A 922746-nucleotide genomic window follows, 5' to 3' on the forward strand; every position below is an offset into this window, starting at 1 on the left:
TGGCTGTGCGGTTGATTTTGCGCGGCCACTCGCGAAGCCCTTGACTTTTTTGGAGCGGTGGCTACCTTTGCCTGTGAGGAAGGAATGCCTGCTCAACTGTCAGATCAAGTCTTAGCTATTACAGTTTAAAACTATTTTTTCAGTAAAAATTTAATTAGTTCGTCCTGTTTTTTTCTTCTTTCCGGTGTAAATAGGTACTTAAGAAATTTCTTGATTTTTTCTTCATTGGTAAGATTGCAATATGCGGTAATAACTTCTTTAACCTGTTTATAATCGGTAAACTTAAATGATAAAAATTCCACTGTTTTTCCTTCCTTAATTGTTTGTTCAATTTTTTTTAGTTCGCCCACTGGATCTAAAGACTTACAAATATTTTCAGGTACTTTATAGGTTGCCATATATCGGGGGTTTTGGTTCGACAATAATTTATATTTTTTCCAGCCAATTGGGTATTTTTAGGACGTAGTACAATTGCACTATTTTATTAATCCACACGCCAATGCCTTGACTTCGTAGAATCATTGATGAAAATTATATCAATGCCATTATTTTCCTATGGCATAAAGGAGTCCCTAAATGTTGAATTCGAGTCGTAGTACCAATTGTACTAATGGCCGGGTTACCTAGACAAGATAATGATAATTGTACTCCTCTATTGTCTCCGTATGTTGGGGGTACTTTTTCAGAAAATCATTTTTTAAGTTTTTTATTAGATGCTCCTGTCCACCCGACACACTGAAATGTGTATGCGCAGTCTTTTCAATTAATTTTTTTTTGCAAAGCAACTGTCATTTTCAGTTAATTTATTTCTTTTTCTATATCCATATTAATTCGATTTTATTCCACTTTGCTCAATAAGAAAGATGATATTCGTACCAGTAAGATTTAATGCATATCGGGTTAATCCGTCATCAACATCCAGAGGAACTTGTCCTTGACCATGACCACCTACCTTATTTCTAATTGGTGCGACTCCACTTTCGATTAAATTTTGTAACGATGTAAACTGATTCTGAGTGTATGTCGGAACCAAGCCGTTATCGAAGCAAATTTTTATTAACTTCTTTGCAGGATCATTTTGGTCGGAAGGCCCAACCTTTTTCCTTACAAATAATCTTTAAAGTACTTTCAAATGCCTTGAGGCATTCATTAACGCATTCTTTATTCCTTCTATACCTATAATGTTCATGTGCTTTTAAGTATTCTTCATTTGCACCTGCGAAGGTTTTACTGCTTAAAAGGGTTAGGGTAGGTAATACAATTTCAGAGTGTGTATAGGTAGAATCCATCCTAATTATTTTATCCGAAATAAACTGGTATCCAATACCATGTTCCTTGAACCTGATGTTTAGTTCATCAATTGCATTGTCGGCAGTTATAGATGGTTTTCGGTCAAAGTTTGTTCGCCTAGTAACATTATTAATAAATTGGAATGCTAATTCAATTACATCCAAAGCCTGCTCATAGTTGCGCGTTATGCGGAAAAAAGTAGTAACATGCGTAGTACCGTTTCCTGAACCATTGACTAATGCTAAAACGCCATACTCTCGACATAAAACATGATTGACGTTCTGATACAGATGTACGTTTTTGCTTCCACAGCAATCATCTATGATATGCAAAATTTGGATTCTCAATGGTTCAGGAATATAGTCATACTGAAAAATTTCAGGAACCTCTCCTCTCAGCAGTTTTTGTCTTTTAGAATAGATGTCGTGGATGGGCATATTTAAATTTGATTATTAAGTAATCAAATTTATAAATCCGGGCGATGTTATGTTGTGCAAAAATCTGCAACTGACTAACGAGGTGCCTTGAAGTTTACGAAGTTTAGAAATTTTTAACTTTAATTTTTGGCTACAAATAGGCCTCAAATGGTGGGTACAATTTTTAAATACTGCGTTTGCAGAGTATTTTGGCCACATCCTTGGCTACAAAACATCGAAAAAGTAGCCTCGGCAGGGTGGAAAGTTTTTTCCGGCGGTTTCCTATCGTTTCCGTAAATCGTTAGCGTACTTGATTTTTCGTTGCCACGTCTTCCCAACGTTTCCTCCGAATATTGCCACCATTTTGCCACTTAATCATGGCTCGAACTCTCCGCTGCCACAAAATTGCCACACGAGTTGCCACAACTTAGCAAAATGCATTTCTAAATAGCCGTCCTTATATTAACCCTGCCAATAGTCTACAGGTAGAATGATAACCCAACGCCTGTGTGGTCAATGGAAAATTAACGTTGGTTTACACAAAACGCTGAAAATCATTTCCAGTCTGAAAACTTTCATTTGCTTCTGAATTAGGTGTGAGTGGAACGCATCGCTCACCGACTCTGTCCAATTGAGTTGAAGTGCGTCAATCTAAGCAACATTTAAAAGGTGACGCACCGAATTGAAAGTGTCCGGGGATTTGATTATTTTGCATGAATTCGGTTGTGTATCCTATCTTAGCGAATACGCCATATACATGACCGTTGTCCGGTAATATCCTTTGCACAATGACACAATCAAAAGCTACCATACTAATTTCTCTACTAATACTTGTTAGCTGCACAAGACAAGATCATGTATTAACTGTCGATAGTCTCAACAATTTAACGGATTACAATCTTGAACAGACTATAGTTGATGGTATTCGATCAAAAATGGACTCGCAATTCTCGAATGAGGCACACATTGTGAGAAATTTGTCTAAAGGACAACGGGCCATCTATGTGTCATCGATTTTAGAAAGTGAAGTTAGTAATGGAGGATTCAATCAATTTTATTTTAATTCAAGTGGACAATTTGCTGATTTGACAGAAGACGCATTTTCGACAATTGGCGCTCCGCAGTATGCTAACCTTGTAAGACGAGCGAATTTAATTTATGACTCCATAAAAGGCGACCTAAAAAAGTACGACGACGGGACAATAGAGAATTTTAGTAAATCGTATGACAACAACCCATTAAACGCCTTAGACTCTATTTTTTATGCATTGAATAGGAAAGAACCCTTGCATAAAATCAAAATCAAGTACATAAGAAATAACATACAGGAATTTGTAAATGAGTGAAAGTGTCCCAGTGACTATAAAATGTATCAGAAATGACATGAACCACAACATACTATCGGAACACGCACGATGTTGGCCGCGACATACTTACAGACGTCCAACACTTCACTTCAAGTTAAATTTTTATACAAAGGTTGAACAACCTTTGTACACTACCGAAGTAAACTGAACGGACCCTTAAATTCCTTACTCAAACATTTATTCACAAGCATGTAATAATAAGTACCACTTCCCAGACCTTCTCCATTCCAGCTGTTGTCGTACTTTTCGTTAAAGTAAACAAGCGACCCCCAACGGTTGTAAACGGATAGTTTGGATTCAAGCATCATGTCTGGGACTACAAAGAATTCATTCAAACGATCCCCATTTGCTGTAATAACATTTGGAAGTTTTATCTCTTCCTCGGCATACCCTATATTTTTACATCGGTCATATAGGGTGCAGTCTTTAATCGTCACCAATACAGTATCACTTTTAAAGCACTCGTTTTCAGTACCTACCCTTAGCGTATACTCGCCCGTTGTATGCACTTCAATGGTTGGTTCGCTGTCACCTGTGCTCCACTGATAATTATCATAGTCGTGGCCTGCATTTAATGCAACCGGACCCGCGCAGGCAACGGTATCCTTTCCCAGATCTAGGTGATTCATATGACAGCCAAGGGAGTCCATCTTCAAGAGAAATATATTGAAGTTTCCATCATCAAAATGCTCGTTTTCATTAACGATGACTTGGCCCACGGTTATAAAATTTCCATCCTCTGCGTTGATGATGTCCCATCCAGTGCTTTCGATTGGACTAAGGGAATATTTTTTTTGCCATAGCACTTCAACATCTGAAGATAAGCGCCAAAAGTATAACTGATAAAGGGGATAAGGAGGATTGTTCGAGGGTTCTATAGAAAAACCTGTTATCATGTATCCACCGGATGGGATTTCAACCATAGTTCTCGGGTACCCTTCTACGCTACGGCGCAGCATTTTCTCCCAAATTATTCCACCACCCTTATTAATTTTCACAATTCGGTGGTCGACATATTCAAAATCGCTTTCGTAGCACATAAAAATGTAATTCCCATCTTGGGTTTCAATCATATCCGTAGGGTGATCTTGGTGCGCCCAGTCAAAAACCTTCCTCCAAATTTCGTTTCCATTCGAATCGATCTTAAATACTAGAACGTTTTCGTTGTCGGTAAGCCATGAATATTCATTGCCGATTACGATATATCCGCCATCATCCAACTGAAAAATCTTCGTCGGCCGCTCACTTAAATCCATGCTGCCATATAATTTTGCCCACAACACAACGCCGCTAAGATCTGTCTTAATCAAAATGATATCATTTAGCAGGCTTTTATATTGCAGAATTTCTCCGGCCACAATCAGATTTCCATCTAAAGTAAGGTCCATGCTCTCCGCCTTACGCAACGTATCAATATCGATCCGATACGACTCGGCGTTCCCATCGTCATCTAACCTGTACAAGCTTACGTCATCTCCACTTCCTAGAACCAAATAGGAGTTATTTTTTATTTTAGTAATCAAAGTACTGGGTCGAATGTTGAAAGTGGGATTTCCAAGATGCCTCTCCCATATTTTTTCCCCCTTCTCATCAACCTTCATTATTAAGTTGTATGATCCCACAGTGTCAGCATAAACACCTGCTATCAAATAATTATCATCACTAGATTCAATGATATTTTGAACTTTTTCGAAGCTCCACTCAGTATCATATACTTTAAGGAAAGTACCTTGTGCCGATGCAGACCAGTTAAACGAACTGGACATTAAAACAATTATAAGCGGTAGATGCTTCACTATTGGGATATTTTTTCAAACTAAAAAATTTCACCGTGCATCCGAATATTTATCTTATTAAAGTGAAAACGAGCGAGAGATCACTGATTTAATCAGATATGGATGATAGCACTTAATAAAATAGTTTCTACTCTTTCTCGAATTCTGCCAAGTCAGCAAAGGAACTCTCCGCTGTGAATATCCTGCTTCAAAAAAAATTTATTAGCGATAAAGGGCTCAAGTATTTTTTTTCCGTGCAGGATTCTTTTTCACGGGAAATTCAAACCCAAACCTTGCATTGACCACATCAGCGTAGGGACTTTTGCGGTGAGGGTCAAACAATCGGCACATGATCATGGTCGAACCTTTAATCTTTTTCATAAACTTGTATTCCTTCTTAATTCCCGCAAACACTCCCCACACCCATTCGCGATTGCCGAGGTCTTGAGCAGTCCTTCTTAGAGGTGAAGGAACAAATGAGTTCATGGTTTCAACTTCAATTCGCGCAGAGAACCCTCTTGCGACCTTGTATTCACTGAACGCGCGGGGACCATAAATACGTACATCCTTTGAAGTCCAGTTATTCCAGTGGGTGCTATATCCTATCCGTTGGTTCCAGCCTCCTCCGGCCGAAAGGCGCGTTGTAAATCTGTACGCCATGTATGCATTTAAATCAACGAGAAGGTCACCATTCCTTTTTTGAAGCTGAAAGGCAACACCTGGAACTATTCGTTCAGTAAAAGGTTTACTCTTCATTTCATTGGGCCGTTTCTTTGGGAGATCATTCAGACTTGTTACTGTTGGGAACTTGTTTTTGTATTTTGAGATGGACTCCATTGCTCTATTCAATTGTTCTTGCTTGCCGGCAAAATGTTCGACGGCTTGTTCCTTCACCTCGCTCACCACTCGTTGCCTTAGTTGCTCCTGGTCTTGCAGAGTACCTGCCATTTTTGGGACGTCATTTGCCTGGGATATTTCTTTTTCCACATCGGCGATAGCCGAAATATTCGTTGCTTGGGTCTCAGCAAGTTTTCCAACATCATCCGTGTCAGTCGGAAGCCGACCTATCTCCGACTGGACTTGATTGACTTGATCTCCAACATTCGCTAAGCCGTCCACGCCGACAGAAGGTGCATTCACATTGGGCAAATTCAAACCACCTAATTCTTGGCCACTCAAAGGATTCTTGATTGTTGGAACATCGAAGTCCATAGGGTTTTGAAATGATGTTAGTAAATCAGTGTTTGGCAATGATACATTAAGCATATCCACGGTCGATGTAAGTTGCCCAGCTTTTCCTGACAAAGCAGGAGGCAACTGCAGTGAATTCACTTTTTGATAAACGTCTGACCTTAGTTTCTCAACTTGGAATGTTACGGCTGCTATTTTTTCGTTCTTGAATTTTCCAATACTATCGAGCTTGTGCGTAAGTTTCGTTGTTGGTAAGTTAAACGTCCTAAGACTGTCGATTTGGTAATTCAGTCTAATAATTTTATCATCGGCCACCGACACAATAGAATCGTATGAATTTTTTAAAGAGTGGTATCGAATAGCTGCTGACGTGTGAATAGAATCCAGTTTTTCGTTAGCCTTTTTTGTAAGAGTATCTACCGATGAGACAGATGTAATTAAACTATCGATGGACTGGGCGGATACCGGTAAAGTGAGCAAGGTCAGAACGATTAGGGTTAAACGAGACACCATACGGCCAAATTGACTATAATTTGTTATAGAATTCTGAAGTGACTGTTTTCCCTCTACCATCTGGCCAAACCATCTGGCATCCCGTCGTCCTCAAAATAAGCAACGATTTTTTTCCTATCGAAAGAAGTAAACAGCACATCAATTTTCATCAAGAATTTAGTAAAGAATTCATGGATCGAATTTGCCACCACAATATCCGTAGACGTATCCTCATCAATGAACCAAACTTTCCGACTTTTATTTGGATGAATATCTACCATGAACCTTTTGCCAAGGCCCCTCATAAAATTTAACCTATTCTCCTCCAACTCATGTGGAGGAATAAGAAGACCAATTTTTTTGTTCGAAATGCTTACTAAAACATAGTTCAAAAAAGCAAGGCCATCCGAAAAAGAATACAATTCCTTTAGTTCACTATCAATTTCACACTGCAAATAATTCTCAAACTCTGTAAATACATCACTTCGCACCGGACGATAAGTATCTATCAACTGGGGATATCTTTCTTTCAAGTTCTTAATTGCAACAATCACGTCTTGCATAAATCAATATTTTTTTATTCCATCTAGATTATTCGCAATTTCGCTAATAATCTGATCAATCTCCCTAACTAGCTCCGAAACCTGTTTTTGAGTCGGGTTTGGAAATCTTGCTTTGAACGCTGTCCATACATTGCTGACTTTGTAATGAAGCTTAGTTGGTAAAGCCACTAGGTTAGATAAATTATCGACGGCATCATGGCCAAATAGATCGCGATAGTCTCGAGGTATTCGATGATGGACTTGCATTAACCCTGTTCTATAAAATCTGGCAAACTTAGGGTAGGCCTTCACAAATGCCTCTCGCCACATGCCCGGCGCGAATATTGCTGCTTCTGACTGAACATTTGGAGCAGGCATCAAATCTTGGGGCATCATGAACTCTAAATCACCTTTATACAAATCAAAAAGCAAATTAAATAACTCCGTACCGGTAGAGTTTGTCATACCAAAAGATAGAACTCTCACCAAATCATTTTGGACATATATAACGTAGGTGCATGTAGCTAAATCAATCCTGCCAATAAATGAATTGCCAAGGCTCTCCTGAAAATCAAATGCTTTATTGAGATACCCCTTCGCCATAAGATCGTTGTACTTTCTCGCGAACCAGCTCCTAGGACTCTTAAAACCCAATTGCTCATCACGAAGTCGATTGTTCATAAAATCCTCAGCATCTTTGCCCGTATAAATTGTGCTGCTATCGGTTTCTATCACATCCGTTCCAAATATATCTACTAGGTTGACTGGGTTGTTCAACGCATAACTGTATGGTGAATATTCTTGAAATTTTCCCGAAAGTGCATCAACGGCGCCCCACCTGCCAATTTCCGGCATATACATTCTGGCTCCGTAATCGAGCCAATTGAGATTCAACTCGTCTTGCAACTCTTTTCCATTGTAATTATAATCCTGCGCGGTTGTATTTTCTCTCGTGTAGCTATTGAATGTTAGGCCAAACGGATAATAGTCCGCCGTGCTCACAATAGGTGAAGGAGTGTGCGAAAAAGAGACATCATCATAATAAACATCTACATAGAAAGGGTGCTCATTACTCAGAAAAATGTAAGCATAGCCAGGCACCGGGGCGGTTGCTGTAATTGTAAGTTGATCATGAGGTGGCTGCTTTACAGTTGGACTCGTTTGCGCTCCAGGAGGATTATTGACCTGATCCCAGGATGCATTTATTAAATTATAGTTCCTGTCAAAGAACAGTATAGTAACGAATGCCTTGGGCGCCTCTTCAGTATCTCCCGGGTGATCGCCCCCTGGCACTGTGGCAGCGTAGCTATTGAATCCATTGTATAACTTTAACTGGTCACCAACCGAACCAGATGAAACTCCAAACGCTCCAGCCAACGCCGTGAGAAATGAGGTCGCGTTTCCAGTTGACCCGAGGTTCATGTATTTGCACCAGGCACTAGCAGTGATCTGATCTCCTGGCATTACTGCAATAGATTTGGCCAACCCAACACGACCACTAGCCCCTCCGTTCAGCCATTGTACTTTTTGATAGGTGGTTCCGGCATCCGTATGATCCACCAGATCATAGGTCGTACTCGAATAGTTGATAAAATTACTTTGTTCGGATGTCTGTGTACCTGTTTCAAAAGTTGCAGTATAAGATTGAGTTGTTGGTGTCGCTGTTGTAAAAGTGACCCTGATGTTGCCAAGATGGTCTTTAAGATGATATTGATACTCAGCATTTGTGAAGCTGATCAGTTGGGTAATTTCAAATTCATTCAAGTAGAAGATTTCTCCGTTCGCTGCTATCGCATTCCAGGTCAGGCCGACTTGCATGGGCAAATTTGAGCCTCCAGCGGGAATGGTAATGATTTGTTCAACCCAGGATTCCGTTGTTGCACTTTGAGGTAGTGCAGCACCCGGCCAATTGAGGTCTACATTATTTACTTTTATAGAAATATATACTGGATTGGTTGTCCTGTATCCCTTTGCCCTGATTCGGTATCGATAACCAGGCTGAACTGTTACTGTTCCGCCAATTGCGGAAATTCCAGATCGAGCTGTTCCATTTGACGTCACGCTTACGTAATTCTCGCCATTGGACGGACTTGAATAGGTGGCGAGGTTCGCGTTGATGGAGGACATGTTTGAATAACTGTCACCAGCGTCTCTGACAATCAACTTTGTCGTCCCCTTGGTAGCGCGACCTTCCTCATGACTAATAAATTGCTGAAAATCATTCTCATAAACAAATTCGCCTACATAGTCAGTCCGTTTTGACGAAGACCCGGCGTTAGCAATTTGTGCCAACTTATTCCCCAATGCGTCGTAAATGTATCGAATAGAATTTCCTCCTTTCGTCACTGTCTCTGGCAGGTTGAGATGGTTATACGTTATTATATTAATATTATCCGACACGTCAGTTCCAATTCCTTTATTGATGTCCCGTGTCATATTCCCGTTTGCATCGTACGTGTACTCAGTAGCATTTGCCGGGCTACCGTCGTAAAATCCTTTTGATTTGGTTCCCACGGGAGCTGAGTCGGTGATGTACAATAGTCTATTGCTAGAACCCGCACCGTAATCATAAGTGAGGTTATCAATCAGTACTGCACCATCACCATTCCGGAGAAGTTTGGTTATGTTGCCATTCAAGTCATATTGGAGTCCCCCCTCATCAAATTGTCCTATTAACCAGGTACCAATTGTCTGCGCTTGCCTGTGCGTAGCCGTTAGAAGTCGACTCATCTTATCATATCTGTACTTGTAGGCCATTTCCTTGATCGGTCCGAATCCCTGGTTCACACTCCACTTAATTGATGAAATATTTCCATTGTAAAGCAAGTCAGCCGCTAGAACACCTGTTCCTATGTTGTCATTGTATCCTAGATTCATTCCAAAAAAATCACCTGTGTCATCGTTATTTGTGTCTTGGGTCAATTCAGCATTATTAATTGATGAAAGCGCGCCTCGAATGTTGTATCGATAGTCTACACTTTGTTTCGCATCAGTAGCTTGCGATGCAAAACTATGCAGCTTTTTGTCAATAAGTTGACCGAGTTCATTATATACATTATATACAAGTCTGACTTCAGTTTGTGAATTGATTCTATGCCAGGTTTCAAGCAACCTATTACCATGATCATAGATGTACCGCCGAGTAATATTATCGAATGATGTTCGTATTCCTTTTAGTGTCGCCCCAGTTGAATATAGGGACGCGTCGACCATTAGTGCCGTATTTGATGGAACTGTTGACGTATAGATTAATCCACCATTTTTGTAATACTTTACCGCAGTTCCGATTCTCTCTATTTTAAGTGCATCACCAGTAGCGATAGCTACGGCTGTTCCTCGGGCTGTTCCATTTTCATAAGCTCTTGCGTTCGCGCCGTTTAAGTAAATGGCGTAGTCGAGAGAGGTATAGCTCGCATCGGTATCTGCATCCGAAAACCCGATCATCCGATTGGTGGTAGTTTCAGATACTTTGACTTCTACCCAACCGTTAACCCCTTGAGGCAATTGTTGCCTGGAAACTGCGCCAGCATTCCATGTATTGTTTGCCCCGGCGTTTTTTGTCATCGTGTTTCCACTGACAGCAACGTTAACAAAATTTTTCCATGCCAGATGGTTCGTTTTTGCCATTAGCAGTTTCCCTGTAAAGTCATACAAACTTGTAGATCTGTCCTGCCCACCAGTCACATTATCCGTGACATTTTGAATAACGTTATTCTTTTGGTCGTAATAGCTGACGGTGTTTAGCCAGTTTGCACCACCCACTACTCCGCCGTCCAGTACCTTCACCTTAGTCCCTGTTACGTGCCCGGTCACTTGCAAATTTTCCGATACAGGCTGCGTATATGCTCCTGAATTAAGTGATTCATTTGAGTAGTTGTAATTGCCGGACATCAAAGAACGAAATGCATAATTATCATAATAAGTGACGCTCAAATAGTTATTTACATTTGTTTCCTGAGGAAAGGATTTGTTGTCGTAACCATGAATGTTTCCTACGACACTACCGATGTAACTTTCAGACCACGCCTTCGCGCTTGTCAAATTACCATAATACGTATCTACATCCAATTGCATCGTAGAAGGTGAACTGGCGCTAATATAAGTACCGGTCATCACAGGCCTGTTAATGGCATCATATTTTGTAAAACTCCAATACTTAGTTCCGCCAGCCCTTTGATTGGCGTCCTGTGTCATTATCAATCGATCTCTCTTATCATATATCATGTAAACCGCACCAACTCCAGGTACCTGCTTTTCAATCATCCTCTTCCTGCCATCGTATTTATATTGAAAAGCGAAATTGGAAAGGTCTGTTGCCGTTACAACATATGTATCCGCACCAGCATGCAATTTCTTTGACAACTCAGGCTGAAAAACAAACCGAAGATTGTTGAAGTCATCATATATATAATACGTTAATGCCCAATCGGTAATGGTGTTTAAATTGGTCCCCGCGCCCGCTGCCTGTACTTTTTTCAAAATCACCTGGCCTTTTTTATTAGTATACGCCCTTGTAATATTTCCCTGTTCATCAACCATATGCTCAACGGCCAATTGACCGTCCGCATAATATCCTCCTGTAAGAATGTACCCAGAAGTTACGGCAGATCTGACCGGAAGTCCCGAAACATTAACTATCCACGAAATCACTTTCTCTTTACCTGCAACAGGATTTATGTTGGCGTCATGTAGGTTCGTCAGGTATAGATGCTGAACAAATTTATTTTTTTGTGTCGAACTCCAGTCGTAACCGGGTCCGTATTCTTTACTAGGTCGTTTCAGCGGTGAAGCCTCAAATACGGTTTCGGAAAACGGACGGGAGTCATCGGCGATTTCGTAATTGCTGTCTAACTGGTAAAATGGCAAAGCAATACCCTGGTATGCTCCGTTTTGAAAAACGCCACTTATGTTGGCGATGATGTTTTCAACCGGCTTATAATATCCGGTGCTCTCCCCTGTTGCTGTAAACGGTAGATACTTATTTGATTGTCTCCCATACTTATCATAAACGATGGGATAGACAAGATCCAGACTAGAAGGAGAACCCTGCGTGATAACATTTTCCATCGGTCGTCCTAAACCATCAAAATATTTAATGGTTTCATTTCTTTGACCAATGCTAAGAGGCGGAATATCGGTTTCTAATTTCTTACCTGGAGTGTTTACGGTTGTTTCCCTAATGTAATTATAGTTATTGTCTAATGGAGTGACAGTCACTGTAGCATCGGCATACGCCGTTTCGCCGGAGTTATCAGTTACAATAATTCGAAAAATATAGACTCCGGCTACGGTCAAACCTGTAGCGGTCAAGGTGGCTGTTGTTGTATTCGTCAGAACAGCCGTAACAGGTCCGGACAATTGCGACCATAGGTAACTGTCAATCGACCCGTCCGGGTCTGAAGCCGTCGCTAAAATTGACGCACTCGTTGTAGGTAGCGTAATTGTCTGATTAGATACGATAACGGTAGGTGCAGTATTTCTCGTCAATACTAGAGAAGCGCTAGTCTTAGTACAACCGCTCAATGTAACGTCCACGGTATACGTTCCGGAGGTGTTTGTTGTGTATACGGGACCCGTAGCACCAGGCAACGCAACGCCATTCAATTTCCAAACATAGCTGTAGCCAATACCGATTGGGGACGCCTTAATGTTGATAGATTCATTCGAAAAAATCGCTTTTGATCCTGAAGGTGTCAGTCCTACGGTAGTTAACACTGGCCCCACCGTGGTACTGCCATCGGCTGTGGTACTTGTAAGACAGGAGCCGTTTACCGAACAAGTTACTGATACGGTACTTGTTGAATTAATTACTGCAGTGTATGTACTCGAGTTGGTCCCAACGGGAGCGCCATTAAGCTTCCAACTGTAATTGGTTATGCTGTACCCGGATTGTGTTGGGGTGGCTGTAAAAGTTACTGAACTTCCCGCACAAAAGTTAGCAGGTGACGCGTCAACCAACATCGACGGTGTTATCGGATTTGTAACAGAAGATACTGTTATTTCATTTGATGTCGCTGGATTGCCAGAAACGCAGGTCTGATTGGAGGTCACTACACATTTCACTTTTACGCCGTCTGCGAAGGCTGCTGAGGGTGCGTATACACTAGGAAATCCCGACTGATTATCTGTAGCCACGTTTGGTCCTCTATACCACGTATAAGTCGGGTTTGATCCTCCATTTGACACTGAAGCACTAAAACTTCCAACACCATTACAAAACGGCATCGGAGAAGAAATGATATTAACACTAACCGGGCTCGGCGAGGTTAACGACATTGTTATTGCGTTGCTCGTTGCCGCCTGTTGGGTCACACATGGTAGGCTGGTGGTCATTACGCAGGTAACCTGCTGACCGTTCGTCAAGGCACTTGTGACATACGTTGCGCTGTTGGTTGAACCAGGCGCAGGATTTCCATTCACTTTCCAACTGTAGTATGGAGTTCCTCCATTTGTGGGGACAGCTTGAAATGTAATAGCTGTTCCAACACAAACGTTATTTGGATTGCCAGTGATGGATACTGACGGCGTCACTGCATTTGCTATGTTCAAGGACGGGGAATAAGCACTTCCGCTGTAAGGCGGATACATACAATCAGAATAGTTTGCCGTCACGAATGCGTTTGAATATGCGCTGTTCCACTTTACTGTTATTGAACTTGAATTTTGCGTTATGACAGTGTAATTACCTCCGCTGACATTCCAGTATACGGAATTGCATGATGGTCCCGAGAAAACAAAAGTTAATTGCACCCCGACGCATGGGGCACCATTAACATGTTGAACCATTTGAGCATTCCCCCTAAAAAAAACGCAAACGGAAATCGCAACGATTAACATTAAGCACCTCAACAACTTTGTTGTGTGGCGGAGAAGGAAGTTTCTAAAAAAATCGGGAACAACTGTTTTTTTCATGAGAACGATTGGGTAAGGGTTTAGATCACGGCGAATCGGAGAATGAAAATTCTATGGAAAAATAAACTCGACTGGAAAACTTATCTTTTGCTTAATCGCAGCACCCGTTTTGGCGGAACCAGCTTTCCATTTCGGCGCTCTTCGAATTACTCTGAGCGCCTCAGCATCACACGATGGTGTAAGCCCTTTCTGAATTTTTACGGACTCTGAAATTATTGCTCCGTCTTCACCGATTATAAACTCGACATAAACAAAACCACTGACGCTATCTTTTTTAGCATCGGCTGGATACTTCACATTCGTTTTAAGATATTCATAGAATTTGTCGGCTCCAGTCTCAAACTGCGCAAACTTATCAACAACCACGTCTCTCGTTTGAGCGAGGGCATGTGAACAAAATGCGAGTGATATGTAAATGATTAGAATGCTGCGTTTCATAGAAGTATGTTATTTGCAAGAGTCGTCTTAAATTTGTTTTGAGAATAAATGCCACATAAAAACTACGCTGCGTGATAAGATTGCGCTCATTTCTCAATTCGTTCTTTATTATAGCTGCTAGCGCTTCCCAGCAGGATCACGTTAGTAGCATAGTAAAGATGTTGGTGTCGCTAATGAAAATATTCCAACGCGGAGCTCGAATCCTTCCGTGCTCATTTGAATTCTTCTTAGGTACCATTGAGGGTTTCCTTACTGCTTTTTATAGTTGTACTTATACAGCGTTAGGACATCGTTGTTCTGATCGCGAATTAGTTTTAGTCGGTTGAATGAATCGTATTCATAATAAGTTGGCATGCTGTTGAAATCGCTCTTCGATTTGGCTCCCACTAGCGGGTCGTATGTGTAGGTGTTTACTTGCGCATCCGCAGGATGAATCCTTACGTCATCAATCGCCTCACCATCGGTAAGAGTAGTTGGCTGAGTGTAATCACGCAATCCTGAGAAATACCATACAGTACCAATCCTGTACCAGAAGCTTACCTTGTAGGGCTTTGAATTGGGAGGTGTAAAAGGCGCTGCAAAATCTCCGTCTCGATGTCTTACACCTGAGTGAGGGAGGCCCGTGATAGTACCCGTCTCGGACTCAAAGTCGAAAACGGCCGCTTCATTATCTCTTGCATTAGTGATTTGTGCGATGGGCTCTGTACTTGAATATCCCCACTTGTACGATGTCACGTAATCATTGACTTTTTCATTTTCAATAGTATTCCCTACGCTATTGTAATTGAGAATTATCCTGGGTTCAATCTCAGTATTATACTGATAGCCGTTGATTACATCCACGTTGAGATCACACCAACCATAATAGTAGGTGTTCTCATACCCCCCGCTTGGCCGGTACTCCAACGTAATTGTATAACTCCCAGGCAGTAAATTGAGCGGCTTACTAAAATCAATCGAATAGACATCATTGATTGTGCTTCCTACGACTGTAAACGATTCAAAAAACTCCGACGACGGACCGTTAATTGTAATGCGAAAATTCCCGTGATATGGGGACGCGTTTTCCAAGTGCATTGTTAAGGAAGCTTCGATGGTTCCCAAATTCGGAATTGTGAATGGAGTGGTCGCCAATAGTTGGCAACATTCATCAACAACTAAATGTTGAGTTTGCGTTGAAACGACATTACGTCTTTTAAAATAGAAGGTGCTTAGATCCGGTAAGCTGGTTGAGTTGAGTTGGTAAATTTTCCAGGGCTTTGCAATTTTCGTATAAAACTCTTTGAATTCATAATACTCGCCTCCAACTATCCGTTTCGTTGCTCCAAGATCCTGGTAGGTAATCTTTTCAATCATTGGCGCAATAATATTTAGCTCCTTTAATCTTGATATTTCAGACGGACTTTCCGCGGCAGTAAAATCCAAAGGATATTTATACCGATTTACCAATTTGATACCATCGCTACCTGTGGCTTTCTCTTCCTTTAATTGGTTGTTTATTGTATAGGTATAATCTATAACACTTGTAACTGGGTTTGCTCCGCTTTGATTATATTCCTTAACGGTCTTCTTAATTACGTATGGGCAAAAAGTAAAATCGGAGTAGGCCGCCTGAACCCTGTACAAATCGAACCATCTGTAAAACAATGCCCTAGTGTTATTAGCGTCGTATTGGTTGGGTGGCTGATAATTGTACTGGTAAGATATGTCGCTAAGAATGGCTTTTGCCTCATTATACGTCGTCTCGCTGAGTAAATTTCCTCTCGTGTAAGCCAGGCTATTAAAGGGTAGGAAACTCTTCGAGTTATTAGTAAGTAAGGGAGTGTAATATGCGTCTTTGTCGCGGTAATTAGGGTCGTTAGAATTAGTAAATTTTGATACTTTGTAGCCGTTTCCAACTTCAATTTCCGTAACCTCAGAATATGTGATGTGACTTCCATTCGTGTAACTCATAGGTTGTACAATATGATCGTAGAAAGATCCATATTGTTCATTTCCAAAATCCCAAAGTTCCGTATACCGGGGTTCTCCGGCCAATATTCCGCTGGACAAAGTACCTCCGCCAATATAGTTGGTAATGTACTTGTATATTTTTTCAGCTACGATTCTACCATCACTGTCTCTGTTCCTGGTTGATGATATCCGAACGCCCCCTGTAAGCAAGTTTTGTCCTTTATTGTCGATTGCAAATGGACTCTTGGTAACAACCGATGAGTAAGAGTGTGGTTCATAGTCAAACTCAGTGGAGCCGCCGGTGGGGTACGTGATTTTTTTCAAAATACCGGCCTGCATTTTAGGAGCATTCGCAGGTGTAACATTGCGGGTCGTGATGATGTCTGCCGCCGCATTATAATAACTTGTTCCGCCAATGTAGTATCCCCAATGATCGATCATTCCGGAATTATAGGTTGGTAGAGGTTGGGTGTCATAGTAAAACTCGTACCTCTTTACGCCTCCGCTACCGTCGATTTCTTCCAGCTTATCTAAACGAAGTCTTGTCGTAGGACTCCCTGCATAAATAAAATTGAAACGGTTTTTAATCTCATTTTTCAGGTTGTACACCGTTATATTATCCAACTTTTGCCGAATTGAACCGCTGAAACCTGGTCCCATACCGGGAGTCGTGTAAAGATCTAGCTCAATAGCGTCATAATAAAGTTGAGTCGATACGGATCGATTGAATTTAATGCGACCATTGTCTGCTGTTGGGGCCATTGTCGCGTGCCTCATCGTTATCTGATCGAGGTACGACGGGTATATAAGGTTCACATTGTAACCGTTGAGCAAACTGGTAGACGATTGGATCACCTGATAGCAAGGCGGTCCAAAGGGAAACAATGAACTACACGGTGCATAGTTGTAATCGTACCTAGAGGACGTTTTAGTCATGAATTTTGTCATTTGGTAAATTCCTGTGCCCCGCACGTATGTCAAAACAATCTCCCATCCGCTTGGCGAAATGACCTTTGTGAGATTCCACGTTGTCGGAATTAAGTTCATTTGATGATTACCACTTTGGCTCTTGGTTGCATTTACGCTAAATTCAATCGCGGTCGGATCACTGTTAATTGGAGTATTGCCAAAGATGTATTCGACACCATCTTCCGTCGTTATTGAAAAAGTCTCATAGTATCGGGCAATGATATAAGCATTTCCAAAAAAACCCGGCTGAGACTGTGCCGAGGTTTGAGCAATTTTCAGCTTCATGGGCGATTGAGATTGTACAACCCATACCCCATTGTGATTCAAGTAAAATGTACCAGAGTACCCACCAAAATTGAAAGAAAACTGGTCGGCTTCATAATCGTTGTTTAGATGAAAAAGGTCAGTCAACATGTCAATCTTCGAAGCTGACGTCCAATCCGACTGCGCAAAAACCGGCCGCCATGTAAGAAAGGAGGGATTTGGCCCGTTGTTTAAGTTCTCATCGTATAGATTGTTTCCCCTTGAAATCCTTGTAATACTGCCTCCGGTCGCGAGATCCCACCCGAAGCCTATCCAGCCTGGAGGATGATCCGGTTTAACTAAAGAGGTATGATAAGCAAGTGAAATTGGGATGCTGAGGTCTCCGCTTTTCGCCGTGTAAACAGGTATGTTAATATTTGGAACTCCTGTAAACCCACTTACCGGTATTTCACCAAAGGTACCCAGGCTTGCAGCATTCGGAGACGGCATGGCAACCATCGGTGTCTGCGAATAGCCATATAGTGAATACAAACTGACAACCAATGCCACCGAGGCTATCCTCACGCGATACAGATTTCCTTTCATTGTTAAAAGATTAAGAATGGATCGAAAACAAAATTTATTGACTTACAATTTTCACAAGCATTAACACCACAACTGATCAACAAAGCATGGTTTGCACTCCGCCCAACAAACACACAAGGTGCCATCATCATCAATGCGCAAGCTATCAAACATCGCAATGGCTATACGCGAGACACGGCTGCATACATGTATACCAAGTATGCTTGCTGGCAAATCACACAAGTCTACTAGTACACAGCCCCGTTATGGCCGCTGTTAATTTCAGAAAATGGTTGTCAAAAATTTTTAAAGGAATTCGAAAGGAAGAAGTCTAAATCTAACGCACAAAATAATAGCACATAACTTCCGCCTCATCGATGAATCTAATTTAGAAGAATGTTTTTAAGACGCAAATTGAAAGTCAATTTTTTTTTTCAAGTCTCAGTTTCATCACTCAATCACCGAAGAAAATTTGAAAAGGTAAGTGCAATTTGAAAGGGCTACAAGAGCCCTTCATCAGCGAATGAGAAATATGCTTCGCTGGTAATGATGATGTGATCCAAGACTTGAATGTCTAAGAGGTTACCGCCATCTTTTAATTTCTTAGTAAGCTTTATATCAGCATCACTTGCCCGCAATGAACCTGATGGGTGATTATGTACCAAGATAATTCCACTTGCAGCGGCTTTGAGCGCACATCCGAATATTAACTTTGGATCAGCAACAGTGCCAGCAATTCCTCCTTGAGAAACGGTGAAGATTCCAATAACTTTGTTGTAACGGTTAAGGAGCATCATCTTGAATTCTTCCTGAAGTTCAATAACGTCATCATTCCAATATTGCCGAAAAATATTTTCAGCATCTCTTGACGATGAAATCTTTGGACGTAACGAAGATTTAACTTTGGACTTGTACGAGAGCTGAATCTCGGATACTTCGAATAATGTTTTTTCATTTGTGCTTTCCATAATCATAAGAATTAAATTATGGTGTACCTCAAACGAAGGGTGGAAGGGTTGTCAAAAGGAAACGAAATAAATTTGAAAAAACACAAAGCCGAAGGCTCATTGAATTTTATGCCGTAGTCTTTTGACAAGACTCAGCATTTGCCACCCGGAGTAGGTTAGCGCCAGAATTTAAGTCTGATGTGGAAAGCCATGAGTCCAAGTTCGGAAGTCAAGATATTAGCTGGCTTGCTTAGTCAATTCGTCTGAAGCTTCTCGATCGAAGTGAACACCTTTTAAATCTAATTCTTCCATTATGGAGTTCTTAAATTCTAGCTTATCGATCAAGTGTTTATGACGGCTATCAAAAATTTTAAAGAGATCGTCCCATGTCAAAGCATAAATTTCGTAGTTCCGTACAGCTTCGACAAGAAATCGCTTTCCCTTTGCTTTATGAGACTCGTACTTATCACGGATAAAAGAATCAACTTCTTTACCGAGAAGAATGAATTTCCATTTTCTTAATTGGCTATTGAACCCAGGCTCCTCAATAATGAACCTCAAATAGTCCTCCACTTGATTATACTGTTTTTTACCAATAACAACCGAAGGACGCTTTAATTCTACAATTACATTTTCCTCTATTGTGTATTCATTATCAGTTGGGTCCGGTTCGCTAGACTGTCGACAAATAAAAATATCTGGACGTTTGAGCTTATTCTTGCTTTCGAGCTTCTTCGGGATCTTCTCACCTTTTTCTAAGAAATAGAGGTAGTTCTGTAATAGAATTTCGAAATTTTGATCAGCGGACACTAAGTGATACTGCTCTCCGAATAACCAATAATTATTCTCAACGACCTTCTGTATATGATCGCGCTCATTTGTAATGTTTTAATGAGTGTAAACTCATTTACAAATCAGCCTTACTGTGACTTGCCAATTTGTTTCGCGGGATTTATGATTAGACAATTCCCAAATAGTGGAGAATTTATGACCCTATGACTGTTGAAAACAAGTTTGACCTGACAGCAACCACACGAGTTGCAATTCCAATCATTATAGACCTACATGAAAGGAAAGTAATTTGGACAGATCTCTCCCTTAAAGGGAATCCATCAACAAATAACAATGTTCATAATAATCTGTCTTTAACAACAATTATTAATAAATCAATGACAACTTTGATAAAACCAAATCTTTATGACTTATTAAATTTGCACCTCCAAGCCAGGGGGCAAAAAACACTTGACATGAACGAAGCAAACGTTATCTTTGCTGTTAACGATGGTATTAAACCTACCGATATTGATATTTTAGTATCGGAATATTTATAAAAATCTTGAGGGCTATTCAGTTGCTTCCTTCTAACCTGAAACTAGCGATTGAACTTTCCCTCTTTTTTATTTTAAGCCATGTCTCAGTAATATAGGATTCGACCATCAAAATCTTATTAGATTACCTTTCTATACTTACTCTTCAAAACCTTCATATCCTCACTCACTTTGTTGTCCACAATCTTTGCATAATGCTGCGTAGTTTTAAGGCTTTTATAGCCAACATTTTACTCACAGTTTCAATAGGCACTCCGTTGGTCAATGTCACTGTATCAGCAAAGTATGCCGCGCACATCTTAGAAGCTCCTCGCCCTGATTGTAATAATCTTTGAAGATATTCTCCTCTACCATACCTTCGTCTTTCAACACATCCAAAATGGCGATGCATTCAAAAATGGAACTTCGCGCAATGACGTAGAAATTTCTGCGATCTGGTTTACTGAACCGACCAGACCCTTCAGCCAAATTAAGAACAACACTAAACGCCGCTCTCCTAAGTTGATCGTTGGTGGTACTGTCTAGTCTCGTGGCTTTAATAAATGCCCGAATACTTGCATTAAAGATTTTGGCTTTCTTGTAGACGGTGAGTTTTTCGAAATCGAACATAACGGGTGAATTTAAATGAATAAAATTACAACGGATTTCAAGTGGCAGGGTGAGGGAAAAGACCCGCTACACCTTATTCGCTCTCGCTCTCACATTCACGCTGTCTGTAGTGTGAGGGTGAGGGCGAGAGTAGAGTAAGCGTGAGCCGGGGGTGAGAGTGAGTGTGAGAGCGAGGGAAAAACAGAGTGAGTGTGGTCGCTCTCGCTCTCCACACTCACTCTGTTTTTAGTAGCCCCGGCAGGAATCGAACCTGCATCTTCAGAATCGGAATCTGAAATACTATCCATTGTACTACGGAGCCTTCTGAGTGTTTAAGTGTTTACGTGTTCAAGTGTTGATGTGGGTGTGAGCCTGGTGGCTGTTTCGGGTGCAAAAATAGGGAAAGGTTGGAGGGTAAAAAATCTGGCGAGGTACTTCGGCTAAAATATCGTACAAAACAGGATTGTACCCAGGTTTCTAAAGTCTGCTGGGCTCAGACAGAAACAACACAGTTGACCGTCGCTGGCCGCTAAGAGTTTTTTGCCGGGCTGATCCAAAACTGGCGGAAGAAAAAAGTTTGCTCATTCTCTGTAACCCGGCACTCTTTCGAGCGTATATTCATTAGTTATAATTTTGTATATAATCGTAAATGGTATAAAATGAGCAGGGTCATCGGCGAATTGGAAGAACTCATATTACTGGCAGTCTGCATTTTAGACGGCGATGGCTACGGCATTTCTGTGAAAAATGAAGTCGAGCGACATACCGGACGCACCATTTTATTAGGTGCCATACACATTACGCTCTATCGTCTTCAAGACAAAGGGTTGCTTGAATCACAGCTCGGTGGCAGCACGGAAAAGCGAGGCGACCGCCGGAAGCGGCTCTTCAGGATCACTCCAAAAGGAATGGAACAATTGCGGGCTTCGCAGGAAGTCCGGCAAAAAATGTGGAGCCTCATCCCTCAACTCAAGCCTGGTTTATGAGCAACGTCCGAAAATCGTTAGCGCGAAGGATGGCCGTAACACTTATTGAACGACGGGTGGGACGCGCATACGTCGAGGAATTCCTGGGAGACCTCGACGAAATGTATGAAGATCGCCGCTCGGCAAAGGGAAAATTTGTAGCCGAAGCAATGTACTGGGTCGATGCAGTCCACCTGATCGTTGGCTTCTCCTCCACAGCTAAAAAACAACACCACACTATGTTTATGGGCAACATGATTAAGATCGCGTGGCGAAGCGCCGTGCGACAAAAGCAATTCACGATCCTCAACCTGCTCGGCCTGACACTGGGTATCGCCACTTCCCTGGCCATCGGATTATATGTGTACGACGAGAGCACCTACGATACATTTCATGCGAATGGAGATCGGATCTACCGCATCAACCAACCCATGATCTGGAACAATTGGAACGAACAGTTTTCATGCACAGGCCCGGGCGTTGCCGAAGCTATCAAAGCGGATATACCGGACTTCGAGGAGCTGACGAGAATTATGTTTATAGGCGAACAGCTGATGCGCGTAAACAATAACGAGGAGGCTACACACTTTACAGAATCGAAATACTTTGTGGCGGAGGACAATTTTTTCAAGGTGTTTTCTTTTCCCTTCGTGAAGGGCGATCCAGCCACTGCATTAAAGGAGGCCAACAGCATGGTGATCACGGCCTCGACAGCCAAACGCTATTTTGGAGATGCAGACCCAATGGGAAAGTTAATTGAAACGAAATCTGCCGCCGGAACTTACACGCCATTCACTGTCACCGGAGTGCTTGCCGATGTTCCTGCCAAATCACACTTGCAATTCGACATGCTCGGTTCACTCCCTTCCGTACCGGAATTTAAAGAGAGCAGGTCAACGTGGATCTTTACCGTTTTCGCCACGTATGGAATGGTCAATGAGGGAACCGATATCACGGCGTTGACGAAAAAACTCCAGGCCGTTCCTCCCAAGTGGGCAGCACAAACTACCAAGGGAGTGTTCAATCAAACCTTCGAACAATTCACCAAGGGGCAACCCTGGACACTTTATCTCCAACCGTTACAAGATATCTATTTGGCAAAGTCGCCGGATTTCAACCGATTTGGTCCTTCGGGAAATCCATCTTTTGTAATGATCTTCGGAGCTATCGGCGCACTCGTCCTCGCGCTGTCGTCCATCAATTTTATGAACCTCTCCACAGCACGATCGAGCAACAGGGCAAAAGAAGTTGGCGTGAGAAAAGTGCTGGGTTCGGGGAAGAACACACTTGTCCGGCAGTTTATTGTCGAGTCAGTCTTGTTTGTATCCGTAAGCACTGTGGCCGCACTCTTACTTGTTCAGGTTTCCCTGAATACTTTTAATACCGTCGCCGAAAAACAAATCCTGCTTCTGCCACATTTGACCAACCCATACTTCTTCGGAATTTTGGCAGTTTTTATCCTTATCGTTGGACTATCCGCAGGAAGCTATCCCGCATTCTATCTCTCGGCGTTCAAGCCCGCGGAAACGTTGAAAGGAAAACTGCGTGCTGGATTCAAAGGCACTGGCATTCGCAACGGTCTGGTGGTGCTACAGTTCACGGTCTCCATCGCGCTGATCATTTGCACCTTCTTTGTTCAAAAACAATTATCATTTGCGAGTTCAGTAGACGTCGGCATCAGCAAAGACCATGTACTGCAAGTTCACAACATACACCAACTCGGAAAAGGCGCCGATGTATTGAAAGCCAAACTTCAAAACAATAGCGTCTTTAGTATCGTGGCTAAATCAGGCGCGCTGCCTCCCAACGTCTGGGCGGGTGATCGTTATCGCGCAGATGGACCCGATCAAGCAGTCGTAGATCTCAACTACATGCGCTGTGATGAGCATTATCTTCCCTTACTTCAAACGGAATTTATTATCGGTCGGAATTTTGACGCCGGGAATGCCGCCGATAAATATCATGTCATCATCAATGAAGAAGCCGCGAAGGTTCTCGGCTACGGATCGAAGGAAACCTGGAAGGACGACTCACCTATTGGAAAGCATGTAGTACAATCATTCGGATCGGAAGAAAAACTTAAGATCATCGGCGTTGTCAAAAATTTTAACTTCAACAGTGTCAAGCAACGCATCGGACCGTTGCTTATCATGCACAATGAAAATGACAAACATTGGAGTTATACGGCGGGCTTCCCGTCGTATTTATCAATGCGACTCAATTCAGCTTCCATCCAAAACGGGGAAGAACTCCAGCGAATCATCGACGGTGTAAAAGGAGAAGTTACCAAGATTGATCCCGCCGTTACATTCCAATACAGCTTCATGGATGAGGAGTTCGATAATACGTTTCGCGACGAAAGGAAGATGAGTGTTATCCTGAATCTGTTTACCATATTAGCAATCGTCATCGCCTGCCTCGGGCTGTTCGGATTGGCTGCATTTTCTGCCGACCAGCGCAAAAAAGAGCTCGGCATCCGGAAGCTGCATGGCGCCAGTATTTCTCAGTTGGTTTTATTGTTCTCCTCAGAATTCACAAAGCTTGTTGCGCTGAGTATTGTATTGGCGTCACCCATAGCCTACCTGATGACAGACTACTGGCTGAGCAACTTTGCATACAGAACGCCGATCGACATTTGGGTATTCATTGCTGCCGGAACAACGGCCATGTCGATCGCAATCATCACAGTCGGGTTTCAGTCCTTTTCAGCCGCGAATACAAATCCCGTGGAGGTGCTACGGAGTGAGTAAAGTGGTTAAGCATGTTTCAAAGTACAGGTTTATGTACTTAAGACAAATCGGGTTGCTATCGAAACAGCCTTCACGCTATTGTAAATCAATGTGATTAATAGGAATCAGGTTTACGTCAAACTTCTTGACAAACATGTTCATCAATGGGTCGTTTTTGATCTTTTGCATGATTCGCGTGGTTTGTGCAGTATCGTAACCCATTACCATCTGATCGGAAAGTTTGAGGTATTTCACAGCGAAATAAAACCCTGCGATGACATAGGGACCAAATGGCGTTTGAGGGATATCAAAAGAGGTGCCTGTCATATTAAACAAGGTATTAGGCAAATATTCACCGGTATGCTTAATTCCCTTTCTTGTCATGTAATAATTAGCCGCCCGCGACCTTGACGCTTGCCGTGGATCGCTCATGGAAATCAACCCTGCCAACGGGGTCTGCTTCTTCGACTGATTGATCAACAATTCTTTTGACTCCCTTTTATTCTGGGCGAACTTTCTCACCTCGTGTTGAACGGTATCCCAGAAAGGCACTTCTGGGATACCATCATCTACGCGTATTAACGAATGGATGGCATAGTCCTGAATACCACTGGTGATTTGAATTTCCAAAACCTTTAACTCAGGATCTGTAGCAATTGCTTTTTCCAGCATCGTACGTTGATGTCGTGGATGCGTTCGGAGTAAATCGATACTTGTAATCCAGTCGCCGGCCAGATAACCATCGTAGGCATATACTTCGCGCAGCAGTAACTTGATGCTCGTGTCATTGACGATCTTATATGTTTTACCTTTCACCTGGATTTCCGGCTTTTCCGCGACGATCATCTCTTCTATCTCTACCCCTACTGCTGATGCATTTAGCATACCGCAGTTCAATGGCGATCCGTCCACGATGTGTAAGTCATGCACGTGGCTTATATAATGATCGTTGGAATCTTCGGTAAGATGGCCGTGTGTTTGAATGTGAACATAGTAACGCATCGGAACATTCTTTTCATTGTTACGCTGCACTTCTTCGAAAGTCCGTTTGATATCCATGACCACATCGGGTGTTACGAAAGAACCTGCTGCGCGAATAACGTGCATCTCCACTTCGATGCCTTGCTTCAGAAATTCAGCTGTGGTTTTAGATACGGCATCCAGTTGGATCTGACTTAAGTCGCGGGCGTCGGCGCAGCCAATGAGTATATGAATTTGTTTTTCTATGATTGTCATAAGGATTTAAAACGTATTAGCTACTGGAAATGATTTGTATACAAATTTATCAACAATTGAATGTGGGTCTTTACGATCCGGATGATTCAAAAATATACTCGATTTTTTCATTACTTCAGGTTACGTACCACGGTAGAAAATAATATAGCCAAGGTGCGAAAATGCTGGTGGATCCGGAATGATTATAGAGACTTTCGTCATCAAGAACAATTAATAATGATGACCGAAATCGCTGCATATCAGTTGAACTCGATTGCATCGCTACTTGCACTTTTTACATCCGGAGGCAGCACAAAATATTTATAGTCGACATTTAAAATTTAGATAAATTTGACAAATATATACACGGGAAGTCAACCAGCTATCATAAAGGACGGCTTCTTCATAATCTAGCTAAATGATTTTTGAATGGTAACCATTGCTGTAATATTAACATGCTTTAACCGCAAGGCAAAGACCTTACAATGTCTGGACCACTTGTATAAGCAATCGGGAATAGGAACGCAATTTAAGTTTGACGTTTACCTGGTGGATGACGGCTCCACAGATGGAACCGGTGAAGCTGTAAAAAAATCCTTCAGAGAAGTAAACATCATTCAAGGCAACGGCAATCTCTACTGGAACGGTGGTATGCACCTCGCCTGGAAAACAGCTGTAGCAACAAAGCATCACGATTTTTACCTATGGATTAACGACGATACATTCATTTTTCCGAATGCTACACAAGAGGTGCTGGAATGTTATGCAGCGGCGGGGCAAGAAGCCATTATCTGTGGCTCTACCTGTACGGAAAAGACCAGAGAATTTTCGTATGGCGGAAGAACGAAACAAGACAAGATAATTTTACCTAATGGTCAGTTGCAGGAATGCCATATCATGAATGGTAACTTTGTTTTGATCAGTGATGAAATCACAAAAAGCGTAGGCATCATCGATCCAATATTTCCGCACGCTATGGGCGATCACGATTATGGATTGAGAGCCATCAAAAAGGGATTTAAAATTTTTATCACACGTGATTACATTGGGTATTGTGAATTGCATGACAAGATCGCGAATTGGTGCAATCCGGCAGTTCCATTAAAGAAAAGAATCAAAGCTCTTTATTCTCCGCTGGGGAATCACCCCAACCAGTTCTTTATTTATGAAAATCGCCACTATGGATTCTTTCGCGCGGCGTTTCACTACCTAACGATACATCTACGCGTTCTCATACCAGGTCTCTGGAAACAGTAGTTGCGCTTTCGATATGTCAAAAAAGAAACTACTCATTTTTCACCCTGCACTTGCGCCTTACCGGGTTGATCAATTCAATGCGATCGCGAGGCTGTTCGAACTTCATGTGGTATTTATTTTTGACAATGTCTGGAATCACAAGTTTGACCAATCCAAATTACAGGAGAAGCTGATTTTCGAATACTCATTTTTACTGAAAGGTCCCCGGATTAAGGGCAGGGTCTTCAGGTTTGGTATGGTTAAGAAAATACGTCAGGTTAATCCCGAAATAATTATTGGATACGAATATTCGTTTACAACCCTTTATTTGATTCTGCTGAAAAAGTTAGGCATCATCAAACAACAGATTGGTTCGATGATCGACGACAGTCTGGAAATTTCACGGCATATACAAAGTGGCATGCGTGATCGCGTGCGGAGTTTTTCAGTAAAGCATTTGGACTATCTCATTGTACTTTCGGATGAAGTGGCTGATTTCTATCAAACAAAATTCAGTCTTGATAAAAAACGTGTCATCGTTTCCCCTTTGTTTCAAGATCCGCTCAGGTTGAGAAAAGATGCCGGTAAACTTGTACCATTAGCTAAAACACATTTTCAGAAATTCAACTTGAAAAATAAAAAGGTGCTGTTGTTTGTCGGGCGATTCATACCTGAAAAAGGGTTGTTGAATTTTATTGAAATCATAACACCAATTTTGAAAGAAGATCCGGAGGTAAGATTGGTATTGGTAGGTGATGGTACGGAAAGAGAAAAAATTCAGGGTAGTATAGAAAAGCACGGCGTACAAAACTCGGTTGTTTTAGCCGGTCGATATGAAGGGGACGAACTTCTTGCATGGTATCACTGCGCCTCAGCATTTGCACTGCCAAGTTTTTATGAGCCATTCGGTGCCGTGGTGAATGAGGCTTTGATTTTCGGATTGAAGGTTTTCTGTTCACAGTTTGCCGGAAGCAGTTATCTTACAACACCAGGGGAAGACGCACTTTTCAATCCAAATGATATTGATCAAAGCAGGTTAGCATTAAAAATATTCCTTGGTCATATACCGGTTAAGGAAAGCATTGACGAAACCTTGGCGCCGGTGAGAATGCGTATTGATTATAATAAGGTTTTTGACGGTTGGAAAAAAAGCATGTATGACTAAGATATTTCAAATCGTCAGTTCTATCAATTTAGGAGGTGCCGAAAACCTTACTTTCAATCTTATTGATCAATGCTCCCTGCTGCATCCTGGAAAATTCGAATTCATCATGGTGGAGTTGTATGCCACTAAATCTTTTTATGCATATAGAAAAAAAGTAGAACTGCGTTCAAAAGGAATAAGGGTAATTACATTAGGAGGAACCAGTAAACGAACCAGTCTGCCGATTGCTCCTTTTAATCTCCTCTATCACATTCAAAAGGAGAAGCCACAGGTTATTCATTCCCATACCGACCTGCCAGACTTTGTATTGAGCCTTGCGTTGAAAATAAGGTCTTTAAAAAGGGTTAAAATCGTTCGCACCATTCATAATACCGAGCTTTGGAGTGATCATCAAGACGTAGGACGAGTGGTCGAATCATCCTTTAAGGAAGACAAAATTATTGGCGTTTCGCATGCAGCGCTTAACGCATACTTTAAAATCCGCGAAGCTTATAGGTTGCCGATATCTTCCAAGTCAATGGTCATTTATAACGGATGCCCTACTCCAAAAAAAGAATCTCATCATTTTAAACTGGATCCGCAGCGGATCAACATAGCTTTTTGCGGCCGTTTCGTGCGACAAAAAGGTGTGGACATATTGGTAGATGTAATTCAAAAACTCGACAAAAAAATCAAGGATCGGATTCTCTTTCACTTCGTTGGAGACGGTCCTTACAAAGAGCTGGTTGCTAACCTCGCCGCTCAAAACGACAACGTATTGATGTATGGTGCGGTGGGTAATCTCGCAGGAAAAATTTATGATTTTGATTTTTTAATCGTTCCGTCGCGGTTCGAGGGACTTGGATTAATCTCCATTGAAAGCTCATTGTCGGGTGTGCCTGTAATAGCTGCTCGGGCTCCGGGTTTGGACGAAACGCTTCCTCCGGATTGGCCTTTGTTTTTTGACTTGGACAATACTGTGGAACTCGAAAATATTTTTCAGAAAATTATTGATGCTGCCTTTGATAAAGAGCATCTACAAAAAGTGGCCCATGACTATGTTTCTAAAAAATTCTCAATGAAAGAAATGGCCATCGGATATTCCTCCATATATCTTGAATAAGGGATTTTGTGGGGACTGATACATTATCATCTTGGTCAGACCTATATACCCGAAGACGTAAAAAACAGCGTTCCAACACAAATATCCCGTCAGGCATTTAAGAGGCGTCCGAAGGTGAATACCCCTGTTAAAAGCAGTTCTTACAACTTATGGGGTACATGAAGATCCATAAATCTTTTACGACTGGCATCCCAACTCGCCATTATCTTTTCCCGCAATGCGTTTAGGTCGTTATTGGTTTTATTGTAGTCGTTTACGGCTTTGTTGTAATCAGCGATTGCTTTGTTATATGCATCTACGTCCGCCTGAACACGTTTATTTGACGGTTTGGCATCGAACGATTTTTTTATCTTTTCGAAATCCTCCTTCTTGATCAAAAATTCAGTCAGGTAAGACGCTTTGTTTTCTGCTTCATCCTTCTGAAATGTCAATACTTTCCGGCATGCCGTCAACAATGATCCATCACCATTAAAGGGTTTAATGGTATCCAATCGCGCTAACCCTTCAGTAGAAAATTTAGCAAGGCTGTTCTTACTTTGCTCAACACCATTCACATCGTTTTTTTCCATCGCCTTGAACATGAGCCCTTCCTGTACATTGCTTTTGAAATAAAGCAAGAAGAGTTTATTCATATAACTGTTTACACGTCCCGTTTGCTCCAATCGCTTAGTCAGTTTGCTAGCCTGTCCTTCGGTAAGTCGCACGTTATGCTTTGCAGCAAAGGTCTCATATCCCGTTTGAACTTTGCGATAAGCCTCATTCAATCTTTGTCCGGCTTTTTCCTGGATCAGCAGCGTAGCTTCCATGGCGTCGTAGGATTGTTCAGCAACTTCCTCCATGTCAACAATCTTTGCATAATCTTCTTTAAACACCGATAACAAAACGGTCCAATAATCTTTAAATGCATCCCTTAAAGAAACATCACCTTTATAAGGGCGTAACTTTCCTCCCTGGCGGATGGCTTCATTCACAGAATTGATTAATTCCGTTCGGCGTTTTTCCATTTTACGCGCACGACTACCATGCGCTACCTCGCTCATGTATGACAGATATTTTTTAGATAAGTTTTCCTCCAAGGCATTCAACGCATTCATGTGATCGACAGGACTCTCACCGGCTGATTGACCTGAAACATTGATAATCCATAATAACAGCAATGCGGCACTCAATAAAAAACGTTTCATAATCAGGGTTCTTTTATATAATCACAAATAATAGAATAAGCCTCCTCCAAAGAGATATCGGTTAACAAGTTTTTTGACCATACTTCGTTGACCTGCCGAACGTAGTCGTCAGCTTTCATGCGCTCTCGATCAAAAAAGTGATGGCCGATTTTAAAAGTAGAAGTCGGCTTTTCGGTTATCGCTGCTAACGACTCAAATTCTTTTCCTTCATTATTCACTAATTTCTTGTAGTCTGGCCAATTCAATGATACAGAGTCAAATTTTTCATTTAATCCTGCCAGTGAAGCACTGCATCTTATCAGTTGTTGAAATCCACTGTTGTTCTTTACACGTACTTCACTTTTTTGTTTCAGCTTGTCCAACGGCAGTGGACGCAACGGTGTATAATATATTTTTTTGGATATTGAGTCTGAAGACAGTGCGCCTTCTAAATATGCTTCGCCAAAATCAATAGAATCATAAAGATCAGGCAATGCAATATCTGGGTGAATGCCAAGTTGTTGTGCCGTTTTTCCTGTCACTCGATAAATTTTAAAGTTAGTGATGGTAGTATATCCCCAACCTGATTTCTTATTCGAGAGATTATCTTCCAACGCGAACATTTGTTGACCAGTAGCCTTGCCGTAAGTTTTACTTCCCACAATGATACCTCGGTGATAATCCTGCAATGCCGCCGCCAAGAATTCAGAAGCGGATGCACTAAAACCGTTCACCAGAAGAACAAGCGGTCCATCGTAAACCGTTCCCCGGTTCATGTCCTTTTCAGAGATGATGGCACCGGACTTTTCTTTTAATACACCCATCGGGCCTGCATCTATAAAAATACCTGCCATGGCGACAGCTTCTTTTAAAGAGCCTCCTCCGTTATAGCGAACATCCAACATCAGGCCATCGATGTTTTCTTTTTTTAGCTTCAGGATTTCTGTAGCCACGTCGTTGGCACACTGTGATCCATCGTTGTCGCCCCAATCCGAATAAAAACCAGGTAGCGAAACATAACCGATTTTTCTTTCTCCCTCAAGAATAAAACTTTTTACCCTGTTTTCATCTGTTGACATTTTTTCTTTTCGGAGTCGGACCGTGCGCTCAATTCCACCGGCCTTTATCAGCGTAAACTCCAGGCTGTTCTTGACAGATTCGTCGAGTAAAGTACTAAACTCTTGCTTCGTCATTCCATCAACATCAATCCAATCACTTCCTTCCCACCGAATTTGCTGTATAACATCGCCGGTATGAACTTCTCCTGACTTCCATGCCGGTCCTCCGGGGGTTAATTGCGCGATAATAATTTCACCACGATCATTTTCATCTACACTAATTCCGAAATAGTATCCTTCTGTACTCACCGAAGCAAGGAAGTTTTCCATCTGCGCGAAAGAAAGATAGCTGCTATGTGGATCAAACGACAAACTCACCGACTGCAAAAACTGGGAAGCGATATGACTTTCGTAACCGGCGGCGTGATTTAAGATTCGTTGGATCACTCTGACTTTATTACGCTGCGCTTTGAGTCTTGCCTCGGCTTCTTTTTTACTAATAAAATCCTTATCAGGCACTTCAGGTGTTCTTTTCTGAAGGCGGATGAGAACATTCAGTGTTTCAAATTTCAGATTTTTATACCATCGATCTGCAAGAGACTTTTCATTCGGCGCCCAGCTTGTATCAGCAATGAAGACCTCATTCTTAAATACATCGAATGGGGCTTTGGTATTTTGTATGATAATACCTTCCGTCCGCAACAAGCTCTGTTTGAACCGTTGTGTGACTGCAGGTAAAAAATTCCAGGAGGTACCAGTTAAATCATCATCGATTTTATATTTGAATTGGGATAGCGCCGTTATATCCTCCTGCGTAAAGTAAAGCCTCTCAGGGTCGAGTACATTTAAAAAATGATGGAAGACAATGCTTGAGTAGGTATCATTGACAGGCCTTGCATTGAAATGATTTTGCAAAATCAGTTTTTTTAGCTGCAACGCTTCATTCTTAACGGAAGCAGTTTGCTGGGCTATCGCGATGAGGGAATTTAAAAGGAAAAAGGATATTATTATGAAACGCATTGGTATTGACACATCGTCAAATTATAAATGCCCAATATAAAAGATTTCATCAAGATGAAAAGTGCATTTTACCGCGAGATCCTTCATGACATAAAGAAAAATTCAGGCAAACCAGGAATAGATGCATTTCTCAATCCGTATCTGGGGAATAAACATCCTATGTATCCAATTACCTCTCCACAAATGCGAAAAATTGCCAAAGACTGGATCAGGGAGCATAAGGATATGCCTGCCAATGAATTTGCGGCTTTAATTACCGACTTAATTGAAGGCAAAACGTTTACTGAAAAGTACATGGCCGGAATTCTATTGGATTATGCCAAAGCAGATCAAAAAATGTTTAAGCCTGCGTTATTTGATAAATGGTTGAATCACGTAGAAGGATGGGCAGAAGTCGATGGGCTATGTACAAATAAATATTCGCGAACCGAGATTGTAAATCAATGGGCGACGTGGAAACCGTTATTGTTAAAGTTTTCGAGGAGCAAAAACATACAGAAGCGGCGGGCGTCCCTGGTATTATTTTGCTCGCCGTTAAATCAAGTCAGCAACATGGACATGTCACTAACTGCATTACAAAATGTAGATCGTCTTAAAAATGAAAAAGAAGTGCTGATTACAAAAGCAATATCATGGGTACTTCGAAGTATGGTAAAGCTTAACCGCGAAATTCTGGAAGATTATTTAAGGGACAATGCAGATACGATACCGAAAATAGCCTTACGGGAAACTAAAGTAAAACTGGAGACCGGGAGAAAAACTAAAAAGAAACTTCTTTGAATAAATCTTGAACGATATGTTAGCGCCAGACCTACTGACCATTTGATTGTGTTTCAAAAAACTCAATCTCAGCTTTAAAGAGTCCGGGCCTTAGCGCAGGGGACTTTCCCAGTTCCATCATATTTCCGTCCGCTTTGTTGTAAGGTTTCCATTCAGGTAAACCGTTACCATTTGGGTTTCCCGTTTTTACAAAATTCACCCAATACGCCGTCATGTATTTTTCAACCGCATAGTCTTCATCGCGCCACGGCCGGTCCCAATGGCTCAAGGTGTGAAGGGCATAAGGAATTTCTGCACTGTGAAATGCGCCGTAGTTAGGAAAATCTGGTTTATCGACCGGCACATGGGTGAACTGATAAATAAAACTGTTGTTGCTGTTTACAGCTGCCCATCGTGTGTATGGATACGCCAAGCCTTGAACCAAAGCAAGCTTGTGCTGAGACGCTTTTGAAACTTCCTCAGATGTGGCAGGAAATAAAGTGAAAAATTTTTCCTTATTCCTTCCATATGCATCAGCGGAAGTTTTGAATTCATCCATGGGTTTGGGTTCTCTCATGGCATCTCCCGTTACCCATCCCGCCATCAGTGGAACATCATGGTGCATTTTCTTTTTAAAGACGGTATTGACGTCTTCGGTTATCACATACCCATCTATTATCGGAGAAAAGGTTCCGAAAGGCATTGTATTGCCCAGCGTTAAGAGACTATCTGCGGAGAGTTGACGCATCGCATCAATTTTTGGTTCTGGCAACTTTTCGGATAACGTAGTGCCTATTTGCTCTGCATCTTTCAGGGAACGTACAGGTCTTCCGGTGATCGTTCCGCTTTGTGCAATAGCCCCTTGGAAAAGTCCTTTGGATAAAGGTGATGAGACAACAGCCTGAACCGCTGCTGATCCTGCCGATTGCCCTGCGATTGTAATATGATCGGGATCGCCACCAAAGGCTTTGATATTCTTTTTCACCCATTCGATGGCGGCGATCTGATCCATAATACCATAATTGCCCGAGCTTTTATGCGGTGATTCTTTCGTTAGTTCGGGGTGGGCCATGAAGCCGAAAATGTTGAGCCTGTAATTTATGCTCACATAAACAATTCCCTCCCTCGCTATCGCCTCCCCATCGTAAATCGGACATGAACCCGAGCCGTTGATGAAGGCACCACCTGGAATCCAAATCATGACTGGTAATTTGTCTTCCGTTGATTTTGCTGGCGTCCAGACGTTGAGATAAAGACAATCTTCGCTAATCGGTTCAACCGGTGGCTGAAATTCCTCCGTCCACATGCGAAAAGCTTTTGGTTCGTTCTGCATTGGGCTAGCGCGAAATTCGTTGCATGATAATGTATCTGTCCATGAGGTAAGTCGGTGAGGCGCTTTCCAACGTAGCGCTCCAACCGGAGGCGCTGCAAAAGGGACTCCTTTAAATGCATGCACACCTTCCTTTTCCGCTCCGGAAATTAAACCAGCCTCGGTCATTACAACGTCAAGGCTATTGACTGAAGTGTTTTCTTGCGATGAACACGAAAGTAAAAGGATAAGGAACAAAAACAGGATATTATTCATAACCATATTAGTAACAAATCAACCAGGTAAGGAACTACTTTGCGACGACCCGTTCAATTTTTCCTACTAAAAAAATATACGAGAACGCACCGACTATTCCCAATGTTCCTACAAAGACTAGCGCGGGTTTAAAATCACCACCGCTGACTACAAAACCGATAACGATGGGCACCACAATTGAGGCCAGGTTGCCCATAAAATTAAATATCCCGCCGGTCAAGCCAATCAAATGCCGTGGCGACAAGAGAGAAACGAACACCCATGAGATTAAAGCCATGCCCGCACCAAAAAATGCAAGCGACATAAATCCGATGATGAGTGCAGTATCATCCACATAATTGGCGCCTACAATGCTTCCTGATAAAATCAATCCAAAAATAATCGGTGCTTTACGCGCCATGCTCACGGACTTGCCTTTGCTTACGAGGTAGTCAGAAAGAAAACCCGACAGCAGCAGTCCGGCACACGCAGACAGAAAAGGAATAGAAGCGAGATAACCACTTTTCAAAAAATTCAAGCCGCGGTATTGTACGAGGTAAGTTGGAAACCACGTCAGGAAAAACCATAGTGTTGCGTTTACACAAAACTGACCGATATAAACACCCCACAGCGTACGGTTACTAAATACCTGCTTCCAGTCTTCCCATCGCCAGGCAGGTGTCTTAGGAGCATCCTTTTTCTTAAAGACACCACCGCCTTGTTCGATGTATTTAAGTTCGGCGTCATTAACCTTGGGGTGGTCTAACGGATCACGATAAAAGAAATACCATACCAACGCCCAAACAAGGCCCACCGCTCCTGTTACGATGAATAATCCTCTCCACCCGGCATAATATTGCAATGCTACCAATACCGGAGTAAGAAATGCAAGTCCGATAAACTGACCTGAGACGAACAACGCAATGGCTGAAGCTCTTTCATTATCGGGGAACCAACTGGTAACAATCCGGTTGTTTATCGGATAAGACGGCGCTTCGAATGCGCCCGTTGCGAGGCGGAAAGCAAATAAACTGGCAAATCCTTTTACGAATCCCTGTCCTACTGTTGCCAGCGACCAGGTTGCCAGACAGGCCGCATATAAAACGCGAGGTCCTACCCTGTCGGCTAGCAGGCCCCCCGGAATCTGCAATGCTGCATACGACCAGCCAAATGCAGAAAAAATTAAACCCAACTGCACAGAAGATAATTTCAACTCTTCACCGACGCCGGCTGCTGCAACCGAAAGATTGCTGCGGTCCAAATAGTTGATCACAACATTTACAAATACGAGCGCTAACATCCCGTACCGGATCTTGGTTTTTTTAGTATTTTCTAATCCTTCCATGAGCATTTAGATTGTAAGGTGATCAATATTCCCAATGAGGTAAGCAAATCGTGTATTTAACGGGCGGTCCATCCGCCATCGACAGTAATCATTGATCCAACCATGTAGCTGGCGGCATCGCTGGCCAGAAATATGGCTGCACCTTGAATTTCCTGCAGTTTGCCCCATCGTCCCAATGCAGTGGCCCCCACCACGAACTTCTTCCCTTCTTCTGTGTCGGCAATGGGAAGATTCATTTCAGTTAGAAAAGGTCCCGGGCAAAGTGCATTGACATTAATATTAAACGGCGCCAGTTCCAGGGCCAGTGCCCGAGTCATTTGTACAACGGCCCCCTTACTGGAGGCATACGGTGTGCGGTTTGCGAGGCCCACCAAGCCCAATGTGCTCGCCAGGTTAATAATTTTTCCGGCGTTATTTTTTTTCATGAAAGGAACCACAGCTCTTGAGCAAAGCCAGGTACCCGTAACATTTACATGCATTACTTTTGTAAAATCTTCCGGGGTGATCTCATCGATGGGCCCGCGAATGTTAATCCCTGCGCTATTAATCAGAATGTCTATTTTACCAAAAGCATCGATTGCTGCCTTTGCCATAGCTTCCGTCTGTTTGATATCACCCACATCGGCGCTAAATGAAATCGCTTTGATTTTGTAGTCGGCGGCCAGATCTTTTGCTGCCTGGATTCCTTCATTTTCATTTCGGTTAACCAACATGATGTTAGCACCGGCGGAAGCAAGGCCGGCAGCCATGGCTAACCCTAATCCCTTTGATCCCCCTGTAATTAAGGCGACTTTCCCGCTCAGATCAAACTGTTTAACTCCCGGAAGTATTTCTCTACTCATAAACGATTTATAATTGAAGAATAAAAAATTAGAAGATTGGAAATTACATAAACGACTGGAACATTTTCTAAATCTGCTACACCAATCCCAGCTGGTCTCTGCTATAGGCCAGACACTTCACCACGTTCTCCTCCTCCTCAGCAAGCCGTTCTTCTGCAGTCTTTTGCGAAACCCGCGGAAGTGCCGTCGCGTACTTGTTTTGTTTAACCATGCGAAGGGTACGCGCGAGCGCACTGGCCGGAACACCGTCGAATACCGACCAATATTCATTTTTCAGACATGGTATTTCAAGCGGATCACGTGTAATCATTTCCAGGTTAAAAGTAACGTTGGGGTTATGCTTCTTGCACAAGGCAATGATCTTAGGCAGATCAAGAATGCCTTTTCCTAAGGGAACTTCCGACAAAAGAAATCCATCCGAATATTCTTCAACACCCATATCTTTGACGTGAGTGCTGGCAATATAAGGCACCAATGCTTCAATAACTTCCATGGGATCTTCGATGAGGGAAATGCTGTTGCCAAAATCCAACGTAACGCCTATCCACTCACTGCTGAGTTCCTTCAATGCACTTACCAGCTCCGGCGCCAGCCAATCTTTATGATTTTCTACTGCTAGCTTAACCTTATGTTTTCGCAATACGGGTTCCGCTAATTTTAAAGCACTCATTGCATTTTTCTTAAAGTCCTGAACTTCTTGAAGAGAGTGGAAGACTTCATACCGTCGTCCGCCTGAAGTAGCCACCGTGCGTAAGATTGTTGCGCCAGCTTCTTTCGCATGAACAACTTCCTGTTCAAACCTGCCAACATCAGAAGCATCTTTAGGAACCCCAATGGATCCCTCCAGGTAGAGACCAAGTTTTTCCCGCCGGTCACGCATTTTTTTTGCGAAGTCAGGAGTCCAGTCCTTCACGATCACCTGTATCCCGCCAGCGCCGATTTTGTGGCAGTGTTCGAGCATAGCAATGGCGTCATCAAAACCCGGATACTTTTGACTTGGAGTTTTAGAACGCCACCGGCTTCCATAAGAATGAACGACTACGCCCATGCGGGTTTCTTTCAGAAAGTCAGGAAGCTTCATAAAAGGCAGGGCCATGACCCCAAGTCCTTTTGAAGCGGTGTCAAGCAGAAATTCTCTTCGGTCCATTGGAGTAAAGATTGGTTGGTGTTACGTTATTTTTCTTCCTTCGCTTTTATTTCGGCGACATGCTTATCCAGATCGGCGGCGGTCCATGGAACAACCCGTCCTTGTGATGTAACGCGGGTCATACCAACGGTACGTCTACTAACAGCGCCGGCATCATTTCCCCATTCGTTCCTAATATAAGTTAAAATGGAAGCAATTGATCCATCATCCATTGTAGAATGGGATGGCATGACGGGTAGAATTTCGGGTGCATCGTAAAGTTTTCCATTCACTTGAACTGGTCCTTCCATTCCGTGCAACAAGATTAGCGCCAAGCGCTTTTCATCCCCTAACACCCAATCAGACCCAATGAGTGGTGGAGCGAACCGGTTTAATCCTTTGCCGTCAGAGCCATGGCAACCTGCACATGTGGTGAGATAAAGTTGTCGCCCGGAGACGAATTGCATTTGTTCATTCTCATCTAACCGATGCTTTCGTTGAGCACGCGTGGTATCTGCTACATGTCCCGGCCATTCAAAGATTGATCTTAATGTATTGAGTTGCTCGTTCGTCTTATCCGAAGCAGCCAGCAATTTCGGCGCGGACTTCAAACGGATGGGCTTCATTCTACTTTTACCCTGAACCGCCATGGCCGTTAGCACCGCTTTTTCTTTCCAGCCTGAAGATTGAGCATCCCTACCTAGCAAAGACAACAACGACGATAATTCTTCCGGCTGTCGTTTCTTTACAATAGCAGTCGTAAGCATCTCTGTAAAAATTTCCCTGGAGGGACTTTGTGATTGCCAAGCAGGACTGTTCCAGAGACTCATAAGAAAGGTAAACTCCTGGTCTTCCAAGCTGCTCATCACAGCATCGCGGATTAGTGCTGACGTGTCATAACGTTGTATGATCCGGGCCAACAGGAGATGTGACATATCCGAATCCAACACATAGGCAGTCAGTGATATTTGAAGAATTTGCTCGATAGGTGCCTTTTCAGAAACCTTCAACAATACTTCTCCTAATTTTTTTCTTACGGCGTTGTCCGTTTTGGCTAATGGTTCTAATAGCCTTACTGCAGCGGTTCGAACAATTGTACTTCGATCACCCAAAAGCTGAAAAAGTAAATCAGCATCGAGCAATTTCAATCCTTCCAGCACCCACAAAGCATGAAAGCGTCCTTTCTCATCTTTTCCATTTAAGATCAGATCTTTTAATGGAGCCGCTACCTTTCCATCATTGCGTTCAACCAGCAACCGTTGGGCTACATCACGGTGCCATCCGTTGGGGCTGGATAAAGTTGCCACCAATTCTTCAGACGACACCGCCGAAAGTTTCACAACTTTTGGTGGTGTCCAATGCTCAGGGACTATCCGCCAGATGCGTCCGCAGTGTATTGGTTTTACCAGTTTGCGCTGAATTGTTTGTTCCCGCAAATAAGGTGTGACGTACAATCCGTGCTGCACAAGCCCCCTGTACATATCTGCCAAATACAATGCTCCATCAGGTCCGGTGGCTAAAAAAACGGGCCGAAAGCGTTCATCCGTGGAAGCAATAAATTCAGTTCCGGGATTTGGGTCATAAGCCTTTAGAATAAGCCCTTGGTCCTCCACCACATTTCGTTTTACGAGATTACCCGACGGCTCACAAACAAAAGCATTTCCATAATATTCATTTGCTAAGGCCGTCCCTCGATAGAAAAGCGGAGAACATGCTGCCGTGAACTCAAGCAAACGGCCTTTTTCATCCAACGTACCAGGTATGTATCCACGGTTGACAGCGGGGTTGGGGCGGATCGGATAAATGCGACGGTCAATAGTAAGTCCATGATCTATTCCCGTAGTGGGCGTGTGATTTTTGTTCCGCGAAAGATAGTTAGGTGGCACAAGGTCCGCATGCAGTTGAGACCAGTTATAGTTATAAAACAACCTGCCCTCATCGTCATGGCTGATACCCCATTGTCCTCGAAACTCCGTGCTGTCGCGCAACCATTTCCCGTCGACAAGATGATAACGAAAACGAGATTTCGCATTGTAATACCAATTATCGATGCCCCGCCAAAGTCCGTTCCCCGAATGCTCGGGACTGGGATTTCCAGCATAAGCGGAATCAAGCAACGTTTTCGTATCTGCAATCAAATCTCCATTAAGGTCTTCGGTCAGCCATAGCGATTTATTTTCAACCACCAGGGCACCGCCCGAAATCAACGCCAACGCCCTCGGCATCACCAGACTGTCGAGATAGATTTTACTGAGATCCATTATTCCATCACCGTCTGTATCTTCGAGAATGGAAATGCGCCCCACGCGTTCATCTTCACCTTTGCCGTCGATGTCAGGCATGAAGCCCCGCATCTCTACAACCCACAGCCTCCCATCAGGATCAAAAGTAATTACAACAGGATCCTGAACCATCGGCTCCGCGGCCACCAATTGAATTTTAAGTCCAGTTGGCAATTGAAAAGTAGCTGCCTCTTCCGCAGGAGATTTCGCTGGAGATGGGCCTTCATCTGCGTTCTCATGCGTTTTGGAACAACCAGCCAACACAAGGCAAAGCGCCAGGCAGGAAGCCACATAAAGTGTCCTTAAATCTGGCCTATACCTAAGCACGCTTATTAAAATATTATTGCTTTTCAAAAGAGTGTTAAACGTTGTTCGGATCAGGATGCACCCATGGTTTGCGATAAGGACGCTGCAGTAGTGCGTTTGCTTCCGCATCACCAACAATTTGTCGCTTTTTAGGATCATAGACGACAGGTCGACCGGTTTGCATGGATATGTTTGCCAGAATACAGCTAGCCGTAGAGATATGTCCTTCTTCAATGTCTGCAACTGGCCTTCCTCCTTTTTCAATCGCCGCGAGGAAGTCTAACATGTGTAGTCGGGTAGCAGGTGCAGCATTCAGTTCAATACGTTCCTCGGTTAAGTCTTCAGGATATTTTTCTTTTTCATAAACCACATCCTTATGAATTTTCGCGGCATCCTTATCGACGGGAGTGAAATCATATCGCATGGTACTTGCCAGCAAAGTTCCCTTGTCGCCATACAAGGTAAACGACCATGGGTAATCGGGATTATCGGGCGTGCCCCATGTGCGATGCTGCCATATACAGTTCAGTTCAGGATATTCGAAAATAGCTGTTTGTGTATCTGCAATATTTGATTTCGCTTCTTTCTGTACATAAATACCGCCGTTGGAGGTGATGCGTGTAGGCCAGCCGAGTTTTAACATCCAGCGAACGGTGTCGAACATATGGACACACATGTCTCCGGTAATTCCATTACCATATTCCATGAAGGCACGCCACCAACGCAGGTGTGGGATTCCGTCGTAGGGGCGAAGAGGCGCCGGGCCAGTCCACATTTCATAATCCAAAAAATCGGGCACTGGTTCCAAAGGAGGATTGGCACCATTTCTCATGTGCAGGTAACAACACATTTCAACATGTGATACTTTACCTAAGAGACCTGCGTCGACAATATTTTTTTTAGCTTCAATGAGATGCGGTGTACTCTTGCGTTGGGTTCCTACCTGCACTACTTTATTATACTTACGCGCGGCTGCAACCATCGCTTCTCCTTCTACGACATCTACGCTAATCGGTTTTTGAACGTAAACATGTGCACCGGCCTTTACAGCGTCAATGGTTTGAAGGGCATGCCAATGATCCGGCGTTCCGATGACGACGATATCCAATTTATTTTCAGAAAGGAGTTTTTTATAGTCGCCATAGAGCTTCGGCTTTTTACCTGATTTTTGACGCTTGCTTACAAGGTCAGCGGCAGCCGAGAGCATGTTTTTATCAACATCACAAAGGGCAACTACTTCCACTGGTGCAACCTGAATCAATCTGAATAAATCGCTCTTTCCATACCATCCCGTCCCAATCAATGCTACACGTAGTGTTTTACCTTGACTGAGTGCATCCATCCCGTGCGCGCCTAATGCCGAAAATGCCAGAGACGCCGTGGCACCTTTTATAAAATGTCGTCGATTAATAGTAGAGTTTTCCATTTGGTTAGAGGTTGAAGTTTTAAATAATGGGTGAATCGCATTGTGCCCAACCTAAATTAGAAGTAATTAACTTCATGGACAAACTTCGAACACATTCTTATCAGACTTTGCCTGTTGAAATATTTCTGAGGGCAATGGTGGTTATGACAGGCGAAAACTGTACATGAGGCGATTCATCAAAAATATGTGCGATGAATGCTGCACATACAAATTTATTGACTAATGTTTTCGTTTAAGAAATGAACGAAATTGCGTGAGGGAAATTGGTAAGAGCAAATGCCTGTAAAAAATATCTCGTTGCGATACTGAATTAGTTAATACTGAAGCGGTAAAATAATTCCGGGTGAACAACTAACATGATATTTTTTTTAAAATGCCTGGATGAACTACTTACAATCCAGGAATGTCTGCCACCATATAGAACAGGTTGTAGCAATAGCTCTTGCTGACCCTTGCGGACCATAAAATTAAGGGTCGGCCCCAGGCAACTGTTCATTATTGCCATAGCCTCTGCCTTGCACAACAGACTATACTTAATTAATGCATGAAGGTTTCTCCATTTTTTCCCTTTCGTAATACTATAAAACATTTCCTCCGCTTCACTTCCCGAAAAGACTTTCATATAGGAAATATTTTCTTCGAATCCTGAAAAAGCATGGATTAAAAAATCTTCGTATTCTCCCACAACCCAGACACCTATTCGGGTTGGCGTTGACCAAATAATAGCTTCAGAGTAGAAGCACTTAAGATTGACCAGTAGCGTCCTCGTTACGACTTCATTGAGCTCCAATGATGTGGTAGACATCGCTGACTTCTTCAGTTGAATGCTCAGTGCAAAAATTTGTGCGGACATATTCGTTCTTGTAAGTGACTCCCGTTAATCCGAAAGAATTCAAGCTATGTCTTCAATTTTTTGGGCCGATGAAGAAATGCCGAAGTCCAGATCCAGGATATTACCTCAAGAACGACAGAAGCTAATATCTAAACTGCTGAATTAAGGATGGTTTCTTACATAGGAACAATCACTTACACATTTACATATGATACAAGTGTTAGTTCTTACTTTTTTAGCTTAAAAGTAAGGGAGTTCCCTGATATGTGGGGTTATAAATGCAGTGCATTGTGGAAGTCAGTCGTTATTTTTTACTCCTTCTTTTAACGGGTTTCTCCAGATGGACTTCATCCGCTTCCTTGTCAACGCGCAAGCCTTGAAAAACCGGGTGTCGGACACTTCCTTCTTCAGTTATCTCCGTGTACTTTATATTGCATACCAGAACAGGGTCTACCCATGTCATATCAGAAGTTTCTTTTATGGGTATATCGAGAGGAGTTGATTTCCGTATTATTTTTTTCAGCTTGGTATAAAGTTCCTTCAGGCTTTTATCCGTGAACCCTGTACCGACGTTACCGATATATACGAGCTTACTTTTTTTCTTCACTGCAAGAAGCAGGGAGCCGAAAGAACTTCTTGATCCTTTTGGTGCTGTAAAACCAACAATGATAGCTTCCTGCGTTTGAATGTTTTTGATTTTAAGCCACTCGCTCGTTCTTTTTCCGATATAATACTTACTGTCTTTTCGCTTAGCAATCATGCCTTCAAGACCCATCTTTTTCATTTCAAGAAAAAGTGCTTTCCCCTCTCCATCTACATGATCGCAGTAGTGGATAACATCCGATTTTGGCAGAATACTTTTTAGGATTTTTTTTCTTTCAACGACAGACAAGTCAGTAATGCTTTTGCCATTTGCTTCAAGACAATCAAAGGCGTAAAAGTGAATGGGATATTTATCGTTATTCTTATAGTTTTGCAGCTTTTGAAAATTAGGTTTTCCTTGTTCATCAAACACGACAATCTCTCCATCGATAATTGCTTTTTTCTTAAAGGACTTAAGCGCTTCAAAAACTTTTGGATAAGCTTTATCGAATGTCAGCCCATTTCGCGAATACAGCCTATTATTACCTGATGAATTAATTTCTGCAATCGCGCGGTAGCCGTCCCATTTAATTTCAAAAATCCAGTCGGCGTTATCAAACGCCGGTAAATCGGATAACTGGGCCTTCATCGGTTCAATAAAGGATGAAAGTTTTTGTCCTCCTTCTATTCGTACATATTTCATGAGGGTAGTCTGAAGTAAGGTCTGTTAATATTCCTGCGATGTTAAAAATAATTCAACAAAAAAACCCGGACATCTGGCCGGGTAGTTCTTTATCTATGTATATGAAACTTAATACACCATTACTTTGTCGGAACTGATGTCGGGTGTCCTGACGATTTGCATTCCTTTGAAACGATCAGTACCGTTCTTCTTTAAATCTTCCTGATCAATGAATTGAGATAAGTCAAATTGGGAATTGATGAGTAAATAGTTTGGTTTTTTGCTGAAGCTATTAAAATAGTCTTCGACTAACTTGTAAACCGTCTTGTAAAACTTTTCCTTGTCCATATACCAGATGTTTAATTTTTCCGTGATTCTCAGGCGGTAAAAATTATGCCAGCCGTTTTTGGTTTAAAATTCAAGCAAACCATTGCCGCTTTGTGTAAACTGCGCCCCTTCCTTGAGAAATCCATTACCCAAGTCCTGCGACATCAACACTAACGACAACATTCATAAATGCTATTTGACCGTTGTTTGTAACCGTTCATCGCCAAAAAACGCATTTCATCGGTATGAAAAAAGAGCTGGAAACGTTTGAAAATGCTTATTTACATCATTCTTTAACAAAAAATTTTTTTTCTATTACGACCTTCCCGGGGGATAGTGCAGGATTTTTACCGTCTAAATACAAGGCATAAAAAAAGGTGCCATTTAGACACCCATTTTTATAAAGCCTACTGGAATAATTTATTCCTTATCTTTTTCCTTAACTACATTACCATCTGCGTCGAATTTCACCATTTTAGTTTCTGATCCTTTGGTTAATTCAACACTATACATAGTCTTGCCATCTTTTTCTTTCTTGTGTGCGTTTGCTACTGTCCAGCCGCTGTAGTCCTGTCCTTGTAAGGAAGCTTGAATAGATGCAGGTAGCTCACTCGTTGCAATAGCCTGTTTATCTTGGTCGTCACTCTGTACTGCTGAGCTTGATTGAGTTTGTGCAGGAGCTACTGAAGCTGAATCCTGAGCTAACACAGCAACTGAACTAGCTGCTAAAAATGCAATTGCAAAAAATACCTTTTTCATGATTTTAAAATTTTAGTTAAACATTTAGTTTTATAGTGAAGAGTATCTATCGTCTCCTGCTCCTCTATGAGTAAATAATGTACCGAATACTAGGTCGCAGCTAAAACCCTAGATATCAATGCAATGGAACGATAGGCTATTCGACGTGCAGATGATTGGGGCAAGAAAGTATGGAAAAACTCTACAATTCAGGGATAAAATTTTACAGTCGCTAATTTCAATTGTGTTTTAATGGATACATTAAACGTGCCGCCTCGCCAGTTTCGTGTTGCCATGTTTTGCCGATTCAATTCGAAGGAAAAAACATATATTAACATATCAAAAGCAAGAAACCGATATTAACAGGTATTGCCGTTTTTGTTGCGATCACCGTTCTGACGCAATTGTTAACCTATCAGCGATACCTCATCAGTGAAGATGAGGTATTGGAAAAAGTAGCGCGCGAGGCTGACTTTATAAGAGACCGGTTGAAATCTTCATTGAGTTATAGCCTTTCTGCGACAAAAACGTTAGCCTTTATCGTAGCAGAATACGGGGTTCCCACGGATTTCAAAAGCATGGCAAAAGAAATTGTTGAATCCAACAAATATATTGACGCCCTTGAACTCACCAGCGGAGGTACGATAACACATATTTATCCTCTTGAAGGAAATGAAAGTGCTATCGGATATAATATACTTAAAGATTCAGCAACCAGTAAAGAGGCGTTACGGGCAATGAAATCAAAAGAACTTTTCTTTGCAGGACCGTTGGACTTAAAACAAGGCGGCATTGCGGTCGTTGGCCGGCTTCCCATATATAAAGACGAAAATTTTATGGGCTTTTCGGTGGTGTTAATAAAATTAAGCACACTGTTAAAAGCTGCAGGCATAGACTCACTCCAAAATAGAAATTTTACTTATCAGCTTTCAAAAGTTAACCCCATTACTCAAAAAGAAGAATTTTTTTTGCCAGTTTCGATGGCAATAAAAAGCCGGCATGTGGTTTCCATCGAAGTACCCGATGGCGAATGGAAATTATATGTTATCGCTAACGACAGGACTTCAGCCCTTTTTAATGTGTTTGGCTTTGCGATCCTCGGTTTTGGACTCTCCGTAACTGCGGGTCTTTTCGCCTGGTCACTTGTACGCCAGCCGGCTAAATTAAATGAGTTGGTACAAGAGAAAACCCAACAGTTGGTTGCCGAAAAAAATCTTTCGGAGTATATTATTAATGCATTGCCTGGAGTTTTTTATTTGTATGATCGTTCAGGAAGATTTATAAAGTGGAATAAAAACTTCGAAACGGTCTCTGGTTATAGTGCTGAAGAAATGAAGAAGCTGCATCCATTATCACTTTTTCAGGGTGAAGAAAAAAACTTGGTAAAACAAAGAATTGACCAGGTGTTTGAAACGGGTAAATCTGACGTCACGGCTCATTTTTATACCAAGGACCGACAGAAAATACCCTATTACTTTAATGGCCGGCGGGTCAGTTATAATGGATTCGAATACCTTATTGGAATGGGAATAGATATTTCCGACCGGATGGCAGTGGAGAACAAATTACGGGAACGCACTGATGAAATTCAACGCCTTACTGCTCATCTTGAAAAGGCTCAGGAGGAAGAAAGAACTCGAATAGCCCGCGAGATACACGATGAACTTGGTCAACAGCTAACCGGGTTAAAAATGGATGCATCGTGGATAGCAAAAAATCTTTCAGTGAGTGAAAAACCGGTGCAGCAAAAAATTATAACAATGATGTCTCTCATTGATGACACCGTAAAAACCGTTAGGCGCATTTCGTCGGAATTGCGTCCTGGAATCCTTGACGATCTTGGTCTATTGCCAGCGTTGGAATGGCAAAGCCAGGAGTTTGAAAAACGTACCGGCATAAAAACCACTTTTCATGCAGGAGTAGAAGATTTTAATCCGGAAAGAAATCTTTCAACGAACATTTTTCGGGTGTATCAGGAAACGCTTACCAATATTGCACGCCATTCAAAAGCAACCGAGGTAGAAGCGAATATCAGTGCGCACCATGATTATATTGTGCTTGAAGTAAAAGACAATGGGCAAGGGATGGATACAGATGCCACCAATAAAAATACCTTGGGTTTAATTGGAATGCGGGAACGCGCGCTACTATTTCAGGGCGAGCTGACTATACAAAGTGAGAAACAAAAAGGAACCGTTATCAGATTAAAAGTACCGCGCTAAAATTTTAGAACCATGAACTTCCTGGTAGCAGACGATCACGCTGTTGTAAGAAAAGGGCTTGCCCAAATCTTATGTGATGAATTTCCCGCAGCAACTGTTAAGGAAGTTTCCAATAGCCACGAGGTTATGGAAGCCGTGAAAAAAGAGTCGTGGGACGTTATCTTGCTGGACATTTCCATGCCAGGCAGAAACGGTATTGAAACGTTAAAACAATTACGGTCGGAAGGAATCAAAACCCCCGTGCTGATGCTGAGCATGCATTCGGAAGATCAGTATGCTATTCGGGTATTAAAGGCGGGTGCGTCAGGGTTCTTAAATAAAGAAACAGCCACCGAAGAATTATTGTCAGCGGTGAAAAAAGTATTAACAGGTCGAAAATATATCACTCCATCGGTTGCAGAGAAATTAATAGATACTTTGGAAGATGATCAAAAGCCTGCATATGCATCACTCTCGGACCGGGAGCTTCAAGTCCTTCAACATATCGCTTCCGGCAAAACCGTGACCGACATCGCCGATCAATTATCCCTCAGTGTAAATACCATCAGCACTTATCGCTCCCGCATACTTGATAAATTGAAACTTAATAACAATGCGGAGCTTACACGCTATGCAATCGATAACAACCTAGTGTAAGCGGAACTTTTAAATCGTAAGCCTCGCTAAGGCGATGGTGTGTAGTACAAAGTGCTACATGTCTTTCATCAAAACTCCTATCAACCCTGGGCATCTTCATGCCGTTCTTTGTATCAGTAAATATTTCCATGAAGGAAAACCCGATTTCGTCAGACTTGAAAATTATGACTGTGGATGACTCTGTCATCGTCGCAGAAAGACTTGCTTTGATGTTAAATGAGGTGGAGAAAGTAAAGTTTTTAGGTAACGCCACGAACATTGCTACGGCCCTTCATTTGATCGGAGAGCGAGTACCCCATGTTGTCATTCTTGATATCAATCTTAAAGATGATATGCTGGTAGCCAATGGTGTACACTTGCTTATTCAGTTAAGAAGAAAATATCCAACAATGAAAATTATTATGCTTACAAATTTATCGGGACCACAGTATCGTAGCACATGCATGACATTGGGTGCCGACTATTTCTTTGATAAGACAAATGATTTTGAGAAGATACCTGAGACATTAAAAGAGATTCAAGTTCAGTTGGACAAAGCATGATGTATGATAAACGAGAAGATTAGGATACTTCATCTGGAAGATGAGGAAAGTGATTCAGAATTAATAGCACGCCTCTTGAAAAAGAGCAACATTGCCTGCGATGTCAAATTGGTAAATACGAGAAACCAATACAAGACCGCATTGCATGAATTTAAACCTGAAATTATTCTCAGCGACCATGGGCTTCCTGCCTTCAATTCGATTGAAGCCTTGGAAATTTTGAGAAAGTCAAATTTAGACATTCCGTTTATTTTAGTAACCGGCGCGGTAAGTGAAGAATTTGCAGTAGTGGCTGTACAAAAAGGTGTAGACGATTACATTCTAAAAGATCGTTTGCATCGCTTGCCTGTTGCCGTTACGAATGCTTTGGAGAAATACCGAATTGAAGCGGAACGCAAAAAAACCGAGCGTGAAAAAGAGGAAGCAAGAAAACGGATCGAAGAAAGTGAAAAATTATACAACCAGCTAGTACACGATTTACCCGCTGCTGTGTATACCTGTGATTCGCAAGGTAATATTATGATCTATAATAAAGCCGCAGAAACACTGTGGGGAAGAGTACCTGACCGTAGTAAAGAAAAATGGAGCGGTGCGTGGAAATTGTACGACAAGGAGAATGTTCCGGTAACACATGAATCATCTCCTATGGCTCGGGCTATTAAAGAGGGTATTAAGATCGAAGAAGAAATTATTATTGAACGGCCCGACGGCACAAAACGGTATGTGGTCATGCACCCGACGCCTACTTTTAACGGCGAGGGAATTATAATAGGCGCGTCCAACATGATGATCGATATTACAGAAATTAAAAACGCGAACGTTGAAACGCTGATGCTGGTGGACCGTCTGCAATTAAAAAACAAAGAGCTTGGCCAGTTCGGGTACATGATATCTCACAATTTACGCGCTCCGATTGCACGAATACTAGGACTCGCCAGCATTTTCGATGTCGATCCGAAAGAGAACCAATTTATTGTAGATAAAATTGCAGAAGCGGCCAACGATCTTGATAACATCGTAAGGGATATCAATACCGTTGTTTCGGTCCGGAATTCCGAAAAAGGAAAGCGTGAGTTTGTAGCGTTTGAAACGCAACTCAGACTTGTGATGCAAGTGCTGCACCAAGAGATTTCGGAAAGTAAAGCTGTTATCACATCAGACTTCCGCCACGCCAAAGGAGTATTTACTATCAGAAACTATTTTTACAGCATTCTTTATAATGTTCTTTCGAATGCCATCAAATTTAAATTACCTGAAGGACCACTGCACATTCATATTCACTCAACAGAGGAAAAAGACTATATATGCCTGTCTGTACGAGACAATGGATCAGGCATTGACTTGAATAAAAATGGAACAAAACTATTTGGGCTGTTTAAAAAATTGAATCATTCAGTCCCTGGTAAAGGCGTTGGTTTACACCTTGTCAAAACACAAGTGGAATCGCTTGGAGGTAAAGTTGAGGTAAAAAGTAAAGTCAATGAAGGTTCGGAATTTAGCATCTATCTGCCTAAAAATCATGACAGCGTTATCAGCTAAAAATATTTTGCTAATTGATGATGATCCCGTTGCTAACCTCGTGAACCAAAGAATAATTGAATGTCATTTTGATTTTAAAACCGTTGTCTTCACTGATGCGCACATGGCATTGCAACAGCTCAAGCAATGGCTCCTGTTACACACCATGCCGTTACCTGAAATTATTTTCCTCGATATTGATATGCCAGAAATGAATGGCTGGGAATTTCTTGAAGAGCTGCATAAACTCCCGATGTTATACCTCGCCAAATGCAGGATCGTAATACTTACCTCGTCAATTGATCTTGATGACATTGAAAAGTCGAAGTCCTATAAGGCGGTGTTCGACTTTGTTTCCAAGCCATTGACTGTGGAGAAACTAAAAAGCCTCGTTTAACCGAACATGGCTTTCAGAAAAAACTATTGAAGAAAAAACAATTTCCTAACTTTAGTGTGGGCCTTATTTTTTTTGATCTTACAGGATCAAGATGATGAAGCCAGAAGGCGTTGAACGCTCTCTCCAAAATCAACAAAGAAAACGCACACTTTAGCAAATGAAATTAAGATTTTTCTTAACGACAGCTATCTTACTCACTTTTGAGTGGACAGTTGCATCACATGGGTTTCAGAGATCTGCGTCTAACAAAACAACTTCGGGAGAATTTATTATCGAACCACCCACCCTGATTTGCGCCGGGTTTGAATGGAGGATCAGCGATGATGACAATCGTAATGCGCGTGTGCAGGTTTCATTTAGAAAAAAAGGGGCGACCGCCTGGCAAAAAGGATTACCCTTGCTGAGAATTGGTGGGGAAAAGATTTACGGACATGAACAACCCTGGGTACATACTACGGAAAACATGTTCGCCGGAAGTATTTTCAATCTTGAAGAAAATTCAAATTACGAATGTCGATTTCAGTTGACAGATCCGGATGGAGTTACAGGACAAAGTGAACATATTGTTTCAATCAAGACAAAGGCTGAGCCTGTACCCTATACAGGCGGAAAAGTTTTTCACGTGTATCCACCGGGTTATCGTGGTCACAAGGAAGTCCCCGCGTTTACAGGATTAAACGAAGCTTACTATGGAGGAGGGAATACTGGTGATTGGTGGAACGTTCCGGAACCGCGTGTTCAACCCGGCGATGTAATTTTAATGCACGCCGGCAGATATAAAGGTAACCGTCTGAAATATGCAGATTCCCTGGCACTTGATTTCCATGGCGCCTACGTGCTGACTCAAAAGGGTACGCCAGAAAAACCAATTGTTATCAAAGCCGCAGGCGATGGAGAAGTAATATTCGATGGCGATGGGGCATACAGATTGTTTGATGTAATGGCTGCAGACTATCATTATTTCGAAGGCCTGACCATTCGAAACACAGATATCGCTTTTTATGCCGGACTTAAACGTGTCATGGGATGTAGCGGCCTGACAGTGAAGAATTGTAAAATGGAAAACATCGGTATGGGGGTGGTAACTTATAACGCCGACTCAAAAGACTTTTACATTGCCGATAACGTAATGGTTGGACGTCATGATCCGGATACGCTTGTAGGTTGGTATGGACTTGAAAAACCATCTCCTCTAACTTCTTACTATGCCATTAAAGTGTACGGTCAAAGTCATGTGGTTTGCCACAACGCTATATTGTTTTTCCATGATGGCATTTGCGTAGATACACATGGTTTACCCGAGGCCGGTAAACCTAAATGTGTCTCCATTGACTTTTACAGGAATGACATCTTCAATATGGCTGACGATTTCATTGAGGCGGATGGAGGCGTTCACAATATAAGAGTTTTTGAAAACCGTGGTTTTAATTCATATCATTCTGCGTTAAGCGCACAACCTATCTTTGGAGGGCCCGTATATTTTTTCAAGAACATTTGCTACAACGTACCGGGCACTGCATTAAAATACACCGTGCGCCCTTCCGGGATATTTACCTATCAGAATACATTTGTCGCTGATGTAGCCATTACCAATTTCTCAAACGGACATTTCAGAAATAATCTATTTATCGGCCCCGATGATAACCGCCATGCACTGAGTGCTACCACATTTACCCGCTATTCTTCGATGGATTATAATGGCTATCGGAAAAAAAAGCACGGAGGAATGAAATACCGCTGGCGTTATCCGCATTTGGATTCTTTAAACCATGCCGATGAAAAACAACTCACAACCTTCGAGTTCACATCACTGAAAGAATTTAGTAAGAAAACACAACATGAAATACATGGTGTGGAATTGGAAGATGATGTATTTGCCCATGTGCCGCTACCTGACGTTACTAACAAAGGGCATGTCTATCCAGTAAACGGATTTGATTTTAGTTTGAAACCTTCAAGTAAAGCAGTTGACGCCGGTTGTGTTCTCCATAATATAAACGACAATTATTCTGGTAAAGCACCTGACTTAGGAGCGTTGGAATTAGGGGCGACACCACCACAATACGGACCCAGAATGAAAAAATAATTCATCTTCAAAAATTCAACTTATTAGACTTGAGCATGTCGAAAAACTAAAATAAATGAAACGGGTAGGTCAGTTCATTCTAATCATTATCATTTCCATTTCGGTACTTGCAGTCGCCGTCATTGTTCAAACGGTGGATCCTGCACAAAAAGATACTAACGTTTCAACATATGTTTTTAGGGACACTCTTGCAAACCACATCTACAATCTTGACAGCCTAAAAGCAATCATTGGAGAAAATAAAGGGCTTCCCGAAGGATTTGAAGTCGCGGCAGCCATTGCATATTCTGCCTATCCAGAACTAAAAGATGTTAAGATCGACATGATACTCACGCAAGAAGGCGCGCCGATGGAGTCGACTGTAAATGTCTGGACGCTGCTGGGGCCACGGACGGGAAGGCATTATTTAATTTTATTGAACGATGCGCAAGGCTCCTACTTTAATCCCATTCTGCTACGCTCACTTCCCTTTGATGCACAGGTTGGCATTCTCGCGCATGAACTCGGTCATGTCGTTTATTATCACCAATTAAACTTGCTCGCCTTTGGCAAATGGGGACTCAGTTATCTGCGTGATGATGAGTTTCGCGCTATACACGAACGAACCACTGATCTGATGCCGGTGTATCACGGACTTGGCAGCCAGATTTATCAATATGCCTATTTCGTTCGCAACGACCCCAGCTGCAAGGAATTCTATCAGCAGGGAAAAAATTTTATGGACAAGTATTATTTGACTGATAAGGAGTTGTTAGCAGAAATCAAGAATGAAATCTCGGACTAAATTAAAGGTCATTAGGAAAAGTAAATACACTGGACCGTTACTACTAAGACAATTCAAAAAGCAGCAGAATTGCATCATTTGAAAGTGCTTCAAATTCAAGTTCTGACACATTCGACAGGCTGAGTCCATCCCTTTGCTCCAGAAGTCTGTTCTGAAATTCGAACGCGCCTTCCAGTACAAAAGCAAACACATGTCGCCTGCAGAATGCGGTTTTAAAAGTACAATGGTGACGTCCCGAGAATTTTCCGATATGGCAACTTACCGTGGAGATGTAGAAATATTAATTAGTGAATTTTTTGACGCATCCAAGTCAAATGTGGAATATATTGATTGCTCATCAACGGTTCCATGAGTTGAGAACCAGCAACAAATAAAATTGATAGGTTCATTTTGAAACTCGTTGATTATGTTCAGGACTGAAGCCTTTTTCAAATAAAGTAAAACACGCTGTCCGACGTCAACAAAATGTTCCACAGCCTCATTTCCAACTTTATAATTAAAGCCACCAATCACGGGTAACAAAAAGATTAAATGATTATCAGGGAGGAAATAGGTTAAAGTTCCTTGTTGCATTAAAGTCTCGTCATTGCATACGGTCAGATTTCTGAATGGGCGCCTGTAATCGCGATGATACGTTCCGAAATTAAAAGCATGAAGACTCCGATGGGTTGGAGAATGTGTACCTCCCCTTTGGCCAGCAAGATATATTACAGCTTCAGGCTCCATGTTAAAAAGTACGCTAATGTTTCATACCATTAAGCACTTACGATAATCGTATGCGAAAGAACATAACCATCCGCTACATTTCCTGCGATTGTCGACATTTGATTCGCCAATGAATCGGAGAAGACGTTATCTACAGCATTTGAAGTGTCCTGTTTTCCTTTTTTATAAAACTGCGTTGCAGTTGTATATACTGTATCACAAACATCCGTAGGAAAGGCAATTTGAGTTACCAATAAAGACTTGCCCGTTGCATCGTAGACATGGACGTGAATGTGAGGAGCCCTTCCACTGTACCAGCCCGGAAAAATGCTTTTGAATGAAATCAATCCATTGGTGTCACTGCTTTGACGACCTCTTAGAAAATGCACGCCTTGTAAATTAAGGGACTGCATACCGGTTCCTCCATATTCTGAATAATAGCCATCCTTATCACAATGCCATATATCAACAATAGCATCGGAAAGAGCCGCACAATTATTATTTTTATTTTGGATGGTAATATGGATTTGCATTTCTATTCCAGTTCTGTCCGATCGGATATCGGTCATCACCAGACTTGACGGGCTTTTTGTAGGAAACGGTCCTGCAGTTTCAGATGGTGACACGGTACATGATCCTGAGCCTGTGGAACTCGCATCTGTAACAGGAATTGGATCAACATTCTCATTGCCACATGCCGCAACAAAAGGGGCTACGAGACTACTCAAGCCCAATCGTTTAATAAATTCTTTCCTTTGCATAAATAAAATTGATTTCAGAAGATTTACAATGTAACGCATCAAGGAGTGTTACATTTTATAAATGAAAGATTTTGCGACAAACGCCGGTTATTATGCGAGCAATGACCCAAAAAGAATTCTTTCCAAGCCTGGTTGAGTCATTTTATCCCCACCCATCGATGTTACATTGCGGAATTTTCAAAAAGATACAAGCTGTTAGAAATTAGAACTTGTTACTTACTACAACTCTTGACGATGTCGCCGTTTAGAACGGATGAATAAACTGGTATATTGATCTTTGTTTCTTAATGATGGAAATATTTAAATTTTATCCGCAGAAAATAAATGCTGCCCATAGGCAATTACCCATAAAGACGATAAAGCTTAAATTCATTGTCAGTGTATTTTTAAGTGTAGGCATTGCATTCAACTTAACTGCGCAGGTCCAAGAGAAAAAACCAAAAGCTGTCTTTGTAATTCTGGACGGCGTTCCCGCTGATGTCATTGAGAAATTGGCGCTCCCGACCTTCGGCGAAATTGCAAAGACCGGCGGATTTGCGCGCGCTTACGTCGGCGGGGTGAAAGGCACATACAACGAAACGCCTACCATCTCAGCACCCGGCTATATTTCTTTGCTCTCTGGAACATGGGCTCATAAGCACAACGTCTGGGATAATGATATTTCCCAACCTAACTATCACTACTGGAACATTTTTCGCATTGCTGAAACAGTTAATCCAAAAATTCAAACTGCCATTTTTTCTACATGGTTGGATAACCGAACAAAATTAATTGGCGAGGGACTTGAACAGGCAGGATCAGTAACGCTCGATTATAAGTTTGACGGCCTTGAACATGACACGATAAGATATCCACACAATAAAGATGCAAGCCATATCCTTAAAATTGATGAGGCCGTTTGTGATGAGGCCGCACGATTCATCCTAAATAACGCGCCGGATCTTTCGTGGATCTATCTGGAATACACGGACGACATGGGTCACCGTTTTGGAGATAGCCGTCAGTTCTATGATGCCGTAAAAAATGCAGATGCTCAACTAAAAAAGATTTGGGAATCGATTAAAGTCCGCGAAGAAAAATTTAACGAAGATTGGCTCCTAATTATTACTACTGACCACGGACGTGATGCTGTCGAAGGTAAAAATCATGGTGGACAATCAGAACGTGAACGCACAACGTGGATCACCACCAACAGTAAAAAGTTAAATGACCGTTTCAAACAAAATCCTGCTATTGTTGATATACTGCCATCGATATGCAATCATTTACAATTGCCGATACCTGACACCATAAGTCGGGAATTAGACGGTGTTCCATTCATAGGCACAGCTGATTTTTCAAACCTTTCGGCGACGTTGAAAGAGCATGTTATCACTGTCAAATGGAAAAGCTTTAGCGAGCTTAATACTGACAAGGCAGAGATTTTTTTTGCCGATAAAAATAATTTCAAGAGCGGTGGAAGTGATAGTTATAAAAAAGCCGGCGAGGTTTCTATTCACGAAGAAGAATTTACGTTCAGCGTTCCAACCAACTCCGGGTATTTTAAAGTGTTGCTCAAGGGACCTCATCACTATTCCAATGTGTGGATCTCAGCTAGCCCTTAGCAGGCAGTGTTTCTGGTACCAGGAAATAGATCTTGCATAGTAGGATGGTCAAACCAGATCTGATTGGGTTTGACCATCCTTTTATTTCACTTTACTTAAAAAGCAATTGTGCAAAATTATAAAGGTTGTTTCTCCACACGGGCCAGGTGTGACCACCCGGATATTCACTGTAAGTATATTTTATTCCCATCTCATCAAATTTTCCCATCATGACCTTGCAATTATTGTGTGCAATATCTTCTGGTCCACCCATAGCGATCCAAAAGCTTTTCAGATTAGAATTAATAGTCCCGGCGTTGTTTTTCATGAACTCATATTGAGGGTTTGAAAGGTTGGGTTGATTAGCCCACCATCCTGAACTGAATACGCCGAGGTAAGAAAACATATTGGTATTTTTTAATCCCGCGTAGAGTGTCTGCAAGCCACCCATCGATAAGCCGGCAAGCGCTCTGCTGTTCCCATCGGCAGCAGTACGATAGTTCTTTTCTACAAAAGGAATTACAGATTGCTTCAATTCATTTTCAAACATCCGCAATGACTGTTCACCAAAACCTGCGATACCACCACTTCCAAAATTTCCATCCATCATTACCACCAACATCGCCTTAGCTTTCTTTTCCGCAATAAGATTATCAAGGATGAGATCAGTTTTTCCTTGCGTAGCCCAGCCTCTTTCATCTTCTCCCCCACCATGAAGAATGTACAACACTGGATACTTTGTAGCGGCTGTATCATATCCCGGTGGCGTATAGATGTACATGTTTCGCCATGAGTTGGTAATCGACGAATAGTAACGTTTTATCCGAACGTCCCCGTGAGGCACGTTCTTTATCGCGTAATATTCATCGCCTGCAAATGGAATTTCAATACCACTGGCCATCCTTCCCATTCCATAAAAAGTTTCTGATGAAGGATCAGCTATGGCAACACCATCGATCAGCAAGGAATAATAATGAAACCCTTCACTGAGAGAGTCGGTTGTAACTTCCCAGAACCCGTCATTGCCTTTTACCATATCATACTTCTTTCCCAAATCGATTTGCATTTTCTGAGCATCCGGTGCTTTTATTCTAAACAGGGCACGGCTGCCTGAAACAATCCGTGGATACTTTGCTGACCTTACGTTCGTTGCTGCCGCGGATCCAAGCAAATCGTATTTCGGAAAATCGTTCACCTTTACGGGTTTGAATAGCAATTGTGAGAACATATAGAGATCGTTCTTCCATACTTTAAAATCGTGGGCACCTGGCTCAACATAGAAAATGTGCGGGACATCATGTGCTTGCAAATAGTCGTGCGTACGTTTGCTGAATGACATCAAGCCATCATCAACACCGCATGATATCCAAAGCAATTTTAACTGACCTTTCGCCTTTGCCGGATCGGGTAGAAGTACTTCAGGAGCTTTTGTATTGGGTGCTGAAGAAAATCCTCCCACCCATGCAAACTTATCCAGGTTGCCAAGACCGAAGTTGAGAGATTGACCGCCGCCCATAGACAATCCCGCAATGGCACGATGCTCACGATCCTTGTAGACAGAATATTTTTTTTCTACAAATGGGATCAGATCGTTCAATAAATCTTTTTCAAACGTAGAGAACGCCTGAACTTTCACGCTGTCAAAAATATTGCCTGTTGCACGATCATCCTTCATTGCCCGACCGTTGGGTAACACAACAATCATGGGCGCCAATTTTTTCTGTGCATACAGGTTGTCCAGAATAACATGTGGTTGTCCTCCTTTCAACCATTCCTTCTCATCCCCACCGATGCCATGGAGCAGGTATAACACCGGGTATTTAATTTTCTTCGAATAACCAGGTGGCGTATAGACCAACATTTTTCTGGTAACGCCCACCGTCTTTGAAGAATAGGATACCGTATCGATTTTCCCATGGGCAAAGGTTGCCTGCGCCACATCAAAACCTTCCGGGGCATGTTTGATAATTTCCTGAGCGTATCCGGTGAATACCGTGAGAACAGCAATTAAAAAAGAAAATATTTTTTTCATTTGGTTTTAATTATACTCGGTTTGCAAACTTGTTGTTTGTTACGAAGGATCATTTGAATAATTGCGCAAGGCTGTTGGCGAGAAACAATTTGCAATTCATCCAGGTATGGCCGCCAGGTACTATCAAAGTCTCCAGCTTCAGATTCTTTTCTTTGAACATCGCGATATTTTGTTTTACACTTTCGTAGAGAAAATCTTCGGTCCCCACGCTAATGGTAAACAACTTCAATTGTTTATTCATCGCTGCGGCATCAGGTGTCCAATCAGAGAAATTTTTTCGAAACTCGTCGGTCGCCGTATAGGGCGCATACGAACACACATAGGCAAACTTATCTGGATGGGTTAACCCGATATTTAATGTTTGTCCACCTCCTACAGAAAACCCGGCGACCGCTCTGCCTTTACTCTCCCGAATCACCGGATATTTCGATTCAATAAATGGTATAATATCCTGGATAACATCTACCGTAAATTGCTCCATAGGCTTAGGCCGTACGTTGCCGTAGGGCATCACGATGATCATGGGTACTGCTTTTTTTTGCGCGATAAGATTATCAGCAATCAGATTCGCGCGCCCAACTTTAGTCCATGTTTCCTCGGTGTCTGAACCACCATGGATGAGATACAGGACAGGATATTTGGTCTTACCCGCGGGATTAAATCCGGGGGGCGTGTATACCAGTACCGTACGCGTGCTACCGAGCGTTCCTGATTTATAATATTCATAGCTGATTTTTCCGTGAGGCACATTCTGCAATGAATGTATCAGCGGTTTGTCACCAGGGACTTCCAGGATACTTCTCTTGAATCGTTCATTTGCAAAGATGTGGGTGTTATTCGGGTCTGCTGTCTGTACACTATCAACCCAAAAGCTATAAGGGTAAATATCGGGTTTAATAGATTGTATTGTAACGCTCCAAATCCCAGAGGTGTCCTTCTTCATGGGAACCGGGGCAGACAAAAATTCTCCGCTTACGGATACCTTTTGAGCCTGCGGGAAAAGTATCTGAAAGTAACGCTATGATCGGCATGAACATCTGGTGAACTGATGGCTGGAGGTCTTTGTGCGGAAACCGTAATAGTGGTCAGTGCCAACATCATTAATGTGTAAAAAAGTCGGTTCATTGTATTTCAATTATCTTGTTGTCAAAAATTTTTGTGTGCGAGTTGATAAATCAGGCTGCTTGCTCAGTATTGCTTGACGCTATGGTGCTGTGAGTTTTCAAAAGATCCACGCTGTTCAAGTATCCTATTGTCACGTGTCGTTTTTCTTTCGCTCGTGGTTACTAAAGCCGCCAATTATCACCCATGGCAAAAGGGCACTTATTTAAAAAGTAATTGTGCCGTTTCGGAAAGGTATTTTTTTGTATTCATCCAGGTATGTCCGCCTGACGTAATGCGACTTTTGTAGTTTACCCCTTTTGCTTTCAGGAAGTCCATAAATTCTACAGTAGAATTGTACAAGAAGTCTTCATTACCAACCCCTATCCAAAATAATTTTAGTTGTTGATTTGTATTGGCTGCGTTTTCGTAGATGGATCTGTAATCGCGTTCCATTTCATTGGAAGACAAATACGAAGCGTAACAACATATCCATGCAAATTTATCCATGTTACCAAACGCCGATCGCAGTGTTTGCCCTCCTCCACGCGAAAAGCCTCCGATCGCACGACTTTCGCGCGTTTGGATCGCCCGGTAATTTTTTTCGACATAAGGGACAATATTATTGACAAGATCATTTTCGAAGTCCTTTGCCCTCTTAAGGGCATCGGCGCTTTCCCGGCCCATTGGATCGGCTGGTTTAGGCGCGCCTGTTTGTGCTGCAATCCTTGCAGCGACATTTCCGTAAGGCATTACGATGATCATAGGTCTGGCTTTACCTTCGGCGATCAGGTTGTCTAAAATAAAATTTGTGCGACCTACTTTAAACCATGTTTCTTCCGTGTCCGTTGTGCCGCTGATCAGGTAGAAGACAGGATAACTTTTTGATTGGTCTTTATCATAACCTGGAGGTGTATAGATGACGAGCGATCCTGTTGTCTTTTCTGAAGATGGGTAGTACTCGTATGTAACTGTGCCGTGCGGAACATCTTTAACTGCGTGAACTAACGGTGGGTCTGCTGGTACATCCACAAGGCTTGCTTTAAAACGCTCATTTGGAAAAAAGGCGACATTCGCAGGATCCATAACCGTTACACCATCTACGTTGAAACTGTATGGGTAGATGTCAGGGTCAATAGGACCAACAGTTACACTCCAAATACCGGATGTATCTTTAGCCATTGGCAGCTGTTCTTTTAAAAACTGCGCGCTTAATTTAACTTCGTTTGCCCGTGGGGCGAGATAACGAAACACAACCGTTTTGTCAGGATTCACCTGAGGTGAAATCACCAACGGTCCCCTTGGGGGCTGGCCCTTGACTGTTAATACACCGGCAAGCATTATCAAGCTAAGCAGCGCATTGGTCATTGATTTTTTCACATTGAATTCACATTTCATTGGCTTTTTATTTAGTTACGTTAATTGGGTATCCTTTTCATGCGGGGCGGCGTTGACGTCATTTACAACAAAACACGAGTCGTCTGGCCTAACAGTAACTGCGCGGACTGATTCCCTTTGCTAAAAGACGCTAATGTCCCGATATCCGATTTTCGATGCGGAAGAAATCAAAGTCTGCAAAGCCACCAATATTTCTTGATGCGTAGTTAAACAGGCCGAACCTGTACCCCATAAAATGTGGTAACGTGTAAGCCATGTGAAGCTGGGATCCAATGCGCGTCCACGATTTACCGTCATGGCTATAAAAAAAATCGGCTGTGTCCACCAGGTTTCTGAAGTTGCATTCAGTTTTGAGGTACACTGCATTCCTGGCGAGTGCTACACTTTCCACGTCGACAGGTTTTCCAGATTCAGCATTCACCATTACGATGGATTTAATTCCGTTGCTATACCGTACGCCTACCATCCCAAATTTTTTTTGAAGTAGCGCAAGGCCGGCAAAGTCGCCTTCCTTCATATTTGAAACATCCATGAAAGTGATGCCGGTACATTCCGGCCCAATGGTCCGCTGGGTTAATGTATTCCTTGCCAAAAAGAAAGATGTATCTATCCGACCCGTTGTAAGCCGAAGATACCCTTTCCTATCGGTGAGTGACCAAAGGGAGTTGTCTGGATTATGGTTCCACTGCCAAACCAATGGCAACGGACGTTCACCATCCTTCCGATTAAATTCGTCTGATGCAACAATACCAGGGATCAACGTCTTATTTTCAGGTAGATTGAGCGTCTCTGGTACTTTCCCATCTACGCCTAACACAGGCCATCCATCAATCCATTGTACCGGCACCAAATAGGGTATGCGTCCCACGGCACCGTAATCCCGAAATAAATAAGCGTACCAATTACCATCGGGTGTGTCTATAAGACCACCTTGCGCAACCCCCAGATCCTGCAACGCTACTTTACTTTCGTAAGGGCCTGTGATTTTATCAGCACGGTGAATAATAACAGTTCGCATACCACCCTTGGGCCACACGATGTTGAATAAATAATACTTGCCGTTGATTTTAAACAGTTGAGAACCTTCCGAAGGAAGCATGATATTAGTCCCTGCCGCTGCGCTGGCATTTTCGATAATAACTTGCTCAACGGTTCCTGCTTTTATACCGGATGCATCGCTATCGAGTTCAAGCAGCTTTAATTTGCCCGCGCCATAAATCATGTAAACGCGCCCATCATCATCAAAGAATAGTGAGTGATCATGATAGGAGGGTTTAAAAGATAATGCTTTCCATGGGCCTTTCTCAATATCCTTTGTTGTAAAAATGTATGTCTTACCCGTTGTTTGGGCAAATGTAGTAACGTAGTATTGCCCTTTGTGATATCTAAGGCTGCTAGCCCACGAACCTCTCCCGTAAGTACTTTTTCCGTTATTAAGATTTAGTTCATCAACATTTGCTAAAGTATCGTAGGCATAATTAACAAGGTGCCAGTTGACCAGGTCATTTGATTTCATGATCGGCACCCCCGGGCTCATATGCATGGTTGTGCTGCTCATGTAGTAAACATCACCCACACGAATCATAGCCATATCTGGAACATCGGCAAAAATAATTGGGTTGACAGCCTCCTTAACCTGTGCGACAACGCAATAGTGAATCAGAATAAATGTGGCCAGTGTCGCAATGAATTTCATATTCCTTAGTCTATCTTACTCCAGTTGGAAACCTGGCAGCGCTCATTATTTAAACATTGGGTCATTACCAGCATAGCGCAAATATTTAAAGGATGCGCTATTCGATGTTTCTATTCCAGACGAAGTAGCATACATACCAAAGACGCAGCCGATGAATCCGCCGGCGACATGCGTGCTTAAGAATTTGGCATCAACGTTATCTTTCAGAAGTACCCATTTGTTAGGTTTAAGCGCATATCGAAAACTATAGTTTTTACCCTCGGAATCAATACGCAACTGCATCTTTTCAGCGCCCGCTGCCAACAAAACCTGCGTGAGTAAATTCATGTTGTTGCTTTCAGGATTGCTTTTAAAAAGTTGTATAACGTCATTGCCCTTGTCCTTTGACTTGCACAAATAATAGAAGTGCTTTTCATCCTGAAAAATTATCAATCCAGCTTTTTCGTTATCCGACTTTGCTGAAAAGTCCAGGGCTATTTCAGCGCTGCTATTTATATGCTGCTGACGTTTCCCGATGAACGCAGGATTGCCAAGCTCCATGCAGGTTTCCGGCTTGAGTTTTAGTGTCAGTCCGTTTGTCTTGCTTAGGCTAAATGAACTGCTATCACAGGTCCGAAAAAAAATAAGTGCTGGATCAAGTTCCTTTTCAAAAGACAACGTGTATTGAAAATTCCCGCTTTGTGGTAGCGCATTCTTTTGCTTAATCTCTTTGTAATTGGTCTTGTATGTGTATTTTATTTCCTTGCTATCGGGGTTGATAACGGGCCATCCATCTTTCCATTCCACTGGTGCAATAAATGTTTCCCGCCCAGTATTGTAATAATTATCTTCATAAGGTCTAACTGCCAAAAAAATCGCATACATTTTTCCGTCCGGGCCTTCAACAAATTGAGCATGACCCGCAGATGTGATGGGATGCTTGCGATCTGCTGGTAGGTCCTTTTGTGTCAGAATAGGATTATGTTCATACGGAATGAAAGGTCCCCAAATCGATTTGCTTCTAAAAACAACTTCAGAATGATTTACAGATGTTCCACCTTCTGCAGCATATAGAAAATACCATTCCCCTTTCTTTATAAAATGTGGTGCTTCAATCCACACCGGTTTCTTGCTGATGTCAACACCGCCATTAATAAGGATTTTTTCTTCACCAACGACTTTAAGATTTACAGGATCGAATTCATACATCCTAACCGTCCTGTGTCCTGAATACAATGGCTTGTTTTCAGGAGCATCACTGTTGTAAACAATGTATGCTTTCGTGTCATCGAAATAGAGAGACGGATCAATGCCTTTTACTTCTGGTAGCCAAACCGGATCGCTCCACGGTCCGGCTGGATCATTTGCAGTAACAACAAAATTTCCTCCCTTATCGATAAGCGTGCATGTGACATAATAGGTACCATTATGATAGCTGATGGCTGGAGCGAATAATCCTCGCGTCATGCGATGCCCCATAAAATTCATCTGCGAAGGTCTGCTGATCACGTTTCCAATCTGCTTCCAGTTCTTTAAATCTTTACTATGAAAAACCGGAAGTCCGGGGAAATAAGAAAATGTTGAATTGATCAAATAATAATCAGATCCTACCTTGGCTACACTTGGGTCAGGATAGAACCCTGTTAAAATGGGATTGACCAGTGTAGTCGACTGCGCTAAAGTACAAATGCTGGATACCATCCAACCTGCGACGATTATAAGAACGATAATTCTTTTGGTCATCTCAATAAGTGTTAATTCTACAATTATAAATTAAGCTATCGGGAAAAGCAAGCATCGATTGTGACAACGGTTGAAATTTGACGTGGCTAGTCAAACCTTATCTAAACAGCTTCTGCGAAATGGTGGTGAGATACAACTTACAATTCATCCACGTATGTCCTCCATCGGAAATAAGCGTCTCATGTTTGATCCCCTTTTCATCCAAAACTTTGAGATATTCCGAAATGACTGGATACAAGCCATCGTCTTTACCTACCCCGATCCAAAATAATTTCAATTGTTTGTTGGTAAGTTGCGGGTTGGCAAAAGCTACTGCATTATTGCGGTCGAATTCTTCTTTTAACATCCCCGGAGCAAAACCGCACACCCAGCCGAACAATTCCGGATGGTTGAGGCCCAGGTACAACGTCTCTCCACCGCCGCCTGAAAATCCTGCAACGGCACGGCTATCCTTGTCTGTCTTCACCCGGTAGTTTTGTTCTATAAAAGGAAGAAGATTGTCTAAGAAATCTTTTGAGAACGCTTGCAGATTTTCCCAGTTTCGTAGACTACCCGACGATTTACTGATCACCGGATATGCACGACCATAAGGCATCACAATGATCATGGGCTTTGATTTACTCTGTGAAATCAGATTGTCAAGAATAACGTTTGCCCGGCCAACCTTCGTCCATGTTTCTTCTGTGTCGGTTGTTCCATGTAACAAATAGAGCACAGGGTATTTTGTCTTTGTATCTTTTTCATACCCTGGAGGCGTATAGACGACTACAGGCCTGATGCCTAAAACAGGTGATGTATAATAGCGGTAAGCAAGCGTGCCGTGCGGAACATTCTGAAGTGTATGTGGCAATGGCGTATTACCAGTAATTTCAACAATACTGCTTTGAAAACCTTCATTCGGAAAAATCGCCGAGTTCTTTGGATCCGCTACGGATATACCGTCCACAACAAAATGATATGGATACATGTCGGGTTTCACAGGACCAACAGTCACACTCCACACACCCGTTGAATCTTTTGTCATTGGTACCGCTGCTTTCTCAAACTGTGCGCTGAGCTTGACATCTTTGGCATCCGGGGCCAGATAACGAAAAACTACTGCGTTATCAGCGTTGATCTGCGGAGAAACAATTACCGGACCTCTCGATGGCTGAGCCGTGGCTAAACCTGCAGCGCATGATATAATGCTTATCAATATTAATTTTGGGAGATGCTGTTTGATCATATGTACTACTTATAAACGTATCTGGGAAATTAAATCGACGAAATCCGTTTGGCACAACAAAATCGTTGCTATTACTCTCTTCTTCATTATAGACATACCGTTAGAAATCATCCGTGCGGAAGGGAGATGCTGGCAGACCCTCCTGATTGAATAAGTTGGCGCCATCCGGATTATCGGACCAGGCATACCGCACCGCCACTGGGTTCGTTACTTGATCACTCCAAACCTCAACGCGGTTATTCCTTATGACGGTTTTAGCCCAAACAAATTTTTTGTCGGCACCTGCAATTGCAAATTGCTTAAGCGGTTCACCTCCCTTTGCAACGATTCCACTACCGGTATTCCTGAACGAAAGAATTATTCTATTGGCTTTCACCTTCATGGATTCGTATAACGGACCCGAATACACGATTTTATTGTCACCGTAGGCTACATGCTGCGCGGCCAATGCGAGCCGAATACCAATGTCTTTTTTGTTCAACGGGTGGATGTCATTCCATTCACCAACATCAATCGCCACAGCCATTCCTGTACGAGGTTCTGTTAATGTTTTCAATTGTGATTCCCGGAACATCGCCCAACTACTTTCAGAGGGTTCGGCTTGGGTTTCATGATAATTGGGTAATTGTACAAAGAGAAAAGGAAAGTCTCCTATCTGCCATTTATTTCGCCAGTTTCTAATCAATGCTGGAAACAAAGTCCGATGTTCGATTGCGCGACTCACGTTTGATTCTCCCTGGTACCAAATCACTCCTTTTATGGCATAGGATAATAGAGGTGAAATCATTCCGTTATATAATCCACCGGGTTTCCACATGACAAAGGTTGGTCCGATCAACGGTTCCATTTTAACCCCAAGCCTGTATTTCCAGAGGCCACTTAAACGAATAGTGTCCCGACCTGCTGCTATCATGTACGGTTTGTCCGGCACGAATCCTCCCTTTCCTGTATGGTTCACAAGCCGAACAATGATTGTGTTCTTTCCCGGTTTTAAAAGGGTAGCGGGAATATTATATTTTCTGGGTACATACATATTGCCAACGCCTCCAACGAAAATTCCATTGATAAAAGTCGAATCGGCATCCACGATATTCCCCAGGTGCAGTTTGCCTTCTACGCCTACCATTGAATTGGGAACTTCAAAATCTTTTCTGAACCAAATCACTCCGTTAACCGGCCCTAATTTTCCTTTCTCCCAAAATCCAGGCACGTCCATTTCGTCCCAAGTCGCAGTATTAAGATCTGGTTTACGCCAAACTCCTTGCGCATCTTTATACCCTTCATCATTTTCCCGAGCTTGTGTATTCCACGCGGCAATCCTTTTTCGATCCTCTCTTTCTACATTCGCGATAAATGTACTGTCTTTGTACTTTTGATATTCTTCAAAATGGTTTGGGAATTGTTTGAGGGCGTCCTCGCTCATCCACGATTCAGCACGAGATCCTCCAAGGGATGCATTGATCAAACCGATCGGGATCTTATATCTGGCGTACAAGTCTTTAGCAAAAAAATAAGCTACTGCTGAAAACCTAAGAACGGTTTTAGGATCGACACTTTGCCATGAGCCAGATGCTACATCCTCCTGGTCGCCATCGAATGTATACTTTCTCGGGACTGTAAATTGTCGAATGAATTTATTTTCAGCATGGGCAATTTCGTCACCATAAATCGAACTTGATGACATCATAACGAACTCCATATTGGACTGACCGGAACAAACCCAAACATCACCTATCAGTATATCGCGCACTGTTATCTCATTGCTTCCGTCGATTTTCATTTCATGAGGACCGCCGGCTTTCAGTTCCGGCAACATAACGCTCCATGAACCATTGGTTCCTGCAATGGAACTATAGGTTGCCCCGAGAAAATGAACGCGAACTTTTTCGCCCGAAGTTGCCCATCCCCATATTTTTATTTTAGTATCACGCTGCAATACCATACCATCGCTAACCAGTTTGGGCAACCGTATCTGGCTGAACGATGTGAGCGCGATAAGGAAACTAAATAAGAATAATAGAAGTCTTGCAGTGCTACAATTCTTATTACTTGATCGTCGTTGATGTTCAATAAACCTGATCATGATTAATTGGCTTTCAATGTGTAGGTCTTGCCAGGCTGCGTATTGATATCATAAAGCAATGTTTCGTTAAGTTGTGGTGGGGTTACGTTTGCCCTGGATGATATTACGGGTGCAGGTGTTTCTTCCGTCTGAAATAAAGAATTTTGATTCTTTCCAACTGCCTGACTAAGCGCAACACCATTGTCCAGCCTGACTTCATTAGGAACTCGCAGCCGAAGGTTACCGCCTAATGTTGATTTAATAACAACCCTAGTCACCTTTGCATCCTTCCAATATAATTCAACTATTTCAAATCCACCTCTTGCACGCAAGCCTTTAACGCTGCCTGTTGGCCAAACATCAGGTAAGGCTGGAATCAGGCTGACGGCGCCATCGGCACTCTGCATCAGCATTTCGGCAATTCCTGAAGTACAACCGAAGTTGCCATCAATTTGAAAAGGCGGGTGTGCATCAAAAAGGTTGTTGTAGGAGCCCCCTCCCTCACGGTCCGTTCCCACCGGTGAAAGTTGATTTTGAATCAGCTTGTAAGCGTGATTACCATCCAGCAACTTAGCCCACCAATTTACTTTCCAGCCCATACTCCAACCGGTAGAGACATCACCCCTGTGAAGCAGCGTAGTCTTAGCGGCACTGTACAATTCAGGCGTATGATAGGGCGAAATCTGGTTAGAAGGATATAAACCATACAAATGCGAAACATGCCGATGATGATCATTCGGATCATCGATATCTTCCAGCCACTCCTGCAGTTGACCATGCTGTCCGATGTGCATTGGTGCCAGTTGCTTGCGCATTTGCTTCAGGGTGTCAACAAAGGCCGCATCTTTTTTCAAAGTCTCTGCCGCACGTATTGTAGAACTGAATACATCAAAAACAATCTGGTTAGTCATGGTGGTGCCAACATCAAGGGAGGATCCCTGGTGTGCTTGTGGTGCATTCTCTGGTGACATGTCGGGATTAACAACTAACCAGTGATACTTGGGATGCTCAATCAGAAAATCTACATAGAAAGTCGCCGCACCTTTCAGTACAGGGTAAACAGTAGCAAGGAATTCTTTATCGCCGTTGTACAGGTAATGCTCCCACAAATGTTGACTTGTCCAGCCGCCACCTGAAGCCCATGCGCCCCAAAACGCTCCATCGATGGCACCCGTTGCACGCCAGATGTCTGTGTTATGATGCGCCATCCACCCCCTGGCCCCGTACATTACTTTCGCCGTTTCCTGTCCAGTTTCAGAAAGTTCTTTCACCATTTTCAAAAAGGGTTCATGCAACTCCGCCAGATTGGTTTTCTCAGCAGGCCAATAATTCATCTCTGCATTGATGTTGATGGTATATTTGCTGTCCCAGGGTGGCTTTATTTTATGATTCCATATTCCCTGCAGATTTGCCGCCTGGCCACCGGGTTGTGAAGACGAGATCAGCAAGTAGCGGCCATATTGAAAATAAAGCGCAGCAAAGTGCGGATCATGGGAGGAGCTAAATTTCTTCAAACGCTCATCTGTCGGCAGGTTTTCGGCGTTATTACCGCCCAGGTCAAGCTTCACGCGGTCGAAATATTTTTGATAGGCTTTAACATGAGCGTTCAAAATTCTTTCAAAAGATTTTGGATACGCAACGTTCATATATGTAGAAGCTCTTTCGTTTTCATTGCCGCTGATATCCTGATAGTTGTTAAAGTTAGTGGCTATAGAGATATAGAGCGTGGCTGCGTTCGCATCTTTAACAACCAGGGAGGTATCATTCGATGATAAAGTACCTCCTTCCAGTTTAATGCGCGTGATCCCTTTAAACCGTACCTTACCCTCTACTCCTTCGTGGTCAATCGTTGTGCCCGCAATAGTGAGCTCTTTTGTGGAGGATGTTTGAATCACAGCCTTTGGCTGCGGTGTTGAATAACTTGCCGAAAACGATAAGCTTCGCGGCCGGCTTGCTGTCAGCCGGATGACGATGACACGATCAGGGAATGACGCCAGTACTTCCCGAGTGTACACAACATCCCCTACGGTGTAAGAAGTTTTCGCTACGGCCTTTTTAATATCGAGCTCGCGGTAGTATTTCGTAAAACTGTTGTGTCCATTAAAGGTCAGGTGAAGACTGCCAACGGGCTGAAACATCTGGCCATGAGATTTTTTTGTAATAATGGTTTTGTTCGCAAGCTGCTCCGCTTGTTTTTGGTTCCCATCAAATATCAGTTGTCTGATTTCACCGAGGGAAGCCAATGCTTCCGGGTTATCATTTCTGTTGGGACTGCCACTCCAAACCGTGTGTTCATTGAGTTGAATGGTTTCATGAGCAACATTCCCAAAGACCATTGCCCCTAACCTACCATTTCCCACAGGTAAGGCGTTTTCCCAAGTGCTCCCAGAAGGATTTTTGTACCAGAGTTTTAAAACATCGTCATGCTGTGCGAAGCTGAAAGTTGTTGCTATTAACAGCAGCGGAAACGAACACACGACCCTTGTTAAAAAATACATTATATGCTTACGTTAATATTATCAGAATACTTCAATGTTTTGCCTACTAGTCAAAGTCGATCATCGCTTTGATAACACCCGAACCTGGATTCAGCCAACCTTCAAATTCTGTTATCACATTGTTGAACGACGCGCGGTGGGTAATATAAGTAGAAGGGCGGATGGCGCCATTCTTCAGCGATGAAATAACATGCTCGAAGTCTTCGCGGGTCGCATTACGACTGCTCATTAACGTTCCTTCTCTTTTATGAAATTCTGGATGGCTGAAGGAAATATCGCCTCGTTGCAAACCGATCAATACAAACCGTCCGCCATGTGCCATAAATTTAAAAGCGTTATTAATCGCTTTTAAACTGCCAGTAGCATCGATCACAACAGTTGGCATATCGCCGTTTGTAATTTCACGCAAGCGCCCATCGACATCAGGCTCAAGGGCATTAACGGTATGGCTAACACCCAACTTGTTTTTACAGAATTGTAGGCGTCTTTCGTTCAAGTCCAATGCAATTACTTTTCCGCCGGCAATTCTCGCAAACTCGATTGCTCCCATACCTATCGGTCCTGTCCCAACTACCAACACAAACTCGCCTGGTTCAACCGCTGCACGCCGCACCCCATGTGCACCAATTGCCAAAGGTTCAACCAACGCCATTTCATCCAAACTCAACCCTTGAGCATGCAGTAGGGATTTGGATGGAACCAACACATATTCCGCCATACCACCGTCGATATGTACACCACAAACCTGAAGGCGCACGCAACAATTTGATCTTCCCGAACGGCAGGCTATACATTCACCGCAATTGAAATATGGCATAAATGAAACAACTTCATTCAGTTCGAACCCGGGGGCATTTATTCCTGCGATCAGTTCGCCCGACAGCTCATGCCCTAAGATCCGTGGATAGCTGAGGAAGGGTTGGGTGCCTTCAAAAGCGTGTAAGTCTGTGCCACAAACGCCTACGCGTTTAATTTTAATAATGGAATGATCTTTTATGAGCTCCGGTGTTGGTTGATAACGATACTCAAACTTCCGGGGCTGAGCGCATACTAATGTCTTCATCATTTTCTCCATATCATCATCTCGTTGCCGGCGCTTAGTCCAACACCGTTCTATTACAGGTTGAAAAAATTGAATTTGCTAAATAAGTGTTGGTTATACAATTATAACTAACCGGATTGGATTTGCAAGCAACGTTTGCAACAACTATTGAAGAACAAGAAAGCTGCGGGTCGGTGGAGGCAACAACTGTTTTATCGCATTCATTAAATGATGCTGTGCTGGTCTTCCTAGAATTTTGTTGTCGTCTCTAATTCAATATGTGCATGGTAGCCGGGTGTGTTACCACCCGACCTTAACCACTTACTAACCCTAACCAGGGGTTAACTTTAAACCGTAAGGTTTCTATATCTTTAGTCGTTCTTGCCTGCGCCGATTTCATTTTGTGCCGCGCAACACCGAAGAAGCGCCGTGCCGCAGTAGTTTTCCGCACTTATACCTTTCTGCCAAGTATCCCATATTTGAACAAGAAAAACTTCCAATAACAAACAGTGGCGATTATTGTAAAAATTACCTGTCTCTCTAAAGGTGAGAGACAGGTGGATTTGGATGGGTGGTTTCTCATTAAGGTTGGCCTCTTCCAAGCTGCTTATCTTTAAGAAGGCTCAAATGTTTGTAAGGAGGTGTTACTAGGGAACATCCCAAAATACTCGCGTCGTTAACTTATCGCCACCAATCGCCGTAACAGCATCGCCATAATTCTTTGAATTCGCGGAACCTTCAACATCAGGATACGACATCCTTCTGATGAACCCGCCATTCAAATTGTTATTAGCCAGATTAGGAGCTAAAACCGGGTAGCCGCTTCTCCTGAAGTTGGCAAATGCTTCCGACCCATTTCTAAGATTCACAATCCAATACTGCGTATTGATCAACTCAAAAGCTTCCTCATCAGTGGTCGCCTGGTTGAAGTCCACACCCGGATCGGCGAGATAGGTTGCAATATCGGTGGTAGAGATTGCCGTTGTTCCCGGGTAGAGTGCATACACCTCCATGTCAGCTTTAATACCATTTTCGTAATACGTTTTTGCATCACCCGACACCCAACCTCTAACGGCTGCTTCTGCGAGCAACAAAGAAGTTTGCGAATAGGTAACATAGAAATCAGGGGCAGCAGGAGATGCCACTTTCCATACGTTCATCTGTGAATAATTAAGACCAGTTCCCCGAGGGCCTCTATGGACACCGCCGGCCGCGAGAGTTACGTTGTTCACCCCAATAGGAACACCAAACTGACTGGCTAAATCTGTATTAGGATTTGCCTCATTTGAAACAGCACCTGGATCTGTGAAAGTTGCTAAAATAAATTTTCCGCGTGGATCATTGGTTGACTTCAGTTGATCTACGAACGGCTCTGCAGCATAATTGAAGTGAGAGAAGTTTCGCAAGTTATTGTTTTCTGTTTGCGCATTTAGCGTCCCATCGTACTTAACGTATGCGTTATCCGCATTGGATTCCATTACGCCACCGGCAAATGCTTCCGCTACTATAGACTGAGCTTTAGCCGGATCCGCCTTGGAATAGCGCATCCCTAATCTTAACAACAAGGAATTACCCAATTTTTTCCACTTGGCTACCTGATCAGCAGATGTTGTAGTCTTGACAGCGGCTTGCGCATTCGCTCCATAAAAAAGGTCGGCAGAAACATAGTCGGCACCCGGGTTTAATGCAGCGAGTGCTTCCTGAAGCTCCTTATGCAGATCGAGATAAATGGCGGCATCATCGTCATATTTAGGGTAGAAAGATTCATTGGTTCTTTCCAATCCTTTTCCAGCATCAAAGTAAGGAACATCGCCATATTCATCGACCAGGCCCATGAATATTTGAACCTTCCAAATGCGGAGCATGCTCATTAAGTTAACGCGTTCCGTATCGGGTCCTAATAACGTCATCGCTTGTGAAATACTTCTGATCGGTCCAGGATAAGATTGGTCCCACTTCGGCGTACTGATGCCGTCGATATCTGAGTTGAAATTGAAGCCGAGTGTAGCCCCCTGGTTGTAAGGACTTACAAAATGCTGAACAATTGTATGTTCCGCAGCCCAGGTTCCCAGGTGAGAACGTTGCGCTCCGGCAAACAAAAGCGCGGGATCAACTTCCGTTACCGCATAGGGGTTGGTATTAACCTCTACAAAATCCTCATCGCATCCAGCCGCAAAAAGAAGGGCGATGCATATCAGTATATATTGCTTTATGGTCTTCATAGTTTTAGAATCTAACATTTAGGCTTAAGTTGTAATTACGCGTCGTCGGAAGCGAAGAGTTCTCATAGCCGGCTCTAAAATCACCGGAAGACTGGACAGCTTCGGGATCCAAGCCTGGAAGGTCTTTGTAAAGAATAGCTACATTACGGCAAGCTGCGGAAAGGGTCAGGCCCTTCACAAATTTTAAGGCAGGGACTTTTTCTATTACGCTGGTAAAATTGTAAGAGAGTGAAATGTTTCTCAGCTTGATGAAATCTGACTTAAAGGTGAATGGATCTCCGATTTGCGTGTTCCGATAATCCGTATAGTGTGCCTGAAGGTCGGTGACTGGAATTACAGTGGTATTGGTTTCGCCATCGCTTTCTCTGACACTATTAGGAATTACCAGGCCATTTTCTCCTTCACGGCGGCCCTCCAACGATAGCTTACTATGTCCTTGCCTTGTCATGTTCAAGAGCGTAGAAGACAGCACCGTGCCGCCAAACTTGTAGTCAAGGTGTACCCCCAGCGTTAGATTTTTGTATGTAAAAGTATTATTCCAACCGCCGACATGTTTAGGGATGGAACTACCGACAGGAAGAAAACCATTCGTTTTTTCTGCTCCCGGGGTAGCACTTGTCGTTGCCAGTAACCGACCTGAGTTGCTGACAAGAATTTGACCATTATCATTTCTTCGATAGGTTCTCGTATACAACTGGTTCATTGGCATCCCTTCGGTGTACCTTAATTCCCCAAGAAATTCATTACCGGTACCATTAAAATACAATAACAATATGGTCCCGCTCTCATTACCAACATCAAGTACTTTTGTAGCGAGATAGGCGTTGTTCCACGAAGTTGTCCACCTAAAATTGTTAGTCTCGAAAGGTGTAACTTCTATCAAAGTCTCCAGGCCGCGGTTCTGCAGCGACGCTATGTTTTGTTTGAAATTATTGAAGCCAGATGTATTGGAAAGTGCAACATTCAAAATCTGATCTGTTGTTACTTTATCAAACGCTGCAACATCCAGAAGCACCCTGTTGTTGAACAATCTCAACTCGAGGCCAATTTCTTTTTCTGTTACAGTGAAGGGGCGAAGATCGGGGTTAGGAACATTACCACCGCTAACTCCGCCTGAAGTCTGGCCATTAAATGCCGGGTTGATAGAATACGTTAAAACATTTTCATAAACGTTTACACCATTAGCACTGCCTACTTCCGCCCAGGAAGCTCTTACTTTTCCGTAAGAAAGCCAGTTCTGCGCTTCAAACAATTCTGAGAAAATGAAGCTACCCGAAATAGATGGATAGAATACGCTATTATTGTTCGGATTCAAAACTGAGAACCAGTCTTGCCTGCCAGTAAAATTCAAGTAAAACATCCCGTTGTATCCAAATTCAGCTATTCCATAGAGTGAATTAATTCGGCTGCGCGTAAACTGATAAGGTTGGAAGGGAGGATTACCTGTATCATTAGTGCCGAAAGACGTTCCGTTCCTAATGGAATAAAGATCAGGCGCCACGAAAAGCCGTGAATATTGAGCATTTCTTTGCCACTTCGTTCGCCATGTGTTTCCTCCTACGCTCGCATCGATCGAGAATTTACCGAACTCCTTATTGCCACCCACCAGGAAGTCTGCATTTATATCGGTACTTACCGTTTGCTCAATGTCGTAACGACCCCGATAATAACCTGTGCTGCCTTCGAAAAGTGTGGTGGCTCCGGTACCGTTAAGTGCGTTCCACTCCATAAAACTGTTGGCATGATCATAGTTAAACCGGCCTTGCACATAGAGCCAGTTAGTAAGATCATAACGTAACGTGGCAGTTCCAAGAAGACGATTTCTGTCTTCGTTAAAGTATTGTCCTTTTTGCAAGGCGTAGTAAGGATTATTAATTGTGCCTAGGAATCCGTTAGTTTTATATTCGGATCCGCTAACAGGATCGATAGCGTTATCCCTGTAGGCTTCCAGTGGAACGGAAATCGGCATCCTGTTAAAGAAGTTTACAGCACCGTCACCCTGCGTACCTATCTGAGGAGGGTTGCTGTTATCCTCCTTAGCATAATTGAGGTTTAATTGTAGTTTGAGTTTTTGCGTGATGCTATGATTGATCCCAACATTAAAAATCCGCTTCTTATATTCATTGTTGGGCACGATACCCTTAGCATCCGTATTTGAAAATGATGCCCTGAAACTTCCGTTCGCACCACCGCCTGACAATCCAACGGTGTTTGTGAAATTTGTGCCCGTCCGCAAAAAGTCAAAAAGTTGGTTAGGGTAAGCGGAGTAGGGTCTCATAACTCCATCAAAATTGATGGTGGGCTCACCGTCTAACCGCGCACCCCAGCCAAACTGACCATTACCTTGAGCCTGTCCCTGCGTAGTAAATCTGGCGCCCGCTAATCCCTGGCCATATTCAGTTTGGACAATCTCGTCCATGAAATTCAATGCCGTCGACGTAGTATAGCTCGATGTAAAATCGACTCCCATTCCCTGGTTCTTACTCCCGGATTTGGTGGTGATGATGATAGCTCCATTGGCCGCTCTAGCACCATAGATGGCGGCAGCTGTGGCGCCTTTCAATATCGTCATGCTTTCAATGTCATCCGGATTAATATTCTGAAGGTTATCGCCCCGGTCGCGCTGTGCTACTGCACCTGCTCCATTGGCTCCCCTTGCATCCTGATCTATGGGAAGACCATTAATTACAATAAGCGGTGCGTTGTTTGCTCCCGCAAAAGCTGCTTGTCCGCGGAGGCGTATCTGCATACTTGAACCTGCGCCGGCAGCAGGAGGTGTGATATTTAAACCGGCAACCTTACCTTCAAGAGACTCCATTACGTTAGTCGTCCTGTTTTTTATAAGCTCATCGGTTTTAACGCTGGTGACGGCGTAACCTAATTTTTTTGATTCTTTTTGAATCCCTAGCGCTGTAACTACCACTTCCTCCAAAGATCTGACGTCTGGGTTCATGGCCACGTCAATAACGGTTCGACCACTCACGGCGACTTCCTGAACGGAATAGCCAACAAAGGAAAACACAAGAATGCTTGAGGCATCAGGTACATCAATGGAATACCTGCCGTCAGCGTCTGTCGTAGTACCGGTTGTGGTACCTTTTACAACAATGTTGACTCCGGGGAAGCCTTCGCCATTTTCGTCGGAGACTCGGCCTGTGATGCCGAGTGCCTCGCGAGCGGTAACACGCTGCAAATTCGATCCGGAATTTTGATCGGTTCCTGCCTTTGAAGCATATAGCTCATTTGTCTGTGCTATTGCCCCAACATGAAGTAGCAGAACCATACTCAATACGTAGAGATGCTTCATAGTTTTTGGATTGGGTTTAGATAAGGTGTACTGACACTAAACTGCTTTAACATTTTGAGCAGCGGCGTTTAACCGCAGTTCAAACGTTTGAACAGATAATGTAAATATTCTAAACCCCGTGAGAAGTAGCTTCCAATAAAGGCCAACGATGATTTTTACACAAAAAATTCAGCTTATTCAGTGACTTAGACGGGACGTTACGATGAGCATATTGCCTCAGGCATTATGCGTAGTTTTGGAAAAAGAAGCAGCAACATCTTCGAAACAGCCAAACTGCCTCAGCTCATGGGATCATGTTGAAGTTTGGCAATTTCTTCAAACTCATCATACAATTTTGTACTTAGCCGTTCGAAAACAGCGAAGTACTTCTGATATAAAGTGTGGTTTTGCTTTTGAGGTTTATACGTGGTGGGTAACAATACCGTCGCGGCAGCTTCATCAAGATTTTTATAAACACCCATATCTATGGCGCTTAATAAAAACGAGCCTTGTGCAATGCTATCAGGATTTTTACCGACGCTTACAGGCTTGTCAAAAATATCAGCGATCATCTGTGCGCAAAATGGCATGGATGCAAAACTTCCATTAACCGTAAGACTGTTGATCACGCGGTGCTCCTGGAGGATCTTACCGATGCTGTAAATTTCATAAAGAATACCTTCAATAACGGCTCGCACAAAATGTTGCTTTTCGTGCTTGATGTTAATTCCAAAGAAGGTTCCGCGGGCATTGGCATTCCAAATGGGCGCCCTTTCTCCAAGTAAATACGGCAGGAAAATCAATCCATCGGAGCCAGCAGGCACTGCGTTGGCTTCCTGAATAAGATTTGTTAACGTATAGTCTAGATCAAAAGGAGTTTTAAAATCGCCGAAGTGCGTTGCAAACCACTCGAAGATGACTCCGCCATTATTGGTAGGGCCACCAGAGAGATAAAACTTATCGGTTAGGAGGTAGTTAAAAAAACGCTGCTTGCTGTCTTTCAATACTTCTTTACCGACGGTACGAACTGCTCCGCTATCTTCAATTGTAACAATAGCTTTACCCTCGCCCCAAACGCCCCCACCCAGTGTTGCAAGACATCCATCGCTCGACCCGATAATAATTTTCACATCGTCCGTCAATCCCAGTGATCGTTGATATTCTTTTCTCAATTTACCAGGAGAATAAAACACCGGAACAACGTCTGGCAATTTGTCGGCCGTGATACCTGCATAGTGTAGTGCATCCGGTTCCCATGAGAGGTTATAAATATTCAGCAGACCTGTGGCCGACGCCAGGCTATAATCCAAAATGTATCCCCGGGTGAGCTGCTGAATTATATAACTTTTGATGGCGACAAATTTATACGTCTTCTTAAATCTTTCCGGATCATGCCTGCCAAGCCATGTAATTTTAATAAGGGGTGACATGGGGTGAATAGGCGTCCCTGTAGTGTCATAGATTTTTTTTCCCAGCTCGCTGCTCTTCAATTCGCTCGCTTCCTTCTTTCCCCTGTTGTCGGCCCAAGTGATCGCATTCCCTAATGGCACACCATTTTTATCAATGGCCAACACACTATGCATCGATGCACAGAAACACATTGAAATTACCTTGTAGTTTTTGGGATGAACCTTCTCGCTCAACAAATTTTTGAGGACGTATAACATGGTGATAAACATTTGTTCCGGATCCTGCTCGCTGTAATCCGGTTCAATGTGGAAGGTGGGATAAGATCCTTTCGCTGACGCAATAGCATTCCCGTTGAGATCAAAAGCCACCACCCGGACTGCATTAGTTCCAAGTTCAATCGTGATTACGCATTCCATAAGATTGGGGATTGTCTAAAGTGTTTTGGGAGGCATTCCTTTTTCTAAACTGCCCGGGTGTATAACCTGTCAGCTTTTTGAACGTTGTCGAAAAGTGTTGCGACGAATAAAATCCTGTTTCAAGTGCAATGTTAGTGAAATTTGCATCCGCTCGCTTCAATAGTTTAATTGCCTCCGAAATCCTGATATTGATCAAGTAGTTCATTGGCGAAAAACCTGTAAAACTTTTTACTTTTTCTGTAAACGATGTTGTTCCCAGACCGAACAATGCAGCCATTTCCTCTACTGACCACTGATGCGCTAAATTGAGACGTAATGTTCGTTCAAGTTTCATGAATGTTCGCGGAAAATCTCTTCTGGAGTCTGCCTGAAGAGTGGATTGTCGTGCAACTGAAATGAACAATGAATCGATGAGATGATTGACACGCGTGAGATATCCAATTTCCTGGCTCATGATTTCGGAACGGATTTTACAAAGGATGTTTGCAGCTTCCTTTATTTTAAGTACCGGTGTTTTATTAAGAAGCAGGATATTGCCGATGGCGAGTCGCTCGCTCTCTGAAATACTACTCCAGCTTCCGAGCATACCAGCTCCCTGCTTAACATTTTCAACTTGAATGAATAACCTATATAATGTACCTATATCGAGAAAACCTTTTGCGCCGCCAATTTCTTGTCCCGGTAAAACGAAAGCAATGTCTCCAGGGTACAGCGTATGGGGACATTGGTTGAGAATCCATTCAAATTTCCCGTCAATCACGCAGTAAATTTGAATACTGTCAGAAACCCCAATAACAAACGAGTCCAGTTGAATTGTACTGTTTTTCGTCAAAGCAAATTCCTTGATGTGTGGAAACAAATCCAGATCTCTTGATGATTCTTTCAATAGAGTAAACTGGTTCATGCCTTCAATTCCGGGTAGGTAATCTGATCGCTTGTTGTTACGTCGCCTATTTTCCTAACTACACTGATGTTACTAAACCCTATTGCACCGTCCGACTACTGACACATTAAGTGTATTTAATACAATTATAATTTTAGCAACGCAGAAAAACAAGTATCGTTTGTGAAAACGATTGCATTAACCGAAGACAATGATAAATCGAGCAGTCTTATGCCGGCGTAAATGAGGATTTCATGTTGGGTGTGTTACTTGTCAATGCCTGATTTCTTTAATTTTGGCAAGCCTGTATCAGGCTATGATGCAGTGTCATAAGTTGTTCCGGTGAAGTACACTGATGTTGTTTTATCTCAAGGATTGCTGAAATTCCGGGTACGGATATTTACAGAAATTCAACCTGTGATGTAAGCCCAATCGGGGCAACGTGAATTCGTTCGCGTATTCGCGGCAGGTTTTTGAAAAATGAAAAAAATTTGGCTATTTGAGTTTAAAAAACCCCGTTTTTGACCACTGAAGCAGGATAACCGTTTTTATTTTCATCTTACACCGATTGATTTTCACGTTTTACATATTGTACACGTGAAAATACATCTGTGTAGTCAGGCTACACATCTTTGGCACCCCGTTATACATCTGTAACTTCCGGTTATACATATTGTATTTCACGTTATACATATTGTTAGTCAGGTTATACATCTTTGTAGTCACGTTATACATATTGTACACGTGACTATACATATTGAACTTCCGGTTATACATATGTGTAGCCAGACTTACAATATGTGTAGCGTGACTATACATATGTATAACCTGAATATCAATATGTGTAGCCGCGTTATAAAGATGTATAACGTGAAAATGAATCGGTGTAAGATGAAATTTATTTTCCCTTTTTTGGAAAACAAAACATTAAACCGACTAGAAGCCACCCACGGGCATCGATCCCTACACCTGATCCTTAAACTAAAACGGTTTTACTCAGAAAGCTCGCTACAAATTGGTCATCGATGAAGTCGGGGTTGGCTTGAATAACCCTATCAATTTCGTTTAGCTGTCCAGGGGAAAGCTCTTCTTTCGGATTTAAACACCAAAGCCCTTCTAGCAACCCTTGCCTCCTCAATACTTCATGAATTCCGGGAATGCATCCATGAAATGAATTGGCGGCATCGAAGATGGCTGCATTCATGTCGGTGATTTTGATTCCGTCGGCGAGAAGCTTACCGATGTGCTCGTCATTTGTGCGGTTTGATTTTATTTCTTTTAAAAGACTTACTGCAGCCTTTGTCCACACCGCCCAGTGGCCCAGCAAACCACCGACAAATCTTTTTTCAACGGTTACACCTTTGACCATAAAGCGATAAGGCGTAATAAGATCTGCAACAATATTATCATCATTGCCGGTGTATAATGCGATTGCGTCTCTCCTACTCGAATCACAAACAGCCCTGACTACATCAAGCGTCTGATATCTGTTGAAGGCCGCCACTTTGATCGCATATACATTCGGGATTTCAGCAAACTCACGCCAGAATTGATAACTGAGCAATCGTCCTCCCACAGCAGGCTGAAGGTAAAAACCGAAAACAGGAATAACCGAAGCAACGGCCCGGGTACGCTCAATCAGATCGGCTTCCGAATAATCTTTTAAGCCGCCCATGCTAACCAGGCCGAGGTGAAATCCATACTTCCGTGCCAGTTCCGCTTCGTGAATGGCTTGCGCCGTTGGCCCGACAATTCCGGCCACCTTGATGAACGGGCGGTGTACATTTGATCGATCGATTTCTTCGGCAGCAATACGCAACACCGGTTCAAGCAGTTCTACACCAGGATTTCGGATTTCGAATTGCGTGGTATGTACTCCCACTGCCACACCGCCGGCCCCGGCAGCAAGATAATATTGTGTTAGAAGCCGTTGTCTTCTCTCGTCAAGCCTCCGATTTTCATTTAATGCAAGTGGATGTGCAGGAATAACCGTTCCTTCCTGTAAGGCTGCATTAATGGTTAAGTCAAGTTGCGGAAAGTCCATAACGTTATGCTCATTCATGTTTCTTTAAAATTTACCTTCACGTTCCTGAAAGTGTGTTGGTTTGTTCAATGTTTTACCACCCATGACAATCCACGATGCGATCACTTCCATCATTTGGTCAAGCGACACTTTTTGTTTACCAAACAAGCGATACGATTCCGACGCATTGCTCAACAAAGCCGTGTTTTGTTCCTCGTTTACAAAGACAGGTTTCGTTTTAAAAAGTTGTGCGAACTGTTCGGCTATACGCCTGACCGATAACGTATCCGGTCCAGTGATGTTTAATATCTTCGCGGGCACCGCGCAATGGTGAAGCGCGCGTAGCGCCATCTCGTTAGCTTCGCCTTGCCAGATGACATTGACATACCCCATTCGTAAATCAATGGGACGTTTTTCGTATACTGCTTTTGCGATATCCAGCAGTACGCCGTACGTTACATCATTCGCATAGTTCAACCGATAGATCAATGTAGGTGTATTATTCAACGAAGAAAAATATTGAAATACCCGTTCTCTGCCGAGACATGACTGTGCATACTCCCCAATAGGACCAGTTGGTTCTTGTTCTGTTGCACCGTCTGATTGAACCGGCATCAACGGGTATACATTTCCGGTAGAAAAAACCACGATGCGCGAGTCCTTAAATTTCTCTGCCACGCGGCCTGGCAGATAACTGTTCATGGCCCATGTCAATGACTCTTTTCCAGTGGTTCCAAATTTCATTCCGGCGAGGTAAAGAACATTTCTTGTCACTGGCAATTCCTGGAGTTGTTGATCCCGAAGCAGATCGGCTTTGTATGTTCGAATGCCATGCTGTTCAAGCTCTTGCTGCAACCCAGGCTCAGAAAATCGCGCGACCCCAATCACTTCTTTTTTTATCCCTGCCATATCAATAGCGTGCCGGGTAAGTCGGGCAAGATCAGGGCCCATTTTACCACCGACACCGAGAATGGTGATGTCACCGTCAAGCCTGGCCATATCCGATAACAGATCGTTGGAAGGTTCTAATAATTTCTGGTACAAGGAATTGATGTCCATAGGGATTGCTTGTTTTCTTCTAAATTTATAGCGTGAGATTTATTTTCGAGTCCTTTCTCGAAAATTTACTCCGTCACTCTCCTAAGATTTTCTTAGAATTTGTATTATAAATTTTTTGCAATGTGTCGTCACTGAGTCCTAATCCATGCAGGGGCCAATGATGCGAGAAAAAATCATGATAGTAAAAATGCTCATCGCTTGTTTCCAGGATGCGAAACGTAATTTGATACATTTGCTTTGAGAAGCCCATATCCGTACCGTACACAATCCTATCAGAATACTTTTCAAAAAAATCGTGCGCAAAGCGTGGAATCGGTGCAATCTCACTGTACCTGGCTGAATTGTCAGCGTAAAGATTTGGATATTTATCGAGCAATCTTCCCAGCACATTCAGATCCGTACACGAATTTGCCAGATGACAAGCAATGAACGTTGTCTTAGGATTATTCTTCACCGCATTTTCAAGTGTAGAAATCAATTGATCGTGATCCAAGATTCCTTTCTTTGTCATGTCCACCTTCCAAATGGCGGCATTCATAAGGCCATCATTGGTTGAATCAGCTTTCAGATAATTCCATTTGTCTTCCGCGACATGAACATTAACCGGCATTTTAAGTTCTGCGCACTTGTCATACAACGGTTTAAGTTGCGGGTCATCCACGTGCAGCCCCCATCCCGGCGTAGGTGTTGAATAAAATTCACCAAGTCCTTTGTCTCCTAATTCGCCCACACCTTTCGCACCTTTTTTATAACACCGTTCCAGTTCTTTGATCGCGTTCTTTTGCCATCCGGGCTTTCCGTAGCCGGTGTAATCGAAACCACACCAAATATCAAAACGGTTTTTGTAACGTGAATACTTGGTAACCACCGAATCAAACCCAGCGCCTGTTTTATACGAAAGGATAATACTCTTTGTGATGCCCGCTGCATCCATGGTTTTCACCCATTGATCTACTTGTTCATTAGTTTCCGGATAATCGTGGGAATGAAAATCGATGACGGGAAACTTTGCCTTTTCAGGTGTCGTTTGAGGAATGTTATAAATGGAAACCGGGCGAAAATCTTTCAGCTTTAGATTATTTTCATCCTGAGCGTTCAAGATGAAACTAAGGCAAAGAATACCTGATGCAAGTGCAAATGTTTTATATCGTGTCATGTTGTTATCGCTGAAATACTATTTTTCCTTTAATAATTGTTGTTGAAATCGTGACATCATGATCAAAGATTACGATGTCAGCATCTTTTCCAACAACCAATTCCCCTTTTCGATCCGAGACTCCTAAAATACGGGCAGGGGTGATCGTGATCATTTTGATTGCATCTACCAGTGAAATTTCCGCCATTGATATCATCGTTCTTACAAGACGATCGGCTGTGGCAACACTTCCTGCGAAAGAATTCCGGTCAGGCAATTTTGCGACGCCATCTTCGACGATCACTTTCAATCCGGTATTTTTGTTTCCCAAAATACTTTCCTTCACATCAGTCCCAGCCGCGCGCATAGCATCCGTTATCAGTGCCGTCCGATCGGCTCCTTTTATTTTATACACCAACTTCAAGAGTGGCGCAGGAAGATGAACACCGTCGGCAATAATCTCTACGTCCATGCCATCGATGATAAAAGCACTTTCGACAACGCCAGCATACCGGAATGCATTTCGTCTTGTAACCCCTGACATGCCGGAATATAGATGTGTTGCCAACGTATAGCCTACCTCAAAGGCTTTGATGACGTCTTCATAAATGGCATCGGTGTGCGCCACTGAAGGCAATATTCCTTTTGATTTTATATACCGTCCAAACTCAAGCGCGCCCTCCAATTCGGGAGCCGCACTCCAACGCCGAATACAAGCCGTACGGGATAAGATATCGTGATACTCTTCGACATCCGGATTACGGATGTATTTAGGATCTTGCGCACCGCGCTGGCTCATCGCAAAATAAGGTCCCTCCAGGTGCATGCCTAAAAACTGCGAGCCGTTTAGATTTTTTCCATTCGCCTCCTCATATACCTGAAGCGTCTGAATCATTTCTTCCTTCGTGCTGGTCAGTGTTGTAGGTAGCATGGCCGTTGTACCGTACTTGGCATGCGTCTCGGCAATCGTAAGAAAAGCCTTTTCATCCGCATCCATAAAATCGCAACCACCGCCGCCATGGACATGCATGTCAATAAACCCAGCAGAAATGTATTGACCACGGGCATCAATTGCAATGCTGTTATCTACTTCTACATTCTCCTCGCCGACGGATGTAATGATGCCATCTGCAACGATAAGGGTACCAGATACAATCCCCGCCGGTGTTATCAGTTTGCCATTAAATATTTTTAAACGTTGCTGTTCCATTTGTTAAAGTTCTAAAAAGACCATCGCCTGATTTTGTATCCGAAAAACGCATAGAAGACAAGATAGAGATAGCATGGGAACAATACCCAATAGGCAAGCCTGGTGTTATATTCATCAGCGAAATAGCCGTACAATAATGGGAGGATTGCATTTCCACACAGCCCCATGATCATGACCGAAGCACCGAGCTTTGTAAAACGCCCTAAACCATCCAATGCCAGGGGCCACAATCCTGCCCAAACCAAAGAGTTAGCAAGGCCAAGCAGTACAAGGAACCAGATAGAAAGGTCCGCCACGTGGCCAAAAACAGTAACCTCCCCATGAGAAAAAATAATTAACAAAGTGAGCACCGTTCCAAGCAATGTACATATGCGCAATGCGTTCAACTGGCTGATGAACTTTGGAATGGAAATTATTCCAAGAATATAGCCGCACATTGTAGCAGATAATGTATAAGACGGAAATACTTTTGCCTCCATCAGATCTATGTGCATTGAATTGGCGTAGCCTATGACCGTATCGATAGCGATCACCTGCGTTCCAACGTGCAGAAAAATTCCAATGGCACCGAGGATGAGGTGTGGAAATTGAAATATCGTTTTCTTTCCCGAGTTAGACGCTGCCACGTCAACACTTTCCATCTCCGTATTGATCTCGGGCAACGGCGAATAAAGCACCATCAACCCAAGCCCTGCCAGTACTGTACCCACGATGCTGTAGGGCACCACCACTCTCCTTATCAATTCATCCAATGCAGCGCTTCGGGCAACGGCATCCATGGTATCCAGGTCCTGAAACAGATCGGTGTCGGTCGCCTTAAAAATAACTGCGGCAAATACCAAGGGTGCCAGTATGCCAGCTCCTTTATTACAAATCCCCATGATACTGATTCTTTGTGCAGCCCGCTCTTTCGGGCCGAGCACGGTAATGTATGGGTTTGCGGCCGTCTGCAGTATGGACAACCCGGTGCCTATGGTAAAAAGGCCAAGCAGGAATATTTCGTAAGTACGTGTGTACGCAGCGGGCACAAAAATATATGCACCTACAGCCATTAAAAAGAATCCATACATCATCCCTTTCTTGAACCCCACTCTCTTGAGCAGGTAGGATGATGGCACTGACATAACGAAATAAGAAATATAAAACGCAAAGGCTACCAGGTACGATTGAAAATTGGTTAGCTCACATGCAATTTTAAAATACGGAATCAATATCGCATTGACCCATGAAACAAAACCAAAAATAAAAAACAGCAGCCCGATTATCGAGACTGAAATAATAGTTTGCCTTCTGGAGAGGGAAGCGATATCTATTTTTTCTGTCATGTTGCCGCCTGAATTTAAGATAATGGACTACGCTATATATGAACTACTTTTTGAGAGCTGTGCGGCAGAATTTTTATCCAGGTAAAGCCTGCAGTCTGCATGTGATTGCAATATACTGGCTGGGTAAAGGTTACTGATTTTCTGTTCTACTGAATTTTTGACAGCCAACGCTTTACGGCTATCCGGGACGGAACATATAATGATCTTCGATTTCATGATCTGTTTAACCGACATGCTGATTGCACGCGGCGGCACTTCATCCAACGATTTGAACCAGCCTTCACCCAATTGTTGCCGTCGGCACGGTTCGTCGAGATTTACGATGATGTACGGCCTTTCCGTGGTGAAGTCGGCAGGCGGATCATTGAAAGCCAGATGGCCATTTTCGCCGATGCCTACCAGTGCTACATCTATAGGATGGGCGCTAATTAATTTTCCTAAACGGGAACATTCTTCTTCAGGGTCTGCTTCACCATTCACCAAATTTACAGCTTTTAAAGGCGATACATTGGCAATAAATTTTTCCTGTAAATATTTTCTGAAGCTCGCAGGATGGGTTACCGGCAAGTCAATATATTCGTCAAGATGAAACATGACTACTTTACTCCAGTCAATATCTTCCGCGATAAGTTGTTTTAACGTTTCAAACTGGCTTGTGCCGGTAGCAAGAATAATGTTTGCCTTGCCTGTGGAAGCAATTGCCGCTCGTATTGCCTGTGCAGCATCAGCGCCAGCTTTTTTTCCTAACGCCTTTGCATCTTCTTTTATTTGAATATTCATTTCCAGTTTGTTATTAAGTTCGTCAATATTTTAAAAAATCTGTTATTAACAATATTTTTTATATTCTCAGAAAAATCTGCTTTCTATAGAGGAAGTAACACAAGCGCCATTCGAGCGTAAATATGCATAGCGACGCAACAATCGTACTGACTGCAACAGGTATATAAATCATATTCGACAACCCGATCACCAGCGCAAAGACATGATCATTAAACCATCGCGCTCCGACAATCTCGAAAAAAAGATAAATGAAAATGGAATTCATTCCGACAATGATAAAGAACCCGAGATATTTTTGGTGACGCCTAACATCTATCCACCAGTAACAGGCAACGTATGCCAACAAACAAATGCCTAACGAGACCAGTGTAAAGGATGATGTGGCAATGCGTTTAATGACGGGCGTTACTCCAGTTAAGTCCAACCCGATTCCAAGAATGATGCAAGCCAGACCCCAAATAAAAATCGGTTTTAATTTATTTTGGGATGACATCACAAGTTTCCCGGTCAAAGAACCGGCGATCGTATGTACCGCCGTTGGAATACAATTGATAGATGTCCATCCGTCGGGAATCATCTGGCCGGATAAAAGGAAGTCGACATAGTTTCCGAAATTCTGTTGATTGGTAAATGGCTCGTCAAAACCGGGAATATTAGTATACCTGTACAAGATCTCCGTCAGTAAAAGTAAGCCGATACACATTATTATTTGCGCTGCGAACGACCAATAAAAGATAAAGAAGGTGATGAGTAGTGTGATCGACAATTGTGTCAGCACATTGGTAAATCGCAGCAGAAGTCCTTCGGGCTGCACAGCGTAAGTGAGAATACCCAGAAAAAATAACCAGGCACAACGAACCGCTATTTTTTTAAAGGATTGCATCCATTCCATTCCTGCAGACTGCTGTTTCAATAGTGAGAGTGCAAGAGCTACACCGGCAATGTACATGAATCCCGGTTGTATGAGATCCCAGAAGTATAAGCCGTTCCATGGATGATGAAAAAATTGTTGAAGAATTTTTTCCAGGAAACTGCCCTTGGCTACATGAAGTAGTCCTTCGAAAAGTCGCGCGCTTTCCAATGCCAAAAGCACCATAATAAATCCGCGAAGAAAATCGAGCGAGAGCAAACGTTTTGGATTTTCGACGGAGGTTAAAGGAACCGTAGTCGCACTTTTGTTCGCTACCATTAAAGGATCACTTTTGTCGTTCCACCTTTTTGAAGCGAAATATCTACTGGCAGATTCTCTTTCCATGATCCTGACGTGAAGTCGGGAATATCAATTGAGTTGGATCTGTTCGAAACTGACTTCTCACTCAACGGTGCGATGGCGCTCCAGGAGGCTGCATCATAAACGTCCATGTCTACGGGCAATCCATTCCGAAGACAATCAATCGTCCGCCAGTCCATCAGAAAATCCATTCCACCGTGGCCACCCACTTGTTTGGCCATCTCCCCGACCTGCCGTACAATAGGCGCCACAAATTTGTTTTCTAGATTTTTATATTCCTCCTCCTGTACCCAATCTTCATGACCGAATGCAATCTTTCCTGGAAGCGGGTATTTTAAACAAGAACCTTTCGTGCCGCTGATTTTATGGATGCGTGAATACACAACGGATGAGGTAACATCATGCTGCAGCATGATTGTTCTCCCTTTGTTAGTTCGAATAGTAGTCGTATTCATGTTTCCACGAAATTTTTTATTGCTATAAGGCTTGTAAAAATCATCCTTCAACGCCAACTCATTCGCCATCGCAGCCATTTGAAAATCAGCGCTCGCGACCGCGACAAGATATTCCAATTTATCGCCGCGATTGATGTTCATCACTTGCGCGATAGGCCCCAGACCATGCGTTGGATATAAATTGCCGTTTCGTAAATTTTCTTTCAGCCGCCACATGTCATAGTATTTTTCTTTGGAGAAATTTCCTTCGAGCAGCGTATGAATATAAGCACCTTCGCCGTGAACTATTTCTCCAAACATACCCTGGCGAGCCATGTTCAACGTCAGCAGTTCAAAAAAATCATAGCAGCAATTCTCCAGGATGATACAATGTTTCTTTGTTTGTTCTGAAGTCTCGACCAATTGCCAGCACTCTTCTATCGTTCGTGCGCAGGGTACCTCCACACAAACATGTTTACCCTGATTCATAGCATATATTGCCATCGGGGCGTGCAATGCCCACGGTGTGGCTATGTAGACAAGATCGATATCCGTACGGTCACACATTTTTTTCCACGCTTCTGCATGACCCGTATAAACTTCAGGGTGATGACGTTTCGATTCTTCGAGCTTTTTCTTAACGGCATCTACTTTCTCCGGGCGTAGGTCGCACAGTGCTTTTATTTCTGTCCCGTCGATGTGTGTCATCCGTTCGACAGCCTGTGGGCCCCTATTGCCTAAACCGATAAAGCCGATTCGCACGGTTTCTATCTTCGGCGCTGCATAGCCGCTCATGTTGAAATGCTTCGCTTTCCCGCTTCTTCCGGGCATAGCATTACCGCCATTCACGACAGATGGGATGGCAAGCCCGATTCCGGCGAGACTTGAAATTTTTAAGAACTCTCTGCGGCTTGAATCCATTCAAATATAATTTTAGTTTTTTCTACTATAATTTTTCTTCCGTGTAATTGAACAACCGAAATAACTTATGTAAACACGCCCGCTTTAATGGACTTCAAACCATTCCAGACAACAAAAGGCAAATGAAAATAAAGGAGCCTATGCGATCCGTTGTTAATGCTCTAACATGTTGCGACCTTAGTTTTTTAACCAGCGATCAAACCAATCGAACGCATCGGCTTGCATCTCCTTGTCAAACTTATGCGGCCCGGGATAAAACGAACATTTATAGCGATCCTTTGCTCCTGCCTTCACATACACCTCCTCTAATATTTTATCTGCACGCTTCATTTCGTCCAGGGTATAAAGTTCATCGTTGGTATCGTTCATCACCAGGGTTGGAAGAGGAACTCGTAAACCTAAAATTTCCGGAAAATCCATTTCATTTGGTAGTAGCGGAACATAGGTCATCCAAGTATGATTGGGTGCTCTGTTCAAAACAAAATCCCGCCAGGTGGTCATAAAACCAACACACACGGCGCACTTTATTCTATCGTCTTGTCCGGCCATAAAAACCGTGCGCATTCCACCGCCGGAAAGTCCGCCACAGCCAATGTTGTTCGCATCAACATCAGGGCGATTGCAAAGTATATCCAGTGCCTTTTTGTCTTCTGCAAAGAATACACCGGGCCAGGTTGTTCCGGCACTAAACAGCGATTTTGAAATGACATGCTCATGATTGTATGCCCAGTCATTATAAGCTTCTACATATTTCGGGCTATCGTTATCCTGATCCGATAATCCCCCACGCCATTCAACTGGCTGCACATCTTTCAGTAATATCCTCCGACTCGCAAAGGGAAAAGTATCCGATACCAGTACGACATATCCACGTTTAGCCACCTCGTTGGCCCACGCCATATTTCCATAAGCACGCTTCTGATGATCTTCAATGATCGGATGTAGCTTGTCGGCAGTGCGGGTTATTTTTTTTGTTCCGAAATATTTTAATCCGCCGTGATCATGAAAAGCAAGAATACCGGGTAGCTTACCCTTTGCATTGAGAGGCTTTAGTATAATAGCGTCGGTGGCGGGGCCATAGGGTAATTGCCAAGTCAATTCCTCAATGTGCAAGCCATCGTATGAATACTGTTTGTTTACTTTGACTACAGGAAGCGCTCCCAGATCCGGTATCGCCAGCCGGTCCGACAACTGCTTTCGGGCGCGTTCTTTCCACGAAGTGACGTTGGTAAATTCTTTGTTGCGAAAAGAAAGTGACGGTAATTTATTTTCGGTTAAGCTGGCAGCCCACTTTCCATACGCCCCGAGCAGGCTGGATGTGTTATCAGCCATTGCGCCCTTGGCGCCAACCAAATGTGATGCAGCCTGTGCGTTATTGGTCGAAGAGGTTCCTAAACCTGCTGAAAGACCTCCAGCCAGACCAAGGCCGGTTATACCCGTTAATTTCATAAATTCTCTTCTGCTTTTCATTTATGTTATTCTTCTTATTGAGTCGATAAAGCCACCGATTGTTATACACTGATTTATTCCGGCATTCGTTGGACCAACGTTACCACTGGATATCATACTCCGGTTTCCAGGTTTGAAATGCTTCAGTGTCCATTGCTGCATTGCCCATATGAATAGCGATCGACGACAGCCCCGCATTTCCCGCATTCGACAAAGGCTTTTTACCTGTTCGGATACATTCAAAAAAATCGCGCAAGGCGAATGTGGTAGGTTCAACATCTTCTTCGCCGGGCTTTTTAAACACAATTTCCACAGGTTTACCTTGTGTCGTGGCTTTCACCGTTGCGCCAGATACACCGTCCACCGTTCCTTTTAGGTTCTCGGTTGCTTCTGCATAGATGAATGCCTTATCCCGCTGAATTTCAACCGTGGCTTTGTCTCCCAAAATCCGAATACCGTAACCGTTGTATGCGTTGGAAAGAACCGATGTGAAACTTGCTTTTATGCCCTGTGGATATTCATAAATCGTACGGACATTATCATACGTATCACGTCCATCTTTCCAATAATCTATTCCACCAATGCCAGTCACTTTTACCGGGTGACTGTCGAGCAAATAATTCACCATGTCAATTTCGTGTGCGCACAATTCTGAAAGCGGGCCACCACAGTACTCACGGTACATTCTCCAGTTAATGACCCGCTCAAGTTTAGGATCGCTCACGGGATTGCGCCAATTGGAGTTTCTGTTGTACTGGCATTCGAAGTGTGTTATTTTTCCTAGCCAGTTCTGAGAAATAATTTCCTTGACGCGGTGATAAAGTCCATAGTACCGGTACTGATAACCCACTTGAAAAACAAGTTTACTTTCCTTGACTTTCCTGACCAGGGCAAGTGTTTGTGGAATATCATATGCCAATGATTTTTCAAGATAAACATGTTTCCCAGCGTCGATAGCATCCATTGCCATCGCATGGTGCAGGAAGAGCGGGGTGGCGATAATAACGCTGTTGATTGTTTTATCGTCGAGCAGCTTTCTGTAGTCCGAATAACCTTTTGCACCTGGTGAAGCGAGTCTTAGTCCCTCCTTCAAATGCTCTGGTAAAATGTCACAACAGCCCGCAAGCTCCACGCCAGGCATTTCTTTAATAAGACTTGCCAGGCCACAACCCCTGCTTCCCGTACCAATTAACCCAACCCTAATATTTTTTCCTTCTGAAAATTTTTGAGCAAATGAAGACAACCCCAGGGCTGTAATCCCTGCAGCAGCGGTTGCCGAAATAAATTCTCTGCGTGCAATCTTGCCTTCGTTTATTTTCATAAGCCATTGTTAAAAAATTTCAAACTGTTTCTATGTTAAGGAATGTCTGTCAATGGCGGAACATTTCGATCTGCGCCAACATAACCAACATTCTGATTTACAACGCCAAGGGTATTCGCCAAAATTACATTAGCAGGAATAGGCCAAAGCACATGGAACGGAGCGATTTGCGCCACATTTCCCAGCCGCTGCACCTTAAAGGTATACAGGTTATTGTAAGTAATCACTCTATCGTAGTAATAGTTATGTTCGCTAAAATCCGTCAGACTGTAGCCACCAACGTTTAATTTAGCCATGATGTACGATGCTCTGACAAGTTCTGCATGCCGTGGCTCTTCTGCAAACAACTCGCGCGCCCGCTCATCAAAAATAAAATCGATGGTAACGTCTCCAGCCGAGATGGGTAATGCCTGAGCGCGTTCCCGGATTTTATTCAAATCGTCTGCGGCTGCAGTAAAATTGCTTTTCCAGAAGTATGCTTCAGCTCTTAGCAAATACGTTTCAGCGAGACGGAAAACATACCAGTCGCCGTTGCCTCCTACAATTCTCGGGGCTTTGTCATCGTGTGGCACAAACGTGATGTAAAGTGGTGAAGCATACAATCCATAGACAGAATCCTGTGGATCCAACAGATAAGCCTTGTTAACTGGCTTTCCGAAATCAACCGATGCGGGATTGTTGTATACGATTTCATCCATGTCGTACCAGTTCGCATCTATTCTTCGAAGGTCTGTCGTATTCTTCCAATACTGATTTCCATATTTCCATAGTCCATATTGATAATAGGGACTCAGTCGCACATTTGCATTTCCCCGGCCTAATGAATCATACTGCGGGCCACTCAGAACCATACCAGGTTTACCTTCACTGTCGCGAACAAAACTCTGGAACCATGCTGAGTTATACATGCGCATGGTATAAAGACCTTCGGACCTCGCGTCGGCTGGTGCTTCCAACCTGTCGACCGTTGCGAGAATTGTTTCCTTGTTTTCAGGAAGGTTGAAATTTTTGGGTCGATGAAGATCCCACATCAAATTTTTTGAAGCATCGCCTGCTGCAACGCCGAATCTGGATGTCATCAAAGAATACGGTCCATTAATAACGCTTGTCGCAGCAGCAATGGCTTTATCAAATTCTGTGTTCGCGAGATAGACTTTTGCAAGCAAATGATTTCCTGCGCCCTTTGATATCTCGCCTGGAGGAGCAAGATCCGGGAGCCACTGCACTGCATATTCCAAATCCGTCTGGATCTTGCTTAGTATAGCCCACCGGCTATGCGTAGCAAAATCAAGCTTTGCACCTGTTAACTCCTCGCCGACAAATGGAACATCACCATACTCATTCACCAACAGGTAATACCAAAATGCACGATGCCAATAACCTTCTGCTAAAATGATATTTCGATCATTTTCATTTTCCCATTTAATATCGTCGATCCGGGAAATCAGCACGTTCGCGTTTTTGATTGACGCATATACTTCCCCAAACTCCGCCAGAAATTTGTAGTAAGTATCGGTATTCGGAGTAAGTTTATAGAAGTCCAACTGAGACCAAGGGGAACCCAAATCGGAGGCAGCAAAGTCCATGACCAGATAATTCATTTGCCCGCTATTCTGTCGCTTGAGATCCTTTCTTAGCGTGATCAACAAGGATTGAAAGCCGGATTTGTCCAGATAGACATTCTCGGCAGTAAGAAATGAAAGGGGTTTCGGCTCCAGCCATTCTTTGGAGCAAGACGAAGATATTACAAGGAGCAATGCTAAAATGTATGAAGTGCTATATATACGGTTCATTTTTTTAATTATTTGAGGTGTACATTAGTTTTCTTCGGACTATAGAGAAAATGATACTCCTAGGCTATACGTCCGGGGCATGGGCATATCGCCAGATTCAGGATCCCACCCAGGCCATTTATCAAAAGAATATAAATTGCGTATAGCGCCATAAATCCGAACATTGTTCAAATGTGCATTAGACGTGATCTTCGCCGGCAGGTGGTACGATAGCGAAACATCCTGAATTCTCACAAATGACCTTTCCTTGTAGATCATCAGTCCACCGCCAAAAGAGGTAATGTTGGTGTTTAGCCTGGCCCACTCGTTGTTTTGATTGGTGGATGTCCAATAAGGCAGTGCCATTTTGTTCCGCTTGTCGAATGTTTCAGAGCTAGGATTCAACGCCTGGTCGAACGCCCCGACATGACCTAAGTCAGCCCGGATAAACACCGATGCTGAAAAGTTTTTCAAAAATGTAAATTCATTTCTTAATCCCAAGCGGAATCTTGGCTGACGATAACCGATGAACTGCTTATCCTGGATTGCTTCATAGACGCCGTTGTTGTCAACATCCACCGCTTTAAAATCACCAGGTTGCATCAGATAAACGGCAGCATCAGTAGCTTCATTTTCCTGCCATATTCCTTGTACATCATAGTTCCACACGCGATCTAAAGCCTGGCCAGGAAACCATTCATTGGTATAGTCCGGCACTTCTCTCGTTACTTCTTTTCCTTCAATGATCACGGTCTCGTAATCTCCAAACAGTTTTTTGATTTTATTCCTGTTAAAGGAAAAGACGAAATTCGATTTCCATGCGAAAGCGGGCGTGTGGTAGTTCACGGTGTTCACAGATAATTCAAATCCGCGATTACCCAACTCACCAAGATTCGTGGTGATATTGGTGAATCCTGTCAACACGGGAAGCTGGCGGTTCATCAATAGATCAGTAGTGGTCATGTCGTAGTACTCGGCGCTCACTTCTATCCGGTCTTCGAACAACCCCAGGTCTACACCGAAGTTGACTGACTCAGTTTTTTCCCACACCAGGTCGTAATTAGCTAAGGAGTTATTGTAAACACCCATTTGTACGTTGGTGCCATTATAATACAAGTTCGAATTTATTTGCGCCAACGCGGAGTAGGCACCAATCTCCCGGTTCCCATTTACACCCCAGGATAATCTCATCTTCAATTGGCTTATCCAATCGACACTAAAGAAATTCTCATCCGATAATTTCCATGCGATGGCAGCTGCCGGAAATACAGCCCGGGGATTCTTTTTGCCAAAGGCAGAATATCCATCGCGTCGCACGGAGACTGTCAATAAATATTTATCCAGCAACGTATAATTCAGCCGGCCCATCACTGCATCGCCGGTAATTTGCTGATCGTTGTTCGCTAGCGATGGCTTTGCTCCAAACTGCAAACCATTGTATCCCAAATTTTCGTTGGGTAGAAAAGTTTCGTTAGTCATTAAAGAGGACCAGCTGCGATTTTTTTCACCGCTGTATAAAAGCGTTACATCAAAGTTGTGCGCGCCTAAGTCTTTGTTCCAATGCAACAGGTTGTCGAGTATCCAGGCATATTGGGAAAAATCTTCTCGTGTGCCATAACCTTTGGAATGCGTTCCTCCGCCAATAACTGTTGTCGAGGGCCAAAAATTATAATCTTTACGCGACTGCAAACGCGGTTGATATGAAATTTTATATTCGATTCCCCAGGGCAATTGCACTTTTGCATATATGGCGGCAAAAATGGAATTTGTCTTTCTTAATTTATCCTGTCCCGCATAATTAATCAACGGACTTTCTACAGCGGCATAATCGTTGGGAAACCATTTCACACTACCATTGGGTTCATATACAGAACCATAAGGACTATTGACAAACATGGCATACAAATCTGCAGGCACCGCGCTTTCATCGTTGCTTGCCAACTGGGAATTTAAACCAACATTTAGCCAATCGGTAACCTTGACATCCAGGTTTAACCGCGAGCGGAGCGTTGAATATTCGTCACCTAGAATTATCCCTTGATTGTTTGTATAGCCAACGGACCAGTAGTAGGTAAACTTCTCCATCCCGCCGCTTAAGCTCACATCATAATTCTGCCGTACGCCCGAACGCATCACCTCATCATACCAGTTAACTGTGTTTCCAGCGAGATAATTATCCGATTCGATTGGAAAAAACCGCAGTCTGCTTAGCCATTCCGTTGTATTGTCTGCCTGTGCGTTTGGATTTGCGCTTCGCCATTGATCGATGGTTACACCAGAAGGAAGGGCATTAGGATTATAGAAATAATAATCAGGATTTCCTGTTTTGTATGATATCAGTGCGTCCCTTCTGAAGTCAAGATAACCCTCGGCCTCGAAAGGTTTCAGATCGTTGGTGGCCTCTGTTATGCCTACCGTGGTAGAGAAATTTATGACAGGCTTTCCGGTGATTCCTTTCTTTGTGGTGATCATGAGAACACCTGCCGCTGCCCGCGCTCCAAATACCGCTGTCGAACTTGCATCTTTTAAAATATCAATCGTTTCAATATCAGAGGGATTGATATCGCTGATGTTTCCGTTAAATATTGCTCCATCGACTACTACCATTGGCTCCGTTGAAGCATTCAACGATTTCGGCCCCCGGATCTGAAGTGAACTGCCGCCAGCCGCCGTGGTATTTTGATTAGCATTGAATCCCGCCACAGTGCCTGTGAGCATGTCGGTGATTTGGGTCATTGGCTGGTCCTTGTAAATCTTGCTGTTCACCCGTGCAACAGCGCCAGTTAAATCACCCTTTTTTGCTTGTCCATATCCAATTACAACCACATCGTCCAACGTTTGTATATCTGGTATAAGCTGAATGTCTATTACTGTTCGCTCGCCGACTACAATTTCTTCGCTTATGTACCCAATGAAGGATATTACAATCACGGCATTTTGATCAACAACCGTCAACGTAAATTTTCCCTCAGAATCAGTAACAGTTCCATTGGTGGTGCCTTTTTCTAGTACATTTACGCCAGGTAAAGGTTGGTTATTCTCGTCCGTTATTTTTCCCGAAATGCTCCCAACGTCTTGTTGTTGCACATCGGCCTTCCGAAGAACGATGTGCGTTTCAACAGCTTCAAAAATTACCTGGTATGGTGTTAATATTGTCTTCAGTACTTTGTTCAACTCATCATTATGCGCATTGATCGTAACCCGGTCATGCACTGGAATAACCTGGGGGCTGTAGATAAACTTGATTTTTGTTAGTTCTTCAATCCGTTTTAATAAAAGGCTTAATTCTTGGTTTTCGGCGCTGAGGGAAATCTTCTTTTTGAGTATTTCCTGACCACGCGAATCGATGGCCAAGGTTACGCCGGAGAAAACCATTATAGCGATGATGGGAACTACTGCGACTTTCATAAAAATCAAGAAAAAAGGGGAATGGCCATGTAAAGATTTTTCCATACATTTAATTGTTTTAATTGAGACACATATTAAGACACGTGAAGACTGGCGGTGCTCGAACATCACCAGTCTTTTTTTTGATTAGATTTTATATCATAGAGCGTTTTTACCCATAAGCTTAAAATTTACTTTGTGTGCATCCCGCACCGCTAATTGAAACCCTGTCGTTCACAATTTTATATTGCAACCCAATGGATCGGCAAATAAGATCCAGTTTTAATGTAAAAGGCTGGTCGGTAAAAGATGCCGTAATAGAGCATTCTTTAATCTTTGCATTTTCATAATCGAACTTGACGCCATATACTTTCTCCAGTAGGGCAAAGACTTCAATAACTCTTGTGTCCTCGAATTCCATGTAGGTATCTGGCACGGGCAATTTTGTAAGTGACCCTGAATCAAGCCGAATGTGCTGGATTTGGTTTACGTCACTTTTATAGACGAACTGTTCATTCTTTGTTAGAATGACATTCGGTTGACTTTCAAAAGCTGCCTGATTTTTTTGCAGATCGGCATAGACAGAAACGCTACCCGTTTTAACAGTGACGCGGGTCTGGTCATTTGCACCATCCGTAGCAATTTCAAAGCTGGTCCCAAGAACCTTTGCCACAATTTGATCTGCATAAACATAGAATGGTTTTGCAGGATCTTTTGTCACTTCAAAAAACGCATTCCCCTTGAGCACTACCTCTCTCGTCTTGCCGTTAAACTTATTCGCGTATCGTATGACACTGTTTTTTGCAAGAAGGACAGAACTCTTGTCAGGAAGGTTGATCAAAAGAGGTTTGTCACTTTTATTAATACGTTCGATATCGTAAGCAGAAGATATTACCGCCGACTCAACAGGTAACTGATTGCTGTTTGTGTCTTGCACTGTATACCAACCTAAAACACACAGGGCCACACCAATAGATGCCGCTATACTTAAGCGAATGGAAAATTTTTGTGCGCGAGGTTTTACTTCAGCAATTTCAGCACGTTCTAGGTTGCCAAGAATCCCTTGTATTTCAAGATGTATTTCTGCGTCGGTGATATTTTCTTCCTCTACAGGATGAATTGCCAACACAATTGTCCTTGCCTCTTCAATAACATCTCTTTTATCAGGATTCTCATTAATCCATTCTTGCCACGTGGCGTCTTCCTCAGCATGTTTAACCCAGGACCGAAATCGGATGTCTTGAACAAAATCTTCAACTGAAAAAAAATTATAATGCTTCATTTACAACTGGTATATATAGGGGGAGACACAAACATTTTTTTTCTACTCACTATTCCCAAACTTTTTTTATTTCTTCTTTGAAAGTCGTCACTTCATAAATAAAGTTGGACGACATGTTACCCCTTCATTGGTTTTATATTAAAAAAAAATTAATTTCAATTTGCCTTAAATCAAACGAGGTAAACACCACCTTGGAAAAACTACTCTCCCCTACAGCTGATCATGAACTCTGGAAAGAGTTTAAGGCAGGTAATAAACAGAGTTATGAAACATTAATGAAGGCGCATTATCGCAGCTTATTTACTTATGGATTAAAATTTTCAAAAGACGGGGAGTTTGTAAAGGATTGTATTCAAGACCTTTTCCTGGAACTGTGGAAGAACCGCGAAACTATTGGAAACTTGAGTTACGTTCGCTCCTATTTATTTAAGTGCTTGAGAAATAAAATTTGGCGAGTGCTTCACCAGCAAAGGTGGCATCACCAGGCCGAACAACTTGAGGACGATTATTACTTTGATGTGGAATTCTCCATCGAACATCATTTGATCCGCGAAGAGACCCTTCGGGATACAGCTACGAAGTTTGCCGACCTTCTTAACCAATTGCCAAAACGGCAAAAAGAAATTATTTATTTAAGGTTTTATCAGAATTTAGAAATTGACGAGATCGTTCAGATCATGGAGATTAATTCGCAATCAGCATATAATTTACTGCATAAAGCAATTTCAAGTTTGCGAGAGATGCCGCTAGCGCATATCAGGCCTTAGGCGTCCTCCTAATTGATCGCTGATTAAGCAAGTTGTAATATTAATTAGAACCATTTTTCAATTGGACATCGTACACCGGCCAAACGTCGTACCGTGCTTTAACTGTTAATGAGTCAAATAATCTTCTCAAACTCCAGGTCCCTTCATAAAAGGGATATTTATAACAGAATACTTCTTGCTATTGGTATCATACTTTTCGTGTTACTTCTTTCTCCTTTAAGAAATCATGCGCGCGAATTTTCATGGTATTCTATTACTATTGTAGGATCTTTTATACTTGTTGCATGGACAATCGACGCGTTAAGAGAGAAGACGCTTAAGGCAGTTGAGATAAATAGTGGCTCGCAAAAAGTGTTTTTTATTCTGGAGAAACAATTCGGCAAGATCGAGATCATTTCCTTTGACATTAATTCCATTAACTATCAGATAAAAAAGCAGTCTGACAGATTCATCTCACAAAAATATGTTTTGCTTATTCGGGACGAAAAAAACAGACTGGCCATATCTTCCAGATATAAAGGATTATCAATTGAGTGTTGAATAAAATTGCTGATCAGTTGACCGCGTCGGCAGCGTGCGAAGAATGTGGAATTCAGAAGTAGGTTTGAGCAGCGCTATTCACAACGATCACCTTGGGCGCACATAGACTGTTTTAAAACTATTCCAGTTGGTCTTAAACTGTTGTTTATTAGGCTTACCGTTGTTCTTGGCGTGATAGCCCTTCTGTTTCTTGTTTTCCGGCAAAGGGGCTGCAGCGCCTTTTTTATTTTTTCCCATAGTCAACAAATTTATCCACGGTTGAAGGTAACAAAACTCCATGATATGGCATAAAGTTTCGAATCATTTATGCGTTCGATAAACCGGGTGCGTTTTGTTGCTTCGTGTATTTTTTTTCTGCATTTTTGGAATATGAAGAATGTTCTAGTCAAGGATTAATTAATACTCATCTCGGCTAATCTCAGCCAATGTCTCTGTCCCGCTGTTCGCGGCTTTGACTCATATTTCGTTTTCTAAAAAAATTATTTATTGTTTTCCGATCGCGTTTCTAATGAGACCATTTGTGGACTTGGTTGTGGTCGTTCCTATTGGCCCGGCCTGTAAAGTAGAATTTATCCTCGACACTTTAGCAAGTGTTAAACATTATGTCCGTTGCAATTGTAAACTTGTTATTTCGGACGATAGTCAACATCCGACAGTTTACGAAATAATTCACCGTACATACCCGGATGCCATTATTTTAAAAACTAGAAAAAATCATGGAAAAGGATTAGGATTGTATACCACCTTGTCCATGGCCTATCGTTTTGCTCTGGATCATTTTGATTTTAGGGCATTACTTCGCCTTGATACAGATGCATTAATTATTGGCCCGAACGCGGAAGATCATATTTTCGAATATTTCATGCATAACCCAGACGTTGGCCTTGCCGGCAGGTATGTAAAAGGTTTGCGCGCTCTTGATGATTTTGGGAATGTGTGGGAAAATGGCGGACGAGCAATGATCGTTTCCATCGCAAAAATATTTACGCGATTTTATTTGCGGCATCCAGTTACATATTGGAAAATACGGGATTTGATTTTCAAGGCACTTGACAATGGATATGAAATGGGAGACTTGATTTTTGGCGGCACCTACGCTTTTAGTCGGACAGGCCTTGAAAAGCTAAGTGAACATGGATTATTACCGTTGCCGAATGCCTTTGGAACCGAACTAGAAGAAGACCACACCTTCTCAGTTTTAATTTGTGCAGTCGGGCTGCGTCTTGGTGATCTCGCAAGCAATAGTCATCCGTTTGCTTGCACATGGAAAGGTCTGCCTGCGAGACCGGAGGCTTTGCTCGATGCAAATAAAAAAATAATTCATTCAACCCGTTATTGGCAGGAGCTCAATGAAGCAGAGGTTCGGAAATATTTTAAAGAAATTAGAGAATCTTGATTAATACTTTTTTGTTGGTTATGATGACGGCTTCATTCAGATGTAGTTCACTTTATCAAGGGCTTGCCCGGGGGGCAATCCCTGCCTTTTTTTGTTGTTGAATAAATCGGCCAATAGCTGCTTCAAAAAGCTTGTTTTGAATAATGACAGGTAAACTACTTTTGATAAAAGTTTTTAGACGGGACGATCGCGTCGAGTGGAATTTTATAAAGGCTTGTCTGTCCGCCTCTGCATCCACAACCATGTACGGAGGATGTTTCAGAGGAAAAATCATCGGTGCCGATTGTAACCGTGTTGCCGGGTTGTCAACATTGGTAGTATTAGTTGCATCAGTTCCAAAACCAATATTTTCCACCATGTTTATAGACGGCACGATGGTTAGGCCCGTGTTAATCCGCTTGATCAACTCCCATTGATAGTCCCACGTAATGTGAGGAAATAAATACGTTCGTTCAAAAACAAATTTAAAGTAGTCCCTTTCATAGATGGAGTTGAATGTCTTTTCAAGATATCCCTTATTTTTTATCGTAGGATAAATCTTCATTTCATAATCATAATGATTCCACGCTCTTCGCCACGACGCCCATCCCCAAATGCCATTATGGTTGGAAAAAGAATACGAATAAGCGGGAGCTGTAGAAGGAGTTGTCCAAATATTGTTGCCACTAATCTCCATTATTCTTTTATCATTCCGGTAACGGTCCAAAAGCTCTTCACAATAAGGGAAGAAAGTAAGGTCTGGCACGCAATCATCTTCCAGGATGATTCCCTCCGGTTCATGCTCGAAAAACCATGTTATACCACTTGAGACACCTTTGCCGCACCCAAGATTTTCTTCGCGAAACAATTTTTTTACCTGGCAAGGCCAATCTATTGCGGTAATAATTTTTCTGACTTCTTCACATTTCTGCTGCTCGCCGTCCTTGTGTTGTCTTGGCCCATCTGCTGCCAGATACAATTTACTAGGCTTGATTTTCCGGATAGCTTCAAAAACCACTGTTGTTGTAGATGGTCTGTTAAAAACCAGGAAGAGTATCGGGACATTAAACTGCGCTTGCATGTAATAGCATTAAATTAATATTAAATGTTCTTCTTAGATCTCCTCGATCTCCTGTAGTATCGACTCGACCTCATGTTCGAGGTTTGTTAAGTAAACCGTAAAATTACTTGCGATATTGATCGTCATGCGTACGGTGCTCTCAATCGATTCAACCTTGTGGGCTATGTCACTTACAAAGGATTCGTACGCCGTAATCAATATTTTTTTGTCTGGCTTTTTAGTTTTCTGCAAATGAAATATTCTCTCATCCAACTCAGCGCGCTTAGTTATAAAACGTTCCTTTAACTTTTTAACGTGATTTTCAATTAACTGCTTTTGCTCTTCAGAAAACTGATTATAGGCCTGCAATTCTATGTAAAGGTTTTTTTTATCTGCAGACTCAAGCCTGATTTTTGGCAATGGATTTTCATAGTTAACCGTCAAGGTTAAACGTCCAAGTTTACTGCTGTTTGTAATTAATAAGAATTTCCCTCCATAGCTCTCTTGCAAAGAATATTCTACGATTTCCGCAACGGTCTGGCCAACATATTTTTTAATGATTAGGGTTCGCTCGTTAAACACCCATGTATTCAAGTTTTCTTGCCAGGCATTTGTCATTAATATTTGAATTAGGTTATTATAAATATTGTTCATTGCACTATCCCTCAAATCGAACATTTCCACATGAAAACCTAGTATGAATCTACTTTGAATTCTCGGCGAATGACTATAGCTGCGCTCTTTCGAAATTGATTTATAACCTGAATCAAAAACATTCAGTGCTTAAATGATCAAGATAAGAAAGTCATGGCGCCGGATATTTAGCTAGACTGTTTTGCTTTTATGTTGTGAACCAGAAAGATTTTCCCGGCGGGTTTATAAGCGCCAATATCTTCGTAGGTATAATGGCTATTTTCTTTCAGAAATTCATCGAAGGCCTGTTTTTCACCGACGTACTCTTCAGTCCAGTCGTCAAAAAAAACGACAGCTGAATCACGGATCAAAGGCGCGCAAAAATCCAACGCCTCTTTTGCGGATGAATGCAAATCGCAATCAATGTTAATTAGACTTGCCTTTTCTATCTTATATTTAGCCTTTAAATCGGCGGTAAGCGTCTCGGAATACCAACCTTTAATTAAAAAGGTTCTGTTCCAGTCGATACCATTCTTTGACAGATTTTCGGTGGTAAATTCGATGCTGCTTGCAAATTCGCCGGGTTGCCAATTGTTAGTAGGGTCATATGCAGCGCTCGGCGGCAGCCCTTCGAACGAGTCAAAGCCAAATAACCTGATATTATTAATTTGATTTTTCTGCAGAGCTTTATTCATGCAGATTAGTGAAGTGCCATGGCAAACACCAAATTCGAGGTAATCGCCGATGTTAGCCGGACCTACTAAATGTGAAAGTAGGCGAACCGCTTTAACATATTGTGGCTCTAACTCCTGGACAATAACTAGGGGCGTAGGATCGTAATTTGCGGATAATTTGTTAACCCAACTTATCAGCGCTGACGGCAATAATTTTTTGAGCTGCCTGTATAAAAGATTTATTCTTGTTCTTTTAAGAACAAAGTAGATGGACTTTAGCATAGGAAAATAAGAAGATTTAGAAAAAAGTGAACCCTTTGGCCGCGATTTGATACGGCCTTATTCAGAACAGTGAATTGTTCTTATAAAGGGAAGTACTCAGTCCATGACTGACCCTGTATCTCTTTTTCTAACCATCATATAATCCATTGTGCACCAAATTTATTGATTGATCACTAGTTTAAAAAATTTTTCACAGCTTAAAACCTTAATATTTTCCAGGTCAACTTGAAATATGAACGTTATATATGGCACACTTGCATACCTCCATACGAAATCTTGCGCCGAATTGTACAGAATTGCATTAAGTTCAAAGAAAACTGTGGCAGGCAGGCCTCTTCTTTAAAAGCAAATGTTGTGTTTATGGATGGAGCTGCCGTAGCATCGACAAAAATTCCTTTTTATAGCTGATTAATATCAGGACGGAATTAAGAAATATAGCTGATTTTCAGTATTTTATATTTGGTTTCTGAAAAACGATGCAGGGTTCCAGGAGTAAAATTAAACCGTTCATGAAGGAGGAAGGATCCAGTATGCCGTAGATGTTCTGGTATCTGGAGCCACAGTTCGGTAAAGTGCAAAGTCGAGCCACATGGTAAATATGACGAGAAAGAAAAATGAGGATGTTAACAACTAACAAAAAAAAATTTCAAGTTTATGAATAATCTACGACGACATTCATCCGAGCAAGTCAGCGATCATCATAAAGTAAGTAAAGAAACTTCTCGCTAAGCATTCATCATATGGAACATCGCTCCAAAAGAAGAACTGTTGTCATTGGATTCGTTGTGATCGTCATTCTGCTTGCAGGTAATATACTCCTGACGTATAGAAATAGCGTTAATATCAATAGAAACACTGCTTTGCAAAATAGGTCTGAGCGAATCAAAACGATCGTCTCCTACATCGCAATTGATATCATTCACAACCTTGATCTCGGAATAAGAAGCTACGCGCTGTTTAAAGACGAACGATACCTTTATCCCTATCACAAAGCCCTTGACCGGAAGGATTCTATTCTCCAGTTAGCTGAGACCGTTCTCAAGGAGGAAAATTATTCCATGGATGAATTCAATTTGTTGAAAGATTCGATTGAAGCATATGTAGCGCTCAACAAGAATTTAAAATTACTGGTAGATGAAAACAACATAGCAGCGTTCATTGGGTTGGCGGATCGCGATAAGGGGTACCATCTTTGGTTGCAGTACGAACACTTTGCGCGAGCCATAAATGATTTTGAGAATGTAGTTCTCCAAAATGCAAAAGCACGTTATCACGCGGCCCTCAGAAATAATTATGTGCTTCAAATCCTTCTGTTCCTGATTTGTGTTCCTACGTTGATATTTACTATCAGGCGTACTTTCAAAGAATTTGAACTGGAACGGCAACTTCGAGCAGCGGAAATCGAACGTGCCGATCTGCTGAAGTCGCAGAATGAACGGCTTGAACAAATGGTCGCTGATAGAACAAGTGAAATCACCGAAAAAAATCGTGAACTGCAACGACGCCAAGATGAAATCGAGGCACAGAACGAGGAAATGCGATCACAGAACGATCAATTGGTAAGGCAACAAGAAGAAATTGTTGAGCAGCGCGATCTTGTTACTTTACAAAACAACAAGCTTACCCATGCACAGGAAATAATACTTCAGCAACAAGCAGAAATCAGAAACAAAAATGAGTATCTGGAAATTGAAGTGGCCCGAAAAACGAAAGAATTGCTTAACAATAATCAGCAGCTGGAGCAGTTTGCTTTCGCATCTGCGCATAACCTTCGGGGACCGGTGGCCCGTATCCTCGGTTTGGGAAACGTACTTAGCTACTCGCGCCATGATCGGGAAGAAGAGCAGCTCATTATCAAGAACATCATTAAATCAACGGTTGAGCTGGACGTAACTATTAAAGATTTAACCACGATTCTTAATATCAGAAGCAACGTCACTGCCCGTCTGAGCAACATCAACTTCAGCGATGAAATGCAAATCATAAAGTCAAACCTTGCCAAGGATTTATGGGAAACGGGCGGCACAATTGTAGAGAATTTTGATGAGGCTCCAAATATAACTTCTGTAAAGGCATACATCGATAGCATCTTGTTTAACCTCATCAGCAATGCCATTAAATTCCGCTCCCCCGAACGACCGCTTTTCATTACGGTTCGAACATCGAAAGTAAGTGAATTTGTTTGTCTTGAAGTAACGGACAACGGACTGGGTATTGATTTGACAAAATACGGAAATGAAATTTTTTCATTATACAAAAGATTTCATTCACACACGGAAGGAAAAGGGCTTGGATTACATCTGGTAAAAATGCAGGCTGCTGCCGCTGGCGGACATGTTGAAGTTAAAAGTATTCCGGATGAAGGGTCAACTTTTTCGGTCTACTTGAGAGATCACGCTGAAAGTCATGAGAAAGATGATGGAGCACGATGAGGGGCATTTATTATCTTTGACCTTTGTGACAAGACACTATTAATTCAGCAATCAATCAACCTTCATTTTAATTTCTCATGAAATGCACCAAACAATTTTTGACTTTTATTTAGTTTGGTCCGCTAATTTCCAAAAGAAAACTGTTGCAACGTAACCCGCAAAACTTGTCAGTATCAAAATTGTATAGCTCATGGAATTGAGTTGAGCTTTATAGATACCGCCTGCACCGCTAAAAAGCCCGGGTACTGACCATGGGAAATAATAACCAAATCCCGCTGCCGCTATTACCTGGGAAAACACCAAAGCCAGCGCAACAACACCTAAGGGTGCCAAGTAACCCTTTCCCCAAATTGCAAAAAATGCTATGGGCGTTCCAAGAAGTATTGTTAGTACTGTGGTTACGAAGTTATCAAATAAGTATGAAGCGAGAGAAAAGCTTTGTGCGTCGGAAATTTGAAGTAAAGTACCGATTAGCAATCCTAGTAGTAAATTGGAAATTACTAAAGCAAAGCTCCAGCCTCCATAAATAAAAAATTTCGCGTTAATAATTTGTGTCCGTGACGTGGGCAGCGCTAATAAATCTTTTGCAGTGCCTTCAGAATATTCCCTACCGAATATCCAACTAGCAATAAAGCCAAATACGAGTACGCCGCCCACTCCAATCGCCTGTGTTAACAGTTCAAAATAAGATTTCCAATCGGCTGAAAAATGCATCACGTCGGACTTTGCTTTTAGCGGTCCTGCTAATGCGATGGCATCCGGGTTTGTCATGATAAGCATAAATACACCGCCCATCACTGGTGCCAATCCAAATGCAATAAATGTTATCCAAAGTATGTTTGCGTATTGACTCTTAATCAACTCTGCTTTCAATGCTTGTAATTGGCCGCTCATAGATTTACGTTCTGATCGCTCGGAGAAAAAACATCTCCAAATCTTCCGTGTGTACGTACAGTTGTTTGAGATCCATCTCGTGATCGACAAGGAGTTTCGCGATATGCTCCGGATAAAGAACTGCTTTTTCACCCTTTACTTCTACTTCATCGCCTTCTTTTAAAGACGCCTGGTAGCCTCGATCTATTAAGTGTTTTAATGCTTGTCGATTGTCATTCGTCTTAATTAATACACTTTTAATTAGTTTATGCTTGAGTTCTTCGGTAGGCATCTGCTGTAGCAATTTCCCATGATCGATGATTGCAATACGGCTCGCGATTTTAGAAATTTCACCCAGAATATGACTTGATAAAAAGACTGTCGAACCTTTACCTACGAGTTCTTTTAGCAATTCCCTTACCTCTACAATGCCTTCCGGATCCAAGCCATTAATGGGTTCGTCCAAAATAAGAAGTTTCGGTTGATGCATTAATGCTTTGGCAAGACCCAATCGTTGTTGATTTCCCAGCGACAGATTTTTTGATTTAGTATTAGTATAAGCGGTTAGTTTAAGCCTGTCAATGATTGCGGGAATTAATAAACGATTTTTCAAGTGCCTCAATTCGTACATAACTTTCAGATTTTCGTTGACTGAAAGGTTAGGGTAAGCGCAAGGAGTTTCCACTAAATAACCGATATCATTCCAGCTATTAAATTTCGTTCCAACCACTTTTCCGAATAATTTAACCACACCTTCATTAGGTCTAATCATTCCCAGCAAAATTCTAATCAATGTTGTTTTGCCTGCACCATTTAGGCCGAGAAAACCGTAAATTTCACCTTCGTTTACCTGAATGGAGACGTTGTCCAGGACGGAAGTTTTATTAAAAAATTTCGAAACTGATATGGTGCTGATCACCTCCATTAGCCTTTTTTTAATCGATACAGATATCTATAGATGTTCAATTAGTTCTGCAGCATTTTGTACGCCATTCTCTGCCCTAAGTTGTTCGGATAATCTTTCCGCATTATCATAAAGCTGTTTGTTCGTTAATAATTCGTTGACGCGGTCAATAAACAATTGCTCCGTTAATTTTTTCAATGGGACCGGAGGCAATGCAACACCCTTCTTATACCCTATCGTTGCCCAAAAATGCTGATCACCCAACGGATACATTACCGGACAAGCAAAGAAGGGTTTTCCTGCTTGTATACACGCTGCAGCTGTACCAATACCTCCGTGATGGATCACCGCTTTTACCAAAGGGAATAACACATCATACGGTGCTGAAGTAATCACCTTTATCGACTTGTTATTTGAAAGCGCTTTTGTATCGTACAGACCCCACCCTTTGACGATGATAAGTCTTATGTTTAAGACTGTTGTAATGCGTGTTAGCACTGCATGCAAATCGACTCCACTGACAAAGGGCATACTTCCAAATGTCAACAGCAGGGGTGGCTCGCCCTCCGCTATAAAGTCGAGTATTTCTGGGTCTAATGCTACCTGAGATGGACTTGTCCAAAAGCCGGTGAAATAAGAATCGGGCGGATAATCTTTAGGTTTTTCCAAATAGCTAGGACTAATACCATAAATAGAAGGGAGTTGTGGCTTTTCAATTTTTTTTGGTAACCCCTCCTCTTCTCTAAAAGACCTTATTGGCTTAAGCATCATTCTAAGTCCCAAGTCCGATAAACGGTAACTAATTTTATTGAAAAACGCGGGAAGATGAAGTCCACTGAACACTGGATTAACAAATTCTTTCGTTGGTTGAAATGCAGGTATAACGTTAGCCCGGATCATTTTCCTAGGGAATTGATCGGCAAAATAATCGCCGAGTGTTTTGATGTGATATAATACTTTATCACTGTTCACAGCCAGCTTATAAAATGTGCGCATGGAATTATAAATCATGGGATAGACCCATATTTCAAGATTTTTGCGAGCCCTGAATGGATTCTTCATCATCTTTTTTCCCTCATCTGTCTCCAGGAACGCTTGAAAATCTGCATCCACCGGCAAAAAATCAATTCCATACGATCGAACTAATTGCTCAAAATTCTTGGCGGTCGATAGCGTTACCTGATGACCCCGTTGCTTAAGGGCGTGGCCCAAAACCGCGTAAGGTTGAACATCACCTCGGGTACCAAGTGTCAGAAGTGCAATCTTCATTTGTCAGTTCAATATTAATAAAAGCAGCATATAAATGATAAGAATGATCCATGTGTCCACCCCAAGACGCCAGGCCTTTCTTTCAGGACGAATTACCAAACCAATTGCCACCACAGCAGTCATGATAATTGATGCCAGTATCGAAAGCGAGTGCGTACCCGAAATACTTCCAAACAACGGACCCTCTATGTAAAATAGATCAAGTATCGCCAAGATGGCGATGTTAAAAACGTTGCTTCCCAATAAATTTCCCATTGCCATATCCAGTGAGCCCATGCGTAAAGCGGAAACAGAAACCACAAGCTCTGGTAACGACGTAGTAATTGCTAAAAATACTGTCCCGAAAAATGTGTCGCTGAGACCAGTTTGCTGAGCAATCCTTTCGCCAAAATATGGAAGAAACAATGCGGCTATCGTTACCACAAGTGCGTGAATGCTATAAATTGACAGAACATGCTTCAAGTCTTTTTTGTCCCGATCGTCTGAAATTACTTGTTCGTTTTGAGTTACGGTGTTCGACTTTTCAAACAAAAATATTCCACGCATCGCTGCTACGTAAATGGATAAAAGCAATAGACTAAAGGGGCTAAACCACAATATGGCTGGAGTTACCGGCGACAACAGGATTGCAACGCCTACGCAAGCCAATAAAATAATGCTGAATGATCCGGCAACCACATGGCTCGTTTTTACAAGTGACGTGATTGGCTTTTTTAACATTAAATCGAGTAGGGAAAGAACCAGCAAATTAAAAGTGCAACTTCCTACTACGTTTCCGACAGCAAGATCCGGAGCCCTAACTACAACCACTGAACTTAGACCTGTAACAAGTTCCGGCAATGAGGTGACTGTTGCCATAAGAATTAATCCAATCCATGCTTTGCTGAATCCGGTAAGTTCTGCCAGACGGTTACCTTGTTTTGAGAGCTGTGTGCCGCTCAAGGTAATAAGCGCAGCACAAATAAGAAATCCAATAACGCTTGTAATCACTTTCAAAAAGTTAAGATCAATAATATGAAATTTTGCAGTGGGTTCTCAAACGAGAAATCATTTTTGAAACTCTTTTGTGCTGGCACAAAAGAAACTTGCAATAGATGCTGCGTTAATTTGTATTGGATTGACCTCCTAACAAATTTACCTAGTGCGGGCCATCAGAATGTGGTACCGTTAAAGCTGTCACTGGCGGAGGCGCCGGGTGAATATTATGGGTAGAACGCCATTTATAACAGTTAACTCAACGAGCAGCAGCCATGATGTAATGAAAAAAGAAATGGAATGCCCTTATCACTGTGTTTCAAGTTGTGATGAGAGGTTTCTTATTTTGGAATTCCATTCGATCAATTTTTGCTTCAAAAATGTTAGCTTCGTAAAGTTTTCAAAAAAATCATGACCCACCTTTCACCGACGGACACAGAACTCTTGGATCTGTTCAAGAATGGGGATGCTCATGCTTTCAACAGCATATATGATCGATATTGTTCGCTCATATACAATACGTCGATGAAGATTTTAAATGATACCGCTCTCGCCCAGGACGTCGTGCAGGAAACATTTATCAGCTTATTTGAAAAGGGAGGTTTGAAGACCATCAACAATCTCCAGGCCTATCTATTCCAAACCGCTAAATATCAATGTTTCATGCATCTGCGTGCGGGCAAAATATCCGAAAAGCATCTGCATCGAATTAACACAATTTCAGCATCCAATACGTTAGAAGAAGAATTTGATGCAAAAGAACTTCAAGTTGTTTTAGACAAAAGTATTTCAGCATTGCCGGACCGATGCCGGGAGGTATTCTACCTCAGCCGGTTTGAACTGCTCTCCAACAAAAAAATTGCAGAACGTCTTCATATTTCCCACAAGACGGTTGAAAACCAAATCTCAAAGGCATTAAAAATCCTGCATACTTCTGTAGATAAGCTAGGGCTTTTCATTCTTTTAATGGCTTCATAATCATGTCTGCTTCAATTCGCTAGCAGGTTCTAAACTACTCGCTCTCTTTTTCCAGTTTTTTGATCCATTAAAAAAATATGAAGATGGCGATAGGGGTTTATGCAATCGCGTGCAACTAGTAGTTAATGGAAATGAACAAACGTGATTTCGAAGCCCTGTTAGATCGGTATCTGTCGGGGAAGACCTCCTTGAAAGAGAACGAGTTATTGGATCAATTTTTTGAGTCCTATCGCGGAAAGAGGGCTGATATCAATAACATGAGTTCTCATATAAAGGAAGAGATCTTACAAAATATTAAATCGCAGACCGTGTTCAACAGAAACGCGCGACGCTTTTCTCCCGCACGCATGTGGGGAATAGCGGCGACAATTTCTATAATTTTTATAGCCGCCGGATATTTCTTCCTTTCCGGGAACCGCTTCACAGAACAACAAGCGCACATTGTCGCCGCGAAAATGAAAAACGTCTCTGCGTTGAAAGGGCAAAAAAAGGAAATTAAACTTCCGGACGGAACCCGTGTTAAGTTGAACGCAGCCAGTAGCATTTCTTATCATGAAGATTTTATGGGAGATGTTAGAGCGGTGAGCCTGCAGGGAGAGGCATATTTTGATGTTGCCCGTGATGCGACACGTCCTTTTATTGTTAAGACAGACTATGTTACCACCACCGTGTTGGGCACGTCTTTCAACGTTCTAACTACACGTAATTCAGTCGCCGTGACCTTAGTGGAGGGTACCGTAAATGTTTCAACATCTAACGGCAAAACCGTATTGCTCCATCCCAATCAGCAAGCCACCGTTTCGCGGAGTTCCGACATTTCTACAAAGCAAGTCTCGGTAGACCAGTATATCGCATGGAAAGATAATACGCTGCATTTTGATCATATCAAGGTGAAGGACGCCGTGATCATTCTCGAAAATTGGTATAACGTCGACATAGTTCTAAAAAACCCATCCATTGAGAATTGTATTGTTACGGCAAAATATGAAAACGAATCGCTTGAAAATGTATTGAAGAGTTTTAGTTACATTCTTAAAGTCGACTTTGAAATGAATGGCAGGCAGGTAAACATATATGGCAAAGGTTGCTTATAGATAGGTATGAAAACTTTAACACAAATCACACAACAGGATCGGCCCCCGCCACAAGGAAAAATAACAAGGATAGTCCGGAGTTAACATTTGGTCGATGCGCTCCGGACTATAGTCTGAAAATTATTGGATCAATAATTCAAACCCATATAAACTTATGAAAATAGTTTTACTGAAACTACTTATGACTGTTTCTAAGTATACATTACGTTTTTTTCTCATGCAGGCCATATGCATAAACTTCGTACTGGCATACGATTCCGACGGTCAAAACCTCGATGATGTGAAGGTTACCCTGGAGGTGAAGCAGGCGAAAATTACCGATGTGTTTACTGCACTCGAAAAGAAAACAACCTACGTCTTTGCTTACACCGACTTGGTCCGCAAGATTGACCGGCGTTATGATCTCACTTACGAGAATGTCTCCATGAAAAAAATTCTGGAGGAGCTTTCCCGATTAGAAAAACTGCAGTTCAAAAAAATCAACCAAACGATTTCAGTGAGTCCCATGGACATCACCAAAAGCAAAGAACCTCCACCACTGCTAACGCTGTTATCGATCACCGGAAAAATAACTGACGAGGCGAATGCAGCGATTCCAGGCGTTAATGTGGTTTTGAAGGGAACTACCAATGGAACATCAACAGATGCAGAGGGGCGCTATTCATTGAATATTCCAGACGACGCAAGCAGCGGAACTCTTGTCTTTTCATTTATCGGTTATGTAACCATCGAAGAGCCTATCAATAGTAGAACCACCATCGACGTTGTGCTGCGGCCCGATGTTCAGTCCCTTAATGAAGTTGTTGTCATAGGTTATCAGTCCGTTGACAAAAAGGATTTAACTGGTGCGGTATCTGTGATCAGTCCAGACGAAACAAACCGCGTCACGTCGAACTCCCTGGCAGAATCCATTCAAGGGTTGGCACCGGGTGTTACGGTAAGAAATGGTGGGGCGCCAGGCCAGATGGCCAAGATTGAAATACGCGGCGCGGCCAGTTTTACAAATACCGATCCGCTCTATGTCATCGATGGAATGATCGCGGATGCAAATACTACGATCAATACAAATGATATAGAGTCTATTCAAATATTAAAAGATGCATCGGCTGCTGCGATCTATGGGTCGCGGGCTGCGAACGGTGTCATTATTGTTACGAGCAAAAGAGGCAAAGAAGGTCCTGCGCGGATTGCTTTGTCGGCCAAGTATGGTGTGCAGGCAATTCCCAAACGGTGGGATGTCATGAACAGCACTGAGTTTGCCGCAATGCAGCGGACGCAATATGAAAATTCCGGACAAACACCATTGCCTAGCGTAGGAACTGATTTCGATCCTATCGTCAATACAGACTGGCAAGAAGAAATGCTTCAGACAGGAAACATGCAGGATTATAATATTACACTCTCGGGCGGATCTCAAACGAACAGTTATCTTATTTCCGGAAGCTGGTTTAAAAACGAGGGCGTCTTGATCGGACACAATTTCAATAGAGGAAGTCTGCGTATTAATACAAGCACCACCCGGGGACGGGTAACTTTTGGCGAGAACCTGGTTTTCACTAACACAAATATAAAAACCCCTCGGGAAGGCAATCCTTTTTATGATATGCCTCTGATGCTTCCCGTTATCCCCGTAAGGTCGCCCGGGTATGTAACTGATCTAAATCCCGAGGGATGGGGAATCGGAACAACCGAAGCAATTTCATATGCCTTCAATCCTGTAGCGGTAAATAATTTAAGCCTCGGTACCAGCAATTACGCCAAACTCGTGGGCAACGCTTATGTTGATGTAAAACTATTCGATTGGCTTTCTTACCGGTTTAACGCAGGGGCTGAGGTAAGTTTTGATTTCAACAAAACGGTTAGAAAACTTGGGATATGGCAATATAACGCTGCTCCAAAACCAAGCTCTGTCGATGAAGAACGGGCCCGTTTTCTGAGCCTGCTTTTTGAGCATACGGTTAACTTTAAAAAAGTATTTGGAGACCACAACTTAAATGGTGTTTTGGGAATCAGTCAGCAGCATACGACCCGCGAATCAACAACCGGCGGACGAACGAATCTGCAGATATTTAATAATCGATACATGACAACTATCGGGTCGGCTACCGGTGTAGCGACTTCCGGAGGGGGTACGCCAATCGACTATAAGATCCTGGGATATCTGGGCCGGGTGAACTATTCGTTTAAGGATAAATACTTACTTACCCTCACGGGACGGATAGACAAAGATTCACGCTTTGGACCAAACAACCGTACCGGTATATTTCATTCGGAAGCATTAGCATGGCGATTGAGTGAAGAAGATTTCTTCAATGTCGATTGGATCAGTAATTTAAAATTGCATGCATCTTATGGTGAATTAGGAATCGTTCCCCTCAATTCCTGGGACTATACTGTGTACATCAATAATGGACCGCGTGCTGTTTTCGGTGATGATCAAATTCCCTATGTTGGCATCACTCAGGCGCAATTGGCAAATCCTGATTTAAAATGGGAAGAGCGGATCGTGAAGAATGTCGGGATAGATGCCAGCTTCCTGGAGGATAGGATTTCCCTGTCGATAGAGGCATACAATTCTTTATCCGAGGATGCGCTTCTGCAATTGCCGGTTGCAGGCTACCTCGGTAATCTAGGAGGTAATCCATTTATTAACGCAGGATCTATCCGCAATACCGGGATAGAATTCGCAGCGACCTATCGGAATACTAAAAACGAATTAAAATGGGATATCACTGGGAACTTTACCACTATCAACAATACAGTGGAGGACGTTGGTAACCGTGGGGAAGGTATTGACTACATTCAATTTGGCAACACGCGTACAAAAGTCGGGCGATCACTGGGAGAATGGTTTTTAATCCGGTCGGAAGGCTTGTTTCAAAGTCAAGATGAAATTGACAATTATCGCAGCACCAGCGGAACCGTTATTCAGCCTTTTGCAAAACCCGGCGACGTCAAATATCTCGATATGAATGACGATGGTACGATCAATGCGGAAGATCGGGATTTTGTCGGGTCGCCATGGCCAAACCTTCAGACCGGTCTACAGTTCAATGCATCATACAAACAGTTTTCTCTTAACCTGCAACTGGTCGGTATTTTCGGCTACACAATTTACAATGATGTAAAAAGATCGTTAGACAGTTATCAACGCACCAACTTCAGACGCGACATAAGCCCCTGGACAGAAAGTAACACCAATACGGGCGATCCGAGAATTGCGCTGGATACCGAACAAGGCATCATCGATAATAACCGGGGCGACACTGACCGGTGGCTAGAGAATGGTTCCTATGTGCGCCTCAGAAATGTTGAGTTTGCTTATAGACTTCCTGCCACCTTCTTAAGTCGCATGAATATTCAGAACGCGCGGCTCTTCGTCAGTGGCCAGAATCTATTTACCATCACTGGCTACGATGGTCTTGATCCGGACATCGTTGGGAATACAGATCCCAATAATCCTCAGGGACGAATTCTTGAACGCGGCGTTGATTTAGGCAATTGGCCATCCAGCCGCATATTTTCCGTAGGTATTCAATGCGAATTTTAACTAGGTGAGACTATTATGAAAAAAGCAATATTATTATCAATACTCATCATTGGTGGGTTTACCAGCTGCGATGACGATTTGAATATTGAGAATCCAAATCAAGCGACCGTCGAGGCATTTTGGAAAAATCAAAATGATGCCGTTGCCGGTGTAAATGCCATATACAGTACGTTGCACCGTGGTGCGATATCGCGATGGATGCCGTTCTATTATATCATTCGGTCTGACGAAGGTAAGAGCACAAGTCCGGCGACTGATATTGTGAACAACATGGATCAATTTCTTATCACCGACTACAATTATGGAAATGCTTACGGTATATGGAACGATATTTATGTAGGCATCTTTCGTGCCAACCAAGTACTCGACAACGTGCCGGCTATTGAAATGGACGAACAGCTTAAGACGCGAATTCTCGGAGAGGCTAAATTTTTACGCGGACTATTTTACTATAATTTGGTTTCGCTCTGGGGCAACGTTCCATTAATGCTTACGACCTCTAAACCGAGCGATCGGCCAGAAACTTCTTCTGCGGAGGCGGTATGGGCACAAATTGAAAAGGACCTGTCGGAGGCGGCTAATTCCTTACCTGGCAACTACGGAACATCTGACCGTGGCAGAGCAACAAAAGGTGCAGCCTATGCCCTCTTGGCGAAAGCGCTGATGCAACAACAAAAATATGCCGAGGCGTTGACACCGCTAGAATGGCTGGTGGAAGGTGAAGGAAGCTCGTTTTATGACTTAATGCCTGACTACCGTGATAATTTCCTCGTTAACACTGAAAATAATATGGAATCAGTTTTTGAATGGCAATTTGAACTGAACGCTAGTGAAAATCATGATGACGACGTAGATCCAAGAACAGACAATCTCAATTATGGTACTTCCATCGCCCAATTCTTTGGTCCTAGTGGTGTGGGTTGGTCGGATGGTGAAGCGAACCGTTGGGTTGTGGATGAATTTCTGATTGAATCCACTGGGGGCGGCGATCGAGATCCACGGTTAGCAGCCTCTTTTTTGTTTGATTTTACTGATGAAGACGGACCTGATCAAACAATGATTTATGGTCAGACGTTTACACAGCGATATGGTGTAGGCAATAAACGTGTTTGGTTCAGAAAATTTCAAAACGATCATTGGAAAGATTTTGAAGGATATAATTCTCCGAACAATTGGCGGTATATACGATATGCGGATGTGTTGCTGATGTATGCCGAATGTCTCAATGCTGAGAGCGCAACCGCCGAAGCATACGCGCACGTAGATCGCGTACGCGAACGGGCAGGACTGGAAAAGTTATCAGTTTCACAGCCAGGTTTAACACAACAGGGATTTTTAGAACAATTAAAACACGAAAGGTTGTTAGAACTATCCGGGGAAGGTCACCGTTGGAATGATCTGGCGCGGTGGGGTGATCTAGGGCCAGCGTTGGCAGCCCGCGATCCAGGTTTTGCAACATTTGATATTGGAAAAGATGAACGTTTGCCTATCCCACAACAAGAACGTGACGTCAATCCGTTACTAGAACAAAATCCGATGTGGTAGTTATCGAAAGCATTATGTCGTTAGACATAATGCTTTCTCAAATCTCTAATGTGAAAGTGGAAAATAAACTGATTAACATTTTTCGGCACGCTGCGAATATCCTGTTGTTATGCGGGATTTTTGTCGTTGCAGGTTCTTCTTCGTGCAAGGAGGATACCGCCAGTACGCCGGCCCCAACACCTGATAAAAATAAGTTTAGAAATCCAATTCTTACTAAAGGGCCGGATCCCTGGGTCACCGAATATGAAAACGTGTATTATGTTACCCATACAACGGGCACAAATCTGAAATTGTATAAAACCGAGAAGATGTCGACACTAGCGAATGCCTCCAGCAAGACAGTCTGGATGCCTCCAACGGTTGGGATGAACGCAAAGAATATCTGGGCACCCGAAATTCATCATGCAAATGGCGCCTGGTATTTTTATTATGCGGCAGATGATGGCAACAATGCAAATCATCGCATCTGGGTTCTGGAAAATACTTCGCCAGACCCCTTTCAGGGGACTTGGGTGGACAGGGGCGAATTAGATCTTCCCGACGACAAATGGGCCATCGATGGAACGTTGCTTCAGCATAATGGGGAGTTGTACTTTATGTGGTCCGGATGGGAAGGTGACACCGACGTACGGCAAGATATTTACATCGCGAAGATGATTAATCCATGGACCGTGGAAGGTGAGCGCGTTCGTATCTCCAAACCGGAGTTACCGTGGGAATTAATTGGAAGTCCTCCTGGCGTAAATGAAGGACCCCAATTTTTGTTACACGGCGATAAAATCTTTGTCGTGTACTCCGCCAGTGGTTGCTGGACAGATGACTATACGCTGGGGTTAGTTACGGCAAATTCGTCTGCCAACCTTCTGGATCCTGCTGCATGGTCGAAATTAAATCAGCCAGTGTTTTCAAAATTTCCAGACGGGCAGGTATTTGGGCCGGGGCACGCAAGTTTTTTTGCCTCACCGGACTCGACGGAAAGTTGGCTGCTGTATCACGCAAACCCACGCGCTGGCCAAGGGTGTGAAGACGATCGATCCGTTCGCATGCAGAAATTCACTTGGAAGGAGGATGGAACACCGGATTTCGGACGACCTGTTGCGTTGGATGCCGATCAAAATATTCCTTCGGGAGAAATTGAATAAATTCGTGTTATAATAAATGCCGAACCATGATCCGATTGTATTTTATTTTCTGTCTGACAATAATTTCTCAAGTTGCACGGAGCCAAAGCTCGGGAGCGTTGGTTTTGCCTGGCGACTTCCCCGATCCTTCTGTTGTAAAAATTGGTGATGCATACTGGGCAACAGCTACTACCTCTAACTGGGCCCCTGTATTCCCGATTCTCCAGTCAACCGACCTTTTTCATTGGGAATCAAAAGGACAGGTCTTTACCAAGTTGCCTGACTGGGCAGACTATTACTTTTGGGCGCCTGAAATTTCGTATGACAACGGAAGGATATATGTTTACTATTCTGCTCATAAAAAAAATGGAAATTTATGTCTTGCAGTTGCAAGCGCGGATAAGCCGGAAGGCCCTTATACCGACCACGGGCCGTTAATGTGCCAGGCGGCGGGTTCTATCGACGGCTTTCCAATGCGCGATGAAACAGGTAAACTATATTTGATTTGGAAAGAAGATGGCAACAGCGTCAAGCAACCCACGCCGATCTGGGCTATACAAATGAAGGAGGATCGAACAGGTTTTATTGGTGAACCCGTAGAATTGTTTCGTAACGATGCTGATTGGGAAGGAAATCTTGTGGAAGGTGTGTCGATGATCCGCGAAGGAGACTATTATTATGCATTTTATGCAGGTGCTGGTTGCTGCGGGCGCGAATGTACTTACGCCGTAGGGATTGCACGCTCAAAAAAATTATTAGGTCCGTGGGAAAAGTATGATAAAAATCCAGTGCTTGATGAGAGCGGCGATTGGAAATGCCCGGGCCATGGAACACCGGTTAAGCATAACGGGAAAAATTTCTTCTTGTATCATGCTTACAACAAAACAAGTGACGTATATGCAGGCAGGCAGGGTTTGTTGCAGGAATTCAGATTTACATCCGATGGATGGATAGCATTCGTGAATACGGCGCAAGCCGAATCTCCTTTGCCGAAAGAAATCGTCGACGATTTTACAGACGCTGATCTTGGAGCCGAATGGCAATGGTCTGTATTTGATTCTGCGCAACCCGTCGTCAGAAATGGAAAGCTCGACTTGGCGGCAAACAATACAACCGGTGGTGCATTTGTCGGATTCAAATCCCTTACGGATAGTTATCAGGCAGAAGTTAAAATTTTGTTAAAGGGTTCATCGGCGACCGCTGGCTTAGGCCTGATAGGCGATGATAAAAATATGGTGCGCGTACTAATTACAAAAGATAAACTTGTACTTTCAAAAGTAGATAATGGTAAGGACATAATTCTAGGAGAAAATGTCTTCAAGCCATCGGAAACAATCTTTCTGCGTATGGCCGTAAAAAACGGAGCTCAGATTTCTTTTGCTTACAGCGGCGATGGGAAAAACTATCAGCCGTTGAATGATCAACCCATTGACGGAAAATTTCTACCGCCATGGGATCGTGCAGTTCGTATCGGATTAATTTCCAAAGGCAGTTCTGCACAAAAAGCAATTTTTGAAAAATTCGTATTGAGGAATGAGTAAAATGAATGCATGCTATGATCGTTTGATGCGTTTGTAGTTCACACACACTTGAAAGCATCGGTGTGGCTATTTGCACGTGGTCCGGAATTAGTTAAGCCTTAACCTTCCGCAGTTGATACAACGTATAATTCAAATTGAGAGATTGAAAAATCTCAAATCCGAATTTCTGATAAAACGGGATATTTTTTTTGGTCGACGTCTCAAGGTAGATTGGGCGATTTTTACGGTCACATTCTTGTATAACTTCCTGAATGAATGAGCTGCCAATACCTTTATTTTGATTCGAGGGACTCACACCTATGAACCACAGATAAGCAAACGGATTTTTCGGATGGTGATTTTTAATCATAGACTCGCGCTTAAGGACAGCACTGACCCTGTTAAGTCCGATTACGGAAAATGCAAGTTTTAAATCCCAAAGAATTGTTCTTAAAGAGGTTCGTTTCTTATCTTCAAAAAGTATTAAGGCACACGCTTGAAGATCCTCGGACATCCAGACTTCTCCAAAGGCATTACACAAATCAAACGAATATTCCATCAATCTTCTGATTCGATGTTTACGCTTTCGGTCCTGTTTTACAACGTCGTTGACACTCTTGTTGTCATTAAATGACTTTTTTAAAATATCAACTACTAATGGTCTGTCATTAACTGTTGCACGCCTCATAATAAAATCCAGTGTTATCGCTTATGCGGCGCCAGCCGACGCTCTGATATACTGTTTCATCACACCATTCAGTTCAGTAAAAAAATCATCCTACTTTAATTTTCGCCAGGGCTATAGGGTCCGCCTGTTTCTCCCCAACCCCATTTAGGCATGGGTTCGCTTGTGTCGATTGGATTTTCAGTTAATTGAGAATTGATAACAGCAAGTCGTGTTCCCCATTCAATGTAGCCCACAAATGCAGACCGAAATTCAGGATCACTTTTTAAGCCTACTTCGTCTGCCGTTTGAAGTAAAAGCTGTACCCAACGTTGGCGTTTCTCTTCTGTTAGCATTTTGCCAATGTGTTTACCGATCATTATGGAATGGCTGCCTTTGTCTTCTGTGGTATAAAGTTTGTCTCCTCCAAAAACTTCGGCTACAAAATGGGAGACATGTGTAATATGTTCATCTGACATATTTTTAAAAACTTCTCCTAATAAATTATCTTTCAAAACCTTCTCATAGAATTTCGTGAACAAAGTTTCAAAAGTTTTTATATCGCCTGCCCATTCGAAAAGGGTCGGAACTTTTTTCATAATTATAGCTCGTTATGTTATGGTGTTTGGTTTACGAAAGCATCTAACGCTTGGCTAAGCGCAGTGACTGGAACTCAAAGCATGTTAGCGTCGTATATAACCAAACGTAAACTGAAGTAAAACTACAAAATTAAACAGCATGCTGCCGCTGATTAGTGTAGAAGGAACAATAATGCAATGGAATTTCACTTTCTTTCATACTGCATACTAAAAGTAAAATATTAAGCACACCATTTTAGTCGTGGATATCATACTTATCTTTTAGAAACACAAGTAATCGTTTTGAATTTTCCAATTGTGGCTCTAAATAACGCTTTACATACGCATTCGTAATAATCTTAAAGATGACTATTTTATTGAAAAAAGTTGTCAATTTTCCATCCTCCCCGCGTAATTGTGGAAGGGGTTTATTCATCATGTTGCCCTTGATCAAAAGGGTTGTATCTGTAAGAATGGTCATGTCAGTTAACTCATCCAATCCAGATAAAATTTCCTTAAAGTAAACTTCATAATACTCACCTTGTTTGTAAATGCTATGGATATCACGTTCATATTTTGCAAGGCTGTCAGCAACATGATTTTTTCTGATCAACCTGTAATCGCCAGTGCTTTTTAACTGCTGAAGGGTTGCGTCGTTACTTCTAAAAGATGATGAGTTATAACAGTAAGTAATCACATAATGGTAAAAAGATTTGCGGATGGAATCAATAGCCATGTCAGCGTGAGCTAGCATTAGCATGCTGTCTAGTCCCTTTACCTGTTGCCGGTCAGCTTCGATTACATGACTTAAATTAGCCATATCATCTTTTAAATTGCTGATAAAGCCTTCTATATATTGTTTTTCCTTTGCTATGTCATTGATATACTCCCGAAAGTTCTCGGCGATGAATCCCAACGTAACAGCAAGAAATATCATTAGAAATTCAAGGAAGTAATCCTTCCACCTTTTTGGTTTAAAATGAGTGTCTGGCTGATGAAATACTTCTTTATGACCTGAAATATTTTCAGATTTTGCATTTGAATTGCCTGAAGATTCGTCATTTAAGTTGTCCATCGTTTATATAATTATTTGCTGGCCATAATACCGAAAATGCCAATTGGATGCACACAATGCAAGCAATATAGTGGAAGCGCATATCCAATTCGCCTTCGAGGGTCAGATTACCAGTTGGACTTTAAGTCTATATTACTAGTCAATAAGTTACTGGGCAAATAAATACGTATGTACGTAGGCAGAAATCACGAACCGAATTACGCAGTAGGACTTCGGGGATTATGCGCCCAGTTCGATGTTGAATTGGTAAATAGAGCAGGGGAGAATATGAACAGCCATATTTGCAAATCATTGAAAATGTCGTTTTGAAAAAGCTCTTCCAGATCCCGACTTCAAATATTTTTCAAAATTGAAAGCTTTGTATTTATCGTAAAAAGTAATTTCCAGAAGTACAGATACCGGAAGGCGTGATTTAGTCGATTTCACACAGCCAGCACGATGCTTTATTAGGCGATCCGCAAAACTATTGGTACAACCCGTATAAGTATTTCCATCTGCACAATTCAAAATATATACAACCCAAATTTCCATTTGTTGAAACTGTAAAAAAAATATGTTTTTTGTGTAAAGGGGCAACCGGAAATCCTGATGATTTTTCCGTATTGAACAGTACGCTCAATATCGGGTTGAATGGGTGGACTGCGTCCGCCGTAGCCCGCTGAAATGCAAGCGTTCTAAAATAAGGGTGTGTGGCTATGAAAAAGCCCGCCTTCGCGATGAGGCATCGCTTCGGCGGGCGAAGGTGGAGCCGGAGAGAATCGAACTCTCGTCCAGAGAAGATAATCACGCGCTTTCTACATGCTTAGTTGACTTTGAATTGTAGAGAGAAACAAGGCAGGCAACAGCCTAAACTTCTCCTTAGTTACTGATCTTATCCGCGCTTAGCAACATCACGCGTAGCAGTTCTGCAAAACGACACCGCTAACCAGCGCCTGCAAAACGACAGCGCTGAGCGATGATGGCTTTCCCGATCTTATCGGGACGAGGCTAATTTACCCTATCGGATAAATTAAGCAGCCATGGCGTAGTTAGACTCGCCAAGTATGGTTTGGAACTATCTTTCAAGGCTCTCATTCCATGAGCCTGCATGCTTACACACGGAATCACACATCCTGTCAAAACCGGTCGGCCCCAAAAGCTTTCAGCAATCAGCTTTGGTTGCAAAAGGGAGACAAATATAGGAGGAAAAAAGTTTCTTAAAGGGAAAACCTTACAGCGGAAAGCTTATCCCCTCTGCTCCAAAGGATTAAGCCATTTACCAAATTGCTGACTGAGCTTTTTTCTCTTCTTAAATGAAAAACCTTGAACGTCAAACTTTAAACTTTAAACCTCAACGCATATCTTGCAGCGGATGGAAAATTTTGTTGTCTCTGCGCGTAAGTATCGGCCTACAGGGTTTGATGAAGTGGTTGGTCAGGAGCATATCACCACCACACTTAAAAACGCCATCGATAATAATAAGCTTGCCCAGGCGCTTTTGTTTTGTGGCCCACGTGGCGTAGGTAAAACAACCTGTGCCCGCATCGTTGCGCGCCTTATCAATGGTTTTGAAGAGAAGTCTGAAACAAATTCCCTCAATATCTTTGAATTGGACGCAGCCTCTAACAACTCTGTTGAGGATATCCGTAATCTGATTGAACAAGTGCGTTATCCACCGCAGTTCGGAAAATTTAAGGTGTACATCATCGATGAAGTTCACATGCTTTCCAATGCAGCCTTCAATGCATTTTTGAAAACGTTGGAGGAGCCGCCGTCGTATGCAATCTTTATCCTTGCAACAACTGAAAAACATAAAGTAATTCCGACGATTCTTTCGCGGTGTCAAATTTTTGATTTCAACAGGATTCAAATCAGTGATATCAGCAAGCACTTAAAAAAAATTGCTGAACACGAAGGAATCCCGGCAGAAGACGAAGCACTTCACCTGATTTCTCAGAAAGCAGATGGCGCATTGCGGGATGCCCTGTCCATTTTCGATTTGATGGTTACATATGCCGCAGGAAAAGGTGTTTCATTTAAATCAACCCTGAGCAACCTACATATTCTCGACTATGACTATTATTTCGAGATTATCGATGCGCTGCTGAGTCAGAATCATTCTCAACCTTTGGTATTGTTTGATGAGATTCTTCGGAAAGGATTCGATGGGCATAATTTTATTGTAGGATTAAGTGAACATCTACGCAATTTGCTTGTATCGCAGGATGCACGTACAACCAATCTGATGGAAGTTCCCGAAAGCGTCAAGAAAAAATACGCTGTTCAGGCACAATCTTCTCCACCGTCTCTCCTGCTCACCTGGCTTAATCTGGCCAACCAATGCGATATCAATTACAAGAGCTGTAAAAATCAACGACTAGCTGTTGAACTGGCCTTGATGAAGATGGCGAACGTCGGGGCTGTGCTACAACTTCAGGATGTGGGATTACCAACGGAAGCATTAAAAAAAAAAGTGATGTGAATCCTTCTTCGCCTCGCCTTGCCGCTGAAGAAGTATCCTCTCGTTCTGTACCAGATGTAAAAGAAAACGGGCCTTCTGTTGCCGTTGAGTCCATCCCAACGACCCCACCCATCTCCAAAATTAGAAATGGCGATAAGCCCGTTATTAAGTCGTCTTCTAAGACAACCATAAAACTTAATGATCTTTTAAACAGAAAATCTACCAATGAGCAAGCCACTCAAGTTTTAGAAACCAGATCTGAATTAAACGAACCCTTTACTACGGAACAACTGATGCAGGTATGGAAAGATTTTGCAGTACAACGAAAGAACTTGCAGGCAGAATATCAGATGCTTATTCAGCCCGTTGAAATTCGGGGAAATCATGTTATTGTTCACTTGTTGAGTACGGTACAGGAAACGATGCTTAACGGTTTTAAAAGTGACTTGATTGGTTACTTGAGAGAAAACTTAAAAAACAATACCATTACAGTTTCAGGTGAGTTGAGAGAAATAGATGATAAACAATTGCTCTATACCCCCCGTGATAAATTTGAGTACCTGCTTGACAAGAATCCGGTTTTGAAAAAAATGCGCGACCGGCTAGGACTTGATCCGGATTTTTAATTTGAGATTTTGCAGACTTTCTAACAACGAGTCGATATCACGCGAACTTTATAATTTCTTCCCCTTACCATACAGATCGTTTATGGTCAACACACTGTTCTCTGCGATTTTACTTTTAAAAATACCGAGGTGAAACAACAATGCAACAGTGGTCAAAATGAAAATTGTCACATATCCAATATTTAACAAAACGATATTGTAAGGGAACGAGCTCTGATAGGCTGCGATATCGTAACCAAATATTAATACTCCTACCCAAATACTTATCATCAAAAACCATGACCCTTGCTCATCGTTGACGAGTGCGCGAACAATTAATATAACACCATAAAGTATTACAAGAACTGCAACGATAAGGTACAGCGATACCCACCGTGTATAGATTGTAGCTGGCGTTAGCAACGTGAACAATACGAAAAATATGTTTAGCCCGATCGGAAGATAGACGAAAATTCTATTGCTCGTTTCTTTAAAAAGTGCACTAAAAAATAAGGCGGCCCAGATTACGGTAAGATATAGCGTGATATATTCAATTCGCACCAGCCATGCCCATGAGAATTGAGGGAACATCAGCGCTACCGGATAAATGTTTGAAAACACAGACCGTATTGACCACGTAATGCATATCAGTGCAAAATATAATACGACAGGTTTCTGAATCCGTTTGTAAAAAAATAAAAAGAAAATCCCTTCGGCGAAAAGAATAAATGCCTCTACAGCGTTGCTACCGATTGACCAATTAAAGTGTGAATTGATGCTATTGACAGTTCCGAGATAAATTGGGTTTTTTCCGCCGCCTTTATGATGATGAAAATTTGCCAATTGCAGCATAATACGGAGCGTGTCTCCTTTAGCTTTAAACGATACAGTCTGATAAACCCATCTTGGCTCGCTATTTTCTTTATCGCATGCGGGGACACCTGCAGAAATTATGTGCTGACCATCAACCCAAACGTTGTAACTGCTGTATAGTTGAGGGATTTCAAGTGCTAACATGGTGACTGTATCAGGCAACAAAACGTTTAACGCATAAGTAGCGCAACCCGTCCCTTTACCATCGGCGCGATAGTCGTTCCAGAGCGATGGGAAAGTCATTGTGTTAAAATCCCTTGGGTTCATCGCTTTCGGCGACACCAATTTGTTTTCGATATAACTCCAATTTCCTTTAAGCGGAAATCTATTGGTAAAGTCCCATTGACGTGCATCCAGAGTTTCTATTTTCTCAGCGGTTTGGGCTCTGACAATAAACGCGCAACCCATTAGAATTACCGCGCTGATTAGGGTCATCCTCTTCCTCATCCACCAAGTGATCATAGATACAAAATATTTAGTGTGTCCCGGGAGGTTGTGGGAGAATCTGAGAGGATTATTGTATTCTCTTAACCATTTATGGTTTAAATCGAAGGCTAAGGTAGAAATTGTTCATTAGCTTAATGACGTCCGTTGTAAAAAAAAGGGAGACTTTGATCATTGAAACACTGCATTGGTCAATCTATTGAAAGTGTCCGAAAACACGGGAATTACAGCTCATTTTCAGCTACTTTTGGGATCAGTTAGCTGTCCAAACGGCGACGATTATGTACGTTAAACGAATTGAATTCAAAGCATGGTCCGGATCTGGCAACCGAGATTGAAATATTGAATCGCGAGTAATCAAAACATCCCTGGACGCGCACGTAATTGTGATTTACAAAAGGAATTTGAGTCAGCTAAAATAGACTTCTCTTCCTACTTGTTGATCTAATTGACTTACCAAACAATACGCCAAAAACACCTCGTACAATTTCTCTTCCTACCTGCTTAGCTACAGGGGATGATAACACCTGATCAAATGTAGATTTCTCCTTTCGGCTTGATGTGGTTTTCACGACAGATTTTTCTTCTTGTGTTATTGTCTGTGCCTTCATCCGCTCTTCAAGCAATTCAAAGGCGCTTTGCGGGTTAACGGTGTCTTTGTATTTCCGATAGAGGTCAGAATTTTTTAATATCTCCTCATATTCACTTGAGCTGAGCGGTCCCATGACGGATGTAGGAGGTGCCAGATGTGTTACCACGGTGGCGGTCGGAATTCCTTTTTCATTTAAGACGGTAATGAACGCTTGTCCTGTGCCTAACTGCGTGAATTGCTTTTCCATAGAATAAAATTCCGAGCTAGGGAAAGTCTTAACGGTCTCCTTCAAAGCCTTGACATCGTTTGGGGTAAATGCCCGGATAACGTGATGCACACGGTTACCCAGTTGCCCTAATACAACGGGTGGGATATCCTGCGTAAGCTGGGTACAAAAAAACACACCTACACCTTTCGATCTGATTAAGCGAATGACCTGATCAATTTGATCCAGGAAAGCTTTAGGAGCATCCTTGAACAACAGATGCGCTTCATCCAGGAAAAAAACCAGTTTCGGCTTATCAAGGTCGCCAGCTTCAGGAAGGCGTTGATAGAGCTCAGCCAGCAATGCCAGCATAAACGTTGAAAAAATCGCTGGTTGGTTTTGAATATCAGAGACGTTTAATATGCTGATGACGCCACGACCATCCACTTTTTCGAAAAAATCGTCGATATCAAAAGAAGTTTCTCCAAAAATCTGATCAACACCCTGTTGTTCAAGCGAAACAATTTTTCTTAAGATGGTTGAAGATGTGGCTGTAGAAATTTTACCATAATCTCCTTTTATTTCCGCTGCGCCCGGGCCTTCCGTTAGATAATTGAGAACTTTTTTTAAGTCGTTAAAATCAACGATCGGCAGATTTTTATCGTCCGCATATTTAAACAGAATATTAAGTACGCCTGCCTGGGTATCATTTAATTCCAGGATTTTACTCAGGAGTGCGGGACCAAATTCGGTGACCGTAGCGCGCATTTGAGCGCCTAACTTTCCACTCAGTGAATAAAGTTCAACTGGAAAGGCTGAGGGCGTATAGTCGATCCCCAGGGCATCCGCCCTTTCTTTTATTTTATCATTGGCGACACCTTCTTTTGCAATGCCGGATAAATCACCTTTCATGTCGGGCATAAAGACCGGAACTCCAGCCACCGACAGTTGTTCTGCGATAAGTTGCAATGTCCTTGTTTTTCCCGAACCCGTTGCGCCAGTAACAAGTCCATGCCTGTTCATCATGCGCAATGGAAGGTTTACTTTCGCCTCCCCTATAATTTCACCATCTAAAACGCCGGCACCTAAATAAATTGAAGGAAGTGGAGTACTGTATGATTTTTTAATGGCGTCAATAAACTTTTCTTTCGTCATAGCCTACGCTTTAATGCAATTTAGAAACGGTTGGCTAATAACTAATTTTTTCCATGAGAAATCAACAAAGACAGGCGAGCTATGCGGCTATATCAATGAGGCGAATCCCTTAAAACAAAAATGGTCTGATAAATCAGACCATTCCAGGACGGGCTACAATCTATTTAGGATCTTCGTAGTTTTGAAAAGAGTATGCGAATCCAAGATTAAACACCTGGCTTATCTGTGCGCCGGGATCCTGGTCGTAGTCATACAACAGAATTCCTCCCAATCCTACCGTGATAAACCGGTTAACTTTAGCATTAAACATTAGTTCTAAGCGATGATCGATCGTTTTGAGGGCAAACGTCTCATAGTTCGCGAACATAAGGTATCTCCATTTCAAGTTCAGATTGGTAGCGATGTCTTTATCAAACTCAGCCAACAATTGAAATGCTAACCATTCAAACCGAGTTTCGTCGGGCGGCACGACGCCATAAGGAGATACAGGATCAACGGATGGAATAAACCTTGCAGGATCATTTACAATCGTAAGTCGAGGTGCAAAAGGGGAAATTCTAACTCTGAAATATTCAACGGGATGATATTCCGCGCCTAGTGCAAACGTTACAAAGGCCGGTGCCATAATATCTGAAATCATTGTGGCCTGCTCCACGCCGTTTACATCCTTATCGTATTTGTAACCTTTGGCGAATTGCGTTTGAAAGTTAAGGGAGGCAAACAATCCCCAATCATCACTTAATTTATAGCCGTATTTGGTATCCAGAAAAATCCGGTCAACTGTTTTTCTATAGCCTTGGCCTGCGTTATTCACAAAGCCGTACAAAAAGTCAATTTCATTATCCCAGCTATCGCGATTCTTGCTGTAGTTAGCCTTGTAGTTGAACATACCGTTAATGCCAAGGGAATTAACTCCACCAGCTTTCCAGTTAGACGAAAAGGCAGCTTGATTAACATTTATGTTAAACACCAATTTCTTTTTCCAGTTGGAAAGTGTATCGGGCTTGACATTTTGCGCTTGAACGAGAGAAATGTTGAGGGAAAGTCCAAGAAATAATAAGCCAATGGAAGTAAAGACTTTCATGTTGTTAGGGTTTTTTTATTTAAACCACAAAACAACGAAAAATTAGATATTGTTTAGCTTAATTTCGTCTAAAGCTACTTCCGTTAAAGGCTTTGTAATAAATTTTATAACGTGATTGTTGTTGACAATCTTATCAATGTCGCGCTTGTTGTCAGAGCTTGACAAAATAATGACCTTACATTTATTTCTAACGTTCTCATTAAATTTCTCGAATTCATACAGGAAAACGAATCCATCAACTATGGGCATGTTAATATCGAGGAAAATGAGGCTGGGGAGATTTTCTGTACTATCCTGATTTTCCCGTAAGTAATCCAGAGCAGCTTTTCCAGAACCTTTTACTTCTACACGTTTCGCGAACTTTGTGATTTCGATGATACGTTTACTGATAAAGTTATCAGTATCGTTATCATCCACAAGCATTACTAAGTCAATTGTTTTAGTATCTGTATGCATTAATAAAAAGAAATTCTCTGGTTACGGTAAGCACAAAAATATCCTTTTTTGCAATATCCCTCTATAATGCAAACAAATTTACCCCCATTCAAGTAATAAATAGTTTAAAAGGCCATAAAAAACCTGACTACTTGCCTTGTATTTTCAGCTTTTCGCCAATGGCCAGTGAGAAATCCTTTTTATTATTCCATTCCATCAAATCCTTGATGGTGACACCATATTTACGAGCAATGCTGTACAGCGTGTCAGTTGTTTTCACTTCGTGCTCAAGGGTAGAAGTAAATGCCAAATTTTCGCCCTCGGCACTGTTTTCAGAAAGCTTTAACACCTGACCGGGCCGTATGCCGTCCTGTAGATTAAGGTTGTTCCACCGGACGAGATCCATCACGCCAATATTATAGGTGTGCGCTATTCCATATAGCGTTTCCTTCGCTTGAACAACGTGTTCTTTCTTTTTTGACTCCGCGATAACTATTGTTTCTGATTTTTGTGATGCCGAATCAGGCAGCATAGTCACCGCTTTAACCGGTTGTAAGGTTTGAATGGAATCAAGTGGTTTTTCATCAGAATTCTCCTGCATGACAGGTTCGGCAACCGACGCGGGGGTAATTACAGGGACTGTAGTCTCATTTGAGGAAACTGTTGGCTGCAAGGATACGCTCGTTTCACCTGAACTGGATTCGGCCCCCCAGGCAAACGTTGCACCTTCTTTGTCAACCTCTATTACTTCAGCTGGGGATGGTGCTTCGCTATTTGAATTTCTCGGCTTCTTTGCTGCCAACCATAACGTGGTGCCAGGTTGAATATCTTCATTGCTATTCAGCCGGTTATAGCGTCTGAGTTTTTTAAGTTGAACACCATACTTCTGACTCACGGCCCATAAGTTTTCACCTGGTTCTACTTTATGATATGCTTCCTGGGCACGTGCCCGTTTTTTTCCAAGAAGATAATACTGATCCGTTTCAATTCTTGCACTTCGTGGAATATCATTCCAGTTCAAAAAATCAGAGATGGGTACACCAGCCCGGCTTGCAATAGATACAGCAGTTTCTCCAGGTAATGCTTTAATAACTTTGATGCCATTTATTTTGGTCCGATCAGGGCGAACGAAAGGATCTTTTGCAACTGGCTCAGTCGGAGTTGATGCTACGACAGTTTCTGGAAGTTTAATTTCAGGACCATCGCCCACTCTTGGAATAATAACCGTGTAGGTGCGATCATCAGGAATATGGCCGGCCTTTGCCCATTTATTGTATTGTTTTAATTCGTCCTCACTGATGGATACTTCCTTGGCAATCTCTGCCAGCATCTTTTTGCTTTTGTTTTGATAAGCTATGGCCTTGATCTGGCCCTCACCTTTTACAGCATCCTCAAAAGCAATTTTGTGTGCGAGGTATTTTTTTACATACCAATAGGTTGAACTGGTAATTTCCATGTTTTTTGCTCCGCTGAGATTTTTCGGAACACTTTTCATAGCGCCACCTGCACCCATCTGATATGCCTGGAGTGCAAAGATCCAGTTATTAAAATAAAAATTATTCTTTTTGATATAACGCGCTGCCGCACGCGACGAAGAGACAATATTCAAGCGTTCATCTATTTCTTTGTCTACACGCAAACCCATTTCCACCGCGGTGTAATCTTTGAATTGCCAGAAGCCAACAGCGTTTGAAACAGAAACTGCGTCTGCAATCAGCGCGCTTTCCTGAAGCACTAAATATTTAAAGTCATCCGGTATACGTTCTTCTTCGAAGACTTTTTCAATGATAGGGAAATAAGTCTTCGCCCGTTCAACTTTAATATTATGATGCCTTGGAGATTGGGTTAATGCATTTACATCTTTTTGAATTTCCCGGCGTGCATCATCGCGAATGGTAAGCGTCATTCCGGCGAACTCCATCTTATGAGGAACCTGCGGCGGCTGCGCTTGAACAGTGATTACTGCTGTTAAGAAAAGAACAAAAAATAGTCTCATAGTTTAAAAAGTTCTACAAAGATAGTTTTCTTATCATCATAATGCCATCCCTAATCGGAAGAACTACATTTTCTACCTGTGAGTTGCGTTGAATTTTTTCATTGAAGGCAAGAATCACTTTCGTATCTGAATCGGGATTTTTATTTAACACCTTTCCGCTCCATAAAACATTGTCGGCGAGTATAAAACCACCTGGGCGGACTTTATCAATGACAAGATCAAAATAGTTGGTGTAGTTGCTTTTATCGGCATCAATAAAAACAAGATCAAACGTATCGGTCAATGTTGGAATAATTTGAAGGGCATCGCCGATTTTATAATCGATTTTGTCGTGGACAGAGGCAAAATGCGCTCGTACTTTTGGTTCGAGTTCTTCGTTAATATCGATCGTTATAAGCTTTCCATCCGGCGCAAGCCCTTCTGCCAGACACAATGCTGAGTATCCCGTGTAGGTGCCAATCTCCAAAACGCGTTTAGGCCGGATCATATGACTGATCATAGACAAGACGCGCCCTTGAAGATGCCCGGACAGCATGCGGGGCCTAAGCACGTTGGCATGTGTATCGCGATTTATTTTTTTTAATAAATCACTCTCGGGAGATGTATGCTGTTCTGCATACCGTTGAATCTCTTCATTGACAATTTCCATTATTCGTGCTTAATCCCTTTGCTATATTTTCTTTAATAAGAAAGTAAGCAAATAATAAAACGTTTTCAAAAGTTGGCTCTACTGCCATAGAAAATCACCTTGACTTGTCTAGTCTGGACTTTAACGGTGCAGCCAGAAAATCCGTATGTGATTCATCGGATTTCCTGGCGCTACCTAGAATAAAAAAATGTTAGGGATGTTTGGGCTCGATGATGAGTGAACTTAATTTTTCTTCATCAAACATCTCACATGCAATAGCCTGCAGTTGTGCAGCATCAACTTCGTTAATCTTTTCGTAGACTTCTTGCAGTGGCGGCACGCGGTTAAGGTCAATCACGGCGCGTCCCATCATAATCATCAATCCTTGGTTATGTTCTTCGGACATGGCAAGCTGTCCCTTAAGTTGTTCTTTTGCCGATGCAAGCTCACGTGAACTTAAAGGCGAATGACAAAGCCTGTCTAACTCTTTGCGAACTAAGTTGAGGCACTTTCGCACTTGCTTGGGTTCAGTGCCGAAGTAAATGGCGAACATACCGGTGTCGGCATACGCCAGGTATTGCGCATCAATGGCATACACCAGGCCATATTTTTCACGCACTGATAAGCTAAGTCGTGAATTCATTCCTGGTCCGCCAAGAATATTGTTCAGTAGAAAAAAAGGAATTCGGTTCTCGTTCATCAACGGATAGGCATCGCGGCCAAATGCACAGCGGGTTTGTTTAACACCGCGTTGAAGAATGGCCTCGCGCTGTTTGTACGAGTTAAATTTTTTCCGTTTGATATTCGACTTCCAAACGGGTTTGTTCTCCAGGTATATTTTGGCAATACGTTCTACGTGGTCTAGCGAAATATTTCCTACACACGTAAAAACGATCTTTCTGTTATCGGCGTGGTTTTTGAAAAAGGAAATAAAATCGCGTTTCTTAAAAGAATTAACTGTGTTTTCATTTCCCAGAATATTCATTCCAATGGAATGTCCTTTAAAGATTAAAGCTTCCATCTCATCCTGCAATGCATCATCGGGATTATCAAAATACATCGCCATTTCTTCCAGGATCACCCCCCGCTCCTTCTCCAATTCTTTTTCAGGAAAGGTGGATTGGAAAGTTATATCCGTGAGCACGTCTACAGCTCGTTCAAAATACTGATCACGCACCGAGGCATAAAACACGATCTTTTCCTTATCTGTAAAGGCATTCAATTCACCCCCTACGGAGTCAAGACTTTTAATAATATCAAGTGACGTACGTTTTTTCGTTCCCTTAAAAGCCATATGCTCCCAAAAGTGGGCAATGCCTTGCGTTTCAGCTGTTTCATCTCGGCTGCCGATGCCAAGCACAATGCCGCAATGGACAATATTAGTTGTTGGGATATACTGGTGAACCACACGGATGCCGTTGGATAGCTCAAAAATCGTGGGCTTTCTCATAATAGATACACCCCGAAAGTAGGTGTCAGGCGCAATTCTTTTCATACATAACTTAAATTAAATTGTTTCATGCTCGAACACTTTTGCCCGGTCACGGTCAAACCGTTGACCCAAGCATTTGTTTTTAAGTAATTCGTATATAAACCAAATGGCATAACTATTGCAAATTTATTCTACGCTATGGACACACAAAGAGTAAAAACCTGCTTTACCATCACCTTTACTGATGAACAATACAATCGGGCAAAAGGATACATAGATGATATGAAACGGCACAGAAATCGCATTTTCTGGCAAGGAAAAGAAGGAAAATCGGATGATGAACTCATCATCGAACAAATTGCACACCGCATCCTTTCAGGATTTTACAATAATGAGCCTTACGTCGCTGGAAAACACATTATGCGAATGGATAGTTCGAAGAGCGTTTAATCGTTTGTTTTTGCTATATCCTGGTAACTAACTGTAGATCAACATTTTAAATACCATTAGATTCTATCCAGGACTTTGCGGATCAAGGCATCAATGGTGGCCGTTGCATTTAGGGAAAATTTTCGATCGACACGGTTCGCAATAATAGCATTAACGCTTAAAACGTCGTGTCCAAGCAGCCGGCCAAGGGAATAATAGCCAGCAGTCTCCATTTCAAAGTTGGTGAGTTTGAAACCACTGGACTTACTGTGATAATCGGTTAAGGCCTGTAATAATCTTGGATACTTTGGATGCAGTCGAACCGCCCTGCCCTGGGGAGCATAGAAACCCGGTGTCGTTACTGTGTTACCTGCCATCATATCAAACCCAATTTTATCTTTCAAAGTTGAAGATCCCTTTACGACGTAAGGGGTAAAGGGCATATTGACCTTTCGTTGGATGTCAGAGGCTTTTCTTTTCTCAAAAGCATCCATTTTTAAATTATAAAAATGCATCAGGTTGTCGAGGCCAATAGCATAGTCTGTCACCACATGTGAATCAAGCGGAATGCTTTTTTGTAGCGACCCTGAAGTGCCGATGCGTATGACGCGAAGTCTTTTTTGTTCCGGTTTAGGGATTCGTGTTCGTAAATCGACATTTACCAAAGCATCCAATTCGGTAAAAAATATTTCGATATTATCGGTTCCCATCCCCGTGCTGATAACCGTTAACTTTTTGCCTTTGAATTTTCCAACATGCGTGACGAACTCGCGCTTTTGTATTTTAAAATCAATCTGATCAAAATATTTGCTTACGCTTGAAACACGATCGGGATCACCGACAGTAATAACGGTAGGGCTAATGTGTTTAGGTAATAAATTAAGGTGGTAAACACTGCCATCCCTGTTCAGGATAAGATCTGTTTCAGCAATGCGACGTTGCTTAGGCATTTATTTTTTGGGCAGGATTTCCAAAGACAGTTTCGCCTGCCTTTACAGATGCAACTACAACAGAACCTGCTCCAACGCGTGCACCCTTGCCGACAGTAACACCGCCGACGATGGTGACGCCCGATCCAATGAAAACTTCATCCTGAATTTCGCTACCTGCATTGATGATACTACCTGCTCCGACTTGTACAAAATCACCTAACTTGGTCTCAGTGCCAATGATGGCATTTGTTTGTATGATGCAATGGTTACCAATACTTGACCCGGGCCCAAACTTGACGCCATGATCGATAAAGTTACCATGTCCCATATCTGTGGAGGCCGGTATATTCGCAGTTTGCGGAATGACATTTACCGGTTGAACTTTATAGTCTTCGTTCAACATCGCGACCACATTTTTTCGCAACTTGTTTTCGTCGAGGGCGACAAACACATCACATTTTTTTCCGACAAGTTTTAAAAACGCTTCATCGTCCGTACTACCCAACACAGATGCGTTGTCAATTTCGGTGTTATGAAGTTTTTTATTATCGTCGAGGAATCCATACACTACATTGCCATTGGTTTCTAAAATGTCTTTTGCCTGTCGCCCAAGATAATTAGCGCCAAGAATGATTACTGGGTTTTCCATTCTGTTTTTGTAAATAGACGACAAAGTTATATTCCGATGGACTAGCGAACAAGATTACGGATAGGGTTTGATGTCATTAATTTATTAATCCAGGGATTTTCGAGTGTTAAGAGGAAAACCAAGAATGGCAAAAAGCCAACACGATACCGCGAAAGTGTACCAAAGTTAGGTGTTGACAAGGCCAAAAATGTACACAGTAATAACGTATACATAATAATGGAAAACAACAGCATTCGTTGCTTTGAACTTATCAGTTGATTGATGCTTTTTAGCCCGAATAAGAAAAGTACAAGCAGCATTGTATTTTCCAAGGCAATAAAAAATTGTAATGGATTATGAACTTCAGTGAGCAACGGCCGGAACAACCCTGAGAATAACGCCCACGGAATATTTTTCAGGATGCTTATGGCAGATGCTTCAAGTTCATTGTACACGATTAAATCTTCCATATCTGAAATGGATTGAAACTCCTGATTGCTTGTAACAACAACTTCCATAAAACGGCTGGGATAGAAATTGGGGTGAACCGTGCTGATAACAAGCAGTGGTACAATGAAAATAGCAAACCACACTGCTACTTTAAACAGCAAAGATTGCATCTTCATTTTTTGTGTTATTAACTTCGATGCAAGCGTGGTTAACACAACCGGTAAAAAAATGGCGAGGTAATAATACTTCAGGTTCCAGACAATCCACAAGGATAATAGCGCGACAATCCATTCAAGAAGGCGAATAGTATCTCGCTGCCATGCCTTCAGAAAGATGGTGGATAGAAAGAACAATCCAGCCATCGCTATACTTTCCTTTATAATGCCTGAAGTCCAAAAAACAACCGACGGAAAAAACAGAAAGCTTCCTACAGCCGCAACCTCGGCAGGCGGATGTAAAGTAATGATTCTTTTCACGAGCAACCATGCACTATAAAAAGTTATGCCCGAAAAATAACATGAGATGATCCAATAGTTGTCATCTGTAAGAAGGCAAAAAATGCTGGTGATCTTGGCGAGGAATTGTGCCCGGGGCTGCTGATATGTTAGTTCATTCCAAACTGAAAAATTATCATCGCCTGACCATAAAAAACTTAAATAGGACGCGAAATCAGTTCTTCCCAATTGGGCTAAAATTTTACCATCAGCAAGATAAACGAATGTATCTCCGACCGAATAATAGTATGTGTAAACCAATCCCAGGCAAATTCCGGCAAACAGTTTTAACAACAAGGCGGGCCAAAAATAATTTCGTAATGGAAGCTTTTCATTTTTCCATAAACTGTAAAATACCCAGACTAGAAATGCAATGTTAACAACAGCAAGTATAACCTTCATTGCTGACGTGAGTTAATTAATGAGATGCCAATATTACAATCCAAGCAGCGTCTTTTGGAACAATAATTATTTTGCAATTCAATCAATGCCTGTGAATCGAATGCTGATTTACTTTTTAATCCAAGGGATTTCCACTGCGTTATGATTGCATTATTTTCACCTGGCGTTTGTTGCAGGATTACAATAGCCCGGTCGATATAACGCTGATCGTCTTTTGATTTTCCATAGGCTACGAGCAAAGGTACAACAGTATTGATGATAATGTTTGAGATGCTGGCTTCACCTATACAACTTACCGGCTCTTTTGAATTTTTAAAAAATCGGTAATGATGGATCCAGTAAGAGGATTGTTCGATTGAAAAAAGCGCGACAAACGCCTTATATGTTTCTGTTTCCAGCATCATAGAAAACAACATGGGTCGCTCATATATTAACGCGGCAAGTTGCGCCAGCCGTATCGTTGGGAAATTTGCGGGCCTCAATCTTAAGAACTTCCATTGCGCTTTGTTGAGTCTTCTATCGGAAAGCTGATATTTCTGTCTTAGTAAATTGTATTCTCGCTTCAACAGTTGATATTGTTCGTCGTCAGCATTTTCTTCCAGGAAACCAGCTTGCCCGAAAAGCAAAGCTTCCAGGTGCAGTAATTTATCGCCATGTTTTCGAAGTACTTTGTAAGGAAGCAACTGGGCCAGCTGCTGAAACGGATCTGCGTTTACTTTGAAGCCAAAATTCCGGGCGAGCAACTGGTAACACGTTTCCTGCCAGTCATTGTGATTTTTTTGGAGAATATCAAAGACTCTTTTTGATTTAGCCTCGAGGCGACTCATCATCACCTTATCCACCATGGCAAGCTTTGTAATTTCTTTTACCGCAGGTAAGTAAGGAGCACATGGGACGCTTTCAGGGCTGTTGACCAATTTTTGGTAATCGATGAATAACTTCCGGTCTACACGCTGACCCAATTCCAATGTAGGCAGCGGTGATCCATCTCTCCGTCTTATCTCACGATCATTTTTCCAAACAACATGTAACACAACATTTTCGTACGAAGCATCCCGATCATGCTTATGATCCATCCAACCCGAGGCATGAATGTGAATTTCAGCACTGCCCACCCATTCAACATCTGCTATTTTTATTCTCGCATTGCTAAAGTCAGGACCTGCATGCGCATTGCGATAACCTGGGTTAAATATTTGGATTGGGTCGCCAGTAGTAGTTTTCAATTCATTTTTGTCAAAATACTGGAATTGCCATAAATAATGGAGAAAGGCTTCAGACATCGGTTTAAAATTTAACAGTTAACGGTATTGATCTACGATTTACAACTTTGTAGAGGGAAAATCAATAGTTCGTAAACACGGGCTGAAATTTCAAACTTTTATGAGGCTGGATAAAGGAGGGATTAAAGATACCTTGACAGATACTCACCCATCTCCTCCTGTACTTTCAATGCCTCCGCTCCCGCTTTTTCAGCAAAGTCTGTGTCATTGGTGGCATAGATGATTGCACGGGAAGAATTAATTAGAAGACCACATTGCTTATTCGAACCGTGTTTCATTACGAGTTGCAAATCGCCTCCTTGTGCACCCACGCCCGGAACGAGAAAAAAATTTTCCGGCGCAAGCGCGCGAATGCTTTCGATTTTTTCCGGGTGGGTTGCACCCACCACAAACATGAGCTGATCCGGAGTAGCCCATTGTTGTGATTTCAAAATTACTTCTTCATAAAGTCTTCGTTTACTGCTGAGCTCTATTACCTGGAAGTCGTTGCTGCCTGAGTTTGAAGTGTGTGCCAGAAGAATGACCCACTTGTCTTTCAAAAGAAAGGGTTTCACAGAGTCTTCGCCCATATAAGGTGCGACCGTTATCGAATCAAAATTCATCTGCTCGAAAAATGCGCGCGCGTATAAGGCAGAAGTATTGCCGATATCACCACGTTTAGCATCGGCAATCGTAAAAATATCTTTGGGAATATATTCCAGTGTTTTTTGAAGACTCTCCCACCCCTTCGGACCAAGTGCCTCATAGAAGGCAATGTTTGGTTTGTAAGCCACGCAATACGAATGCGTAGCATCAATAATCTGTTTATTGAATTCGAAAATGGGATCGCTGGTGGCCAGCAGGTGTTTTGGAATTTTTAAAAGATCGGTGTCTAATCCGACACAAAGACAAGAGTTTTTCTTTTTGATTTGTTCGAAAAGCTGCGCCCTGTTCATGCGTTATCCCTTAATCTATTAATAGTGGGGTTGAATCGAAATCAGAAAAATTTTTCAGATAAGAGAGTGCTGAATTCATCGTAGGTCAATGACCTCCACTCCTGGATATTTTTTTGGATCGAAAGTGAAGTAATTGTCGTCTACATTCGCTCCAGGATTAAACTTGGTAATGCTGTATTTGTAACGGTTACCACCCTTATCAAACATTACCCAGCTTTGAATATTTTTCGATTTTTTGTTGATGAACATTTTTATTTTAAAAAACTGCGCATCTTTTTTTTCAGGCACCAAATCAATTTCTTCGCACATTACACCACCTTCAACTTTATCCTGTAAGTATAAATATTTAAAGTTCTTTTTGTAGAGCTCATAGATTTTGGATGGATTCACATCTTCGGAGTTTGCATCGTAATTATCGATGTTCACTTCCTTGGCTTCCGGCAAGTAAGTCCAAACCGTAGCACCGTTATTGATCACTTCCTGTTCTGGAAGCTCCATCCTGAATTTATCTCCCTTAACGGTGATTTTTCCTTTGAACTCTTCATTGATTTTTTCGACGTCGTTGGTAAGTACAATGGCAAAGTTGGCTTCAAAGGAAGGAATCGATTTGTATTTTTTACTCATCGCATCGAGAATTTCCAGTGCCTTTGGATCGTATTGAGCGGTGGCTGTGTAGACTAAAGTGAGCGTAAGTAAGGCTAAGAACAAATTTTTCATTGGGGCAATTAACTTAAAAATAGGCTAAAAAATTACAATTGACTGTGTTTTTCTCTCAAAGTAGTCAATAATTGTTCCAAACTTAATTCGTCCTTGATGAGCACTTCGCGGGCCTTACTTCCTTCAAAAGGGCCAACAATACCCGCTGCCTCCAACTGATCAATTAGTCTTCCGGCTCTGTTATAACCTAATTTTAATTTGCGTTGGATCAGCGACGTGCTTCCCTGCTGATGCATTACAATGAGTTTTGCAGCCTCTTCAAACAAGGCATCACGATCGGACAAATCAACGCTAGACGGGCCGCTTTCATCGTCACCCTCATATTCGGGTAGCATGTACGCAGAGTCATATCCACGCTGCGAACCTATAAAATCACAAACTTTTTCGATTTCAGGTGTATCTACAAAAGGACATTGAAGCCGGATAATATCAGACCCTGATGAAAGCAGCATATCACCTTGTCCTACCAGCTGGTCAGCACCTCCGGTATCTAAAATCGTTCGGGAATCTACCTTAGAAGTTACCCTGAAAGATAGCCGTGCTGGAAAGTTTGCCTTAATGACACCAGTGATAACATTCACGGAAGGACGCTGCGTAGCCACCACGAGGTGAATACCGATGGCACGTGCCAATTGTGCTAAACGGGCAATAGGTGTTTCCACTTCTTTTCCGGCGGTCATCATCAGATCCGCCAACTCATCAATCACCAACACGATGTAGGGTAAGAAACGATGGCCTTCTTTTGGGTTTAGTTTACGGGATACAAATTTCGCATTATACTCTTTTAGATTTCTCGCGCCTGCATCTTTCAAAATCTCATACCGATTTTCCATTTCAATACAAAGGGAGTTGAGCGTATGAACAACTTTCCGTGTATCGGTAATAATAGCCTCTTCGCTGTTGGGAAGCTTAGCCAGATAATGCCTTTCAAGTTTCGAGTACAAAGACATTTCAACCTTTTTGGGATCCACCAGCACAAATTTCAATTGTGATGGATGACGCTTATATATCAAAGAGGTGAGAATTACGTTAAGCCCCACCGATTTACCTTGACCTGTAGCACCAGCAACTAACAAGTGAGGCATCTTTGCAAGGTCGATCACTAAAACTTCGTTGGAAATTGTCTTGCCCAAAGCAATGGGTAACTCTTTATCTGTTTTAGCGAAATGTTGCGTGGAAAATACTGACCGGATACTGACCATCTCACGGTTCTTGTTTGGCACCTCAATACCTATTGTACCTTTTCCAGGAATGGGCGCAATGATCCGTATACCCAGAGCGGATAAACTAAGTGCGATATCGTCTTCCAGGTTTTTGATACGGGAGATCTTGATTCCCGCATCAGGCACGATTTCGTATAAGGTTACCGTGGGACCAATGGTCGCTTTAATGCTTTGAATTCCTATCTTAAAATTTACCAGCGTTGCTACGATACGATCCTTATTTTGATTTAGCTCTTCCTGGCTAACGCCGGCCTTACCGGCATCATATTCGTTGAGTAATTCAAGAGGCGGAAATTTATAGCCACTCAAATCGAGTGTTGGATCATATAGTCCCTGCTCTTCTACCAACTGATCCGCGAGTTTATCTGTATCCAAGTTTTCTTCGACCGTAAATAATAATTCTTGTTTCGCTTCTTTCCGAACAGGTTCTATCTTAACTGACAACGGTTTCTGAACCTCAAGTTTTACTTCCTGAGCAGGTTTCACCGGCAAGTCTTTAACAGTCTTGAGTTCCATCTGAGGTTCCAGTTTCACCTCGTTAATTTTTGGTTCTACCTTATCCGGCCAATTGTCCTCATCATCTGTGTAGGTAGAAAATAAAGCATCCTCGTCTGCTTTTTTATCGTCATCAACAATGGCATCATTTCCCATAGGCTTCGGATCGCGAACGAAAAGCGGAATGGATGTGACATTAAAATAAAAGATGATGAAGATAAAGAGCGAGAGTATCAGGATTAAGAAAGTTCCCCAGCCAAACATGCCGTCACACAATATTGCCAGGTTATAGCCAAGGCCTCCGCCCAAAAAACTCCATTCGCTGGTGCCTTCATTAATCATCGTCATGTAACCCAACAAAAGACTTGTCCAAAGTCCTGTGAAAATCGAGAAAATCGTAAATGAAAAAATGCGCAGCAGCTCACGATGGAAAACGATTTTGAATCCCAACAGAAATAGCAACGGTGGAAGAAAAAATGCAGCGATACCAAACCACCTGAAAATCATGTAGTGAGATACAACAGCACCATAGAGACCGAGCCAGTTTTCTGCTTCCTGACCAGATTCCAGCAAAGAAGAATCACTTAGCGCCTGCACAACACTTACATCGGCTCGCCATGTGAACAGATATGAAAGCATGGCAAGCAGCAAGTATATTCCGGCAATCATCAGAAAAAATCCGATGGCCAGTTTGAAACGTGCGTCCTTTAAAAAACCAAGACTGAATTTAAATTTAGAGGATGACTTACTACCCTTCTTTTCCTTTTCTGGCTTTTTGAATGTATTTGACTTGTATGTGTTTTGTGCCATTTATTTCCTCAATGCGCAAAACTAAATAAAACTGCAATCATACCCAATGTTCTTAATGTTCTTCGTAGTCTAACCACTCCTTAATTCAACAAAGTATGTACGAAAGATTTCAAAAGAGCACGACAATCTTTTGATTGATGAGCTCACAACAAATTCAAAAGGAAGTCATGAAATTTTGCGCGTCATCACTATCTTGTAAGGGAAGTGACTGAAATTTACACCTATGCTTATTAAAACTGGAATCAAGTGCGGCACCTTTTTGGGTGTTATGATATTGTTGATCTGTTGTAATACAAAGGAGAAGTCTTCGGTAGCCAAAGAATCCATTGAACCACCGAAGCCCGAAAAAATTCCACATGAACTCACGGCCAACGGGAATACTCGAGTGGATAACTACTATTGGATGAGGCTCAGTGAAGAGCAAAAGAATGCGGAAGTAAAGGATGAGCAGACTACCAATGTGATCAACTATTTGAATGCCGAGAATGATTACCTCACTGCCAACCTTAAACATACCGAAGGTCTTCAAGCCACTTTATATAACGAAATAGTAGGTCGCATCAAACAGAATGATGCGTCGGTGCCTTACAAAGACAATGGCTACTGGTATTACAAACGCTTTAATGAGGGTCAGGAGTATCCGGTTTATTGTCGTAAAAAGGGATCATTAGATGCAACCGAAGAAGTTTTGCTGGATGTAAACACTTTGGCGAAAGGACATAGTTACTATTCCATTCAAGGTTTGAGCGTAAGTGAAGACAATAATTTTTTGGCTTATGCCGAAGACTCCGTTAGCCGCCGCCGATACACCATTTACGTGAAAGATTTGAGAACCGGTACGCTGGCCGAAAAACCTGTTCCAAACACCGAAGGTGATATTACCTGGGCAAATGATAATAAAACATATTTCTATACGCGGAAAGATTCAGTTACTCTGCGGTCGCGATGGATTGTAAAGCACAAATTGGGTACTGAATTTACAAATGATAAAGTTGTCTATGAAGAAAAGGATGAAACATTCTATACGGGTATTGGTAAAACTAAGTCGAAAAAATTTCTGGTCATCTGGTCAAACAGCACGTTAACCAACGACTACCATATCCTAAATGCAAATACACCCGATGATACTTTTAAACCATTTACACCACGTGAACGGGGTCTTGAGTATGAGATCGATCATTATAAAAACAACTTTTATGTGATTACAAACCTTGATGCGCAGAACTTCAGGCTAATGGAAACACCGGACAATCTGACTTCAAGAAAAAATTGGAAAGAAAAAATTCCACATCGAAAGGACACGATGGTCACAGGTATTGAAATCTTTAAGGATTACCTCGTTTTAAGCGAACAGGCGAATGCCAACACGTTGATGCGCGTTATCGATCAAAGAACCGGAAAAAAACATTACCTGGATTTCGGAGAACCCGCGTTTACTGTATATCCTTCCATCAACTTGGAATTTGACACAGAAATTTTACGATATGGATACACATCTTTGACGACTCCTAACTCCATCTATGATTACAATTTGCGGACACGCGAAAAGAAATTGTTAAAGCAAGACGAAATTGTTGGTGGATACAACCCATCCGACTACGTCACCGAAAGACAATGGGCCGAAGCTGACGATGGCACCAAAATACCGATGTCGATTGTTTACAAAAAAGGGTTGAAAAAAGATGGCTCAAACCCAACCCTATTGTATGCGTATGGTTCTTACGGATATAGCACGGATCCGGCATTTGCCATTACCACGTTAAGTTTGCTGGACCGGGGATTTGTTTATGCGATTGCTCACATCCGCGGAGGACAGGAAATGGGTAGACAGTGGTATGATGATGGTAAAATGTTTAAAAAGAAAAACTCCTTTACCGATTTTATTGATTGTGCTGAATACCTTGTCGCGGAAAAATATACAAAGCCACAAAAACTTTTTGCAAATGGAGGAAGTGCAGGAGGATTGCTTATGGGAGCCGTTGTAAACATGCGGCCCGAGCTGTTCAAGGGTGTTATCGCTGAAGTTCCCTTTGTGGACGTTGTGACGACAATGCTTGACGAAAGTATTCCGTTAACAACAAATGAATTTGATGAATGGGGCAATCCGAAAACAATGGAGTCGTACATGTATATGCTCGATTACTCACCTTACGACCAGGTTAAAGCACAAGCCTATCCGAACATGCTGGTAACGACTGGGCTGCACGATTCGCAGGTTCAATATTGGGAGCCTGCGAAATGGGTAGCAAAGCTTCGTGACATGAAAACGGATACAAACAAAATATATCTTCGTACCAATATGGAAACCGGCCACGGAGGAACTACCGGCCGGTTTAAGATTTACAAAGAAATAGCACAGGATTATGCATTCTTGCTTGACCTGGCGAAATAAGTTTGGCTTAAAACTTCAAATTTGGTGGAAGTTCGGCGCTAGCGCTTGACTTTTTACAACGCCAGCCATCGAATTTCTAACGCTGATTTATATCACTCACCGATTCCAGAAACAATTGAGCTATTCTTAGGTTTTACCTTGAATAATTGATTGTATTTTAATTGAGTAAAGTTTCGCACTATTTAAGTCCTCTCATATTTTACCCGCCATACGGCGGCCTGTCCTGTCTGCTGACTAGCAGGCTCAACACTGTAAAACGTTTAAGCCTATGACAGTTAAAATTCTTATCTCCGTTTTATTCTCCGCGTTGTTAGTATTTGGACCTTTTGGATGTGATGAGGATGAAAAGACGGCATCCATTGAAGGCTCGTGGCAAGGCAAAAAAGCAGAAGGCAAGGTACTTGTTTTTGGCGTCCCTTCAGGTTTTGAAGAAGAAGACAATAATTTGAAACCACTTCTTGAATTTGAGGAAGGCGGTGTTGTTACCTTGACACAAGGTGGGGTCCGTTCACATGGTACCTGGGTTCAAGATGGTGAGAAGCTAACGATGTCTTTAACGTTTAATACAAATTTCGTTGACCTTTCCGGCACCTATGACATTCAGACTTTAACAGATTCTAAATTGGTGTTGTATTTAGAGAAAGAAGGTATTTACGAAGACCCTGATACCGGTATTGCCATTGAAGGGATGTTAAAAGCAACCGTAAGTTTTGATAAACAAGACTGAGTTTCCCTTGAAAAATTAGAAGCTCAAAAACCAATGATCAATTTTTGGATTTTAGAATTGCCTTATTAATGCATTTGGCGAAACCCGGACCTTCGTAGATAAATCCCGTATAAATCTGAATTAAGTCTGCGCCTGCTTTAAGTTTCTCAAGTGCGTCTTCTGGGGTCATGATACCTCCTACACCAATGATGGGAAAGGTAGCTCCCAGTTTCTGGCGCAAATAACGGATAACTTGTGTAGATCTTTCTGTTAGTGGCTTTCCGCTTAATCCACCATTGCCAATAGCTTTCACGTCTGCTTGATCTGTTTTCAGACCATCTCTGGAAATGGTGGTATTTGTTGCCACTACGCCATCTAATTTAGTTTCTTTTAAAATCTCAATGATATCATCCAACTGACTGTCTACCAGATCGGGTGCAATTTTTAATAGCACGGGTTTGTATGAAGGTTTCGCAGTGCTCAGTTGTTTGATATGCAACAGCAGTTTTCGCAGCGGTTCTTTATCCTGAAGTTCGCGAAGTCCGGGTGTATTGGGAGAACTTATGTTCAACACGAAATAGTCAACGTATGGAAAGAGCGCATCGAAGCAGATCGCATAGTCATCCAGTGCTTTTTCGTTGGGAGTTACTTTATTTTTACCAATGTTACCTCCAATGATTATATCCGATTTCCTTTTTTTCAAACGCTCAATTGCCGCTTTTACGCCCCCGTTATTAAATCCCATTCGGTTGATCAAGGCTTGATCTTCAGGCAATCGAAACAGTCGTGGTTTCTCATTTCCCGGTTGGGGCAATGGTGTGAGCGTACCAATTTCAATGAATCCAAAACCGAGAGATGCAAGCTCATCAATCAACTTAGCATCCTTGTCAAAACCGGCGGCAAGGCCTACCGGATTTCTGAACGTTATTCCAAATAATGTCTTTTCAAGTTTGGGGTGATGGAAATTAAACATCCCATTAAGCAAAGCCCGGGTTCCGGGAAGTTTACTTTGAAATTTTAAAAGGCTAAAAATAAAGTGATGAATTTTTTCCGCGTCGACCGAAAACAAAAGCGGACGAATGAGCCATTTATACATGCGCCAAAGATAAAGGCATTCGGGTTTATTTTGCTATACGTATTTGTTTGATTTTTTGTCAGAAACGCGGTGAAGCCTGAACCTGGTAACTTTTCTATCAGCTCCTCGGATGAAACTCCTGAACCACCTGTCTCAAATAATCCCGGTCGAGATGCGTGTAGATTTCTGTGGTAGTAATGGATTCATGTCCCAACATTTCTTGTACAGCTCTTAGGTCAGCACCACCTTCAATTAAATGAGTAGCAAACGAATGCCTGAAGGTGTGCGGGCTGATATTTTTTTTCAACCCGATTTGAAGGGCCAATCCTTTAATGATCATAAAAACCATTTCTCGTGTCAGCTTTCTTCCATTTCTATTTAAAAAGGTGTAAGATTCAAATCCTTTTTGGGGTGGTTTGTGGGGAGCTTTCCCCCTGATTTCCTCGATATAAATTTTCAGGTATTTGAGTGCATCGCGTCCGATGGGAACAAGCCGCTCTTTATTGCCCTTTCCAATAACGCGAAGGAAGCCAACGTCAGCGTGAATATTATTAAGTCGCAGATCTACCAACTCACTGACACGCAAACCTGAACTGTAAAGAATTTCCAGCATCGCCCGGTTGCGTCCGCCCTCTGGCTTCGATTGATCAATTGCTTGTAAGAGTTTCTCTATTTCAATGTAACTTAAGGAGTCGGGAAGTTTCCTGCCTAGCTTAGGTCCTTCAATTAAAGTCGTTGGGTCCTTCTCCAATAATTCCTCAAACACCAAATATTTGTAAAAAGCTTTTATGCCCGAAAGAATTCGGGCCTGACTATGTGCGCTCATACCCAGTTCATTAATGTACTGCAGCAATTCTTGAAGATGCTTTGACGTAACTTTTGTTGCCTCTACCTGCGGATGTTTCATTAACATAAACTGATGTAAAAGCTCAACATCATGCACATACGCATCAACTGAATTACCAGACAACGAGCGCTCCAACTTCAGGTAGTTCGAAAAATGTTTGATATGCAACTCCCACATGGTGCGAAGTAACCGGTATGCCTTTTAAAAAACAAGGCAACAGATTTTCTGAATGGCTTTACTTATTAACTTGCTACCAAATAAGTTATGAGTTCAGGAGTTCGGACTGAGAAATTGCATGTCTTCAACACTTCGAACCTCAACACTTCAACACTTCGTAATACATGAAAATACAAATCATTAACGGACCTAATCTAAATTTGCTTGGCAAACGCGAAACATCCATTTACGGAAGTGAGTCGTTCGAAGTCTATTTCGAAACGCTGAAGAAACGCTTCCCTTCAGTAGAGTTGCAATATTATCAATCCAACATTGAAGGTGAACTTGTAAATAAACTCCACGAAGTAGGTTTTTCATTTGATGGCATCATTCTCAATGCGGGCGCCTATACCCATACCTCTGTCGCCATACACGACGCCATTGCAGGAATCAAGACCCCGGTCGTTGAAGTCCACATTTCGAATGTTTATAGCCGGGAAGAATTTCGCCATAAAAGCCTCATTACTTCCAAATGTATTGGCTTAATTACCGGCTTCGGGCTCGAAGGATATGCGATGGCACTCAGTTACCTGACACGGGGCTGAACGTGAGACACAGCCGACAGCTTCTAAGGAAAAACAATTACAACCACAGGCGACTTCTTACCTCAAGACTTTAGCGCTTCCAGCCTTTTTAGCAACGGTGGATGGGAGTAATGAAAAAACACATACCATGGATGCGGATATAAATTACTAAGGCTATCGACCGAGAGTCTTTTCAATGCGTTCACTAAAGCTCCACCGCTGAATGTTTCTTTGGCATAAGCATCGGCTTCAAATTCATTTTTGCGGCTATACATATTCATGAGCAGCCCGGTGATTCCGGATATGGGAGAAAACAATATCCCAAACGCCAACAAGTTCAGATGGATGGCTAACTGAGAACCGCCTAATGCTACGGATACATCTTCATTGAAGACCATGCGTGACAGGACAAATAATGTGAAGACAATTTGAAGCACCGAAAGTATATATCCCCAAATAATATGCTTTTTCTTAAAGTGCCCCACTTCATGTGCTAACACTGCCACCAGTTCCTCCGTTGTGTGACTCGAAATAAGTGTGTCGTATAAGACAATTTTTTTCTTCTTACCAATTCCAGAAAAAAAAGCATTTGCTTTCCTAGATCGTTTCGATCCGTCGATAATAAATATATTGTCGAGCGGAAAGTTTACTTTTCTTGAAAAATTTTCAATTGCTGTTTTAAGTTCACCTTCCGGCAGTGGCGTAAGTTTATTGAACAACGGCAGGATCAAAGAGGTGTAAAACATGTTTACCACCAATATAAATATCGCAGCAATAATTGAGAACCAAATCCAAAAAGACGGGCCTATCAATTCAATGAGATATATAAGCAGTGAAAGTAATCCTCCTCCAACGATAGCACCTAATAAGTATCCTTTGAGCTTGTCAGTTATAAAAGTTTTAATGGTGGTTTTGTTAAATCCGTATTTCTCTTCAATCACAAATGTGCTATACCACTGAAAGGGAATTGTAAGCATATCGGATGTCAGCATCAATATTCCGAAGAATGCAAGCGCCAATAAAATTTCATTCTCAATTTCAACGCGAAGCAGTCCGTCGAGCCAACCAAAGCCGCCTAACAAAAGCATTAATCCCGAAAGTAAAAAACCAAAAGCTGAAGTAAGAAACGAAAATTTTGTTCTCTCCTCGTGATAGGCCAATGCTTTTAAATATTTTTCCTTTTCATAAAAAGATTCGACCTCTTTCGGTATATCCGTGCGCTGTGCTTTAAGGTTGATGTAGTCAAGAATCTGGTCAAATAGGTAGCTTAGAAGGGTAATGATCAATATTATCATCAAAATCGTTTGCGGGTGCATAATAATGTAAGGTTAAAGGCCCTAACGAATGACCAATTACTAATTTCTATAGGACTTTGATCATTGAGTCGGATAAAATTAAACCGTAAAGTTGTATAACTTTTTTATTGTTGGAGATATAAAATAGACTTTTTCAACAAGATGTGTAAACGTTCAGTTCCAAAACCACGACAACCAAATTTTCAATAATTCAATTCTACCATATATGAAATTCACCGAATCTAACCGTTTGCAAAAGAGGTTTAATGATCTTATCCCCGGGGGCGCACATACATATGCAAAAGGAGATGACCAGTTTCCTGAAGGGATGGCTCCTTATATCGCTAAAGGTAAAGGCTGTCGCGTGTGGGATGTAGATGGTAACGAATTTATTGAATATGGCAGCGGACTCCGCAGTGTGACGTTGGGCCATGCTATAGAACCGATTATTAACGCCGCTTGCAATCAAATGAAGCTGGGAACAAATTTCGGGCGTCCTTCTACTATAGAACTTGAATGCGCTGAAGAGTTTCTCAGCATCATTGATGGAGCAGACATGGTTAAGTTCTGTAAGAATGGCTCAGACGCCTCTGACGGTGCTGTTAAACTCGCACGCGCATATACCGGCCGTGACGTGGTAGGTATTTGTGGTAGTCAACCATTTTTATCGGTGAGCGATTGGTTCATTGGCTCCACTCCCATGGACAACGGAATTCCAAATGCCGTAAAGAACCTAACCACCAAATTTTATTACAACGATCTGGCCAGTGCAGAAAGAATGTTTTCTGATTATCCCAATCAAATTGCCTGCGTTGTTTTAGAAGCTGAAAAGATCGATCCACCCGTCGATAATTTTTTACACAAACTCCAAGACCTTTGTCGCAAACATGGTGCTGTTTTCATTCTAGATGAAATGATCACCGGCTTTCGTTGGCATTTAGGTGGAGCACAAAAAAAATTCGGTATTGTTCCAGACCTTTCATCATGGGGTAAGGCACTGGGAAACGGTTTCGCCATTTCAGCGTTAGCTGGTAAAAGAGAAATTATGGAACTCGGGGGATTATATCATGATAAAGAAAGAGTGTTTTTATTATCAACAACACATGGCGCAGAAACTCATGCGATGGCCGCGGCTATTGCTACTATCCGGTTTTACAAAGAACATAACGTCATTGAACGTTTGTATGATCAGGGAAAAAAATTAGAAGATGGTGTCATGAAAGCTTCACGAGATCTGGATCTGCAAGATAAAGTTGCCATCCTTGGACCTCCATGTTGTTCGGTTTATACTTCCCGCGATGAAAATAATCAGCCGTCGCAGCCCTTCCGTACTTTGTTCATTCAGGAAACCATGAAGCGCGGACTATTGATGCCATCAAGCATCGTTTCATTTTCGCATTCCGATGCTGACATTGAAGAAACTGTTCAGAAGATTCATGAAGCGCTCGTTATTTATAAAAAGGCGTTGAACGAGGGAGTTGAAAAGTATGTGAAAGGCAGAAGCATTCAACCTGTATGGCGAAAATACAATGCCGCTTCAGCCAATCATTAAACTTTGACTTCCGTCTGTAAGAAAAACATACCGTTCAGAAACCTGTTTCGTTCTTAAAGTATACGCTTGTTGTCCGTTTGGAAGAGAAAGTCTAAATTTTCACAAATGTGTAATTGAGGACCGACACTTTGCTTACACTGCCTAACCAATAACCTATACCGGAAATGAAAATCAAACACCTTTTACATCGTGGTACGTTTTGTATTATCACATCAATAGCCCTCCTCGTTGCCTGTCAGCCGGCTAAGAAAGATGAAGTCACTCAGGAAAAAAATGACTCTATCCCCGCATCAACAACTGGCTTTAAACCAAATCCACAGCGGGTATCAGAAGTGGAAGTGAAAACGCTCGCCATCGGCACGGTAGCACCTCCATTCAATCTTCCTGATGTAACCGGTAAGTTTTATACATTGGATGATTTTAAGGATGCGAAAGTTTTGGTGATGATCTTCACTTGTAACCATTGTCCAACAGCACAAGCTTATGAAGATCGTATCATCAAATTTACGGATGAATATAAAGACAAAGGCGTAGCAGTAGTAGGGGTGATGCCGAATAGTACAATGGGGCTTCTTCCGGAAGAGTGCGGATACACAGACTTGAATGATTCCTATGAAGAGATGATCATCCGCCATCGTGATAAGAAATACAATTTTCCTTATCTCTATGATGGTGATACCCAAGCTATGGCAATTACTTACGGTCCAGTAGCAACACCACATGCCTATGTGTTTGATGTTGATCGTAAACTAGCTTACATCGGCCGGATAGATAATATCGAAAAACCAGGTAAAGCCAACGCAGAAGATCTCCGTGCTGCTGTAGATGCATTACTTGCCGGAAAACCTGTGGCTAACCCTGAAAATAAAACTTTTGGTTGCTCAGTCAAGTGGGGCTGGAAGGATCAGTACAACAAGAAAGTAGAAGACCAGTGGGCCGCAAAACCTGTCGCGCTTGACAAAGTAAAGGAAAGTCAAATAAAAGATATTGTTAAAAACTCTTCTGATAAACTCCGGCTTATTAACCTGTGGGCTACCTGGTGCGCTCCTTGTGTTGCTGAGTATCCAGACTTAGTTGAATTACAACGTTGGTATGGTGCCCGTAATTTTGAATTTGTTTCTTTATCGGCAGACAAACCTGAAAACAGCGACAAAGCATTGAATTTTCTTAAGAAGGTTCACTCGCCTGTAAAAAACTACCTCTACGATGGAGAGGATAACTACAAACTAATTGAAGCTGTCGATCCAAAGTGGAATGGCGCATTGCCGTATACCTTACTGGTTGAGCCAGGTGGAAAAATTGTATATAGTTATCAAGGCCCGGTAGACCTGCTTGAGCTTAAGCGCGCAATCGTAGAACATCCATTAATGGGCCGGTATTACTGAAGGCAAACAATAAGTTATAGTAACAGCATCTATTTTTAACCCTCTCCCTATGAAAAACTTCTTACTAGCATTCGCAGTCATGGCTATGTGTTTCTCCGGGCTGCACGCTCAAAATTTCCGGAAGGTTGATAAGAGTCCTTTAGACTACGCGTACTTTCCCGATCATTTTGCTCACGACAGGAAAGAAGGTGACAAAGCAATCGCGCGTGTTACCTACAGCAGGCCCGCAAAAAACGATCGTGAGGTTTTTGGTAAACTGGTGCCTTATGGCAAGGTGTGGCGAACAGGGGCGAATGAAAACACCGAAATCAAGTTCTACCAGGATGTTGAATTGGGCGGTAAAAAAGTAAAGGCTGGTACTTATTCACTTTTTACAATTCCTGGCGAGAAGGAATGGACCATCATACTCAACAGTGATCTTGATTATTGGGGTGCATTTAAGTACAACGAGAAAAACGATGTAACAAGATTCACAGTGCCTGTTGCAAGCCTGAGTGAACCATTAGAAAATTTTTCTATTCAATTTGAAGGAAAGGGGGACAAGCAAGCCGTGATGAAGTTAGGTTGGGATAAGACGGCGGTCGAAGTTCCTATGAAATATTAGGTTGGTTTCAGCAAGGTCTCACTGAAATTTAACACAGGTCCAAACTAGCGTCATGCAGGCAACTTCGTCTACATAACCAGTACCGGATTGTTTTATGTATTTATCGGCGATCTTTATATTCGTGATCACCATTTTAAAAACTTGTCCATACGCAACGCCTTTGTAGAAGTTCGCAGTTTCAATGTTTGCAAATCCAAACAGACCATTTGCCAGATTTAGTTTTTTTATACCAGCTCCCCCACATTGAGCCATTGCTTCAATAAGGATTACGCCCGGAACATAATTGAACTCAGGAAAACTACCGGTCAGAAAGTTATCGGTATCCGAAAAAATTCGCGTACCAATAATTTCCTCTCTCGACAAGGATATGATCTTATCCACATACAAAAATGGATGCCGGTGCGGAATTAATGTTTCAATTTCTTTCATAGGCTGGCATAATAAAATACATGAAAAACCCAGTGATTGATTTTCCGGAAGAGGTTTTATTCTAAAAGTTTTAGCAATGCGTTATTTACTTTCTCAAAACCAAAGCGGGTAATGGCGTCATCCATCAATCTCCGAATATCATCCAGACAAAGGTTGCCAATGCTGCCCTCATGGGTATGATGCACGGTAGTAGTTGGACTATAATTCCCCTGTTCAATATCCAAGCCTACTTTTTTATACGCATCCCGGAATGGCATACCAGCAAGAACAAGCTTGTTTACTTCCTCCACACTGAACAAAAACTTGTACTTGTCATCTGTCAAAATATCTTTTTTCACTGAGATATTTGACAGCATAAGATGCGCCATTCGCATGCAATCTTTCAAATTTTGGATAGCGGGAAAAAGCATTTCTTTTAGTAACTGCATGTCGCGATGATACCCTGAAGGAAGATTGGCCATTGCCAATGCGATATCATTCGGGAGTGCTTGCATCTGGTTGCAACGAGCCCTGATCAATTCAAAAACATCGGGATTTTTTTTGTGTGGCATGATGCTCGACCCGGTCGTCAATTCATCCGGAAAGCTTATAAAGGCAAAATTCTGATTCAGGTAAAGACAAGCATCCATGGAAAGCTTAGCTAACGTTGCGCCAATGTTGGCTAACGCACTGGCTACTATACGTTCACTTTTTCCACGGCCCATTTGCGCATACACAACGTTATAGTTAAGATCATCAAACCCTAAAAGCGACGTTGTCATTTTACGATTTAGCGGAAACGAAGAACCATAACCCGCTGCGGAACCCAATGGGTTTTTATTGACAACGCGATAGGCCGCTTCCATCGTAATCAGATCGTCAACAAGACTTTCAGCGTAAGCGCCAAACCACAACCCAAAAGACGACGGCATGGCCAGTTGCAGATGCGTGTATCCGGGCAGCAGGTGATCTTTAAATTTTTCGCTTTGGGCGATGAGTAGTTCAAAAAGATTTTTTACTTCACCAACAACCTGTTCGATTTCATAACGGAGGTAAAGTTTGACATCCAACAAAACCTGGTCATTGCGTGAACGTCCGCTATGAATTTTTTTTCCTACCTCTCCTCTTTTTTTTGTCAACTCTATTTCCACCTGGGAGTGAATATCCTCCACACCGGCCTCGAGATTGAATTCTCCCTGTCTTATTTTATGATAAATGTTTTTCAGCTCGGCAGATAAAACTTCCAGTTCATTTGATTTTAGCAAACCGATGGATTCAAGCATTGTGATGTGAGCCAACGACCCCAGCACATCGAATCGTGCCATGTACATATCCATCTCCTGGTCTCTTCCTATCGTAAATTTTTCTACTTCTTTCGTGTACGTCTTGTCTTTTTGCCAGAGCTTCATTCGATTAGGATTTGTGGATTGTCGTTTTAAATTGATAGTATGATTTCTTCAGTCGTTCTGATGGTTGCATATTCATCATTCAGATTTGCCAAAGATAACTGATGAACTACATCGGAAGGATATTTTGTGCCGTTGATTGTAATTTTGTCGAAACAAGCAGTCGCATCGCTAACTACAGTCGTATTAAAGCCTATGTCCCCGGCATATCGGGCGGTTGCTTCCACCGAATTATTGGTCACAAAGCCAGTGACAACTAAAGATTTGATTTTTTTGTCCTCAAGGTATTCCGACAACCCGGTTTTGATAAATGCATTTGTTGTCGATTTCTTAATCAGCCGTTCATGCGGATTTACTGTTATGAAGTCCATGAGTTTGTGACCTGGGGCACCCGGTCTGAAAGGAGATTGAGGAGAAACTGAGCAATGTTGTACAATTACAACTGGCAGGCTTAGTCTGCGCCAGTGCTTCAATAACTTTACAATGTTATTCTCAGCTTCCGGATTATTCCTGTTTCCGCCCCAATGGGTTTCCTCTTTGATGCCATCTTGTACATCAATCACGATTAAAGCTGGATTGTTTGAAAGAATCATACCGAGATCACATTATTCAGCAATGCGATATATGTCTCAATGCCTTTTTCGATCTCATGAAGGTAAATGAATTCATCAGCAGAATGTGAACGTGCAGAGTCGCCGGGCCCAATTTTCACAGAAGGTGCTGGAATTAATGCTTGGTCAGACGTCGTGGGCGAGCCATATAATTTCAATCCCATTTTTTTTGCTGATAATACCAGTGGGTGATCCATAGCAATGCCTGAAGAGCGAATGCGCAACGAGCGCGGCCTAACGTCGCACTTTACGTGCTGCCTAATAATCTCCAATGCATCCTCAAGGGAGTATGAATCTGTGACACGAACATCCACCGTAAATTTGCATTCAGCTGGCACCACATTATGCTGACTTCCGGCATTAATGATGGTTACTGTCATTTTCATTTCACCCAGCGCTGCAGACCGTTTGGGAAACTTGAAATGTCTGAACCAATCAATATCGGGAAGGGCCTCATAGATTGCATTTATACCCTCTTCCCGTGCAGCATGGCCAGGCTTGCCTTTCGAGGTACAATCGAGAACCATCAGACCTTTCTCGGCCGTGGCCATGTCGCAAAGCGTTGGCTCACCAACGATAGCAAAATCAATCGGCGACAGTGCATTCCAAATGCTCTCAATCCCGCCCGTACCAGATATTTCTTCTTCCGCAGTAGCAGCAAGAACGACGTTGTATTTTAGATCGGAACGATTGTAAAAATGAAGGAAAGTTGCAATCAATGCAACGAGTGGTCCACCCGCATCATTGCTTCCTAATCCAAATAATTTACCATCAATGATTTCAGGCTTGAACGGATCACGTGTATACCCAGAGTTGGGTTTTACGGTATCGTGATGGGAATTTAATAAAACTGTCGGTTTATTAGGGGTAAATAATTTATTCTTCGCCCAAATATTATTTCCGGTGCGATGAACGGTTACACCTTCCTTCTCAAGAAATTCGCGTATGATGGAAGCAGTTCCATCTTCTTCCTTGCTAAAGGATGGTTTAGCAATGAGCCTGCTTAATAAATCCGTTGCCTTTTCGTATAGCCCATTCATAGCAGAACATTCATTAAAATTTGTGAGCCACGTCTATTCAATATAGAATGAAATGCCGTGTACTCTAAACTAAAAATAAACCATTGGTTTCAAGCTACTTTGTTATCAAGGTCCCAGCGGTTTTAGGTCCGGTGTTTTTTATAAGATCGCCGGCTTCACCAATCAATACTTCTTTCACTCCCGCATCTATTGCAGCATATGCATTTTCAAGCTTAGGCAATATTCCATCCGCAAAAATCTTTTGTGGAAGCAAATCTTCATAAACACTTTTTGGTAAATGATGAATGACTGAATCCAGGTTGTTGATATCTTTCAATACGCCTTTTTTCTCAAAACAGAATATCAAACGAACATCGAAATGGTTGCTCAGTCCAACGGCGAGAACAGACGCAATGGTATCGGCATTGGTATTCAGAACTTTCCCGTCAGCGTGTGTGAGCGGAGCAAAAACAGGAACGATATTTTGATTTAATAGAGACGCAAGCAAAGTTTTGTTCACACCCTCTGACGTTATATCGCCTACATAGCCGTAGTCAATGTCTTTGACCGGGCGCTTTCTGGCTTTTAGCATATTACCATCAGCACCCGTCACACCAAGTGCATTACAATTTAATGACTGGAGCTGTGCAACAATTTGCTTGTTAACCAACCCACCATAAACCATGGTTACCAGATCAAGAGTTGCGGCGTCTGTGATTCGGCGGCCGTTGATGTATCTGGATTCAATTCCTAATTGCTCCCCAAGCCGTGTGGCAATTTTACCCCCTCCGTGGATAAGAATCTTCCGTTCGTTGATTGACGCAAAATCTTTTAGAAAAGCTTGCAAAGCAACCTCATTATCCAAGACATTTCCACCAATCTTAATAATGAATAGTTTCTCCATGGAACTTGAGCCTGCGTTATTTAATTTTTTTTACGAAGAGCATAACCTATGTGAAAAGAAACGTACGCGCTCTCTTACGCATACGCATGTTCATTTTTTATCTTGCAATAATTCACTAAGAACAGCTTGCGCGGCCCAAACCCGGTTCGTTGCTTGTTGCGTGACAACGCTATTGGGACCGTCAAGAATTTCATCACTTAACTCCACATTTCTTCTGACTGGCAAACAGTGCATAACCTTTGCGTTGTTTGTCAGTTGCAATTTTTTATTCGATAACATCCATTTAGGATCATTACAATAAATTCTACCGTAGTCTGCGTACGTACTCCAGTTTTTCACATACACAAAGTCAGCATTTTTTAATGCTTCATCTTGATTGTGCAAGATGTCTGCACCCTTAGTAAAGGCCTCATCCAGTTCGTAATCCTCCGGATGCGTAATGGTAAAATCTGCTTCGCCCCATGCATTGATCCATTCAGAAAAACTATTGGCTACACACTGGGGAAGTGCTTTAACGTGCGGTGCCCACGTCAACACTATTTTAGGTTTCCTTTTTTCCTTAAATGTCTCTGTTATCGTAATGATATCCGTAAGACTTTGCAGTGGGTGTAACGTTGCACTCTCTAAACTAACGATAGGTATACCCGCATATTTAATAAATTGCTTAATATATAATTCACTGTAGTCATCTGCTTTGTTTTTAAGGGATGGGAAAGTTCGGATACCGAGAATATCAAAATACCTGCCCAAAATCGGTGCAGCATCTTTCACATGTTCCACCGTGCTTCCACTCATGATCGCTTCATCTTCGAACTCCAGCATCCAGCCATCCTGACCGACATTAAAAACGATAGCCTCCATCCCTAAATTCTGTGCTGCGATCTGTGTGCTTAATCGCGTTCGCATGCTAGGGTTAAGGAAGAGCAATCCGATACGCTTATTAGTACCAAGGGATTTATCTTTTAATGGATTCGCTTTGTAAGCAATGGCCTTTTGTACTAACTGATTAATATTACCAGCGTCCTCTACAGAGATAAAATTCTTCATGGCAGCTCTTTTTTCAGTGCGGAAATAAAAATGTCAATTTCGTTTTTACTTAAAGCCAAAGATGGCAAGAGACGAATCGTATTAGGCTTAGCTTCGCCAACAAAAATATGATGTTTGAAAAGCAGATTGTTTCTGACGTCTTTATCCGCCTCAGGAAGATCGAAACCTATTATCAAGCCTCTACCTCTCAGCCGCTGTACTTTCTCAACAGCAATAAGCTCAGCCATTAAATAGGCGCCCATTTGCGTAGCATTCGCTAAAAGATTTTCTTTTTCCATTACCTCCAGTACAGCAAGGCAGGCTGCGGCTGCTAGATAATTTCCACCGAATGTGGTTCCCAGCATTCCAGACCAGGGCTTAATATCGCCATGAATCAATACCCCGCCTACAGGAAATCCGTTGCCCATACCTTTCGCCATCGTAATCAGAGGAGGTTTTATCCCAGCATACTGGTGCGCAAAAAACTTTCCGGTACGACCATATCCGGATTGGATTTCGTCCAATATCAAAAGTGAATTATTCTTTTGACATTCCCTTTCCAAAAACTGGAGAAACGAATCTTCGGGAAGTTGAATTCCTCCTACGCCCTGGATGCCCTCAATAATAACTGCTGCAACATCGTTGTCTAACGCATCGAGAAACGCGTCTTCATCATTCATTGGTACAAAAACAACGTCATGCCCTGCGTTGAAAGGTGATACGATTTTTGGATTGTCAGTAACTGCGACTGCGCCAGAAGTTCTTCCGTGGAATGCTTTCTTGAATGCAATTACCTTTTTCCTACCCGTAACAAATGAGGCTACTTTCAAAGCATTCTCATTTGCTTCGGCGCCCGAGTTGCAAAGAAAAAGTTGGTAGTCAGGATAACCGGAGAATTGCCCCAGTCGTTCTGCAAGGTTTTCTTGTGAAGGATTGCGAACGCTGTTTGAATAAAACGAAATATTGCTTAATTGATCTGTTAACGATTTTATGTAATGCGGATGAGAATGACCAATTGAAATTACCGCGTGGCCTCCGTAGAGGTCGAGGTACTTAGTTCCTTTATCATCCCATAGCCAGGATCCCTCACCCTTCACCGGATTGATATTGAATAAGGGATACACGTCAAATAGTTTCATTTTATTAAAAGCTTTTAATTGCTAACAGCTAAAGCAGGCAGATGTAAATATTTCAATTTAAAAAACTATGCTTTTCAGTTTCAGGCCGGCATCTTCCTCAAACCCACACATCAAGTTCATGTTTTGCACGGCCTGACCAGAAGCGCCTTTCAGTAAATTATCAATCGCGGAGTGCACAACCAGCTTATCCTCTTCTTTCTCCAGACCAATCAGGCATTTATTGGTGTTAACCACTTGCTTAAGATCCATGCCGTTATCTGCAACAAACGTGAATAAATGACCTTTGTAAAAATTATGATAAAGCTTTTTGATTTCGTCGAGAGGCAGATCAACGGTGACACACGAGCTCACGTAGATACCACGGGCAAAATCTCCACGCCAGGGAATGAAATTTACGTTTCCGGAAAAGCCCGGCTGGAGTTGACGTAATGTCTGATTAATTTCTTTTATATGCTGATGTGTCAGGGTCTTGTAAGCAGAGATATTATTTGCCCTCCAGGTAAAATGAGTGGTTTCCTGAAGTTTTTGACCTGCGCCTGTCGACCCCGTTATTCCGGTAGTATAGGCTTCTTTTAAAATACCAGCGTTCGCCAATGGTAACAAACCTAGCTCAATCGCCGTAGCAAAACATCCCGGGTTGGCAATGTTTTTCGCTTGTTTGATCTGTTCTCTGTTGATTTCAGGCAGGCCATAAATGAAGTTTCTCCCAGGTAAACTTTCACCTAACCTAAAATCCTGGCTTAAGTCGATAATTTTTATGCTACTCGGAATAGGACTGTCTTGCAGGAACTTCTTGCTTTCGCCATGACCCAGACAAAGAAAAAGAACATCTACATCCTCTTGAATGGTATCGGTAAAATACAAAGAAGTATCGCCCAATAAATCAGGATGCGTAGCGTGCAACGGATTGCCAGCGTTGCTTCTGCTGTGTACAAAGGTCAGTGTTGCATACGGATGATTCAACAATAACCGGATGGTCTCCCCTCCTGTATATCCCGCTCCGCCAATAATACCGACGTTAATTTTTTTCATCGTAAAATTTTTAGCTCTTGGCACCATCTTCTCTGACCTGGTGATAGATCATGGTCTGATTGCCAAAGATTTTTGAAAAACCTCTCACATCATCTCCAGTCCATCCCAAATTCATTTCACCGTACTTACCAAACTTGGATGACATCAGGTCATTTGTGGAATCGATTCCCAGTACCTGGAAGCGGTAGGGATACAGTTGGATCTTTACTTCGCCGGTGACTTGTTGCTGTGTGCTGCTTAGATAAGCTTCAATATCCCGCATAACCGGATCTAAGTATTGACCTTCGTGCAGCCAATTACCATAAAATTGTGCGAGCTGATCTTTCCAACTCAACTGCCATTTGGTAAGCACATGTTTCTCTAGGGCATGATGTGCTTTTATCACCACCATTGGTGCCGCAGCTTCAAAGCCCACACGACCCTTTATTCCGATAATGGTGTCTCCAACGTGAATGTCTCTGCCAACACCATAAGGGCCGGCAATTTTCTGTAAAGCCTGAATGGCTTCAACCGGGTGACTAAAATTTTCCTGATTGATTCTTTTAAGTTCTCCCTTCTCAAAATACAACGTGACTTCTTCCGAGTTTGACTTCGTTACTTGCGTGGGCCATGCTGACTCAGGGAGCATACCCATCGACTTCAGTGTCTCTTTTCCACCGACTGACGTTCCCCAAATTCCTTTGTTGATTGAATACATCGCTTTCTCGAAGTTCATCTGAATACCTTTTGCTTTCAGATAATTAATTTCCTCTTCCCTTGAAAGCTTCAGATCTCTTATCGGCGTGATGATTTCCACACCGGGAATCAGGACATGGAAAATCATGTCAAAACGGACTTGATCATTTCCTGCTCCAGTGCTACCGTGGGCAACAGCATCCGCCTTTAATTCTTTGGCGTAATTAGCGGTAGCAAGGGCTTGCGACATTCGTTCAGCGCTAACGCTCAGTGGATACGTATTATTCTTTAATACATTTCCATAGATCAGGTAGCGGATTACCTTATCATAATAGTTCTTCGTCTCGTCTACAGTTTTATGGGAAGCCACGCCGAGGTTTTTAGCGCGCTGCTCAATGGATTTTACCTCGTCTGCATCGAAACCACCAGTATTGACGGTAATGGTATGGACCTCAAATCCCCTGTCGTCACTTAAATATTTGACGCAATAGGATGTGTCCAATCCGCCACTAAAGGCAACTACTACTTTCTTTTTCATTTTAATATTGTCGATTTAATAAATGTTCTAAATGCGCGCATGACGATCCCTTAGGATGTCAGGCGCGCAATTTCAAACATGAATGCTGGATTACCAAAAAAATATGCCAAGTAGAGACCTTCTTTTCTGGGAAGGATCAACGCTGGCAGCTTCTTTCTTACGGAAGGATTTTAGCAGCACAAATTGTTTGAAGCGAAGCCATCGTTCAAACAATTTCTGATTACCCTTAAATTCACGGTGACGGTGTGTCACGCCTTCGTGGTCGGCATGGACAGGCTCGGGTTGTTTTGCTGCCTGAGCTTCTGCTTTCGCGAGCTCCGCTGCTTTAATTTTGGCTTCGGCCTCCGCCGGGTCGAACAGCATAGCAGTACACATACAGTTTTTACGACCTTTACTCATGAGGATTTCATAATTCACACAACTCTGACATCCTTTCCAGAATTCCTCATCTGTTGTGAGTTCCGAATACGTCACCGGTTCATAGCCAAGATCCGAATTGATCTTCATGACGGCTAATCCGGTTGTAAGTCCAAATATTTTAGCGGCAGGATATTTTTCTCTGGAGAGCTTAAAGATTTTCTTCTTTATCTCAGTAGCAACTCCTGTTTTTCGAAAAGCGGGTGCAACAATAAGGCCTGAGTTGGCAACATATTTTTCATGTTCCCACGCTTCGATATAACAAAAACCAACCCAGGTACCGTCCTGCGTGGTGGCAATAACCGCCTTACCTTCCTTCATTTTTTGTTCGAGGTAGGCTGGTGAGCGCTTGGCTATTCCGGTACCGCGCGCTTTTGCTGATTCTTCCATCTCCGTAGTGATGGTTTCAGCGTAATGTGTATCGTCAGCAGTTGCTACTCTGACAATGAGTTTTTGATTTTCCAATTTCTTTTTAAAAGTTGTCGTGAATAATATAACAACCGTGCCAGAAGCACTAGAGCGCAATGTCCTTGACATTACGTCTTTTTAATTTGTGTCGGATGGAGGTATCAGATACGCACAAAGCGCGTAGGGCGAGGTCGCCTGGTCACCGTGCAGGCAATTAGATAGAACGGAAGCGTTCTCTTTGAGTTGTAAGCAGCAATGGCTGCTGAGATTATGGTGAACAATGTTTTCAATTTCTTTTCGGTCGTTTAAGGTTGAACGTTAGAGGTCAGTCATTCAGCTGCTTTTTTTGGTTTGGATACTAAATGCAAAATTAAACGATAAAGTTTGGTAAAAGACAAAGTTTTTGAGCAAAAGACTAAAAAAAAATTTTACTAACGAAAGTTTGTAATGAATTATACGAATGAACGTTATGCTATCCGTATCGTTAATTATCTTTGAGCATCGTTAAACCATTATGCAAACAAAAAAAATAGTTGTAGCTAGTATTTTTCTGCTTTTGATGATCACGTTAGGGATAGTTTTCAGGCCCTTGCCACCCGCAACTCCCGATAATACACTTCGGACACAAGGAACGATTGAACAAGTGCTGGAGACGCAAAACAAAAATGTTGTCTTTAAATTAAAAGATGACGATCGTTTTTATTATATACAGGACGATTTAGAAAAAGAGCGTTCGTTTCGAGAACTTCAACGCGAACTTTCAGGAAAGCCGGTAGAAATTTACTATGTGAAACACTGGACGGCTGTCGATCCGCTCCGGGTCAAACATGTTACCAAGGTACATTTGAATAAACTGACTTTGTATTCAAGTAACTAAGGATACCTGCCGCTTTACGGCCGTCGCATCAAAACAACTTTTCCTTTTTTCTCTATAAAACGGTCCTTGGTGTACAGCATCATTTTGTAGATGTACACACCGTTCGACAATACATTGCCTTGCTGATCCTTTCCATCCCAACTCAACTCATTAGTGCCTATGTGGAAGCCAGGTGCGCTGTAATTTCCATAATGCGCCACAACCTTCCCATTGACGTTGATTACCTGCCAGTCGAACGCATCCGGTAATTCATTGCCGCTGATTACAATTTTGAAATATAGTTCATTGGTAAAAGGGTTAGGGTAAGGATCGGCGATCTTAATAGCGTTCTCACTATTAACGGTGAATTGAATCTCAAAAGGAACGGTTCCGCTGCTGTTATTTCTTCCATCCCTGGCTTCAACACGCAAGGTATATACGCCATTAGACAAGTTCGCCGGTCGCAGTTCTACCCTGAACGGCAAATTCCCGGTCGCGGGAAACCAGGTTATATCCTGGCGATTAAAAAATATTGGTGTCGGTTCGCACACCTGAGATTCACATGGATATGTCAGGTAGATTTTTACACCCGTTGTGTCGGTTATCAGAATGTGTTGGTTTTCATCCCAAACCTTAATTAATATCAACGGATTTGAGGTGACAAATTCCTTGTTTTCAATATAACGGCCATCGATGGAAACATCCAGTACCGGGTGAATCTTCTCTTCCTCGACCAGCAAGTGGTTATGGAGTTGAAGAATGTTGTTGTCGTAATATTGCTCAGGAATAATTTTAGGATTTACGTAGACGTTTAAATCATTCAAACCTCCCTTGTTAATGGTGTTAACTTCGAGATAGAATTTTGTTGTATCGCCTGGCAACGGAGCTTTAATTTTTATCTCACCTAATTGAGAGGTGCGGGCCGTCTGATTAAAAACTTCTGTGTTAACAGTGAGTGAATCTGGGAATGTCTTATCTGTTATGTTAACAAAATCGTATTCACCAATCCAGTTCTCTCCTTCAATAAGCACCTGCTGTTCAATTGCACCTTTAAAACTCAACAAACCATCCGGGACGGGTGTAAAGGCGACAATCCAATTATTAACCTGAGGAGCAGTGAGATTTGCGTCGTCAGTGACTTTAAACATTACTTTTACATAAGGAAATTCATTTGCATCTATCCCACTTAAATCCTGCTCTCCAATTACATCCGAAAGTAAAAATTGTTCTTCTCCATTTAATTTTACGCCAATCAAATCGAAAGCGATAATATCGTCCTGTTCTACCTCAGAAGATCGTGAACTTAGAGACTGCCAGTTCAGAGCGGGGCCTATCAAGCCAGAAATCATTGAGCCCGAAGAATATCTTCCTGTAACGGTTTTAGAAACACTTAGTTCCTGCGCATCAGATGGCGATGCTGAGGTTTTATAAATTCTTGCACCGCCAGGTGCTAATCCTTTTTTGGCAAAAATTACGATGGGTTCGCCTGGTAACAAGCCATCGATTTGTGCTACCGAAATTCCAAGTTCCCCCAGTTTAGTCTTCGCGGCGGCTGGCCACGCACTATATTGCGCGTCGCCGATATTAAATAGCACAACCGAATCGCCTTCCTGAACATTATTCACAAATTGTATGATGTCAAATTCATTTCCGGTCACCATGTCGCCGGGAACATAATTATTAATGACCCACGGCTCTCGACCACACGCCCGATTACCGCGATTATACCATTTGAATTTTACGCCTATGTATGGTGCAGCAGAGTTTTTATCGAAAGCAATCAGGTTAATTGAATTATCGCGACAAATAAACCCTTGTTGAGTTAAGTTATATTCTTCGTTATTGATCTTAATGCTAACATCCGTGTTAAGAGAAGGGTGATTAGCGCCATAAGTTCTAATATTCACATCGGTAATCGTCTCTTTAAACGTAATCCTTCTGGCGTATTCATCGTTCACCAGTCCAACCGTTTGGTCTTGCAAATATTGGGGAAAATGCACTTGGGCCCAACCTTCAGGTCCATTGTTTATGTATGTAAACGAGCTTTGTGTCCACTCAGTACTTTCTTCCGGCAAAGGATCAACAAGTCTTGTACGCCAATAGTAAGCGAGCGTATCGGAAGCTAGCAGGGAGACGGTCTGTCTTACCAATATTGTTCCCTTCACAGGAAACTCCTGCTTCCACGGGCTATCAAAAGTATTGACCGTATCTAACTCCAGTATAAAATTCCTTTCTTCCGAAAGCAAGTTGCTGGTTTGAAAGGACAGCGCAATTTCATTTGCATTGACAATTCCAAAATTGGTTGGGTATAAATTTTTTGTTCCGTTCAATGGAATGACAAAATCTTTGGTAACTGAATTGTTCGACTTAGACAGTTCTGGCAGAACATTATCCGGATCAATTTTAACAGTGAATGAGTTTGTACCAAAACCTTCTTCTCTTCCTTTGTTGATAATAAACATCAACGTATCACTATATTTTGTCACGGGATAAAGTGAATCGTAAACAATAACTGAATTATCATTAAGCAGGCGTGTAACTTCTACACGAATGGTATCCGGTTTTGCCTGCCCGAAGTTTCTTACAATTAACTTTAGTCCAAAAGATTCCGTAAGCGCCGTGATGGGCAGTCCATCAAGTGATTCAACAGAAACATTGTCGTTATTGATTTCAAGATCGGCCTTTGGTGCGCCAAACAGTTTCACTGCAGGATCACCCAATAAAATCATTTGTTGCACCTGTGTGGTATTTGGAGGAGAGTCAACGGTTGTAGACATGTACCTCCTTGCGGCTTCCTTTTGGATGTCGCCAATGCCTTTGTATATAAAAGATGAATCCTGGTAGCCAACTTCATAGAAATGGTCGGCGTACCGTTTCAATAGGTTTGTAAATCCATAGGAGCTATGCGCAATAAAAGCAGTGGCTCCTTTGTCGCGCGCAAGAACCCAGTCTTCTCCAAACGTAGTGTACGTTAAAAAATAAGCTCCTACATTACAGCCATTCATCAGGAGTGTGGGATACTTACCCTTGTTGTTGTATCCCATCACGGGGTTAGTCACATAACCAATATCAAAATCCAGATTAGTGGCAGAAGAGTGACCAAAAAATGTAATCAAGTTTACACCTTCATTCACTTGCTTGGATACATTGACAACTTGAATTTCTTTTGAATATTTCGCCAACGCTGAAACCTTTCCTCCCAAATATTTATCCTCTGCCACACTTTGCAGGTCTGTTAAATAAGATTGCAACAACTCGGGCTCTCCCTCTTCCCTGCCTCCGCTTAAATGCAATAAATTCTTGCGCCATAAATTATCAAAAGGCAAGGCTTCCATTTCCTTGACCTTGTTAAGGTATGCAGCAACTTCTTCGGCTTTTGTGGCTGGTATCCGTCCCGTTGGAATGGCCGGTTCATACTGTGTTCCAGCTAACCCTGCCGAATATGCCATATCGGAACCAGGATATCCAGCGGCCGGAATCAGGTTCTTGAATGTTGGAAAACCCGCGGGGTTTCTGAAATATTTATAGTTTACATCGAGACCCTTACCAACTAGCAGTAAGTATTTTGGAACATTTGCGTTGGTCAAAAATTTCACAAAATGGTAAATCGCCAGCGGAGACGGCTCACCATAATTAAATTGATCGTATAACTGCTGGATATTGACAATCAAAGTATCGTAACCTCCTCCTTCGGCAGACGCCCGGTATTCTGCATAGGCTTTAACCGGATTACTATAACCTAAAGCAGGTTGCTGAAGGAGAGGATGTGCAACAATAATATAGTCGTGTTGACTTGGAATTATCTGCCTGAAATTAACAGCTTTAATTGCCGGCGTAATCGTTGCGCTAGATGCGAATATCCTTCGAACAGTTTCAGTGGACGGAACTATTGCGTCAATGGTCGACCCCACCACGCCATCAATCCGAACAACGGAATTCGGGTCAGTGACATCAAACAGCCGAAGGCCTGCTGCCGGATTTATGATTTTAATGAAGGATTTTCCATTGATATTTTCCTGAAGCAGAAAACTTTTTTCCGTAAAGCCAGTGCCATCAAAATTTTGAGGATACTTAAGCTTAATGTAGCCAATGCTAACCCTATCCGGTTGACCACCTTGTCCATTAACCTTTACCCGAACCGTGAGCTTACCATCGCCGGCGATGTCAGACCATTGCAAGGGCAAGACAATCTTTTGAGGTTCAAAGCCTGAAAAATTATGGGTTGCAACTAACCGAAGTCCAGAGCCTACAAACAATTCCACCTGATGCGCCATCACACCCCGGCCGATCAATAATATTTCAAGTTCAGGTAATGCAGCCGCAGGAACGGTATTTATTATATCCGATAAGGTGTTGTCTAAAAATTGCGTTTGAAAAATGCGGTGACTCATCCATCCCTCACCAACATCAAAGAAAGTGTTTAGAATTTCGCCATAGTCAATGCCAGTAGCATAGTCGTTATTCCATAGCAAAAGCTTTTCATCCCAGTGGTAGGTTTCGGCCGAAAGATTGCCTGTATTTTCTTCATAAAAGGGAGAAATTCGCTTGCCGTTCATTGGCCCCACAGTAAGGAAGTAGCTTGTTGTATCGCTAAAGAGATTGTAATACGAATGGGGTTGGGAAGACGCGGGTTTATATAACCCTGCATCTAATGTCCCATCATTCTTCTGGCCATAAAATTCAATAAAATCGGTGGGATCAAACTGAGTGTCGTCTTCCCCTTCCACAAAAATTGCCTGCTCGATGCCTCGGTGAAAAAGCTGAATTCTTTTCGGGTTAGTATTTACTGGGAAACCGGCAGCTTGTAGGTCGGCAAAATTCAGCCGGTAAATTCCTTCTTTTGCAACTGGAATTTTAAAGTAAACTTGGTTAAAGTCGATCCATTCATTACCAACTTGTGCAACGGATTTTAAACTGACTATTATTAAAATTAAAACGAATAGAGATGGTCTCATGAAAAGGTCTGACTACAACACTGAGGTACATACATGGCTACCGCCAAAAGTAAGCAAACAACCGCGGTGCGCGGATTGTCAAAACCTTGGAAACCTTACAGATGATACATCAACCTGATGTTACGCGTTTATGCATTGATCCACGAGCCTCGTCTCGCCCGTGTCACTGCACAGAATCGTACAATCGGGTGAACAATAATGTACGATTTGGAACATCGGATCCGCTTCAAATTAAGGGCTGAAAAAATTAAAATCCTGTATTTTAGACGAAAAAGGGTGTTTTTGAAATTTTTCACCAGGTACTTGGTCATGCATAGTACGTTTGCGTTAAAGTTGCTAGGAATGATCTAAACGTGATGTATGAATCTTGAAAACACACAAGTACAGATGAGGAAGGGAATATTAGAATACTGCATTCTTCATATTATCTCCCGCGGCGAGGTTTATGCCTCAGATATGCTGGACGAACTTACTGCCGCGAAAATAATCGTAGTTGAAGGCACACTTTACCCCTTGCTGACCCGCCTGAAAAATGCCGGTCTTTTAGAATACAAATGGGTGGAATCAAAATCGGGACCCCCAAGAAAATATTATAAACTAACGGATAAGGGAAGTAAATTTCTGGGAAACCTGACAGCAACGTGGGATGAACTTGTTCACTCTACCCAAATGATTACCTCAAAATCTAATGTTTAATACACGACTTACATTGTTATGAAAAAAAATATAAGCATAAACATAAGCGGCATTATCTTTCATATTGAAGAAGACGGATATGAGAATCTTCGAAAGTATCTCGATTCTATAAATAAATATTTTGCCTCCTTTGAAGACAGTAGCGAAATCCTGGCAGACATTGAAAGTCGTGTAGCAGAAATCTTTCTTTCAAAATTAAATGAAGGCAAACAAGTGATCACTGCGGACGATGTAAACGCATTGATCACGACAATGGGAAGTGTAAGCGATTTTAAAGCTGCTGAAGAACAAGAATTCGCGAAGGCTGAGGCTCCAGGAAGAAATTCATCCGGTCCTTCTTCTTCAAGTTCGTCAAATGAAGGATACAAAACATTTACCACGCCGAAACAACTGTTGCGCGATGAGAAGCGAAAAATCCTTGGGGGTGTTTGTTCAGGAATGGCTACCTATTTCAATGTTGACCCTATATGGATACGGTTGCTTTTTGCGTTGACTGCCTTTGCGTATGGCATAACGATTCTCGTTTATATTGTGATGTGGATTGTGGTGCCTGGGGCCACTGACCTGGAAGAACCGGAGACTGGTAAAAAAATGTTTCGGGATCCGGAAAGGAAGGTGATTGGCGGTGTGTCCGGAGGAATAGCTGCTTATTTTGGTATTGACTTGGTTGTAGTCAGACTGCTGTTTGTCATCTTCACCATTTTCTTTGGAATAGGTTTTATCATTTATATCGTCTTGTGGATTGCGTTACCCGAGGCTAAAACATTGACCGATCGAATGGAGATGCAAGGCGAACCGGTTACACTTTCTAATATAGAATCGAACATAAAAAAAAATCTTAATGTAGATCCAAGCAAAGAAGAAACTACTGCAACCAGAATCCTTCTTCTTCCTTTCCGGATAATTGGAATACTTATCTCCGTGCTCGCCAAAATATTGGTACCGCTACTGGAGGTTTTTAGGGTGGTCATCGGGATCGCTATTATTATGTTCGGCCTTGGTTTGATTTTTACCGCAATAGTAAGCGGTGGTGTACTCATCGGTCTTTTCTCAGACACCGCATTTTCATGGCCGTGGGGTCATCCCAACGAATTTAGCATGCCTTTGGAAGTTTTCATTAATGGCATTTCAGGGTGGCTGGTAGTTGCTGCTTTTATTGCGGCCATTATCCCTGCGATTTTTATAATGATATTAGGAGTGTCTGTGATTGCCCGGAAGTACGTTATCGGACCGACTATGGGCTGGACTATGTTCGTGTTATTTTTTGTCAGTGTCGCTATACTTAGCGTGGGTATTCCAAAAATTGTCTATGCCTTTAAAGAAGACGGAGAATTTAAAGTTGAGCAGACTTATAATCTCAACGGTAAGACTGCAGTTTTTCACATCAATGAAGTTGGCATGGACGACTATGATGCTGCCACACTTACGTTGAAGGGATATAATGGAAAAGATTTCAAATTGGTCCAGACTTTTGAGGCGCAAGGTTCGACACGGCAACAGGCTATTGAAAATGCGAAGATGGTGGATTATAATGTAGCCGTGCAAGATTCGATAATCACTTTTGATTCCAATATCAGGTTCAAAGAAAATGCCGTGTTTCGTGACCAGCATTTAAGAATGATCCTCTATATTCCTTACAATTATCCATTTGTTTTGGATGAAGCAACCAGCCGTTTTATCACACAGTATATTGACTACGATGACTTGGAAGGAAATACGTGGATCATGACAGAGGATGGAATTACTTGCAAGACCTGCCCTAAAAATGAAACAGAAGAGAATGATGATAACGAGGATAATAATAACGAGGAAGATCAGGCTTCAAATGCCGTGTCCGACCAATTTGGATTAAACAGTTTTTATGGATTAGACATAAAGGGCTTATTCGATGTGCATATTATGAAAGGTGATGCGTACGCAGTGGAGCTCATTGGTTCTGCTAAAGAAAAAAGTAAATATGAAGTTTACCGGGAAGGCAGAACACTTGTTATCAAATATGAAGGCAAGGACCGAAAATTCGACTGGAACGATGGCGTCAACGAACACAATGATATCAGAATTAATGTAACGATGCCCTCCCTTGAAAGAATTGAAGCAGAAGGATTTGGCTCTATCAAATTCGACGAATTCACTATGGATGATATGGAGATCGAGCTTCGGGGACCAGTAAAACTTCGCGGCTCGCTAAGTGCGCATAACCTTGCCGTTAATCTTACAGGTACATCTGAAGCAGATCTTTCCGGTGACGTCCAAAACATGGACGCCGATATTCGCTTTGCCTCCAAACTACTTGCTTACGACCTGGAAGCGAATGACGCAACAGTGGAGGTGAACGGCGCCTCTTCAGCCAAAGTCAATGTTAGTCACCATCTCGAAATGGATGAAGGTGTTGCCAGCGACATTGACTACCGTGGAAATCCTGAAGTAATTGATAGAGATTAAAACCCGTTTATATGATTATTTTTCTATTGTTAATTATCGCGTTTATCGCAAGCAAGTTGATTGGATGGTTTTAGTCATGGTGGGATAGGGTTGTCTGTAGTATCTTATTGAAAAAACAAGCTTTTGTGCAAGCTGACCGGCCCGTTTTATGGATAAAGCCAGCACAAAATTGCATTCCCATGCAATGACCATGGGTATCCGTGACTTTATTTTACAATTTTCTTAAGCCCCCACGCAACCTCATTCGTTAAATTAGCATCATCAAAATGAAACGTTTTACATGCAGTTTAAAATTTACCGGGCAAAAGAAGACGAACTGATAAAGGGATGCCTCAGGCGCGATCGTAGCGCCCAGAAGCTTCTTTACGATTCCTATTCTTCAAAAATGTATGGCCTTTGCTATCGATATGTAAAGGATTCTATGGAAGCAGAGGATGTGCTGGTGACTGCATTTATGAAGGTTTTTGAAAAAATTGACCAATTTAAAAATGAGGGAAGCTTTGAGGGATGGATTAGAAGAATTGTGGTGAATGAGGCATTAACCAGCTTACGAAGAAATCGCTCTATGTACATCGAGACGGAATTGGAGCAAGTCGATTATGATCCAAACTACAAAACGGTAAGTGATCATTTGGAGGTCGAAGACCTTATTCAAGTGGTAAATGAACTTCCCACAGGGTACAGAATTGTATTTAACATGTATGCCATCGACGGATATTCTCATAAAGAAATTGCAGAATCTCTGGGGATAAGCGAAAACACATCGAAGTCGCAACTGTGCCGTGCACGCACCTATCTTCAGAAAATATTGAAAGAACAGGAATGGATGGCGAATAAAAATTTTAGCAAATGATGAATCAACAACCGGATAAATATTTTCGTGAGAAACTGAAGGATTATCAAAGACCCGCACCGGCAAGCGCGTGGGATAGAATTGAAAGCGGGCTGCAAAAAAAAACAACAGTAAAATTTGAATGGTGGAAAGTGGCCGCTTCACTCCTTTTGCTGACATCTGTCGGGTATGGCCTTTGGGTTTATCGTACTTCGACAGATAAACAGCCATTGGCAAAAACTGAATTGGAAACTGAAACCCAGAAACCTGGTGAACATAAATCTAAAGACGGGGGCACACCGCTCAATCATAGAGAAAAAGATATTTCCTCTGAGAACGAAGCGGTTGCGCAACCTCTTTCAAAATCAGAGACGAAAGAAAACGTGACTTCTAAGAATGTAATTAAATATAAAACGCAAACCGTCGCTGCGCAAAAATCTCCATTAACGTCTGAACCCATTCAGCCGGCCGAGGTAACCTCCATGCCCGAGCCTGTTGTGGCGTCTGTCGATAGCGTTGTTCCGCCTACAAAAAAGTCTTCGAATATAACTTTGACAATTACAGCTGAAGAAACAAATCAATATTTAGATAAAAATGCATTAGCCCAAGCAACCTCAGAAGAAAAGAAATCATCTACGTTTAAAAAGCTCTTAAGAAAAGCCGGTGATCTGAAAAGTAATCAAGATCCGTTTGGCGATCTAAGAGAGAAAAAGAATGAAATTCTCGCGCTGAATTTTAAGAATGAAAAACGTGGACAAAACAAATAATTGGGTATGACAAAGAAATTTTTACTTACAGCAGTAATAGCCCTGGGCACTATCATGACCAAGGCGCAGCAGGCCGATACAGTCATCGTAGAATTGGCAAAGACAAGCCAGGTAATATTTACTATAAAAGACCGTAACGATCTTGAGATCTTAAAGCACTATGACTTTCAGCAACTTTTCCAGGATGTGCTTTCCAAACTCGAAAAGAACGATACTACCGCCCTGGCTAAGCGCGACTCGACTGAAACAGAAGAGGTAGTAGCAAGAAATGAAAATAGTGAGGACGAAGACGATGATGAAGACGATAACGACTGGCGCAATCACCGGGATGATAACGATGATGATGATGATGATAATGATGACTACGAATGGAGAAACCACTTTCATGGCAACAGGTGGGGACGTACCTGGCAATCGTTCAACTTTGATCTGGGAACAAATAATTATTTAACAGATGGTGAATTTCCGGATAATAATAACGCCCTGTACTCAGTAAGACCATGGGGATCATGGTATGTGGCCGCGTCATCCATTCAACGCACCCGTTTAGGATCAAAATTTTTCATCGAATGGGGAGTTGGTATGAGCTGGTATAATTTCAAATTCCAAAAAGATAATATCACAATCTTAAAAGATGACAACGGCATTGAATTTACAGAAGACCTCCGGGATGTTAACTTTAGAAAAAGCAAACTTACCGTTTCCTACGTCCATGCCTCCCTTGTACCTATTGTCGACTTTGGAGGTAACAGCCGTAAAGCAAGGCTGTGGGATGGACATCATAATTCATTTCGCATCGGTTTAGGACCTTATGTTGGCTACAGAATTTCAAGTCACTCCAAGATCGTGTACAAAGATGGTGATCGTGAAAAAGATAAAGACCGAGACAACTTCTACTTAAACAATTTTCGATACGGCATGCGGCTGCAATTGGGTTACAGGTCAACCGATTTATTCTTCAATTACGATATGAACGAACTTTTCGCTGAAGGTAGAGGGCCAAAATTAAATGCCTTTAGTTTCGGAGTAATTTTCTAAACCGCTAAACCTCCAGAAATCATCTGGAGGTTTTTTCTGTTTCCACCCATCAACATGCTCATAGCAAGTTAGACTCTCATCCTTCCTAACATCTGTTTGTGCAGAACATTCTCTCTGAATCTTTTCGAGTTTGATTTGATGAAGATTTGCGATGTTTTTATTTTCGCTCCGCTGTAACGATTATTTTCTAACTTTATATATTTAAGCGTATGTCGGAAGCAGGAAATTTAACCCGTAAGGAACAAGTAATACGAAAGGCTGCAGAGCTTTTTAAAGAAAAGGGGTATGCAGCTGCCTCCATGCGGGATCTCGCCCAATTGCTTGGTATTGAAGCCGCTAGTTTGTATTCACACATTAAATCGAAGGAGGAAATTTTAAGAAGTCTTTGCTTTGACATGGCTACTGAATTCAGAAAGTCATTGAATGAAGTGGAGAAGCAAAATGTTTCAGCAAGTGAAAAACTCCGCATGGGAATCATTGGTCATATCCAGGTAATGGCAAAAGACCTCACAGCCTCAGCGGTATTCATGAATGAGCATCGGCATCTAAGTGAACCCTATCTGCGTGATTTTTTACTGTTGCGCATCAATTACATCAATCGCTTTAAGACAATTTTGGAAGAAGGTGTTCGCACCGGAGAATTCAAAAACACCATTGATAAAAAATTGGCAGTAATGACCTTATTTTCATCTTTAAACTGGATGCCAATGTGGTATGATCCAGACTCAGCAATCGATCCTGCTGCCTTGGGCGATCAACTGGCTGACATGCTTATAAACGGGTTGAAGAAAACGGCCTGATACCTTTTGGAATTTAATTCTGCCTTACAAAAGGTCCTGCAAGTAATAGAATTTCTTTCCAAACCGCCGACAACGCTTCATACGGTGAACTGAAACAACTTTTTAGGTAAACAAGCGTACTGCTATCTTCCGGCAACTCATTATTTATCCATTTGAAGATATCATCCGCCAAAATCAAAAGCTCATTTGAATGGTACTTGGGATAATGCCGGTACAGAAAGTCTAATGCCCACAAAAAGTCCAGGTATTTCAAAGTCATACAACAAGAACGCAATTTTTTTATCGATAGTTTTTCCTTCTACGTTATATAAATTGCCATGCAAATAATAATACAAGACCTTAAAGAATTAATCCGGGAATTCGGGGATAGGCTCTATGTGATTCCAGATTCAGATTTCTATGCCAAACCCAATCCAGCAAAATGGAGCAAAATTGAAGTGCTTGGACATTTAATTGACTCTGCCCAAAATAATCTTCGACGATTTATTTGCGGCCAATATGAATCTACACCACCCCTGATCGTGTATGATCAGGATTTGTGGGTGGCGGCCAACAACTACCAATTGGCGAAAACTGAGGGTATCATCCAGCTTTGGATTTTGCTAAACGAACGGATTTGCAGCATACTATTGTCAATGGAACAAGCCAGTTACAATAAAAACTGCAATACAGGAAGAGAAATACCCAGGCTTCGTTCCCTTGAATGGCTGGCGGGCGATTATGTAAAACACATGAAACATCATTTGAATCAAATTATCCCCGGCAGTTTTAATATTATTTACCCCGGGTAGCGAACTCGTCTCCTGATCCTGCCTTTACGCCGAAAATCATGCATGCATTACAATTACGAGTAAAACCTGATAACATTTTATCGTAACCAGCCGTATTCATGAGCAGTAAACTAAAACTATGAGATTACGGATTTCAGGTATTTTAATTTCCTGCCTGGGTATACTGATGTTTAACTGTGAAAAAAGAGGCGAGACCGATTCCGCTACCTTCACAAAAGCTGACTCTCTTACTGATGTTTACCTGTCTCTCCAAGACAGTATGTTACGCTCCTGGAATATCATGATCAATGACGATAACCAGAAGATTACAGCTATGCACAATCTTCTGCACGAATTAATGCTAACTACTGCCAATGAAAATGAACTACAAACCTTCGAAGAACAACTGGATCGGTTGGCTGATTTAAGATACGATCAGAAGTCGATGGCTAAAGAAGATTTGATTGAAGAATACGATTTTGCTTCAAACTCTTTAGTAACCGAACTTATTTCCATCGCTGAATCCAGAAGTGAATTTGCTTATAATCCGACGTTGCAAAAATTAGTTGAAGAGATCCGGATCGCGGATCAAAGAGTTGATCTTTACCGCGAAGAATATGACCTTATCACTCAAAAATATAATAACTTCCTGCAGGCAAACAGAAGTTATCTGGATGAAATGAACCTTGGAGATTCATTGATCATAAGACCTCTCTTTCAAATGACTTACGGAGAATAAATTAGTTAATTTTTACCCTTTCTTTTCTCCTCTCGATTTTCCTACATTAGACCAAACTTATCGGGATCGATAAACAACTGCCATAACACGCTGTTTGTAAAAGATAAACTTTATCGGCTAATGCATTTACAATGGCATCTTTAATTAAAACCAGACACTCTTCCGACAATAACTCCGATATAGAATTTGCAAAAGATCTTCGCCTTGCAGTTTTGATCGATGCAGACAATGTTCCTTACTCAAACATAAAAGGTATGTTAGAGGAAATTGCTAAATATGGAAATCCAACGTTTAAGCGCATTTATGCCGACTGGACAAAACCGACCGTGTCGGGCTGGAAGTCTGTATTGCTGGAATATGCGATCACGCCCATTCATCAATACAGTTACACCACTGGCAAGAACGCTACAGATTCTGCGATGATTATTGATGCGATGGACATTTTATATTCAGGAAGAGTCGACGGCTTTTGTATTGTGTCGAGTGACAGTGATTTTACCCGTCTCGCGACCCGTCTTCGGGAGGCCGGCATGAAAGTGTTCGGTTTTGGTGAAAAGAAAACACCTACGGCGTTCATTTCCGCTTGCGATAAATTTATATACATCGAAATCCTGGCAAAGGAAAAAACATCCGATGAGGAATTAGTCAAATCGACCAAGGCTAAACCCCGGACAGCCAACACACCCATCGAAGGCGATGGCAAACAACCCATTAGCCCAATTACCAGAAATTTCGTGAAGCTTGTCAGCGATAGCATCAACGATCTGGCTGATGAAAGCGGCTGGACATTTCTTGGGGATTTGGGTAATCTTCTTTTGAAGAAGCAACCGAACTTCGACCCGCGAAATTATGGGTTTAACAAATTAGTACTGTTGCTAAAAAGTATGAAACAGTTTGAAGTAGAGAAACGTGATACCGGAAAAGGTAACATCAAAAATTTCTACGTTAGAACGAAGTGATCTATTTATAATATGTCACCTCGACTCTAAATCGGGAATCAATCGCACCTAACCTGTCGTATGCCGATTTTGAAATTTTTATGACGAGCTTATCATTCACCGCAGTGTCTGGCAATTTTCCCATAACACGAACAAACACCTCGCGATTGTTCATTTCATTTCTCACTTTCATAATCGTGCCCACGGGGGCATTGCGGTGAAGCGCGAGATATTTTCTGTTCCCATCCGTACCTTCTATCAGTTCAGCAAGTCCTGTTTGTAGAACCTCATCGCTGCTTTTCACAGATTCGGAAATACGAATTGTTTGTTCTTTTACTTCCGGTTTTGTTGATGCCGTCTGAACAGGAGTTTCTTTCTTTGCCTCGGTTGCCGAAGGTGTTGGGGTTACTACCGGCGGAGCCTGTTGAGTAGTTGGCGTGTTTTGTACCGGGCTAGTTTGCGCTGGTGAGGTAGTTTTAGCCACCGGCGTGGTTTGTCGCGACCCTTCTTGTGGGGCCGACACAATCAATTCCTGTCCGATGCTCAATTCATTCCCTTCCAGCTTATTCCAGTCCTTTAATTGTTGAACGGAAACACCATATTGCCTGCTGATCGAGAACATTGTCTCTTTTGGCGCAACGGTATGGACACCCTTTTTATTTGTGGTTGCAGGGCTGGGAACCGTCGAGGAGGTAGTCGCAGTTGAAGATGGAGTGGTAGTTGAAACAGGTGTGCTGCCGCTTTTCCTAATGACAAGCTGTTGCCCGACAGACAGGGCATTATCAGTGATATTATTCCATTGCTTGATCTCATCAATAGTAACACCATACATTTTTGAAATAGAATACATGGTTTCTTTGGCGGCAACGGTATGCGTAGTTCCATTCCCTCCCTGAACTTTTTTTCTAGGCGTATATGGAATTTTCAGAATCTGCCCAATCTCTAATCCGGCATCAGCCGTGGGATTATATTGAAGAATACTTTCAATGGATGCCCCGTAACGCCTGGAGATTGCATATAATGTCTCCTTCTCTCCTACGCTATGGATGACAAAAACTTTCCCGTTGACTGTCTCTGTTCCTATAGAATCGCGATGTACTTGTTGAGCATTAAAAAATAAAACGCTCGAAAAAATTATTTCATTGATCATAAAATCTTGTAACTAACCAGCTCTACTTTATTCTTCACGAAAAATACGCAACCTGATAAGATGAAAAAAGTATCCATTCCGATTCCTTTCAGGTGTTCATCTAATTTTTCTTTCAGCAACAAATTTCCGTCAGCAGAAATAATAAACAAATAGTTCGCCAAATCAATTTCATTAAAATAACATGACACGAAAATAAGTGAGTCATACTCCAGGTATTCCAACGCTGCTATTGGCAATAAATTGAATTTTTGATTAAAAAATGTTTGTACCGTTCTGAAGTATTCATGATCTGCCGGATATTGATGCGGCCGCAATACATTTTCTCTTGCATTCACCTCAGAAACGGCTGATTCAATGATTTTGCCGGTCCTTAGGTCAAGACAAACCTCACGCTTCCCAAACTTTTCTGAAAACCCAAATATTGTTTTTCCTGAAATTGAACTGATAGAAAAATCATTATTCCACCAAACTAAACTTCCGTCATCCACGCGGTGCGCAAGCGTAGCTTTTTTATCTGGATTGTTCGTATCAAGGTAAAGGGTGAACAGCGCTAAATCTCCCGAAACACCACTGAGGCTCATCCACCAAGGCTCATCCAGTAATTTGTCCTTCCACAAAAATTGATTGTTTCTGTAGTTAAATGCCGAAAAACGAACTTCTTTCTTATCGCTGTTACGAATCTCTAACAACATTACCTGATTTTCCTCTGAAATTTTGGTATTCCATACTACTCCAGCGAAAACATGCGAAAAGTTGAAAGCTACACTGGACGCCAACCGTTTTAAAGTTTAATTTTATGTAAAGTAAGTGAGCTTTTTTAATTCTTTAGCCTTTACCCGATGATTCATTTCGAGAACATAATGAGGACTTTAGTGACAATGTTAACGTTGCTGGTTTTTTGTACACTTGCCGTCCCGGTGTTTGCTCAAAAAACCAAGGTGATGGTAATGGAGATAAAAAATGAAATTGATCCACGAATGACACGTTATGTGGATTTGGCACTTAACCACGCCACGACCACAGAGGCCGATATTGTGATCATTGAAATGGATACTTATGGCGGTGTTCTGACAGATGCAAAAGACATTGTTGACAAGATCATGAGTTTTAAAAAACCGACATGGGTTTTCATCAATGCGGATGCAGCCTCAGCTGGAGCTTTGATCTCCATCGCATGCGACAGTATCTATATGGCCCCCGGTGCTAGTATTGGCGCTGCAACTGTAGTTGATGGAAGCGGTGATAGAGCGCCTGACAAATATCAATCCTACATGCGATCGATCATGCGCTCTACTGCAGAAGAAAATAACCGCAACCCCACCATAGCGGAAGGTATGGTGGATGAGCAGGTTGTTTTGGATAGCGTGAAGAAGGTAGGACAAGTCATCACATTCTCAACTTCAGAGGCAATACGGTATGGCTATTGTGAAGGCAAAGTTGAATCTATAGAAGAAATCCTTAAAAAAAATAAGATCGCTGAATACGAAATAGACCGTTTTGAACTAAGCTCAACTGAAAGGATCATCAGTTTTTTTCTGAACCCATTTATCAGTGGTATACTCATACTCGCGATTCTGGGCGGTATATATTTTGAGATGCAAACTCCCGGAATTGGATTTGCCGGTCTTGCAGCTTTAGTTGCTCTAATTCTTTACCTCGTTCCCTACTACTTAAATGGTCTTGCCCAAAATTGGGAGATCATCGCATTCTTTGCCGGGCTTGCCCTGATTGCAGTTGAAATTTTTGTTCTTCCGGGCTTTGGCGTTGCAGGCATTAGTGGAATTATTCTGGTCATCGGTTCGCTGGTGCTCATCATGATCAACAACGAAGCATTTGATTTTGAATTTGTAAGAATGAACGATGTACTCAGCGCGCTGGCTGCGGCTATGGCTGGCTTATTTGGCGCCATGGTCCTGTTCTTTGTAGGAGGATCACGGCTACCGGATACAAGATATTTCAAAAAGATCGCCCTGACCACCACACAAGACAGCGCCCAGGGGTACACATCAAACTTCATCACCAATGTATTAAGCGGAAAAAGAGGGACAGCGCAAACGGTATTGAGACCGAGTGGAAAAGTTGAGATTGATGGATTATTATATGATGCATATACACGCGGCGAGTTTTTGGATAAAGGAACATCCGTTGAAGTGATCAACGTTACAGGATCCAGCCTGTTGGTAAAACGATTAATGGAAAACGCATGAAAATAATTGGAATAATACCATCGCGTTATGCCTCAACACGATTTCCTGCAAAATCATTAGCTGTTATCAATGGCAAATCCATGATCCAGCGTGTCTATGAACAGGTACAACAATCCAGCGCATTAAACGATGTAGTGGTAGCTACCGATCATCGCGAAATTTATGAGCATGTAAAAAAATTTGGGGGCGAAGTATGCCTGACTAAACCGGATCATGTAAGCGGCACGGACCGGTGTTATGAGGCGCTGACACTTCAGCAAAAGAAGTATGATTATGTAATTAATATTCAGGGGGACGAACCATTCATTCAGCCCGATCAAATTGATCTTCTGGCTGGTAAGCTTGATGGCACGACCGAGATTGCTACATTGGTAAAATCGTTACATAATGAAGAGCAGCTTTTTAATCCCAATGTTGTGAAGGTTGTGGTAACCAAATCGATGGATGCAATGTATTTTAGTCGTTCTCCAATACCGCACATACGGAACACCCCAGAAGAAAAGTGGATTACCAACCACAAGTTTTATAAACACATTGGGATGTACGCATATCGCTCGGACGTTCTGGAACGAATTACACGGCTGTCGGTATCATCACTTGAAACTGCCGAATCACTCGAACAGCTGCGGTGGCTCGAACACGGATTTAAAATAAGTGTTGCAGAAACTGATACAGAAACCATGGGAATTGATACGCCCGAAGATCTGCAAAAAGCTATTCAAGGCCTGAGATAAATCAGACGATTTACCATTTAAACGTTTGACGGAAAATTAATTGTTAGCTGGCTTCACTTTAGTCATCTTCGACTTTTCAACTGCGAACTTTTCTATCTCTTGATAAACGCCAGCAACATCTTTTGAAGTTAACGATGAACCTATGACATGGGCGCCAGCATTGGGCATGGCTTTTTGTACTTTTAACTCGTCAGGTGTGCCTAATTGTTCATGCATTTTCAGCATAGCACTTACTTTTACCTGGGGATCCTGCGCCGCTTCATTTTTGTAATAATATAATGTCAGCGAAGGCTGCGTTACCTTGTTAAACAATTTTTTATTCATCGAAGACTCTAAAAGTTCCTCCAGTTCCGTGAGAGACTCCAATCGGTATTTTTTGTTCCAGTACTTAGCATGTTCTTCATTCGCGTCGGTGACCCGATAATCACCTCCCATCACTAACCGCGCAATTTGTAAACCCCAGGGGTCGTTCAATAGAAATGCCGCACCATCATTGATGGCAATGTTTGGAGATAAATTTATCAACGCAAAAACTTCGTCAGGATATTCAGCAGCCAGCTTCAACGCCAGCGTCCCGCCGGTAGAAGTGCTCATCAGAATAACATTTTCTCCAATCTTCTTTCCAACGGCCAACGCTTCCTTTGCACTCTCCCATGCGCGGTCGGCCGTAAAATTGAGTAGCGCCTCCGTTGTATCAATACCATGATCCGCCAAACGAGGTAAAAAAAGGTTGCATCCAAAGGCTTGGGCAAAATTCCGGTGAACCGGATCACCCTCTACCTGACTCGCTGAAAATCCATGCAGATAAACGACAGCATAACGCGTCTTTTGCTTACTGCTATCATACCAAACAATGCGTGCTTCATTATTTGGTTTGATATTATGTTTCGCTTCTTCGTCAGCAATGAATTTTTCTAATGCTGCTGCATCGTCTGGAACGGTAGGCTTTACCGTTTCGTATTTTGGCTTATCCGGCTCAGGACCTAAAAAATAGATTCCTACCAGTAACAAGATCGGAAAACTAATTTTAATAAGACGTTTAGAGGTCATATTGGGAGGTTATCGGAGGAAAGATAATGAATCGTTGTTCAAATTAAAGAGCTTTCAGGCTTCGTCATTGCTCAGCAAAAATAATTACGCTTTTCTTTTATGGAAAACTGTCATGCACAGCATCCTAACACCGTAACAAATAAAATCATCATGAAAAACTGGAAATATTCGATTTTAACATTTATCGCTGTTACGGCCATTTTAATGTTTGGCTTTACGGTCACGAGATTGAACACACCGGTAAAAAAAGCTCATGCCTTCGTGCCACCGAAAGGATGTGTGTTCAGGACTGTTATGGGGGAAGAATCGTCAATGTTTAATGCTGTGCATAAAACGCCGGAAAAAGTGCTGCTCGCAGTGGATCGCGGCCTTGCCTGGATGATTAAAGCACAAAATGAAAAGGGTGGATGGGGCGCCGGCAGCCATAGTCGGCAGGACGTCTTTGACCCGCATGCAGTTCCTGCTGATCCCGCAACAACTGCGATGGTCGCCATGGCGCTGTTGCGAAGTGGTTCGACCTTGACTAACGGTCCATACGCAAATAATTTACAGAAAGGGTTGGAATTTCTAATGAATGCAACCGAAAACTCAGACGTAAATAGTTACAACATTACTGATTTAACGGGAACACAAATTCAAACGAAACTTGGTCAAAACATTGATGTCATCCTTACTGCTCAATTTTTTTCCAACATGCTGGACTATGTCAATCACGATGGAATTTTAAAAAAACGGATACAAAAAAATTTGAATACGTGTGTTTCAAAAATTCAGCGGGCGCAAGATGCCAATGGAAATATGGCTGGCGCAGGCTGGGCGGGTGTTCTCCAATCTTCATTTGCCACTAACGCACTGGAATCAGCACAAGCAAAAGGGGCAGCTGTAGACGACAAGGCCCTGGAAAAATCGCGGGAAGCTCAGAAAAATAATTTCGACGCAAAGACAGGGGAAGTGAATACTGAGATGGGCGCCGGCGTGATGTTATATGCTGTATCGGGATCGGCGCGGGCAAGTGCTAAAGAAGCTCGTCGCGTAGAAGAAGAAATTGAAAAGGCAAAGCGAGGTGGTAGTTTAACCCACGATGCGCCGGCTACTGCAGAAAATCTTCAAAAGATTGGATTTGATAAAACCGATGCGATGAAATACGCTACCGCCTACGAAGTGTATCAATCTGCAAAAGTTCAAGCGCAACGTGACGATGTTATGGATGGCTTTGGAAGTAATGGCGGAGAGGAATTTTTGAGCTACTTACAAACGGGAGAAAGTATGGTTATCGGGAAAGACAACGGATGGCAGCAATGGTATAATAATATCAGTGGCAGAATGTTAAAGATTCAAAATAACGATGGCAGCTGGAATGGGCATCATTGCATTACCAGCCCGGTATTTTGTACGGCAACAAGTTTATTAATACTGTCTATTAATAATGACATTGAGAAACTGACAAAAATCGGTGACTAGTAAACTTCTCATGTATCTCCGCAGGCTCTAGAAAATCTGGTTCAATAGAGTATTTTTTTTTAGCAAGAATATCAATGAAACACAGAAGTCCTTAGGTTGACGAAGGTCCAATCGAAAGGACTTCTGTGCCTACCGATAACTGATTCAATTATCGTCTTCCGGACGACATCGTTTTTCTTAACTCATGTCCGCGCTATTCTTACTAACCTTCCGGTTTTTTCAGGCGATTTTTTTACATTACATATGATAAACCTTTTGATTTTATGATTGTGCATAGGTCTTTAACCGATCTTGAAGTAGGGCTCGAAAACATAAAAAATTCGCCCGTCGATAATGGGACACTCTATATGATCGTTGTTCGCCCTATGAAAAAAGATCGCGCGGTACCATGGTATTGCAGACTAACACCTGAATCAGGACTGGAGGGCGATCATTGGTCACAAGGTTGCTGGAAAACTTTGCCGGACGGACGGCCCGATCCAAATGTTCAGGTAACATTAATGAACAGCCGATGCCTGGACTTGATTGCAACTTCGAAAGAACGGTGGCCTCTGGCGGGTGATAATCTTATCGTCGACATGGACCTAAGTCATCAAAATATAAAACCGGGCCAGCAGCTTGCAATCGGCACAACCATTATAGAAGCAACCGATATTCCCCACACGGGATGCATGAAGTTTCGAGAACGTTTCGGTGTTGAGGCTTTGAAATTTGTCAGTTCAAAACTTGCACGCGAACTTCGTCTCCGTGGCCTGTTTGCCCGTGTGATAAAAGCAGGCGAGGTGCGTATAGGGGATCAGGTAAAAAAAATATAAGCCTTCAGGTCGGGCATCCAGCCCAAAGGTTGGGACATCATCAACAAACGCTCTTTAAGATCAGGGTGCGTTCGCGCCCAAATACTATAGGGCCATGATGTCGTCCCATACTTTTTGAATGACAGGAATACCATGCTTACTGTTGTCTTCTCTGACAGACAAAACCCTTTCTCCGGGATACAATACCTTCGAATTTTTTTCAGGAATGGATTGATGATAATCATCAATTATATGTTGGAGTAAGCCCGGAATCGAACTGGAATTTTTAAGTTTTGAAAGATTAACTACAATAAACACCTGGGAAAGATTGTTCTCAACATTTTGTTTTGAGATATCGACTACCGGGAAACCGCCGGAAAGCATTGCTGCAAGTATATCCAAAAGCAACGATAGGCCTGAGCCTTTCCAGTATCCAATAGGCAATGTTCTTTCGCTATCCCGAATGGATGCAGGATCTGTGGTTAGCGCACCGTGCTTATCATACCCACCGGGTACTGGAAGTTGTTGATTGCGCAACACATGCAAATCAAGTGCGCCATATGAAAATTGCGACATGGCCATATCCAAAACGATCGCTTCATTTTGATAGGGTACCGCAATTACCAGGGGATTATTACCAAGTTTTGCATCCATACCTCCCCAAGCCGGCATGTTTTTAATGGTGTTTGTCCAGCCAATAAAAGCGTAACCTTGCTTTGCTGCTCTCCATCCATAAGTACCGCCACGCATCCAGTGATTTGTGTTAGCGATGGCAACACAACCCATCCCATGCCGGCTAGCAATTTCAATTGCGCGGTCTGTGCAGACTAACGCATTGAGTGGACCTGGGCCCAACTGTCCGTTCCATTGTTCAATTGCTCCACCCTGGTGTATACAAACAGGTTCTTTGTCCGGCTTTATATGTCCGTCAATAACATATTTAATAAACTTTGAAAATCGATTTACGCCATGCGTGTAAACTCCTTCGAGGCTATTGACGGTGTAAATTTCTGCTAGTTTTTTTGCTTTATCTTCCGTGAAATTATACTTCAGTAGAATGCGATTAAATTCAGATTCCATAAGAGAAGCGGGAACCTTTACAGATTGGGTAGTGGATGTTGACATTTTAATAACCTGAAATTCTCGTTAAAAAATAAGTCCGAAGTATAAGAAGTATTTGTCTTAAAAGATTACCTCTCCTGTAAGTTTAACATTTTTTGAAGAATTACCTGTCAAAATCAGGAACCTGCCAGGCTCAAGCACCCACTCCTTCCGGATGTCATCATAATATTTAAAGGCACTTTCGTCCAAGACTAATTCTACAGCTTTTGATTCTTTAGGCTTAAGGAATATTTTCTTAAATGCTTTCAATTCCTTATCGGGCCTCTCTACAGTTGCAGCCTCATCGCGAACATACACTTGTATTACCTCCGCCCCGGCCATAGTACCCGTATTCGTTACTTCAAGACTGACCTTAACCTTAAGGCCTTGCTTTTCTACTTTAAATTTATCAAACGCAAAGTTTGTATACGATAGCCCATAACCAAAAGGATACAACGGTTGAATTTTTTTTGTATCAAAATAGCGATAGCCCACTAGCAATCCTTCTTTGTAATGCACAACATCGCTTCCCGGGTATTCACCTAGTGCATGAGCAGGACTATCTTCAAGTTTTACCGGGAATGTCATGGGCAGTTTTCCTGATGGATTAGTCTCGCCAAAGATAATTTTCGCAATTGCTCTGCCTCCTTCCATACCCGGATACCAAGCTTGCATGATAGCCGTCGATTGATCACTCCACGCTGACATGTCGGTAGGCCCGCCACCATATAACACAATAATTGTATTGTGATTTACTTTCTGAATAGCCTGTATTAACTCATCCTGTCCGAACGGAAGATTCATATTTGGTTTGTCAACCGTTTCAGAGTCAAAGGCGTTGTCTTCCCAGGCATCGCTATATCCGTGTATCCACCCACCTACATAGACAACAACATCTGAAGTTGATGCTAAACGCACGGCTTCATTGATTAAATCAGCATTTGGTTTCCCTTCCTTCTCTATTTTATAACCTGCTGCAATGTTTATGTCCACCTGATCACCCGCCAATTCACGCAATCCGTCAAGCACCGTAAGTTCATATTTCGCATTGACCTGTGAACTTCCCCCAGATGCGGCATGCCTGCGTGAAGCATTTGCACCGATGACCGCAATGGACTTCAGTTCATTTTTGTTTAATGGAAGTATGCCTTGATTTTTCAGCAATACAATTCCCTCCTCGGCCACCGTCCGTGCTATTGACTGATGCCCCGGTGTATTGATAGCGCCAGCGTTTCGTCCTTTCGCTAATTTAGTTTTGTACATCACGCGCAAAATTCGTCTCACCTTATCATCAACCAAACTTTCATTTGCATCGCACGAACTAACCAGTTTAATCACTTCATTACCTAAAAAAAACTTGCCATATTCAGGTTCAGGCTGCATAAAGATATCCGTGCCCATCTCTACATCCGTGCCGTTGTAAATTGCTTCTCTTGTACTGTGTACCGAACCCCAATCACTCATCACCACACCTTGAAATTTCCATTGCTCTTTTAACAGGTTATTCATCAGATAAGCATTATGAGTGCAGTATTGTCCCCTGAATTTATTGTAGGATCCCATAACAGTATTCACATTGCCTTGCTGCACTGCGGCTTGAAACGCGGGCAAATAAATTTCGTACAAAGCACGGTCACTCATTTCTACATTTACGGTTGTGCGATTTGTCTCTTGGTTATTGGCAATAAAATGTTTGACACAGGCAGATACGCCCTGATCCTGAATTCCTTTAATGTAAGGCACAGCTAAGCGTGATGTCAAAAACGGATCTTCGCTGAAATACTCAAAGTTACGGCCGTTTAATGGTGTCCTGATAATATTAACACCAGGTCCCAGAATTACATCCTTGCCACGATATTTCGCTTCATTTCCCAACACAGTACCATACTCATAAGCTAAGTCAGGATTCCATGTTGATGCCAACGCTACACCTACTGGAAGATAAGTGCAGGAATCGTCAACACCTTCGTCAGGAATATAGTCGATGCCATGCTCTTTTCGAATTCCATGTGGGCCATCCGTCATTACCCAATTCGGAATATTGAGGCGTGGAATACTACCTGTGGCGAAAGAAGATTCGGCATGAATTAATCGAACTTTTTCCTCCAGCGTCATCAAACTAATTAGAGAATCGATTTTCTCATCACCAGGATACTTGGCATGGATGTAAGACGGAAGGGCTTTCTCCGAAGTAGTGCAAGAGACAACATGCAAAAAAAATAAAATAACGAAGGCATGAATAAAAGTTTCTTTGAAGGAACGTAACAGGCTGTATAATATGGAAAATATAAGCATCACGGCTTCTAACCATTTAAAAAATTTTCAACACCAAAGGGGCCAACGCCTCAGTTGATCCATTATCATTATCCTTGTCCCACTCATCATTAAAACAGCGTGTTTGATATTTGCAGCTCTCCATGCCATGCGCAGGTTGATCACGTTGCGGATAGGAATGGCTGGGCTAGTCCATTATCTTAAACGCCACCCTCTATAACGTAATACTTTTTCCATCTTGATCATACCAATCTTGGTCTACTCTTAATCTTACAGCTTAACCCGTTCTATTCTCGGCGCTAGCAGATGCAACGTTAACCATGCCAGTAAGTACGCAGAGCCACAAATAATAAACATGATGTAGTATGCTGTTTCAATTTCTCCGATAGCACGATAATGGACGAACAAACTTTTTTGAACCAACAACGAGAGTAAGATACCTCCTATTGATCCAAACATACCTCCAATACCTGTAACCGAGCCAACAGCCTTTTTGGGAAACATATCTGACACCGTTGTAAAGATATTTGCGCTCCATGCCTGGTGTGCCGAAGCGGCAAATCCAATAACCAGCACCGCCAGCCACATGTTCATCTCTCCTAAGATTTGAGCAAATACAATGGGTATCACCATGAAAGCATAGATTAACATAGAAGTCTTTCTTGCTTTAAAGGCGGGCCAATTATTTTTGATGAGGTACATGGGGAGCCAGCCACCACCAACGCTACCTATCGTCGTTAAAATATAAACCGTTGCGACGGGGAGTGCTAACTGAGTTCCTTTGATGCCATACTGGCTTTCCAGAAAGTCGGGAAGCCAAAAAAGATAGAACCACCAGATGGGGTCTGTTAGAAACTTTCCCATCACAAAAGCCCATGTTTGTTTGAAACCCAATAATTTGATCCAGGATACTTTCTCTTCTTTTTTCAGTTCGTCTGCTTTATCATCTGCGTCGTCGTGAATGTAGTCGAATTCTGGTTTTAAAAGTTTTTTATGCTTGGCTGGAGTTTCGTAGTACATCAGCCATAACACCACCCAAATAAACCCGATCGAACCTGTTATGATAAATGCCCACTTCCACCCCCACGCAACCATAATATAGGGTACGGTTAACGGTGCGACTACTGCTCCAATGTTTGTCCCGGAATTAAAAATACCAGTCGCCAATGCCCGCTCTCGTTTGGGAAACCATTCAGCGACGGTTTTTATAGCAGCCGGGAAGTTGGCAGATTCAGTCACACCCAAGGCGCTACGGGCAACGATAAAACCTAACGTGCTGCTAACTAATCCGTGCCCTACCGCGGCCACACTCCACAAAAATGTCGCTAAAAAATATCCTATTTTTGTGCCTACTTTATCGATAACCCGGCCGGAAATCAACATGCCCAACGCATAGGCTATCTTAAATGCAATTTCGATGTCGGCGTAATCGCCGTCGTTCCAGTTAAATTCTGCGGTCAGATCGGACTTTAACAAACTGATCACCTGCCGGTCGATGTAATTTACCGTAGTGGCGAAGAAGACTAATGCACAAATGGTCCATCGATAGGAGCCAATGGCTTGGTTTACATTCTTAAGGTTTTCCACTACACTGGGGTTAGGTTTAGTTGTCATGTTTGTTAAAGAAAATAGTGCACATCAACTCTTTATTTTCCGAATGGTTTGAAGAATATCGGAGACACTTTTTTCCAGTGCCGCCCAATCTTTCTTCTCCAGAATATCTTTTGTGAACAATTGAGAGCCCATACCCACACTCATTGCCCCAGCTTTAAACCATGCCGTCAGATTTTTTTCATTGGGTTCGACCCCACCGGTTATCATCAATTGCAAATCGGGAACAACAGGCATAATAGACGAAACAAAACCCGGACCCAGCACAGAGCCGGGAAAGACTTTAATAACCTGCGCACCATGCTCCTTGGCTGTAACAATTTCTGTTAGTGTAGCACACCCAGGCATCCATAAAATATTATCGGCGCGGCAGACTTCAGCCATTTCCAATTTCAGAATAGGTGAAATAATAAAATGCGCGCCAGCATCAATAAATTTTTTTGTTGTTGCTCCATCCATCACAGTTCCTATTCCCAACATCAAATCAGGAAACTTTTTACAATAGTCGAGCATTGCAACAAATACCTCGAACGAGTTCTTTTTACGATTCGTAAATTCAAAAACTCTAACGCCACCTCTATAGGCCGCTTCAATCACTTGCTGTGCGACGGCAACATCATCGTGGGTAAAGAGCGGCACGAGACCTAACTCTTTCATTTTTGAAACAATCTGCTGATTTGTAAACCCCATGTTTTTTAGCGTAAAAGTTTTCCGATGTTTTCTCCCTTTACCAATGTTTCTATCTCTTCAGCGGAAGCAACATTCACATCGCCTTCCACGGAATGTTTGAAGGCACCCGCCGCAGTTGCGAACTCAATAGTCGATTGATCGTCTTTTTTATTGATCATCCCGTAAATCAGGCCGGCCATGAATGCGTCACCTGCTCCTACCCGATCGACTATGTGTGTAAGATCGTATTCACGCGATTTTAAAAGTTGCTTTCCATTCCATAATAATCCTGTGAGCTTATTATGAGAAGAACTGATTGAAGTACGTTCAGTCGTTAAAATTTTCTTTGTATTTGGGTATGCTTTCTTGAAAGAAGTACAGGCAGCTTCGAACGTCTCTCCAGAAATGCCTACACAATTTTCCATATCAGTAATACCGGCCACAATAACGTCAGTACATTCTATTAATGCAGGCATTATTTCACGAGCGGTCTTCCCGTATTGCCACAAGTTTCGCCTGTAATTGATATCACCTGAGATCGTGACATTATTTTTACGTGCAACCTGGATAGCTTCGTTACAAACATCAGCCGCCCCTTGCGAAATAGCGGGTGTGATTCCAGTCCAATGAAACCAGGAAACATTCTTCAGGACATTTTCCCAATCAATCATACCTGGTTTGATATGAGCAAAGGCAGAATTGAAGCGGTCGTAAACAATCCGCGAGGCACGTTGCATAGCACCATTCTCCAGAAAGTACACTCCCATGCGTTCTTCACCATACACAATATATTGGGTATCTACACCGTATCGTTTTAAGGTTTGGGTAGCGGCCTGGCCCAAATCATTGGACGGAAAACGTGTTACATGCGCGGCTGGGATACCGAAGAGACTTAACGATGATGCTACGTTAGCTTCCGATCCGGCATAAAGCACATTTAAGGTATCGACTTGTGTAAACCTGGCGAAACCAGGGGTCGAAAGCCGCATCATAATTTCTCCAAATGTGATTACTTTCTTCATGTTAATAAATGTTGGAGTGTTGAAGTTCGGGGTGTTGAAGTTAGCACCGCTTTTAATTTCTTACATCAATTACTTCTAAACACCTGCGTATGAACTGAATCCTCCGTCAACTGCTACGACTACTCCGGATACGAACTTCGCGCCGTCCGAACACAACCAAACGAGCGTGCTGGCCAATTCGTCGGGTTTGCCAAAGCGCCCAAAAGGTGTATGGTTAATAACAGCTTTACCCCTGTCAGTTAATCCGCCATCGCTCGTGGTGAGCAGTGTTCTATTTTGTTCTGTTAGAAAAAAACCTGGAGCGATAGCATTGACACGAATGCCTTCACCAAATTTTCTCGCCATCTCCACTGCCATCCATTGCGTGAAATTGCTAATCGCGGCCTTTGCAGCGGAATAACCCACCACTCTTGTGATGGGAAGATAAGCCGCCATTGATGAGATATTGATGATACATCCGTTTTTTGCAGTCATGATGGGCTCTGCTAAAATCTGCGAAGGCAAAACAGAGCCCGTTAAATTTAGCTCTACTACTTTCTGAAAATCATCAATTTTCAAATCGAGAAAAGTTTTGTCTACCGGGATCGTTGCTCCGGGCATATTCCCGCCTGCACCATTTACTAAAATATGGATGGCTCCAAACCGATCGAGTATAGTTTTTTTAGCGTTATTTAATTGTTCAGCATTCAAAACATCGGCAGATACGCCGATTGCCTGGCCTCCTGAATTATTGATTTCTTTTGCAAGTTCATCAGCAACATCCTTTCTTCTTCCCACAATAGCAACTTTAGCACCTGCGTTAGATAATGCCTTTACCATTGAACTGCCCAATACACCTGTCCCACCTGTTATGACCGCAACTTTTTTTTCAAGACTAAAAAGTGAATTCAAATACGACATAGAATAATATGATTTTAAATTTTAATTGCTTTATGGGAACGGCTGCTTTCATAGCATGCTTCAATTAATCGGATACCATCCCTGGATTCTCCGGGTTTCACGGATAACGAATCACCTTTTCGGATGGAATCGTGTACATTTCTGTAGAAGGCAGAATAATTTCCGGGAACTGTTTCTATTAATCCTTCCACATGTAAACCGCTGAGGGAGGTATTTAACTTTCCCCAAAGCTCTTTGGGATCCACACCCCATCCCGGAGAGCCCGGAATTTTTCCATCTTTCAATGCTTGCTCTTGCGGGTCAATTCCATATTTGATAAAAGATCCTTCTGTCCCGTGAAGCATATAGCGAGGCGTTGCTTCACGAACCAAATAACTTGATTTTACGACGGCCTGAAAATCTCTGTATTGCATTCGGATGTCATAAAAATCTTCCACTTTTCCACCCGGACGTTGGACGCCCACACGCGCATCAACCTCTATAGGCATCCCGAATAATACCAACACCTGATCTAGCATATGTGATCCAAGGTTGTAGAGAATTCCCGAACCCGGGCCTTGCTCCTCCTTCCATGTATTGGCTTCAATATAGTTTCGATACCGATCATAGTGTAATTCAAACTCAGCAATTTTTCCCACCCAACCATTTTCAATTACCTTCTTCACCGTGAGGAAGTCGCCATCCCAACGTCTGTTCTGAAATACCGTTAGCAACTTATTTTTCTTTTTCGCCAACGCCATAAGATTGTCGGCTTCCTGCACAGTAACCGTAAATGGTTTTTCAACAATAACATGCTTGCCGGCCTCAAGGGCTTGAGTTGCGTATTGATAATGCCACTCATTAGGTACGTTAACAACAACTAATTCAATCGACTCGTCAGCCATGACATCATTTACCTGCTTTACAATTCTTACGCTTGGATACCGGCGTTTGGCTTTATCCGAATTTCGTTGAACGACCATGCTAAGCGCAAATCCAGGATCAGCAGACAAAAGTGGTGCGTGGAATATTTCACCCGACATACCGTAGGAAAGCAATGCAGTGTTAATGGGATTCATTCAAATTCTAATGAGGGTTTACGGTTTTAATTGCAGATTTTATTTTATCGATATTTTTTAGGTGGGCAAATATACCTTTTTCGATCAACGCCCAATCCTTTAGTGTAATGGCATCCTTGGGGAAAAGTTGTGCACTCAATTTTATACATAATGATCCAGCCTCAAACCATTTGGCAAGAGCCGGCAATTGAAGGTCGACGATTCCTGAGGGAATAAATTCAAGATCGGGATGGTCGCGTTTTACCGTTTGTATAAATTCTACGCCGAGTATGTTTCCTGGCAGTACGCCAATTACCTTGGCACCGAGAGATTTTGCCCAGCCTATATCAGTTGTTGTTGTACAACCAGGAATCCACAAAATATTATTCGCGTCACACACTTTTGCCATCTCCGGACGCAAAAAAGGCGACGCTATAAATTGAGCACCGGCTTGAATATAGCGTTCTGTCATGGTATCATCGAACACCGTTCCAGCCCCTAAAATTAGTCCAGGGTATTTTTGTATGCGTTCATGAATGTAATTGAAAAGGCGTGGGCCTTTATTATCGCGTTGGTGCATGAATTCAAATACCTTCAAGCCACAGCGATACGAAATGTCTACTACCTGCATTAACACATCCACATCAGGATGGTAAAAGACCGGTACAATCCCGATCTGCTTCATTTGAATTATCACATCCTGCTTGGTGAATGACATTCTTTGTGTGAAATTGGCCGTTCTAAAAATTAAAATTTCAAATTAATAAAATTAAAACATAAATTGCGCAATCGATTGCGCAAAATAGCATTTTAAAACAGATTTTCTTATGTCAACGAAATTTTTAAAGATTCATCCGGCGGACAATGTTTACGTGGCCCTAACAGATCTTAAGGCTGGAGAAAAAGTATCTCAAAACGGATTCTCCGTGATGCTTCCCAACGACGTACAAGCCAAACACAAATTTGTCGAAAAGGCGCTTGGCCCGGAAGATGAAATCGTAATGTATGGGTGCCTTGTGGGAAAGGCGCTCACAAGTATTCCGGAAGGTGGCGTCATTGGCACCCACAACGTCAAACATAAATCTTCACAATTTGGCGGCAAAACAGAAACGTTTCAATGGACTCCACCGGATGTGAGCAAGTGGAAGAATAAAACATTTTTAGGATATCATCGTGCCGATGGACAAGTCGGTACTGCAAATTATTGGATAGTATTACCGATGGTGTTTTGCGAAAATCGAAATGTAAATGTGATACGTGAAGCGTTTGAAGAGGAATTAGGTTTTGGCAAGCCGGACATGTACAAAAACTATGTCCATGAACTTGTGAGTTTGTATCGTAATGGTAAAACTCAAAATATTTCCTCAACACCACTGTTGAAAAGTGAGGGTACAGAAAAATCCAAACTCTTCAAGAATATCGATGGCATTAAATTCCTTACACACGAGGGAGGTTGTGGCGGAACGCGGCAAGATTCCGAAGCGCTTTGTGCATTGTTGGCTGGTTATATAAACAATCCCAATGTAGCCGGCGCTACTGTTCTTAGTTTGGGTTGTCAGAATGCACAGGTGGATATTTTGAAGCAAAAATTGAATGCATTAAATCCAAATTTCTCAAAACCGCTTATTATTCTCGAACAGCAAAAAGAAGGAACAGAGCAAGAACTATTGGCAACAGCCATTCGGCAAACGTTTCTGGCACTTATTGAAGCAAACAAGCTTGAAAGAAAACCGGCGCCCCTCAGTAAACTGGTCGTTGGGCTAGAGTGCGGAGGTTCTGATGGTTTTTCCGGAATCTCGGCAAACCCCGCGATTGGACACACATCGGATTTAATTGCAGCACTGGGTGGCTCATCCATACTATCGGAATTTCCCGAATTGTGCGGTGTTGAGCAGGAACTTTTAAATCGATGCGTTGATAACGATACGGCTAATCGCTTTGGTGAACTGATGCGTGCGTATTCTCGTGCAGCCGAAATGGTAGGCTCCGGATTCGATATGAACCCATCGCCAGGAAATATTAAAGATGGTTTGATCACAGATGCCATGAAATCCGCGGGAGCTGCGAAGAAGGGCGGAACTTCACCTGTCAGCGATGTTCTTGATTACACACAGTACGTAACGCGACCAGGGCTTACGTTACTTTGCACACCTGGAAACGATGTTGAAAGCACAACGGCGATGGCTGGTTCTGGCGCAAATGTAATGCTGTTTACCACGGGCTTGGGAACACCGACAGGTAACCCTATCGTGCCCGTTGTAAAACTATCATCGAATACAAAACTAGCGCAAAAAATGCCCGATATTATTGATATTGACTGTGGCCCGATTATTACCGGAGAGAAAACAATTTCTCAGGTTGGCGAGGAAATTTTGGATTACATTATTGAAGTGGCAAGCGGAAAAACCAAACCCAAGGCCGTATTGCTAAACCAGGACGATTTTATACCGTGGAAACGTGGCGTATCATTGTGATGATTAAGTAACACTTATTTTAAAAACTCTTTACGCAGTGGTGTAAAGCTATCGACTAACTTAGCGGTTTTAGTTAACAACTGAATAGTATGTTCTTTGCCGGATGGCACTGAAAACATATCGCCCGGCTTAAGTCGCTGTTCTTGCTCACCTTCGCAAAAGAAAATAATTTCTCCCTCAACGACATAAGTCGTTTGTTCATGAACATGGTGGTGACTCGGATCTGGATCTTTCCAGGGACCGTTATTGAAATCAATAACAGCCATCATCAATTCATCGGTGTGAATGAGACGACGCTGGACACCTTCTTTAACGGCGGTGATTACTGCTTCATCAGCTTTAAGGACTGGCATAGGCAAAAATGTTTTCTTCTCGGCAGATTCAACACAACGTTAAGACATTTGGTGACACACGCAATGTTGATCGAAAGAAATTGTAAGCGATCATCAAAAAAAATCAATGCCATAAAATGTTGTACAATCGATTGCATTTATTTCAAAAATATCAATCTAACAGTTATTAATCTTCCTTCCCCAGTTCCATATCTCGAAACTTTTATTTCTTTCAATCTTTTGATAATCAAATTGTTTACTGTTTCAAACGCGGGTCCCTTGATTTTTTTATATTTTCGGTATATTGCGCAAACGATTACACAAAAATAGATGATTGAGACACGCTACGCTATTCATCCGGACGCTATTAAAAATTTCGATACACAACAGTTACGTGATGCCTTTCTAATTAAAAATATTTTCGAGGATGACCAGGTGACAATCGTCTACACGCATTACGACCGACTCATTATCGGTGGCGTAAAACCTATTTCCCGGAGTATATCTTTGAAAAGTTATGTTTTCCTTAAGGCCGACTTTTTTCTTCAAAGGCGCGAAATCGGAATTATTAACGTGGGCTCAAATGGGATAGTGAGCGTCGATGGGGTTTCGTATCACTTAGATACACGGGATGCTTTATATATCGGTAGGGGTGCCAAGGAAATACACTTCACTTCAACCGGATCTGCGCCAGCATTATTTTACTTCAACTCAGCACCAGCACACGCTGTTTGCCCCACGCGAAAAGTTACGTTACAGGAAGCAGAAACTGTAGAACTCGGATCTGCAGAAACTTCCAACCAGCGGGTTATTAGAAAATTGATGGTGAATAGTGTATTACCCACCTGCCAATTACAAATGGGAATGACTGAATTAAAAACAGGAAGTGTATGGAACACCATGCCCGCCCATGTTCATGACCGGCGAATGGAAGCCTATTTCTATTTTAACATCCCTGATAAGCAGGTCGTGTGTCATTTCATGGGACAACCTCAAGAAACGAGGCACATATTCATCAACAATAATGAAGCTGTAATTTCACCACCCTGGTCTATACACAGTGGCGCGGGCACCAGCAACTATTCTTTCATTTGGGGAATGGCAGGAGAAAATCTTGACTACAGCGACATGGATCCAGTCAGCCCAGGCGAGCTTAGGTAAAACGTGGATTTTATATGGATGGAAAGATTTCCCATGGAAAAAACATAATCTTCGCATTGCCCTTTGAAACATGAAGAAGAAATACACTATACACGATATCGCAAAGAAGTTAAATATTACCGCTTCTACAGTTTCACGGGCGCTAAATGATCACCCACGCATTAGCGATGCTACAAAAAAGGCGGTTCAAAAAGCTGCTTTAAAACTTAATTATCAACCCAACAACATTGCAGCAGCGCTACGGAATGGCAAGAGTAACATTATTGGCATAATAGTCCCGACGGTTGATCGTAATTTTTTTGCGTCCATTGTAAGGGGTATTGAAGAAATAGCAAACGCATCCCGTTACAACGTCATGATATGCCAGACTTATGATAACTATGAAAAGGAAGTCGCAACGGTAGAGGCACTGTTAAATGCCCGTGTGGACGGCATCATCGCGTCCTATGCGAAAGAAACGAAAGACTTCGACCATTTCTTAAAAGTAAAAGAAAAAGGAATTCCCATGATCTTGTTTGATAGATCGAATGATGATCTCGAAGTAAGTCAAGTAGTCGTAGATGATTTTCTTGGAGCGTATAAAGCGACAGAACATCTTATTCAACAAGGTTGCAAACGAATCGCGCATTTTACGAGCTCTTTGAAAATAAGCATCTTCAAAGAACGCTTGCGCGGATATAAGGAAGCACTGTTAGCACATGGTTATCCTTACGACGAATCATTAGTCGTTGAAAGTATGTTACAATTGGAAGATGGCAGAAATAGTATGCTGAAATTACTGACGCTGTCTCAACCTCCCGACGGTGTTTTCTCAGCCAGCGCTTATGGTATAATGGGTGCGTTGCAAGTGCTTAAAGAAAAAGGAATAAAAGTACCCCAGGAAGTTGCCCTCATCGGATTCACAAATGAGCCCTTCACTTCTTTTTCGGAGCCAGCACTGTCCACTGTCGATCAACACAATCTGCGCATGGGTAATGCAGCAGCAGAAATATTTCTGGAAGAAATTTCGGATGACGAAAAAAAATTCATCCCTCAAAAAATTGTACTCAAACCCGAGCTAATAATCCGGCAGTCATCCCTTCGTAAAAAATAATCAGCATGCTTAAGAAACTTAATCGAAAAAATGTCAGCGCGTCTGTAACCCTGCCTGTGAAAATTCTGCAATTCGGAGAAGGAAATTTTTTACGGGCGTTTGTCGACTGGATGGTTGATTTACTAAATGAAAAAGCAAACTTCAATGCAGCGGTGCAAGTTATTCAGCCCATCAGCAAAGGCATGGCGCAAGCCTTAAACGATCAGGATGGTTTGTATCACGTAGTGTTAAAAGGAATTCAACAAGGAAATACTTTTTCCGAAACACGGCTAATCACGTGCATCGCTGGGGCCATCAATCCTTATGAAAACTACGATGCTTTTTTAAAGACTTCCGAAAACCCTGATCTTAAATTCATTATTTCTAACACTACTGAAGCCGGCATTACTTTTAGTTCGAACGATGTTAACGCCACTTTGTTAGCAGAAACTTTTCCGGGTAAAGTAACACAGCTTCTCCATCATCGTTTCAAGTTTTTTAAAGGCGACAAACATAAAGGACTAATCTTTCTTCCTTGTGAACTGATCGAACAAAATGGCAGCACATTAAAGAAAGCCATCCAGAATTATTGCGAACTATGGAAACTTTCAGATGACTTTTTTACTTGGGTAGAAAATGCAAATATATTTTGTAATACACTGGTGGATAGAATTGTTCCTGGATTTCCTAAAGATACCATTGGTGAAATTCAAGCGTCCCTCGGATTTGAAGATAACCTCGTAGTTCAGGCAGAACCGTTTCACCTTTGGGTTATTGAAGGTCCCTCCTCCGTCGAAGAACATTTTCCAACAGCAAAAGCGGGACTCGAAGTAAAATTTGTGAATGAGTTAGCACCATACCGTACCCGAAAAGTAAGGATTTTGAACGGAGCTCATACAACCCTCGTCCCGGTGGCTTACTTCGCCGGGTTCAGAACCGTAAAAGAATCGATCGATGACCCATCCATCGGTACGTATATACGCAATTCCATTTTCAATGAAATAATACCCACACTGGATTTGCCTGCCGATGAACTGAAGCAATTTGCCAATGATGTCATTGAACGCTTCCAAAATCCGTTCATCAGACACGAGCTTTTAAGCATTGCCTTGAATTCAATTTCAAAATATAAAGTGCGCGTACTGCCTTCGGTGTTGGAGTACAAGAAAAGAACAGGTAAGCTGCCTGAAAATCTACTGTACTCGCTCGCGGCCCTTATCCGTTTTTATAAAGGCGAATGGCAAGGTAATATCATACCTTTAAATGACGCTCCAGATATTTTAGAGTTCTTCAAAACGGCATGGCAACATCAGGCCATCGATGCTACCGCGCAAGCCGTTTTGGCAAATGAAGCTTTCTGGGCACAAGATCTAAACCAAATTGATGGCCTGACCGAGCGTGTTGCTCATGCATTGATTCAAATCGAAAAGTTGAATCCTGTAGAATAAAAACAAGGAATTTATTACCTTTTGCTTATGAAAACATAAGCGGGAGTAGCTCAGTTGGTAGAGCATCAGCTTCCCAAGCTGAGGGTCGCGAGTTCGAGCCTCGTTTCCCGCTCATAATCGGTATTGGTAAAGGAATTCTATTTCATGTAACAAATTCCTCCATAAAGAACCCACACATTGATCACTTCTTAAGACTTTTGCTACATCCGCGCTAGATGCTGTGCGGTGTTGTTACTTCATAAAACATGAAGCAGCTACCAGGATGTTGCGCATGCAACTGAAACCAAAACAATCATTAATACGATGAAGGCTATACCTGTTGCTATATTGATTTTGCTTTTCGGAAATGTTTCTTATTCCCAAGCCATCCATGCCGTTACCGACAATGGAGAAGAGGTGATCCTAAATGACAATGGTACCTGGAAATATTTAAATGACAGCACACTGCTTGGCTCAAAAGAAATACCCACGAACGACACAAAATTCGACAAGGCTAAAAATTCAACGTTCCTTGTTAAGAGTACCAAGCTAAAGATTGGCGTTTGGCTTAACACAAAAAAATGGAAATTCGGTAAAGCTGTAAACAACGACGCGGCTGAATATGAATTCAGCAACCTGAACGAGGATATGTATGGAATGATTATCACAGAAAAACTGGAAATCCCCGTTGAGACACTAAAACTTGCCGCAATACAAAACGCAAGAACCGTTGCACCGGATATTCAAATTGCCAAAGAAGAATATCGAAATGTTAACGGGACAAAAGTTTTAATGATGGAAATGCGGGGGACTTTTCAGGGAATCAAAGTAGTATACTTTGGGTACTACCTGACAAACAGTTCAGGGTCGACGCAATTTCTGACCTATACTGCAGCAAACCTCTTCAATGAGTATTCTACTGAGATGGAAGAATTGTTGAATGGGCTTGTTATCTTAAATTAAACGCCAGCTACAAACTTTCTCTTCCCGATCATCAGCCGGGATGTTTTTCAACACATACAACTCGAGAAATACTTGGCGTCAATTAAAATAGCTTGATGATATCATTTGCAAAAATGAATACCATCAGCGCTAGCAAGAATACCATCCCGACTTTTTGTGCGTTTTCTAAAAACTTATCGGAAGGTTTGCGTCTTGAGATAATTTCGTAGCTCAAGAACATCACATGGCCACCATCCAATGCTGGAATCGGTAGTAAATTCATGAATGCTAACATCAGGGAGAGTACACCTGTAAGTGACCAAAACCGCGACCAATCCCATTCATTTCCAAAAACCTGCATGATACCAATAGGTCCTGATAATGATTCTTGCGGAGATATCGCGCCCGTTACAACCCGGCTTAAGGCTTTCACTTGAACCGCTAGCGTTGAAAATGCTTTTTCGGTCCCTTTCGGGATGGATTCACCGAATCCATACGTAATTTTCTTTTCGGCCTTATCTATGAAGGGTTTTGGGTCCGCATAAAAGCCAATACTCTTCTCGTTTCGGAAATATTCTTTGAATGTCAGTACTTCGCCTCCACGTTCAATCTTCAGTAACAAGGAATCCGATTTTGCTGAAGCCGAATCGTTCTTCATTGCTTTCACGGTACTTATTACTTCATCATTGTATTGGATAGGCTGACCGTTAATTTCAACAACTTTATCGCCCACCTTTAGAATCTTGCTAGCGATAGTTCCTTTTTCAATTTCGCCGACGATGGGAGCAAACCTGGGAGCAATAAAACTCCGCGCACTGCTTTTTTTGTTGAATTTCTCTATAAAATCAGCTGGTATAGCAATTTCAATTAATTGACCGTTGCGGTCAACAGTATAGGTGCCGTTGGTGCTTAGCAGTGTAGCCGGAGTTAGAATGTCTTCATAGTATTCAAAATCCTGCCCGTTAATTTTTATGATTTTATCCCCCGTCTTCAGGCCCAGGCTTTCACCCACAGGTCCAACCTGATAACCACCATTTTCATTAACAGCATCTTTAAGGATGTAGCTCTCGCCATAGACATAGGTAATTCCTATAAAAATCAAAATACCGACAATGACGTTTACGAATATCCCACCTAACATCACGATCAATCTTTGCCAAGCCGGTTTCGCCCGAAATTCCCATGGCTGCGGTGCCAACTTCATTGCTTCGGTGTCAAGCGATTCGTCGATCATGCCGGAGATTTTAACATAACCGCCCAAAGGAATGGCGCTCAGCGCATATTCGGTTTCGCCTTTTTTAAAAGAGAACAATTTTGGTGGGAAGCCAATCGAAAATTGTTCGACGCGCATCCCGAAATATTTAGCTGCCAACAAATGACCAAATTCGTGTACCGCTACTAAAAAAGAGAGACTCAGTAAGAGCTGAGCCAACATTACCATCCAATCCATTCCTTGTTTTCCGTTATTCGTTTATTCGTTCAGTGTCTATAAGAGCTATTAGCTTTTAACTTTTATCATTTCCAGTGCTCTAATCCTGGTTTCTTTGTCAGTGTATACGTAATCCTCGTACGAGGGACTCCCTATATAATCCATTTTCTCCAGGCATTGTTCCACCAGCTGCGACATTTCCAAAAATCCGATCCTTTCCTTCAGAAATTCGGCTACTGCGACTTCATTCGCGGCATTTAACACGCAAGGCATATTTCCGCTCCTTTCAAGGGCCTCAAAAGCCAGCGCAAGATTACGAAAAGTTTCTGTATCTGGCTGCTCAAAAGTCAATGCCGGGTAATCCGCGATATTAAACCGAGGAAAGTCAGATTTAAGCCGCTGTGGATAACTCATAGCAAATTGTATGGGCAAACGCATATCGGGCAGACCAAGTTGCGCCTTCATTGACCCATCTTCAAATTGAACAAAAGAGTGGATTATTGACTGAGGGTGGACAACGACCTCTACTTGATCCTTTTTGAGGCCAAACAACCATTTGGCCTCAATCACTTCGAGGCCTTTATTCATGAGCGTGGCGGAGTCAATTGTAATTTTCGCCCCCATGTTCCAATTTGGATGCTTTAAAGCTTGTGCCTTTGTAACATCTCGTAATTCTTCCCTTTTCTTTCCACGGAAGGGTCCCCCCGATGCAGTAAGGATTATTTTTTCAATTTTATTATGGAACTCACCCACAATGCACTGAAAAATCGCGGAGTGCTCTGAATCAACAGGATAAATATTAATTCCTTTTTGTCGGGCTAAGTTTGTAATCAGTTCTCCTGCCACTACCAGCGTCTCTTTATTGGCAAGTGCAATATTTTTTCCGGCTTCAATGGCATTAATCGTTGGCCGCAGGCCGCAGTAGCCTACCAGCGCCGTTAGCACGAGATCTATGGTATCCATCGTGACAATGGAACTTAAGGCATTTTCACCAGCGTAGACTTTTATATCCTCACTAAACAATTCCTTCTTTACAAAATCGTAGTGCGTGTCGTTAGCGATCACAACAGCATTGGGTTTGTGCAGTTTCGCTTGTTCGACCAAGAGGGTGGCGTTATTTTGCGCAGTCAAGACCTCGACTTCAAAAACGTCAGGATGCGAGGTAATGACATCCAGTGCTTGTTGTCCAATGGAGCCCGTTGATCCTAAGATTGCAATTCGTTTTTTCAAGATGTTTGCAGTGCTTTACGATATTATACGCCGGCGTTTGAATTCGAGGAAGGAAAGCCTATGCGTGATGATTAATTTCATCTTTAATAGCAATGTTAAGATTGGGACGTAAAATTAAGTAATTCATCAGCAATTTTTCGGTCGTTTGACAATCGGGGAACCTTATTCTGTCCACCTAGTTTGCCCTTTGATTTCATATAGTCGATAAAAGCGCCTTTCCGCAGCGCATGAATCTTAAGTTTACGCAGTATGTTTCCTTTTATCAAATCGTCGTAATAAACATTCAAGCTACGCAAAGAGTTGTCCAATTCGACGGAAAATGCCTCAAAGTTTGCAGGTGGATTAGCAAACTCAATAAACCATTCGTGATGGGGAAGTCCTTCTTTCGGCGTTACCTTCGGCGCAACTGTAAATTCTACTAAATCCGCTTCGGGGAATTTTTCCCTTGCTGCTTTCATTGCCTTTTCGACTTCTTCACCAATCACGTGTTCGCCAAAAGCTGAAATAAAATGTTTAATTCTTCCCGTAACGATGAGTCTATACGGATCTTTTGAAACGAATTTTACGGTATCACCAATCGAATATCCCCACAAACCAGCATTGCTGTTGATGATTAATGCATAATTTTTATTGAGTTGAACTTCTTCCAAATTAAGGCGTTTCGGACTTGCATTAAAGTATTCTTCCGTTGGAATAAATTCAAAAAATATTCCGCTGTTCACCAGCAGCAGCAACCCTTGGTCTACTTGCGAATCTTGATATGCGATGAACCCTTCGGAGGCGGGATACGTTTCAATCGAATCGATTTTCATCCCAATTGTATCGAACAATTTGGCACGATAAGGTTCAAAGTTGACGCCACCATAAACGAACAAAGAAAAATCCGGAAACACATCTTTAATTTTTTTTCCCGTGCGCGCCTGAATTCGATCGAAATACATTTGCGCCCAGGGAGGAATTCCGGAAATCAATGTCATATTTGATTGCAGCGTCTCATCGATGATTTTTTCTAGTTTCTCTTCCCAATCCTCAATACAATTGGTGGTGTACGAAGGCTTCTGATTGGATCGAAGATACTGTGGGACATGGTGGTTAACAATTCCTGAAAGTCGCCCCGTCTTTATCCCAGCTTTCTCGCTTAACTCCGGACTACCAGAAAGAAAAATCAGCCCTCCATCTAAAAAAGATGCCTTCCCCGTTTCATGAACATAGTTAAGCAAAGCATTTCTTGCACTGTTGATATGGTTAGGAATGGAATCGGGGGTAATGGGAATATATTTTGTGCCTGACGTAGTTCCTGAGGTTTTCGCCAGGTATTCGGGTTTGCCCTTCCATAATACATCGGCTTTACCTTCCAGAACCTGGCTGATATAAGGTTTTAGATCCTCATAATCGCGAACCGGTACATTTTTTTTGAAATCGCTGTAATTTTTGATGGCTTGGAAATCATGATCAAGCCCAAAAATCGTCGACTTTGCCTGTTGGATCAATTCATTAAAAATTCGATCCTGATACCGAAAAGGTTCATGTGACCATTCCCTCGTCTGCGACGAGATATAAGCAGCAAATGGCTTAGCAAGGAAAGAGCGGATACCCATAACATGCAAAACTAAGAAAATTGAATCATTGCAGCCGCTTGGTAAACTTCTTAGTTTTAGGGACGTTTTTAACGCAATACAACTTTTCGGTTTCTAGATACATCAAGGGCTGAGTTCAAAAAATTTATTTTTGCATTATGAAATTTACGTTGAAGATAATTGTTATCGGGTTCATTGCCGGCTTTTGCGGCGCATACACTTTTTATCATTATGTAATTAAGTCCTCATTGAAGGCTTTGGAGCAGGAAAACCAATTTCAACCGGTTAATTATTCTACTGGAGGCAACTTGCCGGCATACTCGAACACATCAACATCATCTAGCGAAGTAGTTGCAGCTGTAGATTTCAGCGAGGCTGCAGCGAAGGCGACCCAAAGTGTGGTTTTCATCAATAGCATTTCGCAAGGGGCAACAATTACCTACTGGGATTGGTTTTTTGGCGAAGGTACAGCAGGCGGCAGAACGCAAGTGAGCAGTGGCTCAGGCGTTATTTTTTCGGATGACGGATACATTATCACCAATAACCATGTGATTGAGTCAGCTGAACGCATTGAAGTAACTTACAATAAACGTATTTATACCGCTGATTTAGTGGGAACCAATCCATCAACGGATTTGGCAGTGATTAAGATTAATGAAACGAATCTACCTGCCATTGCTTTGGGGAGTTCAAAAACCGTTCAAGTTGGTGAGTGGGTTATCGCGGTAGGAAATCCTTTCTCTTTGTCGTCTACCGTTACCGCAGGAATAGTTAGCGCAAAAGGAAGACGTATCGGAATTCTACAAGATAAATTTCCAATTGAATCTTTTATTCAAACTGATGCTGCCATCAACCCTGGTAACTCGGGTGGAGCGCTTGTAAATAAAAGTGGAGAACTTGTGGGAATTAACTCTGCTATATTAAGCCGAACTGGTTCTTATACGGGGTATGCTTTCGCGGTGCCTGTCGATATTGTACGAAAAGTGTTTGAAGACCTAAAGAAATATGGCGTCGTTCAGCAAAGTTTTGTTGGTGGTTCCGTGGTGGAATACAATTATGAGAATGCTAAAAAGTACGATCTTAACACCAACGTTAAAAATTTCAATGGCGTATTGCTTGAAAGTGTTGAGCGAGAAGGGCCGGTTATGAAAGCTGGATTAAAACCTGGCGACGTCATTACAAAAATCAACAACACGGAAGTAAATACGCAAAGCGCCTTCGAAGAAGAATTAAGTTATCACTACCCGGGCGACAAAATTACGATTTCTTATCTGCGTGATGGTAAATTACAGACAGCCCCATTGACGCTGGTGAATCTCAACGGGACGACAGAAATTATCAAAAGAAATATCTATAGCAATGAAGCATTAGGCGCACAATTGGAGGCCACGCAGTATGGCGTTAAAGTTTTCAGAATAAAGGAAAACAGCGTTTTGAAACGAATTGGAGTTCCTGAGAACTTCACGATCATCGCTATTAATCGCGAACGTGTTAAAGAACCCGAAGAAGTTGTCAACTTCTTTTCAAAATTTAAAGGCAGAGGATATCTCTATGGAATTAACAGTTCAAAGCAACAGGTGGAGATACCGTTTATTGTAAGATAAGGTAGGCTTGGCGTTTCCTTGATTAAGGCGAAGCGAGGTGGTACTTCTCTTATAAATGGAGTTTTTATATTCTGACACTGGCTCATTTACCCGCCTGAAGGAATAAATTCAAAAAGCCGAGCTCTAACCCTCTATTAACTCACTCTGAGTTTTAATTTCTTTCCCAAATCATCCACTGTCGCTTTAAAGTTGGGGTCCGTTTTCATCATGTCTTCAACGGATTCAAGCGCATGAATAACAGTGCTATGATCGCGTCCACCAAAATTTTCGCCAATTAGTGCGAGTGTTAATTGGGTATAGCGCTTGCAGAAGTACATGGCAACCTGACGCGGAATAACGATCTCACGTTTTTTTACTTTTCCTTTCATGGCATCCAAATCTACCTTGAAAGAGTCTGCAACAGTCTTTTGAATGAAATCAACGCTAACGTCAGACTGGATTTCCTTAATAATATTTTTAAGCACCTCTTTTGCTAATTCGAGGTCGATTTCTTTTTTAAGAAGCGTCGCATGGAAGATCAAAGAGTTGAGCACACCTTCCATGTCACGTAGATTAGTGTCTACGCTATATGCGAGGTATTCAGACACTTCAGTCGGGATTTGTATGCCATCAGCCAGCATTTTCCTGTTGATGATCGCCAACTTGGTTTCAAAATCTGGTTCTTGCAGATCTGCTGTAAGTCCCCACTTAAAACGAGAAAGCAATCTTTCCTGGAAACCTTTCATATCCCTCGGAGGACAATCACTGGTCATGATAATTTGTTTCCCAGATTGGTGCAGCTGATTGAATATATGAAAAAACATTTCCTGTGTTTTTTCACGACCTGCCAAAAACTGAACATCATCGAGGATCAACAGATCAACTTGCTGATAAAAATTTTGAAAGTCCTGGAGTTTGTGGTTTTGAAGTGCGTTCAAAAATTGATTTGTGAAATCGCTTTGATCTACATATAACACGACCTTATTAGGCATGTTGTTTTTAATTTCATTCCCAATGGCTTGCACAAGATGCGTTTTACCCACACCCACTCCGCCGTACAGCATTAAGGGATTGAACGATGTAACACCAGGTTTCTTCGCTACAGCGACACCTGCTGACCTTGCAAGCCGGTTACAATCTCCTTCTACAAAATTATCGAAACTGTAAGCAGAATTGAGTCTGGAATTAATCGTCTGCGGATTTAATGCGCGAATTGAAAAAGGTGAGTACTCGTCTGCTGTAAAGGCTCCACTTCCAACCCCGCTCCTTCTGTTTCCTGCGCCATTAACAGGATAATTAACAGAAACAGCTGGCGTTTGCTGATTCCCACTATCCACTACAACAGAATATTCAAGTCGGCCTGTAGGCCCTAGTACGGTATGAATGGCACGCTTTAGAACTGGTACGTAATTATCCTCAAGCCATTCGTAGAAAAATTGCGAAGGAACCTGTATAGTAAGAACATCGCCTTCTACGCGTAAAGGGCTGATAGGCTTAAACCAGGTATTATAGTTTTCCTCCCCTACGTTTTCACGAATTACTTCAAGACAATCATTCCATACTGTTCCACAGCTAACTTCCATTTGATCTGTAATCTTTTTTTGATTTTATGCTCCTATTGAGAAAGGGAGACAAAGATGTAAAAAAAGAGATAAAGAAAACAAGCCGGCAGGTCCTTGATTTTTCAGAAAAAAAAATCATAGTGAAATTTTAAAATTAAAACGCAAGCCTGTTGCCAAAACTTGTTTAAAATTGATAGAAATTATTTTTAGACATGCCAGAACCATCAATTCATCACATTCTACGTGAATCTTTTTCTCAGGGAGGCAAGGAAGAGTGGCTTCGCACGGCTTTGCAAGAGCTTACAGAAAAAAAAACAATAGATAATTTAAGTTGGAAAGTTGACGGACTCAACTTTTATCCCTATTACGATGAAGAAGATTTAAAATCTCTGGGATATTTAAAAAACTTCCAGGTCAAATCTCACGACAGCGCTTTAGAAAAAAATGCCTGGGGAAGTGTTTCACGAGTATTTGTGAAAGACGAAGATGAAGCCAATGCGCTCGCATTGAGAAACCTGACAGCTGGAGCTGATGGAATCTTATTTGACGTAACAGGTCACGAGGATTTCGATATCGATGTCTTGTTGAACAAAATACATTGGCCATTTTGTTCATTATCTTTTTCCACATCGAATGGGGCTAAACTTTTTTCGAAACTTACCTCCCATGCCAGAAAAAAAAACTACACCCTGTCAGCGTTGAAAGGATCAATATATCATTCAACAAAAGTTGAAGTGCGAACGATCAATTTTCAAGCGCTGGAAAATTACTACGCGTTAGGAATCGTTATACAACCTTCATCTCCAACTCAGGAAATTTCACAGGGTCTGGAAAAGGCGGCATTATTAATGGATTCATTAACCAACCAGGGTATGGCAAAAGAAAATGTATTCAGCGCGATCAGTTTATCATTAACAAGTGACGACAATTTTTTTGTTACTATCGCTAAACTTAAAGCTATGCGACTTTTATGGTATCAATTGTCGCAGGCTTTTGAAATTTCATCTTATACGCCTGACAAATTACATCTACATGTTACTGCTGAAAAATGGAGTTCAGAAAATTTTCAGCCCCATGGAAACATATTGAAAAATACGGCACATGCGCTGGCGTCAATATTGGGTGGATGTAACTCGCTAACATTATGCCCCGAAGATGATCTTAACGATACCCTAAACAGAATAGGGATAAATGTTAGTAACATCCTTAAAGAGGAGTGCCATCTTGATAAAGTTTTCGATCCGCTGGCAGGCGCTTATGTTATCGAAAATATGGTGCACCAGTTTTCGCAATCCGCGTGGAATGATTTTCAAAATAAAATGCGCGCATGAAGCCAGACTTTTCAACCATACGTTTCAATCAATTTACGCCTCCAATACCGGAGGTACGGAAGAAAAATATATGGACTAGTGCAGAGAAAATTGCTATTCATAGTTTCTACACAAAGGAAGATAATCTCAATTTCAATTTAGGATTCAATGCCGGAACACCGCCCTACCTTCGGGGACCTTATGCTACGATGTATGCTTCCCGGCCTTGGACGATCAGGCAGTACGCGGGTTTTTCAACGGCCAGGGAATCCAATGTCTTTTATAGAAAAAATTTAGCAGCGGGACAACGGGGACTCTCCGTTGCCTTTGATCTACCTACGCATAGGGGCTACGATTCAGATCATCCACGGGTGGCAGGTGATGTTGGAAAAGCTGGTGTTGCGATCGATTCTGTACTTGACATGAAAATGCTTTTCGATCAAATTCCGTTGGATAAAATGTCAGTGTCTATGACCATGAATGGCGCTGTGATTCCTGTCCTAGCATTTTACATTGTTGCTGCTGAAGAGCAAGGCGTGTCTCCTGCACAACTCAGTGGTACAATCCAAAATGATATCCTGAAAGAGTTTATGGTGCGAAACACCTACATCTATCCTCCGGAAGAATCCATGCGAATTGTAGCAGACATTTTCGCATACACTTCGAAGTTCATGCCCAAATTCAACTCCATCAGCATTAGTGGTTATCATATGCATGAGGCTGGGGCACCTGCAGATTTAGAGTTAGCCTATACGTTGGCAGATGGATTGGAGTACATTCGTGCCGGATTAAAAGCAGGAATCGCTATTGATGACTTTGCCCCGCGGCTTTCATTTTTCTGGGGCATTGGGATGAATTTTTTTATGGAGATCGCAAAGATGCGTGCAGCGCGCGTTTTGTGGTCTCAAATGGTTAAGCAATTCAATCCTGGTAATCCCAAGTCAATGGCTTTACGCGTGCACTGCCAAACTTCCGGATGGAGTCTCACTGCGCAGGATCCATATAACAACGTTACCCGTACCTGCATTGAAGCTTTGGCCGCCGTCTTCGGTGGGACTCAATCGCTCCATACCAATTCACTCGATGAGGCAATCGCATTGCCTACTGATTTTTCAGCGCGTATAGCCCGGAATACGCAGCTTTATATTGAGCAGCTTACCGGCATTCCTAAAGTCGTCGATCCGTTCGGAGGTTCTCATTACCTGGAAAATCTAACGGGACAGCTAACAGAAAAATCCTGGGAGTTGATCCAGGAAGTAGAAGTACTTGGCGGCATGACAAAAGCAATTCAAAGTGGTCTTCCTAAACTGCGCATCGAAGCAGCTGCCGCAGCAAAACAAGCTCGAATTGATTCGGGCGAAGATGTAATTGTTGGAGTGAATAAATATAAAGTCAATGAAGCTCCCGACTTCGAAATATTAGAGGTTGATAACTCGATGGTGCGAAACGAACAAATTGAGCGATTAAAAAAGTTAAAGGCAGAACGAAATCGAGAAGACGTTGAACAAGCACTGCATGCATTAACAGAGGCCGCCAAAAATTCTAAAGCCAATTTGCTGGAGGTGGCGATACACGCAGCAAGGAAACGCGCTACCTTAGGAGAAATATCCAGTGCGCTGGAGTCTGTATTTGGGCGGTACAAAGCCACAAGCCAAATCATTTCAGGTATTTATTCGAAAGAAATGAAAGATCAAAACGAAATCGAAGAGGTAAGAAAACTATCAGACCAGTTTGCAAAATTAGATGGACGACGTCCCCGCATCCTTGTAGCCAAAATCGGTCAGGATGGTCATGATCGCGGGGCAAAGGTTATTGCTACAAGTTTTGCGGATTTTGGTTTTGATGTTGATATCGGTCCACTGTTCCAGACACCGGCAGAGGTTGCTATGCAGGCAGCAGAAAATGATGTACACATTGTTGGTATCTCAAGTTTGGCAGGTGGCCATAAAACATTGATACCGGAACTGATTGAATCTCTAAAGCAAATTAAAAGAGAAGATATCATGGTTGTAGCAGGTGGCGTCATTCCGCCGCAAGATTACGATTTTCTTCGCAAGCATGGTGTAGCATTTATATTTGGCCCGGGGACAATCATTACGCATGCTGCAAAAGAAATCTTAATGAAATTGATGGACGTGCCCTAAAAATGAGGAGGTATACAAGTTCCGACGTTGTGACATCCCTGGAAACTGCTATTGCCTCAAATTTCTTACACTTACCATTAGCGATCATTCGGGATAAATCTTTCTAATTCATTAGATTAGTCCTACATCATAAACCCGAAGTCATGAAAACCGCCAGGCCACTTGCCTTAGTGTTGCTTATTATTGCTATTCAGCCTTCATTTTCGCAAAACAAAAAATTTGATAAAAGCCTCAGGAAATTAGACTCATATTATGCTGAAGGAAACTTCCCCAAGGCGCTTGGTGCGCTCGACAAGTTACGGAAGACCATCGTTGCAAAAATGGGTCAAAAAAATCCGTATGTGCCCGCCCTGTACATAAGAGAGGCCCGCATCAATCTTGCCTCAGGTTTGCTGAAAGATTTTGATAAAACCTTGGATAACGCATTGCTGAGCAGTGCTAGTATTTACGGTGACAACAGCACAAGTTATGCATCCACGCTGATCGATGTTGCCGCCATCTATAATGAATTTGGAAATCATCGTGTCAGCCGCGAATATGTAGACCGCGCACGTGATCTTCTCGCTAACACAAATCAATTAACGGAAATTTTAAAATCCCGCATCGCTTTAGTAGAAGCAGACGCGATGACGGGACAAGGCTTTAGCAATGACGCGATCACACTGCTTCGCAGCGTCGAAAGCTATTTCGCAGGCCGGGCAGTCGAGAAAGAAACCTTAGTAGAAGGAGCAAATATCAAAACGCAGCGTGTTCCTTTCGAAGAGCTGGCACCTCGCTTTACTGACTATGCAAAGTTACTCATGCTCATTTCAAATGCCTATGCAAAAAAAGGAAATCTGATCTCAGCAGATTCTGCTTTTAAAGCAACGCAGACATGGATTAGAAAAAATCAACGCTTTATGGGTGAGACAACGCTAACCCTGGTGCAAAACAATTTTCTGTACGCACAAATGCTCGTAGACAATGGAAATGAGGATCGCGAGAAAGAACTTCAGTACGATAACATCTTGAGCGACTATAAGAAAAGAGCAACACCCACCAATACGTTAGGTCATGAAATCTACCTGGCTTATTTACACCAATTGCTGGAAGTTGGCGATAAGAATAAATATCTAAGCGTAAAACAGGAATATGAAAAAATTATCGACAACTATTTTACACGCTCAAGTTTAGTTCATATCAATTTACAGGCTGTTGAATTTGATTCGAAACTCGAAAAAGATAAAACCAAAGATATTGAGAAGGATGCATTGGCAATTCTTAAATCAGAAACGCTGCCTAAAAATTATAGAACCACCGAACGGATTCTGAAATTTTTACATGATATATCTCAAAAACAGAGAAAATATGAAAATGCTGAAAAGTACCTTTCGCAATTGGCTGAAATCAGGAAAGAGTTGTATGGTGAGACATCTCCCGAATATCACCTGGCACGAATACGTTTGGCAGGCTATTACCTTGATTATACAAACAAAATTGAAGAAGCCGGAAAAATATTTGATGAGAGTTACATCAAATTTGTTTCGAAGCAAATAGGGCCTTGGCATAAAGATCATCTCGAAATTCTTAACCATCTCGCTACACTTTATGAGTATACAGATAAGTATGCACTTGCATCTGCGACGCTGGATCAAGCGTCTGATGTTGCCCGATCAAAATTCAGCGATAAAGACCCTGATTATGGAATTGAGCTTGATCGGATTGCACAACTCCAGATTAAACTCGGACAATATGAACGTGCTGAGCAGAATATTGAAAAATCGTTGAAGATTTTAGAAGAGTATCGGAAAGGTGACAAACGTATTGAAGATTATGTACATGTAATTGAGACGCAAGCGAAATTGTTCGGCGTGAAAGGTTTGTTTGACGAGGCACAGGACAACCTTAGCAAATCGGCGAAGTTGATAGCGAAAGCCGAGATATTGGTAGGAAGTGATCTATCGGCAGCGGAGGAACTCACTTCGTTGTTTATCCAGCTTGGCCGTTACTCGGATGCAAGCAAGCTATTGCAAATACAAATTCCGGAATATGAAAAATTATATGGAAAAAATTCACTTCGACTGATAGAGCCGCTTGTTAATAAGGGAAGAATTTTCCTGGCGAAAGGTGACTATACTGAAGCGGAGCGAACTACTTTACGGGCCAATCAAATAGCAACATCCATTTATGGCAGCATTTCTACTAAGACAGCTCCAACGCAAATCCTATTAAGCGATCTTAATTATACGCTTGGAGACTATGATAAAGCAGAATTAAACGCAACGAATGCGATAACGAGTCAGGAAAAACAATTTGGAAGAAATCACATAGAGGTTGCAAAATCACTCGCACAACTTGGACTTATCAAATTCTACAAAGGAGACAGCCGGGCTGAAGTTGAAAAGTTAATGTTGGAAGCGCGTGATATCATTGCTACAAAACTTGGGAAGGATAATCCTCAATATGCAGAAGTACTCAAAAATGTGGCAGTGGTTTATATCTCAGAAAAAAAATTCGAGATCGCATTTAACTCTCTGACCACTGCGGAAAGCATTTGGCGGGCAAAGACCGGTACAAAGTACAATATCAACGCAGCGAGTATTTACACTTTGACAGGCGATGTGTATTATCAGCTAAAAAACTACAAAAAGGCTGAGGAGTTTTACAATCAATCGAAAGATCTGTATGAAAAATTCTTCAGCATTTCACATCCGGAATATGTAAAGGTTCTTTCAAAACTCAGCAAAGTCCATTACATGCAGAAAGATTACAAACGCTCAAAACGTTTGATTGAAGAATCGCTCACTAACTACGAAAGCTTCATTAAACAATTTTTTCCTGCATTAAGCGAACGTGAAAAAGCCAAATACTGGAATACCATTAAAACAGATTTCGAGTTTTACAATACACTTGCCTTTAGCAACCTGGATGACTTCAAGGATCTGGCCGGAAAAATTTACGATTATCAATTACTAACAAAAGCTTTATTGCTCAGTTCGTCAATTAAAATTCGGGAACGAATCCTTAACAGTACGGATGTTGCACTTAAAGAACAGTATAATACCTGGCTTCAAAAGAAAGAGCTGTTAACCGTAGCGCTTTCCATGAGCCCGGCCCAACTTACAGAAAACAATATTGAGCCGGCTTCGCTACAGCAGGAAGTCGAACAACTTGAAAAGAATCTCAGCCAACGGTCAGAACTTTTTGGTCAAAGTTTTGAAACAAAACGCATGACCTTTGAAGATGTTAAAAAATCATTGAAAGAAAATGAGGTTGCCATCGAGATGGTGCGCTACCGACATTTCAATCACGATTTTACCGATTCGGTTATTTATGCAGCGCTCTATTTAAAACCCAAAACAAACAAACCAAAATCGATCCTTTTGAAGGACGGAAAAAAAATGGAAACCCGTTTCTTTAAATATTATCGCAACGCCATTACAGGACGAATACCAGATGACGTTTCATATAACATCTTCTGGAAACCAATTCAGGATGAAATTGGGCAGGCATCTACAATTTATTTATCCGCCGATGGCATCTATAACCAAATTAACCTTGAGGCTATACCAACGCCTGACGGAAGATATGTGATTGATAATGCAAACATTGTGTTGGTGAGTAACACGAAAGACATGTATATCAGAAAGATTTCAACAAGATTAAGTCTTCCTGAAAATACAGCGTCCATGTTTGGCAATCCAACCTTCTATTTAACTGCTTCTGCAAACAAGAGTTTGTCTGCATTGCCAGGAACGGAAAAGGAAGTGAACCAAGTTCAGTTTATGCTGAAACAAAAAGGATGGCTTACGGCTGAGTTCGTTGAAACCTCAGCTTCGGAGGAAAACATAAAAGAAATAAACAGTCCCAAAATTTTCCATATTGCGACACATGGGTTTTATCGCCCAACCGCCCAAATCACTTTGGAAGACGGGTTACGCGCAAATGATGCCACGCTAAATCAAAACCCTTTGATGCGCACAGGACTACTCTTAAAAGGTGCGGGCGATCTGATGGAAAAAACCGAATACAATTACAACATGGAGAACGGGATTCTCACCGCATACGAGGCAATGAATCTGAATCTTGATAAAACAGATCTCGTTGTATTAAGCGCGTGCGAAACGGGCTTAGGAGATCTTGAAGCAGGCGAAGGCGTTTATGGATTACAACGTGCATTTCTTGTTGCAGGAGCAAAAGTTCTCATCATGAGTATGTTTAAAGTAGACGATGAAGCAACTCAAAAATTAATGTTAATCTTCTATCAGAAGTGGTTGAATTCAGGAAATCTCCGTCAAAGTTTTATCGATGCAAAGAAAGAATTAAGAGTAAACTACCCTGATCCAATTTATTGGGGAGCCTTTATCATGATAGGATTGGATTAAAGTTCTTCCTCGTTCAACGGCCAGGGAGAAAATTCATAGCCGCCGTCTTTTAAAAAATTCGGATAAAGCTGGAGGTGCTTTTGTTTTACTTCTTCAAAAATCATCTGCTTCAACGCAATGATATTTTCATTTGAAGTAGCTGAAACAAAGATTACTTTTTCGTACCCCATTTCACGATAATAGCCTTTCATTTCTTCCATATTAAAATCATGTCCCTGCTTTTTATATAGGTCGATTTTATTCAGAATCAATATCGTTGGAATGTTGGCAGCTCCGATTTCCTGTAGCGTTTTAGAAACAACTTCAATTTGATTGTCATGATATGGATGCGCAAGGTCAACCACATGAAGCAAAAGATCAGCTTCGCGTACTTCATCCAGGGTAGATTTAAAAGACTCAATCAAATGATGTGGTAGTTTTCGAATGAATCCGACTGTATCTGAAAGCAAAAAGGGTATGTTTCCAAAAGTCACTTTTCTAACTGTGGCATCGACTGTCGCAAAAAGTTTATTTTCAGCGAGAACACCCGAGCCTGACAGCAAATTCATCAAAGTAGATTTTCCAACGTTGGTATATCCAACAAGTGCCACCCTTACAACGTTGCCCCTAGACTTCCGTTGGGTGATTCGTTGTTTTTCAATTTTCTTTAACTTCTCTTTGAGAATATCGATCTGATTGCGGATGTTTCTTCGGTCAGTTTCCAATTCTCTTTCACCGGAACCACCCCGCGTTCCTGTTCCTCCACGCTGCCTTTCAAGGTGAGTCCACATCCGGGTTAACCTGGGCAGTAAGTATTGATTTCTTGCTAATTCGACTTGCGTTTTCGCTTGGGCAGTTTGCGCGCGCCATAAAAAAATGTCGAGGATCAGCAAGCTTCGGTCATAGATTCGAACTGTTGGTCCTTCGGAATCCTGAGGATTGAATTCTTTTTCAAGATTCCGGAGTTGCGAAGGTGATAAATCATCATCAAAAATTACATTGGTGACTTTATTTGCTGTTACAAAATCAAGTATCTCGCTAAGCTTACCCTTTCCGACAAAAAAGCGTGCATCCGGATGTGTAAGATTTTGTACGAATTGTTCAATAGTGTATATACCAACTGTCTCTGCGAGGAAAGACAGCTCATCTAAATGCTCTTGCGTTTCAGCCGCATCCCGGGGGTTGCCTATGGCGATTAGGATTGCTTTGTTATCTTGTTGACCCATTATGTGACAATGTCTTTAAAGTAGTTTTTTCAAACATAATGCATATTTTTTTAATGTTTTCACATAGTTACATTTTACTACCCATTTGTATCTACACCTGAGAAAAACATAAGAGATTTATACGACTCCGAGGTCAGTATAAGTTTCCCAAAAGTTCTCAACCAGAGCCCATGAGAATTGCTATTGTCCTCAACACATCCTGGAATATTTATAATTTCCGGATGAACTTTATTCAAAGCTTATTGAAGCAAGGGTATGAAGTGCACACCATTGCTCCCGAAGATGCTTACACGCCATTGATACGTCAAGCTGGATGTACGCATCATAAAGTTAAGATGGATAGTCGTGGTGCAAACCCGATAAAAGATTCCGCACTTATTGTTGAGTTATACTCGATCTACCGGAAAGTTAAACCCGACGTAATCCTTCATTACACAATCAAGCCGAATGTTTATGGTACCATAGCAGCAGCGTTACTAGGGATACCCGTTATCAACAATGTCTGCGGTTTAGGTACAGTCTTCCTGAAAGATAATTTAGTATCCGCAATTGCGATCTTTCTCTATAGATTAAGTTTCAGATTTGCAAGCAAGGTTTTTTTTCAGAATCCAGATGATCAAAAGCTTTTCGTTGAAAAGAAATTAGTTCTTCCCAACGCAGTGGATACATTACCGGGTTCTGGTATAGACCTTACAAAGTTCCAACCCACTTCGTTCAAGCGTAACGAAAAATTCACCTTCTTATTAATTTCAAGGTTAATAACCGACAAAGGCGTTATAGAGTTTATAGATGCTGTAAAAAAACTGAAGTCCAACGGCGTCGATGCTCACTTTCAAGTATTGGGTGCAATGGACCCTTTACACAAGCGCGGCATTAAAGTCGATTTGATTGCCGAATGGATTAACACGGGAACCATTGAATACCTGGGTACAACAAACGACGTCCGGGAATTTATTAAAAATGCTGACTGTGTGGTACTCCCTTCTTACCGGGAAGGAACTCCCAGAACATTATTGGAGGCCGCCAGCTCCTCTAAGCCCATTATTGCAACAGATGTGCCCGGATGTAATAATGTTGTAGAGCACAACATTAACGGCTTCCTATGCAAACTCAAGGACGCAGATGACCTTGCAGATAAAATGAAAGCTATGGCGGCACTTTCTGATGAAAAATTACAGCAATTTGGTACAAATGGAAGGGCCAAGATGGAAGCCGAGTATGATGAATCTCTTGTTATTAATAAGTATCTTGCCGCTTTAGTTGAACTAAAGCAAGCCTCTTAACAAGAGCACAAAAAGACCCATGCAAATAAAGACTACAGGCTTCGAAGGCTTGATAGAAATTGTTCCTGTGATTTTTGAAGATAACAGGGGATGGTTTTATGAGTTTTATAAAGACGAAACTTTTCAAAAACATAACATTCACTATACCTTTCGTCAGGAAAATCAATCCTTCTCTAAAAAAGGCGTTGTTCGCGGACTTCACTTTCAGCATGCACCTTATGCGCAGGCTAAGCTTGTTACCGTGGTTTCTGGAAAAGTGCTGGATGTAGTTGTTGACCTTCGTCCTTCATCCAAAACTTTTAAGCAAATATATTATTGCCTGTTGGAGAGCAGTAAACGAAACATGCTTATGATTCCCGAAGGATTTGCACATGGCTTTGCAGCGCTTGAGGATTCCATTTTTTTTTATAAATGTTCAAATGTCTATAATAAACAATCTGAATCAGGAATTAGATGGAATGATCCGGAGTTAAATATTAATTGGGAGGTTAAAAATCCGATTGTGTCATCAAAGGATGAAGAACTCCCATTGTTGGCAGAACTCCTGGAGAATTCAGTACTATCATAAGATTGAATAATTTTTTAATACGTTGAAAAACATTTTTTGTAAGAACAGGATACTGTTACTTTTTTCATCTTTATTATTTTTTTCCTGCGGATATAAGCAAAATATTATGTTCCAGGTGCCCGAAGGTTATGCCCTCAAACAGCAAATTGATGCTGCAGAAAAAAATTATACCATCCAACGGTATGATTACCTGGAGGCAGATGTCTTTTCAAATAAGGGCGAAAAAATAATTGACTCTGAATTTAAGTCGGCTTCCGGACAGGGTGCACAACGTGCAGAAACGACGAAGCCAACTTATTTTGTCGATGCAAGTGGCGTTTCCAAATTTCCAATGATTGGGGAAGTGAAATTGGAAGGTCTAACCATCAGACAGGCTGAAGATGTATTACAACAGGCGTACGCTAAATTTTATACTGATGCTTATGTACTGCTTAAATATATCAACAAGCGCGTTATCGTTTTAGGTGCGCCTGGCGGACAAGTCATTCCTTTGACAAACGAAAACATTCACCTGGTCGAAGTACTTGCACTAGCCAAAGGGTTAAGTAATGATGCTAAATCGCAAAACATTCGAGTACTGCGCGGAGACCAGGTATTCGTTGCCGACTTGAGTACATTTGACGGATATCTAAAAAACAATCTGCTGATTCAGTCAGGAGATATCGTTTATGTAGAACCTATACGAAAGCCATTAACAGAAGGTGTACGTGATTATGCACCCATTCTTAGTATAGTAACAACATTAACAACTTTGATTGTCGTTTTGCTACGCGAATAATAATGACTGTGGAAGATCACAAGCAAATACAAGTTCAATCCAATGCTGTTGAGGGCATCGATTTTAATAAACTTAAAATTGCTGTCCGAAACAACTGGATGTGGATTGTTATTATATTTTTTGTTTTCAACTTCACAGCATATCTTTTTAATCGTTATACTAAAAATTTATACCAGTCGTCGTCGGATCTTAAATTAGATGTAAAACAAGAGGCGACGGAATTTGGTATCAAGAGTGCTATCGAAGATCAAAATTTAAATCTTATTTCAGGAGAAATAGAAATCATTCAGTCCCGCTTATTCCTTAGCCGGGTACTCGACTCAACTAAACTTGACATTAGCTATTACAGTATAGGAAGAGTGCTGAATGAAGAACTTTACCAAAGCCTTCCTTTTTTTGTTTCCTATAATTCAAACCCAAGGTCTCTATTAAATATTCCGCTATATTTTGAAGAAGAACGCAATAATGGATTTACATTAACGATTGGTAATAACGGTGAAGAAGTAAAGGGGACATACAACACCCCGGTAATCGCGCGAGGCGTTACACTTACCATTGTAAAAAACAAAAATTTTTCAAAGGGAGATGAGGTTGGTTATTTCTTCATTATCAACAGCCGCGATCTATTGCTGGATTATTTGTTAACCAATCTCACCGCAGAGCCGCTGAACTTTAATGCCAATACAATACGTATATCATTTAAAGATCACAACCCTTATAAAGCTCAGAACATTCTTCATAAGATTGATACATTATATCTTCAATATAGTAATGAACAAAAAAACCTTGCCAACAAACAAAAGATTGACTGGGTATCGAATGAACTCGTGGCTATTGAAACAAAAATGGAAGATTATGAAAATTATTTTGAAAACTTCACACTCCAAAATAAAACGAATAATCTAGATGACGATCTGAAAAAAACAGTATTAGCTATTAATAGAATTGATTCACAACGCTTCGAGTTATCCCAGAAGTCAAATGAACTTGATCAATTACTTACAAATTTAGAGAAAGAAAATTTTATTATTTCGCTTTCACAACAGCAAGCGCTACCTGCTTCTGTTTCCAGAAACATGGAAACGCTGGAGCAGCTTTACTTGGAAATGAATAAACTTAAACTTTCTCACAGCGAGATAACATTCGCGTTCCGGCAAAAGCAACAGGAGGTCGATGCACTGAGAGAAAAAATAATCAGCCAGTTATCGGAATTAAAAAATGCGACGGTTAAAAATCTTGAAGATGCCAATAAAAGAAAGCAAAGACTCGAATCTGAATTTGCAGGCATACCTGATAAAAGCACTCAGTTCTCAAAAAATTTGCGGTTTTATAAACTCTATGAACAATTCTATTTATCGTTGATGCAATCAAAATCTGAGTTTGAAATTGCCCAGGCAGGAAGCATTCAGGATTTTAAAATTCTTTCTCCTGCAACTTTTCCATCAGCGCCGATTTTTCCGAACAAATTGATGATTGGTGGAATTGGTTTTGTCCTAAGCATTGTTGCAAATCTTATTTTTATCGGACTACTATACCTGCTTAATAATAGAATCTCGGGAGTATCAGAGATTGAGAGGATAACAAATGTGCCGGTATTAGGTGTAGTCCCTTCATCGCGTTACGCAACGGACATCGGGCTTCATGTCATCGATCATCCAAAGTCAATGGTGAGTGAATCGATTAAAACCCTCCGGACGAACCTTGATTTCTTCAAAGTAAATTCCAATAAAAAAATTATTGCAGTGTCTTCAACGGTATCCGGCGAGGGTAAATCCTTTATAGCGATGAACCTGGGCGCGGTGATGGCCGTATCTAGCAAAAAAGTTATCTTACTTGACTTGGACATGAGGAAGCCCAAAATAAATCTTCCCACGGAAATCGGTGACAAATCAAAGGGAATGAGCACCGTATTGATAGGAAAAGACTCCTGGCAGGAATGTTTGGCCCGAACCGGTTTGACTAATTTTGATTATATACCGTCCGGGCCTCATCCTCCAAATCCGTCGGAGTTGTTGTTAAATGGTGAATTTAGCGGGCTTCTGGAGGAACTGAAAAAGACCTATGACTATATAATATTGGATACGCCTCCGGTTGGGCTAGTAACGGATGGTATAATGGCAATGAAGCAAGCTGATATTTCAATCTATATTTTTCGGGCAGATTATTCACGAAAAACCTTTGTTTATAATTTGCAGCGCATTATTAACATTAATAAATTTTCTAATATTACGACCGTGCTCAATGCTTTACCTTCCACCGGAGAACAGCGGTATGGTTATGGTTATTATGAAGAGCCCCAAAACAAAAATTGGTTTCAAAAGTTTATTAAGGCATAGTGTTTAATTGGTCAAAAAAGGAGACGAACAAAGTAGTCAACGCATTAACAGTTGACATACACTCACACCTTCTTCCGGGTCTGGATGATGGCGTTCAAACGTATGAAGAGTCGGAAGATATTATTCTGCATTTTCAAAAAATCGGATATAAAAAACTTATCACCTCTCCTCACGTGATGAGTGATACCTTTAGAAATACGACAGAACGAATTCTCGCCCGCCTGGCCAAACTTCAAACCTATTTAAAAAATCAGCAAGTAGACATGGAGATTCAAGCTGCTGCTGAATATTATCTTGACGAACAAGTATATAAAATGGTTGATGAGAATCAACGCATGTTAACCTTTGGAAAAAACTATCTACTTTTTGAAACGAATTTTTTGAATGAGCCTTTCAACATGAAAGATTTTATTTTCCTGGCAACTACAAAAGGCTACAGACCTATATTAGCACACCCTGAACGTTACGCTTATATTCAAAATAACCTCGACAAAGCAAAGGATTTGCTCGACCGTGGCGTACTTTTTCAAATCAATATAAGTTCAATTACAGGTCACTATTCGAAAATAGTTCAAACAACTGCGCAAAAATTAATTGACAAAGGGTGGGTTCACCTTCTCGGCAGTGACTGCCATCACTTTCAACATGTCAGGCTTGTTGAAGAAGCACAGCAAATGAAGTATTTTCAGAAAGCGCTTGCACTTCCTTTACTGAATAATTCCCTTTGACATTACGATTTTAGCACGTAGGTTTCGCGATTAATTATAACCAGGAACTTATGATTGCTGTAACCGGCGCAAACGGGCTGCTGGGAAGTTTCATTATCAGGAAGCTTATTGAGGAAAAAAGACCGTTTGTAGCGCTCAAACGCGAGGGCAGTGATATATCCCTGCTAAGCGACGTTGCAGAAAAAATCGAATGGCGTAATACTGATATTTTAAATCCACTGTCCCTAACTGAAGCGTTGACTGGTTGTACACATGTTATACATGCTGCTGCAATAGTTTCCTTTAATCCTTATCGGTCAAATGAAGTAATGGACATCAACGTCTATGGTACGCGTAATGTCGTTAATGCATGTCTTGAACATAAAGTTACGAAGCTGGTTCATATCAGTTCTGTGGCAGCACTAGGAAGACAAAAGGACCAGTCGGTCATTGACGAGAATAATAAGTGGGTGGATAACCCGATGAACAGTGTGTACGCTGTCTCAAAATACCGGGCGGAACTCGAAGTTTTTCGGGCCCAGGAAGAAGGATTGAGCACTGTAATTCTTAATCCTTCTGTAATTCTGGCAGCGGCTGATTGGAACCGAAGCAGCGCAAAACTTTTCAAATATGTGTGGGCGCAAAAACCTTTTTATATCGATGCACTTTTAAATTACGTCGATGTCAGAGACGTGGCTTCTTGTGCTGTTCAATTTTTGCAACCCGCTCATCAGGCCCAACGCTTTATTATTAACGCAGGAAACATTTCATTCAAGAATTTTTTCGAAAAAATAGCTGCTGATTTTGAGGTAAAACCGCCCTCAAAAAAACTCTCGAAGACAACTTTAAAACTGTTAGCGCGAATGGAGACCTTGAGGGCTTGGTTTACAAGAACAGAGCCACTGATTACAAGAGAAACAGCGCAATTGTCGGAAACTTGTTTTTTCTATGATAATAAAAAAATCAAAAAAATCCTAAATTTTGAATTTCAAACCATTGATAAAACGCTGGAATGGTGCTGTGACTACTATACGAAAAAATTCGATTCTAAAAAATAGTTCGAAAGCCTTAGCTTTACCCCAGATTTACCTATTTTAGGAAAACGATTTAGTGCATGTCGAAAGAATATCGCAAAAGAGAAGAAGGCAATGAGCTGATCAGAAGATTTGAAGATCATCTGAGGAAAAAGAAAGCAGAATTTTTTGATTTGGATGCCTACGAACAAATCATTGAGCACTACATGTTCCGTGGTAAGCATAATAAGGCACTGCAGGCTGTAAACCAGGCCATAAGTCAATATCCTTTTTCTATAGAGCTTATCACTATCAAAGCACAGATTTTATCAAACCTTGAAGAGTATAGCCAGGCACTTGAGTTATTAGATCAGGCGCATGCCCTTCAACCAAATGATCCGGAAATTTTTTTAACCAAGGGTTCAATTCTTTCGCTACAAGGAAAACATGCAGATGCTATTCAGAATTATGAACAAGCTTTGTTGTTAGCTGACGACAAAGATGAAGTTTATTATAGCATCGGTCTAGCTTACCAAAGCATGGAAGACTATCAAAATGCAATTGATGCATACAAGAAATCGATAGAGCTGAATATCAATCACGATGGTTCTTTGTACGAGCTCGCCTTTTGCCTTGATTTAACCGGTCAGTTGGAGAGCAGCATTGAATACTATCAAAAATTTATCGATGAAGATCCATACTCAACGGCCGCTTGGTACAATTTGGGTATCGTCTACAATAAACTTGAAAAATATCAGGAAGCACTTCAAGCTTACGACTATGCTATTACAATAGATGACACGTTTGCATCCGCACATTTCAACATAGGAAATACCTATATGAACATGGGTGAATACACAAAAGCTCTTGACGCTTTTCGAAAAACGGTGGAGATCGAAGGGCCGAGCCCCGAAGTGTATTGTTGCCTTGGTGCAGCGTATGAAAGTCTTGAGCAATATGAATTAGGTTTAAAATATTTTCAAAAGGCTGCTAAGTTGGATACCCTTTATGACGAGGCGTGGTTTGGTGCGGGTGCCTGTTTAGAAAAACAGGAGAAATGGTATCAGGCGCTGCACTTTTATAACAAAGCATTAAAGATAAATACTGAAAACGCTGAGTATTGGAAATCAGTTGCCCATGCTGAGTTTAAAGTTGGAAATACCATATCGAGTATAGATGCCTATGAGGAAGCTAGTAAACTTGATCCTTCTGATAAAGAAATCTGGCTTAATTGGTCGTTTATATTTTATGAACAAGGCGACTACACAAAAGCCATAGAAACGTTATCGCAGGGATTTGATGAAATTCCCAATGATGCAGAGTTCTTTTATCGCATGACAGTTTACCTCATTGAGGCCGGTCAATTTAAAGAAGCATTTAATTATCTGGAAAATGCATTAATTTTAGACTTTGATGGACATACTGCCTTGTTTGATTTCTTCCCAAAAATTGAAACCCAAAAGGCTTTGTATAAGATCATCGAACAGTTTAGAAAAGATAATAATTAATGAATTTCGATCTTAGTAATCTGCCTGAGCGTACAAGAAAGCCCAGACAATACGGTTTTACCATGGCCATGGATAAAGGCCTGAGCATTCGTGAGGCTGAAGATTTTGCAAGCACATCCGCAGACCATGTTGACATTGTAAAATTAGGATGGGCAACATCCTTTGTCACACCTAACCTTAAAGACAAGCTGAAAGTTTACAAAGAAGCTGGTATCCCAGTGTATTTTGGGGGAACGCTTTTTGAAGCGTTTGTCATTCGGAATCAATTTGAAGATTACCGTAAACTTCTTGACAAATACGACATGTCTTTTGCAGAGGTATCCGATGGTTCAATGGACATTGACCACGACAAAAAATGTGATTACATCACGAAACTTTCTGAGCAGGTGACAGTACTTTCAGAGGTAGGCTCGAAAGACGCCGACAAAATTATTCCGCCGTATATGTGGATAGAACTGATGCAGAAAGAGCTAGAAGCCGGTGCATGGAAAGTTATAGGTGAAGCTAGAGAAGGAGGAAATGTTGGGCTATTCCGTTCCACGGGGGAAGTTCGCTCTGGTTTAGTTCAGGAAATCCTAACAAAGATTCCGTTTGAAAAAATTATCTGGGAAGCGCCACAAAAAGCGCAGCAAGTATGGTTTATTAAGTTGCTTGGCGCCAATGTCAATCTAGGTAATATCGCTCCGGAAGAGGTAATTCCCTTGGAGACAATCAGGTTGGGTTTACGTGGTGATACGTTTCTCCACTTTTTAGGCATCGAAAGAAAAAACACAAATACGGCACCTCCATTTGAGATTGATTAAGCACACGCCATTTTGAGAAAGAAACAAGACTATATTTTCTTGTATGTCAAAGGTATTTGTATGGGGGCGGCAGAAGTTATACCGGGCGTATCAGGTAGTACCGCAGCACTTTTAACAGGTATTTATGAAGAATTGATCAGCTCGCTAAATTCCATTAACCGCGAGTCCATCAAACTTCTCGTGAATAAGAAATTCAATGAATTTTGGAAACTCATCAATGGTAATTTCTTGCTCACCGTACTCGCCGGAATTTTAACAAGTTTTTTAACCATCGCTAGAGTTATCCTTTACGGGCTGAAGCACAATCCCATTCTTATTGGTGCTTTTTTCTTTAGTCTTATTATCATGGCGGCACCTCTTGTTATGCGAGAGGAAATCAAAAAATGGGACAGCGTAGCCATTATTGGTTTTCTAGCTGCAATCATCATAGCGTACGCGCTTTCATTTCTGCCACCGTTTCAAACACCAAGGTCATTATGGATGTTGTTTTTTATGGGATCACTGGCAGGTGCCATAGCATTTATTCCAGGGATATCCTTTACCTTTATTCTAATAGCCTTGGGACAGTTTGGATTCCTTACATCTGCCTTTGCTGAGTTTAATATTACGGTAATTCTGATATTTGCAACGGGATTTGTTTCAGGGCTTATTGGAGTTTCAAAACTTTTGAGTCGTTTCTTTACTAAATTCCGGCGAGTTACCATAGCCATTTTAACCGGAGTTATGTTAGGATTTTTAAATAAAGTATGGCCATGGAGAGAAGTGTTGGAATTTGTAACGAACAGAAAAGGCGAGCAGGTGCCAGCATTTGACAGAAGTATTCTACCTTGGAATTATTTTGAAACCACCGGAAAAGACCCTCAGCTTTTTCAGGCGATATTAATGATGGCGCTTGGAGTTTTTATTGTGATTTTAATAGAAAAGATTGCCTCACGGCGTAAAACAACATTCTGAACATGGAAAAAGTATTTGGACTAATCGGTGCAACTGTTAGTCACTCCTTCTCAAAATCGTATTTTGATGAAAAGTTTTTTAGGGAAGGTCTTCGGGATTACCATTACGAATTGTTCCCTCTTAAAAGTATAACAGACATTGAAACGCTGCTTAAAGATACCAAAGGACTTACTGGACTTAATGTGACCATTCCTTACAAAGAACAGGTAATAAAATATCTGGATGAAGTCGATGGTTTTGCAAAAAAAATTGGCGCTGTCAATGTCATCAAAATTAAAGATGGTAAGCTTAAAGGGTATAACACCGACTCCGAAGCTTTCCTCGAAACAATTGAAAAATGGCTTCCAAAGAATAAAAAATTTAAAGCACTCATCCTCGGTACTGGCGGATCCTCTAAAGCCGTGCAGGAAGCCTTAAAAAAATTAAAGATCGAATACAATCTTGTTTCTCGCGAAGCAAAAAAAGGAATTCTTACTTACGAGTATTTAGAAAAGCATCCGAAGATAATTAGCGAATCGCATCTTATCATCAACACCACGCCTCTCGGTATGAGTCCCAATACGGAGACTATGCCCGCCATTGATTTCGAACAAATTGGACCCGAGCATTATGTTTACGATTTGATCTACAATCCGGCCAGAACCATGTTTTTGCAAAAAGCAGAAATGCGTAGCGCTACCATAAAAAATGGATTGGAGATGCTACACGTTCAGGCGGAAAAATCGTGGTTGATTTGGAATAACTAAGCTCAGGTTTTTCAAAGTTTAACTTGGGTGCGGCCCACCGATGATCTTGAATCTTTTCATTATTATTTAGAGCCTCTCCAACAATCTTGATGAGTTTTGCGTAATGCATCTTAATAAGATAACGCTTGCGTGTACCACATAGTATTCAGTAGATATATCGGCGATCACCAAGCAATGCCTTTTGAAAGTGAACTTTTTTCACTCACTCAACATTATTAACTATCCGGCGCAGGCAATCAGGTTTACGAAGAGGGAAGATGGAATTGAATGATAAAACTAAAAATGTTCGTTTCTTAATTATCAAAAGTGTGATCCATATTATCAAAAGAGTGATCCATGGAATTTAAACTCACAAGTCAATACGAACCAACGGGAGATCAGCCGGAGGCTATTCGCCAACTCACAAAAGGTGTCGAAGAAGGAGAACCTCATCAAACACTATTAGGGGTTACGGGGTCTGGAAAGACATTCACCATGGCAAATGTTATTGCGCGTACGAATCGGCCTACCCTTGTATTGAGTCATAACAAAACACTTGCTGCTCAGTTGTATGGTGAGTTCAAACAGTTCTTTCCTGAGAATGCTGTTGAATACTTTATTTCATACTATGACTATTACCAGCCTGAGGCATTCATTCCTTCGTCTAATCTGTATATTGAAAAGGATCTTTCCATCAATGAAGAAATTGAAAAACTTCGATTAAGTGCCACCTCTTCCCTACTGACTGGTCGGCGCGATGTAATTGTTGTTGCTTCTGTTTCCTGTATATATGGAATTGGAAATCCGGAAGAATTCGGAAAGAACGTGATTAAACTAAAAGTGGGAGAAGTTGTCTCCAGAAACAAACTTTTGTTTGCGTTAGTTGACATACTTTACAATCGAACTGAATTGGATTTCAAACGCGGAACATTTCGGGTAAAGGGTGATACGGTTGACATTTTTCTAGCTTATGCTGATTACGCAGTCCGCATTTATTTTTGGGGCGATGAAATTGAATCGATCCAACGAATCGACCCGGTAAGCGGAAAAAAAATATCGGACGAAACGGTAGTGACAATTTTCCCAGCGAATCTTTTCGTCACGGGAAAATCAACACTCCATCAAGCCATTCGGGAAATTCAGGATGATATGGTAGCGCAAGTCGGCATGTTTGAACATGAACGCCGGCACCTGGAAGCCAAACGCTTGAAAGAAAGAACAGAATTTGATCTGGAGATGATGCGTGAACTTGGATACTGCTCGGGTGTTGAAAATTATTCGCGTTATTTTGACCGGCGGAAACCAGGTGATCGCCCCTTCTGTCTAATTGACTACTTCCCGGATGATTTTCTTTTAGTTGTAGATGAAAGCCATGTAACGATACCCCAGGTAAGAGCGATGTGGGGTGGCGACCGCTCGCGAAAAGTCAATTTAGTAGACTATGGATTTCGTCTACCCTCTGCGTTAGACAATCGCCCTTTAACGTTTAATGAATTTGAGACCTTGGTGAATCAGGCGATTTATGTCAGTGCTACACCGTCGGAATACGAGCTTCGAAAATCCGAAGGCGTGGTAGTTGAACAGATCATCCGGCCCACCGGACTACTCGATCCTGAAATCGATGTTCGTCCCAGCAAGAATCAAATTGACGACTTATTGGAGGAGATTGACGAACGAGTAAAAAAGAATGAACGGGTTTTGGTTACGACATTAACAAAACGCATGGCGGAAGAACTAACCAAGTACATGGATCGCGTAGGAATTAAATGCCGTTACATACACTCGGAGGTTGCGACCCTTGACCGTGTCGAAATACTTCGTGAATTACGACTAGGTATTTTTGATGTATTGGTAGGGGTAAATCTATTGAGAGAAGGTCTTGATCTGCCGGAAGTCTCCCTTGTCGCGATCCTGGATGCGGATAAGGAAGGTTTTCTTAGAAATCAACGGTCGCTGGTACAAACCATCGGCCGGGCCGCACGCAATGAGAATGGCCGCGTGATCATGTATGCGGATACTATTACCGAATCCATGCAAACCGCTATCGATGAAACTAACCGCCGCAGAAAGATTCAGATGGACTATAACCTAGCGCACGGAATCGTTCCAAGAACGATATTGAAGTCAAAGGATGCTATTATGGTTCAAACGAAAGTCGCCGACTCTAAAAAATCAGTTAAAAACTATTACGTTGAAAGTGAAGAAACTACTTTAGCAGCAGATCCCGTTGTAGCATATCTCTCTAAAGAAGAACTGGTGAAAATGGCTGATCGTACGAGAAAGGCTATGGAAAAAGCCGCGAAAGAGCTTGAATTTATGGAAGCTGCCAAACTTCGTGACGAGTATATGGCGCTTCAAAAGATGATAGAGGCAAGATAATTTCGTTTTACTTCACTTGACATTTTGATGATTAAAAACGAAAACCAAGAATCAACGATAGCATATTCTCTGATAAGGGCAGAATTTACAAAGTTCAAGATCTGGTGTTTGATCAAAAGGCACAGCCGGATTGTAAAGATCTTCTACCAATGTTTTTAAGTGTTGACTAAACTCGGGAAGAAGTGGTTCAACATCTTCCACGAAATTTTTCCCAACCTTTAATCCGAATTTAAAATTCTTATCAAACAGGTTCATCCTGTTGATCAGGCCGGGTACAATTTTGTACGAAGTCTGCGAAGTGTTTGACTTGTATAGCAGGGCATAAAGCAGTGTTTGAAATGCTGCCTTATTTCGTTTTGCATCACGGCTAAACAGCGACGCTATGCTCGTAAAATCAAGTTTATCTTTACCGGTTTTATAATCAATGACGCGAATTAAATTATCCTTTCGATCGACCCTGTCGATTTTTCCGCTGATCAAAGCTGTTCCCGGATATTGGTCGATCGATACCTTATAATCCAAGCCACCTTGCTCGAGGATTTCAATATCAAAGGGTGCATAAGCTTTGTCCAAATCGAGAATGCGATGCGCGAAACGCTTGACAACTTCACGCACAACCAATCGTTGTCCTTCATATTCCACTGGTTGGCCCGGCGCAAGTTGATAAGCCTTAATAAATACCTGATCAATAAGACTGTCAACTACAACTTCGGCGTTGTCAAAATCTTTTGCTTCAATGCGCTGCTTATTTTTCTTTTTCTGAATGTTATAATAAAAGCGCTCCATAACTTCATGCAAGAAATTTCCCAACACCCGGGCGTCAAGATCTTCTTCAACTTCATCAGGCTCTCTTACTTTAGCTACATGCCTGAGATAAAACCGAAGCCTGCATTCAATGTATGTGTTTAGCGCAGAAGGTGAAATACCTTTGAATCTTCCGTTGCCTTCGCTTAGTTTCACCAGTGCCTCAATTACCTGAGGGTCCTTTTGGACAACAATCGGGTTGACAATACTGGGTTGGATCGGATCGTGAAGTATTCTTCTTTCAATGGTCAGGCCGCTTTCATACATGAGTTGTTTTAAATAACGGCTGCTTTCACCCTGCCCCAATACATCTGTTTCAGTGTTGTAAAATAAAAAAACATTTTCTGCACGTTGCAACATCCTATAAAACAGATAAGCATACATCGCATCCTGGTGTTCGGCAGTAGGCATACCGTAAGCTTTCCTGATGCTAAAAGGTATGTATGAACTTTTGTTCGTAAAAGATGGAAATGACCCTTCGTTCAAAGAAAGGATAAATACATTTTTAAAATCCAGATTTCTTGTCTCCAAGACGCCCATCACCTGCAAACCTTTTAACGGCTCGCCATTAAATGGAATGCGATGAGACTGAACTAACTGTCTGAATAGGCGCAGAAATGCCCTTAAAGAAGTATTGAATGCTTTCGTTTGTTGTTTTATTGTTGTCTTCGAATGATCGTCGGCCGTTGGAATACGATAAGCATCTCCCATGATATCCTCCATCCGGTTAAGAAGCTTTATAAAATGAAGAATGTATTCTTTATCAAAATCGTTAATTGACTTGAGCGCGCCGATTTCAGTAATAATAGACCGTAAATACGAAAGAATGCTACCCTCCACCGTTATAAAAACCAACCGATGCAAGGGTGTTTCTGAGGCCAGGTATCCGGATGGTATGTACACCCAGTTTCTACTTAATATTTCTTTTCGTTTAGCATTGGAAACGCCCGGATTTTCTGCAATGAAATAAGAGTGACCCATTAACGCCAACACTTGCCTATGGTTGAAATCGCTGCTGTTCCTGTTGATCTGCAATTCAATCAATAGTTCTATCAAATTAAAAACTGGCGTTGCACCAATGGGAAACCCCATGGTAACATTCAGTTTTTCTACACATCCAGAGACGCTATGTAGAACAGGAAGTAAAAGATTTTCGTCGGGCAAAACGATAATGGTGTCTTCCGGATTGGTGCCTTTTTCAAATTCTTCCTGCAGAACCTGCGCCATAACCTTTGTTTGGCCCACGGGTTGTGCCGCACCAAAAACCCGAAGTAATTTGTCACCAAATTTCTTTTGTTGTGCGATTCCCATCGCGCCTTTTTCCTGGGACCCGAAACTAAAATTAGATGGAATATCCTGGGGAAATGTTTTTCCAAAATACGGATGGTCCTGATATTCTCTAAAAAATTTCCCAGCTTCTTGCGTATTGTTATTAACATAATACTCATCAACATCCCAATACACTTCCGATATTCCTTGCTGGATATGATAACTAATTATCTTTTCTTCGGCTTTGGTAAGGGCGTTAAAGCCGGCAAAAATAACGGGGTGGCTATACCCCTTCAACACCTCTTCAATTTTTACGGCTACGCTTCGCTGCAGCATACCTTCGTAAGCGATTCCTTCCAGAAGAAGTTTATTAACATAGGTTTCATAAAGCAAATGAAGCTTATTCCATACATTTAAAAACTTCTTTTTGTTCTCTGTTAGATTATCCTCAAACGTTCCCCAAAAGCTTGTGAGAAATTTGCGTTGTTCTTCGGTGAGATAATCAAAACTGGAATCAAGTTCCTTTTGGTGACGAAGGTCCTTGAACAACAAACCAACCTCTACCAAATACTTATCAGCCTCGTCAAAATCTCTCAGTAACATTTCTCCCCAAAAATAAAACTGGTGAAATGGCTCTGGTGCGGTAGATTTCTGTGCTTGCAAGACTGTCGTATTGTACACATCATAGAGACGATGAATGAGCTCCAGTTTGTCTGGAATTTTCAAGGCCGAAAGGCTCGTCAGATAATCTTCGATAGTCACCAACTTAGGTGCAAAGGTTGGTTTGTTGAGTAAGGCACTTAAGTGTTTTCTGAAATAAAGAATAGCTCTCCTGTTTGGAAATACAATCGTGAGTTTATCGAATGATCGATACTTCGTATAAATGGTCTGTGCTAGTTCGGCGAGAAAAGGCTTCATTTAAATGAATGCGGGCTAATTCTTCAAATAATAAATTGTAAAATAGTCAACCTAACTGGTAAACCCGCAGTGGCATAAAAAAATTCTAACGGAACGTTAAAGGTCCAAAAATACAAATGCCGAACGGTTAAGTTCGGCATTTATACTCTTCGCGCCATTTGCTGAGCTTAATTGCAAATAAAAAATAGGCGCCTCATCACTTTAAAAATTGGCATTCCAGCACCGGCAAAAAATTATTTACCACCAACAACCACTACGAATGGAGTAAACACCAGTCGTGCTAAAAATGCCATGCCTTTTAGATCAATGAACTGTTTTGAAATTGTTCCTTAATCTGAATATTAGTCAACATTGTCATGCAAAAACTTATTGTTGCCCAATATATTATTATCATCATTTAAATTGTACTTCGAAATAAAAGACTGGGATGAATGCGGAACATCCTGCATGTTAACACCTCGGCGCAGGTAGGCAGGCAATGCCCACTTCTCATTAAATTCTTCTTTCGTCATTTCATGCTTCCGCGTTTGCTTAAGGGTTTCTTTTCTGAGTTCCGCTTGTTGTTGCAAACGTTGTTTCGTAGAGCGTAATTCCATCATGCCCTCATCGTTTACGACCTGATCACCGTATCTTTCAGTGACGTTATCAAAATCATCATCGTTGAGCAGGCTGTCCTCACCTTCATCTTCTTCATTAACAGGCTCCTCAACTTTGTTGAACGGTCCGGCGAATATCATCTCACGCTCCACTGGTTTCTCTTCCTTTACTTCCGGTTTGACTTCCGGTTTGATTTCAGGTTTTACCTCAACTTTCCTTCTAACCTCCAGGTCATTATTTTCATTGACTGAGTTATCTGGTGTAAAAAGCCATCCCTGAGAACGATCCAGGTCATGCACTTTTTTTTCCTGAACGCGAGGCATCACCTGAGACTCACTTTGAAAGCCGGTAGCGATGACCGTCACTCGTATACGATCTCCTAAGTCGGGATCGACGCCATGACCAAAAATCATTTCGGCATCATCGCCTGCTTCATCCTGAATGTATTGCGTGATTTCTGAAAGTTCATCCATCTGTAGTTCTGCTTCTTCTCCAGAGATAATCGAGAGCAATATTCTTTTAGCCCCCATAATATCACGATTGTCAAGCAATGGTGAAGCAAGTGCTCCTTCAGCAGCTTTACGTGCGCGATTTTCGCCGCGTGTTTCCGCAGAGCCCATTACAGCCGCGCCTGCGTTGTGCATTACCGTACGAACATCCTGGAAGTCAACGTTAACATATCCGGCAAGCGTAATGATTTCTGCTATGCCTTTCGCCGCAGTTGTTAATATATTGTCCGCTTGGGCAAATGCCTGACCTATCGAAAGGTTTCCAAAAATCTCACGAAGTTTGTCGTTCAGAATCACGATTACTGTATCGCAATTTTGGCGAAGTGATTCCAGTCCAAGATTTGCCTGACCCATTTTTTTCTTTCCTTCAAAAGAAAATGGCGCCGTCACAATACCCACAGTGAGGATATCCATGTCCTTGGCAATTTTAGCAATTACGGGAGCTGCTCCAGTTCCTGTTCCGCCGCCCATCCCGGCCGTTACGAAAAGCATTTTTGTACCAACCAGCATTTCCCGGATCTGTTCTTTACTTTCCAGTGCTGCATTCTTTCCAACTTCAGGATTAGCACCACAACCAAGACCTTCCGTAAGGTTTGCGCCAATTTGAAGTTTATGCGGAATCGGGCTATTGCTTAGCGCCTGATTATCGGTGTTACATACAATAAACTCAACATCTTTAATGCCTTGTTTATACATGTGGTTTACTGCATTGCTTCCTCCCCCACCTACTCCGATCACCTTGATGATGGATTGAAGGTTATTAGCTTTGGGGATCTCAAATTTGTAGGATCCAGTTTCAAACATGATTATTCTTTTTTTTAGTGGTTGTTTTAATGGTTAATCTAAACTCTCCGAATATTTAGAACCAGAAAGTTTTTTGTCTCAATACTCATTCTTTCCATCCAAATCGTCAATCAGCAAACTTTTGGTTTTATTCAAAATTTCGTTGAAGAAATTTTTGGAGGCTCCGACAGGCTTCTTCACTTTCGTAGCTCTTACCATTTCGCGAGCTTCTTTGTAGCGATCTTCTCTTTCATCGAGAGAGCGAAAACCCGCAAGAACTAAACCGACAGCAGTAGCATACATCGGACTTTTTACCGATTCGATTTTACTCTTGCCAAGATGTTCGTTAGGGTACCCGATACGTGTATCCATACCAGTCATATATTCGACTAATTGCTTGAGATTGCTCAACTGAGCACCTCCACCGGTGATGACAATACCGCCAGCCAATCTGTTCTCGAATCCGGAACTGATTATTTCAGCGTGTGCCATCTCTATGACTTCTTCCATTCTTGCCTGTATGATGTTAGAAAGATTTTTTACAGAGATTTCCTTTGCAGCTCTGTTTCGAATACCCGGAATTGAAACAATTTCATTCGGGCTTGCTTCTTCCGCAATAGCCTTTCCAAAACGGGTTTTCAATTGTTCAGCCTGTTGGGGTAGAACCATCAAACCTTGTTTGATGTCATTAGTAACAATGTTACCGCCAAAGGGAATCACCGCCGTGTGACGAATAATGTTGTCGTAAAAAATGGCAATATCTGTTGTGCCTCCTCCGATGTCTATCAAACAAACACCGGCCTCTTTCTCTTCGTCATTTAGTACGGCCAGGCTAGAGGCCAACGGTTCAAGAATAAGATCCTGAATTTCAAGACCACCGCGGCGGACGCATTTGTTTACATTATTGATTGCATTTGTTTGGGCCGTGATGATGTGAAAGTCGGCTTCCAATCGTACACCAGACATTCCCACGGGTTCCTTAATTCCATCTTCATAGTCAACCATGTAATCCTGAGGCATGACGTGAATGATCTGGCTGCCGGGAGGAACAACCATGCGATACATATCCTGTGTAAGACGCTCTACGTCGTCAATTGTAATTTCGTCTTCTTTAGAAGTACGTGTAATGCCACCGTGTTGAATGAAGCTTCGTATGTGCTGACCTGCAATCCCCACATTTACTACAGCAATGTCAATACCCGCTTGATCGCCAGCTTCACGTATAGCTTTCTCAATTGCATATACGGTTTTATCAATATTGAATACAATTCCTTTTACGACACCTTCCGATTCGGCTTTACCCATTCCGAGTACTTCTAATTTGCCAAATTCATTTTTACGGCCGACAATCACACAGATTTTTGTAGTACCTATGTCCAGTCCGACTACTATTTTTTCGTGTTCCATGGTTGTGATGAGATTATTAGTGGTTTCTTAAATGTTTTATTCGGTTACAATCTGACCTTCATATTCTAAGTTGACCCGGTTGTATTTATTCCATCCGGTGCGGGGAAGAATTTCTTTATAGAAGATCATAAGCTTCTTAAATTTAACTTCCATATCATCAGGCTTTCCAAATTCAATTTTCTCATCTCCAACTTGCGGAAATATTGTGATCCGTGATTTGCTGTCAATATCCAACTGGGCGATCTGTGCATTCCAAAATTCATCCTCACGTATCCTGTTAATGAGAGCCATGATTTTTTGAGTTTCCTCTTTATCATGCATATTGTTTTGTTTCAGTATCTGAGAAATATAATTGCCACTGACCAAAACGACGCGTGATGTAAACTTGTCGGACACGGGCATGATGGTTCCGTCCTCTGCGATATATCCATCGGGCCCGTCATTTCTGACAATACGCGCAACGGGTCTGCGTAACTCAGCGCGCACGACCAAATTTCCTTTAAGATCACTGTACAGATCCGCCTTTTTAATAAAGGGTTGTTTTTTAATCTTACTTTCAATTCCCTTAAGATTCACGCGATCAACACTTGTACCGGCTAAGTTTTCTTTTTTTAGCTGCATGAGATCGAGAATGTCCGACTCATCTAAGAAATGATTCTCCTGGACGTTATCTATTTTAATAGTGATATCCTTAATTGACACATCACCCTGCTTTCTTTCCGTAAATGAAATAATAACCACTACAATCAACAGAGCAGCAATAATTTTAAGCTCACGACGCAGGTTAAACTTAAATTTAAACTTCATACTTCTTGTTTAACATCTTTCTAATGGGTTCTACAAATGTATCAATATCGCCTGCCCCCACCGTTACAATCACATCCACTTCCACACCTTCAAGCTTCTTCATCAAGTCTTCTTTTCCACAGCGTACTTTGACGGGACTGGTAATTTTTTCCATCAACATGTCGGAGTCCACACCGGGTATGGGTAATTCTCTGGCCGGATAAATGTCCATGAGAAACAGCTCATCAGCCAAGCTTAAGCTTTTGGAAAATCCTTCAGCAAAATCTCGTGTACGGGAATATAAGTGCGGCTGAAAAATAACCGTTAGTTTTCGTCCTGGGTACAATGATTTCATTGACCTTAGGAAAGCTTCAATTTCAGTGGGATGATGTGCATAGTCATCCACATACACGATGCGTTTTCCTTTTACGATATACTCAAATCTTCTCTTCACCCCTTTGAATGATTCGAGTGCCTGTCGAATAGTTTTGGTAGAAACACCACATAGAGCCGCCGCAATTGATGCTGCAATTGCATTCTCGATGTTATGAAAACCAGGTACACCAAGCCTTACGTGCTCTACCGTTTTGAAGCCTTGCAGGTCAAACTCAAAAAATCCACCCTTCGCCGTAATGTTGCTGGCAAAAAACTGTCCACGACTCATGCTATAATTCTTCTTGCTAACATGATCGGCATCACTTGAAAGTTTTTCAGCAATTGACTCGTGAATAATTAACTCTCCACCCTTATTAATTTGCCCGATAAAATCCTTGAATGATTGGACCAGGCTCTCGTGGTCGCCATAAATATCCAGGTGATCGGCGTCCGCAGATGTCACAACCGCGATCTGCGGATATAATCTAAGAAAGGAACGATCAAACTCATCAGCTTCAACAACCACGAGCGTATCGTTTGATATTTCCCCATGCATTACCAGGTTAGAATTATAATTAGTAGTAATACCACCTAGAAATCCAACCATGCTTTTTCCAGCAACCTTCAGAATATGCGCAATCATGGAAGAAGTGGTGGTTTTTCCATGCGTGCCAGCAACAGCGACCGTTTTATATCCCTTGGTTATTAAGCCAAGAACTTCGGAACGCTTGAGAATCGTATATTCGTTATCCTTCAAGTAGTTATATTCCGCATGGTTCTTAGGAATAGCCGGAGTAAAAATCACAAGTGTTTTATCCTTTTGCTCGATAACCTCTTTAGGAATGTTATTTACGTTATCTTCAAAATGGATAACCATTCCTTCTTTTTGCAGATCACTGGTCAACGTGGTTACTGTACGGTCATACCCGGAAACATTTAATCCTTTTTTCAGGAACCAGCGTCCCAAGGCGCTCATCCCGATTCCGCCGATGCCTAAAAAATAAATATTATGGTAATCCTCTAACTTCACTTTATCTATTTTTGATACTTGCTTCTTACTACTACTGTTTGTAATGTCTTCGTATTGTTATCTTCAAGATCAGAGCTTCTTCCTGAAAATTTATACGACTGCATGTGTCCTTCAACACCTTCGTGACTAATAAGCTTTTCAATCTCATTCACGATCTCGTTCGTTGCATTAGGCTTAGCGAGTTTGGCGATATTCTCTTTTAATTTAGTTATGCGGGCATTGTCGAAGATCAACTTTAATGCAGTATCTATTAGAGATGACTGTGCATCTTTATCAGCGATCATAATGGCTGCATCTTTTTCGGCAAGTGCTTTTGCATTTTTTGTTTGATGATCTTCGGCAACATTTGGCGATGGAACAAGTATCACGGGTTTCTTCGCGACACAAATTTCAGAAACACTTAAAGCACCTGACCGAGAAATAATGACATCGGCGACAGCGTAGGCCAAATCCATTTCACGCATAAAATCCTGAACTCTTATTTTTCGCAAATCATATTTTGACAGTCTTTCTTTATATGCCTGGTAATAGCCCTTACCTGTTTGCCAAAGCACCTGGATCTGTGCCTCCAACAGTTTGTCAATTCCAGCGATGACACTCTCATTGATGGTGCGGGCCCCAAGGCTACCACCAATAATAAGAAGCGTCTTATACTGTGCGCTAAAACCAAAATGCGCAAGAGCCTGATCCCTTTTTGATTCAAGGCTCAATATGTCTTTGCGCACCGGGTTACCGGTGATAACAATTTTTGCTGCTGGGAAATATTTCTCCATTCCTTCATACGCTACACAAACGCGGCTGGCTTTGTTGGCGACTTGTTTGTTGGCCAGACCAGCAAAAGAATTTTGCTCCTGTATAACGGTAGGTATTCCTTTGCGTGTTGCTGCTATCATTATGGGCCCACTTGCATACCCACCCGTTCCAACCACCACATCAGGTTTAAATTGATTTACAATTTGACGTGCACGGAAATAGCTCACGATAAGTTTCACCGGGAACAATAAATTCGAAAAGGTTAGCTTCCGTTGTAGACCACTAATCCATAAGCCAATAATTTTGTAGCCTGCTTCAGGCACGCGTGTCATTTCCATCCGGCCTTGAGCGCCAATAAAAAGAATCTCTGCACTTGGATATCGCGAACGAAATTCGTTTGCAATAGCGACAGCAGGAAAAATATGACCTCCTGTGCCACCACCACTTACTATCAAACGATATGGTTGTGATTTACTCATTCCAATTAAGCTGCCTTTGCAGTCGCCATGTTTCTATTTTCTTTTTCTCCCGCTTTTGGTTTCCATTCCTGATCACGTTCTCCCCGGCTTACGCTGAGAATGATCCCTACTGCTAAACCAGTAAACACCATTGAGGTACCGCCCATGGATACGAGTGGTAAAGGTTGACCAGTGATAGGCCCTAACCCTACGACTACTCCCATGTTGACCAGCGCCTGACACACCAAATCGAAACTCAATCCGGCAGATAGCAGCCCTCCAAATGCTTTGTCACTGTTGTATGCCGCTTTCATTCCGCGATGTAAAAGCACGAGGTATAACATGATCACAATAACACCTCCGGCCATCCCATACTCTTCAATGACAATAGCGTACACAAAATCTGAATATGGATGTGGCAATATATTTCGCTGATCACTGTTTCCAGGCCCTTTGCCTGTTACACCACCAGTAGCCACCGCGATGCGTGCATGCTTCGCCTGAAAAGGTAATTCATTACCATTCATAAAATTGGTAATGCGGTTGCGTGCAGTCTCACCGCGCACACCAAATTTTACCGCCAACGCTCCAAACAGGACGCCAACAAAAACAAGCATGGCCAAGTATTTCGTAGGAACTCTGCCTATGAACATGACCAGCATACACGTAAGAAAAAGAAGCACTGCAGTTGACAAATTCGTTAACGCAATCAATCCACATATCACACCGCACCAAAATAGAATCGGTATCAACGATTCCTTGATGTCATCGATATTTTGCTGGCGCTTTGAAAGCATGCTTGCAAGATTTACGATCAATGCCAAGCTGGCGAAATCAGACGGCTGAAAAGATCCAATAATGGGAACGTGAATCCATCGTGCTGCATCATTGATCGTAACGCCATTTGTGAAAGTATAGATGAGCAACGGTATGCTAATCCATAAAGCGAACTTCGAAAGCTTAGAGTAGTACCTGTAATCTACGCGATGGGCAAACCACATCGCGGCAACGCCAATTAATACCGTTAAAGTGTGTTTGATCAAGAAGCTCTCAGGGCTCTCGGTACGCTTGTAAGCCAATGTCCCTATAGAACTGTAAACAACCAGAATACTAATGAGGGACAGCGCAAATACAACTGCCCAGATCACGCGATCGCCTTGTAAATTTTCATCGGCCCATGTTTTAAACTTATTCATGAATGTTGGCCCTCCACTTCTTTTTTTAAATCCAATACAGCCTTTCTAAACTGATCTCCCCGATCTTCATAATTTTTGAAAAGATCAAAACTCGCACATGCAGGTGAAAGTAAAACTACGTCGCCAGCCTTTGCTACTTGAAGTGCGTGACGAACAAGGTCCGTTACACTCTGTGTTTCATAAATTTCTTTCACCACATCGTCAAATGCCTTTCTGAGCTTAGTGTTATCCTTTCCTAAACAGATCAGCACTTTGACTTTCTTTTTTACTTCATCTTTGATGAGATTGTAGTCATTCCCTTTATCGACTCCACCAGCGATCCAGATTAAAGATTTTTCATAACTACCCAGACCATATACTACCGAGTCTACATTGGTTGCTTTCGAATCGTTCACAAACTCAACTCCGTTTATCGATGCCACCAATTCAAGGCGATGTGGTGCATTCTTAAAAGTCTTCAATCCGGATTGAATCCTATTCAATGGAATCCCCGCAATAAAAACAGCAGATACTGCAGACATGGTGTTGATTAAATTATGCGGACCTTTTAACGTCGTTTCTGATTGCGCAATTCTAAAATTTTCCTTCAGCCGGAAATCCATCTTCTCTCCGTCAAAATGGACAGGTGCCTTTGATGACGGCGACAACGATACAGGTATCTGCTTTGGAATAAGCGTCCGCTTTGTGACTTCACGTTCTATAATGGGATCATTCACATAATAAATAAAATGTTGTTCGGGTCCCATATTCTGGATCAACTGAAACTTTGAATTGATATAATTGTCCAGCAGATATTCGTATCGATCTAGATGATCAGGAGTAATGTTTAACAATATACCGATCTCAGGTTTAAATGTTTTTATTCCGTCAAGTTGAAAGCTGCTCATTTCCAATACATACCAATCAAATTTCTGAGTAGCCACCTGCCGCGCCATGCTGAATCCAACATTACCGGCTAGCGCCACATTAAAGCCAGCCTCCTTCATTAAATGATAGGTCAATAATGTGGTGGTAGTCTTTCCATTGGTTCCCGTAATAGCAATGATTTTAGCATCGGTATAAAGCGACGCAAATTCTATTTCATCAATAATTGAAATTGAAGCAGCCTTCGCTTTTTTTATGATTTCAGTTTTATAAGGAATGCCTGGACTCTTGATGATGAAAGAAGCATTGAGAATTTTCTCCTCCGAATGCAGATTTTCCTCGAATAAAATATTACTGTCCAGAAGTTCAGTCTTGTATTTGTCCTTAATTGGCCCTTGATCGGAAACAAATACGTCAAAACCCTTCTGTTTCGCGAGCAATGCTGCACCCGTTCCGCTTTCTCCTGCGCCCAATATGACTACTCTTTCGCTCATCTAAGTTTTAAAGTTGCCAGCGATATGATTGCCAATAAAATTCCCACGATCCAAAACCTCGTTACAATTTTTGCCTCGTGAATATTTTTCTTTTGATAGTGGTGATGCAAGGGCGACATTAAAAAAATTCTTCTTCCTTCACCATACTTCTTCTTCGTGTATTTGAAATATGAGACCTGGATAATGACCGAAAGATTTTCTACCAAAAAAATTCCACAAAGTATCGGTATCAATAATTCTTTTCGAACCGCGAGGGCTAATACTGCAATTACACCCCCAAGAGTCAAGCTTCCGGTATCTCCCATAAAAACCTGAGCGGGATAAGCGTTATACCATAAGAACCCAAGACATGCACCAACAAAGGCTGTACAAAATACCACTAACTCACCCAGATTAGGAATGTACATAACATTGAGATAGTCGCTGAAGTCGATACGGCCAGACAAATATGCAAGGATGGCAATGGTAAGTCCGATAATCGCCGAAGTTCCAGCAGCCAGCCCATCAATCCCATCAGTTATATTTGCTCCATTGGAAACTGCCGTGATGATTAAGATCACAACAATTACATAAACAATCCAAGTGTAGTCGACAGGAATAAACGGCACTAAGGTGCTGTAATCGAACTCATTATTTTTAAGAAATGGTACTGTAGTTTTCGTGGACTTAACATCTGTGTATTGAATGCTGCTGTCAAGCTCTCCATTGGCGTTTTCAACAACACCTGGAACCCGCGAATCTTGATTTACTTCGCGAACCACCACTTGCGTGTTAAAATAAAGCGTGAAGCCGACGATTAACCCAATGCCTATCTGTCCAATAATTTTGAATCTTCCGGCAAGCCCCTTCTTATTCTTTCTGAATACTTTAATATAGTCGTCTAAGAAACCAATTAAGCCTAGCCAGCAGGTTGCTGCGACTAAAAGAATCACATAGATGTTGTCAAGCCTGGCAAACAGTAGCGTGGGAACAAGAATGGCCGCGATAATAATGATGCCACCCATCGTGGGTGTGCCCTTTTTTTGGACTTGTCCTTCGAGTCCGAGGTCACGAATTTCTTCACCTACTTGTTTTTTCCTAAGAATGTTTATCAGGTTCTTACCAAAGGTGATGGTAATCAATAAGGAGATAAACGCAGCCATACCGGCTCTGAAAGAGATGTACTGAAATACACCAGCACCAGGTACATCCAATTTGTCGAGATAGTCAAATAAGTAATATAGCATGCGTTAATTGCTTGTTAATCTTAACATTCGTTCAACTACTTCCCTATCATCGAAAGGATGTTTTACTCCCTTGATCTCTTGGTATGTTTCATGCCCTTTGCCGGCAATGAGAATAATATCTTTGTCTTGAGCCAACATACATGCCGTCTTAATAGCCTCTTCGCGATCGGGTATTATTAAAGTCTTGCGAGCTTCTGTTGGCATCACACCGGTCTGCATATCCTTGATAATTTCCATCGGGTCTTCATTTCTGGGATTATCTGAGGTCAGTACTACTTTATCACTCAAGCGGCAAGCAATTGACGCCATCATCGGTCGCTTGGTTTTATCACGGTTTCCGCCGCAGCCCACCACAGTTATTACCTTCTCATTTCCAGATCTGAATTGCGCTATTGTCTCAAGCACATTCTTTAACGCATCGGGAGTGTGGGCATAGTCAACAATTGCAACTTTCTTTGAGCCAGGAAGCACCAGCTCGAATCTTCCTACGGCGCCTTTTAAAGAAGACAACTTTACCAGCACATCGTCAGAATCCTCGCCTAACAAAACAGCTGCTCCGTATACAGCCAGTAGGTTATAAGCATTAAAATCGCCAATCAGTTTAAACCAAACTGTTTTTCCGGCGATCTCAAGTTCAAGGCCCTCTATAGAGTTGGTGATGATCTTTGCTTTGAAGTCCACCATCTTTTTCAATCCAAACGAATACTTCGTAGCTTTTGTGTTTTGCAGCATGACCATCCCACGCTTGTCGTCGGCGTTGACTAAAGCAAATGCATCTGTAGTCAGTTCATCAAAATACTTTTTCTTGGCCTTGATGTAATTTTCGAAAGTGTGATGATAATCAAGGTGATCGTGCGTGATATTCGTGAACAAGGCCCCGACAAATTTCAATCCCGCAATACGTTCCTGATCAATGGCGTGAGAACTTACCTCCATGAATACATGGGTACAAGCGCTATCGACCATCCGCTTCAGCAATTCATTTAATTGTATAGGATCAGGTGTCGTATGCGTCGAGGGAATAATTTCATCTACAATTCGGTTCTCTACCGTTGATATGAGTCCGCATTTGTGACCCAATTCGGTGAACAGTTTAAACAACAACGTCGCTACAGTAGTCTTTCCGTTAGTTCCTGTAACACCTGTGAGCTTTAATTTTTCAGATGGGTTTTCGTAATAATTTGACGCAATGATACCTAACGCCTGACTGCTACTCTTTACCGTGACAACAGTAGCTTTGCCCATGATCTCCTCAGTGGATTTCTCACATACAACGGCCACGGCGCCCATCTCAGCAGCTTTTGAGATGTATTGGTGTCCATCAGACTGTGTTCCTTTCACCGCAATAAAAAGAAATCCCGGTTTGACTTGCCGTGAATCAAAGCAAATTCCTTTAATATCCACAGTCATATCACCGTAGCTAGACGTGAGGGATACTTTGTAGAGTATGTCTTTTAATTCAGGCACTGATTGGTTGTAGTCCTTTAGTTATCGTTGTGATTGGTGTGATGTGTGAGAGGAGTGTCGTCTATCCGAGTCTTATAAAAATTCTGCTACCTTTTTCTATTCGCCCCCCTGGATTTAAAGATTGCCTAATCACCCTACCTTTTCCTTCGTAAGAGACACTTAGGCCAGAATTCTCAAGCAGATAAATCGCATCGCGAAACGTCATACCGGTGACGTCCGGAACAATATCCCTACCGTGAATTGCTTTTTTCCACTTTACGCTACCGCCATTGCTGGCAGATTTCACCCACTCCTCCTCAGTTAATGATCTGTTTGATATACCCAATGCGTTGCAGAGCATGGTTAACTCGTGTTGGTTTCCGGCCCGTATGACGGGAAGCTTATCCTGCGCAACAAATTTCTTTGTATCCAAGGGCCGATGCAGGTTAATATCGCGTGCATATATATTGTCGGCAACTTCTTTAAACACCGGTGCAGCAACACTACTTCCATATTGATGCCATCCTCGCGGGTTTTTGATAAGTACAATGGCACTATACTTGGGTTGGTGAGCCGGAAAATACCCCACAAAAGATGTTATGTATTTCCGTGTATAGCGTCCTTTCTCAAGAATTTGTGCCGTACCGGTTTTTCCAGCTATTCGATAATGTGTTCCCTTTATATTTTTTGCTGTTCCATTTTCAACTACGCCTTCCAGCAGAAGTTTCAGTTTGTTAAGGGTCTTGGTAGAGCAAATCTTTTTATTAATGACTTGTGTATCAAAAACGTCTTCCTCTTGGTCGGCATGTTTTACCGACTTGACAAAAACAGGCTTTATCATTTCACCATCATTAGCCACAGCATTATACAACGCGAGGGTGTGTAAGGGAGTAATTTCAAATCCGTAACCATATGCCATCCATGGCAGGCTTATTCCACTCCAACCTTTTTGCCCCGGACGTTTTATTTTCGGAGTTGGTTCACCGATGATCTGAAGACCGAGTGGTTTGGACAGCTTCAACTGATCAATATAGTCTACAAACTTCTGCGGCCTTAATCCAAAATGTTTATCCACTAACTTAGCCATTGCAACGTTCGAGGAATGCTCAAAAGCTTCCTGAATAGAAACTGTTCCCAACCCGCCTTCTTCATGATCGCGAACGGTTTTATTGTAAAAGTCAAACTCACCATTTCCAGTATCAATGCTGTCACTTAACTCTATCGGGCTGTCTTCCAAAAGCGCCATCATCGTGACCAACTTGAATGTAGAGCCCGGTTCAAATAATTGAGCTGCCGCAAAATTGTATTTCTCATGGAAGTTGCCATGTCCGTCGGAGCTTAAATTTGATATTGCCTTAATAGCGCCGGTTTTAACCTCCATCACAACGATAAGTCCATCTGCAGCATCATGTTGCTTCATGGCTTTATACAGCGCAGTTTCTGCTACGTCTTGTAAATTAATGTCCAGCGTAGTTTGTATATCCAGGCCGTTAACAGCTTTGACATTATTCGCATCAAAAATTGGTTTCCAAACACCTCCGGCAATTTTCTGATAATAAGCATAGCCATCCTGTCCACCTAGCTGCTTGTTGAAGCTGTATTCAAGTCCTACTCCTTTGTCATTTTCGTTAACATACCCTATCGTTCGTCCACTCAAATTGGAAAACGGTCTATAACGGATATCGACCTTTTCAAAAATGGTACCGCCACGAAGTCTTCCCTCGCGGAAGATGGGCCATGTCATCATCATCTTTTTCTCCTGGTAATCAATCCGCTTTCGATTAAGAATAATGTATTGCTTTCCCGACTTACGTGCATCAATCAACATTCGACGATAATCGGTCTTGGATTTATCCTTGAAGAAACGCGAGAGATTATATGCAAGTGAATCTACACCTTTGTTAAAAATATCATCGTTAGGAAGCGTTGCATCAAAAGCCACTTTATAAAATGGTAATGATGTGGCTAACAGGCTTCCATTGTCTGAATAAATATTTCCGCGCGTAGCTTTTACTCTTTTGTAGTCAAATGATATTCGCTCACCCATTGCTTCCCACTTCTCCCCTTCTGCAAATTGTATGTGCGCAGTCTTCACGACAATTGCGATCGCAAAGAGTACAGCAAATAAAAATGCTACACGGACTCTGAGTAATATGGACTTCTTAATATTCACCTTCTGGTATTTCGATTTTAAAAGGCGGTGATAAACTTTCTTTTAATTCAAGATCTTTTACTTTTTTTGCTACCTCTGATTGCTTGCTGGCAAACATGAGATCCGATTTCAATGTTGTATAGTCCGCGCGTAAATCTTCAACTTCAGCCTGAATGATATTAATCTTGCGCACGGTCTTTTCAGCGTAATGCGTATTGCTGATGTAAATCAATCCCAGTGCTAACACAAATAAGATCTTAGGCAGATATTTAACCGGGAAACCTTCTTCAAAATAATTTTCAAGTTTTAGCCTCCTTTCAATACCCGCAAAGACGCCACTGGCAAGTCCTTTGCTTTTTGTTTTAGGTTTGATTTTAAACTTATTTCCTGTCATTCTTATTCAAAATGGTTACCGTTTGCTGTTAATGTAAGTGCATCCAGATTAACGGATTAAGGTTATATCTTCTCAGCTACACGCAACTTTGCACTTCGTGCTCTTTTATTATGTTCTACTTCTTCCTCCGAAGCTTCAATCGGTTTTCGATTAATAGCTTTGAACGGTTTTAATTCATTTCCAAAAAAATCTTTATCGACTTCACCAAATACTTTTCCCTTGTTGATGTAGTTCTTCACCATCCGATCTTCAAGCGAATGGTACGACATCACTACCAACCGGCCGCCTTCGGCAATCACATCGCCACATTGGTGCAAAAAATCTTCAAGCGCTTTCATTTCTTCATTGACTTCAATGCGAAGGGCTTGAAACACCTGGGCGAAATATTTATTCTCCTTACCCCTGGGGGCTATGGGCTGAAGCGCTGCTTTTAAATCCTCCGTTCTCTGAAAAGGATTTGTTACCCTCCGTTGAGTAACGAGCTTTGCAGCGGTTTTCGCGTTCTTCAGTTCACCATACATCCCAAAGATCTTGTGGAGTTGATCTTCATGGTATTCATTCAATACTTTAGCAGCCGTGAGTGATATTGTTTTATCCATTCGCATATCCAGCGGACCATCAAATCGTGTTGAAAAACCACGTTCCGGTGAATCGATCTGATGCGAGGATATTCCCAGGTCGGCAAGAATACCATTGACAGCAGTAACTCCGTTTAATTTCAAATACCTTTTCATGTACATGAAATTCGCTTGACAAAATGTAAAAGAACGATCCTTGATTTTTTCAGCTTCGTGTTTAGCATCTTCATCCTGATCAAATGCGATCAAGCGGCCACCTTCCAACTTCTCAAGAATTTTTAAACTGTGTCCACCTCCGCCAAAAGTGACATCTACATACGTCCCTTCCGCCTGTATCTGTAACGCTTCGATGCATTCGTGCAACATAACCGGCTGATGATAATTACTCATAGCCACAAATGATAAGTTTTAAATTTCAATCCGATTATTCTTTCAAAACCTATCATCTTACATTCGAAGCCAGACTTGCCGCTTGACGTTACTTACTTGTCAAGATGCTTTTCAGCCAACTTCGAGTATTCACGCTGGTCTCTGATCAAATGCTTTTCATATGTGGCTGGATCCCAAAGCACTATTTTGGTTCCCATCCCAATGAAGATCACATCTTTCTGAAGTTGCGCGTACGAGAGCATATTCTTGGGGATCAGAAAACGACCATTGTCATCTAATTCAACCATGGTGATGCTGGAAAAGAAATTCAGTTGTAACTGTCGGTTCTCCTCGTTGAAGTCACTCAATCCCGAAACTTTTGACATTACTTTTTTGAACTCCAGCATTGGGTAAATATTTAGATGAGGCTCAAATCCCATTTGGATAACGAGTTCATGACCTTCCTCTCCAGGCAACTGTGCCTTGAATTTGGAAGGCAAAACGAGTCTGCCTTTGGAATCTAGCTTACTATCATATCTACCGGTGAAGAAGGTCATAGACGTAGTGGTTGTCTTTTACTCCTAATAGCAAACTTAGATAATTTTAAACCACTTTCAACCACTTTTTACCACAATTTTACATTTTGATGAATAAAATGCTGGAAAATGCGTATAAAATGCATTTCTAAAGTAGTTTGGAAGAGCTCGATTAGATAATGACGTGGCGCTCGAGCAGGGAGTTTACGTCCTCAATGGGCATTTCAAGCGATTGTAAAAGAATTTCTTTGGTATGTTCTCCGAAATGCGGAGGTGGTAGAAAGTGGGAGGAAGTAGACTGAAAGTTACTGGCAACAAAGGTCTTCACACCAATTCTATCCTCTGAATGGATTAGAAGTGATTGCGCCTCATTCATACTAAAAACCTCTTGCATGTTTCTCAGGATGCCATAAGGAATATTGGCATCGAGAAGTAGCTGTGTAACGTAATTTAGGAGGCGGGTTTTAAAGAGATCACTCAGTATAACATTCAGGCTGATTCGATTTTTCACTCTCGAAGCATTTACCCGAAATTCCGGCTCTGTCGCCAGATCAGCTTTGCCTAATATGGAGCACAACGTCTGAAATTGTCGATCGCTCCCTACAGCCAAAAGAATTTCGTGGCCATCGGCTGTTGTGAAAATATCGCCATAAGGAGCAATGTTAGGATGGGCAGAGCCTTGCTTTTGGGGTATCATTCCGGCGACCAACCAATTCGTGGCTTGGTTCGCTAAAGAAGCAATGGCTGCTTGTAAAAGAGAAACTTCGATAAAATCGCCTTTTCCAGTTTTACCTTTTTGCAGCATCGCTAACAGAATGCCTTCCTTTAAATGGTGCGCCGCAATAACGTCCATAAGCGCAACAGGCATCTTCAATGAACTGCCTTGGGGTTCTCCATTCATAAACATGAAACCCGCCTCTGCCTGAATCACAGCATCGTAACCAACGCGGGGGGTACCCGAACCAAATCCCGTGATTTGACCATAGATGAGTTGGGGATTTAGCGCGGATAACGCGTCATAATCTACTCCAAGTTTTTCGGCGTCTCCAGGTTTGTAACTTGCTACAACAATGTCTGATTTTTTCGCAAGGTCGTAAACGATTGTTCTTCCCTCTGGCGTATTTAAATCTAATGCAATAGATTTTTTGCCCCAGTTTACAGAGCAAAAATAAGATGACCGATCGTCCGTATTTTCGCCCGGCAATTTCCATGTACGTGTTACGTCGCCGCCCGTGTGCAAATTCTCGATCTTGATAACCTCTGCCCCTAATTCGGCAAAAAACTGTCCCACACTTGGTCCCGCAAGAACTGAGGCTAATTCCAATACTTTTAATTCATTGAGCATGATCAGTGACTGTAAACACGACGAAAATGTAAATCATTTCCTGCATTTTTACATTTTGCCAATCATAAAACATTGCAAATGGACAAGGTTTGTTTAGTTACGTGGTGCATCTTATTATTTGGTTGTTCTTCAAAAGAGCAAGCCTCCGTTGATTTGAAGAGTGGTATATGGCGCGCTACTGTTGAAATTCAAGGAAAAGAATTGCCGTTTAATTTTGACGTGCAGCGAGACGGAAACAAAACGGTTGTTTACTTAATAAATGCTGAAGAGCGATTGCTATTAGATGAAGTAAAAGTCGATGGTGATTCGGTAGACATTGTTATGCACATTTTTGATGCGAATATTAAAGCTCGCCTTAAAGGCGACACGTTGGAAGGATTATTCATTAAAAATTTTGCGACCGATTATCGTTTACCTTTTCAGGCTGTTCATGGACAATGGCACCGGTTTAACAAGAGTACCAATCAATTAGAAATACCTGACTTCTCAGGTAAATATGAAGTAAAATTTGTTCACGAGGCGGACACAACTCCGGCGATAGCGATTTTTAAACAGGCGGAGGATAGTGTTACCGGAACCTTTCTTACACCAACCGGAGACTATAGATTTTTACAAGGAAATGTAGTGAACGGAACACTTCACCTAAGCACCTTTGACGGAAACTATGCGTACCTATTTACTGCGGCAAAGCAGTTAGACGGATCGTTAGTTGGAGAATATTATTCAGGTAAAACATGGAAAGAATCCTGGACAGCCCGCCGAAATGACAATGCTTCTTTACCCGATGCCGACAAGCTCACCTACTTGAAAGAAGGATATGAGCGCGTGGAATTTAACTTCCCAGATGTGAATGGAAATAACGTTAGCCTAAATGATGACAAATACAAGAATAAAGTAGTGGTGCTTCAAATTTTTGGGACCTGGTGCCCGAATTGCATGGATGAAACTAAATTCCTGGCTCCCTGGTATCGGGAAAATAAAGGTCGTGGAGTTGAGATTATTGGTTTGGCGTACGAGCGAAAACCTGACTTTACGTATGCCAGTAATCGCGTAAAGAAAATGGTCGATAAGCTTAATGTCTCCTATGACTTCGTTATTGCGGGCACCGACGACAAGGACAAGGCCTCAGAAACTTTACCAATGCTCAATCGTGTGGTTGCCTTTCCTACCACTATTTTCATTGGAAAAGATGGAAAAGTGAAGAAGATTCATACTGGCTTTTCCGGGCCCAGTACTGGTATTTACTATGAACAGTATAAAGAGCAATTCAATCAAACCGTTAATGAACTTTTAGCGCAAGATATAGCGTTGAAATAATTGCTTAGTTTTGCCAATCAAAATCATGGAATTCTCAAATAAATCGATTGCAACCGCTGATACTCTTAAAATAGGAAAGGGGAAGCGCGTTGTTGTCGGGCTCTCAGGGGGTGTGGATTCCAGTGTGGCTGCATACATTCTTAAAGAACAGGGTTATGAAGTCATCGGGATGTTTATGAAGAACTGGCACGACGATTCTGTAACTATCAGCAAAGAATGTCCGTGGCTCGATGATAGCAATGATGCCATGATTGTTGCCCAACATTTAGGTATCCCTTTTCAGGCGATAGATCTTAGCAAAGAATACAAAGAACGAATTGTAGATTACATGTTCGCCGAATATCAGAGGGGCCGAACACCAAACCCGGATGTATTGTGTAATCGTGAAATCAAGTTTGATATTTTCTTAAATGCTGCGTTAAAAATCGGGGCTGATTTTGTTGCAACGGGTCACTATGCGCGAAAATCTGAAATCGAAAAAGAGGGGAAGAAAATCTTTCGCCTACTAAGTGGCAAAGATTCAAATAAAGATCAAAGCTACTTTTTGTGCCAACTCACACAAGCACAACTTTCGAAATCACTCTTTCCTGTGGGCGAGTTGCTTAAGCCAGAGGTTAGAGAGATTGCCCGTAAAATAAATCTGGTAACAGCAGATAAAAAGGATTCGCAAGGGTTATGCTTTGTGGGTAAGGTGCATCTACCTGATTTCTTGCAACAACGTTTGGAGGCTAAGAAAGGAAAAGTGATTGAGGTACCCGCTGATTCACCGGCATTCAAGAATGGTTATGAACCTTCAGATTTGAAAAATCTTTCAGCGAGTTATAGTCTGTCAGCCGACCTGGGTGAAACTATCGGAGAACACAAGGGTGCGCACTATTACACGATTGGGCAGCGCAAAGGTCTCAACCTGGGCGGCTACGAAAAACCCCTTTTTGTAATAGGCACGGATACAAACGAAAACATTATTTACACAGGGATGGGCGAAAATCATCCGGGCCTATATCGTAAAGGGTTGTTCGTTGCAACGACCGATATCCATTGGGTTAGACCAGATCATACTTTGGAAATTGGTAACTCAAGAAAGTATTCTGCACGGGTACGATACAGACAAAGCCTTGTACCCTGCACCCTGAACAGAAGTCCAGAAGGACTTTATATCATTTTTGACAGCCCACAAAAAAGTATTACACCAGGTCAATTTGCCGCCTGGTATGATGGCGACGAATTGATTGGTTCTGGCGTGATCAATTAGTTCTTAGAATTTTCCTTCTGTTATTCCACTTACTCCGCCCGAAACAATATACTTCATTGCCGCAGGTCCAGAAATATTTAATGGCGTGACGCGCTCTTTGGGTATGATATAATGTAGCCCAGAAAAAGCATACGAATGTGGCAGATATACAGACACCATATCTTTCAGCCCGAGTTCTTTGAGATCGGCTTGTGTAATAAATCCAATTTGATATAATTTATTTTCCTGATTGATTTCTACCAGCACTGGTTTGTTGAATTTTTTCTTTTCACCAACAAAAGCATCGAGCAAGTCTTTTATAGCGCCATAAATTAATTTAACCAAAGGGATTTTATTCATCAGTCGGTCAAACCAATGTGTGAATGTCTGGAAAGCAAAGTTGGTCGTGAGATATCCAAACAACGTAATCGCCAGGAAAATAATAGCGAAGCCCAGGCCCGGATAAGGAAGTTCCAACAAGTCATCTAGCTCGCGAAAGGAAATATAAATCACATAGACCGTCGCGAGCAATGGTACGATAAAAAGGGTGCCACTAAAAAAGTAGCGAAGGATACGTTTGAAGATGTGGTCCATAGTTTTGTAATAAAAAAGGCTCCCGGTTTTTCGGAAGCCTTAGTTTTTTAATTTTTTATCTTCTTTATAATGAAAATCCTAAGAAACTAAGGAATCCAAAAGACATTAACCCTACGAGGATAAATGTTATGCCGAGTCCTTTCAGCGGTCCGGGAACATTTGAATATTTCATCTTTTCGCGAACACCAGCTAGTGCCACAATTGCCAATAACCAACCGATACCGGAACCGAACCCATACACAGTAGCCTCAGTAAGATTGTAGGGTCTCCCCACCATGAATAAAGCGCCGCCAAGAATGGAGCAATTAACCGCGATCAGAGGAAGAAAAATTCCTAAAGTTCCATACAGTGCCGGTGAAAATTTTTCCACGGCCATTTCAGTTAATTGAACAACGGCAGCGATAACAGAAATGAATACAATAAATTGAAGAAAGTTGAGATCAATGCTAGCAAAATCTGCACTTACCCATGCCAATGCGCCAGCATTTAAAACGTAATTCTGAATTAACCAATTAATTGGAATCGTAATTCCAAGCACGAACACTACAGCAACACCCAAACCAAATGCAGTGCTAACTTTCTTAGAAATTGCAAGAAATGAACACATTCCAAGAAAATACGCGAAGATCATGTTATCAATAAAGATAGACCTGACCCCGATGTTTATAAGATTTTCCATTCTTTTAGAAAATTAGTGTGTTTCACGATAACCGTTCATACTTCTTTGAATCCAGATAATAATCCCTAGGATTATACACGCGCCTGCGGGTAGCAACATCAGGCCATTTCCCTGATAATGAAGTCCGATCAAATCAAAAACTTTAAATCCAAACAGTGCACCGCTGCCTAAAAATTCGCGAAAAAATGCTATTGTCATTAAAATCAATCCGTAGCCTAACCCATTTCCTAAACCATCCAAAAATGATGGACCCGGCTTGTTACTCATGGCGTAAGCTTCCAATCTACCCATTACAATACAGTTGGTTATAATCAATCCCACAAATACGGAAAGCTGTTTTGATACGTCATATACGTAAGCTTTCAATAATTCATTCACCAATGTGACCCACAGGGATACAACAGCCAATTGCACTATAATTCTAATACGCGAGGGAATTGAGTTACGCATTGCCGAAATAGCGACGTTGGAACAAGCGGTTACAATGGTCAAGCTAACTGCCATTATAAACGCTGGCTTGAGTTGTGTCGTTACTGCTAAGGCCGAGCAAATTCCCAATACCTGAACTGTAATCGGATTATCAATATCCAGGGGGTTCGTGATGAGCTTTTTATTCTTTTTAGTAAAGAGCGGCTCGCTTTTTTTTACTTCTACTTTTTCAACAGTTTCGCTCATATCTTTAGCTATTTGTTTTTTTCTTTTTTAGATACCTCTCGTAACTCTGGAGATAGTCGCTTAACATGTTGTTGACACCCTTTGCAGTAAGTGTTGCTCCAGACATGCCATCTACTTTATGCTTATCGTCGCTGTAGTCATTTCCCTCTCCTTTCATCATGGTAACTGAAACTAGTTTATCCCCTTCATAGATAGATTTACCTTGATATCTTGCCTGAAGTTCCGGGTCGGATTCTATTCGTGCTCCTAAACCAGGTGTTTCTCCTTTGTGATCAAACTTAACGCCTTTTATGGTATTCATATCTGACTCCAGTGCCACAAATCCCCATATATCATTCCATAGTCCATAGCCATAAACCGGGAGAACTACATTGTCCACTTTGCTGGAATCGCTTTCATTCACAAATTCGTAAACGGGTAGGAGACGGTCTTTAGCAGGTTTCTTATATTCAACCGACAGGTTAACATCTTGTGGTTTAACATCACTCCTTACATCCCCGTTGAAATCAACCACAAATTGTTTAACACGCTGCTCGTAAAGACGATTAACATCCTGGCCTTCCTCGATGTTAATAACAGTGGAAAGAATATTCTTTTTTTGCTCAAGCGCTACATTAAACTGTTGCTTTTCTTTCAAGCCTTCAGCAGCCATTGCTAGCAGTCCACCGCATACGATGGTAAGAACCGCAGCATATATTACGATATATGAATTAGACTGTCGCACGTTTTAATCTACGTTTTTTGTTTGCATTTACTACAAAATAATCAATCAGCGGAGCGAATACATTCATCAGAAGTATTGCCAACATAATTCCTTCCGGGTATGCAGGATTGAAGACACGAATAAGCACGGTCATAACACCAATCAATGCTCCATAAATCCATTTACCCGTTTCAGTTTGTGAAGCAGTAACCGGATCTGTGGCCATAAATACTGCACCAAATGCCAATCCACCCATTACCAAATGATAATGAGCAGGTAATTCAACAAAAGGGTTTCCTCCTACCGCATTTAAAAAGAGTCCCATTCCAAATGCTCCTGCGAAAACACTTACAATAATCTTCCAACTACCTACTCCAGTGAAGATTAATATGAAAGCACCAATCAAACACATTAAAGTAGACGTTTCACCAACGCTACCGGGTATCAATCCAAGAAACATATTTTCAAAACTATAGAGGTGGTCTGCCCAGCCAGTACCGAAATGAGTTAAAGCATTTACAGCATTCTCACCTGTAGTTATCGAGTTTGCCGCAATAGCAAGTGGCGTCGCTCCAGAGTAACCCTCCACAGTTTTAACACCTTCGGGCAGATACGTCCAAACTTCACCGGCGATGTCTACCGGGTAAGCAAAATATAAAAAAGCGCGTGCCGTTAATGCAACATTCACCACGTTCATTCCGGTTCCCCCAAAAGCCTCTTTTCCAATAATAACAGCAAATACAGTGGCTATTGCTACTTGCCACAAGGGAACATCCGGCGGCATGACCAAAGGTATGAGCATACCGGTTACGAGGAACCCTTCATTAACCGGGTGTCTTCTAAACGTTGCAAATATAAATTCAACCCCCAGGCCAGCCGCATAAGAAACAATGATGATAGGAACAACCTGCACCAGACCGATCCAAAACATTTCACCAATGCTTCCTTCCTGACCTATTGCCAAAAAATGCTGGTAGCCAATGTTAAAAATTCCAAAGATCAGGCACGGTACCATTGCAATAATGACCGTCATCATAAGCCGTTTCATGTCAACAGCATCTCTGATTTGCGCGCCTTTTGGAGGAGTAGTTGTATTGGGTACAAATGCAAACGTATCGAAGGCCTCGAAAACATAGTAGTATTTCTCCCACTTGCCTCCTTTTTCAAAATTGTGTTTTGCCTTATCCAGGGCGTCGCGTAAAAACTTCATATATACGTTAGCTATTCTGCATTAATTCAATTCCTTCACGTAAAATGGCCTGCACATGATGTTTTGATACATCCACAAATTCACATAGTGCCAGATCCTCTTCAATTACCTCATAGATACCCAGCGCCTCCATGTCATCATAGTCTTCTGCGATGATCGCCTTTAGCAGGTGCGTTGGCAGTATGTCCATGGGTGTCACTTTTTCAAAAACACCAGTCTGTACAAATGCGCGCGGTTCACCCTTTGTATTGCTATCTAAAATATATTCCTTATTGTAATTCAGAAATGAAAAAAGACCCCATGCCCGGCTCAGGCTTAATTTATTTGACGAAGGCGTGATCCACCCAAGAAATTCATATTGATCTCCTTCAGGGATTACAGAAACCAGGTGATCGAAAAATCCCATATGGTCTTCCCTGCCGATTTTTGTTCCGGTCAGAACATTGCCGGATACGATGCGCACATGGTCTTGCTTCAAATTATTTTGAATGAACTTCTTAACTGATGCTCCAGTATAAGTTTTGTAATACTGAGGATCCTTAACTTCAGAACCAGCTACCGCAATAATCTTGGAAGCATCGTAAATTCCGTTTAGAAAAAGTTTACCCATTTGAATTACACCATACGGATTAATCGTCCAGATGACATCACTTTTTCCGAGTGGATCTAAATGATGAATTTGGACACCTACACAACCGGATGGATGTGGGCCGGAGAATTTATTAAGTTCTACTCCATGCGCTTGCGAAAAAATTGCTCCTATCTCTTTCTTAGTGTGGACATTGAGATGAATAGGACCGGTCGTAAGCTTCTTTAAAATTTCAATTCCTGTCTGAAAGTATTGCTCTTGTCCTTTAAATAGGAAGTTATAATCGGGTGCTAAGGGATGCGAATCAAAGCCAGAGATAAAAATGGATTTCGGTGTCTCGGCAGGATCAGCGACTACGCCAAACGGACGTTGTACCAAATTTAACCAAACACCACTTTTTAAAAGCTGTTGTTTGACAACCTCGCGACTAAGGTTTTCAATTTCCGAAACAGAGTATTTGTTAAAAGGTAGATGTTCAACGGTTCTGTCAGCAAGTATTTTAACTTCGAGTAGCTTACGCTTTTCGCCCCGTTTAACCTCTACCACTTCTCCACTAACGGGAGAAGAAAAGATAATGCTTTCATTTTTTTTATCGTGAAAAAGCGGAGCGCCCGCTTTGACGATATCGCCTTCACTTACTACGACTTTTGGCATGTAAATACCGTTAAAATCGGTTGGCTTAATAGCGAAAGTTTCGGGTTGATCAGTTTGCGCTAATTTCGTAGTGGCTTTTCCTGAGAGATTGATATCAAAGCCCTTCTTCAATCGTATAAATTTGCCCATGTACCTGGCGTCTAAATTTAGGACGTGGCAAAATTAGCATTTTTAACAACATACAATAGGAGAATCCCAATTTTTGAAATACTATCGGGACGTAAGTTTTTTGCTATTATTTGGCGTAAAAAAGGTGCCCTTAAGCATTTATGATCATCTTGGCCAAAGCCAATCGGACAACTTCATCCACTTGCTCATCCAGTGATACATGAGTGGTGTCAATCAATATAGCATCATCGGCCTTTCTCAGTGGACTCTCAGCGCGTGTAGTATCAATTTCATCGCGCTGTACGATATTCGTGATCACATCATCGAGGTCTATCATCCTATCTTTTTCCAACAATTCTTTCTGACGCCTAAAAGCACGCACCAACAAATCAGCACTCATAAAGAGTTTCAATTCTGCCTGTGGAAAAACTACCGTACCAATGTCACGACCGTCCATCACCACCGCCTTTTCCTTACCCATTTTGCGCTGTTGTTCCACCATCGCCATTCGTACTTCTTTAATGGCGCTTATTTCACTGACGCGTTCTGATACCCGCATGCTTCGAATAGTCTTTTCGACATTGAGGCCATTAAGAAAAGTTTCTGTAACGTTTTTTGAATTGACTACAAAAGCGATGTTTATTTGTTGAAGCGCGCGTGAAACTTCCTTTGGATTAGTGATTGCAACGTGATGCTCCATAAAATACAACGTAACGGCACGATACATTGCGCCGGTATCAATGTACCTATAGCCCAAAATATTCGCCACGAGTTTGGCTGTGCTACTTTTTCCACATGCTGAGTAACCATCAATGGCTATAACGATTTTACGTAGATTCATCAGCAGTCTTTTAAAGGACAAGGCATTGGTTTTCCTGGTTTGATTTTTTTGTGTTTGTGCGGATGATGGGAAGCACAGGAAGCCAAAAGCAGTATCATCAAGAAGATGGATAAAAGTTTTTGTAATCTTTTCACTACGCAAATGTGGTTATTGATCAACCCAAAAATAGGTATTTGAACCGGCTGTGCAACCTGGCCACAACGGTTATTTTGTTCGTTCACCCTTTACTGCATCCAAATAATACGAATTAGCATTGCGCTCCATGCGGGGTTGTAAAGACCCGCAACAACTCAAATACTTTGTCGGATAATTTTTTGATCGTTCAACGTGTCGTAAATTGATTAAAAAATTAGACGCTATGGAAACGAACAAGGAAGGAAGAACAGAGAAAACTTTTAAAAACTTTGGAAAAAAAGTGGATGAATTTTTGGCAGAGTTGGATGAAGCGAGTGAAAGGATGCAAAAAGAATTCAAAGAAAAATATGATGACCTCAAGCAGACTGCAGAAAAAGTAAAAAATGAATCTGAAAACAAAGAGCGGTGGAAAGAAGTGGAGGATAGCTTAAAAAAAGCTGGCGATGAATTAGCAAACGCGTTTAAAGCGGCATTTAAGAAGAGGGGACCAGAGGGCCCTGTTCAATAACGTAATAAAATGTGGAGACGCATGGCTGCGTCTCTACATTTTCAAAATTAAATTTTAGTTGTCTTCCATTTCCCTTGTCTGAAAATTAGAATAGAAGCAACGGCCATTAGTGATTCAGCAATTGGAATAGCCGAAAATACACCCGTTGTTCCTGCTCCTAACCAATTCGCCAAGGCGTATGCCATTGGAATTTGTATTACCCAGAAGCCAAAGAAGCTGATAACCGTCGGAGTTCGCGTGTCACCCGCACCATTAAATGACTGGCCAACAACCATTCCATAGGCGTAAAATATATAACCGACGGAAACGATTTTAAGACATTGAATACCATTTTTCAACACCAGGGCATCAGTTGAGAATAGTTCTATGATAGGCTCCGCCATGCTGAAAAATATCACTGTAATGAAAGCCAAAAACAGCATGTTGAAAAAAGCTGTTCTCCATACTGATTTTTCCGCTCTTTCAGGATGACCTGCTCCCAAGTTTTGTCCTACCAGTGTAGCCGCAGCGTTGGCCATTCCCCATGCCGGCAAAATGGCAAACACAATCACGCGTATGGCAATGGTATAACCGGCAACTGCTTCACTTCCAAAATCCGATAAAATTCGAACTAGAAAAATCCAACTGGCAGACCCGATCAAAAATTGTCCCGTACCGCCTGCAGAAACCTTGATCAATCGCCAAATGATGTCCCACATCACTGCAATATTGGTACGAAGTTTTATTAACCCTTTGCCGTTGAATAAATGATAAAGTTGAAATAAGACCCCGATTCCTCTCCCGATATTGGTAGCAATTGCAGCTCCCTCTACGCCATAGGCAGGTATAGGACCAATGCCGAAAATAAAAACCGGATCGAGCATAATATTAAGCCCATTGGCGAGCAACAACGCGCGCATAGCAATAGATGCATCACCTGCTCCGCGGAACACCCCATTAATAAGGAACAAAAGCATGATCGTGATGTTGCCTGTAAACATCCAGCGGGTGTAACCTGAATTATTTTGAATAAGCGATTCGCTCGCACCCATCACGCGAAGGATATCTTCAGAAAAGAAAATGCCTACGATGGAAATGAGTAACGATATGCCTACACCAATGTAGATAGCTTGCATCGCAGCAACTTGTGCTGCTTTGATATCCTTCTCTCCTACCCTTCGGGCAACCATGGCCGTAGCACCCATGCTTAATCCCATGGCCAAAGAATATATAAGCGTGAGAACGGATTCGGTTAGCCCTACCGTAGCTACTGCGTCATTGTCATTCAAACGACTTACATAGTAAACGTCCACTACGGCAAACAATGACTCCATGGCCATTTCCAGAATCATCGGAATGGATAACAGCACAATCGCTTTATCAATACTGATCGACGTGTAATCTTGGGTATCGCCTCTCAGCGCTTGTTTAAAAAGGCGAAAAAAAGAATTGAGTTTTTTAGAAACTGACATTCAATAACGATTTAAAATTTTAACAAATGGAAAAATCCTCCGCAGAGGGAGGTGAGAACATTAAAGATGTTTGGACGTACCAAACCTAAAACACAATGACCATAATTCGTTAAAGAATGTACCGAAAACTAAGCTTACGATAAAGATTGCATAAAGTTTGGGTTAGGAAGGAAAAAATGTAATTAATTTTCACAACGCAGGATGCGTTAATACTTAAAAGTAACGGTCATTACTTTAACTATTAACGTTTATCTATTATTTCAATCTTTTTGAACCGTACTTGCGCCGGAGGTATTTGTGGTAAGTGAGGGATTACCGCGGTATAAAACTGAACTGGCCCCGCTTGCTGTTACGCTCAACTCGTCTGTGGCTGTTACCCTTGCTTCGCTGGCACCAGTTACATTCAGCGTAGCTTCTCTGACCGGATAATCGAAAGCTTTAAGAGAGGAAGCTCCGGAAACTTCACCATGCAATTCATCTCCCGATCCAAACAATACCGCTGACGATGCTCCGGAAAGTATTAGATTTATTTCGCGAAAATCTGCATCTAACTGCGACACGGAAGCACCTGACAAATAAAAATCAAAATCATCGTCGCTCGTAAAACCTCTTATTTTTGATACACTTGCGCCTGAAAAATTAACAGATTCCAGCCGTGGCATGGTTATGTCAACATAGGTGCTGTGATGACGATTACTATTATCTTCAAATTTAATCATGAGTGTATTCCCACTCTTGTAAACTTCAAGGTCGTCGATGTTCCTGCGGTCCCCGCGCACTTCTATACTAAATGTATTACCGTGTTCCACTTCGATATTAAAAGCATCTCCCATTTCTAATCGATCGAAATCGGTGATGGCATAGTCCTTACGGACTTCCTGCAGCGGACCCGGGTCCTCACGAAAACAAGCAGTAAGAACTGGCATGATGATAAGCACAAGAATGGTAGAAAAAGCATGAACATGTCGAAACATAGTAGTGTTATTTGCTCATTAGACAATCGAGATTGTCATCACCCCTATATCGCGATTAATAAATTTTCAAGGATGATCAACCTTGCATTATGGAAATGGTTTTGATGTTTACAAATTCCTTGATGCCAAATTCTGACAATTCTCTACCATAGCCGGATTTTTTGATCCCTCCAAAAGGAAGTCTCACATCAGAGCGCATAAGTGCATTTATTAAAACGGACCCCGATTCCAATTCCCGCGCAATACGGACCGCCCGCTCCAAGTCTTGCGACCAGACAGTAGCTCCCAAACCATACCGCGTTTGGTTGGCCAGTGCGATGGCTTCTGTTTCATTTTCAACAGTAATCACGGCTGCTAGTGGGCCAAAAGTTTCTTCCTCAAAAGCAGGCATTCCCGGGCGAACATCGTCTAACAAGGTCGCTTGAAAGTTACATCCCTTTCTTACGCCTCCAGCCAATAACCTGGCACCCTTGGACATTGACAATTGCATTTGGCTTTGTAGCTTCTCTGCCAAATCAATTCGCGCCATGGGACCTAAGGTGGTTTTTTCATCAAACGGATCCCCTTGAACAAGGGATTTTATTTGCGCTGCAAATCGCGACACAAATTGTTCTTTAACAGACTTGAAAACAATAAATCGCTTAGCGGCGATGCACGATTGCCCTACGTTTTGCATCCTTGATTGCGTGGCAATTTTCACGGTACGGTCCAGGTCAGCATCCGGCAACACGATAAAAGCGTCACTCCCGCCAAGTTCAAGCACGCTTCTTTTGATATTCTTACCAGCGATGGACGCTACGTTCGACCCTGCAGCCTCGCTACCTGTAAGCGCCACGCCTTGGACAATGTCAGAAGTGATAACATGCTGAACCAGATCCACTTCTATGACCAGACTTTGAAAAACTCCAAGCGGAAATCCTGCCTCTAAAAATATTTTTTCAATCATTAAAGAGCATTGCGTGACATTTGGCGCATGTTTTAATATTGCAACATTACCGGCCATCAATGCTGGCGCTGCAAACCGGAAGACTTGCCAGAACGGAAAATTCCAAGGCATAATAGCTAACACAGCGCCTATCGGTTGAAAAGCAACAAAGCTTTGCTTCGCTTCCGTAGATATGGACTGATCCTTTAAAAATTCCGCGGCATTTTCCGCAAAGTATTCGCATGCCGTAGCACTCTTTTCTACTTCAGCACGGGCTTCCGTTAACAGCTTTCCCATTTCCAAAGTAATGGTGCGGGCATACGCTTCTTTGTTTTGCCTGATGATTGACGCCGCCTTTAACATCAGATCACTTCGCTGTGCATAAGAAGTTTTTTTCCAGTCGCGGAATACTTTGGCGGCTACGTGAAGCTTTTCATTGACCGTTGAGGCAGTCATAACAGGAAACTCGCCGACTATTGACTGATTGAATGGATGTATCGATTTAAACATGAAATTCAATTTATGTTTTAATAGGGCAAAACGAAAAAAAGAAAAGCCAGGTTCTCAGCCTGGCTTTAGTCATTTATGATTTACAGAAATCTTATCCGATGGATACCCGTTTAAATTCAGCTACTGTTAATCCTTTGGACACACTATCCAGGTATTGGGCCACAGTCTTAGAGTTGTCTTTCACAAAGGCCTGGTGCAATAAGGTACTATCCTTAAAGAATTTATTCAGCTTACCTTGTGCGATCTTTTCAACCATATTTTCAGGTTTGCCTTCAGCAAGAATCTGAGCTTTCGCAATTTCAAGTTCTTTCTCGATCAATGATTTGTCGACAGATTTTTCGTCTACAGCAACCGGGTTCATTGCGGCAATTTGCATCCCTACGTCTTTTCCAGCTTCTGTTACATCCTTTCCATTGATGCCCTTCAAAGAAACCAATACACCGAGTTTGGAACCAGCGTGAATGTAAGGAACTACGGTTTCACCTTTCATGTGAATGTACTCACTCACTTCGATTTTTTCGCCGATTTTACCTACCAGCTCAACGATTTTATCATTTAATGTAAGCGCACCAGCTTTAAGATTTAATAAGCCTTCTTTGTCGGCCGGCTTGCTATTAAAAGCAGTATCGGCAATTAGTTTTCCTAAAGCTTGAAACTCTTCATTTTTAGCAACAAAATCTGTCTCGCAATTAAGCGCAATCAGAACAGCTTCTTTTTTATCATCACTTACCTTAATGAAAACAGAACCCTCTTTTGCATCACGGTCAGAACGAGATGCAGATACTTTCTGTCCTTTTTTTCTTAAGATTTCGATGGCTTTTTCAAAATCTCCACCTGCTTCGGTAAGGGCTTTTTTACAATCCATCATACCGGCACCAGTCATTTGGCGGAGCTTGTTTACATCTTGCGCTGATATAGCTGACATATTATATAGTGATTTTAATTTTTATGATTTGGCCTAAAATAAACCGTCCCACCGGCTTAATTGTTTGCAAGCGGCAGGACGACTAAAAACTTCTATGTTTTAAATATCTACTTCGTTTCTTCTACCGGCTCGTCTACTCGTCTTTTTTCGTCTTCATCCTTTTTATGGGCGGCATCTTCCTTGTCTTTCTTGCGCTCCATCAACGACTCTTCAATTACTTTACCGATGTGCTTGGTAAGGATGGAGATTGACTTAAAGGCATCGTCATTTGCAGGAATTGGGAAATCTACTCCAGAAGGATCAGAATTTGTATCAACCAATGCAAAAACAGGGATGTTCAATTTTTGTGCTTCAGTAACCGCGATATGCTCACGTTTCACATCAATAACAAAAAGTGCTGCTGGAAGCCTATTCAAGTCGGCAATACCTCCTAATAATTTTTCAAGTTTCGCCTTCTCGCGTGTAATCATTAATCTTTCGCGCTTTGCAAGGTTGGTGAAAGCTTCGTCCTTCATCAACTTTTCAATCTGCGCAAGTTTTTTCAATGATTTTCTGATCGTTGCAAAATTGGTTAGCATACCACCAAGCCAGCGCTCAGTTACAAAAGGCATGTTCAATCGTTTCGCTTCATCCGTAACAATATCCTTTGCTTGTTTTTTAGTAGCAACAAACATGATTTTGCGTCCGGAACGAACAATATTTTTTAAGGCAAAAATAGCTTCGTCCAATTGTGACAAAGTTTTGTTCAGGTCAATAATATGGATGCCATTATTTTCCATGAAGATGTACTCAGCCATCTTCGGATTCCATTTACGGGTAAGGTGACCAAAGTGAACACCTGCATCCAATAATTCCTGATATGTTAATTTTTCAGCCATTCTGTTTTTACGTATTGTTCTATCGCTTGCTAAACTGGAATTTCCTTCTTGCCTTTCTACGGCCTGGTTTCTTACGCTCCACCATTCTTGAGTCACGGGTCATGAAGCCCTCTTTCCTCAGGGTTGGTTTATTTTCGGCGCTAATTTCAACCAATGCGCGGGCAATACCTAAACGCACTGCCTCAGCTTGTCCTGTTACACCACCACCTTCAACGTTAACAGTTACGTCATAACTGCCTTCTAACTTAAGAGCAGCTAACGCTTGTTTCGCAAGTGTTTGATGAATCTCCGAAATAAAATATTCTTTTAAATCGCGATCATTTACTAAAATATCTCCTTTACCCGGCTTTACATACACCCGGGCAATGGATGTTTTTCGTCTACCGATGGTGCTTGTAATCTGCATGTATTAGAACTTTAATTCTTTAGGTTGTTGTGCTGTGTGAGGATGTTCTGCGCCGGTGTAAACGTGTAAGCTTCTGTAAAGCTCACTTCCCAATCTGTTTTTGGGTAGCATTCCACGAACAGCATGTTCAATTAAACGCTCAGGGTGTTTTGAACGAATTAATGTAGGAGTATGCTCGCGTTGACCGCCTGGATAGCCTGAATGGGTAAAAATAACCCGGTCGGTCCATTTTTTACCTGTCATTCTTACTTTCTCTGCATTGATAACAATAACATTATCACCGCAATCGACATGCGGGCTATAGCTTGTTTTGTGTTTTCCACGCAAAATACGCGCTATTTCGCTCGCAACGCGGCCTAATACTTGTGAATTTGCATCCACCACAAACCAGCCTTTCTCCACTGTGGCTTTATTGGCGTAGCTTGTTTTGTAGCTATTGTGATCCATTTTTTATCAATTAAATACAGTACCCCCTTCAAAAAGGGACACAAAGGTAATTTGCTGTTCCGGGAAATGCAAGCTGCTTTAACAAATTTGAGAATTTAAGTATTGAACAGTCTCCAGGCGAAAGACAAATATACAAAATCGCCAAAACTATTGATTCCGGCTCTCATGATTCATTCTACCCATTTTCCCCACTCACGGCACAGCTTATAAAAGCAGTCCCTCATTCGTTCATATCTAATTGCTTAATTAGTACCTGAAAATCTTTTGGATAGGGTGCTTCAATTGTCTTGGTGGTGCCTGCCAAGTCGCTAAATTCTAGCGAAAACGCATGCAATGCCATTCTTTTCATGACAGGTTGCTCTTCCGTATCTTTCTTCAGGTTAAAGTTTCTTTTGACCTGTGAAAGGAAAAACGGCTTTCCACCATACAGTTCATCTCCTGTAATAGGTGCTCCTAAATAAGAAAGGTGGAGTCGGATTTGATGCATCCTTCCCGTTATGGGTCTGCACGACAGTAGCGTATGATGACGGTAAGACTTAATAGAGGTAAAGTATGTAACGGCAGGCCTACCCTCGCGCTTACTGATTTTTGCGATGCCATCGTCTTGCTTCAGTATCGGCTGATCAACCATAGTATCATTGAATTGATGTATCTCGTCAACCACGGCATGATACAATTTTGTCACTTGGCGTTTTTCAAATTGAATACTCAGGTGACGATAAGCTTCCGGATTTTTGGCAATCGCTAAAACACCTGACGTATCTTTGTCTAACCGATGACATACCTGCGCATCTGCACAATACGTTCTGGCTAGGCGCAAAAGGTTTACCTTTTCATTTCGATCCTCCAGCGTTGATAAAAAGGGAGGTTTGTTTACGAGAATATAATTATCATCCTCGAAGAGAATGATGTCAGCAAAATTTATTTTAAAATGTTTCAATTTTTTTCCGTCTTAATGGTGTCTGGCGAATCGCTCATTTCCGGTTTCACACGTGGCAATCTAAAACTAAAAGTTGAACCTTTCCCAGGAAGGCTTTCTACATCAGCCTTTGTATTGTGCCCTTCCAATATATGTTTAACGATGGCCAGCCCCAGGCCAGTTCCACCTTTTTCACGACTTCGGCTTTTATCCACCCGGTAAAAGCGTTCGAAAATTCTCGATTGCTGATCGTAGGGAATACCTTCTCCAAAGTCCTTCACTGAAGTGGTTACGTATTTTTTACTGATATCAAAAGATACAATTACTTCGGAGCCATCTTCGGAATGCTTAATAGCATTCGAAATAAGATTTGTCATCACCTGGCTTATCCTTTGCCAGTCTGCCCATGCGCTAACGTTTTGTGAGGAACGCTCTATGCGAAGCGACACATCTTTTTTGTCGGCCTTATCTTCAAATTGTTCGAATACCTCCTCCGTTAACTTATTCAAATCAATATTTTCGAAGTGCATTTTAATCTGGCCCGTTTCAATTTGTGATAACGTAAGAAGATCCTGAACAAGGACATCCAGTCCATCCAGGCTCTTTGCCGCTTTCTTTAAAAATTTTATGCGTACGGTTTTATCATTCACGGCGCCATCTAGCAAAGTATGCACAAACCCTTGCGCTGCAAAAATTGGTGTTTTCAGTTCGTGTGAAACATCGGCAATAAATTCGCGCCGAAACGCTTCCATTTTTTTTAATTCGTCAATTTCTTTCTGCTTAAGATCTGCAAAAGAATATATTTCGTCGTTGATAGTTTTTAGCGGATTGAGTGCCGGCTTTTGCTTGTCGAGATTAGCAAGTTCCTTCTTCTTCAGCTTATTTACCAGCTTATGAATCTTATTGATTTCGCGGAAAATCAAAAATTCAAGCACAACAAAGATGAGTAAATAAGAAATTGAAAAGCTTATAAAAAAAGCAACGGTTAATGCGCTTAAGTCAACACTTTTGACAAGTGATAAAAATAAAGAAGTAATAAGTGCAATGCAGACTGCAAGCAAAAGCGCTAATCCGCGTGAACTATAAACCATGCCGGAAAGATAGTTATCCGTTGTGAGTTAACCGTCATCAGAACAGACTTGACGTCGATTTGACGTAAAAAATGAACGATAAATTCAAGCCACAAGCTTACTGCGTAAATTTGTACCCAACGCCTTTTACAGTTGTTATATAATCTTCTCCAATCTTCTCTCTGACTTTTCGAATATGCACATCAACCGTGCGCGCTAATACATACACGTCGGTACCCCAAATATTTTGAAGAAGGTCCTCGCGGCTAAATACCTTATTTGGATTTTGCGCTAGAAAATAAAGCAATTCAAATTCCTTCTTGGGAAGATTTATTTCTTTGCCCTTTACAGAAATCGTATAGCTCGTTCTGTCGATGGTAAGGTCTCCAATGGTAATGATGTTGGATGGTGACGTCTTCTTTGAATCTCGCCTGAACAGCGCACTGATTCGACTCATTAAAGCCCGTGGTTTAATGGGTTTCGTGATATAATCATCGGCACCAATATCAAAGGCAGCCACTTCGGAGTATTCTTCCGATCTGGCGGTAAGAAAAACAACAAACATCTTTTGCAATTCAGGTAAATCACGCAGTTGCCTGCAGGTTTCTACCCCATCCATTTTTGGCATCATGATATCCAACAGCACGAGATCAGGTATAAATCTCTTTGCAATGTCTACGGCCTTTGCACCATCCAGCGCAGTCTTTACTTCGTAGCCGTTTTTTTCAAGATTGTATTTAAGAAGTTCGAGGATTGGCTCTTCATCGTCAACGACAAGCACTTTGTGCATTGGCTTGTTACCCATAGTTTAATTCTTTACACAAAAATACGCCGGAATTGAGGGTTTTAAAAATGGACAACGCTTTATTAACAATTCCTTAATGACCCGGAAAATGGACTCATCCTTTCTCCATGTTAGCTCCATGATAGCTCCATGTTAGCTCCATGGTGTCCATGCTAAGCCCAATTCAAGCTTTTTGCTTAAAGAAAGGGATACTTTTTACTCATATAGCTTATATAGCCCCTGAGATCGCTTCCAAACCTCATTTTCCATTCTTCTCCGAATACAGTCTGTTTAGCCTGATATTGACGATAACTCAAAAAATAAGCATTGTTTGGGAGGTGTTTTTTAAATCTGGATGAGGGATGCCGGGTTAACGCCAGCGATAAGGTGTCTGTTGCCTCCACAATGTTACGAATCAGCTTTTCCTTCAACGTCTTTTTATAAGGCAACGGGTCGGTCTCTTTCATTTCATTATATAGACTGTCTAACAGTTTTGCACCCCGTAACATGTGGTTAACATACTTTAGGTAATCTTCGTCTTCTTTCAGATAGGTGGTGTATTCCTCAGAGTCGGCGCCGTATTTATAGATCAGAAATTGTTCGGCACCGCGATCACCAATAAACGTAGCAAGGTTTTCATTGAGCTCAACACTGTCTTTAACGAAAATGGTTGCATGAGACATTTCATGAATAATTAAGTTGGCCAGATCTCCTTCACTTCTCATGAGCATTTTGCTGAGAATAGGATCGGTAAACCAACCAAGGGTTGACCATCCGCCGGGATTTCGAATCATTGCATCCCACCCTTCGTTCTCCAACTCCTGCTTTAATTTTTCTGCCCGCTCCTTTTTGAAAAAACCTTTATAAGGAACAGATCCAACAATAGGAAATTCCCACAGCTTTGATTCCAGTTTGAATGGCTGACTCGCCAATACTACCCACATCACTTCCTTACCTTGTTGATCGTACAGTGTTTTATAATTTTCGGTATCCTTTAAACCTAATGAATCAATTGCGTACTTCCGGATTTCCGTGATCAGTTCAAGTCTTGATTTCAATGAGTCGGGGAAAGATGGGTCTCGCAAGTATTCCTCCACAGGCCTGGCGTTCCAGATGATATTCAGTTGACCATAACCCTGCTGGAAACCATAGATGATCAATTCCCAATAGATAAGACCCACTATAAGCAAAGCCGTTAATAAGGCTATTGATAGCCGTTTGATTACACGCCTGATACCCATCTTCATATTTTCAGAAACGAAATTCTATTGCATTAAACATTTCTTGAGGTGATGTCATAACTGCACATTCCATGTACGCGAAGGTTAGTTTAAAAATAGTTTCTACGTGAAAAATTCTGTGACACTCGTTGTCATACTCATTTCGAGGGGTGCCAACTACTTGAATGCAATTTATTTAGACAAGTGATGCTAAAGCAATAAAGCAATAAAATTGATTTTTTGTCAGGATTATCTTACAACAACACATTTTAAAATTACTAGTGAAGTATTAATTTCAACCTCACAAACCGTTGACAGTTAGCAGTAGGTATAAAAAATTTTAGCGGATTCATCCTACCACTTTTCCTATCAAACGGTTTTTAACGAGTAACAAAAAAAACGAAAACACATATGAGCGATGCTAAAGAAAAACTCAAGGCACTTCAACTAACCCTTGATAAACTCGAAAAGACTTACGGAAAGGGAACCGTAATGAAACTCAGCGATGAAAAAGTAATGGATGTACCTGCAATTTCAACAGGGTCATTAGGACTTGATCTGGCGTTGGGTATCGGAGGAATCCCCCGTGGAAGAGTAACCGAAATATACGGCCCTGAGTCTTCCGGAAAAACCACTTTAACCATGCATTGCATTGCCGAAGCTCAAAAGAAAGGTGGCCTTGCGGCTTTCATCGATGCCGAACATGCTTTTGACAAATTATACGCTGAAAAACTTGGGATAGATACCGAAAACCTTTTGATTTCTCAGCCCGACAACGGAGAACAAGCTTTGGAAATTGCAGATCACCTCATTCGTTCGGGTGCTATTGACATCATTGTTATCGACTCCGTTGCTGCTTTGGTTCCAAAAAGCGAATTGGAAGGTGAAATGGGAGAAAGTAAAATGGGTCTTCAAGCAAGGCTCATGTCTCAGGCCCTGCGAAAACTTACAGGTACCATTAACAAGACTGGTTGTGCTTGTATATTCATCAATCAGCTCCGCGAAAAAATTGGTGTTATGTTCGGAAACCCTGAAACCACTACAGGTGGTAATGCTTTGAAGTTTTATGCTTCAGTACGTTTGGACATAAGAAGAATTGGCCAAATCAAAGAAGCGGCCGATGATATTACGGGCAATCGCGTGAAAGTTAAAGTGGTGAAAAACAAAGTAGCACCTCCTTTCAAAGTTGTTGAATTCGATATCATGTATGGAAGAGGAATTTCTAAAGCCGGAGAAATTATCGATTTAGGCGTTGAATTGAATGTGGTTCAAAAATCCGGATCATGGTTCTCCTATGGCGGAAACAAATTAGGCCAGGGTCGCGATGCTGTTAAACAACTGATCGAAGATAATCCTGAGCTGATGGAAGAACTGGAAAGAAAAATTAAAGAGAAAATTTCAACAGACGAAGCAAAAGCTGTTCTCGAAGAAAAAGCGTAGTACTATGCAGACTTTCCGGAAGTTTAAAAAGCTTCCGGAAAGTTTTAATTATTTCAAATTAAGTAGCACGTATAGCAATTACGGGATCAAGTCGAGCAGCCAAAGCAGCGGGTACAATTCCCGACACCAAGCCGATAACAGAAGATACGCCTAATCCTAAGACAATATTTTTAATCGTTAACGTCACGACCAGACTTCCCATAGGAATAAAAGTTATCAGGTAAACCAAAAACAAACCTGCCAACCCACCGATAAGACTTAAGAAAATTGCTTCAAATAAAAATTGAAATAAGATGAAGTAGTTCTTTGCTCCCAGTGATTTTTGTAAACCAATGATGGCGGTTCTTTCTTTGACAGAAACAAACATGATATTGGCGATTCCAAATCCTCCCACCAAGATGGAAAAGCCTCCAATAATCCAGCCTGCTAATCCTACAACATCAAACGCACCACTGATAACATTTGCGATAGCTTCTGGCCTGTTCAAAACAAAGTTGTCTTTTTCTGTTGGCCTCAATCCTCGTCGTGCACGAAGTATTCCACGCACTTCGTTTTCTAATTCTACCAATCCTACATCTGCCTCATGACCCTTCACCCCGATGCGTGATGTTATTTCAAAAGGTTGCCCTGTACCTGTCTGATATAATCTTCTAAAGGATTGATAGGGAATTACAGTGTTGTAGTCATTGCTGGGCGTACCCATGAAACTCTGGCCTTCTTTTTTAATGACACCGATGACAACATACTTGAGATCTTTGATCTTAATCGTTTTCCCAACAGGATCCTCATCGTTAGGAAAGAGCGCTTGCGCCACTTCGTACCCTATTAATGCAACATTTCTTCCAGACTCTATCTCTTCTGAAGTAAAGTATCTGCCTTTTTCAATATTCACCTCAAATACCACATCGTACCCCTGGCTTCCTCCTGTAAGACGAATTTGGCCGATGCTATTGTTATCTCGCTTGATAGTAGAATTTCCTTTACCGGCAAAAATTGCAATGCCATTCTGATTGTTTAAAGTAGCTTGTAAAAATTTATATTCATTATATGATGCATTGGGTCGTTGCCAAAAATCCCACCAGCGATATTCCCCATTGTTGTCTGCCGTGAACGGCCACTTCTCAATATAAATCACTCCCGTGCCCAGAAAGTCGAGACTGTCTTTAATATTCTTTTCGAGTGAGTCCACCATCGTGAGTACGGATATGATAGCGAATATTCCCACAGTTACTCCCAGCAATGAAAGAATAGTCCGCAGCACATTAGATTTTAAGGCTTTCCAGGCAAAGCGGAAACTCTCGTAAATCTGGCTTAAGGTCTTCATGAAACTTTTAAACGCGTTTGTTTTAAATAGGTTAGTAGAACTTTTTTTCTGGAAATTACTTTATAAGACCTAAAAACCCACTTTTTGTTACAGGATTGAAAAACCCACGCCGTTTTGTCGCAAAAGTCAAATATTGCCTTATTTTTGCAACCTCTTAAAAAATTACCCTTTATTGGGCATTCTTTGCGTAAACGAATATGAAGTTATCAGAATTCAAATTTGACCTTCCGAATAATTTAATTGCTCTTGATCCTGCTGAAAACCGGGATGAATCACGTTTGATGGTAGTCCACAAAGACACCGGAAAGATTGAGCATAAGATCTTCAAAGATATCGTCGATTATTTCGGAGATGGCGATGTTATGGTAGGGAATGATACCATGGTATTTCCTGCACGCCTGTATGGACGTAAAGAAAAAACGGGAGCAAAGATTGAAGTCTTCCTGCTGCGTGAGTTAAATGCGGAGATGCATCTTTGGGATGTGTTGGTTGATCCTGCCCGTAAAATTAGAGTAGGTAACAAGCTTTATTTTGGTAATGGAGATCTTGTGGCAGAGGTAATAGATAACACGACATCGCGTGGAAGGACCATCCGGTTTTTATTCGATGGAGATTCTGCTGCTTTTGATAAAGTGGTTGAAACCCTGGGGGAAACACCATTACCGAAGTATATCAAGCGAAAAGTCAAAGTAGAAGATAAAGAACGGTTTCAAACCATCTTCGCAAAAAATAAAGGAGCAGTTTCAGCACCCACAGCAGGGTTGCATTTTACCCGGCAGTTATTAAAACGTCTCCAAATAAAAGGTGTAGATATGGCCTACATCACACTTCATATAGGACTTGGAACATTCCGACCTGTTGACGTCGAAGATTTGACGAAACACAAAATGGATTCTGAAAATTTTATAGTTAGCCCTGAAGCTGTCGCCTTAGTAAATAGAGCGTTAGACAATAAGAATCGTGTTTGTGCCATAGGTACTACTACAATGCGTGCACTGGAATCAGCAGTGTCTGCTACAAACCGATTAAAAGCACGGGAAGGTTGGACGGACAAATTTATTTTTCCGCCTTACGACTTCAAGATTTGCAACGCCATGGTAACGAACTTCCACATGCCCGAATCTACTTTGCTGATGATGGCTGCTGCATTCGCAGGATATGACCTCGCGATGGAAGCCTACTCGGTTGCAAAGAAAGAAAAATATAAATTCCTGACTTACGGAGATGCCATGTTAATCATCTAGGTATAACTAGAGGGTTGCCGTGCTACAATTGTTTTGTAAGGTAGAGAAAGAGCGAAATAGCAACAGGATACACAATGAAGTATTGAAAAGTAGGAGCAAAAATTCCTGCGAACATTCCTAATGGGGCAAGCAGCAACATAACCCCACCAACGACAATCAAAATTTTTTTCGATTTATCCATAGGCTGTTTGGCTATTATAAGCAGTCTGTAAATCAAAAAAGTAACTACTGCTACGTTGAATACCATCAAGAGAAATCGCAGCACCACCATAGTTTTGAGTATTTTAGTAAATCTATGAATTCTAAAGAATATGCGCTTATCGTTGCAGGCGGGAAAGGAACACGTCTAAAAAGCAAGACACCTAAACAATTTTTATTGTTAGATGGGCTTCCTGTTCTCATGCATACAATTTTTGCCTTTTGTCGCTACTCAAAAGATATCGAGGTAATCCTTGTGTTGCCCGAAGGTGATATAGAGACCTGGAAGTCTCTTTGCAATCAACATGATTTTACCCACCCGGTGACACTTGTGGCCGGGGGAGAGACACGTTTTCAGTCCGTAAGGAATGGGTTAAAAAAAATTCAGGGCGACGGGTTAGTGGCTATTCATGACGGTGTACGGCCTTTGGTGAGTGAATCAATTATCGCCGCATCATTTCAGTTTGCTGCAATTCATCAATCAGCTGTTGCTGCCGTGCCTTTGAAAGAATCCATTCGCATGATTAACGACGATGGTACGCAGGCCGTTGATCGCTCAAAATTCAGAATAATTCAAACACCACAAACGTTTAAAGTCTCTGTTATCAAGGACGCGTACGAGTCAAAGGAAGAAGCGACCTTGACTGATGATGCCAGTGTGGTAGAGAAGGCTGGCCACGTAATTTCAATTTTTGAGGGAAGTTATGAGAATATCAAGATAACGACAGCGGAGGACTTGATTGTAGCTGATGCACTGATGAAAGCCAGGCATCAGTAAGCTGTAAATAAAAATCAAAAGCTGACGGCGTCAGCTCTTGTATTCAATTTTCTTTGAATGGATTAATACTCGTCTTCGTTAAAGAAGAAATCTTCCTTGGTAGGATAGTCAGGCCATATTTCTTCAATGCTCTCATAAGGCTGTCCATCGTCTTCCAGTTCCTGGAGGTTTTCCACAACTTCTAAAGGGGCACCTGAGCGAATAGAATAATCAATTAACTCATCTTTTGTAGCCGGCCAAGGCGCATCTTCTAGATAAGAAGCAAGTTCAAGGGTCCAATACATATACTTTAGTCCTCCTTTAATTTTTCGCAAAAATAGAATTTAATTGATCAAAACAAACTTTATTTCCTTTGTTCATTTTATCAACGTCAAAAGCATGAAATTTAATCTGGGTCTTGGAAAAAATGTAACTGCTTAAAACGCGTGAAGGTTACATCTGCAAATAAATTTTTGTCCATATTTGCGGCCGAATTCCAGGTTATTAATAGTGTAGAATGAAATAACACTTTTGAATGTTCATTCTCACAGCCTTTATCCGTAACAGATCAACCAATTTCAAATGGCAGACGAAAAAATTATCTTCTCCATGGCAGGGGTCAACAAAATTTACCCGCCAAGTAAACAGGTATTAAAAAATATTTACCTCTCATTCTTCTATGGCGCCAAAATCGGTGTGCTGGGACTTAATGGGTCGGGAAAATCTTCTCTCCTGCGAATTATAGCAGGGGTTGATAAAGAATTTCAGGGAGAAGTCGTTTCAGATCTAAGCTTCTCTGTAGGATTGCTTGAGCAAGAACCTCAACTCGACAAATCCAAAACTGTTAAAGAGATTGTTGAGGAAGGAGTACAAGAAGTGGTCAGTCTCCTTAAAGAATTTGAAGCCATCAATGAAAAATTCGGCGATCCGGCGATTATGGAAAATCCTGATGCGATGGATAAACTCATTACCAAGCAAGGGGTGATTCAGGAAAAACTAGACGCTGCTAACGCTTGGGAACTGGATAATAAACTGGAACGTGCCATGGATGCCTTACGCTGTCCTCCACCGGAAGCCAAGGTCGAGTACTTATCAGGAGGCGAAAAGAGAAGAGTTGCGTTGTGTAGATTATTGTTGCAAGAACCAGATGTTCTTTTGTTAGACGAGCCAACCAACCACTTAGACGCAGAATCAGTCTATTGGCTTGAGCAGCATTTAAAACTCTATAAAGGAACTGTAATCGCTGTTACCCATGATCGTTACTTTCTGGATAACGTTGCAGGTTGGATTCTTGAACTTGATCGTGGCGAAGGAATTCCCTGGAAAGGAAATTACTCGTCGTGGCTAGAGCAAAAACAAAAGCGGCTTGCCCAGGAAGAAAAATCAGAATCTAAACGACAAAAAGCATTAGCGAGAGAATTGGAATGGGTGCGAATGAACCCCAAAGGCCGACAAGCAAAAGGAAAAGCTCGTTTGAGCGCTTATGAAAAACTATTAAGCCAGGAGACACGCGATAAGGAAGAGAAACTTGAATTATTCATTCCTCCTGGTCCGCGGTTAGGCAATAAAGTGATTGAAGCCAATGGCGTTTCAAAAGCCTATGGTGATAAGTTGCTGTATGAAAATTTAACGTTCTCATTACCGCCGGCGGGTATCGTCGGAATTATCGGTCCGAACGGTGCAGGAAAGACTACGCTCTTTAAAATGATCATCGGGAAAGAGAAGCCAGATGCGGGTACCTTCACGGTTGGAGAAACGGTGAAGATCGCTTATGTTGATCAGGAGCACGATGATCTCAAGCCAGAAGATACTGTATGGCAAGCAATCTCCGATGGGAATGAATTGATGGAACTTGGCGGACGGCAGATTAACTCAAGGATGTATGTTGGCAAATTCAATTTCAACGGGAATGATCAGCAGAAAAAAGTAAAAGAACTCTCAGGCGGAATGCGTAATCGGGTTCACCTGGCAATTGCCTTAAAGCAAGGTGGAAATTTATTATTGCTTGATGAGCCAACCAACGACCTTGATGTAAACACCATGCGCGCGCTGGAAGAAGCCCTCGAAAATTTTGCTGGATGTGCGGTTATCATCTCCCACGATCGCTGGTTCCTTGATCGTGTTTGCACCCACATACTTGCTTTTGAAGGCGATTCGCAAGTGTTTTGGTTTGAAGGCGGGTTTAGTGAATATGAAGAGAACAAGAGAAAACGACTCGGCGATGAGCAACCCCATAGGATCAAGTATAAAAAACTTGTGAAGTAGATAAGGCATTGTAGATTGGCCGCGACCTTTTTTGAACAGATAGCGCTGGATCATATCTAAATCTTTGATCACTATGCGGATAGTTTATACAATCCTTCTCCTGATATTATCCAACACCTTCATGACGTTGGCCTGGTATGGTCACTTGAAATTTAAAGAATTTAAGTGGGGACAAAGCTTGCCACTTTTTACAGTGATCCTCATTAGTTGGGGAATTGCATTCTTTGAATACCTCATCCAGGTACCTGCAAACAGAATTGGTTTTAAAAATTATGGAGGACCATTCTCTTTGGTAGAGTTAAAGGTGATTCAGGAAGTAATAACGCTTGTTGTGTTCGTGATTTTTTCCCTTGTGTTCTTCAAGACCGAAACATTTCGGTGGAATCATTTAATCGGCTTCGTTTTTCTGATCCTTGCTGTCTATTTCATTTTTAAGAAATAGTTTATCATTTCTCGCTCGCATATGGTGTAACAATCAGGCAACTTCTTCTCCGGGCTTCGTCTTCCAACGTTCATGCATCCATACCCATTGTGCAGGATGTTGCCGAATAACATCTTCGATAAAATGGGTGAGTATTTGTGTATTGTATACCATGTCAGCCTCTTCATCACCCGTATTGACGATCGGTATTTCCGGCAAAATATGCATGTGCTGTTTCCAATCTTTTCCCAGATACACATAGGTGGGAACAATCGCTGCACCAGTCTTCATGGCTAATACCGTAGCCCCAACCGGCGTTGCAGCGGGCTTACCAAAGAAATTCACAAAGCGGCTTTTAACTTTTGTATCCTGATCTATAAGCAAGGCAACCGATCCTCCTGACTTTAATACCTTTATTAATCGGAAAGTTTCTCTACCTCTTTCAATAGCAATTGCGCCGTGCATATTGCGATAATCCCACAGCAGTTCGTTTAACCGTTCATCTTTCAACGGAGTCCCAATGATGTTGGGGTTCAGTCCGCGCAACGCCATATTACTTACCTGCAGGTCAAATGCGCCCAGATGACACGTTAAAAATATAACACCTTTACCTTTTTGAATCGCGCGCTCGTAATTCTCCAACCCATCAGTTACCAAAAACTTCTCAAGATCCGCTAGCGTTTTAACACGCGTTGCTCTCAGCATCTCACCAGCGTTTTTCCCTAACATCTCAAACACTTCTTTGGTAAGTTTTTGAATTTCGTCCGGTGTTTTTTCATGGAAGGCCCATGTCAGATGTCGGGCAACCAGCTTGCGTGTCTTCGATGCAAACATGTACGCCACACGTCCTAAAAAACCACAGAATTGAAGCCATCGTACACGTGGTATATGGTTGGAAATGTAGATTAGAAACTGGACGAATCGGTAAACAAACGAGTACCTGATCTTCCTTCGTATTTTTTTTGTCCTGGACATGAACCGCTAAGATAAGCGTTTAAGATTTTTTAGAATTACATTTATCTGTCTATTGCTGACCCCACTTAAAAATTATAGTTATCCATGAAAACACTTTATGTTGTTCGTCATGCCAAATCCAGTTGGGAAGACCCCAATCAACCAGATTTTGAAAGAGGATTAAACAAGCGTGGCAAGCGCGATGTACCGCGCATGGCCAAGCGTTTAAAAGAGAAAAATTTTCATCCGGATCTTATTTTGACTAGTCCTGCAAAACGCGCGTTTTCAACGGCAAAAAAGATGGCCGAAATTTTACTTTTTCCGAAAGAGAAAATAAAAACCGATCGGATATTATATCATGCCGATGAAGAAACCATACTGTCCGTAGTTCAAACGATAAATGATAAACACGACACAATTTTAGTCCTCGGGCACAATCCAGGGCTAACGGAATTTGTAAATGCCCTTGCTGAATCGGACGTATTTATTGACAATGTACCGACTTGCGGGGTCGTTGCCTTTTCTATGCCTGTTGATTCATGGAAAGAGGTAAACTGGAAATCCGGGAAACTATTATTCTACGATTATCCCAAAGCTGCTGAATAGTGACAGCTTCAGGTATAATCAGAATCTTAAATATCTTAAAGAATAAACTCGCTTAGGTCTCTGTTTTTAATTAAGCCGCTTAGTTTTTCTTTCACCATCGTGGCGGTCACTTCAATGTGCGCATTCGAGATTTTATCAGGCACATCAAAAAGAAATTCATTGAGCAATTTGCTCATAACGGTATGCAATCTGCGCGCTCCTATATTTTCAATCTCTGAGTTAATTGTAAAAGCTGTGTTTGCAATTTCGTCGATCGCATCATCAGTAAAAGATACTTCAACCCCCTCTGATTCAAATAACGCTAAGTATTGTTTTGTTAAAGCATTTTTTGGCTCCTTGAGTATTCGTATAAAATCTGCTTTCGTCAGATTATCTAACTCTACCCGGATCGGAAACCTTCCTTGCAATTCAGGGATGAGATCGGATGGTTTTGAAATATGGAATGCGCCGGCGGCTACAAATAAAACGTGATCGGTTTTAATTACACCATACTTCGTATTTACGGAACTACCTTCAACAATGGGAAGTAAATCACGCTGAACACCTTCACGGCTCACGTCGGGTCCGCCGCCTCCCTTCTTACCTCCGCTTGCAATCTTATCGATTTCATCAATAAAAATAATTCCGGCTTCTTCCGCTCTGCGAATGGCTTCCTCTTTTACTTCATCCATATCAATGAGCTTGGCTGCCTCTTCCTCCAACAGAATTTTACGCGCTTCTGATACTGTCACTTTTCTTTTCTTGCTCTTCTTCGGCAGCATGCCATTTATCATTTCTTGTAAATTCATCATGGAGACCTCGTCCATCATACCAGCGCCTACCATCCCAACATTGGCACCGCCTGTTCCTTTGATGTTGATATCGATTTTGCGGTCTTCCATCTCGCCGTTTCGGATTTTGTCGCGAAAATGATTTCGCGTCCTTTCATTTAATTCCAAGTCACTCTCGGGAATATTTGAATCGGTGGCCTCGGTAGACGAAAAACCGGAACTCCTCACAGGCTGCTGACGCAATGGCGGTATCAGTGCATCCAGGATAATGTCTTCTACAGCCTGTGCGGCCTTTTCTTTCACAGCTTCTTTTTTGCTTGCCTTAACCAACGTTACCGATTGTTCGACCAAGTCACGCACCATACTTTCTACATCACGGCCTACATAGCCCACTTCAGTAAATTTGGATGCTTCAACCTTTACAAATGGAGCGTCTGCTATCTTAGCGAGTCTTCTTGCTATTTCAGTTTTTCCAACGCCCGTAGCACCGATCATGAGGATATTGTTCGGCACAATTTCACCTTGGATATCTGACTTGACATGCATTCTTCGCCAGCGGTTTCGTAACGCTATGGCTACATTTCGCTTGGCTTCGTATTGACCGATGATGTATTTATCGAGTTCCTCAACAATTTGTTTCGGCGTCAAATATTTTGAATCAATCATAATTTTTTTATCCTCTTGATAGTAATGTTTTTAAATTCTTTGAAATCGTAAATGATCACCCCGCGTTGCTATATAAGCACCGCGGCGGAATTCAAATTCGAAGTATTTATATTCGCTGAAAAAACAAAAGAAATTCCGGCGATACCTCCTGCATTTTCTAATGCCAATATCTTGTTTAACGTCCCTATCTCAGTGTTGGTGTTTCCAGTGTCGTACATATCCGAAAATTATGGGCTGTTAAAGAGAAACGCAATGGCATGTGCTCTGGTTTAACCATAGTTCCAATTCTCCACCTGAGCAACTTGTTGTTGTAATCATGAAAAACATTGAGAGCAGGCAAATGAAAATTAATTCTCATATCAAGACCTGCAGATTAATAGTTTATGATTACAGCTAGAGTGGCAGCGTTTAAATGTTGTTATGCTGATGCTTTGATTTCTGAAAAGGTAAACTTCATTTGTTGCTTCACCTTGTCTTTCATCAGCGCAACTTTCAACACTTCATCAACGGAATCAACATAATGGAAGATTAAACCTTTGAGGTAATGCTTCTCGATTTCATCGATATCCCGCTTATTTTTCGCACTCAAGATAATTTCTTTTATTCCACTGCGTTTTGCTGCAAGTATTTTTTCTTTAATACCTCCTACGGGAAGTACTTTACCTCGAAGCGTTATCTCGCCGGTCATAGCCAAGTTGGCTTTCACCTTGCGTTGCGTATAGATCGATGCCAAAGAAGTAAACATCGTAATGCCTGCAGACGGGCCATCTTTGGGAACAGCACCCGCGGGAACGTGAATATGCAAATCGTATTGTTGGAATACCCGGTAATCAATACCAAGCACATCAGAATTTGATTTGAGATATGACAATGCAGCCATGGCTGATTCTTTCATCACATCTCCCAACTGTCCTGAAATAGTAAGCGCACCTTTTCCGCGACTTAAGCTTGATTCAACAAATAAGATTTCACCGCCTACCTGAGTCCAGGCCAACCCTGTGACTACACCTGCTATTTCATTTCCCTGATAAAGTTCTTCGTCGAAAACCTCCGCACCTAAAACTTTACGAACCGTTTCTTCCGTCACAAGTTTATCGAACGGTTCTTCCAAAGCAATTGACTTAGCGATATTTCTAACCAATGTTCCGATTTTCCGCTCCAGGCTTCGAACACCGGATTCGCGTGTGTAACTATTGATCAGTTTCGCAATTGCGCCCTTGGTAATTTTTACCTGTGAAGCTTTAAGACCATGTTCTTTAAGTTGCTTTGGTACAAGATGTTTTACCGCGATCTCAACTTTCTCTTCCAGTGTATACCCTGTTACCTCGATGATTTCCATTCTGTCGCGCAACGCCGGGTGGATCGTATCAAGCGAGTTGGCCGTAGCGACGAAAAGCACCTTCGACAAATCGTAATCCACTTCAAGATAATTATCACCAAATGCATTGTTTTGTTCCGGATCCAGCACCTCTAACATTGCTGAAGAGGGATCGCCCCGGAAATCAGATTTGATCTTATCGATCTCATCCAATATAAAAACCGGATTTGATGATTGAGACTTTTTTATGTTTTGTAAAATTTTACCCGGCATTGCACCGACATAGGTTTTCCGATGTCCTCTGATTTCTGCTTCGTCGTGCACGCCGCCCAATGACATGCGCACATATTTACGCTGCAGCGCCTTTGCAATGGATCGGCCTAAGGAAGTTTTACCTACACCAGGAGGTCCGTAAAGACAAAGTATCGGGCCTTTCATGTCGTTTTTTAGCTTGAGTACAGCGAGATACTCGAGAATCCGTGTTTTAACTTTTGTCAGTCCGAAATGATCATGATCCAATATTTTCTTTGCACGTTTCAGATCGAAGTCATCCACTGTATATTCTGCCCATGGAAGATCGAGCATAAACTCGACGTAGTTCATCGCTACCGGGTATTCAGCAGCCATGGGATTAATTCTCAACAGCTTATCTAACTCTTTGCCGAAATGTGCCGCAACAGCTTTGGGCCATTTTTTACCTTCAGCACGCTTGCGAAGTTTTTCAATTTCTTTATCAGGTCCATCATAGCCAAGCTCGTCCTGCAAAACTTTTATTTGCTGACGCAAAAAATAGTCGCGTTGCTGCTGATCAATATCCGTATGGACCTTACGTTGTATCTCATGTTTGATTTCCAACATTTGAATATCCTTCAGCATGTACTGCAACAGCAATGTGCTTCTGTCGATGAGGTTCTGGGTCTCCAGAATCTTTTGTTTATCAGCGACTTCAACATTCAGGTTGGACGATAAAAAATTAACCAGGAATGACATGCTGGAAATATTATCTAACGCAACCTGCGCTTCTAACGGAATTTCAGGATTGAGTTTTAAAATTTTTGTCGCCGCATCTTTAAGAGATTGAACCAAAGCTTTTGCTTCCTTGCCGTTCGCATTGATCATCGGTTCGGGCTGCAGTTCAATGCGCGCAGTTAAGAATGGTTCTTCCTGAACAAATTCTTTGATCGCAAATCTGTTTTTACCCTGAATAATGATGGTCGTATTTCCGTCAGGCAATACCAGCATCTTAATGATTCGTGCTACCGTACCGGTTTTATATAGATCTTCCACCGTAGGTTCTTCGGCGCCAGGATTTTTCTGGGCCACAACGCCAATAATTCTATTTCCCTGGTATGCTTTTTTTACCAGCTTGATAGACTTCTGTCGTCCCACAGTAATTGGTATCACCACACCGGGAAACAATACTGTATTTTTTATTGGTAGAATGGATAATTCACCGGGTAAATCTTCGGGCTTCAGATCGGAATCTTGCTCAGGATTTATCAGTTGAATCAGGTCTTCTGAATCTTCTTGCACAAGTTGAATGGGCTTCGTTTTAAACATATATACACTAGGTGTCAAACTGACACGACCTTACTTAGACGTCTTAAATGGACACTCGCCGTGCTAATGACAATAGTAGTGCCAAGAGAGTTGTAAAAGAAGCAAAATTGTCTCAACTTTAACCACTTGGCCTTATTTTTTACCAAATAATGGTGCGGTGAAAACCTATTTTTTAATCTTAATCTCGGCTTTTTGGCTGTGGTTGCATTCTCCTTCACTGGCACAAAAGCCACAGCGGAATTTTAAGAAGGGAGGAGTCGTGCAACTGAACGATAGCCTGACAAGCTACAGTCAATCTGACATTTTCTTTTTTACCAATGTTAACAAAATCAGCTACTATTCCGACAAAGCAAAGTTGGAGCGAATCAAAGTATTAGGACCTGCGGGAGACTTTGAGCAGGAATACGCTGAGCTTAAAGCTTATGTAAAAAATTTCGGGCCTGAAAATTTCTCAAGGGACATTCAATTGCTGTGGAATCTCGCAAGACTTTCCCAGAAAATGGGACCTCCCGGTGAGGCTGTATTACTTTACAAGCTTGTGTTGAAACATCTCCCTCAGTCCATCGATGGAAAGCAAGTAAAAAGCGAATTTGATACGCTCACAAAAAATCAAACAGATCTCTATGTGCCGTTGGCACAATACTATGAACTCGTAGCGTACAGAAAAGAAATCGATACGCTCAGACCTCCACAAGGCGTATTGCTGAATATGGGTGAAGCCATCAATTCTGACAAGGCAGATTATGGCCCGACCATAGGAAATGTAGACAACGTTATACTATTCACTTCAAAGAGAAATTCAAATACCGACCCATTAAATAAAACTTTTAACGAAGACTTATTCTATTCTCATAAACTTGATACGCTATGGGGATTTGCGGATGAGTTGAAAAACATAAACACACGATACAACGAAGGGTCTGGATGTTTAAGTAAAAATGGAAAAGAACTCTATTTCGCGCGATGCAATTCTCCCGATTCATATGGAAATTGTGATATCTTCGTGGCCCACCTGCGCGCAGACAGCACTTGGGGTGATATTCAGAATTTAGGAACAAATATTAATTCACGTGGATGGGATTCGCATCCGTCATTATCGCATTCGGGTGACACGCTCTTCTTTGCATCGGATCGTATCGGGGGTTTCGGATATTCAGATATTTATTATTCGATAAAAGGCTCAAATGGACTATGGCAAAAAGCCCTGAATATCGGCCCGATCGTTAACACAAGGGGAGCTGAGGTTAGCCCATTCTTTCATCACAGGTTTAATGTTTTATATTTTAGTTCGAATGGTCAGCCGCTTACCTTTGGTGACTTCGACATTTATAAAGTTGATAAAGGAAAACAAACATGGAACGAACCAAAAAATGTCGGCCCTCTGGTTAACGGCCTGGGTAGTGAATATTATTTTACCATTGATTCAGAGTCCGACTACCTTTATTATGCAAGATCATCACAAAATGACATAGCAAATCTCGACCTCCATTCTTTTCCTGTGCCCATGGAGGCTCAACCAAACGCTATTGCTAAGCTCAAAGGATCGCTCATCAATTCAAATACAAAAAAACCTTTTAAGGGAATTGTATCTATTATAGACCTGGACGAAGGTGTTGAGGTTGCACCGAAATTTCTTCGGGAAGATGGCTCTTTTGATTTCAATCTTATCAATAAACGTAACTATCTGTTGATTATTCAGGGAGATGATTTCTTTAGAATAGAAGAATTGTTTTTTATGGACGGGGATACTGAAATGAACCGGGAGGCGGATCCTATAGAAAGCAAGATTGCATTTAAATCACTTGAATTTGAAAACGAGAAAGCGGATATTTTACCGAGCATGCATGAAGACTTGAACCGGTTGGCAAATTTTTTAATCGACCATCCAACATTTAAGCTAAACATTTCCGGACATACCGATTCGCAAGGGAATGAAGATTCAAACTTGCGTCTTTCACAGGCGCGCGCAGATGCCATTAAAGCGTATCTTATTTATGAATTTAAGATTGCCTCTTCGCGAATTGAAGCACATGGTTATGGAAGTTCAAAACCTATCGTAGAAGAAAAAACGGAAGACGAACGAAAACTTAATCGGCGTGTTGAGTTTGGCATAGAGCGGGAATAAAAATAAAAAGTAAAAAGCGTTGGCGCATCTTGCTTCCACCTTTTACTTTCTTTCCGCCTTAGCTTTTCTTTATCGCCTCATTTCTTTCGGAGAAAAATATCGCCGTTGTAATTCTTAAGCGTAAATTCCGGGCCGCCACCATTAATATCCCCACGCTTCCACTCATCGATCACCACTTTATAAACACCACCTTTTGTATCTTTCTTTTGAACAGGGCCACTGTTCTTAAAGTCCACATCAAAACCGGAATAAATATCACCATGTTCGGTTTTCATCTTTAATGTTGCCTTGGTTGCAGCAGGGAATGTAATATCAACGTCGCCGTTATACGTCGTAAAAGACATGGGCGTTCCTTCTTTAACTTTGTCGAAAGTGATTTTGACTTCACCATTGTAGGTTGTGGCGATCACTGCGCCAGAAATGTTGGTAGCCGTAATTTCTCCGTTGTGATTTGTCAGTTCTACTTCACCTTGAATATTATTGACAACCAGATTCCCGTCATTATGAGTCTTCGCTTCGACATCCATTCCCGAGGGCACTTCAATTTCAATATCTAGTCGGTTATTCCAGGATCCCGAGTGCACATTCACGACATTGGCGTTTTCTGTTACCTCAAGGTCCATCCCTCCGCCTCCAATCCGGCGCAGACCGTCCTTTGTTTTATTTCGCTCATTCTCTTCCTCCGGTTTTGCAGCATATTTAACAAGGATGTCTTTTCGTGCAGTGCCCTTTACCGTAACAGATCCATAGTTAATAATCGCTTTCAATTTTCCCCGTTTTGACGGATCACTTAACGGAACTGAAAATTCGTTTGATGTTTGGGCAAAGAGAGGCGCTGCCATCAGCGCAAGCGTTGTAAGAAAAATTGCGTGTATAAGAATATTTTTTTTCATATTTCTAAGTATTGTGAGAAATGAATTGTTGTGTTTGAACTTGTTAGTTTGTTTTTTCTTTGACATATACATTCCCGTTAAACGTTTCAAAGTCCAGGAATGCGCCACCGGCGCCGATCTTATAGCGATTGTTATTTACCTTATACTTTATACCTTTATCATTGTTCTTTTTCTCTACCTGCGTGGGAAGATGCTCGAGTTTATCAATGTTTGTATACAAACTTCCATTGAAGCTTTCGAAACTCATGCTTGCGGTTAATCCCTTTTGAAACAAAGCATTGATGTCGCCGTTGAGAGAATAAAACCGGCAATCGCTTTGAGGATTTTGAGCATACTCCACGTCGACATCTCCATTTATTGTACTGGCCTCGGCCTCCCGCATCAAATTATAGAGTCGAATGCTGCCGTTGATGTTATGAGCAGTGACAACACCCTTCACATTTTCAACGACTATATCACCTTCGTTGATGGTACTAAGCAAGACGTTGAGAGACGAAGGAACTTTGACGAGAAAGTCCATTGCATAATCATAACTTTCATGACAAGATCGCCCATGTTGCTCCCATGAATATCTCCACGTCGTACTCCTTTGAGTGCGGCCTTCTCGTGCATTACTTTTTTCAAAATGATTGCAAGGGCTACTGACATAAAGGATGATTGTATCCGCCAGATCTATCACGCCGAGCTGTATTTCAGTTTTCCCTTTTTCCAGTCGTTCATTCGTTTTTCCCTGGATACGCTTGGTAATCTCTACCTGAATTTTGTCGCCAGGATAGGCCTCAACTTTTATGTTGCCATTAATATTGGCAATCATCAGAGCATTGTGTGAGCCCCGTTTCTCAAATGCAAATTCTTTGTTAATTTTTTCAGTATGGGTTTGTGCACCCAGTTGGGCATACATACCCACGACCAACACCAGCCATAAATTTCGTTTCATAATTTTAAAGGTTTGTACTGCCTAACAATTCGTTAGATTATCTGAATGCTTTCTTGAATCTTCTTTTTGATATCAGAGGGTGTTTCATTGTCGTCCAGGATTTTCTGCAGTTCGTTAATAGCACCCTTTTCTTGTAAAGCAGCCATTAACTCCGCCAACGCTACCTGAACCAATGGTGACTTTTGATGAGCTATGGATCGGATCAATGCTTCTCGTATTTGACCATCTTTACTGTAGGGCCTTAATGCATCGAGCGCTGCTAACCGGACGTTGACATTTTCATCACTATTTAATGTTTGTAACAATGCGGCTGTGACTTTCTTGCTAGCCTGGTCCATATCCTGGGTTAAGTTGACAGCCTTCAAACGATCTGTTGCTGATTCCTTTTCAAGGAGGGACAACATCATCATTTCTTTCAAGCCACTGATCTCCTGACCCAACGCCACTATCTTTTCGTCCTCCTTTTGGGGTGACCAAATAACATAGCCTACTATCAATCCGATAAGAAGTGTTACAGAAGCGAAAGCAAGTCGGGGAGCAAAATCTTTCCAAGTAAAAAAGCTTTTCCAATCAAAAGTCTTCGTTGCCTGTGTTTCCTTTAAAAGCATTTGATGGAACCGATCATCGAGGGATATGGAAGGTTCGGGGGTCTCCAGGTTTAAAATCCGTTCATTGAGTTTTTCAAACCCCTCAATATCTTCCATATGAATCGCTCCTTGTACAATCAGATTTTCGATTTGTTTTATTTCTGCTGGCTCAGCAACCCCTGAATTAAACCTAATTAGTAACTGATGAATTTTTTTCGCCTCCATAATCAAAATTGTTTTTCCAATTCAGCATAAACTGCTTTTAATTCCTGTAATGCTCTGAAAACTTTAACTTTTACCGCACCTTCGGAGCAACCCAATATTTCGCCGATCTCCTTATACTTTTTATCCTGGTACTTGCTCAGTAAAAGTATCTCCCGCTTGTCCTCCGGAAGCCGATGCATGGCCAGCTCCAGGAGTTGCCGTTCTTCATCTTTTTGGTATTCAGTCACCCGATTCTCGTCTGTACCTAATCGCTCCTGCCAATTTTCTATTGATTCTTTATGCCGGAACTTGTTCTTGCGGAAATTGTCGTGGTTCACATTACGCGCAATGTGAAACATCCACGTTCTGAAATCGCCGTCTCCACGAAACAGGTATCGGTATTTCAGAATCCGGTAAAAAACATTTTGTACCAAATCCTCACTTAGTTCTTCATCTCTGTTCATTCCATAAAAAAAACCAAACAACGGTTTTTTATAGCGCGCGAACAGCAAGCCCAGGGTATCCAGATGGCCATCTCTCACCTTAATCATCAAGGCGTTGTCTGTTAATGATTCCAAATGCTGCAATGAAGTTTTCAAAACGGGAAACTGAAGGTTTTATGAATGGTTACAACGAAAGTTAATGTTTCCAGGAAACTTTGGGTGAAACAGCTATAATTGATGTATTGCAGGCATTAATTTTTTACAAAAAAAAGACATCCCGGTATGGAATGTCTTTTTGCTTGCTATAAAGATCTTTTAGAAAGAGAACCGTTATGGGTTTCTTGAGTGTAACTTATTGCGTTCATCCTGAAGCTCACGCGACAATTTAGTCTGTCTTTCCATTGCCCGTTGTTTATATTCCTCGAACTCATGCGTTAAGGCACTAACTGCAAGATTTCTTTCGCTAAGGGAATTGCTTTGTAATTTCATTCGGCCGATGACCAGCCCCAGCATTACTAAAAGAGCTGCAATAATAACAGCAACTGTTGTGATGAAAGTACTTTTATTAAAGTCGATACCGATCACTGTGATGTGGGTACTGGCGTGCATGATTTCGTCCATCGATTTTTCTTTCGCCTTGAACGCTTCGATCGATTGGTTTAACTCACCTTTAAGTTTGTTGATATTGGCCTCCGCCTTTTTTATAGACGCCTCTTTTGCGGCTATAGTGTCCTGTGCTATTTTCCAAACACCATCTAAAACGGATTCCTTTACAACTTTATATGCTCCATACGATTGGGACTTTGATTTCATGAACAGAAACCGCTCGTGCAACGAGGGATTTTCCTGAAGTGTTTCGGGCTCAGATTGAGAAAATGAAACGTGAAAAGCCATCAACCCAACCAACAGAACAAATAGGATTCTCATATCAAACAATTTTTTTAGTAAAACAAATAAAATTACGCCACCAGATAAACACAGTTAAAGTTTAACTGTTCCAACAACTTAATAAATCGACCAAAGCCGTTGATTAGCGATTAAAGGTAGTAAAATTATTTTTTCTTCTTGAAAACGAGTTCAGTCTGCTGGGCAGCAATGACATTGTTGAAGAGTTCCTTGAGGTAATGATATTCCTGGGGTGCGAAGATGGGTCTGGCGATCAGCAATGAATTGTTCATCGACAACTTGTTCATACTATTTGTAATTTCAAAAAGGTAGCGGCCCCCATTCTGGGGCAGGGTGAGACCGATTTTGGCAGGAATTTCTTCTACGCTATAATCTGCAGGATAATCCAGGTTTAAGATTAGCACTTCTTCCAGGGGCACACCGAAGTCGACGGGATACAGTCGTTCCGAGGACCTGAATGGATTTTTGTCCCATTGTTCAACGATAAATGGATTGAATAAAAAATCACCGTCATTAAATTGATTAGCCAATTCAACCTCAACATCTAGCTTAACTACAAAAGGTTTTGAAAATTCTTCTGCATTCTCAATTGTAAAATTCTTGATGCTTATATGTTGCAGATTATTCCTTAAGTCATCTATGTATTCCTTTTGACTGCTGAAACTGCTCAACTTTTTGCGTTGAGTCACAGCTTTGTAACCAGAATAAGCATATTGGATCGACCCGCTAATGACGTTGTCTTTTAAACCCAGGTTAAGAATGGAAACAATTTTTGATTTTCCAGTCGGCTTCAAATCATACCAATAAGATTCTTTATCGCCCAAAACGCGGCCTTTGCCATTCAAGCATCGCTCCGGAAGTAAACCAAAGGGATGAAAATAGTCGGACGCATCAAGCAAATAGACTTTCTCGCCAATGTTGACCTTGGCAATGACATAATTAAATTCACTTAAAACCGGGTAGAGTTCTGTTGGCCGGCCATTTCGGCGCGTGGATAGCACCATCGGTTCGACCGGCACGTTGGCGTATTTTAATGCGGCAATAAGGGATAAATTGATGTCACCGATATTCCCGGTTTTCGACTCAAATGCTTTTTTGATACCCAGGTCACTGTATTTGCCGTAAACATCGTTCCAGTGATACCATTCCTTGATGAAATTGTAAATTTTTTCCGCTTTGGCATGAACATCCGTCTCACCTGAAATCAGCTGCTCTACTTTATTATCAACGATATCTTTCCCCCGCTTTATCTGCACGCCAAACGATGTACTTTGACGCAATTCCTGATCTGCATCCTTCCATTCCGTGGTGATCATGTCTTTACGACCATCAAAATAATTTACTTGTGAAAGCTCAAAACATACCGCTGACAAGAAATTAGATTTTGCCGTCATGTAATCCTCTTCCTTAAAAGCAGGAATATTTTTAATACCATATTTTAACCTGGAGCAGTCGGCCTTTGCTCCCCCACCCGGCGTAAAGCATTCCTTGATTTGCCCGCTTTCATTGGTAGTAAGATTCAAAAATCCTTTTAAGGAAATATTGTATATGTAATTTCCTGGAATAAGACACCAGAATTCACTCTGCATTTTAGGGATCTCACATTGAAATTCCCACGAACGAAAATTATAAACGAATGGTGACTCGAGGATATAAAAGACTTCAATGACACTCCCAACTTTAACATTGGGTATCGCAAACTTTTTTATGTCATACGATTTATTATAGTTTTCGGTAAATATACTTTTAGGGTCCACCTTAGTTTCTCGCATGGAACCATTTTCAACGCTAAAAGAAGATGCTTTTATAGAAATTATTTTTTCGGCACGCCCATCGGATTTCCTGAGTGGAATTTCATAAGTACCGTACGAAACACCGGCTTGTTTTAATATTTTGATCTTGGCGTGGTATTCGAAAAGAATATTATTGTCGTTATAATTATCAATATATGCCTCTCCGAATTCATCAAGGAAAACGGCAACGGCGGAGGTATCCGCCGGATATTCTTTTAAATCTAATTCGCGATAGGTAACCTGACCGTACGGGAACCCATTTCCTTGTGAATAAGTAATGGATGATAAACAGGTGCAGAAAAGGAATGCTAAAAAATGACGCATATAACTTAAAACAGGAAAATAGATAATAGCGGAGATTTATACTATTTCAAAGTGAAGTGTAACCTTAACGATTTAAAGCATAATGACTTTTTCATTTTATTGCATGATTACCGTGGCTATTTTATAATTCAAGTACGCCAACGTTAGATCGTGAGCTTTTCGCGGAAGCTATTTTGAAAAGGAATCGACCTTCGCTCCGTTTTAAAAATATTTACACGTAAACTTTGAAATCACATCATCAACGCACTCCTTTAGTAAATGATAAGAGTCGGATTACTTTCTGATACCCATGGATATCTTGATGAAAAAGTCTATCATCATTTTAAGGATTGTGATGAAATTTGGCATGCGGGCGATATTGGAAATTCGATGATTGCTGATGCACTAGAAAATTTCAAGCCACTTCGTGCTGTGTTTGGAAACATTGATGATATCAACCTGCAAACCAGATTTCCAGAGGACCAATTTTTTAAGTGTGAACAGGTGAACGTTTGGATGACACACATTGGCGGAGTGCCTCCTAATTATAATCCACGCGTAAAAAAAATATTAAAAGAAAATCCGCCAGATATTTTTATTTGTGGCCATTCTCACATTTTAAGAGTCAAACGCGATGTACAATACAACAACATGTTATACGTAAATCCGGGCGCAGCGGGAAATCAGGGTTTTCATGCCATGAAAACGATCTTGCGCTTTTCAATAACGCAGCACAAAATTGAAAACATGGAGGTGATTGAATTAGGAAAAAGGGGTGCCTTAATTTAAGAACCTCTTAAAACCGAGAACAATAACTGTTCTATCCCATGAACCATAATCCATGAGTTATCAAAAGACGAAAATTGATTTCTGAAAATGTTTTTAGACGTATTGATTTAACATTACCGGCATCACCAACATCAGAATGTCTTCGCTTGAATCTTTTTCATAAGGCAAAATTACACCTGCTTTATTCGGCGCTGACATGGTAAGTTTAATCTTACTTGAATCCATGTTCGTCAGCATTTCGATCAGGAATTTCGCATTAAATCCAATCTCGATATCTTCACCATCATGCTCACATGAAAGTCGTTCGTTGGCTTCGTTCGAGAAGTCAAGATCTTCGGCGGAAATTTGAAGTTCACTTCCGGTTATTTTCAAACGAACCTGGTGTGTGGTTTTATTAGCATAAATGGAAATACGTTTTAGTGCTCCTAATAAATCACTACGCTCAATCGACATAGTGATATTATTCTGCGAAGGAATTACGTTGTCGTAGTCCGGGAAACGCTCATCAATCAGGCGGCATATCATCTTGATATTACCAAACTTGAAAAAAGCATTTGACATATTGAAGCTCAGACTCACATCGGTGTTCTCGCTTGGAAGCGTAGCCTTCAGCAGGTTTAGAGCCTTTCTGGGAATGATAATAGAATTTCCGTTAGCGGATTTGACGTCAGCCCTTCTGTATCGCACCAAACGATGACCATCGGTAGCAACGAACGTGGAATTTTTCTCACCTAGATTTACATATACGCCGGTCATGGCAGGGCGAAGTTCGTCGTTGCTGGTCGCAAAAATGGTGTTATTGATCGCGCGCGCTAAAACTTCTGTTGATATTTCTGCTGTAAAGTCGTTTGAAACCGAAGGGACCTTGGGAAAATCGGTGGCATTTTCGCCAGACAATTTATACCTACCGTTATCCGATATTATTTCAATGCTGTAAGTAGACTCGTCAATTGAAAAGGTTACTGGCTGCTCTGGCAGATTTTTTAAGGTGTCTAATAAAATCCTTGCAGGCACAGCAATACTTCCCTTCTCTTTCGATTCAACCTGCAGTTCCGTAATCATCGAAGTCTGAAGATCTGAGGCAGTAACGGTTAACGCTCCCTTTTCGAGTTCAAAAAGGAAGTTCTCTAAAATGGGCACTACAGGATTGGTTGTAATAACTCCATTAATATTAGATAGTTGCTTAAGCAGGTAAGCAGAATTGACAATAAACTTCATTGGGAGACAGTGGTTTGATTTTAAGCGGAGGTAAAGTTATAAAGAAAACCGAATAATAAAACGGCGAAATTCAAGTCCCAAATCATGGTTTTTTAAACGGACTTACTTTCCAAAAAAAGCGCGTCGTTTTAAAATACGCTGGATGCTGGGAGGGTCAAAATAGGCCCATTGAACTCCATTGATGACACCGGGAACCTTTTCATTGGATTTTAAAGGTTGATATAATTCGAGTGAATAGGTCCGTTGGGCAATATCCTTTATCGTCAAAACCATCACAGGCAGGGGTTTCGAAACGGAATCGCCCAACATTGGCTGCTCCACATATTCCTCTACCGTAAGCAATGAAACATCATCCAGGTAATCATTTAACTTGGTGGTATCTACCGCTAATAAACCTTTTACAGAGAAATAATTATCCTTCAAGGCAACTTCGAAATTATCTGCAGGATGCTGGGGAAATTTGGTTTCAAGGCTTTGGAAATTTCTCCAATTGAACCCAAAGACATATTTATTTCTCCAATCTTTCTCTGGCAATTCAAAAATGCCGGAAACATAAACGCGATAACCCGGAATCGTAACCAAATAACATTTGTCATTTTCGCTCTCCTTACAGAAGTAGGCTTGCGTTTTTTGGGCATTTCCGCCTGCATAAAATATTGATTCAGTTGTTCCGCCTGTACTTAACGAAACTTTGATACCATTTTGCCTCAATGCACTATTTACCGAGTCCTGAATGGTGGCCGACAGGAGGCGCTTAGGTTCTGCTTGTTGTAGTGTAGCAAACAAAACTTCGATCATGGTTGCTTCGGCATCAAATTGGTTGTTAACAACCCACTTTGTGCCGTTGAATTTCAACTCGACCTTGCCTTTTTCAGATTCTAATATTACCTGATCGATTTCCTTCAGGTTGTAGTCTTTAAAAATATTCTTATCGATATCGACAGTTCCCCCATCGGAACCTAAGAGATAAATCAGCAATGTGCCTACGCACAACACACAGAAGAGAAGGGCTAACCGTTTGTTTTTTCTTTCCTGCATATCAAAATTTGGCAAATCTCTTTTTTCGTAAATAAAATCTGAACACACCGTATCCAATCAGCAACAGTAGTGGAGCACCCAAGTTGAGTACTTGCCACTTAAAGCGTTCATTTTTAAGCCTCACTTTGTCGAGTGGTCGAATTTTTACTTCTTTGTTCCGTGCTTGAATCAACCCGTTTTCATTTGTGAGGTACGCCACCGTATTGAGTAAAAGATCGCGGTTGGCAAACGTAGTATTGGTCATCGGATCAAATCCCAACGCCTGTGGTTCTTTGCTGCGTGGGTTCACATCGTTGCGCGCAACATCGCCATCGGCGATAACAACTATTTTAGAAGGAACGCCATCTGAAATTACTTTTGATGATTCAAACCCCTTGGGAGGAAAGCGATTTTTATATAACGAAGTAAATTTCCCTTCCAACAACACGCCAACAGGAATATATTGGGTGACATAGTCAGCATCACGCATATTTTTCCTAAGCTCATTAATATTAATATGTACCGGCGTTGAAATTTTTCTGGAGTATGGCGAAGTCATCAGCAATGGAGTCTTCAAGATGCCCGTTGCTTTAACTGTATCGATACTGTTACAAAATTTTGTTAACACCGCATCAAGATTACGAGTAATAGGATGGTTGGCATACTGACTGATAAGCGGGAAGAACGGCCATTCCATTAACTGCATCTTGGGCTTTCCCCCGGCTTGCCCCGTGATAACCGGATACATGCCCGAACGCCTGTCTTGAACGAGGTCTGGATTGATTCTTACACCGTATTTAAATAACTGATCATCGAGGTTAAGATTATTCGGTCCTGCAAAATAGTCATCACGGCCAACGCTGTCCATGGAAGCGTTGACTTTATCCATTAGAAACAAAATTTTTCCTCCCTGCATGAGAAATTGGTCAAGTACATATTTCTCTGGTTCAGCAAATGCCATCCTTGGTTTCGCTATCACCAACACATCAAATTTTTTCAAATCCCTTTCGTTGGAAAGATTGACATCGAACACATCATATATTTCGAACAGATTACTTCTCAGGCTAAAGCTTTCCAGGGAATCCAATTCCCCATGACCTGAAACAAATCCGATTGATTTCCGATCGGTACTGATCAGATTGTGAATGACGCTTATAATTTCGTATTCTATACCTTCAATTGATTGATTGATTTCCTGGTCTGGTGTGCCTGCTTTATTTCCTTTCAGCAGCATCACACCCTTCTCCACACCTTCGTAAGAGATCACTACACCAGGAAAAATGATCTGTTCTTCCCGCTGTCCGTCCCGAGTATCAATGATGTTTGTAGGCTGAATTCCTTTCGACGCCAGATCGGCCATAAATTCATTTCGAGCCTTTTCACCCATCGCCACCGCCGGATCAGTAACTGAGTAGGTAATTTTATTTTTAGAATAGATCCGAAATTCCTCCAAAGTTTCAAGAATAGCTTTTTGAAAGCGTTGAAAGCTGGCGTTTAACTTCCCTTCTAGGAAAACTTCGATATGAATTTCATCCTCAAGACCACGCAGAATGTGAAGTGTCTCAGGTTTTACGCTAAAACGTTTCTCTTCGGTTAAATCGAACCGGTAAAATTGCTTAGAGACTAAAAGATTAATCAGTAGAATGAAAACAAATCCGTTTGCAAACGTTAAAATATCACCCAGCCTTCTGCCTTTCCAGTCTACCATTGTCTGCTGCCCAGGATTAATTTGGTCACCGATAACATAAGAAAAGTAACACTCGCGAAGTAAACAACGTCGCGGGTATCAACAAGACCCTTGCGCATAGCGTCATAGTGGTACAGAATACCGAGTTGTTTAACAAACAACGCATCTGTATCCCAAAGATTTAATGAGGAGATGGAATCAAACCCCAAAAAAGTTAGGAAGCACAGAAATGCGGCAAGAATAAAAGCAACGATCTGGTTGGTAGTCATACTAGACGCCAGAATACCAATCGAACAAAAAACGGCTGCGAGAAATGCTATCCCGATATAAGATCCTATCACACCTGGCGTATCAATGTTGCCGGGAGGATTTCCCAGGTTGTATATCGAATAATAATATAAAAGTGTCGGTGCCAAGGCAAAGAGCACAAGAAAAAAATTCGCCAGAAACTTTCCTAGAATAATTTCCCAGTCGCTGAGGGGTTTGGTAAGCAGCAATTCCATAGTGCCTGACTTTTTTTCCTCCGCAAAACTTCTCATTGTAATGGCAGGAACTAAAAATATAAATACATACGGACCAAGCAAGAACAACGTATCCATATCTGCATAACCATAATCCAGCACGGCTGTATCCGGAAAAACCCACATGAGAAGTCCTATGGCTGTCAGAAACACGCCAATGACGATGTAGGCAATGAGCGAGTTTAAAAAGCTGTTGAATTCTTTAGAGAAAACCTGGAGCATAGCATTAAGAAATACAGGGTGAGCGGTACGAAGTGGGAATTGTTAATGTTCGATGGATGGCCGGCTGGGTTCTCTTCACGATGTTCATTTAGATTAAAAAATTGTAGAAGCAAATATTCATACAAGATGGTGCCTCATTTATGGTTTTTCGAACGCTATACTCACCGTAAAATAAACAAATAAGTAATCACAAATAAAATCCAATTCAGCATACTGTGGTCAGCGTTTCTTATGGGTAAACTGGTCAATCGAAAAATTCATGAAACATTTACTTGTGTCAGATCCCGGAAAATGTTCTCAAGGGAATTTTCTTCCTGCTTTAAGCCAATGAGGGATAAATTATTGTCAGCAGCAAATCTGAATATTTCTGGCCTGACATCAGTTGTCCCATCCGATGTAACTTTATATTTGAATCCTTCCATGGCCTCAACTTCCTTCACCCCGCGAAGGGACTTAAGCAAATGAACCTCAACATCTCTTTCGAACTGGACTGAAATGGTTGCCGTGTTGCCTTGTGACAGAAGTATCCGATCCAGTTTATCATCGGCTACAATCGCTCCCTTATTGATAACGATTACCCGGTCACACAATGCCTGAACCTCCTGCATGATGTGGGTGGAAAAAAGTACTGTCTTCTGCTCAGCGATCGTCTTAATCAGTTTACGGATTTCAACCAGCTGGTTTGGATCTAATCCGGAAGTGGGCTCGTCGAGAATTAGAATTTCTGGATCGTGAATCAACGCCTGCGCTAACCCAACACGCTGCCGATACCCTTTTGACAGCGCTTCAATTTTTTTATTCTGCTCGGGATTTAATCCACATAGGTCAACAATTTCATTAACACGTTGCTTCAAATGCTGACCGCGCAGTCCATATATCTTACCTATGAAGGCCAAATACTCGTGTACATATAAATCCAGATAAAGCGGATTATGTTCAGGCAAGTATCCCGTGATTTGTTTCACTTCCATAGGCTTTTCCACAACGTTATAGCCACCAACCCATGCCTCACCATCCGACGGGGGAAGGAAGCAAGTGACAATTTTCATGGTTGTGGATTTCCCCGCACCATTGGGTCCCAGGAAGCCCACAATCTCACCTGCTTTGATATCGAAAGAGATATTATTTACCGCTTTCTGTGTACCATAAATTTTGGTCAAATTCTTCAGCTGCAAAGACATGAGCTTTTCTCTTTAAAACCTCAAGTTTAGAGCTTTGTGCACGGAAAGCCGAACCTTATATCAAAAACTTTTATGCAGACTTGCATTACATCAGATAACGTACTGTTTGCCCCGTTAATTGTAATTGAACTGAAGGAATAAATTGCGCAACTTTGTCGTTAGAAACAAAAACACGTATGCGCTCAATACTTTTTGCTTTATGTCTTTTGATTTCCTCGTTGTGTGCAGCTCAACCTGGTTACAATCTGCGGTTTAAAATTAATGGCTTAAAAGATACGACGGTATACCTGGGGCACTTCTATGGTGAAGCCACCTATATCAAGGATACTGCACAGGTTAACAGTCAGGGTGAGTTTACCTTCGATGGCAAAACTACGCTGCGGCAGGGTGTGTATTTCCTCGTACTTGGCAAGACTAAGCAGTTCGATATGATATTGGGCCATGATCAACATTTTTCTATGGCCACTGATCGAAAGGAGTATTACAAAAATATGGTTGTTACCGGCGATGAGGACAACAAATTATTTTTTGAAAACATGATGTTTAACATGGAGCGTCACAAGGAAGCGGAACCTTTTATCAAGGTAGTTCAGGACAGTACCTTAACAGACGATAAAAAGAAAGATGCCCGGAGTGCGTATTCAAAAATAAACGAAAAGGTATTGGCCTATCAAAATGAGCTTATCTCAAAACACCCCACAACATTAACTGCGCGGATATTGAAATCGAATCAAACAATACATATTCCGGAACCTCCTAAAAGGGCAGATGGCTCTATCGATAGCACCTTTCAGTTGAAATGGTACCGAGAACATTTCTTCGATAATATGGATCTTGCCGACGACGCATTTCTTCAAATGCCCAAGCCCATTTACAGAGACAAGATCAACGAATACCTTGATAAACTTTATCCCCAGCAGGCCGATTCGCTTACAAAAGCGATAGAAAAAGTTGTGGCCAAAGCGAAGAAAAACCAGGAGACTTACAAATATGCGGTTTTCACTTCTATACTGAAATATCAACAACCAGAGATCATGGGTCTGGATGAAGTATATGTGAACGTGTTCGACAAATATTTTGCCACCGGCGAAATGAATTTTTGGGTGAATGATAAAATGAAATCCAACCTTAAGGAACATGCTGACCGCTTGCGCCATAGTCTGGTCGGTAAAACCGGTGCCAACCTGATCATGCAGGACGCTAATTTCAAACCGCGTTCGATGTACGACATCAAGAGCAAATACACTGTATTGTTCATTTTTGATCCGGACTGTGGTCATTGTAAAACGGAAACTCCCAAACTCGTGTCGTTGTACAATAAAAAGAAATTTGATCTTGAAGTTTATGCCGTAAGTGCCGATACATCGATGGTAAAAATGCGCAACTACATTAAGGAAATGAAAATGAATTGGATCACCGTGAATGGTCCCCGTACTTATGTGGGTCCTTACCAGAATTTATATGACGCACAAACCACGCCATCGCTATATGTATTGGATACCAAGAAAAAAATCATCGGGAAAAAAATACCGACCGATAAGCTAGAGGAATTCTTAACTCATTACGAAAAGTATCAGAGGGAAAAAGAGTTATCAAAATCAAAAACGCCAACAAAATCATAGGTAAGTCAAAGATTTTACAATTTTTTACAATTGAAAAAGTTCAAAATTTACCTGGAAATCGCTTTTTGTAACATTTTTAAAATTTTAGTCGTCTAACGATGCAACTATTCACGTGAGGCGGAGTATCTATAATACATAATACCGATAACCTTAAATTTTTAGCTATGGCATTTCTTGATAAACTACTCGGCAAAAAGAAAAAACCGGTACTGAAGGCAAAGTGTCCGATCACCAAAGAGTCGATTGAGGAAGGATTTGGTTTTATGCTTACAACGGCACAAGTAGTGGCGTCCAAAAAATATTGGGATATGGTGATGACGGAACCTGAAACGATGTCGTACACTGTATCACATTTCAAAAATCAACCGTCAGGCACGCAAATGAGGAATATGATTTTTGAAAAATATAGCAGCATTGACAAACCATGGATGATATCGGATTCGTGCATCAATCTTTTTGAACAAATCGATCGGAATTCCGCACGCGAAAACGCGAAAAAATGGTGGGCAAATGAAGGCTCATACAACCCGGAAAACTCAGGTCCTGCGCTTGTTGCGCTCGATCCATCAACATATCAATCCCTCAAAGACTATGCTGTGCTGGAGGCCGGCAGGTCTAGAGTAATTTTACATTAATTAAAACAGGTTAGGTTAGGTAGTGAAAGCTCAAAGTAAAACAATGCTTTGGGCTTTTTGCTTTGAAAGAGATCATCATAATGGCCTACTTGTTCCTCTCAATGGTAAATTGAACCAACTGTATAAGCGACTTTTTATAGACTGTTTCAGGAAAGTCGTTTAATAATAGCATCGCTTCCTGATGATATCGGTCCATGGCAGCTACTGCGTAAGCTAAGCCGCCGGATTTTTTTACGAATTCAATTACTTCTTTCACTTTCCGTGGTTTTTCACTCTCATTCTTTACGATGCTGATGATCTTTCTCTTCTCTGACCAACTTGCATGCGAAAGTGCATAAATCAGGGGTAACGTCATCTTCTTTTCCTTGATATCAATGCCTACAGGTTTGCCTATTTCTTGTTCCCCATAGTCAAATAAATCATCTTTTATTTGAAAGGCCATTCCAATCTTTTCGCCAAACTGGCGCATCCGTTCAACAATGTCTTCACTGGCACCCCCTGAACTAGCCCCTACAGCACAACAGGATGCAATTAATGATGCGGTTTTCTGTCTGATGATTTCATAATACACATCTTCTGTAATATCCAGCCGCCTCGACTTTTCGATTTGCAACAATTCACCCTCGCTCATTTCGCGAACAGCATCGGTAACAATGCTCAACAAGTTAAAATCTTTGTTTTCAACGGAAAGCATAAGGCCACGGGTCAGAAGGAAGTCGCCCACCAGAACGGCAACCTTGTTCTTCCATAGCGCATTAACAGAAAAATATCCACGACGATAGTTAGCTTCATCAACAACATCATCATGAACCAAGGCGGCGGTGTGCAAAAGTTCTATAAGCGATGCACCACGAAAAGTCGATTCACTAATTTTGCCTGTCGTTCCGGCCGACAAGAATACAAACATGGGCCGCATTTGTTTTCCTTTTCGCTTCACGATGTAACTCATAATTTTATCCAGCAACAGCACATTGCTTTTCATGGAAGCCCGGAATTTCGGCTCAAACTCTTCCATCTCGCGGGCAATTGGGGCTTTTATGTCTTCCAGGCGTAAAGGCATGCGGCGGCAATTATACGGAAAAGTTTAAAGTTTAAATTAGGTTTAAGGTTTAAAGTCTCGCGTCAAAAAATTTTGTCCGCATAGAAGTAGGTTAGTGATCTAAGATTATAAAATGAATTGTAACTTCTCACCAAATTTCAAACATCTCATGCATTTTTTACTTATACAAGTGACTCTAAACCCATTAAACTAATTCCGCGTGAGTAAGAAAAAACCTGTTCCATTGAATCATACTGCTAAGGTCATTCTTGAATTGATTACATATAACCGCGAAACTTATAGCAAGTTTGATGAGCTGACAACTGAAGAGTTATGTAAAAAACTTCAACCCGGTCAGGTTAACTGGGTAAATGTAGATGGCCTTGGCAACCTTGAAATTATTGAAAAGCTGCAAGTGCATTTTGGACTTCACGCATTGCTCATTGATGATGTGCTGAATGACCAGCGTCCGAAATCAGAAGAATATGAAGATTATCTTTTTTTTACACTCAAAATGCTGTACCGGATCGATAATACCGGTATTGATTATGAACAGATCAGCTTTGTGCTTGGCAAAGATTTTCTGATTTCATTTCAGGAAAAGGAAGGGGATTTGTTCGATGGATTTCGGGAACGCATCCGGCTTGACCAAGGCAAGGTAAGGAAGAAACATTCCGATTATTTATTGTACCGGCTGATCGATATCATTGTCGATAACTACTATAATGTACTTGACAGGATAGGAGATCTTATTGAAGAAACGGAAGACGACGCTTACGAAAATCCATCGAATCAATCATTTTATAAAATCCAATCACTTAAAAAAGAAGTCATCTTTCTACGGAAAGCGCTGTATCCGCTCCGGGAAGCGTTGAGCAAGGTCGTAAAAGGTGAATCAGAGTTTATCAAAGAAGAGAATTTACCTTACTTCGCCGATGTTTACGATCATGTGGCACATCTGATCGATTCTCTTGAAACCTATAAAGATTTAACCTCAAGTCTTCTTGATATTCATATCAACGCCATGAACACCCGCATGAATGAAGTCATGAAAGTGTTAACGGTGATATCGACCATCTTTATGCCGCTTACTTTTATTGTTGGTGTATATGGAATGAATTTCGAGTACCTGCCGGAACTTCAATGGCGATGGGGGTATTATATAGTGTGGGGCGTGATGCTCGCCATCGTGGTCGCCATGCTGCTGTTTTTCAAACGGAAAAAATGGTTTTAGTCCGTCGGTGTTTCGGTTTCCAATTTTATTTCTACGATTTCCGGAAGCGTCTTATTCAGTTTTATGATCTTGAATTTATACCCTGACAAGCTAAACGTATCGCCTTCCTTAATCGACGGCTTATAATAGGTTATCATTCCTGATAATGTTTCATAATCTTCTGATTCCGGAAACGGCACTTCAATAAATTTATTAATGTCGTGTATGGAAGATTGCGCTACTACGTGATAGATCTGCTTATCAAGCAATGTGACAATCTGTTGTTCATGATCGTGTTCGTCCTGAATTTCACCCACCAATTCTTCCAAAATATCTTCCAGTGTAACAATGCCTATAGTGCCACCGAATTCACTTACGACGATCGCCATCTGCGTTTTTCTCCTTTGAAACTCCCGCAATAAAGCATCGATGGGTTTCGATTCCGGAATAAAATGTGCCGGCCTCATGACGTCTTTTAACCCTTTGCCTGTACGCTGAAAATATGCCGTGATAACATCTTTTGCATGAACAATACCAGTGATCTCATCGAGGGAATTTTCAAAGACAGGGTATCGCGAATATCCTTCCTTTAAAATAAGATCCATAGTTTCCTGGATGGTAAGGTCTGCTTTCAATCCGCTGATTTTTACCCGAGGCACCATCACTTGTCTTACAATCCGGTCATCAAAATCAAATACATTTTGAATTAATTCACGTTCGGCAGATTCTATGGCTCCCCCCTCTTCACTTTCCGCGATAATCAGTCTTAATTCTTCCTCTGAATGGATTTCCTGCTCATTGATAGGTTTAACACCAAAGATTTTCAGGATAATATTTGCAAATCCGTTGAGTAACCAAATGAATGGTTTGAAAACCATATAGAAAACTTTTAAGGGAACGGAGACCTTCAGAGAAGTAGACGTTGGATAACGAATAGCTAATGATTTTGGAGCAAGTTCGCCGAAAACAATGTGCAATACTGTGAGCACGGCGAAGGCTAATGGCAAAGCAATATTATGCGCTAACGAGTCGCTTATGGGTAGCCCTAACGAGGACATAAAACTTAAAATTATTCTGGACATAACATCTTCGCCTACCCATCCCAACCCCAGGCTGGCTAATGTTATTCCCAACTGTGTTGCTGCCAGGTAGCCGTCGAGGTTTTCGATGATGTTTTCTGCTGCGCGCTTGGCTAAATTTCCTTTTTCCAATGCTATCTGAGACGAGCGTACTTTCACGATGGCAAACTCGGCCGCCACGAAAAAACCATTTAACAAAACAAGAAGAAGGGTTACAATAACATCAAAGGCCATACTATTTCACTCTCAGCAAAGGTAGTAAGAAACTAAAGGCACGGCGATTTATATAGTTCAAAGCACCTAAAACGCCCATAGTCAGTGTGTTAGAAAGATTTCGGCAATAAAAAAACCCCTGCAAAGAGGGGTTCTTTTCTGTTAAACTTTGTTTAAAGTTTTTTCTCGAGTGCGGTAATGTTATCCTGAGCCTCATTTTTTCCCAATGACAATGCTTTCTTATAAAGCTCTACAGCTTCTCTAAGCGTTTCCTTCTTTTTGCGTGGAGCAAGTTTAGTGCGGTTCGCAGCTTCTTCCACCGCCTGAGCTCTGGCGTAGTATGCATCCGCTTCAGTCATCTTGCTTTGAATCATCAACTCCTGAACACGTGCTTCAATTAAAGCAAGTTCCTGTGTTTTTGTCTCAATTTGACTTTGCTTGTCGGTGAGCTCTGCTTCCTGCATACCAACAGTTGTAATCAGGTTTTGATTTTCATTTCTGTACTTTTCAACTTGTTCCTGCAAGTCGGCAATTTCCTTTGTTTTGGATTCCAGATCTGATCTTAGTTTTTTAATCGTCTTAGAAAACGCATTTGAGCTTGCTTTGGAATCCTTCAGTGTTTTTTCGAGATCGTCAATTTTTTTCTGGGTGTCTTTAACATAACCGTTAATATCTTTCATCCGGTCTTTGTAGTCAGCAAAAGTTGTTCCTTCCACCATGTTAACTCTTAGCAACTGACGGCTCGCATCGATGGAATCCATCATCACCCCTACTTCCGTTAACGTTTCCGCCATCTTTTGGCTCGTCTCGAGTTCCAACGTTAAGGAATCTACTTTCGTTTGTAACTGCTCTTTCTCTTTGGCGCCGCATCCCGCCATCAGTGCCGCGATTGGTATAACAAAAATAAGTTTTGAGGTCATAGGAGGTTGATTTAGTTTATAAGCAAAAATACGGTTGATTTGTTTTTAATATGGCTTCACGTGCCAAAATATTTTTTTATGACGTTGATTTGCTTTTTATTACGCCAATTGAACAACCCTAACATTCTTGGGTTTTCTTTTTGGGTTTATCCAAAGGAATTTAAATTTGCCCCTGTTTTGAAAGATCACATTAATCATTCATGCCCAAATTAATAACAACGCGAACCCGCATCGCTGACCTGGGCAAGCCTCGAGTTATTATCATTGGTGGAGGTTTCGGTGGTTTAGAAGTTGCCAAAGGACTAAATGGACTGAAGGCTCAAACGGTGCTCTTCGATAAATATAATCATCATTGTTTTCAACCCTTGCTTTATCAAGTTGCTACTTCAGGACTTGAGACGAGTTCAATTGTCTTTCCTTTTCGTAAACGTTTTGCCAACCAAGCGGACTTCTTTTTTCGGATGGGCGAAGTGACGCAAATAAAACCTGAGGAAAATTATATTGAAACGTCTATCGGTGGCATCCGGTACGATTACCTTGTGATTGCCAATGGTGCTACAACGAATTTCTACGGTATGAAAGACGTTGAGCTGCATGCCTTTCCTATGAAGACCATTATCGATGCCATAAAACTGAGAAATATTATTATCCGGAATTTTGAGACTGCATTGTTGACTGATGACCCGGAGATGATGAACAGTTTGATGGACATTGTTATCGTCGGCGGCGGACCCACAGGAGTTGAACTGGCAGGAGCATTGGCAGAATTAAAAACGCATGTCTTCCCTAACGATTATAAAGAACTGGAGTTAAAAAATATGGATATCCATTTGGTGGAGGCAACGCCACGGCTGCTCAATGGCATGTCTGAAATAGCATCGAAAAAAGCACTGCAATACCTGCAAGGTATGGGCGTTAAGGTTCATCTGAGCTATGCGGTAAAATCTTATGATGGCCATGAAGTTGTTTTTAATTCCGGAGAAAAGTTAATCACACGCAATGTCATTTGGGCTGCGGGTGTAAAAGGTCAGCCGATCGCCGGTATTAATGCGGAAGCCATTGGACGTGCAGGAAGAATACAGGTAGACGAATACAACCGCGTGAAAGGACATGAAAACATATTTGCCATTGGCGATGCAGGTATCATGGAAAACGGTGATCCAAAGTTTCCAAAAGGTCACCCACAGGTTGCACCGCCTGCTATGCAGCAGGGAAAGTTAGTGGCACGAAACATTAAGCGATTGATTAACGGGCAACCCTTACAACCTTTCCGGTACAAGGATCAGGGCTCTATGGCTACCGTTGGAAGAAACCGCGCCGTGGTGGATTTGAAAGCCTTCAAGACTCAGGGAGTTTTCGCGTGGTTCATCTGGATGTTTGTTCATTTAATTTCACTCATAGGCTTCAGGAATAAATTCTTTGTATTGCTCTCCTGGCTATGGAGTTATTTCTCTTACGATAAGAGTAACCGATTAATAATGGCCCGTCCAAAAGACGGAGTTCAGTAACATGGCAACCACCAACGACAAGCATCTTCCCTCTTTATCCGCAGCCGGCGTTTTAATTTCATTAGGTATCATTTACGGAGATATTGGAACATCACCGATTTATACTTTTAGATTCATTGTAGGCGAACATGTTATCACGGAAGAATTAATTTTTGGTGGCCTCTCTTGTGTATTCTGGACGCTTACACTGATCACAACCATCAAATACGTCTATTTCGCGTTGAATGCTGATAACCGTGGTGAAGGTGGAATTTTTGCACTCTACGCATTGGTACGCCGTTATAAGGCAAAGTGGGTTATCTATCCAGCCATTATAGGCTGTGCAACACTGATTTCGGATGGATTTATAACGCCTGCCATAAGCGTCACTTCGGCTATCGAAGGCTTGCGACTGCTTCATCCTGTATCTCTTAATACGATTATCACGATTGTGATTATCATCCTTGTGGCGCTATTCCTGTTCCAACAGTTCGGAAGTGGCGTGGTCGGCAAAACTTTTGGTCCGGTTATGCTGGCTTGGTTTCTCTACATAGCCATTATTGGCGCTATTCCACTTGTCCAAAATCTGGAGGTCTTGAAAGCGCTTAATCCTGTCTATGCTTTTAATCTGCTAGTGAAGTATCCAGGCGGGTTTTGGATTCTTGGCGCTGTTTTTTTATGTACAACGGGAGCCGAGGCTATGTATTCTGACTTAGGGCACGTTGGCAAAGCGAATATCCGCGTCAGTTGGATATTTGTTAAGGTGGCGTTGCTAATAAGTTATTTCGGTCAGGGAGCGTGGCTTTTGGAGCACAGAGGATCGACACTCAACGGGAAAATTCCATTTTTTGAAATCATGCCCGGTGGCCTATTAATTTTTGGAATCATCATTGCCACTTTTGCCACCATTATTGCGAGTCAGGCGTTGATCTCTGGAACTTTTACACTGGTAAATGAAGCGATGAAATTGAAACTCTGGCCGGCTACCCGTGTTCGCTATCCAAGCCAGGTCAAGGGCCAGATTTATGTTCCCGCAGTTAACTGGATATTGATGGTGGGATGCATCCTCGTGGTGTTAATTTTTAAAGAAACCAGAAGAATGGAAGGTGCTTACGGCCTCGCCATTACCTTCGACATGTTGATGACTTCGTCGCTGCTTGTTTTTTATTTTGCAGTGTCCAGAAAATCTACCGTAAGGGCTATTGGCATGGGCTTGTTGTTCTTCTCCATAGAAGGTGCATTCCTCGTTTCAAATCTTAGCAAATTCAGCCATGGCGGTTGGTTCACCTTTATGATAGCATCCTTATTCTTTTTGATGATGTTCATTTTGCTTCGTGCCAGGAGGTTGCGTGAGCTGCATACTGAGTTTGTTGATTTAAAACATTATGTAGGTATGATCCAGGATTTGCAGTCGGACAACACCGTGCCCAAAGAAGCAACCAATCTGGTTTATCTGGCCGTGGCTGACAGCAAGCGATATATTGACTCGAACATCATTTACTCAATCTTTAAGAAGCGGCCCAAGCGTGCCGATATTTATTGGTTTTTGCATGTCGATACCGTTGACAGTCCTTTTACCAGTAAGTATTCCGTTGACACCATCATTCCAAAAAAGTGTTTTTTTATCAGGATGCGATTAGGATTTAAAACGGATCACCGGGTTAACCTACTCTTCAATAAGATCATCCACGAAATGGCCGATGCCGGCGAGATAGATCTTGTGAGTCCGTATCCTTCGCTGCATAAGTACAGCATGATGGGCGACTTTAAATTTGTCATCATTCATTCATGGGCTTCTTCCGACAGTGAGATTTCGAGTTTCGACCGTGTAATTATTCAGGGATACAGACTTTTGAAACAACACAGTCTTTCAACGGAAGAGCTATATGGAATTGAGGCAGCCAACCTTGAAATTGAAAAAGTACCTATTCAGGTAGGCCCTGTAGCGAAGGTTAAAATCAAACGGGAAAAAGATTAGTAATATTTCCTCGCAATAAAACGCTGTAGATGGGTGTCAGTATCCATTATTGTCAATGCAGATTTTCTATAGATTGAATAAATGAAGCCATCGTTCGTTTTAATTCTTCAATCGTCTGTTGATCACCTGCTGCTTTAAATTTTGCACGCGCTCCTTGGATCAGGAGTTTCGATGAAGGTGGGAGCCGCGCCCCCAACGTATGCAAGATAAGTGTGAGTGATTCGTAGGTTTTTTCTCCCAGGCCAGAAGCAACGATCAAGGCTACTGGTTTTTCAGAAAATACGGTTGTGGATACTGTCCACTCTAGCGCGTTTTTCAGAATTGCAGGCGGACTAAAAACGTATTCTGGTGTACAGATAATTACGCCATCGGCGTCCGATACTTCCTGGCGGAATTTCGCAACACTCTCTGCGAGATTGTCGTCGCCAAGATCTGGATTAAAATGCGGCAGCTGTGACAGGTCTGAACAGATTTTCAGGTCTAACTTGTCAGCGTAGAGATCAGCTATGTTTTGTAAAATAGCTTGGTTAATAGACTGTGTTCGGACGCTTCCCGGAATCCCTAAGATTTTTTTCTTGGCCATGAACAATACGTTTCGCAAAATTCAAAAAAGAGATCTCGCTGTTTCCTTTAAAAAAATAAGTTTCACGCAACCGGTTGTGTAAACGTTTCTTAAAAAATATTACAATTACAAGAATTTTTTTTTACATTCGATTGCCCAATTTCTGTTTTAACAAACTAATCATCAAATATGAAGAGATAATTACGGCGTAACCCTATCTACACGGGGTCAAGGCTGCCCCTTGCAGATCATTTTAAAAATTATTATTCAAACCCTAACCAAAATATGAAACAACAATACCAAATTCTATCCTTGATGTTGTTTTTTGTTCTCAGTAGCACAATGGCTTTTGCGCAAAGAACAATATCAGGCACTGTTTCAGACTCCAACGGGCAAGGCATGCCCGGAGTTAACGTAATCGTAAAAGGCACGTCAGCAGGTACAACTTCCGATGCTAACGGCAAATACACTTTATCCGTAAATGAATCGGGATCAGTCGTTCTGGTTTTTTCATTTATAGGATACGCAACACAGGAAGTTGATGCAGGTACACGGACCACAGTAGATGTTACTATGGCAGAGGACATCCGTGAATTGAGTGAAGTTGTGGTAACAGCTTTGGGTATCGAAAGAAATACAAAAGCGTTACAGTATTCAGTCACTCAAGTAAGCGGAGACAATTTTACACAAGCTCGTGAAAACAACATCGGTAATGCCCTTTCAGGTAGAATTGCCGGAGTTAACGTAAGTAAAATTGCTTCTGGGCCCGCGGGTTCTTCCCGTATCGTTATTCGTGGTAATAAAACGCTTAACGGTCAAAACCAACCACTTTATGTTATTGATGGTATTCCCATGGATAATGGCCAAGTGAATAAAAAGTTAATGGATAACAATGGTCAGGCTGGCCTTTGGGGTGGTAATGATGAGGGCGATGGACTTTCAAGTCTTAACCCTGAGGATATTGAATCCATCTCCGTACTTAAAGGTGCTAATGCTGCTGCACTGTATGGATCACGTGCCGGAAACGGGGTTATCCTGGTAACCACTAAAAAAGGTTCTGCTAGAAAGGGACTTGGAATTGAATACAATCTCAACTACGTTTTTGAGACCGTTAATGACCTCAGTGAACTCCAAAAAGAATATGGAGCGGGTACCTATGTGGATCCAGATGGCGGAGGCCCTTTGACTGCAGTGCCTGTAAAAGCTGTTGATCAAGCTCAGGCTTATTCAACGAGCTACGGAGAAAATTCTTGGGGTCCTCGCTTAGATGGAAGCTCCGTTATTCAATTTGATGGCGTTGCCAGACCTTACTCTTACGCCGGCAATAATTTTAAACGCTATTATAATACGGGAATTTCCGCAACAAACAGCATAGCAATTACTGGTGGCAGCGACACACAGAATTTCAGGTTTTCAGTTTCTAACCTTGAAAGTGATGGCGTGATACCTAATTCAGGTTTCGACAGACAAAATGCCGCATTATCGTTTAATTCAAAGTTTGCGGAAAAACTCACCGTGAATGCCAAGGTAATGTACTCCCGTGAATATGCTAAGAACAGACCAGTTGTGTCTGACTCGCCTGGTAATGGCGTTCAAGCAGTTTGGCGCTTACCAAACAATATCAATGTTGATGACCTACGTGGTGATCCTAACAAGCTTGGTGCAATCGCACCTGGAACAGACCCTGCAAGCTTAGCGATCTATGGTAAGTCAGTGGGTGAAGAGTTTCAGCAAGCAGCTAACAACTGGGGCCAGAATCCCTGGTGGGCTGCGTATCAGCATATCAATGATGATACAAGAGAACGTTTCATTGCTTCTGCTCAAGCGCGTTATGAGTTGACAAGCTGGTTATATGTTTCCGGACGTATTGGCATGGACAGATATACCAGAAGAGATCAGACATTAGTACCTCAGGGTGTGGGATACCAACGTGGTGGTGCCATCACAGAAGGTACTGACGTTGTCCGTGAAATAAACATGGAATGGATGTTAGGAGCGAATAAAACTTTTGGCAAATTCAATTTTAACGCCTTTGTAGGTGGTAACAGAATGACCCAGTATGGTGAAAGAATCGCCGCCAGGGGTAATAACTTCAACGTTCCATTTTTTGCAGCCATCAATAACGCAAAAGATCGGAACTACGATTATCGTTACAATGGAAGTGGTATCAATTCATTATTTGGATCTGCAGAAATCAGCTACAACGGATATCTATACCTAACAGCTACAGCACGGAACGATTGGTTTTCAGTGCTTCATCCAGATCGCAACAGTATTCTTTATCCATCAGTGGGTGCAAGCTTCGTATTTAGCGATGCCGTTAATTCTTTACCTTCCTGGTTGAGCTTCGGAAAGGTTAGGATATCATTTGCTGAAGTTGGTTTCGTGAGTGAATTAGGTGCTTACGATGTCACACGTACTTACTCACTTAATTCGAATACGCACTTAGGAAGACCGATGGCGACCTTCTCTTCCGCCGGGAATAATAACGGTCGTATACCAAATGATCTGATTCAACCCGCAAGCTCAAAAGAACTGGAGTTTGGATTGGATGTAAGATTCTTTAATGGAAGACTCGGATTGGACGCGACTTACTATTCGCAGAGGACTGAAGATGATATCCTCAGAGCGACTATTTCCAGGGCTTCTGGATTCGGATCTACCGACGTAAATATTGGTGAACTTACGAATAAAGGTATCGAACTTATGCTAACTGGTACACCATTGAAAGGTGACTTGACCTGGGATGTTTCTGTAAATTTTGCTAAGAACGACAACGAAGTAACGAAACTGATTGAAGGTATTAAAGAACTTTCTTTCGAGGAATCCCGGACAAGAACAACTTTTGTAAAGCATATTTTAGGATATCCCTTTGGTATGATCACCGGTTTAGTACAAAGAAGATCACCTGATGGTCAACTGGTATTTGATTCGAATGGGCAACCCCTTCAATCCGCTGCATATCAAATTCTCGGACAAAGCGTGGCAGATTGGACTGGTGGTATCAACAACTCATTCACATGGAAGGGTATTAACTTAAGCTTCCTTATTGACATCAAAGTGGGCGGCAAGATTCACTCTGGTACGAACATCCGCTTGGATCAGTGGGGCAGATCTGAAAGATCACTCATCGGGCGTGAAGGAGGCTTGGTTGTTTCAGGTGTAACAGAAGTTCCGGCTGGGTCTGGCAACTATGAGCCGCTTAACATGGAGCTAAATCCCGAACAAGCAAGAAACTACTGGATAAATCTTGGTAACCGGGCAAGTGAATTTTATACCTACGACGCCGGCTTCGGAAAACTTAGACAACTTACTCTAGGTTATAGCTTACCGCGTACTTTACTTGCTAAAACACCATTCCAAGCAGTCACACTTTCCTTCGTGGGAAGAAACCTTGCAATCCTGTGGAAGCATACTCCTAACATTGATCCTGAATCATCATACTCTGCAAATTCTGGAGCACAAGGACTTGATTACTTCGGTGTTCCTGTAACCCGTAGCTATGGTTTCAATCTGAAGGTAGGGTTCTAACATTAAACATGTATAAAATGAAATTAATAAATAAGTTCTTTATATGCGTACTAGCAGTGGCATCTCCGCTGGCAGGTTGTGATACGGATGCACTGCATGACTTGAATGTTAATCCGCAGGCTGTTGATGAAATAGATCTTAACTATTTATTCACCGCCGCAGAACTTGGTTCAGCAGCAGGTGGATCTGGTGGTGATAACCGCTATATTGACTGGAGAACCAACATCGGCTTTGCAGCTCATGCCATACAACAACTGGCCCACGTACAAGGTAGTCCAGGTATAGCGCCAGGCGATAAGTATACCGACAATACAGAGTCATACAATGCGCCTTGGGAATTCATGTATGGTGACCAGTTGAAAAATTTAGCTGAAATTATCAAGCAAACTGGTCCTGGCGGTTATGATGACGGAGAGAAATCTAATCTCAGAAATGCTGCGCGCATCTTAGCTGTTTTCAATTTCCACAGGCTAACCGATTTTTATGGTAATATTCCTTATACGGAAGCCAATAAAGGTATGGGAGGTACTGATGGATCTGCTGGAATTTTGTTTCCAAAATACGATACGCAACAAGCGGTTTATCAAGATATGCTGAAAGAGTTGGATGAAGCAGCAGCAGCACTTAGTGCATCTGATCCGGACCAAGGATTTAAGAACGGCGATATTATCTATGATGGAGACGTAACGAAATGGAAGAAGTTCGCATACTCGTTAATGCTTAGATTAGCTATGCGTGTTTCATTTGTTGACCAAAATCTGGCTGAGACCTATATCGCTAAAGCAGTAACTGGTGGCGTATTCACGAGCAATAGTGACAATCCTTATGTTAAAATGGCACTCGCGCCAAGTGAATGGACTAACCAGAACGGTATATCACGCGCATTTTATCCTGGCGATGGCGGTCAGGTATCATACTTAAGCAAGACGTTGATCGACATGCTGAAAGGTCCTAATACAGGCAGTACAGTAGATGATGATCCTAGGCTTATGATTATCAGCGGCGGCAAAGCCACGTGGAGCGCAACCACATGGACCCCTACTGACGTGAATCCATTGACACAAAAAGGGCTTCCAAATGGACAAGATCAAGCTTCATTAAATGCGCTTGAAGGGAAAACTGTAAATCTTGATGCTGAATATTCTAAGATTAATTTCCTCTTGCTACAGGACGACGAACCTTATCAGTTGATGAACTACGCAGAAGCTGAACTCCTCCTTGCAGAGGCGGCCGAAAGAGGTCTCGGTGATGTAACCGACGCTCAAGGTCACTATGAGGCTGGCGTAAAAGGTGCTATGCAGATGTATACTCCTTATGATGCATCGCTGGCCGTCTCTGATGCTGCTGTTACCAACTATTTGGCTGAACGCCCTTATACAGGTACGACAGATGAAAAATTGGAAATGATCGGCAACCAACTTTGGTTAAGCAAATTCCTCAACTGGTGGGAAGCATGGTCAGATTGGAGAAGAACGGGCTATCCGGTTTTAACTCCAGTTAACTTTACGGGCAACGTAACCAATGGTACAATTCCTGTTCGTCTGAGATATCAAAATGGCGAAGTAGCGATCAATCCAAATTATGCTACTGGAGCTACACTTCCTGATGAACCTACAACAAAGGTTTGGTGGGATGTGCAGGATTAATTAGAATTAAGAATGACATGAAAGGTCCCTGAAATTTCAGGGACCTTTTTTTTTGAATCAATATATCACTAACGCGAAAATTTCAGAATCTGATATTTTAGCAAGACATCAAATCTTTGAGTAGCACTATAGTCTGTAATTGCATATGATTTGCTATAACGTGCTTCTATTGTAAATCTCCCAAAATGTGAACCAAGACCCGCTATATATCCTATTTCGTAATTTTTGGGTTTGAATTCACGCGAGCTTATTAGTCCTGTTGAGTATTCTTCCTTAACGGAAAAACTCTTCCTTAGTACAACGCCTGTCGACACGCCACCCGAGATAAACAATATCCCTCCTCTAAGAACGCTATATCGGATCATGTGATTAGTTTTCAAATAATGATATTCAAAGGAACCCTTTACTGTAGACGCAACAGTCCCGCTACCACCTTTATTATATTCACCTTCAGTCTTTAAATTGCTGTAAACGAGCTCATTGATCAACATAAGACCCCTGGTTCTTGCCAATTCAAAGTCATAGTAAAAGCCTATTGTGGGACTTGTTGACTTACTCAGGGGTAATGAACTGATCCCGGTTTTATACCCCATATCAACAGACGTAAGAGAGATACCGGTAACAATTCCAAAGGTTGATAGGCCTTCTCTAAAATCATTCGAGTAATTGGTGGATTTATTAGTACATCGATAGTAATAGTTGAAAATATTTGCAAGCATATTCGCTTGGTATTTTACACTGTTCATTTTTGACTCGATGTTGTGGCAGTCTCTCAAATAAAAAATCAATTGCCCTTTATATTTTAAGTTCTCACCTATCTTTTTTTCGGCGTTGTTAAACTTTACCACCGTAGTGAGATATTGCTTATAAACCAGGTATTCAAAACCATTTTCATAAATGTAAAAGTGACTATTCGCATTTTTATCCCTAAAATGATAGAGTGATTTTGACCCATCCAATAGCGTTTGTAAAAAAACTGTATCTCTTCGATAAACTGGTAATGGATTCGCATCAAGATCTGCAATTTTATGTGGTGAGATATTTAGATCTATGACAGCACTTTTGTACAACTCATCTTTTACAAAGAAAGCTTTGATGTCAAAGGGATGATATTCTTTTCGCTCTACAGACGCATCCTGCTTGAAAAAAATTGTGTTAGGATTCTTGTACCAGTTTTTGTATTCAATTAATCCACGAATGGTATCACCATCAGAATTAATTATGTATCCATGTTGATAATCTTTTTGAGCAAAACATGCCAAACTCCCTAGCAAGATTGCAATAATAATTGTGGCTCTTCTCACAACTGGCTTTGTTAAAATGATTTAATAGTAGTACTAATTATGAAAGAAATTCCAAATATTTTATCCCTTAAACCCCACAGGCAATCGAGCCAGTGCTTCATTTCGATACCTTGAACTAATTAATGACATTGGATTTATTGTCTATTTACCTCACCCTATACTTTATAAAAAAATGTATCCGGGTCGTTGTTGCATTCAAATCGAGGTAGTCTGATATTCCGGAAGTAATTTCATACCTGGCTTCAGCACTCCACTTGCCAAACCGAAATCCAAGCCCTCCTAAATAGCCAAATTCTAAATTTCGCGTGGAGAAAGGGCGCTCGGTTGGATTAGTACTTCCCCTATAGTAAATCGTTACATCATAATTATCTTTCAACACAAAACCTGTAGAAAATCCTGCGGCAAGGAACAAGCTCCGCTGTTTCAAAAGATTAACCTGAAGCATGTGATGCGTCTTTAAATAATGGTAATTAAAAGATGTCTTGCTGACATATTCCGTTGGTCCATTGACCGTAGTTTTCGCCCCCTCTCCCTTCACATCAAAAGAAGTGTACATAATGTCATTGCTAATACGCCAATTATTAGATCTTAATATTTTTAAGTCGCAAAAAAAACCGATGGTAGGATCTATCGATGTTTCATAATCATTATCGGCAATGTAATCGGGAGTACCCGAAAACTTCAGCATGCTTAGTGATGCGCCCGCTACTACGCCCAGTTCCAGCTTCCCCTCTTTGCGTACCATCTGCTGTTCCATCGTTTTATTTGTGCAGGTATAATAGTGATCAAAAAGATTTTTGAGTGGCCGGACATCGTAGGCTATTTTACCAAGCTTACTTTGAATTGAAGCACACGCTTTGAGGTAATCGGCCAGAACGCCTCTGTAATTTTGATTCTCCGCAATGGCTTTCCCAGCGCCACCGCCAACAAGGTATTGCTTATACACCAACGGTTGATACTGCTGACTTTCGTTTATAATGTAAAAGTGGTTCTTTGCATTCCTGTCTTTCAAATAAAGTAAACTTTTTTCGCCACGAACAAGCACTAACAAGAAAACTGTGTCTTTAACAAAGTCAGGAGTGGATACATAACTTAGCTCGCCAATTTTATGAGGTGAGACATCTACATCAACCACAGCGCTTTCATAGGTCTCATTGGCGACTGAAAATGATTTGATTTCTAGGGGATCGTACACTTCCTCACTTGCCTCCAAAGATTTCTTAAAGAAGATCTCCACTGGGCTCCTATCCCATCGTTTGTACTCAATAAAACCTTTAACGGTATCGCGATTTGTTTCCACAATAAATCCGGGTTGATAGCGCTGCGCAAGTGTTTCGCAGCTGACTATCGCTAGCATTAAGACAAAAAGTAATTTTAACATATTTGGTAATTAAAACAGGTGATAAAAAGTTTCAAGACAAACGGCATCACGTACATGAACAAGGCGTGCATTCGATCGAATATGCAACCACACAATGTTTCCAGAGTTTCGGAGCGAATGTTTAAGAATTTATGCACAACTGAACTTTCTTAAAGAATTGCTATCTATAAATACTCACTATCACAAACATAACTTAATTAGGTGAAAATATCCCATCGCCATTCGATCCCATATATGCTCCCCAAACCGGTGGTTTTCTCATTTTTATCGGCGTATCAATCCGTTTAATACGCATACCTAAAAATGATAACAAATCGCCGCGATTAAAATATTGGCAATGAACAATGTCAAGATACCCGTCGTCGTCAACATCTCCTAGCCATGGCGTTGTGAAAATATTTTTAAAGCCGGGAAGTTGATCTATCACCTGAAATGTATGCTGCTGAAAATGTATAGCAATCAGCCTACTTTCCATGGTAGTCGGCGATTTACCAGCGAATCCTAATGCACAATCAAATTCATTGATACTAATAATTGCCTCGTCAATACCATCATCATTAATATCATAAACGACTGGCGAAGAAAATCCTGTGCAACCCATGGAATCCAGGTACGCGACCTTCCCGGTATTTCCATCGATCATTATTTGCAGCGAACCTGTACTATTGGGCCAAAGGCCTTTGCTGACAAAGGTGAAAAAATCAGGGATATCATCCGCTGTAAAAAAACCAACTGCAAAACTGTTACTACATTCGGTGTTATCTATTTTTCTTTGCCAACGAACACTATGCGTCTTCCCATCAATAGCAAAAGCTGTACTTCCGTGAGAGATTGCAATGATGTCCAAATACCCATCTTTAGAAATATCTGCTAATGACGGCGGCGCAATAAATCCATGCCCCGTTTCGGAAGCAATTACTTTAGCATTCGATAATTTTTTAGCCATTAAATCGGAAAGCTTTGCAACGTATAGATTACCTGAAATGGTCTCGCCACCAGTTCCAAAGAGAATCGACAATTCTTTTTCTTCGGGTTTGGAAAAACACAGCGGCGACATGTACGATTCTCGACCATCAGGCATGGTATCCGCAGCCAATATATTTCCATTCTTGGCGTCAAAAACCATAAGCACACCGGGAAAGCGATTAACCTCGGAATTAGGATTAGCTTTGGAGTTTCCTCCATTTACTGTTAAAAGTTCGTGTAACCCATCTCCATTTTGATCGGGTATTAAAACGCTATTATTAAAATTAAACCGGGCATGTTTTAAAAGGGAATCCGTTTGATGAGCATAATGATACTCCCAAAGGATTTTTCCGGTCTTTCCATCCAATGCTTTGAAGTGTGGTGAGCGTCCGCCAATAAATACATCCTTAATACCATCATTGGTAACGTCATATAACGTTGCAGCACCATACACTTGGTCAGGTGCTTCCTGATTCCACAACAGCTCACCCGTTTTCCCATCTATCGCTATCACGCCATACTCACTATGCTGATATTCATTCGCCCCCGCTCCCATGACAATATCCAAAATGCCGTCTTGATTTAAATCAGCGGCTCGTGGAGAAGATTGCGATCCTATTCTGTACAAGTTCTTGTCCCATATCATTTCACTTTTAGTCTTTCGTGTACAGGAAAACAGCAGCGAAAAAAAAACCAGGGGGCCTAGCTTGACAAAGATATGGGTCATTACAACTGAACGCATTGAATACAACCGTAATGTATTACAAAGCTGGTTAACTTTTTATTATTGAATCTGAAATTCTTTCACGAAACCTTGTTGCCCGCGCAGGTTATTTTCGCTTGCTACAGACTTACCGCTGACATCCTGATCGAACGGACGGTTTAGATTATTTCCAGCGAGGTCCTCTAATCTGCTTTCTACGTTTAATAAAAAGCTGCCCCTTGACCAGGATTTGTTTGGGATAAACTTCACGACACGTTCCTCATCATTAATTTCAATAACGCCCGAAACACGGCCGCCTTTTGCTTCGTGGATAGTGATGCCTTCTTTAAGCAAAAAGTAATCTAACGCATGAGGGAGTATGATGCTAAGTGGTTGTTTCCCTCCGGCAGAAGGAATATTTATTCTCCACGCGGAAGGGTCCGGCAAAACTTCGTCACGGTGAGTCGTTATAAAAGTCTTTGTGTAATTTTTTAAAAGTGACGCGCCATTTTTACTTTTCAAGGATTGGTTTACGTGTAGCGTATATTTCTCATTGGCTTTGAGTGGCGTGCCTAGTTCCTTATTCGGTATCAGCTCTCTTTTAATTCTTCCAGGATCTAACCATAGCGTCAGTACTGTTCCCTCGGAGTTCCACAATTCTGGCTGAAGGTCAAGAAATGTTCCCTGCATTGTATCGCCATCTGAACGTAATAATATGATATGGCTGAGTGAACTGCTTTCTACCATGGGCTCCGTAAACTCGAAATACATCTTCAATAAATTTTCAGGTAGCGTATCTTGCGATGGATAGATGGCAAGAAGTTTAGGTATCGCAGCATCGCCTACCGGGACTTCCATTTCTAAAAAAAGCTTATCGTCCAACAGTACTTCATAGCGTAAGCCGCGAGTGAAGGGAACGACAGGCTCGAAGATTATTTTTCGTTCTTCGATTCTAAAATCACCTAAGATCGGAATCCTTTCGCCTGTTTTGATGAGTTGGACTTTCACACGCGAAGACACTTCATTGTCGTCGAGCCTCATGCCGACGATTTCCACAGCAACGGCTTTATCGTCTTTTGTAACAACGGTTACAAATCTTTCTTCGTCACCCTTCCGACAACAAACACAAAGTATGAATGCAGCCAAAACTAAAAAGCTGATCCGAAAAATTTGAATTAAGTTTTTCATCAATTTCGGATCAGCCTGCTTGCTATTATAACATCCAGTCCCCGGGCGTGTACAAATCCAAATCTCCGTTAGGCTTTCGCTGTAACAATACAAATTTAGTTTCGTCAAGCTTATCCAATTGCAAAACATTTACAACGGGTAACGACACAAAATGAACGCCAGCGGTTCCAAAACTTTCTTCAACTGGTGTCGTTAGGCTACCTTGGAATTCTTCAATGGTTTTATATTTTACCTTGAATATTGGCCTTGAAGAATTAGACATCAGCAAAACAGATTCTCCGTTTTTGTTCATGGTGATCATGTCCAACGGAGAATTACCAGCCCCCATTTCTGCTATCGTTCTTCCTTTTACGTGTGTGCCTGGTTTTAAATCTTCCAAGGGAAACAGAACAAGTGGTGTACAGGTGAAGCTGGCTATCAAATATTTTTTGCCATTGATCTCGGAAGCAGTAAAAGTGCGAATCGGTGCATAAGTTTCGTATTTCTTATGTGCAGCATGATAAATTTCCAGAGAAGATTGATCTTGCTTGTTTGTAAAAGGAAACGGGATGCTTCTAAAAGTAGAACTGAATTCCTGGTTTGAAAGTCCACTAACCAAGACTTTTCCATCATAGAACCCAATGTCGGAAATTGCTAAAGGCCGGATTGGTCTTCCACGTTGGTCTTTATCTTCTTCACCTGGAACATTTGTTAAGGCAACTTGAGAAAAGTTTACATCCTTCAAATTAACCGACTCGATCTTTTCACCGTTAACTTTTAACAAGGCAGCGGTACCATCATTAAGCTGCACCGCACAGTAAATTTTCTTGGATACGGGATTAACAACCAAGTCTTGAATCGATACATTTTTTACCTCTGTCCCCAACGCTGCGGCAATTTTTTGGTCGAATTGTTTTACCTCAACTGCTTCTGCCTTGTCTACTTTCTGGTTATCTTTTGTATCCACTGCAAAAACAGTAGCGCTTTTAGAATCGCCGATAAATAAAATTCCATCGGGACCAAAGGTTAAAGCGCTGATTGACTTGATCTCGGGAGCGCCGTTAACAAAGCCTTCGCGAACGCCCGCGTGGCGGTTTGTGCTAGCCAGAATGATTGTTCCAGCTACCGCAAGGGAGAGGAAGATGTAGATTTTTTTCATAGTTGTTTGATTAACATGATCAGTTAACGAGTATCTATTAAATGTAAAAAATTACTGGTGCACTTCCATTAAAAGTTATTCGAGCGGGTGATTTATAACTGCAAAGGAAGATAGCACGAGCGGGTGATCGCCATGACTGTAAATTACGGCACGCGATTTCCGGGAAGTATGTATATTAATGCCTTCCAGATGTAGAACCATCCAACATGAAACGGACCAGCAGCCTAATTTTTCTTTTACTTTTTGCTCACATCCTTGCAGCACAGGTGATGCTCGATTATCCTAAAACAATTCGCGGTATTGAACTCGCCATGACCAAGGTTAAAAAAGCGCTGCATGATAGTAAATATCAACTTGTTGAAAGCCCTAAAAAGCCAGGAGGCTACATAATCAAAGTTATCGTTGAACAAAACAAAAATATCGGACCTGAGGGATATCGGCTAGAGACTAAAGACAATCAAATAACAATTAGTGCCAGCGATGCTTCCGGCGCACGATACGGATCACTTGCTTTTGCTGAGCAGCTCGAAAACAAAAAAGAGCTGCGCAAAATAACATCACAGGCTGTCAATCCCACCTTTGCGGTCAGAACCATCAAATTCAATTTACCATGGGAGCCCTACCGCGAAAGCAGAAGCATGGAGTATCACCTGAGTACTTGCCGCGATTTGAATTTTTGGGAAAGCTATTTAAACATGATGTTTGAAAATCGTTTCAATGTTTTAGCCCTTTACAACATGCATCCCTTTCCATACATGGTGAAGTTGGCCAATTATCCGGAAGCGTGTCCGTTCAGCGATAAAGAAATGGACGACTGGAAAACCTTTTGGAAAAATTTATTCCGAATGGCAAAAGACCGCGGCATAGACGTCTACATTGTAAACTGGAATATTGTTGTACCGAAGGCATTTGCTGAAAAACACAATGTACCTCAGTTGAACGACACGTCGGCTATAACAAAGGAATATACACATGAATCTGTTCTTCAAGTCATCAATGAATATGAGGAACTGGGTGGCATTGGTGTGACGCTGGCAGACTGGATGAACAACATGGATGCAGCACAACGGGAAGACTGGATTGAAGACACGTTCGTTAAGGCAATGCATCGCGCGAAACGCAAAACCAAATTTATGCATCGTGCGGTATTATCAGGTTCACCAGTTGAGATGCGAAGGGTAATAGATGCAGCAAAATTGCCTGACCCGGTTCTAGTCGAGGTAAAGTTTAACTGGTCGCATGGCCACTCAACACCTTATCTTGCTTTAACCCATGATAACACAACGGGCACTATAGACAAAGGATTCTGGTCGCCAGAACCAAAAAATTATAAAATTCAATGGATGGTTCGAAATGAGGATTTCTGGATACTTCGCTGGGGTGAACCGGATTTTATTCGAAAGCATATTGAGGTAAACGCAAAATCTTATGTAGACGGGTATCACATCGGTTCGGAAGGATATATTCCGGCATTTGATTATTTTACAAAAACAGAAATCGGAAAAACATGGCATTATGCCTTTGAAAGACAATGGTTGTTTTACCAAATGTGGGGCCGCCTGCTTTATGACAAGCATACACCCGATGACATCTTCGAATCAACTTTCAATAGAAAATATAATTTCAGCGATGGGAAAAAATTATTAGACGCCTTTCGCCTTGTTAGTCGTATGCCGTTGAGACTCGCCTCATTTTTCGCTTCCACCTGGGACTATACCTTGTACTCGGAGGGCTTTCTTTCGCCTCGTTTACCCGCAGGCGACTACGGGTCTGATGACGGTCATTCCCTCTTCATTTCTATTGATGAGCTTATTGATCGTAAAGCGCTTGATCCCCATTACCTTTCTATCAAAGACTATGCTCAACACATCACGCAAATGAAAAAAATTCCCGCTGAAAAAACCGATCCGATAACACTTGCCCAGGAGTTGGCAGGCAATGCAGACAGTGCCGGGGTCTTACTGAAATCATTAAGGACGTTACAAAATAATTTTAATAGCGAGTACAGGCAGGAGTTAGATGATATCGAGACGTGGGCATTGCTCAGTCAATATTTTGCAACAAAACTTAGGGCGGGCGTTTCGCTTCAACTTTACAGGACATCTGGAAAAAATAAAGACAAAGAAACAGCAATCGAATATCTTGAAACCTGCTTAAAAATCTGGAAAAATATTTCAGAATTAACGGACCGGAACTACTACGAAGTTCCATACTTCAAATCAAATGTTAAGGAAGACAATCCCGAGATCGACAGCTTCTCTTGGAAAAAATATTTACCGGAGGTCGAACGGGATATTCAAATTGCCCGGCAAAGTTACTAATGCCCGCAGCTTCGTTGAGGTAACAGCAGGAGAATCATTGCTTTTTTTTCAAGTCCGCATTTAATTGATTGCAAAAAGTTGTTAGTCTGATTAAATCTTCCTTCGATTGAAAATTAACACGATACTTATTTAAATATTCTTTGATTTTGTCATTGTGCCCGCTGAACAATTTCAAGATATTATTGCTAGTTGCTTTATGTATTGTATTATTTAAATCAATAAAAAAGAAAGTCTGACCAAGTTTGTAAAGGCGGTCATACTGTAATACTAGACCTCGCGTGTCCGTACCCGTACCAGCAGTCGTTCTTGCCCCGTTACTGAATTCTATTTTTTCAAGATCAAAAGTATTTTTTACTGCCAATGATACCGGTAATTCCAGAACAACTTCATAATAACCGGTTTTATAGTCATGAAAAAATGTCACATCCCCTACGTTTACCAATTTAATTTCACGGGTATTTGTTATGCTCATCGTGTCGCCTGAAGCGGCGATATAATGCATACTTTCAAAATAAATATTGTCAATTTAAATTAAGGATATGGTCGAGTTCAAAGTTGCTGGTATAGATGATTTTCCCTTTTTCAAAAACAGGAAACCGATAGATACTGTCGCACCATGAAACCCCGGATACGTTTTCGAATGCTGGCAATTTAAGAAATGTATCTTGTGCAATGGCAAAAGGAAAATCCATCGCAAGACATAATAATAAAATAATGGATCTTTTTAAATATCTAAGCGTCATACGACTTATCCTTTGAATACCTAGTTTAATGACAAACCCTTTCGAGCTCCTACAACATCCGTTAATAGGTCGCGACGGCTTCCTTCTCGCCCATGGTCTCAAGTAACCCTTTTAATCCATTCAAATTTCTTTCAAGAACCACCTTAGCATCCTCGGTCTCAATATGACAGATGATTCCAACGGAACCATTGTACCCCGATGCTTTTAGAATTTTCAACATGTCAAGCTCTTCATTTCCTTCACCTATCGTAAGAATTTTTGGCCCCGCTACTTTCATCCCATTCAGGTTTACTGTATTTAAGTACGGCAACATTCTAGTAAGCAATTCTGGAAACTCTTTTACCTGCAAATGGGCATGATGAAAATTATAAACAATTCCAACGCCGTTCCCTCCCATTTTTTCAATGATTCTGACTTGGTTTATTGGTTCACCAAACCAATCGCCGTGGTTATATAAACTTACTGTGCACCCTAACTCCTTCGCACGATTATGAATATAATTCACAGATGCGACCGCCTTTTCTAATTTTTGTTCATCCGAAAGTCCTTCAAAATGTTTGTTGCTAAAACCTAACCAAAGATCTGTCCGCACATTATTTTGTTTGATGATGTTGAGCAGTTGCTCGTTGTCGTCATCTAGTATTTTGCCGGTATCACTGTCAATCCACATCCATACAGATTTGAGTTTGATTTCATGTTTCTTCAGTTCCTTAATTTCATCGGCGAAAGTGTCAAGATGCTGAGGTCGCCAATCGTAGGCAAACTGTTTAAAACCCAATTCTTTTAACATATCCGCCCTTTCCTTCGGCGTACGTTGCACGCTGTCAAAAGGAACTACGCACCATGCAACCAAGTTTTCCTTTGCAAATAGATTCTCGTTTTGCAAGCCCGTCTTTTGAGTTGCACAGGAAGCAAGTATCAGGACGATTACTATCCTTATAAAACTTTTAAAGAAAATTTTCATGGTGTGTTTAGAATATGGGTAAGATACAAAACACATTTAAGTTTCACTCTTTTCGTTATCGAATATCATCTTCCTTGTGATATACACCATCATAATAACTTCCCATATAGGATCCCCAATTGATCTTCTTTTTAATCGGAACATGCGTTGAAATCCGGTGAATTTGCATCCCATCAAATGTGTATGATTTTCGGAGGTTTGTGCCATGACAATAAACGATGTCTAAAAAGCCATCACTATCCATATCTCCAATCCACGGTGTGGTCGAAATATTTCCTCCCTTCTGGGTACCTGTAAATTGATTAACCTTGTTTGTTTTGAAATTAACACTCACAAGCATGTTGTTCAGTGTTCTTCGATTATAGTCATCATAAATATGAATATTAACACTCAACAATGCTTCATCTCTGCCATCGCCATCTAAATCAACAACCACCGGGGTACTGGTCTGATAGAACCCTAAAGAGTCCATAAATTCCGTTTTCCCCGTTGCGCCATTTACCATCAGTTGCCGGCTCCACTCCAATTTGGGCCAGACTCCCAACGCATACGACACAAAGAAATCAGGGATACTATCAGCAGTGAAAAACCCAGGTGCTATAGAACTATAGGCTTCGGTATTGGGAATCTTAACAGACCAAATAGACTTATACGTGCTTCCATCAAAGGCGATCAATTTTCCCTCCACCGCATTGGCAACAATGTCTGGTAAATTGTCGCGGTTAATGTCGATCCAAATTGCTGGCGCGATGTATCCATTTTTCTGACTGCTATCCAGCAAGACAGCATCCGAAATATCACCTTTCAAAACTGCAGAAAGCTTCGTGACGTACAGATGCCCTCCAACGGTTTCGCCACCTGTTCCAAAAATTATATTATAGTCGTCCCCCGCCGGAATAGCAGACACTGACATGTAGATTTCACACTTATCAGGTGAACTTGCTTGCGCTATCAACTTTCCATCCTTCGCACTGACAACCACCAGATGCCCAGGCGGCCGATCTTTGGTTTCATGCGGCGCTGCCCAGACATTCCCCCCGTTTGAAGTAAGAATATCGTCTACTCCATCATTGTTTTGATCCTTGATAAATTGAGCGTTATAAAAGCCCCACCATTTTTGTTTGTTAGCTTTCTTATCAAACCTCCAAATCACTTTTCCGGTTTTTCCATTGATGGCCATAAATTCAGCAGATCTTCCATTGATAATTACGTCATTGACACCATCACCGGTCAAATCTTTTAATGCAGCCGACCCAAAAATCTGATCTTTCGCCTTCACATGCCAAAGCATTTTTCCATTACGGCCATCTATTGCAATAACAGCGGAATCGCAGGCTTGAAATTCCTCCCGACCCGCGCCCACAATAACATCACCGACACCATCGCCAGTAACATCTGTAACGCGCGGCGAAGAAAATGTTCCAATGCCTTTATATGTTGTGGACCATGAATTTTGAGCATGAAGATTGTCATTCGATACCATGGAAACTCCTGAAACTATAAATAGGAAAAGGGCTCTTTTTCCTAAATGGTACCATCTTGTGCGGTAACAAGCTTGATTCATTGTACTATAAGCGAGGCTATGGCAGCACAATCATTCGGGGCAAACCGTTCAGGACGTTGTGCTGCCGTGGATAATTTATTTCTCAAATCTGAGAAGCACCTTCACCATGAATTTAATGCTATTGTGAAAAAAGCGCAAGCGTAAAACTGTCTCGAATTCCATTACAGTTCAATGGTATTCAAAGAAGCCCAGCACTCCGACAAATCACAAGTTCCGTTGATCCATTTTACCTAAACTGCTTGTTATTCGTCTAGACCGATCAAAGAAATCCTGCGGTTGTGCAATCCCAAAAGTTCCGTTAAAACTCCGTTGCTCACAAAAGGACAGTATAAGTATTGGCGTGGGTAGGTGATTTAAAGAAAACTTTGCAACTTAGAGGTCCGAAATATCAATGGTGGAGCCCTGTTTCAAGTGCAGTCTTTTTCGATTAATTAAAATGAAAAATACACTTAACCATTATCATGGTGCAGGCTTGCTGGATCGCGATTTGTTTCGGGTAAGATGACCTGAGATTATGCGTCAGCATGCGTATGATTTGCAGGATACCGAGGTTGAGGCAAAACTAAATGAAGGCAATGCGTATGGCCTTTGTTTTATTTAATAAGAAAATGATTAGTAGAATAACGTTCCTGGTCTTCTCCCTGATTATCTGGGACAACTTTTTGTTTGCTCAAGAAACACCATTGTTTGAGCAACTCTCGCCCTCCAAAACAGGAGTAACTTTTAAAAACATGCTGAAGGAAACCCCTGCCTCCAATGTCCTTACATATGAATATTTTTTTAATGGAGGAGGTACTGCCATAGGAGATATCAACAACGACGGGCTCGATGACATCTATTTTACCTCCAACATGGGCTCTAACAAACTGTATTTAAATCAAGGAAGTTTTAAATTTAATGATATAACAAAATCGGCCGGCGTCGCGTGCAATGACGGATGGAAAACCGGCGTTACAATGGCCGATGTAAATGGTGATGGCTTCATCGATATTTACGTCTGTTATTCCGGAAAAGGCGATCCCAATAAACGGCGGAATAAACTTTTCATCAACAATGGCAACCTAACCTTTACAGATAAAGCCAGAGAATATGGCTTGGACGATGCGGGTTATGCAACTCATGCTTCCTTTTTCGATTTTGACAGGGATGGCGATCTTGACATGTACCAGTTGAATCACAACGTAGTGGTTATCCGAGGATTTCAGTTTGCTAAAGCTAAAGAAACAAGAGATCCGTTTGCAGGTGACAAATTTTTTAGAAATGATAACGGGCGTTTTACAGACATCAGCGAGGCAGCCGGCATAAAAGGAAACCCGTTGGGATTTGGTTTGGGTATTACGGTCGCTGATATCAACAAAGATGGTTGGCTCGACATGTATGTATCCAACGATTACGTTGAACCTGACTATCTGTACATCAACAACCACAACGGTACGTTTACTGACCGGCTGACAGATTACATGCAGCATATTTCGCAATTTTCTATGGGATGCGATGTAAGCGATATCAATAATGATACATGGCCCGACATCTTTACTGTCGATATGCTCCCCGAAGATAATAAGCGCCAAAAATTATTGTACGGACCTGAAAACTACGAGCAATACTCGCTAATGGTTTTGAACGGCTTTTACTTTCAAAATATGCGCAACATGCTTCATTTGAATAATGGAAATGGAACATACAGTGAAATAGGCCAATTCGCAGGCATCTCAAAAACAGATTGGAGCTGGGCCCCACTTTTTGCAGACTATGATAACGACGGCCTGAAGGATCTTTTTATTACTAACGGATACTTCCGCGACTATACTAACCGTGACTTCTTAAAGTACAAAGGTGACTACTATTTTGAAAAAGGAAAGGCCAAAGAAAAGGCTGATACTTTCCATTTGGTAAGTACGATGACATCAACGCCGTTGCATAATTACATTTATAAAAATAACGGCGACTTAACATTCACAGATAAGAGCGCCGTATGGGGATTCAAAGAGCTTAATTTTTCTAACGGAGCAGCATATTCTGATCTAGATAATGATGGCGATCTCGATCTGATCATTAACAACGAAAACGCTACCGCTTCGATTCACAAAAACCTTTCACGAGAGCAACATCCGGAAATAAATTACCTACAATTATCGCTGACAGGTACAGGGAGGAACACGAAAGGCACAGGCGCTAAAATCACACTCTTTAGCCAAGGAAAGTCGCAGTATTTTGAAAAAATTCCTTCAAGGGGTTTCCAATCGTCGGTGACTGACCGGATACACGTTGGCTTGGGTAGCGTTGGTAAGGTAGACTCGATAAAAATAATCTGGATGTCGGGGCAGCACATGACCCTTCGCGATGTTCAGGCAAATCAAATTTTAAAAATCCCGGAAGAGAATAGTATAGAACAGCGCGCCGAGGCCATATCTAAAGTTGCTGTGGAAACAATTTTTACACCGGTAGAGCCAACATTGAACTATACCCACGCTGAGCCAGGGTTTAATGATTTCAAAAGGCAGCCACTGCTTATGACGATGCTGACTACTTGCGGTCCGATAATGGCGCAAGGGGATATTAACAACGATGGGTTAGCTGACGTCTTTGTTGGTGGGGCCCAAGAAAACCCGGCGAAAATTTTTATCCAGAATAAGAACGGCACCTTTGACGAATCGATGTCGACTGTATTTAATAAATTATGTACAGATGCAGATGCGGTTTTCTTTGACGCAGACGGCGACCGCGACCAAGACTTGTATGTAGTCAGTGGCGGTTATAATGACTACGAAGTTAAAGACAAAGCCTTAAAGGACAGACTCTACGTCAATGACGGAACCGGCAAATTCCTAATTGCAACGGATGGGTTACCAGACATGGTCGGCAGTAAAGCTTGTGTTGCGGCCAGCGATTTCGATCATGATGGAGATTTGGATTTGTTCGTTGGCGGAAGGGTCCTGCCTGGTAAATATCCAGTTACACCAGAGAGTTATTTATTACTGAACAACGGTGGCCGATTTGAAAACGTAACTGCCACTAAAGCATCGCGGATGTCAATGCTCGGAATGGTGTCTGATGCAAAGTGGGTTGATGTTAATGGCGACCACTGGGATGACTTGGTTGTTATCGGGGAATTTATGTCGATAGAAGTTTTTACCAATAACCAGGGCAAAACATTTGAGCGGACAACTGAAACGTTTTTCGAACGCGATGTATCCGGATTATGGAATAAAATGATTGCTCACGACTTCGATAAGGATGGAGATCTCGATCTAATTGTCGGCAATTTAGGACTTAACACTCAATTGCGTGCAAGTGAAAAGGAGCCACTGACATTGGTGTATAAAGATTTTGATAACAACGGATCGGTGGACCCCATTTTAAACTACTATGTACAGGGAAAAGAATATCCATTCCCGTCGCGTGATGAACTACTTGACCAAATGTACAGCATGCGTTCAAAGTTCACGGACTATGCATCCTATTCCAATGCGAGACTGGAAGATATTTTTTCCGCCAATGATTTGAAGGATGCAAAACGACTCAAAGCTACCCTGTTGGAAAGTGTGTACCTGGAAAATAAACAAGGCAAATTTGAAATTCATGAACTACCCCATGAAGCGCAATTTTCACCTATCTATGCAATGACCATTGTAGACTACAATAAAGATGGAAACATGGACCTGATTACCGGAGGCAATCAAAGTTCTATTCGTATCCGGATGGGTGTCATCGACGCTAATTTCGGTCAATTGTTTCAGGGCGATGGTAAAGGAAATTTTGTCTATGTTCCGCAACCCCGCTCAGGATTAAGCTCCACAGGAGACACGAAGTCTTTACAAATGATTAACGTTCGGGGTGATGATTATTTATTGATCGGCATCAACAACGTCGGCGTTAAAACCTATAAATTGAATCGATGATGAGCGCGATAAAAGCCGGATGGATGATTGTATTCCTACTGATAACCGGAAATGTTTTTTCCCAGAAGCATTCTAAGAATCAGCAAGAGGTACAACTGCTGGCAGATAATATATTTCATCTTTCAGAAGTGATGCTTCATGATGTAGCCGCTCCGGTTGCTGCCAGTCGTTTTTATGCTTATGCAATGTTGGGTGCTTATGAAACTGCCCACTATGGCACTGGTCGGTTAGTAAATCTCAACGAAGAGCTGAATGCAAACCCGGAAATAAAGCCTCCGGTGCTTCCCAAAAATTTTAATGTTTCGCTGGCTTCTAATTATGCGCTGCTTCATGTAGGGCGATTCATTATGCCGTCCGGCGCCATGTTGGAAGAAAAACAAAAAGCGCTTGTTGCTTACTTCAAAAAAAAGAAAAAAATTTCTGAGTCCGATATCAAGGACAACATTCGGTATGCCGAAGAAATTGCTAAATCGGTATTAGCCTATGCCCGAACGGACGGCTACAACAAGCTTAGTACTTATACGCGATATTCACCTAGCAAGAAAGAAGGTTATTGGTATCCCACACCGCCCGAATACATGAGTGCTGTAGAACCTCAATGGAAAACGATCCGAACCTTTTTCCTTGATTCTGCAAAGCAGTTTGCGCCTCCCCCACCCGTTGCTTACAGCAAAGACTCAACAAGCGCATTTTATAAACTCATGCTGGAGGTATATGAAGCGAAGAATAATATCACCAAAGAACAACTTGCTATTGCGAATTTTTGGGATTGCAACCCTTTCGCCGTGGATTATTCAGGTCACATGGCCATCGGATTAAAAAAGATCTCACCAGCAGGCCACTGGATGGGAATCACCAGCATTGCATGTAAAAAAGCAGACATCTCACTTGATTCTGCCATATTGATTCATTCAATGGTGGCCTTAACGTTGCACGATGCTTTTATCAGCTGTTGGCAGGAGAAATACTTCAGCGACCGTATTCGTCCGGAATCAGCCATCAATATTTTAATCGATCCAAGCTGGCGCCCGGTGTTACAAACGCCACCGTTCCCTGAATACACCAGTGGCCATAGCGTTGCATCATCGTCTGTTGCTGTTGTGCTTACCTACCTGCTGGGCGATAACTTTAATTTTTTGGATACTTCTGAAATGTATTTCGGCATTCCAGCGCGTGAGTTCAAATCTTTCTACCAGGCTGCAGAAGAAGCTGCCATCTCCCGGCTTTACGGCGGCATACACTTTCGTGACGCCTGCGAAAATGGTGTGGTGCAGGGGAAACAAATTGGTCAGTTCATATTAAGCAATATGGTTGACCTGCAGGCCAAGCAAAATTAATTTTACGATCACCTCATCCATTCGACTGTCGCGAATAGTTCTAAATTTTGCGGCCGGAATTAAAATTCCGTAGCTTGAAGTCCTAAGAAATCCGCTCGAAGCTAGAGGATACACACTGGCAACGTATCATATGAAAAAAGAGCAAATTCAAGAATTATTCAGTCGGTTTGAGCACGCCTGTTACGATTACAATGGGATTGAGTGTTGGAGCGCCCGTGAGTTGCAGAACATTTTTGGATATTCGAAATGGGACAACTTCCTTAAAGTAATCGACAAGGCAAAAAAAGCCTGCGAAAACGCTGGCACTATTGTTTCAGACCATTTTGCTGATACAGGTAAAATGGTCGCATTAGGCAGCGGCTCTGAGAGAAGAATAAATGACATTGCCCTAACACGGTATGGATCCTATTTAGTTGCTCAAAACGGCGACACAACAAAATCAGAAATTGCTTTTGCTCAAACTTATTTTGCGGTACAAACACGCAAGCAGGAAATCATCGAACAACGTTTGTTGGATGTCGCGCGCGTCGCTCTACGGGGAAAACTTACTAAATCGGAAAAGAAATTATCTGGTATTATTTACGAGCGTGGTGTAGATCACAGTGGTTTCGCCGCGATAAGAAGTTCAGGCGACAAGGCTTTATTTGGAGGGTTTAGCACTGAAGATATGAAACACAAACTCCAGGTTCCGGATCACAGGGCACTTGCAGATTTTCTTCCCGCGTTAACTATAAAAGCCAAAGACTTCGCTGCGGAGTTGACAAGCCACAATGTGATCGAAAAAAATTTGAAAGGGGAATACGACATCTCCGTTGAACATGTGGAAAATAATGTAGCCGTTCGACAAATGCTCGTTCAACGAAGTGTTAAGCCGGAGGAAATACCACCGGCCGAGGATTTAAAGAAAGTACAACGGAGATTGGAAGGCGACGAAAGAAAAATAATTGAAGACGCTAAAAAATTGAAAATCAAAAAAAATAAACGTCGATCTGGTTAAAGAAAAAATGATAATGTGAGTATTATCGATATGAAAATATGATCCACGTCAAGTCCAGGATGATTATCCTCCCAATTTCGTAGTTAAATTCAAATGCAGGAATACGAAAACTTCTTCTCTTACACACGCACATTCGATTCAATTCGATCAACTTTACACCACTCACGGAAAGTCGTCATTACGAAAAGAAATAGTAGAATTTAAAAAGTACCTTAGTAATTCACCTGTACAAATTCTATGAAGCTTTTTATCATTTTTGTTTTCATGCTGATTCCAATAGTTGGTTTCTGCCAGCAACCCCGTAACAATAAAAAACCTGCAAAGAACGACTTTATGGTAATCGGCTATCTGCAAGGTCGGAATGTGGATACTACGGCAATTCCTTTTCACATGCTAACCCACATCAATTTTTCATTTGCCATTCCCGCAAAAACAGGGGGTGGCTTGGATGCCTTACGAAATTCTGATAAGCTAATCGGCCTCGTAAAAAAAGCACATCGAAATAATGTTCAGGTTTTCATTTCTGTTGGCGGATGGAGCATTGGTGACGAACCGGGAGATGACAGCCGTTTCCACCGGTTGGCTCAGACAAAGGAGGAACGTGATTATTTTGTTACCAACGTTATGGAATTGGTAAGGCGATACAACCTGGATGGCGTTGATGTTGATTGGGAATATCCTGACATAGAAAATCGCTCAGCCGAAGACAATGTATTATTAATGAAGCAACTCGGCGACTCATTGCACGCGGTTAACAAAAAGCTTACCGCAGCCGTTGTCCACTATGGTAATCAGGGAGACGGAACAAAAAAAGAAATTTTTGCAATTGTAGATTGGCTGAATCTCATGACGTATGACGATGATAAAGGCCAACCCATTCCGCACGCCCCTTACAGTCTCGTTGAGAAGTCGTACAACTATTGGGTTACACAACGGGGACTTCCGGCGCACAAGGCTGTGCTAGGTCTTCCATTCTATGGTAAGCCACGGGGAAAACTTACGCACTACAAAGATCTTGTTAATGCAGGAGCAGATCCTTACGCAGACACCTTTGACTCGGTGTATTACAACGGCATCAACACCATAAAAAAGAAAACGGAATTCGCTAAAAAACAAAAAATGGCAGGCGTGATGATATGGGAAATTTCTCAGGACCTGAATGATGACCGTTCACTGTTGCGAGCCATCAATCAAGCTGCTGGAAAAGAATAGGGATGTTACTACTTTGATGGTCGTGGAGGGAAATAAGTGATAAGCTTATCAAATACTTTTTTGACTAACCTTATTTACAAAAGCAAAAAATCAATTGCTGCTGTGTGCAGGTACAATCTTTTCAGAGCTCTCAATTTCTACGTCATGAACGAAAAGCATGCTCTTAATGCGGTTCCCTGTCTCATCATAAACATGAAAATATCCTTCCCTGCTTCCATTCACATACTGACCCTCGGCCATAACCTGGCCATTTAAGTAATACGAAGCGTATCGGCCATGCATGATACCCCGTTGATACATTTCCTCAATGATTAATTCACCCGTCTCATAATATTGTTTCCACAATCCATGCTTCAGATCCTGGTAGTAAGTACCCTCGGCGACCAACACTGCATGCTTATTGAACTCCTTCCATTTTCCGTTCTTAGGGCTCTTTGGCGTTTGATTATGTAAGATATTGCTCAACATTAACTGATTTCATTTTAAGCTTTAAAAGATTCATTCCAATTATCTAAGCCAACTTTAACTAAATATTCCAAAAGCCATACCAATAATAACGTTTGAAAGCACGCCTGATTGTGGCTATGTTGAAATTGTCGATGGAGGGATTCTAATCACCTGGAACCTTTCTCCTCAGTCGTTAAATTTCGTTTTATACTTCTTAATTTTGTCCCTTAATGTTTTCCTGTCGATCCCAAGACTAAGGGCAGCTTGCGAAATGTTGTTCTTGTTTGCTGCCAGCACGTCCATGACATAATCTCGCTCAACTTCGTCAAGTTTTCGGCCTAATCCTTTCGAACGTGTAGCGGAATAACGAAATGACTCCGGCAAATCCGGGGTATCAATCGAGCTCTCATCGGCCATAATCACTAGTCTATGAATTAAGTTTTGCAGTTCGCGCACATTTCCCGGCCATCCATAAGCCCTCAAGACTTTTATGGCCCTGGGCGTAATACGCATCGGTCCTTTATTTAATTCACGAACATATTTTGCCAGGAAAAATTCAATTAATAAAAGTATATCATCGCCCCTGTCGCGAAGTGGTGGCAAATCAATTGAAATAATATTCAATCTGTAATAAAGGTCTTCACGGAATGAACCCTTCTTTACCATCTGCATGAGATCAACATTTGTAGCCGCCACAACCCGCACGTTAGCCCTATGCGGCTTCTTAGATCCAACCATATAAAACTCTTTTTCCTGCAACACTCTTAACAACTTTGCTTGCATCGCCAGGCTTGTATTGCTGATTTCATCTAAGAACAAGGTACCACCGTCAGCCGTTTGAAAAAACCCTGCACGTGTTTCCGTAGCGCCTGTAAAAGCACCTTTGACATATCCAAAAAGCTCACTTTCCAAAAGCGAATCGGGGATACCTCCACAGTTGACTGGAACAAAAGGAGCAGCAGATATCGCGCTTCCATAATGCAATGCTCTTGCCACGAGCTCTTTTCCTGTTCCGCTTTCGCCTGCAATCAGTACCGTGGCCGTTGTGGACTTGGCTTTGCCTATCGTATTGAAGACCTTAATCATTCCCTCCGACTCACCAATGATCCCAAAATTTTGGGGCATTGTTTTGACAATACCTTTTTTGTGATGGTTAGTCTTGTTTAAAACACGCTCAACGGCCTGAAATAATTCCTCATCGGTGAATGACTTTACCAGATATTCTTCAGCACCAATTTTAATGGACTCTATGGCACCCTCAATAGAGGGGAAACCTGTGATCACCAGAATCCCAATGCCTTTGAAATTTTCTGATACATGACGCACGAGCGCGATTCCGTTCTCGCCTGGCATTTTTAGATCTGTAATCAACAAATTGATTTCAATAGAATCGAGCAACTTGATCGCCGACTGTACATTTGAAGCTGAGTACACCTGATATCCGATGGATTGAAGATTCCTCTCTATCAACTCAATGGTTTCGGGTGAATCATCTACTACCAACACATTAATATTTCCGCCGTTCATTTTCATTTGTCCGATAGATTTGGCGTGTTGTCTTCCAATGCTTTGTTGTTTAACCACGATTTTTTGTTTGTATTAAAACGTCAAGAATTATTGAAACAGTTTCACTTTTTTCGGTTCTGCCGGATCGGTAAAAGCACTTCAAATTTTGATCCCTTTCCCACGGTACTCGTCACCGAAATTTTGCCTTGATGCGAACTTACAATTCCCTGCACCACCGAAAGACCAAGGCCCGTGCCTTCTCCTACAGGTTTGGTTGTAAAAAAAGGTTCAAAGATTTTCTTTTTCACTTCATTAGTCATGCCCTGCCCTGTGTCTTTCACGGTAAGACTAATCGAATCCTTTTTAACTTTTGTGGCGATCCAAAGTTCTCCACCACGCGGCATTGCATGTATAGCGTTGGTCGTTAAATTCACAAGCACCTGGCTCATCTGTACTGCATCTGCCTGAATGGACGGTAATCGGGGGTCAAGTTTCGAGATCATTTTTATTCTGCCACTTTGAAAACGCACGTCGATGAAGTATAAAGTATTGGAAATGATCTCATTCAAATTAACCATGGTTATTTGCTGCGGCATTTGCCGGGAGAATAGCATCAGTTTCTTTATGATTTCTCGCGTGTACAAAGAGGCTTTAACAATTCTGTCAATATCTTCCTCCTGTTGTCCGTTTAATCCTCCGGCTTTTTTTATCAACTGAGCGAAACCAAGTATACGTCCGAGCGGCTCGTTCAACTCATGCGCGATACCCGCAGAAAGCTCACCTACAAAAGCCAGGCGCTCCAATTGTTTTAATTGACTTTGCAGTTTTTGTTTTTCTTCTTCAGCAATGCTGCGGTTTATCAATAAAGACAATTCCCGTGCAACGGTATTGATCAGTTTTTTTTCTTCCACAAGAAATGGACCTCCGACACCTTTGGTTTTAACGGTGCTTCGATAACCGATTTCAACTTTGCCCTTTTGCTTTTGGCTTAAAGTCATGGCAGAAGAAAATTTGAATGTGCTCCTGCTAAAATTAGGTGTAGCGTAAACATCTCTACCAATTGTTATGCTAGCTTCAGCGAAATCAGGGAATTGCATCGCCGGCGGCAATATTTTGATCGTCTTAGATAAGATGGTTCTCACGTTCTTTTCATTTTCCAATGCAATGCGCGACAATTCGTAAAGGCATTTTAATTCCTTGACCCTTTCTTTTAATTTGAGATTTGTTGAATGCATTAATCGGGGATACTTTTTATCTATACAAAGGTAACTCTAAAGCGCTAAAAACTTATTAACTTCTGGATTTAGATATCTATCATCAGTGGGGAGAAACGCCCCGGTGGGTAAATCCTATCCATATTTAAATCGAGCAAAAATCAAAAGAAATGTCCCAGTAATAGGATTTTGTTTGGCATGGATACTGCACCGTAGAATGAAAAGAAACATGATGGAAAGTAAGATTTTTGTAACGATAAACGATTATCAAAGATTGATTGGGCTGATCGAATTTTCGTCAATTAAATTTCGTGAGGACGAAGGCGCAAGCCAATTGTTAAGAGGATTGAAAACCGCCAACATGGTGGCACAGGAAAATATTTCAAATAAAATAGTGACCATGAACTCGCGTATTCTGTTGCGCGATGTTTTAACAGGTCGGGAAAAGGAGATTACATTAGCTTATCCACATGACGCGGATAGCACGGTAGGCAAGATTTCTGTTTTATCACGAGCAGGTGCTGCTCTGTTAGGTCGTAAAGAAGGCGATGTAGTGATGTGGAGAACTCCCGGTGGTATTGGGGAGTTCGAGATTACAAAAGTAACCTTCCAACCTGAAGCAGCTGGGGATTATTACTTATAGTCTTTTTTCGGGGTAGTATTTGAAATGCGATTACACCGTCGTTCGAAAGGATGGCGGTGTTCGTTTTTTTGAGGCCTGTTCATAGGCATAAGCTGCAGCAAGAAGCTCAGGCTCCGAAAAAGCCGTCCCAAAAAAAGTAATACCTATAGGCAAACCTAATGCGAGTCCCATAGGTACTGTTATCGAGGGGTAGCCCGCCACCGCTGCGGGACTATACATTCCGTAACCTGTAAAAGAATCACCATTGACCACGTCTATGCACCATGAAGGCCCATTGGCAGGTCCGCAGATCGCTGTTAATCCATGCTCGTTTAAAGTTCCATCAATCGCCTTTCTGGTGGTGGATAGAAGCTTCTCGTGTATGCTGATGTAGTCTTTGCTACTCAAATCCCCCATGGCTTGCGTTGCGTCGAAAATTTCCTGTTTAAAGAATGGCATAACGCTCGCCTCATTCGTAATGTTAAATTTGATAAGCTCTTCCAATGTTTTCACCGAAGCATTAGCCTTTGCAAGATATTTGTTGAGGCCATCTTTGAATTCGTATTTCAATATTTCGAATTCCATTCCCTCCAAATCTTTTAGCTTATCGATCAGCTCTATCTCAATGATTATGGCGCCTTGCCCTTTGATTACTTCAATAAAGTTTTTAAGCAATGCGTCGACAGCTTCGTGTTTTTTTAAGAAAGATTTTTCAATACCTATTTTCTTTCCCTTCAGGCCATCGGCTTTGAGAAACTGTGCGTAATCACGCCAGATTGTTCCCTGCCGCTCATTTGTAGTTTTGTCTTCCGTATCAGTAGCAGTCAAAGCACCCAACAAAATGGCTGCATCCGAAACGGTACGGGTCATAGGCCCTGCCGTGTCCTGTGTTTTAGATATGGGAATAATTCCTGTACGACTCCATAGGCCCACCGTTGGCTTAATGCCGACGATACCATTGATTGAAGCAGGACAATTAATTGATCCGTCGGTCTCTGTTCCAATAGCGATTGCACATAAATTTGCAGCTACTGCAGTCCCCGATCCAGAACTAGAGCCACATGGACTGCGATCGAGAATATAAGGATTCTTGGTTTGCCCGCCGCGGCTACTCCAGCCACTGCTTGAACGTGTAGACCTAAAGTTGGCCCATTCGCTCAAGTTTGTTTTCCCAAGAATAATCGCGCCGGCGTTTCTTAATTCACCGATAATAAATGCATCCTTCGATGCACGATGTCCTTCTAAAGCAAGCGACCCCGCGGTGGTCATCATTTTATCTCCAGTATCAATGTTGTCTTTAATTAGAACAGGAATACCATGCAAGGGACCACGTGCCTTTCCATTTTTTCGCTCCTCATCGAGTGTATCGGCGATTGCAAGAGCATCTGGGTTCAACTCTATTATAGAATTGAGGTTGGGTCCGTTTCTATCAATTTGCTCAATGCGTTTTAAATACATTTCGACAATGGAACGAGCAGTAAGCTCTCCGGATGTCATTTTTTGTTGAAGGTCGGAGATGGTGATTTCTTGAAGTGCAAATGTTTCAGACTCCGGAACTGCCGGGTTAGCACTTTTTGGTTGTTTTGATTTCGTACACGAAGCAAGATAAGCAAGCGCTCCTGATCCCGTTAAGGAAACAAAAGTGGTTTGTCTTATAAAATGTCTGCGGTTCAAGGTTGAAGTAGAGAACGGATATAAAATGCAAAAATTAAATTGATATCGTAGCATAGGGGCAATAAAAATTCAGGACCATCAAATCATGTGTTTTCCAGTTTTGTTGTTCAACTTTCAAATTCTCATCATCCCTAGCACTAAAAAACCGGTCGAATACGGACATTCTTGTACGTAAGCGATCAGACGCCCAACCAGCATATCTCATTAAAATACTATTTACGCGGTTTTGTAATGGCACTTGAATTGAATTGCACTTTACTCAAATTAATCATGTCCATGCTCAGAAATTATTTTGTAATAGGTATTCGAAACCTGTTCAACCAGAAAACCTATTCCCTGATTAAAATTGTCGGACTTGCTTTGGGCCTTGCGACCAGCATGATGATATACCTTTTCATTCAAGAAGATCTTTCTTACGATACCTATCACAAAAACTATAATCGCATCGTTCGACTACTGACCATCGACAATGGTGAAGGCGTAAGCAGCAAGCATGTGGGCGTTACTCAACCCCGCCTTGCTCCTGCTGCAGAGGAAGAACTTCCCGAGGTTGTTGAGAGTGTTAGATTTATAGGAGGTGGTCCTTACGACTTAAGCTACAATGACAATATCCTGAAATGCCAGTCTGCGTTTCGGGTTGACCCATCCGTTTTTGAGGTTTTTGATTTTGATGTGGTGAGTGGACCAAAAAAAGGAATTCTCGATAACCCCGGGTCAATTGCGATAACCGAATCGCTGGCGAAAAGAATTTTTGGAACGGAAAATCCGATTGGGAAAACCATCAAATTAAATCAAACAACAGACTTGAATGTTACAGCCATTCTTGCTGATCCACCAAAAAATTCTCACATCCAGTTTGATCTCCTTCATTCGCTAGTTCCCGGGAAAGATGAAGACGGATTCCGTCAAGCATTGGATACCTGGCAAAGTATTTTTACAAAATCGTACTTGCTGCTTGATAGACCTGCCGATGTCACAGATCTTAACGCGAAACTACAGGCCATCGCTAAAAAAAACAACGCGCTCGACTTCTTTCATCCGGTAGTACAACCTTTAAGTGAAGTTCATTTACATTCAAAAGAAATTTTGTTTGAAAGCAATGCTAACAAATCAGATATATTGAACGTGTATGTCCTTTCCACCATTTCAATTCTGATTCTCGTTCTGGCCGTCGTTAACTTTATGAACCTGGTGACCGCCAAATCAGCCGGACGCGCTAAAGAAGTGGGAATGAGAAAAGTAATCGGTGCTGTCCGCCGTCAACTCATAGGTCAGCATTTAATAGAATCGATCATAGTAACTTTTGCTGCTGCCGTCATAGCGGTTGGTATCGTGTATGCTGCTGTTCCACTATTGAATAATACGTATCAGCGTTTCGCAGATGTCATGGTGCTCTTTCTGCCTCAAAACCTGCTGATCATTTTAGCATTGATTTTAATCGTTGGTATTCTTGCAGGACTTTATCCGGCATTTGTTCTTTCTTCCTTTAAACCAATTTTGGTATTGAAAGGATCATTCAAAAATTCGACCAGTGGAATTCGCCTCCGTAAAGCTTTAGTCGTTCTCCAGTTTACGATATCCATTGCGTTGATGGTCGGTACAGGTATCGTCTATCAGCAAATGAATTTTATCTACAGCACCGATCTTGGTTACAGCCGTGATCAGATCATATCGATTCAACAAAATGGTGCAGCGACTGCACGTGCATCAACATTCAGGACGGAATTAATGCGTAATGAAAACATTCTGTCTGCAGGCACTTCCTCGACGAGGATCGGACAACAATTAGGAAGAACAAATGTATTTCCGGAAGGATACACAAGTGAGACCAACATCATCACGAGCATTATGGCCGCAGATGAAAATTTTATTCCTACCATGAATATGAAAATGGTTGCAGGACGAAATTTCTCCCTTGACTACGATGACTCGCTATCCATGATCATCAACGAAGAAATGGCAAAGCTTTTAAAGTGGCAGGAACCAGTGGGAAAAAAGATCAGCATTCAGAGTGGCCCAAATCCTGAAGATCTGACAGCCTACGTCGTAATCGGTGTTGTAAAAGATTTTCATTTCGCAACGATTCGCCATAAGCTTGAGCCCATGTTTATGCTTTACAATCAAAACAATGGCGCGCTTTCTATCAAGGTGAAAGCAGAAAACATGAAAGAAACATTGGCCTTTGTAGAAGAGACTTGGAAAAAAGTAAATCCAGGAACCACGTTTGAGTATGCTTTTTTGGATGAGCAATTCGCCAATCTCTATAGCAATGAACAAGCCTTTGCAACGATGTTCACGCATTTTACATTATTAGCACTGACAATAGCAGGGCTAGGACTATTTGCGCTTTCCGCGTTCACGGCAGAGCAACGAAAAAAAGAAATCGGCATTCGAAAAGTACTTGGCGCTTCAAATGCGAACATCTTTTACAAACTTTCATTCGAGTTCATTGCATTGATTCTAGTTTCCTTTGTATTCGCCAGCACCATCGCTTATTTTGTAATGGAAAAATGGCTCCAGGATTTCCAGTACAGCATTAAGATTGGTGCTGGTATATTTCTTCTAGCTGGTGTTGCTTCGGTTCTCATTGCATTAATCACGATCAGCTTCCAAGCGTTGAAAGCAGCCTTTAACAATCCAGCCGATGCGTTGCGCAGTGAATAGGAATGCTATCTGCTGATGTTAGCGGCTAACATTTCTGCATAACAATTTTAAGGCTTCTTCTTAGAAATCGTCACTGATCCGATCGCGTACGTATGGCTTGATCCGGATTGCTCCGAGTGTTGAAAGCTTAGCATGGGATGAGCTGGATTATTAAAGCTTAATGCATTGTCTGTAATCATTGGCTTGTTTTCGGCCGTGATGGCAGGACCCGTGGTTTTGAAAATCGTCACATTGTATTTTAAGGTTGATGCCGATGTTGTGAAAATAATGGTGTGAACTTCTGAGCCAATGTTACCCAGGACATCCGTATAATCATCGGTTATATTTTTAGCAAGTCCAACTTCGCCATTGGATTTGATTCTCATCCTGGCCATGAGATGCCCATGGCCATCCGATACATCAATTAAAAGATCATGAGAGGCACCGGTATTCTGGCCGGTATGGGTAAACCATATAGTCTTGGTAAGATCTGTACCAACGCCTTTGAAACTTAGCCACCTTTGATGACCGGGTGGGTTAGTGATGGCAACGTTTGTAAAGTGTAGTGCCTTTGCGCCCGCGATGGGAGAATTCTGCACTTTAAGCTGCGGTTCCAGTGCATTAACGTATTCAATGACATCACCCGCGGGATCACCTGGAAGGTTCTTGTTCGGTGGATTGTTAATAGCATCACCTTCAAAACTAGCAGAGAGAATCTTTGAAGATTGACAAGACCAGCCCAGGAAGCTGAGTAGCAGAACAAGTAAATGGATTGATAGTCTTTTCATGGCAACATATTTTCGTGTAACATTTCATGTCAAAAGTACGGCGGATGACCGCGGGAAGAAATCCCTGCTTTCATGTAAATAGCGTGTTGAAGGGTTGGAGTTCAAAGTGTTGAAGTTGGATCTAAGTGAATTGAGCGATGGAGTTCTCCTTAATAAGTGACATTTCAGGAGAAGATTAAACTTGTGCAGACGTTTTCATACAAGAGCTATCACGACCTCGAAAAATATTTTGAGAAGAAATCAATAAGTGACTGCAACCTTTCGTTAGCATTTACAGTCATGTATGTATTAACGAATGATTAAATAAAAATTAATTAGGTCATAGGGGTTCAGGCCCGATAAGTTGTCCTAACTTTATCAACGCAAAAAAATAAGTATGAAGTTCACACAAACGACCCTCCCTCTAATCGCATTCCTACTCTTGTCAATGCAGTTTGCCACAGCCCAGGAAATCTCCAAAGACTTAAAATCATTTAATAAGGTAATCGTGTCTCCGAAGATTAATCTTATACTAGAACAAGGCGACCAGGAAAACATAAGGTTGACCTATTCGAATGTTGACCCCTCTAAAATCAATATTAAAGTTCAGGGTAACACCCTCAGGGTTTACCTCGATGAAGCCAAGGTTACAGAGAAAACTTATCGAAACGGCAACAATCAGAAAATAGGGATCTACAGCGATGCTGCGGTCACTGCCTATGTCACTTATAAGGAATTGGAACATCTGGAAATACGTGGCAACCAGGAACTCACGTGTAATGGTCCGTTGAAGGCTGAAAGGTTTACGCTAAAAGCTTATGGTGAGAACGATATTAACCTGGCATCCCTGAAAACCGAATATCTGAGAACCAGCCTTTATGGAGACAATGATTTGAAGATCAAGACAGGCAAGGCAGAATATCAGAAGTACAGATTGTTCGGTGAGAACAAAATTGATACACAGGACGTAAAAAGTTTCTCCGCTACAGCCACCATCTTCGGGGAGAGTAAATTAAGACTTAACTCTCAGGACAATCTCAAAGTAACAGCCTTTGGAGAACCGCAGGTATCCTATTATGGAAATGCCAGCGTGAATAGGGGTTGGATTTTTGGCAAAGCGCAGATTACAAAACTGAATTAACATTCAGTGATCCCCAGTACTGTTCTTCTTCGTTAATCGTTTTTTTCAATAGCCTTACCTATTTTGCGGAATGTCCACAACATATCCGGTTGAACAGGTAATTGGCGAACTCACCCAACAACTGCAGCAGCAACCGATTGTCATTTTACAGGCTCCTCCGGGTGCTGGTAAAAGTACAATCCTTCCATTGCTGCTGTTGAACGAATCGTGGCTTCAAGGACAAAAGATGGTGATGCTGGAACCTCGCAAGCTTGCAGCAAGGTCGGTTGCCATCCGCATGGCCAGATTGCTGAAAGAAGATGTGGGTAATACTATTGGGTATCGGGTAAGGTTTGAAAATGCCGTCGGCAAATCAACCCGTTGTGAAGTTGTTACTGAGGGGATTCTCACCCGGATGATGCAATCCGACAATACACTTGAAGGCATCGGACTTGTCATCTTCGACGAATTTCATGAACGTAGTCTGCAGGCTGATTTGGCCTTAGCACTTTGTCTGCAATTACAACAGGTGCTTCGTAACGATCTGCGAATTCTCATCATGTCGGCTACACTCGATGGTGATAAAATATCCGCTCAACTCAATAACGCGCCCATTATCACAACCGCGGGAAGACAATTCCCGGTAGCCTTACGCTATACCCCGGTAGAAAAAAATATACCCATTCCAATTTCGACAGCGCGCATAATTCGCAAAGCCCTCCAGGAACAAGAAGGTGATATATTAACATTTCTTCCAGGTATAGTAGATATTCACCGCGTCGCCGAATTACTAGAAAATGAAAACGTCGCGGCAAGCGTTCACCCGCTTTATGGAGACCTTCCTTTTCAAAAGCAACAAGAAGCAATTCTGCCCAACAGGGACGGTACACGCAAAGTAGTGCTGGCAACATCAATCGCGGAAACGTCATTAACGATTGAAGGTATCACTACGGTTGTCGATAGTGGGCTATCTCGTGTACCCAGGTTCGATCCCCGCAGTGGACTTACCCGGCTGGAAACAATTCGTGTCACGAAGGATGCAGCAGACCAGCGCGCCGGACGGGCAGGACGTCTTGGACCAGGAGTCTGTTATCGGCTTTGGGCAGAAGCAGCGCACCACACGTTGCAACCCACACGGCAACCGGAAATCCTGGAAGCAGACTTAGCGCCGTTGTTACTGGAGTTAGCCAATTGGGGAATAGAAGATTCTAAAGAACTCGCATGGATAACACCACCACCTTCCGGCGCCATAAACCAGGCGCGCGCGTTGCTACAAGAATTGGGTGCATTGCAAGGGAACAAGATTACTGCACGCGGAAAAGAAATGCTTCGCCTTCCTACCCATCCGCGGATAGCCCACATGTTGCTGGAAGCCTCAGCTTTTGATACGACAGACACCGGCCCAAAGAAAAACAATGCTATGCTGGGTCTCGCCATCGATATCGCATCCATACTGGAAGAACGTGACCCGCTCAGTAAAGATGCTGGAGCCGACCTTTCATTGCGTGTTGAGGTGCTGCGAAAATGGCGGCGGGGTGAACGCGTGAATGCTGAACGAAATACGTTGGAACGCATTGAGCGTCTCGTTTCATCCTGGACAAAAATATTTAAAATTTCGCAGGATGATGCGCAATTATTTGATACTGACATCGGCCGACTGCTGGCAGAAGCTTATCCGGAGCGTATAGCCAGGCAGATCGAAAAACATGGAACACGATACAAACTTGTTCATGGTCGTGTTGCCAAGTTACCCGATCATGATGCATTGATGAGAAATGCCTGGTTAGCCATTGCACAGTTGGATAGCGGATCAGGTGAAGGAAAAATTTTCATGGCAGCCCCCTTAAGGGAAAGCGATCTGATTCATCGTGCTCAAGACCAAGATATAATATTATGGGATCATGGGAAAGGCATCATTGCCACGAGGGAGAAACGCATCGGCAATGTGATCTTGTCCAGCAAGCCGTTGCAAACCATACCGGTCGGGTCGCGTATTGATGTGCTGATCCAAGCATTTCAGCAGGAAGGCTTAAAAATTTTATCGTGGAATGATGAACATCGCGCCTGGCAAGCACGTGTGATGAGCGTGCGGCTTTGGAGGCCGGAAGAGTCATGGCCAGATGTAAGCGACGACAATTTACTTCACACGGCGCATGACTGGCTTGCACCATTTCTGCTTGCTGTTTACAAGCCTTCTGATTTTCAACGATTGAATGTAGACCAACTCATAGCATCATTGCTGCCTTGGGAATTAACGAATCGTTTGGACCAGCTGGCGCCGAACAGAATAGAAGTACCCAGTGGTTCCATGATCACAATAAATTATTCCATCACAGGTGAAACGCCTACGCTCGAAGTAAGATTACAAGAAATGTTTGGGTTATTGGAAACGCCTACCGTTAATGGTGGACGGACAAAAGTGATGCTGCACCTCCTTTCGCCAGGGTACAAACCCGTACAAGTAACCCAAGATCTCAAAAGCTTCTGGCAAACTACTTATCATGAAGTAAGGAAAGAACTACGCATGCGCTACCCCAGACACTCGTGGCCCGAAGACCCTTGGACGGCGGAAGCAGTTAGAGGAGCAAGAAAAAAGGTTTGAGGCTGGCGTTACAAATTGAAATCACACAACAATCAATGATCCCGGTGCGGACTCCCAAGCTTAACCAAATAATCCTTCACATACTCCGGCACTTTTTTCCTTCGATATTGCATGATGAATCGCGGATGTGCTAACGGAACAACCGTTTTGAAAATTTTAAGCTCATCATTTAAACGCCTGAGATATTTAAAATTTTCTCCTTCACCTAAACAGTAACATACAGACTGATTAATACCGAACGCCAGTTGTTCCTTCAACGATTCGACGATAAAATCCTTTAATGCAATCTGAAGTTCTTTGATGTCGTAGTAGTTGAGATTCTTACCGCCCATTGTAAACCCGAGAGGACTGATTGCACTGAAATAAAATTTCGCATAGAAAAGTTCGGGTCCACCAAATTCCTCGATCATGCGGTAAATAAAATCAGCCGAGAGTTCAGTTTTCTTATTGAATGGATTAGGGATGTTACAATACTGCTCCAATTTAACAGGATCTGTAAAAGGGATTCCTGTTACTCCCCCCCCATGACGGCCGGGATTTATTCCAAGAATGATTGTACGTTCATTTTGGTCGTTGTAAAATTTTTGATAGAACTGCGTGCAAAAAGAAAAAGAAGTTTCATCTGTATAAGGATTCATTGTAACCACTCCCTCGGGTAAACGGGATTTGATTTCAAGACCCTTATAGAACGAAAGTATACGATCGCTAAATGTTGTCATTTCTGTCTTAGGCAAGATATTTACTCCGGCATTATCCGAAGAATCTTACCCCCATCCACTCCCAAATACAAATATCCATCAGGCCCTTGCTTGACGGATCTCACCCTCCAGTTTTTATCGGTGAGCAACCTTTCTTCCCTCACAACTTTGTTGCCTTCAATTACCAATCTATTCAAATGTTTCAATACCATAGCCCCGATAAATAAATTTCCTTTCCAACTGGGTATTACATCTGAAGTATAAAATTGCATACCACTTGGCGCAATGGACGGTTTATAATAGTAGACGGGCTGTTCCATGCCTTCTTTTTCCGAAAGGCCTTCGTTGACAGGTGTATCATCGTAGTTAACGCCATAACTAATAACGGGCCAGCCATAATTCAAAGTCGGCTTTATGATGTTGATTTCATCGCCACCTTTTGGTCCATGTTCATGCTCCCACAGTTCGCCTGTAAAAGGATTTAAAGTCAGACCATTTGGGTTCCGATGACCGTAACTCCAAACCTCAGGTTTCGCATTTGGTGTGTTAACGTATGGGTTATCCGTCGGAATCTTCCCATCTTCCAATATGCGAAGTATTTTTCCCAAATGATTGCTTAACGTTTGAGCCGAATCTTTCAAATCTGTTTTTTCGCCCATGCCAATGAACAGATAGCCATCTTTTAAAACGAGGCGCGACCCATGATGAAGAGGCCTGTTATAAAACGGCAACGCAGTGAATAGCCTTTCGCGCTGAACCAGTTTTAAGCCGTCTAGTTTTGCGCGGTCTACCACCATGGTATTTGAGCTAGTATCTCCAGTGGTATATGAAAAATAGATCCAGCCATTCTTTTCGTAATCAGGATGAACAAGAATATCAAGCATGCCGCAATCTCCTTGCCCCAGTACCGCCGGTACATCTTGCACCAGCGCCTTCTGTCCATTTTCTGTGTTGACGACTACAATGTTTCCTACCACGCGATCGGTAACCAATAGGCTGCCATCAGGTAAAAAATCCATTCCGAAAGGAACAACGATGCTATCGGTGACCACCTCGACTTTCAGTTTCACACCATCGCTTTCTATTGTAAATGATTCTCGTTTTACGGCTGCTTTTTTTTCTGCACAGGAGAAAATAAGCGTGATAAAGATGAAGAGCAGACCTGAGGATTGTATGAATCTGAACGATCGGTTGTTGATTGTCATGTTATTTATAGTCAACGGATGATGGCAAATTTTACTTGTTATAATCTTGTTTTTTTCCAGATCGCTTCTCACGCTTGTGGCGGTGTATTACTTTTCAAGTCTTTTAATAAGCAATTGGATTCCTTGTGTCCATCGCGGAAAGTCCTCATCATTTTCGGCCCACAATTCCTTTAGCTCCGAATTTTCCCCCAAGACTTTATTCAATGCCAGGACGGCATTTTTTCTTAAATCCGACAGATCAATATCGCGGTGCCTATCCACAAACGTGTCTATCGATAGTGGTACCGATTGGCCTTCTTCAGAAAATTTGGTGCCGTTGATTTGCCCATCCACATAGGCAGCAGCCACCACGACAGCATTACCTTCATCCGATTCTATATAATCTGCGGCGATCGCCTGCTCAAAAGCTTTTTTTATGACATTCTTCGGATGGCTGGATTCTTCGATGTCGGCCATGAAGTCAAGCGCCGAATCATCTTCAAAATGACCATATCCCCATGCTCCCATAAAGTATTAGATTTTTAGGTTATTTAAATTTGGTTAAAAATTTATTTAAAATAACCGGCAATGGCGAATATTACTTGAATGGAAGGCGCATAAAAAAGAAGCGGGCCATGATTGACCCGCTTCTTTCAGATTTTGCGTTTGTATTAGGCTTGCCTTAGACGCCAGTATATCCTGGGTTCTGAGGTCGAAGATTCGGGTTATTAACCATTTCTTGTCTGGTAAGCGGAAACAAAAGGTGCTTCTCTTGTAACGCCTGGTTTGAATTTGTATTCACGTGTCCCACGAATTCGTCGAATCCATCCGTATCGTGGTTGTAAACTTTTCGAAGGCGTACCATATCGAACCAGGTAATCCCTTCGAAACATAGTTCATGCCAGCGCTCTCTCCAAACGGCTTCTCTGAAAGTTGCCTGGGTAAAAGTGCCTAGTGCTGGCGTTGTAAGCTGCGCTCTGTCTCGGATACTCTCCAATGCATCATACGCATCTTGGTTCGGCCCGCCTTCAGCTTCATTTTGAGCCTCCGCGTAAATCAAAAGAACTTCAGCATAGCGAATCATCGGAACATTCAGGTTGTCTTTTTTAGTGGCGGGGACAGTCGGCGAGCCGTTGGCCGCAACATTAAAATGTTTAAAAATATACGGAGCGCCGAGTGCAAAGGGAGCACCGTTACCATTAGTATAATAAGTAGTATAAAACCAACCTTGCTGATCGACTGTGCGAAGATCTCCAGGTTCAAAAGACTCATAAAAATCCACTGTTGGAATTGTGCTACCCGTACCTGAAGGTCCACGATATGTCACAGGTTTGAAGTTTGGAAACATGTTTCCCATCGGATTTTCTGCAACATCGGCAGTATACTGAAGGCTGAAAATATGTTCTCCTTTATTCCTAAGAGTCTCATCGTGTACTTCTCCATAGGTATCAAAAAGCTTTATTGATCCTGCATTGTCAATTACTTCTTTAGCTTTTGCTGCTGCCAAAGTATAATGTGATGCTCCTTTGTTTAGGGGCTGTCCTGCCATCGTCAGATAAACCTTTGCAAGCAATGATTTAGCAGCTGATTGGGAAATGCGACCTGTTGCATCAGTCCATGGAAGACCTGCAGCTTCTGCTGTCATGAGATCTTCAACGATCTGCGCGTATACCGTTTCCGTTGGCGTACGTGAAGGGAAAAAATCTTCAGATTCTGCAGTTTGTGGCTTAAGAATTAATGGAACATCTCCCCAAATTCTAACGGCATAAAAATAAGCCCATGCGCGAAAGAATCGAGCCTCGCCCAAGACCTTGTTTTTAGCAGCGTCATCCATTGTTATTTTAGGAACATATTCCAGAACCATGTTGGCATTGGCAACAACCTTATAAATTCCCCTCCACCAGTTTTGAATATGACCAGTATTTGGGTCATAAGTAAGTGAGTACAAATTATTCAGATCGGAATTCTGCGCCGTTTCTGTTGTCGTCGTTCCGGTTGGCGCTTCTAGCATTTGCCAGTTAGAGGAAAAGATTCCTGCCCCATTACCAAAAAACCGAGCAGCTGCATAGACAGCTGCAACTGCATCATCAGCATGTTTGGGTTCTGTATAAAAACTTTCCGGCGTAAGATTCGAAGGATCTTGTTCGTCCATAAAATCTGAACAGGCTGAGGCCACGAACAGTAGCGCAAAACATAAAAGTATTTTGCTTCCGTATTTTAATATATTATTGTTAATCATAATATCGTTCCGTTAAAAATTGAATTATAAACCAACCTGCAATCCCAACATAAAGGTTGTTGCTTTAGGATACTCATGCCATTTCATCCCTTGGGAGAAAGCATTGTTAGAATTATCACCACGGATTGGTGTGATCTCAGGATCTCCTATTACCTCATCGCTAACAATCAAAAAGAAGTTTTGTGCCGATGTATAAAGCCTCAATCTATCCAATTTCAGCCTGTCGAGAACGCTCTGTGGGAAGGTGAATCCCAATAAAAGATTTCGGCCTCTAATGAAAGAACCATCCTGTACCCAATGAGAGTCAACGTTTGTAACGTATCCTGCGCTGGTTCCACGAACTTGAGCAATCATGGTATTTTGATTTTCAGGCGTCCACGCGTTTAAAACAGTTTTATAGCTATTCGCTAATCCCTGACGGTCTTCGCTTGAGTGCAGGTTCATGTCCATAATGTCATTTCCGTAGGAGTATTGAAGTTCAAGCGTAAGATCGAATGCTCCGTATCTAACATAATTCGTAAATGCTCCCCACGCATCAGGACTACCACGACCAATGATCATCCTGTCAGCATCGGTAATCGCCTTGTCACCATTAACATCAAGATATTTTATATCACCTGGTAACATTGTAAGATTATTCCTATAGCTAGTAAATTGGGCAGCTTCGTCTGCTTCGTCTGTGCTCCATGTTCCAAGGCGTACAAGTCCCCAAAAAGAATCTGCAGGTTGACCTATTCTGATGATGTTCGTCGGATTAGTGATGCCTGGACCGCCAACATTGAAAAGGTCGGACGGTGTTGCAAGTGAAAGGACTTTATTTCTGTTCACTGAAACATTGAACGTGGTTCGCCATGTGAATTTTTCGGATTCGACATTTACTGTGCTCAAGGAAAGCTCCAGCCCTTTATTCTCCATGGAGCCTATGTTTCTTCTCATGGTTGCATAACCGCTAGTTTGAGGAACAGGAGCATCCAATAGCATGTCCGTTGTTTTTCTATAGTAGACATCGGCCTCAAGGGTGATCCTATTATTAAACAATCCTAATTCGACGCCGAGATCACTTTGTGCTGTCTTTTCCCACTTTAAATCAGGATTTGCCAATCTACCTACGCCAGTGCCACCTTTAGCTGCATTGTTCCAAATAGCCCGATCGTCGTTGCCCGAACTTAATGTTCCTAAAGAAATATAAGCGGGAATTTCAGAATTACCGGTTAAACCGTAGCTGGTGCGCACCTTCAAATTTGAGATAACGCTGTTGTCACTTAAGAAACCTTCATCCGATACTCTCCATGCCAACGCTGCAGATGGGAAGAACGAAAACTTGTTATTCTCACCAAACTTGGAAGAACCGTCTGCGCGACCAGTAATTGTCAAAAGATATTTTCCCATTAGGCTATAATTCACACGACCGAAGTATGAATTGAGGGAATACCTATAGGCATTCGAGCTTAACAACTTATTGTCATTTCCTGCGCCTAAGTTATTGTACCCGAAGAAATCGCTTGGAAAATTCCTTACATCGGCATTAATATAGAAACGATTTTGCTCCTGCCATGAAACACCTAGCATCGCGGTGAGGGAGTGAATTTCATTGAAGGTCTTGGAATAGGTAAGATAATTTTCAAATGACCAAAAAGTTTGCCTTTCGTTGCTGGTCTGCGCTTGTCCCCGCCCATCTGTATTTAAGGTTGCGTTAATGGATTCATTATTTTCCTGCGTCACAACATTTACACCTAACACGGTTCGCATTTCCAGATTTTTTGTAAAATTTATGTTGGTATATACGCTTCCTAAAGTTGTTTGTGTATTAAGGATATACTTACGGCCATGTAACCTGTGCATCGAACTCATAGTTCCTTCCGCATTCGGATAATCTCTATTGTTGGCATATTTGCCATCAGCATATTTTACTGGAAGAAATGGAAAGTCTTCAACGATCTGTCTACCCACCTGATCAGTTATATCAACTAGATTTTCAGACTGAATGTTATAGCTAAGAGTTCCACCAACCTTCAACCAACTTTTCACCTGATCATCAATGGTAAAACGCCCGGAGTAACGGTTCAGGTAAGATTGCTTGAGGAAGCCCTGATCGTCTCTGTATCCCAGCGAAAGGGTATAAGTTGTGCGATCGTTACCTCCGGTAAAGCCTAACTGGTGGTTCTGGGAAAGTTTGTGCTGGGTGGTTTCTTCTAACCAATCCGTATCGTACAAATTGTTTCCATTAGCATCGAATATTCTTGGATCAGTTCTTCTTAACACAGGATTCAAATTGACATATTTACCTGCGTTCCATCCCACCGGATCGAATTTTTCCATATTTCTCCACGCTAGATCTTCTACGGCCATGTATTCATCAGCATTCAATACTTCTCTTTTGTTGGGCCCGATGGTGGGAACACTGAAATCTACATTATAGGTTACTTTCCCTTCACCCGATTTTCCACGTTTGGTTGTGATTAGGATGACACCATTAGCACCCCTAGCTCCGTAGATTGCTGTTGATGATGCATCTTTCAAAACTTCTACGGATTCGATATCGTTAGGATTAAGATAATCGATGGCCGTACTGAATTGATCCTGGTTACCCTGAGGCAATTGAACTCCATCCACAACGTATAGGGGATTGTTGGAAGAATTGATCGAACTAAATCCACGGATACGAACATTTGACTTTCCTCCCGGACGGCCAGAGTTTGTATTCACTTGCACACCAGCGATTTTGCCCGACAGAGCCTGATTAAGCGAAGTAGCGGGACGTTCCTGAAGTTTATCTGCACTCACAGATCCAACGGCTCCAGTAAGGTCAGAGCGTTTTTGTGTACCGTAACCGATAACAACCACCTCATCCAGTGAAGTAGCGTCTTGTTCCATACTCAAGTCAATTGTAGTACGGCCGCCAACAGATACTTCTGAAGTTTTGTAACCAACAAAAGTAAAAACCAGTGTGGCGTCTGACTGCGCACTAATGCTATATTTTCCTTCAGCATTCGTTACAGTGCCTTGTGTTGTTCCTTTTACCAACACGTTCACGCCGGGCATCCCGGCTCCGGTTTCATCAAGTACAGTACCTGTCACAACATTTTCTTGTGCCAGTACGACGGACGTTAACATTAGCAACAGTGCTAATGACAAACTCAATCTCTTGTAGAGTTTTTTCATAAAAATTGATATAGGGTTAATAGATTTTGCGGGAAGCTATGCAAAATCATTATACCTCTATATTATTTCTACGAAACCGTTTTCGTGAATTTGTTAACGCAAACACACACACTCTGCGATAAATCCTCATCTTGGTAAAAAGTCGAGGAAACAATTGTAAAATTTGATTGTTACAGCCTACGAAATTTAAATCTGGAGAGGCAGTTTAAATGGCATTCAGATCTTGGAAGAAAAAGACATGCTCCAAATAAGTGGTTGTCGGGACAATCATGTGATCCGCATGGGGCTTCTAATCTAAGTCAACCAGCGGTTAACCTGTGAGCACTGAAATGAATTTAGATCTACAAAATAAATTCAAAGGCACTCTTATAGTATCCACCACCCTGTACATACTCTAATAAGTCGTTGTAAAAAGGATGCCCGCCAAGCGTGGCGCTATCGCCGATCATCAGGAGTTTTTTACGGGCTCGCGTCATGGCCACATTTGTGCGACGGATGTCTCCCAAAAAACCGACTTCACTTTTATCATTGCTCCGCACAAAGCTAATGGCAATGACATCTCTCTCCTGGCCTTGAAAGGCATCAACCGTGTTAATCGTGATAAGCTTATGCAACGACTCAAGTATACCTGATGCCTCGGCAAGCTTGTTTAAAATATCCACCTGAGAACGGTAAGGCGTTATTATTCCAAGTGAGATATTTCTTTCCAACCATTGACCTGGACCAATACGCCCGACCAATTTTTCTACCTGGCTTACCAGCAACCGTGCTTCCTCTTCATTATAACGACTCAGGGTTTCAGGATCCTGCTTTTCATTGTATCCGCACCCGGCCGTGTCAATAAATTCTACCGGTAATTCATTTGCATCCAAAAGCTCCCACCTGACCGACTCATGTGCAATTAATTGATCCTTGTAAAAATAAGTTGAAGAAAATTTCATGATCGCTTCATGCATCCTATACTGCACTTTCAACATTGCCGACAGGCCAGGCTGCCGTTGTATTCCCTTTTCAAAAAGCGTAATCGCTAACCCATCCCTAGCCGCCGCGTTAGATTTGATCGTGGGCGGCAATTGTTGATGGTCGCCTGCAAAAATAGCCCGGTGCGTTCTTAACAATGGAATCCAACACGCTGGCTCTAAGGCCTGCGCAGCTTCATCGATAAAAACAGTCTGGAACTTTTTGCCGCGCATTACCGGATGTGACGCCCCTACTAACGTACAACAAATTGCTTGGGTAGTCTGCAACAAATCATTCACGATAAAAAACTCAAGCATATCGGCGTCGGCTTTTAATGCCTTTGACTCCTGTATCAAAAGTTTTCGCTGTTGTCTTTCCTGATATCCAAAATTCCTTTTAAACTTAAACGCTAAGCTTTTTACCTGCTCCATTTTTTTTCGCAGGCTTCGCAGTTCTCCATAACTCGGATGGTCGGCAATTCGGGCATCCAGTGTTTTACTAAGAGATTGTTCTGTGACTCGGGCGGGATGCCCTATTCGCAATACGCTCAACCCGTGCTCACTTAATTTGTCGGCTAACAAATCAACGGCTGCATTACTGGGCGCACAGACAAGCGCTTGCTTTTCTTGTTTTATCACGTATGCAATTGCGTGCACCAGCGTGGTTGTCTTTCCCGTTCCCGGCGGACCGTGAATAAATCCAACATCCTCGGACGTAATAATTTTTTCCAGCGCTGCGACCTGACTTTCATTTAATTGCGAATCGCTAAGGTGTATGTATCCACCAACGTCAAGGGTAGCCTTCCCATTGCCCAATAAAATTTCCCTTAAGTCAGCTACCCGGTTGTTCTCTGCCTTCATCACTTCCTTTAACGCAAACTCCATTTCACGGTAGCTCATTTCATCAAACATAACATCAACACCTAACAATTTATCATCGATCCAATCCGGTAATTCATCTGCATTTAAAGTAATGACCATTGTATTGTCACGGACATAGTTGATCACGCCGTTAACATGATCTTTTTCTGGTTTCGCTGAGGCGTTAGAAAAAAAAGTGACCGATTTTCCACTTTGAAAGGCATGAGGCTGTTCCAGTTGGCTGGTCCGTTCCACTTCTACGATGAGACGTTCGCCAGTCCCGATATAATCGCGCTTTAATTTAACAGGATACCAGGTTGTACCTTCTTTTGTACGTTGCTGTAAAGAACGCAACAGCACCTTCTGCCGATAATATTCCAAATCTGCTTGCCGTTCGAGCTTGATCAACTCGAATGTTTTTTGCAATTGCTCCCGTGAAGACATAGTCGGGCAAGTTAGGCAAATTTCAATTTACAAGAGATTAGGCCGCAGGCTTGCGTTGGACGTGCGGTCGACCTTGTGTGCCAGTTTATTCCAGCAGTTTTCGCAACCTTTCAATCTCTCGTTGATTGCCACGAGAATTAATCGACGTGATGATTCCGAATTTTTCCCTCGTAGTGAGGCGCCAACTTAATGACGCTCTCGGATTATTGATTCGGAGGCTGTCCATCTTTTGGAGGATGGGTACATAACTTTCGAGTTCATATTGCAGATCGATGCGGTCGATGTCCGATTTCAACCACGACTTTGCATGATTGATTTGCATATCGCTGTTTATATCCTGAAAGTTTTCAAAATTGTTGTAAACATTGCTGATGGGCTGTGTTAAGGCATCGACGATGTTTTGTTTAACACGTGGCGCGATGTTTCCTAGTTTAGGAGAATCACGGATGGAAAGAAATATGATACCAGAAGTATTTTCGTCAATCCAATCTTTGTACGCATAGGCAAACCGTATCGCGTCTGACAGTCCGAAATTGTCGGAAATACCGGCATCCATGATCTGGATGGACGGTTCACTAGGCAGCGATGTATTGGGAGTGATGTAAGGAAAAGTAGCCGTCATCCGCAACGCTGAAAGAAAACGAAGGTCTTCCCCATTCTGATCTTCAAACAAAGAAATGAAATCCACGCCGCTTAGTTTCGATAAGTTGTAATCAGAAGAACTCATCACATCGTAATTCATAAAAGAGACGGGCCTTGCCGCGATGTAAAGTTTCCGCCCATCGTTTACAATGGTGGGCGAAAGTATCATCATCGGAATGACGCTTTTTAACTCCGCCGAATCATACGCCGTAATCGGTTTGTCCATCATCCGGTTTGTAATAAGATTCAGCTGCTCTTCAAATGTGTATCCCCGGTCTTTATAATAATAGTTTCCATTGTACTCAAATTTTGTAAAGCCAACGAAGAGGTCATTGGCCATCAAACTAAAAATGATTGGATTAAGATTGTCCGTAGCAATCAGATCGCGATGAATGCTTGAATGCGGACGCGTTTTCTCGCCATAGTGATCACGAAGTTTAAGCTCGCGGAAATAACTGGCACCAATCAATCCACCTGAAGCCCCTGTGATGAGAATACTGTTTTTCATCAACTGTCCATCGGTGAGGCTATCGGCTGTTTGAAGTGCCGTAAGCGCCCAAAGTGCTGCACGCTTTCCCCCACCACTGGCGCATAAAAAAATCATTTTTGGTTTAACATCAGTGGGAAATTTCTTTCGCCAGTTTTCCAGCATGGGAAGTGTAGCCCTGCGGTCGCGTGACTGGTGAATCGTATCATTAAGCGTCGTAATGGTTTTGATCGTATACTCAACCGGGGGTACCAGATAATTTAAGCCAAAGGCTTCATACCTTCTCGACAAATAATTTTCTCCGACCAGATGGTTGAACACTAAAAATAAGATCACGGCAGTTGTAGACGCCCAGTTTCCAAACCAATAGGAGAATGCACCCGACAGCATTACAAAAATCGTAAGGAAAATAATAAAAGTAGAAGCAGCTGGCAGCTGAAACGCAGGATGATCTTTAAGAATTCCAAGTATCAGCACCAATCCAAAAATGAACAGCTCAATAATTACCAGGTTAAAATGATTCTGATCAAATACCTGAAGAATACTGGCCTTATTATAGAACGTGGTGTCTTTTACATTTTTGAATTTAAAATCATAATCGAGATAGTTGTCAACCCGCACTTGTTTCTTCCGGACAATATCAAGTTTTTTCATCACGCTTTTTCGTGTGGCCCGTACGTTCGTTTTCAATTTCTCATCAATACGGCAAACCACATATTTAAAAATGTCATTGTTGGTAAACCAGAAGTATGCGGAAAGCAAACTGGTCATCACCAAATATCCGGCCATCAAACCTCCTACCTGCGAGATAAGGTCAGTTCGTGTGACGTACTCATTATTAATCTGGAATTTAATTATCTGAAAGATGTAAGTGATCAAAAAAGCTACCGGAACCACGCTGTTGTTAATAACAAATTTGGTAAACGGTTTGCGCATGGAGCCAATGAACGAAAATCGATGGCCATCTGTAATATAACAGGTTATATGAAAGGCCGTAGTGAATCCACCCGTTACCATACCAATGATAAAGAAGCTCGTGAAATTAACTTTATGCAGATATTCGGGATCGAGGAACAGGTAAGGAATACCCAGATATTGACCGAAACTGCCGCTGATCAAAGCAAATAACACAAACCAGCAGAGCATTAAGACAAGGTTACGCTGGAAGTTGTTCAATAAAAGCTGAACAGGAAACGAGTAGACGATCTTTGGATATAAATAATAGAACTTTCGCATACCTGAATCCCTTCAAGTTATGAAAATTATGAGTGATTTCAGGGGACTCATTTCGCGATGTATTTTATTTGTCACAATTTTATAAAATCAAACATCGTTTCTATTAAATCTCACATTTCTGACTAAACCGTTTCAAATATACCGCTCCTCGGCTGGTTCTGGCAAAACCCGCACCTTAGCTAAGGCGTATCTAACGCTTGCGTTGCGCTTTCGATCCGATTACTTTAAGCACATCCTCGCAGTAACATTTACCAACAAGGCTACGCAGGAAATGAAGGACCGGATTCTCCAATACCTGGATAAATTTTCCAAGGGTATTCCGGACGAGCTTGCAGAAGAATTAAAAAAAGAATTAAAGGTCGATGACGCTACCTTTCGCGAAAATTCTCAAGCTGTACAGTCATACATTCTTCACCAGTACGCGCAATTTTCTATCAGCACCATTGATGCATTCTTTCAAAAAGTCATCCGGTCCTTTACGCGTGAAGCGGGACTTATGGGCGATTATAGATTAGAAGTAGAGCAGGACAATGTGTTAGAAGATGTAGTTGATAACCTTATTGACGAACTAGGAAGTAATAAAGAGCTCACCGAATGGGTGGTGGATTTTGCAAAAGAGAATTTGGAAAATGAACGTGCCTGGGATGTTCGTGTGAGCTTGATTGAATTCGCAAAAGAAATTTTCAGAGACGAGTTTAAAGATATTGAAGAACAAGTGGTTCAGCAGACCAGCAACAGAAATTTCTTCAAACTTTTACGTGAAAAACTATGGGCTGAGAAAACTAAATTCCTAAGTCGCATTGAGCAACCTGCAAAGGAAGCGCTGGAAATTATTAAAGCGGAAGGATGGGTTGCATCTGACATTGCCTACGGGCAAAATTCTGGACTAGTTACATTTTTCGAAATGTTTGCTTACCAAAAAAACATTAAAGAATTCAAGCCACCCAGCGACCGCATTAAAAATGTTTTTGACGTACCTGAAAACTGGCCGAGCAAAACCAGCAGCCGGCGAAACAATATTATCGAGATCGCGCGTACGCGGCTAATTCCCATCAAGAGACAGCTGGTCGAAATTTTTGAAAAACACTACACCACTGCATTAAGTGCTGAAGTAGTCCTTCAAAACCTTTACGTGTTCGGTCTGGTAGCCGATATCTCTCGAAAGCTCAAAGAATACAAAGACGAAAATAATTTGATGCTCCTTGCTGACGCACCGAAATTTCTGAATGGTGTGATTCAGGATAGCGACACTCCTTTTATCTATGAAAAGGTCGGATCGTTCTATAATAACTACCTGATCGATGAGTTTCAGGACACCTCGGCCATGCAGTGGAAAAACTTTTTGCCATTGTTACTCAACAGCATGGACCAAGGTTATCCTAGTCTTGTAGTGGGCGACGTGAAACAAGCGATATACCGGTGGCGGGGGGGTGATTTGAAACTGTTGCAACAGGAAGTAGAAGAACACATCGGCTCCAGTCGTACGGACATACAAGTATTGAACAGCAACTACCGGAGCGCTACCATTATCGTAAACTTTAACAATGCGCTGTTCGAAAATGCCGCGACGTTCATTGCGCTAGAAACAGGACATCCCATCTCAGCTGAAGCCTATCGCGACGTGAGTCAAAAGGTTTTTCGGGAGGAAGAAGGCTTTGTCCGCGTAAAGTTTTTAGAAGACGAAGAAGATTATACCTGGAAAGATCAGGCACTCGACCAGGTTCCGGCTTATTTAGAGGAACTTCAATCACTAGGCATTCCGTTAAAAGACATAGCCATACTCGTAAGAAAAAATGAGGAGGGTCAGCAAATTGTTGCACACCTTCTGCAGTATAAAAATTCTGACCGCGCGAAAGCGGGTTTTAAATATGAGGTGGTCTCCAACGAATCCCTTAGGATCGATGGGGCCTCCACAGTGAATTTGTTGTTAGGTGCGATGCGATATTTATTAAATCCTGATGATGTAATCGCAAGAGCACAATTAGGTTTCGAATTTGCCAGGCTACATGAACCTGACCGACCCTTCACAGAAGTGTTTGCCGTAGCAAATCAGATTTTTTTTGAAAACAATCTTCCTCCCGCTTTCGCGAAAGAAAAATCTTCGTTAAAAAAACTGCCCCTTTTCGAGCTAACTGAAACGCTGATCGAAATTTTTAAACTCGGTGAGCAGATCGGGGAGCTTGCATACTTACAGGCATTTCAAAACCTGGTCCTCGATTTTTATAGCCGCGAGCGTAATGACCTCGGTGCATTTCTCGAGTGGTGGGAGATGAACAGGCATAAACAATCAATCCAGGTTTCTGGTGAAGTTGATGCTGCTCAGATTCTTACCATTCACAAGTCAAAAGGATTGCAGTTTAAGTATGTACTCATACCCTTTTGTATATGGAATTTGGATCATGACCCTATGCGTGCACCAACCTTATGGGTAACCTCCAATACACCCCCCTTTCATGATGTTGGTTATGTGCCAATAAAATATTCCAGTACACTTAGTGACACCTGTTTTGAAAAGTATTACGTTGAAGAACGTACCCGCATTTACCTCGACAACTTAAACCTGTTGTACGTGGCGCTCACGCGAGCAGAAAAAGGACTAATCGTTCTTTCACCGCATCCCACTGTTCGGAGTTTTAAGAAAAGTGTTGCGCAGGTACTACATCAAGGCATCACACAATCCCAACTGGCAACGAACTGGAATGAAGGCACAAATGAATATTCAAATGGAATATTGAGCGCTGATGTACCAGCACATACAGCGCCTTCCTCGGAAGCCATAAACTTAAAAAACTACCCAAGTTTTCATTGGCGCGAAAAATTGGTTATTCGCCAGACTGCCAAGTCGTATTTTACGCCACAGGAGGATGAAAAGCATGACAAGATCAATTTCGGCATTCATTTACATACCATTCTCTCACGAATTAAATATGCCCATGAGATAGAAGCTGCATTGGATCAAATTATCCTGGAGGGCCTGATCATCCAAGAGGAAAAAATACCCCTTTATGAACAACTCAGGGAACTACTCACCATTCCTCAAGTAGCATCCTGGTTCTCCAACGATTGGGATGTTCGGACGGAAATACCTATTCTTTTGCCTGACGGCGCAGAAAACAGAATCGACCGTCTTCTTATAAAGGATAAAAAGGCGATCATCGTAGATTTTAAAACGGGAGAACCTTTAAAGTCCGACCAGCGTCAGGTGTTAACCTATATGGATATTCTGAGAAAAATGAATTTTATCGATGTAGAGGGGTATCTGTTATACATCAGGGACAAACAAGTCGTTACCGTTACCGCAGAAAGGTTAAAAGTTTCGAAGAGAAGGGATGAGAATCAGATAAGCTTTGAGTTTTAGTTCTTCGTCCTATCTAACTACTGAATTTCAAATTTCACGCCAGGCAAAGGTAAAAATCCTTTCGATCGGTACGGTTGCACACAAGGCAACTCAAAAAACTTTGCGACATCGGTACCCCTAACAGTTTTCGGGTCTTTGGTATACTTTCTGAAAAAATCTTCCCAATGAACCCATACAACTTGTTTAGGCTTAATCGCATTAAGTAATGTACATGGATAATCGGGTGAAAAATGGTAGGACACAACACCGAGAAAAGCGAGGTCGACTTCTTTGTCCTGTAGCAAAGCTTGCGGCGGAATTCCCGCTGGCGGACTGCAGGAAGAAGATTGAACAAAAATTCTAAACTCAACTTTTCCATTGGCATCCAGATAGTCAATCAAAAATGAAAAAGTATTGCCTTCCAGCCAATCATTGGCGTACGTCTTTCCATAAACATCGTTGAAGTCGAGGATCGGTTTTGTATTTCTTCCACTAAAAAATTTAATACTCTTAAAATGAGGATTGTGTTCTGAAAGAATCGGGTAGATATGAACTTTACTTTCTTGTGTCAGTATTTCTATGGGCGGACGTCGCACCTCACGGGTGGTCATATGGTTTTCAAGGATTACCATTTGAGCGGTATCAATCACATTGTAACACGTATTGAAACCAGACTGATTTACATACACAATGGGCGTCTTATTTAGTTTATTAAATATCGCCGGCACATCCATTAAATGATCGTAGTGGCTATGCGCACTAAAAATAGCACTGATTTCTAATGGCTGTTTTTGACCAGCACTTTCCATGGACTTCAAACCTAAGTTTATCATCGCCGGGTCCGAGGCTAATTTTCGTTTTCCTCTCACTCCTCCACCTAATACCGACGTTCCGATTTTCATGACTCGTTGGTGTGAGAAAAAAGGATCAACAAGGATACCTAATCCGTCTTTTAAAAAATACAAACCGCCAGATCCTGTATACTGCACCATTAACTTTACACCCGGCGTTCCAGTGATGTTAATTGACGTATTTTCTTTTTGGAAAAAAATCCCATGCTTCGTCAACTTATTTAATCTGCCGGGGCCCGAACTACAGCCGATCATAAGGAGTAGCAATAGAAAGAAAATGTATTTCATGGAGCGTTTCAGTTTTACAGTTTGTATGTTCTTGCATGTACAAGAACAATTGAAGATGAAAGAACTGTCAAGGTTGGTAAAGGTTTCGACCTTTAAACTATTTGAACATGATACACATCTGTCGCATTTCGTGGAATATTTTTAATAAAGAATCCTCCCGGTTGTGGGATTTGTTCAACTAAGTCGAATGAAGTACAGGACTTCGGCAGCGCTGTAAAAATGAGAATAAAGTTGTGAATACTGTTATCTGGTAAAACTGTCCAAAGAGGAGCAATCGAAATATTTTCCGCATGCACCAACGGGGATTTCGCACCTGAGGCATGATCCACCAGAAAAGTTGTTTTCCAGATCCGGATCAGCGCATCTCGGTTTGTGTTATCAAACGAACAATGAACGTATACATAAGAATCTTCAAGCGTTGAAGGTTCTATCGACGCCAACACCTCATCTCCGACTGCAGGTTTAACTATTACCGGCGGATCCTGAATGATTGTCTTAGAAGCATTTGTCATGTTACTATGAGTTTCTTGCTACCCGTTAAGCGTAGAGGTTGTATCCTGATGACCCGTGTCCATGACAGGTCTGATATCCTTTATCCTCAACAGTCTATTTTAAAAGTTGTTTGTGAAGGAAGGCTTTATTCTCAGACCACGATGGACCCATGACTTTGCTCTTTCACATCCCATCGGCGTATTTTTTTTGTCACTCCTCGGCAGTGTTTTGTGCAAGGACGGTCGCCGTCGTTAAATGTCAATGGGTTTTCTCTGATCGCAATCGCTGCACACAATTTGCCATGGCGCGATACTGATGATATGCAGCCTTCCAAATATGTCCTTTCAATGCAGTTTTTTGTTGAGGCTCTTTGTCCAACCCGCCCGAATACCATTCGCCATGTTCGTGGTCGATCAAATTGGTATTGATGTATTGCCACATCTTTTTAAACTTTTCATAATACTGGTGCTCATCATTCGGGAATTGATCAGCCATAATCAGCAATGTGTTTAGACCTTCTGCCTGCGCCCACCAGTTCTTCGTATCTCGGATGATCGTTATATCTGATTTATCTTTGAAATAATAACCTTCGTCATAAAATCCCCCAACCTTATCATCCCATCCGTTGTCCAACGCATGGTCTACCATTTTTTTACCAATTTCAATAGTACGGGTATGATCTTTTATTCCCACTGCGTGCGAAGCCTCCAACATAAGGTAGGCTGTTTCAACATCGTGCCCGAAAGAGACATGATCCAAATTGTGATGCTTCATGATGACCGCTTCGCTGGAGTCACGGAAAGAGACAGGTGTCCAATCAGGTTGAAAAAACAATACGAGTGAGCCTTTGTCATTGACGATCGTATCACGAATTAATGTCAGCATTTCTTTTACCCTTTCGGCAACAAGGCTATCAGGCCACACCTGGTATAGTTCAGTAAATGCTTCAAGCAGGTGGATGGAGCTGTTCTGATCTTTGTACCCGGTTTCCTGCGTAGACGCTACAGTGTTATCTCGCTTTATAACAGAACCATCCATTTTCATGTGTTGAAAATATCCTTTATAGACAGGATCATGGCTATGCTTTTCCAACCACATAAATGCATCCTTTGCTAATTCTAGTGCGCTTGTATCGCCTGTCGCATGATAGTAAGCCGCCAAGGCGTAAATGCCGAAGGAATTTCCATAAGCAGTTTTCTCTTCGGTCGCGCCACTCTTTACATTTCCCTGACGATCCACCAGCTGATGAAATCCTCCATTGGTTTTATCCCACATAACGTCCTTCAAAAATTTAAAACCATGGCTGGCACATTCTTTAAAATGAGGCTGATCTTGGTATACCTCGGAAGCTTTGGCGCTCGTCCAGACATGACGCGATTGCGAAACGATCATCTTGTCTTGCTCACCTGTAGGCTTAAAATCGAAAGTCCATGTGCTTAGAAAGCCGCCATATTCTTTATCCATTGACGCCGGATACCATTTGTTCAACAATTCAGTGGTGATTGATTTTTCTATAGCAGTAGCAAGTTCTGCTCTGTCATTAGATTTTTCACTGGCGCACGACAATACAAAAATTACTGGAAGGAAACGGAACGCTTTTTCGATTTTATACTTTAACATAAGGCGAGGTTGGTAAGAGAAAATTATTCTAATGGGCTTACTTTAAAAAACAGTTTTATTCCTTAACTATTTTATCACGGACTAGCAAATTACCCGACTGTAGTATAATAAAATATATACCGGGCTGAACCTGTTGCATAACCTGCGTCAACGTAGCCTCCACATCGGAAATCCTGCTTTTAAATTGGCCGACTGCCCCGCCGATTCCATTTATAACCTGGACGTAGATTTCGCTTTTGGTTTCAGGAAGTGCATCTGAATTTACATAAACGGTGCCTTCCGTTGGACTGGGGTAAATCACCTGTGAAATCTCAACAGGATTAAAGATTCCAGTTGTAATAGACGTTGACCCTACTAAGTTACCTCGACTGACATTTAGCCCGTTACCCGAGAATGTAAGTGAACCAGAAACATATTCCACTGGCTGATCGGGTACAAACCTAACAAACAAGGGCTGCCCGGCTGCGGCCTGTGCTTCCGTAAGCATTACATTGGAAGAGAAATCAGAATTGTTTAACGACACTTGGAATTTATCTGAAACCGATACTGTGATATTACCAAAACCTGAAACATGAACTTCGATTTCTTCTGCCTCGGATGCGGTTCCTACCACAACATCCTCAAATTTGAAATCGAAAACGGGAATATCAATCAGGGCATCTGAAATTTTCCAATTGTCAATCAACCAACGGGATGCCTGAGCCTCAGAAGATGTGTACACAAATGCGAAATAAATGTTCGGATCCTTCGGTATTTCAATCCCGGATGACAGCGTCCATTGCCGTGTATCGCCTGAAGGAAAATGACCGTCGATGTTGATCCACGTTGCGTCAGCAGGCGAACCTTGGCCAATGTAATTGGTGGAATATTTAAGCGCTAACGGAAAGCCTACACCCATTGTATAAGATTCGAATGAAATCATTGGTATGTAGGCAAATGATGATAAATTATTCTTTGGCGTTATTAACCAGTCTTCGTTCTCAGTGTTATTGTTCAAGGACCCATCCATGCGAAGTACTTTATTGTCAGAGGCTGTTCGCCCCGCTGCAGTATTGTCTCGATCGATCAATTCCCAGGTATGATATCCTTCTATGCTTATTTCTTGCCAACCGGTTTCTTCAAGGTTCGACAACCCATCAAAACTTCCGGCAGCAGGATTGTACGCTATACCTGACAACTTAACTTCAAGGTTTGCCGCATTCGCAGAAGTGTGAATGATTTCGCCTTCATGGAAACCAGCTTCTCCACCTGGCAAAAACTTTACATAAACTGTTTGAACCAAGCCGCTTGAAAAGCTGGCTGCAGGAAATGTAATTTCATTGGAATAGGTATTATTATCTTTAGAAACCAGGAAATTTCCAAATGCATTTATCTTGACATCTGCGGTCAGGTGAAAAGCCTTTAAAAGAAATTGAAGTGATTTAGATTCTTCGTCTTTATTTACAGCGACGAAATTAATTTCACCAGGGGTAGCTATTAATGTGGGTAATTCGAGTCCCGCGGTTTCCACATCGATCTTTAGAATAGAAGTCACTTTGCCATCATAAAATTCGCCCATAAAGTAAACATCATAGTCGGTACTGGGACCAAGATCAGTCACCGGTGTTTCGCTGGACCATGGATAGATGAACTTCCCCTTCTTTAAGGTGGACACATCGGGAGCAGGTGAACCATCCATTTGAATTACATAATAGATCCTTGTTAAATCTGCTTCCGAAAAGGTGTTAATGACAAATGAACGATCCGTAATAGATGTGATCTCTGGCGGACTAGTAAAATTTATGTCGTAGGGATTAATCGTTATCTGATTTCCTTGTGTAAAATTGTTAGCATAATTTGTTTCAGTGACTTCTCTGCTATAATTAACCTCAAGGAAAACATGCCACGTGCCTGCGGGTAGGTATCCTCCAGGTGAAGCAGCCGTATATTCTCCATTCTTTGGAACCGACGCATTTGGTCCGATAGCTTGAGCAGGTACATTTTCAAAAGGGATGACAACAAAAAGTTGATCATCCTCACCCATCACCTCATCATTGGAGAAAAATATTTTTAAACCGTACCCTTGGGTAGAAGATGTTCCTGCATTCTTTAACGTAAAGCTGTATTGCAGATGCTTCTCATCGCTTGAACTCACTGTAAAGTTTTCTGTGGATAAATCAATGGTCTGCGCCTGCAACTTCAACGTTGTTACAAGCAACAACACGAAAAAGGATTTTTTCATAGACGGGAATACTGTTCACATGGAAAGCCATAGTAAATATAGCATCCTTAAAATGATTCATGTAACAGTCGATGAAATTAATTCATTTAATCATTGCAAGATGCAACGCTGCGGGCAATTCCAATTATCACAGATGATGTAAGCAGAAAGCGACAGCCACAACCCCGTGAGAAATTTTCAGAGCAAAGCAAAGATTCAATAAAATGCTTCGGTAAAGTATACCATCACAGTTCATTATTTTTCACAGCTGCTTCGTCTGTTGCAGCGCCAAGTGTACCCAGCGAAAGCCGCGATTCACTTTCAAATCCTTTTTTTATTTCATTGCCAGCGCCAATCACTTCCGGCAAAAGTTTATTAACGAGGCTCATCAACACATTCATCCAACCGGGAGCGAAACCTTGTAATATCGTCGCGGCTTTTGCTGTTGCCGAAAGAATAGCCTCCGATTGTCCTTGCTCCAATGCATCAATAATTTGTTTGGCGGCAGCCTCGGCAGATTGGGAAAGTAAAGGCGATGAATCAGACAATTTGAACCACGCGTACTCCGCTTCATGATCTCCCTTCACCAAAGCATTTCCGGGACTCCCGGTTCGCATGAGGTTTGGCACCACCGTTGTAACCAAAATGTTATCTTTTTTCAATTCTGCATGCATGCCTTCCGATAAGCCTACCAATGCAAACTTGCTCGCCGTGTAGGGAAGCAGGTGGGGCACGGCAACCTTTCCTCCTATCGATGTTATGTTCACAATTCTTCCTCCGCCTTGTTCCTTAAAGTAAGGTATTACAGATAGCATGGTATATAGTGCGGACCAAAAATTTGCTTTCATCGCTTGCTCATATTCGTTCACTCCCATGGTTTCTTGTGGTCCTATCTGAATCAATCCCGCATTATTGATGAGCACGTCTAATCGTCCATAATGCTCCAGGACGTCAATGATCATCGCCTGAACCTGTCTTTGATCAGTCACATCAACGGTCATCGAAATCACTTCTGCTCCCAGCCCTTCAAGTTCTATGTGCGCCTGCCCGAGCTGTTCGGGAGTGCGTGCACAAATAGCTAATCTCGCACCCTTCGCTGCAAGCTGTCGTGCCAACACCAAACCTAAACCACGCGAGCCACCGGTCACAAGAACTACTTTACCCTTAAGGTCGTATCGATTTAAGGTTTTGTAAATTGTATTGGCAATCATGAATGTGCCTGCCCCGATGGCGGCCCACTTCATTACGTTCTGGAGTGTTGTGTTTTTATTTTCGGATGCCATAACTGATGAGGGTTAAACCTATCATACCCCTACAAAAATGGGCCAAAAAAAAGTGACCATTTACCGTTAAATAAAAGCTCAAATGAATGAAGGCTCGCAATATTTTTAACCTAAAGACCGTGTCAGTGCATACTACACGAACTGAGGTGTGGATGTTTGTACACAACTGTTAGTCGTAAAAATCCTGGAGCGAGGCGAAGTACACTGTATTCCAACCATCGACGATGTCTTCATAATCGTCGTCGGGAATATTGGTGTGACGCAGTTCGACGGATGTTCCTTGTGCGTGCGCATGAAGTTTTATCGTAACGATAGAAGCTTCCTGTTGATCACCAAAATGCCATTGCTGCACAATCTTCTTTCCCTCTTCAAAAGAAATATTTTTACCGGTAATACTTCCATCCCATAAAGAAAATTCCGAACCAGGTTCAGTCGACATTTCGGCTGGCTCGCCGGACCAAAGATGAATGGTAGCGGGGGTGGTTAAAGCGAGGTATACTTCTTCTGGCGTGGCAGAAATAATGTAATATTTTTTAAAGTCTTTCATGTGGATTTGGTAATGGTCATTGTCAAGACTAAAATTCAAAGTATAATATCGGTGGAGCGAAGCGTTTGTTGTCATTCTTCATGATCGATGCAACGTTTCGTCTATACTCCCTCTTACTGGTATTAACGTCGCTACGAAGCTTATTAATTTCATAATTTGATTTTTTCATTAGATATTACTCCCTAAATCAACAATTCCGTGTACATAACTTATATCATCATTGGTGTTACTGTTGCTGTCAGCATGTTAGCGTTTAGCAGACCTGTTATGTTTGCTGAATTAATGATGAACCCGCACAAAATAAGTACACAAGGACAATATTACCGATTTATTACCTCGGGATTTATCCATCAGGACCATATGCATTTAATTATGAACATGTTTTCGTTTTATTTCTTTGGCCGGGTGATCGAACACATATTTGCCGGAATTTTCGGTGCCTGGGGCGCCGTCTATTATATTGCCTTATACCTCCTTGCAATTATTGTTTCAGATATACCCAGTTATTTAAAAAACAGAAATAATCCGCGATACAATTCTCTGGGTGCATCAGGTGGAGTGGCGGCTGTCATTTTCGCGTCGATTATATTCCAACCTCTTCAATATATCTGTATATTTATTGCATTCTGTCTCCCCGGTTTTATACTAGGAACAGCTTACATCATTTACTCTTATTATCAGGGGAAGAAAGCCAACGACAACATCAATCACGACGCCCATCTCTATGGAGCTTTATTCGGGTTTTTGTTTTGCGCCATCATGTATCCCGCCTCCATACCTAATTTTTTCAAGGAGATTATGGCTTGGCGCATATTTGATTAAGTTCGTTTACAGAGCTGACCGTCTGATTTGATGCGTAGGATGTGATTATTCAAATTGAACACCGAATCTCGAACACCGAACAAGGAATGATGAAGTGGCTGGCTTAACGTGCCCACCATAATGTTTATCATCCGTGAGCAATATCGTTTTACTACCTGAAATCTATCAAAAGCAGCGTCCGATCGACATTCGATATTCGATGTTCCTTGTTCATTATTCTTTCTGTTATTCAATGAGCACCGAATATTGAACACCGAACAAGGAATGATGAAGTGTCTGACTTAACGTGCCCACCATAATGTTTATCATCCGTGAGCAATATCGTTTTACTACCTGGAAATTTATCGAAAGCAGCGTCCGATCGACATTCGATATTCGATGTTCCTTGTTCATTATTCTTTCTGTTATTCAATGAACACCGAATATTGAACACCGACGAGGAATGATGAAGTGTCTGGCTTAACGTGCCCACCATAATGTTTATCATCCGTGAGCAATATCGTTTTACTACCTGGAAATCCGTCGAAAGCAGCGTCCGATCGACATTCGATATTCGATGTTCCTTGTTCGTTATTCCTTTCTGTTATTAAATGAACACCGAATATTGAACACCGAACAAGGAATGATGAAGTGTCTGACTTAACGTGCCCACCATAATGTTATCATCCGTGAGAAACATCGTTTTACTACCTGGAAATCTATCGAAAGCAGCGTCCGATCGACATTCGATATTAAATGTTCCTTGTTCATTATTCTTTCTGTTATTCAATGAACACCGAATAATAAACACCGAACAAGGAATGATGAAGTGTCTGTCTTAACGTTCACACGTTATAATATTTATCATCCGTGAGCGATATCGTTTTATTCCGTAGAAATCTCTCGAAGCAGCATCCGATCGTTATTCAATATTCGATATTCCTTGTTCGTTATTCCTTCCATTCCTTGCTCATTATTCCTTTTATTCCTTCTTCGATTTATCCACTAGAATCTATCCAAGTTCCTCAACCTCCCGCTGATAATCATACTGCAAGTCCTCCGGTAACTGAGCCAATACTGCTTTAATTTTTTTTACCTGTTGTTCATTCATATTGTATAACACGGTACTCGAACGCAACGGTATCCCTGCTTCCTTTACTTTCATGCAAAAATGTAATCGCAGTTCGAGTTCAGTTTTTTTGTTCCCGGAATACTTGATCTGCTTATTGGTAAATCTTAAAATCTTACGCAGACTTTTTTTGATGAAATAAACATTACCGGTTGGTAGCGAACGAAACATGTCATCCATCTCAGCTTTGACGTGAGTTATATATCCATCCTCATCATGTCCTTCAAACAACAGGTACGTTAGCAGCTCTTTGTTCTCTTTTTTATATTTTGCCAGACGCATACAAAGCTCTTGAACGGTTTTTGAATCCAGTTCGGCCAGTTCGCGTTTGATCTCATTTATGGATGCTGCTTTCATTTGCGTTCATTCAATAAAACTTTACCTTCCAGGAACGCGTCCATAGTTCCTCCCTGCCAATCTTCTCAATACCTTCTTTGGTAGTTAACTGCTGATCATGGTTTTCGGAGTCTGCAAGACCACACCACGGTTCAATACAAACAAAGCTCGCCTGCTTCGCGGCCCATATGCCAAGGTATGGAAAACCGTCAAAACTAAAATCCAATCCGTGGGCATGACTGCCTGACCGAATGGAGACAATATTCGATTTTAAGTTTTTAAAAACTAAGGCATCTTCTTTGAAAAGATCATGATGTAATTTCAGAATGGCACTGTTATTTAAAAATGGCGTAGGCTGCTCTTTAATCAGTCCTTCCGCATTGATCGGCCACCGCGGCGCATTCTCAGTCTCACTAAATTCCAGGTAGTAATCTTCGTATGCTGTTCCCGCCGTTAGCGGAACTTTGAAGGCAGGATGACCTCCAATAGAAAAATACATTAACTCCCGGCCTTTGTTCCGCACCTCGTAGGTAACTTCCAACGAATCGCCCATCACTTGATATATCACTCTCAGCTCAAAACCGAAAGGATATTTCTCGCTTGTGGAGTCTGTGCTTGACAATGAAAAAACCACAAGATCTTTCTTCTGTTCTACAATGCCGAAAATTTGGTCGCGGGCAAATCCATGGCGACTTAAGGAATAAATTTTTTCCTGGTACAAATAAATGTTTTCTTTTAGGGTTCCTACAATCGGAAATAAAATAGGTGAAGTCTTTCCCCAAAAGGCCGGATCACCGCTCCACATATATTCTAGTCCGGTCAGCTTGTTTACAACGCTTTTTAACTCGGCTCCCTTTGCAATTATTTCTACCTGCAAATAGTCATTTTCTAAAAATGCATTCATTTAAATGTCGGATATTTTTTTTTCGCTATACTACAACCATTAATGGAATAGTGTCATACTATTCAAGCCAATATTTGTAATCTCAAAGAAGATTACTGCGCAGCGGCACAGCTACAACTACCGATCAAAGTTAATTTCACACGGAGTGAATGTTTTCACTGTGCATTGTGTCCGAAGTTTTCCATATTTAGTAATGCGTTTATTATCCAGTACAATTTAAAAACCGAGCCCATGAACAGAAGAGACTTTATCGCAACGACAAGCATGGCTGCTGCAGCCTTAAGTTTGGCACCCGACGTATTAGCCGCTTCGAAAAAAAATAAACTTCCCCGATGGAAAGGTTTTAATCTTTTGGACTTCTTTTCTCCCAATCCAAACAATGCTAGACAAGGAACCTCGGAAGATCACTTTCGGTGGATGCAAGATTGGGGATTTGATTTCGTCAGGATACCCATGGCCTATCCAGCATATCTCAACATCGATAGAACTAAAAACATCACACCGGCGGATGTATATAAAATTGACGAGCAAGCAGTGGATCGTATTGACAACCTGGTTACGATGGCGCATAAATACAATATGCATGTGAGCCTTAATCTTCATCGTGCACCAGGATATTGTATTAACGCAGGATTTTACGAACCCTACAATTTGTGGAGAGACCAGGAAGCACTCGATGCCTTTTGCTTCCATTGGAACATGTGGGCCAAACGTTATAAAGATATTTCTTCAAAAAAGATAAGTTTTGATTTGGTCAACGAACCGAGTATGCGCGAAGACATGAATGACCAACATTCAAAACGGAGTACGGTTCCTGGTGACCTTTATCGCAAAGTTGCTAAGGCCGCAGCGGATGCTATCCGCAAAGAAAACAAAAAACACCTTGTCATTGCCGACGGAAATAATGTTGGCAATACCGTAATTCCCGAAATTATTGATCTCGACATTGCACAAAGTTGCAGAGGATACAACCCTGGAATTATTTCACACTATAAAGCGCCTTGGGCACATAAAGATCCTGCTAATCTGCCCGAACCAAAGTGGCCCGGCCAGGTAGGTGAACAATACCTCAGCAAAAAAATGCTGGAAGATTATTACAAGCCCTGGATTGAGCTGACAAAAAAAGGTGTGGGTGTTCACTGCGGCGAATGTGGCTGTTGGAATAAGACACCGCACGAAGTTTTTCTGGCCTGGTTCGATGACCTGTTAAGTATTCTGCATGAAAACAAAATTGGATTCGCACTTTGGGAATTTGCGGGTGACTTCGGCGTTCTGAACTCCCGTCGAGAAGATGTCGTCTATGAGGATTGGCATGGACATAAACTGGACCGTAAGCTTTTGACGCTTCTACAAAAGTATTGACGATGTCTCACAAAGACACAGTTAGGCTACAGCATGCGAAGTGGCTAGTGCTACTCGATTCCTTCCACAAGAATCAACTTTGACTTCGACGCGGATTGTCGAATGGCCTTTGCTGGTGCATATGCGGCAGATGACCACCAGTCTTTTGCTTTTTGTTTGCTGGGAAATTCGATAATAACAACCCGACCTGGATCCCAATCACCTTCAAGCGTTTCCACAGCTCCGCCACGGGCAATGAATTTTCCCCCGAAAGGTTGTAACGAGGCCGGTGTTAATTTCTTATAATCTTCGTAAACGACTGGATTCGTGATGGTCACATCCACTATGATGTATGCTTTCATTTGATGAATAAATAAAACCTTCCCGTAAGTTTAGAAACTTTCAGGAAGGTTTGGATTGCGAAACCAAATTTTATTTAGCCGATGCGTCGGCTGCTGGTGAAAACTTAACAACCGTATTTGAAATTGGCTTTACCGTTTTCAGATAAGTGTAAATCGCAGAAAGATCATTTTCGCTCATATGAGCATACATGGTCCAGGGCATCGGAGTATTAAAGTCATTAGGGCCGGTAGAAGGAATGGTATACGCCGAATCCGCATACTGTTTGAAACGCTCAATAAATTGCTCGCGTGTCCATTTGCCTATTCCTGATTCCGCATCTTGCGTCAAATTTGCCGAACGAACCACAGCACCATTAGGGAATTGAAATTCGCGTCCGCCGCTATAAGCTTGTTCTTTGATAATTTGACCCTTGTCGACCTGGGTATGACATTCGATGCAAGCGGCTGCATTTGAAAGATAAGCACCATAGGCCAGCTGGTCCGTTGTGTCAGGCTTGGATTGAAAATTTGCGGGCTGCGGGATTGTATTGATAATGATATTCATAGGAAAATCCGAAACGGATTCTGGAATCGTACTCTCGATTGGTTCCAGGCTTCGGATGTATGCAATGATGTCATAAATATCTTCGCGATCCATTCTACCATAATATGGGTACGGCATAAGCGGAAACATCGCTCTTCCTTCCTTTGTCACACCTGTGGTGATCACTCTGAAGAGTTCACCGTCAGTATATCGTTTTATTCCGAAGGGAGTTATATTCTTCGCATAGTATACCCCTGGCAACCCGGCATTCTGATCAAACCGGTCACCCCCCTTACCTAACGTGCCTTCCGTGGGTGGCCCGGAAAATTTACTCCAATCTCTGACCGCATGACAATCCATACACACCGTTACGGAGTGTGCCAGATATTTTCCACGCGCAATTCGTTCCGGGGTGATCTCAATAGTGAGTTCTTCAGGTTCACCTACATTAGGAAGGGCAGTTTTAACATAGGCGATAATTGATCCAATCAATACAATAATGCCCAATAGGACAAAGCCTAAAATCTTGACGAGTTTCATAGGAAAGTGGTTTGGTTTGGTCTGGTTAACCACGAAGTTAATTCAAAAAAACCACCACTAAAAAAGTGACTCAAAAATAAATTTGGCCCCACGTACTTCCATAATTCTAAAACGATGCTTAGGCAAGCCTCGGTTTGTAGCTATGGCGGATTGCTTTTTTTGCAAGTGGAACGTGTTGAATTTCGGCGGCCGTAATTTTTTGAAGAATAACCGACAGAATCAAGCTGAAAAGCACAAAAGCAACAAATAATATAAACCCAGGCTGCAACGAAGTTTCATTGGTGGAGATACTGGCCAATGATTCCGTTTTCATATTCAGATTTGTAAGCTGACTGTCAAGGATGCCCTTGAATCCGATATAAGCCATAAAAATTGCCACAACATTCACGTCGGCCATACTCCACTTACCTGATTTGAAAGCAAAGAATTGGATCACTTTATTGGTCCGCCACTTTTCATTTCCCAATAAATAAAACTTTGTGGCTAATAATTTTCCTACCGGAAAAACTATGCTGAATAGCAGTATAAGTATGCCCACAACTGCAGAATCAAATTTGCCGGTCTCAATCAAAATGCGAACTACATCTACAATACTTTTACTTTGAAAAAATATCACCTGGTCATGAAAGGAAATTTTCTCCCCAATAAGCAAAAAGCTCAACTCTTTGATGCGGGCATCTATCTCAATCATTGGCGAAGTGAGCCCAACAAATAAAATAATAAACGTTAATGATACAGAAAGTACAAACAGACCTGTATGCAGTGTTTTTTGATTTCTCAATACCCACCACATTACCAAAAAGAATAACATGATTCCCAACATCACATAAGTGAAAAAATATGTTTGTTCTTGAAGATCATCTAGGATAGCGGTAGCTGTACCGTTAAAACTCGCGACATCTGGCGAATCATATTTTGCGAGAATACTGTCACTTCGGCTGATGTCATTAGCACTATCGTATGTGATTGTCCCAAACTCCTCCAGCTTGCTGCGAGCAATAAACTTCATCTTCTCCTTATTCTTTGGTTTTTTCAATTCTTTCACAATGGTCTCTGAAAATTCAGGCACACGTGCATGAATCTTTTCTTCATTTACCAATGCCTTGACAGCGAACTTTTTGATTTTGCCACCAATGGTTTTTTGTTTCTTGTCAACCAGGCTGTCGGCTTTATCTATTACAGCATGCAACACTTGTGAAACCTCATATTTTAGAGCTTTCTCCTGCTCGGGTGTAAATTCAAAATCATCGATGCGATGTGTAACAACATTAACGATGTGATCGCGCCAGGCGTTTACAGAAAGTATTCCGTAGGTAATGTTATTGAGGATGCTATAATCCTTTTTTATATCAGCACGTTGGCCTGATAGCGTATGAACTTGGAACCCGCTCCAGGCAGCAAGGGCCAAAAGAATCACTCCAAAGAAAATTAAGAGTGAACGTTTTAGAATGGTCATAAAGTAATTTCTCAACCATACGATTACAATCTATATGCCCTGAAAAACAATTTGAAATCGGTTCCTAGCAACGGATTACACAGCGCAATTGGGGAATTATTTACTCAATAAGGAAAAAGATGAGAACATACGGACTCATTTTACGATAAGCTACCCAATTTTTTTAAGGCCTTTTCGATATTTATTCCTTTGTCCAGTACTCCCTTAAAAAGGTCTCCCTCGCTTTTTATTCGCTCCATTGCATTGCGGATATTAAAATCTCCGATCTTCAGACCTTTCTTAACCTCCTCCCAATGCAACGGCATAGATACTGAAGCGCCGGGTTTAGGCCGTAATGAATATGGAGCCGCGACCGTGGCTTGCGGACGATTTTGAAGAAAATCGAGATACATCCTTCCATTCCTTTCCGAAATTTTCCTTTCAATGGTTGTTAATTCCGGGAGCTGTTTTTGAATCCAGGTTACAAGGGCTCTGGCGAATTCCTTAGACTCCTCATACGTATATTTTGCTTCTAACGGAATGTACACGTGCAGTCCGGTTGATCCGGATGTTTTGCAAAATGATTCGACACCGATGGCATCCAGCAACTCTTTGGTTACCTGCGCTACTTCTATTACTTCGTCGAATGTGTTTTTCTTGTCCGGATCCAAATCGATGATACACCAGTCGGGATGGTCTGGGGCTTGCGTTCGGCTGCTCCATGGGTTCATCTCGATACATCCCAACGACGCGATATACAATAGGCTTGCTTCATCTGTGCAGACTAAAAAATTTTTCTGACGGTCATCCCCTTCACTAAAATATTCATAGGTATTAATCCAGGAAGGCACTTTTCCAGTTACGTCCTTTTGGTAAAAACTTGGACCATATATTCCGTTAGGAAATCGATTAAGTGTTTGCGGGCGGTCTTTCATATAAGGCAACATGTAAGGAACTACTTGATAATAGTAATTCAGCATATCACGTTTGGTCGTTTTTTCCTCGGGCCAGAATATTTTGCTCAAGTTTGTAAACTTCAAGTCATGACCTCCTACATTTCGTACCTGGGTTTCATCCGTGGGATTCAACAATGTTTTACGGTCTTGCTTCCTGGGTGCTTTAAGTATTGATTTACGCGTTGGCTCTGCTTCTTCAGCAAGGACGTCGGCGATGGGGACAGGATTCTCGCGCACTACATCCCTGGCTTCTTTATCCTCGCGCAGTCCCTTAAAAGACGGATGACGCATAGAGCCATCGTTGGTGGATGCTCGGTACGTCACTTCTGCAACCAATTTTGGTTTTACCCACACCACTGCTGCTTTCGGGGGATTAGGACGGAACCTGGAAGGCTTATTATATTCCGGTACCTCTTTAAATGGACATTTCTTCGTTTCAAGCGGTTTAAGTTTTTCCAGCAATTCCGTTTGCATTTTCGCATTGAATCCAGTTCCTACAGGTCCGATAAAAATCAGCTCGTTATTTTCATAAACTCCCAACAGCAAAGCACTGAATTTTTTATTGGTGTTCTCATTTTTAGTATAACCTGCAATGACCGCTTCCTGGTGCTTTTCCGTCTTTATTTTTAGCCATTCGCGCGAACGTACATTAGGAGTGTAGAGACTGTTATTTCTTTTTGCGATGATACCTTCTAATCCCATTTTATCTGCCAACTCAAAAAATTCAGTTCCCGTCACCGTGAAATTTTCACTCAGACGCAATACATCATTGTCAGGGAGTATCTTCTCCAAAATTGCCCGGCGCTCTTTTAATGGAACCTGGGTGAGATCATATCCCTCCAACCACAAAATATCAAACAAATAATAAACAAGTTGTCCGTCCGCCTCGCTCCGCCAAACCTGTAAAGCATTAAAATCAGGAACGCCCTTTTCATTTAAAACGGTAATCTCTCCATCCAGTACAACATTTATATTCCAATCCTTTAGCTGATCATAAATAGGATAGAATTTTTTGTTGAAGTCTTTATTGTTGCGCGACCGTATCTCGACACTGCCTTCATGGATATAACTCAATGTCCGGAATCCGTCCCATTTAACTTCATACGACCAATCAGCTTCATCAAATGGTTTATCGACCAACGTTGCAAGCATCGGCTTTACATCTTCCGGCATTTTTGATTTAACTTTTTTGCTTACATCTTTCAGAATATCCTTAGCATCCATATTTTCTTCTTCACCTTTTGATTTTAGCCGACGTCCCGATCCCTTCCTTTTTGTGGTCTTCTTGGGCGTTCGTACCGCGCGCTTGACCGATGAAGAAGATCGATTGCTTTTCCACTGGTTTGCATTTTTATTGGTCGCCATACGTTCAATAGTTTTTCCGGACACCACTGATTTATCTTTTTCCCGAATATCCATTTCAGTTGCGTATTTGTCGCGATGCTTAATAAGCAACCAGGAATTTTCACCTCTGCCCTTCGTTCTAACCAATGCAAATTCTCCTTTGAGCTTTTTACCATGCATCCGGATTTTCATGGATCCGTTTTGAAAAGCCTTCAATAAATATTTCTCTTGGGAAGATTTTTCCCCAACATCCTCCACAGGCTCATATGTACCTTCATCCCAAATTATTACGGTTCCCGCACCGTAGTTGCCTTCCGGAATGATACCTTCGAAATTTTTGTAGTCAAAAGGATGATCCTCAACCAACATAGCTAAACGTTTGTCAGCCGGGTTTAATGAGGGCCCTTTGGGTACGGCCCAGCTTTTTAAAACGCCTTTTAATTCAAGCCTAAAATCGTAATGGAGCCTGGAAGCATCGTGTTTTTGAATTACAAACTGCAATTTTTCACCAATGGCTTTCCCTCCGGTAGGTTCCGGTGTTTCTTCAAACGACCGCTTCTTCTTATATTCAGTTAGTCCCATACGTGCCTATTATAAAATTTTATGCCAATGAGTGATCGATCTAATCTTAAAGATTTTTTGAATTTTAAAAAGACCATTTAATGTAAGTTCTATCCAAAATCTGATCGGATTAAATTGCGCATGTTCAGTAACATTGTGGCTGCTAATTTTTAATCTGATGAAAAATCTGACTGTCTTTGCCCTCGTGCTGGTTAGTATACTCGGCGTTCTTTATATCGGCGCCAATGGATTGATGCAACAATACGCATGGGGACCGTTTTTTATATTTATTGGCGCCTGTGCCACCATCGGTTTTACAATCGATATATTTAATCACTTCCGCCCCAAAAGAACACGTTAAAAGTTTGTAACTGCCGCGAAATCCACTCCTATTTGCTGGCCTGGATTTTTTTAATGGCATAATTTTTAGATCATCCATGATCCTATGGATGATACTACCCTTACAAAAGTTATCGGTATAGCGGCTGGCATATTTACTGCGATATCACTACTGCCCCAGATTGTGAAAGTGATTAGAGAAAAGAAATCACAAGACATATCGATCTTCTATCTTTTGGTTTTGCTTTCGGGATTAATCCTGTGGACAATCTACGGCTTTCGAAAAGACGACATCCCTATCATCGCCACGAATATCTGTTCCATGGTGCTTAATATTGCGATGATTGTATTGGGTATGTTATATAAGAAAAAGAATGTTTAGTCAAAGGAGCGTGTGCTCCACGAAGATGAATTCAAAAATTCCTAATATTTTTTAATGAACCATTCTGCCATCTTTAATCCATACTTCGTCTCCAATTGTTAAGGTTGCATCCGTAAAAAAATTCCACCGCACGTATCCGCCGCTAATTTTCCCGCCAAGCTCCGTATTATCCCCTAGCGACAAACGTATTACGCCGGCACCATATCCATAATACGGAATCCACTGCGGACCTATTTCAGGAACGCCAAGCCACGGATTAAACCCAACAGCCATTTCGCGAAAATATGAAGCAGAAGGCCCCGCCTTTTCTAATTCGGAATGCACCGCCTCTAGGCCTTTGTTGGCTTCCACTTTAACGACTTTTCCTGCCTGGAACTCCATCAACAGACCATCTACCATTGAACCTCCCCACATCATGGGAGGAAATGCAATTTTGCCAGATACACTTTCTTCAAGTGGTGCAACTCGTATGGCACCAGCGGGCAATTCCATTTCACGGTCAATAAGATTACGGGCAGCTTCACTCCTTTTCTTTGATGCATCACCATCCTGTCTCGTAACAGGACGTTCACCAATCATGAATTGAATATCCGTACCCGCAGGTGTTGTGATCCGTATCTTGTTGCTACGCGCTGCTTTTTCAAATGCAATTTGTTGCGCTGACAATTTCTGATAATCCGTTTGAAGCAAAGCCGTCTGATATAATTGATCAAGTTGTTCAGATCTGGGGAGTATCCCGCCATTCATCCTGTAAGCACCAGCCCAATGAAAATGAATTGTTCTGCCGCGTCCGCTACGCAATACTTTTTGCATGGCTGCGTATGGCGCATGCGTAGTGTCTGAGCCCGGAAGCATAATTCCTAAATCAATGGTCATGAAATGATCGGCGAGCGCTTTGCCCGATTTCCCTGACGCTTGGCGGGTAAAATCAGTTACCCATTCCTCCGGCAAGTCGGCCGTGACGCTGAAAGTCCCCAGGTATTCTGCTTTTGCACCGATGATCTTGCGTTTCAGTAGCAGGGAAAGTGTATCGAATAAAGCAGGATTTGCGACCAGGATTACGCGCTCGCCGGGTTGCAATGCAGCACGTTCAATGATCATATCGGACAACGCCTCGTAATTTAATTTCAATTCGTCAGAAGGTACGCTCTCCTTCGTTTCAGTGATCGTTTCCTTGGAAGGTTGACAGGCACTACTTAATAAAATTAAAAGGAAGCAAATCCTGGGCAAAATATTCTTCATACTGTGGGGATAGATGCTCAAGATAAGAATGAAATTGATTATTTGAGAACCACGAAGGCAACCATTGAATCAGAAAAAACATGGGTTAATAAGGTCAGGAACGAATTCAATTTATTGTTTGAATACATCCTGCAAAGAATACGGCAGGCCTGATTAACTAACGATGCAACTACCGGTAATCGGTTTAAAACTTGCAACCGGTCTGCCATGGAAGGTCCGTCATTGGTTATTCTTAAGGAGCAACTACAACCGTTTAAGGGGAAAAAAATCCGGAAGGCATCGGGTTCAACAACGCGCGTTGAAACAAATAAGCTTGTTAATCAAAAGATCATTGATTTTAAATCGTGGGGTAAACATTTCCTTATTGAATTTGAAACATTCTTCCTTCGGATTCATTTCCTGATGTTTGGAAGCTATCGGATTAATGAACAGAAAGAAGCGAAGCCACGTTTGCACTTTGAATTCACAAAGGGCGAACTAAACTTTTATACTTGCTCTGTAATAAGAATTGATGAAAGCGTCAACGATGTATACGATTGGTCGGCCGATGTCATGAATGATCAATGGGACCCCGCTAAGGCCCGAAAGAAAATAAAAAAATTCCCCCTAGCGACGGTCAGCGATATTCTACTGGACCAGAATATCTTTGCTGGGGTAGGAAATATTATAAAAAACGAAGTGCTTTTTCGAATCCGTGTTCATCCGGAAACAACGGTTCAAGCTTTACCTCCACGGAAACTTACCTCGTTAATTACAGAAGCAAGAAATTATAGTTTTGACTTTTACGAGTGGAAAAAAATATTTCAATTGAGAAAGCACTGGCTCATTTACACCAAGCGGAAATGCCCCTCCTGCAAAGGTCCGGTAATTAAACGATACACCGGGATAACCAAAAGGAGAAGCTTCTTTTGTGAAAAATGTCAACAACGGTATGAATAAAATATATTTATTCCACGACACTAAGCATTAACTTCTCTACGGCATCCTTCACATATTCACCATTACCCGGCCCGTACCAATTCATCAGCTGCGTTTCATAGTGATCAATATCATAATATTCTTCGGGCGTAAGGTATCCAATATACCCTCCGTTAAAACTTGTTACGATGGGAAAGACATTCTTTGAAGTAGCCAGAGCATCAATTGCAAAATTAAATTCACCGGAAAAATCGCCAGGTGTGCTAAGAAAAACAATATCTCCAATTCTCAGCACGGAAAGAAATGATGGGTATTCTCCAAACCCGACACGGAATAACCAGGGACGCAACCGCCAATCATGAAGAACTTTAGGCTGCGGTTCGCTCAGTTCTAATGGTACGCGGTACATTTCGATCGTTGAATTTTTTACTTTCCACCCTGGTTCCTGAGACTGAATTTTCTTTGAAATCTGTTCCGCCATCCAATCCACGCAACTCCATCCGGCCTCAGGCGCTGCAGGGCCGTGGCTTCCTACTGCTCCTGCCATAAACATGGCTAAAGCATATCCGTCTTTCTCTAAAATGTTGGTTAACTTACCCGGGTAGTCTCCGGATAGTTGCAAGTCACGAGAAAATAAACAAGTCGCATGCGCGGTGTAACTCAGAAATAATAATTTACTACTGTCGCTTCTTTCTACTTTTAAGAATCTTAACATAGGATCAACGGGGCCGCCATCGGTCACCCTATTGTAAACACCTTCAGGCATTGCTACCGAATCCATTTTAATAGTAGCAGGAAGCATATTCTTCGTAGCCTCGTGAATACTGATTTTAATTTTATCCGTAATGAAGCGGACAACTGAATCTTGATAAGTGCCATAGAGGACCGCAGTTGCTCCCTTTGCCCAATTGCCAATACTGTTATGTGAGTGCGTTGCGCCAAGATATGTATTGTCCAGACTGAAATCGATGCCTGGCAGTTCCTGTTCCAGTCTTGCAGTAACTGTTGGTGGAATGATCAGCAAGTCTGCACTAACTATGGCTACACGTTTTGTGCCGTTGTCAATAACCATGGCTCTCACGTAAATAGAATCATGAATGGATTTATAATGTTTCCCAAAACGTTTGCCATAACCTGCGGTAGCGAGCGGACCAGGTGGTGTTAAATTAACTTTACTAAATCCTATAATAAATCCGCTATCGACCGGCACCGGGTCCTGATCTGCTGAGTCTATTTTTTCGCCCATCCTTTCCAATAAACTTTCATAATCCACATTCGTATCTGTAGGAGCAATTCCTACAACAGCGAAGATGAGGATCAGCACAAACAGGGAAGCCAACATGATTCCGACAAATCGCAGAAGCTTTTTTATGAGCATAGGTCGCAAGATAATTAGTCAGATGGATTTATTGGCTAAAGTCTACCGTTAAAAGCACTTCTATGAGGACAGATCCAAGTCGCCTGCATCCTTAACTTTCCCCTTTTACTGCTAAACCAATACACGCCAACCAACTTTTAAGCATAACTTTACAGTAAACGATTATTGTATGAACACAATCGCTAATAAAATAGCGTCGTCCGAAAAAAAAACTGACCTCTCGGGCCATCCTGCACCGCAGCCTTATAAAACAAAAAATAAAGTTCGGATTGTTACGGCCGCTAGCTTGTTCGATGGACATGACGCCGCTATTAACATCATGCGGAGGATTATCCAGGCGACTGGCGTAGAGGTTATTCATTTAGGTCACGACAGAAGTGTAGAAGAGGTTGTGAATACTGCAATCCAGGAAGATGCACAAGCGATCGCCATGACAAGCTATCAGGGCGGACACAATGAATACTTCAAATACATGCATGACTTGCTAAAGGAAAAGGGAGCGGGACATATCAAGATTTTTGGTGGTGGCGGCGGCGTGATCTTACCAGAGGAAATAAAAGCGTTGACCACGTATGGCATCACAAGGATTTACTCACCAGACGACGGAAGGGCTATGGGACTGCAGGGAATGATCAATGATTTGGTTGAGAAAAGTGATTATCCGCTGGGTGACACATTAACGGATGAATTGGATCAGTTGTCGTCCAAAAATCCATTGGCCATTGCACGGCTGATCTCTGCTGCGGAAAATTTTTCAAACACCCATCAACGGGTTTTTGAGGAAATCAAAACACGGGCTGAAAAATCCTCTACACCGGTGCTCGGTGTAACCGGAACAGGTGGCGCTGGAAAATCTTCTATGGTAGATGAAATTGTTAGAAGATTTCTATTTGACTTTAAAGACAAAACCATCGGATTAATTTCCGTTGATCCTTCCAAGCGAAAAACAGGCGGTGCATTATTAGGCGATCGAATTCGGATGAATGCCATCAACAATCCCCGCGTGTTTATGCGGTCGTTAGCCACCCGACAAAGTAATCTTGCACTCTCCGCCTATGTCAGGGAAGCGATTCAAATTCTTAAGGCAGCAAAATATGATTTAATAATTTTAGAAACATCGGGTATCGGGCAAAGCGATACGGAAATTCTGGAACACAGCAATGTATCGCTATATGTAATGACACCGGAATATGGTGCGGCAACACAATTGGAAAAAATTGATATGCTTGATTTCGCCGATGTGATCGCACTTAACAAATTCGATAAACGTGGTTCATTGGATGCTTTACGCGATGTAAAGAAACAGGTACAGCGCAATCACCAACGTTGGGATCAGAAGCCCGAAGAAATGCCCGTATTTGGAACTATTGCCTCTCAGTTTAACGATCCTGGAACAAATCAGCTTTACCTTCACTTAGTCGATGTCTTAAAGAAAAAAACCGGCATCGGGTTAAATTCATCTTTTCAGGCAACCCATGAGATGTCGGAAAAAGTTTTCGTTATTCCGCCTAACCGTACACGTTACCTAAGCGAAATTACAGAAACAAATCGCAAGTACGATGAATGGGTAAATCACCAATCGGAAATAGCAGAACGATTTTATGCCATTCAAAAAACGATGGAGCTTGTTGATCCTGAAAATGCTTCCTTAAAAAAAGATTTACAGAACGAGTTGCAGAAGATAAGTCAGGTTCTTGATCATAAAAACCTAATCCTCCTTCAACAATGGCCCGAAAGGCAGAAGAAATACAAAGACGATGTTTATAAATTCAAGGTGCGCGAAAAAGAAATCGCCATTAAAACACATACCGAATCACTTTCGCACATGCAGGTACCAAAGGTATCCCTTCCACGATACCGCGGCTGGGGCGATTTGCTTCGCTGGATACTTCAGGAAAATGTTCCTGGCGAATTTCCCTTTACAGCCGGTATTTATCCTTTTAAACGTGAAGGTGAAGATCCTACAAGAATGTTTGCTGGTGAAGGTGGACCTGAAAGAACGAACAGAAGGTTTCATTATGTAAGCCTGGCGATGACCGCAAAACGTCTGTCCACCGCCTTTGATTCCGTAACACTTTATGGAAATGATCCGGACTACAGGCCCGATATATATGGCAAGATTGGTAACGCAGGCGTCAGCATTTGCTGCCTGGACGACGCCAAAAAACTTTACAGCGGATTTAATCTTGTCGATCCAAAAACGTCTGTATCCATGACCATCAATGGCCCGGCACCAATGCTATTGGGATATTTCATGAATGCAGCGGTCGATCAGCAATGTGAGATATACATTCATAAGGATGGCCTGACAGACGAAGTAAAAAAACGTATCCATGAACTTTACGCAGGCAAAGAAAAACTTCGTCCCTCCTACCAGGGCCATTTACCCACAGGCAATGATGGCTTGGGACTAATGCTCTTAGGTGCCACGGGCGATCAGGTTCTTCCATTAGAAGTTTATAACAACATTAAAACCGATACATTATCGCAAGTACGCGGTACTGTGCAAGCCGATATTTTGAAAGAAGACCAGGCACAAAATACATGCATTTTCTCAACTGAGTTTGCGCTTCGGCTGATGGGCGACGTTCAACAATATTTCATTGACTGGAATGTGAGAAATTTTTATTCAGTTTCTATTTCAGGATATCACATTGCGGAAGCCGGTGCTAATCCCATCACGCAACTTGCCTTCACATTGGCAAATGGCTTTACCTATGTAGAGTATTATTTGAGTCGTGGAATGGATATCAATGGATTCGCACCTAATCTTTCCTTCTTCTTCTCCAACGGAATTGATCCGGAATACGCAGTCATTGGGCGTGTAGCCAGGCGGATATGGTCTAAAGCCATGAAACACAAATACAAAGCCAATGAACGATCGCAAATGTTGAAGTATCATATTCAGACTTCAGGCAGATCGTTGCATGCACAAGAAATAGATTTTAACGACATCCGCACTACGCTGCAAGCACTGTATGCGATCTACGATAATTGCAATTCGCTGCATACAAACGCCTATGATGAAGCGATCACCACACCCACTGAGGAATCTGTCCGCCGAGCGATGGCCATACAGCTCATCATCAATAAGGAACTTGGGCTCGCTAAAAATGAAAATCCATTACAGGGTTCTTTTATTATCGAAGAATTAACTGACTTGGTGGAAGAGGCTGTTCTTTCGGAATTCGATCGCATCACGGAACGTGGGGGTGTACTCGGAGCGATGGAAACCATGTATCAGCGCGGGAAGATCCAGGAGGAAAGTTTGTATTACGAAACGCTTAAACATACCGGCGAATTCCCAATCATCGGCGTAAATACATTCCTGAGTTCAAAGGGTTCACCAACAATATTACCGCGCGAAGTAATCCGCGCGACCACGGACGAAAAAGAATATCAAATTACCATGCTGAAAAACCTTCATGCTTTCCAGGCCGAAAAGGCCACAGAAAAACTGCAGCAGGTACAGGATGCTGCTATACAAAATAAAAACATCTTCTCCGCACTCATGGAAGCAACAAAAGTATGTTCATTAGGAGAGATAACAAAAGCACTGTTTGAAGTCGGTGGCCAATACCGGAGAAATATGTAAGCCGTACACCGACGGCATATCAGCATGCCTATACGCAAATAGTCAACGTTTAATCACATACGTCCAGATTGGGCAATCCACGTGATTCACCACGCCTTCCGCGACACTTCCTTTGAGAAGATGGCTCAACCCTTTTCGGGCGTGCGTACCCATGGCAATCATGTTTGCATTCATCCAATGCGTGAATTTGATGATTCCGGTTTCTTTATTGTTGGCTTTGAAAACGTCAATGGTGTAATCCTTGAGCATGAAGCGTTTTGCAAATTCATCCATCTGACGTTTTACAACGGTGTGGTCATCTGCTTTAGTGGAAGTATCGATCCACACCATGTGCAGTTTCGCCTTTAATATGTGCTGAAGTTCCTTCACGTGCATCAATAAATCTTCCTGGCCTTCTTCCATGGAGTTCGGAAAAACGATATGCTGCAATTCAGTAATTGAAACTTGCCGCTTTACTGCGATTACCGGGCAACTTGCGTTACGCACAACTTTTTCGGCCGTAGAACCGATCAACACTTCCTCCAGTCCGCTTACGCCTTTGGTTCCCATTACAATGAGGGTGATCTTGTAACTCTCCAGATAATCTAGTATGGAGGGAACAACAGGACCGTATTCAATTTTTGAAGTCAGGAAAAGATGTTCTTTAGCGAAATCTCTTTTAAGCGCTGCAAATTTCTCTTCGGCGCGCTCGCTTAATTCTCTCAGCAAGGTCTCATCAAAGGATGGCATAGGAGTCAGCACGTCATCATGCATTATGGGAAGTTCTATGACGTGCAACAAATGCAATTCCGCACCTGACACATGGGCCATGTCAACGGCTAACCGAAACGCATGGATAGCTTGCTCAGAAAAATCACAAGGAATAAGAATTTTGTTCATAGGAGTCAGCCAGGTTCATAAAAAGCCTATGCTAATATAAGAGTTTATGTTCGAAATCGATTTGAGTGACGCAGAGGTTAAGAAGGAGTTACAAGTTACCCACTGACAGGAAAGTTCGAGTCTTGTCTTACTGATAACAATAGGTTTTCAGGTAGTCTGCTACATCATCAATACCTGCATCGAACGCTTTAGTCAGACAACGGCATCCTTCTTTTACCTGATCTGTTTCCACGAGGGCAATGCCTTTGTAAAATAAGAAGGTTGTATTGGCAGGGTCCGCCTGTAAACCGTTGTTGATGAAGGTTAGCGCTAAAGGATAAGCCTCCTCGTCGAGACAGACCGATGCAGCGTAAATATAGGCCTGAATAAAAGTTGGATCATCTTTGATCACTTCATCAAAGATAATCAACGCGCTATCTGGATTTTCAAGGTAGTAGTAAGTAAGTCCTAAATAGGATTTTAGTTCAGGGCTGGCTTGATAGCCCAGCAACTTACGGATGTCTTTTTGTGCTTCTGCATACTTCTGAGATTCCATTAATACCGAAGCCCTCCATTGAAGCATCTCGGGATTGTCAGGATTTAACAATAACAAATCATTTAGATCGTCGAGTTGTGCTTCATAATTTTCTACCGCCTGGTTGATGTACGCACGCAACAACTTAGCTTGTGGCTGTGGGTACTTTTCGATCAATGTATTTATATCTTGTAAGGCCTCCTCAAAACGTTGAAGACCATAATAGCACACAGCCCGCTTATGATAAAGCTGATATTGTTCTTCTGTCTCGGGTTTGGATTTCTCGAGGAGGCTGTTGTATAAATTCAGCGCACTTTGATAATCTTGTCGCTCAACCAAGCTATCTGCCTCGATCTCTATGGCAGACTGTTGGGCGACGGAAAAAAAAGAACTCATCACCAGCATGATGATGAGTCCTGAATATTTACTTGCGAGAATTGTCTTTTGCATGGTGAAGCGTTTAACTTCTCATGACCGCTATCGGTTATAGCGTTTCCGTTCGTTTTCCGTCAGGTAAATTTTTCGTAAACGAATCGACTTTGGTGTTACCTCAACATATTCATCCGACTGAATATATTCCAACGCTTCTTCCAATGAGAATCTTATCGGAGGCGCAATGCGCATTTTTTCATCTGCACCCGAAGCGCGCATGTTGGTGAGCTTCTTAGTTTTTGTAACATTTACCACGAGGTCACCACTTCTGCTGTGTTCCCCTATTACTTGTCCTTCATATACCGGCTCACCATCCCCTACAAAAAACTTACCGCGATCCTGCAAGTTGTTCAAGCTGTAAGCAATGGCCTCGCCTTGTTCCATAACAATCAATGAACCATTGATACGTCCGGGGATTTCACCACGGTAGGGCTGATACTCTTTAAAACGATGTGTTACGATCGCCTCACCTGCAGTAACGTTCAATAAATAATTTCTTAGTCCTATGATACCGCGTGAAGGAATCATAAACTTTAAAATCATGCGATCACCTTTGGGCTCCATGTTAAGCATTTCACCCTTACGTTGTGACACTGTTTCAATAGCTTTTCCGGCATCAGATTCAGGAAGATCGATGGTTAGTTCTTCCATAGGCTCACATTTCACGCCGTCGATTTCTCTAAAAATTACCTGCGGCTGACCAATTTGTAACTCGTATCCTTCACGGCGCATCGTTTCAATCAGTACCGACAAGTGAAGTACGCCACGGCCAAATACCATAAAACTATCAGCAGAGCCGGTGTCCCCTACGCGAAGTGCCAGGTTCTTTTCCAATTCCTTGTCAAGCCTGTCTTTGATATGGCGGGAGGTTACAAATTTTCCCTCCTTACCGTAAAAAGGCGAATTATTAATAGTAAAAAGCATGCTCATTGTAGGCTCATCGATGGAGATCGTTTTCATGCCTTCCGGTTTTTCAGGATCGGCAACAGTGTCGCCAATTTCAAAACCTTCGAGTCCCACCAGCGCGCAAATTTCTCCCGCCTTAACTTCTTCTACCTTTAATTTTTCAAATCCTTCGAAAACATAAAGGTCTTTTATACGCGATTTTACAATAGCTTTTGTTTCGCGCTTAACCAAGGCAATTTGTTGCCCCGATTTTATAGTACCGCGATGTACACGTCCAATAGCAACACGACCGATGTATGAAGAATACTCCAAAGACGTGATTAACATTTGCGTACTACCTACTTCGATGGCAGGCGCCGGAATATGTTCGATGATACCATCCAGCAATGCGGTGATATCTGTGGTTGGGTTCTTCCAGTCTGTACTCATCCACCCTTGTTTGGCAGATCCATAGAAAGTGGGAAAATCCAATTGATATTCTGTAGCATCAAGTTGATACATCAGGTCAAATACCTGTTCGTGTACTTCATCTGGTGTACAATTTTTCTTGTCTACTTTATTGACAACAACAATTGGTTTCAATCCCAGCTGAAGAGCCTTTTGAAGCACGAAGCGTGTCTGAGGCATAGGGCCTTCAAAGGCGTCTACTAACAGCAAGCAGCCGTCGGCCATGTTTAGAACGCGTTCTACTTCTCCTCCAAAATCACTGTGTCCAGGGGTGTCAATTACATTAATTTTGTAATCCTTATAACGTACTGAAACGTTTTTTGCCAGAATAGTAATACCCCGTTCCCGTTCCAGGTCATTGCTATCCATAATCAACTCACCCGGGGTTTCATGATCCTTAAAAAGCTTCCCCGCCATCAATAATTTGTCTACTAATGTGGTTTTACCGTGGTCTACGTGGGCAATAATCGCAATGTTCCTTATCTTACTAACGTCCATAAATCCTCAAATCCTCTTATTTTTTTGAATTGAGGCGCAAAGATAGAACAATTAATTGGCTTATGCTTGCCGCCACAGAAAGAAGTGAAGTAGGATGCCACAGTGGCCCCTTAAACACATAAACACTCGCTACACTCTAAACCTCAAAAAAGTCCCCATCGGCAAATCCTTTTCATGCTTGGATTTTAAATAGAATTCGCCGTATTCCTCTTCCTTGAAGTCGAAATAGGTTTTAGCAATATTTAATCCCACCAAAGGTGACAAACCAATCGCATACATGCTCAGAATGAAAAAGCTTTTTTGTTTTTCCAGCACCTGACTGCTCATATAAATAAGTTCATCCAGTTGCTCTTGTAATGTCCATTTTTCGCCTTCGGGGCCGCGGCCATACGGCGGTGGATCCATGATGATGCCATGGTATTTGTTGCCACGTTTCACTTCGCGTTTAACAAATTTAAAAGCGTCTTCATATACCCAGCGAATATCCTTCAGGTTATTAAGTTGCATGTTGTGTGCAGCCCAATTTATACCGGGCCGGGATGCATCACAATGAATTACTTCAGCCCCTGCCGTGCGTGCTACAACGGATGCGGCACCTGTATAAGCAAAAAGATTAAGCACCTTCGGTTGTTTTACCGTCCACGTGTTGATGGTATCAAAAATAAAATTCCAGTTGCTTCCCTGCTCAGGAAATATTCCAACATGTCCGAACCCGGTAAGCGCCAGGCGTAAAGTAATTTTAAGCGTGTTATAGCGATAGGAAATATTCCAGCTCTCCGGCATAGCAGGATTTTTTGACCACCCTCCTTTAACATCGTCAGTGAACCGGAATTTATCTTTTTGTTCACGCACGAATTTGGCATGCGCCAATTTTTTCCATTCTTGTTCACTTAGGGATTTTTTCCATAACGCCTGTGGCTCGGGCCGAATCAGAATGTATTCCCCAAATCGCTCGAGTTTCTCAAAATTACCAGCATCGATGAGTTCGTAGTCGGTCCAGGAAGAAGGATGTAAAAGTTTCAAGTTTCTGATTTAAGGTTCAAAGTTAAAAGAAACTTAGATTTGAAGTTTACAGCGCGAACGTTGAACTTCGAGCTTTCAATCCAAACCATTTGAATGCATCCGCTCATCACCAGTGTTCAGAATCCGAAGATCAAAAACATTCTTGCGTTGGAAAAAGCAAGGGAGCGTAATAAACAAAATCTCTGCGTGATCGAAGGTATAAAGGAATTATCGTTAGCAGTGGCAGGGGCATATAAAATCTCCAGTGTGTTTTATTGCCCGGAGATTATCGAATCGGACGAGGTTCAAACGATTGTAAAAGACGACCAACTTTTAATTCCTGTACAACAAAATGTTTTTAGTAAACTTGCTTACCGGGAAAGCACCGGAGGAATTATTGCCTTGGCCGAACAAAAAAAACATGCATTGGAAACTCTGGAACTAACGCCGAAGCCACTCTTATTAGTCTTAGAAGGCGTTGAGAAGCCTGGAAACCTGGGAGCAGTTTTACGCACTGCGGATGCGGCCGGTATCGATGGAGTTATCATTTGTGACCCGCGCGTAGATTTCTATAACCCGAACGTCATCAGATCAAGCGTTGGGTGTGTATTTACCAATCAGATCGCATCGGCAACCTCAGCCGAAACAATAGCGTGGCTAAAGAGAAAGAATATTGCAATCTTCTGCACTTATTTGAAAGCCTCCAAACCTTACGATGATGTTGATTACACACCAGCGACGGCTATCGTTATGGGTACAGAATCCGTAGGATTGTCGGATAGTTGGGTGGAGAATGCAAACGAAAATATAATTATTCCCATGCAAGGAAAAATAGACTCGATGAATGTTTCAACTGCAGCTGCTGTGGTCATCTTTGAGGCCAGAAGACAGCGTGGATTTAAAGAAAAACGCTATTCATAATTATTTTTAAATGAATATCCATCATGCAAAGCAATTTTATAAATTTATGATTGGGAAGTTAACAAATGGATAGGGTTCCATTATCAAAGAAATATGGGGCGGAAGAAAACATGATAAATACGTTGGCAGAAGCGTATCGCCTGCAAGAAGCTATTATCAGTGCCACTGAGCTTTCGGTCATTTCTACGGATACGAAAGGCATTATTACGAGCTTTAACCGGGCCGCAGAAGATCTGTTAGGGTATTCTGCTGCAGAGATGATCGGCAAGGCGACACTCGTCATGTTACACGACAGTATTGAATTAATTGAACGCGCCAGCAAGTTATCGGACGAATTGGGAATAGATGTCGAGCCTAACTTCGAAGCCCTTTCATTCAAGGCTCAGCTCCTCAGAAGTGCTGACCGCGAAGAATGGACTTATATTAGAAAAAACGGCACGAAATTCCCTGTAATGTTATCCATCACCGGATTGTGGGATGATAACGGTAAGCTTACTGGCTATGCAGGTATCGCAGCTGATATAACGGAACAACGTCGCCTACAGAACCAGTTCAGAAAATCAGAAGCGCATTTAAGCGCACTCGTTAATTCGTTGGATGATATTGTTTTTGAAGTTGATGAAGATGGTCGATTCGTAAACGTGTGGGCAAAAAACGATGACGATTTATTTTATCCTCGATCAAAAATTCTAGGCAGAACATTTCAGGAAGCACTGGGCGAAGAATTTTCAAAACCCCTGGAAGCTTTAAGGGTAAAAGTGATGACTACCGGGCAGTCTGACAGCTATGAATACAAATCTATCATACCTGGCTCTAACAGGTGGTTCAACGCAAAATATGCCATCGTTCACGAAAACGGCAAGCCCACGAAAAGACTAACCATTCGCATTGAAGATATTACAACCCGGAAAGTAGCCGAGAGCAAATTGATTAAAAGCGAACAAAAATTCAGATCCCTTACGGAAAATATTCCTGGTGTCATTTATCTCAGAAAAAATGATGAAGCCTATTCGATGATCTACCTCAACTCAAGGGTTGAAGAATTAACGGGATTTGAAGCCAGTCAGTTTTTATCAAGCAAACTTAACTTCAGCGACTTATACCATCCGAATGATCAAGACAGAATCCGTATAGAAATTGAACATGCAGTTGCTGAAAAAAGAAACTTCAGTATTGAATATCGGATTCGTCACAAAACTGATACCTGGCGCTTTGTAAAAGAAGATGGTATGCCGGTAATCCAGGAAGATGGAAGTATTACCATTGAAGGATTTATCATCGACATCACTGCGCAGAAAAATGCTGAAAAGGAATTGTTAAAGGTCGCGAAAGAAAATTATAGACTGTTCAACACTTCCGTTAATTTAAATGCAATCTCAGGTTTTGATGGATACTTTAAAAAACTAAGTCCTGCTTGGGAACAACTTCTTGGCTGGACGGATCAGGAACTGAAAACCAACCGCTTCGTGGAATTCGTTCACCACGACGACGTACCGGCTACAGAAGAAATGCTCAAATACATTTCTGAGGGGAACGACCTTCACCATTTTGAAAATCGTTACCGCTGCAAAGATGGTTCTTACCGCTGGCTGTTGTGGAGTTCCGCTACGGATGTTAAGAACCAACTGATGTATACATCGGCCATTGATATTACAGAACGAAAAAAATCCGAAGATGAACTGCTTCGTTCTAAACAAAGCTTGGAAGCTATTGCCGTAAAACTTCAGGAACAAAATAGACAGCTAGATGAATTTGCACATATCATTTCGCACAATCTGCGGTCACCCGTCGGCAATATTAAAGCGCTCATCAGCCTGCTTGACGCCAACAGCAGTTTGCTTGACTATCAACAAATTTTTGAAAAAATAAAGACCGTTTCCAGTAACCTCGGTGAAACCATGAACGAACTCATGGAGACACTGAAGGTTAAGACCGATACGGATATACCACGTGTTGAAATTAGATTTAAAGAAGTGTTCGATAAGGTCATTCAGTCATTGGAAGGCGAACTGATTCAGCAAAGCGCTTCCATCACCTTTGACTTCAACGATGCCCCAAAAATATATTACTCCAAAGCATACCTTGAAAGCATATTCCAAAACCTGCTGACCAATGCTTTAAAATACGCTTCGCCTAAACGGAAACCTGAAATAAAAGTAACTACCTCAACCGTTGATACAGGTATCGAACTGCGCGTACAGGACAACGGTTTGGGCATAGACATGCAACGTCACGGAAGCAAATTATTTGGCCTTCACAAAACGTTTCATGTACATCAGGATGCCAAGGGCGTAGGACTCTTTCTTGTCAAAACTCAGGTTGAAGCGTTAGGAGGATCAATCTCTGCGGAAAGCGAAGTGGATCAGGGTACCACTTTTATCATTCAATTTTAATAACAGCATGTCATAAAAAAAGGACGGATGATTCCGTCCTTAAATTTCTTGTGGAGCATATCGGAGTCGAACCGATGACCTTCACACTGCCAGCGTGACGCTCTAGCCAGCTGAGCTAATGCCCCAACAAAGTGCGCAAATATAGGTGAGATTCGAGGATTGGAAAATTAAAAGATTGGAAAATTGGAAGATTCAAAACGAAGGTCAGCTTTGTACCAATGCTTCATTCATTAATTTAAATTGAGTCTAAGCCCTTTTTTTGATAATTTCCCTTGCAGCAATTCCAGCGTCCATGACGCTGATGATAACATTGATTCAGAAAAATACGCGAATGAAGCGTGGCTGTAAGATGAATGTAAGATGACTGTATGATGGTTGAATTTAACCCGAAGCTACTCCTTACCTAACCCAAAGCTACCCCCCCAACCTCAGTGAACCTTTCAACTGTCACCCGTTTGTTCCAAGATTTTGTGTTCAACGCCAACATTTAGCCCCGAGGTTTGAGCAAAGATTTCAAGATCTTCCAATTCACGGTGTTTCAATCGTTAGAGCATCCATTTTTGGGGCCGTCGAACTTTCTAACCAGAATTACCGTACCTTTGCCGCTTACTTTAATAAATTTTAATGAAATCTTTTGAAGCCTTGGGTCTTTCCAAGGGATTAGTAGAGTCGGTTCAACAAATCGGCTTTGAAATACCAACCCCCATACAAGAAAAAGCCATTCCGATTCTGTTGAAAGGAAATCGCGATTTTGTGGGTTTAGCACAAACTGGAACGGGTAAAACAGCAGCTTTTGGGTTGCCTTTGCTGGAATTAATCGATGCCGATAGCCGGAACACCCAGGCATTGGTTTTGGCACCAACCCGTGAATTGGGTCTGCAGATCACAAGCGACCTGGAGAACTTTACGGAAAAGTTTAAGCCATTCAATATTGTAGCGGTTTATGGAGGTTCAAGCATTAGTGAACAGATCAGGAAGGTAAAGAGAGGTGCACAAATCATTGTGGCAACTCCTGGAAGGCTGATCGATCTGATCGATCGTAAAGCTATCAATCTTAGTACTATACAATATGTTGTGTTAGATGAGGCAGACGAAATGCTGAACATGGGATTTAAAGAAGATCTGGATAAGATTCTTTCTTTTACACCCGATACCAAAAGCACCTGGTTATTTTCAGCCACCATGCCCCGCGAGGTAAAGTCAATCATGAAAAACTACATGAGCGATCCTTATGAGCTAACCGTGGGAGAACAAAACACAGGCAACGTAAATATTGAACATCACTATGTGATGGTGCAGGAGAAAGATAAGTATCTCGCCTTAAAAAGAATATTGGATGACAATCCCGAAATTTTTGGATTGATCTTTTGCCGTACCCGGATCGACACACAGCGTATAGCCGAAATGTTAATGAAGGATGGTTATAATGCTGATGCCTTACATGGTGATCTTACCCAGCAGCAACGCGATCGCGTTATGCTTAAATTCAGAAACCGTTCACTTCAGATTTTGGTTGCTACCGATGTGGCTGCCCGTGGTATTGACGTGGAAGACATTTCGCATGTTATTCATATGAACATGCCCGATGAAATGGAATTTTATACGCATCGGAGTGGTCGTACAGCACGCGCCGGAAAGAAGGGTATCTCAATTGCCATGATCTCTCGCAGAGAACTAGGTCGTGTAAAACAGCTTGAAAAAACTTTGAAGTCACCCTTTAAGAGGATGATGGTTCCAACAGGGCCGCAGGTTTGTCAAAAACAACTGATTGCCCTCATGCATAAAGTACGTGAGGTAAAAGTGAACGAGGAAGAGATCGGAGAATTTTTACCTGCCGTTTATGAAGAGCTGAAAGATTTAACAAAACAGGAATTGATCAAACGTTTCGCGTCGATCGAGTTCAACCGTTTTCTGGATTATTATCGTAATGCACCTGATCTGAATCTCGATGACCGGAAAGCAAGTGATAGCGACGGCGATCGGTACGTCACTGGCAGTCGGTTCTTCATCAATCTCGGCAAAATGGATGGCCTGGATGCCGGCAGCATGTTAAGCTTTATTGAAGATGTGAGCGGCGTAAACAGAAAATCGATTGGCAAGATGGAACTGAAAGGCGCTTATTCTTTCTTTGAAGTGGAAAAGGATAAAGCAGACCTTTTGTTGAGTGAGTTCAAAGGTGGTGTCGAATTTAAAGGACGACAAGTTCGGGTAGAAATGACAGAACGAAGAAACTCCGGCCCGAGAAAAGAATCGTCTTCAAGAGATTTTAAAAGAGGCAGAACATCCGGAAGCACGTTCAAAGGTTCCAAAACTACGGAGCAGAAACGCAGAAGATACTAAGCACGAATTTGAATATTGAGTGTTGAATTTTTAGAGGATGCAACACTCAATATATTCAATGCACTTGTTTTAACTCCAATGGAGCAATCGTAAAATTCAGCATTTCAGTATGTCGTATCACTGAAATATCTACGATGGTCAGTATTTCTTTTTTTGCTAACTCCTTAAATAATTCATGGGTGCTGTTGACAGGATGCCCATTGAAATTAATGATGATATCACCTTCCTGAAGTTGTGACCGCGAAGCTGGAGATTCGGGTTCAATGCGTGTAACAAACAATCCTCTCTTATTCGATAAATTGAAATGCTGCTTTACCTTGGGATTGATATTGACCTCCTGTAGCATAATGCCCACGTATGCCTTGAACACTTTACCATGATGGATGAGTTGTTCTGCAATCTCCTTTGCTGTGTTGATATCAACAGAAAAACTTAAGCCCTGAGCTCCCTGGATCATGGCTGTATTGACGCCAATGACGTCTCCATCTGTTGTGATCATCGGGCCACCCGAATTACCTGGATTAAGTGCGGCATCCGACTGGATAACATTATCCACCAATTTTCCCGATTGCGTTTGCAACGTTCGTCCCAACGCGCTTACCACACCCGTTGTGACAGTATGCTGATACCCGTACGGATTTCCAATCGCGATTACAAACTGGCCAATCTGGAGTTGTGAAGCATCACCCAATTTAGCGACTGAATAACCTTCCGTATAGATTTTTAATATGGCCAGATCGGTATCAGGGTCTTCACCGATAATGATTCCTTCAATTTCATTTTCATTAAGCAAACTCACCATAATTTTTTCTGCACCATGCACCACATGGCTATTGGTGAATACAAGCCCATCTGACGAAAAAATAAAACCTGATCCCGAACCTGCGGGTCTGAGTTTACCTTTTACAGTTTTAAATACATTGATTTTGACTACCGCATTTTTTGTTTTCTCCACGGCATCAATAATCATTTGAGAAAATGCGTCCATAATATTCTTTTTCAATCATAGACAAATTATTGCCCACTTTATTGTATGGCAATTTTGTCTGGGCCTTAGCGGAGAGATAACGCCAGTATGGCCGAACACTATGCCTGGTCGGGTCTTTTTAGCCTCATCAAATGAAGGTATGTCGTTCGGCAAAACGGTCCGCGATTTTGTTCTACGATACACCCTTTTCTGACGGCTTTCAGCATTTAGCTTTTCACTTTAACATTAAAACGTTTAGATTCGCACCAGTTTTTTTCGGGGCGTAGCGCAGCCCGGTTAGCGCACCACGTTAGGGACGTGGGGGTCGGATGTTCGAATCATCTCGCCCCGACTTCGCCCGCCATAGCTTTAGCGACGGCGGGCTTTTTCTTTTTATAGAAGATGTTTGCAGGTGATTAAATACTTGCTTTACGTCTAATAATGCGATGTTGGAATAATTAACTCGCCTTCATTTCGGTTAGCACCGAATGGTCTCGGAATAATTGGAATTGCTAAATAGCGAGAGACATACGCAAAACTTCCGTTTTCTACTGGAGACGTCGTCCGCGACTAAGGACTGCAAGCCGACTCACTTTTTCTTCTTATTCTGCTTCAACGAACTAAAAAACTTCGCCCAGTTGAAAACATTCAGGAACGGGTTGGTAACGGGTTGGAATCTGCTATTGGCTGAATTAGCCCACTGATCTAAATAATATCGTTGATTTTGATAGCCATCCATTGGGGTAGTTTTGACCATCAACGCCAATAATTCTTCATTAAAATTACGCTTATCGATGCCGCTATTATCCATCGGCATATTCATCGCTAACACCGCCTGCTTAAAAACTTCTTCCGTCGGGAAGGGCACAATCGTCACTTCCTGCAAAAATGTAGTGTCCTGCACCAGCGTTATAATTATGGTTTGATATTCCGGCGAATTCATGGGTACTGTAAAATATTGCCGGTCATACCCCACCGCACTGATAACCAACTCATCGCCTTCGAGAACAGGCATTGAAAAGAAACCCATGCCATTGGTGGTCGTTCCCCTGCCAGCTTTCGGCACATAAATATGGACCCCCGGAACAGGAATTCCAGAAACACTGTCCTCTTCCAGCACTACGCCGGACAACTGAATAACACGCTTCTTTTGCTGTGCTTTTCCTGGAACAGCCGCACAAAAAACGATTAATAGTAGACTCGTTACGAATACTAAAAACTTCACATTTCCTTTTATAATAACTCCGGCATTCATGGATTTCAAATATACAGAGAAGCACTAAAAGCGCCTAATTTCTCTACCTTTGACAGTTCACACATAGGATGCCAAAATGCGACTGAAAAGTTTTAATCTAACTCTGGGAGCACAAATATTTAAAGCCTGCGCCGATGAGTCACGTCTTCGGATCCTGGGATTAATTGTGACGAATGGCGAAATGTGTATTTCGGATTTAGAAAAAATCCTGGATTTTACGCAGGCCAAAACCTCCCGGCATCTAATTTATTTAAAGAATTCTGGCATTCTGAGCGCCCGCCGGTATAACCATTGGGTCTTTTATCAGATCAAGGACAGCGTAGCCGATATTATTCAACAGGTATTTCAATTTTTACGTAAAGACGCGCAACTAACCCAGGATCAGAAAATCTACCAAACTTTATTCACCAATAGAGAGTTAGCAATTAATAAGCTACAAATTCAGGAATGGCAAAAAGTGAAATAAAAACTAGTAACGGATCATCCGTAAAAAAATACAACTGCATTTTCTTTGACCTGGACCATACGCTTTGGGATTATGAAACTAATTCCCGGGAAACGTTAGAAGAGCTTTACCTGCAGTATAATCTTCAGGCAAAAGGAATTGACACGTGTGATCAATTTACAACACATTTTACCCTAGTAAATACCAGGCTTTGGGAATTGCTGGACAAGGGCGCCATTACAAGTGATGTGATCCGCAAGCAGCGCTTTAAACAGATCCTTGAAAATTTTTCTATCCGGGATGAAAAACTGTGCGAAGACCTCTCCCATGACTATATCAAGGAAAGCCCAAAAAAAGGAAAACTGATGCCCTATGCGCTGGAGGTATTGGATTATTTATCAGCGCATTATGACCTGAGTGTCATCACTAACGGCTTTGATGAGATTCAACAAATGAAGTTACAATCCAGCAACCTCGTTTCCTATTTTGATCACATCATTACCTCACAGCGGGCTGGGTCTCGAAAACCTTCATGCGAGATATTTAATTTTGCGCTAAGCTGCCACGGCATAAAAAATCATCAGGCAATTATGGTAGGCGATAACCTGGTGACCGATATTGGTGGGGCCTGTAGTGCGTATATCGATGCCGTATTTTTTAATCCCGAGAAGATTACGCACGATGGCCACAGTGCGTATGAAATCAGTTGCCTTTCAGAACTTAAAAGATTTCTTTGAACCATTAATACAGTAACACAACGTATGGCAAACGGATTTTTCAATGTTCCTTTTCCCAAAAATGAACCGGTATTAAATTATGCACCTGGAAGCAAGGAACGAGTTGCTTTGCAACAAGCCCTTCGCGATGCCCGCGCTAAACAATTGGATATCCCTATGTACATCGGCGCTGACGAGGTGCGCACAAATTCAAAACAAAGGTTAGCGCCGCCTCACGATCACCAGCATACGTTAGGATATTTTCATGAAGGCGACCGAGAACACGTGGTCCAAGCAATTGATGCTGCCTTAGCGGCAAAATCATTGTGGAATAATCTAAGCTGGGAGAACAGGGCTAGTGTTTTCTTAAAAGCCGCCGATTTACTTGCTGGTCCTTATCGCGCTATTATCAACGCTGCTACGATGTTGGGTCAATCCAAAAATTGTTACCAGGCTGAAATTGACAGCGCTTGTGAATTAATAGATTTCTTGCGTTTCAATGTATACTACATGGCCCAGATCTATCACGAGCAGCCCGAATCTTCTCCGGGCGTCTGGAACCGGATTGAGTATCGTCCCTTGGAAGGATTCACATTTGCGCTTACACCATTTAATTTTACTGCCATCGCTGGTAATTTACCCACCAGTATGGCTATGATGGGCAATACTGTTATTTGGAAACCTGCTTATACGCAGATTTATTCCGCGAATGTTATCATGACGGTTTTGAAAGAGGCTGGCCTGCCGGATGGCGTTATCAATTTGATTTATGCAGACGGCCCGACCGTTGGTGATGTAATTTTCAATCACCGCGATTTCGCAGGCATTCACTTTACTGGAAGCACAAAAGTGTTTCAGCAGATCTGGCAAACAATCGGAAAAAATATTCAGGCATACAGGTCATATCCAAGAATCGTCGGGGAAACCGGCGGTAAGGATTTTATAATCGCCCATAGTAGTGCACATCCAAAAGAGTTGTCGACGGCAATGGCACGGGGCGCTTTTGAATTTCAGGGTCAGAAGTGTTCCGCAGCATCGCGATGCTACATCCCTTCATCAATATGGGATGAGGTAAAAAATTACCTGCTTGAAGATTTGAAGAGCTTTAACATGGGAAGCCCTGAAGACTTCGGGAACTTCATCAACGCCGTGATTGATGAAAAATCCTTCAATTCCATCACCCGTTACATTGAAGAGGCAAAAAAGAATCCTGTAAATGAAATCATCGCAGGCGGAAAATATGATAAGTCCAAGGGATATTTTATTGAGCCTACAGTAATCGTTTCAAAAGATCCATCCTCTGTCACGATGTGCGAGGAAATCTTCGGACCGGTCCTCACCATTTACATTTACCAGGATGAGAATTTTGAACAGACTTTGGAATTGGTCGACAACACATCACCGTATGCGCTTACCGGATCCATTTTTGCGAAAGATCGTTACGCTGTAGAATTAGCCACAAGGAAATTAACGCAGTCTGCAGGTAATTTCTACATTAACGATAAGCCTACTGGTGCAGTGGTTGGCCAGCAACCTTTTGGCGGAGCAAGGGGATCAGGGACGAACGATAAAGCAGGGGCTAAAGTAAATTTGTTGCGTTGGGTCTCTTTGAGAACCATCAAAGAAACTTTTGTCACGCCAAGAGATTATCGCTATCCTTTTTTGGAACCGGACAAGGCATAGGTAAGAAAACAAACCCTGCTTCAATGCAGGGTTCGTTTTCTCAGACATTATGGTTAGGCCACCGCTTCGCGATACCATTTTATTTTTCTTGAGAAATACATCAACAAGCTTACGATCAGGAATAGCCCTAAGCTTCCCAATAGCAATGAGAAATCCTGTTGAAGGATGATGATGAAAATAAATGAGTAAAATGTGATCAGCAACAGGGAGAAAACCAAACTGAGCTTTTTCGAAGGGAGAAATGTGGTAGAATATAGGCTAACCAGAATAACCGTAGCGATGGAAGAAATGATGTAAGCAATATTATAACCGACGTGTTCTGAAAAACTAAGCAGCAGTGTATAATAGATGATTAACGCGACGCCTATCAGGATATATTGAAAGGGATGAATTCGAACCTTTTGGATGATCTCCACAAGAAACAGGGCAATAAAAGTTAAAAGGATTACAAGCACTCCGTACTTTGAGGTCCGCATACTTTTTTGATATTGGTCTACAGGTATTAACAATTTGACTCCGAAGTCTGCGCCGCTAAGCTCTTGATTACTGTCTGCCCATTGCTGCGAAAAAGCACGATTAAAATGCAATATCTTCCAGGCTGCAGTAAATCCTTCGTTAGTTATTTCGCGGGAAGCTGGTAAAAATTGTCCGTCAAAACTTGGGTCAGGCCAAGGTCCTTGAAGTTTTACGGAAGTGGTTTTGCCTAAAGGAACAAAATCTAATCGGTTACTACCTTTTAGTTTTAACTTCATGGAGACTTGACCGACAAATGCATCGGCGTTATCCCAATTTAATTTCGCCACGATACCACTACTGGAAGGGAGGTTTTCTTTTGGTTTATAAAGGGCAGCCAAATTTTCATCTTGTCGTCCCCTAACCGTGAAACCGATATTGTTGGAAGGTTCAAGTGTAAAGGGCTTATCTGCGAGGGTAAGGATGGGGTTGTCGCTAATCCCCCGAAGGTCTGTGATGCCATACGTGATATAGGCACCGTTCCATAGCACCATATCTTCAGGAATAGAAAGTTTTTTAAAATCAGGTTTATTGAAATTTGCAGCGATCGATAGCGAAGATTCATAAACCACGGCATCAAAAATACCCCGGTGCAATATTTCAGGGTTAACATTTCCATTAATAGTTAAATCCTCGGGGAGGAAAAATGCTTTTTCAATATGTTCCCTGATTTCTTTACCGTCTTTTCCACGATCGATAATTTCATGTTTACGATAAGGTACTACCAATACGGGGCCAGAGATCGATTGACTTCCGGACCATTTTTCGGCTACTTCCTGAATAACCTCTCCCGCTCTGGATTGTCGCTCCTCGATTAAATCTTGAATCGATCCGGAAGGAATCAAGAGGATTAAAATTAAGATTCCGATGGAAAAGAGTTTAATCATGATAGATTCCTGGATCCATTTATTGAACCGATCTAATAAATTCGTTGGTTGTGTAATTGCTTCCATATTTTGTTAAGTATTAAAGATTCCATTGTCAATCGGCCTACAATTGTGGGGCTTTATCCTTACAGTGAAGGGCCCTATTAACGCTGGCCGTATAAAGTACTTTGTGATACAAAGCGCACAGACAAAAAAAAATCCCCCGATCGTGACCGTAGCGTAGATATGTAGCGAATCTTTCCAATCAAAAGTACTTTGTTGTTCAAAGTTACTTGAACGCAGGCGAGTTCGCAAGGTTTAAATCAGTAATTATTAAAACATAATGGAATAAAATTTCCACCGATTTTGGAAATTTCCAGTCCAACTCCTTAATATTGCACTCCCTTTTGAAGGGTAATTCCTCCTTAGCTCAGCTGGTTAGAGCATCTGACTGTTAATCAGAGGGTCCTTGGTTCAAGTCCAAGAGGAGGAGCCTGATAATCAGCCACTTACATGTTAGTACTGTAAGTGGCTTTTTCATTTGCACGTTATTTGCACTTTTCTATTCAATAGCATCGCCCCCTAAAACTATCCTACAACATTCCGTCTTCCGGCATATGGGCCGCCCCCTGTCACTTTTCCGTCTTGCCCTAATTTGTTATTTTCGTCAATGGAGATCACAGAAGACCTTTTACACAACTCTTGGACACGATAGCCATGAGCCTCGTGGAGCAGCACGATGATCACGTGTCGGAGTTTTATAGTGATGCCTGAACCAGAGATCAAGCGGAGAATTTTTTTTTTGCAGACAGAATCTCATCCGGACACGTTCGGTCTTCCTGTTGAAGAGTTTCGTTCCAACATTTCGGATACTTGATTTAAGCCTAATCTTCCGACCTTAGGTTCTTTCTAGGAACAGATTGCATTTAAAACATTCGAAAGTTCGCCGTCTTGGGATGGAGGATTAACCAAGCGGGCATTGTAATGCATTGGTTGATTTATCCGGTAGCTTTTGCGGCAGGCCATGCGTTGTAATCATCTCTAAACCTGAACTGCCAGTGAACAGGATAGTAGTTTTTGCATGGATAATTTTGGATAAATTCCCACGGAACGTTTGACGTATGGCTCATATGATTTTCGTCGGTAAAACATGCTATCTGACAAAAAAGCGTTGAGTTCTTTGTAGTTGGCACTTTGGGTGCGCGCACTATTTTAGCTTATTTGGCTCTACACCGTATGAGCTTGCAATTGCTTCAATGATTTTTTCCCAATCATCGAGAATTGCACAAATTTGTTCGAAGTTCTTTTCATTGTTTAAGTTTAGTACTCGCGTCCCATCATCATCTCCTGCTTTTGTTGGAAATGTGAGTGCGTCAAATTTTGCTAACCTACTTACGCTTTTTGTAACAAAAAGAATGTTTTCCCTATGGTACGAGAAGTCCGCATGGGAAATAAAATCCCGAATTTCGTTGAGCGCATACAAATTTTCAACGTGTTGTTTGTCTTTCTTTTCAACTTCAGGAAACTCTGGCAAAAACTTGTCAATTATAAAGGCAAAAGTATTTTTATGCCAATCAAGTCGTAGACTGGCATGCTTAGGAGAAATTGTTCCTGTGTTGAAATCTTTTTCAAATTCCGGGTTATTCTTTAACAAAATAAGATCAATTAACCTCTTCTCGAGCCAAATAGATCTGATGAGGATTTCGCCCGCCCTTTGAAATGTCTTGTTATTGGTGTAAAGGTTAGCCATAGTCGGTCGTAATTTTACAAACTTAGCCAAATACAGGGAATTGCATATAACGTCGTACGCATTTTCACATAAGTGGCTTACAACTGTGGCCCCTTTTTTAGGTTTACGTCATGACCTGCAATGGTATTTCCCAGCTTCTGCTGGAAGAGTATATTTCTTTTTACCTGATGGCAGGTTCTCTACAAAACCCCCTTCGAACTGACTTACTTTTCCTTTATTTCCTCCTCCATGATCTGTCTTCTGGGAACTGCAATTTGGGCATAACAATTGAAGGTTTTTTGTTCTGTTGTCGCCGTTGACACCGTTCTTGTGGTCTAGGATCAACACAATCGGCTTTCCGTTCCACGTCAACGGCGGATTGTGCAGTGTACAGTCAAGATTATCACACCGCAAAGGAATTGCCGTTGCCTGCTCCGACCTCCATCTTATATACAATCGCTTAACAGTCGACTGCGCCTGTCGACCCTGCTTGTAAACGAGTACTTCATCGTAAGCTATGCTCATCGCTACCTTAAAAAGTGAATTACAGCCTTACACGTAGTCGTTTTGCTCTTTCTTTAAACGCTTCCTCCCCCCCTTCCAAAATCTCGCACACTTGTTTTCGAATCTCATCGTTCTCTATCCCTCCACTTACATAATTAATTAGTGGTAGTTGATTTTGTCTATGATCGCCGCAGTTGGCAACAATCACCTGATCAGCGTCTGTGTTGACGACCAAGTTTGCGTTGTGTGTAACAATGATTATCTGTCTTCGAAGTTTAGCCGATCTAAACCTCGGAACAAGCTCATCAAATATCGATTTAGGGTCTAAGTTTTCTTCTGGCTGGTCAATAATCAGAGGGCGAAAATCATCCTTGTCGATCGCTAGATATAGAAGCAACAGTACTATTCCGCGAGTTCCGGATGAGAGTTGATGTATGTTTACGCCGTCATATTGAATGCCATACTTAATTGAAATATGTGAGGTGTCAAAGAGCCATGCTGCTACTTTGTTTGCCCACTCTCTATAAGATGCACGATCAGTCTTTTCAATTGGAGAATGTTCTTCCAGAGATTTCCTATGGATATCAAGAAAGCCATTCATTGCTTTGGAAACATCGTCTGCCGTCCCTTGCTCCCACGCAGGAAGTAGTTCTTTTTGAACAACTTCTCGAAGAGCACCTTTCCCTCGAAAAATTGTACCTTTCCTTAGATCAAGAAGAGCCTCACCGGCGGCAGCCCATGAGTCGAGATCGGCCTTACGTTGAACATTAAATGTAAGTTTCCCAAGAGCCCCGTCTTCCTCCTGAAGGTTTTCCATCAAAGGCTTATACAACTCCGTAAGAATTTGCTCGTGTTTCAAGAGCGTATCGAAAACGCCCTTATAAGACTGCTGTCGTAACTTTAGCAGGTGCGTTATCTTTTCATCAGCCTTTCCGCAATCTTCAATTTCTTTCTTTAGAGAAACGACGGTGGCTTCATCCTTTGCAATTTTTTCAGAAAGCTTTTTAAACTTTAACGAATTTTCTTCGTCTACCCCAATCAATTTCTGAATTTGGGATTGTTTTTCTTGTAGTTCATTGAAAGTATCCCTTGATAGATCTTCAACATTACTAAAATCACTTTGCTGACCGGCCGGAGTTTCAGCGCCTTTTATTGTCTGAACGTTAATACTCGCCTTGGTAATTTCTTGTTTCAACAACCCTACCACATCGCCCTTGTGTTCTAATTGGAAATTTTCCCACTGCAAATCGGTCAACCCAGTCATCGAATGTTTTTCTTTTAAATTTCGTAAAGCATTCGGCATGCCAGTTTTTATCAACCCTTCAATGTAATCATTGAGAATTGTCAGGGCAGAGTGTTTTCTGGTCGCAGCATCTAGCTTAACTCTTGCCGCATCGAGCGCGGTTGAAATTTTCTGATGTTGTTTTACCCTCTCTTCCGAATTTTTACCAATGAACGTCTGTCTATCACGCTTATCGTTCTCAATGGTTTTAGTTTTTTCATCGAGGGACTTTTGCAGGTTAGGGATTTGGTTCTTCTTTTCGCGCCAGCTATTTATTTCAGATGTATAAATTTCAATTTCCCGTTCATAGTCACAGCGTAAATTGATCACGCTTTCGGACTTTAGCCCAACTAACTCCGAAAATGATGTTGCACCCATTCTATTTTCAGCAATATGCGCTTCAAAAATAACACGCTCAATTTCATCCATTAGCTCATCGGTTAAACCTTCAGCAGAGCATAGCTGGTCGACAAACTGTTGGGACAAATATTGAACTCTCACACTATCTATTCCATTATGCGAGGCAACATATTGAGACAGTGGAGAACTACTTTGCTCACCAACCAACCAATTCAATTCGACAATTTCATCCGCGAAAAGATCTTTAGCTCTCATAATAAACGACCGGTCATTTGTCTTCGGCATTGCCGAATATCCTGCGACAGCAATCAGATCGGCTAAAGCAGTTTTACCAGATCCTCGCGCACCGATTATTGTGGTTAATCCTGGATTCAGCCTTAACGATGAGGTGGTAAGCCACTCCGCATTTTTTATATTAATTGCCTCTATTGTATAAGAAGGCATGCTGCCTGCAGGAGGGCTGGAACCAATAAATGTGCGTATTTCTGGCTCAATACAAGCTTGACGAAGTGACTCAAATCTTAAATCACCTTTTATCCAACTATATCGGTTGTGAGAAGGTACACCTACATTATCATTATCATGAGCATCAGAGCCATGAAGGCAGGGTTTGCATCCATTCCACTTGTCCGACAATTCTTGCTTCGTAGCCGCGCCCTGACCAAGCCAGAATTTCCTCTGGTTTTCGTTTGAAGAAAAAATAATATGGGACGTTCGCTCTAATTCTGTTCTTAACGATGCAAAGGCGGCATCATCCTTTAATCCTGGTGTTCCATCCCCGCTGCTTCCAGAAATTGCTATTAAAATGTTTTTCTTCGCCCATGCCGTATTGTTATAGTTTTCATGCAGCTGTTCATAATTAACTTTGAACTGGTTGACCCCGATTTCCAATGCTTTTCTATCGTCAGTTACTTGTGGGCTATGCTTTCTGCCTAGTTTCTTTAAGTCTTCCGCATTGCAGTTATAGGCATCGTCGCCTATCTTGTATGTCAGCCTATTGATGAACCTTTTGATTTCAACAACGTGATTATCGTCTTCTTGGGATACGAGCAAGTGAGCGTTAATTGGTTTTCCCTTCGCAGTCTCTATGCTGAATCGTAATTCAATATTTGGGAAAATAAGGTCGACTTCGGATAATCTTCCTTTACTTTTTTCATCAATGACTCTCTCGTATAAATCAAGGAGGTAATAATCGGTTACGCCCAGTGCTCTAATACGTGGATTAGAGTTCTCAATTTTAGTAAGAAAATCCTCCCACGGATCGTCCCCATTAAACTGGTTGTTTAGAACAGTCCCGGGCGCATGGATGTGTGGTTCCCATCGATGCCAGATCGATCCCCGAGGGTTTTGTGTGTTCACAGGGGGCGTCAAAGTTTCTTTCGGAGTGGCCGACATTTTTCCCATATGCATTCAATCAACGTTGCTCTTATTATCAAAAAAGGAAATCAAACAGTTGCGAAGGATAGAACTATTGCACTGGTCCAGCTAATTGTGCAATTTACTATTTTGTTGAATATCAGCATAATCGATCTTGACCCTCAACTATCTTCCTATAGCCTTGTGGGAGATAAAAGCATTCAAGATCACCGTGATTTAAATGGTTGTAAATAATAGGCTAAAATTTAATTTGCGGATTCAATTTCATTTTGGGCACACGTTACGTTATGACTAATCTCTTTTTTGAAAGACCGATTCTAAACTCGCCTTATGAATTTCCTGCACGTCATTGGGAACTGGATGAGCATGGTCAGCCTACGCAGAAGATCTTAGAGAAACGTCGCGCAGCAGAATTCATTACACCTATCCCTAAACCTCGTAAGCGTAAGAACACGGCTCAAGAGCAATTGATATTCGATGAGGGTAAGGGGCTTTCCACGAAGGACCAACAATACGATCCAACATCGATTATAAACCTGTTACGCCAGGAGGTTTCCAAATGGCGGAGTCTGCCTAATCCGAATGACTGGAATGTTACACCAGAAACGGCACGACTATTACAGCATTGGCGCAGTCATAACTTTAGCAGTATCAGACCATTTTTCTGCCAAGTGGAAGCTGTCGAGACGGCTATCTGGCTAACCGAAGTGGCACCCAGTTCTGGCAAAACTGGAAAGAACCTAATTGAACATCTTGCTAATGCTAATAATGATGCCAACCCTGGCTTAATGAGGCTTGCTCTTAAGCTTGCCACAGGGGCGGGTAAAACAACGGTCATGGCTATGCTAATCGCATGGCAAACAATTAATGCTGTAAGACGGCCCCAAAGTCAAAAATTTACGCGTGGCTTTTTAATCGTTGCGCCTGGTCTGACTATTAAGGATCGTTTACGTGTGCTCCAGCCTAATGACCCGGACAGCTACTATTCGAGTCGCGAGCTGGTACCGAGCGATATGATTGACGACTTGCAACGGGCAAAGATTGTCATTACAAACTACCATTCCTTTAAGCTCCGAGAGAAGATTGAGCTTTCAAAAGGTGGACGATCACTTCTACAAGGTCGTGGAGAGGAACTAAATACGCTTGAAACCGAAGGACAGATGATACAACGCGTCATGCCGGATTTGATGGGACTAAAGAACGTCTTGGTCATTAATGATGAAGCGCATCACTGCTATAGAGAAAAGCCAGGAGCTGAAGAAGAGGATGAAGACCTGAAGGGTGATGACAAGAAAGAGGCTGAAAAAAACCGAGAAGCGGCAAGATTATGGATTTCGGGTATCGAAGCAGTTAGTCGAAATTTAGGTGTCGCTCGTGTTATTGATCTTTCGGCCACACCGTTTTTTCTTCGAGGGTCCGGTTATGCAGAAGGTACATTGTTCCCTTGGACAATGAGCGACTTTTCCTTAATGGATGCAATTGAGTGCGGAATTGTTAAACTACCACGCGTGCCGGTTGCAGACAATATTCCGGGTTCTGAAATGCCGATGTTCCGTAATCTCTGGGAACATATTAGAACTAAAATGCCGAAGAAGGGACGAGGGAAAGGACAAGAACTCGATCCCTTAAGCCTTCCTCCACAGTTGCAAACGGCACTTGAAGCGTTGTACGGGCACTACGAAAAAACCTATCAGCTTTGGCACAAGGCTGGAATCAAAGTTCCGCCATGTTTTATTATTGTTTGCAATAACACAGCCACTTCGAAACTCGTCTACGATTATATATCAGGCTTTGTTCGAAAGAATGAAGACGGCTCAGAAAGTTTTGTAAATGGGCGACTCGAATTATTCCGGAACTTTGACGAGAATGGAAATCCTTACGCAAGGCCAAATACACTTCTTATTGATAGCGAACAGTTGGAATCTGGCGAAGCCTTGGACGATAATTTCAGGGGTATGGCGGCAGACGAGATCGATCGTTTCCGTCGTGAAATTATTGAACGGACTGGTGATGCCAGACAAGCAGAAAATTTAACGGATCAAGATCTTCTTCGAGAAGTGATGAATACTGTTGGACGTCATGGACGATTAGGAGGTTCAATCCGCTGTGTTGTATCCGTGTCCATGTTGACTGAAGGATGGGATGCAAACACTGTAACGCACGTCCTAGGAGTTCGGGCATTTGGCACTCAACTTTTGTGCGAACAGGTTATTGGTCGCGCTCTACGTCGTCAGTCCTACGATCTTAATGAGGATGGATTGTTTAACGTCGAATACGCAGATGTGTTAGGCATTCCGTTTGACTTTACTGCGAAGCCGGTCGTAGCGCCACCACAACCGCCGCGTGAAACGATCCAAGTCAAGGCAATCAAGCCGGAGCGAAATGCACTTGAAATTCGCTTTCCTCGTGTCGTTGGCTACAGAGTAGAATTACCTGAAGAAAGGCTTACAGCAGAATTCAATGAAGACTCGGTTATGGAGCTGACACCTGATCTAGTCGGTGCAACTGAAACTCAAAATTCCGGTATCATCGGCGATAAAGTTGATTTGAATTTAGTTCATACCGGTGATGTTAGACCATCTCAAGTTTTGTATGAACTCGTCTCACATCTAGTGTTAACCAAATTCCGTGATCAAGGCGAAGAGCCAAAACTATATTTGTTTGGCCAGTTGAAACGTATTGCACGACAGTGGCTCGATGGTTATCTAGTTTGCAAAGGTGGGACATATCCGGCGCAGCTAAAATATAAAATGCTTGCTGACATGGCGTGTGAAAGAATCACAGCAGGAATCACCAAGGCATTTGCTGGCGAACGCCCGATGAAAGTGCTGCTGGACCCTTACAACCCAATTGGCTCCACAATGCATGTAAATTTCAATACGTCCAAAACAGATCGTTGGGAGACAGATTCGCGTAGGTGCCATATAAATTGGGTGATCTTGGATAGCGACTGGGAAGGCGAGTTCTGTCGTGTCGCTGAATCTCATCCTCGTGTAAAAGCCTATGTCAAGAACCACAACTTGGGCCTTGAAGTGCCGTATCGCTTTGGATCAGAAATGCGAAAGTATCGACCGGACTTTATCGTATTGGTAGATGATGGTTATGGAGACAGCAATCTCCTGCATTTAATTGTCGAAATCAAGGGTTATCGCCGCGAAGATGCGAAAGAGAAAAAATCAACAATGGATAGTTACTGGATACCGGGCGTGAATTACAGCAGACAGCATGGACGTTGGGCCTTTGCAGAGTTTACGGAAGTGTATCAAATTCAGGCCGACTTTAATCAAAAGGTGGAGCAGGAATTCAATAAAATGATTGAGTCAGTGTTAGCAAAGTAAGAACCTGAGGAAGTTATGGCAAAAAAAACACCAGTTGCGAAAACTGTCGAAGCATTGAAGCACGATGAGGCTAAACGCAAAAATATCCCCACTGCCGAATATCAATCTGTTCTTCAAAAGGAAGAACAAGATCCTATACGGGTCTCTTATGAACGCAGAAATAGAGATCTTGATCCTCAATTAGTGTGGCGTGGCAAGGATGAGCAAGACTGGAGTGAGCTAGTCGTCCATGCTCCACCGCTTTATATTCAAGAGAAAATTCATCCGAAGGTGTTGATCGATGATTTGCTGCGACAAACGAAGGAGCAAGAATATATGTCGGGCCAAATCATGGCCGATCTTTTTTCTGATTTCAATGGTATCCCCAAAGGCGTTGATAGGACGGAATTCTATCAGCATGATCAGAATTGGTCGAATAGAATGATCTTGGGCGATTCCTTACAGGTCATGGCAAGTTTGGCCGAGCGCGAAGGATTAAGAGGAAAGGTTCAGTGTATTTATTTTGATCCACCTTACGGGATTAAATTCAATAGTAATTTCCAATGGAGTACAACTAGTCGTGACGTAAAGGATGGGAATACAAATCATATTACACGGGAGCCTGAGCAGGTTAAAGCGTTTAGAGATACATGGCGCGACGGTATTCATTCCTACCTAACCTACTTGCGTGATCGCATGACAGTTGCGCGAGATTTGTTGACTGATTCAGGTTCTATTTTTGTACAAATTGGTGATGAGAATGTCCATCGTGTTAGAACGCTAATGGATGAGATATTTGGCGAGAGCAATGCGATCTCTCTAATCTCATATCCTACTTCCGTTGGTTTGGGTTCGCAATTCGTTGAGAATGTAAACAATTATATCGTATGGTATGCCAAGGATCGAGAAGCCGCGAGTGGAAAATGCAAGCAGCTATATAAACTTCTTGAAAGAGGTGAGGCGGGTGCGACGCGTTATTCTAAGATACTTGATGATGATATGAGAGTACACGAAGTATCAAAACTATCTGAAAGTGAGCTTAGTCAGATAATAGAAAATGGAGGACACTTCTTCACGGATCAAGGATTGACGTCACGTTCTGCTTCCTCAACCACTCTGTTTGAAGTTATCCATCATGGTCGAGGATATAAACCAACCGCGGGTGGGTGGCGAACTTCCCAAACCGGAATGAACCGAGTTCAACTCGCAGATAGAATATTAAAGACGTCCTCAAAAATTCGTTTCAGAAAGAACTTTGATGACTTTGGGGCTCTCTCTACAACAAACAACTGGGATGACGTATCAGGCGGAATTCAAACAAGAAATGATCCAAAAGTGTATGTTGTTCAGACGGCAACAAGTATAGTCCAAAGATGCATACTTATGGCGACTGATCCGGGTGACTTAGTTCTTGACCCTACCTGTGGTTCTGGGACAACCGCCACGGTTGCAGAACAGTGGGGACGGCGATGGATAACGGTTGATACTTCGCGAGTGGCATTAGCGTTGGCACGGACTAGGATTATGGGAGCTCGCTATCCATTCTACATTTTGGCCGATTCTAAGGAAGGTCAAGTCAAGGAGGCCGAGCTAACTCGTAGCACGCCGAGTTCGCAAAGCGTCCATGGTAATATTCGACATGGATTTATCTATGAACGTGTGCCGCATATCACATTAAAGTCAATTGCTAATAATTCTGAGATCGAGGTGATTTGGGGTAAGTGGCAAGACAAACTTGAACCCATACGAGCAATGCTCAACAAGACGTTGAAACAGAGTTGGCACGATTGGGAAATTCCGAGGGAGCCAAGTGAGAAATGGTCCGTTGAAGCAAAGAAATTGCACGACGAATGGTGGAAGGCCAGAATTACCCGACAGAAGGAGATTGATGCGTCAATTGCAGCAAAGGCAGAGTTTGAGTATTTATTTGATAGGCCTTACGAGGACAAAAAGAAAGCTCGTGTTGCCGGACCGTTCACAGTAGAAAGTTTATCACCCCATCGAACACTTGGTGTTGATGAGAACGACGAATTAATTGATCCGCTAAAGCAAAATGTGATGGCTGGTAGCGACCGCGACAGTTTTGCAAATATGGTGCTTGAAAACCTTAAGACAGCTGGTGTCCAACAAGCTCATAAAGAAGACAAAATCGCTTTTTCATCAGTTGTAGCCTGGCCTGGAGATTTAGTTTGTGGTGAAGGAAGATACCTTGAAGGCGACAAAGAAAGAAGGGCTGCTATATTCATCGGCCCGGAATTCGGAACTGTGCTTCGAGCAGATCTCGTGTCCGCCGCTAGAGAAGCTGGCGACGCTGGTTTCGATGTATTAATTTCTTGTGCATTCAACTATGAGGCGCATACAACTGAATTTAACAAACTTGGAAGGATTCCGGTGCTTAAGGCACGAATGAACGCCGATCTTCATATGGCCGATGATCTTAAAAACACAGGTAAAGGAAATCTTTTTGTCATCTTTGGTGAGCCCGATATTAACATTATCAAAGCAAAAGATGATCATATCCAAATTAAGGTAAACGGCGTCGATGTCTTCGATCCAAATACAGGTAAAGTTCGAAGCGATAATTCAGAAGGGATAGCTTGCTGGTTTATCGACACTGACTATAATGAAGAAAGTTTTTTTGTGCGTCATGCATACTTCCTTGGTGCGAATGATCCATACAGTGCTTTGAAGTCTACCTTGAAGGCTGAGATCAATCATGAAGCATGGGAGTCCCTTAACAGTGACATCTCGAGACCATTCCCTAAACCAAAAACTGGTCGCATTGCCGTTAAAGTTATCAATCACCTCGGTGATGAAGTGATGAAAGTGTTTAAGATCGACTGATGGAATTTCGTATAGCCGATACGTTCACAGATAGTCTTGCTCGTCTTACAACGGACGAGCAAAAGGCTGTGAAAATCACGGTTTTTGATCTGCAACTTAATCCAGCCAATCCAGGAATGAGTTTTCACAAGCTGGATAAAGCAAAAGACAAAAATTTCTGGTCCGTTCGAGTCAATCGGGATATTCGAATAATTGTCCACAAAAGCGAATCCAGTCTGTTGATTTGTTATGTAGATCATCACGACAAAGCTTACGACTGGGCTGAACGCCGAAAATTGGAAGTTCATCCTAAAACAGGTGCTGCCCAGTTAGTCGAAATTAGGGAGACTGTTAAGGAAGTCTTTGTCCCTGTTTACGTTCAAGAAGAAATAAAAACGTCAGCCGTAAAGCAGAAGCTTTTTACCGACTTTACCGATGAAGCACTTCTTACCTACGGTGTGCCAACGGAGTGGCTGAACGATGTTAGGGATGTCAATGAAGATACACTGCTAGAACTTGTTGATCACCTACCCTACGAGGCTGGTGAAGCTTTGCTTGAACTGGCAACAGGCGGAATGCCGCAAGTGGTGAAACCGGTAGAGAAGGGTGAAGATCCATTTACTCATCCAGATGCTCTCCGCAGATTCCGTGTGATGAGCAATCTTGAGGAACTTGAACGAGCGCTAGAATTTCCTTGGGATAAATGGGCGATATTCTTGCACCCGGATCAAAGACAATTGATCGGAAAGAATTTCTCTGGGCCTGCCCGTGTTTCAGGTTCCGCTGGAACAGGCAAGACGGTAGTCGCTCTGCATCGAGCGGTGTTTCTCGCACGGGCTAACCCGGATGCCCGAGTCTTACTAACGACCTTCTCCGAAATTTTAGCAAACTCCCTGAAAGTAAAACTACGTCGGTTAGTAGTTAACGAACTGCCTCTTGCGGAAAGAATAGAGATATTTCCAATCGATCAAATTGGAGTACGCCTTTACAAAGCGAATATCGGAACACCAAAAATTGTAACACGAAAGCAAATACTCGCGTTATTGAGCAAAGCTTCTTCTGAAGTAGAGGCTAATAAGTTTAGTCGGACATTCTTTTTATCGGAATGGGAACAAGTTGTTGATGCGTGGCAATTGACGACGTGGGAGAATTACCGAGATGTCAAACGGTTGGGAAGGAAGACCAGGCTGCCAGAGCAACAACGGCAGATTCTGTGGACAATCTTCAGTAAAGTTATTCAGCAGTTAAAGAAGGATGGATTAATAACCTATGCTGGAATATTCAATGAACTTGCCGACTTCTTTTCTCAAAGTCAAAAATCTCCTTTTGACTTTGCTGTCATTGACGAGTCCCAGGATATAACAGTATATCATTTGCGTTTCCTGGCAGCTCTTGGTAGAAATAATCCAAATGCGTTGTTTTTCGCAGGGGATCTGGGTCAACGTATTTTCCAACAGCCATTTTCTTGGAAGTCCCTCGGCGTTGACGTTCGTGGAAGATCGACCACCTTAAAAGTGAACTATCGAACATCTCACCAAATTAGAATGCAATCAGACCGCTTGCTTTCCCCTGAGGTAACAGATGCCGATGGCAATATTGAGAAACGTAGTAATACCGTTTCCGTTTTCAACGGACCTCCTCCAATAATTAAAACGTTTTCAACTAGCGCTGAAGAAATAGAATTTGTCAGTGACTGGGTTTTAAAGCTTCGACAAGAAGAGGTTTTCGCGCATGAGATCGGAGTGTTTGTTCGGTCCTCCAATCAGCTCAATCGTGCTATTGATGCGATAGGAAAAACTGGTGTTCCGTATAAAGTCTTAGATGAATCCGTCGAGGCAATCAGTGGACAGATACCGATATGCACGATGCACCTAGCCAAGGGGTTAGAATTCAAAGCTGTAGTAGTGATGGCTTGTGATGATGAGGTTATCCCCCTTCAGGAACGTATTGAAACTGTTGCAGACGACGCAGATCTGGAAGAAGTCTATAATACGGAACGTCACCTTCTGTATGTAGCATGTACGCGCGCTCGTGATCAGCTTCTACTCACTAGTGTAGAACCATCCTCCGAATTCCTGGACGATTTGAAACAATAACGATGTCTAAAACGAACTCAACTCAATTCCGTCATCACGCCAGCTTTGGAAAGAGAATGGAGTATTTCGTTTTGGGTCGAATGCTAAAGGAAGGCATTGATTTATATGTTCCACTTGTTGATGATTTTGGAATTGATGCTGTATAAGAAAGCGTGACGGAACATTTATTGAAGTGCAGATAAAAGCACGTTCAGACGAAGTCAAGTTTGGAGATGCTGCACTTTTCGCTGCTATCACTCACGAGATAAGAAGCAACTATTTCTTTGTTTTTTATTCAGCACGGATGGACAAGACATGGATACTATCTTCCGAAGAATTTTGTACAGAAAGTGTATTAAACAAGAGTGGTAAAAATATCGGAAAGCGCTCGATTTGGTTTAATGGTAAGAGTACGAAGAGCAATACGGAGCAGGCTAAAACCGGGTATGATAAGTACCTTGATCCTGATTTTATGAGGTTTAAATGAATGCGGATTCCAAATGACTTTAACTAGCGTGGTTGAATCACCCAATGGGCAAGAAGAGAATAAATATTCCGGAGACGATTGCAACTGAAATACAATTCCTTTCAGATAGGACGTGCTGCGTCTGTAACATACGTGGGAATACAATTCAATTGCACCACCTCGATGAAGACCCGTCTAATAATAATATTGAGAACATCGCCGTACTTTGCCTTGAATGTCATGCCGAAAGTCAAATAAAGGGTGGTATAGGGCGGAAACTCGATGCCAACCAAATCAAGCGTTATCGGCATGATTGGATACAGCGAGTACAAGAAAGGAGAAAACGAGCTGATGAGATCGCGTCAATTCGTAGCGTGACGGGAACCGTACGATCACTTTTAGAACAAGAGCATTTGAATGTAAGTGATGATTATTTTACTAATGATGATCCGGAATTGCTCGAAAAATATCTCAACGAAATAATAGTTGTTCACAAAGCGCAACTCACAATAGCTCAAGTTGAGTGGGACTCGGGCGTTAATTCCCGAATGACTAACGGTAGCTATACTGTCATTGATTTTTATTCTGAAGTTTTGATCGAGCTTGCAACATTTTATCCAAAGTGGCATTTCAATAAACAATCACCAAGTCATTTTTTTAGCGAGCTAATATCATCCAGGTTTCAATGGCATCGATCTATGCTTGAACCAGGGGGTAGCGGAACAGGCGGCACTATCATTTCGACCATGGCTGGGGGAGGGGTTATGGATGATCTCAGCAGAATGATAGTTGACATGGTGAATGCATTATTGTTTTCATATGACCTTGATAGAAAAATTGATTTTCTAAATTGGAAAAATAGTTGGCTTGACTAGCTAACAGTCCGATGCACTAACTCACTTTTAAATCATATGACGCCAAGGCAGAAAGAAATAGGCGACAAACTTTTACAATTTCTTGCCAGAAAAGGCCAGGCAAACACAGATGAATATTTCCATCATTTGACGAGGGAGTGCCAGTTTAACGACTGGAGTGATCAAGGCGCAATTGGAATGGTCAAGGCAGAATTATTAACACTGGATTTGATCGAACAATTAGGACAGGTCGATAACTACATTAAACTCACGCCATATGGAGTAATGGCAGAAAAAACCGGAATTGCACAATGGATGGCACGAAAACAATTTCGCCAAGAAAGAAATATAACGAGCAAAGAAAAGCGAATCGCCATTCTGAAAGGCCTATACGAAAGGAAATTTGATGGAAAAATTTATGACCTCCGACCTTTCTTACCAACAGCAACTTTGACTGAGTTGTATCAAATCGCGAAAGCACTAGAAAATGATGGCCTGATAAAAATGGTTGCGAGTAAAGACAGCGTTCATGGAGAAATTACCTTAAGCGGAGTCGAAGTTATCGATGCTGAGGAAACAGACCTGGCGTATCAGCCAAAAGATAAGTTTAATCCTGATGAGTCGCGAACACTCAAGGCAAAAATCGACGAACTCGGCGACCGGTTATCCAGAATGGAGGTCGGTCAGCAAATCACCTATGACGATTTGATCCATGAATTGGAGGAACTCAAAAAGCTAGTGGATGTATTGGGCAAAAAGAATTGGCTGCAAATATTAAAGGGAAAACTAGTGGATGCTGGGTTTGGGGTGATAGCTGATCAAGTGAGTGAACTAATAATTGAAATTTTTAAGGAAGAGAAGTTCTTGAAAAACTAGCCTGTTATTCAGTGAACTTCCTTTAGCTATTAATGGTTTGTGCGTCGAATTATTTTGTTTAGTTAGGGTAATTAATCGTTTCGTCGTTCCAGACAATATATGAATTTCATCATTAAGGAAGACCGGCAAATATTGTTATTGCATTTCGACAAGTAAATAATTTGTACTTCGTCCACCCGACGAGTCCTTAACTAAGATTCCTTGATCTACAAGATCGTTGATGTCACGAAGCGCAGTATCTGATGAAGTCTTCGTGATCTTCGCCCATTTCGATGTATTGAGTTTCCCTTCGAAACCGTCCAGAAGTTTATTGAGCATCAGCCTTTGTCTCTCGTTTAACGGTGTCACCGCATGCTTATCCCAGAAATGAGCTTTCTTCATTACGCCAGCGAGTGTTTCCTCGGTGCTGCTTAGCGCTCGGTCTAAGCAAGAAAGAAACCATTCAAGCCAAGCTGTTATATCGAGCGTACCTTTTTGAGTTGCCTCAAGCATATCGTAATATGCTTTTCTTTCTCGCTGGATTTGTGCTGACATACTGTAAAATCTTTGATGTGTATTGTCGGCTCGTGCTAGTTGCATATCAGTTATCGCTCTGGCTATACGCCCATTGCCATCGTCAAAGGGATGGATCGTCACGAACCAAAGATGTGCGACACCAGCCTTTAAAACCGGGTCCAGGTTCATATCACCATTGAACCACTCAATAAATTTTGACATTTCTTGATCAAGCAAGTCGGCACCCGGCGCTTCAAAGTGAACACGCTCACAGCCTAAGGGCCCAGAAACAACTTGCATCGGCCCATGGCTGTTATCTCGCCATGCACCCACTGTGATTTTATACATGCTGCTTCGCCCGGTAGGAAAAAGTGCAGCATGCCAACCAAATAAGCGTTCATCCGACATCGCTTTAATATAATGCTGGGTTGCATCAAGCATCATCTCCACGACGCCCTCAACATTACGATCAGCCTGAACCAGACCGCCAATATCCATGCCCAATCGGCGAGCGATCGAGGATCGAACTTGATCAGGGTTAAGTATTTCGCCTTCGATTTCACTGGACTTGAGAACGTCGAGGGTTAAGGTTTGCAAGACCGCTTCCGCCTGGAGGGAAAATCCCAGACCTTCCATCCTTCCAAGTAGTCGTCCCTGACGGTGCCTTACAGCAGCTAGAAAATGGGCAAGGTGCTCCTTGTCCCATTTGAAAGAGGGCCATTCGGCAATTTGGTGTATATAACGAGTCATTCGCCGCACATTATGCGGTAAATGTAGCATTGATTCACCGCATTGTCAACAACTTTTTCCGCACATTATGCGGTGAATAGTGGGCTTAATCGCCGCAAGCCGAGGTTGGAATAAAGATTTTGTCCCAAGGATGCTACAACCGTTTCAGGGAGATTTGAGAAACGATTATAGCGACGATATTGGCAAACCTTTTTCATAGGGTCAATTTATTGGTCGAAGGAAAGGACATCTCCCTAAATCTCCTAGGCTAGTACTAGATCAATTGGATGGCACGAAAAAGATATTGTAAATTGGAAAGCAAGCACAATTAGACAAGAGGGATAAATTGCAATGTCCTTACAAATACGAATTCAAGCGGACGATTTTTTTAAGGCTTATCATGCGTTAGAGAAAAACAGCAATAGTGATACTATGGCAGTTATGGGACCAGGCATTGTATGTTTATCTTTTTCGGTCGAGCTTTATCTTAAGGATCTTCATTTTGCGCTAACAGGAAAAGCGCCGCGCGGCCACGACGTCTATAAACTTTTTGAAACGCTACCAGCAGAGACTCGACAAGAAATCTTTACTCACAAATCTATTAGTAAAAATCCTTTTATGACCAGGGGTAATATGTTCTCGATCCAATATCATAGTCGAGCCTATAGTGCGTACGAGAGGTTTATTGATCAAATGAAAACAATAAGTGATGGCTTTGAAAAATGGCGCTATTCCTATGAAAGCTGCACGCTAAAATATGATTCTTACTTTGCCATCGCTCTTATAGAGGCAATTAAATCAACGGCAGATAGTATACGACAGCAGCCCTTTAAGAAACGAGCTAGCGAATAGAGTCGAACATTAACGCAACTTCTTTGGAACAGATTTATACTTACAAATTCTCGCTCCTTTCACTCTCCGGTGAAGTTAATCTTCAAGTCTCATCTTCCAACGGTCCGGGAATCGAAACATTCATGGATGACTTTCGCATAATATTTTCCAGACAAGACAGCGAAAGTGGAGGCTTTATTATCAATGCATTTCAGGTCTACTCACCCGAGATTGAGAAAAAGATCAACGAGCTGATCGAAAAGTATGGTGAAATTGATCCGACCATTAATAAAATACCTGCATACTTCCGGAAACTTAAGGCAAACGAAAATTTTGTTTTTGTCCCCCCTGGCTATGGGATTGATCAATCTCATAGAATATTGTTATACAATTACCTAAAACACTTAGAAGAAGGTGTGCCGTTTGAACCCTTACAAGCGGCAACAGATAGTTTATTCAAAGAGATTTTTGCAAAGTACGATGTGAATTCATTCGGCGATAAACGAATATCGATTGGTGAGCCTGACAAGAAAAAACGCGTATGCCGATTTTGCAACAACAAACGAGTTCCGCTAACTTTTAAGAATAAAGCACATGCAATCTCTGAAGGCTTAGGCAACAAAACCGTTGTACTAAACGATGAATGTGATGGATGCAATTCAGAATTCAGCAAGAACACTGAGCAGGACATGATCCAGTATTTGTCATTGTACCGGACGTTCTTCGGTGTAAAGGGAAAGGGTGGAACAAAGAAATTCTCTGGCACGAATTTCAAAGTCGACGACGAAGGGGTAGCAATATTCAGCATCCTTGAAGAAGAGCGGAAAGGAAATGATCCTTTAGATCAAGTCGTATCGATAAATACGGACAACCCGATCGTCTTACAGAATATCTATAAAACGCTCTGCAAGTACTTTCTTAGTGTGATCGACACAAAATATCTGAAGCATTTCCAAGGGACAATTGACTGGATCAATGGGGAAAGGCAGATTGATCGCCTTCCAGTGATTGCTGAAGTGGTAACGTATCATTTTTTTTCGTCGCAGCCAAAGCTGCTTACATATATCAGGAAAGAGAACAACAGCGACATCCCTTTCGCTGTTGGCGAATTCCATTTCACCTGCATTGTCTTTGTCTTTATCATACCGCTATGCGATCAGGACAGTTCTCAATATTTGGAAGACGACTATAAGAAGTTCTGGGATCTCTTTCACCATTACAACAAAAGTAAAGGCTGGTCCTTCAAAGATTACTCCAGTCAGAAGGCGGCAAAATTCTCGTTTCGCGTGAAATTTGAAAAGTCCGACGTGTGATTATGATTTATGGATTAAAATCTGATCGTTTCTGATAGATCAAAGTCTTCCCGCATTTTACTGGAGTTATCAGACCCTCAGTTCGAAATGAATAATGAATAAATGACTCGTTTGAGGGATCATCCAACTTCGGTTTGCGTATAACGGATTGTGAAGCGTAGGATTAATATCAGGTATTTAAGGCTAGGTAGAGTCGTTTGCTTTCAGCCTGATGATTTGGAAAGGGTTAGGCATGATTTTCACGCTTCTTCTAATGCGGAGGCGTCATTTTACATTTTGAATGTTCCTTTTTTGTAAATTTAGATTGGTACTGTACTGACGTTGGGAAAAAACTGAGTGACCATTTAATTTCATTATCCTCCTAAGCATTTAGATCGTATGGACAAATTTGACCTGACTGAAAGTTTGCGAATTTATATCCCAGGCGTTTACTGTACGACCATTACCAATTACTTAGCAAACCTCAATTTAAGTCCCGGGGGCATAGGTGTTTTAGCAATATTTGTTGGTCTTTTCATCCATTCATTTGGATTTGCTGAGCGGTTCAAATCGACCTATATAAAATATGGCCATCGTTTTATCTTAAAGACGCACCGTCATAACATGTTTGTCGAGAGGGCAGAAATTTTTAGGCAAAAGTTCAAAAATTCCAGGGCAGAGTACGAGGTATTGAAATATTTGCAAACGTGTGAAACGGACTCTTTTGACCGATCTGTAAATGTACTATCACAAACGCTCATGGCATTCGACGCAGGCAGGCATCATATCCAGGAAAATAAAGAAATGCGCCTTCAGAGCACGTTGGGTTACATGAAATTTCTTTTAGGATTGATATCATTTGTGGCATTTGTTCTTTGTATCGTCCCGTACATATTTGATTTTAGAATCAGCTATTATAAATCAATATTTTATGCCGGGTATGAGTGGTTGGACTTGTTTATACTGTTTTTTCTCTTTCTACTTTTTATTCATGGGGCAATCAGAGCGAAACAGCGATCGTTGGATTTCGAAAAGAGGCTTTATTTGAATTATACGGCAGAAGACATTAAGCAGCTGGAATTTTTAGTTCTATTTTATTTGCGTCAGAGGGCTATAAATTCATTGACAAATTCTAATTCGGAATTGGACAACGGGGCTAATCTGGCAAAAACAGCGGCTCCTACGAGTAGCTAGGTGCGTATTGTATAGATACCAGTTGGTAATAAGATGACCAAATTTAATCCATTTTCGAAAATTGATTAAGTGAATTGATGCTATTAACAGCTGTGCCTATCGTTCTAAGATAACACCTTCGAATGGCCCTCTACCCTTGGCGATTTTCTAAACTGTTCTTGCATTAACTCAGCTTACCAGCTATAGTAGCACCGTAGTAGCACCGAGAAATTTTCGGAGTCAGAAACTTTCATCTATCCCTTTGAAGTGGAATGATCTGCAGACATAGGCTGGTTAGGTTCGAATCCTCTCTACCCGACCATTGAATCTATATATTTCAAATACTTAGCTTAAAAATAGTCACATTGCTCTAATCAAAAATTTCATTTAAAATCAGGTGTATATAAAGTACTGGGATGGGCTCCCTATTTGAAAGGTAGCACCAAAGTAGCACCAAATCTGATCTGTTACGCAAACTCCAAGTATTTCAAAGCGATTCACACAGGGTAGAGTGGTAAAAGATGACTGAAGCGATTTTTGGTTTTCTTGGTGTATTGATTGGCTCAGGTATTACTTGGTTTCAAACTGTTTGGGTGAGAAAGCAAGAGCTGGAACGAAGTGCCAGATACCTTGCAATTCGCATTGCATGCATTCTTGATAAATATGTTGAGGACTGTGCTGCTGTGGTCAGAGATGACGGGCTGTCTTACGGACAGCGCAATGTAGAAGGATGTTTGGAACCGCAAATAAAAGCACCAGGTCCTCCAGTTTATCCAGCTGATGTTGACTGGAAAAGCATTGATCATGAGATGATGTATAAGATTCTGTCCTTTCCTTCGGATGTTGAGGGAGCCGAAGGAATCATTAGCGCAGCTGGAGAGGTTGCAAGCCCCCCTGATTATGAAGAGTGGTTTGAAGAACGTGCATTTTGGTATGCGCAGTTTGGATTAGCAGCGCACGCGTTGGCAGGAGATTTGTCTAAAAAATACGATATTCAAAAGAAAACTTATAAGGACTGGAATCCTGTAACAGAACTTAAAAAGGAGTTGGAGAAACTTCATCAAAGACGCGGGAAAAGATTTGAGAAGTATAAGCAACAAGTAGATAAAGTTTTAAAATCAGTATGAGTTCGTTGACAGCCAGAGAAAAAGCACGATTGGAAAAGTTATTCGATATGGCCGGTGGCTATGTACTACACTTTTCTGACTCAACAATTGCTACATTCTTTTATGATGCTGTTGATATCGATATTCATGATGAAAAGTACTGCGGCAACGGCCGTTCCAAGGCTAAAAAGCTCCGTGAGTTTTGGCGATTAGAAAATGATTATTTAGTAGGGAAAGCTACGCAAGCAATGATTGAAGAGGCAGAAGAAAAGTTGTTTTCTTCATCCTCGTTCTTGACCAGTGTCGATAGAGAAGCGGAGCAAGAAAGGAAACAGCTAATTGAGCCTTGTAAAGCAATTGCTACTCGTCTCCTGTCTGGCCAAGTGAACTTGGACCACCTAAAAAGCACTGCAACAACCTTTGATGCAAAACATTTGGCTGAACAAATCCGCAGAATTGAAAGCTCTATCAACGATGATCCGGCATTAGCAATAGGGACAGCCAAAGAGCTAATTGAAACTTGCTGTAAAACTATTCTTGCTGAGCGTGGCAAGCCTGTTGCAGGCACGCCAGATATTCCAACTCTCACCAAGGCAACATTAAAAGAACTTAACTTGGTTCCAGAGGGTATAAATGAGCAAGCACGTGGTAGTGATGTTATTAAGCGACTACTTCAAAATTTGGGGACTATTGGTAATGGTCTTGCTGAATTGCGTGGTCTGTATGGCACTGGGCACGGAAAAGATGGGAGAGCCACTGGCTTGATGGCACGACATGCTAAGCTGGCTGTTGGTGCCGCGGCGACATTAACTACATTTCTGTTTGATACACATAAGGAGACTCCATGAGAGCTATCGGTGGAGGTTCCGCTTTCTAGTGCCTTTATAAGAATTACTATATAAGGCCATCAGCATTCTATTTAACAATTTCGCCGACAATGTGCTTTATCTCGTCGGTATAAATGCTTTTAACGGATAACCAAGAAGCTAAACTGTCACAAAAACTGATCATTGCGTTTAAGTCTTTTGAGCTAGTTTTTGTATACTCCTCTATAGCTCCCATCTTTAGCACGAAAATGTTATTTGCATATAGACTATCAATCTTTACATCGACATCGGAGCGACGTAGTCGTACTTCATTGACGACTTCGCGTTTTTGCAACTCACAAAGCTTTATATAATAGTCGAGTAAAGGTTTCCAGAGAGACCTCTTTGGCTTTTTCAAGAATTCGGTATCAGATGCGAGAGTGCGATGCAGGAATTCAAGTCTTTGCAGCTGAGGCTCCGCTAAGCTATCAAGTTTTGCTTGTTTCAGAACGCCTTCAACGGCGTCTTTCTCATTTTTCGGAATTATAGTCTGCCCTAAGACTTCTAAATTGAAAACATTATCAAAATCAGCAACAAAGTAGACTTTAAGGCCGAACCCTTCGAAGAATAGCTTCCATTTTTTGAAATTCCCTTTTCCGCCAATATCCAATATCGCGACTTCTTGCGATAAATTTGGCGCTAACTCTTGAAAGACTGCCCGAAAAAAATAACGATCAGTGTCTCCTTCAACGAGTATTACCTTTTTTGCAAAGAAGGCGTACGTTGATCTTGTATTATCTAGAATCTTGATGAGTGTCTTTTGATCAGATCTCAAGGTAGGGGATCTAATTATCGTATAGTTGTCGTCGTCAAGGGCGAACCGCTTCACTCGATCTATTGTCTTTGAGCTAATTAAAGCTTCGGAATGCGTGACAATTATATACTGGCAGTTCTGTTCAGAATTCAATTTTTCAATGATGTCCAGATATTCATGCTGGAATTGATAATGTAAGTGAATTTCAGGCTCATCGATAATTACAACACCACCTTTGAGTTGGCCACGGCCATACGCTTCAAAAATCAAATGAATTATTGCTTTTTGACCTGCACTGAGACTGTTTATATCTCGAAGGATTTTATTTCTCTTTGTATCAATTAGATGGAACGTATAAGACCAATTTGATTTTTTAATAAGGCTTATTTCTACTTTTAAATTTATTAGGGAAAGTTTTTGGTTAATTAAAAGCAGGAACGGTTCTTGATTAGCAATTCTCGTAGCTTCTTGATTATTCACGTTTGTAAATATGAGATCATAATGCCGCTCGGCAATTCTTAGGCGAACAAGATTGAAAATTGGTGGCTCTGCTTGCTCGTTTGAGTTGGCACTTTTTCTAAACTCATTTCGTCTAATTTCTTGAATTTGGTTGGCTGCCTCTTTTGATAGTGAAACTAAAGGTGTAAAGCTGTGATAGTTTCTGTAGCTGCTTATTAGGGTAAATGACTCGTGTAAGTTAGGTAGTTGGTCATTTGTATGATCTTGATTATAAATTTCTATGAGTCGCTTGTAGAAGTCATACCGAACCAGATATTGAAATCCTGGATCACTTTGATTGCCGGTGGTAAATGAGAAAGTCTTATTTGAATCATTCAGTGTGATTTCAATTGTAAAGGTCTTAGTACTGTATCTAAAGTCCAGAGTGCCTAATCCAGAATATAGTCCGGATGCGGCATCCAGCTTACCTTTGTTCTGCTCAAGTATAGTTAAATTGTTCTCGTCAATGTCGTCTAGCGTAATTTGTAATATGATCTTCTGTGGCTGATTTTCAGTGTTCCAATTGGGTTCGAGCCTAAAGCCTTGAAAGCTGTCGTTGTGGTTGTATGCGTGGATTATTTGCTTTTTTTCGTTAGAAACGATGTCATCTTTTTGGGTGTATAATTCTGTATTGATGTTATAGGGGACAAAGAGAACCTTTTTAAAAATGAAGTTTATTACTTCTAGCGCAGTTGATTTGCCGGCGCCATTTTGTCCTATAAGAATATTGAGGCCACTATCAATCGTTATTTTTGGAGCTAGCGAGACATCATCATAATGTCTGAAGCTCAACACATTTGAAATTTGGAGATAGTCGATTTTCATTTTAATTCACTCAACGGGGTCTATATGAATTAGAGTACAATACTGAATTCTAGGATGCTTTTATAGTGGTAATTCAATACGATATTTTATTATCATATTGATATTAATCTAATAATCTGTTGTGCAGCGAACAACAAATCTATTGAAATCTCTTGTGTAGTGTGATACACTACAAAGTATGAGTCGCTTTAAGGATCAGGCAACCGAGGATCTTTGGGAGGGTAAGCCTGTCCGAAGGCTGGATAGGGGCGTCCGTAAGCAAGCGCAACGCCGACTTCAGATTTTAATCGCTGCTGTCAGTCTAGATGATTTGAAAGTACCGCCGAGCAACAAATTGGAAGCATTGAAAGGTGACCGGAAAGGCTACCATTCAATCCGTGTGAACGCGCAGTACAGGCTATGCTTCAAGTGGGCTGAAGATGAAGCAACTGAAATTGAATTTGTGGATTATCATTAAGGAGGAAACGATGGCAAAGAGAGATGTATTTCCGGATCATCCAGGCATTATTCTTAAGGAAGAGTTCTTGGATCAGTTGAATATTAAGCCAGGCACTCTAGCTGCGGCAATTGGCGTATCGAGAGATCGTATTAGCGAAATTGTTAAGGGAAAGCGTGAAATAACTCCCGATACGGCTCTTCGTTTAGCTGCCTTTTTTGACATGTCACCGGACTTCTGGATGAACTTGCAGAACCACTATGATTTAGTTATGGCTGAAAGAAAGTTCAGTGTAAAAGTAGTGAGGGCAATTAAACTGCGTAGCAGATCTATCATACGTCCGCAGGTTGAGCAGCGCGCGTAAATTAACGGAGGAGTTACATTTGGCGTTGCTTTAACCGAGCTTATTTGCTAGGGTAGCACCACGGTAGCACCGGCAAAAAGGATAGACTAAAAACTTCGAATTATTCCATTGAAGATAATTGATTTGAGCTATTTGGGCTGGAAACCTTCGAATCCTCTCTACCCGACCATTTTCCAGACCTTATCTGACATTATCAATCATTATTCTTCAATTGGTTAGACGATTTTTTGTCTTACCCAGAGTACTTCAGTGCTATCCCAAATCAACCGAAAAGGTAGCACCAAAGTAGCACCGGAATGGAGACATAATGTTAAAGACCCGAATCAATTTAACGAAAGAGTATCTCGATAACTACAGCATTCCCAAGCATGGCCGGGTCTATCTATACGATACCAAGGAACGTGGTTTGGTAGCACAGATCACAACGAAAGGCGGAATCAGCTTTTACCTTTACAAAAAGGTCCATGGAAGACCCGAGAGATTTCTACTCGGTCGTTACCCCGATACACCGATTGCCAAAGCCCGAACCAAAGCTTTGGTATATAAAACCATGATTGCCGAAAAGAAGAATCCGCGCCTTGTTGATCCTTCCTTGCGCGGCGAAATGACCTTTGGCCAACTGTTCGATAAGTATTTGACGCTTTATAGCAAGCCGCATAAAAAGTCGTGGGAAAAGGACGAGAAAGAAATCAATCGTTACGTCTCACATTGGAAGAACCGGAAGTTGTCATCCATTACAAACGATGAGGTAACAAGACTTCACAAAAAGATAGGTTCTGATAACGGGAAGTATCAGGCTAATCGCCTCCTGGAACGAATACGTTCAATACATAACAAAGGAATTCGATGGGGAAATTGTTTAACCAATCCCGCCATTGGTATTGACCGCTTTCCTGAAAAGTCCAGAGACCGATTTATTCAGCCAGATGAAATGCCACGCTTTATCGAAGCACTGTCACAGGAAAAGAATAAGACCGTGCAGGACTATTTCTGGATTTTGCTCCTTACGGGCGCACGGCGAACCAATGCAATCATGATGCGTTGGGAGGATCTCAACTTTAACCAGGGCGTTTGGCTTATCCCTGAAACGAAAAATGGAGAATCCGTTACCGTCCCGCTTGTGACCCGGGCTGTCGAACTGCTGAAATCAAGACAAAAGATTAGCGAGTGGGTCTTCCCAAGCGTCAACGACAAAAGCAAACCATTTGATCCGGAAAAGGGCTGGAGGCGAATTCTGAAGCGATCAGGCCTCAAAGATCTTCGCATCCATGATCTTCGTAGAACCTTTGGTAGCTATCAGGCAATCAGTGGAACTAGTCTGCAGATCATCGGAAAAAGTTTAGGGCATAAATCTCAAGAAGCGACAAAGGTGTATGCCCGGTTGAATCTTGATCCTGTTAGGGCGTCGATTGAAAAAGCTACCGAAGTTATGTTTGGACGATGAGGAAGAGCTATCGGTAGGATCAATCGCTAAGCGCGAAGGTTCGCGCGCTGGTAAGGCGTGGACCATAGAATATTTTCTTGGAAGAATCTGCTCAATTTTTTACTTTCATTACAGATTCCTCGACCCACCCGATCCGACGCGATCACTAGCCCACGTGGAATCAAGGTGTTTTGCAAATTTATCTTAGGAGAATCTAAGTCACATGAACGTAGTTGGGATACTTCTCCTTGCTTGTTGATGTTGTTAATATTGACCAATGCCTTGCATAAGCCGATGTTGGGCGTACATTGAAGCCTTCAGACTTTTTTAGACGACGTCCAATCCGGCATAGGCTATTTTACTTTAGTAATTATAAATTGTCAGAACTCACTTATTACTATGGCGATACGCAAGACTAACGTTATCTTATTTTTGATTGGGATATCTCTCCTAATCATTCAAGTCATCTGGATTTTCTATGACTTCGACGACATTGTACAAGCCTTTGCAATTTTACCCGACGACTTTGATTACGGTTATAGTAGCGCACAATTTTCAGAGGAAGTGAAAGCACTTCTGAAAGATGGTAATCAAAAAGTCATTGCCAATAGGGAGAGTTACAGCACCTACTTTTTTTGGCATGAGATAGCTGGTTGGCTAAGCTTTGCTATGACGGCCAGCATAACTATCGTGACTGGTAGTTTTAGCCTAAGGCAACCGAGCACTGATACACAGGATAGCAACAAGCCTGGACGATTTTACTTGTTGGGTTTTTTAGCAGCAGTGGCGTCGGTTTGTACTCTGCTTTCATCAAAACTTAATGATGGCGCAATGCTGCATAAGTCAAAAGCCCAAGAGTTGGTAACTGAGATAGCATCGCTAACGGAAAAATTAAAAAACGATCCGAGCCAAGAATCGAATATAATTCTTGAACTGCGTAACCTCATAGTAGAATGACGAGATGGACGACATTAGTATTATTTACCCTATTTTCAGGATGCAAATCAGGTGATACCGAAAACGAGTATCCCATGGATTTTCTGGGATTTCGCGACGCTACAACTACAAGAGCCCTCGTAGTGAAAGCAATTAATAGAGCAAACGAAATTTTACAATACAAAGGAAAGTATGTCTTAATTCCCAGTTGGATCGCCACAGGATTTGTTTCGGACAGTACACCAGGGGAACGAATAACTGTCTATCTTCTTCGGCCTAAAGGTCAATTTTCCACTCACGAGAAAGAAAAAACTGTACTCGATAGTTTTTCAGCAGTCATTAAAGGTACGCAACCAAATCCCCAAGCGATTGATTGTCCAGACACCAGCGAATGCGTTCATGAAATGTATAAAGGTTCAAACATTGGAAAAGTTGTCGCGAATATATTGAGTCTACATGCGACTTTACAGCTTGCGAAAATAAAAGTAGATCGTAACTACGTCGCATTAATTGATGGAGACGTACAACGGTTCCAGCTATTATTTGGAAAAGGCCTGGAGGGCGAACAAGCCGTTCCGTTTTTTGAGTACTTTCTTGCAATAATACTATTACATGAAGTCGGGCATCTTGATCAATCTTTTCAATTGGATTCGTTGGCTTTACCTGCAGAAGCAAAACTTATTTATAATGATTACTTGAGTTTTTTAAACGATGCCAAAAAAGAAGAAGCGCGAGCTGATGCGTATGCGTCGAATGCAATAGTGGAAGTCGGCGGACTCGATACCGCGACAATTGCGCTATACATCCCCTTTCAAGGAGTACTTGCCTACGGCTATTACTTGTTCGATAAATCCCAGGGTGGTATCTGTCGTCACTATTTTGATCCTACAGAAGAACATCCAAATTTTGAAATGCGATATCGAGCGATGTATTTAATTCTTCAACCTGACTCAAGAATAGTCCAGAATCTGATGAGTAATTACCTTCTAAACCGCCGGGCCATAATGAACAAGACCTATACGTCAGAGAACAAAGAATGTACAATATTATCTCGGTAAGGCGAGGTGGTTGCAAAGTTTACCGCAGGGACGATTCCTTTCGAATTTTCTCCCTTTGCTGCATTCTTTTTAAATACCAATGGATCTTAAACTTGCTACCGCTGATTGAGCGATGATGAGGTGCTTGCCAGGTTCCGAGTAGCCACCTTTCCCCTACAATTGACGGTCGTTGTCTTTTTGTAAGGCGAGCTATCGACTAACTTTTATAGTAAGCAGCGCTTAGGAAAATGTCTGATGAAACAAATGATAACGACCCGCATGGCGAAGCTTGAATTTCAATATATTAATGGTTTCAAAGGAAGCATGACGCATGGCTTATCGATTTTTACCGGATAGAATTCACCGAACCCTAATATCAAACGGATGTCTTCAACTTGATCAGGTAGACGAGCTTTATCCACCGTTAAAACTATTCGCTCCTGACGACACTGGAATATGGCTCATCGTCAAAGTCATGAAACATAATCCTAACATCGGCTATGGCTTAATCGATATCGGACAGGGCAATCCCCACCAAGGGTATATCGATCTTCAACTGCTGGGAGGCGTCCGAGGAAAAATGGGATTGCCAATTGAACGTGATGTAGACTTTGTTGCTAAATACCCACAATGGGTATATGTTACAGCTTCAACTTTCGATGGGAAATACACTGAAAACGAGACCATATTGTCAGGCGTCTTCGCACTTAAAACCATTTCGCCGACAATTGTCTATCCAAAACCATCTCTCAACTAATCCTATTTGGCCCTATGCAACTTACTTGTTGATGCTGTTGCCTAGATAAAATATCTTCGTTAACCCTATCGATAGTATCTTTTTACAAACCGTTAAAGACAAATAATAGCCATTTCGCCGTGGCCTTTCGTCGTGTTGTTTTATACAGGTCACTTTGCCGATAACGGTTATTACCCAATCAAGAATTTTCGCCTCGCTGCCGCGATTCCCCGCTAAGCAAATTCCTGTTGGTCACGCGCTCTTTTTATCGGCGTTGCCATTCCCTGTTAACAACACTAACAGAAAGGCAATTGAAATGATGTTATTTACTTCTCAACAAAAACAGAAACTTCTTTTCAATGGAAGAGAAGAGAACAGAGGGAAAGACCATCATCCCGTAGTCAAGCTGTTTCTTCCTGGCACGGCTTGCACTTGGCTCTTGACGGAACTTGATCCGGAAGATCCGGATATCGCTTTCGGCCTGTGCGACCTGGGCATGGGATTTCCTGAGCTCGGTTCGGTTTACCTGCCTGAACTTCTCGAACTGCGAACGCCCTTCAAAGTTGAACGTGATCTTCACTTCGACGGTGAGTATTCGATCAGTGTCTATGCACGAGCGGCATCCGCCGTCGAGTGCATTACCGAAGACCCGATCCGTCTTAAAGCAGCCGCGTTAAAACCATAACATCCAAAAGCCCCGCTCACACAAGCGGGGCTTTTTATGAATTCATAATCAGACGCAACTTATGCCGGGCAAAAGCGACATTTATTCTATTAGGTCTTGTGACTATCGTCCTTGCGGTTGTGTTGGGCGTAAGTGGTAGCTTATAATGCGTACACTTTTAATCATCGAGCTCTTGAGATAGGTTATGGCATATCATACATCACAACTCATGCGCTAACATTATTTGTTATTATTATATGCCCATTTAATTGACATTTTCTTACCTCACTATTAATACAAAATTGGTGTTTAGCAAAGTCATGCGACACGATTCACTGACAAAATATTCATTTCATTTTTTACATGGAGGCTTGCCGATGAAAGGCAAAAACGAATCAGAACAACTCCTCAATCGAAAAGAAGCTGCACGATATCTGAATGTCTCGCCTGGAACCTTGGCCGTCTGGGATTGTACAAAGCGATACAATCTAAAGCCGCTGAAGGTTGGGCGATCTGTTCGTTATCGTAAATCGCATCTCGACAAATTTCTTGAGGGTCAACTGACGACCTGACAAGAAACGGGGAAGGAAAGTTGTTCGAGAACTTTCCTTCCCCTGAATCCAAGATCCACCAATGCAACTTTGAAGGGCTTCATCAATGAATATTGAAAACGCTAAAACTGTAGCACTATCTGACATATTAAGCAAGATCGGCTTCGAACCGAGCAAGCAAAACGACACAGAGGCTTGGTATTACTCGCCTTTTCGCAAGGAAAAGACACCGAGTTTCAAGGTCAATCTCAAGAAGAACATCTGGCATGATTTCGGGGAAGGGGTCGGGGGCGACATCATAAACTTCGCCTGCGTCTATCTGGAGAAATCCAATGAAAACTGCACGGTCTCCGATGCATTACGCTTTATTGAAAACATATCCGGAAATGCACCGCGCATTGCTCCTGTAAAGACTGGCGATGATGGCCCGTGCGACGAGAAACTCTCGATCATCAGTGTTAAGAAGATCGCGCATCCGGCGTTGATCGCTTATCTCGATAAACGCGGTATCCAGGTGGAGTTCGCCAAACCTGTACTGGATGAGGTACGGGTGAAGAACAACAAAACGAGGAATTCGATGTTCGCCCTCGGGATCAAGAACGTAGATGGCGGATATGATCTTCGGAATCCATTCTTCAAAGGTTGCGTCGGTCCTAAAACGATCAGTTTCCTTCGCGGTACTATCGCAAAGCCGAATGGCCTTCACATCTTCGAAGGCTTCATGGATTATTTGTCGATTATCACGGACATCAAAAAAGATAAACTGGAGGATGACACGATCATTCTTAATTCGTTGTCGTGTATTGAGCACGCGACGCCTTACATCAAAGGTTACGGTTACAAAACAGTCTGGACGTACCTGGACAATGATAAGGCGGGTGAAAAGGCGTTAAAATCCCTCGATGAGTTCTTTAAGACGGAAGAGGGCCTTGTGCACCGTCCGATGAACGAATCCTACCGGGAGGATAAGGACGTTAACGCGTGGCATATGCGCAATCTGGGCTTGACGTTGGAGGCCTAGGAAATGTCAATCAACATCGAACCCCAGTCTAAGGTAACGGAAGTTGAGCTCATCTATCGAGGTAAGACGAAAGTTTCCGAAAGGCCAAAGATCACCTGCTCCAGGGAAGCTCATAACCTTTTCCAACGCAGTTGGGATATCAATCGGATAGAATTGGTCGAGCAGTTTAAAATCTTACTGCTCGACCGTCGTAACGCCTGCATCGGGATCGCAGAGATATCGACAGGCGGGATTGCCGGTTGTGTCGCCGATCCGAAGATTATCTTTGCGACGGCGTTGAAGGCAAGGGCATCCGGCATTATCCTTGCCCATAATCATCCCTCCGGAAACTTGGCGCCTAGCCAAGCCGATATTGAACTGACCAAGAAGCTCGTTTATGCGGGAAACATGCTTGATTTGGTTGTCCCTGACCATTTGATCGAGACGAAAGAAGGATACTATTCGTTTTCCGACCAAGGGATGATGCCGAGCCCAAGTTAAATGGAAGGTAGCCACCGTTATCATAACGGTGGCTCTTTACTTCTAAAGATAGTCAACGTTAATCCACACCATGCTCCATCCAACGAGATTGCACTAGGCCTATTGGCGCTAACATTTCACTAGTTCGATGATTAGTTTTGAATCATGAAGCATACATGGAAAAAGAGATACAACGCGGCATTTGGCGTCCATCTTAAGCAGTTGAGACTTTCAAAAAAAATCACGCAGGGAATGCTGTCGAGTAAAAGCGGTGTATCAGTCAGCCATATCTCGCGGATCGAACGAGGAGAAAAAGGCGTAGGCTTGACGACCATCCGCGACTTGGCGATAGGTCTGAAACTTCATCCAAGCGCGTTGCTTGATTTTAAATTCGAACTTAAGGACGTTGATTTTAAGTCCCTATAAATGAAAAAAGGAACCACCTCTATGAGCGGTTCCCCTGGGCTCCCTCGAAATATTTTATTCAAAGATAGCAGATTTCATAAATGCCTTTCTGGTTAGACAGAGAGGTATTTTTCGGGCGGGCATCTTCCCAAAGCCTGGAGTAGAAAATTTGAAGATCAAGCAGGAAAAATTCTATAATAGGAAAAATCACCGTTTCTCGCTCTTTCAACTTTATCAAATCCCTGGAGGGATGAACAATATTTTCCTGTAATACTTGTCTCCGAGAAGACCCTGAAAATAGAGAAGCATGTTCAGACGCTTTATTTTTGACACGTGCTCGCTCTTTATCTCAAAGACAATGCATTCTTCTTTCGGTGGCAATGTGAACCCGTCTGTAATATTTTCCAGCCAATAGTCTTTATGACGAACCAAACCGCTTTTTGCCAATTCTTTTACGACTTCACGGAGTACATGAAGGGAGGAATTGCTTTTTGGCGGGGATGTCTCAAGTTCGAATGCAGAACGATTGATAATGGCTGTGCCTTGTCCAGCATTGCGAATCCTTACCTGCCATGTTGCGCAGAACTCCTTGCTGTCGGGCCCAAGTTCCTTTGTCGCGTACATCGTTTTATATCCAATGCGAGGACGAAGCCCTAAAACAAATTGATGCCGGACAACCAAAGCCCCAAGAAGCGTCACAAATAGCGATGCCGAAGATTCCGTATCAAGCATTTTAAAAGACAGGAATCGTGTCGGCTTGATGTTGAATAGTGCCAAATTTTCTTGGAGAATTGAATACAGTGTAAGAATAAAAAGAACAACAGTCAGGACGACCAGAAATGTAAGTAACGGATCAAACGACCACACCGCTCGTTGTGGCCTTGAATAATCCTGACTGTTACTTTCTGCCTTTGTAATTTTCGGCCTCTCACATCATTTAGTGACTGCATCCGATGACGCATTCCATACTACCAGTGTTTGTAAGAATATGGGATTTCATAGGGGGAGTCAAGACCGGCACATCGAGTTCGAGTTCTTTTTCAATATCGTCCATCCGATAGTGTGCGCTGCCGGATAACAATGTTGTAGAGCTTGCCTCGCTGTGAAAATGCTCAAAGGTTTCGTTTGGTTCGAGAATGATCTTTGCCATGATTTTTTTGCTTTTAGGTGAATAATTAAAAATATTTTAAAGATTTTCGATACGCTTTAACAGCGCATATACAGAATGCGTATGCCATCTGGCTTTGCTTCCCGTATAAGGCTGGATATTTCTATTGTTCAGTGCCTCTGTTAACGCTCTTATGCTGAGATAGCCTTCCTCTTTCAGCTCGGCGATAACTGGTTGCATTTTTAGCGCAAAGCCGTTAGCCAGTTCCTTGTTCTTTTTCGAAAGAATATTGCGTCCGTTCATGCCAAGCTGAACGCCACGATATTTCGCCGACGCCAAAGCTGCTTTCGTTCTTTTGCTGATCTGTTCACGTTCATGCTCGGCAAAAGCCGCCATGATGTGCAACATCAGTTTGTTGGCATGGGGATTATCTACTGCCAAAAAATCAATGCTCGCTTCCATCAACTTGGCAATAAAGGCCACGTTGCGGCTCAAACGATCCAGCTTGGCGATAAGCAAAACAGCTTTTTGTTTTTTGCATTCATCGAGCGCATCAAGCAGTACTGGGCGGTTGCTTTTTTTGCCGGACTCAATCTCAATGTATTCTTGTAAAAGAATGATATTGAACTTTGCGGCATAATCGCGAACCGCTTTTTGCTGCGCTTCAAGTCCTAATCCGCTTTCACCTTGGCGCGGCGTCGAAACCCTGTAATACGGAATGGCTTTCTGCATAGCTCCCCCGCATTTATTCGTTGCAAGAACAACAACGATTCAAAGGCTACCATGTAAGGGTAAACCAACCATTACCTTTGCACAGTTCTTTTGCAAAAGCTTGAAAATGGACGGCTCGGGCTAAGTCTCGACGGTTGAAAAACAAGGCTTTAACTAGGAGCGTCGTTCATTGAATAGGCAGGTTCCGTTCGTTTGCGTTCATACACAAACGTTGGTTTGCGTATGAACAAAAAAATTGAGAAGATTTTTTGAGCAAACGGTCTCTAGAAATGTGCGAAACCATTTGCAGTATGAAATATTTAATCCGTGATATTCAGGGTCTGATCATTCGACTACTGTTGGCTCGTCATCAACTGTCCTGATTAAAAAGATTAATCTCCAACGTCCAACCTTGAGCAGCCAGATTTTGCCCTGCTGATTCGGGCAGTAACGAATTCCGGGACGTTCACTTGTTGGCCGCCAAAACCTCGCCTGCATCATAGCTTTCAGGGAGAGGTCGCTGGTGGCCAGCGTATAAAGCACCTTGTGTTGATTTTGTTTTTGCAAGATATAGATGCTGTCTTCAGTACAGAAAGTGATAAACTTAAATACACTCTTAATTGGCGCTTATCCATACCGTCTATTCCAAAAAAATTACCAAAGGAAATCAGTATAACATATACCATGTGTCCCACATCGTTTTATAGCAGACGAATGGAAGGGAGATCACTAAGTGCAATTCCATCAGGTCAATTGTTTTTATCGTGATACTTTCGCTAAAAAAATACCATCAAAACATTTACGAGCCATCCTTTTTCTTTATTTTGGTCATTAGATTCCTTGCCCCACCTGATCCACTTGATCGCAGCCCACTTGGAATCAAGGTTTGAGACGATTAATTCATTTTGGTACAACTAAAGCCGACCAAGTTGCTGCTGCTCTATGCGAACTATAAAAATTCCTGATAAAAAAGACTATAAGTTTTTTGACGAATATTGCCGATGTCACGAAATCAAGGAGTCGCAATACACGACAGGTCTCTTTCAAGCGGGCATCACTGTGTATAAACAGCAGATTCGTGCTTTGAATTTGTTTTATGCCATGCATAAAACTGATAAATTTGAGTCTACAACATCAATATGCATTATAGGAGGTGGCGTGGCAGGATTGACATTTGCGGCAGCGGCGCTAATGGCAAACGTGAAAGTTTATTTGCTCGAAAAAGAATCGACGTTTCTTCACTTACAACAAGGATGTGACACAAGGAAAATCTATCCTTACTTGTACAATTGGCCTGATAAGGGATCCAGGTTTCCGTACGCTAAACTACCCATTCTTCCATGGAAGGCGGATTCTGCTGCTAACGTGGCAAAGGAAATTCTCGAAAGATTTTATGAAGTTGAAAAATCTGTGGAGACCGACTTGTGCGAAGCTTTTGTGGACGTTGATGTAAAATATAGTACCCGCCCCATCATCGCACAACAGCGGGGACAAAAGAAGTTTGATTTGTCATTCTATGGCACTCGATTAAAATTTGGCGTTGATAAACTAAAGACTCAGTCAAGAATAATCGTCGTTGACCACATAATATATTGCACAGGCTTTGGAATCGAACGTTCACATTTGGCCGGGATCACACCCTCTTACTGGCGCAATGATGATTACGGACAGACTGTAATCAACAATAAAACTAATTTCTTTATTTCAGGAGTCGGGGATGGTGCCTTAATTGATTTGTTTAGGTTGAAAATTCAAGGATTCTCTTACGATTTTTTTTTAGATCGATATTATTCTGCAAACAACGAATCCGAAGTAACAACAGAACTGCTGAAAATCAAGGAAGAGTTTGAATCAAATCCGTCGCTAACGCCAGTAGATTTGTATCGTAGGTTTGATTCAATGCACGAGCTGCTGGTCCCGCTCATGTCATTCCTCAAAGATCATAAAAGGAACAACATTAATGTGAAGCTAGTCGCTAAAAGACGGTTCAATGAAATATTAGATTTGAATCAAATCTCTTTCATAAACGCATTAATTCTTTTCCTCTTGCTCATTGAAAATAAGGGCACAGATGGTCACTGGATTTGGTTCGACTACATCGTCGGCAAGACATCCATCAATGGGAATCATTGCAAACTCCAACAAATAGATCCTGAAACTTTATCACCTCGAGGCAAACCAACTGCAATTAAAGATGCAATTCCAATCATACGCCACGGGAGTCAAAGAGAAAGTGCATTTGGCGAAACGAACCTTACAAAAGATCCCGGAATAGATGCTCTTAAAGAGCGACAAGAAGAATCCAATATATTTAATTACGAGGGCCCAATTTGGACCTTTGAAAGCATTACGGCCCTATTTAAACAGCCACCAAAACGGTTCTTATGTACTAATGAAACGATTACTCTTTGCACACCGTTAGTATCAATACTAAGCAAAATGATTAGAGCTTGTTCTGGCAATAAAAAGGGCCATTTCAAGGTTGGTTTGTTTAGAGTTGTCAACAGCGGCGGGCAGCGATATTTTCAAAGCATTGCACCGTACTTTGGCAGTAAAAATCCAAAAAAAGGAAAATTTGGAAAGCTGATACAGCTGAATAAAGGGCCATTGGGGATGGCTGCTTTCTTAAGAGAACCCGTTTTGCTGGTTCGTAAAACGGGGTTTGAAAAAATCCTAGAATATCTAAATCTGAAACCAACTGAAATTTTTGCGAATTCTCAGTCTGTACTGGTTATTCCCATTTTGGCCAAATGGAAAGATTATTCACCGGCCAACTTGCTTGTATGTGTAGATTCAGACTCCGCAACTTTATTAAATGACTACAATGTCATCTTAGCAATTAAGTCCATAATGGAAGGCTGGATAAATTCGATAAATCGGGCAGTGGGAAAGCAAATATTGATGGATGATATTACGTTTAATCCTCGAATCGATGTTTCCGGCGCCCAAGTTGAAAATTATGTAAAGGTAAAGAAGAGTAAGTGTTTTGTGAAGACGCTCTTAGACGATCATCGAGATTTAAAACCAAAGTATTCCAAACTCTGTTTTAACGACTTTTACTCATTTGATGTATACTATAAAACCTCGCCTGAGGAGGAAACCTCACTTGGGTATGAAACGACTAATATAAAGCCTTTATAAAAAAATTAAATACGCTAATATGTACCAAACAAAGTCAGTACTTACAGGTTCTAAAGATGAGGAACATCGCATGAAATTTCAAGTTACACCAATCGAGAATGTCAGGTGCAACGATGTCACAGACGTTTTTTACCAGTTTTTGGAATATTGGGACAAAAAAAGACTGAAAAATTATAAGGAAATTAAAGCAATCTTTTTTAATGACAAAAAGGAGGCAATTGCCTTTTGCGACATCTCGAGTCAGCAAAAAAACCTGCCAATTTCACATCAGGAAATGCCGAAATTTAACCTGGATGAGCTGGTGAAGAAAGCACAAAGTAAACAGGCGAAGACCATAGTAATCGCCGAAAATTTTCTTTCTGATGACGTCGGTATTGATAATAGTCGTATCGAATTCTTAGAAAATCTAAAATGCATTGCAGAGCCACATGGTATTGAGGTCGAAGACTTCATTTCAATGAATACCACTTCCTATTCAAGCCTGAAGGTTCATGGGTTGGATTTGACCTATTAATAGTGATCTAGCGGTTTGAGGGGTAATTGTTGGTATTATCAGCTAAGCTGCGCATGTTTTCGTGCACGCAGTTTTCCCCCTACATACCAACGTATTTTTTTGTAGAAACGATTTCTGCAACCTTAAAAAAAGCAAATGGAATCCAAAATACCTGGCCTTTCGTTTTCTCCATGTAAACAATTACTGGCTCACCTATTTAGCATCCCAAATATCCCGTCGATGAGTCATTAGATTTCGCCGAATTTGTACAACTTGTTCCTTTGTGAACATCTTTCGGCAACCGGAATAGTCCATAAAATTATTGAAGTTGGACGGAACGCCGGCCACACATGACTTGTCCGTTGCTTCACCGAAAGGTGGTGGACAAGTTTTGCAATCAGCGTTGGTTTCAGTGGCTTCTTTTTGCGGAGGCGTATCGGCTATAGAATCACCAACCGTACAGCTTTGCGAATCGCCGGTCGGACCTCCGGTGCCCCATAAATGTACTAAGCCGCACCAATGTCCAGTCTCATGTGTCAAGAGTCGATATCCCAAGCCTACCCACTCAAAACCAAGGAAAACAGCATCTCTGTCTTCCCAGCCCCAAGGCGTGTTACTGTAAGTTAAACTACCCCCAATATTTCCGACATACACATTGAGGTAAGTTGACGGCTTTATAATTTTACTTCTCTTGAATAGCTTGTGTTTGTTCCTCTTTGTGTTAACTCGTATAATCCCTTTTTCACCATCTTTTTGAAGAATCGTGTCTGCGAAAAAGAAATTAACGTTGGGATTAGTAATTCTGCCTTTATACATTGGAAGTACTTGCGACGTATCAGAGTTGAGCAAAAGAAAATCTTTGTGAAGATCCTCAAGCTCTTTCCGGAGCAATTCAGTGGGCACATTTTCATCGGTGTTTGATCCGTCAGTACCGGCATGCGACCTGTCCGAAAAAATTACATGAAAAATTACCGGTATGTCGATGGTCCTGTCCAAGTTTATATCTTGGCAATAGCAATTTGAAAGAATACTCGATAAACCGATAACGAGAAATACTGTCTGTGTCATTTGTATTAAAGGTAACGACTTGCAATGATCAACAAACAAAGGGTGATCGAATCTCTTCAATAAAACCGAACATTCTTAAATTCGATTGAGGGCCGATAACAGGCTGTGCTTAGGGAAGAAGAAGTAGAAAATAAAATATTCTTTCGCAGTAAGAAAAAAAATAGTCCAACGTTAGTTAAATTCATTTAAAGATTCCTCGCCCCACCTGATCCAATCTGATCGCTAGCCCACATGGAATCTCTTTTAATTGTTTTTAGTTCGTCCAATCCGTTAGGTGAAGGTAGGAGTAATCGTATGTTGGACGCATACTGAAAACCTCTTCTTTCAAAACCAAACCAATCTTATATATGGCTAACGTTTCTCACTTCACGGAATATTCATTCCTAAAAATTTTTCGCATTAAAGGATCATCAATTTTACTCATTCTCACAGCTAGCATGTTCATGTTAACGTGCAAACAAAAGTTACCTAATGAGTTTCAGTCTGATGGCAAAACGTATGTAATAGATACAACCTTAGTTGCACCAGATTCGATCAGTGTTATCCAAGCAGGTGATATCAAATTAGATAGCGATCTCAGGACATTTGCTATGAACTATTCAGCTGCTCTCGAGAGTGATTCTTCGATGAATTTTGCATTTTCTACAGTCCGCCCAGATCCTATAGTGAAAATACCAGAAGAATTCCTTGCGTGTCTGCCAACGGCACCAACAAGAATACAAGATTTAAAAGACGGCGTAATCTTGGATGCATACGAATTCAAAAGGGGTGATGAAGCGAAACTGGGCTTTTTGGGATTTCTGAATGTTGAGATTGCAGATGATGAGAAAATTACGGTTGTTGAGTTTTCCCAAACAGGTTCACAAGTATGTAACGGTAATCAATTGAAGTATGGAATTGGGGCAAGAATGATGATGAGGGTTCGAAGTAAAAAAAGATCGGCTAAACTTAACACCCCGCAACAAATAACGGCCAGCGTAATATTTGGAAAGGCTGAGGTAACCTACAGCCTTAAGACGTTCGGCGTCTCAGGGCCTGGCGTAGGAAATTTGGTAAAGTTGGGTACACTAACAGAAAACACCTATCAGGAATTCATGCAAGGGATATCCGATTTAATTGTTGATGCCTATAACAATAATTCCGCATTTGTTATAAATCCCCAACCGTTGTTCTTAAACCAAAACTAATCTATGAGCATGCGAACAATATTTTTGACCAAACTCTTGGTCATTCTAATTACATTAACCAGTAATTCCCAGTCGAAGGTCTTTTCAATTACATGGTCTTATGGATTGGCAGGAGGTAGTAAACCCTCTGTTACTGCTTTGAATGAAGGCGATGCAGTTTCAATGAACGTTGCAAACGACTTAATGAAATACTTCATTGAAAATTCCAAGTTGGATTTTAAATGTATCTACAATGGCTGCCAGAACCGCGCGATGGTAATGTCATTGATGCTACAGCAAAAAGGAATAAAGCATTACAAGGTGTGGAATTTTGATCCTTTTAAGATTTCGATTTTTAATTCCCAAGATGCATTGGATGTTGACGATATACTGGGACTAAAATCGAATAAGATTTTATGGGACTTTCATGTAGCGATTGCCATTCTGGCAAAGAATGAGGAGACTTCTAAAATAGACACTTTGATAATTGATCCAGCCTTTTCGAGTAAGCCCTTAAAAACCAAGGAATGGCTTTCACTACAAAATTCGCCTAATTCGTACTATACTTTCTTAGATCCTATTTGGTATAACTTTGTGACACTTGCACCTGGTATTTCATTCACATGCTCAGGTGTTGCCACAAATCTCAATGTCCCCATGTGTTTTCCGTACTTGTTGACTGGCGACTTTTACGAATATAATTCATATAACCAGAAACTTATAGCTGAAGAGTTAGCAACGAACGATCAAATTACAAGAGCTACCTTCGAAATCATCAATAAGCTGGATGAGAAGGATCCAAGGAAGAAAAATATTTCCTCGGTAGTATCAGATTACAATTCGTTTAAAACAATGTTGCAAAGTGAAACACAGATTAACGGCGACAACCCGTTCTATTCATACTTAAGTGACTACAGGATGGGTTATAAAAATGGGTTTGCTTTCTGGACAGTTGAACTGCAGAAATTGAATAAAAAATAATCTAAGAAGTTGGGTATAATAATTTTGGAAAATTTTGGGGCATGTTACACCTGCTGGTCATGAGCATTGAATTTTTAGTTACGAAATTGACGAATGGCAAGACAAAAGCATGGTACAAGTGTGGCACGCTTTCAAAGACAGACCCTATCACTGGTGATAAACGGTATGTATTTTCAAGAAGTGATGTGAAATTTAAAATTGAGACGTGTAGTCATTTACTCAAATGGGACATTGATGCAGAATATACGTGGGCAATCAAGTACAAATCAGAAAACAGTCCTTCGGGATATCAGAATTACAACTTAATTATTGGTGGTAATTACGCGGTGTTCAAGTTTAGCGACGATTTTAAAACTATGTATTTTAAACTTCCACACTGGAAGGAAGAAATTTGTTTAAACTAACTAACTGTGAAAGACTATTCTATGAAAAACAGTGACTCTAATGCGGGCCGCTGAATTTGTAATTTCGAAAATTGCGACGGAGATACCAGATACTAGACTATCAAAACAACGTAACTCTAGTATACATAGATTTTAACCGAGCGTGGACATCCGAATAATCTTAGAGAGGATGCTATAAATAATGTTCTGGGAATTTTCCGCAATTTCAAAAGTAATCAAATGTCAGTCTGTTAATTGGATAATTCATCCAAGAAACTAAATTGTAGATTGTAGATCAACAGTCGACTGCTAAAAAATGTCTTCGGAAAAAGGTTCATTCAATCGCGCATGCCTTGAGTAAAAACTGTATCGAATTGTATGATGATTCAAAACAAAGCATGAAATGATTAACGCAACAAAAGAAAAACTGTCATCATTCTTTCAAGGCAACATGCAATATGTCGTTCCCTTCTTCCAACGTTCATATGTTTGGAATCAGGAAAATTGGGATACGCTTTGGGAGCATATCAAAAGAATCCTGGATGAAAAAATAAAAAAACATGAACATTTTATTGGTACACTTATCGTAAAGCAACGCACGCCCGAACGGATTGGAGAAACGAGTTACGACCTCATAGATGGGCAGCAAAGATTAACTACATTTTCAATTCTTCTTAAAGCAATAGCGGATACGGCAACGAATTCTGGCGTCTTTATCAAGTTAGCGGAAAAAACGAATGAGCTTTTGGTTTTTGAGGATTCACGAGGAGATAAGCACCTCAGGATTATGCATTCCCGAAATGACAAAGATTATTTTGAAACGCTGATGTTAAATGAAAAACAGGAGAAGCTTAAAAATCAAGGGCATCGTATTCTGCAAGCATACCGGTATTTTCATGACAAACTTGCGCCATTTACAGATGAAGAGCGTGACGAACTAAGGAATATAATACTTACAAATGTTCCGGTTATTAGTATGATGCTGGCGCAAGAAGACGATGAGCAAGAAATCTTTGATACAATCAATTCCCTCGGCGTTAGGCTTACCACCGCTGAATTACTCAAAAATCATGTGTTTCAATATAAAGAAATTCAAGATAAGTACGAAGAATACTGGTTTGAAGTCTTCGAAGAAGATGAAGATATGTTGGCCTTTTGGAACAAGAAAAAAACGTCAGGTAGAGTTTCAAGGACTAATATTGATATTTTGTTGTATTGCTATCTCATTATTCAGACAAGAAGAGAAGTAAATCTTGAGAAGTTATTTCAAGATTATAAACAGTGGTTGAAGGATAAACCTCTTAATGAAAGAAAGTCGTTTTTAGTTGACCTAAGAGAGTATGCCGGAATTTATTATTCTTTTCCTGAAGGCACGGAGATTAATGAGATAGCATTTTCTGAAAGTGAAAAGCGTTTTTTTCACGTAATCGAAAATCTTGAAATCACTACCGTCATTCCATTGGTACTCTGTATTTATAAAATGGTAACAATGAAAAAAGAACGGACTAAAATGCTAGGACTCCTTGAAAGTTATCTTGTAAGAAGAAATGTGTGTCGGCTGACCACTAAAAATTACAATAATCTTTTTATTCAAATCATGCAGCAACTAATAGATAGTGAGGAGATCGATTATCTAACATTAAAAGAAATACTCATTGGGTTCATCGATGATACAAATAGATTTCCTTCCGATGGCGAGTTTCAGCGTGCATTTGGTGACGAACAAATAAGTAATAGTAATGCATATGAGATACTATACTGCATTGCCCTATATCAGTTGAACAACGAGTATTCAGACGTTAAAAAACTTAGCTCTTTAAGCTTTTCTGTTGAGCACATAATGCCTCAAAAATGGGAAACTAATTGGTTAACAAGAAAAATGAGAGAAGATGAAAAAGCGATACGCTATAAAAAGATTAAAACCCTTGGAAACCTAACTTTAGTTACTCAAAATCTCAATAGTAAAATGAAGAATTCAGAATGGTCCAGAAAAAAGGAGCACCTTAAAGAATATTCCAAATTGCGACTTACGACAGATTATTTAAAACTAAAAAGTTGGGACGAAAATGCGATACAGAATCGTGCTGATATTTTGAGCAGCGATGCATTGAAGATCTGGAGAAGGTGACCCAGCCCAAAAATAGCCATTTGTTGGTATCCTAAAAGTGCATGAAAATCAGATATTACATAAGTACATTACTCGAAATATGATCACGTCTGGGTGAAGAATTCGGCGCCAGCGCATTCTGTCGAAATGTGTTGCTGATTCAAAATGCAAAAGGAAAAATCTGACGAAGTCATCATCCTTTAGAAGGCGTTACGATAATTTCAATGACGGTCGATTCGTTTTCTGTTGTTTCAGTCGTGTATCGGGGGTCGACCTGTGAGATAAGAGAAGTGGCGTGATTACTCAATTGCATGAAAAGCTGTTGCAAGTGATACCCTTTGAGGGTTACGACGTCGGACGTGAAGCTAAGAGTGATAATGTTGACTTCGTTGCCCAGATTCAGTTCCCCGGAAATCAAATAACCGTAGGCAAAAAATTTCTGCCTGCCATTCGGCCAGACGAAGCAAATATTCCGAACATTCGCGGTCGGACGTTGCTGCATGGCAATGTTGGACGCAATATCCGTTTTCTCATCTCCTTGATGCGTCGGATCGCCTGCGCGCAGCTCATCATACTTGAGTTTAAATTTCGAGTTCTGGCTCATGATTTTTTATGCGTTCGATATCAGATTTTTCAATGGACTTCGCTCTGACTTCTTGTGACAATTGCCGTTCCATGTTTTCTCTGGACAAGCGTTGCGCCGTGTCCTTGCTGTAATCCTTGCCGATCAGCTCAATTGCTGACTGGCGGTCGCGCATCTCGGAGGCGTAATTGAGCAAGGCGGTTTTGTCATCGGTATATATTCTAACCCGCTCTCTGCCGCGAGATACTGAAACATAAAACTGTTTCATATCCGTTGCAGGGAATGTTGAGGCTGGCTGCGCGATAAAAACTTCATCAACCGTTTTGCCCTGTGACGCATAAGATGTGATGCAATGTGCATGGGCGATATGGCCATAATCTTTTGGTATTGTGTAGTTCGTTTTGCTGATCGCATTACGCACTTTGATGTGACCGTTCTTTCGAACGGCCACAACTTCCAAGATCTGACCATTGTTAAGGCGTTTCTTGTTTGCATCAAATCCATTATACGTTAGTCTTATTTTGTCACCCTTTGAGAGTTGAATATCTGCCCTACGAAATGCTTCAAATTTTTTGTTTTGATCTAATGGCAGATCGACCGACGTTCCATCCTCATTTTTGATATGGATATAATCGTCTTTCACAGATGATACGGACCAAACGGTTCCGCGCTTGACGCCTTTCATGTTCTGACTGAACTGAAGAACGGTTCCTTGCTTGTAGGAGCGAATGTCATTTTTTTCCGCTTCGGTAAGATTCAAGTTCATAAAGCGCGTTGCAGTGATTTCTCTTTTTCCAATCATTTTCGCACAGCGAAGCTTATCGCGAATTGCCTTGGTCACTTCTTCACCTTGCTGGTGCGTTGGCGAAATGATAAGTGTCGATTTTCCCTTCTTCACTGTAGCGAGGTAGTCTTCCACTAGCGTTTCATTCGGTTTAAGTGGGTTGATTGTTTTGATCGATTCAATTGTATCCAGCTTTTCGAAAGCAAGTTTTACGTCACCGTCTGACAAAGCCTGGACGGCTTCGCGGTAGGTCTCGTTTTTCTGTCGGTAGATACGACTGACTTCCGCTGATCTTATTCCCGCGGCGGTGTTAAGAATTCTTAATGCATCACCACGGATAACGCTTGCGTGCTGCCTGGTGTCTCCGCTCAGGATCAAACGTGCATTCTGCCGGGCCGTCAGATCGAGCAGGGCGGTCATATCTTGGGTTCCAAGGAGACCAGCCTCATCGACCCAAAGGACGCCATTCTTGAGGCCTTTCTGAAGGTTGTGGTCGACCAGCAGCTTTGCAACGGTATCGGCATGCGCAAAGCCTTCCTCGCGTAAAACGCCGCGTGAGGCCTGGGAAGTTGGTGCCACCATGGTCACCTTGCAGCCAACGGTTTCCATAAGCTTAACCGCTTCGGTCGTCAATGTCGTCTTACCTGTTCCGGCTCGCCCTCGAATGATTGAAACACCATGAGGCGTCGTCAGGACGTGCCGTACGGCTTCATGTTGCTCGCCTTTGAGTTTGATGTCGGGAACCATCGTATATAACGGTCGGAACTTTCCTTTGCTCTTTTGCGCAAGTTCGACCATGCGCTTTTCTTCCGCAAGGACTTCTTTCGTTGTACAGATGGTTGCCTTCCGATCGGGCACATGCAGAATCCGCTTGTCGTTTTGAAACGAGGTCGTGATCTCGTCAAGCGTAACCGACCGGTCACCAAGGCTATGCCGATACGCAGTTTCAAGGATACGCCGATCTTGCATTACAGATGCACGTTCGAAGCGGTGTTGAACCGCATGGTCAACACATTGCTCCGGTGACAATTCGAGTGTTTCCTTGGCGGGGTTGTTGCGGATAATTGATCTTCCATCGTCGCTATCAGAACCGGCACCTGCTTCTCGTATCTGTTCACGCCAGTGTCTTTTGAGTTCATCAAGTGTAAGACCTTTTTGTTTTTTGGAGCGCGTCTTCGCACCCAGTTGATCAAGCTCTTTTACATCGGTGATATTTTTCTCTTTCGCGATGCGACCAATCTCATCGGTTCGCTTCGAAAAAAGATCAATGGCCTTTTGTGGCACGCCTTCGATCTCGAACGACTTTTCCGTTTGCCTGACACGATAACCAAGTTCCATTAAATTATCGGAAAGGCGCTTGTGAAACCGGGCCTGATAGTAGGGCATGTCGCGTTTGACGTCACGAAACTGCCCGGCTTTGAACTGTTCCTCCATTTTGTCCCACGTCACGTTGAACACGAAGCAGTGACTGTGAAGATGAGGGTCGGGAACCGCTCCATCAACCGGCCTTGCCGTTTGATGTACGAAGTCCGCCCAGACCAACTCTCCTGTTTCGCGGTCGCTATACTGACCGCCTTTACGTACTCGTGTTTTGCTATCGGCTTCGATGTCAAGCATCGTTTCCATCACGCTTGATTTGAAGGCTTCCATAACGTGATCATCCTTCGACAACGCATGGACAATCGACACGGATTTGGGGCAGTGGAAGTTTATATCATAGCCGACTGTTCTTTGCTCAATTGTTCTTTGGGTCAGAGTGTCCCCGGTTTTGGGATTAATGTTTTCACACAAGGCATGAAAGGTTTCCTTGGCTGCATTGCCTTCAATACCAATTCGCCGTGCGATCTTCCCATGGAAATGGCCCGGCAGTTCCTGGTCGTTCAAGAAGTAATCCGATTTCAAGAGAGCCTCGTTAAAGTAAGCCTTGGCGTGTCCCGCCGAGGTGCTTTGGATCATTCGTATCATTGTGAAAAACTTATACAGCCGGTTCGGTAAAACGGGCCGGTGAAAATGCTTTCATTACGCACAAATAAACAGGAAGCCTAAGCAGTGCTGCCATGCGGGTGCAGCGAAACAAAACCCATTAAAGAGTTCACATCAGACATCTTCCCTATGCACAGCCTAGGATAAGACCGTCAACGTGCGACAAAGGTCTCTTCATCGTCCTCAATGAAGCTCTCAACCAGGGTGCGACGGAACTCGCCACTTTCCGGTTTTCGACCATAGAATCGGAACCCCTTGGTTTCCTCTGCGTCCTTGTCGTCGATGAAAGAATCGAAAAGTTGTTCATTACTGATCATCTCATCAATCTTATCCATAACAAAATCGTCGCCGAGGCGGTAGACGCCAATGTAGCTGAGTCTGTAGAGTAAGGCGCAAACGATTAGAAGGAGGCCGACCATTTGCCCCAAGGGGTATAAGACCAAACCAATCAGAAAAAAGAAGCCAGGCTCGTAAAGTGTTTCTATGCGTCTTGTGTCAGGCACCTTTCCAAAGAGCTTAAAGTTGTAGAACTTCTTGTTAATGTCACCGTTGGAAGACTGAATCTTGCAAAATCGAATACTGACGGATTGCGGTCGATCTCTCTCTTGCGCCGATAGGCCACAAACAGAAATATGATAATGAACAAGTACCACGTTGTATATCCGACGGCGAACATGGCCATTATCTGCGTTTGTATTGACATGTACTGAAACAAGGTAGACGCTTGAAAGACGTAATAATGAATAGGCGGGATGATGGCCATTATCATGGCTGCGTTAACGGCCTTGCCAAAGGTAAAGTAGCGCTCGCCGAAGTTTTTACGAATGAATACTTCAAGAATTAATCTCGGGTAAGATGCGATTGCTTGAAACACTTTTACTGCCAGTGTAGCTGCCGGATTGCTTCGTTTGTAAAACGTTTGGAAATACAGGTTCTTTTTCATGCGATGTTGGTTTGGTTTATGGGGAATAGTTTTGCGAGAATTGCATCTTGATGAAATTGGATCCATTTGCGAATGGCTCTCCCTGGCGTTGTATAAATCCCTCGACAACATTCTGGTTTCGCGGTGATCCCGTTTTCAAACTGATGAAACGCTCCGGGCGAATCGCGCGCTCGTATTCTGCAGATGTGTTCGATGATTTGGAAATGTTTCCAAGGCCGATAGAACTTCCTTTAGAGATCTTTTCCATCAAGTGGTCACCGAAAAGGGATGATGCGTAGTTATTGGTTTCAATATCTGAGTTCGCGTGAAAAATTTTAGTGTTCAGCGTTCCGAGAAAACTTTTCACTTTAAACTCCCCTTTTTGTCCACCCATATTGCCATAATAATTAGGGAGATTTTGAGTAATGTAAACGGTGCATATCCGACTGCTTCGCGCCGTCGCTTGATAATCGGCATCATGCTCGTGGAGAAAATTTTGGGCTTCGTCAGCCCAGAGAAACACCGGCCTTGTCCCATTATTTGGATCGCGCCGCTCCATGGCACGCTGCCAAATGTACTTGAACATGATCTGCGCATCGCGTCCGACCTTATCATAAAGTTTTACTGGCAAATCGAGAAGAATGATCTTGCCGTTCAGGCAGTCTTCCGGTCGAATGTTCGAGGGATTACTACAGAACAATTTATACACTGGGTCACGGAGCAGGCGGAACAAAAATCCTGAGAAAGAAAATTCAACAATCGATCTGGTTTTTTCGCTCAACGGAATGTAAGTGTCCTCGAAAAATTGTTTAAGATATTTCATCTGACGATATTCAGGAACATCGGCAGAAGCGATTTCGTCGTAAATGTCACGGTCGTCGATTCCGCGCAACCTTGCAGCATTTTGTGTCTCCCATTTTTCAAGTTTGCTACGAACTAGAACATCGACTTTATCAAACGCCTTCTCGTACGCTCTCGTATTGTCCTTGTTCGCTGCTCTACTAGAATCCTCTTGCAAGCGCGGAATTGACTGAACGATGTCGTACATTCGTCTCACGGAAATCTTGCCGTACGCCAGCTGGCACAAATCGATTACGTTGAACAAAAGCATATCAAGTGCATTCTCCCAAAAGGGATCTTCACTTTTCCCATGCGACTTCTCCGAGCCAGCTCGAATTACGGTCTTGAGAACGTCGACAAGATTTTCCGTGAGTTGCCCACCCGAGTTTCGCTCGGTCTCATAGTCAAGAAAATTGAAGAAGTTGTCGTTTTGAGAACTGATGACAACAAGGTCGTGAATGCGATTGACAAGACGACAATACTTGATCCATTCCTCGCGTTCATCCGGTTTGACTGTGAGGACCAATCCGCCAAAGCCAGCTCTTAAATATTTTAGTGCAAGAAAACGGCCTGAACCGGATGACTTGCCGGAACCAATGCCGCCAAAGATTTGCACGCCTTCAACGGCATGCCTAATGGTCCAAATATCGTTCTGTAATTTTCCTTGAATTTCAATAAGAGGAGTATCAAGATCGAAGTGTAGCATACAACAGTATTGACAACGGAATTAAAAAAAAATTTCGTTGCCAGGGAATAGTATAATTGTACTATTTTGCGTAGCTGATCAATGCAGGACTTCCGACTGAATGGAATCCTCCCAGTCGAAGCCGTGAAGCGGCGATTGATCGGCAGTTGCCCGCCCGAATTTGTAGAGAACCTCGAGATATTTGACGATGGTGACGATCTGACAACGTATTTCGCTGCGAGTTTCTGCTTGCAGCCCCGTCCACGATCCTTCGGCAAGAACTTTCCGAATGGTAATTTCTGCGTATAGTGAATGCTCAAGGTCGGGCTTGTAGCCTAAAAATTCCTTTATCAACTGCTGTGCTTCCGACTTAAGGTGACTCTCACAATTCTTGTAATGTTCTCGGTCGTCGGACGTCAGATCAAGGTGGTCGAGCCAACCATTGACTTGCATGAATTCATTGCGAACATGCTTAATATGAACGTCAACTGTCTTCTGAAATTCTGACCAAGTCATCCCGAAGCGATTTCTTGAATCTTCAATCAGCTTACGCAGGTATATCGACGCGGGAATGGCAACATTTTCGGAAGGCCTAAAACCCAGCCGACGATAGAGCAGATGGTCAACCATCCGCTGATGCTCGGGATGATAGTCGGCGTAGGCCTGTACTATTTCCCAGGAAAGAGCGTCCCGGTCAAATCTCTCCGCGCCTTTCTCATAACGTTTCAGGTCGCCGTCGTAGTATTTCAAGACGTGGTCGGCCTTCTTACGTTCAGTGATAAAGAGTTCCGCATTGCCATGGCACAGCTCATCAATCAGGCGCAAGTCTCTGAGCCATGTGGGTTCTAACTCGTCGCTCACCGCGAGCCCTCCTAATACGACAGAATATGTATATTAACATAAACCGTTTTCTAAAGTCAATCAAAAAAGCATATGGACGACCTCGATGAATTAATGGATCGGTACCCACAATACAAGGATATGGTTCGCGACGCCCGCAAACAGGCAAGAGATATTGATAAGGAAATAGCCAAGCTCCAACCGGGGTGGACACCGCCAAAACTCGAACTAAAACCGCCTCTATCGGGCACGTGGAGTCCATCAAAAGAGCAGGGCCGGGAGCTATCCGAACTTCTCGAAAAGAAGTCTGGCATCCAAAACGGTGTCTACACTCGACTTGAAGCTGACCTCGTCGGTCAAGATCCCTCGAAAATCGAGCGGACCAAACGCGACGTTTCAAAAGTATTGTCGCACGATAAGATGCTTCGCTTCGATATCAAGGACATTGATGAATCTCAGAGATTCATGGAAAGTAAAATACAGGAACGACAAGCCGGTTACTCGAAGCCCTCTATCACGGACCAATTAATGAAGCAGTCAGACTATTCAAAAGAAAGTCGATTAGCGAAAGAAAAGGAATTCCGTGAGAACAGTAAGTCAATACTGGATCGAACGCCCGAGGCGGAGTAAGGCTATTTGAAAAAATACTTGCGTTCTATCTCGCTGATTGGTCATTATATTGAAGATCTGTCTCACTCTGACTGATTTTTGTTTTTAAAAAATCTTTTGCATGACCGCGGATCAGGGGAATCAAATCGTCACACGTGTAGCCTGGAGGTAGCTTATAACCATTTAAGAAGAGGCTAGGTGTTGCATAGATTTTATGCTCAGAAATCCAACTCTGGTGTTGACTTATAATTTTTTCCGCCAAAGTAAGACTGTCTGAATCGATCGCTATCGGCAATTTCTTTCTAAACCACGAAAGATTCTTTTTTGAATACCAATTAGCGAGAAGTTCTAATGCACCGTCCATTTGAAATTCAGTGTTGCGTATTTTCTGCAACCAATATTGAATGAGGTATCGTTCAGTTGAAGAATCGTTATTAATCCCGGTGCTAAATCTAATGATAAGCTGGATATATTGTGGGTAGTCCGTCAAAAGGGTAGCAATTTTTTGATGTTGGATCTGACAAGGATTACAAAATAGATTGAGAACAGCAATTAGCTTAATTGGCCCTTGCGGATTGCCGATACACATTTCACCGTCGAAAGAGTTGCATGCGACTTGCTGTTGTTTGGAAAGAAAATAATTAAAGGTTTCTATTGAGTGCTTAATTCTGTTTGAGGTGATTTCTTTTTCAACGGCTTCTCTTCTTATATCAATTGTTTTTCTTACCATCACCGATGTTAGTAGCAGAGCAACAAATCCTAAAATGGCCTCAAGGAGTATAAGCGAATCCATCGGAAGCCATTCCCAAATTTTGAAATAAATGAGGTAAAGCAAAATGCTAAGTTGGAATAATAAGATCCCATCGATCGTTATGCATAGTTTGCACCATTTTTTTATCCGCTTATATTGATACAAGATGGAAAAAACTATTATTGGAAAAGTTGTCATGGAGAAGGCAACCAGCACAAACACAAATGAAGGTTTCTTTTCTGCTGGGACCAATCCCGCGAGGGAGATAACGGCCATTTGCAAAATGAAATAAACTAGCGATAGATCGGCAAAATGTACGATCCCAAATATTTTGGCCGCATTTGACGCGGCGATTCTTTCACAACTTGGATTAGTACTGGAATTACAAAAGGACTCAATGAAGTTGTATTTAATTCCATACTCTCTTGCTACTAAGAAATAGCTAACAAGTACACCACAAAAGGCCAAAAAAAATATTGCTAGATGCGCAAATGAACCGAATAAAATAATCGATGTCAAAAACATCACCAAAATGACACTGCCAAGAAGTACAGCAGTCAATTTAAAGAAGTTCTCTTGTGAAAGATATATATTATTTCCAACGTCCGCTATTTTTCTGGTCGGGCGAGCGTGGATCACGATCCCACTGAAATCCTTGAGATCTTTTTTTCTTAGTTCGGCTGTGTTACGAACAATGCTCAATTGACTATCCTGTTTGTTGAAATGCAGGACACAGGGAAAGGCAGCTTCATAGATCTGGTTTTCATTATACATTTTTATAGTATATGTTACGCCTAGCCGCTGCAATGCATCGGTTATACTTGGTAGGGCAGGATAATCAGGATGTGATGTTATAAGCTTTTCACAATATGATTTTGAGATTGGCATTTTTAACAATTGCAGGTAACTAGACACGATCTGTTCCATATCTTTTAGATTAGCGTCGATGCGGGCAGCGTAAACAACAATACTTTATTAGTTTGATCGGAGAAATTACAAATGTTCCTCGATCAAAATTAAAAACCTTTGTATGTTATTATCGTATCAGCATCTACTTCGAATATTCCAATATACCCCCTAAGTTATTAACAATAAATCGAACAATATTTTTAGAACAATTTTACAAATTATTGTTTTAGAATTGCGTACAGTTTTTTTGGTTTGCTCAAGATTTAGATCCACCTTTCTATTTAGCGCGGAAGACGTTTTTTGAAAAGAGGTTTAACTGTAAACAGTATCTCACGTATGAAAGAACATGTAGATCCTTTGCTTACACGTTCTCAGGAATTTGGGAATAGTCACACCGAAGAAGTTCATGATATTTTATCTCGCACTCCGAAATGGATCGTGCAATGGGGTATTACCATTATCTTTGGGATTGTTCTTGTTGTATTAATTTTGAGTTGGATAATTAAATACCCCGACACAATCGTATCGAAAGTGGTTTTAACAACAAGGGTGCCGCCTTCCTCAATTATCGCAAGATCAAACGGACGAGTACAGTTTCTTGTAGAGGAGGGCGAACAGGTAAAAGCAAATGAAATATTGGCAATAATTGATAATTCCGCCCGACAAGACGACGTATTTGATGTAAAAAAACTTATTGCATCTTTTAGGAACGGAGACACGCTTGCAGATACAACTACCCTGCTAACATCGAATTTGCAACTGGGACAATTGCAAAATTCCTACCTAAAGTTCCTCTCCGCTTTAACCGATGACTTGTTAACTCGAAAGAATAACATGTATCAAGAGCAGATCAAGACTCTACAACAGAGGATGGGAAGTTATCGGCATTTATCCGATCAACTTGAAAATCAAAACAGGATACTAGAAAAGGAACTTTCCTTGGCAAAGAAGAAATTAATTCGCGACAGCGTATTGTTTCAAAATAGGACCACTTCAGCTGCTGACTGGGAAAAAGATCAAACGAGCTATTTGGAAGTTGAAAGATTATCTGACGCTTCGAAACTTCAGAGTACTAACAACGACATAGAGATTCTAAAAGTTGAGGCTCAAATCAATGAATTAAGAATTGCACAAAAAAAAGAAGAACTCCAACGACATCATTTAGTTACGGCGGCACTTGATCAATTGGAAAGCGAAGTCGCGGCGTGGGAACAACAATTTGTTTTAACAACACCAATCGACGGTAAGGTATCATTTACAAAATATTGGAGCGATGCACAATTTGTGCAATCAAATGAAGAGGTGATGGTGATCGTCCCGTCATCTGAAGTTTTGTATGGCAAAGTATTCACCCCGTTGTTTGGTTCGGGTAAAATAGAAATTGGTCAGTCGGTATACCTTAAGTTTGATAATTATCCCTTCCAAGAATTTGGATCGGTATACAGTAAAGTTATTTCGATGTCCGCTGTTCCACGGAATAATATTTACATTGTTGAAGTTGAACTGCCACATGGGTTATCTACAAATTTACACAAGAAATTGCTGTTCAAGAATGAAATGCAAGGGACCGCAGAAATTGTGACGCGCGATCTTCGACTTTTGGAAAGACTATTTAACAAGATTTGGGCAGCGGCTAATTCGAAAAATTATTAAGCAACTTTCATTCCGAACTTTTTATTTTTTGTCCTTTTTTTTTATTTTTTTTTGAACAACTTCGCAGCGTGATGGTTTTTAAAGCGATATTTTCTTAAGGCATTTATTGTGCACAATGTTTATAAATGTTTAACCTTAAATGTTATCTTCTATGAAAAAAAAATCCAGTAGCAAGTTTGAGGGTTTGAACGAAGCTCTCTTTGAACCAATCGATGAGAAGACACTGTCCTCCGTTAAAGGAGGTGGATTGACCACAGTTAGCATGCCAACTTGGGATCATAATTGTAATTGCTCCTATCCAGATTCCTATCCCGTAGATGACACGCCTCCAGGTCCAATACCTGCATAGTTATTAACTAAAAATGGGGTGAGTCAAAGTTTGCTCTTGGCTCCCCCAATTTTGTTGTGCCAAATTTTAGATTCCAATTTGCCGTGATTTTAATATTAAGTAACGACATCGATGATGGTACCAATCAGGTTATTGATTGGCTCTACTCTTACGGTAAAAAATTTATTCGTGTGAATGGAAATCAATTTTTATCGTATGATTCCTCAATAGCTTTGAGCAGCCAGGATACTACGAAATCTATTCAATCGAAACTTTTCGATTTTGATTCGGCTAGTGAAACCGATGTGGTGTGGTTCAGACGATGGGGCGCACCGGATAGCTTTATTCGTAATGATTTGCCTTCAAGTCTTGCATATCAAACCGGAAAATATTTACTAGGCCAATTCAATATCATTTCAAACATTTTTTTTGAATCTCTTTCTCACGTGAAATGGGTGAATCACCCTTCCGAATTAACACGGAACAAAGTACATGTTTTGGAACAGGCACTAAAAGCCGGGCTTAGAATTCCTGAAACGCTCATTTGTTCCACAAGGGATGAACTCGTCCGATTTAAAAAGGTGCATGGCCGGATAATTACAAAAAGCATTGGCGATATATCTTTTTTTTACGAGGGAAAAAGTAGGTTCTCAATTTACACCTCGGAAATTGTGGATGAGGATATCTCTCTGGTCGACGAGCATTTTTTTCCTTCATTGGTACAGCAATATATTCCTAAGCAATACGAATTGAGAATATTTTTTCTTGATGGAGAAGTTTATCCTATGGCGATTTTTTCGCAAACAAACGAGAAGACACGAATAGACTTTAGAAACTACGATGCAATCAAACCAAATCGAACAGTACCATATTCGTTGCCTCCTATTATTAAACGGAAGATTCGTAAACTGATGAAATTATTGGACATGAGTTGCGGATCAATTGATATGATAAAGGATTGTAAAGGAGATTACTACTTTTTAGAAGTCAATCCAGTCGGGCAATTTGGTATGGTTTCGTCGCCTTGTAATTATTTCCTAGAAAAAAGATTGGCTGAACATTTAATGAAAATAACAAACAGATGAAGAATAAAAGTATAAACAGAACTTTTGAAGCACTTCGAATCGGAGAATCACTGCAGTTTGTTAAAGTCCAGGAAAGTACGGCCGGTAATTTTACAACAGTTGTCGGTAAATCTCGGAGTACGTTCTATCAAACCGAAAATATGTTATGCGTTGATTTTTACAAACATGTTTCACGAATAGTGACGAAGTATGATATTTAAATTGTTTGCATGTTGTATTCCTGTTTCTGGCGCAAGGAGGAGCATAATCTGTGACATCCAAAGAGGCACTTATAAATTTATACCAAACATCCTTTATGATATTTTGACGACTCATAAGGATAAGTCCATTGAGTCGATAAAATCAACTTACGGGCATAAATACAGTGACGAACTTGATTCTTATTTCTTGTTCTTAGAACAGAACGAATTCGGTTTTTGGTGTGACGATCCTAAAAGGTTTCCTGATATCAAGATGGAATGGATGCACCCTTCTGCCATCACCAACGCGATAATCGATATTGATGCGACATCCCACCATGACTATTCTAAAATTAGGTTCCAACTTGATGATCTTGGGTGTCAGGCTCTACAACTCCGAATTTATGATGAGATTGAACCACAGCAACTGAGGAATATCATTTCCGAATTTAATGATAGTAGACTTCGTTCAATTGATGTTGTAATTAAATATTCAAACAACCTCACAGTGGAAGTACTGTCTGAGCTTTGTCAAAGTCTTCAACGTGTAAGAAGTGTTCAAATACATTCGTCTCCAGAACTCAAAAAAGTTCAAGTCTTTGGGATTAAGACTCCGCTAAATTTTCTTACCGAGGAAATTAATGATCACACGCATTGTGGAGTCGTCAACGCAAGCTACTTTGTCGCGAATGTTTCGAGCTTCACAGAAAGCCTTCACTACAATAGCTGTCTAAATCGAAAGATCGGCATTGATATTCATGGAAATATCAAGAACTGTCCTTCGTTTCGTAGTACGTTCGGAAACATCAAAGATTCCACCTTACGCGAAGCGTTAGATAGGCCAGGCTTTAAAGATTTTTGGAACGTTACAAAGGATAGCGTTACAATTTGTTGTGATTGCGAGTTCAGATATATATGTATGGACTGTCGCGCTTTCACAAAGGACAACGAAAAGCATGGTAAACCTGAAAAATGTAATTATGATCCATACACTGCAAAATGGGCTAGTTAAACTTTAAATTTATTTATATGGTTAGCGAATTAAATAAAGTAAGTGTTATTACGATTGGAGCAGCTCTCGTGTTAAGAAAATTTGCGGAACTATCTAACGCGAAAATTTCATTTAACAATATCTTGAATGCGATTGAATCACATTACGATGGGAAAGGCTTTTCGATGCTTGAAATAGATAAGATCTTAAAAAATTGGGGATTTGATACGTTTGCTGCCCGAATTAAGGAAGAAGCCTTAGATCAAATTGATTTTCCGGTTATAAGCCATATAATCGAAAATGACGAAGAGGAGTTTGTTCTTCTGACAAATTACCAAGATGGTATTGTTAGTTTTATAGAGCCTGGCTCGATGGAAAAGCATGAGTCACTGTCGGAGTTTAGGAATAAGTGGCAAGGAATCGTTTTAATGGCTGATGCCCAAGAGGGAATCGTTGAGAATGATTTTGAGAACAAACAGACCGAGCACGAAAAAGTCAAAAATAACTTTATAAAAACCAAAATGAAATTTGTTGACAACTTCTTTTCCGACGAAGAATGCGATCAACTAATACAAATTTCAAAGTCAGAGATGAAACGAAGCTTGGTAACAAACGGGTATCACTCCGCAGTATCCAATCGACGCACTAGTTATTCAGCTACGCTTCGAGATATGGATCAAACACTCAAGGACAATATTAGATTAAAAAGTACTCAGTTGCTTGGGGATTTGCCGTTCGAAAAATTCGAAGAATTTCAGTGCGTGTCCTACGATAAATATCAAGAATTTAAAGCCCATTTTGATGCGGGAAAAGGAATGAAACGTCCTTATACAATTTTGGTTTATTTGAATGAAAATTTCGATGGTGGCGAAACATATTTTCCTCTTCTTGACCTTGTTGTTAAACCAAAAAAAGGAAAGGCAATTATGTTTCACAATCTGGAACCGGATGAATCGATAAATATTTACTCTTTCCACGCTGGCCTAAAGGTGGAGAATGGAATCAAATTTGCGTGCAATATTTGGGTAAGATGATAATTAAAATGATTACAAAATGCTTTTACGAACGATATTCACAATAATAGTAGCGGCGACATTTGTGTGCCACGGTTATGCGATGACGGATAGTCGACTAGAAGAATTTGTGCTTAAGGTGGAATCGTTTTATCAACGGAACAGGCATATAAAATTTGGTCCCGTTACTACTGGCCGGATGCCAAATTACAGCCCACATCAATCACCGCGAACCATACCTAACTCTCTTGCGACTTTTACCGACGCTGTAACAGGGCTTGTTTATTGTCCAAGTGAAGGCTGGGTTGCAGACCCAGCATTAAATTTAAGCCTAGACGTGAATAAAGGGATTGTCAAAGACAGCAAGACTGGGAAGGAGTATGACTTGAAATCACTCCGCTCTAATAAAAAAGAAAAGAAAGGTTCTTAAAATATTTTTTGTATGCTGGCGGTTATATCTTTTGGACTTATCTTTCTTTCAATAATTTCACACGCACAAACCAGATTTAATAACGAGAACGTCTACAAGTTCTCCGACGAAATTATTAAGAATTTCGACAAGGGAGGAAAGACGGACTTTGCTAAGGCTGCACAGGATTTTTCTTTCATTGGGGATTATAAGAATGTGTTGCTTTTCGATGGAAAATTCCGTCAGCCTTACGCAACAATAAAAAATTCCGATAGTTCATTTTTTAAGAAGTTTCATACCGTTGAGGCGGCTGAGTATATTATTAGCCGTGCAGACAAGGAACGAATAATTATAATCAATGAGGCACATCATTTCCCTTACCATCGCGTATTCATCGCGTCTTTACTTCCGGGCTTGTATGCCAAGGGATTTCGATACTATGGGGCAGAGACTCTAAATTTTTCAGATAGTTTAATTAATGAACGAAAATACCCTCTGTTAAGCAGCGGATATTACACCGCCGAGCCACAATTTGGAAACCTAGTCCGGGATGCACTCACTCAAGGATTTCGGGTTTTTGCATATGAAGCGAGGACAAAGGAAACAATCAGCAATCCTAAACTAAGGGAAATTGAACAAGCAAAAAATATTCAGCAAGTCTTAAATAGAGATCCGTCGGCCAAAATATTGATTCATGCAGGATATGATCACATAAGGGAAGATTCCTTGGGGGGTAGTTGGGAGAAAGCAATGGCCTCCCGGTTAAAAGAGCTAACGGGCATAAATCCGTTTACGATAAATCAAGAAGTTCTCACGGAGCGAATAGACCCATCGTTGGAAAATCCTTTTTTCAAAATGGTATCTGTTCAAGTTCCATCTATTTTACTTGATGGATCGGGTAATGTTTTCTCTGGTCCCGAGGGCACAAATTATTATGATGTCCGAATGTGCCATCCGAGGACGAAATATATCGAAAACCGACCTCACTGGTTATTTAATAACAACCGAAAAGCAGTTCTTATAGACAAAAAAAAATTGATTGTTGGATTTCCGTGCCTGGTTCAAGCATACAAGTCTAATGAAGATCCAGCAGTCGCGGTGCCGGTAGATGTTATTGAAATTTCAAGCGGAGAAATGAATAAGCCACTGGTATTGACAACCGGTGATTATAAAGTTCTCATAAAGGGTATTGGCGGGAAAGAAAATATGATTGACCTTTCTGTCAAGTAAAAAATACGATTTAATCAGTATGAACAAGAGAATGAAGCTGCTTCTTAACCAACGTGTAATATGAGCCCTTCTTCTCAAGAAGTTCTGCGTGTGACCCCATTTCTTTGATCATTCCATCTTCCAAGACGATTATCTGATCAGCCTTTTGAATTGTGCTAAGTCGATGCGCTACAACTACAACTGTTCGATTTGATAAAAACTGGTTGAGATTATTGAGGATTGTAGTTTCATTATTTGCATCAAGCGAATTTGTGGCCTCATCTAGAAAAATCATTCTTGGATTTTTGTAAACAACTCGAGCAATAAGAAGTCTTTGTTTCTGCCCCTGGCTTAAATTAATGCCATCGCTGCCAATCTTTGTATTATATCCTAATGGAAGCGTTTCTATAAAATCATGAATATTTGCGATACGAGTGGCCCTTATCAATTTATCATGGTCTACTGTCTCGTCAGACAAAGCGATATTATTCGCAATTGTATCCGAAAAAATGTAACCATCCTGCATAACGGCACCGCATTTTTGCCGCCACAGGTCATTATGCACATAAGTTAAATTGTAATTTTCAAAGAGTATTTCTCCTTCTGTGGGTTCGTGCAATCTTAGTAGCAATTTCAGAAGCGTGGTTTTGCCGCTCCCGCTAGGTCCCACTATTGCCGTGATTTTGTTTGCGGGAATCTCAACGTTTATTTTATTTAATATTTTGGGTGATCGAGTACTACCATAACTGAAGACGAGATTTCGTAATGTAATTGTGCCTTCTTCCGGAATTTTCTTAAAATAATTCTGCGATGTAACCTCATCCTTTTTTTCGAGAATTTCTCCTAGTCGTTCCAAACTAATTTTGGCGTCTTGGGTGTTTTGCAGAAAGCCAATGAGTTGAAGTATAGGAGTATTTAATTGTCCAATAATAAATTGAATTGCAAGCATCATTCCCATTGTAATTTCTCCGTTAATAACCGATAGGGCGGCGATTACAGAAATAGTGACATTTTTTATTTCATTTAAAAATAATCCACCAAAATTCTGGTATTGTTCGAGAGCAAGAGATTTAATTTGATTTCTAAAAATTCCTGCGCGAATGGTTTCCCATTCCCACCTTTTTTTCTTCTCACAATTTGAAAGCTTGATTTCCTGAATACCGGCTACCAGTTGAAGAATTGAATTTTGATTTTCTGATTCAAGCGCAAAATTTTTATAATTGATGTTTCTTCTTTTCTTCATGAAAAGAATTACCCACAGAGTAAATATCAAACTTCCAACAAAAAATACCGCGAATATTTTAAAATTGTACAAGGCTAAAACGATGCTAAAAATGCTTACAGTAATAACTGCCGAAAAAATATTTATGACGGTGTTGGTTAGAAACCGTTCGATCTTCTGGTGATCATCAATCCGTTTAAGTATATCTCCGGTCATCTTGCTATTAAAGAAGCTCATGGGTAGTCTCATCAGCTTCATTAGAAATTCTGCGACCAGGGAAATACTCACACGGGAATTGATATGAACCAAAATCCAACTCCGAAGTATATTTAAGGAAGTTTGTCCCGTGAATAGAGCCACTTGCCCAAGTAGTATAAGATATAAAAAATCTATATTTCGTTGGTTTATCCCGATGTCAACGATGGACTGAGTGAGAAACGGAAGAAAGAGCTGAAGCATAATGCCTAAGAGTATTCCCAAGCATAGCTGAATAATCAGTTTTTTATAATTGTTGAGATACCCAAAAATGGACTTAAAGCCGTACTTGATTTCGGGTTCATTGTCTAGGTCGTAAAATCTGTTGGTCGGCTCCAATAGTAGAATTCTCCCAGTAGCTCCGCTGCCATTATTCTGAATATTAACAGAAGGCGTTGCTTGCCACCCTCTAATAAATTCTGCCGGCGTGAATTTGATGAAGCCAAAGGCGGGATCGGCAACATAAATTTTTTTTTTGGTCGTCCTGTATACCACGACATAGTGTTGATTTTTCCAATGCGCGATAAGTGGTAAAGGCGATTCCTCGATGAGGGTTCTTAAAGAAATTGAAGCAGCAATAGTCCTAAATCCGATTGATTCGGCTGCGTCGCTTAAATCGAGCAACGACACTCCCTCACGGGAGGTAAAACAGCTATCTCTCAATTTTTTTAGACTTATGGCCTTACCGTAGAACTTCGCAATCATTACCAAGCAGGCCGAACCACAATCCGTGGAATCTAACTGATGAGTAAATGGAAAATTTCTCAATTCGTATTTGTTAAAAAGCTTAAAACAACAATCAGTAAATTCTATAACCTGTAGACGATTAACGATAACCCGTCCTAAATTTAAAAATTTATCAAATCATAGGAGTAACAAAAAGCAAGCGCAACTGTTTCATTTCGACAAACGGTAGATAAATTATAAAATTTGAAAGTTTATAGCAAGATTCTTCTTTAACCAATGTGTCTTGGGGTATCTTGGTATTTTAAAAAAAACGTTGTCGTTAAAAATTGCATTCATGGTCGATAAAATTGGAATCGCTACTACGATCAGGGGCTGTGACACTGATATTTTGAACAGCTTCATCAAATATCACCTATTTATCGGGTTCGACCATTTTATCCTGTTTTACGATGACGAGAATGAGTGTGTGCCGACAATTTTTAATGAAACAGATCATATCACTGTTATTAAAAACAACACAGAAAATAGGGCGAATTGGCAAGGCACCGATTCAAAGTACTTATTGGAATTTACTCAAACCGATTTAATAGCTCGACAGATTTTAAATTTAGAATTAGCCATTAAAATGGCTCCGTCACTCGGAGTAAGTTGGCTTGTACATATTGATGTTGACGAGCTTTTCCTTTGTTTAGGATGGAAAAACGTGAAAGAACATTTCCAATCACTTGATAAACACAATGTCAAGGCCATTAACTACGTGAACTATGAGTGCATCCCGGAACGATCAAATGTCACCAACTATTTTTTGGAAGGAACGCTATTTAAAAAAAACGTTAAGCATTTAAACGAAAATCAGAAATGCGAAATCGAGTCATCTAAATTAGGTTCCATAAAGAATTATTTTTTGTTTTATGAGAATGGAAAACCTGCGGGAAAAATATCTGACCAATTGAGGGTTTATAGTCCTCATCTTTTTTTCAATTCTGTCCAAGCAAGGACTCAGAATTTTCCAATCATACTTCATTATCCTATATGTGGATTCAAACACTTTTACGCAAAGTACAAAGTAATGGGAATGTTTCCCGACAAGTGGCTAGGGCAATACACAATCAATGATTACTTGCCTTTTCACGTGAAAGCCCGAGATATTGTTAACTTAAAAGATCAATCCATTGCTTTGCGTTTCTATCAAGATGAAGTTATTGACAGATATTGTTCATTGACGAGTCAGCTTGTTAAGCGCAAAATATTTCGCCGAATATCTCTTCCATCAAGAATTTTAAGGAAAGTGTTACTATCAGAAGCGTCGGTTAGCCACATCAAAGATGGTTACTTATGATATTTCAAAGTTTATGGATCGGAAACAGACTATCAAAAATGGAGCAGCTATCGCTTTGTTCGTTTCTTTCTTTAGGCCATACATTCCATCTTTATACCTATGATGAAATCGATAATGTACCACCAGGAGTAATCGTTAAGGACGCAAGTTCAATTCTTCCGTCAAGTAGAATTTTCAAATACAAAGGGTTTAACAGTTATGCCGGGTTTGCTAATTTATTTAGATATAAACTGATTTTAGAAAAGGGAGGATATTGGGTAGATACCGACATTGTCTGTTTAAGAAAGATCACAAAAAAGCAAAAGTATGTCTTTGCAAGCCAAAATCATCAAGATGAATATAAGGCTCCCAAAGTTGTTGCAAACAACTGCGTGATTAAAGCTCCGAAACATTCTGAAATAATGGAGTATTGTTTTGAGCAGGCGAACAGGAGAAATCCGGAAACCTTGTATTGGGGCGAAACCGGTCCTATCCTACTTACTCGGGCGCTTATAAAATTCAATTTATCCGACTACGTTGTTGCCCCTCGGGTATTTTGTCCGATACCGTGGTTCGAATGGAGGCGGATTGTAGAAGATGAGGCTGGCGACATTTGTGAAAACTTTGAAAATTCTTTCTGTATTCACTTATGGCATGAAATGTGGCGAAGAAATGGAATTGATAAATCCGCTAATTTTTCAAAAAATTGCATTTACGAAAAATTGAAGTACATGTTTCACATAGTATGAAGCTAGCATCGGAACATATTGTAGCCGATGTTGGTGCTAAGTGCACGGGCAAAGGCTGTTTGGGTTAGGGTCAAGATTGGTAGTGAGGGTGCTAACATTCCTCCGGGACGCGGCAAAGCTCAAAGCACTTAATTATTATATATCTTTCTCTTTGTCGTAGGATCTGGTTGGCGCCTTACCTTCAGATTTGTTCTTATCTTTTAACCAATTTGGTCGCAGCCCCTTGATTTTCTCCATCGTGTATTCCTTCGTGCCATCAAGAAAACCGAGGGTTCGGTCTCCATCCCCTTTAGTTTCGGAAAGCTCACCAGCAAGTACCGGTAGCTCCTTAGCAATTAAGTAGCCTTCATTAAACCCTTTCATATATTCGGGCGAGGGTGTTATTTCTTCTTCCATGATCAGAATGTTTCGCGAGCATGATGTTCAAGATAGTGGTTGATGGATTGTCGGTCGTAAAGAATTACTTCTTTTGAGGCTGGCTAAAACGAATTTTTCCATCGTTACGTAATCTCTGCAGCGTTGTCTTCGATTTGATATTCAAGAGGCGCATTGCTTCCTCTTGAAAAATCCACTTGTTCTCTTTTGCCGCTCCTTTACTTTGAAAGTAAGAAAAGACGCGATCAAGCAACTCGTAAAATGCTTTTTCTTCGATACAAATGACGTTCATATTTCATGCTGTTTAATGCACCACTTTACGACGAAAATGTTTCTCGTGCGTTTTCTTCAAGATAGCCGATGATTGATTCTCGATCATAAAGGATAATCCTCTTTTGCGGATGCGAGAAACGAATTTTTCCTTCATCACGCAGTTTTTGAAGCGTCGACTTGGCTTTGATATTAAGAAGGCTCATGGCTTCCTTATCCGAGATCCATTTATTCTCCTTTACATTATTTTTCTCTTTAAGCCGATTCACAACTTCCTCTACCAAGGCGTAAAATGCTTTTTCTTCGAGGCAAATGACATTCATTTAAACGGAGTTTTACATCGGTCTTGAACTAAAGATAAAATAATAAATTGTTTCAATAAAGTTTTGATACTACGATTGTGGATTTTGCTGCGTGTTTATGCCTTGCAGTATCTTATCATTATATTGGTCAATGACATCCTTTTTAAGGTTTGCCAAGTATACTTGCGTTGTGCTCAACCGTTGATGCCCTAACATTTCACTAATCGCGGTTACTGGAATAGCCATGTTGTTGGCAAGGGAAGCGAAGGAGTGCCGGCTCACATATGATGTCAGGTTTTCATCAATACCGGCAGCCTTTGCAATCTTCTTAAGCCTTTTGTTATATCGCTTGCGAGCCCACTCGATATCCTTGTATTGCTCAGCTAGCTCGGTTCTTTTAATGATAGGCAGGATAAACTCGGAAGGAGCTTTGTCTTTTAAGTAGTGACTAAGAATTGGTTTTACGCCATCCGTTAATTTGATATCATAGAATTTTCCTGTCTTGCGTCGCTTGTAATGGACGCGGCCATCAATAATATTCTCGACTTTTAAGAATGCCAGGTCGATGAAGGGTGCACCCATGAGTCCGAAGCTCAGTAGAAAAATGTTTCTCGTCTCAAAGAGAACGCTATCGTTCTCAAATTTTAACGCTACTATTTTTTGAATCAGTTCGAAGCTAATTGCTCTTTTTTTAGTGGGTTTTGTTTTGATCGTATATTGATCGAACGGGTAAGATTCCTTTTCAAGAATTCTATCTTTTTTGATCGCTCGATTACAGATCGCCCGAATTGTGCGCATATAGACGGCGAGTCCGTTTAGGCTCAGCCCTTTAGCCAAGTACCAATTTTCGAAACGATCGAGGAAAGCTCGGTTTAATTCCCGCAGGGGAAAGTCAATTTCGTTCCTGAATTTTTTGACCTCGCGTAGCACATTTGAGTAGCTGCGTGCGTTGCCAATTCTTTTTTGTTCTTGAAATTTTGCAATTAACTTCTCTGTATACCTAAAGAAAGAATCTTTTGCACCTTTCGCTACTATTCGATTTTTGAGATCGACGATTGATAGATAGGAAAGTTCTTTCCGGTCATGAAGCTTGGAAATGATATCGAATGCTTGCGATCGTTCTTTTTCCAAAATATTATTAATCCTGGCAACGTTGTCAAATCCCTTAAAGCCTTTCTTGATTTTCCGATTATCGAAGTCCCAATATTGCTCGGGTATTGAAAATCCAGTCGACAATCCTGTGGTTTTACCATTGTGACTTAGACGAAGTAAGATCGGATATGTTTGATCAGCTTTCTTACGGCGCGTATCAAGAGCCAGGACTACATTTGAATTCATGAAAATGGGATTGAAGATTTGCATTTAAATTTGCACTGGATTTGCACTGGAATTTCAAATCAAGGCCTATTCAAACATACTTAAATTGATTCAAAAAGGGCAATTTTAGCCGGAAAAACCAAGATTAAATTTTACTTAAACTGATTTTCCACTGACTGTTAATCAGAGGGTCCTTGGTTCAAGTCCAAGAGGAGGAGCGTAAACGTTAAATTAGCCTGGAAACAGGCTTTTTTCGTTTTTTCGGAGCAATTAGGACTTGGGAAACCTCGTTGTATGGATATTCAGCGCAATTTGATTTATTTTCATTCCCGAGTAACCAACCGTTAACTGGTATACTCGTCGTGCGCATGGAGTTCTATGACGCCGACCTTAGTCTTAATTAATTGCAATCCAATAAATGGTTACTCCATCGCCGTTGAAGGGATGTACCAGATGTTGCGGATCACCCTCGCTAAATAATGATGTGCATGATTATCAAACGAACGTCTGCGATCGTACTACCTCAACTGTTGTTATTCATCGTTCTACTGGGCTGCACCTTTGAACCCCAAGAGGATTTTTTCAAGGAGGTAAAGCAGGTGGCGCCTTCACCTATCATCGATCTTACAGACTACAACGAAGAAGACACGATTGTGATGTTACAGCCTACCAAATTCAAATACATGGTGGCCATCAATGAGCCTTCCGCATTACAAGAGGTTCAAATACTGCTTGATTCCAGCGCCATTCTGTCGACGCCTTTCCTTTCCGGCGAGTTCACCCTATCACAATCTTCTATACCGGTCGGGATACACAAGTTGACAATACAATTCATTGCAAAATCCAATAGTGGGAGTCTTGCCGACAAAGTCGGCGCCGAATATTTTCAAGTTTGGAAAACATGGATAGTTAAGGTGGAGAGATTTGACAATGATCCTCCGGATACACCCGAAGTGAGAATAAGCGAAGAAGATGGATTTCTGAGACTAGACTGGACACCGTATTCAAAGAACAATTTTGTAGGATACAGGCTCCGTGTCCTTGCTCCATATCCACGTGAAATTCAGTTCAAAAATCAACTATCCACATATTGGGTGGATAGCAGTTTTTTGTGGGGTTCTGCCGGCTACGAACTGACGGTAACTAACACCTATGGAAGCAATACAACAACGGTCGGTCTAACTGAACCGCAGAAATTGACACTGATCTATAATAAGGACGATAGCACGGCCGTCGTCAAGTGGAAACCATCACGGTTCTATAGTGCTTTTGGCCGTGCTGTTATTAAAGAAAACGAAACCGTCAGACACACGAGTACAAATGGCTCTGACTCAACGCTAACTTTAAAGCTTAATGAAATACTATGGGGAAGGGGCGAATCGGTGACGTTGCAGATCTTTCCCAAAAACAGTCAGCTTACGACCTTTGAATCGCGTGAGTTCCTATACAATCACTTACCAGTGAAGCGCCTTCTCAGTCGACCAACGTTGTATTACCAGAATGGTATCAAACAGGTTGTTGGTTTTAGCCCATCAGCTGCACTTTTTTATTTCTTTGACGATCAGCTGGGAGTGACAGACAGCGTTACAGTTTACACATCCGCAGTATCTGTGCCTTACAGTGGCAACTATGCCTATTATGTGAACGACAATGCTGTTGTACGGTGGAATCTTTCTACAAATGAAAAAGTATATACCAATGACAACGCAAACTTTGCTATCGAGCCGCTCAGTATCAGTGGTTCTTCAAATGGAATTGTATCATACTACTCCAAGAACAACCAGGATCCATGGGATCTACGTCTAAGCCTCGTGATACAAAACACAGATGATAAGACCTTCATCCAAAAGACGAACGTAAACTATGATCCTAAAATCACATTGCCTCCCAAGAATTTCGTGCTTTCAGATGACGGGGGGCTTTGTCTGAGCCCTTATAGCCGTGGAATATCAAGGGTGGAAAATGGTCTTCCGAATATTGGCACGCTACCATCACCTGGATATTTCCTTTGTTTTCGTCATGATAACAATGACGAGATTCTCATGACCTGGAGTGAATCGGTAAACATCGTCAGCTCACACGATCTTTCCATAATTCGCACCATAACGCTGCCTTGGGGCTACAATGCGGTAAGTTACGATCCTGTTACGCACTATGTAGTTTGTACCAAGACTGACTCGGAAGTCCTATATCTGGTCAACATTGACAATAATCACACAAAAGCCTTTAAGGCCATTTCTACTCAGTGGTCATTGGTGAATGGTTATTTAATTAATTATGCGGGCCAATACATGAAAGTGTTATGAGGAAACTTCACATACTACTGTTTTGGTTACTTTCTGCGGAAAGTTATGCGCAACTGGAAGTGTCTGCAGGTGCAGGTGTTGGTTGGTTCAGCATGCGCGAGTTAGGCGAACTACAAAAAGCAATACAATCGTCCTATCCGGTTGATGCCAAAATAACGGAAGAATTTCCGGCGTATGTTATTTATGACGCGGAGATAGTCTGGAAGGTAAATAGCAGCGGCTTCCTAGGACTTTACTACCAATATGGATCAACGGGGGGCAGAACGCACTATGAAGACTTCTCCGGTGAGGTCTATTCAGACCAGTTGTTACATTATAATACATTGGCCTTAAGTGTCGCGCAAGAACTGACGTTCGAGAACGATCTTCAATTCCGTTTTGATGTGCACCCTGGCGCGACGTTCACGAATCTTAAAATTATTGAGGGCTCGAGAATTGGCGACGTGTCGCACCGCGAATCTTATAAATTTCATTCGATCAATGCAACTTTACAACCAACCTTAGAGCTTCAGAAGACTTGGGGTCAGTTTGGTATTAAGGCGCACGCCGGGTTTCATTTTGCGGTATACGCTGGAAAACTAAAATTTAACGAAAACAAGCAAAATTACTTGACTGTTGGCAATGACCCCGTCGTTGCCAATTGGAATGGCTTCAGACTGGGTTTAACCGGGACTTACAGAATCAGAGAATAAGCAGACGACTAACAAAGTACCTCGATAGCTTTGAAGTCACTGGTGCATCCGTGATAGGGACAAATTCTTCATATCCTCATTCATCCATAAGACTTTATGGAAAAAGTAAAAGCTCTTCGGCGGTGTAAGTCTTTGACAAATTGCAAGTCCTTTTAGAAAATCGCCCCCTTACACAACGGAACCATTAGGCTGTTTGTCAACCAACTTTTAATCGATAGCCATATCTCATCGGTGGAGTTAAAGCCGATTGCAAACTAAAATATAGACATTATGTCTTATTTGTTTTAAATATAAGGCCTATTTCGGTCATTATGGCTTGTAATTCCCTCGTTTTTACCTCCGGCACATTTTTCACAATAGGAAGTGTAAACAAAAAATTAAAACTATGAGTATCGTTCGTTATAGCACCGCTAATGATTTTGTACCAACTTCATTTAGCAACATAATTGATCGCTTCTTTAGCGATTCATTAGCTCGCACTGGTGGTTCAGCCTACTCCTTTGTACCGAAAGTAGATGTCTTTGAAACCGAGAAAGCATACGAAATCCATCTCGCTGCCCCTGGCGTGAACAAGGATGACTTCAAGATCGACTTAAATGAAAATCATCTTACCATAAGCGGGGAGCGCAAGTTCGCTAAGGAGAAGAAGGAAAATAACCTGCATGTGGTTGAAACACAATACGGGAATTTTGCCCGCTCTTTTGTACTCCCGGAAAACATTGACGCCAGCAAAATAACCGCTGCATATAACAATGGCATCCTGGAAATCACAGTACCTAAAGACGAGAAAAAAGCATTAAAGACCTCCATCAAGGTTAACTAAGTAGAGAGGGTTAGGTTTAGGTGGACTAAGGCGCTTCGAAAGGAGCGCCTTTTTTTATAATCATCCATCGGCTCTCGTGACAACGCGTTTTTATAATTACGCCCGATCCATTCGGCTTTTGTTCCTGGGGATAATGTTATTGCCTAATTCTCCCCCAACAATGCGACCCCTTCCACGGTTAAATAGTTGTTGTATGTTTCCTCTCAAAGAAAATCACAAGTACCACTACAATACTGGGACTTTTTCTTGAAAAGAAACGTTAACTTTCACAACCACAGAATTCAACCCGGGATTGGCGATGAAGCGGTCAATTTTGATTTCAATAATAGTCTTGGCTACGTGCATAGGCAGTATCTTTGGCTCTATCATTACAGTAAAATTCCTGGATATATATACCAGCAATTACCAATCAATTGAGGCAAGACAACAATCTGTCTTTACGCGTTACTCCGCTGACACATCTTATCAGGTTCCAAAAGACCTTAACTTTTTAAATACTGCTGGGCGGGTCACGCCTTCGGTGGTTCACATCCGTACTTCTTATGGACCTGGCGAATTCAGTGTTAATCCACTTGAGTTCTCATTAGAGTCACCTTCCCGGTCATCGGGTTCAGGCGTTATCATTTCGGATGATGGTTACATTGTGACGAATAACCATGTGATAGAAGATGCCAGTAGCATCGAAGTTGTGATGACAAACAACCAACGCTTCTATGCAAAACTCATTGGCTCGGATCCAACAACTGATTTGGCTTTATTAAAAGTAAGAGCGAGGAATTTACCTTTCCTGAAATATGGCGACTCAGACAAAATTATTCCAGGCGAATGGGTACTCGCTGTGGGTAATCCTTTTGATCTGAACTCTACAGTTACCGCCGGTATCGTGAGCGCCAAGGCGAGAAACATCGGAATTCTCCGGGACCGTAATAATTTACAAGTTGAAGCTTTTATTCAAACCGATGCTGCTGTAAATCCCGGCAATAGTGGTGGTGCCCTGGTAAATCTTAGAGGGGAACTGATCGGAATTAATTCTGCTATTGCAACTTCTTCCGGAAGTTATCAGGGATACTCTTTTGCAATTCCTGTAAGCCTGGTTAAAAAGGTAATGGATGATTTACTTGAACTTGGTCAGGTTCAACGAGGCATGTTAGGAATTCAAATTACCGATGTCAATGCCGCCATTGCAGAGGAATTAGATCTCCAGATAAGTCAGGGAGTTTTGATTAACAGGGTAAATACGGGAAGTGCTGCAGAACAATCAGGCCTACTGCGTGGTGATGTTATTATCGGCATCAATGGACATCGTGTAAGCTCGGTCTCAGAACTGCAGGAATGGGTAGCACGAAACAGACCAGGCAAAGAGATTGAAGTGAGTTATATTCGAAACGGAAGCCAACATGAGGTGAAAGCAAGACTCCGAAACAGCGAGGGAAATGAGAAAGTGGCTAAGAAAGAAATAAAATATGACTTGAATGGCGTAGAAGTAGAAGATGTCCCTTATAAAGAACTTGCAAAGTTACAGGTAGAAGGTGGTGTTCGAGTGAAAGAACCAATCGCAGGGAAGTGGAAAGAGGCAGGCATTAAAAAAGGATTTCTCATCACCTACATAGATAAAGTTCCTGTCGACAATGTTGAAGATCTGAATCGGATCTTAGACTTTAAAAAAGGTGGAATATTAATCGAAGGAATATATTCAGACGGAAAAAAAGGTACGTATGGTGTGGAATGGCGCTAAGCTTCTGAATTCCATGCTTCGTGTAGAAGCCATTCCTATTAACTATCACCACAATTACAAACATCATCACTCGATAGGCGCAAGTATATGCTCGAAACAATTTCTTAGTTTTGCCATCAATAAAAATTCACATGAAGAATTTTGGTATAAAAGAATCATTGTTCGTATTAGGAGTTGGGAAAACAAATTATGGTTCTTCCACCGGGAAACAATGGTTTAAGTCCGGCGCTTCAATAATTGAGTCTTACTCACCGGTGGATGGTAAACACATCGGTTCTATAAATACTACAAGTGAGGAGACTTTTAATAAAATCGTATCACAATCGCATGCTGCCTTTAAAGAATGGCGACAGTGGACAGCACCACAACGCGGTGAAATTGTTCGGCAAATAGGGATAACGTTAAGAGAGCAAAAAGAACCACTGGGCAAACTGGTTTCCTATGAAATGGGGAAGTCTTACCAGGAAGGATTAGGCGAAGTTCAGGAAATGATTGATATCTGTGATTTTGCTGTTGGATTATCACGACAACTTCATGGGCTAACGATGCATTCTGAAAGACCGGAGCATCGGATGTATGAACAATGGCATCCGCTTGGTGTTGTTGGAATAATCACTGCATTTAATTTTCCGGTTGCTGTTTGGGCATGGAATACAATGATCGCCTGGGTTTGTGGAGATGTTTGCATCTGGAAGCCTTCTGAAAAAACTCCGCTGTGTGGCATTGCCTGTCAAAAAATTGCAGCAGCCATCTTTGAAAAAAATGGTGTACCCGAAGGGGTTTCATGTCTTATTAACGGAGATTACACCGTAGGGCAGCAGTTGGCAAAACATGAGGGTGTTGCATTAATCTCAGCAACAGGTTCTGTACGCATGGGCAAAGCCGTTGCAAGAACAGTAAGTGAAAGATTAGGACGAACACTTTTGGAACTAGGAGGAAATAATGCGATCATTATTTCTGAGCATGCGAATTTAGATATGGCAGTACGTGGAGCTTTGTTCGGTGCGGTAGGTACAGCTGGCCAACGATGCACGTCCACCAGAAGATTGATTATCCATGAAAATGTTTATGACGCCCTCAAAGAGCGCCTAGCCAAAGCGTATTCGCATTTAAAAATCGGAAATCCACTCGACCCTGTAAACCATGTAGGCCCATTGATCGATAAACAAGCTGTGAAAAGTTACGAGCAAGCATTAAAGAAGATAAAAAGCGAAGGAGGCAATTTTGTAGTCAAGGGAGGCGTCGTACAGGGCAAAGGTTACGAGTCAGGTTGCTATGTCAAACCTGCTATTGCCGAAGTAAAAAATGAATTCGAAATTGTCCAACAAGAAACATTTGCGCCGATTTTGTATTTAATAAAGTACAAAACTATTGAAGAAGCGATTGAACAACAAAATGGCGTCAGGCAAGGGCTATCTTCAGCGATCATGACAAACAATTTACAGGAAGCAGAAAAATTCTTGTCGAGTGCAGGTTCTGATTGTGGTATTGCAAATGTTAATATTGGAACTTCCGGAGCAGAGATCGGTGGTGCCTTCGGAGGAGAAAAAGAAACCGGAGGAGGACGCGAATCAGGATCTGATGCATGGAAAGTATATATGAGAAGACAAACAAACACCATTAATTATGGCAATACCCTTCCTTTGGCACAAGGAATAAAATTTGCTATTTAGCAAGTTTGCAATTCAGGATCAAAGGCTTATTTTTATACACCATTCACTTTAAAACTACTATGGCCGGAAAAAAGTATCACACCGTTATGCTCATTGATGATAATGAGATTGACAACCTTATTAACCAGAAGATGATCGAAGCGGCTTCTATTGCTGAAAATATTTATACGCATACGGGTGCTAAAAGTGCCATCGAATTTTTACGTAACATGGAAAAGCTTGACGTGGCGGATAAAGTTTTACCTGATGTGATCTTCCTGGATATCGATATGCCGCTAATGGATGGATTTCAATTTCTGGATGAATTCGAAAAACTCACCAACGTAGCTAAGAAGAAATGTAAGATTGTGATGTTGACGTCCTCAATAAACCCTCAGGATTTTAATCGCTCAAAAAAATACGAGAACGTTAGACTATATCTTAATAAACCGTTGTCGCACGACAGTATCGTTAAATTAGAGATCTAGTCTGGAGGGCTGCTGAAGACCAGTTGCCCCTGCCAATCCAATACTTAAAAATCGGTTAGCTGTTCTACGAATTTTTCGTCTAGCTTAATCAGTTTCGTTGGTGCAAAGTAGCTGACGTTTATTGTATTGAGACGGGGTATGACCGCGTTGATCTTCTTTGCCTTCTCTTTCTTCGCTTCACTGGTAGCGATTTTCAATATCTTGAGAAAAAGTTGGATGTTCTCGCAACTATCCTTTTCAGATAACCTGATTTGCCGCTGAATACTGTTCGATAACTGATTGAACAGTTCAAAGTCTCTCATCAAAGTATACTGCAACGCCAGCAACGATTTAATTTCTAATTGCGCATAAGGATATTTCTTTAGGCTCACATCATTAAGCAAGCCGTTGATAAGCTTCGCGGCTTCCTCAAATTTACCCACATAATAACAGGAGATTGCCCTGTATACCACATAAATAATGTGCTTGGGAATATCCTGCATATCAATCTCGTAATCCAAAAAGATGGATTCGTTTTCAGAGTAAAGTTCTGCTTCCGTTCCAGTTCTTAAGTGACGTTCGATCTTAGAGATCAAAAATTGTGGGGGGAATGTAAAGGTGGAGTAGTTAACCAACAAGTTTCCGCAAGCATCATTTACTTCTTCGAAATACTTTTCTGCTTGCCGGTATACTTTGTAATGGTTATAATATTCGAGTTTCAAGAACTCGAATACAAGATTCATATGGTAATAAATTGAATCGAGATGATAGCTCTCAAAAATCTTCTGAACTTTATCAAAAATATCTTCCATCGACTCGCCGTCCTGGTGCATATTATCATCGACTTCTACAAAGAGTCTGTGGAAAATATACATACAGCTTTGATAAACATACAACCGATGGCTTTCATAAAGCTTAGCAACATTCTGCATCTCCTTCATGAGCAGGCTAAGGCCGAGTCGTTCTACGTCACCCCCATTCAGCATGAAATCTCCATATTTCTTGAAGTAATCTGCTAATAAGTCTTCGGCTTTATCAACGGCTAACATATAAGCCACATGCCTGTTATATAACTGAGAGTACTGAAAATAATCGGGTGAATTAATGTTGAGCTTTTTGAGTGACTTATAGATAATGGTTAGTTCATTCGCAAGATCGTAATCAAGAAGTTCTTTCTCCAGTTTCTTTAACGTAGCAATAGAAATTGCTTTCTTCTTGGTAAACAAAACTTCGTTGATGTTGGCAACTTTACGCAGAACATCGGTACGCGGACTTTCCAATTGGCCCATCAGATACTCCTCAATTTTCAGATTGAGCCTGGAACGGAGGGTGTAGTAGGCATTCGCGTTGACGTCAAGCTCTGTCATTATTTTATTATCGGAGAGCTGACGCTCGCGCAATGATTTTAACAGATAAGCTGACTTCTCTGCATTACTTTCAATGAGAGAATCATAAATTGCCTTGAAGTCTTTTTCGGAAAGTTGTTTAATGATATTCTTAAGCTTTGCCATGCGTAAAATTTAACAATTGTGAAAATTTACAAAATTTATTACATCATACAACAGCCCTAACATCAGTTAAGGCTAAATCTTATTATTCAAGTTTATAGTTTGACTCCACGACATGAGAGGTTTTCTGTTCGTTTTAAAAATATCTTTCCTTTGCGCCACCACTATCATATGTACTTCGGCAGCAGGACAGTCAACTGCTGAACTTGCCCTAAAAAATCTCCAACGTCAAAAATGGCAACGCGCGCATGAGTTGCTAACTAAGGCCCTGGCCAAAGATAGCCTCAACGTTACGGCAAAATATGTTTTAGCACAATATTTTTTTTCAGAAGCAAACCCGGCCTTTAATCTCGACTCCGCTTATGACCAACTGAGGTACGCCATAAATGACTTTCAAAACACCTCCTCCAAGCAACGAGAAAGATTGCGCCGATTCCCTCTTGACTCCGCTCTCCTTATTGACTTTCGCGAACAAATTGAGCTGGCTGCTTTCAATCGTACAAACGATATTCAAACATTGGAGGCATGGACAAGGTTTATCAGCCGGTTTACACATTCATCCTTGTTACATCTCGCGATAGCCTCAAGAGACAGCATAGCGTATCAAGAGGCCGTTCAGATAAATACCTATCAGGGTTTTCAATATTTTTTCGAAAAATACCCACACGCCGCCGAGGTACAAAAAGCAAGAACGAAATATGAAAAACTTCTCTTTGAAGCCAAAACATCCGATCAGACACTGTCAAGCTATGAAACATTCGTCTCCGAGTATCCTCAATCACCTTATCGGCCGCTCGCAGAGAATACCATTTTTGAATATCGAACATCCTCCGGCGAAACGAACGCCTATGTCAAGTTCATTCGATCATATCCTAAAAGTCCTTTACTAAAGAAAGCTAAAAATATTTTATTTCACCTGATCCCTGAGCACGAGCGTCCACTTAAATGGCCCAGCGATCTTACCGATGATTCATTACGTGTCGTCATGAAACTGGAGCAGGCGGTGCTCGCACCGATTTATACAAATAAAAAATTTGGATTTATAGATTCAGAGGGGAATGAGATTATCGCCCCTCAGGCAGACTCGATCGACCAAAGTTATTTATGTGGCAATGTTCAGGAAGATATTATTTCACTTCCGCATATGATGGTCGCCAAAAATGGGGCTTTTGTTTGGAAGAAAAATGCAACCAATATTGATGATATAGGCAGTGGGTTCCTGCTTGTTCGAGTGGGTGACTGTACCACAGTAATTCATAAAACGGGATTTGCAGTCGGTGAAAATTGTGTCGATGATGCAAAAATTCTAAATGGAAAATTTCTCGCGACCCAAGAAAACAGACGATGGTCAATTTGGACATTAACGGGGCGCTCTTTACTGACAGACGTCGACGAGGTTTTTTTTATAAAAGATGTTCTGACTATTACGAGGAACGATTCAGTTGAACTGATCTTAAGTGAAACATTAGCTGCATTACCTTCCCCCGAACGCAGGGGTGTATCATCCGGATACGATGAAGCTCGATCATGGAATAACGAATTGGTTTTTGTTAAAAAAGGTAATAGCAGCGGTCTGCTGGATCAATCATTAATTGCATTTATTCCCTTAAAGGAACAAACTTTGACTCCGTTTTATGCAGGTGTGATCGCCACCGATTCCGCCGGCACCCAAATCCATAATTACGGAGGAAAAAAGTCAGAAATATTTCAACAGGTGCTCTCGAGAGATCCGTGGTTAGCAGTAAAGGATTCTTTATGGAAATTCATCGATCCAACGAATATGCAGACGTTACCCCAGGGTTACGATACCATCGTATTTCATGGATTATTTGCTGCAGGTTTTAAAAAAGACAGCGTGCACATTTTTTTTTCCATGCATAAGTACAGAAAAGAATTGAAATCCAATTCAATGGAATTTATGCCCGGAGAAGATGCTTCCGGATATTTGATGGTTCGACATGAGGAGACAAAAACTGTCTTTAATAACGACGGGCAGAAATTGTTCACGGTGACATTTGATAAGATTCAATACGCCGGTGAAGATTTTTTTATCGTTCACAAGAAAGAAAAGAAAGGTTTGTTAACAGTCACCGGAAAGTTATTACTCCCTGTGGAATATGATGCTATTGGCACGGTCAGCAACGGTCAAGTGTCATTGTTAAAATCGATGCAATTCGGTCGTTTTGACTGCAATACCCGGAAGATCATCGCAGCTCAATACAGCAAAAATCCAGTTCCGTATAACAAAAAAATAATCACCGCCTATAAGGACGGTCAACTCGGCTTCATCGACTGGAACAATAGGTCCTTAAGTAAATTTGAATTCAATGAAATCCAATATTGGAACGATACCACTGCACTGGTTAAAAAAAATTCGGAGTGGATGCTTTATGAGATTAAGAATAAAAAAATACTGCTGGATAAAATAAAGGACTTTAAATTTATACGAAACACGCTAACAGATAAAGTCGCCATTATTTATCAGGATTTCAACCATGGTGTAGTCCATAATCGGAAGGGGACCATCATTCCGACTACGTTTAGTTATATTGTCAATGTAGGCTCCTCAGACAAGCCGCTTTATTTTACAGAAAAACATGTAACGGAAGCATCTGTGTTTGTTGTCATTTACTATAATGACGAAGGCAAAAAGTTAAGAAAAGAGATTTATGATCAGGAGGATTACGATAAGATTTACTGCGATGAGCATTGAGACACGCATTTTCAGAACTTAACAAAAGTTAATTCACACTCATTAATTAAATAAAACACAAACATTCATTAATAACTCATTTATATAATAGGTTAACTTTGACTGATCATATTTTTTAACTTGCAAGAGAACATTATATCATGAGAAGATCGTCAATATTTATTTTAAGCATGTTGTTGTGTCATGTGCTTTTTGCCCAGCAGCAAAAGCCGGATGCGAAACCCAAACTAGTGGTTGGTATTGTAGTCGATCAAATGCGCCAAGAATACCTTTACAGGTTCTATGACAAGTTTAACCAGGGTGGATTTAAGCGGTTGATGAATGATGGGTTCATGCTTAAAAACGGTCATTACAACTATGCCCCTACTGTCACAGGCCCGGGTCACGCATCCGTGTACACAGGCACAACGCCAGCCATGCACGGCATTATTGGCAATGAATACTATGATAAGGTGAGCAAGGACTTCGTCAATTGTGTTGAAGATAGTCTGTTTAAACCTGTGGGAAATGATGCTGCCAACGGACGATTGTCGCCAAGTCGCATGTTGACGTCTACGGTTACAGATGAATTGAAATTATTTACTCAAAAACATGCCAAAGTTATCGGCGTTTCGATCAAAGACAGGGGCGCCATTTTACCTGCAGGTCACATGGCCGATGCGGCGTATTGGTACGACTCCAAATCCGGAAAGTTTATTTCCAGCACATATTACATGACCAAACTACCGGACTGGGTAAATAAATTTAATGCGCAAAACCTCGTGGAAAAATATCTATCACAAGATTGGCAAACGCTTCTACCCATCGAACAATACACCGAAAGTGGTCCGGACGATTCACCTTACGAAAGGAAGTTTTCAGGAAAGGACCGTGCAACTTTCCCTTATAAGCTCTCACAACTTAAGAGTAAAAATGATAGCTACGGATTACTTACAGCAACGCCATTCAGCAACGATTATTTAACTCAAATGACATTTGCTGCATTAACCGGCGAGCAAATGGGTAAAGATGGAATCACCGATTTTTTATGCGTCTCATTCTCGGCACCCGATGCCATTGGACATTCAGTAGGTCCGAATGCCGTAGAAGTTGAGGATACTTATCTGCGATTAGACAAAAACATAGAAGAGATTTTAAAAAAGCTTGATGTTGAGGTGGGGCAAGGTAACTATACCGTATTCCTAACAGCAGATCATGCCGTGGCAGATGTACCTCAATTCCTGACAGATAATAAGATGCCGTCAGGTTATTTTAGCAATGCTTATTTAAAAGCCAAGCTTGACGAATTTCTTGCAACTTATTATCCCGGTAAATCTTTTATCGAAAACATCAGCAACCATCAGATATTTCTCAACCACGACGCTTTCAGCCAGGATCCGCGCGCCTCAGGAATGGACATGTACCTGATAACCGAATTGATTGGAAAATACCTGATGTCTATGGAAGGGGTGGCAAACTATTACACAGAAGCAACACTGCGCCAAGGGAATTATGGCGAAGATGGGATCAAGGGAAAGGTTATTCGCGGCTATCATCCTAAACGATCCGGTGATATTGCTTTTATCTTAGAATCAGGATGGACTGAATCAGGATCGATTCAGGGAACAACACATGGATCGCCCTATTCCTATGATACTCATGTACCCATTTTGTTTTATGGCCATGGTGTAAAAAAGGGTTCTTCCACGAGACTGCATTCTATTACGGATATTGCACCAACCATCTCGACAATTCTAAGAATTAAATTTCCAAGCGGCAGTACCGGCCAACCAGTTGCTGAAATGTTTGAGTGATTACAACGCTTAGGATACCCCTTGAAAGCAGGATAATGCCTCGAATAAACAAATATGCAGGTCAACTTGGTCCTCAAATCCGTTGTTTTAGGTTTTTACTTAAAGAAATCGTTATATTTATAAAGGAGCCCGCCAAAATGTTGGTATCATTTGCTATCGCATTTTATCATCAATGCAGAGTTACTTACTGAAAAATATTTAAGTCTCCACCGGAAAAAATTACTGGTGATCATGTCAAAAATGTTGGGTTATGAAAGTTTACTTTGACAGAAAGGTGCTTGTTGGTTTTTTTCTGGCATTGGGAATTTTGGCTGTATTAGGAGTTTACTCATATCGGAATAGCCGGGAATCAATCGCTACCAGTCAGATGGTAGCGCGCACCAATGAAGCGCTTTATCATATCGAACGCCTCCATTCGGCCCACCTGCAACTTGAAGCAGAGGTAATGCGCTATACGATTGAAGTTGATACATTTTTTATTTCATTCTATCATGACCGACTAAACGATGCCAGGATTCATTTTCAAAAGCTGATGGAAATGATGAAAGATGACCCAGCACAACGAGCCCGGTTAGATAGCATCCGTGTATTGGGGAAGAAAAAAATCGATTTGATAAATCAGGTAATACAAGCCCGCCAGCTATCAATCGATTCTGTAGGAAAACTTATTCCCTCCGCATTCAACAAGTCGTTGTTAGCAAAAATTAATGAGACAATTGAAGCTATGCAGGCGGCAGAGAAAAAATTATTGGATCAGCACATTTTACAGCGCAAAGCGGAAATATCGAAATTCTATTCAACGTTTATCACGCTACTCCTTGCAACGGCCCTCATCATGATCGTTTTATTCTTAACGATTAATTCGACTTTACGTGCCCGGCTACAAGCTGAACACGCCCTGCAAATCGCCTCGAAAGAAATAAATGATCTTTATCACAACGCACCATGCGGTTATCACTCGGTGGATGGCAATGGATTAATTGTCCAGATGAACTCAACATGGTTTGACTGGATTGGCTACAACAAAGATGAAGTCATTAATAAAATGACCTTGATGGATCTGCTGACGCCAGCGAGTAAACAACTGTATACAAAGAATTTTGAAGGGCTAAAAACACAAGGTTTCCTCACCAACGTTGAGTTAGAAATTTCCCGTAAGAATGGCACAATACTCTTTATAATTTTGAATGCCACTGCAATCAAAGATGAGCACGGAAACTTTCTGAAAAGCAGATCTACAGCCTTCGATATTACCGATCGCCATTTAGCGGAAGAAAAAGTAATTGCAGCAAACAAAGAACTGGAAGCTTTCACTTATTCCGTCTCGCACGACCTTAGAACTCCTTTACGTTCAATTGATGGTTATTCTAAAATTCTTCAAGAAGATTATTCTTCAAAAATAGATGCTGAAGCGAACCGCCTATTAAATATCATTAGAAATAACGCCCGTAGAATGGGCGAACTTATCGATGATCTTCTCAACTTCTCCAGAACTGGAAGAAAAGAAATTGAAAAGAGCGCTGTTAATATGAATGTTTTGGTCGCAAATATTCAACAGGAGTTGTTGGTGCCTGAAAAATCACGAAATATCAAATTCACAGTACAGCCACTTAAGGATATTGATGCCGACAATAGTATGATGCGGCAAGTATGGGTAAACCTCATTTCCAATGCTTTGAAATATTCCAGGAAACAGGCCGAAGCGGTTATTGAAATCGGCTGCAAACCGGAAGAAGGTCGTATCCTCTATTACATTCGCGACAACGGCGTAGGCTTCGATATGAAGTACGCCGATAAATTGTTTGGCGTGTTTCAAAGGTTACATAAAATCGATGAATTTGAAGGTACTGGCGTTGGCCTCGCTCTTGTTCACCGCATTATTTCAAGGCATGGTGGAAAAATCTGGGCAGAGGCACATGTAAATAAAGGTGCAACGTTTTTCTTTTTCATACCCACCAAACATGAATAAAAATGATAAACAATTTAGCCGTCGAAGTCCTTTTAGTAGAAGATAATCCGGATGATGCTGAACTAACGATCCGGGTATTGAAAAAACACAATCTGGCCAATAACCTGGTGCACGTACATGACGGTGAGGAAGCATTGGATTTTTTATTTGGTCAGGAAAGCAACAATTTACCCAAACTTATTTTGCTTGATCTAAAAATGCCGAAAGTGGATGGTATTGAAGTATTGAGAAAAATTAAAAAGGACGATCAGAAAAAAATAATACCTGTGGTAGTACTTACTTCATCGAAAGAAGAGCGTGATGTAATAGAATCATACCAGCTTGGTGTTAATGCATATGTCGTTAAGCCCGTTGAATTTGAAAAATTTGTTGATGCTGTGACCCAGCTGGGTTTATTCTGGTTGCTGCTCAATGAGCCACCACATTAGAATATCAAGTTAAAAAAACCATCATGCAGAAACCGTTAAAAATTTTGGTATTGGAAGATGTTCAAGATGACGTTGGGCTTATTGAAAGAGAATTGCGCAAAGGCGGACTCACCTTCGAAACGACGCGCGTTGATAGTAAGCAGGGGTTTATTGAAGCACTACGGCAATATGAAGCAGACATTATCTTGTCTGATCACAGCTTGCCACAATTTAATTCTTTTGAAGCTTTAAAACTCTGCAGACGTTCAGGCGTCCGCATTCCCTTTATCCTGGTTACCGGCTCTGTGTCGGAAGAATTTGCCGTTACGTGTTTAAAAGAAGGTGCCGACGACTATGTGTTAAAATCAAACCTCATTCGACTTCCCAATGCAATTGTCAATTCACTGAAACAAAAAGAACTGGAGAACGAACGCAAAAAATCCGACGAGGCGATTCGTGAACAAAATGAAGAATTGGTTAAAATAAATCGTGAGTTGGATAGCTTTGTCTATAGTGTCTCACATAACCTTCGCGCACCACTGATGTCTGTCCTGGGTTTGCTAAACCTTGCCAGACTACAAGAAGGGAAGGAAGAGATGAACCAGTATTTTCAAATGATGGAACAAAGCATTCAAAAACTGGATAACACATTAAAGGAAATTCTCGACTATTCCAGAAATGCCCGCAAGGATGTAGATGTCCAACAAGTGGATATCCGCGACATAGTTAACGATAGCATCAAGCGGCTTCTTTACATGGAGGGGTCGGAGAAAATAACAAAAACTATCGACATCATTGAGCAGAGTCCTCTTTATTCTGACGCGTACAGGCTCCTGGTTATATTCAACAATTTACTTTCAAATTCTATCAAATACCGTGACCCACAGAAGGAAGAGAATTTTATACATTTCTACATTACAATAGAAAAACAATTACTCACCATACGTGTACAAGATAACGGTATCGGCATCCCATCTCATTTCCTTCCAAAGGTCTTTAATATGTTCTATCGTGCAACAGAAAGAAGTGAGGGTGCTGGCCTTGGACTTTATATAGTAAGAGAGACAGTCCAGAAACTGGGTGGTAAAGTTGATGTACATTCTGAATATGGTATCGGCACAACCTTTGAAATAGAAATACCGAATAAGCTACCCGGCGACATCAATGTCTAAATTTTCACTGTTGATGCTAAATTAAGTACCACTCGATTACTGATATAGTTTCCTTATATTCAAAGCTTAATCATGTAATTTCATGAGCGAAGCAAAGTTTAAACCTGTCCTCGGACTATGGGACGCTACGATGGTTGTGGCCGGCTCGATGATCGGCTCCGGGATTTTTATTGTTAGCGCTGACATTGTAAGGAATGTTGGTAGCCCTGGATGGCTCATCGCAGTGTGGCTCATCACAGGTTTCATGACCATTATTGCAGCCGTGAGTTACGGCGAGCTAAGCGGAATGTTTCCCAAGGCAGGAGGACAATATGTTTATCTGAAGGAAGCCTATAATCCATTGGTCGCATTCTTGTATGGCTGGAGTTTCTTTGCTGTAATTCAAACAGCGACGATTGCTGCAGTAGGCGTTGCGTTTGCACGGTTCTCCGCTTATATATTTCCATGGATGAGCGAGACGAACAAACTGATCAACCTGGGATTTACCGAGATCTCAGCAGCACAGGTATCCTCCATTATCTTAATTATTTTTCTCACGTACGTCAACACTAGAGGAATCAAAGAAGGAAAAATTATTCAGACATCATTTACTGTATCGAAATTGATTGCCTTGTTTGGTTTGATCCTCTTTGGCTTTTTATTAGTAAAAGAAAGTTCTTGGGATGCTAACTGGCAAAGTGGATTTAATGCAGCGCAGGATTTTGGAACAGACGCTAATGGTAAAGAACCCTCAGGCTGGAAGGAAATTGGCGGGATTACGTTATTAGGTGCGATAGCAGCTGCCATGACAGGTTCACTCTTCAGCAGCGATGCCTGGAATAATGTGACCTTTATTGCAGGTGAAATAAAAAATCCAAAACGCAACATTGGTCTCAGCCTGTTTCTTGGGACATTAATGGTTACGATTCTATACATCACCACCAATCTGATGTATTTGAAGGTTCTTCCGCTTGATGGAATAGCTTTTCCTCAAGAAGACCGTTTAGCCATATCCGCAGCCAACCAGATCTTCGGAGAAGGAGGCAAATATGTTATTGCTGTATTGATCATGGTTTCAACTTTTGGATGTAACAATGGATTGATTCTCGCAGGCGCGCGTGTGTATTATACCATGGCCAAGGATAATTTGTTTTTCAAGAAAGCGGGTGAACTCAATAAAAATGCAGTACCAGAATGGGCGCTGTGGGCTCAGTGTGTTGTCGCCAGCATACTTTGCCTAAGTGGAGGCTATGGAAATTTGCTGGATATGATTTCGCTTGTTGTTGTTATTTTCTATACACTCACTATCGCCGGAATTTTCATTCTACGAAAAAAACGACCTGATGCTGAACGACCATACAAAGCATTCGGATACCCAGTACTTCCATTCATTTATATTCTAATGGGTATAGCTTTCTGCACCTTACTCATTATATACAAACCGGATTTTACCTGGCCTGGACTCATTATTACCCTTATAGGTATACCGTTATATTATCTTGCTATACAACGGAACAAGGCGTCAGCGAAGTGATCGAATGCACGTGGGATGTTTTTTTAAAATTCGCACGAAGCTGTCAAGCAACTGACTTCAATTGTGACGCAAGTATCTGAAGGCCCTCTTCAAATGAATGAGGCTCATACCCCAATTCTTTTCGTGCTTTATCGATTATGAAACCGGTCTTTGCCGGCCGCCGTGCGGGCTGCGTGAATTTAATAGAATCAGACTCTTTAATAAGTGATTTATCAAGCTTGAAAAAGTCGGCAGTGCGAATTGCAATATCATAGGGCGATAAGTAATCCTTTCCGGAAATATTAAAAATTCCCTTTGCTTTTTTCTTTGCTGCAAGATAACAACCCATCGCTAAATCTTCCGCGAGGGTTGGCGTTCTCCATTGATCGTTAACTACCTGAATGGTTTTTCCGTCCTCTAAGCTTTTCTTTACCCATAGAACGATGTTCGAACGACTCATATCATTTGTAACACCAAACACCAAAACAGTGCGAAGAATAGTCCAGGATATATCACTCTCCATCACTACTTTTTCTCCAGCAAATTTACTTTCACCATAAAAATTCACTGGATTCGGGATGGCATTTTCATCAAGCAACTCTTTAGTGCCATCGAAAATGAAATCTGTCGAGACATGAATGAAATGAACCTTATTTCGCCGGCAGGCATTCACCAAACTTTCAACAGCTAAAACATTTGTCTTCCAGCAAGCCTCGCGTTGTACTTCACATTGGTCCACCTGTGTCATAGCTGCCGTGTTGATGATAACATCTGGCTTAAGTTTATCGATAATCTGATCAACAGCCGCCGAATCCGTAATATCCAACAAATAAAATTCCCCTTTGTGAATGGGAATTGCCGCGGGTCTTGCCGCTGTTGCGATTAGCTGAATGGTATCGTCCTTTTCTAAAAGTTCTATGAGCTTTTGGCCCAGTAATCCGTTGGCTCCAGTAACGAGAATTTTCACAAGTTAATTGTTTAGATGTCAAATGTTTTAGTCTGTTGAACCTAAAACTGCATCGTAAGAGAATTGTTTCCGATGTAGAAACTCAATCTTACTTTTGAGGATACTTATACCCGTATAGTTTCTCGATTTGCGCTTTCGGCATTTTTTCTACCGTCACAGTCATTCGAATATCTTGAATGGGTCTGTCCCCAGGTGCTTTGGGTACAGCAGCAATTTTGTCGACCACTTCCAGCCCTTTAATCACCTTGCCAAAAACAGTATACTCGCCATCCAGATTTGGAGCTCCTCCTACCGTTGTATATGCTTTGAGAATTTCAGGCGCAACAGTTTTTTCTGTATTGATGCCAGTTGCTTTTTCAACGCGTGGTTTTAAGCGCACAATATAATCCTGGTACCCTTTCATATTTCCTGATTGATACAATGCGACAATTGAATCATAGGCTGGCCGATTGACGGAATCCTGAAAAAATTGCTGCATTGCCTGATTGAACTTCATCTGATCGATCTTCAATTCTCCTTCACTCATCACCGTTCCCTGAACGATATAAAACTGACTTCCGCTGGATGCTTTCGTTGGATTTTGCTGATCGCCTAATCGTGCGGCTGATAAAGCGCCACGTTCATGAAAAAATTTAGGGTTAAATTCCGCGTCGATGGTATAGCCCGGACCTCCACGCCCTAACGGCTGGCCTGGCTGCGCATTCTTTGAATCAGGATCGCCGCCCTGGATCATAAATCCTTCAATAACCCTGTGGAACATCGTGCTATCAAAGAAATGTTCCTCTGCCAGCTTTATAAAATTCTCTTTGTGTTTAGGAGTTTCATCGTATAAGATTGCAACCATATCGCCATAACTGGTTTTGATGGTAACAACATAGTCACTGTTTTGTGCACAGCCGGTGATGATCAGGGAACAGATTAAAAAAATAAAACTAATTTTCTTCATAGACAATTTTTATAAAAACTTAGATAGGACCAGAAGCGTATATACCGTACGATACCCTTACACATCCAATCCCTTTAACTTAATACTTTTTAATATCTCCTCTCCGCCGTTAAGTAACACTTCCTGAGCGACAGCCTCACCCAACTCTTTAACATCTTCAACGGGAGCCGTTTGTTTTGCCTTTATTACTTGCTTTCCATCGAGTGAAATAATACCACCTTTCAATGTTACAAGCGAACCTTCAAAATGCGCGTAACCGAATACAGGAATACTGCATCCCCCATGCATCGTTTTCAAAAAAGATCGTTCCGCCCGAATGCAAGCCTCAGTTTCAGGATGGTTAACCCAGCGTTCTAATATTTCTTTCTTACCGAAACTAAGTTTCTTATGGCATTCAATGGCAATACTACCTTGTCCTACAGAAGGAACGAAATAACTTGTTTCAATTTTCTCAACAATTAAGTTATCATAACCCATTCGATGCACCCCTGCAAAAGCCAACAACAATGCATCGCATTCTCCAGCCTGAAGCTTATTCACCCGTGTCTGTAAATTTCCCCGAATGCTGACTGGTGTGATTGAAGGATAAAAATGTTTAAGAAAAGCAACCCTACGGGTAGCCGAAGTACCAACTTTAATATTCTCAGATTTTAGACTAATATTTTTGTTTGTGCTTACGAGCACATCATTTGCTTCCTCCCGCTCTGTGAAAGCTACTAATTCGAGCTCATCATTTATTTCTGAAGACAGGTCCTTTGCGCTGTGTACCGCGATGTCAATAGATCCGTCCAAAAGTTTCTCCTCTATTTCTTCCGTGAATACGCCCTTGCTACCGATCTTAGAGATGCTTACGTTCAGGATTTTATCTCCACGTGTTTCAACCGGTACAATTTCACAATCATACCCAGAGGGTTTTATCAGGCTAGCAACATGTTCAGCCTGCCAAAGTGCCAGCTTACTACCCCGGGTTCCAATGCGAAAAATCTTGTTCATGGATTAATAATTTTAGAGAGCTTCAGAGACAGGTCCAGAAAAATCATTTTCGCGCTTCCATTGCGTTCAAGGTGATAGCTGGCTTCGCTCATAAGCCCAAAGGATTTATCAATTTTTTCAACATTCATCACCTTACTAAAACCCTGCACAAATTTAAGTTCTTCTCCCTGCAAACGATTAATCGCATCCGCTCCCGAAAGGGTAAGTAATGTTTCGCGTAAAACATTCATGCTATATGCCATCAAATTTTTTTGGCTCAGTTTATCAAGCGCATGATAGCGCTCTGACTGACTTACCAAGGTAGCATAACTTTTTTTAAAGCAGGCACGCATCCATTCGATAAAAAGCGTGGCATTATCATCTTCCTGGCTTTCAATAGATTTAAGTGCCATGTTAACATTACCTTCAGCAAGGTGGGCAATCTTCCGTGCTTTACTTTGTTCTACACCTTGCATGATAAGTTGATCTTCAACCTCATGGTCACTTAACAATGGAACGGTAATAATTTGCGTTCTTGAAATAATCGTCGGCAGAAGTTTGTCAGCTGCGTTGGTGATTAAAATAAAATAAGTATGTGCTGCAGGTTCTTCCAGTATTTTCAAAATTCCATTAGCAGCCGACGGATGCATAAGTTCGGGCTGCCATATGATCATTACCTTGTATGCACTCTCAAATGGTTTTAACGAAAGCGTTTTGATAATCTCGCGGCTTTCTTCGCGGGAGATCAACGCTTGTTTATCCTCACCACCATAAAAAGTTGTCCAGTCATTTAGACCTCCAAAAGGTTGTTCAAGTAAGAACGAACGCCATGATTTCATTATTTCAGCTTTAAACCGCTCTTCATCCTTATCTCCTTTTGCATTACTTAACGGGAAGACAAAATGTGTATCAGGATGAATGAATTTCAAATTTTTCGAACAAGCAGAACATGTGCCGCACGCATCCACTTCGCCTCGCTGCTGGCAATGCAAATAAGTAGCATACGCTAGGGCTAGTGGCAAATTGAGGGCACCTTCGGCGCCTACAAACAGCTGTGCATGGGGTGTATGGTTATTCTTAACAGCATCGATAAGAAGTTTTTTTGTCTCGGACAGTCCCGGTATGTTTCTAAATAACACTAGGATTACAATTTATTTTTTTTGTTTAAACTCTTGTGTGTAAAGTCATCTTAAAAAGATGCGCCAATATATCCTGATCATCTTCACTAAAATCAGCATTTCTTCTGCTCATCACTTTGTTAATGGTGTCAAAAGCTTTTTCTATCTTATAGGTGGTAAATCCATTGGCACCTCCCCAGGCAAAAGAAGGTACGTAGTTTGGTGGCATTCCGCTGCCAAAAATATTTGCACATACATCTACAACGGTACCGGTATTAAACATTGTGCTGATGCCACTTTTGCTATGGTCTCCCATCATCAATCCACAAAATTGAAGTCCGGTATTTTTAAAACCATTGTCAACGTGGCTCCATAATTTTACCGTATCATAATTATTTTTAAGATTTGAAGTGTTCGTCCCGGCACCAAGATTACACCATTCGCCAAGTACTGAGTTGCCTAAGTAGCCATCATGTGCTTTGTTGCTGTTGCCGAAGATCACCGAATTACTGACCTCACCTCCTATCTTACAGTATGGGCCTATCGTTGTATCGCCACGGATCTTGGCACCCATATTGACTTGAGCATTGTCGCATAAAGCAAACGACCCCCGGATGACGACACCCTCCTGCACCACGCTGTTTTTGCCGAGGTAGATGGGCCCGCTTTCCGCATTCAATACCGCGGCGAGAATAGTTACCCCCTCTTCCACAAAAATATTCTCTTCGTTATAAACGGCAGTATATCTATCCTTGATGGGGAAAGATTTTCGTCCCTGTGTTAAGAGCTTGAAATCCTTTTTAAGCTGATCCGCGTTTTCCCGGAATATTTTCCAGGTATGATCTATAATGGTAAATGAATTTTCGTACTCAATAGTATTCTGGGCGGTCATTTCGTCTTCCGGATTCCGAGCAGCAATGAGTAAGGAACCGTTCACGAGGTAATATCCATCCGGCAAAGCCCTGACTGTGTCGAGCAATAAATCATCGGGGCATATTGCGCCATTGATCAGCAGATTATTTAAAGTAGAGACAATCGGAAATTTCCTTTGGAGATAATCTTCCGTTTTATAGGAGACTTCGACACCCAATCGCTTTTGCCACTTTTCTGCAATGGTCATGATACCGACGCGGACTCCAGAAACAGGACGGGTGAATGTGAATGGAAGCAACGCCATGCGAATCGCAGGATCATCAAATAGGATAATATTCATTCCTCAAAAATAAACCGGGATTGATAACGAAGAAGAATTCAATGGGATAAATTGTGCGTGTGCTCAGAAAATCAAAAAGCCCCGCTAATGGCAGGGCTTTCACTTTTCTCCACGAAAAGAAGAAGAATTATGCTTTCTTCTGATATTTGTTCTTGAACTTTTCCACACGGCCGGCAGTATCTACGAACATCTTTTTGCCTGTGAAAAAGGGATGTGATGCTGAACTAACTTCGACTTTGATTACAGGGTATTCTTTTCCATCTTCCCACTTAGCCGTTTCTTTTGTGTTAGAAGTTGAACGGCTGATAAACTTTGTATCGCTTGAAGTATCCCAAAAGATCACTTCTCTATATTCCGGGTGAATGCCTTTTTTCATATGAATTCTACGTTTTTCCCTAAAAGGACTGCAAAGATAAGGAGGTCAAACAGATATACAAGAGCTGCATTCTCTAAATTTTTCCTGACACCTCTATTTTCAGCCATTCTGGTCTCTTTTCATCACTTCCTGTAAGAATTCACAGGAATTAACTCAAATTCCTAATTTGAGGATCGTTAATTTAGCCGCTATGATTATAAAAAAACTGTTTGCAATTATTTTTTGCAGTTTGCCGGTCGCCCTTTCGGCCCAAAGTAATTATGCTCCACTGAATGAAGATTACTATCATTGGATAGATCGCTACGAAGTAAAGGCAGGGCGGATAATGCCTCAAATTTTTACAGCGATTAAACCTTATAAACGTTCGGCGATTGCCGCATTCGCGGACTCCCTTTCTCAAGAAGGACTATTTTCTTCCAGAGCAGATCAATTTAATCTGGAATACCTTCAAAACGATAATTGGGAATGGGCTCGTCCTGAAACCAACGACAGTAAACGGCCAGTCCTAAAAGCTTTCTACAGAAAAAAGTCGGATTTGTATCATGTAGACGAAGAGGCATTTGATCTACATGTCAACCCCGTTCTGTACCTGGGATATGGGGACGATTCGAGGAGAGAGGACGCATTTTTAATCAATGGCCGTGGTGTTGAAGTCAGGGGCATGGTGGATAAGAAAGTTGGATTTTACAGTTATCTCACCGACAATCAAGCTGTTTTACCTTCCTATGTGTGGGAGCAGATGGCACAAAACCCGGTCATCCCCCATGAAGGTTTTTGGAAAGAATATAAAAATGGCCAGGGTGTTGATTTTCTACAAGCTCGCGGATACATCACCTTCGAGGCTACCAAACACATCAACATGCAGTTTGGTCACGACCGGTTTTTCGTTGGCAATGGATATCGTTCTCTGATTTTTTCTGACTTTGCTCCACCCGCATGGTTTATAAAGGGAAATGTAAATGTCTGGAAGATCAATTACATGTTCGTCGTCAACCAAATGACAGCCGATGTGACCGGCGGGTTGGGTGGTCTTCGGGATAACAAAGGCGGGTATCCAAATAAGTTTAACGCACTTCATCACCTTAGCATCAACATCGGTAAAAAATTGAATATCGGCGTTTTTGAAGCTGTTATTTTCAGTGCCGATGATTCTACCGGCACCGATCATTTCAGGTTGGACTATCTGAATCCCATCATTTTTTACCGTGCTATAGAACAACAAAATGGAAGCAGCGACAATGTGCTGCTCGGTTTTGATTTCAAGTGGAATGCCGCGAGAAAAATTTCGTTTTACGGACAATTGTTATTGGATGAATTCGTCATTGATAACATCCGCGATGGCAATGGATGGTGGGCAAATAAGTTTGCCGTACAGGGCGGAGGAAAATATGTGGATGCATTTGGTTTGCCAAATCTGGACCTCCAGGGAGAAATAAACATTATAAGACCCTATACTTATTCGCATACCACCAACTACGGAAATTACTCCAGCTATAAACAGCCGATTGCCCATCCATTGGGGGCAAATCTTACAGAGTTCGTTGGGATTCTTCGTTACCAGCCCTTGCCGCGATTAAATGTGGTGGCGAAACTGGTCTTTACAAAAACAGGCAGGGATACGACCGGTGTAAATTGGGGCGGCAATATTTTAAAAAGTAGTTCAACCCGACAGCAGGAGTATGGAAATACAATAGGCCAGGGTATTTCAAATGATATTTTGTTTGGAAGCTTTTCGGTTTCATGGATGTTAAAGCATAATCTGTTTATCGATGCCAATGTAGTTATTCGTAAAAGCGAAAGTCCGTTGCCGGCGTACAACAATAATACGACTATAAGTTCCTTAGCTTTGCGCTGGAATATTCCGAAACGGCTTTACGAATTTTAATGAAAACGTTCTTTCGTATTTTTAATTATGCACCTAACCTGGCACCACGCCTTGTTCAGTTTCTGATTTTTTCGGTGTTCGGAATTATATTTAGTGTGACCAACATTGCCTTGGTGGTACCCATGTTCGGAATGTTATACAAGAACCGGGACAGCAGTAATGTTGTTGTACCGGCTAACCTACCGGATTTCACCTTCAGTATCAACTACGCCATCGAATTATTCGATTACTACTTTACGCGGGTTATCCGCGATCACGGCCCAACGACTGCACTATTGTTCATCTGCGTGCTGGTGATTATTAGTATCCTGCTAAAAAATCTTTTCCAGTATATGGAGCGCATGGTAGCCTCTCACGTGAAGGTTGATGTGGTGAAAAATTTACGCATGCACATCTTTAAAAATGTTTCTCAACTTCATATCGGATATTTCAACGATCAGCGAAAAGGCGATTTAATTTCAAGATTTACAAATGATGTAGCGGAAGTTGAAAATGCGGTTGTCAATAGTTTGAAGTTCGTGCTAAAAGAACCTATTACTATCATCGTGTATTTTGGTGTTCTATTTTTCATTTCGGCCAAGCTTACATTCTTTACATTAATTGTATTGCCTATTACTGGTGGGCTTTTAGCTGAACTTATTAAGCGTCTGAAAAAACGTGCCTTTCAAAGTCAGGAGTCCTTAGGAAGAATTGTAAATATTCTGGACGAAACATTTGGTGGTATGCGGATCGTGAATGCTTTTAATGCTCGCAATTTTATTCTTAGGAAAATTGACAAAGAAACGACTTATCATAGGCACGTAAATCTTTCCATCGCGCGAAAAAATGAGTTGGCCTCTCCGGTATCCGAAACAATAGGAGTTATGATTGTAGCGGGAATATTATACTTCGGAGGCTCTCTTGTGTTAAGTGAAGACTCGAGTCTAAGTCCTGAAGGATTTATTGCTTTCCTCGGCCTTTTTGCGCAAGTGATCCAACCTGCCAAAAATTTTTCAAACGGCATTACCTCCGTTCAAAAAGGAACTGTTTCTGCACAACGCATTTTTGATACGATTGACATTGAACCATTGGTGAAGAATAAACCTAATCCCGTATTTCTTCAAGATTTCAAAAAAGATATTGTATTTAAGAACGTAAGCTTTGCATACGAACGCGAATTGGTTCTAAAAGAGGTCAACCTCACGGTAGAAAAAGGAAAAACCATTGCCCTCATCGGTCCATCAGGTGGAGGCAAATCTACCTTGGCAGATCTGGTGCCCCGGTTCTATGATCCGACCGAAGGTGAAGTTTTACTAGACGGTGTTTCCCTTGCGGACTATGATATTGAATCTTTGCGAAAGCAAATGGGTGTGGTGACGCAGGAGTCTATTCTTTTTAATGATAGCATTTTCAACAACATTGCTTTCGGAATGGAAAATGTTAGGGAGGAAGATGTCATTCACGCAGCCAAGGTAGCGCATGCCCATGAATTCATAGTGCAAATGGAAAATGGATACCAGACTACCATTGGGGAGCGGGGTTCAAAATTATCCGGTGGCCAGCGACAGCGCATAAGCATCGCTCGCGCCGTATTAAAAAATCCCCCAATCTTAATTTTAGATGAAGCAACCTCTGCGCTGGACTCAGAATCCGAAAGGTTGGTACAAGATGCCCTGAATAACCTGATGAAAAATCGAACCTCTATAATCATCGCGCATCGGCTTAGCACCATTCAGCACGCCGATGAAATCATTGTGATACAAAACGGCCAAATTATAGAACGTGGTAAACATGACGCGCTTTTAGAAGGAGAAGGATTGTACAGGAAATTGATTGAGATCCAAAAAGTGTAGCAAGGAGGCAAGCCGTAATCGAAATGTTTTGGATGTCGACCCGAGAATATAATTAACATAAAAACCATTCATCCATATACCCGGTTTGTTGTAACGGATAACTTTTCGCCAAAACTTTCAACGATACAAAAATTCCGCTACCTTTAACTAAACACGAGTAACCGCACAAATGACAAAGAACAGGCTAATCTTCTATGCAATTTTCGCAGCATTTAACCTGGGGGCATTTATCTTTACCCTAATTCTTGAGAATAATACTTCCATGTTGTTTAGTATGGTTCAATACGTTCCATGGTTTAAATATGGGGCACTGTTAGGTTTAATTTTAGTTATAATAGACGTTATCTGGTCATGGTTTATCAATCGCGAAACACAAAAAGAAAAAGCCGCGCTAACGCACGAGCTCAACACGTTGAAGGCAAAACTTTTCGATCTTCAGGAAGAATCAAAGTCACTCAACATTCCCAAAACCCCCACAACTCCCAAGAACGGGTAATTAACAGTTTTCAATTATGGTAGCCAAGACCTTTGGAGGAGCAGTCCACGGGGTTGACGCGCGTACCATCATGGTCGAAGTAAGCGTAGACCAGGGACTCCGTTATTTTATGAGCGGCCTACCGGATAGTGCTGTCAAGGAAAGTCAGCATCGCGTGGAGTCAGCGCTGAAAAGTGCAGATTATTTTATGCCGCGAAAAAAAACAGTTGTAAACCTCGCGCCTGCCGATATCAAAAAAGAAGGCTCTGCCTATGATTTGGGTATCGCACTTTGCATTCTTAAAGCCTCTGGCCAGATCCTGACAGAGAAACTAGAGGAATACATCATTATGGGCGAATTAGCTCTAGACGGCACGTTGCGCCCTATCAAGGGTGTGCTCCCGATAGCGATGCAAGCAAGGCGAGAAAATTTCAAAGGCTTTATCCTGCCGGCAGATAATGCCAAAGAAGCCGCGATTGTCGATGGACTTGAAGTGTATCCCGTGACAACCCTGCGGGAAGCCGTTAATTTTTTGGAGGGAAATATGGTCATCGAATCCGTGCATATTGATGCACGCGATGTTTTTTCAGCAAAGCTGAATTTCTACGATACAGATTTTAAAGATGTGCAGGGTCAGGAGAATATAAAACGTGCTCTCGAAATTGCTGCCGCCGGCGGCCACAACGTAATTATGATTGGTCCGCCGGGAGCGGGTAAAACGATGCTAGCGAAAAGGCTACCGACAATTTTACCTCCACTGACTTTAAACGAAGCATTGGAGACGACAAAAATCCATTCAGTCGCCGGACGTATCCAACGCAATTCATCACTAATGACTACCAGGCCATTCCGCGCACCACATCATACAATTTCTGATGTTGCCCTTGTGGGTGGTGGGGGAAATCCTCAGCCGGGAGAAATTTCGCTCGCTAATAATGGGGTTTTATTTTTGGACGAACTGCCTGAATTTAAACGCACCGTATTAGAAGTCATGCGGCAGCCAATGGAGGAACGTAGGGTAACTATTTCACGGGCAAAAGTGTCGTTGGAATATCCCGCAAACTTTATGTTAATCGCAAGCATGAACCCTTGCCCCTGCGGATATTACAATCATCCTGAAAAAGAATGTGTATGTGGGCCAGGCGTCGTGCAGCGTTATCTAAGTCGAATAAGCGGACCATTGCTTGACCGTATCGATTTGCATGTTGAAGTTGTTCCCGTGAGTTTTGATGAGATGACCGCCAATCGGAAATCAGAAAACAGTACTGAAATTAGGGAACGCGTGGTGAGAGCCCGTGAAATTCAAGGTGAAAGATTTAAGGGTCAGGAAAGCGTGTACTGCAATGCGATGATGGCGTCTAACCAGGTTAAAGAAATTTGTGCTGTAACTGAGGCGGGTAAAAGTTTATTGAAAACTGCTATGGAAAGACTGGGGCTCTCAGCGCGTGCGTACGATCGAATTTTGAAAGTCTCCCGAACGGTGGCTGATCTCGCCGGTTCCGCAGAGATTAAAACCGAACATTTAGCGGAAGCAATCCAGTATAGAAGTTTGGATAGAGATGGTTGGGCCGGTTAAAACAAATCCCTTACAAGGGAGATTGCCTAAACGAAATTTTGAAGAGTGTCTTGAGCTATTGTTAGCATCTCGGCATTTGGTCTGGCAAACCAAAGAGGCGCCTGTTACCTAATCACTTTACAAAAATCATCTTATCTTCGTAAAGAAACATGTTTATGCAAACCATACTAGGTGCAAATGGAAGCATTGGCCAGGAACTTTCGCTGAACCTCCCGAAATACACTAGCCAAATTCGCCAAGTAAGCCGGCAGCCCAGAAAAGTAAATGCTTCTGATGAGACGGTTCACGCCGATTTATTAAACTACCCACAGACGGAAAAGGCCGTTGCAGGAAGTGCCATTGTATACTTACTTGCCGGGCTCAAATACGACACCAAAACCTGGCAGGAGCAATGGCCTAAGCTAATGCGTAATACCATTGATGCTTGTAAAAAACATAACAGCAAGCTCGTGTTCTTTGACAACGTTTATGCATATGGTTTGGTAAGGGGCTCTATGAACGAAGAAACTCCCTTCAACCCGATTAGTAAGAAGGGAGAAGTCCGCGCGCGCATTGCTACCATGTTATTAGATGAAATCAAGCAAAGAAATCTTGATGCTATGATTGTGAGGTCTGCTGATTTTTACGGCCCGCATGTTGTTCAGAGTATGATCCACAGTACTGTTACGGAAAGACTGAAAGCAGGAAAGAAGCCCCAATGGATCGGCGATCCAAAGGCTATCCATAGCTTTACTTATACACCGGATGCCGGAAAGACGGTTGCTATTCTTGGTAATACTCCTACCGCGTTTAATCAGACATGGCACGCACTTACAAGTAATGAAGCCATAACAGGAGAAGACTTTATTCGAACGGCCTGTGAAGCAAAAGGCATAACTTTTAGGGGAGTAAGCAGGCTGCCTAAGTTTGGAGTTAGGATACTGGGATTATTTGTACCCGTACTTAGTGAAATCGTGGAGATGATGTATCAATTTGAAAACGATTATATTTTCAATAGCAGTAAAGCAGAAAAAGCGATGGGCATGCGCGCTACTTCTTATAAAGATGGAATTGCTTCAATAATCGTTTAGACCAATTTTGCAAAATATCTATTGCCAATCCAGATTAATAATCTCTTACGGGAGCCGAATTTAAAAAATGGACGTCCTTGGCTGCGGAATCGCTATTTTCTTTCTCATTGACATTCTATTAGTATTTATTCTACCTACCCAATATAGATGGGTTGGATAGACGCTTTCTTAATGAATAATTAACTATTTAATTGGTCACTCACAGAAATCTCGACCGATAATGATTTTCGTCATAGGTGAATCTTGGAGAACAATCTAATTTGATTCCACAAAAAATTATACGTCTTATTGTTATTGTTGTCGCTCTATGAACTGCAGATTTTGTAAAAAACCGCTCACTGTAAAATTCGTTGATCTTGTTAATAGCCCCCCGTCAAATTCTTTCTTAACAGAAGAGCAATTGAACGTACCGGAGGTCTATCTTCCGCTAAGTATCTTCGTATGTGATTCCTGTTACCTCGTTCAAATTGACGAATACAAGAAGGCTAAAGAGATATTCAATGGCGACTATGTATATTTTTCATCATATTCCAAAAGTTGGGTCGAACATGCCAAGCAATACGTTGAGGCCATGATCGAACGCTTTGGGTACAATGAAAATTCTTTTGTTATTGAAATCGCGTCAAACGATGGCTACCTGTTGCAACATTTTAAAGAAAGAGGCGTACCTGTCTTAGGCGTTGAGCCAACAAAAAACACAGCTAACGTGGCGATCTTAAAAGGCATTCCCACCTTCATAGATTACTTTAGTACCGAATTTGCAAATAAGCTTAGCCACCGCAAAAAGAAAGCTAATTTGCTTGTTGGAAATAATGTTCTTGCACATGTTCCTGACATCGATGATTTTGTTGAGGGACTAAAGGTAGCTTTGCGACGTGACGGCGTGATTACCATGGAATTTCCACATCTTTTAAAATTGGTGGAAGACTGTCAGTTCGATACGATCTATCACGAACATTTTTCTTACTTATCTTTCACTACTGTAAAGAAAATTTTTGAGGCACATGCCTTAGAGTTATTTGATGTTGAAGAAACTCCCACGCATGGCGGTTCTCTTCGGATATTTGCCAAGCATAAAAAAGATACCAACAAAAAAATCTCTACACACGTAAATGAGATGTTATTGAAGGAGCAAGCAGCCGGCATGACCACTATGGCCTACTATCAAAATTTTCAATTGAGAGTAGATGATCTAAAATATAAGCTATTGGGCTTCCTGTTAGAGCAAAAAAATTCAGCAAAAAAAGTTGCCGCTTACGGAGCAGCAGCAAAAGGAAATACATTTCTGAATTATGCCGGTATCAAAGGCAATGACTTGATTGACTTTGTCGTAGATGCTGCGCCATCAAAGCAAGGCAAGTTCCTCCCCGGAAGTCATATACCTGTATTCGATGAAGAAAAAATAAAGACATCACGGCCAGACTACATCATTATTCTTCCATGGAATCTCAAGGAAGAAATTATGGAACAACTTTCTTATGTTAGCGAGTGGGGTTGTCAGTTCGTTGTATTCATTCCGGATTTTAAGATCTTCAATTCAACCATTACGACGAAGGCAGCGTAACAAGGAACTACGTCAAATTTATTATTAGTTTATACTATTGCGTTGCATGTTCGAATGTGAACGTTAATTTTCATATATGTACAGCGTTTAGGACGCTCGTGCCTTATCCGTGCCATACAACAACATTTCGAGTAGGGAACAAAAATTGCCATTGCACATCCGGCATTTCGAAATCCAGGGTTCAACCATTTATTGATATAGGGTTTATAAGTCGGTTGAACCCTTACTTCGAAACAAAAAACTGTCACGGTCTACAACCTTTTTCGGTTTGCTGACATCATCTTAACCAAACCTGCTTCCCATGTTTAAAAATCTCCTGAAAATTTCGATCAGAAGCATCGTAAAGGATAAGACATACAGTTTCATTAACATCTTGGGTCTTACCATTGGAATTACCTGCAGCCTGTTCTTGCTGATGTACATCCTGGACGAATTAAGTTATGATAGGTATCACAAAAATGCTGAGAACATCTATCGGGTCATTTCAAACATAAAAGAACCAGATAACGCGTTTACCTGGGCTGTTGCTCAAATTCCACTCGGAGACGAGCTTCAGGATAACTATCCGGAGGTAACGAATGCAGTTCGTTTTTTTGGGACCGGGAGGACGCTTTTTAAAAATGGTGATAAACAATTTTTTGAAGAAGACTTCTTCCGCGCTGACTCGACAGTTTTCGATATGTTTAGCTATGAGTTCATGACAGGTGACCCAGCCACTGCGTTAGATAATCCATACTCCATTGTACTCACAGAAAAAATTGCAAAGAAATACTTTGCATCATCACAAGAAGCTTTCGGTCAGTCAATACAAAATGCAAACGGAGACGAGTTTAAAATTACCGGAGTTGTCAAAGATGTGCCGCTGAATTCACACTTCCGTTTTGATGCACTGATTTCCAAAAACTCTCAGGAGGCGAATCAGTTCGACGGCAGCTGGGGAAACTTTGGTGTGTTCACCTACATTCAATTACCGAGCGGATATGATTTATCGAAAATGTATGCCAGCCTGGATACAATCATTAAACAAAAGGTCGACCCGATATTTGCCCAATACGGAATCAAAATCAATTATGAACTGCAAAAAATTACAGACATCCATCTCTATTCCAAAATTCAGGATGAGGCGGAAGCTGGAGGCGACATTTCCTATATTTATATCTTCGGCGCAGTAGCTTTCTTCATGCTTGTAATTGCGTGCATCAATTACATGAATCTTGCCACTGCCCGTTCAGCTAACAGGTCAAAAGAAGTTGGTGTTAGGAAAGTCATGGGTTCACAGCGACAGCAGCTCATTATTCAATTCATCACAGAATCTATGGTGCTTGCCTTTATTGCCCTTGTGACAAGCTTGATTCTTATTTATGCGCTGTTGCCAGCATTCAACACGTTAGCCAATAAAGAACTTCCCTTTGGATATATTTTGCAGGCACCGGTAATGCTGAGTTTGATTGGTATTGTATTTTTTGTAGGACTTATCGGTGGTAGTTATCCTGCCTTCTATTTATCCAGTTTTAATCCGGTGAATGTGTTGAAGGGAAAGCTCGCGGCAAAAGGAGGTAGTGTCGTCTTCAGAAAAGTGTTGGTGATTACACAATTTGCTATTTCAATTTTCATGTTGATTTCAACCCTTGTTGTATTTGATCAGCTTCAATTTATCAGAAATAAGGATCTTGGTTTTGATAAGGCACGCGTTATTCGATTGAATTTGAGTGAGCGTGAAATGCGGGAAAAGGCACAGGTCCTCATCGAACGATTAAAACAAGCTCCTGAAGTTGCTGGTGTGGGAATGGCAAACTCGTCACCAGGTCAAGGCATTGGCAAATTGCTGTTGAAAGTAGAAGATAACGAAGGAAAACTGACTGACCGCGGCGTCGATTTGTATAACGCGGATTTTGATTTTGTTAAAACCATGGGAATGAAAATTGTTGAAGGCAGAGACTTCTCCCGTGATGTTACCTCAGATACAACGTATGCTGTACTGGTCAATGAAGCGATGGTAAAAAGAATGGCATGGGAGAATCCGATAGGAAAGAAATTCATTTTCCAAAATGGAGGCCCCAACAATACAGACATCGAAAAAAGGGTGGTTGGTGTTGTTAAAGATTATCACCAAAATTCGCTTTATGATGTGATAGAACCTTTAATGATTATCCTTGATGACAATCAAAATTATGTATTTGTCAGAACCGAAGCAGGCGATGTGAGAAAATCATTAGCTGCAATAGAAACAGGATGGAAAGAAGTTTTCCCAAACAGCTCTTTTGAATATGCTTTCCTGGACCAGGATTTTAACTCACAATATAAAGCAGACGAAAAACGAAGTCAAATCTTTACTGCTTTCTCAGGGCTCACCGTTTTAATCGCCTGTTTAGGATTGTTAGGCTTGTCCGCATTCACGACGGAACAGCGAACAAAAGAAATTGGTGTAAGAAAAGTAATCGGTGCCAGCATCAACAGCCTGGTGGTTCTCGTTTCGAAAGAATTCTTTTTGTTAGTTGGTGTAGGAATGATCCTAGCATTTCCAGCTGCGTGGTATTTTACTGAAACCTGGCTTCAGAATTTTGCCTATAGAATTGACCTGAAGCAAGAATGGCCAACGTTCCTGGTATCCGCTTTACTGGCGTTCGTTATCACTTTACTAACGGTTGGTTATCATGTTGTACGTGCAGCCGCCGCAAATCCCGTAAAAGCTTTACGCGACGAGTAATAAAAAGCTATACCACAGCACACGTCAGGATATGAGAACCAAGGAAGCATCCACCTTTTAATCACATTCTGTTTTGTTCGATGAAATCTTTGAATGTTTTTTTGTAGGTTTCCCCGATGGGGAGCAACGCTTCTCCTACCTGAACATTGTTCTTGTGAACTACATCAATGGCTTTCAAGGCAACAATAAATGAATTGTGGATTCGTATAAATTTGTCGACCGGAAGTTGTTCCTCCAATGTTTTCAGACGCTGAAGGCTCACGATCTTTTGACGGTTTTTCATATGAATGGTAACGTAATCCTTAAGTCCTTCGACATACAGAATATCATCGAATACGACTTTCACCAATTTCGTACCGTCTTTAACGAAGACGAAAGATTGATCAACAACAGGCTGCGCTTTCTCGCTTGTAGGTACCGTTGCTTTGGGCTCTAACCGTTGTTTTACTTTATCAATAGCACGTAAAAAACGTTCGAAAGTAACCGGTTTCAAAAGATAATCTACCACATCGAGTTCATAACCTTGCAAGGCATATTCTGAGTAGGCTGTAGTCAATACAACCATCGGCCTTTTTTGCAGCACCTTCAACAAGGAAAGGCCAGTGAGTTCAGGCATTTGAATATCTAAAAAGAGAATATCTACGGCATTGTTACGCAAGACTTCCAATGCAGCAATCGGACTTCCACACGCTTCAATCAGGTTCAAAGAAGGTACCTTGCGTACATACTCCACCAGCAAGTTTCTTGCTAACGGTTCATCTTCCACTATGACACAATTGAGGTCCATCCAGGTTCTATGTTAGTTTCAAAGTTTCGAGAGCTTATGTTGCGCTAAAAAAGTTTAGCCATTGAACATTATCCGTTATTCGTTGCAATATGTACATTACTGTGCACATCGGAAACAGTCTGTTGTCCATTAACAGTGGCTAGCTCGTTGCTTAAAGTAAGTACAAGCTGCACGAAATACACATCACGTCCATCTTCCATTTTAATCTTGTATTGATCCGGATAACTCAGTTCCAACCTCCGCTGCACGTTTTGCAAGCCAATGCCTGATTTTTCCAGGCTGATGTTTTGTGCTTTACTATTTTCAACGGTATAGATGCATTGGTCGCCATTGAGTTGGATGTGAATATTTATCCAGGCCTTCGGATTATTATTGCTAACGCCGTGCTTAAAGGCATTCTCAAGAAACGTGATAAATATCAAAGGTGCAATCCAAACATTTTCAGTGTTCCCTTCAATACTAAACTGAATCGGTATTTGATTATTCAACCGAAGCCGCTCCAGACTGATGTAGTTTTGCATATATTCGATTTCTTTGTTCAATAAAACACGCGGATGGTTGGAGTCATAAATCATATACCGCATCATCTGCGATAACTTTGCAATGACTTCCGTAGTATTTTCAGACTTGGTGTAAGCGAGGTAGTATAAGTTGTTAAGCGTATTAAACAAAAAATGTGGGTTGATCTGTGCCTTAAGGAAATTAAGTTCTGCGATAAGACGCTCATTTTCCACTTCCTTTTTGCGCGATTCAAATTCAAACCAGTCGACAGCAAAACGTAGCATCCCTACGAACAACACAATGAAGAGGGTGACCGCCGTTATTTGAACAATAAAAAAGTTTGAATAGAAATAGTCGTTTTGGTAGGTGTAGCCGTCAATAATGTAACGGTGGAGGTGTACGCGCGCAGTAATCAGAATGGCGAAGGGTATGGAAAATTCGGCGATGTACCGCCATATGTTTTTGGAACTCAGAAATCTTGGCCATGTATAAAAATAGTTGAGATAAGCGATTACAACGGTAAACACCAGCTGAACCGTAGCAGACGCAAACAACAAATCCCAAGCTATCCCGCGCGCACGCTGAAACACAGTCGTCTGATATAAATTGAACGACAGATACACGCACCAAAAAGACAGGTGTAATAGCAGCACACGATTTCGGTGAAAGAATACAGCCATGAGTGGATTAATTTCAGGATTAAAGGTAACCCTTCTACCATTAACGAAAACGTCTTCTTACAATTTTTCTACCGTCTGCAAAATATGATCGACCGATCCCAGTATTAGGCTCTACCTTGCGATGGTCGATTAATCAATGGATATGTCGAAATAAATTGCCGAGTTGTCTAATACGCATTATGAAGTGGCAACAAAAAAGTTTCTTTGCAGTTAAAGTTAACTGACCCATATAGTGTAACGTTAAGTGGCTTATTTTTTACTTTGTTCAATCTCAAATAAATGAAAACAATTCTATCGCTGTTGGTTCTTTTAAGCGTTGTATCCGGGGTATTTGCTCAGGTGGCCGGCGTTGCAAAGGGAAATGGAAAAATTACGGGTTCCGTTGTTGACACAGAAACCAACAAGCCAGTTGAATATGCCAATGTTGTATTATTAGATCCTACAACACAAAAACCAATTGATGGTGCCGTGTGTGATGAACAAGGGAAGTTTGTTATCCAAAAAGTGGCTATGGGTACCTACAGCGTTGCAATATCATTCATTGGCTACGAAACACAGACTATAGCAAATGTAACTGTAGAGGATAAGCGAGATGATGTAAACTTAGGTACAATTAAACTAGGCTCTGATACTAAAGTGCTGAATGAAGTGGTCGTGCAAGGTCAAAAGCAGCTGGTTGAAGAAAGAGTAGACAGGACAATTTACAACGCAGAAAACGACATTACCACAAAGGGGGGCGATGCGACCGATGTTTTAAAACGTGTACCTATGCTTTCGGTTGACCTGGATGGTAACGTATCGCTGCGCGGCAGTCAAAACATCCGCGTGTTGATTAACAACAAACCTTCCACCATTATGGCGAGTAGTATCGCCGATGCCCTAAAACAAATTCCCGCAGACGAAATCAAATCGGTGGAAGTAATCACATCACCTTCCGCCAAGTATGACGCTGAAGGAACAGGGGGTATTATCAACATCATCACTAAAAAGAACACTTTACAAGGAGCAACGCTGAACATTAACACCGGGGTTGGAAACCGTGGTGCGAATCTGGGTTTAAACGGCAACTACCGCAATGGTAAAATGGGTTTTTCACTGGGAGGTTGGGGACGCTCGAACTACAATGTGAATGGCAGCTTCGAAAACCGTCAGAGCGCGGGTAACAATCTTAACATTCAAAACGCAGATACAAGAAGCAACGGACTGTTTGGTAATTATACCCTCGGCTGGGACTATGACATTGATAAGAAAAATGCGTTGGCCGCTTCTGTTCGTTTTGGTGCAAGGAACCATAAAAATTATCAGGACCAACTGTTCACACAGTATTTTACAGATGACTTATTTTCAAGAAGCACGCTACAAGACGTCGTCACGAAAGACATGTCAAATACCGTGGATGTGAACTTGACTTATACACGCCTATACGATAAACCTCAACGAGAATTTAATCTACTGGCATTGTACAGTAAGAATAATCGGAACAATGATTTTGAGAACCTGTTGGTCGAAGAGATCGGAAGTACTATGGCGACTTCTTTTAAAAATCTTAACGACAGCTACAATCAGGAGATAGCGATACAAGCCGACTACCAAACACCGATTGGTTCAACGCAGGTAGTTGAATTCGGCGGTAAAGATATTATGAGGAAAGCCTTTAGCGATTTCTCTCGCTTTGAAGACGGTGGTGACGGTCAATATGAACTGGTGCAAAATGATCAATATTTCAACAACCTCAATTACGATCAAAACGTCCTTGCAGGGTATCTTGCGTACACTTTATCCTTGAAAAACGGATATAGCTTTAAGGCTGGAACGAGATATGAACACACTACGATAGAGGCCTTCACTAAAACTGAAAGTAACATTGAAATTCCTTCTTATGGCGTTTTCGTGCCAAGCGTGAATTTGTCTAAAAAATTAAAGGCAGGTAATATGATTAAGGTTGCTTATAACCGTCGTATTCAAAGACCGTCTATCCAGTTCTTAAATCCAAACAGACAAAACTCAAATGAAATTGACATTTCGGAAGGAAACCCGGAACTCGATCCCGAGTATACTGATAACTACGAATTGTCTTACAACGCTTATATAAAAGGTTCATCCTTAAATTTTACATCCTTCTTCAGAAACACAACGGGGTCCATACAGCGCGTTCGTATTCCACAGGAGGATGGAAAGATTCTGACCACATATCAAAACATCGGAACTGAGAACGCCTATGGATTAAGTGTCTTTGCTAATGTGAACATCGGTAAGCTGTCGCTTAACGGAGGTTCAGACTTGTATTACGCTGTGCTGGATAACAACCTTGGTTCCAGCAATGAGGGTTGGGTGGTAAGCGGCCGGTTTTTCGGAAATTACAACTTAGAAAAGGGCTGGGGCATACAGTTCTTTAGTTTTTTCCGCGGCCGCGAAGTACAGTTACAAGGCACGAGAGGCGGCTTCGGAATGTACAGCCTAGGTGTTAAAAAAGATTTTAACGAAAAACGAGGGAGTATCGGTATTGGAGCTGAAAATTTCCTGACGCCTTCATTCAAAATACGAAGCGAATCAAACTCAACTAATTTTGAACAAAAGAGTTTGAATGTGATGAACAACATGGGCTTTCGTATAAACCTTAGTTATAGGATTGGAAAGATGAACGTTGATGGAGGTCGTCCGAGAAGAACTAAATCTCTTAACAATGATGACTTGAAAGAAGGCGGCGATAATGGTGGTGGAGGCGCAGGCATGGATGCAGGTGCGGGCGCAGGGCAGCAACCAAGAACAGCGGGTGGTTTTAATGGCGGTCAACGCACTGGAGCACCAACACCGTCAACGGCATCGGTAGCTGTACCTGCTGGCGATCCAACAGCGGTTGTTAATGCAGAAGGAACCTGGGAATACACAGTTGAATCTCCTCAAGGTGGCGCGGGAACGCTTTTGATAAAAAAAGACGGTGAAGTATTCTCCGGATCCATCACCAATAATCGTTTTAATTCAACAACAGAATTGTCGTCGGTTTCATTAAAGGGAAATGAATTGACTTTTGCTTATGAAGTAACCGGACCTGGTGGCAACAAAATGCCGGTAGAAGTTAAGTCAATTATAACAGGAGATACATTAAGCGGTAGTATGACCGTCGGGCAGTTTGGCTCGTTTCCGATCAAGGCCAATCGTGGGAAATAAGATCGGGTTTAATTTGGTTAAAATAGGGGGAAGCAATTCCTCCTATTTTTTTTTGAATAATCTAAGTTGGTGGCCTTTGATACAAAGGCAGCAAATCATTTTTGTGCAGAAACCGAGGTAGCCAATGCACGCATTTTTTTTACACGCTCAGGATCTACAGTTCTTAATTTAAATTCAGTACCTTCTTCTGAACCCATTCCAGCAATAGTTGAATTTTTATAAATCATTGGGCTCGTTTTAAAAGCAACGGCCGAAAAATGTATTTCATTGGCGTGTGACTTCGAAACAATATCTTCAACAGTATGCTCATTGACACCCGACCCCGGCATGATAGAAATTCTGCCATTTGCTTTTATTATTAACTCGGCAATAAGATCCGCGCCATCCGCTGCCACTGCGCGTTGCCCGGCCGTTAGAATTCTATCAAAACCCGCCTCGATACAATCTTCCAATGCTTCAAAAGGATCGCGCGTCATATCAAATGCGCGGTGACACGTAACCTTCAGTGGCCGTGCCTGGCTTATCAATTCTTTGCAACGCTTTTTGTCGATGGTTCCATCCGGATTAAGAATTCCAAAAACAACGCCATCCACACTTAACTTCTGACACTGGGATATATCACGTTTCATGGAATGAAACTCGTAACTCGAATAACAAAAGTCACCTCCACGAGGACGAATCATTACATAAACATCCATACTCACGTTTTGGCGGACCAGTTCTATCGTTCCATAAGATGGTGTCGTTCCTCCCTCACCCGGATTATCACAAAGTTCAATGCGATCTGCTCCGCCTTCCTGCGCTCGCAATGCAGATTCAATGTTGTATACTACGATTTCGATTTTCATAAACGCTGTGTAACAGAACCTATCAAACAGTTCCAGACTAGCAACTGCTGTGACGCCCTATCATTTTTATATTTTAAATTTTGAATCAATCAGAGAATTGCCGGTGCTATCATATTTCGCATAATTGAAGCCGCTTTGCAAACAAAAGGCACCCGATTCGCCATTTTTATTTAAAGCCAAAAATCCAACCTGTATTTCTTTCGCTTTCGCGGGGTTTCGTTTCACGATGCGTTCAACGGCTAGCCTACAGGCCTGCTCAGGAGTATTTCCCTGCCTCATTAATTCAACCACCAGGTGACAACCAACAATTTTAATCACTTCCTCACCTACACCAGTTGCTGCAGCCGCGCCAATTTCATTGTCGACATACAAGCCTGCGCCAATAATTGGAGAATCCCCTACACGTCCATGCATTTTATAGGCGAGGCCGCTGGTCGTACATGCACCTGATAAATTACCATGAACATCCAAAGCAATAATACCGATGGTATCATGATTTTCCACATTAACAATCGGTTTGTATGCGGATTTTTTCGTCCATTCCTTCCAAGCCTTTTCAGATTCCTTCGTCAGTAATCTTTCTTTTTTAAATCCATTGACCAGCGCAAATTTTAAAGCGCCAGCTCCTACCAACATGACGTGCGGTGTTTTTTCCATTACCATTCGGGCAACCGAGATGGGATGAACAATATGTTCAAGAAACGCAACAGATCCACACCTGCCCTGTTCGTCCATGATGCAAGCATCCAGCGTCACGTGTCCATCACGGTCGGGCAATCCGCCCAATCCAACTGAAGTTTCCTTAGGATCTCCTTCAGGTACCTTGGCGCCGGCCTCTACTGCATCCAGGGCTGTGCCTCCATTCGATAAAATTTTCCATGCAGCCTCGTTTGCCTGAAGTCCGAAATTCCATGTTGACAACACGATAGGTTTGGTCACAGCCTTTTGTTCTGCGAAAAAGTTCGTGACAGGTAACAGCCCTCCAAACGTTGAAAGCTTCAGAAAATCTCGACGCGTTTTCATTTTTTAGGAATGTTGAAGTGTAGATGGTCCAAGTGTCGAAGCGCTTGATAAGCTCTTTCGGACGCTGGTTGTAAATGTACCGGTTTCAATAATGTAACAAGGATTACCTCTTGAAAAAATCTTGCGAGAAACGCATCGAGCACATAGCCTGCATGGATTCAAGAAGGCTTCTCAACTTGGAACTCAAATTCATTATTCAATCACTCTTCGTGCGCCCCGAAATCGTTTTTGATAGTATTCCGCGAGGAGGTTAGTTTCTACTACCCCTAATTTACTGGAGGCATGAATGAATTTTATATTGTCCTTAGACTTAACATCGGTCACGAGGCCAACGTGCGTAATCTGTTTTTTCTTGTCTCCTGTGGCAAAAAATACAAGGTCTCCCGGTTTTAAGTCATGCATTTTGATAGGCGTTCCTACCTGGCTTTGTGCCGCCGAGCTGCGCGGAAGATTGACTTTAACCGCATTAAACGAATTGATCAATAGTCCTGAACAATCCATTCCGGACCTGGTAGTTCCACCATATTTGTAGGGCGTACCGATATAGGTGCGAGCCGCTGTGATTACTTTTTCCGCTTTGGAAAAGGACTCTTTTTTAACTGGTTCAACAACTTCTACTGTTTCTTCGGGTTCCTCTAATTCCATTTCAAACCCATCGATAGTTTTCGTGTCTAACTCAACAACCTTTTTATTTGATGCTCCTCCTTTGCGCGCAACTGTACCCCTTTTGGAAGAAGAACAGGACGTAAAAAACATTCCACCAGCGAGCAAACAGAGAATAAGCTTTTGAGTAGTTTTGAGTGTAAAAAATTGCATTGCTCTCAAACTAAAAAATTTATCGTTCAAATATAATTGATTCATGTCATTTGCTGAAGTCTCAACCGATATCATAACCCAATTTCAAGCCATTGTTGGGAATCATAATATTTTGATCGACAAAGATGACCGTTTTAAATATGCACACGACGAGACAGAAGACTACTCGTTTCTTCCCGATGTGGTTCTCAAACCTAGGTCACCGGAAGAAATCAGTGCAATTTTAAAGCTGTGCAACCAACATCTCATCCCTGTAACGCCCCGTGGAGGCGGAACTGGTCTCAGTGGTGGCGCACTTCCCATCCAAAAGGGAGTAGTTATCTCCATGGAGCGTTTTAATAAAATTCTCAACATTGATGAATTAAACCTTCAGGCAACTGTTGAGCCCGGCGTCATTACCCAGGTATTTCAAAACGCTGTAAAAGAAAAAAGATTGTTCTACCCCCCTGATCCTGCCAGCCGGGGCACGTGTTTTATCGGCGGAAATGTATCGAACAACAGTGGCGGGCCGAAAGCAGTCAAATACGGTGTAACAAGAGATCATGTATTGAATCTTGAAGTCGTTTTACCAAGCGGCGACATCATATGGACCGGTGCCAATGTATTGAAAAATTCGACCGGCTATAACCTGACACAACTGATGTGTGGAAGTGAAGGTACATTGGGAATAATTACAAAAATTGTCTTCAAGCTGCGTGGTCTGCCTACAAAAGATGTTTTGCTATTGATACCTTTTACTACCAGCGAAGACGCCTGCGAAGCGATAGCTGAGATTTTCAAGGCAGGTCTAACACCCTCCGGAATGGAATTCTTAGAACGTGACGCTGTGGTTACGTCCGTTGCTTATTGCGAGAAAATTCTTGGAGCAAAAGTCTCTACCCAATTTCCAGAAAATATGCAGGCATATCTATTATGCGAGCTGGACGGTAATGACGATGAGCTTTTAATGCGTGATGCCGAACAAGTAATGAACGTTGTAGAAAAATTTCATTGCGGAGAAGTCTTGTTTGCTGACACGAATGCTCAAAAATCCGAACTATGGAAGATTCGTGAAAGCATGGGACATGCTGTAAGTGCCCTTACACTTTCACGGTCCGAAGACGTTGTGGTTCCTCGCGCCAAGTTGCCGGCGCTGGTTTCTGGAATTAAAGCCATCGGAAAACAATATGGATTCAATTCCTTATGCTTTGGCCATTTGGGAGATGGAAATCTTCATGTAAACATTTTGAAAGAATCTATTTCCGATGACGACTGGAATACCAAAGTCGTCGAAGGTATCGGTGAAATATTCAAACTAACGGTAAGCCTGGGCGGCACGCTTTCCGGTGAGCATGGCATCGGTATCGCAAAGAAACCGTACATGCCCCTGGCTATGCACGAAGCAAACCTCACCTTAATGCGTGGCATCAAGAAAGTTTTTGATCCTAATGGCATATTAAACCCTGGAAAGATTTTTTGATATTAAATTTCAACCCGGACGCCAATTTTTTTGGTAAGCAAAGCATCAAGTGAAACGAGTCGCTATTCGATTGCCTGACGTCTGAATCGGGCTCCCAAATTTTGAGGGCGGCTCTATCAGCAGCACTGGCGTCCGTATAAATACGGGAACTGGATGCGTATATAGCCTTAAATATATCCCCTCCTTTCATACGTTTATTTGTATAGGAACTAATGGATAGCAACTAAACAGGTACCATCATGAAAACTGGGATAAAGGCAATCGGCTTAATGAGCATATTCATGTTGACAACAGTAATAGTCAATGCTCAAAACGGAAATACGTCGTTGATTGTTTCTAAAGGTGTGCAACACGTAGCAAACAAAAAAGCGTTTGAAGATGAAAATACGAGCAAATCGCATATTCAGGCAAAATCAGTAGATTTTCCTGCGATTGTTTTCTCCAAAGGTATTGCTCAGGCTAATGCTCAATTGGCGGAAGGAAACATTGAATCAAAAGGTTACCCTACATGGACCATCTCTAAGGGCGTAGCTCGCAAGAATATGGAGCAAAGTCAAGAACAGGGAGGCTACAATGAATATCCTTCAGAGACAATCTCGCAGGAACGCGGAATCAGCAAAAAGTAATAATAGTTTAGGGAAGAGGTAGCAGATAAAAGAAATAACCTTTGTTCACACGAGCAAAGGTTATTTTTATTTTACAGCTTTGAGTAATTTCCGAAACTTTTCAACGCTGCGAAATCATTTATGGAGATAGCCATTTTTCCTGTTATTGGAATTGTTGTTCTTTTTATCCTTTTCAAAGTTTTAAAAGCGTTTATTAAATGGCTTGTTATCTTTCTCATACTCATTTTTGCCGTTGCCTATTTAACTAATCCAATCGAATCGATTCATCATCAAAGTCTGAAAAAATCACTCAAAGATTTAAAGCTGAAAAAGGTCCGCGAGAAATTTATACATGTCGATGATTACAAATTCTTTTCCCTCACAAAAGTTGAAGTGGATGGCCATGATAAAATAGTTGGCGTGGGTGCCTTTGGGAAAGTCTGGTATTTCGACGATCTTGAAAAAAAGCTGCAACGATAGGTTAGCTTTTTTAATTTAATAAGCATCAATTATAAATTCGATAGCCTCCACAAAAAATTGCATCTTACTTCGTTCACGCAGTCCTATGAGTCCCAAGAGAATCATTATATTCTTTGTAGCGCTAGAATTTGCAATTGTGCTGATCGTTTTTTTTACAGAGGGCTACTCATTAACCGCCTTGCAAACCACGACCCGGTTCTCGGGACGGCTTTCGTTGTTTCTTTTCAGCGCGATCTTTCTATTATACAATAAACCGGCTACGATAATTCCATGGCTTTCATCAAAGTTTTACCTGCTTTTTACTATCGTCCATGGAATTCATTTGATCGAGTTATTTCTATTTGTTTACCTGTCTAAAATACAACTGATCCCCTACCGCATCGCCGGAGGCTTTCTGGCCTACGCCTATATCTTTGCGATGCCAATTCTTCAATGGTACCAGGCAACAGGTAAAATTTCAAAGCGAACATTTTTAATACTGGAGCATATCTTTGTGTATTACATTTGGCTGATCTTCTTTCTCACATACCTGCCGAGAGTTCAGGGAAACATGCCGCAAGCAGGAGGAAGCTACCTGGAGAATGTTGCATTACTAGGATGGGTCTCAACCTTATTGGGGATGAAACTTTCCGGACTGATTCAGTTTCAAAAAAAGAAGACTGGCTAGTATCAGAGCCACAACGGATGGCCTGATTCAAATTCTTTGACATTGTGACGAATTACCTCTTTAAGGTCGTTTGTTGCCTCGAAGATTTTGTATTGTCGTTCTGAGCTATTCCCCTTTTCTATAATTTCCTTTATGACATTTATGTGTTCAACGTACTTCAATTCTTTGACGTATGGTTCAATCGCTTTTATCCAATCCTGGATATCCTTGTAGAGTAATTTGGTCTTACCATTTCTGGCCACTACGACTTGTGCATGAAGTCCATAACGAATAGACCTCCATTTATTTTCTCTGAAGATCCAGTGTTTCAAAGATGTTTGAGAGTGATTCCATTCTTCTTCATGATCCCGAAACCAATGCGATAAGGCATGTACAAAGGCAACTATAGCAAGTGCTTCTTTCAAAGTGGCAGGTTCATCGCAAAATCGAAGCTCTAATGTTCCGTGTTGTGGACTTGGGCGTAAATCCCACCATAAGTCCTTCATAGAATTGATAGCCTTTGATTTCAATAAGAAGGAATATAACTTTTGAAATTCTAACCAATTTTTTACCAGATAGGGCATGCCTGCGGTGGGTAGTGCTTCATATGTGGTGGGACGACACGATGAAAGTCCGGTATACATTCCCTGCCAAAAGGGTGAACTGCCCGATAAAGCAAGAATATGCGGCAGTAAATGCATGAAGAAAGAATTATACTTTATACAAGCATCACCTGAAGGCATCCCTAGATGAATATGCATTCCGTAGACTGCCATTCTTCTAATCAGCCATTGGTTGCGATCAATTAAGTCGTGGTATCGTTTTGACGGCGTTACCAGTCTATCCCGGTAGTCGGCTAGGGGATGCGTCCCTGTAGAACTTAGCTTCAGGTTTAACTGATTTGCCTTGATATATGCCTTGTAGACAGCGGGCCGTAAATCATCCTGCACCTCATGGGCATTAAGTCCGACACCTGACACAATTTCGATTGTGCTTTGAAAGAACTCCGGGACGATGTTATTATCGTCACACAATTCGATGATTTCAGAAGCCCTCGGCGTTAGCAACAAGCTGTCACCATCCAACACTTGCAATTCCAACTCGACCCCTAAGGAAAGTTCAGTAGCGCTACTATTAAATTCTAACCCATTAATTTGTTCTTTCTTCATCCACAAGTACTATTAAGAAGAATTTCAATATACAATCTTAATCCAAACTTTCTAACTTTCCTTTAAAACACTCAGTATCATGTGCGGTATCACCGGTATGTATGCCTTTAACCTTGTTGGGAAATTTAACAAGATCCAGATTAACAATGCCACCTTGGCTTTGCAAAAAAGGGGGCCAGACTTCCAGGATACCTATATTGATGAATGGGTTGGTCTTGGTCACCGGCGGCTCTCAATTATAGATACCACAGCCGTTGCGAACCAACCGATGTGGGATGAATCAAAAAGATATTGCATAGTATTTAACGGAGAGATCTTCAATTTCGTAGGATTGAGAAAAGATCTGGAATCAAAAGGAGTGTCTTTTTTTTCGCATGGTGATACAGAGGTTTTGTTAAAACTCTTTATCTATGAAAAGGAACATTGTCTTAACAAGCTGAACGGTTTTTTTTCTTTCTGTATTTACGATAAAGTTGAACAGACATTTTTCTTAGCCCGCGACCGGTACGGTATCAAACCTTTACTTTACCTTTTTGATGAAGATAAGTTTTTGTTTGCCTCTGAAATGAAATCCATTCTTCAATATGGTATTGAAAAAAGCCTGGATTACAGCTCGCTCTATACCTACCTGCAATTAAACTACATTCCAGCGCCGGACACCATCTTTAATAACGTCAAAAAACTTTTGCCTGGCCACTACATGAAAATCAGCAGGCAGAAAATGGATATCCAAAGCTACTATCAAATACCTTATAACCACGATCATGCAATCCAAAACAATGTGACTTATGATCATGCAAAACAAAAAGTAAAGCAGTTGCTGGAGGAATCTGTGCAAAGAAGACTCGTCGCAGATGTTCCATTGGGGGCGTTTTTAAGTGGTGGTATCGACTCTTCTATTGTCACCGGATTGGCGAGCAAGCATAAACCAGACCTTCATACATTTTCAATAGGATTCCGGGATGAAAAATTCTTTGATGAAACGACGTATGCCCGGCTCGTTGCAAAGCATTTTAATACCAGGCATACCGTATTCTCTCTCACCAATCAAGATCTCTACCAACATTTGAATGCTATCCTGGATTATATGGATGAACCTTTCGCCGATTCCTCTGCCATTGCTGTTTATATCCTGAGCAAAGAGACACGAAAGCACGCAACGGTAGCACTGTCAGGCGATGGCGCCGATGAAATGTTAGCTGGCTATAACAAACATGCGGCATTCAACAGAATTATTAACAGCGGACTAAAAGAAAACCTGGTCAAGTCCCTAAACCCCTTATGGAAACTATTGCCTAAATCACGAAATAGTCCTATTGCAAATAAGGTACGTCAATTTTCACGGTTCAGTGAGGGAATGAAACTTTCCTCCAAAGATCGTTACTGGCAATGGGCAGGTTATGCAAGCAAAGAAGAGACACTCTTGATGTTACATCCTGACCTTCGCATTAATATGTGGCTGAAAGACTACTTTCCCAGACGCAAGGCGATTTTACAAGGCCTGCCGGAAAAGGAAAACATAAACGATATCCTATGCCTCGACATGAATCTTGTGTTAGCCAATGACATGCTGACGAAGGTAGATCTCATGAGCATGGCAAATGGTTTAGAAGTGCGCGTACCTTTCCTCGATTATGAATTCGTAAATTATATTTTTGGGCTTCCTGCCGAGTTCAAGATTAAGGGATCCCTCCGAAAAAGAATTTTAAAAGATGCTTTTAAGGACATGTTGCCAAAACAATTGTATCACAGACCAAAAAAAGGTTTTGAAGTGCCGTTATTGAAATGGTTTAGGAATGAAATGAAATCTCTCATTGCAGATGATCTATTGTCCGAACGCTTTATAAAAGATCAGCAGGTATTCGATTATGTTGAAATTGAAAAACTAAAACGCCAACTTTTTTCTTCCAATCCGCAAGACATACATGCACGGATTTGGGGTCTTATTGTGTTTCAATGGTGGTGGAAGAAATACATGGTTAGTTAACCCTTCTAATAGTTACACTGCTAAGGCAAGGTTCTATAAGCATAACACTGTAAGTAATTAAGGATCCACCTTTCAGGTCACTTCATCCGCGTCAACGTAACGGAGACCTGGTTTTCCGTTCATCTTGGATTTACACCGCAGGTCAGCGTTTCAATAAAAAAGTTTTGTCTAGGGAAATCTGTCCAAACAAAACCCATGATAACATATTCTTTTCAATAGAACATTTCGTTCATCCCAATGTTTTGGAAATTTTATAATTTTTAGTCGTTTTCGGTTAAAATCATACCCTACCGAACACGATTTCGTGAATTTTTTTTCAAAAGTGGTTCATTTTTTACCCTATTGTTAAAATATTTAACTGTTTATTAATAACACATGAGTAAATTTTTACCCTATTAACCTTAAAACTATAACCACAGATGAAAAAATCAATTGTACCCTTAATCTTGCTGATCGCAATTAGCGTCTTGGCAGTCTTTATGCCCGCAATACCAACGGCCATAAACACAGAAGGAATGAATTCCGGAGATGTTGCGTGGATGTTGGCCGCTGCTGCCCTTGTGTTGCTCATGACACCAGGCCTAGCTTATTTCTATGGTGGCATGATAGACACGAAAAACATTATTACAACCATGCTTCAAAGCTTTGTGGCCATGGGCGTAATAAGCGTTTTATGGATTGTCGTCGGATTTAGCCTTGCTTTCGGCGAAGATCTGGGCGGAATGGGCCTCGTGGGCGATCCGTCCACTTACTTTATGTTTAACAGAGTGCTTGATGCACCGCTATTTGGAACTATTCCCCTGGTTCTCTTTGCATTCTTCCAGTTGAAGTTTGCCATCATTACTCCCGCATTGATCACAGGTACATTTGCCGAACGTATCCGGTTCAAATCCTACATTCTATTTATTGTTTTATTCTCCTTATTTATCTACGCGCCGCTAGCACACTGGACCTGGCATTCAGGTGGTTTCTTATTCAAAATGGGCGTACTGGATTTTGCCGGCGGTACTGTTGTACACATGTCGGCAGGTTTTGCAGCCTTGGCAGCATCTATATATTTAAGAAACAAAGGGGAAACCAAATCGCCAATATCTCCTGCTAATGTTCCTTTCGTATTGCTTGGTACTGGTTTACTGTGGTTCGGATGGTTCGGATTCAATGCTGGTAGTGCGTTGAGTGCCGGTGCGCTTGCTGCTTCGGCGTTTGCCACAACTAACACGGCATCTGCGGCGGCTGGTCTTGCCTGGATATTGTTTGACGCAGCACGTGGTAAAAAACCATCAGCGATTGGATTCTGTATCGGTGCTGTTGTAGGTCTTGTTGCAATTACACCTGCAGCTGGTTTCGTCACTATTCCATCAAGCTTGTTCATTGGTACTTTTGCTGCCATCATCAGCAATGTTGTAGTACATTGGAAATCCAAAACATCATTGGAAGATACCCTGGATGTATTCCCTTGCCACGGTGTGGGTGGTGCAGTCGGTATGCTTATGACTGGCTTGTTAGCTACTCAAGCTGTTAACGGCGCCAATACTACGGGCAACGGTCTCTTGATTGATGGAAGCACAAATCTTATTGTCATTCACCTCATTGCGTTGGTAATCGTTGTTGCCTTCAGTTTTGTGGGCTCATTGATACTGTTAAAAATCACGGACCTGATTTCTCCGCTACGAGTTACTGCAGAAGAAATGAAAGTTGGTTCTGATTACAGCCAACATGGCGAGAACCTTTTCCCTGCAGACTTTAGCAATTTAAAAGAAGAAGTTGCATAACATAATGGCTCCGAGCAGTTCGGAGCCATTTTAAAATACTCATATCAATTATACTCAATAACCTAAACTGTCTGTCTATGAAGTAATCTTCTACTGATGTTTTCACAAGTCAGTGTTGTCACTCAAAAGACGAAGAGATCATATGATCTCGAATAACCCTGGGAGATTGCATGCATAATCTCTCAGGTTCACAAGAGAACTGTTTATCCAAATCCTTAAAAAAAAATATGAAAACTGTAAAAATATGTTTTAGCCTTCTTTTTGCCTTACTAATTTCTTCGTCAGCTTTTAGTCAAGATTCCACCAGAACATTTACGTTATCCGGATCTATAGATGTCTATGCACGCACGGCCCTTGCAACCACCAACGCCTACACTGGAGGCGGACCTGGCCCATCGTCAGCTTTCGCACAATTAAAAGGCTTTTCACTGGGTATGGCTAACTTAATCGCTTCATATAATGGTGAAAAAGCAGGCTTTGTTGCTGACCTTGTTTTTGGCCCCAGAGGTAATGACGCTGTGTTTTATTCTGATCTTTCAACAGGGTCGTACACCGGCCAGCGCATTATTAATCAAATGTATGGTTATCTGAAATTAGGTGACGCCGTAACGCTTAACCTTGGACAGTTCAACACCTTCCTTGGCTACGAGGTGATCTCTCCCACCGTGAATTTCAATTACTCAACTTCATATTTATTTTCTTATGGCCCTTTCACCCACACCGGTCTTCGTGCAGATTTTGATTTTGGTGGTGGCTTCGTAGGTAAATTAGCAATCATGAATCCGACGGACATGTTGGAATTCAATCCTGTAAATACTTATACGCTTGGCGCACAAATCGGAAAAACTTCCGATGCGGGTGGCGTATGGTTGAACGTTATCTACGGCGATCAAGATGGAAAGCTTGATACCGACGTAGATCCTGACGGAACAACATCGGCCGGGTCACTTTTTCAAATTGACCTTACCACTGGCTGGAATTTAAGCGATGCCGTTTATTTAGGTTTTAATACCTCTTACCAAACTGTAGCCGATGGAAAAATCGTGAACGGTAACAGTATCGATGATATCGGCGGGGATGCAACTTCATTCTTTGGAGCTGCTGTGTATCCTAAGTTTACACTTTCTGAAAGTTTCGCTTTGGGACTACGTGGTGAGTACTTCTCTGTAAAAAAAGATCATTTAGCAATCTTCGGAACGGACAACGATGGCGATGGTGATGTGGTTGCCGTTACCCTTTCTGGAAACTATAAGGTAGGTAACTTAACGCTAATCCCTGAAGTAAGGATAGATAAGACTTCAGAAGATTCATTTAACAAAAAAGATGGTGACCCTACGGATATGATGACCTCTTTACTCTTGGCTGCAGTCTACAAATTCTAAGCAATCAGACAAAAACTAAAACCATACAACTACTATGTCCAAAACAAAACTTGAGTACATCTGGCTAGATGGTTATAAACCAACACAAAGCCTTAGAAGTAAAACCAAAATAGTAAAAAATTTTGATGGCAACTTAGACAGCTGTCCTATCTGGTCTTTCGACGGTAGCTCTACCGAACAAGCTACGGGCCACTCGTCCGACTGCTTGTTACAGCCTGTGGCAATTTTTCCCGATCCAGGTAGAAAGAATGCCTACTTAGTTATGAGCGAGGTGCTCAATCCGGACGGAACACCCCACGTGTCGAACGGACGAGCGACCATAGAGGATGACGACAATGACTTTTGGTTTGGGTTCGAACAGGAATATTTTCTTTGGAACCCCGAAACAAACAAACCGTTAGGTTTTCCGGCGAGTGGGTATCCTGCGCCTCAAGGTCCTTACTATTGCTCAGTCGGCGCAAAGAATGCATTTGGTCGTGAGATTGTTGAGGAGCATCTCGACTTGTGTCTTGATGCCGGTATCAACGTTGAAGGTATCAATTCAGAGGTTGCTACGGGCCAGTGGGAATTCCAGATTTTCGCTAAGGGAGCAAAAGCAGCAGGAGACCAAGTATGGGTTGCCCGCTATCTGTTAGAAAGAACCGCTGAAAAATATGGTGTGGCTATCAACTGGCATTGTAAACCGTTGGGTGCTACCGACTGGAACGGATCCGGCATGCACGCAAATTTCTCTAACGATTTACTGCGTACCTGTGGGTCGAAAGAAATCTACGATACAGTGTGCCAAGCTTTTGCACCATATGTGAAAGATCATATCGAGGTGTATGGAGCAGATAATCACTTACGCCTCACTGGTAAACACGAGACACAATCCATTGATCGGTTTTCTTATGGAGTTTCCGATCGCGGTGCCTCTATACGCATCCCTATTGCGACCGTAGAGAACAATTGGAAAGGCTGGTTGGAAGATCGGAGACCTAACTCATCTGCTGATCCATACAAAGTGGCCGCAAGAATTATTAAGACTGTAAAGACAGTTCCAGCGTACGCAACTGTGAACGGTCGATAAAAATTTTCTTTCAGGGCGTCTGGTTGTAGTTTGAAGTCGGGCAGAAATGTCCGGCTTCTTTTTTGCCCGGGGTTATCCAGACCAAATTCAGGTTGTCAAGATTGCAAGTTTTATTGGACCAAACTTGAATGTATTTAAAACTTGTCTTTATTTTGATATACTTAAAAACTAATATGATCCATCCCCATACAGAGCTCCAGTTTATCAGTGAGAAAATCGGATACGGAGTTGTCGCGACAAAGCTGATACCAAAAGGAACAATTACCTGGGCATTAGATAAACTAGATAGAATTTTTACTCCTCAACAAGTGAGGTCGATGGACCCTCTGTATCAGCAGGTGTTGGATACCTACACCTATCGTAATCCGGAAGGCAATCACATCCTCTGCTGGGACAACGCACGGTTTATTAATCATAGTTCGAATTCAAATTGCGTAACCACAGCTTATGAATTCGAAATTGCGATCCGGGATATTTATCCTGGTGAACAGCTTACAGATGATTATGGGTACTTAAATCTCGAAGAACCCTTTGAGGTAGTGCCGGAAGAGGGGACCAACCGAACTATTATCTATCCGGATGATTTAATTCGATACTATCACATTTGGGATGACCGTCTTCTGGAAGCTTTTCCGAACCTCGTGGCGGTAGAGCAGCCGTTATTTAAGATATTGGATCCAGCTATTCGCGAAAAGACTTTACGGATTGCTGCCGGTGAAGAAAAGATGAATTCAATTCTTTCTTGTTACTATCCGGTACATGGAAAAATTAACGGTGAGGCTCAGTTTGTAAAAACGCGATCACCCAAGGTAACTTATCCCTTTTGAGGGATCTGTGAACCGATAAATACCATTAATCCACTTTCAATCTTTTCGCGGTCTTTCCAGAAGTTACGGCTGTAGATCATCTGATATTTCCAATTCTTTTGTGTTAGTATGGCGGGCACATAGGCGTGGGAATGTTTAACTGACAAACTCGAATAATAACGTACGTCATCAGTTAAAATAATTCCGAGGTGCTTGTTATCCTGAAGGACACCCACATCAGAAAACGGTAATCCGTCTGTTTGAAAGACAAACTTCGCTAATCGGTCCTCTCCCCATTTTTTTATCCGGTTACTCAGGTACCAATCTTTATTTTTTACAAAGGCTGGTTTGGTATGCAGCGTATAAGTCCCCTGGTCAACATCTTTGGCATACTGCAAATATTTCTTAAGCAGTTTTGGCCCTTCATTTTTGATACCCTGTATTTTCAATTGCTCTGGCCAAATGCTTGTAACCAAAATAATTTTTTCGCGGGCTCGTGTAACGGCCACATTTAAACGATTTTCTCCTCCAGCAGTATTGAGACTCCCAAACTGCATTTTCATTTTTCCTTTTTTGTCTGGAGCATATCCAATTGAAAAAATGATAATATCTTTCTCATCCCCTTGTACATTCTCAATGTTTTTCACAAACAATGAGGCTGGGATGATTTTCCCTATTCTCGTTGCCTCAGTCTCTAACAAATCCATCACCAACATTTGTTGAGTCGCATTAAACGTAACAACGCCAATTTCCTTTTCGGGATGCTGGTCTAATATCTGAAATACTTTTTCAACAATAGCTGTTGCTTCGGCAAGGTTTGTATGATCGTCCCAAACACCTTCGACCTTACAGTATTGAATCGCGGGCTCTCCCTGATTTAATATATCTCGGTGCGGCAACAATTGAAGTCTTCCCTCATAGAAGTACTCATTTGAAAAATCAATTAGCTCCATCCGTTGGCTTCGATAATGTCCTTGCAGATGAACTGATGAAAGATACCTTTCTGATAATTCTAATAAGGACTCAACTTCAACATCGGGGTTCTCATCTTCTTCATCCCAGCGGGTCTGATACAATTCACTTGGCCGCAATTGTTTATCATCACCAGCGATGAGAATTTGTTTCCCGCGATACATCGCAGGGATACCACGTTCTGAAAAACATTGTGACGCCTCATCAAATATCACAATGTCAAATAATTCAGTCATGGGAAAAATGGCTGACACCGACTCCGGCGAAGCCATCCAGCATGGCATCAGCTGAAACAGTTCATTGCTGAATTCAGCTATTAATTTCCGCAACGGCCAAAGTTTTTTCTTTTTTGTAACCTGGTGCTGCAGATCTCTATAGGTTATTAAATTATTTAGTCGGTTGTATTCAAGCCTGTCGTAAACAAATTCCCTTACCCGCACCAATAAAATTTCCTTACAAAGATTTTGTTTTTCGGCTACCAATTGTTGCAGTTCACGTTGCAACGTTTCCATCTTCATTGAAGATACCGAGCGGAGAATCGGATATTTTGTTTCTATGTGGTCTATCCAGGTAAGCCGAAGACTGTTTTGGAAAACGTACTCCATTTTGTCGGCATCCCACACTTGCACGTGATCATACAACTTTCCGATAACTTCCTTTTCATGAAATAAAATAGCTTCTTTGAGTTTATCATAGTCAGCCAGATTATCGAAATCCTTTTTTAACACCTTGATAAATTCTTTCTCTAATGTTGGATCGTGTATAAGCTGACTTATCTGGTAACGTGTCAGATATTTTAACCATTCAATTTTTTTCTGAGGAATATCGTTAACAATAAAAAGCAATCGCCTCATGAGTGAAATAAACTCTTGCCGCGAATATCTCTGCAAAATCAACGAGTCCTTTATTTCACGTAGGGTATTAAAAATTAATTTGGCGCGTGTCGCCAGCTTCTGTTTTGCAAACCATATTTCCAGCGAAGATTTTTTATAGTCAACAGGCAAATCAATAAGCCACATTTTCTTTTTTAACGCGGTAAGATGGTGCTCGAGATTTAAACGGCTGTCAATGCGTTGTTCTAAAATATCCAGCCCTATTTTGTTGTAGGCAAGGCCGTTTGCAATCAGCACACGTTTTACAAAGACTTTGTCTTTTGAGAACATTTCCCACAACAACCTTCGAAATAAATTCGTACGCGCATCCATACGATGCTGCAAAGCTTCCTGAAAAACGCCAAGTTGATTGTTGGGTAACGTAATTTCCGGATGTTCACCTTCAAAACAATTTAAGGTGACGCGCTCCATGTTCGATAGCCAAAGCAAACTCGTTTCATCATCATTCTCATCCCACATTGCCTGAAAAAAACGAAACGTCTCGTCATCCTTTAAAACGGTGATCATGCCCAGGATATCATCTTCTTTTAACGACAACGATTCACAATCCTGGAGGTTGAGACTGATGCCTAATTCCTTTTCAACGGCAGCAGCAATTTTTTGCTGATACTTTGGAATGTAGCTCAGAATTTTTTCGATTTCTTTTTCGTCCGAAGGCTGAAAGGCTGCAAAGGATTTACGTTCACGCCAAACGTAGTCTTGTCTTTCAAACATGGATGCATATTGCACATACAATTTTTGTTTGCGTAAAAAGTCATCCAGCGAAAGAAAGTTGAAGTATTGATATTCCTGTTTTATGTTGATGGTCGGATCAGCCAGTTCGGAGGTGAGATACAATTCCTTGATTGATAAACCGCATTCCCGATCATCGAATAATGTATCCTTAAATTCTTCAAGTTCCTCAGCAATCTGATCAATCCTTCTGCAAACCTGATAGAATTTTCTTTCCGTTTGAATAACATCCACGCTACGATTAAGCGTGCGATACTCCTCAACGTGATCCACCTGGCTGGATACTTTAGAAAAAATTTCTTTTCTGTCGTTTTGAAAATCGTGAACGAGTCCCAAAAAATTACCCAATCCAATGCTGTCGAGTCTTTTGTACACCACATCCAGGGCAGCTCGTTTTTGACATACCAATAGCGCCTTCTTTCCAGCAGCCATCGCATCAGATAAGATATTACAAATCAACTGTGACTTACCTGTTCCCGGTGGTCCCTGCACAACAATCGAGTTTCCATTCTTTATTGTTTTGATTGCATTCTCCTGATATGCATCAACATCAAAAGGAGCAAATATCTTTTCCTCCCTGATTTTCTGATTGAGAATCGAATGATCGTCTGCTAGTCCATCTTTGCCATTAATATTTTTGGTTTGAAAGAACGTTTCCAGGTCATGGAAAGTATTACTTTCTATCAGCTGTAAATAGTCAGGAACAAGCTGCGATCCTGCTTGTGGAAAAATTCCTAGTACTGCTTCAGGGTAAAGCTTAAGTTCACCATTCCGATGCTTTTCGTCGAAAGCTTCTTTTTTAAATTCTTCGAATGGAATCAACTCATCCCGAAAATTCTCAGCATTAAAATTAATTTCAATTTTATTTTCGAGCAGCTGATAAAGTTGGGTTCGAAAACCTGTGCTGTCTCTTTCAAAATCCTCAAAGCTTGTATCCAGCAGGTCTTCTTCCAGTTTTACTTTGTTATAAAATGAGAAAGCCAACAGGAAAGATTTGTTTAAGGTGATTCCGGCGTTCTCCCTTGCATGCAGCACCCAGTTTTGACCTTCCTGGCTAAGGCTGACCGGAAAAAAAAGCAAAGGGCACCGAACGAAGGTACCGTCAGAAAATTTACCTCGAATGAACGGCCAGCCTACATGCAAATCATTTGACCCACGTTCTTCAAAAATAAATTTATCGAAACGCTGAAGCTTCTTTATCTTTTTGCTTGCCTCGTTATTCGCCTCTAGCCTGCTATCGAGCACCTGGCAAAGATTTTTGCTTTTCCCTGAAATGAGTGCATTAATAATCTCAAAGGATTTCTCGCCATTCAAGAAGCTCAGTTTGTGAAGATCGAACAATTGTTCAGCATGAAGCCTTAGCAGCAGTAGTGATCTGTTGTTCCCAGAAAGATTGGTAAGTCTTCGCAAATAAGTCTGCAGAATATTTTTCGATGAATCCGGCATTCAATTATAATGTAGTGGAAGTTTTATAGAGGGCCATGCTACGTTGTCCGTTCATAGTTCATCATCAACTTTCAAATACGGCGTTAACTTTTGGATGATCTTTTCGTCCAACGCGTTGATGTTCCGAATTTCTGATACTGTTTTGAACGCACCATGTTGAAATCGATAAGAGACAATTGCTTTGGCCGCTTTGCTTAAGTAGGGGTGACCAGAAAGTTCCTTCTCTGTAGCGGTGTTGATATTGATTCGCAAGGGTTGGTAATTGTATTTTATCTCTGAATTTTTCACCAAACGATTAATTATTGTTGAATCAAGACCATATACCTCCTTTAGCTGGTCCATGGCCACAAAACCTCCTAAAACATCCCGATATTTTATAATTCGCATAGAGAGTTTCTCACCAATGCCATAAATCTTCTTTAATTGTGCTGTATCTGCGCTATTTAAATCAAATTTTTCAAATGATTTTTTTATTAGCACAGCTTCTTTTTCTAAAAGCTTTTTTTCTGGTTTATAACTGCGCTCCTGCTTCTCTGGAAGGTCAATAAGGGCATATATCCTGTGATAAAACGTGGAATCAATGCCATAAATTTTCAACAGATCTGACTTTGTCCTGAATTTCCCCCCTTTTTCACGGTACCTGACAATGCGGGGGGCGAGGTTTTCAGAAAAACCAAGCTCAAGCAGGTTTTCTGTAGTGGCATTATTGGGGTTAAAATGGAAGAGCCGTTGCGTGTTTTCAGGGTTTTCATGCACATCGTTGATGGGCTTTTTAGCATCCCATAACGCCACTAGGCTATCTAAAATAACCTTGTCTTCCACCTCGTTCAAAGGTCTGTTTTTCAACCGCCAACGCCAAAAAGGTTCTGAAAATAAGAGAATAGTTGCCAGGAGCAGCAATAAAATAAATCCATTGACTTGGGATCTTGAAAACCCAAAAAAGTTCTTAATCCAATGCTTTAACCGAAACATAACTAACAACGGGGCCACTAAATTGCAACTTTTTTTCTAACTCGTTCGTTTTCAAAAGCACTTTCAATGAATCAGGCTTAGGATTATGTTATTTATAAATGTTCTAAATTACAATCATTTGATTTTTGTCAGTATTTCCATCTCCTTAAGGCTTTATTTTTGTATCTCGAAATGACACCGAATTTTAAAGCTTTAACGCTCACATACAAAACAGCTCCTGTGGAGATCCGGGAGCAAATTTCTCTAAACGAAGTTGCAGCCAAAAAACTGCACCAGTTTATTAGGAACTATACTTCAGCAACCGATGTGCTTATTGTATCAACCTGCAATAGAACCGAAATCTATTACGTTGCTGACAAAGATTTCTCACGCGAAATTTTCAAAGGAATATCTTTGATAAAGAACTGTGACGCTGATTTTGAACAACACTTCACAAGTTTTTCCGGTTTACACGCAGTACAGCATTTATTTGAAGTCTCGTTGGGCCTCGACGCTCAGGTTATGGGAGACCTCCAGATATCAGGACAAGTAAAGAACGCATATCAGTGGAGTGCGGATGAAAACATGGCAGGGCCATATTTACACCGCCTTATGCACACAATTTTCTTTGCCAACAAACGTGTCGTCCAGGAAACCTCTTTCCGAGACGGATCCGCGTCTATCTCGTATGCCGCAAAAGAATTAGCTGAAGACTTAACGCTCGATATTGCTAAACCTAAAGTACTCGTAGTAGGGGTTGGTGAAATTGGACAAGATTTTTGTCTGAATCTTGCCAAAACGAAATTGGACAACGTTACAATTTTAAATCGTACACAGGACAAAGCCGAAAAGCTTGCCCAGAAGTACAATTTCAAATTCGGCGGTATTGAAGAGCTTTTACACGAGATAGAAAAGGCTGATATCATTGTAAGCTCGGTTTCCGGAACACAACCGCTTATTACATTAGACCTTTTAAGGGGTACAAGAATCTTTTCGCACAAGTATTTTATTGACCTGTCGATGCCTCGCAGCATTGAACCCTCAGTTGAGGAAATTCCGGGCGCGATAGTATACAACCTGGATGACCTTCAGGAAAAAACGAACGAAGCACTTGAAAAGCGCCGCTCGTCTATACCGGCTGTGCAAAGTATTATTCAGGATGCAATAACTGAGTTTGAAGATTGGTCTAAGGAAATGATCATTTCCCCTACCATTCAGAAACTAAAAAGCACACTGGAGCAAATCCGGAAAGAAGAAATCGCACGTTTCGTCAAAAACGCCAAACCGGAAGAAGCTCAAAAGCTGGACGAAATGAGTCGTTCTTTGATGCAGAAGATTTTGAAATATCCAGTACTTCAACTTAAAGCAGCTTGTAAAAGGGGCGATGCCGAATCTGTTTCTGAATTGTTAAACAACCTTTTCAATATTGAAGGCCAGTCTGAAAAACTGAACAAGTAATTTTCGTTCCGGTTATTTGCTGGCGGTTTGGCTTGACAAGCCCTGAACCTTTCTTGATTCGCCGTTATAAGCGTAAATAGTAATTTCTTTAACACCCGCAGGAATATCCATTTTTCTGGTTGATTGTGATAGATAGCCGGAACCATAATAGAATTCAATCTTCTCTTTTTTTCCATCTGCATATATCAGTTCTGCCCAACTGTCCATTTGGGCTATCGACAAAACCCTTGGAGTAGGATTAGCAGGTAATGAAGCGCTTACACTGTATGCCTTCATGCTATCCAGGTTCTGGGTGACTAGAAAAATTGCTTTACCATCCGCACCGTATAATTTTACCAAGGCTTTTGCATCGCCTGCCACCGTAAAACCGCTTTTAAGAGGAGGTACAACCCTGAAGCTACCGGTTCCATCTCCCAACAAAATTACGCCTTTCAATGCATCATAGCGTCCTACAAAAACCTCGTTGCCATAGTCATTCCCAACAATCATTACGTCAAGATTACCATCGCTGTTAAAGTCGTCGGCAACCATACCATTGGCGGGCGCAAATTGAACATTGGCCGGCAATGTCGTAAGGTTAAATTTTCCATTGCCCTGGTTTTCAATATAACTGGACTCAAAATGATTGGCCTGAAGGATAAGGGCGTCCTGCAAATCCTCTGGCGACAATAATTTGTCCATAGTCGTTTCACTGTAGGTTTTATATTTTGAAAATTGCTGTCTGAACTTCGGACTTTGGCTGTTTAATTCATCCCAAAAATGTATGGGATAAAGTTTTTTCTCGTCGCTGTTTTTCAGCGATTCTTTAATGTAACATGCCAAAACTGCATCTACACTTCCATTCTTATCAAAATCCTTCGCATAAACTTTTAGGGGAAATTCTTTTGAAACCTGGTAGCCATTGTTTGTTCCAAGGTTTCCAACGACATAATCATAATCGCCATCGCGATCAAAGTCTCCACCAACAATACTATTCCACCACCCCACGTGATTATCCAATCCCGAAGATGAATTTTTAACAAATTCTCCATCCTTGTTGCTGAAAAAGGTTATTGGCATGAACTCGCCTACCACCACCAAATCCGATTTTCCATCGCTGTTGAAATCTGTGAATAGGGCATCCGTTATCATACCTGCCTTTTCCAGTCCGGGACATATTTTATTTGTAACATTTGTGAACTTTCCTTGATCATTTTGCAACAGATAGCTTTCGGCAGGAAAGGGATAACCTGCAGTTACTACTCTTCCCCCCACAAATAAGTCAAGGTCATTGTCGCCGTCAAAATCCGCAGCACGAACGCACGAGCCACTTGCTTTTATTTCAGGTAATGCCTGGGCATCTAACTCAAATTTCCCTTTGCCATTATTTTTAAAAAGCTGGTCCTGGTAAAACGGCGATCCTGGCTCGTGTTCAATGCTTCCACTTACAACATATAGATCCTGATCAAGATCCCCATCCGCGTCGAATAATAAAATCCCCGCGTCCTCCCGAATATTATTGTCTGATTTTACAATTTCCGATTTCGAAAATTTGCCTGCTGGTGACTGTGTAAAAACAGTTAGGGGATATCCCGAAGAACCGCCGAGTATAATATCATCGCGATTATCATTATTTACATCGCCCACTGAAATCGACGGACCAGCTTGTGTGAACTTATGAGGTAAAGTCCGTTGGAGATTAAAATCAATCTTATCCTGTTCTTTGTGCTTGAATATTAAGCCTAAGGCATTTGATACTTCTTTGAACAAAGCAGGTGATGCGTCATCAGCTTTTATTTTGTAGGGTTGCCCCTTGGAAGCATCATACTTCAAAGTTAAAACCTGATCGGCTTTAAGATTTGACATTTTTTCTGATTTTCCATCTGGCCAAATTACACGTAGCGAATCGATCGTACTGTTTGTACCTAAACCGAAATGAAGTATATCCTCTACTGAAGATAAGTAACCGCGGGCTACCTCTTGTTCAGCGTACAACAATTTGCCACTGTCGTAGTGAAGTAAAATTTTTGCTCCGATGGCTTGTCGGTTTTTGGGTGGCCCCTGGAATTTAACACGAAGGTAGTGGACTCCAGGTTTTACGTTTTTGTTGAACAATGTATTTTCAAATAAAAATGCTTCTTCATTTATATTATTGATAACATAATCCAGGTCGCCATCATTGTCAAGATCGGCAAATGCAGCGCCGTTCGAAAATGATGGATGGTGAAGTCCCCATTCCTTAGAAACGTCTTTAAAGGTTAAGTCGCCATTGTTCTTAAATGCATAATTCGGTATCCTCACCACTGGAATTGAATCCACAAGATTTTTCATACTCACATACGGTTCTACGTCGACGCGGTAGTTAGAAAAATCTTTGTCGGTTATGTCCTTTGGGAAACCATTGGTAATAATCAAATCCCGGTTTCCATCATTATCAAAATCTGCAAAAAGCGGCGACCAACTCCATTCCGTCTGGTGAACACCTGCCAACTGGCCAATTTCACTAAAGGCAATACCGCCAGCCACGCCGTTGTTCCGGTGCAGCATGTTTCTTACATATTGATAATCATATTTATATTTTTCGTTGTTGATATAAGTCAGATAAGACTTGTTGCCTATTGTTGTTTTTTTTCTGCTGTTGGTTTCAGGTAGCATGTCGAGGGTGATGATATCGGGCAACCCGTCGTTATCATAGTCGGCAGCATCATTGCCCATGGACGAATGGCTCTGATGATTGATCAAGCCTGTAGATTTATTAGCAAAAGTGCCATCCTGATTATTGATGTAGAGTATATCATTGGAGATAAAATCATTGGATACATAAATATCCGGCCAGCCATCGACATTAAAGTCACTGATGGCTAAACCTAAGCCGAAACCTTCGTAAATGATCCCTGCTTCTTTACTAGCATTTGTGAATGTTTCATCGCCATTGTTCCTATACAGCCTGTCATTGTTACGAGAGGTTCCATCCACAATTTTTTCGTGATAAGCCGCAGGAGAATCTTCCAATTGCTGATTTGTGAGAACATATAGGTCGAGGTCACCGTCCAGATCATAGTCAAAAAAAGCAGCGGTGGTACTATAACCGGTGTCGGCAATGCCGTACCGGGAAGCAGCTTCTTCAAAGACCGGGATGCCATCGTTATTTAGACCTTTATTTAGGAAAAGCATATTATTCCTAAGAGATGAATCCTCTTTCATCGTAGCAGTGACGTATAGATCCTGCCATCCATCGTCATTGATATCTACAACGACGACGCCAGAATTCCATCTTCCTTCCATATTTACAGCAGCTTGAGTAGTTACGTCTTTGAACCGCATGCTACCCTTGTTGAGATAAAGTCTATTCGGTACTTCATTTCCGGTGAAAAAAATATCTTGCAGACCATCGTTATTAAAATCACCAATCGCGACGCCCCCACCGTTGTAGATATATTCATCCGTAAGGATATTAAATGAGTCCGTTTCGGTTATTACATTCGAAAATTCAATGCCGGTATCGTCGGGCGAAAGTAATTTGAACAGCGTATTACCGGAGGGCTTGCTCTTGCAGCTTGCGAACAAAATAAGAACAGGTAAGAAGGTGGCGTATTTCGCAATCCTCAAAAAACGATTATCACCCATTGTATGATCTGGTTGTTTCTATGTACTAATTAATCCGTGCGGGGTGAGGCATGTCGTTTTCTTGTAATGAGAGATCCGGGAATCGCCGCCTCAACCACAGCTTATGCTCACATTCAACAACGAAAATTCATTAAAAATTTGCCATTAAACAAAAAACACAGGAAAGCTCCTGTGTTTTTCATAATGCGTGGGAAGTAGGCTACGGCTTTCGCTGATGGAAATTTATTTAAGTTCGAGAACGACAACTGAAAAAGGAGGCAATTTTCCTTTTAGGGAATTACCACTCAGTGTTATTCCTTTAAAGCCCGCCGGTTTTATCTTTTCAGGGTTTTCAAATGTATTATGGTCTTGAATTTTTGGAGAGGTTAAAATCTTAGCCGTGACGTTTGAAAATTTAGCTCCACGAAGGTCCAGCGTCACTTCCTGCTCCTTTTTGGCGTCAATATTGACCAACGAAATATGCACAGCACCATTAGCATCACGTGACGCCGAAGCAGAGATGGCTTGTAGTTTTTCGTTGTTGAAAACATAATCAGTTGAATTAACTGTTATCGGCAGCATGGTCGCGTCCTGATGAACATTAAACATTTCCATTACGTGATAGGTAGGTGTCACAATCATTTTCTCTTCATTGGTAAGAATTACCGCTTGAAGAACGTTGATGGTCTGCGCCAGGTTTGCCATTCTTACGCGGTCCGCATGATTGTGAAAAATATTTAAGGTAACACCTGCGATCATTGCGTCACGCATCGTATTCTGCTGGTATAAAAATCCGGGATTGGTGCCAGGCTCCACATCATACCATCCGCCCCATTCATCAACCACCAATGCTACCTTTTTTGCTGGATCATATTTATCCATGATGTTTGAATGCTTGGTTACAAGTTCGTCCATGAGCATTGCACGCTTCATGGTTGTAAAATATTGTTCCTCTGTAAAGGTTGTAGAAGGGCCTTTTTTGTTCCAATCAATTACCGAATAGTGATGCAAGGCTACACCTTCGAGCATTTGGTGAGGTATGTCGCGCATCAAAACTTCTGTCCATTTATAGTCGCTTGAATTTGCGCCTGAGGCAATACGAAATATCTTTTCGTCGTTCTGCCATGCAGACAAAAACGTTGCGTACTGTCGATAGACATCAGCATAATACTCAGCGCGCATATTGCCGCCGCATCCCCACGCTTCATTACCTATGCCCCAATATTTAACTTTCCAGGGATTTGCTCTTCCGTTTTCCTTCCGTAAATCAGACATCGGGCTCTTTCCATCGAACGTTGTGTATTGAACCCAGTCGATAAACTCCTGGACTGTTCCGCTTCCCACATTGCCCGAGAGATAAGGCTCAGTTCCAATAAGCTCACACATGTCCAGGAAATTATGGGTGCCAAAGCTGTTGTCTTCCGTTACACCTCCCCACCAGCGATTGACAATGGTAGGACGTTTTTCTTTCGGACCGACACCATCCTTCCAATGGTAAGTGTCGGCGAAACAACCCCCTGGCCACCGCAAATTTGGAATCTTGAGTTTCTTCAATGCATCCACAACATCGTTGCGGACGCCTTTTGTATGTTTTATTTTATCATTGTCCTCGCCCACGTAAAAGCCACCATAAATGCACCTTCCCAAATGTTCCGCAAAGTGCCCATAAATGTGTTTATCGATTTTATGTTTGCCCAGATCGGCATTCAGTACCAGCTGGTTTTGACCAAACACGGTTGAAAAACAGAAACAGAATAATAAAACTTGTAAAAGCTTTTTCATACGATTGAATTGGGTTTGAAACGCCAATTTAAAGTTTATTATTTAAAAATGTAATAATTACACTTTTAACTTTCTCTAATTTGATGCCCGTTTATAAATCGAAGCTTACTGTAATTATAATTCTTTACTTTCGACTTATTCTTTAAAGACAATTTGCTTTTGGAGGCAACCGAAGAACAAAGATTCATTAGCCTAATCAATGAACATCAAGGGTTAATCCATAAGGTCTGCATCATGTATGAGAATGATCCAGACATTCGAAACGATCTGTTTCAGGAAATTGTACTCCAGTTGTGGCGATCATTCTCCACCTTCAGAGGGGAATCAAAAATATCTACCTGGATGTATCGCATCGCATTAAATACGGCGATCTCCGGAATTCGGAAACAACATCGTTTAGTAAAAACTGAGGATTTACGTGAACCGCATTTTAATATCTCAGACTACCATAATGATGATCATGAAGAGAACTTTCAAAAGTTGCAATGGGCAATCCGGCAGCTTTCGGAGATCGAGCGAGCAATGATTATGATGGCTTTAGAAGAGATACCTTATGAAGAAATTGCAGATACGATAGGTATAACACAAAATAATGTACGTGTACGGATGAACAGAATTAGGGAAAAACTAAAAAAACTTATGTGCCCATAACATGGAATTGGAAGATTTAAAAAGCATTTGGAAAAATAGTGAGCCGTCATTTCAGCAGAAGAATGAGCGGGAGATTGCGTTGATGTTGAAGGGAAGAAGCATGTCTATTATTGACAAATTGAAACGGAGTGTATGGTTTGATTTTGCTTTTACAATGATGGTTAGTCTCGCGCTTTTAATTTATGCAATTTCGTTAGAAGCTGGCGCGTTAAAGAAAGCCTCAATTGCGCTGCTGCTTATGTGCCTGACGTATACGATTTATTACATTAAAAAATTGCTGTTATTAAATCGATTCAAGGCTGGTAATGAAAATCTGCACGACACTATTTCGTTATTGATTAAGAATCTCACCGGCTATCTAAAATTCTACAAGAACAGTTATGCTATTTTATATCCCGTTTATTTCGTGTTAGGATTGCTATTCGCAGCGTTGGAGCGAGGACCTGAGCGGTATATGGAATTTATTTCAGATCCTCGAATCATCTTTTACCTCTTGCTGGCTGCTGCGCTTTTCTTTTTCCTCAGTACCTGGTTGGTGAATTGGTATCTTAAAAAGTTATATGGAAATCATTTAGACAAACTAAAAAATTTATTGCATGAACTGGGCGGCAATGCTTAACCTTCACCATACAATACATCCACCAGCGCTTGTTTTAATGCAATGGAAATCATCTCCCACTTTTCGGTTCCAATGTATTTTTGATTTACTTCAATTTCAATTCCCAAATACTCCTCATCGGCGAACTTCGTACGAAGGTAAGTGGTAAATCCGTCATCCGTTCCTTTATATGGTTCATTGAACCTGATGTTAAGGAAGGGAAGATGTTGCTCAAGACTATCAGATAACTTATCGCAAAAATTAAGTTCTCCTTTTCGTTCTGGGTCAAATAGAAGGCCGATGTCAACTTCCCTGATAATGTTATTCAGCTCGGGAGTAAACGTGTGAATTGAAAGATGCAACGCCGGTTTGGCGGCTTTACCTATTATTTCTTCAACACTATTTCTATGCGGATAATAATATTGTTCAAGAATAACATCGTGTTCTGTTTCGAAGAGCTTTTGAGAATATTCCGAGTAAAGCTGATGGCTATCAAGCGATCGATTGGGCTCAATCAATAACCTGGTAGTTTCACACGTAAAAAGCGGCGCACTGAATTCAGTGGCCAGGAATTTGGCAATTTCCACTGCGCCCGGGTCCCATCCGCGATGTGAATTCAATACTTCTTCCGCTTTTGTGAAGAGATGTGTATAACACGCGGGCACTTGATTTCCTGCATGCTCACAGGTGATGACGAGATTCATTGCTTTAAATGATAATAGCTGCTAGGAGTTGAATTGGTTTTTTGACAGAACCCGAGTTAACTGTTTTCCAGTTTTTACACAATAGCATGGATGCCTTAAAACATTTTATTTTCGGATAGGCATACCGATAATTGCTTATACACCTCGACAATGTTCTCCTTCGATTGCGCTTTGCCCATGGCCTGAACAATCCTATATGCCAGCGTTCCCTGCTGCAAAATCACTTTTAATGATATCCGGGTTCTTTCAATAGCGGGATTTCCCTTGTTTAACAGCGTTGTAAAAATGTGTTGCCACAACTCACCGGCTAATGCTTTCTTCCCTGGGAAATTAAATATATTCAAGTAATCGGAATTGTCTATTACTGTTTGCTGCGCCTGGACTATCGTCTGATCAAAAATTTGTGCCAGCGCTTCAGTTTTCCACTTCATTTGTGCCTCAAGGCTGGTAAAAAAATTTTCAGTCAGTGCTTTGATTGTTTCAATAACTAAGGTGAGAACTGCAATATCCGCCGCCGGGCATTCCTGGATATCCATGACCCTGATTTCGATAGACCCCCTATCAAAACGTGGAATGGCGCCGCGCGAATTAACCCATATGGCATTCAACTCTTCACCCGGGTCATAAGGGGCAATATCCGACTTAATTTTTTCGTAAATCGTGTTTAGATAATTGCGCTTTGAAAAAACTGCTTCAGGAATTACTTTGCCAGTGATGGATGGAATTTTTGCCTGGTTGGTTTTGTAATATTTCAATCGTGTATCCAGCAGACCAGTTACTTTCCCATCTAAAATCGGAGAACTGGCGCATAAAGCGGGCAGTATAGGCAATACTAACCTGATGGCTGCATGCAACTTTGCAAACTCTTCATCGTCGTAGAATGGCAAATTCAGATGGGTGCTCTGCAAATTAGACCAACCATGTCCGCGGCAATCGAAAATCTTATTATAAATGGCATACACTTCATTGTTTTCGTGCGGCCACAGTTTTGTTTCACTCGCGGGTTCCATAAATGGATGCGCTGCTGTCGGCAGAAGCATGGCATTCCATTTTAATAAGATTGAGTTTATTCTTTTAACGTTCTCCGCGAACTTGATTTCCAAAGCTGCTAAATCATGCTCAGGTTTAGTAGATTTTAATTCCACAACATGAAGCACCAATTCGTTTGACCACGTTACAATCCCATTTTCAAAATCGCCACCGTATTCCCCAAGTTCGTGTTTCAACAATTCATCTGTGATCGGTTTGATCTGCAATGTATCGCGATCGACCAGCATGTATTCAAGCTCAACACCATAGCCTTGAAATAAATGGATCCGGGGAGGCTGTGTCATTATTTGTCAGCTTTTATTCTATTTAAAAACACTTCCATGATGACGGAGTATAATTTGTCCTTCATGATCTTATCTTCAATGCCCGCATCTATATTGGGATTGTCGTTGATTTCTATCACATAGAATTTTCCATCCACTTCCTTCATGTCTACGCCATACAATCCTTGCCCGATCAGTGCTGTCGCTTCCAGGGCAGTGGAAATCAGTTCAGCTGGTGCCTGGTAAAAGGCTACGCATTCCACGGCACCCTCCTGTTGTTGTTTATCAGAACTCCAGTTCACAATTTGCCAATGTTCCGAAGCCATAAAATACTTACAAACAAACAATGGTTTTCCATCCAGTATTCCGACCCGCCAATCGAAGGCAGTAGGCAGAAATTCTTGCGCAATGAGCAACTCAGATTTCTGAAACATGGTTCCGCATGCTTGTTTAAATTCCTCTGCATCTTTGATTTTAAAAACGCCTTTACTAAAAGCACCGTCAGGTTGTTTAAGGATGAAAGGATAGGCTAACTTCTTTGGCAAATTTTTATAGTTGTCCTTGCTAATGACGTAAGATACCGGTGTAAGAATTTTGTTAGCAGTCAACAATTCATTTAAGTAAATCTTATTCGTGCATTTTAAAATAGAGTCAGGATCATCAATAACAACCATTCCGAGTGACTGCGCCTTTTTTGCAAACCGGAAGGTGTGATGGTTCACAAAGGTTGTTTCCCGGATGAACAATGCATCATACTGAATCAATTCATCAAAATCTTCTTTCGTAATGAGTTCAACATAAAACCCGGCCTGATCACCAGCCTTGATAAATTTTTGCAGGGCTTTCTCGTCAGAGGGAGGATTAGGGTCATCGGGATCGACGAGAATCGCCAGATCATATTTCTTTTTATCAGGTCGGACATCCCGCTTGCGCTGCAGGTATTTTTCTACCGCCGTTCGAAGTAAAGTCATTTCTTCCTCGGGTACTTCGCCAAAGCTTAGCGGCTTTATGCTTTGTAACACCCATTTACTCCGTTTAGTAAACGTAACACTGAGAGATGGCGCTGGAATATACTGGAAGAGCTGCTTGGCGAGTTTGTTAAGGTTTTCTTCCTGTGTAATACCAAAGTAGATATCAAATTCAACCTTGTCCTGCGTAACGTTCTTGAATGAATTTTGGATCAGGTCATCAAAATCCTGGAAGTCTTCCCTCAGGATAGAGGGGAACCTGAGATCCTGAATGGTAGAAATGCCGGGCAGAACTTTGTGCTTGCGCGCTTCTGCCAACAGCGAAACGTAGTATCCGATACTTTGATATTGGTACGACTTGCACAGGTTGATCACTTTGATGCCCTTTGTTTCCGGATATGCTTCACCGGAGATGTATTTAGCGGGTGTAATAACTTCTACATCAGCCAGGTTGAACTGCCAGTGGTCTGGATTCTCAACTATGATTAGCTTTGGCATTTGCCTTTTTTTCTTTTGGTTCTATAATTAACAAATTCGCGTCATGGGTAACGATGCCAAGCATGATACTATTGATGAGGCGTGCAAAACTTACACTATATACTTTGCCTTGGCCGAGTGGATTCGGTTCATTCGGATCAGTAATATGAACGCATTTCTTTTCTTCGTCAAACCCCGTGATAACTACAAAGTGTCCCGTAGGTTCTCCCTTTATGCTATCATAAATATCAAATTGGGGGATTTCGCGCGCGGAGCCATACAGGTAAGTGGCACTTAACCCTGTAACAATAGGAGTCGATTGTTTCAAATATTTTTTAATGAGAGACTCGTCCAATTCTTCGTGAAGCACCTCGCCTCCAAGCTGAAGAAATTTGATGTAAGCCTGTGAAGCGATCTTTAACTTACGACGTTTGTGCTTAAACTCCATTTGGTCACGAAGAAACTGGATCATCTTCTTGGATGAATGCTTAAACCATGTTGGATCAAATACGTGTAGGTTATACGTATAGATTCTGGCTTTATAACCTCGCTTCAAGGCATGATTACCCAGCATTACTGCCAGCGTACCCCCCAATTTTAATTGTTTCACTTCCTGAATTACTTCTTTCAGCGGAACAACATCCCCATAATAACTATACAACGCCTGCAAACATGTAGGCCCACAGGTTACATCATCGGGCTGTGCCTGAATATCAAAATCCAGTGCGAGATCCTTCTTCATGCGAGGCAGGTGCCCTCCTTCCGTACAATCATTCTTATGTTAAAAGTTTGGTAAGAAATAGGTCTACAATTTCTACCAAAATTAAAACGATAATAATTAACTCCAACAAGCTGCTCTCACGTTGGTTAATAATCTCACGAAAGATGGAGAGATTGTCTTTAATGATCTTTAAAGTGTATTCAATTTCGCTAAACCGAACCCGCAAATCAAAGTGTTTCATAAATCCCTGGTAGAGTTTGTCAAGAAATTCATCATCCCATACCTGGTCGGGCGCATCGAAAATATAAATATTCTCTGCAATGTCGTTTTGAGTGTTTAATGCCCTTCCTAAAAATCGCATCATATTTTTGCGGCTGATTTTGAGTTTGCCTGTCAATTCCAATTGTGTAGCAAAACTCTTTAATTCTGTCAGCAAGTTTTCCGTCACATCATGATAATGATCTAGTGCTACGGATTGTCCCAGGATAAACATCGCGATTCTTAAAACTTTATTATCAATTTTATCTAAGATCAATTCGTCAAAGTTAAAGATCATGTCACTTCCCTCCATAACACGAATCTCGTGGTCATCACGAAGCCATGTGGAAAATGGATTTCGTTGATAGGCCTGAACGGCTTTGACCGCCCACTTCATTTCATCCTCCGAGTAACCAGCAAAAACAATCACACCATAATTGAAAAAGTACTGATATTTATCTTTACCAAAAACATAAAATAATTCGGAGGATGAATCGGCTTCGGGTTTGATATCTAGGAATGCTTTAATGCCTTTTATGTCTAGTTGATTGGCGACCAGGAATGCGGATAGTTTAACCGTTTGTGTCATAAAGCCCGTTTATTAAAGATATGAATTTTAATTCACGCCCAGGTCATTTTAGATTAATGGAAAATGAAGAAATTGGCTGAGCTAACTATTAAAGGTTAACAGAGGTTTGTTTTATTAATCAAAAACCAATGAAAAAAATAATCACCATACATATCCTACTTTTCTTCGCAATTCAGTCATTCGCATGGGGTCCGACAGGACATCGTGTAACAGGATGGATTGCTGAGAAACATATCCATAAGAAAACTCGAAAGGAAATTGAGCGGATATTAAGTGGTCAATCTTTAGCCATGGCCAGTACATGGATGGATGAAATTCGTTCAGACTCTACTTATAACTACACCAGCGACTGGCATTGGGTTACGATTCCAATAGGTAAGTCATACCAAGAGACCGAAAAAAATTCAAATGGTGATATTATTCAGACCATTCAAAGACTGATAGCAGAACTAAAATCCAAGAAACTAAGTACTAAAGCAGAAGCTGAAAATTTAAAAATGTTGATTCATTTAATTGGTGATATTCATCAACCCTTACACGTGGGGTTAGGCAATGATCGTGGCGGTAATGATATCAAAGTAAGCTGGTTTCGTTCGGAGAGTAATCTTCATCGTGTATGGGATAGCGATATGATCGATGACACACGATTAAGCTACACCGAATTGGCAGAGTCCTTAGAGAAACCTGATGGGGTTAGGATTACTTCCTGGCAAAACAGTACCGTATTGGATTGGGCAACCGAGAGCATATCCTACCGTGATCAAGTGTATAAATATGGTAATGGAAAATTGGGATACCGGTATTCCTATGAAAATTTACACATCGTTAGATACCGCCTTTTACAAGCTGGGATTCGACTGGCTGGTGTATTGAATGACATTTACGGATAATATACCTTAGCAAACGGCTCTGAAAGTTTTGTACGACGGTGAAATTTTCAGAAGGAATCTACTTGACAGGATACTCAAAATGATACGTACCCGATCCCAGCTTTAGCTTTACATCCTGCCCGATCGTACTCACTTCTTTGATCACTTTTACTTTGCTAATGTCAATGTATCGCTCTGTAATTTTCCTGGATGCGGCGTTTGGCAAAATCACCTGCGCCGATGTATTCACAGGGATCACCACATCCAGTTTAAATATATCGTCCTCAATAGTCCATGACGATTTTACCTGGCCATAAACTGTTGTGAGCTCAGCGGACGCCCGCGTTAACTTTCCGCCTGGCTTGGGTGCAATCATTAATTCCTTATATCCTGGCGAGACTTCTTTAAGCCCCGTTATCGTACGATACATCCAATCGCCAATAGCGCCATAAGCATAGTGATTAAAGGAGTTCATTCCTGGCGTTTGAAAGGTGCTGTCCGTCTTAATACCATCCCACCGTTCCCAGATTGTTGTAGCTCCCATCTTAACGGGGTATAGCCATGAAGGATATGTTTCTTGCAGCAATAAAGTATAGGCCAAGTCATTATGCCCAAACCTTGTCAGTACTTCGCATAAGTAGGGAGTACCTAAAAAACCAGTAGTCAGGTGGTTGCCATAGTCCTTGATATTTTGCGCCAACCGATCTGCGGACTGAGCACGCAGGTTCTCGGGTAACATATCAAACTGCAGTGCTAAGACATAGGCGGTTTGTGTACTGGAAACCAATCGGCCACTGGCAGTCATGTATTCGCGAGCAAAGGCGTCTTTAATTTTCTTCAATGAATTGGTGTAGTGACTGACATCATCTTTTTTATTGAGGACAGAAGCAGTGTTGATCATTAGCTGGGTCGAATGGGCCCAAAAGCACTGTGCGATCAGATACTTGTCGGTTACCGCTGCCCGCCCATCGTTATCATCTAGCGGCCGGTAAAAAAGCCAGTCACCAAAATGAAACCCAGTGTTCCACAAATCATTGATAGCAGTTTTTTCAATGTAGCCAACCCAGGCTTTCATACTTTCATATTGTTGCTCAAGGATTCTTTTATCACCATAAGCCATGTACATATTCCAGGGAATAATCGTTGCGGCATCCGCCCAGCCCGCCGAGGCCGACGCGTTTTTTCCCAATACATTTGGGATAACAAATGGCACTCGCCCATCCTCTACCTGATCAGCGCTGAGGTCCTTTAACCATTTACCGAAAAAAGCAGCAACATCCATGTTATATGCGGCGGTTCTTGAAAATGCCTGAGCATCACCAGTCCAGCCTAAACGTTCATCGCGTTGAGGACAGTCGGTTGGCACATCAACGAAGTTGCCTTTTTGTCCCCATAGGATATTGTGCTGGAGTTGGTTAAGGAGCGCATTGGATGTGGAGAACTTTCCCGTTGTTTTCATATCCGAATACAACGCTATGGCTATAATATTTTCAGGTTTTAATTCTCCCGGAAAGCCTTTTACACGTACGTACCTGAATCCGAAGAAACTAAACCTTGGCTCATAAATCTCCTGGCCTGATCCTTTTAACGTGTACAGGATTTCCTGGTCAGCCGCCCGCAGATTTTCTGTATAAAAGTTTCCATCCTTATCCAGTACTTCCGCATGATGAATGGTGACTTGTGTTCCCGCACTGCCCGTGACTTTTAAGTTTATCCAACCCACCAGATTTTGGCCAAAATCGACAATAGTTTCGCCGCTAGCGGTCTTGGATATTTTAACGGGCTTAAAGGTTTCTTGCTTGCGCACGGGTGGCCCGTAAGAAGCCACAAGATTCTTCTTACTTTCAGCCAAAACTCTTACAGGCTTCCACTCGGTATCATTAAAACCCGCGTGTACCCACTCCGGTATTTCCAGACGGGCGTCATAAGCTTCACCATAATAAATCCCAGATTTCGTGATAGCACCTGTCGAACATTTCCAACCCTCGTTGGAAATAACGGACTCTTTTGTACCATCGGAATATATAATTTCTAATTGAAATAGGACCGCGAGATTCTTGCCATAAATATTTGTGTTATTTTCCCATGCCAGATGCCCCCGATACCAACCATCCCCTAACATCACACCTGCAGCATTGACACCTTGTTTCAATAGCGGGGTGACATCATAAGTCTGATACTGAAGCCGCTTGTTATAACTAGTCCAACCGGGTGATAGATATTGATCACCCACCCGCTGTCCGTTGAGATGCGCTTCGTACAAGCCATGGGCAGTGATGTACAACCTGGCCGAACGGACATTCTTTTTAAGATCAAAATTGCTGCGCAGCATTGGCGAGGGTCTTCCGACACTGTCGCCGGGAATATTAGGCTCAATCCAGGAGGCGGTCCAATCATCAGATTTTAACAAACCCATCTCCCAATATTTTATCTCACTCCAACGTGAAACCACATTGGTATTATCGGCAATCTTTACTTGCCAGTAATATCGTTGCCGTGAAGTTAACGGTGGCCCTGCATAAGGAACACTTACGGATTGATCAGAAGAAACTATTCCGGAATGCCATAGGATATTTTGTCCTTTTGCTAAAGCTGCTTGATCCAGCCCTACTCTGAGCTCATAACTTTTTTGTGTTATAGCCCTTTGACCTGTAATGAGCTTCCAACTGAATCGTGGGGTCTCGATATCAATTCCTATGGGGTTATCCTGATATTCACACGTCAATTCCTGAACCTGAAGTTTTTGGGCAAAACTCATGACTGACATTACCAGAAGACTCAATACAAGCGTGGATATTTTCATACTGAAAGTCATTTGAAAATTCAAATTACAAAAGAGAACTCTCTAATCAACCCTGTACATGCATGTGCTAGCAAATGTAAGCGTAACACAACCCAAGCTAAAAAGCACAAGGTGAATTGGGCGCAGTGCTAAAGGAATTTAAGAAGATGAAATGCTATTTGAGTTTATTGACTTTTTGGAGTTTTGAATATATCTCCAGGCATACCCAGGCATCTGTGGCTGCGTAATCGATTTGTTTTTCAGTAAGGGTCGGAGCTTCCCAGTTGGAAGTCTGTGCACTTTTAGAGATGCGGATGCCTAATAAAAGGCCGGCAAGTTTCTTTACACTTTCAACTTGTAGTCCCGATGATCTTGCCAAGGTAGAAAGTTCTACAAACGACTCAGGTGTAAACTTATTTACCTTTTGAAGTGATTTGATATCATCATGAATCGCAACACCAGCTTTGATGATTTGCCGGTTTTCAAAAATGGAAATGATTTCGTTAGGGAGCCCGGTATGATGAAGGCGGATAAGAAAGACCTTATTTGGTACTGCTAACTGAAGAAGCGCTACTTTATAAATCTGACCACGTTTAAAGCTCGGTCGTGTTTCAGTATCAAAACCAACGATCTCGTGTTTCTCGATTTCTACCTTAACCTTCTCTAGTTTTTCAACTTCGGTTATGACGCTCACTTTCCCCTCAAATGTTTTTAGGGGCAGAAGATTCAATTCTTCCGAGCTAATCGAAAATTTATAGCCGTCATCGCTTTGAGGCATATCCTGTTGCAGTTCGTCTGACAAATTCATCAAAAAAATCAGGTCTGGACCTGTGTTAAAAAGTAGTGAATCTTTCGGGCCTTTAATTTAACTCAAAAAAATAACTATTTTGAGCTCATAAACTCAATTGGATGTTGAAGTCGCTATTCAGAAAGAAACCTCTTTCAACAATATTAGAAGACGCTAAACAAGGTGTCGATGATGGACATGGCGCTACAAGCCTCAGAAAAATCCTCGGCGTCCGCGACTTAACCTCCATGGGTATCGCTGCAGTTATTGGAGCGGGAATATTCTCAACCATTGGTCAGGCAGCGTATAACGGTGGCCCCGGCGTAGTTTTCCTTTTTATCATTACTGCAATTACGTGTGGATTTACAGCCCTTTGTTATGCAGAATTCGCTTCACGCGTTCCGGTAGCCGGCAGTGCATATACTTATTCATATGTAACCTTTGGCGAACTTGTTGCGTGGATTATAGGCTGGGCACTGATCCTGGAATATGGTATAGGCAACGTTGTGGTGGCCATTTCCTGGAGCAGTTACTTCGTAAATTTATTGGAAGGCGTCGGCCTTCACATGCCTTCATGGCTGACGATCGACCCCACTACGGCACATAAAGAGTTTGTTGCAGCACAATCTGCCGGAGCTCCGACAGCGGGCTTAACCTGGGCAGTGGCACCCGTCATCGCAGGATACCGGTTTATTTGTAACGTTCCTGCTTTTCTAATTATCGTGTTCATTACTGCATTGGCATACATTGGTATCAAGGAAAGTCGAAGCAGCGCAAATTTTATGGTAGGCCTTAAACTGGTTGTACTTGCAATCATTGTTGTTATTGGCGTATTCTATATTGATACAGATAATTGGACACCGTTTTTACCGAATGGGTTTACGGGGGTGCTTAAAGGAGTTTCAGCCGTATTTTTCGCGTACATAGGATTCGATGCAATATCCACCACAGCTGAAGAGTGCGCGAATCCACAGCGCGACTTGCCTCGCGGCATGATCTATTCTTTAATTATATGCACGCTTATTTATGTAATTGTCACCCTGGTGATCACAGGTATGGTGAGCTACGCAGAATTCAATAATGTAGCCGATCCGTTAGCTTATGTCTTTGAAAAAATTGATCTAAGCAAAGTAGGTTTTTTTATTTCCGTTAGCGCAGTCGTTGCAGCCACCAGTGTGTTACTGGTTTTTCAAATAGGCCAGCCGCGAATTTGGATGAGCATGAGCCGCGATGGTTTAATGCCAAAACGTTTTGGAAAAATTCATCCCCGATTTCATACCCCCGGGTTTTCCACCATTGTGACAGGGATAATTGTGGCGATACCCTCGCTATTCATTGAAAGTACAATCATGACTGACTTAACCAGCATTGGAACATTGTTCGCATTTGTGCTCGTTTGTGGAGGTGTATTGCTGTTGCCCTTGAAAGAAAAGTCGCCGGAAAAAAAATTTAATCTGCCTTATATCAACGGCCAGTGGATTGTAATGCTGTTGTTTTCTATTTTCGTTTTTACTTTTAGAAGCCGGCTTGGAGATGCAATTACAAACCTGGCGGATGACACTCAGGATCAAATACTGTTCGTGTTATTTGTGATCATGTTTGCCACTATTAGCATCTTTTCGTTTACAAAAAAATTATCGCTCATTCCGGTCCTTGGAATGATTTGTTGTCTCTACCTGATGATTGAAATTCCCACCAGCAGTTGGATCGTATTTTTCGGGTGGATGGCATTCGGGTTAGTGTTTTATTTCTTGTACGGGTATTGGAAAAGCAAACTCGCAAAATAAAAGGTCTAAGTTCACCTGTTTTTATTGCTGCTCGGTTTGAGTTATGTTCGCCATAATGTGCGCAGATGCGCTGGTTGCTCGATAAAAATTTTCATCGGAATCTAGGTGGACATCTTTCTCCTTTTACGGTTATGTTTTAGTTTTCATCTCATACCTCACGCCCCGATCGTTCAAATAATCCATTACAAATTCAAAACATCCATCCTCGGCGCCGACATACTCAGGGGGTGAAATACCCTTCCGTTTATACCGGCCGCTCAGTACCAGGTTAACGGCTGCGGTACACGTAAATCCTGTTGTTCGGGCCATGGATAAAGTATTGGTGGATTTATCCGTTCTGTCCAACAAATTATATTCGTACATGATTGGCCTTTCATTTTCATCTCCGGTGAGTCGGATGCGCATAACGGTAAATTCCTCTTCTCCGGGTTTCAACTTCCACTTCGGAAACAGAAGGTTTGCCGTAACATCGATAGGTCTGACCTTCACACCTTTGATTTCAATCTCTTCGTAGGAGAAAAAACCTGAGTCACGCAGTACCCTTAAATACTCGATGCATCCAGGATAACGCAACGTTTTTTCAATCATATTGGGAATATGATCCATTGTTTTGATGAGCGAACGAAGACCATCAGAATTCCATGATTCTAATGTTCCTACCTGCTCAAAATGTACCAGCTCCGGATCTGACAAGGCTTCTTTGATTATCAGTCCACCATTCTGAACATAACGCGCGGGCCGGGTGTACTCTTCGATTACGTCGATAGGCGAAAAAACAGCTTTATATTCGAAAGGCCACTCTCTGACTACTGGTAATCCACCTACCAGACATTCATATTCACGAATTGCCATCCGCTTGTCATGATAACCTAAAATGATGTTTCCCATTCCCGGCGCCACGCCACAATCCATAATGACAGTGACGTTTTTTTCTTTTGCCAAATCATCCAGCAAAAAAGGGTCTTCTGGAAAAAAAGAAATATCAACCATATTCTTACCCGACTCAATAACCGTTTTTGCCGTTTGAAATCCCAAGAAACCAGGAACAGCGCCAACCACAAGATCAGCATCACTCACCAAAGATTGTATGGTATTTGAGTCTGTGAAGTTTGCTTGAGAGGTTTTTATACCGTGCATTTCGAGTTCACGCAAAGCGTCCCGGCTCATATCCACAGCAGTTACATCATTCTTTTTCGACAGGTCGATGGCCATTGTTTTTCCCACTAAACCTGCGCCCAGCACAACTATCCTTTTCATATTTATGGATTATTCAAAGATTGAGTACAAGGTATTAAATGAAAGTCTTTTTCTGTTTAACTTCATGAACAAAACAAGACTTTAATGCTTTCATCTAAATTTATTGAGCGGGCCAAACATTCTAAACTATCCTTATGGTTATTAAACCTGGGACTTCATAGAATGATACCCTTCAATAAACCTCATGGCTTTGAATTACTTGAGATTGGCGATTACGATATAAAAATTCTCCTGCCATATAAGCGGAAAAATTTAAACCACATCAGGGGTTTACATGCCTGCGCATTGGCCACAATTTCTGAATATGCTACCGGGTTGCTTTTAATTTCAAAACTCGGTTTTGACAACTATAGAATTATTATGCAACGCCTCGAAATGGACTATCACTACCAGGGAAAAATGAATGCCATCGCCCATTTTTCAATCTCACAATCATGGCTACAACAGTCGATCTTCGAACCATTAAAAAATCAGGAATCTGTGACGGTGGTCTGTGAAATAAAGATTCACGATGAAAAAAAGAATCATTTAACGACAGGAAAGGTGCATTGGCAGATAAAGGAATGGAAACGAGTGAAAACCAAAACTTAAAAGTAAATTAGTAGACGAAACGTGTATTGTTATGAGGAAAATTGATCAGCTTCTGGCAGAATACGGTGAAAGTCATCAGAACTCAACGAACAAAACGATTCACTGGATTTGTGTTCCATTGATTTTTTTTAGCATTGTGGGACTTGTCGCATCCATTCCTTCAAATGCAGTACAATTTGTTTTGGGCGAAGGCAATCCATATGCGAATTGGGCAGCCGTTGTGCTCATTCTTGTACTGATTTACTACGTTTCGCTTTCAATTCCATTAAGCATTGGAATGATGTTATTTGGCGTTTTATGTCTGTTCACCGTAAACCTGATTTCGCGCTTAATAACTGCGCCCCTATGGGTGGTCAGCTTAATTATTTTTTTTGTTGCCTGGATTGGCCAGTTTTATGGCCACAAGGTTGAAGGAAAGAAACCCTCTTTCTTAAAAGACATTCAATTTTTATTGATTGGCCCAGCCTGGCTTATGCACTTTATCTACAAACGATTAGGTATACCCTATTAATTTTTCATGACTGAAAAGCCGCGTTTAATAACATTACCGAAAGTCAATAGTAAATCAGGTACACTTTCCTTCATGGAGGTTGATGGAACCTTGCCATTTGATGTAAAACAATTGTACTGGATTTACAATATTGAAACCGAAGCCCACCGGGGGGACCATGCGCATCTCAATACCGACCGAGTCATTGTTTGTATCTCCGGCGTAATTGATGTAGTCATAGAAGACATGCGAGGAAACTTGTACGAATTTCAATTGAACGATCCCGCTATCGTGCTATATTATCCTCGATTACACTGGATCAAACTGAGATTCCATCAAGGCGCTTTAGCAACCATTGGGGCTTCTGATACCTTTAAAAATGATATTACTATTAAAGATTTTCAGGAATTTAAAAAATTAATGGTGTAACGATCCGTGTTTCATACCGTGTCCAATTTTCTATTTCACCAACCTAAATTTGTATTCAGAAACGCTGACGATAATGTAATTTCATTCGAAAATGAACTTGTGAAAATCTATTTCTCACGAATGGGAGATTTGTTAACGAGTCTCGATCGATCGCCATTCGGAAGTTTCGCGCTTGATGATCGCGCTTCGAAAAATGATTTGCTTTCAATCATTAGCGAAATTGAGGACTGGTCACGCGCAAAGGGAGTGAACAGCTTGATCATTCGTTCTTTTCCGGAAATTTACCAGCCGCATCATAGTCTGCTCGTTAAAAATAGTTTACTGGCAACTGGCTTTGCGATTAAGTATTGCGACCTCACGCAAGCGATCCCTGTTTCGAAAGAAAAGATCTCACTCAACACACATAAAAAAAGGAGAGTTCGGAAAGCCGAAGCACTGGGTTTTAGTTTTCGATTGTTGCCTGCGGAATTTATAGAAGAAAGTTATCAACTCATTGTTGAAAGCCGGCAACACAAAAATTATCCGGTAACCATGTCGTTAGCCGATCTTACCTACACGTTTAAATTGTTTCCCGATGCCTATTTTTTGTTTGGGCTGTTTGACAAAAATAGACTCATCGCCACCGCTGTCTCCATTAGCGTGAATGCAGAAATTATGTATTGCTTTTACATTGGTGATGATTTGGCATATCGCACTTACAGCCCTGTAACACCGTTGGTCAATGGAATTTATCAGTTTTGCCAAATGAACAATTACAAGATATTGGATCTGGGTATTTCTACTGACAAGGGTGTCTTGAACAAAGGCCTATATGATTTTAAAAAATCTTTTGGAACTTTGGACTCCGATAAATTTACCTACATCAAACAATTTTGAATCACCCAACGCCTAAAGTGTCCGTCATATGCACATGCTACAATCATGGAGCCTATGTAACCGAAAGCATGGAGTCCGTGTTGAATCAGACCTATAGAAATTACGAGCTTATTGTTGTGGACGACGGAAGCAATGACAACAGTGTCGCGGTTATTCAAAATTACATTCTTAAACACCCGGAAATTACTTTCATCAACCTCCAGAAAAATGCAGGCATTTGCAAAGCCTTCAACACGGCGTTTAAAATCTCTAAAGGAGATTTTATCATTGATCTTGCAGCAGATGATCTATTGCTTCCCGACCGGCTGGCGAAAGGCATAGAATCATTTCAGCAGCTTGACGATCATTATGGCGTTATATTCAGTGATGCAGAATGGATAGATGAACACGGCCGCCATCTATCATTTCATTCCCGGAAGTATCCTCATCATGTAATTCCACAGGGTGACGTTTATCAACATTTGATCGAGCGTTATTTCATCTGCTCACCGACCATGATGTTTCGCAGGAGTGTGATGGAAAAATTATTTGGCTATGATGAAACGTTAACATACGAGGATTTTGATTTTTGGATCCGGTCATCGCGAATCTATTTATATCATTATGATCCAGAAGTCCTGGTAAAAAAAAGAAAGCTAAGAAATTCCTTATCCCACAATCAATTTAAACTCCTTAACAGACACAATTATTCAACGTATCGGGTATGCCAAAAAATTTTAAATCTAAACAGAACCTCCGCTGAACATAAGGCACTCCACAACCGGATTCTCTATGAAATCCGGCAAAGCATCCGCACGCTGGATTTTTCGCTCGCCTTTAAATACTTTCATTTGTTAAGGAACGTCCGGGCAAATCTTCACTAAGCGAAACGCAAGCGGATATCGTTACTTCCTATTATCCTCCCCCAGGGCCATGCTCAAATAGTTCTCATAACGACTTAATGCAATACTTCCGTTCTGAACAGCATCAATAATGGCACATTTGGGTTCATTGATGTGAAGGCAACGGGAACCGAACTTACACATTAAACGCAGGTCACGCATCTCCGGAAAGTAGTCGGAGATCTCTTGCTGATTCATATCGACCAGTCCCCATTCTTTTACACCTGGGGTGTCGATAACAAAAGTATTTTCGTCCAAAGGAAACATTTCAGCAAACGTAGTTGTATGTTTTCCTTTTTCTGAAAAGTCGGAAATATCACCAATAGGTTGATTGATGGCGGGAGAAATCTTGTTTAGCAATGTCGATTTACCCACGCCTGAATGGCCTGCAACCAATGTGGTTTTTCGTTTCAGAATTTCCCGAATTTCGGAGGGGTCGTCATATTTTGCCGAAATAGAAAAGCAGCTAACATCAATCCCAGTATACAATTTGGTGAGTTCTTCTAATAATTGAAGACCTTCATCATCCACAAGATCTTTTTTATTAAATACCAAAACCTGTGGGATACGAAAAGCTTCCGCACTCACCAGGCACCTGTCTATAAATCCAAGCGATGTTCGGGGAAGCGCAAGCGTAACAACTAACAACAATTGATCTATGTTGGCGGCCAGTACATGAGAATGACCCGTCTTCTTGACCGATTTTCTCAGAATATGATTCCTGCGAGGCATTATTTCGGTGATCGAGCCAATATCTTGTTCCAAGTCAATTAAGACATGATCGCCAACGGCGACGGGATTGGTTTCTTTGATTCCCTCCAACCGAATTTTTCCACGCACCCTGCAATTGTACTTTACGCCGTCTATCCCCATGACGTCGTAAAATGATCCCGTTGAGCGCATAACAATTCCTTCCATTACTTCAGAAGTTTTCTGCAATACTGTATAATTTTTTCAGTTGCTCCCAGGTTTTCCGTAACATAACTCCGTGTAACATCGCATGCCAGGAGAAATGTTGACGGCACGTTCAGCATCTCAAATTTATCTTTCAAGTCCACATAATCAGCAACCTCAAATGCACCACCGCGGTTGATAAGATCGATTGCTTCCTGAAACTTTTCATAGTTCTTGTTGCCAAAAAATATTGGTACACCATAGCATGCCGCCTCTAAGATGTTATGAAGTCCTTTGCCAAAGGCACCCCCGACGAAAGCAAACTCCCCATACTTGTAAAGTCGCGAAAGCATTCCAACATTATCGATAATTAACACTTGGTACTCGTCCAGGTTTTTATCACCGGCCTTAGAGTATCGAATGGATTTTACCTGAATAGCACCTTCGATGGTTTGAAGAAAAGTTTCCGAAATTTCATGGGGCGCTATAATAAACTTCAGCTTATCTTCATTGATCATCGGTGTCAATACTTCCAGGTCTTCCAACCAGCAGCTCCCCACTACCATCGTTTTTTGGTTGCCCTTGAATTTTTCTGCAATAAGAATGTCTCCACCCTCTTGTACAACAGCATAAACCCTGTCGAACCGCGTGTCTCCAGCGATTGTACACCGGTCAATGCCAATAGACTTTAGCAACTTTAATGAAACATCATTTTGCACAAAGAAATAATCGTAGTTCTTTAAAATGTCCCTGTAGAATCCGCCATATGATTTAAAAAAAAGTTGTTCGGGGCGAAAAATAGATGAAATGGAAATCAATGGAGTGTTTCGGGACTTTAAAGCTTTGGAATAGTGATACCAGAATTCGTACTTGACAAAAATTGCAACGGTTGGATTAGCGGCCGCAACAAGTTTCTCGGCATTCGAGGCTGTGTCCCATGGTAAATAAAAAATATAGTCAGCGTACTTGTAGTTCTTCCTGACTTCAAAACCAGAGGGTGAAAAAAAGGTCAGCAAAATCTTTAACGTGGGATATTCCTTTTTCAACAATTCAATAACAGGTCTTCCTTGTTCAAACTCTCCCAACGATGCACAGTGTACCCAAACTACCGGCGCCGTATTGTTTTTAAATGCCAGTTGAATCTTATCTATAATAGCCTTTCTTCCTTTAACAAAAGCATTTGCTTTTGAATGGACGATAGAGGCAAAACGAAATCCCAGTCGAAGAAAGAAAAGTGCTGTGTTGTAGAGTAAAACCATTCGGTACAAAAGTACAAAGCATTCTGCTAACCTGTTAAGTCGAAAACGTGGCAAGTGTTGAAGTTTGCTAAGTAATTGTTTATGTGGATCAACCTGATATCAAATTCATATCAATACAATGGTCAGGGTAGAGGGTTAGACAACAACACAAATTTCTGGAACCTCAAAATTTGAGGTGGCAAATGATGGCAAAATAGCGTCATTTTCAGGCGCTTTGGGATTTTGAACACATGACCCTTTTAGCAACTCTTGTAATATTTTAGCCCAACTTGCGAAATGGATGATTTATAAAAGCCCTTATTTTAATCCATTAAACGCTGAAGATATGACTTGTAAGTCTATAAATTCTTTTTTGATGAAACGACTAGTTGCAGTTTTGCTCATATCAGCACCTGCTTTTTGTTATGGTCAGGACGAGTCAGAACTTATCGAATTCCTAAGGTCGGGAAAAAATGATGCATCAAAATTGATAGGTGCGTATGTAAATCCCGTGGTAGAAGGTCTTTCTTATAGCTTTAATGGCGGATGGTACCATACTGCGAAAGCTCATAACACGTTGGGATTTGATTTAGGCGTTTCAGTCAACGCCGTCTTTATACCAAAATCCAAGAACTACTTTACTCCTTCTACACTTGGACTTGAAAACACAGTATTAATTGACCCTGTGAGCGGCAAGGCCCCTACTGTAATGGGTCCCGCCGATCCTACCACGTACCAATCGGCACTCGACTTCAATAACGATGGAATACCGGATCAAACTTTCACAATCGATGGACCGGAAGGTGTAGATTTTAAAAAGAATTTTAAGGTGAGCGGCGTGGTTGCTCCCACTTTTCAATTGGGCATAGGCATTATTAAAAATACTGATTTGAAAATCCGTTGGATGCCTGAAGTGGAATCAAGCTCCACACGTGTTAAACTTCTTGGGTTCGGCGTATTGCACGATGTAAAACAACATATTCCTGGAATTAAAACGCTGCCTTTCGATCTGTCGATGCTGGTGGCATTTACTAACATACAAGGTGAAACATTGGTAGAAGGTGAATTCAACAAACCCGCAAATGATCCCCGTCAACAACTGATGGACTATAGCATGAATGCCTGGCTTTTTCAGGCATTGATCTCTAAAAAAGTTGCTATCCTCACCTTTTATGGTGGAATTGGTTTTAATACCATTAAGACATCTTCGGCGCTTAAAGGATCCTATATCATTGTAGATGATCCTAGTGGCAATAACGATGTGATCTTTAAAGATCCAGTGTCGTTAGACTTCAAAAACAAAAGCATTAAAGTCACTGCGGGTATCCGCTTCAAACTTGGTCCCATTTATTTGAATGGCGACTATTCGTTACAAGAATACAATACGCTGAGCGTTGGACTGGGGGTTGCAGTCCGATAATTTTTTGCTTAAGGAAGGTAGAATTCATTTTCTACTTTCCTTTGTATTCTGGCCTCACCCAAGCTTTGATTGAAAATCTTGAAAAAGAGAAAAGCCTCCTCCTGAGCAAAAGAGGTAGGCTTTTCAATCAAAAGGCAAACTTTGAAAAAAGGATGCTTCGCCCTATGAATTCAAAAACCTTTTATTACGTAACCATTTCGCCGTATTTTTGCAGATCGAAAATCATTAACTGATTGTAGATCAGACTACTATGGAGAAAATAAAAGTACTTTTTGTTTGCCTTGGCAACATTTGCCGCTCCCCTCTGGCGGAAGCCATTTTTAAAGACAAATTGAAGAAAAAAGGTCTTGAAGATTTTTTTGAAGTCGATTCCTGTGGCACGTCCAACTATCACGTTGGCGATCAGCCCGACTCAAGAACAATCGCCAATGCGCGAAAAAACGGTGTAACGATCGATCACTGTGGCAGGCAATTTACGGCTAATGATCTCAAACACTTTGATTACATCCTGGCCATGGACCATAGCAATCATCATAACATTTTACGGCTGTTGAAAGACAAAGCGCATACCAGTAAAGTGATGCTGATGCGCGAATTCGACACCACCGGAAAAGGTGAAGAAGTTCCCGACCCATATTACGGAAGCGAAAAAAATTTCCAGGAAGTGTTCGAAATTTTAAACCGATCCACAGAAAACTTTCTGAACCATCTTCAGCAAACTATTTTGCAGAAGCCCTAGCCTGTAACGCCTGTAGCAACAATATTTTTATTCTTTCTGAAACAGTAATCTTAGCCGCCTCTTCGATGGCACGAGGCGACATTTTTTTTAAGGTCTTTTGAAGAATATCAACAACTTTTTGCGGCTCGTGTTTTTCTGCAAATTCTTCCAGGTAGTGTTCAATAAATACGAGACAAATTACGTCCTCCAGGGTCTGCGTATCTGCATTGCTATGCAACTCTTTTTTGAGCAACAATGACTTTACTTTGTCAATCGTTTCTTGTTCATACCGGCAGCTTGCCAAAATTTGTTCGGCAAGTTTAGCATGATGGCTCTTTAATACGTTACGCCATTGCAGATAACCTTTTTTATCCATCGCATAGGTCTCCCGTGGTATTTCCCAACGACCGATATGCTGGCAGTGGGCGGCAAGCTTTAAATACTCCGGAGCCGCCGGATAGAAATCATCCAAACGCTGGCTCATCCGTTGCGCGTACAACAATTCTTTGGATACTAATTTCCCTTCGAATAATTCCTGATGCGGGTCATTCAGGTTGTATGCATCAAAAGTGGTGATGGCTCTTTCAAAACGATCGCTTTGTATCATAGAAAACGTTGGGTCTGTTTCGATGATAAAGCTACTCAATCTTCTGCAATGACTCTACTCTTTAGAACTACCATCGCGTTTGTGACGGTATTTTCATCAACAACTTTACCAATCACAATAACTGCAGGCGATGTTATTCCCGCAGCATGAGCACTTTGACATATATTCCCAGCAGTTCCAATGGCAATTTTTTGATTAGACGTGGTGGCTTCCTGAATAAGTGCCACCGGCTCTTCCGGCGAGCGGAATGTTTTAAATAGCTCGGCAATCTTTTGCAGGTGACTCATGCCCATGAGGACAATTACCGTGGCCGAGGACTGAGCTGCCAAGGCAATATCATTCGAAATTTCCCCGGAGGATAACGTACCTGTTATGACCCAAAAGCTTTCGTTGATCCCTCGTTTTGTAAGTGGTATTCCGGCAGACGAAGGCGCTGCCAAGGCACTGGATATACCAGGGATTACCTCCACTTTAATACCGCGCCTGTTAGCATATTCCATTTCTTCGTGACCTCTTCCAAAAACATTCGGATCGCCTCCCTTTAATCTTACTACGCAGCCAAACCGTGTCGCATAAAAAACAATAAGCTGATTAATCTCTTCCTGGAGAAATTCTTTTTTTCCTTTTCGTTTCCCCACATACACTTTTTTACAAAAGGCCGGCGCAAATTCCAATAGCTCGGGAGAAACCAATGCATCATAAAGTATGACATCGGCTCTTTGAACCGTCTTTAATCCCTTTACTGAAATTAATTCCGGGTCGCCAGGGCCGGCACCTACGATCCAAACTTTGGGTGAAATCGTTTTCATAAGTATTTCTTAAAAATTTACGTAATTATACGTACAATTTGATTGATTTACTGAGTAAATTACGTATTATTACTTAAAATTTGATCAAATACTTACTTAAATCGTTTGCACATGAGTCGCGTAATAGTAGTGGGAAATGGAATGGTCGGATACAAATTTTGCGAGAAACTTCGCAGCCGATCAAAAGAGCATGAAATAATAGTGTACGGAGAAGAGCCCCGGCCAGCATACGACAGGGTTCATTTGAGTAGTTATTTTTCAGGGTCTACTGCCGAGGATCTTTTAATGGCCCCAGTGTCATGGTATGTGGAAAACAATGTGGAATTGTTCACAAGTGAACTGGTAATTGAAGTAAATAGAGAGAACAAAACCGTTAAAACGCATACCGGGAAGGTTGATCACTATGATTATCTCGTTCTGGCTACTGGCTCGAGCGCATTTGTGCCCACGGTTGAAGGTGTAGAACGTCACGGCGTTTTTGTTTACCGAACCATTGAAGATCTAAATCAAATCATTGACTACGGAAAAAAAGTCAAGAAAGCAGCAGTACTCGGCGGAGGCCTGCTTGGGCTTGAAGCTGCCAAAGCACTCCTTGATCTTGGGTTGGAAACGCATGTAATAGAGTTTGCACCCCGGTTAATGCCGAGACAAATTGATGACACTGGCTCTGCTGTATTAGCACATAAGCTTTCACAGCTTGGTATTACTATTCACCTTAATAAGAATACGAAGAAGATTGCAGGCAATGGCAAACTGGAAGGATTGGAATTTACCGATGGCAGTTCATTAGCTATTGAAATGTTAGTGATCTCAGCGGGCATCCGTCCGCGTGATGAACTGGCGAAAGCAAATTCGCTGAAGGTCAATCCTCGCGGGGGAGTGATGGTCGACGACCATTTACGAACGAGTGACGAATCAATTTTTGCGATTGGCGAAGTAGCAGTGCACAACAATATGGTCTATGGTCTGGTAGCACCCGGATACGAGATGGCGGATATCGTTGCAAGACAAATCATCGGTGAGCCATCCAAATTATTTACCGGCTTCGACATGTCGACCAAACTAAAATTAATCGGTGTTGACGTAGCAAGTTTCGGTGATCCTTTTGGAGAAATAACGCCTAGCATTCCCATTGCTTTTCAGGACAAACGCAACGGTGTGTATAAACGCATCAATATCTCGGAAGACGGTAAGCACCTGTTAGGTGGCATCTTAATCGGTGATGCTAGCCAGTACAACATCTTCCACCAGATGGTAGTTAATAAAATGCCACTGCCTGCTCAGCCGGAATCGCTCATTATTGGTTCGCCTGGAAAGAATGAACCTGAAGGAGCTGGTGTGAAAAGCCTCCCTGACACTGCACAAATTTGTTCATGCGAAAATATTACGAAAGGCGACCTGGTAAGCCAGATTACCGAGCACGGCGCAACAACGGTTGACGATCTGAAAAAGAAAACAAAGGCCTGTACCGGATGTGGCGGCTGTACGCCGATGGTAAACGATATTCTGAAAATCACGCTTGAGTCATTAGGCCATAAAGTAAAGAAAACATTATGCGAACATTTCGAATACTCCAGGCAGGAACTTTATGACATCATAAAAGTAAAAGGTATCAAATCGTATGACGTTCTATTAAATTCAGTAGGTAGGGGTGACGGCTGTGAAATCTGCAAGCCAGCAGTAGCTTCACTTCTCTCCAGCATCTGGAACGAACTGATTGCTGAACAAGATACCATTCAGGATACCAATGATCGCTATCTGGCGAACATACAACGCGGCGGAACATACTCGGTTGTTCCAAGAATTGCCGGCGGTGAAATTACACCCGGTAAACTTATGGCGATAGGACGAATTGCACAGAAATATGGTCTTTATACCAAAATAACCGGAGGTCAACGCATCGACATGTTTGGCGCACGCGTTGATCAGCTTCCGGAAATTTGGGAAGAACTTATTGCAGAAGGTTTCGAGAGTGGCCATGCCTACGGCAAAGCACTTCGAACCATAAAAAGTTGTGTAGGCTCTACGTGGTGTCGTTACGGTGTTCAGGACTCCGTCTCGTTTGCCATCTTTATTGAAGATCGTTACAAAGGACTGCGCGCACCGCACAAGTTAAAAGGAGCCGTCTCCGGATGCATCCGCGAATGCGCTGAAGCACAGTCAAAAGATTTTGGAATCATTGCAACGGAAAAAGGGTGGAACCTATATGTCGGTGGAAATGGTGGTGCGCGTCCGCAACATGCTAAACTGTTGGTGAATGATGTTGACACTGAAACATGCGTGAAGCTTATCGACCGCTTCCTGATGTTCTATATCAAAACTGCCGATCCGTTAACACGTACAGCCACATGGTTAAATAAATTAGAAGGCGGCCTTGACTATCTCCGCGATGTCATTGTGAATGATTCACTCGGCATTGGCGAAGAACTCGAAATGGAAATGAAAGAACTGATTGCAAACTACCATTGCGAGTGGAAGAAAGTGGTCGAGAACCCGGAATTAAGAGAACGATACAAGCACTTTATCAATGACGATGAACCGGATACAACACTGGCATTCGTTGAAATGAGAGATCAAAAAATCCCGATCGACTGGCATAAAAAATAAGAAGAGAAAATCTAAACGATTGAACCATGAATTACGAACTACCGATGATCAATTCAAATAACGAAACTCCTCAAATGGATCTTACAAATAATATTTCCAAGGATACTGATGTGAAAATTTGGTTTAAAGCTGCACGGGTAGAAGCATTTCCGGAAAACGGCGGCGCCTGTGTCAGGTATAAAGATTTACAGATCGCTGTGTTCAATTTTACGCGACGGAACGAGTGGTATGCATGCCAGAACATGTGTCCTCACAAAATGCAAATGGTGTTATCGAGAGGAATGATCGGATCGCATCAGGGTGAACCGAAAATAGCATGTCCTTTTCACAAAAGAACTTTTTCTCTTAAGACCGGCGAATGTTTAAACACAGACGAATGCGCGATAACGGTTTATCCGGTCCGCATCGAAAACGGCTATGTTCACATCGGGCTTACGGCATAGCCTTCACCAATCCGTGCTCATTTGATGTGTAAAGCTCTGTTATTTATAAAATAAACTCCAGACCTGTAGCGGAGATGAGCAGGGCTATGTAACTTTCCTTTTCAATGACTTTAGATTTTAATCCGGAGGGTAAACTCACGTTCAATCGCTTCAGTAAACTAGGCGCGTGGTACATATTCGCATTAAGTATCATTGCCACAGTTTCAATTGTAGGTCAATTCCTCATACAGGATCATCTTAAGGACCAACTAAGCGATTCAAGGGTGGTCAATCTTGCGGGCACGCAACGCTACAAAAGTCAATGGATTGTAAAGATGTCCATCTTGCTTTATTCGGATTTAGACCACAGTCATTTTCCGGATAAAATTCAGACGCTTTCGAATTTATTGGAACAATGGAAAGAAGGGCATTATGGATTGCAGAATGGAAATGCAAAACTAAATCTGCCGGGAGATAACAGCGAGACTGTGCTCAACATGTTCAAGGATCTTGAACCCTACTTCCTCAATGTGTACAATAGTGCCAATCACATCATTGCATATAAAAAAGGTAATCTGTCCGACACAGCTGATTTGCAGCAAACCTTGAAGACCTTGCTTGATAATGAGACCATCTTTCTTCAAAAAATGGATCACATCGTATTTCAGTACGATGCTGAGGCGAGAGAAAAGGTTGCAACCCTGAGCCAGCTTGAATACATTTTGTTGCTCATTTCTATTGTGGTCATTATCCTTGAAATTGTCTTTGTGTTTCGGCCTACTGCCGTTCAGGTAAATAAAACGGTCAACCAACTGATTACTTCAGAAAAAAATGCCAAGCAGCTTAGTAAAGAAATCGGCGCTTTATATGCGTCGCTAGAAAAGTCGTATGAACAAATTTCGAACATCAACTTACCGGTAGAAAATCCACGGCTTTTCGCCAAAGCTGATAAGGGCGGAAATATCGTAATGGTTACCGATCTCCTGGAAGAAGTCTGCAAAAAAGAAATCAAGGAAACGGGGATGCCACTTTCACAACTTTTTGAAGGAATGGAGAATCCGGGTGACTGGATGGATGAAGTAGTCGAAACAGTGTCAGAAGGAAATCACTGGCAAGGCGAAGTGTATTTTAAAGATGCACATACGGGTGACTGTTGGGTCGACCTTACGATTACTCCCGTTTACAATGAACAAAACGAAATTGAAGAACTACTTGTATTAGGTACCGATCTGACCATACGCAAACAAGCAGAGCGTAATATGAATAAAAAGAGCCGGGCCGAAATCGAAAAGAAAATCAATCAACAGAAATTCCGCTCCGTGTTGATTCTAGAAGGCCAGGAAGAAGAACGCAAACGTATCGCCATGGATATTCACGATGGCATCGGACAAATGCTGACATCGTTAAAATTTCAAATTGAATCGATTAACTTAAAAGAAAGTGAAAAGGCACAAACTAAAATTTCTGAGATCGATATCCTTATCAAGCAAATCATTAAAGAAGTACGGAAAGTAACCTTTAACCTGAAACCTACCGTTCTCGGCGATTATGGATTACAGGCTGCCTTGAATGTTTTTACGCAGGAAATTGGAAAACTTATCGATATTAAATTAATTTATAAAACCGAAGGTGAATTGTACCGGCTCCCACAGAAAATTGAAAACAATATTTTCAGGATTATACAGGAAGCCATTAACAATGCCATCAAATATTCAGAAGCTGAAATGATTGAAATTTTCCTACGTCAAACTGAAAATGATTTAACCATCATGGTAAAGGATGCAGGGAAAGGTTTCGATCCAAAACTTGTCGAGGCCCGGAGCATGAACATTGAATCTGGCCGCGGCTTTTTCAATATGTATGAGCGAACCGAATATGTCAATGGGCGCCTGGAAATTATTTCGGATCCTGGAAAAGGCACCACGGTTATGTTAACTGTACCGATGCGAAATGCAGTATTGGTAGATTAAATGCTATAAAAATATGGATAAGATAAGCGTAGTTTTAGCGGATGACCATGTGTTGGTACGCAAGGGAATTAAAGCTATGCTGGAATCCGATACTGAAATTAATGTAGTGGGAGAGGCAAGTAATGGTGCCGAGGCATTACAAGTGGCTAATGCATTGAAACCAAATATCATTATTCTCGACATCCGCATGCCGGAAATGACTGGCCTTGAGGCTGCAGCAAAATTAAGCGAGGTTGCTCCAACTACCAAAGCCGTAATTCTTTCCATGCACGACTCAGAAGAATATGTTCTTCAGGCATTGGACGCCGGTGCATATGGATATTTACTGAAAGACACCGACAAGAATGAATTCGTAAAGGCTCTGAAACAAATCAATGCAGGCAATAAATATTTCAGTGGTGCCGTGTCCAATGTGTTGGCCAACCGTTTGCTAAAAACTAAACCCCCCACCCGTCCTGCTGCTGTTGAAGATCCCTACAACCTGACCAGGCGGGAAAAAGAAATTTTGAGAATGGTTATCGATGGTCAGCACAACAAACAAATTTCCGAATCCTTTGGCAAAAGTGTCCGAACAATAGAAACGCATCGTTTCAACATCATGAAAAAGTTGGGTGTAAATAATGCGATTGATATGGTGAACAAGGCGGTACGAGAGAATCTTGTTTAACCTGAGGTTACCTCAACAGTTTTTAAATGTTTTGTGAGCAAGCTGTAAAATGCTGTCATATGCTTTCTTAAGTTGCCAGAAATCCTTTTTTCTAATAACAGGAGGCTTTGTGGAATGAGGCCCAAAAAATAATTCCTTATTTTAGTTTAAGTATAGGAGCATATCTTCAATAAGGCATTTTTCCGATTAACGATTCTCGCCGACCAGTATCCTCCATTCACCTACTACTCCCCTGGTCTTGCCTATTGACGGTATCCGGCAACATTCTTTATTGCGTTATTTGAAACATAAATCGAATAAACGATGGAAACGCAAAACAGCAGTAATAAAAATCTTGAACCAATCAAAGACGAAAACCGGTTTAACCGCGGACGTGCTCTGGGAGGTTTAATTGTCGTGATCGTGGGTGTGGTGCTACTTGCGAGACAAGTCGGCGTAGACTTTCCCTATTGGTTTTTTTCATGGCCTATGTTGTTGATCGCCATAGGCATTTACGTTGGTTTCCGCCATTCATTCAGGAATCCAGGCTGGATAATACCTGTGGCTATTGGAACGCTCTTCTTATTGGAGGATATTATTCCGGAACTCGAAATAAAACCGTTCATCTGGCCGATCATCATCATCAGCATTGGACTCGTAATGATCTTCCGTCCTCGCGGACGAAATCGTGGTGCTGAATACTGGAAACAACGGTACAACCACGGGCCAACCTCCGAATCACTTGCAGATAATGCATTCGAAACCGTTACTATTTTCGGTGGAGACAAAAAACAAATAATTTCTAAGGATTTTAAAGGTGGAGAGAGTGTCTGTTTTTTTGGAGGAGTTGAAATTAATTTAACGCAAGCCGACATTAATGGAAGGGCAGAGATAGAAGTTGTCCAATGTTTTGGTGGCACAAAAATTATCGTCCCGCCACACTGGAAAGTTCAGTCCGATGAATTGGTATGCGTCTTTGGTAGTCTTGAAGATAAACGTCAGGTAGCCGGCAGCGTAGTCGACCCAACCAAAATCCTGGTATTGAAAGGAACTTGCATGTTTGGTGGAATCGACCTTAGAAGTTTTTAGGTATGTATATCGTATTAATTTTCATTCAGATTTTTCTTATGAATTGGTACATCACAAAAATAGTATTCAACATCACAGCAGAGAATAACACCAACCAATTTGACGAGCAATTGCGACTGGTGAATGCTAAAAACAAAGAAGAAGCTTTTTTGAAAGCACGTGCGATTGGTCTCCGGGAGGAAGATACTTTTTACAATGACAACATGAGAGAAGTGAAATGGGAGTTTGTAAATGTATCCGAAATTATTCCGGTTCAAAAGCTGGAAGACGGTACAGAATTATATTCACGGATCCATGAAACTGATGAGGCTGCAAAGTATATTCACTTTGTTCATCAGAAAGCCATTGCCCTTCGTAAAAATTCAATGTTACTCTATTAATACATGCTAACGTCAGGAGTCCGGAATTTTTCTGTGCGATACCTTGTCCTGATCTACCTTGGATGGTGGCTCATTTGGATGATTCTTCAGACACTCGTGTTATACAATGCCGAACTCCTGCCGCTAGACGTTGCTATAAAGGATGCTGCAATCACTTCCGTCATCCTGGCACTCGCAGGTTACATCATGATCATGAGCATGCGTTACTATCGGCCCCGGCAACTTTCACAACTGACCTGGAGCATTGCACTTGCTATTGGATGTGTCTTTCTGATTCGCTGGACTGCCATTCTTTTGTTAGGAGAAGAATCAGACTACGCCATATTTTTTGAAAAGTCAATGGTACTGCGGGGTCTGTTCTCCTGGCTTATGATCAGTATCGTTACCGTTATAACCTGGGTATACTTCTATTTGCAGGAACAGCAAGAAATTGAGAACAGAAAGGTGAATACAGAGAAGCTTGCGCGCGAGGCTGAGTTATCTTCGTTAAGGCAACAACTTCAACCCCACTTTTTATTCAACAGCCTGAATTCCATTAGTGCGTTGGTCGGAACCAAGCCGGAAGAAGCCCGAAAGATGATTCAACAACTTTCTGATTTCTTGCGTGGCACAATCAAGAAAGACGATCAGCAATTAGTGTCGCTGGAAGAAGAACTTAAGCATCTGCACCTTTATCTTGAAATTGAAAAAGTAAGATTTGGTCACCGGCTAAGAACTGAAATTGAGCAACAGGATGAAACAAAAAAAATGGTGTTGCCCTCCTTATTGCTACAGCCTTTGGTGGAGAATGCTATCAAATTCGGTTTGTATGATACCATCGGCGAAATTACCATTCGGCTCCAAGCAACTGTCTTGGATAATTACCTTCATGTTCGCGTCCAAAATCCATTTGACCCTGAAACGGCACAGCCAAAACCAGGGACAGGCTTCGGGCTAAATTCCATACAACGGAGACTTTACTTGCTGTACGGACGAAACGACCTAATAAGTACACACCAGAACGTTAACATTTTTACAACAGAACTTAAAATACCTCAACCTGCATGATTAAGGTTATTCTTATCGACGATGAACCGCTTGCACAAAGCATTGTCACTGAGTATCTGCAAGGCTATCCGCAATTTGAAATTGTACAATGTTGCAATGACGGTTTCGCGGGTGTGAAAGCCATTGCGCAGCATAAGCCTGATCTGATTTTCTTAGACATCCAGATGCCAAAGATCAACGGTTTTGAAATGTTGGAATTGATTGAACAACCACCTTCGGTCATTTTTACTACTGCCTTTGATGAATACGCAATTAAAGCATTCGAGTCGCATGCTATTGATTATTTGTTAAAGCCATTTAGTAAAGAACGTTTTGATAAGGCGATCCAGAAATGGCTGCAGATGCGAAATCAAGTCCAGGTAAAACCGACTCATACCGCCTTGATAAACGAGGAAATCCGGCAGCCCGAAGAGCGAAATCGTATTGTGATAAAAGAAGGAAGCAATATCAAGATCATTCCTGTCCATGACATTCAGTACATTGAAGCATACGACGATTATGTAAAGATCTTCACACAAAAAGAGATGTTTCTTAAAAAAAAGACGATGAGTTTTTACGAACAAACTTTAAATCCTGCACAATTTGTGCGAGTTCATCGATCATATATCATTGCTCTACAACAACTCACCAAAATTGAACCGCTTGAAAAAGATACCCATATCGCCCTGTTGAAAAGCGGTGCAAAAATTCCTTTAAGCAAAAGCGGTTATCTTAAACTGAAATCAGTTTTAGGCATTTGACTCCCGTACAATTTTCTTCTTCAAACTCAAACGCGCTAGAAAAGCACTGATGATGGTTAGTATTGAACCCGCGATCATGGCAGCGCCTGGAAAATAAATTTCCGCTCCAGGTTCTGAAAAATGATAAAACAACCAAGTCATCAGTAACGGTCCAACGATGCTCGTAAGACTAATAAGGCTGGTTAACGCACCCTGCAGTTCTCCCTGTTGATTCGCAGGAACCTGGCTCGACATGATACCCTGCAGCGATGGACCCGCCATACCACCCAGACAGTATGGAATCAAAAATGCGAACATCATCCATCCTTGTGTAGCAATTCCAAAAAGCAAAAAGCCAATAGCATATAAAGTAAGTCCGACATACACGCTGCGTTCCTGTCCGAGTTTAGGAATGATAAATCTAATTAACCATCCCTGAACAATAGCTACCATCAACCCTACAAACGCGAGGGAATACCCTACCATGTCTACATCCCAGTTGTACTTCTCGATAGTATAATATGACCACGTGCTTTGCACGGCATGCCCTGCGACGTAAATCAGGATGATAGATGCCACAAGCCCCAGAATTACTTTGTAACGCAGAAAAAATCTCAACGATCCAACGGGATTGGCACGCTTCCATTCAAACTTTCTCCTGTTTTCCCGGGAAAGCGATTCCGGCAAAATAAAGTAACCATATAACCAATTGATAAAAGTTAGTATAGCGGCGGCGGTGAAAGGAGCGCGGAGACCGTAGTTGGCAATAACACCACCCAGCGCAGGTCCGATAATAAAACCCAAACCAAATGCTGCTCCGATCATTCCAAAATTCTGAGCTCTTTTTTCCGGGGTACTTACATCAGCAATATAGGCTGAGGCTGTAGTGAAACTCGCGCCCATAATCCCGGCAATCGTGCGCCCAACAAATAACCAAATGATTGTGGGAGCAAAAGCTGTTAACAGATAGTCTACACCAAAACCAAACAATGAAATTAATAATACTGGCCGGCGTCCGTATTGATCGCTAAGATTTCCTAACACAGGGGAAAAAATAAATTGCATGATAGAAAAAGATGCCACCAACCATCCGCCATATGCCGCGGCTTCAGGGATCGTGACGTGTCCCAGTTCACTGATAAGATTCGGGACCACCGGAATAATAATTCCGAACCCAATCACATCAATCAACAACGTGACGAAAATAAAACCTAACGCTGCGTTTCTGTTGGACATAAGAGCGCAAATTAAACCTTAATAGCGGATCGTTACAAATTATTGTTTTCCGAATATGTCCATTTTATTGCTTTACCCATTGCCTTCATCAACGAAAGCCTTGATAGTAAATTTTCTTTCTGTTTTGAGGGGACATTAAGTTTTATACTACAGCCTTCATCAAATTTTTGTTCAATAATTTTTAAGTCCAGCTCTTTGATCGTTCGCATTACGTCCGCTGTCAGAAGGTAATCAAAGCTTACGATGACTTCTTCCGTTACATCTTTTTCGATGATAGTGGCTTTGGCCAGTGCGTCTTCTGCAGCAGCTTTATAAGCGCCGATCAACCCTCCCACGCCCAATTTTACGCCACCAAAATACCGAACCACCACTACCAAAATGTTGGTTACTCCTTTTGATCGAATTTGCCCGAGAATGGGATCACCTGCCGAATGGTTGGGTTCTCCATCATCAAAGGCGCGGAAATGTTTTCTTTCCGGACCGAGCATCCAGGCAAAACAATGGTGCCGTGCATCAAAATATTCTTTCTTTAGCTGTTCGATCTTTTGTTTTACTTCCGCTTCCGAATTCACGGGGTAGGCGAAACCCAGAAACTTACTGCCTTTTTCCTTATAAATTCCTTCTGTCGGCTGTTGTATGGTTGTATAAGTAAAGACAGACATGAAACCCGAAACTGTTTTTTGCGTCAAAATAAAGAGAAATAAAAAAACACAGCCATGCAACCTTGATTTCTTTCGATAGTCTATTAGAAATATTAACTTAATGAGCCTAGCCTCCTTAAGAAAGGAATAACATTAATCCACCAAACGGATTCTTTTAATACAATCTTCGACACTTAGAAACTTCAACACCTCAACACTATAAACATGAAAAAGCAAGCCGTTCTTCTCTCCGTACTTATGTTGTTCGCTATAACATCACAGGCACAGACCAAAGAAACACGCAACGTCGGCACATTTACAAAAATCGCATTCCGCGTTCCTGGCAAACTATATCTGCGTCAGGGTAGTCCACAGAAAGTTGAGATCCAGGGCAAAAAAGATATCCTCGCGGAAATTGAAACCGACGTTGAGGGTAGCAGATTAGTAATTGAAAAGGAAGGGAAATGGGATTGGAATTTTGGAGATGATGATGAAATAACCGTTTACATCACCGTAAAAGATATTGAAGGATTGAGCGTTGGTGGGTCAGGTGATCTAATTGGTGAAACTAAAATCAGGGCTAGTGATATTGATCTCAATGTTAGTGGTTCGGGTAATATGAAGGTGGAAGTTGAGGCTTCCGGGGATATTGAAGGCGATGTGTCAGGCTCGGGAAATATTGACCTCCGAGGAAAATGCACTAATTTTAATAGTGATGTAAGCGGATCCGGCAAAGTGATTTTGGCTTTACAAGCTTCTGGCAGCGCTTCGTTCGGCGTTTCTGGATCTGGTAAAATTGAAGCAAGTGGTTCTGCCTCGCGTGTCAAGACTTCTATTAGCGGTTCCGGCAAAGTACTGGCTGCCAATCTTGAGACAAATAGTTGTGAAGTTCGAATCACAGGCTCAGGGGATGTTGAAATTAATGTGAAGGACGAACTGGATGCAAATATCACCGGTAGCGGAAGCGTTCGTTACAAAGGTAATCCGAGTAAGGTAAACAGTCATGCGGCAGGCAGTGGAAGTGTCCGCAAATTATAGTCTGGAAAAATTGTAGCACACAAAAGGAAAAAACATTTTTCACTTGTTAATAAGTCGTCTGATCACATAAGTGACAGGCGACTTTTTTTATGGAAATACATTTTGAAACTGCACTTCAACTTCTTATCTCATTTGTAATTGGTACTGCCATCGGACTCGAGCGCGAATATCGCAGCAAGGCAGCAGGCCTTAGAACGATGATTATGATATGCATTGGCTCGACAGTTTTTACTGAAATTTCTATTTCTATCGGAGAATCCTCCCCCGACAGGATTGCCTCAAATATCATTACCGGAATAGGTTTCCTTGGCGCAGGTGTAATTTTTAAAGACGGACTCAGCATCAATGGGATTACAACAGCAACTACCATTTGGATAGCTGCTGCGCTGGGTATGGCCGTTGGCGCAGGTGAATATTTTATCGCGTTAGCAGGATCTGTCGTCGTCTTAATTGTGTTATCATTATTTGAACATTTTCAACGAATCATTGTAAGAACTCATCAGGCAAGATCTTACAAGATTACTTTTGAAGAAGATGAAACATTTGTATCACTACTTGAAGCAGAAATAAGCAAACTAAAACTTCGCTTTCATAAGGCACGCGATATCAAAAACGAAAACGATTATACGGTGGTGTATGAAATTTTCGGAGGTGAAAAAAAACTTGAAACCTTCAATTTAATTTTGAAGGCGATGCCTCAAGTAAAGTCCTATGAATACTAGTCGTACTCCCCATTCGATCAGATATGTTGAGCGCGCGCCAAGCTATATTCAATCCGTGCATGGTAATGGCTCAACATATCGATATAGAAATCATTTATTGAATGACGAAACGGGCCAGCCGTCCACCCATTCCAGTTTTTCGATTATCAGTTTTGGTTTACCCTCCTCCTTCGCATCATATGCGTGAAATACCAGGTAATCCGTTCCATCAAAACTGTAAACTGCATTATGCCCAACGCCCGGCCAAGACGCATTGCCTAAGACTACAATACTACCCCCACCTTGATCCATTCGCATCCCAGCTTTATCCAGGTAAGGTCCTTGAAGTTTCACACTACGGCCAACCACTACTTTATAATTACTTTGTAAGCCACGGCAACAAAAATCAAACGAGACAAAGAGGTAATAATAATTTCCTTTCTTAAAAATAAATGGTGCTTCTACAGCAGCTTCGCCGGCATCATAGTCATCTGTTTTAAAATCACGGGCTCGTTTTGAAATGGTATGCCACTCCTGTGGCTCTGCGATTTCCCGCAGGTTTTCATTTAGCCTCACTAATTTCATTCCGCTCCAAAAAGATCCAAAGGTTAGCCATGGTTTCTGTTCTTCATCAAAGACAAGGTTTGGATCAATAGCATTCCACAAGTCGCGGCCTGGAACAGATTGTACGATTTTGCCATGATCAATCCATTGAAACTCAGGCGATGTTGCATCTAATGATTTGTTGGTTGCGAGGCCAATGCACGAAGTATTTTTGCCAAATGCAGAAACTGAGTAGTAGAGATAATATTGACCGTCGTGGTAGGAGATGTCAGGAGCCCAAATATGACCTTTAAACTCTGGAATTGTTTTGATCGCCCACGAAGGCGGCATGTCAAATACGGGTTTTTCCTTTTGCCAATGCTTCATATCCGGGGAGGAAAAAACAGAAATGCCCATACCCGTGCAAAACAAGTAATAAACATTTTTATCCTTTATCATGACTGGGTCATGTACACGAATATCTTGTGCCATTACCTCTACCGTTAGGAGATAAAGGAGACAGCTTATTACTAAGGGATTTCGTTTCATGACTTTATCTTGTAAAAATTTCTGAAAAGTTTGGAGCTCCCCGAAGCAGAAATCGAATCCTACGATGCCTTAATTCTCACAACAGTCATTGAATGAGCAGGCAGGGACAGCGTTGCAGCTTTCCCTTTAAGCTTCAATGGTACTTGCTGCGGACTAAGTTGTGTTGGGTTGTCTAAAGAATTTACAGCATCCAGGTTTTCACTTTTTAAAACGGACATGACGCCATCGGCAGAGACCTTCTTCTTTGTTGCAAGTTGCAGTTCAGTAGACTGTACTTTGTCTGAAGTGTTCACCACCTTGACAATCACTTCCTTCGAATTCTTATCCCAAACGGCGGAAGCGTATAAACCATTTTTACCATTTACTTTTTCGTTGCCGCTTAAAATTGAGAGTGCGTTAGTTCCCTTATTTGTAGCAAATAATTTTTGAACATAATAATTGGGCGTTCCGTATGACCGCAGGTTATCGAACCAAATCAGATCGGGTGTCCATTGCCAACCTTCGGCATGTGCGAATAATGGCGCATAAGAAGCCATGTAAACGACATCCGCATTTCTTTCCAAACCCGTCATAAACGCGGCCTCGGATAAAGCACACTTCCAATTATTTTTGTTGTCTGGGCTCACCGTGGCTACACTCTGCGCAGCATATTCACCTGCGAAAATCTTTGGCCCGTTCCGATCATAACTATCATAGCGATCAGAGTTTTCCAAAAACCATTCCGGGTTCTTGTAATAGTGTTCATCCACAATTTCTGCATTTAAGTCTTTTAGTTCTTTCGCAGCATAATCAAACAGCTCGCCATCAGGAAACGGGCCAACGCTGGAAATGATGATAATGTCTGGGTATTTTTCTTTTATCGCTTTTGTAAATACTTTATATCGTTCGATGTAGTGCGGCCCCCACTGTTCATTTCCAACACCTAAATATTTCAGATTAAAAGAAGCTTCGTGTCCCATGTCTGCACGCAGCTTACCCCATTTTGATGTAACCGGGCCGTTAGCAAACTCAATTAAGTCGAGGGCATCTTGAATATATGGATCTAGCTCATCCATAGGCACAAGTTCAGCCGTGTTGAATTGGCAAGCCATCCCACAACTTAAGATCGGTAAAGGCGCAGCACCAATATCTTCTGACAATTGAAAGTACTCGAAGAAACCCAAACCAAAACTTTGAAAATAATCTGGCGCAGGTCTATGATTGAATTCCGTATTCCAACGGTTTACAATTAATTCGCGATCTTCAATTTTTCCTACAGTTTTTTTCCACTGGTAACGTGTTGCCAAATCCCTTCCTTCTACGATGCATCCTCCGGGGAAACGAAGAAAACCAGGCTTCATATCCGCTAACAATTGAACAAGATCAGCACGAAGTCCTTTGGGTCGTTGCTTCCATGTGTCCTGCGGGAAGAGAGAAATCATGTCAATGTCTACAACGCCCTTACCTTCAAACCAAACATTAAGTTTTGCCTTTGCTTCAGTATTTGTTGCTTTTATCGTGGCCGTATATTCCTTCCAGGCATTTTCAGTGGGACTTATCGATGTTTCTCCCAATACAGTGCCTTTCTCATCTACTAGTTCAAGACGAAGTTTGACATTTCCTTCCTGACGTCGGGCAAGTAGAGAAAAATTGTACTGCATATCTTTCTTGATTCCCATGCCGCGCAAACCCTCATTCGTTAAACCATATCCTTTACCTGCATGGGTTGTAACACGGGCGAAACGCGGACCCGACGCTTCACTATCACCATGATTGATAATAGAAGTAAAGCCCGATTCTTTGTTGAGTGAGAAGCGATCAAATTTTTGTTCCTTCCATCCCATCATCGGATGGGAAAATTCGAACGAGCGATTCTTTACTAGTTCGGCATAAAGGCCACCATCAGCGGCAAAGTTGATGTCTTCAAAAAATATTCCCCACATCGTAGGTTGAATCTCTGCTATCGGTTTGTCAACCTGAATAGAGAGTTTGTTAGACTGAGCTGAAACTTTCAGACAAAGGAACAGCAGGACTAAGAAAGTAAGTAGGCGATTTTTCAACATACATTATAGGTTATAACAATGATCATTTTATTTTTTTCCCCAGACGGCGATGCCTTCGTTATTCAAGCCAGTGAATATGATACAAGTCTTTTTATTTTCCCAATCTCTTCCACGTTCGACAATTACTTTGTCGCTGGTTGAGTTGGCCCAATGGAGTTCGAGCCAAGGGGCATTGTAAGTCCATTGATGACCAGCAGCACCATTGAAAGTGCCATCGTTATTTAAAACGAGGCTTGCGGCTTCCTGAAAGTCAGGGCTTATTTGTTGATCTGCAAACCCAGGAACAATATTGTAGTTGAATTTTATGTATTCCCATGATCCTGTTAATTCATTTTTTGAAACAGGAGTTTGTTCAGTGCCGGCAAATCTTTGAGGAGAAACGACGGGCCATCCATCTTCCGTCCAGAAAATTTTTCTGACATGAAGCACCATAAAATATTTATCCACACCAGGCCGACTTTGATGACCTAAATAGTATTGACCACCGCTTTCAAATACAGATGGATGTGATGTTCCTTGCCAACCGCCATGATCCAAAAATTTGTAAGGTGCAAGGATCATTGGAATATTGTCTGCTTCTTCATTGAGATCTTTTCCGTTGAAATCAAGAAAAGGTCCTTCGGGAGAGCCCGAACGTCCAACCCGAACGTTGTATTTCGTTTCCAACCAATCGTAAGAAATGAAAAGATAGTAATTTTTCAATTCAGGATGATAAATGATTTCAGGACCTTCGATGTTTCCGTTAATGACATTGCCGGTGAAACCACGTTGAGCGATCCTTGTTCCTTTGTCGGCATCATTGGCAGCTAAACCCGTCGCTGGATTTAACTTTAATAAATAAATACCGTCCCAAGCGGAGCCATAATACATCCAGTGCTCACCGGACGGTGTTACGATGACGCTAGGATCGATGGCGTTGGTCTGAACGGTTCCATTATCCAATGATGTAACAACCAAGCCTTTTTCAGTCCATGGGCCTGAAGGACTGGTAGAGGTTGCCATTCCAATCACACTCAAGCGTGGCTTTGCAGAGGACAATGAATAATACAGTCTGAATTCACCTCCAACTTTCAGTACATAAGGTGCCCACAATGAATTGAAAGGTATACCACCATTTGCCTTAATAAAATCCGAGCCTTGTTTGGGAAGTGCATGAAAAGCAAATCCAACAAATTGCCAGTCGATTAAATCTTTGGATTTTCGAATTTGAATACCAGGAGGAACAGATATTCCATATGCCGCATCGGTACTATAACAAAAAAAATAATCTCCTTCTTTTATTATGGATGGATCATGCGTGTTGTAGGGACCCCATTTAAAACGGTTATCGAATGAACTTATTGAAGCATAGGTGTCGGAAAGATTATCAATGTTAAAGGGAGTTTGTTCGGGTGGTGTAACAGGACCAGGCAAAGTTTCATCCTTTGGGTCACTGGAACACGCCATTGTGATCGCCAGGAAAAAAAACATTCCTGAAAATATTCTTAACCGAATTAACCAACAGCTCATCATTCAATTTGTGAGAAGAACTTTCCGAAAGTTGTATGCTTCCGGAAAGTTGTAAAAAGTTATGTTTAAAATTAGTAACCCGGATTTTGCCTAAGGTTAGGGTTTGTTTCGATTTCGCCTTGAGGAATAGAGAAATATTCACGGCCCTCCACATAACTGTTAAATTCGGCGTCATGCGCTTGTAGTTCTGCAAGCTTAGCAGGATTTTCCAACCATCCCCAACGACGGATATCGTCGAACCTGTGGCCTTCAAATACAAATTCCAATAATCTTTCGTGTGCAATTTGTTCGCGCAACTGATCTTTGCTCATGGTGGCGAACTCGGCTTCACGGTCCGGTAAGTCAACACGATCTCTTACATCTTGAATGTATTGAGCGGCGATTGCACGCTGATCCAACTCATTCTTGCATTCGGCATACATTAGCAAAACATCCGAATATCGAAAAAGTCTTTCATTGATTCCGGATCGCCAGTCTTTTTCATCGGGACGACCGCTATCACCATTTCCATATTTCTTTACACCGGTTTTTCCCAAATCAGTTGCATAGACCGTCTGGAAGGATTGGCCATATAACATGGCACCAGGATAGTTGTAGTAAATTGTCGCTCTTAGGCGAGGGTCATCTTCGGCAGCAATTGTTTTTTCCTGTAAAAATTCATCAACAACCCATGCCGTAGGCGCAACGTCGTTCCAGCCAAAAGGTGCCGGCGCATATGTAATAGCGCGGGCAGTCGTCTTGCTCCAATCGGCAGCCGGGGCATCCACCCAACCCAACACAGTTCCGCCTACTTCTCGAGAAAATTGTATCTCAAAAATAGATTCTTTATTGTTCTCAAATTGTTCCGTGAAGTTGTCACCATAATTTTCCATCAACCCGTAAATACCCAAACCCATTACTTCCTCAAATTTTTGCGCAGCATCTGCAAAACGATTGTTGAACAAATAAGCCTTTCCTAAAAATGCCAATGCTGCACCTTTCGTTGCCCGTCCAACATCCGGAGAATCATAGGATGCAGGAAGTAATTGAGAAGCCTCATCAAAATCGTTGAATATAGATTCCCATACAACTGTTGGTTCAGACTGCGCTGGGAAATATTCCTCGGCACTTGTATACGATTTTGTGATCAGTGGAATGTTGTTGAAGAAGTTAATCAAGTAGAAGTAATTCAAACCTCTTAAAAACAACGCTTCACCTTTAATACGATTCTTTAACGTTTCGCTGGAAAATGTGATCTTATCGATGTTATCCAGCACGAGGTTAGCGCGTGTAACGCCTCCGTAAAATGCAACCCACAACCATTCCTGCATGATCGTATTATTAAAGAGTTTGAAAGAACCAGTGTTGGATAAAACATCCCATGGACTTGGACTCCATACATCGTCTCCCCGGAGGTCCAATGCGCAGGGCGCGAACCGCAAAAACGTTCCGTCGTAGTATAGTGACTGATAAATGGCATTAACACCCTTGATGGCATCTTGCTCTGTTTTCCAAAAGGTTCCTGATGTTTGAACATTGGGATTGCTTTGCTCCACCCATTCTTCGCTGCATCCTGAAAAAAACACCAGCCCTATCGTGAATAAACTGTATATTATTAATTTCATAGTTGACTGAATTTTTTGTTGAATTATAAACCGATCTGAAGTCCGAAAAGCACTGTTCTAGGATTTGGAAGCCCACCGGCGAACGAGTTAAATGGTTTATTTGGATATGCTCCCTGGTCAATGGCACGATCAATAAGACCTTCACTTCCAAAGTCAGGATCGAAACCTGTATAATTCGTGAAAGTGTACAGGTTCTGGCCCGTGACATACACTCTGACTTTAGAAAGCTTTATTTTTGAAAGAATAGTTGGCGGAATTGTGTAGCCTAACTGTACCGTTGTTATTTTCAGGTAGCTCCCATCTTCGAGCCACCGTGAAGACGATCTTCCGTTTTTGTTTGGATCATACATAACAACCCGAGGTACATCGGTATCCGTATTATCAGGTGTCCATCGGTTGAGCATGTTGGTTGCATAATTATCCCACCCTGCGCCATTTTCCAGGGAAGAACGCAGTCCATTAAATATTTTATTTCCTGAAACTCCCGATGCCAGCATCGATAAATCGAATCCTTTGTAAGCAACGTTAAGGTTTAATCCGAAATACAAGTTGGGGATGGCACTTCCCAGGTAAACACGATCGTCGTCATCAATTTTGCCGTCGGGCTGACCCGTTAGTTTTCCATCAGCGCCTCTGCCATTGGTGTCTCTGAACTTAAAATCGCCAGGGGCCGTGGCTGCTTCCTGATAACGCCCAATCGGTGATTGCGTATTTAATGCATCGATCTCCGACTGATTTTGAAAAATCCCGTCAATGGCCCATCCGTAAAGTTCTCCCACCTCACCACCAACCGCCGTACGGCTGATACCTCCATACATTGGTTTATCTCCATAACCTAATGACAACACCTCGTTGTTAAGCGTTGACATGTTTGCGTTAATTCCATAGGAGAATTCTCCTTTCGTTTGTCTGTATCCCAATTGAAATTCGAACCCGCTGTTTCGCACAGACGCACCGTTAACATAGGGAGATTTCCAATTATACACCCCCGTAGATTCTGGAATACGAACACGAATCAACATATCCTCGGAAGTATTATTATAATAATCGGCAGAGAAGGTTAGTCTGTCATCCAGGAAGGCAAAGTCTATCCCTATATTTTTTGACTTCTTCGATTCCCATCGGATATCAGGCGTTGCAAACTCTACTTGAGTCGCACCCACAGCCAGCTGATTGCTAAACACTGCATGAGCGTAAGGATTTATAAATGCTTCATATTGATACGGAGGAATTTCCTGGTTGCCCAATTCGCCGTAGCTGGCGCGTAGTTTCATTTGACTGACGAATCCCAAAGAGTTCATAAAGTTTTCGTTATGTATTTTCCACCCTACGGCTACTGATGGAAATGTACCCCACCGATAATTTGGTCCGAAACGTGAAGAGGCGTCTCGACGTATCGTTGCAGTTAAGAGATATTTATCTTTATAACTGTAGATCAACCTTCCAAAGTAGGACAACAACCTGTTTAATTCTTCGTAACTCGTTGCACTAATTCCGGATGTACCTTGGCTCAATACTTTAAAGTATGGTTCAGTAAATCCTTCTGCATGTCCGTTTATTCTGCTGATACCAGATTGTAAAATTGAATTTCCAATCATCGCCGAAATGTTATGATCGCCAATCTCTTTCGCGTAGCTAAGGGTATTTTCTACTGTACCCGTATAACCATTACCACGCCAGTCATTCATCTTGGCAATGTTGTTTACATAAAACCACCCAAGGTCGTGAACGGGTTGGAAGTAAATATCTTTCCAATCCGTGCGTTCATAACTTAAACTTAGCCTGTACTTCAATCCGGTTATCAGCTCATATTCACCGTAAACATTTCCCATAAACCTATAACGGTCTGTATGACTATCAATCAGGTTATTGAAACCGATGGCATTAGCAGTGTATGAGCCATGTAGCGTTTGGCTGGCGGTGCTATATCCGTCGATGGTAGATGGATCGTACACGGGAAGCGTAGGAATAGCATTCAAAATATAGATCATGCTGGTACCCGTATGCAGGAATGTCATGAAGTTCTGATTGATTTTAGAATAGTTTATTGATTCTCCGAACTTAAACTTTCCACTATTAAAATCAGAGTTGATGCGAAATGAGGTCCGTTCATATGTCGGACCATTTCCTTCGATCGTGCCCTCATGGTCAAAACGATTAATGGAAACATTGAAGGTCGCAAATTCGCTTCCTCCCGATAGGCCTACCGTATGTTCTTGTATTTTTCCAGTTTTAAAAGCTTCTTCCTGCCAGTCTGTGTCGATGTTATTTACAAATAGCGGCGATGCTGGATCATTCGCAGGAAGTATTGGGACATTTGCATTGGCGCTTGCTTCATTTACCAGCAATTGATATTGCTCCCGGTTCCCCACATCAAATCGATTGGCAATATTTTGAAATCCGATGTAACCGTTATAATCAATCTTAAGGCGTCCGGCCTTACCACGCTTTGTCGTTATAATAACCACACCATTGGCTGCCCTTGAACCATAGATCGCTGCGGCGGAGGCATCTTTGAGGATCTCCATCGATTCAATGTCGGAAGTAGGCAGGTCGTTGATAGGAGTCGGAATTCCATCCACAATGTATAACGGTGTGTTGTTGTTAAAACTGCTGACGCCCCGGATCTTGATTTGAGGTGCGGCACCAGGTTCACCTCCGCTATGCACACTTACCCCAGCGACTTGCCCCTGAATGGCCTTTGTAATATCGTTCGTGGCTACAGCAGCGATGGCCTTGGTATCCACAGAAGCAATTGAGCCTGTGAGATCTTCTCGTTTTTGCGTTCCATAACCGATAACGACAACTTCATTTAAAGATTGAATATCTACGGATAATGTAACATCGATAACCGTTTGTGATCCTACAGGTATTTCTTTTGTGGCATAGCCGATAAAACTAAATGTCAAGACTGCATCAGTACCCGGAACTGATAAGCTATATCTGCCCGTAGCGTCAGTCGTTGTACCATTGGTGGTTCCCTTAACCAAAATATTTACGCCGGGTAATGGAGTTTTATCTTCATCCGTAACGGTACCGGTAATGGCAATGTCAAATTCTTTTTCATTGAACATCTCTTTAGGTGGAGTTTCCACCATAGCAACAGAAGAACTATTGCGTGTATGCTTGGCTTTCATCTTTTTCAACACGATTCTATCCTTCACGGCTTCAAATTGAATGTCAAGGGGTGTAAGAAGTTTATCTAAAACGCTGGCAAGCTTTTCATTGGTTGCAGAAATTGAAACGAGTTGTTCCAGCGATATAAAATTCTTGCTATAAATAAATCTGACAGACGCTTTGTCTTCAATTTGTTTCAGGGCGGTACTCAGGGTAGTCTGAGAGATATCCATGGTGATATCCTGATCGAGGGCGCTTTGGGCGTTACCTATTTCTGCGCGGGAAATTCCCGTAAGAATTAGCATAACAACCACCTGGCTCAACGTGATTCTCATAATTTTGATGAGTTTGGTACGCGTTTGTACAAACTGTTTCATACTTTTGATTAGTTGTTTCGTTTGGAAAAATGGGACAATTATCCACGTAAGGCTGAACAAGTATTTCGTGGGTACATTTGATTAGGGGTGTTGCAACCACTCCTAATCTCTTTTGCCTATTGTTGTCGTATTTATGCTTTCATAAAGTGTTGGTTTAGGTTACTACTTTTCACAACCTTCTCCTGACAAGTAGATTGTGTTATCTTTAATTTCATAGGTTGCTTCTACAGACTTACTCAAAAGTTCTAGAATGTCGGGTAAGTTCTGATTGGTAAAATCCGCCCTGATCAGGCAGTTCAGCAGATTCTTATTGCTGGCTTGAATACGAACACTAAATTTTTTATTCAGGATATCAATAACTTCCTTAACAGATACGTTGTCGAATACTACATCTGTTGCTTGCCACATGGACAATTCGGGCAGTTTTTTTGATTCTTCTTTTTCCAATTGATTTTTCTCCTTGAGATAGGTGACTCGTTCGTTAGGGACAAGCAAAACGGAAGTCGTTTCGACTGCCTGATTGTTTTTTGCACCGGCAATGTCCACAGATACTTTTCCTGTTAGCACAGATACTTCAATTGACGAAGATTCATCATAAGCTTTGATATTAAAACTCGTTCCCAAAACTTTGGTCGTAACATTTCCCGTAGTTATTATGAAAGGCCTATGAGCATCTCTTGCTACATCAAAGAATGCCTCGCCTGCTAATGTTAATTCGCGTTTATCCTTTACAAATTCAATCGGAAATTCAATGCGGCTATTTGGCCGTAGCCAAATAAGTGTACCGTCCACTAATTCGTGCCTTGTAATTCCTTCAGAGCTGTTGGAAATGGTTGTATATGTGATCTGCGTTTCCGCAGCTTGCGGTTGTTTCAAATAAAATACGAGTACGCCTATTACCAAAACGGCAGCGATACCTACCGCCGCCTTGTAAAGATTCAGCGTTAAAGACCTTCCCTTTGAATGGAGTGGTGCTATAGCGTTGTGCTCGTGTATTTTTTGTTTAATCTCTTCAAGCATTTTGGCATCGAGACTAACACGTTCATAGATGTCGGCCAATCGGGGATCTTCAGCATCGTTTTCGAATTGCTTAAACCAGGAATCAACCATTGCACGTTCTTCAGGAGTGCATGTTCGTGCCAGATATTTTTTAAGGATATCAGGAAAATTATTTTTCATTAGGTTAGGATTACGACATTCAATAAAGATCCTTCTCTCAATCGATTGAAGCGTTTGTAAAAGGGAAGTCACTTGAGGCTACTTCCATCCCCTACGTGAAGAATAAAAAATTAGATTTTTTTTATGAGAGGCGCATCGCGATGATCGGACTTCAGCCTCAGAACAAAAAGTATGAACTCAGCCTACAAAAAAGATGGAGATACAAAAAAACGTGAAATGTTTCAGATTCGCCCGCAACATTTTGAATGCTTTACCTAACTGGTTTTCTACTGTCTTTTCGGAAATACCTAGTTGGCCGGCAACTTGTTTCATTGATAGATGATGTTGCCGACTGAGTTTAAAAACTGTTTGGCAGGCGGAAGGAAGTTTATCAATTTCTTTTTCGAGTGCCAATTGTAGATCCTGCAACAATACAATTTCTTCAGTCGAGTTGTCAATTGAGTTATGTAACGCTAATTCCTGAGTCACATAATTCTTTTTTACTATCTCATGACGCATGAAATTAATCACTTTGTACTTCATGCTTGACAACAAATATGAAGAAAGACTTTGGATGATTACGGTATGCCTGTTGATCCAAAGACTTGAAAAAATATCCTGAACCAACTCTTCAGTCGCCTCCCGTACTTTTAAACGCTTATATCCCATGGAATAAAGCTTAGGCCAATAACGGTGATAGATCTCTTCAAACGCAGCCATCTCATTGTTCTTCAAAAGTTTCAAGAGCAATTCATCTGAGTAAGTTTCAACCTTTTTGAGCTGCATAGGAACGATTAGATCCGACGAATTCTGGTCCGTTGATCTAAGGTAACAATAAGTGTAAAAAAAACACATTGCGAGGCAAGATATTTTCAAACGATTGAATTGCCAGCGATCAAAGATTCCGGTTCAAATAAATTTTACTCCAATCTCGCTTAGCTTGGCATATTTCTTTTTATCGAACACATAGTAGAAGGCGCCCTTTCGGGATGAAGTTTTATTTTTCTCTTCCAGCCGGTTCAATATTTCAAGTGATAATATCTTTCGTGTAAAATTTCGTTTATCTAGTGGGCTTTCATAAATAGCTTCATAGAGACTTTGTAATTGTGGAAGCGTAAATTTTTCAGGTAAAAGCTCAAAACCAATGGGATGATTAGCGACTTTTTGCTGAAGGCGCTCTTTTGCCTTAGCGACCATTTCTTTGTGATCAAAAATCAAGTCCGGTATTTGATGAAGGGGAAACCAACGAGCTTCGTGTTCAAATTGCATTTGCTCATTATAATCAGCGATGTCAATTAACGCAAAGTATGCAATAGAGATTACGCGTCCTGCCGGATCACGGTTTACGTCACTGAAACAATAAAGCTGTTCCATATAAATATTGTTCATGCCGGTGAGTTGATGCAGGACGCGGACCGCCGCCTGGTCAGTACTTTCATTCAGGTTTGTAAACCCGCCCATGAGTGACCACTTTCCTTTCTCAGGCTCAAATCCTCGCTTGATCAACAACGCTTGTAATTGTTTTCCATCAAAACCAAAAATGATGCAGTCAACTGCAACCAACAGGCGGTCATGACTTTTATATTTACTTATATCCATGAGACTTTAATTGACAATTATACGTAAAAAAAAAGCTTATCGGATGGATAAGCTTTTCTCAATACTATTCATTCATGAAGGAACAAAGTTAGTTTGCTAATCATTTTCATCCTGTGAAGCTGAACATCACGTAAACAACAATCCCGATAACGATGAGCGAAAAAGCAATATCCCATACGTTATAACTATTTCTATTAGCTTGTTTTTGTTGTTCAGTCAGCGAGCTATACGTTAGCCCCTGGATCTGTTCAGGTGACGGCGCAGGCGTTAGATAACTCACTACAACACAAACAATCACGCAGAAAAGGAAGAACCATGCTGCAAATGTCAAAAAGTTTGCTTTTGCAAGCGCATACACAATACCATTGGGATCCAGGCTATCACTTGCCAGTTCCAAACCGATTCGCAAGAAGGCCACAATTAATCCAACGATCAAAGTCGCCAATGCCCCACTACTATTGATACGTCTGAAAAAGATCCCAAGAATGAAAACAGCAGTTATGGGTGGTGCGATGTATGATTGAACCGATTGTAGATATTGATAAAGTACACCCGAGATGTTTTGCATAATCGGTATCCACAGGATACCAAGAATCACTACAATAACAGTTGCTACACGCCCAATATTAAGCAGGTCTTTCTCAGGCGTATCAGGGCGAAGTTTTTTGTATATATCTACCGTAAACAAAGTAGAACACGAATTAAAAACGGAAGCCAGTGAACTCATTAATGCGGCCAAAAGTCCGGCAGCGACAAGCCCTCGCAAACCTGCAGGCATTTTATTCATTAGCAAACTTGCAAATGCTTCATCCGGAGAATCCCAATGTAACTCACCTCTATTCTTCAATGCCAGCGCTACGATACCAGGAACGAGGAAAAGAAAAACCGGGAGCAATTTCAATAATCCACCAAAGATGGTACCCCGTCTTCCTTGGGTTATGTTTCTTGCGGATAATACCCGCTGAACAATATATTGGTCGGTGCACCAATACCACATGCCTACAATTGAACTTGTAATTACTAGACTTGGCCATGGAAATTCGGGATCAGAAGCGGGTCGCCACATGTTCAAATATCCAGGCTCAAGAGATGACCGGAGTCCATCCCATCCGCCAACAGAATTTAACCCTACAAATGTTAATGTTCCTGCACCGAGAACAAGTACGATGGTTTGCAACGCTTCAGTATAAACAACGGCACGCATACCACCAAGGACAGTATAAATACCTGTTAACACGACAGTGACCAATGCGCCAGTCCAAAAACTAATGCCGAGGATTGAAGCGATGACAATACCTCCTGCATATACAGTAACCGATACCTTTGTGAGGACATAAGCTACAAGAGAAAAGACACTGAGGAACCATCGTGTATTTGAATTAAAACGTCTTTCCAAAAATTCAGGCGTGGTAAATACACCACTTCGCATGTAGAAAGGAAGGAAGACCCATCCCAATGTTATTACAAGCCAGGCATGCAATTCATAGATAAGCATTGGAATTTTTCCACCTGCGCCGGCGCCCGCTAGTCCAACAACGTGTTCAGATCCAATGTTGGATGCAAAGATGGATGCTCCCACTACAAACCATCCCAAGTTTCGTCCTGCTAAAAAATAATCTTCAGTATTTTGTTGTTTTCGGGTCATTACCCAAATGGCGAGGGCTGCGATGAGGAAGAAGTAAATGGCTATTACCACCCAGTCCAGCGTTTCAAATCGTTGCATAGTTAGTTTTAGGTTTATGGTTAAAAGGGTTTTGCACCATTAAAATAATTAGAAGACGCCTAACGATAATACACCTCGTTCCACCGCAACATATTCTTGAATTCGTAGAGATCTGTTCCTTTAGTAATGCGAACATATTCGATACCGGCCATTTCTGCAAAATCTTCCATATGCTCTGCGGAAAGATTTTGGCTATAACACGTATGATGCGCTCCGCCCGCATAAATCCAGGCGGCGCAACCTGTGTGCATATCAGGATAAGGTTTCCATAAAACGCGCGCAACGGGAAGCTTAGGGAGATCTTGTTGAGGCGCCACCGCTTCCACTTCATTTACTAAAAGTCTGAAACGATTTCCTAAATCTATAACTGATGCATTCAGCGCGGGGCCAGCTGCACTATTGAAAACAAGTCTTACAGGATCAGCTTTACCCCCGATTCCAAGTGGGTGAATTTCACAGGAAGGTTTACCATCGGCAATTGATTCACATATCTCAAGCATGTGCGCGCCAAGCACCATTGGATTTGACGGATCAAAATGATAAGTATAATCTTCCATGAAAGAATTCCCACCTTTTAAACCACTCCCCATGACTTTCATTGCCCGTACGAGTGCCGCAGTTTTCCAATCGCCTTCAGCGCCAAAGCCATAACCCTCCGCCATTAAACGCTGAACAGGGATTCCCGGAAGTTGAACCAATCCATGCAAATCCTCAAAGGTGTCTGTAAACCCCTTGAAATTTCCTTGCTGTAAAAAAGTACGAAGGCCTATTTCGATTTTGGCTGCATCACGTAAAGCATGGTGTCGGTCAGCTCCTTTTCTTAAGGGAGTAACAACAGAATATTGATCCTCATATACACCAACGAGCTTTGTAATGTCGGCATCGCTTACTTCATTAATAGCCTTAACAAGTTCCCCGATACCATATCCATTGACGGAGTAACCAAATTTAATTTCCGCTTCAACTTTGTCGCCTTCTGTAACGGCAACCTGCCGCATATTATCGCCAAACCGGCAAAATTTTGCGTTTTGCAAATCGTGCCACCCGCTGGCTGCACGCATCCAGACCTGTAGCCGCTGTTGAACGTTTTTATCCTGCCAATGACCGACCACTACCTTCCGGTTCAGCCGCATTCTAGACATGATAAAACCAAATTCACGGTCACCGTGAGCGCTTTGATTCAGGTTCATAAAATCCATGTCGATACTATTCCATGGAATGTCCCGGTTGAATTGGGTGTGCAAATGAAGCAGTGGTTTATTAAGAATCTTTAATCCACCGATCCACATCTTAGCAGGGGAAAAAGTATGCATCCATGCAACAATCCCAATACAGTTTTTTGCAGCATTGACTTCCTGACACAACAGGTATATTTCCTCAGGTGTTTTGAGTACCGGCTTAAATATGACCTTGACGGGAATTATTGGGGAGGCATCAAGCTCCCTGACAATTTGTTGAGAATGTTCAGCGACTTGTTTTAATGTTTCTTCACCGTATAAGTTCTGGCTACCGGTAACAAACCATACTTCTAGCGTTTTCAGGTTGATCATTTTAGTATTTAGTATTTATCTGTTTATAGCTCTATCTTGATATAAGATCCAAATTGGTAATTTTCTCCGGGAACCATATCGTCATCTCACCTTTTCCACGGTGTGCCCATGCGTAGTAGGGAATTAAGGTAATTGGTTTTTCGACAGTTGAGACGCTCTGCCCCGATGCATCGATCACAACAGCAGTAGCTTCGCTTTTTAGAATGGTCACGCCGTTCAAAAGATCTTTTCTGAATTCACTTGAAAACACTGTGCCTACAGGAAGGATGAAATTGCTTGCCGAGCCATTGTTATCCACCCACTCGGCGCAATAGACAAGCGGACCTCGCTGCAAAGCCACTTTTCCGATATCATCTTTCACTTGTGGATTGGCAACGACTCTCCGTACTTCCATCGGCAAGTTTACTTCTATCACATCGCCTTTCTTCCATGTCTTATTGAGCAAGGCATAACCGTTTTCGACTTTAAAAGTAACCGGCTTTTTATTGATGCTGATGGATACCTTGTTGGGTGATGCACTTTCAAAAACGTACAATGAGGAAGGCATTGCTTTATTTTCTGCCCATCCGGGGATACGGATCAACACATTAAAGTCGGTTGGAGATTTGGGTGTCACTTCGAAAACCAACTTACCCTCCCAAGGGTAGTTATTCCGCTGGACGATCTCCACTGACTTTTTGTTTAATGCTAATGTTGTTGTGCTGTTTGCAAAAAGATTTATAAATACGTTATTATCTTTTTGCGCATACATATAGCCTGGTATGGAAGGTATAAGCCTTGAAACATTTGTGGGACAACAAGAACAAGGAAACCATCCTGACCGGCTAGCTTCCATATGGCGATGCGGCATTCCATTTTTTATTTCCATCGCGTTGGTGTAAAAAAAAGAATTGCCGTCCATTCCTACGCCGGATATCAAGCCATTGTAGAGTGACTTTTCAAGAATGTCGATATACTTTGAATCTCCGTGTAGTAAAAACATCCGGTGATTCCAATATACATTCGCTATGGCTGCACACGTTTCATTATATGCGGTCCGGTTGGGCAATTCGTAGTTATCACCAAATCGCTCCCCATCACCAATGGCCCCTACGCCACCCTGTACATAAATCTTTTTGGTAACAACGTTATTCCAAATAGAATCTATGGCTGTTATAAATTGTGTATCACCTGTGAGTGCAGCGACGTCTGCCATGGCGGCATATAAATAACCAGCGCGAACAGCATGGCCTACCGCCTCGAACTGCTCAACTACAGGCTTATGATCCTGCCAATAGGAACCACTCTTCCAAGGATCTTTACTGTTTGGATCATAACCTTTAAAATGTCCCCGTTCTTCAATGAAATATTTAGCGGTTTCGAGGTATTCTTTTTTGTTGGTGATTCGATAAAGCTTAACAAGGCCCATTTCAATAACCTGATGACCTGGTGCAACATGCTTCTTATCATGTCCAAAAACGCTGCAAACGAGATCAGCATTCTTGAGGGCAATGTCCAACAAGTTTCTTTTTCCAGTAGCCTGATAGTGGGCTGCGGCTGCTTCATACAAGTGACCTGAATTGTATAATTCATGGCTAAGTTCCCGTTCTTTCTCCCATCTTTCTTTTCCTGCCCATAGATGTGGCTCCGAGGGATTAATGGTTCTCGCCGTGTACAAATATCCATCTGGTTCCTGCGCATTTTTGATTTTAACAATCAACGAATCAATATAATCGTCCAGCGCCTTGTCGGGATAAAGACTCAATGAAAATGAAGCACCCTCAATCGTTTTATAAATATCCGTATCATCAAATGGAAAAACAGTGCAGAACTTCCCACTCTTAGCTGCCGCCATTTCGAAATTTTTCACACGTCCGGTTTCTTCGCAGCGTTGAAATGACGCAGGAATTGTAACCGTATGATTTGTTTTAATCCGTGGTAACCAAAAGTTATCATTTAACTTAACTTTTGTAAAAGGAACAACCTGAATCGGATAGTCAGCATTTTGAGCGAATGCAGCCACGGAAGAAAGCAGCAGAAGAAAGATTGTTTTTTTCACAGCTTAAAAGTGTTGAAGTGTTGAAGTTCTAAGTGTTGAAGTGTGAAGTGATGATGTTTGATGTGCTACGTGCCTGATTACCTATTGTCCATAGTAAGAATCCGGTCCGTGTTTACGTTCAAAATGTTTCTTAATCAATGCATCTTTCAAGCGAGGGGCTTTCGGGTTAATTTGCTCGGTAAGCAAAGCCATTTGTGCTATGGATTCTAATACTGCGCTATTGTAGACCGCCTTCTCAGGTGTCTTTCCCCAGGTAAAAGGTGCATGATTTCCCACAAGGACCATTTCTATTTCTTCGTAATTCAGATTTCTATCTTTTAGACAGTTGATGATTTGAAACCCGGTTTCATGCTCGTAATTCCCTTTGATCATTTCATCGCTCATCGGCGGAGCACATGGTATATCAACTGTATTGTGATCGGCATGTGTGGTTCCAAAAATTGGTATGTCGCGTTGCGCCTGTGCCCATGCCGTTGCAAAAGTTGAATGGGTATGCACAATACCCCCGATCTTTGTCCAATGTTTATACAAAAGGGCATGTGTTTTTGTGTCAGAAGACGGGCGCAGTTTACCGGCGACGGTCTTTCCATCGAAGTCAACGATTACCATTTTATCGGGTGAAAGCTCGTCGTAAGGAACGCCACTAGGTTTGATAGCAAAGACTCCGGCTGACCGATCAACGGCGCTTACATTACCAAACGTAAAAAGTACCAGGCCCAATTTGGGTAGCTGCATGTTCGATTGATAAGCTGCCTGTTGTATTTCTTCGTAGTTGGGCATGTCGGTCAATTAGTTCTTATCACAGAATATTTTTTTGCATGGTGAGATGTTCAAGGGCATGACCAACATTGAGATACTTTTTGTATCGCGTCTTGTAAACTTCCACTGCCTGGTGATCAGGTTTAAATTCCTGATCAAATCCTTGTCCCATGGCTGCCATAGCATCTTCAACCTTGGGATACAAACCTGCCGCCGTAGCGCCGAACATAGCCGCGCCTAAAGCACAAGTTTGTTCCGATTTATGAATACGAATAGGCATGTTGATAACATCAGCCATTACTTGCATAATGTAGGGCGACTTACGCGCAACGCCTCCTAGTCCAATCAACCCTTTTACGGGTACTCCTTCGCTATTAAACCGATCCACAATGGCTTTTGCGCCAAAACACGTGGATTCAACCCATGCTTTGAAAAGATGCGGAGCATCACTCCCAAGATTCAGTCCTGTGATGGCGCCATTCAATAACTGATTTGCATCAGGAGTGCGGCGACCGTTAAGCCAATCTACTGCGAGCTCATTGTCAGAATCCAACGGAATAGCTAGGGCTTGCCGGGTAAGTTCGGGAATTATTTTATCAAGCATCTCTTCTCTTAATTTACCAGCCACATCGGCGTTGATGAAGGTTGACGTGCCCAGCAAATTTTTCAGCGGCCATGCTAACATATTTTTAAACCAGGCATACGTGTCGCCAAACGCAGATTGGCCTGCCTCCAATCCAATCATCCCGGGTATAATTGAACCATCCACTTGCCCACAGATTCCCTTCACCAAAATATCTTTCATATCGGCTTTTGGAATCACCATCATATCGCAGGTTGATGTACCCATTACTTTGCTCAAATGGTAAGGCTCGATTTGTCCTCCGACCGCCCCCATATGGCAATCAAAAGCACCTACACCAACCACCACATCGGAGGAAAGACCGAGGCGCTCGGCCCATTCTTTACTTAAACGACCTGCCGGCTTATCAGAGGTATATGTTTCTTTAAACAGACGCGCGGTAAATCCTTTTAATAGCGGATCAAGTGATGCAAAAAAGTCATCCGGAGGTAGCCCGCCAAATTCTGCAGCCCATAACGCTTTATGTCCTGCTGAACACACACCACGTTTAATTTGACTTGCATCCTTGCCCCCTGTAAGTAGGAAGGGTATCCAATCGCAATGCTCAACCCAGGAATAGCACGCCCTTCGTACAGCCTCATCGTTGCGCAGAACGTGGAGGAGCTTTGCCCAAAACCATTCGGAAGAATAAATTCCTCCAACAAACTGTAAATAATTAATGTCAAGTTTACCGGCATGTTCATTGATCAAAGCTGCTTCGCCCGTAGCGGTATGATCCTTCCACAAGACAAACATGGCATTCGGGTTCTTCTCAAAAGATGGAAGCAGCGATAGTGGAGTTCCTCCCTTGTCTACTGCAATGGGGGTTGATCCAGTGGTATCCACGGAAATCGCCTTAACATGCATTCCGGCAGGTGGTCCCGCTTCACGAACGCATTCTTTAATAGTCGATATGAGTCCATCGATGTAATCCTGGGGATGTTGACGAAACTGGTTTTTGGATGGATCACAATACAAGCCATCCCGCCAGCGGGGATAATAAAACACAGATGAGGCGATCTCGCTTCCGCTGGATGCATCAACCAAAACGGACCGCACGGAATCCGTTCCATAATCCACACCGATAACAAATTGTTTTTCCTTCATAATGGATTCAATCGTTTGAATGGGACGCCAATATAATCTTATTTTTTATAAGTGTATATATAACAATTATAATTTAAAAAGGGCGAGCTGCTTCTAAAACTAACACACAAAAATAAAAGACATACCATAAAGGATTCAAATACTTCAAGTTCCTAGGGTTAATAAGCGATGGTCGGTATAATCATTGATGAACATCAGGACGTTGCTGTACGACTGAAACTCTTCGATGGTATGCATGGTGGTTACTACAACGCACTTCATGCCGGCGTTAGCCGCTGCCTCGACGCCTTTTGGTGCGTCTTCAAATACAATACAATATTCAGGAGCCACGCCAAGAAGGTGCGCGGCCTTTAGAAAAACTTCAGGGTGTGGTTTGCTTTCTGTAACATCTCCCCCACTCACAACTACCGGAAAGTAGTCGCGAAGATTTAAATTGTCTAAAACGAAATCAATATTGATTGGTGGTGCAGCAGAACCTATGGCCATTTTGATTTTCTTTTCTTTTGCCGTCTCAAGAAAATCAAACAAACCGTGGATCAGATCGAGATGCGGCCGGTAAATTTGCTGGTATCTTTCTTCCTTCGCCTTGGAGATTGCCTCAAAATCGAATTCCTTAAATCTGGCTTCACCAAAAATACGGGTTAGTACTTCATCATTCTTTCCATACATCTGGGCTCTAACTTCAGCTTTTGTTAGCGTCCCCCCAAGATCGTTTGTAATTACGTCAAACCACACATCCAGATGATACTCCATGTCATCGATCATCGTGCCGTTCAAGTCAAATAAAAAAGCTTTTAAATTATTTATCATGTGTTACTGTTGACGTTTCTGCTATGGATGCACAACCCTTCAATAATGAAAAACTGCGCGAGAATGTATGTGACCATGACCCAAATATGTGCGCCGTTAACAGGTTTAAAAAATTTATTGATCGCAAGTAAAGAGTCAGAAAGCATGAACAGCGCCGACCCGCCAAACACCAGCCAGAAACTTGCTTGCTGAGTGCGTCCGAAGCGAAACACCGCATTCAATACCATGACCATCATGGCCAAGGCGTAAATCATAACCGGTATTTTCAAATCACCCAGTGTTGGAAATAATACTACAACTAATCCCGTACCCCATAACACAACAGGAAATGCAAGTCGCATCTTCTGAATTCCTTTAAGCGCATTTTCTTCCGCCTGATCCTGATGCTGACGATAAGCAATAATATAGAAAATGTGTGCTATCAAAAATGAGCCAAGTCCAACCATAAAAAATACGGGATTTACCGATTCGAACATCAGTGTTGTGTCACCAGCGAAAGAAAGTAAAATAGCCAGTAGTACCACCGCAGACTTCTGACCGGCATTAAAGAAATAATACAGACCGAGAGTAATCATAAGCAACGGTTTGCAAACAATATGCAGCTCTCTGGAATCAATGATCGAAGAAATTAATTCTCCAATCGATACGGCAAAGAAGAGGGCAAGAGCAATTTTTTTCATATAGGGCAAAGTGTTAGATCTACCAAGCTATGATGAGTCTGAGAGCCGGTTGACCAAAAAAGCTGCATCACGAAATCACTTTATCTTTATTTTTCTGCATCAGCAAAAACGTCAATGCGGCACCGGCCAATACACTGCAGATTGCAAATGAAAGTGTAAACCTTGAGGGATCATTTGCATAAACAAGACCTGAAGCAAACGCACCAAATCCAATTCCAAATTCCATGAAAATATATAACGAAGCAACGCCCCTTCCTTTAAACTTCGGATCACTCAGGTCCGTTGCCCAGGCTAATAATGTCGGCGATGTTGCACCTTGCGCGAATCCATAAAATGCAATTCCTAAAATTAATTGAAGGCTGGTTTCTGCGAAGGCAATGACCAACATTGACAGCAATACCATAATTGCGCAAATCTGTAGCACCGGTTTTCTTCCCCAGCGATCAGAAGCTTTTCCACCAACCAATCGAACAGCCAATGATGCGATTGTCATGTAGGTAAATAACAACCCTTTGTTTTTTATGCCAACGTGTTCACCGAAGTCAGGAAGCAATGTGAACACTGATCCATAAGAGTAGCCTAGAAACAACATTACAATGCACGGTGCAATTACGCGAGAATCAAATAAGTCCGATCGATTCACTTTTAATAAGCTAACACTGAAGCCATGTTTTTCTTTTACGGTTTCTTTAATACCGGCAAGGATGACGGCAGATATCAATGCAAAAGCCGAGGAGCAGTAAAACATAACGTCTATGCCAAATTGATTGGACAGCAGTCCACCAACGGCAGGCCCACCCGCCATGCCAATTGAACTTGCCGTGCCTAAAAGCCCCATTGCTTCTCCTCGCCTGTCTGCTGGAATAATGTCTGATAAGTAAGCGGCCTGGCCCGTAGGCTTAAAGCCCGTTGAAAATCCGTGTACCAGTCGTAATAACAAAAAGCCGGAAACTGTTGATAGTAATGGATAGAGCAGGCTGCAAACAAAACAAACAAGAGAACCAACCATCATTACGGGCACCCTCCCAACCGTGTCGGCCAACTTTCCGCTAAACGGGCGTGAGCACATTGCCGTGAGCGTAAACAATGAAATAATAAACCCTTTATATTTTGCACCGCCCAGATCCGCGAGGTAAGCCGGCAGGTCAGGTATCAACATGTTAAAGCTTGCAAAGAAAAGCAACGAGCTTATGCACAGTAGCCAGAATTGCGTGTTGTAAATTTTTTTTCCGGTCAATGATCGATGTTAATAATATGAAATACGAGGCGCGAGTGGCGATGAACAAAACTCAACCATGTGCCTCATGCTTCCAAACTAATTAAGGCCTTGCGGCTGTTCCTGTGCACCCAATAAGTATGCTTTGATAAAATCATCCAGGTCACCATCCAAAACATTTTGCGCGTCATGACGCTCTACTGCAGTACGCGCATCTTTTACAAGTTTGTATGGGTGCAACACATAGTTACGGATCTGCGAGCCAAAATCAATTTTCATTTTTCCGGCTTCCACTTTATCCCGTTCAACATTTCGTTTTTCAATTTCCACCTGGTACAATTTTGATTTCAGCATTTGCATGGCACGTTCGCGATTTGCATGTTGTGAACGTTCCACCTGACAAACGATAACGATACCAGTAGGTTTATGCGTCAGCTGCACTTTCGTTTCTACCTTATTTACATTCTGACCCCCGGCACCGCCAGAGCGTGAGGTCTGAATTTCGATATCAGCGGGATTAATTTCGATCTCGATGGAATCATCCACTTTTGGATAAACAAACACGGATGCAAAAGAAGTGTGACGCCGCTGGTTCGAATCAAAGGGGGAAATACGCACCAGGCGATGCACCCCAATTTCTGACTTAAGTTTCCCGTATGCAAACGGACCTTCTAATTCTAAAGTAGCGGATTTAATTCCGGCAACGTCTCCGGATTGATAGTCGATCTGCGTCACTTTATAGCCGCTTTTTTCACCCCACATAATATACATGCGATTAAGCATGTCAGCCCAATCCTGACTTTCGGTTCCTCCAGCCCCAGGGTTAATTTCGACAACGGCGCTAAGCTGATCTTCCTCTTTGCTCAACATTTTTTTAAACTCAAGCTCCTCCACAGCCTTAGATGCTTTTTCGTATTCACGTTGCAGTTCTTCTTCACCAACATCGCCCGCTTCATGAAATTCATTGAGCACCTCCAAGTCATCCATCAGTTTGGATACCTGGTCAAATGCGTCTGTCCACACTTTTTTTGTGCGGATATTCTTAAGGATTGCTTCGGCTTCTTTTGGCTTATTCCAAAAGTCGGCTTGCTGCGTAATAAGTTCTTCGTCTTTTACTTCAAGGCACTTACGATCGTAGTCAAAGATACCCCCTCAAGGCGCTAACGCGAGCCTTCAAATCTTTCAATTGTTCTGTTGTCATGGATGTTAATAGTTTTTACATTCAGGCTGCAAATATATTCCAAATGAAGAAATATTTGATCCTAGCTTTCTTTTTCATTGGAATCGTTGGGTATGCACAGGTTAAAAACTTCACCTTTCCTTACACAAACTCTTTTCCTATGAAAGGCCACGGTTAGTCGTTTGGTGCTATTTCACCAGGTCGGCACGGGATGCAGACGGAAAACACAATTTTAAACCAGGACATATTTAACGCTATGATTTGCTATAGCCATTCTTACTCTTGACGGATCGTTTCCAGGTAAAATGGAGAGCCTTCTTCAACAAGCATCAATCTGGTTCTTCCGCTGATCCGTTCATATTTTTTCTTGATCAACATCATGGGTAATCCAACGGCAACCATTGCAACGGATGTGGTAGTAACGTTATCATTAAGGGTCGCTTTATCGCCGTTCACGACCACGACGTTGATCTGATCGATTAAAAAATATCCAACGCCCGCCACCACAAGAAATTTCCCGATGAGATTTACAAGACCAGACTGATTTAAATACACCCTGTCTATTTTGCGATAAGGTATGGTTGTTTGATGAACCATCACCGCTGTATCAAACAGATTATTGATATAACTTTTTATTTTATTTTTCTCGCCTTTCAAACGGATAACAAATTCGTCGCCAGGATTGAATCGCATAATTACTTTCTCTCCCCTTAGGAGTACCAATTGTTTTTGTGCCTCCGCTTTATTTGCGGCAAAAAACCAGCAGGTTAGAAAAAGAAAGATTATATATTGTTTCACACCTCTTACAAAATGAATCAAATTTAAAAAAATTGTCAGTTGGCACTAAGTCTAAGGTTATCATCCAAATACCCGCGCAAAATAAGCTTACTTAGTCGGCAATAATGGTATTAATTAACGATTAATTTGAACGTTTAAAAACACACAAACACAAAGCATTTTTGTTTGTTATGACAGATGACAAAAAAAGCTGGATTAGTTCTATTGTGTAACCAAAATTTTCGCGCCATAATTATTAATATTTTTTTGTACCTTCTCTGCTTGTTTGGAGCCCCTTTTTTATACGAACTATACTATAGACTAACCCCTGAATAAGTCTATGAGTAAACTCATGCCAAGAGCGCTAATTTTATGGGGATTTTTTCTTCTGGTGGCCGGCGTGTCTTTTTGCCAGGATATAAAATTCAACCACATCACCACAGATGACGGTCTGGCTAATGGCAATGTTAGAACCATCTTGCAGGATTATCAAGGATTTTTTTGGATCGGGACGGAAGACGGCCTGCAGCGGTACGACGGATATTCGTTAGTTGAGTACAGACATGACCGTAATGACTCCACCAGTATTTCAAGCAACTTTATTTTTTGTTTATACGAAGACTCGAAAAAAAATCTATGGGTAGGTACAATGGATGGCGGTATCTGCTGGTATAACCGGAAAGAAAACAATTTCTATCGCTTTAAGAATAACTCTCGAGATCCTGCTTCATTACTAAACAACCTCGTTCGATCCATCACTGAAAGTTCCGATGGCCGATTGTACATTGGTTTAAAAGAAGGGGGATTTAGTCATTTTAAAATTCCGGAAACCATTACTGAAAAAATTGCTTTTACAAATTTCCCGATTCAAATTGTTCAAGATGCTCCCGGGCCACGTTGGGTGAGCGACATTATTGAGGATCATGACAAATCTATGTTAGTTGCCATCATAGGTGGCGGGGTCCATCGATATAATCCTAAGACTAACGAGTTCCATGAAATATTAAAGGATTCCATCACCAAAAGAACACAACGCCTTACGCTTGACTCTAAAAACCGGTTGTGGATCAGTACTTGGGGCGACGGATTATATGTTTATGACCATTTAACAAAACGCCTCGCACATCATACCGCAGGTCTCAAAGAATATCAGCTAGACCATAACCAGATTGAAGATGTTCACGAAGACGCCGAGGGAAATTTCTGGATATGCACGGATAATGGGCTAAGCTTTTTGCATTATAGTTTTGACCCTTTCGATTATTGTTATTTTGTGAATTATACACACAATGAATTTGAGCCATCAAGTTTATTGAGTAATTCGATCAAAGCCTTTTACAGGGATAAAATGAACCGATTGTGGATCGGTTCATATTTTGGCGGCGTAAATATTTATGATAAAAATGCATTTAAGTTTAATCCAGTCCGTTACAAGGTCTGGGCTCCTGGAAGTATTAGCAGCAACAATGTTTCCTCCTTTGAAGAAGATGAGCAAGGGAGTCTTTGGATTGCCACCGATGGTGGTGGGTTAAATTTTTTAAAAGGTGGGGTTGCCGACATTCGAAAAGATGCGTTTGAAAAAATTGACATCCGGATAAATGGCCAACGGATAGAAAAAATCAAATGCCTTGAATTAGATAAGGAAGGCAATTTATGGATTGGAACGTGGGGATCCGGATTAGTTAAGTTCAATACTTCAACGCGAACGTCACAGCACTATGGCGTTGACCGAAATTCATCGTCGGGGCTACTGGCCGACCAAGTGATGATGGTCAAAGCCGACAATCAGGACAACCTGTGGATAGGAACCTTTAGCGGAGGATTAAGTTACTTCGACAAGAAGCAAAACAAGTTTACCCATTATCCCAACCTTTATAATAATACACCTTCCGCTGAGCGGTTTAATATTAAATCAATATTTGTCGATTCGAAAGGTCGTGTATGGATTGCCCCTGAAGTAAGAGGATTACATCTATACGATTCCGCAACCCGTACTTTCCGAGCAATAAAAAATTCTGTTCTTACGCAAGACCTCACTATTCTCTCCATTTTGGAAGCGAAGGACGGTACGTTATGGCTGGGGACTAATGGTGCCGGACTCATACATTACAATCCCGAAAAGAAAACTACCGAGCTGTACAATGAGAAAATGGGTCTGGCAAACAACGTTATCTATGCAATAGAACAAGATTCACGGACAGGCAAATTGTGGCTAAGCTCTAACAAGGGATTGTCCGAGTTTGATTATATAAAAAAAACCAGTAAAAATTATAACAGAACAGATGGATTGCAAGGGAATCAGTATAATCCGGAAAGTTCATTCAGGTCAGCAGGCGGCACGTTGCTTTTCGGGGGTATCAATGGTATGGATGCTTTTGAACCCGGAAAAATTGAAACTAGTTCGCACTTGCCACAAGTGGTGTTCACGAACTTTTTCCTGGATAACGTGGAAGTCAATGTAAATGAATCAGGCTCACCGTTGAAAGAAAATATAATCCTCGCCAAAAATATTGACCTCAACCATAATCAGAATTCATTTAGCGTGGGCTTTGCTATCCTGGAGTATAGCTTTTCTGACCGCAATCAGTATGCGTACATGCTCGAAGGGTTTAATGATACCTGGCAACAAATTGGTTCCGAACGTAAAGCCACTTTTACAAATCTTAATCCGGGTTCTTATACTTTAAAGGTAAAGGCATCCAACAGCGATGGAGTATGGATGACCGCAGAGAAAAAGCTAGTCATTCATATCCATCCTGCATGGTGGCAGACAACATTTTTTAAGGTCGGAATTATTTTACTTTTCACGCTTACCGCAATCGCAGTGGTACGCATTCGCATCAACTATCTCTTGAAGCAAAAGCAGAAGTTAAAAAAGAAAGTGAAGGAACGAACGTATGAATTAAAACTAAAAAATGATGAGCTGACAGAAAAGATCGAAGAGATACGTTCACAGAATGAAGTTCTTCACAAACAAAAAATTCAGATCGTTGAAAAAAATAATGAGATACAGGCACAGAATGAGGAACTCACTGCACAAAACGATCAAATCATTTTACAGCGAGAAAATCTGAGAGAAGCAGAGCAAAAATTAAAAGAGGTCAATGAACAGTTGGAAGCCATTGTAGAACAACGCACCAAAAAACTAGAAGAAACAATTATCCAGTTGGACAAAACCGTCACTGAACTTGACCGGTTTGTTTACAGCGCCTCGCATGATTTAAGCGCCCCGTTAAAATCCGTATTGGGGCTTGTTCAAATTGCACGGATGGAAAAAGAACCGGAACGGCTTTGGGAATACTATAACCACATCGAGTTCAGTATTCAGAAACTGGACCGTGTTATAAAAAGTATGGTCGAGTTTTCCAGAAATTATCACCTCGATGTACAAGCTATAGATTTTAGTTTTCACGAGCTCGTTGATGAAGTTTTGCGCGAGCTTGCATTTTGGCCCGAAGCACGGAGAATTTCCTTCAAAAATAACGTGGCGGTAAAAGAATCAATCATTAAGAGCGATAGCCAACGCATGAAAGTTGTGCTTCACAATCTGATCAGTAACAGCGTGAAATATGCGGATCTTACGAAACCCGATTCGTATATACATATCGACCTGCATAAAAACGGTGCCTATAACACCATTACTATTTCAGACAACGGTATGGGTATAGAAAAAGAAAGACAATCCAGGATATTTGAAATGTATTACCGGGCTACAGACCGTTCGCATGGATCGGGTCTCGGCCTATTTATAGTAAAGGAAATCATTCTTAAGCTTGGAGGATTCATCGAAGTTAAATCTGTGTATGGCACGGGTTCAAGCTTTATCATTCACCTTCCCAAAGAACCAAACGGCAGGAATCCCGTTAAAGATCACCAGCCTTAAAACGTGATGCCTTGTTTTTTCATTTCTGCAATCAACTTGGCGGGTATGGGCATGCAGGAACAATTTTTCTGATGTTCCAAATGCCACTTTACCCTTTGCTCAAACGTCGGGTTCTTAGGCATTTTATGGTTGAGGTGCCATTTTTTATTCAGCTTGGTGACCACGGGTTTAGATAATTAGGTGTCTACGCTGATTGAAAAGCGAATTACTGAAACCCAAAAGAAAGCCCTTTCTGCATGGCCCGTTCATATTTCTTTTTATCAAACTTGTATAGGAAAGGTGCCTTATGCGCTCCGCCGGTTTTTCTTTCCGGAAGACGCTCAAGGACATCCAAGGCAAGCATTTTCTTTTGAAAGTTCCTGCGATCAAGAGAAACGCCCAGAATGGTTTCATATAACCGTTGCAATTCAGGCATCGTAAATGTCTGTGGTAATAAATTATAACCTACAGGCTGGTCATTAAGACTCAGTCGTAACGCCTCTAAAGCTTTTGTTACAATAGAGTTATGGTCATAAATTAATGATGGGATTTGTTGCACATCCCACCATTGGCATTCGTCACTCAACCAATCGGGCCGAGGGGTAACTTTAGAGAATTCGACCAACGCCCAATATCCCACCGTTATGAAACGGTCCATGATCCAACTCTTAGACGTGCCAATGATTTTAAATGATTTTTTCCCTCGTTCACGGTGCGGGTCACCAAAGACCTGAAATTGACGGAGAAAGATGTCCTTAAGGCCCGTTCGTTCTTTCAACACCCGTTTGGCCGACGCATCCAGCGATTCCTTGCGTTTCACGAATCCACCAGGAACGGACCAACTACCCTGATCTTTCCATTTCAGCAGCAATACTTTTAACTGATTATCATGAAATCCAAAAATCACGCAATCAATAGAAATATGAGGAAGAAAGTTACGATCGCCCTGTAACAAAAACTCCCGTAATTTTTTTTCGTATGACCCCATAAGGGCCTAAATTATGCATATTCGAATTGATTCACCAAACCCACCTGTCAGATGTAATTTAATAATCTAATGTGTATGGATAACACATTAAAATTAATTAACATTGTGTTACCTATACACATTGCAGGTTTTGTGGGTGTAACCGAAGTGTACACTGCAAGGGCCGCAGTAACCATGAATCGACCACCAGATCGCTTCGCTATCAAGAGATGAAAAGACTTTCTACTATTAAAATCACGCTCATCAATAGATTTTAACAAAGGGATAAATAGCATAAAGAAAAATGGAATATCATAACATGTTATTCTAAAAGTGGGGATTGAAAGTTCTTTTACAGTAAACATCATTTATAATATTAAAAGTGGGTGTCCTTATGACTGATGGTACTGTACTTGGGAAGCGAAGGGCCTGAAACTGTGGTTTGATGGATGGATTAACGATCCTCAGTTAGAAGTTAAAGGTTCCTTTGCTTTACCGTGAGCAAGGTTAGTGGTCTCGTTATTGATCTTCCGCATGATTATTATGCACTTAAAAAATGACGGCTAAGTTTTAAGCGCGCTTGCTTTTCCAACGATCGTACTTCTTGCGAAGCATAGAAACTGCATTCGGTCCACCCTTGACCTGATTAAATATCATTAAATTCAAATACGGCTTTTTATCAGTTGCTTTTGCTACCGTAATAAAAGCACTCGTTGCCCTTTGTTCACCACAGCGAACATCTCCACCTGCCTGAGATCCGGCCTCTAAAGCAAGCATTAAAATCTCATCGATCTGAAGTTTGTCGTCCTTACCTTTTTGGGCAATGTGTAAAATCTTCTCCAGCACTGTTTCATTTGCAAGCGTATTACCTTGCACAGAAATTCCATTCGTTGTGAGAGCACCTTTGTAAACCCTGGTGGAGTCTCCGGTGTAAGTTATGGGCGCTTTAAAATGCTTTAAGGTAATAACAGCATACTGCTGTCTTTCCGGATCAAAATAAGAATCCATCAATGCAGCAATGATTTCGTCGGGCGAATGATTGGTTAAAATCATTTGAACACCTTTCGACCTTGCTTTGCTATTGCTCATGGCCTGAACGATTATTGCTCCTTTGCCGGGAATAATTTCACCGATGCCGTAACAATTTTTAGTACAGGATGCGCCAGCTATTCCAATCTCGCCTGTGGCTGGGTCGACAATGATGATCGACCATGTTGCAAATGCATTACCACCCAGGAGAAGAATGATAGCTATAAGAATGGTTCTCATAAAAAATCAAAGTGCATTTGGACCAACAATTAAAATTCTATCCTCCTCGCTGCAATTCACACTCACCGATAATGATATTTTATTTGTTAGCTAAGAGTTTACGCTTTCCAGGCAACTTCCTCAACTCCTAATTCCTTTGTCATCATTCGGCTTAAAACAAACAGGTAATCAGATAACCGATTCAGATATTTTATTACTAACGGATCAGATTTTTCCTGATCATACAACGCCGTGGTTAAACGCTCGGCACGGCGGCACACCGTCCGTGCTACATGACAAAAGGAAACTGCCGTATGGCCTCCTGGCAAAATGAAAAACCGTAGCGGAGGTAATTCTGCATCCATTGAATCAATTTCTTTTTCCAGGAAAAGCACATCATCTTCGTGTAACGAGGGAATTTTGACTTTTGTATTTCCTGGTTCAGTCGCCAAAATCGCTCCAATAACGAATAACGTATTTTGTATGCGTATTAAAACTTGCGTCCTATTTTTATTCACTTCCTGGTCGCGGACCAGTCCTATAAAAGAATTCAGTTCATCAACAGTTCCATACGCATCAATACGCGCATCTGCTTTTGTAACCCGTTTTCCGCCAAAAAGTGAAGTTGTGCCTGAGTCGCCGGTTTTGGTGTAAATCTTCATTAGTATGCGTAGCCGTTGGTGTTTTCCGGTCGAAGTTAAGTTCTAACAATTGTTTTTCAAGCAGTTTGTTGTCTGCCTTTCAAAACCAAACCGTTGGGTAGCGTTTTTATAGCGCCATCACAAAACACCAAAGGTTGAATTAAGCCGGAACTCCCCTATTTACATTTTCGTTTTTCCGGTCCCATTCTACCAATCCGTCACGGAGGCGGATAATTCGATGTGCATAGTGTGCGATGTCATCTTCGTGTGTTACCATAATGATGGTGTTACCTTTGTCGTGAAGTTCCTGAAAGAGCGTCATGATCCCATAGGAGGTTTTGGTATCAAGGTTACCAGTTGGCTCATCGGCCAGGATGATGGACGGATTATTGACAAGAGCCCGGGCAATGGCGACACGTTGGCGCTGGCCCCCAGAGAGTTCGTTGGGTTTGTGGTGATAACGATCTGCCAGGTTTACACTTTCCAATGCAGCCATGGCCATTTCATTTCGTTCTGATTTGCTGTAACCTGCATAAATTAAAGGTAATGCTACGTTTTCTAACGCAGACGCCCTGGGCAACAGGTTGAAAGTCTGAAACACAAAACCAATTTCTTTATTTCTAATCTCTGCAAGCTCATTTTCAGTCATCTCACTCACCAGGTGGTTATTGAGACTGTAACTTCCGGATGTAGGCGAATCCAAACACCCCACAATATTCATCAGGGTGGATTTACCTGATCCAGACGGTCCCATAAATGCAACATATTCACCTTTCTCAATTGAAATTGAAACGTCCTGCAGGGCATTTACAATGTTGTTACCCATCTTGTAAATTTTCGAAATATGGCTTGTTTCAATTATTTTCATCCTTAAGCGTGTTGAAGTTTGAAGATCAAAGTCTTTCGTAGGCAGATTGTTTAAGTCGTATTTACGTGGTTAGCCTCCTGCGTGTTTAGGTTCGGTACCCCCAATTCATACAATTAGTTTACAATTTAACGTTTCCATTACAAGATGAAGGCAAAAAAAGTGGCTCCTCATGAAGATGTGACGTTCCCGGCCATTATATGTTACAGGCATCAGCGGCTCAGCCAAGCCTAAAATTAAATGTTTCCGTGGTGTAAGTGAAGTTTGAAAGATCGTAAACACGTTCTGAAAAGACCACATGATCGTTTTGATCAATCATTATTACGGTAGAACAACGGGAGCCATATCCTTCAGATTTAATAAACATCGATGAAAGGGCTCGCTCGCGTTCCAGCGAAAGCCCGGTACTCGGTAACAGTTCATCAACGGCAATCTGATCATCGTACAAAACTTCAAAGAGCCTTTCGGGATCAACGGTTGCCTGCGACAAGACCGGTTTCATTTTCTCTTTACCACGCAGAACTTTGGGCCAGGGGGTATCCAGCAGATGGTTGCTCAAGCCGTAGAATCCTTGCGAAAGTTTCTCAAACCCCTTTTTATAATTGGAGTGATACCATAACTCGTTCGCACGTCCTACAATAAGATTATATCCGTTATATCGCTTTCCATTTGTAATGACCTTTTGAAGATATCGATCTGCTGGTTCATCACCAATTAAAAAATCCGTGACGAGTTGCCCACGCGAGGGCGCCACAGGGTTAATGTTTTTGGGATCCCGATAATTCGTAACCATGCCGATTTTTCCTTCTTTTGTCATGGCAAGCCAAGTACCTCCTGCTTCTAGATCCCTTCCTCCGACGATGTATTCATAATCTTCCCAGTGTTGAGCCTTCGCAGTTTTACGGTTGTAGAATTCATCACGGTTACCTGCAAAAATCAATTTGTAGTTTGGATGATTATTAATGGAAAGGAATATCAGACACATATTAACAGTGTTGAAGTGTTGGTGATCGAAGTGTGGGAGTTATACAGAAATAGAAGATGCACTTGATAGAATAACAAGGAACTGATCGTTTTGAGTTCTATTGTGAAATCTCGCTGGCGTCAAATTCGATTTCGAGTTGCTCAGGAAGCAACGTGAATGATTTGCGATGCAGTCTTGTGATGCCTAATTGCTTGATCGCTTCCCGGTGAGCTTCCGTTGCATATCCAACATTCGTTTCCCAACAGTAGCCGGGAAAATCATTCGCATATTTTAACATCAGTTCATCACGGTGTGTTTTAGCAAGCACGGACGCTGCAGCAATGGATAAATATTTCCCATCACCTTTTACGATACATTCATGCTTGATATCACAATAGGGTTTGAAACGATTTCCATCGATTAACAAAAGCTCAGGACGAATTTGTAATTTATCCACCGCCAGATGCATGGCCTTGAAGGAAGCATTCAAAATATTGATGCGGTCAATCTCTTCATGGTCTACTTCTGCAACAGCCCAGGCAAGTGCATCACGTTCAATATCAATGCGCAGTGCATCGCGTTCTGATTTTGTAAGCTGCTTGGAGTCATTCAATATTTTATGCCTGTATTTTTTGGGCAAAATTACCGCGGCTGCTACTACCGGCCCAGCAAGACAACCCCTCCCAGCCTCATCACAACCCGCCTCGATGTACATCTTCGAAAAACAAGAAAGCAGCATACGCAACCCTTATAAGCTTCAAGTTTAACAGTTTAAAATTTCAAGTTAAAGTTTTGGTTCTTTAAAGTTTGAAAGTTTCAAAGTTTCATAACTTTAAACCGGAACATCAAACTCTAAATTTTATTCATGTCAGAAGAAGTGAAAAATCCGTGGAAAACGCTTTCAGGTGAAGTAAAATACGAAAATCAGTGGATCAAGTTAACGGAGTATCAAGTAATTAACCCGGCAGGTGGGAAAGGAATCTACGGTAAAATCCATTTTAAAAATAAAGGCATCGGCATCATTCCTGTAGACGACGAAGGAAATACCTGGCTTGTAGGACAATACCGCTATACCCTTAATGAATTTCATTGGGAGATTCCAGAGGGAGGCGGCCCTTTGGACGAGTTTCCCCTACTGGCTGCACAACGCGAACTAAAGGAAGAAACAGGCATTTCTGCAAAAAAATGGACCTCGCTACTTCGCGTCAATCCATCCAATTCAGTATCAGATGAAGAATGTGTTATCTACCTGGCGGAAGACCTTGAATTCGGCGAGGCACTACTGGAAGACACCGAAGCAGACTTGAAAGTAAAAAAACTTCCGTTGACAGAAGCTATCGATATGGTGATGCGAGGCCACATCCGCGATTCAATGAGCATGATTGGCTTGCTGATGTTGGCGAGAATGCGTGGCTTATAGGGGCCATTTTTCATGACCCTTAAAACACATTTAAGAGAAAATTTTTATTTGGCTTACCCCGTGATGCTGAGTAACCTTGGCCATGTCACGATGGGAGTAAGCGACAACGTAATGGTCGGTCATCTTGGTGCAAGTTCACTGGCAGCCGCAGGGTTGGCGCTGGTCGCGTTTAACGTACTGATGCTTTTTGGAATCGGTGTCTCGTACGCCATCACGCCGCTTGTTGCTACAGCACACGGTGAAGGCAACGATGAGGCTGTCGCACAAACTTTAAAACATGGATTAATCATCAACGTTATCACTGGCGTTTGCCTGGTAGGTGTCGTTTATGCCGCCAGAAATATTTTATACTACATTGATCAACCAGAAGATGTAGTTGATCTTGCCATTCCCTACCTCGGCATCATAACCGTTTCCATAATCCCGATGCTGATATTTCAAACGTATAAACAATTTGCCGAGGGACTTTCAAATACAAAGGTTGCAATGATCATTATTCTTTTTGCAAACGTAGTTAACATTGCGCTAAATTATTCCTTAATCTATGGACATGCCGGTATGCCAGCGCTTGGATTACGAGGTGCTGGCTGGGCAACTTTACTTTCACGCATTTTCATGGCACTTGCGATCGCAGGATATATTTATTACTCCCCAACATTTCATAAATATCGAGCGGGATTTTCTTTTGGCAATTACGCTCGTAGCCTTTTTAAGAAGATGTTAAACATCGGAATACCCAGTGGAGCACAATTTATCTTCGAAGTAGCTGCTTTTGACTTCTCGCTGGTTATGATTGGCTGGTTAGGAACAACAACACAGGCGGCGCATCAAATTACTATAAACATGGCAACGGTAACCTATATGACAACGGCTGGCCTGGCTGCTGCAGCAACAGTCCGTGTAAGTTACTTTTTAGGAAACAAGGATATCAGAAACTTAAAACTGGCAGCTTATTCATTACTGGGAATGGCCATGGCCCTGATGGGATGCTGCGCAGTTATTTTTATCGCTGGTCGGCATACGCTTCCGCATTTATATATTGACGACGCCGAAGTAATCTCCATCGCTTCCAACTTGCTCATCATTGCAGCCCTTTTTCAATTTTCAGACGGGGCTCAGGTGGTTTGTGCCTCTGCTCTTCGTGGCTTACAAGATGTTAAAATTCCCTCGGTGCTTATTTTTATTTGTTACTGGGTTATTAGTCTGCCGTTAGGTTATGTCTTGGCTTTTAACATTGGATTGGGTGCTATAGGAATTTGGCTGGGGTTGCTCATTGGACTTACACTTACAGCCATTGCTATGTTTGTGCGGTTCAAAATGCTGGTGAAGACATTGTCGATGGTAAATGCTGACGTTTGAATATTGTAATTGCATGACTGAACATTACCAATGGCTAAAATACTTGTCATTCCTGACAAGGAAGACAAAAATGTATAACGACAGAGGTCATTTTTTTAACCGCCAACAACTTTAATATACGAACAAACATGAAAGCAAAACCAGTAAAACTTTCACAAACCACAATTACAGAATTAATGATTCCTTCCTATGCAAACTTCGGCGGGAAAATTCATGGTGGCATTTTGCTTTCGTTGATGGACAAGGTGGCATATGCATGCGCGGCTAAACATGCATCTGCCTATTGCGTTACGGTGTCGGTGGACAAGGTTGAATTTCTACAACCCGTTGAAGTAGGTGAACTTGTTTCACTCCACGCTTCTGTAAACTATGTTGGCCGCACTTCATTAATCATTGGTATTCGGGTGGAGGCTATGAATGTAAAACTTGGTACGGTCAAGCATACAAATTCCTCCTACTTCACGATGGTCGCGAAGGGAGATGATGATAAACCTACACTCGTTCCTGAATTAATTTTAGAAACAAAGGAGGAAGTGAGACGTTGTATTGAAGCGATGCGCATGAAAGAAATCAAAAACAAAATTAAAGAGGAGATGGATGATGCAAAGTCGAATATACACGTGGACCTGGCGTTAGAAATCTTGAGGGAAGAGCGGTGTGTGATGCAGTTGGTTAACTGAAAGAATAAAAGATCTCGGCAGACGTTGAGAAACAAACTTTGTTATTTTTAAGACATGAAAATTCTTCGCGTAATACATACAGGCTATGGCCTTATCGTATTTACCACGTTATTTATCATGTTACTACCATTTCTTGTTATACCGATTTTGTTTCCCAGCCAATTTCAGCTTGTCGGAATAATAAATCGGTGGTGGGCTCGGTTAATGTTCACTTTTATCTTCATCCCTTTCCAAACGGAATACCGATCCAAACTTGATCCCAAAAGGCAATACATATTTTGTCCGAATCATTTTTCCTACCTCGATATACCTGCCTTGGGGCTATCATCACACAATACCATTTTTGTGGGCAAGAGCGAGATGGCCAAGGTTCCGTTGTTTGGTTTCATGTATGGCAAACTTCACATTACGGTAGACCGGACCAAACTCAAGAGTAGGTACGCGTCTTTAGAAAAATCTTTTCACGCTATCGACCAGGGTAAAAGCCTCGTAATTTACCCCGAGGGCGGTATAGTGACAGAAAAAGAACCGGTGTTGTCAAAGTTTAAAGATGGTGCTTTTCGTGTCGCGATCGAGAAACAAATCGCAATTGTTCCTGTCACCATTCCATTTAATTGGATAATTTTGCCCCCGGATGAATTTCTCTTGCGGTGGCATCCGCTTAAAGTTATCTTCCATGAACCGATTGAAACCTCCCGGCTTACAATAAAAGACGTGGACGCATTGAAGGAGAGGGTTTTTACCATTATCGACAGCGAGTTGAAAAAGAATTTAAATACCGAGATCTTAAATCATTACATAACATATCCCTAAGTTAAGTTGCGTGTTCCGCGTTTAAATTGAGAGCGCAACGCCAATAGTTTTTGAACATGAAAATTGATCGTGCCTTATTAGATAAAATCGCTCACCTGTCAAGGCTGGAGTTTGATGAGAAAGACGCTGAAAAGATGATGAAGGATATGAGCGCCATTGTTGATTGGGTCGAAAAGCTAAAAGAAGTAGATACGGAAAATGTCGAGCCGCTAACAACTATGAGTCATGAAATCAACGTTCTTCGCGAGGATGAAGTAAAGGAACATTTGAGTCATGAACGCGCGTTGAAAAATGCTCCCAAAAAGGATTCTGATTATTTCAGAGTTCCAAAGGTCTTGGAGTAGCGGAAGCTTTTTTTAAAACAAAATATCCCATGCTGCCACTAATAATGGACGCCAAAAATATTCCAATTTTAGCATCGGTAATTAATTGGCTGTCATCGAACGCCAGGGTTGTAATAAATAGCGACATCGTAAAGCCTACGCCCGCCAAAAATCCGACTCCAAACAAGTGATTCCAATTCATTCCGTTAGGCAACACCGCAATTTTGAATTTGATCATCGCCCACGTAAAAATTACCACCCCTAAAAATTTTCCAACAAATAATCCAAGAAGCACGCCTAGGGAAACGGTGTTATTAAAAATGCTGCTGAAGATGTCGGTATTCAATTCAACTCCCGCATTGGCTAAGGCAAATAATGGCATGATCAGAAAAGCAACGCACGGATGCAACTGAGATTCCAACCTCTGCAACGGTGTGCCCGCTGCTTTTGTAAGCCTGTAAATTTTCTCGATGACCTGGTATTGGTCGGGCTCCAACAATGTAACATCATTTGGAGGTATTGCATGAAATTCCCGAAGTTTAACTTCTAACGATTGAACAAATTTTTGCTCGTCGATTTTGGTTCGCGCAGGAATCGCTAGCGCTGCTATAACGCCTGCAATGGTAGCATGAACACCGGACATGAGAAAGGCCAACCAAACCCCTCCGATTCCCAGAATGCCATAAAATAAAGTACTTCTAATACCTATAGCATTCGCTGTTAAAAGCAGTGCGATAAACCCAACGCCGATCGCGAGGCTAACCATAGAAATATGAGAAGTATAAAAAAAGGCAATGACCAACACAGCCCCAAGATCATCAGCAATGGCTAGAGCGGTTAAAAATATCTTTAATGACAATGGAACACGCTTGCCCAATAGTGAGATAATTCCTAGGGCAAAAGCGATGTCGGTCGCCATAGGGATTCCCCAACCGTTGTTTTCGGCGCCGGTCGGATTAAATAAAACATAAATCAATGCCGGAAATATCATTCCACCTAAAGCCGCTACGAGAGGAAGCGCAGCTTTTTTTAAATCCGATAGTTCACCTGCAATCATCTCTCGCTTAAGTTCAAGACCAACAACAAAAAAGAACATGGCCATCAGTCCGTCATTGATCCAATGATGCAACGAATTACTTATTTCGTAGTGCGCGACGCGAATAGCAATTTCATATTCCCATAGATGATGATAAGCAGCACTCCATGGGGAATTCGCCAAAAGTATCGCAGCAAGTGCACTAAAAAGCAACAGAATTCCCGCCGTACTTTCATTGTGCATGAATCGTTCAACGGGCTTGAGTATTTTATCAATTTTATTAGCAGGCATCCATACGGGCTTAAGTTACTTTAACAACCAAATCACCTATTCCACTTCCAGTACTGGAAAATTTTTAAAAATTATCGCGTCATTCCATTAGCTTGCAGTTATTTAGAAGAGATTATGCAAGTTATTTTTTGGCGATCATGGCTACCCGTTTACCGCGTCATGTTATACGTTATAGCAGCTGTATTTCTGTTTTCACTTCTGTTTTTATGGTTTGGTTATTTTGAAGGTGCTGATGGTGTAATTCATTGGGAAAAATTTCAAGAGCAAAAAGTTGTAGAGACTACTGTTCACGAATTTCGACTCGGCCCTTTTGTATTGGCTGTGCCAGGAGAAAGTTATGCGATACTGGAATATTTCAACGGGAGCCATATTGTTCCAAACACCTCTGCCTCTTATTTCTTTTTAGCTATTGTAATGGCTGCTGCCATCATGTTGTTAACCTTAATAACCACACTACCCCGTTTTTGGTATTTCACCGGGATGGGTTTGTTTATCGTATTCGTCGTGAGCCTCCGTGTCGAAGTGCTTGCTTTGGGTGGTTACACGAATCAAGTACCTGTTGCGGTAGTGTTATTAATGTATGTGCTGCCGAGTTTTTATTTTAATCAAATCAAATCGCATATCTCATTCGTCAGCAGAACCGTTTCTTTTTTTGTGATCACATTATTTCTAGCGCTATTCATTCATTTTTTTTCCGGCGTTGATTATCCTTTTTATCATCTTGCCTTAACGCTATATACCCCCGCCCTTATACTGAGCATTCTCTTTATCATCATGATTGCCCACGAAATTTTGGCTTCATTCGTCTTTATAGTAGGTCAGGGATCTTCCAAAACTCTGCAACACCTATCAATAATAAGTGTCATTTATTTAGCTAACGTCATCATCACATGTTTTCACGAACTTGGTGTAATTGAGTCGAATTTCGTTTATATCAATTTGTTCCTTCTGCTAACCATTTCTGCAACGCTTGGCTTGTGGGGCTTTAGGCAGCGGGAACAGATGTATCAAAATATATTGCCATTCGCTCCCTATGGTGCCTACTTTTTTCTTTGCCTGGGCATCGTTTGTTTCGCAACGACAGGACAAATGTTAAACAACGCTAACGACCCTGCCGTAAAAATCATTCGTGACTTTATTATTTTTAGTCATACGGGTTTTGGCGTAATATTCCTGACTTATCTCTTTTCGAATTTTATATTAATGCTTGCGCGGAACTTGCCGGTATACAAGGTACTCTATAGCCCTACACGCATGCCTTACTTTACGTTCAGGTTTGCCGGACTGATCGCTATGCTGGGATTCGTATTTTATTCAAACTGGCGTGAATACATTTATCATGGCCTTGGTGGTTTTTACAATTTTGCAGGCGATTTACACACACTTTTGGATAACAGAGGATACGCCGAATCTTTTTACGATCAAGGGCACAGTCAGGCTTTTCAAAATCACAGGTCGAACTACGCATTAGCAACCATTAAAGCCTCCCGATATGATTTTGATGACGCTCATTACAATTACGAACTGGCTAACGGCAAAAGACCAACGCCATACTCCCTTACAAATGCTGGAAACCTTTACTTATGGGAAAATAAGAATACTGAAGCAATATCACGGTATCACTATGCATTGAGGGAATTGCCAGATGCTGGCCCGATTCAAAACAATCTGGGGTTCGCATATTCAAAAACACATCAGGTAGATTCGGCTTTGCTGTATTTAAATGCGGCACGCCATCACGAGATTTCAAAAATTTCTGCAGAAACAAACTTCTTTGCTCTCGCTACAATGGAGGCCGTGCCTATAAAAATAGATTCCGTGTTGAATTTATTTAATTCACATCCCGGCACCATTAGTAACGCCCTTGCACTTTCCACTTTACAAAAGCAAAAGTTTAGCACACCTGTTAAGCCTTTGGAAGAAAAGCGTCTTAACCTATACACGGCAACATTATTAAACAACTACATTGTAAGATATGCCCAGACGCTTGACACAACATTCATTCACGAAGCTCACCGCATTGCTTCAGACTCCCTAAATGAAGATTACAGCGAGGCCATAAAATCCTCCCTCGCATTTGCTTACTACCACCGCGGAAATGTAACCAAGGCATTGGAGATCCTGGGTGAGTTAGCATACATTACTCAGAGTTATCAAGGCAAGTTTAATTACATCATGGGATTGTGGGCCCTTGAACAGGGTAATCCTGTTTTGGCGTCGTCTTATTTTACCTATTCAGACACCTACACCTATAAGGATGCCAAATTCTATAACGCCATAGCCCTTTCGGAAGCCAGACGAAAGCCTGAAGCCTTGATCATGTGGGACACTGTTGCCAATGGGAGAGACGAAGCAAAAAAAGAAATTGCAGCACGCATGAAACGAGTTTTGAACCTTGGACCAACGGAGGCTCTATCCTTAAATGACGCTGAGAAATATCAGTATTGTCGCTACAACATTGCCTTGCGTGATTCCGTTCTGTTTAACAAAATACTGAACAATTTTATAAGTGCAGATTATAAAGCACAAGCCATCCTTGACATCAGCCGACGTTATTATGAAGCCGATATGATGGCTCCTGCCATACGCTATTATCGCAGGATCGCAGGATTGGAACTATCGAATAAAAAACTATATGAGGATGTTCGCCACCTTGAATTGTTGATGTTGGCCTATCGCGGCGAATTAAACTTATTGGCAAGCCAGATTAACAAAGATATTACTTTCGACGATTCACGTTTGCTGGAGAAAGCCCTATATACAGCGTTGATTGCTTCCTCTAACGGGGATTCAACCTTAGCGGAAAAAAATTTCAGAATATTGGGTGTATACAATCCTTATTTCGAAGAGGGTGTAATAGCCGCTGCTAATTTTTATCGAGATCAAAACCAGGACCGAATCAAGCCCTACAACATTCTGGCAGAGGCTATCCAAATAAACGGGAATTCAATCAGACTTTTAAAAGCTTATGTAGCAGAGGCCACTCGGCAAGGATTTGATGATTATGCGGCCAGCGCAGCTGAACGATTAACCAGTTTAGAGGCTGCGGCAGCGAACTAGCGCTCGGGCTTGATTCTTTTAGGATTCTTTACACGCTTGGCGTTTGCAAGAGCCTTGTGCTTACTACCATTCTTTGCTGTTGCACCGTTTCGCTTGGATTCTTTTTTCGCCTCGTCCTCTTTTAGCTTCATATTTTCGCGAATTACCTTCCAGTAATCTTTTCCATAGTCGACCAAAATTTCACCACCAGCCGGGATATCTCTTTTTGCTTCAATGTACGCTTTCAAGCCGTCCACTACATAATCGGAATTGTTCAATAATCCTTTTATCCGAACAAGACCACGGGCATCATTTGCATAACGGGCAAATGCCGTGGTGGTCCGCAATGCGTCAATGACGTGATTCCGGTTGATGTAAAAAATATAGCCGTTCTTTCCATCCTCATCCTTTACATCTTTCCATTTGCTCCGGCGACCGATATATTCGATGATGCGTGTACCTTTCGCAATAGGCTTTTTTGTAAATAACCCTTTGCCCGCGTTGGGTATAGTGGATTTTTTAATATACAGTTGTTTTTGCAGTAGTGCCATTGCAGCTTCTTGTCTATTAATCTTTAATTTTTTCGATGGTAAATCAACTTCTTATAAAACGGGGCGCAAGATATAACAATTTATACAGTGACAAAAGTTATAAGCCTGCTGCGCTTGTCTCGTATCTTTTTGTAACAGGCTGCTGATTCACTTGTTTAATAAAAAAGTGAAGAAATTGTAATTCCCGTAGAATCATTATTACTCGCCGTATACCATGCGTCTTGTCGTAGTCTCGCTGACGTGGTTTTAAGGTCAAAACATATTTTTGAAAACCGGCGCTCCCGCTATGATTGTCGGAAACATTCATTACTAATTTTTGGAGTAATATCCTCATTGATACCACAAATTTGAATAGCCATACCGTTATACATCAACCCGAATAACACATGTGCTATGAAATAGTGCTCAAAATGCATCAGCGTCGAAATTCAACGCCAGGATATTTCCTACTTGTTATTTGATTTTTAAAATAAAATTCTCCCTCCATTTTAAAAGAACGGGCAGTTACGCTGCGTGCAAGCTGCGTCGGAATTCTGACTCCTTTACTGGCGGAGTCTAGTAAGGATCAACCCCCTAGGGAGCGTAATGGCTTATGTAACCCAACCTCTTTACAGTGTTCAAGTAAGTTCCAAATGCTTGTTCTACGGATATTTTGGGGTGAAAAACGGAAAATTTGAGTATTTAGACTAAAAATAATGGTTGCAAACTCAGAGTTCAGAAGGTAAATTTGTTGACAGTCAACGATTGCATTTTTTAGTCTGAATCCTTATGACCAGCAAATTAAAAGACATCGCATTCTATACCTTCTTTGGATTCTCCATTTTGGTGATCCTTGGGTACTTATTTTTATTATATAAGCAAGTAACCAACTCGACTGTTGGTCAGTTGGCTACAGACGATTTTATTTGGTTGGGTGTTGTAATAATTGGTTTTATAGCTGCGGACTTTCTCATCATCAGGCGTTTTATCCGAAAGGCCAGAAAAAATAACCCGCAGCGCTAAGAAGTTAATTTGCCTTGCGCAGGTATACGTTTCCAAATTTAGAGTCAAAATTGTAAGCAGGACCGTTTCCGGGCCTGGCCGATACCAAAGTGTGGAAAGCTTCATGGCGAGAGGCTTCGCCATTAAACTTAACATCCAGATTTGAGTAAATTTCGCCGTGATTGGTTTCCGCTGTTATTTGCCCAACCGAGCGTTCTATTAACGAGGCGTCTACTCCTCCATATTTAGCGTCGACAGAAAGCGGGCCGCTAAAATCTCTTACTTCCACCATCCCATATATACTCTCAATTTTCGTGTCGGTATTTCGAGGTACTTTAATTTCCAAAGTGATGTCCATATCCAGTCCATAGGACATACTATTGTAGTCTGTTAGACCATGTTGCTCTTTGTACTTTTTCAATTCTTCTTTGTTTTTAAAAACAATTTTTTGAGCACCGTGGGTAATTGTAATCCGATGCGGAAGATTTTTCATGTTCTTGATTTCATTCCTAACAGTAAGGGTATTACCAGTGTTAGTGGTGATCAATTCAAAAGCATCGTCGTTGTCACCGGCATTAATACTTACCGTGCCTTGAATTGAAATTTCGTTTCTATCCCATGTACTTATTTTTACCAGCTCGGGATAATCAAAGTGGAGGTCAATGTTTTGTCCAGCCTTTACAGGAATGACTTTGTTGATAGGTGTCTGACCGTATTCCTTTAATGGTAGGACCATGGCCATGATTATCAATGTTATTTTAAAATTCATAAACTGAAAGAATTTAATTTTTATCACGAATGAACTAAAGGAAGGATTATTTTTTTCTCAGATAAACATTATCGTGTGTTGCCGTGAGATTTATCTCAATCCCGCCGCCGTTGATTTTACCTTTTACATTGTCACTGTACTTGATCATTTCACCACTTTTCTCTATTTCAATTTTGAAATCAGGGTCGACTAATATCTCACCAAAGTGCGTGCTCAATTTGATGTTAGCCTTGGTGGACACCGGCAACGCTACGTCTACGTGCCCATGTACCGATTCGATGGTTGCAGCTGACTTAATGGCGCTCAACGACGCATCGATATCTCCATGCACAGTTTTAATATTAAGGGGGCCGGTAACATTACTAAGTACAACTCCATTGTGAACCGTCGAGATATCAACCCGTCCCTCAAAATCTTTGATTTCAATTTCATCTCCATGTGGTGAGGTGTGATAGTAAGAGACCACGACATTTTTGGGTACTCTAATTTTGATATCCGGGCCATCCATCTTCTTCAGTTGCCTTACTTCTATTACATCGCCTTTTTCTATCACAGAAAGTCCAATACCTGTGTTATCTTCTAGTCCCATACTGCTGATGGCACGTAATCCCTTAGCTCGTTCATCACCATCATGGCTATCATCTTCTGATATAAAAATGATTTCGTTACCGTTGTACCCTTCTATTGATACATTGTTGACTTCGTTAATCTCCAACGTGCCTGAGCTCTTATTAACCTTGTATTCCTGCGCATCCACCACCATCGTGGTTAAGATTCCGAATGCTATTCCTAGGATGAAATTTTTCATATATTAAAAATGTTTCTTTTGTAAATTTTTATGCTGGGTTTATGAAGACGCTGATCTTGCAGCTCCAATAGCACGTTGTGTACTATTTCTTTCTCAGGTATACTTTCCCATAGTTACAACTGAGATCGATGGCGGCTCCCCCACCATTAATTTTCCCACTTACTTTGTCACTATAAGTAACCATTTCGCCTTGTCGATCAATATCTATTTTGAATGCCGGATCTGCTAAGATTTCACCGTAAGATGTACTCATTTTCAGGTTGGCTTTTGTTGCCACAGGAATGGCTACATCAACATAGCCGTAGATCGAGACGATGGAGATCGGGCCTTTCATCGCTGCGTCAAGTGTTGCATCAACATGACCATAAATTGTCTTTACGGTTAGCGGGCCCGTAACATTCATGAGTTCGACACTGTTGTATTGCGCATCCACTTCAATTTCGTTAGACATATTTTTGAAAATGGCTTTGCCGCCATATTGTGACTCATACGAAAAGGAAACAATCACACCTTTAGGAACAAGGATCTTAATGTCCGGAGCATTGGTTTTTTTAAGTTGGTTTACACTTACCACAGTACCATTGTCTGTTACATTGATACCAAGGCCGGTGTTGTCCTCCAATCCAAGACTATTTACAGGGCGAAGTCCTTCCGCTCTTTTGTCTTTTTCTTTTGGTCCATCGGCGGAAGTGAAGATAATTTCATTTCCACCGTGGCCTTCCACTATGACTCGGCCAATTTTAATTTCCAGGCGACCACCACTTTTTGCGACCTTAAATTCTTGCGCTTTTAAATTCATTGCAGTGCCTAATACTACTGCAATCACCAATACCCACTTATTTTTCATTCTGTTTTATTGTTATCTGTTTCATATCTCCTTACCTAGCAATCGTTTAAGAAAGCACCATAATCCCTGAGTATGCTTCGTCTTTAACGGCCTTCATTGATTCTTCATCCTCTACAATTCTTTTTAGGTCGTTCACTACACCTTTCTCTTTCAACTTCACCAATATCTGTATCAAGGCAATCTGTACTACAGGATCCTTTTGATTTGAAAGCGCATCGATTAAGATTTTTCGTACCGCCGGATCATCATGAAATTTCCCCAAAGCATCTAGTGCTGCTAGCCTTACGTTGGTATTGGGATCTTCATTCATCCGTTTTGCCAACGCCTGGACCACCTCATCATCTGCGCTTTCGATGGTAAGCGCTACATTAACCCCTTGTATTCTTTGGCTTGCCGATTGCTTATTATCCATCAGCGATATCATCATCATTTTTGTAGCTTCCATCTCTGTTTTAATTCGCGAAATTTCTTGCTGCTGATCGTTCTGTTTGCTGATCCAAAATCCAACGCCTACACCTAATACAAGCAATGCTACAGCTGCCGCAGAACGATAAAATACCGGTCGAAAGAAAATGATCTTTGTTCCTTTCTTGCTAGAAGCGATCTCCTCCGTGAGAAATTGGTCAAACTTCACCTTTAGCTCTTGTGATGGCTCGAGTCTTTTGGCCCTGTCCACCGCGTGCATTACTTCCTTTAACTGTTCGTAAATTTTATATACTTTGTCGTTTCCCATCAATTCTTGTTCTACTGCTCGCTTCTCAGCTTCAGATAGTTTTCCATCAATGTAATCGATAAGCTGCATTTCTAATTTTTCCTGATCGTTGTTCATAACTTGCCGGGTTCCTTAAATCTTTTCCAGTTGGAAATAATACTCTCTTAGTTTAGTAATAGCGCGATGCACTTTCACTTTAATGTTTGCTACTGTAGTATCCATGATGACCGCTACATCTTCATACTTCATGTGTTGAAAGCGTGTTAATATTAAAAGTTCACGTTGCTCTTCACTAAGCATAGCCATCGATCGTTCCAGTAATTTTTCCTGCTCGTCCAGCTTCTCACTGTCACTCGCCTCGCTTATATTTTCACTTATCTTATCCACATCCACGAAAGCAGAAAATCTATTTTTATGCATTTGATAATGATCCGAAAAAATGTTTCGCGCTACCTGATAAATCCAGGATTGAAATCGCAGTCCTTCACGATAACTATTCCGGTATTTTATAATTCTTAAAAAAACATTTTGTGTCAAGTCTTCAGCTAAGGCACGATCCAAGGTCATGCGCGCCAAAAAATTAAAAATGCGTTTATTATAGCGTTCAAAAAGCAAAGAAGCCTGTTTCAGATCACCGTTTTTGACGGCCTCCATAATCATTTCGTCTGTCATCCGATCTGCGCTTTTTGTATGTTTTGTGTTAGTTACCGGAAGGTCTCCTAAAGGTTACATTTGGATTTACAGATTTTTCAACAATAAAAAAAGGCCCTTAGCCTGCTTGTGAGGATGAAAACTACCACGATACACACAAACACCTAAACCGATAATGCTCACTTAACACCCAATTCATCGTCAAAGAAGCCATTCGAGTTAAATGAATCAACCTAGTTCGCAAAAAATTTGCTGCGCCGTTTACTAGCGTTACTGAAGCATGTCATGGTTATGTGATACCATTATTATTGGTGCGGCGATCATACCAAACAGATTACAGATGAAGTGCTAAATACGAATCTTAATCCATGAGATAACTGCAGATAACTTTATATGCAACCCTGCAAATTATTTAAGGGGTCTTTGTACTTTCGGCAGGACTTTTGTGTCTATTCATAAAAATTATACAGTATGCGATCCAATATTTTCATTATTCTATTATTAATGGCCAGCGTGACTGCGTTTGGCCAGGAAGTTTTTAAAGGCGAACATTTTATAGAAGTCACCGGCTCATCAGAAATGGAAGTTGAGCCAAACGAAATCTTTCTTTATATCAGACTTCGTGAGTTTGAAGAAAATCGTGCAAAAGTATCTTTAGAAAAACTCGATCAAGAGTTTTTGCAAGCACTAAAGGCAGCCAACATCGATCGTAAAAATCTAACCCTGGCAGATGCTGGTTCAAACCTTGATAAGATCCGAAGAAGGGATAAAGACGCTTTTCGTGAGAAGTCATACGAGTTAAAACTTACAAGCGCAGCAGAGCTTGAAAAGTTTCTTGTAAAAATTGAGCCGGTTAAGGTGCAACAATTAGACCTGACGCGGCTGCATCATACCGACATGGAGAAATTTAAAATTGATTTGAAAATCAAAGCGCTTCAAGCCGCACAAACAAAAGCGTCAACGTTATTAAAGTCAATTGGAGCGGAAATTGGTAAACCAATCATGGTACGCGATTGGGATCAAGATCCAGTCCAACCGTTACCACAGGCCCGTATGGCAAACGTGATGTATAAAGCAGAAGGTGCTGACATGGCAGGAGAAGAGCAAGTTGGATTCAGAAAATTAAAATTACGCGCACAAATCACAGCCCAATTCGAGATTAAGTAGGCTACCCGTTAGATAAATATTCTCCAATGGTTCGGACGTCCGTTTAGAATCCGGACCATTGGTTTTCCCCGTCATTCGTTTCAGGTGTTTTGAAAGCTTGCGGTTTAAGCAAACAAAAATTAACTTTTAACCTTTAACGAATAAAAGAACGCCAATGAAAGTAGCCATCTACAGCACGCACAAGTTTGAAAAGACCTACCTGGAAAATTATTGCAAGGCCCATTCCTTGCGGTTCTTAGAGACACGCCTCACTATCGAAACTGTCGGACTTGCGCAAGGTATGGACGCTATTTCTATCTTCGTAAACGATGATGCATCAGCGCCCGTGCTTCAAAAATTAAAGGAGACAGGAGTTAATTATATCGCCTTGCGCTCGGCTGGTTTTAACCATGTCGACTTAAAAGAAGCGAAGCGGCTTGGTATACGTCTGGCGCGTGTTCCTGACTACTCTCCAGCTGCCATTGCAGAACACACGGTTGCGTTAATGCTTGTGTTGAATCGAAAGCTTATTAAAGCCAACACGCGTGTACACGACATGAATTTTTCATTGGATGGACTAACGGGTTTCGATATGTCTGGCAAAACCGTTGGTATTTTGGGAACGGGCAAGATTGGCAGTGTAGTAGCCCGCATTATGCACGGTTTTAATTGTCACATTCTAGCCTATGACCCCTATGAAAACGAAGAATTAAAAAATAAATACAACGTACGGTATACTGACTATCAAACGCTGTTTAAGCAATCTGATATCATTACACTACACCTGCCGCTTACACCTGAATCTAAGTACATTATCAATAAGGAAAACATCGAGTCCATGAAGACGGGCGCGATGCTCATCAATACGAGTCGCGGGGGATTGGTGGATACAAAAGAAGTAATTAAAGCATTAAAATCTGGAAAGATCGGCTCTTTTGGAATCGATGTGTATGAAGAAGAAGGCGGACTTTTTTTCGAAGATCATTCCGACATTATTCTTCAGGATGATGTAATTGCACGGTTGATGACATTTCAAAATGTAATGATTACCAGCCACCAGGCATTCTTAACGCACGAAGCGTTGGTCAAGATTGCTGAAACTACCGGTTATAATCTGGAATGTTGGGAGAAAGGTACTTCCTCAGTCAATGAAATATAAATTCATTTTAGCTAAATCCGATCCGAGTTGAATTATCCTTCCTCACAAAACGTTTTGGTCAATTTTCTGCCTTCAATTATGTTTCCCTTAATAAGTATCGGCTATTGCACGGTTCAACAGAATGCCTAGACTTTATTTTTGTAAAAGCAAAAAGGATAGATTTTGTGTTCCATCTACGCTGCCCTGTTTAACATATTTGGAGGATTATTTAATTTTGAAAAAATTCGGGATGTAGCGCAGTCCGGTAGCGTACTTCGTTCGGGACGAAGGGGTCGCTGGTTCGAATCCAGTCATCCCGACTTGAGCGGACGAAAAATGAAAATTTTTACTTCGTCCGCTCTTTTGATCTTGGTAGGCTCTAAATACGTAGTCTTAGAATAATCAAAACTTCAAAATCTGTGATGCATGTTCTTTAGTATCCACCTTGTCTATGATATTGGAGATGTTCCCATTCTCATCGATCAAAAATGTAACACGTGCAGTACCCCAATATTTTTTCCCATCACGCTCTTTCTCTACCCATACGCCATACTTCTCGTTGATCGATTTATCGGTATCCGCGACCAGTGAAAATGGCAAACTGTATTTTTGTTGAAACTCTTTGTGCGATACTTCATCATCCGTACTTACGCCCAGCACTTCATAACCTTCGTCTGAAAGCGCACCAATATTATCGCGGAGGTTACAAGCCTCTTGCGTGCAACCAGGTGTCTGATCTTTAGGGTAGAAATACAGAATTACCTTTTTGCCTTTGTAAGCGCTGAGGGTAATTTGTTTTCCATCCTGATCTTTGGCTGTAAAATCGGGAGCCTTGTCACCGATCTTCAATTTGGTTTGTGAAATGCTATTCATGGAATATAAAGAAAGTGTTAGTACAAAAAATAAAATCCTGAGTTTCATGGCGTAAGTGATTGAAGTTTTGAAATAGTGATTTGAGCGTGACTGCGCGACCGGTTAGTAATATACATTCTAATCTCATACATTCATCAAGAAAGTATTCCTGCGATCGGCATTATATTCAGAAGGTATTTAACGGTTTTGTTCCCATTAAATTTCATCTTTCCGTTTTCCCCTCGCCATTTTTTTATTAACGCAGGCAACCGTTTTCCTAATTCGGTTGTATGGACTAATACGACCGCGCAGTCAGACTAATTGAATTTACGAATACCCGATTCAAAAACTTGTACAAATCTACTTTATGCACCCCATTAAAAAAATATATTCGTTACTGGCTGTTTTGTTTTTATGCTTTGGATTTTTCAGTTGTTCTGATGATGATCCCGTCAACATTGGTCTGGTTTCATTGCAGACTAGTAACACATTAGGAGACATTATTGTTGACGGCAATGGAAAAACGCTTTACGTTTTCACAAAAGATGTAAACGGTCAAAGTAAGTGCACCGATGGCTGCCTTACGAATTGGCCTGTGTATTATGCAACCGATTTGCAGCCAGGTCCTGGTATTGACATGAAAGATTTTAGTACGATCACACGAAGTGATGGTGCACAGCAGACCACCTATAAAGGATGGCCGTTATACTACTACACCGGCGACAATGCCGTGGGGGAAACTAACGGTGAGGCTGTACAAAACATTTGGTTTGTTGCTAAACCTTCCTACTCAATCATGCTTGCGAATGCCCAACTGGTTGGAAAGGATGGAAAAAATTATTCGAGCAATTATCAGGAAAGCGTTGGCGAAACCCAATATTTTGTAGACTCCTTTGGAAGGACGCTCTATACATTTATCAAAGACTACAAAAACGTAAACAAATTCACGGCGCCCAATTTGAGCAACAATGGCGTATGGCCGCTTTTTTATGTTGACATTGATGAACTGCCCAGTACTCTCAATGCGAGTGATTTCGGTGAGATTGAAGTTCATGGAAATCCGCAGCTTACCTATAAAGGTAATCCCCTTTATTATTTCGGAGAAGACACAAACCGAGGAGAAAATAAAGGTGTAAGTGTTCCTACTCCAGGTGTGTGGCCAGTGGCGAGTCCTCAAACAACGGAAGCCCCAGTGCAACCTACCATTATGCTTAAAAATGATCCTGTACTTGGCAATATGTTAACAGATAATCAAGGACGCTCACTGTACTTCTTTGCACGCGATACAAAAGGAACGAGCACCTGTAATGGAGGATGTCTAAATCGTTGGCCAATATTTAATACAGCTGAAATTATAGTTCCCGCAGGCAGCTTATTCAGTCAATCTGATTTTGGAACTACCGGCGACGGTGCTTCCAGGCAAATCACTTACAAAGGTAGACCGCTTTACTATTATGCACCTAACAACGATGCAGTTGTTGAAGCTCCCGGTCAAGCCGGTGGCGAAAATTTCGGAACTGTTTGGTATGTCGCCAAGCCAGACTACAGTATAATGGTTGCCAGCGCCCAGTTGGTAGGTCTGGATGGGAAGACTTACACCAGCGCCTACGTGGAAGGGACCGGTAACACCCGGTATTTTACAGATGCGGACGGTCGCACACTTTACATTTTCACAAATGACAAAAAAGACACAAACAAATTTACTGCGGCAGATTTCAGCAATGATGGGGCTTGGCCAATTTTTCACGTAGCGATTGAACATTTACCGACGGGGATGAATGCGAGCGACTTTGGTGAGATTGATGTCCATGGGCGGAAACAGCTTACATACAAAGGTTGGCCAGTGTACTACTTTGGGCAAGATACGGAACCTGGTGATAACAAAGGTGTAAGTGTTCCTGTGCCAGGAAAATGGCCAATCGTAAACGGCGATACTTCCGCAGCGCCTTTATAAAAAATTAAAAGTCTCTCTGTGTTTGAATTGGGGTACCTGGGAAACCAGGTGCCCCTTTTCTTTGACATGAGGATTTATTTAAATGAATAACACTTGGAGACAGCCCCTTCCACCTCGCGCAACATTCATGTGCAAAACGACCTGGTCAATACGTTGCTAATTATATTTCCAGTTTACAGAAAAAATCCTCTAGCGAAAGTTTATGAATATGGAGCAGACGCGTCAAACTTTTTAAAGTCAAATTTGTTTTACCATTTTCAATTCGCCAGTATTGAATCTCTGGCAGTTTGTGCGCTTTCGCAAAATCTCTTATCGTGTCATACCCTTTTCTTCGTCTTAATTCACTCAAGCCTTCTCCAATTTGTTTTAATTTAACGTCTAGTGATTTTGTTTTCATAACTTTTATTTTCTGTACAACGGTTAGCATGGTTCAATTCCTTTGCCATTAGTCTTTATATCATTCATTGTTGTAAAAAAACATTTCAATGTGCATTTCAGCCCGAAAGTGTGGAGAAACGTCCTCATACAGGTTGTTGAAAAAGTTCACTCATTTACGTTTATCATTTAAGAATATGGCTACACTTAGGTCTGTGTAAATCGAAAAGCCTTTCGCTTACAAGAAGATCGATTTCGAACATTAAACGTACGACTTCGCCCGTAAGAAAAATTAGAACTCCTCCGTGGAGCATTTGCTGCCCCTTTGAGGTTACGGCATACTTTTGTATAATTCTGTGAAATTTATTTTATGCTTAGACACTACCTCATTATTTCCTGGCGAAATATCCTTCGGAATAGATTTTATACAACTATCCTGGTAGTTGGATTGGCAATTGGAATGGCTTCATCACTACTGCTCGGAATTTACACATGGAATGAGTTGACCTATGATAACTTTCATGAGAAAAAAGAGCGGATATATTTGGTAGGTGTGCGGGAGAAAGAAGGAACTCAGGAATCAATCAGTGGCTGGACAACTCCACCTACCGGCCCAGCCCTAAAGGAATATTTTCCGGAAATTGAGCAGACAGTGCGTTTATGTCTCTGGTTTAATGACGTGCTGGTTAGTAAAGGTGAGAATCAATATTCAGAAGATAACATTGTAGGAGCTGATTCCTCCATTTTTAAGGTATTCACGATCCCTTTCATTTCCGGCGATCCTAACACCGCACTTAAAGAACCAAACTCTATAGTTATCACGAAAAAAATAGCTGAAAAATATTTCGGAAGTGAAAATCCATTGGGCCAAATGTTGCACTTCGAACATTTTTTTAATGAATGTAAAGTGACAGGGGTTATTGAGAACCTACCCGACAATAGTCATATTCCTATGGATATTCTGCTGTCTTTAAGTTCATTAAAACGAATCAACTTTGATTTTAACCAGTGGGGAAACCATACTTTTACTACGTATGCACTACTAAACGAAAACAACAGATCAGAAGAGATTGAAAAACAGCTTCCGCAATTCGTTCAGAAAAGTTTAGAGCCTTACCTGTTGGAGCGGTATAAAAAATCGTACGACGAAATGTACCAGGCTGGCAATGAATATTCATTATTCCTGATGCCATTAAAAGACGTGCACTTAAGTACTATGCTGTTTGAAAATCGGGAAGGTAAACGCTCGCTAACCTATGCGTTGGCGGCAATTGGACTGATCATTATAGTTTTAGTAAGTATTAATTATACCAATCTTGCAACCATACTTACTTTCTCACGGATGAAAGAAGTTGGGATACGAAAGGCTACAGGTAGCAAAAGCAAATCATTGCTAACGCAATTTTTGATCGAATCGATGCTGACCGTTTTTATCGGATTATTTATTGCCTTAGCTCTGGTTGAACTTTTATTGCCTGCTTTTAACACTTTAACGGGACAGCATTTGTCCGTTACTTATTCTAGTCCTTGGATGATTACAGGACTTTTAAGTTTTGCTATACTGCTTGGCCTTTTGTCTGGAATTTATCCAGCGTACACCTTTGCTTCCTTTAATCCCATAACTGCGTTGAAAGGAAACGTGATGATAAAAAATAACAATGGGATTTTTCGAAACATCTTAGTTGTTTTTCAATTTACCATTTGCATTATGATGATTGTGAGTACGCTCGTAGTGTACAAGCAATTGAACTTTATGACAAACAAAAGTTTGGGGTTTACGAAGGATCAAATACTGGTCATTAAACGACCCGATGGATTGAAGAAAAATAAAACTGTTTTTAAAAATGAGCTCATTAAGCATAGTGGAATTGAAAGCGTAAGCTATTCCGAAACAACGCCAGGTAGACACTTTAACGGGCATGGCCAACATTTCGTAGGAACACCGGAAAACGAATTCCAAACAATTTTTCCCTTAGTTGCTGATGAGGATATTTTAAAAACGTTAGACTTGGAATTAATCGCAGGAAAAGGATTTAAGGAACAGAAAATCCGATCTGACAAAGCCATCCTGAATGAGGCAGCAGTACGAATGCTTAATTTTAAAAATCCATTAGAGCAGAAAATTGATAAAGGTACGTTGCGCGCCAGAGAAGTAGATGTTGTGGGTGTGGTAAAAGATTTTCATTTTAAATCATTCCACCATTTAATAGAGCCATTGGTTATTTACTCCATGGACATCGAGAAGGATGAGGATCACCGTGCTAGTTTTATTCTTGTGAGGTTGAACGGAAATAATTTTTCTTCAAAACTTAAATATATACAAGATACGTGGAAGAAGTTTGCGCCTGCTTATCCATTTGAATATTCATTTCTTGACGAAGATTTTAAAAAACAATTCGAGCGAGAAAGAACCATGACGAAGGTGTACACACTTTTTTCTTTTATCTCAATCACTATCGCCTGCCTTGGTTTACTCGGATTGGCCTCGTTTTTTGCCAACAAGCGGACAAAAGAAATTGGAATTCGAAAAATTGTTGGAGCATCGTCTCTCAATATAGCCGGATTACTCGCACGCGATTTTGTTAAATGGATCTTTATCGCAATTGCTATTGGCTCGGCAATCTCCTGGTATTTAATGAAGCAATGGCTGCAACGCTTCGCATTTCAGACTGAAATCAGCTGGTGGTTATTTCTTCTTGCAGCCGCTTTCGTAATACTCATTGCTCTTGCAACAGTAAGCTGGCACATGTATAAGGCTGCTGCGCGGAATCCTGTGGAAACATTGCGTTACGAATAAGGAAGGGTGGCTTAAAAGTGCTTCAATTCTTGCCACGTTCCATAAAGTAAAAGTATCTTTGATTGCAATATGGATCATAGTGTCCTGCAACTAAATCATATGGATTCAACTGCTTCTGTCATCATAACTCGTAATTTATCCAAGTCATTTGATAAACCGGTGCTTCATAACATCAATCTCGATATTAAGGCAGGAGAGATCATTGGCTACATCGGCCCTAATGGCGCAGGAAAAAGTACTACCATTAAAATACTCACCGGCATTATTCCAGATTATGAGGGTGACGCGACGCTTCTCGGATTTGACATCCGAAAGGATATCATGGAAGTAAAAAAGCGCATCGGCTACATCCCAGAAAATGCCGCTTTATATGAAACGTTGACGCCACTAGAATACCTCCATTTTATTGGACAACTTTATAAAATGGAGCGCAATCATGTAGAAAAAAAAGTGAAGGACCTTCTCAACCTTTTCGATCTAAGCAATTATTCTGAGTCAAGGATGACTACGTTCTCCAAAGGCATGCGCCAGAAAGTACTTTTAATCGCAGGAATGATTCATAATCCATCTATTTTGTTTCTGGATGAACCGCTCTCGGGTCTGGATGCCAATGCAGTGATACTTGTAAAGGAAATTCTTACACAGTTAAAAAGAAGTGGTAAAACTATTTTCTACAGCTCACACTTGATGGATGTCGTAGAAAAAATCTCTGATCGCATTATGATCATCAATAAGGGGGAACTGATTGCAAACGGAACTTTTGAAGAGTTAAACTCCCAAGCCAAGGGTTCTCTCGAAAAGATCTTTACGGACCTCACGGGAAACAAAGAGCATGAAAGCACCGCCGGGCAATTCATTAATATTTTAGAAAGTTAGTCCAAGTGGAAAAGTACTTGTTAAGACTTCTTGACATCTTTGAATGGTTTTTTCGGTCCGTTAAGATTGATTATGAACAATTACGAGCCATCGTCTCCGCCAAACTTACGATGGACAACAGGCGCCAACTGGTAGGCTACCGTAAGAGAGGAAAAAAAGAACCCCGAAATACTTTTGGGACAACCCTCTTCTTCTATGCATTGTTTGGCGGATTTGTTGCATTCGCCATGTACAACATTCCCTCCTTCATTTTATCCATGATTGTCTTCTTCACCTACATTATGGTCATGGTTTCAATGACGCTCATTACCGACTTTTCATCTATCCTTTTAGATACGAGCGACAACACCATTATTCTTCCACGTCCCGTCGACAGCAGAACGCTATTCGCGGCCCGGTTGACACATATTTTACTTTATTTAGGTCAGCTCGCGCTCGGGTTATCCATCATTCCTGCTATAGTCGTTATTATTGAGTATGGTGTTTTATTGTTTCTATTTTTCCTGATTGCTGTTGGGCTTTCTATTCTCACATCCGTTGTCTTAACTAACGCATTGTATTTAATTATTATGCATTTCGCGAACGAGGAGAAGCTTAAAAGCATCATAAATTACTTTCAGATTATCATGGCCATTTTCATTATGGCCGGTTATCAAATATTGCCGAGAATGATCGAAAGAATTGACGTTGGCTCTTTCGTATTTAAAATTCAATGGTGGAGTTTCTTACTTCCTCCCGTGTGGATGGCGGGTACGATGGAAGCGTTTCAATTTCGAATATTTGATCCTGCTCACGTTGGGCTTAACGCTTGTGCACTTCTTTTCCCGCTGTTTGGAATGTATGCCGCAAACAAATACTTATCTCCTGTCTTCAACAAAAAAATTGCGACTCTTGGCGGCAGTTCGTCTCAAATCGAAAAAAACAAAGTAGAAAACGACAGGATGTTGAGTAGCATTTCGAAATGGATAACCAACTCGCCGGCAGAACGAGGGACTTTTGATGTGATTTATAAAATCCTTGGCCGAGATAGAAAAATAAAACTAAAAATTTATCCATCATTTGGGTACATCGCGGTGTTTGGTTTAATCTTTATGCTTCGAAGTCAGGAAGACATCGCAACGACCTGGGCAAATCTTCCCAACACGCAATATCATCTTGTGTTACTGTATCTCACGTTTATGGTGCTGCAAGTAGCGCTTTACGAAATACCATACTCAGACGATTTTAAAGCAAGCTGGATCTACTTTTCAGCCCCTTTGAATAGGCCGGGCGAAATCTTAACGGGTACCCTGAAGGCTATTGGCGTAAGACTATTCTTTCCAAGTTATATTATCATTAGCACGTTCGTCTTATTCGTCTGGGGGTTTCAAGTTATTGACGACATCGTTATCGGTTTATTCAACAACTTATTAATGCTAATGGTTTTAGCATGGGTGAATAAACGTCATCTTCCGCTTTCTATGGCACCCGACGTTAAAGCTCAAAGTGGAAATCTTGTGCGAAGTATATTAACATTTCTGCTGATAGCCGCATTGGGGCTGAGTCACTTTTTGCTCACGGTGCTTACGCAAAAATCAGTTCTCATGCTGACGGTAATACCTATTCAGGCACTCGCACTCTATCTGACATTTCGCACGTATAAAAAGACGACCTGGGATCAGGTTACTCTTTAAAACGTAGTTTAAAAAACAAAAGGGTTGTTGCGAGCATCAGGGTTAATAAATTGGCAGCAATAACAGGTATATCGCGCACCAGCAGCCCGTATGCCAACCACATGGCTACCCCAAGGCAAAAAAGCGAAAACATCCCCAACGAAAGATCTTTAGCAGAACGCGATTTCCACGTTTTGAGTACTTGGGGGAGAAATGCAATCGTAGTAAACATCCCAGCGGTAAGACCTAAAATTTGTATCAGATTCATATGTATAATTCAATTCATATATATACATGCTATTGAACATACAAACCTACTAAAACGTTGCGGTGATTTGCGATGAATGTAATTAAATCATCACAATTACCAACTTCAAACGATTGCGTATTCTTCAGACTGAAACTGTTGTAGCTCTTATGAACACACCACACAACGTCTGGACGGGTACCAGCGTATCTACTTCATTTCGCGCATCAGTTTCCCAAGTGTTTTCAACCCTTCCTCAATCTTCGGACTCCATGGCTCACCATAGCTAATACGAAAGCAGTTTTCAAAATTGCCTTGCGATGAAAAAATTTGTCCCGGTGCAATACCTATGTTATGTTTTAAAGCGCGCTTATGGAGCTTATAAGCGTTGATTTTTTTATTCATTTCAATCCACAATGTAAAACCACCCTGCGGCCTTGTGATGCGCGTGTCCTCCGGAAAGTATTCGCAAACCGCCTGAATGTATCGAAGGGACTGCGTATGCAATGCCTTACGCAGGTGGCGCAAATGTAATTCGAACCTTCCTTTGCTAAGGAAATCTGCAACGGCAGCTTGAGTTAATGTGTTGGTAGAAACAGTATGCATACGTTTTAAACGCAATACTTTTTCTTTAAACTTTCCAGGTATTGTCCAGCCTATCCGGTAACCCGGAGCCAGCGATTTCGAAAAAGATGCGCAATGTAAAACCATGCCCTTTTTATCATAAGATTTACACGTCTTCGGGCGCGTTTTTCCAAAGTACAACTCCCCATAAATATCGTCTTCGATCAGTGGGATTTCTTTTTTGGCCAACATGTCAACCAAATACTTTTTACGATCATCGGGCATGCAACTTCCCAAGGGATTGTTGAAATTATTAACAACTAGACATGCCTTAATATCAAACTTTGGTATGGCCTGTGACAAGTAATCGATGTCAATCCCTGTTATGGGGTCCGTTGGAATTTCAACTACTTTCAGTCCATGGCTTTCCATTACCTGGAAAAGCGCAAAGTACGTTGGACTTTCCAACGCCACTGCATCGCCTGGTTTTGTTGTCGCTTTAATGCACAGCGACAACGCCTCGACGCAACCGGCTGTTACAATGATATCATTTTCACTGGGGGTACCGCCCCAATTAAAAGCTTGTCTTGCAATTTGTTTTCGAAGTAATACGTTTCCCTGGATGTGTTCATAGTGCAGACAACTCGTTGGTGACTGCCTGAGAACATGGGTGACTGCTTTATTCAACTTTGCAATAGGCAAGAGTTCAAATGCAGGAGCACCCATCGAAAAGTTCAAAAGATTTTTTGAACTAAGATCAACGTACACACTATTGATCATCTCATCTACACTGACAGGGAGTGCGTCATCCGATGGTTCACTAACCTTCGGCAAATCAAGAATATGCTCCGGTGAATATTTTACATAATATCCAGACTGCGGTCGCGCCTCCACGAGACCTTTACTTTCCAGCCAATAATAAGCTTGAAAAGCTGTACTCAGGCTTATACCCTGTTCCTTACTCAGCGCCCGAACCGAAAGAAGTTTATCGCCAATTTTAAGTACCTTCTTTTCAATCAGTGTTTCAATCCGATCGGCCACCTCTATGTATTTGTGGTCAGACTTAAGTAATGTTTCCATAATACGTCCCTGGCTAGATTTCATCTCACAAGATCTTCATCTCAATAGATTTCCGAATAAGCTCTGCGGTATTATTCACCTTCATTTTCTTCAGCATGTTCACGCGATGAGACTCGACCGTCCGGGTACCTATCCCAAGTTTATCAGCCACTTGTTTTGTACTTAGTCCCTGCGCTACTAATTCCAGTACTTCTTTTTCCCGAGGTGTTAACTCAGCCACGGGCGCTTGTTCCGGCCGTACTACAGATTCTGCTAAAATGTTAGTAACAATGGGACTAAAATATTTTCCCCCTTCGTAAACAGCGATGATAGCTTTTTCCAAATCAAATCGCTCGATGTTTTTTAAGATATAACCATAGACACCAAGTTTAAGGGCTTTAATGATATACTCTCGCTCCTCATGCATGGTGAGTATGACACACTTCACATTAGGATAAAGTTTATGGATTTGCTCGATAGCCTCCATGCCATTCATCACTGGCATGTTGATATCCGTAAGGATTATATCGGGTGATAGGCTTCCAGCAAGTTCAACGAGCTCTTTCCCGTTTTCTGCAATACCGACAAGCTCAAATCTTTCATTTTTAGTAAGCAAAGACCGGAACCCTTCCCGGATGAGCGGATGATCATCGGCTAATAGTAAACGTATCTTAGTCATTTTGTCCTATAGGAATATGAACTTCAATTACTGTCCCTTCGCCTGGTGTTGAGTGTATTTCTGCGCTGCCATTTAAAAGTTTCGCACGTTCCCGAATATTTTGCAATCCGATGCCAGCTGATCTTTTCGCTTTGGCTTCATCAAATCCTCTTCCATCATCCTCCAATGCCAAATAAATCTCATCCTCTTTTTCGATTATATGCAAATTTACGGAAGAAGCGCCAGCATATTTCACAATGTTATTTAATCCTTCCTGGGCGATCCTAAATAACGCTGTGCTGATTTCAAAGTTCATATTGTGATCAGCCTCTTTCACATACGTAAAATCAATCAACAAGTTAGAATATCGTTTCATAGAATCACATAGTCCTCTTAAGCCGGCCTCCAACCCAAAATCTACCAGTGCCTGGGGCATCACGTTGTACGATATCCTCCTTACCTCGGCAATAGTGTCGTTGATCTGTTTCTTGATTTCTTCTTTTAGGGCGTCGTTGTTTTCCAGCATTTCTACACGCATTCGAATCGCAGTCAGCAACTGCCCTACCCCATCGTGCAGCTCTTTAATAATTCTGCTGCGTTCGTTCTCTTGTCCCTCCAATAAAGCGGATGCACGTGACCTGGCGAGTTTGACCTCCCGTTCATTCAAATTTTTCAACTCATCACGCATTTGAATAAGCGAAAGGCCGAGCGTATCATATTCGCTTAAAGTAACAAATGATGTATTGAAGTTTCCAGCACCTATCTCCTTTGCAAAGACTGAAGTACGTTCCAATCCTGCGATCAACTGATTTATCGCTTCCGCCATTTGACCAACCTCATCTTCAGACTTAACAGAAACGGTGTGCTTCGGAATAATCCCTTTTGCCAATTGCTTAATGACCGCTCTCAGTTTCATGATCGGCTGAGAAATTGCGTTTGAAAGAAAAAATGTAATTACAGTTGTAACGAAAAGGATAAGAAAAGTAATTCCAATAAGGTAATACCGAAGCTGGATGATCGGCTGCATCGCTTCCGTCCAGTCAATTTCAGAAATAATTACCCATTTTAAACCTACACCTTCAATGGGCCGATAAACACTCAGTACTTTTTTTCCTCGATAGTCAAAGATGATATCAGATCCCGCTGATCCCCCAAAAGACTTTTTTACAGCCTCCGTCTTTACAACAATTTCACCAGGCGCCTTATTTGGCCAGAACCTGGATGCTGATCGCAAAGTATAATCTGACCCAACGATGTATGTCTCACCTGTTGTTCCCATACCGGTATTCTCTGACAGGATTGATTGAACATTGTAAAATTCTTCCTCTACTAACACTACCCCTACACGCTGCTGATTCCGTACAATAGGAACATAGTAAAACAATAAAGTGGTTTTGTTAGCCGAAGTGGTATGGGAAGCATCTATTAACTGCATACGGTTTGGTTCGGCATAAATAGCGGAATCGATTTTTCGCAAAACATTCTCCTGATAAAGGGTACTATCGGTGCTATATAATTGATGATGGTTCAAGTCGAAGATATGGATGTTCTTAAAGTTGTATAACCTGATAATATTTTCCACATCATCCATGTCTGTATTGTGAATGGATTTGCCTTTCTCTACGGCCTCCGAAACAGCTGCATATATGTTTAAAAATTTATGTTCAAGTGTTAAAGCTTCGAGATTTTTCTGCGACCTTAAGAAATAGTTGGCCACTAATTTTTCCTTCAAAATATTGATGCTGGAAAGTTGATTCAATGTTCGTTGAAGAAGGTTGTCACTCAAAAGGACGTAAAATATGCTCGCTAAAGAAAAAATCGCGACCAATCCCACAGCAATGTGTGACATGAACAACTTAGTAAACATCTTGAGATTTCTCATGCAGCAAAATGTAAGGCAAATTGTCATAAAAATGCTTACAATAAAAGGTAAAGACTCGTTGGAAGCTGCTCTTAAAATGAATTAGTTCTATATCTTTATACCCCTTAAAACCCAATTAAGCATGTTTATTAAATTCTATTCACCACCGATTAGAAAAATCGGTTTCTGTTTTCTCTTGCTCGTTCCTTTAGCGGCTATTTGTCAACCTCCAAAGGCGGCTGATCCTGATAAAGGGCTTAAAGATTATTATCAATCCTTCTTTCCAATGGGCGTTGCTATTCGACCCCAGTCGGTAAGCGGCCCTGAAGCTGCACTTATACTAAAACATTTTAGTAGCATCACGGCGGAAAATGCCATGAAAATGGGACCGATTCATCCAAAAGAAAATGAGTTTTTTTGGAAAGATGCAGATGTGATTGCCGACTTCGCGCAGGCCAATAAGCTAAAACTGCGTGGCCATACGCTTTGCTGGCATAATCAAACGCCAAACTGGTTATTCAAAGATGATCAAGGTAAGGACGTTACAAAAGAGGTATTACTAAAAAGACTAAAGGAACATATCACTGCGGTCGTAACCCGATATAAGGGAAAAATCTATGCCTGGGACGTCGTGAACGAAGTAATCGATGATGATGATTCAAAATATTTCAGAGAATCACCTTGGTATAAAATAGCTGGAGAAGAGTTTGTTGAAAAAGCTTTTCTGTACGCACACGAGGCAGATCCAAACGCCTTATTATTTTACAACGACTATAATACCGAGAGCGCCGGCAAAAGAGATCGAATCTATAAGATGTTAAAAGGGCTCTTAGAAAAAAAAGTGCCCATCCACGGCGTTGGTCTGCAGGCACACTGGTCCATTTTTTCTCCCACTGAAGATGAACTACGTCAATCAATTGAAAAGTTTTCCTCCCTTGGATTACAGCTACAATTTACAGAGCTTGATATTTCAGTATACCAGTCTGAACACTCGAGGCGCGACCGTCGGGCCGACGAGTCAGATGTGTTGACACCGGAAATGGAAGCGAAACAAATAGAGCAATATAAAATGGCTTTTAAGCTTTTCAGAGAATATAAAGACAAGATAACAGGTGTCACTTTCTGGAACGTTTCAGATAAGTCTACCTGGCTGGATAATTTCCCGGTGCGAGGTCGTAAAAATTATCCATTGTTATTTGATCAAAACTATAATCCAAAAAAAGCATACTGGGAAGTGGTGAGATTTTAGTTGATCCAATCTCTTATTAGGAAGCTTCCAGTTGCGAAGTAAAATCATAATCATTAAAAAAATTAAATCATGCGCGTATATAAAACAAAACGAGGTATTGTTGTTGAAAAAGAGAAATCGTTGTTTCTGTTAGAGAATCAAAATTGGGACACATTTATCAATGACGATAATCTTTCTGAAAAACTTGAAAAAATAACTAAAGACACAAAACCTTCTACTGAATCACAGGATAGCCTTTTGAAAGAAGTACAAGCACCGATCCAAAACCAGGAAGTGTGGGCCAGCGGTGTAACATATTTGAGAAGTAAAGTCGGCAGGCAGGAGGAATCTAAAAATGCAGGTGGCAGTGACTTTTATGCGCGGGTCTATGAAGCTGAACGTCCTGAATTATTTTTTAAAGCGACACCAGCCCGGGTTGTTCCTCCCGGGGGTAATGTGAGAATCCGAAAAGACTCTACCTGGGATGTACCCGAACCTGAACTGACACTGGTAATCACTTCCAAGGGAAAAATCGTTGGCTATACCATCGGAAATGACATGAGCTCAAGAAGTATAGAAGGTGAAAACCCTTTATACCTTCCTCAGGCTAAAACGTACGATGGATGTGCCGCGCTTGGACCGTGTATTTATGTCACACAACAACCGCTTGCCGAAAACACAATTATCCAATTGGAAATTTCAAGAGACAATACGAAAGTCTTTGAAGGCACCATCGGTATAAATCAAATAAAAAGAAAATTCACAGAGCTGGTAGAATTTTTATATCGTGAAGCAAGTTTTCCAAATGGAAGTTTTCTGATGACCGGAACGGGTATTGTACCTGGAAATGATTTTACATTGCAGAAGAACGATGAAATCAAAATTACCATTGAACCAATCGGTACGCTGGTAAATAAGGTTGGGTAAGGTTGAGTGCTTAATCCGGTGGCTCATCTGAACATACCCCACATACTACTTTAGAAAAACTCGTGCTGATACCAAGCACAGTCTTAAAACTTTAACATTAAACATCAAGATGACAGGAAAAAATATAATTGGAGAAGATCTTTCAGGCGAGGGAAAGGATCTTTTTTACGGAGAGAATCCAGCTACAGGAGAGCGCCTTGAGCCCCCTTTTTACGAAGCAACAGAACAGGAAATAAATGAAGCCATCAGGAAAGCAACGGAAGCTTTTCAGATTTACCGGAATGTTAGCGGAAAAGACAAGGCTGCATTTCTGGAGAAAATAGCCGACGAAATCGTAAGCCTGGGTGACGAATTGATAAAACGCTGCATGGAAGAAACAGGGTTACCCGAAGCCCGCTTGATAGGGGAACGAGGTCGTACTGTTGGACAACTAAAGTTATTTGCATCCCTTTTACGAGAAGGTTCCTGGGTAGATGCGCGGATTGACACGGCAGATCCTGAGCGCAAGCCCTTACCTAAGCCAGATATCAGGAGTATGCAACGGCCTTTAGGTCCCGTAGGCGTTTTTGGGGCGAGCAACTTTCCTTTGGCTTTTTCAGTGGCCGGTGGCGACACCGTGTCAGCTTTAGCTGCGGGCTGTCCGGTAGTATTTAAGGCACACCCGGCTCACCCCGGCGTTTGTGAACTCGTTGGCCTAGCGATCCAAAGTGCTGTAAAAAAATCAAAAATGCCGGAAGGAACGTTCTCCATGATCAACGGACGGTCTACTCAAGTGGGCATGGCCCTGGTGAAACATCCTGCAATCACAGCCATCGGCTTTACAGGATCTTACCGTGGCGGGAAAGCATTGTTCGACGAGGCAAATAAACGGCCTGTACCGATACCGGTATACGCTGAGATGGGAAGCGTAAACCCGGTATTTATCTTACCCGATGCCTTGAAAGAACGAAAAGAAAAAATTGCTCAAGATCTTGCTGCTGCCGTGACACTAGGAGTGGGGCAGTTCTGTACCAATCCTGGTTTGGTATTCGTTCCAAATTCTGACGAAGGTTCGAAGTTTAAGGATGCCCTGTCATCTAGCTTCAAAGGTATTGGCGCCGGCGTCATGTTAACATCCGGTATTCAGGGGAGCTTTAAAAAAGGAATTGAAAAATTGAGTTCAGCGACAGGCGTTGAAGTGCTTGCAACCGGTCCGGCAGAAGGGACTGGAAGTCGCGGTGCTGCACATCTGCTGCATGCATCAATTGACTCATTCTTGAAAGATCCTACTTTAGAAGAAGAAGTATTTGGGCCGTCAACGTTGGCCATTACAGCCAATACAAAAGAGGATCTTATTCAGGCAGCGACAAAATTAGGTGGACACATCACAGCGACACTTCATGCTACTGAAAAAGATTTGAAAGAGTATAGGGAGTTGATTGCTGTTCTGGAGCAAAAAGTAGGGCGGTTGATTATTAACGGATACCCTACAGGTGTTGAAGTTTGTCATGCCATGGTGCATGGTGGTCCCTTCCCTGCCACGACAGACAGCCGGTCTACCTCTGTTGGCACAGGAGCCATCTCAAGGTTTACACGGCCTGTTTGTTATCAAAATTTTCCCACATCACTATTGCCACAAGAATTACAGGATGGTAATCCACTAGGATTATGGCGGCTGGTGAATGGAGAGCGAGTTAAGAACTATTAAAAAAACTGCTAGCCGGGCAAAAGAAAAGGCGTAGGATGCTGATATTCTTCAACCCACAAGCGGATCAAAGACTAAATAAAACTTAATTTTTACATTAAGCATTTCTATGGCAACTGAGAAAAAAAAATTGCGAAGCGCCGATTGGTTTGGCAAATCTGACAAGATGGGGTTTGTACACCGCTCATGGTTACGAAATCAAGGTTATCCTGATGATTACTTCAGAGGTAAACCGGTCATCGGCATTTGCAATACATGGTCTGAACTCACTCCTTGCAATGGGCACCTGAGAGACTTCGCCGAAATTGTAAAACGCGGCATCGCGGAAGCGGGAGGATTTCCATTGGAATTCCCGGTAACATCCTTGGGCGAGACGATCATGCGACCCACCACCATGCTGTTCAGAAACCTTGCAAGCATGGATGTTGAAGAATCAATTCGCGCTAATCCCCTGGACGGCGTTGTTCTTCTAACAGGTTGCGATAAGACAACGCCCTCCACGGTGATGGGCGCATGCAGCGTTGACTTACCTACCATTGTTGTGCCTGGTGGCCCGATGCTAAGCGGACGTTTTCGCGGCGAATGCGTAGGCTCAGGTTCTTTCAATTGGGAAATTAAAGAAAGACAAAAAGTTGGCAACATCACCGACGCCGAGATTATGGAAATGGAAATCGGTGTAGCCAGAAGTAACGGGCATTGCATGACCATGGGAACAGCGTCAACCATGGCTTGCATGGTGGAAGCGTTAGGTCTTACGTTGCCAGGCGCAGCCGCCATTCCCGCAGTAGATTCACGGAAGAAAGTATTGGCACAACTTTCCGGAAGAAGAATTGTAGAGATGGTGAAGGAAGACCTGAAGATCTCAAAAATTCTTACACGCAAGGCTTTTGAAAACGCCATAGTTATTAATGCGGCAGTTGGTGGTTCGACAAACTTTATTATTCATCTATTGGCGATCGCCGGCAGACTTGGTGTAGAGCTTAATTTAGAAGACTTCGATAAACTAGGCAGTAAAATCCCGCTGCTTTTAAACTTAAAGCCGTCCGGAAAATATTTGATGGAAGATTTTTACTATGCAGGAGGTTTGCCCGTCGTGTTAAGAGAAATGAAAGCTTACCTCCACAATGATGCCATTACTGTTAACGGTAAGCCTATTGGCGACAACAATGCGGAATCACCTTGCTATAACTGCGATGTGATCGCAAAGGTTGATGAGCCATTTCAAAAGGAAGCCGGTATTGCTGTACTTAAAGGTAACCTAAGTGAAGACGGATCAATAATTAAACCATCGGCTGCATCACCGAAATTAATGAAGCACAGAGGACGCGCAGTCGTCTTTGAAACCATGGAAGATTATCACGAACGCATTGATGATCCAAACCTGGATATCGATGAAACATGTGTTATTGTTTTAAAAGGCGTTGGGCCAAAAGGATACCCGGGCATGCCTGAAGTTGGGAACGTTGATCTTCCAGAAAAAATTTTAAAGAAAGGAATCGTGGACATGGTTCGTATTTCTGACGGAAGAATGAGTGGTACCGCTGCAGGAACGGTCGTGTTACACGTATCTCCGGAATCTGCAATCGGTGGAACGTTGGCACTGGTCAAGAACGGTGATATGATTGAACTGGACGTTGCGAACAGAAAACTGCATCTCGACATTAGCGATGAGGAATTGAAAAAAAGGAAGGCGGCATGGATTCCTCCGGCTCCATTAACGGATAGGGGATACGTTAAATTCTACATCGACCACGTGCAGCAAGCTCATCTTGGAACAGATCTCGATATCTTAAGAGGCGGCTCAGGGTCTGAAGTAACGCGCGATTTGCATTGACACCATTCTCATTGCGATCCTTGAGCTGTGATATTGTTCAGCACTAAATCGGAAGTATAAGAAAAGGATCCGCTAAAGCTGAAGTACAAATCGAACTGTATTTTAGCGGCAGCGGATCCTTTGTTTATAGCTAAAGTCTCAAAATTTTATTTATTAAAATACCGGCTGGCAAATTCCAGGAACGTTGGCCAATTCGGTCCAGGTGTATGACCACCACTGTGCTGCCGGTAGGCAATGTCACCAGCGATTAATGTTGTTTCCAAGGATGGAAATTCTGAAGTTCCTAAATCTTTTTTCCCTAGTAGTTTGTAGACAGGTCCGGCATGCACGCCTGCAAGAAATATTCCTTTCGCGTCAACCCATTGGTCACCTTTATCACCACTGCTCAAAAATACAGGGCGCGGCGCGCAAAGTGCGATAAGACTATGTCCATCTACAGGCAGGTCACCCCCATTTAAAGGCCCGGCATATTTAATAAAGTTTCCAGCCATCCAATGATACTCACCCGCGCCCGCCACGTTCTCAATGATCTCTCCATAATTCCTGCGATTTATTTTCGCGCCACCTTCCCCATTGGAGCTGATGTAGGCTACAGCCAGTCTTGGTTCATAAGCCATTGCTACAGCCGTTGCTTTTCCATACCGTGAGTGACCCTCTAACCCAACGCGCTTCGCGTCCACCGCTTTGTCCGTTTCAAAATAGTCCAGCGCACGACTGGCACCCCACGCCCATGCCCGCAACGCACCCCAGTCATCAGGCTTCCGAGGTTGTCCTTTATTGACCAAACCAATAATACCTTGAGTAAGTCCGGCACCGTTATCCGCCTGAACACTTGTAGGAATTAATGATGCGTAGCCCCATCCTTTGTCCAAAACTTGTTTCTGCCATGAAGGACCTGGTGGCGGAGGATTCTGCTGCGGAAACCAGGATGGCCGGATAAAACCAAACTCCATGATAACAGGCACAGGACCTTTTGCATTTGCCGGGGTCGCAAGCGTCAACTGTATGTCTACTGTGATTTGCGGGTATGATGAATTATCGACATGACCGACCAACTTTTTCATAATCACCGGAACGCCTTCATACATTTCGTTCGTGGTGCTTACGACCTCCCAATTTACCTTAGGAGTATTAGCCGGCTGCCTTCCATAAATCTCGCGATCAAAATCTTCAACAATTTCGGGTCGCCGTTGATTCCACCACATTTTAGCAGATGTGACCTTTTTACCGTTCTTCAATATCAACGGATCTGGAAGATCAGGAAAAGGATTTGCTTTTGATTCATCATAGTTCGGAGCATTTGGCGCAGTCGGATCGTTCCCATTTGCACCCCGTCGTATCGAATCGATGTTCAATAACTTCATCATTCTCTTGTGATCCCCTTCCGAGGCTTCTCTGAGTTTAGCAAAATACGCGTCACGCTCCTCTTTGGTCATCGTGTTCGGATCTGGATTTTGTGCAAATCCATTCTGAAGGATCACGGTCATCAACACAACGGTAGCGATAAGGGTGTGCAGGGATTTAAACAGCGTTTTCATTTTTAATGAATGTTTGGATATCCAAGTATTTTTAGATTCGGTAAATAGATCTTCTAAGCAACCTTAATCAATATTGCGAACGCATAGACCTGGTTCATTAAAAAAACCAAATAAAGGTTTCCTAAAGTCCTATTTTTTCAATGAAAATTCCAGCCCTTGGGTTGTTGTATAATATTTAGCAATCATATTTGGCACTTCCCATGACGGCATATTTCCATTTTTTAAATATTCCAAAAATTTTTCCATGACCCGGCCGAAATGTGCTTCATGACCCTCTTTGTATTTTTCAGGAATGACTACCTCCCAACCTTTTTTTGATTTCTTGAGCTCAACGCCAGGATATTTTGCAGCAACAGTTTTAATCTGTTCCTGCAGCACTGACTCATATTGAGCATTTTTACCCACAGGCTCTACGTATAATGTGGGTTTAAATTGTTCATCTTTATCCTGACGAATGACAAGATTTGCTTTTGATCCGCGCATGATGGAGTAGTGTGTATCACCTGTCCCTTCAGGGGCCTTATACTTCCAGATAACAGAAGTTTTTGCATGAATTCCCTTGACCTGGTAATTGATCTCTCCATTACAAAAAATTTTTAACAATGTATCATATTCAACTTTGTCCTTGAGATAATCAGGAAAAGCCTCCAATTTTGTAATCGCCTTGAATTCCGCTAACCCCATATTTGTCGGCCAACGTTTTGCTGTATTAACTTTGATATCGGTCGTATCGATGGTTTGTTCAGGAAAGCATTCCCATTGTACCAAATCCACCAGATGCGTCATAACATCAACAATACCTTCTCCCTGCTGTGCCGCATCGAGGAACCATGCCGGTCTGGTCAATACATTTCCCGAAACGTATTTATAGAAATGATGCACACTCTCTTTGGTGATCGCGGGATTTTGGGGAGTACCTTTTTCAAGCGTACCAAAAACTTCAGGCAACATACTTAACTCGCGCTGAAGCATCGTGGTAATCTCGAACCGCTCGGTCATAATATCATACAAAAGCAATTTGTTTGTAGCGGCTACCTTAAAGGCTTCTTTTAATTGTTGAAATCCTTTACCATCGATCACCATAGGCTTGTCTGCCAAAACATTGAACTGATTTTTCAGCGAACCTAAAATGTATTCGGTTTTCTTTTTATTGTTACCAGAAAGTACTACCACATTTCCTTTCTTCTCTGAAATCATTTTCTCGAAGAAGTCATTGCCTGTGTAAACCTGTTCGTTCCAATTCGTTGGAGACTCAGAGCGGGCATTGAAACCATTGATCCGATCAAGATGCAATTTTAAATCACCTCCCTCCGGCGCATAGACATACACGGTTGAATCGACGTCGTCAAAGGCAGTTTTTTGAACCAATGCTGCATGAAAATGTCCAGGGTCCAAAGTCACAAGTTGTACATCTTTTGGTTTATATTCAGAAACCGGTTGATCAGATTTAGTATTACAAGACATACAAAGGCAAGCAAATAAACAGCAGATAAGAATGGTTTGTTTCATAGGGAATTATTCAAATTGGAATGCAAAATAAGTACATGTTCCTACACCATCGTTTCGGATGGCGTGAGAAACATTGGAGCCAAGATAATAAATATCGCCAGTGCCGCCTTTATAAAATTTCTCACCGATTTGCATTTCAGTCTTGTTATTGATGATCAAAACAATTTCTTCGGCACGATGCGTGTGCGGCTCGTGACTTTTGATTCCCTCTTTTAGTGTGGTTACATGCATTTCAAGGCGCTTACTCATGGCTGTAGGCCGTTCAAAATAATTCCGTATTCCTCCCTTATCATGAGGCTTAAAGGTTATCTTGTTCCAGTCTCTTACCAGCGAGCCACCCGATGCGGCTCCTCGCGCAATATCCATAGGCGACTTTGAGCGATACTTCATCAAATAATATGTGCATGAATCGTTTGTAGCGTTTTGCACTGAATATTTTTGTCCGGGCATTAACAAAGCGACGCTGCCTCCACCTATCGACCACGTTGAATCGTTAATACGTATGGTAAGTACACCAGATTTAATCAGCAATAAATGCTCTTCATTTGCAGGAACCTGGAGGTCGGTCTTCTTCTTAGAAGGGGTAACTGCAATTGAACTCATACTCAAGTATTCCATGTCGTGGACAGATCCTTCCAATAAAGTAGAACCGTATACATTTTGAGCAAGCCTATCCGTAGGCTTTTTCCACGAATATAGTTGTGAAGGCACAACAGCATGCTGGCTCACACCGAACAAGGGAATTAATATTACAAAAATCAGGATTATATTTTTCATGACGAGAAAGTGTTGGAATTCGGTGTGTCGATGATATCGCCTTTCACAAAATAATGCGGAGAACTCAGTACTAAAAGAGACAAAAACCGATTCAACATTCGTTAAGGGAGTTCAGTGCCGATAATGTAAAATATAACTTCTAAATATCGAACAAGGAACCGAATATCGAATGATGGATTGGTTAGAAGTCACTTACTTCACCGCATATGCTGGCCGTTGTGTTCGAGACAACATACGGTTTGCCTCCTCATCGTTTTTAAATTGTTCTTTTTTAGGATCCCAATATATTTTGCGGTCCAACTTCATAGCGATATGATGCAGTAAACAAGCAGAACAAGAGCGATGTGCTTCCTCTACAGGAGCAATCGGCGCTTTATTGTCGCGAATGCTTTCAAGCCAGTTGAGATGATGATTCTTACTTACGGTAAAATGAAATTCATTCGGCCCAATGACAGATTTGATGATTTTTGGATCACTTGCATCTAACGGTTTTGTTCCGTCTGCATTCACCGGGTCACTGGCTGTAGCCTGATAGTTACCTCTTGTTACGAAAATCCAGCCTTCCGTTCCTTCAAACTTGATACCATTTGGCAATTCATTGCTAACCACCATCTTCACGCCGTTGTCGTACAACGCTTCGGTTTTGAAAATTCCATGAACATCCCAAAGTCCTTTTTTCGGAAACTCGGCATGCCCCCAGATTTCTACGGGCCCGGATTTTTCCATACCCATTCCCCAGTGCGCGGAATCAATATGATGAGAACCCCAACCTGTAATCATACCTGCCCCGAATTGTTCACAACGCAACCAACCTGGGCGATCATAACCTTCCTGAGGATGTACGCGCTTCTCGGTATAATACACATAAGGCGTTGACGCCAGCCACATGTCATAGTTTAGGTTTTTTGGAATTGGCATCTCAGGCTCTTCTTCACCTGATGGATCTCCCGGCAACCCGACATACACAGTCTTTAGCTGACCAATCCGTCCATTTCTTACAAGTTCTGCTGCATACCTGAATTGCTCCGAGGATCTTTGCTGGCTACCGATTTGAAACTTCACGCCACTTTTTTGTACGACGTCACTCACGAAACGTCCTTCAGAAATCGTAAGGGATGCCGGCTTCTGCATGTACATGTGTTTTTTAGCCCTGGCTGCGGCAACAGCAATCATAGCGTGGGTATGGTCAGGTGTACTGATAAGCACCGCATCGATGTCTTTATCATTAATGAGTTCGCGATAGTCGTGATATTCTTTTACGCCATCGAAAGGCTTACCATCGCGCTTGGTGTAATATTCATTTACGAGTTGTTTTCCTTCTGCAGCACGTTTCGTATCTAAATCACATACCGCTACGATTTGCGCGAAATCAGTTTTCCAAACACCGGGCATATCGTGAATGCGAGAAATGCGACCGACACCGATAGCCCCAACGTTAATCCGATTGCTCGGCGCATGTTTGCCAAACACACTGGCGGGTACAATGGAAGGAAAGCCCAGGGCAACCGTTGAAAGCGCTGTTGCCTTTACAGAAGTCTGGAGAAATTTTCTTCTGGTGACTGTAGGTTTATTGTTTTTCATATACAGGGAAAATTATATTTAATCAATTCATCTTTACCGTTACTTTCGGTGGCGCACTATAATATTGCCAACCACTTTCTGCTTTCTCTTTTGTAAACTTACCACGGAAGACATTAAACCTGTATTTCAGGGTATAAGTCTTGCCAGGGGTTAAAAGCCAATCTTTTGTTTTTGTTGGGGCGAACATACCAAACATCTCGCCCCCATTAGAATCTTCCGGCCAAATGCGAAGTGGTTCAGGATGATTGAAATTTGCCGGATAAGACATCATTACGGCCCCGCCATATTCATTATCTAATGTTCCTTGAATGATGGCCCACTTTGCTGTAGTTCCATCAGCACCTTTTCGCGTTTTTCCTTCGGAAGTCAGTACTTCACTATTATCTTTTTTCCATTGCTCTGTTGCTCTCCAGCCCAAGCCAGCATAGCGATATTCAAGAATTAGAAAGGGACTAGATGACGCACAGTTCATCTGGATGGTTATATCGACAATATAATTGTCGTGGTTGTCTTCCGGCCGGTATACACGCACGGTTTGCAATTCATTGAGCGCAACTTTTTCCTTTCCAGCCTTAAATGCAACATGTTCGTGAATCGCTTGGTATTCGGCAAAAACGGGACCTTCAGTAATCGAAACAAAACTACCAAACCGAACCGTGCCTTTCCGTCCTTTGATATTCCAAAAATCGACAGTATCACCTTCAAACAAAACATGGGTCCACGGATTCCATATACCATAGTGATGATAATGGTCGGGTGCCTGAATACGCGTGATAACTTTTCCATTCGGTGTCCACAGGGGATGAATGAATGCACTTCGCTTGTAAGCTGTATCAATTCCAGCAGGCGGGTACACCGTTTTGAAATTGTATTGAAGCAGGTTTTTATTTCCGCTCGTTATTAGCAGTGCACCATCACTTGACTTTGCCTGAATCAAACGTGAAGCCTTAACAGGATTACCTTTCACGATTTCATAGACACGTTTTTTTTCCTTTGCATTTGGTGCATTGACCATCCAATACAACATCCGTAGTTCTTTATTGTCAATTTGAAACGGAACAGCAATTCGTTTTGCACCTTGGACTTCCACCAAGCTTAAAACTGAGTCATGAAGTAAAGTAATTTGATCGAGGTCTACTTTTGCAGGCACTTGTAAACCATTCATCGGAGAAGTCAGCTCCACTTCCAACGTCGCAACCTTTTGACCAAAAATCGGAGTACTGGCAATGGCACACAACAGCAAGGTGCATAATGAAATCGGATGCATACACTAAATTAACGTTAATCTCGACAAATTATGTCGCTGCAATCGTTAACACCAAAAATGTTACATGATAGGCAAATATCTATTGTTGCATTTGTTGCATGATTTGTTGCATTGATTGTTGCATTATTCTTTAACCACGCCGCGAAGCGTGCTTTTCCCGGAGTCTTGCTGACCTATTTATGACGATGCGGTAAGCGCTGCAGGAATATGGAACTGAATGGCAAAACACTTAGCTGGTAACAAGCATTTCAACATTCCGAAAGTTTACGATTAACGGAAGCTTTTTTACCGCTTCAATTTATCGCAATGCAATTTTTGTCTTCAAACCTGGTACTGCCGTTGTTCCCACTTTTACATCAGGTTGTCCGCCGCCAACAGCAATTTCAAATTCGCCAGGAACTACACTTCGCTCGCCCTTCGTATTCACGATGGAAAAAGCGTCCGAGGTAATTGTGAGATCAACTTGTTTTGATTCTCCGGGTGCTAACGTAATACGTTGAAATTGCGCCAAGGAGCGTATGGGCGTTTTAATAGAAGCCTTCATGTGTGTAACGTACGCTTGCACAACCTCGTCACCGGATACGGCTCCGGTATTTTTTACTGTTACGGAAAGTTTTACCGGATCACCCGCCTTATAAGTTTCTTCGACTTTCAAATTTTCGTAGCCAAAGGTAGTGTAGCTCAAACCATACCCGAAGGGATAAAGCGGCTCACCATTAAAGTAACGGTATGTCTGTTTAGTCAAATTGTAATCTTTAAATGGTGGAAGATCTTTTTCTGATTTATAAAACGTCACGGGCAATTTTCCACCAGGATTATAGTCGCCAAAAAGTACATCAGCAATTGCTTGACCAGCAGCCTGACCAGGATACCAGGTTTCTAAAATGGCTGGGATATTTTTTTGCTCCCAGTTTATAGCAAGTGCACTCCCGTTTAGCAGCACCAACACAACTGGTTTGCCTAAGGCAGCAATTTCTTTGATCAGCTGCTGTTGAGGCTTAGGTAAATCAATTTTCGTTCTGTCACCGGCATTAAATCCATCTATTACGATATCCATTTCTTCTCCTTCCATCCGCGCTGTTAATCCCATGCACATCACAATGGCATCTGCTTTTTTTGCTACTTCAAGCGCTTCTTTTTTTAGATCGGGTTGAGGCCTTGCCCAAACCAGTTGCACCTGCGCATCTGCATATGTCTCGATGGCTTCCAGTTTAATTTTATAACGCTTCCCTGCCTCCAGTTTCATAACCGGAGACTTTCGTAAACGTGGATCGCCGTATTCATCACGGAAATGATAAATGGTTTTGGCTACCAGGCTATCATTCAAGTAAAGACGGGTATTGGTAGTACTTACAAATCCAAGTTGATACATAGCAGTTTTATCCGGTACCAATTCGCCCGTCCACCGAATACTAAAACTATCATCGTTCATATCATTGCGCGGAGCTTTTTCCGACCAATTCATGTCCATATCCTTATCGGTCGATGTATACAAAGGAGTCCCGCTCAGATCAGCGTTGTTAAAATATTCTCCTTTCAATCCATTTTCATTTCCGCTAAAGAGAACTTCACCCGGAATTGTTTTATACGTCGGCATCCCATCCGCCAATTCACAACCTTGGGCATAGAGCACGTTGGTACTCTTAAGTTTTTCTTTGATTCCTCGGAGCGGCGTGACTGCATCTGATGGCACGCCGTTGTAATTTCCCAACAGCATCAGCCATTCGTCTGAATTAGGGCCGATAACAGCCAAAGTTCCGATATCCTTTTTTAACGGCAGTGTTTTATTTTCATTCTTTAAAAGTACAATGGATTTCTGTGCGGCCTCCAGTGCCATCGCTTTATGTTCTTTGCTATCCACAACGCTGTAAGGGATATTTGCATACTTTACCATGTCATCAGGATCGAACATGCCCAGTTTAAACCTTGCGGTAAAAAGTCTTTTTACCGAAACATCAATTTCTTTTTCGGTGATAAGATTCTTTTGTACTGCCTCTTTTAACGAGAGGTATACTTTTCCACATTCCAGATCTGTACCTGACTTTACAGCCAAGGCCGCAGCCTCAGCCGGTGTCGAAACAATTTTGTGATGGGCATAAATATCTTCAACGGCGCCGCAGTCTGAAACCACAAATCCACTAAAATCCCAATCCTGACGAAGAACATTGTCTAATAATTTCCCACTGCTGCAGCAGGCTTCTCCGTTGTAACGATTATAAGCGCACATCAATGAATATGCTTTTGCTTCTTTGATACCAATTTCAAATTGCGGCAGATAAGTTTCATACAAATCTTTTTCACCAATGACTGCGTTGAAAGTATGTCGATTGATTTCCGGGCCGCTGTGTACAGCAAAATGTTTAACGGTGGCAATGGTTTTATAATACACTGAATCATCTCCCTGCAGTCCTTTAATAAATTCAACGGCAAGTCTAGCGGTGAGATATGGATCTTCCCCATAGGTTTCCTGCCCTCTTCCCCACCGTGGGTCACGAAAAATATTGATGTTGGGCGACCAAAGTGTAAGCCCTTGATAAATAAATCGTTTGTCTTTTTTTGCAAAATCGTGATGCTTGGCGCGGGCCTCGTCGGCAATGGCAGTCGACACTCTGAACATCAAGTCACGATCCCACGAAGCTCCCAGTCCAATAGCCTGGGGAAACACTGTAGCCAGCCCCGCCCGTGCTACGCCATGTAAACCCTCAGACCACCAGTTATATTCAGGGATACCCAATCTTTCGATGGCTGGCGCCTGATTGATCATCTGACTGATTTTCTCCTCCAAAGTCATCCTCCCAACCAAATCATTAACACGTTCTTCAATTGCCAAATCTGTATTGAGATAAGGTAATACCTCAGCTTTTTCTTTCGATGGTCCGGAAGGACTACAGGAATCCGCAAGTAAAAAGACGGTTAATATAAATGCAGCTCGCAGAAGCTTGCTTTCAGTAAAGGTGGATTTAATACGGAGCATTTCAATTATTGGGTTTTAATTAGGTATGGTATAATATTAACTACATGGGTTCGTAAACAGGTAGCATACGGGTTGATGAGGGTCAAATTTAGCGGTCATAAACTTAGCAAATAATTCAATCATAACGTTTGCAGAAGCTACGAATGGTTATTTGAGCAAACAATCGCTGAGGCACGCTGTTAATAATTCGCATGGAGCGAATCAAAGTAATCTTAGTTGATAATGATCCTGATGAATTATTTTTTATGGAAAAAGGATTTGAGGCCTCGGACCGTTACGCAATTATTGCCCAATGTTCCGGGTGGCCCCAGCTTAAAGAGTTCATTCAGCATGCAGATGAATTGCCAGATTTAATTATCACGGATTTAAATATGCCCGGTAAAAATGGGGTTGATATCGCGTCCATGATCCATTCAAATCCGGCGTATAATGCTATCAAAGTAGTGGTTCTTTCTATTACTACAGGCGACAATAATAAGGGGGTGCAGGCAAATCTCAGCGGGTCATCACTTTTTATACCCAAGCCGTCCTCTTTACTAGAATATGAGTCTTTTGCAATAGACCTTTATGAGAAAATAAATATCGACGTTTTTAATTCAAGGAGATAGAGAACTCCTGGCCTATCAGTTTCTTGATTTCGTCTCGCGATAAAGGTTTATTATAATAATATTTGATTCCCATTTCTTTTGTGCGCGCCAAATCTCTTGGATCAGCTGATGAAGTCAGTACGACTATTGTGATTGCATTTTTGTTCGGCAGATCGATCTTAGCAAACTCCTCTAAAAATTCGTAGCCATTCATGATGGGCATGTCAAGATCCAGAAATATAATATCTGGCATTTGCATCTTGCCGTTACGATAGAGTTCAAGAATCTCCAACGCCTGTTTTCCGTTCGATGCAAAACTAATTTCGTTTGCCAACCCCAGGGAGGTGATTGTTTTCTCACTCAGAAAATTGAAAATCTTGTCATCATCAACTAATAGAATGTTCTTCTTCATACAGTGAGTTGTTTGATCCTTTACAAATATAAAAGGGTTTTGTGAGCAATCCTATCCGATAGCGTTTGGCCTAAATCAGTATATTCACCTAAGTATACAGACTCATTCAATCTTATGTTTAAGCATATCATCATTCATCTGCTTTTTTTATTCTCAACATCGGTTTCATCTTTCGCACAGCAAAAGATTATTCGTAACCCAGCCACCAAGGCGAAAAATGTTATCCTTTTGATTGGTGACGGCATGGGGCTCGCGCAAATCTACGCGGGCATGACTGCTAACAAAGGATGGCTTCACCTTGAAAAATGTACGGTGGTGGGTCTCTCAAAAACCAATTCGGCAGACCGGTACATCACTGATTCAGCGGCCGGAGCAACCGCATTTGCAACTGGCAAAAAGACCAACAACGGTTGCGTTGGAGTCGATTCTTTGGGAAGGCCAGTTGCTACGATATTGGAAATTGCTGAACAAAGAGGCCTCGCCACCGGACTTGTGGCTACTACAGCTATCACAGATGCGACACCAGCATCGTTTATTGCTCACCAGCCGTCGCGCGATTTGGGTGAAGCTATTGCTGATGATTTTCTTAAAACTGATGTTGATGTTTTTATTGGCGCTGGCCTAAACCATTTTAAAACACGTGCTGACAAACGTGACTTGACTGCAGAACTAAAAAAGAACGGCTATCAGGTGCTTTATGATATCAATGAAGTAGCTAAGGTCAATTCAGGAAAGTTGGCTGGATTTGTTTCCGACCAACGTTGGTCTGGTGGCCGAGGAGATCAATTGTTAAAATCAGCGCAGACTGCCATTCGGATTTTAGAACAAAACAAAAATGGTTTCTTCTTAATGATCGAAGGATCACAAATTGATGATGGCGGGCACGAGAATAATTCCAACCACGTCATTGAAGAAATGCTGGATTTCGATAATGTAATTGGAGAAGTACTTTCCTTTGCCGAAAAAAATGGAGAAACTTTAATAGTTATCACCGCAGATCACGAAACGGGAGGCTACACGTTGGTCGATGGCAACCTTCAAACCGGCCGGGTTGAAGGAAGGTTCTCAACCGAGGGCCACACGAGTGTGATGGTCCCAGTGTTCGCCTATGGGCCGGGTGCAGAGACCTTCACTGGGATTTATCACAATACAAAGATTTTCGACAAACTCATGACGGCTTTTTCGTTTAACAAATAAACGAGCTGCTGAACGACAGGTATTCGTCAGGAAATAGCCTTGACCATACAATACATTTCTCGATCGTTTTTGTACCACTCAACACAGGGGCTCATGTGATCCACTCCTTTTACTTCCATCATGCTATGGAAACTCTCTTTAATTAATTCTATCCGGACTTTCCAATCTGTAATTTTCACGGAAAAATATTTTCCTTTACTAATTATATACCTTTCAAACCCAAACTTTTCAGCTTCGCCGTCATTCATCTCTTCAACGCCAGCGATATAAATCATTTTACCTTCGGGCGTCATGCTGCTTATTCCGTAGTAGGATCTGTTTGTGCCTTCTGGCATCAATGCTACGAGCGAATCAAAAGATTCCCCAATCCCCTTGGGAAAGGTTTTTACGGGAAAGCCAAAAATTTTTATATCGTCCTTTAATATTTGAGTTTCCATAAACGTCTGTTCTTTTACACAAACTTAATTTGTTAGCGTAAACTTCTGGAGGGACAACTCCGGCATTTTAAGGGGGTGAATCCGGACAAATCCTCAGTTCGATTTTCTAATGATGCCCGTGCGTTCCAGTGGAAGTAAAATTCAATTCGTTCAATGGAATCCCCTCTGGGTTATCGGTACCTTCCCGGATTCTTAGATGCTGATTCGGCTTAACATTTTTGATGACTTGTGCTTTCTGTGCAGGGTGCCACTGAATAGCAATCTCGTCAATTACCGTAGCCCGGCCGATACCAATTTCTCTTCTCAATGGTGAAGCACCAAAACTTCCACCTGAATTTACTTCGCGATAGATGGTTCTCACGGTATTATTTTCCCTGCATGTTAATTTCACTAACGTACCAATAACATTGAGATTATTTTTTCGCACAAGATCCAGGGTGATCCAATTATTTTTTACATCCTGACCCGGATTAAGGTAAAGGGAATTATGAAACGCATCGCCTTTATAGGCACCTCCTAATTCAATGTATACATCCTGATCGCCATCATTGTCAAGGTCAGCAAAAGAAATGGCATGACCTTTTTGCAAATGACCAACGCGAGCTTCGGTGGTAACATCGGTAAATCTCTTGCCTGCAATATTCCGAAACATTTTATTCGGCACGATGGATTCTAGTTCTGGATTTCCAGTACCTAAATAAAAATCCAGAAAACCATCGTTATCGATATCACCAAAATTTGCTGACATGGCAAACGCCGTTTTATTTGTTCCGGCATTTTCCGACACATCAATGAATGTTCCATCCTGATTATTTTTGTAAAGGAGAATAGTACCAGACGTTCCGCTAAAAGTCCCGAGTGCGTCAGCAGCGGCATACGAGGAAATTGGTTTATCAAACGTAAAATCACCCACAAGAATATCCAACCATCCATCGTTGTCATAATCCCAAAACCACGTTGGGAAAGTGCGCGAACGTCTATCATCCAGCCCGGCATGCTTCGTTACATTTTCAAAAACGGGCATTCCGTCTTTTAATCCAGTATTTTTTAATAGAAATCTTTCCCCGGACAAACTGGAAATAAAAATATCTTTCCATCCATCATTGTCATAATCACCAGAAGTAACTCCTTTGATAAATCCTGTAACATTACACCGCGCCAATTCGGCAATATTTGTGAACGAACCATCACGATTATTTAAATATAATTCGCATGGATGTGAACCCGAAGAAGCATTTCCTTGCCAGGTTTCATTTCCAATGAAGACATCCACCCAGCCATCGTTATTGAAATCATTCCACGTTGCAGTTTGCGTTGGATGAAACGATAACAAACCACTTTGGGTAGTTACGTCCGTAAAAGTACCGTCCCCGTTGTTTCGGACTAATGAATTAGGTTGCTCGCCATAATTGCTCCGGAGCCACGCGCCGCGCAAGACAAAAATATCTTTAAAACCATCGTTGTTGTAATCCATTTGCACCATGTTTAGCCCACCCGTTAGATCAGCCAAGCGTGACGATCCGGACTTGTCCACGAACGCACCATCGCCAGTATTCTGAAAATAATGGAGTGGCTCATCAAGGTCCCAACTCGAGGTTACAATATCCAGGTATCCATCATTATTGAAGTCTTCGATAATTGTTCCTCCAGCCATGTTATTGATGTCCAAATGAAGGGCACCGGCAACATCCTGAAATGGTTTTACCATAGACGAATCTCCGATAGAGCGATCGAGATCAGGCAATAAAAATTTTGAAGGAACCTTAACGGGATATTCCCCTAGTGTCATGTAAGCAATATTCAACAGCCATTTGTATTCGAGATTGTCGGGAAATTTTTCCAGCAACTCTTCATAAACCCGGATTGCATTTCGCGAGCCCGTTTGTGCGGTATGGATACCTGCGCCTCGGATAGGAAGGACACATGTTTCAGGAGAATGATTCATCACGCAATTGGTTCGCTCTCCTGCCCGGAGATAGGCGAGCGCCAGCTGCACTTTGAGTTTATCCATTCCATTAATCCCTTCTTTGTTTATTCGCAATACTTGCTCCTCTAACAAAGGAATGGCTTCTTCCTCGCGACCTAGCGCGATTAGCGCATAACATTTATCATAGGTAAAAATCATTTTGTCCTGCTTGCTGTTGGTAGCAGCAATCAATGAGTCATAATATTTTACCTGGGGGGCAGATGCATAATAATTATCTAAACGATTGTATCGTTCTCGCTGAATTTTCAAGAGCCGAACCATTTCGTCGTGAGATGAAGGTTTCAATTGGCAAGAAAACAAGCTTGCGCCGAAAACGAATATCATTACCAGTCTAAAAAAAATTGCTTTCATAAACTCACAATTCCCTTGGCTCCCATGCGGCTAGTTATCTTTCACGATGATATTTGAAATGGTGTTATCCTTTATTATTGTTCTGCTCGAAGAAGACAAATATCCACTTCCATAATAAAATTCATGCTTTCTTTTCTTCCCGTTTTTCAATTCGACAATCGCCGACGCTGTGAGACTATTGGCGCGAACAATGTTCTCCTCGGGGATCTCTGAACTGTTATGATATGAGAAAACTTTCAGACTGTCGCGGTTCTGAGTGGCAAGAAATAATTGCTGACCGGAACCCAGCATGAGGCTGGACAATGCTTTTGCATCGCCGTCAACGAAGAAACCGGATCGAGTAACATGAACAGGCTTAAAATTTCCTGTGCCATCGCCTTGAAGACAATTGCCGATGCCAGCGTCATAAAAGCCAGAAAGTGTTTCAGATGCATAAGAATTACCAACAGACAAAATATCCAGATTGCCGTCGTTGTTCACATCGTCTACGACACTACCATACATCGGTGAATATTGTGCTTCAACGGGAAGTTGCTTCACTGAAAAGGTATTAGACCCGTTGTTTTCAAGATAGACCGATGCAAACAAAGTGCTTTTCAAAACCAACGCGTCCTTCAACATCGTTTCTGGAATCAAATCTTTTATACCCATCCCGCCATATATTGAATAGCGCTCAGCAACTCCCCTTAACTTTGAAATTTGTCCTGTCAGTGTCTCACGAGGGTGTACGGGATACTCTTTGCCCTGTATATACCTGCAAAGTATAGCATCCACCGAGCCATTGTCGTCAAAATCCTTTGCATAGACACAAACAGGCTCGCTAACGGATGCCCTATATACAGAATTGAGTCCTAAGTTACCGGCAACATAGTCGATGTCGCCATCGTTGTCAAAGTCTCCACCATTAATACTGTTCCACCACCCTGAAGTATCAGGAAGTTTGATCGAAGTAAATGATTTTCCTTTGTCGTTAACAAAAAATGTTATGGGCATCCACTCACCTACCACAGCTAGATCTGTCCATCCATCATTATTGATGTCGGTCCACAACGCTGAAGTTACCATGCCTACTTTGTCCAATTCACTTGATAGTCGCGTTGTTTGATTTTCAAATTTTCCGCTTCCATTATTAACTAACAAATAGCTTTCAGGTGTTTCCGGATAGCGCATCGAAACAACTCTGCCTCCGACAAATAAATCCAAGTCACCGTCCTGATCAAAGTCATTGGCTACAACACAGCTTCCACTGCTTTTTATTTCAGGTAAAGCGGAAATCTCCAGGGTAAAATTTCCAGCGCCATCATTCTTGTAAAGGCGATCCCGATAATGGGCAAGTTCATTTTTAAATTCAGAACTTCCGCTGACACAATAAAGATCAAGATCGCTATCTCCATCTGCATCAAAAAGCAACAGGCCCATGTCCTCTTCTTCTTTCACCAAAAGTGAATCCTTTTTAAAAGTGCCGTTTTTCTGCTGAAAGAAGATGTATGCCGACCGTTGTCTTGAACCACCAACAACAAAGTCCTCCAGGCCATCGTTATTAATATCACCTGTTGCAATTCCAGGACCACCTTGCGAATGTTTTTGTGGCAACAACAATTGCCCTTCTTGAAAGTCAACAAAATCTTTTTCATGATGCTTAAAATTGATGTTGAGCTCACGATGCAATTCCATTAAATCAGGTATCTCAGAGATCTCCGTTGGTTGATTCTTGACAACAGCATCTTTCTCATGCAATTTAATTACCTGGTTTACCGCAATATTTTTCAACACCTGACTTTTTCCGCTTGGCCAAAGGACTTTTAATGAATCGACTGGCTCGCTTGCTTGACCTAGTCCGACGTGTTCAAAATCCTCTACAGTAGATTTGTATCCTCGCTGCGTTTGATGTTCGGCATAATAAGTTTTATCTTTTTGAAATACCCAAACTTTTGTTCCTAAGGCTTGTAAATCACCGTTGTCACCCACGAGTTTAATGCGAAGGTACTTGGCCGCCTTATCTTTTTGGTCATTAAGCTTGTTCCGGTAAATAAAGGCTTCATCGTTGATGTTGTTGGTGACTAAATCAAGGTCGCCATCATTGTCAAAATCCGCGTAGGCCGCCCCATTTGAATACGATGGCTGATCCAATCCCCAAAGCGCCGCCTTATCTGAAAACGTAAGATCACCATTATTCTTAAAAAGAAAATTAGGCTTCTTAACACCCAATAATTTTTCAACTTCCTGCCGTATGGTATTCATTCGGTTTCTATCCGTACTAAACATGGCAAGTTCTTTACTGTAGGCAATGAAGTCCTGATCGGTGATATCTTTTCGATAACCATTGCCAACAAACAAGTCGCGATAGCCATCGTTATCAAAATCTGCAAGAAGGCTGCTCCAACTCCAATCGGTGGCATAAATGCCTGCCAGGTATCCAATGTCACTGAAGGTATTATTTCCATTGTTGATTTGCAGCACATTGCGAATGTATTGATCCTGGTATCCCTTATTTCTAAACAACATGAACCTGTCGTAGCCGATGGTTGAAAACATAGTTTTCTGTCGCAGGTTATCATCGGGCATCATGTCCAATGCTACAATGTCATTTAATCCATCATTGTTTATATCGGCAATATCGACCCCCATACCATTTTGCTCCTGATGTTTGAGCATGGATGTAATCTCATTCGTAAAAGAATTGTGTTTGTTGTTGATCAGCAGGTTGTCGTTAGAAATAAAATCGTTTGCTACATACACGTCAGGGTAGCCATCATTGTTAATATCATTCACTACAATGCCGAGCCCCCAGCCCTCAAGTTGTATACCGGCTTCCTTTGAAACGTTTTTGAAGATGGGTAACCCATTCACCATGCCCTCATTTCTGTAAAATTTATCAACGCTTTTTGCCGACCCATCATCTCTTTGTCCAACGGCCTGGTTTCGATTAAATTTCTCCAAAGCATTATTGAGCAAATACAGGTCAAGATCGCCATCCAGATCGTAATCAAGGAAAGCGGCTTGGGTTGAATAGCTTGAATCAGCGATACCCATTTTTGCAGCAACTTCTTCAAAAAGGGGAACACCATCTTTACCGGCGCCCTTGTTGAGAAAAAAAAGATTGGGGACCGATGGTTTATCGATGTTGGGTTGAATGGTAGAAACGTGAATGTCTAAAAGTCCATCTTGATTGATATCAACCATTGCGACGCCTGTACACCATAAGTTAGTCTGAACCTTTGCGGCAACGGTGATATCTCTGAATTTGAAGTTACCTTGGTTCAAATAAAGTTTGCTGGAAACCATATTTCCTGCAAAGAATATGTCTGTTAGCCCATCGTTATTGATGTCGCCAACGCCTACACCCGCCCCGTTGTAAATGTATTCGAACGTTAACACATTGAAGCTATCCGTTTCTGTTAACAGGTTATTAAAAGTAACATTCGTCGCAGAGGATGGAAGGAGTTCAAATAACTTATCTGAATCACGGCTGCCGCAAGCCATAATTGATATTGCAAATACGCAAGGAATAAACGCCTTCGTAAAATATTGAAGCATAATGTGAAAAATGAATCTGTTGGAGGCTTACGAAACACTAAATACGTGAAAATAATTACGGAAGGAAATGAAAAAGAAAAAGGAGAGGTTGCCCCACTCCTTTTTCTTTTTACATCTTTTCAAAAAGTTTTTAGAACCCAGGATTCTGATCTGCCTGAGAGAGCGCTGCGTTGTTATCAATTTCCTGTTGCGGAATAGGAACTAAAGCATGCTTTGGTGCATAATAAGAGATCGGCTCGTAAGTTAACTTGCCTAGGTTTCTCCATCTCACGAGATCTCTGTCTCTGATTTGTTCACCTGCCAGTTCTACTCTTCTTTCGTGCACGATCGCTCTGAAAACTTCTGCCGGGCTGTTTACAGGATAATTTGCGGTTGGGTAAGGCGGCATTTCAACACCTTCTCTCGATCTAACCTCGTTCAAAAGATCAATTGCTTCAGAGTCATTACCTAGCGCATTTTCGCATTCTGCTAGATTTAACAAAACCTCAGCATAACGAATGACACGCATGTTAATGCCTGAACGCTGATCTTCAGTAGGTGCTTTGTAAATTCTCTGATATTTCTTCCAGCTGATTTTAGGACTGGCACCTTGCATATCGGTGATGGTGTTTGCTCCATTATTGTATTTATCACCGATTTGATAAAATGCATCGACGTATCTAGGATCGTTGTCCTCATATTCATCCAACAAGGATATTGAAGGTATCACGTTTCTCCATGCCGTGGGACCATACTCTTGTCCTCTAAAAGTAAGTTCTGTTTGCGTGCCCTGACCAGATCCATCCCAACTTGCTCCTCCGAAATCATACGAGAAAGCAACTTCGAAAAGGGACTCTTCATTGAATTCCAACTCTTCACGAAAATTTTCAACGTAAGGAACCTGTTTCCAATCGTTGAATTCACCCGAGGTAACGATAGCCTCAAGCAACGGTTTAGCAAGGTCATAATCTCCGCGTTGCATATGGGCTCTGGCCAACAATGCTTGAGCGGCTTGCTTATTAGCCCTTCCAGTGTTTGCAGCGTCATAACCAGACTTTGTTGGAAGACTTGCAATCGCAGTTTCTAAATCAGAAATTAATAATGCATACACTTCATCGACTGATGCCCGGCCTTTGTCCTGACCGATATCTGTAGCATAGGTTTCCATGAGTGGAACTCCTCCGAACAACACAACTAAATCAAAGTAAGCCATAGCCCGTAAAAATTTCGCTTCACCGAGTACACGTGTCTTCATCGCCTCGGTAGCAGGGAATTCGGCACCTGGAACCTTTTCGATTACCTGGTTTGCCTGATGAATAAGTCTGTACCATCCTCTCCAAACGGATGTGAGTAACGAATTTGAAGGATCGTGATTACCTGCTAGTAATTGAGCCCGAGGGGTTTCTAATTGTCCTCCGCCAGCGGCCATATCGTCTGATCTAAGATCATGGACGAAGAAATACTCCCGGCAGAAAAGATCTATACTTTGTAAACTGCTATATACAGCGTTTACAGCTGATACAATTTGCACATCGTTCTTGTAATAGGTCTCAGGTAAAAATTCATTGGGATTTTGTTGGTCCAAAACGTCTTCCTTACAGGAAAAGCAAATGGCAAACATCCCGATTGCGGTAAGTATTAATTTTCTTTTCATCATCTTTTTTATTGAATGTGGATTCAAAATTTATTCTAGTTAATTATTAAAATCCAACCTGAATGCCAAACACGATACTTCTCGATTGAGGAAATTGTCCAAAGTCAATCCCTTGAGTAAGTGTCTGGGTCAGGGGCGCATTGGGATTATTCGACACAGAAATATCATTCCTGTTACCTATTTCTGGATCGTAACCACTTTTATACTTCGTAAGTGTCAAGAGATTTTGCGTCGTCATATATATTCTCAGCCTTGTCAAAGTATTGTTAGTAAGGGACGAGAAAATGCTTGATGGCACGCTATAGCCTATTGTTAAATTCTTGATGCGGAAGTAAGACCCGTCTTCTATAAATCGATCAGATGCCCGACCGTTACGATTTGGATCACCCGATACAGCGCGAGGAACGTTGGTATTTGTGTTCTCAGGTGTCCAGCGATTTAAAACGGCAGTGCCGGAATTAAACAGCCGGCTCATGCCTTCCAACTCATATTTTACCACGCTGTAAATTTCATTTCCAGAAACGCCTTGAAGGAATACACTTGCATCGAAGCCCTTATAATTTGCTGACAGATTTACACCATATGAAAAATCGGGTAGAAAGTGTCCAATGTTCTCTTTATCACTTGCGTTCAATTGACCATCGCCATTGATGTCAGAAAACAGGATGTCGCCTGGTCTCGCCGTTGGCTGCATTGTTGATGTCTCCCCTTCTTGCATGATTCTGTCTACACGATAGCCGTTGAAAAACCCTATGGGTTCGCCAACTTTGGTTTGCGTCAGATTGTCATTATACCAATCGCCGCTTGAAATCGTGGTGCCTTCGGCGCCTAAATCCAATACTTCATTTCTAACAAATGATATGTTTCCTGAGATATTATAAGTGAAATCACCTTCCGACTTGTTATATCCAAGCTGCAACTCGAACCCTTTATTCTCGACTTCTCCAACATTTGTAGTGGGAGGAGTATCATATCCATAGGATAACGGAATGGGTTGAGGCAGAATCATATCTTTTGTGCGTGTATTAAAATATTCAGCAGTAAACGTGATTTTATTATTAAGGAAACCGAGATCTATACCAACGTTAGTCATGTGGCTTGTTTCCCACTTAAGATTTGGATTCGCCAACGCACGAATTGTGTAACCAGAGGTTCCGACCGAACTTGTTTGGTCGAATTGGTAAATTTGATTCCCGGACAAAGCGGGTATGTAGTCGTATACCCCGGGCGTTAAAAAGTTTCCGGTAAGCCCATAACTTCCACGTAGTTTAAATTCACTAATGGTTGAACTGTTCTTCATGAAGCCTTCTTCACTCAACCGCCATCCTACAGAAACGGCAGGGAAAGTACCCCAACGGTTATTGGTAGCAAAACGTGAAGAACCATCGCGCCGGATTGACGCTCCGATTAGATACTTATTTTCATAATCATAATTAACGCGACCTACATAAGAAATAAGTGCACTTTTGCTTCTGTTGCCATTAAAGGCAACGTTTGCTAATGCAACTGGTTCTTTTATATCGTTCGACTGTTCGTTATTTCCCAGACCGGTAACCTGACTAAAATTAAAAGTTTGTTGTTCGGCAACGACGGTAGCATTAACTGTATGCTTTCCAAACGTTTTGTTAAAAGTCAATTGATTCGTCAAGATCGTTGAAACGAAGTTTTGGCGGTTAATATTAAGTCCTGCTACCCCCCTATTAGAATATCCTCCAGGGCCTGTGTTATAGGCGGGCGTATGTGTATGTTGTGTATAGTCTACATAATCTACACCGCCTTGGAATCGATAGTTTAAAAAGTCAAAGATCTTAACATCTACATATGCATTACTCAAGAATTTAAGACGTTGCTGATTTTGCTTATCCATCTCGGCCACGCGAACTGGGTTTTCAGGATCAGAACCATCCACGCTTTGAGCACCAAAGAATCCACCGTAATTATCGGGATTATAAATCGGGAAATATGGAGAACTGCGGATGATATGCTGAAGTTGCGTTCTGCCACCTGCGTTCTGCTCTACTAAACGCTCATCATACGCAACATAAAAATTTTGACCAAAGGTGATTCGATCACTTATGTTATGATCAGAATTAAACCGAGCATCGCCACGCTGGTAGCCTGTACCTTTCATAATACCCTCTTGTTCAAAATACCCAACAGAGGCGAACATTCTAGATTTATCGGTTCCTCCCATTAATTCCGCTTTATGCTGTTGGATCGCGCCTTTTCTGAACATCGCGTCTTGCCAATCAGTATTAGTTTGTGCAAATGTCTGAGTGGTTTCTGAGTGTATTGGCTGATTTAAACCACCACCTGAAATTCTTCCTGGAATACTTGAGCCAATCACGATTGATGGATTGGTAGTCTCTGAGGTATAAATATCTGCGTTAGTCATTAACTCTTTTGCATAATCAACGTACTGCTCATTATTTAAAAGATCTAATTTCCTCCATGCCTGCTCTACACCGTAATAGCTTTCCACGTTAACACTTAACTTTTTTGCCGAGCCTTTTTTCGTAGTGATCAGGATTACGCCATTGGAAGCGCGCGAGCCATAAATAGCTGCTGCACTCGCATCCTTCAATACCTCAAGGGATTCGATGTCTTTAGGGTTAATGCTGTTCAAATCGCTCGTGGGAAATCCATCAATTACATACAATGGATTTGCATTATTCACAGTTCCAACTCCACGAACGCGCACCAATGGTGCTGCACCAGGAGCACCATTGTTAATTACCGTAACGCCCGCTACGCGTCCCTGCAATGCCTGCCCTATGTTTGTGACTGGCTGTATACTGATGTCTTCAGAAGATACTGAAGAGATAGCGCCAGTGACTGAAGTTCTCTTTTGCGTACCGTACCCCACAACAACCACTTCGCCCAACTGCTGTACATCCGGTGCTAACTTCACATTAATCGTGGTCTGGCTACCGACAGTTATTTCTTGAGTGGTGTAACCAATAAAGCTGATTACCAAAACTGCGTTTTCGTCGGGTACGTTTAATGAATACCGACCTTGTGCGTCAGAGGTTGTACCTATTGTTGTTGCTTTTACCAAAACGTTTACGCCAGGAATGGGGTTATCATTTTCATCAGTAATAGCACCGGAAACCAAAATATCAACGGGTTGCCGATAGGCTTGAAATACCTCAACTTCCCTTATGGAACCAGGTTCTGCAATTATTGTTTCAAGGCCCGCTCCCGGCCCAGCATTGTTTGTGGTCTTCGTATCTGCCTGATGCAAAATCGAAAAAGTTTTATCATTAATTCGCTTGAAAGTTAAGCCCTCTGGCTCAAGTAAGCGACTCAGGGTGTTCTCCACCTTTCCTCTAAAATTAATTGGAGTCTTAACTTTTTTATCCTCCAGCGTTACTGGCTCGTATAAAAAAGAAACATTGTAGTGATCTTTAATTTCATTCAATACTTCAACGAGTGGACGATACTCCTCCGCTTTTCCTTGGGGATTAAGTTGTTGTGCATTCGCATAAACCTTCTCCTGTGCAGTCGTCAATCCCGGAATGGAGCAAAGCACCATCCACAGGCAGCACCATAAAAGGTTATGGTTTTCTCTGTAGTGTTTACGCATAATTTATTGGGTTAATTGGGTTAAATTTATTTTGAAGAAAATATTACGGAGCCTTCGTCAATTTTTGTGACTTTAATATTGAAGGTTTCAGCAATTGCAAATAGAATATCATCAGCTGTTGCAGATGATATCTCACCGGAGAGCTGGCGCTGTTTTAATTCATCATCTTGAAATGAAACATTCAAGCCGTAAGTGTCGTGAAGAATTCGACCTAATTCTTCCAACGGGGTCTTATCAAAGACCAATTTACTTTTCACCCAGGATGTATATTGTGTGTCTTTAACTACCCGTTTTGAAAGCGTTCTTTTGTTCATGGTGGCGAGCTCACCCGGATTAAGGTATACCGACGATGCCGACTTGTTATCCACGTCTAATTTTACTTTGCCTTCCGTCAAAAGAACTTCTGAACCGTACTCTCTCGTTTTCACGTTGAACTTGGTTCCAAGGACCTCCACATTTAGGCCTTCGCGGGTATGAACAATAAATTTCTGGTGATTCTTGGTATGCTGCACAGCAAAAAAACCTTCGCCATCAATCCACACTTCGCGAACCTCGTTTTCCGACCAATTTTGTGCATACCGAATTTTCGAGTTTCCATTCAATATTACGGTAGACTCGTCGGGCAGGGTGACAGTAATTCGTTCACCAAATTTTGTCTTAATCTCGTTGACTACATTTGCCGCTGTTTCGATGTTGTGTGCGGGCAAATTGTTCAGATATAAAGCAGCTGCAACTGATATCAGTATCAGTAATGTTGCGGCTACTTTATACAAAGTACGGTTGAAAGCGATCTGCTTTTTTACTTTAGAATCATTTTCAAACCCTAATTGTTGCCTGATCGAATGAAACGTTTCGTCCTTTAAAGCAATGCGCTCCGACAATGGCATGTTTTCAATTGGCGTAAGATCTGTTTTGGCAGTTTCCCAGTATTCCTCCAGTATTTTTTTTTCGGATCTGGTCGCTTTTCCCGACCGGAACTTTTGGATTAATAGGGCCAGTTCACTTTTATTCATAGGTACATAGGACTTGGTATAATGTATGAAGGATGTGAAGGGTGTTACCCCTAAATCGATTGCAATCTTTTTTTTCTAAATTTTCTTTTCCTAATTTCAACTTTCCTTAAACTGGGTGTAAAATTCATTTATGACCGAAAAAGACTTCGAGAGGATATACAATTCACTCTGGAGCAGGCTCTACAGTGTTGCCTATAATTATTTTCGGGACAAAACGATGGCTCAGGAAGTTATTCAGGACGTATTTGTTAATCTATGGCTGAAGCGCGATAGCTTTAATGAAATTGTAGACTTAGAAGCTTATCTGTTTAGATCTGTAAAAAATAAAATCTACGATCAGTTTGATAAGATCGCTTGCCAGGAAAAACTTTGTAAACAGATTTCACTGCAAGTATGTGAAGAAGCGGATACTACCGAACAAGAGGTAGAATATGCAGAAACGTTAGAATTGATTAATCACGAAATCGAAAGACTGCCTGATACTACAAAAAGGATTTTCCGTTTAAGTAGATTTGACCGATATACGAATGACGAGATCGCCGGGCAACTGCATTTATCAGGAAAGGCAGTTGAATACCACATCACGCGAGCATTAAAACGTCTACGATTGCGTTTTAATCAGATCCTTTTTTGACTAGGAAATTGGAGTAGATTACTGTTGCGATCCAAAAACTTTCTTCAACAACTCGCTGGTTCTTGCCAGAGGATTTTCACGAATATTTTTTTCTTCTTTCGCTATCATAACAAACAACCCTTCGATTGCCCTGTCAGTAGCATATTCATCTAAATCTGGATTAACTTTTTGAACCATTGGAATTCTATTGTAGGAGTTGACTAGATCGCCATAATATTTTGTAGCATTTACCTTGTTCAAAGAATTCTGAATGATGGGCTTGAATTTTTCTTTCAATAAGGCTGATGTTGATTTTTTCAAATATTGGGTCGCTGCATCTTGTTCACCTTTTAAAATAGACCATGCATCTTGAATAGTCATTTGGCGCACGGCCTCAACAAAAATTGGTTTTGCCTCTTTTGCAGCATCCTCCGCACCACGGTTTAATGTTAACACAAACTTGTCCACCTCACTTCCCAATCCAATTTGCCGAAGGCGTGATTCAACCTGTTTTACTTCCGGAGGAAAAGGAATTTTTATTTCAGGATTCTTAAAATAGCCATCTACTTGAGATACAAGGTCTGATCCTTTAGAGACACCGTTTGTTAATGCTTCCTTTAAACCCTGGGCCACCTCTTCCGTTGATAACGACCCTTCGTCTAACGCTTTTTTCAATTTCTTAAAAGTAATTTGCCCTGTTGCACTTGTTGTAATACCTAGTACAACGATCGTGAATAAAAAAATTCGCCTGAGTCTCATAGAAAAAATCTTTGATCGAAGATACAGAACAATTTCCTTGCCGATAGTTTTTAGCGGCAATGCCTCCTCCTATTTATGCACACCGCCAATCAAACTAAAAAAGAAGGACACAGCGCTTTATTCAAGTGAATCTGAGTATTCTTGAATTGTGGGCACACAGAATTGACAATACAGTTCCTATTAACTATTCACCAACGTCAGACGATAAACTAGGAAGAATATGCTTGGCTTTTTATGATTCGTTAGTGGATTCCTGTGTTTCCCACATCCGCTTCCAGCGCTTGCGTTGTTTTGGATGAAATGTTTCCCAGATTTCCTGGTTGCGCTGAATTAAGCTTTTGTTAGCCATTGACCGTAATGCTTCATGGTCATGCTTTTCTTTCTGATAAGCAGTAAACAGACTTTGATAATACTCGCCGTTTATCTCCTTGATTTTCTGACATTGTTCGTCGTCCAATTTCAACTTTTCTTTCCAGAACAATGGATCATATTGGACTAAGTTTTCGGATTGGTTAGGCGCTTGTGCCATGACCATAACGGACGACAAAAAAACTAATCCGGTAAACAAAAGTGCAGCCTTCATTCTTACGTTTTTAAACACTATAACTTGATCCAAGACCACAAATTAACGTTGTTCTACCGAAATAATTACCCAAATAATGAAATAGTATCCTGGTGATAAACATGTTTTTTTTAGCAAACGATTGAGTTGAATCAATAAAACGATATCAACACGGAATATTTTTGCATTATGATGACAGTCGATCCAAAAATTCACCCGATCATCCTGGATCTCCGAGTAAGCACCATATGCTGAGGACGTCACTTTTTTTGTTTCTCCCTGATAAAAGTTTGGGAATTTCTTTCACCGCATAACCAGCTTTCCTACATTTAAGACAGAGCCCATCCTAAAGCATTCGACGGCGAATGTTAGGATGGGCTTTTTGTGATATTTTAAATGATCGCAGCACAATCATCTTCCCATTTTTATTAACATGAATAACTAATAAAACAAACAGGTCATGAAAGAATTTCTCGATGTCGTAAAAAATTCAGACATCCCCAACCGTATCGCTGCTTTGAAAAACAAGCGGTTCTCCGACGTCGAAGATGCCGCGGGTTTTCAATATGTTGATCTGGTCCAGGAAGGTGGCGGCGTTTTAGGTATTGGACTGGTTGGGTATACGTATGTGCTGGAGAATGCAGGCATTCGCTTCTTTAGCCTTGCAGGAACATCTGCAGGAGCGATCAACACCATGATGCTGGCAACCTTAGGCGAAATTCAAGACGCAAAATCAGAAGCGATTTTGAAAATCTTAAGCCAGAAAAATTTGTTCGACATCGTTGACGGCGAGTCTTCTATCCGTCGGCTTGTTCAAAAATTCGTTCGCAAAGAGCGTGGCAAAATGCTAATGCTGTTATGGAATTTCCTCAAAATAAAACGCATTGTTCAAACCCGCTTGGGTGTAAACCCTGGAAAAAATTTTACAGAGTGGATATCCCAGGAGCTTGACAAAGCAAATGTTAAAACTGTAGGTGATTTAAAAGCGCTTCGAAAAAAAATTCCCAAAGGACTGATGCATGTGGGGGGTCAGGATATAAGCAACGCAGTGGCTAGGCTTGCAATCATTACTTCAGACATTACCACCCATACCAAAGTTGAGTTTCCAAAAATGGCAGAACTTTACTGGCGAAATCCCGATAAAATAAAACCGTCGGAATTGGTTCGCGCCTCCATGTCAATCCCTTTCTTCTTCGAGCCATACGAAGTAACGGATATTCCCAACGATGAAAAACATCCATTGGCACCGGAAGGCAAAGCATACAGACAACTATGGGACGAGCACGCCAGCTACACCGGTCCCATTCCGCCAGCGGTGAAATTTGTTGACGGTGGAATGCTTTCAAACTTTCCGATCAATGTGTTCCACCGAACCGACGGGCAGCTACCAACCCGCCCGACGTTCGGTGTTCGTTTAAGTACGTACCGGGATAACTTTGTTGACGTTAATAACCTAATGAGCTTTAGCGGTGCTATGATCAGCACCATGCGGCAAATCCACGACTATGATTTTCTCATGCGAAATCCTGATTATCGCGCACTCATATGCCGGATTGATGCAGACAAAGATTTCAACTGGCTTGATTTCGAAATGCCGCAGCACGACCGTGTAAAATTGTTTTTCCAGGGTGCGCAAAAAGCAATTGAATTTTTAGAATGTTTCGATTGGGAAAAATACAAGGACATGCGAGCCACGGCAGCTAAGCCTGTAGTTGTAGGCTAGATAGATTTGTTGAATATTTGTCCGCGACATAGGATCTGAATCCGGTTGGCAATAATTAACATTGAATTTATTGGTTAAAAAAAATATAAATGCTCCCTCTCTTCATTCAACCTGAAACAGGCCCACCACCTGACATTCTGGATAGTCTCATCTATGCTACCATTGTGTTGTTTATTCTAAGTATGATAACGGAAAAACTCACACAATTGGTCAGATATTATCCCCGAACTTTTCGTTGGATCGGTATCATGGCTTGTGGTGCCTTTTATTTTCCTATCATTCGAGCCACGATGTATGATCCCCGACTAAGTGTGTTCAGCATTATACTATTGTTGGCCTTCAACACTGGACTCCTGGTGGTGTTGGTAGTGAACGATCCGATAGTTGCTGACTCTAAAAATATCTTTTTGCGTTTTCTCTTTAAACACTTGGAGATTTTTAAAAATATCAGAAAAAAAGATGACGTAAAGGTGGTGACGAAAGAGATTAACAAGGAAAGTCAGGAAAAGGAAGTGACCGCGCTTAGCTTCATCGTAGGATTTTTAGTGGCATATTGTTTCAATGCCAATCTGTTTAACCTCCTAAAGCCCGCTGTTGAACTAGGCTGGGGTAATACAGCCCCGTTTGTTACGGAGCCATGGTATGCTTTAAACCCTCAGTATTTTGATACCGGAATCATTGCCAGCATTGGATTTATTTTAACAGCCTTCTTTTTGGCATTTGGATCAAAATTTTTTCACGACGTCTTGGACACTTTGCTTCAGATTAAGAATCTGAAACGTAAACTGAATGATAAAGAAACTTATGACATTGAGGCTATCTCGGAATTGGAAGAGCAACTCAAATTTACTCAGGGTCAATTGGTGCGACTTGCTATCGAACAAAACAAAGCTTGGTTAGAAAAGCTGCCAAATTTTTTGAGTATTCATGAAGGTATTGATACTGAATCGCGCAATGCAAAAATTGCATACCTGAACATTACCGATAACAATGTCGAAGGATTACCGGATGTCCTTTCGTACACGTTATCTGATCAAAAAAGAAGGACCGTTCCGCTAAAAATAATCCCTAATGTGAGCATCGCGTCGGTGGCAGGAAAACTTTTCAATGAGAATAACGTCCAATATATTGGCAGCGTCGGTATACCGCTGGAAATGGATCAGGAACTTTGGTTAATGACCTGCGGCCATGTTTTAATGAGTGGAAACTTCGATCCGAAATCGCAGCAAGGAACATTGGCGTCACCTGGGCGTGTGCGGTTCTGTATGGAAAGCACAGATGAATGTGTGGCTGCGTGGACGTACGGTTATCAGGACAAAGAATTTGACATAGCGCTCATAAAACCTGATGATCCAAAAAAAGTCAAACCTTCCGGGTTGTTGAGCAAGCCACTTGAAATGTCAAAGCAAATTGACCGGGTGACCGTTCAGTTTAAGGGTGCTTCCAGCAGTGGAAAAGGATACATATTCGCAGACGACGTCGAAGAGCCCATCAGATTTGCAAATCAAACAGTTCGCATGAAAGGGCTGCTTAAGATATCTTCTAATGAAAGACTTGCTTCAATTTCCAAGCCCGGCGATTCGGGTGCTGCATTGTATACGCCGGATAACCATGCCGTTGGAATTATCATCGCCTCCAACGATTTTTTTACCTACGCCATGTCGTTAGAAAAAATTCTTTCAGGGTGGGATGCTAAAATTTATTAAGTAAATCTTCCTAAGACAATGAAATACCTTATACTGTCTTTCTTATTATTCAAGTTTGCTTTCATTTTTGCGCAACCTCCTCGGCCAACGTCCGCGGGCACAGTCGAAGAAGAATTGCAACCACTGGGCAATGCTTACTTGGACTCCAGATACCTTTTGAATCAAATTTCCAAAAATGAAATTAAGGAAATCATTCGTATCATAAACTTCTATGCAGGAGTTCCTCCCAATCATTCCGATACAACCATTATTGCCAAAACGATTCGTGAAAATGCATTTCTTAAAATCTTGTTGATATCAAAGCTTGATGAAATTAAGAAGTACTTAGCAGATACCAGGAATGATTTTAAATCACATGGCGCAAATATTCCGTTGGCTGAAACCCCTGCAACTGGTACTGCCTTAACCCTTTTTCCGGCGACGAAAGTCGCCGATGGCCTCGGTACCTTCATTGCTGAACGGTTTAAAGAGGAGTTAACCCAACGGTATCTCCAGGCATTCAGAGATTCGATCATCATCAACGATTCCAAATATCATTATTCAATTCTATTGCCGCGAACGTATTCCGCACTACTCCAGTATGAAAACGTTTTTGACTACAAATCATTCATGACTGCATTAAAAGAAGCCTTTAAGGACGATCTTGATAACCTCGCCCCTAACAGCCTTACTTTTATCGAAAAATTCAAAGCAGATGGTATCATCAAAACTCCAGATGAAAAATTTTATTTGGTTCACTATCTGGCCGATTTTGTGGTCAATAAAATCCCGGAAGGACAATCCCCCACAGCACTGCTATTTGCCATCGAAGAGTATCCTCACAAGGACAAACTAAATAAAGATGTATACGGATACTTGCGGACCGCCGGAATACTGTCTGCGAACCTGGTTAACAACATTGGTGAAATAGAGCCCGAAAAAATCAATGAGTTATTTTTCGATCGAAGAAGACTGTTGGCGTTCGCTGGTCTCACGCTTCAAAAAGAACAATCTTTGTTAAATGAAATTACTATTCAAGGGAAGACCGCCTTTTCAGTTTTAAATGTTGACAATGCTCAAACTTTTTCGCGGTTAGTTCGAACGGTAGTTGAACTGCGCTCAGCCACGAAACAATTTGCCAACAGCAATAAAGAAATCGGCGACATCGTTAAACTGTCTCTCAAGATATCGCCTACGGTTAAAAACTTACTGACTGACTTTGGGGTACTTACCGAAGCAGAACTCACCAGTGCTTTTGCTACACTAGCGCATGTTATCAACATTTCAGATTTTGCCAGCGAACAAAAATATGGGTTGGTTATCACCGAGACGTTGTCGCTTTTTAATGACCTCGGATTATCTCAGACATCGTTTTTCATAACCTATAAAAAATACGGCTTGTTCATATCCAATGTGGCGCAAGCGGAAACCTCACAACAAGTTAAAGAAGCATTAGATATTGCTGCATTACCGGTGGGCAGTTATAAAATAAAACGAAATTCATTTTTTGATATCAGTCTCAACGCATACCCCGGCATCTCGCCAGGCTTAGAGTTTAGATCCGGCGTTCCTGTTGGTGTAAATGTCAAAAACTTAAACCCTACGTTAGGATTTTCTGTGCCTGTTGGGTTAGGCTTTAGTTGGGGAGAAGTAAAGGAAAAAACAAAAGTTAAGGAAGACTCTACTACAAACCGAAATGAGTTTAATGAATTGAAAAACGGCAAATGGATGACGCGGTACATTTCCGGCAGGTCACACTCTCTCTTTGTATCTGTTCTGGATATTGGCGCCATTACTTCGTTCAGATTAATCGATGATGATACGGAAAGCCTTCCGGAATTTAACTGGAATAATATTTTAGCCCCGGGTGTTTATTATGTAAACGGTCTAAAGAACACGCCGCTCTCATGGGGATTAGGCGTGCAATATGGTCCCCAATTGCGCAGCATTGAAAAAGATGGCACAGAATTGAAGTTATCTGAATCGTTGTTTTCCGTGCGCTTTTTTTTGTCAGTTGATGTTCCTGTATTTAGTTTTTATACCAGGAACACACCAAAAAGAAAATAGGATAGGTCGAACCATTCGTTTATCTGTTGGCATTGATATCCAAGGCTAACTTTAAGAAAAACTGAGTCTTTCCGATTGACACCTTAGAACTGATTCCGTTTCCCTTTGATCTCCCCGGTAAAATCTGTATTTTCAATCCACTACCCCAACTGCGTATGAAAAAACTTTTGACGATCTTGTTTTTTGCAATCTTTGCCAGTACCGCTTTTTCTCAAACACCGCCCGTTCGAGTCATCATGATTGGAGCGCATCCGGATGATTGTGATCAAGATGGCGGGGGTACTGCAATTTTACTCGCGAAGTCAGGCTATGCTGTAAAATTTGTTTCTGTCACCAACGGAGATGCCGGTCATCAATCCATGGGAGGAGGAATGCTTGCTAAAAGAAGAATTGCAGAAGCAAAAGAAGCAGGCAAACGATTCGGCGTTGAATATGAAGTATTGGATAATCACGATGGCGAGTTGCTTCCATCCTTGGAAGTCCGACTCCAGGTTATTCGAAAAATTCGCGAGTGGAATGCGGATGTCGTGATCGCGCCTCGTCCAAATGATTATCATCCCGACCATCGGTATACAGGTGTTCTGGTTCAGGATGCGGCGTATATGGTAGCCGTTCCTAACGTAGCGCCCGATACGCCACCCTTAAAAAAGAATCCTGTCTTTTTATACTTCCAGGATTTTTTCCAGAGACCTAATCCTTTCAGACCTGATATCGCCATTGATATATCAACGGTATTCCCGCAAAAAATTCATGCACTGGCCGCCCATGAATCCCAAGTGTTTGAATGGCTGCCTTGGATCGGCGGATACTTGGATAAAGTTCCTAAAGATATTGCTCAACGTGAACCCTGGTTAACAACCGATCGGACCGTGAAAATAATTCCAGAAGTACGGACTGCTTTGGAGAAATGGTATGGCAAAGAACATGCTGCAAAAGTCCAACATGCTGAAGCTTTTGAAATCTGTGAGTACGGGTCACGACCCACAGAGGAAATGCTGAAAAAATTATTTCCGATGTTGAATAAGTAGGTATTTGATTCATAGCCCAGCTACCAGGTTAGACATCACTGATAACAAGATTTGTTCTCCTTCACCGGTATCATTCGTTATGGTCGGACTTACGTCCATAATATTTAAATTTTTTCTATACAACGCTTTTGACAACTCGACCACCGCTAATCGTTTGGAAAAATTTGTTGTTAGCTTTAGGCGAGATCCAGGTTAACTGGCCATTAACTTCTTCTATCCTACACTCGTCTTACAGTCAACCTACATTCATCGTACAGTGGGAGGAATCCGGAAGTGGCTTCTGATTGAAGCCCGGAAACGAACGAAGTCGCGAAATTTGATTTGTAACCGAAGATAAGAATTTTATCGCGAGCTTTTCAGGAGGCAGGAAAAAAAGTTGACGTTCGAAGTCATAACATAAATGATGAATAATGAAGGGAATTATCCATTGTGGTAATCTCATTTTACTATAATCCTTTGAAACCCGGGCGACGACATATTATTCCCATCAGTTAAAGTTCAACCAAGTTTTTTATTTGTTGTTAGTAAGTAAAAGAATGATTCCTTATGAAAAGAAAAGAAAAAATGAAGAAGTTGGGTGAAGACATTAAAGATTCAAAACCTTCCTTATCTAGCTTAGATGATTTGCAGCGTACTGAACTGTCAGGGAATGCCGACGAAAATATTTCGCTGGAGACGAGCAGCACTGATGAAGATGAGGATGAAGGTTTAGGTGATGGAAATATTGGTAGAAGTAAGGGCGATGTACTAGGGAAGTAAATAGTGGCGATTTATTTGACGCTCCATTATACAACTTCAAAAAATCCCATTTAAATAAAATAACGCTTCAAACGCAAGAAGCTTGCTCAAGCAGGAATTAAAAATATCTTTGCCATACCGGCATAAGATGAATAAGGTCAAAGAAGCACGTCCATTATTAGAAGTTGCCGAAGTTTTTTTTAAACTCGGATGCACAGCCTTCGGTGGACCGGCGGTTCACATTGCCATGATGGAAAAAGAAGTTGTCGGCAAAAGGCAATGGATGACCAAGGAACATTTCCTGGATCTTGTTGGCGCGACAAATTTAATACCCGGTCCTAACTCCACAGAAATGACCATGCACTGCGGCCATGAACGCGCAGGCTTTCCAGGATTGCTCGTCGCAGGCGCGTGTTTTATATTTCCTGCGGCTATACTTACAGGTGTTCTCGCCTGGATGTACCGTCATTATGGAACCCTTCCCGAAGTACAGCCCTTTGTCTACGGCATTAAACCGGCAATCATCGCTGTAATTGTTTTTTTAATGATTGGCCTTGGGAAAAAAGCATTGAAGACCGTAGCGCTCGGAATCATTGGAGCAGTAGCGGCTATTCTTGTCCTTGCAGGTTTTAGCGAGATTGTCGTGCTTTTTGGATCAGGTGCTGCAGGTATTTTAATTCATACAATTAAACAAAAAGCAAAACGGGCAAACAGCATCACGCCTATTATTATCCTCGCTGTTAATCATATTTCAAACGCAAAACTGTTTTGGATCTTTTTAAAAATTGGATCCGTCCTTTATGGTAGTGGCTATGTCTTGTTTGCTTTTCTTGACGACGCCCTCGTAAGCCAAGGTCTTTTATCTAAACAACAATTGGTAGACGCCATTGCTGTCGGCCAATTTACACCAGGGCCAGTTTTCTCATCAGCTACCTTTATTGGATGGCAAATCGGAGGCGTTAAAGGGGCACTGGCTGCAACTATTGGAATTTTTTTACCCTCGTTTATTTTTGTTGCCTTGTTGAACCCAGTGATCCCCAGATTGCGTCGTTCATGGATAATGTCGGCATTTCTTGATGCCGTAAATATAGCCTCGGTCGCAATTATTCTTGCAGTAATCATTGAAATTGGAAAAACAACATTGCTTGACTGGCGAACCATATTAATTGCATGCATCGGTTTTATCGTTGCGTATGTTTTTAAAAATCTTAATACTGCATTTATTATTTTAGGAGGATCAATTCTTGGCTATCTGCTGACATTATTTTAATTCTTTTAGTTAACCTCAGTTTAACTTCAAACACGACCGACATGAAACTTTTCTTTAGAATCTTCATCCTCACTTTTGTTCTCTTCGCATTCTCAACCAAAGAAACCACTTGGGTTGCTATCGGAGATTCCATCACATATTTGAATGAGCACCCAGACGAAACAGGCCATAGGATTACCAAAGGCTATATGACAAGGGTATCCGAAAGCTTACCGGACATACATTATATCAATAAAGGTTACAACGGCTGGACTGCTGTACGAATTGCACAAGAAATAGAAACGCTTGAGCTACCCGACGCGGGGCTTTATTCTATTTTTTTGGGTACAAACGATTGGTGGCAGGGAAAACCATTGGGTACTATTGATGATTACAAAAATCAAACTGGGAATAATACTTTCTTCGGAGCGTACCGCACAATCGTAAACAAACTGAGACAATTAAATAAAACAGCGCGAATTATTTTGGTAACTCCCATGCAACGCGGAGATTTTGTTTACATAACAAACATGAAAAATAATGCGTATGGATCTTACAAAGAAAAAAACGGGCAGTCTCTTGCCGAGTTTGCGGACGCTGTTATCGCCATAAGTGAATACGAAAAGCTTGAGGCAATTGATTTATATAACAAGAGCGGAATGACCCTGAAAAATATGGTAAAGTTTAAACGATTAAAGGACCCACAGACCGGCGTCTATAAAAATTATCCATACCCGGAATATCTTAATATCCCGTTCAATCCAGAGTCTGATGAATACCCCTACCCTGTCGAGTCCATCGACATGACCTACGATGGCCTACATCCTTCAGATAAGGGATATAAAATTATTGCTGATATGCTGCTGAAAATTCTTAAGCAATAAATCGGCAATTATCTCTTTCCAATAAACACTGCACTCGGCGGCCACGTCATTGACTTAAGATTAGCTACTGCCTTGAGTAAGTTTTCTTGAGAAGACTTAGTTGGTTATCTGCAGTAATTCATGAAGTATTTAGATAAGATCTGTTTTTTTGAACTTGACAGCGGAAGCTTTGTGTTTAGCCGTTAAAGCTCCAGCTTTGTAATGAGATCAAAATTCAATTTTACCGACAAGAAACTACTAACGAATTGCTAATGAAAAAAAACTATTCCATGCCAGCGGGTTATACCTTTCTGCAGTCGCTTGTCCGTACCTATAAACAGGTAAAGAACCCGATTGGTACTATGGAAGAAAGTATGGAGAAGTTTAACGGTACATATGCAGTAAACCTGGGATTGACACGAATGATCGTGACACAAGATCCAGGTTTTATCGATCATGTGCTCAAAGCTAATCATAAAAACTATTTCAAATCTCCCATTCAAACAGATCAACTCGGGAAGTTTTTAGGAAAAGGTCTGCTTACTTCCAATGGTGAATATTGGCTGAGACAGCGTCGATTAATTCAACCCGGATTCCATATTGATAAAATACATGCACTTTATTCCATCATACAAAAAACAGCTGCTGATTTCCTGGCGACCTTTCCCACAGGGAAACAAATTGATGTTTATCCATTAATGTATAAACTTGCTTTTGAAATTGTTATTAATTCCTTGTTTAATGTTAAAGTACCGCTCGACCATCAACAACAACTGAGCGCATTCATTCGCGAAGTTCAGGAGTTTGTTATCAAAGAAGTTCGTCAGCCTCATAAAAACTGGTGGTTTCAACTTTCTGGTGAAGTGAATCGGAATTTGAAGAAAGCGGACAATGCGCGTCAGATCATCAGGAACATTATTCAAGAAAGAAAAAAAAGCACCCAAAAACACAATGACCTGTTGGATATGCTGCTGGATGCCCGTTATGAAGATAACGGTGAGCCTATGCACGAATCACAAATTATTGACGAAATTCTTATTCTACTTATCGCCGGACACGAGACAACCGCTAATGCGCTGGCTTGGGCCTTGTATTTACTGGCAGAACATCCGGATGAACTAAAAAAGTTGAGAGCCGCTGCCTCAAAATATCTTACCGTGGATGAATGTGTTTCCAACGACGCACTGAATTCCGTTGTTAAAGAAACTATGCGTCTTTATCCGCCTGCATGGATTAGCGATCGCGTTGCCCTGAATGATGACGCCTATAAAAACTTTACTTTCCCAAAGGGAAGTATCATCATTGTTTTCTATTATGGACTACATCGCGACGAAAAATATTGGGAAAATCCCAAGTCTTTTATCCCTTCAAGATTCGACAAGCAACACATAACGAAAGAAAAGTTAAAAGCGTATTTCCCCTTTGGATCCGGACCGCGACTATGCATTGGAAATAATTTTGCAATGGCAGAAATGGTTATTTTTTTGCACGCCTTTATCCATCGATTTGAAATCAAGCCGGTTAATATTTCTCCGAAAATAAATCCAATGGTTACGCTCCGTCCAGACAAAGTTTTGTTGGATATAGAACAATTCTAAAACAAATTCTCAAGTCGGGACAAATTTCCATGTGCTATAAAAATTTTTTTCAAGATGTTTATCTCTGACACGTGTAAGCAAATTCAAGATAGAGCGCGTTTTTAAATGATTTGAGCCGCTTTTTAACTTCAAGAACAACTTCAACAATAAAAATCTTTTAAATTCGAGACTTATGTCATTATCCCAGAGCATGTGGAGTTGCAAATTCGATGTAAGAAATTGATATAAAAGTTGAGATTTCTTATTGTAATCGTTAACTCACACTTAAACTAACAATTATGAAAAAGTTTATAATGTTCGGAGGGTGGATGTTGATCTTAATAGGTTATACATCATTCATAAATGTTACAAAACCTGTTGAAGCCAAAAAACCAAGATGTACTGGCTACACCGTAATTGATGCGCACACTGTGCAGTGGTGCGATGGGAAAATTGAAAAGAAAGACTGGCAAATTAAGATTGGAAAATAGAATGTAGATTGAAGATTGGAAACGAAAGGGCTGGATGAAAATCCAGCCCTTTGCTTTTTATTATGGTTCGACTTTCAAAAGGTCCCAAAAAAAAATTATGTTTTTTATACGTGGGTTTTCTTGCTGACATACTGCTGTCACATGCTCAGTGTTCCTTTGAAGGCATAATCAACCTTTAAAAACTTTAAACTTCAGCATATGGAAACAAAAACGGCTCAACCCAAAAAAGAAACTGCGCAGGGTACAATTATCATCTCCTCAGAACAGCTCCTGAAACAATGGCAAGAACATAGGGCTTTAACACGCAGGGTCATTGAGGCCTTCCCAGAGGACAAATTGTATAGTTATTCCATTGGTGGAATGAGGCCGTTTGCAGCCCTTGCAATGGAAATGCAAGGAATGGCAATCCCAGGCATACAAGGCGTTATATCAGGTGAATGGGAAACCTCTCCCGAGATTTTCAATCGTCCCGCCCCAAACCCGAAAAAAGAATTGCTCAAACTTTGGGATGAAACTACAGAAGAAATTAACAAGCTGTGGCCTCAAATTCCTCCTCATAGATTCCAGGAAATTGATGTTGCCTTTGGCCAATATAAAGCACCTCTCTACTATATAATTTTTTATTGGATCGACAATGAAATTCATCATCGCGGACAAGGGTACGTTTACCTTCGTTCTTTAGGAATAGAACCTCCTGCCTTTTGGGATAGACCTTATTAAGTAAAAAAAAAATTTAAGATTGGCGATTATAGCAGTATGATCGTCAATTTTTTTGCTTTTGTGTAAGTCCAATCATAGACAACAAAGTCGCTAATCCTGCAATGGTACTCATGCTTGCAGCAAATGGAAAAAAGTAAACAAATTCCAAAATTCCGAATGCAATTAAACACATGGAGATCGGGCCAATGAGATTACGCGCCGTCTGCGGTTGATGCTCAGCGAATTTTGATATGGCTAATAACAGCATGATCAACGTCAGATACACAATCAATAAGATGGCACTGTACCCTTCATAGTAATCGCCAAAACTTCTCGTAGCTCCCATAAAATCAAATTCTTTTTCTGTCATTTGTCGCACAACTTCTGCACGCGAGGCATTTCCGTTTGATTCTTTCCATGTAAAATGCCCGACAAGATGACCCAGTAAATGAATTGCTATACACGCCACAGCAATTCTCAAAAGTAATTTCGTTCTCATAGAAAGTGGTTATGTGTGGCTAAGATATCAAAAACCGCTGTCAAATTGAGCTGCCCATGTCATCCAAATCTTATTGGTTTAAGTAAATTTGAAATCGTGCAACATGAGACTTTCAGAAATACAGATGTGCATTTACTTCAACACTTAAAAACATTTCCGCATGGAAAATAGGACTACGAAGCGAATTTTCATTTACGGCGCCGGCGCCATTTCACAGTTTCTCCCATATGTCAAATCATTAACGGAAAAAGCTCATCCACGCATGTGTTTGCTGCCTACCGCCGTCGCTGACAACCCATCCACTATTGTTAATTGGTATGAACAATGTTACCAGCTCGGCATTCATGGTTTTGCGCAACGCATGTTTATTTCCAGTTACGAACAAAAGCAGTCATTTGAAGAAGTGTTGCTAAGCATGGACGCAATTCTTGTGACTGGCGGAAATACGTTGAACATGCTGGCGATCTGGAAAGCACAAGGCGTTGATTTGATATTGCGAAAAGCATGGGAGAAAGGAATCATTCTTTCTGGTGGCAGTGCAGGTTCGCTATGCTGGTTTGAGCATGGAACTACCGACTCACGCCCCAGAGAAATTACAAAAGTGGATTGCCTCGGATTCTTAAAAGGAAGTCATTGTCCGCATTATGACTCCGAAAAAACGCGCCGGCCACTTTACCATTCGTATATAAAATCAAAACAGTTTAAAGCAGGATATGCATGTGACGACCGTGCTGCTATTCTTTTCCACGATCAGGAGGTGCATAAAGTAGTCGCAATGAATGATGATAGCAACGCGTACTATGTGTATTTAGAAAATGATGAAGTGTGTGAAAAAAAATTGGAAAAAGAACTCATCAAACTATGAGATCCTGAATCTCCGTTAGGCTGGGCATGCTTTTCTATCACCTTCAAGTCACTCATTGCATGTTATAAAATAAAGTGTGATGTCACCACATATTGACGGTCTATTCCCAAATGGTAACAAGGTAATTGAGAGCTATAAAACGAAATTCATCTAATCTTGTAACCTGCCAGGCCTCCTTAAGCTCGCAGCTGATTTATTTGAAAGAATACTTTGTCGTATACGATCCCGAATTACCATTGTGCATTATTACGTAACTCGTCTTTTCAGTCGCAAATCCCTGTTCATTGTATTTGTATTCATACGTTTCTACAACTGAAGTTGTGCCATGTGCATTTTGAACAACCATTTTACCGGGGTTATTCTTTCTGAATTTCACAAAGGGATTGAAGGGATGAACATCAAAATATTCCTCCGTATTTATTTTATTATCGTAACCACTAAACGTAAAAGTGGAAGTGACTTTTGCCTCGATGCCGAAAGGCGTATAATGATAAAGGGTTTGGAAGGTAACATTTCCATTAGCATCATATGTATAAGTGTCTTTTGCGACGGGAATAACTCCCCCTTCTTCCGGAATATTTTGATACGTAATGCTTTCTTTTAGAAACCCCTTGTCATTGTAAACGTATTCATGCAATTGCGACCATGTGCCATTTACATATTCGTCTGTTTTTGAAACCCTGCCCACGCCATCATATGAATATGTCATACGGTATCCTGTATCTGTAGTTGACTCGGTTAACTTGCCGGAGTTATCATAAATGAGTGTTTGAACGCTTTTCATTTCTGATCCATTTACGAACTTCGTTACAATCGCTAACTCACTTATTTTTCCTGAAGCATCATACACCAGTTCCCGATAACCATCGACGTCCTCCATTTTCACGGGAATCAGGACGGACGGTTGTGGTGTGGGTGTTGGGTTATTTTCTTCGTTATCACAAGCAGCAAGGATGACAACTGCCACCGCCAAAAGGACTTTTTTCATTGCATTTCGTTTTATGATCCATAGACACGAGGAGAAGAGGTATCGTTGGAATAGCTTAAAGAATATTTTAATACGGCTCAGTTCTACCTCTATACGAAATTTTTGTTGCGGGGTTATGGAAAATATCTAAGTGCTGCATCTATTATATAAATGCTTCAAATGGTCTGTTACTTTTTACTTAAATGAGAATTATGAAAGCAAATTGGGATAGTGAAAATATCAATCTTATGAAAATGTGTAGCATACTGTTAATTGTCCTAGTGTTCGCATCATGTGAAAATTCATCCTTTCAAAAATCAAGATTTGTAGCTAACGAAGAAGCTGCGGGTGAAATGATTTTGGCCGATATGGAAATTTCCGAATCCGACGCAGCGTCCCCTTTCATGACCACGGCCGCCAAGCAGTCTAACATAACTAAGGTTGAACGAAAACTCATTAAAAATGCCACTGTCACATTTGAGACCGCTAACATTGGAAAAACAAGAGAAGAGATTACAAAATTATGTCATGAGTTTAACGGATTTATCGCTACTGAAAATCATGACAATTATCAAGATAGATTCCGTTATGAACAAGTGATCCGACTGCCTGGGAAAAAATTCGATGCATTTATTGAAAGATTAGAGCACTCCGGCTACAACTTAAAAACAAAAATATAAGCACGCAGGATGTGACAGAAGAATTCATAGACGTAGAAGCTCGGTTAAAAACCAAAAAAGATCTTGAATTACGTTACCGTGATCTTTTGAAATTTGCCAAGACGGTGGAGGAAATGCTATCGATCGAAAGTCAAATGGAGGATGTACGTTCAAATATAGAATCCATGGAAGGACGGTTGAATTATTTGAGGAACCAGGTAGCACTAAGCACTATTACACTTTCTTATTTTGAAACGACGGCTGCTGACTTTGGATTTGCCTCAAAGTTGATCACGTCCTTAAAAAATGGATGGGATAATTTTATGGTTTTAATTATTGCCTTGGTCAGCATTTGGCCCTTTATCATTTTATCAGCAATAATTGTATATATCTTAATCCGGCGAAGGAAAATGTCGCCCGTAGTAGGATAGAACATAAAAAAAAGACCTTCCCGAAATTGAATTTCGGGAAGGTCTTCTTAGTAATAAAGCTTAACTATTTGTTATCTCTTTTACTTTCATCATCGTTAGATACGATTGCTTTATGTTCAGCGTCCTTCAATTGCGATTCTTCGATTTTTACTAATTGTTTCTGATCGCGATCTACATAGTATAATCCGCCTTGGTATTTATAAACAACCTGGTTGTTTGGACCTTCCTTATCTTCTATGACTTCAATCTCAGCCGGGGCCGACGAAGTATTTGCTCCCATGCTTGGACTATTACCAGTTGCATCAGAAGAGGGTTCAACGGTATTGTTAGAGGATGGAGTTCCATCATCGTCCATCTTATCTTTCGCCCGTTCCGCTCCTTGCTCCATCTGTTCACCTGTACGCTCGGCACCTTGTTCAATTTCGTCTCCCGCCTTTTCTGCACCCTGCTCAACTTTGTCGCCCGCATTTTCTGCACCTTGCTCTATTTCATTACCGGTACGCTCAGCGCCCTGACGTAACTCATTCCCGGCCTCCTGGCTCTCTTCTTTAATTTCGTTGCCGGTCTGTTCACTCCGTTGTTGAATTTCATTACCTGCTTCCTCCGTACTTTCTTCAACTTCCTGAGCACCTTGCCGCAAATTGTTGTTGATTGAAGTGGTATCTTGTGCCTGAGCCATTGCACCGATGCTGAATAAAACAGCTGCGCATCCTGTCAAAATTATTTTTTTCATATACGTATCTTTAATGGTAAAACATCTTTTTCCCATTATCTAGAAACTACCATACCAAAGAATAAACCGGGAAGAAAGTGTCAATTGCATATATCAAATGAACAATTAGTGTAAAAAGGCGTAAAATACAACTGGGTGATTGCTGAAAAATTCAACATAACTGTGCGGATAATTACACAATCAACGGCACTTTGTTAAAATATTGTTCGACATGAGTTCTCAGGCTGATACCGACCCGATTTTTGATAAGGGGTACGAAGTAGTAGTATTTTCGTGTTAACCATTCCTGATATTATAATATTATACGCAAGACGATGACGAATCCTTCAATCCATCCGGAAACCTTCTTTTTCGACGATGACGGAAAAATTCCTAACAGCAAACTTCCAGTGTTGATTTATAAAAATGCATTCTCTTCCGAGCTAACCGCAGCGAAACTCAAAACACATTTTGCTTCTAACAATTGGACTAACGCCTGGGATAACGGTATTTATCCATTCCATCATTATCACAGCATATCGCACGAGGTGCTAGGAGTTTATGCAGGCTCAGCGCTCTTACACCTTGGGGGAGAACATGGCAAAAAAGTAAATGTAACCGCTGGCTACGTCATTGTTATACCTGCTGGCGTAGGGCACAAGAATCTTGGTGCAAGTTCCGACTTTGCAGTGGTGGGAGCTTATCCCGACGGACGAGATTGGGATTTGTTGAAAGGGGAGGTTGGCGAAAGACCAAAGGCAGATCAGAATATCGCAGCGGTTCCAATCCCAGATGCAGATCCTTTGCTGGGCAAAACGGAAGGACTTAGAAAATTATGGAGGCTTTAAAATGATTCGAAATCCGCCTACGTGGTTTCTTCTTTTTGAACTAACCACCTTGTTCATCATTTTCCCCTTGCTCTATTTCTTTGACCTCATACCCGTTCACAAAATAATTCCGCTGGTGGTTTTATTTGTTTATTGTGTAATAGTGCTGGGACTCAATAAACCGATTAATCCTGACCGGTTTAAGACGAAAGCCAATTGGAAGGCGATTGTAGTTCGCTTTCTTTCTTTAAACATTGTGATCTTTTTATGGATTAAATTTTTTTCTTCAAATGCGCTATTTGCCGATTTCAGTGTGAATAAACAATTGCTTTTGATGACCCTCATTTATCCTGTATCATCGGCTTTTCCGCAAGAATTAATTTTCCGGGAATTTTTCTTTTATCGATACGAGCCACTTCTTAATCATAAAGCAGTAGCGATTATCTGTAACATGATTTTATTTTCTTTTGCTCACCTCTATTTCGCCAACTGGACCATTTTGCTTTTTACCTTCGTAGGAGGTCTGATATTCTCGCTCACCTACCTCAACACAAAATCACTTTTGGTTGTAACAATCGAGCATTCTTTGTTTGGAATCCTAATACTGTCGTCAGGGTTGGCTGATCAATTTTACAAAGCGTTCTAAAAAAAAGACATGCAACAATTTGATTGCCGCATGTCGGTATGCAAAATAATTTGAGAAAATTTTAATTTTTCTTTGCCCACTTACGCGAACTCACCTTATCAGCAGAAGGAAAATCTGCAGGAATTTTTGTGGTCACCTTTCCGGTCGCTGCCCATTCGGCCCCACGCTGAAGCAAGGTAATAAAGCCAACGCATTCCATGGAATAGTCAGTATGACCAAGAGGCGTATGAAATACACGGCCTTTGCCATAATTTACAGTAAGCATCATAGGTTCATGATGTGAAGTGCCGCGAAATGATGAAAAAGGAGACGCATTCTTTTCTTCATCCGAGTACGCTGTTGCAAGAATCTTCATATTTTCTGCTGGACCCCTTAACCGATCGTACAATTCATCTTGAGCGTGAAGCCATTTTGCGGGCATCCCTTTCGTAACGGGATGTGACGGTTCGCGCGTCGTAATGACAAACTCATATTGTTTTCCGTGCGATCCTGCCGCTCCTTTTATAGTGTCTCTTACAATCTGATTTGCATCATTGTAATAAACATAGGGTCCATGCTTCTCATTTCTATCGCCCCACGCACCCATTCCGATGATCTTATTAAACTCCACCCAATCTCCAAATGAGTTATCCGCTGCATGTATAAGTAAAAATCCCCCGCCGTTCTTTACATAATTTTCAAAAGCAGTCTGCGTCTCTTTTGGCCATGGTGCAGCTTTCCATCCAAAGTTGGAGATGACAACATCATATTTAGAAAAGTCAGGTTTGAAGTCCGGATCGGTTTTAGGCTCTTCAACAGAAATAATTTTTTTTGATCCGGCTATCGGATATTGATCCAACACCTTTAACCGATTTTCCTTGCCAAACCCAGGGTCATTATCATTGTGTGGGCCGACCCAGGCAAAAGCAGTGCGTTCAACATCTACCGTAAATAAACCAGTTTGCTCCAGGTAATCTTTCATCATAGCAGTGGTTTTTGGCCAGATACCATGATTACTCTGGCCATCGATAATCAGTGCCTTCAAGACCTTTTTTGGTTTTTGAATGCGATCCGCATGAGGAATTGTTTGGTATGCTACAAGAAAAACAGCGAAGAAAACAACTGTAGTTAAAAAGACAGAACGCTTACTCATTATTGGTTTAGTTTAATATTACGAATTAAGCTAAGACTTTAATTTTAAATAGCAAAATAGAATTATACGAAGGTTAGAAGCGCCAAAGAAGGAAAACTTCACCGGCAAGTGCTCTCCCAAAAAAACATAACGTTTCGATATATTCAATACGGCAATACTAACACCTACCGTTCCACATACTGGTTTTAGTTTTTAAGACTCATGGAATACAGAATCGTTTTAGCCAGAATGTTATACAAGCGATTAGCGGTACAATTAGGATGATTCTTTATCTCTGGTGCGGAGATTTAAATAGTAATAAAGCGATGGTCAAAATGTAAACTCGCGACATCCATTCATCGACCAAAGGCCAGAAGGGACGCTGCCGCTTAAAATAAACTTTAAAACCCTCCCGCAGTAACACGGATAGCCAGAAGAAGTTATCAATATAATTGTGCAAACTGACCAGTAACATTTATGTCTTGAATTGGTAAAGTTTGTACTTTTGGAAATTATGTTTGCTCAAGTACACTGCCCTGAAATGTTAGCTCCTCAAGAGCTTGATCACTACCTTGAGCGCGGATGGTTCCGCATGGGCCAAACCATTTTTACCACAAATTTTCTAAATTTTAAAAGCAATTTCTATAGTGCCATTTGGTTACGGATGCTGCTGACAGATTTTGAACAAGATAATACGCAAAAGAAGCTGTTGAAAAAAAATGAACGATTCAAAATCCAAATTAAGCCGGCAACCGTAACTCCAGAAAAAGAATTATTGTTTTTTGCTTATAAGCAGAATATTTCCTTTGAAGCATCGGCTTCATTACATACGCTTCTGTATGGTAAGGCCACGCATAACGTCTACAATACCCAGGAAATAAATATCTACGATCAAAATAAATTGATCGCAGTTGGATTTTTCGATTTAGGAGAAAACAGCGCCGCAGGCATTAGCAGTTTTTATGATCCCTCGTATAAAAAATTCAGCTTGGGAAAACATCTGATCTATCTTAAAATAGCATACTGCAAGAAATTGGGATTGCAATATTTCTACCCAGGATATTTTGTGCCTGGATATTCGTTATTTGACTATAAGCTGAATATCGGAAAATCAGCACTACAATATTTGGAATTTACTTCCAATAGATGGAGACCCATTAAAAATTTCGCAAAGAACTTAAGCCCTTTTCAACAGATGCAGGATAAGTTGCAGCTATTGCATCAATATTTGTATAACATCGGAATTTCCAGTAAAATATTGAAGTACGAATTCTTCGATGCGAATTTAATCCCCGAGCTTGAAGGAATTGTGCTGTTTGACTTTCCAATATTTCTTGCATGTGATGGATTATCGGAAGACGATCTGATCATATTTAATGTATTGGATCAAAAATATCATTGGGTTAAGTGCAAAAGCGTGTGGGCATCGACGGCAGCTACCAATCCTGAGATGTATTCATCACACGTTTTTAAGTTCGATCACAACGTTTTTTCCTCAGAAATGCCGGAACTCCTTTGCTCGGCTGTCCTCAATGAATTAAATTCAGAAGGGAAATTTCTAAGGGCAAATTCGATGTAAACTATTAATTCCGCGTTCTGATGATTGTCTCTTCCTGGATCCAGCAGGTAGCAAGTTTGATTTTATCTCCACGCTTGTAGTTGACTTCAAAGATTTCTTCAATAGAAGGAAATGATGATTTTGCATTTGCCATCTTCGGCCTGTCCCCAGCCTTTTCGTACATATCATAGGCTATTAAAAAAACAAGGCGGTCATCCGCTTTACTTTTCTGTCTAGCACACTCATCATAGCTGTTCATGTACATATCACCGATCCTTGCATAAAATTCCTTTTTTGATGGATCAATACCGAGTGCTCTGATGTACAGCTCGCGAGCATTAATATGATTATTCAATATTTGTTGCTGCTGTGCCAGCAATCCAACTATTTCCGCCTTATCGGACCCATTGGAAGCGAGTTGCAGGGCCTCGTCTAACATTTTTGTAGCCTTATCATGCTCCTTATTGGATAAGTATTTTATTCCAAGAATTTTAGCAAGTCCAAAATCTCTCTCAACAGCATGGACAGCCTCTGCAGCTTGAAGCCACAATGGATCTTCGGTACATTTATCCTTCAACATAAAGTTGAAAATATTTTTAGCGAGGTTAATATTGCCAGGATTTTTTTGAAATTCATCGGCAAGATTCTTTTTAACAAAATCACAATTGATTTTTACCAATGTCGAAAGTATAGCGAAATTATCTTCATTTAGCTTTTGATAACGGGCAATGGGCAATCCCCCGCTTTGGGCGTTTTTCATTTTGCGATCAATAATCGTTGTAATCTTATTATAATTCTGCAACACCTGTGTTTCATCAAGTAGTTTATGATTAGCAGAAATTCTCACTGCATGCATGTAGTATTCGGCAAGGCCATCGAGGATCTTATCCTGATTCAACGCAATAGCTCTATCGATAAGGGGCAAAATTTCCTTTGACTTTGCATCATCATTATAATAATATTTAAAAAAAGATAATGCTTTTCGATTTGTTACATTAGCCTCCTCGCCGCAATTTTTTATTCGGAGATCATAGATGATCATCAAGGAATCAATGTATACGCTTTGAAGTTTCAGATCTTTTTCAGTCTGCGCGAGTGCATCAAAAGTCTCTGCACCTTTTATATATAGGCTGGTGCTGAGATTCGGGGCATGTACCAATAACCAGTTGAGGGGACATTTCGCTTCACTATAATGCTTTGAGCCGTGAGCATCTTCAAATAATGCTTTCTTTTCTATAACAGCGGAACTTGCTGAAGCTGAAATGTCTTTACATTGTGCAAACGTATAACTCGTGTATTGCGATAATGAACTAAAAAGCAACGTTAACACCAAGAGCGGTTTCATGCAATACGTCATTTAGTAAGGGAAGTATACTAATATAACATTTTGCTAAAGGAAATACAACACTGCTTAAATACGAATGTTATACTGAACTAACAATGATCAAAGATCCTTAATCCAAATCGAAACATCGTGGGGCGCTACTTCGTCACCGCCAAAATATGGGTACAGTTTATAGCCGCTAGCCTTACCCGAGCAATTTCTCGGTAACGTTACGGTGTTGTTATCTAATGTGAAGATGTAGGAGGTCGCCGTAAATTCAATTTTATATTGGTGATATGCATTAATGGAAGCTGTGCCAATTATTTTGAAGTCACGGACTTTATTGTTATAGGTGTAAGCCAAAATTTGCAATTGTCCGTTATACCATCTCCATCCAAACCGCGCGCTATTAACCTGGTGGAGACTATTACAATCGGACAATCCGTAAAGCTTGTTAATATCAGCCTGATTATTGGCTTTCTGAGAAGTGTAAATGGCGGTGCTATCGAATTTCGCTTGAAATTTCAGTTCGCTTATTTTTTCCTTAAGGGAAGGAAGCTGGTTAGCATCGTGAGCCCCTTTTTCAATCAAATAATGTGTGATGTACTGATTTTCCTCTTGCTGAGGTAGGGGGCTGATAAAAATATCTTCACATGCAATCAGACTAACAAACAACAAAACACTTATCATACGAACGATTCTTTTCTTCACAATTCAATCCCTCCTTAAAATTTTAATGATTTCTTTCGGCTGCAAAGGTGACCAGAACCAATAAATGATTTTTAAGGGGGAAAACGGTTAAAGCATATATGTAAGATCAACCGACAAATTTTAATGCTGGAAGATTAAATACTTTCAAAAAAAATTCCTTGGTTTACTTCCCGACAATAAACCTTATTAAGGTTGATTTCGACAAAGACCAGTTACCTAAAATTAAAGTTAAACCATGTCAGCAATTCCCATTTCTTACCCGATCACTCCCCAAGGTGTAGATGAAACGGTGTTACAACCCTCAAAAGCATTTAAACAAGAAGTCACGAAAGTTTTATTTGCTATTTTTTTCTTCATGATAGTCTATCTATTGTTAATGGTCGCGGCACTATTATTAGCCTTCTTATGCGGCTTTGGTGGAGTCATGCTGGTTACCTATATGCCTAAGTTTTTTACGCTGATGATCGGCATTGGATTGGTTGGGCTGGGTGTCATGGTCATCTTTTTCCTTCTCAAATTCTTGTTTAAGAAGAACAAGGTGGACCGTTCACATCTTATTGAAATCAAGGAACACGATCAACCGGCGTTGTTCTCCTTTATCCGTACGTTAACACAGGAAACAGCGTCTGACTTCCCTAAAAAAATTTATATCTCCTCTGAGGTAAATGCCTCGGTATTTTACGACTCAAGTTTTTGGAGTATGTTTTTGCCCATCAGAAAGAATTTACAAATAGGACTAGGCCTTGTAAATTCTGTTAATCTTAGCGAGTTCAAAGCGATTCTTGCGCATGAGTTCGGTCACTTTTCGCAACGCAGTATGAAGCTGGGAAGTTATGTGTATAACGTTAATCAGATTATCTACAACCTGTTATATGATAATGATAACTATGGGCAAACACTTGAGCGATGGGCCAATATCAGCGGCTACTTTGCCTTTTTTGCAAATATTACAATCCGGATTGTGATTGCCATTCAATGGATATTGCAAAAGGTGTATGCTGTTGTAAATAAAAGTTATATGGCGCTCTCACGGCAAATGGAGTTCCATGCGGATGCAGTTTCAGCATATGTTAGTGGTTCCGATCATTTGATTACTTCTTTACGAAGGCTAGAGGTGGCTGATAATGCCTATAACCGACTTTTCGAATACTATGATCTGTGGCATAAACAAAATTTGAAACCTGATAACCTTTATCCACATCATATTGACCTGATGAATCAGTTTGCACGAGAGCAAGCTATCCCCGTTGTCAATGGGCTTCCTCAGGTAAATTCAAACTCATTTGCAAGATTTAATAAAGCAAGACTTGTCATCAAAGACCAATGGGCGTCGCACCCGAGTACAGAAGACCGTGAAGCACACCTCAACAAGTTAAACATTCGGACAGAGACCGTCACCGATTCTGCATGGGCCCTTTTCAGAAATGCTGAAGCTTTGCAAAAACAAGTCACTGAAAAAATTTATAGTCGGGTAAATTTCGAGAATCCTCCTCAGGCTCTTGACCTGCATTCGTTCCGAAAACTTTATGCCACAGAAGTTGAAAAATACCAGCTTAATCATAAATATAAAGGCTTTTTCAACTACAGAAACATCAGCGTGGTTAATCTTAAATCGTTCGGCGAGTCATTATCGGATGCTAAAAGTCTCGAAGATATATTGAACGATCAAGCACTCGATCTTCCTTACATCATAGAGGGAATGAAGACAGACATTCATCATCTGGATCTAATTCAACAGGGGGTGATGCCTGTGAAAAATTTCGAATTCAACGGAAATAGATATAAAAAAACAGACGCAGCCTTCTTATCTAGTCAATTGAACGCAGAACTAGCGGACGCAGAAAATCAATTGAAAATGATTGACGCAAAAATCATTTCTTTTTTTATAGATGCCGCAGCAAAAAATGGTCAGTCAGCGCGACTCATCGAACGATATAGCGAATTGTTTCAAACCGCTGAAAGCGCGGAGGCAGATTTGAAAAAGTATTCAGAAATCATGGAGATCATCAATCCCATTTTTTATAATAATCTTCCGTTTACGGAAATTCACATCATCATGGCTAAAGTAAAAAACAATGAAATCGTTATAAAGGAAAGGTTAAAAAATCTGATGAATGAGAGCACGATTCCTCAATATTTAAGTGATCAGGATAAAAAAACATTGGAAGATTATCTATCAAAGAACCTTGACTACTTCAGAGAACCAAATTTTAATAATGATGCGCTGATGCTTTTTAATCAAGCAATGCACATCTATCAATCGGTAGTTTCTGAACGAAGCTTTACTATTAAAAAAAATCTTTTGGAATGGCAATTGTCTTTCGTTGAGTGATGAATTTTCCCAGCATCGCCCTAAAGGAATTATGAAAGCCGAGGGTTAGAAAACAGAGAAATTTTAAGAACTCCGATCTTGCCTTTGACGGGTGCTGGTTTCTCTACTTAAGAAGACTTCTTCCTAATCGTTACCTTCAATGTGATCACGCCAGTGTCAGCGTTACGCTTGATGCTTGTTAGCGTTATCCCTGACTTCTTTCTACCGAAGCTGGTTGAGATCTTCCCGGTTTCACCAAGTTTTGTTGTCTTGGATTTACCAGGAAACGGATCGCCCGCATCGCCTTCATTCCAATCCTCCGGATCTTCAAGATTATGTTTGCCGTCTGCCTGAATCAACAACAATGCTGGCGACTCTACACCATTTTGATCCAACTTCTCATCTACACGCCATACCAGAAGTCCTTCGCCTGGTAGATGAAAATCAAATCCCTTTCGCGTTCGGTTTTCAAGTAATAAATACTGACTCGGTTTAAATGCAGGGCTAGTGATTTTTACAACTTTCGCGGATCGTGAACTAAACGGTTTAAGCGTAATTGTTTTCGAGGCCTTTATTGTTTCAACGCTAATCCATCCATGCTGCATTTATGAAGGGCAGCCGGATGTGCTGGTGTTTGGCCGCCATTGTTCCAGGAACCACCTGCCATTAAATCCCAGCTCCCCGAACCATCCCATTCGGAGCCATCATTTTCAAAATCCGGATCATAGAAATCTTCCCATTGAAATGCCAGGTGTCCGAGTTCGTGTGCACATACACCAATTTTGCAATTATGTGGTACCGTAAGATAAATGCTCGCCTGCAGGTTACCTGAAATTGTAACAGGATTTACCATTGTCCATTTATGTGACCAAATGTGATCGCCCGACACTTCAATTGGCATTTCCTCAGCGCCGCGACCAGCGTGAATTATAAATAAAGCTGTGACAATACCTTGGCCCAATTTGTCCAAGTCGGTCTCAAACCGTACATTATGCTTCAGCGCTTCCTGAACGGCATCTTCAGCCAGTCGTTGAGCGTTGTTTGGGTAATCGCTTTCCTTGGTGCCTGAATTTTTATTTGTATAATAGCTGTAGGGTTGTGGCATTCGCAGCCACCCGTGAACTGAACCTGTAATGTCAACTTTTCCCAGCGTCACCTCTGTAAAATAATCATACATGCTACCGGACGGATATTTCTTCTTTGAAAACAATAAGTCCTCATAATGTTTCGGTGCAGTAACACCCACCCTATCGCTGAAATCGACGAGCAGCACCTTAACCCGCAGTGAACCAACAATAGCGCGTGCCGGCACTGATATTAAGTGTGGTGGTGCAAACGCATGCATCCGTTTTACTTGGGCGCCATCGTCCATACCAATCTGATCTTCCGCGGGGTCAGTAAAACCGATGCTTTCCAAATATTTCTTAAAAGATCCTTTAAAACCAGAATTTTTATAATCCATGTAAAGTCGGACCATAACATCGGGCGCAGGAGGAACACGTTGGAAAGTTTTCATTGTCGGAATTTTTACAGTTTGTGGGATGACAGGCTTGTGTTAACGTTTGGGTTGGAGTTCATAGGATGTCTCCTCCATAAATTATAAAACGAATTTATTTAAAGCATGAGAATTATCCTACTTCATGTATTTTAGCGCAACATGCTATCCGGAAAAGACTACTTAAAGGAAATACAAAAGTTTACTACCAGTCAGTACTGGAATTCCGGAGTTCGCATTACCACTGGGGTAATGGTGCCGATGCTTATCATGGTAAACAAAGGTTGGCTTTCGGAAGGTATTCCGTTTTTATGGGGTGCGTTATTTGTTAGCCTCACGGATACACCTGGCCCCATACATCACCGCAGAAATGGGATGATTGCGGGTGTGATATTAAATGCCTTAACGGTCCTCATCACCGGATTTCTGTTTGACAACCACGTACTTTTGCTACTTCAGGTTTTAGTCTTTTCATTCTTCTTTTCCCTGTTGGGTATTTACGGAGCACGGGCCGGCGCCGTTGGCACATTGGCGTTGGTCGTTATGCTTTTAAATATGTCGCCGATGCGTGATCATGAAAATTATGTATTGAACGCAATGCTGACAGCAGGCGGAGGAATATGGTATGCCACCTTCAGCATTATGTTATTCCGGCTTCAGCCATACCGTTTGGCTGAACAAGCGCTAGGTGAACAGCTCATTCAGATTGCCGACTACATTCGTGCACGTGCTGCCTTTTATGAAGCGGGATCGGATATCGACGCTGCCTTTACCAAGGTAATGCAAGAGCAGGTGGATGTCTTGAAAAATCAGAATCAATTGCGCGAGCTTATTTTTAAAACACGACAATTTGTAAGTGATGCCAGCCCGAAGAGTAGAAGCATCATGATGGTATTTTTAGAATCACTGGATTTGTTCGAAGAGACCATGTACACGTACCAGGATTATAAACTATTACATCAGCATACGCGCCATACGGATCTTCTAAAAAAGTTTCACACCGTAATTTTAGAACTAGCTGCAGAACTTGAGCATATCGGTTTATCAATTCAATTGGGAGTACCTGTAAAACGGACTCCCGACTTTACAAATGAACTGTATGAGTTGCGTAATGCTCTTCAGCACCATAAATTGAATTCATCGGGGAAAGTCGTGGGTCAAAGTCTGCATGCCCTGGAATTAACTACGGAAAATATTGAAAGTCTTGTTAACCGCCTATGCAGGCTCGTTGTGTATACGCAATTACAAATTGACATAAACCCGACTTTGCAGGATGAAGAAGAGGAACAACGGAATGCAGCCAGCCAGTTAGAAAGTAAACCGCTTCATGTATCGCTAATACTGGAGAACTTTACGTTACGCTCGAATAATTTTAGATATGCGTTGCGTCTTACCGTGGCCATGATAATTGGTTATACAATTTCTGCTTTTCTTTCAGTAAGTCATACGTATTGGGTATTGCTGACTATTATAACTATTCTCAAACCAGTTTATAACGTAACGCGGCGGAGAAACATACAGCGGGTAGTTGGTACGTTAGGGGGTGTATTGGCAGCGAGTCTTATTCTTTATCTTGTTTCTAATGAAACATTTCTTTTAATTTTATTGATTTCGAGCATGCTGATGGCATATAGTTTTTTACGAATCAACTACCTCGGTTTCGTCATTTTCTTAACCATTTATATTATCATCACATTTCACTTTCTTAATCCGACAGAGTTTAAAAACTTAATCGGCGAACGCCTGGTGGATACCGCGATTGGATCGATAATAGCTGCGTTAGCGGCACGATTTATTTTTCCAGTATGGCAACATGAAAATATTAAGAGCGCTATGCAAGAAGTGTTGGAGGCTAATCGAAAATATTTTCTTGCCGCCTGGCACCAGATCACGGGACAAGGCACGGACCGTTCAGCCTACAACACGGCTCGCAACGATGCAATTGTTGCCTTAACCAATCTGTCTGATAATTTCCAGCAAATGCTTGTCGAGCCGGGACAAGGAAAGCGTTCCACTTTGATACATCAATTTGTTATTGCCAGCCATGCACTAACCAGCAGGATTTCAGCATTGTCGCCAAAAGACCTGTTAATGATGCCTCAGGATAATTTGCCCCAATGGTCGGAAAATATTCCGGCGATCTTACAAGAATCTGTCGCCAATTTAGATAGCGAGTATACGCTTTCACCAAAACCTGCTTTCGTGGCGAAGCCCTCAAAATCATCTGCTATAAATCTGGTGTCAATTATAGATTCATTGGCGCAGGAACTGAGAACCATTACAAAGAAAATTGCCGTGGACTCAGTTTAACAATATTGTTAGTCATAAAATATTCTAACAAATGGCCTCCACTCCTATAATATAGTTAACCGAACAACAGTTTCTTTTATTTTTGTAAAAAGTTACTATATGAAATTTCAGTTGATTCAACCGCGGATAATTTTGTTATGCCTGGTCTTGCTTTCATTTTCAACGGCAGTTTATTCCCAAGCCAACAAAAATCAAAAAGCACTTGATGAAAAAGTTCAAGCGTTTCTAACGAAAAATAAATCGAAGTGGCGTGACTTAAATGTTCCTTACGAGGATGGACAGGTGTTACATGATTTGATTGTCAAGCACAGGTACAAGTCCGCCCTTGAGATCGGCACGTCTACCGGGCATTCTACAATTTGGATTGCTTGGGCGCTTAGTAAAACCGGGGGCAAACTAATAACTATAGAAATTGATGAGGACAGGTATAAAGAAGCGCTTGCAAACTTAAGAGAAGTAGGGCTTTCAGAATATGTAGATGCAAGATTGGCCGATGCACATGAGCTGGTGAAAAAATTAGAGGGGCCGTTCGATTTCGTCTTTTCGGATGCTGACAAGAACTGGTATACACAATATTTTAAAGAGCTCGATCCCAAGCTGTCAGTGGGTGCCTGCTTCACTGCGCACAACGTGAACAACAATTTCAGCGGCATCAATGACTTTATGCAATATGTAAGAAGTAAAAATAACTATGAGACTACTGTGGCTGGGTCAAAGGACGAAGGTGTGTCCGTGAGTTATAAAAGGAGCCGATAGTTAATGTCGGGTTCATGCGACCTCGGGGCGGTAATTTAAAGATATCTAACGAGCCAAATTTTCCAGCGCATCAGACTTGGTTTGCAACAACACTATGTGCGGAAGAGCGGGTATTATTTGCAGTAGTTTCCTTCGGAAACTTCACAACGAATGTACTTCCCTCTCCATAAACCGATGTTAGAGCAATGGTCCCTCCAAGTTTCGAAACTGCTTCTTTAGTGATGAACAGGCCAAGACCGCTACCCGTCACGCGATCCGAACCGCGATAAAACATGTTGAAGATTTTTTGCTGGTGCTGTGGCATAACGCCCGAGCCGTTGTCTTCAACAAACAAAGAATTTTGTTCGCTATCGAATCCTACAAGTATGAATGGGTTTTCCTTATTCAAATCGTGATATTTAATAGCATTGCCTATCAGGTTGCTAAGAATAACCGTCAGCCGGATTTTATCGGATGTTAGAATAAATTCATCCGCGATTTCTTTTTTAAATTCGATCTTGTCTGCCAATCCATCAAATTTTAAATTTTCGATTACTTCCTCCACAAGCTTTTTAAGAGCAATGGGTTCGCAAACAGTTTCCGTCCGGGCATTCCGGGAATAGTCTATGATCTCACGGATGAAGTTGTCTTGCGCTAAAACACGACCCTGAATCATTTTAATAATTTGATTTAGTTCGCCCGGGTCCTTCGTAAGATTTGCAAGATTAATTAGCCCAAGGATTGAACTAAGCGGAGAACGCAGGTCATGAGAAACGCTGTATACAAACCGGTCGAGGGCCTCATTTACTTTTTGAAGTTCTGCATTCTTCTGACTGGCAAGGTTCTCTTTTTGAATCAGCTCATCTTCTGATTGCTTATTTAAATTCATTTGGAAATATATAGCAAGCACAGATATGGCAAGCGCAATAAAGTAATTCACGGCAAAAGTGATCCGGATATACGATTGCGTGAGGGGTGTTACTTCAATTATCTTGATATCGCTATAGTATGCGATAACAAACAATGCGGAACTGAAGAGTACCAAGATTAAACCCGTTTTATTGTCGTCGAAATCAAGAATGGCAAACGAACTTATGCCCACTGGAATGAAGAATAGAAATACACCTGTTTCCAAAGGATCAATCAACGCAGACCAGAATACCAGAAGATTGATGGATACAATTAAACTGATCTTAGCTGCTTTATATTTTTTTGATCGTAATAAAAGCAGTGAAAGCACTGCCATTAAAAACAAAACCCCATAAGTTGGAAGTGCATAGTACACGTTGCTTACCAAATCAAAAACAGTATACATAACAGCTACTACTATACAGATAGCAGCAAGGTAGCCGGTTAGTATTAACCGCTTGACTTCGGATCGGGTGGCTTCAGTATCCTTCCCGAGAAATAATTCGCTAAACTTAAAGACCGCAGCCAACTACTTTCTTGAATTAATAACTAAAGATGTAAATTAAGAAGGGACGAACCTAAAAACCTATCACTGTAAACAGGGATGTTACAAGAAACATGGTTTACACCGCTTAAAACTTACATGCTCTTAATGAGACCTGAATCTCATCTGTATGACATGTTCAACATTTATAATTTTAAACTATGAAAGCTGTTTACCATGCCTGGTGCTTTGCATGTATCACGCTTGCCTTTGCAGTGCTGGCGGGATGTGACGGTAAACAAACTTATGTCATCAAATCCAAAATCATAAAAGTCGATTCCTTAGACCAGATAGTCGCTATGCACGATTCGCTGGTATGTCCGATTCTATACACCAACATTACTGGACTTGAACACCTTCCTCTCCATCAGGCAAAACGAAAATTCATTTCAGCTATCCTGCCGTCGATACTGGTGGCAAAGCATGAGATTCACAACCGTAAAACAAAGGTGACGGCCCTCCGCGATAAAAAGATCTGGAACAATTCCGACAGTGCTTACTACGCCGAGATGAAGCGAAAGTACAACGCCAAAAATATCGATGACCTCTTGAATAGAATGGTCACTTTGCCCAATAGCGTCGTACTTGCTCAAGCTGCCATTGAAACCGGATGGGGCGAGTCTCGTTTCTTTGTGCAAGCCAGTAACCTATTTGGCATTTGGTCTTTCAATGACCAAGAGGCCCGGATCGCAGCTGGAAAAAATAGGAACGATAAGACCATCTTCCTCCGGTCATACGATGATATGTCTCGATCGATTTCAGATTATTTTGAAGTATTAGCCCGGCATAATGCTTACAAAGGTTTACGAAGCGCCCACCAGCGAACCAATGATCCGTATAAGTTGGTCACGCATTTAAGAAATTATTCTGAAAGAAAAGGTTGGTATACGCGTCAACTGAGAAAAGTTATCAGGCAAAATAATTTAACGAGATATGATCGGTATCGTATTGATCCTGATTATCTGGAATTGGAATAGGCATTGTTGTATGTTAACACGTATCGTGCTATCGGAGTTTAAGCGCTAATCTGAATCCAAACACGGGTAGATCTCCTTGCATAAAATCCAAATCTTTTGATCGCTTAAATCCAAGACGTTCATACATTTTCCAAGCCGTTTGCATAGCATCTGTCGTGTGGATAATAACTTGAGAATTCCTTTTTGCTTGCGCCTTGCGAATACATTCCAAAGTCAATAGTTTGCCCACACCGCGACCCCTATAAGCGGGGTTCACCCCAAGCAACCGAAATCCGGAAGAACGCGTTTCTTCGGTAGCACTTCCACCAGAACCATAATACTTCATGTCACCAAAATAAACCACGGCTCCTGCAATCGTCTTTTCTTCCGAGATAGCTACAAGAAGTTCTGTTTCAGGTTTACTGGTTAATACACCAACATTTAAAAGCATATTGTAATACGTAGGTTGATTTTCAGGTTTAGGAAAACCTTTCAACTGTGAATAAACCTGTACGAGCAATTCTCCGATTTCCGAGAATTCTTCGGGTTGTGCATTTCTTATTGTGAACACCGGATCACGCATCATATCATTTTAAAAACACATGATTGCAAAATAAATAATTTGTGTCAGACTGTAACAGGAGGACTCTGCAAACTGATCTGGTACAAAATAATAAAACTGAAACTGTTTTTTTTACGTATTAATAAGAAGTTTTGTAACCATAATTCCGATGTTCATGAAAAAGATTGGAGCACTCTCTACTGGTATTGTTATCGTGATTGCTATCCTCGCCTTGCAGCGGGAAAGTATATCTGTGAACATCAAGCGAATCTTTCACGAAGTAACGCATGATATTGAAAACGGAATAATTACCGTATATCACGAAATTAAGTCTTTCGTTACAGCGATTGATGGGGTTTAAGAGTCGCCGCTAAAATTGAAGCCGTGAAAAAAGATTTACTGATTCCATACATAGCATTAGGTGCAATCTGTTTGATCTGGGGGACTACATACCTGGTGTTAAGGATTGCAGTATTGCATTTTCCACCTTTGTTGTTTGTCACCATACGACAAATCATTGCTGGTGCTTTATTAATTGGTTTTATGCTGTTGAGCCGAAAAGTTGTTTGGCCAAATCTGGCTCATATTAAACGACAAGCGATCGCAGGCTTTTTTATGATTTCACTTGGCAACGGACTTGTTGCGTGGGCAGAAGTGCTTATACCTAGCGGCGTTGCAGCTATTATTTGTTCGCTTATGCCTGTCATGGTTATTTTAATCAACCTGGGAATCAATGGATCAGAACGTCCAACGGCCGCCATACTGATCGGTGTTTCGTTAGGCCTGGCAGGTATTATCATGATCTTCAAAGAGCACCTCGCACAATTCTCCCAGCTCGAATACCAGATAGGGATTTTTGCCATATTCATTGCTGTAATCAGCTGGGCTGGCGGCAGCGTCTGGTTAAAAAGACGAGGCAACGATGGCAATGCTTTTATGAATGCAGGGCTGCAGATGTTTTTTGGCGGGGTGTGGCTTATTCCAGGCGCTCTGTTATTTGAAGATCTCAGCCGTGTAACCTGGTCAGCAGAAGCACTCTATTCACTTATTTATTTAGTTCTCATTGGATCTATTGTAGCGTATGCATGCTACTCGTATGTGCTTAGAAAATTACCAATGACTATCGTTTCACTTTATGCATATGTGAATCCTATCGTCGCCGTCCTTTTGGGATGGATTGTACTTAATGAAAAGCTGAACATTCAAATTGGTATTGCTATACTGGTTACGGTCACTGGGATTTACATCGTCAATCTGGGCTATCAAATTGGAAGATTATGGAAACAACAATTTTCAAGATGAACCTTGCGCATACGCCCATCTTGTTTCATACGACCAATTGGAACGCCATTCCCGTAACAGAACATGTTGGGGAAACCGGTATCGCAAGGTGGCGAACTGTTCAATATGAATCTTTAAGAATCCGCGTGGTCGAATACTCAGAAAATTATAAAGCAGACCATTGGTGCAAACTCGGGCATATATTATATTGTTTGGAAGGAGAAATGATTACGGAACTTTCAGACGGACAAACTTTTAAGCTATCACAAGGAATGAGTTACCAGGTAACCGACGGGGCCAGTGCGCATAGAACTTATTCTCATAAAGGAGTGAAAGTACTCATCATCGATGGAGGTTTCCTAAAACCACAAAACATTCACAATCCATGGAAAATGTAGTTCTTGAAATGATCGAATATCAACCGGAGCACCAACCCTGGTTTGAAAAATTTAACCGCCAGTGGATCGAGGAGTATTTCTGGATGGAGCCGATCGACTATGAAGTGCTTCAGCGTCCCGATGAATACATTATCAGCAAGGGGGGCAAAATTCTTGTTGCGACCTGCAACAAGGAAATTGCAGGAACGGTGGCCTTGAAATATGTTGATCCTACCACTTATGAATTTACCAAGATGGCAGTCGACTCAAAATTTCGTGGATTGAGAGTAGGCCAGGCGTTAGGTGAAGAAGCCATCTCAAAAGCGAGAAATCTTGGTGCTACAAAAATCATTCTCTATTCACATACCGTGCTGGTGCCTGCTGTATCACTTTATAAAAAACTCGGATTCGTAGAAGTACCTGTGGACGGACCTTACAAACGAAGTAACATAAAAATGGAATTAAAGCTGGTTTAATGCTTAGTTATGAAGTCTTCATCAAAACAAATATTTGAAACCTCCACGCCGTTTTCAACACGACTGGCGACTGCCGAAGATATCGATGCTCTTGTTGAGGTCGGACGCAAGACCTTCTCCGACACTTTTGCTGAGGCGAACACTGAAGAGGATATGAGCATTTATATAGAAAAAACATTTACGGAAGATCAGGTAAGAAAAGAAATTAGCGATCCCGCCTCAACATTTATTTTGGCCGAAGACGCAGGTATTGTGATCGGATATGCGAAACTCAGAGAAGGCAACAATCCACCTGAATTGACAGGCACAAATGGAATTGAGATCGAAAGAATATATGCTGTCAAAAACTACCTGGGGAAAAACGTGGGGAAAGCCTTAATGCAAACTTGTATTGAACTTGCCAGACTACGAGGTTATCAAGTGGTTTGGCTTGGCGTATGGGAACACAACCCAAGGGCCATTGCTTTTTATGAAAAATGGGGATTTAAAAAATTTGGTTCACACCCGTTCTTGCTAGGAAACGATTTGCAGACAGATTTGCTAATGAAAATGCCGCTGAAACAAGTTTAGGAACTAAAGCTAGTGATAAACACCTATATAAATATTTTCAATATTAGTACACTAACGAAAACACACAGCCACTTAAAACACTGCTATGGGACTTCATCACTATCATATCAAAACTACGTGGACGGGAAACCGGGGGCAGGGAACTTCTGATTATAAGAGTTATGACCGTTCTCATGTAATCAGCATTTCTGGTAAACCCGACATACAAGGTTCTTCTGATGCGGCGTTTCGCGGAGATAAAACAAAACATACGCCAGAGGATTTATTTGTAAGCACGCTTTCCACCTGTCATATGTTGTGGTACCTACATCTCTGTGCTGTTAATGATGTGGTGGTCACCAACTATATCGACGAGGCTACGGGTATCCTGCAAGAAAGTCAGAATGGTAGCGGCCAATTCGCCGAAATAACTCTAAATCCAATAGTAACGGTCGCCGACAAAACCATGATTGACAAAGCAAATGCATTGCACCACGATGCGCATAAAATGTGTTTCATTGCCAATTCCGTAAACTTTCCGGTGGTTCACAAACCGCTGGCGGTAACATTACAACAGGCGGTCTAGGTAACCTTTAAGTCAGGCATGGAAAAATTACTATGGTTTAAACGACAATTCACTTTCGGAAAGCCTACAGGAATGTTGCCGTTCTATATCGAGCGACTAGAAGGAACAATAGCCCGGATAGAAAGAAAAGTAAAAGGGGTTTCAGAGGAAATTCTGTCTACAAGATTGAACAACAAGTGGTCAATAAAAGAAAATATTGGACACCTGGCCGAGGTAGATGAAGTGGCGTTAAAAAGAATTGACGAAATCATATCGGGGGCCTCAATTTTATCGCCGGCTGTTTTCGAGCCAAAGGCGTATTTCGAGTGGCCGATACATGAGGTGGTTAACTATTTCAAGGAAGCCCGAAATAAAAATCTACAGCGATATGGGAGCTTAACCAGCGACGAACTTGAAAGATCATCTTTACATCCTAGACTAAACCTTTTGATGACACCAGTTGATCTGGCTTGGTTCGATGCTGAGCACGATGATCATCATTTGGTCAGCATGAATGAAATATTACAATTTTTGCAACACCGCTCGTATGCTTAATGGTGTACCGCCACAGAGACGCAGAGACCCGGAGAAGTACAACGTATTACTCTGTGCGCTCGGTGGTGATACCTGAGCATCCAACAACTTTTGAAAATTATTTTCTCAACTTATGTACATTCCTAAGTATGCCCAGAATGATGATATGGCAGACATCATCAAATTCATCCGTCAAAATAGTTTTGGAATCCTCGTTAGTCAATCCGACGGAAAACTGATGGCAACACATATTCCATTGCAGCTTTCGCACGATGCGAAAAAACTATCGGGTCACATATCGCGGGCAAATCCTCAATGGAAAAAACTTTTGAATGAATCGGAAGTCATGGCAATATTTTCCGGACCGCATGCTTACATTTCTTCTTCCTGGTATGATCATGAAAATGTTCCTACCTGGAACTACATCGCAGCACATGTGTACGGCAGCATTCACCTCATAGACGGAGATAAACTCTATGAATCATTAAAGCACCTGATCGATACATTTGAAAATTCTTCGGAACATCCTGTTAGAATGGAAAGTATGTCACCTGAATATATACGCAAGTCTATGCAAGGGTTAGTGGGTTTTGAAATTGAAATCACAAGTATAGAAGCAACTTACAAGCTGTCGCAAAATCGAGATCAAAAAAATCATGACAACATCATCCGTGAACTTGAAAAGCAACCAGATGTTGGTGCACATCAGATTGCAGCGGAGATGAAAAATAGAAAATTCTGATGAGCTATATTAGATAGCCTGCACTGTCTTGATGAACAATAACTGAGACATTTAACAAATACTGACAAGTATAAATTCTTTAACATGCATCGCCAATTAAGAACCGATTTAAATAATTTCGAGAAAATTTTGAGTCACACAACAGCAGTGGCTAAAGAACATCTCAATCAATTAGATACATTACCTCCTGGGCGATTCATTTCTGATATACCCTTACAAGATCTTCCTTTAAAAGGGATAGGTGCCGAAGCAGTATTGGATTATTTTCAAAAAAATTTCGCTCACCAAATGGCCAACAGTACTGGCCCAAGATATTTTGGTTTTGTAACTGGTGGTTCAACGCCCGCTTCCATCGCGGGAGATTGGTTGGTCAGTGCTTATGATCAAAACGCCTGCGGCAGCAACGACTCTATTGCACCCCAACTTGAACGTCAGACCATTCATTTCTTTAAAGAGCTTTTTGGATTAAGTGAAGCATACTTTGGGTCTTTTGTAACGGGGGCAACGATGGCCAACTTCACAAGTTTAGCGTTGGCACGCCAATGGGTGGGCGAGCAACGTGGTGTGGATTTTAGTAACGACGGACTCTGTGAGGCAGCGCCCATAAAAATTCTTAGTGGAACGCCACATTCCAGTATCATGAAATCACTATCCATGTTGGGCATTGGGCGCAAGTCCATGATTAAAATTGAAACACTGCCTGATCGCGAGGCTGTAGATATTGTTGCCTTGGAAAATAACCTGAAGGAAGCCGGCGAACCTGTCATTGTTGTTGCCAATTCAGGAACGGTAAATACTGTTGACTTCGATGACCTTGAAGCCATCGGCAGGTTAAAATCTAAATACAACTTCTGGCTACACGTTGATGCTGCTTTCGGCGGATTCGCTGCTTGTTCAGAAAAGTATGCCCACTACCTTTCTGGAATCAATCATGCAGATAGTATTACCATCGACGCGCACAAATGGTTGAATGTTCCATACGATGCCGCAATGCAATTCACACGTCATAAAAGAACGCAGCTTCAGGTATTTCAAAACAGCGCCGCGTATCTCGGTGATCCTGAAAAAAGTCCGGATTATTTCCATTATACACCAGAAAATTCACGGCGTTTCAGAGCGTTACCTTCCTGGTTTACGTTGATGGCTTACGGCAAGGAAGGCTATCAGGAAATTGTAGAACGCAATTGCGAGGCGGCTCATCATTTTGGAGAGCTCATCAAGGCTTCGGAAAATTTTCAATTACTTGCTCCGGTAAGAATGAACGTGGTATGCTTTACACTCAGAGAAATTGATACGACAATGGAGGCAATAAAGAGGTTCCTCGATGGTGTTCGTGATGATGGCAGGGTATTCTTTACGCCAACAGTTTATAGAGGTATTCCTGGCATCCGCGCGGCCGTATCTAACTGGTTGACAGAACGCGAAGACATGGAGCTGGCATTTGAAGTGATAACCGTAGTGAATCAAAAAATGAAATTACAGGTTTAAGCGTTTGCCGGAGGGTGTTTGAGCGCAAGATTTCTATGCTAAACGTTCGACAAATGCATTATAATTCCAAATCCGAAAGAAAAAATTAAAAGATAATGATGAAATTCACACCTTTAATGGAAATGATATGATAACTACGAGCAGGCCAACGTTCCCTTTTACAAGAACAACCAAATCACGCATCAAAGAAGTCGACTTTAGTAACATTGAGTTTGGAAAATACATATCGGATCACATGCTGGAAGCCGATTATCTCAACGATAGTTGGCAGACTCCGAAAATTGTTCCGTTTGGGGATATTCCTATGTCGCCGGCAATGCTTTCATTACATTATGGGCAATCAGTGTTTGAAGGAATGAAAGCCTTCAAAAATAAAGACGGTGACATCTGTATTTTCCGGCCACAGAAACATAGCGAACGTCTTAATAAGTCGCTGGCAAGAATGTGCATGCCCGAAATACCGGAAGATCTTTTTATCCAAAGTCTTCATGCCATTGTTGAAACAGACAAAGATTGGATCCCCTCCACTGAGGGTGCATCGTTGTATATACGTCCCTTTGTTTTTGCATTTGAACCACGGCTGGGTGTTAAGATCGCCGACCACTTTAAATTTTTCATTTTGACTAGCCCCGCCGGTGCATATTTCAGTAAACCGACAAAGTTGAAGGTTGAGAAAACTTTTGTAAGGGCCGCTGAAGGTGGAACGGGGTTCGCCAAATGTGCCGGCAATTATGGAGGTGCATTTTATCCCACACAGCTTGCGCGTCAGCAAGGATTTGATCAGGTGTTGTGGACAGACGCGAAAGAACATAAGTATATTGATGAGGCTGGTGTAATGAATGTGATGTTTTTGATAAACGGAAAATTAATAACACCTCAGCTAACCTCTGCATTGCTGGATGGTGTAACACGTGATTCGATCCTGAAATTAGCCCCTACTTTAGGGACAACGGTGGAAGAGAGACGCGTAAGTGTAGAGGAGATTGAAGAGGCGTTTAAGAAAGGAACAATATCAGAAGCTTTTGGAACAGGTACAGCAGCCGTTGTATCCCCCATTGCTACAATTAATATTGACGGTAAAGATTACAATCTTCCGACAGCCGGACCGGAAAGTTTCCAACAACGCGTCAAACAAAAATTAAACAACATCCGGTTAGGTCATGAAGCAGATGTGTATGGATGGAACTACATTATTCATGTTTAAGGTAATGGTCGAGTTTAATGAACTACTGGTTCGGGATTGAACTTATATTCGCGTCCCACTGAATCTTGAAACTTCGAGCTGCTAACTTTGAACCTGAAACAAATTCATGCGAGCTGTTTTTTTTAAAGGCAAGGACCAACCTTTGGTCGTCCAACAAATAAAAAAGTTTAAACCTGTTAAAGACCAGGTGTTAATCCGCCTGCACAATGCGGCCATAAACCACCGTGACCTGTGGACATGGCGGGAACAAAATCTTCCCGGCACCGATGGGATAATTCTTGGCTCTGATGGTTGTGGTGTTATTGAAGATGTCGGCGAAGATGCAGATACACTTTTAATTGGATCGGAAGTTATCATTAATCCAAGTTTAGATTGGGGAAACAATCCGATTGTACAGGGAAATTCATTTCGCATTTTAGGATTTCCAGATCACGGCACCTTTAGTGATTACATCGTAATCTCTAAAAAATATGCTTTCGAGAAACCTGACCATCTCAATTTTGCTGAATCATCTGCCGTGCCGCTTTCAGGGCTTACCGCCTACCGTGCACTTTTCACCAAGGCAAGATTGCGGGCAAAAGAAAAAGTTTTGATTACGGGTATCGGGGGAGGCGCTGCGTTGTGGATATTACAATTTGCCGTAGCATATCAAGCTCGCGTGTATGTTACCTCTGGTTCCGATGAAAAGTTGAACAGCGCTAAATCGCTTGGCGCCGTTGAAGGTTTCAACTATAAAGATCCGGATTGGCATCAGAAAGCTTTGAAAGAATCCGGCGGCGGATTTGACATTATTATTGACAGCGCCGGCGGTGATCAATTTTCGAAGCTAATAGAACTTGCGCTTCCCGGAGGACGGATCGTCAACTTCGGAAGAACAGCGGGCAACATTACCAACATCGCTACACGGTTGCTCTATTGGAAGCAGCTTTCCATTCATGGCACAACCATGGGTACACGTGACGAATTTTTGTCGATGCTTGATTTTGTCGAAAGTCGAAAAATCAAGCCTGTTATTGATAAGGTTTTTCCGTTGGAGCAAATTGAACAAGCCATGCATCGGATGGAGCACGGAGATCAGTTTGGAAAAATCATTCTTCAAATATCTTGAGCGCCATACACCGACTCTGAAGGTTTCTTCTGGAAAGCGTACTTTAATGAACTCCATGAAAATTGAACACATCGCCATCTGGTGTAAAGACATAGAAAGGCTAAAGCATTTTTACACTCATTATTTTCAAGCAGCTGCGGGCGACAAATACTTCAATCCGAAAAAGAATTTTCAATCTTACTTTCTTTCGTTCGGAAACGGATGCAGGCTTGAGTTGATGCAAATGCCTGGAGTACCCGACAACAAAAATGATATACATGCACAGTCCATAGGCATCATCCATCTCGCAATTTCGGTCGGAAATAAAGTGCTCGTGGATACGCTTACAGAACAGCTGCGGAAAGATGGCTATGCAATTGTAGGCGAACCCAGAACCACCGGCGATGGCTATTATGAAAGCGTCGTACTGGATCCGGAAGGGAACCGGATCGAAGTAACTGTATGACCACTTCCAGAAACTTTTGATGAACTTTCCGGAAGTTGTTCTAAATTTCCACCCGAAATCACACTCACACCCAACCTGCCCAACTGGCAGGCCCTCGTTAACACTTCGAACCTCAACACTTCAACACTTATGAAGAAACAAACCCGCAGAACATTTGTAGCCACCGCTGCCGCTTTAGGTGCCAGCGCTGCAGCTACCGCTATGCCGACTATGGACAAAAAAGATAAAAAACAACTCGTTCATCACGTGTTTTTCTGGTTGAAGAATCGTGACTCCAAGGAAGATCTGGCTAAATTATTAGAAGGTCTTAAGACTTTAAAGAAGATAGAAACTATCAAGAAAATGCACATCGGCGTTCCGGCCAGCACTGAAAAAAGAGACGTGGTGGACAATAGCTACAGCGCATCAGAGCTTATGTTCTTTGATGACCTGGCAGGACAAAAGACCTACCAGGATCATCCTATTCATCAAAAGTTTATCGCTGATTGCGGGCACCTTTGGGAAAAGGTTATTGTTTATGACTCGTTAGATGTTTAGAAAATTGTGAATGATCACGTTTTCGCTACCAATCAGTTGTTAGCGCTAGTAAAAAAATATTAACAATTAATTGATGTAGCCCTTAACTTTTTTCATCTTCGTGTGTCAACAACAAACGGAAATGATTTTTAGATTTAATATAATTCTCCCGTAAGGGAGTATCAAAAATTAAAATAAAGACCGCCCCGTCCAGATGAAAATCCGGACGGGGCGGTTTCGCTTTAAACACACTAGAACAAACTAACACTTGTTACACATACACATTCTGTTGAAGTAAAACATGACTCGCCAACGAAAAACACTTTTTGATAAAATCTGGGATGCCCACGTTGTAAAAAGTAGCGAAGGACATCCTGATGCTGTTTATATCGACCGTCACTTCATTCATGAGGTAACAAGTCCTCAGGCATTTGATGGCCTTCGTAAACGAAATGTAAAGGTTTTTAATCCTTCCCGGACTACGGCTACAGCTGATCACAACGTACCAACTATTGATCAACATCTTCCCATCAAAGAAGCATTGTCACGCCACCAGGTGGAAACACTGAGAAAAAACTGCAAGGATTTTGGTGTAGAGCTTTACGATCTTGGACATCCTTACCAAGGGATTGTTCACATCATTGGGCCGGAGTTGGGTCTAACACTTCCAGGCATGACGATTGTCTGCGGCGATAGTCATACTTCAACGCATGGTGCGTTTGGAAATATTGCTTTCGGTATTGGCACAAGTGAGGTCGAACAAGTGTTGGCAACACAATGCGTGTTACAGTATCGTCCTAAGACAATGTTAATTGATATCAGCGGTACCCTCAGTAAGGGTGTGGTGGCTAAAGATATCATCCTGTACATTATATCGAAACTTTCGGCTAGTGGTGCAACAGGATATTTTGTAGAATATGCGGGGGACGCCATTCGCAACCTTTCCATGGAAGCGCGAATGACAATCTGTAACATGAGCATCGAAATGGGTGCCCGGGGTGGGCTGATTGCTCCGGATGAAACGACCTTTAATTATATCAAGGGACGAAAATTTGCTCCTCAGGGAGACACGTTCGACCGCATGGTAGAACAATGGCGTCAATTAAAATCAGATCCTGACGCTGAATATGATGAAGTGGTTCGCTTCGATGCTGGCGATATCGCGCCAATGATTACTTACGGAACTAATCCTGGAATGGGAATGAAGGTAACGGATCGCATTCCAACGTTAAACGAACTAAAGGATATTACCGAACAGCCATCTTTTTCAAAATCTCTTGAATACATGGGGCTTCAACCCGGCGCAGCCATTTTGGGTCAAGCGGTAGATTACGTATTCATAGGGAGCTGCACCAATGCGCGAATTGAGGATTTAAGACTGGTGGCTTCTATGGTTAAAGGAAAAAAGAAAGCTTCTAATGTTGAAGTTTGGGTTGTTCCAGGTTCAAAACAAGTTGAAAAGCAAGCACGGGAAGAAGGCTTAGATAAAATTTTTGAAGCCGCAGGCTTCCAGTTGCGTCAGCCTGGATGCTCTGCATGCCTGGGGATGAATGAAGATAAAATTCCAGCGGGTAAGTATTGCATCAGTACCTCGAACAGAAATTTTGAAGGACGACAAGGCCCCAAATCCAGAACTTTTTTGGCTAGCCCACTGAGCGCCGCCGCGGCGGCCATTACAGGTAAAGTAACTGACGTAAGGGAATTGGTTTAGCTTTAGTGAGGTATACTTTTAACCATTAACGGATAACGTTTAGGAATCCATGAGTAAAGAAAAATTTATAACATTAAAAACACAGGCAGTTCCGCTGCCGATCGATAATATTGACACCGATCAAATTATTCCCGCTCGTTTCTTAAAAGCAACCACCCGGGAAGGTTTTGGTGAAAATCTTTTTCGGGACTGGCGGTACAACAGCGATAATACACCCAAGGCTGACTTTGCACTAAACAACCCTACGTATAGTGGCAAAATACTGGTGGCCGGAAAAAACTTTGGTTGCGGAAGCAGCAGAGAGCATGCCGCGTGGGCAATTTACGATGGTGGATTCCGGGTAGTTATCTCAAGTTTTTTTGCCGACATTTTTAAGAACAATGCATTGAACAATGCACTGCTTCCCGTCCAGGTGTCAGATGCATTCCTCAAAAAAATATTTGCAGCAGTTGAAAAGAATCCCAAGACTGAAATTACTGTAGACCTTGCTCAACAAAAAGTCATTTTGGAAGATGGCTCATCTGAAGCTTTTGATATTAATCCATACAAGAAAACATGCCTGATGAATGGCTATGATGATATTGATTACCTGCTAAGTTTACGGGACGAGATTAAACATTTTGAATTAGCGCACTAAAATGAAAAAAAAGATTACAATTCTTCCCGGAGACGGAATAGGAAAAGAAGTAACAGCCTGTGGAAAAAAAGTATTGGAACAAATCGGTGACTGCTATGGTCACGAATTTGTTTTCGACTATGCTGTCATTGGTCATGAAGCAATTGAAGCTACAGGCAATCCGTTGCCCGATGAAACGTTGAAGAAACTTAAGAACTGTGATGCTATTTTATTCGGCGCTGTAGGTCACCCTAAATACGATAATGATCCTTCGGCAAAAGTTCGACCAGAGCAAGGGTTGTTAAAAATGCGTAAGGAGCTTGGGTTGTATGCCAACCTCCGGCCTATAAAACTTTTTGATGAGCTGTTAGGTGCGTCCAGCATCAAACCTGAAATATTGAAAGGTGCTGATATTCTTTTCTTCCGTGAATTAACGGGTGATGTTTATTTTGGTGAACGCGGACGGAAGGACGGAAATAACACAGCTTTCGATACGATGATCTATTCCCGTTATGAGGTAGAACGTATCGCACATAAAGCGTTCAAGGCAGCACAGACAAGAAGCAAAAAAGTTACCTCGGTAGATAAAGCCAACGTACTTGAAAGCTCGCGACTGTGGCGTGAAGTGGTGCAGGAAGTGTCAAAGCAATATAGTGACGTAATTGTGGAACATATGTTTGTAGATGCGGCTGCTATGAAGCTTATCCAGAATCCAAAAAGTTTTGACGTAGTGGTAACCGGAAATCTGTTTGGAGATATTCTCACAGATGAAGCCTCTCAAATCGCAGGCTCAATGGGTATGCTGGCATCCGCATCCGTAGGGGATACCGTCGGATTGTATGAGCCTATCCACGGCAGCGCCCATGATATAACAGGGAAGGGAATTGCTAATCCATTAGCTTCAATTTTATCTGCTGCCTTGTTGCTTGACATTTCGTTTGGATTGAAGGAAGAGGCTGACGCGGTAATTAAAGCTGTAGCCCAAACGTTGAAAGAAGGATACAGAACCCGTGATATTGCTGATGCGTCAACATTACATGAGAAGATCCTGGGGACAGAAGTGATGGGCAATGTCGTGTGCAATCACTTAAGAATGTTAGTAACAGTGAATAGTTAATTTTCAACCACATATCAATCACACACACTATCAATAACTAAAAAAACTCGTATGAGCCAAAAAATAGAAATCTTCGACACTACCCTTCGCGATGGCGAACAGGTACCGGGCTGTCAGTTATCAACCGATGAAAAAGTGGTGATAGCGCGTAAGCTCGAACAACTGGGCGTAGATGTAATCGAAGCTGGGTTTCCTATTTCCAGTCCTGGCGATTTTCTATCAGTCGTAGAAATATCTAAGGCGGTGAATACGGGTGTTTGTGCCCTTACACGTTCGAAGAAAGAAGATATTGATGTTGCTGCTGAAGCTCTTCATCATGCTAAACGCGGACGCATCCATACCGGTATTGGCTCATCTGACATTCACATCAAACATAAGTTCAATAGCACACGTGAAAAAGTCTTAGAGCAAGCAGTTTGGGCTGTCAGCTACGCAAAAGCAAAGGGGGTAGAAGTTGAATTTTTCGCCGAAGATGCGGGCCGCGCAGACTTAGAATTTCTCGCGCAATTGGTAGAAGCGGTCATCAAAGCCGGCGCCGATGTCGTTAATGTTCCTGACACCACTGGCTATTGTTTACCCCATCTGTATGGCAAACGGATTCAGTACCTTTTCGAGAACGTAAAAAATATTAATAAAGCTATCATTTCAGTTCACTGTCACAATGATTTAGGCATGGCTACTGCAAATACGATTGCAGGGTTAATGAATGGAGCGCGGCAAGCTGAAGTCACCATCAACGGTATCGGTGAGCGTGCCGGAAATACTTCATTAGAAGAGGTAGCCATGGTGTTAAAAACCCATAAAGACTTGAATCTGCATACCAATATCAAGTCAGAAATGTTGTATGAGTTGAGTACGCTGGTTTCCGATATGATGCGTATGCCAGTTCAACCCAATAAAGCTATCGTCGGCGCGAATGCCTTCGCGCACTCTTCAGGTATTCATCAGGATGGGTTTTTGAAAAATTCTGAGAATTACGAGATTATAAATCCTGCAGATGTGGGTGTTCCTTCTTCATCCATCATTCTTACTGCCAGAAGTGGGCGGGCTGCATTGAAGCACCGGCTGGAATTGCTGGGGTATCAACCTAATAAATCTGAACTTGATCAATTATATGGTAACTTTCTTGTTCTTGCCGATGAGAAGAAAACCATTGTTGATGAAGATTTAATGTTCCTGGTGTCCAATACACCCATTCTTGTAACACAAAAGTAACCACAACCAAATTAAACCCGAAGTATCATCTGAAAAGGTGGTACTTTTTTATTTTATCCCTTGGTCAGTTACAAAAACAGAACTTACGGGATATACGCTACGATTTATTTTGAACCCTAAACCGTTCCCCAACACCTGAATACTGCATTTTTTTTTAACTTCATTCCCTATTTCAATATACCTTCTATGACGTTGGCACCTTTTGCAAATAAATCGAAGCTTTTTATCATACTACTGCTCATCTCACCTTCCTTATTCGGACAGCAATATGGTCTACAACTTTATAGTCTGAGGAATCAGTTTGCCAAAGATGCGGCTGGAACTATGGCCAAGGTAAAAGCTATGGGTTTCAGGGATGTGGAGATGGCCGGTACAATGGGTTTACCCTTTCCGGAACTGATAAAACTATTAGCTCAAAATGAGTTAAACGTAGTCAGCTTTGGTGCTGACTATGAGATGCTGGAAAAAGATCCAAGGAAAGTCGCAGAAGAAGCAAGAGCCTATGGAGCAAAATTTATTGTATGTTTTTGGGTTCCCCATCAGGGAGATAATTTTACAACCGCTGAAGTAGATAAGGCTGTCGCCGTTTTCAACAATGCAGCCCAGATTATTGCCAGCTATGGTATGTTATTTTGCTATCACCCGCATGGCTATGAGTTCAAACCCTATCACAATGCGACAGTTTTTGATTATATGATGGAAAAACTTGATCAGCGATATGTTTATTTAGAGATGGATGTATTTTGGATCAAGCAAGCCGGTCAGGAACCGATGGATTTATTAAAAAAGTATTCCAACCGTTTTGTTTTGCTTCATTTAAAGGACCGCAAAGTCGGAACTCCAAACACTAGCAATGGTCACGGCGATCTCGAGTCGAATGTAGTTTTGGGCACAGGCGATGTTGGTATCGCTGAGATTATCAGAGAAGCAAAAAAATTGGGAATAAAATATTATTTTCTTGAGGACGAGTCATCGAAGGTTGAAGAACAACTCCCGAAAAGTTTAGCGTACCTTAAATCTCTTCAACAATAGCATACTACTTCTCCAATTCTTCGAAGTCAATATCTAATACTTCGAATTTCTTCCATCCAACAAAATCGAAGTGCCACCATTCAGAACTGTTAACACGAAATCCGTGCTTTTGCATGGCGTTAATTAACAATGTTCGATTTTTTCTAGCTACGGGATCTTTTACCGGCGTAGTAGGCCAGGCATCTTTAGAAAAAGAATCATAACCGGTCGGCATTTTTAATTCCTCACCTGTTTTTAAGTTAATAAGTGTAAGGTCCAATGCACAACCCCGGTTATGGCGCGATCCCCTATAAGGTGATGCGACGTAGGTAGTATCCCGATAAACTTCATAAAACTTCACAGTAGCTTTGTAAGGACGATAGCCGTCAAAAATTTTGACACCCAAACCCTGAGCTTTTAAATCAGATTGAACCTTCTTTAATGCTTCAGCGACAGGTCTCCGGGCATAAGCTTTAGCCAAGTTGTAAATCCTTTCACCCGTGAAATTATTTGTTGTTGCATAACGTATGTCCAACACAATATCGGGGATGAATTTTTCAAGATCGATTAATTCTTTTTCAGGATTTGACCTGATACTTTCTGCATACGCCTTAAAAGTTTGCGCTTTCAACCCATACTTGTTCTGCGCAGAAAGTGTTGTCGAGGCAAACAGCCCTGCCATACAAACACACAGTAGCTGGATGAATGAGATAAACTTATGTTGTGCCATTTAGTGCCTGAGGGATAACGTTCATACTATTGAGGTTGGCTTAACAACTGATTATATAAATTATAATTCTCCTCGTCATAACAACAAAAAATGACGGTTTGTATAGTCGAATCGTTGCTCAGGAAATCTTTAACTTCACGAAAAGCGATCTCTGCAGCCCGCTTTTTTGGAAATCCAAAAATACCCGTACTGATGTTGGGAAAAGCAATCGTTTTGACGGAGTTACTTGCAGCCAGTATCAAGCTGTTTTTGTAGGCATTTGCCAGTATCTGATCCTCCTCTTCATTACCACCAGTCCATATCGGGCCAACGGCATGTATTACAAATTTAGCTTTTAGGTTAGCGCCCGATGTAATCACTGCTTCCCCCGGTGGGCAACCATCCTGCCTTTCTTTTATCTTCAGACACTCCTCCAATAATTTAGGTCCGGCAGCATGATGTATGGCTCCATCCACGCCGCCGCCACCAGTCAAGCTGCTATTTGCGGCATTCACAATAGCGTCTACTTCCAGTGTTGTTATATCTGCGCGAAGAAGCCCGATCCGATTCATATTCTGTTTTTAGTATCAATAATGATTGTAACTGGACCATCGTTTACCATGCTCACTTTCATGTCGGCACCAAACTCGCCGGTTTGTACCGGCTTTCCCAAGTTAGTTTCTACCTCTCCAATGAAGTTATTATAAACAGGAATCGCAATATCTGGTTTTGCTGCTTTAATATAGGATGGCCGGTTTCCTTTCTTTGTACTTGCATGAAGGGTAAACTGACTTACAATGATAATCTCTCCATCAACATCTTTCACACTTACATTCATCACACCATCAGCATCATTAAAGATACGAAGATTTACAACCTTTGCGGCAAGCCACTGTACGTCCTCGTTGTTATCAGCATCTTCTATGCCGAGCAGTATCAAAAGCCCTTGGTTGATCGAGGCTTTTACATGGTTCGAGATCATGACGGAAGCTGAAGATACGCGCTGAATAACTGCAATCATGCAGAACAAATTAAATTAAAAATCCTGCATCTCCGTTGATTCATGGATAAAGTTTCCCTTTTGATTCTTTACTGCGAAATGAAGCATTGCGCGCGCCACTTTGATGGCTTCGATTGCCTTAAATTTTGGTGGGATAAGAAATCCAAAAACCTTGTAAAAAAATTTAGCTGCGTCTTCTGCCGATCGTTTTTCCTGGCGTGGACCCAGCAACAATGAGGGTCGAAAAATATGAACCGTTTCAAATCCCACACGTAAAATCGCTTCTTCTATTTCCCCTTTAACTTGGTTGTAAAAAACCGGAGATTTCTTATTAGCACCAAGCGCAGACACCAGCAGGTATTGTTTTGCCCCGGCAGCAATGCTATTTTTAGCTAGCAACAGCGGGTAATTAAAATCAACCTCGTAGAATTTTTCTTTGGAACGTACCTTCGCCATGGTGGTTCCCAGGCAACAAAAAACATCGTCTATGTGCCACGTTGGATCGAACGTCAATTTTCCTTGGTGAATTTGAACCTGGAGTAATTTTGGATGGCCTGTTAATAACTTCCTTGTAAAAGTAATAACCTTATCATACTGGTCGCTGGCAAGCAACAGTGCCAGTACCTGACTTCCAATAAGTCCGGTACTGCCAGCGATCAATGCCGTTTTCATGATATGATGATTACCTTAGATTTTTCCCATTCCAGAAACCGGTCAATGTCGGCACCGATCGATTTGTAAATCATAAATAATACAGCAAAATCATCTGAAAGTCCGATGATGGGTAGCAAATCCGGAATTACGTCAATAGGATTAATGAAATAAAGAATGGCAGCTACGATGAGCACCATGCTTTTCCAGGGAACCGTGCGATATTCGCCTCGGGCGTATGCACGCAACAGCCGGCCTAGTGTAAAAAATTTGTCTTTCACGAGTGCGCTATCTGCCTTCGTAAAGTCGGTTTGCTTTAATTTTCGAACCAAAGTTGCCAACAGTAAAATTAATCGACCTGGTTTTCCCAGTATTCGTGAAGCTTTTTGCAGTGCAGCTTCAAAGAAGCGGTTGTTAAGGACATTAGCTTGCATGCCTAAAAGATTTGTTGGATTTCTTTTTTTAATTCTGATAGTGCGTGTGCAATTGGATCGACCTGCTTATTAATTGATCTTTCAAATATTTTTTTTGACAAATCTAAACTTGTTGATTCCATCTTCATTTCACCAGCCGCATCATTGATACTCAATATAAGGTCTTCCTTGGCATTCTTAATCAGGTTCCAGACATTTTCGCTCATATAAACCTGCTGGGAGACGTTATGGTTATATTCATTTCGTATTTCCGCCAATAATAGTTGATGGAATTCCTTCGATGTCATCCCCGAGCTACTTAGTCTCACTAACAAATTTTGAGGTGAAATACGTTCCAAAAAGAGCGCCATGCGCTCATAAGCCTGCAAACGGCTCGGCAAAAGGGTCTCTATGCTTCTTCCCCGAACCTCCACTTTCTTCAGATCCACTTCTTTTTGAATAAACATTCTGACTAACAAATACGCCCCATAGAGCACAATTGAGGCGGGGACAAGTATTTTAATAAACTCGATAAGTGCATCCATAGAATCTTATTATCACATATTGTGTTTGAAATTTAAATAATTTTAGACTCAAATTACTTGCTTGCTGAATGTTTGAAAGCATACAACCTGTAACTATTTCACAAAGAGCGTTGCAAGAAATCCGCAATATCATCCAGTCGAAAAACATTCCGGCCGATTATGGAGTACGCGTGGGTGTAAAAGGAGGCGGCTGTGGTGTTACGTTAATCATCGGCTTCGACAAAAAGCAAGACGCGGATCACGCTTACACCATTGAAGGTATTCCTGTATACGTTGACAAAAAGCACACGATGTATCTGATTGGAAAGGAAGTCGATTTTTATGAAGGTGACGAAGGACGCGGGTTCACTTTCGTGGATGTTGCCCATAATAAATCGTCAGAAGTTGCATCAGGATAGACTTTGACCGTTGAACTAGAAGCCGTTCAGGTTCGATTAACGGAAAGGGTATCGCTCAAGTTAACGTCGCTTACCCAGGCTCACCGTTGCCTTTCTGCACTTTCCACCTATAGGCGGATTTATTTTAGAAATTTTAAGCTCCACAAAGATCACGTTCGGAAAAATTTCAAGGACATCGGTCGCAATTTTCTCAGCTACCGTCTCCAATAGTTTAGAGGGCTCCTCCATTTCCGTTTTTACAACCTTAAAAAGTGTTTCATAATTAACGGTTCCCACCAGCTCATCCGTTGCTGCAGCCAGTGAAAAATCAGTTTCAACTGCAATATCTACTTCAAACCAATTTCCAGATTCGCGCTCATGAGGATATACGCCGTGAAAGGCATGGAACTCGAGACCTTCGAGTGCAACTCGTCCAATCATCCTATTTCGTCAAAGAAAGATTTTTTTACTTTTTTAGGTTGCTCTTCAGCCATCACCGGTTCTTGTACAGGTTCTTTCTTTTCAGTCACGGTCTCGGCATGGACCTCAGGAGCATGTACTACTTTCTCGTAATCTACAATATTCGGAAAGGCTACACGCTTTGCTTCCTTCTTCGCCATGGCAAGGTGTTTATCAGGGTCAAAATCTTTACCCATTATTTTAGAACGTTCAACACGATCGATCACGTCGGAGGCCAGATGTTTTAAATCGGCCAGCAAATCATCACGAAGCGTTTGCATCTTCTTGTAGCTTTCTACCAGAATCTTCAGCCGTTCTTCCATCTCCTCCAAAATTTCTTTTGCGCGCGTGTCTGATTCTTCAATGGTATCGCGTGCCTTCATTTTGGCCTCATTGATCATGCCATCGGCTTTTAATTGTGATTCCCTCAAATGAAGTTCGGCGGTTCTGCGAGCCTGGTCGATTACATTAGCCCCTGTATCTTCTGCTGTTTTTAAAGTTTTATATAAAGAACTTTCTACTTCCCGCAGCTTGCTTACTTCGCGTTCGGTAGCCTCAAGTTTAATGCGGCATTCTTTATTTTCATCGAGCACCCGTTCCCACTCCTGAGAAAGTGTCAGCAAGAATGCATTCACTTCATCTTTTTCATATCCTCTGAAATTTTTTTCAAAGGTTTTCTGTCGTATATCCAGAGGTGTTATTCTCATACAGGTTGTTTTTCAAAATTAATATTCCACACAGAGATCGTTCGATCATCACTCGCACTTAAGAGCTGGTCATTATAGTTAGTCCATAAAACTCTGTTCACAGAAGTCCCATGACCAGCATGGCGGGACCGGTCTATTACCTTTAAAAGTTTCAAGGCCTGGGCATCCCACACTTTTATGCTTTTATCCATGCTACAAGTTACAAAATGTTTGCTATCCCGGCTAAAAGCAAGGTGATTTATGGCATACATGTGAGCCACGACTTCGGCTGCCTGGTGGTAATTCTTTTCGGCATCCCATACCTTCAGACGTGCATCACGGGATCCACTCATTAAGTTGTTCTGCGGACCGTATTGTAAGGTGAACACAGAGTTTTCATGTGCTTTCCAATCGTATTTCAGTTTCAGATTATCCAGATCAAATACACGAATGTGATGATCGCTATACCCAACCGCGACTTCTCCCAGTTGTTCATTGATGGCAATAGTTCGTGCGCTCTTGTGAGACACCTGCACTTTACCTTTTACCATTAGATCCTTACTGTCTACTTTCATCAACATGCCTTCCCCCGTCGCTACCAAAATATCTGCACCATAGGCTTTAAGATCAAATATTGCCGCTTTAGTTAATTGTAACGACCCCAGCTCTGATTTATTCTTCCAATCAAGGATATGAATGCCTTCGTAATTATGTCCAACCACCAGCGTATCTGTATGCGCGTGATACAACATCGCATATATGGAATTGGGAAGTTTCGCCACCACAGCACCCGTTTCCGGATCTGACAGGTTCCACATTACTGCCATTCCATCGCCTGAACCTGAAAAAAAAATCTCGTCCTTCGCCGACGGAACTAATGTATATACGCAATCGCGATGTCCTGTTAATGTATGAAGTTTAGAAACCTGAACGCTCGTCATGAATATATTCTGTATGTGGAACAACATCTTGTGTACTAAAGTTTGTCGTTTATTGGTTGCAACTATTTCGCCACAACTCAAACCTTTATAACAGTTGTTTCAGATGTATGTGAAGTATGTGATTTTTTTCTCAAAATTGAATGATAAAGCGGGACATACCAAATGCCATTAGAAAAAATCGTAGTTGAAACCAACCGCGCCTGGGCGTTATGGAACATAACAGAAGATGAACCAAGCCTTACATCGGCAATTGAAGGATTTGAACATGTGTCCGATACGTTGACCAATCCCCGAAAACGTCTGGAATGGCTTGCAGGGCGCGTTGGAACGAAACAGGTGATGGAGGCTCTGGGGCTTACGTTTCAGGGAATAATGAAAGATGCGTTTGGCAAACCTTTTCCAAAAGGATACGATTTTCAATTGTCATTGAGCCATTCCTTCCCCTATGTAGCCGTATTGATCGATAAAAATCAAGCTGTTGGTATCGATTTGGAGCAGCCCAAAGAAAAATTGCTTAAAATCGCTGCACGTGTGCATCATCCAAGTGAGCTGCAAGATTTAGGAACGGATATTGTAAAGCATTGCATATACTGGTGCGCCAAAGAAAGTCTCCTTAAATTATATGGAAGGAAAGATCTTATTTTCGCTGAGAACATGTTTATAGAATCTTTTCAACGCTCAGACAAAGGCGACATTGTTGGTAAAATCATTATAAAAGATGACGTCACTTCGGTACCCTTGCACTATGTCGTGTATCCGAATTTCGTACTAGTTTTCACTCGCAGCATTAACCATGACTAAAAATCTTATCCCTTTGCTTTTCTTCGCAGCTCTCGTGCCCGCATACGCGCAATCAATAGCTAATTTTTCTCTCACGAACGTAGTCACAGGATCACCGATATCCCTGGACACTTATCCTTCATGCGAAGGTGTTGTGATTATTTTTACAAGCAATGCGTGTGCTTATGATGAATATTATCGCAATCGTATCAATGCAATTTCCAAGCAGTATCATGACAAGGTGCCGGTATTATTGATAAATTCTGGGGTTGAACAAATTGAGTCGATCGACAACATGGTAAAAAAAGCGCAGCAGTGGGGCTTAACCATTCCATACCTTGCTGATAAAGATCAAACAGTGATGCAACAGTTTGGTGCGACAAAGACGCCCCAGGTATTTCTCTTGAAGAATAGCGCGGGAAAGTTCTCCCGGGTTTATAGTGGGGCCATTGATGATAATCCCCAAGTACAAGGTGATGTGCGGCATGCCTATCTGAAAGATGCTATTGACATCATGCTAACAAATCAGACCATCGAAACTCCAGAAGTACGGCCGGTAGGTTGCAGCATAAGAAGGAAATAGAAGGCCATTATATACGGAATAAAGTTTTTGTCTTATGAATAGAGTTGTTAGAAAAACTTCCTAACAAAAGATCCATCGCCTTATAAAATAATTACTTGCCTATCCAAGTATTGGCCGGCCGCTCAACCAAATCATTGCTATGATTACGACGAATGCTACAAAATTAAAGATTGCCATTCGCTTATGCTTTGCTTCATCGCTCGTCATGCGTTTAGACGTCGTGCGTGCAAGCGTAATCAGTACAACGGCAACCAGCATGGCAAAAATATGTTCTACGGTCCAATAACGCGTAGCTTTGTCACCCATGGTATCGGGGCCGAATTTTACAAAAGGACTTACAAAATATAATATAAGGCCTACCAGCAACTGCATATGGGTGAATATGAAAAGGTAGAGACCAAGTTTATTATCCCATTTGCCATAAGGCTGTTTGTTTATTAAACCTATCAGTGATTTAATGATGACGATCAGGAGTCCAATCAGAATAAAATAACGAAGTAGCGAATGGGTATGCAGTAGTCCGGTATACATATTGATTTTATTTAACGTCCCGAAAATAGCATAAAAACATTGTAAACCGGACTGAAATTTCAGGAGAAGTTCCGCTTCCTTCCCTTATCATTCTATTCCATTGACATAACTTAGGTGAGAAAAAGCGTCTACGATTTGGTTACTTTAAAACTTCTTTAACCCTAACATGTTACTTTAGCACAAATAAAATCTTAAAAGATGAAACGACTATTAACCTTTGTATTTTCGCTCTCTGTACTTTCTCTTTCGGCGCAAACATTAACACTGAAATGGACAACAGAAGCTTCTCTACGCGTACCTGAATCCGTTTTGTTGGATTCCAAAAACAACCTTCTTTACGTATCGTCGATTGACGGAACACCGGAGAACAAAGACGGCAACGGATTTATATCACAAGTTGCACTGGACGGAAAAATCAAAAACCTCAAATGGGCTACTGGGCTGGATGCCCCAAAGGGAATGGGCCTGTTCAACAACAATCTTTATGTTGCAGACATCTCTCGCCTAGTAACTATCAATACAGCTACGGGAAAAATTACGCAGACAGTTGAAATTGAAGGCGCAAAGTTCCTCAACGATGTAACGGTAGATAAGAATGGCAATGTCTATGTTTCGGATAGCAACACGGGAACAATCCATGTCGTGAAAGGAAACAAGGCTGAAGTGTATTTTCAAGGACCCGAAATAAAAGGTGTTAACGGATTGCTTTCCTTGGGTAATGAATTATACGTCGTGGATTTTCCGACAGGTGTCAATTACAAATTATCAAAGGATAAAAAGCTTACCAAATTCAGCGCCACTGCAGAAGGTGCAGATGGCATTGTACCGGTTGGAAAAGATGAGTATATAGTTTCAAGCTGGCATGGACAAATTGATTATGTAAATTCAAAGGGAGAAGCCAAAAAATTATTAGATACACGCGAACAGAAATTAAGCTCCGCTGATATTGAATATGATCCCAAAACTAAAACGTTGTTTGTTCCTACTTTCAATACCAATACTGTAATGGCATATACTTTTTCGAAATAAGATATTCTGCATTCGCAGACCAAACAAAGAAGACTACTTCCCTGAGGTAGTCTTTTTTATTGAAGATCCTTACCTTCATATGCCAGTGGGCCAATCCGCCAAGGCAATATTATGAGTAAACAAATCCTGAAAGAACTTCCCGATCTCGTTCATGCCGAGGTAATCGATGAGGCGACAGCACAAAGAATCAGAGCCTATTATCTGCAGCAGTCGGCGCAGTCATCCAACAGATTGTTTATTGTTTTTGGCATCCTCGGAGCTTTGCTTGTCGGGATGGGAATTGTATTAATTGTTGCGCACAATTGGGATAGCCTCCCAAAGCGTATAAAATTAGCCATTGGCTTTTTACCGCTACTTATTGGCCAGGTGACTGCTGCTTACGTCATCATAAGAAAAATGGAAGAAAAAGCATGGAAGGAAGGAACAGGCGTTTTCCTTTTCTTTGCCATTGCCATCAGCATTTCTATTATCAGCCAAGTTTATCATATCGAAGGTGATTTAGATGGGTTTCTTTTTATATGGATGTGTCTGGCACTACCGATCGTCTATGTGCTAAGGTCGGCAGTAACATCAATGCTGTACGTTATAGGAATTACCTGGTACGCGTGCGAAGTTGGCTATTTAGAAAACTCGGATCGGTACGCACTTGCTTACTGGATTCTGCTTGCGCTTATCTTGCCATTCTTTTACCTGGAGTATCTTCAGACAAGTTTGAAAAACAATTTTTACTATTTACTGAGTTGGCTGCTTGCCGCATCTGTAACCATATGCCTAGGCGTTTTTGTAGATGACAGTGAAATGACAATAGTCATCGCGTATATGAGTTTATTCAGTGCTTTCGTCATCATGAGTCGGATGAGGCTTTTTGAAACAAACCGCGTGCTCACCAATGCCTTCCTGGTCATAGGAAGCTTTGGTATAATCACCCTGCTCTTGATGCTGAGCTTTGATTGGTTTTGGGATGAACTGAAGCAGCGTGAAGTAATTTTTGGGCAACCTGAAATAACCGTTGCTGCTATTCTCACAATGTTGGCTTCATACCTTTTGTTCCAGCTTTTAAAGCACCATCAATGGAATACGATCAATACTAAATCATACGCGTTTATAGTTTTCATTCCGCTTTTTTTTGTGGGAACAGAGCTTCCTGTCCTGGCACAGCTGATTACCAATCTGCTGATTCTGTTATTTGCCATCTATACCATCCGTGATGGTGCTCAAAGAAATCATTTAGGGATTCTTAACTATGGATTGATGATAATCACAGGGTTAATCTTCTGCAGATTTTTTGATACTGATTTCAGCTTTGTTTTTCGTGGTCTCCTGTTCATAGGTGTTGGCATCGGATTTTTCGCGGCAAACTATTACATGATTCAAAAGAGGAAGAAGCAAGCATGAAAAAATTCATTTTCATTTTGTTTGGTGTTATGTGCCTTGCACAATGGATCGTCCCGGGAAAAATGATCTACGATAGTGAACGCATTTTGGAAGAAGGCACGGTATATAAATTTAAAACGGCACCTATTGATCCATCTGATCCTTTCAGAGGGAAATATATTACGCTGAATTTTGAACAAAACTTTATCACGTTCACCGATAGCCTGGAGTGGTCAACTGGTCAAGAAATTTTTGTGACGTTTACGGGGGACTCGGCAGGTTATGCCGTTCCTGAGCGTGCTTTCCATGAGCAACCACAATCCAAAACCTACCTCCGCACAAACGTCGAATATGTAAACTACTATGGTGATAATTACAAGGTCCAGTTCCGTTTACCTTTTGACAGGCTATACCTTGAAGAATCCAAAGCATCGGAGGCAGAAAAAGTGTACTGGCAAGCACAGCAAGACAGCGCACAAGCTACCTATGCACTCGTAAGTATTGGCGATGGTCAAGCGGTCCTTAAAGACGTAATCATTAATGATAAACCCATCCACGACATTATTAATGAACTCAATAAAGACCCTGAGTAATCCCTTTTAACTTCTGTCACTTCTATCTATTTTCGCGGCTATAATACACCACCATATGATCAAGATATTGTTTCCAAGTTGCCTCATTCCGATTCTTTGTTTAAGCTCATGTACGCCGGAGAAAAAAACGGAAACGGCAGGTGCAGTTGTCATAAAATCCGAAAAGCAAAACTTCTCCGTTGACACCATCACGTCAGCCCTGCAAAACCCATGGGGCATCGCATTTCTTCCGGACGGAAGAACGTTGATTACAGAACGTGCTGGAGAAATCCGAATTATTAAAGACGGAAAATTATTGGAAGAGAAAATCCAGGGGCTGCCTTCCCCAATTTATGTAAAGGGCCAGTCAGGATTATTGGATATCGTTCTTCACCCTGATTTTGAACAGAATAATTTAATATACTTCAGTTACTCAAAACAACTCGCAGACAGCGGAGGTACCGTAATCGCGCGTGCAAAACTAGAAGGCAATAACCTAACAAATGTAGAAGAACTTTTTTCGGCGCAGCCTTTCACTTCTTCCGATGTTCATTTCGGCTCCCGGATTGTATTTGATGGAAATGGATATATGTTTTTCACGTCAGGGGAGCGAGGCAGAAAAGAAAATGCACAAGATCTCGGAAATCATCTCGGAAAAGTGCTTCGTCTTCACGATGATGGAAAAGTCCCAACTGATAACCCATTTGTCAATACACCAGGCGCTAAACCGGAAATATGGTCCTATGGACATCGTAACCTGCAAGGGCTTTACTACGACAAAGCAACGGGAATACTATGGGAACATGAACATGGTCCACGTGGAGGCGATGAGTTAAACATCGTCGAAAAAGGCAAGAATTACGGATGGCCAGTAATCACATACGGTATCAATTACGACAGCACTATTATAACTGACCTCAAAGAAAAGGAAGGAATGGAGCAACCTGTTCGTTACTGGGTGCCTTCCATTGCACCCTGCGGAATGACCATGGTGACCAGTGACAAATACCCCAACTGGAAAGGTAACCTGTTAGTTGGTGCGTTGTCGCATCAACTCGTAATGCGGGTAGAAATAGCAGACCGAAAATTCGTGCACGATGAGAGGCTCATGGAGAAAGTAGGCCGAGTACGTGCCGTTGTTCAAAGTCCAGATGGATATATCTATGTGGCTACTGAAAACCCAGGGAAAGTATTAAAATTGGTTCCTGCAGAAGAGGATTCAAAGTAGGTAAATACCATTGCTGAAATTAAATTAAAAAAAATAGAAAGGGCGCAGGTTGCGTCCCTTTCTATTTTAATTCATTTCTCAAGATCAATTTCCCATCAACTCCAGTAAATAAATCCATGTTACGAAGAACATGATCGTAAAAATGATTCCGCTCCAAATGCGGATGGCAATTTTGTTCCAAAAAAAAGTAAGGTCATCCTCATTTTTTTCTTTCCTGAATGTACGGACAATACTTGCTGCCCGTAACCATTGCACCAAAGCAAAAGAAGAAATCAACGTCCCTATTACTTTTAGAAACTCAAGGAAATCCAATTTAAAAAGAATAGATACGTGGCCTGGGAGGAAAATTAAAAAACCAACATAGAAAATAAGCCGGGGACTGATAATCATTTTCATCTGTTTGAGTTTAGTTGAAAATTTATTTTACATCCACTGGTCTGTCGCCTATATAAATCATTCAGTAGAATGATTTGCAGGGATAACGCAACCTTATTTCTTCACTACAGTAAACTCTACACGCCGGTTATTCGCGCGGCCGGCATCTGTATCGTTGGTGTCAATAGCTTTACTTTCACCATAACCGTGAGCACTTAAACGAAAGTCCTCAATACCTTGTCCGATGATGTAATCCACAACGGCTTGAGAACGGCCCTGGGAAAGGTTAAGGTTATAATCATCAGAGCCTTTATTGTCAGTGTGCCCGGAGATTTCGATTTCTACTGTTTCATTTTGTTTCAGAAAATCCACCACTTTATTAAGCTCAGTGAATGATTCATTTTTTAAAGTGGTTTTATCGAAGTCGAAATATATATTCTGCAAACGAACAGTAAGGCCGACCTCAATAGGCGTAAGGTACAAGTCTCTTGAGAAAGGTGACAATCCATCATCGCTTGCTTCTATGCTGTCAGTAGCGTTCATGTATCCCTCTGAAGAAGCAGTGATCATATACCATCCTAATTCCGGAATTTCTTTTTCATATTTTCCGTCTTGAGCACTTGCCTTCAAGCTACTTTTTTTCTTGGACAGAAGCGAAATGTTCAATGTTGCAGGCAGCAGTTTTTCCGTTTTCTTGTCATAAATATTTCCCACCAACAAAAGTTTCTTTGCTATTGGTTTTAATGGAACCGTCAGGCTCACCGTTGTATCTCCCGTAAGTTCAGGAAGCTTAAAAGTTTGTTGATATGGTAAGAAGCCATCTAAACTCGCAGATACAATGTATTCTTTTATTTCGGGTAGCTTTGTCGCAAACTCGCCGGACGCATTCGAACGAAGTTGTATGGGATCGACACCCGTCAGTTTAACTTGTACGTTAGCCTGAAGCGGCTCCATCGATTTGTCGTTCAATACAAGTCCCTTGAGGTCAATTTTAAAGGTCTTTGGAACCAACGTATACAGATCCAATTGCGCGCCATCCAACGCTTTGTTTGCTCTGCTGGTAAAAACATTTCCTGCATTATCAATTGTAAAATAAAAATCCAAGGCGCTGGTATTAATGGGCTTTCCCATGTTAACGGGTTCGGACCAGTTCACCCATGATTCATCTTTTCTGATAGACTTATAAATATCCACTCCCCCCTGGCGACCCGCTGATTGCCTGGCACTTGCGAAATATAAGGATTTTTGGTCCGGACTTATGAATGGTCCAACGTCGTCGGTAGGCGTAGTCAAGGACAATTTTTCGGGTTTTGAAAAAGAGCCGTCAGCTTGTTGATGACTACTGTACAAATCGCTGTATTGACTATTTTCTTTCTCGCTAAAATAAATAATAATATGCTTTCTATCTGCCGACATCGATGCGCCATAAAATCGTCCTTTGTTCATGGCTTTGAAATCTTTGACATCCAATTCGCGAATTGAGTTTCCACTGACGATGGAAAAACCTTTCTCCCCTTTTGAACTTCCACCCTTTATAAATAAACTTCCATCTTCAAAAACCGTAAATACCTGATTGGACCGGTGAATATTAAAAGGCGAACGTAAATGTTCTGCAACACCCCATACACCGGTTGCATCTTTTTTGCTTACCCATATGTCTTGTGTATCATCCTTACCCATGGTATTGTCAGGATGATCCTGCACAAAAAAGTAAAGTGTATTTCCGTCGGGCGAGATCACAGGAGCAGCTTCATGACGAAAAGTGTTGACGTTCTTATCCATTTTCACCAACTCATATCGCGCCGAATATTCTTGTGCGAGGGTCGCAAGGCTAATCAAGGACAAAATAATTGATAACGTTATTCGCATACAGATCCCATTTGGAATAAGCTAAATTATAGCTTTATGGGAATTGAATTTTCGTAAAAAGCGCCTTTACCTTACAGGTCAGACGAACAACATTAGCGTGCGATTGATGGCTTATTCAAACGCTGAGGTCAGTACCATCAGCGATGATTAAAAGAAGTTCCTTTACCTCCTCTGCTTTTGTGTGCTCTCCCATTTTGTCAAACGACATAATCAGATTGCGAAAAACCCTGCGAATGATTTCGAGATTGGAGCATGGTTCAAAAAATGATGACTGCGGCGTAAGGTGAAGTTCATTGATGTAATTCTCAATATCCTGCTTTGAAAATATCAGTCCCTTATTGAACGCATTTATATAAAATTGTGCATGCTTCTCTTCTTTATAGGTTAATACAAACAGATTCGGAAGATTTACGCCATACACCGGTAGCTTCAACTTCTGGGCTACCAGCAAATAGATGATGCAAAGGGTGATGGGATTTCCCTTACGTGTTTCCAGGACAACATTGATCATAGAATTTCCGGGCGAATGGAAATTCTTTGTGTTTGCCCCAAATTTTAGTTTATTAAACAAAACGCTATTGATCACTTTTATCTGATCAAAAGGATAAAGGTCGGGCTTAAATTCAAGCCATGTTTCATAATAAATCTGTTCGAGATCTTGACGGAGTTTCAACAGTTCAATATCAGGATATTGATAGGTAGCTACGAGCCACATGCCTGTTAGCAAATCTTTTTCCTCGCTCGCGTGCCAGTCTTTCAGCCGTTCTTTTAATAGCTCGTACTGCAGCGTATGAATCAATTCTTCAATTCTTCGTTGAACAAGGGAGTTGAAATTAGTTTCCCATTCCTGTTCCAGGAAGGGTATAATCGGAGTTCCTAGTGAAAGAATTTTGTCTTCTACATGTGAGACAATTTGTGCATCCTCGTCGTCAAGCAGGGATACTAATGCTTTGATTTCTGCTTCCTTCAACTCCATCAACTTTATATTTTTCTAAAACTAAAAAAATCATGCTGAAAATCCACTCATAGGGTGAAAACGTTCGTACAGACTTTTAAGTTTGAATGACTCCTACATTAAACTTTTCAAGGGGTGAATGATTAGCCGCTTCAATTCCCATTGAAATGATTTTCCTTGTTTCCAAGGGATCAATGATACCGTCTACCCACAACCGGGAGGCCGCATAGTATGGACTGAGCTGTTCGTTATATCTATCAGTAATTTCCTTTAACAACGATTCCTCTTCTTCTTTCGTAATCGTTTTTCCTTGAGCTTTCAGCGAACTTACCCGGATCTGTAATAAAGTTTTTGCGGCCGAACCTCCACTCATTACTGCAATTTGTGCTGTAGGCCACGCGAATATCAGCCGAGGATCGTATGCTTTTCCACACATGGCATAGTTACCGGCGCCGTAAGAATTGCCAATGATAAAAGTGAACTTTGGAACAGTAGAGTTGGCCATTGCATTAACCATCTTAGCACCATCCTTGATTATTCCCCCATGCTCTGCTTTGCTTCCCACCATAAATCCGCTGACATCCTGCAGAAATACCAGTGGAATTTTCCGTTGATTACAGTTCATAATGAAACGCGCTGCTTTATCGGCCGAGTCAGAATAAATTACGCCTCCCATCTGCATTTCCCCTTTTTTGTTTTTCACAACGCTTCGTTGATTGGCTACAATGCCAACAGCCCAACCGTTAATTCGCGCGGTGCCGCAAATTATTGTTTTTCCGTAGAGCGCTTTGTATTCCTGAAAATCAGAACCATCAACCAGTCTGCGAATAATTTTGAGTGTATCATAGGGCTTCACACGATCTACGGGCAAAAGCCCGAGTATTTCTTCCTGCTTATCTTTTGGCATTTGAGGTGTTGTCCGACTAAAGCCAGCGGTTTGTGAATCACCAAATTTTTCAAAGAGCGAACGGATATAATCCAGGCATGACTTATCATCCGGAAATTTGTTGTCTGTTACGCCGGAAATTTCACAATGTGTTGTTGCGCCGCCAAGTTTCTCATTATCGACCTCTTCGCCAATCGCAGCCTTTACCAAATATGAACCCGCTAAAAAGATTGAGCCGGTCTTATCAACGATCATTGCCTCATCAGACATGATGGGAAGGTAAGCTCCTCCAGCTACACAACTTCCCATAATCGCTGCAATCTGAATAATGCCCATTGCAGACATCTTTGCATTATTCCGGAATTGCCGGCCAAAGTGCTCTTTGTCTGGAAAAATTTCATCCTGCATAGGAAGGAAAACTCCTGCACTATCAACCAGGTAGACAATGGGTAGTTTATTTTCCATTGCAATCTCTTGCGCCCGAAGATTCTTTTTGGCGGTGATGGGGAACCAGGCACCTGCTTTTACAGTCGCATCATTAGCCACAATAACTGTAAGTTTTCCTTTGATGTATCCCAGACCTATAACTACACCGCCCGAAGGACAACCACCATACTCGGTGTACATCCCTTCACCTGCAAATAGTCCAACTTCTAGAAAATCAGTCTGCTCGTCGATGAGATATTCGATTCGTTCACGGGCAGTCCATTTTCCTTTTTGATGCTGCTCATCGATCTTCTTCTGACCGCCCCCAGATTTTACTTTCTTTGATTTATGCTGTAGCTGGCCAATGAGCTGTTTGAATTGATCTTCATTCCTGTTGAATTCTAAATCGATGGCCATTGTGGAGTTAGAAATTTGAAAGATTGAAAGTTTATCTTTTAATCTTTGTTCTGCTGTTCTTTTTGCTTCTTCAAGTCGCGTTCAATTTTACGTTGACTTTTTCCGAGGGGAGCCATGAAATGCTTTGGATTGGCATTGAAATGTTTTGCCAGAGAATCAACAGAATTAAGAAGCTGATTTAAGTTCACGTACAGAGAATCTTCCGTCATCAATCTGCCCACAGTATTATCGCCGCTGCTGAACCTTGCCAGTGTTTCATTTAGCCTGCCGAGACTCTGCTGCGCTTTATTGACCGTACTATTCAGTTTCATCATTTTCAATGAATCCGACAAAGTCCGAAAATTAGAAAGCGTGGGCTTTAATTCTTCCAACGTACCGTTCAGGTTACCCGCAACAGTTTTGAAGCTTTCACTCAGTCCGTCAATGTTAGAGTTGGCCGTATTTAAGGTTTTATTCAGAATGGCGGGCGTATTTTGCAATCGCATAAACATCGTGTCAATTCGCCCCGTGTTTCGCGCCAACCCCTCCAGAATGGTATTGAGATTACGCAAAGTAACGGTTAGGTTGGATGCCACTGGCTCAGCGTTTTGCTGAAAGAAGTCCATAATACCTTTAGCTACCTCTGACTTCAACGTATCTTTGGGTTCTAAAATTACGCTGCCCTGGCCAACGATCAACTGAATATAACGGCCACCTAATAATTCACCATTCAGCAAGGCGATGGAAGAATCGGTCAAAACGATTTCCGAATCAATATCGAGTTCAACCAAAACTCTGTTTAACCGTTGTTGAATTTGGATATTGCTAACTCTCCCTACCGCATATCCGTTCAAAAAAATCTGGTTGGATTCTGTTAGCTTATCCACGTTTTCATAAACGGCATAGTATTTCTTACTCGACGAAAAAAAATCGATACCCTTTAAAAAATTAAAACCAAAGTACAGCAAGGTTATTGTTACTACCATAAACAAGCCGACCTTAAATTCCTTAGATAGTTTCATGCGTTAAAAAAATTGTCATCTATTAACACATAAAATAGCCAATCGACTTTCATCCCTGAGGATAAAGAGGCGCAGTCTATCGTATGTATGTACTTTTTTGTTTTTCAGCAGACATGGAAAATGCTATCGGTTCGTATTAAATCATAAAAATTATCCATGTCTGGAAACCGCAAAACCTGAGATCAGGGCGATTCGGTCGTTAATTTATGGATTCTACTTCATTTTTGTACTCTTTGAATGCACGGTAAATGCCTGAAGCGATTAATTCTTGCCCTTCATCACCGGCTAAAAACTTTTCTTCTGTGCTATTTGTCAAGAAACCTGTTTCAATCAACACGCTGGGCATTGTAGTTCGCCATAACACCACAAACCCGGCTTGCTTCACCCCACGGCTTAAACGTCCCACACGGTCTTTAAACTGTCCCTCAACTTTCTGGGCGAATTTTAGACTACTCTCTAAATATGCACTCTGTATTAACTCGAATAAAATATAAGACTCCGGGCTGTTGGGGTTAAAACCTTCATAGCGTTCTTCATAATTTTCATCCATGAGAATCACGGAGTTCTCACGTTGAGCAATAGCAAGATTACCTTCATCTTTGTGCAGACCCATTACAAAGGTTTCCGTCCCAAAAGCTTTTGTATTGGGATTAGCATTTGCATGAATACAAATAAAAAGATCTGCCTTGTTTTTATTGGCGATATTGGCTCGCTCATCAAGCGCGAGATAACGGTCATCCTTACGGGTATAAATTACTTTTACACCTGGAATATTTTTTTCAATGTAGCTGCCTACTTTCAACGCTATGTTAAGCGCCAGGTCCTTTTCCTTCAATAACCTGCCATGTGTTCCATTGTCATGACCTCCATGACCTGCGTCAATAACAACCACATCCACTTTTGCATCGGGAGGGGCTGATGTGCTTCCTGAAATTAGCAAGGTTATTGCTATTAGCAGGGCTGATAATCCTATATTCCTCACGTTCCGTTCAATGTTCAGAGTATTTGCAATAACTTTATGCAAAATTGTGAATTTTTCACTAAAAGCTAAAGTACTGTCTTTCAACTCTGCACGCGTGCGATATTTTATAAGTTTCATACTCGTTTTTTTCATCGTTACGACTGGCTATGGGCAGGTGGAATCACAAGTAAAGCCACCTACCGGTATTCTACCGGTTAAGGCGGATACATCTAATATCAATCCTGACTCCATTATTGTAGCACGGGACACTTTGCAAAAGGCTAATAATGATACTACTAAAGTTAAACCTGCACAACCCAAGGGTGATATTGAGACAACTATCAACTATTCTGCCAGAGATTCAATCCGCGCCAGTGTGGATGGAAAGCTTGTTTGGCTGTATGGTGATGCCAAAATAAAGTACGGAGAAATTGAATTAGAGGCTGAAGAGATTACTATTGACTATGCAAACAGCACCCTTACCGCACATGGCATCCGAGATTCTCTCGGTAATAGAATAGGTTTTCCCATTTTCAAAAATGGTCCTGAGTTATATGAAACAAAGGACATTATTTACAACTATAAAACCAAAAGGGCCCGGATCAGTGAAGTCGTGACGCAACAGGGCGAAGCATACCTCCATGGTGATGTTGTATATAAAAATGAAAAGGGTGAATTGCTAAGCAAACGAAACAGCTATACAACGTGTAACCTAGAGCATCCGCATTTTCTGATCAGGGCTACCAAGACCAAGGCAATACCCAATGACAAAATCGTTGCCGGACCTTTTTATTTTGAGTTTAATGATATTCCACTGCCTGTGGGATTTCTATTCGGCATGTTTCCGTCACCACGTAGAAGTGCTTCGGGTATCATCTTTCCATCTTACGGTGAAGAAAGACGAAGAGGTTTTAACCTTCGCGGCGGCGGTTATTTTTTTGATATTAATGAATATGTAAAACTTGCTCTGACAGGGGATATTTATTCAAAAGGAGGCCATGCGTTATATGCGAATTCTAATTATATGAAACGGTACAAGTATAACGGTGCCGTTAACTTCGCTTACTCCAAGAATCCTGAAACGACCGATCGAATTGAAAATACAAACTATACAAAAGATTTTCGTATTACCTGGAGTCATTCGCCACAATCCAAGGGAACCGGAAGGTTTGCTGCATCTGTAAATGCTGCCACCGCTACCTTCAACAGAAATAATTATCTAACTCAGGGAAGCACATACAACAATCCTAACCTTAATAATATCACCGCAAAGCTAAGCTCCAATATTTCCTACAGCAAAAGATTTGCTGGTTCACCTTTTTCGCTGGGCGTTAACTTGAACCACAGTCAGGATTTGCAGACCAAGGCAGTGGATTTACTGTTGCCGAACATCAGCCTTAACATGACCAACATTTATCCTTTCCAGAGAAAATCTGGTAAGACAGGTCCATTGGACAATTTTTCCATAGCCTATACGATGAATGCGATGAATCGTATTACGAACAACATTGGCCGGATACCGGTACGCGCAAAAAAGGATAGCATTGCTCCTTTTACCGGCGCTAATCTGCCCATGTTTTTTGATAATGCCAGAAAGGGTATGCGGCATACCGTTCCAACTTCGTTTTCATTTAAGGCTTTACGTCACTTCACGGTGTCTCCATCTTTTAGTTACGAAGAAAAATGGTACGGCGAAAAGTTACTATGGGGATACAACACTGACTCTTTGATTGTGAAAACCGATACCCTAAAAGGGTTTAACCGCGTTTCTAATTATTCGGTCAGTGCTTCACTCACCACGCGTATTTATGGCCTTTATTCTTTTAAGAAGAAAACCAGCAAAGTCAAGGCTATCCGTCACGTCATCAATCCAACTGTCTCTTATAGCTACACGCCTGATTTTTCCAAGAATGAAAATTATTTTCAGAAACTAATCGACAAGACCGGCAGGGAAATTTACCAGGATCGATACCAGGGATTCGTATACGGAGGATCAACTTTGGGGAACAGTAGTGCGATTGGATTTGGGATTGGGAATAACGTGGAGATGAAAGTGCAGGGCCCGCAGGACTCGGTGGCGAGGAAAGTAATGCTACTGAATAACCTGTCCCTTAACTCAAGTTATAACTTCATTGCGGATTCATTCAAGTTAGCACCCATCAGCCTCTCGGCAAATACAAATATTTTAGATAACCTGCTAAATGTTAACCTGTCGGCTACACTTGATCCTTATACCATTAAACTGACACGAAACCCAGAGACAGGTGCCCTGGTCGAGGACAGGATTGATCAGATCGTTTGGAAAAGCGGGAAGGTCGGAAGGATCACCAATGCCACACTTGCTATGAGCACCAATCTGAATCCAAAAGCGCGAAGTAAAAATACCAGCAGCAGAGAGAAGATTGGTAAGTCTAATTTGCCAGAGCAGGAAAAAGAATTTTTACTTCAAAATCCGGATGTTTACATAGACTTCGATATTCCGTGGAGTATGAATATCAGTTACAATCTGAACTATTCGCATGGACTCAATGCTTCTCCAAATGTGACGCAAACCGTGAATGTTTCTGGCGATGTCTCCCTTTCTGAAAAATGGAAGGTGACTTACAGTTCAGGGTATCACTTTGAATCCAAAGAATTTACCCAAACCAATTTGGGTATATCGAGAGACTTACACTGCTGGACGATGAGCGTGAACTGGACTCCCTTCGGACGCTTCCAACAGTTCTTCTTCACCATCAATGTAAAGTCTTCGTTGCTGCAAGATTTGAAGCTGGAGCGGAGGAAACCTTTCTTCGACAATTTGTAGGACAAAGTGAGAGACGCAACTTTTTACGCCTCTCCATATTATTTCAACCACCCTTCCACCTCTTCCATGGTAGGATTCTTGACGTTATCGAGCTTCATTTTTTTCCGTAAGCCACAAACATCGTTAAAAAGTTTTGAGGCTTTCATTTCTTTCAATTGCGCTTTAGAGGTAATACCTAATTTTTGAAGTATCGGAACCAAATCACTTCTTACCCCGAGGCTTTCAAAATCATTTTCGGTCATGTGGGCAACCGGATTTTCAGGTTTCATTTGGGGAAAGAAGAGCACATCCTGAATGGAGGGTGAATTGGTCATGATCATGCTCAGCCGGTCAATTCCAATACCCAGCCCTGCCGTTGGCGGCATACCAAATTCAAGCGCGCGTAAAAAATCTTCGTCCAGTGTCATAGCTTCTTCGTCGCCCCGCTTGCCTAGTTCCAACTGTTCCTCGAACCGTTGCCGCTGATCAATCGGATCGTTTAATTCACTGAAGGCGTTGGCAATTTCCTTGCTGTTGCAAATTGCCTCGAAGCGTTCTACCAATCCTGGCTTACTCCGGTGTTTTTTTGCAAGCGGTGACATTTCAACAGGATAATCGGTAATGAAGGTAGGCTGGATCAGATGAGGTTCACATTTTTCACCAAAAATCTGATCGATTAGTTTGCCTTTTCCCATCGTATTGTCCATTGGAACCTGGAGTTCATTACAAGTTTTTTTAAGGGCTTCTTCATCCATTTCAGAAATGTCGATGCCCGTAAAATGCTGAATAGCTTCAAACATGGTGTACCGCTTCCAGGGGCGTTTAAAGTCAATGATTTTATCGCCTACTTTTACCTGTGTTTTTCCGTGCAATTCGAGCGCCGCCCTTTCAATCATTTCTTCTACAAGTTCCATCATCCAGTGATAGTCTTTATAGGCAACATAAAGTTCAATTTGCGTGAACTCCGGATTGTGAAAGCGCGACATTCCTTCATTCCTGAAATCTTTAGAAAACTCGTATACACCATTAAAGCCACCGACGATAAGACGTTTGAGGTACAACTCATTGGCGATACGCAAATACAACGTCATGTCTAGGGTGTTGTGATGAGTCTTGAAGGGACGTGCCGCTGCACCTCCGTACAACGGTTGTAAAATCGGTGTCTCTACTTCCAGATAACCTTTTGCGTTAAGATATTGACGCATGGAATTGACCAATTGCGTCCGTTTGACGAAGGTCTCCCTTACATGCGGATTTACAACCAGGTCGACATATCGCATCCTGTAACGCTGTTCGGGGTCGGTAAACGCATCATGTCGAGTTACGTTTCCTTTATCATCTACCGTTTCCTTGACGACAGGAAGTGGACGCAAAGACTTTGAAAGAACCGTTAAACTGGTGACATGGATAGAAATCTCTCCCGTTTGAGTTGTAAAGCCATAACCTTTCACACCGACAATATCTCCAATGTCTATAAGCTTTTTGAATACTGTATTGTAAAGTGTTTTGTCATCCCCTGGGCAGAGATCATCCCGCTTGATATAAATTTGGATGCGGCCTGTTTCATCCTGCAACTCAGCAAAAGAAGCATTGCCCATGATTCTCCGACTCATGATTCTGCCAGCAATAGAAATCTGCCGGTAGTCACTTTTTTGTCGCTCATAATTTTCCAGGATCTCGCGGGCGGAAGCATTCACTTCAAATAAATCTGCCGGATATGGATTGATTCCAAGTTTAGCAAATTCTTCCAGGCTTTTTCTGCGGATAATCTCCTGCTCACTCAAATGCATAATTCAAAATTTTGGCAAAAATACGTGAATTAGGGAGAGGGAAAAACCGAATCAGAAGATTGATGGCTTTTTAGAGAATATCACGATCGGATCACTTGCGTGATGCTGACCGTCTTCTTTTTATTTCTTTTTGAATTAACGTCAATTCGCGACTGCTTTGACCTGCCACCGATGTATTCTCTTCCGCTCTCCTGAAAAGGTAAGGCATGACGGACCGCACAGGACCATAAGGAACGTACTTAGCAACGTTATACCCGGCAGTGGCCAGATTAAAGGAAATATTATCACTCATCCCTAACAGTTGAGAGAACCAAACGCGGCTGTCATTATTTGCCATGCTATGCTTTTCCATCAAAACGGTCAGATAATAATTGCTGTATTCATTGTGAGATCCACACATCACGGCGATTCTCTGCTTATGGTTAATACAAAAACGCAACGCCTCGTTAAATGCTTGATCAGTAGTATCCTTATTTTCAAATATCGGACTCGGATAATTAAAATCTTTTGCACGTTCCCGCTCCTTCTCCATATAAGCGCCACGAACCAATTTTGCACCTAAATAATAATCATGCATTGTAGCATTATGGTAGGCGTCACGCAAATTTTTGGGTGAGGCAACACGGTAAAATTGAAAAGTATTAAAAACGATTGCACGCTGTTTATTATATTTTTCCATCATTTCATAGGCCAAGGCATCTATGGAATTCTGGATCCATGTTTCTTCTGCATCTATCAGCACAGGCAACATATAAGCATGCGCTTTTGCGCAGATATTATTAACACGTTCTTTAATCCGTTGAAATGCCTGAAGCTCGCCCTCAGAAAGAGAAGTTTTCTTTTGAATCTTTTCCAACAATTCTGCTGAGGCAATTCCTGTTACTTTAAAAACGGAAAACGGAATATTCTTCGAGAGGTGGGCGGTCTCAATCGTTCGAATGATTTCATTCATGGTGGCATCGAAACCCGCTTCAGATTTTTCTCCTTCCACGGAGTAATCCAATATGGTCCTCACGCCGTAATTACCGATTTGAGTGATTGTATTTTTGCTTTCCTCAATACTTTCACCTCCGCAGAATTGTGAAAATACCGTTTTGCGGATGATGCTTTCCACCGGTAGCTTCAATGTTAACGCCATTTTTACAGCATTCACAGCCACGGCTGAGATCCACGGGTGATTGATCAGGCTAAAAATAAAGTTTGCCTTTTTTAATGCCGCATCTGACTTATAACTAAAGGCAACTGACGTATCCTCAAAGGAGATTGTTGGTACTGCATCCATACGTTTAGGTCAGCATAAATATAGTTGGAATCCACTTCGGTAGCATTAATGAAAATTGCTTTTGATGAGTTTTTAATAACTTTCGAAGATTAATAAACTTTAATGCTCCCGGACAACATTTTGTTATCTAGCAATCTGACTCAAGACTTGCAGGATTTCTTGGCGAAAAAACAATACAGCAACATGGTTGTATTGGTTGATGAAAACACAAAGCGAGATTGCTACCCATTAATTCAAACTGCACTTCCTCCTCATTTTATAATTCAAGTAGGAAGCGGCGAATCTGAAAAAAATATTGGTACATCAGTTAAAATCTGGGAAGCGATGACCGAACATGCACTCGATCGCCATGCATGCATGCTGGTGTTGGGAGGCGGCGTGTTGGGCGACATGGGGGGCTTTTGTGCTGCAACTTATAAACGAGGCATTGACTTTATCCTTGTACCTACTACCCTATTGGCCCAGGTGGATGCAAGTATCGGCGGAAAACTTGGGATTGATTTTGACCACTTTAAAAATCATATCGGCGTCTTTCAAAAACCGGCACTGACCTTATTATTTGATGGCTTTCTTAAAACACTTCCAACGGCAGAACTAAGATCAGGTTTTGCCGAGATCATTAAACACACCCTGATATCGGATAAAAGTATGTGGGAGGAAGTCGCTTCAAAGAAGATAACGGATCAGGATTGGAAGAAGCTCATCAGGCATTCCGTTGAATTTAAAGCTTGGGTAACTACAGAAGATCCTAAAGAAAAGGGATTACGAAAAATCTTGAATGCAGGTCATACAATTGGCCACGCATTGGAAAGTTATCTTTTAGGGCAAGAAAGAAGAATATTGCACGGAGAGGCTATTGCTGTTGGCCTGATTACGGAAGGGTATATTGCCAAAACTCAGGGCTTTATAAGTGGTGACGAGTTTAAAGAAATCTGCAAATTTATCCTGGAAAATTATGGAAAGGTGACAATTGCAAATGAAGAGTTGGAGGCTATTGCCCAGCTAACGGTTCAAGACAAAAAGAACAGAGGTAATAAGATACTGTGCGTTCTCCTCGAGGGAATAGGGAAAGCAAAATGGGATTGTGAGATCAGTATTGAGTCGGTGAAAGAAGCTTTATCATTCTATCGAATGCTTCAGATATAATACTCATCCAACTCAGAAAAATAAATTCTATCAGACTTAAGTGCCCCCTTTATACTTTCAGCCTTTTTGGAGACAAAGTCTTTAGTTTTTACTTTTCTTTCTCCGGTAAGCAACCATGCGGCTAGTATAAAGCTTGATGCAAGACTTACGCTAATGGCAATTTTTCCTGTTGTATTCATACCCTTCCTCTAACTTTAAATCGAACGTAAATGTTCCACTTAATTTAAACAAAAATGTTTTACAAACTGTAATTTGCCGGTCAAAACCTTTTACGAAGTTGGATACATCAATTGAAATCAAACGAACGTCTGTTTTGCAAGGGGAAGCGTCTTTGTTGCCGGCTTCAAAAAGCATTAGCAACAGGGCGCTTATCATTAACGCACTGGCAGGCGGAAAATCAGAACTCCATAATCTTTCTGATGCAAACGACACACAGCTTATGTTGCGCCTTGTCAATGCAAGTGAAAAAATAATTGATGTGGAAGACGCTGGTACGACCATGCGGTTTCTTACTGCATACTTTTCAGTGACCAATCAGCAAAAAATTCTGACAGGCACAGCCCGGATGAAGGAACGCCCTATTGGAATTCTTGTTGATGCATTAAAAAATCTGGGTGCAGAAATAGAATATCTTGAAAAAGAAGGTTTCCCTCCTCACGAGGTAAAGAAATTTACAGGGCAGAAAACAAATACGATTCGCATCCGCGGTGATGTCAGCAGTCAGTACATATCTGCTCTTATGATGGTTGCACCGCTTATGCCAAACGGTTTGAAGCTCATTCTTGAAGGTAAGGTTGGAAGTCGCCCGTACATAGAAATGACCGCTTCCTTAATGAAACACTTTGGTGTTGAAACCAACGTTTTGGCTAGTGAAATAAACATTACTCCTCAGAAATATACACCGGTACCTTTCACCGTGGAGTCAGATTGGTCTGCTGCGAGTTATTGGTTTGCTTTTACAGCATTGGCAGAAAAAGCGGAGATAAAACTTCCGAAGTTGTTAAGTAATTCTTTGCAAGGCGATAGCGCTATTGTAAAAATCATGAATACACTCGGGGTCAAAAGTCGTTTTGATGACGGTTTATTGTATTTGTCCAAAAACGAAAGCGAAAAAGAACTTCATTGGGATTTTACACATTGCCCCGATCTAGCTCAAACTGTGGCTGTCATTTGCGCTGGGAAAAACGTCATAGGTCATTTCACAGGTTTGGAAAGTTTGCGAATAAAAGAAACAGATAGAATCAGTGCGCTACAGCATGAACTGGCTAAAATTGGAGCGTCATTGGTAGAAGAGGATACTGAGCATTGGACGTTAATACCTTCTAAAGCCTTGCCCAAGTCGGCATCTTTCTTGACTTATAAAGATCATCGAATGGCGATGGCGTTCGCTCCTTTAGCAACATTAATGGACGTTGAAATAGAAAGGCCCGATGTGGTCAGGAAGTCATATCCTAACTTTTGGAATGATATGAAAACTGTGGGTTTCGTCATCCAACCAAAATCCGATGCAGTGCCGAAGTGAAAACTCACAATAAAATTCAAACTTGGATTTCTAGGAGTTTGTTTGAAAGAAAGCAATTGGGATTGCGTTGATTCATTGCTGTGCTTGACAATGTTAGATCTCCATTCAGAATTTGTCAGCAAGAGAAGAAAAAAAACGTACAGAGCACACAAAGAAAAGACCCTCTCATGTAAAAACTTCGCAGCTCTGCACGTATATCTTTAGAAAAATCAGTTCAAAAAAAAACGCACAGGATATAACATAAAGAAAAGACCCTCTCTGTAAAAACTTTATGACCCTGTGCGTGTATCGTTATCCCTCAAGTTGAATCGCCTTTCGCGTATTCTTTTTATTGGGATCAATATCTTTTCATTAAATTAAAAACTATATCAAGATTGCCATACTGCTCAATTGAGTAGACACTTTAAGGTTAGAACCTGTTAAAGTCGCCTGATTCAATTCAAATTTCAATTTGCCATCGATAACTTTGAAGTTGATGCAGCTTCCCTTCTGACCCAATCCATTTCCATCTGTAATGGTTAAGATTGATTTTCCTTCGATACTACTTTTAATATTTTCGAATTCTTTGTTTTTCGACTTACCAACATAAACTACTTGACAAGTTGAACTTTCATCTGCAGAAGTAAGCTTTTTGATCACATACTTCTTACTTCCCTTAGGCTTACCGTTATACCATTGCGAAAGCGTATTGAAAACATTGTCATCTCCAATTACTCCTACAACAAATTCACCAGGTTCACCTTCATTTGGCCACTGCACATACTTGATAAAGTTGAACAGCATAGCCGCGTGAATTTCATGTGTGGGTCTGTCCTGGGCAGTTACCGTTGTTGCTGCTACCATGAGCATTAAAAAGATTGATTTCTTCATAGATTAAAAAATTTTGGCTCCATTTAAGATTTACTTCTTAATCCTGAAAAAACCCCGGAGTGTAACCTCCGAGGCTTCTCAAACAACCCCGTTAAATTATTATTGCCATTGAAGAAAGTGCCCCAGAAACCTTCAAATTGGACGTTTCAATAGCTTTCTGGTTCAATTCAAATTTTAATTTATTATCTACTGTTTTGAAATTAATTCCGCTGCCGCGTTCGCCAAGGCCACTTTTATCTGTAATAACCAGTGTGCCTTTACCCTTTACTTTCTCGTTAACTGTCTCAAAATCTGAGCTTTTGGACTTATCAATGTAGAGCACATGACAATCTGTGACTTCTGAGGCCGAATTAAATTTTTTAATGATATAAGTTTTTGAGCCGCGTGGCTTGCCACCATACCATCCATTGAGGGTATTGTATATTTCATTATTTCCAACTACGCCAATTACAAATTCTCCTGAAGTAGCGTGATCAGGCCATTGAACATATTTCGTAAAGTTGAAAACCATCATTGAATAAACTTCATGTACAGGTCTTTCTTGTGCAAACACACCACTGCTAACTAAGAGGGCGGCGACTGTGAGGATTTTAATTTTTTTCATAAAAACTATGGTCGGTTGATTAAGTAACGAAACTGTTTATACAACTTCCATGCGAATCCATTTGCCAAAATCACTAAGGGATCAGATTCTTCGAAATCAGCCTGAATAATGAGTTTTAGCGATTTAGGATTCAATTACACGCGACACATGCTCGGATATTTTTCCTGTTTTGGGCCTATGACGAGACCGTTTTGAGAAGCGCTTAATTAATGTGCCATGTGTGTACCGCGCTATGCAGGAGTTAAACTTGTCAGAAGTCCATATTTGTGATCGCAGCTTATTGATTGGACTTAAAAGCAAAGAGGCCGCGGAGTTAAACTCCACGGCCTCTTAACTTAATATGGGTTTCTCTTAGATTAAAATAGCCATTGAGGATAAAGCACCCGAAACCTTTAGATTCGAAGCTTCAATTGCTTTTTGGTTTAATTCAAACTTAAGCTTATTGTCTACGGTTTTGAAGTTTATAGCGCTGCCTTTTTCAGCGAGGCCACTCTTATCAGTTATTACCAATGTTCCTTTTCCCTTTACCTTGGCATTTGCAGCGTCAAAGTCCCCGCTCTTTGACTTATCTATATAGAGTACGTGGCAGTCCGTTACTTCGGCCACAGAATTGAATTTCTTTATAATATAAGTTTTGGAACCGCGCGGCTTACCTCCGTACCATCCGTTCAGCGTATTGTAGATATCAGTATTTCCCACGACGCCAATAACAAATTCGCCAGAGGCCGCATGGTCTGGCCATTGAACGTACTTCGTAAAATTGAAGACCATCATTGAATATACCTCATGGACAGGTCTTTCTTGTGAGAAAGCATTTCCGCTGATCAAGAGCGCGGCTACAATTAGTACTTTAATCTTCTTCATAAGTTAAACTGGTATTGGTTTTAGTTTTTTGAACCGCAACACCCTCCGCAACTATCATGCGAAGGTTGTTGCGCCACACCAATTTTAGGGATAAAACAATGTCCGGTTTCTATTTTAAGTAGCGGAAATCATGACCCGATTTTAGTTGAAGAACGAACTCGTACATCAGGTTAATGACGTTCTCAACATCCTCTTTATGAACCATTTCCACGGTAGTATGCATATATTTCAGCGGCAAGGAAATGAGGGCAGAAGCCACCCCCTCGGACGAATAAGCGAAAGAATCTGTATCGGTTCCGGTAGACCTTGAAACCGCTTGTCGTTGGAAAGGAATTTTCCTTTTTTGGGCCGTTTCAATTACCATTTTGAGAACGTTGGTCTGTACTGCAGGGCCATAACATAGCACAGGTCCTGCACCACTTTTTAAATTACCGCTTTCCTTTTTATTATACATAGGAGATTGTGTGTCGTGTGTAACGTCCGTGCATATCGCTACGTCCGGTTTGATTCTACGTGAAATCATTTCGGCGCCCCGAAGTCCGATTTCTTCCTGCACAGCATTCACGACATAAAGTGCAAAAGGCAATTTCTTTTTGTTCTCGCTTAATCTACGGGCTACTTCCGCAATCATGAAGCCTCCCATTCGATTATCCAAGGCACGACCAACAAGCCACTTATTGTTCATTTCCATGAGCTCGTCCTCGAATGTGATAACACAGCCAACGTGCACACCCATGGCGTCCACCTCTTTTTTGGACTCCGCTCCAATGTCGATAAAGATATTCTTAAGTGTTGGAGGTTCTTCACGGGCTGCGTCACGCACGTGAATTGCGGGCCAACCAAATACACCCTTTACGATTCCTTTATCGGTGTGAATATTAACTCTTTTCGAAGGTGCTATTTGGTGATCTGATCCGCCATTTCTGCGAACATAGATGTAGCCTTCCTCAGTGATATAGTTTACAAACCAGGATATCTCATCGGCGTGTGCTTCAATTACAACTTTATACGAAGCCTTTGGATTGATGATTCCAACAACCGACCCATATACATCCACGATGTGTTGGTTGATGTAAGGCTTAATATAATCTAACCATATTTTTTGGCCAGACGACTCAAAACCTGTCGGAGAAGCATTATTTAAGTACTCGTAAAGAAATTGTTTGCTTTTTTTATCCATAAATAATCGATTGTTTATAAGGGAATATTTCCGTGTTTTTTCCTGGGCAATTTAGCGACTTTATTTTCGAGCATCTTAAAGGCCCGGATAAGTTTCTGTCGCGTTTCATCAGGATAGATCACCTCATCGATGTATCCGCGATGTGCAGCGCGATAAGGATTCGCGAATTTTCGTGTGTACTCATCAACTTTTTCGTTCAATTTCTCAGAAGGGTTAGCCGCTTCCGAAATTTCTTTTTTGAAAATAATTTCCGCAGCGCCCTTTGCTCCCATAACAGCAATTTCCGCTGAAGGCCACGCATAGTTCAAGTCTGCTCCAATGTGTTTCGAGTTCATCACATCATATGCCCCCCCATAAGCTTTCCTCGTGATCACTGTGACGCGGGGTACAGTCGCTTCCGAAAATGCAAATAGCAGTTTGGCACCATTTGTAATAATCGCATTCCACTCCTGATCGGTGCCGGGCAAAAATCCCGGTACATCTTCTAGTACCAATAATGGAATGTTGAAGCAGTCACAAAACCTTACGAAGCGAGCGCCTTTTACGCTGGAGTGAATATCCAATACGCCTGCAAGAGAGGCCGGCTGATTCCCCACGACACCGATGCTTCTTCCACCGAGTCGCGCAAAACCAACTACAATATTTTCAGCAAAATTCTTATGGACCTCAAAAAAACTTCCGGCATCTACAACTTCACTGATTACATCCCGCATATCATACGGCTGATTCGGGTTGGCAGGTATGATATCATTTAGCGCAGGTCTTAACTCATCCTCGTTAGAAGCGTACGATAATGGGGGAGCATCGTCTTCACAGTTTTGTGGGATGTAACTGAGTAATGTTTTGATTTGCTTTATGCATTCAACTTCATTCGCACAAGCAAAGTGAGTCACCCCACTTTTGGTGCTATGGGCTAGCGCTCCTCCAAGTTCTTCTGCTGTAACATTTTCATGTGTTACAGTTTTTACAACGTTTGGACCAGTCACAAACATAAAAGATGTTTGTTCTACCATAAAAATAAAATCCGTTATCGCAGGCGAATAAACCGCGCCACCCGCACAGGGTCCCATGATTGCAGAAATTTGAGGAATGACGCCTGACGCTAATGTGTTCCTGTAAAAAATATCCGCATATCCACCCAGTGACAAAACACCTTCTTGGATCCGCGCTCCACCAGAATCATTGAGCCCAATTAAAGGCGCACCATTCTGCATGGCAAGCTCCATGATTTTAACGATTTTTTCTGCATGGGTCTCAGAAAGTGATCCGCCAAAAACTGTAAAGTCCTGTGAAAATATATAAACCAGCCTGCCATTAACAGTACCATACCCGGTAACTACGCCGTCGCCTAAATAGTATTCTTTTTCTAATCCAAAATCTTTGCAACGATGCATTACAAATTTTCCAAGTTCTTCAAAGGATCCTTCATCCAGCAAAAGATGAACACGTTCTCTTGCTGTCAGTTTTCCTTTTTTGTGCTGTTGTTCAATTCTATTTTCTCCTCCACCCAACAAGGATTCATCATTCTTTTTCTCCAATTCCTCAAATTTGGATTGTAGTATCTGATCTTTAGAAGTTCGTTTGTTCATGCCCTCGTTATTTGATGGATAAATATAATCGAAAACCGATTCTAAGTAAGACTAACGTGAAGAAGGTGCAGACTTGGCACAGTTTCCAAAATTTGTAACTTGAACGCCCTATAAGATGAATAAGAAAATTGCAATAATCGACATGGGAACAAATACCTTTCACTTACTCTTAGCGGTGGAAGGCGAAACCGGTCAGTATATAATTGTTCATCGAGAGAGAATAGCGGTGAAGATTGGCAAAGGAGGGATTAACGAGGGTTATATCACTCTTGAGGGTATTGAGAGAGCGCTCGTTGCCATGCAGCATTTCAAGTCGGAGATTGATCGGCAAGGTGTAACTAATGTTTATGCTTTTGGGACAAGTGCATTACGCAATGCAAAAAATTCCGCAGACGTACTTGACAAGATAAAATTGAAGACGGGTATTCAGGCGGCCGTAATTTCGGGCGATATGGAAGCGGAATTGATTTATCACGGTGTCAAATATTCCCTTGACATGAGCAATGAACCTTCGTTAATAGTTGATATTGGCGGAGGAAGTGTCGAGTGCATCTTGGGAAATGATACAGAGATTTTTTGGAAAGAAAGTTTTGAAATTGGAGCACAAAGGTTACTTGAAAAATTTCATAAAAATGACCCGATCACGATTCAAGAAATTCAAAATCTCAATGACCATTTTGAAACTAAGCTGGGCCCATTAATTAGTGCATTACAAAGACATCCAACACGTGTCCTCATAGGAGCCTCTGGAGCCTTTGATACGTTCAGTGATATGTATTGTTATAAAAACGACATAACTAAACATGAGGAGCAACCTGAAACTCCTTTAACATTGGAAGGCTTTTACGAAATCCATAAAGAACTGACACGTAAAAACCGCGAAGAACGCTTGAGTATTCCAGGTATGATAGAAATGCGTGTGGACATGATTGTTGTGGCGTGTTGTCTGGTTCATTACATACTTTCCAAGCACCCAATCGATCGGCTCCGCGTTTCATCTTATTCCCTTAAAGAGGGTGTTTTAGCAGCACTGATATCTCCTCAACCTTCTATCAAAATTCTCTAAGTTTTCTTTCTCTGCGGCTTGCGTCCGGAAGGCTCAACAATCAATTGATTTGTATCTTTGGAGCTATGACTGATCCAATTTACAAATACCAATACCTGCGAGATTTTGCTTTATCAGTTTTTGAAAAGATAGGGTGCCCGTTGCAACAAGCTATCTTAGCCACAGAAGTACTTTTAAAGGCAGATTTACGAGGCATCGACTCGCATGGAATTGCACGGCTCTCAGGTTACGTCAGACTTTGGAACAAGAAGCGCGTGAATAGTACACCACAGGTTCGGATTGTGCACGAGACGCCTAGCACAGCCGTGGTAGATGGCGATAGTGGCTTAGGTCTGGTAGTTGCTCCCGCTGCAATGAATATTGCCATCAAAAAAGCAAAGCAAGCAGGTACGGGGTGGGTAGCAGTAAAAAACTCAAATCATTTTGGAATAGCAGGTTATCATGCCATGATGGCTTTAGAACATGATATGATTGGCATGGCAATGACGAATGCCAGTCCTTTGGTAGCTCCGACATTTTCTATCGAAAGATTGTTGGGAACAAATCCAATTGCCGTTGCCATTCCGGCAGATAAGCAACCTGCATTTGTAGCGGACTTTGCCACCACCACGGCGGCAAATGGAAAATTGGAAATTCTGCAACGCAAAAATCTTGCGGCACCTGTCGGCTGGGTACAAACAAAAGATGGAAAACCATCTACAGATCCCAATGAAACTAAGAGTGGAGGTGCCCTTATTCCCTTAGGAAGTGATCGTGAGCATGGTAGCCATAAAGGTTTTTGTTTAGGCGCCTGGGTAGATATTTTTTCAGCGGTATTATCAGGAGCAAATTACGGTCCTTGGGTCCCGCCCTTCGTTGCTTTTCTTGAACCTCCGAATGATCCGGTGGGCGAAGGGATCGGACATTTCGTGGGGGCCATGCGCGTGGACGCTTTTCGTCCGGCGAAGGAGTTTAAAAGTCACATGGACAATTGGATCTCCCGATTCAGAACGGCGAAGACCATTGAGGGCGAGGATCATTTGATTATCCCTGGGGATCCAGAGCGTGAAATGGAAGAAGAAAGGTTGCAGCTTGGTATTCCGGTTAATCCAAAAGTTGTTGAGGATTTAAAGGAACTGGCCGCGAGTTTTAGTTTGAAATTCTAAAAGCCAAGGTTACCAATATTGATACCGGCTCGAATGATCAAAGGGCTGTCATATGGTGAATACCCTCTTTGAGAAGCGGTGTAGGAGAAGTTATAAAGGGCCATAATATATAATGAAAGCTTCTGCCCTATTGGCTGAACAAAACCGCCACCTGCTAAAAAGCTATTGAAATCTCTCCGAAATGTTTCTCTTGATGTAATTGGATATTCATAATTCAGGTATTCGTATTCTGTTTGAATAAAAATATTCTTGTAGACGGTGAACCTTAAAAAAGGATTGATCCCGTAGTCATTTAACTTTATAGAAGGGCGTACTATTTTATAATTCGTATATCGATAGGTAAATCCTGTACCCGCAATAAGTTTAGCAGTAACCCGGTAACCGATCATGGGAGATACCGACACGAAATCCTGAACGTTGCCAAATGAAAGACCAAATCCCCCACCGGTAACGATTCTTTCTTTAAATGGAACATCCTTCAAGCTATTGGCTTCACCTTGGCCAAAGCCTGTGATACAGCACAATAAGCAGAGCAGAAAAAACCCAATGCGAAACATCATATGCTATTTTTCAACGACGATATAGATATCCTCTTTTTCTTTTTTCATCAGGTATTTCTCCCGGGCAAATTTTTCCAACGATTCATTATCACCAAATAATTCATCGTGATCTTTCTCCACTTCTTTTATCTTATCCTGATAGTATTCCTTTTCATTTTCCAAAGCGTTCAGCTTCGAACTCAATTGGAATCTGGCAATAAGATTGTTGGAGTCCAACAAGAGCATCCACATCAGGAATATCACGATGGAAACAACATAAAAGTTACGGACAGGCTTGGGCAGTTTTTTCAGCATAAGTTCAAAAAGTGATACTAAGATATAAAAAAACCAGAAGCACCACTGTAACCCGATTAGTTTTAGAAATACTGACTTGATTAGAAACGAAAAAAGCCAGAGCGTGTTGCTCTGGCCTTATTAAATACGTTTTTAGTTTTACATTTTCTTTCCAGGGAAGTAAGCAACTTCACCTAACTCCTCTTCGATACGAATAAGCTGGTTATATTTTGCCATTCTATCCGAACGTGAAGCTGATCCAGTCTTGATTTGACCTGTGTTTAATGCCACGGCTAAGTCAGCAATCGTATTGTCTTCTGTTTCGCCTGAGCGATGCGACATGATGCTTTTATAAGAATTACGTTTGGCAAGGTTCACGGCATCAATTGTTTCTGTGAGGGAACCTATCTGATTTACTTTGATAAGGATAGCGTTGGCAACGCCATCATCGATACCTTTTTGAAGCCGGTCTACATTCGTTACAAAAAGATCGTCGCCAACCAATTGTACTTTGCTTCCTATACTATCTGTCAGTGCCTTCCACCCAGTCCAATCATCTTCCGCCATACCGTCCTCCAACGAAATTATCGGATACTTCTTTGCCCAATTGGTCCAGTACTCAGCCATTTCAAGAGGCTTAAGTTTCTTGCCTGAGGATTTTTTAAAGTGATATACTTTCGCTTTCGCGTCATAGAATTCGGAGGCAGCGGGATCCAATGCAATGAAAACATCAGAGCCTGGTTTATACCCGGCTTTCTCAATCGCTTTCATTACTACTTCGATAGCCTCTTCGTTAGAAGCAAGATTTGGAGCAAATCCACCTTCGTCACCAACATTAGTAGATAGTCCTTTATCGTGCAATACTTTTTTTAATGTATGAAATATTTCAGCACCCCACTGCAGAGCTTCCGAAAACGAACTTGCCCCTACTGGCATTACCATAAATTCCTGAAAGTCGATAGCATTATCTGCATGGCTTCCGCCGTTCAAAATATTCATCATCGGAACCGGCAGCGTGTTCGCACTCACTCCTCCGATATAACGATACAACGGCATGCCTGCCTCAACGGCAGCTGCCTTTGCAACAGCCAAAGAAGTTCCTAGGATTGCATTCGCTCCTAACTTTCCCTTGTTCGGAGTGCCATCCAATTCAATCATGATCTTGTCGATCAAGTTTTGATCAAACACATTGAAGCCTACAACTTCAGCAGCAATCTTAGTATTAACATTTGCCACAGCTTTCAAAACTCCTTTACCTAAAAACTTATTTTTATCGCCATCGCGAAGTTCTACAGCCTCATGCGTGCCGGTAGACGCACCAGAGGGGACAGCTGCACGTCCAAATGCACCGGATTCAGTTACCACATCAACTTCTATTGTTGGATTACCACGACTGTCAAGAATTTGCCTGGCATGAATGCTTTCGATTAAGCTCATAATAGTTTATTTATGGATTGTTAAAGGTTAGTTAGTTACTTTTTGCCGATCGCGCACTTCAGCCCGTATCATATCCAAGAACTGATCGAAGAGATATCGGGAATCATGAGGTCCGGGTGAAGCTTCAGGGTGATATTGAACCGAAAAAGCGTTCTTACCCTTTACCCGAATGCCCATAATCGTATTGTCATTTAAATGAACATGCGTTACTTCAACGTTCGGGTTGTTTGCAATGTCTTTTTCACTTACTGCAAAGCCATGATTTTGAGAGGTCATCTCTCCGCGTCCCGTCAAAATATTTTTCACCGGGTGGTTCAACCCTCGGTGGCCATGATGCATTTTATATGTTGAAATGTCGTTAGAGAGTGCAAGCAACTGATGCCCTAGACAAATTCCGAATACCGGTTTGGTCTCTACAGCTTTCTTCACGGTGTTAATTGCGTAACCCATGGTTGATGGATCGCCAGGACCATTGGAAATAAAATATCCGTCGGGTTCCCACGCAGCCATTTCATCGAAAGATGTTTTGGCTGGAAAAACCTTGCAATAACATCCCCGGCTGGCTAGGTTCTCGATAATGCTTTTCTTAATACCAAGATCCAATACTGCAACCTTAATGGATGCATTTGGATCGCCAACAAAATAGGCTTCCCTGGTAGTAACTTTAGAGGAGAGCTCAAGTCCTTCCATTGAAGGCACTTTCTTTATTTCTTCCTTGAGCTGTTCAGGAGAAAGTTCGGAGGAAATGATGGCATTCATTGCACCCTTACTCCGAATGTATCGAACCAGCATCCGTGTATCAACATTTGATATTCCGACAACACCTGTACGTTCCAGATATTGCTGCAGGCTTTCTTTTCCGGACTTACGGCTAAATTCCTGTGCAAAATCGTTCACCACCAATCCAGCAATTTTGGGTTTGTCTGACTCTTGTTCCTCATCTAACGCACCATAATTACCAATATGAGCGGTCGTATTAACAATGATCTGTCCATAGTATGAAGGATCAGTATAGATCTCCTGGTATCCCGTCATACCCGTATTGAAACATATTTCACCGCCCGAAGTACCGATTTTCCCAATAGCGATCCCTTCAATCAGGAAACCATCTTCTAACAGTAGGTAAGCTTTTTTATGCATAATCATTTTTAGTAATTCTTCGGGGTCGTAAAGTTACAGACGATTATAAATTATTCGTTATCGTTTGGTCATAAAAAAGGGATTGAACAATGTTCAATCCCTTTACCTGTATTATGATTTCTTCAAACACTATTCTTTTGCCTTTTTAGGAGCGGCCTTCTTTGCCGGCGCTTTCTTTGCCGGTGCTTTGGCTTTCTTCTCAGCTTTTGGCTCACCTGTTGCTGGAGCTTCTGCAGTTGTTTCAGCCTCTTCGGTTTCGCCGGCTTTCTTTCCGCCTCTGCGGCTTCTGCGGGTCTTGGCTTTCTTAGCAACACCTTCCTTAGTGTACAAGGTATTGTAGTCCACCAATTCTATCAGGCACATTTCAGCATTGTCACCAACGCGAACGTCTCCTAATTTAATGATGCGTGTGTAACCTCCTGGTCTATCCGAAATTTTAGAAGCTACTTCTCCAAAAAGTGTCTTAACGGACTCTTTATTTTGCAGGTAAGAAAATACGGTACGTCTTGAGTGCGTTGTATCGTCTTTTGCCTTTGTAAGCAAAGGCTCCACATATTTTCTTAAAGCTTTGGCCTTCGCTACTGTGGTCGTAATTCTTTTATTAAGAATAAGCGAGGAAGCCATGTTAGAGAGCAACGCGTGTCTATGCGCAGCTTTCCTTCCCAGGTGATTGACTTTCTTACCGTGTCTCATGATTTCTTAGTCCTCATCAAGTTTGTACTTGGAAAGATCCATTCCGAAGGTCAGATTCTTTTCCGCTACCAATTGTTCTAATTCTGCCAGTGATTTTTTACCGAAATTTCTAAACTTCATCATATCAGAAATCTCGAGCTGAACCAGATCTCCTAGTGTTTTCACATCAGCGGCTTTCAAGCAGTTATATGCGCGAACTGAAAGATCAAGATCATGCAATGCGCTCTTTAATAACTTGCGCATGTGCAACATTTCTTCATCCACTTGCTCAACTTCGGCATCTTTACCGGTTTCTAATTCCATTGATTTGTCTGAGAACAATGCAAAGTGCTTAATCAAAATATAAGCAGCGCCTTCCAAAGCTTTCTCAGGATGGATAGAACCATCAGTCTCAATATCTACAACGAGTTTTTCGTAGTCAGTCTTTTGTTCAACGCGGGTATTCTCAACGCTATATTTCACATTCTTAATAGGTGTGAAGATGGCATCGATAGGAATAAATCCAAATACTTGTTCAGATGGTTTGTTTTCCTCGGCAGGAAGATAACCCCGTCCCTTTTCTATCGTAAGTTCAATTTCAAAATGCGCTGACTCATCTAAATTACATATTACATGTTCAGGGTTCAGAATTTCAAAAGCAGAAGTGAATTTAGCTACATCACCTGCTTTAAATTGTTTTTGTTTCTTTATGCTAACTGTGATTTTGCTATCGAAATTGTCAGCAATCTTTCTGAATCGAACCATCTTCAGATTGAGAATTATTTCTGCTACATCTTCAACAACACCTTCAATGGTGGAGAATTCATGAAGGACGCCAGGGACTTTAATTCCTGTTATCGCATAACCTTCCAATGAAGAAAGCAGAATGCGTCTTAATGCATTACCAATGGTTACTCCGTATCCTTTTTCCAGAGGCTTAAACGTGAAAAGGCCGTGAAAATCATCTGCCTTTTCCATCGCTACCTTCTCTGGCATTTGAAATGCTAATATTGACATATGGATGTTATTAACTGTTAAAATTACTTTGAGTACAATTCAACAATGAGTTGCTCATTGATGTTTTCTGGTATATCTGTACGGGGAGGCAGATTTATAAGTTTACCTATCATCCCATTGTTATCCCACTCCAACCAATTATACTTCTTAGCGCCTTGCGTTGACAAACTGTTGGTAATCACTTCAAGTGACTTAGAACGTTCACGGACCTCAACAAGATCACCAGGTTTCAATGAAAACGAAGAGATATTAACTACGTCTCCATTTACCAAGATGTGCTTATGTAACACCAACTGACGGGCTGCTCTGCGTGTTGGGGCGATACCAAGACGGTATACAGTATTGTCCAACCTGGATTCCAGCAACTGTAAAAGAACTTCACCGGTAATACCTTTTTTGCGGGACGCTGTATCAAACAACTTTGCGAATTGTCTCTCCAGCAGACCGTATATGTATTTTGCTTTTTGCTTTTCAGCAAGCTGTGTAGCGTATTCAGATTGTTTACGTTTTTTACCGCGACCATGCTGGCCTGGCGCATAGTTCTTCTTCTGAAGTGCTTTATTGTCACCTAAAATAGGTTCGTTAAAGCGTCTAGAGATTCTAACTTTGGGGCCTGTATATCGTGCCATTCTATTTTGTAGATTATTAAATTTTAGATTTTAGATTTTGATCTTTCAATCATCATCGCCAATCGTAATTCATCAATTATTAAACTCTTCTTTTCTTAGGAGGGCGACATCCATTGTGAGGCAACGGAGTCACATCACGTATTGCAGTGATTTCGATACCTGAGCCTTGGATCGTACGAATAGCCGATTCCCGTCCAGCCCCTGGCCCCTTCACAAAAACCTCTACTTTCCGTAAACCAAATTCAAAGGCTTTTGTCGCACACTCCTGGGCGGCTACCTGAGCTGCATAGGGAGTATTCTTCTTTGATCCTTTAAATCCCATCTTACCAGCCGATGCCCAGGATATTACCTGTCCGGTTGAATTCGTCATTGAGATGATAATGTTATTGAATGTCGCGCGAATATGTGCCTGGCCTACAGCCTCCACATTCACCACGCGTTTTTTCGCTTTATCTTTTCTCTTTTCAGCAGTCGCCATTATTGAAAAGTTTATCTATTAACCTTTAGTTGCCTTCTTTTTGTTTGCTACCGTCTTACGTTTACCCTTACGAGTACGCGCATTGTTTTTGGTAGTTTGTCCACGAACGGGTAATCCCTTTCTATGGCGTTGTCCACGGTAGCATCCGATATCCATAAGCCGCTTAATGCTCAACTGAATCTCAGATTTTAGTGCACCCTCAATACGGAATTTCTCCGCGATGATCGCACGAATGGCATTGGACTCTTCGTCATTCCAATCCCTTATCTTCTTGTCCAAATTCACACCGGCTTTGGAAAGTATCTCCTGGGCTGACCTACGGCCAATACCAAAAATATACGTCAAACCAATTTCACCGCGTTTGTTATCCGGAATATCTACACCAGCTATACGTGCCATAGTATGTTAACCTTGTCTTTGTTTAAATCTTGGATTCTTTTTGTTAATCACATACAGTTTACCTTTGCGTCTGATAATCTTGCAATCAGCGCTGCGCTTTTTTATGGATGCTTTAACTTTCATCTTCGTTGTTACTTGTATCTAAATACAATTCTCCCTTTTGTTAAATCATAAGGCGACATCTCTAGTCTTACTCTGTCGCCAGGTAAAATGCGGATGTAGTGCATTCTCATTTTACCTGAAATGTGCGCTAAAACTTCATGACCATTTTCCAATTGAACGCGAAACATTGCGTTGGATAATGCTTCTGAAATCGTACCGTCTTGCTCTATTGACTTTTGCTTCGCCACTTATATGAATAATTTTCCTCTATATACTTGTGCGTTGTCAATACTTCTGTTTCGTTCTCTTTCACCGCTACCATGTGCTCAAAATGTGCCGAAGGTCTCCGATCTGATGTTCGTATTGTCCAACCATCTCTTTCCTGAACCACATTCTTTGTTCCCCGGTTAATCATGGGCTCAATTGCGAACACCATCCCCGGAACAATTTTAGGTCCTTTACCCCGCTTACCGTAGTTTGGAACCTCTGGATCTTCATGAAGTTTTTTACCAACCCCGTGTCCTACCAGTTCCCGGACTACACCGTAACCAAAGCTCTCCACATAACTCTGAATGGCGAAACTAACATCACCTATCCGATTACCTGCTTTAGCCTGGTCTATTCCTCTAAAGAGCGATTCGTACGTTCTCTCCAGCAGCAACAGTGTTTCTGCGTTTGTACCCTCTAACGGATACGTGTAAGCAGAGTCACTATGATAACCTTTGTAGTATACACCACAGTCAATCGATATAATATCCGTCTCCCGTAACTCGTAGTTTCCTGGGAAACCATGAACCACTACATCATTTACAGAGATGCAAAGCGATGCCGGAAATCCATTGTAGTTTTTAAACGATGGAGACCCGCCATGATCCCGGATAAATTCCTCAGCTACCACATCGAGCTTAGAAGTTTTTATACCAGGTTTTATTAGCTTGGCAACTTCACCATGAGCTTTACCCAAAATTTGGGACCCTTCACGGATTATTGATAACTCTTCCTCAGTCTTTAAGTAGACCATTCAGCTTTTAAGCCGCAGCAAATTGAGAACGTCCTTTTACTCTTCCTGACTTCATCATACCTTCATAGTGCCTCATCAACAGGTAGCTCTCGATTTGCTGAAGGGTATCCAGTACCACCCCAACCAAAATCAATAAAGAAGTGCCACCGAAGAATTGAGCGAAGTTTTGACCTACCCCGGCAGTTACTGCAAATGCCGGAAGCACCGCAATGGCTGCCAAGAATATCGCGCCTGGCAAAGTAATTCTTGATAAAACAGTATCTATAAATTCTGCAGTTTGCTTGCCTGGTTTTACCCCTGGAACAAACCCACCATTTCTCTTCAAATTATCAGCGATATCATTGGAATTGATGGTAATCGCTGTATAAAAGAATGTGAAAATCAAAATCATTATGGCGAACAAAAGGCTGTACTGCCATGAATACGGATCCGAAAAAGTTGAACCGATATAAGCCCCTACATCGCTATCTCTCCAAATCCCGGCGATCAACGCAGGGAAGAACATCAATGCTTGCGCAAAAATGATTGGCATAACACCGGCAGAATTCAACTTTAATGGAATAAAATCTCTTTTACCACCATACAGTTTATTGCCGATTACCTGTTTCGCATATTGAATCGGGATTCTGCGCGTTGCTTGGGTAAGTGCAATAACGGCCACTACGATAGCAAACAACACAAATAACTCGATTATAAAGAAGATTGCCTTTCCAGGGAATTTATCTGTCACTTCCGAAACTAATGCCAATGGTAATCTTGAAACGATTCCAATCATGATTAACATCGAAATCCCATTACCAATTCCTTTGTCAGTGATTCTTTCACCCAGCCACATACAAAACATGGTCCCGGCAATCAGAATAACCACAGAAGAAATATAAAAGAACGTGCCGGGATTAATTATCACCACAGGATCAATAGCTCCTTTCAAATAGCTATAACCTTGAAATACCGTGATAAATATTGTTAATACCCGTGTATACTGATTCAATCTTTTTCTTCCTGAATCACCTTCCTTTTGCAGTTTCTGGAAATATGGAACCGCAAAGGATAAAAGCTGCACAATAATAGATGCCGAAATATACGGCATGATACCAAGCGCGAAGATAGACGCATTGTTAAATGCTCCACCCAGGAAATTATTCAGGTAACCTAATATTCCACTCGAGTTTCTCTCAGGATCTAATAAATTAGGATCAATGCCCGGTAGGACAATAAAAGAACCCAATCTGAAGATGATTAAAAATCCTATTGTATTCAGGATTCTTACCCTTAGGTCTTCAATGGAAAATATGTTCTTTATGGTCTGAAAGAAACGCTTCATTATTTAACCGTTGTGGTCTTACCACCTACTTTTTCTATTGCCTGTATTGCTGTAGTTGAAAATGCATGTGCTTCCACATTCACTTTAGCTTTCAACTCACCTCTTCCCAAAACTTTCACCTTATCATTTTTGCCGACGATACCGTTGTCTACCAATACCTGCAGGCTAAGCGCATCGGAGTTTACTTTGGCGGCCAATCCTTCTAAAACATCCAGATTTACAGCTTTGAAGTATTCCTTGTTATTGTTTTTAAAACCAAATTTCGGAATTCTTCTCTGAAGAGGCATTTGCCCACCTTCAAAACCAGATTTCTTAGAGTTACCAGATCTTGATTGAGCACCCTTATGTCCACGTCCAGCAGTACTTCCACCAGAACCTTGACCACGTCCGAGTCTCTTATTCGTTTTTACTGAACCTTCCGCAGGTTTTAATGTATGCAACTTCATTTTAAAGTTCTTTTACGGTAATCAAATGATTCACTTTAGAAATCATCCCGGAAATCTGAGGTGTAAGCTCTACTTCTACGGTTCTATTTATTTTACCTAGGCCTAAGGCTTTAATCGTTCTGATTTGCTTCTCAGGTCTTTTAATGGTGCTTCTTTTTTGGGTGATCTGTACTTTCGCCATAGTTATTAACCATTAAATACTTTAGACAAAGGAACTCCTCTATTCTTTGCAATCGAGAAGGCATCTCTCATTGAAGTAAGCGCTTTGAATGTAGCCTTTACCACGTTGTGAGGATTTGATGATCCTTTAGATTTAGCCAATACATTATGAACGCCAGCACTTTCCAATACGGCACGCATCGCACCACCAGCAATAACGCCAGTTCCAGGCGAAGCAGGCTTTAACAATACCAGGCCGCCACCAAATTTTCCAATTGATTCATGAGGAACAGTTCCCTTAATAATAGGAACCTTAACCAGATGCTTTTTTGCATCATCAATTCCTTTTGTTATAGCATCGGTCACCTCATTGGCTTTACCAAGGCCGTAGCCAACCACGCCATTACCATCGCCTACGACGACTATGGCGGCAAAGCTAAATCTGCGACCTCCTTTAACAACTTTTGCTACACGTTCAATGGCAACCACTCTTTCTTTAAGATCGATTTCGCTTGCCTTTACTGTACTGATATTGCTTACTGACATATTTCAGTTCTTAGAATTTTAAACCACCCTCACGAGCACCCTCAGCAAAAGCTTTGATGTTCCCATGATAAAGGTATCCGTTGCGATCAAAAACAATTGACTGAATGCCTGAAGCCAATGCCTTTTCGGCGATCTTCTTACCAACATTCTTGGAATCCCCGATGTTAAGTTTTGCCTTTTCTCCCAGTTCACGGGTTGATGCAGACGCCACTGTCACACCTTTCAAGTCATCGATAATTTGAACGTAGAGCCCAGTGTTACTTCTAAAAATAGATAGCCTTGGTTTCTCTGTCGTTCCGCTTATTTTCTTGCGAACACCTTTCTTAATTCGCTCTCTTCGTTCTCTGTTCTTGCCTGCCATAGATCCTTTTTTTATTCTATGATGCTTGTTTATGTTTTCCACATGATGCAAACACTTTGCACCATTACTTTCTATTACTATTTCGCAGCAGCTTTACCAGCTTTTCTGCGCACGTATTGACCAGTGAACCTGATACCTTTTCCTTTGTAAGGTTCAACTTTTCTGAGTTCTTTCAACTTAGCGGCTACTTGCCCTATAAGTTGTTTATCAATTCCTTCAAGAATAATGGTAGGATTTGAACCTTTCTCCTGAACCGTCTGAACTTTTATTTCAGATGGAACCGCTAGAAATACATTATGTGAATATCCCAAGCTAAGCTCAATAACATTAGACTGCGCATTTGCTTTATAACCAACACCGACCAATTCTAATTGGTGCTTGTATCCTTTCGAAACTCCATGCACCATATTTGCTATCAAAGCACGGTAAAGTCCATGCATAGCTTTATGACGCTTCTGATCAGTTGGCCGTTCTACTAGGACACTACCATCTTCCTGTTTGATGGTGAAGTCAGGATCAATCGTCTGATGCAATTCTCCTTTAGGTCCCTTTACAGATACTTTATTCTTCTCTTTTGAGAAGTTAAAAGTTACGCCTGATGGAATTGTTATTGGTTGTTTACCTATCCGTGACATTCTTATATTAATAAACGTAACACAATACTTCTCCTCCGATGTTCAGCGACCTTGCTTCCTTATCGGTAATAACACCCTTTGATGTCGAAAGAATTGCAACGCCGAGGCCATTCATAACGCGGGGCATTGAACTTGTATTTGCATACTTCCGTAAACCCGGAGTACTTATTCTTTCAAGCCTGGTTATCGCTGATTCTCTTGTTTCGGGGTTGTACTTCAAAGCAATCTTTATGACGCCTTGGCTGCTGGTTATTTCTTGAAACTTATAGTTCAAGATATAGCCCTTATCAAAAAGAACTTTTGTAATCTCTTTTTTGAGATTTGAAGCGGGGATTTCAACTACGCGGTGGTTTGCTTTTATCGCATTCCGTAACCGGGTTAAGTAGTCTGCTATGGGATCAGTCATCTTTTTCTCCTTTCTATTAAAAAAGCAAGCCCGCGTTTTTTAAACCGGGCTGCAAAGATATCGAACAATTTCAATTATCCAAACTGTTATCAGGTTTCTCCCTTAGGGGAGACGTTGATACTCAGCAACCAATATTTTATATACTACCAGCTTGCTTTTGTCAAGCCAGGAATTTTTCCGTGAGAGGCCATCTCGCGGAATACGTTACGGCATACACCGAATTTACCCATGTAACCTCTGGGACGGCCCGTGAGTTTGCAACGGTTTTTTAATCTTACGGGAGATGCGTTGCGGGAAAGCTTATCCAAAGCCTGGTAGTCACCAGCTTCCTTCAATGCTTTACGCTTTGCCGCGTGTATGGCGACGAGTTTTTCCCTTTTAGTTTGCCTTGCTATTACTGCTAATTTAGCCATGCTTATTCTTAATTTTTATTTGCAAATGGCATCCCGAATGCTTTCAGGAGCTCTAAGCTTTCTTCATCTGTTTTAGCAGTCGTCACAAATGTGATGTCCATACCGCTAATTTTATTCACTTTATCTATCGAGATCTCAGGAAAAATGATCTGTTCTTTAACACCTAAGGTGTAATTTCCACGACCATCAAAACCTTTTCCAGATACACCGCGGAAGTCACGAACCCGGGGAAGGGCGATGTTCATCAGCCTGTCCATGAACTCATACATTTTATCACCGCGAAGTGTAACCCGCACGCCGATAGGCATGTTCTCTCTCAATTTAAAATTCGAAATCGCCTTTTTAGATTTGGTAGATACAGATTTTTGACCTGTTATCGTGGTGATCTCCTCTAAGGCGACGTCGATAAGTTTCTTATCGGTTACCGCTACACCCATACCTTTGTTAATGCAGATCTTCTCAATTTTGGGAACCTGCATAATAGACTTGTAAGAAAATCTCTGCTTCAAAGCAGGGACAATTTCCTTCACATATTTGTCCTTTAATCTTGGAGTTGCCATTACTTAATAAATTCTCCTGTTTTCTTGGAATACCTCTGCAATTTGTTCTTGTCATTTAACTTACGACCAACGCGAGTAGGTTTACCACTGGCTGGATCAACAAGTTTTAAATTGCTGACATGAAGCGCTGCTTCTGTTTTTTTCAAACCACCTTCAGGTTTCCCAGCAGATGGTTTTGTATGCTTTGTTACAATATTGATTCCTTCGACTACCGCACGGTTTTTCTCGATCAATACTTCGAGCACTTTACCAGACTTGCCTTTGTCATCGCCAGCAATAACCATCACGGTATCGCCTTTGCGGATATGCAATTTTGTTTTTGAATTCTTCTTTTTCTCCATGGCTTAGATTACTTCGGGGGCCAATGAAACAATTTTCATAAACTGCTTTTCTCTAAGTTCGCGAGCGACGGGACCGAAAATCCGGGTGCCACGAGGTTCGTCCTGAGCATTGAGAAGTACAGCTGCATTATCTTCGAAACGGATATAAGATCCGTCCTTTCTTCTAACTTCTTTTGTTGTTCTAACCACAACAGCCTTGGAAACAGTTCCCTTCTTTACTTGGCTGGTAGGCATTGCTGACTTAACAGTGACAACAATTTTATCTCCCACAGACGCATAACGTCTGTTTGTTCCGCCAAGAACGTGCATACAAAGAACTTCTTTGGCTCCGCTGTTGTCGGCTACTGTTAGTCTGGATTCGGTGCGTATCATGATTACTTCGCTTTTTCAACTATTTCAACTAATCTCCAACGTTTATCTTTGCTCAGTGGACGGGTTTCCATGATGCGCACAGTATCTCCGATACCCGCAGCGTTGGTTTCGTCATGCGCCTTAAACGCTGTAGTCTTGTTTACAAATTTACCGTAGATCGGGTGTTTCACTTTTCTGTCAACGGCAACAGTAATTGTCTTTTGCATTTTATTGCTTGTCACCTTTCCGATCCGTTCTTTTCTATCGTTCCTTTCCATGAGGAATTATTTTTTAATGTTCTTAGCTCTTAATTCAGTTTTCAGCCTTGCGACGAGCTTTCGGGCTTCACGTAATTTCATCGGATTCTCAATAGCCGAAACTTGATGAGCAAATTGCAACTTGCGGAAAGCTTCCTTTTCGCTGGCTACTTTTTCGGTGAGCTCGGCTACATTCAAAGCCTTTATTTCAGAATTTTTCATGACTCTATTATTCTACGTAGTCGCGCTTAATCGTAAACTTTGTTTTCATTGGCAACTTACCCTCTGCTAAGCGTAACGCCTCTTTCGCAGTGGCAATATTTACACCGCCTGCTTCGAAAAGAATGGTTCCTGGTTTAATAACCGCTACCCAATATTCAGGAGCTCCTTTACCCTTACCCATACGTACTTCCGCAGGCTTTCTTGTGATGGGTTTATCTGGGAAAATGCGAATCCATACCTGACCTTCACGTTTCATGAAACGTGTAACAGCGATACGGGCTGCTTCCAATTGCCTGGCAGTAATCCATCCGCCTTCCAGTGCTTTTAATCCAAATGAACCAAATGCTATGGTATGACCTCGTGTGGCCATCCCTTTAACACGGCCCTTTTGCATTTTTCTAAATTTCGTTCGTTTAGGCTGTAACATGGTTACCTATCTTTTTGCTTTCGAAATAATTATCTTCTTTGACCACGATTTTCACCACCACCGCGTCTATCTCCGCCGCCACCACCGCGTCTTTCGCCTCTACCACCGCCGTCGCCCCCTCGTCTGCGACCACCTCTGTCTCCACCACGTTCATTTCCACCACCTTTATGCTGACCTGGCCCTTGCTGAGCATTGCTTACCACACCAACATTAGGAGAAAGATCGCGTTTGCCATAGATCTCACCTTTAAAGATCCATACTTTGATACCGATTTTTCCGTACACCGTTTGTGATTCCGAGATAGCGTAATCAATATCAGCACGAAGTGTGTGCAAAGGAATCCGTCCTTCTTTATATTGTTCGGCTCGAGCCATATCGGCACCCGCTAAACGTCCGGAAACTTTTATTTTAATACCTTCTGCACCTACCCTCATAGCCGAGGCAATTGCTTGCTTCATCGCTCGCTTGTATGAAATACGGGCTTCGATTTGCTGAGCGATCGATTCACCTACAAGTTTAGCATCTAATTCTGGACGTTTAATTTCAAAAATATTGATTTGAACATCCTTATTAGTAAGCTGCTTTAATTCTTCTTTAATCTTATCAACTTCATTTCCGCCTTTCCCAATTACAACGCCGGGACGGGCGGTGTGAATGGTCAACGTAATGCGCTTTAGTGTTCTTTCGATTACAACTTTTGCAATACCGCCCTTTGGAATGCGGGCTTCAACATATTTTCTGATTTTCTGGTCTTCAACCAATTTATCAGAGAAGGTCTTGCCACCGTACCAGTTGGAGTCCCAACCTCGCACGATGCCTAATCTAAAACCTACAGGATTAATCTTTTGTCCCATTTATTCCTTCGTTTCTTTTTCTGCTATTGTAACTTCTGAACCGTCGCTATTCTTTAAACTTGCCACAACCAGCGTTACGTGGTTTGAACGTTTTCTGATTCTGTGCGCTCTTCCTTGGGGTGCAGGTCTTAATCTCTTAAGAACACGGCCACCATCTACCCAGATTTCTTTTACGTAAAGGTCAGCTTCCTCAAGCTTTACATCCTGATTTTTAGCTTCCCAACTGGAAATTGCGGAGAGCAACAGTTTTTCCAATTTAGGTGCACCAACCTTTGGCTCATACTTTAAAATATTGAGCGCTTTGCTTACGCGCTCGCCTCTTATCAGATCAGCAATCAATCTCATCTTCCGAGGAGAAGTGGGAACGTTTTTCAACTTTGCTACTGAAGGACCTACTTTTGCAGCGTCCTTTCTGGCATCGCGCTTCTCGCGCTTTGCCACTGATCCTTTTTTCTTTTTCGCTACAGTCTCCATATTACTTAGCGTTATCTTTCTTGTTTCCTGAATGTCCACGGAATGTGCGGGTAGGTGCAAACTCACCTAACTTATGCCCTACCATATTCTCTGTTACATATACAGGGATAAATTTATTTCCATTGTGTACAGCGAACGTATGACCTATCATTTCGGGTACAACTGTTGATCTTCTTGACCAGGTTTTGATAACTGACTTCTTACCTGATTTTTCTGTGGCTTCGACTTTCTTTAAAACTCGGAAGTCACAATACGGTCCTTTCTTTATCGAGCGTCCCATTATTTTTTCCTCTTAGCTATGATTAGACGATCTGAATACTTCTTCGGATGGCGTGTCTTTTTACCTTTGGAGTAAAGACCGTTACGTGATCTTGGATGTCCTCCAGAAGCACGACCTTCACCACCACCCATCGGGTGATCAACAGGATTCATTGCAACGGCACGGGTACGGGGACGAACACCTCTCCAGCGACTACGTCCTGCCTTTCCAACACTTTCGTTCATGTGGTCGGCATTAGAAGTGGTTCCAATAGTGGCCATGCATACATCCAGTACGTTGCGCATCTCACCTGAGGGCATCTTTAAAGTGGCAACGCCATTTTCGCGAGCCAACAACTGAACAAAGGTTCCAGCACTTCTTGCAATCGCGCCACCCTTTCCTGGTTTCATTTCAACATTGTGTACGATAGTACCCAATGGTATCTTAGCAAGAGGAAGCGCGTTTCCTACTTCCGGCGCTACGTCAGCCCCAGATACAACTTGCTGGTCTACCTTCAGGCCTTCCGGCGCAAGGATATATGTTTTCGATCCATCAGCATAGAATAAAAGCGCAACGCGAGCAGAACGTGTAGGATCGTACTCTATTGATTTTACCGTAGCGGGGACTCCAACTTTATCACGCTTAAAATCGATGGTCCTGCTTTTTTGCTTATGGCCACCACCAATGTAGCGCATGGTCATCCGTCCATTGCTATTTCTTCCACCGGATTTCTTTAATGTGGTCAACAAGGACTTTTCAGGCGTTGATGATGTAATATCATCGAACGACGGCGCCATTCTATGTCGCGTACCTGCTGTTACCGGTTTTAATTTTTTCAACCCCATGGCTCAAAATTATACGTTGCTATAAAAATCGATTACTTCACCAGCAGCAAGCGTTACAATTGCTTTCTTGTAACTAGGTTTGCGACCAGCCAAAACTCCGGCCTTGGTATAACGGGTCTTCTTTTTACCCATTACTACCATGGTGTTAACTTGCTCTACATTTACACCATATTGTTTCTCTACGGCATTTTTAATCTCAACCTTATTTGCATCGGTGTCAACGATAAAGCCGTATTTGCCTTTTTCATTTAAGGCAGAAACTTTCTCCGTTACTAAAGGCTTTTTCAGGATACTCATTACTCTTTATTTAATAGGTTTTCAACCTTGCTTATCGAGCTTTCTACAAAAATTATATTATCCGCATTCATCACATCAAAAGTGTTGATCTGATCAGCAGTTGTAATTTTTGAGTTTTCAATGTTTCTTCCCGATAAGACCACATTCTTGTTTGCTTCAGCAAGTACAAAAAGTGTTTTCTTATCAGCTACTGAAAGAGCTTTTAGAAGGGCTACAAATTGCTTTGTCTTGGGAGCATCAAAATTGAAGTCTTCCAGGATGGCAATTGAATTATCTTTTGCTTTATAGCTAAGGGCTGACTTACGCGCCAGATCTTTTACTTTTTTATTAAGTTTAAAGGAATAATCCCGAGGAACTGGACCAAAAACCCGTCCACCTCCTTTAAACTGAGGATTTTTAATATTACCCGCACGAGCTCCACCAGTACCTTTTTGTTTCTTCAGTTTTTTGGAAGACCCGGAGATTTCGTTACGTTGTTTTGACTTGTGTGTTCCCTGGCGTTGATTAGCCAAGTAACTTTTTACATCCAAATAAATTGCGTGATCGTTCGGCTCGATAGCAAATACGCTATCAGAAAGATTTACTTTCTTTGAAGTTGCCTCACCACTTGATTTTAATACTGCTACTTCCATTATTTCTGAAGGATTACAGTTGCGTTCTTGGCGCCCGGGACGGAGCCACTAACAATAATTACATTTTGTTCTGGAAGGATCTTCACAACCTTAAGGTTGGCAAGTTTCACACGGTCAGTACCCATACGACCTCCAAGGCGCTTGCCCTTCGGAACACGAGACGCGAATGACGCGTTACCCATAGAACCGGGAGCGCGAAGCCTATTGTGCTGGCCGTGGGTTTGACCACCGACACCGGCAAAATTATGGCGCTTAACGACACCTTGGAATCCCTTACCTTTTGACGTACCGATGGCATCTATAAAGTCACCTTCGACAAAAACATCCTGAACCCGGATTTCTTTTCCCAGCTCAACCAAACCATCAAATTCCTTACGGAAATCACGGAACTCGGCGACATTTCTTTTAGGAGTAGTATTAGCCTTTTTAAAGTGGCCGATAGCTGCCTTTGAAGTATTCTTTTCTTTTTTCTCGCCAAAAGCAAGTTGAACAGCCCGGTATCCGTCTGTCTCTTCATTTTTTACTTGCGTTACCACACAAGGACCTGCTTCGATTACCGTGCATGCGATACTCTCCCCATCAGGGCTGAATACGCTGGTCATTCCTATTTTTTTTCCTATAATTCCAGGCATGGCTGAACCTATTTATGCTGTTTTTCAGGACTTTTCACATTCATTCTGCGAAAAGGACTGCAAAGATAGGAACTAATGCATAGTTACCAAGTGTCGATTTCAAAATTTTTAGGAATCGATACTTTTCTGACGTGCTATTTCGAAAAATACGAAGGAGGATGGACCACCTTGGAGCTAACATGGAGCTAACATGGAGCTATCATGGAGCTAACATGGAGAAAGATAAAAAGAAAATGACGTATCATTGCCGCCAAGCAATCAGGCTATGAAATTAACTCGTTACATGCACTGGGCTGCCCTCTCTGGTCTAATGCTGTTGCTTTTCATTCTCAACCTCGGGTTGGGCAGTGTTAGTATCCCTGTTAGTGATATCTTAAACATACTAGCGGGGAATGAGGCTTCCAATATTATTTACGCCGACATTATTTGGAATTTTAGAATCACAAAGGCCTTGACTTGTGTGTTGGCTGGGAGCGCTCTATCCATAGGGGGTCTGCAAATGCAAACACTATTTCGGAATGCATTAGCCGGACCTGATGTACTAGGTTTAAGCTCGGGGGCTAGTCTGGCCGTCTCCTTATTATTAATGGGACAAGCGGCAGGTATCCGATTTTTTTCTGACCCCAACCCATGGACAATTGTAATCGCCTCAAGTATAGGCGCGGGCGCCGTGTTTCTCATTGTATTATTTATTGCACGAAGGTTAGGCGACAATACCTCATTATTAATTATAGGACTAATGATGGGCGCGGCGACTGCCTCTTTGGTGAGTGTTTTGCAATTTCTAAGCGAGGCCGAGGATCAACAAGCTTATCTCTTGTGGACTTTTGGGAGTCTGGGAAGTTTGAGTTGGAGTGAAATACAAATATTGACGTTAGTACTTGTGTTAGGTGCCCTTGTAGGGCTTCTATCTGTTAAAGCGCTCAATGCCTGGTTGCTGGGTGACAATTATGCGCGCAGCCTTGGTGTAAATGTAAATCGCTCCAGACTTTTTATCATTCTATCAACCTCTATTTTAACAGGGGGTGTTACTGCTTTTTGCGGGCCAATCGCCTTTGTCGGTCTAGCTGTACCACATTTGACTAAACTGATCATTAAGACTCACAATCATCGAGTGCTTTTGCCTGCTGTTATGCTCAGCGGAGCAATACTGATGCTGTTTTGCGATATCATCGCCCAATTGCCTGGAAGTAAGTATGTCTTACCCATCAATGCCATTACTGCCTTGATTGGCGCGCCGGTCGTTATCTGGATTGTACTTAAGTCGAAACGTATCTCTATATAATATGAGTACAGATACTTTTATGAATTGTATTGAGACAATTGACTTAACGGTAGGCTACACTAATCGTCACGATGGTTTTAATATTTTATTGGAGAATCTCAATCTGAAGTTAAAGGCAGGTGAATTGGTTTGTTTCATGGGGCAAAATGGAATTGGAAAATCTACTCTTATCCGAACGCTCGCCGGACTCCAACGTCCTTTATCAGGCACAATTAAGTTTAACAATCTTGACTCAAAAACAATAAAAAGTTCCGCAGACGGACTTCCTCATCATCTGGCTGTGGTACTCACAGATCGTATTACAGCAGTGAACATGACCGTGAGTGATGTTGTGTCCTTTGGGCGATACCCATACTTGGGCTGGGCAGCAAGGCTTTCAACAGAGGACATCCAAATAATAAAGGAGACACTTAAAGAAACACGGATTGAGCATCTAAAAGATAAGAAGCTGCATGAATTGAGTGACGGACAAATTCAGATGGTAATGATTGCAAGAGCCGTTATTCAAGATACCCCCATCATATTGTTAGACGAACCAACGGCTCATCTTGATTTAAACAACCGCCTTGAAATCATGAACTTGTTGCGTCGACTTGCTCATAATTACGGGAAAGCAATTTTAGCCTCTACGCATGAACTTGACTTAGCCCTTCAAACTGCTGATTTAATCTGGCTGGCGGGGCAGGATAAAAAAATAATTACGGGTATCCCTGAAGATCTTGTGCTCGATGGTACTTTCGATTTCATTTTTCAATTCAAGGGTTTCGATTTAAAGACAGGCAAGGTTCAGCACGAGCCGTATCGCGGTTTAAACATCAAGATCGAAGGTTCCGGCCACGAGTTTCTTTGGACCAAGAATGCCTTTGAGCGAAAGGGATTCTCCATCACACCGGAAGCAAGTCAACACACAGTTGCTGTACGACAAACTCAAGGAAGTTTGGAATGGGTTTTAGACGACAAAATTAATTTTCGCTCCCTTCAACAACTGTTCTTAAGTCTTGAATCTTTTGTATAACGGTTATCCTATTCATCAATCGTTTGCACATATTCCTGTAAGATTCAATGGAAATTGATACAATTCTATTGGCTGCCTTTTACTACGTTTGGGCTTTTATCTTTCACTATGATTAATATCAACGAACTGTTTTCATATAAATTCAATAAGAAATATTCAAAGCCCGTCGCCTACTTCTCTATGGAGTTTGCCGTCGACCAACCTCTTAAAATATATAGTGGAGGTCTTGGTTTTCTGGCCGGGTCCCACCTGCGTAGCGCTTATGAACTAAAACAAAATCTAATCGGCATTGGCATACTCTGGAAGAAAGGCTATTACGATCAAGAACGAAATCAGGACCAAACGTTGCGGGTTAGTTTTCGGGATAAGGACTATTCTTTTCTGACAGATACCCATATCGTTTTTCCTATCACCATCCACGGTGCTAAAGTTTTTGTCAAAGCTTATCTGCTAAAACCAGAAGTATTTAATTCTGCTCCCCTATTTCTGCTAAGCACGGACATTCCTGAAAATGATTATTTGGCGCAGACCATTAGCCATCGTTTATACGATCCCAATGAAACCACACGCATTGCGCAGTCCATATTACTGGGTACCGGAGGCGCAAAGTTATTGGATGTACTCAAGCGTGAGACGGAAATTTATCACATGAATGAAGGCCACGCCCTGCCTATGTGTTTTTATCTGCTCAATAAATATAAAGACCTTGATGAAGTAAAAAAACGGGTAGTGTTCACAACCCATACGCCGGAGAAAGCGGGAAATGAAGAGCATAGCATTCCCTTACTTAACAGCATGAGTTTCTTTGACGGTGTTACATTACAACAGGTCAATGAGTTCGTCCAGCCCGAAGGTGGCGTATTAAATTACACGCTTACAGCCCTACGCTTTGCGAAAATTGCAAACGGTGTTTCTCAACTTCATGGAGATGTTGCCAATAAAATGTGGGGTACTTACAAAAACATTTGCAAGATCATAGCGATTACTAATGCACAAAATAAAATCTATTGGCAGGACCCTGTTCTTGAAAACGCTTTAAAAAACAGCGACGAACAAGGGATGATAAAACGCAAAAAAGAAATGAAGCGAAAGCTTTTCCGTGTTGTTGCCAATCAGACCGGAAAGCTCTTTGATGAGAACGTGCTCACTTTGGTATGGGCAAGGAGGTTTGCTGCATACAAGCGCGCAAATTTGCTGATGGCTAATTATGACCGTTTTCTAAAAATTGTTCAAAACAAAAATTATCCCATACAAATTATTTGGGCGGGCAAACCCTATCCAGAAGACTATGGAGCAATTAATATCTTTAATGAAATCTATTGGAAGACAAAAGATCTACCTAACTGTACCGTTGTAACAGGATACGAGTTGTGGTTGTCTGACCATCTTAAAAAAGGATCGGATCTCTGGTTGAATAATCCAAGACTTTATCACGAAGCCTCTGGCACATCTGGTATGACCGCTGCCATGAATGGATCGGTAAACCTTTCTATCCCGGACGGATGGGTACCGGAATTTGCGAAACATGGAAAAAATTCCTTTATCATTGATACTGCAGATGATTCACTAACACAGGACTCAAGGGATAAAATAGAAGCTCAGAAATTACTCGATGTGTTAGAGAGAGAAATTATTCCAATGTACTACGATCATCCGGATAGCTGGCAAGCAGTAGTTAAATCTAGCATGACCGATGTTCTTCCTTTCTTCGACGCTGGAAGAATGGCTGAGGAGTATTACGAAAGAATGTATCATATTTAACTATTCACTAGGTTTCTTTAATACTAAAGAAAGGATTCGTTAAAGTCCTAGGCGACTTTTTTTGATCCAGCCGTTCCCCAAGAGAATAAATTATATTTGTGAAGACTTAGCAGTGGGCATTCCATCAAGCTCATGCTTCTGCGTTAAAAAATGATAGGATGCAGGAATACGGCGACATACGCAGTATTAAGCTGTTCCGTCATATTACAAAACAAAATCTTCTTGTAACTTGGTTAGCTAAACGACATTTTGGTAATCCATCCTGTCTTTAATTTGACCATGAAACATATTGTTATTATCGGAAATGGAATTTCAGGAGTAACGGCGGCCCGGCATATTCGCAAAAACAGCGACTACCAAATTACTATCATTTCTTCAGAGACGCGTCATTTCTTTTCACGGACTGCCCTGATGTATGTTTATATGGGTCACTTAAAATTTGAACATACCAAGCCATATGAAGATTTCTTCTGGAAGAAAAATAGAATTGACCTCGTATTTGATCATGTGGTTAAAGTTAATGCAGAACGCCAGCAGGTAGATTTGAAGTCAGGAAATACCCTTCATTACGACGCTTTAGTTATTGCTTCAGGCTCTCGGTCCAACAAGTTTGGATGGCCGGGACAAGACCTCGTCGGCGTTCAGGGTTTGTATAGTTATAACGATCTGGTATTGATGGAAGGTAATACCAAAGCTATTAAACATGCTGTGCTGGTAGGCGGTGGGTTAATAGGTATTGAGATGGCAGAGATGCTGCTCACCAGAGGAATCCGCGTCACCTTTCTCGTTAGAGAGCCGGAATTTTGGAGCTCAGTTCTACCGATGGAAGAAGCCCGTTTAATCACCAACCATATTCGTTCACATCATGTGGATTTAAAGCTAACTACAGAACTTCGAGAAATAATTTCCGATCATGAGGGCAAAGTAAAGGCCGTGAAGACCGAAAAAAATGAGATAATAGAATGTCAATTTGTTGGTCTTGCTGTAGGTGTTTCACCGAATATAGAATTCTTAAGCGATTCAGGAATCCGGACGAACAACGGCGTACTGGTGGATTCCTATTTGCAGACTAACATTCCTAATGTATATGCTATTGGTGATTGTGTAGAACGCACCTATCAGCTACCAGGAAGAAAAAATATAGAACAGGTCTGGTACACTGGGCGGATGATGGGAGAAGTCGTCGCACAGACGATCTGTGGCACCCCTTCTAAATATGAACCCGGTCCGTGGTTCAATTCCGCAAAATTTCTCGACATAGAATATCAAACCTATGGAACTGTTTCAAATGTTTTAAGTCCTGCTGAAGATGACTTCTATTGGGAACACCATGGACAAAAAAAGGCGATCCATTTTGTCTGGAACAAAGACTCTAAAAAATTCTTAGGCGTTAATACGTTCGGTATCCGACTGCGCCATGAATATTTTGATCGATGGCTTCGGCAAAAAAAAGATATACAATTTGTAATAGCACATTTGCAGGAGGCAAACTTTGATCCGGAGTTCTTTGAACGTCATGAAAATGAAATCGCAAATGCATTTTATCAAAAATATCCATCTTTCAAGGCTGCATAATACAATATGAAAATACTTAAGATTACAGGCCTGCTACTTTTTGTCGCTGGCTTTTTCGTATTTAACGCATCATTTTTTTGGGCCGATTACAGACTTACAGAGAATGCTGTTAAAAAAAGTATACATGATGAACAAAAGCAAGCGCTTTTCCTCACTGAAGCCTCGGCAATCTTGGATCGACCGGTAAGCTCAAATTTTGAATTTATACATTATGTTTCAGAAATCTTTGAAACCATTAATGAAAAGCAGCTAACGAAATATGCTATCACCGAGGATGAACTTGATCGATTAGCAAAACTCAGCGAAGCTACATTTTCCATTGCGAATGTTGACTCCGTTTTCCGGACATCAAATGAGACTTCATCATTTAAAAACAAAGTGTTTAAAGATTTTGGCGGCTCGCTTGAAAGCAGAACATTTTCCTCACCGGAAGAATTACATACCGAATTGAAAAATGTGTCTGCAAAAGTACGGGATTATGCAATTATCAACCGTGCAGGTTTTGATCGTTACGCCCAAAAGGACATTAAGTATTCTCTCGCAAAAGCTTCCGCAGAAAGTCCCGTAAGAAATAATCCTTTATTATATCTTCTTCTAACGTTTGGCCTATGTATTATTGGGGCCGCCCTTTACATTCTGCCAAAAATAAAAGAGTCCAAAGGCATAAAAAATAATAATATCTTCTTTCATCCGATGAAAAATGTTGGATGGCTCGGAATATTAACAGGCACATGGTTGATCGTCTTTTATGTGATACTTTATTTTTTTCCGGAATACATGACCAATTGGATTATCATGGTAGACCCCATTAGTGAAATGTTAAATGGTCATGAGGCTGGGAGATTTTTCCTTTATGGTTTTATTTATACGTTGTGCATTTTAGTAATGGGGGTCCGGATGATTATTCATTACAGGCATAGCAAGTATCAGATTTTTCGTACCCTTTCAGTCATGTTTTTTCAAACTGCCTTCGCCTTTCTTATTCCCGAATTCCTGATCAGGCTGAACAAACCTTACTTTGATTTTAAAAACATATGGCCGTTGGATTACAGTTTCTTTTTCGATTTCCGATTAGATCAGTTAAGGGAAAGCGGCGCCTTAGGCATTTTTATGTTGGGTTGGGGAATTGCGCTGATCATCATTGCTGTTCCAGTCTTCGTGTATTTTTTTGGCAAGCGCTGGTATTGTTCGTGGGTTTGCGGATGCGGAGGCTTAGCGGAAACGTTGGGTGACCCGTATCGCCAACTTTCAGATAAAAGTTTAAAGGCGTGGAAAATTGAACGATGGATGGTTCACGGTGTGCTTGCTTTTGCTATTGTTATGACGGCGGCAGTGCTTTATACTTATTGGACAAAATCGTCCTGGTTTCTCATCGTCGACAGCTACTCATTAAGAGAAGTTTACGGATCGTTTATTGGTGCTGCATTTGCCGGTGTGATTGGAACCGGTTTTTATCCACTAATGGGTAATCGGGTGTGGTGTCGTTTTGGGTGTCCGTTAGCCGCGTACTTGGGCCTGATTCAACGGTTTAAGTCTCGTTTCAGAATCACTACAAATGGTGGACAATGTATCTCCTGCGGCAATTGTTCTACCTATTGCGAAATGGGAATTGATGTACGCTGGTACGCACAGCGTGGGCAAAATATAGTTCGATCGTCCTGCGTGGGATGCGGTGTCTGCTCGGCAGTGTGCCCGCGAGGTGTATTAAATCTGGAAGTAAAAGATGAAGAAGGTCGATTTGGAAAACCGATTTTGATAGGAAATAACAACGCAAAACTTGATGTTTAAGAAAAACGGAATTGTATTTATGATGTCCGTAAAAATTTTATTTAAAAGCCCTTGTTGAAATCTCCTGCTGTCATTTCTGTTATTATTCCCGCCTTTAATGAAGAAAACGGGATAGGTCAAGTTATCGCTGAAATACCGAAAGAGATTGTTCATGAAATTATCGTCGTCAATAATGCATCAACGGATAATACGGAACACATTGCGCAGAAAGCAGGTGCAACTGTTCTCCGTGAACCGATACCAGGATATGGGCGCGCGTGTCTTCGCGGCATCGATTATCTAATCAAATCAAAAAGTCATCCTGATATTGTAATTTTTTTAGATGCCGATCATTCAGACTACCCCGAAGAAATTCCTCAGCTGATAAACCCAATTCTGGCAAATAATGTTGATTTGGTGATAGGTTCCCGGGCTCTCGGAAACAAAGAAAAGGGCTCGATGACAACGCAACAAATTTTTGGCAATTGGTTAGCCACCCGACTTTTGAAACTATTTTATAAAGTGAGATTTACGGACCTGGGTCCGTTCAGGGCAATTAAATTCAGGTCACTGGTTGCACTTGATATGCAGGATAAAACGTATGGATGGACCGTGGAAATGCAATTAAAAGCTGCAAAGAAAAAAATGAAATGTATGGAAGTGCCTGTGCGATATAGAAAACGAATCGGGTTTTCAAAAATTTCGGGTACGATAAAAGGAACGGTGATGGCGGGTTATAAAATTATCGGGACAATATTTAAGTACTTATAACCAATGAATTATTGAGTCTCTCTGATCAATGGCAATTTTAATCACGATATTATATAGCCTTTCACTCCTTTACATTTTTTTGTTTAGTTTAGGTCAACTGCACCTTACGTGGATTTATATCACAAGAAAGAAAATCAACAGTCAGGTTGTAGCATCCTCCACAGGTTTCAACCCGCAAGTCACAATTCAATTGCCCATCTTTAATGAAAGGTATGTAGTCGAGAGATTACTGGAAGCAATCAGTAAGTTTGAATATCCTAAAGACAAAATGGAGATCCAAATCTTGGATGATTCCACGGACGATACCACTGAAATTATTCTTAAAAAACTTGAGTCTCTTCGTTCTTTGAAACTGGATATTAAACTTATCCATCGTGAAAACAGAGCAGGCTTCAAAGCAGGTGCCCTTGATCATGGATTAAAGCTTGCGAAAGGTGAACTCATCGCGATCTTCGATGCCGATTTTATACCTGGCCCAGATTTTCTACAAAAGACTTTATACACATTTACGAATGCTTCTGTTGGAGCGGTACAAACCCGCTGGGGACATATTAATAAAGATTATTCTTTATTAACGCAACTTCAGGCCTTTGGATTAGATGCCCACTTTTCCATTGAACAAAGTGCACGAAATGCTGTGGGGAGTTTTATCAATTTCAACGGCACCTGCGGTGTCTGGAGAAAGGCGTGTATTATAGACGCCGGAGGATGGTCCAGCGACACCTTAACGGAAGATCTTGACTTGAGTTACCGTGCTCAATTAAAGGGTTGGAAATTAAAATATTTGGAAGAAATCTCCACTCCAGGAGAATTGCCTGTGATCATGCCTGCTATTAAGGCTCAGCAGTACCGTTGGAATAAAGGAGGAGCTGAAACGGCACGAAAAATTTTTGTAAAAGTAATGACGTCAAATTTAAAAGGCATCAACAAGGTCCATGCGTTTTTTCATTTATTCAATAGTTCGGTTTTCTTAAGTGTATTACTTGCAGCCTTGTTAAGTGTACCAATGCTTTTTATTATAAGGAATAATCCAAGCATGACCGGAATATTCCGTCTCGGGAATATATTCCTTGTTGGATTTCTATCAATTTCAATATTTTACTGGGTGGCAACAAAACGGTTTAATGTAAATGCAGGTAAGACCTTTATCAATTTGTTTCCTGGCTTCTTGATTGTATCCATGGGGTTATCGCTTCATAATGGTATAGCGGTATTGGAAGGATTACTTGGAATTAAAACGCCATTCGTGAGGACTCCAAAATTTAATATCACAAAAAAAGGTGAGCCGTGGAGAAACAATGTGTACGTTCATCCTACCTTTGATATAATCACGTTACTCGAAGGCATATTATGTTTGTATTTCATTGCAGGCATTTGCATCGGCGCTTATTTTAATACAAGCATACTATTCTTCTTTCACATTATGCTTGCGACCGGTTTTGGATACGTATTTTATTATTCTGTTAAGCCATTAGCAAATGCTTAACGGCAAGGCTACACAATACTTGCTTGGCCTGGGAATTTTTTCACTGTATTTTTTTCTTGGCTATAGCATCCAACGGCACGAGACTGCTTTACTTCTAGGTCTTTACGGCATAGTCTTTCTGGTTTATGCATGGATTATTTTTAAAGCACCAAACGATCAATTAACCTATTGGACGTATGCGGCAATTGCATGCCGGTTAATACTTCTTTTTTCCGTCCCAAATTTATCCGAAGATTTCTATCGCTTCATTTGGGACGGTAGATTAATTGCTTCCGGATATCATCCCTTCGCGCATATACCTAGCTTTTACATCGAAAATAAAATATCCATAGCTGGGATTGATGAATCGCTGTATCAAAATCTAAATTCTAAAAACTACTTTACTGTTTATCCTCCCGTTGCGCAGTTCTTGTTTTGGCTATCGGCAAAAATCTCCCATCATGTTTACGGTAGTCTTCTATTCCTTAAAACATTAAATGTTTTTGCGGAAATCGTTTCAATATTTCTGTTACGAAGATTAATAAGTCATTTCAAAATTCCACAACGCAATTTGTTGGTCTATGCGCTTAACCCGCTAGTAATCTTAGAACTTAGCGGTAATGCGCATTTTGAAGCAATTATGATTGTTTTCCTGCTGGCCAGTATATACTTCATAGCGAGAGAGCGACTACCACTCGCTGCGATCACATTAGCGATTGCCATTTGCACCAAGCTGATTCCGCTGATTTTCCTGCCAGCAATTCTTACCCTCTTGGGGTGGAAGAAAGCAGTCCAATTGTATGCGATCACTGGTCTTACCTGTATCGTTTTATTTATCCCCTTGTTGGATGTAGCAATTATTGAAGGATTTCAGCATAGTCTTGGATACTACTTCTCCCGATTTGAATTTAACGCCAGTATATACTATCTCGTCAGGTGGTTGGGATTTCTTTTTTTCGGATATAACATCGTTCACATTGCCGGTGGAGTTTTAGGTGTCATAGCTACGTTCCTTATTATAAAAATTTCTATAAGGACTGATAAGAGTAGGTCTCAGCAAACAGTTGATTTAAAATCAGACACGGTTTTTAAAATTTCTACCTTCATTGAGTCCCTATTGTGGGCATTAATGGTATACTTTCTTTTTACAACCACACTTCATCCATGGTACGTTACGACACTTTTGGCGATATCGGTTTTGACCCGTTATAAATTTGTTGTTTTATGGAGTTTTACAATTTTTTTAAGTTATGCTGGTTATTCCAGGGACGGTTTTAATGAAAACTTATGGATTGTGGCTTTCGAATACATTACTGTTCTTGGGTATCTTGGCTATGAATTATTATGGAAAAAAAGATTCTCTTTATCTATTGCTTAATGGGCATAGCCTGGCCGGCATTCAGCCAAACAGCCTTTGATGAGAAACTCAAACATCTTTACAGGTATTCTGTACCAGTGATTAAAGTAGAGGATCTACAACGTAAATTGATAGAATGTGAAAAGATAATACTACTTGATATACGTACGGCTGACGAATTTAATGTGAGCCATATACCAAGCGCTCTCTTTGTCGAGTACAATAGTTTCTCAGCGAAAGGTTTAGATACGCTAGACCACGAGGCACAAATTGTAATTTACTGTTCTGTTGGTTATCGAAGCGAGCGTATAGGGGAAAAGTTAATAGAAGCTGGTTTTGCGAACGTCCGAAATCTTTACGGTGGAATATTTGAATGGGTTAATAAAGGATATCCGATCCTGAATGCTGCCGGAGCACCCACACTACGCGTACATACGTATAATAGAAACTGGTCGCAATGGTTATTGAAAGGTGTAAAAGTCTATTAAAATGCGCATTAGGAAATCAAAAGATGAGTCGCTTCTAATCATTTTTTACAAAAATCCGGAACTTGGAAAAGTCAAGACACGCCTTGCAGCAACGATTGGTGATGCTAAAGCTTATGCTATTTATCTCCTACTCTCTGAACACACAAGAAGTATAACGGAAAAGTTGCCCATGTCCAAGGCACTTTATTATTCTGATTTCATTGACCACAACGATTCCTGGCATAATGAAAAATATCAGAAGCATTTACAGATGGGAGGTGACTTAGGCGAAAAAATGATGAACGCGTTTCGTGATGGCTTTAAAAATGGTTATCAATCGATTTGTATCATCGGGACAGATTGCCTTGAATTAACTCCTCAAGTTGTCAAGGAGGGTTTCAGGAAACTTCATACACACGATATTGTAGTAGGTCCGGCTCACGATGGAGGATATTATTTATTGGGGATGAATTATTTACATCCTGCACTGTTTCAAAACAAAAGCTGGAGCACCAACCGTGTTTTAGCCGAAACGCTTCACGATATCAAACTGCTAGGTTTAACTTACCGGCAGCTCGATACGCTGAATGATATTGATGAAGAAAAAGACCTTCCTCCCCACTTTAGAACCTAGGACGCTTCAGGCTTGCCATAATTATCATAGTCGATTTATATCCCATTCTAAGTTTCACTCTAGAAACAATACACACCAGTCCCATCATGGGAAACCCTGATAGGGTAATGCCCCTTTCTCGCCCGTTTCTCAGGGCTAACCCTGCTGGCACGATAATGCATAATGATTCAGTACAACTTTAAAATTTTAGGTATGAGAACGCAACAAAACATAGATACAATGAGAGCCAGGCTCATCAATTGTGTGGGTTCGTCAGAACCATTTTTCATCAAAAAGAAAAACGAGGAAGTTGTCGTTACCTACATTAGGGGTTTTGCTGATCCGGACCGAAACATTGTTTTGATCTCCGAAAAATCAACGAGCCGGGGAATGAATATAATAGAAATCAAAAACATTGAAGAAATAAAACCATGGATACAAACAGCCGCATAACTCAGTTAGAGAAGAGTTTATTTATCTTCTTATTGTTCACAATTACCGTATATAAATCTAAGGGCAATTTAATAGAGCGATTATCATACGGGGAAAAAGTAATATCTTCTCTCACCCCCCAACTGATTCCGGCCGTCAGATAGGGTAACCGTTGGTTATGCTATCTCAAACTGTCGAGATCTCTGATAAGAATCTGCTTTCTGTTAAAATTGATTAGATTTTGTTCTTTCAATTGATTAAGAATTGTGGTAACTGTTTGGCGAGACGTGCCAGTCAATGAAGCAATATCCTTGTGCGTTAAATTTGCCTGAATCAACGTTTCCAAACCTACCTTCTTTCCCCTCCACGCTGCTGCATCTTTTAAATATTCGATGATGCGCGTGCGGGCATCTTTAAAAACCAGAAGTTCCAGCTTGCGTTCAAGCTTCATGATACGCAAGCCAATTAACTTAAGTATTTTAAAACTCAGCTCTTTGTCCTCATACATTAACGTTTTTAATTCCTCTATTGTCAATGGACAAATAGTAGTCTCTTCCATTGCCTGAGCAAAATCTTTCCGTTTCTCCTCTCCAGCCATTGCTAGTTCGCCAAATATCTCTCCTGTTGTTAAAACTGCTGAAAGTACTTCTTCACCGCTTTCAAGGTAGTGTCCTATCTTGACCTTTCCCCCAACGATCATGTAAATATGAGTAGCCGAATCGTCCGGCATGTAAATAAATTGTTGACGCTTGTATTTAATAAATTCATGATTCTCCGCCATCTTCTTCACCTTGTGCGGGCAGAGAATTTTATAAAGGTTAACGCTTTCAAAATACCATAAGGCAGACGTATTTGACATTTGGAGTGCTATTAATACATGAATCTATCAATATTTGTTAACCTCGAGAATCGAGGAACTGTTTATTTTCCCTGTTCCGATAACCATTAACGATAACTTTTTAAGTTAGCATAAAATTTAAAGAAAAATTACATGCCGGAATTAAAGCTCTCACAAATTTGGATCTATCCCATAAAGTCCTTAGGCGGAATTTCTTTACCTACAGTAAATGTAATGGCAAAGGGGCTTCAGTATGATCGGCGCTGGATGCTCGTGGATGAATCAGGCACGGCGATGACTCAACGTACTTACCCGAAAATGTCACTCTTTAAATTATCCATTGAAAATAATCAAATACTTATTTCATACGGGAAACAACAGCTTTCCTTCAATCTTGAAGCAGGCGCTATTTCGAAACCATTACAAGTCAATATTTGGAATGATTCAGTGTCTGTTTTCGAAGTGAACCCTGTTTACAGCAAATGGTTTTCGGATTTGTTAGGGGTAAATTGTAAACTCGTGTACTTTCCCGAGGAGAATTCGCGCCCCGTGGATCCACGTTATAAAGTGAACGATGAGCACGTTAGCTTGGCAGATGCCTACCCATTTTTAATTATTGGCCAGGGCACATTGGATGACTTGAATTTGAAATTGAAAGAGCCTGTCCCGATAAATAGATTCCGACCTAATTTTGTATTTACAGGTGGACATGCGTTTGAGGAAGATTCGTGGCGTAACTTCAGCATCGGCAATGTCCGCTTTGTTGGTGTAAAACTTTGTGATCGTTGTATACTCACAACTGTAAATCAGGATACCGCTGAAAAAGGGCAAGAACCACTGAAAACTCTGGCTACATACAGAAAACGGGATAACAAAATTTATTTTGGCCAAAATCTGGTAACCTTGGAAAACGGGAACGTGACTGTAGGTGATAAAATTACAGTTCAATAAACAGAACTAAATCTTGCCTACCATTCCCTTAGTATAGACTTTTACAGCATGACCTCTCTCTATCTCAAAGCCATACACATTATCTTTATTGTAACATGGTTTGCAGGATTATTCTATATGCCGCGCCTGTTCGTTCACATGATTGAGTCAAATGAGAAACCCGAACCTGAACGATCAATTCTCTTCAAACAATTAATGAAAATGGCGTCCGGATTATGGTTTGGCATTACATGGCCCTCCGCGATTATAACCCTCGGGATGGGAGCATCTTTGCTGATTACCGAACCAACGTGGCTGCAATATGGATTCATGCATATCAAACTCACGCTTGTATTTTTTTTGTATTTATACCACTTCTCTCTCCATATTTTGTTTAAGCAGTTTAAACGAAATGTTGTGAAATTTTCCTCTACACAGATGCGTCTATGGAACGAAGTCGCCACAATTTTTCTTATTAGTATTGTTTTCCTGATTGTATTAAAAAATGCGCTCAGCATTTTATGGGGGCTTTCAGGACTAATTGTAATTACTATATTAATTACCCTCGGAATCAGAGTCTATAAAAAATATCGGAATGAAAAATAAACTTAAAGGATACATGCCTGGTAAAGCAACATTAATCCAACGCAATAGGTCATCGAAAAAGCCTAACAGGGTTATCGTATGTTGTTTGTTAACTACTTTGAGTTTGCTTTTTTCTGCCTGTACTATTGAAAAAGAAAAACCCCTACCAATTTTTGGTGAACGAGACATTGTTGGAACCGATACCATTTACCACACCATCGCAGATTTTAAATTTATCGATCAGGATAGTGCCGAAGTCACCAACAATACTTTTAAAGACAAGATTTATGTCGCGGATTTTTTTTTCACCTCCTGCCGCACAATCTGTCCGAAGATGAAAACTCAAATGCTCCGCGTTTATGATTCTGTAGAAAACGACTCAGATGTTCTACTGCTTTCGCATACCATTGATCCCGACTACGACACGGTTGGTCTATTGCACGATTTTGCCGAAAAGCTGGGTGTTAAAAGCGACAAATGGCATTTCGTTACCGGAAATAAAGAAGAGATATATAAGATCGCGCAAACAAGTTATTTTGCCACTGCCATGGAAGATAAAGCAGAACCCGATGGATTTATTCACAGCGGGGCCTTTCTACTGATTGATAAACAAAAAAGGATTCGTGGAAAGTACGACGGAACAATAGAGGCAGATGTTAACAGATTGCTGGAAGATATTAAGAAGTTGAAGAAGGAAGATGAAAAGATCTGAAGCTTTTCGACAGCCATGCACTTATGAAGGAAGTTGTATTAGAAATTCCAAGCGAATTACTTACGGTAGTTTGTTCATTGTCTGCGTATTGTGTTTGGGGTGCACTTCAAACTCCTCCAATGAAAATACCCCTAAATTTGAGCAATACTTTATCCAGGGCAAGCAACTTTATTTGTCCCACTGCAGCAACTGTCATCAAGAAAATGGCAAAGGCCTAGGCTTGCTATATCCACCGCTAGATACATCCGACTATATGCAAAGCCAAATGGAAAATGTGTTGTGTCTGATCCGGAACGGTAAAAAGGGAGAACTTATTGTGAATGGTAAAAAATTCAATCAACCGATGCCTGGCATCTCAACATTATCAGATTTAGAGGTTGCAGAAATCGCGACCTACATCTACAACTCGTGGAGCCATCAACACGGACTTATCGATGTGAAGTTTGCGTCAGAGATTCTGTCTCGATGCGACAGTATAGAAAATTCTCAGTAAAATATCTTTATCAATAATCTCGTCATGACCGACTGAACCTTGATGTTTTCTGACGCGCTAGTTGACGCCAACACAACAACAATCAACCGGGCCAGACATTCTACATATATTTCATTTTGATATCGATGTCAAGATCTTTCTGATCCGGCACTAAATCTATTACCGCGCGTTCAAAAGTTGGCGGTCCCATCGCCCCTAGTACATTGTTAGAAAAACCAAATCCCTCCTTAGGTATGCCCAATTTATTTTTGTCGAGGTCTTTGTTTTTATTTGCGTCATGCAATACACTTACGGCATACTTACCAGGCTTTAGATTTTCAAAAACCACTGTTATTGAATTACCAGAAGCTTCAGCCATTCGTCCATCGAGCGGTTTTTTTAGAAAGCTATCCTGGCTGTCAAAAATTCCAACCATGATGTTCCCTTTTTGCCCTTTAATATTGGTGACTGTTACCTGAAGTTTGTTTTGCGACATGGCACAAATGGAAGTAAGTAACATTGCTCCCAACACGTATATTTTTTTCATATATCTGAATAACTTTTACTATATCCTCAAATTATAACTTTAAATCGTCGTTGTATGTTTACTGGAGCAAAAAATTATGCCCCGTCAAAACGTTCTTTTGTCATTTATAAGACACCGTTTATATGGTTTTTGGTTCCACTCGCCAATCCTGGCGTAAAGTTGACAAACCTGTAAATACTAATTTCGTACCTTTCTTTTATCATCAACCTCATTAATTATGGCTTCTGTAAAGTTAAAAATCAACGACAAAAATTATACCGTCGAGGTAGACCCCAAGATGCCTTTGCTTTGGGCTATAAGAGATGTTGTCGGTCTTACCGGTACAAAATATGGTTGTGGAATTGCCCAGTGCGGGGCATGCACTGTACATCTTGATGGAACCCCGGTTCGGTCCTGCTCAATTCCCGTTACCGCGGCTAACAATAAAAATATCACCACCATTGAAGGTCTGTCTACAGATAACTCGCACCCTGTGCAACAAGCGTGGATCCAGGAACAAGTTCCCCAATGCGGATACTGTCAATCGGGTCAAATTATGGCAGCTACTGCTCTTCTAAAGAAGAACCCAAATCCGACTGATAAAGACATTGATACCGCTATGCAAGGTCATATTTGTCGATGCGGAACGTATCCCCGGATACGCAAGGCGATTAAAACAGCTTCTCAACTCATGGGTCAGAAGGCAAGCGCTAAGTAATCCACTCAAATTTTAATTCGCATGGAAACAACAATAAGCAAATTATCCAGAAGAAATTTTATCAAACTTTCAGGCATGACCGGTGCAGCGCTAACCCTTGGGCTGTACACAGAAGTAAAAGGTGAAGAAGCAAAAATAATAAAACCAGATGTTGCAAAAAGCTTAGGCACGGAGTTGAATGCGTGGATATCCATTGATACATCGGGAAAAGTTACCATTATGAATCACCGGGCTGAAATGGGTCAGGGTGCATATCAATCTGTTCCGCAAATGATAGCAGAAGAATTGGAAGTGGATCTTAATAAGGTGGATATTGTGTTCGGGGTTGGAAATGAAAAGAAGTATGGAAGCCAAATTACCGGTGGTAGCTCAACAGTTCGCTCAGCTTACAAACATCTTTGTCGCATGGGTGCTACTGCCAGGGAAATGCTGATAGAAGCAGCCGCCAAAAAATGGAATGTCGATAACAACACTTGCTACGCCGAAAACGGAAACGTCATTCATAAACCATCCGGTAGAAAATTCCATTATGGTGAGCTTGTGGAAGAAGCCTCTAAAATAGAGCCACGTCAAACCGTTGCGTTGAAGAAAGTCGAGGATTATAAAATTCTTCGTAAACCAGTTCCGCGTCAAGACACGCCTTTAAAAACCAACGGCTCAGCAATTTTCGGCATTGATAAGAAACTTCCTGGCATGCTCTATGCAGTAATCGAACGTAATCCCAGGTTTATTGGAAAGGTTAAAAGTTTTGATGATACAGCAGCCAAAAAAATCCCGGGCGTTAAACATGTTTTTACAGTTAAGGTAGATGTGTTCTCGTCAGTACGCGAAGGCGTAGCTGTGGTTGCAGATACCTTTTGGAACGCTTTGCAGGGAAGAAAAGCCTTGAAAGTTGAGTGGGATGATACCGGATTTGCACATCACAGCACGGAAGAGCTATACGCAAAAATGAATGAAGAGCTGAGAACAAAAGAGGGGATTTCCTATCGCACCAAAGGGAATGTTTCATCTGCGTTGAGCAAAGCTACAAAGAAAGTTGAGGCCGTTTATGAAACACCATATCAGTCTCATAGCTGCATGGAACCACTTAATTGCGTGGCGCACGTTAAAGAAGACGCTGCCGAAATTTGGGGACCAATTCAGGCCCCAGGGTGGATTCAGGACGACCTTGCGAAAGTACTCGGTTTGCCTAAAGAAAAAATTACAGTCAATATGACTTTTCTAGGCGGTGGTTTTGGGCGGAAAGCATTCTTTGACTACACCCAGGAGGCGGCCTTAATTTCACGAGAAATTAAAGCACCTGTCCAGGTTATGTGGACCCGCGAAGATGACACGATACAAGGGCCATTCAGACCAGGAATGGTGTATCAATGTGCAGCAGGACTTAGTGAAGGAGGAAGGATAAATAGTTATAAATTCAAGATGGCCGGGCAGAACATGGATCATCAATGGCCTGGAGCTTCAAAAGATTCTTATAATGGGAGTACCACTGAAGGATTTTTAGAAGCTTATTTTAACAGTATTCCGCATTTTAGCTTTGCCGATCTACCCCTTGACTCCCCTGTTCCGGTAATGTGGTGGCGATCCGTATACTCCTCTACCAATGGTTTCGCCTACGAAAGTTTTATGGATGAACTCGCCCTGGAGGCTGGAAAAGACCCACTAGAGTTCCGGAGGGAACACGTGGGAGAAGAGCGATATCAATTACTTATTGGTAAATTGGAAGAAGTAAGCGGGTGGAAATCACGAAAGAAAAATGAAGGTTTTGGTGTAGCGATCACCGAATGTTTTTCAAGCATTGTTGGTGAAGTTGTTAAAGTTTCCAAAGATGCCAATGGAAAAGTGAAAATCGACAAAGTTTGGGCTGTGATGGATTGTGGATGGTATGTGAATCCCGATATCATCAAGGCGCAAGTTGAAGGCAGTATTATCATGGCATTAGGTGCGGCTACTAAACATGCCACTCATTTCAAGGACGGAAAAGCTGTAGAGCGAAACTTTGATAGTTATAAAATGGTGCGTATTTCAGAAACGCCGGAAATTGAAGTGCACATTATGGATAATGATGAAAAGGCCGGTGGTGTCGGTGAACCAGGGTTACCCCCTTTTACACCTGCTTTAACAAACGCAATTTTTGATTTAACCGGTAAACGGATCAGGACATTACCATTTAATCTGGAAGAAGTTTAAATTTAACCTGAAAACATAACGCTAAACTAAACGCAAATCATGCGCGGACTTACTATTGTAACAATATTTTTAATCGCTACAATTTCTTTAATGTCATTTCAGAAAAAACAAAAGTTTGATTTGAAGGCCAGCATAGAACGAGGGAAAGAAGTTTACAACGCACAATGTATCACCTGCCACATGGAAAAAGGCGAAGGTATTGAAGGAGCATTTCCACCACTGGCAAAATCTGATTATTTAATGGCGGATAAAAACCGATCAATAAAACAAATTTTGGAGGGCGCCTCCGGGGAAATGACGGTTAACGGGATAGTATACAATGGTGAAATGCCTGCCATAGATTTAACTGACGAACAAGTAAGTGACGTATTAAACTATGTTAGAAACTCTTGGGGGAACAAAGGAGGCGCGGTCACGCCCAACGAGGTAAAGGCACAAAGAAAATAATAAACTTTATTCATGAAGGATTTTAAAACTATCATCACTGAATACAGGAAAATTGACATTACCCATCGGAAAGCAGCGTTGGCTACCGTAGTTAAAGTCCGTGGTTCTTCTTATAGAAGCCCCGGCGCTCGCATGCTTATAACAGACGACGGTAAGTGGGTGGGGTCAATAAGCGGCGGGTGTCTTGAAGGTGATGCCCTGCGCAAGGCACGCCAGGTCATGATGGACAAAAATCCAATGACAGTGACTTATGACACGAGCGAGGAAAGCAATCAAAATTTAGGTATTGGCTTGGGCTGTAATGGTGTCATTGACGTTCTGATCGAACCCATCGATATTTCGATCGCAAATAACGCTATGTCGCTTTTTGAAAAATTTGTTGATACGAGAGAACCTTTAGCTTTAGCCACTATATTCAACGCAGCATCGCGCGTTGGCGAAAAAATGGTAGTATACTCATCGGGTGAAATTCAAAACTATTTTTCTGATAATTCTTTAAGCGGCATGGTAGAAGAAGAGCTCAAACAGCTTTTCTCAAACAAAAAATCTTATGCTAAGTCCTTCCCTTACGGTACGGGTGAAGCCGAGGTATTTATGGAATTGGTTCAGCCAACGGTGTCCCTAATCATTTTCGGGGGTGGATTCGATGCCAGGCCGGTAAGTCAATTAGCTAAAAACCTTGGATGGAATGTGCGGGTTACTGATGAATGCGTCGCGCACATTGCGCCACTTTTTTTTCCCACGGCTGACAAACTTTCGCTTTGCCACCGCGATTTCATCGATCGTGATTTTGATATTACTCCCTTTACTGCTTGTGTATTAATGTCGCATAACTATGAGTATGATCGGGACGTACTGAAAAAATTAATAAAAACAAATACGCCTTATATTGGAATTCTTGGCCCCAGAAAACGCTTCGACAAAATGCAGCAAGAGTTTGCATTACAAGGAATCGCTATCGGTGGCGATGATGTTCACAGAATTCATTCACCAATAGGTCTGGATATCGGAGCTGAAACACCCGACGAGATTGCAATTTCCATCATCTCTGAAATACAGGGAAAATTTGCCAATCGCTCAGGCGGTTTTCTCAAATACAGAAAAGCACCAATTCATCAAAGGGACAGCAAGAGTGATCAGGTTTTTAAACAGGTTTATTTGGGAAGGGATGATGAACAACGATTGGCATCTTCCGGCATCTGAGAGATTGAACAGCTTGTTTAACAATCAAGCGCAGCTTTACCCATAGAGGGAGGAATAATTAGCTTCCTAAATTTATCCATTTGTATTCTTGAATAGAAATTCAGAGTTTCATTGTCTAATCGATTTGTAATGAGACTCCCCTTCCTTTACCTCGCAACTTTAATGTTGCTTGTTACTTCCTGCAAATTCAAATCCACCGAATCAAAGTTATCACATTCGGCTACGTGGAGGATAAAAGGTGGCAACGCTGAAGGAACTCAGTATTCTTCGCTTAATCAAATCACCAAAGAGAATGTAAGCTTACTCAAGCTGGCATGGGAATATAAATCCGGTGACGCTGACACGGCCCAAAACCGTTCGCAGATTCAATGTAATCCCATTATTGTCGACGGCGTGTTGTATGCAACTTCACCCACACTTAAAGCATTTGCCTTGGAGGCCGCAACGGGCAAACAACTTTGGAAGTTTGAAGGAAGTGATGAGGGTGCCGGAGGCCTGGGCGTAAACCGTGGAGTGACTTATTGGGAGGAGGGGGACGATAAAAGAATTTTATATTCACTGGGTCAGCATTTATATGCATTGGACGCGCGTACAGGAAAAAGAATAACAAGTTTTGGAACCGATGGGCGAGTTAGCTTGAAAGAGGGCCTTGGGGAACGCGCAGCCGATTTAATGGTTGTCTCCAACACCCCCGGTGTCATATACAAGAACCTTATCATCATGGGCTCAAGAGTAAATGAAGGTCCAATTGCAGCGCCAGGCTACCTTCGGGCATATGACGTAAAAACCGGAAAACTTGCGTGGGTATTTCACACGATACCCCATCCCGGGGAACCTGGATATGAAACATGGCCCGAAGATGCCTGGAAAAGAATAGGGGGCGCCAATGCATGGAGCGGCATGTCTGTAGATCACCAGCGCGGCTTAGTCTTTGCCGGCACCGGTTCGGCTTCGTTTGATTTTTGGGGAGGAAATAGAAAAGGTCAGAACTTGTATGCGAATTGCATACTTGCATTGAATGCGGAGACAGGAGAGCGTAAATGGCACTTTCAAACCATACATCACGATCTATGGGATCGTGACCTTCCAGCATCGCCTGTTTTGGGAACCATAACTCATGAAGGAAAACAAACAGATGTTGTCATTCAAACGACAAAGTCCGGACATGTCTATGTTCTTAATCGTGAAACAGGCGCGACGTTGTTTCCGGTGGAAGAAGTACCGGTACCCAAGTCGGATTTGGAAGGGGAAGAATCTTGGCCAACGCAGCCGATACCCCTTAAGCCACCGCCTTTTGCACGCCAGGTTTTTACGAAAGAAATGATTAACAAGTTGACCCCTGAAATTGAGTCTTTTGTTACAGAAAAATTTAAAGGGTTGAAAACCGGGGAACAATTCATCCCACCAAGCAAAGAGGGGACTATCATCTTTCCTGGATTTGACGGAGGCGCAGAATGGGGTGGAGCATCATTCGACCCAACTGGAACACTATACGTAAATTCAAATGAAATGCCTTGGATATTAACGATGGTAGATGTTAGAATGAAGGAAGATGCCTGGGTAGGAATTTCACTATATCGTTCCAATTGTGCCACCTGCCATGGAATAGACCGAGGAGGCGATGGGCACGTATACCCCCCGTTAAGGAATTTACAAAGTAAATTCAATAAAGAAAGTGTTAAAAAGTTCATGTTAACAGGCAAGGGGGCAATGCCCGCGTTCTCGCATTTAAGTGATAAAGACCGGGATGCCATTGCCCGGTATATCCTGGATTTGCAGGAACGTACTCCAGAAGAAAAGAAAGGCGTCTTTGAACGACATCCCGATGTCATTTATTCCAACACCGGTTATATCAGGTTTCTCACACCAGAAGGCTATCCCGCTGTAGAACCTCCCTGGGGAACTATGAATGCCATTGACCTTAATAAAGGTGAAATCAAATGGCAGGTTCCCTTAGGCGAGTATAAAGAATTAAAAGAAAAAGGGATCCCAACCACAGGCACTGAAAATTATGGAGGACCTGTAGCAACCGGCGGGGGATTGGTCTTTATCGCCGCCAGTCGCGACGAGAAATTCCGAGCCTTCGATAAAGACACGGGCAAAATTCTTTGGGAATATGAACTTCCCGTTGCAGGCTATGCAACCCCCTCGGTATACGAAGTGGATGGGAAACAGTTTGTGGTAATTGCGTGTGGCGGAGGAAAGTCCGGGACAAAATCTGGCGATAGTTATCTTGCGTTTTCTTTACCTTAATGGAAATCGGCATAATCATATTAGCGGCAGGTTCATCTAGCAGAATGGGCCGCTCTAAACAACTTCTAGAGATAGAAGGAGAACCACTACTATGCCGTTGTACCAAAACAGCTTTGGCAGTTAGTCCTGGCAATGTGGTGGTGATCCTGGGTGCCAATGAAAAACCTCACCGAGACGTTATCGAAAAATTACCAGTTCAGATTCTTTCCAATTATTATTGGAAGACAGGAATGGGAAGCTCAATAAAGACGGGCCTCAATTTTCTCCTTCAATCAGGTGCTGAACTGGATGCTGTTATTATTATGGTATGCGATCAACCTGCACTAACAGCCGACCATCTTCTAAAATTGATACAAAAATTCAATCAGAATAAAGGATGCATTGTTGCTTCATCATATGGTAACTCCAACGGTGTGCCGGCATTGTTCGGCCGATCATTTTTTTCGAACCTTTTATTGTTAAGCGATGATCAGGGTGCAAAAAAATTAATACAGCAATTTCCTCGTCAGCTTGAAATTGTTGAATTTCCTAACGGGTTGTTCGATCTGGACACTGAAGAAGATTACCAACAGTATTTGGGCAATAAATAAGAAAGCCATCCGGTTAAGAATGGCTTTCATTAGTTCTATAATGGTGTGATCTTCTACACCTTGATTTCTACATCAACTCCACTAGGAAGTTCAAGCTTCATTAATGCATCCACAGTTTTCGCGCTGTTAGAATAAATATCTACCAGACGTTTATAGGTGCACAGCTGAAATTGCTCGCGTGCTTTCTTGTTAACGTGTGGTGAACGAAGAACAGTGAATTTTTCTTTTTCGGTTGGTAATGGAATTGGTCCACTCACTACTGCGCCTGTTGCTTTCACAGCTCTAACGATTTTCTCAGAAGACTTATCAACTAAGTTGTGATCGTAGGATTTTAGTTTTATTCTAATTTTTTGGTTCATACTATGTGTTTAAGGAAATCGCCCAAATCCTTCTGTTTTTTTAATTTTTATTTTGATACTGCTGCACCTTTTACATCTTCAATTACCTTCTCGGCTAGATTCTTAGGAACGGGAGCGTAATGAGAAAACGTCAACGATGCTGATGCACGACCAGACGTAATAGTTCTCAAGTCAGTCACGTAACCAAAAAGTTCAGCAAGGGGAACATCTGCTTTGATTACCTGAGCACCAGAACGTGTGTCCATTCCTTTCATAACACCTCTTCTTCTGTTTAAGTCACCTGTAACTGAACCGGTGAATTCATCAGGAGAAAGAACTTCAACACTCATGATAGGTTCAAGCAGTTGTGGAGAACATTTACGAGCAGCCTCTTTAAATCCAATGCGGGCAGCCAATTCGAATGACAATGAATCAGAGTCAACGTCATGGTATGAACCGTGGAATAATCTAACTCTCATCGAATCTACCTGGTACCCGGCTAAAGGACCATTCACCATAGATTGCTCAAATCCTTTTTGGATTGCAGGAATAAATTCACGAGGTATTACCCCACCCACGATATCATTAACAAATTCCAAGCCTTCCTTGCCATCTTCGCGTGGCCCAAGCTCGAAAAGGATATCTGCGAATTTACCACGACCACCGGTCTGCTTCTTGTAAACTTCTTTATGTTCGACAGATTTTGTAAGAGCTTCTTTATATGCCACCTGCGGAGCGCCTTGGTTAATTTCAACCTTGAACTCACGTTTCAAGCGGTCGATAATAATCTCCAAGTGAAGCTCACCCATTCCTCTAAGAATGGTTTGTCCTGTTTCACGATCTGTATTTACACGAAGTGTAGGATCCTCTTCAACCAGCTTAGAGATAGCCATACCTAGCTTATCCACATCTGCTTGTTTCTTAGGCTCAATTGCATATCCAATAACAGGTTCAGGGAACACCATCGATTCAAGAACGACTTTGTGTTTCTCATCGCAAAGCGTATCACCCGTTTTAATGTCTTTGAATCCAACTACAGCGCCGATATCGCCGGCTGACAATCTTTCAATTTGGTTTTGTTTGTTGGCGTGCATCTGAAATACACGGGAAATCCGTTCCTTCTGTTCGGAACGTGTGTTGTACACATATGACCCAGATTCCAATACGCCAGAATATGCACGAATGAAGCAGAGACGTCCTACAAAAGGGTCGGTTGCAATTTTAAAAGCTAAAGCAACGAATGGAGCCTTTTCGTCAGGCATGATAGTTACTTCGGCATTTGTATCCGGATTTGTTCCGATGATGGTATCCTTATCCATAGGTGATGGTAAAAGCTCCATCACATAATCTAGCATGGTCTGAACACCTTTGTTCTTGAAAGACGAGCCACAAACCATAGGCACGATGGCCATGCTGATTGTAGCCGCACGCAATGCTTTCAATATCTCAACTTCGGAAATTGAGTTAGGATCCTCAAAATATTTCTCTAAAAGAGATTCATCAAATTCAGCGACTGATTCGAGAAGTTTTTCTCTGTATTCTTTAGCCTCCTCGACCATGTCCTCAGGAACTGGAATTACTTCGTAAGTCATTCCCTTGTCACTTTCATTCCAGATGATACCCCTGTTGTTTATTAAGTCAACAACCCCGCGGAAGTTTTCTTCCGATCCAATTGGTAACTGAAGGGCTACAGCTTTGCTACCTAATTTTTCTTTTACTTGTTTACAGACCCCTAAAAAGTCTGATCCAGCACGGTCCATTTTATTGACAAAACCGATGCGGGCTACTTTGTAATTATCAGCTAAGCGCCAGTTTGTTTCAGATTGTGGTTCTACACCATCAACAGCACTAAATAAGAACACCAAACCGTCTAAGACCCGAAGCGAGCGATTTACCTCTACGGTAAAGTCAACGTGACCGGGGGTATCAATAATGTTTACGTGATAGTCGTTATTCCGATATTTCCAATACACTGTAGTTGCTGCAGATGTGATGGTTATACCACGCTCTTGCTCTTGCGCCATCCAGTCCATTGTAGCGGCACCATCGTGAACTTCTCCAATTTTGTGGTTTACACCCGCATAATATAGGATCCGCTCGGTGGTAGTGGTTTTTCCAGCATCGATATGTGCTGCAATACCTATATTTCTGGTATATCTTAAGTCTCTAGCCATTTATGGTGCTATTAGAATCTAAAATGTGAAAACGCCTTATTCGCCTCAGCCATACGGTGCGTATCATCCTTCTTTTTGATCGCCGCGCCTTCGCCTTTTGATGCAGCTATAATTTCAGCCGCTAATTTATCCATCATTGTTTTTTCACCTCTAAGCCTGGCATAGTCGATCAACCATTTGATGCTCAAATTGATTTTACGCTCAGGGCGAACTTCCACAGGTACCTGGAATGTTGCACCACCTACCCGCCTACTTTTAACCTCGACCGCAGGGGTGAGATTACTCATAGCACGTTTCCAAACGTCTATTCCATTCTCATTGGTTTTTTTCTCCACAAGTTCTACCGCATCATAGAAGATTGTGTAGGCAACACTCTTTTTGCCTTCTTCCATAAGGTAATTAACAAACTTGGTAACTAACGTGTCCTGAAACTTAGGATCGGGAAGTAGGTATCTTTTTTTAGGTTTTGACTTTCTCATCGCTTCTAAAGATTATTTTTTCTTAGGTGCACCTTTTGCCGGAGCCGCTGCTGCAGCACCTGGTTTCGGTCTTTTAGCACCATATTTAGAACGGCTTTGTTTACGTCCATTCACACCCGCTGTATCAAGCGCACCACGGATAATGTGGTATCTTACTCCAGGAAGGTCTTTTACCCTGCCTCCTCTGATCAATACGATCGAGTGCTCCTGCAGATTATGTCCTTCTCCTGGAATGTATGCGTTCACCTCTTTGCCATTGGTTAAGCGAACACGCGCTACTTTACGCATAGCTGAGTTAGGTTTTTTAGGCGTCGTAGTGTACACACGTGTACAAACGCCCCTGCGTTGCGGGCAGGAATCCAAGGCAGGAGATTTTGACTTGAATGTCAATTTAACCCTTCCTTTTCTTACAAGTTGTTGAATGGTAGGCATTTATGTTTAACTTTATAAACTTTCAAAAATTAGGATTGCAAAGGTATCATAAGTAACAAAGGATGCAAAACCTTTTATTAAGAATTTGCATCCTTCATTGGTAAAACACTTTGATAATAAGAAGTTTTTATTAGGCCTCGCCTACGGTTCCGCCAAAATTCATAGGGAACTTTGGCATGTCTTCCGTTCTTTTAATTGCCCCGAAACTATTTTCGTATTTCTCAATATTATCCTTTAACGCCAGCAAAAACCGCTTGGCATGCTCGGGTGTAATAACAATTCTTGACTTCACCTTAGCCTTTGGTACTCCCGGCATTAGCCTGATAAAGTCAATCACAAATTCACTGTTTGAATGCGCTATCATTGCCAGATTCGAGTAAATGCCTTCGGCTATTTCCTCGGAAAGCTCAATATTTATTTGGTTTTGAGCCTGAGCCTTGTTCTTGTTATCCTCTGTCATGGCTTATTATAAAAATGGGTTGGCCCTTTCAGAGCCAACCCAGTACTCTTAATTGTGTTTTTATCAATCTTGAAGTTCCTTCTCCCGATCGCGCGCTCTTTCCTTAGATGCCGTCATCGCTTCATACTCATCCTTGTGCGTCACGATAATATCGTTGTACTTCCGTTGACCTGTTCCAGCCGGGATAAGGTGACCAACGATCACATTCTCCTTTAAGCCCATCAACCAGTCGGTTTTACCACGAATGGCAGCCTCGCTAAGAACCTTGGTAGTCTCCTGGAAAGACGCGGCTGAAAGCCAGCTTTCAGTTTTCAAAGAAGCCTGTGTAATACCTTGGAGTGTCGGCCTTGATACTGCAGGCATAGCATCTCGAACTTCAACCAGTTTTTGATCTTTTCTTCTCAAAACAGAATTTTCATCTCTCAGTTCACGGGCATTAATGATTTGACCAGGCTTTAATACCTGAGAATCACCTGCCTCAATCACCACTTTCTTATCAAGCATGGCGTCGTTGTCTTCCCTGAATTGAAGTTTGTCAACATACTCGTTGGTAAGGAAGCTTGTGTCTCCTGGATCAATGATCTCCACCTTCTGCATCATCTGGCTAACAATAGCTTCGATATGTTTGTCGTTGATCTTCACACCTTGCAAGCGGTACACTTCCTGAATTTCATTCACCAAATATTCCTGCACTGCCGTCGGGCCTTTAATTGACAAAATATCAGAAGGTGTTATGGATCCGTCAGATAAAGGTTGACCTGCTTTCACAAAGTCATTATCCTGTACGAGAATGTGTTTCGACAGGGGCACGAGATATCTCTTTTGAACACCATCGCGGGATTCAATAAATATTTCACGATTACCTCTCTTAATACCACCATACGTAACTACGCCGTCAATCTCACTGACTACAGCCGGATTCGAAGGGTTTCGAGCTTCGAACAACTCAGTTACTCTTGGAAGACCCCCGGTAATATCTCTGGATTTACCCATTGTACGCGGAATCTTCGCCATTACTTGACCAGCTTTAATCTTTTCTCCCTCATCAACAGCTAAGTGAGCACCTACAGGAATGTTATATCCCTTAGATTCAGTTTTGCCTTTTACGATGATGGAAGGATTCTTTGTTTTATCTCTTGTGTCAGTAATTACTTTTTCACGGTGACCTGTCTGCTCATCCGATTCTTCCTTATAAGTAATACCTTCGATGATGGCTTCATATTCAATGGTACCATCAAATTCCGAAAGAATTACCGCATTGTAAGGATCCCAGTTACAAAGCTCATCACCTTTTTCTACTTTTTGTCCGTCTTCAACCTGAAGGAACGCTCCGTAGGGAACGTGGTTGGTAATTAATACACGGTTCTTTTCTTTATCAAGAATTCTGATTTCACCTGTGCGTCCCATCACAACCTTCACAGCTTTGCCATCGCGATCTGTGGTATCTATAACGCGGATACCTTCAAATTCTAAAACGCCACCGAACTTAGCCTTAATATTTGCTTCAACAGCAATGTTGGAAGCAGTACCCCCAACGTGGAAAGTACGAAGTGTAAGCTGTGTTCCAGGCTCACCAATAGATTGCGCTGCAATAACACCAACGGCTTCACCTGACTGTACCATTTTACCGGTTGCCAAGTTCCTTCCATAACATTTTGCACAACCCCCTATCCGTGATTCACATGTAAGCAATGACCTAATCTCAACTTCTTCGATATTGGTATCTTCGATGCGTTTCGCCAGCTCATCCGTAATTTCTTCATTCGCTTCGCAGATCATTTCTTCTGTGAGCGGATCATAGATAGCATGTACCGTTACACGTCCGACAATTCTTTCTGACAGTGGCTCGACGATATCTTCATTATCTTTAAGGGCTGTTACTTTAAGACCACGCAATGTTCCGCAATCTTCCTCTGTTATTACTAAATCTTGAGCAACATCCACTAGCCTACGGGTTAAGTAACCTGCATCAGCTGTTTTCAAAGCTGTATCTGCAAGACCTTTCCGCGCACCGTGCGTAGAGATAAAGTACTCCAATACATCCAACCCTTCTTTAAAGTTTGAAAGAATAGGGTTTTCGATGATAGAACCAACAGATCCTGCTAAGTTCTTTTGAGGCTTAGCCATCAGACCGCGCATACCACCCAACTGACGGATTTGTTCTCTGGAACCGCGGGCTCCTGAGTGCATCATCATGTAAATGGAGTTAAAGCCTTGTTGATCTTCCTCCAGCTGCCTCATCAGCGTATTGGTAAGAAGTGTATTGGTACGTGTCCAAATATCAATAACCTGATTATAACGCTCGTTATCAGTGATAAGACCCATCATGTAGTTGCTCCACACACCATCAACTTCCTCTTGCGCATTAGCAACTAACTTTTGCTTTTCATCCGGAACTTTCACGTCATTCAATCCCATCGACAAGCCGCCTTTGTATGCCATCTGGAATCCAAGTTCCTTGATATCATCCAAAAATTTTGCTGCCTTAGATTGCCCTGCTGCCTTGAATACATCTGCTATGATGGTTTGTAGCTTTTTCTTCGTTAAAAGTTCATCTACAAATCCTACCTCTTCAGGAACGTTTTGATTAAAGATCACACGGCCGGCAACCGTATCGATCATCTTAAAGGTTAACTCGCCGGTTTTTTTATCCTTTACCTTTGCACGTACTTTAATATTAGCATGCTTAGAGAGTTTGCCCTCGTTAAAAGCAACGATCACTTCGTCAGCAGAATAATACTTTTTGCCTTCGCCCTTAATAGGGTGCTCAGGGGTTCCCTTTCTTCCTTTTGTTAAGTAATAAAGTCCTAATACCATGTCCTGTGACGGAACAGTGATAGGCGCACCGTTGGCTGGATTTAAAATGTTATGTGAAGATAACATCAACATTGAAGCCTCAAGAATTGCCTCTTGTCCAAGCGGAACGTGAACAGCCATCTGGTCACCATCGAAGTCAGCGTTAAAAGCTGTACAAACCAACGGATGCAACTGAATAGCTTTCCCTTCAATCAACTTTGGTTGGAATGCTTGAATACCAAGTCTATGCAGCGTCGGAGCACGGTTCAAAAGAACGGGATGTCCTTTCAATACATTTTCCAATATATCCCATATAACAGGATCCTTGCGGTCAACAATTTTCTTTGCTGACTTCACGGTCTTTACGATTCCTCTTTCAATAAGCTTCCGGATAATGAATGGCTTGAATAACTCTGCAGCCATGTCTTTTGGAAGACCGCATTCGTGAAGCTTCAATTCAGGACCAACGACGATAACCGAACGGCCCGAATAGTCAACACGTTTACCGAGCAAGTTTTGACGGAAACGACCTTGTTTTCCTTTAAGCATATCGCTTAATGATTTCAATGCACGATTTCCATCAGAACGAACTGCATTCACCTTTCTTGAATTGTCGAACAATGAATCAACTGCTTCTTGAAGCATCCGCTTTTCATTGCGAAGAATAACTTCAGGAGCCTTAATATCAATTAGTCTCTTTAAACGATTGTTACGAATAATAACGCGTCTGTAGAGGTCATTTAAATCAGATGTAGCAAAACGACCACCATCCAACGGTACGAGTGGACGCAACTCTGGCGGAATGACAGGTACCATTTTGATCACCATCCACTCAGGCTTGTTTTCAATGCGCGTTCTTGCATCCCGGAAAGCTTCAACAACTTTAAGACGCTTTAAAGCTTCCGCTTTTCTCTGTTGCGACGTATCTGTTGCAGCCTGATGCCTTAAGTCATAAGAAAGCTGATCGAGTTGAGTTCTTCCCAATAACATTTCCAATGCATCTGCACCCATCTTAGCAATGAACTTCTTAGGATCATTGTCATCCAGCAGTTGATTTTCGCGTGGAAGTTTATCAATGATATCCAGATATTCTTCTTCGGTCAGGAAGTCTAATCTCTTAACACCATCTTCTTCTTTGATACCAGGTTGAATCACTACATAACGCTCATAATAAATGATCTGATCAAGCTTTTTTGTAGCAAGACCAAGAAGATATCCTATCTTGTTGGGCAGTGACCGGAAATACCAGATGTGAGCAACTGGTACGACGAGCTCAATGTGGCCCATGCGTTCGCGTCTTACTTTCTTCTCCGTTACTTCAACACCGCAGCGATCGCAAATAATACCTTTATAGCGTATTCTTTTATACTTTCCACAGTGACATTCCCAATCCTTCACAGGACCAAATATCCGCTCACAAAACAACCCACCCATTTCAGGCTTGTATGTTCTGTAGTTGATAGTTTCCGGTTGCGTTACTTCACCGTGTGAGCTCTCCAGAATAGATTCTGGGGAGGCCAGGCTAATGGTGATTTTGGAGAAGTCGCTGTTGATCTTTTTATTCTTTCTGAAAGACATATTTAAGTTTTCAGTTTAAAGTTTGAAGTTAAATGTTTAGTCCATCGTGATCTCAAGGGCCAAGCCTCTGAGTTCATGCACGAGTACGTTGAACGATTCAGGAATATTCGGTTTCCTCATATTCTCACCTTTTACGATAGCTTCGTAAGCTTTTGCACGGCCAATCACATCATCCGATTTAATCGTCAGGATTTCTTGGAGGATATGCGATGCACCGAATGCTTCAATCGCCCAAACCTCCATTTCACCAAAACGTTGTCCGCCAAATTGTGCTTTACCACCCAGCGGCTGTTGCGTAATGAGGGAGTAAGGTCCGATAGAACGCGCGTGCATTTTATCATCAACCAAGTGACCCAATTTCAACATGTATGCCATGCCCACTGTAACGGGTTGATCGAATTTATCACCGGTCAATCCATCGTACAAATACGTTCTTCCATATGCTGGCAGTCCAGCTTCAGCAAGTTCTTTCTGAACATCGTCCAAAGAGGCTCCATCAAAAATTGGAGTAGCATATTTTCTTCCAAGCTTATGTCCTGCCCAAGCGAGCACGGTTTCATAAATCTGGCCCAGGTTCATACGCGATGGTACACCAAGAGGATTAAGGCAAATATCCACTGGAGTTCCATCTTCCAGGAATGGCATATCTTCTTCACGAACGATTCTGGCTACAACACCTTTGTTCCCGTGACGGCCAGCCATTTTATCTCCCACCTTCAGCTTACGTTTTTTAGCAACGTAGACTTTTGCCAATTGCACAATGCCTGTCGGAAGTTCATCTCCAACTTCAAGCGTAAATCTTTCACGCTTAAATTCTCCTGAAATCGTATTGCGTTTTAGTAGGTAATTCTTAACCGTTTGGCTAACCAACTCATTGGTATGTTCATCGGTAGTCCAGTTTTCCAGACTGATGTCAGCAATAAGGTTTACTTCTTCAGGAACATTGTAATTGCTTTCATCGCGATAGATATTTTTATCCGGGAAAAGATTATTCTCAATAACCTTCGCAGATATTTTAACACCCTTCGTGATGAGTTCGTCACCGAATTTATGTTTCACACCACTACTTGTTTTTCCATTCAACAAATGGGTGAGTTTCTTAATCATCTCTTCACGTAAATCTGAAAGTTGTTTGCTGTACTTATTCTTAAGTGCATCCAGTTCCTTTTTAGATTTTGTGCGTACGTCTTTATCACGTTTAGGGCGAGAGAACAATTTTGTTTCTATAACCACGCCCTTTAATGATGGAGGTGCCTTTAATGATGCATCTTTCACATCACCAGCTTTATCGCCAAATATTGCACGAAGAAGTTTTTCTTCTGGTGTTGGATCTGTTTCCCCTTTAGGAGTGATCTTGCCGATCAGAATATCACCTTCTCTTACTTCAGCGCCAATGCGGATAATTCCATTTTCGTCCAGATGCTTTACAGCCTCTTCGCTAACATTTGGTATTTCAGAAGTAAGTTCTTCTTCACCACGTTTTGTATCGCGAACCTCTAGCTCAAACTCTTCAATGTGAATAGATGTGTAAACATCATCACGGACTACCCGTTCGGAGATAACGATAGCATCCTCGAAATTATATCCTTGCCATGGCATGTAGGCCACCAACAAATTTCGTCCGAGAGCGAGTTCTCCGGCTTCAGTAGCGTATCCTTGGCAGAGTGGCTGACCTTTTACAACCTTTTCACCTTTTCTGACAAGCGGTGTAAGATTGATGCAGGTATCCTGGTTGGTTCTTCTGAACTTGATAAGGCTATAGGTTCTGAATTCATCTTCAAAACTTGTAAGCTGTTGTTCTTCCGATACCTCGTATTTTATAGTAATCTTCTTAGCATCAACAAACTCAACTGTTCCGTTGCCTTCCGCAAGGATCAGGGCTCGCGAATCCAATGCCACGCGTCCTTCAAGGCCTGTACCAACAATAGGCGCTTCTGGCCTGATCAACGGAACTGCCTGACGTTGCATGTTTGAACCCATCAATGCACGGTTAGCATCGTCGTGCTCCAGGAACGGAATCATAGATGCTGCAACCGACACGATTTGGTTCGGCGCGATATCCATGTATTTCAGATCTTTTGGCTCGATAACAGGGAAGTCGCCTTCAAAACGAGCTTTTATTTTTTCTTCAATAAATTCTCCGGTAGGCTTTAGCGCTACTTTTGCTTGCGCGATGTAATGGGTGTCTTCTTCTTCTGCCGTGAGGAAGATCACTTGGTCTTTCATTTTTACCTTACCATTTTCAACTTTGCGGTAAGGCGTCTCGATGAATCCCATTTTATTAACCTTTGCGTGAACGCAAAGGGACGATATCAAACCGATATTCGGACCTTCGGGAGTTTCAATAGTACACAGACGGCCATAGTGCGTATAGTGCACGTCACGAACCTCAAAGCCGGCGCGTTCACGTGAAAGACCACCTGGACCGAGTGCCGACATTCTTCTCTTATGCGTAATCTCAGCAAGTGGATTGGTTTGATCCATAAACTGAGAAAGCTGATTCGTTCCGAAGAATGAGTTGATAACCGAAGACAATGTACGCGCGTTGATCAGATCAACCGGCTTAAATTCTTCATTATCCCGAACGTTCATTCTTTCTTTGATAGTCCTTGCCATACGCGCAAGACCAACTCCAAATTGTGAATACAACTGTTCGCCTACTGTTCTAACCCTTCTGTTGCTCAAGTGATCGATATCATCGACAACAGCTTTCGAATTGATTAAGCCGATAAGATATTTTACAATCAGGATAATATCATCCTTCGTTAGAACGCGATGGTCAAAGCTCAGATCGAGGCCAAGTTTTTTGTTAATTCTATATCGACCAACCTCGCCCAGGTCATAACGTTTTTCACTGAAGAACAAGCTCTGTATAATGTCACGAGCAGTTTGTTCATCAGGAGCTTCTGTATTTCTTAACTGGCGATAGATATATTCAACAGCTTCTTTTTCAGAGTTGGATGTATCTTTTGCCAGTGTATTAAAAATAATATGGTAGTCGGCGATATTAATATCATCCCGATGAAGGATGATTGATTTAACACCAGAGTCAAGAATTACATCAACATCTTCTGAAGTGATGGTGTGATCACGCTCCAACAATACCTCGTTACGATCGATAGATACAACTTCACCGGTATCTTCATCCACAAAATCTTCTGTCCAGGTTTTAAGAACCCGGGCGGCAAGTTTTCTATCAACAACTTTTTTTAAGGTATTCTTTGAAGCCTCTACTTCTTCAGACAATCCGAAGAGATCAAGGATATCTTTATCTGAACCGTAACCAATTGCGCGAAGCAATGTAGTGACGGGGAATTTTTTCTTGCGGTCAATGTAAGCATACATTACTGCATTCACATCCGTTGCGAATTCAATCCATGAACCCTTGAATGGAATGATACGGGCTGAATACAACTTAGTACCATTGGTGTGTTTACTCATTGCAAAGAACACCCCTGGCGAACGGTGCAATTGAGAAACAATAACACGTTCGGCTCCATTGATTACAAAGGAGCCCTTTTCAGTCATGTATGGAATATTACCTAAAAAAACCTCCTGCTCGATGGTTTGGAAATCTTCATTATCCTCATCGTTACAAGTTAGTCGCAGTTTTGCTTTTAAAGGCACTGAGAATGTCAATCCTCTGTCGATACACTCATCAACATTATATTTAGGAGGATCAATTGTATAATCTACGAACTCCAACACAAAGTTTTCGCGCGAGTCACTTATTGGGAAGTTTTCCGCGAAAACCTTATAAAGACCTTCATTCTGTCTTTTTTCGGCTGGAGTTTCGATTTGTAAAAAATCTTTGAAAGACTGGAGTTGAAGATCCAGAAAATCGGGATAGTCAAGGACTCTCTCGCTTTGAGAGAAATCGATTCTACCGTTTATAGTCTTCTTTGCCAAGGTGTTTTAACGTTTAAAGTACTGAGATCCTAGACGGAGAACAAGTAATATTATTTGTAGGGTACAAAATAGGAATAGACCCCGCTGCTCCCGACCATAATCAGGACAGCCACGGGGTCTAACCAGGTATCTGTTAGACGTAGCCCTTCGTCATTCAGAAGGTTATTTCAACTCTACTTCAGCGCCTGCTTCAGTAAGTTGTTTCTTCAGATTTTCTGCTTCGTCCTTTGGTAATCCTTCTTTAATAGTTTTAGGAGCTCCATCAACTAAATCTTTAGCTTCTTTTAAGCCAAGGCCAGTAAGTTCTTTCACTAACTTAACAATTTGAAGTTTGTTAGCGCCAGGAGCTTTTAATACTACGTCGAAATTAGTTTTTTCAGCAGCAGCGGCAGCACCACCACCTCCACCAGCAGCAGGACCTGCTACAACAGCAGCTGCAGCCGGTTCAATGCCATGAGTTTCTTTCAGGTAAGTCGCTAATTCATTTACCTCTTTTACAGTGAGTTCAACCAGTTGATCTCCGAGTGCTTTGATGTCGGCCATTTTAGTAAAGTTTAATTAAATTCTTTGTTCAATAATTATTTAGTTCCACGTTCCTCCAATGCTTTAACCAATCCGGCAACTGTATTCTTTCCACTAAGAAGCGCAGAGAGTACATTTTTCGCAGGTGATTGAAGTAGGGAGATAACTTCGCCGATAAGCTCATTTTTAGATTTAAGCTCGCTCAGCGTTTTTACATTCTCGTCTCCTATATAGAGATCTGAATCAATAGATGCAGCTTTTAGTACTGGTTTTCCGTCAAGTTTCTTTCGAAATTCCTGGATAACCTTGGCTGGTACATTACCGGCTTCTTTGGAGAATAGGACTCCTGAAAACCCATGCAATGTCTTGAAAAGTGGTGTATAATCAACACCATCTTGTTTTTCGAGAGCTTTTCGGATAAGTGTATTTTTATATACCTTATATTCTATTCCGCTTTTGTAACACAACCTTCTAAAATTATTTACTTGTTCAACAGTAAATCCTGATGCGTCCGTAATATAGAAGTGCTTGTTATCAGCAAACTTAGTAGAAAGCTCGTCTATAATTTGTGATTTTTCTTCTCTGGTCATGTCTTTTAATACTTAAATACCAGCAACTGAATTCCTATCAACTGCAATACCAGGGCTCATTGTTGTTGACAAAGTGATACTTTGGAAGTAAGTACCCTTTGCTGATGCCGGTTTGAGCTTTGCCACGACATTAATCATTTCTGCAGCATTGTCCCGGATTTTATCGGCCGAGAAGGAAGCTTTTCCAACGCTACAATGAATAATACCTTGTTTATCAATTTTGAAATCGATTTTACCCGCTTTTACTTCTTTCACGGCTTTACCGACTTCGAGCGTAACAGTTCCTGATTTAGGATTTGGCATAAGGCCGCGTGGTCCGAGTATCTTACCCAGCTTACCAACCTTCGCCATAACGGTAGGGGTACAGATAATCACATCGATATCCGTCCAGCCACCTTCAATCTTTTGGATGAATTCATCCAAGCCTACATGTTCAGCGCCTGCATCCTTTGCTTCCTGGACTTTATCAGGAGTACAAAGCACAAGTACACGAACAGTTTTACCGATACCATGAGGTAACGCAACCACGCCTCTAACCATTTGGTCAGATTTTTTAGGGTCAACACCCAACCGAATATCGATATCTACGGAAGCATCAAACTTTGTAAAACTGATTTCTTTTAAAAGTTTTGAAGCATCTTCCAGGGAATACTCCTTTTCAGGGCTGTATTTCGCAAGGACCGCCTTTCTGTTTTTAGAAATTTTTGCCATCGCTTTAATTATTTTTCCCAAGGGGGAGTACCTGAAACTGTAATTCCTAAACTTCTTGCAGTTCCTGCTACCATTTTCATGGCCGACTCAACTTTGAATGCATTGAGATCGGGCATTTTCGTTTCTGCAATAGTTTTTACTTGCGCCCATGTTATCGACCCTACCTTAGTACGGTTAGGTTCAGCTGAGCCTTTTTGTTTTTTCGCGGCATCTAAAATTAACACTGCAGCCGGAGGAGTCTTGATGACAAAATCAAAAGACTTGTCATTATACATTGTAATCAACACTGGCAATACTTGACCCTGCTTATCTTGAGAACGTGCGTTGAATTGTTTGCAAAAGTCCATGATGTTAAGACCTTTACTACCTAACGCAGGTCCTATTGGGGGAGCGGGATTTGCCTGACCTCCTTTTACCTGTAATTTCAGATAACCTGTAATTTGTTTCGCCATTGTTATCTTAATCTAGCTTTTCTACCTGCATATAACTTAATTCGACCGGAGTGTTCCGACCGAAAATTTTCACCATCACGTTGAGTTTCTTTTTATCTTCAAAAATCTCCTCAACTGTTCCGGTAAATCCGCTGAATGGACCATCCATTACTTTAACAGATTCACCTTTAATAAATGGTGTATCGAGTTTTTCCTCGAATTCGTCAATCTCATCAACTTTACCGAGAATCCTATTCACCTCTGATTGACGAAGAGGAACGGGATCCTTGGAAGCCCCGGTACCGTTGTTGCCGAGAAATCCAATCACACCAGGAATACTATTCACAGCATGATAGGCCTCTCCATTTGAGAGGTCGGCTGAAATAAGAACATAACCCGGAAAGAAGTTGCGCTCACGAACACGCTTCTTACCGTTTCTCATTTCGTATACTTTTTCAGAAGGGATCAGCACCTGGGGAATAAAATCAGTAAGCTTTGAACGCTCGATCTCTGTTTCCAAATAGGACTTAACCTTTTTTTCCTGGCCACTGACGACCCTGAGAACATACCATTTCAGTTCGGCCATTACCTTCTGCATTAAAATTCTCTATAAAACCAACCAAGACCGGTTTTGAAAACCCAGTCAATTGCACCTATAACTACAGCAAAGATGGTGGAAGCCACCAACACGAGAATAGCACTGCCTTGCAGTTCACTGTACTTGGACCAAGTCACTTTGTTCTTGATCTCATCCCAAGATTCTCCGATATAGGTCTTTACTTTGTCCATTATAATTCTGGATTTGCACGGGTGGAGAGACTCGAACTCCCAGCCAACGGTTTTGGAGACCGCTACTCTACCAATTGAGCTACACCCGTTTATTATTTTTTGATTCAGCCCTGGTTGAAACTGGTTTATCCAGCTATTCTACCGCCCCGAAAGCATTTTCGGGTCCGAACTTTACCTTTACAAAACGTTTTTTATGCGATTGCTCAATCCCTTTGAGCCGCACCCGATACCCTCAGCCCAAAAGGACTGCAAAGGTAGAACAATAGGTAAGAAAACAAAAGCGTTCCTGAAATATTTCAGAAACGCCTTCGTCTTTACCTTAACTTATTAGTCTAAAATTTCAGTCACCTGTCCAGATCCTACAGTACGGCCACCTTCGCGGATTGCAAAACGAAGACCTTTTTCCATAGCAATCTTATTGATCAATTGTACTTCAATAGAGATATTATCGCCAGGCATAACCATTTCTACACCGGCTGGAAGCATTACTTCTCCAGTAACGTCAGTGGTACGGAAATAGAATTGAGGACGATATTTATTAAAGAATGGCGTATGACGACCACCTTCTTCTTTTGACAACACGTAAACTTCAGCTTTGAATTTAGCGTGAGGTGTAACAGAACCAGGTTTACAAATAACCATCCCTCTTTTGATCTGCTCTTTTTCAATACCGCGAAGCAATAAACCTACGTTATCACCAGCTTCTCCTCTATCGAGGATCTTACGGAACATTTCCACACCAGTGATAGTCGAAGTCAAGTTCTCAGCGCCCATACCTAAGATTTGTACAGGATCACCAGTCTTGATAACACCACGCTCGATACGACCAGTAGCAACTGTTCCACGACCTGTGATAGAAAATACGTCTTCAACAGGCATCAAAAAGTCTTTGTCAACCAAACGAACCGGAATCGGAATATGCTCATCAACGGCCGTCATCAATTCTTCCACTTTCTCAACCCACTTAGGCTCACCGTTAAGTGCTCCAAGCGCCGATCCTCTAATTACAGGCATCGTGTCGCCAGGGAAGCTGTACGCTGACATCAATTCGCGAACTTCCATTTCAACCAAGTCTAATAACTCAGCATCATCAACCAAATCCACTTTGTTCATAAACACCACAAGTGCAGGCACCCCTACCTGGCGAGCCAAAAGAATATGTTCACGAGTTTGAGGCATAGGACCATCAGTAGCAGCTACTACTAAAATCGCTCCGTCCATCTGAGCTGCTCCCGTAACCATGTTTTTTACATAGTCTGCGTGACCAGGGCAATCCACGTGAGCATAGTGTCTTTTTTCTGTAGCATACTCAACGTGTGAAGTATTGATTGTAATACCTCTTTCTTTTTCTTCTGGCGCATTGTCGATTGACGAGAAATCGCGCATAGAAGCAAGTCCTTTTGACGAAAGAACTTTTGTTATTGCAGCGGTAAGTGTGGTTTTACCGTGGTCAACGTGACCGATGGTACCAATGTTTACGTGGGGTTTAGAACGATCGAATGTTTCTTTAGCCATATTTGAAAATCCCTGTTAAAATTTAAAGTATAGAAGTTTCTGTTTTATTTTTTTCTTCACTCTCAAAACCAATCACATCCCCGTGACGGCTAGCCTCAGCAACCGAGAGCTGTTGATGAGGATTGAACTCACGACCTCTTCCTTACCAAGGAAGTGCTCTACCACTGAGCTACAACAGCTTATTTTTCGCTGCCCTCACGACTTGGCGCTACCGGCGCCATGGCTACCTCCGGATAACTATCCGGAGAGCTACAACAGCTTTGCTTGCCGTTACTGGTTATCCGCTAATCGTTAACCGTGTGTTACAACTAACGATTAACCATTAACGGACAACGGCTCAAAAAAGAGCGGGAGACGAGGCTCGAACCCGCGACCTATAGCTTGGAAGGCTATCGCTCTACCAACTGAGCTACTCCCGCATTGTCTGCCGTAATTTAGGTGCGGTCCGGTATTACCAAACTCACCATAACTACAACAAATACTTTTCCCGCCGCAGTACTCCTTGGCGAGGAGGGTCCACCTTTGCCACAGCTTCGGCGGACACGTGGGGGAAATAGGATTCGAACCTATGAAGTCATAAGACAACAGATTTACAGTCTGTCCCAGTTGGCCGCTTTGGTATTCCCCCTACAATATTTTTAAGAACGAATGAAAAGCCTCCCGAAGCTTCAGGAGGCTTTTTTAAAAAGAGAGTGCAAAATTATACGCTTTTACACTTTTTCAAAACTTATACTCAGAATTTAACTTATAATCGAGTAGATACCTCACCTTTTTTAATGTAAGGACAGCGTTACAGGTAGATATAATTGATCTATTATTTACATAGCGATAATTTCTGTGATCACGCCTTCTCCAAATTCTTTCCGAAAAAGCGCCAGTACTTCGGTTTTATGAAGGGAGAAGTCATGCCTCATTGTAGGCGAGTCAAATTCTACGAAAAGAACTTTATTTTTAATAAACACCTTTCTGGTTCGGCTTGCTATTGGTTTTCCTACCAGCCGTTCCCAGGATTCGATGATATTCGCTTCATCATACTTATTTGTAAGGCGGTAGGAATTGAGCAAGTCTCGAATGGCCTGACCGACAGATTGAAATTCATTTTTCTTGTTGCTCATATAGAGTGACCTTTCCTTGATCGATATTGAAGACAGTAGATGGTACGTTTATATGATTTAACAATCCCCTGGTTCGCTCAGGACGTGCATCTGTTATAAAAAGCTGGCCGAATTCTGATTTGATTAGTTCTAACAACCGGGCAATCCGAAAGTCGTCCAATTTATCAAAAATATCGTCCAGTAATAAAATTGGTTTAAAGCCTTTATGTAAATCAAGTATTTCAAATTGGGCTAACTTCATGGCAATCACAAAAGATTTCTGCTGTCCTTGAGAGCCATATCTTTTTAAGGCTTCATTCCCCAATATGAAATCATAATCATCTTTATGTATGCCGAAATTTGTTCGTTGCAAAGCTACATCGCGGGGCCTAACATCCATCAGACCTGCACTAAATGTCTTTCCCTTCAATTCCGAATTATACTGTACCTCTGCCGATTCAGAATTTTCTACGAGAAAGTGGTAATATTTTTGAAATACTGGCGAAAATTCAATGATAAAGGCAGACCTTCTTTTAAAAATTGAGTCGCCCAATGTACTTAATAACTTGTCATATGACTCGAATGCAATCCAATCCACTGCTGATCCCCGTTCAGCATAAAGCTTTAAAAGTCCATTTCGTAGCTTTAGGGCTTGGTTATATTGTATTAAGTTTTCGAGGTATATTTTATCCAATTGAGAAATTATGCCATCAAAAAATCTTCTTCTCCCTTCACTTCCTTCATTTACCAAATACACATCGTCGGGCGCGATTAGCACAATAGGATACTTTCCTATGTGTTCACTTAATTTTTGATATTCGAGCGAATCCTCCCGAAATATTTTCTTGGCGCCAAGTTGAACGGTGCTGGTTACTTCTTTAGTTGTCGAATCGTTCTTGAACACTCCTTTTATAAAGAAATACGAGTTGCCCTGTGTAATACATTGCTGGTCTGAAGAGGAAAAAGCGCTTTTTGTGAAGCCCAGGTAGTAGATGGCATCCAGTAAATTGGTTTTGCCACTTCCATTCTTTCCGACTAAAACATTGATTCGAGGCGAAAAACGCAAATTTTCGTCTAAATAATTCTTAAAACTTAAAAGATGGAGGGTTTCAAGATGCATGAAAGGAATTAATGGATGAAAGTTTGGCGAATGTTCGTTTGGGAATTAATTTCGCAACTCGAATCCAAAAATAGGGATATGCCTACGACAACCAAAGCGAAGAACGAGCCGGCTGGTGCTAAAAAGAATGATGCGACTGAATTCTCTAAAGAAACATACCTGTATTGGTATGAAAGCATGCAGTTGATGCGCAAGTTTGAAGAAAAAGCCGGACAGCTTTATGGAATGCAAAAGATTAAAGGTTTTTGTCATTTATATATAGGTCAGGAAGCTTGTGCGTCCGGAGCGGTAACAGCCTTAAGAAAAGGTGATAAATGGATTACTGCATACCGGGACCATGGTCATCCTCTGGCGTTGGGTACAAATCCAAAGGCTATCATGGCAGAACTTTATGGAAAAGAAACCGGAACCACAAAAGGTAAAGGTGGATCCATGCACATCTTCGATAAGAATGTTGGCTTTGTTGGAGGTCATGGAATCGTAGGGGCCCAGGTTCCGCTAGGTGCTGGTATTGCTTTCGCGGAAAAATATAATAAAACAGGCAATTTGTGCATATGCTATATGGGAGACGGCGCCGTACGCCAAGGTGCTTTCCATGAAGCTTTAAACCTGGCGATGTTATGGAAATTACCGGTCATTTTTGTTATTGAAAACAACGGTTACGCCATGGGTACCTCAGTAAAGAGGACTTCTAACGTAACTGATCTTTATACTTTGGCCGACGCTTATGATATGCCGTCGGAACCTGTAGATGCGATGAAAGTGGAGGAGGTTCATAAGTCTGTAGCACGCGCGGCCGAAAGAGCCCGGAAAGGCGAAGGCCCCACACTTCTTGAGTTCAGAACTTATCGTTACAAGGGTCACTCCATGTCAGATCCGCAAAAATATAGAACCAAAGAAGAGGTTGAACAGTATAAACAACGCGATCCAATCGAGGTGGTGAAACAAGCTATTCTTGATAAAAAATTTGCTACTGAAAAAGATCTTGAGGCTATTGACCAAAAGATAGTGGGTCAGGTGGATGAAAGCGTGAAGTTTGCAGAAGAATCAAATTTTCCGGATCCATCGGAGGCATTGACCGATGTTTACGTTCAATCGGATTATCCATTTATTCTGGATTAGGACAGCTTTGTTTAGAATCATCTAATTTGTAGTTTTGCGCCCCTCCGAAGTTTTATTCGGAATAATTATTTATTTATCGCGAAAGAATTGATTCCTTGGTTTCCCTGGAATAATATAAAATACAATGGCTAAAAAGGAAGAACACAAACACGAACTTCTCGAAAACCCGGAAGCCCTAAAGGAAAAATTAGAAGGTGCTGAGAATTGGCTTGAGCAGAACCCTAAGATTGTAGTAGGTATTGCTGCGGCTATTCTAATTATCGTTGGGGGCTATTTTGCTTTCAATTATTATAAGAATAATCAAAACGACTTAGCGCAAAAGGAAATGTTTCAGGCGGTTTATTACTTTGAAGCCGATAGTCTGGACAAGGCGCTTAATGGCGATGGTAACAATTTAGGCTTCCTACAAATCATTGATGAATTTGGAATAACAGACGCTGCGAATTTGGCGAACTACTACGCGGGTGTGACTTACCTGAAGCAAGGAAAATTTGAATTAGCGCGGCTATACCTGGAAGACTTCAGTGCGAATGATCTGCTTGTTCAGGCACGCGCCTACAGCCTGGTAGGAGACAGCTACATGGAAGAACAAAAGTATGATGATGCTGCGAAATACTATAGCAAGGCAGCGAACCATAAGCCTAACAAATATTTTTCGCCCAGTTATTTAATGAAGGAAGCACTGGCCTATGAAAAATTAAATCAGCCCGATAAGGCCAGAGAGGCGTACGACAAAATCATTAATGAATATTGGGATTCCTCGGAGTATCAAAATGCACGAAAATATAAAGCGCGCCTAGAACCTAATTCTTAAGATATTCAAGATCATTCAAGGGATAGATTTCGTTCTATCCCTTTTTTATTTCACGATAGACTCACAAATTACTATGGCAGGCCCATTAACGTCAGGTAAAGTAAAATCAAAGGTCAACCTTTCTAAGAAAAATTTTGCGATCATCGTAGCGGAATGGAATGCAGAGATAACTGAGGCCCTATACGAAGGAGCATGGTCAAGTTTGATTGAACATGGGGTTAAGAAAGAAAACATCATTCGCAAGAATGTCCCCGGCAGTTTCGAATTGTCTTTGGGTGCCTTGTGGATGGCAGAAGATAAAAAAATTGACGCAGTAATTTGTCTTGGTTGCGTAATTCAAGGCGACACCCCACATTTTGATTTCATCTGCCAGTCTGTTTCGTATGGAATAACCCAGGCAGGTTTAAAGACAAGAAAACCAGTAATTTTTGGAGTTATTACCACTTTAAATCATCAGCAGGCCTTGGATCGGGCGGGAGGAAAACTAGGCAACAAAGGTGAAGAAGCTGCAATCAGTGCTATTAAAATGCTGAACTTTTAGAAATAAAAAATAAAGCGCCTTTAGAGCGCTTTATTTTTTTGAAGAAATATTTCAATCACATATTTTTCACGATCTCTTCGCCAAACTCAGAGCATTTCAATAATGTAGCTCCCTCCATCAGGCGGTGGAAATCATAGGTAACACGTTTCTTAGAGATGGACGCTTCAAGACCTTTGTATATCAGGTCTGCAGCTTCTAACCATCCCATGTATTCAAACATCATGACGCCGGAAAGTATCACTGAACCTGGATTTACCTTGTCCTGCCCAGCATATTTTGGAGCCGTACCATGCGTTGCTTCGAAGATGGCGTGGCCCGTAACATAGTTGACATTTCCACCCGGTGCGATACCTATACCCCCAACAATAGCTGCCAATGCATCTGAAATGTAATCACCATTCAGATTGAGCGTTGCAACGACAGAATATTCATCAGGACGAAGTAGTATTTGTTGTAAGAACGCATCAGCAATAGAATCTTTTATGATGAGTTTATGCCCATCTTTTTCGATCACTTGCCAAGGACCACCATCCAAGTCGACGGCACCAAATTCTCTTTTCGCCAGCGCATATCCCCAGTCTCTGAAACTACCTTCGGTAAACTTCATGATGTTACCCTTGTGAACCAAGGTAAGGTTGGGCTTTTTATGAGTCAACGCAAATTCTAACGCCGCTCTAACTAATCGCTCTGTTCCTTCTTTGGAGACCGGTTTAATACCAATGCTAGAGCTTTCGGGGAAACGAATTTTTTTATAACCTTTTGGGAATGTCTCTTTAAAGAACTGCATAAACTTTTTGTTCTCTTCAGTTCCCTCCTGGAATTCAATTCCTGCATAGATGTCCTCGGTATTTTCGCGGAACAATACCATATCCGTTTTTTGTGGCTCTCGTACAGGCGAAGGAACGCCCTTGAACCAACGTACCGGACGTACGCATGCATATAAATCTAATTCTTGCCGCAAGGCTACATTCAAGGAACGAATTCCGCCGCCGACTGGCGTTGTTAGTGGTCCTTTTATGCCAACCAGGTATTCCTTGAACACGTTTAATGTTTCCTCAGGGAGCCAATTGCCAGTTTTATTAAATGCCTTTTCGCCTGCTAATACTTCTTTCCAATTAATTTTGCGTTTGCTTCCGTATGCCTTTTCAACCGCCTTATCAAAAACGTGTTGAGAAACGGGCCAAATATCTATACCTGTACCATCGCCCTCTATATAAGGAATTGTTGGACTGTCAGGTACATTAAGTTTGCCATTACGGATGCTGATTTTCTGATCGCTCATTTTATGCAGTGGTTATATTTTTATGCTAAGGCAGAACTGCCCCTTTTTTTTGCGGCCGGAAAATTAAAAAAATAAGGTCACAAACGAAGGATATTTTTTACATGATAATCGTTAATGGAGAAATACTACTTATGAGATCGTTTGCACCACTTTTACTGTTGATTTTACTAATGACTGGTTTCGATGAAAGAACTGTCGTTAACGAGGTTTGTCTCTCTCCGGAAGAAAAAAAGCTCTACAATCTGATTATGGAATATAGAAAGGGCAAAAAATTAGAATCCATACCCCTTTCATCCAAGCTGACGCTGGTAGCACAGACGCATGCCAGGGACTTATCAGAGCATTACGACTTTAATCCTAAAAATCGATGTAATCCGCACAGCTGGTCTGAAAAGGGGAAATGGACTTCGTGCTGCTATACCAATGATCACAAAGAAGCAACGTGCATGTGGACTAAACCCCAAGAAATTGCTGGTTATAGCGGAAATGGTTATGAAATTGCCTATTACAGTTCTCTGGGAGCAAATGCCAAAGAAGGCATTGATGGATGGAAAATTAGCCCGGGGCATAATCCGCTATTAATTAATAGCGGAACCTGGAGTAATGTTAAATGGAACGCAATCGGAATTGGTATCTACAAGGAATACGGCTTGGTGTGGTTCGGCGAGGTAAAGGATGAGACGGTTACCAAACAATGCGATTAGCCAGTATTAATTTAGCAAAACTGTTTCCCAATATTAGAACGGTTTAAATTTTAAGGCCGATTATCATCATGTTTTGGCGGTTTTTGAGTCTGGCTTAAAATTCGTCTCGTAGTAATCATACTAACAAAAGTGTGTTATGCTACTTAGGTTTTTCTTCAGCCGACTGTCCCTTGAGAAGCAAGTAAGCTACTTAAAGAGGAAGGGTATCGCTCTTGGCACCCGGTTGAAAGGAGGCCGGAAAATTTACATTTATATGCTGAGTGATCTTTTCATTGAAGTTCTTTACAAGAACGATAATGCAGATGAAACACCTGAAAAGTTAAGTATGTTACGCGGGCTAAACAGCCTGAATGAATACCTTGAGAAAGAGTTTAAAACAAGTTTTTAGGTGAACCTATTTGGACCTCAATACCTTTAGCATTGTTTCACCGATCTCCGCTGGAGAATCGACGACTGTTATTCCGCATTCTTCCATAATCTTCATCTTGGCTGCTGCAGTATCTTCAGCGCCTCCAATGATCGCCCCGGCATGTCCCATTCTTCTTCCCGCAGGTGCCGTTTGACCAGCAATGAATCCTACGACAGGCTTTTTATTTCCTTGCTCTTTAATCCATCGCGCGGCTACAGGCTCATAGTTTCCTCCGATTTCTCCTATCATTACAATTGCATCGGTTTCGGGATCATTCATTAAAAGCTCTACTGCTTCCTTCGTTGGTGTACCGATAATGGGATCCCCTCCAATACCAATTGCTGTAGATATTCCCAAGCCTGCTTTAACAATTTGGTCGGCCGCTTCATAGGTTAAGGTACCCGATTTCGAAACAATACCTATTCGTCCTTTTTTAAATACGAAACCTGGCATAATTCCTACTTTTGCTTCCCCAGGTGTTATTACTCCTGGACAATTTGGGCCAATGAGTTTCACCCCTTTGTTTTGCAGGTATTTCTTTGCCACCATCATATCCTTCACAGGTATCCCTTCCGTTATGGTAATGACCACCTTAATTCCGGCTTCAACCGCTTCCATAATGGCATCCGCAGCAAATGCCGGGGGAACAAATATAATTGACACATCAGCCCCTGTTTTTTCGACCGCTTCTTTAACTGTATTGAATACAGGACGACCTAAGTGTTCACTGCCTCCTTTGCCAGGAGTCACTCCTCCTACAACATTGGTTCCGTATTCGATCATTTGACCGGCATGAAAGGATCCTTCGGAGCCTGTAAACCCTTGTACAATTACCCGTGAATTTTTATTTACCAATACACTCATGGTCCTGATTTTTTTTGAGAAGCACAAAAATAGAACATTAATGCTTTTAGCCAAATCCATTAAAAAAGCGAAAGCTGCCTTAAGGGCAGCTTTCGGGTCCGTTGCTCAAACGTAGGCTATTTTTTGGGCGCCTTCTTCATGTTATAGCGAAGTAAGAAGTCATTGTACGCTTCCGCATACTGTGGAACATCGGCTGCCAATTTAATTGCTTCGATATACGCAGTGCCTGCATCTATCAGCAGGTTGTTTTGCTCATAAAACCCGGCAACCAATAATTTATTAAGAGCATTCGGTTCAGCAGTCGTATTTGAAATCTTACTCAATTCGTTCTTTATACGCTCGGTATCTGCCTTAGATAATTTCTTAAGGGTATATCTTTTTGAAATTTTATTTTTATCGGAAGCCGAAGACACTTCCACGATAATGTTGTCTTCATTCACAAAATTTTGATCGTTCAAGTCGATAGATATACTATTCTCTTTCGTTTCAATTTTGTCTAATTCATCATCAAACATGCTGTTAAATTTCACGACATAAGGGCCTTGAGCTTTTTCTGCATCCCATTGAATAATAACGTTATTGTTATAAACAACTGCATTCTCAGGTTTAGGGAGATAAACTTCTATATTATCGTCTCCTCTATCTACTGCCCCTGTTGCTGCCAATCGGTTTTTGGGGGATGTTGCTGAACTAAGAATAAAGTCAGTGTATTTGTTCAGCACACTTGAGCCGCCATTAACTTTTGCAGCCAACTCCATTACCTTATAATTTCCGGATTGTTTTAATTCCAACGCCTTACCACTCACGTGCACCAAACCTAAATATGAATTTTCAGAAACCTTAAGTTCATCCGCCGACTTCAAACTAGATCCAACCTTAAGCTGTTGCCAGTTATTTCCCGACTTCAATTCGTTTTTACCTTTATTGACAAGAACTTTGAATGCATAGTCCTGCGCATGCGAATATATCGTAACAAATAATAGAATTGCGAAGAAAGCCAATCTGTGTGGTTTCATTTTTCGAGAATTTAAAAGGGAAGGTTAATAGACAAAAATAGAATAATCTAAGCGATTTAATAACCCCTTTAAACGGTGAAAGCCGCATAGCGGCTTCACTTATTTCAAAAAAATTTTTACTATTTTTTTATACCGTGACGAATTAGAAAATCGTCATACGCCTCTTTGTAGGTAGTTACATCCGGAGCAAGTTTGATGGCCTCCTCGTAAGCTGAGATGGCATCGATAAAGAGATTGTTTTCCTCATAAAAGCCAGCGAGAATAAATTTATTCAAGGCTGTCTGTTCTCCAACTTCTCCGATGATTTCATTAAGCGATTTTTTCACATTCTCTTTCTCAGCGGGCGCCAGTCTTTTTATTAAATGCTGTTTTGAAACTTGTTTTGGATCACTCTTAGATTTTACTTCAATCAACAGTGCATTCTCCTTTGAAAACTTGGGATCAGCCAAGTCGATCTGATAACTTGTTTCCGGAGTTTCCATTTGTGCCAATTCATCATCAAACATATTTCGTATGGTGACAACGTACGGGCCTGGGACTTTACTACCTAACCAGCTTATTATTGCCACGTTATTATAGATACCCGAGTGCTGATTTTGAGGAAGCATTAATTGTATTGCAGCATTGTCACCGCGGTCAACAGCACCTGTCGCGCTCAGTCGGTTCTTTTTTGCTTCAGCGGAGTTACTGCTTAAAATGAAATCCGTGTATTTAGTCAAAACACTGGTGCCTGTCTTTATTTGAGTAGCAAGGTCCGACACTTTATAGTTTCCCGGTTGTTTTAGTTCAAGGGGTTTTCCCGTAGCATGCACCAGGCCCATATAAGAATTTGCACTTAGTTTTACTTCGTCGTCATTTTTCAGACTAGCTCCTGTTTTAATCGGCACCCAATCATTTCCAGATTTAACCTCGTTTGCTCCTTTATTAGCCAAGACTTTGAAAGCGTATTCTTGCGCACTGGCAATAGAAGTTAAAAATGCCATTAAAAAGGTCAATAAAGATGTCTTCATGATTTATTTAGAAATTCAGAAACCGTTGAAAATTATGATTCTTCCGTGTTTACGGGGGTTAATACAGCATCGTCATTAGGGGTAATCAAAAACCATCCCTTTATCTTGAAATAGATGTTTTTAATCACACTCATATAAACTTCATAAACATCACCTACCAGCGCCACCGCGGCCAACGTAAGGGTGACGTTTAATTTGAATGAATACCAATGAAATATCATCACCATTAAAATTGTGTACAGCAATAACTGAATAAGCTGCAACAGCTTGGTAATACCATCGTACCATAGAGGCAAGTGATTATTAATTAACGAAAATAATGCCACGTTCAATAAACATAAAACGATGGCCATCATTACCTCTTGCCATTGGGCCATTTGATTTACATAATCTTCATTCAAAATCATGGAAACAATATTGGCGTGCACCACAGCTCCAAACATATCTGGGTTGGCCTTTCCAGCTAACTTCTTATTCAATGGCGTATAGAACTTATCATCCCAGGAAGGATCACCGAGGTATTCTCCGAGGTACCCAAATATCACAATCTTATCTTTAATCATCTCGGGAACAAAGTTACCAGATGTCACATCCTCCACATCAAGTGTATAAAACATCTGAGGATAATTTGTGGTCCCATAGATATCGTAGACATTTCCACGATAGTTAATTACCTCGGTATAGTTGTTACGGCCCAGGAATTTAAGCGTTTTAATTGAATCGTATTCCATTGCCATCTCTACAGCAAAGGCATAGTTCGGTTTGCCATTAACATCAATTTTGGGATTAAATAGGCGGCAGGTTTTTACATCGTCCTGAAATTCCGCATCGGTATCCAGATTTGCGTAACCTTCGCGAATAGCGTGGTCACTGAAAACATCATCGGATCTTCGTAAAGAATCAAAAGTATCGGCAGGTAATAGCGAATCTCTTTGAAGTACCTTTGTAACCAACACAACATTTCCAGCCTCCTGAATGGCGTTACCTAATAGCAGATTCCCCATTACGTCCCGCAGTTTAGGACAGTTAACCGTATCCCTAAGTTCAGTCGGGCAACCAAAAAAGCTATCGATGCCGATTACCTTTGGTTTGTGCTGACTAATTATTTTAATTTCTTCGGCAATCTCAGCCCTTGATAAATTCCCGATGTTTACTACCACGATATTCTGATCGACTTCAGGATCTTCACGAAGTCTTGAAAAAACATAATCCGTTAATTCTACATCTGCGAGCGCTTCACCTATTGGGTCAAAGGCATTGAAAACATTCAATTGGGTCAAACCCACCAATCCCCACATCGCCAGGAACACAAATGCAGTTGCAAGAACGCAGTCAGTCCAAAAATTTCTCATATTGATTCACGATGTGTTAAGTAAATTTAGAAATTAAACCTAGCATTACCATTACCTTGAGACAATCTATAAAATCCCGGCCTCTTATTGATTCATTAGCAGCCAGCGTTTTGCAAGGTGACCGCATGGCACTTAGTCAGGCTATTACCATAATTGAAAGTAATCTAGAACAGGACAAGAAATTAAGCACAGAGCTTTTAGACAAAATCATACATGCAACAGGTAAATCCATACGTGTTGGCATTACGGGTGTCCCGGGCGTTGGGAAAAGTTCTTTTATTGAAGCGTTAGGAAGACATGTCACGGCATTTGGAAAAAGGCTGGCGGTTTTAACAGTGGATCCCAGCAGTCAGGTTACAAAGGGAAGCATCCTCGGCGACAAAACGCGGATGGAAGAACTTTCCAAAAATCCATTGGCGTACATACGACCAAGCGCGTCGGGAAACGCACTGGGCGGCGTGACGCAGACAACACACGATGTCGTGCTTCTTTGCGAGGCGGCAGGCTATGAAATAATTATTATTGAAACGGTAGGCGTTGGGCAATCTGAAATAAATGTTAAAAGTCTGGTCGACTTTTTTTTACTGCTTATGCTAGCGGGTGCCGGAGATGAATTGCAAGGAATAAAAAAAGGCATTACAGAAATTGCCGATGCCATCGTTATTACTAAAGCCGATGGCGGCAATATTTCGAGCGCTGACGCGGCAAAAGCTACCTACCAGCAAGCACTCCATCTGCAACGTGTTCCAAAATCGGGTTGGCTGCCACGGGTAATCACTACCTCGGCATACGCCGGCACCGGCATCGATGAAGTTTGGAGAATGATTTTAGCTTATAAAGAGTTAACAACAGCGAATGGATTTTTTGCCGATCACCGTCGATTACAAGAACTTGAATGGTTTGAAGATTATTTCAAACAACTTCTAGCGTTGGATCTTCAGCAGTCACCGATTGTTCAGTCAGAAAAAAAGAAATTGGAAGCCTTAATAACAGAACAAAAGCTCTCACCGAAACATGCGGCCGCAAATCTCCTGAAGATATATCATCGCGAAATTAAAAGTAGTGAAGACTAAATCACCACGTAAAATTAAGCTTTAAATAGCCGGAACGTCCCCTGGTTTGAAATCCGATTAGTTCTTGGTATTCTTCGTTCAAAACATTCTCGATTTTCATGCCGACTGAAAAGTGGTTGTTAATCCTCCAGTTGGCGCCAAGATCAAACAAATTATAATAAGCTACTTTGAATTGATTGAGCGCACCATAAGGCCCCAGATTCTCATCATAACCTGAATCAAAACGGGAGCTTGCGTATCGATACGTTGTACTAAATGTCCAGTTCTTCGTAGGCCTATAATTCAGTTGAACGTACGCTGTAAAACTTGGCCGCCTTACAAGTTTATCTATCTTCACTTCTTCCGTTACGAAAGATCCATAATTGAAAAGCTGCACATGGTGTCCACCCGTTACTGTATTATCGATATCATCCGGACGGATTGTGATGTTACCTTCAAGCCACGACATATTTGCATGAAGATTAAATTTATTGAAAACGAAGCTACCATCGATTTCAACGCCGTGAACTTCTTGCCGCGCAACATTAATGTAGACATCACCCAGATTATCCATATAAGATAGTTCATTGATACTTTTATTCTTATCCCACAAATAAATGTACTCTATTGCATCTGTTGTCTCAGATCGGTAAGCTGAAACCGTGATATAGCTACCACTTTTGAATTCTTTCTTTATACCAAATTCTAAAGAGACTGACTCTTCAGGATTAAGGTTTTTATTACCACGTGTAGTGTAAGCGTTAAAACCTTTGCTAGGATCAAAAAGCTGGTATAAAGAAGCAGGATTAAAACCCGTTGACAGCGATGCATATATCAATGTATTGCCAATGTAATAAGACGGATTTGCTTCAACTGTCCAATAATTACCAAAGAAGGTATGATTGCTTAAACGAGACCCAATTGAAAAATTGAAATTATTTAACCTTACATTAACCTGTCCAAAAAGATAATTGGTTTTCACAGAGGTGTCTAGTGTATCATAATTGACAATGGATTCATAGTCACCGAACTCGGAATGATTAAAATAATAAGTATTAAAATTCATATCTTCCCGGTACTGGCCGCCACCAATTACACCTTTGACTTTGCCATACTCATAATTAAGTTGGAGCTCCGTGGTTATAATTTTGCCGTTGTATTTCGCTTCGACAAAAGTTGCATCATAGTTACCGTTAAAATCATTGACCGACGAATCATTGACAGCGTGCCTTTCAGAATCGCTCCATGATCCCAATGCTGAAATTCGCCAGTTTTTAGTTAGCTGATAACCCAGTTGATAGTTAATTAAATTGCGATCGAAGGTTATCAAACTGTTATCGTCATCATTATAAATACCGTCGTCGATATCCGCATCCTGAGACACATGTTTGTAAGAAATAAATGCATCCCAAATTTTATTTTTGAACCCTCCCTTTACATACAAATCTGTTTTTTCAAAATCGTCTTTATCTCTAGTCGTATAAATACCTGGATTGTTTGTTGTATCGATAGAGGCATTGAGACCATTTACATTTTGATTGAACATAGCCCCGTTTAGATATACGCCGTTTTTTAAAGTATAATTCAGCCCCAGCGTTTCCGAGAATGCGGAAGAAGATTTTCCATATGTTCCTGCCTGTAAAGCGCCATGCCCGTGAAATCCTACAGCCTGATTTTTCTTGGTTATAATGTTGACAACGCCTCCTACAGCAGATCCTCCGTATAAAGTACTATGGGCACCACGGATTATCTCAATCCTTTCTATATCGGTCAAAGAAAGTTCGTTCACATCAATGGTAGCATTGGGAGAAGATGGATCTGTGATGCGGGCACCATCAATCATAATTGATACCTGGTTGCTATTGGCTCCCCGCATGAAAAGGCTTTGCGTTGAGCCCGGTGTTTGATTAGCCCCGACTACATAAATTCCGCTCTGGTTGGTTAGCAATTCGCCGACGGAGTTATACAAACTTTTTTCAATCATTTCCTGATTAATTACAGTTACACTTCTGGGTGTACCCATCACCGACTGGTCAGATCTTGCGGCAGTTGTGACAACTTCATCAAGCATGGTTGTTTTTAAAGAATCCTGCGCGCCCGCAGGGGAAAGAGAGATGATACCAAAAAGGAATAGTACGTAATGTTTTCTCATAGCATATTTTTTTAGTCGAACACTATGAGCTCTGGAAGAAATGAAGTAAATAGGAATGTCCTATCTATCATTGCCTTTCACCCGAAAGCTCTGAATTAAGTTTGAAGTATGGCAGGTCTCCTGGCTTTTCACTTTGTTGACGCCTTCCCATGGCGTAGCGCCGCAGTGGCATTTAGATAGTCAACAACAAGATTGTGAATTACAGTTGCGGGGACAGCTCCGGAATTAATTTACTTAATTATCACCGGCATTCCCTTTTAATCTACTGCTGTTTGATAACCTTCAGTAGAACCACAAATTCGAAACAAACATAAGCCACTCCGTTGCATTAACCAAACCCCTTCGATGAATTAATTCGGTTACAACCTTCCGCTTAAAATGATTCTTTCGAAATTCCTTGATAATTGAACGTGGTGTACTGAATATTGAACTTCACATAAAAACCTTTAGAGATGCCCAAGCCAGGGATTGCATGGTCGTTGTCCAACAAAGCACCGATGTTTATAATCCGATGTTTTTTCGTACTTCAGGTAACAGCAGCAACAATTGGTTGTGAAGGAAAAAAATCTTCGCCACGGTCTGCCGTCCTTATTTCTTCGAACACGAAACTTCAGTATGCGTCTGGCTTTACCGTAACCTATCAAAGTGACAGCACAAAGCTTGTCGAGGTAGTATATCCGTTTCAAGGAGCAACAACTGGGTACAAATATCTACTGGTACCGAAAGGCCGCCCTGTGCCCGCACATGCACCTGACGTACGCATCATTCCAATACCCCTGTCCTCTATCATTTGTACTTCAACAACACATATACCTTTACTCGACTATTTAGGTGAAACCGGGAAGTTGGTTGGCTTTCCTACTACAGACTATATCAGTTCGCCACAAGCACGAAAGCTGGTGGACGAAGGAAAAGTGCAAGACCTCGGCATTGACAAAGGGCTTAATCTCGAACGGATCGCCATGTTAAATCCGGATATGGTAATGGGCTATACCATGAGTAGTGACTATGGACAGTTTAAAAAAGTCGAAGAACTTAATGTACCCGTCGTATTGAACGCCGAGTATCTGGAGAAGCATCCGCTCGGCAGAGCAGAGTGGATAAAATTCATGGCACTATTCTTTAACAAAGAGAAAGCCGCCGATTCTATTTTCTCTATTATTGAAAAAGAATATCTCGACATTCAAGCTGTAGCTAAAACAGTGAATACCAAACCGTCGGTACTGAGCGGTATTGTATACGGTGATACATGGTTTTTACCGGGCGGCCAGAATTATGCGGCCGTGCTTTTAAATGACGCGGGATGTAATTATTTATGGAAGGAAACTTCATCAAATGGATTTCTGGAATTGAGTTTTGAATCCGTTTATGAAAAGGCACACGATGCCGATCTCTGGATTGGTGTTGGATCTTTTTCTTCCCTAAAAGAAATCGAAACAGCGGATCATCGCTACACACGCTTCCAGCCTTTTAAACAAAAAAAAGTTTATACCTCAAATATGAAAAAGGGATTAAAAGGCGGCAGTGAATTTCTTGAACTTGGATATTTAAGGCCTGATATCATTCTTAAAGATCTCGTTAAAATTGCTCACCCGGCTCTATTGCCTGAACATGAATTGTATTTCCATAAAAAACTGGAGTAACCCTATTAGCAAGACATCTCCTTTTCCACATTACACATACTTCTCGATAATAAATCTAATAGCTGACTGCCCAAGTTGTTTCTGACACAGCGAAAGATGAGTCGTTTTTATTTTTTGTTGCCGATAATCATACAAGATTCTTTATATGGTTTGTAAGATGACTTTGCCGCGGCGAATGTTCATTTAACATCCATAAGAAACTTTGTATCCCGCAAGGGAAAATCAGACATCCTTTTTCTTCGATGGGAAAGTATTTATCACTGCACTTTTATTGTGATGATATTGTTTTTAATGCACGTATCTTACATATCAACTTGAACTTCCATACCGACAATTTTTCTAAAAATTATTGGATTCCAATTTCTAACCTAACTTTGTTATAATTATATAATGAAGCGCGCGACATTTATTTTTTGCCTACTGCTGACTATTTTTTCTGTTGCCAAGGGGTATAGTGTTTTCGAGGCTAATGGAAAAGTTGGCTTAAAAAACGAGGCAGGAAAGGTTTTAATTCCAGCGAAGTATGAAGCACTTGGTTGGAGTGACGGCGAGTTTTCCGTAGTAAGCAATGCGATAGGTTACAAATCTCATAATAAGTGGGGCTTAATCAGTCTCGCGAATCAAATTATCACGAAAGCGGAGTTTGAAGACATTTCTCCCGCCGAGGCCTCGATGTTAATTGCCCGGAAAAAATCTCCAACGTCACTACAGATTGTTTGCGGCATCATTACCTCTTCGGGAAAAGAGGTAATTCCATTCCTTTACCATGACATCAAAGTATCATCGTTGCGTGCCATTGTTTTCACCCGGCAAGGAAATCAATACAAGTATGGGTTGGTGGATTTAGAAAATAGAATTCTTATACCTCAACAATTTAAGAATATTCGATCGATTGGGAGTCTCCGATACGCTGTTGAAAATTTTGAAAACAAATGGGCTCTCTATACAGAAGACGGAAAACAAATCTCAAGTTTCACGATCGATAGTATTTCAACTTTTCAAAAAAATTATGCAGTCGTCTATCAGGGGTTATACCAGGGGTTAATTGATCGGGAAGGTGTCATGAAGGTTGAGGCTAAATACAGGGAGATCAAAATCAATAATGATGGCACAATTTCCTACAGGCAGTCTCCAACATGGTTATTTCTGGACGGCCAAAACAATCTTAAACAAAAAGCACTTGCAGACTCCATCTCAGGCATCGCTAAGAATTTATTAAAATTTCGTAGTGCTGGTGTTATCCAACTCGCAGATTATACGCTCAATTTAAAAGCCGGTCCACGTATACACGAATTACAAAACTTCCGAAAGGGTAGAGCAATATTTTCCGTGGATGGAAAATATGGTGTCGTGACTGATGAAGGTAAAGTGGTTATTGAACCCAGGTATTCACATCTTCAACGCGACGCTATGTTTTATATCTCCAATATAAAACAGGGTAATAAGAATAACTGGGTGGTATTGGACTCCATTGGTAAACCGTTACATACCAAACCATATGACGCTATACATCCTTTCAATGGGGAATTCTTTCCAGTGACAAACAGGAACTTTTGGGGCGCCATTAATCCGTCAGGGAAAGAAATTCTTTCCTGCACATACGATTCCATCCTACAGCAATTCCAGGGAAACGTTGTTGTGAAATTCCATGGTCAGTATGGAGTTATCAACGAAAGAGAACATTGGCTTGTCGCCCCGCGTTCGAATAAATTACGGCTCATCAGTGAAGATAGATTTTTAGAATATGCTCAAAAGACAACTTATCTCAAATCGTTTGATAACAGTATCATTTATTTTACCGAGAACAGGCTACAGGTAAATGGAGACATTTTATTAGAGTACCTCCCGTCAGGAACGATTTGGGAAATTGGAATGAACGGCGTGATCACCAACCGCATCTTACTTCCAGACCTTGTCGAAAAAATTTATCCCGAGACAGAGGGTCTTCGGGGCATTAAAAAAAATGGGCAATATGGATTTATAGATTCACAAGGCAGATTGCGGATTGCAAACCGGTACGATGATATTCAACCTTTCAGTGAACAACTTGCGGCTATGAAAATCCGCGGCCGATGGGGATTTATTGGTCATGATGACCGGATTGCCATTCAACCTATTTATGATGAAGTATCCGATTTTAAACATGGACTTTCCATAGTGAAGCAGAAAGGTTTTTTTGGCGTAGTGGATAAGACTGGCAAGCAGGTGGTGTTACCAAGATATAACCGTGTTCAGGTTTTACCTAATAAAAACATCATTATTGAACAGGGCGGTTTGGTCGGACTTGCTGATGCTCAAGGCCGAATACTCATCAATACCAAGTATAATAAGATCGATGATCTTAACAACGGCTACATCATTGTTCAGCGCGATGGCAAGTATGGAGCCATTACATCTCAAGGCATCAGTACGATTCCGCTGATGTATGATTATCTTTCTTATGACCCCTCCAACAATATTTTTTTGGCGATGGTCAAATCAGAATGGATTGACGTGAAATTGTAAATGCGGTGTCGCAAAAATATTGCTCCTCCACACTATTAAATTCCCTCATTAATCTTTTTTAGGTGCACCTGGATTCCCTTTTCCTGATCCTGAAATTGCTTGTCTCATCTCTGTGTCGGACTGAACGTTTTGCATCCTGTAGTAATCCATTATTCCTAGATTACCTTTCTCAAATGCACTGGCAATTGCCTTAGGGATTTCAGCCTCAGCTTCAATTACTTTCGCCCGTGCTTCCTGAGCTTTGGCTTTCATTTCCTGATCAAGGGCAACAGCCATGGCACGTCTTTCTTCAGCACGCGCTTCGGCAACCTTTAAGTCCGCGGAAGCCTGGTCGATTTGTAATTTCGCACCAATGTTAGCTCCAACATCCACGTCAGCAATATCAATGGAAAGAATTTCAAATGCTGTTCCAGCGTCTAGCCCGCGCGATAAAACAAGTTTGGATATTTTATCAGGGCTCTCCAATACTTCCTTGTGCGACTTGGCAGAACCAATGGACGATACAATACCTTCACCTACCCGGGCAAGAATTGTATCTTCACCTGCACCCCCGACCAACTGCGCGATACTTGCGCGTACAGTTACCCTGGCGATAGCAATTAATTGAATACCATCTGAAGCAACACCCGCAACCTTTGGGGTGGTGATTACTTTAGGATTTACAGAAATCTGAACAGCCTGAAATACATCGCGTCCAGCCAGGTCGATAGCTGTTGCCTGTTTGAAACTAAGATTGATGTTTGCTTTGTCGGCAGAAATCAAGGCACGGATTACGTTAGGGACATTACCTCCCGCTAGATAGTGCGTTTCAAGATCGTTGGAAGAAATTTGTAAACCTGCTTTGGTAGCGGTGATCAATGAGTCGACAACTATTCTTGGGGGAACTTTACGAATCCGCATGAATACAAGATCAAACAACCCCACTTTAACTCCGGAAAATAATGCTGTGATCCAAAGATTGACAGGAACGAAATACAGAAAAATGAAAAACAGAATAATCCCGCCAAAGATCAGTACTAGCAACGATGCAGCTTCCATAAATTATTTATGATTAGTTAAGTTAAAGGATGAACGATTATTTGATTGGATTGAATGTGAATAATTTTTACACGGGTACCGCTGTCGACAAACGCTCCGGTAGTACGTACTTCGTAATTCTGATTTCCAAATTCTGCTGTCCCTACCGGTCTTAAAGCGGAACGTGTGATGCCTTCATCACCGATGTTTAATGTATTTAACATTCCTTCATTAACCTTACTCTCTATGGACGACTTATGAGAAAACCGGGCCCAGGCCCCTGAGCGAAAACTAAAGAACAGTGCCGCCAAAGTCATCACCGACGTTCCTATCAAAATATAAAGCCCTATGTTATTACCGAAATGCCGATAGCTGATTACAATTCCTACGACTGTAAAAATCAGCCCCAATAACCCAACCACGGTGGTACCAGGAATGAATACCAATTCAACTATAATAAGGCCTAGCCCGATGGCTAACAACGAAATGATGATAATCCACATTAACATGAATGAGCCCGAATAAAGGGACTACGAATGTGAGGATTATTTTATTAATATTCTACTTCGCCAAGGGATAGTAAAAATCAGAAGAATTTAGTATGCTCTGGCAAATAAAACCCGTTTATCAGATGGTTTTCCGGAATAGATACAAACTCCCCTCTCCTCTTTAGCGTCGAGTGGTATACATCTAATTGTGGCCTTTGTTTCCTCTTTAATGGCGGTCTCGGTTTCGATGGTGCCATCCCAATGCGCGGAAACAAAGCCTGTTTTTTCATCCAGAATGCGTTTAAACTCATCAAATGTATTTGCTTCCGTAATCATGCTATCCCTGAATTTCAGGGCCTTCTGAAACATATTGTTTTGGATATCGTCAAGAAGCTTTGGAATTTCAGCAGCAATAAATTCAAGTTTTTTGCTTTCCTTGGTTTTTGTATCCCGTCGTGCTACTTCCACCGTTCCATTTTCTAAGTCGCGTGGACCAATCGCCAGTCGCACAGGAACGCCTTTTAGTTCCCATTCGGCGAACTTAAAACCTGGTTTATGGGTGTCCCTATTATCAAATTTTACGGCGTAGCCTTGTTGCCTTAACGATTTTAAGATTGGATCTACCGCCGACGTAACTCTGGCTAACTCTTCATCAGTTCTAAAAATCGGCACAATAACGACATGTATAGGCGCTAATTTAGGTGGTATGATAAGTCCATCGTCATCTGAATGGGCCATGATCAAAGCACCCATTAAACGGGTGCTCACACCCCAGGAAGTGCCCCAAACATAGTCGAGCTTACCTTCCCTGCTTGCAAACTTTACATCAAATGCTTCGGCAAAATTTTGACCCAAAAAGTGTGATGTACCGGCTTGCAACGATTTTCCATCCTGCATCAGGGCCTCAATACAATAAGTTTCCACGGCTCCCGGAAATCGTTCACCGGCAGATTTTCTTCCCTTTACCACTGGAAGTGCCATAAACTTCTCAGCGAAGTCAGCATAGACATCCAGCATTTGTTCTGTTTCGCTGATTGCTTCCGCTTTAGTGGCATGCGCCGTGTGACCTTCCTGCCAAAGGAATTCTGAAGTGCGTAAGAAAAGTCTTGTCCGCATCTCCCACCTCACGACGTTCGCCCACTGGTTGATCAAAAGCGGCAAATCACGATATGATTGAATCCATTTCTTATAGGTATTCCAAATGATAGCCTCACTGGTAGGACGAACCACGAGTTCTTCTTCCAATTTTGCATCTGGATCTACGATCAGCTTACCTTTATTTTGGGGATCGGTCTTTAAACGATAATGTGTCACGATGGCACATTCTTTCGCAAAGCCCTCGGCATTTTTTTCTTCCGCTTCAAACATGCTCTTAGGTACAAACAAAGGGAAGTAAGCATTAACGTGCCCTGTATCTTTAAACATCTTATCTAAAGCTTGCTGCATCTTCTCCCAAATGCTATATCCATATGGTTTGATGACCATGCATCCGCGCACATCCGAGTGTTCCGCAAGATCTGCCTTCTTAACAAGTTCATTGTACCACAAAGAATAATCTTCACTTCGAGTAGGTATTTCTTTCCCCATTGCTTGGTATAATTATTGATCTTTTTTGAACCAAAGGGCAAATATAATTTTACTAGGAACAAATACTGCTTAATTTTTGTAGCTTTATAAAGACTTTTAAAGCGTTTTAACGTTTATAGATGAAGACAAAAAACATTTAGATATATGAAAAGTAAGGTGGCGTTTCTGGGTTTAGTTTCATTGCTATTTACTTTCGCTGCAACAGCTCAAGAGATAGAAAATGATGACATGTATTTTAATTCCAAAGACCGGGCGAAACTTAATGCAGCGAGGGCAAGCGATGTTTCCTACACGGCAAGCATAAAGAAAAATAAAAAAGAAAAAGAGATTGAAGCGGAGCCCGTCAATCCTACGGATAGCTACTCAGCGCGTAATGTTAATCCTGAGTATCAGGCTCGCACCAACGCGGAAACCGCGCAAGCAGATAATGAAGACTACTTCGTAAATAATTATCATTACAACAACGCAAGCAACTTTAACAACTGGAATAATAATTTCAACAGGTGGTACAGCAATCCATGGTACGGTGGCAACTACTATGACCCTTTTATAAACTCATGGAACACTCCATACTATGGTAGTTATTACGATTCATGGGGAAACCCATGGCGCAATCCATATTACCGTTCCGGATGGTCAAGTTCATTTAGCTATCATTGGGGTAGTTCATGGGATTACGGCTGGGGTATGAATTTTGGATACGGTAACTACGGGTATGTGAACCCTTATTATAATGCCTGGGCCTGGAATCCTTATTATGGCGGCTATTCCCCCTGGAGTTCTTATTCTTATTATGGATATCCTAGTCACGTGATTATCGTTGAGCCGGGACATAGAAACGGTCCGGTTTATGGTAAACGAGGCTCAAGAAGTGGTGAACGAAGTAGAACCGCCGGTAACGGAAATAACCGGTCTTATAACAGAGGATTGGTAGAGTCGAATGACGGCGGAAGAACGACGACGGGCGGCCGCATGAGTACCAATACATCAAGAACGCAATCCGATTACTATAACCGCAGTTGGAGGACACAGTCGAATACTAACTCATCTTATAACAATGAGAATTCGGGCTATAGCAATCCAAACTCTGGAAATACCAACAGGTCGTCATGGGAAAGCAATACCCGCAGTTCTTGGTCTAACGGGGATTCTAACACGAGAAGTTCGGGATCCAGCGGTCGAAGTAGCACAGGTGGCGGCTCTTCCTCCGGTAGTTCAGGTGGATCAAGCTCCGGTTCAAGATCTTCTGGACGCGGTCACTAATTAACTTAAACTTTCAAACACCTACAAATGAAGAAATTACTCTTCATAGTTACCCTTATGTCCTTAGGATCCGCAGGATTTGCACAGGATTTTATAGATAATGCGCTATTGTTCAGTAGATCCCGGCCCAGTGGAAGTGCACGAATCCAGGCGTTGGGGGGTACTCAAGTTTCTCTAGGAGGCGATTATAGCTCAGCACAGTCCAATCCTGCGGGTTTGGGTATGTTCAATCGATCGGAGTTTACCCTCAGTCCTGGATTGACCATAAATGACATCTCCTCCAATTACCTTGGTCAAACCACTGATGCTTCCAAATCCATGTTCAATATTCCAGGGTTAAGTTTGGTGTACCATCATGATACTGGAAAGGAGAGTGGTTTTTTAGGCGGAAGTTTTGGTCTTTCATTGACACGAACTAACGATTTGAATAGAAAATTTAGCTACACTGGTTCCAATAGCGAAAATTCCATTATTGATTACTTTATCGATGATGCATTTGGTATTAATCCTCAATCCATGCTGTGGCAACAAGGTCAGGATCCAGGGGATAATTTTTACTCTTTGACAGGATTGGCCTATAATAATTATCTGATAGAAGATTATATCGATGATGGCGGCAATTATGCTTATCGATCAGTATTGAGTCCGTTGCCAGCTGAACCTGGGTTTCCTGCCGAAATCAGAACGGTTGACCAAGAGGAAATAAGTGAGTCAAAGGGTTCCCAATATCAATGGTCGATCTCTTATGGAGCCAATATCAGCGACAAACTTTTTGTAGGTGCAGGCATCGGAATCACTTCCATCAGATACAAAATCACACAAATATATCGTGAGTCTAACTTCCGCTATAGCGTCGATACGAATTACGATCCCGTGAATAATTTTCAAATGAATGAGAACTACGACATCAGCGGCTCGGGAGTAAACTTCACACTCGGAGCAATTTTCCGCCCGCTGGACTTCTTGCAAGTGGGTGCCTCACTCGTTACGCCGACTTTCAATCGGATCACCGATACATATACTGCCCGGATGGCCAGCGAATGGAATTATTATGGGGATCCGGACGAGCCGAGTTTCCCATCCCAGCCTTCCGTTTCAGAGCACTTTGAGGACATGCCAGTAATCTCTGAATATAATTTAACGACGCCCATGCGTATTACCACAGGAGCTGCTTTTCTTTCAAAATTTGGTTTCCTTTCTGCGGATGTTGAGTTCGTAAACTATACAAAGGCCAAATACAATTCAGACATCGAGGCTGATTTCAAACCCGAAAATCAAGGGATTAAAGCAGAATATCAATCGGTGGTTAACTATAGACTTGGCGCTGAATACCGATACAAAATTTTCAGAGCAAGAGCTGGTTATAATTACATGGCAGATCCTTATCGTCAGTCCGACGGCATTGATCGAAGTATTCAATCGGTCAGTGGGGGATTAGGCGTTCGTGTGAAAAATTTCTTTGTAGATCTTGGAGCGGTTTTCAGTTCTACCGAAGGCAGAAGGGCACCATATTTTACATCCATTGGCTTAACTCCTGCTGCCATTCAAGAACTTAAGTATGCTAATTATATGCTGACCTTTGGATTTACCTTTTAAGATGGATTGCGTCTACCAATTTATCTAACGTCGCGTTTTCAATGGTAATGTGAGCTTTTTTATAGATTGGCAGTCTTGCTATTCTTAGAGAATGTAGTTTCATTTTCTTTGCTGACTCATCGCCGGAATTCAACAGTGGCCGGTCGATGGCATTGGCCAACCGCGACTGAAGTTCGTCCACCGGTACATCTAGAAAAATACTTATTCCAGATTGATTGATAATATTGATTCCGTCATAAAAGCAAGGAGCACCTCCACCTGTGCCCATTACAAAATCTTGTGGGGCGCTGGCCCATTCCCGCAATATCGTCGCCTCCAGCTGTCGGAAATAATCTTCCCCGTTTTGTGAAAAAATTTCCTGAACAGATTTATTCTCCTTTTTTTCAATTTCCCAATCCATATCTACAAAGGGCACATCAAGCTTTTCTGCCAACTGTTTCCCTAGCGTAGTTTTACCTGAACCGGACAATCCGATTAAATATATCTTCATAATAACTGTCCTTACTCGGTAGCTATCGTAAGTACTTCTTCAGCGGTAGGTGTATCGTTGTTATGCCACATCCCTTTCACGGTACCATTTACCCAAAGCGTAATTCCCGGATTTGAGCGCACAATTGTTTTTAATACTGTCGCATCAGCAAAATAATACGGTATGGCTAACTGATTCTCATGGCGGAATGCCTCGAATTGCTCCGATCTCGAAGCCGTAAGCGCCATCATTTCAATCTTGCCATCAAGCGATTTAATCAGCGAACTGATTTTATCAATATTTTTGGTAGATGCTTTCGCAGCATCATAAATGATAAATAACAATTTAGGTCCTTCGAACGTACTTTGAGTTATATCCTCACCTTCCACGCTTGAAACTGCATAGTCGGTTATTTTGGCCTTTGTTTTTTCCTCATTGGTTTGCTCAACGCCAACGTACTTATACTGTAGCGTATCCGTTAAGTACTTTTCAGATTTGATTTGTTTCCCATTTTCCTTTTTCAGAAACGTATATTCAAAAATCGGTTGTTCCGGAGGCAGCATTTGCTGTGGGATATTGTTCCCAATACGATAGGCTCTGAAATCGATAAATGGCAAGTGAAGCACTGCATAAATGCCAAGCACCAAACTGATAACGGTGGTAAAACCTATTACGGCATGGCCTTGCAGGGTGTACAATACAGGGCGATATTTTTTTCGATACCAAAAAAGATGAAGTATAAAAACAACCAGAATGATATCCTTGATAAATGATTCCCATGGTGTTAATTTAATTGCATCACCAAAACATCCGCAATCGGTGACTTTATTGAAGTACGCTGAATAAAATGTGAGGAAAGTGAAAAATATGATGAGCGCTAAAAGAACTTTCGTAGTGATCTCCATACGATAATTGATGAGCACCGCTACACCAAGTACAACCTCCAGCACGATGAGAAACATGCCGATTTCCAGTGCATAGGGTTTGAAGATGAGAAAAAATGAACCAAAATCCTGTCCAAATACCTCGAAGTATTCCTCCAGTTTTATTTCCGTTCCAATCGGGTCATTAAGTTTGATGAGACCAGAAAAAATAAAAAGTCCTCCTACAAAATACCTCGAAAACTGGTCAATGATTTTTCTCATACATTCTTTTTAGTTAGAGATAAAAAATGGAAGCTTGAGATTGCGCCTAAGCTTTCAATTTAATCAACGCGAACACTGCATAATTGATCATGTCCTGATAATTTGCTTTTACACCTTCGCTTACAAGGGTTCTTCCATTGTTATCTTCGATTTGCTTTACCCGCAACAGTTTCATAAGTATAATATCAGTAATGGAAGTTACCCGCATTTCGCGCCAGGCTTCACCATAGTCATGGTTTTTATTTTGCAGCAATTCAAAAGTCTCCTTTGATGCCCGCTCATAATAAGGCTCCAGTTCTTCGTAAGTCATTTCCAGTGTAGTAGAATCATTCAACTGCATTTGAATCAAAGCGATGATACAATAATTGATTATGCCTACAAATTCGTCCTTGATAGGTTCATCTACCCGTTGTGTGCCCTTCTCCTGGATACTTCGAATTCGTTGCGCCTTTATAAATATCTGATCGGTAATCGATGGTAAGCGTAGAATGCGCCACGCTGTGCCATAATCACGGGTTTTTTTTTCAAACAGGGCTTTGCAGGTGGTCATCACCTCAGTGTACTCTTGGGTAGTTTTTTCGATCAAGGGGATAATTTTAGAGGGCAAACTTCTTAATTTGAATCAGAATTCCATCATAACACACTATGAAATCCAGGGTCGAAAATAAAATATTTTATACAAATCAGACATTAAACATCTGTGGACGGCTGATATCTTTTGACAACCCCAAAATAATGGGCATTTTGAATATCACCCCCGATAGCTTTTATGATGGAGGTCGGTATGATTCCGAAGGCGTGATCCTTTCACAGGTAGAACGGATGATGAAAGAAGGTGCCACTTTTATTGATGTGGGTGGCTACTCTTCACGGCCCGGTGCGGACGAAATACCAGTGGAAGAAGAAACACGACGCATAACAAACGCCATTCAGGTCATCAAAAAAAAAATCCCGGAAGCTGTTATTTCCATTGATACCTTCCGTAGCGAGGTTGCCTATGCAGCCGTGAACGAAGGCGCCGCTATGATCAACGACATTAGTGGCGGTGAACTTGACACTGCCATGTTTGAGATGGTTTCGAAACTCCAGATACCATATGTTATGATGCATATGCGTGGCGATCCTAGAACCATGACGAAGCTAACGGAATATGAAAACGTAGTTAAAGATGTTGCAGATTATTTTCATAGCAAGATTGGGAACCTCAACACGCTGGGTGTAAAAGATATTATCATCGATCCGGGTTTTGGTTTCGCCAAAACAATAGAACAGAATTTTAAACTTCTAAGCGCTCTGGAATACTTTAAAATTTTTGGTAGGCCAATACTAGTCGGCCTATCGCGCAAATCCATGATTTGGAAAACGTTGTCAACCACGCCAGACCTTGCTCTCAACGGAACCACGTGCCTCAACACAATTTCATTGATAAAAGGCGCAAACATTTTAAGGGTTCATGATGTTCGAGAAGCTGCCGAAATCTGTAAACTGATTTCTATGATCGAAATTAAGAGCAACGAAAATCTTTTTTAATATTAATCGTCACTTCATAAATAGTACATCGTACTATACCTTTGTAACACAATGATTTTTCTTTTTAAGATAGGATTTCTTGAAGTAAGCTGGGTTGATTTTATAGATATCGCACTGGTTAGCGTTTTACTCTATCAGGTTTATAAACTCATACGGGGAAGTATTGCCATGAATATCTTCCTCGGCATCCTTGCACTTTACCTGGTGTACCTCATTGTGCGTGCCGCTCAAATGGAATTGCTAGCTACAATTCTAGGACAGTTTATGGGTGTAGGGGTCTTGGCTATGATTATTTTGTTTCAACCCGAGATTCGTAAATTCTTATTGGTAATTGGAAGAGGAACGGAGTTTCGTGAAAATTTTTTCAAGACAATTTCAAATTGGCGAGCGGAATACCATGATGATTTCGACATCAGTGAAGTGATCGAAGCAGTAAAATCGTTAAAAGCCACAAAGACAGGTGCATTGATTGTGTTCTCCCGCGATACAGAATTAAAATTCTATGTCCAGACCGGCGACGAGCTCGACGCTGCTGTCAACAGGCGTCTTCTTCTTTCGATATTTAATAAAAATTCACCACTTCACGACGGTGCAGTTGTTATCTATAAAGGCAGGATAAAAGCCGCACGATGTGTTCTGCCAGTCACGGAAAATGATAATCTTCCTGCTCATTACGGCCTCCGCCACCGGGCCGCAGTTGGAATGTCCGAGAACACAGACACGTTGGTTCTTGCTATTTCGGAAGAAACTGGTAGGCTAATCGTAGCGCGAAATGGAAAATATCTGCGGTTAATCAAACTCAAACACGTTGAAAAGAAAATCTTGGATTATCTCCACAACACGGAACCTGCCCGATGGGAAGAACTATCCAGCGAAGAAGCTGAATCTGCGGAATCATCGACGGCAAGAATATGACGATGTTTAGTCTTGCGTTTAGATGAGGGTGATGGCCATCGTCAGCATAAATTCCTTGCATTATTTTTTTAGGCTGTAAGTTGCAGTTACATCATATTCGGAAACATGATTCATAGATTCCAGCATGTTCTGGACTTTCAACCATAATAATCTCATGAGGTTCACACTTTTTTTAATTTGTTTCCCGTTGCTTTCTTATTCTCAATCCTTGGAAACTGTTATTCAAAAAGGACATGAGTTGGCAGTTGTAACAATTGCAATTAGTCGGGACAGTAATTATGTGGCTACGGGTAGCAAAGACAAATCAGCGAAATTGTGGGAGATGGCTACCGGCCGCGAGGTAAGAAGTTTTCTTGGACACGAGGCAACTGTGACCAGCCTTCAATTTACTCCTGATGGAAAAACACTCATTACTGGAAGCAATGATAAATCTATTTGTTTTTGGGAAGTGTTAACCGGGAAAAGAATCTACTCCATCCAAACAGATGATATTATTACTGACTTGGTCATCGATCCTCTACAACGATTCTTTGTCGTTGCCGGATATGGCAACTCTGGATATGGTGATTCAATAACCGTTTATGATTTGGCCACCCGGAACAAAATAAAACGAATTTCTGCCTCAGCTGATAAAGGGTTGGGAAGTGGAGTAGATTTAGCCATATCCACAGACGGAGGACTCCTTGCCGTTGGTGAAGATAACCGTACTGTGAATCTTTACGACACGAAAAATTGGCGTGCGATCAATACGTTTCAATTTGAAGAAGGATGGTGCGGAGGATGCGGGTCTCGCTCCTTGTTCAGCCCGGATAATAAAAATCTATACATAGCATCACAACATGGGCCAGTCAGAAAGTATGATCTTAGTTCTTACACGCTGATTAAAACCTATACAGACAAGATTGATGGATTGAAGGGCTTTAGTTTAAGTAAGGACGGAAAAACACTGGCAAGCGCAACCGAAAAAGAAATCGTCCTTTGGAACGAATCTACTGGCGATTCAATCAGTGGTATTCAGGCCAAAGAACAAGCAGAGTTTAACGAAATAGAATTTGCCGTAAATAACAAAACGCTGCTCGTTACTTCCGATAACAACACAGCTGTTGCCTGGAATTTCAAGAATAATAAAAACGAGCGGACCCTTACGGGATATCTTAACCAGCGCGATCAAGGCGGTTTGAATTACGATCACAATTTTTACTGGCAATCCGCTATCGCAAAATATATTCGTTTCAAAAATTCTTTGTTGATAAGCAATGATGGAAGGACTTTAATAAAAGGAAAGTTCGGCACAAAAATAAAACGATGGGATATCGCCACAGGGAAAACCATCATGGAATATGTCGGGCATAAGAAGGCTGTATTATGTTACGATCTCTCAAGCGATGGTAAAAGGCTGCTTACCGGTGGCGGTGATGGCAAAATTATCTTATGGGATCTTGACACAGGAGATTCTCTCCAGGTAATACAAACCTATCGCGAACCAATTTTTGATATTCAATTCAGTGCTGATGAAAAAAGGGTAGCTTCCTCAAGTTGGGATGCAACGATGAAAATCCATGATCTTGAGACAAAAAAATTATTGAGCTACTTCGAATTTCAGAACGCCTCAGCATATGACATCATCTTTCATCCAAACGATCTTTATCTCTTCACAGCACGACTAGACAATTCGTTACAAATGTGGGAGACCGATACAAAGAAAGAAGTGAGAAACTTTATCGGTCATACCGACATCATCTCTGGTATACAATTGAGTCAAGATCATCGTTCGCTATTGAGTTCGAGTTGGGATGGAACCATCAGGATCTGGGATGTAGGTACCGGCCTCATGACCAAAAAATTCAAAGGTCATCAAGGTGCAGTGCATTCGATCCTTTTCAGCCCCGATGAAAAATTCGTTTATTCTGCCGGTGCAGATCGCATCGTTCGGCGATGGGATGTTACTTCATCAAAAGTCATTCAAACTTTCGAAGGACACAATGCGGAAATTACAGCTTTAATTTTTAGTCCTGATCATAAAATGCTGATCAGTCACAGTGTTGATGGAGTAACCAAATTTTGGGATTTAAATACAGGGAAAGAATTTTTTGAGCACATTCATTTGGGCGAGAATGACTGGATGGCAAAAAGTCCCGATGGATATTTTAACAGTACTGAGGAAGCAAGAAAATACATACACTTCGTCGACGGCTTAAAAACTTATGCTGTGGATCAGTTCTTCGAAGATTTTTACCGACCTGATTTGCTGCCAAAAATTTTCCAAAACCGGTCAGGCAAATCAGAGACGAAAACGCTTCAAGAAAGTTTGAAAGACTCTCCACCGCCCTCGTTAAAATTAGCGGTGATTCCTTCAACGGTTGGCAAAGCAGAAATTTATGTTCGCATTACTGATAACGGCAAAGGGGCAAAAAACTTGAATCTCTTTCACAATGGAAAAAGCATTGCAATAAATATGGAGTCCCTGACTTTCCCAGGATCCAGGGGTGAGTCCACCACTTACAAACATGAAGTTAATCTGGTCAGCGGATCCAATATTTTTTCCGCCACGGTTAGAAACAGAGACAATATTGAATCAGACATTCAAACAGCTGAATTGTTTTCTGACCACGTTGCCAAAAATAGTACGTGCTATATTTTGGCCGTCGGCATCAATGAATATAAAAACAGTAAGCTCAATTTGAATTTCGCGCGGGCAGATGCCGAATCATTTGGCCAACTTGTCAATGTGCAGAGCCATCAACTTTTTAAAAATGTTGAACTTCATACATTGTATGATAAGAATGCAACACGTCAAAAAATTCTGAATAAATTGGACGAGCTTTCCTTAAAGGTTAGCCAAGAGGATGTATTGATCTTTTACTATGCCGGGCATGGGAGCATGAGTGACAACAAGTTCTTCTTCATACCCACGGAAAGTTCGAGATTGTACGATGCTTCTTCCCTCCACAAAGAGGCTATTGAAGCTACGCTACTCCAGGACAAGTTGAAACATATTAAAGCGTTGAAGCAACTAATTGTTATGGATGCGTGTCAATCAGGCGGATCGGTTGAATTGTTAGCGACAAGAGGGGCCACTGAGGAAAAAGCGATTGCTCAATTATCGAGAAGTGCAGGAATTCATGTAATGGCATCGGCGGGCAGTGAGCAATTTGCTACAGAATTTACTTCATTAGGTCACGGTCTTTTCACTTATGTGCTGATGAAGGGTTTGCAAGGTGGCGCAGATGGAGCCCCGAGAGATGGAAAAGTAACGATCTACGAGTTGAAGTCATACGTTGATGATCAGGTACCGGAGCTTACGAAAAAATTAAAAGGGAATCCGCAATATCCCTTCACATTTTCCAGAGGTCATGATTTTCCCGTAGTAGTTCAACCTGGCACGCAATAAAACATTGACCTGAAAGTTTTATCATAAGGAAACTTTCGGTGACATTTTATCGTAATTTAGTTTTAACATTTTTCAACCTTTAATAAAGATGGTAGAAGCTAGTCCCGTTAAATTTTATTTTGCGAAATATTTTTTTCTCGCATTTAGTTTTCTTCAATGGGCAGTAACCGGTACTATTTTTTTTCAGTATGAGTTTGGCCCTAAAAGCTTTTTCATCGCCTTGCTGTTTTTTACGCTAGGGATGATTTGCTTTACAGTCTACCTGCTCATTAATGAGAAAGTGCGCCGTGTAGCCATTGGAAAAAATAAGATCATCGTTACCGAGGGTGATCGTAATATTCGTTTTGAATGGCCGGAAGTGAAATCATTAAAAATTATTCCCTACTTAAATCTTTACAAGCTGAAGCTAAAAGGTAAAAGGGGTTACATCTATTTTTTCCCCTCGCAGAATATCGACCCGGCGTTTGGTCTTTTGTCAAAAGACACCTCGAAGATGGGTGATATTGTACAAAAGAGAAAAAAGGAATTTGGAATTAAGTGAGCCGGTTAAGTTGTACGCTACGGGAGTTACTTCTTTTCGGATTGCACCTAAAATTAAGATTGACTTTATAGAAATGAATATTCCGAGGCTTCAATGCCTCTTTCTATTTTATCACGCCAAGCTCCTTTCCAACCTCACCAAATGCCTGGATCGCTTTCTCCAAATGAATCTGATCATGAGCAGCCGAAATCTGAACACGTATCCTAGCTTGACCCTTGGCTACAACCGGGAAGAAAAATCCTATAACATAAATTCCTTTCGTCAATAGTTTTTCGGCAAAAGTTTGCGCGAGTGAGGCTTCATAAAGCATTACAGGAACGATGGGATGCTCGCCGGGCTTTATGTCAAAACCCACACGCTTGATTTCGCTCCGAAAATATTTGGTATTTTTTTCAAGTTTGTCGCGCAGTGCAGTTGTTTCTGACAACATTTTAAAAACTTCAATTGAGGCTCCCGTTATCGAAGGTGCCAGCGTGTTAGAAAAAAGGTAAGGGCGTGAGTGTTGACGAAGCAGCTCAATAATCTCTTTCCTGCCCGAGGTAAAACCTCCTGATGCACCTCCAAGCGACTTTCCTAAGGTGCCGGTGATGATATCCACACGATCCATTACACCTCTGTACTCGTGCACTCCTCTCCCCGTTTTGCCTACAAAGCCCGTTGCGTGCGATTCGTCCGTCATCACCACAGCTTCATATTGATCGGCTAAGTCACAAATTTCATCAAGCTTCGCTATTGTTCCGTCCATGGAAAATACGCCATCAGTGACAATGATTATCTGCTTAGCATTTGCTGCCTTTGCCTGCTCAAGTTGTTGGCGTAAATCCGACATGTCGTTATGCTTGTAGCGATAGCGCATCGCTTTGCAAAGGCGAACTCCATCAATGATTGAAGCATGGTTCAATTCATCAGAAATGATGGCATCCTCGCTACTAAACAATGGTTCAAACACCCCGCCGTTCGCATCAAATGCGGCAGCATACAAAATGGTATCTTCCGTTTTTAAAAACTCAGAAATCTTTCCTTCCAATTCTTTATGGATGTCTTGTGTGCCACATATAAATCGGACTGAGGACATTCCAAACCCATGTGTGTCAATGGTGTGTTTCGCGGCTTCAATGACACGTGGATGAGCTGAGAGTCCCAGATAATTATTTGCACAAAAGTTAATAACCTCCTGGCCCTCCGTCGTTTTTATAACCGCTCCTTGCGGAGTTGTAATTATTCTTTCTTTTTTAAAGAGATTAAGGTCTTTAATCTGCTGAATTTGTTTCTGTAAAAACGGCTGGAGTTTTTGATACATGCTTGCTAAGACATTTTTGGTTTAGGTTTGAAAACAGGTTTAGGTATCGACGGTTTAGGATTACCTGCCGAAGTGGTAACGGGTTTGGGTTCAACGCCAGGGGTAGCTGACGCAGGCGGAGGTGTTGCCGTGTTCAGTTCTATTTTTTCAGGAATAGATTTTAAGGGGTATTTTCTCCTGATCGGATTGATCAAGTTAAGCTTCTGAACTGTAAAACTATTGGGATGCATTTGTTCAAATTCATACCTCCAGCTTTTCCAAAGCTCAGGCTCCGCAGTTTGAAAGGCGGCAGAATCAATTCTCTTCGAGGTCAAGTAAGTTTCCAGATCCACAACGCTAATTTACAAAAGCTTTGGCCAACTGAGAGAAGCCTTGCCCTAAATTTGTAATTTGACGCACGATTGTAAAACATGAAAAAAGAAAAAATTCTTGTCACGGGAGCAGGCGGGCAGTTGGGATCTGAACTCATTTCAGGTCTTTGGAAATATTATGGTAAGGAAAATGTTATTGCAACCGATATAAAGGAGCCGCAGGGAATCCTGTCGGAAGGAAATTTTGAAATACTGGATGTCCTGAAGACTTCAAATCTGTCGGCATTACTCAAAAAAAATCGTTTCACGCAGATTTATCATTTAGCAGCCATGCTTTCTGCAGCGGGCGAAAAAAATCCAAAGATGGCATGGCGCCTGAATATGGAGAGCTTGATCAATGTCCTTGATGCGGCGGTGGAATTTAAAATAGAAAAAGTGTATTGGCCAAGTTCCATTGCAGTGTTTGGTCCATCCACACCAAAAGTTGAAACGCCGCAGCACACCATCATGGATCCTATAACGATCTATGGAATTAGTAAACAGGCTGGAGAACGGTGGTGCGAATGGTATTATAAAAATCACGGTTTGGATGTACGCAGCTTACGATATCCAGGCATAATAGGATATAAAACAAAACCAGGTGGAGGCACTACGGATTACGCAGTAGATATTTATTGGAAAGCATTGGCCGACAAAAAATACGAGAGTTTTCTGAAAGCCGATACCTATTTGCCCATGATGTATATGCCTGATGCAGTAAAGGCCACGATAGATTTAATGGAATGTCCAAAAGAAAAAATTACTATACGATCAGCTTATAATATTTCAGGTATGAGTTTTTGTCCTTCAGAAATTGCAAGTGAAATTAAGAAGCATATTTCTGAATTTGAAATAACTTATTTGCCGGATTTTAGACAAGCTATTGCCGACTCATGGCCAAAATCGCTTGATGATTCAATCGCGCAAAAAGATTGGGGATGGCAGCCGGAATATGATCTTAAAAAAATGACGAACGATATCGTGAAAAATCTATCTGTTTAGGGTATGACCACCTTAATAGTTTCTTGTTTATTGGCCGAAAATAGTCTTAGATAATACAAACCAGATTGAATTGAATTAGGTAAGCTAACATCTGTAGTAGATTTTCTTAATTCAGACTGATAAACTGTGTGTCCCAGATGATCCATTAGTCGCACGTCAGTAGGGGTGTTGATATGGTCATTTAGCTCGATTGTAAAACTATGATCGATTAATGGATTTGGATAAACGCGTATACCGTCAGTGTTACTACCATTCACGAAGACAACTTTGGAATATTCAAAAGAGCCATCAAAATCAACACTCTTCAACCTATAATAGTTTTTGCCATTTTTTACTTCTTTATCTAAATATTCATACGCCACATTTATATCCGGCCCTCCCTTACCCTTTACTTGTGCAATTGGTAAAAAGCTTAAGTCTTCTTGGGCTCTTTCGATTTGGAAGTAATCAAAATCTTTTTCCATTGAGGTATTCCAAACAAGTTGAACGCCTTGAGCAACTTGTTCAGCCTCAAATCTTAACAATTTTATTGGAAGCGAGGAAGTACACGTCGTTCCCGAAGCAATACCTGATCCGCCGATTTCAATTTTCGCATTTAAGCAGCTTAGTGATTGCGGCGTTGCTGAACCACAGTCGCTTATACCGCGCCAAGCATTACCTCCAGTATCAACTGTCCCAGAGCCTCCATTATTAGGAAGATCAAAAAACAACGACGACGTGCCGCAAAATACATATCCCTGAAGTGTATAAAGACTAGCAGGTATGTTAGTGCCGGAGAAACTAACATTATAGTTCAGCCTAACATCATAGTTATAGCCCCATGTACAAGGCGAGGTTTCAACTAGGATCTGTGTTGCCCACACATTAATATAAACTTTATATCCGTCAGTCGATGTTATTGTACACGAACCTAGGGAAGTATAACAACCGCACCCTGACGTTCCTTCTCCAGAAACCGGTGTATGCCCATTACTTACATAACTGGGGCCTGTAATATTTCCTAGACTTCCCGTATACTCTGACGGCCCCGTCCCAATTGATAATTGATCAGAACTACCGTTCCCAAGAATTTGAGCGCCCGACTCAATAATCACTTTCGAAGTGGCACTGAGACTCATTTTACCATTGCTACTCAAATCTAACGTTCCAAGTATAATCAAAAACATGTAAGTTGAATTGCTATATAAATTAGATGACACTGAAATTGTATTGGCGTTTTGTATAATTACTGTGTCGTTTGCCACCGGTACGACGCCTCCTACCCAACTACCAGTAGCCGTCCAGTTACCATTTCCCGCAGAATAAATCTTCCGCGCGAAAGATGAGCTTGAGATACTTAGCACTAGTAACCCGATAAAAATTGCCTTGAGTCGCATTGTAGTTAAATGATTTTGCATCAATTACACAAGAAACCCGCCAAAACACGGTAGCACATTGGTGTAGATCAAAACAGTGTATGAATTCTATATCATTAGGCTTTTTTGAGGCTATCTGCCAAAACCGGGGTTAATACCTTTCCGCGAAATCCCGGAACCGAGGCCCATTCTGGGACGCCAGAGACCAGATCAGATATCATTTTTCAAATCACCTTTTTAATAAATTCCTTTTTCCAGAACAAAAAGCTCAATAAGTTGCGTTAATCACTAAGAAGTAAAGTGCAGCCCTATGAGAAACTTTCAGATCCAATACAGCAATAAGGTTTTAACCGTAACGATTTCTCGTCCAAAAGCTTTAAATGCTTTGAATGCCGAGCTATTAGAGGAACTAAACGATATCATCCAGGAACTTTACCAAAACAATGATACCAGGGGTCTTATTCTTACTGGCGATGGCGACAAAGCTTTTGTAGCAGGTGCCGATATAAAAGAATTGGCCCTGTTAACCCAGGAGCAAGCCCTGGAACTTGCAAAAAGCGGACAAGCACTGTTTAAGAAAATTGAAGACTGCCCTAAACCAATTATCGCCGCGGTTAACGGTTTTGCATTGGGTGGTGGATGCGAGTTAGCGATGTCTTGTCATATCAGAATAGCAACAGAAAACGCAAAATTTGGCCAACCCGAAATAAACCTGGGCATCATCCCCGGCTACGGTGGCACTCAGCGATTAACGCAGTTGGTAGGAAGAGGCAAAGCATTGGAACTGATGCTTACCGCTGATCAAATTTCCGCGCAAGAAGCGAAGTTGCTCGGTTTAGTCAATCATGTTGTTTCCAATCGTGATGAATTAATGTCGACGGCTAATGCTATTATGAATAAGATCGTAAGCAAAAGTCCGCTGGCCGTAGCGAACATTATCAAAAGCGTAAACGCAGGCTTTGGATTTGAGAACGCCGGGTACGCGACAGAGGCAGAATGCTTCGCCGCTAGCACTGCCACCAATGATTTTAAAGAAGGGACAAAGTCTTTTATCGAAAAACGTCAGCCAAGTTTTACGGGCAGGTAGTTGTTTGTCGCCGTTTGTAACAATTGTTTGATCAATCAAACTAATTTAGCCGAACGATTAGAAGCTAACGTATAACGGCTAACGATGGGCAAACTTAAAAGACTGGCAGGTGAGACTGTCCTCTATGGATTAGGAAGTATCGTTCCTCGTTTCCTGAACTTTTTATTAGTACGTCTACACACAGATGTTTTCTTACCGGAAGAATATGGGATTATAACCAAGATTTTATCCTATGTAGCGGTAGTCAACATCATCTTCATGTTTGGTATGGAGACGGCATACTTTCGATATGCAACCAAACCAGGCGCGAATGAAAAAAGGATATTTGACCTGGCTCAAACAGTCGTTATCTCGATTAGCCTGTTTCTGTCTATCATCCTGATTGTAAAAGCCAACGCCATCGCGGATGTCATGGACATCGGTGGACGCGGCACACTGATCATCTGGTTTGCCATCATCATGTTTATTGATGCCGTTGTAGCGATTCCCTTTGCCCGCCTGCGATTACAAAAGAAACCGATCCCCTTTGCGGTAGGAAAAATTCTTAACATTCTCATCTTAATAGGATTGAATGTTTACTTTCTAAAAGTCGTGTATGACCCTTCCATCGGTATAGAATATATCGCCCTTGCCAACTTATTTGCCAACGCATTTTATCTTTTGATTTTCGGACGAACATTAATTTCATGGCGGCCATCATTCGACAAAGAAATTTCCATGTCCATGTTTAGTTATGCGTACCCAATCATGATAACCGGTTTGGCAGGGATGACAAGCGAGATGTTTTCGCGGCAAACCTTGGATTGGTGGCTTCCAGAAAATTATTACCCAGGCCAAACCCCTAAATATGCACTGGGAATTTTTAGCGCCTGCTATAAATTGTCAGTACTCATGGGGTTGGCCATCCAGGCATTCCGTTATGCCGCTGAACCCTTCTTTTTTTCAAATGCAGCCGACAAACAGTCTCCTGAGCTTTTCGCGAGAGTCAACCATTATTTTGTCATTGTCTGTTGTGTGTTGCTGTTGGGGGTAGGAATCAACCTTGACATATTAAAATATTTTTTGGGTGACGCGAAATATTGGGAAGGCCTTTCTATCGTACCGATCCTTTTATTAGGCTACTTATTCAACGGAGTGTACTATAATTTTTCGATCTGGTTTAAACTAACAGATAAAACATATTACGCAACCATAATAACTATTGTCGGAGCGCTCATTACCATCGCCGCCAATTATGTTTTAATTCCAATTGGGGGTTATATGGGTAGTAGTTGGGCTACACTAATATGCTATCTATCCATGGCTGCCATGTGTTACTTTTTAGGCCAGAAATATTATCCAATACCCTACAATATTCCTAAAAGCCTCGGGTACATATTTGGAACTACGTTGTTAGTGTATCTGACAAACGCAGTGTTCATTGAAAACCAATGGGCTGCGACAACCTTTCACTTTGTAATAATTCTAGCTTATCTTTTCATTGTTTATTTGATTGAAAAGAAAGCGCTACGACCGCTAACAAATTGATTTTTTTCTAGTTTTACTAGTCATCAAAACACCATGATTGCATGAACATTATTATCCCAATGGCCGGCCTCGGCAAGCGTTTACGACCGCACACACTCACCACACCAAAGCCATTGCTACCTATTGCCGGGAAGCCCATTGTGCATCGATTGGTAGAAGACATAGCCAAGGTTTGCCCTGAGAAAATTGACTCCATCGGATTTATTATCCATCCTAGTTTTGGAAAAGAAGTAGAGGACAGCCTGAAAGGAATTGCTAAGGAAGTGGGCGCCACCGGGAAAATCTATTACCAGGATAAAGCAATGGGTATTTCTCATGCATTGTTATTCGCTAAAGAACTTTTTAAAGGTAAAGTTATAGTTGCCTTTGCTGACACCTTGTTTAAAGCTGAATTCAAACTTGATACAACCCAAGACGGAATTATCTGGGTACAGCAGGTTTCCGATCCGTCCCAGTTCGGGGTCGTGCGCCTGGATGGAAGCGGCCAGATTATTGAATTGGTTGAAAAGCCGACCGACTTTGTTTCCGATCTTGCCATTATTGGAATCTATTTCTTTAAAGACGGTGAAGCCTTGGCCAGGGAAATGCAATATCTTATTGATCATGATATAAAGGACAAAGGGGAGTTCCAATTCACGTCAGCGCTTCAAAATTTCAGTAAAAAAGGGGCGAAATTAGTTCCAGGATTAGTTACGGAGTGGCTCGACTGCGGCAATAAAAATGTCACAGTCCAAACTAATCAGCGTTATCTTGAGTTTATCAAAGACCAACCACTTGTTTCAAAAAAAGTCAAACTCATTAATTCATTGATTATACCCCCATGTTTTATTGGCGACGGCGTAATCCTTGAAAATTCCGTGATTGGGCCATATGTTTCTGTGGGTGAGAATTCGCGGGTTGTAGATAGCCGCATCAGGAATTCTATCATTCAAAAAGAAGCGACCCTTCGAAACGCCATGCTTGAAAATAGCATGTTGGGGAATTTCACTATTTTTGAAGGTTCTGTGCAGGACTTAAGTTTGGGAGACTTCAATTCAATAACGCAACATTGAAAATAACAAAGGCAAATAGTATAGTAGGATTAATCGTCGTGCTAATGATTGCAGCACCGCTTTCAGTTTGCGCCCAACGCAAAAAGAAAGAATCAGGAGATGTGTTTGCGTCGGGTTTGAAATTAAGAGAAGCTGAGTTCTATTTTACCGAAGGCGAAAAATTTTTCATTCTGGAAGACTTCGCCAAAGCCCTGTTGTATTATCAGCGTGCATTAGAAATCACGCCCGACAATGCTACCATTCATTACAAGATCGCAGAAGTACTGTCGCGTAGCAATAAACAGGAAGATTTATTGAAAGCCTCCTTCAGTATCGAAAGTGCTTTGAAGCTGGAAAAAAAGAACAAATATTTTTATCTACTAGCAGCAAATATTTACGGAAGTTTGACAAAGTTTGATAAAGCAGCCTGGGCATATGAGACGCTTATTGATGAAGTGGAGGGTACTGAAGAGTATTTATATGAGTTGGCAGCTGTCTACCAATACGCCAACAAATTTGACGAAGCTGTTAAAACCTACAATCGTGCTGAAAATGCATTAGGAGTATCCGAAGTGTCTTCTGTTCAAAAAATGAGGATTCTCATTGAACAAGGTAAACTCAAGGAGGGTATAGCAGAAGGGGAAAAACTGATTAGTACATACCCGGGTGAAGAACGATACATCATGGCCTTTGGAGAGATTCTTTCACAAAAAGGCCACCGAAATGAGGCTATCAAATATCTTGAAAAATTTACCCACGAAAATAAAGATTCCGGCAATGCATTGATGTTGCTGGCAGGTATGTATCGTGACAATAAGCAGGAAGAAAAAGCAAGACCTTTGTTACTTAAACTTTTTGAAGACAACACCATTGAAGTCAGTAGTAAAATTATTATTCTCGCTTCGTACAACACCGAACTGAGTCAAAACAGAGCGAAGAAAATTTCTGATCCCGATAAAGAAAACTTTGCGCTCTTATTGTTTGAAAAACTTAGCCGTGAAAGCTCGACTCATCCAAACGTTCATATTATTGGTGGCGATTTATATTTAGCGACCGGAAAAAACCGTGAAGCCGTTAAACAATATGTGCAGGCAGTGCAGTCTGGAGATGTAAACTATGAAGTATGGCAAAATCTGCTCTACCTTGAAGTTCAGCTAGAACAATTTGATGATGTAATCAAACATGCAGACCAGGCGTTGGAGTTATTTCCTAATCAGGGCATGTTGCATTACTTTCATGGATTCGCACACTTACGCAAACGTCATTACGACGAAGCGGTTTTTTCCCTGGAGCAAGCAAAAAAGTTGACACGTTCAGATCCAAACTTTATGAGCGACATTAGTAATATGCTTGGGGACGCTTATAATTCCATGAAAGTGTACGATAAGTCAGACAAAGCTTATGATGAAGCATTAACATTAAATCCCAACAACAATACAGCGTTGAATAATTACAGTTACTACCTGGCGCTGAGAAAGACCAATCTTGAGAAAGCGGAGAAGATGTCTGCGCTCCTAACAAAAAACGAACCCGAGAATCCAACTTTTCTTGACACTTATGCATGGGTATTATTCACAAGGGAAAAATATAAGGATGCAAAAAAGGTAATCGAACGAGCCATCAGTACCGGAAAAGCCAACGCTACACATTTCGAACACTATGGCGATATTCTTTTTAAACTTGGCGATGTAAACGCTGCTGTTCAGCAATGGGAAAAAGCAAGAGGGATGAACGCCAACAGCGAAATATTAAACAAGAAAATAGCGAACAGAAAAATGTATGAATAAAACGATCGGGCTTATCGTTATTGTATGTTCGACGCTTGTTCTGTCGTGTAGCAAGAAAGTTGTAAGCCCAGTTACACCTTCTTCCTCTACCCCAACACTCTCCATCGAGGAAATTGATTTTGAATATCTTCAGGGGAAGGCTCGTATGGTATTACGCGATTCCAAAAAAGAACGCGATGTAAAAGCAAATATCCGGATACGAAAGGATAGCGTGATCTGGATGACATTTTCTGTGATCGGTGTCCAGGGAGGAAAGGCGCTCATCAACAAAGATTCAATCACCATCGTTAGCAATGTCGACAAAGAATACTATGTTTTCGATTATACTGAACTTTCGAAGCGATATAATTTCGATATTAACTTCGACGTTATTCAAGCTGCAATGCTTGGAAACCTGATTAATCCACGCTCGGACAACGACGAAATTATTCAGGAAACATCTTACTTTGTATTGAAGCAAAACGCAGAAACAATTAGTGTTTCGAATTTTATTAATTCGGCCAGTATGAAGATAGAAAAGGTGGAAATGAAAGAAACCAACACTAATAATTCGCTTGTTCTCAATTACTCAAACTTTCAACCGCTGAGCAATAAGTTATTTCCATACAATGGAACGATCAATGTGTTTTACAAAACGCTTTCCGGGATTTTGAACACAACGATAATTTTCGAATACAACAAAGCTGAAGTTGGTGATAAAGAACTTAAGTTCCCCTTCAATATTCCAAAACGATATGTTCGAAGGTAGAAGTATATTTCTTCTTCTCATATTTTTCTCGCTCGCTTTCTCTGCTTCAGGACAGAAATCAAAATCTCAACTGCAAAAGGAGAAACAGGCGAATCTTGAAAAGATAAAAGAAGTAGAAAAAATCATCGGCGAAACTTCTACCAAAAAGAAAAATTCAGTCGGAGAATTGAATGCACTCAATCAGCGAATCCGGGTTCAGGAAAATCTTATTACGTCGATCAAAGGTGAAATTGATTTTCTGGATTCAGAGATCGTAGAAAACAACGATATTATTAATGCGCTAGAAGATGATTTGGAGAAACTGAAAAAGGAATACATTGCCATGTTATATGCTGCCCAAAAAGCGAGCAATAGTACAACACGTTTAACATTTCTCTTTTCTGCTAAGTCATTTGACCAACTCATTATGCGGCTTCGTTACATGGAGCAATACGGGGAAACCAGAAAACTTCAGGCTGATCAGATAGGTAAAGTTCAGGGAGAACTTTCAGGGCAGGTACAGGTAATTCGCTCGAGGCGCGAAGAGAAAAATAAATTGCTTACAGAAATGGTGACCGAAAACGGAAACCTCACCAACCTGAAGAAAAAACAAAATAGCCTGGTACGGTCGCTGGAACGTGAAGAGAAGAAACTCAGGAAAGATCTTGCAGAAACCAAAAAATTGGTGGCCCGTCTTGACAAGCTCATTGAAGATTTAATACGAGAGGAAATGGAACGTGCAGCTCGTGCAAAATTAGCTGACACTGAAACGCTCTCCAGTTCATTTGAAGAAAACAAAAACAAATTCACTTGGCCCGTTTCATCGGGGTTTGTATCGCAAAAATTTGGACGGCAAAACCATCCTGTGTTGAAAGGCATTGTGCAACAAAACAACGGTGTTAATATTCAGACGAAGGAAAATGAAAAAGTTAAGTCAATTTTTGAAGGTGAAGTGCGCCGCGTCGCCTTCATCCAGGGGCTTGGAAGCACAGTAATTATCAAACACGGAGAGTATCTCACAGTTTATGCCGGTCTGAAAGAGGTGTTTGTTAGAACTGGTCAAAAAGTGGTTACAAATCAGGAAATCGGCAAGATTTTTTCAAATCCGGATGGTGTATCCGAGCTTCGGTTCCAGATTTTCAAGAATACCACTGCATTAGATCCACAGACTTGGCTAAAAAATATGTAAAAGGCGAATTTTACAAGACTATCCTCATTTTTAACCTGATATCATACTTCTAGTCCGATCATGACATACCCCCTAATCCGTTTGATGGTACGTTTTTTTACCCTACTTTTGTTATTCGAATTAAATTATCACAAGAAATCTTGGTGCTGAACTTTTACCCGACCGTAAACAGTTAAACATAAGATTCAAAGAAGATCCATTAAAAATCAATTTTCACTCATATGAATACTACAATATTGTTTTTACAGGGGGTTGGATTCCAGGAAATTCTTCTCATAGGATTATTTGTACTCGTATTCTTCGGCGCAAAGAAAATTCCTGAATTCATGAAAGGCCTTGGTAAAGGTGTGAGGGAATTCAAAGATTCTGTAAAAGACGTCAAGAAAGAGGTCGAAGACGCCAACAACGCAGCAAAAATAGAAGACGGAAAATAGTAAGTTGTTGAAGACATACGCTACACTTCGCGAAATACAACACGATCTGCAGCAAGGAATTCTTTCTACTCAAGATCTGGTCCGTCATCATCTGGAAAACATCAAGGAAAAAGCACATCTGAATGCTTTTCTGAGTGTCTACGACGATGAGGCACTCATGCGTGCAAAAGAAATCGATAAGAAAATCAAAGCAGGGAAAGGCGGCAAACTTGCGGGTCTCGTGGTAGGCTTAAAAGATGTATTGGCTTACGAAGATCACCCCTTGCAAGCGAGTAGTAAAGTCCTGAATGGGTTTATATCCCAATTCAACGGAACAGCAGTACAACGCCTGTTGGATGAAGATGCGGTGATTATCGGGCGACAAAACTGCGATGAATTTGCCATGGGTTCATCTAACGAAAATTCTGCCTTTGGTCCTGTACTGAATGACGCTGATAACACGCGGGTTCCAGGTGGATCTTCGGGGGGATCGGCAGTAGCTGTACAGGCAGATATGTGCCGTGTTTCATTGGGGTCTGATACTGGCGGATCGGTTCGCCAGCCGGCTGCATTCTGTGGAATCATCGGTTTAAAACCGACTTATTCCCGTATCTCAAGATTTGGTTTAATCGCTTATGGATCTTCCTTTGATTGTATCGGAATATTTGGCAAGTCAATAGAAGATGTAGCGTTGGTGCTCGAAGTAATTGCAGGACCAGATGAATCTGACAGTACTGTTTCCCAAAGAGCTGTGCCCTCTTATTCCAATGAGCTTACAAAAGCCAATGGTAAAGGTTACAAGGTAGCGTATGTACGCGAAATTGACGAGTCAACTGGTTTGCAGTCTGAAATAAAGGATAGTATTCAAAAGAAAATCAAAGAAATTAAAGAGGCAGGACATACGGTCGAGGTTATTGACTTTCCTTTGCAAGAATATGTTCTTCCTACCTATTACATTTTAGCAACAGCGGAAGCTAGTTCTAATCTTTCAAGATATGACGGCGTACGGTATGGTTATCGCAGCCCGCAGGTGAATGACCTTAGCTCTCTGTACAAGAAGAGCAGGTCGGAAGGATTTGGCAAAGAAGTCCAACGAAGAATTTTATTAGGCACTTTCGTATTAAGCGCAAGTTATTATGATGCGTATTACACGAAAGCACAAAAAGTAAGACGCCTTATCCGCGACAAAACAAAAGCGATTTTGCAGCGGTACGACTTTATTGTAATGCCTATAACGCCTACAACGGCGTTTAAACTTGGAGAACATACTGATAATCCACTTGAGATGTACTTGGCTGATCTTTTTTCCGTTCAAGCTAATGTAGCAGGCGTACCGGCCATTGCCGTCCCTTGTGGAGTAGATAATAAAGGTTTGCCCATCGGACTGCAGGTTATTGCGGATGACTTTGAAGAGTCAAAACTGTTACATTTTTCAAACTCACTATTGAACTGACCGCGATGAGAAGAATATCTCTGCTTTTTCTGTTCATCATTTTTTCGACATTAGCATTTTGTCAAGTGCAACCGGATTCTGTTGTCGTTGATTCACTTGAAGTCGCTACCGCTGAAGAAGAATTGATCTTTAAAGAAGACACTACTGATTTTGTTTATTTTGCACTACCCAGTCAGTTGGAATACATTCCTGGTGAAGATAGTCCCGAATTATACAGTGACCGTCTGGCCTGTATCGAAAAGAATATGCCTCTCATTTACAATGAGCGCGTACATGCGTTTATCAACTATTTTACAGTAAAGGATCGTGAATATACACGGATGATGATGCGCCGGAAAAATTTGTATTTCCCGATCTTCGAAAAATACCTGGCGAAGTACAAACTTCCTGACGAGTTAAAATATCTTTCCATTATCGAATCGGGATTAAACCCTCGTGCGGTGTCGCGTGTTCGCGCCGTCGGGTTGTGGCAATTCATGTCGGCTACCGGTAAATATTATGGCCTGAACAACGACTGGTACATCGACGAACGAATGGATCCTGAGAAGGCTACCGATTCAGCGTGCCGGTATCTTAGAGATCTCTATAACATGTTTCATGACTGGGAACTCGCACTCGCCGCATACAATACCGGACCGGGTAATGTAAAACGCGCTATCAGAAGATCGGGCTATAAGCGCTCTTTCTGGGAGATATATCCAAATCTTCCACGAGAAACTCGTTCTTATGTTCCCCAGTTTGTAGCCATCACTTATACCATGAATTATCTGGACGAGCATAACTTTTTCGATGAAGGGGAAGAAATGCTTCCGCAGTATGATACACTCCAGGTTTCCCAGTATCTTCATTTTGAAACCTTTGCCAATTTAACGGGTGCATGTATGGAAGATTTACAACGCCTTAATCCTTCCATTCAGCGTAATGCAATTCCTGAGTCAAAGAGAAATTATACACTCTACGTACCTAAAGAAACCAAAGATCTGTTATCCTTAAACCGCTTGGCAATTCTTGATTCTGCCTCTAAGGTTGGAAAAAAAGAGCTTCAGACATTAGCGCAAAATACCGAGGGCAGCACCTATGGAAGAGACAGGATCGTATATAAGGTTAAGAGTGGTGACGTTTTAGGATCGATTGCCATTCGCCATGGCGTTCGTGTAAATGATTTGAGAAAATGGAACAACCTGCGCGGCAACACAATTAGGGTAGGCCAACGGTTAAACATTTGGACGAGACAAAGTTCGGGCTCGACCACTAGTTCTGCGGTACTTGCCTCAAATAAATCAAGTCGTAGTGACACCCCTTCACCGGTCCCCGGGTCAAAGACTTATGTGGTTCAACCTGGTGATACATTGTGGGATATATCTAAAAAATTCGAAGGGCTGACTATTGAAAGAATTAAAAGCCTGAACAAATTAAGCAACGCTAAGATTCAGCCTGGCCAAACTTTGATTATTGGCATTTAATAGCGTTCGCTGTTCTAATCAAAAGTTAAATTATAACTAACACTTCTTGTGACTGTTTTGTATTTAGGACATTATAGTCACGAAAGAATTATTATGAAGTATTCCATATTCATTTTCATAAGCATACTAGGGTTACTTACATCTTGCAACGAAAAAGACAATCTTCCCAAGGCATCGGGTAAACCGGGTGAAATAGTTTTGATAATTGATTCCATTCAGTGGAAGGGAAAACTTGGATCGGAATTGAAAAAAATATTTCGAGCACCAGTCCCGGGATTACCACAAGATGAGCCGATGTTCACAGTGATTTGGGCGCATCCCGAACGAAACATGCGATTGTTAACCCAACTCAAGAATATTGTATATGTATTTACGCTGGATCAAAACACGAGGGGATCAAGAAGATTAAAGGGAGAGATAAGTCCTGAGACGCTCAAACGCATTCAACAAGACACCAGTTTTTTCTTATCAACCATTAAGGATGAATTTGCAAAGGGGCAGGAGGTGATGTATCTTTTTTCAGCAACTGAACAAAATCTTATTCAGCAGCTGCAAAAAAATGGTCATAAAATAATTGATTACTTTAATAACCTCGAAAGAGAGCGGCTTGCAAAAAGCCTGTTCAACAAGCAATCATCGGAAGGGATAGCGGCGACGTTACGCCGCGAGCAAAAAATTGAAATCAGCGTTCCCCCTACATACAAGCTGGCTGATAAGCAACGGGATTTTCTTTGGCTAAGAAAAATTGAACCCGACACAGATAAAGATATTTTTATAACGTGGAAGCCATACGAAAGCGAGTATCAGTTTTTACCTGATAGCATCATTGCGTGGAGGGACGCCACAGCGAAAAAATATCTTTTTGAAGATCCTAAAAACCCGATAAGCTACCTGGTGACTGAACGGGAAGATGCAGATGTGTTATCTGAACAGGTTAGTATAAATAAACATTTTGCCATGGAAGTCAGAGGACTTTGGCGCACAAATAACCGGACAATGGGCGGACCCTTTCTGGGCTATGCCATTGCCGATGAGCCGCAAGGTTTAATCTATTATATTGAAGGATTTGCATATGCACCCGGAAGAGATAAAAGGGAATTTATCCGTGAATTGGAAACGATTCTCTGGTCATTTAAAACCAGTGCAGACATTAAGCAGTAGCCTCTGGGTGAGCGGGGTTTATATTTTTAAACCATAAAGTAAAAACACTTCCTTCACCTTCCCTGCTTCTCAAATCAATTTTTCCGCCAAGCGCGTTCACCTGTGTTTTCACTAAGTACAAACCCATTCCTCTACCTTCAACATGGAAGTGAAATCTTTTGTAGAGGCTAAATAAATTCTCCTTGTGCGCTTCAACATTAATTCCTAAACCATTATCGGCAATATCAATTTGTACGGAATCTCCTTTCATCTGAGACTTAATGCTGATGGAAGGACGCCGGCCCGGATGCCTGTATTTTATCGCGTTGCTGATCAAATTGTAGAATATACTTTCCAGGTAACTTGGTATCCCCACTACTTCGTTTGCTCCTTTAAAGTCCGCAGATATATTTGCCTTGGTTTCCTGCACATCTTGCTCTAACGTGAGCATTACCTTTTCTAGCAAAGGTTCGAGTTTAATTTCATGCATCAACTGCGCATTCATTTTCTGAATTCCCAGAATCTCTGTCAAATCTCTTATGATGTTATCCAGGTCTTGTGTTGACTTCATCATCAGTTTCGCGATTTCCGAAACTTCATTCACCTCTTTTGTAAAATCCAAAATAGAGGACAACCCAATTATCCGCGACATGGGTGCCCGAAGATTATGCGAGATAATGAAAGCAAATTGTTCTAATCTATTGTTGTGCTCCATCAACTCCGTATTCGCCTGCTTGAGTTTTCTTGTCTGTCGTTCTACTTCTACGGAGAGGTCTTCATTCTTTTGCTGTATGAGTTTGTTTTGCCGCTCAATTATATTTTTTGTTTCTACCAACTGCTCATTATGCATGCTTATCTCTTCATTCTGGGAAGAGATCTCTTCATTTTGTGCAAGTATTTCGCGCGTTCTTTCGTGCACGGTTCTTTCCAGATGCAAGTTTTGTTCAGCTAAAATAGCTGCCTTTTCTACTTCAGATTTACGCAATTGGTCAGAAATTAAAAGCGATCGATTGGTATAATAGGCAGTGTAGCCCAGTGTAGGAACTGCGATGAAAAACAGGATAATTTGCAAAATGTAAATATTGTTCAACGCTTTTTCATACCGGATTTTAGCCTGTAACGAAATGCTGTCTTCAAAGGAATAAACATCTTTAGAAAATTTTAGGTATTGCAGCCATACATGGTATCCGGGGTCTTTCTCCAATAGTTGCACAAAAGAATTTTGATCGTTGCGATCAATTAAATCAACCATGTTCAACGCCAGCGCTACATAAGCTTCAACTGAATCCCGTAATGCATAAAATTTTTGCATGGGATAATTTTGTTTTTTGAGGGAAGACTCGAGAGAAGACAGCGCTGCATTTTTATTTTTAATGGCAGAATCCATGGCTGCCATGAAATGCTTATTACTTACAAAGGCATAACTTCGTATGGATAAATCAAGCAAGTGCAGATTGCGGATAACTTCGCTTGTGTTCACTTTAACTTTTTCTGCTTGCTCCTGTTGGTTCTTATTAAATGTGATAACTTGATTGTTTTGATAAATAAGGTAAATATCTCCCAGAATGAGCAAAGCAATTACAAATACTATGGCGTATAGCAAGTATCCTTTTAAAGAAAATGTCATCAGCAGTTAGCCTTGGTCTGTTAATAAAGGAAATTTTAAATCAATTTGATCTATTCAGGTCAACAATATAATATCTTTTCCTATCCTTATTATCTTTATCCTCTTAACTGAACATACATGTCGATCAAAAAAATAAGAAAGCAGGATGCCTTGAATTATCATATGCAGGGCCAGCCAGGAAAAATTGAAGTTGTACCAACAAAAGCACTGACTTCCCAACTTGATTTAGCGTTAGCATATTCGCCCGGTGTCGCAGAGCCATGTAAAGAAATAGCTGCTAATAAAGAAGATGTTTATAAATATACTTCTAAAGGTAATCTGGTAGCCGTGATATCGAATGGCACGGCTGTTCTTGGATTAGGCAATATCGGTCCCGAAGCATCTAAACCTGTTATGGAAGGAAAAGGTGTGCTGTTTAAAAAATTTGCAGGCATTGATGTGTTTGATATTGAAATCAATGAAGAAGACCCGGATGAGTTCATCAAAATCGTCAAATCATTAGAACCAACTTTCGGTGGTATTAATCTGGAAGATATTAAAGCACCCGAATGTTTTAAAATTGAAACTGAGCTGCGTGAAAAAATGAACATCCCCATCATGCATGACGATCAGCATGGAACGGCAATCATTTCTGCTTCAGCATTACTCAATGCACTCGAAATAATCGGAAAAAAAATCGAAGAGATAAAAATTGTGGTCAATGGTGCGGGTGCCGCTGCCGTTAGTTGTACCAAGTTATACATAGCATTAGGAGCACGAAGTGAAAATATTATTATGTGCGATAGCAAAGGCGTGCTGAATAAAAAACGTGCTGGCCTTGATGCTATAAAATCGCAGTTTATAACGGATAGAAATATAAACACGTTACAGGAAGCCATGAAAGGCGCTGATGTATTTGTGGGACTCTCTGTAGCAGATGCTATCACACCGGAAGATCTGAACAACATGGAAAAAGATCCCATCGTTTTTGCTTTGGCGAACCCGAATCCGGAAATAAATTATGATTTGGCCATGAAAACCAGACCCGATATTATCATGGCAACCGGTCGTTCTGACCATCCTAATCAAGTGAATAACGTGTTGGGCTTTCCTTACATTTTCCGTGGGGCACTCGATGTGCGTGCAACGGAGATAAATGAGGAAATGAAACTAGCTGCAGTACACGCTATTGCGAAACTTGCTAAAGAACCCGTACCCGATATGGTTGTGAAAGCCTATGGTACCGATAAAATCAGATTCGGCCGAGAATATTTAATTCCCAAACCGCTGGATACCCGACTTATAACCACAATCTCACCTGCCGTAGCAAAAGCTGCAATGGATTCTGGGATAGCGAAACATCCCATTACGGATTGGAGTGCTTATCATAACGAACTTCAAAAACGGATAGGCATTGACCAAAAACTAATGTCACGTATCATCGACCGCGCCAAGAAAAATCCAAAGCGTGTCGTATTTACCGAAGCAACGCACAGTAAAGTTTTAAAAGCTGCTCAAATATTAAAAGATGAAGGAATTGCCAAACCTATCTTGCTAGGAAACAAGGCTGAAATCCTGCAACTAATTGAAGAACATCAATTGGATCTTCAGGATTGTCCGATCATTTTCCCACGCGATGAAAATGATAAGGTGTTACAATATGCAGAAATACTTTATCAAAAAAGACAACGAAAAGGACTCACCTATCAGGATTGTTTACGATTGGTTCGTGAAAGAAACTACTTTGCAGCCATGATGGTAGAGCACGGAGATGCCGACGCCTTAGTGAGTGGGTTAACGAAAGATTATCCGAAGACCATTTTACCATCACTTCAAATCATTGGAACCGCTGATGGCGTTAACCGCGTGGCTGGAATGTACATCATCATGAACAAACGAGGTACATTCTTTTTTGCGGATACTACGGTAAATCTTAATCCTGATGCAAAAGAACTTGCAGAGATCATAGAGCTAACGGCTCGAGGGGTTAAATTTTTTGATATGGAACCACGCATTGCAATGCTTTCGTACTCCAACTTCGGTTCATCAAAAGGCGTAGTACCGGAAAAAGCACGCGAAGCAGTACGACTTGCTAAAGCAAAAAATCCATCCCTCATAGTTGAAGGCGACATTCAGGCCAACGTTGCTTTGAATACACAAATTCAACAAGAGACTTTTCCATTCAGTGCATTAGCAAATGAAGGCGCCAACACGCTCATTTTCCCGAATCTGTCGTCCGGAAACATTGCTTATAAACTGTTGATGGAAATCGGCGGTGCAGATGCGATCGGACCAATTTTGTTAGGGATGAAAAAGCCTGTTCATGTGCTACAATTGGGAAGCTCAATTCGTGAGATTGTAAACATGGCCGCGATCGCTGTTGTTGACGCTCAATTGCATGAGCAGAACGATCACTTATAAACGATCTCCGATAGTAGAACGATTAAATAACCTGTTCGTAGATTTGCCATTGCCGTTAAGGATCGCGATGTTACGTAGTGATAAAAACTTTGTTTCTTTGGGGTTCTCATTAGACCAAAGCATTAGCTGATTAAGTATGATTGCATTCCTAAAAGGAAAACTTGTTCATCGGGAGCCAACTTTTGTAATTGTGGACGTCCAGGGAATTGGATATCAGCTTCAGATTTCATTGCAAACTTTTTCCGAAATAAAAGAGCAGGAAAATGTCATGCTGCACACCCATCTCAACATCCGGGAAGATGCACATGTACTTTTCGGTTTTAGCAGTATTGCCGAAAAAAAACTTTTCCAGCAGTTGGTTTCAGTAAGCGGTGTCGGACCCAGTACAGCCATTATCATGCTGTCGTATATGAATAGCAATGAATTGAAGTCTGCCATTGTGCGTGAAGATGCTGTTTCCTTGCAAGCTATTAAAGGAATCGGAGGCAAAACCGCACAGCGCGTGATCATTGAATTAAAAGATAAACTAAAAAAGGAAAGCTGGGAGGAGACGCAACCGGCGATTTCTCTTGGCGTCCACAATACCATACGCAATGAAGCGTTATCTGCTTTGCTCACGCTGGGTTTGCCTAAGGCAGCAGCCGAGAAAAGTATTGATACCGTCCTGAAAAAATCAGGAAATACTATTACCTTAGAAGATTTAGTTAAGCAGGCCCTCAAAAACGCATAGTACGTTTTGACATTTTTTACGTGCAAGAATAAAGCTCTCTCGCTCGGCCAGTTGTTTGTATTATGGCTCGGCAGTTTGTTGATACCATCAGCGGTGTATGGTCAACAGCCGGACTCTACGCGCCTAAATTCGCAGGATACAACTTCTCAACAATCGTATACACCAAGCCGTCGCCCAACATACAGAGTTACTGACCGGTATGGAGATCCCTTTTCCAATACCACCCCCGCGTCGCCACTGAATCTGAAAGATCCAAACCAAATGAAGCTGGATGTGGAGATTGATACAGCCCTTAACTATACCATATATGAAAAGATTGGTGACTTGAATTATCGACCAACGTCGAGCATGACTTTTGAAGAATTTAAACAATATCAGGATCGGCAGATTCTAAAAAGTTATTGGCAAAGTCGGGCTCGTGCTCAGGATGGAGAAAGTGCGGTAAGCGGACGTGGCTTCACCCCTAAAATATTTATCAGTCCAATCCTTGATCGAATTTTTGGCGGCAGTTATATAGAACTTGTTCCTCGAGGATTTGTAACGCTTGATTTTGGTGGCGAGTGGCAAAAGATCAGTAATCCGGCTATACCGATTCGTCAACAACGAAATGGTGGATTCGAATTTGACATGCAAATCAATATGAGCGTTGTCGGAAAGATTGGTGAAAAGCTTGCCGTAACCGCCAACTTCGATAATAATAATTCATTCGACTTTCAAAACAACATGAAAGTGGAGTACACCGGTTATAAGGAAGACATTCTTCAAAAGCTTGAAATCGGTAATGTAAGTCTGCCGCTAAACAATACGCTTATTCAGGGAGCGCAAAATCTTTTTGGCGTAAAAGCCAAAATGCAATTTGGTAAACTCGATGTTACAACGATCGCCACCACACAACGCGGCAAAACTGCTTCGATCAACTTAGGAGGAGCCGGCGGACAGGGAAGCGGGCAAGGCCGACCATTTGAAATTATCGCCTCCAACTACGATGAAAATCGTCACTTTTTTCTGGGACATTTCTTTCGTGACAATTATACCAAGTGGATTGGCAATCCTCCACAGATTATTTCGGGTGTGAATATCACACGGATTGAAGTGTACGTACTCAATCGAAATAATGACACCCAAACCTTGCGTAGCGTCGTGGGGTTGATGGACCTTGCGGAAGGATCGAGAGTGTATAACCCTAACGTGGGAGCGAGAAAAGGCGCCACCTATCCCAACGCAAATGATGCTAATAACTTGTTTGCCACGCTTCCCTCAGCACGCGATGCAGAAGGAATCAATACATTGGTAGAAGGACTTTATGGGCCCGGGTCGATGGCGAACGGAACGGACTTTGAAAAAATAACCAGTGCCCGAAAATTATCACCTACTGAATTTACGTTCCATCCGCAATTAGGCTACATCACATTAACCCGTAAACTACAAAATGACGAGGCACTCGCAGTTGCTTACGAGTACACTTACAATGGACGCCCTTATAAGGTTGGAGAATTATCGGAAGACTATGCAAATCTTAAGGACAATGAAATCGTCTATTTGAAATTGCTTCGGCCCCGTAAGGTTGCCATACGTGATGCCTCAAAGAAGATCCTGCCTACCTGGGATCTGATGATGAAAAACATTTACAATCTGAATGTAAATCAGCTTTCACGTGAAGGTTTTCAATTGCGCATCATTTATCGTGATGATAGAACAGGGATTGACAACCCGCAACTTCAAGAAGGAGCAAATGTTAGAACGCGTCAGCTTATTGAAGTCTTGGGCCTTGACAAGCTTAACCCTGTAAACGACCCTCAAAAAGATGGTAATTTCGATTTCATTGAAGGTATTACCATCAATACAACGACTGGGCTAATCATTTTTCCTTATCTCAAGCCTTTCAGCGACGGACTGAAACAAGCATTCAGAGGAGAATCGAATGAAAGCTTCCTCGTTCAAAAATATTCATTCGATACACTTTACAATACCACGAAGGCGGATGCTGAGTTATTTGCAACTAAAAACAAATTTTATATCAAGGGGCTTTATAATGCAGGGTCTTCAAAAGAAATTCTTATTCCGGGATTCGGTGTGGCGCAGGGCTCTGTCAAGCTATTTGCAGGAGGCATGCCGCTTACAGAAGGAACCGATTTTGTTGTTGATTACACCTTTGGTAAAGTTACTGTTCTCAATGAGTCTATCTTAAGTTCCGGAAAGCCTATTGAGGTAAAGTATGAGCAATCCGATCCATTTGCTTTCCAAACCCGAAGTTTACTAGGAACACGCTTCGACTATCATTTAAATGACGATGTCAATCTGGGTGGTACATTTTTATATTACAACGAGCGACCGCTGGTAAGCCGTAATCAAATCGGAACGGAGCCTGCACGTAATATGCAGTACGGTCTCGACTTCAACATCAACAAGAAGAGTCGTATGCTCACGAAAATGGTGGACGCGATCCCATTTTTGCAAACGAAGGAGCAATCAACAATTAACTTTACGGGAGAATTTGCGCAGCTCATACCTGGAACTTCAAACGTAGTGGGTGGCGATGGTACGGCTTACATAGATGACTTCGAAAATTCGGCGACACCTTATTCATTGATGAGTCCGGCAGGATGGAAACTGTCGTCAACTCCAAAAACGGAGGACAATCGTTTTGATCCAAACGCAGCACCGACCGATGACGTGCAAACAGGATATAAACGCGCGAAGCTCGCATGGTATCAAATCGACAACCAATTATACCGCGACGGCGGACGATTTAAACCGGATAATATTGACGCAAATGATTTGATGAATCACTACGTGCGGGCTGTGGGCCCGAAAGAAATTTTTCCCTTCCGGCAAACGCCACAAGCTGTCTTCTTTGAACAAATTTTCGATATCGCTTATTACCCACGGGAAAGAGGCCCTTACAACTATAATCCCAATCTGGATAACAATGGTTTTTTAACAGATCCGGAAAGCAACTGGGGCGGTATCACTAATGCCATTGAAACGGAAGTGGATTTTGACAAAGCAAATATTGAATACATAGAATTTTGGATGCTCGATCCGTTCATCCAATCTCAATACGGAACTATTGATGATGGTATAAACCTTCCGAAGTCAAATAATACTGGTGGAAAGCTTGTCTTTCAACTTGGTAATGTTTCCGAAGATATTATACGCGATGGAAAACATGCTTTTGAAAATGGCTTACCTCCAGACGGAACACTGGAAGGCGCGGCAACAAAAAATAATTGGGGATATGTAACCTCACAATCTTATTTAATCGGCGCATTCGACAATTCAACAACCGCGAGGGCTAATCAAGATGTGGGCTTGGACGGATTATCTACAGAAAATGAAGTTGGTTTTTTTGCAGAAACACCGCAGAGCTTTTTAAACACAGTTAATCCAACAGCGCGCCCTATCGTAGAAACCGATCCTTCTGCCGATAATTTCAGACACTGGCTCAACGGCGAGTACGATGCTGCTCAGGCAGAAATTCTGGAACGTTATAAAAATATCAACGGGCATGATGGAAACTCTCCTATTATTTCGGGTAACGATGCCGTTGCTCAATCGGGCAGTACGATTCCCGATAATGAGGATTTGAACGCTGACAATACACTAACCGAGCAGGAAGAATACTACTCCTATGAAATGGATTTAAAACCGAATCTGTTAAAAATCGGAAGTAAATATATCGTTGATAAAATTACTACGAATGATGAGGGAAAAGTAAAAGAACAAGTAACGTGGTACCTCGTCAGAATACCTGTTCGTGAATTTGATAGCAAGTTCCCTGCGACGTTGGAAGGCTTCAAATCAATCAAGTATGTTAGAATGTTACTGACCGGATTCCGCGATCCAGTAGTTCTCCGTATGGCAAACTTCAGAATGGTTGGAAGCCGTTGGAGAAGGTATACTGATAATTTACGCGAGGGAGCCTTGATCAAAGACCCTGAAACCGGTGCCGACAATTTCACCGTAAACGTGGTGAACCTGGAAGAAAATGCAGCTCCGTCAGAAGACAAATCTCCCTATGTAATTCCTCCAGGAGTTGTGCGGGATAGAGACACCGGATCGAGTGTGCCTAGACAACTTAACGAACAATCTATCCAGGTGTGTATCGATGATTTAGAAGATGGCGATGCCCGTGCCGTATATAAAAACATTTCAATGGACCTTTTCAATTATGGTCGGGTGAAAATGTATTTCCATGCCAATAGTGAATCGAACGACAATGAAATGACTGCATTTCTGAGAATGGGTACTGACTTCGATCAAAACTATTACGAAATAGAAATCCCGTTAAAGATCACCCCACTGGGTACCACTGGGGAGCGCGACATCTGGCCGGAAGAAAACGAAATTGATATTGCTTTAACCGAATTGTACGCGTTGAAAGCTGCGCGAGACCGCGAAGGATTTCCGTTGACAGAACTGTATCCACGGGAGGCACCTAAGCAAGTAGGCAGACATCTTATTCGCATTTTCGGACGACCAGATTTGAGCAGTGTTCAAGTTCTAATGATTGGTGTTCGCAATCCGAAAACACCTGACAAGCGAATGCACTCGGTTTGCCTTTGGGCCAATGAATTGCGCGTTACAGATTTCGACCGCACGGCAGGATGGGCTGTAAGTTCGACATTAAGTGCTAAGCTTGCAGATTTTGCTGTAGTTACCGGCGCATTCCGTCATACCACCTTTGGCTTCGGGGCGGTGAGTTCAAAAATATTTGAACGAACAAGAGATGAAACTACTGCCTACGATGTTTCAGCAAGTGTTAACGTCGACAAACTATTACCTGGAAACACGGGGATAAAAATTCCGATGTTTGTGAGTTACGAAAATACGACCATCAATCCTAAATTCGATCCTGCCAATCCAGACTTGCGGATAGATGCAGCGTTGTCTTCATTCAATACGGAAGATGAACGACAGGATTATCTAACACTTATACGAGACCAAACGACAAGAAAGAGTTTTAATCTAACGAATGTACGAAAGGTAAAGGTCAACCCCGAAGCAAGAACGCACATTTGGGACGTAGAGAATTTTTCATTCAGTTATGCCTATAGCGAGGCGTTGCGAACGAACTTTACCATCCAGGAACAACTCTTGAAGCAGTACAAAGGATCCGTGGCTTATGCATTTACACCCAAGGCAACCGGTATAGAGCCGTTCAAGGATTCCAAAGCATTTAGCTCACCGTGGCTGAAAGTGATCAAAGATTTCAATTTCAGTCTGATGCCAAGCAGCCTGGGCGTTCGTTTCGACCTTGACAGATCGTTTGGCAAAAACGTGTATCGAAACGATGATTTTATCTCCGACCCTAATTACCTGAAGTATTTTACTTTTAATCGTCAATATAACCTGCGTTGGAATTTTTCAAAGAACTTGTCATTGGATTATACATCAAGGGCTTATTCGATCATTGATGAGCCGGATGGTGAAGGTGATTCTGTTCGCTCAGAAATTATCAAGAACCTGAAAAAGTTTGGTCGTATGAAAAATTTCGACCAAAGTGTTACAGTAAATTATACCTTGCCCTTAGATAAGATACCTGTTACGGATTGGCTGGGCGCAGATTACCGTTACCAGGTTAGATATGAATGGCGGGCGGGGCCACTAGACAGACCCGATAGAGGTGACGTTGTTGTTGGATTGCCCGATGAACTGGATTTTAGAAATATCATCCAAAACAGTCGCGAGCAAAATTATTCGGGCCGTATCGATATGGTGAAGCTTTACAACAAGGTTAAATTCCTGAAAGAGTTGAACACGCCGCCACGACCATCTACGCGTACTTCTACTAATCCGCGTGTACAACAACCACCTGACACAACTAAAAGTGCGGTTCCCGGCGTAGCAAAGGGATTGCTCCGCCTCCTCATGTCACTTCGCGGAATTAATGGAACATACCAACTTACGGAAGGTACCATGCTACCCGGCTTTAACCCCTCCCCGAAGTTTTTAGGTATGGACCAAAACTGGAGCTCTCCAGGCTGGGGATTTGTTCTCGGGAGCCAGGATCCCAACATTCGTTTTAAAGCTGCGCAAAACGGATGGCTTACCCAAAACAAGAGCATGACCACGCCATTCACGCAAAACAAAGGGCAAACCATCAACATTCGTGGAACGATAGAACCTTCGCCCGATTTGAAAGTATTGATTGATGTTAAGAAAGAGACAATGAATTCTTACCAGGAGATATACCGCTTTTCTGATCGATTTGATGAGACTGGCGCTGAAGTTCCCAACTGGGATGAAACCACCGGCTTTGCGAATTTAAGTCCAAGCCGGTCGGGAAGCTACCGAATATCTTTTCTTACTATTAAAACTGCTTTCAATTCATCCAACAGTAATACAGAATCTGATGTCTTCAAAACCTTTGAAGAGAATCTCCAAATTTTCCGGGATCGCTTAAGGCTTCGCAATCCCCAAGGCATTGAATATGATTCAGCTTCGCAGGATGTTGTTATTCCAGCATTTATTGCTGCGTATTCAGGAAAAAATCCTGCTACCACAGCACTCACACCTTTTCCAAAAACGCCTCTCCCTAATTGGCGTGTAGACTATACGGGATTAACGAGAATCCCTTTCTTTAAAAATATTTTCCAATCCATTACAGTCTCGCACAGTTATCAATCGTCTTATGCTGTTACCAACTATTCAAGCTCATTAGACCCTGCGTTTGCCAATCCTTACCAGCTTTCTATTGACCGGCCGGTCACTGAATATAACAGCTCATATTGGGGAGTACAGGGTGCGAACAATACCGTATTACCAACTTATGTTATCAGCCAGGTTTTAATTTCCGAGCAATTTGCTCCTTTGATCGGGATTAACATGCGAACAAAGAGCAGGCTTACTGCCAATTTCCAATATAAAACCAAGCGTGATCTCTCCTTAAATGTTTCCAATGCTCAAATCACTGAAATGAATAGCAAGGATGTTTCCATGGAACTTGGTTTTACCAAGAACAACATGAAACTTCCTTTTAAGTCTCAGGGCCGACTTATTGTTCTGAAAAATGATGTCACGTTCAGAATGAATGTTACCGTTTCGGATACGCGGACGATTCAACGCAAAATTGCTGAACTCAGCACCATCACCAATGGAAATATCAATTTCCAATTGCGGCCCAATATCAGCTATGTTGTTAATCAGAAGCTTAATATTCAGCTGTATTTCGAACGCACAATCAATGAACCTCAAGTATCAAACTCCTATCGAAGAGCAACTACTCGTTTTGGTGCCCAGGTTAGGTTTAGCCTCGCACAATAGATTTTCCAATCTTCTGATTTTCCGTTATTTTTACGCGCGCATTTCAACACTGCGACGCCACCACTTCAACACATAACAAACATGAATATTCCCGACTCACTCCAGTACACCAAAGATCACGAATGGATTAAGATTAATGGAAGTACAGCTTTAATAGGTATAACCGATTTTGCACAAAGCGAATTGGGTGATATTGTTTACCTGGACATTAATACGGTAGGGGAAGAAGTCAAAGAACACGCGGTTTTTGGAACGGTAGAGGCGGTAAAAACGGTTTCGGATTTATTCATGCCCATTACTGGTAAAGTGTTGGAGGTCAATCCACTTTTGGAAAGCAATCCCGAAAAAGTAAACTCCGATCCCTATGGCGACGGCTGGATGATTAAAGCTGAAATAAAAGGTACTGGCAGCGGCTTACTATCGGCGAAGGAATACAAAGAACTTATTGGCAAATAAGAAAGTTATTAGATTGTAGAAATTAGCTTATCGGCTATGTGAGGCTTTCGTGCTCTTCGAAAGGCGCATTATGAATTGACTAACGGGATAACTGATAACGACTCGATGATAGAACTTCCAACAATAACACCGGACAACACTCGAAAAAGAAAGCCAGACTGGCTAAGGGTAAAGCTGCCGGTTGGACCAGATTATGCGCGTGTGAGGAAGCTTGTCGATAATTATAAACTTCATACGATCTGTGAGAGTGGAAATTGCCCGAACATGGGTGAATGCTGGGGCGCAGGAACAGCAACGTTCATGATCCTCGGTAATGTGTGCACGAGAAGCTGTACATTTTGCGCTGTGGCTACGGGGAAACCAACCGAATATGATGTAGAGGAACCTAAACGGGTGGCAGAGGCAATCAAATTAATGCGCGTAAAACATGCTGTTATTACCAGCGTAAACCGTGATGAATTAAAGGATCGTGGGGCCGAAGTTTGGTATCAAACCGTGATGGAAACAAAAAAAGTTAGCCCAGAAACGACGATTGAGACCCTCATTCCTGATACGAAAGGAAATTGGGACGCCCTTTACCGCATGATCGCAGGTGGTCAGGAGGTTGTAAGTCATAATATGGAAACAGTTGGGCGACTTTATCGAATGGTGCGTCCGCAAGCCAAATACGATCGGAGCTTAGAACAAATTAAAAGAATTCGGGAAGCAGGGATGAGAACAAAATCGGGCATTATGCTGGGTCTCGGTGAAACAAAGGAAGAGTTGTATAAAGCGATGGATGACCTGGTTGCCAACGGATTGCTTATTCTAACGTTAGGACAATATCTGCAGCCCACGAAAATGCATCTTGAAGTAGCGGAGTTTATCCATCCTGATACATTTGAGATGTACAAAGAAGAGGGTTTAAAACGCGGATTAAAATATGTCGAGTCCGGACCCCTGGTGCGATCATCTTATCATGCAGAACGGCATGTAAATGTTCCGTTGGATTAATATTCTTCATTTTGTTTTTCTTTGTATTTTCGCAAAACATCCATAACCTGTGCTGAGAAAATTCTTCCCACGTGATAAGAATTATGTAGTAGAAAAGGCACAACTTTCCCTGGAAAAATCATTGCTGTCTTATTTAGTGGATTTTGTAAAAATTGAACACTTGTTGCACAATAATCCGTTAGGTATTATGGATGATACCTTTCTTAAAATTCAGCAGCATCGTGCCAATGATTTTTCACATCTGAGCGAATTCTACCTAACCCTCAGCGGCGTCTTTCGATATTTGTATTACGGCGATAATCAACTTGAATTCTCTTTCGATGGACAGGATGAATATATTAAGTATCAGCAACAATGGACTGCTACCTTCAAAAACTGGACGAGAGATTTCTGCAAACAAGACACGTTTAGAAGAGCTGTTTTGGAACTTACAGTGTTTTACCCAGATGATTATACACCTCAAATGGCAGGCTTGCGCCTCAGTGCTTTTATCACAAAGTTTTTTGATTTAAAAATTGATACCGAAAAAGGTATTTTGAAAAAAAGTATAGCGTGAAACTATTATTTAGAGCAGGCGATTTCTCGAGTTTAATGTTGTCAGAATCCACTCAACCGTATCGTATTCATTCTCTTAAAAAACCTTCTCATTTCTCCACCAGCAGCCTGTTGCTCATCGAATTCAAAGGTTGGAAAATCCGTTTACGTTCGATCTCAAAACACATCTGATAAAGCTATTAAGTCCAATGGTATTACCTGCATTTCAGAGCGCCTTTATATCATTAGAACATTCTATCGTTGAATTGAAAAATTAGTGAAATTGCGTACCGCAGATTCTTTGATGTCACACCGGTGTACGCGCGCCAATCGTGGACCCTTCCAGCACCAAGCCGTAAACTGCTTTAAATTTTCCTCCTCTCCCTCTGCTTCGATGGTTACGCTTCCGTCTTCATTGTTCCACGTAAGCCCGGTAATGTTAAGTTCATCTGCTTTTTCTTTTGCCGAAGCACGAAAGAAAACACCTTGCACTTTTCCATAAATATGTATGGACAAATGTTTCATGCAACTTAAAAAATATAGTCGGTGCTAAGGAATGCTGACTCGTGATTTCTGATAATCGAACTCATGATTTGTTTGTTGGAATCTGTACTTTTTGTCGCCACAAGCGTTCGAATTGAAAAAACGCGCAACGCATCGGCAATGGACAGTGTGCCCTCGGCGGAATCCTTTCTTCCATTAAAAGGAAATGTGTCGGGACCACGTTGACTCTGTGTGTTCAAGTTGATTCTTCCTACCTGATTGACAAAAGCGTCCATCATCCTCGCAACACGTTTGGAATCCGTTCCAAAAATACTGACCTGTTGTCCAAAGTTAGAATTGAGAACATATTGAATCGGTTCCTCATCATCATCAAAAGGAACGATGGGAATTACAGGACCAAATTGTTCTTCTGAATAGAGTCTCATTTTTTCGTTCACCGGATACACGACTGCAGGAAAGAAAAATGTATGCTGATGTTCGCCGCCGTTTTCATTGATTACTGACGCACCATATTTTTTTGCATCATCCACCAGTTCAGTAAGATATTCAACCTTGCCTGGTTCAGGCAACGGAGTAAGCGTTACGTCATCATCCCAAGGCATTCCTGGCTTTAATTTGCTTACCCGTTCATTAAATCTTTTTATGAATTCATTAACAATGCTGCGATGAATGAACAGAATTTTCAGCGCTGTACAACGCTGACCGTTAAAAGATAGTGAACCAGTTATACATTCATTGACTGCATTATCGAGGTCAGCATCGGGAAGCACAATGGCTGGGTTCTTTGCATCCAATCCTAAGATCGCTTTGAGCCGGTGAGGCTTAGGGTGGAGTCTCTTTAAATCATTAGCTCCTTTATTGGTTCCAATAAATGCAAATACATCAACTTTACCCGACTCCATTAAAGATCCTACGGTCTCCCTGCCACGTCCATAAATAATGTTAATGACACCAGGCGGAAAGTTTTGCCGGAACGATTCCAGTAAGGGACGGATCAGAAGTACCCCATATTTGGCCGGCTTAAAGATTACGGTGTTTCCCATGATGAGTGCTGGGATCAACGTGGTGAAAGTTTCATTCAAAGGATAATTATAAGGGCCCATGCACAACGAGACCCCTAATGGCACACGACGGATTTGCGCCATAAACCCTTGTTCTTCTACAAGCTTAGCCGAACTGCGATCAAGCTCTTTATAAGCCTTGATGGTATCTACAATATAATCGCAGGTCCGGTCAAACTCTCGTTCCGAATCCTTTTGAGATTTTCCAATTTCCCACATCAGTAATTTCACTACCTCCTTTCGGGTAGCCCGCATATTTTGAAGAAACCGTTCAACATGCTCTATGCGTTCCGTTACACTCATGGTTGGCCACAAACCATGCCCTAAGTCATAGGCTTTAACAGCAGTATCAAGCGCCTCCAAAGATTCTTTTGACGTCAGGAGTGGTGTACTTCCAATCAACTTTTGAACGTAGTGCTCACCCTCCTTGACAAAAACGGGACTTAGCACAGGGTTAAGAGGGCCAGTCCAGGTCTTCATTTCTCCATTGATGAGATACTCTCGTTGCTCAATAGGTGTTGGAATTTGGTAAGGCTGAGGAATATTATTCTCTGAAGGAAAAATAGATGTCAATTGAGTAACCATTATTTCTGTGTGGGGTTTGGTGTTAATATAGAAATACCAGCAGATGTGCCGATGCGAATGGCGCCAGCTTCAATCATATTAACGGCTTGTTCATAGGTTTTGATGCCACCTGAAGCTTTTATACCTACGGAACTTGGCAATGCATGTTTCATAATTGATATGTGTTTTACTGTCGCCCCTGTTGGGGCAAAACCAGTTGACGTTTTCACAAAATCTGTCCCTGCATCCACACAGATTTTACAGGCTCTTTCAAGTTCTGCATCTGAAAGATACGCAGTCTCGACGATTACTTTCAAAAGCTTCTGATGCTTATGCGCTAAAGCACTGCATTTAGCAATCTCAATTTTGACCCATGGTAGCCCGGTTTTAAATGCGCTCACGTTTAGAACTACATCGATTTCATCTGCACCGTTATCGATAGCACGCTGTATTTCATCGAGCTTGGTTTCTGTCATATTATAACCGAGAGGAAAGCCCGCAACGGTAACTAAAATAATTTTTTCTTTCCCGATTTCACGCCTGGCACGTTTGACCCAAAAAGGTGGAACACAAATCCCTAAGAAGGAGGATTGCTTTGCTTCTTCAACGAGCTTGTCGATATCACTGATCGTAACAGTAGGCTTAAGATTGGTGTATTCAATGTAGGAAGCCAGATTCATGCTCCTAAATTAACATGATGCAGCTATTAAATATCATAGTAGGATTAAAATGTGAGGCAACGGTAAAGCTATGAGCTAACTACAGTGATCCGGAATAATCGAAACTCTTAAAATGAACGTAACCAGCACACGCCCTGTTTTTCAGGCGACGATCCTTAATGTCTAATGCCGCATTCCTTGCAGTATTTCATTTTATGCGGAGGCCGTTTTTTCGGCGGACGTTTATGTCCAAAATAGGAGGGATCAGAATATTGAGGGCTCATGAGCATCTTCTCATTCTTTCTCCTGGTTTTAGCAAATGCTTCAACACGCTCATAATATTCCTTCTCACTGTTGTAAGTTGGACCCTTTGATTCTACTCGTTTCCGCGCTTGCTTTGGTAAATGCCGTTCTTCCCTTGGTAACGGATCTAACGATGTGGGGCCTTGCTGCGTATCTTCTGCACGTTTTTGTTTTCTGCCTTGCGCAAAGGAAGTAAGAACACAAAGAACAAGTAGTATTGAAAGAGTAAGTCGCATAGTACAATGTAAAACTTTTAAAGAACCCAAATATTGTATTTCCCACTTCAATATTCAGTCTTTACCATTAACAATTAAAAAAAGAAAACTACCCTGGTTTCCCTAAAGTAGTTTTTTATCCTGCCTCAATTGTAATCTTTAACTGCTTTTAGGCTTCAACATCGTTTGGTTTCGTCTGTAGGTCCAGGGAGGAACCGGATTTTCCTGTTTCCAAAGTCCTCGTCCTTTCCGTTGCGCCCATGTTTTATACGGTTCTAAATCCTCAGGAGGGTTCTTTTCTGCGGTCCACGCTAGTCCTTCCCTGAGCAATTCAACGCGAGGATCGTTTTTACCATTAATCATGATCACTCCCAAACGATTACCGAAGCGGTCTTTACCTTTAAATTGCACCACTACATTTTTATTCAGGATCAACTTCTCCAGAAATTTTTTCGCCTGATCGCCATATTCCTGATCAAGTTCCGGACTGTCAATTCCAACCAATAAAATCTTGTGCGTTTCGTTTGCCTGACTTAAAACTTCAACAGTGTTGCCATCAATAACAGTCGTTACTTTTCCAGTAAAATCCTGTTGTGCACGCAAACTGTTTGAAATTAGAATTCCAACTACGATACACAGCGAGAAGGCCTTTATATCGAAGGGAAAATCAGCTTTCACATCACAAATGTGCGATGGAAAGCGTTGGTTTAAGCTGCGCATCCGCTTGTCTCCTTTCTCATGTAAGTTTTCACCTGAAAATTTACCAAGGGTTGTAAGACCTGTGATGAGCAAAAATTTCTCCAATAAAAAATTCGGTTCTCTCGATACTAAAATGTAAGCAATCTCAGTTCACTGTGATAATCGTTTTCAATCTGAGAATGTTAATCAAACAGAGATCATTTAGTGCAATACTTTTCAATTTGAAAACGCGCTTTTTGGTCACCAAACTCTACAGCTTTGCGCCAGTCGAAACAAGCCTTGGTGTTTTCTTTCAATTGGTAGTAGAAATTTCCTCTTTGTTTATAATACATCGCGTTCTTTGGCTCAATGCGGATTGCTTCATCCATATCAGAAACACCAGCACCATAGTCATCGAGTTGTGATTTACAGGTTGCACGATTATAGAAAGCTAATCCATCATTCGGATTGAGTTGAATTACCTTATTGTAGTCCAGCATAGCTCCTTCGAAATCTTCAAGACCTTCTTTTATCAATGCCCTGTTAAAGTGCGCATCCACATTCTTTGGATCAATATCCAGGGCTTTATTTAAAGAGGTTACTGCTGACTTAGTATCTTCTAAAGCGATGTATGCACGTCCCCGATTTAAGTGTAGGGCTACCGTGCTTTCGCCTGCTTTCTCTGCATTTTCAAAATCTACCAATGCTCCTGGAAAGTCTTCCTCCTCCATCTTCATCAGTCCGCGTTTATAAAACACTTCTTTGTCTTTTACACCTGCGTCTATAAGTTTATCATAATATTCGCGCGCTGGCGGAAATTTTTCAACATTATAATAGCTATTCCCCAACCACCGATACAGCTCCGGGTCAGGCTTCTCAGTTAGTTTTTCAACCTCTCTAAAATCTTTAATGGCTTCTTCATATTTCTTTGAAATAAAATAAGCCTGACCACGATTATCATATGCTCTTGCATAATCTTTTCTGCGGTCTATGGCGCGACCAAAATCAGCAATAGCCATCGGATAATTTTCTTGTTTTAAATGAGCTTTCCCTCGATTGTTAAAAAGAACGGCGTCCTCATACCCAAGTGTAACCGCTTGAGTGTAATCCTGGATCGCATCTGCTAATCTGTTCTGAACAAAGTGAACATCGCCACGATGGAAAAACGCAATTGCAAGTTTTGGATCTTTTTCGATAGCCATATTAAAATCTCTCATGGCTTCATCCATTTTCTTAGCGTCATACCGGCAATAGCCGCGCATGTCGAATGCTGGCGCAGTTGATGTACCAGAATTTATAGCCTTGTCTAAATCTGCAAGCGCGCTGGGATAATCCTTCAATGTATATTTAGCTGTTCCCCGTTTTAAAAAAAGCTCTGAATCTGTCAGCCCACTTTCGATTGCTTTGTTGAGATCAGGAATAGATTTTTCATACTCCTTTAACTCAATCAGCGAACTTCCCCTTGCCACATAGACATTAATATCTTTACTCGCGTTCTCAACGGCTTTGTTTAAATCATCAACAGCGCCTTTGTAATCTTTCGTATTGTACTTCGAAATTCCTAATGCGGCAAATTCATCTCCTCCAGCCTCACTTCTGGAAACAACGATCGCGAGATCAGCAATTACACCGGGATATTCCTTAAGTTGATACCGGGCAGCAGCACGATTTTTCAGTGCCAGCGTGTAATCCTTTTTAATTCCAATGGAGCGGTCGTAATCAGCAATGGATTCTTTAACCATACCAGCTTTGAATTTCGCTTTTCCGCGGTTATTAAAAATCACTTCATCATTAGCTCCCAATGCAACAGCCTTGTCGTATGCTTCAATGGCGTTTTTGAAATTATCCTCCTTAAAGCGCGCATTCCCGAGTGGGTAGTAGACATCCTTATTTTTACTTTCAAGGGACGCGGCCTTTTCCAAGTGTGGCAAAGCCTCTTTTTCTTTTTGCAAGGCCATATACGATAAGGCCAAAGCCTCGTAGATAACTAAGTCGGCCTTATTTGCTTGCACACTTTTTTCAAGATCAATAACGGCTGGGCTATATTGCTTTTGCTGATAATATGACAACCCTTTCTTAATGTTAATGTCTATTTCTTTCTCACCAGCTGTTTCTGCGGCCGTCAAAGCATCCACTGCTCCTTTATAATCGTTGGCTTCATACTTCAGATAGCCTGCATAAAGTGAAACTTTTCCATCTTTTACTCCTGCCAGCAATGCTTTGTCGAGATAAGTGCGCGCCACATCTTTTTTTCCGATTGCATAATTTGAGATACCAAGCATTCGTAGAACATCAGGTGTCTCCCCTTCCGTGGCTTTCGTTTTCTCTAAATCTGCAGATGCTCCTGCATAATCCTTCAATTCAAACTTAGCCGTACCGCGGTTCAACAGCGCTTTATCATAACCAGCATTTAGTTGAATTGCTTTATCATAATCCGCAATCGATCCGGGAATATCATGGGAGTTAAATTTCGCTTTCCCCCGGTTATTAAATATAACAGCATCGTTGGCTCCCTTACTCACAGCGTTGTCATAGTATTTAATGGCTGCTGCAAAATCATTCTTCATAAACTTTAGATCGCCAAGGTTTTTGAAAGCGTCGATATCATCGGCACCCATTGAGATAGCCTTTTCAAGATCTTTCATGGCATTGTCATAGTCTTTTTGGATAAAGGACGCATTTCCCTTGTAGAGAAATACTTCTTTCGAAGAGATACCACTACTGATTGCGCGACTCAGTGACTCTATTGCCGCAACATATTCTTTGTTCTTAAACTGACATATACCCAGGTGGTTAAAAACATCTTTATCACTAACTCCCATAGATACTGCCGCTGCTAATGCTTTTGTTGCTTCGGCACAGTTCCCCAACTGTGCCTGGCTCAATCCAAGCATTCTGAAAATCTCTTTATCCTTCACATTTTTTTGGACAACGGTATTCAAGGATTCAGCAGCTCCTTTCAAATCTTGCAGCGCATACTTTGCTGCTCCAACCTTTTGATGGATCTCCACATCATTTCTTCCTGCGGCAAGAAGTTTTTCAAAATCAGCAATACTTCCCTTCCAATCCTGCACCTTATATTTTGCTTCCGCGCGATTTTCTATTGCTTTATCGTAACTTGAATTAACTTCAATGGCTTTGTCAAAATCTGCAATAGCACCCTTGAAATCTTGCACGTTGTATTTCGCCTTTCCACGGTTATTGTACAAAATCGCATCTGGCTTTCCTGCAGCAATAGCTTTATCATAGCTCGTGATTGCTTCACGATAATTCTCCATCCTGAATTTTGCATTGGCGAGGTTAACAAATGTTTCAATTTGCTTGGCACCCATGCTTACTGCCTTATCCAGGTCGGTTGCGGCTCCCTGAAAATCGTTGAGGTTATATTTAGTGTTGCCGCGATACTCAAATAAATCAACGGTATTGATACGCGCCTTTAGCCCATCGTCCAGATCCGATTTTGCTTTTTCGAAGCTCTTCAAATGATAATATGCAATACCACGTTTCACGTATACTTCTTTGTTAGCGAATCCAGAATTAATCAATTGTGTTAATTGTACAGACGCATCGTTGTAATCACCCGCATCAAGTTTTTTTAACGCCGACTCCCATTGAACCTGGAGAAGTGAGTCCGTTTTTTGAGCGTATGAATAAGAGATTAAAAAAATAAATCCTGCTAAGAATTTTACTCTCATAGTGATTCTAAAAAATGATGGATTGTAAAGTTATTAAATCCCTAGGATTGAGGAACATGCCCTCTAAACACAAGCCTGCAGGCCTTGTAAGAAATTACGTGATTAAGAACAAAAATCCGGAGATTAAATTAGATTTTAACAACATTTCCAACGACTTGCATCGTTTCGAGTGTTGGACTTGTTTTTCCACCACGCGGTTCAACGGTTACCGCAAATGTGGCGGCACCCGGTTTGATGTCTTTCATTTTAAGAAGTCCCGAAAAATTACCATCAAAAACACCAGCGTCGACAGGTTTTCCATCAATAATGGCCCACAGTTGGTATTGGTTTTCCTGAGCCAATTGTTTCATCTCCTGGATACTGAGGTAAACCTCTTTCGTCGATTCGTTCCAATAAACCGAAGCCAGGGAGCCTGGTGCAATTGGGGTACCTTTCATTACAACCCTGTTGAATGCAGGATTATTGGTAATATTCAAATCTTTTTCAATGGCATCGAGGCGTTTATTGACGGTGTTATAATCTTGAGCGATGCGCTGGTTTTGTGCAATAAGGTCTGCCAGATTATTTTCAGAACTTTTCCATTTGTCCCAATAATTATAGGCGAGGTATGAGGTAATAAGTGCAAGGGTTATAGAAGCGGCAGCAGCAAATCTCCAGAATGTCAAACGGCCTTTTTCTGCTTTCAGTTCGACAACCTTCGTTACGGGAGTTCGACTGTCAATGGTGGCGAAAAGTTTTTCTTTAACGGATGCGTTCGGCTGTACTGCAGCTTTCATCAACAATCTTTCTTGTGCTTCCTCAATGAGTTTCAGCTCTTTTTGAAGCTCAGGATATTGGGCTAGGTTTTTCTCAACCTCAGCACGTTCGCGATCAGAAAGCTCTCCCAATGCGTAAGCTTCCAAAATACCGGACGATATGTATGCCTCAACGTTCACTCTAATTTTAACAAGTTTCTCAATTCTTTCATGGCCAGCCGCATCCGTGTTTTAACAGTGCCTAAAGGGAGATTAAACTCTTCAGACATTTCCACCTGCGTATATCCTTTCAGATAATGATGATCTATTACAAAGCGCTGGTCTTCCGGAAGTTGTTTTAATACTTCCTGCAGCCCAATAACCTCGACCGACATTTCCGTAAATTCTGCTCGATCCACTTTACTTACGAAGTTTTCAATATCGTCAGTTTTCTTGCTCTTGCTAAATTCTTTTGACCGTGTTTTATCGATCGCCTGATTTCTTGCAATATTCAACATCCAAGTGAATAGTTTTCCTTTCGTAGCATCATAGCTATCAATTCGATCCCATATCTTCAAAAATACATCCTGGAGAATTTCCTCTGCTAGTTCCTCTTTCTTGATGATTCGGGAAATAACGCCTAGCAACGCTCCTGCATAATGATCATAAAGATATTCAAGCGCATTTTTCTCCTTGCGCTGCAACGCTGCCACCAGAGCTTCTTCTGAAATATGTTTTGATGTCGATAAAATGATTGACCAGATTGAGTTACGAAAATATCAAAAAGTAACGGGCAAATTTCATGAACTGAAAAAAAATCATTGCCTGCGGAAATCCAAGCCCTGCTACGATCTCGTAAGTGAAGCAAACAATTTAAATAAAACCTATTATGAGATTAAAGTTAAACCTTAAAAGTCTTGGCCTTGCACTGGTGGTTTTTGTCGCTTGTGCTGCAAGCTACCTGATAGCCGCAGATCATATTGATGCCCCGGCAGTGACAGGTACAGGATCGGATATCACCGATGTATATGCTTTTCAAAGTCCTGCCAACTCCAGTAACATGGTATTTGTCGTGAATGTACAGGGACTTCTCGCGCCATCTGCCACTGCTGCCGCCTCTTTTGATGAAGAAGTGATGATTGAAGTCAACATAGACAACTCTTCAACAAAGGACAACATGGAAGATCTAGTGATTCAAGCAACATTTGATAATGGCAAGGTCAAAGTGTTCGGACCTGAAGCCCCGGCACAAAAAGGACTGATGAGCACGTTGCTAAAGTCAACGCCCGCCGAAGCGACAGTAACCAGTTATGGTGCGAATCCTGTGATTGGAGAAAGCAACGGGATAAAAGTGTTTGCTGGCCCACGGGATGATCCCTTTTTCTTCGACCTGAATCAATTCAAAGCAATCATTGGGGGAACAGCAACGTCTTTCAACAATCCCGGAGCAGATGCTTTTGCTGGTACAAATGTATTGGCCTTAGTGATTGAAGTCCCCAAATCGATGTTAGGATCTGATGCGATCAATATTTGGGCAACTTCAAATCGTAAAATGTAAAACCTGAAAAACTTAAATGATGAAAACAAATTTGAAATATTTATCCGCGATCGTTCTTTTTGGAACGGCTTTAGTTTTTAGCGCATGCGACGATGATGATAATGACATGCCTGTAACGACAATGTATGAACAAGAAGACCAAATGGCGAGGCCGGCAATCAATACCGTTTTTGTTTCGACAGGCGAAAAAGACATGTTTAATACTACCACACCTGCACAACAAGGAGCTGCCTTTGCAACCAAGTTTAAAGACAAATTGCTAGCACTAAATCCCGGCTATACAACCAACCTATTGGGACTGGACGCCACAACGTTTACCGGTGTATTAGCAACGGATGTTCTATCCGTATCGTTGACAGCGCCAACCACGTTTTATGATGGAACCAACGTACTCACCGGCCGTAAACTGGATGATGATGTGATCACTGTCGAATTGATTTTACTTTTTGGTGGGCCAGATGCGATGGCCAATCCCGGATTAACAGATGACCATGTCGATGCCAATGATAAGACTTTCTTAAATTCATTCCCTTACCTGGCAACGCCACATTGATCTATTCATTATGCTGTACTACTCTGTATCTCTGCGAGATAATTTCGCAGAGGTACACGGTGCAGTAAATACAAATCACACTGTTATGAAAAATATTCCTCTTCTTGCGTTAATTATTTTTTGTGCGCAATCCTGTAGCGAAAGAAAAATAGATATTACCCACTTCGAAGATTATCGACCTTATCTAAGTTCTCATCGGCTGGTAGAAAACGATCCCATCCAGGAAGAAGTCGCCTTTTGGACCAAACGTCTTAAGCAAAACAAAAATGACGAAGCTTCCCTTGTAAAATTAGCGGCATTGCACGCTGACCTTTTTAAATTAACGGGACTGGCGAATCACATTCTGCTATCTGATAGTTTGCTTAAGGTGGTGTTGAAAAAATATCCTGGCGGAAATGTCGAGATCTACCATCAGCTTTCCGCAAATGCCATTTCTCAACACCGATTCCGCGAATCTAAAAGTTTTGCTGAGGAGGCACTGCGCCTAGGAGATAAAAAAGCAACATCATTGTTGCAGCTGGTAGACGCTTCTATGGAAATTGGAAATTATGCTAACGCCAATCAGATTCTTCGAAACTTCAAAAATAAAAATTCCTTTGCTTACCTCATTCGAAACGCAAAGCTTCATGATCACAACGGTAGGCTAGACAGCGCAATTACGTGCATGGAAAAGGCATATCAGCGCGTGAAAGGAAATAAATCGCTGGCACAATGGACGCTCTCAAACCTGGGTGACATGTATGGTCACGCCGGAGATATTAAGAAGAGTTATGAAACTTATCTCGAAGTCCTAAAACACAATCCGAATGACGATTATGTATTAAAAGGCATTGCCTGGATTGCAATTTCTTATGATCATAATTTAAAAACTGCAAAGGCTATCATTAACGCACTGGCCGAACGCAAGAGAACACCGGAATTGCAGTTGATGCTTGCGGAAATCGCGGAAATGGAAGGGAACGAATTCGCGAAACTACAGCACCTCAAAAAATTTAAGGCACTTGTCGGCCAACCGGAATACAAGGAAATGTATCATAAGTATCTAGTTTTACTGGAAGCGGAAGAATTTAATAACGCATATGCAGCAGCAGAAATTGCTAAAGCAGAAGTATTGGAAAGACCCGCCCCTCAATCGTACGACCTATTAGCCTGGAGCTATTACCATCAGAGAAAATTTAAAGATGCCCTTGATATTGCTGCACGAAAAGTGGAGAACCAAACGTATGAACCTGAAGCCATTTACCACCTGGCAACGATTTACAAGGCAAATGGTAACACAGAAAAAGCCCGCCATTATTTTACGATGGCGTTGGAAAGTGAGTTTGAGCTCGGACCATCCACCGCGAAAAAAATAAGCGCAGCGCTAGAACAATTGTAGGATGGACGGGCTATTTTGAGAAACTTTCTGCGATTGGAAAGATTGCAATAGAAGTTAGCGATTGAATTTCAGTTCGAATTTTTTGTAATACTCATGAAAAAGATGTTTCTAACGCTTGAACTACTGTGCATGTGTTTTTTTACTGTTGCACAAGGTATTATCGGCGGTAAAATAATCGATGAAAAAAAAGAAGTGCTCGCGGGCGCACACGTGTTTTTGAAGGAAGAACCATCGTCAGGTGCAATTGCTGATCTACATGGAAATTTCCAGTTAAAAAATATACCGGCCGGCGAATACACCATTATTGTTTCGTTTATCGGATATGAAACTACTTCTCAACAAGTTCAGGTTCGTGATAACTCAATAATCAAATTGGATTTAATACTTATCCCTGGTAATGTGCAGTTGCGTGACCTTGTAATCAGCGGAAGCGTGGACCAGGCAATTAATACCCTTAGTCAGGTTGACATTAAGTTACGGCCCACGAATACATCCCAGGATATTTTAAGAATGGTGCCGGGTTTGTTCATTGCTCAGCATGCAGGGGGCGGCAAAGCAGAACAAATATTCTTACGCGGATTTGATATTGATCATGGTACCGATTTAAATCTCGAAGTGGATGGTCTACCCGTTAATATGGTTTCCCATGCGCATGGCCAAGGGTATGCTGACTTACATTTTGTTATTCCCGAGATGATTCAATATGTGGATTTCGATAAAGGCCCTTATTATGCTAACAAAGGAAATTTTACTACGGCCGGCTTTGTGGATTTTCAAACAAAAGATGTGCTTCAGGAAAATTTTGTTAAAGTTGAAGGCGGGCAATTTGGAACACTCCGAACAGTCGCCGGAATAAATTTATTTTCCTCCGATGCCTCGCGCACAAAAGGATATGTCGGGACTGAATATTTTATTTCAGAAGGGTTTGTGGAATCACCGCAGAATTTTAACCGGTTTAATCTTACGTCTAAAATTTCTACACGATTAAAAAATGATGATGAATTCGTTATAGGTACGTCATTCTTTACAAGCCGTTGGGATGCGTCGGGTCAGATCCCATCCCGTGCAGTTTCAAACGGAATGATTACACGCTTTGGCTCAGTTGATAACACAGAGGGAGGAAATACCAGTAGAACAAATCTCTTCATAAAACACTTACACGAGTTTTCAAACGGTGCTTATTGGAGCCAGCAAGCATACGCCGTTCGTTATGACTTTGATTTATACTCCAACTTTACATTCTTTTTAAATGATCCCCTTCATGGCGACCAAATTAATCAAAATGAATCGCGCATGATTTACGGTTATAAATCCAACTATCATTATATCGGCAAATTTTTCGGAAAAGAATTAATAACAGAAGCAGGCGTAGGGATAAGGATAGATGATGTTGATGACATTAGTTTATCGCATTCGATCAAGCGTTCTTTTATGAATGATAAGAAACGAGGAGATGTAAACGAAACCAATGCACATGCCTACATCAGTGAAACACTCACCTTGTCTGGAAAATGGTCACTCAACGCGGCCCTGCGTTATGATTTCATCAATTTCCGCTACTATGACAAGTTACAGGTTTCAGACCGTTCTGTCGGAAAATCTATTTTGAGTCCGAAGTTGAATATCAACTATCAGGTGGATAACAACGTCCTAATTTATTTGCGGACTGGAATGGGTTTCCATTCGAATGATGCACGTGTCGTTACACAGCAATCAGGTGAAGATATTTTACCACGAGCTTTTGGAGTTGATCTCGGTTTTAGTACGAAACTAAGCGACCGGCTTTTTGTACACGCCGCACTTTGGCGGCTGGATCTTGACGAGGAGCTGGTTTATGTTGGAGACGAAGGGATCGTTGAGCCAAGTGGAAAAACGCATCGTAGCGGCATCGACCTTTCCGTACGGTATGAAATTTTACCATGGCTTTTCCTTGATGGAGATTTGAATCTCACAAAACCCAAAGCAAAGGATGAACCTGAGGGTAAGAATCATATTCCCCTTGCTCCCACTATCTCAACCATCGGTGGGCTGTCTTTTAAAATCAAAAATGGTCTTAATGGAGCGTTGCGTTATCGGTACATCGGAGATCGAGCCGCTAATGAAGATAACAGTGTGGTTGCAAAAGGATATTTTCTGGCAGACGCAGTAGTGAATTACACGCAATCAAAATTTGAAGTCGGATTTTCAGCCGAGAATATATTTGATGCGAAGTGGAACGAAGCACAATTTGATACAGCATCCAGGTTGCAATATGAAGCTGACGCTGTTTCTGAAATTCATTTTACCCCAGGCACGCCGTTGTTCTTAAAAGCAAAGGTGAGTTTCTTCTTCTGACCAGGGACTCACAGTTATTGAATTATCATTTTCTGACAATTAGCAACAGATCAAGTGCCTCAGAGGCATCGTCGACTAATAGGTAGTCCTCATGTTGGATATTGGAAACAAGTTTGTTATTGCTTGATTGAAGTTTGTTCCTGTTCCAACGATTCAAGATCTCATAAGGAATCTTAAGTAAAGACGAAGGCAGTCGATATTGCAGATTTAAAATATCAAACCGTGTGATACGGTTTACGGATTTTTTATTCTGCTCGTAATAATCCATCACTTTTTGATTTCCAGTTATACCCTTCATTTCCACATGTGGAAAAATACTGGCTGCTAATTTTTTTAACTCTTCGGGCAAGTATTCACGAATGTGCCATGGATTTCTTGAAAGCGACATTTTTCTATTGGGCGTAGTTAATAACGCGATGCCACCTGGCTTAAGTACGCGATGTATCTCCTTCAGGTACAAGGCATCATTTTCGATATGCTCGATCACTTGAAAACTGACGACACTGTCGTAAGCATTATCCGCCAACGCTTTCAATGGCGGAATATTCATGCTTAAGAATCTTCCAGCAGGATATTTCTCCTTCAGTTCCTGAATGGCTGCTTCAATCTTGTCGACGGCTGTAAAGCTTTTGGCATGCTCCATAAGCAGCCCTACGCCCCTCCCTTCTCCGCAACCTACTTCCAATACATCTCCAAAGACATATGCTTTCGCAAGAACGTAAGCTTTAAAAAGCCGCTGGTGGATTGGATTATCGGAGGTTATTTGTTCACTTGTGATTTCAGTGGTGTATACTTTAGCCATAGGCGCAAAAATAAGAAATTGAAGTTGCTGACGTATAAATAATTGATAGCTGCCTCATAAGTGAAGTTTCCCGAACAAATCCAAGGAAGGATTGTTTTAATGAAATTTATCGGTCAGATACATCGTTCTATACTCCGCAGGACTAGTCATACATAATCTAAAATAGATTACCTATTGTTTCTAGACCTCCTAATTTTAAAAATCCTTGTTATTTTCACACCTACATGAGATACCTGTTCATTTTCGCGTTAATATCTTTCAGTGCATCCGGGCAAGCATTGAGAGATATCAATTATAGCTTTCTTTATAATCCAAATGAGCCCATAGAGTTTGACATTAAGGTCATTAGATCGACACAAGGCTGGACGGCGTTTTACCGGTTAAGCCCGCGTGATACAACCTCAGAAAATCTTTATGTAATTCAGTGGGAGCTCCGGAAAGACCTTAGTGAAAAAGAAGGGACACCAGTGAGTCCGGAACAAATTTCCAAAACCACTAAAGCAAATCATGAAACGGAAGGAAGTATAACAATGCCAAATGTGCCCGAAAGGCAATATCTAACTGCGAAGGTTCTTAACAATACTGTTAAGCGCGTATGGATTTACCACAAAGTTCTCGACCCCAAATATCCTGTAAATGGATACCTCAGTTCAGACGGGGTTCCGGTGATAGAGACCTTTGTAAAGGTTAACACGCCGATGACCCTTGGTGGAGAAGGGGAACAAAAAATCGTTTCCTATTACAATGATAATTTTCCTGCCGCCGTTCCGGGATTCTCGGAGGGCATGGGAAGAGTTGCACGAAGCATGGTGGTGGATTCAACATTTACTAGGCGGGTAGGTGACCAGCTATCTTTTAATCAAACGGGGTTGTACCTGATTCAATCCGATACAACTTCTGCTGAAGGTCTCGCATTTCGTGTTGAAGAAGATTATCCAAGGCTATCGAAGGTCGAAAGTCTTGCCGACCCATTAATTTACATCTGCACAAAACAAGAGTTCGCGCGAATCAAACAGGCCAAAGGAGATAAAAAAGCTTTTGACCGGATCATACTCTCCATTACACAGAACACAGAGCGCGCCAGAACGTTTATGCGCAGTTACTTCCGCCGGGTGGAATTAGCCAATCAATTTTTCACTTCCTATAAAGAGGGATGGAAAACGGATCGAGGGATGATCTACATTATTTTTGGATTGCCTGACGAAGTTTTCCGGTTCTCTGACCGGGAAGTGTGGAGTTACAAAAACAACTTGTATAAAGTCAACTTTGATTTCATTAGATCCAGTACACTTTTCGATCCGGAAAATTATGTTTTGATAAGGGACAAAAAATTCCAGGAGACCTGGTATGAAGTGATCGATCTTTGGAGAAATGCAAGGTTCTGATAGCGCGCATCACGACTTATGGAACCATCCCCGACATCGCTGTATATTATAGCCACGCCTATAGGAAACTTAGGGGATATTACTTTCCGGGCAGTAGAAATCTTAAAATCAGTTGATCTGATTCTTGCAGAAGACACGCGAACGTCAGGTGTGCTTCTGAAGCATTATGGGATCTCCAAACCGCTTCAGAGCTTCCATAATTTCAATGAACATAAAATCGTTGACATGCTCGTGGGGCGACTCAAGCAGGGCGAAAAAATGGCGTTGATATCAGATGCTGGAACGCCGGGAATCTCAGATCCAGGATTTTTGATCGCGCGTGCCTGCGTGCAAGCAGGCCTAAAAATTGAATGTCCTCCTGGAGCAACGGCATTCTTACCCGCTTTGATAAAATCCGGGCTACCGTCAGATCGATTTGTGTTTGAAGGCTTTCTTCCTATAAAAAAAGGAAGACAAACACTTCTAAAACAACTTGTCGAAGAAGAACGAACTATGATTTTTTATGAGTCTCCATATCGCCTGGTAAAAACCCTGCAACAGTTTAAAGAATATTTCGGTGAAGACCGGATGGCATCCGTTTCCCGCGAGTTAACTAAAGTGTTCGAAGAAACCATAAATGGAACGATAGCTGAAATCCTCAACCACTTTATGGCAAAGGACGTAAAGGGCGAGATTGTGATAGTGGTCGCAGGGAAACCAAAATAAATCATGAGCATTTTTTACAGATTAGGTAAGAACCCAGCGCGACTATTTATCATAGCTCAAACGTTATTGCTGATTTCGTTTGTCTGGAGAGAGTTTCCTGTTTTTGTATTTATTGCATTTGCTCCCATGTATGCCCTCACTGATCATCCTTCGGCGTTAAAATACTCCTACCTGCCTTTTATTGTTGCCATTGGAACTGCTTTTATATTCTACTACACCATGCAGCAAAGCATGCAGCAAAGTAGTGTGCTCTCCTGGATAATTTATTTCGCATTACTAGCCACCCTATTTACTGTTTATATCCTTTTGCAACGATGGACAAACAATAGGCTCAACAAATTTACTTTGCTCATCTTCATTTTAGGAATGGAATACATGCTATTAAAACTCATGACCGACCCTAATCCAGTGTTCCTTGCAGATCTCCTGCGTTATAAACACACATGGATCCGATGGAATATTTTTACGGGTTATACCGGAGCATCATTGTGGATACTTCTCACTAACCTGCTTTTTTATCAGGCACTTTTTAAACAGGAAAAAATAAACTGGATGCTATGCTTCAGCGCATGTATGATCATCCTGCTGCCGATTTTGTTTTCGATCAGCCAGACTTCAACGGCGTTAACCAAAGGTGATGTATTGGATTTTTATACAAGTGGCAGCAATTATAACTCCATCTATTTGCAACGCGGCGAATTAATATCGCGAACAGGTGCATGGGTTTCATTGTTGATCATTATCTTCACCCTTATAAAGGGATTGACTAAAAAAGTGTCGAGATGAATTTACAAGAAATAGAAAAAGGAGTCATTGATATTTGTATTGAAGTAGGCCAGTTTATCCGTCACGAAGGTGCAAATTTTGACCATGCCCGCATCGAAGAAAAAGATGGTTTCAATAACCTTGTTTCGTATGTCGATAAAGAAGCAGAAAGAAGGTTGGTTACAGTTTTTAAAAAACTTTTACCAGAAGCCGGCTTCATTACTGAAGAGGGAACAGTAACACAGTCACAAAATCATGAATACAACTGGATCATTGATCCGCTGGATGGTACAACGAATTTTCTACATGGCTTACCTATCTATGCGATCAGTGTTGGATTAACACGCGGTCCCAAAGTTATCCTGGGGGTCATCTACCACATCGTTCGTCAGGAATGTTTTCATGCTATTGAGGGTGGTCATGCTTATTGCAACGATCAAGTCATTACCGTTTCAAATGTAAGAACGCTACAGAAAAGTTTACTGGCAACCGGCTTTCCCTATTATCATTTTGATAAAAAAGAAACCTACCTGGATATCATTCGCGAGTTTCTGGAGAAATCGCATGGCATCCGGAGGCTTGGGAGCGCCGCCATTGATCTCGCCTACGTCGCGTGTGGGCGCTTAGAAGGATTCTTTGAATACAACCTTAACCCTTGGGATGTTGCTGCTGGTATCTTTATTGTGGAGCGTGCAGGGGGAAAAGTCACTGATTTTAAGGGAGGAAACAATGTACTCTTCGGCGGCGAACTTTGTGCTGCCAACAGTTCAGTCCATCCTGAAATGTTGGAAATAATTAATACCAGGTGGCACCAGAAATAGGTGCAGGTTTGCGATTAGCATGTTCCAGGCTGTAGTTGCAATACATCCTAATCAATAACATCATCCTTGATCCCGACAGTCAAAATCCCATGCTTATGCGAAACTCATTCTTATACATTTTATTTTTCATTTTAATAACAGTCTGTTCAGTTGCACAGCATAATCTTTCCGATCCATTACCAATAGATCCCAGAGTAAAGATTGGCAAACTTTCAAACGGGCTCACTTATTACATTCAAAAAAATACACGTCCAGAAAGGAAAGTTGAATTGCGTCTTGTCGTGAACACCGGATCAATCCTGGAAGATGATGATCAACGAGGGCTTGCACATTTCACAGAACATATGGCCTTTAATGGGTCAAAGAACTTTCAAAAAAATGATCTCGTTTCTTTCCTTCAATCCATTGGTGTAAAGTTTGGCGCAGACTTGAACGCTTACACAAGTTTTGATGAAACGGTTTATATTCTTCCAATTCCTACAGAAAAAAAAGAAAATATTGAAAAGGGATTTCAAATACTTGAAGATTGGGCAAGTGCTGTATCCTTTGATCACGCCGAGATTGATAAAGAGCGCGGCGTTGTTTTAGAAGAGCTGCGCCTGGGTAAAGGTGCAGATGACAGAATGAGCAAAATATATTTTCCGAAATTATTTGAAGGCTCTAAGTATGGTGATCGACTTCCCATTGGTACAGAGGATGTGTTAAAAAACTTCAACTATGAAACCATTAAAAAATTTTATAAGGACTGGTATCGACCAGATCTTATGGCTGTAATTGTTGTGGGTGACATGGAGGTTGCAGAAGCTGAACAATACATCAAGAAACATTTCGCGCATTTAAAAAATCCGGATCAACCAAGACCAAGACTTGATAGTGAAGTAATGCCCAGAAAAAAATCAGAAGGCATCGTGGCAACTGACAAGGAAGCAACGAATCACTATGTCCAAATCTATTACACTACAAAAAAATGGAAGGTAGAAACTACGGTGAAGGATTATCGTGATTTTATCATCGAGCGGATATTCACAAGCATGCTGAGTCAGCGCCTGCAGGAGCTCACCCAGAAATCAAATCCACCGTTTCTCTATGGCGCCAGTAATTTTGGGGAATTCGTTCGTGGATATGAAGCCTATAGCTCATTCGCTGTTTTAGGCAAAGATGGTGTAGAGCCAGCGATTAATGCTATCATTCAAGAAAATGAACGTGCGAGAAAATTTGGGTTTACACCTTCTGAACTTGATCGTATCAAAAAAGTATTGATGAAAAATATCGAACGTTCATTCAATGAACGAGATAAAACGGAATCGTCTAATCTGGTACAGGAATATGTTAGGAATTTTCTTGAAAAAGAACCAATTCCAGGAATAGAGAATGAATATAGCTATCACAAGCAATATCTGGACGGAATCACATTGGAGGAAGTCAATCAATATGCCGCAAAAACAATCCCCCCGGATACTGAAAATAAGCTTGTCATACTCACCGGACCGGAGAAGGCTGAATTTAAAATACCTTCGAACGAAGAATTATTGACCATCGCAGACAACGCTGCAAAAGTTGAAGTGACGGCCTATGAAGAAAATGCCGTTGCCACCTCCCTCATGGAAAAAGTACCTGCACCTGGTAAGATTGTCAGCGAAAAAGTAATTAAAGAACTTAACATAACAGAATTAACCTTAAGCAACGGCGTTAAGGTTTTGCTCAAGCCTACCGACTTTAAAAACGATCAGATTATCCTAGCTTCCTCGCGATTTGGAGGACAATATTTGTACGACCCGAAAGATCGATTGGATGCTGAATATGCATCGACTATTGTGACGCAAATGGGGATCGGACAGTTTTCTCCGCTCGATCTAAGAAAAGTGCTTGCCGGAAAAAGTGCTTCCATAACGCCCAGGCTAGGCACAATTTCTGAGTCGTTAAATGGGCAGTGCAGCGCTGCCGATTTAGAGACTATGTTGCAACTCACACATCTATATTTCACACAACCCCGGTATGATGCTGAGTTATTTAAATCATTTGTGACCAAGCAGCAAGCTATGTATCAAAACATGAGTTCTGATCCGCAATACACTTTCCAGGATTCGGTCATGACAATTTTATATCGAAATCATCCGTGGGCACCCCGTGTCCCTAAATCCGAAATTTTCAGCAAAATAAATGACCAGCATGCCTTAAACATTTACAAAGAGCGTTTCGGAGACGCCAATGGGTTCACTTTTGTGCTGGTAGGGAAATTCGATGTTGCCACCATCAAACCCTTGCTTGCTACCTATTTAGGGAGCCTCAAATCTTCATCAAAAAAATCTACATTCAAGGATGTGGGTTTGCGTCCTGTAAAGGGCGTTAAAAAAGAAATATTCAAGGGAACGGAGCCAAAGAGTTTTATCCGAATGTTTTGGAATGGAGAAGCAACTTATAGCACTGATGAGCAATTGAAAATACAGGCATTAACAGAAGTCCTTAACATTAAACTCATCGAAAAACTCCGTGAAGATCTGGCAGGAATTTATGGAGGAGGAATGTTTGGATCTTTGAACAAGTATCCGTACAACCATTTTTCACTAGGCGCATCGTTACCTTGTGGTCCGGAAAATGTAGATAAACTCATTACTGCCACACTCGAGGAAATTGAAAAAATCAAGGCCAATGGCCCGGCCGTCGAGGACTTAAATAAAGTTAAAGAAACGTGGAGGCAGCAGCATGAAGTAAATCTTAAAGAAAATAATTTCTGGGCACGACAACTCCTTCAAAGTATCGAACTTGGTACGGACTTACAAAATGTACTTAGCTATGAAGAGCGAATTGCGCGGCTCACGCCAGCTGATGTAAAAAGCGCTGCCAACAAATATCTGGACATGAAAAATTATGTTCAGATTGTTTTAAACCCAGAGAAGTAGTTACCTCCATTTATTGAAGGCTTTCAAATCCGTTACTCTACCGTAACTGATTTCGCAAGATTTCTTGGCTGGTCTACATTACAGCCACGCAACACCGCGATGTGATATGAAAGCAACTGCAGCGGAATAACAGAAACCAACGGCATTAATGCTTCGTGAACTGCAGGAACTTCAATACAAAACTCCGACATTTTAGGGATATGATCGTCGCCCTCAGTGATGACCGATATTACCCTTCCTTTACGCGCCTTTACCTCTTGAATATTGGAAACGACTTTCTCATAAGAGCTGTCTTTTGTCGCGATGAATACAACTGGCATTTCTTCATCAATGAGCGCGATAGGGCCATGCTTCATTTCAGCGGCTGGATATCCTTCGGCATGTATGTACGAAATCTCTTTTAGTTTTAATGCGCCTTCAAGGGCAACCGGAAAATTGTATCCGCGTCCCAGGTAAATAAAATTGCGAGCATCTTTAAAGAGGTGGGCAATTTTTTCAATCTGATCATTAAGCTTAAGAGCCTTTTCAACTTTCGCGGGAATATTTTCCAACTCCACTAGCATTGAATGGAAGGCCTGACTGGATATCGTGCCATTTTTTTGAGCAACACTTAATGCAATCATACTTAATACGGTGAGTTGAGCCGTAAATGCTTTTGTGCTTGCCACGCCGATTTCCGGCCCAGCATGTGTATATGCCCCTGCGTGCGTAGCTCGTGCAATCGACGATCCCACTACATTGCAAACGCCAAAGATTATCGCGCCCTTGGATTTTGCCAATTCAATAGCCGCCAATGTGTCTGCTGTTTCACCTGACTGCGAAATAGCAATTACCACATCTCCCTCACGAATCACGGGATTTCTATACCGAAACTCAGAAGCATATTCTACCTCTACGGGTATACGACAAAATTCTTCAAAGAAATACTCAGCTACCAAACCTGCATGCCATGACGTACCACAGGCAATGATCATGATCCGGTCGGCTTTTACAAGTTTATTGATATATTCCCCAAGGCCACCCAAAACTAATCTGCCGGTTCTAGCATTTAAACGGCCGCGCATACAATCGCTGATAGAACGAGGTTGTTCGAAAATTTCCTTGAGCATAAAATGCTCAAAACCACCTTTTTCAATCGCTTCAAGTTCCAAGTCAACGGTCTCAATATACGGAGTAAGCGGAAGGTTCGCGGTATTCTTGATGCTTAGCTTGCCATCCTTAATGATAGCAATTTCCTGATCATTCAGATATACTACTTCGTTGGTATATTCAATGATAGGGGTAGCATCCGACGCTAAAAAGAATTCATCCTTCCCTACACCTATTACGAGCGGACTGCCTTTTCGCGCTGCAATTAATAAATTCGGATCTTCCAACGACATGATAACAATGGCATACGCACCAACAACTTTTGTAAGCGCCAGTCTTACCGCTTCCTCAAGAGAGCACTGTTCATTTTTTTTTATGTCTTCAATGAAATGAATAAAAACTTCAGTATCGGTATCGCTTAAAAAAGTGTGGCCCTTCCGGACCAGTTCCAGTTTAAGTGCGCTATAATTTTCAATGATACCATTGTGAATGATAGCGAGTTTTTCGGTCGCTGAATAATGTGGATGGGCATTTCGATCACTAGGCTCACCGTGGGTAGCCCACCGTGTATGGCCCATGCCAATAGTACTGGATAAATTTTTTCCCTGCAAGTAAGCTTCAAGGTCGGAAACCTTACCTTTCTTTTTATAAACTGATAAGGCACCGTTTAATAATGCAATGCCTGCACTATCATAACCCCGATATTCCAGTCTTTTAAGTCCCTTTATAATAACATCGTGCGCCTGACGATGGCCAACATAAGCTACAATGCCGCACATAGGTATTGAATTAGTTTAATGGTGTAGTAGGTTTGGTATAATAGATCTTAAGCTTGATGTTGTCTTTTGGAAAAACAACCCGATTGACTGACTTGGTGTTCGGTGAGGATGGAGACGAAGGATAGAGTACAAAATATTGAAAACGAGGTAAATCTTCCCTAACCAAACTTAATTGTTGAAAAAATAATGCAAAGTTACCGCTATATGATTTTTTGGTTGACGAGTATCGGATGTATGGGTCCTGATCTCCTCTTACATAGAAAGCAAGATCATCCTCTACGACACTCCCGTCATCCAATGACAACGTTCCGGTATGCGCAGGAAACCTGGGATTATAATTACCGATATCGAGTGTGTCCTTAAGGTTTTTAACTTTTCTCAATTCATTATTGCTATTAAGGATTCTCAGTACCATGCTTGCAGGAGGAGCCAAGGTAGATTCCGTTACAGATTCGACCGACAATTCTGCCGAAGTAATGATCACATTGGGTACAGTATCACAAAACTCAAAAAATTTGCCGAAGTCTAATTTTGTATAAACTCCGGTTCCGGATTCAATGTATCTTAAGTCATCCGGTGGATAAAAATCTTGGGAAGGTGTGGTTAAGCCGGTGAGACTGCTTGTTGAATGATCGGCTTTTATCTGGCTAAAACTGGTGACGAGTCCAAATCCGAGCGCCACATTTAAACTGTCGTCGGAAGCCGTATGGTAATGAAGGTTTATAAAAGAGTTTGGCCTCACACCCAGGATTTTATCGCCATTGTCGGATTTGATTGACAATCCCTTGAAGAGGGCTGTAAATCTTTCAAAATCAATAAAGGTCGAATCGTCATTCGTGGCATAGTCGCGCCACCGTAATGCCTGGTTAAAAATCTGTTGTCCGAATGCTTGATCCAGGGATACCCGAACCGTAACCGACCTGTCAAGATTATTATTGGCAAAGTGATCAAGGCTATCGGTATTAACTGAAAAAACCTTTGCGCCGAGGGGCGTTGGCTTTGTTAAGATCTCTGAATTACTAAAATAATTTCTTCTCTTCGCGAAATCCAGATCTCCGTCAAGTTCATATACAGAAATACTTTGCTGTGTGTTTTTGTCTTTCGATCCATAGTTATAAAAGTCCAATGACAACGTAAGCGTTACAGAATCGAATGTAGCGCCGGCTGCAAGTTTTGTGGTAGATATTGCATAAAACTGCGTATAAACGTCGGCTTTGACGGTCCCGAACTTTTCATCCGGATATTGACCCAGCAATAACCTGTTGGTTTCATTCTCGAAAACATAATTTGACGTACGCTGAGAATCTAAGAGCAAAACGCTGCTCTCAATCGGTATCTCAACATAAGTAGCATCGAATTTTGGATTTGGATTCTTATATCCTAGAAGACTTGCTTCATCTTCGCATGAAAAAAAAAATAATAGGGCAACTGGCAGTGCTACCAATTGCCCTATGCGCTTAGCCCATAAGTTCATTATAAAAATTATAATACGATTCAGTCGAGTTTTCGGCGTTATCAAAGTTCTCTACTTTCTTTTCTTTGATCTTTTTAAAGAGTCCTTCTAACTTCTTGTTTTCACCAGCAACGATGACAGCATCAGAAAATTCCATACCCAGTTTGATAAATCCCTCAAAGTCAGCTGACTTTAAGTTGCCGAGCATGTTATCTTCAATATCCATCATTTTTACCTTGTCCATTATATCTCCTTTAAACTTGTGGGAGAAAGAATTATTGTAAATGGAGAAGACTGTCTTTGCATTTTTAAATAAAGGATCATTCTTGTAAGTAGTTTTTAAATACAAAGGAATAAAACTAGTGATCCAGTCATTGCAATGAACGACATCGGGTGCCCATCCTAACTTTCGGACGGTTTCAATTACTCCTTTACAGAAGAAGATGGCGCGTTCGTCATTGTCCTCATAAAAATTGTTCTCTTTATCGTGAAAAACAGATTTACGATGAAAATAATCTTCATTATCAATGAAGTACACCTGCAACTTAGCATTCGGAATAGAAGCAACTTTAATAATCAAAGGCTTTTCTTCATCACCAACAGCAATGTTTATCCCGGAAAGCCTCACCACCTCATGCAGCCTGTTCTTGCGCTCATTGATGATCCCAAACCGGGGCACCAATATCCTTATCTCCATCCCTCTTTCCTGCATCGCTTGCGGAAGCTTGCGCACAAAGTCCGCTACTTCCGAGGTTTGTAGAAATGGGTTAATTTCACTGGCTACATAAAGAACTCGAAGTTTTGACATAATTTTGATTTTTAATGTAGAATGGAAAACGAGCCACAAAAATACAAATAATTCGCCCCTTATTCAAGTTGATTTCAGTTTTCCCTATATCTTTGCGACCTTTTGCCAAAATGGCCTAAAATGGAGATTTTCAAAAAGATAGCGCCATTAAAAGCTTTTTTAAAGGAATTTCGCACGGTAGGCGACACAATCGGGCTCGTTCCTACGATGGGAGCGCTCCATAATGGCCACTTATCCCTCATTGACACCTCTAAGAGCCAAAACTCCCTTACAGTTTGCTCTATATATGTTAATCCTACACAATTCAATAATCCGGTAGATCTTCAAAAGTATCCCCGCAATCTTGAGGAAGATGTCAAACTCCTTCAAAAAGTTGGATGCGATGTCGTTTTTTGTCCTTCAAATGAGGAAATGTATACTGGTCAGGCTTCTTTGAAGTTTGATTTTGGGGCGCTGGATAAGGTGATGGAAGGCAAATTCCGGCCGGGTCATTTTAGCGGAGTCGCACTGGTCGTTTCCAAATTTTTTAATATTGTTAACCCGGATCGCGCATATTTTGGACAAAAGGACTGGCAGCAATTTGCGATCATTCAGCAGGTTGTCGAAGAGCTTAAATTTGGACTGACGCTGCATAGCGTGCCTACTTTACGGGAGGCCGACGGATTAGCAATGTCTTCCCGGAATTTAAGACTAAATGAGCAGGAAAGGCTGAAAGCAACGATATTTCACCAGTCATTGTTAGCAGCCCAGGAAAATTTGAGGCAGGGAAGAAAGATTACTGACGCCAAAAAGCTGGTAGAAGAAATGATAAAAAAAGTACCAGGGGTAACGTTGGAATACTTTGAAGTTGCAGACAGCAAAAACTTAAATGTTTTAGAATTCGTTAACGAAGCAGAAAAGCCAATCTTGTGCATTGCCGGATATGTGGGTGATGTACGGTTGATTGACAATATGTTTTTGAAATAACAGGATGAGAATAGAAGTATTAAAGTCGAAAATTCATCGTGCAAAAGTTACGCAGGCCGAGCTACATTACGTTGGAAGTGTAACAATTGATGAGGATTTGATGGATGCCGTAAACCTGATTGCAGGTGAAAAGGTAACCATCGTGAACGTCAATAATGGTGAGCGGTTGGAGACCTATGTAATTAAAGGAGAACGAGGCTCCGGTGTTGTTTGTCTTAACGGTCCGGCTGCACGTAAAGCGCAGGTCGGAGACATTGTCATCATCGTATCGTATGCCTCCATGAAATTCGAAAAAGCTAAAACGTTCAAACCTTGGATCGTTTTTCCAACACCTGATAATAGGTTACCTTAACGTCTGAATTAAACCACATCAGCGTGTCGCCCAGACTCAAAAGTCTCATACAATATGTAATAATACTGGGAGTCACAATCTTACTGATCTATCTTTCTTTACGTGGGTTAAAGGTTGCTGAAGGGGAAAACAAATGGGATTACCTGCAACGTACATGGGGTAATGCTAATAAAGGATGGCTAATCGCTATGGCTGTACTTTCCCTAGTCAGTCATGTTATACGGGCAGAACGCTGGAGGATGCTGCTGGAACCTGTCGGGTATCATGCAAAACTCAGTCACAGCTTTCATTCGTTGATGGTGGGCTATTTAATAAACCTGGTGATTCCGCGAGGTGGAGAAATTTCCCGGTGTTATAATTTATATAAGCTAGATAAAATACCGGTGATTGAGTCGTTCGGAACGGTTGTGGTGGAACGCGTGGTGGATCTTTTCTTTTTAGTTCTGCTTATTGCTATTTCGTTCGCATTCGAATCCAAAAAATTATTTGCATTCATCGAAACGTTGCCCTTAACTACCTCGGGTAACTCGAAAATAGGGTTGATCATTATTATTCTCGTTGGTATTAGTGCCAGTGTAACACTGCTTTTGTGGTTACTAAAGAAAAATAAAAAGGTCCATACGCTAATTCAAAAGACGTGGAGCAGTTTTAAAGAAGGCATACTGTCTATTTTCAGGTTAAAAAATAAAGGCTTATTCGTGTTGTATTCGTGCATTGTCTGGTCACTGTATTTTGCAATGAGCTACACTGTACTAAAAGCTTTTCCGGCAACGGAACGTCTTGATTTTAGTGCTGTACTTAGTTTATTTGCTATTGGTGCTATTGCTATGGCTGCTCCTCTTCCCGGAGGAACTGGTTCCTATCATGTGTTGGTCCCTCAAGGACTTTTCTTTCTCTATCAGATTCCGTTATCCGATGCTGTTGCGTTCACTTTCATCTTCCATGGTTGGCAAACCGCCTTGTTTATTTTTTTCGGCGTATTGTCGCTTATCATTACTTCTTTCATCGTAAAAAGAAGACAAACGGCAATCCAAAATCATCAAAACTAATTTGCGCTTTAGCAATTAACAATCACGAAGGGTATCTGGTATGCATATCAAGTTTATTTTTGTACTATGAATCGATCATTTATTGAGTCGCTGCTTAAGCTTACCCGGTTCGGTAATCTTATTATCATCGCATTGACTCAATATTTCACGGCGGGTTTTTTGATCGCCATGCATACCTTAAACGACTTCAAATTATTTTTGCTTTCGCTCTCCACGGTTTCCATTGCTGCAGGCGGGTATGTCATCAATGATTATTATGATGTTAAGATAGATTACATCAACAAACCCGAGCGTGTGGTGATTGGAAAAAGTATTACCCGGCGTTATGCCATTTTATTTCACATTATTTTATCAGCCTTTGGCATCGTATTAGGGTTTTATCTATCGTGGCAAATTGCAGCTGTCAATATTCTTTCTGTTTTTTTGTTGTGGCTTTATTCGAACAGTTTAAAACGGCTTCCTTTTATTGGGAATTTAACTGTTGCGTTTCTTACTGGCCTTTCGGTCATTGTTGTTGATATTTTTTATCGCACGAATAATTCTTTAGTGATCATTTACGCCCTGTTTGCATTTTTCATGACACTTGTGCGGGAGATCATAAAAGACATGGAGGATTTGCGAGGCGACAATTCATTTGGTTGCAAAACGCTTCCCATCATTTGGGGGATACGGAAAACGAAAATATTGCTGTACATCCTTCTCGTTCTATTTGCAGCCATTGTTATTTTATTAAATCAACTGTATCGCGCACTTCCTTTTAAATATCATTTGATATTCCTTTTTGTTCCCTTGCTTTGGTTGCTCTATCGTCTCATTCTAGCCGATATGAAAAAAGATTTTACACGACTGAGTATTTTCTGTAAGGTTATTATGATGTTAGGAATTTTAAGCATGGCCTTTATGTAGCAAGGTTTATCGATGGCATTTTTTATAGCGAGATTTTCAAATGTGTCGAGAAATAATCAGCGTATAAAATTCTTTGCTTTCTTTGCGACCTCTTAGCACTCATAAACAGCCGAGCTACTCATGATTCAACAATTTCGGATTGCCATTTTTGCTTCTGGCAGTGGAACCAACGCGGAAGCAATTGTTAGCTATTTTAAAAATCACCCTTCGATAGAAGTTGCGCTTATCTTGAGCAACAATCCCAACGCGTTTGTTTTAGAGCGTGCAAAAAAATTAAACATTCCATGGATCGTTTTTAATCGCGAGCAATTTCATTCGTCCATTCTTTCATCCCTGAAGGAACATGAGATCACGCACATCGTTCTCGCTGGCTTTTTGTGGCTTGTACCGCCCGCGCTTATTGCAGGCTATCCAGGCAAGATTATCAATATCCATCCGGCGCTGTTACCAAAATATGGTGGAAAGGGTATGTATGGCATGAAGATTCATGAATTGATACGTTCTTCAAATGAGACAGAAACAGGAATTACCATTCATTTAATCAATGAAAAATACGATGAAGGACCTGTACTTTTCCAAGGTAAATGTGAGGTAACAAATACAGACACACCCGAACAAATCGCAATGAAAGTCCATCAATTAGAGCACACCTGGTATCCGCAAATCATTGAGAAATGGATTCTCGGAGAAAAAAAATAAACTCTTAATCTCCGGCTACATTTCCGTTCTGTTCAACTCTGCGGGCATGCGGTCGAATAATTTGATTGCATGCTGAAGAATTTCGTTGGTTTCGTTCATGACAGGGAAAAAACCTTCATTATTCCAGAGTTTGCGACCGATCTGTGCTTTGATGTGAACCTTGAAAAGTTTTTCTTTTTTTCTTAGTTCTTTTCTGTCCGCTTTTACTTTGTTGCGTTCTCCTACTTGCACGAGTTCCTCCAACATCTTGTCCGTCACAACAAACTTATTTAGAAAATCATCAAACCCTTTTTTAATGAGTTCTTCTCGATGCGCTTCCCCATAGGCGAAAGTATATTCCTGAATGGACGTTGAGGTATAAAGTTCATTCAAATAGTAGCTTGTCAGTGTTGTGTCAAGCGGGACAAAGTAATCGGGCATGATCCCTCCTCCGCCATAAACTGTACGACCCTTTGGCGTGGTGTATTTTAAGCTATCATTAAAATGTATACTATCAGCATGAAAGAACTCTCCATGGTTATAACGGCTCAGGATGTCGCGGGAATATTCATCTCCATCTTCATAAGGCTTTTGGATCGATCTTCCGGTAGGCGTATAGTAGCGAGAAATAGTCAGTCTGAGTTCAGACCCATCGCTTAAGTCGAAAGGAGATTGCACCAAACCCTTTCCGAAACTTCTGCGACCGACAATTAATGCCCGGTCGTTATCTTGTAACGCACCAGCCAGAATTTCCGATGCTGAAGCACTCCCTTCATTTATCAGTATGATTAAATCGCCTGATTCAAAATCACCCTTGGAGGTTGAAATTGCCTGAGAATCGTATTTTTTTTCTTTCCCATGTGTAAAGACGATCTTCTTTCCAGATGAAAGGAAATCATCGGCCATATCGATGGCAATGTTCATATAGCCTCCTGGATTGCTTTGAAGGTCGAGCACCATTTTTTTCATTCCCTTCTCTTTTAATTTCGAAAGCGCTGCCCGAAATTCGTCGAAGGTGGTGGCGGCAAACCGGTTTACCTTGATGTACCCAATTTCGTCATCGATCATATATGCCACATCGACGGAATACTGAGGAATCTTATCTCGGATAATGTTATAATCTATCTCTTGATCTCTTCGCAATACGGTGACTTTTACTTCGGTTCCTTTTGGGCCTTTTAATGCCTTCATCACATCATTGGAAGTAACGCCAATTCCGGCTAAGTTTTTATCATCCACTTTAATGATTTTGTCTCCCGATTGAATGCCCAGGGCTTCTGACGGGCCACCGCTCAAAGCGGAAACGACCACAATTGTGTCGTGGAAAATATTAAACTCAACGCCAATTCCATCGAAATTTCCCCTTAAATCCTCATTTGCGGCAACGCGGTCGCTGGCCGGAATATAGGCCGAGTGAGGATCCAGTTTATTGAGCATGTGCTGGATGGCGTCGTCAACCAGGCTGTTGGTGTTCACTGTGTCAACATATTCAGTTTGAATTTGTGTGAGCACATCCCTGAATTTTTGAACATCCTTACCTATTTCGCCGGTACCCTTACGATTATTAAATCCAGCGCCAACCAATACACCGGCAGCAAGTCCAAGACACAATACAAGGGGTAATCTTATCTGAAATTTTGAATTCTGTGGTTCGCTCATGTCTATCCGTTAATTCCGCTATAACTAAAATGTAAAATTAAATGTTGAGGTGTAAACTCTAAAGCCAAGTGCATGCCATTAATCGTATTTAGTGTAGAATCAAATAATTTGTCATTCATTAAAATTAAATCAACCTCTTCCTGCCACAATGCCTGACTTAGCCCGAATTTTCATTTATCTTTACCTTTAACATGAGTAAGACAGCTCTGAAAGATACGCGGATTTCTGTACTGGTGGACCAAAACTATGTTCACGCATATGTGCTGTATTACTTCGGTATACGATTTTTTGATTACTCCGAATTAACCCTTGCCCAGGTTTGCAAAAAATGTGGGTTAAAGGTAGAGCAGGTTATCCGGGAAATGGAAGATCCTACGCATTTACGCGAAGCAGATCTGCCTTTAATGTCATACCCGATTGATCTTATTATAGAATACCTGAAGCATTCACATTTCCTTTTTATTAAACATAAACTTCCCTACATCGCGCGATTAGTAGAAAGCTTCAAAGCCAATCACGATGATTATCGTGCTGTAGAGCGTGATTTAAAAATTGTCTTTCCACTTTTTGTAGAGGATTTCATCCAGCATATTTATGAAGAAGAGGATACACTTTTTGTCTTTATAAATTCACTCGAACGAGCCACCAAAGAGAAATTTATTCCTACAAAGCTTTATTTTTTACTCGAACGGAATTCGGTTCAAAAATTCGCGATGGAACATGAAGTGCATGACGATGAAATGCAAGGTATCAGAAACATAACCAAGGATTATTCCTTGCATTCCAATGCGCCGCTACACGTGAAGGTTTTATATAATGAATTGAAGGATTTTGAAAAAAGTCTAATTACCCATGCCCGCATCGAGAACGAGATTCTTTTTCCGAAAGCTATGGCACTGGAGAACAAAGTCAAGCAGCTATTTTTCGAGAAAATAAAGTTTAATTAGCTTCTTAGGCACCTAATTATTTCTCATTTGCGTATTCATTTGCTATGCGAAAAGTAGTTTTAAACTTGGCCGTATCCCTTGATGGATATATCGCCGGCCCTAACGGCGAATATGACTGGTGTTTTACTGACGACGACTACGGAATGACCGAGTTCCTCAACTCTGTTGATGCCACGCTCATGGGCGGGAAATCATACCGGATTGTGACGAAGTATGGGCCTCCTTATCCTGAATTTACCAACTATGTATTTACGCGAACGGAGAAGGAAACTCCTTATCAAAATGTTGTGTTGACATCGGAGGATATTCCTGACTTTGTCAGATCGCTGAAGACTAAAAAAGGTAAAAATATCTGGCTCTTTGGCGGAAGTGAGATCATACACCCATTGATCCAGGAGGATCTGGTTGACGAAATGATGCTGGCTATACACCCAATCCTGTTGGGACGTGGCATACCCATGTTTAAAAATTTAGACGAACGAAAAACACTACAACTTTCAGATAGTATTACCTATCCGTCCGGGCTTGTACAGCTGATTTATAAAAAATAAACTTTTGGATATCATTAACGTGTTGTACGCCTGACTATGGGAAGACTTTTAGCCATTGATTACGGTTTGAAGAGAACTGGTATCGCTGTAACAGATCCTCTACGAATTATTGCGACTCCACTGGAAACTGTGGCAACCTCAACGCTAATACCCTTTCTTTTAACGTATGTGCAAAAAGAAGGTGTGGATGAGTTTATTGTAGGAATGCCAAAGACGCTTCTGAACGAGGACTCGCAGATCACACCGATGGTGAAGAAGTTTGTTGAGGAGCTAAAAATAAAGTTCCCCGGAAAACCCATCCATCTTGCTGACGAAAGGTTCACCAGCAGCATGGCCATGCAAGCGATGATAGATGGAGGTATGAAGAAGAAAGACCGCCAAATTAAAGGCAACGTAGACAAAATCAGTGCTACCATAATTTTACAATCTTTTCTTAATGCAGTCAGGCGTTAGTACTTGTGGCAAAACTTTCAACGATATCAATTAACTTTGCGATATGATTTATCCCATTGTCATGTATGGTGACCCCGTACTGCGTCAACGAGCAAAAGACATACAAGCTGGTACTGATATTACCGCATTGGTTGGTGACATGTTTGAAACAATGCATGCCGCCAATGGTGTGGGCCTTGCCGCACCGCAGATAGGAAAAAGCATCCGGCTTTTTGTGGTCGATGGAAGTGTAATTGAAGATGAGCCGGGGATGGAGGATTTTAAGAAGGTCTTTGTAAATCCAATTATGTTGGAAGAACTGGGTACTCCCTGGGACTACGAAGAAGGTTGTCTTAGTATTCCAAACATTCGCGAAAAAGTTTCACGCAAAGAACGACTACGCATTAAGTATCTGGACGAGAACTGGAATCCGCACGAAGAGTCATTTGATGGCATGAAAGCGCGGATCATTCAGCATGAATATGATCATATCGAAGGGAAAATGTTTGTGGATTACCTCACGCCGTTAAAAAAGCGTTTGCTGAAAGGAAAACTATCTGATATTTCTAAAGGAAAGGTAGATACGGAATACCGCATATTAGCTCCTTTAAAAAAGTAACGCTTTTTTATACTGACATTATTTCCGATTCGTTGCCTAAACCTGACTCTAGCTAAGGGGTAGCTAAGGGTTAGCTCCGCTGTCAGTATACTTTAGATGCTGGGGGATTTGCCGATGTATTTTGATTATGCCTTAACCTCGCCTTCACCCTCGAGCATATCCTTTAACTCGATTTCAAGAGCCCGGGTGCTAATAAAAATTTCGCTTAATGAGAGTGCCAGCGACAACAAAAGAAACAACAGGCTTAAGCCAAACGTAATGTATGCCCAAAGTTGGTATTCAAGAAAAATAAACAGCATGCATAAGACGCATAAAAAGAAGCTGGTGATGCCGCTCCCCTGCATTTGCTTTACCAGCAGCAATCGCTTTTTTAAGTTTTGAATTTGTTCTTTTATAATACTCCTTTCTTCACCCACCTGTTTGTATTTCGCGTGCAGGTTCCGGATCAGACTTGCTAATGCCAGGAAGCGATTGGTATATGCCAGCATTAATAATGTTATGGCTGGAAATAATAATGCCGGAGTATTGATGGATATCTCTCTTTCCATAGTTTATTGATTTCAATGGATACGCTGTAACGTCCTTAACGATTTTGCCACCCAACCCGTGACACCTACAACAAAGATGGTCATGCACCCTCCAAAAATAACCGAAGGTACAACGCCCATCAATCGCGCTGCAACACCAGATTCAAACATTCCAATTTCATTGGATGACCCAATAAATATGTGGTTAACTGCCGAAACACGTCCTTTCATATTTTCGGGCGTTAGCGTTTGAAGCAGTGTGCCCCTGATGATAACACTGATACAGTCAAACATTCCGCTCATCATCAATAAACCCAACGAGAGCCAAAAGTTTGTTGACAGCGCAAATAAGATCATGCTTACCCCAAAGCCAGCCACACAATACAGAAGAATTTTGCCCGTATTTTTAGTAATGGGATGATGTGTTATGTAGAAGGCCATTAGTAAAGCACCTACTGCCGGTGCCGATCGTAAAACGCCTAGCCCGACCTTTCCTACCATGAGAATTTCGTCGGCGAAAATAGGAAGCAAGGCCACCGCTCCTCCAAAAAGCACTGCGAAAAGATCAAGTGAAATAGCACCCAGAATGATCGGGTGACGAAAGACAAATCGTAAACCCGAACGTATTTTCTCGATGACCCCCTGTTCTTCGGTTTTTTCCGGCAGCGATTTATTAGCAATACCCATAGCCAATATTAATCCCGTTGCCATGAGCAGCACGTCTGTCAGGTATGATGCAGTTATGCCTAGAAACCCATAGATAACTCCACCCAATGCAGGACCACCGATGGCGGCGGTCTCCCACAATGTACTATTCCATGTTACAGCATTTGGATATAATTCGCGAGGTATCAGTTGAGGCATGTACGAAAAGATTGCAGGTGTTAAAAATCCTCTTGCTATTCCGCTGAGAAAGATAACGGAGTAGATAGGCGTCACGCCATAAGCGACTAGAACGTCACCAATATCTAACGTAAAGGACAACAGGGCAATTGAACATACGAGCAATGTTGTAAGACAAATTAGAATTATTCTTTTTCTTTGGAAGGAGTCTGCGATATGGCCAGCATAAAGCGAAACACCAATGGAAGGAACGGCCTCAGCAAGTCCAATCAAGCCAAGTGACAGCGGATCTTTTGTGATTTCATATACCTGCCACGCCACGACTACCGCTTGAATTTGGATAGCGAGGGTAACACAAAAGCGGGCTGATATGAATAACCGGAAGTCAGGTATTTTTAGAGCCGCGTAAGGGCCGGAAGGTATGCTCATTTTTTAAAGACGATTTTTTCAATTGCGTCTACGGCCATGCGGCGACGTGCGTCACCTTGTCCTTTAATTTCAACACAGGGTACAGGTTGATTTTTCATTTCCTTCAAATATATATGATATAGTTCTTCGCGTTTGTGGGGATGTTCTCTCTGAGGATCCTCGACCCACGGTAGGTCTATGTGTGTAAGCAAATACAGATCATATTTGCGAGTTGTCAGGTATTTCAGAATCTCAGGATGACAATTGCCAAACTTGAATTCACTCCAAACCTTAATGACATACAAATTTGTATCGCAAATCATGAGATTATTGGCACTCATTTCATATTTATCTTCAAGCCTGATTTGGCCGTGAGCAATGGTAAGCAAGTCGTGCTGCTCGTATGGCCGGACAAGATTATCAAGATAACCTCGGGCATATTCGGGTACCCAGCTCGTGTTATAATGCGTGGCTAGATACGCCGACAGATCGGATTTTCCAGTACACTCCGGACCAATTACCGCGACTTTTCTAACCATTGAAGCCCGTTTTAAATTCATAGGCCGAAAATCGTTTATATTTCCGTAAAATCTGAGCGATACTTGAGTTTCCAAAACGATTGATTTGTGAAACGAAGAATTGCTCTTAAACAGATAGGCTTGGGGGTGTCCGGAGGGCTGATATTACCGTCTTGGTTAGCAGCATGCAGTGGCACAGAAGATCCAATACCTGATATGAACAATGCCAGCGACATCGTTATCATTGGCGCTGGCGCTGCCGGATTGTATGCAGCGGATATACTTCAAGCTGGTGGAGCTAAGGTTACCTTGCTGGAAGCTTCCGACCGGGTTGGCGGACGTCTGCGAACGTTGAAGTTATCTGATAAACCTTCTCAGTCTCTTTTGTTCACTTCTCCATCCCCTTTAAGCAATGATTTCCCTATTGAGCTGGGTGCCGAACAAATCCTTGGATCAGATTCCATTTGGAGCAAAATTATCAGCCAGCTAAACTTATCAACTGTAGATCTTGAATCTATCGCATCAGACAATTATTTTCTCGACAATACCTTTATTCGATCCACCGACGCCCAGGCCGACAGTGATTTTATTACAGCAAAAAGTTTCCTGGAAAATCTGGCGTCATATTCCGGTTCAAATATTTCCGTGCAGCAGGCTATTCAGACAGCCGGGATAAATCCCAGGGTACATGCCATTTTGAACTCATGGATTGGAAATTCTTATGGAACGACAAACGAACTACTTGGTATCAAGCCGTTGGCCGAAGGTTTAAGTCAGCTTACACGAAACAAAAAAAGATTGTTGCTTACCGACAATCCCATGCAAGACGCTTTGTTATCCAGGTTCAGCAAGGTTGTGCCGTTGGTACAGGTTAATAAGGTTGTGAAATCAATTGACTATTCAGGATCGAAAGTGATTATTACGGGCGAAACCATTCTGCCGGGAGAAGCGGAACCTTTTTCCATTGAAGCCGAAAAGGTTATTGTTACGGTACCTGTTTCAATCTTAAAGGCAGGCGACATATCGTTCAATCCTGCGCTGCCTGCTGATAAGCTAAGCGCGTTGTCAAACATAGAAATGGATGCATCGTTTCGTGTTTTGCTGGATTTTAAAATGAACTTTTGGGGCTTGGACGCCGGATTTTTATTTGGAGGGTCAACGTCTCCTGAGTATCTGAATACTGGCGTGGGCAGAAGTGAAGGCAGCAGAACGCTTAGCCTAACCGTGAATGGTTCTAAAGCTTCATCGCTCTCCCTTCTGGGAAAGGATGCCGTACCCGTGCTGCTCAAGGAAATGGATAGCATTTTCGGGGGCAAGGCCTCATTGAACGTAAGAAGGGATATGAACGATAATATCATTAGCGTCATCCAGGATTGGACCAAAGAAAGATTCATTCGCGGAGGTGTGTCACATATCAAACCTCAAGGCTCTAATCAGGACCGTATCCACCTGGCAACGCCTGTAAACAACAAAGTATTTTTTGCAGGAGAGGCTACAGATGGCAAGGGTGAATCAGGAACGATAAATGGGGCGCTGCTTTCGGCCGAACGGGTGTCAAGTGAAATCCTAAAGTTGAAGATAGGCTAAAGTGACTGCGGTGCAAACAAAGTTTCCCGAAGGAGGATCAGTATCCCGATTACAAATACAAACCAGCCAAACGCTTTTCTGAGTTTGACACCCGATATAACTTTCGTAAGCCGGTTTCCAATTAAGATCCCAAGTGATGCGAGCGCGGTTATAGAAAGCAGAAAAGGCCAATCCATGACGTAATTAAAAACATCACCCAGAAAGCCGGTTAATGCATTAATCGCTATCACAAAAAGTGACGTTCCAACAGCAGTTTTAAATGGTAAGCCTGTAAGAAAAACTAACGCGGGAATAATTAAGAAACCACCGCCGGCGCCGACCAATCCAGTGAGGAATCCAATTAAAGTTCCCTCGACAATTGCCAGAAAGATTCTTGGGTCTTTTTCAACTTCTTCAGTTTCCTTTTTTGCCGCAATCATGGAAATCGAGGCGATGATCATCAGCACCGCAAAAAGCGCCAACAGCAAAAAGCGTTTCGTCAGGACAAATGTGTCGAATTGGATAATAATTTCCGGAATCGCGGGGATGAGCCATTTGCGCGTAGCGAAAATGCTGAGAATGGAAGGCACTCCAAATAGCAAACCCGCTTTAATGCTTACCAGGTGATCTTTATATTTGGGAACGGCTCCAATAAAACTTGTAATACCTACGATGAACAGCGAGTAAGCCGACGCGAGTACTGCGTCTATCTTGAAAAAATAAACTAGAATTGGAATTGAAAGAATTGATCCACCGCCTCCCAAGAGTCCCAGAATAATTCCAATAAAGATCGAAAGTATATAACCAATAATTTCCATGCCATCAGCGGATTGCCACGTTATTCACTACCCCAACACCACATCCGGGAACAGCCATGACCATTAAAGTCGATCATACTCCACGATGAAGACGTCCGGAAACTTACTTCTTAATTCATCCCGGAAATCTTCAGCTTTGGCGCGCGAATTAAACTGCCCCAAAATCAACCCATAGTATTTCACTCCATTTATAATTTTTACTTGTACCCTGACTTGTTTTTGGTATGAATTTTTCAAGTTATCTGCCAACCTCATCAGATTGACAAGTTCAAGATATGTACCTATCTGAACGCCATAGCCCTTTGGTTTCAGTCTTGAAATTTCAAATTCATAGAATTCTTTTTCTTCAACTGTGACTTGGTCAATTGTCCGCATCGGTTGTTCTTTAACTTTGCCGTCGCCCGGATCAACAACTTCGATTTTCACCTCTGCGAGGCCTTTATTTACAAAGCCAAGCTGCTCAGCTGCTTCCTTTGAAAGGTCAATAATCCGATCTTCTACATAAGGGCCACGATCGTTGATAACAACCTCAACCGATTGATTATTCTCCAAATTGGTGACCCGTACTTTTGTTCCGAAAGGAAGTGTTTTGTGTGCTGCCGTCAATTTGTTGTGCTTATACTTTTCACCACTGGCTGTATAAACGCCGTCGAACTTGTCAGCATAAAAAGATGCTTTTCCTGTTTGAACCTGGGCTACCAAAGAGAGTGAACAAATAACAAGAAAGGATGTAAAGTATAAATGCTTCATAAGCAGAATTTGATTGCAGCAAAAGTATGCAAATCACTTACAAATTTTAAAGGTATTTAATGTCCAGAAAGGGCGGGATGAGAAAGAAGAGAAATATGTGTGTAGTACAGGTATGAATGAGCGGACCTGCTTGCGTTCTAAGGAATCTTCATGTATTTGTCGAGCTTCATTGTTAATTGCCAATTAAAATATACCTTTGCCCGGCAAATAATGAATCGTAAATTATTTGCCATGCCAATCAACAATTCCAAATTTCTTTTTGAAGCACTTACTTATGACGACGTGCTTCTTGTTCCAGCATATTCTGAAGTCCTTCCCCGCGAAACCAATACTTCAAGCCAGCTAACACCAAGCATTAAATTAAACATTCCAATCGTTTCCGCTGCGATGGATACGGTAACGGAGGCGGAATTGGCCATTAGTATTGCTATGGAGGGGGGAATAGGATTTATCCATAAAAACATGAAAATCAATCTGCAGGCCGAGCATGTGCGGAAGGTCAAGCGTTCGCAAAGCGGATTGATTATCGATCCGATCACCCTTGGTGTAGATGCAACCGTACAGGAAGCGGACGATATTATGAGCGAATTCAGGATTGGCGGTATTCCAATCATAGATCACAATGGAAAATTGGCAGGCATCATTACAAATCGTGATTTGCGTTTTCAACGCGATATGAATGTTCCTGTAGAGCGCATCATGACAAAAGAAAATCTTGTGACAGCTCCGGAAGGCATAACTTTGGAAAAGGCGGAAGACACGCTCAAGAAATATAAGATAGAAAAATTACCTATTGTTAATAAAAAAGGAAAGCTCGTTGGACTAATAACCTTTAAAGATATTCAGAAGAAGAAGAATAAACCCACTGCATGCCAGGACGAATTTGGCCGTTTGCGTGTAGGCGCTGCGGTTGGCGTGACACCCGACATCTTAGACCGTATAGATGCGTTAAAAGCAGCCGGCGTAGATGTTATAAGTATTGACACGGCACACGGACATTCAAAAGGAGTAATCGACGCTGCTAAACGTGTCAAGAAAAAATATCCAGAACTGGATTTAATCGTTGGTAACATTGCGACAGGAGAAGCGGCAAAAGCATTGGCTAAGGCTGGCGTAAGTGCTGTAAAAGTGGGCGTTGGTCCTGGAAGCATTTGCACTACCCGGGTCGTTGCGGGTATCGGCATGCCGCAGTTGTCAGCAGTGTATGAGGCATCTACTGCGTTGAAAGATTCCGATGTTTGCATCATTGCCGATGGTGGAATTCGATTCTCAGGTGATATTGTAAAAGCTATCGCTGCAGGTGCCGATACGATCATGATTGGTTCTCTTTTAGCGGGAACAGAAGAAGCGCCTGGTGAAGTGATCATCTACGAAGGCAGAAAATTCAAAAGTTATCGAGGAATGGGATCATTGGAAGCCATGGAAGATGGCTCAAAAGACCGTTATTTTCAGGATGTGGAAGACGATGTTAAGAAATTAGTACCTGAAGGCATTTCCGGCCGCGTTCCTTACAAAGGATTGGTATCCGAAGTGCTCTACCAGCTCACGGGAGGACTAAAAGCTGGAATGGGATATTGTGGTGCTAAAACCATTGAGGATCTGAAGCAGGCAAAGTTTGTAAAAATCACATCTGCCGGTGTTGCCGAGAGTCATCCACATGATGTTACGATCACCCGGGAGGCTCCAAACTATAGCAGGAAATAATTGGTCCCATTTGTCGGGGGTTACCCTGACAGGGTTTTATTCCATTAACTGTTGCAGAGCTTGAACTCGTAGTAGCTCAGACAGTTACTAAAATTGAAAAATCATACCTCTGTAGGTTCAGCCTGGGATAAATGCGTTCCAATTTGGGCCTTATCAAACGTTAATCTTTTATTTATAGCGCAATTTGGCCCAGTTGTATACTGGCTTAAAATTATAGTGAATTACAGGTTACAAGTGATAATGCATTGGATGTGATTAATTCAAACCGACTATGAAGCAAGTTTTTTACTTCGCAATATTTTTTTTGGCAACCGTAACAGCGAATGCCCAGTTGTGGACCGAAGATTTTTCGGCTGAGGCCGATGGCGCTCAAAGCGGTACGGCTGGTGGTACATTAGGTGGCACATGGTCAGTCACGGTGGATCCTAGCGGAACGTTTGCAAAAGGTGCAGCCGATGCATTTTATGTTAATAATACAAATACAGAAGGTACTTGGACTTCCAATGTGATTGATATTTCTTCAGTGGGTTATGCAATTCTAGATATTGAGGTGATAACCCTTGGTTTTGGCTTCTCCGCATCCGACTACCTACGTTTTTACTATAGATTGGATGGAGGCCCGGAAATTATGTTCAGCGATGTTGACGGAACCCTTATATCGGTGACGACACAGGTCAGTGCCATTGTTGCGGGCAGTACCTTGCAGCTTATCGTTAAAGGTGTTGATAACAGTTTTTTGGGTATCATTGCCTTCGATAACGTTACAGTTACTGCTGCTCCTATTATTTACTCTCGAAAAAGCGGGATCTGGACTGATGTAGCTGGCGGCTTTGGTGGAACTGGCACTTGGTCGCTGACGGGTCATACAGGAACCGCTTGTGGTTGCTACCCCCTCAACAGCCAGGTCGCAATTATTGGTAGCGGTCATACGGTGACATTACCGGCAAGTCAAACTACTATCGGAACACCTCCAACTACAAACTTGGCGCCTGGAGCCGTAGATGTTTATGGTACCTTACAATACAACACTAGTACTGTTACATTGGGAGTTCAACAAGGTTTATTCCGAGTAAGAAGTGGAGGCGCGGTAAATAGCAGCAGTGGTGCAATAACGGGAGAGCAAGTGTCATTCCTTGCAGACGTGGGTGGTGCTACTTTTCAAGTTGATGCGGGTGGGACCGCGTCGATTGAGGATTTAGTCATAGAAACAGGTGCAACAAATTTTCATTATCTCTCTGGCGGTGGTTCATTAACCATTACCGACGATATACTTATTAATGCGGACGGAGGGTCATTAACTAACAACCGCACTGCTTCTTTCACGGTGGGTGATGATCTTGATTTTAATGCAGCGAATAGCGGCTTTACGAATAACGGCACCATGACAATTTCTGACGACGTCACGGTTGATGCTAATAATGTTATAGTAGCCAACAGTTCATCTTCGAATTTAACCATTACTGATGATCTAAACTTTAGTGGAACAAACAGTATTTTCAGTAATAATGGCACCAGTACTGTGGGAGACATTTTAGCCACTGCTGCTACTGATGACGACAATGTTATTACTAATGGAACTGGCGCTACACTGAATGTCGGCAGCTTTACGCCGACGGATGCTGATATGGATGTTCTGAACTCTGGTACTATTAATCAGAGTGGAAATTTCACAGGCATAAACACTGCGGATACTAATTTCGATAATTTATCCAACGCGACGTGGAATTGGTCACTAACACCTAACACTACCTTTGATACCGACATTGCAACCGTACTGAACCTTACCGCATCGGGCAATACTTTTAATTACAACGGGGCTGGAGCTCAGCGCATCATACCTACAACGCATCATCATATTACGCTTTCAAACTCCGGAGCAAAAGAATCTAATAATGCTTCCTTCGCGGTTCAGGGAAATTGGACGGTCTCGGGCACCGCAACTTTTACGGAAGGAACTGGAACCATAACGCTAAACGGCTCAGTTGCCCAGTCGATAACCAATACTGCGGGGGAGACATTTTATAATCTCACTATCAACAATTCATTTGGCGCCTCTCCCCAAATTACACTTAATGATGGTGTCAGTGTATTAGCAACTTTGACCATGTCTGACGGAAATGTCAATCTAAACGGCAATAATTTTACCATAGGAACGTCTGCAGCTTCCACTGGGACGTTAAGCCACGCCGGTGCCAGCACCAATGGATGGATGTATGGAGGAAATTTAATTCGCTATATGTCCACTGCTGCCACGACCATTGGAACGGCGGATCAAAATGAAGGATTTTTCCCCCTAGGAAGCGCTTCAGACTGGCGACCATTTTATGTAGGAAAAAGCAACACAGCAAATAGTGGCGGACGCATAACAGTATCGCACACCAATTCTACATCAACTAGTGATGTCAATATCGCAGATACTAATCCAGCCGCCACGATCAGGAGAAGGCACGACTCCTTTTGGACTGTATCCACGTCGGGGATAAGCGCGGGTACCTGGGCACTAAGGGCGGGGGGTACTAATTTCGGTACCATTGGAAACGTCTCTCATCTACGCATGAGTACTTCCTCGGGTGTTGTAGCAACAAATAGTGCTGGAACTAACACAACAGCAGATCCAAGAGTAAATCGGACGGGATTGACTGTAGCGCAGCTAGCGAACAATTTTCACCTTGCCTCCACAAACGCCGCAAGCTCACCACTTCCCATTGAACTTCTTGCTTTCACTGCGTTACTCAACAACAGTGAAGTGAATTTAAGATGGTCGACAGCAGCAGAAACCAACAATGACTATTTCACCGTAGAACGAGCATCGGACATAGAACATTTTGAGCCCCTCCTTGAAATAGATGGCAAGGGCACAACCAAAGAACTTAATGATTACGCTGTAACTGATCCCTCACCAATGTATGGGCGGTCTTATTACCGTCTAAAACAAACGGACTTTGACGGAAAATTCTCCTATTCTTCCGTACAAGTTGTTAACTATGAAGGGCCACAGTTTGCAACTTTAAGTGCTTACCCCAGTCCATTAAAGTCAGGCTCAAAGTTGACTATCAAGATTGAAGGACTGCGCGAAACAACCCGTGTACCTGTACAAATCCTGAACATCCAGGGACAAAAGTTATATGACAAGGTTCTTGAAGTAAGAACTCCTGGTACGATTACGGAAGAAATATCAGCAGATAATTTCCTTACCTCTGGTTTATACATCATCAAAGCAGGCGAGACGATATACCTGACTAAGAAAATTGTGGTTGAATAATTTTACCGATTATTCCTATACTTGTAAGCCAATCTCAGGATTGGCTTTTTTTTTAACAATCTAAGGCTGTGCGGTCCAAGGCGATCTCCCGATTACTTTTTTCAGTGGGTGTAATAACCTGGCTGGCCTTACTTTTTACGGATATTTCAACATTGTTGTCTTCCGTAAACCAGCTAAAACCAGATATACCGGTTTGGCTTCCTGGTGTTATCCTTAACCTGTTTATCGTTTCCTTATTTTATTACTATAGAATCAAAATCGGGCGTGACGAGGTCTTAAACTTTGTCGATTTGCTTTGGCGCGTGTTCGCGACCGGATTAATAGCGACAGTGATTTCCTTGGGACTGCGATTGGTTGAGTATCTGCTGGGCGACACCAGCCTCACCCGAAACATTGTTTTCCGCGACCTGATATACCTGATCAACGTGGGGTTAATGATTGGCTTCTTAATGATGGCCTTCGCCGCCTGGAAGCGTCTCATCCTGTATCAAAAATCTAAATGGTTGTTAAGGCTCTGGGCTTTTTTTGAAATCGGTCTTTTGATTTCGCTGGTATATAACAGCTTCAAAGTACCCATAGTAGAATGGCTCTATGGAACCATGCTAGGAATTTTTGTTATTGTCGGACTTGTACTTTCTGGCAATATGAAGTGGGTTGCGTTTCTGAATTTCCGTCAGAAATGGACGAGCCTTTTGTTATTGCTCCTAACGGTTTTCTATCTGCTTTATATTCTTTACACAAACAGCTCCTATTCAGAAGACATCAGTAATGCGTCACCTTACTTCACCGATTATCGATATCACATTTTTATTCTTTCCCTTATTGTATTTGTAACCGTCTATAGCATCTTTTCCTTTCTTGTCATTTTGTTTAACCTGCCAACTACGTCAGTTTTCGAACAAAAGCTTGAAGAAGTTGTAAACTTTCAACGCATCAGTCAATCTATTCAGACAGAGCAAAGTGAAGAGAGTGTTTATAATATTCTATTGGAAACCTCAGTAAGTTCAGTATTTGCTGATGCCGCGTGGCTTGAAATTAACAGCAATGCTCACGAACACAAACTTTTTACTTATAAGATTACCGAAAAAGAATCCTACGACATCATCAATCATTTAAAAGCGCACAACGTAAAAGGTGTGTTGGACCAGGGAAGTGAAAAGACAAAAAATTTGTCTAAGCATTTAGCTTCTTTAAAAGGTTCACGCTTTCGATCCATTCTTGCATTTCCAATTTATGTCAAGGGACAGAACATTGGAACTTTAGCGTTACTAAAAGAGTTACCAGAGAGTTTCAACAAAGAGATGACGAAGATCGTCTCAACGTTCTCGAATCAAGCGGGCATCTCCATCGAAAATTTTCGCCTCATGGAGGAGGCGCTTCAGAATGAGCGTTATAAGGAAGAGTTGAAGATTGCCAAGATGGTGCAAAAGAGTTTATTGCCGACCATCCTGGAGCAAGACAACGATTTTGAAATCGCGGCATTCTCTGAATCAGCTGACGAGGTGGGTGGTGATTATTACGATACGCTTCGTGTTGACAAGCATCTTATTTCAATCATCATCGCCGATGTTTCCGGTAAAGGAACTACCGCAGCCTTTCACATGTCGCAGATGAAAGGAATTTTTCACAGCCTGGCGCAGCGTGATATTGAACCGAAAGAATTTATGGTTCAGGCGAATCAGGCGTTGATTTATTGCTTAGAGCGAGGATCATTTATCTCTGCTACATATTTTATCATTAATACCCAAACCAAAACCATTCAATATGCCCGGGCCGGTCATTGCCCAGTGCTGTACTACTGCGCTGAAAAAAAATCCTCTCAGTATTTTAAAGACAAAGGTGTGGCTCTTGGCATGGTGAGAAATAAATCGTACAGCAGCTTTATTCAATCTAATGTATTTCAGTATAAAGCGGGAGACATTATGGTGCTTTATACGGATGGCATCACCGAAGCAAAAGATGGCAAGGGTGATGAGTTTGGTTATGAAAGGTTAGTTGAAATTATAAATCATTCTAATGGAATGTCTCCACTGGAAATTCAGAATCATTTAATCAATAAGCTGTATGAGTTTTCGGGGACAACCAACATCAATGATGATTACACGACGATGATTGTAAAATTTAAATAATAAAAAGTTCCTTTCAGATGAGAAAAGAGCTGAAGTTTTAGTTTTAACATAAAATATTAAACCACGTTAAAAACCTATGATCCACATCAAACGACTACAGGAAGAAGGCGCGGACATTATTGCCTTAATTGGTGAGATTGACGCTAGCTCTTCTATTGAGCTTGACCTGTCCATTGCAAAAAGTGTGGGGGAAGGATTTAAGAAAATCCTCGTCGATTGCAGCGCGCTCGATTATATTTCATCTGCAGGATTAGGTGTTTTTATGTCCTATATCGAAGAATTCAAAGACCGAAACATAAGAATGGTATTGTTTGGGATGAGCGATAAAGTGGCAAACACGTTTAATATTTTAGGACTTAATGAGCTGCTGCAAATCGGAAAAGACAAGGTTCAAGCAAAGCAATTGATCAATGAAGTATAAGTATAAATATAAGGTCGGATGTAGTATCGAAAACCTAAAGGGTGTTCGAGATTTTATTCGTGCTTCGTTGAAGAATCACGACATTCCCGATCTTCAGGTTAGCGAAATTGTGTTAGCGCTGGATGAGATGTGTTCCAACCTAATGATCCATGCCCACCATTGTAAAAATGAAGACTTGTTTGAGCTTATCATACATGTAGAAAACAATCATCCACTTGTTTTCGAAATTATTGATGATGGTACTGTGTTTGATATCAATGAATTTAACACACCTGCAATCGACAACATTATTCATGAAAAACGAAAAGGCGGTTTAGGCATTCGTTTGGTTAAATCCATCATGGATAAAGTCGAATATCAAAAAACAAGCGAACACAATATTTGCCGCCTTGTCAAAACCATCCGAAATAAATAGTTATTCAGAACCTTTTAGAAATATGTTGAAACGTACAGCTATCACGTTAATATGCAATGTGCTGTTTATTCTATGCGCTTTCGCTCAAGCCTCGACGGAAAGCGCGAAAGCAAAAAGTAATTCACTCACGCTTTTTACTGTCAACAAAAAACCTGTGACTGTGGAGGAATTTATTTACCTCTATAAAAAAAATCACCAGGATCCTGGCAAAGATTTTACGCAAGAAAAAATCAATGAATACCTGGCACTATTTATCAACTTCAAGCTGAAAGTCGAAGAAGCAAAAAGAAGGAGATTGGATACCACACAAGTTTTTTTAAAAGAGTTCAATGGTTACAAAGATGAACTTCGGAAACCTTACTTACCGGATTCCAAGCTTGTTGACAGCCTTGTGAAAATGACTTATGAAAGGATGCAGGAAGAGATAAATGCATCGCACATACTTATCTCCGTAAAGCCCGACGCAGCTCCGGCTGATACGCTGAAAGCGTACTCTAAAATTTCTGAACTAAGACAAAAAATACTGGCCGGCGAATCATTTGAACGTGTAGCTGAAACGTCATCTGACGACCCCTCCGCAAAAACCAACAAAGGAAACCTTGGTTATTTTACTGCCATGCAAATGGTGTATCCCTTTGAAAATGCGGCTTACACCACCAAGGTCGGAGATGTTAGCCCTCCCGTGAGAACCCGCTTTGGTTATCATATTTTAAAAGTTTCCGATCGAAGAGCCAGTCGCGGAGAAGTGGAAGTAGCACACATTATGCTGCGCACAGGAAACACCAAAGAAAATGATAAGGTAAAAGATACCATTTTTAGTATATACGATCAGTTGCAGGCTGGTATGAAATGGGAAGAGTTGTGTCAACAATTTTCAGAAGACGCCACGTCTAAAGAAAACGGGGGCAAACTCCGGCCATTTGGCGCAGGCGCGATGGCAGCTGTTCCCGAATTCGAAAAGACAGCCTTCAATTTAGAGAAGCCTGGGGATATTTCAGATCCCTTCCAGACGCAATATGGGTGGCATATCATGCGATTGGAACGAAAGATTCCCGTACCCCCATTCGCGGAGATTACAGCGTCTCTGAAGACGCGGGTCGCCCGGGATGAGCGGACTGAACTTTCCAAACAAGATTTGCAGAACAAGCAACGGAAAGAATATCAATACCAGGAAAATCGAGAAGTAAAATCACGGCTCATGAACTTGGCTGATTCCAGTCTTCAAAAAGGAAAATGGAAGCCAGTGGTGACCTCGAATTTCGGTAAGGAGGTCCTATTCACCTTGAAACAAAAAAAATATCTGGTGAGAGATTTTACACGTTACGCAGAAAAAAACCAGCGCAACAATGCGCTTGCGCCAACAAAATACTTAGACCAGTTGTACCAACAGTTTGTGGACATGCACATCGGACAGTTGGTTGAGCGAGAACTCTTGGACACACAGCCAGAATACAAGTATTTGCTTCAGGAGTACTACGAAGGGATTTTACTTTTTGATATTATGGAGAAAGAAGTTTGGAGCAAAGCTTCTCAGGATTCAGTCGGTCAACGGTCATATTATGAAGGCCATAAGACAGATTACCAAACGACAGAACGCGCTAAGGCTGTTTTTTATTCGTCGAATAAGAACGAGTTCAGGACACCCTTGCAGGAATTGATCGCTGACAGTTCAACACAGAAGATAGATGAGTACCTTTTGAAACACAAAATTAAGGCGGAATCAGGATACTTCAAGAAAGACGAAAGAGCAGTTCTTCAAAAGGTTCCTTGGTCAAAGGGCGTTCATTCGACGGAAAACAACGGAATATATTACCTTGCATGGTTAAAAGATATACTGCCCCCCGGTGTTATGTCGTTTGAGGAAGCAAGACCCTCGGTAATTTCGGATTATCAATCGTTTTTAGAGAAAAATTGGATTTCACAGTTAAAGAAAAAATATTCAGTTAAAGTGAATGATAAAGGCAAGCAATACATATTGCAACAACTTCAGACTAAGGGGTAGTCTGGTCTTAAAAAGTATTTTAGCCCTGTTTATAGGATTTTTCTTTTCCGGATGTGAACTCATTAAAATCAAGGGAGAAAATTCAGGCAGTGATGAAACCAGGCAACCGGCAGCCCGAGTGAATAATTCTTTTTTGTATAAAGATGAGCTCAATGGTATTGTCGCCCCCGGAGCACCTTCTGAAGATAGTGCAAAACTTGTAGAAGCCTATATTAATAACTGGATCAGAAAGCAGTTGCTAATACAGGAAGCTGCTAGAAAAATTGATATTAACGAAGCCGAAGTAGAGCGGAAAGTCCTGGATTACCGTTATAGTATTATAGCTTACGAATATCAGAACTATTACGTAAACAAGAATCTCGACACCGTAGTGTCGAATGCCGAAATAGAAAAGTACTACAATGATAACGTAGACAACTTTATTCTGAAGCAGAACATTGTACAGGCTACTTTTATCAAAGTTCCACAAAACGCCCCCAAGACTAATAAAATTAAAGAACTGATTTATTCTGATCGGGAAAAAGAAGAACGTGAACTCAAGTCCTATTGCCTCAGTTTCTCGGCCGCTTATCACATTTCTGACTCCACATGGATGGTTTTTGATGAACTTGTTAAGAACTCGCCATTGGCTGAAATACCAAATAAAATTCAGTTTCTTAAAACTAATCCGTACTATGAAACCTCCGATAATAACTTTCTGTACTTTTTGAAGGTTGATCGTTACAGGATATCCGACAACGTTTCACCATTGGAATTTGTAAGAGATGATATCCGGAATATTATTTTAAACAAACGTAAAGTAGATTTGGCGAAACAATTAGAGGACGCGGTATATAAGGACGCAATGAATGATGACAATTTTGAGATATATAAATAGAATAATGAGCACAAAGATCAGATTTCTTGTATTGATTTTAGCCAGTGTAGTCTGCCTACAAACGCAAGCTCAAGAGCAGGAAACGCAAGGTTTTGTCGTCGACAAAATTATCGCGAAGGTTGACAACTACATATTGCTTAAGTCAGAGTTAGAGCGTGCCTACCAGGATTATCTTACAAACGGAGGTTCCCCTTCCCAGGAAGCGCGCTGTCAGTATTTAGCCATGTTGATTCGCAACAAACTTATGCTCGCCAAAGCGGAAATCGATTCGGTTGTAGTATTAGACGCTGAGGTCGATCTGAACACTCAAAACCGTATGGATATGATTTTGGCGCAATCGGGACGAACTGCGGATGAACTGGAAGCTTTATATGGTAAACCGCTGGAACAGGTGAGAATGGAACTCCGGGAGCAGATCAGGGAGCAGATGATCGTCAGTAAGATGGAGGATGAAATGACCAAGGGACTTGCTGTTACACCCGCTGAAGTGAAGCGGTTCTTTCATAAAATACCGAAAGATAGTTTACCGTATTTTTCAGCCTCCGTACAAGTAGCACAGATCGTCAAGATTGCCGAGGTAAGTGAAGTGCAGCAAAGTAAAACAATAGCAGAGCTGATTGATATCCGCAACAAAATTTTGGCCGGTGAAGACTTTGCTACTGTCGCAAAAAAATATTCAGATGATCCTTCCGTGATTTCGAACGGAGGGGATATGGGCTGGTCTTCGCGTGGCAGAATGGTTCCGGAATATGAAGCCATGGCCTTCAAACTAAAGCCAAAGGAAATTTCCATGCCTTTTAAATCTGCGTTTGGAATCCACATTATGCAATTAATTGAGCGACGTGGAAATGAATATAATTCCCGTCACATCCTTATTTCACCAAAACCCTCGCAGGATGATTTGAACAAAGCGACGCGTTACCTTGACAGCATTAGAACATTAGTTGTCAATGACAGCATAACATTTGAAAAGGCAGCAAAAGAATATTCAGACGATGTAGAAACAAAAGGAAACGGCGGATATTTCAGCGACCGTGAAGGTGGTTTAAATCTTACGGTCGATGAACTGGATCCGATTGTATTTTTCAAACTTGACTCCATGGAGATAGGCGCAATCTCGGAACCCATTACCTATCGTACGGATGACGGAAAAGATGCTGTGAGAATATTATATTATAAAGCACGGACGCCTCCACATCAAGCCTCGTTAGAAGCAGACTGGACAAAGATCCAGGCGGCAACATTAAATGAAAAGAAAGATAAAATACTTCAAAGATGGTTTCAGAAAGCCAGAATGGACGTTTTTATCAATATAGATCCGGCGTATGATAATTGTGGAATATTAGACGAGCGACAATGACAAAATTTGCTTCAGATGTTGATGCAGCCAACGCTTTGGCTGATGGTTACAAAAGACTTAAAACCGAAATTTCCAAGATTGTCATCGGGCAAGAGGAAGTAGTAAAGCAAGTGCTGACCAGTATTTTTTGCCAGGGTCATTCCTTGTTGGTAGGCGTGCCTGGTTTGGCAAAAACATTGTTGGTACATACCATTGCCACTTCACTTGATCTTCAATTCAAACGCATTCAGTTTACGCCT

At 41.7% G+C, this 922746-nt stretch carries 779 protein-coding genes, 10 tRNA genes, 1 other RNA gene, 1 pseudogene and 1 riboswitch (1 of these 792 only partly in view); of the genes and pseudogenes, 355 read left to right on the plus strand and 436 right to left on the minus strand.

The annotated features are described in order from the left end of the window. Positions 1-131: 131 nt before the first annotated feature. Both P2W71_RS00005 and P2W71_RS00010 read right to left on the minus strand, forming a co-directional pair. Complete coding sequence (locus tag P2W71_RS00005) at positions 132-398, minus strand: hypothetical protein (protein ID WP_276365354.1); 267 nt, start codon at positions 396-398, stop codon at positions 132-134. Between the two features lie 675 nt (positions 399-1073). Beyond that, positions 1074-1727 carry a hypothetical protein gene (locus P2W71_RS00010; protein WP_276365356.1) on the minus strand — a complete coding sequence of 218 codons (654 nt, stop codon included), beginning with the start codon at positions 1725-1727 and terminating at the stop codon, positions 1074-1076. 767 nt (positions 1728-2494) lie between these two features. Between P2W71_RS00010 and P2W71_RS00015 the strand changes: the two genes are divergently transcribed. Further along, positions 2495-3052, plus strand: coding sequence for a DUF4375 domain-containing protein (locus tag P2W71_RS00015; RefSeq protein WP_276365357.1), 558 nt, complete (start codon positions 2495-2497; stop codon positions 3050-3052). Between the two features lie 152 nt (positions 3053-3204). Here P2W71_RS00015 and P2W71_RS00020 read toward each other — a convergent pair whose 3' ends face one another. The 8 genes from P2W71_RS00020 to P2W71_RS00055 all read right to left on the minus strand — a co-directional run bounded on the left by P2W71_RS00020 (position 3205) and on the right by P2W71_RS00055 (position 19930). Then, complete coding sequence (locus tag P2W71_RS00020; RefSeq protein WP_276365358.1) at positions 3205-4839, minus strand: gliding motility-associated C-terminal domain-containing protein; 1635 nt, start codon at positions 4837-4839, stop codon at positions 3205-3207. A 246-nt stretch (positions 4840-5085) separates the two neighbouring features. Continuing rightward, on the minus strand, positions 5086-6552 hold the full coding sequence (locus P2W71_RS00025) for a hypothetical protein (protein WP_276365359.1): 1467 nt from the start codon (positions 6550-6552) through the stop codon (positions 5086-5088). A gap of 53 nt (positions 6553-6605) precedes the next feature. Then, entirely contained in the window at positions 6606-7094 is a 489-nt protein-coding gene (locus P2W71_RS00030; protein WP_276365360.1) for a hypothetical protein, read from the minus strand. 3 nt (positions 7095-7097) lie between these two features. Next, on the minus strand, positions 7098-13661 hold the full coding sequence (locus tag P2W71_RS00035; RefSeq protein WP_276365362.1) for a DUF6443 domain-containing protein: 6564 nt from the start codon (positions 13659-13661) through the stop codon (positions 7098-7100). A 375-nt stretch (positions 13662-14036) separates the two neighbouring features. Next, entirely contained in the window at positions 14037-14423 is a 387-nt protein-coding gene (locus tag P2W71_RS00040) for an energy transducer TonB (protein WP_276365365.1), read from the minus strand. 249 nt (positions 14424-14672) lie between these two features. Further along, positions 14673-18194: a hypothetical protein gene (locus P2W71_RS00045; protein ID WP_276365369.1), complete on the minus strand. Its 3522-nt coding sequence runs from the start codon at positions 18192-18194 to the stop codon at positions 14673-14675. A gap of 479 nt (positions 18195-18673) precedes the next feature. Then, entirely contained in the window at positions 18674-19141 is a 468-nt protein-coding gene (locus P2W71_RS00050) for a JAB domain-containing protein (RefSeq protein WP_276365372.1), read from the minus strand. Positions 19142-19357: 216 nt separating this feature from the next. Continuing rightward, positions 19358-19930: a hypothetical protein gene (locus P2W71_RS00055; protein WP_276365375.1), complete on the minus strand. Its 573-nt coding sequence runs from the start codon at positions 19928-19930 to the stop codon at positions 19358-19360. Positions 19931-20115: 185 nt separating this feature from the next. On the opposite strand from P2W71_RS00055, the gene P2W71_RS00060 reads away from it, so the two are divergent. After that, a complete protein-coding gene (locus P2W71_RS00060; protein WP_276365377.1) occupies positions 20116-20451 on the plus strand; it encodes a hypothetical protein in 336 nt (111 codons plus the stop codon). A 264-nt stretch (positions 20452-20715) separates the two neighbouring features. Here P2W71_RS00060 and P2W71_RS00065 read toward each other — a convergent pair whose 3' ends face one another. Both P2W71_RS00065 and P2W71_RS00070 read right to left on the minus strand, forming a co-directional pair. Beyond that, the gene (locus tag P2W71_RS00065) at positions 20716-21057 is read right to left on the minus strand and encodes a four helix bundle protein (protein ID WP_276365378.1); all 342 of its coding nucleotides are present in this window, start codon (positions 21055-21057) and stop codon (positions 20716-20718) included. Between the two features lie 229 nt (positions 21058-21286). Then, positions 21287-21358, minus strand: a tRNA-Arg gene (locus tag P2W71_RS00070). Between the two features lie 337 nt (positions 21359-21695). Between P2W71_RS00070 and P2W71_RS00075 the strand changes: the two genes are divergently transcribed. Continuing rightward, positions 21696-22022 carry a helix-turn-helix transcriptional regulator gene (locus P2W71_RS00075; RefSeq protein WP_276365381.1) on the plus strand — a complete coding sequence of 109 codons (327 nt, stop codon included), beginning with the start codon at positions 21696-21698 and terminating at the stop codon, positions 22020-22022. Next, positions 22019-24751, plus strand: a complete 2733-nt coding sequence (locus tag P2W71_RS00080; RefSeq protein WP_276365384.1) for an ABC transporter permease — start codon at positions 22019-22021, stop codon at positions 24749-24751. Before P2W71_RS00075 ends, P2W71_RS00080 begins: the two co-directional genes overlap by 4 nt. Positions 24752-24826: 75 nt before the next feature. Here P2W71_RS00080 and P2W71_RS00085 read toward each other — a convergent pair whose 3' ends face one another. Further along, positions 24827-25966 (minus strand): hypothetical protein, encoded by a 1140-nt coding sequence (locus tag P2W71_RS00085; protein WP_276365387.1) that lies wholly within the window; start codon positions 25964-25966, stop codon positions 24827-24829. Positions 25967-26374: 408 nt separating this feature from the next. Here P2W71_RS00085 and P2W71_RS00090 point away from each other — a divergent pair, with 408 nt between their 5' ends. Genes P2W71_RS00090 through P2W71_RS00100 form a run of 3 tightly spaced genes read left to right on the plus strand, consistent with a single transcriptional unit; the run spans position 26375 to position 29448 of the window. Next, complete coding sequence (locus tag P2W71_RS00090) at positions 26375-27202, plus strand: glycosyltransferase family 2 protein (RefSeq protein ID WP_276365390.1); 828 nt, start codon at positions 26375-26377, stop codon at positions 27200-27202. A gap of 13 nt (positions 27203-27215) precedes the next feature. After that, on the plus strand, positions 27216-28346 hold the full coding sequence (locus tag P2W71_RS00095; RefSeq protein ID WP_276365393.1) for a glycosyltransferase: 1131 nt from the start codon (positions 27216-27218) through the stop codon (positions 28344-28346). Further along, positions 28339-29448: a glycosyltransferase family 4 protein gene (locus tag P2W71_RS00100; RefSeq protein ID WP_276365396.1), complete on the plus strand. Its 1110-nt coding sequence runs from the start codon at positions 28339-28341 to the stop codon at positions 29446-29448. Before P2W71_RS00095 ends, P2W71_RS00100 begins: the two co-directional genes overlap by 8 nt. A gap of 140 nt (positions 29449-29588) precedes the next feature. Here the strand turns inward: P2W71_RS00100 and P2W71_RS00105 are convergent, their stop codons facing one another. Then, on the minus strand, positions 29589-30632 hold the full coding sequence (locus P2W71_RS00105) for a hypothetical protein (RefSeq protein ID WP_276365398.1): 1044 nt from the start codon (positions 30630-30632) through the stop codon (positions 29589-29591). 2 nt (positions 30633-30634) lie between these two features. Further along, a complete protein-coding gene (locus P2W71_RS00110) occupies positions 30635-32689 on the minus strand; it encodes a carboxy terminal-processing peptidase (protein ID WP_276365401.1) in 2055 nt (684 codons plus the stop codon). A gap of 54 nt (positions 32690-32743) precedes the next feature. Here P2W71_RS00110 and P2W71_RS00115 point away from each other — a divergent pair, with 54 nt between their 5' ends. After that, positions 32744-33469, plus strand: coding sequence for a DNA alkylation repair protein (locus P2W71_RS00115; protein ID WP_276365404.1), 726 nt, complete (start codon positions 32744-32746; stop codon positions 33467-33469). A 31-nt stretch (positions 33470-33500) separates the two neighbouring features. On the opposite strand, the gene P2W71_RS00120 is transcribed toward P2W71_RS00115, so the two are convergent. The 10 genes from P2W71_RS00120 to P2W71_RS00165 form a co-directional block, all read right to left on the minus strand. Beyond that, on the minus strand, positions 33501-35033 hold the full coding sequence (locus P2W71_RS00120) for a carboxylesterase family protein (protein ID WP_276365407.1): 1533 nt from the start codon (positions 35031-35033) through the stop codon (positions 33501-33503). 34 nt (positions 35034-35067) lie between these two features. Beyond that, positions 35068-36357: an MFS transporter gene (locus P2W71_RS00125; RefSeq protein WP_276365408.1), complete on the minus strand. Its 1290-nt coding sequence runs from the start codon at positions 36355-36357 to the stop codon at positions 35068-35070. Positions 36358-36413: 56 nt separating this feature from the next. Then, positions 36414-37199, minus strand: a complete 786-nt coding sequence (locus tag P2W71_RS00130) for a 3-oxoacyl-ACP reductase family protein (protein ID WP_276365426.1) — start codon at positions 37197-37199, stop codon at positions 36414-36416. A 76-nt stretch (positions 37200-37275) separates the two neighbouring features. Then, positions 37276-38346, minus strand: a complete 1071-nt coding sequence (locus tag P2W71_RS00135; RefSeq protein WP_276365428.1) for a TIM barrel protein — start codon at positions 38344-38346, stop codon at positions 37276-37278. Positions 38347-38372: 26 nt separating this feature from the next. Continuing rightward, positions 38373-40961, minus strand: a complete 2589-nt coding sequence (locus P2W71_RS00140; protein ID WP_346659938.1) for a c-type cytochrome — start codon at positions 40959-40961, stop codon at positions 38373-38375. A gap of 7 nt (positions 40962-40968) precedes the next feature. Further along, positions 40969-42339 (minus strand): Gfo/Idh/MocA family oxidoreductase, encoded by a 1371-nt coding sequence (locus P2W71_RS00145; RefSeq protein WP_276365431.1) that lies wholly within the window; start codon positions 42337-42339, stop codon positions 40969-40971. 310 nt (positions 42340-42649) lie between these two features. Next, positions 42650-43192, minus strand: coding sequence for a hypothetical protein (locus P2W71_RS00150; protein WP_276365433.1), 543 nt, complete (start codon positions 43190-43192; stop codon positions 42650-42652). Between the two features lie 283 nt (positions 43193-43475). Then, complete coding sequence (ligD, locus tag P2W71_RS00155; protein ID WP_276365435.1) at positions 43476-44456, minus strand: non-homologous end-joining DNA ligase; 981 nt, start codon at positions 44454-44456, stop codon at positions 43476-43478. Positions 44457-44564: 108 nt separating this feature from the next. Beyond that, positions 44565-44783: a hypothetical protein gene (locus tag P2W71_RS00160; protein ID WP_276365438.1), complete on the minus strand. Its 219-nt coding sequence runs from the start codon at positions 44781-44783 to the stop codon at positions 44565-44567. Positions 44784-45182: 399 nt separating this feature from the next. Next, on the minus strand, positions 45183-45521 hold the full coding sequence (locus P2W71_RS00165) for a hypothetical protein (protein WP_276365440.1): 339 nt from the start codon (positions 45519-45521) through the stop codon (positions 45183-45185). 383 nt (positions 45522-45904) lie between these two features. Between P2W71_RS00165 and P2W71_RS00170 the strand changes: the two genes are divergently transcribed. The 7 genes from P2W71_RS00170 to P2W71_RS00200 all read left to right on the plus strand — a co-directional run bounded on the left by P2W71_RS00170 (position 45905) and on the right by P2W71_RS00200 (position 53685). Beyond that, complete coding sequence (locus P2W71_RS00170; RefSeq protein WP_276365443.1) at positions 45905-47722, plus strand: histidine kinase; 1818 nt, start codon at positions 45905-45907, stop codon at positions 47720-47722. A 12-nt stretch (positions 47723-47734) separates the two neighbouring features. Continuing rightward, the gene (locus P2W71_RS00175) at positions 47735-48358 is read left to right on the plus strand and encodes a response regulator transcription factor (RefSeq protein WP_276365446.1); all 624 of its coding nucleotides are present in this window, start codon (positions 47735-47737) and stop codon (positions 48356-48358) included. A gap of 98 nt (positions 48359-48456) precedes the next feature. Further along, on the plus strand, positions 48457-48900 hold the full coding sequence (locus P2W71_RS00180) for a response regulator transcription factor (RefSeq protein ID WP_276365449.1): 444 nt from the start codon (positions 48457-48459) through the stop codon (positions 48898-48900). 3 nt (positions 48901-48903) lie between these two features. Further along, the gene (locus P2W71_RS00185) at positions 48904-50439 is read left to right on the plus strand and encodes an ATP-binding protein (protein ID WP_276365452.1); all 1536 of its coding nucleotides are present in this window, start codon (positions 48904-48906) and stop codon (positions 50437-50439) included. After that, positions 50420-50815, plus strand: a complete 396-nt coding sequence (locus P2W71_RS00190) for a response regulator (RefSeq protein ID WP_276365455.1) — start codon at positions 50420-50422, stop codon at positions 50813-50815. The genes P2W71_RS00185 and P2W71_RS00190 overlap by 20 nt, the downstream gene beginning before the upstream one ends. 157 nt (positions 50816-50972) lie before the next feature. Continuing rightward, positions 50973-52901 carry a hypothetical protein gene (locus P2W71_RS00195; protein ID WP_276365457.1) on the plus strand — a complete coding sequence of 643 codons (1929 nt, stop codon included), beginning with the start codon at positions 50973-50975 and terminating at the stop codon, positions 52899-52901. Between the two features lie 55 nt (positions 52902-52956). Next, the gene (locus tag P2W71_RS00200; protein WP_276365458.1) at positions 52957-53685 is read left to right on the plus strand and encodes a hypothetical protein; all 729 of its coding nucleotides are present in this window, start codon (positions 52957-52959) and stop codon (positions 53683-53685) included. Positions 53686-53728: 43 nt separating this feature from the next. Here P2W71_RS00200 and P2W71_RS00205 read toward each other — a convergent pair whose 3' ends face one another. From P2W71_RS00205 to P2W71_RS00215, 3 genes are read right to left on the minus strand one after another with little or no spacing between them, the layout of a single operon-like run. Beyond that, positions 53729-53956 carry a hypothetical protein gene (locus P2W71_RS00205; RefSeq protein ID WP_346659949.1) on the minus strand — a complete coding sequence of 76 codons (228 nt, stop codon included), beginning with the start codon at positions 53954-53956 and terminating at the stop codon, positions 53729-53731. Continuing rightward, entirely contained in the window at positions 53944-54411 is a 468-nt protein-coding gene (locus tag P2W71_RS00210) for a hypothetical protein (protein WP_276365459.1), read from the minus strand. Before P2W71_RS00210 ends, P2W71_RS00205 begins: the two co-directional genes overlap by 13 nt. Positions 54412-54440: 29 nt before the next feature. Beyond that, positions 54441-55151 (minus strand): intradiol ring-cleavage dioxygenase, encoded by a 711-nt coding sequence (locus P2W71_RS00215; protein ID WP_276365462.1) that lies wholly within the window; start codon positions 55149-55151, stop codon positions 54441-54443. A 287-nt stretch (positions 55152-55438) separates the two neighbouring features. On the opposite strand from P2W71_RS00215, the gene P2W71_RS00220 reads away from it, so the two are divergent. Then, a complete protein-coding gene (locus P2W71_RS00220; protein WP_276365465.1) occupies positions 55439-56755 on the plus strand; it encodes an alkaline phosphatase family protein in 1317 nt (438 codons plus the stop codon). 91 nt (positions 56756-56846) lie between these two features. On the opposite strand, the gene P2W71_RS00225 is transcribed toward P2W71_RS00220, so the two are convergent. The 26 genes and pseudogenes from P2W71_RS00225 to P2W71_RS00350 form a co-directional block, all read right to left on the minus strand. Then, the gene (locus P2W71_RS00225) at positions 56847-58766 is read right to left on the minus strand and encodes an alpha/beta hydrolase-fold protein (protein WP_276365467.1); all 1920 of its coding nucleotides are present in this window, start codon (positions 58764-58766) and stop codon (positions 56847-56849) included. 49 nt (positions 58767-58815) lie between these two features. After that, a pseudogene (locus P2W71_RS00230) lies at positions 58816-59891 on the minus strand (alpha/beta hydrolase-fold protein). A 198-nt stretch (positions 59892-60089) separates the two neighbouring features. After that, complete coding sequence (locus P2W71_RS00235; RefSeq protein WP_276365470.1) at positions 60090-61265, minus strand: esterase; 1176 nt, start codon at positions 61263-61265, stop codon at positions 60090-60092. 130 nt (positions 61266-61395) lie between these two features. After that, complete coding sequence (locus P2W71_RS00240; RefSeq protein ID WP_276365472.1) at positions 61396-62961, minus strand: glycoside hydrolase 43 family protein; 1566 nt, start codon at positions 62959-62961, stop codon at positions 61396-61398. 45 nt (positions 62962-63006) lie between these two features. Further along, positions 63007-64641, minus strand: a complete 1635-nt coding sequence (locus P2W71_RS00245; protein ID WP_276368983.1) for a glycoside hydrolase family 43 protein — start codon at positions 64639-64641, stop codon at positions 63007-63009. Between the two features lie 139 nt (positions 64642-64780). Then, a complete protein-coding gene (locus tag P2W71_RS00250) occupies positions 64781-65908 on the minus strand; it encodes an esterase (RefSeq protein ID WP_276365475.1) in 1128 nt (375 codons plus the stop codon). Positions 65909-66008: 100 nt separating this feature from the next. Next, complete coding sequence (locus tag P2W71_RS00255) at positions 66009-67991, minus strand: sialate O-acetylesterase (RefSeq protein ID WP_276365477.1); 1983 nt, start codon at positions 67989-67991, stop codon at positions 66009-66011. A 2-nt stretch (positions 67992-67993) separates the two neighbouring features. Beyond that, positions 67994-70468, minus strand: coding sequence for a glycoside hydrolase family 95 protein (locus tag P2W71_RS00260; RefSeq protein ID WP_276365478.1), 2475 nt, complete (start codon positions 70466-70468; stop codon positions 67994-67996). Positions 70469-70514: 46 nt separating this feature from the next. Continuing rightward, complete coding sequence (locus P2W71_RS00265) at positions 70515-71531, minus strand: zinc-binding alcohol dehydrogenase family protein (protein WP_276368985.1); 1017 nt, start codon at positions 71529-71531, stop codon at positions 70515-70517. A 626-nt stretch (positions 71532-72157) separates the two neighbouring features. Next, positions 72158-73732 carry a SusD/RagB family nutrient-binding outer membrane lipoprotein gene (locus P2W71_RS00270; RefSeq protein WP_276365479.1) on the minus strand — a complete coding sequence of 525 codons (1575 nt, stop codon included), beginning with the start codon at positions 73730-73732 and terminating at the stop codon, positions 72158-72160. 4 nt (positions 73733-73736) lie between these two features. Next, positions 73737-77039, minus strand: a complete 3303-nt coding sequence (locus tag P2W71_RS00275) for a SusC/RagA family TonB-linked outer membrane protein (RefSeq protein ID WP_276365480.1) — start codon at positions 77037-77039, stop codon at positions 73737-73739. A 278-nt stretch (positions 77040-77317) separates the two neighbouring features. Then, positions 77318-78844 carry a gluconokinase gene (locus P2W71_RS00280; protein WP_276365481.1) on the minus strand — a complete coding sequence of 509 codons (1527 nt, stop codon included), beginning with the start codon at positions 78842-78844 and terminating at the stop codon, positions 77318-77320. Then, the gene (locus P2W71_RS00285; protein ID WP_276365483.1) at positions 78822-79748 is read right to left on the minus strand and encodes an AraC family transcriptional regulator; all 927 of its coding nucleotides are present in this window, start codon (positions 79746-79748) and stop codon (positions 78822-78824) included. Before P2W71_RS00285 ends, P2W71_RS00280 begins: the two co-directional genes overlap by 23 nt. 955 nt (positions 79749-80703) lie before the next feature. Beyond that, the gene (locus P2W71_RS00290; protein WP_276365486.1) at positions 80704-81789 is read right to left on the minus strand and encodes a dihydrodipicolinate synthase family protein; all 1086 of its coding nucleotides are present in this window, start codon (positions 81787-81789) and stop codon (positions 80704-80706) included. A 6-nt stretch (positions 81790-81795) separates the two neighbouring features. Further along, complete coding sequence (locus P2W71_RS00295) at positions 81796-82809, minus strand: NAD-dependent epimerase/dehydratase family protein (RefSeq protein ID WP_276365488.1); 1014 nt, start codon at positions 82807-82809, stop codon at positions 81796-81798. 73 nt (positions 82810-82882) lie between these two features. Beyond that, positions 82883-83965 (minus strand): amidohydrolase family protein, encoded by a 1083-nt coding sequence (locus P2W71_RS00300; RefSeq protein ID WP_276365491.1) that lies wholly within the window; start codon positions 83963-83965, stop codon positions 82883-82885. Between the two features lie 4 nt (positions 83966-83969). After that, a complete protein-coding gene (nagA, locus tag P2W71_RS00305; protein WP_276365494.1) occupies positions 83970-85154 on the minus strand; it encodes an N-acetylglucosamine-6-phosphate deacetylase in 1185 nt (394 codons plus the stop codon). 11 nt (positions 85155-85165) lie between these two features. Beyond that, complete coding sequence (locus P2W71_RS00310; RefSeq protein ID WP_276365497.1) at positions 85166-86479, minus strand: sugar MFS transporter; 1314 nt, start codon at positions 86477-86479, stop codon at positions 85166-85168. Between the two features lie 27 nt (positions 86480-86506). Next, positions 86507-87259: a glucosamine-6-phosphate deaminase gene (locus P2W71_RS00315; protein WP_276365500.1), complete on the minus strand. Its 753-nt coding sequence runs from the start codon at positions 87257-87259 to the stop codon at positions 86507-86509. Positions 87260-87317: 58 nt separating this feature from the next. Further along, complete coding sequence (locus P2W71_RS00320) at positions 87318-88448, minus strand: DUF5009 domain-containing protein (protein WP_276365502.1); 1131 nt, start codon at positions 88446-88448, stop codon at positions 87318-87320. After that, positions 88448-89845, minus strand: coding sequence for a Gfo/Idh/MocA family oxidoreductase (locus P2W71_RS00325; protein WP_276365505.1), 1398 nt, complete (start codon positions 89843-89845; stop codon positions 88448-88450). Before P2W71_RS00325 ends, P2W71_RS00320 begins: the two co-directional genes overlap by 1 nt. A gap of 177 nt (positions 89846-90022) precedes the next feature. Then, entirely contained in the window at positions 90023-91315 is a 1293-nt protein-coding gene (locus tag P2W71_RS00330; protein ID WP_276365508.1) for a prolyl oligopeptidase family serine peptidase, read from the minus strand. A 79-nt stretch (positions 91316-91394) separates the two neighbouring features. Further along, positions 91395-92615: a Gfo/Idh/MocA family oxidoreductase gene (locus P2W71_RS00335; RefSeq protein WP_276365511.1), complete on the minus strand. Its 1221-nt coding sequence runs from the start codon at positions 92613-92615 to the stop codon at positions 91395-91397. A 35-nt stretch (positions 92616-92650) separates the two neighbouring features. Beyond that, a complete protein-coding gene (locus tag P2W71_RS00340) occupies positions 92651-94408 on the minus strand; it encodes a RagB/SusD family nutrient uptake outer membrane protein (protein ID WP_276365514.1) in 1758 nt (585 codons plus the stop codon). Between the two features lie 39 nt (positions 94409-94447). Further along, positions 94448-97840, minus strand: coding sequence for a TonB-dependent receptor (locus P2W71_RS00345; protein WP_276365517.1), 3393 nt, complete (start codon positions 97838-97840; stop codon positions 94448-94450). A 118-nt stretch (positions 97841-97958) separates the two neighbouring features. Continuing rightward, the gene (locus tag P2W71_RS00350; protein ID WP_276365520.1) at positions 97959-99056 is read right to left on the minus strand and encodes a FecR family protein; all 1098 of its coding nucleotides are present in this window, start codon (positions 99054-99056) and stop codon (positions 97959-97961) included. A 191-nt stretch (positions 99057-99247) separates the two neighbouring features. Here P2W71_RS00350 and P2W71_RS00355 point away from each other — a divergent pair, with 191 nt between their 5' ends. After that, positions 99248-99823, plus strand: a complete 576-nt coding sequence (locus P2W71_RS00355) for a sigma-70 family RNA polymerase sigma factor (RefSeq protein WP_276365521.1) — start codon at positions 99248-99250, stop codon at positions 99821-99823. A gap of 108 nt (positions 99824-99931) precedes the next feature. After that, positions 99932-100363: a hypothetical protein gene (locus P2W71_RS00360; RefSeq protein ID WP_276365522.1), complete on the plus strand. Its 432-nt coding sequence runs from the start codon at positions 99932-99934 to the stop codon at positions 100361-100363. 87 nt (positions 100364-100450) lie between these two features. Here P2W71_RS00360 and P2W71_RS00365 read toward each other — a convergent pair whose 3' ends face one another. Next, positions 100451-100600 carry a hypothetical protein gene (locus P2W71_RS00365; RefSeq protein ID WP_276365524.1) on the minus strand — a complete coding sequence of 50 codons (150 nt, stop codon included), beginning with the start codon at positions 100598-100600 and terminating at the stop codon, positions 100451-100453. Between the two features lie 271 nt (positions 100601-100871). On the opposite strand from P2W71_RS00365, the gene P2W71_RS00370 reads away from it, so the two are divergent. Next, on the plus strand, positions 100872-101759 hold the full coding sequence (locus tag P2W71_RS00370; protein WP_276365525.1) for a glycosyltransferase family 2 protein: 888 nt from the start codon (positions 100872-100874) through the stop codon (positions 101757-101759). A 55-nt stretch (positions 101760-101814) separates the two neighbouring features. Here the strand turns inward: P2W71_RS00370 and P2W71_RS00375 are convergent, their stop codons facing one another. The 3 genes from P2W71_RS00375 to P2W71_RS00385 form a co-directional block, all read right to left on the minus strand. After that, positions 101815-102819, minus strand: a complete 1005-nt coding sequence (locus P2W71_RS00375) for a nucleotide-diphospho-sugar transferase (RefSeq protein ID WP_276365528.1) — start codon at positions 102817-102819, stop codon at positions 101815-101817. Positions 102820-102852: 33 nt separating this feature from the next. Beyond that, a complete protein-coding gene (locus P2W71_RS00380; RefSeq protein WP_276365531.1) occupies positions 102853-103416 on the minus strand; it encodes a hypothetical protein in 564 nt (187 codons plus the stop codon). Positions 103417-103619: 203 nt separating this feature from the next. Further along, positions 103620-104387 carry a TylF/MycF/NovP-related O-methyltransferase gene (locus tag P2W71_RS00385; protein ID WP_276365534.1) on the minus strand — a complete coding sequence of 256 codons (768 nt, stop codon included), beginning with the start codon at positions 104385-104387 and terminating at the stop codon, positions 103620-103622. Positions 104388-105127: 740 nt separating this feature from the next. Here P2W71_RS00385 and P2W71_RS00390 point away from each other — a divergent pair. Next, positions 105128-106819 carry an ATP-binding protein gene (locus P2W71_RS00390; RefSeq protein ID WP_276365537.1) on the plus strand — a complete coding sequence of 564 codons (1692 nt, stop codon included), beginning with the start codon at positions 105128-105130 and terminating at the stop codon, positions 106817-106819. Between the two features lie 105 nt (positions 106820-106924). Here the strand turns inward: P2W71_RS00390 and P2W71_RS00395 are convergent, their stop codons facing one another. The 4 genes from P2W71_RS00395 to P2W71_RS00410 are packed head-to-tail and all read right to left on the minus strand — an operon-like array spanning position 106925 to position 110855. Then, positions 106925-107713, minus strand: a complete 789-nt coding sequence (locus P2W71_RS00395; protein WP_276365541.1) for an ABC transporter permease — start codon at positions 107711-107713, stop codon at positions 106925-106927. Between the two features lie 4 nt (positions 107714-107717). Further along, positions 107718-108617 carry an ABC transporter ATP-binding protein gene (locus P2W71_RS00400; RefSeq protein WP_276365544.1) on the minus strand — a complete coding sequence of 300 codons (900 nt, stop codon included), beginning with the start codon at positions 108615-108617 and terminating at the stop codon, positions 107718-107720. Positions 108618-108644: 27 nt separating this feature from the next. Then, positions 108645-109865, minus strand: a complete 1221-nt coding sequence (locus tag P2W71_RS00405; protein ID WP_276365547.1) for a glycosyltransferase — start codon at positions 109863-109865, stop codon at positions 108645-108647. A gap of 3 nt (positions 109866-109868) precedes the next feature. Beyond that, entirely contained in the window at positions 109869-110855 is a 987-nt protein-coding gene (locus P2W71_RS00410) for a hypothetical protein (RefSeq protein ID WP_276368987.1), read from the minus strand. 396 nt (positions 110856-111251) lie between these two features. Here P2W71_RS00410 and P2W71_RS00415 point away from each other — a divergent pair, with 396 nt between their 5' ends. From P2W71_RS00415 to P2W71_RS00440, 6 genes are all read left to right on the plus strand, one after another. Continuing rightward, positions 111252-111818 carry an RNA polymerase sigma-70 factor gene (locus P2W71_RS00415; RefSeq protein WP_276365549.1) on the plus strand — a complete coding sequence of 189 codons (567 nt, stop codon included), beginning with the start codon at positions 111252-111254 and terminating at the stop codon, positions 111816-111818. A 131-nt stretch (positions 111819-111949) separates the two neighbouring features. Further along, the gene (locus P2W71_RS00420) at positions 111950-112912 is read left to right on the plus strand and encodes a FecR family protein (protein WP_276365552.1); all 963 of its coding nucleotides are present in this window, start codon (positions 111950-111952) and stop codon (positions 112910-112912) included. A gap of 154 nt (positions 112913-113066) precedes the next feature. Beyond that, the gene (locus P2W71_RS00425; RefSeq protein WP_276365554.1) at positions 113067-116462 is read left to right on the plus strand and encodes a TonB-dependent receptor; all 3396 of its coding nucleotides are present in this window, start codon (positions 113067-113069) and stop codon (positions 116460-116462) included. 15 nt (positions 116463-116477) lie between these two features. Continuing rightward, positions 116478-118007, plus strand: coding sequence for a RagB/SusD family nutrient uptake outer membrane protein (locus P2W71_RS00430; RefSeq protein WP_276365557.1), 1530 nt, complete (start codon positions 116478-116480; stop codon positions 118005-118007). A gap of 14 nt (positions 118008-118021) precedes the next feature. Then, positions 118022-119149: a glycoside hydrolase family 43 protein gene (locus P2W71_RS00435; RefSeq protein WP_276365560.1), complete on the plus strand. Its 1128-nt coding sequence runs from the start codon at positions 118022-118024 to the stop codon at positions 119147-119149. A 26-nt stretch (positions 119150-119175) separates the two neighbouring features. Next, positions 119176-120669, plus strand: a complete 1494-nt coding sequence (locus tag P2W71_RS00440) for a family 43 glycosylhydrolase (protein ID WP_276365563.1) — start codon at positions 119176-119178, stop codon at positions 120667-120669. 91 nt (positions 120670-120760) lie between these two features. Here P2W71_RS00440 and P2W71_RS00445 read toward each other — a convergent pair whose 3' ends face one another. The 4 genes from P2W71_RS00445 to ssrA form a co-directional block, all read right to left on the minus strand. Beyond that, a complete protein-coding gene (locus tag P2W71_RS00445) occupies positions 120761-121336 on the minus strand; it encodes a GNAT family N-acetyltransferase (RefSeq protein ID WP_276365566.1) in 576 nt (191 codons plus the stop codon). Between the two features lie 95 nt (positions 121337-121431). Further along, positions 121432-121911 (minus strand): group II truncated hemoglobin, encoded by a 480-nt coding sequence (locus P2W71_RS00450; RefSeq protein ID WP_276365569.1) that lies wholly within the window; start codon positions 121909-121911, stop codon positions 121432-121434. A gap of 235 nt (positions 121912-122146) precedes the next feature. After that, complete coding sequence (locus P2W71_RS00455; RefSeq protein WP_276365571.1) at positions 122147-122965, minus strand: hypothetical protein; 819 nt, start codon at positions 122963-122965, stop codon at positions 122147-122149. Between the two features lie 740 nt (positions 122966-123705). Continuing rightward, positions 123706-124098: a transfer-messenger RNA gene (gene ssrA / locus P2W71_RS00460) on the minus strand. Between the two features lie 218 nt (positions 124099-124316). On the opposite strand from ssrA, the gene dnaX reads away from it, so the two are divergent. Together dnaX and P2W71_RS00470 are read left to right on the plus strand one after the other, a co-directional pair. Beyond that, the gene (gene dnaX, locus P2W71_RS00465; RefSeq protein WP_276365574.1) at positions 124317-125426 is read left to right on the plus strand and encodes a DNA polymerase III subunit gamma/tau; all 1110 of its coding nucleotides are present in this window, start codon (positions 124317-124319) and stop codon (positions 125424-125426) included. Then, a complete protein-coding gene (locus P2W71_RS00470; RefSeq protein ID WP_276365576.1) occupies positions 125423-126031 on the plus strand; it encodes a hypothetical protein in 609 nt (202 codons plus the stop codon). Before dnaX ends, P2W71_RS00470 begins: the two co-directional genes overlap by 4 nt. 48 nt (positions 126032-126079) lie before the next feature. Here P2W71_RS00470 and P2W71_RS00475 read toward each other — a convergent pair whose 3' ends face one another. From P2W71_RS00475 to P2W71_RS00505, 7 genes are all read right to left on the minus strand, one after another. Next, entirely contained in the window at positions 126080-127345 is a 1266-nt protein-coding gene (locus P2W71_RS00475) for a 7TM-DISM domain-containing protein (RefSeq protein ID WP_276365578.1), read from the minus strand. Positions 127346-127740: 395 nt separating this feature from the next. Further along, entirely contained in the window at positions 127741-129279 is a 1539-nt protein-coding gene (locus tag P2W71_RS00480) for a helicase HerA-like domain-containing protein (protein WP_276365580.1), read from the minus strand. Positions 129280-129439: 160 nt separating this feature from the next. Further along, positions 129440-130363, minus strand: coding sequence for a DUF3078 domain-containing protein (locus tag P2W71_RS00485; RefSeq protein ID WP_276365583.1), 924 nt, complete (start codon positions 130361-130363; stop codon positions 129440-129442). 42 nt (positions 130364-130405) lie between these two features. Further along, positions 130406-130819: a response regulator gene (locus P2W71_RS00490; protein WP_276365585.1), complete on the minus strand. Its 414-nt coding sequence runs from the start codon at positions 130817-130819 to the stop codon at positions 130406-130408. Between the two features lie 127 nt (positions 130820-130946). Beyond that, on the minus strand, positions 130947-132794 hold the full coding sequence (locus tag P2W71_RS00495; protein ID WP_276365588.1) for a LysM peptidoglycan-binding domain-containing protein: 1848 nt from the start codon (positions 132792-132794) through the stop codon (positions 130947-130949). 13 nt (positions 132795-132807) lie between these two features. Next, the gene (locus P2W71_RS00500) at positions 132808-133443 is read right to left on the minus strand and encodes an O-methyltransferase (protein ID WP_276365591.1); all 636 of its coding nucleotides are present in this window, start codon (positions 133441-133443) and stop codon (positions 132808-132810) included. Between the two features lie 190 nt (positions 133444-133633). Continuing rightward, positions 133634-134917, minus strand: coding sequence for a pitrilysin family protein (locus tag P2W71_RS00505; protein WP_276365593.1), 1284 nt, complete (start codon positions 134915-134917; stop codon positions 133634-133636). Between the two features lie 135 nt (positions 134918-135052). Between P2W71_RS00505 and P2W71_RS00510 the strand changes: the two genes are divergently transcribed. After that, complete coding sequence (locus P2W71_RS00510) at positions 135053-135304, plus strand: hypothetical protein (RefSeq protein WP_276365596.1); 252 nt, start codon at positions 135053-135055, stop codon at positions 135302-135304. A 56-nt stretch (positions 135305-135360) separates the two neighbouring features. Here the strand turns inward: P2W71_RS00510 and P2W71_RS00515 are convergent, their stop codons facing one another. The 7 genes from P2W71_RS00515 to P2W71_RS00545 form a co-directional block, all read right to left on the minus strand. Then, the gene (locus tag P2W71_RS00515) at positions 135361-136233 is read right to left on the minus strand and encodes a nucleoside phosphorylase (RefSeq protein ID WP_276365598.1); all 873 of its coding nucleotides are present in this window, start codon (positions 136231-136233) and stop codon (positions 135361-135363) included. Further along, entirely contained in the window at positions 136226-136864 is a 639-nt protein-coding gene (locus P2W71_RS00520; protein ID WP_276365600.1) for a NeuD/PglB/VioB family sugar acetyltransferase, read from the minus strand. Before P2W71_RS00520 ends, P2W71_RS00515 begins: the two co-directional genes overlap by 8 nt. 41 nt (positions 136865-136905) lie before the next feature. Beyond that, on the minus strand, positions 136906-138189 hold the full coding sequence (locus tag P2W71_RS00525) for a hypothetical protein (RefSeq protein WP_276365603.1): 1284 nt from the start codon (positions 138187-138189) through the stop codon (positions 136906-136908). Further along, positions 138186-139472 carry a DUF2851 family protein gene (locus P2W71_RS00530; protein WP_276365606.1) on the minus strand — a complete coding sequence of 429 codons (1287 nt, stop codon included), beginning with the start codon at positions 139470-139472 and terminating at the stop codon, positions 138186-138188. The genes P2W71_RS00525 and P2W71_RS00530 overlap by 4 nt, the downstream gene beginning before the upstream one ends. A gap of 122 nt (positions 139473-139594) precedes the next feature. Next, positions 139595-140407 carry an orotidine-5'-phosphate decarboxylase gene (gene pyrF / locus P2W71_RS00535; protein WP_276365609.1) on the minus strand — a complete coding sequence of 271 codons (813 nt, stop codon included), beginning with the start codon at positions 140405-140407 and terminating at the stop codon, positions 139595-139597. A 75-nt stretch (positions 140408-140482) separates the two neighbouring features. Next, complete coding sequence (locus P2W71_RS00540; RefSeq protein WP_276365612.1) at positions 140483-141124, minus strand: outer membrane lipoprotein carrier protein LolA; 642 nt, start codon at positions 141122-141124, stop codon at positions 140483-140485. Positions 141125-141156: 32 nt separating this feature from the next. Further along, positions 141157-143652: a DNA translocase FtsK gene (locus P2W71_RS00545; protein ID WP_276365616.1), complete on the minus strand. Its 2496-nt coding sequence runs from the start codon at positions 143650-143652 to the stop codon at positions 141157-141159. Between the two features lie 223 nt (positions 143653-143875). Here P2W71_RS00545 and P2W71_RS00550 point away from each other — a divergent pair, with 223 nt between their 5' ends. Together P2W71_RS00550 and P2W71_RS00555 are read left to right on the plus strand one after the other, a co-directional pair. Then, positions 143876-146044 (plus strand): S9 family peptidase, encoded by a 2169-nt coding sequence (locus P2W71_RS00550; RefSeq protein WP_276365619.1) that lies wholly within the window; start codon positions 143876-143878, stop codon positions 146042-146044. 268 nt (positions 146045-146312) lie between these two features. Next, on the plus strand, positions 146313-146771 hold the full coding sequence (locus tag P2W71_RS00555) for a hypothetical protein (RefSeq protein ID WP_276365621.1): 459 nt from the start codon (positions 146313-146315) through the stop codon (positions 146769-146771). 37 nt (positions 146772-146808) lie between these two features. On the opposite strand, the gene P2W71_RS00560 is transcribed toward P2W71_RS00555, so the two are convergent. Then, entirely contained in the window at positions 146809-147846 is a 1038-nt protein-coding gene (locus P2W71_RS00560; protein ID WP_276365624.1) for a quinone-dependent dihydroorotate dehydrogenase, read from the minus strand. 97 nt (positions 147847-147943) lie between these two features. Next, entirely contained in the window at positions 147944-148849 is a 906-nt protein-coding gene (gene xerD, locus P2W71_RS00565; protein WP_276365627.1) for a site-specific tyrosine recombinase XerD, read from the minus strand. A gap of 164 nt (positions 148850-149013) precedes the next feature. Here xerD and aroQ point away from each other — a divergent pair, with 164 nt between their 5' ends. Next, positions 149014-149433, plus strand: coding sequence for a type II 3-dehydroquinate dehydratase (gene aroQ / locus P2W71_RS00570; RefSeq protein ID WP_276365630.1), 420 nt, complete (start codon positions 149014-149016; stop codon positions 149431-149433). 62 nt (positions 149434-149495) lie between these two features. On the opposite strand, the gene P2W71_RS00575 is transcribed toward aroQ, so the two are convergent. Next, entirely contained in the window at positions 149496-150728 is a 1233-nt protein-coding gene (locus P2W71_RS00575; RefSeq protein WP_276365632.1) for a M48 family metallopeptidase, read from the minus strand. Positions 150729-150933: 205 nt separating this feature from the next. Here P2W71_RS00575 and P2W71_RS00580 point away from each other — a divergent pair, with 205 nt between their 5' ends. From P2W71_RS00580 to P2W71_RS00590, 3 genes are all read left to right on the plus strand, one after another. Beyond that, positions 150934-152259 carry a glutamate-1-semialdehyde 2,1-aminomutase gene (locus P2W71_RS00580; protein WP_276365635.1) on the plus strand — a complete coding sequence of 442 codons (1326 nt, stop codon included), beginning with the start codon at positions 150934-150936 and terminating at the stop codon, positions 152257-152259. A gap of 164 nt (positions 152260-152423) precedes the next feature. Then, entirely contained in the window at positions 152424-153644 is a 1221-nt protein-coding gene (locus P2W71_RS00585) for a redoxin family protein (protein ID WP_276365639.1), read from the plus strand. Between the two features lie 49 nt (positions 153645-153693). After that, positions 153694-154248 carry a DUF2911 domain-containing protein gene (locus P2W71_RS00590; RefSeq protein ID WP_276365642.1) on the plus strand — a complete coding sequence of 185 codons (555 nt, stop codon included), beginning with the start codon at positions 153694-153696 and terminating at the stop codon, positions 154246-154248. Between the two features lie 18 nt (positions 154249-154266). On the opposite strand, the gene P2W71_RS00595 is transcribed toward P2W71_RS00590, so the two are convergent. The 10 genes from P2W71_RS00595 to P2W71_RS00640 all read right to left on the minus strand — a co-directional run bounded on the left by P2W71_RS00595 (position 154267) and on the right by P2W71_RS00640 (position 163888). Next, a complete protein-coding gene (locus P2W71_RS00595) occupies positions 154267-154677 on the minus strand; it encodes a beta-hydroxyacyl-ACP dehydratase (RefSeq protein ID WP_276365645.1) in 411 nt (136 codons plus the stop codon). A 56-nt stretch (positions 154678-154733) separates the two neighbouring features. After that, positions 154734-156065, minus strand: coding sequence for an argininosuccinate lyase (argH, locus tag P2W71_RS00600; protein WP_276365648.1), 1332 nt, complete (start codon positions 156063-156065; stop codon positions 154734-154736). A 26-nt stretch (positions 156066-156091) separates the two neighbouring features. Next, complete coding sequence (locus tag P2W71_RS00605; protein ID WP_276365651.1) at positions 156092-156655, minus strand: cysteine hydrolase family protein; 564 nt, start codon at positions 156653-156655, stop codon at positions 156092-156094. Beyond that, positions 156652-157713: a M20 family metallo-hydrolase gene (locus tag P2W71_RS00610; protein WP_276365654.1), complete on the minus strand. Its 1062-nt coding sequence runs from the start codon at positions 157711-157713 to the stop codon at positions 156652-156654. The genes P2W71_RS00605 and P2W71_RS00610 overlap by 4 nt, the downstream gene beginning before the upstream one ends. A gap of 94 nt (positions 157714-157807) precedes the next feature. After that, positions 157808-158596: an acetylglutamate kinase gene (argB, locus tag P2W71_RS00615; protein WP_276365657.1), complete on the minus strand. Its 789-nt coding sequence runs from the start codon at positions 158594-158596 to the stop codon at positions 157808-157810. A 90-nt stretch (positions 158597-158686) separates the two neighbouring features. Continuing rightward, positions 158687-159643 carry an acetylornithine carbamoyltransferase gene (locus tag P2W71_RS00620; RefSeq protein WP_276365661.1) on the minus strand — a complete coding sequence of 319 codons (957 nt, stop codon included), beginning with the start codon at positions 159641-159643 and terminating at the stop codon, positions 158687-158689. Further along, entirely contained in the window at positions 159640-160761 is a 1122-nt protein-coding gene (locus tag P2W71_RS00625) for an aminotransferase class III-fold pyridoxal phosphate-dependent enzyme (RefSeq protein ID WP_276365664.1), read from the minus strand. The genes P2W71_RS00620 and P2W71_RS00625 overlap by 4 nt, the downstream gene beginning before the upstream one ends. Before the next feature lie 57 nt (positions 160762-160818). Then, on the minus strand, positions 160819-161793 hold the full coding sequence (gene argC, locus P2W71_RS00630; protein WP_276365667.1) for an N-acetyl-gamma-glutamyl-phosphate reductase: 975 nt from the start codon (positions 161791-161793) through the stop codon (positions 160819-160821). A gap of 10 nt (positions 161794-161803) precedes the next feature. Continuing rightward, positions 161804-163006 carry an argininosuccinate synthase gene (gene argG, locus P2W71_RS00635; RefSeq protein ID WP_276365670.1) on the minus strand — a complete coding sequence of 401 codons (1203 nt, stop codon included), beginning with the start codon at positions 163004-163006 and terminating at the stop codon, positions 161804-161806. 90 nt (positions 163007-163096) lie between these two features. Continuing rightward, on the minus strand, positions 163097-163888 hold the full coding sequence (locus tag P2W71_RS00640; protein ID WP_276368989.1) for a GNAT family N-acetyltransferase: 792 nt from the start codon (positions 163886-163888) through the stop codon (positions 163097-163099). A 457-nt stretch (positions 163889-164345) separates the two neighbouring features. Between P2W71_RS00640 and P2W71_RS00645 the strand changes: the two genes are divergently transcribed. Continuing rightward, positions 164346-164708, plus strand: coding sequence for a hypothetical protein (locus tag P2W71_RS00645; protein ID WP_276365673.1), 363 nt, complete (start codon positions 164346-164348; stop codon positions 164706-164708). Positions 164709-164722: 14 nt separating this feature from the next. On the opposite strand, the gene P2W71_RS00650 is transcribed toward P2W71_RS00645, so the two are convergent. Then, the gene (locus P2W71_RS00650) at positions 164723-169642 is read right to left on the minus strand and encodes a C25 family cysteine peptidase (protein ID WP_276365676.1); all 4920 of its coding nucleotides are present in this window, start codon (positions 169640-169642) and stop codon (positions 164723-164725) included. 360 nt (positions 169643-170002) lie between these two features. On the opposite strand from P2W71_RS00650, the gene P2W71_RS00655 reads away from it, so the two are divergent. The 6 genes from P2W71_RS00655 (at position 170003) to P2W71_RS00680 (ending at position 176217) form a co-directional block, all read left to right on the plus strand. Continuing rightward, complete coding sequence (locus P2W71_RS00655; RefSeq protein WP_276365679.1) at positions 170003-170338, plus strand: PadR family transcriptional regulator; 336 nt, start codon at positions 170003-170005, stop codon at positions 170336-170338. An 18-nt stretch (positions 170339-170356) separates the two neighbouring features. Then, positions 170357-172780: a PspC domain-containing protein gene (locus tag P2W71_RS00660; RefSeq protein WP_276365682.1), complete on the plus strand. Its 2424-nt coding sequence runs from the start codon at positions 170357-170359 to the stop codon at positions 172778-172780. 280 nt (positions 172781-173060) lie between these two features. Beyond that, on the plus strand, positions 173061-173633 hold the full coding sequence (locus tag P2W71_RS00665) for a sigma-70 family RNA polymerase sigma factor (protein ID WP_276365685.1): 573 nt from the start codon (positions 173061-173063) through the stop codon (positions 173631-173633). Beyond that, positions 173630-174379 carry a hypothetical protein gene (locus tag P2W71_RS00670; protein WP_276365687.1) on the plus strand — a complete coding sequence of 250 codons (750 nt, stop codon included), beginning with the start codon at positions 173630-173632 and terminating at the stop codon, positions 174377-174379. Before P2W71_RS00665 ends, P2W71_RS00670 begins: the two co-directional genes overlap by 4 nt. A 6-nt stretch (positions 174380-174385) precedes the next feature. After that, entirely contained in the window at positions 174386-175417 is a 1032-nt protein-coding gene (locus P2W71_RS00675; protein WP_276365689.1) for a hypothetical protein, read from the plus strand. Between the two features lie 209 nt (positions 175418-175626). Beyond that, a complete protein-coding gene (locus P2W71_RS00680) occupies positions 175627-176217 on the plus strand; it encodes a TetR/AcrR family transcriptional regulator (RefSeq protein ID WP_276365692.1) in 591 nt (196 codons plus the stop codon). Between the two features lie 13 nt (positions 176218-176230). Here the strand turns inward: P2W71_RS00680 and P2W71_RS00685 are convergent, their stop codons facing one another. Continuing rightward, entirely contained in the window at positions 176231-176476 is a 246-nt protein-coding gene (locus P2W71_RS00685; protein WP_276365695.1) for a hypothetical protein, read from the minus strand. Between the two features lie 58 nt (positions 176477-176534). Here P2W71_RS00685 and P2W71_RS00690 point away from each other — a divergent pair, with 58 nt between their 5' ends. The 3 genes from P2W71_RS00690 to P2W71_RS00700 all read left to right on the plus strand — a co-directional run bounded on the left by P2W71_RS00690 (position 176535) and on the right by P2W71_RS00700 (position 178685). Next, positions 176535-177008: a DinB family protein gene (locus P2W71_RS00690; RefSeq protein WP_276365697.1), complete on the plus strand. Its 474-nt coding sequence runs from the start codon at positions 176535-176537 to the stop codon at positions 177006-177008. A 118-nt stretch (positions 177009-177126) separates the two neighbouring features. Then, a complete protein-coding gene (locus P2W71_RS00695; protein ID WP_276365698.1) occupies positions 177127-177726 on the plus strand; it encodes a hypothetical protein in 600 nt (199 codons plus the stop codon). Between the two features lie 131 nt (positions 177727-177857). Continuing rightward, entirely contained in the window at positions 177858-178685 is an 828-nt protein-coding gene (locus P2W71_RS00700) for an NYN domain-containing protein (RefSeq protein ID WP_276365699.1), read from the plus strand. A gap of 1 nt (position 178686) precedes the next feature. Here P2W71_RS00700 and P2W71_RS00705 read toward each other — a convergent pair whose 3' ends face one another. Together P2W71_RS00705 and P2W71_RS00710 are read right to left on the minus strand one after the other, a co-directional pair. Further along, a complete protein-coding gene (locus P2W71_RS00705) occupies positions 178687-179814 on the minus strand; it encodes a LysM peptidoglycan-binding domain-containing protein (RefSeq protein ID WP_276365700.1) in 1128 nt (375 codons plus the stop codon). Continuing rightward, complete coding sequence (locus P2W71_RS00710; RefSeq protein ID WP_276365702.1) at positions 179811-180590, minus strand: DUF4905 domain-containing protein; 780 nt, start codon at positions 180588-180590, stop codon at positions 179811-179813. Before P2W71_RS00710 ends, P2W71_RS00705 begins: the two co-directional genes overlap by 4 nt. A gap of 84 nt (positions 180591-180674) precedes the next feature. Here P2W71_RS00710 and P2W71_RS00715 point away from each other — a divergent pair, with 84 nt between their 5' ends. Next, entirely contained in the window at positions 180675-182021 is a 1347-nt protein-coding gene (locus P2W71_RS00715) for an NfeD family protein (protein ID WP_276365705.1), read from the plus strand. Beyond that, positions 182018-182755: a 3-deoxy-manno-octulosonate cytidylyltransferase gene (gene kdsB, locus P2W71_RS00720; protein WP_276365708.1), complete on the plus strand. Its 738-nt coding sequence runs from the start codon at positions 182018-182020 to the stop codon at positions 182753-182755. Before P2W71_RS00715 ends, kdsB begins: the two co-directional genes overlap by 4 nt. A gap of 36 nt (positions 182756-182791) precedes the next feature. Here kdsB and P2W71_RS00725 read toward each other — a convergent pair whose 3' ends face one another. After that, positions 182792-183805, minus strand: coding sequence for an alpha/beta hydrolase (locus P2W71_RS00725; protein ID WP_276365711.1), 1014 nt, complete (start codon positions 183803-183805; stop codon positions 182792-182794). Positions 183806-183955: 150 nt separating this feature from the next. Here P2W71_RS00725 and P2W71_RS00730 point away from each other — a divergent pair, with 150 nt between their 5' ends. Both P2W71_RS00730 and P2W71_RS00735 read left to right on the plus strand, forming a co-directional pair. Next, the gene (locus P2W71_RS00730; RefSeq protein ID WP_276365714.1) at positions 183956-185266 is read left to right on the plus strand and encodes a hypothetical protein; all 1311 of its coding nucleotides are present in this window, start codon (positions 183956-183958) and stop codon (positions 185264-185266) included. 263 nt (positions 185267-185529) lie between these two features. After that, on the plus strand, positions 185530-186081 hold the full coding sequence (locus P2W71_RS00735; RefSeq protein ID WP_276365717.1) for an MOSC domain-containing protein: 552 nt from the start codon (positions 185530-185532) through the stop codon (positions 186079-186081). Positions 186082-186165: 84 nt separating this feature from the next. On the opposite strand, the gene yiaK is transcribed toward P2W71_RS00735, so the two are convergent. The 8 genes from yiaK to P2W71_RS00775 form a co-directional block, all read right to left on the minus strand. Further along, a complete protein-coding gene (yiaK, locus tag P2W71_RS00740; protein WP_276365720.1) occupies positions 186166-187185 on the minus strand; it encodes a 3-dehydro-L-gulonate 2-dehydrogenase in 1020 nt (339 codons plus the stop codon). Between the two features lie 57 nt (positions 187186-187242). After that, entirely contained in the window at positions 187243-189456 is a 2214-nt protein-coding gene (locus tag P2W71_RS00745) for a glycoside hydrolase family 3 C-terminal domain-containing protein (RefSeq protein WP_276368990.1), read from the minus strand. Positions 189457-189705: 249 nt separating this feature from the next. Next, positions 189706-191049 (minus strand): MFS transporter, encoded by a 1344-nt coding sequence (locus tag P2W71_RS00750; protein WP_276365722.1) that lies wholly within the window; start codon positions 191047-191049, stop codon positions 189706-189708. A 24-nt stretch (positions 191050-191073) separates the two neighbouring features. Then, positions 191074-191736 (minus strand): bifunctional 4-hydroxy-2-oxoglutarate aldolase/2-dehydro-3-deoxy-phosphogluconate aldolase, encoded by a 663-nt coding sequence (locus P2W71_RS00755; protein ID WP_276365725.1) that lies wholly within the window; start codon positions 191734-191736, stop codon positions 191074-191076. Between the two features lie 5 nt (positions 191737-191741). Then, on the minus strand, positions 191742-192737 hold the full coding sequence (locus P2W71_RS00760; RefSeq protein ID WP_276365727.1) for a sugar kinase: 996 nt from the start codon (positions 192735-192737) through the stop codon (positions 191742-191744). A gap of 75 nt (positions 192738-192812) precedes the next feature. Then, positions 192813-193637, minus strand: a complete 825-nt coding sequence (locus P2W71_RS00765; protein ID WP_276365730.1) for an SDR family oxidoreductase — start codon at positions 193635-193637, stop codon at positions 192813-192815. A gap of 14 nt (positions 193638-193651) precedes the next feature. Continuing rightward, positions 193652-194695 (minus strand): oxidoreductase, encoded by a 1044-nt coding sequence (locus P2W71_RS00770; RefSeq protein WP_276365733.1) that lies wholly within the window; start codon positions 194693-194695, stop codon positions 193652-193654. 7 nt (positions 194696-194702) lie between these two features. After that, a complete protein-coding gene (locus P2W71_RS00775; protein WP_276365736.1) occupies positions 194703-195359 on the minus strand; it encodes a bifunctional 4-hydroxy-2-oxoglutarate aldolase/2-dehydro-3-deoxy-phosphogluconate aldolase in 657 nt (218 codons plus the stop codon). A gap of 142 nt (positions 195360-195501) precedes the next feature. Here P2W71_RS00775 and P2W71_RS00780 point away from each other — a divergent pair, with 142 nt between their 5' ends. Beyond that, a complete protein-coding gene (locus tag P2W71_RS00780) occupies positions 195502-197148 on the plus strand; it encodes an altronate dehydratase family protein (protein ID WP_276365738.1) in 1647 nt (548 codons plus the stop codon). Between the two features lie 14 nt (positions 197149-197162). Here the strand turns inward: P2W71_RS00780 and P2W71_RS00785 are convergent, their stop codons facing one another. After that, a complete protein-coding gene (locus P2W71_RS00785; protein WP_276365740.1) occupies positions 197163-197501 on the minus strand; it encodes a cupin domain-containing protein in 339 nt (112 codons plus the stop codon). A 309-nt stretch (positions 197502-197810) separates the two neighbouring features. On the opposite strand from P2W71_RS00785, the gene kduI reads away from it, so the two are divergent. The 5 genes from kduI (at position 197811) to P2W71_RS00810 (ending at position 202103) form a co-directional block, all read left to right on the plus strand. Further along, a complete protein-coding gene (gene kduI, locus P2W71_RS00790; protein ID WP_276365743.1) occupies positions 197811-198641 on the plus strand; it encodes a 5-dehydro-4-deoxy-D-glucuronate isomerase in 831 nt (276 codons plus the stop codon). Positions 198642-198711: 70 nt separating this feature from the next. After that, positions 198712-199734 carry a LacI family DNA-binding transcriptional regulator gene (locus tag P2W71_RS00795; protein WP_276365745.1) on the plus strand — a complete coding sequence of 341 codons (1023 nt, stop codon included), beginning with the start codon at positions 198712-198714 and terminating at the stop codon, positions 199732-199734. Between the two features lie 5 nt (positions 199735-199739). Further along, on the plus strand, positions 199740-201161 hold the full coding sequence (locus P2W71_RS00800; RefSeq protein WP_276365747.1) for a tagaturonate reductase: 1422 nt from the start codon (positions 199740-199742) through the stop codon (positions 201159-201161). A 39-nt stretch (positions 201162-201200) separates the two neighbouring features. Next, positions 201201-201273: transfer RNA gene (locus P2W71_RS00805), tRNA-Gly, on the plus strand. Positions 201274-201464: 191 nt separating this feature from the next. Continuing rightward, positions 201465-202103 carry a hypothetical protein gene (locus P2W71_RS00810; RefSeq protein ID WP_276365750.1) on the plus strand — a complete coding sequence of 213 codons (639 nt, stop codon included), beginning with the start codon at positions 201465-201467 and terminating at the stop codon, positions 202101-202103. 82 nt (positions 202104-202185) lie between these two features. Here P2W71_RS00810 and rseP read toward each other — a convergent pair whose 3' ends face one another. The 3 genes from rseP to P2W71_RS00825 form a co-directional block, all read right to left on the minus strand. Next, positions 202186-203532, minus strand: coding sequence for an RIP metalloprotease RseP (rseP, locus tag P2W71_RS00815; protein WP_276365752.1), 1347 nt, complete (start codon positions 203530-203532; stop codon positions 202186-202188). Between the two features lie 48 nt (positions 203533-203580). Continuing rightward, positions 203581-204741, minus strand: coding sequence for a 1-deoxy-D-xylulose-5-phosphate reductoisomerase (locus P2W71_RS00820; RefSeq protein ID WP_276365755.1), 1161 nt, complete (start codon positions 204739-204741; stop codon positions 203581-203583). Positions 204742-204836: 95 nt separating this feature from the next. Continuing rightward, positions 204837-206339 (minus strand): GH3 auxin-responsive promoter family protein, encoded by a 1503-nt coding sequence (locus tag P2W71_RS00825; protein WP_276365758.1) that lies wholly within the window; start codon positions 206337-206339, stop codon positions 204837-204839. Between the two features lie 137 nt (positions 206340-206476). Between P2W71_RS00825 and P2W71_RS00830 the strand changes: the two genes are divergently transcribed. Continuing rightward, the gene (locus tag P2W71_RS00830) at positions 206477-207922 is read left to right on the plus strand and encodes a trypsin-like peptidase domain-containing protein (RefSeq protein WP_276365761.1); all 1446 of its coding nucleotides are present in this window, start codon (positions 206477-206479) and stop codon (positions 207920-207922) included. 134 nt (positions 207923-208056) lie between these two features. On the opposite strand, the gene dnaA is transcribed toward P2W71_RS00830, so the two are convergent. After that, complete coding sequence (gene dnaA, locus P2W71_RS00835) at positions 208057-209484, minus strand: chromosomal replication initiator protein DnaA (protein ID WP_276365764.1); 1428 nt, start codon at positions 209482-209484, stop codon at positions 208057-208059. Between the two features lie 191 nt (positions 209485-209675). Between dnaA and P2W71_RS00840 the strand changes: the two genes are divergently transcribed. The 3 genes from P2W71_RS00840 (at position 209676) to P2W71_RS00850 (ending at position 217281) form a co-directional block, all read left to right on the plus strand. Further along, positions 209676-210794: a methylmalonyl-CoA mutase family protein gene (locus P2W71_RS00840; protein ID WP_276365767.1), complete on the plus strand. Its 1119-nt coding sequence runs from the start codon at positions 209676-209678 to the stop codon at positions 210792-210794. Then, positions 210791-212917: a methylmalonyl-CoA mutase gene (gene scpA / locus P2W71_RS00845; protein WP_276365769.1), complete on the plus strand. Its 2127-nt coding sequence runs from the start codon at positions 210791-210793 to the stop codon at positions 212915-212917. Before P2W71_RS00840 ends, scpA begins: the two co-directional genes overlap by 4 nt. A 143-nt stretch (positions 212918-213060) precedes the next feature. Next, a complete protein-coding gene (locus P2W71_RS00850; RefSeq protein ID WP_276365772.1) occupies positions 213061-217281 on the plus strand; it encodes a CHAT domain-containing protein in 4221 nt (1406 codons plus the stop codon). Here the strand turns inward: P2W71_RS00850 and hflX are convergent. Beyond that, entirely contained in the window at positions 217278-218486 is a 1209-nt protein-coding gene (gene hflX / locus P2W71_RS00855) for a GTPase HflX (protein ID WP_276365774.1), read from the minus strand. The genes P2W71_RS00850 and hflX overlap by 4 nt on opposite strands. A 170-nt stretch (positions 218487-218656) precedes the next feature. Between hflX and P2W71_RS00860 the strand changes: the two genes are divergently transcribed. From P2W71_RS00860 to uvrB, 11 genes are all read left to right on the plus strand, one after another. Beyond that, the gene (locus P2W71_RS00860; RefSeq protein ID WP_276365777.1) at positions 218657-219769 is read left to right on the plus strand and encodes a glycosyltransferase family 4 protein; all 1113 of its coding nucleotides are present in this window, start codon (positions 218657-218659) and stop codon (positions 219767-219769) included. Between the two features lie 19 nt (positions 219770-219788). Continuing rightward, on the plus strand, positions 219789-220337 hold the full coding sequence (rfbC, locus tag P2W71_RS00865) for a dTDP-4-dehydrorhamnose 3,5-epimerase (RefSeq protein WP_276365779.1): 549 nt from the start codon (positions 219789-219791) through the stop codon (positions 220335-220337). 106 nt (positions 220338-220443) lie between these two features. After that, a complete protein-coding gene (locus P2W71_RS00870) occupies positions 220444-221115 on the plus strand; it encodes a polysaccharide biosynthesis/export family protein (protein ID WP_276365782.1) in 672 nt (223 codons plus the stop codon). Positions 221116-221123: 8 nt separating this feature from the next. After that, entirely contained in the window at positions 221124-223451 is a 2328-nt protein-coding gene (locus P2W71_RS00875; RefSeq protein ID WP_276365784.1) for a polysaccharide biosynthesis tyrosine autokinase, read from the plus strand. Next, a complete protein-coding gene (locus P2W71_RS00880) occupies positions 223451-224179 on the plus strand; it encodes a CpsB/CapC family capsule biosynthesis tyrosine phosphatase (protein ID WP_276365786.1) in 729 nt (242 codons plus the stop codon). Before P2W71_RS00875 ends, P2W71_RS00880 begins: the two co-directional genes overlap by 1 nt. A gap of 50 nt (positions 224180-224229) precedes the next feature. Beyond that, positions 224230-225216: an NAD-dependent epimerase/dehydratase family protein gene (locus P2W71_RS00885; RefSeq protein ID WP_276365789.1), complete on the plus strand. Its 987-nt coding sequence runs from the start codon at positions 224230-224232 to the stop codon at positions 225214-225216. A gap of 56 nt (positions 225217-225272) precedes the next feature. Then, positions 225273-226679 (plus strand): tetratricopeptide repeat protein, encoded by a 1407-nt coding sequence (locus P2W71_RS00890; protein WP_276365791.1) that lies wholly within the window; start codon positions 225273-225275, stop codon positions 226677-226679. Then, entirely contained in the window at positions 226679-227482 is an 804-nt protein-coding gene (locus P2W71_RS00895) for a phosphosulfolactate synthase (protein ID WP_276365794.1), read from the plus strand. The genes P2W71_RS00890 and P2W71_RS00895 overlap by 1 nt, the downstream gene beginning before the upstream one ends. A gap of 12 nt (positions 227483-227494) precedes the next feature. After that, positions 227495-228436 (plus strand): DUF368 domain-containing protein, encoded by a 942-nt coding sequence (locus P2W71_RS00900; protein ID WP_276365798.1) that lies wholly within the window; start codon positions 227495-227497, stop codon positions 228434-228436. Positions 228437-228438: 2 nt separating this feature from the next. Then, positions 228439-229182 carry a shikimate dehydrogenase gene (locus tag P2W71_RS00905; RefSeq protein WP_276365801.1) on the plus strand — a complete coding sequence of 248 codons (744 nt, stop codon included), beginning with the start codon at positions 228439-228441 and terminating at the stop codon, positions 229180-229182. A 336-nt stretch (positions 229183-229518) separates the two neighbouring features. Beyond that, positions 229519-231540, plus strand: a complete 2022-nt coding sequence (uvrB, locus tag P2W71_RS00910) for an excinuclease ABC subunit UvrB (protein WP_276365804.1) — start codon at positions 229519-229521, stop codon at positions 231538-231540. Between the two features lie 51 nt (positions 231541-231591). Here uvrB and P2W71_RS00915 read toward each other — a convergent pair whose 3' ends face one another. The 15 genes from P2W71_RS00915 to P2W71_RS00985 form a co-directional block, all read right to left on the minus strand. Beyond that, positions 231592-234531 (minus strand): PD-(D/E)XK nuclease family protein, encoded by a 2940-nt coding sequence (locus P2W71_RS00915; protein WP_276365807.1) that lies wholly within the window; start codon positions 234529-234531, stop codon positions 231592-231594. 341 nt (positions 234532-234872) lie between these two features. Then, positions 234873-236441, minus strand: coding sequence for a cell division protein FtsZ (ftsZ, locus tag P2W71_RS00920; protein WP_276365810.1), 1569 nt, complete (start codon positions 236439-236441; stop codon positions 234873-234875). 78 nt (positions 236442-236519) lie between these two features. Continuing rightward, entirely contained in the window at positions 236520-237827 is a 1308-nt protein-coding gene (gene ftsA / locus P2W71_RS00925; protein WP_276365813.1) for a cell division protein FtsA, read from the minus strand. 36 nt (positions 237828-237863) lie between these two features. Then, positions 237864-238634, minus strand: coding sequence for a cell division protein FtsQ (locus P2W71_RS00930; protein ID WP_276365816.1), 771 nt, complete (start codon positions 238632-238634; stop codon positions 237864-237866). Beyond that, on the minus strand, positions 238624-240018 hold the full coding sequence (gene murC, locus P2W71_RS00935; RefSeq protein WP_276365821.1) for a UDP-N-acetylmuramate--L-alanine ligase: 1395 nt from the start codon (positions 240016-240018) through the stop codon (positions 238624-238626). The genes P2W71_RS00930 and murC overlap by 11 nt, the downstream gene beginning before the upstream one ends. Positions 240019-240023: 5 nt before the next feature. Continuing rightward, positions 240024-241250, minus strand: a complete 1227-nt coding sequence (murG, locus tag P2W71_RS00940) for an undecaprenyldiphospho-muramoylpentapeptide beta-N-acetylglucosaminyltransferase (RefSeq protein WP_276365824.1) — start codon at positions 241248-241250, stop codon at positions 240024-240026. Between the two features lie 5 nt (positions 241251-241255). After that, positions 241256-242425, minus strand: a complete 1170-nt coding sequence (locus P2W71_RS00945; protein ID WP_276365829.1) for a putative peptidoglycan glycosyltransferase FtsW — start codon at positions 242423-242425, stop codon at positions 241256-241258. Beyond that, on the minus strand, positions 242422-243783 hold the full coding sequence (murD, locus tag P2W71_RS00950) for a UDP-N-acetylmuramoyl-L-alanine--D-glutamate ligase (protein ID WP_276365832.1): 1362 nt from the start codon (positions 243781-243783) through the stop codon (positions 242422-242424). The genes P2W71_RS00945 and murD overlap by 4 nt, the downstream gene beginning before the upstream one ends. Continuing rightward, complete coding sequence (gene mraY, locus P2W71_RS00955; protein ID WP_276365835.1) at positions 243780-245009, minus strand: phospho-N-acetylmuramoyl-pentapeptide-transferase; 1230 nt, start codon at positions 245007-245009, stop codon at positions 243780-243782. Before mraY ends, murD begins: the two co-directional genes overlap by 4 nt. 3 nt (positions 245010-245012) lie before the next feature. Beyond that, entirely contained in the window at positions 245013-246476 is a 1464-nt protein-coding gene (locus P2W71_RS00960) for a UDP-N-acetylmuramoyl-L-alanyl-D-glutamate--2,6-diaminopimelate ligase (RefSeq protein WP_276365837.1), read from the minus strand. A gap of 61 nt (positions 246477-246537) precedes the next feature. Then, complete coding sequence (locus P2W71_RS00965) at positions 246538-248628, minus strand: penicillin-binding protein (RefSeq protein WP_276365839.1); 2091 nt, start codon at positions 248626-248628, stop codon at positions 246538-246540. After that, entirely contained in the window at positions 248618-249001 is a 384-nt protein-coding gene (locus P2W71_RS00970; RefSeq protein ID WP_276365840.1) for an FtsL-like putative cell division protein, read from the minus strand. The genes P2W71_RS00965 and P2W71_RS00970 overlap by 11 nt, the downstream gene beginning before the upstream one ends. Before the next feature lie 62 nt (positions 249002-249063). After that, positions 249064-249969: a 16S rRNA (cytosine(1402)-N(4))-methyltransferase RsmH gene (gene rsmH, locus P2W71_RS00975; RefSeq protein WP_276365841.1), complete on the minus strand. Its 906-nt coding sequence runs from the start codon at positions 249967-249969 to the stop codon at positions 249064-249066. Positions 249970-250061: 92 nt separating this feature from the next. Continuing rightward, positions 250062-250505: a division/cell wall cluster transcriptional repressor MraZ gene (mraZ, locus tag P2W71_RS00980; RefSeq protein ID WP_276365843.1), complete on the minus strand. Its 444-nt coding sequence runs from the start codon at positions 250503-250505 to the stop codon at positions 250062-250064. 151 nt (positions 250506-250656) lie between these two features. Beyond that, positions 250657-251829, minus strand: coding sequence for a CaiB/BaiF CoA-transferase family protein (locus tag P2W71_RS00985; RefSeq protein WP_276365846.1), 1173 nt, complete (start codon positions 251827-251829; stop codon positions 250657-250659). A gap of 78 nt (positions 251830-251907) precedes the next feature. On the opposite strand from P2W71_RS00985, the gene P2W71_RS00990 reads away from it, so the two are divergent. Both P2W71_RS00990 and mnmA read left to right on the plus strand, forming a co-directional pair. After that, entirely contained in the window at positions 251908-253146 is a 1239-nt protein-coding gene (locus P2W71_RS00990; RefSeq protein ID WP_276365849.1) for a TlpA disulfide reductase family protein, read from the plus strand. A gap of 25 nt (positions 253147-253171) precedes the next feature. Beyond that, positions 253172-254398, plus strand: a complete 1227-nt coding sequence (gene mnmA / locus P2W71_RS00995; protein ID WP_276365852.1) for a tRNA 2-thiouridine(34) synthase MnmA — start codon at positions 253172-253174, stop codon at positions 254396-254398. Positions 254399-254401: 3 nt separating this feature from the next. On the opposite strand, the gene P2W71_RS01000 is transcribed toward mnmA, so the two are convergent. The 7 genes from P2W71_RS01000 to cmk all read right to left on the minus strand — a co-directional run bounded on the left by P2W71_RS01000 (position 254402) and on the right by cmk (position 260430). Next, entirely contained in the window at positions 254402-254971 is a 570-nt protein-coding gene (locus tag P2W71_RS01000) for a DUF502 domain-containing protein (protein ID WP_276365855.1), read from the minus strand. A gap of 64 nt (positions 254972-255035) precedes the next feature. Continuing rightward, positions 255036-255650 carry an NADH:ubiquinone reductase (Na(+)-transporting) subunit E gene (gene nqrE, locus P2W71_RS01005; RefSeq protein WP_276365858.1) on the minus strand — a complete coding sequence of 205 codons (615 nt, stop codon included), beginning with the start codon at positions 255648-255650 and terminating at the stop codon, positions 255036-255038. Positions 255651-255662: 12 nt separating this feature from the next. Next, entirely contained in the window at positions 255663-256325 is a 663-nt protein-coding gene (locus P2W71_RS01010; protein WP_276365861.1) for an NADH:ubiquinone reductase (Na(+)-transporting) subunit D, read from the minus strand. A gap of 4 nt (positions 256326-256329) precedes the next feature. Further along, positions 256330-257049 (minus strand): NADH:ubiquinone reductase (Na(+)-transporting) subunit C, encoded by a 720-nt coding sequence (gene nqrC / locus P2W71_RS01015; protein ID WP_276365863.1) that lies wholly within the window; start codon positions 257047-257049, stop codon positions 256330-256332. Beyond that, positions 257036-258238 carry an NADH:ubiquinone reductase (Na(+)-transporting) subunit B gene (locus P2W71_RS01020; protein ID WP_276365866.1) on the minus strand — a complete coding sequence of 401 codons (1203 nt, stop codon included), beginning with the start codon at positions 258236-258238 and terminating at the stop codon, positions 257036-257038. Before P2W71_RS01020 ends, nqrC begins: the two co-directional genes overlap by 14 nt. A gap of 7 nt (positions 258239-258245) precedes the next feature. Continuing rightward, positions 258246-259610, minus strand: a complete 1365-nt coding sequence (locus tag P2W71_RS01025; protein ID WP_276365869.1) for a Na(+)-translocating NADH-quinone reductase subunit A — start codon at positions 259608-259610, stop codon at positions 258246-258248. A gap of 130 nt (positions 259611-259740) precedes the next feature. Further along, complete coding sequence (gene cmk, locus P2W71_RS01030; RefSeq protein WP_276365872.1) at positions 259741-260430, minus strand: (d)CMP kinase; 690 nt, start codon at positions 260428-260430, stop codon at positions 259741-259743. A 358-nt stretch (positions 260431-260788) separates the two neighbouring features. Between cmk and P2W71_RS01035 the strand changes: the two genes are divergently transcribed. Next, positions 260789-261073 (plus strand): hypothetical protein, encoded by a 285-nt coding sequence (locus P2W71_RS01035; protein WP_276365875.1) that lies wholly within the window; start codon positions 260789-260791, stop codon positions 261071-261073. Between the two features lie 47 nt (positions 261074-261120). Here the strand turns inward: P2W71_RS01035 and P2W71_RS01040 are convergent, their stop codons facing one another. The 11 genes from P2W71_RS01040 to P2W71_RS01090 all read right to left on the minus strand — a co-directional run bounded on the left by P2W71_RS01040 (position 261121) and on the right by P2W71_RS01090 (position 271609). Next, the gene (locus P2W71_RS01040) at positions 261121-262524 is read right to left on the minus strand and encodes an MATE family efflux transporter (RefSeq protein ID WP_276365878.1); all 1404 of its coding nucleotides are present in this window, start codon (positions 262522-262524) and stop codon (positions 261121-261123) included. A gap of 260 nt (positions 262525-262784) precedes the next feature. Next, positions 262785-263498 (minus strand): head GIN domain-containing protein, encoded by a 714-nt coding sequence (locus P2W71_RS01045; protein WP_276365880.1) that lies wholly within the window; start codon positions 263496-263498, stop codon positions 262785-262787. Positions 263499-263574: 76 nt separating this feature from the next. After that, positions 263575-264933: an NAD-dependent succinate-semialdehyde dehydrogenase gene (locus tag P2W71_RS01050; protein ID WP_276365883.1), complete on the minus strand. Its 1359-nt coding sequence runs from the start codon at positions 264931-264933 to the stop codon at positions 263575-263577. Between the two features lie 91 nt (positions 264934-265024). Further along, a complete protein-coding gene (gene tsf / locus P2W71_RS01055; RefSeq protein ID WP_276365886.1) occupies positions 265025-265858 on the minus strand; it encodes a translation elongation factor Ts in 834 nt (277 codons plus the stop codon). A gap of 107 nt (positions 265859-265965) precedes the next feature. Then, positions 265966-266736, minus strand: coding sequence for a 30S ribosomal protein S2 (gene rpsB / locus P2W71_RS01060; RefSeq protein ID WP_276365888.1), 771 nt, complete (start codon positions 266734-266736; stop codon positions 265966-265968). A gap of 19 nt (positions 266737-266755) precedes the next feature. Next, a complete protein-coding gene (rpsI, locus tag P2W71_RS01065) occupies positions 266756-267142 on the minus strand; it encodes a 30S ribosomal protein S9 (protein ID WP_276365890.1) in 387 nt (128 codons plus the stop codon). Between the two features lie 3 nt (positions 267143-267145). Next, entirely contained in the window at positions 267146-267589 is a 444-nt protein-coding gene (gene rplM, locus P2W71_RS01070) for a 50S ribosomal protein L13 (protein WP_276365892.1), read from the minus strand. Between the two features lie 220 nt (positions 267590-267809). Continuing rightward, positions 267810-268529: a pseudouridine synthase gene (locus tag P2W71_RS01075; RefSeq protein ID WP_276365896.1), complete on the minus strand. Its 720-nt coding sequence runs from the start codon at positions 268527-268529 to the stop codon at positions 267810-267812. Continuing rightward, positions 268526-269599, minus strand: a complete 1074-nt coding sequence (locus P2W71_RS01080; RefSeq protein WP_276365898.1) for an ATP-binding protein — start codon at positions 269597-269599, stop codon at positions 268526-268528. Before P2W71_RS01080 ends, P2W71_RS01075 begins: the two co-directional genes overlap by 4 nt. Positions 269600-269696: 97 nt before the next feature. After that, a complete protein-coding gene (locus tag P2W71_RS01085) occupies positions 269697-270383 on the minus strand; it encodes a response regulator transcription factor (RefSeq protein WP_276365900.1) in 687 nt (228 codons plus the stop codon). 176 nt (positions 270384-270559) lie between these two features. After that, positions 270560-271609 (minus strand): aminopeptidase, encoded by a 1050-nt coding sequence (locus P2W71_RS01090; RefSeq protein ID WP_276365903.1) that lies wholly within the window; start codon positions 271607-271609, stop codon positions 270560-270562. 384 nt (positions 271610-271993) lie between these two features. On the opposite strand from P2W71_RS01090, the gene recA reads away from it, so the two are divergent. After that, positions 271994-273022, plus strand: a complete 1029-nt coding sequence (gene recA / locus P2W71_RS01095) for a recombinase RecA (RefSeq protein ID WP_276365905.1) — start codon at positions 271994-271996, stop codon at positions 273020-273022. 58 nt (positions 273023-273080) lie between these two features. On the opposite strand, the gene P2W71_RS01100 is transcribed toward recA, so the two are convergent. After that, positions 273081-274346: an ABC transporter permease gene (locus tag P2W71_RS01100; RefSeq protein ID WP_276365908.1), complete on the minus strand. Its 1266-nt coding sequence runs from the start codon at positions 274344-274346 to the stop codon at positions 273081-273083. A gap of 197 nt (positions 274347-274543) precedes the next feature. Here P2W71_RS01100 and queA point away from each other — a divergent pair, with 197 nt between their 5' ends. Beyond that, positions 274544-275590 carry a tRNA preQ1(34) S-adenosylmethionine ribosyltransferase-isomerase QueA gene (gene queA / locus P2W71_RS01105; RefSeq protein ID WP_276365911.1) on the plus strand — a complete coding sequence of 349 codons (1047 nt, stop codon included), beginning with the start codon at positions 274544-274546 and terminating at the stop codon, positions 275588-275590. 22 nt (positions 275591-275612) lie between these two features. On the opposite strand, the gene P2W71_RS01110 is transcribed toward queA, so the two are convergent. After that, positions 275613-275771, minus strand: coding sequence for a hypothetical protein (locus P2W71_RS01110; RefSeq protein ID WP_276365913.1), 159 nt, complete (start codon positions 275769-275771; stop codon positions 275613-275615). 114 nt (positions 275772-275885) lie between these two features. Here P2W71_RS01110 and P2W71_RS01115 point away from each other — a divergent pair, with 114 nt between their 5' ends. After that, positions 275886-276566, plus strand: coding sequence for a 2-C-methyl-D-erythritol 4-phosphate cytidylyltransferase (locus P2W71_RS01115; protein ID WP_276365915.1), 681 nt, complete (start codon positions 275886-275888; stop codon positions 276564-276566). A gap of 62 nt (positions 276567-276628) precedes the next feature. Here P2W71_RS01115 and P2W71_RS01120 read toward each other — a convergent pair whose 3' ends face one another. Further along, positions 276629-276850 (minus strand): DUF2795 domain-containing protein, encoded by a 222-nt coding sequence (locus P2W71_RS01120; RefSeq protein WP_039751840.1) that lies wholly within the window; start codon positions 276848-276850, stop codon positions 276629-276631. Between the two features lie 277 nt (positions 276851-277127). On the opposite strand from P2W71_RS01120, the gene ettA reads away from it, so the two are divergent. Then, complete coding sequence (ettA, locus tag P2W71_RS01125; RefSeq protein WP_276365917.1) at positions 277128-278810, plus strand: energy-dependent translational throttle protein EttA; 1683 nt, start codon at positions 277128-277130, stop codon at positions 278808-278810. Between the two features lie 73 nt (positions 278811-278883). After that, positions 278884-279252, plus strand: coding sequence for a DMT family protein (locus P2W71_RS01130; protein ID WP_276365920.1), 369 nt, complete (start codon positions 278884-278886; stop codon positions 279250-279252). A gap of 33 nt (positions 279253-279285) precedes the next feature. Here the strand turns inward: P2W71_RS01130 and P2W71_RS01135 are convergent, their stop codons facing one another. After that, a complete protein-coding gene (locus P2W71_RS01135) occupies positions 279286-280206 on the minus strand; it encodes a lysophospholipid acyltransferase family protein (RefSeq protein WP_276365922.1) in 921 nt (306 codons plus the stop codon). 84 nt (positions 280207-280290) lie between these two features. Here P2W71_RS01135 and P2W71_RS01140 point away from each other — a divergent pair, with 84 nt between their 5' ends. Next, on the plus strand, positions 280291-280791 hold the full coding sequence (locus tag P2W71_RS01140; protein ID WP_276365924.1) for a histidine phosphatase family protein: 501 nt from the start codon (positions 280291-280293) through the stop codon (positions 280789-280791). 35 nt (positions 280792-280826) lie between these two features. Here the strand turns inward: P2W71_RS01140 and hslU are convergent, their stop codons facing one another. After that, positions 280827-282227 carry an ATP-dependent protease ATPase subunit HslU gene (gene hslU / locus P2W71_RS01145; protein ID WP_276365926.1) on the minus strand — a complete coding sequence of 467 codons (1401 nt, stop codon included), beginning with the start codon at positions 282225-282227 and terminating at the stop codon, positions 280827-280829. A gap of 418 nt (positions 282228-282645) precedes the next feature. Further along, the gene (gene lon, locus P2W71_RS01150; RefSeq protein ID WP_276365929.1) at positions 282646-285105 is read right to left on the minus strand and encodes an endopeptidase La; all 2460 of its coding nucleotides are present in this window, start codon (positions 285103-285105) and stop codon (positions 282646-282648) included. A 157-nt stretch (positions 285106-285262) separates the two neighbouring features. Here lon and P2W71_RS01155 point away from each other — a divergent pair, with 157 nt between their 5' ends. After that, the gene (locus P2W71_RS01155; protein ID WP_276365932.1) at positions 285263-287230 is read left to right on the plus strand and encodes an OmpA family protein; all 1968 of its coding nucleotides are present in this window, start codon (positions 285263-285265) and stop codon (positions 287228-287230) included. 77 nt (positions 287231-287307) lie between these two features. On the opposite strand, the gene P2W71_RS01160 is transcribed toward P2W71_RS01155, so the two are convergent. The 6 genes from P2W71_RS01160 to P2W71_RS01185 form a co-directional block, all read right to left on the minus strand. Beyond that, on the minus strand, positions 287308-288189 hold the full coding sequence (locus tag P2W71_RS01160) for a DUF4097 family beta strand repeat-containing protein (protein WP_276365934.1): 882 nt from the start codon (positions 288187-288189) through the stop codon (positions 287308-287310). Next, the gene (locus P2W71_RS01165) at positions 288167-289060 is read right to left on the minus strand and encodes a hypothetical protein (protein WP_276365936.1); all 894 of its coding nucleotides are present in this window, start codon (positions 289058-289060) and stop codon (positions 288167-288169) included. Before P2W71_RS01165 ends, P2W71_RS01160 begins: the two co-directional genes overlap by 23 nt. A 32-nt stretch (positions 289061-289092) precedes the next feature. Beyond that, the gene (locus P2W71_RS01170) at positions 289093-289872 is read right to left on the minus strand and encodes a HEAT repeat domain-containing protein (RefSeq protein ID WP_276365938.1); all 780 of its coding nucleotides are present in this window, start codon (positions 289870-289872) and stop codon (positions 289093-289095) included. A 2-nt stretch (positions 289873-289874) separates the two neighbouring features. Beyond that, entirely contained in the window at positions 289875-290429 is a 555-nt protein-coding gene (locus P2W71_RS01175; RefSeq protein ID WP_276365940.1) for a sigma-70 family RNA polymerase sigma factor, read from the minus strand. A 195-nt stretch (positions 290430-290624) separates the two neighbouring features. Further along, entirely contained in the window at positions 290625-291221 is a 597-nt protein-coding gene (locus P2W71_RS01180; protein ID WP_276365942.1) for a hypothetical protein, read from the minus strand. Between the two features lie 125 nt (positions 291222-291346). After that, complete coding sequence (locus P2W71_RS01185) at positions 291347-293317, minus strand: hypothetical protein (protein WP_276365944.1); 1971 nt, start codon at positions 293315-293317, stop codon at positions 291347-291349. Between the two features lie 258 nt (positions 293318-293575). Between P2W71_RS01185 and P2W71_RS01190 the strand changes: the two genes are divergently transcribed. After that, positions 293576-294085, plus strand: a complete 510-nt coding sequence (locus P2W71_RS01190; protein WP_276365946.1) for a metallophosphoesterase family protein — start codon at positions 293576-293578, stop codon at positions 294083-294085. A 93-nt stretch (positions 294086-294178) separates the two neighbouring features. On the opposite strand, the gene dnaN is transcribed toward P2W71_RS01190, so the two are convergent. The 5 genes from dnaN to gldA all read right to left on the minus strand — a co-directional run bounded on the left by dnaN (position 294179) and on the right by gldA (position 299931). Then, a complete protein-coding gene (dnaN, locus tag P2W71_RS01195) occupies positions 294179-295303 on the minus strand; it encodes a DNA polymerase III subunit beta (protein ID WP_276365948.1) in 1125 nt (374 codons plus the stop codon). Between the two features lie 102 nt (positions 295304-295405). Further along, the gene (locus P2W71_RS01200; protein WP_276365950.1) at positions 295406-296341 is read right to left on the minus strand and encodes a DUF4340 domain-containing protein; all 936 of its coding nucleotides are present in this window, start codon (positions 296339-296341) and stop codon (positions 295406-295408) included. A gap of 1 nt (position 296342) precedes the next feature. Next, positions 296343-298028, minus strand: a complete 1686-nt coding sequence (gene gldG / locus P2W71_RS01205; RefSeq protein ID WP_276365952.1) for a gliding motility-associated ABC transporter substrate-binding protein GldG — start codon at positions 298026-298028, stop codon at positions 296343-296345. Continuing rightward, positions 298022-298750 (minus strand): gliding motility-associated ABC transporter permease subunit GldF, encoded by a 729-nt coding sequence (gene gldF / locus P2W71_RS01210; RefSeq protein ID WP_276365955.1) that lies wholly within the window; start codon positions 298748-298750, stop codon positions 298022-298024. The genes gldG and gldF overlap by 7 nt, the downstream gene beginning before the upstream one ends. A gap of 257 nt (positions 298751-299007) precedes the next feature. Beyond that, positions 299008-299931, minus strand: a complete 924-nt coding sequence (gene gldA / locus P2W71_RS01215) for a gliding motility-associated ABC transporter ATP-binding subunit GldA (RefSeq protein WP_276365957.1) — start codon at positions 299929-299931, stop codon at positions 299008-299010. Positions 299932-300107: 176 nt separating this feature from the next. Between gldA and P2W71_RS01220 the strand changes: the two genes are divergently transcribed. Both P2W71_RS01220 and P2W71_RS01225 read left to right on the plus strand, forming a co-directional pair. After that, positions 300108-301553 carry a thioredoxin-like domain-containing protein gene (locus P2W71_RS01220; protein WP_276365959.1) on the plus strand — a complete coding sequence of 482 codons (1446 nt, stop codon included), beginning with the start codon at positions 300108-300110 and terminating at the stop codon, positions 301551-301553. 164 nt (positions 301554-301717) lie between these two features. Next, entirely contained in the window at positions 301718-302188 is a 471-nt protein-coding gene (locus tag P2W71_RS01225; protein WP_276365961.1) for a hypothetical protein, read from the plus strand. An 85-nt stretch (positions 302189-302273) separates the two neighbouring features. Here P2W71_RS01225 and P2W71_RS01230 read toward each other — a convergent pair whose 3' ends face one another. Then, complete coding sequence (locus P2W71_RS01230) at positions 302274-303248, minus strand: polyprenyl synthetase family protein (protein WP_276365963.1); 975 nt, start codon at positions 303246-303248, stop codon at positions 302274-302276. 199 nt (positions 303249-303447) lie between these two features. On the opposite strand from P2W71_RS01230, the gene corA reads away from it, so the two are divergent. Beyond that, the gene (gene corA / locus P2W71_RS01235) at positions 303448-304461 is read left to right on the plus strand and encodes a magnesium/cobalt transporter CorA (protein WP_276365965.1); all 1014 of its coding nucleotides are present in this window, start codon (positions 303448-303450) and stop codon (positions 304459-304461) included. On the opposite strand, the gene P2W71_RS01240 is transcribed toward corA, so the two are convergent. Together P2W71_RS01240 and P2W71_RS01245 are read right to left on the minus strand one after the other, a co-directional pair. Next, complete coding sequence (locus tag P2W71_RS01240) at positions 304458-305753, minus strand: hemolysin family protein (RefSeq protein ID WP_276365967.1); 1296 nt, start codon at positions 305751-305753, stop codon at positions 304458-304460. The genes corA and P2W71_RS01240 overlap by 4 nt on opposite strands. Positions 305754-305905: 152 nt before the next feature. Continuing rightward, entirely contained in the window at positions 305906-306652 is a 747-nt protein-coding gene (locus P2W71_RS01245; protein ID WP_276365969.1) for a hypothetical protein, read from the minus strand. A 200-nt stretch (positions 306653-306852) separates the two neighbouring features. Between P2W71_RS01245 and P2W71_RS01250 the strand changes: the two genes are divergently transcribed. Both P2W71_RS01250 and P2W71_RS01255 read left to right on the plus strand, forming a co-directional pair. After that, positions 306853-308160: an NAD(P)/FAD-dependent oxidoreductase gene (locus tag P2W71_RS01250; RefSeq protein WP_276365971.1), complete on the plus strand. Its 1308-nt coding sequence runs from the start codon at positions 306853-306855 to the stop codon at positions 308158-308160. 1 nt (position 308161) lies between these two features. Further along, complete coding sequence (locus tag P2W71_RS01255) at positions 308162-310117, plus strand: KUP/HAK/KT family potassium transporter (protein WP_276365973.1); 1956 nt, start codon at positions 308162-308164, stop codon at positions 310115-310117. A 52-nt stretch (positions 310118-310169) separates the two neighbouring features. Here the strand turns inward: P2W71_RS01255 and P2W71_RS01260 are convergent, their stop codons facing one another. After that, positions 310170-310700, minus strand: coding sequence for an NADPH-dependent FMN reductase (locus P2W71_RS01260; RefSeq protein WP_276365976.1), 531 nt, complete (start codon positions 310698-310700; stop codon positions 310170-310172). 264 nt (positions 310701-310964) lie between these two features. Between P2W71_RS01260 and P2W71_RS01265 the strand changes: the two genes are divergently transcribed. Beyond that, positions 310965-314210, plus strand: coding sequence for a SusC/RagA family TonB-linked outer membrane protein (locus tag P2W71_RS01265; RefSeq protein WP_276365979.1), 3246 nt, complete (start codon positions 310965-310967; stop codon positions 314208-314210). Positions 314211-314227: 17 nt separating this feature from the next. Further along, positions 314228-315856, plus strand: a complete 1629-nt coding sequence (locus P2W71_RS01270; RefSeq protein WP_276365982.1) for a SusD/RagB family nutrient-binding outer membrane lipoprotein — start codon at positions 314228-314230, stop codon at positions 315854-315856. A 68-nt stretch (positions 315857-315924) separates the two neighbouring features. On the opposite strand, the gene P2W71_RS01275 is transcribed toward P2W71_RS01270, so the two are convergent. The 5 genes from P2W71_RS01275 to P2W71_RS01295 form a co-directional block, all read right to left on the minus strand. Next, entirely contained in the window at positions 315925-317160 is a 1236-nt protein-coding gene (locus P2W71_RS01275; RefSeq protein WP_276365984.1) for a hypothetical protein, read from the minus strand. Between the two features lie 145 nt (positions 317161-317305). Continuing rightward, on the minus strand, positions 317306-318541 hold the full coding sequence (locus P2W71_RS01280) for an outer membrane beta-barrel protein (protein ID WP_276365986.1): 1236 nt from the start codon (positions 318539-318541) through the stop codon (positions 317306-317308). Positions 318542-318734: 193 nt separating this feature from the next. After that, the gene (locus P2W71_RS01285) at positions 318735-320234 is read right to left on the minus strand and encodes a PQQ-binding-like beta-propeller repeat protein (protein ID WP_276365988.1); all 1500 of its coding nucleotides are present in this window, start codon (positions 320232-320234) and stop codon (positions 318735-318737) included. Positions 320235-320291: 57 nt separating this feature from the next. Continuing rightward, the gene (locus P2W71_RS01290) at positions 320292-321398 is read right to left on the minus strand and encodes a hypothetical protein (RefSeq protein WP_276365991.1); all 1107 of its coding nucleotides are present in this window, start codon (positions 321396-321398) and stop codon (positions 320292-320294) included. Between the two features lie 25 nt (positions 321399-321423). Beyond that, on the minus strand, positions 321424-322536 hold the full coding sequence (locus tag P2W71_RS01295) for a hypothetical protein (RefSeq protein WP_276365994.1): 1113 nt from the start codon (positions 322534-322536) through the stop codon (positions 321424-321426). A gap of 206 nt (positions 322537-322742) precedes the next feature. Here P2W71_RS01295 and P2W71_RS01300 point away from each other — a divergent pair, with 206 nt between their 5' ends. After that, complete coding sequence (locus P2W71_RS01300) at positions 322743-324857, plus strand: glycoside hydrolase family 20 zincin-like fold domain-containing protein (protein ID WP_276365997.1); 2115 nt, start codon at positions 322743-322745, stop codon at positions 324855-324857. 34 nt (positions 324858-324891) lie between these two features. Here P2W71_RS01300 and P2W71_RS01305 read toward each other — a convergent pair whose 3' ends face one another. From P2W71_RS01305 to P2W71_RS01320, 4 genes are all read right to left on the minus strand, one after another. Continuing rightward, positions 324892-325329, minus strand: coding sequence for a hypothetical protein (locus P2W71_RS01305; protein WP_276366000.1), 438 nt, complete (start codon positions 325327-325329; stop codon positions 324892-324894). 49 nt (positions 325330-325378) lie between these two features. Further along, on the minus strand, positions 325379-325600 hold the full coding sequence (locus P2W71_RS01310) for a hypothetical protein (RefSeq protein ID WP_276366002.1): 222 nt from the start codon (positions 325598-325600) through the stop codon (positions 325379-325381). A gap of 61 nt (positions 325601-325661) precedes the next feature. Continuing rightward, positions 325662-326564, minus strand: a complete 903-nt coding sequence (locus tag P2W71_RS01315; RefSeq protein WP_276366005.1) for a xylose isomerase — start codon at positions 326562-326564, stop codon at positions 325662-325664. Between the two features lie 55 nt (positions 326565-326619). Then, positions 326620-328047: a PQQ-binding-like beta-propeller repeat protein gene (locus P2W71_RS01320; RefSeq protein WP_276366007.1), complete on the minus strand. Its 1428-nt coding sequence runs from the start codon at positions 328045-328047 to the stop codon at positions 326620-326622. 689 nt (positions 328048-328736) lie between these two features. Between P2W71_RS01320 and P2W71_RS01325 the strand changes: the two genes are divergently transcribed. The 4 genes from P2W71_RS01325 (at position 328737) to P2W71_RS01340 (ending at position 335576) form a co-directional block, all read left to right on the plus strand. After that, positions 328737-332030: a VCBS repeat-containing protein gene (locus P2W71_RS01325; RefSeq protein WP_276366009.1), complete on the plus strand. Its 3294-nt coding sequence runs from the start codon at positions 328737-328739 to the stop codon at positions 332028-332030. Positions 332031-332053: 23 nt separating this feature from the next. Further along, the gene (locus P2W71_RS01330) at positions 332054-333367 is read left to right on the plus strand and encodes a vanadium-dependent haloperoxidase (RefSeq protein ID WP_276366011.1); all 1314 of its coding nucleotides are present in this window, start codon (positions 332054-332056) and stop codon (positions 333365-333367) included. A gap of 130 nt (positions 333368-333497) precedes the next feature. Beyond that, positions 333498-334364 carry a DNA damage-inducible protein D gene (gene dinD / locus P2W71_RS01335; protein ID WP_276366013.1) on the plus strand — a complete coding sequence of 289 codons (867 nt, stop codon included), beginning with the start codon at positions 333498-333500 and terminating at the stop codon, positions 334362-334364. A 237-nt stretch (positions 334365-334601) separates the two neighbouring features. Further along, positions 334602-335576, plus strand: a complete 975-nt coding sequence (locus P2W71_RS01340; RefSeq protein ID WP_276366016.1) for a glycosyl hydrolase family 18 protein — start codon at positions 334602-334604, stop codon at positions 335574-335576. A gap of 90 nt (positions 335577-335666) precedes the next feature. Here P2W71_RS01340 and P2W71_RS01345 read toward each other — a convergent pair whose 3' ends face one another. The 3 genes from P2W71_RS01345 to P2W71_RS01355 form a co-directional block, all read right to left on the minus strand. Then, on the minus strand, positions 335667-336044 hold the full coding sequence (locus tag P2W71_RS01345; protein ID WP_276366019.1) for a hypothetical protein: 378 nt from the start codon (positions 336042-336044) through the stop codon (positions 335667-335669). 165 nt (positions 336045-336209) lie between these two features. Beyond that, positions 336210-337607 carry a sigma-54 dependent transcriptional regulator gene (locus P2W71_RS01350; RefSeq protein ID WP_276366022.1) on the minus strand — a complete coding sequence of 466 codons (1398 nt, stop codon included), beginning with the start codon at positions 337605-337607 and terminating at the stop codon, positions 336210-336212. 44 nt (positions 337608-337651) lie between these two features. Further along, positions 337652-338764 (minus strand): ATP-binding protein, encoded by a 1113-nt coding sequence (locus P2W71_RS01355; protein ID WP_276366024.1) that lies wholly within the window; start codon positions 338762-338764, stop codon positions 337652-337654. Between the two features lie 208 nt (positions 338765-338972). Here P2W71_RS01355 and P2W71_RS01360 point away from each other — a divergent pair, with 208 nt between their 5' ends. Beyond that, entirely contained in the window at positions 338973-339386 is a 414-nt protein-coding gene (locus P2W71_RS01360) for a GreA/GreB family elongation factor (RefSeq protein ID WP_276366026.1), read from the plus strand. A 30-nt stretch (positions 339387-339416) separates the two neighbouring features. On the opposite strand, the gene P2W71_RS01365 is transcribed toward P2W71_RS01360, so the two are convergent. Further along, positions 339417-341039 carry an amidase gene (locus tag P2W71_RS01365; protein WP_276366028.1) on the minus strand — a complete coding sequence of 541 codons (1623 nt, stop codon included), beginning with the start codon at positions 341037-341039 and terminating at the stop codon, positions 339417-339419. A gap of 276 nt (positions 341040-341315) precedes the next feature. Between P2W71_RS01365 and P2W71_RS01370 the strand changes: the two genes are divergently transcribed. Further along, positions 341316-343703: an ABC transporter permease gene (locus tag P2W71_RS01370; RefSeq protein WP_276366030.1), complete on the plus strand. Its 2388-nt coding sequence runs from the start codon at positions 341316-341318 to the stop codon at positions 343701-343703. A gap of 47 nt (positions 343704-343750) precedes the next feature. On the opposite strand, the gene P2W71_RS01375 is transcribed toward P2W71_RS01370, so the two are convergent. After that, positions 343751-344470, minus strand: a complete 720-nt coding sequence (locus P2W71_RS01375; RefSeq protein WP_276366033.1) for a hypothetical protein — start codon at positions 344468-344470, stop codon at positions 343751-343753. Positions 344471-344846: 376 nt separating this feature from the next. On the opposite strand from P2W71_RS01375, the gene P2W71_RS01380 reads away from it, so the two are divergent. Further along, a complete protein-coding gene (locus P2W71_RS01380; protein ID WP_276366036.1) occupies positions 344847-345590 on the plus strand; it encodes a head GIN domain-containing protein in 744 nt (247 codons plus the stop codon). A 70-nt stretch (positions 345591-345660) separates the two neighbouring features. Beyond that, positions 345661-348171: an ATP-dependent helicase HrpB gene (gene hrpB / locus P2W71_RS01385; RefSeq protein ID WP_276366038.1), complete on the plus strand. Its 2511-nt coding sequence runs from the start codon at positions 345661-345663 to the stop codon at positions 348169-348171. Positions 348172-348203: 32 nt separating this feature from the next. Here hrpB and P2W71_RS01390 read toward each other — a convergent pair whose 3' ends face one another. From P2W71_RS01390 to P2W71_RS01420, 7 genes are all read right to left on the minus strand, one after another. Then, positions 348204-348890: a uracil-DNA glycosylase family protein gene (locus P2W71_RS01390; protein WP_276366041.1), complete on the minus strand. Its 687-nt coding sequence runs from the start codon at positions 348888-348890 to the stop codon at positions 348204-348206. A gap of 20 nt (positions 348891-348910) precedes the next feature. Continuing rightward, positions 348911-350074 carry a PQQ-dependent sugar dehydrogenase gene (locus P2W71_RS01395; RefSeq protein ID WP_276366045.1) on the minus strand — a complete coding sequence of 388 codons (1164 nt, stop codon included), beginning with the start codon at positions 350072-350074 and terminating at the stop codon, positions 348911-348913. A gap of 87 nt (positions 350075-350161) precedes the next feature. Further along, positions 350162-350581: a DUF4259 domain-containing protein gene (locus P2W71_RS01400; protein ID WP_276366047.1), complete on the minus strand. Its 420-nt coding sequence runs from the start codon at positions 350579-350581 to the stop codon at positions 350162-350164. A gap of 154 nt (positions 350582-350735) precedes the next feature. Beyond that, positions 350736-352292 (minus strand): RagB/SusD family nutrient uptake outer membrane protein, encoded by a 1557-nt coding sequence (locus P2W71_RS01405; protein WP_276366050.1) that lies wholly within the window; start codon positions 352290-352292, stop codon positions 350736-350738. 24 nt (positions 352293-352316) lie between these two features. Further along, a complete protein-coding gene (locus P2W71_RS01410) occupies positions 352317-355454 on the minus strand; it encodes a TonB-dependent receptor (RefSeq protein ID WP_276366053.1) in 3138 nt (1045 codons plus the stop codon). A 341-nt stretch (positions 355455-355795) separates the two neighbouring features. After that, positions 355796-357718 (minus strand): IGHMBP2 family helicase, encoded by a 1923-nt coding sequence (locus P2W71_RS01415; protein WP_276366056.1) that lies wholly within the window; start codon positions 357716-357718, stop codon positions 355796-355798. An 85-nt stretch (positions 357719-357803) separates the two neighbouring features. Beyond that, positions 357804-360083, minus strand: coding sequence for a patatin-like phospholipase family protein (locus P2W71_RS01420; protein ID WP_276366059.1), 2280 nt, complete (start codon positions 360081-360083; stop codon positions 357804-357806). A 118-nt stretch (positions 360084-360201) separates the two neighbouring features. Here P2W71_RS01420 and P2W71_RS01425 point away from each other — a divergent pair, with 118 nt between their 5' ends. Continuing rightward, positions 360202-363441, plus strand: a complete 3240-nt coding sequence (locus P2W71_RS01425; protein WP_346659950.1) for a UvrD-helicase domain-containing protein — start codon at positions 360202-360204, stop codon at positions 363439-363441. Positions 363442-363458: 17 nt separating this feature from the next. Here the strand turns inward: P2W71_RS01425 and P2W71_RS01430 are convergent, their stop codons facing one another. The 6 genes from P2W71_RS01430 to P2W71_RS01455 all read right to left on the minus strand — a co-directional run bounded on the left by P2W71_RS01430 (position 363459) and on the right by P2W71_RS01455 (position 370701). Beyond that, positions 363459-364559: a hypothetical protein gene (locus P2W71_RS01430; RefSeq protein WP_276366062.1), complete on the minus strand. Its 1101-nt coding sequence runs from the start codon at positions 364557-364559 to the stop codon at positions 363459-363461. A gap of 92 nt (positions 364560-364651) precedes the next feature. Next, positions 364652-365071, minus strand: coding sequence for a hypothetical protein (locus P2W71_RS01435; RefSeq protein WP_276366064.1), 420 nt, complete (start codon positions 365069-365071; stop codon positions 364652-364654). 238 nt (positions 365072-365309) lie between these two features. After that, positions 365310-366671, minus strand: coding sequence for an AGE family epimerase/isomerase (locus P2W71_RS01440; protein WP_276366067.1), 1362 nt, complete (start codon positions 366669-366671; stop codon positions 365310-365312). A 55-nt stretch (positions 366672-366726) separates the two neighbouring features. Beyond that, positions 366727-368892: a choice-of-anchor J domain-containing protein gene (locus P2W71_RS01445; protein WP_276366070.1), complete on the minus strand. Its 2166-nt coding sequence runs from the start codon at positions 368890-368892 to the stop codon at positions 366727-366729. Positions 368893-369116: 224 nt separating this feature from the next. Continuing rightward, entirely contained in the window at positions 369117-370154 is a 1038-nt protein-coding gene (locus P2W71_RS01450; RefSeq protein ID WP_276366072.1) for an SDR family oxidoreductase, read from the minus strand. Between the two features lie 169 nt (positions 370155-370323). Continuing rightward, positions 370324-370701 (minus strand): SRPBCC family protein, encoded by a 378-nt coding sequence (locus P2W71_RS01455; protein WP_276366074.1) that lies wholly within the window; start codon positions 370699-370701, stop codon positions 370324-370326. A gap of 198 nt (positions 370702-370899) precedes the next feature. On the opposite strand from P2W71_RS01455, the gene P2W71_RS01460 reads away from it, so the two are divergent. Then, positions 370900-371523 carry a rhomboid family intramembrane serine protease gene (locus tag P2W71_RS01460; protein ID WP_276366077.1) on the plus strand — a complete coding sequence of 208 codons (624 nt, stop codon included), beginning with the start codon at positions 370900-370902 and terminating at the stop codon, positions 371521-371523. 991 nt (positions 371524-372514) lie between these two features. Here P2W71_RS01460 and P2W71_RS01465 read toward each other — a convergent pair. Both P2W71_RS01465 and P2W71_RS01470 read right to left on the minus strand, forming a co-directional pair. Beyond that, the gene (locus P2W71_RS01465) at positions 372515-372988 is read right to left on the minus strand and encodes a hypothetical protein (protein ID WP_276366079.1); all 474 of its coding nucleotides are present in this window, start codon (positions 372986-372988) and stop codon (positions 372515-372517) included. 10 nt (positions 372989-372998) lie between these two features. Further along, a complete protein-coding gene (locus P2W71_RS01470) occupies positions 372999-373871 on the minus strand; it encodes an aldose 1-epimerase family protein (protein WP_276366082.1) in 873 nt (290 codons plus the stop codon). Positions 373872-374102: 231 nt separating this feature from the next. Here P2W71_RS01470 and P2W71_RS01475 point away from each other — a divergent pair, with 231 nt between their 5' ends. Beyond that, positions 374103-375233, plus strand: a complete 1131-nt coding sequence (locus tag P2W71_RS01475) for a cellulase family glycosylhydrolase (RefSeq protein WP_276366085.1) — start codon at positions 374103-374105, stop codon at positions 375231-375233. Between the two features lie 50 nt (positions 375234-375283). Here the strand turns inward: P2W71_RS01475 and P2W71_RS01480 are convergent, their stop codons facing one another. From P2W71_RS01480 to ligD (P2W71_RS01495), 4 genes are all read right to left on the minus strand, one after another. Further along, positions 375284-375574: a DUF1330 domain-containing protein gene (locus P2W71_RS01480; RefSeq protein WP_276366088.1), complete on the minus strand. Its 291-nt coding sequence runs from the start codon at positions 375572-375574 to the stop codon at positions 375284-375286. Between the two features lie 70 nt (positions 375575-375644). Continuing rightward, complete coding sequence (locus P2W71_RS01485; protein ID WP_276366091.1) at positions 375645-376637, minus strand: c-type cytochrome; 993 nt, start codon at positions 376635-376637, stop codon at positions 375645-375647. A gap of 118 nt (positions 376638-376755) precedes the next feature. Beyond that, entirely contained in the window at positions 376756-378093 is a 1338-nt protein-coding gene (locus tag P2W71_RS01490) for a paraquat-inducible protein A (protein ID WP_276366095.1), read from the minus strand. Between the two features lie 140 nt (positions 378094-378233). Then, positions 378234-380954, minus strand: coding sequence for a DNA ligase D (gene ligD, locus P2W71_RS01495; protein WP_276366098.1), 2721 nt, complete (start codon positions 380952-380954; stop codon positions 378234-378236). A gap of 157 nt (positions 380955-381111) precedes the next feature. On the opposite strand from ligD (P2W71_RS01495), the gene P2W71_RS01500 reads away from it, so the two are divergent. Together P2W71_RS01500 and P2W71_RS01505 are read left to right on the plus strand one after the other, a co-directional pair. Next, on the plus strand, positions 381112-381294 hold the full coding sequence (locus P2W71_RS01500; protein WP_276366100.1) for a hypothetical protein: 183 nt from the start codon (positions 381112-381114) through the stop codon (positions 381292-381294). A gap of 84 nt (positions 381295-381378) precedes the next feature. Continuing rightward, the gene (locus P2W71_RS01505) at positions 381379-381654 is read left to right on the plus strand and encodes a SemiSWEET transporter (RefSeq protein ID WP_276366102.1); all 276 of its coding nucleotides are present in this window, start codon (positions 381379-381381) and stop codon (positions 381652-381654) included. Between the two features lie 51 nt (positions 381655-381705). Here P2W71_RS01505 and P2W71_RS01510 read toward each other — a convergent pair whose 3' ends face one another. Then, positions 381706-382896 carry an aminopeptidase gene (locus P2W71_RS01510; protein WP_276366106.1) on the minus strand — a complete coding sequence of 397 codons (1191 nt, stop codon included), beginning with the start codon at positions 382894-382896 and terminating at the stop codon, positions 381706-381708. Between the two features lie 207 nt (positions 382897-383103). Here P2W71_RS01510 and P2W71_RS01515 point away from each other — a divergent pair, with 207 nt between their 5' ends. Continuing rightward, on the plus strand, positions 383104-383835 hold the full coding sequence (locus tag P2W71_RS01515; RefSeq protein ID WP_276366109.1) for a DNA-formamidopyrimidine glycosylase family protein: 732 nt from the start codon (positions 383104-383106) through the stop codon (positions 383833-383835). Positions 383836-383842: 7 nt separating this feature from the next. Here the strand turns inward: P2W71_RS01515 and P2W71_RS01520 are convergent, their stop codons facing one another. Continuing rightward, entirely contained in the window at positions 383843-385192 is a 1350-nt protein-coding gene (locus P2W71_RS01520) for a neutral/alkaline non-lysosomal ceramidase N-terminal domain-containing protein (protein WP_276366112.1), read from the minus strand. 169 nt (positions 385193-385361) lie between these two features. Between P2W71_RS01520 and P2W71_RS01525 the strand changes: the two genes are divergently transcribed. Continuing rightward, positions 385362-388787 carry a methylmalonyl-CoA mutase family protein gene (locus P2W71_RS01525; RefSeq protein WP_276366114.1) on the plus strand — a complete coding sequence of 1142 codons (3426 nt, stop codon included), beginning with the start codon at positions 385362-385364 and terminating at the stop codon, positions 388785-388787. Positions 388788-388829: 42 nt separating this feature from the next. On the opposite strand, the gene P2W71_RS01530 is transcribed toward P2W71_RS01525, so the two are convergent. From P2W71_RS01530 to P2W71_RS01545, 4 genes are all read right to left on the minus strand, one after another. After that, positions 388830-389666, minus strand: coding sequence for a universal stress protein (locus tag P2W71_RS01530; protein ID WP_276366117.1), 837 nt, complete (start codon positions 389664-389666; stop codon positions 388830-388832). A gap of 127 nt (positions 389667-389793) precedes the next feature. Beyond that, positions 389794-390630, minus strand: a complete 837-nt coding sequence (locus tag P2W71_RS01535) for a tetratricopeptide repeat protein (RefSeq protein WP_276366120.1) — start codon at positions 390628-390630, stop codon at positions 389794-389796. 27 nt (positions 390631-390657) lie between these two features. Beyond that, the gene (typA, locus tag P2W71_RS01540; RefSeq protein ID WP_276366123.1) at positions 390658-392463 is read right to left on the minus strand and encodes a translational GTPase TypA; all 1806 of its coding nucleotides are present in this window, start codon (positions 392461-392463) and stop codon (positions 390658-390660) included. 129 nt (positions 392464-392592) lie between these two features. Beyond that, positions 392593-393486, minus strand: coding sequence for a class I SAM-dependent methyltransferase (locus P2W71_RS01545; RefSeq protein ID WP_346659939.1), 894 nt, complete (start codon positions 393484-393486; stop codon positions 392593-392595). A 93-nt stretch (positions 393487-393579) separates the two neighbouring features. On the opposite strand from P2W71_RS01545, the gene P2W71_RS01550 reads away from it, so the two are divergent. Both P2W71_RS01550 and P2W71_RS01555 read left to right on the plus strand, forming a co-directional pair. Then, positions 393580-394386, plus strand: a complete 807-nt coding sequence (locus tag P2W71_RS01550) for an RNA methyltransferase (protein ID WP_276366125.1) — start codon at positions 393580-393582, stop codon at positions 394384-394386. Positions 394387-394451: 65 nt separating this feature from the next. Next, positions 394452-396779 carry a PAS domain S-box protein gene (locus P2W71_RS01555; protein WP_276366128.1) on the plus strand — a complete coding sequence of 776 codons (2328 nt, stop codon included), beginning with the start codon at positions 394452-394454 and terminating at the stop codon, positions 396777-396779. Between the two features lie 51 nt (positions 396780-396830). On the opposite strand, the gene P2W71_RS01560 is transcribed toward P2W71_RS01555, so the two are convergent. Then, positions 396831-396904 (minus strand) — tRNA-Ala (locus tag P2W71_RS01560). 499 nt (positions 396905-397403) lie between these two features. On the opposite strand from P2W71_RS01560, the gene P2W71_RS01565 reads away from it, so the two are divergent. Continuing rightward, complete coding sequence (locus P2W71_RS01565) at positions 397404-399119, plus strand: DEAD/DEAH box helicase (protein ID WP_276366130.1); 1716 nt, start codon at positions 397404-397406, stop codon at positions 399117-399119. Between the two features lie 55 nt (positions 399120-399174). On the opposite strand, the gene P2W71_RS01570 is transcribed toward P2W71_RS01565, so the two are convergent. Beyond that, a complete protein-coding gene (locus tag P2W71_RS01570; RefSeq protein WP_276366132.1) occupies positions 399175-400107 on the minus strand; it encodes a trypsin-like peptidase domain-containing protein in 933 nt (310 codons plus the stop codon). Between the two features lie 256 nt (positions 400108-400363). Here P2W71_RS01570 and P2W71_RS01575 point away from each other — a divergent pair. Next, positions 400364-400438: transfer RNA gene (locus P2W71_RS01575), tRNA-Pro, on the plus strand. Positions 400439-400675: 237 nt separating this feature from the next. On the opposite strand, the gene P2W71_RS01580 is transcribed toward P2W71_RS01575, so the two are convergent. After that, complete coding sequence (locus P2W71_RS01580) at positions 400676-401341, minus strand: carboxypeptidase-like regulatory domain-containing protein (RefSeq protein ID WP_276366135.1); 666 nt, start codon at positions 401339-401341, stop codon at positions 400676-400678. A gap of 76 nt (positions 401342-401417) precedes the next feature. Here P2W71_RS01580 and P2W71_RS01585 point away from each other — a divergent pair, with 76 nt between their 5' ends. The 3 genes from P2W71_RS01585 to pruA are packed head-to-tail and all read left to right on the plus strand — an operon-like array spanning position 401418 to position 404185. Then, positions 401418-401807, plus strand: a complete 390-nt coding sequence (locus P2W71_RS01585; RefSeq protein ID WP_276366137.1) for a metalloregulator ArsR/SmtB family transcription factor — start codon at positions 401418-401420, stop codon at positions 401805-401807. After that, a complete protein-coding gene (locus P2W71_RS01590) occupies positions 401789-402523 on the plus strand; it encodes a YjjG family noncanonical pyrimidine nucleotidase (protein ID WP_276366139.1) in 735 nt (244 codons plus the stop codon). Before P2W71_RS01585 ends, P2W71_RS01590 begins: the two co-directional genes overlap by 19 nt. Before the next feature lie 24 nt (positions 402524-402547). After that, complete coding sequence (pruA, locus tag P2W71_RS01595; RefSeq protein ID WP_276366142.1) at positions 402548-404185, plus strand: L-glutamate gamma-semialdehyde dehydrogenase; 1638 nt, start codon at positions 402548-402550, stop codon at positions 404183-404185. A gap of 53 nt (positions 404186-404238) precedes the next feature. Here the strand turns inward: pruA and creD are convergent, their stop codons facing one another. Next, positions 404239-405651, minus strand: coding sequence for a cell envelope integrity protein CreD (creD, locus tag P2W71_RS01600; protein WP_276366145.1), 1413 nt, complete (start codon positions 405649-405651; stop codon positions 404239-404241). A gap of 332 nt (positions 405652-405983) precedes the next feature. Here creD and P2W71_RS01605 point away from each other — a divergent pair. Continuing rightward, positions 405984-406057: transfer RNA gene (locus P2W71_RS01605), tRNA-Asn, on the plus strand. 714 nt (positions 406058-406771) lie between these two features. On the opposite strand, the gene P2W71_RS01610 is transcribed toward P2W71_RS01605, so the two are convergent. From P2W71_RS01610 to P2W71_RS01620, 3 genes are all read right to left on the minus strand, one after another. Further along, positions 406772-407314 (minus strand): hypothetical protein, encoded by a 543-nt coding sequence (locus tag P2W71_RS01610; protein WP_276366148.1) that lies wholly within the window; start codon positions 407312-407314, stop codon positions 406772-406774. Positions 407315-407422: 108 nt separating this feature from the next. After that, positions 407423-407818 (minus strand): hypothetical protein, encoded by a 396-nt coding sequence (locus tag P2W71_RS01615; RefSeq protein WP_276366151.1) that lies wholly within the window; start codon positions 407816-407818, stop codon positions 407423-407425. Positions 407819-407837: 19 nt separating this feature from the next. Further along, on the minus strand, positions 407838-410843 hold the full coding sequence (locus P2W71_RS01620; RefSeq protein WP_276366153.1) for a TrlF family AAA-like ATPase: 3006 nt from the start codon (positions 410841-410843) through the stop codon (positions 407838-407840). A gap of 260 nt (positions 410844-411103) precedes the next feature. Between P2W71_RS01620 and P2W71_RS01625 the strand changes: the two genes are divergently transcribed. From P2W71_RS01625 to P2W71_RS01655, 7 genes are read left to right on the plus strand one after another with little or no spacing between them, the layout of a single operon-like run. Next, positions 411104-414154, plus strand: a complete 3051-nt coding sequence (locus P2W71_RS01625; protein WP_276366156.1) for a DEAD/DEAH box helicase family protein — start codon at positions 411104-411106, stop codon at positions 414152-414154. 15 nt (positions 414155-414169) lie between these two features. Then, positions 414170-416977 carry a site-specific DNA-methyltransferase gene (locus P2W71_RS01630; protein WP_276366158.1) on the plus strand — a complete coding sequence of 936 codons (2808 nt, stop codon included), beginning with the start codon at positions 414170-414172 and terminating at the stop codon, positions 416975-416977. Further along, positions 416977-419052 carry a 3'-5' exonuclease gene (locus tag P2W71_RS01635; RefSeq protein ID WP_276366160.1) on the plus strand — a complete coding sequence of 692 codons (2076 nt, stop codon included), beginning with the start codon at positions 416977-416979 and terminating at the stop codon, positions 419050-419052. Before P2W71_RS01630 ends, P2W71_RS01635 begins: the two co-directional genes overlap by 1 nt. 2 nt (positions 419053-419054) lie before the next feature. Then, positions 419055-419198, plus strand: coding sequence for a hypothetical protein (locus tag P2W71_RS01640; protein ID WP_276366163.1), 144 nt, complete (start codon positions 419055-419057; stop codon positions 419196-419198). Between the two features lie 26 nt (positions 419199-419224). Next, positions 419225-419518: a hypothetical protein gene (locus P2W71_RS01645; RefSeq protein ID WP_276366166.1), complete on the plus strand. Its 294-nt coding sequence runs from the start codon at positions 419225-419227 to the stop codon at positions 419516-419518. A gap of 32 nt (positions 419519-419550) precedes the next feature. Continuing rightward, positions 419551-420372: an HNH endonuclease signature motif containing protein gene (locus tag P2W71_RS01650; RefSeq protein WP_276366169.1), complete on the plus strand. Its 822-nt coding sequence runs from the start codon at positions 419551-419553 to the stop codon at positions 420370-420372. Positions 420373-420408: 36 nt separating this feature from the next. Next, positions 420409-421227 (plus strand): hypothetical protein, encoded by an 819-nt coding sequence (locus P2W71_RS01655; protein WP_276366172.1) that lies wholly within the window; start codon positions 420409-420411, stop codon positions 421225-421227. 135 nt (positions 421228-421362) lie between these two features. Here the strand turns inward: P2W71_RS01655 and P2W71_RS01660 are convergent, their stop codons facing one another. Continuing rightward, positions 421363-422472 carry a Fic family protein gene (locus P2W71_RS01660; protein WP_276366176.1) on the minus strand — a complete coding sequence of 370 codons (1110 nt, stop codon included), beginning with the start codon at positions 422470-422472 and terminating at the stop codon, positions 421363-421365. 330 nt (positions 422473-422802) lie between these two features. Here P2W71_RS01660 and P2W71_RS01665 point away from each other — a divergent pair, with 330 nt between their 5' ends. The 5 genes from P2W71_RS01665 (at position 422803) to P2W71_RS01685 (ending at position 427701) form a co-directional block, all read left to right on the plus strand. Then, entirely contained in the window at positions 422803-423303 is a 501-nt protein-coding gene (locus tag P2W71_RS01665; protein WP_276366179.1) for a hypothetical protein, read from the plus strand. A 23-nt stretch (positions 423304-423326) separates the two neighbouring features. After that, positions 423327-424595 (plus strand): hypothetical protein, encoded by a 1269-nt coding sequence (locus P2W71_RS01670; protein ID WP_276366180.1) that lies wholly within the window; start codon positions 423327-423329, stop codon positions 424593-424595. 378 nt (positions 424596-424973) lie between these two features. Beyond that, on the plus strand, positions 424974-425768 hold the full coding sequence (locus tag P2W71_RS01675) for a hypothetical protein (protein ID WP_276366182.1): 795 nt from the start codon (positions 424974-424976) through the stop codon (positions 425766-425768). A gap of 500 nt (positions 425769-426268) precedes the next feature. Continuing rightward, a complete protein-coding gene (locus P2W71_RS01680) occupies positions 426269-426874 on the plus strand; it encodes a hypothetical protein (RefSeq protein WP_276366185.1) in 606 nt (201 codons plus the stop codon). Beyond that, on the plus strand, positions 426871-427701 hold the full coding sequence (locus P2W71_RS01685) for an abortive infection family protein (protein WP_276366188.1): 831 nt from the start codon (positions 426871-426873) through the stop codon (positions 427699-427701). The genes P2W71_RS01680 and P2W71_RS01685 overlap by 4 nt, the downstream gene beginning before the upstream one ends. 67 nt (positions 427702-427768) lie before the next feature. On the opposite strand, the gene P2W71_RS01690 is transcribed toward P2W71_RS01685, so the two are convergent. Next, the gene (locus P2W71_RS01690) at positions 427769-429796 is read right to left on the minus strand and encodes an AAA family ATPase (RefSeq protein ID WP_276366191.1); all 2028 of its coding nucleotides are present in this window, start codon (positions 429794-429796) and stop codon (positions 427769-427771) included. 178 nt (positions 429797-429974) lie between these two features. Between P2W71_RS01690 and P2W71_RS01695 the strand changes: the two genes are divergently transcribed. The 11 genes from P2W71_RS01695 to P2W71_RS01745 all read left to right on the plus strand — a co-directional run bounded on the left by P2W71_RS01695 (position 429975) and on the right by P2W71_RS01745 (position 437849). Further along, positions 429975-430253, plus strand: coding sequence for a type II toxin-antitoxin system RelE/ParE family toxin (locus P2W71_RS01695; RefSeq protein ID WP_276366194.1), 279 nt, complete (start codon positions 429975-429977; stop codon positions 430251-430253). Further along, positions 430216-430596, plus strand: coding sequence for a HigA family addiction module antitoxin (locus tag P2W71_RS01700; protein ID WP_276366197.1), 381 nt, complete (start codon positions 430216-430218; stop codon positions 430594-430596). The genes P2W71_RS01695 and P2W71_RS01700 overlap by 38 nt, the downstream gene beginning before the upstream one ends. Positions 430597-430903: 307 nt before the next feature. Continuing rightward, entirely contained in the window at positions 430904-432040 is a 1137-nt protein-coding gene (locus P2W71_RS01705) for a site-specific integrase (protein ID WP_276366200.1), read from the plus strand. A 378-nt stretch (positions 432041-432418) separates the two neighbouring features. Next, positions 432419-432976, plus strand: a complete 558-nt coding sequence (locus P2W71_RS01710; protein WP_276366203.1) for a hypothetical protein — start codon at positions 432419-432421, stop codon at positions 432974-432976. Then, positions 432973-434013: a hypothetical protein gene (locus P2W71_RS01715; protein ID WP_276366206.1), complete on the plus strand. Its 1041-nt coding sequence runs from the start codon at positions 432973-432975 to the stop codon at positions 434011-434013. Before P2W71_RS01710 ends, P2W71_RS01715 begins: the two co-directional genes overlap by 4 nt. A gap of 310 nt (positions 434014-434323) precedes the next feature. Continuing rightward, positions 434324-434749, plus strand: coding sequence for a DUF2958 domain-containing protein (locus P2W71_RS01720; protein ID WP_276366208.1), 426 nt, complete (start codon positions 434324-434326; stop codon positions 434747-434749). A gap of 289 nt (positions 434750-435038) precedes the next feature. Further along, a complete protein-coding gene (locus P2W71_RS01725; RefSeq protein ID WP_346659951.1) occupies positions 435039-435413 on the plus strand; it encodes a DUF2958 domain-containing protein in 375 nt (124 codons plus the stop codon). 299 nt (positions 435414-435712) lie between these two features. Further along, positions 435713-435964 (plus strand): helix-turn-helix domain-containing protein, encoded by a 252-nt coding sequence (locus tag P2W71_RS01730; RefSeq protein ID WP_276366214.1) that lies wholly within the window; start codon positions 435713-435715, stop codon positions 435962-435964. Positions 435965-436049: 85 nt separating this feature from the next. Then, positions 436050-436964, plus strand: a complete 915-nt coding sequence (locus P2W71_RS01735) for a toprim domain-containing protein (protein ID WP_276366216.1) — start codon at positions 436050-436052, stop codon at positions 436962-436964. 3 nt (positions 436965-436967) lie between these two features. Next, the gene (locus P2W71_RS01740) at positions 436968-437444 is read left to right on the plus strand and encodes a JAB domain-containing protein (RefSeq protein WP_276366219.1); all 477 of its coding nucleotides are present in this window, start codon (positions 436968-436970) and stop codon (positions 437442-437444) included. Positions 437445-437588: 144 nt separating this feature from the next. Next, positions 437589-437849: a helix-turn-helix transcriptional regulator gene (locus P2W71_RS01745; protein WP_276366222.1), complete on the plus strand. Its 261-nt coding sequence runs from the start codon at positions 437589-437591 to the stop codon at positions 437847-437849. A 213-nt stretch (positions 437850-438062) separates the two neighbouring features. Here P2W71_RS01745 and P2W71_RS01750 read toward each other — a convergent pair whose 3' ends face one another. The 3 genes from P2W71_RS01750 to P2W71_RS01760 form a co-directional block, all read right to left on the minus strand. Continuing rightward, a complete protein-coding gene (locus P2W71_RS01750; RefSeq protein WP_276366224.1) occupies positions 438063-438560 on the minus strand; it encodes a hypothetical protein in 498 nt (165 codons plus the stop codon). Between the two features lie 205 nt (positions 438561-438765). Continuing rightward, positions 438766-438978 carry a hypothetical protein gene (locus tag P2W71_RS01755; protein WP_276366227.1) on the minus strand — a complete coding sequence of 71 codons (213 nt, stop codon included), beginning with the start codon at positions 438976-438978 and terminating at the stop codon, positions 438766-438768. Between the two features lie 36 nt (positions 438979-439014). After that, complete coding sequence (locus P2W71_RS01760) at positions 439015-439668, minus strand: recombinase family protein (protein WP_276366231.1); 654 nt, start codon at positions 439666-439668, stop codon at positions 439015-439017. 921 nt (positions 439669-440589) lie between these two features. Here P2W71_RS01760 and P2W71_RS01765 point away from each other — a divergent pair. Beyond that, positions 440590-442788 carry a hypothetical protein gene (locus P2W71_RS01765; protein WP_276366233.1) on the plus strand — a complete coding sequence of 733 codons (2199 nt, stop codon included), beginning with the start codon at positions 440590-440592 and terminating at the stop codon, positions 442786-442788. Between the two features lie 19 nt (positions 442789-442807). Beyond that, the gene (locus P2W71_RS01770) at positions 442808-443302 is read left to right on the plus strand and encodes a JAB domain-containing protein (protein ID WP_276366236.1); all 495 of its coding nucleotides are present in this window, start codon (positions 442808-442810) and stop codon (positions 443300-443302) included. 192 nt (positions 443303-443494) lie between these two features. Here the strand turns inward: P2W71_RS01770 and P2W71_RS01775 are convergent, their stop codons facing one another. Continuing rightward, positions 443495-444349 carry a M43 family zinc metalloprotease gene (locus P2W71_RS01775; RefSeq protein WP_276366238.1) on the minus strand — a complete coding sequence of 285 codons (855 nt, stop codon included), beginning with the start codon at positions 444347-444349 and terminating at the stop codon, positions 443495-443497. 347 nt (positions 444350-444696) lie between these two features. Between P2W71_RS01775 and P2W71_RS01780 the strand changes: the two genes are divergently transcribed. From P2W71_RS01780 to P2W71_RS01795, 4 genes are all read left to right on the plus strand, one after another. Then, entirely contained in the window at positions 444697-445536 is an 840-nt protein-coding gene (locus P2W71_RS01780) for a hypothetical protein (protein WP_276366240.1), read from the plus strand. A gap of 9 nt (positions 445537-445545) precedes the next feature. Then, the gene (locus tag P2W71_RS01785) at positions 445546-446496 is read left to right on the plus strand and encodes a protein-glutamine glutaminase family protein (protein WP_276366242.1); all 951 of its coding nucleotides are present in this window, start codon (positions 445546-445548) and stop codon (positions 446494-446496) included. Between the two features lie 59 nt (positions 446497-446555). After that, the gene (locus P2W71_RS01790) at positions 446556-446900 is read left to right on the plus strand and encodes a hypothetical protein (RefSeq protein WP_276366244.1); all 345 of its coding nucleotides are present in this window, start codon (positions 446556-446558) and stop codon (positions 446898-446900) included. A 382-nt stretch (positions 446901-447282) separates the two neighbouring features. Next, a complete protein-coding gene (locus tag P2W71_RS01795) occupies positions 447283-449007 on the plus strand; it encodes a DUF262 domain-containing HNH endonuclease family protein (RefSeq protein WP_276366247.1) in 1725 nt (574 codons plus the stop codon). A gap of 172 nt (positions 449008-449179) precedes the next feature. On the opposite strand, the gene P2W71_RS01800 is transcribed toward P2W71_RS01795, so the two are convergent. The 6 genes from P2W71_RS01800 to P2W71_RS01825 form a co-directional block, all read right to left on the minus strand. Then, positions 449180-449590 (minus strand): hypothetical protein, encoded by a 411-nt coding sequence (locus P2W71_RS01800; RefSeq protein WP_276366251.1) that lies wholly within the window; start codon positions 449588-449590, stop codon positions 449180-449182. Further along, complete coding sequence (gene mobF, locus P2W71_RS01805; protein ID WP_276366253.1) at positions 449568-452309, minus strand: MobF family relaxase; 2742 nt, start codon at positions 452307-452309, stop codon at positions 449568-449570. The genes P2W71_RS01800 and mobF overlap by 23 nt, the downstream gene beginning before the upstream one ends. 179 nt (positions 452310-452488) lie before the next feature. Further along, on the minus strand, positions 452489-452755 hold the full coding sequence (locus P2W71_RS01810) for a hypothetical protein (RefSeq protein ID WP_276366255.1): 267 nt from the start codon (positions 452753-452755) through the stop codon (positions 452489-452491). Positions 452756-452817: 62 nt separating this feature from the next. Beyond that, entirely contained in the window at positions 452818-453279 is a 462-nt protein-coding gene (locus tag P2W71_RS01815; protein ID WP_276366258.1) for a hypothetical protein, read from the minus strand. A gap of 16 nt (positions 453280-453295) precedes the next feature. Next, positions 453296-454804 (minus strand): TraM recognition domain-containing protein, encoded by a 1509-nt coding sequence (locus P2W71_RS01820; protein ID WP_276366261.1) that lies wholly within the window; start codon positions 454802-454804, stop codon positions 453296-453298. 78 nt (positions 454805-454882) lie between these two features. Continuing rightward, positions 454883-455644, minus strand: coding sequence for a hypothetical protein (locus P2W71_RS01825; RefSeq protein WP_276366263.1), 762 nt, complete (start codon positions 455642-455644; stop codon positions 454883-454885). A gap of 72 nt (positions 455645-455716) precedes the next feature. On the opposite strand from P2W71_RS01825, the gene P2W71_RS01830 reads away from it, so the two are divergent. Beyond that, positions 455717-456253, plus strand: coding sequence for a hypothetical protein (locus tag P2W71_RS01830; protein WP_276366265.1), 537 nt, complete (start codon positions 455717-455719; stop codon positions 456251-456253). A 25-nt stretch (positions 456254-456278) separates the two neighbouring features. Here P2W71_RS01830 and P2W71_RS01835 read toward each other — a convergent pair whose 3' ends face one another. Next, complete coding sequence (locus P2W71_RS01835) at positions 456279-457910, minus strand: vitamin K epoxide reductase family protein (protein ID WP_276366268.1); 1632 nt, start codon at positions 457908-457910, stop codon at positions 456279-456281. 318 nt (positions 457911-458228) lie between these two features. Here P2W71_RS01835 and P2W71_RS01840 point away from each other — a divergent pair, with 318 nt between their 5' ends. The 8 genes from P2W71_RS01840 (at position 458229) to P2W71_RS01875 (ending at position 464780) form a co-directional block, all read left to right on the plus strand. After that, positions 458229-459545, plus strand: coding sequence for an HlyD family efflux transporter periplasmic adaptor subunit (locus P2W71_RS01840; protein ID WP_276366271.1), 1317 nt, complete (start codon positions 458229-458231; stop codon positions 459543-459545). Between the two features lie 151 nt (positions 459546-459696). After that, positions 459697-459894 carry a hypothetical protein gene (locus P2W71_RS01845; protein WP_276366274.1) on the plus strand — a complete coding sequence of 66 codons (198 nt, stop codon included), beginning with the start codon at positions 459697-459699 and terminating at the stop codon, positions 459892-459894. A gap of 83 nt (positions 459895-459977) precedes the next feature. Continuing rightward, positions 459978-460958, plus strand: a complete 981-nt coding sequence (gene gwsG, locus P2W71_RS01850) for a grasp-with-spasm system ATP-grasp peptide maturase (protein WP_276366278.1) — start codon at positions 459978-459980, stop codon at positions 460956-460958. Next, positions 460955-461158, plus strand: a complete 204-nt coding sequence (locus tag P2W71_RS01855) for a hypothetical protein (RefSeq protein WP_276366281.1) — start codon at positions 460955-460957, stop codon at positions 461156-461158. Before gwsG ends, P2W71_RS01855 begins: the two co-directional genes overlap by 4 nt. Then, positions 461148-462149 carry a grasp-with-spasm system SPASM domain peptide maturase gene (gene gwsS, locus P2W71_RS01860; RefSeq protein ID WP_276366283.1) on the plus strand — a complete coding sequence of 334 codons (1002 nt, stop codon included), beginning with the start codon at positions 461148-461150 and terminating at the stop codon, positions 462147-462149. The genes P2W71_RS01855 and gwsS overlap by 11 nt, the downstream gene beginning before the upstream one ends. A gap of 17 nt (positions 462150-462166) precedes the next feature. Next, entirely contained in the window at positions 462167-463162 is a 996-nt protein-coding gene (locus P2W71_RS01865; RefSeq protein ID WP_276366286.1) for a 2OG-Fe(II) oxygenase, read from the plus strand. A gap of 19 nt (positions 463163-463181) precedes the next feature. After that, the gene (locus tag P2W71_RS01870) at positions 463182-463571 is read left to right on the plus strand and encodes a hypothetical protein (protein ID WP_276366289.1); all 390 of its coding nucleotides are present in this window, start codon (positions 463182-463184) and stop codon (positions 463569-463571) included. Between the two features lie 12 nt (positions 463572-463583). Next, complete coding sequence (locus P2W71_RS01875; protein ID WP_276366292.1) at positions 463584-464780, plus strand: hypothetical protein; 1197 nt, start codon at positions 463584-463586, stop codon at positions 464778-464780. Between the two features lie 10 nt (positions 464781-464790). On the opposite strand, the gene P2W71_RS01880 is transcribed toward P2W71_RS01875, so the two are convergent. Continuing rightward, complete coding sequence (locus tag P2W71_RS01880) at positions 464791-467004, minus strand: peptidase domain-containing ABC transporter (RefSeq protein ID WP_276366295.1); 2214 nt, start codon at positions 467002-467004, stop codon at positions 464791-464793. A 253-nt stretch (positions 467005-467257) separates the two neighbouring features. Here P2W71_RS01880 and P2W71_RS01885 point away from each other — a divergent pair, with 253 nt between their 5' ends. Further along, entirely contained in the window at positions 467258-468262 is a 1005-nt protein-coding gene (locus P2W71_RS01885; RefSeq protein WP_276366298.1) for a glycosyltransferase family 2 protein, read from the plus strand. After that, positions 468259-468990: a glycosyltransferase gene (locus P2W71_RS01890; RefSeq protein ID WP_276366301.1), complete on the plus strand. Its 732-nt coding sequence runs from the start codon at positions 468259-468261 to the stop codon at positions 468988-468990. The genes P2W71_RS01885 and P2W71_RS01890 overlap by 4 nt, the downstream gene beginning before the upstream one ends. A 135-nt stretch (positions 468991-469125) precedes the next feature. On the opposite strand, the gene P2W71_RS01895 is transcribed toward P2W71_RS01890, so the two are convergent. From P2W71_RS01895 to P2W71_RS01910, 4 genes are all read right to left on the minus strand, one after another. Then, on the minus strand, positions 469126-469386 hold the full coding sequence (locus P2W71_RS01895; RefSeq protein ID WP_276366303.1) for a hypothetical protein: 261 nt from the start codon (positions 469384-469386) through the stop codon (positions 469126-469128). A gap of 64 nt (positions 469387-469450) precedes the next feature. Then, positions 469451-469657: a DNA-binding protein gene (locus tag P2W71_RS01900; RefSeq protein ID WP_276366306.1), complete on the minus strand. Its 207-nt coding sequence runs from the start codon at positions 469655-469657 to the stop codon at positions 469451-469453. Between the two features lie 25 nt (positions 469658-469682). Continuing rightward, entirely contained in the window at positions 469683-469958 is a 276-nt protein-coding gene (locus tag P2W71_RS01905) for a helix-turn-helix domain-containing protein (protein ID WP_276366310.1), read from the minus strand. A 69-nt stretch (positions 469959-470027) separates the two neighbouring features. Further along, positions 470028-471275, minus strand: a complete 1248-nt coding sequence (locus P2W71_RS01910) for a site-specific integrase (protein ID WP_276366312.1) — start codon at positions 471273-471275, stop codon at positions 470028-470030. A 467-nt stretch (positions 471276-471742) separates the two neighbouring features. Between P2W71_RS01910 and P2W71_RS01915 the strand changes: the two genes are divergently transcribed. From P2W71_RS01915 to P2W71_RS01940, 6 genes are all read left to right on the plus strand, one after another. Further along, on the plus strand, positions 471743-473560 hold the full coding sequence (locus P2W71_RS01915; protein WP_276366314.1) for a hypothetical protein: 1818 nt from the start codon (positions 471743-471745) through the stop codon (positions 473558-473560). Further along, positions 473557-474252: a hypothetical protein gene (locus P2W71_RS01920; RefSeq protein WP_276366316.1), complete on the plus strand. Its 696-nt coding sequence runs from the start codon at positions 473557-473559 to the stop codon at positions 474250-474252. Before P2W71_RS01915 ends, P2W71_RS01920 begins: the two co-directional genes overlap by 4 nt. Before the next feature lie 385 nt (positions 474253-474637). Further along, entirely contained in the window at positions 474638-475075 is a 438-nt protein-coding gene (locus P2W71_RS01925) for an Hsp20/alpha crystallin family protein (RefSeq protein ID WP_276366319.1), read from the plus strand. Between the two features lie 298 nt (positions 475076-475373). After that, positions 475374-476810 (plus strand): trypsin-like peptidase domain-containing protein, encoded by a 1437-nt coding sequence (locus P2W71_RS01930; protein WP_276366321.1) that lies wholly within the window; start codon positions 475374-475376, stop codon positions 476808-476810. A gap of 131 nt (positions 476811-476941) precedes the next feature. Further along, the gene (locus P2W71_RS01935) at positions 476942-478483 is read left to right on the plus strand and encodes an aldehyde dehydrogenase family protein (protein WP_276366323.1); all 1542 of its coding nucleotides are present in this window, start codon (positions 476942-476944) and stop codon (positions 478481-478483) included. Between the two features lie 59 nt (positions 478484-478542). Further along, the gene (locus P2W71_RS01940) at positions 478543-478950 is read left to right on the plus strand and encodes a response regulator (RefSeq protein WP_276366326.1); all 408 of its coding nucleotides are present in this window, start codon (positions 478543-478545) and stop codon (positions 478948-478950) included. A 44-nt stretch (positions 478951-478994) separates the two neighbouring features. Here the strand turns inward: P2W71_RS01940 and P2W71_RS01945 are convergent, their stop codons facing one another. Beyond that, positions 478995-480440 (minus strand): hypothetical protein, encoded by a 1446-nt coding sequence (locus tag P2W71_RS01945; RefSeq protein ID WP_276366328.1) that lies wholly within the window; start codon positions 480438-480440, stop codon positions 478995-478997. Positions 480441-480552: 112 nt separating this feature from the next. On the opposite strand from P2W71_RS01945, the gene P2W71_RS01950 reads away from it, so the two are divergent. From P2W71_RS01950 to P2W71_RS01975, 6 genes are all read left to right on the plus strand, one after another. Next, a complete protein-coding gene (locus P2W71_RS01950; protein ID WP_276366330.1) occupies positions 480553-483150 on the plus strand; it encodes a WG repeat-containing protein in 2598 nt (865 codons plus the stop codon). A 140-nt stretch (positions 483151-483290) separates the two neighbouring features. After that, the gene (gene pafA, locus P2W71_RS01955; RefSeq protein WP_276366332.1) at positions 483291-484943 is read left to right on the plus strand and encodes an alkaline phosphatase PafA; all 1653 of its coding nucleotides are present in this window, start codon (positions 483291-483293) and stop codon (positions 484941-484943) included. A gap of 250 nt (positions 484944-485193) precedes the next feature. Continuing rightward, complete coding sequence (locus tag P2W71_RS01960; protein ID WP_276366335.1) at positions 485194-486912, plus strand: ATP-binding protein; 1719 nt, start codon at positions 485194-485196, stop codon at positions 486910-486912. A gap of 2 nt (positions 486913-486914) precedes the next feature. After that, the gene (locus P2W71_RS01965; RefSeq protein ID WP_276366338.1) at positions 486915-487340 is read left to right on the plus strand and encodes a response regulator; all 426 of its coding nucleotides are present in this window, start codon (positions 486915-486917) and stop codon (positions 487338-487340) included. 23 nt (positions 487341-487363) lie between these two features. Continuing rightward, a complete protein-coding gene (locus P2W71_RS01970; protein ID WP_276366340.1) occupies positions 487364-488491 on the plus strand; it encodes an ATP-binding protein in 1128 nt (375 codons plus the stop codon). Between the two features lie 82 nt (positions 488492-488573). After that, entirely contained in the window at positions 488574-490004 is a 1431-nt protein-coding gene (locus P2W71_RS01975; RefSeq protein WP_276366342.1) for an amino acid permease, read from the plus strand. A 43-nt stretch (positions 490005-490047) separates the two neighbouring features. Here P2W71_RS01975 and P2W71_RS01980 read toward each other — a convergent pair whose 3' ends face one another. The 6 genes from P2W71_RS01980 to P2W71_RS02005 form a co-directional block, all read right to left on the minus strand. After that, on the minus strand, positions 490048-490950 hold the full coding sequence (locus P2W71_RS01980) for an SDR family oxidoreductase (protein WP_276366345.1): 903 nt from the start codon (positions 490948-490950) through the stop codon (positions 490048-490050). Positions 490951-491038: 88 nt separating this feature from the next. Continuing rightward, positions 491039-491896: a peptidylprolyl isomerase gene (locus P2W71_RS01985; protein ID WP_276366347.1), complete on the minus strand. Its 858-nt coding sequence runs from the start codon at positions 491894-491896 to the stop codon at positions 491039-491041. Between the two features lie 57 nt (positions 491897-491953). Next, positions 491954-492889: a hydroxymethylbilane synthase gene (gene hemC, locus P2W71_RS01990; RefSeq protein ID WP_276366351.1), complete on the minus strand. Its 936-nt coding sequence runs from the start codon at positions 492887-492889 to the stop codon at positions 491954-491956. Further along, complete coding sequence (locus P2W71_RS01995) at positions 492886-494007, minus strand: DNA polymerase III subunit delta' (protein WP_276366354.1); 1122 nt, start codon at positions 494005-494007, stop codon at positions 492886-492888. The genes hemC and P2W71_RS01995 overlap by 4 nt, the downstream gene beginning before the upstream one ends. A gap of 25 nt (positions 494008-494032) precedes the next feature. After that, complete coding sequence (locus P2W71_RS02000) at positions 494033-495199, minus strand: GlmU family protein (protein WP_276366356.1); 1167 nt, start codon at positions 495197-495199, stop codon at positions 494033-494035. Between the two features lie 127 nt (positions 495200-495326). Beyond that, a complete protein-coding gene (locus tag P2W71_RS02005) occupies positions 495327-495575 on the minus strand; it encodes a type B 50S ribosomal protein L31 (RefSeq protein ID WP_276366359.1) in 249 nt (82 codons plus the stop codon). Positions 495576-495765: 190 nt separating this feature from the next. Here P2W71_RS02005 and P2W71_RS02010 point away from each other — a divergent pair, with 190 nt between their 5' ends. The 7 genes from P2W71_RS02010 to P2W71_RS02040 all read left to right on the plus strand — a co-directional run bounded on the left by P2W71_RS02010 (position 495766) and on the right by P2W71_RS02040 (position 506684). Further along, positions 495766-497460, plus strand: a complete 1695-nt coding sequence (locus P2W71_RS02010) for a hypothetical protein (protein ID WP_276366362.1) — start codon at positions 495766-495768, stop codon at positions 497458-497460. After that, positions 497460-499292, plus strand: coding sequence for an ABC transporter ATP-binding protein (locus P2W71_RS02015; RefSeq protein ID WP_276366365.1), 1833 nt, complete (start codon positions 497460-497462; stop codon positions 499290-499292). The genes P2W71_RS02010 and P2W71_RS02015 overlap by 1 nt, the downstream gene beginning before the upstream one ends. Before the next feature lie 169 nt (positions 499293-499461). Then, the gene (locus P2W71_RS02020; protein WP_276366368.1) at positions 499462-499788 is read left to right on the plus strand and encodes a hypothetical protein; all 327 of its coding nucleotides are present in this window, start codon (positions 499462-499464) and stop codon (positions 499786-499788) included. A gap of 16 nt (positions 499789-499804) precedes the next feature. After that, positions 499805-501343: a YifB family Mg chelatase-like AAA ATPase gene (locus P2W71_RS02025; RefSeq protein ID WP_276366370.1), complete on the plus strand. Its 1539-nt coding sequence runs from the start codon at positions 499805-499807 to the stop codon at positions 501341-501343. Between the two features lie 155 nt (positions 501344-501498). Then, the gene (locus P2W71_RS02030) at positions 501499-502413 is read left to right on the plus strand and encodes an NAD-dependent epimerase/dehydratase family protein (RefSeq protein WP_276366372.1); all 915 of its coding nucleotides are present in this window, start codon (positions 501499-501501) and stop codon (positions 502411-502413) included. 307 nt (positions 502414-502720) lie between these two features. Further along, positions 502721-503977, plus strand: coding sequence for a class I SAM-dependent methyltransferase (locus P2W71_RS02035; protein WP_276366376.1), 1257 nt, complete (start codon positions 502721-502723; stop codon positions 503975-503977). 301 nt (positions 503978-504278) lie between these two features. Then, complete coding sequence (locus P2W71_RS02040) at positions 504279-506684, plus strand: ABC transporter permease (protein WP_276366378.1); 2406 nt, start codon at positions 504279-504281, stop codon at positions 506682-506684. Positions 506685-506745: 61 nt separating this feature from the next. Here P2W71_RS02040 and P2W71_RS02045 read toward each other — a convergent pair whose 3' ends face one another. Both P2W71_RS02045 and P2W71_RS02050 read right to left on the minus strand, forming a co-directional pair. Continuing rightward, positions 506746-507471, minus strand: coding sequence for a LytTR family DNA-binding domain-containing protein (locus P2W71_RS02045; RefSeq protein ID WP_276366381.1), 726 nt, complete (start codon positions 507469-507471; stop codon positions 506746-506748). Between the two features lie 68 nt (positions 507472-507539). Next, on the minus strand, positions 507540-508652 hold the full coding sequence (locus P2W71_RS02050; protein WP_276366382.1) for a sensor histidine kinase: 1113 nt from the start codon (positions 508650-508652) through the stop codon (positions 507540-507542). 279 nt (positions 508653-508931) lie between these two features. On the opposite strand from P2W71_RS02050, the gene P2W71_RS02055 reads away from it, so the two are divergent. Then, the gene (locus P2W71_RS02055; RefSeq protein ID WP_276366385.1) at positions 508932-511820 is read left to right on the plus strand and encodes a TonB-dependent receptor; all 2889 of its coding nucleotides are present in this window, start codon (positions 508932-508934) and stop codon (positions 511818-511820) included. 95 nt (positions 511821-511915) lie between these two features. On the opposite strand, the gene P2W71_RS02060 is transcribed toward P2W71_RS02055, so the two are convergent. From P2W71_RS02060 to P2W71_RS02070, 3 genes are all read right to left on the minus strand, one after another. Beyond that, the gene (locus P2W71_RS02060; RefSeq protein WP_276366387.1) at positions 511916-512668 is read right to left on the minus strand and encodes a copper homeostasis protein CutC; all 753 of its coding nucleotides are present in this window, start codon (positions 512666-512668) and stop codon (positions 511916-511918) included. Positions 512669-512734: 66 nt separating this feature from the next. Beyond that, positions 512735-513691, minus strand: a complete 957-nt coding sequence (locus tag P2W71_RS02065; RefSeq protein ID WP_276366389.1) for a N(4)-(beta-N-acetylglucosaminyl)-L-asparaginase — start codon at positions 513689-513691, stop codon at positions 512735-512737. Positions 513692-513883: 192 nt separating this feature from the next. Further along, entirely contained in the window at positions 513884-514552 is a 669-nt protein-coding gene (locus P2W71_RS02070) for a C40 family peptidase (protein WP_276366390.1), read from the minus strand. Between P2W71_RS02070 and P2W71_RS02075 the strand changes: the two genes are divergently transcribed. The 4 genes from P2W71_RS02075 (at position 514551) to P2W71_RS02090 (ending at position 517718) form a co-directional block, all read left to right on the plus strand. Then, positions 514551-515966: an FAD-linked oxidase C-terminal domain-containing protein gene (locus tag P2W71_RS02075; protein ID WP_276366392.1), complete on the plus strand. Its 1416-nt coding sequence runs from the start codon at positions 514551-514553 to the stop codon at positions 515964-515966. The genes P2W71_RS02070 and P2W71_RS02075 overlap by 2 nt on opposite strands. A 239-nt stretch (positions 515967-516205) precedes the next feature. Next, the gene (locus tag P2W71_RS02080) at positions 516206-516592 is read left to right on the plus strand and encodes a hypothetical protein (RefSeq protein WP_276366393.1); all 387 of its coding nucleotides are present in this window, start codon (positions 516206-516208) and stop codon (positions 516590-516592) included. Positions 516593-516712: 120 nt separating this feature from the next. Continuing rightward, on the plus strand, positions 516713-517051 hold the full coding sequence (locus P2W71_RS02085; RefSeq protein ID WP_276366396.1) for a hypothetical protein: 339 nt from the start codon (positions 516713-516715) through the stop codon (positions 517049-517051). A gap of 85 nt (positions 517052-517136) precedes the next feature. After that, positions 517137-517718, plus strand: coding sequence for a hypothetical protein (locus P2W71_RS02090; protein ID WP_276366398.1), 582 nt, complete (start codon positions 517137-517139; stop codon positions 517716-517718). A gap of 2 nt (positions 517719-517720) precedes the next feature. On the opposite strand, the gene P2W71_RS02095 is transcribed toward P2W71_RS02090, so the two are convergent. Beyond that, positions 517721-518866 (minus strand): YbdK family carboxylate-amine ligase, encoded by a 1146-nt coding sequence (locus P2W71_RS02095; RefSeq protein WP_276366399.1) that lies wholly within the window; start codon positions 518864-518866, stop codon positions 517721-517723. 79 nt (positions 518867-518945) lie between these two features. Here P2W71_RS02095 and asnB point away from each other — a divergent pair, with 79 nt between their 5' ends. The 5 genes from asnB to P2W71_RS02120 all read left to right on the plus strand — a co-directional run bounded on the left by asnB (position 518946) and on the right by P2W71_RS02120 (position 525903). After that, positions 518946-520853 (plus strand): asparagine synthase (glutamine-hydrolyzing), encoded by a 1908-nt coding sequence (gene asnB / locus P2W71_RS02100; protein ID WP_276366400.1) that lies wholly within the window; start codon positions 518946-518948, stop codon positions 520851-520853. Positions 520854-521272: 419 nt separating this feature from the next. Beyond that, positions 521273-522625: an ammonium transporter gene (locus P2W71_RS02105; protein WP_276366401.1), complete on the plus strand. Its 1353-nt coding sequence runs from the start codon at positions 521273-521275 to the stop codon at positions 522623-522625. Between the two features lie 227 nt (positions 522626-522852). Then, positions 522853-524007, plus strand: coding sequence for an outer membrane beta-barrel protein (locus tag P2W71_RS02110; protein ID WP_276366403.1), 1155 nt, complete (start codon positions 522853-522855; stop codon positions 524005-524007). A 34-nt stretch (positions 524008-524041) separates the two neighbouring features. Then, positions 524042-525076 carry a glutamine synthetase beta-grasp domain-containing protein gene (locus P2W71_RS02115; protein WP_276366405.1) on the plus strand — a complete coding sequence of 345 codons (1035 nt, stop codon included), beginning with the start codon at positions 524042-524044 and terminating at the stop codon, positions 525074-525076. Positions 525077-525249: 173 nt separating this feature from the next. Then, positions 525250-525903 (plus strand): SET domain-containing protein, encoded by a 654-nt coding sequence (locus P2W71_RS02120; RefSeq protein ID WP_276366406.1) that lies wholly within the window; start codon positions 525250-525252, stop codon positions 525901-525903. On the opposite strand, the gene P2W71_RS02125 is transcribed toward P2W71_RS02120, so the two are convergent. Both P2W71_RS02125 and P2W71_RS02130 read right to left on the minus strand, forming a co-directional pair. Next, complete coding sequence (locus P2W71_RS02125; RefSeq protein WP_276366410.1) at positions 525891-529925, minus strand: AAA domain-containing protein; 4035 nt, start codon at positions 529923-529925, stop codon at positions 525891-525893. The two genes, P2W71_RS02120 and P2W71_RS02125, sit on opposite strands and share 13 nt — an antisense overlap. Positions 529926-529976: 51 nt before the next feature. After that, the gene (locus P2W71_RS02130; protein ID WP_276369008.1) at positions 529977-530747 is read right to left on the minus strand and encodes a helix-hairpin-helix domain-containing protein; all 771 of its coding nucleotides are present in this window, start codon (positions 530745-530747) and stop codon (positions 529977-529979) included. A 321-nt stretch (positions 530748-531068) separates the two neighbouring features. Here P2W71_RS02130 and hemA point away from each other — a divergent pair, with 321 nt between their 5' ends. After that, a complete protein-coding gene (gene hemA / locus P2W71_RS02135; RefSeq protein ID WP_276366412.1) occupies positions 531069-532334 on the plus strand; it encodes a glutamyl-tRNA reductase in 1266 nt (421 codons plus the stop codon). Between the two features lie 12 nt (positions 532335-532346). On the opposite strand, the gene P2W71_RS02140 is transcribed toward hemA, so the two are convergent. After that, on the minus strand, positions 532347-535940 hold the full coding sequence (locus tag P2W71_RS02140) for a VCBS repeat-containing protein (RefSeq protein ID WP_276366414.1): 3594 nt from the start codon (positions 535938-535940) through the stop codon (positions 532347-532349). Between the two features lie 222 nt (positions 535941-536162). Further along, entirely contained in the window at positions 536163-537701 is a 1539-nt protein-coding gene (locus tag P2W71_RS02145) for an alpha-L-arabinofuranosidase C-terminal domain-containing protein (RefSeq protein ID WP_276366417.1), read from the minus strand. Positions 537702-537860: 159 nt separating this feature from the next. Between P2W71_RS02145 and P2W71_RS02150 the strand changes: the two genes are divergently transcribed. Next, positions 537861-538352 (plus strand): RNA polymerase sigma factor, encoded by a 492-nt coding sequence (locus P2W71_RS02150; RefSeq protein ID WP_276366418.1) that lies wholly within the window; start codon positions 537861-537863, stop codon positions 538350-538352. Position 538353: 1 nt separating this feature from the next. Next, positions 538354-538971, plus strand: coding sequence for a hypothetical protein (locus tag P2W71_RS02155; protein ID WP_276366421.1), 618 nt, complete (start codon positions 538354-538356; stop codon positions 538969-538971). Here the strand turns inward: P2W71_RS02155 and P2W71_RS02160 are convergent. The 5 genes from P2W71_RS02160 to P2W71_RS02180 all read right to left on the minus strand — a co-directional run bounded on the left by P2W71_RS02160 (position 538968) and on the right by P2W71_RS02180 (position 543980). Continuing rightward, on the minus strand, positions 538968-539654 hold the full coding sequence (locus tag P2W71_RS02160; RefSeq protein ID WP_276366423.1) for an N-formylglutamate amidohydrolase: 687 nt from the start codon (positions 539652-539654) through the stop codon (positions 538968-538970). The genes P2W71_RS02155 and P2W71_RS02160 overlap by 4 nt on opposite strands. Positions 539655-539749: 95 nt before the next feature. Further along, the gene (locus P2W71_RS02165; RefSeq protein ID WP_276366425.1) at positions 539750-540988 is read right to left on the minus strand and encodes a glutamate-cysteine ligase family protein; all 1239 of its coding nucleotides are present in this window, start codon (positions 540986-540988) and stop codon (positions 539750-539752) included. Continuing rightward, positions 540988-542433 (minus strand): RimK family protein, encoded by a 1446-nt coding sequence (locus P2W71_RS02170; protein WP_276366427.1) that lies wholly within the window; start codon positions 542431-542433, stop codon positions 540988-540990. Before P2W71_RS02170 ends, P2W71_RS02165 begins: the two co-directional genes overlap by 1 nt. Further along, positions 542411-543154 carry a C39 family peptidase gene (locus P2W71_RS02175; RefSeq protein ID WP_276366429.1) on the minus strand — a complete coding sequence of 248 codons (744 nt, stop codon included), beginning with the start codon at positions 543152-543154 and terminating at the stop codon, positions 542411-542413. Before P2W71_RS02175 ends, P2W71_RS02170 begins: the two co-directional genes overlap by 23 nt. A 34-nt stretch (positions 543155-543188) precedes the next feature. After that, positions 543189-543980: an RMD1 family protein gene (locus tag P2W71_RS02180; RefSeq protein WP_276366432.1), complete on the minus strand. Its 792-nt coding sequence runs from the start codon at positions 543978-543980 to the stop codon at positions 543189-543191. 128 nt (positions 543981-544108) lie between these two features. Between P2W71_RS02180 and P2W71_RS02185 the strand changes: the two genes are divergently transcribed. After that, on the plus strand, positions 544109-544870 hold the full coding sequence (locus tag P2W71_RS02185; protein ID WP_276366434.1) for a S1/P1 nuclease: 762 nt from the start codon (positions 544109-544111) through the stop codon (positions 544868-544870). Between the two features lie 58 nt (positions 544871-544928). Here P2W71_RS02185 and P2W71_RS02190 read toward each other — a convergent pair whose 3' ends face one another. Both P2W71_RS02190 and P2W71_RS02195 read right to left on the minus strand, forming a co-directional pair. Further along, positions 544929-547652: a glycoside hydrolase family 78 protein gene (locus tag P2W71_RS02190; protein ID WP_276366436.1), complete on the minus strand. Its 2724-nt coding sequence runs from the start codon at positions 547650-547652 to the stop codon at positions 544929-544931. 154 nt (positions 547653-547806) lie between these two features. Continuing rightward, positions 547807-548439 carry a 3'-5' exonuclease gene (locus P2W71_RS02195; protein ID WP_276366439.1) on the minus strand — a complete coding sequence of 211 codons (633 nt, stop codon included), beginning with the start codon at positions 548437-548439 and terminating at the stop codon, positions 547807-547809. Positions 548440-548540: 101 nt separating this feature from the next. Between P2W71_RS02195 and P2W71_RS02200 the strand changes: the two genes are divergently transcribed. Then, complete coding sequence (locus P2W71_RS02200; RefSeq protein WP_276366442.1) at positions 548541-550205, plus strand: amino acid permease; 1665 nt, start codon at positions 548541-548543, stop codon at positions 550203-550205. Between the two features lie 129 nt (positions 550206-550334). Here the strand turns inward: P2W71_RS02200 and P2W71_RS02205 are convergent, their stop codons facing one another. Beyond that, positions 550335-551462: a saccharopine dehydrogenase C-terminal domain-containing protein gene (locus P2W71_RS02205; RefSeq protein WP_276366446.1), complete on the minus strand. Its 1128-nt coding sequence runs from the start codon at positions 551460-551462 to the stop codon at positions 550335-550337. A gap of 84 nt (positions 551463-551546) precedes the next feature. Here P2W71_RS02205 and P2W71_RS02210 point away from each other — a divergent pair, with 84 nt between their 5' ends. The 5 genes from P2W71_RS02210 to P2W71_RS02230 all read left to right on the plus strand — a co-directional run bounded on the left by P2W71_RS02210 (position 551547) and on the right by P2W71_RS02230 (position 554711). Continuing rightward, positions 551547-552053 carry a DUF4442 domain-containing protein gene (locus tag P2W71_RS02210; protein WP_276366449.1) on the plus strand — a complete coding sequence of 169 codons (507 nt, stop codon included), beginning with the start codon at positions 551547-551549 and terminating at the stop codon, positions 552051-552053. 31 nt (positions 552054-552084) lie between these two features. Further along, positions 552085-552564 (plus strand): Mpo1-like protein, encoded by a 480-nt coding sequence (locus P2W71_RS02215; protein ID WP_276366452.1) that lies wholly within the window; start codon positions 552085-552087, stop codon positions 552562-552564. A 6-nt stretch (positions 552565-552570) separates the two neighbouring features. Further along, positions 552571-552972: an FdtA/QdtA family cupin domain-containing protein gene (locus tag P2W71_RS02220; RefSeq protein ID WP_276366455.1), complete on the plus strand. Its 402-nt coding sequence runs from the start codon at positions 552571-552573 to the stop codon at positions 552970-552972. 99 nt (positions 552973-553071) lie between these two features. Next, positions 553072-553848 carry a hypothetical protein gene (locus tag P2W71_RS02225; protein WP_276366458.1) on the plus strand — a complete coding sequence of 259 codons (777 nt, stop codon included), beginning with the start codon at positions 553072-553074 and terminating at the stop codon, positions 553846-553848. Positions 553849-553865: 17 nt separating this feature from the next. Next, entirely contained in the window at positions 553866-554711 is an 846-nt protein-coding gene (locus P2W71_RS02230; protein ID WP_276369011.1) for a glycosyltransferase, read from the plus strand. Between the two features lie 21 nt (positions 554712-554732). Here P2W71_RS02230 and rsgA read toward each other — a convergent pair whose 3' ends face one another. Together rsgA and P2W71_RS02240 are read right to left on the minus strand one after the other, a co-directional pair. Then, a complete protein-coding gene (rsgA, locus tag P2W71_RS02235; protein ID WP_276366462.1) occupies positions 554733-555647 on the minus strand; it encodes a ribosome small subunit-dependent GTPase A in 915 nt (304 codons plus the stop codon). Beyond that, complete coding sequence (locus P2W71_RS02240) at positions 555647-556882, minus strand: glycosyltransferase N-terminal domain-containing protein (RefSeq protein ID WP_276366464.1); 1236 nt, start codon at positions 556880-556882, stop codon at positions 555647-555649. The genes rsgA and P2W71_RS02240 overlap by 1 nt, the downstream gene beginning before the upstream one ends. 355 nt (positions 556883-557237) lie before the next feature. On the opposite strand from P2W71_RS02240, the gene P2W71_RS02245 reads away from it, so the two are divergent. Next, positions 557238-558281, plus strand: coding sequence for a DUF6588 family protein (locus tag P2W71_RS02245; protein WP_276366467.1), 1044 nt, complete (start codon positions 557238-557240; stop codon positions 558279-558281). 250 nt (positions 558282-558531) lie between these two features. After that, positions 558532-559020 carry a low molecular weight protein-tyrosine-phosphatase gene (locus tag P2W71_RS02250; protein WP_276366470.1) on the plus strand — a complete coding sequence of 163 codons (489 nt, stop codon included), beginning with the start codon at positions 558532-558534 and terminating at the stop codon, positions 559018-559020. Here P2W71_RS02250 and P2W71_RS02255 read toward each other — a convergent pair. Next, positions 559001-559606, minus strand: a complete 606-nt coding sequence (locus P2W71_RS02255) for a DUF4202 domain-containing protein (protein WP_276366473.1) — start codon at positions 559604-559606, stop codon at positions 559001-559003. The genes P2W71_RS02250 and P2W71_RS02255 overlap by 20 nt on opposite strands. Before the next feature lie 35 nt (positions 559607-559641). After that, positions 559642-560415 (minus strand): uroporphyrinogen-III C-methyltransferase, encoded by a 774-nt coding sequence (cobA, locus tag P2W71_RS02260; protein WP_276366475.1) that lies wholly within the window; start codon positions 560413-560415, stop codon positions 559642-559644. A 111-nt stretch (positions 560416-560526) separates the two neighbouring features. On the opposite strand from cobA, the gene nirB reads away from it, so the two are divergent. From nirB to P2W71_RS02300, 8 genes are all read left to right on the plus strand, one after another. Continuing rightward, positions 560527-563022 carry a nitrite reductase large subunit NirB gene (gene nirB / locus P2W71_RS02265; RefSeq protein ID WP_276366478.1) on the plus strand — a complete coding sequence of 832 codons (2496 nt, stop codon included), beginning with the start codon at positions 560527-560529 and terminating at the stop codon, positions 563020-563022. 74 nt (positions 563023-563096) lie between these two features. Then, positions 563097-563465, plus strand: a complete 369-nt coding sequence (gene nirD, locus P2W71_RS02270) for a nitrite reductase small subunit NirD (RefSeq protein ID WP_276369014.1) — start codon at positions 563097-563099, stop codon at positions 563463-563465. 104 nt (positions 563466-563569) lie between these two features. Beyond that, a complete protein-coding gene (locus P2W71_RS02275; RefSeq protein ID WP_276366480.1) occupies positions 563570-565414 on the plus strand; it encodes an ATP-binding protein in 1845 nt (614 codons plus the stop codon). A gap of 13 nt (positions 565415-565427) precedes the next feature. Next, entirely contained in the window at positions 565428-566081 is a 654-nt protein-coding gene (locus P2W71_RS02280; protein WP_276366482.1) for a response regulator transcription factor, read from the plus strand. A gap of 303 nt (positions 566082-566384) precedes the next feature. Next, a complete protein-coding gene (locus P2W71_RS02285; RefSeq protein ID WP_276366485.1) occupies positions 566385-567149 on the plus strand; it encodes a DUF5668 domain-containing protein in 765 nt (254 codons plus the stop codon). A gap of 2 nt (positions 567150-567151) precedes the next feature. Beyond that, entirely contained in the window at positions 567152-567529 is a 378-nt protein-coding gene (locus P2W71_RS02290) for a DUF4288 domain-containing protein (protein ID WP_276366488.1), read from the plus strand. 3 nt (positions 567530-567532) lie between these two features. Then, positions 567533-568576, plus strand: coding sequence for a histidine kinase (locus P2W71_RS02295; protein WP_276366490.1), 1044 nt, complete (start codon positions 567533-567535; stop codon positions 568574-568576). Then, positions 568573-569316: a response regulator gene (locus P2W71_RS02300; protein ID WP_276366491.1), complete on the plus strand. Its 744-nt coding sequence runs from the start codon at positions 568573-568575 to the stop codon at positions 569314-569316. Before P2W71_RS02295 ends, P2W71_RS02300 begins: the two co-directional genes overlap by 4 nt. On the opposite strand, the gene P2W71_RS02305 is transcribed toward P2W71_RS02300, so the two are convergent. Together P2W71_RS02305 and P2W71_RS02310 are read right to left on the minus strand one after the other, a co-directional pair. Continuing rightward, complete coding sequence (locus P2W71_RS02305) at positions 569305-570531, minus strand: TCR/Tet family MFS transporter (protein ID WP_276366493.1); 1227 nt, start codon at positions 570529-570531, stop codon at positions 569305-569307. The genes P2W71_RS02300 and P2W71_RS02305 overlap by 12 nt on opposite strands. A gap of 32 nt (positions 570532-570563) precedes the next feature. Beyond that, positions 570564-571193: a YigZ family protein gene (locus P2W71_RS02310; protein ID WP_276366495.1), complete on the minus strand. Its 630-nt coding sequence runs from the start codon at positions 571191-571193 to the stop codon at positions 570564-570566. Between the two features lie 204 nt (positions 571194-571397). Between P2W71_RS02310 and P2W71_RS02315 the strand changes: the two genes are divergently transcribed. Beyond that, positions 571398-572210 (plus strand): head GIN domain-containing protein, encoded by an 813-nt coding sequence (locus tag P2W71_RS02315; protein ID WP_276366497.1) that lies wholly within the window; start codon positions 571398-571400, stop codon positions 572208-572210. A gap of 89 nt (positions 572211-572299) precedes the next feature. Beyond that, entirely contained in the window at positions 572300-572932 is a 633-nt protein-coding gene (locus P2W71_RS02320) for an MgtC/SapB family protein (RefSeq protein ID WP_276366499.1), read from the plus strand. A 90-nt stretch (positions 572933-573022) separates the two neighbouring features. Here the strand turns inward: P2W71_RS02320 and P2W71_RS02325 are convergent, their stop codons facing one another. The 18 genes from P2W71_RS02325 to P2W71_RS02410 form a co-directional block, all read right to left on the minus strand. Further along, positions 573023-574003 carry an arabinan endo-1,5-alpha-L-arabinosidase gene (locus P2W71_RS02325; RefSeq protein ID WP_276366501.1) on the minus strand — a complete coding sequence of 327 codons (981 nt, stop codon included), beginning with the start codon at positions 574001-574003 and terminating at the stop codon, positions 573023-573025. A 59-nt stretch (positions 574004-574062) separates the two neighbouring features. Then, on the minus strand, positions 574063-576045 hold the full coding sequence (locus tag P2W71_RS02330) for an alpha-L-arabinofuranosidase C-terminal domain-containing protein (protein WP_276366504.1): 1983 nt from the start codon (positions 576043-576045) through the stop codon (positions 574063-574065). 27 nt (positions 576046-576072) lie between these two features. After that, positions 576073-577515, minus strand: a complete 1443-nt coding sequence (locus P2W71_RS02335; RefSeq protein WP_276366508.1) for an arabinan endo-1,5-alpha-L-arabinosidase — start codon at positions 577513-577515, stop codon at positions 576073-576075. Between the two features lie 110 nt (positions 577516-577625). Beyond that, positions 577626-579158 carry a RagB/SusD family nutrient uptake outer membrane protein gene (locus P2W71_RS02340; protein ID WP_276366511.1) on the minus strand — a complete coding sequence of 511 codons (1533 nt, stop codon included), beginning with the start codon at positions 579156-579158 and terminating at the stop codon, positions 577626-577628. 23 nt (positions 579159-579181) lie between these two features. Then, positions 579182-582652, minus strand: coding sequence for a TonB-dependent receptor (locus P2W71_RS02345; RefSeq protein WP_276366514.1), 3471 nt, complete (start codon positions 582650-582652; stop codon positions 579182-579184). A gap of 162 nt (positions 582653-582814) precedes the next feature. Further along, positions 582815-583831, minus strand: coding sequence for a FecR family protein (locus tag P2W71_RS02350; protein WP_276366516.1), 1017 nt, complete (start codon positions 583829-583831; stop codon positions 582815-582817). 177 nt (positions 583832-584008) lie between these two features. Beyond that, complete coding sequence (locus P2W71_RS02355) at positions 584009-584596, minus strand: RNA polymerase sigma-70 factor (protein WP_276366517.1); 588 nt, start codon at positions 584594-584596, stop codon at positions 584009-584011. A gap of 123 nt (positions 584597-584719) precedes the next feature. Then, positions 584720-585409: an NUDIX domain-containing protein gene (locus P2W71_RS02360; RefSeq protein ID WP_276366519.1), complete on the minus strand. Its 690-nt coding sequence runs from the start codon at positions 585407-585409 to the stop codon at positions 584720-584722. A gap of 106 nt (positions 585410-585515) precedes the next feature. Beyond that, a complete protein-coding gene (locus tag P2W71_RS02365) occupies positions 585516-587132 on the minus strand; it encodes a sodium:solute symporter (RefSeq protein ID WP_276366521.1) in 1617 nt (538 codons plus the stop codon). A 59-nt stretch (positions 587133-587191) separates the two neighbouring features. Further along, the gene (gene araA, locus P2W71_RS02370; RefSeq protein WP_276366524.1) at positions 587192-588682 is read right to left on the minus strand and encodes an L-arabinose isomerase; all 1491 of its coding nucleotides are present in this window, start codon (positions 588680-588682) and stop codon (positions 587192-587194) included. A 31-nt stretch (positions 588683-588713) separates the two neighbouring features. Continuing rightward, positions 588714-590720, minus strand: coding sequence for a glycoside hydrolase family 127 protein (locus P2W71_RS02375; protein ID WP_276366526.1), 2007 nt, complete (start codon positions 590718-590720; stop codon positions 588714-588716). 81 nt (positions 590721-590801) lie between these two features. Then, the gene (locus P2W71_RS02380; RefSeq protein ID WP_276366529.1) at positions 590802-591500 is read right to left on the minus strand and encodes an L-ribulose-5-phosphate 4-epimerase; all 699 of its coding nucleotides are present in this window, start codon (positions 591498-591500) and stop codon (positions 590802-590804) included. A 19-nt stretch (positions 591501-591519) separates the two neighbouring features. Further along, a complete protein-coding gene (locus P2W71_RS02385; RefSeq protein WP_276366531.1) occupies positions 591520-593208 on the minus strand; it encodes a ribulokinase in 1689 nt (562 codons plus the stop codon). A 144-nt stretch (positions 593209-593352) separates the two neighbouring features. Continuing rightward, complete coding sequence (locus tag P2W71_RS02390; RefSeq protein ID WP_276366533.1) at positions 593353-594018, minus strand: HAD family phosphatase; 666 nt, start codon at positions 594016-594018, stop codon at positions 593353-593355. Beyond that, complete coding sequence (locus P2W71_RS02395) at positions 594015-594698, minus strand: lysoplasmalogenase (protein ID WP_276366534.1); 684 nt, start codon at positions 594696-594698, stop codon at positions 594015-594017. The genes P2W71_RS02390 and P2W71_RS02395 overlap by 4 nt, the downstream gene beginning before the upstream one ends. Positions 594699-594765: 67 nt before the next feature. After that, the gene (locus tag P2W71_RS02400; protein WP_276366536.1) at positions 594766-595935 is read right to left on the minus strand and encodes an MFS transporter; all 1170 of its coding nucleotides are present in this window, start codon (positions 595933-595935) and stop codon (positions 594766-594768) included. Between the two features lie 78 nt (positions 595936-596013). Beyond that, positions 596014-597115 (minus strand): peptide chain release factor 2 gene (gene prfB, locus P2W71_RS02405; protein WP_276366539.1). Its coding sequence is split into 2 segments (ribosomal slippage): positions 596014-597054 and positions 597056-597115, totalling 1101 coding nucleotides; the frame shifts between segments, so codons are not numbered across the junction. Positions 597116-597370: 255 nt separating this feature from the next. Beyond that, positions 597371-597892 carry a hypothetical protein gene (locus P2W71_RS02410; protein WP_276366542.1) on the minus strand — a complete coding sequence of 174 codons (522 nt, stop codon included), beginning with the start codon at positions 597890-597892 and terminating at the stop codon, positions 597371-597373. A 319-nt stretch (positions 597893-598211) separates the two neighbouring features. On the opposite strand from P2W71_RS02410, the gene P2W71_RS02415 reads away from it, so the two are divergent. Then, positions 598212-601754: a two-component regulator propeller domain-containing protein gene (locus P2W71_RS02415; protein ID WP_276366545.1), complete on the plus strand. Its 3543-nt coding sequence runs from the start codon at positions 598212-598214 to the stop codon at positions 601752-601754. A gap of 205 nt (positions 601755-601959) precedes the next feature. On the opposite strand, the gene P2W71_RS02420 is transcribed toward P2W71_RS02415, so the two are convergent. From P2W71_RS02420 to P2W71_RS02445, 6 genes are all read right to left on the minus strand, one after another. Next, positions 601960-602721, minus strand: a complete 762-nt coding sequence (locus tag P2W71_RS02420) for an NUDIX domain-containing protein (RefSeq protein WP_276366548.1) — start codon at positions 602719-602721, stop codon at positions 601960-601962. Between the two features lie 549 nt (positions 602722-603270). Then, a complete protein-coding gene (locus P2W71_RS02425) occupies positions 603271-603969 on the minus strand; it encodes a DUF1028 domain-containing protein (protein WP_276366551.1) in 699 nt (232 codons plus the stop codon). Between the two features lie 98 nt (positions 603970-604067). After that, complete coding sequence (locus P2W71_RS02430; RefSeq protein ID WP_276366553.1) at positions 604068-604610, minus strand: cob(I)yrinic acid a,c-diamide adenosyltransferase; 543 nt, start codon at positions 604608-604610, stop codon at positions 604068-604070. Between the two features lie 139 nt (positions 604611-604749). Next, on the minus strand, positions 604750-605457 hold the full coding sequence (locus P2W71_RS02435) for an ABC transporter ATP-binding protein (protein WP_276366556.1): 708 nt from the start codon (positions 605455-605457) through the stop codon (positions 604750-604752). A gap of 217 nt (positions 605458-605674) precedes the next feature. Beyond that, positions 605675-606439, minus strand: a complete 765-nt coding sequence (locus P2W71_RS02440; RefSeq protein WP_276366559.1) for an NRDE family protein — start codon at positions 606437-606439, stop codon at positions 605675-605677. 97 nt (positions 606440-606536) lie between these two features. Next, positions 606537-607157 carry a ribonuclease HII gene (locus P2W71_RS02445; RefSeq protein WP_276366562.1) on the minus strand — a complete coding sequence of 207 codons (621 nt, stop codon included), beginning with the start codon at positions 607155-607157 and terminating at the stop codon, positions 606537-606539. 126 nt (positions 607158-607283) lie between these two features. On the opposite strand from P2W71_RS02445, the gene P2W71_RS02450 reads away from it, so the two are divergent. The 5 genes from P2W71_RS02450 to gatC all read left to right on the plus strand — a co-directional run bounded on the left by P2W71_RS02450 (position 607284) and on the right by gatC (position 611034). Continuing rightward, positions 607284-607838 carry an NUDIX hydrolase gene (locus tag P2W71_RS02450; RefSeq protein WP_276366565.1) on the plus strand — a complete coding sequence of 185 codons (555 nt, stop codon included), beginning with the start codon at positions 607284-607286 and terminating at the stop codon, positions 607836-607838. Positions 607839-607850: 12 nt separating this feature from the next. Then, positions 607851-609197, plus strand: a complete 1347-nt coding sequence (locus tag P2W71_RS02455; RefSeq protein WP_276366567.1) for an MATE family efflux transporter — start codon at positions 607851-607853, stop codon at positions 609195-609197. 128 nt (positions 609198-609325) lie between these two features. Continuing rightward, entirely contained in the window at positions 609326-609877 is a 552-nt protein-coding gene (locus P2W71_RS02460; RefSeq protein WP_276366570.1) for an acyl-CoA thioesterase, read from the plus strand. Positions 609878-609931: 54 nt separating this feature from the next. Next, on the plus strand, positions 609932-610690 hold the full coding sequence (locus tag P2W71_RS02465; protein ID WP_276366572.1) for a lysophospholipid acyltransferase family protein: 759 nt from the start codon (positions 609932-609934) through the stop codon (positions 610688-610690). 56 nt (positions 610691-610746) lie between these two features. Next, positions 610747-611034 carry an Asp-tRNA(Asn)/Glu-tRNA(Gln) amidotransferase subunit GatC gene (gene gatC, locus P2W71_RS02470; protein ID WP_276366574.1) on the plus strand — a complete coding sequence of 96 codons (288 nt, stop codon included), beginning with the start codon at positions 610747-610749 and terminating at the stop codon, positions 611032-611034. Here gatC and nhaA read toward each other — a convergent pair. Continuing rightward, positions 611009-612340, minus strand: a complete 1332-nt coding sequence (nhaA, locus tag P2W71_RS02475; protein WP_276366576.1) for a Na+/H+ antiporter NhaA — start codon at positions 612338-612340, stop codon at positions 611009-611011. The genes gatC and nhaA overlap by 26 nt on opposite strands. A gap of 159 nt (positions 612341-612499) precedes the next feature. On the opposite strand from nhaA, the gene P2W71_RS02480 reads away from it, so the two are divergent. Next, complete coding sequence (locus tag P2W71_RS02480; RefSeq protein WP_276366579.1) at positions 612500-615400, plus strand: hypothetical protein; 2901 nt, start codon at positions 612500-612502, stop codon at positions 615398-615400. Here P2W71_RS02480 and P2W71_RS02485 read toward each other — a convergent pair. After that, positions 615397-615930 (minus strand): SET domain-containing protein, encoded by a 534-nt coding sequence (locus P2W71_RS02485; RefSeq protein WP_276366582.1) that lies wholly within the window; start codon positions 615928-615930, stop codon positions 615397-615399. The genes P2W71_RS02480 and P2W71_RS02485 overlap by 4 nt on opposite strands. Positions 615931-616698: 768 nt before the next feature. Here P2W71_RS02485 and P2W71_RS02490 point away from each other — a divergent pair. Further along, positions 616699-616932 (plus strand): hypothetical protein, encoded by a 234-nt coding sequence (locus tag P2W71_RS02490; RefSeq protein ID WP_276366584.1) that lies wholly within the window; start codon positions 616699-616701, stop codon positions 616930-616932. 4 nt (positions 616933-616936) lie between these two features. On the opposite strand, the gene P2W71_RS02495 is transcribed toward P2W71_RS02490, so the two are convergent. The 5 genes from P2W71_RS02495 to P2W71_RS02515 all read right to left on the minus strand — a co-directional run bounded on the left by P2W71_RS02495 (position 616937) and on the right by P2W71_RS02515 (position 620719). After that, positions 616937-617680, minus strand: coding sequence for a hypothetical protein (locus tag P2W71_RS02495; RefSeq protein ID WP_276366587.1), 744 nt, complete (start codon positions 617678-617680; stop codon positions 616937-616939). Positions 617681-617726: 46 nt separating this feature from the next. Next, positions 617727-618488: a DUF4097 family beta strand repeat-containing protein gene (locus P2W71_RS02500; RefSeq protein WP_276366589.1), complete on the minus strand. Its 762-nt coding sequence runs from the start codon at positions 618486-618488 to the stop codon at positions 617727-617729. An 82-nt stretch (positions 618489-618570) separates the two neighbouring features. Next, the gene (locus P2W71_RS02505) at positions 618571-619335 is read right to left on the minus strand and encodes a DUF4097 family beta strand repeat-containing protein (protein ID WP_276366592.1); all 765 of its coding nucleotides are present in this window, start codon (positions 619333-619335) and stop codon (positions 618571-618573) included. 46 nt (positions 619336-619381) lie between these two features. Further along, a complete protein-coding gene (locus P2W71_RS02510; protein WP_276366594.1) occupies positions 619382-620164 on the minus strand; it encodes a HEAT repeat domain-containing protein in 783 nt (260 codons plus the stop codon). Between the two features lie 15 nt (positions 620165-620179). Further along, entirely contained in the window at positions 620180-620719 is a 540-nt protein-coding gene (locus P2W71_RS02515; protein ID WP_276366597.1) for a sigma-70 family RNA polymerase sigma factor, read from the minus strand. 450 nt (positions 620720-621169) lie between these two features. Between P2W71_RS02515 and P2W71_RS02520 the strand changes: the two genes are divergently transcribed. The 3 genes from P2W71_RS02520 to P2W71_RS02530 all read left to right on the plus strand — a co-directional run bounded on the left by P2W71_RS02520 (position 621170) and on the right by P2W71_RS02530 (position 623302). Beyond that, entirely contained in the window at positions 621170-621865 is a 696-nt protein-coding gene (locus P2W71_RS02520; protein WP_276366599.1) for an SIMPL domain-containing protein, read from the plus strand. Positions 621866-622019: 154 nt separating this feature from the next. After that, the gene (locus P2W71_RS02525) at positions 622020-623003 is read left to right on the plus strand and encodes a 2-hydroxyacid dehydrogenase (RefSeq protein ID WP_276366602.1); all 984 of its coding nucleotides are present in this window, start codon (positions 622020-622022) and stop codon (positions 623001-623003) included. Positions 623004-623228: 225 nt separating this feature from the next. After that, a tRNA-Pro gene (locus P2W71_RS02530) sits at positions 623229-623302 on the plus strand. An 82-nt stretch (positions 623303-623384) separates the two neighbouring features. Here the strand turns inward: P2W71_RS02530 and bcp are convergent. Beyond that, positions 623385-623855, minus strand: a complete 471-nt coding sequence (bcp, locus tag P2W71_RS02535; RefSeq protein ID WP_276369017.1) for a thioredoxin-dependent thiol peroxidase — start codon at positions 623853-623855, stop codon at positions 623385-623387. A 346-nt stretch (positions 623856-624201) separates the two neighbouring features. On the opposite strand from bcp, the gene P2W71_RS02540 reads away from it, so the two are divergent. Beyond that, positions 624202-625788 (plus strand): hypothetical protein, encoded by a 1587-nt coding sequence (locus tag P2W71_RS02540; protein WP_276366604.1) that lies wholly within the window; start codon positions 624202-624204, stop codon positions 625786-625788. A gap of 160 nt (positions 625789-625948) precedes the next feature. Here the strand turns inward: P2W71_RS02540 and P2W71_RS02545 are convergent, their stop codons facing one another. After that, positions 625949-626185 carry an XRE family transcriptional regulator gene (locus tag P2W71_RS02545; protein ID WP_276366606.1) on the minus strand — a complete coding sequence of 79 codons (237 nt, stop codon included), beginning with the start codon at positions 626183-626185 and terminating at the stop codon, positions 625949-625951. 348 nt (positions 626186-626533) lie between these two features. Here P2W71_RS02545 and P2W71_RS02550 point away from each other — a divergent pair, with 348 nt between their 5' ends. The 3 genes from P2W71_RS02550 to P2W71_RS02560 all read left to right on the plus strand — a co-directional run bounded on the left by P2W71_RS02550 (position 626534) and on the right by P2W71_RS02560 (position 631509). Then, entirely contained in the window at positions 626534-628960 is a 2427-nt protein-coding gene (locus P2W71_RS02550) for an ABC transporter permease (RefSeq protein WP_276366608.1), read from the plus strand. Between the two features lie 99 nt (positions 628961-629059). Further along, positions 629060-629836 (plus strand): ABC transporter ATP-binding protein, encoded by a 777-nt coding sequence (locus P2W71_RS02555; protein WP_276366611.1) that lies wholly within the window; start codon positions 629060-629062, stop codon positions 629834-629836. A gap of 5 nt (positions 629837-629841) precedes the next feature. Continuing rightward, entirely contained in the window at positions 629842-631509 is a 1668-nt protein-coding gene (locus P2W71_RS02560; RefSeq protein ID WP_276366613.1) for a hypothetical protein, read from the plus strand. Here the strand turns inward: P2W71_RS02560 and P2W71_RS02565 are convergent. From P2W71_RS02565 to P2W71_RS02580, 4 genes are all read right to left on the minus strand, one after another. After that, positions 631499-631756, minus strand: coding sequence for a SemiSWEET transporter (locus P2W71_RS02565; RefSeq protein WP_276366615.1), 258 nt, complete (start codon positions 631754-631756; stop codon positions 631499-631501). The two genes, P2W71_RS02560 and P2W71_RS02565, sit on opposite strands and share 11 nt — an antisense overlap. Positions 631757-631945: 189 nt before the next feature. Next, the gene (locus tag P2W71_RS02570) at positions 631946-633379 is read right to left on the minus strand and encodes a PLP-dependent aminotransferase family protein (protein WP_276366618.1); all 1434 of its coding nucleotides are present in this window, start codon (positions 633377-633379) and stop codon (positions 631946-631948) included. A 25-nt stretch (positions 633380-633404) separates the two neighbouring features. Further along, positions 633405-634037 carry a response regulator transcription factor gene (locus P2W71_RS02575; RefSeq protein WP_276366620.1) on the minus strand — a complete coding sequence of 211 codons (633 nt, stop codon included), beginning with the start codon at positions 634035-634037 and terminating at the stop codon, positions 633405-633407. After that, a complete protein-coding gene (locus P2W71_RS02580) occupies positions 634030-635898 on the minus strand; it encodes an ATP-binding protein (protein WP_276366622.1) in 1869 nt (622 codons plus the stop codon). The genes P2W71_RS02575 and P2W71_RS02580 overlap by 8 nt, the downstream gene beginning before the upstream one ends. A gap of 121 nt (positions 635899-636019) precedes the next feature. On the opposite strand from P2W71_RS02580, the gene P2W71_RS02585 reads away from it, so the two are divergent. The 4 genes from P2W71_RS02585 (at position 636020) to P2W71_RS02600 (ending at position 641550) form a co-directional block, all read left to right on the plus strand. Continuing rightward, positions 636020-637126 (plus strand): endo-1,4-beta-xylanase, encoded by a 1107-nt coding sequence (locus tag P2W71_RS02585; protein WP_276366623.1) that lies wholly within the window; start codon positions 636020-636022, stop codon positions 637124-637126. Between the two features lie 69 nt (positions 637127-637195). Further along, positions 637196-638032, plus strand: coding sequence for a fumarylacetoacetate hydrolase family protein (locus tag P2W71_RS02590; RefSeq protein WP_276366626.1), 837 nt, complete (start codon positions 637196-637198; stop codon positions 638030-638032). Between the two features lie 109 nt (positions 638033-638141). Then, positions 638142-639719, plus strand: a complete 1578-nt coding sequence (locus P2W71_RS02595) for an aldehyde dehydrogenase (NADP(+)) (protein WP_276366629.1) — start codon at positions 638142-638144, stop codon at positions 639717-639719. 106 nt (positions 639720-639825) lie between these two features. Continuing rightward, complete coding sequence (locus P2W71_RS02600; protein WP_276366631.1) at positions 639826-641550, plus strand: IlvD/Edd family dehydratase; 1725 nt, start codon at positions 639826-639828, stop codon at positions 641548-641550. A gap of 146 nt (positions 641551-641696) precedes the next feature. Here the strand turns inward: P2W71_RS02600 and P2W71_RS02605 are convergent, their stop codons facing one another. The 6 genes from P2W71_RS02605 to P2W71_RS02630 form a co-directional block, all read right to left on the minus strand. Further along, positions 641697-643088, minus strand: a complete 1392-nt coding sequence (locus P2W71_RS02605; protein ID WP_276366633.1) for an acetylxylan esterase — start codon at positions 643086-643088, stop codon at positions 641697-641699. Positions 643089-643217: 129 nt separating this feature from the next. Further along, entirely contained in the window at positions 643218-644552 is a 1335-nt protein-coding gene (locus P2W71_RS02610) for a putative oxidoreductase C-terminal domain-containing protein (protein ID WP_276366635.1), read from the minus strand. 51 nt (positions 644553-644603) lie between these two features. Beyond that, positions 644604-645374, minus strand: a complete 771-nt coding sequence (locus P2W71_RS02615; RefSeq protein ID WP_276366638.1) for a cupin domain-containing protein — start codon at positions 645372-645374, stop codon at positions 644604-644606. A gap of 192 nt (positions 645375-645566) precedes the next feature. Next, positions 645567-646955 carry a Gfo/Idh/MocA family oxidoreductase gene (locus P2W71_RS02620; protein ID WP_276366640.1) on the minus strand — a complete coding sequence of 463 codons (1389 nt, stop codon included), beginning with the start codon at positions 646953-646955 and terminating at the stop codon, positions 645567-645569. 22 nt (positions 646956-646977) lie between these two features. Next, complete coding sequence (locus tag P2W71_RS02625; RefSeq protein ID WP_276366643.1) at positions 646978-648222, minus strand: PmoA family protein; 1245 nt, start codon at positions 648220-648222, stop codon at positions 646978-646980. Positions 648223-648520: 298 nt separating this feature from the next. Then, complete coding sequence (locus P2W71_RS02630) at positions 648521-651196, minus strand: glycoside hydrolase family 3 C-terminal domain-containing protein (protein WP_276366646.1); 2676 nt, start codon at positions 651194-651196, stop codon at positions 648521-648523. A gap of 191 nt (positions 651197-651387) precedes the next feature. Here P2W71_RS02630 and P2W71_RS02635 point away from each other — a divergent pair, with 191 nt between their 5' ends. After that, entirely contained in the window at positions 651388-651804 is a 417-nt protein-coding gene (locus P2W71_RS02635; RefSeq protein ID WP_276366649.1) for a response regulator, read from the plus strand. Here P2W71_RS02635 and P2W71_RS02640 read toward each other — a convergent pair. Further along, the gene (locus P2W71_RS02640) at positions 651788-652195 is read right to left on the minus strand and encodes a response regulator (RefSeq protein WP_276366652.1); all 408 of its coding nucleotides are present in this window, start codon (positions 652193-652195) and stop codon (positions 651788-651790) included. The two genes, P2W71_RS02635 and P2W71_RS02640, sit on opposite strands and share 17 nt — an antisense overlap. Positions 652196-652309: 114 nt before the next feature. On the opposite strand from P2W71_RS02640, the gene P2W71_RS02645 reads away from it, so the two are divergent. Next, positions 652310-653392 (plus strand): alkaline phosphatase, encoded by a 1083-nt coding sequence (locus tag P2W71_RS02645; RefSeq protein ID WP_276366654.1) that lies wholly within the window; start codon positions 652310-652312, stop codon positions 653390-653392. A 26-nt stretch (positions 653393-653418) separates the two neighbouring features. Here the strand turns inward: P2W71_RS02645 and P2W71_RS02650 are convergent, their stop codons facing one another. The 6 genes from P2W71_RS02650 to P2W71_RS02675 form a co-directional block, all read right to left on the minus strand. Then, positions 653419-653829 carry a hypothetical protein gene (locus tag P2W71_RS02650; protein ID WP_276366658.1) on the minus strand — a complete coding sequence of 137 codons (411 nt, stop codon included), beginning with the start codon at positions 653827-653829 and terminating at the stop codon, positions 653419-653421. A 106-nt stretch (positions 653830-653935) separates the two neighbouring features. After that, complete coding sequence (locus P2W71_RS02655) at positions 653936-656167, minus strand: CRTAC1 family protein (protein ID WP_276366661.1); 2232 nt, start codon at positions 656165-656167, stop codon at positions 653936-653938. A 30-nt stretch (positions 656168-656197) separates the two neighbouring features. Beyond that, entirely contained in the window at positions 656198-659650 is a 3453-nt protein-coding gene (locus P2W71_RS02660; RefSeq protein ID WP_276366664.1) for a VCBS repeat-containing protein, read from the minus strand. Between the two features lie 184 nt (positions 659651-659834). Then, positions 659835-661340 (minus strand): RagB/SusD family nutrient uptake outer membrane protein, encoded by a 1506-nt coding sequence (locus tag P2W71_RS02665; protein WP_276366666.1) that lies wholly within the window; start codon positions 661338-661340, stop codon positions 659835-659837. A gap of 43 nt (positions 661341-661383) precedes the next feature. After that, complete coding sequence (locus tag P2W71_RS02670) at positions 661384-664923, minus strand: TonB-dependent receptor (RefSeq protein WP_276366669.1); 3540 nt, start codon at positions 664921-664923, stop codon at positions 661384-661386. Positions 664924-664949: 26 nt separating this feature from the next. Beyond that, a complete protein-coding gene (locus P2W71_RS02675; protein ID WP_276366672.1) occupies positions 664950-665936 on the minus strand; it encodes a FecR domain-containing protein in 987 nt (328 codons plus the stop codon). Between the two features lie 130 nt (positions 665937-666066). Here P2W71_RS02675 and P2W71_RS02680 point away from each other — a divergent pair, with 130 nt between their 5' ends. Further along, positions 666067-666570: an RNA polymerase sigma-70 factor gene (locus tag P2W71_RS02680; protein WP_276366675.1), complete on the plus strand. Its 504-nt coding sequence runs from the start codon at positions 666067-666069 to the stop codon at positions 666568-666570. A gap of 18 nt (positions 666571-666588) precedes the next feature. Here the strand turns inward: P2W71_RS02680 and P2W71_RS02685 are convergent, their stop codons facing one another. Then, complete coding sequence (locus tag P2W71_RS02685) at positions 666589-667308, minus strand: DUF4197 domain-containing protein (RefSeq protein ID WP_276366677.1); 720 nt, start codon at positions 667306-667308, stop codon at positions 666589-666591. Positions 667309-667540: 232 nt separating this feature from the next. Beyond that, on the minus strand, positions 667541-667891 hold the full coding sequence (locus P2W71_RS02690) for a hypothetical protein (RefSeq protein ID WP_276366680.1): 351 nt from the start codon (positions 667889-667891) through the stop codon (positions 667541-667543). A 439-nt stretch (positions 667892-668330) separates the two neighbouring features. Between P2W71_RS02690 and P2W71_RS02695 the strand changes: the two genes are divergently transcribed. The 10 genes from P2W71_RS02695 (at position 668331) to P2W71_RS02740 (ending at position 680011) form a co-directional block, all read left to right on the plus strand. After that, positions 668331-669593 carry a patatin-like phospholipase family protein gene (locus P2W71_RS02695; RefSeq protein ID WP_276366682.1) on the plus strand — a complete coding sequence of 421 codons (1263 nt, stop codon included), beginning with the start codon at positions 668331-668333 and terminating at the stop codon, positions 669591-669593. An 89-nt stretch (positions 669594-669682) separates the two neighbouring features. After that, a complete protein-coding gene (locus tag P2W71_RS02700; RefSeq protein ID WP_276366686.1) occupies positions 669683-671299 on the plus strand; it encodes a hypothetical protein in 1617 nt (538 codons plus the stop codon). A gap of 18 nt (positions 671300-671317) precedes the next feature. Beyond that, positions 671318-673345: a hypothetical protein gene (locus P2W71_RS02705; protein ID WP_276366690.1), complete on the plus strand. Its 2028-nt coding sequence runs from the start codon at positions 671318-671320 to the stop codon at positions 673343-673345. Between the two features lie 155 nt (positions 673346-673500). Further along, positions 673501-674373, plus strand: a complete 873-nt coding sequence (locus P2W71_RS02710) for a PIG-L family deacetylase (RefSeq protein WP_276366692.1) — start codon at positions 673501-673503, stop codon at positions 674371-674373. Positions 674374-674919: 546 nt separating this feature from the next. Then, positions 674920-675132, plus strand: coding sequence for a hypothetical protein (locus P2W71_RS02715; RefSeq protein WP_276366694.1), 213 nt, complete (start codon positions 674920-674922; stop codon positions 675130-675132). A gap of 127 nt (positions 675133-675259) precedes the next feature. Further along, positions 675260-676381, plus strand: a complete 1122-nt coding sequence (gene chrA, locus P2W71_RS02720) for a chromate efflux transporter (RefSeq protein WP_276366697.1) — start codon at positions 675260-675262, stop codon at positions 676379-676381. A 41-nt stretch (positions 676382-676422) separates the two neighbouring features. Further along, positions 676423-677244: an SGNH/GDSL hydrolase family protein gene (locus P2W71_RS02725; protein WP_276366700.1), complete on the plus strand. Its 822-nt coding sequence runs from the start codon at positions 676423-676425 to the stop codon at positions 677242-677244. A 251-nt stretch (positions 677245-677495) separates the two neighbouring features. Further along, on the plus strand, positions 677496-678821 hold the full coding sequence (locus P2W71_RS02730; protein ID WP_276366702.1) for a cytochrome P450: 1326 nt from the start codon (positions 677496-677498) through the stop codon (positions 678819-678821). 278 nt (positions 678822-679099) lie between these two features. Next, positions 679100-679291, plus strand: coding sequence for a hypothetical protein (locus P2W71_RS02735; RefSeq protein WP_276366705.1), 192 nt, complete (start codon positions 679100-679102; stop codon positions 679289-679291). Positions 679292-679489: 198 nt separating this feature from the next. Then, positions 679490-680011 (plus strand): DinB family protein, encoded by a 522-nt coding sequence (locus P2W71_RS02740; RefSeq protein ID WP_276366708.1) that lies wholly within the window; start codon positions 679490-679492, stop codon positions 680009-680011. A 43-nt stretch (positions 680012-680054) separates the two neighbouring features. Here P2W71_RS02740 and P2W71_RS02745 read toward each other — a convergent pair whose 3' ends face one another. Then, on the minus strand, positions 680055-680489 hold the full coding sequence (locus tag P2W71_RS02745) for a hypothetical protein (RefSeq protein WP_276366710.1): 435 nt from the start codon (positions 680487-680489) through the stop codon (positions 680055-680057). Positions 680490-680649: 160 nt separating this feature from the next. On the opposite strand from P2W71_RS02745, the gene P2W71_RS02750 reads away from it, so the two are divergent. Continuing rightward, positions 680650-681354 carry a peptidase E gene (locus P2W71_RS02750; RefSeq protein ID WP_276366713.1) on the plus strand — a complete coding sequence of 235 codons (705 nt, stop codon included), beginning with the start codon at positions 680650-680652 and terminating at the stop codon, positions 681352-681354. Between the two features lie 193 nt (positions 681355-681547). On the opposite strand, the gene P2W71_RS02755 is transcribed toward P2W71_RS02750, so the two are convergent. Then, positions 681548-682342, minus strand: a complete 795-nt coding sequence (locus tag P2W71_RS02755; protein ID WP_276366715.1) for an RHS repeat domain-containing protein — start codon at positions 682340-682342, stop codon at positions 681548-681550. Between the two features lie 191 nt (positions 682343-682533). Here P2W71_RS02755 and P2W71_RS02760 point away from each other — a divergent pair, with 191 nt between their 5' ends. Together P2W71_RS02760 and P2W71_RS02765 are read left to right on the plus strand one after the other, a co-directional pair. Continuing rightward, entirely contained in the window at positions 682534-683001 is a 468-nt protein-coding gene (locus P2W71_RS02760; RefSeq protein ID WP_276366717.1) for a DUF4349 domain-containing protein, read from the plus strand. Positions 683002-683012: 11 nt separating this feature from the next. Further along, positions 683013-683411 (plus strand): DUF4349 domain-containing protein, encoded by a 399-nt coding sequence (locus P2W71_RS02765; protein ID WP_276366720.1) that lies wholly within the window; start codon positions 683013-683015, stop codon positions 683409-683411. 64 nt (positions 683412-683475) lie between these two features. Here the strand turns inward: P2W71_RS02765 and P2W71_RS02770 are convergent, their stop codons facing one another. After that, the gene (locus P2W71_RS02770; protein WP_276366723.1) at positions 683476-684144 is read right to left on the minus strand and encodes a hypothetical protein; all 669 of its coding nucleotides are present in this window, start codon (positions 684142-684144) and stop codon (positions 683476-683478) included. A 314-nt stretch (positions 684145-684458) separates the two neighbouring features. Here P2W71_RS02770 and P2W71_RS02775 point away from each other — a divergent pair, with 314 nt between their 5' ends. Then, positions 684459-684971: a cupin gene (locus tag P2W71_RS02775; protein ID WP_276366726.1), complete on the plus strand. Its 513-nt coding sequence runs from the start codon at positions 684459-684461 to the stop codon at positions 684969-684971. Between the two features lies 1 nt (position 684972). Continuing rightward, positions 684973-685596: a CPBP family intramembrane glutamic endopeptidase gene (locus tag P2W71_RS02780; RefSeq protein WP_276366729.1), complete on the plus strand. Its 624-nt coding sequence runs from the start codon at positions 684973-684975 to the stop codon at positions 685594-685596. Positions 685597-685657: 61 nt separating this feature from the next. Here P2W71_RS02780 and P2W71_RS02785 read toward each other — a convergent pair whose 3' ends face one another. Next, the gene (locus P2W71_RS02785) at positions 685658-686728 is read right to left on the minus strand and encodes a ThuA domain-containing protein (protein WP_276366732.1); all 1071 of its coding nucleotides are present in this window, start codon (positions 686726-686728) and stop codon (positions 685658-685660) included. Between the two features lie 520 nt (positions 686729-687248). Between P2W71_RS02785 and P2W71_RS02790 the strand changes: the two genes are divergently transcribed. Beyond that, positions 687249-688286, plus strand: a complete 1038-nt coding sequence (locus P2W71_RS02790) for an arginyl-tRNA--protein arginylyltransferase (protein ID WP_276366735.1) — start codon at positions 687249-687251, stop codon at positions 688284-688286. A 4-nt stretch (positions 688287-688290) separates the two neighbouring features. On the opposite strand, the gene P2W71_RS02795 is transcribed toward P2W71_RS02790, so the two are convergent. Continuing rightward, on the minus strand, positions 688291-689610 hold the full coding sequence (locus P2W71_RS02795; RefSeq protein ID WP_276366738.1) for a hypothetical protein: 1320 nt from the start codon (positions 689608-689610) through the stop codon (positions 688291-688293). A 99-nt stretch (positions 689611-689709) separates the two neighbouring features. After that, a complete protein-coding gene (locus P2W71_RS02800) occupies positions 689710-690300 on the minus strand; it encodes a hypothetical protein (RefSeq protein ID WP_276366740.1) in 591 nt (196 codons plus the stop codon). A gap of 235 nt (positions 690301-690535) precedes the next feature. On the opposite strand from P2W71_RS02800, the gene P2W71_RS02805 reads away from it, so the two are divergent. Next, positions 690536-692632, plus strand: coding sequence for a M48 family metallopeptidase (locus tag P2W71_RS02805; RefSeq protein WP_276366743.1), 2097 nt, complete (start codon positions 690536-690538; stop codon positions 692630-692632). Between the two features lie 107 nt (positions 692633-692739). On the opposite strand, the gene P2W71_RS02810 is transcribed toward P2W71_RS02805, so the two are convergent. Both P2W71_RS02810 and P2W71_RS02815 read right to left on the minus strand, forming a co-directional pair. Continuing rightward, positions 692740-693216: a hypothetical protein gene (locus P2W71_RS02810; RefSeq protein ID WP_276366746.1), complete on the minus strand. Its 477-nt coding sequence runs from the start codon at positions 693214-693216 to the stop codon at positions 692740-692742. Beyond that, positions 693183-694127, minus strand: a complete 945-nt coding sequence (locus P2W71_RS02815; RefSeq protein WP_276366750.1) for a M6 family metalloprotease domain-containing protein — start codon at positions 694125-694127, stop codon at positions 693183-693185. Before P2W71_RS02815 ends, P2W71_RS02810 begins: the two co-directional genes overlap by 34 nt. A 141-nt stretch (positions 694128-694268) precedes the next feature. On the opposite strand from P2W71_RS02815, the gene P2W71_RS02820 reads away from it, so the two are divergent. Then, positions 694269-696416, plus strand: a complete 2148-nt coding sequence (locus P2W71_RS02820; RefSeq protein ID WP_276366754.1) for an FUSC family membrane protein — start codon at positions 694269-694271, stop codon at positions 696414-696416. 99 nt (positions 696417-696515) lie between these two features. Then, the gene (locus P2W71_RS02825) at positions 696516-697172 is read left to right on the plus strand and encodes a class I SAM-dependent methyltransferase (protein WP_276366756.1); all 657 of its coding nucleotides are present in this window, start codon (positions 696516-696518) and stop codon (positions 697170-697172) included. A 70-nt stretch (positions 697173-697242) separates the two neighbouring features. On the opposite strand, the gene P2W71_RS02830 is transcribed toward P2W71_RS02825, so the two are convergent. After that, positions 697243-698589, minus strand: coding sequence for a HAMP domain-containing sensor histidine kinase (locus tag P2W71_RS02830; RefSeq protein WP_276366759.1), 1347 nt, complete (start codon positions 698587-698589; stop codon positions 697243-697245). Positions 698590-698765: 176 nt separating this feature from the next. Here P2W71_RS02830 and P2W71_RS02835 point away from each other — a divergent pair, with 176 nt between their 5' ends. Further along, entirely contained in the window at positions 698766-699581 is an 816-nt protein-coding gene (locus tag P2W71_RS02835; protein ID WP_276366761.1) for a glucosaminidase domain-containing protein, read from the plus strand. Between the two features lie 28 nt (positions 699582-699609). Here P2W71_RS02835 and P2W71_RS02840 read toward each other — a convergent pair whose 3' ends face one another. After that, positions 699610-700146 carry a GNAT family N-acetyltransferase gene (locus tag P2W71_RS02840; protein WP_276366763.1) on the minus strand — a complete coding sequence of 179 codons (537 nt, stop codon included), beginning with the start codon at positions 700144-700146 and terminating at the stop codon, positions 699610-699612. A 151-nt stretch (positions 700147-700297) separates the two neighbouring features. Between P2W71_RS02840 and P2W71_RS02845 the strand changes: the two genes are divergently transcribed. The 18 genes from P2W71_RS02845 (at position 700298) to P2W71_RS02930 (ending at position 715098) form a co-directional block, all read left to right on the plus strand. Then, entirely contained in the window at positions 700298-700483 is a 186-nt protein-coding gene (locus P2W71_RS02845) for a hypothetical protein (protein WP_276366766.1), read from the plus strand. A 23-nt stretch (positions 700484-700506) separates the two neighbouring features. Further along, positions 700507-701424: an EamA family transporter gene (locus P2W71_RS02850; protein WP_276366768.1), complete on the plus strand. Its 918-nt coding sequence runs from the start codon at positions 700507-700509 to the stop codon at positions 701422-701424. Continuing rightward, positions 701400-701801, plus strand: a complete 402-nt coding sequence (locus P2W71_RS02855; RefSeq protein WP_276366771.1) for a DHCW motif cupin fold protein — start codon at positions 701400-701402, stop codon at positions 701799-701801. Before P2W71_RS02850 ends, P2W71_RS02855 begins: the two co-directional genes overlap by 25 nt. Then, on the plus strand, positions 701789-702256 hold the full coding sequence (locus tag P2W71_RS02860) for a GNAT family N-acetyltransferase (RefSeq protein WP_276366773.1): 468 nt from the start codon (positions 701789-701791) through the stop codon (positions 702254-702256). Before P2W71_RS02855 ends, P2W71_RS02860 begins: the two co-directional genes overlap by 13 nt. 9 nt (positions 702257-702265) lie before the next feature. Beyond that, a complete protein-coding gene (locus tag P2W71_RS02865; RefSeq protein ID WP_276366776.1) occupies positions 702266-702826 on the plus strand; it encodes a GNAT family N-acetyltransferase in 561 nt (186 codons plus the stop codon). An 85-nt stretch (positions 702827-702911) separates the two neighbouring features. Further along, positions 702912-703391 carry an OsmC family protein gene (locus P2W71_RS02870; protein ID WP_276366779.1) on the plus strand — a complete coding sequence of 160 codons (480 nt, stop codon included), beginning with the start codon at positions 702912-702914 and terminating at the stop codon, positions 703389-703391. Positions 703392-703409: 18 nt separating this feature from the next. Next, positions 703410-703925 (plus strand): DinB family protein, encoded by a 516-nt coding sequence (locus P2W71_RS02875; RefSeq protein WP_276366782.1) that lies wholly within the window; start codon positions 703410-703412, stop codon positions 703923-703925. A gap of 112 nt (positions 703926-704037) precedes the next feature. Beyond that, entirely contained in the window at positions 704038-704646 is a 609-nt protein-coding gene (locus P2W71_RS02880) for an FMN-binding negative transcriptional regulator (protein ID WP_276366785.1), read from the plus strand. An 84-nt stretch (positions 704647-704730) separates the two neighbouring features. Next, positions 704731-706134 (plus strand): pyridoxal-dependent decarboxylase, encoded by a 1404-nt coding sequence (locus tag P2W71_RS02885; RefSeq protein WP_276366788.1) that lies wholly within the window; start codon positions 704731-704733, stop codon positions 706132-706134. A 127-nt stretch (positions 706135-706261) separates the two neighbouring features. Then, the gene (locus P2W71_RS02890) at positions 706262-707338 is read left to right on the plus strand and encodes a branched-chain amino acid aminotransferase (RefSeq protein ID WP_276366790.1); all 1077 of its coding nucleotides are present in this window, start codon (positions 706262-706264) and stop codon (positions 707336-707338) included. 106 nt (positions 707339-707444) lie between these two features. Continuing rightward, positions 707445-708446 carry a zinc-binding dehydrogenase gene (locus P2W71_RS02895; protein WP_276366793.1) on the plus strand — a complete coding sequence of 334 codons (1002 nt, stop codon included), beginning with the start codon at positions 707445-707447 and terminating at the stop codon, positions 708444-708446. A 55-nt stretch (positions 708447-708501) separates the two neighbouring features. Further along, the gene (locus tag P2W71_RS02900) at positions 708502-708891 is read left to right on the plus strand and encodes a VOC family protein (RefSeq protein ID WP_276366797.1); all 390 of its coding nucleotides are present in this window, start codon (positions 708502-708504) and stop codon (positions 708889-708891) included. Positions 708892-709020: 129 nt separating this feature from the next. Continuing rightward, on the plus strand, positions 709021-709428 hold the full coding sequence (locus P2W71_RS02905) for a Dabb family protein (RefSeq protein WP_276366800.1): 408 nt from the start codon (positions 709021-709023) through the stop codon (positions 709426-709428). A gap of 280 nt (positions 709429-709708) precedes the next feature. Further along, positions 709709-711118 carry a 3-isopropylmalate dehydratase large subunit gene (leuC, locus tag P2W71_RS02910; RefSeq protein ID WP_276366802.1) on the plus strand — a complete coding sequence of 470 codons (1410 nt, stop codon included), beginning with the start codon at positions 709709-709711 and terminating at the stop codon, positions 711116-711118. Between the two features lie 49 nt (positions 711119-711167). Beyond that, on the plus strand, positions 711168-711755 hold the full coding sequence (leuD, locus tag P2W71_RS02915) for a 3-isopropylmalate dehydratase small subunit (RefSeq protein WP_276366805.1): 588 nt from the start codon (positions 711168-711170) through the stop codon (positions 711753-711755). Position 711756: 1 nt separating this feature from the next. Continuing rightward, positions 711757-712851, plus strand: coding sequence for a 3-isopropylmalate dehydrogenase (leuB, locus tag P2W71_RS02920; RefSeq protein WP_276366809.1), 1095 nt, complete (start codon positions 711757-711759; stop codon positions 712849-712851). A gap of 51 nt (positions 712852-712902) precedes the next feature. Continuing rightward, positions 712903-714066, plus strand: a complete 1164-nt coding sequence (locus P2W71_RS02925) for a 2-isopropylmalate synthase (protein ID WP_276366811.1) — start codon at positions 712903-712905, stop codon at positions 714064-714066. 186 nt (positions 714067-714252) lie between these two features. Further along, positions 714253-715098 carry a sugar phosphate isomerase/epimerase gene (locus tag P2W71_RS02930; RefSeq protein WP_276366814.1) on the plus strand — a complete coding sequence of 282 codons (846 nt, stop codon included), beginning with the start codon at positions 714253-714255 and terminating at the stop codon, positions 715096-715098. Between the two features lie 4 nt (positions 715099-715102). Here the strand turns inward: P2W71_RS02930 and P2W71_RS02935 are convergent, their stop codons facing one another. From P2W71_RS02935 to P2W71_RS02960, 6 genes are all read right to left on the minus strand, one after another. Then, positions 715103-715759 carry a M15 family metallopeptidase gene (locus P2W71_RS02935; protein ID WP_276366817.1) on the minus strand — a complete coding sequence of 219 codons (657 nt, stop codon included), beginning with the start codon at positions 715757-715759 and terminating at the stop codon, positions 715103-715105. Positions 715760-715833: 74 nt separating this feature from the next. Then, positions 715834-716358, minus strand: a complete 525-nt coding sequence (locus P2W71_RS02940) for an O-acetyl-ADP-ribose deacetylase (protein WP_276366819.1) — start codon at positions 716356-716358, stop codon at positions 715834-715836. Further along, positions 716355-716807, minus strand: a complete 453-nt coding sequence (gene dtd / locus P2W71_RS02945) for a D-aminoacyl-tRNA deacylase (protein WP_276366823.1) — start codon at positions 716805-716807, stop codon at positions 716355-716357. Before dtd ends, P2W71_RS02940 begins: the two co-directional genes overlap by 4 nt. Positions 716808-716822: 15 nt before the next feature. Beyond that, entirely contained in the window at positions 716823-717458 is a 636-nt protein-coding gene (locus P2W71_RS02950; RefSeq protein ID WP_276366826.1) for an NAD-dependent epimerase/dehydratase family protein, read from the minus strand. Continuing rightward, positions 717455-717871: a DUF1232 domain-containing protein gene (locus P2W71_RS02955; RefSeq protein ID WP_276366829.1), complete on the minus strand. Its 417-nt coding sequence runs from the start codon at positions 717869-717871 to the stop codon at positions 717455-717457. Before P2W71_RS02955 ends, P2W71_RS02950 begins: the two co-directional genes overlap by 4 nt. Before the next feature lie 2 nt (positions 717872-717873). Continuing rightward, positions 717874-718395 carry a hypothetical protein gene (locus P2W71_RS02960; RefSeq protein WP_276366830.1) on the minus strand — a complete coding sequence of 174 codons (522 nt, stop codon included), beginning with the start codon at positions 718393-718395 and terminating at the stop codon, positions 717874-717876. Positions 718396-718463: 68 nt separating this feature from the next. Here P2W71_RS02960 and P2W71_RS02965 point away from each other — a divergent pair, with 68 nt between their 5' ends. Next, a complete protein-coding gene (locus P2W71_RS02965) occupies positions 718464-718793 on the plus strand; it encodes an iron-sulfur cluster biosynthesis family protein (protein ID WP_276366832.1) in 330 nt (109 codons plus the stop codon). A 60-nt stretch (positions 718794-718853) separates the two neighbouring features. Here P2W71_RS02965 and folB read toward each other — a convergent pair whose 3' ends face one another. Genes folB through P2W71_RS02980 form a run of 3 tightly spaced genes read right to left on the minus strand, consistent with a single transcriptional unit; the run spans position 718854 to position 720858 of the window. Then, positions 718854-719213, minus strand: coding sequence for a dihydroneopterin aldolase (gene folB / locus P2W71_RS02970; RefSeq protein WP_276366834.1), 360 nt, complete (start codon positions 719211-719213; stop codon positions 718854-718856). Next, positions 719210-719938: a DivIVA domain-containing protein gene (locus tag P2W71_RS02975; RefSeq protein WP_276366836.1), complete on the minus strand. Its 729-nt coding sequence runs from the start codon at positions 719936-719938 to the stop codon at positions 719210-719212. The genes folB and P2W71_RS02975 overlap by 4 nt, the downstream gene beginning before the upstream one ends. Then, a complete protein-coding gene (locus tag P2W71_RS02980; protein ID WP_276366839.1) occupies positions 719935-720858 on the minus strand; it encodes a WD40 repeat domain-containing protein in 924 nt (307 codons plus the stop codon). Before P2W71_RS02980 ends, P2W71_RS02975 begins: the two co-directional genes overlap by 4 nt. Positions 720859-721020: 162 nt before the next feature. Here P2W71_RS02980 and P2W71_RS02985 point away from each other — a divergent pair, with 162 nt between their 5' ends. Further along, positions 721021-721659: a 4'-phosphopantetheinyl transferase superfamily protein gene (locus P2W71_RS02985; protein WP_276366842.1), complete on the plus strand. Its 639-nt coding sequence runs from the start codon at positions 721021-721023 to the stop codon at positions 721657-721659. Continuing rightward, a complete protein-coding gene (locus P2W71_RS02990; RefSeq protein ID WP_276366846.1) occupies positions 721652-722221 on the plus strand; it encodes a redoxin domain-containing protein in 570 nt (189 codons plus the stop codon). The genes P2W71_RS02985 and P2W71_RS02990 overlap by 8 nt, the downstream gene beginning before the upstream one ends. 99 nt (positions 722222-722320) lie before the next feature. Here the strand turns inward: P2W71_RS02990 and P2W71_RS02995 are convergent, their stop codons facing one another. Continuing rightward, positions 722321-722752 (minus strand): cytochrome B, encoded by a 432-nt coding sequence (locus tag P2W71_RS02995; RefSeq protein ID WP_276366848.1) that lies wholly within the window; start codon positions 722750-722752, stop codon positions 722321-722323. A gap of 198 nt (positions 722753-722950) precedes the next feature. Here P2W71_RS02995 and P2W71_RS03000 point away from each other — a divergent pair, with 198 nt between their 5' ends. The 4 genes from P2W71_RS03000 (at position 722951) to P2W71_RS03015 (ending at position 726955) form a co-directional block, all read left to right on the plus strand. Continuing rightward, complete coding sequence (locus P2W71_RS03000; RefSeq protein ID WP_276366851.1) at positions 722951-723781, plus strand: ATP/GTP-binding protein; 831 nt, start codon at positions 722951-722953, stop codon at positions 723779-723781. 111 nt (positions 723782-723892) lie between these two features. Continuing rightward, positions 723893-725176 carry a DUF2157 domain-containing protein gene (locus tag P2W71_RS03005; protein WP_276366853.1) on the plus strand — a complete coding sequence of 428 codons (1284 nt, stop codon included), beginning with the start codon at positions 723893-723895 and terminating at the stop codon, positions 725174-725176. Further along, on the plus strand, positions 725173-725748 hold the full coding sequence (locus P2W71_RS03010; RefSeq protein ID WP_276366856.1) for a GDYXXLXY domain-containing protein: 576 nt from the start codon (positions 725173-725175) through the stop codon (positions 725746-725748). The genes P2W71_RS03005 and P2W71_RS03010 overlap by 4 nt, the downstream gene beginning before the upstream one ends. A 55-nt stretch (positions 725749-725803) precedes the next feature. After that, positions 725804-726955 (plus strand): PQQ-dependent sugar dehydrogenase, encoded by a 1152-nt coding sequence (locus P2W71_RS03015; RefSeq protein ID WP_276366858.1) that lies wholly within the window; start codon positions 725804-725806, stop codon positions 726953-726955. 84 nt (positions 726956-727039) lie between these two features. Here P2W71_RS03015 and P2W71_RS03020 read toward each other — a convergent pair whose 3' ends face one another. The 6 genes from P2W71_RS03020 to P2W71_RS03045 form a co-directional block, all read right to left on the minus strand. Beyond that, positions 727040-727351: a hypothetical protein gene (locus P2W71_RS03020; RefSeq protein WP_276366861.1), complete on the minus strand. Its 312-nt coding sequence runs from the start codon at positions 727349-727351 to the stop codon at positions 727040-727042. A gap of 93 nt (positions 727352-727444) precedes the next feature. Next, positions 727445-729199, minus strand: coding sequence for an OmpA family protein (locus tag P2W71_RS03025; RefSeq protein WP_276366863.1), 1755 nt, complete (start codon positions 729197-729199; stop codon positions 727445-727447). A gap of 115 nt (positions 729200-729314) precedes the next feature. Next, complete coding sequence (locus P2W71_RS03030; RefSeq protein WP_276369020.1) at positions 729315-730169, minus strand: transglutaminase-like domain-containing protein; 855 nt, start codon at positions 730167-730169, stop codon at positions 729315-729317. Positions 730170-730251: 82 nt separating this feature from the next. After that, positions 730252-731877 (minus strand): carboxyl transferase domain-containing protein, encoded by a 1626-nt coding sequence (locus P2W71_RS03035; protein WP_276369022.1) that lies wholly within the window; start codon positions 731875-731877, stop codon positions 730252-730254. Between the two features lie 44 nt (positions 731878-731921). Beyond that, positions 731922-732884: an MlaD family protein gene (locus P2W71_RS03040; RefSeq protein WP_276366866.1), complete on the minus strand. Its 963-nt coding sequence runs from the start codon at positions 732882-732884 to the stop codon at positions 731922-731924. 199 nt (positions 732885-733083) lie between these two features. After that, positions 733084-733983, minus strand: coding sequence for an N-acetylmuramoyl-L-alanine amidase (locus P2W71_RS03045; RefSeq protein ID WP_346659940.1), 900 nt, complete (start codon positions 733981-733983; stop codon positions 733084-733086). Between P2W71_RS03045 and P2W71_RS03050 the strand changes: the two genes are divergently transcribed. After that, entirely contained in the window at positions 733961-736651 is a 2691-nt protein-coding gene (locus P2W71_RS03050) for a putative LPS assembly protein LptD (protein WP_276366869.1), read from the plus strand. The two genes, P2W71_RS03045 and P2W71_RS03050, sit on opposite strands and share 23 nt — an antisense overlap. 38 nt (positions 736652-736689) lie before the next feature. On the opposite strand, the gene lysS is transcribed toward P2W71_RS03050, so the two are convergent. Both lysS and P2W71_RS03060 read right to left on the minus strand, forming a co-directional pair. Next, positions 736690-738420, minus strand: a complete 1731-nt coding sequence (gene lysS / locus P2W71_RS03055) for a lysine--tRNA ligase (protein WP_276366870.1) — start codon at positions 738418-738420, stop codon at positions 736690-736692. Between the two features lie 91 nt (positions 738421-738511). Beyond that, positions 738512-739702, minus strand: a complete 1191-nt coding sequence (locus tag P2W71_RS03060) for a proline dehydrogenase family protein (protein ID WP_276366873.1) — start codon at positions 739700-739702, stop codon at positions 738512-738514. A 102-nt stretch (positions 739703-739804) separates the two neighbouring features. Between P2W71_RS03060 and aroB the strand changes: the two genes are divergently transcribed. Continuing rightward, a complete protein-coding gene (gene aroB / locus P2W71_RS03065; RefSeq protein ID WP_276366875.1) occupies positions 739805-740848 on the plus strand; it encodes a 3-dehydroquinate synthase in 1044 nt (347 codons plus the stop codon). Here the strand turns inward: aroB and P2W71_RS03070 are convergent. Further along, entirely contained in the window at positions 740839-741027 is a 189-nt protein-coding gene (locus P2W71_RS03070; protein WP_276366877.1) for a hypothetical protein, read from the minus strand. The two genes, aroB and P2W71_RS03070, sit on opposite strands and share 10 nt — an antisense overlap. Before the next feature lie 98 nt (positions 741028-741125). Here P2W71_RS03070 and P2W71_RS03075 point away from each other — a divergent pair, with 98 nt between their 5' ends. After that, a complete protein-coding gene (locus P2W71_RS03075) occupies positions 741126-742370 on the plus strand; it encodes a 3-phosphoshikimate 1-carboxyvinyltransferase (protein WP_276366879.1) in 1245 nt (414 codons plus the stop codon). A 363-nt stretch (positions 742371-742733) separates the two neighbouring features. On the opposite strand, the gene P2W71_RS03080 is transcribed toward P2W71_RS03075, so the two are convergent. The 5 genes from P2W71_RS03080 to P2W71_RS03100 form a co-directional block, all read right to left on the minus strand. Further along, positions 742734-743240: a YfiR family protein gene (locus P2W71_RS03080; protein ID WP_276366881.1), complete on the minus strand. Its 507-nt coding sequence runs from the start codon at positions 743238-743240 to the stop codon at positions 742734-742736. A 91-nt stretch (positions 743241-743331) separates the two neighbouring features. Next, positions 743332-743844: a YfiR family protein gene (locus P2W71_RS03085; RefSeq protein ID WP_276366882.1), complete on the minus strand. Its 513-nt coding sequence runs from the start codon at positions 743842-743844 to the stop codon at positions 743332-743334. Between the two features lie 351 nt (positions 743845-744195). Next, on the minus strand, positions 744196-744708 hold the full coding sequence (locus tag P2W71_RS03090) for a YfiR family protein (protein ID WP_276366884.1): 513 nt from the start codon (positions 744706-744708) through the stop codon (positions 744196-744198). Between the two features lie 109 nt (positions 744709-744817). Beyond that, complete coding sequence (locus P2W71_RS03095; protein WP_276366886.1) at positions 744818-745888, minus strand: M42 family metallopeptidase; 1071 nt, start codon at positions 745886-745888, stop codon at positions 744818-744820. Between the two features lie 14 nt (positions 745889-745902). Further along, positions 745903-747477, minus strand: coding sequence for an acyl-CoA carboxylase subunit beta (locus P2W71_RS03100; protein WP_276366888.1), 1575 nt, complete (start codon positions 747475-747477; stop codon positions 745903-745905). A 115-nt stretch (positions 747478-747592) separates the two neighbouring features. On the opposite strand from P2W71_RS03100, the gene P2W71_RS03105 reads away from it, so the two are divergent. Next, positions 747593-748543 (plus strand): exopolyphosphatase, encoded by a 951-nt coding sequence (locus tag P2W71_RS03105; protein ID WP_276366890.1) that lies wholly within the window; start codon positions 747593-747595, stop codon positions 748541-748543. A gap of 65 nt (positions 748544-748608) precedes the next feature. Then, positions 748609-749688 (plus strand): Ldh family oxidoreductase, encoded by a 1080-nt coding sequence (locus P2W71_RS03110; RefSeq protein WP_276366893.1) that lies wholly within the window; start codon positions 748609-748611, stop codon positions 749686-749688. On the opposite strand, the gene P2W71_RS03115 is transcribed toward P2W71_RS03110, so the two are convergent. The 33 genes from P2W71_RS03115 to rplC form a co-directional block, all read right to left on the minus strand. Further along, positions 749685-750248: a hypothetical protein gene (locus tag P2W71_RS03115; RefSeq protein ID WP_276366896.1), complete on the minus strand. Its 564-nt coding sequence runs from the start codon at positions 750246-750248 to the stop codon at positions 749685-749687. The genes P2W71_RS03110 and P2W71_RS03115 overlap by 4 nt on opposite strands. A 3-nt stretch (positions 750249-750251) precedes the next feature. Next, a complete protein-coding gene (locus tag P2W71_RS03120) occupies positions 750252-750542 on the minus strand; it encodes a septum formation initiator family protein (protein WP_276366899.1) in 291 nt (96 codons plus the stop codon). 138 nt (positions 750543-750680) lie between these two features. Beyond that, positions 750681-751958: a phosphopyruvate hydratase gene (eno, locus tag P2W71_RS03125; protein ID WP_276366901.1), complete on the minus strand. Its 1278-nt coding sequence runs from the start codon at positions 751956-751958 to the stop codon at positions 750681-750683. Between the two features lie 27 nt (positions 751959-751985). Continuing rightward, complete coding sequence (gene carA, locus P2W71_RS03130; RefSeq protein ID WP_276366904.1) at positions 751986-753098, minus strand: glutamine-hydrolyzing carbamoyl-phosphate synthase small subunit; 1113 nt, start codon at positions 753096-753098, stop codon at positions 751986-751988. A 129-nt stretch (positions 753099-753227) separates the two neighbouring features. Continuing rightward, the gene (gene rplQ / locus P2W71_RS03135; RefSeq protein ID WP_276366906.1) at positions 753228-753791 is read right to left on the minus strand and encodes a 50S ribosomal protein L17; all 564 of its coding nucleotides are present in this window, start codon (positions 753789-753791) and stop codon (positions 753228-753230) included. 6 nt (positions 753792-753797) lie between these two features. Further along, the gene (locus P2W71_RS03140) at positions 753798-754787 is read right to left on the minus strand and encodes a DNA-directed RNA polymerase subunit alpha (RefSeq protein WP_276366909.1); all 990 of its coding nucleotides are present in this window, start codon (positions 754785-754787) and stop codon (positions 753798-753800) included. A 23-nt stretch (positions 754788-754810) separates the two neighbouring features. Then, entirely contained in the window at positions 754811-755416 is a 606-nt protein-coding gene (rpsD, locus tag P2W71_RS03145) for a 30S ribosomal protein S4 (RefSeq protein ID WP_276366912.1), read from the minus strand. Positions 755417-755495: 79 nt separating this feature from the next. After that, positions 755496-755894, minus strand: coding sequence for a 30S ribosomal protein S11 (gene rpsK, locus P2W71_RS03150; protein ID WP_276366914.1), 399 nt, complete (start codon positions 755892-755894; stop codon positions 755496-755498). 18 nt (positions 755895-755912) lie between these two features. Further along, on the minus strand, positions 755913-756293 hold the full coding sequence (gene rpsM, locus P2W71_RS03155; protein WP_276366916.1) for a 30S ribosomal protein S13: 381 nt from the start codon (positions 756291-756293) through the stop codon (positions 755913-755915). Positions 756294-756299: 6 nt separating this feature from the next. Continuing rightward, a complete protein-coding gene (ykgO, locus tag P2W71_RS03160; protein WP_073141609.1) occupies positions 756300-756416 on the minus strand; it encodes a type B 50S ribosomal protein L36 in 117 nt (38 codons plus the stop codon). A gap of 8 nt (positions 756417-756424) precedes the next feature. Then, positions 756425-756643, minus strand: coding sequence for a translation initiation factor IF-1 (gene infA / locus P2W71_RS03165; protein ID WP_073141607.1), 219 nt, complete (start codon positions 756641-756643; stop codon positions 756425-756427). Further along, on the minus strand, positions 756622-757416 hold the full coding sequence (gene map, locus P2W71_RS03170; protein ID WP_276366920.1) for a type I methionyl aminopeptidase: 795 nt from the start codon (positions 757414-757416) through the stop codon (positions 756622-756624). The genes infA and map overlap by 22 nt, the downstream gene beginning before the upstream one ends. Before the next feature lie 7 nt (positions 757417-757423). Next, complete coding sequence (gene secY, locus P2W71_RS03175; protein ID WP_276366923.1) at positions 757424-758740, minus strand: preprotein translocase subunit SecY; 1317 nt, start codon at positions 758738-758740, stop codon at positions 757424-757426. Further along, positions 758740-759186, minus strand: coding sequence for a 50S ribosomal protein L15 (rplO, locus tag P2W71_RS03180; protein WP_276366926.1), 447 nt, complete (start codon positions 759184-759186; stop codon positions 758740-758742). Before rplO ends, secY begins: the two co-directional genes overlap by 1 nt. Before the next feature lies 1 nt (position 759187). Next, positions 759188-759367, minus strand: coding sequence for a 50S ribosomal protein L30 (rpmD, locus tag P2W71_RS03185; RefSeq protein ID WP_276366928.1), 180 nt, complete (start codon positions 759365-759367; stop codon positions 759188-759190). A 5-nt stretch (positions 759368-759372) separates the two neighbouring features. Next, complete coding sequence (gene rpsE, locus P2W71_RS03190) at positions 759373-759891, minus strand: 30S ribosomal protein S5 (RefSeq protein ID WP_276366930.1); 519 nt, start codon at positions 759889-759891, stop codon at positions 759373-759375. Positions 759892-759901: 10 nt separating this feature from the next. Next, entirely contained in the window at positions 759902-760252 is a 351-nt protein-coding gene (rplR, locus tag P2W71_RS03195; RefSeq protein WP_276366933.1) for a 50S ribosomal protein L18, read from the minus strand. Positions 760253-760329: 77 nt separating this feature from the next. Then, on the minus strand, positions 760330-760887 hold the full coding sequence (gene rplF / locus P2W71_RS03200) for a 50S ribosomal protein L6 (RefSeq protein ID WP_276366936.1): 558 nt from the start codon (positions 760885-760887) through the stop codon (positions 760330-760332). A gap of 7 nt (positions 760888-760894) precedes the next feature. Further along, entirely contained in the window at positions 760895-761293 is a 399-nt protein-coding gene (gene rpsH, locus P2W71_RS03205; RefSeq protein WP_276366939.1) for a 30S ribosomal protein S8, read from the minus strand. A 143-nt stretch (positions 761294-761436) separates the two neighbouring features. Further along, entirely contained in the window at positions 761437-761706 is a 270-nt protein-coding gene (rpsN, locus tag P2W71_RS03210; RefSeq protein ID WP_276366942.1) for a 30S ribosomal protein S14, read from the minus strand. An 8-nt stretch (positions 761707-761714) separates the two neighbouring features. Beyond that, the gene (rplE, locus tag P2W71_RS03215) at positions 761715-762266 is read right to left on the minus strand and encodes a 50S ribosomal protein L5 (protein ID WP_276366943.1); all 552 of its coding nucleotides are present in this window, start codon (positions 762264-762266) and stop codon (positions 761715-761717) included. After that, positions 762266-762607: a 50S ribosomal protein L24 gene (rplX, locus tag P2W71_RS03220; protein WP_276366944.1), complete on the minus strand. Its 342-nt coding sequence runs from the start codon at positions 762605-762607 to the stop codon at positions 762266-762268. Before rplX ends, rplE begins: the two co-directional genes overlap by 1 nt. A 3-nt stretch (positions 762608-762610) precedes the next feature. Next, positions 762611-762979 (minus strand): 50S ribosomal protein L14, encoded by a 369-nt coding sequence (gene rplN, locus P2W71_RS03225; protein ID WP_276366947.1) that lies wholly within the window; start codon positions 762977-762979, stop codon positions 762611-762613. Between the two features lie 2 nt (positions 762980-762981). Further along, on the minus strand, positions 762982-763236 hold the full coding sequence (gene rpsQ / locus P2W71_RS03230; RefSeq protein WP_276366950.1) for a 30S ribosomal protein S17: 255 nt from the start codon (positions 763234-763236) through the stop codon (positions 762982-762984). Positions 763237-763242: 6 nt separating this feature from the next. Continuing rightward, on the minus strand, positions 763243-763437 hold the full coding sequence (gene rpmC, locus P2W71_RS03235) for a 50S ribosomal protein L29 (protein WP_276366952.1): 195 nt from the start codon (positions 763435-763437) through the stop codon (positions 763243-763245). 7 nt (positions 763438-763444) lie between these two features. Next, complete coding sequence (gene rplP / locus P2W71_RS03240) at positions 763445-763864, minus strand: 50S ribosomal protein L16 (RefSeq protein ID WP_276366956.1); 420 nt, start codon at positions 763862-763864, stop codon at positions 763445-763447. Positions 763865-763893: 29 nt separating this feature from the next. Then, on the minus strand, positions 763894-764718 hold the full coding sequence (gene rpsC, locus P2W71_RS03245) for a 30S ribosomal protein S3 (protein ID WP_276366959.1): 825 nt from the start codon (positions 764716-764718) through the stop codon (positions 763894-763896). Next, positions 764719-765192 carry a 50S ribosomal protein L22 gene (gene rplV, locus P2W71_RS03250; protein ID WP_276366960.1) on the minus strand — a complete coding sequence of 158 codons (474 nt, stop codon included), beginning with the start codon at positions 765190-765192 and terminating at the stop codon, positions 764719-764721. A gap of 1 nt (position 765193) precedes the next feature. Continuing rightward, positions 765194-765472, minus strand: coding sequence for a 30S ribosomal protein S19 (rpsS, locus tag P2W71_RS03255; protein WP_276366961.1), 279 nt, complete (start codon positions 765470-765472; stop codon positions 765194-765196). Then, positions 765472-766296 carry a 50S ribosomal protein L2 gene (rplB, locus tag P2W71_RS03260; RefSeq protein ID WP_276366962.1) on the minus strand — a complete coding sequence of 275 codons (825 nt, stop codon included), beginning with the start codon at positions 766294-766296 and terminating at the stop codon, positions 765472-765474. The genes rpsS and rplB overlap by 1 nt, the downstream gene beginning before the upstream one ends. 9 nt (positions 766297-766305) lie before the next feature. Beyond that, on the minus strand, positions 766306-766593 hold the full coding sequence (rplW, locus tag P2W71_RS03265; RefSeq protein ID WP_276366963.1) for a 50S ribosomal protein L23: 288 nt from the start codon (positions 766591-766593) through the stop codon (positions 766306-766308). After that, positions 766593-767225, minus strand: a complete 633-nt coding sequence (rplD, locus tag P2W71_RS03270; protein ID WP_276366966.1) for a 50S ribosomal protein L4 — start codon at positions 767223-767225, stop codon at positions 766593-766595. The genes rplW and rplD overlap by 1 nt, the downstream gene beginning before the upstream one ends. After that, a complete protein-coding gene (gene rplC, locus P2W71_RS03275; protein ID WP_276366967.1) occupies positions 767225-767857 on the minus strand; it encodes a 50S ribosomal protein L3 in 633 nt (210 codons plus the stop codon). The genes rplD and rplC overlap by 1 nt, the downstream gene beginning before the upstream one ends. A 265-nt stretch (positions 767858-768122) precedes the next feature. Between rplC and P2W71_RS03280 the strand changes: the two genes are divergently transcribed. The 11 genes from P2W71_RS03280 to P2W71_RS03330 all read left to right on the plus strand — a co-directional run bounded on the left by P2W71_RS03280 (position 768123) and on the right by P2W71_RS03330 (position 780386). Beyond that, on the plus strand, positions 768123-769142 hold the full coding sequence (locus P2W71_RS03280) for an iron ABC transporter permease (protein ID WP_276366968.1): 1020 nt from the start codon (positions 768123-768125) through the stop codon (positions 769140-769142). Between the two features lies 1 nt (position 769143). Beyond that, positions 769144-770157 (plus strand): ABC transporter ATP-binding protein, encoded by a 1014-nt coding sequence (locus P2W71_RS03285; RefSeq protein ID WP_276366970.1) that lies wholly within the window; start codon positions 769144-769146, stop codon positions 770155-770157. A 108-nt stretch (positions 770158-770265) separates the two neighbouring features. After that, on the plus strand, positions 770266-771918 hold the full coding sequence (gene glgP / locus P2W71_RS03290) for an alpha-glucan family phosphorylase (RefSeq protein WP_276366973.1): 1653 nt from the start codon (positions 770266-770268) through the stop codon (positions 771916-771918). 279 nt (positions 771919-772197) lie between these two features. Then, positions 772198-773493, plus strand: a complete 1296-nt coding sequence (locus P2W71_RS03295) for an FAD-dependent oxidoreductase (RefSeq protein WP_276366976.1) — start codon at positions 772198-772200, stop codon at positions 773491-773493. 6 nt (positions 773494-773499) lie between these two features. After that, a complete protein-coding gene (locus P2W71_RS03300) occupies positions 773500-775281 on the plus strand; it encodes a 4Fe-4S dicluster domain-containing protein (protein WP_276366979.1) in 1782 nt (593 codons plus the stop codon). Positions 775282-775335: 54 nt separating this feature from the next. After that, on the plus strand, positions 775336-776031 hold the full coding sequence (locus P2W71_RS03305; RefSeq protein ID WP_276366983.1) for a glycosyltransferase family 2 protein: 696 nt from the start codon (positions 775336-775338) through the stop codon (positions 776029-776031). A gap of 28 nt (positions 776032-776059) precedes the next feature. Next, positions 776060-777517: a cellulose synthase family protein gene (locus P2W71_RS03310; protein WP_276366986.1), complete on the plus strand. Its 1458-nt coding sequence runs from the start codon at positions 776060-776062 to the stop codon at positions 777515-777517. Then, positions 777510-778874, plus strand: coding sequence for a glycosyltransferase 87 family protein (locus tag P2W71_RS03315; RefSeq protein WP_276366991.1), 1365 nt, complete (start codon positions 777510-777512; stop codon positions 778872-778874). Before P2W71_RS03310 ends, P2W71_RS03315 begins: the two co-directional genes overlap by 8 nt. After that, positions 778874-779341: a rhodanese-like domain-containing protein gene (locus P2W71_RS03320; RefSeq protein WP_276366993.1), complete on the plus strand. Its 468-nt coding sequence runs from the start codon at positions 778874-778876 to the stop codon at positions 779339-779341. Before P2W71_RS03315 ends, P2W71_RS03320 begins: the two co-directional genes overlap by 1 nt. Before the next feature lies 1 nt (position 779342). Beyond that, positions 779343-779954: a TIGR04282 family arsenosugar biosynthesis glycosyltransferase gene (locus tag P2W71_RS03325; RefSeq protein ID WP_276366995.1), complete on the plus strand. Its 612-nt coding sequence runs from the start codon at positions 779343-779345 to the stop codon at positions 779952-779954. 192 nt (positions 779955-780146) lie between these two features. Beyond that, positions 780147-780386: a hypothetical protein gene (locus P2W71_RS03330; protein WP_276366997.1), complete on the plus strand. Its 240-nt coding sequence runs from the start codon at positions 780147-780149 to the stop codon at positions 780384-780386. A gap of 160 nt (positions 780387-780546) precedes the next feature. Here P2W71_RS03330 and P2W71_RS03335 read toward each other — a convergent pair whose 3' ends face one another. Then, complete coding sequence (locus tag P2W71_RS03335; RefSeq protein WP_276367000.1) at positions 780547-781224, minus strand: Crp/Fnr family transcriptional regulator; 678 nt, start codon at positions 781222-781224, stop codon at positions 780547-780549. 132 nt (positions 781225-781356) lie between these two features. Here P2W71_RS03335 and P2W71_RS03340 point away from each other — a divergent pair, with 132 nt between their 5' ends. From P2W71_RS03340 to P2W71_RS03355, 4 genes are read left to right on the plus strand one after another with little or no spacing between them, the layout of a single operon-like run. Continuing rightward, on the plus strand, positions 781357-782154 hold the full coding sequence (locus P2W71_RS03340; protein WP_276367002.1) for an MOSC N-terminal beta barrel domain-containing protein: 798 nt from the start codon (positions 781357-781359) through the stop codon (positions 782152-782154). Between the two features lie 48 nt (positions 782155-782202). Continuing rightward, a complete protein-coding gene (locus P2W71_RS03345) occupies positions 782203-782739 on the plus strand; it encodes a CopD family protein (protein ID WP_276367004.1) in 537 nt (178 codons plus the stop codon). Next, positions 782729-783430: an SCO family protein gene (locus P2W71_RS03350; RefSeq protein WP_276367006.1), complete on the plus strand. Its 702-nt coding sequence runs from the start codon at positions 782729-782731 to the stop codon at positions 783428-783430. The genes P2W71_RS03345 and P2W71_RS03350 overlap by 11 nt, the downstream gene beginning before the upstream one ends. Then, the gene (locus P2W71_RS03355) at positions 783417-783923 is read left to right on the plus strand and encodes a cytochrome c (protein WP_276367008.1); all 507 of its coding nucleotides are present in this window, start codon (positions 783417-783419) and stop codon (positions 783921-783923) included. Before P2W71_RS03350 ends, P2W71_RS03355 begins: the two co-directional genes overlap by 14 nt. Before the next feature lie 100 nt (positions 783924-784023). On the opposite strand, the gene P2W71_RS03360 is transcribed toward P2W71_RS03355, so the two are convergent. Beyond that, on the minus strand, positions 784024-784449 hold the full coding sequence (locus P2W71_RS03360) for a DUF2141 domain-containing protein (protein ID WP_276367011.1): 426 nt from the start codon (positions 784447-784449) through the stop codon (positions 784024-784026). A gap of 217 nt (positions 784450-784666) precedes the next feature. Here P2W71_RS03360 and P2W71_RS03365 point away from each other — a divergent pair, with 217 nt between their 5' ends. The 6 genes from P2W71_RS03365 to P2W71_RS03390 all read left to right on the plus strand — a co-directional run bounded on the left by P2W71_RS03365 (position 784667) and on the right by P2W71_RS03390 (position 791829). Continuing rightward, positions 784667-785146: a (2Fe-2S)-binding protein gene (locus tag P2W71_RS03365; protein WP_276367013.1), complete on the plus strand. Its 480-nt coding sequence runs from the start codon at positions 784667-784669 to the stop codon at positions 785144-785146. A 21-nt stretch (positions 785147-785167) separates the two neighbouring features. Next, complete coding sequence (locus tag P2W71_RS03370) at positions 785168-787336, plus strand: molybdopterin cofactor-binding domain-containing protein (protein WP_276367016.1); 2169 nt, start codon at positions 785168-785170, stop codon at positions 787334-787336. Between the two features lie 39 nt (positions 787337-787375). Further along, the gene (locus P2W71_RS03375) at positions 787376-787783 is read left to right on the plus strand and encodes a cytochrome c (RefSeq protein WP_276367018.1); all 408 of its coding nucleotides are present in this window, start codon (positions 787376-787378) and stop codon (positions 787781-787783) included. A gap of 12 nt (positions 787784-787795) precedes the next feature. Next, the gene (locus P2W71_RS03380) at positions 787796-788986 is read left to right on the plus strand and encodes an XdhC/CoxI family protein (protein WP_276367020.1); all 1191 of its coding nucleotides are present in this window, start codon (positions 787796-787798) and stop codon (positions 788984-788986) included. A gap of 129 nt (positions 788987-789115) precedes the next feature. Beyond that, a complete protein-coding gene (locus P2W71_RS03385) occupies positions 789116-791239 on the plus strand; it encodes a PQQ-binding-like beta-propeller repeat protein (protein ID WP_276367023.1) in 2124 nt (707 codons plus the stop codon). Next, positions 791239-791829: a nucleotidyltransferase family protein gene (locus P2W71_RS03390; protein WP_276367025.1), complete on the plus strand. Its 591-nt coding sequence runs from the start codon at positions 791239-791241 to the stop codon at positions 791827-791829. The genes P2W71_RS03385 and P2W71_RS03390 overlap by 1 nt, the downstream gene beginning before the upstream one ends. 53 nt (positions 791830-791882) lie before the next feature. On the opposite strand, the gene rpsJ is transcribed toward P2W71_RS03390, so the two are convergent. The 20 genes from rpsJ to recF form a co-directional block, all read right to left on the minus strand. Continuing rightward, positions 791883-792188: a 30S ribosomal protein S10 gene (gene rpsJ, locus P2W71_RS03395; protein ID WP_025538266.1), complete on the minus strand. Its 306-nt coding sequence runs from the start codon at positions 792186-792188 to the stop codon at positions 791883-791885. A 47-nt stretch (positions 792189-792235) separates the two neighbouring features. After that, positions 792236-794341, minus strand: coding sequence for an elongation factor G (gene fusA, locus P2W71_RS03400; RefSeq protein ID WP_276367030.1), 2106 nt, complete (start codon positions 794339-794341; stop codon positions 792236-792238). Positions 794342-794352: 11 nt separating this feature from the next. Then, positions 794353-794820: a 30S ribosomal protein S7 gene (gene rpsG, locus P2W71_RS03405; protein ID WP_276367032.1), complete on the minus strand. Its 468-nt coding sequence runs from the start codon at positions 794818-794820 to the stop codon at positions 794353-794355. Between the two features lie 12 nt (positions 794821-794832). Continuing rightward, positions 794833-795252: a 30S ribosomal protein S12 gene (gene rpsL / locus P2W71_RS03410; protein ID WP_276367035.1), complete on the minus strand. Its 420-nt coding sequence runs from the start codon at positions 795250-795252 to the stop codon at positions 794833-794835. A gap of 130 nt (positions 795253-795382) precedes the next feature. After that, positions 795383-795712, minus strand: a complete 330-nt coding sequence (locus tag P2W71_RS03415; protein ID WP_276367038.1) for a DUF3467 domain-containing protein — start codon at positions 795710-795712, stop codon at positions 795383-795385. A gap of 63 nt (positions 795713-795775) precedes the next feature. Then, positions 795776-800086: a DNA-directed RNA polymerase subunit beta' gene (rpoC, locus tag P2W71_RS03420; protein ID WP_276367041.1), complete on the minus strand. Its 4311-nt coding sequence runs from the start codon at positions 800084-800086 to the stop codon at positions 795776-795778. 36 nt (positions 800087-800122) lie between these two features. After that, positions 800123-803995 (minus strand): DNA-directed RNA polymerase subunit beta, encoded by a 3873-nt coding sequence (gene rpoB, locus P2W71_RS03425; RefSeq protein ID WP_276367043.1) that lies wholly within the window; start codon positions 803993-803995, stop codon positions 800123-800125. Between the two features lie 162 nt (positions 803996-804157). Further along, positions 804158-804538: a 50S ribosomal protein L7/L12 gene (rplL, locus tag P2W71_RS03430; RefSeq protein ID WP_276367045.1), complete on the minus strand. Its 381-nt coding sequence runs from the start codon at positions 804536-804538 to the stop codon at positions 804158-804160. A 35-nt stretch (positions 804539-804573) separates the two neighbouring features. Then, positions 804574-805107, minus strand: a complete 534-nt coding sequence (gene rplJ / locus P2W71_RS03435; RefSeq protein WP_276367048.1) for a 50S ribosomal protein L10 — start codon at positions 805105-805107, stop codon at positions 804574-804576. A gap of 12 nt (positions 805108-805119) precedes the next feature. After that, on the minus strand, positions 805120-805818 hold the full coding sequence (gene rplA / locus P2W71_RS03440; protein ID WP_276367050.1) for a 50S ribosomal protein L1: 699 nt from the start codon (positions 805816-805818) through the stop codon (positions 805120-805122). Between the two features lie 8 nt (positions 805819-805826). Next, complete coding sequence (rplK, locus tag P2W71_RS03445; RefSeq protein ID WP_276367053.1) at positions 805827-806270, minus strand: 50S ribosomal protein L11; 444 nt, start codon at positions 806268-806270, stop codon at positions 805827-805829. Positions 806271-806277: 7 nt separating this feature from the next. Next, a complete protein-coding gene (nusG, locus tag P2W71_RS03450) occupies positions 806278-806835 on the minus strand; it encodes a transcription termination/antitermination protein NusG (protein ID WP_276367056.1) in 558 nt (185 codons plus the stop codon). 11 nt (positions 806836-806846) lie between these two features. Beyond that, entirely contained in the window at positions 806847-807038 is a 192-nt protein-coding gene (secE, locus tag P2W71_RS03455) for a preprotein translocase subunit SecE (RefSeq protein WP_276367059.1), read from the minus strand. A gap of 16 nt (positions 807039-807054) precedes the next feature. After that, a tRNA-Trp gene (locus P2W71_RS03460) sits at positions 807055-807127 on the minus strand. Positions 807128-807365: 238 nt separating this feature from the next. Further along, positions 807366-808553, minus strand: a complete 1188-nt coding sequence (gene tuf / locus P2W71_RS03465; RefSeq protein WP_276367062.1) for an elongation factor Tu — start codon at positions 808551-808553, stop codon at positions 807366-807368. 107 nt (positions 808554-808660) lie between these two features. After that, a tRNA-Thr gene (locus P2W71_RS03470) sits at positions 808661-808732 on the minus strand. Positions 808733-808899: 167 nt separating this feature from the next. Continuing rightward, a tRNA-Gly gene (locus P2W71_RS03475) sits at positions 808900-808972 on the minus strand. Between the two features lie 126 nt (positions 808973-809098). Beyond that, positions 809099-809181, minus strand: a tRNA-Tyr gene (locus P2W71_RS03480). A 190-nt stretch (positions 809182-809371) separates the two neighbouring features. Then, the gene (locus P2W71_RS03485) at positions 809372-809668 is read right to left on the minus strand and encodes a DUF721 domain-containing protein (protein ID WP_276367065.1); all 297 of its coding nucleotides are present in this window, start codon (positions 809666-809668) and stop codon (positions 809372-809374) included. Further along, positions 809649-810767 (minus strand): DNA replication and repair protein RecF, encoded by a 1119-nt coding sequence (gene recF, locus P2W71_RS03490; RefSeq protein WP_276367067.1) that lies wholly within the window; start codon positions 810765-810767, stop codon positions 809649-809651. Before recF ends, P2W71_RS03485 begins: the two co-directional genes overlap by 20 nt. A 78-nt stretch (positions 810768-810845) precedes the next feature. Between recF and pdhA the strand changes: the two genes are divergently transcribed. From pdhA to ribH, 3 genes are all read left to right on the plus strand, one after another. Then, a complete protein-coding gene (gene pdhA, locus P2W71_RS03495) occupies positions 810846-811889 on the plus strand; it encodes a pyruvate dehydrogenase (acetyl-transferring) E1 component subunit alpha (RefSeq protein WP_276367069.1) in 1044 nt (347 codons plus the stop codon). 124 nt (positions 811890-812013) lie between these two features. Next, a complete protein-coding gene (locus P2W71_RS03500) occupies positions 812014-812703 on the plus strand; it encodes a tetratricopeptide repeat protein (protein WP_276367071.1) in 690 nt (229 codons plus the stop codon). Positions 812704-812776: 73 nt separating this feature from the next. Then, positions 812777-813244 (plus strand): 6,7-dimethyl-8-ribityllumazine synthase, encoded by a 468-nt coding sequence (ribH, locus tag P2W71_RS03505; protein WP_276367074.1) that lies wholly within the window; start codon positions 812777-812779, stop codon positions 813242-813244. A 55-nt stretch (positions 813245-813299) separates the two neighbouring features. Here the strand turns inward: ribH and icd are convergent, their stop codons facing one another. Continuing rightward, a complete protein-coding gene (icd, locus tag P2W71_RS03510) occupies positions 813300-814526 on the minus strand; it encodes an NADP-dependent isocitrate dehydrogenase (RefSeq protein WP_276367076.1) in 1227 nt (408 codons plus the stop codon). A 131-nt stretch (positions 814527-814657) separates the two neighbouring features. Here icd and P2W71_RS03515 point away from each other — a divergent pair, with 131 nt between their 5' ends. Continuing rightward, positions 814658-815230 carry a CAP domain-containing protein gene (locus P2W71_RS03515; RefSeq protein ID WP_276367079.1) on the plus strand — a complete coding sequence of 191 codons (573 nt, stop codon included), beginning with the start codon at positions 814658-814660 and terminating at the stop codon, positions 815228-815230. A gap of 136 nt (positions 815231-815366) precedes the next feature. Beyond that, positions 815367-815618 carry a hypothetical protein gene (locus P2W71_RS03520; protein ID WP_276367082.1) on the plus strand — a complete coding sequence of 84 codons (252 nt, stop codon included), beginning with the start codon at positions 815367-815369 and terminating at the stop codon, positions 815616-815618. A 6-nt stretch (positions 815619-815624) separates the two neighbouring features. On the opposite strand, the gene sucD is transcribed toward P2W71_RS03520, so the two are convergent. The 4 genes from sucD to P2W71_RS03540 all read right to left on the minus strand — a co-directional run bounded on the left by sucD (position 815625) and on the right by P2W71_RS03540 (position 819881). Beyond that, positions 815625-816503, minus strand: a complete 879-nt coding sequence (gene sucD / locus P2W71_RS03525; protein WP_276367084.1) for a succinate--CoA ligase subunit alpha — start codon at positions 816501-816503, stop codon at positions 815625-815627. Positions 816504-816619: 116 nt separating this feature from the next. Next, positions 816620-817519, minus strand: coding sequence for a hypothetical protein (locus P2W71_RS03530; RefSeq protein ID WP_276367087.1), 900 nt, complete (start codon positions 817517-817519; stop codon positions 816620-816622). A 119-nt stretch (positions 817520-817638) separates the two neighbouring features. Further along, positions 817639-818529 (minus strand): hypothetical protein, encoded by an 891-nt coding sequence (locus P2W71_RS03535; RefSeq protein WP_276367090.1) that lies wholly within the window; start codon positions 818527-818529, stop codon positions 817639-817641. Between the two features lie 32 nt (positions 818530-818561). Beyond that, complete coding sequence (locus P2W71_RS03540; RefSeq protein ID WP_276367093.1) at positions 818562-819881, minus strand: CHASE2 domain-containing protein; 1320 nt, start codon at positions 819879-819881, stop codon at positions 818562-818564. Positions 819882-819937: 56 nt separating this feature from the next. Here P2W71_RS03540 and meaB point away from each other — a divergent pair, with 56 nt between their 5' ends. Then, positions 819938-820954 carry a methylmalonyl Co-A mutase-associated GTPase MeaB gene (meaB, locus tag P2W71_RS03545; RefSeq protein WP_276367095.1) on the plus strand — a complete coding sequence of 339 codons (1017 nt, stop codon included), beginning with the start codon at positions 819938-819940 and terminating at the stop codon, positions 820952-820954. Between the two features lies 1 nt (position 820955). On the opposite strand, the gene P2W71_RS03550 is transcribed toward meaB, so the two are convergent. Next, positions 820956-823085, minus strand: coding sequence for a TonB-dependent receptor (locus P2W71_RS03550; RefSeq protein WP_276367098.1), 2130 nt, complete (start codon positions 823083-823085; stop codon positions 820956-820958). Positions 823086-823177: 92 nt separating this feature from the next. Continuing rightward, a riboswitch (cobalamin riboswitch) is annotated at positions 823178-823396 on the minus strand. Positions 823397-823537: 141 nt separating this feature from the next. On the opposite strand from P2W71_RS03550, the gene P2W71_RS03555 reads away from it, so the two are divergent. Further along, positions 823538-824728 (plus strand): ABC transporter substrate-binding protein, encoded by a 1191-nt coding sequence (locus P2W71_RS03555; protein ID WP_276367101.1) that lies wholly within the window; start codon positions 823538-823540, stop codon positions 824726-824728. A gap of 390 nt (positions 824729-825118) precedes the next feature. After that, positions 825119-827233 carry a WG repeat-containing protein gene (locus P2W71_RS03560; protein ID WP_276367103.1) on the plus strand — a complete coding sequence of 705 codons (2115 nt, stop codon included), beginning with the start codon at positions 825119-825121 and terminating at the stop codon, positions 827231-827233. 48 nt (positions 827234-827281) lie between these two features. Here the strand turns inward: P2W71_RS03560 and floA are convergent, their stop codons facing one another. The 3 genes from floA to proS form a co-directional block, all read right to left on the minus strand. Continuing rightward, positions 827282-828271 (minus strand): flotillin-like protein FloA, encoded by a 990-nt coding sequence (floA, locus tag P2W71_RS03565; RefSeq protein WP_276367106.1) that lies wholly within the window; start codon positions 828269-828271, stop codon positions 827282-827284. 17 nt (positions 828272-828288) lie between these two features. Continuing rightward, a complete protein-coding gene (locus P2W71_RS03570; protein ID WP_276367109.1) occupies positions 828289-828759 on the minus strand; it encodes an NfeD family protein in 471 nt (156 codons plus the stop codon). An 87-nt stretch (positions 828760-828846) separates the two neighbouring features. Continuing rightward, on the minus strand, positions 828847-830325 hold the full coding sequence (gene proS / locus P2W71_RS03575) for a proline--tRNA ligase (RefSeq protein ID WP_276367112.1): 1479 nt from the start codon (positions 830323-830325) through the stop codon (positions 828847-828849). Between the two features lie 144 nt (positions 830326-830469). Here proS and P2W71_RS03580 point away from each other — a divergent pair, with 144 nt between their 5' ends. Together P2W71_RS03580 and P2W71_RS03585 are read left to right on the plus strand one after the other, a co-directional pair. Further along, positions 830470-831588: a hypothetical protein gene (locus P2W71_RS03580; RefSeq protein ID WP_276367114.1), complete on the plus strand. Its 1119-nt coding sequence runs from the start codon at positions 830470-830472 to the stop codon at positions 831586-831588. Between the two features lie 27 nt (positions 831589-831615). Beyond that, the gene (locus tag P2W71_RS03585) at positions 831616-833184 is read left to right on the plus strand and encodes a hypothetical protein (protein WP_276367116.1); all 1569 of its coding nucleotides are present in this window, start codon (positions 831616-831618) and stop codon (positions 833182-833184) included. On the opposite strand, the gene P2W71_RS03590 is transcribed toward P2W71_RS03585, so the two are convergent. Genes P2W71_RS03590 through P2W71_RS03600 form a run of 3 tightly spaced genes read right to left on the minus strand, consistent with a single transcriptional unit; the run spans position 833174 to position 835384 of the window. Then, positions 833174-833674 (minus strand): shikimate kinase, encoded by a 501-nt coding sequence (locus P2W71_RS03590; protein WP_276367118.1) that lies wholly within the window; start codon positions 833672-833674, stop codon positions 833174-833176. The genes P2W71_RS03585 and P2W71_RS03590 overlap by 11 nt on opposite strands. Before the next feature lie 11 nt (positions 833675-833685). After that, positions 833686-834798, minus strand: a complete 1113-nt coding sequence (locus P2W71_RS03595; protein WP_276367120.1) for a BT_3928 family protein — start codon at positions 834796-834798, stop codon at positions 833686-833688. A gap of 46 nt (positions 834799-834844) precedes the next feature. Then, entirely contained in the window at positions 834845-835384 is a 540-nt protein-coding gene (locus tag P2W71_RS03600) for a DUF1599 domain-containing protein (protein ID WP_276367123.1), read from the minus strand. Positions 835385-835443: 59 nt separating this feature from the next. On the opposite strand from P2W71_RS03600, the gene folP reads away from it, so the two are divergent. The 4 genes from folP to P2W71_RS03620 all read left to right on the plus strand — a co-directional run bounded on the left by folP (position 835444) and on the right by P2W71_RS03620 (position 841175). Further along, positions 835444-836328, plus strand: coding sequence for a dihydropteroate synthase (gene folP, locus P2W71_RS03605; RefSeq protein ID WP_276367127.1), 885 nt, complete (start codon positions 835444-835446; stop codon positions 836326-836328). Positions 836329-836379: 51 nt separating this feature from the next. Next, positions 836380-837243, plus strand: a complete 864-nt coding sequence (cdaA, locus tag P2W71_RS03610) for a diadenylate cyclase CdaA (protein WP_276367130.1) — start codon at positions 836380-836382, stop codon at positions 837241-837243. Between the two features lie 154 nt (positions 837244-837397). Further along, a complete protein-coding gene (locus tag P2W71_RS03615; RefSeq protein WP_276367134.1) occupies positions 837398-840634 on the plus strand; it encodes a caspase family protein in 3237 nt (1078 codons plus the stop codon). A gap of 88 nt (positions 840635-840722) precedes the next feature. Further along, positions 840723-841175: a hypothetical protein gene (locus P2W71_RS03620; RefSeq protein WP_276367137.1), complete on the plus strand. Its 453-nt coding sequence runs from the start codon at positions 840723-840725 to the stop codon at positions 841173-841175. A 103-nt stretch (positions 841176-841278) separates the two neighbouring features. Here the strand turns inward: P2W71_RS03620 and kbl are convergent, their stop codons facing one another. Together kbl and P2W71_RS03630 are read right to left on the minus strand one after the other, a co-directional pair. Continuing rightward, positions 841279-842475 (minus strand): glycine C-acetyltransferase, encoded by a 1197-nt coding sequence (gene kbl / locus P2W71_RS03625; RefSeq protein ID WP_276367139.1) that lies wholly within the window; start codon positions 842473-842475, stop codon positions 841279-841281. Between the two features lie 5 nt (positions 842476-842480). Continuing rightward, positions 842481-842807 carry a hypothetical protein gene (locus P2W71_RS03630; RefSeq protein WP_276369073.1) on the minus strand — a complete coding sequence of 109 codons (327 nt, stop codon included), beginning with the start codon at positions 842805-842807 and terminating at the stop codon, positions 842481-842483. A gap of 78 nt (positions 842808-842885) precedes the next feature. On the opposite strand from P2W71_RS03630, the gene P2W71_RS03635 reads away from it, so the two are divergent. Beyond that, the gene (locus P2W71_RS03635; protein WP_276367141.1) at positions 842886-843827 is read left to right on the plus strand and encodes an NAD-dependent epimerase/dehydratase family protein; all 942 of its coding nucleotides are present in this window, start codon (positions 842886-842888) and stop codon (positions 843825-843827) included. Here P2W71_RS03635 and P2W71_RS03640 read toward each other — a convergent pair. Then, positions 843824-845203, minus strand: a complete 1380-nt coding sequence (locus P2W71_RS03640) for a T9SS type A sorting domain-containing protein (protein WP_276367144.1) — start codon at positions 845201-845203, stop codon at positions 843824-843826. The genes P2W71_RS03635 and P2W71_RS03640 overlap by 4 nt on opposite strands. A gap of 289 nt (positions 845204-845492) precedes the next feature. On the opposite strand from P2W71_RS03640, the gene P2W71_RS03645 reads away from it, so the two are divergent. From P2W71_RS03645 to P2W71_RS03690, 10 genes are all read left to right on the plus strand, one after another. After that, positions 845493-846269: an enoyl-CoA hydratase-related protein gene (locus tag P2W71_RS03645; protein WP_276367146.1), complete on the plus strand. Its 777-nt coding sequence runs from the start codon at positions 845493-845495 to the stop codon at positions 846267-846269. An 84-nt stretch (positions 846270-846353) separates the two neighbouring features. After that, the gene (locus tag P2W71_RS03650) at positions 846354-847796 is read left to right on the plus strand and encodes a polysaccharide biosynthesis C-terminal domain-containing protein (RefSeq protein ID WP_276367148.1); all 1443 of its coding nucleotides are present in this window, start codon (positions 846354-846356) and stop codon (positions 847794-847796) included. A 41-nt stretch (positions 847797-847837) separates the two neighbouring features. Beyond that, complete coding sequence (locus P2W71_RS03655; RefSeq protein ID WP_276367151.1) at positions 847838-848848, plus strand: sugar phosphate nucleotidyltransferase; 1011 nt, start codon at positions 847838-847840, stop codon at positions 848846-848848. After that, a complete protein-coding gene (locus tag P2W71_RS03660) occupies positions 848845-850614 on the plus strand; it encodes a tetratricopeptide repeat protein (RefSeq protein WP_276367154.1) in 1770 nt (589 codons plus the stop codon). The genes P2W71_RS03655 and P2W71_RS03660 overlap by 4 nt, the downstream gene beginning before the upstream one ends. Next, complete coding sequence (locus P2W71_RS03665; RefSeq protein ID WP_276367156.1) at positions 850607-851362, plus strand: DUF4292 domain-containing protein; 756 nt, start codon at positions 850607-850609, stop codon at positions 851360-851362. Before P2W71_RS03660 ends, P2W71_RS03665 begins: the two co-directional genes overlap by 8 nt. After that, positions 851349-852530, plus strand: a complete 1182-nt coding sequence (locus P2W71_RS03670) for a peptidoglycan DD-metalloendopeptidase family protein (protein WP_276367157.1) — start codon at positions 851349-851351, stop codon at positions 852528-852530. Before P2W71_RS03665 ends, P2W71_RS03670 begins: the two co-directional genes overlap by 14 nt. Before the next feature lie 221 nt (positions 852531-852751). Then, positions 852752-852964, plus strand: coding sequence for a twin-arginine translocase TatA/TatE family subunit (locus P2W71_RS03675; RefSeq protein ID WP_276367158.1), 213 nt, complete (start codon positions 852752-852754; stop codon positions 852962-852964). A 7-nt stretch (positions 852965-852971) separates the two neighbouring features. After that, entirely contained in the window at positions 852972-854396 is a 1425-nt protein-coding gene (gene gatA, locus P2W71_RS03680; RefSeq protein WP_276367161.1) for an Asp-tRNA(Asn)/Glu-tRNA(Gln) amidotransferase subunit GatA, read from the plus strand. A gap of 5 nt (positions 854397-854401) precedes the next feature. Further along, positions 854402-855859 carry a lytic transglycosylase domain-containing protein gene (locus P2W71_RS03685; protein ID WP_276367162.1) on the plus strand — a complete coding sequence of 486 codons (1458 nt, stop codon included), beginning with the start codon at positions 854402-854404 and terminating at the stop codon, positions 855857-855859. A 93-nt stretch (positions 855860-855952) separates the two neighbouring features. Next, on the plus strand, positions 855953-857020 hold the full coding sequence (locus P2W71_RS03690) for a DUF4837 family protein (protein WP_276367163.1): 1068 nt from the start codon (positions 855953-855955) through the stop codon (positions 857018-857020). Here the strand turns inward: P2W71_RS03690 and P2W71_RS03695 are convergent. After that, positions 857010-858626 (minus strand): HAMP domain-containing sensor histidine kinase, encoded by a 1617-nt coding sequence (locus P2W71_RS03695; RefSeq protein ID WP_276367164.1) that lies wholly within the window; start codon positions 858624-858626, stop codon positions 857010-857012. The two genes, P2W71_RS03690 and P2W71_RS03695, sit on opposite strands and share 11 nt — an antisense overlap. A gap of 117 nt (positions 858627-858743) precedes the next feature. On the opposite strand from P2W71_RS03695, the gene P2W71_RS03700 reads away from it, so the two are divergent. The 6 genes from P2W71_RS03700 to P2W71_RS03725 all read left to right on the plus strand — a co-directional run bounded on the left by P2W71_RS03700 (position 858744) and on the right by P2W71_RS03725 (position 871027). After that, positions 858744-861026 carry an NADP-dependent malic enzyme gene (locus P2W71_RS03700; protein ID WP_276367166.1) on the plus strand — a complete coding sequence of 761 codons (2283 nt, stop codon included), beginning with the start codon at positions 858744-858746 and terminating at the stop codon, positions 861024-861026. 136 nt (positions 861027-861162) lie between these two features. Further along, on the plus strand, positions 861163-861756 hold the full coding sequence (gene ruvA, locus P2W71_RS03705; RefSeq protein WP_276367167.1) for a Holliday junction branch migration protein RuvA: 594 nt from the start codon (positions 861163-861165) through the stop codon (positions 861754-861756). A 6-nt stretch (positions 861757-861762) separates the two neighbouring features. Next, complete coding sequence (gene sprA, locus P2W71_RS03710; RefSeq protein ID WP_276367168.1) at positions 861763-869022, plus strand: cell surface protein SprA; 7260 nt, start codon at positions 861763-861765, stop codon at positions 869020-869022. A gap of 81 nt (positions 869023-869103) precedes the next feature. Then, on the plus strand, positions 869104-869478 hold the full coding sequence (gene gcvH, locus P2W71_RS03715) for a glycine cleavage system protein GcvH (RefSeq protein WP_276367172.1): 375 nt from the start codon (positions 869104-869106) through the stop codon (positions 869476-869478). Positions 869479-869583: 105 nt separating this feature from the next. Then, on the plus strand, positions 869584-870471 hold the full coding sequence (gene lipA / locus P2W71_RS03720) for a lipoyl synthase (protein ID WP_276367174.1): 888 nt from the start codon (positions 869584-869586) through the stop codon (positions 870469-870471). A gap of 49 nt (positions 870472-870520) precedes the next feature. Further along, positions 870521-871027 carry a hypothetical protein gene (locus P2W71_RS03725; protein ID WP_276367177.1) on the plus strand — a complete coding sequence of 169 codons (507 nt, stop codon included), beginning with the start codon at positions 870521-870523 and terminating at the stop codon, positions 871025-871027. A gap of 233 nt (positions 871028-871260) precedes the next feature. On the opposite strand, the gene P2W71_RS03730 is transcribed toward P2W71_RS03725, so the two are convergent. The 8 genes from P2W71_RS03730 to P2W71_RS03765 form a co-directional block, all read right to left on the minus strand. After that, positions 871261-871530 (minus strand): acylphosphatase, encoded by a 270-nt coding sequence (locus P2W71_RS03730; protein ID WP_276367180.1) that lies wholly within the window; start codon positions 871528-871530, stop codon positions 871261-871263. 5 nt (positions 871531-871535) lie between these two features. Next, positions 871536-873155, minus strand: coding sequence for an NADP-dependent glyceraldehyde-3-phosphate dehydrogenase (locus tag P2W71_RS03735; protein ID WP_276367182.1), 1620 nt, complete (start codon positions 873153-873155; stop codon positions 871536-871538). Next, positions 873155-873814, minus strand: coding sequence for a deoxyribose-phosphate aldolase (deoC, locus tag P2W71_RS03740; RefSeq protein WP_276367185.1), 660 nt, complete (start codon positions 873812-873814; stop codon positions 873155-873157). The genes P2W71_RS03735 and deoC overlap by 1 nt, the downstream gene beginning before the upstream one ends. A gap of 155 nt (positions 873815-873969) precedes the next feature. After that, complete coding sequence (locus P2W71_RS03745) at positions 873970-874332, minus strand: hypothetical protein (RefSeq protein ID WP_276367187.1); 363 nt, start codon at positions 874330-874332, stop codon at positions 873970-873972. A 138-nt stretch (positions 874333-874470) separates the two neighbouring features. Next, entirely contained in the window at positions 874471-875115 is a 645-nt protein-coding gene (locus P2W71_RS03750; protein WP_276367190.1) for a thermonuclease family protein, read from the minus strand. A 92-nt stretch (positions 875116-875207) separates the two neighbouring features. Then, the gene (locus P2W71_RS03755; protein WP_276367192.1) at positions 875208-878684 is read right to left on the minus strand and encodes a tetratricopeptide repeat protein; all 3477 of its coding nucleotides are present in this window, start codon (positions 878682-878684) and stop codon (positions 875208-875210) included. A gap of 128 nt (positions 878685-878812) precedes the next feature. Next, complete coding sequence (locus P2W71_RS03760; protein ID WP_276367195.1) at positions 878813-879619, minus strand: anti-sigma factor; 807 nt, start codon at positions 879617-879619, stop codon at positions 878813-878815. Beyond that, a complete protein-coding gene (locus tag P2W71_RS03765; protein ID WP_276367197.1) occupies positions 879616-880131 on the minus strand; it encodes a sigma-70 family RNA polymerase sigma factor in 516 nt (171 codons plus the stop codon). Before P2W71_RS03765 ends, P2W71_RS03760 begins: the two co-directional genes overlap by 4 nt. Positions 880132-880307: 176 nt before the next feature. Between P2W71_RS03765 and P2W71_RS03770 the strand changes: the two genes are divergently transcribed. The 4 genes from P2W71_RS03770 to P2W71_RS03785 all read left to right on the plus strand — a co-directional run bounded on the left by P2W71_RS03770 (position 880308) and on the right by P2W71_RS03785 (position 885241). Then, positions 880308-880976 carry a DUF4331 family protein gene (locus P2W71_RS03770; RefSeq protein ID WP_276367200.1) on the plus strand — a complete coding sequence of 223 codons (669 nt, stop codon included), beginning with the start codon at positions 880308-880310 and terminating at the stop codon, positions 880974-880976. A 16-nt stretch (positions 880977-880992) separates the two neighbouring features. Further along, the gene (locus tag P2W71_RS03775) at positions 880993-881529 is read left to right on the plus strand and encodes a DUF4331 family protein (protein WP_276367203.1); all 537 of its coding nucleotides are present in this window, start codon (positions 880993-880995) and stop codon (positions 881527-881529) included. Between the two features lie 85 nt (positions 881530-881614). Then, positions 881615-882907 (plus strand): tetratricopeptide repeat protein, encoded by a 1293-nt coding sequence (locus tag P2W71_RS03780; protein ID WP_276367206.1) that lies wholly within the window; start codon positions 881615-881617, stop codon positions 882905-882907. A 93-nt stretch (positions 882908-883000) separates the two neighbouring features. Next, positions 883001-885241, plus strand: coding sequence for a TonB-dependent receptor (locus P2W71_RS03785; RefSeq protein ID WP_276367209.1), 2241 nt, complete (start codon positions 883001-883003; stop codon positions 885239-885241). Positions 885242-885266: 25 nt separating this feature from the next. Here P2W71_RS03785 and P2W71_RS03790 read toward each other — a convergent pair whose 3' ends face one another. Then, a complete protein-coding gene (locus P2W71_RS03790) occupies positions 885267-886043 on the minus strand; it encodes a class I SAM-dependent methyltransferase (RefSeq protein ID WP_276367211.1) in 777 nt (258 codons plus the stop codon). A gap of 224 nt (positions 886044-886267) precedes the next feature. Here P2W71_RS03790 and P2W71_RS03795 point away from each other — a divergent pair, with 224 nt between their 5' ends. From P2W71_RS03795 to P2W71_RS03815, 5 genes are all read left to right on the plus strand, one after another. Further along, on the plus strand, positions 886268-887428 hold the full coding sequence (locus P2W71_RS03795) for a GWxTD domain-containing protein (protein WP_276367217.1): 1161 nt from the start codon (positions 886268-886270) through the stop codon (positions 887426-887428). 18 nt (positions 887429-887446) lie between these two features. After that, positions 887447-888133: a 16S rRNA (cytidine(1402)-2'-O)-methyltransferase gene (gene rsmI / locus P2W71_RS03800; RefSeq protein ID WP_276367221.1), complete on the plus strand. Its 687-nt coding sequence runs from the start codon at positions 887447-887449 to the stop codon at positions 888131-888133. A gap of 3 nt (positions 888134-888136) precedes the next feature. Then, positions 888137-888919: a hypothetical protein gene (locus tag P2W71_RS03805; protein ID WP_276367224.1), complete on the plus strand. Its 783-nt coding sequence runs from the start codon at positions 888137-888139 to the stop codon at positions 888917-888919. Then, positions 888916-889719 carry an inositol monophosphatase family protein gene (locus P2W71_RS03810; RefSeq protein ID WP_276367226.1) on the plus strand — a complete coding sequence of 268 codons (804 nt, stop codon included), beginning with the start codon at positions 888916-888918 and terminating at the stop codon, positions 889717-889719. The genes P2W71_RS03805 and P2W71_RS03810 overlap by 4 nt, the downstream gene beginning before the upstream one ends. Before the next feature lie 95 nt (positions 889720-889814). Continuing rightward, entirely contained in the window at positions 889815-892619 is a 2805-nt protein-coding gene (locus tag P2W71_RS03815) for a M16 family metallopeptidase (RefSeq protein ID WP_276367230.1), read from the plus strand. A gap of 32 nt (positions 892620-892651) precedes the next feature. Here the strand turns inward: P2W71_RS03815 and glmS are convergent, their stop codons facing one another. The 3 genes from glmS to P2W71_RS03830 are packed head-to-tail and all read right to left on the minus strand — an operon-like array spanning position 892652 to position 896748. Continuing rightward, the gene (gene glmS / locus P2W71_RS03820; protein ID WP_276367232.1) at positions 892652-894487 is read right to left on the minus strand and encodes a glutamine--fructose-6-phosphate transaminase (isomerizing); all 1836 of its coding nucleotides are present in this window, start codon (positions 894485-894487) and stop codon (positions 892652-892654) included. 10 nt (positions 894488-894497) lie between these two features. Continuing rightward, on the minus strand, positions 894498-895961 hold the full coding sequence (locus tag P2W71_RS03825) for a DUF4270 family protein (protein WP_276367235.1): 1464 nt from the start codon (positions 895959-895961) through the stop codon (positions 894498-894500). Continuing rightward, a complete protein-coding gene (locus P2W71_RS03830; RefSeq protein WP_276367238.1) occupies positions 895945-896748 on the minus strand; it encodes a glycogen/starch synthase in 804 nt (267 codons plus the stop codon). The genes P2W71_RS03825 and P2W71_RS03830 overlap by 17 nt, the downstream gene beginning before the upstream one ends. A gap of 120 nt (positions 896749-896868) precedes the next feature. Between P2W71_RS03830 and panC the strand changes: the two genes are divergently transcribed. From panC to P2W71_RS03855, 5 genes are all read left to right on the plus strand, one after another. Then, on the plus strand, positions 896869-897714 hold the full coding sequence (gene panC, locus P2W71_RS03835) for a pantoate--beta-alanine ligase (RefSeq protein ID WP_276367240.1): 846 nt from the start codon (positions 896869-896871) through the stop codon (positions 897712-897714). 4 nt (positions 897715-897718) lie between these two features. Further along, complete coding sequence (gene panD, locus P2W71_RS03840; RefSeq protein WP_276367242.1) at positions 897719-898066, plus strand: aspartate 1-decarboxylase; 348 nt, start codon at positions 897719-897721, stop codon at positions 898064-898066. Positions 898067-898089: 23 nt separating this feature from the next. Continuing rightward, on the plus strand, positions 898090-899115 hold the full coding sequence (locus P2W71_RS03845; RefSeq protein ID WP_276367246.1) for a lysylphosphatidylglycerol synthase transmembrane domain-containing protein: 1026 nt from the start codon (positions 898090-898092) through the stop codon (positions 899113-899115). Positions 899116-899181: 66 nt separating this feature from the next. Continuing rightward, entirely contained in the window at positions 899182-900021 is an 840-nt protein-coding gene (locus P2W71_RS03850) for a geranylgeranylglycerol-phosphate geranylgeranyltransferase (RefSeq protein ID WP_276367250.1), read from the plus strand. 120 nt (positions 900022-900141) lie between these two features. Continuing rightward, entirely contained in the window at positions 900142-900720 is a 579-nt protein-coding gene (locus tag P2W71_RS03855) for a phosphoribosylglycinamide formyltransferase (protein WP_276367252.1), read from the plus strand. Between the two features lie 15 nt (positions 900721-900735). Here the strand turns inward: P2W71_RS03855 and P2W71_RS03860 are convergent, their stop codons facing one another. Beyond that, positions 900736-902358: a S41 family peptidase gene (locus tag P2W71_RS03860; RefSeq protein ID WP_276367255.1), complete on the minus strand. Its 1623-nt coding sequence runs from the start codon at positions 902356-902358 to the stop codon at positions 900736-900738. A 191-nt stretch (positions 902359-902549) separates the two neighbouring features. Between P2W71_RS03860 and P2W71_RS03865 the strand changes: the two genes are divergently transcribed. From P2W71_RS03865 to def, 4 genes are read left to right on the plus strand one after another with little or no spacing between them, the layout of a single operon-like run. Beyond that, on the plus strand, positions 902550-903305 hold the full coding sequence (locus tag P2W71_RS03865) for a hemerythrin domain-containing protein (protein WP_276367259.1): 756 nt from the start codon (positions 902550-902552) through the stop codon (positions 903303-903305). Positions 903306-903349: 44 nt separating this feature from the next. After that, entirely contained in the window at positions 903350-903856 is a 507-nt protein-coding gene (locus P2W71_RS03870) for a dihydrofolate reductase family protein (RefSeq protein WP_276367262.1), read from the plus strand. A 36-nt stretch (positions 903857-903892) separates the two neighbouring features. Continuing rightward, the gene (gene ruvX, locus P2W71_RS03875) at positions 903893-904309 is read left to right on the plus strand and encodes a Holliday junction resolvase RuvX (RefSeq protein ID WP_276367265.1); all 417 of its coding nucleotides are present in this window, start codon (positions 903893-903895) and stop codon (positions 904307-904309) included. A 43-nt stretch (positions 904310-904352) separates the two neighbouring features. Continuing rightward, on the plus strand, positions 904353-904907 hold the full coding sequence (gene def, locus P2W71_RS03880; RefSeq protein WP_276367268.1) for a peptide deformylase: 555 nt from the start codon (positions 904353-904355) through the stop codon (positions 904905-904907). A gap of 125 nt (positions 904908-905032) precedes the next feature. Here the strand turns inward: def and P2W71_RS03885 are convergent, their stop codons facing one another. Genes P2W71_RS03885 through P2W71_RS03895 form a run of 3 tightly spaced genes read right to left on the minus strand, consistent with a single transcriptional unit; the run spans position 905033 to position 907224 of the window. Beyond that, a complete protein-coding gene (locus tag P2W71_RS03885; RefSeq protein ID WP_276367271.1) occupies positions 905033-905455 on the minus strand; it encodes a DUF2721 domain-containing protein in 423 nt (140 codons plus the stop codon). Between the two features lie 12 nt (positions 905456-905467). After that, positions 905468-906706 carry an MFS transporter gene (locus P2W71_RS03890; protein WP_276367274.1) on the minus strand — a complete coding sequence of 413 codons (1239 nt, stop codon included), beginning with the start codon at positions 906704-906706 and terminating at the stop codon, positions 905468-905470. After that, positions 906703-907224, minus strand: a complete 522-nt coding sequence (locus P2W71_RS03895; RefSeq protein WP_276367277.1) for an ATP-binding protein — start codon at positions 907222-907224, stop codon at positions 906703-906705. Before P2W71_RS03895 ends, P2W71_RS03890 begins: the two co-directional genes overlap by 4 nt. A gap of 87 nt (positions 907225-907311) precedes the next feature. Between P2W71_RS03895 and P2W71_RS03900 the strand changes: the two genes are divergently transcribed. Continuing rightward, positions 907312-908790, plus strand: a complete 1479-nt coding sequence (locus tag P2W71_RS03900; protein WP_276367281.1) for an NAD(P)/FAD-dependent oxidoreductase — start codon at positions 907312-907314, stop codon at positions 908788-908790. On the opposite strand, the gene P2W71_RS03905 is transcribed toward P2W71_RS03900, so the two are convergent. Beyond that, positions 908787-909587, minus strand: a complete 801-nt coding sequence (locus P2W71_RS03905) for a sulfite exporter TauE/SafE family protein (protein ID WP_276367284.1) — start codon at positions 909585-909587, stop codon at positions 908787-908789. The two genes, P2W71_RS03900 and P2W71_RS03905, sit on opposite strands and share 4 nt — an antisense overlap. Positions 909588-909650: 63 nt before the next feature. Beyond that, positions 909651-910337 (minus strand): septal ring lytic transglycosylase RlpA family protein, encoded by a 687-nt coding sequence (locus P2W71_RS03910; protein ID WP_276367286.1) that lies wholly within the window; start codon positions 910335-910337, stop codon positions 909651-909653. A gap of 231 nt (positions 910338-910568) precedes the next feature. On the opposite strand from P2W71_RS03910, the gene guaB reads away from it, so the two are divergent. The 9 genes from guaB to P2W71_RS03955 all read left to right on the plus strand — a co-directional run. Then, on the plus strand, positions 910569-912041 hold the full coding sequence (gene guaB / locus P2W71_RS03915) for an IMP dehydrogenase (RefSeq protein ID WP_276369028.1): 1473 nt from the start codon (positions 910569-910571) through the stop codon (positions 912039-912041). Between the two features lie 271 nt (positions 912042-912312). Further along, positions 912313-915303 (plus strand): hypothetical protein, encoded by a 2991-nt coding sequence (locus P2W71_RS03920; RefSeq protein ID WP_276367289.1) that lies wholly within the window; start codon positions 912313-912315, stop codon positions 915301-915303. 68 nt (positions 915304-915371) lie between these two features. Beyond that, positions 915372-917432: a GAF domain-containing SpoIIE family protein phosphatase gene (locus P2W71_RS03925; RefSeq protein ID WP_276367292.1), complete on the plus strand. Its 2061-nt coding sequence runs from the start codon at positions 915372-915374 to the stop codon at positions 917430-917432. A 76-nt stretch (positions 917433-917508) separates the two neighbouring features. After that, complete coding sequence (locus tag P2W71_RS03930) at positions 917509-917853, plus strand: STAS domain-containing protein (protein WP_276367295.1); 345 nt, start codon at positions 917509-917511, stop codon at positions 917851-917853. Continuing rightward, positions 917843-918268, plus strand: a complete 426-nt coding sequence (locus P2W71_RS03935; protein ID WP_276367298.1) for an ATP-binding protein — start codon at positions 917843-917845, stop codon at positions 918266-918268. The genes P2W71_RS03930 and P2W71_RS03935 overlap by 11 nt, the downstream gene beginning before the upstream one ends. Positions 918269-918290: 22 nt before the next feature. Continuing rightward, positions 918291-920270 carry a peptidylprolyl isomerase gene (locus P2W71_RS03940; protein ID WP_276367301.1) on the plus strand — a complete coding sequence of 660 codons (1980 nt, stop codon included), beginning with the start codon at positions 918291-918293 and terminating at the stop codon, positions 920268-920270. Beyond that, positions 920221-921147: a peptidyl-prolyl cis-trans isomerase gene (locus P2W71_RS03945; protein WP_276367304.1), complete on the plus strand. Its 927-nt coding sequence runs from the start codon at positions 920221-920223 to the stop codon at positions 921145-921147. The genes P2W71_RS03940 and P2W71_RS03945 overlap by 50 nt, the downstream gene beginning before the upstream one ends. A 4-nt stretch (positions 921148-921151) precedes the next feature. Further along, positions 921152-922507 carry a peptidylprolyl isomerase gene (locus P2W71_RS03950; RefSeq protein WP_276367307.1) on the plus strand — a complete coding sequence of 452 codons (1356 nt, stop codon included), beginning with the start codon at positions 921152-921154 and terminating at the stop codon, positions 922505-922507. Continuing rightward, on the plus strand, positions 922504-922746 hold the beginning of the coding sequence (locus tag P2W71_RS03955; RefSeq protein ID WP_276367310.1) for an AAA family ATPase. It continues 726 nt past the right edge of the window; the window shows 243 of its 969 coding nt (coding positions 1-243); it begins with the start codon at positions 922504-922506; its stop codon lies off the right edge, out of view. Before P2W71_RS03950 ends, P2W71_RS03955 begins: the two co-directional genes overlap by 4 nt.

The organism is Chryseolinea sp. H1M3-3 (assembly GCF_029360725.1).
Lineage (GTDB): Bacteria > Bacteroidota > Bacteroidia > Cytophagales > Cyclobacteriaceae > Chryseolinea.

What these genes read in the sequence shown, in the direction of transcription:
- P2W71_RS00005 (WP_276365354.1), bottom strand. Translation starts at nt 398, where the DNA reads ATGGCAACCTATAAAGTACCTGAAAATATTTGTAAGTCTTTAGATCCA.
- P2W71_RS00010 (WP_276365356.1), bottom strand. Translation starts at nt 1,727, where the DNA reads ATGCCCATCCACGACATCTATTCTAAAAGACAAAAACTGCTGAGAGGA.
- P2W71_RS00015 (WP_276365357.1), top strand. Translation starts at nt 2,495, where the DNA reads ATGACACAATCAAAAGCTACCATACTAATTTCTCTACTAATACTTGTT.
- P2W71_RS00020 (WP_276365358.1), bottom strand. Translation starts at nt 4,839, where the DNA reads ATGTCCAGTTCGTTTAACTGGTCTGCATCGGCACAAGGTACTTTCCTT.
- P2W71_RS00025 (WP_276365359.1), bottom strand. Translation starts at nt 6,552, where the DNA reads ATGGTGTCTCGTTTAACCCTAATCGTTCTGACCTTGCTCACTTTACCG.
- P2W71_RS00030 (WP_276365360.1), bottom strand. Translation starts at nt 7,094, where the DNA reads ATGCAAGACGTGATTGTTGCAATTAAGAACTTGAAAGAAAGATATCCC.
- P2W71_RS00035 (WP_276365362.1), bottom strand. Translation starts at nt 13,661, where the DNA reads ATGTATCCGCCTTACAGCGGAAGTGCTTATTCCCCGTCCTTGAACATA.
- P2W71_RS00040 (WP_276365365.1), bottom strand. Translation starts at nt 14,423, where the DNA reads ATGAAACGCAGCATTCTAATCATTTACATATCACTCGCATTTTGTTCA.
- P2W71_RS00045 (WP_276365369.1), bottom strand. Translation starts at nt 18,194, where the DNA reads ATGAAAGGAAATCTGTATCGCGTGAGGATAGCCTCGGTGGCATTGGTT.
- P2W71_RS00050 (WP_276365372.1), bottom strand. Translation starts at nt 19,141, where the DNA reads ATGGAAAGCACAAATGAAAAAACATTATTCGAAGTATCCGAGATTCAG.
- P2W71_RS00060 (WP_276365377.1), top strand. Translation starts at nt 20,116, where the DNA reads ATGACTGTTGAAAACAAGTTTGACCTGACAGCAACCACACGAGTTGCA.
- P2W71_RS00065 (WP_276365378.1), bottom strand. Translation starts at nt 21,057, where the DNA reads ATGTTCGATTTCGAAAAACTCACCGTCTACAAGAAAGCCAAAATCTTT.
- P2W71_RS00075 (WP_276365381.1), top strand. Translation starts at nt 21,696, where the DNA reads ATGAGCAGGGTCATCGGCGAATTGGAAGAACTCATATTACTGGCAGTC.
- P2W71_RS00080 (WP_276365384.1), top strand. Translation starts at nt 22,019, where the DNA reads ATGAGCAACGTCCGAAAATCGTTAGCGCGAAGGATGGCCGTAACACTT.
- P2W71_RS00085 (WP_276365387.1), bottom strand. Translation starts at nt 25,966, where the DNA reads ATGACAATCATAGAAAAACAAATTCATATACTCATTGGCTGCGCCGAC.
- P2W71_RS00090 (WP_276365390.1), top strand. Translation starts at nt 26,375, where the DNA reads ATGGTAACCATTGCTGTAATATTAACATGCTTTAACCGCAAGGCAAAG.
- P2W71_RS00095 (WP_276365393.1), top strand. Translation starts at nt 27,216, where the DNA reads ATGTCAAAAAAGAAACTACTCATTTTTCACCCTGCACTTGCGCCTTAC.
- P2W71_RS00100 (WP_276365396.1), top strand. Translation starts at nt 28,339, where the DNA reads ATGACTAAGATATTTCAAATCGTCAGTTCTATCAATTTAGGAGGTGCC.
- P2W71_RS00105 (WP_276365398.1), bottom strand. Translation starts at nt 30,632, where the DNA reads ATGAAACGTTTTTTATTGAGTGCCGCATTGCTGTTATTATGGATTATC.
- P2W71_RS00110 (WP_276365401.1), bottom strand. Translation starts at nt 32,689, where the DNA reads ATGCGTTTCATAATAATATCCTTTTTCCTTTTAAATTCCCTCATCGCG.
- P2W71_RS00115 (WP_276365404.1), top strand. Translation starts at nt 32,744, where the DNA reads ATGAAAAGTGCATTTTACCGCGAGATCCTTCATGACATAAAGAAAAAT.
- P2W71_RS00120 (WP_276365407.1), bottom strand. Translation starts at nt 35,033, where the DNA reads ATGAATAATATCCTGTTTTTGTTCCTTATCCTTTTACTTTCGTGTTCA.
- P2W71_RS00125 (WP_276365408.1), bottom strand. Translation starts at nt 36,357, where the DNA reads ATGGAAGGATTAGAAAATACTAAAAAAACCAAGATCCGGTACGGGATG.
- P2W71_RS00130 (WP_276365426.1), bottom strand. Translation starts at nt 37,199, where the DNA reads ATGAGTAGAGAAATACTTCCGGGAGTTAAACAGTTTGATCTGAGCGGG.
- P2W71_RS00135 (WP_276365428.1), bottom strand. Translation starts at nt 38,346, where the DNA reads ATGGACCGAAGAGAATTTCTGCTTGACACCGCTTCAAAAGGACTTGGG.
- P2W71_RS00145 (WP_276365431.1), bottom strand. Translation starts at nt 42,339, where the DNA reads ATGGAAAACTCTACTATTAATCGACGACATTTTATAAAAGGTGCCACG.
- P2W71_RS00150 (WP_276365433.1), bottom strand. Translation starts at nt 43,192, where the DNA reads ATGTCCGCACAAATTTTTGCACTGAGCATTCAACTGAAGAAGTCAGCG.
- ligD (WP_276365435.1), bottom strand. Translation starts at nt 44,456, where the DNA reads ATGAAATATGTACGAATAGAAGGAGGACAAAAACTTTCATCCTTTATT.
- P2W71_RS00160 (WP_276365438.1), bottom strand. Translation starts at nt 44,783, where the DNA reads ATGGACAAGGAAAAGTTTTACAAGACGGTTTACAAGTTAGTCGAAGAC.
- P2W71_RS00165 (WP_276365440.1), bottom strand. Translation starts at nt 45,521, where the DNA reads ATGAAAAAGGTATTTTTTGCAATTGCATTTTTAGCAGCTAGTTCAGTT.
- P2W71_RS00175 (WP_276365446.1), top strand. Translation starts at nt 47,735, where the DNA reads ATGAACTTCCTGGTAGCAGACGATCACGCTGTTGTAAGAAAAGGGCTT.
- P2W71_RS00180 (WP_276365449.1), top strand. Translation starts at nt 48,457, where the DNA reads ATGCCGTTCTTTGTATCAGTAAATATTTCCATGAAGGAAAACCCGATT.
- P2W71_RS00185 (WP_276365452.1), top strand. Translation starts at nt 48,904, where the DNA reads ATGATAAACGAGAAGATTAGGATACTTCATCTGGAAGATGAGGAAAGT.
- P2W71_RS00190 (WP_276365455.1), top strand. Translation starts at nt 50,420, where the DNA reads ATGACAGCGTTATCAGCTAAAAATATTTTGCTAATTGATGATGATCCC.
- P2W71_RS00195 (WP_276365457.1), top strand. Translation starts at nt 50,973, where the DNA reads ATGAAATTAAGATTTTTCTTAACGACAGCTATCTTACTCACTTTTGAG.
- P2W71_RS00200 (WP_276365458.1), top strand. Translation starts at nt 52,957, where the DNA reads ATGAAACGGGTAGGTCAGTTCATTCTAATCATTATCATTTCCATTTCG.
- P2W71_RS00210 (WP_276365459.1), bottom strand. Translation starts at nt 54,411, where the DNA reads ATGGAGCCTGAAGCTGTAATATATCTTGCTGGCCAAAGGGGAGGTACA.
- P2W71_RS00215 (WP_276365462.1), bottom strand. Translation starts at nt 55,151, where the DNA reads ATGCAAAGGAAAGAATTTATTAAACGATTGGGCTTGAGTAGTCTCGTA.
- P2W71_RS00220 (WP_276365465.1), top strand. Translation starts at nt 55,439, where the DNA reads ATGATGGAAATATTTAAATTTTATCCGCAGAAAATAAATGCTGCCCAT.
- P2W71_RS00225 (WP_276365467.1), bottom strand. Translation starts at nt 58,766, where the DNA reads ATGAAAAAAATATTTTCTTTTTTAATTGCTGTTCTCACGGTATTCACC.
- P2W71_RS00235 (WP_276365470.1), bottom strand. Translation starts at nt 61,265, where the DNA reads ATGAAATGTGAATTCAATGTGAAAAAATCAATGACCAATGCGCTGCTT.
- P2W71_RS00240 (WP_276365472.1), bottom strand. Translation starts at nt 62,961, where the DNA reads ATGAAATTCATTGCGACACTGGCCACATTTATTCTGATTCACTATTGC.
- P2W71_RS00245 (WP_276368983.1), bottom strand. Translation starts at nt 64,641, where the DNA reads ATGGTATCCAGCATTTGTACTTTAGCGCAGTCGACTACACTGGTCAAT.
- P2W71_RS00250 (WP_276365475.1), bottom strand. Translation starts at nt 65,908, where the DNA reads ATGATCAAACAGCATCTCCCAAAATTAATATTGATAAGCATTATATCA.
- P2W71_RS00255 (WP_276365477.1), bottom strand. Translation starts at nt 67,991, where the DNA reads ATGATCAGGTTTATTGAACATCAACGACGATCAAGTAATAAGAATTGT.
- P2W71_RS00260 (WP_276365478.1), bottom strand. Translation starts at nt 70,468, where the DNA reads ATGTATTTTTTAACAAGGGTCGTGTGTTCGTTTCCGCTGCTGTTAATA.
- P2W71_RS00265 (WP_276368985.1), bottom strand. Translation starts at nt 71,531, where the DNA reads ATGAAGACATTAGTATGCGCTCAGCCCCGGAAGTTTGAGTATCGTTAT.
- P2W71_RS00270 (WP_276365479.1), bottom strand. Translation starts at nt 73,732, where the DNA reads ATGAAGACCATAAAGCAATATATACTGATATGCATCGCCCTTCTTTTT.
- P2W71_RS00275 (WP_276365480.1), bottom strand. Translation starts at nt 77,039, where the DNA reads ATGAAGCATCTCTACGTATTGAGTATGGTTCTGCTACTTCATGTTGGG.
- P2W71_RS00280 (WP_276365481.1), bottom strand. Translation starts at nt 78,844, where the DNA reads ATGGAATGCGTAATCACGATTGAACTTGGAACTAATGCAGTCCGGGTG.
- P2W71_RS00285 (WP_276365483.1), bottom strand. Translation starts at nt 79,748, where the DNA reads ATGAACCAGTTTACTCTATTGAAAGAATCATCAAGAGATCTGGATTTG.
- P2W71_RS00290 (WP_276365486.1), bottom strand. Translation starts at nt 81,789, where the DNA reads ATGAATGAGCATAACGTTATGGACTTTCCGCAACTTGACTTAACCATT.
- P2W71_RS00295 (WP_276365488.1), bottom strand. Translation starts at nt 82,809, where the DNA reads ATGGACATCAATTCCTTGTACCAGAAATTATTAGAACCTTCCAACGAT.
- P2W71_RS00300 (WP_276365491.1), bottom strand. Translation starts at nt 83,965, where the DNA reads ATGACACGATATAAAACATTTGCACTTGCATCAGGTATTCTTTGCCTT.
- nagA (WP_276365494.1), bottom strand. Translation starts at nt 85,154, where the DNA reads ATGGAACAGCAACGTTTAAAAATATTTAATGGCAAACTGATAACACCG.
- P2W71_RS00310 (WP_276365497.1), bottom strand. Translation starts at nt 86,479, where the DNA reads ATGACAGAAAAAATAGATATCGCTTCCCTCTCCAGAAGGCAAACTATT.
- P2W71_RS00315 (WP_276365500.1), bottom strand. Translation starts at nt 87,259, where the DNA reads ATGAATATTCAAATAAAAGAAGATGCAAAGGCGTTAGGAAAAAAAGCT.
- P2W71_RS00320 (WP_276365502.1), bottom strand. Translation starts at nt 88,448, where the DNA reads ATGGTAGCGAACAAAAGTGCGACTACGGTTCCTTTAACCTCCGTCGAA.
- P2W71_RS00325 (WP_276365505.1), bottom strand. Translation starts at nt 89,845, where the DNA reads ATGGATTCAAGCCGCAGAGAGTTCTTAAAAATTTCAAGTCTCGCCGGA.
- P2W71_RS00330 (WP_276365508.1), bottom strand. Translation starts at nt 91,315, where the DNA reads ATGAAAAGCAGAAGAGAATTTATGAAATTAACGGGTATAACCGGCCTT.
- P2W71_RS00335 (WP_276365511.1), bottom strand. Translation starts at nt 92,615, where the DNA reads ATGAAAATAAACGAAGGCAAGATTGCACGCAGAGAATTTATTTCGGCA.
- P2W71_RS00340 (WP_276365514.1), bottom strand. Translation starts at nt 94,408, where the DNA reads ATGAACCGTATATATAGCACTTCATACATTTTAGCATTGCTCCTTGTA.
- P2W71_RS00345 (WP_276365517.1), bottom strand. Translation starts at nt 97,840, where the DNA reads ATGGAAAAATCTTTACATGGCCATTCCCCTTTTTTCTTGATTTTTATG.
- P2W71_RS00350 (WP_276365520.1), bottom strand. Translation starts at nt 99,056, where the DNA reads ATGAAGCATTATAATTTTTTTTCAGTTGAAGATTTTGTTCAAGACATC.
- P2W71_RS00360 (WP_276365522.1), top strand. Translation starts at nt 99,932, where the DNA reads ATGAGTCAAATAATCTTCTCAAACTCCAGGTCCCTTCATAAAAGGGAT.
- P2W71_RS00365 (WP_276365524.1), bottom strand. Translation starts at nt 100,600, where the DNA reads ATGGGAAAAAATAAAAAAGGCGCTGCAGCCCCTTTGCCGGAAAACAAG.
- P2W71_RS00370 (WP_276365525.1), top strand. Translation starts at nt 100,872, where the DNA reads ATGAGACCATTTGTGGACTTGGTTGTGGTCGTTCCTATTGGCCCGGCC.
- P2W71_RS00375 (WP_276365528.1), bottom strand. Translation starts at nt 102,819, where the DNA reads ATGCAAGCGCAGTTTAATGTCCCGATACTCTTCCTGGTTTTTAACAGA.
- P2W71_RS00380 (WP_276365531.1), bottom strand. Translation starts at nt 103,416, where the DNA reads ATGACAAATGCCTGGCAAGAAAACTTGAATACATGGGTGTTTAACGAG.
- P2W71_RS00385 (WP_276365534.1), bottom strand. Translation starts at nt 104,387, where the DNA reads ATGCTAAAGTCCATCTACTTTGTTCTTAAAAGAACAAGAATAAATCTT.
- P2W71_RS00390 (WP_276365537.1), top strand. Translation starts at nt 105,128, where the DNA reads ATGGAACATCGCTCCAAAAGAAGAACTGTTGTCATTGGATTCGTTGTG.
- P2W71_RS00395 (WP_276365541.1), bottom strand. Translation starts at nt 107,713, where the DNA reads ATGAGCGGCCAATTACAAGCATTGAAAGCAGAGTTGATTAAGAGTCAA.
- P2W71_RS00400 (WP_276365544.1), bottom strand. Translation starts at nt 108,617, where the DNA reads ATGGAGGTGATCAGCACCATATCAGTTTCGAAATTTTTTAATAAAACT.
- P2W71_RS00405 (WP_276365547.1), bottom strand. Translation starts at nt 109,865, where the DNA reads ATGAAGATTGCACTTCTGACACTTGGTACCCGAGGTGATGTTCAACCT.
- P2W71_RS00415 (WP_276365549.1), top strand. Translation starts at nt 111,252, where the DNA reads ATGACCCACCTTTCACCGACGGACACAGAACTCTTGGATCTGTTCAAG.
- P2W71_RS00420 (WP_276365552.1), top strand. Translation starts at nt 111,950, where the DNA reads ATGAACAAACGTGATTTCGAAGCCCTGTTAGATCGGTATCTGTCGGGG.
- P2W71_RS00425 (WP_276365554.1), top strand. Translation starts at nt 113,067, where the DNA reads ATGAAAATAGTTTTACTGAAACTACTTATGACTGTTTCTAAGTATACA.
- P2W71_RS00430 (WP_276365557.1), top strand. Translation starts at nt 116,478, where the DNA reads ATGAAAAAAGCAATATTATTATCAATACTCATCATTGGTGGGTTTACC.
- P2W71_RS00435 (WP_276365560.1), top strand. Translation starts at nt 118,022, where the DNA reads ATGTCGTTAGACATAATGCTTTCTCAAATCTCTAATGTGAAAGTGGAA.
- P2W71_RS00440 (WP_276365563.1), top strand. Translation starts at nt 119,176, where the DNA reads ATGATCCGATTGTATTTTATTTTCTGTCTGACAATAATTTCTCAAGTT.
- P2W71_RS00445 (WP_276365566.1), bottom strand. Translation starts at nt 121,336, where the DNA reads ATGAGGCGTGCAACAGTTAATGACAGACCATTAGTAGTTGATATTTTA.
- P2W71_RS00450 (WP_276365569.1), bottom strand. Translation starts at nt 121,911, where the DNA reads ATGAAAAAAGTTCCGACCCTTTTCGAATGGGCAGGCGATATAAAAACT.
- P2W71_RS00455 (WP_276365571.1), bottom strand. Translation starts at nt 122,965, where the DNA reads ATGGACAACTTAAATGACGAATCTTCAGGCAATTCAAATGCAAAATCT.
- dnaX (WP_276365574.1), top strand. Translation starts at nt 124,317, where the DNA reads ATGGAAAATTTTGTTGTCTCTGCGCGTAAGTATCGGCCTACAGGGTTT.
- P2W71_RS00475 (WP_276365578.1), bottom strand. Translation starts at nt 127,345, where the DNA reads ATGATCACTTGGTGGATGAGGAAGAGGATGACCCTAATCAGCGCGGTA.
- P2W71_RS00480 (WP_276365580.1), bottom strand. Translation starts at nt 129,279, where the DNA reads ATGACGAAAGAAAAGTTTATTGACGCCATTAAAAAATCATACAGTACT.
- P2W71_RS00485 (WP_276365583.1), bottom strand. Translation starts at nt 130,363, where the DNA reads ATGAAAGTCTTTACTTCCATTGGCTTATTATTTCTTGGACTTTCCCTC.
- P2W71_RS00490 (WP_276365585.1), bottom strand. Translation starts at nt 130,819, where the DNA reads ATGCATACAGATACTAAAACAATTGACTTAGTAATGCTTGTGGATGAT.
- P2W71_RS00495 (WP_276365588.1), bottom strand. Translation starts at nt 132,794, where the DNA reads ATGAGACTATTTTTTGTTCTTTTCTTAACAGCAGTAATCACTGTTCAA.
- P2W71_RS00500 (WP_276365591.1), bottom strand. Translation starts at nt 133,443, where the DNA reads ATGGAAATTGTCAATGAAGAGATTCAACGGTATGCAGAACAGCATACA.
- P2W71_RS00505 (WP_276365593.1), bottom strand. Translation starts at nt 134,917, where the DNA reads ATGAAAAGAATTGCGCCTGACACCTACTTTCGGGGTGTATCTATTATG.
- P2W71_RS00510 (WP_276365596.1), top strand. Translation starts at nt 135,053, where the DNA reads ATGGACACACAAAGAGTAAAAACCTGCTTTACCATCACCTTTACTGAT.
- P2W71_RS00515 (WP_276365598.1), bottom strand. Translation starts at nt 136,233, where the DNA reads ATGCCTAAGCAACGTCGCATTGCTGAAACAGATCTTATCCTGAACAGG.
- P2W71_RS00520 (WP_276365600.1), bottom strand. Translation starts at nt 136,864, where the DNA reads ATGGAAAACCCAGTAATCATTCTTGGCGCTAATTATCTTGGGCGACAG.
- P2W71_RS00525 (WP_276365603.1), bottom strand. Translation starts at nt 138,189, where the DNA reads ATGAAGGTTATACTTGCTGTTGTTAACATTGCATTTCTAGTCTGGGTA.
- P2W71_RS00530 (WP_276365606.1), bottom strand. Translation starts at nt 139,472, where the DNA reads ATGTCTGAAGCCTTTCTCCATTATTTATGGCAATTCCAGTATTTTGAC.
- pyrF (WP_276365609.1), bottom strand. Translation starts at nt 140,407, where the DNA reads ATGAACAGGGCGCAGCTTTTCGAACAAATCAAAAAGAAAAACTCTTGT.
- P2W71_RS00540 (WP_276365612.1), bottom strand. Translation starts at nt 141,124, where the DNA reads ATGAAAAATTTGTTCTTAGCCTTACTTACGCTCACTTTAGTCTACACA.
- P2W71_RS00545 (WP_276365616.1), bottom strand. Translation starts at nt 143,652, where the DNA reads ATGGCACAAAACACATACAAGTCAAATACATTCAAAAAGCCAGAAAAG.
- P2W71_RS00550 (WP_276365619.1), top strand. Translation starts at nt 143,876, where the DNA reads ATGCTTATTAAAACTGGAATCAAGTGCGGCACCTTTTTGGGTGTTATG.
- P2W71_RS00555 (WP_276365621.1), top strand. Translation starts at nt 146,313, where the DNA reads ATGACAGTTAAAATTCTTATCTCCGTTTTATTCTCCGCGTTGTTAGTA.
- P2W71_RS00560 (WP_276365624.1), bottom strand. Translation starts at nt 147,846, where the DNA reads ATGTATAAATGGCTCATTCGTCCGCTTTTGTTTTCGGTCGACGCGGAA.
- xerD (WP_276365627.1), bottom strand. Translation starts at nt 148,849, where the DNA reads ATGTGGGAGTTGCATATCAAACATTTTTCGAACTACCTGAAGTTGGAG.
- aroQ (WP_276365630.1), top strand. Translation starts at nt 149,014, where the DNA reads ATGAAAATACAAATCATTAACGGACCTAATCTAAATTTGCTTGGCAAA.
- P2W71_RS00575 (WP_276365632.1), bottom strand. Translation starts at nt 150,728, where the DNA reads ATGCACCCGCAAACGATTTTGATGATAATATTGATCATTACCCTTCTA.
- P2W71_RS00580 (WP_276365635.1), top strand. Translation starts at nt 150,934, where the DNA reads ATGAAATTCACCGAATCTAACCGTTTGCAAAAGAGGTTTAATGATCTT.
- P2W71_RS00585 (WP_276365639.1), top strand. Translation starts at nt 152,424, where the DNA reads ATGAAAATCAAACACCTTTTACATCGTGGTACGTTTTGTATTATCACA.
- P2W71_RS00590 (WP_276365642.1), top strand. Translation starts at nt 153,694, where the DNA reads ATGAAAAACTTCTTACTAGCATTCGCAGTCATGGCTATGTGTTTCTCC.
- P2W71_RS00595 (WP_276365645.1), bottom strand. Translation starts at nt 154,677, where the DNA reads ATGAAAGAAATTGAAACATTAATTCCGCACCGGCATCCATTTTTGTAT.
- argH (WP_276365648.1), bottom strand. Translation starts at nt 156,065, where the DNA reads ATGAAGCTCTGGCAAAAAGACAAGACGTACACGAAAGAAGTAGAAAAA.
- P2W71_RS00605 (WP_276365651.1), bottom strand. Translation starts at nt 156,655, where the DNA reads ATGATTCTTTCAAACAATCCAGCTTTAATCGTGATTGATGTACAAGAT.
- P2W71_RS00610 (WP_276365654.1), bottom strand. Translation starts at nt 157,713, where the DNA reads ATGAATGGGCTATACGAAAAGGCAACGGATTTATTAAGCAGGCTCATT.
- argB (WP_276365657.1), bottom strand. Translation starts at nt 158,596, where the DNA reads ATGGAGAAACTATTCATTATTAAGATTGGTGGAAATGTCTTGGATAAT.
- P2W71_RS00620 (WP_276365661.1), bottom strand. Translation starts at nt 159,643, where the DNA reads ATGAAGAATTTTATCTCTGTAGAGGACGCTGGTAATATTAATCAGTTA.
- P2W71_RS00625 (WP_276365664.1), bottom strand. Translation starts at nt 160,761, where the DNA reads ATGAAACTATTTGACGTGTATCCCTTATTCAATATCAATCCGGTGAAG.
- argC (WP_276365667.1), bottom strand. Translation starts at nt 161,793, where the DNA reads ATGAAAAAAATTAACGTCGGTATTATTGGCGGAGCGGGATATACAGGA.
- argG (WP_276365670.1), bottom strand. Translation starts at nt 163,006, where the DNA reads ATGAAAAAGAAAGTAGTAGTTGCCTTTAGTGGCGGATTGGACACATCC.
- P2W71_RS00645 (WP_276365673.1), top strand. Translation starts at nt 164,346, where the DNA reads ATGCAAACAAAAAAAATAGTTGTAGCTAGTATTTTTCTGCTTTTGATG.
- P2W71_RS00650 (WP_276365676.1), bottom strand. Translation starts at nt 169,642, where the DNA reads ATGAGACCATCTCTATTCGTTTTAATTTTAATAATAGTCAGTTTAAAA.
- P2W71_RS00655 (WP_276365679.1), top strand. Translation starts at nt 170,003, where the DNA reads ATGAATCTTGAAAACACACAAGTACAGATGAGGAAGGGAATATTAGAA.
- P2W71_RS00660 (WP_276365682.1), top strand. Translation starts at nt 170,357, where the DNA reads ATGAAAAAAAATATAAGCATAAACATAAGCGGCATTATCTTTCATATT.
- P2W71_RS00665 (WP_276365685.1), top strand. Translation starts at nt 173,061, where the DNA reads ATGCAGTTTAAAATTTACCGGGCAAAAGAAGACGAACTGATAAAGGGA.
- P2W71_RS00670 (WP_276365687.1), top strand. Translation starts at nt 173,630, where the DNA reads ATGATGAATCAACAACCGGATAAATATTTTCGTGAGAAACTGAAGGAT.
- P2W71_RS00675 (WP_276365689.1), top strand. Translation starts at nt 174,386, where the DNA reads ATGACAAAGAAATTTTTACTTACAGCAGTAATAGCCCTGGGCACTATC.
- P2W71_RS00680 (WP_276365692.1), top strand. Translation starts at nt 175,627, where the DNA reads ATGTCGGAAGCAGGAAATTTAACCCGTAAGGAACAAGTAATACGAAAG.
- P2W71_RS00685 (WP_276365695.1), bottom strand. Translation starts at nt 176,476, where the DNA reads ATGACTTTGAAATACCTGGACTTTTTGTGGGCATTAGACTTTCTGTAC.
- P2W71_RS00690 (WP_276365697.1), top strand. Translation starts at nt 176,535, where the DNA reads ATGCAAATAATAATACAAGACCTTAAAGAATTAATCCGGGAATTCGGG.
- P2W71_RS00695 (WP_276365698.1), top strand. Translation starts at nt 177,127, where the DNA reads ATGAGATTACGGATTTCAGGTATTTTAATTTCCTGCCTGGGTATACTG.
- P2W71_RS00700 (WP_276365699.1), top strand. Translation starts at nt 177,858, where the DNA reads ATGGCATCTTTAATTAAAACCAGACACTCTTCCGACAATAACTCCGAT.
- P2W71_RS00705 (WP_276365700.1), bottom strand. Translation starts at nt 179,814, where the DNA reads ATGATCAATGAAATAATTTTTTCGAGCGTTTTATTTTTTAATGCTCAA.
- P2W71_RS00715 (WP_276365705.1), top strand. Translation starts at nt 180,675, where the DNA reads ATGAGGACTTTAGTGACAATGTTAACGTTGCTGGTTTTTTGTACACTT.
- kdsB (WP_276365708.1), top strand. Translation starts at nt 182,018, where the DNA reads ATGAAAATAATTGGAATAATACCATCGCGTTATGCCTCAACACGATTT.
- P2W71_RS00725 (WP_276365711.1), bottom strand. Translation starts at nt 183,805, where the DNA reads ATGACCTCTAAACGTCTTATTAAAATTAGTTTTCCGATCTTGTTACTG.
- P2W71_RS00730 (WP_276365714.1), top strand. Translation starts at nt 183,956, where the DNA reads ATGAAAAACTGGAAATATTCGATTTTAACATTTATCGCTGTTACGGCC.
- P2W71_RS00735 (WP_276365717.1), top strand. Translation starts at nt 185,530, where the DNA reads ATGATTGTGCATAGGTCTTTAACCGATCTTGAAGTAGGGCTCGAAAAC.
- yiaK (WP_276365720.1), bottom strand. Translation starts at nt 187,185, where the DNA reads ATGTCAACATCCACTACCCAATCTGTAAAGGTTCCCGCTTCTCTTATG.
- P2W71_RS00745 (WP_276368990.1), bottom strand. Translation starts at nt 189,456, where the DNA reads ATGCTTATATTTTCCATATTATACAGCCTGTTACGTTCCTTCAAAGAA.
- P2W71_RS00750 (WP_276365722.1), bottom strand. Translation starts at nt 191,049, where the DNA reads ATGACAACTAAACCTAACCCCAGTGTAGTGGAAAACCTTAAGAATGTA.
- P2W71_RS00755 (WP_276365725.1), bottom strand. Translation starts at nt 191,736, where the DNA reads ATGGGGTTTACAAATCAGCAGATTGTTTCAAAAATGAAAGAGTTAGGT.
- P2W71_RS00760 (WP_276365727.1), bottom strand. Translation starts at nt 192,737, where the DNA reads ATGAAGAAAGTAATCACATTTGGAGAAATTATGATGCGGCTTTCGACC.
- P2W71_RS00765 (WP_276365730.1), bottom strand. Translation starts at nt 193,637, where the DNA reads ATGTCGTATTTGAATTCACTTTTTAGTCTTGAAAAAAAAGTTGCGGTC.
- P2W71_RS00770 (WP_276365733.1), bottom strand. Translation starts at nt 194,695, where the DNA reads ATGAATCCCATTAACACTGCATTGCTTTCCTACGGTATGTCGGGTGAA.
- P2W71_RS00775 (WP_276365736.1), bottom strand. Translation starts at nt 195,359, where the DNA reads ATGAAGCAGATCGGGATTGTACCGGTCTTTTACCATCCTGATGTGGAT.
- P2W71_RS00780 (WP_276365738.1), top strand. Translation starts at nt 195,502, where the DNA reads ATGTCAACGAAATTTTTAAAGATTCATCCGGCGGACAATGTTTACGTG.
- P2W71_RS00785 (WP_276365740.1), bottom strand. Translation starts at nt 197,501, where the DNA reads ATGCCAGTCCTTAAAGCTGATGAAGCAGTAATCACCGCCGTTAAAGAA.
- kduI (WP_276365743.1), top strand. Translation starts at nt 197,811, where the DNA reads ATGATTGAGACACGCTACGCTATTCATCCGGACGCTATTAAAAATTTC.
- P2W71_RS00795 (WP_276365745.1), top strand. Translation starts at nt 198,712, where the DNA reads ATGAAGAAGAAATACACTATACACGATATCGCAAAGAAGTTAAATATT.
- P2W71_RS00800 (WP_276365747.1), top strand. Translation starts at nt 199,740, where the DNA reads ATGCTTAAGAAACTTAATCGAAAAAATGTCAGCGCGTCTGTAACCCTG.
- P2W71_RS00810 (WP_276365750.1), top strand. Translation starts at nt 201,465, where the DNA reads ATGAAGGCTATACCTGTTGCTATATTGATTTTGCTTTTCGGAAATGTT.
- rseP (WP_276365752.1), bottom strand. Translation starts at nt 203,532, where the DNA reads ATGGATTGGATGGTAATGTTGGCTCAGCTCTTACTGAGTCTCTCTTTT.
- P2W71_RS00825 (WP_276365758.1), bottom strand. Translation starts at nt 206,339, where the DNA reads ATGGGTATCCGCTCTTTCCTTGCTAAGCCATTTGCTGCTTATATCTCG.
- P2W71_RS00830 (WP_276365761.1), top strand. Translation starts at nt 206,477, where the DNA reads ATGAAATTTACGTTGAAGATAATTGTTATCGGGTTCATTGCCGGCTTT.
- dnaA (WP_276365764.1), bottom strand. Translation starts at nt 209,484, where the DNA reads ATGGAAGTTAGCTGTGGAACAGTATGGAATGATTGTCTTGAAGTAATT.
- P2W71_RS00840 (WP_276365767.1), top strand. Translation starts at nt 209,676, where the DNA reads ATGCCAGAACCATCAATTCATCACATTCTACGTGAATCTTTTTCTCAG.
- scpA (WP_276365769.1), top strand. Translation starts at nt 210,791, where the DNA reads ATGAAGCCAGACTTTTCAACCATACGTTTCAATCAATTTACGCCTCCA.
- P2W71_RS00850 (WP_276365772.1), top strand. Translation starts at nt 213,061, where the DNA reads ATGAAAACCGCCAGGCCACTTGCCTTAGTGTTGCTTATTATTGCTATT.
- hflX (WP_276365774.1), bottom strand. Translation starts at nt 218,486, where the DNA reads ATGGGTCAACAAGATAACAAAGCAATCCTAATCGCCATAGGCAACCCC.
- P2W71_RS00860 (WP_276365777.1), top strand. Translation starts at nt 218,657, where the DNA reads ATGAGAATTGCTATTGTCCTCAACACATCCTGGAATATTTATAATTTC.
- rfbC (WP_276365779.1), top strand. Translation starts at nt 219,789, where the DNA reads ATGCAAATAAAGACTACAGGCTTCGAAGGCTTGATAGAAATTGTTCCT.
- P2W71_RS00870 (WP_276365782.1), top strand. Translation starts at nt 220,444, where the DNA reads ATGTTCCAGGTGCCCGAAGGTTATGCCCTCAAACAGCAAATTGATGCT.
- P2W71_RS00885 (WP_276365789.1), top strand. Translation starts at nt 224,230, where the DNA reads ATGATTGCTGTAACCGGCGCAAACGGGCTGCTGGGAAGTTTCATTATC.
- P2W71_RS00890 (WP_276365791.1), top strand. Translation starts at nt 225,273, where the DNA reads ATGTCGAAAGAATATCGCAAAAGAGAAGAAGGCAATGAGCTGATCAGA.
- P2W71_RS00895 (WP_276365794.1), top strand. Translation starts at nt 226,679, where the DNA reads ATGAATTTCGATCTTAGTAATCTGCCTGAGCGTACAAGAAAGCCCAGA.
- P2W71_RS00905 (WP_276365801.1), top strand. Translation starts at nt 228,439, where the DNA reads ATGGAAAAAGTATTTGGACTAATCGGTGCAACTGTTAGTCACTCCTTC.
- uvrB (WP_276365804.1), top strand. Translation starts at nt 229,519, where the DNA reads ATGGAATTTAAACTCACAAGTCAATACGAACCAACGGGAGATCAGCCG.
- P2W71_RS00915 (WP_276365807.1), bottom strand. Translation starts at nt 234,531, where the DNA reads ATGAAGCCTTTTCTCGCCGAACTAGCACAGACCATTTATACGAAGTAT.
- ftsZ (WP_276365810.1), bottom strand. Translation starts at nt 236,441, where the DNA reads ATGTTTGAAACTGGATCCTACAAATTTGAGATCCCCAAAGCTAATAAC.
- ftsA (WP_276365813.1), bottom strand. Translation starts at nt 237,827, where the DNA reads ATGGAACACGAAAAAATAGTAGTCGGACTGGACATAGGTACTACAAAA.
- P2W71_RS00930 (WP_276365816.1), bottom strand. Translation starts at nt 238,634, where the DNA reads ATGAAGTTTAAATTTAAGTTTAACCTGCGTCGTGAGCTTAAAATTATT.
- murG (WP_276365824.1), bottom strand. Translation starts at nt 241,250, where the DNA reads ATGAGTAAATCACAACCATATCGTTTGATAGTAAGTGGTGGTGGCACA.
- P2W71_RS00945 (WP_276365829.1), bottom strand. Translation starts at nt 242,425, where the DNA reads ATGAATAAGTTTAAAACATGGGCCGATGAAAATTTACAAGGCGATCGC.
- murD (WP_276365832.1), bottom strand. Translation starts at nt 243,783, where the DNA reads ATGAGCGAAAGAGTAGTCATATTGGGCGCAGGAGAAAGCGGAACGGGT.
- mraY (WP_276365835.1), bottom strand. Translation starts at nt 245,009, where the DNA reads ATGCTATATTACTTATTTGACTATCTCGACAAATTGGATGTACCTGGT.
- P2W71_RS00970 (WP_276365840.1), bottom strand. Translation starts at nt 249,001, where the DNA reads ATGACAGGAAATAAGTTTAAAATCAAACCTAAAACAAAAAGCAAAGGA.
- rsmH (WP_276365841.1), bottom strand. Translation starts at nt 249,969, where the DNA reads ATGAGTAATTATCATCAGCCGGTTATGTTGCACGAATGCATCGAAGCG.
- mraZ (WP_276365843.1), bottom strand. Translation starts at nt 250,505, where the DNA reads ATGACCTTCTTCACCGGTAGATATGATAGTAAGCTAGATTCCAAAGGC.
- P2W71_RS00985 (WP_276365846.1), bottom strand. Translation starts at nt 251,829, where the DNA reads ATGCTCAATGAATTAAAAGTATTGGAATTAGCCTCAGTTCTTGCGGGA.
- P2W71_RS00990 (WP_276365849.1), top strand. Translation starts at nt 251,908, where the DNA reads ATGGACAAGGTTTGTTTAGTTACGTGGTGCATCTTATTATTTGGTTGT.
- mnmA (WP_276365852.1), top strand. Translation starts at nt 253,172, where the DNA reads ATGGAATTCTCAAATAAATCGATTGCAACCGCTGATACTCTTAAAATA.
- P2W71_RS01000 (WP_276365855.1), bottom strand. Translation starts at nt 254,971, where the DNA reads ATGGACCACATCTTCAAACGTATCCTTCGCTACTTTTTTAGTGGCACC.
- nqrE (WP_276365858.1), bottom strand. Translation starts at nt 255,650, where the DNA reads ATGGAAAATCTTATAAACATCGGGGTCAGGTCTATCTTTATTGATAAC.
- P2W71_RS01010 (WP_276365861.1), bottom strand. Translation starts at nt 256,325, where the DNA reads ATGAGCGAAACTGTTGAAAAAGTAGAAGTAAAAAAAAGCGAGCCGCTC.
- P2W71_RS01020 (WP_276365866.1), bottom strand. Translation starts at nt 258,238, where the DNA reads ATGAAGTTTTTACGCGACGCCCTGGATAAGGCAAAACACAATTTTGAA.
- P2W71_RS01025 (WP_276365869.1), bottom strand. Translation starts at nt 259,610, where the DNA reads ATGGGCAAATTTATACGATTGAAGAAGGGCTTTGATATCAATCTCTCA.
- cmk (WP_276365872.1), bottom strand. Translation starts at nt 260,430, where the DNA reads ATGAATCTACGTAAAATCGTTATAGCCATTGATGGTTACTCAGCATGT.
- P2W71_RS01035 (WP_276365875.1), top strand. Translation starts at nt 260,789, where the DNA reads ATGGAAACGAACAAGGAAGGAAGAACAGAGAAAACTTTTAAAAACTTT.
- P2W71_RS01040 (WP_276365878.1), bottom strand. Translation starts at nt 262,524, where the DNA reads ATGTCAGTTTCTAAAAAACTCAATTCTTTTTTTCGCCTTTTTAAACAA.
- P2W71_RS01045 (WP_276365880.1), bottom strand. Translation starts at nt 263,498, where the DNA reads ATGTTTCGACATGTTCATGCTTTTTCTACCATTCTTGTGCTTATCATC.
- P2W71_RS01050 (WP_276365883.1), bottom strand. Translation starts at nt 264,933, where the DNA reads ATGTTTAAATCGATACATCCATTCAATCAGTCAATAGTCGGCGAGTTT.
- tsf (WP_276365886.1), bottom strand. Translation starts at nt 265,858, where the DNA reads ATGTCAGCTATATCAGCGCAAGATGTAAACAAGCTCCGCCAAATGACT.
- rpsB (WP_276365888.1), bottom strand. Translation starts at nt 266,736, where the DNA reads ATGGCTGAAAAATTAACATATCAGGAATTATTGGATGCAGGTGTTCAC.
- rpsI (WP_276365890.1), bottom strand. Translation starts at nt 267,142, where the DNA reads ATGCAGATTACAAGCACCATCGGTAGACGAAAAACATCCATTGCCCGG.
- rplM (WP_276365892.1), bottom strand. Translation starts at nt 267,589, where the DNA reads ATGGATCACAATAGCTACAAAACAAGCTACGCCAATAAAGCCACAGTG.
- P2W71_RS01080 (WP_276365898.1), bottom strand. Translation starts at nt 269,599, where the DNA reads ATGGTTTATAGTTCACGCGGATTAGCGCTTTTGCTTGCAGTCTGCATT.
- P2W71_RS01085 (WP_276365900.1), bottom strand. Translation starts at nt 270,383, where the DNA reads ATGGGTAACAAGCCAATGCACAAAGTGCTTGTCGTTGACGATGAAGAG.
- P2W71_RS01090 (WP_276365903.1), bottom strand. Translation starts at nt 271,609, where the DNA reads ATGAAGATGGGTATCAGGCGTGTAATCAAACGGCTATCAATAGCCTTA.
- recA (WP_276365905.1), top strand. Translation starts at nt 271,994, where the DNA reads ATGAGCGATGCTAAAGAAAAACTCAAGGCACTTCAACTAACCCTTGAT.
- P2W71_RS01100 (WP_276365908.1), bottom strand. Translation starts at nt 274,346, where the DNA reads ATGAAGACCTTAAGCCAGATTTACGAGAGTTTCCGCTTTGCCTGGAAA.
- queA (WP_276365911.1), top strand. Translation starts at nt 274,544, where the DNA reads ATGAAGTTATCAGAATTCAAATTTGACCTTCCGAATAATTTAATTGCT.
- P2W71_RS01110 (WP_276365913.1), bottom strand. Translation starts at nt 275,771, where the DNA reads ATGGATAAATCGAAAAAAATTTTGATTGTCGTTGGTGGGGTTATGTTG.
- P2W71_RS01115 (WP_276365915.1), top strand. Translation starts at nt 275,886, where the DNA reads ATGAATTCTAAAGAATATGCGCTTATCGTTGCAGGCGGGAAAGGAACA.
- P2W71_RS01120 (WP_039751840.1), bottom strand. Translation starts at nt 276,850, where the DNA reads ATGTATTGGACCCTTGAACTTGCTTCTTATCTAGAAGATGCGCCTTGG.
- ettA (WP_276365917.1), top strand. Translation starts at nt 277,128, where the DNA reads ATGGCAGACGAAAAAATTATCTTCTCCATGGCAGGGGTCAACAAAATT.
- P2W71_RS01130 (WP_276365920.1), top strand. Translation starts at nt 278,884, where the DNA reads ATGCGGATAGTTTATACAATCCTTCTCCTGATATTATCCAACACCTTC.
- P2W71_RS01135 (WP_276365922.1), bottom strand. Translation starts at nt 280,206, where the DNA reads ATGTCCAGGACAAAAAAAATACGAAGGAAGATCAGGTACTCGTTTGTT.
- P2W71_RS01140 (WP_276365924.1), top strand. Translation starts at nt 280,291, where the DNA reads ATGAAAACACTTTATGTTGTTCGTCATGCCAAATCCAGTTGGGAAGAC.
- hslU (WP_276365926.1), bottom strand. Translation starts at nt 282,227, where the DNA reads ATGATTGATTCAAAATATTTGACGCCGAAACAAATTGTTGAGGAACTC.
- lon (WP_276365929.1), bottom strand. Translation starts at nt 285,105, where the DNA reads ATGTTTAAAACGAAGCCCATTCAACTTGTGCAAGAAGATTCAGAAGAC.
- P2W71_RS01160 (WP_276365934.1), bottom strand. Translation starts at nt 288,189, where the DNA reads ATGTCAAAGAAAAAACAAACTAACAAGTTCAAACACAACAATTCATTT.
- P2W71_RS01165 (WP_276365936.1), bottom strand. Translation starts at nt 289,060, where the DNA reads ATGAAACGAAATTTATGGCTGGTGTTGGTCGTGGGTATGTATGCCCAA.
- P2W71_RS01170 (WP_276365938.1), bottom strand. Translation starts at nt 289,872, where the DNA reads ATGGAGGCGAAAAAAATTCATCAGTTACTAATTAGGTTTAATTCAGGG.
- P2W71_RS01180 (WP_276365942.1), bottom strand. Translation starts at nt 291,221, where the DNA reads ATGAGAATCCTATTTGTTCTGTTGGTTGGGTTGATGGCTTTTCACGTT.
- P2W71_RS01185 (WP_276365944.1), bottom strand. Translation starts at nt 293,317, where the DNA reads ATGCGTCATTTTTTAGCATTCCTTTTCTGCACCTGTTTATCATCCATT.
- P2W71_RS01190 (WP_276365946.1), top strand. Translation starts at nt 293,576, where the DNA reads ATGATAAGAGTCGGATTACTTTCTGATACCCATGGATATCTTGATGAA.
- dnaN (WP_276365948.1), bottom strand. Translation starts at nt 295,303, where the DNA reads ATGAAGTTTATTGTCAATTCTGCTTACCTGCTTAAGCAACTATCTAAT.
- P2W71_RS01200 (WP_276365950.1), bottom strand. Translation starts at nt 296,341, where the DNA reads ATGCAGGAAAGAAAAAACAAACGGTTAGCCCTTCTCTTCTGTGTGTTG.
- gldG (WP_276365952.1), bottom strand. Translation starts at nt 298,028, where the DNA reads ATGGTAGACTGGAAAGGCAGAAGGCTGGGTGATATTTTAACGTTTGCA.
- gldF (WP_276365955.1), bottom strand. Translation starts at nt 298,750, where the DNA reads ATGCTCCAGGTTTTCTCTAAAGAATTCAACAGCTTTTTAAACTCGCTC.
- gldA (WP_276365957.1), bottom strand. Translation starts at nt 299,931, where the DNA reads ATGTCTTTGCAGCTGAAGAATTTGACCAAAATTTATGGTACACAGAAA.
- P2W71_RS01220 (WP_276365959.1), top strand. Translation starts at nt 300,108, where the DNA reads ATGCGCTCAATACTTTTTGCTTTATGTCTTTTGATTTCCTCGTTGTGT.
- P2W71_RS01225 (WP_276365961.1), top strand. Translation starts at nt 301,718, where the DNA reads ATGGCATTTCTTGATAAACTACTCGGCAAAAAGAAAAAACCGGTACTG.
- P2W71_RS01230 (WP_276365963.1), bottom strand. Translation starts at nt 303,248, where the DNA reads ATGCCTTTACGCCTGGAAGACATAAAAGCCCCAATTGCCCGCGAGATG.
- P2W71_RS01240 (WP_276365967.1), bottom strand. Translation starts at nt 305,753, where the DNA reads ATGGCCTTTGATGTTATTGTAACCCTTCTTCTTGTTTTGTTAAATGGT.
- P2W71_RS01245 (WP_276365969.1), bottom strand. Translation starts at nt 306,652, where the DNA reads ATGACCTCAAAACTTATTTTTGTTATACCAATCGCGGCACTGATGGCG.
- P2W71_RS01250 (WP_276365971.1), top strand. Translation starts at nt 306,853, where the DNA reads ATGCCCAAATTAATAACAACGCGAACCCGCATCGCTGACCTGGGCAAG.
- P2W71_RS01255 (WP_276365973.1), top strand. Translation starts at nt 308,162, where the DNA reads ATGGCAACCACCAACGACAAGCATCTTCCCTCTTTATCCGCAGCCGGC.
- P2W71_RS01260 (WP_276365976.1), bottom strand. Translation starts at nt 310,700, where the DNA reads ATGGCCAAGAAAAAAATCTTAGGGATTCCGGGAAGCGTCCGAACACAG.
- P2W71_RS01265 (WP_276365979.1), top strand. Translation starts at nt 310,965, where the DNA reads ATGAAACAACAATACCAAATTCTATCCTTGATGTTGTTTTTTGTTCTC.
- P2W71_RS01270 (WP_276365982.1), top strand. Translation starts at nt 314,228, where the DNA reads ATGAAATTAATAAATAAGTTCTTTATATGCGTACTAGCAGTGGCATCT.
- P2W71_RS01280 (WP_276365986.1), bottom strand. Translation starts at nt 318,541, where the DNA reads ATGTTAAAATTACTTTTTGTCTTAATGCTAGCGATAGTCAGCTGCGAA.
- P2W71_RS01285 (WP_276365988.1), bottom strand. Translation starts at nt 320,234, where the DNA reads ATGACCCATATCTTTGTCAAGCTAGGCCCCCTGGTTTTTTTTTCGCTG.
- P2W71_RS01290 (WP_276365991.1), bottom strand. Translation starts at nt 321,398, where the DNA reads ATGAAAAACTTAATTCAAATTTTTCGGATCAGCTTTTTAGTTTTGGCT.
- P2W71_RS01295 (WP_276365994.1), bottom strand. Translation starts at nt 322,536, where the DNA reads ATGAAAAAAATCTACATCTTCCTCTCCCTTGCGGTAGCTGGAACAATC.
- P2W71_RS01300 (WP_276365997.1), top strand. Translation starts at nt 322,743, where the DNA reads ATGAAACGGACCAGCAGCCTAATTTTTCTTTTACTTTTTGCTCACATC.
- P2W71_RS01305 (WP_276366000.1), bottom strand. Translation starts at nt 325,329, where the DNA reads ATGAGCATAACAAATACCCGTGAAATTAAATTGGTAAACGTAGGGGAT.
- P2W71_RS01310 (WP_276366002.1), bottom strand. Translation starts at nt 325,600, where the DNA reads ATGACGCTTAGATATTTAAAAAGATCCATTATTTTATTATTATGTCTT.
- P2W71_RS01315 (WP_276366005.1), bottom strand. Translation starts at nt 326,564, where the DNA reads ATGAAAATTTTCTTTAAAAGTTTTATAAGGATAGTAATCGTCCTGATA.
- P2W71_RS01320 (WP_276366007.1), bottom strand. Translation starts at nt 328,047, where the DNA reads ATGGTATCGAATGACAATCTTCATGCTCAAAATTCATGGTCCACAACA.
- P2W71_RS01325 (WP_276366009.1), top strand. Translation starts at nt 328,737, where the DNA reads ATGATTAGTAGAATAACGTTCCTGGTCTTCTCCCTGATTATCTGGGAC.
- P2W71_RS01330 (WP_276366011.1), top strand. Translation starts at nt 332,054, where the DNA reads ATGATTGTATTCCTACTGATAACCGGAAATGTTTTTTCCCAGAAGCAT.
- dinD (WP_276366013.1), top strand. Translation starts at nt 333,498, where the DNA reads ATGAAAAAAGAGCAAATTCAAGAATTATTCAGTCGGTTTGAGCACGCC.
- P2W71_RS01340 (WP_276366016.1), top strand. Translation starts at nt 334,602, where the DNA reads ATGAAGCTTTTTATCATTTTTGTTTTCATGCTGATTCCAATAGTTGGT.
- P2W71_RS01345 (WP_276366019.1), bottom strand. Translation starts at nt 336,044, where the DNA reads ATGTTGAGCAATATCTTACATAATCAAACGCCAAAGAGCCCTAAGAAC.
- P2W71_RS01355 (WP_276366024.1), bottom strand. Translation starts at nt 338,764, where the DNA reads ATGCATTCAACAAATCTCAAATTAAAAGAAAGGGTCAAGGAATTAAAA.
- P2W71_RS01360 (WP_276366026.1), top strand. Translation starts at nt 338,973, where the DNA reads ATGATGGAAAGTAAGATTTTTGTAACGATAAACGATTATCAAAGATTG.
- P2W71_RS01370 (WP_276366030.1), top strand. Translation starts at nt 341,316, where the DNA reads ATGCTCAGAAATTATTTTGTAATAGGTATTCGAAACCTGTTCAACCAG.
- P2W71_RS01375 (WP_276366033.1), bottom strand. Translation starts at nt 344,470, where the DNA reads ATGAAAAGACTATCAATCCATTTACTTGTTCTGCTACTCAGCTTCCTG.
- P2W71_RS01380 (WP_276366036.1), top strand. Translation starts at nt 344,847, where the DNA reads ATGAAGTTCACACAAACGACCCTCCCTCTAATCGCATTCCTACTCTTG.
- hrpB (WP_276366038.1), top strand. Translation starts at nt 345,661, where the DNA reads ATGTCCACAACATATCCGGTTGAACAGGTAATTGGCGAACTCACCCAA.
- P2W71_RS01390 (WP_276366041.1), bottom strand. Translation starts at nt 348,890, where the DNA reads ATGACAACATTTAGCGATCGTATACTTTCGTTCTATAAGGGTCTTGAA.
- P2W71_RS01395 (WP_276366045.1), bottom strand. Translation starts at nt 350,074, where the DNA reads ATGACAATCAACAACCGATCGTTCAGATTCATACAATCCTCAGGTCTG.
- P2W71_RS01400 (WP_276366047.1), bottom strand. Translation starts at nt 350,581, where the DNA reads ATGGGAGCATGGGGATATGGTCATTTTGAAGATGATTCGGCGCTTGAC.
- P2W71_RS01405 (WP_276366050.1), bottom strand. Translation starts at nt 352,292, where the DNA reads ATGATTAACAATAATATATTAAAATACGGAAGCAAAATACTTTTATGT.
- P2W71_RS01410 (WP_276366053.1), bottom strand. Translation starts at nt 355,454, where the DNA reads ATGAAAAAACTCTACAAGAGATTGAGTTTGTCATTAGCACTGTTGCTA.
- P2W71_RS01415 (WP_276366056.1), bottom strand. Translation starts at nt 357,718, where the DNA reads ATGTCTTCACGGGAGCAATTGCAAAAAACATTCGAGTTGATCAAGCTC.
- P2W71_RS01420 (WP_276366059.1), bottom strand. Translation starts at nt 360,083, where the DNA reads ATGCGAAAGTTCTATTATTTATATCCAAAGATCGTCTACTCGTTTCCT.
- P2W71_RS01430 (WP_276366062.1), bottom strand. Translation starts at nt 364,559, where the DNA reads ATGAAATACATTTTCTTTCTATTGCTACTCCTTATGATCGGCTGTAGT.
- P2W71_RS01435 (WP_276366064.1), bottom strand. Translation starts at nt 365,071, where the DNA reads ATGACAAATGCTTCTAAGACAATCATTCAGGATCCGCCGGTAATAGTT.
- P2W71_RS01440 (WP_276366067.1), bottom strand. Translation starts at nt 366,671, where the DNA reads ATGTTAAAGTATAAAATCGAAAAAGCGTTCCGTTTCCTTCCAGTAATT.
- P2W71_RS01445 (WP_276366070.1), bottom strand. Translation starts at nt 368,892, where the DNA reads ATGAAAAAATCCTTTTTCGTGTTGTTGCTTGTAACAACGTTGAAGTTG.
- P2W71_RS01450 (WP_276366072.1), bottom strand. Translation starts at nt 370,154, where the DNA reads ATGGCATCCGAAAATAAAAACACAACACTCCAGAACGTAATGAAGTGG.
- P2W71_RS01455 (WP_276366074.1), bottom strand. Translation starts at nt 370,701, where the DNA reads ATGAAAGACTTTAAAAAATATTACATTATTTCTGCCACGCCAGAAGAA.
- P2W71_RS01465 (WP_276366079.1), bottom strand. Translation starts at nt 372,988, where the DNA reads ATGAAAGCAGCATCCATAAATGAGATCAAACGCGAACTGGCCGAACTG.
- P2W71_RS01470 (WP_276366082.1), bottom strand. Translation starts at nt 373,871, where the DNA reads ATGAATGCATTTTTAGAAAATGACTATTTGCAGGTAGAAATAATTGCA.
- P2W71_RS01475 (WP_276366085.1), top strand. Translation starts at nt 374,103, where the DNA reads ATGAACAGAAGAGACTTTATCGCAACGACAAGCATGGCTGCTGCAGCC.
- P2W71_RS01480 (WP_276366088.1), bottom strand. Translation starts at nt 375,574, where the DNA reads ATGAAAGCATACATCATAGTGGATGTGACCATCACGAATCCAGTCGTT.
- P2W71_RS01485 (WP_276366091.1), bottom strand. Translation starts at nt 376,637, where the DNA reads ATGAAACTCGTCAAGATTTTAGGCTTTGTCCTATTGGGCATTATTGTA.
- P2W71_RS01490 (WP_276366095.1), bottom strand. Translation starts at nt 378,093, where the DNA reads ATGACCATTCTAAAACGTTCACTCTTAATTTTCTTTGGAGTGATTCTT.
- ligD (WP_276366098.1), bottom strand. Translation starts at nt 380,954, where the DNA reads ATGGGACTAACTGAATATAAGAAGAAGCGGTCGTTTGAAGAAACACCG.
- P2W71_RS01500 (WP_276366100.1), top strand. Translation starts at nt 381,112, where the DNA reads ATGAAAAATCTGACTGTCTTTGCCCTCGTGCTGGTTAGTATACTCGGC.
- P2W71_RS01505 (WP_276366102.1), top strand. Translation starts at nt 381,379, where the DNA reads ATGGATGATACTACCCTTACAAAAGTTATCGGTATAGCGGCTGGCATA.
- P2W71_RS01510 (WP_276366106.1), bottom strand. Translation starts at nt 382,896, where the DNA reads ATGAAGAATATTTTGCCCAGGATTTGCTTCCTTTTAATTTTATTAAGT.
- P2W71_RS01515 (WP_276366109.1), top strand. Translation starts at nt 383,104, where the DNA reads ATGGAAGGTCCGTCATTGGTTATTCTTAAGGAGCAACTACAACCGTTT.
- P2W71_RS01520 (WP_276366112.1), bottom strand. Translation starts at nt 385,192, where the DNA reads ATGCTCATAAAAAAGCTTCTGCGATTTGTCGGAATCATGTTGGCTTCC.
- P2W71_RS01525 (WP_276366114.1), top strand. Translation starts at nt 385,362, where the DNA reads ATGAACACAATCGCTAATAAAATAGCGTCGTCCGAAAAAAAAACTGAC.
- P2W71_RS01530 (WP_276366117.1), bottom strand. Translation starts at nt 389,666, where the DNA reads ATGAACAAAATTCTTATTCCTTGTGATTTTTCTGAGCAAGCTATCCAT.
- P2W71_RS01535 (WP_276366120.1), bottom strand. Translation starts at nt 390,630, where the DNA reads ATGCAAAAGACAATTCTCGCAAGTAAATATTCAGGACTCATCATCATG.
- typA (WP_276366123.1), bottom strand. Translation starts at nt 392,463, where the DNA reads ATGGACGTTAGTAAGATAAGGAACATTGCGATTATTGCCCACGTAGAC.
- P2W71_RS01550 (WP_276366125.1), top strand. Translation starts at nt 393,580, where the DNA reads ATGCATCCGCTCATCACCAGTGTTCAGAATCCGAAGATCAAAAACATT.
- P2W71_RS01555 (WP_276366128.1), top strand. Translation starts at nt 394,452, where the DNA reads ATGGATAGGGTTCCATTATCAAAGAAATATGGGGCGGAAGAAAACATG.
- P2W71_RS01565 (WP_276366130.1), top strand. Translation starts at nt 397,404, where the DNA reads ATGAAATCTTTTGAAGCCTTGGGTCTTTCCAAGGGATTAGTAGAGTCG.
- P2W71_RS01570 (WP_276366132.1), bottom strand. Translation starts at nt 400,107, where the DNA reads ATGGACGCATTTTCTCAAATGATTATTGATGCCGTGGAGAAAACAAAA.
- P2W71_RS01580 (WP_276366135.1), bottom strand. Translation starts at nt 401,341, where the DNA reads ATGAATGCCGGAGTTATTATAAAAGGAAATGTGAAGTTTTTAGTATTC.
- P2W71_RS01585 (WP_276366137.1), top strand. Translation starts at nt 401,418, where the DNA reads ATGCGACTGAAAAGTTTTAATCTAACTCTGGGAGCACAAATATTTAAA.
- P2W71_RS01590 (WP_276366139.1), top strand. Translation starts at nt 401,789, where the DNA reads ATGGCAAAAAGTGAAATAAAAACTAGTAACGGATCATCCGTAAAAAAA.
- pruA (WP_276366142.1), top strand. Translation starts at nt 402,548, where the DNA reads ATGGCAAACGGATTTTTCAATGTTCCTTTTCCCAAAAATGAACCGGTA.
- creD (WP_276366145.1), bottom strand. Translation starts at nt 405,651, where the DNA reads ATGGAAGCAATTACACAACCAACGAATTTATTAGATCGGTTCAATAAA.
- P2W71_RS01610 (WP_276366148.1), bottom strand. Translation starts at nt 407,314, where the DNA reads ATGGCTAACCTTTACACCAATAACAAGACATTTCAAAGGGCGGGCGAA.
- P2W71_RS01615 (WP_276366151.1), bottom strand. Translation starts at nt 407,818, where the DNA reads ATGAGCATAGCTTACGATGAAGTACTCGTTTACAAGCAGGGTCGACAG.
- P2W71_RS01620 (WP_276366153.1), bottom strand. Translation starts at nt 410,843, where the DNA reads ATGGGAAAAATGTCGGCCACTCCGAAAGAAACTTTGACGCCCCCTGTG.
- P2W71_RS01625 (WP_276366156.1), top strand. Translation starts at nt 411,104, where the DNA reads ATGACTAATCTCTTTTTTGAAAGACCGATTCTAAACTCGCCTTATGAA.
- P2W71_RS01630 (WP_276366158.1), top strand. Translation starts at nt 414,170, where the DNA reads ATGGCAAAAAAAACACCAGTTGCGAAAACTGTCGAAGCATTGAAGCAC.
- P2W71_RS01635 (WP_276366160.1), top strand. Translation starts at nt 416,977, where the DNA reads ATGGAATTTCGTATAGCCGATACGTTCACAGATAGTCTTGCTCGTCTT.
- P2W71_RS01640 (WP_276366163.1), top strand. Translation starts at nt 419,055, where the DNA reads ATGTCTAAAACGAACTCAACTCAATTCCGTCATCACGCCAGCTTTGGA.
- P2W71_RS01655 (WP_276366172.1), top strand. Translation starts at nt 420,409, where the DNA reads ATGACGCCAAGGCAGAAAGAAATAGGCGACAAACTTTTACAATTTCTT.
- P2W71_RS01660 (WP_276366176.1), bottom strand. Translation starts at nt 422,472, where the DNA reads ATGACTCGTTATATACACCAAATTGCCGAATGGCCCTCTTTCAAATGG.
- P2W71_RS01665 (WP_276366179.1), top strand. Translation starts at nt 422,803, where the DNA reads ATGTCCTTACAAATACGAATTCAAGCGGACGATTTTTTTAAGGCTTAT.
- P2W71_RS01675 (WP_276366182.1), top strand. Translation starts at nt 424,974, where the DNA reads ATGGACAAATTTGACCTGACTGAAAGTTTGCGAATTTATATCCCAGGC.
- P2W71_RS01680 (WP_276366185.1), top strand. Translation starts at nt 426,269, where the DNA reads ATGACTGAAGCGATTTTTGGTTTTCTTGGTGTATTGATTGGCTCAGGT.
- P2W71_RS01685 (WP_276366188.1), top strand. Translation starts at nt 426,871, where the DNA reads ATGAGTTCGTTGACAGCCAGAGAAAAAGCACGATTGGAAAAGTTATTC.
- P2W71_RS01690 (WP_276366191.1), bottom strand. Translation starts at nt 429,796, where the DNA reads ATGAAAATCGACTATCTCCAAATTTCAAATGTGTTGAGCTTCAGACAT.
- P2W71_RS01695 (WP_276366194.1), top strand. Translation starts at nt 429,975, where the DNA reads ATGAGTCGCTTTAAGGATCAGGCAACCGAGGATCTTTGGGAGGGTAAG.
- P2W71_RS01700 (WP_276366197.1), top strand. Translation starts at nt 430,216, where the DNA reads ATGAAGCAACTGAAATTGAATTTGTGGATTATCATTAAGGAGGAAACG.
- P2W71_RS01705 (WP_276366200.1), top strand. Translation starts at nt 430,904, where the DNA reads ATGTTAAAGACCCGAATCAATTTAACGAAAGAGTATCTCGATAACTAC.
- P2W71_RS01710 (WP_276366203.1), top strand. Translation starts at nt 432,419, where the DNA reads ATGGCGATACGCAAGACTAACGTTATCTTATTTTTGATTGGGATATCT.
- P2W71_RS01715 (WP_276366206.1), top strand. Translation starts at nt 432,973, where the DNA reads ATGACGAGATGGACGACATTAGTATTATTTACCCTATTTTCAGGATGC.
- P2W71_RS01720 (WP_276366208.1), top strand. Translation starts at nt 434,324, where the DNA reads ATGGCTTATCGATTTTTACCGGATAGAATTCACCGAACCCTAATATCA.
- P2W71_RS01730 (WP_276366214.1), top strand. Translation starts at nt 435,713, where the DNA reads ATGCGACACGATTCACTGACAAAATATTCATTTCATTTTTTACATGGA.
- P2W71_RS01735 (WP_276366216.1), top strand. Translation starts at nt 436,050, where the DNA reads ATGAATATTGAAAACGCTAAAACTGTAGCACTATCTGACATATTAAGC.
- P2W71_RS01740 (WP_276366219.1), top strand. Translation starts at nt 436,968, where the DNA reads ATGTCAATCAACATCGAACCCCAGTCTAAGGTAACGGAAGTTGAGCTC.
- P2W71_RS01745 (WP_276366222.1), top strand. Translation starts at nt 437,589, where the DNA reads ATGAAGCATACATGGAAAAAGAGATACAACGCGGCATTTGGCGTCCAT.
- P2W71_RS01750 (WP_276366224.1), bottom strand. Translation starts at nt 438,560, where the DNA reads ATGCTTGATACGGAATCTTCGGCATCGCTATTTGTGACGCTTCTTGGG.
- P2W71_RS01755 (WP_276366227.1), bottom strand. Translation starts at nt 438,978, where the DNA reads ATGGCAAAGATCATTCTCGAACCAAACGAAACCTTTGAGCATTTTCAC.
- P2W71_RS01760 (WP_276366231.1), bottom strand. Translation starts at nt 439,668, where the DNA reads ATGCAGAAAGCCATTCCGTATTACAGGGTTTCGACGCCGCGCCAAGGT.
- P2W71_RS01765 (WP_276366233.1), top strand. Translation starts at nt 440,590, where the DNA reads ATGCGAACTATAAAAATTCCTGATAAAAAAGACTATAAGTTTTTTGAC.
- P2W71_RS01770 (WP_276366236.1), top strand. Translation starts at nt 442,808, where the DNA reads ATGTACCAAACAAAGTCAGTACTTACAGGTTCTAAAGATGAGGAACAT.
- P2W71_RS01775 (WP_276366238.1), bottom strand. Translation starts at nt 444,349, where the DNA reads ATGACACAGACAGTATTTCTCGTTATCGGTTTATCGAGTATTCTTTCA.
- P2W71_RS01780 (WP_276366240.1), top strand. Translation starts at nt 444,697, where the DNA reads ATGGCTAACGTTTCTCACTTCACGGAATATTCATTCCTAAAAATTTTT.
- P2W71_RS01785 (WP_276366242.1), top strand. Translation starts at nt 445,546, where the DNA reads ATGCGAACAATATTTTTGACCAAACTCTTGGTCATTCTAATTACATTA.
- P2W71_RS01790 (WP_276366244.1), top strand. Translation starts at nt 446,556, where the DNA reads ATGAGCATTGAATTTTTAGTTACGAAATTGACGAATGGCAAGACAAAA.
- P2W71_RS01795 (WP_276366247.1), top strand. Translation starts at nt 447,283, where the DNA reads ATGATTAACGCAACAAAAGAAAAACTGTCATCATTCTTTCAAGGCAAC.
- P2W71_RS01800 (WP_276366251.1), bottom strand. Translation starts at nt 449,590, where the DNA reads ATGAGCCAGAACTCGAAATTTAAACTCAAGTATGATGAGCTGCGCGCA.
- mobF (WP_276366253.1), bottom strand. Translation starts at nt 452,309, where the DNA reads ATGATCCAAAGCACCTCGGCGGGACACGCCAAGGCTTACTTTAACGAG.
- P2W71_RS01810 (WP_276366255.1), bottom strand. Translation starts at nt 452,755, where the DNA reads ATGGTCGGCCTCCTTCTAATCGTTTGCGCCTTACTCTACAGACTCAGC.
- P2W71_RS01815 (WP_276366258.1), bottom strand. Translation starts at nt 453,279, where the DNA reads ATGAAAAAGAACCTGTATTTCCAAACGTTTTACAAACGAAGCAATCCG.
- P2W71_RS01820 (WP_276366261.1), bottom strand. Translation starts at nt 454,804, where the DNA reads ATGCTACACTTCGATCTTGATACTCCTCTTATTGAAATTCAAGGAAAA.
- P2W71_RS01830 (WP_276366265.1), top strand. Translation starts at nt 455,717, where the DNA reads ATGGACGACCTCGATGAATTAATGGATCGGTACCCACAATACAAGGAT.
- P2W71_RS01835 (WP_276366268.1), bottom strand. Translation starts at nt 457,910, where the DNA reads ATGGAACAGATCGTGTCTAGTTACCTGCAATTGTTAAAAATGCCAATC.
- P2W71_RS01840 (WP_276366271.1), top strand. Translation starts at nt 458,229, where the DNA reads ATGAAAGAACATGTAGATCCTTTGCTTACACGTTCTCAGGAATTTGGG.
- P2W71_RS01845 (WP_276366274.1), top strand. Translation starts at nt 459,697, where the DNA reads ATGAAAAAAAAATCCAGTAGCAAGTTTGAGGGTTTGAACGAAGCTCTC.
- P2W71_RS01855 (WP_276366281.1), top strand. Translation starts at nt 460,955, where the DNA reads ATGAAGAATAAAAGTATAAACAGAACTTTTGAAGCACTTCGAATCGGA.
- gwsS (WP_276366283.1), top strand. Translation starts at nt 461,148, where the DNA reads ATGATATTTAAATTGTTTGCATGTTGTATTCCTGTTTCTGGCGCAAGG.
- P2W71_RS01865 (WP_276366286.1), top strand. Translation starts at nt 462,167, where the DNA reads ATGGTTAGCGAATTAAATAAAGTAAGTGTTATTACGATTGGAGCAGCT.
- P2W71_RS01870 (WP_276366289.1), top strand. Translation starts at nt 463,182, where the DNA reads ATGCTTTTACGAACGATATTCACAATAATAGTAGCGGCGACATTTGTG.
- P2W71_RS01875 (WP_276366292.1), top strand. Translation starts at nt 463,584, where the DNA reads ATGCTGGCGGTTATATCTTTTGGACTTATCTTTCTTTCAATAATTTCA.
- P2W71_RS01885 (WP_276366298.1), top strand. Translation starts at nt 467,258, where the DNA reads ATGGTCGATAAAATTGGAATCGCTACTACGATCAGGGGCTGTGACACT.
- P2W71_RS01890 (WP_276366301.1), top strand. Translation starts at nt 468,259, where the DNA reads ATGATATTTCAAAGTTTATGGATCGGAAACAGACTATCAAAAATGGAG.
- P2W71_RS01895 (WP_276366303.1), bottom strand. Translation starts at nt 469,386, where the DNA reads ATGGAAGAAGAAATAACACCCTCGCCCGAATATATGAAAGGGTTTAAT.
- P2W71_RS01900 (WP_276366306.1), bottom strand. Translation starts at nt 469,657, where the DNA reads ATGAACGTCATTTGTATCGAAGAAAAAGCATTTTACGAGTTGCTTGAT.
- P2W71_RS01905 (WP_276366310.1), bottom strand. Translation starts at nt 469,958, where the DNA reads ATGAATGTCATTTGCCTCGAAGAAAAAGCATTTTACGCCTTGGTAGAG.
- P2W71_RS01910 (WP_276366312.1), bottom strand. Translation starts at nt 471,275, where the DNA reads ATGAATTCAAATGTAGTCCTGGCTCTTGATACGCGCCGTAAGAAAGCT.
- P2W71_RS01915 (WP_276366314.1), top strand. Translation starts at nt 471,743, where the DNA reads ATGATTATCAAACGAACGTCTGCGATCGTACTACCTCAACTGTTGTTA.
- P2W71_RS01920 (WP_276366316.1), top strand. Translation starts at nt 473,557, where the DNA reads ATGAGGAAACTTCACATACTACTGTTTTGGTTACTTTCTGCGGAAAGT.
- P2W71_RS01925 (WP_276366319.1), top strand. Translation starts at nt 474,638, where the DNA reads ATGAGTATCGTTCGTTATAGCACCGCTAATGATTTTGTACCAACTTCA.
- P2W71_RS01930 (WP_276366321.1), top strand. Translation starts at nt 475,374, where the DNA reads ATGAAGCGGTCAATTTTGATTTCAATAATAGTCTTGGCTACGTGCATA.
- P2W71_RS01935 (WP_276366323.1), top strand. Translation starts at nt 476,942, where the DNA reads ATGAAGAATTTTGGTATAAAAGAATCATTGTTCGTATTAGGAGTTGGG.
- P2W71_RS01940 (WP_276366326.1), top strand. Translation starts at nt 478,543, where the DNA reads ATGGCCGGAAAAAAGTATCACACCGTTATGCTCATTGATGATAATGAG.
- P2W71_RS01945 (WP_276366328.1), bottom strand. Translation starts at nt 480,440, where the DNA reads ATGGCAAAGCTTAAGAATATCATTAAACAACTTTCCGAAAAAGACTTC.
- P2W71_RS01950 (WP_276366330.1), top strand. Translation starts at nt 480,553, where the DNA reads ATGAGAGGTTTTCTGTTCGTTTTAAAAATATCTTTCCTTTGCGCCACC.
- pafA (WP_276366332.1), top strand. Translation starts at nt 483,291, where the DNA reads ATGAGAAGATCGTCAATATTTATTTTAAGCATGTTGTTGTGTCATGTG.
- P2W71_RS01960 (WP_276366335.1), top strand. Translation starts at nt 485,194, where the DNA reads ATGAAAGTTTACTTTGACAGAAAGGTGCTTGTTGGTTTTTTTCTGGCA.
- P2W71_RS01965 (WP_276366338.1), top strand. Translation starts at nt 486,915, where the DNA reads ATGATAAACAATTTAGCCGTCGAAGTCCTTTTAGTAGAAGATAATCCG.
- P2W71_RS01970 (WP_276366340.1), top strand. Translation starts at nt 487,364, where the DNA reads ATGCAGAAACCGTTAAAAATTTTGGTATTGGAAGATGTTCAAGATGAC.
- P2W71_RS01975 (WP_276366342.1), top strand. Translation starts at nt 488,574, where the DNA reads ATGAGCGAAGCAAAGTTTAAACCTGTCCTCGGACTATGGGACGCTACG.
- P2W71_RS01985 (WP_276366347.1), bottom strand. Translation starts at nt 491,896, where the DNA reads ATGAAGAAAATTAGTTTTATTTTTTTAATCTGTTCCCTGATCATCACC.
- hemC (WP_276366351.1), bottom strand. Translation starts at nt 492,889, where the DNA reads ATGAACAAGATTTTTCGCATTGGAACCCGGGGTAGTAAGCTGGCACTT.
- P2W71_RS02000 (WP_276366356.1), bottom strand. Translation starts at nt 495,199, where the DNA reads ATGAATATTATCCTATTTGATGATCCTGCGATTCGCATGGCGTTGCTT.
- P2W71_RS02005 (WP_276366359.1), bottom strand. Translation starts at nt 495,575, where the DNA reads ATGAAAAAAGGCATTCACCCGGAATATAGAGAAGTGATCTTTTGGGAT.
- P2W71_RS02010 (WP_276366362.1), top strand. Translation starts at nt 495,766, where the DNA reads ATGATTATAAAAAAACTGTTTGCAATTATTTTTTGCAGTTTGCCGGTC.
- P2W71_RS02015 (WP_276366365.1), top strand. Translation starts at nt 497,460, where the DNA reads ATGAAAACGTTCTTTCGTATTTTTAATTATGCACCTAACCTGGCACCA.
- P2W71_RS02020 (WP_276366368.1), top strand. Translation starts at nt 499,462, where the DNA reads ATGACAAAGAACAGGCTAATCTTCTATGCAATTTTCGCAGCATTTAAC.
- P2W71_RS02025 (WP_276366370.1), top strand. Translation starts at nt 499,805, where the DNA reads ATGGTAGCCAAGACCTTTGGAGGAGCAGTCCACGGGGTTGACGCGCGT.
- P2W71_RS02030 (WP_276366372.1), top strand. Translation starts at nt 501,499, where the DNA reads ATGCAAACCATACTAGGTGCAAATGGAAGCATTGGCCAGGAACTTTCG.
- P2W71_RS02035 (WP_276366376.1), top strand. Translation starts at nt 502,721, where the DNA reads ATGAACTGCAGATTTTGTAAAAAACCGCTCACTGTAAAATTCGTTGAT.
- P2W71_RS02040 (WP_276366378.1), top strand. Translation starts at nt 504,279, where the DNA reads ATGTTTAAAAATCTCCTGAAAATTTCGATCAGAAGCATCGTAAAGGAT.
- P2W71_RS02045 (WP_276366381.1), bottom strand. Translation starts at nt 507,471, where the DNA reads ATGGACCTCAATTGTGTCATAGTGGAAGATGAACCGTTAGCAAGAAAC.
- P2W71_RS02050 (WP_276366382.1), bottom strand. Translation starts at nt 508,652, where the DNA reads ATGGCTGTATTCTTTCACCGAAATCGTGTGCTGCTATTACACCTGTCT.
- P2W71_RS02055 (WP_276366385.1), top strand. Translation starts at nt 508,932, where the DNA reads ATGAAAACAATTCTATCGCTGTTGGTTCTTTTAAGCGTTGTATCCGGG.
- P2W71_RS02060 (WP_276366387.1), bottom strand. Translation starts at nt 512,668, where the DNA reads ATGAAAATCGAAATCGTAGTATACAACATTGAATCTGCATTGCGAGCG.
- P2W71_RS02065 (WP_276366389.1), bottom strand. Translation starts at nt 513,691, where the DNA reads ATGAAAACGCGTCGAGATTTTCTGAAGCTTTCAACGTTTGGAGGGCTG.
- P2W71_RS02075 (WP_276366392.1), top strand. Translation starts at nt 514,551, where the DNA reads ATGTCATTTGCTGAAGTCTCAACCGATATCATAACCCAATTTCAAGCC.
- P2W71_RS02070 (WP_276366390.1), bottom strand. Translation starts at nt 514,552, where the DNA reads ATGAATCAATTATATTTGAACGATAAATTTTTTAGTTTGAGAGCAATG.
- P2W71_RS02080 (WP_276366393.1), top strand. Translation starts at nt 516,206, where the DNA reads ATGAAAACTGGGATAAAGGCAATCGGCTTAATGAGCATATTCATGTTG.
- P2W71_RS02085 (WP_276366396.1), top strand. Translation starts at nt 516,713, where the DNA reads ATGGAGATAGCCATTTTTCCTGTTATTGGAATTGTTGTTCTTTTTATC.
- P2W71_RS02090 (WP_276366398.1), top strand. Translation starts at nt 517,137, where the DNA reads ATGAGTCCCAAGAGAATCATTATATTCTTTGTAGCGCTAGAATTTGCA.
- P2W71_RS02095 (WP_276366399.1), bottom strand. Translation starts at nt 518,866, where the DNA reads ATGAAGAAAGAACAAATTAATGGGTTAGAATTTAATAGTAGCGCTACT.
- asnB (WP_276366400.1), top strand. Translation starts at nt 518,946, where the DNA reads ATGTGCGGTATCACCGGTATGTATGCCTTTAACCTTGTTGGGAAATTT.
- P2W71_RS02105 (WP_276366401.1), top strand. Translation starts at nt 521,273, where the DNA reads ATGAAAAAATCAATTGTACCCTTAATCTTGCTGATCGCAATTAGCGTC.
- P2W71_RS02110 (WP_276366403.1), top strand. Translation starts at nt 522,853, where the DNA reads ATGAAAACTGTAAAAATATGTTTTAGCCTTCTTTTTGCCTTACTAATT.
- P2W71_RS02115 (WP_276366405.1), top strand. Translation starts at nt 524,042, where the DNA reads ATGTCCAAAACAAAACTTGAGTACATCTGGCTAGATGGTTATAAACCA.
- P2W71_RS02120 (WP_276366406.1), top strand. Translation starts at nt 525,250, where the DNA reads ATGATCCATCCCCATACAGAGCTCCAGTTTATCAGTGAGAAAATCGGA.
- P2W71_RS02125 (WP_276366410.1), bottom strand. Translation starts at nt 529,925, where the DNA reads ATGCCGGATTCATCGAAAAATATTCTGCAGACTTATTTGCGAAGACTT.
- hemA (WP_276366412.1), top strand. Translation starts at nt 531,069, where the DNA reads ATGACACCGAATTTTAAAGCTTTAACGCTCACATACAAAACAGCTCCT.
- P2W71_RS02140 (WP_276366414.1), bottom strand. Translation starts at nt 535,940, where the DNA reads ATGGGTGATAATCGTTTTTTGAGGATTGCGAAATACGCCACCTTCTTA.
- P2W71_RS02145 (WP_276366417.1), bottom strand. Translation starts at nt 537,701, where the DNA reads ATGAAAAAGCTTTTACAAGTTTTATTATTCTGTTTCTGTTTTTCAACC.
- P2W71_RS02155 (WP_276366421.1), top strand. Translation starts at nt 538,354, where the DNA reads ATGGAATTGGAAGATTTAAAAAGCATTTGGAAAAATAGTGAGCCGTCA.
- P2W71_RS02160 (WP_276366423.1), bottom strand. Translation starts at nt 539,654, where the DNA reads ATGAATCTCGTCATCACCTGTGAGCATGCAGGAAATCAAGTGCCCGCG.
- P2W71_RS02165 (WP_276366425.1), bottom strand. Translation starts at nt 540,988, where the DNA reads ATGACACAGCCTCCCCGGATCCATTTATTTCAAGGCTATGGTGTTGAG.
- P2W71_RS02170 (WP_276366427.1), bottom strand. Translation starts at nt 542,433, where the DNA reads ATGCCAAAGCTAATCATAGTTGAGAATCCAGACCACTGGCAGTTCAAC.
- P2W71_RS02175 (WP_276366429.1), bottom strand. Translation starts at nt 543,154, where the DNA reads ATGAAGAAGGATCTCGCACTGGATTTTGATATTCAGGCACAGCCCGAT.
- P2W71_RS02180 (WP_276366432.1), bottom strand. Translation starts at nt 543,980, where the DNA reads ATGACACAAACGGTTAAACTATCCGCATTCCTGGTCGCCAATCAACTA.
- P2W71_RS02185 (WP_276366434.1), top strand. Translation starts at nt 544,109, where the DNA reads ATGAAAAAAATAATCACCATACATATCCTACTTTTCTTCGCAATTCAG.
- P2W71_RS02190 (WP_276366436.1), bottom strand. Translation starts at nt 547,652, where the DNA reads ATGAAAATATCCACGCTTGTATTGAGTCTTCTGGTAATGTCAGTCATG.
- P2W71_RS02195 (WP_276366439.1), bottom strand. Translation starts at nt 548,439, where the DNA reads ATGAATTTGTCAGACGAACTGCAACAGGATATGCCTCAAAGCGATGAC.
- P2W71_RS02200 (WP_276366442.1), top strand. Translation starts at nt 548,541, where the DNA reads ATGTTGAAGTCGCTATTCAGAAAGAAACCTCTTTCAACAATATTAGAA.
- P2W71_RS02205 (WP_276366446.1), bottom strand. Translation starts at nt 551,462, where the DNA reads ATGAAAAGGATAGTTGTGCTGGGCGCAGGTTTAGTGGGAAAAACAATG.
- P2W71_RS02210 (WP_276366449.1), top strand. Translation starts at nt 551,547, where the DNA reads ATGCTTTCATCTAAATTTATTGAGCGGGCCAAACATTCTAAACTATCC.
- P2W71_RS02215 (WP_276366452.1), top strand. Translation starts at nt 552,085, where the DNA reads ATGAGGAAAATTGATCAGCTTCTGGCAGAATACGGTGAAAGTCATCAG.
- P2W71_RS02220 (WP_276366455.1), top strand. Translation starts at nt 552,571, where the DNA reads ATGACTGAAAAGCCGCGTTTAATAACATTACCGAAAGTCAATAGTAAA.
- rsgA (WP_276366462.1), bottom strand. Translation starts at nt 555,647, where the DNA reads ATGGAAGGAATTGTTATGCGCTCAACGGGATCATTTTACGACGTCATG.
- P2W71_RS02240 (WP_276366464.1), bottom strand. Translation starts at nt 556,882, where the DNA reads ATGGTTTTACTCTACAACACAGCACTTTTCTTTCTTCGACTGGGATTT.
- P2W71_RS02245 (WP_276366467.1), top strand. Translation starts at nt 557,238, where the DNA reads ATGAAACGACTAGTTGCAGTTTTGCTCATATCAGCACCTGCTTTTTGT.
- P2W71_RS02250 (WP_276366470.1), top strand. Translation starts at nt 558,532, where the DNA reads ATGGAGAAAATAAAAGTACTTTTTGTTTGCCTTGGCAACATTTGCCGC.
- P2W71_RS02255 (WP_276366473.1), bottom strand. Translation starts at nt 559,606, where the DNA reads ATGATACAAAGCGATCGTTTTGAAAGAGCCATCACCACTTTTGATGCA.
- cobA (WP_276366475.1), bottom strand. Translation starts at nt 560,415, where the DNA reads ATGAAAACGATTTCACCCAAAGTTTGGATCGTAGGTGCCGGCCCTGGC.
- nirB (WP_276366478.1), top strand. Translation starts at nt 560,527, where the DNA reads ATGAGTCGCGTAATAGTAGTGGGAAATGGAATGGTCGGATACAAATTT.
- nirD (WP_276369014.1), top strand. Translation starts at nt 563,097, where the DNA reads ATGGATCTTACAAATAATATTTCCAAGGATACTGATGTGAAAATTTGG.
- P2W71_RS02275 (WP_276366480.1), top strand. Translation starts at nt 563,570, where the DNA reads ATGACTTTAGATTTTAATCCGGAGGGTAAACTCACGTTCAATCGCTTC.
- P2W71_RS02280 (WP_276366482.1), top strand. Translation starts at nt 565,428, where the DNA reads ATGGATAAGATAAGCGTAGTTTTAGCGGATGACCATGTGTTGGTACGC.
- P2W71_RS02285 (WP_276366485.1), top strand. Translation starts at nt 566,385, where the DNA reads ATGGAAACGCAAAACAGCAGTAATAAAAATCTTGAACCAATCAAAGAC.
- P2W71_RS02290 (WP_276366488.1), top strand. Translation starts at nt 567,152, where the DNA reads ATGTATATCGTATTAATTTTCATTCAGATTTTTCTTATGAATTGGTAC.
- P2W71_RS02295 (WP_276366490.1), top strand. Translation starts at nt 567,533, where the DNA reads ATGCTAACGTCAGGAGTCCGGAATTTTTCTGTGCGATACCTTGTCCTG.
- P2W71_RS02300 (WP_276366491.1), top strand. Translation starts at nt 568,573, where the DNA reads ATGATTAAGGTTATTCTTATCGACGATGAACCGCTTGCACAAAGCATT.
- P2W71_RS02305 (WP_276366493.1), bottom strand. Translation starts at nt 570,531, where the DNA reads ATGTCCAACAGAAACGCAGCGTTAGGTTTTATTTTCGTCACGTTGTTG.
- P2W71_RS02310 (WP_276366495.1), bottom strand. Translation starts at nt 571,193, where the DNA reads ATGTCTGTCTTTACTTATACAACCATACAACAGCCGACAGAAGGAATT.
- P2W71_RS02315 (WP_276366497.1), top strand. Translation starts at nt 571,398, where the DNA reads ATGAAAAAGCAAGCCGTTCTTCTCTCCGTACTTATGTTGTTCGCTATA.
- P2W71_RS02320 (WP_276366499.1), top strand. Translation starts at nt 572,300, where the DNA reads ATGGAAATACATTTTGAAACTGCACTTCAACTTCTTATCTCATTTGTA.
- P2W71_RS02325 (WP_276366501.1), bottom strand. Translation starts at nt 574,003, where the DNA reads ATGAAACGAAATCCCTTAGTAATAAGCTGTCTCCTTTATCTCCTAACG.
- P2W71_RS02330 (WP_276366504.1), bottom strand. Translation starts at nt 576,045, where the DNA reads ATGTTGAAAAATCGCCTACTTACTTTCTTAGTCCTGCTGTTCCTTTGT.
- P2W71_RS02335 (WP_276366508.1), bottom strand. Translation starts at nt 577,515, where the DNA reads ATGTTTTTTTTCCTGGCGATCACAATGGCGTGTTCCAGTGACCCAAAG.
- P2W71_RS02340 (WP_276366511.1), bottom strand. Translation starts at nt 579,158, where the DNA reads ATGAAATTAATAATATACAGTTTATTCACGATAGGGCTGGTGTTTTTT.
- P2W71_RS02345 (WP_276366514.1), bottom strand. Translation starts at nt 582,652, where the DNA reads ATGAAACAGTTTGTACAAACGCGTACCAAACTCATCAAAATTATGAGA.
- P2W71_RS02350 (WP_276366516.1), bottom strand. Translation starts at nt 583,831, where the DNA reads ATGAAAAATAATTTTCCTGATATCCTTAAAAAATATCTGGCACGAACA.
- P2W71_RS02355 (WP_276366517.1), bottom strand. Translation starts at nt 584,596, where the DNA reads ATGCAGCTCAAAAAGGTTGAAACTTACTCAGATGAATTGCTCTTGAAA.
- P2W71_RS02360 (WP_276366519.1), bottom strand. Translation starts at nt 585,409, where the DNA reads ATGGATATAAGTAAATATAAAAGTCATGACCGCCTGTTGGTTGCAGTT.
- P2W71_RS02365 (WP_276366521.1), bottom strand. Translation starts at nt 587,132, where the DNA reads ATGCAACGATTTGAAACGCTGGACTGGGTGGTAATAGCCATTTACTTC.
- araA (WP_276366524.1), bottom strand. Translation starts at nt 588,682, where the DNA reads ATGATCAACCTGAAAACGCTAGAAGTATGGTTTGTTACCGGTAGCCAG.
- P2W71_RS02380 (WP_276366529.1), bottom strand. Translation starts at nt 591,500, where the DNA reads ATGCCCAACTACGAAGAAATACAACAGGCAGCTTATCAATCGAACATG.
- P2W71_RS02385 (WP_276366531.1), bottom strand. Translation starts at nt 593,208, where the DNA reads ATGAAGGAAAAACAATTTGTTATCGGTGTGGATTATGGAACGGATTCC.
- P2W71_RS02390 (WP_276366533.1), bottom strand. Translation starts at nt 594,018, where the DNA reads ATGATAAATAATTTAAAAGCTTTTTTATTTGACTTGAACGGCACGATG.
- P2W71_RS02395 (WP_276366534.1), bottom strand. Translation starts at nt 594,698, where the DNA reads ATGAAAAAAATTGCTCTTGCCCTCTTCTTTGCCGTATCGATTGGAGAA.
- P2W71_RS02415 (WP_276366545.1), top strand. Translation starts at nt 598,212, where the DNA reads ATGAGTAAACTCATGCCAAGAGCGCTAATTTTATGGGGATTTTTTCTT.
- P2W71_RS02420 (WP_276366548.1), bottom strand. Translation starts at nt 602,721, where the DNA reads ATGGGGTCATACGAAAAAAAATTACGGGAGTTTTTGTTACAGGGCGAT.
- P2W71_RS02425 (WP_276366551.1), bottom strand. Translation starts at nt 603,969, where the DNA reads ATGAGAACCATTCTTATAGCTATCATTCTTCTCCTGGGTGGTAATGCA.
- P2W71_RS02430 (WP_276366553.1), bottom strand. Translation starts at nt 604,610, where the DNA reads ATGAAGATTTACACCAAAACCGGCGACTCAGGCACAACTTCACTTTTT.
- P2W71_RS02435 (WP_276366556.1), bottom strand. Translation starts at nt 605,457, where the DNA reads ATGAAAATAATTGAAACAAGCCATATTTCGAAAATTTACAAGATGGGT.
- P2W71_RS02440 (WP_276366559.1), bottom strand. Translation starts at nt 606,439, where the DNA reads ATGTGTCTGATATTCCTTTCCATTAATAATCATCCAAACTACAAATTG.
- P2W71_RS02445 (WP_276366562.1), bottom strand. Translation starts at nt 607,157, where the DNA reads ATGCTGCTTTCTTGTTTTTCGAAGATGTACATCGAGGCGGGTTGTGAT.
- P2W71_RS02450 (WP_276366565.1), top strand. Translation starts at nt 607,284, where the DNA reads ATGTCAGAAGAAGTGAAAAATCCGTGGAAAACGCTTTCAGGTGAAGTA.
- P2W71_RS02455 (WP_276366567.1), top strand. Translation starts at nt 607,851, where the DNA reads ATGACCCTTAAAACACATTTAAGAGAAAATTTTTATTTGGCTTACCCC.
- P2W71_RS02460 (WP_276366570.1), top strand. Translation starts at nt 609,326, where the DNA reads ATGAAAGCAAAACCAGTAAAACTTTCACAAACCACAATTACAGAATTA.
- P2W71_RS02465 (WP_276366572.1), top strand. Translation starts at nt 609,932, where the DNA reads ATGAAAATTCTTCGCGTAATACATACAGGCTATGGCCTTATCGTATTT.
- gatC (WP_276366574.1), top strand. Translation starts at nt 610,747, where the DNA reads ATGAAAATTGATCGTGCCTTATTAGATAAAATCGCTCACCTGTCAAGG.
- nhaA (WP_276366576.1), bottom strand. Translation starts at nt 612,340, where the DNA reads ATGCCTGCTAATAAAATTGATAAAATACTCAAGCCCGTTGAACGATTC.
- P2W71_RS02480 (WP_276366579.1), top strand. Translation starts at nt 612,500, where the DNA reads ATGTTATACGTTATAGCAGCTGTATTTCTGTTTTCACTTCTGTTTTTA.
- P2W71_RS02485 (WP_276366582.1), bottom strand. Translation starts at nt 615,930, where the DNA reads ATGGCACTACTGCAAAAACAACTGTATATTAAAAAATCCACTATACCC.
- P2W71_RS02490 (WP_276366584.1), top strand. Translation starts at nt 616,699, where the DNA reads ATGACCAGCAAATTAAAAGACATCGCATTCTATACCTTCTTTGGATTC.
- P2W71_RS02495 (WP_276366587.1), bottom strand. Translation starts at nt 617,680, where the DNA reads ATGAATTTTAAAATAACATTGATAATCATGGCCATGGTCCTACCATTA.
- P2W71_RS02500 (WP_276366589.1), bottom strand. Translation starts at nt 618,488, where the DNA reads ATGAAAAATTTCATCCTAGGAATAGCATTCGGAATCTTAACCACGATG.
- P2W71_RS02505 (WP_276366592.1), bottom strand. Translation starts at nt 619,335, where the DNA reads ATGAAAAATAAGTGGGTATTGGTGATTGCAGTAGTATTAGGCACTGCA.
- P2W71_RS02510 (WP_276366594.1), bottom strand. Translation starts at nt 620,164, where the DNA reads ATGAACAACGATCAGGAAAAATTAGAAATGCAGCTTATCGATTACATT.
- P2W71_RS02515 (WP_276366597.1), bottom strand. Translation starts at nt 620,719, where the DNA reads ATGACAGACGAAATGATTATGGAGGCCGTCAAAAACGGTGATCTGAAA.
- P2W71_RS02520 (WP_276366599.1), top strand. Translation starts at nt 621,170, where the DNA reads ATGCGATCCAATATTTTCATTATTCTATTATTAATGGCCAGCGTGACT.
- P2W71_RS02525 (WP_276366602.1), top strand. Translation starts at nt 622,020, where the DNA reads ATGAAAGTAGCCATCTACAGCACGCACAAGTTTGAAAAGACCTACCTG.
- bcp (WP_276369017.1), bottom strand. Translation starts at nt 623,855, where the DNA reads ATGAATAGCATTTCACAAACCAAATTGAAGATCGGTGACAAGGCTCCC.
- P2W71_RS02540 (WP_276366604.1), top strand. Translation starts at nt 624,202, where the DNA reads ATGCACCCCATTAAAAAAATATATTCGTTACTGGCTGTTTTGTTTTTA.
- P2W71_RS02545 (WP_276366606.1), bottom strand. Translation starts at nt 626,185, where the DNA reads ATGAAAACAAAATCACTAGACGTTAAATTAAAACAAATTGGAGAAGGC.
- P2W71_RS02550 (WP_276366608.1), top strand. Translation starts at nt 626,534, where the DNA reads ATGCTTAGACACTACCTCATTATTTCCTGGCGAAATATCCTTCGGAAT.
- P2W71_RS02555 (WP_276366611.1), top strand. Translation starts at nt 629,060, where the DNA reads ATGGATTCAACTGCTTCTGTCATCATAACTCGTAATTTATCCAAGTCA.
- P2W71_RS02565 (WP_276366615.1), bottom strand. Translation starts at nt 631,756, where the DNA reads ATGAATCTGATACAAATTTTAGGTCTTACCGCTGGGATGTTTACTACG.
- P2W71_RS02570 (WP_276366618.1), bottom strand. Translation starts at nt 633,379, where the DNA reads ATGGAAACATTACTTAAGTCTGACCACAAATACATAGAGGTGGCCGAT.
- P2W71_RS02575 (WP_276366620.1), bottom strand. Translation starts at nt 634,037, where the DNA reads ATGACTAAGATACGTTTACTATTAGCCGATGATCATCCGCTCATCCGG.
- P2W71_RS02580 (WP_276366622.1), bottom strand. Translation starts at nt 635,898, where the DNA reads ATGAGAAATCTCAAGATGTTTACTAAGTTGTTCATGTCACACATTGCT.
- P2W71_RS02585 (WP_276366623.1), top strand. Translation starts at nt 636,020, where the DNA reads ATGTTTATTAAATTCTATTCACCACCGATTAGAAAAATCGGTTTCTGT.
- P2W71_RS02590 (WP_276366626.1), top strand. Translation starts at nt 637,196, where the DNA reads ATGCGCGTATATAAAACAAAACGAGGTATTGTTGTTGAAAAAGAGAAA.
- P2W71_RS02595 (WP_276366629.1), top strand. Translation starts at nt 638,142, where the DNA reads ATGACAGGAAAAAATATAATTGGAGAAGATCTTTCAGGCGAGGGAAAG.
- P2W71_RS02600 (WP_276366631.1), top strand. Translation starts at nt 639,826, where the DNA reads ATGGCAACTGAGAAAAAAAAATTGCGAAGCGCCGATTGGTTTGGCAAA.
- P2W71_RS02605 (WP_276366633.1), bottom strand. Translation starts at nt 643,088, where the DNA reads ATGAAAACGCTGTTTAAATCCCTGCACACCCTTATCGCTACCGTTGTG.
- P2W71_RS02610 (WP_276366635.1), bottom strand. Translation starts at nt 644,552, where the DNA reads ATGTCTTGTAATACTAAATCTGATCAACCGGTTTCTGAATATAAACCA.
- P2W71_RS02615 (WP_276366638.1), bottom strand. Translation starts at nt 645,374, where the DNA reads ATGAAAAATATAATCCTGATTTTTGTAATATTAATTCCCTTGTTCGGT.
- P2W71_RS02620 (WP_276366640.1), bottom strand. Translation starts at nt 646,955, where the DNA reads ATGAAAAACAATAAACCTACAGTCACCAGAAGAAAATTTCTCCAGACT.
- P2W71_RS02625 (WP_276366643.1), bottom strand. Translation starts at nt 648,222, where the DNA reads ATGCATCCGATTTCATTATGCACCTTGCTGTTGTGTGCCATTGCCAGT.
- P2W71_RS02630 (WP_276366646.1), bottom strand. Translation starts at nt 651,196, where the DNA reads ATGCTCCGTATTAAATCCACCTTTACTGAAAGCAAGCTTCTGCGAGCT.
- P2W71_RS02635 (WP_276366649.1), top strand. Translation starts at nt 651,388, where the DNA reads ATGGAGCGAATCAAAGTAATCTTAGTTGATAATGATCCTGATGAATTA.
- P2W71_RS02640 (WP_276366652.1), bottom strand. Translation starts at nt 652,195, where the DNA reads ATGAAGAAGAACATTCTATTAGTTGATGATGACAAGATTTTCAATTTT.
- P2W71_RS02645 (WP_276366654.1), top strand. Translation starts at nt 652,310, where the DNA reads ATGTTTAAGCATATCATCATTCATCTGCTTTTTTTATTCTCAACATCG.
- P2W71_RS02650 (WP_276366658.1), bottom strand. Translation starts at nt 653,829, where the DNA reads ATGGAAACTCAAATATTAAAGGACGATATAAAAATTTTTGGCTTTCCC.
- P2W71_RS02655 (WP_276366661.1), bottom strand. Translation starts at nt 656,167, where the DNA reads ATGAAAGCAATTTTTTTTAGACTGGTAATGATATTCGTTTTCGGCGCA.
- P2W71_RS02660 (WP_276366664.1), bottom strand. Translation starts at nt 659,650, where the DNA reads ATGGCTTGCGGCAGCCGTGATTCAGATAAGTTATTTGAACTCCTTCCA.
- P2W71_RS02665 (WP_276366666.1), bottom strand. Translation starts at nt 661,340, where the DNA reads ATGATGAAAAGAAAATTAATACTTACCGCAATCGGGATGTTTGCCATT.
- P2W71_RS02670 (WP_276366669.1), bottom strand. Translation starts at nt 664,923, where the DNA reads ATGCGTAAACACTACAGAGAAAACCATAACCTTTTATGGTGCTGCCTG.
- P2W71_RS02675 (WP_276366672.1), bottom strand. Translation starts at nt 665,936, where the DNA reads ATGAATAAAAGTGAACTGGCCCTATTAATCCAAAAGTTCCGGTCGGGA.
- P2W71_RS02680 (WP_276366675.1), top strand. Translation starts at nt 666,067, where the DNA reads ATGACCGAAAAAGACTTCGAGAGGATATACAATTCACTCTGGAGCAGG.
- P2W71_RS02685 (WP_276366677.1), bottom strand. Translation starts at nt 667,308, where the DNA reads ATGAGACTCAGGCGAATTTTTTTATTCACGATCGTTGTACTAGGTATT.
- P2W71_RS02690 (WP_276366680.1), bottom strand. Translation starts at nt 667,891, where the DNA reads ATGAAGGCTGCACTTTTGTTTACCGGATTAGTTTTTTTGTCGTCCGTT.
- P2W71_RS02695 (WP_276366682.1), top strand. Translation starts at nt 668,331, where the DNA reads ATGAAAGAATTTCTCGATGTCGTAAAAAATTCAGACATCCCCAACCGT.
- P2W71_RS02700 (WP_276366686.1), top strand. Translation starts at nt 669,683, where the DNA reads ATGCTCCCTCTCTTCATTCAACCTGAAACAGGCCCACCACCTGACATT.
- P2W71_RS02705 (WP_276366690.1), top strand. Translation starts at nt 671,318, where the DNA reads ATGAAATACCTTATACTGTCTTTCTTATTATTCAAGTTTGCTTTCATT.
- P2W71_RS02710 (WP_276366692.1), top strand. Translation starts at nt 673,501, where the DNA reads ATGAAAAAACTTTTGACGATCTTGTTTTTTGCAATCTTTGCCAGTACC.
- P2W71_RS02715 (WP_276366694.1), top strand. Translation starts at nt 674,920, where the DNA reads ATGAAAAGAAAAGAAAAAATGAAGAAGTTGGGTGAAGACATTAAAGAT.
- chrA (WP_276366697.1), top strand. Translation starts at nt 675,260, where the DNA reads ATGAATAAGGTCAAAGAAGCACGTCCATTATTAGAAGTTGCCGAAGTT.
- P2W71_RS02725 (WP_276366700.1), top strand. Translation starts at nt 676,423, where the DNA reads ATGAAACTTTTCTTTAGAATCTTCATCCTCACTTTTGTTCTCTTCGCA.
- P2W71_RS02730 (WP_276366702.1), top strand. Translation starts at nt 677,496, where the DNA reads ATGAAAAAAAACTATTCCATGCCAGCGGGTTATACCTTTCTGCAGTCG.
- P2W71_RS02735 (WP_276366705.1), top strand. Translation starts at nt 679,100, where the DNA reads ATGAAAAAGTTTATAATGTTCGGAGGGTGGATGTTGATCTTAATAGGT.
- P2W71_RS02740 (WP_276366708.1), top strand. Translation starts at nt 679,490, where the DNA reads ATGGAAACAAAAACGGCTCAACCCAAAAAAGAAACTGCGCAGGGTACA.
- P2W71_RS02745 (WP_276366710.1), bottom strand. Translation starts at nt 680,489, where the DNA reads ATGAGAACGAAATTACTTTTGAGAATTGCTGTGGCGTGTATAGCAATT.
- P2W71_RS02750 (WP_276366713.1), top strand. Translation starts at nt 680,650, where the DNA reads ATGGAAAATAGGACTACGAAGCGAATTTTCATTTACGGCGCCGGCGCC.
- P2W71_RS02755 (WP_276366715.1), bottom strand. Translation starts at nt 682,342, where the DNA reads ATGAAAAAAGTCCTTTTGGCGGTGGCAGTTGTCATCCTTGCTGCTTGT.
- P2W71_RS02760 (WP_276366717.1), top strand. Translation starts at nt 682,534, where the DNA reads ATGAAAGCAAATTGGGATAGTGAAAATATCAATCTTATGAAAATGTGT.
- P2W71_RS02770 (WP_276366723.1), bottom strand. Translation starts at nt 684,144, where the DNA reads ATGAAAAAAATAATTTTGACAGGATGCGCAGCTGTTTTATTCAGCATC.
- P2W71_RS02775 (WP_276366726.1), top strand. Translation starts at nt 684,459, where the DNA reads ATGACGAATCCTTCAATCCATCCGGAAACCTTCTTTTTCGACGATGAC.
- P2W71_RS02780 (WP_276366729.1), top strand. Translation starts at nt 684,973, where the DNA reads ATGATTCGAAATCCGCCTACGTGGTTTCTTCTTTTTGAACTAACCACC.
- P2W71_RS02785 (WP_276366732.1), bottom strand. Translation starts at nt 686,728, where the DNA reads ATGAGTAAGCGTTCTGTCTTTTTAACTACAGTTGTTTTCTTCGCTGTT.
- P2W71_RS02790 (WP_276366735.1), top strand. Translation starts at nt 687,249, where the DNA reads ATGTTAGCTCCTCAAGAGCTTGATCACTACCTTGAGCGCGGATGGTTC.
- P2W71_RS02795 (WP_276366738.1), bottom strand. Translation starts at nt 689,610, where the DNA reads ATGAAACCGCTCTTGGTGTTAACGTTGCTTTTTAGTTCATTATCGCAA.
- P2W71_RS02805 (WP_276366743.1), top strand. Translation starts at nt 690,536, where the DNA reads ATGTCAGCAATTCCCATTTCTTACCCGATCACTCCCCAAGGTGTAGAT.
- P2W71_RS02810 (WP_276366746.1), bottom strand. Translation starts at nt 693,216, where the DNA reads ATGCAGCATGGATGGATTAGCGTTGAAACAATAAAGGCCTCGAAAACA.
- P2W71_RS02815 (WP_276366750.1), bottom strand. Translation starts at nt 694,127, where the DNA reads ATGAAAACTTTCCAACGTGTTCCTCCTGCGCCCGATGTTATGGTCCGA.
- P2W71_RS02820 (WP_276366754.1), top strand. Translation starts at nt 694,269, where the DNA reads ATGCTATCCGGAAAAGACTACTTAAAGGAAATACAAAAGTTTACTACC.
- P2W71_RS02825 (WP_276366756.1), top strand. Translation starts at nt 696,516, where the DNA reads ATGAAATTTCAGTTGATTCAACCGCGGATAATTTTGTTATGCCTGGTC.
- P2W71_RS02835 (WP_276366761.1), top strand. Translation starts at nt 698,766, where the DNA reads ATGAAAGCTGTTTACCATGCCTGGTGCTTTGCATGTATCACGCTTGCC.
- P2W71_RS02840 (WP_276366763.1), bottom strand. Translation starts at nt 700,146, where the DNA reads ATGATGCGTGATCCGGTGTTCACAATAAGAAATGCACAACCCGAAGAA.
- P2W71_RS02845 (WP_276366766.1), top strand. Translation starts at nt 700,298, where the DNA reads ATGAAAAAGATTGGAGCACTCTCTACTGGTATTGTTATCGTGATTGCT.
- P2W71_RS02855 (WP_276366771.1), top strand. Translation starts at nt 701,400, where the DNA reads ATGGAAACAACAATTTTCAAGATGAACCTTGCGCATACGCCCATCTTG.
- P2W71_RS02860 (WP_276366773.1), top strand. Translation starts at nt 701,789, where the DNA reads ATGGAAAATGTAGTTCTTGAAATGATCGAATATCAACCGGAGCACCAA.
- P2W71_RS02865 (WP_276366776.1), top strand. Translation starts at nt 702,266, where the DNA reads ATGAAGTCTTCATCAAAACAAATATTTGAAACCTCCACGCCGTTTTCA.
- P2W71_RS02870 (WP_276366779.1), top strand. Translation starts at nt 702,912, where the DNA reads ATGGGACTTCATCACTATCATATCAAAACTACGTGGACGGGAAACCGG.
- P2W71_RS02875 (WP_276366782.1), top strand. Translation starts at nt 703,410, where the DNA reads ATGGAAAAATTACTATGGTTTAAACGACAATTCACTTTCGGAAAGCCT.
- P2W71_RS02880 (WP_276366785.1), top strand. Translation starts at nt 704,038, where the DNA reads ATGTACATTCCTAAGTATGCCCAGAATGATGATATGGCAGACATCATC.
- P2W71_RS02885 (WP_276366788.1), top strand. Translation starts at nt 704,731, where the DNA reads ATGCATCGCCAATTAAGAACCGATTTAAATAATTTCGAGAAAATTTTG.
- P2W71_RS02890 (WP_276366790.1), top strand. Translation starts at nt 706,262, where the DNA reads ATGATAACTACGAGCAGGCCAACGTTCCCTTTTACAAGAACAACCAAA.
- P2W71_RS02895 (WP_276366793.1), top strand. Translation starts at nt 707,445, where the DNA reads ATGCGAGCTGTTTTTTTTAAAGGCAAGGACCAACCTTTGGTCGTCCAA.
- P2W71_RS02900 (WP_276366797.1), top strand. Translation starts at nt 708,502, where the DNA reads ATGAAAATTGAACACATCGCCATCTGGTGTAAAGACATAGAAAGGCTA.
- P2W71_RS02905 (WP_276366800.1), top strand. Translation starts at nt 709,021, where the DNA reads ATGAAGAAACAAACCCGCAGAACATTTGTAGCCACCGCTGCCGCTTTA.
- leuC (WP_276366802.1), top strand. Translation starts at nt 709,709, where the DNA reads ATGACTCGCCAACGAAAAACACTTTTTGATAAAATCTGGGATGCCCAC.
- leuD (WP_276366805.1), top strand. Translation starts at nt 711,168, where the DNA reads ATGAGTAAAGAAAAATTTATAACATTAAAAACACAGGCAGTTCCGCTG.
- leuB (WP_276366809.1), top strand. Translation starts at nt 711,757, where the DNA reads ATGAAAAAAAAGATTACAATTCTTCCCGGAGACGGAATAGGAAAAGAA.
- P2W71_RS02925 (WP_276366811.1), top strand. Translation starts at nt 712,903, where the DNA reads ATGAGCCAAAAAATAGAAATCTTCGACACTACCCTTCGCGATGGCGAA.
- P2W71_RS02930 (WP_276366814.1), top strand. Translation starts at nt 714,253, where the DNA reads ATGACGTTGGCACCTTTTGCAAATAAATCGAAGCTTTTTATCATACTA.
- P2W71_RS02935 (WP_276366817.1), bottom strand. Translation starts at nt 715,759, where the DNA reads ATGGCAGGGCTGTTTGCCTCGACAACACTTTCTGCGCAGAACAAGTAT.
- P2W71_RS02940 (WP_276366819.1), bottom strand. Translation starts at nt 716,358, where the DNA reads ATGAATCGGATCGGGCTTCTTCGCGCAGATATAACAACACTGGAAGTA.
- dtd (WP_276366823.1), bottom strand. Translation starts at nt 716,807, where the DNA reads ATGATTGCAGTTATTCAGCGCGTATCTTCAGCTTCCGTCATGATCTCG.
- P2W71_RS02950 (WP_276366826.1), bottom strand. Translation starts at nt 717,458, where the DNA reads ATGAAAACGGCATTGATCGCTGGCAGTACCGGACTTATTGGAAGTCAG.
- P2W71_RS02955 (WP_276366829.1), bottom strand. Translation starts at nt 717,871, where the DNA reads ATGCAAGCTAATGTCCTTAACAACCGCTTCTTTGAAGCTGCACTGCAA.
- P2W71_RS02960 (WP_276366830.1), bottom strand. Translation starts at nt 718,395, where the DNA reads ATGGATGCACTTATCGAGTTTATTAAAATACTTGTCCCCGCCTCAATT.
- P2W71_RS02965 (WP_276366832.1), top strand. Translation starts at nt 718,464, where the DNA reads ATGTTTGAAAGCATACAACCTGTAACTATTTCACAAAGAGCGTTGCAA.
- folB (WP_276366834.1), bottom strand. Translation starts at nt 719,213, where the DNA reads ATGATTGGACGAGTTGCACTCGAAGGTCTCGAGTTCCATGCCTTTCAC.
- P2W71_RS02975 (WP_276366836.1), bottom strand. Translation starts at nt 719,938, where the DNA reads ATGAGAATAACACCTCTGGATATACGACAGAAAACCTTTGAAAAAAAT.
- P2W71_RS02980 (WP_276366839.1), bottom strand. Translation starts at nt 720,858, where the DNA reads ATGACGAGCGTTCAGGTTTCTAAACTTCATACATTAACAGGACATCGC.
- P2W71_RS02985 (WP_276366842.1), top strand. Translation starts at nt 721,021, where the DNA reads ATGCCATTAGAAAAAATCGTAGTTGAAACCAACCGCGCCTGGGCGTTA.
- P2W71_RS02990 (WP_276366846.1), top strand. Translation starts at nt 721,652, where the DNA reads ATGACTAAAAATCTTATCCCTTTGCTTTTCTTCGCAGCTCTCGTGCCC.
- P2W71_RS02995 (WP_276366848.1), bottom strand. Translation starts at nt 722,752, where the DNA reads ATGTATACCGGACTACTGCATACCCATTCGCTACTTCGTTATTTTATT.
- P2W71_RS03000 (WP_276366851.1), top strand. Translation starts at nt 722,951, where the DNA reads ATGAAACGACTATTAACCTTTGTATTTTCGCTCTCTGTACTTTCTCTT.
- P2W71_RS03005 (WP_276366853.1), top strand. Translation starts at nt 723,893, where the DNA reads ATGAGTAAACAAATCCTGAAAGAACTTCCCGATCTCGTTCATGCCGAG.
- P2W71_RS03010 (WP_276366856.1), top strand. Translation starts at nt 725,173, where the DNA reads ATGAAAAAATTCATTTTCATTTTGTTTGGTGTTATGTGCCTTGCACAA.
- P2W71_RS03015 (WP_276366858.1), top strand. Translation starts at nt 725,804, where the DNA reads ATGATCAAGATATTGTTTCCAAGTTGCCTCATTCCGATTCTTTGTTTA.
- P2W71_RS03020 (WP_276366861.1), bottom strand. Translation starts at nt 727,351, where the DNA reads ATGAAAATGATTATCAGTCCCCGGCTTATTTTCTATGTTGGTTTTTTA.
- P2W71_RS03025 (WP_276366863.1), bottom strand. Translation starts at nt 729,199, where the DNA reads ATGCGAATAACGTTATCAATTATTTTGTCCTTGATTAGCCTTGCGACC.
- P2W71_RS03040 (WP_276366866.1), bottom strand. Translation starts at nt 732,884, where the DNA reads ATGAAACTATCTAAGGAATTTAAGGTCGGCTTGTTTATGGTAGTAACA.
- P2W71_RS03045 (WP_346659940.1), bottom strand. Translation starts at nt 733,983, where the DNA reads ATGAAACTTATAAAATATCGCACGCGTGCAGAGTTGAAAGACAGTACT.
- lysS (WP_276366870.1), bottom strand. Translation starts at nt 738,420, where the DNA reads ATGCATTTGAGTGAGCAGGAGATTATCCGCAGAAAAAGCCTGGAAGAA.
- P2W71_RS03060 (WP_276366873.1), bottom strand. Translation starts at nt 739,702, where the DNA reads ATGGATGCAGTACCAACAATCTCCTTTGAGGATACGTCAGTTGCCTTT.
- aroB (WP_276366875.1), top strand. Translation starts at nt 739,805, where the DNA reads ATGCTCCCGGACAACATTTTGTTATCTAGCAATCTGACTCAAGACTTG.
- P2W71_RS03070 (WP_276366877.1), bottom strand. Translation starts at nt 741,027, where the DNA reads ATGAATACAACAGGAAAAATTGCCATTAGCGTAAGTCTTGCATCAAGC.
- P2W71_RS03080 (WP_276366881.1), bottom strand. Translation starts at nt 743,240, where the DNA reads ATGAAGAAATCAATCTTTTTAATGCTCATGGTAGCAGCAACAACGGTA.
- P2W71_RS03085 (WP_276366882.1), bottom strand. Translation starts at nt 743,844, where the DNA reads ATGAAAAAAATTAAAATCCTCACAGTCGCCGCCCTCTTAGTTAGCAGT.
- P2W71_RS03090 (WP_276366884.1), bottom strand. Translation starts at nt 744,708, where the DNA reads ATGAAGAAGATTAAAGTACTAATTGTAGCCGCGCTCTTGATCAGCGGA.
- P2W71_RS03095 (WP_276366886.1), bottom strand. Translation starts at nt 745,888, where the DNA reads ATGGATAAAAAAAGCAAACAATTTCTTTACGAGTACTTAAATAATGCT.
- P2W71_RS03100 (WP_276366888.1), bottom strand. Translation starts at nt 747,477, where the DNA reads ATGAACAAACGAACTTCTAAAGATCAGATACTACAATCCAAATTTGAG.
- P2W71_RS03105 (WP_276366890.1), top strand. Translation starts at nt 747,593, where the DNA reads ATGAATAAGAAAATTGCAATAATCGACATGGGAACAAATACCTTTCAC.
- P2W71_RS03110 (WP_276366893.1), top strand. Translation starts at nt 748,609, where the DNA reads ATGACTGATCCAATTTACAAATACCAATACCTGCGAGATTTTGCTTTA.
- P2W71_RS03115 (WP_276366896.1), bottom strand. Translation starts at nt 750,248, where the DNA reads ATGATGTTTCGCATTGGGTTTTTTCTGCTCTGCTTATTGTGCTGTATC.
- P2W71_RS03120 (WP_276366899.1), bottom strand. Translation starts at nt 750,542, where the DNA reads ATGCTGAAAAAACTGCCCAAGCCTGTCCGTAACTTTTATGTTGTTTCC.
- eno (WP_276366901.1), bottom strand. Translation starts at nt 751,958, where the DNA reads ATGAGCTTAATCGAAAGCATTCATGCCAGGCAAATTCTTGACAGTCGT.
- carA (WP_276366904.1), bottom strand. Translation starts at nt 753,098, where the DNA reads ATGCATAAAAAAGCTTACCTACTGTTAGAAGATGGTTTCCTGATTGAA.
- rplQ (WP_276366906.1), bottom strand. Translation starts at nt 753,791, where the DNA reads ATGAGACACGGTAAGAAAGTCAATCACCTGGGAAGGAAAGCTGCGCAT.
- P2W71_RS03140 (WP_276366909.1), bottom strand. Translation starts at nt 754,787, where the DNA reads ATGTCAATATTAGCATTTCAAATGCCAGAGAAGGTAGCGATGGAAAAG.
- rpsD (WP_276366912.1), bottom strand. Translation starts at nt 755,416, where the DNA reads ATGGCACGATATACAGGCCCCAAAGTTAGAATCTCTAGACGCTTTAAC.
- rpsK (WP_276366914.1), bottom strand. Translation starts at nt 755,894, where the DNA reads ATGGCGACTGCTGAAAAGAGAAAAGATAAAGCGAAAAAACGCGTGGTG.
- rpsM (WP_276366916.1), bottom strand. Translation starts at nt 756,293, where the DNA reads ATGGCACGTATAGCTGGTGTAGATATTCCGGATAACAAACGCGGTGAA.
- ykgO (WP_073141609.1), bottom strand. Translation starts at nt 756,416, where the DNA reads ATGAAAGTTAAAGCATCCATAAAAAAGCGCAGCGCTGATTGCAAGATT.
- map (WP_276366920.1), bottom strand. Translation starts at nt 757,416, where the DNA reads ATGGTCTACTTAAAGACTGAGGAAGAGTTATCAATAATCCGTGAAGGG.
- secY (WP_276366923.1), bottom strand. Translation starts at nt 758,740, where the DNA reads ATGAAGCGTTTCTTTCAGACCATAAAGAACATATTTTCCATTGAAGAC.
- rplO (WP_276366926.1), bottom strand. Translation starts at nt 759,186, where the DNA reads ATGAAGTTGCATACATTAAAACCTGCGGAAGGTTCAGTAAAAACGAAT.
- rpmD (WP_276366928.1), bottom strand. Translation starts at nt 759,367, where the DNA reads ATGGCGAAAGTACAGATCACCCAAAAAAGAAGCACCATTAAAAGACCT.
- rpsE (WP_276366930.1), bottom strand. Translation starts at nt 759,891, where the DNA reads ATGTCAGTAAGCAATATCAGTACAGTAAAGGCAAGCGAAATCGATCTT.
- rplR (WP_276366933.1), bottom strand. Translation starts at nt 760,252, where the DNA reads ATGGCAGGCAAGAACAGAGAACGAAGAGAGCGAATTAAGAAAGGTGTT.
- rplF (WP_276366936.1), bottom strand. Translation starts at nt 760,887, where the DNA reads ATGTCACGGATAGGTAAACAACCAATAACAATTCCATCAGGCGTAACT.
- rpsH (WP_276366939.1), bottom strand. Translation starts at nt 761,293, where the DNA reads ATGACTGATCCCATAGCAGACTACTTAACCCGGTTACGGAATGCGATA.
- rpsN (WP_276366942.1), bottom strand. Translation starts at nt 761,706, where the DNA reads ATGGCTAAATTAGCAGTAATAGCAAGGCAAACTAAAAGGGAAAAACTC.
- rplE (WP_276366943.1), bottom strand. Translation starts at nt 762,266, where the DNA reads ATGGCAACTCCAAGATTAAAGGACAAATATGTGAAGGAAATTGTCCCT.
- rplX (WP_276366944.1), bottom strand. Translation starts at nt 762,607, where the DNA reads ATGGAGAAAAAGAAGAATTCAAAAACAAAATTGCATATCCGCAAAGGC.
- rplN (WP_276366947.1), bottom strand. Translation starts at nt 762,979, where the DNA reads ATGATACGCACCGAATCCAGACTAACAGTAGCCGACAACAGCGGAGCC.
- rpsQ (WP_276366950.1), bottom strand. Translation starts at nt 763,236, where the DNA reads ATGGAAAGGAACGATAGAAAAGAACGGATCGGAAAGGTGACAAGCAAT.
- rpmC (WP_276366952.1), bottom strand. Translation starts at nt 763,437, where the DNA reads ATGAAAAATTCTGAAATAAAGGCTTTGAATGTAGCCGAGCTCACCGAA.
- rplP (WP_276366956.1), bottom strand. Translation starts at nt 763,864, where the DNA reads ATGTTACAGCCTAAACGAACGAAATTTAGAAAAATGCAAAAGGGCCGT.
- rpsC (WP_276366959.1), bottom strand. Translation starts at nt 764,718, where the DNA reads ATGGGACAAAAGATTAATCCTGTAGGTTTTAGATTAGGCATCGTGCGA.
- rplV (WP_276366960.1), bottom strand. Translation starts at nt 765,192, where the DNA reads ATGGAGACTGTAGCGAAAAAGAAAAAAGGATCAGTGGCAAAGCGCGAG.
- rpsS (WP_276366961.1), bottom strand. Translation starts at nt 765,472, where the DNA reads ATGGGACGCTCGATAAAGAAAGGACCGTATTGTGACTTCCGAGTTTTA.
- rplB (WP_276366962.1), bottom strand. Translation starts at nt 766,296, where the DNA reads ATGGGGTTGAAAAAATTAAAACCGGTAACAGCAGGTACGCGACATAGA.
- rplW (WP_276366963.1), bottom strand. Translation starts at nt 766,593, where the DNA reads ATGAGTATCCTGAAAAAGCCTTTAGTAACGGAGAAAGTTTCTGCCTTA.
- rplD (WP_276366966.1), bottom strand. Translation starts at nt 767,225, where the DNA reads ATGGAAGTAGCAGTATTAAAATCAAGTGGTGAGGCAACTTCAAAGAAA.
- rplC (WP_276366967.1), bottom strand. Translation starts at nt 767,857, where the DNA reads ATGCCTGGAATTATAGGAAAAAAAATAGGAATGACCAGCGTATTCAGC.
- P2W71_RS03280 (WP_276366968.1), top strand. Translation starts at nt 768,123, where the DNA reads ATGAAATTAACTCGTTACATGCACTGGGCTGCCCTCTCTGGTCTAATG.
- P2W71_RS03285 (WP_276366970.1), top strand. Translation starts at nt 769,144, where the DNA reads ATGAGTACAGATACTTTTATGAATTGTATTGAGACAATTGACTTAACG.
- glgP (WP_276366973.1), top strand. Translation starts at nt 770,266, where the DNA reads ATGATTAATATCAACGAACTGTTTTCATATAAATTCAATAAGAAATAT.
- P2W71_RS03295 (WP_276366976.1), top strand. Translation starts at nt 772,198, where the DNA reads ATGAAACATATTGTTATTATCGGAAATGGAATTTCAGGAGTAACGGCG.
- P2W71_RS03300 (WP_276366979.1), top strand. Translation starts at nt 773,500, where the DNA reads ATGAAAATACTTAAGATTACAGGCCTGCTACTTTTTGTCGCTGGCTTT.
- P2W71_RS03310 (WP_276366986.1), top strand. Translation starts at nt 776,060, where the DNA reads ATGGCAATTTTAATCACGATATTATATAGCCTTTCACTCCTTTACATT.
- P2W71_RS03315 (WP_276366991.1), top strand. Translation starts at nt 777,510, where the DNA reads ATGCTTAACGGCAAGGCTACACAATACTTGCTTGGCCTGGGAATTTTT.
- P2W71_RS03320 (WP_276366993.1), top strand. Translation starts at nt 778,874, where the DNA reads ATGGGCATAGCCTGGCCGGCATTCAGCCAAACAGCCTTTGATGAGAAA.
- P2W71_RS03325 (WP_276366995.1), top strand. Translation starts at nt 779,343, where the DNA reads ATGCGCATTAGGAAATCAAAAGATGAGTCGCTTCTAATCATTTTTTAC.
- P2W71_RS03330 (WP_276366997.1), top strand. Translation starts at nt 780,147, where the DNA reads ATGAGAACGCAACAAAACATAGATACAATGAGAGCCAGGCTCATCAAT.
- P2W71_RS03335 (WP_276367000.1), bottom strand. Translation starts at nt 781,224, where the DNA reads ATGTCAAATACGTCTGCCTTATGGTATTTTGAAAGCGTTAACCTTTAT.
- P2W71_RS03340 (WP_276367002.1), top strand. Translation starts at nt 781,357, where the DNA reads ATGCCGGAATTAAAGCTCTCACAAATTTGGATCTATCCCATAAAGTCC.
- P2W71_RS03345 (WP_276367004.1), top strand. Translation starts at nt 782,203, where the DNA reads ATGACCTCTCTCTATCTCAAAGCCATACACATTATCTTTATTGTAACA.
- P2W71_RS03350 (WP_276367006.1), top strand. Translation starts at nt 782,729, where the DNA reads ATGAAAAATAAACTTAAAGGATACATGCCTGGTAAAGCAACATTAATC.
- P2W71_RS03355 (WP_276367008.1), top strand. Translation starts at nt 783,417, where the DNA reads ATGAAAAGATCTGAAGCTTTTCGACAGCCATGCACTTATGAAGGAAGT.
- P2W71_RS03360 (WP_276367011.1), bottom strand. Translation starts at nt 784,449, where the DNA reads ATGAAAAAAATATACGTGTTGGGAGCAATGTTACTTACTTCCATTTGT.
- P2W71_RS03365 (WP_276367013.1), top strand. Translation starts at nt 784,667, where the DNA reads ATGGCTTCTGTAAAGTTAAAAATCAACGACAAAAATTATACCGTCGAG.
- P2W71_RS03370 (WP_276367016.1), top strand. Translation starts at nt 785,168, where the DNA reads ATGGAAACAACAATAAGCAAATTATCCAGAAGAAATTTTATCAAACTT.
- P2W71_RS03375 (WP_276367018.1), top strand. Translation starts at nt 787,376, where the DNA reads ATGCGCGGACTTACTATTGTAACAATATTTTTAATCGCTACAATTTCT.
- P2W71_RS03380 (WP_276367020.1), top strand. Translation starts at nt 787,796, where the DNA reads ATGAAGGATTTTAAAACTATCATCACTGAATACAGGAAAATTGACATT.
- P2W71_RS03385 (WP_276367023.1), top strand. Translation starts at nt 789,116, where the DNA reads ATGAGACTCCCCTTCCTTTACCTCGCAACTTTAATGTTGCTTGTTACT.
- P2W71_RS03390 (WP_276367025.1), top strand. Translation starts at nt 791,239, where the DNA reads ATGGAAATCGGCATAATCATATTAGCGGCAGGTTCATCTAGCAGAATG.
- rpsJ (WP_025538266.1), bottom strand. Translation starts at nt 792,188, where the DNA reads ATGAACCAAAAAATTAGAATAAAACTAAAATCCTACGATCACAACTTA.
- fusA (WP_276367030.1), bottom strand. Translation starts at nt 794,341, where the DNA reads ATGGCTAGAGACTTAAGATATACCAGAAATATAGGTATTGCAGCACAT.
- rpsG (WP_276367032.1), bottom strand. Translation starts at nt 794,820, where the DNA reads ATGAGAAAGTCAAAACCTAAAAAAAGATACCTACTTCCCGATCCTAAG.
- rpsL (WP_276367035.1), bottom strand. Translation starts at nt 795,252, where the DNA reads ATGCCTACCATTCAACAACTTGTAAGAAAAGGAAGGGTTAAATTGACA.
- P2W71_RS03415 (WP_276367038.1), bottom strand. Translation starts at nt 795,712, where the DNA reads ATGACAGAGGATAACAAGAACAAGGCTCAGGCTCAAAACCAAATAAAT.
- rpoC (WP_276367041.1), bottom strand. Translation starts at nt 800,086, where the DNA reads ATGTCTTTCAGAAAGAATAAAAAGATCAACAGCGACTTCTCCAAAATC.
- rplL (WP_276367045.1), bottom strand. Translation starts at nt 804,538, where the DNA reads ATGGCCGACATCAAAGCACTCGGAGATCAACTGGTTGAACTCACTGTA.
- rplJ (WP_276367048.1), bottom strand. Translation starts at nt 805,107, where the DNA reads ATGACCAGAGAAGAAAAATCACAAATTATAGACGAGCTTTCTACTAAG.
- rplA (WP_276367050.1), bottom strand. Translation starts at nt 805,818, where the DNA reads ATGGCAAAAATTTCTAAAAACAGAAAGGCGGTCCTTGCGAAATACAGC.
- rplK (WP_276367053.1), bottom strand. Translation starts at nt 806,270, where the DNA reads ATGGCGAAACAAATTACAGGTTATCTGAAATTACAGGTAAAAGGAGGT.
- nusG (WP_276367056.1), bottom strand. Translation starts at nt 806,835, where the DNA reads ATGGCCGAACTGAAATGGTATGTTCTCAGGGTCGTCAGTGGCCAGGAA.
- secE (WP_276367059.1), bottom strand. Translation starts at nt 807,038, where the DNA reads ATGGACAAAGTAAAGACCTATATCGGAGAATCTTGGGATGAGATCAAG.
- tuf (WP_276367062.1), bottom strand. Translation starts at nt 808,553, where the DNA reads ATGGCTAAAGAAACATTCGATCGTTCTAAACCCCACGTAAACATTGGT.
- P2W71_RS03485 (WP_276367065.1), bottom strand. Translation starts at nt 809,668, where the DNA reads ATGAGCAACAAGAAAAATGAATTTCAATCTGTCGGTCAGGCCATTCGA.
- recF (WP_276367067.1), bottom strand. Translation starts at nt 810,767, where the DNA reads ATGCATCTTGAAACCCTCCATCTTTTAAGTTTTAAGAATTATTTAGAC.
- pdhA (WP_276367069.1), top strand. Translation starts at nt 810,846, where the DNA reads ATGCCTACGACAACCAAAGCGAAGAACGAGCCGGCTGGTGCTAAAAAG.
- P2W71_RS03500 (WP_276367071.1), top strand. Translation starts at nt 812,014, where the DNA reads ATGGCTAAAAAGGAAGAACACAAACACGAACTTCTCGAAAACCCGGAA.
- ribH (WP_276367074.1), top strand. Translation starts at nt 812,777, where the DNA reads ATGGCAGGCCCATTAACGTCAGGTAAAGTAAAATCAAAGGTCAACCTT.
- icd (WP_276367076.1), bottom strand. Translation starts at nt 814,526, where the DNA reads ATGAGCGATCAGAAAATCAGCATCCGTAATGGCAAACTTAATGTACCT.
- P2W71_RS03515 (WP_276367079.1), top strand. Translation starts at nt 814,658, where the DNA reads ATGAGATCGTTTGCACCACTTTTACTGTTGATTTTACTAATGACTGGT.
- P2W71_RS03520 (WP_276367082.1), top strand. Translation starts at nt 815,367, where the DNA reads ATGCTACTTAGGTTTTTCTTCAGCCGACTGTCCCTTGAGAAGCAAGTA.
- sucD (WP_276367084.1), bottom strand. Translation starts at nt 816,503, where the DNA reads ATGAGTGTATTGGTAAATAAAAATTCACGGGTAATTGTACAAGGGTTT.
- P2W71_RS03530 (WP_276367087.1), bottom strand. Translation starts at nt 817,519, where the DNA reads ATGAAACCACACAGATTGGCTTTCTTCGCAATTCTATTATTTGTTACG.
- P2W71_RS03535 (WP_276367090.1), bottom strand. Translation starts at nt 818,529, where the DNA reads ATGAAGACATCTTTATTGACCTTTTTAATGGCATTTTTAACTTCTATT.
- P2W71_RS03540 (WP_276367093.1), bottom strand. Translation starts at nt 819,881, where the DNA reads ATGAGAAATTTTTGGACTGACTGCGTTCTTGCAACTGCATTTGTGTTC.
- P2W71_RS03550 (WP_276367098.1), bottom strand. Translation starts at nt 823,085, where the DNA reads ATGAGAAAACATTACGTACTATTCCTTTTTGGTATCATCTCTCTTTCC.
- P2W71_RS03555 (WP_276367101.1), top strand. Translation starts at nt 823,538, where the DNA reads ATGCCCAAGCCAGGGATTGCATGGTCGTTGTCCAACAAAGCACCGATG.
- P2W71_RS03560 (WP_276367103.1), top strand. Translation starts at nt 825,119, where the DNA reads ATGAAGCGCGCGACATTTATTTTTTGCCTACTGCTGACTATTTTTTCT.
- floA (WP_276367106.1), bottom strand. Translation starts at nt 828,271, where the DNA reads ATGGAAGCTGCATCGTTGCTAGTACTGATCTTTGGCGGGATTATTCTG.
- P2W71_RS03570 (WP_276367109.1), bottom strand. Translation starts at nt 828,759, where the DNA reads ATGTTAATGTGGATTATCATCATTTCGTTGTTAGCCATCGGGCTAGGC.
- proS (WP_276367112.1), bottom strand. Translation starts at nt 830,325, where the DNA reads ATGGGGAAAGAAATACCTACTCGAAGTGAAGATTATTCTTTGTGGTAC.
- P2W71_RS03580 (WP_276367114.1), top strand. Translation starts at nt 830,470, where the DNA reads ATGAAAAGTAAGGTGGCGTTTCTGGGTTTAGTTTCATTGCTATTTACT.
- P2W71_RS03585 (WP_276367116.1), top strand. Translation starts at nt 831,616, where the DNA reads ATGAAGAAATTACTCTTCATAGTTACCCTTATGTCCTTAGGATCCGCA.
- P2W71_RS03590 (WP_276367118.1), bottom strand. Translation starts at nt 833,674, where the DNA reads ATGAAGATATATTTAATCGGATTGTCCGGTTCAGGTAAAACTACGCTA.
- P2W71_RS03595 (WP_276367120.1), bottom strand. Translation starts at nt 834,798, where the DNA reads ATGAGAAAAATCATTGACCAGTTTTCGAGGTATTTTGTAGGAGGACTT.
- folP (WP_276367127.1), top strand. Translation starts at nt 835,444, where the DNA reads ATGAAATCCAGGGTCGAAAATAAAATATTTTATACAAATCAGACATTA.
- cdaA (WP_276367130.1), top strand. Translation starts at nt 836,380, where the DNA reads ATGATTTTTCTTTTTAAGATAGGATTTCTTGAAGTAAGCTGGGTTGAT.
- P2W71_RS03615 (WP_276367134.1), top strand. Translation starts at nt 837,398, where the DNA reads ATGAGGTTCACACTTTTTTTAATTTGTTTCCCGTTGCTTTCTTATTCT.
- P2W71_RS03620 (WP_276367137.1), top strand. Translation starts at nt 840,723, where the DNA reads ATGGTAGAAGCTAGTCCCGTTAAATTTTATTTTGCGAAATATTTTTTT.
- kbl (WP_276367139.1), bottom strand. Translation starts at nt 842,475, where the DNA reads ATGTATCAAAAACTCCAGCCGTTTTTACAGAAACAAATTCAGCAGATT.
- P2W71_RS03635 (WP_276367141.1), top strand. Translation starts at nt 842,886, where the DNA reads ATGAAAAAAGAAAAAATTCTTGTCACGGGAGCAGGCGGGCAGTTGGGA.
- P2W71_RS03640 (WP_276367144.1), bottom strand. Translation starts at nt 845,203, where the DNA reads ATGCGACTCAAGGCAATTTTTATCGGGTTACTAGTGCTAAGTATCTCA.
- P2W71_RS03645 (WP_276367146.1), top strand. Translation starts at nt 845,493, where the DNA reads ATGAGAAACTTTCAGATCCAATACAGCAATAAGGTTTTAACCGTAACG.
- P2W71_RS03650 (WP_276367148.1), top strand. Translation starts at nt 846,354, where the DNA reads ATGGGCAAACTTAAAAGACTGGCAGGTGAGACTGTCCTCTATGGATTA.
- P2W71_RS03655 (WP_276367151.1), top strand. Translation starts at nt 847,838, where the DNA reads ATGAACATTATTATCCCAATGGCCGGCCTCGGCAAGCGTTTACGACCG.
- P2W71_RS03665 (WP_276367156.1), top strand. Translation starts at nt 850,607, where the DNA reads ATGAATAAAACGATCGGGCTTATCGTTATTGTATGTTCGACGCTTGTT.
- P2W71_RS03670 (WP_276367157.1), top strand. Translation starts at nt 851,349, where the DNA reads ATGTTCGAAGGTAGAAGTATATTTCTTCTTCTCATATTTTTCTCGCTC.
- P2W71_RS03675 (WP_276367158.1), top strand. Translation starts at nt 852,752, where the DNA reads ATGAATACTACAATATTGTTTTTACAGGGGGTTGGATTCCAGGAAATT.
- P2W71_RS03685 (WP_276367162.1), top strand. Translation starts at nt 854,402, where the DNA reads ATGAGAAGAATATCTCTGCTTTTTCTGTTCATCATTTTTTCGACATTA.
- P2W71_RS03690 (WP_276367163.1), top strand. Translation starts at nt 855,953, where the DNA reads ATGAAGTATTCCATATTCATTTTCATAAGCATACTAGGGTTACTTACA.
- P2W71_RS03695 (WP_276367164.1), bottom strand. Translation starts at nt 858,626, where the DNA reads ATGACATTTTCTTTAAAAGGATACTTGCTATACGCCATAGTATTTGTA.
- P2W71_RS03700 (WP_276367166.1), top strand. Translation starts at nt 858,744, where the DNA reads ATGTCGATCAAAAAAATAAGAAAGCAGGATGCCTTGAATTATCATATG.
- ruvA (WP_276367167.1), top strand. Translation starts at nt 861,163, where the DNA reads ATGATTGCATTCCTAAAAGGAAAACTTGTTCATCGGGAGCCAACTTTT.
- gcvH (WP_276367172.1), top strand. Translation starts at nt 869,104, where the DNA reads ATGAATATTCCCGACTCACTCCAGTACACCAAAGATCACGAATGGATT.
- lipA (WP_276367174.1), top strand. Translation starts at nt 869,584, where the DNA reads ATGATAGAACTTCCAACAATAACACCGGACAACACTCGAAAAAGAAAG.
- P2W71_RS03730 (WP_276367180.1), bottom strand. Translation starts at nt 871,530, where the DNA reads ATGAAACATTTGTCCATACATATTTATGGAAAAGTGCAAGGTGTTTTC.
- P2W71_RS03735 (WP_276367182.1), bottom strand. Translation starts at nt 873,155, where the DNA reads ATGGTTACTCAATTGACATCTATTTTTCCTTCAGAGAATAATATTCCT.
- deoC (WP_276367185.1), bottom strand. Translation starts at nt 873,814, where the DNA reads ATGAATCTGGCTTCCTACATTGAATACACCAATCTTAAGCCTACTGTT.
- P2W71_RS03745 (WP_276367187.1), bottom strand. Translation starts at nt 874,332, where the DNA reads ATGCGACTTACTCTTTCAATACTACTTGTTCTTTGTGTTCTTACTTCC.
- P2W71_RS03755 (WP_276367192.1), bottom strand. Translation starts at nt 878,684, where the DNA reads ATGAGAGTAAAATTCTTAGCAGGATTTATTTTTTTAATCTCTTATTCA.
- P2W71_RS03770 (WP_276367200.1), top strand. Translation starts at nt 880,308, where the DNA reads ATGAGATTAAAGTTAAACCTTAAAAGTCTTGGCCTTGCACTGGTGGTT.
- P2W71_RS03775 (WP_276367203.1), top strand. Translation starts at nt 880,993, where the DNA reads ATGATGAAAACAAATTTGAAATATTTATCCGCGATCGTTCTTTTTGGA.
- P2W71_RS03780 (WP_276367206.1), top strand. Translation starts at nt 881,615, where the DNA reads ATGAAAAATATTCCTCTTCTTGCGTTAATTATTTTTTGTGCGCAATCC.
- P2W71_RS03785 (WP_276367209.1), top strand. Translation starts at nt 883,001, where the DNA reads ATGAAAAAGATGTTTCTAACGCTTGAACTACTGTGCATGTGTTTTTTT.
- P2W71_RS03790 (WP_276367211.1), bottom strand. Translation starts at nt 886,043, where the DNA reads ATGGCTAAAGTATACACCACTGAAATCACAAGTGAACAAATAACCTCC.
- P2W71_RS03795 (WP_276367217.1), top strand. Translation starts at nt 886,268, where the DNA reads ATGAGATACCTGTTCATTTTCGCGTTAATATCTTTCAGTGCATCCGGG.
- rsmI (WP_276367221.1), top strand. Translation starts at nt 887,447, where the DNA reads ATGGAACCATCCCCGACATCGCTGTATATTATAGCCACGCCTATAGGA.
- P2W71_RS03805 (WP_276367224.1), top strand. Translation starts at nt 888,137, where the DNA reads ATGAGCATTTTTTACAGATTAGGTAAGAACCCAGCGCGACTATTTATC.
- P2W71_RS03810 (WP_276367226.1), top strand. Translation starts at nt 888,916, where the DNA reads ATGAATTTACAAGAAATAGAAAAAGGAGTCATTGATATTTGTATTGAA.
- P2W71_RS03815 (WP_276367230.1), top strand. Translation starts at nt 889,815, where the DNA reads ATGCGAAACTCATTCTTATACATTTTATTTTTCATTTTAATAACAGTC.
- glmS (WP_276367232.1), bottom strand. Translation starts at nt 894,487, where the DNA reads ATGTGCGGCATTGTAGCTTATGTTGGCCATCGTCAGGCGCACGATGTT.
- P2W71_RS03825 (WP_276367235.1), bottom strand. Translation starts at nt 895,961, where the DNA reads ATGAACTTATGGGCTAAGCGCATAGGGCAATTGGTAGCACTGCCAGTT.
- P2W71_RS03830 (WP_276367238.1), bottom strand. Translation starts at nt 896,748, where the DNA reads ATGTCAAAACTTCGAGTTCTTTATGTAGCCAGTGAAATTAACCCATTT.
- panC (WP_276367240.1), top strand. Translation starts at nt 896,869, where the DNA reads ATGGAGATTTTCAAAAAGATAGCGCCATTAAAAGCTTTTTTAAAGGAA.
- panD (WP_276367242.1), top strand. Translation starts at nt 897,719, where the DNA reads ATGAGAATAGAAGTATTAAAGTCGAAAATTCATCGTGCAAAAGTTACG.
- P2W71_RS03850 (WP_276367250.1), top strand. Translation starts at nt 899,182, where the DNA reads ATGAATCGATCATTTATTGAGTCGCTGCTTAAGCTTACCCGGTTCGGT.
- P2W71_RS03855 (WP_276367252.1), top strand. Translation starts at nt 900,142, where the DNA reads ATGATTCAACAATTTCGGATTGCCATTTTTGCTTCTGGCAGTGGAACC.
- P2W71_RS03860 (WP_276367255.1), bottom strand. Translation starts at nt 902,358, where the DNA reads ATGAGCGAACCACAGAATTCAAAATTTCAGATAAGATTACCCCTTGTA.
- P2W71_RS03865 (WP_276367259.1), top strand. Translation starts at nt 902,550, where the DNA reads ATGAGTAAGACAGCTCTGAAAGATACGCGGATTTCTGTACTGGTGGAC.
- P2W71_RS03870 (WP_276367262.1), top strand. Translation starts at nt 903,350, where the DNA reads ATGCGAAAAGTAGTTTTAAACTTGGCCGTATCCCTTGATGGATATATC.
- ruvX (WP_276367265.1), top strand. Translation starts at nt 903,893, where the DNA reads ATGGGAAGACTTTTAGCCATTGATTACGGTTTGAAGAGAACTGGTATC.
- def (WP_276367268.1), top strand. Translation starts at nt 904,353, where the DNA reads ATGATTTATCCCATTGTCATGTATGGTGACCCCGTACTGCGTCAACGA.
- P2W71_RS03885 (WP_276367271.1), bottom strand. Translation starts at nt 905,455, where the DNA reads ATGGAAAGAGAGATATCCATCAATACTCCGGCATTATTATTTCCAGCC.
- P2W71_RS03890 (WP_276367274.1), bottom strand. Translation starts at nt 906,706, where the DNA reads ATGAGCATACCTTCCGGCCCTTACGCGGCTCTAAAAATACCTGACTTC.
- P2W71_RS03895 (WP_276367277.1), bottom strand. Translation starts at nt 907,224, where the DNA reads ATGGTTAGAAAAGTCGCGGTAATTGGTCCGGAGTGTACTGGAAAATCC.
- P2W71_RS03905 (WP_276367284.1), bottom strand. Translation starts at nt 909,587, where the DNA reads ATGGAAATTATTGGTTATATACTTTCGATCTTTATTGGAATTATTCTG.
- P2W71_RS03910 (WP_276367286.1), bottom strand. Translation starts at nt 910,337, where the DNA reads ATGAAGCATTTATACTTTACATCCTTTCTTGTTATTTGTTCACTCTCT.
- guaB (WP_276369028.1), top strand. Translation starts at nt 910,569, where the DNA reads ATGCCAATCAACAATTCCAAATTTCTTTTTGAAGCACTTACTTATGAC.
- P2W71_RS03920 (WP_276367289.1), top strand. Translation starts at nt 912,313, where the DNA reads ATGAAGCAAGTTTTTTACTTCGCAATATTTTTTTTGGCAACCGTAACA.
- P2W71_RS03930 (WP_276367295.1), top strand. Translation starts at nt 917,509, where the DNA reads ATGATCCACATCAAACGACTACAGGAAGAAGGCGCGGACATTATTGCC.
- P2W71_RS03935 (WP_276367298.1), top strand. Translation starts at nt 917,843, where the DNA reads ATGAAGTATAAGTATAAATATAAGGTCGGATGTAGTATCGAAAACCTA.
- P2W71_RS03940 (WP_276367301.1), top strand. Translation starts at nt 918,291, where the DNA reads ATGTTGAAACGTACAGCTATCACGTTAATATGCAATGTGCTGTTTATT.
- P2W71_RS03945 (WP_276367304.1), top strand. Translation starts at nt 920,221, where the DNA reads ATGATAAAGGCAAGCAATACATATTGCAACAACTTCAGACTAAGGGGT.
- P2W71_RS03950 (WP_276367307.1), top strand. Translation starts at nt 921,152, where the DNA reads ATGAGCACAAAGATCAGATTTCTTGTATTGATTTTAGCCAGTGTAGTC.